Origin of the sequence: Sphingobacterium sp. E70 (genome assembly GCF_019285695.1) — a bacterium.
Taxonomy (GTDB): domain Bacteria; phylum Bacteroidota; class Bacteroidia; order Sphingobacteriales; family Sphingobacteriaceae; genus Sphingobacterium; species Sphingobacterium detergens.
This window is the reverse complement of the sequence record NZ_CP079104.1, coordinates 1,498,195-2,402,809: the sequence shown is the minus strand read 5'-3', so window position 1 is coordinate 2,402,809 and position 904,615 is coordinate 1,498,195. Positions and strand designations below refer to the sequence as shown.

The 904,615-nt window shown below is 40.0% G+C and carries 1073 protein-coding genes, 19 tRNA genes, 6 rRNA genes, 197 pseudogenes and 2 riboswitches (2 of these 1297 running past the window's edge); of the genes and pseudogenes, 691 read left to right on the top strand and 604 right to left on the bottom strand.

The genetic code is table 11. The features are described from left to right. The 14 genes and pseudogenes from KUH03_RS17105 to KUH03_RS17040 form a co-directional block, all read right to left on the bottom strand. Positions 1 to 230, bottom strand: partial view of a DUF4843 domain-containing protein gene (locus KUH03_RS17105; RefSeq protein WP_257095086.1) — the beginning only. 379 nt of this gene lie to the left of the window's left edge; the window shows 230 of its 609 coding nt (coding positions 1-230); the start codon lies at positions 228 to 230; the stop codon falls past the left edge of the window. Between the two features lie 95 nt (positions 231 to 325). Next, positions 326 to 883 carry a RagB/SusD family nutrient uptake outer membrane protein gene (locus tag KUH03_RS17100; protein ID WP_257095084.1) on the bottom strand — a complete coding sequence of 186 codons (558 nt, stop codon included), beginning with the start codon at positions 881 to 883 and terminating at the stop codon, positions 326 to 328. Then, a complete protein-coding gene (locus tag KUH03_RS17095) occupies positions 867 to 1,049 on the bottom strand; it encodes a hypothetical protein (RefSeq protein WP_257095082.1) in 183 nt (60 codons plus the stop codon). Before KUH03_RS17095 ends, KUH03_RS17100 begins: the two co-directional genes overlap by 17 nt. 65 nt (positions 1,050 to 1,114) lie before the next feature. Next, positions 1,115 to 1,687 carry a RagB/SusD family nutrient uptake outer membrane protein gene (locus tag KUH03_RS17090; protein ID WP_257095081.1) on the bottom strand — a complete coding sequence of 191 codons (573 nt, stop codon included), beginning with the start codon at positions 1,685 to 1,687 and terminating at the stop codon, positions 1,115 to 1,117. Positions 1,688 to 1,691: 4 nt separating this feature from the next. Next, complete coding sequence (locus tag KUH03_RS17085; protein WP_257095072.1) at positions 1,692 to 2,981, bottom strand: hypothetical protein; 1,290 nt, start codon at positions 2,979 to 2,981, stop codon at positions 1,692 to 1,694. A 29-nt stretch (positions 2,982 to 3,010) separates the two neighbouring features. Then, a complete protein-coding gene (locus tag KUH03_RS17080; RefSeq protein WP_257095070.1) occupies positions 3,011 to 3,352 on the bottom strand; it encodes a hypothetical protein in 342 nt (113 codons plus the stop codon). Between the two features lie 41 nt (positions 3,353 to 3,393). Then, positions 3,394 to 4,086 (bottom strand): hypothetical protein, encoded by a 693-nt coding sequence (locus KUH03_RS17075; RefSeq protein WP_257097056.1) that lies wholly within the window; start codon positions 4,084 to 4,086, stop codon positions 3,394 to 3,396. Further along, positions 4,066 to 4,311: pseudogene (locus KUH03_RS17070) on the bottom strand (hypothetical protein); the annotation flags it as partial. The pseudogene KUH03_RS17070 and the gene KUH03_RS17075, both read right to left, overlap by 21 nt. 11 nt (positions 4,312 to 4,322) lie before the next feature. After that, positions 4,323 to 4,631 (bottom strand): carboxypeptidase-like regulatory domain-containing protein, encoded by a 309-nt coding sequence (locus KUH03_RS17065; protein ID WP_257095068.1) that lies wholly within the window; start codon positions 4,629 to 4,631, stop codon positions 4,323 to 4,325. A gap of 101 nt (positions 4,632 to 4,732) precedes the next feature. Continuing rightward, positions 4,733 to 4,900, bottom strand: a complete 168-nt coding sequence (locus KUH03_RS17060; RefSeq protein WP_257095066.1) for a hypothetical protein — start codon at positions 4,898 to 4,900, stop codon at positions 4,733 to 4,735. 512 nt (positions 4,901 to 5,412) lie between these two features. After that, positions 5,413 to 5,562: a DUF4974 domain-containing protein gene (locus KUH03_RS17055; protein ID WP_257095064.1), complete on the bottom strand. Its 150-nt coding sequence runs from the start codon at positions 5,560 to 5,562 to the stop codon at positions 5,413 to 5,415. 113 nt (positions 5,563 to 5,675) lie between these two features. After that, positions 5,676 to 6,200 (bottom strand): FecR family protein, encoded by a 525-nt coding sequence (locus KUH03_RS17050; protein ID WP_257095063.1) that lies wholly within the window; start codon positions 6,198 to 6,200, stop codon positions 5,676 to 5,678. Between the two features lie 35 nt (positions 6,201 to 6,235). Further along, a complete protein-coding gene (locus KUH03_RS17045) occupies positions 6,236 to 6,442 on the bottom strand; it encodes a hypothetical protein (RefSeq protein ID WP_257095062.1) in 207 nt (68 codons plus the stop codon). Positions 6,443 to 6,563: 121 nt separating this feature from the next. Then, a complete protein-coding gene (locus tag KUH03_RS17040) occupies positions 6,564 to 7,043 on the bottom strand; it encodes a sigma-70 family RNA polymerase sigma factor (RefSeq protein ID WP_257095061.1) in 480 nt (159 codons plus the stop codon). A gap of 498 nt (positions 7,044 to 7,541) precedes the next feature. On the opposite strand from KUH03_RS17040, the gene KUH03_RS17035 reads away from it, so the two are divergent. The 63 genes and pseudogenes from KUH03_RS17035 to KUH03_RS16730 all read left to right on the top strand — a co-directional run bounded on the left by KUH03_RS17035 (position 7,542) and on the right by KUH03_RS16730 (position 57,019). Beyond that, the gene (locus tag KUH03_RS17035) at positions 7,542 to 8,225 is read left to right on the top strand and encodes a LacI family DNA-binding transcriptional regulator (protein ID WP_257095060.1); all 684 of its coding nucleotides are present in this window, start codon (positions 7,542 to 7,544) and stop codon (positions 8,223 to 8,225) included. 476 nt (positions 8,226 to 8,701) lie between these two features. Further along, positions 8,702 to 11,060: pseudogene (locus tag KUH03_RS17030) on the top strand (GH92 family glycosyl hydrolase). 2 nt (positions 11,061 to 11,062) lie between these two features. Next, the gene (locus tag KUH03_RS17025; RefSeq protein WP_257095059.1) at positions 11,063 to 11,452 is read left to right on the top strand and encodes a hypothetical protein; all 390 of its coding nucleotides are present in this window, start codon (positions 11,063 to 11,065) and stop codon (positions 11,450 to 11,452) included. Further along, entirely contained in the window at positions 11,362 to 11,781 is a 420-nt protein-coding gene (locus KUH03_RS17020; protein ID WP_257095057.1) for a basic secretory family protein, read from the top strand. Before KUH03_RS17025 ends, KUH03_RS17020 begins: the two co-directional genes overlap by 91 nt. Before the next feature lie 10 nt (positions 11,782 to 11,791). Further along, a pseudogene (locus tag KUH03_RS17015) lies at positions 11,792 to 14,089 on the top strand (GH92 family glycosyl hydrolase). A gap of 595 nt (positions 14,090 to 14,684) precedes the next feature. Then, the gene (locus KUH03_RS17010; protein WP_257095055.1) at positions 14,685 to 15,854 is read left to right on the top strand and encodes a TonB-dependent receptor plug domain-containing protein; all 1,170 of its coding nucleotides are present in this window, start codon (positions 14,685 to 14,687) and stop codon (positions 15,852 to 15,854) included. 26 nt (positions 15,855 to 15,880) lie between these two features. After that, on the top strand, positions 15,881 to 16,357 hold the full coding sequence (locus KUH03_RS17005) for a hypothetical protein (RefSeq protein ID WP_257095054.1): 477 nt from the start codon (positions 15,881 to 15,883) through the stop codon (positions 16,355 to 16,357). Then, positions 16,285 to 16,671: a hypothetical protein gene (locus KUH03_RS17000; protein ID WP_257095053.1), complete on the top strand. Its 387-nt coding sequence runs from the start codon at positions 16,285 to 16,287 to the stop codon at positions 16,669 to 16,671. Before KUH03_RS17005 ends, KUH03_RS17000 begins: the two co-directional genes overlap by 73 nt. Beyond that, positions 16,656 to 17,318 (top strand): hypothetical protein, encoded by a 663-nt coding sequence (locus KUH03_RS16995; protein WP_257095051.1) that lies wholly within the window; start codon positions 16,656 to 16,658, stop codon positions 17,316 to 17,318. The genes KUH03_RS17000 and KUH03_RS16995 overlap by 16 nt, the downstream gene beginning before the upstream one ends. Next, on the top strand, positions 17,315 to 17,578 hold the full coding sequence (locus tag KUH03_RS16990; RefSeq protein WP_257095050.1) for a hypothetical protein: 264 nt from the start codon (positions 17,315 to 17,317) through the stop codon (positions 17,576 to 17,578). Before KUH03_RS16995 ends, KUH03_RS16990 begins: the two co-directional genes overlap by 4 nt. Positions 17,579 to 17,680: 102 nt before the next feature. Then, the gene (locus KUH03_RS16985) at positions 17,681 to 17,911 is read left to right on the top strand and encodes a hypothetical protein (RefSeq protein WP_257095048.1); all 231 of its coding nucleotides are present in this window, start codon (positions 17,681 to 17,683) and stop codon (positions 17,909 to 17,911) included. Between the two features lie 20 nt (positions 17,912 to 17,931). Beyond that, positions 17,932 to 18,645: pseudogene (locus KUH03_RS16980) on the top strand (RagB/SusD family nutrient uptake outer membrane protein); the annotation flags it as partial. A gap of 76 nt (positions 18,646 to 18,721) precedes the next feature. Then, on the top strand, positions 18,722 to 18,988 hold the full coding sequence (locus tag KUH03_RS16975) for a RagB/SusD family nutrient uptake outer membrane protein (protein WP_257095044.1): 267 nt from the start codon (positions 18,722 to 18,724) through the stop codon (positions 18,986 to 18,988). Continuing rightward, positions 18,985 to 19,122, top strand: coding sequence for a hypothetical protein (locus KUH03_RS16970; RefSeq protein ID WP_257095042.1), 138 nt, complete (start codon positions 18,985 to 18,987; stop codon positions 19,120 to 19,122). The genes KUH03_RS16975 and KUH03_RS16970 overlap by 4 nt, the downstream gene beginning before the upstream one ends. Positions 19,123 to 19,135: 13 nt before the next feature. After that, positions 19,136 to 20,125: a fasciclin domain-containing protein gene (locus tag KUH03_RS16965; protein ID WP_257095040.1), complete on the top strand. Its 990-nt coding sequence runs from the start codon at positions 19,136 to 19,138 to the stop codon at positions 20,123 to 20,125. Positions 20,126 to 20,567: 442 nt separating this feature from the next. Then, on the top strand, positions 20,568 to 20,936 hold the full coding sequence (locus KUH03_RS16960; protein ID WP_257095038.1) for a DUF5007 domain-containing protein: 369 nt from the start codon (positions 20,568 to 20,570) through the stop codon (positions 20,934 to 20,936). Continuing rightward, complete coding sequence (locus KUH03_RS16955) at positions 20,933 to 21,373, top strand: DUF5007 domain-containing protein (protein ID WP_257095036.1); 441 nt, start codon at positions 20,933 to 20,935, stop codon at positions 21,371 to 21,373. The genes KUH03_RS16960 and KUH03_RS16955 overlap by 4 nt, the downstream gene beginning before the upstream one ends. A gap of 109 nt (positions 21,374 to 21,482) precedes the next feature. Next, positions 21,483 to 21,944 (top strand): carboxypeptidase-like regulatory domain-containing protein, encoded by a 462-nt coding sequence (locus KUH03_RS16950; RefSeq protein WP_257095034.1) that lies wholly within the window; start codon positions 21,483 to 21,485, stop codon positions 21,942 to 21,944. A gap of 38 nt (positions 21,945 to 21,982) precedes the next feature. After that, on the top strand, positions 21,983 to 22,345 hold the full coding sequence (locus tag KUH03_RS16945) for a TonB-dependent receptor plug domain-containing protein (RefSeq protein ID WP_373564742.1): 363 nt from the start codon (positions 21,983 to 21,985) through the stop codon (positions 22,343 to 22,345). 299 nt (positions 22,346 to 22,644) lie between these two features. Further along, complete coding sequence (locus KUH03_RS16940) at positions 22,645 to 23,331, top strand: hypothetical protein (protein WP_257095030.1); 687 nt, start codon at positions 22,645 to 22,647, stop codon at positions 23,329 to 23,331. A 5-nt stretch (positions 23,332 to 23,336) separates the two neighbouring features. Next, entirely contained in the window at positions 23,337 to 24,380 is a 1,044-nt protein-coding gene (locus tag KUH03_RS16935) for a TonB-dependent receptor (RefSeq protein ID WP_257095028.1), read from the top strand. Positions 24,381 to 24,749: 369 nt separating this feature from the next. Beyond that, positions 24,750 to 25,694 carry a RagB/SusD family nutrient uptake outer membrane protein gene (locus tag KUH03_RS16930; RefSeq protein WP_257095026.1) on the top strand — a complete coding sequence of 315 codons (945 nt, stop codon included), beginning with the start codon at positions 24,750 to 24,752 and terminating at the stop codon, positions 25,692 to 25,694. Between the two features lie 25 nt (positions 25,695 to 25,719). After that, positions 25,720 to 26,091: a RagB/SusD family nutrient uptake outer membrane protein gene (locus KUH03_RS16925; protein WP_257095016.1), complete on the top strand. Its 372-nt coding sequence runs from the start codon at positions 25,720 to 25,722 to the stop codon at positions 26,089 to 26,091. Positions 26,092 to 26,104: 13 nt separating this feature from the next. After that, positions 26,105 to 26,368 carry a hypothetical protein gene (locus KUH03_RS16920; RefSeq protein ID WP_257095014.1) on the top strand — a complete coding sequence of 88 codons (264 nt, stop codon included), beginning with the start codon at positions 26,105 to 26,107 and terminating at the stop codon, positions 26,366 to 26,368. Next, complete coding sequence (locus KUH03_RS16915) at positions 26,299 to 26,868, top strand: hypothetical protein (protein ID WP_257097054.1); 570 nt, start codon at positions 26,299 to 26,301, stop codon at positions 26,866 to 26,868. The genes KUH03_RS16920 and KUH03_RS16915 overlap by 70 nt, the downstream gene beginning before the upstream one ends. Before the next feature lie 30 nt (positions 26,869 to 26,898). Next, the gene (locus tag KUH03_RS16910) at positions 26,899 to 27,357 is read left to right on the top strand and encodes a DUF5008 domain-containing protein (protein WP_257095012.1); all 459 of its coding nucleotides are present in this window, start codon (positions 26,899 to 26,901) and stop codon (positions 27,355 to 27,357) included. After that, a complete protein-coding gene (locus KUH03_RS16905; protein ID WP_257095010.1) occupies positions 27,303 to 28,271 on the top strand; it encodes a delta-60 repeat domain-containing protein in 969 nt (322 codons plus the stop codon). The genes KUH03_RS16910 and KUH03_RS16905 overlap by 55 nt, the downstream gene beginning before the upstream one ends. Then, complete coding sequence (locus tag KUH03_RS16900) at positions 28,256 to 28,513, top strand: delta-60 repeat domain-containing protein (protein ID WP_257095008.1); 258 nt, start codon at positions 28,256 to 28,258, stop codon at positions 28,511 to 28,513. The genes KUH03_RS16905 and KUH03_RS16900 overlap by 16 nt, the downstream gene beginning before the upstream one ends. A gap of 16 nt (positions 28,514 to 28,529) precedes the next feature. Next, a complete protein-coding gene (locus tag KUH03_RS16895) occupies positions 28,530 to 29,072 on the top strand; it encodes a hypothetical protein (protein ID WP_257095006.1) in 543 nt (180 codons plus the stop codon). A 17-nt stretch (positions 29,073 to 29,089) separates the two neighbouring features. Continuing rightward, on the top strand, positions 29,090 to 29,458 hold the full coding sequence (locus KUH03_RS16890) for a hypothetical protein (protein ID WP_257095004.1): 369 nt from the start codon (positions 29,090 to 29,092) through the stop codon (positions 29,456 to 29,458). Then, complete coding sequence (locus KUH03_RS16885) at positions 29,455 to 30,267, top strand: DUF4983 domain-containing protein (protein WP_257095002.1); 813 nt, start codon at positions 29,455 to 29,457, stop codon at positions 30,265 to 30,267. The genes KUH03_RS16890 and KUH03_RS16885 overlap by 4 nt, the downstream gene beginning before the upstream one ends. Positions 30,268 to 30,309: 42 nt before the next feature. After that, positions 30,310 to 31,653: a DUF1735 domain-containing protein gene (locus tag KUH03_RS16880; RefSeq protein ID WP_257095000.1), complete on the top strand. Its 1,344-nt coding sequence runs from the start codon at positions 30,310 to 30,312 to the stop codon at positions 31,651 to 31,653. 54 nt (positions 31,654 to 31,707) lie between these two features. Then, a complete protein-coding gene (locus tag KUH03_RS16875) occupies positions 31,708 to 32,259 on the top strand; it encodes a PKD domain-containing protein (RefSeq protein ID WP_257094998.1) in 552 nt (183 codons plus the stop codon). Next, entirely contained in the window at positions 32,259 to 32,744 is a 486-nt protein-coding gene (locus KUH03_RS16870) for a discoidin domain-containing protein (protein WP_306429756.1), read from the top strand. The genes KUH03_RS16875 and KUH03_RS16870 overlap by 1 nt, the downstream gene beginning before the upstream one ends. 355 nt (positions 32,745 to 33,099) lie before the next feature. Next, entirely contained in the window at positions 33,100 to 33,930 is an 831-nt protein-coding gene (locus tag KUH03_RS48690) for a hypothetical protein (protein ID WP_373564741.1), read from the top strand. Positions 33,931 to 33,941: 11 nt separating this feature from the next. Next, a pseudogene (locus tag KUH03_RS48685) lies at positions 33,942 to 35,326 on the top strand (GH92 family glycosyl hydrolase). A 926-nt stretch (positions 35,327 to 36,252) separates the two neighbouring features. After that, positions 36,253 to 37,116 (top strand): efflux RND transporter periplasmic adaptor subunit, encoded by an 864-nt coding sequence (locus tag KUH03_RS16860; protein ID WP_257094996.1) that lies wholly within the window; start codon positions 36,253 to 36,255, stop codon positions 37,114 to 37,116. Between the two features lie 13 nt (positions 37,117 to 37,129). Further along, a complete protein-coding gene (locus tag KUH03_RS16855; protein WP_257094994.1) occupies positions 37,130 to 40,177 on the top strand; it encodes an efflux RND transporter permease subunit in 3,048 nt (1,015 codons plus the stop codon). Continuing rightward, positions 40,104 to 40,988, top strand: a complete 885-nt coding sequence (locus KUH03_RS16850; RefSeq protein ID WP_257094993.1) for a TolC family protein — start codon at positions 40,104 to 40,106, stop codon at positions 40,986 to 40,988. Before KUH03_RS16855 ends, KUH03_RS16850 begins: the two co-directional genes overlap by 74 nt. Beyond that, complete coding sequence (locus tag KUH03_RS16845) at positions 40,955 to 41,734, top strand: TolC family protein (RefSeq protein ID WP_257094990.1); 780 nt, start codon at positions 40,955 to 40,957, stop codon at positions 41,732 to 41,734. The genes KUH03_RS16850 and KUH03_RS16845 overlap by 34 nt, the downstream gene beginning before the upstream one ends. Before the next feature lie 107 nt (positions 41,735 to 41,841). After that, a complete protein-coding gene (locus tag KUH03_RS16840; RefSeq protein ID WP_257094989.1) occupies positions 41,842 to 42,582 on the top strand; it encodes a hypothetical protein in 741 nt (246 codons plus the stop codon). A 26-nt stretch (positions 42,583 to 42,608) separates the two neighbouring features. Further along, a complete protein-coding gene (locus KUH03_RS16835) occupies positions 42,609 to 43,469 on the top strand; it encodes a DUF6377 domain-containing protein (RefSeq protein ID WP_257094986.1) in 861 nt (286 codons plus the stop codon). Between the two features lie 255 nt (positions 43,470 to 43,724). After that, positions 43,725 to 43,997, top strand: a pseudogene (locus tag KUH03_RS16830) (carboxypeptidase-like regulatory domain-containing protein); the annotation flags it as partial. A gap of 221 nt (positions 43,998 to 44,218) precedes the next feature. Then, positions 44,219 to 44,677 (top strand): TonB-dependent receptor plug domain-containing protein, encoded by a 459-nt coding sequence (locus KUH03_RS16825; RefSeq protein WP_257094984.1) that lies wholly within the window; start codon positions 44,219 to 44,221, stop codon positions 44,675 to 44,677. A gap of 80 nt (positions 44,678 to 44,757) precedes the next feature. Then, entirely contained in the window at positions 44,758 to 45,423 is a 666-nt protein-coding gene (locus tag KUH03_RS16820) for a hypothetical protein (protein ID WP_257094982.1), read from the top strand. Further along, positions 45,393 to 45,632, top strand: coding sequence for a TonB-dependent receptor (locus tag KUH03_RS16815; protein WP_257094980.1), 240 nt, complete (start codon positions 45,393 to 45,395; stop codon positions 45,630 to 45,632). The genes KUH03_RS16820 and KUH03_RS16815 overlap by 31 nt, the downstream gene beginning before the upstream one ends. A gap of 145 nt (positions 45,633 to 45,777) precedes the next feature. Continuing rightward, complete coding sequence (locus KUH03_RS16810; protein WP_257094978.1) at positions 45,778 to 46,227, top strand: TonB-dependent receptor; 450 nt, start codon at positions 45,778 to 45,780, stop codon at positions 46,225 to 46,227. Beyond that, on the top strand, positions 46,215 to 46,655 hold the full coding sequence (locus KUH03_RS16805) for a hypothetical protein (RefSeq protein ID WP_257094976.1): 441 nt from the start codon (positions 46,215 to 46,217) through the stop codon (positions 46,653 to 46,655). The genes KUH03_RS16810 and KUH03_RS16805 overlap by 13 nt, the downstream gene beginning before the upstream one ends. A gap of 145 nt (positions 46,656 to 46,800) precedes the next feature. Next, the gene (locus KUH03_RS16800) at positions 46,801 to 47,340 is read left to right on the top strand and encodes a RagB/SusD family nutrient uptake outer membrane protein (RefSeq protein WP_257094975.1); all 540 of its coding nucleotides are present in this window, start codon (positions 46,801 to 46,803) and stop codon (positions 47,338 to 47,340) included. Then, positions 47,328 to 48,218 carry a RagB/SusD family nutrient uptake outer membrane protein gene (locus KUH03_RS16795; RefSeq protein ID WP_257094974.1) on the top strand — a complete coding sequence of 297 codons (891 nt, stop codon included), beginning with the start codon at positions 47,328 to 47,330 and terminating at the stop codon, positions 48,216 to 48,218. The genes KUH03_RS16800 and KUH03_RS16795 overlap by 13 nt, the downstream gene beginning before the upstream one ends. Positions 48,219 to 48,253: 35 nt before the next feature. Further along, entirely contained in the window at positions 48,254 to 49,198 is a 945-nt protein-coding gene (locus KUH03_RS16790) for a hypothetical protein (protein ID WP_257094973.1), read from the top strand. 106 nt (positions 49,199 to 49,304) lie between these two features. Further along, positions 49,305 to 49,724 carry a glycoside hydrolase family 30 beta sandwich domain-containing protein gene (locus KUH03_RS16785; protein ID WP_257094971.1) on the top strand — a complete coding sequence of 140 codons (420 nt, stop codon included), beginning with the start codon at positions 49,305 to 49,307 and terminating at the stop codon, positions 49,722 to 49,724. A gap of 115 nt (positions 49,725 to 49,839) precedes the next feature. Next, positions 49,840 to 51,069: a DUF5125 domain-containing protein gene (locus KUH03_RS16780; RefSeq protein ID WP_257094969.1), complete on the top strand. Its 1,230-nt coding sequence runs from the start codon at positions 49,840 to 49,842 to the stop codon at positions 51,067 to 51,069. Positions 51,070 to 51,178: 109 nt separating this feature from the next. After that, positions 51,179 to 51,553 carry a hypothetical protein gene (locus KUH03_RS16775; protein WP_257094967.1) on the top strand — a complete coding sequence of 125 codons (375 nt, stop codon included), beginning with the start codon at positions 51,179 to 51,181 and terminating at the stop codon, positions 51,551 to 51,553. A gap of 367 nt (positions 51,554 to 51,920) precedes the next feature. Beyond that, the gene (locus KUH03_RS16770) at positions 51,921 to 52,895 is read left to right on the top strand and encodes a FixH family protein (RefSeq protein ID WP_257094965.1); all 975 of its coding nucleotides are present in this window, start codon (positions 51,921 to 51,923) and stop codon (positions 52,893 to 52,895) included. A gap of 12 nt (positions 52,896 to 52,907) precedes the next feature. Beyond that, on the top strand, positions 52,908 to 54,200 hold the full coding sequence (locus KUH03_RS16765) for a hypothetical protein (protein WP_257094963.1): 1,293 nt from the start codon (positions 52,908 to 52,910) through the stop codon (positions 54,198 to 54,200). Then, positions 54,128 to 54,400: pseudogene (locus KUH03_RS16760) on the top strand (TonB-dependent receptor domain-containing protein); the annotation flags it as partial. The gene KUH03_RS16765 and the pseudogene KUH03_RS16760, both read left to right, overlap by 73 nt. Continuing rightward, the gene (locus tag KUH03_RS16755; protein ID WP_257094961.1) at positions 54,401 to 54,637 is read left to right on the top strand and encodes a hypothetical protein; all 237 of its coding nucleotides are present in this window, start codon (positions 54,401 to 54,403) and stop codon (positions 54,635 to 54,637) included. A 41-nt stretch (positions 54,638 to 54,678) separates the two neighbouring features. Next, a complete protein-coding gene (locus tag KUH03_RS16750; protein WP_257094959.1) occupies positions 54,679 to 54,927 on the top strand; it encodes a TonB-dependent receptor in 249 nt (82 codons plus the stop codon). Between the two features lie 31 nt (positions 54,928 to 54,958). After that, entirely contained in the window at positions 54,959 to 55,300 is a 342-nt protein-coding gene (locus tag KUH03_RS16745) for an MbnP family protein (protein ID WP_257094957.1), read from the top strand. 67 nt (positions 55,301 to 55,367) lie between these two features. Next, positions 55,368 to 55,769, top strand: coding sequence for an MbnP family protein (locus KUH03_RS16740; protein WP_257094955.1), 402 nt, complete (start codon positions 55,368 to 55,370; stop codon positions 55,767 to 55,769). Between the two features lie 228 nt (positions 55,770 to 55,997). Beyond that, positions 55,998 to 56,542: pseudogene (locus tag KUH03_RS16735) on the top strand (cytochrome-c peroxidase); the annotation flags it as partial. A 15-nt stretch (positions 56,543 to 56,557) separates the two neighbouring features. Further along, the gene (locus KUH03_RS16730; RefSeq protein ID WP_257094942.1) at positions 56,558 to 57,019 is read left to right on the top strand and encodes a cytochrome-c peroxidase; all 462 of its coding nucleotides are present in this window, start codon (positions 56,558 to 56,560) and stop codon (positions 57,017 to 57,019) included. A gap of 48 nt (positions 57,020 to 57,067) precedes the next feature. Here KUH03_RS16730 and KUH03_RS16725 read toward each other — a convergent pair whose 3' ends face one another. The 6 genes and pseudogenes from KUH03_RS16725 to KUH03_RS16695 form a co-directional block, all read right to left on the bottom strand. Continuing rightward, the gene (locus tag KUH03_RS16725) at positions 57,068 to 57,199 is read right to left on the bottom strand and encodes a hypothetical protein (protein WP_257098122.1); all 132 of its coding nucleotides are present in this window, start codon (positions 57,197 to 57,199) and stop codon (positions 57,068 to 57,070) included. Next, positions 57,154 to 57,381: a dihydropteroate synthase gene (locus KUH03_RS16720; protein ID WP_257094939.1), complete on the bottom strand. Its 228-nt coding sequence runs from the start codon at positions 57,379 to 57,381 to the stop codon at positions 57,154 to 57,156. Before KUH03_RS16720 ends, KUH03_RS16725 begins: the two co-directional genes overlap by 46 nt. After that, positions 57,366 to 57,826: pseudogene (folP, locus tag KUH03_RS48680) on the bottom strand (dihydropteroate synthase). The gene KUH03_RS16720 and the pseudogene folP overlap by 16 nt, the downstream one beginning before the upstream one ends. A gap of 77 nt (positions 57,827 to 57,903) precedes the next feature. Continuing rightward, positions 57,904 to 58,377, bottom strand: a complete 474-nt coding sequence (locus KUH03_RS16705) for a DUF4920 domain-containing protein (protein ID WP_257094935.1) — start codon at positions 58,375 to 58,377, stop codon at positions 57,904 to 57,906. A gap of 185 nt (positions 58,378 to 58,562) precedes the next feature. Continuing rightward, positions 58,563 to 59,140 (bottom strand): annotated as a pseudogene (locus KUH03_RS16700) (L-threonylcarbamoyladenylate synthase). A gap of 29 nt (positions 59,141 to 59,169) precedes the next feature. Beyond that, a pseudogene (locus KUH03_RS16695) lies at positions 59,170 to 59,987 on the bottom strand (2,3,4,5-tetrahydropyridine-2,6-dicarboxylate N-succinyltransferase). 175 nt (positions 59,988 to 60,162) lie between these two features. On the opposite strand from KUH03_RS16695, the pseudogene KUH03_RS16690 reads away from it, so the two are divergent. The 12 genes and pseudogenes from KUH03_RS16690 to KUH03_RS16625 all read left to right on the top strand — a co-directional run bounded on the left by KUH03_RS16690 (position 60,163) and on the right by KUH03_RS16625 (position 67,028). Beyond that, positions 60,163 to 60,572: pseudogene (locus tag KUH03_RS16690) on the top strand (RNA-binding S4 domain-containing protein). A gap of 101 nt (positions 60,573 to 60,673) precedes the next feature. Beyond that, positions 60,674 to 61,006: a carboxypeptidase-like regulatory domain-containing protein gene (locus KUH03_RS16685; protein WP_257094925.1), complete on the top strand. Its 333-nt coding sequence runs from the start codon at positions 60,674 to 60,676 to the stop codon at positions 61,004 to 61,006. A gap of 127 nt (positions 61,007 to 61,133) precedes the next feature. Beyond that, positions 61,134 to 61,247 carry a hypothetical protein gene (locus KUH03_RS16680; protein ID WP_257094923.1) on the top strand — a complete coding sequence of 38 codons (114 nt, stop codon included), beginning with the start codon at positions 61,134 to 61,136 and terminating at the stop codon, positions 61,245 to 61,247. Further along, positions 61,235 to 61,438 carry a TonB-dependent receptor plug domain-containing protein gene (locus KUH03_RS16675; RefSeq protein ID WP_306429755.1) on the top strand — a complete coding sequence of 68 codons (204 nt, stop codon included), beginning with the start codon at positions 61,235 to 61,237 and terminating at the stop codon, positions 61,436 to 61,438. Before KUH03_RS16680 ends, KUH03_RS16675 begins: the two co-directional genes overlap by 13 nt. 2 nt (positions 61,439 to 61,440) lie before the next feature. Next, on the top strand, positions 61,441 to 62,307 hold the full coding sequence (locus tag KUH03_RS16670) for a hypothetical protein (protein ID WP_257094922.1): 867 nt from the start codon (positions 61,441 to 61,443) through the stop codon (positions 62,305 to 62,307). Beyond that, complete coding sequence (locus KUH03_RS16665) at positions 62,304 to 62,972, top strand: TonB-dependent receptor (RefSeq protein ID WP_257094920.1); 669 nt, start codon at positions 62,304 to 62,306, stop codon at positions 62,970 to 62,972. Before KUH03_RS16670 ends, KUH03_RS16665 begins: the two co-directional genes overlap by 4 nt. 239 nt (positions 62,973 to 63,211) lie before the next feature. Further along, positions 63,212 to 63,646: a hypothetical protein gene (locus KUH03_RS16660; RefSeq protein ID WP_257094918.1), complete on the top strand. Its 435-nt coding sequence runs from the start codon at positions 63,212 to 63,214 to the stop codon at positions 63,644 to 63,646. 162 nt (positions 63,647 to 63,808) lie between these two features. Further along, a complete protein-coding gene (locus KUH03_RS16655) occupies positions 63,809 to 65,122 on the top strand; it encodes a RagB/SusD family nutrient uptake outer membrane protein (protein ID WP_257094916.1) in 1,314 nt (437 codons plus the stop codon). Positions 65,123 to 65,138: 16 nt separating this feature from the next. Beyond that, entirely contained in the window at positions 65,139 to 65,237 is a 99-nt protein-coding gene (locus tag KUH03_RS46085) for a RagB/SusD family nutrient uptake outer membrane protein (RefSeq protein ID WP_306429754.1), read from the top strand. Positions 65,238 to 65,393: 156 nt separating this feature from the next. Next, positions 65,394 to 66,294: pseudogene (locus tag KUH03_RS48675) on the top strand (isoaspartyl peptidase/L-asparaginase family protein). A gap of 28 nt (positions 66,295 to 66,322) precedes the next feature. Beyond that, a complete protein-coding gene (locus KUH03_RS16630) occupies positions 66,323 to 66,652 on the top strand; it encodes a hypothetical protein (RefSeq protein WP_257094912.1) in 330 nt (109 codons plus the stop codon). Between the two features lie 31 nt (positions 66,653 to 66,683). Beyond that, on the top strand, positions 66,684 to 67,028 hold the full coding sequence (locus KUH03_RS16625; RefSeq protein ID WP_257094911.1) for a cyanophycinase: 345 nt from the start codon (positions 66,684 to 66,686) through the stop codon (positions 67,026 to 67,028). Positions 67,029 to 67,161: 133 nt separating this feature from the next. Here KUH03_RS16625 and ytxJ read toward each other — a convergent pair whose 3' ends face one another. The 7 genes and pseudogenes from ytxJ to KUH03_RS46075 all read right to left on the bottom strand — a co-directional run bounded on the left by ytxJ (position 67,162) and on the right by KUH03_RS46075 (position 71,429). Then, on the bottom strand, positions 67,162 to 67,491 hold the full coding sequence (gene ytxJ / locus KUH03_RS16620) for a bacillithiol system redox-active protein YtxJ (protein WP_208642623.1): 330 nt from the start codon (positions 67,489 to 67,491) through the stop codon (positions 67,162 to 67,164). A 5-nt stretch (positions 67,492 to 67,496) separates the two neighbouring features. After that, complete coding sequence (locus KUH03_RS16615) at positions 67,497 to 67,847, bottom strand: hypothetical protein (RefSeq protein ID WP_257094909.1); 351 nt, start codon at positions 67,845 to 67,847, stop codon at positions 67,497 to 67,499. 8 nt (positions 67,848 to 67,855) lie between these two features. Further along, on the bottom strand, positions 67,856 to 68,236 hold the full coding sequence (locus KUH03_RS16610; RefSeq protein ID WP_257094907.1) for a hypothetical protein: 381 nt from the start codon (positions 68,234 to 68,236) through the stop codon (positions 67,856 to 67,858). Between the two features lie 146 nt (positions 68,237 to 68,382). Continuing rightward, positions 68,383 to 68,870, bottom strand: a pseudogene (gene ribH / locus KUH03_RS16605) (6,7-dimethyl-8-ribityllumazine synthase). A gap of 215 nt (positions 68,871 to 69,085) precedes the next feature. After that, positions 69,086 to 69,508: a tol-pal system YbgF family protein gene (locus KUH03_RS16600; RefSeq protein WP_257094905.1), complete on the bottom strand. Its 423-nt coding sequence runs from the start codon at positions 69,506 to 69,508 to the stop codon at positions 69,086 to 69,088. Between the two features lie 190 nt (positions 69,509 to 69,698). Next, positions 69,699 to 70,881: pseudogene (locus KUH03_RS46080) on the bottom strand (UDP-N-acetylglucosamine 4,6-dehydratase family protein). After that, positions 70,878 to 71,429, bottom strand: coding sequence for a nucleoside-diphosphate sugar epimerase/dehydratase (locus KUH03_RS46075; RefSeq protein WP_306429619.1), 552 nt, complete (start codon positions 71,427 to 71,429; stop codon positions 70,878 to 70,880). The pseudogene KUH03_RS46080 and the gene KUH03_RS46075 overlap by 4 nt, the downstream one beginning before the upstream one ends. A 416-nt stretch (positions 71,430 to 71,845) precedes the next feature. On the opposite strand from KUH03_RS46075, the gene KUH03_RS16590 reads away from it, so the two are divergent. The 3 genes from KUH03_RS16590 (at position 71,846) to KUH03_RS16580 (ending at position 73,936) form a co-directional block, all read left to right on the top strand. Beyond that, positions 71,846 to 73,057 (top strand): alanine dehydrogenase, encoded by a 1,212-nt coding sequence (locus KUH03_RS16590; protein ID WP_257094903.1) that lies wholly within the window; start codon positions 71,846 to 71,848, stop codon positions 73,055 to 73,057. A 220-nt stretch (positions 73,058 to 73,277) separates the two neighbouring features. After that, positions 73,278 to 73,802, top strand: a complete 525-nt coding sequence (locus KUH03_RS16585) for an alpha/beta hydrolase (RefSeq protein WP_257094902.1) — start codon at positions 73,278 to 73,280, stop codon at positions 73,800 to 73,802. Then, the gene (locus tag KUH03_RS16580; RefSeq protein ID WP_257094892.1) at positions 73,799 to 73,936 is read left to right on the top strand and encodes a hypothetical protein; all 138 of its coding nucleotides are present in this window, start codon (positions 73,799 to 73,801) and stop codon (positions 73,934 to 73,936) included. The genes KUH03_RS16585 and KUH03_RS16580 overlap by 4 nt, the downstream gene beginning before the upstream one ends. Before the next feature lie 252 nt (positions 73,937 to 74,188). Here the strand turns inward: KUH03_RS16580 and KUH03_RS16575 are convergent, their stop codons facing one another. The 3 genes and pseudogenes from KUH03_RS16575 to KUH03_RS16565 form a co-directional block, all read right to left on the bottom strand. Then, on the bottom strand, positions 74,189 to 74,980 hold the full coding sequence (locus tag KUH03_RS16575) for an ABC transporter ATP-binding protein (protein ID WP_257094890.1): 792 nt from the start codon (positions 74,978 to 74,980) through the stop codon (positions 74,189 to 74,191). 23 nt (positions 74,981 to 75,003) lie between these two features. Further along, the gene (tsaE, locus tag KUH03_RS16570; RefSeq protein ID WP_257094888.1) at positions 75,004 to 75,414 is read right to left on the bottom strand and encodes a tRNA (adenosine(37)-N6)-threonylcarbamoyltransferase complex ATPase subunit type 1 TsaE; all 411 of its coding nucleotides are present in this window, start codon (positions 75,412 to 75,414) and stop codon (positions 75,004 to 75,006) included. 12 nt (positions 75,415 to 75,426) lie between these two features. Then, positions 75,427 to 76,963: pseudogene (locus KUH03_RS16565) on the bottom strand (PglZ domain-containing protein). Positions 76,964 to 77,237: 274 nt separating this feature from the next. Here KUH03_RS16565 and KUH03_RS46070 point away from each other — a divergent pair. From KUH03_RS46070 to KUH03_RS16495, 17 genes and pseudogenes are all read left to right on the top strand, one after another. Then, complete coding sequence (locus KUH03_RS46070) at positions 77,238 to 77,414, top strand: hypothetical protein (protein WP_306429618.1); 177 nt, start codon at positions 77,238 to 77,240, stop codon at positions 77,412 to 77,414. A gap of 5 nt (positions 77,415 to 77,419) precedes the next feature. Next, positions 77,420 to 78,457 (top strand): HD domain-containing protein, encoded by a 1,038-nt coding sequence (locus KUH03_RS16560; RefSeq protein WP_306429617.1) that lies wholly within the window; start codon positions 77,420 to 77,422, stop codon positions 78,455 to 78,457. A gap of 60 nt (positions 78,458 to 78,517) precedes the next feature. Beyond that, positions 78,518 to 78,655: a hypothetical protein gene (locus KUH03_RS46065; protein WP_306429616.1), complete on the top strand. Its 138-nt coding sequence runs from the start codon at positions 78,518 to 78,520 to the stop codon at positions 78,653 to 78,655. 37 nt (positions 78,656 to 78,692) lie between these two features. After that, positions 78,693 to 78,920, top strand: a complete 228-nt coding sequence (locus KUH03_RS46060) for a hypothetical protein (protein ID WP_306429615.1) — start codon at positions 78,693 to 78,695, stop codon at positions 78,918 to 78,920. A 1-nt stretch (position 78,921) separates the two neighbouring features. Next, on the top strand, positions 78,922 to 79,446 hold the full coding sequence (locus tag KUH03_RS46055) for a UDP-3-O-(3-hydroxymyristoyl)glucosamine N-acyltransferase (protein WP_306429614.1): 525 nt from the start codon (positions 78,922 to 78,924) through the stop codon (positions 79,444 to 79,446). A 249-nt stretch (positions 79,447 to 79,695) separates the two neighbouring features. Beyond that, positions 79,696 to 81,094: pseudogene (locus tag KUH03_RS16550) on the top strand (bifunctional UDP-3-O-[3-hydroxymyristoyl] N-acetylglucosamine deacetylase/3-hydroxyacyl-ACP dehydratase). 10 nt (positions 81,095 to 81,104) lie between these two features. Next, the gene (gene lpxA / locus KUH03_RS16545; RefSeq protein ID WP_075990789.1) at positions 81,105 to 81,893 is read left to right on the top strand and encodes an acyl-ACP--UDP-N-acetylglucosamine O-acyltransferase; all 789 of its coding nucleotides are present in this window, start codon (positions 81,105 to 81,107) and stop codon (positions 81,891 to 81,893) included. Between the two features lie 154 nt (positions 81,894 to 82,047). Beyond that, entirely contained in the window at positions 82,048 to 82,503 is a 456-nt protein-coding gene (locus KUH03_RS16540; protein ID WP_306429613.1) for an ATP-binding cassette domain-containing protein, read from the top strand. A 118-nt stretch (positions 82,504 to 82,621) separates the two neighbouring features. Next, positions 82,622 to 83,182: an elongation factor P gene (gene efp, locus KUH03_RS16535; RefSeq protein WP_120261848.1), complete on the top strand. Its 561-nt coding sequence runs from the start codon at positions 82,622 to 82,624 to the stop codon at positions 83,180 to 83,182. Between the two features lie 384 nt (positions 83,183 to 83,566). After that, on the top strand, positions 83,567 to 83,878 hold the full coding sequence (locus tag KUH03_RS16530) for a 5-formyltetrahydrofolate cyclo-ligase (RefSeq protein WP_257094886.1): 312 nt from the start codon (positions 83,567 to 83,569) through the stop codon (positions 83,876 to 83,878). A 277-nt stretch (positions 83,879 to 84,155) separates the two neighbouring features. After that, a complete protein-coding gene (locus KUH03_RS16525) occupies positions 84,156 to 84,992 on the top strand; it encodes a tetratricopeptide repeat protein (RefSeq protein ID WP_257094884.1) in 837 nt (278 codons plus the stop codon). Then, positions 84,989 to 85,372 carry a hypothetical protein gene (locus KUH03_RS16520; protein WP_257094882.1) on the top strand — a complete coding sequence of 128 codons (384 nt, stop codon included), beginning with the start codon at positions 84,989 to 84,991 and terminating at the stop codon, positions 85,370 to 85,372. The genes KUH03_RS16525 and KUH03_RS16520 overlap by 4 nt, the downstream gene beginning before the upstream one ends. A 171-nt stretch (positions 85,373 to 85,543) precedes the next feature. After that, positions 85,544 to 85,765, top strand: coding sequence for a hypothetical protein (locus KUH03_RS16515; RefSeq protein ID WP_257094880.1), 222 nt, complete (start codon positions 85,544 to 85,546; stop codon positions 85,763 to 85,765). A 97-nt stretch (positions 85,766 to 85,862) separates the two neighbouring features. Further along, positions 85,863 to 86,021 (top strand): hypothetical protein, encoded by a 159-nt coding sequence (locus KUH03_RS16510; RefSeq protein ID WP_257094878.1) that lies wholly within the window; start codon positions 85,863 to 85,865, stop codon positions 86,019 to 86,021. Between the two features lie 113 nt (positions 86,022 to 86,134). Continuing rightward, positions 86,135 to 86,380: a hypothetical protein gene (locus tag KUH03_RS16505; RefSeq protein ID WP_257094876.1), complete on the top strand. Its 246-nt coding sequence runs from the start codon at positions 86,135 to 86,137 to the stop codon at positions 86,378 to 86,380. Continuing rightward, positions 86,347 to 86,709, top strand: coding sequence for a hypothetical protein (locus KUH03_RS16500; protein WP_257094868.1), 363 nt, complete (start codon positions 86,347 to 86,349; stop codon positions 86,707 to 86,709). Before KUH03_RS16505 ends, KUH03_RS16500 begins: the two co-directional genes overlap by 34 nt. A gap of 124 nt (positions 86,710 to 86,833) precedes the next feature. Further along, positions 86,834 to 87,133 carry a hypothetical protein gene (locus KUH03_RS16495; protein ID WP_257094867.1) on the top strand — a complete coding sequence of 100 codons (300 nt, stop codon included), beginning with the start codon at positions 86,834 to 86,836 and terminating at the stop codon, positions 87,131 to 87,133. 1,284 nt (positions 87,134 to 88,417) lie between these two features. Here KUH03_RS16495 and galE read toward each other — a convergent pair. Together galE and KUH03_RS16485 are read right to left on the bottom strand one after the other, a co-directional pair. Further along, positions 88,418 to 89,446: pseudogene (galE, locus tag KUH03_RS16490) on the bottom strand (UDP-glucose 4-epimerase GalE). Beyond that, positions 89,446 to 90,437: pseudogene (locus tag KUH03_RS16485) on the bottom strand (UDP-glucuronic acid decarboxylase family protein). Before KUH03_RS16485 ends, galE begins: the two co-directional pseudogenes overlap by 1 nt. 66 nt (positions 90,438 to 90,503) lie before the next feature. Between KUH03_RS16485 and KUH03_RS16475 the strand changes: the two are divergent. Next, a pseudogene (locus tag KUH03_RS16475) lies at positions 90,504 to 91,318 on the top strand (3-deoxy-D-manno-octulosonic acid transferase). A gap of 32 nt (positions 91,319 to 91,350) precedes the next feature. Continuing rightward, positions 91,351 to 91,713 (top strand): hypothetical protein, encoded by a 363-nt coding sequence (locus tag KUH03_RS16470; protein ID WP_257094863.1) that lies wholly within the window; start codon positions 91,351 to 91,353, stop codon positions 91,711 to 91,713. 178 nt (positions 91,714 to 91,891) lie between these two features. Here KUH03_RS16470 and KUH03_RS16465 read toward each other — a convergent pair. The 8 genes and pseudogenes from KUH03_RS16465 to KUH03_RS46035 all read right to left on the bottom strand — a co-directional run bounded on the left by KUH03_RS16465 (position 91,892) and on the right by KUH03_RS46035 (position 94,598). Further along, positions 91,892 to 92,439, bottom strand: a pseudogene (locus KUH03_RS16465) (hypothetical protein). Positions 92,440 to 92,794: 355 nt separating this feature from the next. Then, positions 92,795 to 93,010 (bottom strand): hypothetical protein, encoded by a 216-nt coding sequence (locus KUH03_RS16460; protein ID WP_257094861.1) that lies wholly within the window; start codon positions 93,008 to 93,010, stop codon positions 92,795 to 92,797. A 5-nt stretch (positions 93,011 to 93,015) separates the two neighbouring features. Beyond that, positions 93,016 to 93,180, bottom strand: coding sequence for a hypothetical protein (locus KUH03_RS16455; RefSeq protein WP_257094859.1), 165 nt, complete (start codon positions 93,178 to 93,180; stop codon positions 93,016 to 93,018). A gap of 2 nt (positions 93,181 to 93,182) precedes the next feature. Next, positions 93,183 to 93,335: a hypothetical protein gene (locus tag KUH03_RS16450; protein ID WP_257094856.1), complete on the bottom strand. Its 153-nt coding sequence runs from the start codon at positions 93,333 to 93,335 to the stop codon at positions 93,183 to 93,185. Between the two features lie 138 nt (positions 93,336 to 93,473). Continuing rightward, a complete protein-coding gene (locus KUH03_RS46050) occupies positions 93,474 to 93,662 on the bottom strand; it encodes a hypothetical protein (protein ID WP_306429612.1) in 189 nt (62 codons plus the stop codon). After that, positions 93,638 to 94,036, bottom strand: a complete 399-nt coding sequence (locus KUH03_RS46045; protein ID WP_306429611.1) for a hypothetical protein — start codon at positions 94,034 to 94,036, stop codon at positions 93,638 to 93,640. Before KUH03_RS46045 ends, KUH03_RS46050 begins: the two co-directional genes overlap by 25 nt. A 2-nt stretch (positions 94,037 to 94,038) precedes the next feature. Further along, entirely contained in the window at positions 94,039 to 94,221 is a 183-nt protein-coding gene (locus KUH03_RS46040) for a hypothetical protein (protein ID WP_306429610.1), read from the bottom strand. 5 nt (positions 94,222 to 94,226) lie between these two features. After that, a complete protein-coding gene (locus KUH03_RS46035; protein WP_306429752.1) occupies positions 94,227 to 94,598 on the bottom strand; it encodes a radical SAM protein in 372 nt (123 codons plus the stop codon). Positions 94,599 to 94,853: 255 nt separating this feature from the next. Here KUH03_RS46035 and KUH03_RS16440 point away from each other — a divergent pair, with 255 nt between their 5' ends. From KUH03_RS16440 to KUH03_RS16430, 3 genes are read left to right on the top strand one after another with little or no spacing between them, the layout of a single operon-like run. Further along, complete coding sequence (locus KUH03_RS16440; protein WP_257094854.1) at positions 94,854 to 95,105, top strand: hypothetical protein; 252 nt, start codon at positions 94,854 to 94,856, stop codon at positions 95,103 to 95,105. Then, positions 95,080 to 95,691 carry a glycoside hydrolase family protein gene (locus tag KUH03_RS16435; RefSeq protein WP_257094852.1) on the top strand — a complete coding sequence of 204 codons (612 nt, stop codon included), beginning with the start codon at positions 95,080 to 95,082 and terminating at the stop codon, positions 95,689 to 95,691. The genes KUH03_RS16440 and KUH03_RS16435 overlap by 26 nt, the downstream gene beginning before the upstream one ends. Continuing rightward, entirely contained in the window at positions 95,646 to 95,972 is a 327-nt protein-coding gene (locus KUH03_RS16430; RefSeq protein ID WP_257094850.1) for a hypothetical protein, read from the top strand. Before KUH03_RS16435 ends, KUH03_RS16430 begins: the two co-directional genes overlap by 46 nt. Positions 95,973 to 96,138: 166 nt before the next feature. Here the strand turns inward: KUH03_RS16430 and KUH03_RS16425 are convergent, their stop codons facing one another. The 3 genes from KUH03_RS16425 to KUH03_RS16415 form a co-directional block, all read right to left on the bottom strand. After that, the gene (locus tag KUH03_RS16425; protein ID WP_257094848.1) at positions 96,139 to 96,930 is read right to left on the bottom strand and encodes a M1 family aminopeptidase; all 792 of its coding nucleotides are present in this window, start codon (positions 96,928 to 96,930) and stop codon (positions 96,139 to 96,141) included. Beyond that, positions 96,890 to 97,567, bottom strand: a complete 678-nt coding sequence (locus KUH03_RS16420; protein WP_257094846.1) for a hypothetical protein — start codon at positions 97,565 to 97,567, stop codon at positions 96,890 to 96,892. Before KUH03_RS16420 ends, KUH03_RS16425 begins: the two co-directional genes overlap by 41 nt. Positions 97,568 to 97,709: 142 nt before the next feature. Then, positions 97,710 to 97,955, bottom strand: coding sequence for a hypothetical protein (locus KUH03_RS16415; protein ID WP_257094844.1), 246 nt, complete (start codon positions 97,953 to 97,955; stop codon positions 97,710 to 97,712). Positions 97,956 to 98,147: 192 nt separating this feature from the next. On the opposite strand from KUH03_RS16415, the gene KUH03_RS16410 reads away from it, so the two are divergent. Both KUH03_RS16410 and KUH03_RS16405 read left to right on the top strand, forming a co-directional pair. Further along, entirely contained in the window at positions 98,148 to 98,858 is a 711-nt protein-coding gene (locus KUH03_RS16410) for a hypothetical protein (RefSeq protein ID WP_257094841.1), read from the top strand. Further along, entirely contained in the window at positions 98,836 to 98,970 is a 135-nt protein-coding gene (locus KUH03_RS16405) for a hypothetical protein (RefSeq protein WP_257094840.1), read from the top strand. Before KUH03_RS16410 ends, KUH03_RS16405 begins: the two co-directional genes overlap by 23 nt. Before the next feature lie 76 nt (positions 98,971 to 99,046). On the opposite strand, the gene KUH03_RS16400 is transcribed toward KUH03_RS16405, so the two are convergent. From KUH03_RS16400 to KUH03_RS16355, 9 genes are all read right to left on the bottom strand, one after another. Then, a complete protein-coding gene (locus KUH03_RS16400; RefSeq protein ID WP_373564740.1) occupies positions 99,047 to 100,366 on the bottom strand; it encodes a rhodanese-like domain-containing protein in 1,320 nt (439 codons plus the stop codon). A gap of 89 nt (positions 100,367 to 100,455) precedes the next feature. Continuing rightward, positions 100,456 to 101,271: a sulfite exporter TauE/SafE family protein gene (locus tag KUH03_RS16395; protein ID WP_257094838.1), complete on the bottom strand. Its 816-nt coding sequence runs from the start codon at positions 101,269 to 101,271 to the stop codon at positions 100,456 to 100,458. 58 nt (positions 101,272 to 101,329) lie between these two features. Next, positions 101,330 to 101,743, bottom strand: a complete 414-nt coding sequence (locus tag KUH03_RS16390) for a YeeE/YedE family protein (RefSeq protein ID WP_257094836.1) — start codon at positions 101,741 to 101,743, stop codon at positions 101,330 to 101,332. Next, positions 101,744 to 102,103 carry a YeeE/YedE family protein gene (locus tag KUH03_RS16385; RefSeq protein ID WP_257094834.1) on the bottom strand — a complete coding sequence of 120 codons (360 nt, stop codon included), beginning with the start codon at positions 102,101 to 102,103 and terminating at the stop codon, positions 101,744 to 101,746. 284 nt (positions 102,104 to 102,387) lie between these two features. Beyond that, positions 102,388 to 102,567 carry a hypothetical protein gene (locus KUH03_RS16380; protein ID WP_257094833.1) on the bottom strand — a complete coding sequence of 60 codons (180 nt, stop codon included), beginning with the start codon at positions 102,565 to 102,567 and terminating at the stop codon, positions 102,388 to 102,390. Then, a complete protein-coding gene (locus KUH03_RS16375) occupies positions 102,564 to 102,992 on the bottom strand; it encodes a WG repeat-containing protein (protein WP_257094831.1) in 429 nt (142 codons plus the stop codon). The genes KUH03_RS16380 and KUH03_RS16375 overlap by 4 nt, the downstream gene beginning before the upstream one ends. Further along, on the bottom strand, positions 102,982 to 103,329 hold the full coding sequence (locus KUH03_RS48670) for a WG repeat-containing protein (protein WP_373564738.1): 348 nt from the start codon (positions 103,327 to 103,329) through the stop codon (positions 102,982 to 102,984). The genes KUH03_RS16375 and KUH03_RS48670 overlap by 11 nt, the downstream gene beginning before the upstream one ends. A 198-nt stretch (positions 103,330 to 103,527) precedes the next feature. Next, positions 103,528 to 103,812 (bottom strand): hypothetical protein, encoded by a 285-nt coding sequence (locus KUH03_RS16360; protein ID WP_257094829.1) that lies wholly within the window; start codon positions 103,810 to 103,812, stop codon positions 103,528 to 103,530. Beyond that, a complete protein-coding gene (locus KUH03_RS16355) occupies positions 103,809 to 104,210 on the bottom strand; it encodes a hypothetical protein (protein WP_257094827.1) in 402 nt (133 codons plus the stop codon). The genes KUH03_RS16360 and KUH03_RS16355 overlap by 4 nt, the downstream gene beginning before the upstream one ends. A 293-nt stretch (positions 104,211 to 104,503) precedes the next feature. Between KUH03_RS16355 and KUH03_RS16350 the strand changes: the two genes are divergently transcribed. From KUH03_RS16350 to groL, 32 genes and pseudogenes are all read left to right on the top strand, one after another. Continuing rightward, entirely contained in the window at positions 104,504 to 105,184 is a 681-nt protein-coding gene (locus KUH03_RS16350; protein WP_257094825.1) for a response regulator transcription factor, read from the top strand. Beyond that, positions 105,174 to 106,556 (top strand): cell wall metabolism sensor histidine kinase WalK, encoded by a 1,383-nt coding sequence (locus KUH03_RS16345; RefSeq protein ID WP_257094823.1) that lies wholly within the window; start codon positions 105,174 to 105,176, stop codon positions 106,554 to 106,556. Before KUH03_RS16350 ends, KUH03_RS16345 begins: the two co-directional genes overlap by 11 nt. Before the next feature lie 153 nt (positions 106,557 to 106,709). Further along, positions 106,710 to 107,333 (top strand): OprO/OprP family phosphate-selective porin, encoded by a 624-nt coding sequence (locus KUH03_RS16340; protein ID WP_257094821.1) that lies wholly within the window; start codon positions 106,710 to 106,712, stop codon positions 107,331 to 107,333. Next, a complete protein-coding gene (locus KUH03_RS16335) occupies positions 107,231 to 107,917 on the top strand; it encodes an OprO/OprP family phosphate-selective porin (RefSeq protein WP_257094819.1) in 687 nt (228 codons plus the stop codon). Before KUH03_RS16340 ends, KUH03_RS16335 begins: the two co-directional genes overlap by 103 nt. A gap of 36 nt (positions 107,918 to 107,953) precedes the next feature. Then, positions 107,954 to 108,256, top strand: a complete 303-nt coding sequence (ureA, locus tag KUH03_RS16330; protein ID WP_046674789.1) for an urease subunit gamma — start codon at positions 107,954 to 107,956, stop codon at positions 108,254 to 108,256. A gap of 14 nt (positions 108,257 to 108,270) precedes the next feature. Beyond that, positions 108,271 to 108,566: pseudogene (ureB, locus tag KUH03_RS16325) on the top strand (urease subunit beta); the annotation flags it as partial. Between the two features lie 81 nt (positions 108,567 to 108,647). After that, positions 108,648 to 109,709 carry an urease subunit alpha gene (locus KUH03_RS46030; protein WP_306429609.1) on the top strand — a complete coding sequence of 354 codons (1,062 nt, stop codon included), beginning with the start codon at positions 108,648 to 108,650 and terminating at the stop codon, positions 109,707 to 109,709. Beyond that, positions 109,706 to 110,284 carry an amidohydrolase family protein gene (locus KUH03_RS46025; protein ID WP_306429608.1) on the top strand — a complete coding sequence of 193 codons (579 nt, stop codon included), beginning with the start codon at positions 109,706 to 109,708 and terminating at the stop codon, positions 110,282 to 110,284. Before KUH03_RS46030 ends, KUH03_RS46025 begins: the two co-directional genes overlap by 4 nt. 41 nt (positions 110,285 to 110,325) lie before the next feature. Next, positions 110,326 to 110,496 (top strand): hypothetical protein, encoded by a 171-nt coding sequence (locus KUH03_RS46020; RefSeq protein ID WP_306429607.1) that lies wholly within the window; start codon positions 110,326 to 110,328, stop codon positions 110,494 to 110,496. A gap of 10 nt (positions 110,497 to 110,506) precedes the next feature. After that, positions 110,507 to 111,091 carry an urease accessory protein UreE gene (locus KUH03_RS16315; protein ID WP_257094815.1) on the top strand — a complete coding sequence of 195 codons (585 nt, stop codon included), beginning with the start codon at positions 110,507 to 110,509 and terminating at the stop codon, positions 111,089 to 111,091. Positions 111,092 to 111,144: 53 nt separating this feature from the next. Continuing rightward, a pseudogene (locus KUH03_RS16305) lies at positions 111,145 to 111,686 on the top strand (urease accessory protein UreF). A gap of 173 nt (positions 111,687 to 111,859) precedes the next feature. Continuing rightward, a complete protein-coding gene (locus tag KUH03_RS46015) occupies positions 111,860 to 111,997 on the top strand; it encodes a hypothetical protein (protein WP_306429606.1) in 138 nt (45 codons plus the stop codon). Continuing rightward, a complete protein-coding gene (gene ureG, locus KUH03_RS16300) occupies positions 111,985 to 112,419 on the top strand; it encodes an urease accessory protein UreG (RefSeq protein ID WP_306429751.1) in 435 nt (144 codons plus the stop codon). Before KUH03_RS46015 ends, ureG begins: the two co-directional genes overlap by 13 nt. A gap of 11 nt (positions 112,420 to 112,430) precedes the next feature. Then, positions 112,431 to 112,984: pseudogene (locus KUH03_RS16295) on the top strand (urease accessory protein UreD). Next, the gene (locus tag KUH03_RS16285; RefSeq protein WP_257094805.1) at positions 112,971 to 113,399 is read left to right on the top strand and encodes a hypothetical protein; all 429 of its coding nucleotides are present in this window, start codon (positions 112,971 to 112,973) and stop codon (positions 113,397 to 113,399) included. Before KUH03_RS16295 ends, KUH03_RS16285 begins: the two are co-directional and overlap by 14 nt. Next, entirely contained in the window at positions 113,392 to 113,877 is a 486-nt protein-coding gene (locus KUH03_RS16280; protein ID WP_257094803.1) for an urease accessory protein UreE, read from the top strand. The genes KUH03_RS16285 and KUH03_RS16280 overlap by 8 nt, the downstream gene beginning before the upstream one ends. Before the next feature lie 98 nt (positions 113,878 to 113,975). Next, entirely contained in the window at positions 113,976 to 114,959 is a 984-nt protein-coding gene (gene mutY / locus KUH03_RS16275) for an A/G-specific adenine glycosylase (RefSeq protein ID WP_257094800.1), read from the top strand. Positions 114,960 to 115,042: 83 nt separating this feature from the next. After that, positions 115,043 to 115,500, top strand: a pseudogene (locus KUH03_RS16270) (single-stranded DNA-binding protein). A 291-nt stretch (positions 115,501 to 115,791) separates the two neighbouring features. Beyond that, a pseudogene (gene pheS / locus KUH03_RS16265) lies at positions 115,792 to 116,830 on the top strand (phenylalanine--tRNA ligase subunit alpha). A gap of 114 nt (positions 116,831 to 116,944) precedes the next feature. Further along, positions 116,945 to 117,518 (top strand): annotated as a pseudogene (locus KUH03_RS16260) (TetR/AcrR family transcriptional regulator). A 396-nt stretch (positions 117,519 to 117,914) separates the two neighbouring features. Then, positions 117,915 to 119,324 (top strand): annotated as a pseudogene (rlmD, locus tag KUH03_RS16255) (23S rRNA (uracil(1939)-C(5))-methyltransferase RlmD). Positions 119,325 to 119,452: 128 nt separating this feature from the next. Further along, positions 119,453 to 119,725 carry a hypothetical protein gene (locus KUH03_RS16250; RefSeq protein WP_306429605.1) on the top strand — a complete coding sequence of 91 codons (273 nt, stop codon included), beginning with the start codon at positions 119,453 to 119,455 and terminating at the stop codon, positions 119,723 to 119,725. Positions 119,726 to 120,079: 354 nt separating this feature from the next. Continuing rightward, positions 120,080 to 120,373 (top strand): hypothetical protein, encoded by a 294-nt coding sequence (locus tag KUH03_RS16245; protein ID WP_257094799.1) that lies wholly within the window; start codon positions 120,080 to 120,082, stop codon positions 120,371 to 120,373. Between the two features lie 70 nt (positions 120,374 to 120,443). After that, positions 120,444 to 120,572 carry a hypothetical protein gene (locus tag KUH03_RS16240; RefSeq protein ID WP_257094797.1) on the top strand — a complete coding sequence of 43 codons (129 nt, stop codon included), beginning with the start codon at positions 120,444 to 120,446 and terminating at the stop codon, positions 120,570 to 120,572. A gap of 329 nt (positions 120,573 to 120,901) precedes the next feature. Then, the gene (locus KUH03_RS16235; protein WP_373564737.1) at positions 120,902 to 121,585 is read left to right on the top strand and encodes an OmpA family protein; all 684 of its coding nucleotides are present in this window, start codon (positions 120,902 to 120,904) and stop codon (positions 121,583 to 121,585) included. 244 nt (positions 121,586 to 121,829) lie between these two features. Continuing rightward, a pseudogene (miaB, locus tag KUH03_RS16230) lies at positions 121,830 to 123,262 on the top strand (tRNA (N6-isopentenyl adenosine(37)-C2)-methylthiotransferase MiaB). Between the two features lie 37 nt (positions 123,263 to 123,299). Further along, a pseudogene (locus KUH03_RS16225) lies at positions 123,300 to 124,576 on the top strand (sigma-54 interaction domain-containing protein). A gap of 64 nt (positions 124,577 to 124,640) precedes the next feature. After that, positions 124,641 to 125,102, top strand: a complete 462-nt coding sequence (locus KUH03_RS16220; protein ID WP_257094792.1) for an LptE family protein — start codon at positions 124,641 to 124,643, stop codon at positions 125,100 to 125,102. Positions 125,103 to 125,126: 24 nt separating this feature from the next. Continuing rightward, positions 125,127 to 126,200 carry a hypothetical protein gene (locus tag KUH03_RS16215; protein WP_257094789.1) on the top strand — a complete coding sequence of 358 codons (1,074 nt, stop codon included), beginning with the start codon at positions 125,127 to 125,129 and terminating at the stop codon, positions 126,198 to 126,200. Between the two features lie 12 nt (positions 126,201 to 126,212). Continuing rightward, positions 126,213 to 126,749 (top strand): preprotein translocase subunit SecG, encoded by a 537-nt coding sequence (gene secG, locus KUH03_RS16210; protein ID WP_257094787.1) that lies wholly within the window; start codon positions 126,213 to 126,215, stop codon positions 126,747 to 126,749. Between the two features lie 181 nt (positions 126,750 to 126,930). Beyond that, positions 126,931 to 127,206 (top strand): co-chaperone GroES, encoded by a 276-nt coding sequence (gene groES / locus KUH03_RS16205; RefSeq protein ID WP_088160030.1) that lies wholly within the window; start codon positions 126,931 to 126,933, stop codon positions 127,204 to 127,206. 116 nt (positions 127,207 to 127,322) lie between these two features. Continuing rightward, positions 127,323 to 128,958 (top strand): annotated as a pseudogene (gene groL / locus KUH03_RS16200) (chaperonin GroEL). Between the two features lie 87 nt (positions 128,959 to 129,045). On the opposite strand, the pseudogene ggt reads toward groL, so the two are convergent. From ggt to KUH03_RS16160, 9 genes and pseudogenes are all read right to left on the bottom strand, one after another. Then, positions 129,046 to 130,526: pseudogene (ggt, locus tag KUH03_RS16195) on the bottom strand (gamma-glutamyltransferase). 13 nt (positions 130,527 to 130,539) lie between these two features. Continuing rightward, positions 130,540 to 130,725: a hypothetical protein gene (locus KUH03_RS46010; RefSeq protein ID WP_306429604.1), complete on the bottom strand. Its 186-nt coding sequence runs from the start codon at positions 130,723 to 130,725 to the stop codon at positions 130,540 to 130,542. Positions 130,726 to 130,797: 72 nt separating this feature from the next. After that, the gene (locus tag KUH03_RS16190) at positions 130,798 to 131,118 is read right to left on the bottom strand and encodes a nucleotide pyrophosphohydrolase (protein WP_257094785.1); all 321 of its coding nucleotides are present in this window, start codon (positions 131,116 to 131,118) and stop codon (positions 130,798 to 130,800) included. An 18-nt stretch (positions 131,119 to 131,136) separates the two neighbouring features. Beyond that, positions 131,137 to 131,593 (bottom strand): annotated as a pseudogene (dtd, locus tag KUH03_RS16185) (D-aminoacyl-tRNA deacylase). Between the two features lie 136 nt (positions 131,594 to 131,729). Further along, complete coding sequence (locus tag KUH03_RS16180; RefSeq protein ID WP_257094783.1) at positions 131,730 to 132,401, bottom strand: TonB-dependent receptor domain-containing protein; 672 nt, start codon at positions 132,399 to 132,401, stop codon at positions 131,730 to 131,732. Continuing rightward, entirely contained in the window at positions 132,376 to 132,852 is a 477-nt protein-coding gene (locus KUH03_RS16175; RefSeq protein ID WP_257094774.1) for a TonB-dependent receptor domain-containing protein, read from the bottom strand. The genes KUH03_RS16180 and KUH03_RS16175 overlap by 26 nt, the downstream gene beginning before the upstream one ends. 95 nt (positions 132,853 to 132,947) lie before the next feature. Further along, positions 132,948 to 133,208: a hypothetical protein gene (locus tag KUH03_RS16170; RefSeq protein ID WP_257094773.1), complete on the bottom strand. Its 261-nt coding sequence runs from the start codon at positions 133,206 to 133,208 to the stop codon at positions 132,948 to 132,950. Continuing rightward, complete coding sequence (locus tag KUH03_RS16165) at positions 133,205 to 133,819, bottom strand: Plug domain-containing protein (protein ID WP_257097034.1); 615 nt, start codon at positions 133,817 to 133,819, stop codon at positions 133,205 to 133,207. The genes KUH03_RS16170 and KUH03_RS16165 overlap by 4 nt, the downstream gene beginning before the upstream one ends. Then, complete coding sequence (locus KUH03_RS16160; RefSeq protein ID WP_257094770.1) at positions 133,753 to 134,184, bottom strand: carboxypeptidase-like regulatory domain-containing protein; 432 nt, start codon at positions 134,182 to 134,184, stop codon at positions 133,753 to 133,755. Before KUH03_RS16160 ends, KUH03_RS16165 begins: the two co-directional genes overlap by 67 nt. A gap of 54 nt (positions 134,185 to 134,238) precedes the next feature. Next, positions 134,239 to 134,364: riboswitch (TPP riboswitch) on the bottom strand. Between the two features lie 352 nt (positions 134,365 to 134,716). On the opposite strand from KUH03_RS16160, the gene KUH03_RS16155 reads away from it, so the two are divergent. Genes KUH03_RS16155 through KUH03_RS16135 form a run of 5 tightly spaced genes read left to right on the top strand, consistent with a single transcriptional unit; the run spans position 134,717 to position 137,495 of the window. Next, on the top strand, positions 134,717 to 135,364 hold the full coding sequence (locus KUH03_RS16155) for an amidohydrolase family protein (RefSeq protein ID WP_257094768.1): 648 nt from the start codon (positions 134,717 to 134,719) through the stop codon (positions 135,362 to 135,364). Beyond that, positions 135,355 to 135,768, top strand: coding sequence for an amidohydrolase family protein (locus KUH03_RS16150; RefSeq protein WP_257094766.1), 414 nt, complete (start codon positions 135,355 to 135,357; stop codon positions 135,766 to 135,768). The genes KUH03_RS16155 and KUH03_RS16150 overlap by 10 nt, the downstream gene beginning before the upstream one ends. Before the next feature lie 37 nt (positions 135,769 to 135,805). Further along, entirely contained in the window at positions 135,806 to 136,090 is a 285-nt protein-coding gene (locus KUH03_RS16145; protein ID WP_257094764.1) for an acylphosphatase, read from the top strand. Then, on the top strand, positions 136,090 to 136,911 hold the full coding sequence (locus KUH03_RS16140) for a lipopolysaccharide biosynthesis protein (protein ID WP_257094762.1): 822 nt from the start codon (positions 136,090 to 136,092) through the stop codon (positions 136,909 to 136,911). The genes KUH03_RS16145 and KUH03_RS16140 overlap by 1 nt, the downstream gene beginning before the upstream one ends. A gap of 23 nt (positions 136,912 to 136,934) precedes the next feature. Continuing rightward, complete coding sequence (locus KUH03_RS16135) at positions 136,935 to 137,495, top strand: lipopolysaccharide biosynthesis protein (RefSeq protein WP_257094760.1); 561 nt, start codon at positions 136,935 to 136,937, stop codon at positions 137,493 to 137,495. 167 nt (positions 137,496 to 137,662) lie between these two features. Here KUH03_RS16135 and dusB read toward each other — a convergent pair. The 18 genes and pseudogenes from dusB to trmD form a co-directional block, all read right to left on the bottom strand. Next, a pseudogene (gene dusB / locus KUH03_RS16130) lies at positions 137,663 to 138,657 on the bottom strand (tRNA dihydrouridine synthase DusB). Between the two features lie 345 nt (positions 138,658 to 139,002). Next, positions 139,003 to 141,165: an outer membrane beta-barrel family protein gene (locus KUH03_RS16125; RefSeq protein ID WP_257094758.1), complete on the bottom strand. Its 2,163-nt coding sequence runs from the start codon at positions 141,163 to 141,165 to the stop codon at positions 139,003 to 139,005. A gap of 21 nt (positions 141,166 to 141,186) precedes the next feature. After that, complete coding sequence (locus KUH03_RS16120) at positions 141,187 to 141,579, bottom strand: PepSY-associated TM helix domain-containing protein (RefSeq protein WP_257094756.1); 393 nt, start codon at positions 141,577 to 141,579, stop codon at positions 141,187 to 141,189. A 76-nt stretch (positions 141,580 to 141,655) separates the two neighbouring features. Beyond that, positions 141,656 to 142,066, bottom strand: coding sequence for a PepSY domain-containing protein (locus tag KUH03_RS16115; RefSeq protein WP_257097031.1), 411 nt, complete (start codon positions 142,064 to 142,066; stop codon positions 141,656 to 141,658). Beyond that, complete coding sequence (locus KUH03_RS16110; RefSeq protein ID WP_257094754.1) at positions 142,045 to 142,308, bottom strand: PepSY domain-containing protein; 264 nt, start codon at positions 142,306 to 142,308, stop codon at positions 142,045 to 142,047. The genes KUH03_RS16115 and KUH03_RS16110 overlap by 22 nt, the downstream gene beginning before the upstream one ends. Positions 142,309 to 142,374: 66 nt before the next feature. Continuing rightward, complete coding sequence (locus KUH03_RS16105) at positions 142,375 to 143,631, bottom strand: DUF4374 domain-containing protein (RefSeq protein ID WP_257094752.1); 1,257 nt, start codon at positions 143,629 to 143,631, stop codon at positions 142,375 to 142,377. A gap of 6 nt (positions 143,632 to 143,637) precedes the next feature. Beyond that, positions 143,638 to 143,874 (bottom strand): hypothetical protein, encoded by a 237-nt coding sequence (locus tag KUH03_RS16100; protein ID WP_257094750.1) that lies wholly within the window; start codon positions 143,872 to 143,874, stop codon positions 143,638 to 143,640. Beyond that, entirely contained in the window at positions 143,856 to 144,566 is a 711-nt protein-coding gene (locus KUH03_RS16095) for a TonB-dependent receptor domain-containing protein (RefSeq protein WP_257094748.1), read from the bottom strand. The genes KUH03_RS16100 and KUH03_RS16095 overlap by 19 nt, the downstream gene beginning before the upstream one ends. Continuing rightward, entirely contained in the window at positions 144,479 to 144,865 is a 387-nt protein-coding gene (locus tag KUH03_RS16090; protein WP_257094746.1) for a hypothetical protein, read from the bottom strand. Before KUH03_RS16090 ends, KUH03_RS16095 begins: the two co-directional genes overlap by 88 nt. Before the next feature lie 112 nt (positions 144,866 to 144,977). After that, complete coding sequence (locus KUH03_RS16085) at positions 144,978 to 146,042, bottom strand: TonB-dependent receptor plug domain-containing protein (protein WP_257094744.1); 1,065 nt, start codon at positions 146,040 to 146,042, stop codon at positions 144,978 to 144,980. Between the two features lie 113 nt (positions 146,043 to 146,155). Further along, on the bottom strand, positions 146,156 to 146,623 hold the full coding sequence (locus tag KUH03_RS16080; RefSeq protein ID WP_257094742.1) for a hypothetical protein: 468 nt from the start codon (positions 146,621 to 146,623) through the stop codon (positions 146,156 to 146,158). Then, entirely contained in the window at positions 146,605 to 147,243 is a 639-nt protein-coding gene (locus tag KUH03_RS16075) for a hypothetical protein (protein WP_257094740.1), read from the bottom strand. The genes KUH03_RS16080 and KUH03_RS16075 overlap by 19 nt, the downstream gene beginning before the upstream one ends. An 834-nt stretch (positions 147,244 to 148,077) precedes the next feature. Next, positions 148,078 to 148,548: an RNA polymerase sigma-70 factor gene (locus KUH03_RS16070; protein ID WP_257097030.1), complete on the bottom strand. Its 471-nt coding sequence runs from the start codon at positions 148,546 to 148,548 to the stop codon at positions 148,078 to 148,080. A gap of 176 nt (positions 148,549 to 148,724) precedes the next feature. Next, entirely contained in the window at positions 148,725 to 149,438 is a 714-nt protein-coding gene (gene trpC / locus KUH03_RS16065) for an indole-3-glycerol phosphate synthase TrpC (RefSeq protein ID WP_306429603.1), read from the bottom strand. Between the two features lie 65 nt (positions 149,439 to 149,503). After that, positions 149,504 to 150,074 (bottom strand): annotated as a pseudogene (locus KUH03_RS16060) (aminodeoxychorismate/anthranilate synthase component II). Next, entirely contained in the window at positions 150,061 to 150,354 is a 294-nt protein-coding gene (locus KUH03_RS16055; protein WP_257094738.1) for a chorismate mutase, read from the bottom strand. The pseudogene KUH03_RS16060 and the gene KUH03_RS16055 overlap by 14 nt, the downstream one beginning before the upstream one ends. Continuing rightward, positions 150,351 to 151,754, bottom strand: a pseudogene (locus KUH03_RS16050) (anthranilate synthase component I family protein). Before KUH03_RS16050 ends, KUH03_RS16055 begins: the two are co-directional and overlap by 4 nt. A 253-nt stretch (positions 151,755 to 152,007) precedes the next feature. After that, positions 152,008 to 152,685 (bottom strand): tRNA (guanosine(37)-N1)-methyltransferase TrmD, encoded by a 678-nt coding sequence (gene trmD / locus KUH03_RS16045; RefSeq protein ID WP_257094736.1) that lies wholly within the window; start codon positions 152,683 to 152,685, stop codon positions 152,008 to 152,010. 84 nt (positions 152,686 to 152,769) lie between these two features. Between trmD and KUH03_RS16040 the strand changes: the two are divergent. Beyond that, positions 152,770 to 154,397, top strand: a pseudogene (locus tag KUH03_RS16040) (ABC-F family ATP-binding cassette domain-containing protein). Between the two features lie 117 nt (positions 154,398 to 154,514). Further along, a tRNA-Thr gene (locus tag KUH03_RS16035) sits at positions 154,515 to 154,590 on the top strand. Positions 154,591 to 154,674: 84 nt separating this feature from the next. Here KUH03_RS16035 and KUH03_RS16030 read toward each other — a convergent pair. Continuing rightward, positions 154,675 to 154,856 (bottom strand): annotated as a pseudogene (locus KUH03_RS16030) (hypothetical protein). A gap of 132 nt (positions 154,857 to 154,988) precedes the next feature. On the opposite strand from KUH03_RS16030, the pseudogene KUH03_RS16025 reads away from it, so the two are divergent. The 15 genes and pseudogenes from KUH03_RS16025 to KUH03_RS15940 all read left to right on the top strand — a co-directional run bounded on the left by KUH03_RS16025 (position 154,989) and on the right by KUH03_RS15940 (position 166,199). Then, positions 154,989 to 155,857, top strand: a pseudogene (locus tag KUH03_RS16025) (FGGY family carbohydrate kinase). A gap of 63 nt (positions 155,858 to 155,920) precedes the next feature. Then, positions 155,921 to 156,442: an FGGY-family carbohydrate kinase gene (locus KUH03_RS16015; RefSeq protein ID WP_257094731.1), complete on the top strand. Its 522-nt coding sequence runs from the start codon at positions 155,921 to 155,923 to the stop codon at positions 156,440 to 156,442. Between the two features lie 69 nt (positions 156,443 to 156,511). Continuing rightward, positions 156,512 to 157,832: pseudogene (locus KUH03_RS48665) on the top strand (gluconate:H+ symporter). Positions 157,833 to 158,063: 231 nt separating this feature from the next. After that, the gene (locus KUH03_RS15995; protein ID WP_257094724.1) at positions 158,064 to 159,053 is read left to right on the top strand and encodes a YgcG family protein; all 990 of its coding nucleotides are present in this window, start codon (positions 158,064 to 158,066) and stop codon (positions 159,051 to 159,053) included. A gap of 65 nt (positions 159,054 to 159,118) precedes the next feature. Then, positions 159,119 to 159,538, top strand: a complete 420-nt coding sequence (locus KUH03_RS15990; RefSeq protein ID WP_257094722.1) for a hypothetical protein — start codon at positions 159,119 to 159,121, stop codon at positions 159,536 to 159,538. A gap of 176 nt (positions 159,539 to 159,714) precedes the next feature. Then, on the top strand, positions 159,715 to 159,969 hold the full coding sequence (locus KUH03_RS15985; RefSeq protein ID WP_306429750.1) for a CDP-alcohol phosphatidyltransferase family protein: 255 nt from the start codon (positions 159,715 to 159,717) through the stop codon (positions 159,967 to 159,969). Next, positions 159,966 to 160,301 (top strand): hypothetical protein, encoded by a 336-nt coding sequence (locus KUH03_RS15980; RefSeq protein ID WP_257094720.1) that lies wholly within the window; start codon positions 159,966 to 159,968, stop codon positions 160,299 to 160,301. Before KUH03_RS15985 ends, KUH03_RS15980 begins: the two co-directional genes overlap by 4 nt. Before the next feature lie 51 nt (positions 160,302 to 160,352). Continuing rightward, positions 160,353 to 161,138 carry a phosphatidate cytidylyltransferase gene (locus tag KUH03_RS15975; protein ID WP_306429749.1) on the top strand — a complete coding sequence of 262 codons (786 nt, stop codon included), beginning with the start codon at positions 160,353 to 160,355 and terminating at the stop codon, positions 161,136 to 161,138. 35 nt (positions 161,139 to 161,173) lie between these two features. Next, positions 161,174 to 161,545, top strand: a complete 372-nt coding sequence (locus KUH03_RS15970; protein ID WP_257094718.1) for a patatin-like phospholipase family protein — start codon at positions 161,174 to 161,176, stop codon at positions 161,543 to 161,545. Then, complete coding sequence (locus tag KUH03_RS15965; protein ID WP_257094716.1) at positions 161,509 to 162,105, top strand: hypothetical protein; 597 nt, start codon at positions 161,509 to 161,511, stop codon at positions 162,103 to 162,105. Before KUH03_RS15970 ends, KUH03_RS15965 begins: the two co-directional genes overlap by 37 nt. Before the next feature lie 300 nt (positions 162,106 to 162,405). Next, the gene (locus KUH03_RS15960; protein ID WP_257094714.1) at positions 162,406 to 163,104 is read left to right on the top strand and encodes an SDR family oxidoreductase; all 699 of its coding nucleotides are present in this window, start codon (positions 162,406 to 162,408) and stop codon (positions 163,102 to 163,104) included. A gap of 586 nt (positions 163,105 to 163,690) precedes the next feature. Further along, on the top strand, positions 163,691 to 164,029 hold the full coding sequence (locus KUH03_RS15955) for a hypothetical protein (RefSeq protein ID WP_257094711.1): 339 nt from the start codon (positions 163,691 to 163,693) through the stop codon (positions 164,027 to 164,029). Positions 164,030 to 164,037: 8 nt separating this feature from the next. After that, positions 164,038 to 164,403, top strand: coding sequence for a hypothetical protein (locus KUH03_RS15950; protein ID WP_257094709.1), 366 nt, complete (start codon positions 164,038 to 164,040; stop codon positions 164,401 to 164,403). 186 nt (positions 164,404 to 164,589) lie between these two features. Next, positions 164,590 to 165,206 (top strand): annotated as a pseudogene (locus KUH03_RS15945) (alpha/beta fold hydrolase); the annotation flags it as partial. Further along, positions 165,195 to 166,199: a class I SAM-dependent methyltransferase family protein gene (locus tag KUH03_RS15940; RefSeq protein ID WP_257097024.1), complete on the top strand. Its 1,005-nt coding sequence runs from the start codon at positions 165,195 to 165,197 to the stop codon at positions 166,197 to 166,199. The pseudogene KUH03_RS15945 and the gene KUH03_RS15940, both read left to right, overlap by 12 nt. Before the next feature lie 111 nt (positions 166,200 to 166,310). Here KUH03_RS15940 and KUH03_RS15935 read toward each other — a convergent pair whose 3' ends face one another. The 13 genes and pseudogenes from KUH03_RS15935 to KUH03_RS15875 form a co-directional block, all read right to left on the bottom strand. Beyond that, positions 166,311 to 167,201: a hypothetical protein gene (locus KUH03_RS15935; RefSeq protein ID WP_257094707.1), complete on the bottom strand. Its 891-nt coding sequence runs from the start codon at positions 167,199 to 167,201 to the stop codon at positions 166,311 to 166,313. Continuing rightward, positions 167,156 to 168,208 (bottom strand): AAA family ATPase, encoded by a 1,053-nt coding sequence (locus KUH03_RS15930; protein WP_257094706.1) that lies wholly within the window; start codon positions 168,206 to 168,208, stop codon positions 167,156 to 167,158. Before KUH03_RS15930 ends, KUH03_RS15935 begins: the two co-directional genes overlap by 46 nt. Beyond that, positions 168,148 to 171,150, bottom strand: coding sequence for a DNA repair ATPase (locus KUH03_RS15925; protein WP_257094704.1), 3,003 nt, complete (start codon positions 171,148 to 171,150; stop codon positions 168,148 to 168,150). Before KUH03_RS15925 ends, KUH03_RS15930 begins: the two co-directional genes overlap by 61 nt. A 20-nt stretch (positions 171,151 to 171,170) precedes the next feature. Then, positions 171,171 to 171,437: a hypothetical protein gene (locus KUH03_RS15920; RefSeq protein WP_257094703.1), complete on the bottom strand. Its 267-nt coding sequence runs from the start codon at positions 171,435 to 171,437 to the stop codon at positions 171,171 to 171,173. Positions 171,438 to 171,552: 115 nt separating this feature from the next. Next, positions 171,553 to 171,924, bottom strand: coding sequence for a serine hydrolase (locus KUH03_RS15915; RefSeq protein WP_257094701.1), 372 nt, complete (start codon positions 171,922 to 171,924; stop codon positions 171,553 to 171,555). Continuing rightward, positions 171,858 to 172,364, bottom strand: coding sequence for a serine hydrolase (locus KUH03_RS15910; protein WP_257094700.1), 507 nt, complete (start codon positions 172,362 to 172,364; stop codon positions 171,858 to 171,860). Before KUH03_RS15910 ends, KUH03_RS15915 begins: the two co-directional genes overlap by 67 nt. Positions 172,365 to 172,393: 29 nt before the next feature. Then, positions 172,394 to 172,600, bottom strand: a complete 207-nt coding sequence (locus KUH03_RS15905) for a hypothetical protein (RefSeq protein ID WP_257094698.1) — start codon at positions 172,598 to 172,600, stop codon at positions 172,394 to 172,396. Positions 172,601 to 172,703: 103 nt separating this feature from the next. After that, the gene (locus tag KUH03_RS15900; protein WP_257094696.1) at positions 172,704 to 173,048 is read right to left on the bottom strand and encodes a hypothetical protein; all 345 of its coding nucleotides are present in this window, start codon (positions 173,046 to 173,048) and stop codon (positions 172,704 to 172,706) included. Between the two features lie 338 nt (positions 173,049 to 173,386). Beyond that, positions 173,387 to 174,790 carry a flotillin family protein gene (locus KUH03_RS15895; RefSeq protein ID WP_257094694.1) on the bottom strand — a complete coding sequence of 468 codons (1,404 nt, stop codon included), beginning with the start codon at positions 174,788 to 174,790 and terminating at the stop codon, positions 173,387 to 173,389. 249 nt (positions 174,791 to 175,039) lie between these two features. Then, complete coding sequence (locus KUH03_RS15890) at positions 175,040 to 175,519, bottom strand: hypothetical protein (RefSeq protein ID WP_373564736.1); 480 nt, start codon at positions 175,517 to 175,519, stop codon at positions 175,040 to 175,042. 91 nt (positions 175,520 to 175,610) lie between these two features. Then, entirely contained in the window at positions 175,611 to 175,805 is a 195-nt protein-coding gene (locus KUH03_RS15885) for a DUF4177 domain-containing protein (RefSeq protein ID WP_257094693.1), read from the bottom strand. After that, positions 175,792 to 176,435, bottom strand: a pseudogene (locus KUH03_RS15880) (PspA/IM30 family protein). Before KUH03_RS15880 ends, KUH03_RS15885 begins: the two are co-directional and overlap by 14 nt. Before the next feature lie 67 nt (positions 176,436 to 176,502). Then, positions 176,503 to 176,891: pseudogene (locus tag KUH03_RS15875) on the bottom strand (molecular chaperone Tir). Positions 176,892 to 176,981: 90 nt separating this feature from the next. Between KUH03_RS15875 and KUH03_RS15870 the strand changes: the two are divergent. The 4 genes from KUH03_RS15870 to KUH03_RS15855 all read left to right on the top strand — a co-directional run bounded on the left by KUH03_RS15870 (position 176,982) and on the right by KUH03_RS15855 (position 178,912). Further along, positions 176,982 to 177,239, top strand: coding sequence for a helix-turn-helix domain-containing protein (locus KUH03_RS15870; RefSeq protein WP_257094686.1), 258 nt, complete (start codon positions 176,982 to 176,984; stop codon positions 177,237 to 177,239). 29 nt (positions 177,240 to 177,268) lie between these two features. Further along, positions 177,269 to 177,640, top strand: coding sequence for a hypothetical protein (locus KUH03_RS15865; protein ID WP_257094684.1), 372 nt, complete (start codon positions 177,269 to 177,271; stop codon positions 177,638 to 177,640). 222 nt (positions 177,641 to 177,862) lie between these two features. Continuing rightward, positions 177,863 to 178,315, top strand: a complete 453-nt coding sequence (locus KUH03_RS15860; protein WP_257094682.1) for a hypothetical protein — start codon at positions 177,863 to 177,865, stop codon at positions 178,313 to 178,315. A 351-nt stretch (positions 178,316 to 178,666) separates the two neighbouring features. Continuing rightward, complete coding sequence (locus KUH03_RS15855) at positions 178,667 to 178,912, top strand: hypothetical protein (protein ID WP_257094672.1); 246 nt, start codon at positions 178,667 to 178,669, stop codon at positions 178,910 to 178,912. 61 nt (positions 178,913 to 178,973) lie between these two features. On the opposite strand, the gene KUH03_RS15850 is transcribed toward KUH03_RS15855, so the two are convergent. Further along, the gene (locus KUH03_RS15850; RefSeq protein WP_257094670.1) at positions 178,974 to 179,369 is read right to left on the bottom strand and encodes a single-stranded DNA-binding protein; all 396 of its coding nucleotides are present in this window, start codon (positions 179,367 to 179,369) and stop codon (positions 178,974 to 178,976) included. A gap of 186 nt (positions 179,370 to 179,555) precedes the next feature. On the opposite strand from KUH03_RS15850, the gene KUH03_RS15845 reads away from it, so the two are divergent. Then, complete coding sequence (locus KUH03_RS15845) at positions 179,556 to 179,915, top strand: hypothetical protein (RefSeq protein ID WP_120261772.1); 360 nt, start codon at positions 179,556 to 179,558, stop codon at positions 179,913 to 179,915. A 200-nt stretch (positions 179,916 to 180,115) separates the two neighbouring features. On the opposite strand, the gene KUH03_RS15840 is transcribed toward KUH03_RS15845, so the two are convergent. Continuing rightward, positions 180,116 to 180,640, bottom strand: coding sequence for a helix-turn-helix domain-containing protein (locus KUH03_RS15840; protein WP_257094668.1), 525 nt, complete (start codon positions 180,638 to 180,640; stop codon positions 180,116 to 180,118). Positions 180,641 to 181,005: 365 nt separating this feature from the next. On the opposite strand from KUH03_RS15840, the gene KUH03_RS15835 reads away from it, so the two are divergent. Further along, entirely contained in the window at positions 181,006 to 181,440 is a 435-nt protein-coding gene (locus KUH03_RS15835) for a tetratricopeptide repeat protein (protein WP_257094666.1), read from the top strand. 214 nt (positions 181,441 to 181,654) lie between these two features. Here the strand turns inward: KUH03_RS15835 and metE are convergent. From metE to KUH03_RS15805, 6 genes and pseudogenes are all read right to left on the bottom strand, one after another. Then, a pseudogene (gene metE / locus KUH03_RS15830) lies at positions 181,655 to 182,601 on the bottom strand (5-methyltetrahydropteroyltriglutamate--homocysteine S-methyltransferase). Continuing rightward, on the bottom strand, positions 182,577 to 183,827 hold the full coding sequence (locus KUH03_RS15825) for a hypothetical protein (protein WP_257094664.1): 1,251 nt from the start codon (positions 183,825 to 183,827) through the stop codon (positions 182,577 to 182,579). The pseudogene metE and the gene KUH03_RS15825 overlap by 25 nt, the downstream one beginning before the upstream one ends. A gap of 211 nt (positions 183,828 to 184,038) precedes the next feature. Continuing rightward, positions 184,039 to 184,142, bottom strand: a riboswitch (SAM riboswitch). Positions 184,143 to 184,292: 150 nt separating this feature from the next. Continuing rightward, a pseudogene (locus KUH03_RS15820) lies at positions 184,293 to 184,979 on the bottom strand (response regulator transcription factor). Between the two features lie 53 nt (positions 184,980 to 185,032). Continuing rightward, positions 185,033 to 185,818 carry a sensor histidine kinase KdpD gene (locus KUH03_RS15815; protein ID WP_257094662.1) on the bottom strand — a complete coding sequence of 262 codons (786 nt, stop codon included), beginning with the start codon at positions 185,816 to 185,818 and terminating at the stop codon, positions 185,033 to 185,035. A 142-nt stretch (positions 185,819 to 185,960) separates the two neighbouring features. Next, positions 185,961 to 186,098 (bottom strand): hypothetical protein, encoded by a 138-nt coding sequence (locus KUH03_RS15810; protein ID WP_257094661.1) that lies wholly within the window; start codon positions 186,096 to 186,098, stop codon positions 185,961 to 185,963. Positions 186,099 to 186,212: 114 nt separating this feature from the next. Then, positions 186,213 to 186,857: a hypothetical protein gene (locus tag KUH03_RS15805; protein ID WP_257094659.1), complete on the bottom strand. Its 645-nt coding sequence runs from the start codon at positions 186,855 to 186,857 to the stop codon at positions 186,213 to 186,215. Positions 186,858 to 187,074: 217 nt separating this feature from the next. On the opposite strand from KUH03_RS15805, the gene KUH03_RS15800 reads away from it, so the two are divergent. After that, on the top strand, positions 187,075 to 187,389 hold the full coding sequence (locus tag KUH03_RS15800) for a hypothetical protein (protein WP_257094657.1): 315 nt from the start codon (positions 187,075 to 187,077) through the stop codon (positions 187,387 to 187,389). 57 nt (positions 187,390 to 187,446) lie between these two features. On the opposite strand, the pseudogene pyk reads toward KUH03_RS15800, so the two are convergent. The 3 genes and pseudogenes from pyk to KUH03_RS15785 all read right to left on the bottom strand — a co-directional run bounded on the left by pyk (position 187,447) and on the right by KUH03_RS15785 (position 189,497). After that, positions 187,447 to 188,876 (bottom strand): annotated as a pseudogene (gene pyk / locus KUH03_RS15795) (pyruvate kinase). Between the two features lie 127 nt (positions 188,877 to 189,003). Beyond that, positions 189,004 to 189,201 carry an IPExxxVDY family protein gene (locus KUH03_RS15790; RefSeq protein WP_257097020.1) on the bottom strand — a complete coding sequence of 66 codons (198 nt, stop codon included), beginning with the start codon at positions 189,199 to 189,201 and terminating at the stop codon, positions 189,004 to 189,006. Beyond that, a complete protein-coding gene (locus KUH03_RS15785; protein WP_257094655.1) occupies positions 189,168 to 189,497 on the bottom strand; it encodes an IPExxxVDY family protein in 330 nt (109 codons plus the stop codon). The genes KUH03_RS15790 and KUH03_RS15785 overlap by 34 nt, the downstream gene beginning before the upstream one ends. Before the next feature lie 286 nt (positions 189,498 to 189,783). Between KUH03_RS15785 and KUH03_RS15780 the strand changes: the two genes are divergently transcribed. The 10 genes and pseudogenes from KUH03_RS15780 to KUH03_RS46005 all read left to right on the top strand — a co-directional run bounded on the left by KUH03_RS15780 (position 189,784) and on the right by KUH03_RS46005 (position 198,220). Then, on the top strand, positions 189,784 to 190,023 hold the full coding sequence (locus KUH03_RS15780; protein WP_257097018.1) for an acyl carrier protein: 240 nt from the start codon (positions 189,784 to 189,786) through the stop codon (positions 190,021 to 190,023). 23 nt (positions 190,024 to 190,046) lie between these two features. Further along, positions 190,047 to 191,305: pseudogene (fabF, locus tag KUH03_RS15775) on the top strand (beta-ketoacyl-ACP synthase II). Between the two features lie 77 nt (positions 191,306 to 191,382). Then, positions 191,383 to 192,122 (top strand): annotated as a pseudogene (gene rnc / locus KUH03_RS15770) (ribonuclease III). A gap of 55 nt (positions 192,123 to 192,177) precedes the next feature. After that, positions 192,178 to 193,559 (top strand): annotated as a pseudogene (gene hisS / locus KUH03_RS15765) (histidine--tRNA ligase). 243 nt (positions 193,560 to 193,802) lie between these two features. After that, positions 193,803 to 194,798, top strand: a complete 996-nt coding sequence (gene pdhA / locus KUH03_RS15760; protein ID WP_120261760.1) for a pyruvate dehydrogenase (acetyl-transferring) E1 component subunit alpha — start codon at positions 193,803 to 193,805, stop codon at positions 194,796 to 194,798. A 29-nt stretch (positions 194,799 to 194,827) separates the two neighbouring features. After that, positions 194,828 to 196,457 (top strand): annotated as a pseudogene (locus KUH03_RS15755) (2-oxo acid dehydrogenase subunit E2). A gap of 432 nt (positions 196,458 to 196,889) precedes the next feature. After that, entirely contained in the window at positions 196,890 to 197,273 is a 384-nt protein-coding gene (locus KUH03_RS15750; protein ID WP_257094652.1) for a serine hydrolase, read from the top strand. Continuing rightward, a complete protein-coding gene (locus KUH03_RS15745) occupies positions 197,257 to 197,604 on the top strand; it encodes a serine hydrolase (RefSeq protein ID WP_257094650.1) in 348 nt (115 codons plus the stop codon). The genes KUH03_RS15750 and KUH03_RS15745 overlap by 17 nt, the downstream gene beginning before the upstream one ends. Beyond that, entirely contained in the window at positions 197,601 to 197,909 is a 309-nt protein-coding gene (locus KUH03_RS15740; RefSeq protein WP_257094648.1) for a beta-lactamase family protein, read from the top strand. Before KUH03_RS15745 ends, KUH03_RS15740 begins: the two co-directional genes overlap by 4 nt. 134 nt (positions 197,910 to 198,043) lie before the next feature. Next, on the top strand, positions 198,044 to 198,220 hold the full coding sequence (locus tag KUH03_RS46005; protein WP_306429602.1) for a CoA-binding protein: 177 nt from the start codon (positions 198,044 to 198,046) through the stop codon (positions 198,218 to 198,220). A gap of 177 nt (positions 198,221 to 198,397) precedes the next feature. Here the strand turns inward: KUH03_RS46005 and KUH03_RS15730 are convergent, their stop codons facing one another. From KUH03_RS15730 to KUH03_RS15690, 9 genes and pseudogenes are all read right to left on the bottom strand, one after another. After that, the gene (locus tag KUH03_RS15730; RefSeq protein WP_257094646.1) at positions 198,398 to 199,636 is read right to left on the bottom strand and encodes an ROK family protein; all 1,239 of its coding nucleotides are present in this window, start codon (positions 199,634 to 199,636) and stop codon (positions 198,398 to 198,400) included. A gap of 162 nt (positions 199,637 to 199,798) precedes the next feature. Continuing rightward, a complete protein-coding gene (locus KUH03_RS15725) occupies positions 199,799 to 200,365 on the bottom strand; it encodes a DUF1080 domain-containing protein (protein WP_257094644.1) in 567 nt (188 codons plus the stop codon). 28 nt (positions 200,366 to 200,393) lie between these two features. After that, positions 200,394 to 200,669 (bottom strand): DUF1080 domain-containing protein, encoded by a 276-nt coding sequence (locus KUH03_RS15720; protein WP_257094642.1) that lies wholly within the window; start codon positions 200,667 to 200,669, stop codon positions 200,394 to 200,396. Continuing rightward, the gene (locus KUH03_RS15715) at positions 200,555 to 201,208 is read right to left on the bottom strand and encodes a DUF1080 domain-containing protein (RefSeq protein ID WP_257094640.1); all 654 of its coding nucleotides are present in this window, start codon (positions 201,206 to 201,208) and stop codon (positions 200,555 to 200,557) included. The genes KUH03_RS15720 and KUH03_RS15715 overlap by 115 nt, the downstream gene beginning before the upstream one ends. A gap of 157 nt (positions 201,209 to 201,365) precedes the next feature. Then, positions 201,366 to 201,860 (bottom strand): hypothetical protein, encoded by a 495-nt coding sequence (locus KUH03_RS15710; protein WP_257094638.1) that lies wholly within the window; start codon positions 201,858 to 201,860, stop codon positions 201,366 to 201,368. After that, positions 201,848 to 202,783: a HEAT repeat domain-containing protein gene (locus KUH03_RS15705; RefSeq protein ID WP_257094636.1), complete on the bottom strand. Its 936-nt coding sequence runs from the start codon at positions 202,781 to 202,783 to the stop codon at positions 201,848 to 201,850. Before KUH03_RS15705 ends, KUH03_RS15710 begins: the two co-directional genes overlap by 13 nt. Positions 202,784 to 202,875: 92 nt before the next feature. Continuing rightward, positions 202,876 to 203,190, bottom strand: coding sequence for a hypothetical protein (locus KUH03_RS15700; RefSeq protein ID WP_257094634.1), 315 nt, complete (start codon positions 203,188 to 203,190; stop codon positions 202,876 to 202,878). A 105-nt stretch (positions 203,191 to 203,295) separates the two neighbouring features. Beyond that, positions 203,296 to 204,410, bottom strand: a pseudogene (locus tag KUH03_RS15695) (Gfo/Idh/MocA family oxidoreductase). A gap of 26 nt (positions 204,411 to 204,436) precedes the next feature. Then, complete coding sequence (locus KUH03_RS15690) at positions 204,437 to 204,562, bottom strand: twin-arginine translocation signal domain-containing protein (protein ID WP_257094632.1); 126 nt, start codon at positions 204,560 to 204,562, stop codon at positions 204,437 to 204,439. A 540-nt stretch (positions 204,563 to 205,102) separates the two neighbouring features. On the opposite strand from KUH03_RS15690, the gene KUH03_RS15685 reads away from it, so the two are divergent. The 7 genes from KUH03_RS15685 (at position 205,103) to KUH03_RS15655 (ending at position 208,428) form a co-directional block, all read left to right on the top strand. Further along, positions 205,103 to 205,489, top strand: a complete 387-nt coding sequence (locus KUH03_RS15685) for a hypothetical protein (RefSeq protein ID WP_257094631.1) — start codon at positions 205,103 to 205,105, stop codon at positions 205,487 to 205,489. Between the two features lie 215 nt (positions 205,490 to 205,704). Beyond that, positions 205,705 to 206,028, top strand: a complete 324-nt coding sequence (locus KUH03_RS15680) for a hypothetical protein (RefSeq protein ID WP_257094630.1) — start codon at positions 205,705 to 205,707, stop codon at positions 206,026 to 206,028. Between the two features lie 163 nt (positions 206,029 to 206,191). Next, the gene (locus KUH03_RS15675; RefSeq protein WP_257094628.1) at positions 206,192 to 206,686 is read left to right on the top strand and encodes a hypothetical protein; all 495 of its coding nucleotides are present in this window, start codon (positions 206,192 to 206,194) and stop codon (positions 206,684 to 206,686) included. A 104-nt stretch (positions 206,687 to 206,790) separates the two neighbouring features. After that, a complete protein-coding gene (locus KUH03_RS15670) occupies positions 206,791 to 207,039 on the top strand; it encodes a hypothetical protein (protein WP_257094626.1) in 249 nt (82 codons plus the stop codon). A gap of 279 nt (positions 207,040 to 207,318) precedes the next feature. After that, a complete protein-coding gene (locus KUH03_RS15665) occupies positions 207,319 to 207,822 on the top strand; it encodes a hypothetical protein (RefSeq protein ID WP_257094624.1) in 504 nt (167 codons plus the stop codon). Positions 207,823 to 207,827: 5 nt separating this feature from the next. Further along, a complete protein-coding gene (locus tag KUH03_RS15660; protein ID WP_257094622.1) occupies positions 207,828 to 208,073 on the top strand; it encodes a glycoside hydrolase family 88 protein in 246 nt (81 codons plus the stop codon). Positions 208,074 to 208,254: 181 nt separating this feature from the next. Then, entirely contained in the window at positions 208,255 to 208,428 is a 174-nt protein-coding gene (locus tag KUH03_RS15655) for a hypothetical protein (protein WP_257094620.1), read from the top strand. 244 nt (positions 208,429 to 208,672) lie between these two features. Here KUH03_RS15655 and KUH03_RS15650 read toward each other — a convergent pair whose 3' ends face one another. The 7 genes from KUH03_RS15650 to KUH03_RS15620 are packed head-to-tail and all read right to left on the bottom strand — an operon-like array spanning position 208,673 to position 212,526. Continuing rightward, on the bottom strand, positions 208,673 to 208,981 hold the full coding sequence (locus KUH03_RS15650; protein ID WP_257094618.1) for an AraC family transcriptional regulator: 309 nt from the start codon (positions 208,979 to 208,981) through the stop codon (positions 208,673 to 208,675). Beyond that, positions 208,959 to 209,378 (bottom strand): two-component system response regulator, encoded by a 420-nt coding sequence (locus KUH03_RS15645; RefSeq protein ID WP_257094617.1) that lies wholly within the window; start codon positions 209,376 to 209,378, stop codon positions 208,959 to 208,961. The genes KUH03_RS15650 and KUH03_RS15645 overlap by 23 nt, the downstream gene beginning before the upstream one ends. Continuing rightward, complete coding sequence (locus KUH03_RS48660) at positions 209,276 to 209,725, bottom strand: sensor histidine kinase (RefSeq protein ID WP_373564817.1); 450 nt, start codon at positions 209,723 to 209,725, stop codon at positions 209,276 to 209,278. The genes KUH03_RS15645 and KUH03_RS48660 overlap by 103 nt, the downstream gene beginning before the upstream one ends. Next, positions 209,617 to 209,973, bottom strand: a complete 357-nt coding sequence (locus tag KUH03_RS15635) for a hypothetical protein (protein WP_257094613.1) — start codon at positions 209,971 to 209,973, stop codon at positions 209,617 to 209,619. The genes KUH03_RS48660 and KUH03_RS15635 overlap by 109 nt, the downstream gene beginning before the upstream one ends. Beyond that, entirely contained in the window at positions 209,970 to 211,955 is a 1,986-nt protein-coding gene (locus KUH03_RS15630; protein WP_257094611.1) for a triple tyrosine motif-containing protein, read from the bottom strand. The genes KUH03_RS15635 and KUH03_RS15630 overlap by 4 nt, the downstream gene beginning before the upstream one ends. Beyond that, positions 211,931 to 212,314 carry a hypothetical protein gene (locus KUH03_RS15625; protein ID WP_257094610.1) on the bottom strand — a complete coding sequence of 128 codons (384 nt, stop codon included), beginning with the start codon at positions 212,312 to 212,314 and terminating at the stop codon, positions 211,931 to 211,933. Before KUH03_RS15625 ends, KUH03_RS15630 begins: the two co-directional genes overlap by 25 nt. Next, positions 212,311 to 212,526, bottom strand: a complete 216-nt coding sequence (locus tag KUH03_RS15620; protein WP_257094608.1) for a two-component regulator propeller domain-containing protein — start codon at positions 212,524 to 212,526, stop codon at positions 212,311 to 212,313. Before KUH03_RS15620 ends, KUH03_RS15625 begins: the two co-directional genes overlap by 4 nt. A 140-nt stretch (positions 212,527 to 212,666) precedes the next feature. Here KUH03_RS15620 and KUH03_RS15615 point away from each other — a divergent pair, with 140 nt between their 5' ends. The 16 genes and pseudogenes from KUH03_RS15615 to KUH03_RS15540 all read left to right on the top strand — a co-directional run bounded on the left by KUH03_RS15615 (position 212,667) and on the right by KUH03_RS15540 (position 226,819). After that, positions 212,667 to 214,451 (top strand): SusC/RagA family TonB-linked outer membrane protein, encoded by a 1,785-nt coding sequence (locus KUH03_RS15615; RefSeq protein WP_257094606.1) that lies wholly within the window; start codon positions 212,667 to 212,669, stop codon positions 214,449 to 214,451. Positions 214,452 to 214,468: 17 nt separating this feature from the next. Further along, positions 214,469 to 215,704: pseudogene (locus KUH03_RS15610) on the top strand (TonB-dependent receptor domain-containing protein); the annotation flags it as partial. A gap of 325 nt (positions 215,705 to 216,029) precedes the next feature. Then, on the top strand, positions 216,030 to 217,325 hold the full coding sequence (locus tag KUH03_RS15605) for a RagB/SusD family nutrient uptake outer membrane protein (protein WP_257094604.1): 1,296 nt from the start codon (positions 216,030 to 216,032) through the stop codon (positions 217,323 to 217,325). Next, positions 217,325 to 217,714, top strand: a complete 390-nt coding sequence (locus KUH03_RS15600; RefSeq protein WP_257097016.1) for a RagB/SusD family nutrient uptake outer membrane protein — start codon at positions 217,325 to 217,327, stop codon at positions 217,712 to 217,714. The genes KUH03_RS15605 and KUH03_RS15600 overlap by 1 nt, the downstream gene beginning before the upstream one ends. Positions 217,715 to 217,883: 169 nt before the next feature. Continuing rightward, positions 217,884 to 218,273, top strand: a complete 390-nt coding sequence (locus KUH03_RS15595; protein WP_257094602.1) for a DUF2264 domain-containing protein — start codon at positions 217,884 to 217,886, stop codon at positions 218,271 to 218,273. Next, positions 218,252 to 219,151 carry a DUF2264 domain-containing protein gene (locus KUH03_RS15590; protein ID WP_257094601.1) on the top strand — a complete coding sequence of 300 codons (900 nt, stop codon included), beginning with the start codon at positions 218,252 to 218,254 and terminating at the stop codon, positions 219,149 to 219,151. Before KUH03_RS15595 ends, KUH03_RS15590 begins: the two co-directional genes overlap by 22 nt. A 113-nt stretch (positions 219,152 to 219,264) precedes the next feature. Beyond that, complete coding sequence (locus KUH03_RS15585; protein WP_257094598.1) at positions 219,265 to 219,834, top strand: hypothetical protein; 570 nt, start codon at positions 219,265 to 219,267, stop codon at positions 219,832 to 219,834. Further along, positions 219,831 to 220,406 carry a glycoside hydrolase family 88 protein gene (locus KUH03_RS15580; protein WP_257094596.1) on the top strand — a complete coding sequence of 192 codons (576 nt, stop codon included), beginning with the start codon at positions 219,831 to 219,833 and terminating at the stop codon, positions 220,404 to 220,406. Before KUH03_RS15585 ends, KUH03_RS15580 begins: the two co-directional genes overlap by 4 nt. Further along, positions 220,403 to 220,537 (top strand): hypothetical protein, encoded by a 135-nt coding sequence (locus KUH03_RS15575; protein ID WP_257094594.1) that lies wholly within the window; start codon positions 220,403 to 220,405, stop codon positions 220,535 to 220,537. The genes KUH03_RS15580 and KUH03_RS15575 overlap by 4 nt, the downstream gene beginning before the upstream one ends. 66 nt (positions 220,538 to 220,603) lie before the next feature. Then, positions 220,604 to 220,975: a DUF2264 domain-containing protein gene (locus KUH03_RS15570; protein WP_257094592.1), complete on the top strand. Its 372-nt coding sequence runs from the start codon at positions 220,604 to 220,606 to the stop codon at positions 220,973 to 220,975. Beyond that, a complete protein-coding gene (locus tag KUH03_RS15565) occupies positions 220,972 to 221,874 on the top strand; it encodes a DUF2264 domain-containing protein (protein WP_257094590.1) in 903 nt (300 codons plus the stop codon). Before KUH03_RS15570 ends, KUH03_RS15565 begins: the two co-directional genes overlap by 4 nt. Positions 221,875 to 222,683: 809 nt before the next feature. Continuing rightward, entirely contained in the window at positions 222,684 to 222,848 is a 165-nt protein-coding gene (locus tag KUH03_RS15560) for a hypothetical protein (protein WP_257094588.1), read from the top strand. A 71-nt stretch (positions 222,849 to 222,919) separates the two neighbouring features. After that, a complete protein-coding gene (locus KUH03_RS15555) occupies positions 222,920 to 224,587 on the top strand; it encodes a sensor histidine kinase (protein ID WP_257094586.1) in 1,668 nt (555 codons plus the stop codon). Between the two features lie 12 nt (positions 224,588 to 224,599). Further along, a complete protein-coding gene (locus KUH03_RS15550; protein ID WP_257094584.1) occupies positions 224,600 to 225,175 on the top strand; it encodes a response regulator transcription factor in 576 nt (191 codons plus the stop codon). Between the two features lie 129 nt (positions 225,176 to 225,304). Continuing rightward, on the top strand, positions 225,305 to 225,700 hold the full coding sequence (locus KUH03_RS15545) for a hypothetical protein (RefSeq protein WP_257094582.1): 396 nt from the start codon (positions 225,305 to 225,307) through the stop codon (positions 225,698 to 225,700). Between the two features lie 165 nt (positions 225,701 to 225,865). Next, positions 225,866 to 226,819 carry a YafY family protein gene (locus KUH03_RS15540; RefSeq protein WP_257094580.1) on the top strand — a complete coding sequence of 318 codons (954 nt, stop codon included), beginning with the start codon at positions 225,866 to 225,868 and terminating at the stop codon, positions 226,817 to 226,819. 206 nt (positions 226,820 to 227,025) lie between these two features. Here the strand turns inward: KUH03_RS15540 and KUH03_RS15535 are convergent, their stop codons facing one another. After that, positions 227,026 to 227,496: a DinB family protein gene (locus tag KUH03_RS15535; RefSeq protein ID WP_257094578.1), complete on the bottom strand. Its 471-nt coding sequence runs from the start codon at positions 227,494 to 227,496 to the stop codon at positions 227,026 to 227,028. Positions 227,497 to 227,835: 339 nt separating this feature from the next. On the opposite strand from KUH03_RS15535, the gene rplC reads away from it, so the two are divergent. From rplC to KUH03_RS15365, 34 genes and pseudogenes are all read left to right on the top strand, one after another. Then, on the top strand, positions 227,836 to 228,453 hold the full coding sequence (rplC, locus tag KUH03_RS15530) for a 50S ribosomal protein L3 (protein WP_104385215.1): 618 nt from the start codon (positions 227,836 to 227,838) through the stop codon (positions 228,451 to 228,453). Positions 228,454 to 228,458: 5 nt separating this feature from the next. Then, a pseudogene (rplD, locus tag KUH03_RS15525) lies at positions 228,459 to 229,087 on the top strand (50S ribosomal protein L4). Between the two features lie 24 nt (positions 229,088 to 229,111). Then, entirely contained in the window at positions 229,112 to 229,378 is a 267-nt protein-coding gene (gene rplW, locus KUH03_RS15520; RefSeq protein ID WP_257094576.1) for a 50S ribosomal protein L23, read from the top strand. 6 nt (positions 229,379 to 229,384) lie between these two features. Beyond that, positions 229,385 to 230,210 (top strand): annotated as a pseudogene (gene rplB, locus KUH03_RS15515) (50S ribosomal protein L2). Next, positions 230,210 to 230,475 (top strand): annotated as a pseudogene (gene rpsS / locus KUH03_RS15510) (30S ribosomal protein S19). The pseudogenes rplB and rpsS overlap by 1 nt, the downstream one beginning before the upstream one ends. A gap of 128 nt (positions 230,476 to 230,603) precedes the next feature. Continuing rightward, positions 230,604 to 230,915: a 50S ribosomal protein L22 gene (gene rplV / locus KUH03_RS15505; protein ID WP_249776120.1), complete on the top strand. Its 312-nt coding sequence runs from the start codon at positions 230,604 to 230,606 to the stop codon at positions 230,913 to 230,915. Positions 230,916 to 230,926: 11 nt separating this feature from the next. Further along, on the top strand, positions 230,927 to 231,769 hold the full coding sequence (gene rpsC / locus KUH03_RS15500; protein ID WP_257094574.1) for a 30S ribosomal protein S3: 843 nt from the start codon (positions 230,927 to 230,929) through the stop codon (positions 231,767 to 231,769). Positions 231,770 to 231,782: 13 nt separating this feature from the next. Beyond that, positions 231,783 to 232,177: pseudogene (gene rplP / locus KUH03_RS15495) on the top strand (50S ribosomal protein L16). A 118-nt stretch (positions 232,178 to 232,295) separates the two neighbouring features. Then, positions 232,296 to 232,514 carry a 50S ribosomal protein L29 gene (gene rpmC, locus KUH03_RS15490; protein WP_108636200.1) on the top strand — a complete coding sequence of 73 codons (219 nt, stop codon included), beginning with the start codon at positions 232,296 to 232,298 and terminating at the stop codon, positions 232,512 to 232,514. 13 nt (positions 232,515 to 232,527) lie between these two features. Further along, positions 232,528 to 232,782 carry a 30S ribosomal protein S17 gene (gene rpsQ / locus KUH03_RS15485; RefSeq protein WP_046674872.1) on the top strand — a complete coding sequence of 85 codons (255 nt, stop codon included), beginning with the start codon at positions 232,528 to 232,530 and terminating at the stop codon, positions 232,780 to 232,782. A gap of 1 nt (position 232,783) precedes the next feature. Next, positions 232,784 to 233,150, top strand: a pseudogene (gene rplN / locus KUH03_RS15480) (50S ribosomal protein L14). 2 nt (positions 233,151 to 233,152) lie between these two features. Next, positions 233,153 to 233,547 (top strand): annotated as a pseudogene (rplX, locus tag KUH03_RS15475) (50S ribosomal protein L24). Further along, positions 233,498 to 234,066, top strand: a pseudogene (rplE, locus tag KUH03_RS15470) (50S ribosomal protein L5). Before rplX ends, rplE begins: the two co-directional pseudogenes overlap by 50 nt. After that, positions 234,059 to 234,328, top strand: a complete 270-nt coding sequence (gene rpsN / locus KUH03_RS15465; RefSeq protein ID WP_028071569.1) for a 30S ribosomal protein S14 — start codon at positions 234,059 to 234,061, stop codon at positions 234,326 to 234,328. The pseudogene rplE and the gene rpsN overlap by 8 nt, the downstream one beginning before the upstream one ends. A 135-nt stretch (positions 234,329 to 234,463) precedes the next feature. After that, positions 234,464 to 234,864: pseudogene (gene rpsH / locus KUH03_RS15460) on the top strand (30S ribosomal protein S8). A gap of 21 nt (positions 234,865 to 234,885) precedes the next feature. After that, on the top strand, positions 234,886 to 235,440 hold the full coding sequence (rplF, locus tag KUH03_RS15455) for a 50S ribosomal protein L6 (RefSeq protein ID WP_257094573.1): 555 nt from the start codon (positions 234,886 to 234,888) through the stop codon (positions 235,438 to 235,440). Between the two features lie 5 nt (positions 235,441 to 235,445). Continuing rightward, positions 235,446 to 235,798, top strand: a pseudogene (gene rplR / locus KUH03_RS15450) (50S ribosomal protein L18). A 12-nt stretch (positions 235,799 to 235,810) separates the two neighbouring features. Next, complete coding sequence (gene rpsE / locus KUH03_RS15445) at positions 235,811 to 236,329, top strand: 30S ribosomal protein S5 (RefSeq protein ID WP_104385209.1); 519 nt, start codon at positions 235,811 to 235,813, stop codon at positions 236,327 to 236,329. Positions 236,330 to 236,334: 5 nt separating this feature from the next. Beyond that, the gene (gene rpmD / locus KUH03_RS15440; RefSeq protein WP_046674880.1) at positions 236,335 to 236,514 is read left to right on the top strand and encodes a 50S ribosomal protein L30; all 180 of its coding nucleotides are present in this window, start codon (positions 236,335 to 236,337) and stop codon (positions 236,512 to 236,514) included. Positions 236,515 to 236,632: 118 nt separating this feature from the next. Further along, positions 236,633 to 237,078 (top strand): annotated as a pseudogene (rplO, locus tag KUH03_RS15435) (50S ribosomal protein L15). A 3-nt stretch (positions 237,079 to 237,081) separates the two neighbouring features. Then, positions 237,082 to 238,414, top strand: a pseudogene (gene secY / locus KUH03_RS15430) (preprotein translocase subunit SecY). A 9-nt stretch (positions 238,415 to 238,423) separates the two neighbouring features. Next, the gene (map, locus tag KUH03_RS15425) at positions 238,424 to 239,206 is read left to right on the top strand and encodes a type I methionyl aminopeptidase (RefSeq protein WP_104385207.1); all 783 of its coding nucleotides are present in this window, start codon (positions 238,424 to 238,426) and stop codon (positions 239,204 to 239,206) included. A gap of 74 nt (positions 239,207 to 239,280) precedes the next feature. Then, a complete protein-coding gene (infA, locus tag KUH03_RS15420) occupies positions 239,281 to 239,499 on the top strand; it encodes a translation initiation factor IF-1 (RefSeq protein WP_002997456.1) in 219 nt (72 codons plus the stop codon). A 45-nt stretch (positions 239,500 to 239,544) separates the two neighbouring features. After that, complete coding sequence (gene ykgO, locus KUH03_RS15415) at positions 239,545 to 239,661, top strand: type B 50S ribosomal protein L36 (RefSeq protein ID WP_013665024.1); 117 nt, start codon at positions 239,545 to 239,547, stop codon at positions 239,659 to 239,661. A 30-nt stretch (positions 239,662 to 239,691) separates the two neighbouring features. After that, a pseudogene (rpsM, locus tag KUH03_RS15410) lies at positions 239,692 to 240,067 on the top strand (30S ribosomal protein S13). Positions 240,068 to 240,109: 42 nt separating this feature from the next. Then, positions 240,110 to 240,466 (top strand): 30S ribosomal protein S11, encoded by a 357-nt coding sequence (gene rpsK, locus KUH03_RS15405; RefSeq protein ID WP_257097003.1) that lies wholly within the window; start codon positions 240,110 to 240,112, stop codon positions 240,464 to 240,466. A gap of 60 nt (positions 240,467 to 240,526) precedes the next feature. After that, positions 240,527 to 241,135: a 30S ribosomal protein S4 gene (gene rpsD, locus KUH03_RS15400; RefSeq protein ID WP_223584518.1), complete on the top strand. Its 609-nt coding sequence runs from the start codon at positions 240,527 to 240,529 to the stop codon at positions 241,133 to 241,135. 96 nt (positions 241,136 to 241,231) lie between these two features. Next, positions 241,232 to 242,224 (top strand): DNA-directed RNA polymerase subunit alpha, encoded by a 993-nt coding sequence (locus KUH03_RS15395; protein ID WP_077438111.1) that lies wholly within the window; start codon positions 241,232 to 241,234, stop codon positions 242,222 to 242,224. A gap of 131 nt (positions 242,225 to 242,355) precedes the next feature. Then, positions 242,356 to 242,860 (top strand): annotated as a pseudogene (gene rplQ / locus KUH03_RS15390) (50S ribosomal protein L17). 155 nt (positions 242,861 to 243,015) lie between these two features. Then, a pseudogene (locus tag KUH03_RS15385) lies at positions 243,016 to 244,086 on the top strand (aspartate aminotransferase family protein). Positions 244,087 to 244,285: 199 nt separating this feature from the next. Continuing rightward, positions 244,286 to 245,260: an acetylornithine carbamoyltransferase gene (locus tag KUH03_RS15380; protein ID WP_257094571.1), complete on the top strand. Its 975-nt coding sequence runs from the start codon at positions 244,286 to 244,288 to the stop codon at positions 245,258 to 245,260. 52 nt (positions 245,261 to 245,312) lie between these two features. Then, positions 245,313 to 246,108, top strand: a pseudogene (gene argB / locus KUH03_RS15375) (acetylglutamate kinase). 26 nt (positions 246,109 to 246,134) lie between these two features. Beyond that, complete coding sequence (proC, locus tag KUH03_RS15370) at positions 246,135 to 246,941, top strand: pyrroline-5-carboxylate reductase (protein ID WP_257094569.1); 807 nt, start codon at positions 246,135 to 246,137, stop codon at positions 246,939 to 246,941. After that, positions 246,931 to 248,031 (top strand): M20 family metallo-hydrolase, encoded by a 1,101-nt coding sequence (locus tag KUH03_RS15365; protein WP_257094567.1) that lies wholly within the window; start codon positions 246,931 to 246,933, stop codon positions 248,029 to 248,031. Before proC ends, KUH03_RS15365 begins: the two co-directional genes overlap by 11 nt. Here KUH03_RS15365 and KUH03_RS15360 read toward each other — a convergent pair. Beyond that, positions 248,028 to 248,501 carry an Lrp/AsnC ligand binding domain-containing protein gene (locus KUH03_RS15360; protein ID WP_046674894.1) on the bottom strand — a complete coding sequence of 158 codons (474 nt, stop codon included), beginning with the start codon at positions 248,499 to 248,501 and terminating at the stop codon, positions 248,028 to 248,030. The two genes, KUH03_RS15365 and KUH03_RS15360, sit on opposite strands and share 4 nt — an antisense overlap. A 351-nt stretch (positions 248,502 to 248,852) precedes the next feature. On the opposite strand from KUH03_RS15360, the pseudogene KUH03_RS15355 reads away from it, so the two are divergent. Further along, a pseudogene (locus KUH03_RS15355) lies at positions 248,853 to 249,898 on the top strand (hypothetical protein). Here the strand turns inward: KUH03_RS15355 and ruvC are convergent. Beyond that, positions 249,899 to 250,464: pseudogene (ruvC, locus tag KUH03_RS15345) on the bottom strand (crossover junction endodeoxyribonuclease RuvC). A gap of 135 nt (positions 250,465 to 250,599) precedes the next feature. On the opposite strand from ruvC, the gene KUH03_RS15340 reads away from it, so the two are divergent. The 4 genes and pseudogenes from KUH03_RS15340 to KUH03_RS15320 all read left to right on the top strand — a co-directional run bounded on the left by KUH03_RS15340 (position 250,600) and on the right by KUH03_RS15320 (position 252,646). Then, positions 250,600 to 250,908, top strand: coding sequence for a hypothetical protein (locus KUH03_RS15340; protein WP_257094559.1), 309 nt, complete (start codon positions 250,600 to 250,602; stop codon positions 250,906 to 250,908). Beyond that, positions 250,896 to 251,201 carry a hypothetical protein gene (locus KUH03_RS15335; RefSeq protein ID WP_257094558.1) on the top strand — a complete coding sequence of 102 codons (306 nt, stop codon included), beginning with the start codon at positions 250,896 to 250,898 and terminating at the stop codon, positions 251,199 to 251,201. The genes KUH03_RS15340 and KUH03_RS15335 overlap by 13 nt, the downstream gene beginning before the upstream one ends. Positions 251,202 to 251,209: 8 nt before the next feature. Beyond that, positions 251,210 to 251,521, top strand: coding sequence for a hypothetical protein (locus KUH03_RS15330; protein WP_257094556.1), 312 nt, complete (start codon positions 251,210 to 251,212; stop codon positions 251,519 to 251,521). 62 nt (positions 251,522 to 251,583) lie between these two features. Then, positions 251,584 to 252,646 (top strand): annotated as a pseudogene (locus KUH03_RS15320) (glycosyltransferase). 7 nt (positions 252,647 to 252,653) lie between these two features. Here the strand turns inward: KUH03_RS15320 and KUH03_RS15315 are convergent. Continuing rightward, positions 252,654 to 253,388: a lysophospholipid acyltransferase family protein gene (locus KUH03_RS15315; protein WP_257094550.1), complete on the bottom strand. Its 735-nt coding sequence runs from the start codon at positions 253,386 to 253,388 to the stop codon at positions 252,654 to 252,656. A gap of 120 nt (positions 253,389 to 253,508) precedes the next feature. Between KUH03_RS15315 and KUH03_RS15310 the strand changes: the two genes are divergently transcribed. The 5 genes from KUH03_RS15310 to KUH03_RS15290 all read left to right on the top strand — a co-directional run bounded on the left by KUH03_RS15310 (position 253,509) and on the right by KUH03_RS15290 (position 255,740). Continuing rightward, positions 253,509 to 253,784 (top strand): DUF2089 family protein, encoded by a 276-nt coding sequence (locus tag KUH03_RS15310; protein ID WP_346089256.1) that lies wholly within the window; start codon positions 253,509 to 253,511, stop codon positions 253,782 to 253,784. After that, on the top strand, positions 253,774 to 254,358 hold the full coding sequence (locus tag KUH03_RS15305) for a YIP1 family protein (protein ID WP_120261716.1): 585 nt from the start codon (positions 253,774 to 253,776) through the stop codon (positions 254,356 to 254,358). The genes KUH03_RS15310 and KUH03_RS15305 overlap by 11 nt, the downstream gene beginning before the upstream one ends. A gap of 65 nt (positions 254,359 to 254,423) precedes the next feature. After that, positions 254,424 to 254,663 (top strand): hypothetical protein, encoded by a 240-nt coding sequence (locus KUH03_RS15300; RefSeq protein WP_257094547.1) that lies wholly within the window; start codon positions 254,424 to 254,426, stop codon positions 254,661 to 254,663. Further along, on the top strand, positions 254,663 to 254,824 hold the full coding sequence (locus KUH03_RS15295; RefSeq protein WP_257094545.1) for a hypothetical protein: 162 nt from the start codon (positions 254,663 to 254,665) through the stop codon (positions 254,822 to 254,824). Before KUH03_RS15300 ends, KUH03_RS15295 begins: the two co-directional genes overlap by 1 nt. Before the next feature lie 49 nt (positions 254,825 to 254,873). Further along, complete coding sequence (locus KUH03_RS15290; protein WP_257094543.1) at positions 254,874 to 255,740, top strand: alpha/beta hydrolase; 867 nt, start codon at positions 254,874 to 254,876, stop codon at positions 255,738 to 255,740. A gap of 294 nt (positions 255,741 to 256,034) precedes the next feature. On the opposite strand, the pseudogene KUH03_RS15285 reads toward KUH03_RS15290, so the two are convergent. The 3 genes and pseudogenes from KUH03_RS15285 to KUH03_RS15275 form a co-directional block, all read right to left on the bottom strand. After that, a pseudogene (locus tag KUH03_RS15285) lies at positions 256,035 to 256,740 on the bottom strand (SDR family NAD(P)-dependent oxidoreductase). Between the two features lie 2 nt (positions 256,741 to 256,742). Further along, positions 256,743 to 257,684 (bottom strand): lysylphosphatidylglycerol synthase transmembrane domain-containing protein, encoded by a 942-nt coding sequence (locus tag KUH03_RS15280; protein WP_257094541.1) that lies wholly within the window; start codon positions 257,682 to 257,684, stop codon positions 256,743 to 256,745. Between the two features lie 60 nt (positions 257,685 to 257,744). Then, positions 257,745 to 258,077: a hypothetical protein gene (locus tag KUH03_RS15275; RefSeq protein WP_120261712.1), complete on the bottom strand. Its 333-nt coding sequence runs from the start codon at positions 258,075 to 258,077 to the stop codon at positions 257,745 to 257,747. Positions 258,078 to 258,131: 54 nt separating this feature from the next. Here KUH03_RS15275 and KUH03_RS15270 point away from each other — a divergent pair, with 54 nt between their 5' ends. The 4 genes from KUH03_RS15270 (at position 258,132) to KUH03_RS15255 (ending at position 261,095) form a co-directional block, all read left to right on the top strand. After that, on the top strand, positions 258,132 to 258,695 hold the full coding sequence (locus tag KUH03_RS15270; RefSeq protein ID WP_257094539.1) for a lipocalin family protein: 564 nt from the start codon (positions 258,132 to 258,134) through the stop codon (positions 258,693 to 258,695). Between the two features lie 177 nt (positions 258,696 to 258,872). Then, entirely contained in the window at positions 258,873 to 260,045 is a 1,173-nt protein-coding gene (gene gmd, locus KUH03_RS15265) for a GDP-mannose 4,6-dehydratase (protein ID WP_257094537.1), read from the top strand. Between the two features lie 103 nt (positions 260,046 to 260,148). Continuing rightward, on the top strand, positions 260,149 to 260,544 hold the full coding sequence (locus tag KUH03_RS15260; protein ID WP_257094536.1) for a hypothetical protein: 396 nt from the start codon (positions 260,149 to 260,151) through the stop codon (positions 260,542 to 260,544). A gap of 95 nt (positions 260,545 to 260,639) precedes the next feature. Continuing rightward, entirely contained in the window at positions 260,640 to 261,095 is a 456-nt protein-coding gene (locus KUH03_RS15255; protein WP_257094535.1) for a hypothetical protein, read from the top strand. Between the two features lie 395 nt (positions 261,096 to 261,490). On the opposite strand, the gene KUH03_RS15250 is transcribed toward KUH03_RS15255, so the two are convergent. From KUH03_RS15250 to KUH03_RS15210, 9 genes and pseudogenes are all read right to left on the bottom strand, one after another. Beyond that, positions 261,491 to 261,754 carry an ATP-binding protein gene (locus KUH03_RS15250; protein WP_257094534.1) on the bottom strand — a complete coding sequence of 88 codons (264 nt, stop codon included), beginning with the start codon at positions 261,752 to 261,754 and terminating at the stop codon, positions 261,491 to 261,493. Positions 261,755 to 261,839: 85 nt separating this feature from the next. Beyond that, positions 261,840 to 262,298 carry a histidine kinase dimerization/phospho-acceptor domain-containing protein gene (locus KUH03_RS15245; protein WP_257094533.1) on the bottom strand — a complete coding sequence of 153 codons (459 nt, stop codon included), beginning with the start codon at positions 262,296 to 262,298 and terminating at the stop codon, positions 261,840 to 261,842. A gap of 184 nt (positions 262,299 to 262,482) precedes the next feature. Then, positions 262,483 to 263,049: a hypothetical protein gene (locus tag KUH03_RS15240; RefSeq protein WP_257094532.1), complete on the bottom strand. Its 567-nt coding sequence runs from the start codon at positions 263,047 to 263,049 to the stop codon at positions 262,483 to 262,485. Continuing rightward, on the bottom strand, positions 263,046 to 263,951 hold the full coding sequence (locus KUH03_RS15235) for a hypothetical protein (RefSeq protein ID WP_257094531.1): 906 nt from the start codon (positions 263,949 to 263,951) through the stop codon (positions 263,046 to 263,048). Before KUH03_RS15235 ends, KUH03_RS15240 begins: the two co-directional genes overlap by 4 nt. A gap of 89 nt (positions 263,952 to 264,040) precedes the next feature. After that, positions 264,041 to 265,240 (bottom strand): hypothetical protein, encoded by a 1,200-nt coding sequence (locus tag KUH03_RS15230; protein ID WP_257094529.1) that lies wholly within the window; start codon positions 265,238 to 265,240, stop codon positions 264,041 to 264,043. Between the two features lie 77 nt (positions 265,241 to 265,317). Beyond that, a pseudogene (locus KUH03_RS15225) lies at positions 265,318 to 266,090 on the bottom strand (succinate dehydrogenase/fumarate reductase iron-sulfur subunit). A 14-nt stretch (positions 266,091 to 266,104) separates the two neighbouring features. Next, a pseudogene (locus KUH03_RS15220) lies at positions 266,105 to 268,037 on the bottom strand (fumarate reductase/succinate dehydrogenase flavoprotein subunit). A 57-nt stretch (positions 268,038 to 268,094) separates the two neighbouring features. After that, positions 268,095 to 268,865: a succinate dehydrogenase cytochrome b subunit gene (locus KUH03_RS15215; RefSeq protein WP_257094527.1), complete on the bottom strand. Its 771-nt coding sequence runs from the start codon at positions 268,863 to 268,865 to the stop codon at positions 268,095 to 268,097. 196 nt (positions 268,866 to 269,061) lie between these two features. Beyond that, positions 269,062 to 269,631: a porin family protein gene (locus tag KUH03_RS15210; protein WP_257094525.1), complete on the bottom strand. Its 570-nt coding sequence runs from the start codon at positions 269,629 to 269,631 to the stop codon at positions 269,062 to 269,064. Positions 269,632 to 269,720: 89 nt separating this feature from the next. Here KUH03_RS15210 and KUH03_RS15205 point away from each other — a divergent pair, with 89 nt between their 5' ends. The 6 genes and pseudogenes from KUH03_RS15205 (at position 269,721) to pruA (ending at position 274,039) form a co-directional block, all read left to right on the top strand. Next, positions 269,721 to 269,930 carry a hypothetical protein gene (locus KUH03_RS15205; protein ID WP_257094523.1) on the top strand — a complete coding sequence of 70 codons (210 nt, stop codon included), beginning with the start codon at positions 269,721 to 269,723 and terminating at the stop codon, positions 269,928 to 269,930. Beyond that, positions 269,927 to 270,269, top strand: a pseudogene (locus tag KUH03_RS15200) (tRNA-binding protein). The gene KUH03_RS15205 and the pseudogene KUH03_RS15200 overlap by 4 nt, the downstream one beginning before the upstream one ends. Before the next feature lie 9 nt (positions 270,270 to 270,278). After that, positions 270,279 to 270,746: a nucleoside deaminase gene (locus tag KUH03_RS15195; RefSeq protein WP_108636169.1), complete on the top strand. Its 468-nt coding sequence runs from the start codon at positions 270,279 to 270,281 to the stop codon at positions 270,744 to 270,746. 101 nt (positions 270,747 to 270,847) lie between these two features. Continuing rightward, positions 270,848 to 271,456 carry a superoxide dismutase gene (locus KUH03_RS15190; RefSeq protein WP_257094520.1) on the top strand — a complete coding sequence of 203 codons (609 nt, stop codon included), beginning with the start codon at positions 270,848 to 270,850 and terminating at the stop codon, positions 271,454 to 271,456. Between the two features lie 196 nt (positions 271,457 to 271,652). Beyond that, positions 271,653 to 272,311 (top strand): annotated as a pseudogene (msrA, locus tag KUH03_RS48655) (peptide-methionine (S)-S-oxide reductase MsrA). Between the two features lie 90 nt (positions 272,312 to 272,401). After that, the gene (pruA, locus tag KUH03_RS15175; protein WP_120261700.1) at positions 272,402 to 274,039 is read left to right on the top strand and encodes an L-glutamate gamma-semialdehyde dehydrogenase; all 1,638 of its coding nucleotides are present in this window, start codon (positions 272,402 to 272,404) and stop codon (positions 274,037 to 274,039) included. 115 nt (positions 274,040 to 274,154) lie between these two features. Here pruA and KUH03_RS15170 read toward each other — a convergent pair whose 3' ends face one another. The 9 genes and pseudogenes from KUH03_RS15170 to KUH03_RS45985 all read right to left on the bottom strand — a co-directional run bounded on the left by KUH03_RS15170 (position 274,155) and on the right by KUH03_RS45985 (position 280,180). Next, complete coding sequence (locus KUH03_RS15170; RefSeq protein WP_120261699.1) at positions 274,155 to 275,336, bottom strand: metallophosphoesterase; 1,182 nt, start codon at positions 275,334 to 275,336, stop codon at positions 274,155 to 274,157. Positions 275,337 to 275,342: 6 nt separating this feature from the next. Then, positions 275,343 to 276,053 carry an endonuclease/exonuclease/phosphatase family protein gene (locus tag KUH03_RS15165; protein ID WP_257094517.1) on the bottom strand — a complete coding sequence of 237 codons (711 nt, stop codon included), beginning with the start codon at positions 276,051 to 276,053 and terminating at the stop codon, positions 275,343 to 275,345. A gap of 234 nt (positions 276,054 to 276,287) precedes the next feature. Then, a pseudogene (gene recA / locus KUH03_RS15160) lies at positions 276,288 to 277,312 on the bottom strand (recombinase RecA). A 66-nt stretch (positions 277,313 to 277,378) separates the two neighbouring features. After that, positions 277,379 to 278,056 carry an endonuclease III gene (nth, locus tag KUH03_RS15155; protein WP_257096991.1) on the bottom strand — a complete coding sequence of 226 codons (678 nt, stop codon included), beginning with the start codon at positions 278,054 to 278,056 and terminating at the stop codon, positions 277,379 to 277,381. Between the two features lie 207 nt (positions 278,057 to 278,263). After that, positions 278,264 to 278,461: a hypothetical protein gene (locus tag KUH03_RS15150; protein ID WP_257094515.1), complete on the bottom strand. Its 198-nt coding sequence runs from the start codon at positions 278,459 to 278,461 to the stop codon at positions 278,264 to 278,266. A gap of 21 nt (positions 278,462 to 278,482) precedes the next feature. After that, entirely contained in the window at positions 278,483 to 278,941 is a 459-nt protein-coding gene (locus KUH03_RS46000) for a S8 family serine peptidase (protein WP_373564816.1), read from the bottom strand. An 11-nt stretch (positions 278,942 to 278,952) separates the two neighbouring features. Then, entirely contained in the window at positions 278,953 to 279,651 is a 699-nt protein-coding gene (locus KUH03_RS45995) for a S8 family serine peptidase (RefSeq protein WP_306429600.1), read from the bottom strand. Then, a complete protein-coding gene (locus KUH03_RS45990; RefSeq protein WP_306429599.1) occupies positions 279,591 to 279,956 on the bottom strand; it encodes a hypothetical protein in 366 nt (121 codons plus the stop codon). The genes KUH03_RS45995 and KUH03_RS45990 overlap by 61 nt, the downstream gene beginning before the upstream one ends. A gap of 8 nt (positions 279,957 to 279,964) precedes the next feature. After that, positions 279,965 to 280,180 (bottom strand): hypothetical protein, encoded by a 216-nt coding sequence (locus KUH03_RS45985; RefSeq protein ID WP_306429598.1) that lies wholly within the window; start codon positions 280,178 to 280,180, stop codon positions 279,965 to 279,967. A gap of 457 nt (positions 280,181 to 280,637) precedes the next feature. Here KUH03_RS45985 and KUH03_RS15140 point away from each other — a divergent pair. The 3 genes and pseudogenes from KUH03_RS15140 to KUH03_RS15130 all read left to right on the top strand — a co-directional run bounded on the left by KUH03_RS15140 (position 280,638) and on the right by KUH03_RS15130 (position 282,533). Then, a pseudogene (locus KUH03_RS15140) lies at positions 280,638 to 281,692 on the top strand (hypothetical protein). Beyond that, positions 281,686 to 281,895 (top strand): hypothetical protein, encoded by a 210-nt coding sequence (locus KUH03_RS15135; RefSeq protein ID WP_257094513.1) that lies wholly within the window; start codon positions 281,686 to 281,688, stop codon positions 281,893 to 281,895. The pseudogene KUH03_RS15140 and the gene KUH03_RS15135 overlap by 7 nt, the downstream one beginning before the upstream one ends. Beyond that, positions 281,892 to 282,533, top strand: a complete 642-nt coding sequence (locus KUH03_RS15130; RefSeq protein WP_257094511.1) for a prolyl oligopeptidase family serine peptidase — start codon at positions 281,892 to 281,894, stop codon at positions 282,531 to 282,533. Before KUH03_RS15135 ends, KUH03_RS15130 begins: the two co-directional genes overlap by 4 nt. Positions 282,534 to 282,579: 46 nt before the next feature. Here the strand turns inward: KUH03_RS15130 and KUH03_RS15125 are convergent, their stop codons facing one another. Continuing rightward, complete coding sequence (locus KUH03_RS15125; RefSeq protein WP_257094509.1) at positions 282,580 to 282,750, bottom strand: hypothetical protein; 171 nt, start codon at positions 282,748 to 282,750, stop codon at positions 282,580 to 282,582. Between the two features lie 739 nt (positions 282,751 to 283,489). On the opposite strand from KUH03_RS15125, the gene KUH03_RS15120 reads away from it, so the two are divergent. The 7 genes and pseudogenes from KUH03_RS15120 to KUH03_RS48650 all read left to right on the top strand — a co-directional run bounded on the left by KUH03_RS15120 (position 283,490) and on the right by KUH03_RS48650 (position 289,597). Continuing rightward, positions 283,490 to 284,131: a GNAT family N-acetyltransferase gene (locus KUH03_RS15120; protein WP_257094507.1), complete on the top strand. Its 642-nt coding sequence runs from the start codon at positions 283,490 to 283,492 to the stop codon at positions 284,129 to 284,131. Positions 284,132 to 284,263: 132 nt separating this feature from the next. Next, a pseudogene (gene argG, locus KUH03_RS15115) lies at positions 284,264 to 285,456 on the top strand (argininosuccinate synthase). Between the two features lie 80 nt (positions 285,457 to 285,536). Next, positions 285,537 to 286,549, top strand: a pseudogene (argC, locus tag KUH03_RS15110) (N-acetyl-gamma-glutamyl-phosphate reductase). Between the two features lie 469 nt (positions 286,550 to 287,018). Continuing rightward, on the top strand, positions 287,019 to 287,351 hold the full coding sequence (locus KUH03_RS15105) for a DUF1648 domain-containing protein (RefSeq protein WP_257096989.1): 333 nt from the start codon (positions 287,019 to 287,021) through the stop codon (positions 287,349 to 287,351). 212 nt (positions 287,352 to 287,563) lie between these two features. Further along, positions 287,564 to 288,139, top strand: a complete 576-nt coding sequence (locus tag KUH03_RS15100; RefSeq protein WP_257096987.1) for an AAA family ATPase — start codon at positions 287,564 to 287,566, stop codon at positions 288,137 to 288,139. Between the two features lie 265 nt (positions 288,140 to 288,404). Continuing rightward, positions 288,405 to 288,740 carry a DUF5077 domain-containing protein gene (locus KUH03_RS15095; protein ID WP_257094505.1) on the top strand — a complete coding sequence of 112 codons (336 nt, stop codon included), beginning with the start codon at positions 288,405 to 288,407 and terminating at the stop codon, positions 288,738 to 288,740. Positions 288,741 to 288,759: 19 nt separating this feature from the next. Next, a pseudogene (locus KUH03_RS48650) lies at positions 288,760 to 289,597 on the top strand (DUF3472 domain-containing protein). A gap of 188 nt (positions 289,598 to 289,785) precedes the next feature. On the opposite strand, the gene KUH03_RS15080 reads toward KUH03_RS48650, so the two are convergent. Continuing rightward, positions 289,786 to 290,484 (bottom strand): hypothetical protein, encoded by a 699-nt coding sequence (locus tag KUH03_RS15080; RefSeq protein ID WP_257094500.1) that lies wholly within the window; start codon positions 290,482 to 290,484, stop codon positions 289,786 to 289,788. Between the two features lie 517 nt (positions 290,485 to 291,001). Here KUH03_RS15080 and KUH03_RS15075 point away from each other — a divergent pair. The 5 genes from KUH03_RS15075 (at position 291,002) to KUH03_RS15055 (ending at position 293,351) form a co-directional block, all read left to right on the top strand. Beyond that, positions 291,002 to 291,433, top strand: a complete 432-nt coding sequence (locus tag KUH03_RS15075; protein WP_257094498.1) for an RNA polymerase sigma factor — start codon at positions 291,002 to 291,004, stop codon at positions 291,431 to 291,433. A 148-nt stretch (positions 291,434 to 291,581) separates the two neighbouring features. Further along, complete coding sequence (locus tag KUH03_RS15070; RefSeq protein WP_257094496.1) at positions 291,582 to 292,244, top strand: hypothetical protein; 663 nt, start codon at positions 291,582 to 291,584, stop codon at positions 292,242 to 292,244. A gap of 92 nt (positions 292,245 to 292,336) precedes the next feature. Continuing rightward, on the top strand, positions 292,337 to 292,771 hold the full coding sequence (locus KUH03_RS15065; RefSeq protein WP_257096984.1) for a DUF4252 domain-containing protein: 435 nt from the start codon (positions 292,337 to 292,339) through the stop codon (positions 292,769 to 292,771). An 84-nt stretch (positions 292,772 to 292,855) separates the two neighbouring features. Next, a complete protein-coding gene (locus KUH03_RS15060; RefSeq protein WP_257094494.1) occupies positions 292,856 to 293,149 on the top strand; it encodes a DUF4252 domain-containing protein in 294 nt (97 codons plus the stop codon). Further along, entirely contained in the window at positions 293,127 to 293,351 is a 225-nt protein-coding gene (locus tag KUH03_RS15055; protein WP_257094492.1) for a hypothetical protein, read from the top strand. Before KUH03_RS15060 ends, KUH03_RS15055 begins: the two co-directional genes overlap by 23 nt. 86 nt (positions 293,352 to 293,437) lie before the next feature. Here KUH03_RS15055 and hemL read toward each other — a convergent pair. The 8 genes and pseudogenes from hemL to KUH03_RS15020 all read right to left on the bottom strand — a co-directional run bounded on the left by hemL (position 293,438) and on the right by KUH03_RS15020 (position 300,592). Further along, positions 293,438 to 294,755, bottom strand: a pseudogene (gene hemL, locus KUH03_RS15050) (glutamate-1-semialdehyde 2,1-aminomutase). Between the two features lie 84 nt (positions 294,756 to 294,839). Beyond that, positions 294,840 to 295,229 (bottom strand): hypothetical protein, encoded by a 390-nt coding sequence (locus tag KUH03_RS15045; protein ID WP_257094489.1) that lies wholly within the window; start codon positions 295,227 to 295,229, stop codon positions 294,840 to 294,842. Positions 295,230 to 295,391: 162 nt separating this feature from the next. Then, a pseudogene (hemB, locus tag KUH03_RS15040) lies at positions 295,392 to 296,359 on the bottom strand (porphobilinogen synthase). A gap of 99 nt (positions 296,360 to 296,458) precedes the next feature. Beyond that, positions 296,459 to 298,048, bottom strand: a complete 1,590-nt coding sequence (gene hemC / locus KUH03_RS15035; RefSeq protein WP_257094487.1) for a hydroxymethylbilane synthase — start codon at positions 298,046 to 298,048, stop codon at positions 296,459 to 296,461. 243 nt (positions 298,049 to 298,291) lie between these two features. Beyond that, positions 298,292 to 298,957, bottom strand: a complete 666-nt coding sequence (locus tag KUH03_RS45980; protein WP_306429746.1) for a hypothetical protein — start codon at positions 298,955 to 298,957, stop codon at positions 298,292 to 298,294. Continuing rightward, positions 298,933 to 299,532, bottom strand: coding sequence for a hypothetical protein (locus KUH03_RS45975; protein ID WP_306429597.1), 600 nt, complete (start codon positions 299,530 to 299,532; stop codon positions 298,933 to 298,935). The genes KUH03_RS45980 and KUH03_RS45975 overlap by 25 nt, the downstream gene beginning before the upstream one ends. 219 nt (positions 299,533 to 299,751) lie before the next feature. After that, positions 299,752 to 300,135, bottom strand: a complete 384-nt coding sequence (locus KUH03_RS15025) for a hypothetical protein (protein ID WP_257094485.1) — start codon at positions 300,133 to 300,135, stop codon at positions 299,752 to 299,754. A gap of 61 nt (positions 300,136 to 300,196) precedes the next feature. Continuing rightward, entirely contained in the window at positions 300,197 to 300,592 is a 396-nt protein-coding gene (locus tag KUH03_RS15020; protein WP_257094483.1) for a hypothetical protein, read from the bottom strand. A gap of 216 nt (positions 300,593 to 300,808) precedes the next feature. Between KUH03_RS15020 and KUH03_RS15015 the strand changes: the two genes are divergently transcribed. Continuing rightward, positions 300,809 to 301,141: a hypothetical protein gene (locus KUH03_RS15015; RefSeq protein WP_257094481.1), complete on the top strand. Its 333-nt coding sequence runs from the start codon at positions 300,809 to 300,811 to the stop codon at positions 301,139 to 301,141. A gap of 100 nt (positions 301,142 to 301,241) precedes the next feature. Here the strand turns inward: KUH03_RS15015 and KUH03_RS15010 are convergent, their stop codons facing one another. Genes KUH03_RS15010 through rbfA form a run of 6 tightly spaced genes read right to left on the bottom strand, consistent with a single transcriptional unit; the run spans position 301,242 to position 304,026 of the window. Beyond that, complete coding sequence (locus tag KUH03_RS15010; protein ID WP_120261673.1) at positions 301,242 to 301,892, bottom strand: hypothetical protein; 651 nt, start codon at positions 301,890 to 301,892, stop codon at positions 301,242 to 301,244. A 2-nt stretch (positions 301,893 to 301,894) separates the two neighbouring features. Then, the gene (locus KUH03_RS15005) at positions 301,895 to 302,764 is read right to left on the bottom strand and encodes an aminotransferase class V-fold PLP-dependent enzyme (RefSeq protein WP_257096982.1); all 870 of its coding nucleotides are present in this window, start codon (positions 302,762 to 302,764) and stop codon (positions 301,895 to 301,897) included. Then, positions 302,719 to 302,982: a hypothetical protein gene (locus tag KUH03_RS15000; RefSeq protein ID WP_257098121.1), complete on the bottom strand. Its 264-nt coding sequence runs from the start codon at positions 302,980 to 302,982 to the stop codon at positions 302,719 to 302,721. Before KUH03_RS15000 ends, KUH03_RS15005 begins: the two co-directional genes overlap by 46 nt. After that, positions 302,966 to 303,466 carry a leucyl/phenylalanyl-tRNA--protein transferase gene (gene aat, locus KUH03_RS14995; protein ID WP_306429745.1) on the bottom strand — a complete coding sequence of 167 codons (501 nt, stop codon included), beginning with the start codon at positions 303,464 to 303,466 and terminating at the stop codon, positions 302,966 to 302,968. Before aat ends, KUH03_RS15000 begins: the two co-directional genes overlap by 17 nt. Further along, complete coding sequence (locus KUH03_RS45970) at positions 303,415 to 303,621, bottom strand: hypothetical protein (protein ID WP_306429596.1); 207 nt, start codon at positions 303,619 to 303,621, stop codon at positions 303,415 to 303,417. The genes aat and KUH03_RS45970 overlap by 52 nt, the downstream gene beginning before the upstream one ends. A gap of 30 nt (positions 303,622 to 303,651) precedes the next feature. Then, entirely contained in the window at positions 303,652 to 304,026 is a 375-nt protein-coding gene (gene rbfA / locus KUH03_RS14990) for a 30S ribosome-binding factor RbfA (RefSeq protein ID WP_120261670.1), read from the bottom strand. Positions 304,027 to 304,827: 801 nt separating this feature from the next. On the opposite strand from rbfA, the pseudogene argH reads away from it, so the two are divergent. Beyond that, positions 304,828 to 306,157 (top strand): annotated as a pseudogene (argH, locus tag KUH03_RS14985) (argininosuccinate lyase). A 169-nt stretch (positions 306,158 to 306,326) separates the two neighbouring features. On the opposite strand, the gene KUH03_RS14980 reads toward argH, so the two are convergent. From KUH03_RS14980 to KUH03_RS14975, 3 genes and pseudogenes are all read right to left on the bottom strand, one after another. Beyond that, entirely contained in the window at positions 306,327 to 306,590 is a 264-nt protein-coding gene (locus KUH03_RS14980; RefSeq protein WP_306429744.1) for a hypothetical protein, read from the bottom strand. Then, positions 306,494 to 306,742, bottom strand: coding sequence for a hypothetical protein (locus KUH03_RS45965; protein WP_306429941.1), 249 nt, complete (start codon positions 306,740 to 306,742; stop codon positions 306,494 to 306,496). Before KUH03_RS45965 ends, KUH03_RS14980 begins: the two co-directional genes overlap by 97 nt. Further along, a pseudogene (locus KUH03_RS14975) lies at positions 306,721 to 307,232 on the bottom strand (hypothetical protein). Before KUH03_RS14975 ends, KUH03_RS45965 begins: the two are co-directional and overlap by 22 nt. Before the next feature lie 230 nt (positions 307,233 to 307,462). On the opposite strand from KUH03_RS14975, the pseudogene KUH03_RS14970 reads away from it, so the two are divergent. From KUH03_RS14970 to KUH03_RS14955, 4 genes and pseudogenes are all read left to right on the top strand, one after another. Then, positions 307,463 to 308,819 (top strand): annotated as a pseudogene (locus tag KUH03_RS14970) (deoxyguanosinetriphosphate triphosphohydrolase). Positions 308,820 to 308,989: 170 nt separating this feature from the next. Beyond that, the gene (locus KUH03_RS14965) at positions 308,990 to 309,445 is read left to right on the top strand and encodes a toprim domain-containing protein (RefSeq protein WP_257094479.1); all 456 of its coding nucleotides are present in this window, start codon (positions 308,990 to 308,992) and stop codon (positions 309,443 to 309,445) included. A gap of 29 nt (positions 309,446 to 309,474) precedes the next feature. Further along, positions 309,475 to 310,086: pseudogene (locus KUH03_RS14960) on the top strand (DNA topoisomerase). Positions 310,087 to 310,100: 14 nt separating this feature from the next. Beyond that, positions 310,101 to 311,096, top strand: coding sequence for a DNA topoisomerase (locus KUH03_RS14955; RefSeq protein ID WP_257094477.1), 996 nt, complete (start codon positions 310,101 to 310,103; stop codon positions 311,094 to 311,096). Between the two features lie 38 nt (positions 311,097 to 311,134). Here KUH03_RS14955 and KUH03_RS14950 read toward each other — a convergent pair whose 3' ends face one another. From KUH03_RS14950 to KUH03_RS14925, 6 genes are all read right to left on the bottom strand, one after another. After that, the gene (locus tag KUH03_RS14950; RefSeq protein ID WP_257094475.1) at positions 311,135 to 311,956 is read right to left on the bottom strand and encodes a TIGR01777 family oxidoreductase; all 822 of its coding nucleotides are present in this window, start codon (positions 311,954 to 311,956) and stop codon (positions 311,135 to 311,137) included. 94 nt (positions 311,957 to 312,050) lie between these two features. After that, positions 312,051 to 312,254, bottom strand: a complete 204-nt coding sequence (locus KUH03_RS14945; RefSeq protein WP_257094473.1) for a hypothetical protein — start codon at positions 312,252 to 312,254, stop codon at positions 312,051 to 312,053. Continuing rightward, positions 312,251 to 312,430: a hypothetical protein gene (locus KUH03_RS14940; protein WP_257094472.1), complete on the bottom strand. Its 180-nt coding sequence runs from the start codon at positions 312,428 to 312,430 to the stop codon at positions 312,251 to 312,253. Before KUH03_RS14940 ends, KUH03_RS14945 begins: the two co-directional genes overlap by 4 nt. Positions 312,431 to 312,434: 4 nt before the next feature. Beyond that, positions 312,435 to 312,797 (bottom strand): hypothetical protein, encoded by a 363-nt coding sequence (locus KUH03_RS14935; protein WP_257094470.1) that lies wholly within the window; start codon positions 312,795 to 312,797, stop codon positions 312,435 to 312,437. A gap of 4 nt (positions 312,798 to 312,801) precedes the next feature. Continuing rightward, positions 312,802 to 313,029, bottom strand: a complete 228-nt coding sequence (locus KUH03_RS14930; RefSeq protein WP_257094468.1) for a hypothetical protein — start codon at positions 313,027 to 313,029, stop codon at positions 312,802 to 312,804. 8 nt (positions 313,030 to 313,037) lie between these two features. Next, on the bottom strand, positions 313,038 to 313,247 hold the full coding sequence (locus KUH03_RS14925; RefSeq protein ID WP_257094466.1) for a helix-turn-helix domain-containing protein: 210 nt from the start codon (positions 313,245 to 313,247) through the stop codon (positions 313,038 to 313,040). Positions 313,248 to 313,615: 368 nt separating this feature from the next. Here KUH03_RS14925 and KUH03_RS14920 point away from each other — a divergent pair, with 368 nt between their 5' ends. The 4 genes from KUH03_RS14920 (at position 313,616) to KUH03_RS14905 (ending at position 315,806) form a co-directional block, all read left to right on the top strand. Further along, entirely contained in the window at positions 313,616 to 314,443 is an 828-nt protein-coding gene (locus tag KUH03_RS14920; RefSeq protein WP_306429595.1) for a hypothetical protein, read from the top strand. Positions 314,444 to 314,568: 125 nt separating this feature from the next. After that, positions 314,569 to 314,967, top strand: coding sequence for an energy transducer TonB (locus KUH03_RS14915; protein WP_257094465.1), 399 nt, complete (start codon positions 314,569 to 314,571; stop codon positions 314,965 to 314,967). Between the two features lie 237 nt (positions 314,968 to 315,204). Then, a complete protein-coding gene (locus KUH03_RS14910; RefSeq protein ID WP_257094463.1) occupies positions 315,205 to 315,633 on the top strand; it encodes a suppressor of fused domain protein in 429 nt (142 codons plus the stop codon). Next, entirely contained in the window at positions 315,627 to 315,806 is a 180-nt protein-coding gene (locus tag KUH03_RS14905; protein ID WP_257096981.1) for a suppressor of fused domain protein, read from the top strand. Before KUH03_RS14910 ends, KUH03_RS14905 begins: the two co-directional genes overlap by 7 nt. A 237-nt stretch (positions 315,807 to 316,043) precedes the next feature. Here KUH03_RS14905 and KUH03_RS14900 read toward each other — a convergent pair whose 3' ends face one another. The 4 genes and pseudogenes from KUH03_RS14900 to KUH03_RS14885 form a co-directional block, all read right to left on the bottom strand. Continuing rightward, positions 316,044 to 316,196, bottom strand: a complete 153-nt coding sequence (locus KUH03_RS14900) for a hypothetical protein (protein WP_257094460.1) — start codon at positions 316,194 to 316,196, stop codon at positions 316,044 to 316,046. 2 nt (positions 316,197 to 316,198) lie between these two features. Further along, positions 316,199 to 316,825: an aminotransferase class III-fold pyridoxal phosphate-dependent enzyme gene (locus KUH03_RS14895; protein WP_257094458.1), complete on the bottom strand. Its 627-nt coding sequence runs from the start codon at positions 316,823 to 316,825 to the stop codon at positions 316,199 to 316,201. Next, on the bottom strand, positions 316,810 to 317,157 hold the full coding sequence (locus KUH03_RS14890) for an aminotransferase class III-fold pyridoxal phosphate-dependent enzyme (RefSeq protein WP_257094456.1): 348 nt from the start codon (positions 317,155 to 317,157) through the stop codon (positions 316,810 to 316,812). The genes KUH03_RS14895 and KUH03_RS14890 overlap by 16 nt, the downstream gene beginning before the upstream one ends. 19 nt (positions 317,158 to 317,176) lie before the next feature. Continuing rightward, positions 317,177 to 318,842, bottom strand: a pseudogene (locus KUH03_RS14885) (aldehyde dehydrogenase family protein). Between KUH03_RS14885 and KUH03_RS14880 the strand changes: the two are divergent. After that, a complete protein-coding gene (locus tag KUH03_RS14880; RefSeq protein WP_257094454.1) occupies positions 318,834 to 320,006 on the top strand; it encodes an acyl-CoA dehydrogenase family protein in 1,173 nt (390 codons plus the stop codon). The pseudogene KUH03_RS14885 and the gene KUH03_RS14880 sit on opposite strands and share 9 nt — an antisense overlap. Before the next feature lie 801 nt (positions 320,007 to 320,807). Here KUH03_RS14880 and KUH03_RS14875 read toward each other — a convergent pair. Further along, entirely contained in the window at positions 320,808 to 321,029 is a 222-nt protein-coding gene (locus tag KUH03_RS14875) for a hypothetical protein (RefSeq protein WP_257094453.1), read from the bottom strand. 165 nt (positions 321,030 to 321,194) lie between these two features. On the opposite strand from KUH03_RS14875, the gene KUH03_RS14870 reads away from it, so the two are divergent. From KUH03_RS14870 to KUH03_RS14820, 10 genes and pseudogenes are all read left to right on the top strand, one after another. Beyond that, positions 321,195 to 321,371 carry a hypothetical protein gene (locus KUH03_RS14870; RefSeq protein WP_257094451.1) on the top strand — a complete coding sequence of 59 codons (177 nt, stop codon included), beginning with the start codon at positions 321,195 to 321,197 and terminating at the stop codon, positions 321,369 to 321,371. 152 nt (positions 321,372 to 321,523) lie between these two features. Further along, positions 321,524 to 323,048, top strand: a 16S ribosomal RNA gene (locus KUH03_RS14865). 207 nt (positions 323,049 to 323,255) lie between these two features. Beyond that, a tRNA-Ile gene (locus KUH03_RS14860) sits at positions 323,256 to 323,329 on the top strand. A gap of 88 nt (positions 323,330 to 323,417) precedes the next feature. Next, positions 323,418 to 323,491 (top strand) — tRNA-Ala (locus tag KUH03_RS14855). Between the two features lie 267 nt (positions 323,492 to 323,758). Then, positions 323,759 to 326,630 (top strand): 23S ribosomal RNA (locus KUH03_RS14850). A gap of 157 nt (positions 326,631 to 326,787) precedes the next feature. Then, a 5S ribosomal RNA gene (rrf, locus tag KUH03_RS14845) occupies positions 326,788 to 326,899 on the top strand. The 16S, 23S and 5S rRNA genes sit together here with 2 tRNA genes alongside, the layout of an rRNA operon. A gap of 930 nt (positions 326,900 to 327,829) precedes the next feature. Further along, positions 327,830 to 328,501 (top strand): Gfo/Idh/MocA family protein, encoded by a 672-nt coding sequence (locus KUH03_RS14840; RefSeq protein WP_257094449.1) that lies wholly within the window; start codon positions 327,830 to 327,832, stop codon positions 328,499 to 328,501. Then, positions 328,423 to 329,286 carry a hypothetical protein gene (locus tag KUH03_RS14835; protein WP_373564734.1) on the top strand — a complete coding sequence of 288 codons (864 nt, stop codon included), beginning with the start codon at positions 328,423 to 328,425 and terminating at the stop codon, positions 329,284 to 329,286. Before KUH03_RS14840 ends, KUH03_RS14835 begins: the two co-directional genes overlap by 79 nt. A gap of 123 nt (positions 329,287 to 329,409) precedes the next feature. Continuing rightward, positions 329,410 to 329,879: pseudogene (locus KUH03_RS14830) on the top strand (SUMF1/EgtB/PvdO family nonheme iron enzyme). Positions 329,880 to 329,892: 13 nt separating this feature from the next. Next, on the top strand, positions 329,893 to 330,261 hold the full coding sequence (locus KUH03_RS14820) for a formylglycine-generating enzyme family protein (protein WP_257094433.1): 369 nt from the start codon (positions 329,893 to 329,895) through the stop codon (positions 330,259 to 330,261). Between the two features lie 49 nt (positions 330,262 to 330,310). Here KUH03_RS14820 and carB read toward each other — a convergent pair. The 5 genes and pseudogenes from carB to KUH03_RS14785 all read right to left on the bottom strand — a co-directional run bounded on the left by carB (position 330,311) and on the right by KUH03_RS14785 (position 335,538). Further along, positions 330,311 to 333,128, bottom strand: a pseudogene (gene carB, locus KUH03_RS14805) (carbamoyl-phosphate synthase large subunit). A gap of 234 nt (positions 333,129 to 333,362) precedes the next feature. Continuing rightward, a complete protein-coding gene (locus KUH03_RS14800) occupies positions 333,363 to 333,602 on the bottom strand; it encodes a hypothetical protein (protein WP_257094420.1) in 240 nt (79 codons plus the stop codon). A gap of 198 nt (positions 333,603 to 333,800) precedes the next feature. After that, positions 333,801 to 334,676, bottom strand: coding sequence for a beta-N-acetylhexosaminidase (locus tag KUH03_RS14795; protein ID WP_257096979.1), 876 nt, complete (start codon positions 334,674 to 334,676; stop codon positions 333,801 to 333,803). A gap of 50 nt (positions 334,677 to 334,726) precedes the next feature. After that, positions 334,727 to 335,254, bottom strand: coding sequence for a family 20 glycosylhydrolase (locus tag KUH03_RS14790; RefSeq protein ID WP_257094418.1), 528 nt, complete (start codon positions 335,252 to 335,254; stop codon positions 334,727 to 334,729). Between the two features lie 113 nt (positions 335,255 to 335,367). Further along, the gene (locus tag KUH03_RS14785; protein ID WP_257094415.1) at positions 335,368 to 335,538 is read right to left on the bottom strand and encodes a hypothetical protein; all 171 of its coding nucleotides are present in this window, start codon (positions 335,536 to 335,538) and stop codon (positions 335,368 to 335,370) included. Positions 335,539 to 335,789: 251 nt separating this feature from the next. On the opposite strand from KUH03_RS14785, the pseudogene lipA reads away from it, so the two are divergent. Then, positions 335,790 to 336,669: pseudogene (gene lipA / locus KUH03_RS14780) on the top strand (lipoyl synthase). A gap of 184 nt (positions 336,670 to 336,853) precedes the next feature. Here the strand turns inward: lipA and KUH03_RS14775 are convergent. From KUH03_RS14775 to upp, 7 genes and pseudogenes are all read right to left on the bottom strand, one after another. Next, positions 336,854 to 337,702, bottom strand: coding sequence for an amidohydrolase (locus tag KUH03_RS14775; protein WP_257094413.1), 849 nt, complete (start codon positions 337,700 to 337,702; stop codon positions 336,854 to 336,856). Then, positions 337,699 to 338,487, bottom strand: a complete 789-nt coding sequence (locus KUH03_RS14770; protein ID WP_257094411.1) for an amidohydrolase — start codon at positions 338,485 to 338,487, stop codon at positions 337,699 to 337,701. Before KUH03_RS14770 ends, KUH03_RS14775 begins: the two co-directional genes overlap by 4 nt. A gap of 188 nt (positions 338,488 to 338,675) precedes the next feature. Next, a pseudogene (locus KUH03_RS14765) lies at positions 338,676 to 339,085 on the bottom strand (BrxA/BrxB family bacilliredoxin). Between the two features lie 243 nt (positions 339,086 to 339,328). Further along, the gene (locus tag KUH03_RS14760) at positions 339,329 to 339,763 is read right to left on the bottom strand and encodes an ATP-binding protein (RefSeq protein WP_306429594.1); all 435 of its coding nucleotides are present in this window, start codon (positions 339,761 to 339,763) and stop codon (positions 339,329 to 339,331) included. Positions 339,764 to 339,786: 23 nt separating this feature from the next. Further along, positions 339,787 to 340,389: a nicotinamide riboside transporter PnuC gene (gene pnuC / locus KUH03_RS14755; protein WP_257094410.1), complete on the bottom strand. Its 603-nt coding sequence runs from the start codon at positions 340,387 to 340,389 to the stop codon at positions 339,787 to 339,789. A 52-nt stretch (positions 340,390 to 340,441) separates the two neighbouring features. Continuing rightward, positions 340,442 to 340,913 (bottom strand): annotated as a pseudogene (locus KUH03_RS14750) (ribonuclease H-like YkuK family protein). Positions 340,914 to 341,016: 103 nt separating this feature from the next. Next, a complete protein-coding gene (upp, locus tag KUH03_RS14745) occupies positions 341,017 to 341,664 on the bottom strand; it encodes a uracil phosphoribosyltransferase (RefSeq protein WP_257094409.1) in 648 nt (215 codons plus the stop codon). Between the two features lie 283 nt (positions 341,665 to 341,947). On the opposite strand from upp, the gene KUH03_RS14740 reads away from it, so the two are divergent. The 7 genes and pseudogenes from KUH03_RS14740 to KUH03_RS14715 all read left to right on the top strand — a co-directional run bounded on the left by KUH03_RS14740 (position 341,948) and on the right by KUH03_RS14715 (position 346,941). Then, positions 341,948 to 342,439 carry a DEAD/DEAH box helicase family protein gene (locus tag KUH03_RS14740; protein ID WP_257094407.1) on the top strand — a complete coding sequence of 164 codons (492 nt, stop codon included), beginning with the start codon at positions 341,948 to 341,950 and terminating at the stop codon, positions 342,437 to 342,439. Then, a pseudogene (locus KUH03_RS14735) lies at positions 342,436 to 343,656 on the top strand (helicase-related protein); the annotation flags it as partial. The gene KUH03_RS14740 and the pseudogene KUH03_RS14735, both read left to right, overlap by 4 nt. 218 nt (positions 343,657 to 343,874) lie before the next feature. Continuing rightward, a complete protein-coding gene (locus KUH03_RS48645; protein WP_373564815.1) occupies positions 343,875 to 343,976 on the top strand; it encodes a UvrB/UvrC motif-containing protein in 102 nt (33 codons plus the stop codon). Positions 343,977 to 344,251: 275 nt separating this feature from the next. After that, positions 344,252 to 344,863: a hypothetical protein gene (locus KUH03_RS14730; RefSeq protein ID WP_257094403.1), complete on the top strand. Its 612-nt coding sequence runs from the start codon at positions 344,252 to 344,254 to the stop codon at positions 344,861 to 344,863. Continuing rightward, complete coding sequence (locus tag KUH03_RS14725; protein WP_257094401.1) at positions 344,860 to 345,246, top strand: PUA domain-containing protein; 387 nt, start codon at positions 344,860 to 344,862, stop codon at positions 345,244 to 345,246. Before KUH03_RS14730 ends, KUH03_RS14725 begins: the two co-directional genes overlap by 4 nt. A 120-nt stretch (positions 345,247 to 345,366) precedes the next feature. Then, entirely contained in the window at positions 345,367 to 346,527 is a 1,161-nt protein-coding gene (locus KUH03_RS14720) for a glutamate-5-semialdehyde dehydrogenase (protein WP_257094399.1), read from the top strand. Between the two features lie 9 nt (positions 346,528 to 346,536). After that, the gene (locus KUH03_RS14715; protein ID WP_257094397.1) at positions 346,537 to 346,941 is read left to right on the top strand and encodes a hypothetical protein; all 405 of its coding nucleotides are present in this window, start codon (positions 346,537 to 346,539) and stop codon (positions 346,939 to 346,941) included. 63 nt (positions 346,942 to 347,004) lie between these two features. Here the strand turns inward: KUH03_RS14715 and KUH03_RS14710 are convergent. Beyond that, positions 347,005 to 348,140: pseudogene (locus KUH03_RS14710) on the bottom strand (acyl-CoA dehydrogenase). A gap of 282 nt (positions 348,141 to 348,422) precedes the next feature. Here KUH03_RS14710 and KUH03_RS14705 point away from each other — a divergent pair. Further along, positions 348,423 to 349,056: pseudogene (locus tag KUH03_RS14705) on the top strand (peroxiredoxin). Positions 349,057 to 349,415: 359 nt separating this feature from the next. On the opposite strand, the gene KUH03_RS14700 reads toward KUH03_RS14705, so the two are convergent. From KUH03_RS14700 to KUH03_RS14690, 3 genes and pseudogenes are all read right to left on the bottom strand, one after another. Further along, a complete protein-coding gene (locus KUH03_RS14700) occupies positions 349,416 to 350,006 on the bottom strand; it encodes a S1C family serine protease (protein WP_257094395.1) in 591 nt (196 codons plus the stop codon). Continuing rightward, positions 350,000 to 350,542 (bottom strand): hypothetical protein, encoded by a 543-nt coding sequence (locus KUH03_RS14695; RefSeq protein ID WP_257094393.1) that lies wholly within the window; start codon positions 350,540 to 350,542, stop codon positions 350,000 to 350,002. The genes KUH03_RS14700 and KUH03_RS14695 overlap by 7 nt, the downstream gene beginning before the upstream one ends. Then, positions 350,539 to 351,116 (bottom strand): annotated as a pseudogene (locus tag KUH03_RS14690) (RNA polymerase sigma factor). Before KUH03_RS14690 ends, KUH03_RS14695 begins: the two are co-directional and overlap by 4 nt. A gap of 276 nt (positions 351,117 to 351,392) precedes the next feature. Between KUH03_RS14690 and KUH03_RS14685 the strand changes: the two are divergent. The 10 genes and pseudogenes from KUH03_RS14685 to KUH03_RS14650 all read left to right on the top strand — a co-directional run bounded on the left by KUH03_RS14685 (position 351,393) and on the right by KUH03_RS14650 (position 357,405). After that, the gene (locus KUH03_RS14685) at positions 351,393 to 351,899 is read left to right on the top strand and encodes a hypothetical protein (RefSeq protein ID WP_257094391.1); all 507 of its coding nucleotides are present in this window, start codon (positions 351,393 to 351,395) and stop codon (positions 351,897 to 351,899) included. After that, positions 351,899 to 352,048, top strand: a complete 150-nt coding sequence (locus KUH03_RS14680) for a hypothetical protein (protein WP_257094389.1) — start codon at positions 351,899 to 351,901, stop codon at positions 352,046 to 352,048. The genes KUH03_RS14685 and KUH03_RS14680 overlap by 1 nt, the downstream gene beginning before the upstream one ends. An 85-nt stretch (positions 352,049 to 352,133) precedes the next feature. After that, positions 352,134 to 352,229: pseudogene (locus KUH03_RS14675) on the top strand (hypothetical protein); the annotation flags it as partial. Next, the gene (locus tag KUH03_RS14670) at positions 352,227 to 353,195 is read left to right on the top strand and encodes a glycoside hydrolase family 2 protein (protein ID WP_257096970.1); all 969 of its coding nucleotides are present in this window, start codon (positions 352,227 to 352,229) and stop codon (positions 353,193 to 353,195) included. The pseudogene KUH03_RS14675 and the gene KUH03_RS14670, both read left to right, overlap by 3 nt. Further along, on the top strand, positions 353,192 to 354,739 hold the full coding sequence (locus KUH03_RS14665) for a glycoside hydrolase family 2 TIM barrel-domain containing protein (protein WP_257094387.1): 1,548 nt from the start codon (positions 353,192 to 353,194) through the stop codon (positions 354,737 to 354,739). Before KUH03_RS14670 ends, KUH03_RS14665 begins: the two co-directional genes overlap by 4 nt. Next, positions 354,721 to 355,407: a discoidin domain-containing protein gene (locus KUH03_RS14660; protein ID WP_257094384.1), complete on the top strand. Its 687-nt coding sequence runs from the start codon at positions 354,721 to 354,723 to the stop codon at positions 355,405 to 355,407. The genes KUH03_RS14665 and KUH03_RS14660 overlap by 19 nt, the downstream gene beginning before the upstream one ends. Positions 355,408 to 355,943: 536 nt before the next feature. Continuing rightward, positions 355,944 to 356,837, top strand: a complete 894-nt coding sequence (locus KUH03_RS14655) for an MFS transporter (protein ID WP_306429591.1) — start codon at positions 355,944 to 355,946, stop codon at positions 356,835 to 356,837. Further along, complete coding sequence (locus KUH03_RS45955; protein ID WP_306429590.1) at positions 356,834 to 356,971, top strand: hypothetical protein; 138 nt, start codon at positions 356,834 to 356,836, stop codon at positions 356,969 to 356,971. The genes KUH03_RS14655 and KUH03_RS45955 overlap by 4 nt, the downstream gene beginning before the upstream one ends. Before the next feature lie 17 nt (positions 356,972 to 356,988). After that, positions 356,989 to 357,132: a hypothetical protein gene (locus tag KUH03_RS45950; RefSeq protein ID WP_306429589.1), complete on the top strand. Its 144-nt coding sequence runs from the start codon at positions 356,989 to 356,991 to the stop codon at positions 357,130 to 357,132. 9 nt (positions 357,133 to 357,141) lie between these two features. Next, the gene (locus tag KUH03_RS14650; RefSeq protein WP_257094382.1) at positions 357,142 to 357,405 is read left to right on the top strand and encodes a (4Fe-4S)-binding protein; all 264 of its coding nucleotides are present in this window, start codon (positions 357,142 to 357,144) and stop codon (positions 357,403 to 357,405) included. 57 nt (positions 357,406 to 357,462) lie between these two features. Here KUH03_RS14650 and KUH03_RS14645 read toward each other — a convergent pair. The 10 genes and pseudogenes from KUH03_RS14645 to KUH03_RS14600 all read right to left on the bottom strand — a co-directional run bounded on the left by KUH03_RS14645 (position 357,463) and on the right by KUH03_RS14600 (position 363,064). After that, positions 357,463 to 357,538, bottom strand: a tRNA-Asp gene (locus tag KUH03_RS14645). 27 nt (positions 357,539 to 357,565) lie between these two features. Continuing rightward, positions 357,566 to 357,639: transfer RNA gene (locus KUH03_RS14640), tRNA-Asp, on the bottom strand. A gap of 34 nt (positions 357,640 to 357,673) precedes the next feature. Next, positions 357,674 to 357,747, bottom strand: a tRNA-Asp gene (locus tag KUH03_RS14635). Between the two features lie 60 nt (positions 357,748 to 357,807). Further along, positions 357,808 to 357,881 (bottom strand) — tRNA-Asp (locus tag KUH03_RS14630). A 71-nt stretch (positions 357,882 to 357,952) separates the two neighbouring features. Then, a pseudogene (gene prfA / locus KUH03_RS14625) lies at positions 357,953 to 359,025 on the bottom strand (peptide chain release factor 1). A gap of 98 nt (positions 359,026 to 359,123) precedes the next feature. Next, positions 359,124 to 359,453 (bottom strand): multidrug efflux SMR transporter, encoded by a 330-nt coding sequence (locus KUH03_RS14620; protein ID WP_108636081.1) that lies wholly within the window; start codon positions 359,451 to 359,453, stop codon positions 359,124 to 359,126. Between the two features lie 120 nt (positions 359,454 to 359,573). After that, positions 359,574 to 359,855 carry a hypothetical protein gene (locus KUH03_RS14615; RefSeq protein WP_257094380.1) on the bottom strand — a complete coding sequence of 94 codons (282 nt, stop codon included), beginning with the start codon at positions 359,853 to 359,855 and terminating at the stop codon, positions 359,574 to 359,576. A 176-nt stretch (positions 359,856 to 360,031) separates the two neighbouring features. After that, the gene (locus tag KUH03_RS14610; RefSeq protein ID WP_373564731.1) at positions 360,032 to 360,784 is read right to left on the bottom strand and encodes a UDP-2,3-diacylglucosamine diphosphatase; all 753 of its coding nucleotides are present in this window, start codon (positions 360,782 to 360,784) and stop codon (positions 360,032 to 360,034) included. A 113-nt stretch (positions 360,785 to 360,897) separates the two neighbouring features. After that, positions 360,898 to 361,305, bottom strand: coding sequence for a HEAT repeat domain-containing protein (locus KUH03_RS14605; RefSeq protein ID WP_257094378.1), 408 nt, complete (start codon positions 361,303 to 361,305; stop codon positions 360,898 to 360,900). A 142-nt stretch (positions 361,306 to 361,447) separates the two neighbouring features. After that, a complete protein-coding gene (locus tag KUH03_RS14600; RefSeq protein ID WP_257094376.1) occupies positions 361,448 to 363,064 on the bottom strand; it encodes a M1 family metallopeptidase in 1,617 nt (538 codons plus the stop codon). Between the two features lie 218 nt (positions 363,065 to 363,282). On the opposite strand from KUH03_RS14600, the pseudogene KUH03_RS14595 reads away from it, so the two are divergent. Then, positions 363,283 to 365,404 (top strand): annotated as a pseudogene (locus KUH03_RS14595) (prolyl oligopeptidase family protein). 139 nt (positions 365,405 to 365,543) lie between these two features. Here KUH03_RS14595 and KUH03_RS14590 read toward each other — a convergent pair. The 32 genes and pseudogenes from KUH03_RS14590 to KUH03_RS14465 all read right to left on the bottom strand — a co-directional run bounded on the left by KUH03_RS14590 (position 365,544) and on the right by KUH03_RS14465 (position 385,306). Beyond that, positions 365,544 to 365,795: a hypothetical protein gene (locus KUH03_RS14590; protein WP_257094374.1), complete on the bottom strand. Its 252-nt coding sequence runs from the start codon at positions 365,793 to 365,795 to the stop codon at positions 365,544 to 365,546. Positions 365,796 to 365,845: 50 nt separating this feature from the next. Beyond that, the gene (locus tag KUH03_RS14585) at positions 365,846 to 366,754 is read right to left on the bottom strand and encodes a thioredoxin family protein (protein ID WP_257094372.1); all 909 of its coding nucleotides are present in this window, start codon (positions 366,752 to 366,754) and stop codon (positions 365,846 to 365,848) included. A gap of 316 nt (positions 366,755 to 367,070) precedes the next feature. Then, the gene (locus KUH03_RS14580) at positions 367,071 to 367,706 is read right to left on the bottom strand and encodes a hypothetical protein (protein ID WP_257094370.1); all 636 of its coding nucleotides are present in this window, start codon (positions 367,704 to 367,706) and stop codon (positions 367,071 to 367,073) included. A 102-nt stretch (positions 367,707 to 367,808) separates the two neighbouring features. Beyond that, the gene (locus KUH03_RS14575; RefSeq protein WP_257094367.1) at positions 367,809 to 368,153 is read right to left on the bottom strand and encodes a thioredoxin domain-containing protein; all 345 of its coding nucleotides are present in this window, start codon (positions 368,151 to 368,153) and stop codon (positions 367,809 to 367,811) included. Positions 368,154 to 368,370: 217 nt separating this feature from the next. Further along, a complete protein-coding gene (locus KUH03_RS48640; RefSeq protein ID WP_373564729.1) occupies positions 368,371 to 368,529 on the bottom strand; it encodes a hypothetical protein in 159 nt (52 codons plus the stop codon). Continuing rightward, positions 368,508 to 368,642 (bottom strand): hypothetical protein, encoded by a 135-nt coding sequence (locus KUH03_RS45945; protein WP_306429588.1) that lies wholly within the window; start codon positions 368,640 to 368,642, stop codon positions 368,508 to 368,510. Before KUH03_RS45945 ends, KUH03_RS48640 begins: the two co-directional genes overlap by 22 nt. Further along, entirely contained in the window at positions 368,639 to 368,890 is a 252-nt protein-coding gene (locus tag KUH03_RS45940) for a hypothetical protein (RefSeq protein WP_306429743.1), read from the bottom strand. The genes KUH03_RS45945 and KUH03_RS45940 overlap by 4 nt, the downstream gene beginning before the upstream one ends. 5 nt (positions 368,891 to 368,895) lie before the next feature. Continuing rightward, positions 368,896 to 369,444: a hypothetical protein gene (locus KUH03_RS45935; protein ID WP_306429587.1), complete on the bottom strand. Its 549-nt coding sequence runs from the start codon at positions 369,442 to 369,444 to the stop codon at positions 368,896 to 368,898. A 271-nt stretch (positions 369,445 to 369,715) separates the two neighbouring features. Then, positions 369,716 to 370,400, bottom strand: a pseudogene (locus KUH03_RS14565) (TerC/Alx family metal homeostasis membrane protein). 364 nt (positions 370,401 to 370,764) lie between these two features. Beyond that, a pseudogene (locus KUH03_RS14560) lies at positions 370,765 to 371,735 on the bottom strand (polyprenyl synthetase family protein). Between the two features lie 49 nt (positions 371,736 to 371,784). Beyond that, positions 371,785 to 372,348: a DUF3109 family protein gene (locus KUH03_RS14555; RefSeq protein ID WP_120261404.1), complete on the bottom strand. Its 564-nt coding sequence runs from the start codon at positions 372,346 to 372,348 to the stop codon at positions 371,785 to 371,787. A 5-nt stretch (positions 372,349 to 372,353) separates the two neighbouring features. After that, positions 372,354 to 372,464 carry a hypothetical protein gene (locus KUH03_RS45930; protein ID WP_306429742.1) on the bottom strand — a complete coding sequence of 37 codons (111 nt, stop codon included), beginning with the start codon at positions 372,462 to 372,464 and terminating at the stop codon, positions 372,354 to 372,356. Positions 372,465 to 372,481: 17 nt separating this feature from the next. Continuing rightward, complete coding sequence (locus KUH03_RS14550; RefSeq protein ID WP_306429586.1) at positions 372,482 to 373,138, bottom strand: DUF3108 domain-containing protein; 657 nt, start codon at positions 373,136 to 373,138, stop codon at positions 372,482 to 372,484. Positions 373,139 to 373,234: 96 nt separating this feature from the next. Then, a pseudogene (locus KUH03_RS14545) lies at positions 373,235 to 373,779 on the bottom strand (DUF2480 family protein). A 213-nt stretch (positions 373,780 to 373,992) separates the two neighbouring features. Then, positions 373,993 to 374,235 (bottom strand): hypothetical protein, encoded by a 243-nt coding sequence (locus KUH03_RS14540; protein WP_257094366.1) that lies wholly within the window; start codon positions 374,233 to 374,235, stop codon positions 373,993 to 373,995. Continuing rightward, positions 374,214 to 374,792: a peptidylprolyl isomerase gene (locus KUH03_RS14535; protein WP_257094364.1), complete on the bottom strand. Its 579-nt coding sequence runs from the start codon at positions 374,790 to 374,792 to the stop codon at positions 374,214 to 374,216. The genes KUH03_RS14540 and KUH03_RS14535 overlap by 22 nt, the downstream gene beginning before the upstream one ends. A 191-nt stretch (positions 374,793 to 374,983) precedes the next feature. Next, positions 374,984 to 375,760, bottom strand: a pseudogene (locus KUH03_RS14530) (SurA N-terminal domain-containing protein); the annotation flags it as partial. A gap of 46 nt (positions 375,761 to 375,806) precedes the next feature. Then, the gene (locus KUH03_RS14525; RefSeq protein ID WP_257094362.1) at positions 375,807 to 375,944 is read right to left on the bottom strand and encodes a hypothetical protein; all 138 of its coding nucleotides are present in this window, start codon (positions 375,942 to 375,944) and stop codon (positions 375,807 to 375,809) included. 305 nt (positions 375,945 to 376,249) lie between these two features. Further along, positions 376,250 to 376,792 (bottom strand): LPS export ABC transporter periplasmic protein LptC, encoded by a 543-nt coding sequence (lptC, locus tag KUH03_RS14520; RefSeq protein WP_257094360.1) that lies wholly within the window; start codon positions 376,790 to 376,792, stop codon positions 376,250 to 376,252. An 85-nt stretch (positions 376,793 to 376,877) separates the two neighbouring features. Next, positions 376,878 to 377,663 (bottom strand): hypothetical protein, encoded by a 786-nt coding sequence (locus tag KUH03_RS14515; RefSeq protein WP_257094358.1) that lies wholly within the window; start codon positions 377,661 to 377,663, stop codon positions 376,878 to 376,880. Further along, on the bottom strand, positions 377,660 to 378,157 hold the full coding sequence (locus KUH03_RS14510) for a hypothetical protein (protein WP_257094356.1): 498 nt from the start codon (positions 378,155 to 378,157) through the stop codon (positions 377,660 to 377,662). Before KUH03_RS14510 ends, KUH03_RS14515 begins: the two co-directional genes overlap by 4 nt. 275 nt (positions 378,158 to 378,432) lie before the next feature. Beyond that, a complete protein-coding gene (locus KUH03_RS14505) occupies positions 378,433 to 379,086 on the bottom strand; it encodes a hypothetical protein (RefSeq protein ID WP_257094354.1) in 654 nt (217 codons plus the stop codon). A gap of 294 nt (positions 379,087 to 379,380) precedes the next feature. Continuing rightward, the gene (locus KUH03_RS14500) at positions 379,381 to 379,590 is read right to left on the bottom strand and encodes a CcmD family protein (protein WP_077437990.1); all 210 of its coding nucleotides are present in this window, start codon (positions 379,588 to 379,590) and stop codon (positions 379,381 to 379,383) included. Positions 379,591 to 379,857: 267 nt separating this feature from the next. Further along, positions 379,858 to 380,037 carry a hypothetical protein gene (locus tag KUH03_RS45925; protein ID WP_306429585.1) on the bottom strand — a complete coding sequence of 60 codons (180 nt, stop codon included), beginning with the start codon at positions 380,035 to 380,037 and terminating at the stop codon, positions 379,858 to 379,860. Next, positions 380,034 to 380,567, bottom strand: coding sequence for a cytochrome c biogenesis protein CcsA (gene ccsA, locus KUH03_RS14495; protein ID WP_306429584.1), 534 nt, complete (start codon positions 380,565 to 380,567; stop codon positions 380,034 to 380,036). Before ccsA ends, KUH03_RS45925 begins: the two co-directional genes overlap by 4 nt. Continuing rightward, positions 380,555 to 381,213: pseudogene (locus KUH03_RS14490) on the bottom strand (heme exporter protein CcmB). The gene ccsA and the pseudogene KUH03_RS14490 overlap by 13 nt, the downstream one beginning before the upstream one ends. Before the next feature lie 75 nt (positions 381,214 to 381,288). Next, positions 381,289 to 381,477 (bottom strand): hypothetical protein, encoded by a 189-nt coding sequence (locus KUH03_RS14485; protein WP_257094353.1) that lies wholly within the window; start codon positions 381,475 to 381,477, stop codon positions 381,289 to 381,291. A 308-nt stretch (positions 381,478 to 381,785) separates the two neighbouring features. Next, positions 381,786 to 382,748, bottom strand: coding sequence for an ABC transporter ATP-binding protein (locus tag KUH03_RS45920; protein WP_306429583.1), 963 nt, complete (start codon positions 382,746 to 382,748; stop codon positions 381,786 to 381,788). A gap of 23 nt (positions 382,749 to 382,771) precedes the next feature. Continuing rightward, entirely contained in the window at positions 382,772 to 383,620 is an 849-nt protein-coding gene (locus KUH03_RS45915; RefSeq protein WP_306429582.1) for an ABC transporter transmembrane domain-containing protein, read from the bottom strand. Positions 383,621 to 383,791: 171 nt separating this feature from the next. Beyond that, positions 383,792 to 384,016 carry a hypothetical protein gene (locus KUH03_RS14475; protein WP_257094352.1) on the bottom strand — a complete coding sequence of 75 codons (225 nt, stop codon included), beginning with the start codon at positions 384,014 to 384,016 and terminating at the stop codon, positions 383,792 to 383,794. A gap of 29 nt (positions 384,017 to 384,045) precedes the next feature. Next, positions 384,046 to 384,342 (bottom strand): hypothetical protein, encoded by a 297-nt coding sequence (locus KUH03_RS14470; RefSeq protein ID WP_257094350.1) that lies wholly within the window; start codon positions 384,340 to 384,342, stop codon positions 384,046 to 384,048. Positions 384,343 to 384,518: 176 nt separating this feature from the next. Continuing rightward, positions 384,519 to 385,306 (bottom strand): annotated as a pseudogene (locus KUH03_RS14465) (S-adenosyl-l-methionine hydroxide adenosyltransferase family protein). Between the two features lie 421 nt (positions 385,307 to 385,727). Between KUH03_RS14465 and KUH03_RS14460 the strand changes: the two are divergent. The 12 genes and pseudogenes from KUH03_RS14460 to KUH03_RS14405 all read left to right on the top strand — a co-directional run bounded on the left by KUH03_RS14460 (position 385,728) and on the right by KUH03_RS14405 (position 395,672). Beyond that, the gene (locus tag KUH03_RS14460; protein WP_257094348.1) at positions 385,728 to 386,693 is read left to right on the top strand and encodes a PhoH family protein; all 966 of its coding nucleotides are present in this window, start codon (positions 385,728 to 385,730) and stop codon (positions 386,691 to 386,693) included. Positions 386,694 to 386,728: 35 nt separating this feature from the next. Continuing rightward, positions 386,729 to 387,678: pseudogene (locus KUH03_RS14455) on the top strand (phosphoribosylaminoimidazolesuccinocarboxamide synthase). A 134-nt stretch (positions 387,679 to 387,812) separates the two neighbouring features. Continuing rightward, positions 387,813 to 389,003, top strand: coding sequence for a ribonuclease Z (locus KUH03_RS14450; RefSeq protein WP_306429581.1), 1,191 nt, complete (start codon positions 387,813 to 387,815; stop codon positions 389,001 to 389,003). Positions 389,004 to 389,113: 110 nt separating this feature from the next. Beyond that, entirely contained in the window at positions 389,114 to 390,172 is a 1,059-nt protein-coding gene (gene hisC / locus KUH03_RS14445) for a histidinol-phosphate transaminase (RefSeq protein WP_120261420.1), read from the top strand. Between the two features lie 4 nt (positions 390,173 to 390,176). Then, positions 390,177 to 391,315: pseudogene (gene hisB / locus KUH03_RS14440) on the top strand (bifunctional histidinol-phosphatase/imidazoleglycerol-phosphate dehydratase HisB). A gap of 123 nt (positions 391,316 to 391,438) precedes the next feature. After that, positions 391,439 to 392,037: pseudogene (gene hisH / locus KUH03_RS14435) on the top strand (imidazole glycerol phosphate synthase subunit HisH). A 12-nt stretch (positions 392,038 to 392,049) separates the two neighbouring features. Beyond that, a pseudogene (locus KUH03_RS14430) lies at positions 392,050 to 392,802 on the top strand (HisA/HisF-related TIM barrel protein). A gap of 1 nt (position 392,803) precedes the next feature. Then, positions 392,804 to 393,555 (top strand): annotated as a pseudogene (gene hisF / locus KUH03_RS14425) (imidazole glycerol phosphate synthase subunit HisF). A 112-nt stretch (positions 393,556 to 393,667) separates the two neighbouring features. Then, positions 393,668 to 394,252 carry a bifunctional phosphoribosyl-AMP cyclohydrolase/phosphoribosyl-ATP diphosphatase HisIE gene (gene hisIE, locus KUH03_RS14420; RefSeq protein ID WP_120261425.1) on the top strand — a complete coding sequence of 195 codons (585 nt, stop codon included), beginning with the start codon at positions 393,668 to 393,670 and terminating at the stop codon, positions 394,250 to 394,252. A 489-nt stretch (positions 394,253 to 394,741) separates the two neighbouring features. Further along, on the top strand, positions 394,742 to 394,933 hold the full coding sequence (locus KUH03_RS14415; RefSeq protein WP_257094346.1) for a WD40 repeat domain-containing protein: 192 nt from the start codon (positions 394,742 to 394,744) through the stop codon (positions 394,931 to 394,933). Further along, on the top strand, positions 394,930 to 395,079 hold the full coding sequence (locus KUH03_RS14410) for a hypothetical protein (protein WP_257094344.1): 150 nt from the start codon (positions 394,930 to 394,932) through the stop codon (positions 395,077 to 395,079). Before KUH03_RS14415 ends, KUH03_RS14410 begins: the two co-directional genes overlap by 4 nt. A 56-nt stretch (positions 395,080 to 395,135) precedes the next feature. Beyond that, positions 395,136 to 395,672: a WD40 repeat domain-containing protein gene (locus tag KUH03_RS14405; RefSeq protein ID WP_257094342.1), complete on the top strand. Its 537-nt coding sequence runs from the start codon at positions 395,136 to 395,138 to the stop codon at positions 395,670 to 395,672. 163 nt (positions 395,673 to 395,835) lie between these two features. Here the strand turns inward: KUH03_RS14405 and KUH03_RS14400 are convergent. The 8 genes and pseudogenes from KUH03_RS14400 to KUH03_RS14360 all read right to left on the bottom strand — a co-directional run bounded on the left by KUH03_RS14400 (position 395,836) and on the right by KUH03_RS14360 (position 403,404). Further along, positions 395,836 to 396,311, bottom strand: a pseudogene (locus KUH03_RS14400) (GAF domain-containing protein). A 169-nt stretch (positions 396,312 to 396,480) separates the two neighbouring features. Continuing rightward, positions 396,481 to 397,788 carry a beta-N-acetylhexosaminidase gene (locus tag KUH03_RS14395; protein ID WP_257094340.1) on the bottom strand — a complete coding sequence of 436 codons (1,308 nt, stop codon included), beginning with the start codon at positions 397,786 to 397,788 and terminating at the stop codon, positions 396,481 to 396,483. A 41-nt stretch (positions 397,789 to 397,829) separates the two neighbouring features. Beyond that, positions 397,830 to 398,336 (bottom strand): glycoside hydrolase family 20 zincin-like fold domain-containing protein, encoded by a 507-nt coding sequence (locus tag KUH03_RS14390; RefSeq protein ID WP_257094338.1) that lies wholly within the window; start codon positions 398,334 to 398,336, stop codon positions 397,830 to 397,832. A 659-nt stretch (positions 398,337 to 398,995) separates the two neighbouring features. Next, positions 398,996 to 399,576, bottom strand: a pseudogene (ruvA, locus tag KUH03_RS14385) (Holliday junction branch migration protein RuvA). Positions 399,577 to 399,609: 33 nt separating this feature from the next. Beyond that, positions 399,610 to 401,890, bottom strand: a pseudogene (locus KUH03_RS14375) (NADP-dependent malic enzyme). A gap of 93 nt (positions 401,891 to 401,983) precedes the next feature. Beyond that, entirely contained in the window at positions 401,984 to 402,379 is a 396-nt protein-coding gene (locus KUH03_RS14370) for a D-alanyl-D-alanine carboxypeptidase (protein WP_257096963.1), read from the bottom strand. A gap of 241 nt (positions 402,380 to 402,620) precedes the next feature. Continuing rightward, a complete protein-coding gene (locus KUH03_RS14365; RefSeq protein WP_257094333.1) occupies positions 402,621 to 402,869 on the bottom strand; it encodes a hypothetical protein in 249 nt (82 codons plus the stop codon). Beyond that, positions 402,862 to 403,404, bottom strand: coding sequence for a D-alanyl-D-alanine carboxypeptidase (locus KUH03_RS14360; protein ID WP_257094331.1), 543 nt, complete (start codon positions 403,402 to 403,404; stop codon positions 402,862 to 402,864). The genes KUH03_RS14365 and KUH03_RS14360 overlap by 8 nt, the downstream gene beginning before the upstream one ends. 175 nt (positions 403,405 to 403,579) lie before the next feature. Here KUH03_RS14360 and KUH03_RS14355 point away from each other — a divergent pair, with 175 nt between their 5' ends. Together KUH03_RS14355 and KUH03_RS14345 are read left to right on the top strand one after the other, a co-directional pair. Beyond that, entirely contained in the window at positions 403,580 to 404,902 is a 1,323-nt protein-coding gene (locus KUH03_RS14355; RefSeq protein ID WP_306429580.1) for an aminopeptidase P family N-terminal domain-containing protein, read from the top strand. A 41-nt stretch (positions 404,903 to 404,943) separates the two neighbouring features. Continuing rightward, a complete protein-coding gene (locus KUH03_RS14345) occupies positions 404,944 to 405,354 on the top strand; it encodes a M24 family metallopeptidase C-terminal domain-containing protein (protein ID WP_373564727.1) in 411 nt (136 codons plus the stop codon). Positions 405,355 to 405,528: 174 nt separating this feature from the next. Here KUH03_RS14345 and KUH03_RS14340 read toward each other — a convergent pair whose 3' ends face one another. From KUH03_RS14340 to KUH03_RS14310, 8 genes are all read right to left on the bottom strand, one after another. After that, positions 405,529 to 405,807, bottom strand: a complete 279-nt coding sequence (locus tag KUH03_RS14340; protein WP_257094329.1) for a response regulator — start codon at positions 405,805 to 405,807, stop codon at positions 405,529 to 405,531. After that, the gene (locus KUH03_RS14335; RefSeq protein ID WP_257094319.1) at positions 405,779 to 405,937 is read right to left on the bottom strand and encodes a hypothetical protein; all 159 of its coding nucleotides are present in this window, start codon (positions 405,935 to 405,937) and stop codon (positions 405,779 to 405,781) included. Before KUH03_RS14335 ends, KUH03_RS14340 begins: the two co-directional genes overlap by 29 nt. A gap of 61 nt (positions 405,938 to 405,998) precedes the next feature. Then, on the bottom strand, positions 405,999 to 406,574 hold the full coding sequence (locus KUH03_RS14330; RefSeq protein WP_257094317.1) for an ATP-binding protein: 576 nt from the start codon (positions 406,572 to 406,574) through the stop codon (positions 405,999 to 406,001). Positions 406,575 to 406,623: 49 nt separating this feature from the next. Further along, entirely contained in the window at positions 406,624 to 407,808 is a 1,185-nt protein-coding gene (locus KUH03_RS14325) for a PAS domain S-box protein (RefSeq protein WP_257094315.1), read from the bottom strand. 358 nt (positions 407,809 to 408,166) lie between these two features. Then, positions 408,167 to 409,030 carry an alpha-L-fucosidase C-terminal domain-containing protein gene (locus tag KUH03_RS14320; RefSeq protein ID WP_257094308.1) on the bottom strand — a complete coding sequence of 288 codons (864 nt, stop codon included), beginning with the start codon at positions 409,028 to 409,030 and terminating at the stop codon, positions 408,167 to 408,169. After that, positions 409,002 to 409,310, bottom strand: a complete 309-nt coding sequence (locus KUH03_RS48635; RefSeq protein WP_373564726.1) for an alpha-L-fucosidase — start codon at positions 409,308 to 409,310, stop codon at positions 409,002 to 409,004. The genes KUH03_RS14320 and KUH03_RS48635 overlap by 29 nt, the downstream gene beginning before the upstream one ends. Then, positions 409,256 to 409,642: an alpha-L-fucosidase gene (locus KUH03_RS48630; RefSeq protein ID WP_373564725.1), complete on the bottom strand. Its 387-nt coding sequence runs from the start codon at positions 409,640 to 409,642 to the stop codon at positions 409,256 to 409,258. Before KUH03_RS48630 ends, KUH03_RS48635 begins: the two co-directional genes overlap by 55 nt. Further along, a complete protein-coding gene (locus KUH03_RS14310; RefSeq protein WP_257094306.1) occupies positions 409,639 to 409,923 on the bottom strand; it encodes an alpha-L-fucosidase in 285 nt (94 codons plus the stop codon). Before KUH03_RS14310 ends, KUH03_RS48630 begins: the two co-directional genes overlap by 4 nt. A gap of 254 nt (positions 409,924 to 410,177) precedes the next feature. Between KUH03_RS14310 and KUH03_RS14305 the strand changes: the two genes are divergently transcribed. From KUH03_RS14305 to KUH03_RS14265, 9 genes are all read left to right on the top strand, one after another. Next, positions 410,178 to 410,339 (top strand): hypothetical protein, encoded by a 162-nt coding sequence (locus KUH03_RS14305; protein ID WP_257094304.1) that lies wholly within the window; start codon positions 410,178 to 410,180, stop codon positions 410,337 to 410,339. A 58-nt stretch (positions 410,340 to 410,397) separates the two neighbouring features. Then, positions 410,398 to 411,018: a TonB-dependent receptor plug domain-containing protein gene (locus KUH03_RS14300; RefSeq protein ID WP_257094302.1), complete on the top strand. Its 621-nt coding sequence runs from the start codon at positions 410,398 to 410,400 to the stop codon at positions 411,016 to 411,018. Further along, on the top strand, positions 410,994 to 412,979 hold the full coding sequence (locus KUH03_RS14295) for a SusC/RagA family TonB-linked outer membrane protein (protein WP_257094300.1): 1,986 nt from the start codon (positions 410,994 to 410,996) through the stop codon (positions 412,977 to 412,979). Before KUH03_RS14300 ends, KUH03_RS14295 begins: the two co-directional genes overlap by 25 nt. A 26-nt stretch (positions 412,980 to 413,005) precedes the next feature. After that, entirely contained in the window at positions 413,006 to 413,260 is a 255-nt protein-coding gene (locus KUH03_RS14290; protein ID WP_257094299.1) for a TonB-dependent receptor, read from the top strand. 137 nt (positions 413,261 to 413,397) lie between these two features. Then, a complete protein-coding gene (locus KUH03_RS14285) occupies positions 413,398 to 413,967 on the top strand; it encodes a RagB/SusD family nutrient uptake outer membrane protein (RefSeq protein ID WP_257094297.1) in 570 nt (189 codons plus the stop codon). A gap of 2 nt (positions 413,968 to 413,969) precedes the next feature. Then, positions 413,970 to 414,464: a hypothetical protein gene (locus tag KUH03_RS14280; RefSeq protein WP_257094295.1), complete on the top strand. Its 495-nt coding sequence runs from the start codon at positions 413,970 to 413,972 to the stop codon at positions 414,462 to 414,464. 17 nt (positions 414,465 to 414,481) lie between these two features. After that, positions 414,482 to 414,871 (top strand): RagB/SusD family nutrient uptake outer membrane protein, encoded by a 390-nt coding sequence (locus KUH03_RS14275; protein WP_257094294.1) that lies wholly within the window; start codon positions 414,482 to 414,484, stop codon positions 414,869 to 414,871. A gap of 16 nt (positions 414,872 to 414,887) precedes the next feature. After that, complete coding sequence (locus KUH03_RS14270) at positions 414,888 to 415,157, top strand: hypothetical protein (protein ID WP_257094292.1); 270 nt, start codon at positions 414,888 to 414,890, stop codon at positions 415,155 to 415,157. Further along, complete coding sequence (locus tag KUH03_RS14265; RefSeq protein WP_257094290.1) at positions 415,157 to 416,737, top strand: alkaline phosphatase; 1,581 nt, start codon at positions 415,157 to 415,159, stop codon at positions 416,735 to 416,737. Before KUH03_RS14270 ends, KUH03_RS14265 begins: the two co-directional genes overlap by 1 nt. Before the next feature lie 144 nt (positions 416,738 to 416,881). Here the strand turns inward: KUH03_RS14265 and KUH03_RS14260 are convergent, their stop codons facing one another. After that, entirely contained in the window at positions 416,882 to 417,151 is a 270-nt protein-coding gene (locus tag KUH03_RS14260) for a hypothetical protein (protein WP_257094288.1), read from the bottom strand. Between the two features lie 64 nt (positions 417,152 to 417,215). After that, positions 417,216 to 418,343, bottom strand: a complete 1,128-nt coding sequence (locus KUH03_RS14255) for a hypothetical protein (protein ID WP_257094286.1) — start codon at positions 418,341 to 418,343, stop codon at positions 417,216 to 417,218. Positions 418,344 to 418,654: 311 nt separating this feature from the next. Between KUH03_RS14255 and KUH03_RS14250 the strand changes: the two genes are divergently transcribed. After that, positions 418,655 to 418,798: a DeoR family transcriptional regulator gene (locus tag KUH03_RS14250; protein WP_257094285.1), complete on the top strand. Its 144-nt coding sequence runs from the start codon at positions 418,655 to 418,657 to the stop codon at positions 418,796 to 418,798. A gap of 37 nt (positions 418,799 to 418,835) precedes the next feature. Here the strand turns inward: KUH03_RS14250 and KUH03_RS14245 are convergent, their stop codons facing one another. From KUH03_RS14245 to KUH03_RS14225, 5 genes are all read right to left on the bottom strand, one after another. Further along, a complete protein-coding gene (locus KUH03_RS14245; RefSeq protein WP_373564723.1) occupies positions 418,836 to 419,267 on the bottom strand; it encodes a DKNYY domain-containing protein in 432 nt (143 codons plus the stop codon). Further along, entirely contained in the window at positions 419,207 to 419,929 is a 723-nt protein-coding gene (locus KUH03_RS48625; RefSeq protein WP_373564722.1) for a DKNYY domain-containing protein, read from the bottom strand. Before KUH03_RS48625 ends, KUH03_RS14245 begins: the two co-directional genes overlap by 61 nt. A gap of 45 nt (positions 419,930 to 419,974) precedes the next feature. Continuing rightward, positions 419,975 to 420,184, bottom strand: coding sequence for a hypothetical protein (locus KUH03_RS14235; protein ID WP_257094282.1), 210 nt, complete (start codon positions 420,182 to 420,184; stop codon positions 419,975 to 419,977). A 70-nt stretch (positions 420,185 to 420,254) separates the two neighbouring features. Then, the gene (locus KUH03_RS14230; protein WP_257094280.1) at positions 420,255 to 420,416 is read right to left on the bottom strand and encodes a hypothetical protein; all 162 of its coding nucleotides are present in this window, start codon (positions 420,414 to 420,416) and stop codon (positions 420,255 to 420,257) included. 32 nt (positions 420,417 to 420,448) lie between these two features. Beyond that, complete coding sequence (locus KUH03_RS14225; protein ID WP_257094279.1) at positions 420,449 to 420,823, bottom strand: S41 family peptidase; 375 nt, start codon at positions 420,821 to 420,823, stop codon at positions 420,449 to 420,451. Between the two features lie 1,040 nt (positions 420,824 to 421,863). Between KUH03_RS14225 and KUH03_RS14220 the strand changes: the two genes are divergently transcribed. The 20 genes from KUH03_RS14220 (at position 421,864) to KUH03_RS14125 (ending at position 432,731) form a co-directional block, all read left to right on the top strand. After that, positions 421,864 to 422,064 (top strand): hypothetical protein, encoded by a 201-nt coding sequence (locus KUH03_RS14220; protein ID WP_257094277.1) that lies wholly within the window; start codon positions 421,864 to 421,866, stop codon positions 422,062 to 422,064. 129 nt (positions 422,065 to 422,193) lie between these two features. Next, the gene (locus KUH03_RS14215) at positions 422,194 to 423,051 is read left to right on the top strand and encodes a hypothetical protein (protein ID WP_257094275.1); all 858 of its coding nucleotides are present in this window, start codon (positions 422,194 to 422,196) and stop codon (positions 423,049 to 423,051) included. 179 nt (positions 423,052 to 423,230) lie between these two features. Next, positions 423,231 to 423,596, top strand: coding sequence for a hypothetical protein (locus KUH03_RS14210; protein WP_257094273.1), 366 nt, complete (start codon positions 423,231 to 423,233; stop codon positions 423,594 to 423,596). Between the two features lie 184 nt (positions 423,597 to 423,780). Further along, positions 423,781 to 424,029, top strand: coding sequence for a hypothetical protein (locus tag KUH03_RS14205; RefSeq protein WP_257094270.1), 249 nt, complete (start codon positions 423,781 to 423,783; stop codon positions 424,027 to 424,029). After that, positions 424,017 to 424,190 carry a hypothetical protein gene (locus KUH03_RS14200; RefSeq protein ID WP_257094268.1) on the top strand — a complete coding sequence of 58 codons (174 nt, stop codon included), beginning with the start codon at positions 424,017 to 424,019 and terminating at the stop codon, positions 424,188 to 424,190. Before KUH03_RS14205 ends, KUH03_RS14200 begins: the two co-directional genes overlap by 13 nt. A 227-nt stretch (positions 424,191 to 424,417) precedes the next feature. After that, the gene (locus KUH03_RS14195) at positions 424,418 to 424,630 is read left to right on the top strand and encodes a hypothetical protein (RefSeq protein WP_257094266.1); all 213 of its coding nucleotides are present in this window, start codon (positions 424,418 to 424,420) and stop codon (positions 424,628 to 424,630) included. A 41-nt stretch (positions 424,631 to 424,671) separates the two neighbouring features. Continuing rightward, a complete protein-coding gene (locus KUH03_RS14190) occupies positions 424,672 to 425,439 on the top strand; it encodes a hypothetical protein (protein WP_257094264.1) in 768 nt (255 codons plus the stop codon). 1 nt (position 425,440) lies between these two features. Next, positions 425,441 to 426,145, top strand: a complete 705-nt coding sequence (locus tag KUH03_RS14185; protein WP_257094262.1) for a hypothetical protein — start codon at positions 425,441 to 425,443, stop codon at positions 426,143 to 426,145. 34 nt (positions 426,146 to 426,179) lie between these two features. Beyond that, the gene (locus KUH03_RS14180) at positions 426,180 to 426,497 is read left to right on the top strand and encodes a hypothetical protein (RefSeq protein WP_257094260.1); all 318 of its coding nucleotides are present in this window, start codon (positions 426,180 to 426,182) and stop codon (positions 426,495 to 426,497) included. A 138-nt stretch (positions 426,498 to 426,635) separates the two neighbouring features. Then, complete coding sequence (locus tag KUH03_RS14175; protein WP_257094258.1) at positions 426,636 to 427,802, top strand: TonB-dependent receptor plug domain-containing protein; 1,167 nt, start codon at positions 426,636 to 426,638, stop codon at positions 427,800 to 427,802. Then, positions 427,774 to 428,097 carry a hypothetical protein gene (locus tag KUH03_RS14170; RefSeq protein WP_257094257.1) on the top strand — a complete coding sequence of 108 codons (324 nt, stop codon included), beginning with the start codon at positions 427,774 to 427,776 and terminating at the stop codon, positions 428,095 to 428,097. Before KUH03_RS14175 ends, KUH03_RS14170 begins: the two co-directional genes overlap by 29 nt. A gap of 68 nt (positions 428,098 to 428,165) precedes the next feature. Continuing rightward, a complete protein-coding gene (locus KUH03_RS14165) occupies positions 428,166 to 428,471 on the top strand; it encodes a hypothetical protein (protein WP_257094254.1) in 306 nt (101 codons plus the stop codon). Further along, positions 428,468 to 428,788: a TonB-dependent receptor gene (locus KUH03_RS14160; protein ID WP_257094252.1), complete on the top strand. Its 321-nt coding sequence runs from the start codon at positions 428,468 to 428,470 to the stop codon at positions 428,786 to 428,788. Before KUH03_RS14165 ends, KUH03_RS14160 begins: the two co-directional genes overlap by 4 nt. Then, positions 428,775 to 429,146: a TonB-dependent receptor gene (locus tag KUH03_RS14155; protein ID WP_257094250.1), complete on the top strand. Its 372-nt coding sequence runs from the start codon at positions 428,775 to 428,777 to the stop codon at positions 429,144 to 429,146. The genes KUH03_RS14160 and KUH03_RS14155 overlap by 14 nt, the downstream gene beginning before the upstream one ends. After that, complete coding sequence (locus KUH03_RS14150; protein WP_257094248.1) at positions 429,122 to 429,658, top strand: hypothetical protein; 537 nt, start codon at positions 429,122 to 429,124, stop codon at positions 429,656 to 429,658. Before KUH03_RS14155 ends, KUH03_RS14150 begins: the two co-directional genes overlap by 25 nt. 46 nt (positions 429,659 to 429,704) lie before the next feature. Then, on the top strand, positions 429,705 to 429,884 hold the full coding sequence (locus tag KUH03_RS14145) for a hypothetical protein (protein ID WP_257094245.1): 180 nt from the start codon (positions 429,705 to 429,707) through the stop codon (positions 429,882 to 429,884). A gap of 75 nt (positions 429,885 to 429,959) precedes the next feature. After that, entirely contained in the window at positions 429,960 to 430,928 is a 969-nt protein-coding gene (locus tag KUH03_RS14140) for a RagB/SusD family nutrient uptake outer membrane protein (protein WP_257094243.1), read from the top strand. After that, on the top strand, positions 430,919 to 431,479 hold the full coding sequence (locus tag KUH03_RS14135) for a RagB/SusD family nutrient uptake outer membrane protein (protein WP_257094241.1): 561 nt from the start codon (positions 430,919 to 430,921) through the stop codon (positions 431,477 to 431,479). The genes KUH03_RS14140 and KUH03_RS14135 overlap by 10 nt, the downstream gene beginning before the upstream one ends. 37 nt (positions 431,480 to 431,516) lie before the next feature. Further along, positions 431,517 to 432,251 (top strand): hypothetical protein, encoded by a 735-nt coding sequence (locus KUH03_RS14130; RefSeq protein WP_257094239.1) that lies wholly within the window; start codon positions 431,517 to 431,519, stop codon positions 432,249 to 432,251. 90 nt (positions 432,252 to 432,341) lie between these two features. Next, positions 432,342 to 432,731 (top strand): YdcF family protein, encoded by a 390-nt coding sequence (locus KUH03_RS14125; RefSeq protein ID WP_306429741.1) that lies wholly within the window; start codon positions 432,342 to 432,344, stop codon positions 432,729 to 432,731. Positions 432,732 to 433,036: 305 nt separating this feature from the next. On the opposite strand, the gene KUH03_RS14120 is transcribed toward KUH03_RS14125, so the two are convergent. From KUH03_RS14120 to KUH03_RS14110, 3 genes are all read right to left on the bottom strand, one after another. Next, positions 433,037 to 433,693 carry a Gfo/Idh/MocA family protein gene (locus tag KUH03_RS14120; protein ID WP_257094238.1) on the bottom strand — a complete coding sequence of 219 codons (657 nt, stop codon included), beginning with the start codon at positions 433,691 to 433,693 and terminating at the stop codon, positions 433,037 to 433,039. Continuing rightward, positions 433,690 to 433,914: a hypothetical protein gene (locus tag KUH03_RS14115; RefSeq protein WP_257094236.1), complete on the bottom strand. Its 225-nt coding sequence runs from the start codon at positions 433,912 to 433,914 to the stop codon at positions 433,690 to 433,692. Before KUH03_RS14115 ends, KUH03_RS14120 begins: the two co-directional genes overlap by 4 nt. A gap of 77 nt (positions 433,915 to 433,991) precedes the next feature. Continuing rightward, entirely contained in the window at positions 433,992 to 434,453 is a 462-nt protein-coding gene (locus KUH03_RS14110) for a ribonuclease inhibitor (RefSeq protein ID WP_257094234.1), read from the bottom strand. A 267-nt stretch (positions 434,454 to 434,720) separates the two neighbouring features. Between KUH03_RS14110 and KUH03_RS14105 the strand changes: the two genes are divergently transcribed. The 3 genes from KUH03_RS14105 (at position 434,721) to KUH03_RS14095 (ending at position 438,249) form a co-directional block, all read left to right on the top strand. After that, positions 434,721 to 435,242: a sulfatase-like hydrolase/transferase gene (locus KUH03_RS14105; protein WP_257094232.1), complete on the top strand. Its 522-nt coding sequence runs from the start codon at positions 434,721 to 434,723 to the stop codon at positions 435,240 to 435,242. Between the two features lie 124 nt (positions 435,243 to 435,366). Next, positions 435,367 to 436,041, top strand: a complete 675-nt coding sequence (locus KUH03_RS14100) for a sulfatase (RefSeq protein WP_257094230.1) — start codon at positions 435,367 to 435,369, stop codon at positions 436,039 to 436,041. A gap of 108 nt (positions 436,042 to 436,149) precedes the next feature. Next, complete coding sequence (locus KUH03_RS14095) at positions 436,150 to 438,249, top strand: polysaccharide lyase 8 family protein (protein ID WP_257094228.1); 2,100 nt, start codon at positions 436,150 to 436,152, stop codon at positions 438,247 to 438,249. Between the two features lie 151 nt (positions 438,250 to 438,400). Here the strand turns inward: KUH03_RS14095 and KUH03_RS14090 are convergent, their stop codons facing one another. The 16 genes and pseudogenes from KUH03_RS14090 to KUH03_RS14015 form a co-directional block, all read right to left on the bottom strand. Next, complete coding sequence (locus tag KUH03_RS14090; protein WP_257094226.1) at positions 438,401 to 439,441, bottom strand: glycoside hydrolase family 88 protein; 1,041 nt, start codon at positions 439,439 to 439,441, stop codon at positions 438,401 to 438,403. Continuing rightward, complete coding sequence (locus tag KUH03_RS14085; protein ID WP_257094224.1) at positions 439,360 to 439,734, bottom strand: hypothetical protein; 375 nt, start codon at positions 439,732 to 439,734, stop codon at positions 439,360 to 439,362. The genes KUH03_RS14090 and KUH03_RS14085 overlap by 82 nt, the downstream gene beginning before the upstream one ends. A gap of 155 nt (positions 439,735 to 439,889) precedes the next feature. Continuing rightward, on the bottom strand, positions 439,890 to 441,089 hold the full coding sequence (locus KUH03_RS14080) for a DUF2264 domain-containing protein (RefSeq protein WP_257094222.1): 1,200 nt from the start codon (positions 441,087 to 441,089) through the stop codon (positions 439,890 to 439,892). A 49-nt stretch (positions 441,090 to 441,138) separates the two neighbouring features. Next, positions 441,139 to 441,333: a hypothetical protein gene (locus KUH03_RS14075; RefSeq protein ID WP_257094220.1), complete on the bottom strand. Its 195-nt coding sequence runs from the start codon at positions 441,331 to 441,333 to the stop codon at positions 441,139 to 441,141. Between the two features lie 29 nt (positions 441,334 to 441,362). After that, positions 441,363 to 442,055, bottom strand: coding sequence for a heparinase II/III-family protein (locus KUH03_RS14070; protein ID WP_257094219.1), 693 nt, complete (start codon positions 442,053 to 442,055; stop codon positions 441,363 to 441,365). Beyond that, positions 441,965 to 442,519, bottom strand: a complete 555-nt coding sequence (locus KUH03_RS14065; RefSeq protein WP_257094217.1) for a hypothetical protein — start codon at positions 442,517 to 442,519, stop codon at positions 441,965 to 441,967. The genes KUH03_RS14070 and KUH03_RS14065 overlap by 91 nt, the downstream gene beginning before the upstream one ends. After that, entirely contained in the window at positions 442,468 to 443,058 is a 591-nt protein-coding gene (locus KUH03_RS14060) for a hypothetical protein (protein ID WP_257094215.1), read from the bottom strand. Before KUH03_RS14060 ends, KUH03_RS14065 begins: the two co-directional genes overlap by 52 nt. Before the next feature lie 2 nt (positions 443,059 to 443,060). Beyond that, positions 443,061 to 444,763: pseudogene (locus KUH03_RS14055) on the bottom strand (RagB/SusD family nutrient uptake outer membrane protein). Between the two features lie 13 nt (positions 444,764 to 444,776). Then, positions 444,777 to 445,391, bottom strand: coding sequence for a hypothetical protein (locus KUH03_RS14050; RefSeq protein ID WP_257094213.1), 615 nt, complete (start codon positions 445,389 to 445,391; stop codon positions 444,777 to 444,779). Beyond that, the gene (locus KUH03_RS48620) at positions 445,357 to 446,088 is read right to left on the bottom strand and encodes a TonB-dependent receptor domain-containing protein (RefSeq protein WP_373564721.1); all 732 of its coding nucleotides are present in this window, start codon (positions 446,086 to 446,088) and stop codon (positions 445,357 to 445,359) included. Before KUH03_RS48620 ends, KUH03_RS14050 begins: the two co-directional genes overlap by 35 nt. 478 nt (positions 446,089 to 446,566) lie before the next feature. After that, positions 446,567 to 447,124, bottom strand: coding sequence for a hypothetical protein (locus tag KUH03_RS14040; RefSeq protein WP_257094211.1), 558 nt, complete (start codon positions 447,122 to 447,124; stop codon positions 446,567 to 446,569). After that, positions 447,115 to 447,993, bottom strand: coding sequence for a carboxypeptidase-like regulatory domain-containing protein (locus tag KUH03_RS14035; protein ID WP_257094210.1), 879 nt, complete (start codon positions 447,991 to 447,993; stop codon positions 447,115 to 447,117). The genes KUH03_RS14040 and KUH03_RS14035 overlap by 10 nt, the downstream gene beginning before the upstream one ends. A gap of 417 nt (positions 447,994 to 448,410) precedes the next feature. Next, positions 448,411 to 448,869 carry a hypothetical protein gene (locus KUH03_RS14030; RefSeq protein WP_373564720.1) on the bottom strand — a complete coding sequence of 153 codons (459 nt, stop codon included), beginning with the start codon at positions 448,867 to 448,869 and terminating at the stop codon, positions 448,411 to 448,413. Between the two features lie 74 nt (positions 448,870 to 448,943). After that, positions 448,944 to 449,777 carry a TonB-dependent receptor domain-containing protein gene (locus KUH03_RS48615; protein ID WP_373564719.1) on the bottom strand — a complete coding sequence of 278 codons (834 nt, stop codon included), beginning with the start codon at positions 449,775 to 449,777 and terminating at the stop codon, positions 448,944 to 448,946. A gap of 70 nt (positions 449,778 to 449,847) precedes the next feature. Beyond that, positions 449,848 to 450,108, bottom strand: coding sequence for a hypothetical protein (locus KUH03_RS14020; protein ID WP_257094208.1), 261 nt, complete (start codon positions 450,106 to 450,108; stop codon positions 449,848 to 449,850). 2 nt (positions 450,109 to 450,110) lie between these two features. Then, entirely contained in the window at positions 450,111 to 450,653 is a 543-nt protein-coding gene (locus KUH03_RS14015) for a carboxypeptidase-like regulatory domain-containing protein (protein ID WP_257094205.1), read from the bottom strand. A 394-nt stretch (positions 450,654 to 451,047) separates the two neighbouring features. Between KUH03_RS14015 and KUH03_RS14010 the strand changes: the two genes are divergently transcribed. From KUH03_RS14010 to KUH03_RS48605, 6 genes and pseudogenes are all read left to right on the top strand, one after another. Continuing rightward, entirely contained in the window at positions 451,048 to 451,548 is a 501-nt protein-coding gene (locus tag KUH03_RS14010) for a hypothetical protein (RefSeq protein ID WP_257094204.1), read from the top strand. A gap of 381 nt (positions 451,549 to 451,929) precedes the next feature. Continuing rightward, positions 451,930 to 452,975: pseudogene (locus KUH03_RS14005) on the top strand (glycoside hydrolase family 3 protein). Further along, positions 452,960 to 453,463, top strand: a complete 504-nt coding sequence (locus KUH03_RS13995) for a hypothetical protein (RefSeq protein ID WP_257094198.1) — start codon at positions 452,960 to 452,962, stop codon at positions 453,461 to 453,463. The pseudogene KUH03_RS14005 and the gene KUH03_RS13995 overlap by 16 nt, the downstream one beginning before the upstream one ends. Beyond that, positions 453,427 to 453,654 (top strand): hypothetical protein, encoded by a 228-nt coding sequence (locus KUH03_RS13990; protein WP_257094172.1) that lies wholly within the window; start codon positions 453,427 to 453,429, stop codon positions 453,652 to 453,654. Before KUH03_RS13995 ends, KUH03_RS13990 begins: the two co-directional genes overlap by 37 nt. Before the next feature lie 5 nt (positions 453,655 to 453,659). After that, positions 453,660 to 453,859 (top strand): annotated as a pseudogene (locus KUH03_RS48610) (glycoside hydrolase family 3 C-terminal domain-containing protein); the annotation flags it as partial. A gap of 15 nt (positions 453,860 to 453,874) precedes the next feature. After that, positions 453,875 to 454,225, top strand: coding sequence for a fibronectin type III-like domain-contianing protein (locus tag KUH03_RS48605; protein ID WP_373564814.1), 351 nt, complete (start codon positions 453,875 to 453,877; stop codon positions 454,223 to 454,225). Between the two features lie 519 nt (positions 454,226 to 454,744). Here KUH03_RS48605 and KUH03_RS13980 read toward each other — a convergent pair. From KUH03_RS13980 to KUH03_RS13945, 8 genes and pseudogenes are all read right to left on the bottom strand, one after another. After that, positions 454,745 to 455,806, bottom strand: coding sequence for an exo-alpha-sialidase (locus KUH03_RS13980; RefSeq protein ID WP_257094169.1), 1,062 nt, complete (start codon positions 455,804 to 455,806; stop codon positions 454,745 to 454,747). A 236-nt stretch (positions 455,807 to 456,042) separates the two neighbouring features. Next, positions 456,043 to 457,287 carry an alpha-L-fucosidase gene (locus KUH03_RS13975; protein WP_257094167.1) on the bottom strand — a complete coding sequence of 415 codons (1,245 nt, stop codon included), beginning with the start codon at positions 457,285 to 457,287 and terminating at the stop codon, positions 456,043 to 456,045. Positions 457,288 to 457,494: 207 nt separating this feature from the next. Beyond that, positions 457,495 to 458,793 carry a SusD/RagB family nutrient-binding outer membrane lipoprotein gene (locus KUH03_RS13970; protein ID WP_257094165.1) on the bottom strand — a complete coding sequence of 433 codons (1,299 nt, stop codon included), beginning with the start codon at positions 458,791 to 458,793 and terminating at the stop codon, positions 457,495 to 457,497. Continuing rightward, positions 458,718 to 459,032 carry a hypothetical protein gene (locus KUH03_RS13965; protein ID WP_257094163.1) on the bottom strand — a complete coding sequence of 105 codons (315 nt, stop codon included), beginning with the start codon at positions 459,030 to 459,032 and terminating at the stop codon, positions 458,718 to 458,720. Before KUH03_RS13965 ends, KUH03_RS13970 begins: the two co-directional genes overlap by 76 nt. Positions 459,033 to 459,091: 59 nt before the next feature. Next, positions 459,092 to 459,265, bottom strand: coding sequence for a hypothetical protein (locus tag KUH03_RS13960; RefSeq protein ID WP_257094161.1), 174 nt, complete (start codon positions 459,263 to 459,265; stop codon positions 459,092 to 459,094). Positions 459,266 to 459,411: 146 nt separating this feature from the next. Further along, the gene (locus KUH03_RS13955) at positions 459,412 to 460,983 is read right to left on the bottom strand and encodes a TonB-dependent receptor (RefSeq protein WP_257094159.1); all 1,572 of its coding nucleotides are present in this window, start codon (positions 460,981 to 460,983) and stop codon (positions 459,412 to 459,414) included. 204 nt (positions 460,984 to 461,187) lie between these two features. Beyond that, positions 461,188 to 462,312: a carboxypeptidase-like regulatory domain-containing protein gene (locus KUH03_RS13950; protein ID WP_257094157.1), complete on the bottom strand. Its 1,125-nt coding sequence runs from the start codon at positions 462,310 to 462,312 to the stop codon at positions 461,188 to 461,190. Positions 462,313 to 462,552: 240 nt separating this feature from the next. Next, positions 462,553 to 463,313 (bottom strand): annotated as a pseudogene (locus tag KUH03_RS13945) (ROK family protein). A 556-nt stretch (positions 463,314 to 463,869) separates the two neighbouring features. On the opposite strand from KUH03_RS13945, the gene KUH03_RS13940 reads away from it, so the two are divergent. After that, on the top strand, positions 463,870 to 464,280 hold the full coding sequence (locus tag KUH03_RS13940; protein WP_257094155.1) for a hypothetical protein: 411 nt from the start codon (positions 463,870 to 463,872) through the stop codon (positions 464,278 to 464,280). Between the two features lie 186 nt (positions 464,281 to 464,466). Here the strand turns inward: KUH03_RS13940 and KUH03_RS13935 are convergent, their stop codons facing one another. The 19 genes and pseudogenes from KUH03_RS13935 to KUH03_RS13845 all read right to left on the bottom strand — a co-directional run bounded on the left by KUH03_RS13935 (position 464,467) and on the right by KUH03_RS13845 (position 476,766). Continuing rightward, on the bottom strand, positions 464,467 to 465,261 hold the full coding sequence (locus tag KUH03_RS13935) for a SusD/RagB family nutrient-binding outer membrane lipoprotein (RefSeq protein ID WP_257094153.1): 795 nt from the start codon (positions 465,259 to 465,261) through the stop codon (positions 464,467 to 464,469). Positions 465,262 to 465,269: 8 nt separating this feature from the next. Next, positions 465,270 to 465,878: a SusD/RagB family nutrient-binding outer membrane lipoprotein gene (locus KUH03_RS13930; RefSeq protein ID WP_257094152.1), complete on the bottom strand. Its 609-nt coding sequence runs from the start codon at positions 465,876 to 465,878 to the stop codon at positions 465,270 to 465,272. Continuing rightward, positions 465,875 to 466,141, bottom strand: a complete 267-nt coding sequence (locus KUH03_RS13925; protein WP_257094151.1) for a hypothetical protein — start codon at positions 466,139 to 466,141, stop codon at positions 465,875 to 465,877. Before KUH03_RS13925 ends, KUH03_RS13930 begins: the two co-directional genes overlap by 4 nt. Beyond that, positions 466,138 to 466,362 (bottom strand): hypothetical protein, encoded by a 225-nt coding sequence (locus KUH03_RS13920; protein ID WP_257094150.1) that lies wholly within the window; start codon positions 466,360 to 466,362, stop codon positions 466,138 to 466,140. Before KUH03_RS13920 ends, KUH03_RS13925 begins: the two co-directional genes overlap by 4 nt. A 19-nt stretch (positions 466,363 to 466,381) precedes the next feature. Next, on the bottom strand, positions 466,382 to 467,206 hold the full coding sequence (locus KUH03_RS13915) for a hypothetical protein (RefSeq protein ID WP_257094149.1): 825 nt from the start codon (positions 467,204 to 467,206) through the stop codon (positions 466,382 to 466,384). Beyond that, positions 467,203 to 467,445, bottom strand: a complete 243-nt coding sequence (locus tag KUH03_RS13910; RefSeq protein WP_257094148.1) for a TonB-dependent receptor — start codon at positions 467,443 to 467,445, stop codon at positions 467,203 to 467,205. The genes KUH03_RS13915 and KUH03_RS13910 overlap by 4 nt, the downstream gene beginning before the upstream one ends. Further along, entirely contained in the window at positions 467,412 to 468,221 is an 810-nt protein-coding gene (locus KUH03_RS13905) for a hypothetical protein (RefSeq protein ID WP_257094147.1), read from the bottom strand. The genes KUH03_RS13910 and KUH03_RS13905 overlap by 34 nt, the downstream gene beginning before the upstream one ends. Then, on the bottom strand, positions 468,218 to 468,397 hold the full coding sequence (locus KUH03_RS13900; RefSeq protein WP_257094146.1) for a hypothetical protein: 180 nt from the start codon (positions 468,395 to 468,397) through the stop codon (positions 468,218 to 468,220). The genes KUH03_RS13905 and KUH03_RS13900 overlap by 4 nt, the downstream gene beginning before the upstream one ends. A 47-nt stretch (positions 468,398 to 468,444) precedes the next feature. Beyond that, on the bottom strand, positions 468,445 to 469,191 hold the full coding sequence (locus tag KUH03_RS13895) for a TonB-dependent receptor plug domain-containing protein (RefSeq protein ID WP_257094145.1): 747 nt from the start codon (positions 469,189 to 469,191) through the stop codon (positions 468,445 to 468,447). A 21-nt stretch (positions 469,192 to 469,212) separates the two neighbouring features. Continuing rightward, a pseudogene (locus KUH03_RS13890) lies at positions 469,213 to 469,392 on the bottom strand (carboxypeptidase-like regulatory domain-containing protein); the annotation flags it as partial. A gap of 104 nt (positions 469,393 to 469,496) precedes the next feature. Next, complete coding sequence (locus tag KUH03_RS13885; RefSeq protein ID WP_257094144.1) at positions 469,497 to 470,552, bottom strand: ROK family protein; 1,056 nt, start codon at positions 470,550 to 470,552, stop codon at positions 469,497 to 469,499. Positions 470,553 to 470,860: 308 nt separating this feature from the next. Further along, positions 470,861 to 471,430: a SusD/RagB family nutrient-binding outer membrane lipoprotein gene (locus KUH03_RS13880; protein ID WP_257094143.1), complete on the bottom strand. Its 570-nt coding sequence runs from the start codon at positions 471,428 to 471,430 to the stop codon at positions 470,861 to 470,863. Beyond that, positions 471,379 to 472,458, bottom strand: coding sequence for a SusD/RagB family nutrient-binding outer membrane lipoprotein (locus KUH03_RS13875; RefSeq protein ID WP_257094142.1), 1,080 nt, complete (start codon positions 472,456 to 472,458; stop codon positions 471,379 to 471,381). The genes KUH03_RS13880 and KUH03_RS13875 overlap by 52 nt, the downstream gene beginning before the upstream one ends. A gap of 12 nt (positions 472,459 to 472,470) precedes the next feature. After that, positions 472,471 to 473,514 carry a hypothetical protein gene (locus KUH03_RS13870; protein WP_257094141.1) on the bottom strand — a complete coding sequence of 348 codons (1,044 nt, stop codon included), beginning with the start codon at positions 473,512 to 473,514 and terminating at the stop codon, positions 472,471 to 472,473. After that, positions 473,511 to 475,010 carry a TonB-dependent receptor gene (locus KUH03_RS13865; protein WP_257094140.1) on the bottom strand — a complete coding sequence of 500 codons (1,500 nt, stop codon included), beginning with the start codon at positions 475,008 to 475,010 and terminating at the stop codon, positions 473,511 to 473,513. The genes KUH03_RS13870 and KUH03_RS13865 overlap by 4 nt, the downstream gene beginning before the upstream one ends. Positions 475,011 to 475,075: 65 nt before the next feature. Further along, positions 475,076 to 475,348 (bottom strand): TonB-dependent receptor plug domain-containing protein, encoded by a 273-nt coding sequence (locus KUH03_RS13860; RefSeq protein WP_257094139.1) that lies wholly within the window; start codon positions 475,346 to 475,348, stop codon positions 475,076 to 475,078. Then, positions 475,321 to 475,839: a carboxypeptidase-like regulatory domain-containing protein gene (locus KUH03_RS13855; RefSeq protein ID WP_257094138.1), complete on the bottom strand. Its 519-nt coding sequence runs from the start codon at positions 475,837 to 475,839 to the stop codon at positions 475,321 to 475,323. The genes KUH03_RS13860 and KUH03_RS13855 overlap by 28 nt, the downstream gene beginning before the upstream one ends. Positions 475,840 to 475,865: 26 nt before the next feature. Further along, entirely contained in the window at positions 475,866 to 476,510 is a 645-nt protein-coding gene (locus KUH03_RS13850; RefSeq protein ID WP_257096954.1) for an ROK family protein, read from the bottom strand. A 25-nt stretch (positions 476,511 to 476,535) separates the two neighbouring features. Beyond that, positions 476,536 to 476,766, bottom strand: coding sequence for a hypothetical protein (locus tag KUH03_RS13845; RefSeq protein WP_257094137.1), 231 nt, complete (start codon positions 476,764 to 476,766; stop codon positions 476,536 to 476,538). A 474-nt stretch (positions 476,767 to 477,240) separates the two neighbouring features. Between KUH03_RS13845 and KUH03_RS13840 the strand changes: the two genes are divergently transcribed. The 16 genes and pseudogenes from KUH03_RS13840 (at position 477,241) to pnp (ending at position 489,079) form a co-directional block, all read left to right on the top strand. Next, positions 477,241 to 477,501, top strand: coding sequence for a hypothetical protein (locus tag KUH03_RS13840; RefSeq protein WP_257094135.1), 261 nt, complete (start codon positions 477,241 to 477,243; stop codon positions 477,499 to 477,501). 43 nt (positions 477,502 to 477,544) lie between these two features. Then, entirely contained in the window at positions 477,545 to 477,862 is a 318-nt protein-coding gene (locus KUH03_RS13835) for a hypothetical protein (RefSeq protein WP_257094133.1), read from the top strand. Positions 477,863 to 478,087: 225 nt separating this feature from the next. Further along, positions 478,088 to 478,390 (top strand): hypothetical protein, encoded by a 303-nt coding sequence (locus KUH03_RS13830; protein WP_257094131.1) that lies wholly within the window; start codon positions 478,088 to 478,090, stop codon positions 478,388 to 478,390. A 159-nt stretch (positions 478,391 to 478,549) separates the two neighbouring features. Further along, positions 478,550 to 478,827, top strand: a pseudogene (gene rpsO, locus KUH03_RS13825) (30S ribosomal protein S15). 382 nt (positions 478,828 to 479,209) lie between these two features. Further along, positions 479,210 to 480,472, top strand: a complete 1,263-nt coding sequence (locus KUH03_RS13820; RefSeq protein ID WP_257094129.1) for a TonB-dependent receptor plug domain-containing protein — start codon at positions 479,210 to 479,212, stop codon at positions 480,470 to 480,472. Beyond that, positions 480,448 to 481,800, top strand: a complete 1,353-nt coding sequence (locus KUH03_RS13815) for a TonB-dependent receptor domain-containing protein (protein WP_257094127.1) — start codon at positions 480,448 to 480,450, stop codon at positions 481,798 to 481,800. Before KUH03_RS13820 ends, KUH03_RS13815 begins: the two co-directional genes overlap by 25 nt. An 11-nt stretch (positions 481,801 to 481,811) precedes the next feature. Next, positions 481,812 to 482,123, top strand: coding sequence for a hypothetical protein (locus KUH03_RS13810; RefSeq protein ID WP_257094118.1), 312 nt, complete (start codon positions 481,812 to 481,814; stop codon positions 482,121 to 482,123). Continuing rightward, positions 482,102 to 482,551, top strand: coding sequence for a hypothetical protein (locus KUH03_RS13805; RefSeq protein WP_257094116.1), 450 nt, complete (start codon positions 482,102 to 482,104; stop codon positions 482,549 to 482,551). The genes KUH03_RS13810 and KUH03_RS13805 overlap by 22 nt, the downstream gene beginning before the upstream one ends. Before the next feature lie 25 nt (positions 482,552 to 482,576). Continuing rightward, a complete protein-coding gene (locus KUH03_RS13800) occupies positions 482,577 to 482,894 on the top strand; it encodes a hypothetical protein (RefSeq protein ID WP_257094113.1) in 318 nt (105 codons plus the stop codon). Beyond that, the gene (locus tag KUH03_RS13795; protein WP_257094111.1) at positions 482,855 to 484,273 is read left to right on the top strand and encodes a SusD/RagB family nutrient-binding outer membrane lipoprotein; all 1,419 of its coding nucleotides are present in this window, start codon (positions 482,855 to 482,857) and stop codon (positions 484,271 to 484,273) included. The genes KUH03_RS13800 and KUH03_RS13795 overlap by 40 nt, the downstream gene beginning before the upstream one ends. Then, complete coding sequence (locus tag KUH03_RS13790; protein WP_257094109.1) at positions 484,270 to 484,608, top strand: thioredoxin family protein; 339 nt, start codon at positions 484,270 to 484,272, stop codon at positions 484,606 to 484,608. Before KUH03_RS13795 ends, KUH03_RS13790 begins: the two co-directional genes overlap by 4 nt. A gap of 26 nt (positions 484,609 to 484,634) precedes the next feature. After that, positions 484,635 to 484,865 carry a hypothetical protein gene (locus KUH03_RS13785; protein WP_257094107.1) on the top strand — a complete coding sequence of 77 codons (231 nt, stop codon included), beginning with the start codon at positions 484,635 to 484,637 and terminating at the stop codon, positions 484,863 to 484,865. A 220-nt stretch (positions 484,866 to 485,085) separates the two neighbouring features. Next, positions 485,086 to 485,211 carry a hypothetical protein gene (locus KUH03_RS13780; protein ID WP_257094105.1) on the top strand — a complete coding sequence of 42 codons (126 nt, stop codon included), beginning with the start codon at positions 485,086 to 485,088 and terminating at the stop codon, positions 485,209 to 485,211. A 161-nt stretch (positions 485,212 to 485,372) separates the two neighbouring features. Next, entirely contained in the window at positions 485,373 to 486,182 is an 810-nt protein-coding gene (locus KUH03_RS13775) for a hypothetical protein (RefSeq protein WP_257094103.1), read from the top strand. A gap of 145 nt (positions 486,183 to 486,327) precedes the next feature. Then, positions 486,328 to 486,675, top strand: a complete 348-nt coding sequence (locus tag KUH03_RS13770; protein ID WP_257094101.1) for a hypothetical protein — start codon at positions 486,328 to 486,330, stop codon at positions 486,673 to 486,675. A gap of 222 nt (positions 486,676 to 486,897) precedes the next feature. Beyond that, positions 486,898 to 489,079 (top strand): annotated as a pseudogene (pnp, locus tag KUH03_RS13765) (polyribonucleotide nucleotidyltransferase). Positions 489,080 to 489,656: 577 nt separating this feature from the next. Here the strand turns inward: pnp and KUH03_RS13760 are convergent. Both KUH03_RS13760 and KUH03_RS13755 read right to left on the bottom strand, forming a co-directional pair. Then, positions 489,657 to 489,983, bottom strand: coding sequence for a DUF493 domain-containing protein (locus KUH03_RS13760; RefSeq protein ID WP_120261478.1), 327 nt, complete (start codon positions 489,981 to 489,983; stop codon positions 489,657 to 489,659). Positions 489,984 to 490,060: 77 nt separating this feature from the next. Beyond that, positions 490,061 to 492,342, bottom strand: a pseudogene (locus KUH03_RS13755) (GH92 family glycosyl hydrolase). A 143-nt stretch (positions 492,343 to 492,485) separates the two neighbouring features. Between KUH03_RS13755 and KUH03_RS13750 the strand changes: the two are divergent. From KUH03_RS13750 to KUH03_RS13740, 3 genes are read left to right on the top strand one after another with little or no spacing between them, the layout of a single operon-like run. Continuing rightward, on the top strand, positions 492,486 to 492,689 hold the full coding sequence (locus tag KUH03_RS13750; RefSeq protein ID WP_257094099.1) for a LacI family DNA-binding transcriptional regulator: 204 nt from the start codon (positions 492,486 to 492,488) through the stop codon (positions 492,687 to 492,689). A gap of 2 nt (positions 492,690 to 492,691) precedes the next feature. Beyond that, on the top strand, positions 492,692 to 493,075 hold the full coding sequence (locus tag KUH03_RS13745; protein WP_257094096.1) for a substrate-binding domain-containing protein: 384 nt from the start codon (positions 492,692 to 492,694) through the stop codon (positions 493,073 to 493,075). Continuing rightward, positions 493,045 to 493,494, top strand: coding sequence for a substrate-binding domain-containing protein (locus KUH03_RS13740; protein ID WP_257094094.1), 450 nt, complete (start codon positions 493,045 to 493,047; stop codon positions 493,492 to 493,494). The genes KUH03_RS13745 and KUH03_RS13740 overlap by 31 nt, the downstream gene beginning before the upstream one ends. On the opposite strand, the gene KUH03_RS13735 is transcribed toward KUH03_RS13740, so the two are convergent. Next, positions 493,484 to 493,822, bottom strand: coding sequence for a methionine-R-sulfoxide reductase (locus KUH03_RS13735; protein ID WP_257094093.1), 339 nt, complete (start codon positions 493,820 to 493,822; stop codon positions 493,484 to 493,486). The genes KUH03_RS13740 and KUH03_RS13735 overlap by 11 nt on opposite strands. Positions 493,823 to 494,297: 475 nt before the next feature. Here KUH03_RS13735 and KUH03_RS13730 point away from each other — a divergent pair. From KUH03_RS13730 to KUH03_RS13635, 21 genes and pseudogenes are all read left to right on the top strand, one after another. Continuing rightward, positions 494,298 to 495,559, top strand: a pseudogene (locus KUH03_RS13730) (cytochrome c3 family protein). A 66-nt stretch (positions 495,560 to 495,625) separates the two neighbouring features. After that, positions 495,626 to 496,594 carry a TAT-variant-translocated molybdopterin oxidoreductase gene (locus tag KUH03_RS13725; protein WP_257094090.1) on the top strand — a complete coding sequence of 323 codons (969 nt, stop codon included), beginning with the start codon at positions 495,626 to 495,628 and terminating at the stop codon, positions 496,592 to 496,594. A 17-nt stretch (positions 496,595 to 496,611) separates the two neighbouring features. Then, complete coding sequence (locus KUH03_RS13720; RefSeq protein WP_257094088.1) at positions 496,612 to 498,609, top strand: 4Fe-4S dicluster domain-containing protein; 1,998 nt, start codon at positions 496,612 to 496,614, stop codon at positions 498,607 to 498,609. Between the two features lie 29 nt (positions 498,610 to 498,638). Then, a pseudogene (nrfD, locus tag KUH03_RS13715) lies at positions 498,639 to 500,119 on the top strand (NrfD/PsrC family molybdoenzyme membrane anchor subunit). Positions 500,120 to 500,125: 6 nt separating this feature from the next. Further along, positions 500,126 to 500,662, top strand: coding sequence for a DUF3341 domain-containing protein (locus KUH03_RS13710; protein WP_223583837.1), 537 nt, complete (start codon positions 500,126 to 500,128; stop codon positions 500,660 to 500,662). Further along, positions 500,619 to 501,158 carry a cytochrome c gene (locus KUH03_RS13705; protein WP_306429578.1) on the top strand — a complete coding sequence of 180 codons (540 nt, stop codon included), beginning with the start codon at positions 500,619 to 500,621 and terminating at the stop codon, positions 501,156 to 501,158. Before KUH03_RS13710 ends, KUH03_RS13705 begins: the two co-directional genes overlap by 44 nt. 144 nt (positions 501,159 to 501,302) lie before the next feature. Next, a pseudogene (locus KUH03_RS13700) lies at positions 501,303 to 502,539 on the top strand (quinol:cytochrome C oxidoreductase). Positions 502,540 to 502,582: 43 nt separating this feature from the next. After that, positions 502,583 to 503,101 carry a hypothetical protein gene (locus KUH03_RS13695; protein WP_257094079.1) on the top strand — a complete coding sequence of 173 codons (519 nt, stop codon included), beginning with the start codon at positions 502,583 to 502,585 and terminating at the stop codon, positions 503,099 to 503,101. Positions 503,102 to 503,127: 26 nt separating this feature from the next. Continuing rightward, a complete protein-coding gene (locus KUH03_RS13690) occupies positions 503,128 to 503,673 on the top strand; it encodes a cytochrome c oxidase subunit II (protein ID WP_257094077.1) in 546 nt (181 codons plus the stop codon). An 11-nt stretch (positions 503,674 to 503,684) separates the two neighbouring features. Then, positions 503,685 to 503,912, top strand: coding sequence for a hypothetical protein (locus KUH03_RS13685; protein ID WP_257094075.1), 228 nt, complete (start codon positions 503,685 to 503,687; stop codon positions 503,910 to 503,912). A gap of 138 nt (positions 503,913 to 504,050) precedes the next feature. After that, positions 504,051 to 505,815 (top strand): annotated as a pseudogene (locus tag KUH03_RS13680) (cbb3-type cytochrome c oxidase subunit I). Between the two features lie 187 nt (positions 505,816 to 506,002). Next, positions 506,003 to 506,155: a hypothetical protein gene (locus KUH03_RS45910; protein ID WP_306429740.1), complete on the top strand. Its 153-nt coding sequence runs from the start codon at positions 506,003 to 506,005 to the stop codon at positions 506,153 to 506,155. Further along, complete coding sequence (locus KUH03_RS13675; protein ID WP_306429577.1) at positions 506,115 to 506,939, top strand: heme A synthase; 825 nt, start codon at positions 506,115 to 506,117, stop codon at positions 506,937 to 506,939. Before KUH03_RS45910 ends, KUH03_RS13675 begins: the two co-directional genes overlap by 41 nt. A gap of 73 nt (positions 506,940 to 507,012) precedes the next feature. Beyond that, the gene (cyoE, locus tag KUH03_RS13670) at positions 507,013 to 507,918 is read left to right on the top strand and encodes a heme o synthase (protein ID WP_120261489.1); all 906 of its coding nucleotides are present in this window, start codon (positions 507,013 to 507,015) and stop codon (positions 507,916 to 507,918) included. Beyond that, positions 507,918 to 508,490, top strand: coding sequence for a heme-copper oxidase subunit III (locus KUH03_RS13665; protein WP_257094071.1), 573 nt, complete (start codon positions 507,918 to 507,920; stop codon positions 508,488 to 508,490). Before cyoE ends, KUH03_RS13665 begins: the two co-directional genes overlap by 1 nt. 17 nt (positions 508,491 to 508,507) lie before the next feature. Then, the gene (locus tag KUH03_RS13660) at positions 508,508 to 509,242 is read left to right on the top strand and encodes a cytochrome c oxidase subunit 3 (RefSeq protein ID WP_257094070.1); all 735 of its coding nucleotides are present in this window, start codon (positions 508,508 to 508,510) and stop codon (positions 509,240 to 509,242) included. 27 nt (positions 509,243 to 509,269) lie between these two features. Further along, positions 509,270 to 509,647 (top strand): cytochrome C oxidase subunit IV family protein, encoded by a 378-nt coding sequence (locus KUH03_RS13655; protein WP_120261492.1) that lies wholly within the window; start codon positions 509,270 to 509,272, stop codon positions 509,645 to 509,647. 182 nt (positions 509,648 to 509,829) lie between these two features. Further along, entirely contained in the window at positions 509,830 to 510,036 is a 207-nt protein-coding gene (locus tag KUH03_RS13650; RefSeq protein ID WP_257094068.1) for an SCO family protein, read from the top strand. 17 nt (positions 510,037 to 510,053) lie between these two features. Further along, on the top strand, positions 510,054 to 510,386 hold the full coding sequence (locus KUH03_RS13645; protein ID WP_257094066.1) for an SCO family protein: 333 nt from the start codon (positions 510,054 to 510,056) through the stop codon (positions 510,384 to 510,386). Between the two features lie 57 nt (positions 510,387 to 510,443). Further along, on the top strand, positions 510,444 to 510,941 hold the full coding sequence (locus KUH03_RS13640; protein ID WP_257094065.1) for a DUF420 domain-containing protein: 498 nt from the start codon (positions 510,444 to 510,446) through the stop codon (positions 510,939 to 510,941). A gap of 25 nt (positions 510,942 to 510,966) precedes the next feature. Continuing rightward, positions 510,967 to 511,422: an ABC transporter ATPase gene (locus KUH03_RS13635; protein WP_257094063.1), complete on the top strand. Its 456-nt coding sequence runs from the start codon at positions 510,967 to 510,969 to the stop codon at positions 511,420 to 511,422. A 167-nt stretch (positions 511,423 to 511,589) separates the two neighbouring features. On the opposite strand, the pseudogene mtgA reads toward KUH03_RS13635, so the two are convergent. From mtgA to KUH03_RS13620, 3 genes and pseudogenes are all read right to left on the bottom strand, one after another. Further along, positions 511,590 to 512,092 (bottom strand): annotated as a pseudogene (gene mtgA / locus KUH03_RS13630) (monofunctional biosynthetic peptidoglycan transglycosylase). 311 nt (positions 512,093 to 512,403) lie between these two features. Then, entirely contained in the window at positions 512,404 to 512,970 is a 567-nt protein-coding gene (locus KUH03_RS13625; protein ID WP_257094061.1) for a TlpA disulfide reductase family protein, read from the bottom strand. After that, positions 512,931 to 513,929, bottom strand: coding sequence for a hypothetical protein (locus KUH03_RS13620; protein ID WP_257094059.1), 999 nt, complete (start codon positions 513,927 to 513,929; stop codon positions 512,931 to 512,933). The genes KUH03_RS13625 and KUH03_RS13620 overlap by 40 nt, the downstream gene beginning before the upstream one ends. A 144-nt stretch (positions 513,930 to 514,073) precedes the next feature. On the opposite strand from KUH03_RS13620, the pseudogene mutS reads away from it, so the two are divergent. Further along, positions 514,074 to 516,674: pseudogene (gene mutS, locus KUH03_RS13615) on the top strand (DNA mismatch repair protein MutS). Positions 516,675 to 516,893: 219 nt separating this feature from the next. On the opposite strand, the gene KUH03_RS13610 reads toward mutS, so the two are convergent. Together KUH03_RS13610 and KUH03_RS13605 are read right to left on the bottom strand one after the other, a co-directional pair. Further along, the gene (locus KUH03_RS13610; protein ID WP_257094057.1) at positions 516,894 to 517,073 is read right to left on the bottom strand and encodes a hypothetical protein; all 180 of its coding nucleotides are present in this window, start codon (positions 517,071 to 517,073) and stop codon (positions 516,894 to 516,896) included. A 116-nt stretch (positions 517,074 to 517,189) separates the two neighbouring features. Beyond that, positions 517,190 to 517,768 (bottom strand): hypothetical protein, encoded by a 579-nt coding sequence (locus tag KUH03_RS13605; RefSeq protein ID WP_257094055.1) that lies wholly within the window; start codon positions 517,766 to 517,768, stop codon positions 517,190 to 517,192. Positions 517,769 to 518,141: 373 nt separating this feature from the next. Between KUH03_RS13605 and KUH03_RS13600 the strand changes: the two genes are divergently transcribed. After that, positions 518,142 to 518,585, top strand: coding sequence for a tRNA1(Val) (adenine(37)-N6)-methyltransferase (locus KUH03_RS13600; RefSeq protein ID WP_257094053.1), 444 nt, complete (start codon positions 518,142 to 518,144; stop codon positions 518,583 to 518,585). A 221-nt stretch (positions 518,586 to 518,806) separates the two neighbouring features. Continuing rightward, on the top strand, positions 518,807 to 519,343 hold the full coding sequence (locus tag KUH03_RS13595; RefSeq protein WP_257096951.1) for a metallophosphoesterase: 537 nt from the start codon (positions 518,807 to 518,809) through the stop codon (positions 519,341 to 519,343). Between the two features lie 98 nt (positions 519,344 to 519,441). On the opposite strand, the pseudogene KUH03_RS48600 reads toward KUH03_RS13595, so the two are convergent. Continuing rightward, positions 519,442 to 519,798, bottom strand: a pseudogene (locus KUH03_RS48600) (DUF488 domain-containing protein). 160 nt (positions 519,799 to 519,958) lie between these two features. Then, positions 519,959 to 520,294: a MerR family transcriptional regulator gene (locus KUH03_RS13590; RefSeq protein ID WP_077437903.1), complete on the bottom strand. Its 336-nt coding sequence runs from the start codon at positions 520,292 to 520,294 to the stop codon at positions 519,959 to 519,961. Between the two features lie 459 nt (positions 520,295 to 520,753). Between KUH03_RS13590 and KUH03_RS13585 the strand changes: the two genes are divergently transcribed. After that, positions 520,754 to 520,924, top strand: a complete 171-nt coding sequence (locus KUH03_RS13585; RefSeq protein ID WP_257094051.1) for a hypothetical protein — start codon at positions 520,754 to 520,756, stop codon at positions 520,922 to 520,924. Positions 520,925 to 521,015: 91 nt separating this feature from the next. Here KUH03_RS13585 and accD read toward each other — a convergent pair. The 5 genes and pseudogenes from accD to dprA form a co-directional block, all read right to left on the bottom strand. Next, positions 521,016 to 521,855 (bottom strand): annotated as a pseudogene (gene accD / locus KUH03_RS13580) (acetyl-CoA carboxylase, carboxyltransferase subunit beta). Positions 521,856 to 522,322: 467 nt separating this feature from the next. After that, positions 522,323 to 522,550 (bottom strand): DUF6814 family protein, encoded by a 228-nt coding sequence (locus KUH03_RS13575; protein ID WP_104384975.1) that lies wholly within the window; start codon positions 522,548 to 522,550, stop codon positions 522,323 to 522,325. Continuing rightward, positions 522,547 to 524,040 (bottom strand): annotated as a pseudogene (locus KUH03_RS13570) (MFS transporter). The gene KUH03_RS13575 and the pseudogene KUH03_RS13570 overlap by 4 nt, the downstream one beginning before the upstream one ends. An 85-nt stretch (positions 524,041 to 524,125) precedes the next feature. Next, a complete protein-coding gene (locus KUH03_RS45900) occupies positions 524,126 to 524,275 on the bottom strand; it encodes a hypothetical protein (protein ID WP_306429739.1) in 150 nt (49 codons plus the stop codon). Positions 524,276 to 524,340: 65 nt separating this feature from the next. Then, positions 524,341 to 525,123 carry a DNA-processing protein DprA gene (dprA, locus tag KUH03_RS13565; RefSeq protein WP_306429575.1) on the bottom strand — a complete coding sequence of 261 codons (783 nt, stop codon included), beginning with the start codon at positions 525,121 to 525,123 and terminating at the stop codon, positions 524,341 to 524,343. Positions 525,124 to 525,623: 500 nt separating this feature from the next. Here dprA and KUH03_RS13560 point away from each other — a divergent pair, with 500 nt between their 5' ends. Both KUH03_RS13560 and KUH03_RS13555 read left to right on the top strand, forming a co-directional pair. Then, positions 525,624 to 525,983: a hypothetical protein gene (locus KUH03_RS13560; protein WP_257094049.1), complete on the top strand. Its 360-nt coding sequence runs from the start codon at positions 525,624 to 525,626 to the stop codon at positions 525,981 to 525,983. A 183-nt stretch (positions 525,984 to 526,166) separates the two neighbouring features. Then, positions 526,167 to 526,517, top strand: a complete 351-nt coding sequence (locus KUH03_RS13555) for a hypothetical protein (RefSeq protein WP_257094047.1) — start codon at positions 526,167 to 526,169, stop codon at positions 526,515 to 526,517. Here the strand turns inward: KUH03_RS13555 and rsmG are convergent. From rsmG to KUH03_RS13540, 3 genes and pseudogenes are all read right to left on the bottom strand, one after another. Beyond that, positions 526,518 to 527,151 (bottom strand): annotated as a pseudogene (gene rsmG, locus KUH03_RS13550) (16S rRNA (guanine(527)-N(7))-methyltransferase RsmG). It abuts the gene before it with no gap. Between the two features lie 604 nt (positions 527,152 to 527,755). After that, the gene (locus tag KUH03_RS13545; protein ID WP_257094045.1) at positions 527,756 to 528,022 is read right to left on the bottom strand and encodes a glycosyltransferase; all 267 of its coding nucleotides are present in this window, start codon (positions 528,020 to 528,022) and stop codon (positions 527,756 to 527,758) included. Continuing rightward, on the bottom strand, positions 528,003 to 528,329 hold the full coding sequence (locus KUH03_RS13540) for a glycosyltransferase family 2 protein (RefSeq protein WP_257094043.1): 327 nt from the start codon (positions 528,327 to 528,329) through the stop codon (positions 528,003 to 528,005). The genes KUH03_RS13545 and KUH03_RS13540 overlap by 20 nt, the downstream gene beginning before the upstream one ends. Before the next feature lie 221 nt (positions 528,330 to 528,550). Between KUH03_RS13540 and tgt the strand changes: the two are divergent. The 5 genes and pseudogenes from tgt (at position 528,551) to KUH03_RS45885 (ending at position 531,876) form a co-directional block, all read left to right on the top strand. Next, positions 528,551 to 529,680: pseudogene (tgt, locus tag KUH03_RS13535) on the top strand (tRNA guanosine(34) transglycosylase Tgt). Between the two features lie 101 nt (positions 529,681 to 529,781). Next, a pseudogene (locus KUH03_RS13530) lies at positions 529,782 to 530,859 on the top strand (LptF/LptG family permease). A 164-nt stretch (positions 530,860 to 531,023) separates the two neighbouring features. After that, positions 531,024 to 531,530, top strand: a complete 507-nt coding sequence (locus KUH03_RS45895; protein ID WP_306429574.1) for a DMT family transporter — start codon at positions 531,024 to 531,026, stop codon at positions 531,528 to 531,530. Continuing rightward, on the top strand, positions 531,527 to 531,661 hold the full coding sequence (locus KUH03_RS45890) for a hypothetical protein (protein WP_306429573.1): 135 nt from the start codon (positions 531,527 to 531,529) through the stop codon (positions 531,659 to 531,661). Before KUH03_RS45895 ends, KUH03_RS45890 begins: the two co-directional genes overlap by 4 nt. Beyond that, entirely contained in the window at positions 531,658 to 531,876 is a 219-nt protein-coding gene (locus KUH03_RS45885; protein ID WP_306429572.1) for a hypothetical protein, read from the top strand. Before KUH03_RS45890 ends, KUH03_RS45885 begins: the two co-directional genes overlap by 4 nt. A gap of 140 nt (positions 531,877 to 532,016) precedes the next feature. Here KUH03_RS45885 and KUH03_RS13520 read toward each other — a convergent pair whose 3' ends face one another. The 4 genes from KUH03_RS13520 to KUH03_RS13505 all read right to left on the bottom strand — a co-directional run bounded on the left by KUH03_RS13520 (position 532,017) and on the right by KUH03_RS13505 (position 535,059). Then, positions 532,017 to 532,205, bottom strand: coding sequence for a DUF2135 domain-containing protein (locus KUH03_RS13520; protein WP_257094040.1), 189 nt, complete (start codon positions 532,203 to 532,205; stop codon positions 532,017 to 532,019). After that, positions 532,189 to 533,097, bottom strand: a complete 909-nt coding sequence (locus tag KUH03_RS13515) for a YfaP family protein (RefSeq protein WP_257094038.1) — start codon at positions 533,095 to 533,097, stop codon at positions 532,189 to 532,191. The genes KUH03_RS13520 and KUH03_RS13515 overlap by 17 nt, the downstream gene beginning before the upstream one ends. Further along, on the bottom strand, positions 533,040 to 534,140 hold the full coding sequence (locus tag KUH03_RS13510) for a hypothetical protein (RefSeq protein ID WP_257094036.1): 1,101 nt from the start codon (positions 534,138 to 534,140) through the stop codon (positions 533,040 to 533,042). The genes KUH03_RS13515 and KUH03_RS13510 overlap by 58 nt, the downstream gene beginning before the upstream one ends. A 214-nt stretch (positions 534,141 to 534,354) precedes the next feature. Further along, complete coding sequence (locus tag KUH03_RS13505; protein WP_257094035.1) at positions 534,355 to 535,059, bottom strand: VIT domain-containing protein; 705 nt, start codon at positions 535,057 to 535,059, stop codon at positions 534,355 to 534,357. A 245-nt stretch (positions 535,060 to 535,304) separates the two neighbouring features. On the opposite strand from KUH03_RS13505, the gene KUH03_RS13500 reads away from it, so the two are divergent. Continuing rightward, entirely contained in the window at positions 535,305 to 535,799 is a 495-nt protein-coding gene (locus KUH03_RS13500; RefSeq protein WP_257094033.1) for a hypothetical protein, read from the top strand. Next, on the top strand, positions 535,736 to 536,596 hold the full coding sequence (locus KUH03_RS13495) for an esterase-like activity of phytase family protein (protein WP_257094031.1): 861 nt from the start codon (positions 535,736 to 535,738) through the stop codon (positions 536,594 to 536,596). Before KUH03_RS13500 ends, KUH03_RS13495 begins: the two co-directional genes overlap by 64 nt. Positions 536,597 to 536,739: 143 nt before the next feature. On the opposite strand, the gene KUH03_RS45880 is transcribed toward KUH03_RS13495, so the two are convergent. From KUH03_RS45880 to gltB, 4 genes and pseudogenes are all read right to left on the bottom strand, one after another. Next, positions 536,740 to 537,423 carry an FAD-dependent oxidoreductase gene (locus KUH03_RS45880; RefSeq protein ID WP_306429571.1) on the bottom strand — a complete coding sequence of 228 codons (684 nt, stop codon included), beginning with the start codon at positions 537,421 to 537,423 and terminating at the stop codon, positions 536,740 to 536,742. Next, entirely contained in the window at positions 537,420 to 537,764 is a 345-nt protein-coding gene (locus KUH03_RS45875; protein WP_306429738.1) for an FAD-dependent oxidoreductase, read from the bottom strand. Before KUH03_RS45875 ends, KUH03_RS45880 begins: the two co-directional genes overlap by 4 nt. Before the next feature lie 14 nt (positions 537,765 to 537,778). Next, positions 537,779 to 538,198 (bottom strand): hypothetical protein, encoded by a 420-nt coding sequence (locus KUH03_RS45870; RefSeq protein ID WP_306429570.1) that lies wholly within the window; start codon positions 538,196 to 538,198, stop codon positions 537,779 to 537,781. A gap of 17 nt (positions 538,199 to 538,215) precedes the next feature. Further along, a pseudogene (gltB, locus tag KUH03_RS13485) lies at positions 538,216 to 542,724 on the bottom strand (glutamate synthase large subunit). Between the two features lie 305 nt (positions 542,725 to 543,029). Here gltB and KUH03_RS45865 point away from each other — a divergent pair. The 6 genes and pseudogenes from KUH03_RS45865 (at position 543,030) to KUH03_RS13465 (ending at position 546,784) form a co-directional block, all read left to right on the top strand. Beyond that, positions 543,030 to 543,500 carry a mandelate racemase/muconate lactonizing enzyme family protein gene (locus KUH03_RS45865; protein ID WP_306429569.1) on the top strand — a complete coding sequence of 157 codons (471 nt, stop codon included), beginning with the start codon at positions 543,030 to 543,032 and terminating at the stop codon, positions 543,498 to 543,500. Then, on the top strand, positions 543,494 to 543,859 hold the full coding sequence (locus tag KUH03_RS45860; RefSeq protein WP_306429568.1) for a mandelate racemase/muconate lactonizing enzyme family protein: 366 nt from the start codon (positions 543,494 to 543,496) through the stop codon (positions 543,857 to 543,859). Before KUH03_RS45865 ends, KUH03_RS45860 begins: the two co-directional genes overlap by 7 nt. Before the next feature lie 126 nt (positions 543,860 to 543,985). Beyond that, complete coding sequence (locus KUH03_RS45855; RefSeq protein ID WP_306429567.1) at positions 543,986 to 544,123, top strand: hypothetical protein; 138 nt, start codon at positions 543,986 to 543,988, stop codon at positions 544,121 to 544,123. A 257-nt stretch (positions 544,124 to 544,380) separates the two neighbouring features. Further along, positions 544,381 to 545,361, top strand: a complete 981-nt coding sequence (locus KUH03_RS13475; protein WP_120261519.1) for a deoxyhypusine synthase family protein — start codon at positions 544,381 to 544,383, stop codon at positions 545,359 to 545,361. A 128-nt stretch (positions 545,362 to 545,489) separates the two neighbouring features. Continuing rightward, entirely contained in the window at positions 545,490 to 546,125 is a 636-nt protein-coding gene (locus KUH03_RS13470; protein ID WP_257094029.1) for a hypothetical protein, read from the top strand. Positions 546,126 to 546,209: 84 nt separating this feature from the next. After that, positions 546,210 to 546,784 (top strand): annotated as a pseudogene (locus KUH03_RS13465) (non-canonical purine NTP diphosphatase). Positions 546,785 to 547,004: 220 nt separating this feature from the next. Here the strand turns inward: KUH03_RS13465 and KUH03_RS13460 are convergent. The 4 genes from KUH03_RS13460 to KUH03_RS13445 form a co-directional block, all read right to left on the bottom strand. After that, positions 547,005 to 547,895 (bottom strand): hypothetical protein, encoded by an 891-nt coding sequence (locus KUH03_RS13460; RefSeq protein WP_257094027.1) that lies wholly within the window; start codon positions 547,893 to 547,895, stop codon positions 547,005 to 547,007. A 165-nt stretch (positions 547,896 to 548,060) separates the two neighbouring features. Then, positions 548,061 to 548,270, bottom strand: coding sequence for a hypothetical protein (locus tag KUH03_RS13455; RefSeq protein WP_257094025.1), 210 nt, complete (start codon positions 548,268 to 548,270; stop codon positions 548,061 to 548,063). Positions 548,271 to 548,364: 94 nt separating this feature from the next. After that, a complete protein-coding gene (locus KUH03_RS13450; RefSeq protein WP_257094022.1) occupies positions 548,365 to 548,622 on the bottom strand; it encodes a hypothetical protein in 258 nt (85 codons plus the stop codon). Next, the gene (locus tag KUH03_RS13445; protein WP_257094020.1) at positions 548,619 to 549,332 is read right to left on the bottom strand and encodes an OstA-like protein; all 714 of its coding nucleotides are present in this window, start codon (positions 549,330 to 549,332) and stop codon (positions 548,619 to 548,621) included. The genes KUH03_RS13450 and KUH03_RS13445 overlap by 4 nt, the downstream gene beginning before the upstream one ends. A gap of 150 nt (positions 549,333 to 549,482) precedes the next feature. On the opposite strand from KUH03_RS13445, the gene tilS (KUH03_RS13440) reads away from it, so the two are divergent. The 10 genes and pseudogenes from tilS (KUH03_RS13440) (at position 549,483) to KUH03_RS13405 (ending at position 554,465) form a co-directional block, all read left to right on the top strand. Next, positions 549,483 to 549,935 (top strand): tRNA lysidine(34) synthetase TilS, encoded by a 453-nt coding sequence (tilS, locus tag KUH03_RS13440; RefSeq protein WP_257094018.1) that lies wholly within the window; start codon positions 549,483 to 549,485, stop codon positions 549,933 to 549,935. After that, positions 549,923 to 550,006, top strand: a pseudogene (locus KUH03_RS45850) (hypothetical protein); the annotation flags it as partial. The gene tilS (KUH03_RS13440) and the pseudogene KUH03_RS45850, both read left to right, overlap by 13 nt. A 150-nt stretch (positions 550,007 to 550,156) precedes the next feature. Then, positions 550,157 to 550,807: a tRNA lysidine(34) synthetase TilS gene (gene tilS / locus KUH03_RS13435; protein WP_257094016.1), complete on the top strand. Its 651-nt coding sequence runs from the start codon at positions 550,157 to 550,159 to the stop codon at positions 550,805 to 550,807. Positions 550,808 to 550,842: 35 nt separating this feature from the next. After that, positions 550,843 to 551,238 (top strand): hypothetical protein, encoded by a 396-nt coding sequence (locus KUH03_RS13430; RefSeq protein WP_306429566.1) that lies wholly within the window; start codon positions 550,843 to 550,845, stop codon positions 551,236 to 551,238. 186 nt (positions 551,239 to 551,424) lie between these two features. Beyond that, positions 551,425 to 551,742, top strand: coding sequence for a DUF4834 family protein (locus KUH03_RS13425; RefSeq protein ID WP_257094015.1), 318 nt, complete (start codon positions 551,425 to 551,427; stop codon positions 551,740 to 551,742). Positions 551,743 to 552,118: 376 nt separating this feature from the next. Continuing rightward, complete coding sequence (locus tag KUH03_RS45845) at positions 552,119 to 552,634, top strand: hypothetical protein (protein WP_306429565.1); 516 nt, start codon at positions 552,119 to 552,121, stop codon at positions 552,632 to 552,634. Further along, positions 552,631 to 552,876 carry a hypothetical protein gene (locus tag KUH03_RS45840; protein WP_306429564.1) on the top strand — a complete coding sequence of 82 codons (246 nt, stop codon included), beginning with the start codon at positions 552,631 to 552,633 and terminating at the stop codon, positions 552,874 to 552,876. Before KUH03_RS45845 ends, KUH03_RS45840 begins: the two co-directional genes overlap by 4 nt. A gap of 49 nt (positions 552,877 to 552,925) precedes the next feature. Next, a complete protein-coding gene (locus tag KUH03_RS13415) occupies positions 552,926 to 553,198 on the top strand; it encodes a DUF721 domain-containing protein (RefSeq protein WP_257094013.1) in 273 nt (90 codons plus the stop codon). A gap of 15 nt (positions 553,199 to 553,213) precedes the next feature. Next, positions 553,214 to 553,777 (top strand): Crp/Fnr family transcriptional regulator, encoded by a 564-nt coding sequence (locus KUH03_RS13410; protein ID WP_257094011.1) that lies wholly within the window; start codon positions 553,214 to 553,216, stop codon positions 553,775 to 553,777. Between the two features lie 253 nt (positions 553,778 to 554,030). Next, positions 554,031 to 554,465 (top strand): SRPBCC domain-containing protein, encoded by a 435-nt coding sequence (locus KUH03_RS13405; protein WP_257094009.1) that lies wholly within the window; start codon positions 554,031 to 554,033, stop codon positions 554,463 to 554,465. A gap of 401 nt (positions 554,466 to 554,866) precedes the next feature. Here the strand turns inward: KUH03_RS13405 and KUH03_RS13400 are convergent, their stop codons facing one another. The 3 genes and pseudogenes from KUH03_RS13400 to sucC all read right to left on the bottom strand — a co-directional run bounded on the left by KUH03_RS13400 (position 554,867) and on the right by sucC (position 558,537). After that, positions 554,867 to 555,487: an L-threonylcarbamoyladenylate synthase gene (locus KUH03_RS13400; protein WP_120261529.1), complete on the bottom strand. Its 621-nt coding sequence runs from the start codon at positions 555,485 to 555,487 to the stop codon at positions 554,867 to 554,869. A 166-nt stretch (positions 555,488 to 555,653) separates the two neighbouring features. After that, positions 555,654 to 557,097 (bottom strand): annotated as a pseudogene (asnS, locus tag KUH03_RS13395) (asparagine--tRNA ligase). A 246-nt stretch (positions 557,098 to 557,343) separates the two neighbouring features. Then, entirely contained in the window at positions 557,344 to 558,537 is a 1,194-nt protein-coding gene (gene sucC, locus KUH03_RS13390; RefSeq protein WP_120261531.1) for an ADP-forming succinate--CoA ligase subunit beta, read from the bottom strand. Between the two features lie 172 nt (positions 558,538 to 558,709). Between sucC and KUH03_RS13385 the strand changes: the two are divergent. From KUH03_RS13385 to KUH03_RS13360, 6 genes and pseudogenes are all read left to right on the top strand, one after another. Continuing rightward, positions 558,710 to 559,358, top strand: a pseudogene (locus KUH03_RS13385) (ABC transporter ATP-binding protein). 159 nt (positions 559,359 to 559,517) lie between these two features. Beyond that, positions 559,518 to 559,955, top strand: coding sequence for a hypothetical protein (locus KUH03_RS13380; protein WP_257094008.1), 438 nt, complete (start codon positions 559,518 to 559,520; stop codon positions 559,953 to 559,955). Positions 559,956 to 560,180: 225 nt separating this feature from the next. Beyond that, positions 560,181 to 560,408, top strand: coding sequence for a hypothetical protein (locus tag KUH03_RS13375; protein ID WP_257094006.1), 228 nt, complete (start codon positions 560,181 to 560,183; stop codon positions 560,406 to 560,408). After that, entirely contained in the window at positions 560,372 to 560,557 is a 186-nt protein-coding gene (locus tag KUH03_RS13370) for a hypothetical protein (protein ID WP_257094004.1), read from the top strand. The genes KUH03_RS13375 and KUH03_RS13370 overlap by 37 nt, the downstream gene beginning before the upstream one ends. 84 nt (positions 560,558 to 560,641) lie before the next feature. After that, positions 560,642 to 560,836, top strand: coding sequence for a LacI family DNA-binding transcriptional regulator (locus tag KUH03_RS13365; protein WP_257094002.1), 195 nt, complete (start codon positions 560,642 to 560,644; stop codon positions 560,834 to 560,836). Positions 560,837 to 560,894: 58 nt separating this feature from the next. Then, entirely contained in the window at positions 560,895 to 561,692 is a 798-nt protein-coding gene (locus KUH03_RS13360) for a substrate-binding domain-containing protein (protein ID WP_257094000.1), read from the top strand. Positions 561,693 to 561,766: 74 nt separating this feature from the next. Here the strand turns inward: KUH03_RS13360 and KUH03_RS13355 are convergent, their stop codons facing one another. The 3 genes and pseudogenes from KUH03_RS13355 to KUH03_RS13345 form a co-directional block, all read right to left on the bottom strand. Next, positions 561,767 to 562,129 carry a hypothetical protein gene (locus KUH03_RS13355; protein WP_257096949.1) on the bottom strand — a complete coding sequence of 121 codons (363 nt, stop codon included), beginning with the start codon at positions 562,127 to 562,129 and terminating at the stop codon, positions 561,767 to 561,769. A gap of 117 nt (positions 562,130 to 562,246) precedes the next feature. Continuing rightward, positions 562,247 to 562,662, bottom strand: a pseudogene (locus KUH03_RS13350) (FAD-dependent oxidoreductase); the annotation flags it as partial. Between the two features lie 124 nt (positions 562,663 to 562,786). Continuing rightward, positions 562,787 to 563,152 (bottom strand): FAD-dependent oxidoreductase, encoded by a 366-nt coding sequence (locus KUH03_RS13345; RefSeq protein WP_257093998.1) that lies wholly within the window; start codon positions 563,150 to 563,152, stop codon positions 562,787 to 562,789. 243 nt (positions 563,153 to 563,395) lie between these two features. On the opposite strand from KUH03_RS13345, the gene KUH03_RS13340 reads away from it, so the two are divergent. Next, complete coding sequence (locus KUH03_RS13340) at positions 563,396 to 563,695, top strand: DUF3817 domain-containing protein (RefSeq protein WP_257093996.1); 300 nt, start codon at positions 563,396 to 563,398, stop codon at positions 563,693 to 563,695. A gap of 153 nt (positions 563,696 to 563,848) precedes the next feature. Here KUH03_RS13340 and KUH03_RS45835 read toward each other — a convergent pair whose 3' ends face one another. The 14 genes and pseudogenes from KUH03_RS45835 to KUH03_RS13280 form a co-directional block, all read right to left on the bottom strand. Continuing rightward, complete coding sequence (locus KUH03_RS45835; RefSeq protein ID WP_306429563.1) at positions 563,849 to 564,010, bottom strand: hypothetical protein; 162 nt, start codon at positions 564,008 to 564,010, stop codon at positions 563,849 to 563,851. A 44-nt stretch (positions 564,011 to 564,054) separates the two neighbouring features. Further along, positions 564,055 to 564,231 (bottom strand): hotdog domain-containing protein, encoded by a 177-nt coding sequence (locus tag KUH03_RS45830; protein WP_306429562.1) that lies wholly within the window; start codon positions 564,229 to 564,231, stop codon positions 564,055 to 564,057. A gap of 86 nt (positions 564,232 to 564,317) precedes the next feature. After that, positions 564,318 to 565,722, bottom strand: a pseudogene (lpdA, locus tag KUH03_RS13330) (dihydrolipoyl dehydrogenase). 365 nt (positions 565,723 to 566,087) lie between these two features. Continuing rightward, positions 566,088 to 566,621 carry a plastocyanin/azurin family copper-binding protein gene (locus tag KUH03_RS13325; RefSeq protein WP_257093995.1) on the bottom strand — a complete coding sequence of 178 codons (534 nt, stop codon included), beginning with the start codon at positions 566,619 to 566,621 and terminating at the stop codon, positions 566,088 to 566,090. Between the two features lie 55 nt (positions 566,622 to 566,676). Then, entirely contained in the window at positions 566,677 to 566,904 is a 228-nt protein-coding gene (locus KUH03_RS13320; protein WP_257093993.1) for a response regulator, read from the bottom strand. Between the two features lie 11 nt (positions 566,905 to 566,915). Next, positions 566,916 to 567,083 (bottom strand): hypothetical protein, encoded by a 168-nt coding sequence (locus KUH03_RS13315; RefSeq protein WP_257093991.1) that lies wholly within the window; start codon positions 567,081 to 567,083, stop codon positions 566,916 to 566,918. A gap of 14 nt (positions 567,084 to 567,097) precedes the next feature. Next, a complete protein-coding gene (locus KUH03_RS13310; protein ID WP_257096946.1) occupies positions 567,098 to 567,427 on the bottom strand; it encodes an ATP-binding protein in 330 nt (109 codons plus the stop codon). A gap of 38 nt (positions 567,428 to 567,465) precedes the next feature. Beyond that, positions 567,466 to 568,275, bottom strand: coding sequence for a two-component system response regulator (locus tag KUH03_RS13305; protein ID WP_257093989.1), 810 nt, complete (start codon positions 568,273 to 568,275; stop codon positions 567,466 to 567,468). A gap of 22 nt (positions 568,276 to 568,297) precedes the next feature. Further along, a pseudogene (locus tag KUH03_RS13300) lies at positions 568,298 to 568,857 on the bottom strand (chemotaxis protein CheB). Between the two features lie 6 nt (positions 568,858 to 568,863). Beyond that, a pseudogene (locus KUH03_RS13295) lies at positions 568,864 to 569,672 on the bottom strand (protein-glutamate O-methyltransferase CheR). A 17-nt stretch (positions 569,673 to 569,689) separates the two neighbouring features. After that, positions 569,690 to 570,238, bottom strand: coding sequence for a response regulator (locus KUH03_RS13290; protein WP_257093984.1), 549 nt, complete (start codon positions 570,236 to 570,238; stop codon positions 569,690 to 569,692). Next, complete coding sequence (locus KUH03_RS13285; protein ID WP_257093982.1) at positions 570,235 to 571,284, bottom strand: ATP-binding protein; 1,050 nt, start codon at positions 571,282 to 571,284, stop codon at positions 570,235 to 570,237. The genes KUH03_RS13290 and KUH03_RS13285 overlap by 4 nt, the downstream gene beginning before the upstream one ends. Before the next feature lie 8 nt (positions 571,285 to 571,292). Continuing rightward, positions 571,293 to 571,532, bottom strand: a complete 240-nt coding sequence (locus KUH03_RS48595; RefSeq protein WP_373564813.1) for a hypothetical protein — start codon at positions 571,530 to 571,532, stop codon at positions 571,293 to 571,295. Positions 571,533 to 571,561: 29 nt separating this feature from the next. Beyond that, positions 571,562 to 572,842 carry a histidine kinase dimerization/phospho-acceptor domain-containing protein gene (locus tag KUH03_RS13280; protein WP_257093980.1) on the bottom strand — a complete coding sequence of 427 codons (1,281 nt, stop codon included), beginning with the start codon at positions 572,840 to 572,842 and terminating at the stop codon, positions 571,562 to 571,564. An 875-nt stretch (positions 572,843 to 573,717) separates the two neighbouring features. On the opposite strand from KUH03_RS13280, the gene KUH03_RS45825 reads away from it, so the two are divergent. The 3 genes from KUH03_RS45825 to KUH03_RS13270 are packed head-to-tail and all read left to right on the top strand — an operon-like array spanning position 573,718 to position 574,814. Next, a complete protein-coding gene (locus KUH03_RS45825; protein WP_306429561.1) occupies positions 573,718 to 573,984 on the top strand; it encodes a hypothetical protein in 267 nt (88 codons plus the stop codon). Further along, positions 573,981 to 574,172: an HAD hydrolase family protein gene (locus tag KUH03_RS45820; protein WP_306429560.1), complete on the top strand. Its 192-nt coding sequence runs from the start codon at positions 573,981 to 573,983 to the stop codon at positions 574,170 to 574,172. Before KUH03_RS45825 ends, KUH03_RS45820 begins: the two co-directional genes overlap by 4 nt. Positions 574,173 to 574,232: 60 nt before the next feature. After that, positions 574,233 to 574,814, top strand: a complete 582-nt coding sequence (locus KUH03_RS13270) for a nucleoside triphosphate pyrophosphatase (RefSeq protein ID WP_257093978.1) — start codon at positions 574,233 to 574,235, stop codon at positions 574,812 to 574,814. 37 nt (positions 574,815 to 574,851) lie between these two features. On the opposite strand, the gene KUH03_RS13265 is transcribed toward KUH03_RS13270, so the two are convergent. The 37 genes and pseudogenes from KUH03_RS13265 to KUH03_RS13090 form a co-directional block, all read right to left on the bottom strand. Beyond that, positions 574,852 to 575,304: a TonB-dependent receptor gene (locus tag KUH03_RS13265; protein ID WP_257093976.1), complete on the bottom strand. Its 453-nt coding sequence runs from the start codon at positions 575,302 to 575,304 to the stop codon at positions 574,852 to 574,854. 44 nt (positions 575,305 to 575,348) lie between these two features. After that, positions 575,349 to 576,029, bottom strand: coding sequence for a TonB-dependent receptor plug domain-containing protein (locus KUH03_RS13260; RefSeq protein WP_373564812.1), 681 nt, complete (start codon positions 576,027 to 576,029; stop codon positions 575,349 to 575,351). Continuing rightward, the gene (locus KUH03_RS13255) at positions 575,978 to 576,358 is read right to left on the bottom strand and encodes a hypothetical protein (protein ID WP_257093974.1); all 381 of its coding nucleotides are present in this window, start codon (positions 576,356 to 576,358) and stop codon (positions 575,978 to 575,980) included. Before KUH03_RS13255 ends, KUH03_RS13260 begins: the two co-directional genes overlap by 52 nt. Continuing rightward, a pseudogene (locus tag KUH03_RS13250) lies at positions 576,340 to 576,648 on the bottom strand (hypothetical protein); the annotation flags it as partial. The gene KUH03_RS13255 and the pseudogene KUH03_RS13250, both read right to left, overlap by 19 nt. 23 nt (positions 576,649 to 576,671) lie before the next feature. Next, entirely contained in the window at positions 576,672 to 577,118 is a 447-nt protein-coding gene (locus KUH03_RS13245; protein WP_257093970.1) for a carboxypeptidase-like regulatory domain-containing protein, read from the bottom strand. Positions 577,119 to 578,346: 1,228 nt separating this feature from the next. Then, positions 578,347 to 578,724 (bottom strand): phospholipase domain-containing protein, encoded by a 378-nt coding sequence (locus tag KUH03_RS13240; protein ID WP_257093968.1) that lies wholly within the window; start codon positions 578,722 to 578,724, stop codon positions 578,347 to 578,349. Positions 578,725 to 579,210: 486 nt separating this feature from the next. Beyond that, the gene (locus tag KUH03_RS13235) at positions 579,211 to 579,861 is read right to left on the bottom strand and encodes an alkaline phosphatase family protein (RefSeq protein WP_257093966.1); all 651 of its coding nucleotides are present in this window, start codon (positions 579,859 to 579,861) and stop codon (positions 579,211 to 579,213) included. A 32-nt stretch (positions 579,862 to 579,893) separates the two neighbouring features. After that, positions 579,894 to 580,316, bottom strand: coding sequence for an alkaline phosphatase family protein (locus tag KUH03_RS13230; protein ID WP_257093965.1), 423 nt, complete (start codon positions 580,314 to 580,316; stop codon positions 579,894 to 579,896). A 2-nt stretch (positions 580,317 to 580,318) separates the two neighbouring features. Further along, complete coding sequence (locus KUH03_RS13225) at positions 580,319 to 580,624, bottom strand: alkaline phosphatase family protein (RefSeq protein ID WP_257093963.1); 306 nt, start codon at positions 580,622 to 580,624, stop codon at positions 580,319 to 580,321. A 143-nt stretch (positions 580,625 to 580,767) separates the two neighbouring features. Beyond that, positions 580,768 to 582,207 carry a SusD/RagB family nutrient-binding outer membrane lipoprotein gene (locus tag KUH03_RS13220; RefSeq protein ID WP_257093961.1) on the bottom strand — a complete coding sequence of 480 codons (1,440 nt, stop codon included), beginning with the start codon at positions 582,205 to 582,207 and terminating at the stop codon, positions 580,768 to 580,770. 204 nt (positions 582,208 to 582,411) lie between these two features. Beyond that, positions 582,412 to 582,678: a hypothetical protein gene (locus KUH03_RS13215; RefSeq protein ID WP_257093959.1), complete on the bottom strand. Its 267-nt coding sequence runs from the start codon at positions 582,676 to 582,678 to the stop codon at positions 582,412 to 582,414. An 8-nt stretch (positions 582,679 to 582,686) separates the two neighbouring features. Further along, entirely contained in the window at positions 582,687 to 582,956 is a 270-nt protein-coding gene (locus KUH03_RS13210; protein WP_257093957.1) for a hypothetical protein, read from the bottom strand. Between the two features lie 113 nt (positions 582,957 to 583,069). Then, positions 583,070 to 584,074 carry a hypothetical protein gene (locus tag KUH03_RS13205; RefSeq protein ID WP_373564709.1) on the bottom strand — a complete coding sequence of 335 codons (1,005 nt, stop codon included), beginning with the start codon at positions 584,072 to 584,074 and terminating at the stop codon, positions 583,070 to 583,072. Positions 584,075 to 584,184: 110 nt separating this feature from the next. After that, positions 584,185 to 585,447: a SusC/RagA family TonB-linked outer membrane protein gene (locus KUH03_RS13200; RefSeq protein ID WP_257096943.1), complete on the bottom strand. Its 1,263-nt coding sequence runs from the start codon at positions 585,445 to 585,447 to the stop codon at positions 584,185 to 584,187. A 308-nt stretch (positions 585,448 to 585,755) separates the two neighbouring features. Next, complete coding sequence (locus tag KUH03_RS13195) at positions 585,756 to 586,073, bottom strand: FecR domain-containing protein (RefSeq protein ID WP_257093955.1); 318 nt, start codon at positions 586,071 to 586,073, stop codon at positions 585,756 to 585,758. 90 nt (positions 586,074 to 586,163) lie between these two features. Continuing rightward, positions 586,164 to 586,632: pseudogene (locus KUH03_RS13190) on the bottom strand (FecR family protein); the annotation flags it as partial. Between the two features lie 8 nt (positions 586,633 to 586,640). Further along, a complete protein-coding gene (locus tag KUH03_RS13185; RefSeq protein WP_257093951.1) occupies positions 586,641 to 586,940 on the bottom strand; it encodes a hypothetical protein in 300 nt (99 codons plus the stop codon). A gap of 87 nt (positions 586,941 to 587,027) precedes the next feature. Continuing rightward, positions 587,028 to 587,192 (bottom strand): RNA polymerase sigma factor, encoded by a 165-nt coding sequence (locus KUH03_RS48590; protein ID WP_373564708.1) that lies wholly within the window; start codon positions 587,190 to 587,192, stop codon positions 587,028 to 587,030. Then, positions 587,180 to 587,620 (bottom strand): RNA polymerase sigma factor, encoded by a 441-nt coding sequence (locus KUH03_RS13180; protein ID WP_257093949.1) that lies wholly within the window; start codon positions 587,618 to 587,620, stop codon positions 587,180 to 587,182. Before KUH03_RS13180 ends, KUH03_RS48590 begins: the two co-directional genes overlap by 13 nt. 289 nt (positions 587,621 to 587,909) lie before the next feature. Next, positions 587,910 to 588,670 (bottom strand): annotated as a pseudogene (gene trpA / locus KUH03_RS13175) (tryptophan synthase subunit alpha). 3 nt (positions 588,671 to 588,673) lie between these two features. Next, positions 588,674 to 589,856 (bottom strand): annotated as a pseudogene (gene trpB / locus KUH03_RS13170) (tryptophan synthase subunit beta). Continuing rightward, entirely contained in the window at positions 589,853 to 590,479 is a 627-nt protein-coding gene (locus KUH03_RS13165) for a phosphoribosylanthranilate isomerase (RefSeq protein ID WP_257093947.1), read from the bottom strand. The pseudogene trpB and the gene KUH03_RS13165 overlap by 4 nt, the downstream one beginning before the upstream one ends. 1 nt (position 590,480) lies before the next feature. Next, positions 590,481 to 591,469, bottom strand: a pseudogene (trpD, locus tag KUH03_RS13160) (anthranilate phosphoribosyltransferase). Positions 591,470 to 591,856: 387 nt separating this feature from the next. Beyond that, on the bottom strand, positions 591,857 to 592,345 hold the full coding sequence (locus KUH03_RS13155) for a hypothetical protein (RefSeq protein WP_257093945.1): 489 nt from the start codon (positions 592,343 to 592,345) through the stop codon (positions 591,857 to 591,859). A gap of 57 nt (positions 592,346 to 592,402) precedes the next feature. Next, positions 592,403 to 592,624 (bottom strand): DUF2795 domain-containing protein, encoded by a 222-nt coding sequence (locus KUH03_RS13150; RefSeq protein ID WP_028072584.1) that lies wholly within the window; start codon positions 592,622 to 592,624, stop codon positions 592,403 to 592,405. 122 nt (positions 592,625 to 592,746) lie between these two features. After that, the gene (locus KUH03_RS13145) at positions 592,747 to 593,505 is read right to left on the bottom strand and encodes an ABC transporter ATP-binding protein (protein ID WP_120261557.1); all 759 of its coding nucleotides are present in this window, start codon (positions 593,503 to 593,505) and stop codon (positions 592,747 to 592,749) included. Continuing rightward, positions 593,487 to 594,125, bottom strand: coding sequence for a 1-acyl-sn-glycerol-3-phosphate acyltransferase (locus tag KUH03_RS13140; RefSeq protein WP_257093944.1), 639 nt, complete (start codon positions 594,123 to 594,125; stop codon positions 593,487 to 593,489). The genes KUH03_RS13145 and KUH03_RS13140 overlap by 19 nt, the downstream gene beginning before the upstream one ends. A gap of 212 nt (positions 594,126 to 594,337) precedes the next feature. Next, positions 594,338 to 594,643 carry a substrate-binding domain-containing protein gene (locus KUH03_RS13135; protein WP_257093942.1) on the bottom strand — a complete coding sequence of 102 codons (306 nt, stop codon included), beginning with the start codon at positions 594,641 to 594,643 and terminating at the stop codon, positions 594,338 to 594,340. Then, on the bottom strand, positions 594,628 to 595,041 hold the full coding sequence (locus KUH03_RS13130; RefSeq protein ID WP_257093940.1) for a substrate-binding domain-containing protein: 414 nt from the start codon (positions 595,039 to 595,041) through the stop codon (positions 594,628 to 594,630). The genes KUH03_RS13135 and KUH03_RS13130 overlap by 16 nt, the downstream gene beginning before the upstream one ends. A gap of 362 nt (positions 595,042 to 595,403) precedes the next feature. Next, positions 595,404 to 595,598, bottom strand: coding sequence for a hypothetical protein (locus KUH03_RS13120; RefSeq protein ID WP_257093939.1), 195 nt, complete (start codon positions 595,596 to 595,598; stop codon positions 595,404 to 595,406). Positions 595,599 to 595,756: 158 nt separating this feature from the next. Beyond that, positions 595,757 to 595,978 carry a c-type cytochrome gene (locus KUH03_RS13115; RefSeq protein WP_257093937.1) on the bottom strand — a complete coding sequence of 74 codons (222 nt, stop codon included), beginning with the start codon at positions 595,976 to 595,978 and terminating at the stop codon, positions 595,757 to 595,759. Next, positions 595,945 to 596,145, bottom strand: a complete 201-nt coding sequence (locus KUH03_RS13110; RefSeq protein ID WP_257093935.1) for a c-type cytochrome — start codon at positions 596,143 to 596,145, stop codon at positions 595,945 to 595,947. The genes KUH03_RS13115 and KUH03_RS13110 overlap by 34 nt, the downstream gene beginning before the upstream one ends. A 20-nt stretch (positions 596,146 to 596,165) precedes the next feature. Next, complete coding sequence (locus tag KUH03_RS48585) at positions 596,166 to 596,399, bottom strand: c-type cytochrome (protein ID WP_373564811.1); 234 nt, start codon at positions 596,397 to 596,399, stop codon at positions 596,166 to 596,168. Further along, a complete protein-coding gene (locus KUH03_RS13105) occupies positions 596,306 to 596,581 on the bottom strand; it encodes a hypothetical protein (protein ID WP_257093933.1) in 276 nt (91 codons plus the stop codon). Before KUH03_RS13105 ends, KUH03_RS48585 begins: the two co-directional genes overlap by 94 nt. Before the next feature lie 201 nt (positions 596,582 to 596,782). Continuing rightward, positions 596,783 to 597,382, bottom strand: a pseudogene (locus KUH03_RS13100) (LysR substrate-binding domain-containing protein). A 139-nt stretch (positions 597,383 to 597,521) separates the two neighbouring features. After that, positions 597,522 to 597,683, bottom strand: coding sequence for a LysR family transcriptional regulator (locus KUH03_RS13095; protein ID WP_257093931.1), 162 nt, complete (start codon positions 597,681 to 597,683; stop codon positions 597,522 to 597,524). Between the two features lie 60 nt (positions 597,684 to 597,743). Continuing rightward, a pseudogene (locus KUH03_RS13090) lies at positions 597,744 to 599,112 on the bottom strand (dipeptidase). 107 nt (positions 599,113 to 599,219) lie between these two features. On the opposite strand from KUH03_RS13090, the gene KUH03_RS13085 reads away from it, so the two are divergent. From KUH03_RS13085 to KUH03_RS13035, 11 genes are all read left to right on the top strand, one after another. Further along, complete coding sequence (locus tag KUH03_RS13085; protein ID WP_257093929.1) at positions 599,220 to 599,534, top strand: hypothetical protein; 315 nt, start codon at positions 599,220 to 599,222, stop codon at positions 599,532 to 599,534. 7 nt (positions 599,535 to 599,541) lie between these two features. Continuing rightward, positions 599,542 to 600,093 (top strand): RNA polymerase sigma factor, encoded by a 552-nt coding sequence (locus KUH03_RS13080; RefSeq protein ID WP_257093927.1) that lies wholly within the window; start codon positions 599,542 to 599,544, stop codon positions 600,091 to 600,093. Further along, the gene (locus tag KUH03_RS13075; protein WP_257093925.1) at positions 600,086 to 600,436 is read left to right on the top strand and encodes a hypothetical protein; all 351 of its coding nucleotides are present in this window, start codon (positions 600,086 to 600,088) and stop codon (positions 600,434 to 600,436) included. The genes KUH03_RS13080 and KUH03_RS13075 overlap by 8 nt, the downstream gene beginning before the upstream one ends. A gap of 177 nt (positions 600,437 to 600,613) precedes the next feature. Further along, on the top strand, positions 600,614 to 600,844 hold the full coding sequence (locus KUH03_RS13070; RefSeq protein WP_257093923.1) for a hypothetical protein: 231 nt from the start codon (positions 600,614 to 600,616) through the stop codon (positions 600,842 to 600,844). Beyond that, a complete protein-coding gene (locus tag KUH03_RS13065) occupies positions 600,841 to 602,853 on the top strand; it encodes an outer membrane beta-barrel family protein (RefSeq protein ID WP_257093922.1) in 2,013 nt (670 codons plus the stop codon). The genes KUH03_RS13070 and KUH03_RS13065 overlap by 4 nt, the downstream gene beginning before the upstream one ends. After that, positions 602,826 to 603,353, top strand: coding sequence for an outer membrane beta-barrel family protein (locus KUH03_RS13060; protein WP_257093921.1), 528 nt, complete (start codon positions 602,826 to 602,828; stop codon positions 603,351 to 603,353). Before KUH03_RS13065 ends, KUH03_RS13060 begins: the two co-directional genes overlap by 28 nt. Positions 603,354 to 603,373: 20 nt before the next feature. Further along, positions 603,374 to 604,057 (top strand): GLPGLI family protein, encoded by a 684-nt coding sequence (locus KUH03_RS13055; protein ID WP_257093918.1) that lies wholly within the window; start codon positions 603,374 to 603,376, stop codon positions 604,055 to 604,057. Between the two features lie 515 nt (positions 604,058 to 604,572). After that, complete coding sequence (locus KUH03_RS13050; RefSeq protein WP_257093916.1) at positions 604,573 to 605,004, top strand: carboxypeptidase-like regulatory domain-containing protein; 432 nt, start codon at positions 604,573 to 604,575, stop codon at positions 605,002 to 605,004. Next, a complete protein-coding gene (locus tag KUH03_RS13045; protein ID WP_257093914.1) occupies positions 605,001 to 606,251 on the top strand; it encodes an outer membrane beta-barrel family protein in 1,251 nt (416 codons plus the stop codon). The genes KUH03_RS13050 and KUH03_RS13045 overlap by 4 nt, the downstream gene beginning before the upstream one ends. Before the next feature lie 31 nt (positions 606,252 to 606,282). After that, positions 606,283 to 607,158 carry an outer membrane beta-barrel family protein gene (locus tag KUH03_RS13040; protein ID WP_257093912.1) on the top strand — a complete coding sequence of 292 codons (876 nt, stop codon included), beginning with the start codon at positions 606,283 to 606,285 and terminating at the stop codon, positions 607,156 to 607,158. Position 607,159: 1 nt separating this feature from the next. Continuing rightward, entirely contained in the window at positions 607,160 to 607,951 is a 792-nt protein-coding gene (locus tag KUH03_RS13035; protein ID WP_257093910.1) for a GLPGLI family protein, read from the top strand. 73 nt (positions 607,952 to 608,024) lie between these two features. Here the strand turns inward: KUH03_RS13035 and KUH03_RS13030 are convergent, their stop codons facing one another. The 3 genes and pseudogenes from KUH03_RS13030 to KUH03_RS13020 form a co-directional block, all read right to left on the bottom strand. After that, positions 608,025 to 608,204, bottom strand: a complete 180-nt coding sequence (locus KUH03_RS13030) for a histone H1 (protein WP_257093909.1) — start codon at positions 608,202 to 608,204, stop codon at positions 608,025 to 608,027. A gap of 116 nt (positions 608,205 to 608,320) precedes the next feature. Next, positions 608,321 to 608,917, bottom strand: a pseudogene (locus KUH03_RS13025) (S46 family peptidase). 182 nt (positions 608,918 to 609,099) lie between these two features. Beyond that, complete coding sequence (locus tag KUH03_RS13020; RefSeq protein ID WP_257093908.1) at positions 609,100 to 610,455, bottom strand: S46 family peptidase; 1,356 nt, start codon at positions 610,453 to 610,455, stop codon at positions 609,100 to 609,102. A 175-nt stretch (positions 610,456 to 610,630) separates the two neighbouring features. Between KUH03_RS13020 and KUH03_RS13015 the strand changes: the two are divergent. From KUH03_RS13015 to KUH03_RS13005, 4 genes and pseudogenes are all read left to right on the top strand, one after another. Continuing rightward, a pseudogene (locus tag KUH03_RS13015) lies at positions 610,631 to 611,875 on the top strand (DEAD/DEAH box helicase); the annotation flags it as partial. Next, a complete protein-coding gene (locus KUH03_RS48580; RefSeq protein WP_373564944.1) occupies positions 611,872 to 611,997 on the top strand; it encodes a hypothetical protein in 126 nt (41 codons plus the stop codon). The pseudogene KUH03_RS13015 and the gene KUH03_RS48580, both read left to right, overlap by 4 nt. Positions 611,998 to 612,346: 349 nt before the next feature. Then, positions 612,347 to 612,696 (top strand): annotated as a pseudogene (gene gldC / locus KUH03_RS13010) (gliding motility protein GldC). Between the two features lie 27 nt (positions 612,697 to 612,723). Next, positions 612,724 to 613,134: an EVE domain-containing protein gene (locus tag KUH03_RS13005; protein WP_257093906.1), complete on the top strand. Its 411-nt coding sequence runs from the start codon at positions 612,724 to 612,726 to the stop codon at positions 613,132 to 613,134. A gap of 119 nt (positions 613,135 to 613,253) precedes the next feature. Here the strand turns inward: KUH03_RS13005 and KUH03_RS13000 are convergent, their stop codons facing one another. The 8 genes and pseudogenes from KUH03_RS13000 to KUH03_RS12965 all read right to left on the bottom strand — a co-directional run bounded on the left by KUH03_RS13000 (position 613,254) and on the right by KUH03_RS12965 (position 621,095). Further along, positions 613,254 to 613,781, bottom strand: a complete 528-nt coding sequence (locus KUH03_RS13000) for an acyl-CoA thioesterase (RefSeq protein WP_257093904.1) — start codon at positions 613,779 to 613,781, stop codon at positions 613,254 to 613,256. 14 nt (positions 613,782 to 613,795) lie between these two features. Further along, positions 613,796 to 614,260: a sugar nucleotide-binding protein gene (locus tag KUH03_RS12995; protein ID WP_257096939.1), complete on the bottom strand. Its 465-nt coding sequence runs from the start codon at positions 614,258 to 614,260 to the stop codon at positions 613,796 to 613,798. A gap of 86 nt (positions 614,261 to 614,346) precedes the next feature. Beyond that, positions 614,347 to 614,706, bottom strand: a complete 360-nt coding sequence (locus KUH03_RS12990; RefSeq protein ID WP_257093903.1) for an NAD-dependent epimerase/dehydratase family protein — start codon at positions 614,704 to 614,706, stop codon at positions 614,347 to 614,349. 128 nt (positions 614,707 to 614,834) lie between these two features. Beyond that, a pseudogene (locus tag KUH03_RS12985) lies at positions 614,835 to 615,448 on the bottom strand (M20/M25/M40 family metallo-hydrolase). A gap of 458 nt (positions 615,449 to 615,906) precedes the next feature. Continuing rightward, complete coding sequence (locus KUH03_RS12980) at positions 615,907 to 616,557, bottom strand: lipoprotein signal peptidase (RefSeq protein WP_257093902.1); 651 nt, start codon at positions 616,555 to 616,557, stop codon at positions 615,907 to 615,909. A gap of 54 nt (positions 616,558 to 616,611) precedes the next feature. Further along, positions 616,612 to 616,997 (bottom strand): annotated as a pseudogene (locus KUH03_RS12975) (TraR/DksA family transcriptional regulator). Positions 616,998 to 617,000: 3 nt separating this feature from the next. Continuing rightward, positions 617,001 to 620,411: pseudogene (gene ileS, locus KUH03_RS12970) on the bottom strand (isoleucine--tRNA ligase). Between the two features lie 334 nt (positions 620,412 to 620,745). Next, positions 620,746 to 621,095: pseudogene (locus KUH03_RS12965) on the bottom strand (HesB/IscA family protein). Positions 621,096 to 621,380: 285 nt separating this feature from the next. On the opposite strand from KUH03_RS12965, the gene glyA reads away from it, so the two are divergent. The 9 genes and pseudogenes from glyA (at position 621,381) to purE (ending at position 629,156) form a co-directional block, all read left to right on the top strand. Continuing rightward, positions 621,381 to 622,652 (top strand): serine hydroxymethyltransferase, encoded by a 1,272-nt coding sequence (glyA, locus tag KUH03_RS12960; RefSeq protein WP_257093901.1) that lies wholly within the window; start codon positions 621,381 to 621,383, stop codon positions 622,650 to 622,652. 604 nt (positions 622,653 to 623,256) lie between these two features. Beyond that, positions 623,257 to 623,847 (top strand): RNA polymerase sigma factor, encoded by a 591-nt coding sequence (locus KUH03_RS12955; RefSeq protein WP_257093900.1) that lies wholly within the window; start codon positions 623,257 to 623,259, stop codon positions 623,845 to 623,847. 232 nt (positions 623,848 to 624,079) lie between these two features. After that, a complete protein-coding gene (locus KUH03_RS12950) occupies positions 624,080 to 624,775 on the top strand; it encodes a zinc metallopeptidase (protein ID WP_120261577.1) in 696 nt (231 codons plus the stop codon). A gap of 135 nt (positions 624,776 to 624,910) precedes the next feature. After that, on the top strand, positions 624,911 to 626,263 hold the full coding sequence (gene ffh / locus KUH03_RS12945) for a signal recognition particle protein (protein WP_257093899.1): 1,353 nt from the start codon (positions 624,911 to 624,913) through the stop codon (positions 626,261 to 626,263). Between the two features lie 113 nt (positions 626,264 to 626,376). Further along, positions 626,377 to 626,772 carry an NADH-quinone oxidoreductase subunit A gene (locus KUH03_RS12940; RefSeq protein WP_257093898.1) on the top strand — a complete coding sequence of 132 codons (396 nt, stop codon included), beginning with the start codon at positions 626,377 to 626,379 and terminating at the stop codon, positions 626,770 to 626,772. Then, complete coding sequence (locus tag KUH03_RS12935) at positions 626,769 to 626,963, top strand: hypothetical protein (protein WP_257093896.1); 195 nt, start codon at positions 626,769 to 626,771, stop codon at positions 626,961 to 626,963. Before KUH03_RS12940 ends, KUH03_RS12935 begins: the two co-directional genes overlap by 4 nt. A 2-nt stretch (positions 626,964 to 626,965) precedes the next feature. Next, positions 626,966 to 627,420: pseudogene (locus KUH03_RS12930) on the top strand (NADH-quinone oxidoreductase subunit B). 79 nt (positions 627,421 to 627,499) lie between these two features. Next, positions 627,500 to 628,640: pseudogene (locus KUH03_RS12925) on the top strand (5-(carboxyamino)imidazole ribonucleotide synthase). 7 nt (positions 628,641 to 628,647) lie between these two features. After that, positions 628,648 to 629,156: pseudogene (purE, locus tag KUH03_RS12920) on the top strand (5-(carboxyamino)imidazole ribonucleotide mutase). On the opposite strand, the gene KUH03_RS12915 reads toward purE, so the two are convergent. The 6 genes and pseudogenes from KUH03_RS12915 to bshA form a co-directional block, all read right to left on the bottom strand. Then, positions 629,103 to 629,654: a sugar phosphate isomerase/epimerase gene (locus KUH03_RS12915; RefSeq protein WP_257093894.1), complete on the bottom strand. Its 552-nt coding sequence runs from the start codon at positions 629,652 to 629,654 to the stop codon at positions 629,103 to 629,105. The pseudogene purE and the gene KUH03_RS12915 sit on opposite strands and share 54 nt — an antisense overlap. Then, positions 629,645 to 629,845 (bottom strand): hypothetical protein, encoded by a 201-nt coding sequence (locus tag KUH03_RS12910; protein WP_257093892.1) that lies wholly within the window; start codon positions 629,843 to 629,845, stop codon positions 629,645 to 629,647. Before KUH03_RS12910 ends, KUH03_RS12915 begins: the two co-directional genes overlap by 10 nt. Positions 629,846 to 629,868: 23 nt before the next feature. Then, positions 629,869 to 630,177 (bottom strand): hypothetical protein, encoded by a 309-nt coding sequence (locus tag KUH03_RS12905; RefSeq protein ID WP_257093891.1) that lies wholly within the window; start codon positions 630,175 to 630,177, stop codon positions 629,869 to 629,871. Between the two features lie 258 nt (positions 630,178 to 630,435). Further along, positions 630,436 to 630,997 (bottom strand): annotated as a pseudogene (gene frr, locus KUH03_RS12900) (ribosome recycling factor). A 28-nt stretch (positions 630,998 to 631,025) separates the two neighbouring features. Further along, entirely contained in the window at positions 631,026 to 631,730 is a 705-nt protein-coding gene (gene pyrH, locus KUH03_RS12895) for a UMP kinase (protein ID WP_075991132.1), read from the bottom strand. A 72-nt stretch (positions 631,731 to 631,802) separates the two neighbouring features. Continuing rightward, positions 631,803 to 632,945, bottom strand: a complete 1,143-nt coding sequence (gene bshA, locus KUH03_RS12890; protein ID WP_257093889.1) for an N-acetyl-alpha-D-glucosaminyl L-malate synthase BshA — start codon at positions 632,943 to 632,945, stop codon at positions 631,803 to 631,805. Positions 632,946 to 633,334: 389 nt separating this feature from the next. Between bshA and KUH03_RS12885 the strand changes: the two genes are divergently transcribed. From KUH03_RS12885 to KUH03_RS12850, 8 genes and pseudogenes are all read left to right on the top strand, one after another. After that, positions 633,335 to 633,529, top strand: coding sequence for a hypothetical protein (locus KUH03_RS12885; protein WP_257093887.1), 195 nt, complete (start codon positions 633,335 to 633,337; stop codon positions 633,527 to 633,529). Next, positions 633,523 to 633,870 (top strand): DUF1003 domain-containing protein, encoded by a 348-nt coding sequence (locus KUH03_RS12880; RefSeq protein WP_257093885.1) that lies wholly within the window; start codon positions 633,523 to 633,525, stop codon positions 633,868 to 633,870. The genes KUH03_RS12885 and KUH03_RS12880 overlap by 7 nt, the downstream gene beginning before the upstream one ends. A 106-nt stretch (positions 633,871 to 633,976) precedes the next feature. Next, a complete protein-coding gene (locus KUH03_RS12875) occupies positions 633,977 to 634,270 on the top strand; it encodes a hypothetical protein (protein WP_257093882.1) in 294 nt (97 codons plus the stop codon). Positions 634,271 to 634,419: 149 nt separating this feature from the next. Next, a pseudogene (locus KUH03_RS12870) lies at positions 634,420 to 634,787 on the top strand (BlaI/MecI/CopY family transcriptional regulator). A gap of 29 nt (positions 634,788 to 634,816) precedes the next feature. Next, positions 634,817 to 636,151, top strand: a complete 1,335-nt coding sequence (locus KUH03_RS12865; protein ID WP_257093881.1) for a M56 family metallopeptidase — start codon at positions 634,817 to 634,819, stop codon at positions 636,149 to 636,151. Between the two features lie 103 nt (positions 636,152 to 636,254). Next, positions 636,255 to 636,641 carry an energy transducer TonB gene (locus tag KUH03_RS12860; RefSeq protein ID WP_257093878.1) on the top strand — a complete coding sequence of 129 codons (387 nt, stop codon included), beginning with the start codon at positions 636,255 to 636,257 and terminating at the stop codon, positions 636,639 to 636,641. Between the two features lie 224 nt (positions 636,642 to 636,865). Then, entirely contained in the window at positions 636,866 to 637,165 is a 300-nt protein-coding gene (locus tag KUH03_RS12855) for a hypothetical protein (protein ID WP_257093876.1), read from the top strand. A gap of 20 nt (positions 637,166 to 637,185) precedes the next feature. Beyond that, positions 637,186 to 637,617, top strand: coding sequence for a hypothetical protein (locus KUH03_RS12850; protein ID WP_257093874.1), 432 nt, complete (start codon positions 637,186 to 637,188; stop codon positions 637,615 to 637,617). Between the two features lie 176 nt (positions 637,618 to 637,793). Here the strand turns inward: KUH03_RS12850 and KUH03_RS12845 are convergent, their stop codons facing one another. The 21 genes and pseudogenes from KUH03_RS12845 to KUH03_RS12760 all read right to left on the bottom strand — a co-directional run bounded on the left by KUH03_RS12845 (position 637,794) and on the right by KUH03_RS12760 (position 647,794). Continuing rightward, the gene (locus tag KUH03_RS12845) at positions 637,794 to 638,084 is read right to left on the bottom strand and encodes a chaperone modulator CbpM (RefSeq protein WP_257093872.1); all 291 of its coding nucleotides are present in this window, start codon (positions 638,082 to 638,084) and stop codon (positions 637,794 to 637,796) included. A 4-nt stretch (positions 638,085 to 638,088) separates the two neighbouring features. Beyond that, positions 638,089 to 638,639: pseudogene (locus KUH03_RS48575) on the bottom strand (J domain-containing protein). 172 nt (positions 638,640 to 638,811) lie between these two features. Further along, a pseudogene (locus tag KUH03_RS48570) lies at positions 638,812 to 638,901 on the bottom strand (DnaJ domain-containing protein); the annotation flags it as partial. A gap of 259 nt (positions 638,902 to 639,160) precedes the next feature. Further along, positions 639,161 to 639,796, bottom strand: a complete 636-nt coding sequence (locus tag KUH03_RS12835; RefSeq protein WP_257096936.1) for a M28 family peptidase — start codon at positions 639,794 to 639,796, stop codon at positions 639,161 to 639,163. 10 nt (positions 639,797 to 639,806) lie between these two features. Beyond that, complete coding sequence (locus KUH03_RS12830) at positions 639,807 to 640,259, bottom strand: hypothetical protein (RefSeq protein WP_257093870.1); 453 nt, start codon at positions 640,257 to 640,259, stop codon at positions 639,807 to 639,809. Between the two features lie 227 nt (positions 640,260 to 640,486). After that, positions 640,487 to 640,678 carry a hypothetical protein gene (locus KUH03_RS12825; RefSeq protein ID WP_257093868.1) on the bottom strand — a complete coding sequence of 64 codons (192 nt, stop codon included), beginning with the start codon at positions 640,676 to 640,678 and terminating at the stop codon, positions 640,487 to 640,489. A 310-nt stretch (positions 640,679 to 640,988) separates the two neighbouring features. Continuing rightward, a pseudogene (gene rpiB / locus KUH03_RS12820) lies at positions 640,989 to 641,434 on the bottom strand (ribose 5-phosphate isomerase B). Between the two features lie 13 nt (positions 641,435 to 641,447). Further along, the gene (locus KUH03_RS45815; protein WP_306429559.1) at positions 641,448 to 641,888 is read right to left on the bottom strand and encodes a twin-arginine translocase subunit TatC; all 441 of its coding nucleotides are present in this window, start codon (positions 641,886 to 641,888) and stop codon (positions 641,448 to 641,450) included. Positions 641,889 to 641,905: 17 nt separating this feature from the next. After that, the gene (locus tag KUH03_RS45810) at positions 641,906 to 642,082 is read right to left on the bottom strand and encodes a hypothetical protein (protein ID WP_306429558.1); all 177 of its coding nucleotides are present in this window, start codon (positions 642,080 to 642,082) and stop codon (positions 641,906 to 641,908) included. After that, entirely contained in the window at positions 642,079 to 642,306 is a 228-nt protein-coding gene (locus KUH03_RS45805) for a twin-arginine translocase subunit TatC (protein ID WP_306429557.1), read from the bottom strand. The genes KUH03_RS45810 and KUH03_RS45805 overlap by 4 nt, the downstream gene beginning before the upstream one ends. A 76-nt stretch (positions 642,307 to 642,382) precedes the next feature. After that, positions 642,383 to 643,724, bottom strand: a pseudogene (accC, locus tag KUH03_RS12810) (acetyl-CoA carboxylase biotin carboxylase subunit). An 82-nt stretch (positions 643,725 to 643,806) separates the two neighbouring features. Continuing rightward, positions 643,807 to 644,286, bottom strand: coding sequence for an acetyl-CoA carboxylase biotin carboxyl carrier protein (gene accB, locus KUH03_RS12805; RefSeq protein ID WP_257093866.1), 480 nt, complete (start codon positions 644,284 to 644,286; stop codon positions 643,807 to 643,809). Between the two features lie 74 nt (positions 644,287 to 644,360). After that, positions 644,361 to 645,005, bottom strand: coding sequence for a 3-oxoacyl-[acyl-carrier-protein] synthase III C-terminal domain-containing protein (locus KUH03_RS12800; protein ID WP_257093864.1), 645 nt, complete (start codon positions 645,003 to 645,005; stop codon positions 644,361 to 644,363). Beyond that, complete coding sequence (locus KUH03_RS12795) at positions 644,903 to 645,349, bottom strand: hypothetical protein (RefSeq protein WP_257093862.1); 447 nt, start codon at positions 645,347 to 645,349, stop codon at positions 644,903 to 644,905. The genes KUH03_RS12800 and KUH03_RS12795 overlap by 103 nt, the downstream gene beginning before the upstream one ends. A 6-nt stretch (positions 645,350 to 645,355) precedes the next feature. Further along, on the bottom strand, positions 645,356 to 645,490 hold the full coding sequence (locus tag KUH03_RS48565) for a hypothetical protein (protein WP_373564810.1): 135 nt from the start codon (positions 645,488 to 645,490) through the stop codon (positions 645,356 to 645,358). Next, positions 645,484 to 646,154: pseudogene (locus KUH03_RS12785) on the bottom strand (phosphate acyltransferase). The gene KUH03_RS48565 and the pseudogene KUH03_RS12785 overlap by 7 nt, the downstream one beginning before the upstream one ends. After that, a complete protein-coding gene (locus tag KUH03_RS12780; protein WP_257093860.1) occupies positions 646,154 to 646,291 on the bottom strand; it encodes a hypothetical protein in 138 nt (45 codons plus the stop codon). The pseudogene KUH03_RS12785 and the gene KUH03_RS12780 overlap by 1 nt, the downstream one beginning before the upstream one ends. A gap of 106 nt (positions 646,292 to 646,397) precedes the next feature. Then, positions 646,398 to 646,589: a 50S ribosomal protein L32 gene (gene rpmF, locus KUH03_RS12775; protein WP_077437804.1), complete on the bottom strand. Its 192-nt coding sequence runs from the start codon at positions 646,587 to 646,589 to the stop codon at positions 646,398 to 646,400. 14 nt (positions 646,590 to 646,603) lie between these two features. Next, entirely contained in the window at positions 646,604 to 646,753 is a 150-nt protein-coding gene (locus KUH03_RS12770) for a hypothetical protein (protein ID WP_257093858.1), read from the bottom strand. After that, a complete protein-coding gene (locus KUH03_RS12765) occupies positions 646,750 to 647,142 on the bottom strand; it encodes a DUF177 domain-containing protein (protein WP_257093856.1) in 393 nt (130 codons plus the stop codon). Before KUH03_RS12765 ends, KUH03_RS12770 begins: the two co-directional genes overlap by 4 nt. A gap of 101 nt (positions 647,143 to 647,243) precedes the next feature. Next, positions 647,244 to 647,794: pseudogene (locus KUH03_RS12760) on the bottom strand (epoxyqueuosine reductase QueH). 276 nt (positions 647,795 to 648,070) lie between these two features. Here KUH03_RS12760 and KUH03_RS12755 point away from each other — a divergent pair. The 3 genes from KUH03_RS12755 to KUH03_RS12745 are packed head-to-tail and all read left to right on the top strand — an operon-like array spanning position 648,071 to position 649,280. Further along, positions 648,071 to 648,523: a hypothetical protein gene (locus KUH03_RS12755; protein ID WP_257093852.1), complete on the top strand. Its 453-nt coding sequence runs from the start codon at positions 648,071 to 648,073 to the stop codon at positions 648,521 to 648,523. Next, complete coding sequence (locus KUH03_RS12750) at positions 648,520 to 648,999, top strand: hypothetical protein (protein WP_257093850.1); 480 nt, start codon at positions 648,520 to 648,522, stop codon at positions 648,997 to 648,999. The genes KUH03_RS12755 and KUH03_RS12750 overlap by 4 nt, the downstream gene beginning before the upstream one ends. Continuing rightward, positions 648,996 to 649,280, top strand: coding sequence for a hypothetical protein (locus KUH03_RS12745; protein ID WP_257093848.1), 285 nt, complete (start codon positions 648,996 to 648,998; stop codon positions 649,278 to 649,280). The genes KUH03_RS12750 and KUH03_RS12745 overlap by 4 nt, the downstream gene beginning before the upstream one ends. On the opposite strand, the gene KUH03_RS12740 is transcribed toward KUH03_RS12745, so the two are convergent. The 9 genes from KUH03_RS12740 to KUH03_RS12700 all read right to left on the bottom strand — a co-directional run bounded on the left by KUH03_RS12740 (position 649,233) and on the right by KUH03_RS12700 (position 655,055). Continuing rightward, positions 649,233 to 650,084, bottom strand: coding sequence for a transglutaminase-like domain-containing protein (locus tag KUH03_RS12740; RefSeq protein WP_306429556.1), 852 nt, complete (start codon positions 650,082 to 650,084; stop codon positions 649,233 to 649,235). The genes KUH03_RS12745 and KUH03_RS12740 overlap by 48 nt on opposite strands. Positions 650,085 to 650,180: 96 nt before the next feature. Then, positions 650,181 to 650,840: an ABC transporter ATP-binding protein gene (locus KUH03_RS12735; RefSeq protein WP_120261602.1), complete on the bottom strand. Its 660-nt coding sequence runs from the start codon at positions 650,838 to 650,840 to the stop codon at positions 650,181 to 650,183. A 92-nt stretch (positions 650,841 to 650,932) separates the two neighbouring features. Next, positions 650,933 to 652,048, bottom strand: a complete 1,116-nt coding sequence (locus KUH03_RS12730; protein WP_257093847.1) for an ABC transporter permease — start codon at positions 652,046 to 652,048, stop codon at positions 650,933 to 650,935. 14 nt (positions 652,049 to 652,062) lie between these two features. After that, entirely contained in the window at positions 652,063 to 652,377 is a 315-nt protein-coding gene (locus tag KUH03_RS12725) for an FtsX-like permease family protein (RefSeq protein ID WP_257093845.1), read from the bottom strand. Positions 652,378 to 652,462: 85 nt separating this feature from the next. Continuing rightward, positions 652,463 to 652,759: a hypothetical protein gene (locus tag KUH03_RS12720; protein WP_257093838.1), complete on the bottom strand. Its 297-nt coding sequence runs from the start codon at positions 652,757 to 652,759 to the stop codon at positions 652,463 to 652,465. Next, entirely contained in the window at positions 652,756 to 653,007 is a 252-nt protein-coding gene (locus tag KUH03_RS12715; protein WP_257093836.1) for a hypothetical protein, read from the bottom strand. The genes KUH03_RS12720 and KUH03_RS12715 overlap by 4 nt, the downstream gene beginning before the upstream one ends. Further along, positions 652,983 to 653,249 (bottom strand): hypothetical protein, encoded by a 267-nt coding sequence (locus KUH03_RS12710; RefSeq protein WP_257093834.1) that lies wholly within the window; start codon positions 653,247 to 653,249, stop codon positions 652,983 to 652,985. Before KUH03_RS12710 ends, KUH03_RS12715 begins: the two co-directional genes overlap by 25 nt. A 405-nt stretch (positions 653,250 to 653,654) precedes the next feature. Continuing rightward, entirely contained in the window at positions 653,655 to 653,834 is a 180-nt protein-coding gene (locus tag KUH03_RS12705) for a hypothetical protein (RefSeq protein WP_257096931.1), read from the bottom strand. A gap of 435 nt (positions 653,835 to 654,269) precedes the next feature. Continuing rightward, positions 654,270 to 655,055 (bottom strand): FtsX-like permease family protein, encoded by a 786-nt coding sequence (locus KUH03_RS12700; protein WP_306429737.1) that lies wholly within the window; start codon positions 655,053 to 655,055, stop codon positions 654,270 to 654,272. Here KUH03_RS12700 and KUH03_RS12695 point away from each other — a divergent pair. Beyond that, positions 654,973 to 655,161, top strand: coding sequence for a hypothetical protein (locus tag KUH03_RS12695; RefSeq protein WP_257093830.1), 189 nt, complete (start codon positions 654,973 to 654,975; stop codon positions 655,159 to 655,161). The two genes, KUH03_RS12700 and KUH03_RS12695, sit on opposite strands and share 83 nt — an antisense overlap. A gap of 335 nt (positions 655,162 to 655,496) precedes the next feature. Here KUH03_RS12695 and KUH03_RS12690 read toward each other — a convergent pair whose 3' ends face one another. The 8 genes from KUH03_RS12690 to KUH03_RS12655 all read right to left on the bottom strand — a co-directional run bounded on the left by KUH03_RS12690 (position 655,497) and on the right by KUH03_RS12655 (position 659,123). Then, entirely contained in the window at positions 655,497 to 655,691 is a 195-nt protein-coding gene (locus KUH03_RS12690; protein WP_257093827.1) for a hypothetical protein, read from the bottom strand. Further along, entirely contained in the window at positions 655,688 to 656,023 is a 336-nt protein-coding gene (locus KUH03_RS12685; protein ID WP_257093826.1) for an ABC transporter permease, read from the bottom strand. Before KUH03_RS12685 ends, KUH03_RS12690 begins: the two co-directional genes overlap by 4 nt. A gap of 92 nt (positions 656,024 to 656,115) precedes the next feature. Continuing rightward, positions 656,116 to 656,388, bottom strand: coding sequence for an ABC transporter permease (locus KUH03_RS12680; protein WP_257093824.1), 273 nt, complete (start codon positions 656,386 to 656,388; stop codon positions 656,116 to 656,118). Further along, a complete protein-coding gene (locus KUH03_RS12675) occupies positions 656,349 to 657,041 on the bottom strand; it encodes an ABC transporter permease (RefSeq protein WP_257093822.1) in 693 nt (230 codons plus the stop codon). Before KUH03_RS12675 ends, KUH03_RS12680 begins: the two co-directional genes overlap by 40 nt. Then, the gene (locus tag KUH03_RS12670) at positions 657,038 to 657,253 is read right to left on the bottom strand and encodes a hypothetical protein (RefSeq protein WP_257093820.1); all 216 of its coding nucleotides are present in this window, start codon (positions 657,251 to 657,253) and stop codon (positions 657,038 to 657,040) included. The genes KUH03_RS12675 and KUH03_RS12670 overlap by 4 nt, the downstream gene beginning before the upstream one ends. A gap of 14 nt (positions 657,254 to 657,267) precedes the next feature. Then, positions 657,268 to 657,633: an ABC transporter permease gene (locus tag KUH03_RS12665; RefSeq protein WP_257093819.1), complete on the bottom strand. Its 366-nt coding sequence runs from the start codon at positions 657,631 to 657,633 to the stop codon at positions 657,268 to 657,270. A 176-nt stretch (positions 657,634 to 657,809) separates the two neighbouring features. Beyond that, positions 657,810 to 658,373 carry an ABC transporter permease gene (locus KUH03_RS12660; RefSeq protein ID WP_257096929.1) on the bottom strand — a complete coding sequence of 188 codons (564 nt, stop codon included), beginning with the start codon at positions 658,371 to 658,373 and terminating at the stop codon, positions 657,810 to 657,812. A gap of 525 nt (positions 658,374 to 658,898) precedes the next feature. Next, on the bottom strand, positions 658,899 to 659,123 hold the full coding sequence (locus tag KUH03_RS12655; protein ID WP_257093817.1) for a helix-turn-helix transcriptional regulator: 225 nt from the start codon (positions 659,121 to 659,123) through the stop codon (positions 658,899 to 658,901). Positions 659,124 to 659,557: 434 nt separating this feature from the next. Here KUH03_RS12655 and KUH03_RS12650 point away from each other — a divergent pair, with 434 nt between their 5' ends. After that, on the top strand, positions 659,558 to 659,794 hold the full coding sequence (locus tag KUH03_RS12650) for a hypothetical protein (protein WP_257093815.1): 237 nt from the start codon (positions 659,558 to 659,560) through the stop codon (positions 659,792 to 659,794). A 286-nt stretch (positions 659,795 to 660,080) separates the two neighbouring features. On the opposite strand, the gene KUH03_RS12645 is transcribed toward KUH03_RS12650, so the two are convergent. From KUH03_RS12645 to KUH03_RS12615, 7 genes are read right to left on the bottom strand one after another with little or no spacing between them, the layout of a single operon-like run. Continuing rightward, a complete protein-coding gene (locus KUH03_RS12645) occupies positions 660,081 to 660,428 on the bottom strand; it encodes an ABC transporter permease (protein WP_257093813.1) in 348 nt (115 codons plus the stop codon). After that, positions 660,422 to 661,426, bottom strand: coding sequence for an ABC transporter permease (locus KUH03_RS12640; RefSeq protein WP_257093812.1), 1,005 nt, complete (start codon positions 661,424 to 661,426; stop codon positions 660,422 to 660,424). Before KUH03_RS12640 ends, KUH03_RS12645 begins: the two co-directional genes overlap by 7 nt. Continuing rightward, the gene (locus tag KUH03_RS12635; RefSeq protein ID WP_257093810.1) at positions 661,393 to 661,644 is read right to left on the bottom strand and encodes an ABC transporter permease; all 252 of its coding nucleotides are present in this window, start codon (positions 661,642 to 661,644) and stop codon (positions 661,393 to 661,395) included. The genes KUH03_RS12640 and KUH03_RS12635 overlap by 34 nt, the downstream gene beginning before the upstream one ends. Then, the gene (locus KUH03_RS12630; protein ID WP_373564809.1) at positions 661,614 to 662,231 is read right to left on the bottom strand and encodes an ABC transporter permease; all 618 of its coding nucleotides are present in this window, start codon (positions 662,229 to 662,231) and stop codon (positions 661,614 to 661,616) included. Before KUH03_RS12630 ends, KUH03_RS12635 begins: the two co-directional genes overlap by 31 nt. A gap of 54 nt (positions 662,232 to 662,285) precedes the next feature. Next, the gene (locus KUH03_RS12625) at positions 662,286 to 662,471 is read right to left on the bottom strand and encodes a hypothetical protein (RefSeq protein WP_257093806.1); all 186 of its coding nucleotides are present in this window, start codon (positions 662,469 to 662,471) and stop codon (positions 662,286 to 662,288) included. A gap of 27 nt (positions 662,472 to 662,498) precedes the next feature. Further along, positions 662,499 to 663,605 carry an ABC transporter permease gene (locus KUH03_RS12620; RefSeq protein ID WP_257093804.1) on the bottom strand — a complete coding sequence of 369 codons (1,107 nt, stop codon included), beginning with the start codon at positions 663,603 to 663,605 and terminating at the stop codon, positions 662,499 to 662,501. Between the two features lie 48 nt (positions 663,606 to 663,653). Next, a complete protein-coding gene (locus KUH03_RS12615) occupies positions 663,654 to 664,985 on the bottom strand; it encodes an ABC transporter permease (protein ID WP_257093802.1) in 1,332 nt (443 codons plus the stop codon). Between the two features lie 601 nt (positions 664,986 to 665,586). Here KUH03_RS12615 and KUH03_RS12610 point away from each other — a divergent pair. Then, entirely contained in the window at positions 665,587 to 665,820 is a 234-nt protein-coding gene (locus KUH03_RS12610) for a fibronectin type III domain-containing protein (RefSeq protein ID WP_257093800.1), read from the top strand. 35 nt (positions 665,821 to 665,855) lie between these two features. Here KUH03_RS12610 and KUH03_RS12605 read toward each other — a convergent pair whose 3' ends face one another. The 61 genes and pseudogenes from KUH03_RS12605 to KUH03_RS12315 form a co-directional block, all read right to left on the bottom strand. Then, the gene (locus KUH03_RS12605; protein ID WP_257093797.1) at positions 665,856 to 666,830 is read right to left on the bottom strand and encodes an ABC transporter permease; all 975 of its coding nucleotides are present in this window, start codon (positions 666,828 to 666,830) and stop codon (positions 665,856 to 665,858) included. Further along, positions 666,827 to 667,717 carry an ABC transporter permease gene (locus KUH03_RS12600; RefSeq protein ID WP_257093794.1) on the bottom strand — a complete coding sequence of 297 codons (891 nt, stop codon included), beginning with the start codon at positions 667,715 to 667,717 and terminating at the stop codon, positions 666,827 to 666,829. The genes KUH03_RS12605 and KUH03_RS12600 overlap by 4 nt, the downstream gene beginning before the upstream one ends. 76 nt (positions 667,718 to 667,793) lie before the next feature. After that, complete coding sequence (locus tag KUH03_RS12595; RefSeq protein ID WP_257093793.1) at positions 667,794 to 668,237, bottom strand: ABC transporter permease; 444 nt, start codon at positions 668,235 to 668,237, stop codon at positions 667,794 to 667,796. Positions 668,238 to 668,287: 50 nt separating this feature from the next. Beyond that, entirely contained in the window at positions 668,288 to 668,569 is a 282-nt protein-coding gene (locus KUH03_RS12590; RefSeq protein WP_257096928.1) for an ABC transporter permease, read from the bottom strand. 32 nt (positions 668,570 to 668,601) lie between these two features. Next, positions 668,602 to 668,766, bottom strand: coding sequence for a hypothetical protein (locus tag KUH03_RS12585; protein WP_257093791.1), 165 nt, complete (start codon positions 668,764 to 668,766; stop codon positions 668,602 to 668,604). Beyond that, a complete protein-coding gene (locus KUH03_RS12580; protein ID WP_257093790.1) occupies positions 668,763 to 669,500 on the bottom strand; it encodes an ABC transporter permease in 738 nt (245 codons plus the stop codon). The genes KUH03_RS12585 and KUH03_RS12580 overlap by 4 nt, the downstream gene beginning before the upstream one ends. Before the next feature lie 25 nt (positions 669,501 to 669,525). Beyond that, positions 669,526 to 670,092, bottom strand: a complete 567-nt coding sequence (locus KUH03_RS12575) for an ABC transporter permease (protein ID WP_257093788.1) — start codon at positions 670,090 to 670,092, stop codon at positions 669,526 to 669,528. A gap of 63 nt (positions 670,093 to 670,155) precedes the next feature. Continuing rightward, on the bottom strand, positions 670,156 to 670,338 hold the full coding sequence (locus KUH03_RS48560; protein WP_373564706.1) for an ABC transporter permease: 183 nt from the start codon (positions 670,336 to 670,338) through the stop codon (positions 670,156 to 670,158). Further along, on the bottom strand, positions 670,263 to 670,475 hold the full coding sequence (locus KUH03_RS12570) for a hypothetical protein (RefSeq protein WP_257093786.1): 213 nt from the start codon (positions 670,473 to 670,475) through the stop codon (positions 670,263 to 670,265). Before KUH03_RS12570 ends, KUH03_RS48560 begins: the two co-directional genes overlap by 76 nt. Next, entirely contained in the window at positions 670,472 to 670,684 is a 213-nt protein-coding gene (locus KUH03_RS12565; protein WP_257093784.1) for an ABC transporter permease, read from the bottom strand. Before KUH03_RS12565 ends, KUH03_RS12570 begins: the two co-directional genes overlap by 4 nt. Before the next feature lie 29 nt (positions 670,685 to 670,713). After that, positions 670,714 to 671,082 (bottom strand): ABC transporter permease, encoded by a 369-nt coding sequence (locus KUH03_RS12560; protein WP_306429555.1) that lies wholly within the window; start codon positions 671,080 to 671,082, stop codon positions 670,714 to 670,716. After that, entirely contained in the window at positions 671,064 to 671,498 is a 435-nt protein-coding gene (locus KUH03_RS12555; protein WP_257093780.1) for an ABC transporter permease, read from the bottom strand. The genes KUH03_RS12560 and KUH03_RS12555 overlap by 19 nt, the downstream gene beginning before the upstream one ends. Then, positions 671,495 to 671,944, bottom strand: coding sequence for a hypothetical protein (locus KUH03_RS12550; protein ID WP_257093777.1), 450 nt, complete (start codon positions 671,942 to 671,944; stop codon positions 671,495 to 671,497). The genes KUH03_RS12555 and KUH03_RS12550 overlap by 4 nt, the downstream gene beginning before the upstream one ends. A gap of 11 nt (positions 671,945 to 671,955) precedes the next feature. Beyond that, positions 671,956 to 672,486, bottom strand: coding sequence for an ABC transporter permease (locus tag KUH03_RS12545; protein WP_257093775.1), 531 nt, complete (start codon positions 672,484 to 672,486; stop codon positions 671,956 to 671,958). A gap of 101 nt (positions 672,487 to 672,587) precedes the next feature. After that, the gene (locus KUH03_RS12540) at positions 672,588 to 673,094 is read right to left on the bottom strand and encodes an ABC transporter permease (protein ID WP_257093773.1); all 507 of its coding nucleotides are present in this window, start codon (positions 673,092 to 673,094) and stop codon (positions 672,588 to 672,590) included. Positions 673,095 to 673,129: 35 nt separating this feature from the next. Beyond that, the gene (locus tag KUH03_RS12535) at positions 673,130 to 673,954 is read right to left on the bottom strand and encodes an ABC transporter permease (RefSeq protein ID WP_257093771.1); all 825 of its coding nucleotides are present in this window, start codon (positions 673,952 to 673,954) and stop codon (positions 673,130 to 673,132) included. Next, complete coding sequence (locus tag KUH03_RS12530) at positions 673,900 to 674,262, bottom strand: hypothetical protein (RefSeq protein WP_257093770.1); 363 nt, start codon at positions 674,260 to 674,262, stop codon at positions 673,900 to 673,902. The genes KUH03_RS12535 and KUH03_RS12530 overlap by 55 nt, the downstream gene beginning before the upstream one ends. Beyond that, complete coding sequence (locus KUH03_RS12525; RefSeq protein WP_257093768.1) at positions 674,259 to 674,726, bottom strand: ABC transporter permease; 468 nt, start codon at positions 674,724 to 674,726, stop codon at positions 674,259 to 674,261. Before KUH03_RS12525 ends, KUH03_RS12530 begins: the two co-directional genes overlap by 4 nt. 78 nt (positions 674,727 to 674,804) lie before the next feature. Further along, complete coding sequence (locus tag KUH03_RS12520) at positions 674,805 to 675,191, bottom strand: ABC transporter permease (RefSeq protein WP_257096926.1); 387 nt, start codon at positions 675,189 to 675,191, stop codon at positions 674,805 to 674,807. Further along, on the bottom strand, positions 675,095 to 675,493 hold the full coding sequence (locus tag KUH03_RS12515) for an ABC transporter permease (protein WP_257093766.1): 399 nt from the start codon (positions 675,491 to 675,493) through the stop codon (positions 675,095 to 675,097). The genes KUH03_RS12520 and KUH03_RS12515 overlap by 97 nt, the downstream gene beginning before the upstream one ends. Positions 675,494 to 675,515: 22 nt before the next feature. Continuing rightward, complete coding sequence (locus KUH03_RS12510) at positions 675,516 to 676,229, bottom strand: ABC transporter permease (RefSeq protein ID WP_257093764.1); 714 nt, start codon at positions 676,227 to 676,229, stop codon at positions 675,516 to 675,518. A 68-nt stretch (positions 676,230 to 676,297) separates the two neighbouring features. Further along, positions 676,298 to 676,576, bottom strand: a complete 279-nt coding sequence (locus KUH03_RS12505; RefSeq protein WP_257093762.1) for a hypothetical protein — start codon at positions 676,574 to 676,576, stop codon at positions 676,298 to 676,300. 812 nt (positions 676,577 to 677,388) lie between these two features. Further along, positions 677,389 to 677,721, bottom strand: a complete 333-nt coding sequence (locus tag KUH03_RS12500) for an ABC transporter permease (RefSeq protein WP_257093760.1) — start codon at positions 677,719 to 677,721, stop codon at positions 677,389 to 677,391. 462 nt (positions 677,722 to 678,183) lie between these two features. After that, the gene (locus KUH03_RS12495) at positions 678,184 to 678,603 is read right to left on the bottom strand and encodes an ABC transporter permease (RefSeq protein WP_257093758.1); all 420 of its coding nucleotides are present in this window, start codon (positions 678,601 to 678,603) and stop codon (positions 678,184 to 678,186) included. Positions 678,604 to 678,776: 173 nt separating this feature from the next. Continuing rightward, positions 678,777 to 679,841 (bottom strand): FtsX-like permease family protein, encoded by a 1,065-nt coding sequence (locus tag KUH03_RS12490; RefSeq protein ID WP_257093756.1) that lies wholly within the window; start codon positions 679,839 to 679,841, stop codon positions 678,777 to 678,779. Continuing rightward, positions 679,766 to 680,473 carry an ABC transporter permease gene (locus KUH03_RS12485; RefSeq protein WP_257093754.1) on the bottom strand — a complete coding sequence of 236 codons (708 nt, stop codon included), beginning with the start codon at positions 680,471 to 680,473 and terminating at the stop codon, positions 679,766 to 679,768. The genes KUH03_RS12490 and KUH03_RS12485 overlap by 76 nt, the downstream gene beginning before the upstream one ends. Positions 680,474 to 680,558: 85 nt before the next feature. Further along, positions 680,559 to 681,284 carry an ABC transporter permease gene (locus KUH03_RS12480; RefSeq protein ID WP_257093752.1) on the bottom strand — a complete coding sequence of 242 codons (726 nt, stop codon included), beginning with the start codon at positions 681,282 to 681,284 and terminating at the stop codon, positions 680,559 to 680,561. After that, a complete protein-coding gene (locus tag KUH03_RS12475) occupies positions 681,227 to 681,772 on the bottom strand; it encodes an ABC transporter permease (RefSeq protein ID WP_257093750.1) in 546 nt (181 codons plus the stop codon). The genes KUH03_RS12480 and KUH03_RS12475 overlap by 58 nt, the downstream gene beginning before the upstream one ends. Before the next feature lie 139 nt (positions 681,773 to 681,911). Then, the gene (locus KUH03_RS12470) at positions 681,912 to 682,226 is read right to left on the bottom strand and encodes an ABC transporter permease (protein ID WP_257093749.1); all 315 of its coding nucleotides are present in this window, start codon (positions 682,224 to 682,226) and stop codon (positions 681,912 to 681,914) included. Next, positions 682,223 to 682,936, bottom strand: coding sequence for an ABC transporter permease (locus KUH03_RS12465; protein WP_257093747.1), 714 nt, complete (start codon positions 682,934 to 682,936; stop codon positions 682,223 to 682,225). Before KUH03_RS12465 ends, KUH03_RS12470 begins: the two co-directional genes overlap by 4 nt. 58 nt (positions 682,937 to 682,994) lie before the next feature. Beyond that, positions 682,995 to 683,609, bottom strand: a complete 615-nt coding sequence (locus tag KUH03_RS12460) for an ABC transporter permease (RefSeq protein WP_257093745.1) — start codon at positions 683,607 to 683,609, stop codon at positions 682,995 to 682,997. 77 nt (positions 683,610 to 683,686) lie between these two features. Continuing rightward, on the bottom strand, positions 683,687 to 684,274 hold the full coding sequence (locus KUH03_RS12455; RefSeq protein WP_257093743.1) for a hypothetical protein: 588 nt from the start codon (positions 684,272 to 684,274) through the stop codon (positions 683,687 to 683,689). An 8-nt stretch (positions 684,275 to 684,282) separates the two neighbouring features. Continuing rightward, positions 684,283 to 685,341, bottom strand: coding sequence for an ABC transporter permease (locus tag KUH03_RS12450; RefSeq protein WP_257093741.1), 1,059 nt, complete (start codon positions 685,339 to 685,341; stop codon positions 684,283 to 684,285). A gap of 96 nt (positions 685,342 to 685,437) precedes the next feature. Continuing rightward, complete coding sequence (locus KUH03_RS12445; RefSeq protein ID WP_257093739.1) at positions 685,438 to 685,851, bottom strand: ABC transporter permease; 414 nt, start codon at positions 685,849 to 685,851, stop codon at positions 685,438 to 685,440. A gap of 8 nt (positions 685,852 to 685,859) precedes the next feature. Then, positions 685,860 to 686,168 (bottom strand): hypothetical protein, encoded by a 309-nt coding sequence (locus KUH03_RS12440; protein WP_257093737.1) that lies wholly within the window; start codon positions 686,166 to 686,168, stop codon positions 685,860 to 685,862. A gap of 101 nt (positions 686,169 to 686,269) precedes the next feature. Further along, positions 686,270 to 687,052: an ABC transporter permease gene (locus KUH03_RS12435; protein WP_306429736.1), complete on the bottom strand. Its 783-nt coding sequence runs from the start codon at positions 687,050 to 687,052 to the stop codon at positions 686,270 to 686,272. Between the two features lie 129 nt (positions 687,053 to 687,181). Then, positions 687,182 to 687,837 (bottom strand): annotated as a pseudogene (locus KUH03_RS12430) (ABC transporter permease); the annotation flags it as partial. Positions 687,838 to 687,893: 56 nt separating this feature from the next. After that, the gene (locus KUH03_RS12425; protein ID WP_257093735.1) at positions 687,894 to 688,577 is read right to left on the bottom strand and encodes an ABC transporter permease; all 684 of its coding nucleotides are present in this window, start codon (positions 688,575 to 688,577) and stop codon (positions 687,894 to 687,896) included. Further along, entirely contained in the window at positions 688,496 to 688,744 is a 249-nt protein-coding gene (locus KUH03_RS12420; RefSeq protein ID WP_257093733.1) for a hypothetical protein, read from the bottom strand. The genes KUH03_RS12425 and KUH03_RS12420 overlap by 82 nt, the downstream gene beginning before the upstream one ends. Next, on the bottom strand, positions 688,723 to 689,736 hold the full coding sequence (locus tag KUH03_RS12415) for an ABC transporter permease (protein WP_257093731.1): 1,014 nt from the start codon (positions 689,734 to 689,736) through the stop codon (positions 688,723 to 688,725). The genes KUH03_RS12420 and KUH03_RS12415 overlap by 22 nt, the downstream gene beginning before the upstream one ends. 43 nt (positions 689,737 to 689,779) lie before the next feature. Further along, positions 689,780 to 689,860, bottom strand: a pseudogene (locus KUH03_RS48555) (hypothetical protein); the annotation flags it as partial. Beyond that, positions 689,857 to 690,306: an ABC transporter permease gene (locus tag KUH03_RS12410; protein WP_257093729.1), complete on the bottom strand. Its 450-nt coding sequence runs from the start codon at positions 690,304 to 690,306 to the stop codon at positions 689,857 to 689,859. The gene KUH03_RS12410 and the pseudogene KUH03_RS48555, both read right to left, overlap by 4 nt. Before the next feature lie 100 nt (positions 690,307 to 690,406). After that, positions 690,407 to 690,799: an ABC transporter permease gene (locus KUH03_RS12405; protein WP_306429735.1), complete on the bottom strand. Its 393-nt coding sequence runs from the start codon at positions 690,797 to 690,799 to the stop codon at positions 690,407 to 690,409. A gap of 31 nt (positions 690,800 to 690,830) precedes the next feature. Continuing rightward, positions 690,831 to 691,982, bottom strand: a complete 1,152-nt coding sequence (locus tag KUH03_RS12400) for an FtsX-like permease family protein (protein ID WP_257093725.1) — start codon at positions 691,980 to 691,982, stop codon at positions 690,831 to 690,833. An 89-nt stretch (positions 691,983 to 692,071) separates the two neighbouring features. Continuing rightward, positions 692,072 to 692,242, bottom strand: coding sequence for a hypothetical protein (locus tag KUH03_RS12395; RefSeq protein WP_257093723.1), 171 nt, complete (start codon positions 692,240 to 692,242; stop codon positions 692,072 to 692,074). 176 nt (positions 692,243 to 692,418) lie between these two features. Then, complete coding sequence (locus KUH03_RS12390) at positions 692,419 to 692,697, bottom strand: hypothetical protein (RefSeq protein WP_257093721.1); 279 nt, start codon at positions 692,695 to 692,697, stop codon at positions 692,419 to 692,421. A 275-nt stretch (positions 692,698 to 692,972) separates the two neighbouring features. Beyond that, positions 692,973 to 694,100 (bottom strand): ABC transporter permease, encoded by a 1,128-nt coding sequence (locus KUH03_RS12385; RefSeq protein ID WP_257093720.1) that lies wholly within the window; start codon positions 694,098 to 694,100, stop codon positions 692,973 to 692,975. A gap of 127 nt (positions 694,101 to 694,227) precedes the next feature. After that, the gene (locus KUH03_RS12380) at positions 694,228 to 695,295 is read right to left on the bottom strand and encodes an ABC transporter permease (protein WP_257093718.1); all 1,068 of its coding nucleotides are present in this window, start codon (positions 695,293 to 695,295) and stop codon (positions 694,228 to 694,230) included. 43 nt (positions 695,296 to 695,338) lie between these two features. Continuing rightward, a complete protein-coding gene (locus KUH03_RS12375) occupies positions 695,339 to 696,688 on the bottom strand; it encodes an ABC transporter permease (protein ID WP_257093716.1) in 1,350 nt (449 codons plus the stop codon). Continuing rightward, positions 696,637 to 697,479 (bottom strand): ABC transporter permease, encoded by an 843-nt coding sequence (locus tag KUH03_RS12370; protein ID WP_257093714.1) that lies wholly within the window; start codon positions 697,477 to 697,479, stop codon positions 696,637 to 696,639. The genes KUH03_RS12375 and KUH03_RS12370 overlap by 52 nt, the downstream gene beginning before the upstream one ends. A 5-nt stretch (positions 697,480 to 697,484) precedes the next feature. Further along, positions 697,485 to 697,754, bottom strand: coding sequence for a hypothetical protein (locus KUH03_RS12365; RefSeq protein ID WP_257093712.1), 270 nt, complete (start codon positions 697,752 to 697,754; stop codon positions 697,485 to 697,487). Positions 697,755 to 697,858: 104 nt separating this feature from the next. Next, positions 697,859 to 698,541 (bottom strand): annotated as a pseudogene (locus tag KUH03_RS12360) (ABC transporter ATP-binding protein). 101 nt (positions 698,542 to 698,642) lie between these two features. Next, positions 698,643 to 699,557, bottom strand: coding sequence for an ABC transporter permease (locus KUH03_RS12355; protein ID WP_257093710.1), 915 nt, complete (start codon positions 699,555 to 699,557; stop codon positions 698,643 to 698,645). Between the two features lie 29 nt (positions 699,558 to 699,586). Then, a complete protein-coding gene (locus KUH03_RS12350; protein ID WP_257093708.1) occupies positions 699,587 to 700,066 on the bottom strand; it encodes an FtsX-like permease family protein in 480 nt (159 codons plus the stop codon). Further along, positions 700,030 to 700,428 carry a hypothetical protein gene (locus KUH03_RS12345; protein WP_257093706.1) on the bottom strand — a complete coding sequence of 133 codons (399 nt, stop codon included), beginning with the start codon at positions 700,426 to 700,428 and terminating at the stop codon, positions 700,030 to 700,032. Before KUH03_RS12345 ends, KUH03_RS12350 begins: the two co-directional genes overlap by 37 nt. After that, on the bottom strand, positions 700,383 to 700,805 hold the full coding sequence (locus KUH03_RS12340) for an ABC transporter permease (protein WP_373564808.1): 423 nt from the start codon (positions 700,803 to 700,805) through the stop codon (positions 700,383 to 700,385). Before KUH03_RS12340 ends, KUH03_RS12345 begins: the two co-directional genes overlap by 46 nt. After that, positions 700,732 to 701,037, bottom strand: coding sequence for an ABC transporter permease (locus KUH03_RS12335; protein WP_257093702.1), 306 nt, complete (start codon positions 701,035 to 701,037; stop codon positions 700,732 to 700,734). Before KUH03_RS12335 ends, KUH03_RS12340 begins: the two co-directional genes overlap by 74 nt. Before the next feature lie 2 nt (positions 701,038 to 701,039). Further along, complete coding sequence (locus tag KUH03_RS12330) at positions 701,040 to 701,345, bottom strand: efflux RND transporter periplasmic adaptor subunit (RefSeq protein WP_257093701.1); 306 nt, start codon at positions 701,343 to 701,345, stop codon at positions 701,040 to 701,042. A gap of 23 nt (positions 701,346 to 701,368) precedes the next feature. Continuing rightward, positions 701,369 to 701,620 (bottom strand): HlyD family secretion protein, encoded by a 252-nt coding sequence (locus KUH03_RS12325; protein WP_257093699.1) that lies wholly within the window; start codon positions 701,618 to 701,620, stop codon positions 701,369 to 701,371. Between the two features lie 95 nt (positions 701,621 to 701,715). Continuing rightward, positions 701,716 to 701,931: a hypothetical protein gene (locus tag KUH03_RS12320; RefSeq protein ID WP_257093697.1), complete on the bottom strand. Its 216-nt coding sequence runs from the start codon at positions 701,929 to 701,931 to the stop codon at positions 701,716 to 701,718. Positions 701,932 to 702,048: 117 nt separating this feature from the next. Further along, a complete protein-coding gene (locus KUH03_RS12315) occupies positions 702,049 to 702,288 on the bottom strand; it encodes a hypothetical protein (protein WP_257093695.1) in 240 nt (79 codons plus the stop codon). 470 nt (positions 702,289 to 702,758) lie between these two features. Between KUH03_RS12315 and KUH03_RS12310 the strand changes: the two genes are divergently transcribed. The 10 genes from KUH03_RS12310 (at position 702,759) to KUH03_RS12265 (ending at position 707,480) form a co-directional block, all read left to right on the top strand. After that, a complete protein-coding gene (locus tag KUH03_RS12310) occupies positions 702,759 to 703,991 on the top strand; it encodes a TolC family protein (protein ID WP_257093693.1) in 1,233 nt (410 codons plus the stop codon). Positions 703,992 to 704,022: 31 nt separating this feature from the next. Continuing rightward, complete coding sequence (locus KUH03_RS12305; protein WP_257093692.1) at positions 704,023 to 704,463, top strand: response regulator; 441 nt, start codon at positions 704,023 to 704,025, stop codon at positions 704,461 to 704,463. Next, positions 704,436 to 705,053, top strand: coding sequence for a sigma-54 factor interaction domain-containing protein (locus KUH03_RS12300; protein WP_257093690.1), 618 nt, complete (start codon positions 704,436 to 704,438; stop codon positions 705,051 to 705,053). Before KUH03_RS12305 ends, KUH03_RS12300 begins: the two co-directional genes overlap by 28 nt. 204 nt (positions 705,054 to 705,257) lie before the next feature. Then, positions 705,258 to 705,380, top strand: a complete 123-nt coding sequence (locus KUH03_RS12295; protein WP_257093688.1) for a helix-turn-helix domain-containing protein — start codon at positions 705,258 to 705,260, stop codon at positions 705,378 to 705,380. 3 nt (positions 705,381 to 705,383) lie between these two features. Further along, positions 705,384 to 705,614, top strand: a complete 231-nt coding sequence (locus KUH03_RS12290) for a hypothetical protein (protein ID WP_257093686.1) — start codon at positions 705,384 to 705,386, stop codon at positions 705,612 to 705,614. After that, the gene (locus KUH03_RS12285; protein WP_257093684.1) at positions 705,611 to 705,847 is read left to right on the top strand and encodes a hypothetical protein; all 237 of its coding nucleotides are present in this window, start codon (positions 705,611 to 705,613) and stop codon (positions 705,845 to 705,847) included. Before KUH03_RS12290 ends, KUH03_RS12285 begins: the two co-directional genes overlap by 4 nt. A 32-nt stretch (positions 705,848 to 705,879) precedes the next feature. Next, on the top strand, positions 705,880 to 706,239 hold the full coding sequence (locus tag KUH03_RS12280; protein ID WP_257093682.1) for a hypothetical protein: 360 nt from the start codon (positions 705,880 to 705,882) through the stop codon (positions 706,237 to 706,239). Positions 706,240 to 706,471: 232 nt separating this feature from the next. Further along, a complete protein-coding gene (locus tag KUH03_RS12275) occupies positions 706,472 to 706,762 on the top strand; it encodes an ATP-binding protein (RefSeq protein WP_373564705.1) in 291 nt (96 codons plus the stop codon). Positions 706,763 to 706,902: 140 nt separating this feature from the next. Continuing rightward, positions 706,903 to 707,166, top strand: a complete 264-nt coding sequence (locus KUH03_RS12270; protein WP_257093680.1) for a hypothetical protein — start codon at positions 706,903 to 706,905, stop codon at positions 707,164 to 707,166. Beyond that, entirely contained in the window at positions 707,148 to 707,480 is a 333-nt protein-coding gene (locus KUH03_RS12265) for a hypothetical protein (RefSeq protein ID WP_257093678.1), read from the top strand. Before KUH03_RS12270 ends, KUH03_RS12265 begins: the two co-directional genes overlap by 19 nt. Positions 707,481 to 707,798: 318 nt before the next feature. Here KUH03_RS12265 and KUH03_RS12260 read toward each other — a convergent pair whose 3' ends face one another. Then, the gene (locus KUH03_RS12260) at positions 707,799 to 708,320 is read right to left on the bottom strand and encodes an outer membrane protein assembly factor (RefSeq protein WP_257096922.1); all 522 of its coding nucleotides are present in this window, start codon (positions 708,318 to 708,320) and stop codon (positions 707,799 to 707,801) included. Between the two features lie 70 nt (positions 708,321 to 708,390). Beyond that, positions 708,391 to 708,882, bottom strand: coding sequence for a hypothetical protein (locus KUH03_RS12255; protein ID WP_257093676.1), 492 nt, complete (start codon positions 708,880 to 708,882; stop codon positions 708,391 to 708,393). A 298-nt stretch (positions 708,883 to 709,180) separates the two neighbouring features. Here KUH03_RS12255 and KUH03_RS12250 point away from each other — a divergent pair. From KUH03_RS12250 to nusG, 8 genes are all read left to right on the top strand, one after another. Beyond that, a tRNA-Thr gene (locus KUH03_RS12250) sits at positions 709,181 to 709,253 on the top strand. A gap of 26 nt (positions 709,254 to 709,279) precedes the next feature. Beyond that, a tRNA-Tyr gene (locus KUH03_RS12245) sits at positions 709,280 to 709,359 on the top strand. A gap of 51 nt (positions 709,360 to 709,410) precedes the next feature. Next, a tRNA-OTHER gene (locus KUH03_RS12240) sits at positions 709,411 to 709,482 on the top strand. 95 nt (positions 709,483 to 709,577) lie between these two features. After that, positions 709,578 to 709,649: transfer RNA gene (locus tag KUH03_RS12235), tRNA-Thr, on the top strand. 53 nt (positions 709,650 to 709,702) lie between these two features. After that, entirely contained in the window at positions 709,703 to 710,905 is a 1,203-nt protein-coding gene (tuf, locus tag KUH03_RS12230; protein WP_257096920.1) for an elongation factor Tu, read from the top strand. Positions 710,906 to 711,064: 159 nt separating this feature from the next. After that, positions 711,065 to 711,135: transfer RNA gene (locus KUH03_RS12225), tRNA-Trp, on the top strand. A gap of 23 nt (positions 711,136 to 711,158) precedes the next feature. Next, positions 711,159 to 711,353, top strand: coding sequence for a preprotein translocase subunit SecE (secE, locus tag KUH03_RS12220; RefSeq protein ID WP_028072657.1), 195 nt, complete (start codon positions 711,159 to 711,161; stop codon positions 711,351 to 711,353). Between the two features lie 19 nt (positions 711,354 to 711,372). Further along, on the top strand, positions 711,373 to 711,918 hold the full coding sequence (gene nusG / locus KUH03_RS12215; protein WP_046672242.1) for a transcription termination/antitermination protein NusG: 546 nt from the start codon (positions 711,373 to 711,375) through the stop codon (positions 711,916 to 711,918). Positions 711,919 to 711,976: 58 nt separating this feature from the next. Here the strand turns inward: nusG and KUH03_RS12210 are convergent, their stop codons facing one another. Continuing rightward, positions 711,977 to 712,324 (bottom strand): helix-turn-helix domain-containing protein, encoded by a 348-nt coding sequence (locus KUH03_RS12210; protein WP_257093674.1) that lies wholly within the window; start codon positions 712,322 to 712,324, stop codon positions 711,977 to 711,979. A gap of 151 nt (positions 712,325 to 712,475) precedes the next feature. Between KUH03_RS12210 and KUH03_RS12205 the strand changes: the two genes are divergently transcribed. After that, on the top strand, positions 712,476 to 712,604 hold the full coding sequence (locus KUH03_RS12205) for a hypothetical protein (protein WP_257093672.1): 129 nt from the start codon (positions 712,476 to 712,478) through the stop codon (positions 712,602 to 712,604). A gap of 173 nt (positions 712,605 to 712,777) precedes the next feature. Here KUH03_RS12205 and KUH03_RS12200 read toward each other — a convergent pair whose 3' ends face one another. Next, positions 712,778 to 713,188 carry a rhomboid family intramembrane serine protease gene (locus KUH03_RS12200; RefSeq protein ID WP_257093669.1) on the bottom strand — a complete coding sequence of 137 codons (411 nt, stop codon included), beginning with the start codon at positions 713,186 to 713,188 and terminating at the stop codon, positions 712,778 to 712,780. A gap of 167 nt (positions 713,189 to 713,355) precedes the next feature. Here KUH03_RS12200 and KUH03_RS12195 point away from each other — a divergent pair, with 167 nt between their 5' ends. The 23 genes and pseudogenes from KUH03_RS12195 (at position 713,356) to KUH03_RS12085 (ending at position 737,704) form a co-directional block, all read left to right on the top strand. After that, positions 713,356 to 713,883 (top strand): biotin/lipoyl-binding protein, encoded by a 528-nt coding sequence (locus KUH03_RS12195; protein ID WP_257093667.1) that lies wholly within the window; start codon positions 713,356 to 713,358, stop codon positions 713,881 to 713,883. 36 nt (positions 713,884 to 713,919) lie between these two features. Beyond that, positions 713,920 to 714,285 carry an HlyD family secretion protein gene (locus tag KUH03_RS12190; protein ID WP_257093665.1) on the top strand — a complete coding sequence of 122 codons (366 nt, stop codon included), beginning with the start codon at positions 713,920 to 713,922 and terminating at the stop codon, positions 714,283 to 714,285. Positions 714,286 to 714,525: 240 nt separating this feature from the next. Beyond that, positions 714,526 to 716,061, top strand: a complete 1,536-nt coding sequence (locus KUH03_RS12185; RefSeq protein WP_257093663.1) for a peptidase domain-containing ABC transporter — start codon at positions 714,526 to 714,528, stop codon at positions 716,059 to 716,061. Then, on the top strand, positions 716,042 to 716,434 hold the full coding sequence (locus KUH03_RS12180; RefSeq protein ID WP_257093661.1) for an ATP-binding cassette domain-containing protein: 393 nt from the start codon (positions 716,042 to 716,044) through the stop codon (positions 716,432 to 716,434). Before KUH03_RS12185 ends, KUH03_RS12180 begins: the two co-directional genes overlap by 20 nt. After that, complete coding sequence (locus KUH03_RS12175; protein ID WP_257093659.1) at positions 716,365 to 716,679, top strand: ATP-binding cassette domain-containing protein; 315 nt, start codon at positions 716,365 to 716,367, stop codon at positions 716,677 to 716,679. The genes KUH03_RS12180 and KUH03_RS12175 overlap by 70 nt, the downstream gene beginning before the upstream one ends. 101 nt (positions 716,680 to 716,780) lie before the next feature. Further along, positions 716,781 to 717,694: pseudogene (locus tag KUH03_RS48550) on the top strand (TolC family protein). A gap of 2 nt (positions 717,695 to 717,696) precedes the next feature. Beyond that, on the top strand, positions 717,697 to 718,065 hold the full coding sequence (locus KUH03_RS12160) for a TolC family protein (protein WP_257093653.1): 369 nt from the start codon (positions 717,697 to 717,699) through the stop codon (positions 718,063 to 718,065). Positions 718,066 to 718,070: 5 nt separating this feature from the next. Continuing rightward, entirely contained in the window at positions 718,071 to 718,388 is a 318-nt protein-coding gene (locus tag KUH03_RS12155; RefSeq protein ID WP_257093651.1) for an HTH domain-containing protein, read from the top strand. A gap of 843 nt (positions 718,389 to 719,231) precedes the next feature. Beyond that, on the top strand, positions 719,232 to 719,675 hold the full coding sequence (gene rplK / locus KUH03_RS12150) for a 50S ribosomal protein L11 (RefSeq protein ID WP_028072660.1): 444 nt from the start codon (positions 719,232 to 719,234) through the stop codon (positions 719,673 to 719,675). A 22-nt stretch (positions 719,676 to 719,697) separates the two neighbouring features. After that, positions 719,698 to 720,396 (top strand): 50S ribosomal protein L1, encoded by a 699-nt coding sequence (rplA, locus tag KUH03_RS12145; protein WP_046672240.1) that lies wholly within the window; start codon positions 719,698 to 719,700, stop codon positions 720,394 to 720,396. A gap of 2 nt (positions 720,397 to 720,398) precedes the next feature. Continuing rightward, positions 720,399 to 720,916 (top strand): annotated as a pseudogene (rplJ, locus tag KUH03_RS12140) (50S ribosomal protein L10). Between the two features lie 78 nt (positions 720,917 to 720,994). Further along, complete coding sequence (gene rplL, locus KUH03_RS12135; RefSeq protein WP_002992785.1) at positions 720,995 to 721,372, top strand: 50S ribosomal protein L7/L12; 378 nt, start codon at positions 720,995 to 720,997, stop codon at positions 721,370 to 721,372. 166 nt (positions 721,373 to 721,538) lie between these two features. Further along, a pseudogene (gene rpoB / locus KUH03_RS12130) lies at positions 721,539 to 725,345 on the top strand (DNA-directed RNA polymerase subunit beta). A 62-nt stretch (positions 725,346 to 725,407) separates the two neighbouring features. Continuing rightward, positions 725,408 to 729,692: pseudogene (rpoC, locus tag KUH03_RS12125) on the top strand (DNA-directed RNA polymerase subunit beta'). A gap of 745 nt (positions 729,693 to 730,437) precedes the next feature. Further along, positions 730,438 to 731,961: ribosomal RNA gene (locus tag KUH03_RS12120) — 16S ribosomal RNA — on the top strand. A 208-nt stretch (positions 731,962 to 732,169) separates the two neighbouring features. Beyond that, positions 732,170 to 732,243 (top strand) — tRNA-Ile (locus KUH03_RS12115). Between the two features lie 11 nt (positions 732,244 to 732,254). Beyond that, positions 732,255 to 732,328: transfer RNA gene (locus tag KUH03_RS12110), tRNA-Ala, on the top strand. Between the two features lie 264 nt (positions 732,329 to 732,592). Continuing rightward, positions 732,593 to 735,465 (top strand): 23S ribosomal RNA (locus KUH03_RS12105). 157 nt (positions 735,466 to 735,622) lie between these two features. Continuing rightward, positions 735,623 to 735,734 (top strand): 5S ribosomal RNA (gene rrf, locus KUH03_RS12100). Further along, positions 735,726 to 736,028 carry a hypothetical protein gene (locus tag KUH03_RS12095; RefSeq protein ID WP_257093648.1) on the top strand — a complete coding sequence of 101 codons (303 nt, stop codon included), beginning with the start codon at positions 735,726 to 735,728 and terminating at the stop codon, positions 736,026 to 736,028. Before rrf (KUH03_RS12100) ends, KUH03_RS12095 begins: the two co-directional genes overlap by 9 nt. A 274-nt stretch (positions 736,029 to 736,302) precedes the next feature. Further along, entirely contained in the window at positions 736,303 to 736,560 is a 258-nt protein-coding gene (locus KUH03_RS48545) for a DUF4886 domain-containing protein (protein WP_373564704.1), read from the top strand. Beyond that, positions 736,532 to 737,188, top strand: coding sequence for a DUF4886 domain-containing protein (locus KUH03_RS12090; protein ID WP_373564703.1), 657 nt, complete (start codon positions 736,532 to 736,534; stop codon positions 737,186 to 737,188). The genes KUH03_RS48545 and KUH03_RS12090 overlap by 29 nt, the downstream gene beginning before the upstream one ends. A gap of 33 nt (positions 737,189 to 737,221) precedes the next feature. Continuing rightward, positions 737,222 to 737,704, top strand: a complete 483-nt coding sequence (locus tag KUH03_RS12085; protein ID WP_257093646.1) for a DinB family protein — start codon at positions 737,222 to 737,224, stop codon at positions 737,702 to 737,704. Between the two features lie 89 nt (positions 737,705 to 737,793). On the opposite strand, the gene sucD is transcribed toward KUH03_RS12085, so the two are convergent. Both sucD and KUH03_RS12075 read right to left on the bottom strand, forming a co-directional pair. Further along, complete coding sequence (sucD, locus tag KUH03_RS12080) at positions 737,794 to 738,666, bottom strand: succinate--CoA ligase subunit alpha (protein WP_077438675.1); 873 nt, start codon at positions 738,664 to 738,666, stop codon at positions 737,794 to 737,796. Between the two features lie 90 nt (positions 738,667 to 738,756). Continuing rightward, positions 738,757 to 739,288: pseudogene (locus tag KUH03_RS12075) on the bottom strand (RNA methyltransferase). Positions 739,289 to 739,400: 112 nt separating this feature from the next. Here KUH03_RS12075 and rpsT point away from each other — a divergent pair. After that, positions 739,401 to 739,652: a 30S ribosomal protein S20 gene (gene rpsT / locus KUH03_RS12070; protein ID WP_257093644.1), complete on the top strand. Its 252-nt coding sequence runs from the start codon at positions 739,401 to 739,403 to the stop codon at positions 739,650 to 739,652. A gap of 281 nt (positions 739,653 to 739,933) precedes the next feature. Here rpsT and KUH03_RS12065 read toward each other — a convergent pair whose 3' ends face one another. Genes KUH03_RS12065 through KUH03_RS48540 form a run of 3 tightly spaced genes read right to left on the bottom strand, consistent with a single transcriptional unit; the run spans position 739,934 to position 741,309 of the window. Next, positions 739,934 to 740,641 carry a DUF1080 domain-containing protein gene (locus KUH03_RS12065; RefSeq protein WP_257093642.1) on the bottom strand — a complete coding sequence of 236 codons (708 nt, stop codon included), beginning with the start codon at positions 740,639 to 740,641 and terminating at the stop codon, positions 739,934 to 739,936. A 39-nt stretch (positions 740,642 to 740,680) separates the two neighbouring features. Beyond that, entirely contained in the window at positions 740,681 to 741,181 is a 501-nt protein-coding gene (locus tag KUH03_RS12060) for a helix-turn-helix domain-containing protein (protein WP_257093640.1), read from the bottom strand. Next, positions 741,163 to 741,309, bottom strand: coding sequence for a hypothetical protein (locus tag KUH03_RS48540; RefSeq protein ID WP_373564807.1), 147 nt, complete (start codon positions 741,307 to 741,309; stop codon positions 741,163 to 741,165). Before KUH03_RS48540 ends, KUH03_RS12060 begins: the two co-directional genes overlap by 19 nt. A gap of 635 nt (positions 741,310 to 741,944) precedes the next feature. Between KUH03_RS48540 and KUH03_RS12055 the strand changes: the two genes are divergently transcribed. Beyond that, positions 741,945 to 743,408 (top strand): acetyl-CoA hydrolase/transferase C-terminal domain-containing protein, encoded by a 1,464-nt coding sequence (locus KUH03_RS12055; RefSeq protein WP_257093638.1) that lies wholly within the window; start codon positions 741,945 to 741,947, stop codon positions 743,406 to 743,408. Positions 743,409 to 743,760: 352 nt separating this feature from the next. Here KUH03_RS12055 and KUH03_RS12050 read toward each other — a convergent pair whose 3' ends face one another. Then, on the bottom strand, positions 743,761 to 744,480 hold the full coding sequence (locus tag KUH03_RS12050) for a DNA alkylation repair protein (RefSeq protein ID WP_257093636.1): 720 nt from the start codon (positions 744,478 to 744,480) through the stop codon (positions 743,761 to 743,763). After that, positions 744,461 to 744,994, bottom strand: coding sequence for a DinB family protein (locus KUH03_RS12045; RefSeq protein WP_257093634.1), 534 nt, complete (start codon positions 744,992 to 744,994; stop codon positions 744,461 to 744,463). The genes KUH03_RS12050 and KUH03_RS12045 overlap by 20 nt, the downstream gene beginning before the upstream one ends. A gap of 212 nt (positions 744,995 to 745,206) precedes the next feature. Here KUH03_RS12045 and KUH03_RS12040 point away from each other — a divergent pair, with 212 nt between their 5' ends. The 3 genes from KUH03_RS12040 to KUH03_RS12030 are packed head-to-tail and all read left to right on the top strand — an operon-like array spanning position 745,207 to position 746,266. Continuing rightward, positions 745,207 to 745,470, top strand: coding sequence for an alpha-L-fucosidase (locus KUH03_RS12040; RefSeq protein WP_257093632.1), 264 nt, complete (start codon positions 745,207 to 745,209; stop codon positions 745,468 to 745,470). Further along, positions 745,467 to 745,709, top strand: coding sequence for an alpha-L-fucosidase (locus KUH03_RS12035; RefSeq protein WP_257093630.1), 243 nt, complete (start codon positions 745,467 to 745,469; stop codon positions 745,707 to 745,709). Before KUH03_RS12040 ends, KUH03_RS12035 begins: the two co-directional genes overlap by 4 nt. Next, positions 745,679 to 746,266 carry an alpha-L-fucosidase gene (locus KUH03_RS12030; RefSeq protein WP_306429734.1) on the top strand — a complete coding sequence of 196 codons (588 nt, stop codon included), beginning with the start codon at positions 745,679 to 745,681 and terminating at the stop codon, positions 746,264 to 746,266. The genes KUH03_RS12035 and KUH03_RS12030 overlap by 31 nt, the downstream gene beginning before the upstream one ends. Before the next feature lie 360 nt (positions 746,267 to 746,626). Here KUH03_RS12030 and KUH03_RS12025 read toward each other — a convergent pair whose 3' ends face one another. From KUH03_RS12025 to KUH03_RS12015, 3 genes are read right to left on the bottom strand one after another with little or no spacing between them, the layout of a single operon-like run. Beyond that, positions 746,627 to 746,809, bottom strand: a complete 183-nt coding sequence (locus KUH03_RS12025) for a hypothetical protein (protein WP_257093628.1) — start codon at positions 746,807 to 746,809, stop codon at positions 746,627 to 746,629. Further along, entirely contained in the window at positions 746,806 to 747,318 is a 513-nt protein-coding gene (locus KUH03_RS12020) for a hypothetical protein (protein ID WP_257093626.1), read from the bottom strand. The genes KUH03_RS12025 and KUH03_RS12020 overlap by 4 nt, the downstream gene beginning before the upstream one ends. Further along, positions 747,309 to 747,887, bottom strand: a complete 579-nt coding sequence (locus KUH03_RS12015) for an alpha-L-fucosidase (protein ID WP_257093624.1) — start codon at positions 747,885 to 747,887, stop codon at positions 747,309 to 747,311. The genes KUH03_RS12020 and KUH03_RS12015 overlap by 10 nt, the downstream gene beginning before the upstream one ends. Positions 747,888 to 748,321: 434 nt before the next feature. Between KUH03_RS12015 and KUH03_RS12010 the strand changes: the two genes are divergently transcribed. From KUH03_RS12010 to KUH03_RS11925, 18 genes are all read left to right on the top strand, one after another. Then, positions 748,322 to 748,573, top strand: a complete 252-nt coding sequence (locus KUH03_RS12010; protein ID WP_257093622.1) for a hypothetical protein — start codon at positions 748,322 to 748,324, stop codon at positions 748,571 to 748,573. A 325-nt stretch (positions 748,574 to 748,898) separates the two neighbouring features. Then, complete coding sequence (locus KUH03_RS12005; protein WP_257093620.1) at positions 748,899 to 750,047, top strand: RNA polymerase sigma factor; 1,149 nt, start codon at positions 748,899 to 748,901, stop codon at positions 750,045 to 750,047. Positions 750,048 to 750,073: 26 nt separating this feature from the next. Beyond that, positions 750,074 to 750,322, top strand: coding sequence for a FecR family protein (locus tag KUH03_RS12000; RefSeq protein ID WP_257093618.1), 249 nt, complete (start codon positions 750,074 to 750,076; stop codon positions 750,320 to 750,322). Positions 750,323 to 750,339: 17 nt separating this feature from the next. Beyond that, a complete protein-coding gene (locus KUH03_RS11995; RefSeq protein WP_257093616.1) occupies positions 750,340 to 750,690 on the top strand; it encodes a FecR family protein in 351 nt (116 codons plus the stop codon). Positions 750,691 to 750,971: 281 nt separating this feature from the next. Further along, complete coding sequence (locus KUH03_RS11990; protein WP_257093614.1) at positions 750,972 to 751,142, top strand: hypothetical protein; 171 nt, start codon at positions 750,972 to 750,974, stop codon at positions 751,140 to 751,142. Further along, the gene (locus KUH03_RS11985) at positions 751,142 to 751,303 is read left to right on the top strand and encodes a hypothetical protein (protein WP_257093612.1); all 162 of its coding nucleotides are present in this window, start codon (positions 751,142 to 751,144) and stop codon (positions 751,301 to 751,303) included. Before KUH03_RS11990 ends, KUH03_RS11985 begins: the two co-directional genes overlap by 1 nt. Next, positions 751,300 to 751,470, top strand: a complete 171-nt coding sequence (locus KUH03_RS11980; RefSeq protein WP_257093610.1) for a hypothetical protein — start codon at positions 751,300 to 751,302, stop codon at positions 751,468 to 751,470. The genes KUH03_RS11985 and KUH03_RS11980 overlap by 4 nt, the downstream gene beginning before the upstream one ends. Continuing rightward, positions 751,410 to 752,084 carry a TonB-dependent receptor plug domain-containing protein gene (locus KUH03_RS11975; protein WP_257093608.1) on the top strand — a complete coding sequence of 225 codons (675 nt, stop codon included), beginning with the start codon at positions 751,410 to 751,412 and terminating at the stop codon, positions 752,082 to 752,084. The genes KUH03_RS11980 and KUH03_RS11975 overlap by 61 nt, the downstream gene beginning before the upstream one ends. Beyond that, entirely contained in the window at positions 752,024 to 752,626 is a 603-nt protein-coding gene (locus KUH03_RS11970) for a hypothetical protein (RefSeq protein ID WP_257093607.1), read from the top strand. Before KUH03_RS11975 ends, KUH03_RS11970 begins: the two co-directional genes overlap by 61 nt. Next, the gene (locus tag KUH03_RS11965) at positions 752,599 to 753,033 is read left to right on the top strand and encodes a hypothetical protein (RefSeq protein ID WP_257093605.1); all 435 of its coding nucleotides are present in this window, start codon (positions 752,599 to 752,601) and stop codon (positions 753,031 to 753,033) included. The genes KUH03_RS11970 and KUH03_RS11965 overlap by 28 nt, the downstream gene beginning before the upstream one ends. Beyond that, positions 753,030 to 753,587 (top strand): TonB-dependent receptor domain-containing protein, encoded by a 558-nt coding sequence (locus KUH03_RS11960; RefSeq protein WP_257093603.1) that lies wholly within the window; start codon positions 753,030 to 753,032, stop codon positions 753,585 to 753,587. Before KUH03_RS11965 ends, KUH03_RS11960 begins: the two co-directional genes overlap by 4 nt. Before the next feature lie 2 nt (positions 753,588 to 753,589). Continuing rightward, positions 753,590 to 754,342, top strand: a complete 753-nt coding sequence (locus KUH03_RS11955; RefSeq protein WP_257093601.1) for a hypothetical protein — start codon at positions 753,590 to 753,592, stop codon at positions 754,340 to 754,342. Positions 754,343 to 754,354: 12 nt separating this feature from the next. Then, complete coding sequence (locus KUH03_RS11950; RefSeq protein ID WP_257093599.1) at positions 754,355 to 754,738, top strand: hypothetical protein; 384 nt, start codon at positions 754,355 to 754,357, stop codon at positions 754,736 to 754,738. Between the two features lie 49 nt (positions 754,739 to 754,787). Further along, complete coding sequence (locus KUH03_RS11945) at positions 754,788 to 755,435, top strand: RagB/SusD family nutrient uptake outer membrane protein (protein WP_257093596.1); 648 nt, start codon at positions 754,788 to 754,790, stop codon at positions 755,433 to 755,435. Beyond that, on the top strand, positions 755,342 to 755,785 hold the full coding sequence (locus tag KUH03_RS11940; RefSeq protein WP_257093594.1) for a RagB/SusD family nutrient uptake outer membrane protein: 444 nt from the start codon (positions 755,342 to 755,344) through the stop codon (positions 755,783 to 755,785). Before KUH03_RS11945 ends, KUH03_RS11940 begins: the two co-directional genes overlap by 94 nt. Positions 755,786 to 756,113: 328 nt before the next feature. Next, positions 756,114 to 757,256, top strand: a complete 1,143-nt coding sequence (locus KUH03_RS11935; protein WP_257093592.1) for a hypothetical protein — start codon at positions 756,114 to 756,116, stop codon at positions 757,254 to 757,256. A 101-nt stretch (positions 757,257 to 757,357) separates the two neighbouring features. Then, a complete protein-coding gene (locus KUH03_RS11930) occupies positions 757,358 to 758,113 on the top strand; it encodes a hypothetical protein (protein WP_257093590.1) in 756 nt (251 codons plus the stop codon). Between the two features lies 1 nt (position 758,114). Continuing rightward, positions 758,115 to 758,486: a hypothetical protein gene (locus KUH03_RS11925; protein ID WP_257093588.1), complete on the top strand. Its 372-nt coding sequence runs from the start codon at positions 758,115 to 758,117 to the stop codon at positions 758,484 to 758,486. Between the two features lie 234 nt (positions 758,487 to 758,720). Here KUH03_RS11925 and KUH03_RS11920 read toward each other — a convergent pair whose 3' ends face one another. After that, a complete protein-coding gene (locus KUH03_RS11920) occupies positions 758,721 to 759,353 on the bottom strand; it encodes an MgtC/SapB family protein (RefSeq protein WP_120259343.1) in 633 nt (210 codons plus the stop codon). A gap of 317 nt (positions 759,354 to 759,670) precedes the next feature. Here KUH03_RS11920 and KUH03_RS11915 point away from each other — a divergent pair, with 317 nt between their 5' ends. Genes KUH03_RS11915 through KUH03_RS11905 form a run of 3 tightly spaced genes read left to right on the top strand, consistent with a single transcriptional unit; the run spans position 759,671 to position 761,678 of the window. Further along, positions 759,671 to 760,021, top strand: coding sequence for a hypothetical protein (locus tag KUH03_RS11915; RefSeq protein WP_257093585.1), 351 nt, complete (start codon positions 759,671 to 759,673; stop codon positions 760,019 to 760,021). After that, a complete protein-coding gene (locus KUH03_RS11910) occupies positions 759,940 to 760,893 on the top strand; it encodes a right-handed parallel beta-helix repeat-containing protein (protein ID WP_257093583.1) in 954 nt (317 codons plus the stop codon). Before KUH03_RS11915 ends, KUH03_RS11910 begins: the two co-directional genes overlap by 82 nt. Further along, a complete protein-coding gene (locus KUH03_RS11905) occupies positions 760,857 to 761,678 on the top strand; it encodes a DNRLRE domain-containing protein (protein ID WP_257093581.1) in 822 nt (273 codons plus the stop codon). The genes KUH03_RS11910 and KUH03_RS11905 overlap by 37 nt, the downstream gene beginning before the upstream one ends. A gap of 151 nt (positions 761,679 to 761,829) precedes the next feature. Here the strand turns inward: KUH03_RS11905 and KUH03_RS11900 are convergent, their stop codons facing one another. Further along, a complete protein-coding gene (locus tag KUH03_RS11900) occupies positions 761,830 to 762,654 on the bottom strand; it encodes a peptide-N-glycosidase F-related protein (protein WP_257093579.1) in 825 nt (274 codons plus the stop codon). Between the two features lie 135 nt (positions 762,655 to 762,789). Next, positions 762,790 to 762,969, bottom strand: a complete 180-nt coding sequence (locus KUH03_RS11895; protein WP_257093578.1) for a hypothetical protein — start codon at positions 762,967 to 762,969, stop codon at positions 762,790 to 762,792. Between the two features lie 828 nt (positions 762,970 to 763,797). Here KUH03_RS11895 and KUH03_RS11890 point away from each other — a divergent pair. Genes KUH03_RS11890 through KUH03_RS11875 form a run of 4 tightly spaced genes read left to right on the top strand, consistent with a single transcriptional unit; the run spans position 763,798 to position 765,222 of the window. Then, entirely contained in the window at positions 763,798 to 764,106 is a 309-nt protein-coding gene (locus tag KUH03_RS11890) for a hypothetical protein (RefSeq protein ID WP_257093575.1), read from the top strand. After that, positions 764,061 to 764,600 (top strand): hypothetical protein, encoded by a 540-nt coding sequence (locus KUH03_RS11885; RefSeq protein ID WP_257093573.1) that lies wholly within the window; start codon positions 764,061 to 764,063, stop codon positions 764,598 to 764,600. The genes KUH03_RS11890 and KUH03_RS11885 overlap by 46 nt, the downstream gene beginning before the upstream one ends. 8 nt (positions 764,601 to 764,608) lie before the next feature. Then, complete coding sequence (locus KUH03_RS11880) at positions 764,609 to 764,749, top strand: hypothetical protein (RefSeq protein WP_257093572.1); 141 nt, start codon at positions 764,609 to 764,611, stop codon at positions 764,747 to 764,749. A 35-nt stretch (positions 764,750 to 764,784) separates the two neighbouring features. Further along, the gene (locus KUH03_RS11875) at positions 764,785 to 765,222 is read left to right on the top strand and encodes a TlpA disulfide reductase family protein (RefSeq protein WP_257093570.1); all 438 of its coding nucleotides are present in this window, start codon (positions 764,785 to 764,787) and stop codon (positions 765,220 to 765,222) included. A gap of 132 nt (positions 765,223 to 765,354) precedes the next feature. On the opposite strand, the gene KUH03_RS11870 is transcribed toward KUH03_RS11875, so the two are convergent. From KUH03_RS11870 to KUH03_RS11860, 3 genes are read right to left on the bottom strand one after another with little or no spacing between them, the layout of a single operon-like run. Beyond that, positions 765,355 to 766,554, bottom strand: a complete 1,200-nt coding sequence (locus KUH03_RS11870) for a hypothetical protein (protein WP_257093568.1) — start codon at positions 766,552 to 766,554, stop codon at positions 765,355 to 765,357. Positions 766,555 to 766,600: 46 nt separating this feature from the next. Next, positions 766,601 to 768,607, bottom strand: a complete 2,007-nt coding sequence (locus KUH03_RS11865) for a TonB-dependent siderophore receptor (RefSeq protein ID WP_257093567.1) — start codon at positions 768,605 to 768,607, stop codon at positions 766,601 to 766,603. Then, positions 768,594 to 768,905, bottom strand: a complete 312-nt coding sequence (locus KUH03_RS11860) for a carboxypeptidase-like regulatory domain-containing protein (RefSeq protein ID WP_257093565.1) — start codon at positions 768,903 to 768,905, stop codon at positions 768,594 to 768,596. The genes KUH03_RS11865 and KUH03_RS11860 overlap by 14 nt, the downstream gene beginning before the upstream one ends. Before the next feature lie 563 nt (positions 768,906 to 769,468). Here KUH03_RS11860 and KUH03_RS11855 point away from each other — a divergent pair. The 6 genes and pseudogenes from KUH03_RS11855 to KUH03_RS11830 all read left to right on the top strand — a co-directional run bounded on the left by KUH03_RS11855 (position 769,469) and on the right by KUH03_RS11830 (position 774,226). Beyond that, the gene (locus tag KUH03_RS11855; RefSeq protein ID WP_257093563.1) at positions 769,469 to 770,065 is read left to right on the top strand and encodes a hypothetical protein; all 597 of its coding nucleotides are present in this window, start codon (positions 769,469 to 769,471) and stop codon (positions 770,063 to 770,065) included. A 187-nt stretch (positions 770,066 to 770,252) separates the two neighbouring features. Then, positions 770,253 to 770,897, top strand: a pseudogene (locus KUH03_RS11850) (erythromycin esterase family protein); the annotation flags it as partial. Between the two features lie 617 nt (positions 770,898 to 771,514). Next, entirely contained in the window at positions 771,515 to 772,408 is an 894-nt protein-coding gene (locus KUH03_RS11845) for a hypothetical protein (protein WP_257093561.1), read from the top strand. 494 nt (positions 772,409 to 772,902) lie between these two features. Further along, positions 772,903 to 773,067 (top strand): hypothetical protein, encoded by a 165-nt coding sequence (locus KUH03_RS11840; protein WP_257093559.1) that lies wholly within the window; start codon positions 772,903 to 772,905, stop codon positions 773,065 to 773,067. An 8-nt stretch (positions 773,068 to 773,075) separates the two neighbouring features. Then, the gene (locus tag KUH03_RS11835) at positions 773,076 to 773,168 is read left to right on the top strand and encodes a hypothetical protein (protein ID WP_257093557.1); all 93 of its coding nucleotides are present in this window, start codon (positions 773,076 to 773,078) and stop codon (positions 773,166 to 773,168) included. A 35-nt stretch (positions 773,169 to 773,203) separates the two neighbouring features. Then, complete coding sequence (locus KUH03_RS11830; protein WP_257093555.1) at positions 773,204 to 774,226, top strand: bestrophin family protein; 1,023 nt, start codon at positions 773,204 to 773,206, stop codon at positions 774,224 to 774,226. A 65-nt stretch (positions 774,227 to 774,291) separates the two neighbouring features. Here KUH03_RS11830 and KUH03_RS11825 read toward each other — a convergent pair whose 3' ends face one another. Next, positions 774,292 to 774,486 carry an Lrp/AsnC ligand binding domain-containing protein gene (locus KUH03_RS11825; protein ID WP_257093553.1) on the bottom strand — a complete coding sequence of 65 codons (195 nt, stop codon included), beginning with the start codon at positions 774,484 to 774,486 and terminating at the stop codon, positions 774,292 to 774,294. 4 nt (positions 774,487 to 774,490) lie between these two features. Then, positions 774,491 to 774,724, bottom strand: coding sequence for an Lrp/AsnC family transcriptional regulator (locus KUH03_RS11820; protein ID WP_257093552.1), 234 nt, complete (start codon positions 774,722 to 774,724; stop codon positions 774,491 to 774,493). 316 nt (positions 774,725 to 775,040) lie between these two features. On the opposite strand from KUH03_RS11820, the pseudogene KUH03_RS11810 reads away from it, so the two are divergent. Both KUH03_RS11810 and KUH03_RS11805 read left to right on the top strand, forming a co-directional pair. Further along, a pseudogene (locus KUH03_RS11810) lies at positions 775,041 to 776,092 on the top strand (aminotransferase class I/II-fold pyridoxal phosphate-dependent enzyme). A gap of 354 nt (positions 776,093 to 776,446) precedes the next feature. Further along, entirely contained in the window at positions 776,447 to 776,866 is a 420-nt protein-coding gene (locus KUH03_RS11805) for a DoxX protein (protein ID WP_257093548.1), read from the top strand. Between the two features lie 83 nt (positions 776,867 to 776,949). Here KUH03_RS11805 and KUH03_RS11800 read toward each other — a convergent pair whose 3' ends face one another. The 9 genes from KUH03_RS11800 to KUH03_RS11760 all read right to left on the bottom strand — a co-directional run bounded on the left by KUH03_RS11800 (position 776,950) and on the right by KUH03_RS11760 (position 781,849). Next, on the bottom strand, positions 776,950 to 777,174 hold the full coding sequence (locus KUH03_RS11800) for a hypothetical protein (RefSeq protein ID WP_257093546.1): 225 nt from the start codon (positions 777,172 to 777,174) through the stop codon (positions 776,950 to 776,952). A 13-nt stretch (positions 777,175 to 777,187) separates the two neighbouring features. Beyond that, on the bottom strand, positions 777,188 to 777,712 hold the full coding sequence (locus KUH03_RS11795) for a hypothetical protein (RefSeq protein ID WP_257093545.1): 525 nt from the start codon (positions 777,710 to 777,712) through the stop codon (positions 777,188 to 777,190). 127 nt (positions 777,713 to 777,839) lie between these two features. Then, on the bottom strand, positions 777,840 to 778,181 hold the full coding sequence (locus tag KUH03_RS11790; RefSeq protein ID WP_257093543.1) for a hypothetical protein: 342 nt from the start codon (positions 778,179 to 778,181) through the stop codon (positions 777,840 to 777,842). 305 nt (positions 778,182 to 778,486) lie between these two features. Further along, complete coding sequence (locus tag KUH03_RS11785; protein ID WP_257093541.1) at positions 778,487 to 779,383, bottom strand: cytochrome-c peroxidase; 897 nt, start codon at positions 779,381 to 779,383, stop codon at positions 778,487 to 778,489. Continuing rightward, entirely contained in the window at positions 779,380 to 779,667 is a 288-nt protein-coding gene (locus tag KUH03_RS11780) for a hypothetical protein (RefSeq protein WP_257093539.1), read from the bottom strand. Before KUH03_RS11780 ends, KUH03_RS11785 begins: the two co-directional genes overlap by 4 nt. Continuing rightward, positions 779,664 to 780,263 carry a hypothetical protein gene (locus tag KUH03_RS11775; protein WP_257093537.1) on the bottom strand — a complete coding sequence of 200 codons (600 nt, stop codon included), beginning with the start codon at positions 780,261 to 780,263 and terminating at the stop codon, positions 779,664 to 779,666. The genes KUH03_RS11780 and KUH03_RS11775 overlap by 4 nt, the downstream gene beginning before the upstream one ends. Positions 780,264 to 780,367: 104 nt before the next feature. Further along, complete coding sequence (locus KUH03_RS11770; RefSeq protein WP_257093536.1) at positions 780,368 to 780,592, bottom strand: hypothetical protein; 225 nt, start codon at positions 780,590 to 780,592, stop codon at positions 780,368 to 780,370. Between the two features lie 28 nt (positions 780,593 to 780,620). After that, positions 780,621 to 781,082, bottom strand: a complete 462-nt coding sequence (locus tag KUH03_RS11765) for a hypothetical protein (protein WP_257093534.1) — start codon at positions 781,080 to 781,082, stop codon at positions 780,621 to 780,623. Positions 781,083 to 781,114: 32 nt separating this feature from the next. After that, complete coding sequence (locus KUH03_RS11760; protein ID WP_257093532.1) at positions 781,115 to 781,849, bottom strand: hypothetical protein; 735 nt, start codon at positions 781,847 to 781,849, stop codon at positions 781,115 to 781,117. A gap of 292 nt (positions 781,850 to 782,141) precedes the next feature. On the opposite strand from KUH03_RS11760, the gene KUH03_RS11755 reads away from it, so the two are divergent. The 22 genes and pseudogenes from KUH03_RS11755 (at position 782,142) to KUH03_RS11650 (ending at position 792,985) form a co-directional block, all read left to right on the top strand. Beyond that, entirely contained in the window at positions 782,142 to 782,720 is a 579-nt protein-coding gene (locus KUH03_RS11755; RefSeq protein ID WP_257093530.1) for an RNA polymerase sigma factor, read from the top strand. Between the two features lie 66 nt (positions 782,721 to 782,786). Beyond that, the gene (locus KUH03_RS11750; protein WP_257093527.1) at positions 782,787 to 783,410 is read left to right on the top strand and encodes a FecR family protein; all 624 of its coding nucleotides are present in this window, start codon (positions 782,787 to 782,789) and stop codon (positions 783,408 to 783,410) included. Next, positions 783,392 to 783,604, top strand: a complete 213-nt coding sequence (locus tag KUH03_RS11745) for a hypothetical protein (RefSeq protein ID WP_257093525.1) — start codon at positions 783,392 to 783,394, stop codon at positions 783,602 to 783,604. The genes KUH03_RS11750 and KUH03_RS11745 overlap by 19 nt, the downstream gene beginning before the upstream one ends. After that, entirely contained in the window at positions 783,604 to 783,819 is a 216-nt protein-coding gene (locus tag KUH03_RS11740; protein WP_257093523.1) for a DUF4974 domain-containing protein, read from the top strand. The genes KUH03_RS11745 and KUH03_RS11740 overlap by 1 nt, the downstream gene beginning before the upstream one ends. Positions 783,820 to 783,932: 113 nt before the next feature. After that, positions 783,933 to 784,226, top strand: a complete 294-nt coding sequence (locus KUH03_RS11735; protein ID WP_257093521.1) for a hypothetical protein — start codon at positions 783,933 to 783,935, stop codon at positions 784,224 to 784,226. A 61-nt stretch (positions 784,227 to 784,287) separates the two neighbouring features. Continuing rightward, positions 784,288 to 784,584 (top strand): annotated as a pseudogene (locus tag KUH03_RS11730) (carboxypeptidase-like regulatory domain-containing protein); the annotation flags it as partial. Further along, entirely contained in the window at positions 784,566 to 785,333 is a 768-nt protein-coding gene (locus KUH03_RS11725; protein ID WP_306429733.1) for a TonB-dependent receptor plug domain-containing protein, read from the top strand. The pseudogene KUH03_RS11730 and the gene KUH03_RS11725, both read left to right, overlap by 19 nt. Then, positions 785,311 to 786,033, top strand: a complete 723-nt coding sequence (locus KUH03_RS11720) for a hypothetical protein (protein ID WP_257093519.1) — start codon at positions 785,311 to 785,313, stop codon at positions 786,031 to 786,033. Before KUH03_RS11725 ends, KUH03_RS11720 begins: the two co-directional genes overlap by 23 nt. After that, positions 786,015 to 786,242: a hypothetical protein gene (locus tag KUH03_RS11715; protein WP_257093517.1), complete on the top strand. Its 228-nt coding sequence runs from the start codon at positions 786,015 to 786,017 to the stop codon at positions 786,240 to 786,242. Before KUH03_RS11720 ends, KUH03_RS11715 begins: the two co-directional genes overlap by 19 nt. Then, positions 786,224 to 786,520: pseudogene (locus KUH03_RS11710) on the top strand (hypothetical protein); the annotation flags it as partial. The gene KUH03_RS11715 and the pseudogene KUH03_RS11710, both read left to right, overlap by 19 nt. After that, positions 786,499 to 787,395, top strand: a complete 897-nt coding sequence (locus tag KUH03_RS11705; protein WP_257093515.1) for a hypothetical protein — start codon at positions 786,499 to 786,501, stop codon at positions 787,393 to 787,395. The pseudogene KUH03_RS11710 and the gene KUH03_RS11705, both read left to right, overlap by 22 nt. Before the next feature lie 12 nt (positions 787,396 to 787,407). Next, positions 787,408 to 787,779 (top strand): hypothetical protein, encoded by a 372-nt coding sequence (locus KUH03_RS11700; protein ID WP_257093513.1) that lies wholly within the window; start codon positions 787,408 to 787,410, stop codon positions 787,777 to 787,779. Further along, on the top strand, positions 787,737 to 787,979 hold the full coding sequence (locus tag KUH03_RS11695; RefSeq protein WP_257093511.1) for a hypothetical protein: 243 nt from the start codon (positions 787,737 to 787,739) through the stop codon (positions 787,977 to 787,979). Before KUH03_RS11700 ends, KUH03_RS11695 begins: the two co-directional genes overlap by 43 nt. A 135-nt stretch (positions 787,980 to 788,114) precedes the next feature. Continuing rightward, the gene (locus KUH03_RS11690) at positions 788,115 to 788,888 is read left to right on the top strand and encodes a RagB/SusD family nutrient uptake outer membrane protein (protein ID WP_257093509.1); all 774 of its coding nucleotides are present in this window, start codon (positions 788,115 to 788,117) and stop codon (positions 788,886 to 788,888) included. Positions 788,889 to 789,150: 262 nt separating this feature from the next. Continuing rightward, positions 789,151 to 789,903: a hypothetical protein gene (locus tag KUH03_RS11685; protein WP_257093507.1), complete on the top strand. Its 753-nt coding sequence runs from the start codon at positions 789,151 to 789,153 to the stop codon at positions 789,901 to 789,903. Between the two features lie 56 nt (positions 789,904 to 789,959). Then, a complete protein-coding gene (locus tag KUH03_RS11680; RefSeq protein ID WP_257093505.1) occupies positions 789,960 to 790,199 on the top strand; it encodes a M43 family zinc metalloprotease in 240 nt (79 codons plus the stop codon). A 22-nt stretch (positions 790,200 to 790,221) separates the two neighbouring features. Continuing rightward, complete coding sequence (locus KUH03_RS11675; RefSeq protein WP_257093503.1) at positions 790,222 to 790,440, top strand: hypothetical protein; 219 nt, start codon at positions 790,222 to 790,224, stop codon at positions 790,438 to 790,440. 22 nt (positions 790,441 to 790,462) lie between these two features. Beyond that, complete coding sequence (locus tag KUH03_RS11670; protein WP_257093501.1) at positions 790,463 to 790,915, top strand: hypothetical protein; 453 nt, start codon at positions 790,463 to 790,465, stop codon at positions 790,913 to 790,915. Positions 790,916 to 790,991: 76 nt separating this feature from the next. Continuing rightward, a complete protein-coding gene (locus KUH03_RS11665) occupies positions 790,992 to 791,261 on the top strand; it encodes a TlpA disulfide reductase family protein (RefSeq protein WP_306429732.1) in 270 nt (89 codons plus the stop codon). Between the two features lie 97 nt (positions 791,262 to 791,358). After that, positions 791,359 to 792,333, top strand: a complete 975-nt coding sequence (locus KUH03_RS11660; protein ID WP_257093497.1) for a TlpA disulfide reductase family protein — start codon at positions 791,359 to 791,361, stop codon at positions 792,331 to 792,333. A 19-nt stretch (positions 792,334 to 792,352) separates the two neighbouring features. Continuing rightward, a complete protein-coding gene (locus tag KUH03_RS11655; RefSeq protein ID WP_257093495.1) occupies positions 792,353 to 792,526 on the top strand; it encodes a peroxiredoxin in 174 nt (57 codons plus the stop codon). Between the two features lie 3 nt (positions 792,527 to 792,529). Continuing rightward, the gene (locus KUH03_RS11650) at positions 792,530 to 792,985 is read left to right on the top strand and encodes a hypothetical protein (RefSeq protein WP_257093493.1); all 456 of its coding nucleotides are present in this window, start codon (positions 792,530 to 792,532) and stop codon (positions 792,983 to 792,985) included. Between the two features lie 185 nt (positions 792,986 to 793,170). Here the strand turns inward: KUH03_RS11650 and KUH03_RS11645 are convergent, their stop codons facing one another. The 5 genes from KUH03_RS11645 to KUH03_RS11625 form a co-directional block, all read right to left on the bottom strand. Continuing rightward, entirely contained in the window at positions 793,171 to 793,665 is a 495-nt protein-coding gene (locus tag KUH03_RS11645; protein WP_257093491.1) for a hypothetical protein, read from the bottom strand. A 121-nt stretch (positions 793,666 to 793,786) separates the two neighbouring features. After that, the gene (locus KUH03_RS11640; RefSeq protein ID WP_257093489.1) at positions 793,787 to 793,990 is read right to left on the bottom strand and encodes a hypothetical protein; all 204 of its coding nucleotides are present in this window, start codon (positions 793,988 to 793,990) and stop codon (positions 793,787 to 793,789) included. Positions 793,991 to 794,042: 52 nt separating this feature from the next. Beyond that, positions 794,043 to 794,540, bottom strand: coding sequence for a M56 family metallopeptidase (locus KUH03_RS11635; RefSeq protein ID WP_257093487.1), 498 nt, complete (start codon positions 794,538 to 794,540; stop codon positions 794,043 to 794,045). A 281-nt stretch (positions 794,541 to 794,821) separates the two neighbouring features. After that, positions 794,822 to 795,130, bottom strand: coding sequence for a BlaI/MecI/CopY family transcriptional regulator (locus KUH03_RS11630; RefSeq protein ID WP_257093484.1), 309 nt, complete (start codon positions 795,128 to 795,130; stop codon positions 794,822 to 794,824). 298 nt (positions 795,131 to 795,428) lie between these two features. After that, the gene (locus KUH03_RS11625) at positions 795,429 to 795,773 is read right to left on the bottom strand and encodes a group III truncated hemoglobin (protein WP_257093482.1); all 345 of its coding nucleotides are present in this window, start codon (positions 795,771 to 795,773) and stop codon (positions 795,429 to 795,431) included. A 156-nt stretch (positions 795,774 to 795,929) separates the two neighbouring features. Between KUH03_RS11625 and KUH03_RS11620 the strand changes: the two genes are divergently transcribed. Further along, positions 795,930 to 796,520, top strand: a complete 591-nt coding sequence (locus tag KUH03_RS11620) for a hypothetical protein (protein WP_257093480.1) — start codon at positions 795,930 to 795,932, stop codon at positions 796,518 to 796,520. A gap of 261 nt (positions 796,521 to 796,781) precedes the next feature. Here the strand turns inward: KUH03_RS11620 and KUH03_RS11615 are convergent, their stop codons facing one another. Together KUH03_RS11615 and KUH03_RS11610 are read right to left on the bottom strand one after the other, a co-directional pair. Then, complete coding sequence (locus tag KUH03_RS11615; RefSeq protein ID WP_257093478.1) at positions 796,782 to 797,147, bottom strand: DUF2730 domain-containing protein; 366 nt, start codon at positions 797,145 to 797,147, stop codon at positions 796,782 to 796,784. Further along, complete coding sequence (locus KUH03_RS11610; RefSeq protein ID WP_257096914.1) at positions 797,089 to 797,217, bottom strand: biopolymer transporter ExbD; 129 nt, start codon at positions 797,215 to 797,217, stop codon at positions 797,089 to 797,091. Before KUH03_RS11610 ends, KUH03_RS11615 begins: the two co-directional genes overlap by 59 nt. A gap of 350 nt (positions 797,218 to 797,567) precedes the next feature. Here KUH03_RS11610 and KUH03_RS11605 point away from each other — a divergent pair, with 350 nt between their 5' ends. Beyond that, entirely contained in the window at positions 797,568 to 798,203 is a 636-nt protein-coding gene (locus KUH03_RS11605) for a methylated-DNA--[protein]-cysteine S-methyltransferase (RefSeq protein WP_257093476.1), read from the top strand. A gap of 14 nt (positions 798,204 to 798,217) precedes the next feature. Here KUH03_RS11605 and KUH03_RS11600 read toward each other — a convergent pair whose 3' ends face one another. Together KUH03_RS11600 and KUH03_RS11595 are read right to left on the bottom strand one after the other, a co-directional pair. Next, positions 798,218 to 798,355: a response regulator transcription factor gene (locus tag KUH03_RS11600; protein WP_257093473.1), complete on the bottom strand. Its 138-nt coding sequence runs from the start codon at positions 798,353 to 798,355 to the stop codon at positions 798,218 to 798,220. Between the two features lie 20 nt (positions 798,356 to 798,375). Further along, positions 798,376 to 798,996 (bottom strand): PAS domain-containing protein, encoded by a 621-nt coding sequence (locus tag KUH03_RS11595; RefSeq protein ID WP_257093471.1) that lies wholly within the window; start codon positions 798,994 to 798,996, stop codon positions 798,376 to 798,378. A gap of 812 nt (positions 798,997 to 799,808) precedes the next feature. Here KUH03_RS11595 and KUH03_RS11590 point away from each other — a divergent pair. The 10 genes and pseudogenes from KUH03_RS11590 (at position 799,809) to KUH03_RS11550 (ending at position 806,361) form a co-directional block, all read left to right on the top strand. Next, positions 799,809 to 800,483 (top strand): 6-bladed beta-propeller, encoded by a 675-nt coding sequence (locus KUH03_RS11590; RefSeq protein ID WP_257093469.1) that lies wholly within the window; start codon positions 799,809 to 799,811, stop codon positions 800,481 to 800,483. 53 nt (positions 800,484 to 800,536) lie between these two features. After that, positions 800,537 to 800,668: a hypothetical protein gene (locus KUH03_RS48535; RefSeq protein ID WP_373564701.1), complete on the top strand. Its 132-nt coding sequence runs from the start codon at positions 800,537 to 800,539 to the stop codon at positions 800,666 to 800,668. Between the two features lie 406 nt (positions 800,669 to 801,074). After that, complete coding sequence (locus tag KUH03_RS11585) at positions 801,075 to 801,581, top strand: hypothetical protein (RefSeq protein WP_257093467.1); 507 nt, start codon at positions 801,075 to 801,077, stop codon at positions 801,579 to 801,581. 288 nt (positions 801,582 to 801,869) lie between these two features. Continuing rightward, positions 801,870 to 802,385, top strand: coding sequence for a hypothetical protein (locus KUH03_RS11580; RefSeq protein WP_257093465.1), 516 nt, complete (start codon positions 801,870 to 801,872; stop codon positions 802,383 to 802,385). A gap of 157 nt (positions 802,386 to 802,542) precedes the next feature. Next, positions 802,543 to 802,698 (top strand): hypothetical protein, encoded by a 156-nt coding sequence (locus tag KUH03_RS11575; protein WP_257093463.1) that lies wholly within the window; start codon positions 802,543 to 802,545, stop codon positions 802,696 to 802,698. 113 nt (positions 802,699 to 802,811) lie between these two features. Continuing rightward, positions 802,812 to 803,486 carry a hypothetical protein gene (locus KUH03_RS11570; RefSeq protein ID WP_257093461.1) on the top strand — a complete coding sequence of 225 codons (675 nt, stop codon included), beginning with the start codon at positions 802,812 to 802,814 and terminating at the stop codon, positions 803,484 to 803,486. 1,028 nt (positions 803,487 to 804,514) lie between these two features. Further along, complete coding sequence (locus KUH03_RS11565; protein WP_257093459.1) at positions 804,515 to 804,763, top strand: hypothetical protein; 249 nt, start codon at positions 804,515 to 804,517, stop codon at positions 804,761 to 804,763. Next, positions 804,760 to 805,188, top strand: coding sequence for a hypothetical protein (locus KUH03_RS11560; RefSeq protein WP_257093457.1), 429 nt, complete (start codon positions 804,760 to 804,762; stop codon positions 805,186 to 805,188). Before KUH03_RS11565 ends, KUH03_RS11560 begins: the two co-directional genes overlap by 4 nt. 250 nt (positions 805,189 to 805,438) lie before the next feature. Next, positions 805,439 to 805,858: pseudogene (locus KUH03_RS11555) on the top strand (GLPGLI family protein); the annotation flags it as partial. 11 nt (positions 805,859 to 805,869) lie between these two features. Beyond that, a complete protein-coding gene (locus tag KUH03_RS11550; RefSeq protein ID WP_257093455.1) occupies positions 805,870 to 806,361 on the top strand; it encodes a trypsin inhibitor-like cysteine-rich domain-containing protein in 492 nt (163 codons plus the stop codon). A 258-nt stretch (positions 806,362 to 806,619) separates the two neighbouring features. On the opposite strand, the gene KUH03_RS11545 is transcribed toward KUH03_RS11550, so the two are convergent. Then, positions 806,620 to 806,820, bottom strand: a complete 201-nt coding sequence (locus tag KUH03_RS11545) for a hypothetical protein (RefSeq protein ID WP_257093453.1) — start codon at positions 806,818 to 806,820, stop codon at positions 806,620 to 806,622. 689 nt (positions 806,821 to 807,509) lie between these two features. Then, positions 807,510 to 807,593, bottom strand: a tRNA-Ser gene (locus KUH03_RS11540). A gap of 700 nt (positions 807,594 to 808,293) precedes the next feature. On the opposite strand from KUH03_RS11540, the gene KUH03_RS11535 reads away from it, so the two are divergent. From KUH03_RS11535 to KUH03_RS11525, 3 genes are all read left to right on the top strand, one after another. Further along, on the top strand, positions 808,294 to 808,848 hold the full coding sequence (locus KUH03_RS11535; RefSeq protein ID WP_257093452.1) for a LytTR family DNA-binding domain-containing protein: 555 nt from the start codon (positions 808,294 to 808,296) through the stop codon (positions 808,846 to 808,848). A gap of 233 nt (positions 808,849 to 809,081) precedes the next feature. Continuing rightward, on the top strand, positions 809,082 to 809,285 hold the full coding sequence (locus KUH03_RS11530; RefSeq protein WP_257093450.1) for a hypothetical protein: 204 nt from the start codon (positions 809,082 to 809,084) through the stop codon (positions 809,283 to 809,285). Next, a complete protein-coding gene (locus tag KUH03_RS11525) occupies positions 809,282 to 809,569 on the top strand; it encodes a hypothetical protein (RefSeq protein ID WP_257093448.1) in 288 nt (95 codons plus the stop codon). Before KUH03_RS11530 ends, KUH03_RS11525 begins: the two co-directional genes overlap by 4 nt. Positions 809,570 to 809,645: 76 nt before the next feature. Here KUH03_RS11525 and KUH03_RS11520 read toward each other — a convergent pair whose 3' ends face one another. From KUH03_RS11520 to KUH03_RS45795, 4 genes and pseudogenes are all read right to left on the bottom strand, one after another. Further along, the gene (locus KUH03_RS11520) at positions 809,646 to 809,822 is read right to left on the bottom strand and encodes a hypothetical protein (protein ID WP_257093446.1); all 177 of its coding nucleotides are present in this window, start codon (positions 809,820 to 809,822) and stop codon (positions 809,646 to 809,648) included. A gap of 606 nt (positions 809,823 to 810,428) precedes the next feature. Further along, positions 810,429 to 810,511, bottom strand: a tRNA-Ser gene (locus KUH03_RS11515). A gap of 84 nt (positions 810,512 to 810,595) precedes the next feature. Continuing rightward, positions 810,596 to 810,987, bottom strand: a pseudogene (locus KUH03_RS45800) (bestrophin family ion channel). Then, positions 810,984 to 811,358 carry a bestrophin family ion channel gene (locus KUH03_RS45795; protein WP_306429554.1) on the bottom strand — a complete coding sequence of 125 codons (375 nt, stop codon included), beginning with the start codon at positions 811,356 to 811,358 and terminating at the stop codon, positions 810,984 to 810,986. Before KUH03_RS45795 ends, KUH03_RS45800 begins: the two are co-directional and overlap by 4 nt. Positions 811,359 to 811,528: 170 nt before the next feature. On the opposite strand from KUH03_RS45795, the gene KUH03_RS11505 reads away from it, so the two are divergent. The 4 genes from KUH03_RS11505 (at position 811,529) to trxA (ending at position 813,434) form a co-directional block, all read left to right on the top strand. Then, on the top strand, positions 811,529 to 811,915 hold the full coding sequence (locus KUH03_RS11505; RefSeq protein WP_257093445.1) for a hypothetical protein: 387 nt from the start codon (positions 811,529 to 811,531) through the stop codon (positions 811,913 to 811,915). Then, positions 811,882 to 812,400: a glycoside hydrolase family 25 protein gene (locus KUH03_RS11500; protein WP_306429731.1), complete on the top strand. Its 519-nt coding sequence runs from the start codon at positions 811,882 to 811,884 to the stop codon at positions 812,398 to 812,400. The genes KUH03_RS11505 and KUH03_RS11500 overlap by 34 nt, the downstream gene beginning before the upstream one ends. 138 nt (positions 812,401 to 812,538) lie before the next feature. Then, positions 812,539 to 813,135: a rhodanese-like domain-containing protein gene (locus KUH03_RS11495; RefSeq protein ID WP_257093443.1), complete on the top strand. Its 597-nt coding sequence runs from the start codon at positions 812,539 to 812,541 to the stop codon at positions 813,133 to 813,135. 2 nt (positions 813,136 to 813,137) lie between these two features. Further along, positions 813,138 to 813,434: a thioredoxin gene (gene trxA / locus KUH03_RS11490; protein ID WP_104385868.1), complete on the top strand. Its 297-nt coding sequence runs from the start codon at positions 813,138 to 813,140 to the stop codon at positions 813,432 to 813,434. 97 nt (positions 813,435 to 813,531) lie between these two features. On the opposite strand, the gene KUH03_RS11485 is transcribed toward trxA, so the two are convergent. The 4 genes from KUH03_RS11485 to mqnC form a co-directional block, all read right to left on the bottom strand. Next, entirely contained in the window at positions 813,532 to 813,687 is a 156-nt protein-coding gene (locus tag KUH03_RS11485; RefSeq protein ID WP_257093441.1) for a hypothetical protein, read from the bottom strand. Positions 813,688 to 813,840: 153 nt separating this feature from the next. Continuing rightward, positions 813,841 to 814,227: an SMC-Scp complex subunit ScpB gene (scpB, locus tag KUH03_RS11480; RefSeq protein ID WP_257093439.1), complete on the bottom strand. Its 387-nt coding sequence runs from the start codon at positions 814,225 to 814,227 to the stop codon at positions 813,841 to 813,843. After that, entirely contained in the window at positions 814,188 to 814,400 is a 213-nt protein-coding gene (locus KUH03_RS11475; RefSeq protein ID WP_257093436.1) for a hypothetical protein, read from the bottom strand. Before KUH03_RS11475 ends, scpB begins: the two co-directional genes overlap by 40 nt. Positions 814,401 to 814,409: 9 nt before the next feature. Further along, positions 814,410 to 815,534 (bottom strand): cyclic dehypoxanthinyl futalosine synthase, encoded by a 1,125-nt coding sequence (mqnC, locus tag KUH03_RS11470; protein ID WP_120259395.1) that lies wholly within the window; start codon positions 815,532 to 815,534, stop codon positions 814,410 to 814,412. Between the two features lie 415 nt (positions 815,535 to 815,949). Between mqnC and KUH03_RS11465 the strand changes: the two genes are divergently transcribed. The 16 genes and pseudogenes from KUH03_RS11465 (at position 815,950) to KUH03_RS11390 (ending at position 828,869) form a co-directional block, all read left to right on the top strand. Further along, a complete protein-coding gene (locus tag KUH03_RS11465) occupies positions 815,950 to 819,219 on the top strand; it encodes a TonB-dependent receptor (RefSeq protein ID WP_257093434.1) in 3,270 nt (1,089 codons plus the stop codon). A gap of 21 nt (positions 819,220 to 819,240) precedes the next feature. Then, positions 819,241 to 819,510: a hypothetical protein gene (locus KUH03_RS11460; RefSeq protein WP_257093432.1), complete on the top strand. Its 270-nt coding sequence runs from the start codon at positions 819,241 to 819,243 to the stop codon at positions 819,508 to 819,510. A gap of 23 nt (positions 819,511 to 819,533) precedes the next feature. Further along, complete coding sequence (locus KUH03_RS11455; RefSeq protein ID WP_373564699.1) at positions 819,534 to 820,523, top strand: RagB/SusD family nutrient uptake outer membrane protein; 990 nt, start codon at positions 819,534 to 819,536, stop codon at positions 820,521 to 820,523. A 96-nt stretch (positions 820,524 to 820,619) separates the two neighbouring features. Continuing rightward, positions 820,620 to 820,820, top strand: coding sequence for a RagB/SusD family nutrient uptake outer membrane protein (locus KUH03_RS11450; protein ID WP_257093428.1), 201 nt, complete (start codon positions 820,620 to 820,622; stop codon positions 820,818 to 820,820). 10 nt (positions 820,821 to 820,830) lie between these two features. Continuing rightward, positions 820,831 to 820,974 carry a RagB/SusD family nutrient uptake outer membrane protein gene (locus KUH03_RS48530; RefSeq protein WP_373564806.1) on the top strand — a complete coding sequence of 48 codons (144 nt, stop codon included), beginning with the start codon at positions 820,831 to 820,833 and terminating at the stop codon, positions 820,972 to 820,974. Between the two features lie 124 nt (positions 820,975 to 821,098). Then, entirely contained in the window at positions 821,099 to 821,401 is a 303-nt protein-coding gene (locus KUH03_RS11445; RefSeq protein ID WP_257093426.1) for a D-alanyl-D-alanine carboxypeptidase, read from the top strand. Positions 821,402 to 821,426: 25 nt separating this feature from the next. Then, positions 821,427 to 821,810, top strand: a complete 384-nt coding sequence (locus KUH03_RS11440; RefSeq protein ID WP_257093424.1) for a hypothetical protein — start codon at positions 821,427 to 821,429, stop codon at positions 821,808 to 821,810. Beyond that, positions 821,807 to 822,415 carry a D-alanyl-D-alanine carboxypeptidase gene (locus KUH03_RS11435; RefSeq protein WP_257093422.1) on the top strand — a complete coding sequence of 203 codons (609 nt, stop codon included), beginning with the start codon at positions 821,807 to 821,809 and terminating at the stop codon, positions 822,413 to 822,415. Before KUH03_RS11440 ends, KUH03_RS11435 begins: the two co-directional genes overlap by 4 nt. A gap of 10 nt (positions 822,416 to 822,425) precedes the next feature. Further along, positions 822,426 to 823,722, top strand: a pseudogene (locus tag KUH03_RS11430) (MFS transporter). 20 nt (positions 823,723 to 823,742) lie between these two features. Continuing rightward, positions 823,743 to 824,469, top strand: a pseudogene (locus KUH03_RS11420) ((Fe-S)-binding protein). A 24-nt stretch (positions 824,470 to 824,493) separates the two neighbouring features. Continuing rightward, positions 824,494 to 825,384, top strand: coding sequence for a TIM barrel protein (locus tag KUH03_RS11415; protein ID WP_257093417.1), 891 nt, complete (start codon positions 824,494 to 824,496; stop codon positions 825,382 to 825,384). Positions 825,385 to 825,672: 288 nt separating this feature from the next. Then, complete coding sequence (locus KUH03_RS11410; RefSeq protein ID WP_257093415.1) at positions 825,673 to 826,326, top strand: peptide MFS transporter; 654 nt, start codon at positions 825,673 to 825,675, stop codon at positions 826,324 to 826,326. Then, positions 826,323 to 827,183, top strand: a complete 861-nt coding sequence (locus tag KUH03_RS11405) for an MFS transporter (protein ID WP_257093406.1) — start codon at positions 826,323 to 826,325, stop codon at positions 827,181 to 827,183. The genes KUH03_RS11410 and KUH03_RS11405 overlap by 4 nt, the downstream gene beginning before the upstream one ends. A gap of 90 nt (positions 827,184 to 827,273) precedes the next feature. Beyond that, positions 827,274 to 828,194, top strand: a complete 921-nt coding sequence (locus KUH03_RS11400; RefSeq protein ID WP_257093403.1) for a peptide MFS transporter — start codon at positions 827,274 to 827,276, stop codon at positions 828,192 to 828,194. Between the two features lie 32 nt (positions 828,195 to 828,226). After that, entirely contained in the window at positions 828,227 to 828,409 is a 183-nt protein-coding gene (locus KUH03_RS11395; protein WP_257093401.1) for a hypothetical protein, read from the top strand. Between the two features lie 16 nt (positions 828,410 to 828,425). Further along, on the top strand, positions 828,426 to 828,869 hold the full coding sequence (locus tag KUH03_RS11390) for an MFS transporter (protein ID WP_306429729.1): 444 nt from the start codon (positions 828,426 to 828,428) through the stop codon (positions 828,867 to 828,869). A gap of 86 nt (positions 828,870 to 828,955) precedes the next feature. On the opposite strand, the gene KUH03_RS11385 is transcribed toward KUH03_RS11390, so the two are convergent. From KUH03_RS11385 to KUH03_RS11375, 3 genes and pseudogenes are all read right to left on the bottom strand, one after another. Then, on the bottom strand, positions 828,956 to 829,405 hold the full coding sequence (locus KUH03_RS11385; protein ID WP_257093399.1) for a transporter associated domain-containing protein: 450 nt from the start codon (positions 829,403 to 829,405) through the stop codon (positions 828,956 to 828,958). A gap of 264 nt (positions 829,406 to 829,669) precedes the next feature. After that, positions 829,670 to 830,245 (bottom strand): CNNM domain-containing protein, encoded by a 576-nt coding sequence (locus KUH03_RS11380; RefSeq protein WP_257093389.1) that lies wholly within the window; start codon positions 830,243 to 830,245, stop codon positions 829,670 to 829,672. Between the two features lie 145 nt (positions 830,246 to 830,390). Further along, positions 830,391 to 831,736, bottom strand: a pseudogene (locus KUH03_RS11375) (Gfo/Idh/MocA family protein). 231 nt (positions 831,737 to 831,967) lie between these two features. Between KUH03_RS11375 and KUH03_RS11370 the strand changes: the two are divergent. From KUH03_RS11370 to KUH03_RS11360, 3 genes and pseudogenes are all read left to right on the top strand, one after another. Beyond that, entirely contained in the window at positions 831,968 to 832,246 is a 279-nt protein-coding gene (locus KUH03_RS11370) for a hypothetical protein (protein ID WP_257093377.1), read from the top strand. 62 nt (positions 832,247 to 832,308) lie between these two features. Further along, a complete protein-coding gene (locus KUH03_RS11365) occupies positions 832,309 to 833,073 on the top strand; it encodes a phosphotransferase enzyme family protein (RefSeq protein WP_257093375.1) in 765 nt (254 codons plus the stop codon). A 73-nt stretch (positions 833,074 to 833,146) separates the two neighbouring features. Then, positions 833,147 to 833,793, top strand: a pseudogene (locus tag KUH03_RS11360) (carbohydrate-binding family 9-like protein). 26 nt (positions 833,794 to 833,819) lie between these two features. Here the strand turns inward: KUH03_RS11360 and KUH03_RS11355 are convergent. After that, complete coding sequence (locus tag KUH03_RS11355; protein ID WP_257093371.1) at positions 833,820 to 834,071, bottom strand: DUF2853 family protein; 252 nt, start codon at positions 834,069 to 834,071, stop codon at positions 833,820 to 833,822. Between the two features lie 312 nt (positions 834,072 to 834,383). Between KUH03_RS11355 and KUH03_RS11350 the strand changes: the two genes are divergently transcribed. The 14 genes and pseudogenes from KUH03_RS11350 (at position 834,384) to KUH03_RS48525 (ending at position 842,757) form a co-directional block, all read left to right on the top strand. Then, positions 834,384 to 834,632, top strand: a complete 249-nt coding sequence (locus KUH03_RS11350) for a type B 50S ribosomal protein L31 (RefSeq protein WP_077437478.1) — start codon at positions 834,384 to 834,386, stop codon at positions 834,630 to 834,632. A 166-nt stretch (positions 834,633 to 834,798) separates the two neighbouring features. Next, positions 834,799 to 835,251 carry a putative sugar nucleotidyl transferase gene (locus KUH03_RS11345; RefSeq protein ID WP_257096907.1) on the top strand — a complete coding sequence of 151 codons (453 nt, stop codon included), beginning with the start codon at positions 834,799 to 834,801 and terminating at the stop codon, positions 835,249 to 835,251. A 33-nt stretch (positions 835,252 to 835,284) separates the two neighbouring features. Continuing rightward, complete coding sequence (locus KUH03_RS11340; RefSeq protein WP_257093369.1) at positions 835,285 to 835,872, top strand: hypothetical protein; 588 nt, start codon at positions 835,285 to 835,287, stop codon at positions 835,870 to 835,872. Between the two features lie 12 nt (positions 835,873 to 835,884). After that, positions 835,885 to 836,652 carry a triose-phosphate isomerase gene (tpiA, locus tag KUH03_RS11335; protein ID WP_257093367.1) on the top strand — a complete coding sequence of 256 codons (768 nt, stop codon included), beginning with the start codon at positions 835,885 to 835,887 and terminating at the stop codon, positions 836,650 to 836,652. Positions 836,653 to 836,705: 53 nt separating this feature from the next. Next, positions 836,706 to 837,173: a 50S ribosomal protein L11 methyltransferase gene (prmA, locus tag KUH03_RS11330; protein ID WP_257093365.1), complete on the top strand. Its 468-nt coding sequence runs from the start codon at positions 836,706 to 836,708 to the stop codon at positions 837,171 to 837,173. Continuing rightward, positions 837,164 to 837,463 carry a 50S ribosomal protein L11 methyltransferase gene (locus tag KUH03_RS11325; RefSeq protein WP_257093364.1) on the top strand — a complete coding sequence of 100 codons (300 nt, stop codon included), beginning with the start codon at positions 837,164 to 837,166 and terminating at the stop codon, positions 837,461 to 837,463. Before prmA ends, KUH03_RS11325 begins: the two co-directional genes overlap by 10 nt. Positions 837,464 to 837,505: 42 nt before the next feature. Next, complete coding sequence (locus tag KUH03_RS11320; protein WP_257093362.1) at positions 837,506 to 837,901, top strand: Mur ligase domain-containing protein; 396 nt, start codon at positions 837,506 to 837,508, stop codon at positions 837,899 to 837,901. After that, a complete protein-coding gene (locus KUH03_RS11315; protein WP_257098119.1) occupies positions 837,861 to 838,157 on the top strand; it encodes a hypothetical protein in 297 nt (98 codons plus the stop codon). Before KUH03_RS11320 ends, KUH03_RS11315 begins: the two co-directional genes overlap by 41 nt. A 276-nt stretch (positions 838,158 to 838,433) precedes the next feature. Further along, positions 838,434 to 838,871, top strand: a complete 438-nt coding sequence (locus KUH03_RS11310; protein WP_257093360.1) for a hypothetical protein — start codon at positions 838,434 to 838,436, stop codon at positions 838,869 to 838,871. A 138-nt stretch (positions 838,872 to 839,009) separates the two neighbouring features. Next, positions 839,010 to 839,264, top strand: coding sequence for a helix-turn-helix domain-containing protein (locus KUH03_RS11305; protein WP_373564698.1), 255 nt, complete (start codon positions 839,010 to 839,012; stop codon positions 839,262 to 839,264). Positions 839,265 to 839,401: 137 nt separating this feature from the next. Then, positions 839,402 to 841,177: a peptide MFS transporter gene (locus tag KUH03_RS11300; protein WP_257093358.1), complete on the top strand. Its 1,776-nt coding sequence runs from the start codon at positions 839,402 to 839,404 to the stop codon at positions 841,175 to 841,177. A gap of 144 nt (positions 841,178 to 841,321) precedes the next feature. Beyond that, a complete protein-coding gene (locus KUH03_RS11295) occupies positions 841,322 to 841,636 on the top strand; it encodes a hypothetical protein (RefSeq protein WP_257093357.1) in 315 nt (104 codons plus the stop codon). Further along, positions 841,519 to 841,839, top strand: coding sequence for a hypothetical protein (locus KUH03_RS11290; protein WP_306429728.1), 321 nt, complete (start codon positions 841,519 to 841,521; stop codon positions 841,837 to 841,839). The genes KUH03_RS11295 and KUH03_RS11290 overlap by 118 nt, the downstream gene beginning before the upstream one ends. Beyond that, positions 841,754 to 842,757: pseudogene (locus KUH03_RS48525) on the top strand (peptide MFS transporter). The gene KUH03_RS11290 and the pseudogene KUH03_RS48525 overlap by 86 nt, the downstream one beginning before the upstream one ends. Positions 842,758 to 843,406: 649 nt before the next feature. On the opposite strand, the pseudogene KUH03_RS11275 reads toward KUH03_RS48525, so the two are convergent. Further along, positions 843,407 to 844,400: pseudogene (locus KUH03_RS11275) on the bottom strand (acyl-ACP desaturase). Between the two features lie 223 nt (positions 844,401 to 844,623). On the opposite strand from KUH03_RS11275, the pseudogene KUH03_RS11270 reads away from it, so the two are divergent. Continuing rightward, positions 844,624 to 845,846 (top strand): annotated as a pseudogene (locus tag KUH03_RS11270) (SufS family cysteine desulfurase). 11 nt (positions 845,847 to 845,857) lie between these two features. Beyond that, complete coding sequence (locus KUH03_RS11265) at positions 845,858 to 846,277, top strand: SufE family protein (protein ID WP_120259416.1); 420 nt, start codon at positions 845,858 to 845,860, stop codon at positions 846,275 to 846,277. 174 nt (positions 846,278 to 846,451) lie between these two features. Here KUH03_RS11265 and KUH03_RS11260 read toward each other — a convergent pair whose 3' ends face one another. From KUH03_RS11260 to KUH03_RS11230, 7 genes are all read right to left on the bottom strand, one after another. Then, positions 846,452 to 847,264: a VOC family protein gene (locus KUH03_RS11260; RefSeq protein ID WP_257093353.1), complete on the bottom strand. Its 813-nt coding sequence runs from the start codon at positions 847,262 to 847,264 to the stop codon at positions 846,452 to 846,454. Positions 847,265 to 847,292: 28 nt separating this feature from the next. Then, positions 847,293 to 848,222 (bottom strand): DUF1801 domain-containing protein, encoded by a 930-nt coding sequence (locus KUH03_RS11255; RefSeq protein ID WP_257093351.1) that lies wholly within the window; start codon positions 848,220 to 848,222, stop codon positions 847,293 to 847,295. 10 nt (positions 848,223 to 848,232) lie between these two features. Next, positions 848,233 to 848,376 (bottom strand): DUF1801 domain-containing protein, encoded by a 144-nt coding sequence (locus KUH03_RS11250; RefSeq protein ID WP_257093349.1) that lies wholly within the window; start codon positions 848,374 to 848,376, stop codon positions 848,233 to 848,235. Further along, positions 848,376 to 848,660 (bottom strand): DUF1801 domain-containing protein, encoded by a 285-nt coding sequence (locus KUH03_RS11245; protein ID WP_257093347.1) that lies wholly within the window; start codon positions 848,658 to 848,660, stop codon positions 848,376 to 848,378. Before KUH03_RS11245 ends, KUH03_RS11250 begins: the two co-directional genes overlap by 1 nt. An 11-nt stretch (positions 848,661 to 848,671) precedes the next feature. Next, positions 848,672 to 848,806, bottom strand: coding sequence for a hypothetical protein (locus tag KUH03_RS11240; RefSeq protein WP_257093346.1), 135 nt, complete (start codon positions 848,804 to 848,806; stop codon positions 848,672 to 848,674). A gap of 91 nt (positions 848,807 to 848,897) precedes the next feature. Next, the gene (locus KUH03_RS11235) at positions 848,898 to 849,116 is read right to left on the bottom strand and encodes a hypothetical protein (RefSeq protein ID WP_257093344.1); all 219 of its coding nucleotides are present in this window, start codon (positions 849,114 to 849,116) and stop codon (positions 848,898 to 848,900) included. A 49-nt stretch (positions 849,117 to 849,165) separates the two neighbouring features. After that, positions 849,166 to 849,921, bottom strand: coding sequence for a CDGSH iron-sulfur domain-containing protein (locus tag KUH03_RS11230; RefSeq protein WP_257093342.1), 756 nt, complete (start codon positions 849,919 to 849,921; stop codon positions 849,166 to 849,168). Between the two features lie 318 nt (positions 849,922 to 850,239). Between KUH03_RS11230 and KUH03_RS11225 the strand changes: the two genes are divergently transcribed. Beyond that, complete coding sequence (locus KUH03_RS11225; protein ID WP_257093340.1) at positions 850,240 to 852,039, top strand: alpha-L-fucosidase; 1,800 nt, start codon at positions 850,240 to 850,242, stop codon at positions 852,037 to 852,039. A 69-nt stretch (positions 852,040 to 852,108) separates the two neighbouring features. Here KUH03_RS11225 and KUH03_RS11220 read toward each other — a convergent pair. Continuing rightward, positions 852,109 to 852,181: transfer RNA gene (locus tag KUH03_RS11220), tRNA-Lys, on the bottom strand. A gap of 277 nt (positions 852,182 to 852,458) precedes the next feature. After that, positions 852,459 to 853,411 (bottom strand): annotated as a pseudogene (locus KUH03_RS11215) (acetyl-CoA carboxylase carboxyltransferase subunit alpha). Between the two features lie 159 nt (positions 853,412 to 853,570). On the opposite strand from KUH03_RS11215, the gene KUH03_RS11210 reads away from it, so the two are divergent. The 7 genes from KUH03_RS11210 to KUH03_RS11180 all read left to right on the top strand — a co-directional run bounded on the left by KUH03_RS11210 (position 853,571) and on the right by KUH03_RS11180 (position 857,864). Beyond that, positions 853,571 to 853,813: a hypothetical protein gene (locus tag KUH03_RS11210; RefSeq protein WP_257093338.1), complete on the top strand. Its 243-nt coding sequence runs from the start codon at positions 853,571 to 853,573 to the stop codon at positions 853,811 to 853,813. A 43-nt stretch (positions 853,814 to 853,856) separates the two neighbouring features. Further along, a complete protein-coding gene (locus tag KUH03_RS11205; RefSeq protein WP_257093335.1) occupies positions 853,857 to 854,468 on the top strand; it encodes a hypothetical protein in 612 nt (203 codons plus the stop codon). Continuing rightward, entirely contained in the window at positions 854,462 to 855,514 is a 1,053-nt protein-coding gene (locus tag KUH03_RS11200; protein ID WP_257093333.1) for a glucoamylase family protein, read from the top strand. Before KUH03_RS11205 ends, KUH03_RS11200 begins: the two co-directional genes overlap by 7 nt. Positions 855,515 to 855,516: 2 nt before the next feature. Beyond that, positions 855,517 to 855,750: a glucoamylase family protein gene (locus KUH03_RS11195; protein ID WP_257093331.1), complete on the top strand. Its 234-nt coding sequence runs from the start codon at positions 855,517 to 855,519 to the stop codon at positions 855,748 to 855,750. Positions 855,751 to 855,846: 96 nt separating this feature from the next. Beyond that, positions 855,847 to 856,368: an OmpA family protein gene (locus tag KUH03_RS11190; protein WP_120259505.1), complete on the top strand. Its 522-nt coding sequence runs from the start codon at positions 855,847 to 855,849 to the stop codon at positions 856,366 to 856,368. 304 nt (positions 856,369 to 856,672) lie between these two features. Continuing rightward, positions 856,673 to 857,122, top strand: coding sequence for a chromate transporter (locus KUH03_RS11185; RefSeq protein WP_257093329.1), 450 nt, complete (start codon positions 856,673 to 856,675; stop codon positions 857,120 to 857,122). Between the two features lie 166 nt (positions 857,123 to 857,288). Further along, on the top strand, positions 857,289 to 857,864 hold the full coding sequence (locus KUH03_RS11180) for a chromate transporter (protein WP_257093327.1): 576 nt from the start codon (positions 857,289 to 857,291) through the stop codon (positions 857,862 to 857,864). 34 nt (positions 857,865 to 857,898) lie between these two features. Here KUH03_RS11180 and KUH03_RS11175 read toward each other — a convergent pair. From KUH03_RS11175 to KUH03_RS11165, 3 genes are all read right to left on the bottom strand, one after another. Then, a tRNA-Leu gene (locus KUH03_RS11175) sits at positions 857,899 to 857,983 on the bottom strand. A 5-nt stretch (positions 857,984 to 857,988) separates the two neighbouring features. Beyond that, positions 857,989 to 858,061: transfer RNA gene (locus KUH03_RS11170), tRNA-Gly, on the bottom strand. 144 nt (positions 858,062 to 858,205) lie between these two features. Next, positions 858,206 to 858,661, bottom strand: a complete 456-nt coding sequence (locus tag KUH03_RS11165) for a regulatory protein RecX (protein ID WP_257093324.1) — start codon at positions 858,659 to 858,661, stop codon at positions 858,206 to 858,208. Positions 858,662 to 858,735: 74 nt separating this feature from the next. On the opposite strand from KUH03_RS11165, the gene KUH03_RS11160 reads away from it, so the two are divergent. The 5 genes from KUH03_RS11160 to KUH03_RS45790 all read left to right on the top strand — a co-directional run bounded on the left by KUH03_RS11160 (position 858,736) and on the right by KUH03_RS45790 (position 861,596). After that, the gene (locus KUH03_RS11160; protein WP_257093322.1) at positions 858,736 to 859,521 is read left to right on the top strand and encodes a Mur ligase family protein; all 786 of its coding nucleotides are present in this window, start codon (positions 858,736 to 858,738) and stop codon (positions 859,519 to 859,521) included. Between the two features lie 333 nt (positions 859,522 to 859,854). Next, positions 859,855 to 860,055 (top strand): hypothetical protein, encoded by a 201-nt coding sequence (locus KUH03_RS11155; RefSeq protein WP_257093320.1) that lies wholly within the window; start codon positions 859,855 to 859,857, stop codon positions 860,053 to 860,055. Positions 860,056 to 860,074: 19 nt separating this feature from the next. Continuing rightward, complete coding sequence (locus tag KUH03_RS11150) at positions 860,075 to 860,809, top strand: alanine racemase (RefSeq protein ID WP_257093318.1); 735 nt, start codon at positions 860,075 to 860,077, stop codon at positions 860,807 to 860,809. Next, positions 860,806 to 861,171: an alanine racemase C-terminal domain-containing protein gene (locus tag KUH03_RS11145; RefSeq protein ID WP_257093317.1), complete on the top strand. Its 366-nt coding sequence runs from the start codon at positions 860,806 to 860,808 to the stop codon at positions 861,169 to 861,171. Before KUH03_RS11150 ends, KUH03_RS11145 begins: the two co-directional genes overlap by 4 nt. Before the next feature lie 269 nt (positions 861,172 to 861,440). After that, positions 861,441 to 861,596: a DUF502 domain-containing protein gene (locus tag KUH03_RS45790; RefSeq protein ID WP_306429553.1), complete on the top strand. Its 156-nt coding sequence runs from the start codon at positions 861,441 to 861,443 to the stop codon at positions 861,594 to 861,596. 418 nt (positions 861,597 to 862,014) lie between these two features. Here KUH03_RS45790 and KUH03_RS11135 read toward each other — a convergent pair whose 3' ends face one another. The 8 genes and pseudogenes from KUH03_RS11135 to KUH03_RS11115 all read right to left on the bottom strand — a co-directional run bounded on the left by KUH03_RS11135 (position 862,015) and on the right by KUH03_RS11115 (position 865,137). After that, entirely contained in the window at positions 862,015 to 862,479 is a 465-nt protein-coding gene (locus KUH03_RS11135) for a glycerophosphodiester phosphodiesterase family protein (protein WP_257093315.1), read from the bottom strand. After that, the gene (locus KUH03_RS11130) at positions 862,473 to 862,775 is read right to left on the bottom strand and encodes a glycerophosphodiester phosphodiesterase family protein (RefSeq protein ID WP_257093313.1); all 303 of its coding nucleotides are present in this window, start codon (positions 862,773 to 862,775) and stop codon (positions 862,473 to 862,475) included. Before KUH03_RS11130 ends, KUH03_RS11135 begins: the two co-directional genes overlap by 7 nt. A 111-nt stretch (positions 862,776 to 862,886) precedes the next feature. Further along, the gene (locus tag KUH03_RS48520) at positions 862,887 to 863,111 is read right to left on the bottom strand and encodes a shikimate kinase (protein WP_373564697.1); all 225 of its coding nucleotides are present in this window, start codon (positions 863,109 to 863,111) and stop codon (positions 862,887 to 862,889) included. Further along, a complete protein-coding gene (locus KUH03_RS48515) occupies positions 863,096 to 863,401 on the bottom strand; it encodes a shikimate kinase (protein ID WP_373564696.1) in 306 nt (101 codons plus the stop codon). The genes KUH03_RS48520 and KUH03_RS48515 overlap by 16 nt, the downstream gene beginning before the upstream one ends. A gap of 103 nt (positions 863,402 to 863,504) precedes the next feature. Continuing rightward, a complete protein-coding gene (locus KUH03_RS45785; RefSeq protein ID WP_306429552.1) occupies positions 863,505 to 863,798 on the bottom strand; it encodes a hypothetical protein in 294 nt (97 codons plus the stop codon). Continuing rightward, complete coding sequence (locus tag KUH03_RS45780; protein WP_306429551.1) at positions 863,795 to 864,103, bottom strand: hypothetical protein; 309 nt, start codon at positions 864,101 to 864,103, stop codon at positions 863,795 to 863,797. Before KUH03_RS45780 ends, KUH03_RS45785 begins: the two co-directional genes overlap by 4 nt. Continuing rightward, a complete protein-coding gene (locus KUH03_RS45775; protein WP_306429550.1) occupies positions 864,100 to 864,588 on the bottom strand; it encodes a MauE/DoxX family redox-associated membrane protein in 489 nt (162 codons plus the stop codon). The genes KUH03_RS45780 and KUH03_RS45775 overlap by 4 nt, the downstream gene beginning before the upstream one ends. Before the next feature lie 7 nt (positions 864,589 to 864,595). Further along, positions 864,596 to 865,137, bottom strand: a pseudogene (locus KUH03_RS11115) (DUF1599 domain-containing protein). Positions 865,138 to 865,367: 230 nt separating this feature from the next. Between KUH03_RS11115 and KUH03_RS11110 the strand changes: the two are divergent. The 5 genes and pseudogenes from KUH03_RS11110 (at position 865,368) to cysM (ending at position 868,410) form a co-directional block, all read left to right on the top strand. Next, positions 865,368 to 866,163 (top strand): annotated as a pseudogene (locus KUH03_RS11110) (HipA family kinase). Beyond that, entirely contained in the window at positions 866,141 to 866,524 is a 384-nt protein-coding gene (locus KUH03_RS11105) for a DUF3037 domain-containing protein (protein ID WP_120259515.1), read from the top strand. Before KUH03_RS11110 ends, KUH03_RS11105 begins: the two are co-directional and overlap by 23 nt. Before the next feature lie 202 nt (positions 866,525 to 866,726). Continuing rightward, complete coding sequence (locus KUH03_RS11100; RefSeq protein WP_373564695.1) at positions 866,727 to 867,278, top strand: hypothetical protein; 552 nt, start codon at positions 866,727 to 866,729, stop codon at positions 867,276 to 867,278. Positions 867,279 to 867,306: 28 nt separating this feature from the next. Further along, entirely contained in the window at positions 867,307 to 867,534 is a 228-nt protein-coding gene (locus KUH03_RS48510) for a hypothetical protein (RefSeq protein WP_373564694.1), read from the top strand. 7 nt (positions 867,535 to 867,541) lie between these two features. Beyond that, positions 867,542 to 868,410, top strand: a pseudogene (gene cysM / locus KUH03_RS11095) (cysteine synthase CysM). 258 nt (positions 868,411 to 868,668) lie between these two features. Here cysM and KUH03_RS11090 read toward each other — a convergent pair. Further along, positions 868,669 to 868,836: a hypothetical protein gene (locus KUH03_RS11090; RefSeq protein ID WP_257093311.1), complete on the bottom strand. Its 168-nt coding sequence runs from the start codon at positions 868,834 to 868,836 to the stop codon at positions 868,669 to 868,671. Between the two features lie 550 nt (positions 868,837 to 869,386). Here KUH03_RS11090 and KUH03_RS11085 point away from each other — a divergent pair. After that, positions 869,387 to 870,349 (top strand): YeiH family protein, encoded by a 963-nt coding sequence (locus KUH03_RS11085; RefSeq protein WP_306429549.1) that lies wholly within the window; start codon positions 869,387 to 869,389, stop codon positions 870,347 to 870,349. Between the two features lie 48 nt (positions 870,350 to 870,397). Here the strand turns inward: KUH03_RS11085 and KUH03_RS11080 are convergent, their stop codons facing one another. From KUH03_RS11080 to KUH03_RS11070, 3 genes are all read right to left on the bottom strand, one after another. Next, positions 870,398 to 870,859 carry a GNAT family N-acetyltransferase gene (locus KUH03_RS11080; RefSeq protein ID WP_257093309.1) on the bottom strand — a complete coding sequence of 154 codons (462 nt, stop codon included), beginning with the start codon at positions 870,857 to 870,859 and terminating at the stop codon, positions 870,398 to 870,400. A gap of 48 nt (positions 870,860 to 870,907) precedes the next feature. Then, positions 870,908 to 871,366, bottom strand: a complete 459-nt coding sequence (locus KUH03_RS11075) for a MaoC family dehydratase (protein WP_120259521.1) — start codon at positions 871,364 to 871,366, stop codon at positions 870,908 to 870,910. Positions 871,367 to 871,551: 185 nt separating this feature from the next. Continuing rightward, positions 871,552 to 871,977, bottom strand: coding sequence for an SRPBCC family protein (locus KUH03_RS11070; protein ID WP_120259522.1), 426 nt, complete (start codon positions 871,975 to 871,977; stop codon positions 871,552 to 871,554). A 247-nt stretch (positions 871,978 to 872,224) separates the two neighbouring features. On the opposite strand from KUH03_RS11070, the gene KUH03_RS11065 reads away from it, so the two are divergent. The 19 genes and pseudogenes from KUH03_RS11065 (at position 872,225) to KUH03_RS10975 (ending at position 883,829) form a co-directional block, all read left to right on the top strand. After that, on the top strand, positions 872,225 to 872,506 hold the full coding sequence (locus KUH03_RS11065; RefSeq protein ID WP_257093308.1) for a hypothetical protein: 282 nt from the start codon (positions 872,225 to 872,227) through the stop codon (positions 872,504 to 872,506). Next, on the top strand, positions 872,476 to 872,775 hold the full coding sequence (locus KUH03_RS11060) for an alpha/beta hydrolase (protein WP_257093306.1): 300 nt from the start codon (positions 872,476 to 872,478) through the stop codon (positions 872,773 to 872,775). The genes KUH03_RS11065 and KUH03_RS11060 overlap by 31 nt, the downstream gene beginning before the upstream one ends. After that, positions 872,772 to 873,029: a hypothetical protein gene (locus KUH03_RS11055; protein ID WP_257093304.1), complete on the top strand. Its 258-nt coding sequence runs from the start codon at positions 872,772 to 872,774 to the stop codon at positions 873,027 to 873,029. The genes KUH03_RS11060 and KUH03_RS11055 overlap by 4 nt, the downstream gene beginning before the upstream one ends. Before the next feature lie 257 nt (positions 873,030 to 873,286). Further along, positions 873,287 to 873,745: a hypothetical protein gene (locus KUH03_RS11050; protein WP_257093302.1), complete on the top strand. Its 459-nt coding sequence runs from the start codon at positions 873,287 to 873,289 to the stop codon at positions 873,743 to 873,745. Positions 873,746 to 874,143: 398 nt separating this feature from the next. Then, entirely contained in the window at positions 874,144 to 874,956 is an 813-nt protein-coding gene (locus KUH03_RS11045; RefSeq protein ID WP_257093300.1) for a DUF3347 domain-containing protein, read from the top strand. Between the two features lie 91 nt (positions 874,957 to 875,047). Beyond that, positions 875,048 to 875,401, top strand: coding sequence for a TRASH domain-containing protein (locus KUH03_RS11040; protein WP_257093298.1), 354 nt, complete (start codon positions 875,048 to 875,050; stop codon positions 875,399 to 875,401). Positions 875,402 to 875,488: 87 nt separating this feature from the next. Further along, positions 875,489 to 875,985 (top strand): annotated as a pseudogene (locus KUH03_RS11035) (DUF3347 domain-containing protein). After that, a complete protein-coding gene (locus tag KUH03_RS11030; RefSeq protein WP_257093294.1) occupies positions 875,970 to 876,143 on the top strand; it encodes a hypothetical protein in 174 nt (57 codons plus the stop codon). Before KUH03_RS11035 ends, KUH03_RS11030 begins: the two are co-directional and overlap by 16 nt. Positions 876,144 to 876,279: 136 nt before the next feature. Continuing rightward, a complete protein-coding gene (locus KUH03_RS11025; protein ID WP_257093292.1) occupies positions 876,280 to 876,507 on the top strand; it encodes a hypothetical protein in 228 nt (75 codons plus the stop codon). 111 nt (positions 876,508 to 876,618) lie between these two features. Next, entirely contained in the window at positions 876,619 to 877,308 is a 690-nt protein-coding gene (locus KUH03_RS11020) for a multicopper oxidase domain-containing protein (protein WP_257093290.1), read from the top strand. Further along, positions 877,269 to 878,549: a multicopper oxidase family protein gene (locus KUH03_RS11015; protein WP_257093288.1), complete on the top strand. Its 1,281-nt coding sequence runs from the start codon at positions 877,269 to 877,271 to the stop codon at positions 878,547 to 878,549. The genes KUH03_RS11020 and KUH03_RS11015 overlap by 40 nt, the downstream gene beginning before the upstream one ends. Before the next feature lie 88 nt (positions 878,550 to 878,637). After that, positions 878,638 to 878,892, top strand: coding sequence for a hypothetical protein (locus tag KUH03_RS11010; protein ID WP_257093286.1), 255 nt, complete (start codon positions 878,638 to 878,640; stop codon positions 878,890 to 878,892). Between the two features lie 335 nt (positions 878,893 to 879,227). Continuing rightward, positions 879,228 to 880,037: a clostripain-related cysteine peptidase gene (locus tag KUH03_RS11005; protein ID WP_257093285.1), complete on the top strand. Its 810-nt coding sequence runs from the start codon at positions 879,228 to 879,230 to the stop codon at positions 880,035 to 880,037. Further along, positions 880,034 to 880,357 (top strand): hypothetical protein, encoded by a 324-nt coding sequence (locus tag KUH03_RS11000; RefSeq protein WP_257093284.1) that lies wholly within the window; start codon positions 880,034 to 880,036, stop codon positions 880,355 to 880,357. Before KUH03_RS11005 ends, KUH03_RS11000 begins: the two co-directional genes overlap by 4 nt. A gap of 441 nt (positions 880,358 to 880,798) precedes the next feature. Further along, entirely contained in the window at positions 880,799 to 881,572 is a 774-nt protein-coding gene (locus tag KUH03_RS10995) for a fimbrillin family protein (RefSeq protein ID WP_257093282.1), read from the top strand. A 92-nt stretch (positions 881,573 to 881,664) separates the two neighbouring features. Continuing rightward, positions 881,665 to 882,362: pseudogene (locus KUH03_RS10990) on the top strand (DNA/RNA non-specific endonuclease). A gap of 20 nt (positions 882,363 to 882,382) precedes the next feature. Then, positions 882,383 to 883,195, top strand: a complete 813-nt coding sequence (locus KUH03_RS10985; protein WP_257093278.1) for a fimbrillin family protein — start codon at positions 882,383 to 882,385, stop codon at positions 883,193 to 883,195. 35 nt (positions 883,196 to 883,230) lie between these two features. Continuing rightward, a complete protein-coding gene (locus KUH03_RS10980) occupies positions 883,231 to 883,527 on the top strand; it encodes a hypothetical protein (protein WP_257093276.1) in 297 nt (98 codons plus the stop codon). After that, positions 883,524 to 883,829, top strand: coding sequence for a hypothetical protein (locus tag KUH03_RS10975; protein ID WP_257093274.1), 306 nt, complete (start codon positions 883,524 to 883,526; stop codon positions 883,827 to 883,829). The genes KUH03_RS10980 and KUH03_RS10975 overlap by 4 nt, the downstream gene beginning before the upstream one ends. A gap of 136 nt (positions 883,830 to 883,965) precedes the next feature. Here KUH03_RS10975 and KUH03_RS10970 read toward each other — a convergent pair whose 3' ends face one another. The 4 genes from KUH03_RS10970 to KUH03_RS10955 form a co-directional block, all read right to left on the bottom strand. Further along, a complete protein-coding gene (locus KUH03_RS10970) occupies positions 883,966 to 884,964 on the bottom strand; it encodes a beta-ketoacyl-ACP synthase III (RefSeq protein ID WP_120259534.1) in 999 nt (332 codons plus the stop codon). A 305-nt stretch (positions 884,965 to 885,269) separates the two neighbouring features. Further along, positions 885,270 to 885,893, bottom strand: coding sequence for a PLP-dependent aminotransferase family protein (locus KUH03_RS10965; RefSeq protein WP_257096901.1), 624 nt, complete (start codon positions 885,891 to 885,893; stop codon positions 885,270 to 885,272). Positions 885,894 to 886,097: 204 nt separating this feature from the next. Then, on the bottom strand, positions 886,098 to 886,277 hold the full coding sequence (locus KUH03_RS10960; protein ID WP_257093272.1) for a hypothetical protein: 180 nt from the start codon (positions 886,275 to 886,277) through the stop codon (positions 886,098 to 886,100). After that, the gene (locus KUH03_RS10955) at positions 886,274 to 886,705 is read right to left on the bottom strand and encodes a winged helix-turn-helix domain-containing protein (protein ID WP_257093271.1); all 432 of its coding nucleotides are present in this window, start codon (positions 886,703 to 886,705) and stop codon (positions 886,274 to 886,276) included. The genes KUH03_RS10960 and KUH03_RS10955 overlap by 4 nt, the downstream gene beginning before the upstream one ends. A gap of 221 nt (positions 886,706 to 886,926) precedes the next feature. Here KUH03_RS10955 and KUH03_RS10950 point away from each other — a divergent pair, with 221 nt between their 5' ends. The 3 genes and pseudogenes from KUH03_RS10950 to KUH03_RS10935 all read left to right on the top strand — a co-directional run bounded on the left by KUH03_RS10950 (position 886,927) and on the right by KUH03_RS10935 (position 888,733). Next, complete coding sequence (locus KUH03_RS10950; RefSeq protein ID WP_257096899.1) at positions 886,927 to 887,238, top strand: aminotransferase class III-fold pyridoxal phosphate-dependent enzyme; 312 nt, start codon at positions 886,927 to 886,929, stop codon at positions 887,236 to 887,238. Between the two features lie 82 nt (positions 887,239 to 887,320). Next, a pseudogene (locus tag KUH03_RS48505) lies at positions 887,321 to 888,054 on the top strand (aspartate aminotransferase family protein); the annotation flags it as partial. A 361-nt stretch (positions 888,055 to 888,415) separates the two neighbouring features. Further along, entirely contained in the window at positions 888,416 to 888,733 is a 318-nt protein-coding gene (locus KUH03_RS10935; protein WP_306429727.1) for an NUDIX domain-containing protein, read from the top strand. A gap of 20 nt (positions 888,734 to 888,753) precedes the next feature. On the opposite strand, the gene KUH03_RS10930 is transcribed toward KUH03_RS10935, so the two are convergent. The 9 genes from KUH03_RS10930 to KUH03_RS10890 all read right to left on the bottom strand — a co-directional run bounded on the left by KUH03_RS10930 (position 888,754) and on the right by KUH03_RS10890 (position 893,976). Next, on the bottom strand, positions 888,754 to 889,287 hold the full coding sequence (locus KUH03_RS10930) for a hypothetical protein (protein WP_257093267.1): 534 nt from the start codon (positions 889,285 to 889,287) through the stop codon (positions 888,754 to 888,756). Positions 889,288 to 889,471: 184 nt separating this feature from the next. Then, a complete protein-coding gene (locus tag KUH03_RS10925) occupies positions 889,472 to 890,002 on the bottom strand; it encodes a hypothetical protein (RefSeq protein ID WP_257093265.1) in 531 nt (176 codons plus the stop codon). Positions 890,003 to 890,190: 188 nt separating this feature from the next. Further along, positions 890,191 to 890,631, bottom strand: coding sequence for a hypothetical protein (locus tag KUH03_RS10920; RefSeq protein ID WP_257093263.1), 441 nt, complete (start codon positions 890,629 to 890,631; stop codon positions 890,191 to 890,193). Positions 890,632 to 890,810: 179 nt separating this feature from the next. Beyond that, a complete protein-coding gene (locus KUH03_RS10915; protein WP_257093261.1) occupies positions 890,811 to 891,116 on the bottom strand; it encodes a hypothetical protein in 306 nt (101 codons plus the stop codon). Further along, on the bottom strand, positions 891,080 to 891,490 hold the full coding sequence (locus KUH03_RS10910) for an AsmA-like C-terminal region-containing protein (RefSeq protein WP_257096895.1): 411 nt from the start codon (positions 891,488 to 891,490) through the stop codon (positions 891,080 to 891,082). The genes KUH03_RS10915 and KUH03_RS10910 overlap by 37 nt, the downstream gene beginning before the upstream one ends. Then, positions 891,460 to 892,008 (bottom strand): hypothetical protein, encoded by a 549-nt coding sequence (locus tag KUH03_RS10905; RefSeq protein WP_257093259.1) that lies wholly within the window; start codon positions 892,006 to 892,008, stop codon positions 891,460 to 891,462. Before KUH03_RS10905 ends, KUH03_RS10910 begins: the two co-directional genes overlap by 31 nt. A gap of 89 nt (positions 892,009 to 892,097) precedes the next feature. Beyond that, positions 892,098 to 892,514, bottom strand: a complete 417-nt coding sequence (locus KUH03_RS10900; RefSeq protein ID WP_257093257.1) for a hypothetical protein — start codon at positions 892,512 to 892,514, stop codon at positions 892,098 to 892,100. A 104-nt stretch (positions 892,515 to 892,618) separates the two neighbouring features. After that, positions 892,619 to 893,509 carry a hypothetical protein gene (locus KUH03_RS10895; protein WP_257093255.1) on the bottom strand — a complete coding sequence of 297 codons (891 nt, stop codon included), beginning with the start codon at positions 893,507 to 893,509 and terminating at the stop codon, positions 892,619 to 892,621. A 77-nt stretch (positions 893,510 to 893,586) separates the two neighbouring features. Continuing rightward, positions 893,587 to 893,976: a hypothetical protein gene (locus KUH03_RS10890; RefSeq protein WP_257093254.1), complete on the bottom strand. Its 390-nt coding sequence runs from the start codon at positions 893,974 to 893,976 to the stop codon at positions 893,587 to 893,589. Positions 893,977 to 894,464: 488 nt separating this feature from the next. Here KUH03_RS10890 and KUH03_RS10885 point away from each other — a divergent pair, with 488 nt between their 5' ends. From KUH03_RS10885 to KUH03_RS10805, 17 genes and pseudogenes are all read left to right on the top strand, one after another. After that, complete coding sequence (locus KUH03_RS10885; RefSeq protein WP_257093252.1) at positions 894,465 to 894,707, top strand: hypothetical protein; 243 nt, start codon at positions 894,465 to 894,467, stop codon at positions 894,705 to 894,707. Further along, the gene (locus KUH03_RS10880; protein WP_257096893.1) at positions 894,707 to 895,501 is read left to right on the top strand and encodes a sensor histidine kinase; all 795 of its coding nucleotides are present in this window, start codon (positions 894,707 to 894,709) and stop codon (positions 895,499 to 895,501) included. The genes KUH03_RS10885 and KUH03_RS10880 overlap by 1 nt, the downstream gene beginning before the upstream one ends. A 502-nt stretch (positions 895,502 to 896,003) precedes the next feature. Then, entirely contained in the window at positions 896,004 to 896,714 is a 711-nt protein-coding gene (locus KUH03_RS10875) for a DUF5117 domain-containing protein (RefSeq protein ID WP_257093250.1), read from the top strand. Positions 896,715 to 896,722: 8 nt separating this feature from the next. Further along, positions 896,723 to 897,520: a zinc-dependent metalloprotease gene (locus KUH03_RS10870; protein WP_257093248.1), complete on the top strand. Its 798-nt coding sequence runs from the start codon at positions 896,723 to 896,725 to the stop codon at positions 897,518 to 897,520. Continuing rightward, positions 897,517 to 898,093: pseudogene (locus KUH03_RS48500) on the top strand (zinc-dependent metalloprotease). The gene KUH03_RS10870 and the pseudogene KUH03_RS48500 overlap by 4 nt, the downstream one beginning before the upstream one ends. Further along, entirely contained in the window at positions 898,054 to 898,410 is a 357-nt protein-coding gene (locus tag KUH03_RS10855) for a hypothetical protein (protein ID WP_257093244.1), read from the top strand. The pseudogene KUH03_RS48500 and the gene KUH03_RS10855 overlap by 40 nt, the downstream one beginning before the upstream one ends. A 66-nt stretch (positions 898,411 to 898,476) precedes the next feature. Beyond that, complete coding sequence (locus KUH03_RS10850; protein ID WP_257093242.1) at positions 898,477 to 898,863, top strand: carboxypeptidase-like regulatory domain-containing protein; 387 nt, start codon at positions 898,477 to 898,479, stop codon at positions 898,861 to 898,863. After that, positions 898,854 to 899,270: a TonB-dependent receptor plug domain-containing protein gene (locus KUH03_RS10845; RefSeq protein WP_306429726.1), complete on the top strand. Its 417-nt coding sequence runs from the start codon at positions 898,854 to 898,856 to the stop codon at positions 899,268 to 899,270. The genes KUH03_RS10850 and KUH03_RS10845 overlap by 10 nt, the downstream gene beginning before the upstream one ends. Next, complete coding sequence (locus KUH03_RS10840) at positions 899,267 to 899,473, top strand: hypothetical protein (protein WP_257093241.1); 207 nt, start codon at positions 899,267 to 899,269, stop codon at positions 899,471 to 899,473. The genes KUH03_RS10845 and KUH03_RS10840 overlap by 4 nt, the downstream gene beginning before the upstream one ends. Positions 899,474 to 899,583: 110 nt before the next feature. Beyond that, positions 899,584 to 899,913: a hypothetical protein gene (locus KUH03_RS10835; RefSeq protein ID WP_257093240.1), complete on the top strand. Its 330-nt coding sequence runs from the start codon at positions 899,584 to 899,586 to the stop codon at positions 899,911 to 899,913. A 59-nt stretch (positions 899,914 to 899,972) separates the two neighbouring features. Then, on the top strand, positions 899,973 to 900,914 hold the full coding sequence (locus KUH03_RS10830; RefSeq protein ID WP_257093239.1) for a TonB-dependent receptor domain-containing protein: 942 nt from the start codon (positions 899,973 to 899,975) through the stop codon (positions 900,912 to 900,914). Further along, complete coding sequence (locus KUH03_RS10825; protein ID WP_257093238.1) at positions 900,911 to 901,789, top strand: hypothetical protein; 879 nt, start codon at positions 900,911 to 900,913, stop codon at positions 901,787 to 901,789. Before KUH03_RS10830 ends, KUH03_RS10825 begins: the two co-directional genes overlap by 4 nt. A gap of 28 nt (positions 901,790 to 901,817) precedes the next feature. Next, positions 901,818 to 902,672 (top strand): RagB/SusD family nutrient uptake outer membrane protein, encoded by an 855-nt coding sequence (locus tag KUH03_RS10820; protein WP_257093237.1) that lies wholly within the window; start codon positions 901,818 to 901,820, stop codon positions 902,670 to 902,672. A 118-nt stretch (positions 902,673 to 902,790) separates the two neighbouring features. Then, entirely contained in the window at positions 902,791 to 903,111 is a 321-nt protein-coding gene (locus tag KUH03_RS10815; protein WP_373564692.1) for a RagB/SusD family nutrient uptake outer membrane protein, read from the top strand. A 76-nt stretch (positions 903,112 to 903,187) separates the two neighbouring features. Then, positions 903,188 to 903,799: a LytTR family DNA-binding domain-containing protein gene (locus tag KUH03_RS10810; protein WP_257093236.1), complete on the top strand. Its 612-nt coding sequence runs from the start codon at positions 903,188 to 903,190 to the stop codon at positions 903,797 to 903,799. A 440-nt stretch (positions 903,800 to 904,239) separates the two neighbouring features. Next, positions 904,240 to 904,332: pseudogene (locus KUH03_RS48495) on the top strand (hypothetical protein); the annotation flags it as partial. Positions 904,333 to 904,360: 28 nt separating this feature from the next. Next, positions 904,361 to 904,615, top strand: partial view of a TonB-dependent receptor plug domain-containing protein gene (locus KUH03_RS10805; protein ID WP_257093235.1) — the 5' portion only. The gene runs 240 nt beyond the window's last position; 255 of the gene's 495 nt are visible here — the first part of the coding sequence; it begins with the start codon at positions 904,361 to 904,363; the stop codon falls past the right edge of the window.

Genomic DNA, 904,615 nt, shown 5'->3' with positions numbered 1-904,615 from the left:
GTGGTCTTAGGTCCAGTAGATGCTACCACAATGTCGAAATACCCTTCTTTTATCGTCGGATCAAAATAGCCCATAGATAAATAACCCGAAGAATTGGGAAGATGTGTACCTGATATTGTCTTGTTATTAAAATATATGTTATTGCTGCCGGAATATAAGTCCAATGTTTGCTTTTTGCAGGAGATTAAGGATAATATAGCGCAGAGAATGGTAAAATTAAATGTTTTCATAATCATTATTTTTTATCTTGGTTCCGTTTCAGAAAGTGGAATAGGAAACGTAAAATTATCAGCTACCATGGTCTTATTCGTCGTAGTTGCGCCATTTATAGTCGGAACATTATTTCTCTTATAGTAGTACCATAACTGTCCTTCCCCATAGAATTCTTTACGATACTCTTTTTTTTTATGTTCTCTAATAAACCAGCTTCGTTCGGTAAGGCATTACAATTCCGGTTAATACGTAATTCATTCAAGTAGGCTAATGCTTTAATAGGATCTTGTTCGCTCTCCGCGGCGATTAAAAATATTTCGCTTAATCTAATGCCTGGAACTGTGTATCTGTAATTTCGGTTAACGTTGTTTTCGATATCGCGATATTTATAGAAAACGGGATATGTTTTGCCGCCATCTGTTCTCCAGTTTGTGCTATATCGGTAATCATTTTCCCAGTTTTCATATACTGTATTCAGAAATTTATTAGTCGTTCCTGAACATAAAATATAACGGTCTTCAAGCGCTGGGTTGAAAAGCTCATCGAAGGTTCGATAGAGTTTCGGGTTTTCAAAAGCAAACAATAATTCTTTCGAAAAAATCCGGTTGATAATTGATGTATTGCTTAAATCTGAGGACTGAATCCAAGGGAATTTATTTTTTTGAAGCAATGATAATTTCAGCGGCTTTTAATGCTTCTGTTTTGTCTCCTGCATACAATTGTATTCTAGCTTGTAAACCTTTTATCGCAAAATAATTAAAATGATAGTTCCTAAATTGGAGAAAAGGCTTACTCCCTAATTCAACCGCACCAGTAGTTTGATCTACTTTGTCCATCGATAGAACAGGATCGAACTTTTGTAAAAGATTCTCGGCGATTTGTAGGTCCCCTAAAATATTTTTTAAGACATAAGAACTTTTTGAGTATGGGGCAGCTTCATATGAGGTATTCTTATAATAAGGAATTCTTTCTGATTCAGGATCCAAAGTATAGGCTGGTGCAAACATTCGAGTAGATCAAAATATATAAATGCTCTAGCTGCGAGCGCTTCTCCGCGCATCATTGCTAGGGTCTGTTCATCTAATACACTGCCATACGTATCAAGATTTTCTAAGAAGCGATTGATATTGGTGATATTGACATACAAATTTGTCCAAATGTTATCAATTTTCTCTTTGACACCTTTATCTCCATAGTTAAAGATGACGAGTTGCTTGCGTAGATCACTTTGGGAGGTAGAAATGTAATAGGTTTGTGCGAGAATATCTAGTGTCTCTAAATTAATTTCTCTACCATATAAGTTATTGCTGCTTAGATTCAAATAAATACCGTTCAATGCATCATAGAATCCAGCGGGCGTCTTGAACACCTCCTCTTCGATAAATTTGTCTTCAGGTTTAACATCTAACCATTTGTTACAGCTTGCTAGACTTATCGCTATGAATAGCAAAGGGATTATAATTTTGTTTTTCATTATCTTATTTGAAAGTAGCGTTTAAACTTAGAGATACTGAACGGGTAAAAGGATAATCAATACCACGCTCCCTTCTTATAGTTGAGGTATAGAAAATGTCATTCAAGAAGGCGTTGATACGTAGTGATGATAATTTGGCTTGATCTAACCATCTGTTGTTTCTAAATTCATAACCCAGATTAATCGATTCTCCACTAAATGAATTTTCACGTTGAATAAATCGGGAAGACATAGGCGTTGTATTAGTAATGCTGATAGCTTTAAATTGTGTAACATCACCAGGTTGTTGCCAGCGTTCGTATAAAGCTCGTTTGTCTTGATTGTTTTCAACATTGTCTTTTGATATATTTTCAACCTTATTAAATAATGCTGTGTTGAAATTATCTTTTCTCAAAATATACCTAATCATAACATTGGCAGTGAATCCTTTATAGGCAAATGTGCTTCTCAATATTCCTTCTGCTAATGGCTGGGAATTACCTACAGACGTTATATCATCCGAATTGTAATTAAATGTTTGTTGGCCTGATTTTGTTAAGAATACTTCTCGTCCTGTCGTCGGATCGATACCTAGCGACCTAACTGCCCATAAACTATTGGGACTATAACCATCTCGATAGCGAACAAGCGCATTACTTTCTCGCATCTCATTGTTTAATGAGTTGAGCTTATTGTCGAAATTTGCATATTTAGCCTTCATCATTGATCCCGTAATGCCAAAGGTCAAAACTATTCTGTCCTGAGGCCGGTAGATAGGAGAGAAGCTTATCGTCGATTCTAAACCCTTATAATCTAGTGTTCCAGCATTAAAGGGATAGGCTGAAAGACCTGTAGATGATGGTAAAGTAACTGCTACCAATGGATCGGTATATTTATCATATGCGTTTAATTGGACATTCAATTTATTGTTAAATAATGTCGCGTCCATGCCAACGCTAATTTGCCTTGTGCGTTGCCATTCTAAATCTGGCGCTCCAAGTGCGGATAGTGATATTCCTTGTCCAAACCTATTTATATCTGTGTTATAATTAAATACGGATTGGCTTACATTTCCAAAATTTTGATTCCCTGTTATACCAATATTTCCTCTTAATCTTAAGACATTGACCCAGGGAATATTTTTAAAAAAGTTTTCTTTATTGGCATTCCAACTTATTCCAGCTGAATAATAAGGAGAGAATAGATTATTGGATCCAAAACTTGTAGAGCCATCAAGATTATAGTTTAAATCCAGGTTGTATTTTTGTGCATAAGAATAATTTACGGATCCTACGATAGAGGTTCTTCTCGTCACCCTATTTGACGCAGAAGGCTTGGAATCTGTCAGGAATCCAAAAGCAAAATTTGATTTCCATTGCTTGCAGCAGGAAATCCAACTGCAGTATAGCCATTTATTGAGTTTCGGGATTCACTTATTTCTCCGCGTAAATTTGCCGTGAGCGAATGATTTGTTCTAAAAGTCCGGAAGTAAGTCAGCATAGCATTTGTAGTAAAACTAAATGCAGAAGCCTCACTATGTATCAGATTTCCTTTCTTAGCGTTTTCTAATCCATCAAACTTTGTGTTTAAAGGAGAAGTAAAGTCATTTGAATTTGTTAACCCTTTGCTTATCTGGCCGCTTGCTGTTAAGCGTAAAGATTGGTTGATGTCGTATGTCATCATCAAATTATTGTTGATGATATAGTTCTTTCCCTCATTGAAACTATTTAGATTAGCATTATAGAGGGGATTCGATATAGATAGGGTGCTACCACCCACTGTAGAGGGGCTCTATAGGCAAGATACTTTTCGCTGGAAGACAATTTTTCGAAATATGGGTTTGTATTTACCCAAGTAGAAAAAGACCCATAAGGAGATTCATTACTTTTATATCCAGTAACAAATGCTCTATTCGCAATATTTATTTTCCCTGTTCTGTAATTTAAATTGATATTTGCTCCCCAGTCTTCGCGTCCAGAGCCTTTCATTGCTCCTTTTGTTTTCTTATAGTTAGTGCCAATGTCAAAAATTACTGCGCCTTCACCCCCACGAGCACTCAGGGAATGTCGCTGGGAGAAACCTGTTTGAATAGGCTCTTTTAGCCAATATGTATCTACTCCGCGTAAAACATTCCCAAGACGTTCGTTATAAAGTGCATCCAATTCCAGCTGTTGATTATGGAGGGTAGCAGTGTATCGACCAGAAAGTCTTTCAAATTCTAGCTTTTCACGCGCGTTCATCATATTGTAACTCGATAAATCTGGTAGTTGAGTTTGTAGATCAGTTGTATAGGATAATAAGACTTTTCCTGCTTTCGGTTTGATCGTTTCGACTACTATAACACCATTTGAAGCACGAGATCCATAAATGGCTGTTGATGCTGCATCTTTTAAAATAGTTACCCCTTGAATAATGTTCATGTCAAGATCCATAATGGTTCTGAGATTAGTCTCAAAACCATCTAAAATGAAAAGAGGTTGATTTGGGTCTGTTGAGAACTGATCCCGTAGATTTGAACTAGCAATGCTAGTCTGTCCTCGAAGCTCGATGGTAGGTAACATGTTTGGATTAGATCCAATTGCATTATTCTCAATTTGAATAAATGAGGGATCTAAAGCCCGTAAACTTGCTATTACGTTTTGATTATTAACTGTTTTTAGTTCTTCACCAGTGAATGATGCAGTAGCTCCAGTAAAGCTTTCTTTTTGCGGATCATCATTCCTGTCACCACAACTTCGTCAACTTTAGTTTCGGTCTTTTTAACCTGACAATAAAAGGATGCCCCAAATCTAGCTTGGAACTCGAAACTATCATAGCCAACGGAAGAAACAACAATAGTTTCTCCAGCAGCACTTAGCGGCAAATTAAACGAGCCATCAGCTGCTGAGACGACAGCCTTTTTAGCATTGGATTTGAGTCTTAAGGTTGCTCCTGATACCGGCTTTCCGCTATCGTCTATGACCATACCTTTAATAATCTGTTGAATGATGTTAACCGTTTGATTTATTTGTCTAAAAGCTACTGAGGGCTTCGTTTGGAAATTATTAAATTGATTCTTTTTGATAACTACCGTTTTATCAAAAAGTCATAAGACAGATTTGCTTTGTTGAGAATAACATTTAACGCTTGTTTAAAAGGGGCATCTTTAATTTCAGCAGTTAAATCAATGATCTGGTTGATCTCATTTTTCTTGTAAAAGAATGAATAACCGCTCTGTTTCTCGAGGTTTCTCAAGATCGATTCCAGACTCGATTTTTGCTTTTTAAGCTAATCTGTTGGGCATAGGTGTTTGCATCTACTTGAGACAGACCTAGGCCTAGTAGTAGGGTGATTAAGTTGATCCTCATGAGAGATCTGGATAATGGGCGCGCAAAAAGAGGCTTTTGTTTTCATAAATCCGCCATATGTTGGACGCTAGGTTAGCATCCAAATTGGTCGAATGAAAATCTTTCTCCTTCTTAGTGAACGGAGTTAAGGTAAATTTCATTAAATTCGTTTGGTTTTAACGTGTTAATAATTTAGAAGTTAGACGATACTTTAATACCAATTAAGCTGGACGGGTTCTGCGCCAACAGGATCCGTCTTTTATTGATATTAATAAGCTCTTATTAGGGAGGGAATTTTTCGCTTTTCATTTCGTTAATGGTTTGGTTATGTAATGATTAAGTTAATTCTATTGTTTTTCCCCACAATAGCTTTGGTTTGGATATTTGCATAATTTAAAAGAGCGATGAGCTTTTCTAAGCTTAAATTCCGGGAATTTTTCCTATATATTGACTGGCATTGCTCTTATTATTATAAGTAACATCTATATCATACCATCTTGCGATGTCCTTAAATACCGCTGCGGTATTGGTGCCATCAAAGTAGAATTGTCCGCTTTTCCAGCTAAGCACCTGATCTATATTGATCGTCTTTGACCGGAGTTTTCCATCCTCGGAAAAAGCTTGTTCGTTGGGTCTTAACCTAACAGCGCTATTCTGCTTGGAAACAATAACGGCGCCCTCCTCTAGGCTGGTACGTACGCCTTCCTCTTCCGAATAGGCATTAATATTGAATTTTGTACCCAGTACTTTTGTCTGCTGATTTTTGTCTTAACAATGAAACTTTTGTGATCTTTTGTTTTTGTCACCTGGAAATAGGCCTCACCTTCCAGCTCAACGATACGATCTCCGGATTCAAATGAAGAAGGATAGATTAATTTCGAATCAGCATTAAGGCTAACTAAGGTGCCATCCGCTAAGACTAACTCATACGTAGCGCCTTTGGGCGTTTTTAATATATTTTGCTGGCTAACAATTTTTCCGGTTTTGGCATTTCGATAACTGACCTTTCCCCGCGCATCTTTTGTTAAAATTGTCTCCCCGATTTGAACAGTTTGATTTAACGCTAATGCGTCGAGGTTAATCTGCTTCCCATCTGCCAGCGTGATAATGGCTTTTTCACCTCCCGGAGGAATGGATGCCAATAATTTATTGGAAGCGATGTGTTCTGCTGTGGGCCAGTATTTATAAGCGAAAAAACTGATCAGCAATACAGCCGCAGCTGTACTGACAACCTGTATGTACTTTATCGTAGTGGATTTTTTTCTATTCCGCCGATTTCAGTCAACAAACGATCCTTTACATTCTTTTGAATGGTTGAAAATTGCTTCTCTGGGATTTGATCAGCGGATTGCAGATCAAACCAGTCAAAAAGCTGTTTGCGCTCATCAATATTTTCGGATCGGCTCAGAAAACGGGTAAGTAATTTATATAATTCTTTCACTTGCTTCATAAATAGCAGCGTTATACTGGTTGGTTATAATACAAGTGACGTAAAAGGAGAAGAGCTTCTACTCAAAACGTAAAAAAATATTATTTTGTGAGAATTTCAGTGTAAATAACTGATTAATAGGTTAGAAAAATAACACAAAGTGGAACAGGTGACCTGTCGCCGTGCGTAAATGTCGAATGGCTTTGTTGATATGCTTTTCAACTGTGGACGCACTAATACCCAGTTTTTGTGCAATCTCTTTATTACTCATGTAATATTCCCGGCTCAATTTGAATACTTCCTGACATTTTTGAGGTAGATTTTCTACTTCCTTGGCAACAATGTCAATGACGTACCGGTAATATAGCCGATCTTCAATCGGAATAGATTGATCTTCAAACTCAAGATGTTCAACGCCTTGGGTAACCTGCATTCTCATTTCTTTGCGGTAATGGGCAAGTACCAAATAGCGGCAAGAACTAAATAGATAAGCTGGAAGAGACTCTATTTCTGTAATGAAAGCTCTATTTTTCCAAACTGAAATAAAGAGGTCATGCAGTATATCTTCGGCAGCTTCACGGCTACTGATCTTTTTGAAATAAAAGAAGTTAGATCGGGGCAAATAAATCATACAGCACCGAAAAAGCACGCTGATCCCCTTGTTGTATAAGAGGTAGGAGTTCTTGGTATTGGTATGATCTTGTGTTTTTCATAAGGAGCTAGCAGCCAGTAAATTTAAAAAAAAAATATTTTTCATTATAAGATTGATAAAGTAACCTCGATTTTTACATTTACTTTTAATAATTTATTAAAATACGATAAAATTAAAAATGAACGGTAAATTGCTTATGTGATGGATGTCTTGTTGATAAAATCGCTGTTACGAAAAATTTTCTTAGGATAAGTTGTTTGCTATAGGTGCAATGTTGTAGGAACAACTAAATGTCAGGTGCATAAATGAGGTGGAGGTATTGATATAAGCAAGTGAATAACCGCCAGAATATCTAAAAAGACATTCAGCTAATTTTGCGCAAACGATTGTGTTAGTGTTCCCTTGCCTCAATAAGAGCATATTCTTCATTTTATTTTCTAATTTCACTTAATTTTATGAAATGCTCTTATGGCCAAATCTATTAAAGAAATTGCGCAGGAACTTAATGTTTCCAAATCTACCGTTTCATTGGTGATCAATCATAAAGCCGAACAGGCTCGTATCAGCAAGGAGCTTGAGAGGCGTGTGCTTGATTATGTCGAGAAAGTCGGGTACAAACCCAATTCGCTGGCAAAAAGTTTGGCAACAGGACGTTCGAATACCATTGGCTTGATTGTTGAAAATATAGGCGATTCCTTTTTCGGGCCTTTTGCGCTACATGTCGAAGAGCTTTTGCGTAAGAAAAACTACCATGTACTCTACAGCAGTACTTTAGGAGATCCCCAAAATGCGCAGGACATTATTGATTTTATGCTCGAAAAGAAAGTTGAAGGTATACTGTTGGCACCTACTGTAAATTTGGAGGAGCATCAACGAAAAATCCTGGAAAATAAAGTTCCTTTGGTCGTTTTTGATCGAAATTCACCAGAAGTAGCGACACATTATGTTCATATTGACAACGGTGATAGCAGCTGGAAGGCCTGTTTGCATTTACAGTCAATCGGATGTAAGAACTTTGGGTTGATTACCATTGATTCGGATCAGCCTCAGATGCTGGCACGTAAAAATGCCTACTTGCAATTTTGTGAAGAAACGGGTATGCAAGTGCGGATATTGCAATTACCATACAATCGTTTGCGACAAAAGGTATAGCTGCTTTGCGGAGCTGGGTATCTAAGAATGTGGACTTAGATGGTTTATTTTTTACGACCAATTATCTCTGCATCCTCGGTTTGAAATCGCTTCGTTCTGAAGGAGGGGAACATTTTAATTTTCCGTTGTTTTCTTTTGATGATCATGAATTGTTCGATATATTAAATCCTAAGATCTCATGCATCCAACAACCATTGGAGCCATTGGCAAAAACCTGTCAATGTGAAGGTGTTGTTGAAAGAAATAGATAGCGGGATTACCAGTCCCAAGGAATATGTGATTTCGACAAATTTGATCAAAAGATAGTATCCATATCTGAAGCGGGGATAAGTCCGAAACTTGGTCTAAAAAATAAAGCCTTATTGTAAAAATCATAAGACCTAATATGCGAAAGCTCCGAGTTTTTTTGATTTAATATTCTTTTTTATATCTTTACTAATACGTTTTAGTAGAAATATTTATATATATCCTAAATAATGAAGAAATCATTAAGTGTTTTTCTAGGGTCATTACTGTCCTTGGGTTTGTTTTACGCAAAACCGGTTTTGGCTCAGAAGTTTAGAGGACAGCAAATGGAGGCTGTCGATCTGGTGAATCCTTTAATGGGTACAGAATCCAAATTTGAGCTATCCAACGGGAATACTTATCCTTCCATAGCAAGACCATGGGGATGAATATGTGGACCCCACAGACCGGGAAAAATGGCGATGGATGGCAGTATCAATATACAGCTGATAAAATCCGTGGTTTGAAGCAGACACATCAGCCTTCTCCTTGGATGAATGATTATGGTGTTTTCTCTATTATGCCTGTTACTGGAAAGCCTGTTTTTGATCAGGATGAACGTGCAAGCTGGTTTTCGCATAAAGCGGAAATTGTAAAACCATATTATTACTCAGTGTACTTGGCTGATCACGATGTGACAGCAGAGATGACACCGACTGAACGTGCTGCGATGTTTCGTATCTCTTTCAATAAGACGGATGATGCTTATATCGTTTTGGACGCTTATGAAAAAGGTTCGGAAGTGCAGATCATCCCCGAAAAAAATATGATCATTGGCTATTCATCGAAATATGCACGCGGCCCATTGCCTGAAAATTTTAAGAACTATTTTGTCCTTGTTTTCGATCAACCTTTTGCTAGTGTTGCTACTTGGGCGGGAAAAGAAAAGAAAGACGGCCAGCTGCAAATCAAAGGTGACCATACGGGCGCCATCGTTGGTTTCAAAGTGAAGGATAAATCAAAACCTGTTCAGGTAAAGGTTGCGTCCTCTTTTATCAGTGCTGACCAAGCTATGTTAAACTTAAATGAGCTTGGTAATAAGTCATTTGACCAAATTAAAGAAGATGGACGCCAGATATGGAATACGACCTTAGGTAAAATTAAGGTAGAAGGTGATGATATCGATCAATTGCGCACATTTTATTCGACAATGTATCGCACATTGTTTTTTCCGAATAAACTATATGAAATCGATGCGCAAGGAAAGGCTGTCCATTACAGCCCATATAATGGTAAAACGCTACCAGGATATTTGTTTGGTGGTACAGGCTTTTGGGACACCTTTAGAGCCTTGTATCCTTTCCTAAACTTTATGTATCCTTCTATCAATAAAGAAATGCAGGAGGGATTGCTTAATGCTTATCTGGAGGGTGGGTTTCTGCCTGAATGGAGCAGCCCTGGATATGCTGATATCATGGTTGGTAACAACTCTGCTTCGGTAGTATCGGATGCCTATATGAAGGGCTTGCGTGGTTATGATATCAACAAATTATATGAAGCTTTGCAACATGGTGCAAACAATGAGGGGCCAATGACCGCTGTTGGACGTAAAGGTGTTGAATATTACAATAGCTTAGGCTACGTGCCTTATGATGTTAAAATCAATGAAAATGCTGCCCGGACATTGGAATATGCTTATGATGACTTTACAATATACCAATTGGCAAAAGCATTGAACCGTCCTAAGGCTGAAATTGATCTCTATGCTAAACGTGCTCAGAATTATAAGAACTTATTTGATCCTTCCACCAATTTAATGCGTGGTAAAAATAAAGATGGTAAATTCCAAGCTCCTTTCAATCCATTGAAATGGGGGATGCATTCACTGAAGGTAATAGTTGGCATTACTCCTGGAGTGTCTTCCATGATGTGCAGGGACTGATTGATTTAATGGGTGGAGAGAAAACTTTTGTCAATATGTTGGACTCTGTATTTGTTCAGGCTCCAAATTATGATGATAGCTATTATGGTGGTATTATCCATGAAATTCGGGAGATGCAGGTTGCCAATATGGGGCAATATGCGCATGGTAACCAGCCGATTCAGCATATGCCATACCTGTATAATTATGCAGGCCAACCATGGAAAACGCAATATTGGGTGCGTCAGGTTATGGACAGAATGTATAAGCCAACTCCTGACGGTTATTGTGGCGATGAAGATAATGGTCAAACATCGGCTTGGTACGTATTTTCTGCGCTAGGTTTTTATCCGGTTTGTCCAGCGACAGACGAATATGTGCTCGGGGCTCCATTATTTAAAAAAGCTACATTAACGTTCGAAAATGGTAAGACATTGACAATAGATGCACCTAAGAATTCGGATAAAAATGTTTATGTCAATGCACTGCAGTTGAATGGAACAGATTATGGTAAAAACTGGTTAAGTCATAAGGCACTTCATGAAGGTGGGAATCTTAATTTTGATATGACAGCTAAACCGAATTATAATAGAGGAACTACCTTGAGCGCAGCTCCATATTCGATGACAAGTGAATTGAACACGGGTGTGAATTCAAAAAAGCAAAAAGAAAAAATAACAATAACCTAATTATGAACTTTAATTATTTGAAAAGAACGCTTGCTGTTGTCGCTTTAATGTATTCTTGCTCGCTTTCCGCACAGGATAATTGGCAGCATACACAAAATGATCGAAAGGTGGCTGTAGATGTCGACAGTATCACCAAAGGTGGATATACTTTAATCTGGATCAATAAAGACAAGGATTTTAGTCCTGCACTAAAGAAGAGATTGGTGGCGGCTTATTTTACTAATTATCCCAAACTGGCAAAAAAATATAATAGCAAGACTATCAAAAAGTGTCTTTTGTTATTGATCCAGATTATAAGGGCGTGGCCGCAACAGCTGGAGGTATTGTACGATATAGCCCGGAGTGGTTTGCCAAAAATCCGGGTGATATTGATGTTGTTACCCATGAAGTGATGCACATTGTTCAGGCTTATCCTGATGGGGCCGGACCTTGGTGGGTAACTGAAGGGATCGCAGATTTTGTTCGTTTTGATGACGGAATAGATAATGCTGGAGCAAATTGGAAGTTACCTGAGTATACAGAGAAACAAAAGTATACAGATTCTTATCGTACTACGGCACGATTCCTCTACTGGATTAATAAAAATGTGAAAAAGGATTTTGTTAAAAAATTGGATGGAGCAATGCGGAGTAAAACGTATACAGATGATTTCTGGAAAGCGCAGACCGGGAAGACGATTGACGAGCTGTGGAGTGCTTATAGTCAAAATCCAAAGATCTAATCCTTAAGCGATGAACATAAGAAGTTTAGTTTGTTTCGGTTTGTTATGTGCCCCTTATTTATTAAGAGCACAAGAAACCAAATTGATTCAGTATGTCAAACCACTGATCGGAACCGCTCGGATGGGGCATACTTTCCCCGGGGCGACCGTTCCTTTCGGAGCGGTACAACTAAGTCCGGATACGGATACCTTATCCTATGCTGTAAATGGACAGTACAATGGTGATGTGTATAAATACTGTGCTGGTTACCAGTATGGTGATCCAACGATTGTGGGCTTTAGCCATACACACTTTAGTGGTACTGGCCACTCTGATCTTGGGGATATATTGGTCATGCCAACCCAGGGAAGGTGCAGCTCAATCCAGGAACTGCAGATAAACCTCAGGAGGGGTATAGATCTCCTTATTCGCATGCAAATGAACGTGCCGAGCCCAACTACTATAGTGTTTTGCTTGATAAACATCAGATTAAAGCTGAATTAACAACTACCACACGCGTAGGAATTCATCGTTATACCTTCCCGAAATCAGATGCTTCACATCTTGTGGTGGATCTAACTGCTGGAATTTATAATTATGACGGTAAAAATGTCTGGACGGTTGTCAAGGTATTGAATGACTCGACTTTGGTAGGGTATCGCCAAACGAATGGATGGTCCCGGACACGTACCGTTTATTTTGCGATAAAGACATCCAAACCATTCAAAAACTATGGCGCCAAATATGAAGATGGGAAATCAGTGTATAACGGTTTTTGGCGTAAGTTTGATCAACAGCATAATTTTCCCGATCTAGCCGCTCACAACATCAAGCTGCATTTGGACTTCGACACGAAAGCCGACGAATCTATTCTGATGAAAGTTGCGCTGAGCCCAGTAAGTATGAAGAATGCACTCAACAATATGGAAGTTGAGGCTCCGAACTGGAATTTTGATGGATATGTGCATGCAGGACAAACGGCCTGGGAAAAGGAGCTTCACAAGGTTGAAGTGGATATGTTGAACAAGGAGGATCTAATCAATTTCTATACTGCCATGTATCATGCGAGTCTGATGCCAACCATCTATATGGATCAAAATGGTGAATATAAGGGATTGGATCAGGAGATTCATCAAGCTAAGGGTTTTACGAATTATACGTCGTTTTCCCTTTGGGATACGTTTAGGGCATTCCATCCACTTCTGAATCTGATTAACCCTTCGCGCAATGCAGATATCGTCGCGTCAATGATGGCGCATTACGATCAGAGCGTATTGAAAATGTTGCCGATCTGGTCACATTATGCCAACGACAATTGGTGTATGAGTGGTTATCACTCGGTATCTGTCATTGTTGATGCCATATTGAAAGGTGTGTATAAAGGTGATCCCGAAGCGGCATTACGAGCTTGTGTGCAAACGGCAAATACCCGTAATTATGAGGGAATAGGAGCCTATATGGATAAAGGATATGTTCCGGATGATGTGTCTGGTACTTCGGTTTCGAATACACTGGAGTATGCTTACGATGACTGGTGTATCGCGCAATTGGCAAAGAAGCTTGGGAAAGAAGATATCTACCGTACTTTTTCGAAACGTGCTGAGAGTTGGAAATCGCTTTATGACCCTGCAATAGGTTTTATGCGACCAAAGAATTCTCAAGGGAAGTTTAAAGAGAAATTTGATGTATTAGATACCCATGGCCAAGGCTTCATTGAAGGGAATTCCTGGAATTATAGCTTGTACGTCCCACATCAACCTCAGGAGATGATGGAGCTTATGGGGGCAAAAGAAACTGGAGACTTATCTGGATTCTTTATTTACAATGGAACTTCCCGATAAATATTTTGAGCATACCGAGGATATCACCCGAGATGGAATTATTGGGAATTATGTACATGGAAACGAGCCTTCGCATCATGTTGCCTATTTGTATAACATGACCCAGAGCCCTTGGAAGGCGCAGGCACGTTTACGTCAGATTATTCGAAATCAATATCATAATGGACATGCTGGGTTGGGTGGAAATGATGACTGTGGACAGATGTCCGCCTGGTATCTATTTACAGCGCTTGGATTTTATCCTGTAGCACCAGGCGAGGATGCCTATTGGATTGGAAGCCCATTGGTGAAATCTGCGAAGATCAATCTAGAAAACGGGAAAAGTATTGGCATTACTGTGCGTAACCAATCTGAGAAGAATGTATATGTTAAATCGGTGACTTTGAATGGTAAACTCTTGGATAATTTGAAATTATCGTATAGTAGCCTAACGAATGGTGGTGAATTGGTATTTGAAATGACAAATAAGCCCAAGAGAGGAAAGTGATAATTCAGCTAAACTAGAACTAATTACTATAATAGTGGAGAGACCGATCGTTTGCAGATCGGTCTTTTCTATTTTTTAAGCCCTTTACCCGAAAGGGAACAGAATAGATTTTTGAAAGAAGTTTTCGATAAACTGTTACAATTTGAAAAAAATAGCCAGCGAGTTTTTTTAGCAAATCTCGATTTGAGCGGTCAGAAATCGAGTTTTTGACGCAAAATAGCTTAATGTTGCTCACTAAACCAGTTTAGCAAAACAAAAAAACAGAGAAAAATTTTTTTTTCTCCGTTTTCTATATATCTTCAGTATAACCAAGAGCGATAAGTGCTGACCAATTAAGTAAGTAAACCAGTTTTGACAGAAAGGTATTTCCTATTATGCTAAAACGTTTTTTATATAAACTTTAAACCTTAAATTATGATGGTAGTTCTATTTGATACTGCATAACGGGTTTTTGAGAAAGAAGTTGACTAATTTTCTTATCTCGAAAAAACACACCCAATTGGCCTCTGGTTCAGGGTATTATAACCAATTAAACTAGAAAAGTAAAATAACCTAATTATATATCATTCTTATGTACATGATTAAAAAGAGGTGTTTGAGTGGACTCGTTGTCTTGGGATGGTCCTGTGCTTGCTGTTCTCTTGTTTCTGGTCAGGATAATAAGCAATTAGCTCCTTCGGATAGTCTTAAGCTTCAGATTGGAACTGTAAAATTAGACTCCATATTTCAGACCAAAGTTAGTCAAGTCAATCCTGTTGAGATCAAGAAGCAAGGCTTGTTACCTTATACATCCCTTCAGCAGTATTTAAAAGGGAACAATACGGGACTTTATGTAACAGAGCCATCTGGTGAACCTGGAACTAAACAACCCATGTATTTTCGTGGTATTTCGAGACCATTGCTTTCTGACATCGATGTTTTTCAAAATCAACCATTAGTTGTGATAGATGGCATCCCGTTAGTAGGAGAACATCCATTCGCCTATGCCGTACAGACCTATGATCTCGAGCGAATTGGACCGGCAACAAATCTCTTGGCCAATATCAATATTGATATGGTCAAATCTATTGAGGTCCTTAAAGATGTTGCGGCAATAGCCATGTATGGACCTAATGCCGCAAATGGAGCAATTGTCGTCCAGACCAAAGAATATCAGTCCGATAAAACCAATCGTATAGCCGTCAATATGTATACGGGGTTGGCACAACGTCCACAGGTGACGACTATCAACGGTGAATACGAGAATAAATTCAGAAGACAGTTTTATGATTTGTATACATCGAATGGTAAATACGATGATGGAGATTCTTATCCTGTGTATCTAAGTGATTCACTCAATATGAATTACTTTGGTAAGTCGGATTGGAGTGACTCCTATTATAACAATGGTTTGGTATATAACCTAAATGCGAACCTTTCTGGCGGTGGCCCTCGCGCGAATTTTCAATTTGCTGCTGGATCGACTCAGGATAAAGGTATTTCAGAGAAAGTGAAGCTAAATAAGTACTACGCTTTGTTTGGGTTGAATATGCGTCCATTGACTTGGCTGACATTCTCCATGCAGGCAAATCTAACCAGACTCGATCGTAATAGAAATTTAAATCTGAGAGATCGTTTTGCGCAGTTAGCCTATTTCCCCGATCTATCGGCACCATTGTCGCCTAACAAGGAGGTCTATAATGAGTACTTGGGCTTTTACAAAAAGGCTTTGACAATAACAAGTCTAATATTGTACAGGGCTACGGTAAGCTACAAATCGATTTAGGTAATTTCCATTTTCTTTCGACTGGTATGGTCGATTATAATGAAGGCTACCGGGATCAATTTTATCATAGCAAGCTCATGGAATCCAATAATTTTGCTTCCAATTATTATGGCTATAACCAGCGTGCTGTATTTGACAACAAAGCGTATTATGACTGGAAAATTGATGCTAAAAATAACCTGAATCTATTGATCGGAAATAGCTTGCAATGGGATACGTACCGCTATAACTACGCTTACGCTTACAAAGGAGTAAATGATTTTATCAAAGTCAATCTTTTGGAGGATGATATTAATCTTCCGAATTATTTGGAAGCTACGGCTTATCCTAAAGCACTTATTTTTAAATTTTTAGATCGTATTCGCCATAATTTAGTCTCTTTTTATGGAAAAGCGACCTATAATTATGACAAAAGGTTGATGTCTCCTTATTGCTGCGGTCCGATGGATCCTCTAATGCTCAGCCCGATGCAAGATGGCTGTTTACACCATCGCTTTCTGTAAATTGGAATATCAAAAACAGTTATTTCAATACAAATAGAAACCTGAAAGACCTGACAGCTCGACTGAGTCTGGGACGTATTGGAATAAACAATGTATTTGATGATTTTGCACAGGGACCTAATTATGTCGCTCAAATGGGTTTTACAGGCAATCAGTTGGTTGCCGGCTATAATGCGATCGCTGGACTGGTGCGGCCTTACGAATCGGGATGGGTAGGTTATAATATTCCCTGGGCCTACACTGATCAGGGCAATTTAGGTCTTGACTACGCAATTGAAAAAAGAACTTTTATGTCTCCTTGGATCTGTACCTGAAACAGACTAAAAACCAGCTGATCAATATCCCTTCCTTTAGTGAGTATGGATACAAATCAAGTTATTCCGCAGGAATGGATGTTCAAAATGCCGGGGCGGAATTAACAATCGGTCTCGATCCGATCCAATCCAAAACATTTAAATGGTCTACGGCACTTAATGTGTCTCACAATCGAAACAAACTTAAAGCATTGCCAAATGGACTTGATCGCTTGGTTATTGGGAATAATTTATTGGAAGTTGGCAAGTCACTGGATCAATATTGGCTTCTTTCCAATGAAGGGATTTACAAGACAGATGCGGAAGTACCATCGGGAATGACCTATAATGCTATTCAGTTGCGAGCAGGTGATCCCATTTGGAAGGATCAAAATGGCGACAATACCATAAATGATGATGACAGAACTTTGCAAGGGCATCGTTTACCGGCCATTTTTGGAAATTGGTACAACAACTTTGTGTTTGGGAAGTGGGATCTAGGTATCAATATGTACTACAATATCGGCCGTGAGCTCATTAATCAAGAGATGGCAAATCGTTTTGATTTTATTAATAATGAAGGGGCCCGGAAGTTGGATGCGGTCAAGGAGATTACCTATTGGGAGAAAAGAGGCGACTATAGTAAGTATCCGTTGTATAACCCTTGAGTTCGGTCATTGCGTATCAGGCAGATCAGGACCTGTTCTTGGAGAACGCTTCTTTTTTGAAGATTCGCGCAATCACATTGGGATATAATCTGACGACTTTGCTCGGTGGAAGTGCACAGCGTATTAAAAATGCCTATGCCTATGTTTCTGCGAATAATGTCGCGACCATAACATCTTATAGCGGTGTGGATCCCGAGATTGTCGATTATACGGGTTACGATATTGGGTCCAAATTGCGTATCCCCGAATTTACACCTTAGGTATTAAAGTTGATTTTTAAACAAACAGACATGAAAAGATACTACTTCATTATTCGTGTTTTACCAATTTTCTTGCTCGCTCTTGGCGGCGGGTGCAAGAAAATGCTTGATATAGATTCTTCGCGGACGGTCAAAGAAGAAAATATGTGGAATGCTTTGGAAGATACGCGTGCTGGGCTGATGGGTATATACGGTTTAACCAAGGCCGCATTGGACGATAATAACGGATATTGGCTTTACGGAGATGTACGATCCGGTGATTTTGAAAGTCCAAACCGGCAAGACCTGAAAGCCATTATAAAAATGATCTCAAAGCGAATTATGAATCGCTAAATGCATTATCCAACTGGCGGCGCTGGTTTGCGGTGGTCAATGCCGCAAACATATTTATGGAACGTGCACCAGAAGTACGCCAGAAGGATATGCGGTATACCGAAAATAACCTTGTAGTGGATGTTGCCCAAGCGCGATTTTTACGTGCTTATGCCTATTTCAACATGGTACGTATTTGGGGAGATGTCCCCTTGATCTTAAATTCTCATGATGGCAATTTTGAAAATAAGCCTCGCGAAGATCGTTTAAAGCTCTATGCCTGGATTGAAAAAGAAATGTATGAGGCGGCACAACTGCTGCCTTATTCCTATAGCACTGGCGATGAGCAGCAGATTGGGGATTATTATAATGAAAGCTCCTCACGCTGGAATGGTGCGTTGGTACGGAAGCTTTCCGCCTATGCGATCTTAGCTCATTTGGCCGCCTGGCAAGCGAATTATGCTGATGTCGCATCTTACTCCAAATTTGTGATGGATAATTATTCGAAAGGAGGAGCTTATTATTTATCTTCTTCTTTCCTGACGGATGGCAATGGTTTTTTCTTTGAAAAACGATCCGAACAGATGTTTTCCTTTCCCTATATCTGGGCGCATGTCGAAGCTTCATTTACAGGTCATATTGAGGAACTTACACTGGCGGCGCCTGTGGTGAATAAATCTGTGCCCGATATTTACATGCCTAAAGAAATGATTCTAAAGACATTCAATGAGAAAAAGATCAGCGTTTCAGCATAGATACCCTGGGCAATCCGAACACGGAAGTCTACTTCCGGAATTTCAATGGTAAATATCCGATTTTCAGTAAGATCAAATGTATCATGGGGGCACTTCTGATCCCACTTTTCGGATTTTTACCAGTGCGACAATTTTAACCCGCTTGGAGGATGTCGCTCTTTTGCGGGCGGAGTCCTTGGCTGTACTTGGTGAAAAATCCGCCGCTATCGAGCTATTAGATGAAATTCGGGAAAGGAGGGGCCTTAAAGCATACAGCGAAACTGCTAATGGTGATTTGGTTGACGCGATCTTCCTGGAACGCAAACGGGAACTGATGGGGAAGGGCATCGCTGGTATGATATGATCCGCCGCGAAAAGATAAAACATGACAATCCGAAATTGGCACAACTGATAGCCGATGATGGTATTTACTGGCCTATCGCAAAGGAAATCCTCTCACAGAATAAGTTAATAGAACAAAATGCTTATTGGAAGTAAAGAAGTAACAGCTATGAAAAAGAACTTATTTATACGGTGCATATTCGCATTGGCAGTTACATCTCTGTTGTACGCCTGTGCCAAAGATAAAGGTTACTATTCGCCAATGGCCAAGGAACCTGTTTATAAGGGTAATTTATATAGTTATCTAAAAAGTAAGCCTGGGGTATATGATTCCTTGGTTAAAGTTATCGACCGGATCGGACTGCAAAAGAAACTGCAAGATAGTACGGTCACTTTGTTTGCACTGACAAATGCTAACTTTCAATTGGCGGTTCAGAACCTGAATAATACATTGAATGTATCGGACAAACCGGCCCAATATTTAAATTCTGTGAAATATGAAATACTGGATTCGCTGATGTGTCAGTACATTATCCAGGGAAGGATTTCCAGTGATTCACTCACAAATCAAGATGGGAAGGACGTATTGGGGATACGCTACGGTTATCCGATGCATATCGGTCTCAATAGACAGGCGTCATCGGGATATATGAATGGAGGTCCAACAATAGTTGATTTCTCCGACACAAGAAGATCCGTATTTAATCGCAATTGGGTGACGACGGAAACAAGTTCGCTAAATATCCAGACAGATAACGCTGTGGTCCATGTGCTTAATCCTGACCATGTTTTCGGCTTTAATAAATTTGTCAGTCAGATTATCTATATCCCACCACCTGAGAATTTATTTAAAACAATTGGCGGAGTAGGATCCGCATCAAAAGAAACGTCCGGAGGTCCGAATGCTGTGGAAGCATCCAAGTATGTATTTGATGGCAATCCAGAGACCAAATTCTTCTTGTCAAGTCCCGGACAATTTTATATCCAATGGGATTTTCTGGTTGCTGTCGCTGCGAACAGCTATACGCTTCGGTCAGCGAATGACATTCAACAGCGGGATCCAACAGATTGGACCTTACAGGGATGGAACGAAGAGACTTCCAAATGGGATCTTCTGGACACCAAAAAGATGAAGCTTTTGATGAGCGTTTCCAGTTAAGGGTATTCTTTTTACCAATACAAGAGCATATAAAACCTATCGTTTGAATATCGCACGCATGTATGGGGGCAGTGATTTCCAACTTGCAGACTGGACAATGAACCGAAATCAATAACCAATTTAAGAATGTCTAAGCAATGAGAATTTTTAAAAATACAGAATACTGGATAAGGGACTATGTTTTTATTGTAGTCTACTTGTTTTAATGTGTGCAGGCTTAAATGGGTGTAAAAAATGTATAATTTGCCCGAAGAGAAGGAGTTTTTAAGCGTGAATCTGACTTATGACGGGAAATCCTTCTATCCCATTTTAGGACGGACCACACTATGGGGATAGTGAATACAGACCATTCAACAACGCCATTAAAGTTTGAAATTGTCAATCCCCGCTACGGCGATGGAAGGCCGTATACAGATCTTTTTCAGGTAAAACCAGTCTATGAGTGGATTTCACGGTACGATGGAACAGAGAAAATCTGGCAGAAATCGAAGCCAAAAGGAAACAGGTCAACAGACCGCTTTTTGAGGTCGATTCGACAGGGACATTTATTTTATGGAACTCCTCAACGAATGCGCTTATTACACCTCGAGCCAAAGATAGTATTGACCTGGTTCAAAATGTTCGCTATTTCGATCTGAAAGTTTCCAATTCAGGCGGAACTACCATTGTCAAAGATTTTATGATCCTACCATGGCGAGTACAGGACTATGAACCCTATTCGGATAAAAATCCGTATAACGGTGAAATCGCACCAGACCCCAGGATCCTAAAAACCCCAAGAAGCAAAGCTATATCTGGCCTTCCTATATGAATGACATCTTTGGAGAATCCAGTAACCAATTGTTGCGAACCAATGATGAGTTTAAAGATTTGGTGGTTTATATACGCCCTTTTAGTGGTGGAAATGGTCATAATTTAAGATTTGTTTTTTTGAACAAAGATAAAAATCCGATCAACCCTGATAATTTCAACGAAACAAATTGGAACGAGCTGGTACATGGTTTTAACATGAAAAAAACGGAAAGTTATGTTCAATATGATGTCGCTTATCCCATTCCCCTTACAAATTACCCTACTAAATATACAAATGGAGGAAGTGCAAAGGTAGATTTTAGTTATTCTAGAAGAGGTTTCGGAGGGATCTTGATTACAGCGGGTTTCGGATTGAACTTCAAATTATTTACGAAAGGAGACTGGGAAATTGTTTTTCATTTCCAAAGAGAGAATCCACGATTTGATAACGAATAATAGAAATAGTTATGCGATTAAAGATATTTTATAATAGTTGTGTTCTCTTGATATTGTGCATGTTCATGTCGTTGGAGGTATTTGCACAAGCGATCATTATGTCAGGAAAGTGACTGATGAAAAAGGGCGGGCATTGAGTGGAGTAACAATTCGTTATGGCAAAACATCCCGCGAAGTGACATCCACAAATTCATCGGGAGCATTTAGTGTGACTGCGGTCGCGGGATCATCCATTTCGTTTAGATTGATCGGTTACGATGGTGTAAGCACTACTATACGAGCAGACCGAAATGTCAACATACGAATGAAAGAATTGGATAATCAGTTGGATGAAGTGGTTGTTCGTGGTTATGTTAAACGACCGCGGGAAACAACAACGGGAGCGTCAACCAAAATCAGCGGCAAAGAGATTCAAGATATTCCAGCGGCGAATGTGGAGAATTTACTCCAGGGTAAAGTTGCGGGCTTGAATGTACAGGTGAATACTGGAGCCCCAGGATTTAGAGGGTCTACACAGATTCGGGGCTTTCAACAATTAGTGTCACAGGTTCGGGAGACCAGTCATTCTTGACACCGACTTCGCCTTTGTATGTTATTGATGGGGTACCAATGGATGCGGATCGTGCAAATGAGCTTGGCCTCAGTCAACAAGGACCCGGTATTAGCCCACTATCACTCATACCGCCCGAGGACATAGAGAATATAGAGGTATTGAAAGATGCACAAGCAACTTCTCTATATGGTTCCTTGGCAGCTTATGGTGTTATCATTATTAACACAAAGCGCGGAAATTCAGAAGTGCCCCGTGTACGTTATACGGGAAACTTCTTCCTGAAGACACCACCAAAATTAAGAGAAACTTTGGGTGGTAATCTCGAGCGTCGGCTTAAGTTATTACAAATTTATGGTAATGCACTATCGCAAGATGACTGGGATCGTATTTCCCAAACCCCATACTTTCGGATAGCTTAAATGCTTATTTTAACAATTCGACCAATTGGCAGGATTTATTCTATGCGACAACCTATAATCAGACCCATAACGTTGCGATAGACGGCGGGAATCAAAAGCTAAATTATAAAGCCAACTTGAATTATTATAATGAAAACGGAATCATAAAAATACTGGTTTTGACCGTTACATGGCCAACATGCGATTTGAGTATTATCCAAATGAAAAATTTAGATTCACGGCTCAGGTCAATGCTTCACTAGGGTCAAAGAGTAAAGGTAATGGATTAGGATTTTGCAGTCCGGAGTGGCAAAAATGGAATGGCTTCAACCCTGTTGCCCGGCCCCTCGTTTTATTTAGCCTCATCGGGTTATAATTCAGCACTAAAAACAAGGAATGATAATTCTTCTAAGTCGATAAAACCTTTTATCGAAGCCTCGTATGAGTTTATTCCAGGTTTGCGGGCAACCACAACGGTAAGTTATGAGTCTACTTCCGACAACGAAAGTACGTTTACTCCGGCGGAAGCAAACGGTCAGTTTGCCCAGGTATATGCCTATTATGGACGATATAATTCGTTATATAACCGTAACTCTATTAACTATAGCCGGACGTTTAAAGAAAAACATACAGTGTTTTTCAACCTGTTCAATGAAATCCGTACGTTGGAAAAGCAAGCAAATGCTGCATTGCAAGCTCGTACACCTAACGACCAATTTGAAGGACCACTAGGGTTTGATGGGTACTTTTCGAAAGGCGGAGGATTGCTGCGCCGAGGCTTTGGAAAAGAACGTGGATTGTCTTTTGCAATTGCCGGCACCTATGATTATATGAAAAAATATGTCGTGGATCTTTCTTATCGTATGGACGGTTCATCACAAAATGGGTTTGGAAATCTATACACCAAAAATCCCGCGGTTGGTTTTCGTTGGAATGCCTATCATGAAGACTTTTTAAAAGAAGTAGACTGGATCAACTTATTGTCGATCCGCACAAGCTGGGGGTAAACGTTATGCCTAATAGTACCTTGGAACGGGTTTATGGAAAATATGATATTACAGGCGGGTATAATGATAAAATCGGTATCGGAATCAATTACGAACAGATTCCTAATCCAGATTTAAAACCGACAACCACCAGTCAATATAACCTGGGTTTGGACATGGCGTTCTTCAATAACCGGTTTGAGCTGACCTATGATACTTATTACAAGAAAGTAGATAATATCTTGTTTGAGGAGAAGTTATCTACCTCATTGGGCTTTGACAAGGTAAATAGCAATTCAGCGGCTATTGCTAACTATGGTCATGAGCTCGCTGTGATGTATCGACCATTTACCGAAGGTCGCTTTACCATGTCCGTCGGTGTAAATGGCGCCTTTAACCGGGATGTATTGCTCAAATTGCCAGAACATTATGGTGGTCAATTTGTTCGCTGGGATTATACCAATGACCTGAGACAGCATATCGTTTTTAGAGTAGGAACATCGACCATGTCAAATTACATGTTATTAAACCGAGGTGTTTATAGAACCGATGCGGATGTACCTGTGGATCCTGTGTCAGGTCGTCGGTATCGCATGGCAAATGGGACAGAATTTCAAGCAGGAGACCCGATTTTTGCCGATTTGGATGGTAACTATATTTTAGATGAAAACGATTATGCAAGAACAGGTAATTCTCAGCCGCTCATTACTGGAGGTCTACAATTGAATTTAAATTATAATCATGAAACTTTAGGAACGTTTGGTCTAAATGTGTATGGTTCATACACTGCTAAACGTACGATCTTAAATAATGCGCTTGCGGAGCGGCTGCGTCTAATGAATGATCCTTATGGAAGCCAGGCTGTCGTTCCGTTGGACGACATTAATATGTGGATGAAGCCGGGGATATCGCGGAATATCCATATGCCTACGATTTTAGACGTTATTCGAGCATTGATCCATTTCGTATGGATCAAAGTTTATGGGCGGAAGATGGATCCTATTTCAAATTCAACAGTGTTACACTGTCCTATATGTTTACGAAAAGCGCAGTTAGACGCTATGGCCTAGAGCGTTTAAGGGTATATGTAACGGCTGAAAACGTCGCTACCTTGTCAAAATATAGTGGGCCGAACCCGGAAAACGTGAGTAGCATGGGAAGGACGCTTCAGGTGGATATCCTGTCCCAAGGCAATATAGTGTAGGTGTTAATATAGATTTCTAATCGCTAGGTGTTATGAAAATTAGAAGAAATTTTACAAGAATTGCATTTGTTTTAAGCCTATGCGTCATATTGACCGTTGGCTGTAAGAAATTTTTGACAGTCGAACCCATTGATCGACTTACAGGAAATAACTTTTATCAGTCCAAAGAAGATGTAGAGGCAAATATTGCGCGTATATATAGTCAGTTTTTGAGAAGATAAATGAGTCTTGGGTCATGGGGGCGATAGGAGAGGCCAGATCTGGCGAGATTTTCTCTTCGCCCACTTCATCAAATGATCGTATGATCCTGAGGGATCTAGGAACGAACAATATGAATGCCGTTTATGTCAATACCTTGCCCGGTGGGCGCTCTAGCGGTTATGCCATGTACAAGGTGTCGAGCTGGGATATCTATTACAAGGTTATTCAAAGCTGCAACATTTTGATTGCCAAACTGGAGGAAGGAATTCCGGGATTGTCGGCGGCGGACAAAGACCGTTACAAAGCGGAGGCGACTTTTATGCGTTGTCTCAGCTATTTTTGGATGGTTCGTCTATATGGTGATGTGGTTTACTATACGGAGGCCTATTTTGCTAAACAGCTGGCACGTGAGGACATGGTTTCTGTGATCAGTAAATGTATTTTGGATTTAGAATCTGTCAAAGATATTATGCCCTGGTCATTTGGTGACGCATCGCAGCGCGGCGCAAGAGCGAGCCGAGGTAGTATCATTGCATTGTTGATGCATATGAAAATGTGGAATGCCAATTTTGATTCACCTAATGCAACAAAATATTATGAAAGTGTGGCGGCATTGGGTAAAGAGCTGAGAGCAAGTGGCGTTCATTACCTTTATGCTTTAACACCGGAAAATTGGGCAAAAGTCTCCAAAGGACGAACAGAAGAATCACTTTTTGAGTTTTATCGGACCATTAACTACGGCGATCAAAATAATGCTTATGCGCCGCTTTGGGATCATTTCCTGCGATGGCCCTATAAATTCCCCGATACAACCAGCAATTTAGTATCGCGTATTATTCATCTGTTTTTATGTACCGTATCTACCCGCTTAATGGGCCCGCGGATAAGCGGAAGGAGCTCTGGTATGAGGATATGTATGCCGATAATGGCCAGTTTGTACTTAAAAATTCGCGGCCAACGTCTTTGCTTCGGGCAATGAGGATTCTAATCCCGACAATACCTTCATGATATTTCGTTATGCGGATGCCCTTCTCCTGGAGGCCGAGGCCTTAGCCAATCTTGGTGCGTCAAGGGAAGCCGAGGCTATCGCTGTACTCAACATCGTTCGGGACCGTGCCGAAGCGACCCGTTATTCAGGTGGTGGAACCGATCTTAAGAATTTTATTTTCGAAGAGCGCTGCCGTGAATTGATCGGTGAAGGTATGCGGTATTTTGACCTGATCAGAACAAGACGGATATTAAATCCACAGTGGACAATGACACCGATGACGATTGATCAATATAATCGTCGTGCATGGACCTGGCCGCTGGATCCTTCGGCTAAGAATTTCAATTCTAAGATTGTGTTAAATAGTTATTGGACTGGCGGAAACTAAATCTATATGTATTATGAGAAGATTTAAAATTAGAGGCTATATTTTTATGATCAGCATGTTGCTATTGAGCATGGGATCCTGTAAAAAAGATGAGTATTACAAAGATGGTGGTTTAGCTCAGGCAAAGTTCGATGGCTCAATCATGGAATATTTAGACTCAAAACCAAGGGAATTTGATTCCATCGCACAGATTATTCGGCTAGCGGACTGGAAAATGATTTTCAGACCAAAGAGTTTACCTTTTTCGCCCCTAGAGATGAGAGTGTCCAAAAATTAATCGGTCTGGCGAAAGGCAACGCCCAGCGAGGCGCATCCGGTGTGAATATGCTGTTGTATCTTCTTGGGCGAGATACGGTAAAAACATTGGCAGACGTTGACAGTACCATCTGGCGAAAATATCTATTGCGTTACATGTTCAATGGCAAACGGAAGTTGATGGATTACCCACAGATTGATTTTGACTTGCTGAATGTATTTAAAGGACAAAATTATACCTCATTGGGAAATACCGTGTCCAATATTGGAGTGGTATATAACGATGCGATCAATGATTCGGATAAAAATAACATCACCAGGCTAAAGTATATGGGCTATCGCCAGCTCCATATTTCTTATATCCCCGATATCAGCAGACCAACGGAATGGTGGGCTTGCCCCATCGCTTCTTCGGATATACAACCTGACAATGGTGTTGTGCATGTGATTGATTATACAAAAGCTGATTTCGGTTATAGATCGGGAGAGATTATTGCTGATATTTTGGAAAGTAAACGTTAAAAACCAGTTGTGAAATAAATTATGAAAGTTATGTACAGAACGACGTGGAAATATATTGCTTTATTATTCTTTATTCCATTATTATTTGGATGTAACAAAGACAATAAGACTTTTTCGGCTCCCTATGAAGAGGGCTTACCGCCACTGGATATCGAAATAAACCCAACGGATAAGATGCAACCTGAATCCGGGAAAACTGGTGCTGAGACCGTAATGCGGATAAAAGGATTGGATAAATATAAAGATAAGGCCGTTATCAGATTTAATGGGGAAAAGGCAGAAGTTGTTGAGTTGACTGCGGATCATGTAAAGCTAAAAGTTCCACCATTCGCAAGCACCGGTGTGCTTTCGGTTACCATAGATGATATCGTTTTTTTGGTCCGCAGTTTACCGTGCTGGGGAATGTTGCTTTGGATGCTACATTTCAAGTCGGGGTGGGTACAAACAATACGGTTTCGGATGTGCTCTTTCTGGAGGATGGCAAAATGATCTTTGCGGGATCATTTACCAATTATAATAACAAAGGATCCATACGGCCGATTAATCGCTTGGTGAGAACGTTTGCAGATGGTACGTACGACGCGAGCTTCCGTATAGGTACCGGTGCGAATAATTCGTTGAACAGCATCCTGAAATTAGGTAACTATTACTATTTGGCTGGTTCATTCTCCGGTTATGGTCAACGAAATACCGACATCAGCAATCTGACGCGTATTAATTTGACCGGAGCCATTGATACAATGGGGATAAAGCCATTCCGGAGGCCCGGTCAGCCAGATACCTTAAAATATTATCCGACATTTAATGGCGGTTTTGATGGTAATGTGGGTAATATTTATGAATCTGAAGGAAAGGTCCTAGCGACTGGAAATTTCCGATATTATATCCGCCGGACTTATGGAAAGCCCAACAAATTGGAAACAAGGGATACGGTTATCCTGGATAGTACGGAGATTAGACATATTGCCCGAATGAATCTTGATGGTAGTCTGGACAAAACGTTTCGATTCGGATCAGATGGTAAAGCATTTCCCGGTGGTAATGGGGCGGTAAATACGGTTTATCATCCGATAGGAGCGCAGAAAGGGAAAATTGTGGTTTATGGAACTTTCAACCGTTTCGATGGTGAAGCAAAAGGTTATATTACAAGGTTGAATGCAAATGGAACGCTGGATCCAACATTTAATACCGGAGGAACAGGTGCAGATTACAATGTAAATTCAGTTACTTACAATAGTGTAACGAATAAGTATATCGTCGTTGGGGCGTTTAGTAAGTATAATGGAGCGACTAGCGTCAAGATCATGATGTTGAACGCGAATGGTACATTGGACACTTCTTTTCAGCCCAAAATATTTGATGGGGTAACCCTTTCTACGCGGTACAGTTGGACGACGGTCTAATTGTTGTTGCTGGTGATTTTGTGCGATATAACAATATTGCCCGCAATGGTTTTATGATTTTAAATCCAACCGGAGAGCTCAATGCGGCTTATAATACCTCGGGATATTTTTCTGGGTACGTGAATAAAGCGGTAGAGACAAGAACAGAAGATGGCAAACGTGCTTTGCTGATCATGGGATCCTTCAGCCGATTTAATAATGAGCAAGTCCATAATCTGATTCGAATTAAATTGGAACAATAACCTAAATATTACACTGATGAGAAGTCAAGATAATTTTCGATATATATATGTGTGGCTACTGTGCTTTATTGTTTTTGTCGCAGTAAGCTCTTGTAAGGATGAGTTTGGACGATTGTTGCCTGATAATACAGGCGCGCAGGATACTGTGGATTTGGTATATGGTAAGCCTAAAGTATTGTTGCTAATTGCGGATGGTGCCCGGGGAGAATCCGTACGCACCGCCAATATTTCGACCATAAACGGATTGTTGGACCATTCCATTTACTCCTGGGTTTCATTAAGCGAGGAACACACGGATATTAATTCAACAGGGGCAGATTTGGCAAATATTATTACCGGTGTAAGTGAAAATAAACACCTGGTCGTTGGGAATAATTTTAGCAATAATAATTTGCAGACTTTTCCAACTGTTTATACCCGAATAGCGGCTAATATAAAAACACCTGAATTTAAAGTTTATAGCAGTTCACAATTGTTTGTGGATCATTTAGCCCCGTTACCGCGGCAAAATTTGAAAATTCAGATGAAGCAGTTGTTAACGGTGTTAAAGAGGGGCTGAAACAACCTGAACTCACCATGTTAACCGCTCATTTTACAGCAATAGACAAAGCTGGAAAGGCAAGTGCCTATGACAATAGCAGTGCGACCTACAAAGCTGCGATAGATAACTTTGATAAACAGGTGGGCGAAATTCTCAAAGCCTTGGAGCAACGCGCTACCTTTAAAAAGGAGAACTGGCTAGTTATTATTACATCAAGTAAAGGCGGACCTTTTGAAATTCCGCCTGCACAAAATGACAATACTATTTTTAGCAACCCTAATGTCAATACCTTTACAATTTTCTACTCCCGAAATACAATTCGCGTTACATTAATAAACCTTATTTGGGAAGCCGTTTTTCTGGTGATTTTCTACGGTTTAAGGGTGGGATATTTGCTGAGATGACCGAAGGGGATAATTCACTTTTTGATCTGGGTGATAAAGATGAGGAATTTACCATCGAATTGAAAGTCAAGAAAAATAAGGGACCAAATAATACCTATAGATTTCCTAATTATCCATCTTTTATTGGTAAACGTGAAAAATGGGAATCTGGTGCACCTACAAATGGCTGGATCATGGCTTTCAAAGATGATTATTGGATGTTCAATGGGCGGGGTCCGAACGGAAGCGGTGAGGTAAATGGTCCGAAATTGAATAATGCGACATGGAACAACGTGACCGTGGTAGGAACGGTTACAAGTGATGGTAAAAGGCTGATCAAAACCTACACCAACGGTCTTCCGGGAAATGAAATAGATGTCAGTGGCTGGGGAGCCATCAATAGCCCGGCGAAGTTTCGATTAGGCCTAATGAATGGAAATAGTAATTGGAATGAAGGAGATTACTACATTGCCGATGTACGCTTTTGGAAAATCGCGTTACCTGAATCGGTGATTTCCCAATATAACTGTCAGGTAGGTATAAGTGATGATCATCCTTACTATCAAAACCTTGCGGCAAATTGGCCGGTTTTCGGTACTGTAACCAACGGTTTGCTTTACGATGAAGGGCCCTTTGGAAATACCTTAAAAGTTGGGAATTCAACTTATGAAATTTCAAAACTCAATGATTTCTTATGTGCGCCTTCAGTAGAAACCATTAGTACCTTGGTGCCCAAAAATACCGATATAACAGCGCAGATCTTCAGCTGGCTGCAGATTGCAAGGCAAGAAAGCTGGCAATTGGATGGGCGAGTTTGGGTGGATAAATAATCTTAAAAGAGATATTATGAAAAGACTTTTTATTTTCTAACAATGATTTTGACCTATAGCCAATTTATGGCCTGTTCAAAAGATAAACTAGAGGACTTTGATTTGCTGGGGAACAATCCCGTACAGGTTATTGCCGAAGGTGGTGGGAAGGATTTGGTGAAGACAAACGACTATGTCCAGATCCCTCTCAAAGTTAAGTTAAGCAATCCGGCATCCAAAACCTTTGATGTAGAGCTGCAGTTGAATACGGATACCGTAACCAAATTGATCGAATCGGGAGCCTTAAAAGATGTTGTCACACTGCCCAATCAGGCATTTTCTTTTCCAAATGTGGTGAAGTTCCAATATGGATCCGATACGACATCATTTGTGTTAACCATTTCCCGAACGGAGATCGAAAGGATATATGGGAAAAAATTTGCGCTTTCTTATAAACTAATAAACCCTGGAAAGGGTAACCAATTGGGGAATCCCAATAGTATTATTGTGACGTTTGATTCCAAGAGCTTATTGACTCCGACTGATATTCATTACCTGTCGATCATCAATTCTCCAGCGAGTATAATTCTCGCAAGCAAACATACCAATTACAATACAACACCATCGGGAATTGAAATCCCTTTGGGTGTTTCTTTAGCATCCTTTCCAAGTAAATGGTTTTATGTAGAAATACGAGGTACAACAGATTCGATACCAAATTGGATTTCAAAGAATGTGTTGCCTGTGAATACCGTGGGAATGAAGGAAAATGAATATACGCTGCCGTCGCGTATACAAGTCCAGGGAAATAAATCATCTGCTGACTTCAGTATTTCCGTCCCCTGGGATATTATCGCAAAAAATAAAGATAAATTTCTTGCGCTGACCGTTTATCTAAAGGATCCAACATTGCACGTAATCAATCCACAAAAAAACTATACCACTATTTTGATTGACTGCGCAAATGTGGTCGAGTTTGATGTAACCAAAGAAGCTGTTTTAACCGTAAATAGAGATAACAATGGTGGACCAAATGCGGGCGAAGGAAGCCTGAAATTTGTAGATGACCTGACAAGTACTAAGTTTTTGCAAAGTGCATTCACAGGCGATCTCCAATGTACATTAACGTTTACAAGAACATTAAAAATTGGAGCCTATACGCTTACATCCGGAAATGACGCCATTGAACGTGATCCAAAAAGTTGGTTCCTCGAGGGGTCGTTGGATGGGACGAATTGGGTTGTTATCGATACAAGAACCAATGAAAGCTTCCCAAATCGGATCCAAACGAGACGGTTTAATGTTCAGAAACCAGGCAGTTATAAATTTTATCGTCTCAATATTACAGAAAATGTTGGAAGTAGTTTATTCCAATGTTCGGAATGGAGAATGATAGAATTCTTATAGTGGATATTACAGTAAGGAATGTTTTATATAATGATGAAATTTATGGCTATAAAATTGGAAAAACACGTGTATAGTCTATTGTTGCTATTCGTGTTGCTGGGCTGTAGTAAAAGTAAGGAAGTTGTGGTTGAAGAGCCGGAACTTCCTAATCCAGTATCCGCTTTTTCAATAAAGCAGGTGGCAAATGATGATCCTTTTACATTTGAATTCACGAATCAGTCCAAAGATTATACGGAAACGCGTTGGAGTTTTGGGGATGACAGTACCTCTTCGACAGCATCTCCAAAGCATACATTTTTAAATACCGGGAGTTTTGTTGTGAAATTGATGGTGCTTAATGAAAATGGAAATTGGGCACAGCGCGAAGAAGTTATTGACATTGACGCGGAAAAGTTGATTCGCTTCAATGCCGCAAAAAACGGAACCGGTAAACTGATGCTAAGCTACGATAGTGATATTGCAGTGAAAGGCGTCACCTGGTCCGTTATGACGGATAAAGATAAGTACCAGCAGGTTTCTGATCAGGCAAAAACCGATGTATCTGTCGCTGTAGGAACTTTTGCGACTTATAGACTGAATGTCACTACCCCAAGGGATCCAAAGTAATTATTTCTAAACTCCTCACGGATTTAGGCATTGTAAAGGATTGGACAAATATTGATAATACATTCCGAATTTCGCAGGATAATTCGAGCGGACCCGATGCTGGTGAAGGATCAAAAAAATTAATTGATAATGATCTGACCTCTAAATTATTTATTGGTGGGTATCAACCAGGCATGTATTGGCAGTTCGCCTTTTACCAACCGCAGGTAATTAATGCCTATACCATCACAACGGGAAATGATTCTCCCGAAAGGGATCCCAAAGACTGGGAAATACAGGGATCTAATGATGGCGAGTCGTGGGTGACTTTGAATACTGTCACAGGTTATAACTTTGGTACAGCACCCACAGACCGGAGAAGATCGCAGCCGTTTACGTTCTCGAATACAAAATCGTATAGTTATTACCGCTATGTTGTGAAAGCTGTATCGTCAGGATCAAACTTTCAAATGACTGAGTTTCGTTTACTGGAGTTACCACAATAACGCAATAAAAAACAATTTTAGCGGCAATTGAAAGTACGCACGCTAGAAAAAGTGGGGTGATTTTTAGAAAACAGTATTGAGGTTTACAGGTTATAAAAGACCTGAACTTCAATACTGTTTGTTATTAAAAAAATACTGAAAATAAGAGACGGAACCCCAAATAATCGTATTTGTATTGTAACCATCTTGTGAAAATAGGCTTGTTATCCCCTATATTTAAATTTCTTATTTATATTTACTAATACGTTTTAGCTTTTTGATGTATTTTAGGACGGCTTCAACCAAAACAAGAATTATGTTTAACATTAAAAAAATAACAGGCGGTGTCCTTTTTCTTTTTGCGTCTCATATAAGTTTGGCGCAACAATCTTCTCCGGTAGACTATGTAAACCCTTTGATCGGTACAGAATCTAAATATGAGTTGTCTAATGGAAATACTTATCCGGCGATAGCACGTCCCTGGGGAATGAACTTTTGGACACCGCAGACAGGTAATATGGGTGACGGTTGGGTGTATACCTATACTGCTGATAAAATTAAGGGATTTAAGCAGACCCATCAACCAAGCCCCTGGAATAATGATTATGGGCAATTTTCATTGATGCCCATGACGGGTAAGCCTCAGTTTGATCAAGAAAAACGGGCAAGCTGGTTTTCCCATAAAGCCGAGGTTGTGAAACCTTATTATTATAGTGTTTACCTGGCAGATCATGATGTCACTACTGAGCTTACACCTTCCCAACGGGCTGCGGTATTTCAATTTATTTTTCCCAAGACAGAACAGGCTTATGTAATTATTGATGCCTTTGATAAGGGATCTTATATCAAGGTTGTTCCTCAAGAAAATAAAATTATCGGTTATTCGACCAAAAATAGTGGTGGTGTTCCAGATAATTTTAAGAATTATTTTGTCATAACTTTCGATCGCCCTTTTTCGTATAAAGCCGGCGTAAGGAATGGCAATATCAAGGATAATGAATTGGAAATTCAGGATGATCATGCTGGAGCGATCATTGGCTTCCCTTCTTTAAAAAGAGGAGAGAAGGTAATGGCAAAGGTTGCTTCTTCCTTTATTAGTTTTGAACAAGCGGAGCTTAATCTCAATGAAGTGAAGTCTAAAACATTTGAGCAGGTAGCAGATGAGGGTAAAAACAATGGAATGAGGTATTGGGGCGTGTTCAGGTAGAGGATAAAAACGTGGACCGTTTGCGTACATTTTATTCCTGTCTCTACCGTTCAACATTATTTCCACGGGATTTCTCCGAAATTGATGGCTCAGGAAGACGAATTCATTATAGCCCTTATAATGGCCAGGTTCTACCTGGTGAAATGTTCACAGATACAGGTTTTTGGATACATTCAGAAGTTTATTTCCGCTTTTGAACCTGCTCTATCCGTCTATGAATGATCGCATGCAGGAGGGCTTAGTGAACGCCTACAAGGAAAGTGGATACTTGCCAGAATGGTCTTCACCAGGACATCGTGCGTCTATGATCGGTAATAATTCTGCATCAGTAGTAGCGGACGCTTTGGTCACCAATCGAACAGGTTATGATAAAGAAATCCTTTGGGAGGCCCTGAAACATGGTGCACATAATGCGTATCCTAAACATTCTTCTACTGGGCGTTTTGGCCATGAGTACTATAATAAACTAGGTTATATTCCAGCAGATGTGAAGGTTGACCAGAACGTGGCCCGCTCCTTGGAATATGCCTATAACGATTGGTGTATTTATGAATATGGAAAGACCTTAGGTAAACCAAAATCTGAAACAGCTATTTACGCACAACGGGCGATGAATTACAAAAATCTTTTTGACCCAACGACAAAGTTGATGCGTGGTAAAAAAGCGGATGGTTCTTTTGTCGCAAATTTTGACCCAAGTGCTTGGTCCCGTGAATATACTGAGGGTAATGCGTGGCATTGGAGTTTTTGTGTATTTCATGATCCACAGGGACTAATAGATTTGATGGGCGGAAATAAATCTTTCGTTTCCATGTTGGATACTGTCTTTGTTATCCCAAGTTATGAAGGAATGAAAAGTCGTAGCATGATCCACGAGATGCGTGAAATGCAGGTGATGAATATGGGGCAATATGCACATGGTAATCAGCCGATCCAACATATGCCTTACCTCTATAACTATGCCGCAGAACCATGGAAAGCACAATATTGGGTCCGTAAGATCATGGATAAACTGTATCTTCCGACGCCAGATGGTTACTGTGGTGATGAAGATAATGGACAGACTTCGGCTTGGTACGTGTTTTCATCATTGGGATTTTATCCTGTTTCACCCGGATCCGGAGAATATGTGATTGGTTCACCTCAGTTTGATAAGGTTACCTTAAAACTCGAAAATGGGAAAGAGGTCCGTATTCATGCGAAACAAGAGCGGGGCGATCAGGTTTATGTGAACCAGCTCTCCTGGAATGGAAAAGCTTATGAGAAAAACTATATTCGCTATTCGGATCTCCTCAAAGGAGCAAATCTGGAATTTAAAATGAGTACAGAACCGAATAAAAATAGAGGAACCAAGAAGGACGATGCTCCATATTCTTTCAGTAACGAAAAGTTTTAGTACGAAAGGTAAGGAAACAAATAATATAGTATAAAAAAATTACAGGTACAATTCACTTAAAAAGTGAAACATAAAAAACCATGATGACTAATCTATTTGCTGTCATGGTTTTTTTACACGAATAAAATAATCTTGGCTATTTAAAGTCATACCTTTGTGGTTCGAAAATTCGATATGTTAGGTAAATTATTCCATCTTTTAACACTCTTTGCGTATCTCAATCTCTTGACGTATGAGTCATTCTCATCGACGACGGGACAAGTTTTGCATGCGGGAGAGACGATAGTGGAGTATTTTTTGGATGATGTATTGGATTTAGAACCTATTCATTCTTCACAAGAAGAGAAAGTTCTATTGCAGGATGACTACCGCATATTTTCTGTCAATAGTCAGGTACTGTCCATTTTCATATTTGTTTTTGGGATCGTATTTACTGCATTGTGCTTTTCCAAGGATAAAATACATCCATTTTATCGGTCAAAAACTCTTTGTCGACCAGGATATTATCAATTTTTATATAGATTCCGGCCTTTCTAAGGATTCTCCTATACTTTTCTATTGGAGTCTATAAAATAATAGTGTTTTTTATTTTTTCTGGTATCCAGGAGCAGTAGCTCTGGTGCATTCCTACACAATATTATTGTAGCTCCCATCTAGTTTTACATTTTATTTTTTATCGTTTTTATGAAGAAATTATTTGCACTGTGCCTATTATTGGGTGCGGTAGGGATGCTAGCTTCTTGCAGCTCCTCCAATGCTAATGCCGAGCAAAAGGAAGAAATTAAGAATATACCAATTACACCGCTTGTTGTAATGGATACGACTGTCTATCAGGAATATATTGCAGATATTCAGGCCTTGAAAAATGTTGAGATTCGATCCAAATTAAATGGGTTTCTAGATAAAATCTATGTGGACGAGGGTGCTTGGGTAAAAAAGGCCAGATTTTATTCAGATACAATAACGAAGAGTATCGCTCGGAGGTTGCCAAAGCAAAAGCACAATATGATAATTCCATTGCTGAAGCTCAAAAAATCAAGCTTGAGATGGAAAGAACCCAAAAGTTGGTGGATAAAAATATTGTGAGTCCTTCAGAATATAATCTATTGAAAATTCAGTTGAAGGCCGCTAATTCTAAAATTGAAGAAGCCCGTGCTTTAGTTAATCAAGCCCAAACGAGATTGGATTATACAGTTATCCAGGCACCATTTGATGGTCGAATAGATCGGATCCTATTGAAGGAAGGTTCGCTACTGACAGAGGGAAGCCTCATCACGACGATTTCTGATCTAAGCCAGGTCAATGTTTATTTTGATATTTCAGAACGGGAATACCTGACGATGATGCAAGATAAAATGAATGGAAAGGAAACTCGTAAAACGGTAAAATTAATTTTGGCGAATGGGGCCTTATACCCGCATGAAGGGGTTGCGCATATTGTCGAAAGTGAATTTGAGGCAAACACGGGGTCTATTGCACTTCGGGTGCAATTTCCAAATAAAGAACATATCCTGAAGCACGGTGCTACTGGTAAGATTGCTGTGCCGATGGAAACTGGAGAACATGCATTTGTACATCAAAAATCAGTATTCGAGATACAGGACAAGACTTATGTTTATACTATGCAGGCCGATAGTACGGTCAAGATGACACCTTTTGTTGCTGGTCCTCGTGTAGGCCATTATTACATCGTTGAGGGCGGCCTTGATCCAAATGTTAAAGTGGTTTATGAAGGCGTGCAAAATTTGCGTAATGGAATGAAAATTAATCCAAAATTGAGGAAGCTGTAGCGGAGGATAAATTATGTTTGAAACATTTATAAAAAGGCCCATATTATCGCTTGTAATATCGGTTTTTATTACACTCTTGGGCTTACTGGCATTATTTACGTTGCCGATTACGCAATTCCCAGACATTGTACCGCCGTCGGTGGTTGTAAACGCCAATTATACAGGAGCGAATGCCGAAGTAAGTACCAATGCCGTCGCTATTCCATTGGAAAAGGCGATCAATGGTGTTGCAGGGATGACCTATATGAACTCCGTATCTACTAATAACGGAAGTACGGTGATACAGATTTTCTTTGAAGTAGGAACGGACCCGGATATTGCTGCGGTCAATGTTCAGAACAGGGTGACGACTGTACTGGATGAATTGCCTGAGGAGGTTATTAAAGCTGGGGTAACGACAGAGAAGGAAGTCAACTCCATGTTGATGTACCTGAATGTCTTTACTGAGGATGAAACTGCAGATGAACGTTTCATCTATAATTTCGCCGATATCAATATCCTTAAAGAGCTGAAACGTATTGAAGGGGTAGGACTCGCTCAGATTATGGGTATGCGTGATTATGCGATGCGTGTATGGGTAAAACCCGATCGTATGGCGGCATATAATATCTCTGCCGAAGATGTGGTAGCGGCTTTGCGCAAACAGAATATTGAAGCTGCGCCTGGGCAAACTGGGATTAGCTCAGACAAAATGCGCAATATGCAACAGTACGTCTTGCGTTATCCAGGAAAATTCACAGAGATTGATGAATATGCCAATGTGCCTATCCGTGCAAATTCCAATGGTTCGATTATTCGTATCAAGGATGTAGCAGACGTTGAATTTGGCTCGCTGGATTATGAAATGGTCTCCAAAACAGACGGGCGCCCATCTGCATCTATCATGTTAAAACAGCTACCAGGATCAAACGCACAGGAAGTTATTCAACGGGTCAAAGATCGTATGGCTGAACTGAAGCAGAATTCGTTTCCAGCGGGTATGACCTATACCATGGGTTATGATGTATCACGTTTCTTGGATGCGTCTATTTCATCAGTTATAAAGACCCTATTGGAGGCATTCCTATTGGTTTTTATCGTGGTGTTTATCTTTTTACAGGATTTTAGAGCGACTGTTATCCCAATTCTGGCGGTACCGGTCTGTCTGATTGGAGCCTTGTTTTTCATGCAGATGTTAGGCTTTTCAATCAACTTGTTAACACTATTTGCTTTGGTATTGGCAATTGGAATTGTGGTCGACAACGGGATTGTGGTCGTAGAAGCAGTTTACGCCAAGATGGAGGAAGAACATCTACAGCCCATGGAAGCAACCTTAGAAGCCATGAAAGAAGTTGGAGGGGCGGTAGTAGCAATCACATTGGTGATGTCGGCAGTTTTCGTTCCTGTAGCCTTTCTTTCTGGCCCAGTAGGTATATTTTATAGGCAATTTTCGCTGACTTTGGCCGCGGCTATCGTGATTTCAGGTATAAATGCCCTAACGTTGACACCGGCATTGTGTGCACTTTTCTTAAAATCACCACATGATCGCAAACCATCCAATAATTGGCTGGATCGTTTTTTCAAACAATTCAATGCTATTTATGACCGAACCGCTTTCGGTTATAAAGGAATATTGATGAAAACAAGTGCTAGACGCGGACTCACGCTACTCTTGTTGGGTGGATTCTTTGTTGCTACTTGGGGAAGCAGTGCGATATTGCCATCGGGCTTTATTCCAACAGAAGATCAAGGTATGATCTATGTCTCGGTAACTACACCTCCAGGGGCAACAGTAGATCGTACCGAGCGTGTATTGGATAAGATTGATTCTGTTGCACGTAAGTTGGATATTGTCGAAACCGTTTCAACCTTATCGGGATATAGTATCGTTACGGAGGTCTCCGGTGCATCTTATGGGATGGGGATGATTAACCTTAAACCTTGGAAAGAAAGAGATCAGACGGTCGATGATGTAATCAAGGAATTGCGGGAGAAAACAAAGGATTTTGTAGATGGGCAGATTGATTTCTTCCCTCCACCGACAGTTCCGGGATTTGGTAACTCTTCAGGCTTTGAATTACGGTTGTTGGACCGTAGCGGTAATGAAGATCTCAATAAGACGGCGGAGGTATTGCAGAAATTTATGGAGGATATGGAGAAAAGTGAAGTCATTCAGGATATCAGTTCCAGTTTTGATGTCAACTTTCCGCAGTACATGCTGAAAGTTGACTATGATATGGCTGCAAAGAAAGGTATATCTGTAGAAAATGCAATGAATACCCTACAAACCTTGATGGGGAGTCTCTATGCTACAAACTTCATCCGTTACGGGCAAATGTATAAGGTAATGGTGCAGGCAGGACCTGAGTATCGCCAGCGGCCTGAGGATGTGCTCCGTCTATATGTAAAGAATGAAACGGGAGAGATGGTTCCTTATAATGCTTTTATTTCCATGGAACGTATTTATGGTCCCGAGCAGATTACCCGTTATAATATGTTTAGTTCAGCGATGGTGACAGGTCAGTCTTCTCCTGGATTTAGTTCAGGACAGGCGATCGAGGAAGTTGAAAAGATTGCATCTTCTTTGCCGCAAGGTTACAGTATCGAATGGTCGGGGATGACGCGTGAACAGAAGATTTCAGGAAATCAGGCCCTGTATATTTTTGCGCTCTGTTTACTCTTTGTTTACCTGTTGTTGTGTGCTCAGTACGAAAGCTTTTTATTACCATTACCAGTTCTCCTCTGTTTACCTGCCGGAATTTTTGGAGCCTTTATTTTCCTGAAAATATTTGGCTTGGAAAACAATATTTATGCTCAGGTCGCACTGGTCATGTTGATCGGTCTTTTAGGTAAAAATGCGATCCTAATTGTGGAATATGCTAATTTGAAATATAAGCAGGGAATGGATATTGTGACTGCTTCAATTGAGGGGGCTGTCGCGCGTTTACGTCCTATTTTGATGACTTCTTTCGCATTTATTGCTGGATTGATTCCATTAATGATGGCAAGTGGGGCTGGTGCTTTGGGAACCGGAGTATCGGTACAGCTGCAGTCGGAGGGATGCTTATCGGGACAATATTAGGTGTTATCGTTATCCCGGGGCTGGTGATCTTATTCTCAAAAAGGAGAATAAAAAACAGGTTATAAAACAGACATCGTTAGTAATTGCTGCACTTATTCTTTTTGGTAGTTGTTCGGTCCCCAAGAAGGCGGCACAGCCTGAGAAAATTGCCATACCGACCGCCTTTGCAGAAAGGACTGCCATTGATAGCGTAAATGTAGGGAATCGGTCCTGGCGCGATATTTTTAAGGATCCACTTTTAGTAGCATTGATTGATTCAGCATTACAGCATAATATTGATATTCGTCAATCGATCTTACGGTTAGAGTCGGCACAAGCTTATTTTAAACAGCGGAAGGCTGCATTAGGCCCTACTGTAGAAGCAGCTGTTGAGGGCGGAATACGTAAATATGGACACTACACGGAATCGGGTATCGGTAACTATGATTCAAACTTTTCGGATAATTTGAAAAATGATGAAAAGTTGCCTGAACCATTTATCCCAGATTATTTTATTGGACTTCGCTCTTCCTGGGAAATTGATCTATGGGGTAAATTAAAAAGTCAAAAACAAGCTGCTTATTTTGGTTTGTTAGCCGAACAGGAAGGAAAACGCCTGTTGGAAACAGAATTGGTGTCCAATATTGCAACGGCCTATTATGAGTTAATGGCTCTCGATCAAAAGATAAAGGTGTATAATCGCAATATTGAACTGCATACGAATGCACTTGAAGTCGTTGAGGTAAAAAAGATGCCGGTTATGCCACGGAACTGTCTGTGCAACAGTTTAAAGCACTATTGGCAAATTCTAAATCTGCTCAGGAGAAATTAAGTCAGGAGATTGCACTGTGGGAACATCATATCAACGGACTGTTGGGACGATATTATCAGCCTATTAAGCGCAGTGAATATATTGAAAATACAAATCTATATCATGCAATGACTTTTGGTACACCAGATGATCTGGTCAATCAGCGTCCGGATATCAAAACAGCATACCTGAAGATGATGGCATCATCAAACAATCAAGAAGCATCACGGCTGGCTTTTTTGCCTTCAGTAGCCATTAGTCCTTTTGTAGGTTTACAGAGCTTCAGTTTCAATAAGTTGTTTAATTTGGATAAATCCATTGCTTATAATTTATTTGGAGGGATTACACTACCTATATTGAATCAAAGACAATTGAAGACACAGTATGAAATTGCAAAAGCCGATTACGGAATTGCTTTTTTAGACTATGAAAAATCGGTTGTGAATGCTTATAACGAAGTTTCTAATGTCATTATGACCCAAGAGGCAATCAGTAGACGTAGAACATTTGTGGACGAACATGTAAAAGCCTTGGACCTCTCCATTGAAGCAGCACAGGAGCTGTTTATCGCTGGACGTGTGACATCGCTGGATGTGGTTACGGCACAAAAAGAATCCTTGGAAGCCCAGATTGGAAAAGTTGAACTGGAAAAAGAAAATACCTTGAACCAGATTTTACTTTATAAAGCTCTTGGTGGGGGTGGAAGTAAATCCACTTTTGAGATAAAAGAAAACTATTTTTCATGCGATAAAGAATTAATTTGTTAATTCTTAGACCCAAAAAGGGTCAAGGAAAGAGGCCGTCGTGAGATGTCCTCTTTTTTATTGTTATTTTTATGTAGTTTAGCTTTGACGATGTTGAACCTGACTTTATTATGTTGCAACGCATTTTTGTTTTCATTTTTCTATTTCATTTAAGTTTTTTATTAACTGCACAGGACTATTCGGATAGTACCAAGATTTTTCAACGGTTAGAATATCTAATGGAAAATCAGAAGATGTATGTTAAAAATCGGGAAGACAAATTGGATAAACTAAAACAAGAGGCGAAAGCACTTGAAGCTGACCAAATCCGTTTTTTTGAGAAGAATTATGAAATTTTTGAGAACTATAAAAAGTTCGATTCTGATGCTGCACTTACCTATATCACGCTTTGCCAAAAGTTAGCTCCAGCCAACAATGATTCACTTCATACAGTTATTCAATTGGATTTAGCCTGGGTTTATTCGACGATTGGACGTTATATTGAAGCATCAAAATTGCTGAACCAAATTAGTCCCGCGGGCCTTGCTACCAAACTTTTAGCCAAATATTACGATACTTATAGTTCATTTTATAGTCATTATGGACAAAGTAACAACCGTCAGGAATATTATCAAGCAAGTGAACGCTATCGAGATTCATTATTACAGGTTTTACCGAAATCTTCATTGGAATATCGGACGACCATTGCGATAAAGACCTTATTTAATGGCAGTCGGGAAGATGCGAAAAAGCAGTTTTTCAAGCTTTGGACAGAAAATCAGAAAGACTTGGAGCAGCGCGCCTTATTGTCCTATTTTATTAGCTTGATCTATAAATACGAAAAAATACGGCCAGTCAACTTTATTATCTAGCTGTTTCAGCGAGTGCAGATATTGAGATGGCAAATCGAGACAATGCGTCATTTCATGATTTAGCGCTAGCTTATTACGATAAACAGGATTTTGATCGTGCCTTTCGCTATATTGAAAAAACGATTGATGATGCGATGTTGTGTAAAGTACGTTATCGGATTATTGAGGGCACTTCTTCCTACCCGATCATTAATGCGGCCTACCAACAGAAAATCAATAGTCAGAATAAGCAATTGATCGCCTTGGTTGTTGTGGTTAGTATTTTGTTGCTCGGTGTAATTATCGGCTTGATTGTAATCTATCGTCAAGTCCAGCATTTGCGAAGGATCAGATCCGAATTGTCAGGGACCAATCAGCAGTTGCGGTCATTGAATACTGAAATCAATCAAACGAATTTAAAACTCTCAGAATCCAATCACATTAAAGAGGAGTATATTGCGCAATTTTTTGATATGTGTTCAAGTTATATTGACAAAATGGAAGATATACGAAAAGCATTGCTGAAAAAGGCTTCCAATTACCAGTGGGAAGCAATCCGGGAGCAATTGAAATCGACACAGATGGAAGAAAGGGAGATACAACAACTCTATATCAATTTTGATCGGATCTTTTTGAACCTTTATCCAACGTTTGTTGATGAATTTAATGCCCTCCTTCAGGAGGACGAGAAGATATATCCGAAGAAAAACGAATTGCTCAATACTGAACTGCGTATTTTTGCTCTAATTCGTCTAGGAATAGATGACTCGGTTAAGATCGCTAGTTTTCTTAGATATTCCCTTCGTACAGTTTATAACTATAGGACCAAGGTACGTAACAAAGCAGCTGGCCATCGCGATGCCTTTGAGGCTTCTGTTTGTCAAATTGCAACTATTGATCGACCTTAATATCCGCTGATAAACACCGAATAACTAGTAATTCAAGCCTGCATTCGATCTCTTTTTAGTACTTTTTATCTTGTGTTTGTTTTTGTATAGCTCTGTATTATAGTGTGTTGTGTTTTTTTAGAGGTACTTTTTAAGTACCGTCGCTTTTTTCCTGTTTCGGTCCTGCTAGTTTTGTTTTGAGCGATGGAGCAGGGGAAACTCCTCGCTAGTTTGGAATAACCAAAGACAAAACAATAACCAATTTTTTTATTTCATATGATTTACTTTACTCGAAAAGTAACCTTTTCAATAGGGCTGATTTTCTTGTGTACCTGGTTGAATTCGGTGTTTGCGCAAGACCGAATTCAGGTCAGTGGACGGGTGCTGGATGCCCAGGATCAGAAACCACTCACTGGCGTAACAATTACACAGAAAGGTACCAGTAATGCGGTCTCCAGTAACGGAGATGGGCGTTTTCAAATTTCAGCTGTTCAAGGTAGTATTCTTCAATTTAGTTTTGTTGGCTACGACAATAAAGAATTGCCGGCTAATAGTACAATGACTGTTCAGCTGAACGCATCGACCAATGTACTTGAAGACGTTATTGTGATCGGTTATGGTGCCGTAAAACGGAAAGATGTAACCACCGCAATTTCTTCGGTATCGACTAAGGATTTGGAAAAGAGACCGGTAGTAAGTCTGGGACAGGCCATACAAGGGAAGGCAGCAGGAGTATCTGTGATCCAACCCAATGGAGCCCCGGTGGTGAGATGTCAATTAAAGTCCGGGGTACAACCTCATTTAATGGTTCAAATGACCCACTTTATGTTGTCGATGGATTACCTGTTGAGGACATCAAATTTTTATCACCAAGTGATATTACGGACATTCAGATTTTAAAGGATGCTTCTTCTGCAGCTATTTATGGGTCGCGCGGAGCAAATGGTGTTATTCTTGTTACTACAAAATCCGGAAAAGCTGGGGAAGCTAAAATTACCTTAGGCGCACAAGGTACAGCAAATGTGGTTAATAATACGGTAAAAGTCTTAAATACCGCTGAATACAAGGAGTTGATGGATGAGACAGGCTATGTTAAGCTGCCTGAAGGGCTTACTGACCAAACAGACTGGTTTAAGGAAACCTATAAAACCGGAGTTCAACAGAATTACCAGTTATCAATCTCCGATGGTAACGAGAAATTACGCTATTATTTGGGTGGGGCTATCTGACAGAGAAAGGCACACTGCAGGGTTCATTCTTTAGACGTTATAACTTCAAAGCGAATATAGATAATCAAGTAAAAAGATGGATGAAGGTTAATGCCAATTTATCTTATGCGGATTACAATACCAACGGGATTATCTCGGGCAATGGATCTAATCGTGGCGGAGTGGTTACTTCGATCATTAATACGCCAACTTATGCGCCAATATGGGATCGTCTGTTTCCTGATCGGTACAATACCAATTTCAATGGGCTAAATATAAACAGCCCTTTAGAAAATCTCGAACGAACCAAGAATAACAATAATCGGGAGAATAGATTATTGGCAACAGGAAGTGTATTGATATCTTTTATGCCCAATTTAACCTGGAAGTCCTCTTTTTCAATGGACAGACGATCGGGTGTACTGACTACGTTTTTAGATCCCTGGATTACGCAACAGGGTAGAAATCAATTTGGAGAGGCATCTGACGCTCGCAACACAAACACGGTATTGACTTGGGATAATGTGCTGACTTACAGCAGAAGTTTTGGAAAACATAGCTTGGAGGCAATGGCAGGGTCATCCTGGACAGATTCCAAATACTCCAATAGTTATATTTATGGTTCCAATTATGCTAATGGTATCATACAGACGCTCAATGCGGCAAACAAGATTTCATGGAATGGAACTGGGTCGGGGCATCCAATTGGGCCATCCTATCCTATTTTGCCCGTGCGATGTACAATTACGATGGAAAATATCTTGTAACAGCAAATATGCGTGCGGATGGATCATCAAAATTAAGCCCTTCTGGTCGATGGGGATATTTCCCTTCGGTATCGGCAGCCTGGCGTTTATCTGCCGAGGATTTTATGAAGGACGTGGATTGGATCAATGACTTTAAAATACGCGGGGATGGGGCCAGACCGGGAATCAATCCGGATTGGGGGACTATTCTTATCTTTCATTCAATGTGATTCAGCGTTTACCTTGGTTTGAAGACAAATATCAATATTCTCCGCCAAATATTGGGAATTCGACCACCTTGCGAGCGACAGATTTAAAATGGGAAACAACGACCCAAGCGAACGTGGGGATTGATTTTCTACATTAAATAATCGATTGAACCTGACTTTAGATTACTACCATAAAAAAACAACAGATATGTTGATGGAAGTGAGCTTGCCTACAGGGTCTTCTTCGGCTAGCACAATTAAACGGAATGAGGGCGAGATGACCAATAAAGGATTTGAGATTGGGATCAACTCCAAGAATCTCACAGGCGATTTTACATGGAATACGGATTTCAATATCTCGTTTAATAAGAACCGTCTGGATAAGCTTGTTTTTACAAAAATCTACAATGATGCGGTTACAAATAATCTAGTCAATGCAACAGTCGTTAGAAATGAACCTGGAAGGCCTTTAGGTGGATTTTATGGTTATATCTCCGATGGTGTAAATCCGGAGACGGGTGAATTGATCTATAGAGATCTGAATGGTGACGGTAAAACTTCTCCTCTGATCTCACTTATATCGGAGACCCCAATCCAAAATTTGTGTACGGATTGACAAATAGTTTTTCTTGGAAAAATTTTGACTTAAGTATATTTCTGCAGGGCACTTACGGTAATGATATTTTCAATGCGAGCAGAATGGAAACGGAGGGGATGTATGATGGTCGTAACCAAACGACAGTTGTACTCGATCGCTGGCGTGTTCCCGGACAGATTACACATGTGCCCAAAGCAGGTTTTGATATCAAAAATTCATCTTATTTTGTGGAAGATGGAAGCTATTTGCGTGTGAAAAATATTTCATTGGGTTATTCTATCGCACCTGAACGTTTGAAAAAGATTGGAATTCAGAAGATTCAGCCTTATTTTTCAGCAAGCAACCTATTTACGCTAACTAAATATTCAGGCATGGATCCGGAGGTAAACCAGTGGGGAACTCGGGAAGAGTACAAGGTCTCGATTGGGGACATATCCACAAAATAGATCTTTTGTACTTGGTGTAAATGTTGAATTTTAATTGAATTGTGATGAAAAAACAAATATTAAATACGTTTTACCTTTGTTCATAACAGGCTTGTTGCTGGCATCTTGCTCGCTAAATCGTGATCCTCTGGACAGCTATACAGATGTGAGTCAAGGTAAAACTGAAAATGGAACACAAATCGTCTTTAAGAACAGAAGCGAGGTTGATAATTTTCTTTCCGGGATATACCAACAGATGCGAGATCGGCAAGAGCATTGGTACCTTGATTTATTGCTGATTGGCGATTCGCATGCTGACAATGCGTACGCAGGAACAACAGGTGCGGAAGTTGTACCATTTGAGAATAATTCCATTGAGGGATCCAATTCGGTTGTTGATCGAGATTGGGCACGTTATCTGGAAGATATTGCGCGGGCCAACCGTTTAATAATCAATGTCGATAGTGTTGCGGATAAATCGATTAGTGACGCTGACATCAAAGTCTACAAGGCGCAGGGTAAAATCTTTCGGGCGCTGGCGATGTTTGATATGGTGCGCATATTCGGATCCATTCCAGTAATTACAACACAAGGAAAAGATATTACCGCGGAAAATATCGAAGCGGTATACCCAGAGTATTTCCCAAGCAAGCAACTGAAGAGGAAGCGCATAAACAGATTGAGAAGGATCTTTTGGAAGCCCTAGTTGATGCCCCGGTCAATAACAATGCAAATAAAACTTTGTTTACAAAGTCTGTAGCCCGAGCTATGTTGGTAAAGCTATATGCTGAGAAACCGCTTAGAGATTATAATAAAGTGATTCAGTATGCAGATGCATTGGCTGGAGATGGATTTGATTTGAACCCTAATTATGGAGATTTATATGAAGTGAACGCGGCCAAGACCGATTTAGCACAACGAAATACAAAAGAATCAATTTTAGAGGCGCAGTTTATGCCTGGGTCTGGAAACTGGGCGACTTGGATGTTTGGTCGCGACCTATCCAATTACGACAATGCATTTACCTGGGCCAAATGGGTCACACCATCGCGTGATTTGATACAGGCATATACGAATGAGGCAGACCAAATTCGGATGGAGCAAGCGATTGTTTACTATACAACAACCTGGAGCAACTACTACCCTTCGAGCCACTATCCTTTTATGTTTAAATTGCGTTCGGGCATGAGCAGTATCGTCAAGCTACGGTATGCCGATATTTTATTGCTAAAGGCTGAAGCCATGATTCAATTGGGGTCAAATCTTTCCGGTGCAGCTGACATTATTGATAAGATCCGTACACGTGTAAAATTGCCCAAATTACCTGCGGGAATTCGGTCGAATAAAGATGCTTTATTGGAAGCATATCTGAAAGAACGTCGTCTGGAATTAGCCTTCGAGGGGCAGCGTTGGTTTGATCTAGTTCGTTTGGATAAGGTGGAAACTGTCATGAATGCGGTGTATGCGAAGGACTCAGGAAGAAAGGCACAGGTATATCCGTTTACAAAGAATTCCTACCGTCTGCCGATTCCACAGCCTAAAATTGACCAGAATCCTAACTTAGTTCAGAATCCAGGATACTAATTATTTTAATTTTTATGAAACGTAATAATAACACTATGATATATACATTCTTGTTGTCCTGTTTGATCACGGCAACATCTTGTAACCGTGATAGCTTCACACCCTCACAAGGTGATGATATCAAAAAATCTGGCGATGTCACTATTGTGATGACGAATACAAACCGGGCCTATGATCTGACAAAAAAATATGTCGATTTTAGTACAAAGTTTAATATGTCGCCCAACACAATTACCTTAAATCCTGCTCAGAAGTTTCAGACAATGGACGGATTTGGTGCGGCTATTACTGGTTCTACCTGTTATAATCTAATGAAAATGAGTAAGGAGGATCGGACGAAATTTCTTACAGAAACTTTCTCCGATAAGGACGGTATGGGTATGAGCTATATTCGTATTGCTATCGGATGTTCAGATTTTTCATTGAGCGAGTATACGTGTTGGGACAAAGAAGGAAAGGAAAATTTTGGATTGCAGTCCGAAGAAACACAATATGTCATTCCCGTGTTGAAAGAAATACTGGCCATCAATCCAAACGTCAAAATCATGGGTTCACCATGGACTCCGCCAAAATGGATGAAGGTCAATAATCTGACAGATTTAAAACCTTTCGATTCTTGGACTAGCGGTCAGTTAAATCCAAAATACTATCAGGATTATGGTTGGTATTTTGTACAATGGCTTCAAGCAATGAAGAAGGAGGGCATTAATATTTATTCAATTACTGTTCAAAATGAACCATTGAATCGAAAAATTCAGCTTCAATGTACATGTCATGGCAAGAGCAACAAGCATTTATTAAACAATCTCTTGGTCCACAGCTCAAGGCTGCAAGTATTGCGACAAAGATCTACGCATTTGACCATAACTATAATTACGATAATATGGCCGATCAGGAAGATTACCCTATTAAAATCTATAATGACGCCGGAGCGGCTTCCTTTATTGCTGGAGCGGCTTATCACAACTATGGGGAGATAAAGCCGAGCTAATTGATATTCATAATCAACGTCCGGATAAGGAGCTGGTCTTTACAGAGACATCGATCGGCGAATGGAATGACGGGCGTAACCTTAATAAGCGTTTGATGGAAGATATGCGCGAAGTAGCGTTGGGAACGGTCAATAACTGGAGCAAGGGAGTTATTGTTTGGAATTTGATGTTGGATACTGATAAGGGGCCGAATCGTGAAGGTGGTTGTCAAACCTGTTATGGTGCTGTCGATATTAGCAAATCAAATTATAAGAGCATCACGCGCAATTCGCATTATTATATTGTAGGACATCTGTCATCTGTAGTTAAATCCGGAGCGACACGAATTGGCGCTACAGGATATACAGCAGAAGGGCTGGTTTATAGTGCCTTTCAAAATACAGATGGTACCTACGCTATGGTGTTGTTAAATGAATCGAATGATAACCGGAAAATTACGCTGGCAGATGGTAAAAATCATTTTAGCTACGAGGTGCCCGCAAATTCAGTCGTCTCTTATCGTTGGAAAAACTAAATAACGGGATTATGAAAAGATATCTCATCAATATACTATTGGGGACAATAGTTATGGTAAGTTCTTGTAAAAGGATGAAAAATATGTCTATCAAATTGGTGATCCCAAAATTGAATTGAAATCAGCTATTTCTGCTGCTCATTTTGGGGATAGTATCATATTTAATATTCGTGTATCGGATAGTGAAGTCGCGTTATCAACACTGAAAGCTCAATTATATTTTACGGATGACAAGGTTGCCGAGGTGACAATTCGCACAAAGGAGAATGGCGACTATAGCGGAAAAATTTACGTCCCTTTTTTGAAAGACATTCCAGACGGGAAAGCTACGATTAAGTTTGTTTTGCAGAATATTAGTCAGAAAAAAACCGAACAATCCTTTGATATAGACTTAAGCCGTCCGGATTTTCCTTATCTCACTTTGGTTACCGAATCAAAGTCCTATCGGATGGAGAAAACAGGTCGAAATCAATATGCGGCCAAAGAGAATTTCCCCTTTTCTGTAAAAGGATATATTCAAGCGCCAAAGGTTGGTGAGCAGGGAAATAGCATGAATTTTGGATGGGTCAATAATGCCGTTACGCTCGGATCCACATTGGATATTCCTTTCTCAAATTCGACCTCTGGTGTGTATAGTATCGCATTGAATACGTTGACTTATCAAGCATCACCATTTATTGTCGCTTATGCAATCGATGGGACAGTATTTAGTCGTGTTGATGATACACATTTCAAGGCGGAACTGAATATGATCAAGGGTAATGCGGTCACGGTAGATGGTATCGAGGATCTAAAAGATTGGTGGATTGACCCCGATTTCTTCAGCCAATCAGCTGACGGGGCCATTACTTTTAATGGTGTTAACGGAAAATACCGGATTACAGCTGACTTCGCATTGAAGTACTTTGTCGTTGAAGCAATGGCCGGAAATGATCTTGCCAAATTGCAGGAAGATGGAACTGGAGCCGTGTGGATTATTGGAGAAGGTGTTGGAAAACCCAAAGTATCCAGTAATCAGGTGGGCTGGAATACTGATAAAGCACTTTGTTTAGCACCATTGGGTAATAAAAAGTACCAAATTACATTAAAGGCCGCCGAGTCTATCAACACCGATAATATCAATTTTAAGTTTTTCCATCAGAAAGGCTGGGGTGGAGAATTTGGCGGTGCGGATGTGACAACGTCGAACGATCTGATTTTTATTGGTGATGGTAAAAATGGGCGTGATTCCGGAAACCTGGGTGTCAAAACAGGTAAAACCTTGGAAGCTGGAAAAACCTATTTATTCACGCTGGATTTAACTGCCGGTAATAAAAAAGCAGTGCTTACAGTTGTACCAAAATAATCTGTTTTTGATTTTTCAGTCCCCAGGTAAAACCTTACCTGGGGACTTTATTGTTCCTATTGAATTTGTTTAATCAAGGATTCATTTATATATTTGCCGAACTCACAAGATGAAAGCTAGACAGTTCATATGGATTTTATTGCCTTTGATGCTCCTCCAGAGCTTCTCAACAGTATGGCTGTGGTCCATTTTTGAGCTCAATCGAGATTACATTGCACGCTACGAATGTATCAACCGTTTCAATGAGAACGCCCTTTCATGTAGAGGACAATGTATCCTAATGAAAAAAATGCGTGAACACGAAGAAAAGGAGCAAAAGAACCTTGAATCACGTATTATCGATGTCGTTTTTATCAATAACTCCCAGAATTTTGACTTTAAGGTCTCTTCTTTATTTCAAGAAGATGTAGCGGAACGCTCGTTCCTGAATACAACGAAAATTATTCTTACAGACCTATTTTTACCATTTTCCATCCTCCATTAGTTTAAATCCATTTTAAGGAATCATCATGAGTTTTTTGTTGTTCACGTAGAGCGACAAATAGTTTCTCGTGGTCACCTCATCCTGTTTAAGGAATAGTTTATTCCGATAAAACTATCATGATTTATTCAATCTTATAAGGAAATGAATAACTGAGCAAAGCGAGCCTATGAATGCCGCTGAAAACATATGCTCGATGAATAAATCTGATCGCTTCGTCACAACTGAATAAAAAATTAAACGGATGAAAACTTTATTTGAACAGGTTATCGGCGTTTTAGATGTCGGGTTCCAGTTAATTTAGAAGATTCTACGAATAGGATATGTATTGTTATTCCCTTTTTGTAGGGCATACCTTTCTATTGTCATTTTGTTGTCTTCTAACTATGCTTTGCCCTATACTAAGATTAGCCTCCTGTTAACTAAGCTAAGATGGTATTTTTATGAAGGTAAGTATATTGATAAAAACAATAGTTTTTATGTTGCTATAACATGCGTATTTCTCGAGTCATGTACAAAGGGAAAAACAAATTATGAAGCCGAAAGAGGAGAAGTGGTGGAAGAAGGTGTTGAATTTAAAGAGGTTACAAACTTTGTAAGCACTCGTTACACGATTAGCATCGAGGCGTTGAATGGCGTATTGTATCGCGGTTATAATGATATCCGCGTGAGAATCAAGAACACGCAAACGAATACTCCTGTGGAAGTGTCCAGCGTTACATTTTTGCCAATTCAGACTGCTGTTTCAGGAGAGAAAAGATCATGTCCAAATCAGTATAATTTCAGTTATAAATCGGACGATAAGTATTTCTCGGGGTATACCGTTTTTACCAGCGAAAGTGGTGCGGAGGGCAGTTGGGAAATCAATGTCAATTTTACAGTTGGCAGTCAAAATTTCTCTGTGATAAAAGAAGTATTGGTCCGACAACAAACCAATAAAAATCTGAATATGACTATGTTCACAGGGAAAGATGATGAGCAATATGTCATAGCATTGGTCTCTCCAAAGAAACCTAGTGTTGCTGAAAATAAATTGATCGCTGGTATCTATAAATTGAATAAGCCACTTGATTCTTCATCGAAGGGCATCGCTGATCAATTGCAGTTTTCCTATTCGCAAGTCGATCGTTATATACTGAAGTTAGACCCACGTATGCCTGAACCATCTATGGGCAATCACTCGTCTCCTAATAATAAAGATTTGATACAGGAAGCGGATGGTTTATATCACGGTATTGTGAATTATACAATGACCGGCAACTGGACGTTAAATTTCATTTTGTTGAATCCAGATGGAAAAGTAATCCGTGGTACCGAGGTGCCAAAGGATTTTACACCGGGGTAGAGGGCCGTAAAAGTGAGTTGTACCTTGATATCCTATTCTAAGAGTTATGAAGAAACTAAGTATTATTCTTTTTATTCTTTCTCTTGGATTGAAAGTACATGGGCAAAGCATCTCCGTAAAAAGAGATACAACGAGACGTTTGGGGAAGTCAATGTTGAAGCGGCGATCAAGCGAAAGATTGAAAGTGACATGAAAATGGCCGTCTCGGTCGATGAATTTTTGGCTTCATCAGACAATATCAGCTTTATCAAACGTGGGGCCTACGCATGGGAACCCTTACTGAATAACATGAGTACTGAGCGTTCCACAATCACAATTGATGGTATGCATATTTTTGGTGCCTGCACAGATAAGATGGACCCTATAACTTCCTACGTGGAAACGAACAACCTTTCTTCCATTGATATTAAATCTGGGCAAGAAGGGAATATGCATGGCGCGACAGTGGCTGGAAGTATTGATCTCAAAAGGAGAAGTACGCCTTTTGGTCTGCAACAAAAAGTAGGCGGTGCGTATCAGACAGGTTTTGAGTTTAACAATAAAAAAGCGTTTAACCTTGGAAATCTATTCTATTCAACCGACAACTTCGTTGCTGATGGTAGTATTGCCTTTCGTAAAGCCGGTAATTATTATGACGGAAACAACAAGGAAGTACTACACTCGCAATATAATAAACTGAATGCATCATTGGGTCTAGCCTATAAGACAAGTCCACTTTCTGCCATCAGGGTTGATGCGATATTTGATCGGGCAAAAGATGTTGGCTTTCCGGCTTTACCAATGGATCTATGGTTATCACGGGCGATTATTACATCAGCATCCTATAAACAATTGTTTGAGGAAGGGTTGGTAAAAGTGTGGGATACCAAAGTTTATTTCAATGCCGTGGAGCACTATATGGATGATACGACACGGCCGGAGAATTTGGTACATATGGATATGCCCGGATGGAGTACAACCTATGGATTGGTGTCAAAAATAAATTTAAAGAAAGACCGATATTCTTCAGAAGTACAGCTAAATGCTTATGATAATCTTTCAATAGCGGAAATGCGGATGTACCCACAGGATCGATCCAAACAGACCATGTTTGCCTATAGTTGGCCTTGGGTAACAACCCGTTTTGCGAGTATTGCAATGAATAATTCCTGGGAGATTTCAGATCGGAGTAAAGTGAACTTGGGTGGATCGTTGGGCTGGAACTATAATTATTCTAAATATGTGGAGTTTAACTGGATTTTTCATCCGGGAGCACCGCAAAAAAGAATAGATGGCTTCCAGGACTACATGCCAGTTACGAGTTAAACTTAAATCAGTTTGATATTTCTGTCGGAACAGGGTTTGGACATCGTGCACCTTCCGTTTCCGAAGCCTATGGCTATTATATCTACAATAGCTTTGATCGCTACGATTACATCGGAAACCCTGATCTCAAAAATGAGATTTCTTATGAGGTTAACGCCAGTGTTGGCTTCAAAACGGAAAAGCTAAGTATATCCGCAAAAGTGAACTACTTCTACATCGACAATTATATCATCGGACGGATTTTGAGTTTAGGGAGTCCAATGAATTATCAATCCGTTGGTGTGAAGGGTTATACATCTTTAAAGTATGGGACGCTGTTTAATACAGCGATGAGCATAGATTATAAAGTCCTGGATAACCTGCATTGGAAAGCGGTGATAACCTACGCCAGAGGTAAGGACGACGAAGAGGGAATCTACCTTTTATACGCCCGTTGAGCTATCAGACATCCCTGCATTATAACTATAAACGAATAGGCTTGCGGACGTCATTAAATGGAGATTTTACACAGACAAATTATAGCCCAGCCTATGGTGAAGATCAAACCGCTTCCTACAAAATATGGAATTTATCTGCCGATTATAGTTTCAGCCTCGGCAAGTTTAAACCTGTCTTTCAGGTTGGCGCCGAGAACCTGTTGAATGAATATTATAGTACCTATGCGGATTGGGGAAATATTCCACGAATGGGACGGAATATTTTTACCTCCCTAAAAGTCAATTTCTAAAAAAATCAATCACATTTAAATAATACATACAATGAAAAAATTAACGAACTATCTAATTTTATCTGCTGCTTCATTAATAATGATTTCCTGTAGCAAAAACGATAACAACCCCGTGGCAAATAATATCAGCTTACATTTTAACAATACATTTAAAAATAACACCATTGTCCTTGGAGGAGCTGCATCTACTGATGCTACCGTTAATACATCAGAAAAGGATCAGGTACACCACCTCTCAGAACTTAAGTACGTTGTCAGTAATATTCGACTTGTTAAAACAGATGGAACCGAAATTCCTTACAATGTAAATGACCTGGATAAGGGGCTACTGTGGTTAACCAAAGCAAGCAAGCGAGTTTGGATTATGTATTGACTAATATACCTGTAGGGGAGTATCGTCAGCTCAAATTTGGATTAGGGTAAAGCAAGAAATCAATACATTGGATCAGGTCAGATTTCCGGTATTTTATGCTGCAGCGGGAGCTAATGATACCGACATGATGTGGCAATGGGCAACAGGGTATCGATTTACGAAGATCGAAGGGTTTTATGGTGGTGAAAATAATGCATTTCAGGTCCACACCGGAAGTACGCTGAATGGAGAAGGAGGTAAACCTGAAACATATACGCAGGGCGTGGATGCTTATCGCGATATCACGTTGGATCTAACGACGACTGCTGTTGTGGGAAACAATGCACCTAAAATCACGATCAAAGCTGATTTTGATAAACTCTTAAGTGGAAAAACAAAAGTAATCATAACCTCGAAAAATGCAACAACACCGAGCCTACATAGCAGCATGGCAGCCATGGAAGTGTTTGTAAACAATATTGGGGGATGATAAAGAGGATAAAAGCGGCATGTTTTCTGTGGAGCGTGTCGAAAATAATTAAAGGAAACATAAATTGATAGCAGGGCCATCAGGAACTTAGGCATATACAGATTGGAGTGTCTGTGCTGTTCCAATGATGGCCCTGTCTTAACATAATGTCTAACAGACCCTTTGTTGGTTAATAGGGAACTATGGCGGTATAACACCCCGATTCTTATTTGCAAATCATTTATTCTAATGAAAACAGTAATCTGCGTTTTAAGTGTTTTGTTGATTATGCTATCCTGCAGTAAAAGGGATGTAAACGAATCAATCAAGGAGGATAACCCTGAAATTTTTCTGGAGATACCAGCTGAATTTCCAGCGCTAAATGGCTCCGTAGCACAAAATAGACCTACAAAATATGGTGTTGAATTGGGCGAGAAATTATTCCATGAAAAGAGGTTCAGCGGAAATAATACGATTTCCTGTGCGAGTTGTCACAATCCCAGTCTAGCTTTTTCAGATGGAAAGCAACAGGCTGTCGGAATTTATGAACGGGTGGGACTTCGTAATACCCCGGCAATTCAGAATATGGCATTTATGAAGTTTTATAATTGGGATGGAAATATCCTGCAATTGGAAAAACAACCTCTCGTTCCGATTATAACACATGAAGAAATGAACTCTTCTATTCTTGAGGTGATCGGTAAAATTGCTGTTGATACCGATTATAAAAATTATTTCAAAAAGCATTTGGCGATGCAAGCATAACGGCTGATCGAATTTATCGCAGTATTGCACAATACGAGTATACATTGATCTCTGCCAATAGCAAATATGATCGTGTAAAAAGAAATGAAGGGGAGCGATTTACAGTGGAAGAGGAGAGAGGGTATACTACTTTCAAAAGTAAATGTGCAAGTTGTCATAGTACAGCCCTATTTACTGATCAAAGCTTTAGGAATGTCGGGTTTCCATTGAATCCAAATCCAGAGGAAGTCGGCCGTGGCCGGGTCACTGGGCGTATTGAGGATCAGATGGCATTTCGTGTTCCGTCGTTAAGAAATGCTATGTATACCGCTCCTTATGGGAGTTTTGGTCAATTTCCAACTTTAAGAGCTGTCTTGGATTATTTCGATAAAGGGGTGTTAGCAGCGGAAAATCTCGATCCTATTCTTAAAGAAAATGGTAATCGAATTCCATTATCAGAACAGGAAAAGCAGGATATTATCGCTTTTATAGAAACATTAAGTGATCCAACATTTATTGGGAAGTAAATACAACATACTCCGAGCGATGTTTATACAGATAGTGTGTGCACTGCTCTAATAGAAGAGATCAACAAGCTGTTTCGCTTCTGCGACATCATGGACACGGAGTATCTGTACACCTCTTTCCAAAAGTAGGGTATTTAATGCCGTTGTACCATTGAGTGCTTCTTGGGCCGTAGTACCCAATTTTTGTAGATCATGGATTTACGTGATATGCCACCTAAAATTGGTAGACCAAGATAGTGTAATTCATCGACCCGATAAAGCAGCTCGTAATTTTGATCGATTGTTTTGGCAAAGCCAAACCCGGGATCGAGGATTATATCCTTTACACCCAGATCTCTTAAACGAGCTATACCTTGTCCCAAAAGGTAGCAACATCAGTAACGATGTCGGTATATTCGGTTTGTCCTTGCATGGTTTCTGGAGTTCCACGCATATGCATGAGGATATAAGGCACCTGATATTTGGCTACTGTTGCAAACATCTCCTCATCAAGCGTGCCTCCTGATACGTCATTGACAATATGTACACCCGCGTCAATGGCTTCTGCAGCGACATCCGCCCGGAAGGTGTCTATGGATAAGATCGCTTCTGGAAAGGCGTTTCTGATTGCCAGGATAGGGGAAGCGCTCTGTCCATTTCTTCCTGAGAAGAGATTAATGGCGCGCCGGGACGTGAAGAATAGGCCCCAATATCGAGGATTTGAGCGCCTGCCGTTAAGAGACTACTTGCTTTTTCCAGCGCTTTCTCTACCGTTGTATTATCTCCACCATCAAAAAAGGAATCTGGTGTAACATTGAGAATACCCATAATAACAGGTTTTCAAATGTCATTAGCTTTCCACCTACATGGATGGATGGGGCAGTTGCTGTTTGAAATTTTTCATCTTACGACAAGAACCCCATCAGCAACAATATTAATATCGTTTTTGGCTGAGTAATCTGATTTATTTCGGCTTGAGATTTACCGAGATCTTTTGCGGCATGTTGCAATGAAGCGACTGAAGTTTCTTTCCGCTTGGCTACACCTTCGACAACAACTGTCTTACCGATGATATCTGCGGGCATAAAGAATCCATAATCTTTAAAGCGTACCATGATAGGTTCCTCTCCGTCCCGTTGTAAGGTCATGAAACAGCCTTTCTTTTTGCAGACTTCAACGACTTTGCCTTCAATTTTACCGTTGAAAGTATTCTTGCTACTTAGTTCTTTTTCCAGTTTAGCAACAGAAATCGCTTTATTAGCCTGAATTTCCTTTCCATATTTTACACCCGGTTTCGCTGAAGGAATCTCCTTTTTCTGAGCGTATAATTGCGTACTTACAGCAATTGCCAATGCAAAAAATAAAATGATCTTTTTCATCTGTATAAATTATTTGTTCATCAATCACGCTGCCTTCGACGGTTTCAATTGTGATGAAGCTATCCGCTTAGTCTCCGAGCGCACGGGCTCGGTTTTCATCGTGACTATATGAAAGCTGCATGCAAGATAACTAACACCATTTATTCAATCTACTATGAGTTTGAATACATCATGATGGATTGATATTACTTTCGAATGAATTCAAATTTACCACTTGGGTCCAGCTTCATAATGGTAGACGATTTACCATCAGTCTTCACATGCCTGTCGTATTCGACAATATAGTCTACACCTGCTTTGATCTCTTCAGCTATTTCGTCAAAATCCTTCGCTGTTGGTTCACCACTGATATTTGCTGAAGTAGAGATAATAGGTTTACGGAAACGTTGTAGAAGCTGTTCACAAAAAGGATGTTTGACAATTCGAATGCCAATCGAACCGTCCTCTGCAATGGCATTAGGAGCAAGATTTTTGGCATTCGAATAGACAATTGTCAATGGCTTGTCCGTATATTCAATAAGTTGATAAGCAACATCTGGGATTTCGTTGACATAACTTGCCAATTGGTTGTCGTTATGTAAAAGGACGATCAGACTTTTGGACTTATCTCTTCCTTTCAATTGAAAGATTTTCTCTACGGCATCAGGATTAGTGGCATCACAGCCTATCCCCAGATTGTATCTGTTGGGTATAGAATTAATCCACCTGCTTTTAGCGTTTCCAACGCTTTGTTTAAATCCTCACGATCCACAAATGCACTCATTTTTTATTTTTTTAGTTCTGACCTTGAATTTAGACAGCTACATTGTGCTCACGCAGAGCATCATTTAATGAAGTTTTCTTATCAGTAGATTCTTTACGTTGACCAATGATCAATGCACAAGGAACTTGATACTCGCCAGCGGCGAATTTTTTAGTATAAGATCCAGGGATGACAACCGAACGGGCAGGAACATAACCTTTATATTCTACAGGTTCAGGTCCAGTAACATCAATAATTTTAGTCGATGCAGTCAATACGACATTAGCACCTAATACAGCTTCTTTTTCTACGCGAATTCCTTCAACAACGATCGCTCTTGATCCAATAAATACATTGTCTTCAATGATAACCGGAGCAGCTTGAACTGGCTCAAGTACGCCACCGATACCAACACCACCACTTAAGTGAACGTGTTTACCGATTTGAGCACAGGAACCGACTGTTGCCCATGTATCTACCATGGTACCTTCGTCTACATAAGCACCGATATTAACATAAGAAGGCATCATGATTACCCCTTCGCTAAATAAGCACCTAAACGAGCAGAAGCGCCAGGAACCACACGAACACCCGTGTGTTTGTAATCTGTTTTTAGCTTCATTTTGTCATGGAATACAAAAGGACCTGCTGTCATTTCGCGCATATCGTTGATCGGGAAATACAAGATCACAGCTTTCTTGATCCAGTCATTTACATGCCATCTCGTGCCGATCAATTCCGCTACACGAATTTCACCGCTGTCTAGCTTCATGATCACGGTACGAATCGCTTCTGTATATTCTTTATACTCCAATAATTGTCTATCTTCCCAAGCTTCCTCAATCAATTTTTTAAGTGGCTCTACCATATTATTTGTTTGCTGATTTGAATTTGTTTATTTTGATGTACAAACTTAGATAAAGTTGCATTTAAAAGCAACTTTATCGTTCTCTCCCTGCCATTAAGAAAATAGGCATAGGGGAAATATGTTAATTTTCGGTGGGAATACCACGATAATTTGCTAATATAACTATTTTTGCACTATGGCTGCAGCATCAGAAAAATTGAGAATTGATAAATATTTATGGTCGATAAGATTGTTTAAAACAAGAACTTTGGCAACCGAAGCCTGTAAGGCGGGACGGGTCAAGCTGAATGGTCAAAATATTAAACCTTCTTACGAAGTTAAGATCGGCGATGTCTATCATATCCAAAAAGGAATAGAAAAGAAAGTTGTTAAAGTGATCGGTCTTCTCGAGCGGCGGGTGGATGCAAAACTGCTGTTCAGTTTTATGAAGATCAAACCCCTGTAGAAGAGACTGTAGGCTACAAATCGGTATTTCAGGCACCTGTGCTTAAGCGGGACCGCGGAACGGGAAGACCAACGAAGAAAGATCGTCGTGAAATAGACGATTTGCAAGCTTCAGACTGGTGGGATAAAGAAGATGAATAACGCAAAAAACATTTCATTTCTTCGATAATTATTTGCATTTTAGGTTAGCTAAAGTTATCCATGTTGATACACTTTAACACTGACCAAAAATGTAGATAATTATGAGAGGTAGCATGCACGCACAAGCGCTGATGACACTAGCGCTCACCCTAAACCTAGCACCAACTATTGCCAAGACCGGAAGCAAATCCATCTCATTTGCCAATCATGGAAATTCATTTGTAGTATTTCAACAAACTATTCGAGGAAAAGTCATTGATGAGAAGGGCCAGGGTATAGGAGGCGTTACCGTCAGAAATTCAACGGCAGGAACAACGGCACAGTCTGCCCCAGATGGCAGTTTCAGTATAGCTGCAAAACCGGGGATGAATTGGAGTTCTCCTCCGTGGGCTATGATCGACAGCACAATACTGTCAGTAGTTCTGGGCCGCTAACGATTGTATTGGCAAATAAGAGCACGGTGTTGGAGGATGTGACGGTGACAGGATATACGAATTATTCCAAAAACAGTCCGCCAATGTTTCGACCACAGTAAAAGCAAAAGATCTGGAACAGGTACCTATGGCTTCTGTTGACCAAATGCTACAGGGACGTGTTCCGGGGATGAGTGTAATGGCTAGTTCAGGACAACCGGGTGCCACTGCTTCTGTTGTTATCCGGGGATCGGTTCTATAAATGGTATTTCGGATCCTCTGTATGTAATCGATGGAATTCCTATTGCCACATCGGAACTGAAGAATTTCAGCGCGAATGATTTTGAATCTGTCAATGTATTGCGCGATGCAACAGGAAAATCTTTATACGGATCCAGAGGTTCAAACGGTGTTATTGTTATCACGACAAAAAAGGTAAATCTGGCCAGCTAGCTGTGAATTTTAACTCTCAATATGGTCTTTCCAAACTGACACGGCCAAAATTCCAGATGATGAATACACAGCAACGTTTGCAATTTGAAGAAGAATTGGGGCCCTTTGTCGATCCAGATAACAATGAAGGCATAGGTCCCGGATGGACGTATTCACCTAAAAATCCTGACGTAGCGGGCGGAACTTCAGCTTATAAAGCGCGAGCAGCTCAAATTTTGGATAGTTTGAGAGGGATTAATGTTGACTGGCGTGATTACTTCTTTCGTAACGGAAAGTTTATGGATCAGCAGGTGAATATAAGTGGAGGCGGGGAGCATGTGCGGTTCTATAGCAGTGCGGGATACTATAAACAAGAAGGTGTTGCCATTCGATCTGGTCTTGATCGGTATACTTTGAAAAATAATGTAGATTTTGATAAAGGGAAGCTTTCAGGAGGTGTAAATGTGACCCTTGGGTATACAAATTCGAAATTTACCGAAGGTGTAGGAGCTTCACGTGTCGGATCGTCTATGGCATCGGTTTATTATGCACTACCTTATGAATATCCGTATGCACCGGACGGAACGCTCATTCACTTTGGCAATGAAGACGATTACTTTATTTTGGATCAGCGTGAAGGGAGTGCCGGATTGGAACGTCTGCTCAACTCAAGTAGCTCTTCTGAGTTGTTTAATACCAATGTTGGCCTCAATCTAAATTATCAATTGCTACCGACCTTAAAAGTCCACACGCGATTGGGGATAGACTATAATACGACTACCGGCCAAGATTATATCAATCCCGATTCTTATTATGGATCACGGGATCGAGATCCGACACTTGGGGAAAGGGATTATTCGCAGAAGACAATCTCCGGTCTACCAATGTGATCAGTACCACAGGATTAACCTATCAAAATACTTTTGACGAAAAGCATAATTTGGAGCTCTCGGCTTATTTTGAATATTTATATCGACGTAACCGCGCCTTTGGGTACAAAGGTTACGGTATTGATAGCCGTCTACCGGAAAATCCGAATGGTGTAACTGTAAGTCCGACCTATTTACCAGCCATTTTGGGTGGACGGACCAAATATGCATTGGCTTCGTATATGGCCCTGGGAAGGTATACTTATGACAATCGTTACTCGTTGACGGCAAGTTATCGTTATGATGGCTCTTCCCGTGTAGCGGAGGCGAATCGTTGGCATGGTTTCTATTCCTTCGGTGCCAATTGGAATGTCAAGGAAGAGGAATTCTTGAAGTCCAATGAATTCATACAAGGCCTATCCCTACGGGCTAGTTACGGTACCACGGCCAGTACAATCAATGGTGATTTCAATTACTTAGCAACTTTTAGAAAGGATATTACCTATGGTGGTGAAACAGCCATTCGTCCTTATGATCCCGGAAATCCGAATTATGACTGGGAATATGTGGATGAGTTCAATGCAGGATTTGATCTGGAGCTTTTTCCATCAAAGCGGCTTCGTGTTGCCATGGATTATTATAATAAAATAACCAAGAATATGTTTTTGATCAGCCGATTTCCCTGACATCGGGATTCTTGGATCGTAAACTACCATTGAGCACGGGCAAGATGCGTAATAGGGGAGTGGAGATGAGCTTGTCCGGTGATGTCATAAAGAGGAAAGATTGGGGCTGACTTTAGGGTCAATGCTTCCTATAATAAAAATACTATATTATATCTTTCTGATGCATTGACAGAGGTTTTAGATGGAGATACACGGATTATGCGAGTTGGATTGCCTTATGGAACCTATTATGCGCCAGAGTGGGCGGGGTTAATCCCCAGACTGGCGATGCGCAGTATTATAACCGCGATGGTAGTATAACAACCGAATATGATGAAACTTCACAGGCCGTTACAAAATCTGGCAGTATGTTTCCAAAATGGGTTGGCGGATTTAATACCACTGTCCGCTGGAAAAACCTCTCGTTGGATGCTTTGTTTGCATTTGTTAGTGACGTGCGCCGTTGGAATAACGAGGATTTTTATAATGAGAATTCGAGCTATATGACGAGTAACCAAAGTATACGCATGCTTACTGACCGTTGGAAGCAACCGGGAGATAATGCCATTTTACAACGGATTGATATACCGCGCGAATATACATCCAAAGATATCCAGGATGCTTCTTTCCTCAGGTTGCGGAATGTCAACTTAGTTTATCAGTTTCCAAAACCTTGTTTGGGGATCAAAAGGTAATTAAAGGGGCCCGAATTTTCTTTCAGGGGCAAAATTTATTAACCTGGACGTCCTGGAGGGGCTTGATCCCGAAAATAGTGAAGGGATAAGTCGTTTTAACTATCCAGCTCCGAGAACATATACAGCAGGATTCAGTGTTAATTTTTAAAAAGGACTACGGCAATGAAATCATTTAAAAATATATTAGTAATCGGCCTCTTTACTGTGGGTTTGTCGACTTTCTATTCCTGTAATAAATTAGATCTAAAACCTTCAGATACGATTGATCCCGAAAAGGCTTACCGTAATCTGGATGATATCGATATGGCCATCAAGGGTGCTTACGCTGGTATGACCTATACACTCATTGGAAATAGTGTGGTTGTCTCGGATGAAGCAATTTATCCACTGGAAAACACCGTCGGAAATGTTAGTGCTTATCGTTGGCAATATACCGCCTCAAGTTCATCGGTGACGAGCGCTTTTGGTGAATACTATGTGGTCATCGATCGTGCGAATCGCGCTTTGGCAGGACTGGAAAAATTGGAGAAAGTGGATGCTGATAAGCAAAAGCATTACCAAGGCGAATTGCTTGCCATCCGTGCTTTTGCTCATATTGAGCTTTTGAGAGCTTATGCAGCGGGCTATGAGCCTACAGCATTGGGAATTCCCTATATGTTAAAGTCTGAAATTGGACATCCACCACGCAAAACAGTTGCCGAAGTAATCAGCTTGGCCCAAAAGGACATTAATGAGGCTTTGGGCTTAATTGGAGATGAAGAGGCTATTTACCGTTTTTCTAAGACTGGCTTGTATGCATTGCAGGCAAGAACCGCTTTATATGCAAAAGATTGGACCTTGGCAATTGCTGCTTCATCAAAAGTCATTGCTGCAAAGCCACTGGCTGACCGGACTTCTTTTCCGAAAATATGGTCAGACGAGAGTTCCAATGAAGTGGTGTTTTCATTGCGTAGGACAGCCGCAGATCTACCTAAAGAAGATGATTCTCCAGCTGAAGGACCTATCGGGGCGATGTTTTTTAGGCAGGATGGCGAGATAGCACTTTACACACCTTCAAATAAATTGATTGCTCTATTTGACAAGAATAAAGATATCCGTTTTGGAAGCTATATTCTCGATGATCCCAATCGGGGAGAAGGGAAACAACAGTACCTGATTGGAAAATATTTGGGCCGTAAAGAAGCTGATGCAACAGCTGGTCTCGTGGACGTAAAATTATTTAGAACAGGCGAGATGTACCTGATCCGCGCGGAGGCCAATGCGGAGACAAATAAGCTCAATGAAGCAAATAATGATTTGAACGTGTTGCGGAAAGCGCGAATCCAAGATTATCAAAATCAGGTCTTATCCTCCAAAGACGAATTAATTGATGCTATTTTAGCGGAGCGTTATAAGGAATTGGCATTTGAGGGTCATCGTTTTTTTGATTTAAAAGAAGGAAAATGCCTGTACGTAGAGGAGCCCAAGATGCTATAAATACTGCGGGAGCACTATTGTTGAGTCAACAAAAGCGCAATACAATTTTCCTATTCCCGCAGATGAAATATTTGTCAACAAAAATATGGTGCAAAATCCAGGTTATACAAAATAATAAAATGAAGATACATGCAATGATAGCCATGATTATTGGAAGTGCTGCGGTTGCAGCTTCTTGTAATCACAATGACGGAAAGGAAAAACAAGAAATGACGAAAGAACAATTTGTTCTGGCAATTCATGGCGGAGCTGGGACAATTTTGAAAAAAATATGACTGACTCCATGGAGCAGGCGTATAAAACAGTTTTGGAGCAAGCTTTGAATGAAGGTTACAATCAATTGAAGAAGGGGAATTCCAGTTTAGATGCTGTTGAACAAGCGATTCATGTAATGGAAGATTCTCCTTTGTTTAATGCAGGCAAGGGAGCTGTCTTTACGAATGAGGGAAAAAACGAGTTGGATGCTTCTATCATGGATGGAAAGACATTAGCTGCTGGTGCAGTTGCTGGAGTCACCACCATTAGAAACCCAATTTCCGCAGCGCGTGCGGTCATGGAGAAGTCGGAACATGTGATGATGGTGGGCAAAGGAGCAGAAGAGTTTGCCAAAGAAGCTGGTTTGCAAATCGTTGATCCATCTTATTTTTGGACGAAAATGCGTTGGGATGCCCTGCAAAAATTAAAAAAGAGGATAGTACCAAAACACAGCTGGATCATGATCAGAAACAGAGTTCCCGTTTGGGGATTCTTAATAAGGATTCTAAATTTGGGACAGTGGGTTGTGTCGCATTGGATAATCAGGGGAATTTAGCTGCGGGTACTTCGACTGGTGGGATGACGAACAAAAATTTGGTCGTGTTGGTGATTCACCAATTATTGGTGCAGGGACTTATGCTAATAATGCAACTTGCGCAGTTTCCTGTACCGGTTGGGGTGAGTTTTATATTCGTAATGTAGCCGCATATTCTGTTTCGGCCCTAATGGAATATAAAAATGATAATGTATGGCAAGCCGGTCAAGCTGTCATTGATCGGATTGGCAAAATGGGCGGAGATGGTGGAATGATTGTTATGGATAAAGAAGGTCATGTCGCCATGCCGTTCAATACCGAAGGCATGTATAGGGGCACGGTAACAAAGGAAGGTAAGATAAAAGTAGAAATTTATAAGTAATCAAACGTATAATCTAAGGGAAGCTGTTATGAAAAAGTTGTTGTGTATTATCGCGGTAATCGTTTTGTGTTCTTTCACCAGCCAGAAATCACGCATTTCACCTAAAGGAACATTGTTTGTCATTGGTGGCGGACATAAAGATGAACATCTGATGGAAGCTTTGGTCGAAGCAGCGCAGCTTTCACCAAAGGATTATATAATGATCTTACCGATGGCTTCCACCGTCCCTGATGAGTCTGTAGAGGGTATGGTAAATCAACTCAGGGAAGTGACAAAAATAAGATCACCAGTATTAATTTTTCGAAATCGGATGCTGATGATCAGAAGCTTGTTGATTCGGTACGCCATGCAAAACTGATTTATATTACAGGGGAGATCAAAATCGTTTTATGTCGATCGTAGCACATACAGCATTGTTCGATGCGATTCATGCAGCTTATCAGCAAGGTGCATGTATTGCGGGTACAAGCGCTGGTGCGGCTATTATGAGCGAGACAATGATAACAGGTAATCAATTAAAAGATTCGGTCTATCGAGCTACCTTCAATAGACTGGAACATCAAAATTTAGAGACAGCCAAAGGTCTGGGGCTTATAAAATCTGCGATTATAGATCAGCATTTTGTAAAGAGAAGTCGATATAATCGACTTTTTACTGCCTTAGCGGAGTTCCCTGACAAGACCTGTATCGGGATTGATGAGGAACTGCTATCATCGTTCGACAGAATACCGTAAAAGTGGTTGGGGAATCCCAAGTCATCGTTGCCAGAAATCCACGTGGATTAAAGAAAAATCCAATGGAATGATCACTTGGGATAATCTTACCCTGAGTGCCTATGATGAAGGTAAGACATTTAAAATCAAGTAATTACAGGTATTTTTCAATTTCGTCAAATTGAATATCCCCATGTGAAGCATCGTAAAGGCTGTTTTTGCCTTCGACAATCAGTATCTGTGGCGATTGATGTTCAATATTCCATCGTTGTGCAATTTCATTGGAAAGTGCCCGATAACGCAACAGGTCTAACAGATAAATAGAATAGTCCTGATCAACAGTAGTTGACATCCGTTCCAAACTGCGTTTTGCCATGTTACTGATACCACAGGTTGTGCTGTGTTTGAATATGGCGGACACCTTATCGGATTGATAAAGTTCCTGTAATTGTTCTTCTGTATTTAATTCTATCCAATTAATCATAATAGCTATAATTCTTTAAATTTCTTTTGCTCGACTTGTACAAATGAAGAGATCGAAGAGAATACACAGGTTCTCTTGTCGTTGCTTGCAGCGCTAAATAAACTAGGTAGGCGTATTCCATCACCTATTTCTTTGTATTTGCTTACCTCATAACTGATTTTTTCTGTTTTATCAGTGTATTCATAACGCGTAATCTCACCCGTATTTTGATCGATATAGATTAAACCGTCTAGCTTAGAGCCGAGAACCGGACCTGAAGAGGTAATACTTGCAACTGTTAATTTTTGCCCACCAATAAATCGTTCCTCCTGATTTTTAAACTGCACACTTCTTTGTTCTATCAGCGTGGGTAACAAGAGCAGATTTAGATCCGCAAAAAGTTGATTTTTATGGATTTCTTTATTTCTTGGCCGTCCGTAGATACATTGCCCGCAATAAAAAGCTTATCTGTGCTGCTTCCTTTAAAATTGAATAAATAGGTTACCTGATCAGATCCGCTAAATCCATCGAATCTACATTCTCCTGTTGTACGGTTAAAGAGGAACTTACGTTCTTCATTGGACAACTCTTCCGATACGGTATTACCCTTTGCAGAAAAAGCGAGATACTGTAGGGAATCCCATTTACCTTGGCCACCAATACTGCGCCAGATTTGCTTATTCAGGCTATCGTCTTGAGCAGATAAATGCCCGACAGAAAGAAATGATAGCATAAATACGAAGAGTATGTTCGATAATGTTTTCATAATCATATCTAAAAAAAAAAATCGATTAATAAGATATTATCATACTTTATTAATCGATTTATTTAAAATTAAAGTACTTGTGCGTTTCTATGTTTTGGCCCAGAATACTTTTTCATGATTAAATAATAGACAAAATTGATACCAAACTAGAATCTTTTAGCAATGGCAGCCATTTGTATTGCTGTAATAGCAGCTTCTTCACCCTTATTGCCATGTTTACCACCAGCGCGGTCCAAAGCTTGTTGAAGGTTGTCTGTCGTCAGTACTCCAAAAATAACCGGTTTGTTATACTTCAGTCCTACGTTTGAAACACCATTGGCTACCGCATGACAAATAAAATCGAAATGGCGGGTTTCTCCTGGATTACACAGCCTAGACAGATAACAGCATCAAAGCTTTGATTTCTCAATGCCAGATCTGCTCCGGAGGTCAGCTCGAAGCTTCCTGGAACCTCGATAACTTCGATATTGCCTTCTTTTGCACCATGTTTTTCCAAACCTGAGATAGCACCGTTCAATAGTGCACCAGTAATTTCTGCATTCCACTGTGCAACTACAATTGCAAATTTGAATGGACTCGCATCCGCAACTTGGATATGCGAAAAGTCTGATAGATTTTTAATGCTACTTGCCATAATAGATGCAAAGATAGTGATTTTAGATGGTCACAAAAAGAGGCTATCAAATAGCCTCTTTTTTTGTGTATTTATGATTTCTTATAAATGTGCTTGTACTCTACCCAATAGACCATCGATAGTAGAAGCTTCTTGGCTTTCTGGAAAATCTGTTTTGATTTTTTTGTAAGCTGTTTCAGCACTTTTGTAGTCATTTTGTGCCTCATAAACAAGACCTAACTTTTTAGGAATAATGGAGTTGTGTATGAGTTGCTCGATTTTTCAGAAGCTTGTTTGTAATAATCAGCCGCTTTTTTATAGTCTTTTAACTCTGAATAAGCATCCCCTGTCAAACCAATAACTAGAGGGTCTAAGATTTGACTTCCTGTAGGGGAATATTTTTCCAATGCTTTTACAGCATCATCAAATTTACCTTGACGTAAGTAGAGACCTCCTAAATATGCATTTGCAATATTTGCAGATTTTGTGTTTGAATATTCGTCTGCAATTTGCTTGAAACCAAGGAATGCGCCATCTCCTGAAATCGCTTTATTCTGTAAAGAATCAATTGTAACAAGCTGCTCGGCTTTATACATGCGATTCGATGCTTCCTCTGCTCTTGGTTGCAAATAAAGTTTTTCGTATCCAAAGTACAGCAAAATCAATACAACGATACCACCTAAAATAAACGCAACGCTTTTTTGGTTATCCTGAAAAAAGATCCTTTTGAAGGTTTCAAACCTTGATTTGTATTATTTGTATTTTTAGACATTACTAATCAGTAAAATATGGTTGCAAAAATACACTTTTCGAGCAAATTTGCAAGTGTTTTACAAATTTTAAAGTGAATTAACTTTTGTTTTCGGACTCATTTGATAATTCGATTTCTTTATCCAGTTGTTCATAGATCGAATTTTTACTTTTAAATTCTGGAACAATGAGCTTCATTTGATAGACGACCTCATTTTTATTTTGAGTCGCTAATCGCAGTTTTAATTCCGCTAGTTTCAGACTTACAATGTTATAATTATTTTCGCGGACCTTGGCGATCATAATTTTCTCATGATGCGTCGGAAGGGTATTTTCCAGATCGTTTAAGAGTTCTTCATATAATTTTTCACCCGGTCTTAGACCGGTGAATTTTATTTCGATATCTTCATTTGGTTTGAATCCGGAAAGACGTATCATCTTCTTGGCCAGCTCAACGATCTTCACGGATTTCCCCATGTCAAAGACGAATATTTCTCCGCCTTGACCCATAGCACCAGCTTCTAGAACAAGCCGGCAGGCTTCGGGGATAGTCATAAAATAACGTGTAATCTCGGGATGAGTTACTGTAACAGGGCCTCCTTTTTGGATCTGATCTCTAAATCTAGGAATAACAGAGCCATTTGAGCCAAGAACATTGCCAAATCGCGTAGTAATAAATTTGGTATTGACCTCTCTATTCGATAAACTTTCCAGATGATTGTTTAGGGCTTGTACATATATTTCGGCAATACGTTTTGTTGCCCCCATAATATTTGTTGGATTAACAGCCTTGTCTGTAGAAACGAAAACGAATTTTTCGACCAGAAATTCCACCGCCAGATCAGCTAGGTTTTTGGTACCCATAACATTGGTTTGTACTGCTTCAAGCGGATGGTTTTCCATCATAGGAACGTGTTTATAAGCTGCAGCATGATATACATAATGTGGTTTGAATGTTTCAAAGAGTAAACGCATTCTTTTTACTTCTGATATCTGCTATATAAGTATGGTATACCTGATTTGGAAATTCGTCCTGTAAATCCAGTTGTAAATTGTGCAATGGGGATTCCGCCTGATCACAGAGAATAATCATTTGGGGTTCATATTTACCCAATTGTGAGGCGATTTCACTCCCTATTGATCCAGCGGCACCAGTAACAAGGATTCTTTTACCTTTGGTTTGGTTTAGGATATGATCATCATTGATTTTGATTGGATCCCGCTCTAATAGATCTTCAATTTTTATTTTTTGAATCTGATTGGGGTTAAGATCCCCATTCATAATTTTTTGACAGGTGGAAGTGTTAAGATACTTACATTTCGCTCTAAAGCTATATCCGTAATTTCGTTTTTGCGCTCTGAAGGAATATTGTGTGAGGCAATAATGACCTCTTCAACATTCAAGGTATTGATCAGATGATTGAACTTCTTAGATGAATAGATTTTCGTTCCATCAATTACTTTGTTGATCTTTTGATCATTATCATCCAAAAAGCCAATAATCGCATTTTTCGATCGTACATCATGATCTAATGTTCTTTTTACGGCGATACCGAGATCACCGGCGCCATAAATCAAGGTTTTCTTTCTGGTGCCATTGACTTTCTTTGTATAGAGAAAGAAAATTTTAATAATAGTTCGATATACCGTTAAAATTAAAAATGAGAAGAGCGCAAAGAAGATGATCAACGCTGTGGGAATATTCCGTTCAATTTCATTTGCTTGAATAATCAGTTTGATGATTAGAAGCATGAACACGCTAAATACTATGGTGGATAATATCCGGATGGAGTCAATCGCGCTTGTGTAACGAATGATCCCAGTATACATCTTGAATAAGTAAAATGATAGGGAGCAGACACTTATAAATAGAATATATCTTATGCTAAAATCTATGTCAAGGAGAAAATCGAAGTTAAAATCGTAATAAATGACGTTTGCAAGGAGATAGGCGATGGAAACACTGAAAATATCCAATAAAAAAATGATCCATCTGGGTACTATACTGATTTTACTTAGCATGGTAATAAATCTGATTAATTTAGACAAATGTAGATAATTTTGTTTCATTCCCATGGCCTTTGTATGGATTAATCTTTTACCCTATTTAATAACTACAGAACGTTGATAGGAACGCTATCTTGTCTGTAGCTCACCAACTAAGGAGCTGAGCAGCTTGTCAATTTTATCTTCGTTTGATTACATTGATTATTTATTGTAATTTTAACTAAAGTCAATTTAATAAAATGAATGAGTTAGGGAAGCTTGCGAGTCAGGCCATGATTTCTCCGAAAGAAATGCTTTTTGAGAAGAAAAAGAATGGGAAAAGTCTTTTTATTGGGATCCCAAAGGAGACCTCACTTCAGGAAAAGCGTATATGTCTGACACCTTTGGCGGTAGCATTACTTGTCGAAAACGGACATGAGGTATTGATTGAGACTGGAGCCGGAACCGGAGCGAATTTTTTGGATCACCATTATAGTGAACAAGGAGCTCGGATCGTGTCATCCAGAGAAGAAATATATCAAGCAGATTTGATCATTAAAGTTGGTAGTCCTACCGTCTCTGAGGTTAAATTGATGAAAGAAAGACAAGTACTCCTGTCTTCCCAACAGCCTTCCTTAATGAATATTGAGGTGCTAAAGGCGTTGATGCATAAGAAGATTACCGCAATTTCCTATGAATATCTGCGGGATGAAGGAGGGTGTTTAGCTGTGGTGCGGGCAATGAGCGAAATTGTCGGGGCGACAGCGACTTTGATCGCTGGGGAGTATTTAAGTAATGCTTTCGGTGGAAAGGGACTCATGCTAGGAGGTGTTACAGGAGTAGCTTCTACAGAGGTTGTCATTATAGGTGCAGGAACAGTTGGGGAGCAAGCTGCACGAACCGCCTTGGCGCTTGGCGCACAAGTAAAGGTTTTTGACAATTCAATTTATAAACTCCGCCGTTTGCAAAACAATCTTGGTAGTCTAGTATTTACTTCGGTTATTCAACCAATTATTCTTAATAAAGCAGTAATAAGTTCAGATGTCGTTATTGGCGCACTGCGGGCGCGCAATGGCCGTTCTGCTTGTGTGATTTCCGAAGAAACGGTTTCAAAGATGAAACCTAACTCGGTTGTGATAGATGTCAGTATCGATCAAGGTGGAAATTTTGAGACATCGGAAGTAACCTCACATGATAAACCTGTTTTTCGGAAATTTGATGTCATTCACTATTGTGTTCCTAATATCGCTTCTCGGGTCGCTCGTACAGCAACCTATGCAATGAGTAATATTTTCACGTCCATCCTGTTGGACTTCGCCGAGTTGGGCGGATTGAAAAATGCAATTTGGAAAAGCCCAGGGATAAGAAGTTCAATCTATCTGTACCAAGGCAACCTAACCAATGCCGATATGGCTTCCCGATTTAATATGACGGCAAAAGATTTGGATTTATTGGTAGTTTCTTCACTTTAGGGGACACCACATATTATATAATATAGATAATAGAGATGAAAAAAATTCTTATGATCTTATGTTCTTTGGTTTCGCTTGCAAAGGCTCAGGAAGTTATAAATCTTTACCCAGATACTATTCCGAATGCAACGGATAAAGATCAGGTTCTTTTGGAAAAAACATACCCAAATTATTTGTTTATACTCCAGCTGAAGGTGCGGCCAAAAATATAGCCGTACTTGTGATCCCTGGAGGTGGATACGCGCATATCGCAATGGATCATGAAGGGCATGCAGTCGCTCAGGAACTCGTAAGAAATGGATATTCGGCTTATGTATTACAATACAGATTACCCTCACCCAATATCATGCGGGATAAGAGTATTGGGCCGCTTCAGGATGCTCAACAGGCAGTACAATTGATTCGCACTTCCAATCCACAATTCAAAAAAGTTGGCGTTATAGGTTTTTCGGCGGGAGGGCATTTGGCATCAACCTTAGTGACCAAATTTAAGAAAGAATATATCCCCAACCCTTCACATGTGTCACTGCGGCCGGACTTTGCAGGACTAATATATCCAGTTATTTCTATGCAGAATGATGTGACGCATAAAGGTTCGAAAATCAATCTGATTGGAGAAAATCCATCCGAAGAACTTGTTCAATTATTCTCTTCAGATTTACAGGTTTCTCCTGAGGTCTGTCCTGTTTTTTTGTGCATGCCAAAGATGACAAATCTGTTCCGATTGAAAACAGCTACCGAATGATGGCAGCATTGGATAAGGTGCATGTCCGCAATACGCTCTATGTGTTTGAACAAGGCGGCCACGGCTTTGGATTGATCAACAAAACTTCTGAAAAAAATGGTTTGATGCATTTCTATCCTGGATTTCCACGTTGAATTAATCGAAAGGAATCCAGTGGGAAATTGTTAGATCAACCGCTTGGTTTTTCTGAGGGATTAGCTGTGAAATGGTTGTGCAATGTAGGTCAACCACATTGTTTGAAACAACGATTTCATAATAAAAGCCTCTAAATTTAGTGTCTTTTACAAAGAAAGGTGATTCTTCGGCGAGCATAATAGAAATCCATTCTTGATGAATTGCAATGGGCTTTTCACTTGCTATACCTAAATTTTGTGCTTGTTGGGGATTTAGGATATTACTTTTGCCAACAATTGTGCTGTATAAGGGTGTGATGGCTGGCTATATAATAGGTGTGGATTATTTTGATCTAATATTTTTCCTGATTTCATGACAATAAGGTTGTCTGCCAGCGCAAGCACCTCCGTGGGGTCATGCGAAACCAAAATTATCGTAAGACCCGTTTCCTTCACAATATCCTTGATGTCCTGTTGCAAGGTGTCGCGAAAAGATGCGTCCACTTGGTTAAATGGTTCATCCATCAATAATACCTCAGGTTCATTGATCAATGCGCGGCAGATCGCAACACGCTGTTTTTCTCCGCCACTGATATCGGCAACTCGTTTTTTTGCCAAATGATCTATGCGTAAGCGTTGTAAAATCTCTGCGGTTTTATCCTGCTTGCGTTTGATATCCGTATTGGGTAGCTGTGAAGCAACGTTATCCCATACATTCGCATAGGTATTTAAATCGTCGAATCCTTGCGAAACGAGTTTCATGGCATCATGTCCGGGTATTAGCTTGTCTTTGCGTGTGGGAACTTGCCAGCCTTTATACCGCACGACTCCGTCCGTAGGTTCTAACAAGCCATAGATTAATTTAAGAAGCGTACTTTTTCCACTTCCGGACTCACCGATGATAGCCGTTATTTTTCCGCCTTCAATATCAAAAGAAGCATTTTCAACAGCAAACTGTACATTGTTTTCATGGAAGGAGAAACTTAAATGTTCAGCGTGAATAGCTGCTAACCCCGGTACCTGGATATCTGAAGGAATATATTGACAAGACGATGAATGAGCCATAATGGAATATGATAAAAGATAGATTAACGGATAGATATTTTTCGGGTAGCAGCGTCTATGATGCTGATATGTATTTCTTTCGCTTCTTCGGGCAACAAATTTGGTATTTTTTCAGGCCACTCCATAAAGCAATATGCTCCCGAATCGAAATATTCTTCATAACCAAAGTCAAATGCCTCCTGTTCATCTTTAATCCGATAAAAATCAAAATGATAGATTGGCCCGCTATCGGAATCATATTCATTAACAATCGAGAAGGTAGGACTCGACGTGCTATCTTTTACACCTAATTGTTCACACAAATATTTTATAAAGGTGGTTTTTCCTGCTCCCATTGGGCCATATAACAGAAAAATTCGATCCTTTGGAAACCTGTTCAAAAGAGTTTGGGCTGCAACAGAAAGATCTGCCGTTGTATTTACGATAATTTCCATGTTGCAAAATTACTATTTCGGCAAGTATGTCGCAAAGGGGATGATCATTTCTTCCAATGATATTCCTCCATGTTGGAATGTTCCGTTAAAGTAATTAACAAATTGATTGTAATTGTTTGGATAAACAAAGTAGGAATCCTCTTTGGCGAATACATAAGTTGAGCTAACATGAAGCTTGGGCAACTGTGCATCATGGGGATTTTTATCGTAAATACATCTTTTTCAATGTAGTTTAGATTTTTCCCTTGTTTATAGCGGAGGTTTGTATTTGTATTTCTATCTCCAACGATTTTGCTCGGTTTTTTTACCCGAATCGTCCCATGGTCCGTTGTGATAATAACACGTACTTTTTTCTGTGAAAGCCATTTAAGGGTCTCTAAAAGAGGTGAGTGTTCAAACCAGGATAAGGTAAGCGAACGGTATGCCGCTTCATCATTCGCCAGTTCACGGATCATGGAGCTGTCCGTCCGTGCATGGGATAACATATCAACGAAGTTGTAGACCAGGACATTGAGCTGATTATGCATCAAGTTCCCTAAATTATCTAAAACGTCCTTACCTTGTTCAAGTGTTAAAACTTTGGTGTAAGAATGTTTTATCGGTTTACGATATAACCTTTTGACCTGATCCTCCAGAAATTTGTCTTCATATAAGTTCTTACCACCCTCATCCTCGTCATTTTGCCATAACTTTGGAAACCGTTTTTCCATTTCTAATGGTGTTAAGCCGCTGAAAATTGCATTTCTTGCATATTGGGTTGCAGTTGGAAGGATGCTGAAATAGTTGATCTCCTCTTCCAGTCTAAAATAATCTGTAATCACCTCGTTGATGATTTTCCATTGATCAAAACGCAAATTATCTATCAGGACGAAAAAGGTAGAGATTTCATCTTCAAGTACTGGAAATACTTTCTTTTTAAACAACTGATGGGATAAAATAGGTGAATTTTCCGGGCGATTGATCCAATTGATATAGTTGTTTTCTACAAACTTTGAAAATCGCATGTTTGCTTCCGACTTTTGCATGGTCAGGATTTCATGCATGTTGTTGTCATCAAGCTTTTCAAGTGATAATTCCCAGTAAACAAGTTTTTTATATACTTCTGACCACTGATTGAAATCCAGATCGTCATTTAAGATCATACCTAAATTGCGGAAATCTTGCTGATAGGCCATAGAAGTTTTCTCATTGACAATACGTTTATTTTCAGTGAGTTTTTTTATCGTCATCAAAATCTGCTTGGGATTTACAGGTTTGATTAAATAATCATCTATTTTAGATCCGATGGCATCTTCCATGACATGTTCCTCTTCATTTTTGGTGACGAGCACGATAGGAACTGTAGGATTAATGGACTTGATGATCGCAAGTGTTTCGAGCCCAGTTAGCCCCGGCATGTTTTCATCCAGAAATATTAAGTGAAAAAACCATTTTTAAAGGCTTCAACCGCATCATTTCCATTGTTGACTGTGTCAACTTTATACCCTTTACTTTCTAAAAACAAAATATGAGGTTTTAGAAAGTCAATTTCGTCATCAGCCCAGAGAATATGTGTTTTTGCATCTTGTTATATATGTCTACTATAAGAGAGGTTGATATGTTACTCAAATTGTAACAAAAGAAAATACCTCGTTCATTGAATGGATTTCAATATCGTGCTAACATAAGCAAATATCGTGCTTTAGATTTATTTTTAACATTTCTTAACGATGAACTAACTATCTTTGTTTTAAGTTTATATTAGTGATAACCATAAGTTTGTGTTTTACACAAGCGGGTTTTCTATTTAATATGTTGAAAAGTAGCATTAATTTATCGCCGCATTGAACAAAAATAAAATCATCAATGATCCTGTATACGGGTTTGTTGCCATTCCTACGGGGTTGGTCTTTGACCTTGTACAACATCCCTATTTTCAGCGACTTCGTTATGTTAAACAGGTGAGTATGACTCATCTGGTCTATCCAGGGCGTTACATACACGATTTCAGCACGCGATAGGAGCGATGCATCTGATGTCGATGGCATTGGAGACGCTTCGAAGTAAAGGGGTAGAGATCTCTGAAAAGGAAGAAGAAGCTGTCTTAGCCGCGATTTTGCTACACGATATCGGTCACGGTCCCTTTTCCCATTCATTGGAACATAGTTTGATTGCAGGCGTTTCACATGAATTGCTTTCCTCTTTGTTGATGGATCGGATAAACCAGGATTTGGGTGGGAGATTAAGTATCGCGATTGATATCTTTAATAATAAATACACTCGAAAATTTCTCCATCAGCTTGTCTCCAGCCAATTGGATGTAGACCGGATGGATTATCTGAATAGAGACAGCTTTTTTACTGGCGTTTCTGAAGGTGTAATTTCATTTGACCGCATTATTAAGATGTTGAATGTAGTGAATGACGAGATTGTAGTTGAATACAAAGGACTTTATTCTGTGGAAAAATTTATTATTGCACGGAGACTGATGTATTGGCAAGTGTATTTACATAAAACAGTTATAGGGGCAGAGCAATTATTGATTAAAATTTTACAAAGAGCAAAATATTTGACAGCATCTGGAGTAACACTCTTTTCTACCCCAGCATTCCATTGGTTTTTGAGTCAGGAGATTGACCTAACAAATTTTATGGCAGACCCGTTGCATTTGGACTGGTTTACTCGTTTAGATGATACAGATATTATGTCAGCGATAAAAACATGGGAGCTGCATGAGGACAAGATTTTGAGTAAAATGTGTCAGCGAATAATGAAAAGAGACCTGTATCGTTCAGTGATGAGCAATAAACCCTTTTCTCCAGATTATATCGAGCTGGTAAAAACCAAAGTGCAGGAGTGCTTGGGTGTAAAGGAAGAGGATCTTCATTATTATGTGTTTACACAGGAAATTCATAATCGCGCATATAACCCTTCCAATGATCAAATCAAGATATTATTGAAATCGGGAGAGCTTATTGATATTACTGAAGCATCGGATCTTGGAAATTTAGAAGCATTGTCAAAAATGTGTCCAAATACGCATTATGTTATCCGAAAGAGGTAGGATATATTGCAATTCCTTCCATCGGATAGTTATTTTTAATAAAAAACATAGATTTGTACCATGCAATTTACTGCTCAACAAATAGGGACATTATTAGAAGGAAGGATTGAAGGGAATCCTGAAGTTACTGTAGGTAACCTTGCCAAAATTGAGGAAGGTAAAAAGGCGATCTTTCTTTTTGTCAAATCCAAAATATGAGCATTTTATTTATACTACTGATGCATCAATTGTCATTGTGAATGAAGATTTGCAATTGATGCAAGAGACCAAACCCACACTGACGATTATTCGTGTTAAGAATGCCTATGCTGCTTTCTCTACCATATTGAATATGTATAATGAGTTTCGTCTTGACAAAAGTGGACGTGAAGAACCTTGTTTTATACACCCTGAGGCAACAATAGGAGCAGGGGGTATATTGGAGCGTTTGCGTATATTGGTAAGGGGTTACGATTGGCGATAATGTGAAGATTTATCCACAGGTTTTTATAGGGGATAAAGTTACGATTGATGATAATACGACCCTTTATCCAGGAGTAAAGATCTACCATGATTGCAAGGTAGGTAAGAACGTTGTTGTTCATTCCGGTGTCGTTATTGGCTCTGATGGTTTTGGTTTTGCCCCTCAGGAAGACGGTTCTTATAAGAAGGTCCCACAAATAGGTTATGTTCAAATAGAGGACAATGTTGAGATTGGCGCGAATACTGTGATCGATAGAGCTACCATGGGTGCGACTATTGTGCGTGACGGTGTCAAATTGGATAATCTGATTCAAATTGCACATAACGTTGATATTGGTAAAAATACAGTAATTGCTGCGCAGACAGGTATTTCTGGAAGCTCAAAAATTGGAGAGCGAGTGGTGTTAGGAGGACAAGTTGGTGTCGTAGGACATATTGTCGTGGCCAAAGGCTCCCAAATACAAGCTCAATCGGGCGTTAATCGGTCAATTAAAGACGAAGGAAAAAATGGGGCGGCACACCTGTGATGCCATATCAGCCTCAGTTACGCTCAAATGTGATATTTGCGCGCCTTCCAGAGTTAGAGAAACGCATCCAAGAGCTAGAAAAATTAATAGAATCAAAGTTAAAATAATCTTTTTCATTGAAATAAACTGTTATTTAATTGTAATGAAGCGATCATGAGCAGTCTAGCTTGCTGCTATTTCGATATAAATATTATAATCTCATGATGGTTTTGTCAAAAGAAGTTTTGATTTAAAAATATGTTATTAGAAATGAATGTGAAACAGAGAACCATCAAAAACGAGGTTGAAATTTCGGGGTAGGTCTTCATACAGGAAAAATTGTATCGATGACGATCAAACCAGCTCCGGAAAATCACTGGTTTAAGTTCAGACGTGTAGATTTAGAAGGTCAACCTGAGGTTTTGGTTGATGCAGATAATGTTACAGACACTTCCAGAGGAACCACTATTTCTCAAAATGGAGCAAGTGTCAGTACAATCGAACATTTAATGGCATCATTAATTGGTCTGCAAATCGACAATGTCCTGATTGATATTGATGGTCCTGAAATTCCAATATTGGATGGGAGTTCAGCAATTTTTGTGAAATTGTTAGAAGAAGCGGGGTTTGAAGAACAAGATGCGGACAGAGATTATTATGAGATCTCCAGTAATATTCATTATGCAGAGCCAGAACGTAAAGTTGAGATCCTAGGAATGCCTATGGATGATTATCGTTTGACCTGTATGATTGATTTCAATTCACCTGTTTTGGGTAGTCAACATGCTGCGATTACTTCTATAGAAGATTTTAAAGCAGAAATAGCTTCTTCACGTACGTTTTGTTTTCTACACGAATTGGAGATGTTAGTCGACCACGGACTCATTAAAGGAGGGGATCTAAGCAATGCAATTGTTATTGTTGATAAAGAAACTTCTCCTGAGGAATTACAGAAACTTGCTCACCTTTTTCATAACGATACAGTCGCCGTTGCAAAAGAAGGTATTCTGAATAATATTCAGTTGCGTCATCAGAATGAGCCTGCCCGACATAAACTGTTGGATATGGTTGGTGATTTGGCACTTGTAGGTCGACCTCTGAAAGGCCATATTATGGCTGCTCGTCCGGGACATGCTGCAAATGTCGCCTTTGCAAAGAAAATCAAAGAGCAGATCAAGAAAGATAAAACACGTAAAAAAATAAAAGTTTACGATCCAAATATGCCAGCGTTGTATGATACTGTGGAGATTATGAAAATCCTTCCGCATCGTCAGCCAATGCTTATGGTCGATAAGATTTTAGAATTAACCGAGACACATGTTGTAGGCTTAAAGAATGTAACCATGAATGAAGACTTATTTATGGGACATTTTCCCGAGCTCCATTATTCCCCGGTGTATTGCAAGTTGAAGCAATGGCTCAGACTGGAGGTATCTTGGTACTTAAGACTGTTCCAGATCCTGAAAACTGGCTAACATTATTTCTCAAAATTGAGAATGCACGTTTTAAAGCACAAGTAACCCCTGGGGACTGTGTTATTTTTAGATGTGATCTCATGGAACCAATCCGGAGAGGTATTGCGAAAATGAAAGGTGTGGCCATGGTGGGAGAAAAAATAGTCTGCGAGGCAGAACTTATGGCACAGATCGTAAGAGTAAATAACAACTAAAGAAGTATAGATGATACAGCCATTAGCTTATATTCATCCAGAAGCAAAGATTGCTAAAAATGTGGTCATTGAACCATTTGTAACCATTTACAAAGACGTTGTCATTGGAGAAGGTACTTGGATTGGATCAAATGTGACCATTATGGATGGAGCTCGAATTGGAAAGAACTGTAAGATATATCCCGGTGCCGTGATTTCTGGTGAACCTCAAGACTTAAAATTTGATGGCGAGATTACAACAGCAGAAATTGGAGATAATACGACGATTCGTGAATGTGTAACAATCAATAGAGGAACGAAGGACCGTTATAAAACTGTCATCGGTAAAAACTGTTTGATTCAAGCCTACAGCCACGTCGCACATGATTGTGAAGTGGGTGATAATTGTGTTTTTTCGAATAATAGTACCCTTGCAGGACATATCACAGTGGGGGATTATGTTGTTTTAGCAGGAATGGTTGCAGTACATCAATTTGTGAAAATTGGTTCGCATGCATTCGTCACAGGAGGTTCTTTGGTGCGTAAAGATATTCCACCGTTTGTGAAAGCAGCCCGTGAGCCGATTTCATATGCCGGAATTAACTCTGTAGGATTGCGGAGAAGAGGGTTTTCGGAAGAGCAGATAGCTGAAATTCAAAATCTTTACCGTATTCTATTTGTTCAGAACCGAAATCTAGCCAAAGCAATAGAAATTATTGAAGCTGAATATCAGGCAACAGAGATCCGTGATGAAATTTTGGATTTCATTCGGAATTCCGGAAGAGGGATCATGAAGGGATTCAACAATAGAGCGATGTAATAGTATTACCGATTTTTATAGCTTTGGAAATAACATTAAAGGATATTGGTCGAAGATATAACAGTGAATGGATTTTCAGACATATTAACTATCGTTTTGAATCCGAAAGAGCTATGCTGTCCTCGGACAGAATGGTTCTGGAAAATCCACCTTGTTGAAGGTTCTTTCTGGCAGCCTGTCATCTTCTGAAGGTGAATTGGTTTATACGAATGGAGAGAGCATCATTGGTATCGATCAGGTTTACCAACATCTGTCTATTGCTGCACCATATATAGAATTGATCGAAGAGTTTACCTTGCGTGAGCTGTTCGATTTTCATTTTCAATTTAAAAATTATCTTCAGGGATTCGATAAAGAGCGTGTATTAAATTTGTTGGGGCTGGAAAGTGCTCTCGACAAAGAAATAAAGCATTTTTCATCAGGTATGCGCCAACGGGTTAAACTGGTATTGGCATGCTGCTCTAATTCAAATTTAGTATTGTTGGACGAGCCAACAAGTAATCTAGATAGTGCCGGAGAGGAATGGTATTTGAATTTAATAGCGCGTACCAAGCTCGATTTTAGATTGTTTATTATCTGTTCAAATCAAAAAAGAATACGAATTTTGTGACGAAACAATTTCTATTGTCGACTTCAAAAAGTAACGAATGAAATTTTAATAAAACAATTAGTTTTTGTATTTTTGACGACTCAATAATGAGATAACCGTTTAAAGTTCAATTCAAAGAATGGCTAAGGCATCAGAGGTAAAATCAGGAAATATTTTAAGATTTAATGGAGAGTTAGTCTCTGTAGAAGAATATATACACCGTACACCAGGTAATTTGCGCGCTTTTTATCAAGCAAGAATGCGTAACGTGAAGACTGGGAAATTAGTTGAATATCGTTTTAGAGTTGATGAGAGTGTGGAGATTGCACGTGTTGAAACGAGTGATTACCAATACCTATACGAGGATGGCGAATTTTTCGTTGTGATGGACAATAATACATACGAACAATTCAATATTCCTAAGTTTTTATTTGGTGATTCAGCGCGTTTCCTGAAAGAAGGAATGACTGTCATTATTGCTTTTGAAAGTGATGAGCCTATTATGGCAGAAGCACCTAAAAGTGTTGAATTGGAAATTACATATACGGAGCCAGCAGTGAAGGGAGATACGTCTACAAACGCTTTGAAAAAAGCTACTGTAGAAACAGGAGTAGAGATTATGGTGCCTTTATTCATTAATCAGGGAGAGAAAGTCAGAGTCGATACGCAAACAGGTAACTATATCGAACGCGTAAAGTAATATAAGAATTTAGGTTTAGGTTGATTATTCGGTCTTGATAGCGCTCGCTACAAGGCCGTTTTTTTTTGCTCCTGCCTATTTACAGTTTCATTATCGGGAATTAGATCATCCATTTAATGGATGCCTTTCATCAGAATGATGGAATAAAAATATATCTTTAAGCATGAAATCTAAAAAGGAATTAAGACAGGAATTTAAGATGAAAAGATGCCAACTTTCCAAGGTGGATGAGGACAGTCTTAATCACGAATTACTGTCGCAATTTCAGAAAATAGCGTTAACAAAGGTTAGCTATTTGCATGTTTTTCTACCTATTCAAAAATATCATGAACCCGACACTTATCCGATCATAAATTATGTGAGGGAATTTTTCCGAAGATCATCTTGGTCGTATCCCGCTCAAACTTTTCGGACTATTCTATGCAGCATTATATTTTTGATCATCAGACGGTTTTTGAGACAAATGAATGGGGAATTCCGGAGCCTGTTTCAGGAGTAGAAGTGTCCCCGTCAGTTATTGATTTTATTCTGGTTCCTTTATTGGTGTTTGATGTTGATGGTCATCGAGTAGGTTATGGAAAAGGATTTTATGATCGTTTTTTTGCACTTTGTCCGTTAGAAACCCAACGTGTAGGATTATCTTTTTTGATCCAATCAAACGAATCGCGGATCGAAATGAACACGATGTTGTATTGACTAAAGCGATTACACCAAATCGCATTTATGATTTTAGCTCTCATGGGCATGATACCTCATTCTAGTGATATTTAAGATGTCTGGGAATATCCGCCTAATGATTTATTTTATCGGATCAGTGTATTTCTGTCTTTATCTGTATGGTGATTTTAGTGTATACTGATTTAATTAAAATTATTTTTTATTTTTAGTGAGAAATTCGACTTCTACCGGTATGCTGAGATTTTTTATTATACTACTTTTTATAACAATAATTCCCGGTCGCGCCGTTTTTGGAATGGATATCATGGATTCCAATTCCTCGGCGGAGGAGAAGAATTTTTATGAAACAATTATCCGGGAATCACAGAAGTATCAGACTTCTAGTTCGGCTTTGAGCACATACCTAACCCCATATTTCAATCAGGCTATTCGGAAAAATGACAATGCATTGCTCGCAATTTATTACTGTTTGTTAGCGGATCAGTCTTTCGACAATGAAGGTGAAAGAAATAGCTTTAGTGACAAATACTACCTAAAGGCCCTTGATCTGGAAAAGGATTATAATTATCAGAATGTCAAAGCTTGGGTAAAGGTGATGTATGGTTTTTATCTGTATAGATGTCTAAAAGCTTCGGAGGCACTTCCTCTACTATTAGAGGGTGAAAAGGGCTTAGAGGAAATACCAAAGGATCTGGTGTTAGATCTTACGCATACTTACAAAAGGCTTGGTTATTTCTTCGGCACTTTGGGCGACTATAGAACGGGAATTAAGTATTTGGAACTCGGTCAGCAGCAAGAAGGCATCTCTCCAAAACTTAAAGCCGAGATTTTGGACAACCTTGGCTTATTGACTTTAAAAAGTGGTGGGGATACGGCACAGGCGATGAAAAATTTTGAGATTGCCCAAAATCTGGCGCTTTCTGAGAAGGATTCTCTTCGCTATGCCAAGACCTTGGGCAACCAGGCACGGATCTATGAGGGAATGAAAGATTATCAGAAGGCATTGTCACTTTTAGATAAAGATCTGGAAATCTCGAAATCGCTGGGTAATAATAAAAATACCATTTTTGCTTTAATGATGCGGATTCGTTTGTGTATTTCTATGGGAGCAAATCGGAAGTCCGTCAAATGATCAAGGAGACCGAATATCTATTGGAAGGAGCTGATGACAAAAAAACAATACTGGAGCTGGAAGGGCATAAGTTGAATCTTGCTATTCAAAATGGCGATTTGAAACAAGAATTAAACGCACGTCGGCGTATTGAACAACTTCAGGATTCATTGCGATTTCTGGACGGAGACCCCGTTTTGTCGCAATTGAAATTTATGGCTGACAAACAAAAATATGCTGATAAACTATCATTGGCTCAGGCACTCATCAAAAAGAAGCGCGCTGAGACGAGATTGTGGGTGATATTGAGCTTGTTTGTAGTGGTATTATCCTTTTTATTTATAATGCATTTCGATACCGTTCACGCAAGCGTATGCGGGAATATGAATACCAATTGTTGAATCTAAAGTATACTAAAGCCGAATTGGACAAGGAATTGATGAGTTCCAAAATCAGCTCGAGGAGTATATGGTCTATCTCAAGCGTAACAATGAACAGATCGATCTTCTTTCTTCGATGCTTGATGCAATGGGGAGACAAGTGTCAAAGACCGAGATGAACTTAAAACACTTTTGCAGTCCCATCTTATAACGGATGAGAAATGGCAGGAATTTAAGCTTTTGCTTGCTAAGGAGTTTCCGAACTTGTTGCAAGATATTCAAGCTAAATTTCCGGATATTACTGAATCTAACCTGAGGGTGATTGTGCTTATGAAAATGGGTTTAAATAATAGAGAGGTTGCTAATGTTTTGGGCGTTACTCCTGATGCAATCAAAAATCAATGCAACGTTTGAAAAAGAAACTTGGTGACCAAGCCGGTATATTGATGGAATATATTTCGGATAAGGAGCTTGTTTAGTGAAAACATCGCTAACAGTTTTTACCAATGAAATGTGTTACAAGTACGATTATGCTATTGGTAATATGAAGGACTATTCAAATGAGGGTAATGCAGGAAATCCTATAGAAATTAGAGCTATTTCCAACGAAAATATTATTCGTAAAATATACAGCTTACCATTAAGAGACGCATACGGAAAGAAAAAGTAGATCCAAATCTATTAAAGAATCCGCCAAACTTAATCTACAAATTTTACAACAAAGTGAAATGATCAGATTTATAATGGCCTTGGGTTTCTTCTTAAATCTTGTTTCATGTAAAAATGGACAGACAAAAGGAAATGCCAACCTCGAATCACAAAAAAAAGGAGAATATTAGTGTAAAAGCAGTTAAGAGTATTGAGAAGAAGTATGGTAAAAAAATCAGTATTCAGGAATATGTGTTGAGTCAAGATAATGATATGTTTTTTGAACGAATAGCTACAATTGTAGTTTTTGAAAAACTACAAATGGAAAGTTATTTAAAGGGCCAGTCATGTGGTTTAGAAATTTTTTTAATGAGAAGGTAGATACAGGAGACAAATTTAATAGGTTTTTCTATGATATCCTCACTAAACCTCAAGAGGAAGATTCCATTAAGAAAATAGTAGGGCAAGAAGGTATTTATCAGCAGGATGCAACGATTCTTTTAGATAGTGCTAAATCTGTTGATTTTTTAGCTGACAAGTTTTTGGATCGAATAGGTAATCAAAAGAAAATGATAGTCAAACCTAACTATTCTGCATTGGTAAATGCAAAGTATTCCATAGCTTATCTGTTTTATTTAAAGGGGTATCTTATGATTGAAGACGACTATGAACCCGAGACATTTTTTATTCCATTTGAACAAGTTTATTAACTACCTAACAGAGTTTACGAATATAAAAATGAAAAAGATTTCAACCATTGAATGTAATAACTTTACATATCATTTAACTGAAGAAGTATCCATGTACTTATATTCATGGCTGAATAACTATCTTATGAAAAATAAGGTTAAAGGAAGTGGTAAAGGTCTTTTTATCGCTGATGATAACTTGAATAAGCTGATTGAAGAGGTTCGGTCTTCACTTCAAATTCTTCTTAAATCTGGGTATGAAGAACCTGCATTGGGTGAAATACAAAAATATTCAACAAGATATGAAAAAATTTTATTAGACAATATCGTCTACAAAGTAAATTATAGGATGTCCTCATTTGGTCATTCAGCCTATTTGATAAATTGTATTTTAAACGATTTGATAGTTTCTGCTAGTGATAAGTTATCTGTTAAGTTGTATTAAAACTATAATATATAATCAGTAAAATACTGTCTGCAAAGCTAATTTCGAAAGTTGTCTCTAAAAGACAGTCTCCTCATTTGTAGAAAATAAAGACAGAAAACTAAATCGATAGAAAGGAAGATTGTCTTGAACAAGTTTAATAGTGATCTTCGGTCATCCCTACCCTTTACTAGGGACCAAATTAAGACCAAGTTATTACCAACTTTGGACTGTAAGCAGATTGAGTGTACAGTGAGTCCACGTTGAGTCCACCTTTTTAAGTACTTACACTGTGTCTGTATGTTTTTTACAAGTCGGGAGGGCTGCGAGCTTGGGGCGAACTTGTCCCTAAGTTATTTACAAGAAATGGCAAGGAAAATTGCCAGACTTGCAATTGTTATTTAGCATGAATTTGGAATTACCCAAAAATCAGCTAGATGCTTGATAAAGGGGAGATTAGTGTCTTTAGGTACGGAAATCAATAGAAATGGCCCCGACGAAAACCAATGGAGCCAGATCGAAAACACATGGTCGCTGTCCATGTTTGCTTGCGCTTAGGAAGAATTCGTGAGCACTGCCGAAGAGCTTCTGTTCTCCTTTCATGAAGTTTCATGCTGTGCTGATGATATTTCTTGCTCTGCCCAAGTGAATGCATAGCGCTCGCTGTAGCTATTTTGAACACTCAATAGGTCTCCTGGAGCTTTGACCGAATTTCTTGCTCTTCGTCTTTGATCTTTTGGGGACTGAATACATCCTATTGGTTGATTGGTTAAGTCACTTGCTCATGTGAAGCGTATGTGTTGACTGCGGAAGTGTGTCAATGCCAGGCTCATGATATTCTTTCGATGACCGCAGTGTTCTCGAGGGCTGCCCAAGCAACTTCGTACAGTGCCGAAGTGTATTATTCCTTAGACGAGAGTAATCAGTCGGCGGGCAATGAATTCACCTCGCTATAGGATAGGACCTTTTGCTCATCCATCCAAACACTTCCGCGCTCGAAGCGATTTAATTGTCTCAGCACATATTCTTTTGCGCATCTGAATGGTTTTCTTGGCACTCGCATGTGTTCTCGGTTTAGACGGATTGGTTCTCGATCTGTGCGGAAGAGAACACCTAACGCGGTTCTTTGTGTAGGTTTGCTAACAAAGATAAGCCGATTTTGCCCAGATTTGCTTCGTCACAAACAAGAGGTAGTTTTTGTAAGAAGAGAAAGGATGCAAACAATCCAATTTACTACTATCAAAAATATGACCGTCTCAGTTCCCTGGACGGTCATATTAAGTGTAGAGCTCAATGGGCTTCTATTTAATCCAAAGGATTTTCTTTCAGGTTTTTTCCCATGCCCATGCAGAGGCCATCATCTCATCGATTCCCAATGCGGCTTTCCAATGCAATTGATCTGCTGATTTGGTCACATCACCGTATACCTTGATGATATCACCATCCCGACGCGGGCCAATTTCATAATTCAATTTTTGACCAGAAGCTTTCTCAAATGCTTTGATGGCTTCAAGTACTGAATAGCCGTTACCGGTTCCTACATTGAATACATCATATTTACCGTTAGGGTTTCCTTTTTCCAATAATTTGATCGCAGCGACGTGGGCTTTTGCTAAATCGACCACATGAATGTAATCACGGACACAAGAACCATCCGGCGTATCATAATCGTCTCCGAATACGGTTAGTTTTTCTCTTTTACCGATCGCAGTCTGCGTAATGAATGGTAGTAAATTTTGAGGTACACCATTTGGCAATTCGCCTATCAATGCAGACTCATGCGCACCTACTGGATTGAAGTAACGCAGGGCGATAATGTTATAGTTATCGTATGCAGTCGCTGTTTCTTCAAGAATCTCCTCGGCGATCTGTTTTGTATTTCCGTAAGGTGAAGTTGCTTTTTTACAGGAGCACTTTCAGTGACAGGAAGAGTGTCCGGTTCACCGTAAACTGTACAGCTTGAAGAGAATACAAAATTAATCGGTTTATTCCGATAAGATTCCAAGATGTTGATCAGGAGAAGAAATTATTGTGGTAGTATTTTAAAGGGTTTTGAACGGATTCACCTACAGCTTTAGATGCCGCAAAATGAATAATCCCTGAAATATCACTGTTATTTTTCACAAATTCAATTACCTTATTGGCATCACAAAGATCGAATTGATGAAATTCGGGTTTAATCCCGATGATTTTTTCTATTTGATCCAATATCTTGATATTTGAATTGGAAAGATCATCAACGATTACAGGAATATATCCTGCCTGATGTAGTTCGACAACTGTGTGAGAACCAATATAGCCTGTTCCGCCTGTGACTAATATTTTTTTGCTCATTATTTTTGATTATAGTATGTAAAGTCTTTATGTGATAAAGTTTCCAAAGGAACTTTTCTGTAAAAATCTATTGTTTTTTCTAAGCCTAATTTTCGATCTATTTTGGGATGCCAATTCAACTGTGTCTTCGCCAGACCAATATCCGGCTTACGTTGTTTAGGGTCGTCTATGGGCAATGGCTTATGGCTGATCTTACTTGAACTTCCGGTTAGTTCTATGATCTCCCGTGCCAACTGCAATAGTGATATTTCATCGGGGTTGCCTATGTTTATGGGCTGTATGCAATCTGAATGCAACAACCTATAAATGCCTTCGATTTGATCATCGATATAACAGAACGACCGTGTCTGTGAACCATCACCAAAAAGGGTAATGTCTTCGCCTCTAATCGCTTGTGCTATAAACGTTGGGATGGCACGTCCGTCATTGAGACGCATTCTGGAACCAAAGGTGTTAAATATTCTTACAATACGCGTGTCAAGCCCATGTGCATTATGGTAGGCCATCGTAATTGCTTCCTGAAATCTTTTGGCTTCATCATACACCCCTCTGGGGCCGACAGGGTTAACATTACCCCAATAATCTTCTGACTGTGGGGAGACCAAAGGGTCGCCATAGACTTCTGAGGTCGATGCTACTAATATCCGGGCTTGTTTTGCCCTAGCCAAGCCAAGGAGATTATGCGTACCTAAGGAGCCGACTTTGAGTGTCTGAATAGGGATTTTGAGGTAATCAACTGGACTGGCTGGAGAAGCGAAATGGAGGATATAATCCAAATCCCTGGAATATGCACAAACTTCGAAACATCGTGATGATAAAAGTCGAAATTTTCCAGCTTAAATAAATGTGCGATATTCTGTAGGTCTCCAGTGATCAGGTTATCCATCCCGATAACATCGTAGTCTTCGGCAATAAAGCGATCGCAAAGGTGGGAACCAAGGAAGCCTGCTGCTCCAGTGATCAAAATCCGTTTGCGATGTTTATTTTCCACTCAATGGTTCCTTATTAATGAAATGGGTTTGATATCTTTGACTAAGATAAACATTATTTTTACAACATGCGTTTGCTTTATTCAATTGGAATCTTTCTTTATGGACTCTTATTGCGTATTTTGGCCCCTTTTTATGCCAAAGCACGCCTTATGGTAACAGGGCGAAAAGACTGGTATTTGCGGATGAAACAATCGGTTGACTCTAGCCAAAAACATATCTGGTTTCACTTCGCTTCATTGGGCGAATTTGAGCAGGGAAGACCTGTTTTGGAGGCCGTAAAAATAATTATTTAGACCATAAAATAATTGTAACATTTTATTCTCCTTCGGGCTATGAGATCAGAAAGAATACCAATCTGGCGGATCATGTTTTCTATTTACCTTATGACACGGCTCAGAATGCACGGCTGTTTTTAGACCTGATCAACCCCTCATTTGCAGTCTTTACAAAATATGAATATTGGTATTATTATTTTGAAGGCTTACACAGCAGGTCTATTCCATTATTTCTTGTTTCGGCAATTTTTAGACCGGAACAGATTTTCTTTCAGGCTTATGGTGCTTTTTTTCTGAAAATTCTGGGCTTTGTGACTTATTTCTTTGTTCAGAATGAGGAAAGCGTGCGTTTGTTGAAAGAATATGGAATTAGAAATGCGGGATTAGCAGGCGATACACGTTTTGATCGTGTGATTGACCTGCCTAAGGTTCGAAAAGAAATACCGCTGATAGCGGATTTTGTGGAAACAGCTCCTGTTTTGGTGGCTGGAAGTACCTGGCCTGAGGATGAGAAATTATTGAAAGAACTGCTCCAACGGTTTCAAGAATATAAGCTGATTTTAGCGCCACACGAGATCAATGAGGACATATTGTCAGCATATTAAATCTGTGGCCTGCGGCGCTTCGTTTTTCAAAAATGACGGAATATGACAGGGCAACTTTAACGGAAGCAAAGGTATTAATCATAGACAATATTGGACTTTTGTCTTCTTTGTATGGTTATGGTCAGGTCGCCTATATCGGCGGCGGATTTGGTGTAGGGATACATAATACACTGGAAGCGGCAACCTATGGAATGCCTGTCTTGTTTGGCCCCAATTTTAAGAAATTTCAGGAAGCGAAAGATCTGATCGAACAGGGGGAGGCTTTTCATTTGCGGATAGTAAGGGGCTTATGGATGCTTTTGAACTATTACAGGATCAATCAAAACGTGCAGAGGCAGCGAAATCCGCCCGCCAATATGTACAGCAAAAAGCGGGAGCAACACCCATTATCATGAAATATTTGAAGAATGCCAATTTATAAAAATATAAATAAAGCTACTCCAAAGGTAAAAGCAAACTAGTCTGGAATTGAATAGCTGAAAAAAAAGACGTTAAGCGTAGACGAACGAAAGTAAAGAAAAATAGGGTATCCGATCATTTTGGATACCCTATTTTTATATTGAAAATTGGATTTTAATAGTACGTATATCTCCTGACACCTGCGATATGCCGCGATAAACGCATAACTTGATGGGAATAGCCATACTCATTATCATACCACACATAGAGTACAATATTTTTACCATCAGCTGAAACGATGGTTGCTGGTCCATCAACGACAGCAGCAGCTGTTGTGCCTATAATATCGGTAGATACAAGCTCATCATTGCTTGAAAATTTAATCTGTTCGACAAGATTGCCTTCCAATGCACTCGTTTTTAAGAGTGTGTTTATTTGTTCCAAAGATATGGCGGAGGTCAATTCTAAATTTAATATTGCTAATGACCCATTAGGGACAGGTACGCGGATTGCGTTGGAAGTGAGTTTGCCTGTTAATGTCGGGAGTACTTTTGAAACAGCGCTTCCTGCCCCAGTCTCCGTAATGACCATGTTCAAGGCCGCAGCACGACCTCTTCTGGATTTTTGTGCATATTATCCACCAGATTTTGATCATTTGTATAGGAATGGATCGTTTCTATATGGCCCTTCAGGATACCTATTTTCTCTTCGAGGACGGCCAAAACTGGCGCAATAGCATTTGTGGTACAGGAAGCGGCTGAAAAGATAGCGTGTTTCTCCAGATCTATTGTACTTTCGTTTACACCGTAAACAATGTTGGGTACACCTTTGCCAGGTGCTGTTAACAATACTTGCGAAGCGCCTTTAGAGGCTAAATGGCGTGCAAGTTCTTTTTCATCACGAAAGGCACCTGTATTATCAATAACCAATGCGTTATTGATGCCGTATGCTGTGTAATCAATATCTTCAGGTTGCTTAGCAGAGATGATGTTGACCGTGATACCATTAATAATTAGCGCATTTTTTCAGGATCTGTATAAACTTCACCCTCAAATTCCCCATGTATAGAATCGCTTTTCAGGAGAGCAGCCCTTTTAACAATGATTTGGCATCATTGGGGTCTCTGGTGACTATTGCCCGTAGACGAAGTTGCTTGCCAGACCCCGATTTATTAATGAGTTCGCGTGCCAGCAGGCGACCAATACGACCGAAACCATAGAGCACAACATCTCGGGGTGTTAATTCCTGCCATTTGGCGATTCCCTCTAATTCACTGAAAATAAAAGAAGACAAATCCTCTACATTGATCTGGTCGGTGGTGGCTTTTGTTGCAAGTTTACCGATATCAATTCGGGCGGAGCCAGGTTTGATTTTTCCAATACACGGGCAACATTCAATAGATCAAATATGGTCAGTATATTACCGGTAAGGATAGTACTTTCCCGGAGGTGGTTGAGGATCACACTTACTTTTCATCAACAAGCTGCTCTCTGAACAGAACGAGCTCAACGGCCTGGTTATACCAAAGATTACTAATGATTTGAATCAGTTCAACAGATGCATTCTGCTGCTCTCTGTAACTTTTGATTTCTACATCAAAAGAAGGACTATGTAACATAATATTTTTATAATAGATTATGTTGCAAACATAGTATAAACAGCGCTAAAAAAGTGATTTGATTTTAATTTTCGTAATTATTGAAATAAAAATACGCTTGCTATTGTTGTTTTGATAATTTTTTAGGCTGTTTTGTTGTTAATTTTCAATAATAAATAATTCAGACATGATATGGTCTGCCATTAATTTACCAGAATCTGTTAATCTTAATTTATTGTCGTCTAAAATTAATTGTTGCTGCTCGAGAAATGGTGCGGCATCTTCCATTATTTTGCTTCTAACGGAGGAATCAAAATTCTTTTCTACCTGCTGCAGATCAAGCCCCACATGGTGCGCAGTGAGGTCATAATACACTCGTTAATCTGATCGCGAACAGATAGATGCTCGATCTCCATGGGAAGCTGGTTGGTCTGTATGGAACCGATATACTTGGCATTATTGGCGATATTCCAAGATCTGGAATGACCATTGAATGAATGGGCTGAAGGGCCGATACCTAGATAATGTTTGCCTTTCCAATAGTTTGTATTATGACGTGCATATAAACCATTTTTAGCAAAATTGGAAATTTCATATTGTTCATAACCCGCACCTTTCAATGTTTCGATCAGCAGGTTCATCTGATCGGCCGCCTGATCTGAATCAATGGCCGGACTCATGCCCTTCTTGATGAAATGATCTAGTGCTGTTTTAGCTTCCACAGTCATTGAATAGGAAGAAATATGGGGATCGCAAAATCGATCAGTTGTTGCATATTGTAGCGCCATTTTTCATCGGTCAACAAGGGGTAGCCATAAATAAGATCACAGGTGATATTCTCAAATCCTGCATCCTGTACACGCATGATTGCTGCGGATGCCTCCTGTCTGGTATGTGCCCGATTCATCCATTTCAGATCTTCCTCAAAAAAGACTGTACCCCTATACTGAACCTATTCACGGGAGTTGATCTTAATGCATTTACTTTTGCAGCATTGAGGTCATCTGGATTAGCTTCCAACGTAATTTCAGCATGATCACTTATGTCAAATTGTTTGGCAACAGCATCAATGATCCTTGAGATTTCGTCCGCCTCTAAGAGGGAGGGTGTCCCACCACCAAAATAGATGGATTCAACTTTTCTGTTTTCCAAATAAGGAGACCTAAGTTCGATTTCTCGCAAAAGGGCGTTAACCATTTCGGTCTTGTATTGCAGTGAAGTACTGAAATGGAAATCACAATAATGGCAAGCCTGTTTGCAGAATGGGATATGGATGTAAATCATGGGCACAAATATACCAAGACTGGTCCAACTTCGGCGTTTATTCATATTTTTTCTTCCATTTGGTGAGCCGTTTCCCCTATCCTCTTGGATATTCTTTATTGGCGAGCAAAACCCAGTGTTATGTAGGGTCGATGTTGAATGGGGTTATTTTTAGAAATCGTCTTTTAAAAATAGGAGATAAAGAGTTTGAAAACAAAGGAGTTATTTTCTATCTTGATGGTCAGATTCATTTTACATAATCAAAAAACCAATCTTATGAAAATATCTTCCCGTCGTGACTTTCTGAAAAATGTCATTGGAGCATCGAGTATGCTACTGCTTTCACAGCAAGGATTTGCGGTGGATAATCGGTATGAAGAAGCATTTATCGATAAGTTGCTCCCAGCTCCCAAAGGAGGTGGATTCGCTATGGCAGATTATTGGATATGGGATCCTTCAGTGATTAAGGGGAAGATGGTAGATATCATATGTTTGCATCACGTTGGAGCAAAAATATGGCTTTGGTAATTGGGTGACCAATTCCGAAGTCGTGCGTGCGATTGCTGATACACCCGAGGGGCCTTACGAATTTGTTGAGGTGGTATTGCCTGCCCGTGGGAAAAAGTATTTTGATGGTTGTACAACCCACAATCCCCGGATCGTTAAAAACGGTGACTATTATGTACTTTATTATTTTGGAAACAATTATGAGGAGCCCAATCCTGGTTATTCCGATAATGTTTGGGAATCGGGTTTGGGACAGAAGGCCTGGATGCATAAACGTATTGGAATGGCCTATTCAAAGTCGATATCAGGTCCTTGGAAGCGCGTCGATCAGCCCATTTTGAATCCGAGGCAAGGCGAGTGGGACGCTTCTATAACATCCAATCCTTCTCCGGTTGTTTTGCCCGATGGAAAGGTGTATCTGATCTATAAATCATCACCTGTGAATTATAATCCCCTTTGCTATTGGGTGCGGCGCAAGCTGATTCGTTCTTGGGGCCATATCTTCGTTTGTCTGATAAACCTATTTTTTCTTTCCATACCGATCAAAATCATGAAAATGATGTGGAAGATCCTTTCGTATGGCATAATGGTCAGCATTTTGAATTGATTATGAAAGACCGCTATGGTAAAATCTGTGGGGAAGAGGGCGGCGGCATCCATGCATATTCGAAAGATGGAATCGATTGGCATCTGTCAAAAGCCGTCAAAGCTTATTCCAAGACGATCCGTTGGAATGATGGTACTGTCAGCCATCAAGCCAATTTTGAACGGCCATTTTTACTATTTGAAAATGGAAGACCGACACATCTTTTTGCGGCTACAGGAGATGGGACTGAATCTTATCAGTTTGAACGGACCTGGAATATGGTCATTCCGTTGAAGGTATAATAAAAGAGCTGTATCATGTTTTTAGTAAGATACAGCTCTTTATGATTTTTATGATCTCATCAAAGGAACAGCAATCTGTTTATAGATGCTTAATTTTTTTAGCATTTGAATTAGCGTGTGAGGCTATTGTTCGCTGATTCTACATCCGCAAGTCGAAGCGATGGATCTATTGTGATTGTTTTGGAGCCTTATTGACTGAAATTTTATATTCAGGGTTTGTCCAGAACCAATCCTTCAATATCGTGCGTTTTATACCTTTATAGATTTCAAAATTTTCCTCTGGTTTTTCACCGCGCATTTCACGTAAAGGGATGTAAAATAGCTCTTTGCTTCCATCTTGATATTCTACAAGTATATCGAGTGGCATCGCAAAGTTTGATTTATTGAGCAGTTGAATTTCTGAATCAGTTACATTGCCAATTGCATAATCAATTTGGCGTGTTGTATTGATGAACAAATTGAAATACCACTTCAGGTTTATTCCGGATACATCCTCAGCAACACGTTTGAAATCATTCGGTGTCGGATGTTTGAATTTCCAGATGTCGTAGAATTTCAAAAAGGTTTTCTCTAGATTTTCCTGACCGATAATATAGCCTAATTGCTCCGCTAGCACAGCACCCTTATTGTAAGCTTCATTACTATACCCATAATTTGTATTGTAATAATCCGCAAGCAGGCTCATCGGCTCTTCCTTGCCTGAGAGCGCTAATTTATAATAAGCCCGATAGGCATCGATAAGCGGATTCGATGCAATGGCGCCCCGTTTTTCGAAGAGATGCTGCATGGCTAATTCTTCCACATAGGAAGTAAATCCTTCATCAAACCACTCATCTACTGTTTCATTGATTCCAAATAAATGTTGATACCAGGAGTGAGCAGATTCGTGAAAAATTACACCAACAAGGCTTTTCAGATTACGGCCTCCAGTAATCAAGGTTGCTGTGCCATATTCCATACCACCGTACCGCCTTGGATGATGGTGTAAGTTGGCCATGGGTACGTACCAAACTTAGCACTGCAAAAATCAAAAATTCGGTAGATAGACCCAAGGCTGTCTTCCAATTTGAAATAACCTCTTTGTCCGTAGGAAGGTAAACCGTATACACTTTGATTCCATTTTTGCTAGCTGCTGAGTCTACAACAAATTTGGGATCTGCAGCCCAAACGAAATCGTGAATATTTTGGGCTTTGTAATGCCATGCAGCCTTACCATTGCTGGCTTTTACCTTGGCTTTTGCCTGATAGCCTTTTACCTCATCTGGATTTTGAAGGACACCTGATGCACCGACAACATAATTCTTATTGAGGTGTATAGTGACGTCAAAGTTGCCGAAAGGAGCTATAAACTCACGGCCGATATATTCATCGAGATGCCAACCGAATTCATCAAATTGTGCCATCTTCGGATACCATTGTGCCATAGAAAGCGCCACGCCTTCTGCCGAATTGCGACCTGACCTCCGGATCTGTTCAGGTACCTGTGCGGTCCATTCTATATTAAAATTAGCTGTTTCCCCGTCCTGGATCGCAGTGGGCAGGGTGACTTCTAGTATGGTTCCATCAATCTTATAGCTTGTATTGGCCCCATTCATGCTGAGGCTTTTTATTTTTGGTAACCGATCTGGTTTGGTTGTAACGTTTCGATACGGCTTTGCAATATTGGTTTTTCTTTGGTGCCAATATTTGATACCATCCGTTTATCTGGATCACTGATATTTTTCAACCGGTAATCCATCATTGATCCTGGTTGGAATGCGTTAAAATATAAATGAAAATAGACTTTTTTAAGGATTGGCCTGAATTGTTGCTATATTTCAAAGCCATTTTTCCATCATATTGATAAGCCTTTTCATCCACGTTGACATCCATTGTATAGTCAACCTTCTGCTGCCAGAATCCTTTTCTCTGGGCCTTTACTTCCTGTCCTCCAATATTTATGACACATATAAGTGCTAGAAAGGACAATATTTTGATTTTCATGTTCCAAACTTACAAAATTGTCTCAAGAAATGCCGATTAATCAGCCCAATCCAGATAAATGTCATCAAATCTTGACGAAAAGTGATTTGATTATTAATAATTGGCTTGGTTTTGGTTAGAAAATTTATCTGATGAGTTACCAAATATTACAAATAAATTTATGGAAAATCTGTATTATAAGCCTTCGGGAAGGTGCCTGCTTTCGCATTAATCGGCTCGCTTGTGTTGGGTATTGTAGGATCAATTATCTTGGCAATTGTTTATATCGCCTTACAGTGGTTTATTCCGATTGTCTATTTCAATGTCTTTATCACACTTGGATTTGGAGCAGGACTGTTTTATCTGCTTAATTTTTGTTTCAAACAATGGAAGCTCAGGAACAAAGGTGTTGCGATTATCATCACACTGATCGTTGCTATAGTTGGTTTTTATGCACAGTGGGCGCTGTTTGTTTCGGTGATGTATAATGCTGAAGGTACCATGGGTGGAGACACCTGGGTGAAATCTTCTTTTAGCCTGGAAGGCTTTAAAGCATTTTTTATGCACCCCTCTTTTATCTGGGAGGCATTACAGGGCTTAAATGAGGTTGGTACATTTAGCTTGAAGAAATCAACTGTGTCAGGAGGGATGCTTTGGGCCGTATGGGGAATTGAAATGGCAATCATTCTGATTACACCTATTATTATGGCTTTTCGGGGTATTACCATTTATCCTTTTTCAGAGAAAGACGAGATCTGGATGAACAAACGGATTTTACCGGGGCGATTAAAGTTTGTTGAAGACAAAGATGCTACGGCGAACACATTGGCCAATCATGATTTTGCCTATGTCTACGATCATCTTTCCGATGAAGAAGAGCATTTTTTTTGCAACGGCAGAAGTGTACGAATCGGATACCGATGACCATCAATACCTGACCATCTATAATCATCAATTCGTGGAGAAGAAAGGGAAGATGGAGGAAAAGAAAGATGAGGTTATTGAATTCCTGCGAATTAACAGGAATAGCTTATAGAAGCAGCTGAATGACTGTGATTATGTGAAAATAAAATAGCTCCGGATTTATTTCTGGAGCTATTTTATTCAACAGGCTATTTAACTAATAGACCACCTTTTGCATTCCAGTCATTGATGGACGCACTATATATTTTAATGTCTTTAATTCCATTTTTAGCTAAGATCGAAGCTGCAATTGTCGCCCGGTCTCCAGATTGACAATGCAGGTATAATTCTTTTGTGCGATCAATTTTGTCTAGATTGTCTTCAATTGTTCCAACAAAGAGATGTGTGGCATGTGGTAGATGTCCTGCCGTAAATTCGGCTGTATTCCTGACATCCAGAATCTGAACGTTGGGATTGTCAAGGACATCATTCATTTCCTGAAATCCGATAAGCTGTTGTTGTTCCAAAGGAATTCCCAATTGTGGAATGGCTTCGATTGTAATATAGCCGACAACATTGTCAAGACCTATGCGCATTAATTTACGTGCAATTTCGTCCTGTTCTTTTTCATCTATGATAAGAATAAATGGTTTTGTGTAATCCAATATCCAGCCGGCCCAGGTGTTGAATGTCCGATTATGTTGTATGTTGATGCTGTTGGGAAGATAACCTTTCGCAAAATCAAATTTATGTCGAGTATCGATGACCGTGGTACCTGACTGATACAGTCTGGTGAACTCTTCCATCGAAAGCTTGGGATACTGAGGTACGCTTGTCTGTAGCGGACGCATGATTTTGTTGAGCTTCTTCATCATGGCAAAATAGCGCGGCGGCTCAGGCTGTCCTTCTAAAAGTTCCGCAACAAAATCACTTTCATTATTTTGATATTGAAACGCCCAGTTGCGTATCCGTTCATAACCAACCGTTGAACTAGGTACAGCACCCAATGCTTTGCCACATGCTGATCCAGCACCATGGGCAGGCCACACCTGGATATAATCTGGTAAAGTCAAAAAATGCTGTAAAGACTTAAACATCTGCTGTGCACCAACTTCCTTGGTACCAATGAGGCCTGCGGCATTCTCCAAAAGATCTGGACGGCCAATGTCTCCGACAAATACAAAATCACCTGTAAATATCATCACCGGATCCATTGTTGCTGGCGTATCAATTAAAACAAAACTAAGACTCTCAGGCGTATGTCCAGGGGTATGGAGTACCTTAAAAATTAGGTTTCCAAGATGGATCTGATCACCGTCTTTTAATCCAATATGGGGAAACTCATATTGCCAATCTTCGCCTCCTTCGTCGGAAAGGTAACATTGGGCGCCTGTTAGTTCAGCTAATTCCAATGTTCCGGAGAGATAATCAGCATGGATATGTGTTTCGGCAATATGTGTAATTTTTAAATTGTTTTTTGCTGCAATCTCTAAATAAGTGTCGACATCTCTTTTGGGGTCAATTACCATGGCAACACCTTTGGCCTGACAGCCAATTAAATAACTTGAATGTGCTAAAGATGACTCAAAATGTGTTGAAAAAACATAATATATGATTTTTAGTGATTTACGAATTGAATGATTTCGAAAGTGAAAATTAGGATACCGATACTGATCAGGAAATAACCAAAGATCCCCTGTAGTCGTACCACCTCCAATTTGTCTTTCCATTTGGAACCAATCTGAAGGCCTATTAAAGTGATTAGCGTAAAAGTAAGCAATATCGGCCAATTCATGTGGTTCAATAACTGGTAGTTTGCAACCAGACCAAAGGAGGCGTTTAACCCAATGATAAATAGCGATGTTGCGATAGCCTGTTTTAATGGAATTCCCAAAAGGAGCACCAACGACGGTACAATAATAAAGCCGCCACCGGCACCGACAAGTCCTGTCATGACACCCACAAGTAGACCCGCGCTAACTATTTTGAGGACTTGACCAATATGCATCGTGACAGCTGATATTTCGACCTGTTTCCTTCTGCGCATCATTGCCAGCGCGGAAATCAGGATAACAATCGAAAACAACAACATAATAACGTGATTTCTGGAGACTGCTATTTCCGCAAGATGAAATTGCGCTGGTATGGCAGCCAACAGGTGTCGCTTGGTCAAGTAGACCGACAGTAAAGACGGAACCAAAAAGAACGCCGTGGTTTTTAGATCTATTTGCCCTGTGGTCAGGGGTTTAATTGAGCCGATTATGGCCAGTATTCCAATGGAAAACAGGGAATAATCAAGGGCATATTGGGGCTCAATATGAAATAGATACACGAAGATCGGTAGTGTTAAAATACTGCCGCCACTCCCCATTAAACCCATTGATAGCCCAACCAATATCGCCAATAAAAAGCCAATTATAAAAAGTAGTTCCATTTTTTGCTAAATCAAATGCTATTGTTATACCCCAGACTCATGATCGTCTATTCTAGGCTTAATGAGGCAGCTTGTGTCTAATTAATCCATAGATCCATGTCCCCAGGATAGCGAAGATCAGTACAATGCCCAATGTCCAATAGCCTGAGCCGATTAATGCAAACATGGGTCCCGGACAGGCTCCTGACAATGCCCAGCCCAGCCCGAAAATGGTACCACCGACGAGATAGCGTGTGATGCTTTTGTCTTTCGCCTGAAATGCGATCTGCATCCCATTGCTGTCTTTAATCTGTTTCCGTTTGATAATTTGTACAATGATAATCGCTGTTGCAAGCGCCGTACCGATCATGCCATACATGTGGAATGAGCGGAACTGAAACATCTCATAAATGCGATACCATGAAGCTGCTTCTGATTTGTATAAAATGATCCCAAATAAGATTCCGATCAATATAAATTTTATTGCTTTCATTTATGCGAAGATTAAAGGAAATAAGAAATGAACCATGATGATGCCACCTATAAAAAAACCAATGACAGCGATTAAAGAGGGAAGCTGAAAATTGCTGAGTCCTGAGATGGCGTGTCCTGACGAGCAGCCTCCGGCATATCTTGTCCCGAAACCGATCAATAGTCCGCCAATGCTCAGTATTAAAAACTGAAACCAAGAGCCATTAAAAACAAAGATCGATTCGGGAAGATAGCCCTGTAGATGATCTATTATACCTAGTTCCTTTAAATCAGCGACACTTTTTGCATTGATTTGCGCAGCAGATCCGTCGCTTAAAAAGTAATGAGCAATGAATCCTCCAATGGCGGTTCCGAGTACCACAAGAAGGTTCCAGGATTGCGTCTTCCAGTCGAAACGAAAAAAAAGAGGATGATTTACCGGCACCTAATACCGTACACATCGTCCGCAGATTATTCGACATCCCGAAATCTTTTCCTTGTTTTAGCAATAAGTACATGACTAATGCAATTAAAGGCCCCGAAATATACCAAGGCCATGGTTGTTTGATGTATTCCAATAACATAGCTTGTTCTTAATTTATATGACAAAGGTACATACCGCTATTACAAAAAACGGTAACAAATGTTACCGTGGAATGTATGCTATTACATATCGTAATATTCAATATTAGCCTCTTTGATTGCTTGGGTCAATAGGGGCAGATCATCTTCTTTCTGAAATAACTTATTACGCCAAGTACGAAAAGCGGAACCTTTGTTTTGGTTTATAATAATCAAATTGCCACCGGAGCGTCTGAGATTTCGAATATGTGAAATGTTGCTCAATGGGAATTCAACTGTTTTTTTGAATTGCTGACAGTGAGTGTATCTGCATCCAACCGCCATGTGGAGTCCAGTGTAGAACACTTGATCGCCAAATACAGTGCCAAGGGAACCATCAAAAGAGCGATGATGATCTTATAAATTTCTTGAATCGGAACTTTCGACATGCCTATCCCTATCAATAGAATCGAGGTCAATAGAATAAACATGTATTTCCCGCGATGCAATGTTGAAAGATAGAATGTTTGTGGATTACTCTTCATACTTTTTATAAACTTTCCTTTTGCATTAATATAGTAAAAATTCTCAAGGTCTTCGCTGACCAAGGCTAATCCATTTTCAAAGGGTTGTGCATTCTGGAATTTAAAAGGAATGACCACTTTGCCACTGTAGTCAAGATATCCATACTTGTTGTCTTTAAAAACCAATAATAATTTCTCGCCAGCAAAAGATAAATACTCCTGACTTGTAGGTAATAATTTTTTTGCCGGATTTGTCAACTAACTGATAGGTTAGATTTTCAAAAATCAGTGCTAGATTGTCGCGATACTCTGAGATAGTTTCGTATTTCGCAGGAATCAATACGTTCCCTTTTAGATCGAGCACACCGGTAAGGTCTCCTTCGTTGTATAAGGCATGGCTTAAACTTGGGACAGAGATGAAATCATATTTGGCAGCAAGCAATAGTTTACCGTTATAATCCAACAGACCATATTTCTGATCTTTTATAAATACCAATGGTGCACCTTCCGTATCTAAACTCAATGATTCGTATTGACAGGGGATAACTTCTTTTCCTGTAGGTCGATCAGGCCAAACATTTGAGCTGCGTCGGTGACGATGGCATAATCACCTACGTACGCGTAGATAGAAGCATATTTTGCCGGCGTGAGTTTATTGCCTAGGCTGTCCTGTACGCCAAAAATTCAGTATTGGGATCTTGATACCAAGATAAATGGTCATTTAGCGCGGAGTCGGTCGCAGTTTCTTCTGCTTCCCCTTCTTCATAACCTTCCGGAATTTCGAATAATGCCGTATCGTAAGGGACTTCTTCAACTTTCGTCGCTTGATTCCTAAACCCTCGGCACCGATAGATAGCGCTGCTCCGGGTACCTTTTCTAGGTAATCGTAGGTTCCCCAGTATAATTTTGGTAAATTTTCCGCATACCAGACTGTGATTTCGGTTTGTTTATCTTTACTGCCTGCTAAATTAAATGTTGCTTTTTTACAGGACAATCCTGCAATCACTTTCTTTTCATTCGAATTAAGCTCATTTCAAAATCACTCGAGTAAACGTAATCTCCACCCGCTGATGTTTCAATAAGCTTACCGGAGGCAAGATCCGTTGAAGTATATGTTTTGCTATTTTCGTCGACCAGATAAGAAGTCTCGTCTTTGATGTTGCTGATCTGTATGGATTTTCCAAACAGCAAACTCTCTACACGCATTTGATCCTTGCAAATATAGGCGTGCATCAATGCTTCTCCGTTTCCGGCCAAAATTTTGATAAATTCAGAAGCTGATGTATCTGTACCTGTTTCGGGATCGGCAAATTGATAGGTTATTTTAAAGACCTTTTGTTGAGCCAGACTGGTTTTAGCAAAAACTAATGTGAAAAAGGCTATGCAAAGGAAAAGATGTTTCATTGGAAATACGAATTAGAATACGAAAGTATTGAAATTTGGTTGGTTTGTGAAATAATCTTTTGTCGATTGGGAAAAATCATGCAGAAATTTTGATATTATTGTATTCAAATGCCATTTTGTAAAATAGGTGATGCTAGTAGGCTGGAACACAATAAGTGCGTTTCTATCATCCTGAAAATATCATATAAAAGTCAAGAATTTATGAATTTCATGGCATTCAGCAACTTAGGTGAGACGTGCTGTGATATTTTCGTATTTTACAAACCTTAAATTTACTTTTTAAAACAATATCTGTGGAACTACTGCTTATAGAAGACGAACCGTCGGTCATATCCTTGATAGAAAGAGGGCTAAAGGAAGAAGGCTATAACATTAGCATTGCAATGGATGGCTATACAGGTCTAAAAATGGCCGGATTAAATCATTATGACCTCATTTTGTTGGATGTCATGCTGCCTGGCATGAATGGTCTTGATGTATGCAAAAACATCCGGATGTCCAATAATGAAGTTCCGATTATTATCCTCACTGCATTGAACCAAACCGAAGATATTGTGGAAGCTTTTGAACGTGATGCAGATGATTACCTGACCAAACCGTTTCGTTTAGAGGAACTAAAGGCGCGTATAAATCGCTATAGCCGCAAGTCCAAAACGGTGACCGAACAAAAGAATGTCTTGACATTTGATGATCTGCAATTGGATCGGGATAGTAAATCTGTTCAACGCGGGGAGTCTCCGATCATACTTACAGCCACCGAATTCCGCTTATTGGAATTCTTAATGCTCAATCGGAATAAAGTATTGACACGAATAGACATCCTAGAGGAAGTTTGGGGTATGGATGTTGATCTAAGTACCAATGTCGTGGATGTCTATGTCAATTATTTGCGGAAAAAAATTGACAAACAATTTTCCTGTAAACTGATCCATACAGTTATTGGTATGGGCTATGTTATCCGTCATGAAAATTAGGACCAAGATCGTACTCTTATTTTCTATTATCAGCACGCTTCTGCTTGTTGTCTTTGCCTTGTATGTCTCTTATTTTACCTATGATAGTCTGCAGACCAAGTTTTTTCACCGTTTGGAGGAAAACGCGGTTATCGTGGGTGACCATATTGTCAACCAGAAGGAGGAAAACAAGGAGCTCTATATTCAAGTAAAACGTAAATACCTCAAACAGCTATCTGAAGGAACAGATCATTTGCTCCGTGTGGTAAAAGGTAGTGACAGTATCCGTTTTAAACCCAATTTGCCCATGCCCATGGGCTTCTATAAGGAGGTTATTAAGAATGGCAAAGGCAGATATATGCATAACGAAACCGCATTCGTAGCGGTATTTTTTAAAGACCGACTCCATCACGATAATCTAATTGTTGTGTCAGAAGGGGTTGATGATTATGGCCATGATGAACAACGACAATTAGATCGTACCTTGATTACAGGTGGATTTTTAGCAATTCTATTGATTATCCTCATGTCATTTTATTTTGCAGATCGACTACTAAAGCCTATAAAAGATATCAACAGTGATTTGGGGAAAGTGGATATTGCTAATCTGGACTATAGACTATCCAGTAAATTCAGCAATGCTAAAGATGAGTTAGGTGTATTAATTGCTAACCTCAACTCGATGCTCAGTCGTTTGGATATTTCTGTACAGTCGCAACAGAGTTTTATCGGAAATGCATCCCATTCATTAAAGACACCGCTAACAATTATTGGTGGTGAGGCCGAACTTGCACGAAATCTAATCCCCAAAGAACACGAAGCCTACTATTCATTGGAGACGATTGCGAAATATGCGGATAAGATGGAACTCATTATTAATAATCTCCTTCAATTATCCCGTATGGGCTTTAAAGGGGAGGTAGATAATAAGGTGCTCATTCGCATTGACGAATTGCTCTATGAAATTTATAAGGCTGAACGAAGCATTCATAAGGATTTTAGGTTGTCTTTTGACCTTACTCAAATCCCTGAGGATAGCGATGAGTTAACCGTATTTGCTAATCCCGATCTGTTCTATATCGCATTTAGCAATATTATCTCCAATGCGTATAAATATGGTAATGGGGAGCAGGTTCAGGTCGCTATTAGCTGTGATGACCTAAATATTACAATTAAAGTATTTGATAAAGGGATCGGAATCCCGCAGAAAGATCAGCCCCATATTTTTACTTCGTTTTATCGCGCTTCCAATGTCGGGGATATCTATGGAAATGGCCTGGGGCTTGTTTTGGCCAAGAATATCTTTGATCTTCATGGTGCTGAACTCAACCTTTATTCTGCAGAAGGGCAAGGTACCCAGGTTGTTGTCACGCTGCCTAAAATTGCTTTCTAATCTCATTTTAATCTCATCCTTATTCCATTTTTAATTTGCCGTGATATACTTGTACCAGAGATAGGTATATCATATGAAACCATCACGATTTATTCAAACCTATAAAGGAATAAATCTGATAGCTTCATCACCAACAAAAAGCAAGTTATACGGATGAAAAAAACACTTTCACTTATTACAACGTTGGGTTTGGGCATTGCGACATTACATGCGCAGGAACAGGCTCCAACAGATTCCATTCCAGCAGAAAGAAATAGCTTATTATCCAGAAGTAGTTTATTGTCAAAGGAACCAGCTAGGGCAAAATCATTTCAATTGGATGTTTTGCTGCGTGCGGGTCTGCAAGCTGATAACAGCGATGGCTCCGGTCAGGCAAAAGCAAATTTGGACGATGCCCGCATCTTGATGAGCGGTGATTACAATGATCAGCTTTCGTATAAAGTACGTTTTCGTCTGAATAGATCATTTGCACCAACCAGTCAGGACAATGGATCAAAGGCATTGGATATGGCCTATATCAAATATAAGTTTGGAAAGGATCTGAAATGGTCCGTCACAGCGGGTAAGCAGAGTGCTATCGTGGGTAGCTACGAGTTTGAAAATAATCCTATTTACGAGTATAAATTCACGGATTATGTTGACCGTATCCTGAATTTATTTGTGGTCGGGGAACATTGTCCTATGAAGTTAACCCTAATCATTCCTTACATGCACAAGTTTATAATACAACAAACGATAGTTTTATGGATGTGCATACCAAAAATGGTTTTGCAGTAGGTGATCTGGAGCGATCTGATGTGCCAATGGGTGCTTACTTTACTTGGGTAGGAGCCTTTATGGATAAAAAAATCAATACGAAATGGTCCTATAATATCTCTCAGTTTGCGAAGGGGCATACCAATCATTCCATCTCTTTGGCAAACAAGTTTAAAACGCCGAAGCAAATGGTCTATTTAGACCTACAATATTCTTATCTAGGTGTTGACCATGCTTTGATTGCATCATCGGCAATCAATGACTTTTATGGACGTACGGGGACAGGACGCGTTTTGGCAAAGGATGTCAATTACGCTTCAGCAATTGTACGGTATGATCAGTTTTTAAGTGAAAAATGGGAGGTAGCTCTGAAAGGTGGCTATGAGACTGCCGGATCGAGAGATGACGATCAAGTTGGCAAAAATTTCCGTCAAAACTGGACCTACTTTGCTACCCTGCAACATAAGCCTTTTCATAATCAGGATTTGCGATTCTATCTTGGTTATGTAGGTAACACAGTAAACTACAAGGGACATATGGATATGGGTAAAAGTCAATATAACCGTGTAGCCTTTGGAGCATATTTTACAATTCCGGTCTTGTAATAATTCCTTTAACAAAATAACAAATAATTATTTTTTATGCGTTTAACACCAAGAGAAACAGAAAAGCTGCTATTGCATTTAGCAGGAGAATTGGCAGCAAAGCGACTAAAGCGCGGGGTGAAACTAAATTACCCTGAATGTATTGCCTATATCAGTGCTCAGATTATGGAGGAAGCAAGAGATGGTCGGTCTGTTGCGGACTTAATGTCTTATGGTACGACCTTATTGAAAAGAAGCCAGGTGATGGAAGGTGTCCCTGAGATGATCCATGATGTGCAGATTGAGGTTACTTTTCCGGACGGTACCAAGTTGGTAACAGTTCATGATCCTATACGTTAATAAATCTTAATCATATGATTCCAGGAGAATACATTTTAAAAAAGAAGAAATCAAAGCTAACGTGGGGCGTAGAACCACTAGCCTTGTTGTAAAAAATGAAGGCGATAGACCGATTCAGGTAGGTTCGCACTATCATTTTTTTGAAGCGAACAAATTGCTTTCGTTTGACCGCGAAAAGGCATTTGGTATGCGCTTGAATATTCCTGCAAGTACAGCTGTGCGGTTTGAACCAGGTGAACAGAAGTCTGTTGTACTGGTTGAATTTGGAGGAAGCAAAGAAATTCACGGTTTCAATGGATTGACTAATGGGAAGTATACTGACCAAAATGTCAAGTCAAAAGCTGTTGAGAAAATGAAAAAATTAAAATTCAGACAATCTAAATAATATAGAATGGGAGGATGGAATAGACGCGAATGGATTAAGGTTGTAGGACTCACGACATTGGGATCTACCGTTGGTCTACATGCGCTTGGTTTAGATAAACTAGGTTTAGACAAATCATCTGTTAAATATATTGATGGGGAACTTTACATCCCTAGAGAAAAATATGCTGCTCTTTTTGGCCCTACCACGGGTGATAAGGTGCGTTTAGCTGATACGGAGCTGTTTATAGAAATTGAAAAAGATTTCAACGTATATGGCGAAGAAAATAAATTCGGTGGTGGTAAGACGATCCGTGATGGGATGGGGCAATCTGCCCGTGCCCTGCGCGATGAGGGTGTTTTAGACTTCTGTATTACCAATGTGATCATTATTGACCACTGGGGTATTGTGAAGGCTGATGTCGGTATCAAGGATGGTAAAATTGTTGGAATAGGAAAAGCGGGTAACCCTGACGTACAGGATGGTGTAACCGAAGGAATGATTATCGGAGCTTCTACCGAAGTACACGGTGGTGCGGGTTATATCCTTACGGCTGGCGGTATTGATACACACATTCACTTTATATCACCACAACAGATCGAAACTGCATTATACTCAGGTGTAACTACATTTATCGGCGGTGGTGCCGGTCCAGCAGATGGTACACTGGCAACAACTGTTACTTCGGGTAAATGGTATATCGAGCGTATGTTTGAAGCGTTTGAAAACTTACCGATCAACGTTGGTTTCTTTGGTAAAGGTAACGTCTCGACAACCAAGCCGATCGAAGAGCAAATTGAAGCCGGTGCATTAGGAGTGAAAATCCATGAGGACTGGGGTGCTACGCCTGCGACTATCGATGCCGCGTTAAAAGTTGCTGATAAGTACGACGTACAGGTGGCGATACACACGGATACATTGAATGAAGCTGGGTTCTTAGAAGATACCGTTGCCGCAATCGACGGTCGTGTTATCCACACGTTCCATACAGAAGGAGCTGGTGGTGGACACGCACCTGATATCATCAAAATTGCGATGTATCCAAATATTCTCCTGCATCTACCAACCCGACAAAACCGTTTACAGTGAATACCGCAGAGGAGCATCTTGATATGTTAATGGTCTGCCATCACTTGGATAAAAATGTGAAAGAAGATGTTGCCTTTGCAGATTCACGTATCCGTCCACAGACGATCGCCGCAGAAGATATTCTTCAAGATATGGGTGTATTCTCTATTATGAGTTCGGATAGTCAGGCGATGGGACGTGTGGGTGAAGTTATCTCGCGTACATTCCAGACGGCACATAAAATGAAGATACAACGTGGTCCTCTGGCTGAAGATAAAGGGAAAGATAATGACAACTTCCGTGTAAAACGTTATGTGTCCAAATTTACAATCAACCCTGCAAAAGCGCATGGTGTTGATAAATATATTGGATCGATTGAGACGGGTAAATATGCCGATTTGATCTTGTGGAAACCAGAGTTGTTTGGTGTGAAGCCAGAGTTGATTATCAAAGGTGGTATGATCCTAGGTGCGAAAATGGGGATGCGAATGCTTCTATCCCTACACCACAGCCTATCATCTACAGACCGATGTTCGGAAACTATGGTAAAGCAGTGTCAAAATTGTGTTTCAACTTCGTTTCAAAAATATCCATAGAGAATGGAAATATCCAAAAATTGAATTTATCACGTAAATGTTTGCCAGTAGAAGGCTGTCGTACAGTGATGAAAAAGGATATGGTACATAATCATGCCACACCAAATATCGTGGTCAATCCAGAAACGTATGAAGTAACAGTGGATGGTGTTTTAGCTACTTGTGAGCCATTAAAAGAGCTTCCAATGGCGCAACGTTACTTCCTGTTTTAATTCAGCATATATGATTTTAGCAAGAGACATTAAAGGCAATATTTGGACGGATAGCAAGGAGCAGGATGCTGCGGAACTTGATTTTTTAGAGCTTGAATGGTTTGATACCGAGCGACGTGTCATTCGGGGATTTACTGTTCAGGGTCGAGAGATCGGATTTAAGAATCTGGGTGAAGACTCCTTGTTCGATGGTGATATTCTGTTTGAAACAAAGGAACTCCGTATCGTTATCCGAATATTGCCCTGTCCTTGTTTGGTCGTACGACCAAAAAATGTATTGGATATGGCAAGAATATGTTTAGAAATAGGCAATAAGCATATCCCTGTTTTTATCAACAAAGATCATGAAATCATAGCGGCTTACGAAAATCCGCTGTGGGAACAATTACAACGGGCGGGATTTACACCAACGAAAGAGTCGCGGGTAATCGAACGCACGCATACATTGCGCATACATCAGTATGCCGTAGTGCAAAATAAAATCACACTAGCAAAGGGGTATAATATGAATCCATTGTTGACATTGATGCAGATCAATGATTCCGTTTTTCCGATTGGAGGATTCACACATTCCTATGGATTGAAACCTATATAACCAAAGGTCTTGTACACGATTCGAAAACTGCCAAAGAGTACGCACAGACTTTATTGGAACATAGCTTCTATTACAACGATGCGGCCTTTTTTCATAAGACTTGGCAATTATGCGAAACAAAGGCAACAAAGAAGAAGGTAGCAGAATTAGATGCCTTGATCACGGCCTTTAAAGCGCCTTATGAAATTCGGGATGCAAGTAAAAATTGGGAATACGCTTCTTGAAGCTGACTGAAAAATTGCAGCCGGTTAAACGTTGTTCTGCTTATTTAAAAGCAATAAATACACAAGAATTGCATGGGCATTACGCGATGGCATTTGCCATGTTTGCACATGCGCAAGGGATTAGTTATTCAGATGCCTTGAGTGCTTTTTATTACAATTCACTCAATGGTATTATGACCAACTGCGCGAAACTGGTCCCTATTAGTCAAATGGATGCACAACAGATTCTGTTTAAGTTGCAACCATTAATCAATAAGTTGGTTATCGCGCAACCAGCGTTGGAAGAGGATTTAATCGGTAATTGTTGTATTGCACAAGATATCCGTTGTATGCAACATGAAAAGTTATATACACGTATCTATATATCGTAAAAGCAAGATTACTGCTATACTTAAAATTTATTTTATCTGATTGAGCAAGGTAAATTTTAAGCATCATAAACTTCATCTAAGCGATGAAATAAATAGTTCAGGATGAAAAAGACGTCAAAAAGAAATTATGTAAAATTGGTGTTGCCGGACCTGTTGGATCGGGCAAGACTGCTTTGATCGAACGATTGACACGTTCGATGTCCGCAGATTATAGCATCTGTGTTGTTACAAATGATATTTACACACGTGAAGATGCGATGTATCTGCAGCAAAAAATTCGGCACTACCAGCAGAACGTATCATTGGTGTAGAGACTGGTGGATGCCCACATACCGCGATCCGCGAGGATGCATCGATGAATATTGAAGCCGTAGAAGAATTGGCCAACCGTTTTGAGGATGTGGAGCTTATTTTTGTTGAAAGTGGCGGGGATAACCTGACAGCAACATTCAGCCCAGATTTAGCGGATTTAACCATCTTTGTTCTTGATGTTGCCGAAGGAGAAAAAATGCCGCGTAAAGGTGGCCCCGGTATCACACGTTCAGATTTGTTATTGATCAATAAAATTGATTTGGCGCCCTATGTACATGCAGATTTGGAGGTCATGCGCCGGGATACATTGCGCATGCGTGGAGAACGTCCTTTTATTTTTACGAATCTGATGACATTAGAAGGGTTGGAAGATGTAAAGAAATGGATCAAAGAATACGCTTTATTAGAACAAGTAGGCTAAAACAATAGGATATGGATAGTAAGATAGTATTAAATGTAGCCAAAGAGGACGGTAGAAGCAGGCTGAAAGAAAGCTACCATAATGCGCCTTATAAATTGACCCACTATGGAGCAGCGAATCTAACTGACCATCTGGAAATGATTATCATGAGTGCATCACCCGGTATTATGGATACAGATCATCTTCATATTGATGTCCATGTAAAGGAAGAGGCCCAATTAAAGCTGTTTACGCAGTCTTTCAATAAATTGCACCCGATGAAAACTGGTGCTAGCCAGCATACAGATGTACAGGTTGCGTCGGGGGAATATTGCATTATATTCCGCATCCAGTCACGCCTTTTAAAGACTCCATATTCAAGGCGACCAATCATATTCATTTGGCCGAAGATGCGGTTTTGATGTGGGGTGATATTATCAGTGTCGGGCGGATCTATATGAAAGAAGCATTTGAATTTGATCGTTTGCATACACAGACTAAGGTTTTCAGATCAGGAAAGCTGGCTTTTATTGATAATCAGCTGTTACAGCAAAAAGCAGCCCATCCAGAAGATGCTCTTCTTTGAAGGTTACACCCATCAAGCGACCTTTATATTCTCCGCTCTTTTTGCACAGGAATTAAAGAACGAGCTTGACGAAATATTGACTGTAGAATATAATGACATCTCTTATGGATTTACACAGGCATCATCGGATGTCGTTATTCTACGAGCGCTGGGTTCTGACGGTGAATTGCTCTATGATTTTCTGCAAATGTTAGGGCAATTGTGTTGGGACTTTACCATGCATAAACTGTCAGAGTCTAAAGAAGCTGAAGTCATCGAAAAAGAGGTAATAGAGCCTGTGCCAATTGCGGTAGATTCGATTGTGGTAGAGGTGGCTGAGGCAGAGGCAGTTGTCGCTAAAAAGAAAAGTACGGCCAGCCCGCGGAAAAAGAGGGTAAACAAGAGTAAAACGGAGGAAGGACTGAAATATGCGTAAATCGAAAGAGCCTACCGAAATCCTCATTGAGTCCATTCCCAATTTTGAGCATGTTAAATTCAATCGTGAATCGGATATCTTGGATCTTTCCTACTTTGAAGTGAATAAACGTGTTATCCATCGCAAAACACGTAAGGGCAATACGGTAAAGATACAACGGGATGACAGCACGGCCTTACAGTCGGGGCAATGTATCTATCATAGCGAAGATCTGTTTATACAGGTCAATATCTTGCCTTGTCTTTGTGTATTGCTTGACAGTCAAGATCTTTCTGTGGTCGGAGAATTCTGTTTTGATGTAGGCAATCGTCATTTGCCCGTGTATCTGAAAGCTGATGGGCGCTTTGCTGTCTCCTATGACGGACGCCTGTATCAGGCATTAAAAGAAAAATATAATGGTTCCATTTCCTTGAAAATGCCATTTTGGAACCGGACGAACAGATTACGTCGCTTCGCAATGCGAAAAATAAGAGGTTAGTATTCGAACGTTTGTTTTAGGTTTTGATTTGATAGTGGGAACCGATCTTTGTTTGTACGCTGCTTGAAAATGCTGAAAAATTGTGCATTTTTGTTGTTATGACATTTGGTGCGGAATTGCAGGGATGGTATCAACAGCATAAGCGTGATTTACCATGGCGGGAAACAAGAGATGCCTATAAAATTTGGCTCTCTGAGATTATCCTGCAACAGACTCGAGTAGAACAAGGGCTGCCTTACTATTTACGATTTGTGGAACGGTTTGAGACAGTCGTTGACTTTGCTAACGCAGAGGAAGATGATATTTTACACCTTTGGCAGGGACTGGGTTATTATTCAAGGGGACGAAATATGCATAAGGCTGCACGAATCGTCCGTGATGAATATAATGGCATTTTTCCCGTAGACTATAAGACCTTGCTAAAGCTTCCCGGTATTGGTGAATATACCGCTGCCGCAATATCATCCTTTTCCAATAATGAGGCTCAGGCAGTACTGGATGGGAATGTGTTCCGTGTGCTCTCGAGATATTATGGCATAGACACAGCGATCAATTCTACTGAGGGAAAGAAAATTTTTACGGCTATCGCTCAGGAAAATTTGGATCAGGAGCATCCGGCATTATACAATCAGGCCATTATGGATTTTGGTGCTATTCATTGTAAGCCGAAGCAACCTTTGTGTATTACTTGTATGTTTAATACATCCTGTTACGCCGTGCTACAGGGAGAGGTTGATCGATTGCCGGTTAAACTTAAAGGCAAAGCAAGCAGAGAACGGTACTTTAATTATTTTATCCTTAAAGACGAAGCGCAAATTTTGATGTCAAAACGCGGAGAAGGCGATGTCTGGCAGAATTTATACGAGTTTCCTCTGATCGAGTCTGATCGAACATTAAGTATACCCGAGCTCCTTGGAGATGAGCAATTTGTCCATTATTTCGGGGATAAGGCGGAGATCAAACTTCTGCAAAAACAAACTAAACATATTCTGAGCCATCAGAATATTTATGCGACATTCTTTGAAGTGCGGTTAAAGGGCGGTCTAAATCAAAAAAATCCAATTGGGATTATGTATTTTTAAAAGATTTAGATAAATTAGCTAAACACAAGTTGATCTTTACCTTTTGGAAAGATCCAATTTTTAACCATTTATGCTTTTAAATTATGTCAGGAGTTAACAAAGTTATTTTAGTGGGACATCTTGGAAAAGATCCCGAAATTCGATATTTAGAAGGCAATGTCTCCGTTGCCAGTTTCCCATTGGCAACTTCAGAAACGTATAACAAGGACGGAAAACGAGTAGAACAAACCGAGTGGCACAATATTGTCATGTGGCGCGGTTTGGCAGATGTGGCGGTAAAATACCTTACTAAGGGCAAATTGGTCTATATCGAAGGTCGGTTACGTACGCGTACCTACGAAGATAAAGAGGGATCAGACGCTATGCTACTGAAGTAGTTGCTGAGACTTTTACCCTTTTGGGACGGAAATCAGATTTTGAACCTGCTGGAGCTGCTAACACGGGGAATGTTGCAAGTACCCCGGCGCAGAAAGCTGAGGATAAAGAAATCGAAGTTGATTTTACCGAAAACGATCAGGAGGATAATCCACTTCCATTTTAATCGAACTTAAAGGTAGCTTTGAATATTAGAAGATTATCATTTTATATATAGTTATGGGCAAAAGAGCAGATGAAAAATCTGCTCTTTTTGATTTCTTGGATATTTCTAAATCCTTTTAATCACCATAAAAAAGAATCTAACCATTTGTGCAGGTTCAACGAGTTGATTACAAAGACCTTTGTCCCATCGAATCATAAACACTAATTTTCGGTACAGATACGCTTTTGACACGAGTTGAGAGATCGCTAAAATTTCTTTTTGGCGGAAATTTTGGCTATGTTTGTCGTAATTATGTTGCAAGATAAAATTACGCAGTATACTGAAGAAATTAAGGCGTTTGTGCCATCTTCTTCAGCCGATGTAGAAAATTTCAGATTGAAGTTTTTGGTTTCCAAAGGGATTGTGAAAAATCTTTTGATGAATTCAAAACAGTAACTCCTGAAGAAAAACGTACTTTGGGAAAGTACTGAATGAATTTAAGCAGTTGGCAGAAAATACATTCAAGGAAGCACAAGAGAAATTTGGTTCCGGTGAGAAGCAGAAATCCCAACAAATGGAAGGTGATTTGACGTTGCCTGGTAATGGATTTCAATTGGGGTCTAGACATCCGATCTCATTGGTACGCAAGGAAATCGTTGAGATCTTTAAAAAGCTCGGCTTTATCGTTTCTGAGGGGCCAGAGATTGAAGATGATTGGCACAATTTCTCTGCGTTGAATTTTCCTCCTGAGCATCCAGCGCGTGATATGCAAGATACATTCTTTATCAAAAAGCAAGAAGGTAACGATATTACACTAAGAACGCATACATCTTCTGTTCAGGTTCGTCTGATGGAAGCTGGTAAACCACCTTTCCGTGCGATTATGCCCGGACGAGTGTATCGGAACGAAGCCATTTCTGCCCGCGCGCATTGTTTCTTTCATCAGGTAGAAGGATTATATGTGGATGAAAATGTTTCGTTTGCTGATTTGAAGCAGACCTTATATCATTTTGTTCAAGAAATGTATGGCGAGGGAACTAAAGTGCGTTTCCGTCCTTCTTATTTCCCTTTTACAGAACCTTCTGCGGAGATGGATATTTCTTGTACGATCTGTAAAGGTGCAGGATGTAATCTTTGTAAATATTCGGGTTGGGTAGAGATTTTAGGTTGTGGGATGGTAGATCCTAATGTACTTGAAAATTGCGGAATCGACAGTAAAAAGTATTCAGGTTTTGCCTTCGGTATGGGTATCGAACGGATCACAAACCTTAAATATGTGATCAAAGATTTGCGACTTTTCTCTGAAAATGATTCGCGCTTCTTAGCTCAGTTTGAGACTGAATTAATATAAATCAATGCTAATAAAGACTATTGAAACCATCACACTATTACCACTCTCCAAACACATCTTGTTCTGTTCAGGAATTGGAAATAGTGTGATGTGTGGTAGTCTTATCTGAAGAATATGGAACCAGATCATATCATTGAATCCATAAAAAGAACAGCACGGGAACTTTTTCGTCAAAATGGTTATCATAAAACCAGTGTAAACACCCTAGCAAAAAAGCTAAGATCGCTAAAGCGACTGTTTATAAATATTTTGATAGTAAGGAGATGATTTTGCATGCTATCTTGATGGATTATCTGCGGGCAAGTTTGTTGGAGATCTTAAAGACAACAAAATATGAGGATGATATGGCCTCTTTTTTGGCTTCTACCATTCTTCGTGTCAGCCGACTGACCTATACCGCATGTAATGAGTTGATTGGCTGGGAATTTATTCGTGAATCTGCCAATGCACAGGAATATCTAAAAACACTATCTGAAGATTTGGAATTTCTGCTTTTGAGCACATTTATTCAGAATGAAAAGATTAATGAGGCGATCAGTGAGGAAAACTGACATTTCTGATCAAATCAAGTAAGAGCATTGTGTTCTCCTTTGCTTTTACGGCCGTTTCGGATGCTGATGTGCGTAAAAATTTCATTTCTTTTCAAAAGGAGATTCTTCCTTATCTCGTGCAGGCAACTATACTTTAGGCGAGGCTAGGTCTTATTTGTCTATTGCCCCTCGGTTATCCACTTTTAAATGCTCTTCAATTTTTTTCTGAATTATCTATTTTTTATTGATTCATATTTTTCATTAGGAATCAAGGAGCTTGCCGGGCTCAGTTTATTGGCAGAAAGAACTTTTAGTCGATTTTCATAGCTGTGGTGCTGATAAGAACATAACGATTTTAATGCGATTATTTACAGTTTTCTTCGCCTTTTGGAGTTTAGGCGGATAAACTGATGGCCTTTGATCTCGCTTTAATCATTTTGAATATTGGGTAAATCGGATTGTTGGAAATGGATTATTGTGATGTGCAAAAGGTCTTTTTTAAGACCATGTGGGTCAGTGGAAAATCATTATAAAAAATTGTATTTTTGCAAACTATGAGTAGAAGAATTCCGCAAGAAAAAAAAGTTCTTGAAAGATATTGCAATCATTGATATTGCCGAAGAAGGTAGAGGTGTAGGTAAAACTGATGATTTGGTTTTGTTTGTCGAAAAAGCTGTCCCCGGTGATGTTGTGGATGTGGAGTTAATGCGCAAGAAGAAGAATTTTGCTGAAGCTCGGGTGACGAGTTTAAAAGAAGCTTCTACTTATCGCGTTGATCCTTTTTGCGAGCATTTCGGTGTTTGTGGTGGTTGTAAATGGCAACACATGAGCTATGAAGCCCAATTGAAATTCAAGCAACAATCTGTTGATAATGCTTTATCCCGTATTGGGAAAGTTGATACTTCTTCCATGGAAGATATTTTGGGATCGGCACAAACGGAGTATTATAGAAACAAATTAGAATATACATTTTCCAATAAGAAATGGTTGACCTCTGTTGATGAAGATTCCTCGCAATTGGAAATGAATGCTTTGGGCTTCCATGTACCTGGACGTTTTGATAAAATCTTAGATATCGATCACTGTTTTCTTCAGGAAGATCCTTCCAATGAGGTACGAAATACCATACGTGACTTTGCATTAAGCAAGGGGATGACCTTCTATGACCTTCGTGAACATACAGGGTATTGCGAAATCTGATTATCCGTATTTCTTCTACTGGGGAGATGATGGTCATTGTGGTTTTTGCCTACCCAGAAGAAGGACAAGTGGAATTGTTGATGGACTTCATCAATGAAAAATATCCGAAGATCGCTTCACTCCTTTATATTGTGAATCAAAAGCGCAACGATACCATTTTTGATCAAGATATTCACGTGTATGCAGGGCGGGATTTTATTTATGAGGAGATGGAAGGTCTTCGCTATAAGGTCGGACCTAAATCATTTTATCAGACCAATTCTGCGCAAGCATATGAACTCTATAAGATCACACGTGATTTTGCGGATCTAAAAGGGGATGAGTTGGTTTATGACTTATATACAGGAGCTGGTACAATTGCGAATTTTGTTGCTAAGAAAGCAAAGAAGTGATTGAGTTGAGTACGTACCTACGGCAATTGAAGATGCAAAGGTCAATTCTGCGATCAATAATATCAACAATACGAAGTTTTACGCTGGGGATATGAAAGATGTGTTGATACCATCTTTTATTGCTGAGCATGGTAAACCGGATGTCGTGATTACGGATCCGCCAAGAGCAGGTATGCATGCGGATGTTGTGGCCCGGTTATTGGAAATGGAGTCTCCAAAATTGTTTACGTGAGTTGTAATGCAGCAACACAGGCGAGAGATCTAGTTTTATTGGCAGAAAAATACGATGTAAAACGTATTAAGCCTGTGGATATGTTCCCGCATACACAGCACGTAGAAAATGTCGTTCTATTGGAACTAAAAAAATCATAATATTATGGAAGTAGAGGATTTATTTTCGGGCGGAGCCAGAAATGAGGAAGCGCAATCAACTGGGCAGAGCCCGTTGAAAAGTTTGCAGGTAGATCTTGATTTTTATAGTGAGTCGATCCGAAGTTTCGATGGAGATTATAGAGGAAGGCTATTCTTCCTATCCGATTTTTGTAGCACATCAACATGAGGTTTCCGTAGGGGAAGTGATTTTAGATCGTGTGGATCTGGAAACTAATTGGACAATCAATGCCTCTACTTTGGAGGAATTTGTCGAATTGGATATTATTCAGGAGGATCGTAAAGCTGCTTTTATTCAGAATTATAAATCTGCGAAGGATTATATGTGTTTGTTTGTCGTTGTTGCTGAGGGTGCCAATTTTGTTTTCTATCCCTATAAATAGAGAAGGAATATTTAAACTTTTTTAACAATACAATTGTCAAACTATTACTATTTTTAGCGAAATAGGTTGAAAGCATGATGGATTCAAAAAGATATAATGAGCAGACTGGAGAATCAGGTCGTTTGGATTTAGAGTCGTTGATATTACATTATAGCTTTCAAAAGACGCTAATGGCGAGATAAATGCCTGAGAAAACTAGCGTAATAAAACAATATATTCCAATGAGAAGAATACACATAGGAGGGCTATTAGGCATCTTGATATTGCTTTTGACGGCATTCGGTGCAAAGGCCCAACATATACAGAAAGTGTCAGGTATGGTGATGCAAGGGAACTGCCAATAGAATTGGCGATGTGGTGGTCCTGAATTTGCGCACGAGTAGATCAGCATTGACAAACTCTTTTGGGGTGTTCACCATAGATGCCTCTGTGGGAGATTCTCTTTCTTTCACTAAAGTTGGATTTTCACCTGTAAAGACTGTTTTGACAAACCTGAATGAATTCTATATTGAGATGCAGGAGGGAATTAAGCTTGAAACAGTCATTGTAGAACGAAAGTCTAAGGAAGCCGAGTTGAATGATGCCATGGGGAATTATTCAAAAAAGGGGTCTATAATGGCGGGAAAAATAAATTTGGAACCTATTTAGGTAGTCCTGCTACTGCACTTTATAATCTTTTTGGACGTGAGGCGAAAATGCGAAACGCTTTGGACGCTTTATGGACCGGGAAAAGGAGGAATTGCAGGTAGACCGTATCTTTTCAAGGGCAGCTGTCCAGAAATTAACGAAATTGGATAGTGCTGATCTAGATGCGTTCATGATACGTTATCGTCCTCATTTGATCTAGCTGAACATTGGGGCCAATATGATTTGATGAATTATGTACAGCAATCTTTAGCGGATTTTGAAGCAAAAGGACGTCCAAAAGGGTCATTGTTGCCTGATATTGAAGTTAAGACCCAAGAGAAATAAAACATTTTTCATTTTATGCTGTTAGTTCTTGTGAACATTGACCGTCAAGATTATTTGTAGCTTATCGTCTTCATTTATCAACGTTGTGATGCTTTTTTGGAGTATGGTAACAAAAAGTTAAAAAGGATGCTTTTGGCACTTTGTTTGATTTTAACATGAACAGTAATTTAATTTGAATATTAAAAGTCTTAGATAGATATGAAAATGAATAGAAAATTAGCTGTATTTGGTTTGACTGTTGCAACCTCGGCTATGTTATTTGGAAGTTGTTCTACAATCCAAAATACAAATAATACGACTAAAGGTGGTGTGATCGGTGGTGTTGCGGGTGGTGCTTTAGGTGCATTAATTGGTGGTAAGGCTGGTAATACGGCTATTGGTACATTAGCAGGTGCGGCAATCGGTGGTGCAGCGGGTGTATTGATCGGTAAGAAAATGGATAAACAAGCTGCTGAGATTTCTAAAACCGTAGAAGGTGCTGAGGTGACTCAATCTGCAGAAGGTATTGTTGTGAAATTTGATTCAGGTATCTTGTTTGATTTCAATAAATCTGATTTAAAAACATCTGCAAAGGATAATATTGCAAATTTAGTTGCAACATTAAATAAGGAGCAAGGGACAGAAATTTTAGTTATTGGACACACAGATAACGTGGGAACGCTAGCTGCAAATGACAAAGTTTCTTTGGACCGTGCAAATTCGGTACGTGCATTTGCAGTATCTAAAGGTTTATCTTCTTCACGTATTAAAACTGAAGGAAGAAACTTCTCTGAGCCAATTGCAAGTAATGACACAGAATCTGGACGTGCCCAAAACCGTCGCGTAGAGATCGTTATCGTTGCTGGTGACCAAATGAAGAAAGAAGCAAAACAACAAGCTGGTCAATAACAAGCTAATCACTCCTTTGTGGGTAGATATATTTGACTCTTCTAAATGTCGAGTTTGTTGAATTTCGAAAATAACAGAAGGCGTGGATTCTATCCGCGCCTTTTTTGTGAAATATCCCAGCAGACCCCGCTGAGATAAATTATTTACTTCAGAAATTTGACAAAGTATAAACCATATTTCTGGCTGACAAACTGTCATTATATGGATTTTAATTTCTAACTTTGTAGTCTTTGAAAATTGAGCTATGCTAGATTTAACACATACAACTAAGGAACACGACGAATCTCGTCAGGGTGAGGCATTGTTATTGGAACAAGATCCAAAGATCAGTAATGGACGGAAACTGTATATAGAAAGTTACGGTTGTCAAATGAACTTCTCGGATAGTGAGATCGTTGCTTCTATTTTGTTGGATAAGGGTTTTGAGACGACAAAAATTATCAGGAAGCTGATGTTGTCTTTATTAACACCTGTTCAATCCGTGAGAATGCAGAGCAGCGTGTTCGTAATCGACTGAAAGAATTTGAGGCGGCAAAGACCAGAAATCCTGGAATGATCGTCGGTGTACTTGGCTGTATGGCTGAGCGCTTAAAATCGAAGTTTCTGGAGGAAGAAAAATTAGTTGATGTTGTGGTAGGTCCTGATGCGTATCGCGATCTTCCTAACTTAATTGATAAGGTAGATGACGGTGCAAAAGCAGTGAATGTATTGCTTTCACGTGAGGAGACTTATGCTGATATTAATCCCGTTCGGTTAAATTCAAATGGTGTAACGGCCTTTATTTCAATCATGCGTGGTTGTGATAACATGTGTTCGTTTTGTGTGGTTCCTTTCACCAGGGGACGTGAGCGTAGCCGCGACCCACAATCTATTGTGAAAGAAGCGCAAGACCTATTCAACGCTGGATATAAAGAGGTAACCTTATTGGGGCAAAATGTGGATTCTTATAAACATACGGCGCCAGTTGCAGAAGGAGAAACTCCTGGTGAGACGGTAACGTTTGCTAAATTATTGACGATGGTTGCGGAGGTGAGCCCACTTTTACGGGTTCGTTTTCGACTTCACATCCAAAAGATATCACGGATGAAGTTTTGTATGCCATCGCATCACATGAAAATGTTTGTAACTATATCCATTTGCCAGTACAATCCGGGAATTCGAGGGTATTAGAGCTTATGAATCGTACTTACGACCGTGAGTGGTATATGGAACGTGTAGATGCTATCCGTAAAATTATTCCAGATTGTGCGATTTCTACTGACGTTATTACAGGATTCTGTACAGAAACGGAAGCAGAACATCAGGAAACCTTGTCGATGATGGATTATGTGAAATATGACTTTGCATACATGTTTGCTTATTCTGAAAGACCAGGTACATTAGCTGCGAAGCGCTATGAAGATGATATTCCTGAAGATGTCAAAAACGCCGTTTGACTGAGGTTATCAACAAACAACGTGACCATAGCTTATATCGTTACCAACATTTTATTGGAAAAGTTTGTAAAGTTCTGATAGAAGGTTTTCGAAAAGATCTGAGTTTGATTTCTGTGGTCGTAATGATCAGAATGCCTTGGTTGTGTTTCCTATAGACCCGCGTTACAAACAAGGGGATTATGTTAATGTGCTTGTGGAATCATGTACGTCAGCGACCTTGCTCGGTAAAATTGTTGATTAAGAAAACTTAATATAAATTTATTTCCAACTGGAAATTTATGGATAATCAAGATATAAAAATAGGTTTGGAATCATCGGTAATTCACCGTTGTTAAATCGGGCGATTGATATTGCCCGGCAGGTGGCTCCAACTGATATTTCTGTATTAATACAAGGTGAAAGCGGTAGTGGTAAAGAAGTTTTTTCGCATATTATCCATCAATTGAGTTCCCGTAAGCATGGACCATTTATAGCGGTCAACTGTGGGGCAATACCGGAGGGAACAATAGACTCTGAATTATTCGGACATGAGAAAGGTTCCTTTACCGGAGCACATGAAGCGCGTAAGGGCTATTTTGAAGTAGTTGATGGCGGGACAATTTTCTTGGACGAGGTCGGAGAGTTACCTTTGGGTACACAAGCTCGATTACTTCGTGTTTTGGAATCTGGGGAGTATATTCGTGTGGGATCATCAAAGGTTCAAAAAACCAATGTGCGTGTGGTTGCTGCGACAAACGTCAATATGTTTGAAGCTGTTCAAAAGGTAAATTTAGGGAGGATTTATATTATCGTCTAAATACCGTTCCTCTGCGTGTGCCTTCACTCAGAGAACGTCCCGAAGACATCAATTTATTGTTCCGCAAGTTTATTGTTGATTTTTCGGAAAAATATCGCTCCCCTGGTGTGCAGCTGACTGAAGATGCACAAAATATGCTACGTAATTATAACTGGCCAGGTAATGTGCGTCAATTGAAAAATGTTGCCGAACAAATTGCCGTTTTAGAGAAGGAACGTATTGTTGACGCGCATACACTACAAAACTATTTGCCAAATGAATCACGTACGAGTCTACCAGCTATAGTTACATCCAATAATAACGCAAAGAAGATTTCTCCGAAAGAGACCTCCTGTATAAGGTACTTTTCGATATGAAGAAAGATATGGTCGATCTGAAAAAGCTCGTAGTCGAGTTGATCCAGAAAGGTGTGGATTCTTCTACATTCGATCAAAATTCTCCTTATATCAATCAGCTCTATCAGGAAATTGAACCACAGATAAAATCCGATACCGAAGGATACGGTATCGCGCCAACCTTGACGATACATTCGCCGAATAATAATAATACCGCAAATGTATTGAAGAACCCTGTTGCGCAGGACGATTATCTGCAAGATGCACAAGAGGTGGAAGAGTCTTTGTCTTTGGTAGATAAGGAGTCGGATCTGATCAAAAAGCCTTGAAAAAACATCGCGGGAAACGGAAAGCTGCAGCACAAGAATTGGGAATTTCCGAAAGAACTTTGTATCGGAAAATTAAAGACTTAAATTTAGACTAAGGTTTTGCACATGTTGTCAAGAAGAATTTTATATACCTTTCTCACAACCGCTTTTCTATTCATCATGAATAGTTGTGGTGTGAAATATGGATTTACAGGAGGATCCATTCCAGAAGGAATGAAGACCGTCAATATTCAATATTTCGAAAATATCGCACCTTTGGTTTATCCGACTTTAAGCCAGAATTTTACAGAGGCATTAAAGGAACGTATTCGAAACCAATCCCGATTAAGCCAGGTCAACCAAGATGGTGATGCTACTTTTGAAGGGTTCATTACAGACTATACAATCAGTCCAGCCGCCGTTGAAGCAGGAACAGACCGCGCTGCGATGAATAGAATGACGATTACAATTAAAGTCTCCTATCATAATAAGCTCAATCCTAAAGACGACTTTGAGCAACCTTTTACACGTTTCAAAGAGTTCGCGGGAAATCTTCAGAGTGCACAGGAGGAGACCTTGGGTAAGGAAATTATCCAAATGTTGACAGAGGATATTTATAATAAGGCATTTGCTAACTGGTAATCCTGTTCCAAGATGAATATTACTATGCCACTATCGAATAACGACCTTTTCTTTCGAGCAATCAATCATCCGGAGTCTATTGATGAAGATGTAATTTTGGCTTTGATTGAAAAATATCCCTATGCGCAAAGTTTGCGATTTATATATGAACGTAAAGTTTTTAGTGAAAGCAAGCCTGTTCAGAATTTATCGTCTGCATTGCTGTATGCTTCGTCTCCAAACTGGTTGTACGAATTTATGCATAGCAGGTCAATGGTGGCAGTAAAAGAAATCCAATTGGAAGATATCATTCTTGATGAGAAAATTGAGGATGGGTTGTCGGAAGGTATAGTCGTTGAGGAAGTAGTGGCGGTAGATACTGAGGTTGAACAGGAGGAAACTGAGGTTGAAGAGGTGGAGAAGACAGATGAATTGGACCGTTTGATTCAAGCAGGTGTAGCGCAGGATTATTTTCGCTCGCGTGAAGCAAAACAACAGGCCACCATTATCGAGTCAACTGAAACTGTTGAGCCAGCTCACTCTGAACTTGCTGTTCGGCCATTGGAGGATACGCAGGAGCGTGTCACAGTTTATGATGATGATACAATGCCTTATAGCTTTTTATGGTGGTTGCATAAGACGAGGCTTGAGTATGCTGAAACATACCAACCTTATGTAAATTCACCATTGCGCCCAATGACACCCTCAAATGATGATATTGCAAAGATCCATGAAAAATTGGATAGCCAGCTATTGGATCAACAGATTCGAGAAAATATTTTCCACCTGCAATCACCAGAGGCAAAACTCAGCGACGAGGTGAAAACAACAATCTCTTTCCAGATTCCGCGCAAAACGGATGAGGTGATTGAGAAATTTATCCGTGAAGAGCCTATAATCCAACCGTTGCAGGCTGAAAAATTGGATTTAGAGAATAAAGCGAGAAAAAGCTCAGAAGATCAACATTCACTAGTGACCGAGACCCTTGCAAAAATATATACCGAACAGGGTTTATATCCTAAAGCAATAGAGGTTTACGAAAAATTAGTTTTGAAATATCCAGAAAAAAATGCTTACTTTGCGGCACGCATAACAGAATTAGAAAAGAAATTAAATTAATTACATAAAGAGATGCAAGGATTATTAATTGGTCTTATCATATTAGCTAGTATTATTTTAGCATTTTTGGTTTTAATCCAAAATCCAAAAGGTGGTGGTTTATCATCTGGTTTTTCCGGTGGAACAAACCTAATGGGCGTAAAACGTACAGGAGACTTTTTGGAAAAAGGTACATGGATCATGGTGATTGCTATTATGATTTTTAGTTTGGGTGTTAACATTATGGGATCATCACCAAGTACATCTAAAGGTGGTTTGGGTGGTCAAATTGAAGCCCCAGTACAACAACAAGGACCTTTGAACTTGGGTACGCCAGCACAGAAACCTGCAGGTGCTCCAGCAGGACAAGAGCAAGCTGCTCCAGCGCAATCAGATCAAAAACTCCGGCGACAACGCCAGCAGCTAAGCCAACTGAAGAAGCTAAGAAATAGTTGCGAACAAAGAAATTCAAAAGGCCTCGTCTACAATTTAGACGAGGCCTTTTTGTTATACGCCGTTTGTCAGTCTACCTATCGAAGTATGGTCGGGAAGGTAAACAGAGTTTTGTAAGGATGTCAGACAAACAGTGACAGTGTGACAGCAAAATGTGCTTTTATTTGTGAACATGTTAAGTTTTCGGTGAAAAATTGTCTTATACATCATCTTATTTACAATTGGCATAAAAGATGATGTGTTTATAACGATTATAACATAAAAATAAATTCAATAACAGATAAAAAGTAAATTAATTATGGCATTAAGTATCCAACCTATCGGAGATAGAGTAGTAGTAGAAGCTGCTCCAGCAGAAGAAAAAACAGCTTCAGGGTTATATATTCCCGATACAGCAAAAGAAAAACCATCTCAAGGTACAGTAGTTGCTGTAGGTACTGGTAAAGTTGACGAGCCGTTAACTGTAAAAGTAGGTGACAAAGTATTATATGGTAAATATGCAGGTACTGAAATTACTTACGAAGGAAAAGAGTACTTAATTATGCGTGAGTCTGATATTTACGCTGTTATCTAAGCGATTAAAAAGTCTAAATTACAAAGTTAAAATTTAAAAGATTGAGGCAGTCCGTAGTTGCAGACTTTTAACATTAGAGTCTCACTACCAATATCTCAATACTCAATACTAAAAAAATGGCAAAACAAGTAAAATATAACGTTGAGGCTCGTGAGGCCCTTAAAAAGGTGTAGACACTTTAGCTAATGCTGTTAAAGTAACATTGGGTCCTAAAGGACGTAACGTAATTATTGAGAAGAAATTCGGTGCACCAGTAATTACTAAAGATGGTGTTTCAGTTGCGAAAGAAATCGAATTGAAAGATGCTTTGGAAAATATGGGTGCGCAAATGGTAAAAGAAGTTGCTTCTAAAACTGCTGATCAAGCGGGTGATGGTACAACTACGGCTACTGTATTGGCACAAGCAATCGTTGCTCCAGGTATCAAATCTGTAGCTGCAGGTGCTAATCCAATGGATTTAAAACGTGGTATTGACAAAGCTGTGGCAGCTGTTGTTGCTAACTTGAAATCTCAATCTCAAGTAGTTGGTCAAGACAACAACAAAATTAAACAAGTAGCAGCGATCTCCGCGAATAACGACGAGATCATCGGTTCTTTGATTGCGCAGGCAATGGAAAAAGTTGGTAACGATGGTGTTATCACTGTTGAAGAAGCAAAAGGTACTGAAACAGAAGTGAAAACTGTAGAAGGTATGCAATTTGACCGTGGATATCTATCGCCATACTTTGTTACAAACTCTGACAAAATGGAAGCGGAATTAGATAACCCTTACATTTTGATCTACGATAAGAAAATCAGCAACATGAAAGAGTTGTTGCCTATCTTGGAAAAACAAGTTCAAACTGGTAAACCATTGTTGATCATTGCTGAAGATTTAGATGGTGAAGCTCTTGCAACATTAGTTGTTAATAAAATCCGCGGTTCACTGAAAGTGGCAGCTGTAAAAGCTCCAGGTTTTGGTGACCGTCGTAAAGCGATGTTAGAAGATATCGCTATCTTAACTGGTGGTACTGTAATCTCCGAAGAAAGAGGTTTCAAATTGGAGAATGCGGAGTTGTCTTATTTAGGTCAAGCTGAAAAAGTTCAAGTTGACAAAGATAATACAACAATTATCAACGGTGGTGGTAACGTAGATGACATCAAAGCTCGCGTTGCTCAAATCCGTTCACAAATCGAAACAACTACTTCTGACTACGATCGCGAGAAATTACAAGAGCGTTTGGCAAAATTGTCAGGTGGTGTTGCTGTATTGTACGTCGGTGCTACTACTGAGGTAGAAATGAAAGAGAAAAAGACCGCGTTGATGATGCTTTACATGCGACTCGTGCTGCAGTTGAAGAAGGTATCGTTGCTGGTGGTGGTGTTGCATTTATCCGCGCTACTGAAGCTTTGGTAAGCCTTAAAGGTGAAAACGAAGATGAGCAAATCGGTATTGATATTATCAAACGTGCTATCGAAGAGCCTTTGCGTCAAATCTGTAATAACGCAGGTATCGAAGGTGCAGTGATCGTTCAAAAAGTAAAAGAAGGTACTGCTGACTTTGGTTACAACGCACGTACAGACCGTTACGAAAACTTAATCGCAGCAGGTGTAATTGACCCGACTAAAGTATCTCGTATTGCTTTGGAAAATGCTGCTTCAGTTGCTTCAATGTTGTTGACAACAGAGTGTGTATTGGCTGACGAGGCTGAAGAAAATCCTGTAGGTGCTGGTGCTCCTCCAATGGGTGGCGGTATGGGTGGAATGATGTAAGATCATCCAAACTATCAGATATAAAAAAGGCTCATCTGGGATTCCAGCTGAGCCTTTTTATTTGATGTTTAATATCCTTTTGCCGTATCATCTCCACGAGGATCGGCACCGGTCTGCAATTTGCCGTTTGGAAGGATAAGAATATTTTCTACACGTCCTATTGTTCCTCTTGGATTTATCACATAGCCATCTTTTGTCAATTTGTCCTGTTTTTGTGTCAATCGCACCTTGCTCAACATCAATGCGGTCAGGTAACCACTGGTGATGGAATCGGGGCGAACTGACAGCAGATTGTGCATTTTGTCCAAAGTCAATCACATTTAATATGGTTTGGAAAACGGAAGTGATAATAGTTGATCCCCGGGTGTCCCCACCACCATAAATAGTTTACCATCCTTTTCTAGAATAGTAGGTGTCATTGAACTCAACATTCTTTTCCCAGGCTGAATTTCATTTGCCTTTTCTCCTGTCAGACCATACATATTAGGTACACCGGTCTTTATTGAGAAATCGTCCATTTCATTGTTTAATAAAAATCCTGCGCCATCTACGATAACACCAGATCCATAAGAATCATTGAGCGTGGTGGTGATAGAAACTGCATTTCCCTGCTCATCAACAATATTGAAATGAGTTGTTTGTTCACTTTCGTATCCTGGAATAACATCTGAATTGACGTTTTTACTCAATGTTGCCTGATGGAAATTAAACGGATTCAGTTTAGTGGCATTTGTTGTGGAATCTATCAGTTGTTGTACAGGGACGTTGATAAAATCAGGATCTCCTAAATACTTTGCTCTATTTGCATACACATAGCGTTCTGCTTCAACGATGACACGTATGGTGGAGTCCCTCTGGAATCCCCAGCGCTGAAGTGGGAATTGTTCAACCGACTTTAATAAGGCCAGTAGGGAGGTTCCGCCGCTCGATGGTGGAGGCATAGAAACAACCTTGTGTCCTCTATAGCTCGATGCAATCGGGGCACGCCAGACTGCCTTATAGCTCGTTAGATCCTCATGGGTAATGATCCCTTTACCTTTATTCATTTCTGCAATGAGCAGATCGGCGGTTTTTCCTTTATAGAAGCCGTCACGTCCTTCATTAGCGATTCTTTCGATAGTATTAGCTAGATCTTCTTGTACAAATAGGTCACCAGTTTTCCAGGTTGTATTTTTGATAATTGCGGCACCAGTGGGATTCAGCTTCACAAATCGCTCTTTATGGCTTTCAAACTCGCGGGCCTGCCTTTCACTGATCTTGAAACCTTTTCGCGCAAGTTCGATTGCGGGTAAGAGCAATTCTTTCCAGGCTAGTTTCCCATATTTCTGATGGGCGTCCCAAATACCGGCGACAGAACCGGGCACACCCGATGCGAGCGCACTGTATAGGCTCAAATCAGGGATAACATTCTTTTGTGCATCCAGGTACATATCCCGATGAGCCTGTTTAGGAGCGGTTTCCCGAAAGTCTAGTGCGTCGTACTGCCCCTTATTGTTGCGATATAGCATAAAACCACCGCCACCAATATTTCCTGCATTTGGATATACTACAGCGAGGGCAAACTGCACCGCAACGGCAGCATCAATGGCATTTCCCCTTTTTTAGCACCATGACACCAACTTCCGAAGCTATTGGGTGTGCTGTTACCACTGCCGCTTTGTTGAATGTCTCGGGGTTAGTTTTATATGCGTCAAGCTGCATGCGGGTATTGGAACATGAAGCGAATAGCAAACTTCCTATTAGCGAATAAATAAATAGTTTATTCATAATATCTGCTCTAAAATTGTGCGTAAGATTAATATTGAACCTTGTATACCTCTGAAACACAAAGGTGTTATTTTAATTTTCATTGTTTTTATGACGGTCTGCATCCCGGATAGATTTCTTTTGCAGGTTCTTTTCCAATGCTTCGGTCAGGTCGATCCCCGTTTGATTTGCAAGACACATTAAGACAAACAATACATCGGCCATTTCATCAGCCAGATTAACCTCTTTATCTGATTTTTTGAAAGACTGTTCACCGTATTGTCTGGCCATGATCCGAGCCACTTCGCCAACTTCTTCCATAAGCATGGCAGTATTTGTCAGCTCATTGAAATAGCGTATCCCCGTTGTATTGATCCATTTATCAATTACTTCTTGTGCTTCTTTGATTGTCATTTTTTCGGATTAAGTAGTTTAAAAATTGTCCTTATCTTTTGTATCCATAATGATGGTAACGGGACCATCATTCAATAGATTGATTTTCATGTCAGCTCCAAATACGCCGAGCTGAACAGGCTGATCGATCAGTTGAGAAAGCAATTTGGCCATTTCTTCATACAGCGGTTTAGCGGTGTCAGGTTTGGCCGCGCGAATAAATGATGGCCTATTTCCTTTTTTGTCTGGGCGAATAAGGTGAACTGAGAAATCAGTAAGATATTACCACCGATATCCAGTATAGATTTATTCATTAGTCCCTGCTCATCTTCAAAAATCCGTAGGTTAACGAATTTTGTCCCAACCATTTTAAGTCTTCAATTGTATCGGCTTCTTCTATTCCCAATAGGATCACTAAACCTTTTTGAATCTGGCCGGTGATCTGTTCGTCTACTGTACAGGAAGCATGTTTTACCCGTTGTATTACTGCACGCATAATGAAAAGTATAAAACCAAAGTTAAAAATTCCCATCGTCAAACACGATCCAATCTAGCATTTATTGGTGCCAAAATGAAAAGCCACCTTATCTTAAATAGATAAGGTGGCTTTTATATATACAGGATCTTAATTGTTAGAATTTGATATTCAGGCCTAACATAAAATTTGTAGGTGCCTGTGGGAAGTAGAAATTGTAATATTTTCGGGTATCGCCGTCCATCCCACCAAAGGTGTAGCCATTGGTTTCATACTTTTCGTTCAGGATGTTGTTGATCTGTAAAGTTGCATTGATGTTTTTGATGCCTAACGCGGTGAAGCTATAATTCGCCAACAAATTGTTGACAAAATAAGAAGAAATACTTCTTTCTTTTGCGGATGAATTATCAAGATATTGTCGTCCAACATATTTGGATAGCAAAGAAAATGTGAGCACCTCAATAGGACTGTAGGCAAAGTTACTGGAGAGTATAGTTCCTGGGGAAAGCGCGATGTCCGTCTTCGAATAGAAAATTTTGGTATCGGGGCTGACACCATTGATATCTTTCACAATTTCTTCGAAATTCTTAATTCTGTTTTGACTGAAGCTGGCCGTCGCCTTCCAGTTCAATTGCTTACTGATGTTCCAGGTTCCGTCAAATTCCAACCCGATTCTATAGCTGTTTTTCACATTTTGGCGGATAGGAGAACCAGTATCACTGATCTCACCTGTTGGGATCAATTGGTCTTTATAAAACATGCCATATCCATTCAATCCAAATTCAAATTTAGTGTTGTTGAATCTATACCCGATTTCGATATCCTGCATTTTTTCTGGCGTTGGATCTGGAAGTTTGCTGTTTTTTCTCTATGAAATCTTTGCGGACAGGTTCTTTTTGCGCAAAGGCATAAGAAGCATAGATATTTGCATGGTCATTTAACAGGTAGGTTGCTCCTGCTTTGGGATTTAGAAAATTGAATTTTGGGTGGTAATTGTAATTTTTGACCTTATCATCATCGCCATACATGCGGTAGTCTACATTTCGGTATTGCACGTCAGCCATTAGGATCCATTTATCCAATTTGTAATCCACTTTTAAGAAATTGCTGAAGTCATTTTTCTGCGATTTACCAAAATAATATTTGTCGTCTATAAATCCTGTCGAAGCATATTGAGCCCAGATTACCTCTCCATAGTGCTTTCCTCGATATTGGTTGTATGCACCGCCCCATATAATTTCAAGCTGATCGTTGGGTTTGTAATTAAAGGCATAGGTCATGCCGTAGAAATAATTATCTAACCATCTTCTACGGACTAGATCTGTTTTTTTGATGGTATCTTGACCAATAATGACGTCTGGCAGTCCATATTTACTTAATTTATCCCCGGTCTCATCTCCTCATAGTAGCCATAACCTCTTGTATAATGTAAGGCGGTATTCAATGTGAGTTTATCACTGAGGATATTGGTGTAATGAAGTTGGTGATGCTTTTGGGTATAGTTATCCGTTTGGTTTTTGTACGTATAAAGGTTATAGTTTCGCCCAGCATTCATAAAACGGTCTTTTTCTGTCCCCGATATATATAAACCATTATCTGCATAATCATCCATACGGGATCTGTCTCCAGTAATCAAGGGCTCTGGTACACCGTTCCAGGCCTGGTAGGTTTTCTCTTTTCCCAAAATACGATCCCTTTTAAAATATGTTTCTTTCCATAGTAGCCTCCATCGATATAAAAGGATTGTAAATCTGAAGAAGCTCTTTCAATATAACCGTCACTGCTAATCCTAGATAACCGCGCATTGAAAGCAAATTTGTCGTTGATCAAACCGGTTCCGAGCTTTACGGTATTTTTCCAGGTATTATAAGAACCGAAAGAATTATTGAGCTCAACATAGGGTTTTTCGGCTAAGGTATTGGATTGAATATTTAAGGAAGCACCGAAGGAACCAGCACCATTTGTCGAGGTTCCAATCCCTCGTTGCACTTGAATGCTTTCGGTAGATGATGCGAAATCAGGAAGATTGACAAAGAATGAGCCCATGCTTTCAGCATCATTTAGTGGGATTCCATTAAGCGTTACGTTGATGCGCTGGTTGTCAGATCCACGAATGGTCATGTTTGTATATCCTATGCCGGCCCCTGCATCGGAGTTGACCTGGACAGAAGGTGTTTGATTCAATAGATAGGGATATCTTGCCCTAGATTGTTTCTGGAAATCTCTTCTTTTGAGATATTCTTGAATGTTGTTGGGGCATTCTTTTTGGCTCTGGTAGATACAACGAGTACTTCTTCTGTACGAATTGTTTTCGGATCAAGTTGGACCGTCAATTGCATGTCGCGCTCAATGTTCAGGTTTTGGGTCCAAGTATGATATCCTATAAAAGAAACTTGAACGGAATGCTTCCCTTTCTGGATATTATACAATTTGATCAGACCATCTTTGTCCGATTTGGTTGTAAAAGAAGCCTGTCCATCCAGGGATACTGATGCATTTTGTAGCGGCCTTTGTGTGTTCTTGTCTACGGTCTTAATCGTCAAATTGTGCTGAGCAACAGCAATTTGGATAGAAACAGTAGCTAAAGCGCTACAAATCAAAAATTTGATCATGTTGATGTATTTTGTTTAAGTTAAACAAATCATAGAAAGGGGTCACTATGATCGTTCTATTTAACTAACCTCTCCCTCCGCCAGCATTACCTGGATCAGGTGCACAGAACTTAATCTGTTGGGTATAATCTCAGCCCTTATTTGTGTTTTTGACAAAACAAGGCACCCCTATTCGATGGTGCGAATATATACATTAAAATCGGAATGGTATAACATGATGTGTTTTTGACAAAAAGCCAAGCTAGTTAAAAATTTGTTAAAATTTCCTTATGGTTTAAAGTTTTACGTTTAGGCTTGTTTTTGGTATTTATTGTTCTTTTTAGGTACCTTGGCATAGAGTTTTCTACTGTTAGTATGTATTCATATCGGTCAAAAATTTTTAATTACTAATTTGAGAGTGAGGAGATAAAATGTTAAAATATTTAAGCGCAAATTATATTCTACCGATCACTTCGATGCCAATAAAAGATGGTATTGTAGCGGTAGATGAAGAGGGGTAATTCAGGGTATTTACGAACCCGCATCGTTTACTTTGAATGATAAGGTCAAGATCGAAAGGTATGATGGCGTTATTATTCCAGGTTTTATCAACGCCCATTGCCATCTTGAATTGTCACATATGAAAGGTGTAGTACCCAAAGGTACCGGTCTGCCGAATTTCTTGAGTCAGGTGATGACTTCACGTAGTGCTTCAATGAAGAAAATGGATGATGCAATGGCAAAGGCGGATAAAGAGATGTATGAAAATGGTATTGTAGCTGTGGGCGATCATGCGAATACAGATAACTCTTCTACACTGAAAGAGGAATCGCAAATACTTTATCATACGTTTGTGGAAGTCATTGGTGTTGAACCTGAGGAAGCTGATTTTAAATTAAAAGAAGCAAAATCGTTGACGCAAGAATTCAGAAATGGCCATGTGTCGATTACACCACATGCACCTTATTCCTGTTCAAAAGCTCTTTTCAAAAATTCAAAAAAGCTGTCCCTGAGACGAACATCATTAGTATTCATAATCAGGAGAGTGATGAAGAGAATAAATTGTTTAGATACAAGACAGGTGAGTTCCTGGACTTCTATAAGAGTATCGGGAAAAATGCAGATTCTATTAAAGCGCAGGCCCGGAATTCGATCCAGTCTTATTTACCTTATTTGCCTTATCCGAATAAGTTGTTGTTAGTTCATAATACGTATACTTCATTAAAAGATTTGGATTTTGTGGAGCGTATGGATCGGGATGTTGTGTGGTGTTTGTGTCCGAAAGCAAATTTATATATCGAGGGTGCTTTACCTAAGATTCATAATTTTATAAATGCTGGACAACCCTTAGTTATCGGAACGGATAGTTTGGCATCGAACGATACGCTTTCAGTATTGGAAGAGTTGAAAGCATTGCATGAACATTTCGAAGATTTGGATTTCTTGCAAACCATTCAATGGGCTACAATCAACGGGGCTGTTGCGTTGAATATCCAAGATAAATATGGATCTCTGGAAGTAGGTAAAAAGCCGGGAGTTGTTTTGCTCCAAGGTATGGAACACATGCGTTTGACAGATAAAGTTAAAATCAAACGTTTAGCATAGTATTTAATTCCACAAAAACTTCTGTACTTTTGCTCTTATGAAACATTTGAATATTTCAATAAGGGGTAAAGTACAGGAGTCTTTTCGATTGACGGCCAAAGCTGTTGCAGATCAGGTTGGTGTAAAAGGCTTTGTTGTCAATCAAAAAGATGGATCTGTCTATATTGAAGCTGAAGGTGACGATTTTGCACTCGATTCAATGATGGACTTCTGCCAGGAAGGTCCAGAGGATGCAACTGTTGAAGCTGTTGAAGTTGAGGAAGGCGAGCTGAAGGGCTTTTCTAATTTTGAAGTGATTAAAAGAGTCCAATCCCAAGCCTAGTGTCAACAATAAAGAAATTTCTCAGCGATACCGTTATCTATGGTGTGACTACTATCGTTTCAAGAATGATAGGATTCCTGATGACACCGCTCTATCTCCGTAAATTCAAAGATGCAGCGATTTATGGAATTTATTCTAATTTTTATGCGTGGATGTCCATGCTGAATGCTATTCTAGCATTTGGAATGGAGACAACTTATTTCCGGTATTTACAGAAAGTTGAACCACAGAATAAGAATAAAGTTTACAATAATAGCTTCTTTATTACTTTAATTACCGCCGGATTATTACTGTTGTCTGTATTTGTTTTCACAAGACCCATTGCTTCGTGGTTCGCGGATGGTGGAGATGTGTCTCTTTATGAGCAATATATTAAATACTTCGCATTTATTCTCGTTGCGGATGCGCTTGCTGTCATACCATTTACAAAATTGCGTGCCGAGGGGAGACCTTATAAGTATAGTGCGCTGAAATTTGTCAATATTGGTATTACCGTGATTTCAAATTTGTTCTTTATTTTGTTCTTGCCGGATTGGGTACATAAATATACTTTTTGGGCTGATTTTGCTGGAACATGGTTCAAAGAAGGTTGGATAGGTTATGTCTTTATTTCCAATCTTTTCGCAAGTATTGTTACATTAATTCTATTACTGCCGGAATTGTTAACTTTCCGATTCAGCCTAGATAAAAGATTAATGAATGAAATGTTGAAGTATAGCTTCCCAATTCTAGTCGCTAATATTTCATTTATTATTAATGAGAATCTAGACAAAATGTTCTTTCTGAAATTGGTACCAGGGAGGCGGGGAAAGATGATTTAGGTATATATGGTGCAGTTGCTAAATTGGCCGTATTTTTAAGCTTATTTGTTACAGCTTTTAGACTAGGGGCAGAACCTTTCTTCTTTTCATATTCAAAAAACCAGAACGCATCGAAAACCTATGCACTAATCATGGAGTATTTTGTTATCCTTATGGTTATCGCAATGGTTGGATTGACAGTCAATCTGGATTGGCTGAAATATTTTATCAAGGGTAATGAAAAAGAGGTCGCAACATACTGGACTGGGCTTAAAATTGTCCCAATTCTTTTATTCAATTATGTGCTACTAGGAATATATATGAATTTATCGATTTGGTATAAGTTGACGGATCAAACACGTTACGCTATTTATATTTCGGGCATAGGAGCGCTAATTACAATTATGCTAAATGTGTGGCTTATCCCAACTTATTCCTATGTTGGTGCTGTTTTATCAACAACAGTAGTATATCTAGTCATGATCGCTTTTTCACTTTACTGGGGTCAGAAGTATTATCCCATACCTTATAAGATGCTCAAGATCTCTGTATATCTCGGAGTGGGGCTGTTGATTTCCTGGTTGAGTTTTCAAGTTTTTTCATAGTAATATTTGGATCGGAAACGCGATGTTATTGCTACTGCTTGGTATTACTTTTTTCTTAGAAAAGAATGGGCTGATGAAATTAATTCGAAGAAAATAGCTGGTTTGTTAAGGACATAAAAAAGGCGACAACTTAATTCGGTTGTCGCCTTTTTCAATATTGGAAAATCTTAAAATACTTCAGTTTCAAAGTTATGTTCAATATCATGGAGTACATCTAAAATTTCATCTTGCGTTTGTAAGCTGACAAGTTTCATTCTGGATTCTTTAAAATTCGGAATTCCTTTGAAATAATTTGCGTAATGTCTCCGCATTTCAAAGATCCCTAATTTATCACCTTTCCATTCGATGGATTTGTTTAAGTGTGTTTTACATACCTCGACACGTTCGGCAATTGTAGGTCCCTCCAGGCGTTCACCTGTATGGAAGAAATGTTTGATTTCTCTAAAAATCCATGGGTAACCAATTGCAGCACGACCGATCATAATACCATCAACCTCATATTCTTGTCTCCAGGCAGCGGCTTTCTCCACCGAATCCACATCACCGTTGCCAAAAATTGGAATTTGAATGCGTGGATTGCGTTTGATATCACGGATCATAGACCAGTCAGCCTGACCTTTGTACAATTGTGCACGGGTACGACCATGTATTGCTAATGCTTTGATGCCGACATCTTGCAATCGCTCTGCTACTTCGTATACATTTTTGGTATTGTCATCCCAGCCAAGACGGGTTTTTACTGTCACGGGCAGATGGGTTGCTTCAACAACAGCTTTAGTCATCGCAACCATTTTATCAATGTCTTGCAATAAGGAAGAGCCAGCTCCCTTACAGACCACTTTCTTAACAGGGCAACCGTAATTGATGTCGATTAGATTTGGATTTGCTTTTGTGCAGATTTCCGCTGATTGACGCATACTTTCAATATCTCCACCGAATATCTGGATACCGATGGGCCGTTCATATTCAAAAATATCTAGTTTTTGAACAGATTTAGCCGCATCACGAATCAGTCCTTCTGAGGAAATGAATTCAGTATACATTAAATCAACACCATTTTGTTTGCAAACATACCGAAATGGGGATCGCTGACATCCTCCATCGGAGCAAGTAACAATGGGAATTCTCCCAATTCAATATTTTCACCAATCTTGACCGACATCTTCAATTTTTTTTTTTACAAAGGTACAAAATTTGGTATTAGTATAAAGTTAGCTAACTGTCATGAGTTTAGAGCCTACTTTTTATGTCTTCAGAACCCGTAGCGCGTTGTGCTGTTGCGTTCTGAGAACCACCGAAACGGTAGCTGAAAGATAAGATGGCGGTCCTACTGTCGGGGTTAGATCTACCGATGAGCCTGATGGTCGGGGAGATGGTTTCATATCGTCGATTGTTGGTTCTGAAAATGTCGTTTACGACTAATTTCAGCGTGGCTTTTTATTGAGGAAGTTTTTTTGGATGCCAGAATAGACCTGTCCGTAGCTTTTGATATGACTGATCCCTACCGTCAAGCCAGACACATAGTTGCCCCCAATTCAATAGACCAATCCTTAGGCAATTTGAAGGAATTTTGGCTGTTTAGACTTAATGTATTGCCCTCGCGGACAATTAGCCCATCTTCTTGTGGCAATTCATATTCATTCCGATAATAATTTGCAAAATGTGTTGCCGACCACCAGCTGGTAAATTGGGTCGGGGCAATAAAGGAGATCCCATAATTTTTAAAAGAACCTATATTCTCGGGCCTTTCAAAAGTAATATAGGGATTAAGTGGATCTCTGCCCAATATTTCGTTGACAACATTTGACCGCTGGGCATAATTCAGCGTTAAGACGTATTTGCTTGCGTAAGTATAACCTAGTTCAAAGGAATGTTCGTATGCTGGGTTTAAGTTTGAATTTCCCTCAGCATAGGAAAAAGGATCTGTGTATACCCTGAATGGATTTAAATCCCAAAACGAAGGCCGTTGTACACGATAGCTGTAGCTGGTCTGTACTTTATGATTGTCATTGGCTGTATAAGTGAAAAACGCTGCTGGGAATAGTTTGAAATAGGATCTTTCAAATTGTTCGTTCAATGTAATTTGATGACTACGTGTACGGGTGTGTTCACCACGAACGCCTATTTGCGTTGAAAACTTATGCCAGCTTTTTGATAGATTTAGATAACCCGCATGAATAGTCTCTTTGTAGATAAAGTGATTACTTGTACCCAGATCCGGAACATATTGATCATTTTGTAATGTATCATAATGTAGATCGTTTTCAGTGCGTACGTAACTGCTCTTCCAGCCAGCTTCCAGTTTATATTCTTTTGGAAGAGGAAGTGTATAATCTAGCTTGGCGACATATACCTTATTGTCTGAGGGGATATCACCTATTCTGGAGGAGCTTGCAGGCGGTGTTGAAGTTCCGACATTGTTATATGCCGTATTCAGCTGCTGATCCATTTTTGAATAGTGGTCAACAAGGTCAAGATCTATTTTTAATTCATGACCTTTATCATTGAGCTTTAAATTATAATTGACATTGTACAGCATATCTCGCCAACGCTCCTTGCCCTCCGTGATGGTCGTGGATGACCATACTAAATTATCGGTATTAAAGTTCCTGAAACTATTCGTGGTGGGCTCGTACTTTGGATATTTCCCGAATCCTCCATTAATTAAGAAACCTATCGTCTGTTTGGGATTTATGCTGTAGTCCATGCCGACTCTAAAATTATTAGATCGGAGTTTGGGCTGTATGCTGTTCTCCTGTTGTGAATACGATTCAGGGACTGATCCCTGATCAGTGTAAAAATAGCGTGTAAGTGAGTTATAATATTTCAGATTTTGGAAATACTGATTATAAATCCCGAATACGTTGATTTTTTCTGTACGATAATTAAGGTTTAGACTCCCGCCAAGATGTGCTCCTCTACCGGCACCGGCATTAGCCGATACGGAACCATTAAACCCTTGTTTGAGCCCTTTCTTTAATACAATGTTTATGATACCTGCGGATCCAGCAGCATCCTGTTTTGCATTTGGATTGGACATGACCTCGATTTTATTGATGTCCGTTGAGGACGTGCTCCGTAGGAGATTGGCCAATTGATCGGCGGACAGGTATGTAATTTTCCCATTGATCATGACCGTCGCTCCAGATTTACCTTTAATGCTTAGCGAACCACTTTCATCGACAGCGACACCTGGAATCTTGCTGAGTAATTCCAGTCCGTTGTTGCCGTCTGCGAGCATGGAGTTTTCAATATTGAAGACCAGCTTGTCCTGTTGCTGTTCGATAAATTGCTTTTTTCTTTTGACGACGACCTCAGCGAGATAGGTATTGTTTTGCAATAATAGGATCTTGCCAAGGTCATACTCGTCAAAATGTTCGTCCAACCTGAAATGGGGACTGAAAGTATCCTGATGGGTAAGGCTTTTGACTTTAATAAAATAGCTACCCGCTTTGGTATTGGTAAACCTGAAATTTCCGGTACTATCTGAGCGTGCCGTACTAGCCAGTGTACCATCATTGACGTGATAAAGCGAAATACTTACATAAGGAATGGCCTGTTTATCTTCGCCCACAGTCTGTCCCTTGATATGATTTGTTTTTTGAGCTTGGCTTGTAAATAGGGTACAGATCCAAAGGAGACTTAAGAGATAACGGAGGATATAAGGCATGATTATATAATTAAGTTGTTGCTAATTGTGGACGTCTTGTTTTTTTGGTTGACTTTTTTTTTTCTTTCCCCACCAGATGTAGAACCCTGTTATAGGCAAAGTCGCACAGATAAGCGATGCGATGAAGTAAATTATTTTGGTGGTCATTCCACCGATAAAACCGGTATGCAGGGCGTAATTGGAACGCATGAGCCATTCCGTGGTATTGGCTTCATCAATTGGTCCCTGTTTGCGGCCTGTTAATTCCAGTGTATTGCGGTCAAAATTAAGGTCTCTCCAGCTTCCGTTGGCCATGTCCGTGCAGGCATACACCGCTTTATCGTCTTTTTCGGGGTAGTGGACAATAACAGCTTCTTTGTTGAACTTTGCATATTCATGACGCACTTTATACCAGATTTGATCAGCAACTACCAACGCATCATTTAGCGGCTGATCCGGAAGCTCAGGTTTATTATTCTTTTCCGTTTTTGGTTTGTTGGGATAGCCCCAGTCATCCAGACCACGGAACTTCGAATCCAGGAAAACTCATGATGAGCCCTGTAAAGCACATAACGAATGCGATTGTTAGCGCATAGAAACCCAGTACGTTGTGGAGGTCATAATTGACACGTTTAAATTTTGCTTTCCATTTGATGGTAAAACTCTGTTCTCTCGATCTACGGTTCCATTTCTTTGGCCACCATAATACCATGCCTGTAATCAGTAGTATGAAAAAGATAAAGGTGCTCCAGCCAACGACCTGCCTGCCTATTTTTGTGGGCATCCAAAGATGACGATGCCCCTCATCCATGAAATGGAAAAAATCCTCATGGTTGACAATCGCGAGGACTTCGGCTGTATATGGGTTTACATAGACAAGACTGTCGGAGTGATCTAGACTTACTTTAACTGATTTGTCCAGACCATAATACCAGGAACTCGCAATTTCATAATCAGGAAGCGTCGCTTTAACAGATTTATAGATCGCGGATGGGGAAGCTGTTCTTCTGATTTTTGAGCTGTGACCTGAATATAGTTTGTGGTTAATTCTTTGATATCATGTTCAAAGACAAGTACGCAGCCTGTAATTCCTAAGATGATAACAGGAATACCCGCAGCGATTCCTAACCAAAGGTGTAGCCAGGCATTAATTTTACTGAGCATAATGGGAAACGATTTTTATAATCCGATCTGCACTTGTTGGTCGGCAGATCGGATCATTGTAGGTGATTAGTAATTGATTTTGCTCATTGATGATACATGGGAGATCCCTGTAAATTTCAACCCTCTTTTTGCGGTAGCGTTGTTGATATCAATGATGTAGGTGTAATATTGCTTGTCGTCTTTATTTTGACAGGTGTAGTAAGCTTTTGAGCTACCTTTGTCAACAAATACAACATCTTTATATCCCTGTTGTTCATGTGCAGGAATCTCTTTGATTTCTGTCATTTTTTTGGTTTGGATATCTACGATATATAGTTTGACAAGTCCACCACCTACACCTTCAGCTTGTTCGCCTTTATTATAGACCGTCATTAAAAATTTCTCGTCTTTAAGATAACTGCCTCTTGCGATCTTACCGTTTCCAAGGGATTCGATATCGAAATAATAGTCTTTATCAAATTCATCTGTTCCTTTCTTGATTCGTAGGAATCCAGATTTATTTTTGGATGCCAGTGACGCTTCATTTGCGGAGAACCAAACATACGCATCGCCTTTGTCATCCACGGCTAGACCTTGCTGAGCCCACCAATTCCCGATATGGGAACCTCTTCCGTCACGGATTGTTTTTTCAAATTTAAGTTCCGGATAAGAGAAGATACCGATATAGGTCGTATCTGTTGTCGTAAAATCTCCGCCCCAGTTACTTGAACCATCTCCGGATTGGAAAGGAATATAGACCTTATTACCTACTTGGAATACGCCTGTCCAGATTGCCATGCGTTTACCGCCCAATACTTTGGAAAGATCGACCGTGTTTTTGTTGGCGATGGAGAAATTTTGAGCATCATAGTTTCTTAGCGTCGCGACCGGGTTTACAATGCTTCTATTGGTCGTTCCCAAAATAATATTTTTATCACCGAAATTACCATAGATACCTGCGGTTTCGGCGTTTACCTGATCATCTTTAAGTCTTTGCAGATCGCCTTTGGCATCAATAGCATAAGGAGTTATCGGGCCTTGGCCACCGTATGTCAGGCCAAAAACATGGTTGTTTTGATTGATAAAAGAAGCCTCAGTTGCCGGCATACCGTTACCCACTATGCTTAAATTACCTTGTGTAACATCATCCGTAGTAACAATATAAGTGCCTGATGAACCTGATTCCGAACTCCCTTGCCCAGTTACGATAAAGACGAATTTTTCCTTCTTTTTCGAGTTTCCTGAATCTTCTCCTCCTTCAACGGGCTTGTCCTTTGAACAAGCAGTAATTGTTAACACGCCACAGGCTACTGTAAGCAATCTTAAGTAATTTGACTTTTTCATTTTGAGTTATTTAATAAATTGTGTGTTATTTTTACGGATAAAGTATCTGAATTTGACATTGAAAGACCGACTAGGTTTCTGCATCTCAAAATTGTCGTATCGTGTTGCGTCAGTTAGGTTATTACATTCCAGCGCGACATTGTATTTTCCCGAAGCCATTGCATAGACAATGTTGACATCGTGAGATAGCTGTTCGGGAATAATGAAACGCTGTGCTGGCGTGCCTAAACTTGGAAAGTCCAAAAGAAAGCATGAATATATTGGAGGTTGTAACCGATTGTCAATGTATTATGTTTACCTCCGAAGTGGTGCAAATAATAGGCAGCATCTGCATTACCATATAAATATGGGATATTAGGCATGCGATCCTTGTAAACACTGCTTTCTACAAGTTGACCGGGCTCATATTTCGTGTTATTGATTATATTTTGGTAGGTGAGATTACCACCGATTGAAAACTGATTTTTATAGAAATATTTTAGATTAAGATCTACTCCATTATTGAGGACGCTCCTTAAATTGAGGTATTTACTCTCTCTTTTGTTGTTTGAGCTTAATGGGCTGATGTAGAGCCTTATAAAATCAGTTGCATTTCTATAGGTATAGTTAGCATCTATGATGATATGGTTATTCTCATTCCATTTTTTAGTGTAGGAGAGACCGACATTGATGTTATGGCTATTCTCTGGTTTAAGTGTTGGATTTGCGCTCAGGTCTTGTGCATCGCCAAATAGTTCGTTGTTTTCAGGTAATCTGGAAGCTTTCTCATAGGAAGCTTTCAATTGTAGGGTTGGATTGACAAAGTAGGAAGCCGCAAATCCATAGCCTAATTTATTGACCGTCGTTTCTACATTTTTGTAGATTTCATTTTTCTTGACTTCTTCAAAGTACTTACCTTTTTGATTGTAATTTTTACAAATACATTTAAATCCCATTGATCGGCTATGTTGGTGCGATAACCTAATGCAGTAATATTTTTGTTGTTTTTTCGTGGCAACTTGTTGATTTCGAGATCTGGGTAATATTTATCTTTTCCTTTGCGGTCAAACGTTGTCAATAGGTGATTGACCATAAAATGGTGTTTTTCATTGATCGCATAGGCGAGATTGGCAATGAAGTTACCATTGTTATTGTTGAAACGATAATCGCGTAGTTCGTTTTCACCTCCGGGAGCATTAGGGTTATTTTTATCTTTGGGTTCACTCTCTCCGGACCAGGTAAATCTTCTGTTCACTGTATCCAGACTGCGTTCTTTACCGAGGTTGTATCGGCCAAATATGTTGACATCTAGTCCCTTTACAAATAGATCTTTTTGATGTATTTTACACTGGGTTGGATGATATTTCCTAGGGCTTCCCGGCCTCCATAAACATCGTCCATGTGGTTTCCGGTCTGGATTTCTTTTTGTTTTCACCCAGTGTTATTCCAAAAAGTAGCTGATCTGCATATTTCTTGTTGGAGACTCCGATATTATAAACCATTGTTTCATTTCGGTAGGCGTCGTGGAAACGCCTTCTTCTTCCTTTGGTATATTTTCCGGTTTCAAAATCAGCCGTCCGCACATTCACCCAGTAATTGTTGTCCGAATAGTTTTGGAAGGCCGATAAGGTCATCGTTAATCCGTTATTCGAGATGTATCCCGCGTTTACCGCAGTTTTATGCGTATTGAAGGAACCATAAGAATAAGAAGCATCAAGGTACTTCCCAGGGTCATTTTTGGTGACAATATTCACAGCACCACCTAAAGCATCGCCACCCAGCCATACCGGAACAACACCTTTATACACTTCCACACGCTCGGCAAAATTGATCGGGATATTATTCAATTGAAAGGATGAACCAAAATTGTCCATCGGAATGCCATCCAGAAATAATTTCACCTGATTGCCGGAGAATCCATTAATACTAAAAGACATATTTGATCCGACACCGCCAGACTCTCTCAAGCGTACGCCCGAGACTCTATTAAGTGCCTGGCCGATATCTAAAGTCGTATTGTACAGTTTTTTTGCATCTATTGCAGAGACATTGTAGGGTTGTCGTGTTATCTCACTTGCAGTGGATCGACCTATAACTTCAACTTCTGCCATGATTTTTTGATCTGGGGTCATTTGAATTCCGGATAGATCAATAACATTTTTACTACAGGTTACTGACCGATGTATAGTCTGATATCCGACCGCGGAAATCGTAACCTGATGATTACCGAAAGAGATTCCGCTTATTTTAAAAAAACCATTTTTGTCCGCTTTGGCTCCTTTATTTGTACCTGATAGGACAATTGTTGCCCCATGAATAGGCTCGTTTGATGTATTGGTAACACTACCTTTGACTTCGGCTAGTTGTTGGGAATTTGAAGGAAATGATATGATTAGGAAAAAGAATAACCATACTACTTTAAATTTTGACATTACTTTATTTAGATTAATTACACATAGAGAAGTTGCGTAACTCTAAATCTACCGAAGGTCAAATAAGTAAATAAAAATTATTATTTTTAATAAGCTGAATATCAGTTAGAAATTTAATGTAGTCGATCTATTCTAACAATAAAATCGGTCGCTTGATCTAGGATAAGACCAACCTGAATATTTTTTGATTTGATATCATAGACCCAAACTTGATGCTGATCCTTTGCATCGTCTATTGTGATATAGGCTTTCCCATTTTCGACGAGAACGGATTCTTTGCGTGTCCCCTTGTCGAAAGGGAGGTTTAATTTTGTCGTAGTTTGGCTGATAAGATCGACCACATAGTACTCAAATTGATAGGTGGAATGATGATCGCTAAAGTCGGTGTAGCGATCTCTACGTTCACTACGGACGATAGCCTGATTGTTGCCCAAATACCACATGCCATAAGCATGATTGTGTGTTTTGGCTGTTAGATTGAGAAAATAGGCAGGGTTGATATGGGTGGAATTGCTGTCAATTCTAAAAATTGCGGTAGGTTTTGATGGGCTGTTACCTAGTGCTATACCAGGGCAGGACATAAAATAGAAATTGCCATTTTCGTCATGGAGGCTATAAGATTGAACAGTATTGACTCCTCCGGGGTAAGAAGAACGAGTATCTTTTGTATATTTTCTAATTGTAAAGTCGTCTTATCCAGTGTCGCAATATACATTGTATCTATTGTGGTAAAGTCAGTCTCATTAATCACTTTATTAAAAGTATAACCGATCAATAACCGTTGTTGATGTATGGTGCCAAACCCGACGGAAAGAATCTTAAAGTCTGCTGAGGCTGAAGGTAGTTTTACTTCTTGCTGTTGGTTGATTTTGAAATCGTTGACCGTAATTTTAGAGACCCATAGCCGACGGTTTGTTTTGTTGTCCGAAGTAAATAGGAGTAATGTGTCTCGATCAAGCCAGTTTATATTTTCAATATGCTGATCTTGCATAGCCAACTGTGCAATTTCCTTTAATCCGTTTGATTGAAGTGTATATTTTCTGAATTTTCCCGCTCTTAAAAAATAAAAATGCTTGTCCTTAACGATGATGCTTCGATCGAATTGCTGTGTCGGAATGTCTATGCCATTTTTTGAGATGGTCAGATTTCCACTATCAACAGTATTTGAGGTGATGATGGTGTTTCCGAGATCTTTATTCATCGTATAGAGACTGTACTTCCTGTCGATATTTCTGCCCCCATCTTCCGTTCTACAGCTTATTACTAAATGGAGTAATAACAAGGATAAGAATAGCGTGAAGCGGTTGGATAGCATGAGTGTATGGACTAATTGAAGTTCTTCTTATTTAGATGATATTAAATTGTATTTTCAGTTCGTGTTGGATGGTAGGGGCTAAAAAGTCAGTTCTGATTTGGAGATTATTACCTGTTTGCCATTTTTTTGTGGTTTTAATACAAAATATGTTTCCCCATGTTTGAGTTCCTTCTTTTTATCTGTGCCGGAAAAGCTAAATGCAAAGTTTTTTTGGGAATGAACATCATATTGCCCGAAGTTTTGAATTCCCCGGTATCCGTATTGATCTCAGCCCGTGCATTTTTACCGAGGATGATATTGTAACTATTCTGGTTAATATATTTCAGTCCAGCACTTGTTCCGTTATCAAAGATGGCGGCAGTGTTTTCGGCATCCTTACTGAATTGATAAAAACCAAAACAGAGTAAAAATATAATACTGGCTGCTATTCCAATATATTTAAAGTTATATTTTTTGGGAGGAACTATTGTTGGGACTTCGGACTTATCAATATGGCTGCTCAGCTCGGCCCAGATATCCGTTTCTAATTTTGCTTTTTAGTGATGGAAATAGACAAGGGCTCCGACTCGAGGGTATCATCCAATAACCATTCCTCCACAAGAAGTTGTTCTGCGGGAGAGCATTGGCCTAAATGATATTTCTCTACGAGTTTATGGTCTATTTTCATATGATATACTTACTTTCTGACAAAAGTACAGGATTTCTTTTGTATAGCTAAATTTAGGATATATATTCCGTTAGTTCTGTTTTTAATGTTTTTAATGCCCGTGAAATATGATATTCTACCGCCCGTTCGGAAATATAGAGCTTATGCGCAATTTCCTTGTTGGTGAGCCCCTGTTCTCTACTCATGCGGAAGACATTTTTACATTGTTTGGGCAAACTATCGATCAGATGTGATATCTTCTTGGCTAGTTCATCAGCAATCAGTGAATTATCTACGTAATGCTCTTCTCTTGTATTTGAAATATTGTCCAGGTGTTGTTGTCGTGATACTTTATTACGGATGTATTCAAATGTTTTGAGCTTTACTGATCTGATCAGATACCGCTCGACCTCTATGAGACGAAGCTCTTCACGTCGTTCCCAAAGTGATTTGAAAACATCCTGTACGATTTCCTTGGAATGTTCTTCATCTTTGATACTGCTCAGGCAAAAGGCAAACATACCTTCCCAGTGTTGAAGATATATTTGCTCAAAACCTGCTTTATCTATAATAAAAACTCTTTTTCCAAAATACCAGTTCTCTGCTTGTTCTGACGCAAAGATAGGCTTATTTAGATTCGTTTTAAATAGTTTCTAAATTTCTTTTACGAAATCCTTGATCGCTTTACCCGGATCTGCAGTTTTCATAAAATTTTCACCGATTAGAAAGCTTTGGAAACCAGCTTTTTCAATGCTTTAATAGTTGTGGGATCAGAGATGCCACTTTCAGAAACTTTAATATATTCGGATGGAATTTTATCCAAAAGTTCGTATGAATGGTTTAGATCTACGGAAAAATCTTTTAAGTTTCTATTGTTGACACCAATGGCATCGATATCGTCGAAAAGATTATCCAAAAGTTCCTGTTCATTGTGTACTTCAAGCAATACATTGAGTCCGATCTGATGTGCATAGGCGGCAAACTCCTGAACTTCTTCCTTTTTGAGGCAGGCTGCTATTAAAAGGATGACATCGGCACCATAAGCCTTGGCCTCAGTAATCTGATATTTGTCGACAATGAATTCTTTCCGCAAAATAGGGATGTTAATTGCTTCCCTTGCTTTCGAAAGATCTTCAAGATTGCCCTTGAAAAACTCCCCATCGGTCAGCACAGATACCGCCGAGGCACCAGCTTCTTCATAAGCCTTGACAACATCTTCGACTTTTGCCGTACTGTTGATATCTCCTTTTGAAGGTGATGCTCGTTTATATTCAGCTATAATTCCTGTTTTTTGAGGATCTAATATAGATTCCCGTAAAGAAAGACAGGCTACATTGAAATAGGGATAGTTCAACAGCTCTTCGAATGGAACCAAGGCCTTCGCCTTTTCTACTTCTATTCTTTTTCGTTCAATGATTTTATCGAGTATCGTCATTTTTAGTATTTAGTATAGATATTTTAGTACTTTAAGCCTTTGGCATATAGTTGAGTATTGAGATACTAAAATAACCAGTTTTCAATTAATTTTTTCCATTTGTTGTCAGTACGGATTCCGGATGGAACTGCATGCCTCGTACATCATACTCCGTATGTGTCAGTGCCATGATGATGCCATTCTCATCTACGGCTGTCACTTTAAGTGTGCTTGGCAATGTTTCTTTGTTTACAGCCCATGAATGGTAGCGTCCTATTTTGGAATCTTTCGGGAAGTCCTGAAATAGCTTTTCGGATTCATCAGTAACGATAATGCTGGTTGCAACTCCATGCAGCGGTTTTCCATATTGAATAGTGTGCCGCCAAATACTTCGGCGATTGCCTGTTGCCCCAGGCAGATGCCCAATATACTTTTGTGCGGAGCATAGGTGCGGATCACGTCAAGCAATAGACCCGCTTCTTCCGGAATACCGGGACCTGGAGAAAGAAGTATTTTATCGAATGCTTCCAGCTCTTCCAGTTTGAATTTATCATTTCTCAATACCACATAGTCCTGTCCCAACTCCTGTAGCAAATGAACCAAATTATAGGTGAATGAATCGTAATTGTCAATGACGACGATTTTATTGTTGCTCATAGCCTCTTGTTGTATAGTCCTGATTAAAGTAATTATCTATTTCCTGAAATATCGCTTGAACAAATTCCATTGGCAGGTCGAATTTCTTTGCCAGTGTCGCCTGGTTACTGCTGATATTTTTAATAATATGCTGCCCGGCATCGGTATGATCATCCAATACTTTTGCCTTATTGAGATAGGTCTTCCGCAAAGCCAGCAATTCAACGATGCGGTTGTCGATGGTGTCTATCGAAACATTGATATGTTGTGTATTGACACAGTATTCTAATGGTCTGATCATAACGTTTCTGCTAATTGTAATGCTTTTCGCAAAGCAGCTATTTTATTGTTGACTTCCTGAAGTTCCATTTCAGGGTCAGAGTCCAATACAATTCCACCACCAGCTTGATAGTGCAATGTGTTTTGTTTACTGAGGAATGAACGAATCATGATGGCATGATTGAAATCGCCATTGAAACCCATAAAGCCAATCGCTCCGGAGTAGAACGAACGTTGCAATCCCTCGTAGCGGTCAATGAGTGTCAATGCCATGTGTTTTGGAGCCCCAGAGAGCGTCCCGGCAGGGTAGGTGTCGCCTACAATGTCGAATGGATTGATATTATCTTTTAATACCCCTGTTACTTTTGATACCAAATGGATGATATGGGAGTAATATTGTGGTTCCATATAGGATTCTACTTTAACATGTGTACAGTGTCTGCTCAGATCATTACGGGCAAGGTCTACCAACATCACATGCTCGGAGGTTTCTTTCGGATCCTGTTTTAGTCTAGAAGCAATTTTTTTGGTCTTCCTCCATGTTTCCGGTTCTTTTGAATGTTCCGGCAATCGGGAAGATCGTAGCCTGTTTGCCATGGATGCGCAATTGTGCCTCAGGCGATGAACCGAAGAGTTTAAAGTCACCATAATCAAAATAGAATAGGTAAGGCGAGGGGTTAATGGAACGTAATGCACGGTAGACATTAAATTCATCACCTGAGAATGGTGTCCGGAAGCCTCGGGATGGAACAATTTGAAAGACATCCCCACGTTGGATATGTTCTTTCATCTTTTTCACCAATTGGCGATGTTCTTCATCGGTACGGTTGGAACTTTCCTCTCCGGCCAATTTGAATGTATACTCTGGGAAGTTTTTGTTTTGAATTAGGAATTGCATGCGTTCCAATTCTGATTCTTCATCTTCCAAAAGATGTTCGAAGATATAAAGCTGATTGCGGAAATGGTCGATGGCAATCACATACTTATAGACATGGTACTGCATAAACGGTATTTTCCGTGCCGGATCGACAGGTGTCGTCAGTTTGATATCCTCAAAATGTTCGATGCAATCAAATGTAAAGTAGCCAAATAGACCATTGGAGATTAGGTTCAGTTCGGCTATCGTAGAATCTTCAAAAGAATTCCTGAAATCGGATACCTCCTGACGTAATTCTATTTCTTGTGCATTTTTTACAATTCGTTCTTTTCCAGGATAGGTTAATGTTAACTCTCGCTCATCGAGTTGAATCCCTGCAATGGGCTGGCAACAGATATAGCTGATATTGTTGTCACGACTATGGTAGTCGGAGCTTTCAATAAGAGTGAATTTGGAAAGATATCCCTTAATCGAAGATAAATACTCACCGGTGTTGTTGTGTCGGCAAGCAACTTTCTGCTCTGTGTTTTGAATTTATACTTCATTTTATTCTTTTTCTTCGTTATGATAAATTTTATACAAAAAAACCCGATACTGGTTAGCATCGGGTTTGGAATTTCCACAAATGGTTTTGGTTGATTATGAAATATTATGACAATACCAATTGATTCCCGATGCTTATTGCTTCAGGCCACCACCAATTTGTATTTGTATATCTTCGTGTCATTATTACACAAATTTATAAAAAAATAAATAACCAAACTTTTTGTGATAAAAAAACAAAAATCCCCTTATTTCTTAATCATTTAATAAATCAGGGCGTCGTTCTTGTGTTCTTTTTAGCTGTTGTTCGTCCTTCCATGCAGCAATTTTCGCTTCATGTCCACTGAGTAAAATATCGGGCACTTTGTGCCCTTTCCACTCTGCAGGGCGTGTATAGATCGGTGCATCCAACAATCCGTCCTGAAAAGAATCTGAAAGCGCAGAGGTTTCGTCCGATAAAACTCCGGGGATCAAGCGGATGATCGCGTCTGTAACAATTGCCGCTGGAAGTTCACCTCCGGACAGCACATAATCACCTATAGAGATTTCCTTTGTCACATATATATCTCTGATGCGTTGGTCTATACCTTTGTAGTGACCACAGAGAATCATCATGTTACCTTTTGTCGAGAGTCCGTTTGCAATATCCTGATTGAAGGTTTCTCCATCGGGAGTCATATAGATGATTTCATCGTATTTCCGTTCGGCCTGCAATTGTTCAATACACTTAGCGAAGGGTTCGATCTGTAGCACCATGCCGGAGCCGCCGCCATAGGGGTAATCGTCCACACTTTTGTGCTTATTTGTTGAGTAATCTCTTAAATTGTGTACATATATCTCCGCGAGGCCTTTATTCTTTGCACGTTGCAAAATAGAGTGTGCAAATGGACTTCCCAAAAGGTCTGGTAGGACCGTAATAATATCAAAACGCATGGCGCAAAGATACACAAAAATGATCCATTGTATATTTATAAGATTGATTCGCTTATCTTTGTGGCAAATTTAAGTGTACATACAGTGATTGACGTAAATAATATTTCTGTTTCCTTTGGGGAACGACTCTTTTTCGGATGTATCTTTCTCGATCAATGAGAATGATAAGATTGCATTGATGGGTAAGAATGGTGCTGGTAAATCTACCTTGTTGAAAATTATAGCTGGAGTGGGTAAACCTACCACAGGTAATGTGGCGGGGCCAAAAGATGCCGTCATTGCTTATCTACCGCAACATTTACTGACGCAGGATCATGTGACGGTCTTTGAAGAGACCTCGAAGGCTTTTGAAGAGGTCTATGGTATGCGGGATGAATTGGAGCAGCTGAACGAGCAATTGAATATCCGTACAGATTACGAATCGGATGATTATATGCAATTGATCGAGCGGGTGTCGGAACTGAGCGAGAAGTTTTATTCGATCGAAGAGGTCAATTACGATGCAGAAGTAGAAAAGGTATTGAAGGGGCTTGGTTTCGAGCGTTCTGACTTTACCAGACAGACGTCGGAGTTTTCTGGGGATGGCGTATGCGTATCGAGCTTGCCAAAATACTCTTGAAGAAGCCAGATCTGATTTTGTTGGATGAGCCAACCAACCACATGGATATCGAGAGTATCCAATGGCTGGAGGATTTCCTTGTCAATTCTGCCAAGGCAGTTATTGTTATTTCACACGATAGAGCCTTTGTCGATAATATCACGAACCGTACCATCGAGGTGACGATGGGCCGTATTTATGATTATAGAGCCAAGTATAGCCATTATTTGGAGTTGCGTCAGGAAAGACGTCAGCATCAATTGAAAGCTTATGAGGAGCAACAACGTTTTATTGCTGACAATCAGGAATTCATTGATCGTTTCAGAGGTACTTACTCGAAGACGCTACAGGTGCAGTCGCGAGTGAAGATGTTGGAAAAGCTGGAGGTTATCGAAATTGACGAAGTAGATACTTCGGCGCTGCGCCTGAAATTTCCACCTTCACCTCGGTCGGGTCAATACCCTGTCATTGTGGAGGATCTTACCAAGGCTTATGATGAGCATGTGGTATTCCATAAAGCCAATATGGTGATTGAACGTGGCGAAAAAGTTGCCTTTGTCGGTAAAAATGGAGAGGGTAAATCGACCATGATCAAAGCGATTATGGGTGAAATAGATTTTGAAGGTACATTGAAGGTAGGGCATAATGCCAAGATCGGTTACTTTGCCCAAAATCAGGCGGCATTGCTTGATGGTGAATTGACTGTTTTTGATACAATCGATCAAATTGCAATAGGTGATGTGCGTGTTAAAATGAAAGATCTCTTGGGTGCTTTTATGTTTAGTGGTGATGACACGACGAAAAAGGTGAAGGTATTATCTGGTGGAGAGCGAACTCGTCTGGCCATGATAAAACTTCTTTGGAGCCAGTGAATGTGTTGATTCTCGATGAGCCTACCAACCATTTGGACATGAAGACCAAAGATATTATCAAAGATGCCTTAAAGGATTTTGATGGTACATTGATCCTTGTTTCTCACGACCGTGACTTTTTGGATGGCTTAGCAGAAAAAGTATTTGAATTTGGAAATAAGCGTGTCCGTGAGCATTTTGAGGATATCAAAGGATTCCTGGAATATAAGAAAATGAGCAGTTTGAAGGATATTGAGCGATAGCATCTAGATCAATGGAATGTAAATGTATGCTGTAAGTCTATCTCATATAATCATACGCTACAAGTTTTTGTTCAAATCCTGATATTTGCAGCACAGAAATTAGAAACTGTAAACGAAGCCTGCTTAGCTCAACTGGTAGAGCAACTGACTTGTAATCAGTAGTAGGTCATTGGTTCATCCCGACAGGAGGGCTCAGTTATAAAAAGCGGCTTTATACAAAAAGCCGCTTTTTTGCGTTTTAAACGAAGATTAAATCGCATCTTCAAGCTTTTGTCCCTTAATCCCAAAGCGTGTGAAAGATACCTTCCTGATCAATACGTTCATAGGTATGTGCGCCAAAGTAGTCTCGTTGTGCTTGTAAATATTTGCAGGTAATTTTTCCGATTGGTAGGCATCAAAATAAGAGAGTGCGTTTACATATCCTGGTACGGGTATCCCGTTTGCGATAGCATATTTCAATACCTCGCGAAACCGTTGTCGGCGATGTATGAGGCGCTTTTCTCACTTCAATTACTTCGCTGGTATTGAGTCTTTTGTTGTAAACCAACAGATAATCCGTATATTGAACTCTCCTAAACATCAATTTTATTTATGATCATTGGATTAGACATTGGGACATCATCTGCGAAAGCTGTTGCATTTGACTACGAAGGTAACATCTTGTCGCAGCATAGTATACCTTATCCCATATTAAATCCGTTGGAAGGCTGGTATGAGCAAGATCCGGAGGTTGTTTATGGCGCATGTATTGAGTCTATTGCACATGTAATGATTGGCTTAAAGCAATCTAGTGCCGAGATACCGAAACCCGTATGTATTTCAGTAAGCAGTGCTATGCACGGACTGATCGCTGTTGACTCGGCGGGCAAGCCACTTAGCAATTGCATGATATGGGCAGATCGTAGAAGCGAGGATATTGCGGTTGCCTTGCAGGCAACTGAGGCGGGCAGGCTGTTGTACCAGCAGACGGGCACACCAATACATCCCATGTCTTTGCTTTGCAAATTAATGTGGATAAAGTCTAACGATCAAAAATTATTTGCTCAGTCGCACAAGTTTATCGGTATCAAAGAATTTCTTTTTACAGGCTCTTTGGAGTTTATGTGGTCGATCATTCCATTGCATCTGCAACAGGGCTTTTCGACATACATCAGCTAACATGGTCTGAGCAGGCGTTAAGATTGACGGGCATATCGGAAGAGCAACTAGCATCACCAGTTCCGGTGGATTATGTTTTAAATATGCCTAACCGAGAAATTGTGGCCTTGATGCACATCCCTGAAGATACCCCTTTTGTTATAGGTGGTAGCGATGGTTGTTTGGCTAATCTCGGGGTAGGGGCTATAAGTCCTGGGGTGGCTTCGGTAACTGTTGGTACCAGTGGAGCTATTCGCGTAGCAAGTTCGCAGGCAAATCAAGAAAAAACAAAGGCTATTTACATACCTGCTGAGACCAAATGAATATATAATTGGTGGAGCGGTTAACAATGGCGGTGTATTACGCAACTGGTTTCGGGATAATTTTTGCAAGAATTTAATCAAGAGGAAGCGGATGGAGATCCTTCCGCGTTGTTAAATGCTTTGGTCGACTCCGTCGTTCCCGGGGCGGAGGGCTTGATATTCTTGCCCTATCTAACTGGTGAACGGGCACCACATTGGAATTCCAATGCAAAAGGCGTTTATTTTGGAATACAGTTGCATCATGGCAGGGCGCACTTTGCACGGGCCATGATGGAAGGGATGTTGTTTGCAATTTACAGTGTAGGAATCGCATTAGAGGAGAACACCGGCCCCATTCATACGATATTTGCAAGTGGTGGCTTAGCGCGTTCATCGTTGTGGGTGCAAATGCTTGCAGACATTTTCAATAAACCTGTATTCACCAAAAATACGGTAGAAAGCTCTGCATGGGGAGCAGCATTGATAGGTTTGGAAGCACTGGGTATACAGAGGGGTAATCCTACCATAAAAACAAGCAAGCGGAGGGAACACAAGATACCGAGCGCTATTACAAACCGAGTGCGGAGAATCACGCCGTATATATGAAGAACTTCCGGAAATTTGAACACCTGTACCACATATTGGAAGGTGAGTTTTAACTAGTTATAAATTATTATGCCTCTAATCATCGTTATTTTGGGAGTAGCTTTACTACTTCTTTTGGTCACTGTCGTCAGGCTAAACACAATCTTTTCATTACTGATAACTTCTGTTGCGGTCGGTTTTGCTATGAATATGAACGCCATGGATATCCTTAAATCTGTTGAAACCGGAGTGAGCAGTACCATGGGCCAGTTGGCACTTTTGTTGGCTTTCGGGTCTTTACTGGGGAAGTTGATGGCAGAGGGGGTGCTGCAGAAAAGATTACAACGGTACTCACGGCTGTATTTGGCAGAAAGAACTTACCTTGGGCAATGGTTCTGACGGGCTTTTTAGTAGGAATTCCCTTATTTTACAATGTCGGTTTTATCGTCTTGGTACCGTTTGTCTTCATGATATGTGCTTCCAATAAAATGCCCTTGCTTTCCGTAGCTATTCCATTGTTGGCAGCGCTGTCCGTGACGCACGGTTATTTGCCACCACATCCGGGAGCTACGGCCATAGCGCTTGCCTACAAAGCGGACATAGGTTTGACAATGGTCTATGGCGTTGTTGTGGCGATTCCTGCTATAATTATCGGTGGACCACTCTTTGGCAGGATGCTTAAGCGTATTCCGACCAACCCACCGGCCGAGTTTTTTCCTGAACACAATCAAGCAGATAGGGAAGAGCTTCCCGGATTTGCAATTAGTATATTCACTGGGCTGTTTCCAATAGTTTTAATTGCTGTTGGTTCATTTTCACATCTACTATTCCCAGAAGGCTCCGCTTGGCTGACGGCACTACGTTTCTTGGGTGATCCGGTGGTGGCTTTAATGATTGCATCGCTAATGGCAATGTACACGATGGGTATCCGCCAAGGTAAAAGTTTGCGGGAGCAGTCAGCAAGTGTGGAAGAAGCAATCCGCGGGATAATGATGATCCTTTTATCATTGCAGCATCAGGCGCCTTCAAGCAAATTTTGGTAGATAGTGGTGTAGCGAACTACATCGCTGACTTAACCGCAGACCTTAGTTTGTCGCCTCTTGTGCTTGCATGGTTAATAGCCGGTATCATTCGCCTGGTTATCGGTTCGGCTAGTGTTGCTGGGCTCACGGCAGCGGGCATTATGCTTCCCATTGTGCAGGCGGGAGATGTTACTCCCGAATTAATGGTGCTAGCGACGGGAGCGGGTAGTCTCATGTTCTCACACGTCAACGATCCGGGGTTTTGGATGTTTAAATCTTATTTTGGAGTGAGCATGAAGGATACGTTTCGCTCATGGACGGTGATGGAAACGCTCGTTTCTGTTATTGGATTGATCGGTGTCTTAATTTTACACTGGCTTGGTCATTGATAGCGATAAACAGGCCCGCGTACTGTGGCTGTAGCTCAACAAAACGATTATATAAAGTAATTGCTAGGATACATTAATAGGACGGAAAGTCTCAAACGAATATTGAATTATACAGGCCCATAATCGGTTGATTATGGGCTTTTTTTGATGGAAACCTTTGTTTGATTTTTTTTTTTTTCTTAATATCGTGACAATGAACCAAATTTTGTTGTTTGAGTTATTCTAAAAAATATGCATAGATCACATCAACTCTATATCTTCCTTTTATTTTGGCTAAGCTGCTGTTTAAGTGCTGTTCCGGTATTGGCACAGTATACTGTCGATAATGTACCTAGTCCGAAATTACAGGGACAAGATTACTTCGTGTCCAATCCCGATGGGATCTTGTCATCGGGTACCGTCGCTGAATTGGATGGTTTATCCACACAGATCGAAGCAGCTACCAAAAGTGAGTATGCCATTGTATTGGTCAATGACTATGTCGGTGACAGCGATTTTGAATTTGCACTTAAACTATTTAATACCTGGGGTATCGGCAAGAAGGGGAGTAACAATGGTCTATTATTGTTTATTGCCAAAGATCGGCGGGAATATCGTTTTATTACGGGGTATGGGATGGAAAGTACCTTGCCTGATGCCTATTTAAAGCGGATCGGTGAGAAGTATCTGGTGCCTAATTTTCGAAATGGAAATTATGACCAAGGAGTTCTTGAGGCTTCACAGTTTATCAAAACCATTCTAACTTCTCCTGATAGCAAGGCTGAATTGGAGCGCTTGATGCCTGAGGCAACTCCGATCTGGAGCTTCAGCAGTCCTATCCTGCGAAATTCACTTTTGGTGCTGGCTTTATTTGCGATCTGTTATATCTGGCTGGGTGAGGTGACCCGCGCGATAAAGGGACAGTTGACTAAGAAAAGTAAGTATTTTCCACCACTGGTCAGCGGCTGCGGTTGTATGGGGATGTTGATGTTTGCCAGTGTATTTATATGTGCTTTTGCATTGAACAACTTTGAAGTCGTTTATCAATGGAAGAACCTTCCTTACTTTATTTTTATATTTGGCAGTATTACATTGGCGATGAAATATAATGCGAGCCGTACGCAGATTGTCAATTCTTATCGCGATGAGGAGAATATCCAGCAAGCCTTGCGTAAATTTCGCATTTGGGGACTTGTTCCTTTGTTGCTAAGTCCTTTGGCGCTGTTTGATCTTTTGGAATAAATAAGCGGATTCGAAGGAATGAACTACGATTGACCCCTCCAGATGGTTCAGGGCGTTGGTTACGGATGAATAAGGATGATGTATCTATCCGAGAAAGTGCTTACTTGGATCAGGGACAACTCATGGAGGAGAAAATTGGTAGCCGATCTTATGAGATTTGGGTAGATCAGACAAGCAATGAAACCAAGTTGGTTCCCTGGGATGAAAACGCAGGGTACATTGATTGTCCTCAATGTCATTACCGTACGTTTGAAACGGGACTTACACATACGATCCGATCGGCAACATACAGTTCGCAGGGCTTGGAGGAACGTTTTGATAAATGTAAGAACTGTGGGCATCGCGTATCTCATGGCGAGCATACTATACCTGTTAAAGTACGGTCTTCATCGAGAAGCTCTGGTGGCGGTGGATCAAGTAGTAGCGGCGGCGGAAGTTTTGGCGGCGGTTCTTCAGGTGGTGGAGGCGCAGGTGGGCGATGGTAGTTCGTGATTTAGGGGCAAAAAAAGGTTTTCAATCGGGGAGAATGAAAACCTTAAATAACCAATTATAAACCTAAATTATGATGGCACAAATATAGTGTATTTCTTACACTATCAAAAATTTTTTTAAAAAAATAAAAAAGTAAGCTATATAGCGCATATATGATTTCTGTTTATAAATTAAAACCAAAGTTTCAGCAGTTATTGATGCCGATTCTGACTTTGTTGCATCGGAAAAGGTAACAGCCAATCAGATTACTATTGGCTCGATCGTTTTGTCTTTGGTTATTGCAGTGTCGTTTTGGTACGCTGACCGGATGCCAATTTTGTTCTTGGCATTACCGATCGGTTTATTATTGCGGATGGCCTTCAATGCATTGGATGGCATGATGGCCCGTCTTTTCAATCAGACAAGTAAAAAGGGGAAGTCTTGAATGAGGTAGGCGATATTGTCTCCGATGTCCTGATCTTTTTCCCCTTGCTGAAATTTCATCCCGAGAGTTTATATCTGGTGATATGCTTTATTATTTTGAGTGTCATCAATGAATTCTGTGGTCTGATTGGAAAAGTTGTGGCCAATGATCGTCGGTATGATGGGCCCATGGGTAAAAGTGACCGTGCATTGTTGCTCGGCGTATATGGTATTTTGAGCTTGTTACAGATCTCGATAACGACTATTTCAGTCTATATTTTTGCTGTGTTATGTTTGTTATTGGTCTTGAGTTCGATAACGCGATTGAGAAAGGCATTGGTGGTACATGAGTGAAGTATCCAATCCGAAGGACAAATTTGCTGACGTACCTGTACGGGTCAGAAGCTGGGGTACATTGTACTGGTACTGGCGGTTGCTTTCGTTCCGCAAACAATAGCATTGCTGTTTGTTTCCTGGCTGACGTTTCAGGGGATGCGCGAATTTATGAAGATGTTTGTGCCCAATTTTAGTTTTGCGTTGCCTTTTGCTATTGTAGCTGGTCTATTGCAGCTGATCCTTTTAATCTACTGTTCATATAGCGCCTATCTATGTTGGGCGACACTATTGTGCATAGGGGTTGGGCTGTTTTTCCGGTTGGGACAGAAAACAGCGATGGACGCTGCTATCGGAATGACCTTTGGAGCGGCTGCCTGTCTGCTTGCATTCAGCCAACTGGCCTTTATCCGGGCAGTACAAATCAATCAGGATGAGCTGATGGGATTACGGCTTGTGGCCTATATCATCGTTTTAACGGAACTGAATGATGTATTCCAATATCTAATGGGTAAATTCTTTGGTAAACGAAAGATCGTTCCGCGTATCAGCCCAAACAAAACTGTTGCCGGATGTATCGGTGGTATCGGGCTGACGGTAATTTTGAGTAATATCTTGGGCTATCTGTTATTGCCATTTGGGGATTTTATCTGCTTTTCGTTGCTTGGTCTGCTCTTTGGTACTTTAGGATTTTGTGGTGATGTGCTTTTCTCCTTTTTGAAACGTAAGACGGGAGTCAAGGATACGGGTACATTAATCCCCGGACATGGTGGATTACTGGATCGGATAGATAGCTTGGTGTTTAATGCACCTGTTTTCTATGGTTTGATTTGTTTGATAGAAATGACGAATTTGTAAGTAAAAGCAGAATCTCATAGCTAATATATCGCGAAATGAATTATCAACGGGCAGTTTTATTTTCAGGAGGTGGTACTCGTTTTGGCATGTACTTGGGAATGTATGCCGCGTTGGAGGAACTGGGGTTGAAACCGGATCTACTGATTGCCGCCTGCGGTGGATCATTGGCTGCTGCGATTATTCAGGCTTTTGCAACGGATGCAGAGCGGAAATCTTATCTCCAATCCGAAGAGTTTTATCGCTTCTTCTGTGGACATCGGCTTACGGAACAACGTCATCTGGGTAAACTGGGGTGGTATGTGCTAAAAAAGGAGGGGATAAACGATCTGCTCCTTATCTGGAAGATGTCTTTGATCGTTATCTGGTCAATATGGAACATGATCTTTCGCCTTTATTACCGACTTTGAACCGCCCATTTTCGGAAGAAATACCGTCGATTATTATTGGTTCGAAAATGCTTTTTGACCGTTCGGAAGTTGGGGAGAGACGTGGCGAACGTAAGCTTTATCAGAAAATCCTGATGGGGAATACAAATGCACTATCGAACGTAAATCTGGATAGCATTCAAATTCAAGGTGAAAATTATGGACAAAGTGCTGTTGCCCCAACGATAGCGATAAATTCAGCGGTGACATTGTTGGAGGCTGTTCGTATTTCCATGTCCGATATGTTTTATATTGAGCCGATACAGCGGAATGGGGAATATTATGCCGGTGGAGCCATTGATCTGGTCCCTGTAGAGTTGGCGCAGTCTTTGGCCGCAGAAGTTATCTGTGAGCGGAAGCAGTCGTATAAATTGCAGGAAGAGGGATCGGTAAGAGCGGTATTGGGTTTTAGCGGAAACCAACGCTTGCAGGATATTGATCAGCAATTTCGAGGGATCGGATGGATCGATACGGCTGATGCTGCGGAACAGTTAGCAGGAAACTATTGTAAAAAGGCATCGATTGGCGTAGATTTGAAATAACATTGTCCCTACCGGCAAGTTTGGATGAATTTGCAACCGCTATGGAAGCACAGTGGAATTATGGATATGGGAAGACGCTGGAACTGCGTATGGCGTAGTACACGATGTATCGGAGTAATGGTCGTTGGAAGTGTATATGGTTTAATACGGGATCTATTGGAGAATTTAGACTGCATACACCGAAGGTTTATTTGTTTGACAAGATAGCCCGATCAAGCGGGTAATATAATTGCTATTTTTTTATAAAATGAAGGTATTTATCGCAGGCGGAACAAGCGGAATAGGTTTGGCACTAGCACAATGCTACCTCCAACAGGGGCTGAAGTTGCTGTATGTGGTCGAGACATTTCAAAGTTGACCAATCAGCCAGCATACGATGCGCTCATCAAGTTTGAGGTAGATGTATGTAATCGGGATGCTTTGGCTGATGTCGTTGATTCTTTCTGTAATCATGTGGCATTGGATCTTTTTATCAATTGTACAGGCAGTTATGCCGATGATGTGGCACAGCGCATCAGTTATGAAGAGGCAAGTGCGATGCTCCGAGTCAATATGCTGGGTACTCTGAACTGTTTTGAAGTCGCCAGCGAAGTCATGCGTGGACAATCAAAGGGGCAGATCGCAACAATAGCATCCGTCTCGGGAACTTTAGACTTTCCGAATTCTAGTTTGTACAGCAAAACAAAGCGAGCCGCAATCCAAGTGGCTGACGCTTATCGGAGGGCATTGCTTCCGTATGGGATTACAGTGACAGTCATAGCACCGGGGTATGTGGATACAACTAAGCTCCGTCAACTTAATCAGCAAGATCTCTCCAAAAGCCCTTTTGATCAGCTTAGACGATGCCGCACAACGCATCTTAAAAGCGATACAGCAAAAGAAAGAAATCGTGATTTTTCCGAAGCGTATGAAATGGCTGATGGGATTTTTAGGCCTGCTCCTCATGTATTATTAAGTAAAATCATGTTTAGGAAAGCCAAATGGATGAAAAACGATTAAAGAAAGTAGGCGGGCAGCTCCTTGTTGTCATCTATTGCCTGTTACTTTTTCAACTTACCTATCCTTATACAGCAGCCTACGCCTCCAGTTTAGCTGCGGTACCTTCTTTTTGTATTTGCTTTTGAACAGTACATCCCATTCATTCCATGGATGATTCTGCCCTATATGAGCAGTGGGCTGTTTTTTTGCCTTGTGCCATTTTATTGCGGACAAAAGAGCGAGCTCCAGTGCTATGCAAAGCGATTTACGTTTGTCACCCTGATTGCGGCATTGTGCTTTCTCCTTTTTCCGTTGCGGTTTTCTTTTGACAGACCGTCGGTTGAAAATCCTCTGTTTACCATTTTCTTTTCCTTCTTAAAGGAATATGATTCGCCTTTTAATCAGGCACCCTCCCTGCATGTCGTTTATGCCTGTCTTTTTGGTCGGTGCAGCGTTGGAAGTTCAACGGATGGAAGAAAATAATCTTGGGCATCTGGCTTCTGTTGATGGGCCTAGGGACATTGACGGTATATCAACACCATGTGATTGATCTATTGACAGCTTGCATATTGGTTCAGGTCAGTTTTATACTCTTTCCAAATAAGGAGTGGGGCAAAATCAACAGCCAGCGAATACTTATTACCTCATCGGGTGGATATTCATGCTACTGGCACTGCTCTGCGAGGGATACGTATTGCCGCTGATTGTTTTTGCTTGGATTGCCTTAGTCTGCTTTGCGGTTGGTTACAATTACCTGCGCAGTAATACGGGGTTTTTAAAGGATCATCGGGGTCGAATACCACTGATAAAGAAAGTATTTTACGCCCCTTACCAATTTGCGTACCGGTTGATGTGGCGTTTTTTTAGAAAGAAAAATAATCCGCCACTGATGGAATTACTACCCCGCTGTTATGTGGGGCCAAGGTTGACGCTTCGGAACTTATAGCCTTGGGCTTGGATCGCAATCTGGTTGTTTTTGACCTCGCAGCTGAGCTGGAGGAAGTAAAACTCTTGGGTGCCATAGAAAAGTATCATTCTTTCCCTTTGCTGGATATTGCGGAGATCAATGTGCATGATGCCTATGTGATCATAGACGCAATGGTATCCGCTTATCGTACATTGGATGAACATGAAAATATGATCATTCATTGTACAATGGGTTATAGTAGGAGCATGATTTTTGCTGTTCTGATGATTCAGAAATTATTATCTTTAGATTTAAATAAAGCTATTGATCGAGTGAAGTCGGTCAATAGGCATATGGTGTTACAGGATCATGCGATCCAGTTGATGAAAATTATCGTCGCGGACAGATCCTAATCAAAAAGGGTGGCTTGGTCTTTGTTTTTAACCGCCATATCTGAATAGATACTAAAATTACATACGCCATTGTATTGATGGAATAAATTATAAAAAGATGAAATCAGGTTATTTTAAGAGTTTCGATCAAGGGAACTGCTATATCGTGTTTGGAATTATCAAAAGGGACAAAAGGCTTTAGTTGTATTGCACCGTGGGCATGAACATTCAGAACGCCTGCAGGAGATGGCTACCGATCCACAGTTTGCCGATTATTCCATCTTTGCATTTGATCTGCGTGGACATGGTCATACCAAAGTGCCGGTATCACCAGTTTTCATGGATAATGTGCGCGATCTAGACAGTTTTGTGGCCTATATCCATGCCGAATATGCGGTTGATACGAAGGATGTCTTTGTCATCGCCAATAGTATTGCTGGGATCATTGTGAGTGCTTGGGTACATGATTTTGCTCCTCCGATCGCAGGTATGGCTTTATTGGCTCCTGCCTTTGAAATTAAACTGTATGTACCACTGGCCAACCAGATGATTGCGCTTGGAACCAAGCTGAAAAAGATCTTGTTATCCAAAGCTATGTCAAGGCGAAGGTACTGACCCATGATATTGAGCAACAACAGGCTTATGATGCCGATCCCCTAATCTCAAAATCCATTAACGGCGCTTTATTGGTCGACCTATTGAAAGCTGGTGTGCGTATCGTAGACGATGCAGCCGCAATCGATATTCCCGTCATTGTGCTATCTGCTGAAAAGGACTATGTGGTTAAAAACTCGGTGCAAAAGCAATTCTTCGTGACCATCGCTTCCAAGCTAAAGACATTTATTACGCTACGCAATTTTTATCATGGTATCCTGTTTGAATCCAACAGACAGAAAGTCTATACCTATTTAAAAGATTTTATTACGAAAGCCTATGCAAGGCAAAAGCCTGAACAGGGGCTGGAGCCTGACGAGTTTTCGGTGAAAGAATATGAGAAATTGTATCATAAGGTGATGCCTGCGGCTGAGAAGCTTAACTATGCTTTTCAGAAATGGACTTTAGGCAAGATCGGATCATTGAGTCATGGTATGAACTTAGGGCTTCAGTTTGGTTTTGATTCGGGAATTTCATTGGATTACGTCTATCGCAATGAACCGAAAGGCAGGTTGGGGCTGGGTAAAGTCATCGATAAAGGGTACTTGGAAGCGATCGGCTGGAAAGGAATCCGTATACGCAAACAGCATCTATTACGTCTATTAGAAGAGAATATTGAGCAGGTCGAGTCTACAGGCCGGTCTGTGAAAATTCTGGATATCGCTGGCGGTACCGGAAATTATTTGTTTGACATCAAAGAAAAATATCCGGAAGTGGAGATCGTGATCAACGAGTTTATGTTGTCAAATATTGCAGTGGGAGAGAAAATCATCAAGAAGAAAGGGCTCCAAGGAATACGTTTCAGCAATTACGACTGTTTTGATCCGGAGACTTACAGCAAACTGGATTTTGAACCTAATATTGTGGTGATCTCTGGTATTTTCGAATTGTTTGGCAACAATGAAATGGCGAGCAGGGCGGTACATGGTGCGACTTCCATTTGTGAGGAAAATAGCCATCTGGTCTATACCGGACAGCCATGGCATCCACAATTGAAAATGATCGCTTATGTGCTGAACAGTCATCAGAAGAAAGACTGGGTCATGCGTCGACGTTCGCAGAAAGAACTGGATCGGATTATGGCTTACAATGGAGTGATCAAAGAGCGGATGCTTATTGACGATTACGGAATATTTACCGTTTCTTCGGGAGCTGTAAAGTAGGGTAATTCCGCTTCGAAAGGACTGTAGATACCATCGTTGCTAAATCATTTGATAAATTATTTTTCTCCATTGGTCTATCCGAACCAATGGAGAAAAATTAAGTTTATGGTTTTAATTCTTATACTCCCGGATCGCTTGAATAATACCCTCCAGATTTTCATTGAAGTCGAGTAGCTGACCGAATACTTTATCGTCTTTGGCCAGTCCACCATGTTTATTGTTCTTGCGGAAGATTTCCTTGATGGTTTCCCAACGTTCCTGTTCAACAGGGTTTAGCAGCTCGGCTAACTCTTTTAGTTTTAAAAGGTTGCTTTCAGTATCTGCTGTCAGTGTCTGCGATTCGCTCTCATAGTGCGCGAGAAGAACCTGATCAATTTCCTGTTCATTCATCATCGGTACCACCTGCGCCACCAGTTTGCTCATATTCCGATAGGATCCCTGCATTTTGAATGGCGGTTCGGTGCGGTAATTATCCTGCATCGCAGCACTCTGAATATAATTCTGATTCACTTTGATCACGACATTCCTGATTTTCAGTACATGTCGCAGCACCGCGATAAAATCATCAATATCCTGTTTCAGGTAGTTGCCCTCTAAATCGGGCAATTGATCCATAACAGACTGCGCATAATTGACTAGGGCATAAAAGTCATTAAATGATTTGCTTGCAATCTTTTCGAGGTAGCTGTTTTCAATCGCCGCATTTTCAATCAAACTGAGGTTGAATAATGCTTCGGTGTCACCGATCACATCACCGAGATTGTACACGTCGGCACGGTTGGCAAGCATGTCGGGAATCTGAAACTTAGAACCGCTCTCTGTATATGGGTTTCCGGCCATCACGATGCAGAAGCGCTTGCCACGGAGGTCATAGGTCTTGCTCTCGCCCTCAAAAATACCATCAATCTTACGTTGACCATCGGCAAGGGAAATGAACTTCTGTAAAAACTCTGGATTTAAGTGCTGGATATCGTCCAGATACAGCATGACATTGTCAGCCATCTCAAATGCAAGATTGATCTTTTCAGTTCTTCCCGTTCTCCGGATGTTTTCGCTTCAATCGGATCAATGGATGTAATCGAATGACCAATGGTCGGGCCATTGATTTTGACGAAATGTAAGCCCATCGTTTTGGCAAGATATTCCATTAAGGTGGTCTTACCATAGCCCGGAGGCGAGATCAATAGCAGCATTCCCATACGGGCTGTACGCTTGTTGTCGCCTGCGGCTCCCAGCTGTTTGGCGAGGTTATTTCCGATCAATGGGAAGTAAACTTCGTTGATCAGCTTATTACGGACAAAGGAGGTCAGTACTTTGGGCTCAAACTCACCGATCTTTAGTTCTTTGGCATATGACTTCGCAAGCTGCTCTTTCAATGTGGAGAAAGCCACAAAACGAGGTACATTATACTCACTGAATTGCGCCAGACGTGCTAAAAACGCATGATATTGGATATGCTCCTCTCCATTGTTCAGGATCGCATGATTGCCTTTTAATCCGCTGATGTGCGCCTGGTCTTTTGCGATTATCAGGTGATACGCATGGGTCGGATAAAGCAACATGATCGCTGCTTCCTCAATATACTTGCGTAGTGTAAGATATTCCGGATGCTCATCCACAAAGGAGTTGAGCCAATTTAAAGTCAGGTAAAAGCGATCTACCAAGCTAAACTGTTCGTTCTGAATATCCGCTTCAAATAGCTTGTAACTTTTCTTGGATTCCAGCAATCGAATAAAAGCCTTTTTCAGTTCATCGGATTGTTCACTGACGACAAAGGTATTGTAGCTTGTAAACGTCTGAAAAAGGTAAGTCGCCAGGTCACGGCCATGAATGGTGGAGCGATCCAAATGTGTCTCCCATGCATTGAATAACTTGGTCAGTTCATCAATGACAGACTGGTAACGATTTGAATTTGGAAACGTTTTTAATATCGTGTACGTCGAGTGTATCAGTGCCAGCTGCTTTTTCCGTTGATCATCCAAAAGGGATTGCCAAAATAGTTGAGCCATCGTACGCAATAGGGGATCATAGCGAAGCAGATCCATTTAGTATCCAACTGTTTGACCGTATCATAGATCAACAGTGCATCCACATTGTGAACTCCTTTGACATAGCCTTCCGAATAACTTTGCTCCACAGTCTGTGTGATAAATAATGCGGCATCAAAATCTTGTTCTCCTTTTGAAGCAACGAAAGCTTTGTATGCAAGGTATTCTGCACGATAGACTTCCTTATTTTCAGAGACAAGTTCCTGATCCCAGATGTCCTGAAAACTGTTGATTTCCTCGGCCTGCACCTTTTGATAGAAACTTGTCCCAGTCAGGTGGAAATACAGTTCATCATTTCTGCGCAGCAAGGTAAGGCTGAGGGATTGACTATTGACTGCAAACTTATGCTTGCCCAATGCAATGATATTTTCGCCATCAACAAAGAGATCATTTTTATCGCGTAAAACCCGTAAGGCATCTTCCTGTGATTTCTTTAATAGATTTTCAAGGTTTTCTGCTTTTGAGACATCCTGCAGTGTTTTTAGCTCCTGTACCAACTGTCTGATCTTGTCGATCATAAGATCCGAAGCAAAGAAGCTGAGGATCTCTTCCCGTGTTGCAAATGTCTTGGATTTGTTCTCAATATTCTTTAATACACGAAGACCGATCTGTTCGAGCGAGGATGTACGCTTGTTGATCTGTTCAACGATTTGTTCTCTGCGGGAATTAAAGGCCTTGATAACCTCATCACGTTTGTCCGCGATCTTCAGGGCAAAATCTTCAAATTCAGAAAATTTACTTTCAAGTTCCTCCAGCTGAACGATGACTTTTGTGTAATATTCGTCTACCTTTTCGGTTGTCGTTGACAGTTCGAGGTAGTTGGTCACGGATTGCTCCAACAGAGTCAGCTGTGCTGAGAACTCCGCTATCGCTTCCGTGCTCTTCAATGAATTGAGTTTTCGCGTAAGCTGTGAGCGCACTTCATTTAAGGAGGAGAAAATAACCGAAATCTTCTCAATGATTTTGGTTGTCTGTGTGGAGTCGTCAATTTTTAGACTATTGAGGATATCAATCAATAGTTCCAGTTCGCTTGAAATGGCTGAATTGGCTTCCTCAATTGCTTTGGCATCGTAGACCTTCACCATGGCCTCCACATTTTTCTTCTGCTGTTCCACCTTTTGTTCGTAAGGAAGCAGGGCCTCGTCACGTAGGAGAAAAGCAATGGTTTTTTCGGCCAGTTCGGAGGTGATGCTCTGCAATTTTTCCAACAGACTATCTATCCTGACCGTATCAATATATTTTACATTTTTAAGGTCGATGATTTCACCCTGAAGGCGACGGGAGTCGGCCAATTGATGGACGAGCTGATCGAGTTTGTCCACAACGGTACTATTGATGGAGAAGGTGAGTTCTTCCATCTTCTTTTCTGCTATATTTAATTCTGCGGCATGTTTGCGTTGCGCCTGTACTTTGACGAACTCATCAATAGCGGTATTGGCGACTTCCTTGATCTGTGTTAATGGCTGGCCAAGATTTGATAAAGCATCATCTTTTATCCAAAAATAGGAATCCAATAAAACCGTGGATTTTTTGAGGATATCTTCGTATAAACCTTCGTAGCTGTCCTCTTTGTTGATCAGTTGTATGACCTCCTGTGCCTCGGCCATCGCCTGCACGATCTGTTTATTGCCTACTTTATAAAGGGGATCATCTTTCTTCTGCTCATTTTCTTTGAGCATGGCCATATAAGGTGTTTCCCAGATCTGCACCTGATGATGTCTGGTGGCTTCCGCCTCGGTGCGGAAATAAATTAAGCTACCATCTTTGAACAGGGTAAATCCGTTGCAGATAATCGGGGTCTCGACATGCTGCTGGATGATGTTATAGGACAGTAGGATATAGGTATTGGTTTCCTCCTGACAGAATATATACAGAAAATCTTCACCATTGGGGGAGGCTATCCTACGCAGGAACGATACATGTTCAAACTGGGCGTCAAAAACCTTGTGTGTACCATTTTGTAAATAGTATCCATTGGAAAAAATAATCCCTTGATTGTCCGGTAATAATATTGCTGATTCATTCAGTGATTTGAGGTTGACGACTTCCTTTGTCCGTTGGTTATAGACAAAGGCCCTGAAATCTTCCTGATAAGGCTTGATGCGTACCGCAATAAGGTTGCCGAGATCTGCGTAGTAATAATCGGCATCGTCCAATTGTTGGTCTGCATTGACCACTTTTTCGGAATAGATCCCTTTGCCACTGTCTGTATTGTTTTCGATCTTGAAGGTGATGTCGCCATTGATCGCCTCAATAAAAATCTTATCCATAATGGATATATGGGGATATTTTCCCAGTCTACGATCATCGAGCGTTGTTTTTGTCCAGTCAAATTCAAATTGGTTGGGCAATTTGGCTTCATGAATGCTGCGGTCATCCTGATACTGGAGCTTACCATCTTTGATTAACCATTTGAATGCTTTGAGGTCAGCAGGATTTTTGCTGGTCTGAAAGATCATGTACAAATAGTTCTCCGTCCTACGAAATTTGGAGAATATGGAGTCCCTATAGTATTTATATAGATTTTGATAATCTGAGATGAAATTTTGATCGTTGATCAGGTCGAGGGACTGCGGAATAAATTGATTATTCTCAAATGCATAAACACTGAAAACATCTTCCAGCTTGATCTCGGTACGCAGTCCAAAATGCACGTTATACCCAAAAATACATTGATTATCCAAGGCCAGAATGCCGCGGGCAACACAGTTGTTTTCTGTGGTGATCCGTTGATTGGCTTTGAGGACAAAACTCGTCGAATTGAAGACTTCTTTACGGGCTTCATTCAACTGTTGGAGCTTGGTCGCTAGTTCTTCTTTTTGTGTAAGAAGACGCTTTCGGATAATCTCATATGCACCTTGATCAAGGCTATCGTTCTGATTTATTACGTTTTCTTCTGGCATAAGTTCCGCTAGTTCTTGACTTATTTAACTTTATTGAATTTTAATTCCTGACCATTTTGATACAGCGTCAGCGCTGTGATCTGATCATTTTCTTTGCTGAATTTCAGCTCGGCTTGCACAGCCGTATAAAATAACTCTAACTCGTTTTTCGGATAGACTTCGATCGCTGACTGTCCCGATAACTGGGCAAATAGACTACCATTATCATCAGCTGTAATTTTGAACTTCAATTCAGGTTGTTTTGTGTATTCATATGTTCCTAAAAGCTGTTTGATCTGAAACTCCACAAGTATGATCGCTCCCGTTAATTTTTCACGTTCAATAACTGGAGCTTTTCTTTTTGAAGAATTGCATTCACAGCGGATGTCAACGGATATACATCAACCGTATTCCATTTGTTCATTAAAGCGATGAAATATTTTTGTTCTTTAAAATCTCGAATGTTGATCGTTTTATAGCCAGGATATCCCCGCTGTGAAAATGCATCTTGCTTTCACTGTTGGTACTGTCGGTAAAGAGCCAGCCAAAACCATAGTACAAACCTGCCATTTTAATGGATTTGCCATTATTGAGCGTATCGACAGAGATGGCCTTCATGAAATTTTGACGCGTTAATAGTGTATTGTTTTGGATAGCCTGATTCCATTTGAAGAGATCTTGAGCCGTACTACTTATTCCATAGGGGCCACTTCCGCCATCAAAATAGGTTAGATAGCTAAATGCGGGAAAGTCATCAACACTTTTGAAGCTCTTGGTCTTGGCATCATAGGCCATTCCTTTTGCGTAGTTTTTAAGGTCAGCATTGGATGAACGCGCCGAAAATACAGACGTGTTTTCATTCCGGCGGGTTTGAATATATACTGCTGCATATAGGAAGCAAAAGATTGCCCGGATACTTTTTCTACAATCAGAGCCAGGAGCAGGTAGTTTGTATTCGAATAAGTGTATTGATCACCTGGCTTAAAGGAGGTGCTGTCAATCTTTGTCTCAATTATTTTGAGGAAGTCCTGATTTGTATTTATTTTTTTCTTGTCAATCCATTGCTGATCCCAAGCCAAAAATTCCGGTATTCCCGAGGTATGACGCAATAGATTTTTGATACGGATATTTTTGAATTTTATATGTGGGAAATATTTGGTAATATCATCCTCATAGGAGAGTTTGCCCTGTTCTTCCAATTGCATAACGGCCATCGCTGTAAACTGTTTACTCACCGAGGCCAATTCAAAACGACTATTGCTATTTATTTTTTCGTTTTTGCAGGGTTTTCGAAACCTATATATTTCTCAAAAACAACTTTTCCACCATCGGCGACCAAGAATGCTCCGCTGAATTCACCGTCCTGATTTAGGGATTGGAATAATGAATCCAATCGTTGCTGCACCGTCTGGGCAGTTACCAATAAGGTATTTAAGCACAGAAAAATAGAAAATAGGACAAAACGTATCATGTGATTGCTTTGGTTTTTAGAATATTATCTTGAGCCTGTTAAGATTTGAGGCTTTACAAGGCTCAAGATGATGAATATGGTTACAACTTTTTATTGGAAATGCCTAAGTTTTTGCCAACCCAAATAGGGAATTGATAAAACCTGCATCTTCACCGTTCTCGGCATCTGTGGCCGCTTGCTGTAATTTGATCAAAGCTGCAGAAACTGTTAAGTTCTTGATATCATTCGATGAGATACCATATTTATCTGCTAATCCACGTACTTTTTCAGCAAGGTCACCTTTCCCGTCTGGGCCCAATAGCGAATTTTTGATATCAGTCGCATGTTTCGAATTGTCGATCAGATGGTCAAAACCTTTGGCATTGGATACCTGACGTACAATGTTTTCGAAGAACATGGTTTCACCACCAACGATGTCAATCTTCGCTGTTTTAAGCGCTTCGGACAATACACCAGCCTGTGCTTGTGCAATATCTTTTGGATATTGATCTGTGCAAGTTCAATGTCACGTTCTTTTTGTAACTGTAATTTGAACTCTTCGTGGTCTTTACCCACACCATCCAGTTTTTTCATGGCCTCGGCTTTCTCTTCGATACCTTTCGCTTCGGCAAGTGCTTTTCACGAACAACTTCCGCCTGTGCTAAACCTTCTTTGCGCATGGCTTCGGCTTTTTCTCGATCACAGTTGCCTGTACTGTACCTTGCTTCTCTTCAGCTTCGGCTTTTGCAACCATTACTTCGGCTTCCGACAAACCTATTGCGGCTTCTTCTTTCGCTTGTGCTTCCGCTATGATCTTGCGGCTTTCTGCCTCTTTGAGTGATGCTTCTTTTTCGCTTCGGCATCTATTAATAATTCCTGTGCACGTTTTTCAGCAATCTTACGTGCTGCTTCAGCGTCAATCACCTTTTTCTCAGCTTCTTGTTCTGCCGCAATTTTCGCTGCTTCAGCAGCTTTTACTGTAGAAATTAATTTCTCTTCGGCTTCTTGTGATGCAGCAATAACGCCGGCCTGTTTCTTCCGTTCTACTTCGCGGAATACTTCAATATCTTTGACTCCTTGTTGTTCTTCGATAACACCTTTTTCCAATTGGACGCGTTCTTTGATCACACCCTGGATACTTTTCTTTTCGGTCTCAATCGAACGTTCTTTGTCAATCTGAGCCAAAGTGACTATACGCTCACGCTCTGTCTGTTCCAACGCACGGTCTTTTTCCACACGTTCTGCTTCGACAGCATCTGTACGTTGCTTGTTCTTCTCGGCGATGATTATCTGACGCAGCTTATTTTCTTCCTGTACAGCCAGTTGCTCTTCGGTCGAAATGCGGACACTCTCATATTTCAAGCGCTCTTCTTCACGTACCTTTGCTATTTCGGCTTCTTCACGTGCCTTGATATTATCAATTTCACGTTTTTGTTTTTCTTCTTTTTCGGCAAGTTGACGATCAAGTTCTAAAATCGCCTCACGTGCTTCGACGTTTTGCTTTTTGATCAATTTTTCCTCATCACGACGGATGAAGTTGGCATTGATATTTTGCTTTGCAGTCAGCTCGGTGATTTTCTTGATGCCTTCACTATCCAGGATATTGCTGGGATTTAAGTGTTCGATATCTGTTTGTTCGAGATAATCGATCGCACAATCATCAAGGATATAACCGTTCAGGTCTGTGCCAATGATGTCGAGGATCTCATCGCGAAACTCACGACGGGCTTCATACAATTCGATGAAGTCAAATTTCTTACCTACAGTCTTGAGTGCTTCAGAAAATTTGGATTCAAAGATGCTTTTTAAAGTCTCAGGCTCACTGGCACGGTCACATCCCAAATTCTGGGCGACGTTGATTACATCGTCCACATTTTTGTTAACACGGACAAAGAAGGCCACCTTAATATCAGCACGGATATTGTCTTTACAGATCAGTCCTTCGCCTTGCATACGGGCAATCTCAATTTTTTTGATGGAGATGTCCATGATCTCCATCTTGTGGAAAACCGGGACAACATACATACCCTTGTTGAAGGCAACTTTTGTCCCGCCGACACCTGTCCGGACAATCGCTTTTCCCTGTGGAATTTTTTTATAGAATGCACTCAGTACAACAAAGAATGCAAAGATTAAAAAGACAGCTAAACCGACAATTAGCAGTATAATTCCGTTTAAGCCACTTAAAAATAAAAGAGGTTGATATAGCATATGATTAGTATTTATTTAGATTTTAGTATTTAGATTTTTCTTGTGCAAACTTATGATTGACAAGGCGGTCCTATTTTGCGCATCAATTTTAAATATTATCTATGGTGATTTCCTTGGTGACATAATAATATTTTTTGTCCTTGATTCGTCCACGATAATGACATCATCTCCATAGCCGATCTTTTCACCGTTATAGTCTCACGACATTGAGACGGATAGGGTCTTGTTGGATGATAAATTCAGCGGAACCTACTTTTTGCCTTCAATACTTGCGCGCATTTTTCCCATGCGACCCAGGAAGTCGTGGCTATCTTCGCCATTATAGCCAATATTTTTAAACATTCTTGCGAGGGGTTTGGTCAGAAAATGCATTAAGAAAAACGTAACGATAAAAACAGGAATTAAGATCAATACCGATTTTATTCCCCAGGATGCTACGTCAATATACAATGAGGATACAATAGTGATCACCCAGCCAATGAATTTAAACATGGTCACAATAAGCATAATCGGTACTTTTCCGACATTGATATAATCCATTGCCTTGGCAAAGAAGCCCGGTTCGGTATGTGTATCGGAATCCGTATGATGGTGTGGGTGATCTGATCCATCAGCGTTCATATCATGCGAGCCATCTACGTCACTGACATCAGGAGTAGGGTGTAGATCTATATCGGCATCCGCATCAAATAGATGTACACCATCGCCCATGAGAAACATAAAAACCAATACACTACAGAAAGTCCTGCCAGGACAGTCATGATGCCATTTGATAATGGGTTGAATAAGATATTGATTAATTCTGTCATCGTATTTTCTTTTAAATTTTTTCTCGTTTGAACGTGTAATGAAACGACCAAGAGTGACCATTGACCTCAAGATCTTGCATGGTGACCAATTCCCAGCCCTGATTACCTAGATCATTCAGGATCTCGTCGATTTTGTCCGGATCCAGTTTGGTTCCCCAGAAACCTTTGGGTTCGATTTTGACTGTTTTATACTCAAATCTCCGCATCGCCATTTAATTTTCGTTTTAACTCTTCCAATTCATTGTTGACGGAGTCCGAACCACCGATGTTCTCATTGATTTCATCTATCCTACTTTTGTTGCCCGTTGCGATTTCGCCATAGGCTTTGGCCAAAGCCTCATCCTCTTCGACCTTTTCCTTCATACGTTCCAGCATGGAAATGGTGCTGTTGGAATCAATGTTGGCTAGTTGTCGGTTGACCATTTTAGCCGCATTGGATACTTTAACCCGTGCTTTTAAAGTTGATAGTTCACTTTCCCATTTAGATATATTGAATTTAAGTATATCTACATTCTTGTGTAACTCTTCCGCTGAGCTTTGGTGGATTGTCGCCTGTTTTTCCAATTCGGTGGCTTCGATCAATAACTGTTTTTTTAGTAATAATGCTTCTTTGGCTAAGCTTTCTGCTTTTTCAGTAGAAAGGTCGCCTTTTTGAGCCTTTTGCAATAATAAAATGGCTTTGTTTTCAAATTCATTGGCCTCTTCTTTTTCTTCTCACAATTATTTTGCGTACGTATGGCTAGCGCTTTTACTTTTGCGTAAGCTTCCAACGATTGCTCTAGGTCTTCTTTCATCTCACGGATACCTTGTTCCGTCATTTTGATGGGGTCCTCCATTTTGTCCACTACAGCGTGGATTTCTGCTTGACCGATTCTGAAAATTCTCTTAAAAATATTCATTATTCTATAATTTTGAAAAACTTATTAATTGATTATAATATTCACTGATCAAAAGACTGAGCGAATTAATAGCCGCATCAAATTCATTTTGATCGAGATTATGTATTTGCATGGTATATCGGAATATGACCTTTTGCCATCCTCTGTCAAAGCAAACCCGCCATGGATGATATCTCTATTTTTGATGAGCAACGATTTGAACATGTCCATGTTTTCGTTGTTTATGGTAAATAGGTACTGCTCGAAAATTATGATAGGCTGTGCAATACCTACAATGAGATTGCGAATACCATCATCTTCGTTTTCGATAACAAAAACACCCTCTTTCTCATCTTTATGAGTGATGTTATAACCGATATTGGCGATATAATTTTCAATTTTTGAGAAGTACATAATCAAGTTTTTTATATATTGCACATATTCTTTGCATAAAGATAGTGAATTGCAAAAATATTTTGCAAGAAAAAATTAATTTTTTTTAAAATGAGTAACGTCGGGAATAATATTAAGAAGCTGAGAAAGGTGAAAGGATTGAGTCAACAGGCTTTTGGAGATGTTTTTAATCTTACTAGAGGTAATATTTCATCTTACGAAGAGATGCGTGCTGAACCAAAAATCGAGATTGTCTTGAAAATTGCAAATTATTTTGGCATTCCTGTGCAGCATCTAATTGAAAAAATCTATCCGTTAATGAGATCCTCAATTTTAACGACTATTTTCAGCCCGATATTCCTACATTAGGTGGCAAGCGACTGTCGCAGGTTCCGTTGTTGGAGCGAGAAGCATTGTTAGATGCTTGTACTTACGTATCAAAACTCAATGAACTTCCGGTCATTGAGTTCCCGCTGCAAAGCCGTAATCGTTTTATAGCAATGGAGTATATGGATGCTATACCGGTACCAGGTGATTTTGGCATAACAGCACAATCGATTCTATTTTTTGAAGAAATTGATATTGATAGCCTGCATACTCTAAATAATGCCTTTGGACTGTGTTTTTCGGCGGAGGAGTTCTTTATTGGGAAATATACCATGGTAGAAAGAGAAATAAGTTTGGTGTTAAACGCTTGGAAAAAAAGTCGACTTTGTGTTGGCCGAGAAGGGAACTTTTGGAAATTGTATGGTAAATTTGAAAGAATATAGATTAGCATTGGTAGTCGACCAAACACCAGGTCATTTGTACTGATGAAATCAACACTTATACCGCCAAAGGCAGCATGAACCGAGCGAGTCGAATGATTGAGCTCACGAATACCTTAAAATACCAATTTAATGGGTAAACGAGTTCATGAATGCCATTGAAAATAAATACTTACGAATAACACGTTAATCTGAAAATAATTGATGAACAAATAATTTATACAGATGAAAAAACAGATCTTATTTGTCCTTTTGATATCATTCCTTGCTTTTATCGGCTGTCAAAGCAATACATCCACTAAAGCAAAAAGTGACCAAATCCCTGAAAGCCCAGCTGTGGAGAAAATTGAAACCTCAGCCAAAATAGGCGAGATGGCAGGTTGTTCAACAGAAGAGGCGATGAAATTAATCCTGGCGCTGAAAGAGGTTGAGGAAAGTAAAAGAAACTTGGATAGCTTGACTGATCACAAAGCCAATATCTCGTTCATGATCGATAGTTTGAAACAGGGTGGAAGAGAGTTGTATTCTCTTACCGCTGGATATAATAGTGAAGAAAGATTTGAACCTTACTATCATTTCTATTTGAATAAGAGTGATTGTAAGAATATCCAGATTTTGGACATTGTTTCTGGAGAGTATCTTCCTTTGGAAGCCTGGAGGAAGCAGAATCGCAATTAAAGCCATGGTTTTGTTACAATCAGGTACTATTTCAATCATCGGAGATTTAAACTTAAACGCATGGGAAAGAGAAAACTGAGGTTTTTTAATATTTATTTGTTTTGTGAAAAAATATATTTGGATTATAAAATAAAATAATCCAAATTTAAGTTGGTAAATAATTTTAATTTATTATAAACTTATTCGTTTCATGAAAAAAATGATATTATCTGCAACAATTGCTGCAATTTTCTTTGCTTCTTGTAATAATGCAGATAGCAAAAAGTAGAAACAAAGGATACAGTCACTACAACTGATACTGAAGGTGGTGTTGCGCAGACAACAACAACAGAAACAACTACCACTACTGCAGTGCCTAAGTTTAGTTCTCCAGAAGCACAACAGATGGCGGACGATTACACAAAATATGTGAATGAATATGTTGCTGCTGCTAAAAGTGGAGATGCGACTAAAATCCAAGAGTTAGCTGGAAAGCAACAGGAGTGGGCTACAAAAACAGCTACTGCCCTTACTAAATTAACTCCGGAAGATGCAAAGCTATGGACAGAGTATGCTCAAAAGCTAGCAGCAGAGTTAACTGCGAGTGCGACAAAATAGTTTTTTTGATATAAAGCGGAAAGTAGGACAACGTTAGATGTCCTACTTTTTTATCCCTAAATTAAAATGGGAGCTCATCCTCATCCTCCTCTTGTAGTACTGGAATATCCTCGTTTGAGCAAGTTTGATCTGATAGAATCAAAAAGCTGTCAACTTTGATTTCGGTAATATACGTTTTTATTCCTTCAGCATTTTCATAGTTACGATAGGTAAGTTTCCCTTCAACCATTAGTTTGGTCCCGCGACGACATTTCTTTTCAATGGTATTATTCTGCTTACCCCAAATGACAAGGGTATGCCATTGTACTTCTTCAACCCATTCACCCGCTTTGTTTTTGAAAAGATCATTTGTGGCAAGTCGTAAAACTGAGTAATTTGTCCCTGTTGAAGTGGTTTTGATGATAGGATCATTTCCTAAATGACCGATTAATTGTACTTTGTTACGTAATGTGCTCATTTTGTCTGATTTTTAAATGTTTCTAATAATTCTTATTTTAGTTATAGGCCATAACCTTTAATGGATGTGGAATGACCTTGAGCAAAGATGAAAAGGAGAGGAAATAATAATCGTCTGTTTACCATTTGTATTCGACTATAGTCGGTTGTAACCGTTTGTTGTCGTTTAAATTTCATATTAAACACTATGGAAAAAATCTGTTTGGAATGTGGGCAAAATATAAAGGGAAGATCGGATAAGCGCTTTTGTGATGACTCTTGCCGAAATGCATATAACAATAAACTGAATAGCGATCAAACTAATCTAGTACGCAATCTGAATAATATCCTGCGCAAGAACCGCCGTATTCTAATGGATGTACTAAACGGAGAGGGGAAAGGGATGATAAAGGTGCAAGGTGAAAAATTAAAGAGACTGGGTTTTGATTTCAAATTCCACACACATACATTTGCTAATAATAAAGGGCAAACCTATAAATTTATCTATGAGATGGGCTACCTCATGCTAGAAAATGACTGGGTATTGATTGTCCAAAAGAAGCCATGATAATACGCTATTTACGATTTCTTTTTCCTATTATCTCTTTTGGGAGAAGAGTTCTTCTGATTTTATAAAATCTATTCATACAGCTGTATTTCAGTATACATGAATCGTGAATTTCGGTTCGCGCCAGCTGAATACCAGTTAATCTTAACTTACATCGGCTCCTTTAATTCTAAAATAGTTTACTGCTGTGAAGATGATAATCACGAAGTAATAACATAGGGGATTAGCAGAAAAAGCCAGCCTGTAAAGATGTAATTTAACGATGAAGGCAATCCAATTTTTAAAAAATCTGCTGCAAAAATATAACCTATAAAGGCGCCGAGAAATAAAAGACCGGTGGCATGTATGATGATTATCTTTTTTAGATGCTTGCTATATTGGGTATCTTTATTTTGCTTGGTGTAGCCCATAATCGCTGGGACCAACAGACCTAATAGCGGGTTGACTAGAAAAGTTAAGGAAGCTAGATAAAGTGCCTTTATACTTCCGCTTTGATTTTTGTCGATACTGATTTGATTTACATTTGGCATAATTAATTGTTCTAAAGGAATTTCTAAAATCTGACTGATTTGTCTTAAACTGAAACCACTGATCTCTTCTGTCCCCTTTTCGATTCGTTGTACTGTTCTTAGAGATAGGCCGGCTTGATTGGCGAGATCCTGTTGTGTCAGTCCTCTGAGCTTTCTAGATTGTTTGATGAGTTGATTTACTGTTTGACTTTCCATGAAACGAAAATGACTAAAAGGTTTATGATTTTAAAAAAACGATATGACAATAATATGCCAATGATATAGCGTATTTGTAAGTTGTTAATAATCAAATATTTTGTAATTTGATAAATATTTTGAATCTTTGCAGCACAATAAGGTATTAATATAAAATAAAAAAACGGAAGAATATGTTTGCTATACTAAAAACCCCAGCTTCGTCCTTAAAGAAGAGTCTTGGGCATATTCTCCGGAATACCGCACTCTCTTAATCTTCTTTTCCGGACCACTTTTGGCATTTGTATATGACATCGGATTGTGATGTCTGTATTGCCACGCGATCATTTGAGATGATCTAACCGATAAAAGGAAATGGCATCTGTGTGGCTAGAGGTAGCCGCAAGAAGCTCAATACTCATGTAATGTTTAAAAAAACGATGAATTCAGTGAATAAATATGTTCTCCAGGCCTTGGATAATTATCCATATTATCTGGAGGATACGCTAGAATCCTTATCCTATGCCTTGTCATACGATGAATCCAATACCATGGCATTGTGCCTAATGGGGCGGGTTTATGCGGAGCAGCTGTTTGATTATGAACAGGCAAAGAAATATTTTCAGGAAGCTTTAAGCCACAATGTGCATGCTTTGGAGGTGTATCCTTATTTTATACAGACCCTGATAGACATGGGGGATTACGAAGCGGCAAAGAAAACCATCAAATATGCGTTGACATTGCCGGGGATGTCCCTGGCTGTAATCTGGATCAAGAAGGTGTTGCTACTTGAGAAATTAAAGAAATACAAAAGGCTTTAAAAATCCTCAAAATGGCTAAATTGGATAATCTGAACAGCGATCTGTCCACGATCATAAAGTCTATTGAAGATCGGATTAAAGGAAAATTGGAAATGAATAAGACGGGCAAAAAGCGGAGTAAATAACAGACGAAGACGCTTGATGTCGGATAAAGTATTCAAAAAAAGCCCAAGATGAAATTTCATCTTGGGCTTTTATCAATATAGTTTAAGAATTATTCTGCTCTTAAGATTTTCGCAGCTTCAACCATTGATTCTAAAGCGGCTTTAGTTTCAGGCCAAGCACGAGTTTTCAATCCACAGTCAGGGTTAACCCAAAGTTGTTCCGAAGGAACTACTGCTTTTGCTTTGCGCAATAGGTCTACCATCTCATCTTTGCTTGGTACGCGTGGTGAGTGGATATCGTATACACCAGGACCGATATCGTTCGGGTATTTGAAATCACCTGCAAAAGCATTCAATAATTTCATTTGTGAACGTGAAGTCTCAATTGTAATTACGTCTGCATCCATTGCTGCGATATCTTCGATCACGTTGTTAAACTCAGAGTAACACATGTGTGTGTGGATCTGTGTATCATCTTCAACATTGGATGAAGATACACGGAATGCACGTACAGCCCAGTTTAAGTAATCTTTTGATCTGCTTTGCGCAATGGTAATCCCTCACGGATCGCTGGCTCATCGATCTGAATGATTTTGATACCTGCTTTTTCCAAAGCTTGTACTTCGTCTAAGATCGCCAATGCGATTTGGTAAGTTGTGGTTGAACGTGGTTGATCGTTACGTACGAAAGACCATTGTAAGATTGTTACAGGACCAGTCAACATTCCTTTAACCGGACGGTTTGTCAATGATTGAGCGTATGAAGACCAACGTACAGTCATATCTTCTGGACGGTATACATCTCCATAAATAATTGGAGGTTTCACACAACGTGAACCATAGGATTGTACCCAACCGTTTTGTGTAAATGCATATCCAGCTAGTTGCTCACCGAAGTATTCAACCATGTCATTACGTTCGAACTCACCGTGAACCAATACATCGATATCCAGTTGCTCTTGAAGACGGATTGTATTTTCAGTTTCTTCAGCAATTGCTTTATCGTACTCTTCCTGTGTGATCGATCCCTTTTTCAGATCAGCTCTCCATTTACGCACATCTTTTGTTTGTGGAAAGAACCGATTGTTGTCGTAGGGAATGCTGGCAAGTTGAATTTCGCTTGTTGTGCCGCTTTACGGTCAGCAAAAACTGACGTACGTTTTGCATCATCATCAGTAATGTTGCTTGTACGTGTTTTAACTTCTGGTTTGTGGATCAACGGAGAAGTACGACGGCTTTCTGCTGCAGCTTTGTTTGCTTCGAAACGTTTTGTTGTTTCTGCATCAACTTCGCCTTCTGCTAAGACTGCTAGATCTTTTACCTCTGCTAATTTTTGTTTTGCGAATGCTAACCAGTTTTTAACTGCAGCAGGCAATGATTGCTCATTATGCTCATTATCTAAGTCAAAAGGAACATGCAGTAAAGAGGAAGAAGGAGCAATCCAAACGCGGTCTTTGCCTAATGCATCAACTGCTTGTTTGATTTTAACCAATGATTTTTCGTAATCGTTTTTCCAGATGTTACGGCCTTCAACAATACCTAAAGATAATGTCAATGAAGCTGGAACTTTAGCCAAAACGGTATCCAATTGGTTTTCTCCACGTACTAAATCCAAGTGTAATGCATGGATCGGTAAGTTAACCGCGATATCTTCGTTGTCTTTTAAAGCTTCGAAGTAAGTTGTCGCGATCAATTTGATGTTTTTGGCAGCAGCAGCCAATTTCTCGAACGTAGGTTGGTATAATGCTTTTACTTTTGCATCTAAATCCAAAGCCAAGAAAGGCTCGTCGATCTGAACATATTGTGCACCAGCTTCTGCCAATTTAGACAAGATTTGCTCATATACAGGAACTAATTTGTCCAATAGGTCGATACGGTCGAAACCAGCTTCTTTTTCTTTACCGATCAAAAGGTAAGTGATTGGGCCTAATAAAACAGGTTTTGTCTCAATACCCAATGATTTTGCCTCGTTGTATTCATTTAAGAATTTCTCAGAAGTCAATTTGAACTCTTGATCTTTTGTGAATTCAGGAACCATATAGTGGTAGTTGGTATCTAACCACTTGGTCATTTCCATTGCAGTAACATCGATTCCTTCTTGTTGGAAACCGCGTGCCATTGCAAAATATAAGTCTAAGCTGTAGTTGTTGTCTACTTTATTCAATAAAGAATGGTAACGAGCAGGAATTGCACCAACGGTAAGGGTTAAATCCAATACTTGATCGTAAAAAGAGAAGTCGTTGGAAGGGATCAAATCTATTCCAGCATCTTTTGTGTTTTCCAATTGCCTTCACGAATTTTTTTGCTGTGTCCAATAATTCCTCAACAGAAGATTTTTTAGCCCAATAGGCCTCATTGGCTTTTTCAATTCGCGGAACGCGCCCACACGAGGGTAACCTAAATTGTTAGTCAATAACATAATAATGTTTTTAATATTTCTTTTCAACTATATTTCTTGCTAGAGAGAGAAGGACACACTAGAATTCGGTGACTTCGGCTTATCATTCCCATATCAAGTAGGGTAGAATTTAGCACCTTGTCAAGGGACAGGTTGCTAAGGCTTCATCGGGTCTATTCCCTCTGCCTTTCTCTATAAGCGATGCTAAGTTAGAACATTTCTTTTGATATGCAAATTTTTTATAAAAGTGCACCTATTTTTTTATTCTACTAAGGATAGAAATGTTTTATTTCTTTCTTTTCATTGGAAAGGAGGGTGAAATCACGCATTGGTATCTCACCCTCTATGCCTTTAACTCACCAGGAGTTTGTAACCTTTACCGTGGACATTGACGATTTCAACCTTGCTGTCTTCTCTTAGGTATTTACGAAGTTTACTCAGGAATACGTCCATACTTCTACCTGTGAAGTAATTGTCGTCATGCCATATTTTTAATAAAGCTTCTTCCCGGGTCAATACATCATTCTTTTTTAAACAAAGTAGGCGAAGCAATTCAGCCTCTTTTGTCGATAGTTTTTGCATTTGACCCTTGTAGGAAATCTGCTGACTCGTATAATCGAAGAAGTAATCTCCAATTTCAAACTTATCTGCAACTACTTCATCCTCTTTATCTCTGACACTCCGTTTCAATAAAGCATTTATCCGAAGAAGTAATTCCTCAACACGGAAAGGTTTTGTGATGTAATCATCGCCACCCAATTCAAACGCTTCTGTCTTGTCCTCCATCATGCCTTTTGCAGTGGCGAAGATAATCGGTACGGTGCTATTTGTTTTTCTGATCTCACGGCCCACGGTAAAACCGTCTTTTTTGGCATCATGACATCGAAAATGCATAAATCATAATCATTTTTTTGAACTGAGAAACGGCTTCATCCCCGTCAATACAGAGCGTAACGTCAAATTTTCCCTTTAATTCGAGATAGTCCTTTAAAAGATCCCCAAATTGGGATCATCCTCTGCTAATAATATCTTTTGCATAATGAATCTATTAATTTTCACTAATGTTCCCTGAATATACAAAAAAGAACGTGTTATTTTTTTACGGGCAAAATTACTTCAAAGGTTGTGCCCTTATCTTTCTCACTTTTTACGGTGATTCTTCCATTGAGTCTTCTCAAAATATCCTGAACATAACTTAAGCCCAGACCAAAACCTTTAACGTTGTGTACATTTCCGGTGGGGATACGATAAAATTGATCGAATATCTTTTGGAGGTGATCTCTGCTCATACCAATTCCGTTGTCGGCGATGGTGATAACAATGTTATCGCCAATATTTTTGGAACTGATATTGACATGTAGATCTCCTTTACTATACTTAATCGCATTGTCCATTAGGTTGTAAAATACATTGGAGAAATGCAGTTCATCCCCAACAACAATATCTTTTGTTGCCGCGAGATCGACACTGAATTTTCCGCCGATATTCTGCATCCGAAGCTGCATACTGTCTGTGACAGCGGCTACGAGGTCATTGATATGCACATCTTCGCGATCGAGTTTCAGTGTTTCTTTCTCCAGTTTTGCTAAGTCTAATACGCGTTCGATATGATTCCCGAGGCGAACATTCTCATCGTAGATGATATTGGCCAATTTCTGCACGCGTTTGTGGTCCGCATTGATATCAGGATCCTTAAGTGATTCACTGGCGATCATGATCGTGGCCACAGGAGTTTTAAACTCATGGGTCATATTATTGATGAAGTCAGTTTTCATCTCAGATACCTTCTTTTGTCTAAAGATAATGATGAGTGTATAGGCAAAACATCCGACCAATAGAAACAAAAGTGTGAGCATAGGAAGTAGCAAGTAGCTCATATTGTCTGCTATGATCGCTTTTTTGTTCGGGAAGTATATGGTCAGCTTCCTGGGGCAGCACCAACATCACCTTTAAATAACGCTGTAGAATACTTTGTGGTATTTATGGGATTATTTAGTTCGGCCTCATTGAGAATATTATTTAGCAAAATATTGCTGGTGCTCCATATCTGATATTAAAAGGTGCTTTGATGTCACGATGGATCAATTCTTCTTTTAGGAGTTCCTGAACAATAATAATATTCAACCGATCCTTAAGCGGTCTTTTCGCCAGCTCCATTCCGATAGCGACATCTTCGATGTAGTCCGCCTTTTACCACCAAGCATGGCGACAGAGTCGTAAACATTGAAGCCATAGCCTGCATTTTTTTCGACAGTTTATTTAATTTGGTTTCTAGCTCAAAAATTCGTTTAGATAGTTTTGGATTAGATCTTGGGGGAGAGCTACGATACTCTTTCCAAGTAATCGCTTGAAATCATCAATATGGACAATTAAAAACCGTGTACTGTCATCTTTGGCTTCAATTCGTGGAATTGTTTTTGTTGCTGAAACGATAACGTCTTCTTGATAATATAGCCCATTTGTGGGAGTCTTGACAATGTTGATTTCAACCAAATCCTGATATTGTGTTCTTTTAACATAAGTTTCGTAAAACCAGTTTTCAATGTTAATAATATTTGGATAGGTTGCTTTTAATCTATCTTCTTCTAATTTATATTTTTGATAGATCTGCTCCAGTTTGCCTCTTAGATTCTCAATTTGAGTTTGAAGCTGGAGCTGCTCGGTCAATTGTTGTTGCTTTGCCTGCTCCTGTTTGGATTTTTCGATATTACGCTCCTGTTGTACTTTCGCGAAATCGACAACTTCACGTCGCTCGAGTTTTCCGGCAACAGCAGTAAGTGCAGCATTGACCGACTCGTCAAAGAGCTGTGACTTTTGACGGTAGGAATCTCTCAGGAAATAGAATTGCATAGCCAATACGCCGATTAGTGCCAAAGACATTAGTCCAATGATTAATACAATACTATTTTTCTTCATGAAATTATGTTTTGCAAATATATATTTTCAATAGCATCAGGAGCTCATTACATCCTGTGATTCTAAGCCATTCCCACATCCCATCTGCTGCTTTACTTGAATTGTTACAAATATAAAGATGCTAACTTGTTTTGGAGTTGTTTTAACAATGTTTAACAGCAATTGCTTTAAATCTTGGTTATGTTGTTGTAAATTAGAAGTTAAAATAGATTATGTTATGAAAACTTATGTATTATCATTGGCATTATCTTTTACAGTCGGGATTGCTTTCGGTCAGATCAAACTAAAAGAGCATCGTCCGTTACTGCAGGATAAACAATCCAAGATGCCAGTCCTTGGATTAGATACCACATCGGCTAAGTATAATATGCCTGTTCAGAAATTCAAAAAGTTGGATGGTCTGGCACCTATGCCGGGAACAGAAAAATCGCCCAAGAAAAGGAAATCACAACAGGATACATTGCGGTTTAGGCTGTTGGAAGATAGTTTGAAAGTAAAAGATTTCAAATTAAAGATTGACTCCTATACCTAAGAAATAAAAAGAAAGGCATTCTCACGATGAGAATGCCTTTCTTTATGATCCTATTTCTTACAACTGAGAAACACGGATTGTATTTGTTTTACCTTTTTCAATTAACGGAGTTGATGCTGTATTGATGATAATTGATCCCGGTTTAACATAGTTGTTTTTACAATAAATCTATTGACATCATGGATCGAGCCATCTGTGCTCTCAAATTTGTCGTAGATAAATGTTTTTACACCCCAAAGCAAACTCAATTGTTTCAATAGTTTCTGTGTGCCTGTGAATACCAAGATATCTACATTCGGTCTATAACTTGTAATTTCAAATGCTGTTGCTCCAGAGGAAGTCAACACAGCGATTGCTGAAGCATTTGTTTTTGAGCAAGATAAACTGAAGAAGCGCAAATCGCGTCTGGAATAAGTGTTCCATCGTGGATTTCACTAACTTTCTCATTATAATAAGGATAAGAAGTTTGTTCCACGTGGATAATAATCTTACTCATCGTTTCGATTACAATCTCAGGAATTCACCCACAGAAGTCTCACCACTTAACATCACTGCATCTGCACCATCCAATACTGAATTGGCTACATCGTTTACTTCAGCACGAGTAGGACGAGGTGTTGTAATCATGCTCTCTAGCATTTGCGTAGCAATAATTACAGGTTTTGAAAGGTCTCTACATTTTTGGACAATGATCTTCTGAAGTCCTGGTACCTCTTCCATTGGAAGTTCAACACCCAAGTCACCACGAGCAACCATGACAGCGTCGGTAGCTTCGATGATTGCATCAATGTTTTCGATTGCTTCAGGTTTTCTACTTTCGCGATCACACGTGCATGGCTTCCTTTTGCAGCAATGATTTCTTTACATTGTGCAATATCTTCTGCCGAACGAACGAATGACATCGCGATCCAGTCAGCTCCGTGATCCAATGCAAAGTTTAAGTTATCTAAATCTTCTTCAGTCAATGAAGGGATAGATACTTTGGTGTTTGGTAAGTTTACGCCTTTACGTGAAGTAAGGACGCCACCATGTACCACTTCACAAGTAACAGTGTCTTTATGGTTGGTCTCTAAAACACGAAGTTGAAGTTTTCCGTCATCAAGTAATATGATTTCGTTGGCTTCAACATCGTTTGGAAAGTTTTCGTATGTAATGTAGATTCTGTTTTCATCTCCAATGAGTTCATGAGTGGTAATTTCAACTTTTGAACCATTTACGAGAACAGCACCACCTTCTTTCATTTTTCCGATCCGAATCTTGGGACCTTGTAAGTCAGCTAAGATGGCAACATTGAATCCGGTTTCATTATTTATTGCATTTATAGTTTCGATTACCTTAAGGTGATCTGCCTGGCTGCCATGAGAGAAATTCAACCGACACACATCAACCCCTTTGGCAATCATGTTGGTCAAAACTTGTTTGTCTGCCGAAGCAGGGCCTAATGTTGCGACAATTTTAGTCCTTTTTGAACTTTTTCCATCTGTTATTTTGTATTTTTAATGTTCTTCATTTATGACAACAAACGGCAAGCCGTATTGTTGTCTTTTGTCAAAACTAAATCGAATTAATTTAGATTTACAGTTAGGTGTATTTGCTACACTAACCTACAGTCTGCTAAAATATGAGATTTTCTTTAGATTTCAATATTTTTGGTGATATTTCTTTTGCAATGACCACTTCCGGTAATTTGCTGATCCTTTTGATTATATGTTCAACATCGTCTTCGCAGATGTAATTTTTGATGATGACAAAGAAATCAAAATGGGGGTTTTCGGGAATTAAAAAGGTTCCCTCAATACTTTTATTGTTAATAAGAAAATATTCTGTGTCGGAATCCGGACTGAGATAATGAAAAGCAGTGAAGTGATAGCTGATTTTTTCTTTACGTCAAAGATGATATGATATTCAAGCTCTTCTTCTGATTTATTTTTCGGGCGACCGTCATGGTCGTATTTGCTCTCCTTGCCTCTGGAAAAATCTAGGTTTGTCATTTTGTTGATAAAATGGCAGAGGCGGTAATCTTTAAGCGGACAGGTGATGGCGAGTAGGGTGAAATCTAACTCTTCATCCATATCCATATCTAACCTTGCTACTAACTTATTGACCACTTTTTCCTAAAATATATGTCCTTATGCTAACGAAGGTACTAATAATTTTAAGGTGGGAATATACTTTTTGTGTAAAATTTGAGTTAATTAGCTGAGTGTTTGGAATACAAAATAATTTTTGTTATACTTGAACTAAGTTAATATAGAGTGGGTTAGCTAGTATAAGACGCGAATAAGTTCGGTCGCCTAACATGGTGACTTTCATCTAAATATCAATTTAGGTTTGAATTTTGATGAAATTTATTTTTCTTTGCACAGATTTATTAAACAATTAAACTATAAAATCATGTCAGATATCGCTTCAAGAGTAAAAGCAATTATCGTTGAAAAATTAGGTGTAGACGAAAACGAAGTAACACCAGAAGCTTCATTCACTAATGATTTAGGTGCTGATTCACTTGACACTGTTGAGTTGATCATGGAGTTTGAAAAAGAATTCAACGTTGCTATTCCTGATGATCAAGCAGAGACTATTGGTACTGTTGGTCAAGCAATCGCTTATTTAGAAAAAACGTTAACTAACTAATTTAATTAGGCTAATCGTAATAAATGGAGCTTAAAAGAGTAGTAGTAACAGGATTAGGCGCCCTTACACCAATTGGTAATACCGTCTCAGAATACTGGGAGGCGTTAATAAATGGTGTAAGCGGAGCTGCTCCTATTACGCATTTTGATGCGTCAAAATTCAAAACTCAGTTTGCGTGTGAGGTAAAGGGGTTTGATCCACATGATTTCATGGATCGTAAGGAAGCTCGTAAAGTCGATCCTTTTGTACAGTATGCAATTGCGTCTACTGATGAGGCAATTAAAGATGCTGGCTTAGATTTTGAAAAATTAGATACAAATCGTATCGGAGTAATATGGGGCTCAGGAATTGGAGGTCTGACAACTTTTACAGAAGAAGTTGCCAACTTTGCAAAGGGAGATGGAACGCCACGTTTCAATCCTTTCTTTATTCCAAAGATGCTCGTTGATATAGCTCCAGGACATATTTCAATGCGTCATGGCCTTCGCGGTCCTAACTTTTCAGCAGTATCGGCTTGTGCCTCTGCTACCAATGCAATGATTGATGCTTTCAACTATATTCGTATGGGCAAAGCAGATGTGATTGTTACCGGTGGATCAGAAGCTACAGTCAATGAAGCTGGAATTGGTGGATTTAACGCTATGCATGCTTTGTCAACAAGAAATGATGATCCCAAAACAGCTTCCCGTCCTTTTGATAAAGACAGAGATGGTTTTGTTTCGGGTGAAGGTTCAGGTGCCTTGATCTTAGAAAGCTTAGAGCATGCCTTAGCACGTGGTGCAAAAATCTATGCAGAGATTGCAGGTGGTGGAATGAGTGCAGATGCACACCATATCACAGCTTCGCATCCAGAAGGATTGGGCGCTAAACTGGCAATGACAATGGCTGTCAATGATGCGGAGATGGATTTTTCAGATATTGATTACATCAATGTTCATGGAACATCTACACCGGTCGGCGATATCAGTGAAACAAAGGCTATTGTTGACCTGTTTGGTGAACACGCATATAAATTGAATATCAGTTCAACTAAATCAATGACTGGACACCTTTTGGGTGCTGCAGGGCTATAGAAACTATCGCTTCGATCTTGGCTGTGCAAAATGATATTGTCCCACCGACAATCAATCACTTCACAGATGATCCAGAAATTGATAATAAATTGAATTTTACTTTCAACAAGGCGCAAAAACGTACAGTGAATGCGGCGTTGAGTAATACATTTGGATTCGGTGGACACAATGCTACCGTGATTGTAAAAAATATAAAGCTTAATGTTTGATCCTTCAAACATGGTTTGGTAATATGAGCTAGCGACAGGTTCTTTAATTAGAACTTGTCGCCTTATTTTTAGATGAGATGCCTTTTTCAAGGATATACAAGTTATATATTTCGCCGGATCGGGAATATGTTAAGAAACTAAAAAACCTACTAGGTTTTGTTCCCGGAATGTGCATTTGTACAAGATGGCATTTAGACATAAGTCTGTTGCAGTAACAATCAAAGAAGGAGCTAAGAACAGTAATGAACGCCTGGAGTTCTTGGGTGATGCTGTTTTAGGTTCTGTCGTTGCCGAATTGTTGTTCAAGAAATATCCGTATAAAGACGAAGGTTTCCTAACTGAGATGCGTTCCAAAATCGTGAGTCGTGCAAACCTGAACCAACTTTCCAGAAAATTAGGATTCAACGAAATGATACAGTTCGATGCCCGAATGATCAGTTTTCCGAACAAACAAGGATCGTTGTTAGGAGATGCATTTGAAGCGCTAATTGGTGCCGTGTATCTGGACAAAGGCTATGTGTTCACAAAAAGCTTTCTCCTAAACCGTATTATTAAACCACATGTTGATATCCAACTGCTGGAGCAGACTGAGACTAATTTCAAAAGTCGATTGATCGAATGGTGTCAGCATACCGGAAAAGAAATCCTATTTCAACAAACGGATAATCCAGAGGGTGAATCTTCGAAGATGTTTAGTGTCGAAGCTGTTGTAGATGGTGTTGTGTGTGGTCTGGGACGCGATTTTAATAAAAAATCGGCCGAAAAATTAGCAGCGGAAAAAGCCTGCGAATTTCTCAAGATTCTGGAAGTAGAATAAAGGATTTTTATTCTTTAATTTATTTAGTCCCCGCTAAATATTAACTTTGCCGGATATGGCAACAGTAAAACCTTCTTTGGCGAAAGGAACCCGTGATTTTTCGCCTTCCGAAATGATCAAACGTAATTATATTTTTGACACATTGAAAGCTGTGTTTAAAAATATGGTTACAATGAAATACAGACGCCTTCATTTGAGAATTTAACAACCTTAACAGGTAAGTACGGTGATGAAGGTGATAAATTGATCTTTAAGATCCTTAATTCCGGAGACTATTTGACAAAAGCTCCAGATAGTCTACTACAAGATAAAAATTCGAATAAGCTAATTCCTCATATTTCTGAAAAAGCACTAAGATATGATTTGACAGTGCCTTTTGCACGTTACGTTGTGATGCATCAAAATGATATCTCCTTACCATTTAAGCGTTTTCAGGTACAACCAGTCTGGCGTGCGGATCGTCCGCAAAGAGGGCGTTACCGTGAATTTTACCAATGTGATGTTGATGTGGTGGGATCAGAAAGCTTGCTGAATGAAGCTGAATTTATTCTGATTTATCAAGAGGCCTTCGAACGTTTTGGATTGAAAGATTTTAATATTAAAATCAACAACCGGAAGATCCTTTCTGGTATCGCCGAAATTATCGGAAAGCCAGAACTTATTGTCGATATGACTGTCGCCATTGATAAGTTGGATAAAATCGGGTTGGATGGAGTCAATAAAGAATTGTTGGAAAGAGGTTTTACCGAAGCCGATCTAAATCTTTTGAAACCGATTATCTTATTGGAAGGTTCAAATGGGGAGAAACTGGCATCGCTAAAATCTATCTTGGCAGATTCTTCCATTGGTTTAACCGGTATTGCAGAGATTGAAGAGGTCTTTGATTATATTACCAAGTTGAGCGGGGATACGGAGTTATTGAACCGTATTATTGATCTGGATATTACATTGGCGCGAGGTCTCAATTATTATACAGGCTGTATTTTCGAGGTAAAGACAAATGAAGTAGCTATGGGAAGTATTGGAGGCGGTGGCCGCTATGATGACCTTACAGGAATGTTCGGATTGAAGGATCTGACAGGAGTGGGTGTCTCATTCGGTGCTGACCGTATATACGATGTATTGGAAGAATTGAACCTATTCCCAGCAAATAAAGCGGATTCTACTAAGCTATTGATTATCAATTTTGATAAACAACTTGAAACCTATACGCTAGGTTTGCTCAATAAACTTCGCAAAGAAAATATTGCTGTTGAATTGTATGCCGCTCCGGTGAAGCTGAAAAAGCAGATGGGTTATGCCGATGGAAAAGGAATCCCTTACGTGTTGTTGGTTGGAGATGAAGAGGTTTCATCCGGTCAATTATCGCTCAAGGACATGGAAAGTGGAGAGCAGGTGAAGGTTACCGAAAGTGAGCTTATCCAAAAACTGCGCTAGCAAACAATTTGTATAAAATAGATAAAGCCAAATGATTATTAAGTCGTTTGGCTTTTTTATTTTCATAAGTTTTTGATTTATTTGATTGTGCCGTTCATTTATTTGCTGAAAAATGCTATATACTTTAAATCAAATGTCTTAGAAGTGTCTTAAAGTATAAATAAAATTGACTTTTGACCAAGAAAATTCATCCAAAATTATTAGATTTGTAGTCTAGAATTGTAAGAAAATCAAAACTTTGAAATGAGTTCAACACCTATAACAAAAGAGACATATTTGGAGTGGTATAAGTCTATGTTACTTATGCGTAAGTTTGAAGAAAAAGCAGGTCAACTTTACGGACAGCAAAAAATTCGTGGTTTCTGTCACTTGTACATAGGACAAGAGGCAGTAGTCGCTGGAACGATGTCGGTTATTAAACCTGAGGATTCTTTAATCACTGCTTATCGTGATCACGCCCACGCTTTGGCTAAAGGCGTTTCTGCAAATGCTTGTATGGCTGAATTATATGGAAAGATCACTGGTTGTTCAAAAGGTAAAGGAGGCTCAATGCACTTCTTTTCTAAAGAACATAAATTCATGGGTGGCCATGGTATCGTCGGTGGTCAGATTCCTTTAGGTGCTGGTATCGCATTTGCTGAGAAATATCTTGGTACAGATAATGTAAACATCTGTTATATGGGCGATGGAGCTGTACGTCAAGGTGCATTTAACGAAACACTAAACATGGCGATGTTGTGGAAACTCCCAGTTATATTCGTGTGTGAAAACAACGGTTATGCGATGGGTACTTCTGTACAACGTACAACTAACATGCAAGACATTTACAAAATGGGATTAGGTTTTGATATGCCTTCTGCTCCTGTAGATGGAATGGATGTCGTTGCTGTACACAACGCAATGGATGAAGCTGTTCAACGTGCTCGTGCTGGCGAAGGTCCTACATTCTTAGAAATCCGTACTTACCGTTATAAAGGACACTCCATGTCTGACCCTGCGAAATATCGTACGAAAGAGGAACTAGAAGCGTATAAAGACCGCGATCCATTATTGGCTACTAAACATGCTATTTTGGAAAACAAATATGCGGATGATGCTTGGTTTGCTGAGGTTGAGGCTGATGTGAAAAAAGTAGTTGATGAGTCAGTAAAATTTGCGGAAGAATCTCCTTACCCAACTGCAGATGAATTGTACAAAGATGTTTATGTACAACAAGACTATCCATTTATTTTAGATTAATACTCTTTAACTTGATAATATAATACAGAATGGCTGAAGTAGTAAGAATGCCCAAAATGAGCGACACAATGACCGAAGGGTCATCGCAAAATGGCACAAAAATGTTGGTGATAAAGTAAATTCTGGTGATTTAGTAGCTGAAATTGAAACAGATAAAGCTACAATGGACTTTGAGTCTTACCAAGAAGGTACTCTTTTATATATTGGCCCTAAAGAAGGTGAAGCAGTAGCGATCGATGCTGTTATTGCTGTTTTGGGTGAACCTGGTGAAGATTTTCAAGCTTTGCTGAGCGGTGATGCTCCTGCAGCTGAGAAAGCACCAGAAAAAACCGAAGAAAAAAATACAGCGGAAGTTTCTGCTCCAGAATCTTCGGCGAGCACAGTTACAGCTGAGGAATTGGGATGTACTGTGATCACAATGCCATTGTTAAGTGATACCATGAAAGAAGGTGTTATTGCACAATGGAATTTTAAAGTTGGTGACACGATCAAATCTGATGACGCTATCGCTGATGTTGAAACAGATAAAGCGACAATGGAAGTTACAGCTTATGCTGATGGTACATTGTTGTATGTTGGTCTTGAGGCCGGAGAAGCAGCAAAAGTAAATGATATTATTGCTATTGTTGGTCCTGCGGGAACTGATATTACACCTTTATTGAATCAAAAATCTGCTCCTACAAAAGCAGAAACTGCGGAAGCACCTAAGGCTGATTCAGCTCCTACTGCAACTTCTGCTCCAGTAGCATCTGCTACAAATGATGATGCTCGTGTAAAGGCTTCTCCATTAGCACGTAAGATTGCAAAAGATAAAGGCATCAACTTGAACGATATCAAAGGATCAGCAGATGGTGGTCGTATCGTGAAAAAGATGTTGAATCTTTTGTTCCTGCTGCGGCGAAACCTGCTGCAACAGCAGCTGAAGCGGCTCCTGCTACAGAGACAAAAGCAATTACTTTACCTACGTATGTTGGTGAAGAACGTTATACAGAGAAACCTGTCAACCAAATGCGTAAGACAATCGCGCGTCGTTTGGCAGAATCATTGTTTACAGCACCGCATTTCTACTTGACAGTTTCTATCGATATGGATAATGCAATGGTTGCTCGTGCGCAAATCAATGAGATCGCTCCAGTAAAAGTATCATTCAATGATATCGTGGTGAAAGCCGTTGCTGTCGCATTGAAAAAACACCCAGCAGTGAATTCGTCTTGGCTAGGAGATAAAATCCGTTTCAACGAACATACCAACATTGGTGTGGCTATGGCTGTTGAAGATGGCTTGTTAGTTCCTGTAGTACGTTTTGCTGATGGTAAATCATTATCTCACATCTCTGCTGAAGTGAAAGATTTTGCTCAAAAAGCGAAAGCGAAAAAACTACAACCAGCGGATTGGGAAGGATCTACTTTTACAGTTTCCAACCTGGGAATGTTTGGAATAGATGAGTTTACATCTATCATTAACTCTCCTGATGGCGCTATTCTTTCAGTGGGAGCTATCCAAGCTGTTCCGGTTGTGAAAAATGGTGCTGTAGTTCCTGGTAACGTAATGAAAGTAACTTTGGGCTGTGACCACCGTGTGGTAGATGGCGCGACAGGTGCTGCATTCTTACAGACTTTAAAAGCATTGGTAGAAAATCCAGTTAGATTACTAGCATAGATTCCGCAAGCCAATAAAATATTAGCCACTTTAGTAATAAAGTGGCTTTTTTTGTTCTAAAAATTCGTTTTTTTATACTAAAATCTTCATTTTAGCATTATTATCTTTATACACGATTCTTTATTGAAAATCAAAAAGAATACACATTAATCAGAGTAAGAATAGCATGATTGTGATACAGGTATCGTGTAAAAAATGAGGTACAGAATTGGCTTAGTAAACTAGGTAAACATAACACAATATAGAAAATCCAGGAGAAGCAATACGTGAAATTATTTTTTTAAAGGGAATGGCAGCTCTTTTGTTCGTATCTACAATCGCTTGTAGTTCAAAAGAAAAAAACAAAAAGAGGCGGCGATAGCACAAGCAAAAATAGATAGTACAAGACTCATTTACAATCCCCAGGATGCTGATCCAAAGATTGACGCCTTTATGAAAAACTTGCATTCAAAGGCTGCATTCAATGGAAATGTGCTGGTGGCGAAAGATGGAAAAATTCTATATCAAAATACTTTTGGCTGGGCCAATTACCTGAAACGCGATAGCTTGGCAATTGATGATAAGTTTGAGTTGGCTTCCGTCACCAAACCAATAACGGCTGTGGGTGTATTGAAGTTGGTCGAAGCTGGAAAATTACGTCTGGATCAGACGATCAATGATTTTTATCCTGATTTTCCGTACCCCGGTATTACTATTAAAATGCTATTGACCCACCGCTCGGTTTACCTAACTATGTCTATTTTTCGGAAGACCACTGGCCCGATCGAAAAAAGGAATGACGAATCAGGATGTTATGAAAATGCTGACAGAATTTAAACCGAATAGATATGGTGCTCCAGGTGGTCGTTTTTTCTATAATAATTCCAACTTTATGGTTTTAGGAGCTATTATCGAAAAAGTGTCGAAGCAGGATTATGCGACCTATATGAAAGATAGTGTCTTCAATGTTGCAGGTATGACGAATACTGCCGCGTTGTCAAAGGCTGTCTACGATAAGATTCCAACCAACGTTATAGGTCATGATAAAGTATGGCGAAGATCTGTTGTACAGAATTTTCAAGATGGCCCATTGGGAGACAAAGGGGTATACAGTACGGTGCGTGACCTATATCGCTTTGATCTGGCGCTGCGGATGGACGATTATTGAAGCAATCAACCTTGGATTCGGCTTATCGCGGTTACCCTGATGCCAAAAAAGGCATTTTTAGCTACGGCTACGGATGGCGGACATTTGAACATGGTAACGACCATATTGTCTACCATACAGGATGGTGGCACGGTTTTCGTCACATTTATGTACGGGATCTGAAAAGGAATATTGTGATTGTTTTACTTTCCAATATGACAAATGGTAGCTTGGTGAAATTGGATGAACTTTATAAAATTTTGGGGATGCCAGTTTTACGTAAGAATGCCTACAGTACCCATGGCGATTTTATTATTGATGAATAGATCCATGCCCTTGATCGCTGTAAAAAATAGAAGCAGCGTGTTTAAAGGGAAACTACAGGATTAAAACTCCAATACCGATGAAGGCTGTGTAAATGCCTTTGCGCCGTATAGTTGATGAACAAATAAGTATAAGGATGAAAAAGACATTAATCTTAGGTGCGAGTACGAACCCTTCGCGTTATTCAAATAAGGCAGCGAATATGCTCCGTAAGCACGGACATGATATTGTTAACATCGGTTTGAGCGGGGAGAAGTGGCTGGTGCGCCTATCGAGAAGAAAGGTGAGGTGCATAGCGATATTGACACAGTGACCATGTATCTTGGGGAGCAAAATCAAAAGGAGTATTATAACTATATTTTGGCAACGAAACCAAAGCGTATAATCTTTAATCCGGGGCCGAGAATACTGAGTTAGAGCAGATAGCTATGGAGAATGGTATTAAAACTGAAAGAGCCTGTACTCTGGTATTGTTGAGTACAGGTCAGTTTTAGATTTTGGATTTCTGGAGCAATTCAACAGACAAATACTTTGTGATAAAATAGTTTGTCAAACCGATTGTATTACTGTCCAGATTCAAACTGGATACTTTTATATCGCAATGTTCTTTTAATATCGCCATTGTATACGAATTGATTGCCTGTTGTATCGGGATCGTAATTAATTCATTGGCTTTGGCAATTTTGCCTCCAAGTACAATAAGTTCTGGATTGAGCAGCTGGATCAGGGAAGCGAAAGCTTTACCTAGATTGGTTCCCAACTTAGAAATTTGGTTTATAGCAAATTGATCACCTTTATTAGCCGCCTCGATCACATGAGTTGGTGTTAGGTGATCCAGTTCCTCCTTATGTAATTCATTGAGCTTAGTAAGTTCACCTTTTTGGATCTCCTGTTTTGCATTGTTGACTAGAGCAATTCCCGAAGCAACTGTTTCCAGGCAACCTCTTTTCCCACAATAACACAATTCGCCATTATCAATAAAGGGCATATGGCCTACTTCGCCGGAATAACCATCCCGTCCGAGATAAACTTCACCATTGGAAACTATCCCAAGACCTATTCCCCAATCCATTAAAATAATAAGGCTATTTCTCGTGTTTTTGGCCAGACCAAATTTCAGCTCTGCATATGCTGCGCCCTTTACGTCATTGAGTATATAAACAGGTTTGCTATATTTGTTCTCGAAGTACGCCGTAATAGATTGTGATGCGTCATGCAAAAAAGTCTCATTAGTTCCTTCCTCAGCATTGATTAGACCCGGCATGCTAATGATCAGTCCGGTTAAATTTTCCTTATCTACTGATTTTTCTAACAAATATTGATCGATAATCTGTGTAATATCATGAAGATTATCAGCATTGCGTGATAATTCATTGTCCAGTTCTACAGTTTCAGCAACTATATTTTGGTTGTTGTCCATGATGCTCAGTGTAATGGAGAAGCGCTGCAGCTCGATACATAACACCTGAAACAATCCATCACACAGCCGATATAGGTTTGGTTTGCGACCACCGATAGATTCTCCCTTGTCAAATTGACGGACAATGTTATCCTCCAATAATTCAGCAATCAGGCTGTTGACCGTAGGAAGACTTAGGGAGAGATTTTTTACAATGTCGTTTACTGATACAGATCCTAATTCGGCTATTAATTTGATAATTGAAAGTTTATTGAATAGATTTTTCTTTTCAGGTTTACTATCCAATTTTTTGTTAATCAGTAAGTTCACGGCTTTTGTCATAAAACATCATATTTTGAATTAGAATCCTAGAACCTTAATTTAATAAAAGTTTTGGAATCATTCGGTTATTTTTCTCACTTGTCAAACAAGCCGGTTGTTTAGAAAAAAGGGGATAAGATCCCTATCCCCTTTATTTTACACTTCGTAAAACTATTTGAGTTTTTTTACTCGAATGTCTTTGAAGAATACTTCAGTTCCATGTCCCAAGAAACCTAGGTGGCCACTCGTACGTTTTAAACCTGGATGCTCTTTACCATCCAACGTACCATTTTTACTGGCTTCAGCAATATCAGCGTCAACAATGACAGTGCCATTCAAGGTTACCTTAACACGGTTGCCTTTTACATAGATTTCTTCGGAGTTCCACTCACCCAATGGTTTTAAGTAACCTCTTTTAGCTGTTACCACACCGTAGATAGAGCCATGATATTGATAAGGTTTTAAATCTTTATAGACATCGGCATCATTATCAAGAACTTGGATTTCCATGGCTTCATAAGCCGCATCACCTTCTAATGGGGCACGTATCCCGACACCATTGTTAGCTCCTGGCGTCAATTTGAAGTCAAAGCGATAGATAAAATCTGAGTACTCTTCTTTTGTATACAAGTTTCCGCCAAATTTAGCATTAGGGTATACCCAGATATAACCTTCATCATTAATGATATAAGCTTTGTTTTCAGTCCACTTGTCCAGATTTGTTCCGTCAAATAGCACCTCAAAACCATCTTTTTCTCTTGCTCGCTTATTTTGAAGATCTGCTTTCTAGGAATTCCTTGATAAAAAGATCTCGGTAGTAAACAACTGACCCATGAGCTTGGAGTTCGATCTGTTCTGTAGGGAAAATGGATTGATTTCTGTCCCAATAATTTTCAAGTGGAATATTATCGGTTACCAATTGACCGTTTAACCAAACGGTGACTTTATCGTCGACCATTTTGATTTTGAAGGTATTCCATTCACCAGTAGCGTTGTCAGCAACCTTGAGTGGTTTGCTTTCATTTTTTTGGTTGTTGTACAATCCCCTGAGCCTACTTGAGCGCCCACTCTTGTATTGGCGATATCCCAAATTTGTACTTGTGGAGTGCCTCTCAAGTAGATACCAGCATCACCCTCTATACCACCATAGTTCTCCAATTTCCAGTCTACAAGCATCTCGAAATCTCCATATTGTTTTATGGTAGCCAGGTTATCTCCTTTGCCACTAAAAACAATCTCTCCATTCGAGGCTGACCAACCCTTGCGCATGATCTCGTCTGCTTTCGCTTGCTCGGATGCCAGCGTTTTGGCGTTCATTTTACCTCGTTTGATTGGATCGGCGACTAATCCTTTCCAACCGCTAAGGTCCTTACCATTGAAAAGTGATACATAACCTTCTTTTACCGGCATTTCAGAAAGGTAGCGAACAACCGCCTCTTTCAGGTAACCACTTTCGCTACCGGACAGTTTACCGATTACCTGTTCTAGAACTTCTCTGACTTTGCTACCATAGTATTTATTGTCCATGGCAATATTCATGGCTGTATTCGCAGCTGCTTCTCCTAGTTCGGGGTCAGCCATTTTATCCGCAGCAAAAATAAAAGCTTGATAAGTACCTGTTGGTTGAAGAGCTGAAAGTGCAGCCTTCTTCTGTTCTACAGTCTTTGCAACACTAAATGCGTCACGTAATAAAAGTGTTTTTGATCAGCCGTATTAGCCGAAGATGAAATAGACTTGACTAATCCTCTGTAAACCGTATTGAATAGGTTGTCATCTTTTCTGTTCTTGATAAGGATACTAGTTTAGGAAGTGCATTAGCGGATGACCAACTTGACAACGATGTAATGGCTGCAGTCCTTAATTCCAGATTATTATTATTTACGTAATTGCCGACTGCTTGCAACGATTGGTCATCACCAAGTCCAGCAAAAATAGGGAAGTATTTTGCAGCGCTAGGAGCGGCTGATTTTGAAATATTTGCAGCTAATTTTCCTGTTAATCCTTTTGCATTAGGGCTTGATTGAACAACATTGACAACTGCTTTCTGCAATAACGTTGCCGATTTCGGATCAGTGGTATTGTTCAACCTATTGAAAAGTTCTTCAAGATCAGATTCCTGAGCGACATTAGGTAAAGCTTTATTTATAGCTTCCTCTACTGTTGGATTTGTTGTTTTAATCGCTAGAACAGCTTTTGAAGACGCATTATTGGAGCGTTTGCTCAATATATCCAATAACTGAACTTTTTGCTGTCATCAACAGAAGCGAGTGCAGTATTGACATCATTGATCACATTAGCATCCTTTGAAGATAGGATAAGCGCCTTAACAGAATTGTTAAATTCTTGATCCGCATCAAAGGCCTGTATTAGGGTATTGGTCTCTTTTCCTTGTGAAAGTTTGTTGATCGCGCTTAATCCTGCCAATTTTGTCACTGGCGAAGTCGTTTTGCCGACCAAGGCCTGGATTGCGTTTAAACTGCTCGCAGATCCGTTGTGTGCGAGATAGTTTAGGACACTTTCCTGTACCTCTGGTGTCCCCTTACTCGCTAGAGCCAGCAGGCTTTTCGCATCACTACCTTTACCATATTTACCGAGCAATTGCAACGCAAGGTTACGATATGCACCATTATCACTCTTTACAGCAGACAGTAGATTTTTTTGTTGCTTACCTGGATTGATGGCAGCCAATAATTTCAATGAAGCAAATTGTCCGTTGATGGATTTCGCTTTCTGTGATTCCTGGAAGAATTTGTTCAGGAATTTGATGGCATCTTGATCATGCTTATTGTCGATCAACGATTGTGCATAGTCAATACCTAGTCCGACAGCATCAAATTTATCGTAACTATATGCCGCATCGTTCAATTTATTTTGGAATAACGAAGCGGAAGCTGTACCACCAATTTTACTTAATGCGATCAAAGCGGTGCGTTGGAAAGCATCAGAGTTATATTTTTTGGTGAAATCCAAAATAGCGTTTTCCGCATTTGCAACCTTTAAATCGCCTAGTGCTGTAACAATAGCGATTGCAGTTTTTTCAGTCGTTGAAGCTGCTAATGCTTTTTCCAAGGCCGTAGCTGACTCGCTGGTACGAATAGAGACCAAAGTTCTCGCAGCAGCATCAGCTAGATTATCGTTCGTTAAACAATTTGCCACAGCTGGGATTGCGGAGTTATCTGCGCACTGGCGCAGTAAACGTAAAGCGAAAACTTGATTTGTAGGTTCGCTCAGTTGTGCAATGGATTTTGCTAAACCTTCAACAAATACTTTTCTTTGTTGCTCTTTTCCAGGCTGATTGACATAAAAGAATAGCTGTTGGCAGCAAATTCAATTGGAGCATTATTACTTCCGGGAGCTTTTAGGCCTTTAGAAAGCAACGATGTCATCGGAAGTAAATCCTTCCAGCTCGTGCATGGCGAGCAGGAACTTTTTTTTTCCTCTGCGGGTTGCTGAGCCAGCACATCAGCTATTTTGGTAGCTGTGGTTCTATTTTGCGGTTGCTGGGCATATGAGGCGCTCGAGATGAGAAGCAATACAGCCAGCGAATTAAATATCTTTTTCATTGAGATTATTTATCTTTTATCGGCATGAAACTACCATGATTACTGCTATCCATCCAGTGTTCTGAAGTCTTTTTGCGTTCATGGTATTTCATCGGATTATAATTGTTAGATAGACCAAGGACCCCTCATTGGTTGGTGAATTAAACGATTTGCAGCGTCATCATCAATAAATTGCTCATTTTGAGAATCGTATTTTAATGAGCGGTTGAGGCGCAGTGCTGCTAATCCCATATTAACCAATGTACAGGAGCGGTGCCCATTTATTTCATTGAGAGCGAATTTTTCGCGTGTCCGGACGGATTCAAAAAGTCGGTGATTTGTGGTGCAGGCTCAGGGTATTGCGCCAGTTTTCTTTCCAGATCAGGAATATCGGACGCAAATCCTTTATATAATTTACCTTTAGGCCCTTCAATATAAGCCGCTTTTTCATCTTTGGCCTCACCATCTAAAATGATCTGACAGCCATCAGCATAAGTGAACGTAATGCGTCTCCAGGTACCAACGGCATCTGGGTGTTGTTGTGGTGCATCCACATCTACACTCACAGGGCTTTCATTGTCCTTGCCTAAGAAATATTGTACAGGATCCATATAATGTTGGCCCATATCACCTAATCCACCACCATCATAATCCCAATATCCTCTAAAAGTGGTGTGTACGCGATGTTTATTGTAAGGTTTATACGGTGCTGGACCCAGCCAAAATTCGTAATCTAATTCCGCGGGAACTTGTTCTTCCGGTAAGTTTTCTTTTCCTACCCAGTAGAATTTCCAGTCAAATCCTGTATGCTTACTTATCGTTACTTTTAATGGCCAACCCAACATGCCTGTATCTACTAGTTTTTTGATTTTACTAACAGGTACATTCATTCCATAAAAATCATCTTTGAAGCGAAACCAGGTGTTCAGACGGAACATATTTCCGTGTTGTGCAATGGCTTCTTTCACTTTCTTACCTTCACCAATCGTACGCGTCATTGGTTTTTCACACCAGATATCTTTTCCTGCTTTAGCAGCCTCTATGGACATAAGACCATGCCAGTGCGGCGGAGTTGCAATGTGGACAATATCTACTTCTGGAGATTTGATTAATTCTCTAAAATCGTGGTATTCTTTTATGCCGCCACCCAAGTCACTTTGTGCGGCTGCAAGATGGCTTTTGTCAACGTCACAGATGGCAACTGTTTTTGTTCCGGCATAGCCGAAGTGTCCACGGCCCATATTTCCGACGCCGATTACTCCTTTGGTTAGATGATCACTCGAGCAAGATAGCCTTGGCCTCCAAGTACAAAGCGTGGTACAATAGAAAATGCTGCAGCACCTACCACTGATTTTTTAATGAAATCACGCCTTGATGAATTCTGTTCTTTCATGTTGGTTGGATTAGTTGTTTTATAATTGATCCATTTTAGGCTGTTAAAATTAACTGCAATTGGATATTGAACCTAAAAATAGATAAAAACTGATAAATATAAACTGATAACTAAAATTTTATGTATTGTTTCTTCTTGTTTTATGAAAAAATAATAAAAGGATAGCTCTAAATTCATTTCTTTCGTATATAAGGTTCGATTCTATTGTCCCACGCTAGTATTTAGATACAGAATTGTTACATGAACTGTACTGCTTGAATCTCTTATTAAAGCGCATAAATTTTCTAGAATACAATCTAATCCACCTTGTGATAACAGAGTCGCAGTATGTGGCATTTTGAAAGGACAGATCGATTTATTGGTCCTATTTAATACCTGAATAGTATGCCTTAATTTGTATTCATCCAGTGGGTACTCACAAAAACCAGGTATTAGGATACCGGAAAATCGTGAAGCCACTCAATCGTTTTCGTAAAACAAGCTTGATTATGCTTGGAGAATCAAGCATCTTTATGGAGCCTTCAAAAGAAGGAAACCGATATGATGAAACCAAAAACACTATTCATAATTATTTTTGCGACAATCCTACCCGCAATGGGATTTGGGCAATTTAAAGTTACGCCACTCGGAAATACGATATATGAGGGTGTGTTTACAGGGAATGGTCTATTGGGAACGATGACTTACCTATCGGGTAAAAAATCTGTGCGTATTGACATCGGCCGAACGGATGTATATGATCACCGTGCAAACTCGGAGGACAAGTTGTTCGATAAAGCCCGCCTGCAATTGGGGCACTTTGATCTGGACCTGGGGAGTGCAATCGTCCAAAGCAGGGGATATCCATCTAAAGGAGGCTTATGCCATGGCAACTGTTTCGACAGATCAGGGACAGATCAAAGTGAAAACGACAACACTTTCCAATGATAATATTATCTTATTGGAGGTGTCAAAAAAGAGTTTAAGGGAAAGTATACGCTCAATTGGGTGGCCGATTCGGCAATCAGTCCACGCATGAAATTTTCCTATACCCAAAAACCGAAGGCATACCTTGCCAATCCTGCTGGAAAGAATGGACAAGAAGGTCATATAAAATACTATGAACAAGCACTAACAGCGGGTGGGGATATACCACAGCTTATTTGCTTCGATCATCCAAAGAGCTTGACAGGTATGTTATCACAGTTGGCTACAGCCAAGAAGGAAAGGATTTTACAAAAGAAACGCTGGACTATCTCAAAAAAATCGACAATAGGAAAATAGCGCAGGGGCTGGCACAACATCGTCAATGGTGGAAGAACTATTTTATGGCATCTACACTAGAACTGCCTGATCCAATTTATCAAGGTTTCTATGATATGCAATTGTACAAGCTGGCAAGCGCAACCAGATCGGACAAGCCAGCTATGGATCTGCAAGGGCCGTGGACGAGTCCCACTCCTGGCCAGCTTATTGGCTCAACCTAAATATGCAGCTCGCCTATTCACCGACTTTTAAAGCAAATCACCTGGATATCGCTAATTCCTTGATTCAAATGATTGACCAAAATAAGGATAATCTGCGTCTTAATGTTCCGGAACCCTATCGCTACAATAGTATAGCGGTGGGTCGTTCTTCTGCACCGGATTTATGGAGCCCAGTATTATTGCAAAAGGTGTCTCCCTTGAAAAAGCCTCTGATGGTGATAAAGAACTTGGTAACCTTGTGTGGCTACTGCACAGCTACTATCAGTATTATCGGGCAACACTGTCGCGAGATGTATATGATCGTTTATTCCCACTTTTGAAGGAAGCAGTCAACTACCATTTGCATTTGCTGGAGAAAGATCAAAATGGGAAATATGCGATCGCTGTTAAAACCTATTCACCTGAATATTCAAAAGGATTTGCTTATAATACAAACTACGACCTATCAATCCTAACGTGGGGCTTAAAGGCTTTACTGGAACTAGATGACGAACGTGGAGGCAACGATCCACTTCATGCCGTATGGAAGGATGTGCTGGAACATTTGGTTGAATACCCACAAAATAGTGATGGTTTTATGATTGCCAAAGATGTGCCCTATGAGGAGTCACATCGACACTATTCGCATCTGATGATGATTTATCCTTTTATGATGTAAACTGGGATCAAAAGGAAAACAGGGAGCTGATTGAAAAATCTATTGCATATTGGCAGAGTAAAAAGCAATGGCTTCAGGGCTATTCCTTTTCAGGGGCGGCTTCGATGTATGCCATGATGGGACGCGGCGATGCGGCTTTAGCCTCGTTGGATGTTTTATTGAACAAATATGTAAAAGCGAATACTCTCTATGCGGAAAGTGGCCCTGTGATCGAGACGCCGTTGGCCGCCATGGCAAGTATACAGGAGCTCTGTCTGCAATATTGGAATGGGATATTGCGCGTATTCCCAGCTGTTCCGAGCAAATGGAAGGATGTCTCCTTTAACCAGTTTTTAGCGGATGGGGGAATTTGATTTCTGCACAACGTAAAAATGGGAATACAGTAGCCGTTGAAGTTAAAAGCCAATACGGTGGAACATTAAAGCTAAAGCTCGATATGCTTAACCCAATCGTTAAAATACAGGAAAGGGTAAGTATACGAAGCAGGAGGATGGTTTAATCAGATTAGAACTCAATAAGGGAGCTATAGTCGCTATCCGTGAAAGTAAATAACAGCAATATAGATTAAAATAATTAAAGTAAACAACGTATAGAAAGGGAATATAACTAATGAGATTTAGAAAGCAAATTTTATGATTTTATGGGCTGCTCTGGGAACAGGTACTTTGGTCCATGGGCAAACTGTGAAATTGAAACTGTCAAAAGAGTTTGTACAACAGCAACTGGATGCAGCTGCCAAGCAGATTAAAGTCTTGGATAAGGAAACACCGGCAGATAAGTTTCCGAAAACATTTGAAAATGGCAAGGAAGTTTTCTCGTCATCAAGTTGGTGGTGTTCGGGATTCTATCCTGGGACTTTATTCTATTTATATGAAGGAACCAAAGATCCAGATCTACTAAAGAAAGCGGAGGACAAATTAACTTACTTAGAAAAGGAGAAGAATAATAAGGGTACACACGATTTGGGTTTTATGTTGTTCTGTAGTTTTGGAAATGCCCTTCGATTGACTGGAAACACACAACAATATGAACCAGTTTTGACAACAGGAGCAAATTCATTGGCATCGCGTTATAGTCCGAAGACAAAACTATCCGTTCCTGGGATCACGGGTCCTGGGATTATCCCGTCATTATAGACAATATGATGAACCTGGAGTTTTTAACACAGGTCTCTAAAATAACCGGAGATAAAAAGTATTATGATATTGCAGTCACCCATGCTGAAACAACATTAAAAAACCATTTTCGGAAAGATTATAGTTCTTACCATGTGATCGACTATGATAAGAATACAGGTAAAGTTCGCGCTAAGAAGACACATCAAGGTGCATCTGATGAGTCAGCCTGGTCACGGGACAGGGTTGGGCCTTATATGGCTATACCATGATGTACCGTGAAACAAAGAAAAAGGAGTTTTTAAAGCAGGCACAGCAGATAGCGAAATACATTCTTGATAATCCAGATTTGCCTTCAGATCTAATTCCATACTGGGATTTTGATAAAGATAAGATCGCTGCAACTGATAAGATGTACCCCAATAAAGATTTAAGGACGTCTCCGCTGCGGCTTTGTATGCCTCGGCCTTACTGGAACTTTCGCAATACAGCAAAGGCGACGAATCTGCACTTTACTTTGATAAAGCGGAGACAATGATCAAAAATCTATCCCAAGCACCTTATTTGGCTGCTTATGGTCAAAACGGTGGCTATATTCTTCAGCATAGTGTAGGGCGCTTCCTTTAAATTCGGAGATTGATGTACCATTGACCTATGCGGACTACTATTATGTAGAAGCATTGATCCGTTATAAAAGACTCTTGGATGGCCAACCACTGATTAAAGAAATCGCGAAGTAAACACTGTAAAGATCCCAAGATAAAGATGACAAAGGCGCCCATTTAAGCGCCTTTGTTAGTTTTAAATTTATTACTGTCCTACTACAGTCTCTTTTCAAATATTTAATCCCTTTTCTAATCCATTTTGTGTTTTAATCATCTTCGGAGGAATCCGCTACTTGCTCTGATGGATTATATCCAAATTGTTTCTTAAATTCCCTACTGAAATATTTTCTTTCGGAAAACCCAACGGCATAGGCGACTTCGCTAATATTCATGGAAGATCGCAGCAACTCTTTAGCTCTGTTAAGTCGGTACATCTTTACATAATTATTGATTGAAAGGTTGGATATCGCCCGGAGTTTTCGATAAATAATAGGTGTGCTCATGCCCATCTTTCGGGAGATAAAATTAACATCAAAGTTATCCGACTGCATATTATCTTCGATTAGTTGATCCAATGTGGCAATAAATTGAGCATCCAGTTCGTTGTCGAAATCTGTCTTTTGACTTGAAATTCCTTGCTCTTTTATGACTGATGGCTATGAGATTCTGTACAGATAGAAACAACAGCCTATTATCAAAAGGTTTTGTTAGATAAATGTTTGCTCCGTATTGTAAAGCCTGTGTCTGTGAGTTACTGTCTGTCACTGCGGTCAGCAGGATAACTGGAATATGGCTTGTAGCAATATTTGTTTTTACAGCCTGGCATAACTGGGCTCCATTCATATAAGGCATCATCAGGTCAGATAAGATCAAATCTGGGATATACTCTTGCGCTTTCGATAAGGCGTCTTCTCCATTGACAGCTGTAATGACAGTATAGCTGTCCTGAAACAAATGGACAATGGTATCCATAGTTCTCTATTGTCTTCGACAATGAGGATGGTCTGTTGCAAAGATCTGTCCATTACGGACGGAGTTGCTAAATTTGATTCATCTATTACGGTCATCAGGGAATCTGAGGGAGAGGATATGTGTACTTTCGATAGTTTAGGCAAACGTAGATTGAACACCGTCCATTCTCCTTTTTCATCTTTCATGGTAAAACAACGGATCTCTCCCTGATGCTGTAGGACAATCTGTTTGGTTAAGGCTAGTCCAATACCGGTACCGATACTGTCATTTGCTTGTTCCTCCCGATAATACTCTTCAAAGATCTTGAATTGATTGTCCGTTGAAATGCCAATCCCGTTATCAACAATGTTGATGATGATGCTGTCTTCGTTATCAAGGAGCTCAAGATAAACGGTGCCATTCTCGGGGTATACTTAATGGCATTTGACAATAGATTGAACATGACCTTGTCGAATTGAACAGCGTCGATGGATTGTAACCCTACGGCATCCAATTGTCGGATATAATAGTTGATATGTTTATTCTGCGCAAGATCATTGAGGAGGTAGAATGTGTCTTCAATATATTCCCTGAAGGGGATATCGCTTTGTTTCAAGATGAAGTGCTTGTCATCAAATTTTTGAAATCAAGTAGCTCGTTAACAACCCCCAATAATTTGGCCGCGTTCTTTTTAATCCGTTTTATCTTAGATTGCGTAGTCGATAAGTTGGCCGTTTCGCTGATGATTTCATCCAGAGGAGCAGTGATCAGGGTCAGTGGGGTACGGATCTCATGCGAAATTTGTGTAAAGAATTTGATTTTCTTTTCCTGTTCCCTTTCAGAATTAATCAGCATCTGGCGTTCTACAACAAACTTGATAACAAAGTGTACGCCGAGGGTAAATAGTCCGGCATATAAGAGGTAAGCCCACCAAGTTCTCCAGAGCGGCGGCTTTATATCAATGTGTATTTGTAGCGAAGTACTGCTCCAGATGCCGTCATTATTGCTGGCATATACACTGAGTATATGTCGTCCTTCAGGAATATTGGTATATCTGACACTTGGTGTACTGGTTTCTATCCAATCCTTATCAAAACCTTCGAGTTTATAACGATATCTATTTTTATGTGGTTTAATAAAATTGGAACTCGAAAAATTGACTGTGATAAAATTCTCGTCATAACGTAATTGCAATCTGTAGTTGTTGGGGTGATCACCTTGTTGGATGCGGCTATAGTTCAATGGCGTCTCTTCAAGAAATATATTTCTAAAAAGCACGTTCGGTTTTTTCTGATTAAAGGTGATTTTTCGGGTGTCTATCGAAACTAAGCCATTCAATGTCGTCACGAATAAAACACCGGCGTCGCTGCTATAGACCTTAGCTCCCTGCATATTTTTAACAGGAAAACCATCGTACTGATTAAGGACAGTAGTATACTTTGTGGTTGGATCGAGGAAAATCAGTCCATTTTTGCTACTGATCCAGAAATGTTTGTCAATCATGACAGGCCAGCCTAAGGTGTTATTGTGAAAACGGGCCAATGGCTTGATATCGCCCAAATGATATAATTCAGTTGCAGTTGTAAACCAGATATCGCCATCCGGATGGACATAAAACCCTTGAATGGATAATTTTGGATCCGTAAATAGGCGAATAACTTTTGTCCTAGGATCTTGCTTGTAAAGCCGTCCCGCTAATAAAAAATAAACACAATTTTTGTTATCCGCTTGGATATCCGTTAATGTGGTAGGAAGTATTTTGACCGGATATGGAGGTTTCCCTGGAGGTACAATATATAAACCAGCATTTGTACCCAGGTACAGATAGTTATCAACTCCGGCATAGATGCTATAGATATTATTTTTTAAATGGAGCGGATTTTTGTCTAATAGGACATGTTGTGCAGTTTTAGTTTTTAAATCAATGATCGAGTAACCGCCACCATGTTGTGCTGCATAGAGGGTGCTGTCACGTATTGATAGATCCTTGATTAGATTTGATCGCGATAGCTGGGGAAAAGGCTTCATTATTCCCGTCTTTTTATCTAGAAGATTTATTCCTTCCTCTTCGGTTCCGATCCAATAAGCATCTGGGGATTCTGCAAAACTGCCAATAATATCACTATTTAGCCTGTTTTGAGGAGACTCACGACTCGAATAAACATGTAGGGGAATCATGTTTGGATAAATGGCATTGATACCTCCAAAATAAGTGCCTAACCAAATAATTTGTTGATCGTCGACAAATATATCGTAAATGGAATTTTGGCTTAGCGAATGCGGAACCAAAGTATTGTGTTTGTAATTAATAAAAGGTGTACTGCCTGTAAAGACAGAAAGCCCTTTTAGTGTGCCCAGCATTAATGTATTATTTGGGCCTTTATTGATTTTTCGGATGTTATTACTTAGGAGGTTGCTGTTCCCTTCATGAATGTGCTGCCAATGTTGATCCGATAATCGATATTGAAATAATCCCTGTAGTTTTGTTCCTATCCATAATATGCCATTTTGGTAATACAAAGAGCTAACAATACCCTGATTTTTTAGTGGTAATGAGATACGATCGATGTGTGTTAGGGTATTATTTTTAATGTGCAAAATTCAATACCACTATCGCTGGCAACTGCATATGTTTTCGAATTAACCGGAACAATAGCTTGGACATGATTGCGGGTCAGAACCGGTTTTATGGTATAGGAGTTTCCAAAAGGAATAGCAAGATAGAGTCCACGAGCGGAACAGAGGATGGTCTGATTGCCGTGAATATAAATATCATGAATAGCTAAGGGAAGATCAAAGGGCTTGTCTTGTTGATAGACGGGTTTTCTTTTGTCAATATTAAAGATGAAGAGTTTCGTTGCAGTTGCAATAAAAAGATCATTTCTCGAATTGATATTAATCTTATTGATGTAATCTACATTTTTGAAAATGGAGTCAGTGACTAAAACATTCGTCACATTTCTGGAGTCGTAAATAAATAGGTTGTTTCCCCACCAAACCATAATTTACCCTGTTGATCCTGCGCGATTGTCAGTACTGCTTGTTTGTCTAGGATATTATCCTGCGTCAGTGTTTCGAAACTAAAGTGCTGGGCACAACAAATGATACTTGAACAGAGGTGTAGTAAAGTGACGACAATGCTTCGAATCTGTTGTGCTGGAAATTTCATAGATAAATAGAGGTTACAGCATCAAATTTAAGATTTTACCCCTTAATATTTATAAAAATCACCCTATTAAATCGTCGTTCTTGCTCAATTTTGACATAGTTAAGTAACCATTTTTAATTATAAAACCAATTTCCTAAAGTATGGCTAAGTTTTACGCAATTGGATTGTCCGCTATGACACTATTTTCTGTAGGTGCAGTTCATGCCCAGCAAAAAATAAATGTAACGGGACAAATCAAAGACAGTCAGGGAACACCTTTGTCAGGTGTAACCATTCGGGAGAAGGGCGGAACGCTCTCCACTTCCACAAATGGATCGGGAACCTATTCCTTATCTGTGAATCCTAACGCAACACTATCAATTTCCTATGTAGGATACCAAAATCAAGAGATTGTACTAAATGGCCGCAATGCCATTAATGTAACGTTGGAAAGTGCCAGCTCGGCGATTGATGAGGTTGTTGTTGTGGGTTATGGGCAACAGAAGAAATCTAAACTATTGGGCTCTGTCGCAACTATCGATGGAAAAAAACTGGAGAGCAGGGCTGTGACGAATGTATCCTCGGCTTTGTCGGGGCTGGCTGCCGGTGTTCAGGTGAAAGTCGGCAATGGTAAGCCCGGTAGTGATGGAGCAACCATTCGCGTACGTGGTACAGGTACCATGAACAATAATGATGCTTTGGTGATTATTGATGGTATTCAAGGGGTAATGGATGCTGTAAATCCAGAAGATATTGAAACAATATCAGTATTAAAAGACGCGTCTTCGGCAGCGATCTATGGTGCACGGGCTGCGAATGGAGTTATTGTCATTACAACAAAGAAAGGAAAAAGCGGACAAGCACCTCAAATAAAATACTCAGGTTTGTTTTCGAGAACGACACCAAGCGCGAAGCCTGAATTTCTAAGCGATTATTTGAGGCATATGAGCTTGTTTCAAGAAGCAGCAGAAAATATAGGCGAGAAAGGTCCATATACGCAAAGCGCTATTGATACCTGGACAGCTGCAAATGCTGATCCAAATGGTGTGACCGCTCAGGGCATACCAAATTATGTCGCCTATCCCAATACCAACTGGGGAGATTGGATTTATGAGAATGCTTGGTTAAAGAGTCATAACGTCAGTGTTTTGGGAGGGAGTGAAAATATCCGCTATAATCTATCCGGAAGAATACAAGACAACCCGGGCATTATGCACAACACAGGGATGAAGCGCTATGAAGGACGGGTGAATCTGGAGACAGATGTTACCAATTTCCTGACAGTCGGTACACAGACATTTATTCTGAAAGAAGACCGTTCTATGGCTTCCGATGCCAATCTGTATAATTTCTTGCGACAAACGACACCGGGTATTTACCCAATGTATGACGGTAAGTTTGGAAGCGCTGTACTCAGCTCCGGTGAATCATCGCAGCTGAACAATTTAATGACCTATCTTTACGATAATAAGGGAAGTAATGAGCGTACACGACTCAACGCTACCTTATTTGCAAATGTTAAACTTTGGAAGGGTTTGACATTTGAAACGAAATTTAACTACCAGAGCCGATTTGATGAAGTGAAAACCTGGTCTGATCCGTCACCACGCTATGACTTTTCAACCATGACGATTACATCGACACCTGTTAACCTTGCGAACTCGACGACCGGACAGTCTTATGGTAAAATTTACAGAAAATCTTTCGATAACGTATTGCGTTATAACACAACGATTGGTAAACATACGATTGGCGCATTAGTTGGTCATAATGAATTTTATTACAACGATTCCGGATTTAGTGCTTCTAGAAAAGGATTGATCGATGCGACTATTACCAATATCGGTACAGGAACGGAGATGAACAGTATCTCTGGAAGCGAATCTGATAACTCCATGCGTTCCTTTTTGGTCGTGCCAGTTATGACTATGATGCAAAATATTTAGCAGAATTCAGTTTACGTCGGGATGGGGCTTCAAAATTTGGGCGTGGACGAAAATACGGTACATTTCCTTCTGCTTCTGTTGGTTATATCTTATCTAAGGAGTCGTTTATGGAAGCTGTCAATCCTTATGTACAGGATATTAAACTTCGGGCTTCATGGGGTAAATTAGGGAATGACGGCGGAGATGATTTGAATGTCTATGGCTGGCACGGAGTATATAGTTCGGTGGGTTATTCATTTAATGGAGCTCAAGCCAATGGACTAGCATTGTCACGTTTTGGCAATAACTTGTTGCAATGGGAAGATTCCGAGAATAAAGAGCTTGGATTGGAATTTGCAACATTAAACCGTCGTGCATCTGTGGAACTAAGTTTATACGATCGTAAAACGTCAAATATTATTCGTACAGCACAAATGCCAATTACGGCGGGTACTGCTAGTGGTCCTTATTACAATCAAGCCGCTATGCGTAATAACGGAATTGAGCTCAATCTGAACTGGCGGGATAAGATTGGGGATTTCAGTTATAACATTGGTGGTAATTTCTCATATAATAAAAATAAAGTCACGGAATACCAAGGTAAGCTGGTTCAAGGTATGGTTGATGACGGAACGGGAAAAATGGTATGGAATACTAACTTAGGTGATGTATCCACAGGTGGTGTAAACCGGAGACTTGAGGGATACCAGCTGGATGAATTCTATCTACGTCAGGTATATCAAGGTGATGGTAGTTATTTTAATGCCGATGGTTCAGTTAATATCAATGGAGGACCTACCAAAGGGATGATCCGTACGGATCAGGATTACGAATGGGCAAAAGCAATGAAGGCTGCGGGCTATTCTTTTATAACCTCATCCCAAGCCATTGCGGATAGCTATGGTGCGAATGCACGGATGTATTATGGAGACTTGGTTTATGCCGACCGGAACGGAGATGGCATTTATGGAAATAATGCCGATCAGTACTTTACCGGTACGTCGACAAATCCTAAATATATCTATGGATTCAATCTTGGATTCTCTTATAAAGGTCTGGATATGTCTATGATTTGGGCAGGAGAGGCCGGAGGACAGTATTACTGGACAGATATTGGTTATAATAATAATGTATTGATTCTTGGTAACCAGGTGACCACTCGTATTGCAGATGACCATTATTTCTATAACCCGGCGGCGCCAAATGATCCACGTACCAATCAAAATGGATATTTCCCTAGATTGAAATATGGCACTTCTGAAAAATATCAATAATCAAGCAAGCGATTATTGGTTATATAAGGCAAATTTTTTAAAGCTTAGAAATTTGCAAATAGGTTATACGTTTGATAAGAAACTAACTGAAAAAGTTAAAGTACGCAGCTTAAGGGTATTTTTACAGGTGAAAATCTACTGATGCTTACGGACTTTCCAGGATTAGATCCAGAAGTTGGTGCAGGAGCAGAATATCCAACAATGAAACAATTTGCTTTTGGTTTGAATATTGGATTCTAAAATAGAAAGATCATGAAAAATAATATAAAAAATATAATTTGTGGAGTAAAAAATACTGCTTGGAGTAACTATCGGGTCGGCAACATTGTTTTCTGCTTGTCAGAAAGATTTATTGGATACCGTACCCAAAACACAGGTATTAACCAATAATATGTGGCTAACAGAAAATCTTACTGACCAAGGTGTAAATGGTGTTTACCAAGGCTTGCGTTTAGGTCAGATGCTGTATGTATATGACACCTATGTTACCCTTCAGGGAAGGGACAATTCAACCTTGATGAATGCAACGGCTACTGCGTCATCGGGTATTTTCTCTTCTACATGGCAAAATTTGTATGAAGGTGTTCACCGGAGTAATAATGCGATCTATGGTATCACCAATGTGTCACCTGTAGGGCCCGAAAAGAAAGCAAGATTACTTGCAGAGATGAAATTTTTGCGCGCATTCCATTACTATCGCTTAAATCAACTGTATAAGGGAGTTCCGATTTATACTGAACCAATCGAGTGGGATAAGGTGGATAAACCAAGGAGTACAGAAAAAGAAGTCTGGGATTTGATTATCAAAGATCTGACGGATTGTATCAATGAACCTCTATTGCCAAATCGTTATGATAAAGGAAAGGCCGAGTTTGGGCGAGTTACTAAATCTGCAGCACATGCGCTTCGTGGTAAGGTGTATATGTATACGCAAGAATGGGCAAAAGCCATTGCCGACTTTGAGCAAGTCAAAAATATGGGACATACCTTATTTGGTAATTATGCAAACCTTTTTAAAGGTGATAATGAGCAAAGCCCTGAAATTATATTTAGTATCCAAAATATCGCTTTGGCAGGATATGGTTCAGATTACCAATTCAGGTTTGGATCACGATCAGCTTTTGGATCCAATTGGAATACCTATTTGGTCCATCCTGATGCGATAGATCGCTATCAGCGTAAAGATGGATCTAAGTTTAATTGGGATGATTACCTGCCAGGTTATAATCAGATGGCACCGGGTCAAAGGGAGGTATTTTTCTTACGGAATAATTTGACCGCTACTGAAATATCGAACATTGAGAAACGGACTACAAATAAGCTTGATATGTCTTTGTATTTGCCAACAGGTAATGAAGAACGACTTAAGAAAGCCTATGAAGATAGAGATCCAAGGTTAGTAAGCAACGTGATTTTGCCTTATTCTACTTTTGTGGGAGCAAATGGCGCGACAGACCAAACCTTCACCTCAAGGTGGCCATATCGGCAAGAATTTGGTGGTGTGTTTGACTTGAGAACGGATATTGTCCCTAATTTTTACTATTACCCACGTAAGTTTGTTTATGAGGAGCTAACCCAGGTATTCCCAATAGAGAGGCAGGCGCTTATGATTATATTGTGATGCGATATGCAGATATCCTTTTATTATGGGCAGAAGCACTGAATGAATCGAAAAAGCCTAGTGAAGCTGTGTTAAAAGTAAACGAAGTAAGAAAGCGTGCCGGAGTTGGAGAATTACCATTAGGGATAGGTGAGCAGGATCTCAGAAAAGAAATTCGTGAAGAACGCCGCCGTGAATTGATGTGCGAAGGTGTTATCTATTTTGATGAGTTGCGTTGGAAAACATTGAAAGAAACATCATTTTACACCGGAAATGGAATTAAACAGGCATGGGGAGGAGTTGTTTCTCCATATGACTGGCGAGGTGATCAACTTTATACATGGCCAATTCCACAAGTGGAACGGGAACGAAACACATCATTGACACAAAACAGTGGCTGGGATGATTAAGAAATCAGGAAAGATATTTCTCCTTTTGTAAAGAACTTGTTATCAATCGCTCACGCAATCGTTTGCTAGAGCGATTGATTCTTTTTCGTTTGTTTTTTTATTTTAAAATAAAGATTTTTAATGTTTTGTGTGTGCTTGTTGAGCATACATTATTTATAAACCGTTATCAATGAAGAGAAGATCTGTATTAAAATTTTTGGGCGGTGCTGGGATTGGTGCATTGACGGCCTCGTTACCAATAGGGGCGGAGGCAAGTGTTTTATCTGATGAAAGTATAAGCTATGCTGGGAATGACCGTGCTTATTGGGTTTCAATACTAAGCAAGATCGCCACACCTATATTGGATAATATCAGTAAACAACAATGGCGCAAAAAGATGCCGATGGAGGTAAGTCCTACTTTTGACAGTAGAGATCCAGGAGTTGGTTATCTCGAGGCTTTCGGTCGATTGCTGGCAGGCATGGCACCTTGGCTGGCTTTACCTGATGACGGAACGGAAGAAGGGAAATTACGTAAAAATTACGTGATCAAGCCTTATTGGGTATTCAATATGGTGTAGATCCTAAATCTCCAGATTATTTTACATGGCGCGGCCCCTCATCGCAGACACTGGTAGATGCTGCACATCTAGCCCTTGCGTTCCTGAGAGCACCCAAAGCACTTTGGGAACCATTGGATCAGGTAACAAAGAAAAGGGTTGTCGAAGAATTCAAACTATTGCGTAAGATCAAACCAAATGAAAGCAATTGGTTACTTTTTGCTGCAATGACCGAAACTTTCCTATATAGTGCTGGCGAGGAATGCGCGCGTGAGAAAATAGACTATGCGGTCAATAAATTTGATCAGGAATGGTATGTCGGCGATGGTTGGTATAGTGATGGGGCACATTTTAGCTTTGACCATTACAATGGCTATGTGATCCATTGTATGCAAGTGGAATCGCTTCGTCATAATATCTCCGCTGGTGGAAAATACAAAGAAATGTATGAACGTGCCTATAAACGCATGCAGCGTTATGCACATCATTTAGAACGGATGATATCGCCTGAAGGATACTATGTGGTTGTAGGACGTTCGTCTACCTACAAGAATGCAGCGTTTCAACCTTTGGCAACCGTAGCCTTAGAAAATAAATTACCGGACGATATTTCAAAAGGTCAAGTGAGGGCAGCCCTGACTGCAGTACTCAGACACATCTATATTGACAAAACCTTCGCTCCGTCGGGATGGCTGCGTATGGGGGTGGTTGGAGACCAGCAGTCAAATTTGGCCGACTATTATACCAACGCCGGATCAATGTATGTGGCATCGTTGTCTTTCCTACCCTTAGGATTACCTGCTACGGATGAGTTCTGGACATGTGCCCCACAGAAATGGACATCACAGAAGTGCTGGAATGCGGAACAGTTTCCAAAAGATTATTACGTCAGTTACTAATTCCTTGTTCTTTTATTCATAATCTAAATACTAAAAAAATAGAGATACTAGGTAGGTCTTAGACTTGTATAAGTAAAATCTTGATACTCATATCTCAATACTCAATACTAATAATGAAGATACAACACTATATTTCAGGAGCATTAATGATCGGGCTTGGTCTACAAGCAATATCATGTTCTAGTCAGAAGAATTTAACAACAGCCAAATTAGGACTGAATAAAGAATTTGTCAAAACCAATCTTGAAGATGCACATAAACAGATCAACTATCTAGCTTCGTCCATCCAGGAGTCGGATATTCCTACCACCTTTAAAGATGGGAAATATGTCAATTGGGGATCTAGCTGGTGGTGCTCCGGATTTTATCCAGGTACAGTACTCTATCTTTATGAATATACAAAAGACGAGAAGTTGTTGAATGAGGCAAAACGAAAATTAAAACATTTAGAAAAGGAGAAAAACAATAAAGGAACACATGATCTTGGGTTTATGCTTTATTGTAGTTTTGGTAATGCATTACGGTTAACAGGTGATTCTACAGCATATAAAGGCGTGTTAAGTACGGGTGCTGCTTCATTGGCAACACGCTTTCATGAAGCTCCAAAACTATCCGCTCATGGGATGGTGGTAAGAACTGGGACGGGCAACCGTGGACATATCCTGTTATTATCGATAATATGATGAATCTGGAATTTTTGACCGAAGTATCTAAAATGACAGGAGACAAAAGATTTCGGGATATTGCCATACGGCACGCAAATACGACAATGGTTAACCATTATCGAAAAGACTACAGTTCTTATCATGTGGTAGATTATAATCCCGATAATGGAAGTATAATATCGAGAAAGACTGCACAAGGAGCATTCGATGAGTCTGCATGGGCAAGGGGACAAGCTTGGGGATTATATGGATATACCATGATGTACCGCGAAACAGGTGAAAAGAAATACCTGGAACAAGCAAGGAATATCGCTAAGTTTTACCTTAATCATCCCAATCTTCCAAAGGATCTGATTCCGTATTGGGATATGGATCAAAATAAACTGACCAAGGAAAGTAAGTATTATAATCAAAAGGATCTGCGCGATGTTTCTACTGCTGCGGTTACGGCTTCTGCATTGTTGGAATTGGCACAATATACAAAGGGCAGTGAAAGTCAGTTGTACATTTCCAAAGCTGAGCAGATGTTAAAGTCACTTTCTTCGAAACCATACAAAGCAGATTACAAAGAAGCTGGGGGTATATATTGAAACATAGTGTTGGTTCTATTCCGCATAAGACGGAGGTAGATGTGCCATTGACTTATGCCGATTATTATTACGTAGAGGCATTGATCAGATATGACCGAATGCTCAATGGCGAAAAAGTGATCAAACAATAAGGGAATTATCTATGGATAACGGATGAGGGAAACTAGTTCCATTTTAAAATAAATAATTCCAGTACTATGAACTATAAAAAGTTAGTCATTATCATATTATTAGTGCCACAGGTATTATTTGCTCAAAAGAAAGAGGAAAATAATGGTCTACAACAGCGGGCATATCTGGTGAAAACGCTTACCAAAATTGCTGATCCTGTATTAATGGCATTGAGTAAAGGTGAATTAGTTAAAACGATGCCGATCGAATCGCGTAACAATCTGGACCGGACAGGTTGTACTTACTTGGAAGCATTCGGTCGGTTAATGGCTGGAATGGCGCCTTGGCTTGAACTTGGGCCGGATAATACAGCCGAAGGTAAGTTGAGAAAGAAATATATCGATTTATCCATTGCCTGTATAAAAATGCGACGGATCCCGATAATCCGGATTATATGAACTTTAGAAAGCATCCCAAAACACAAAGTCAAGCGTTGGTGGATGCTGCATTTTTAGCGCAGGCGCTTTTAAGGTCTCCAAATCAACTCTGGGGTAAATTAGATGATCAGACCAAGAAAAATGTGATCAATGCATTTAACCTAACCCGCGAAATGAATGCCTATGGTAATAACTGGGTGTTATTTAGTTCCGAAATCGAAGCCTTTTTCTTAAAATATGATAAAGTTGTTGATAAAAGTCGTTTGGACAGCGCTATTGACTTAATGGTTTCCTGGTATAAAGGCGATGGAATATACGGTGACGGCCCTAACTTTCATTACGATTACTACAATAGCTTTGTAATACATCCGATGCTTTTAGAAACTAGCCTAGAACTGAAGAATGCTAATTTAGATACAGCAAACCTCTATCCTATATTCTTAGATCGCGCCAGAAGATACGCGACCATACAAGAACGTTTAATCTCTCCTGAAGGGACTTATCCACCAGTAGGACGTTCATTGAGTTACCGTTTCGGTGCTTTTCAGCTGCTTTCCAAAATTGCGTATATGCACGAATTAGAAAAAGGAATCGAACCGGCTCAAGTGCGATGTGCGCTTTATACGGTAATAAAAAGACAGATTGAAATGCCGGGAACTTTTAATAGCTCCGGTTGGTTAAATATTGGTTTTGCTGGCCATCAACCAGAAGTGGGCGAAACCTATGTTTCTACCGGAAGTGAATATTTATGCTCAGAAGCCTTTATTATTCTGGGCTTACCGCCAAACGATCCGCTGTGGGCTGCCCCTGATGCAAGTTGGACAGCTAAAAAGGCGTGGAATGGTGAAACAATGATTATAGATCACACATTGACGCCGGATATTATTGGAGCAGATGTTTACAAAGAACGGAAGAAATAACAAACACAATAAAAATGAAAACAAACGATGTGTTAGTTCTGATCGTAATGCTATTGGATGCTGTGCATGGAAATCCCTAAAATAAGGAGTTAAAGCCTTGGTTGGATATTCTTAAAATAATCGATTTTAAAACGCCTGTCTCATTTTGTTGAGGCAGGCGTTTTTTTATAGAATTGAGGATCGCTTCAGTCTAAATGAATAACTGTCTTTTAAGGGCTGTTTCAATCTCGGTACTGGTTTGACTGTTCTTCGACTATTGTTTGCTTCATTATTTACTCGTGCCATAAATTCATTTATAATTGGTTTGGTTCGTTTAACAGACAAGTGGGGAAAAGCTTACTTTAACTAGTATACTTCTTGTAAATTAACTGATATCAAACAGGGGTATAACGGGGATATTATACGCTTTCATCCGAATGAGGTCCGGGTGAAGTCCGGATGAGGTCCGTCTAAAGTCCCTATTAAATGAAAGTAAGGCCCCTAATTGAAGACCTGTCTTATACTTTAGTTTTGGTATATCTTAAGGGAGCTAAGGGGACTTTGTCGACTCGGATTATCTTGGTCTTATGTGTTGTTTTGCATCTTAATAATTGATATAATGGATTTGGGATTCAACAATATTATTAAATCTTATGTAACAAGGGTATAGTTTGGGATAGTTGTATAAAATGTCGTCGGAAAACAGCAATATCTTATCTTTTTTTTTTGCATTTTGTGTCATGGAATTTGACCAATCTGTCAATAAACTAAATAGATGAAAAAACTTGTTTTTCTTACGATGCTACTGTGCGGTACGCTTTTATATATTTTTGCATTACAGCAGGGGGGCATCAATCAGTTCCATTGATAGTCTACGGAATGTATTCAATACCGTTAAGAACGATAGCGTGAAGGCCAGAGCAGCGCTATTATTGGCAAATAATCTCATGTTTGAGCGGAAAGATACTGTCGCGGCGACAGGTTATCTGGGGTAGCGAAGAAACTGTGTACAACGAAGCCTTACCTGAAAGCACTATACACCTATTATAGTGCCTCCCATATCTTTATGACTGCGGGTGAAACTGATGAATGCTTACAGCTGTATAAACAGGCTGCGGTGATGCTCGAAAAATTTAAGACTAAGGAAGCTTATGAATTTTGGGTGAAGGCTTGGTGGAATTACGCCATGATCATCGATCATAAAGATGATCGGAAAGGTATGGTACGGATCCAGGTTGATAAAATAATTCCCGCAGCAATCAAACAGAAGGACTATAATCAAGCTGCTAAATCCTACCAATCGATTGGCTTTGCTTTTAAGGAAATTGGCGATACAGAAAAAGGTATCTATTATTTTAAAAAAGGGCTTGAACTCTATGAAAAATATCCCCTGTCAAAAGACAGACATGCAATATCATTACTAAACTTGGCGCGTGAATATGTTGAATCTCGCGAACTTAATCTCGCAAAATCTTATCTGTTAAAATCGGAGCAAATTTTAGATACGCTAAAGGAGTCAGTAGCTCACCTAAACTATGGTGAAACAGCCAGCATGTATTATTGTGCGAAAAATGATTTCACGAAGGCCCTCGAGGTTGCCGAGAAAGCACTGAAAATTGCAGAACGACTAAATATGCCTTATGAGATCGGCATGATGCATTATCAGAAGTTTAATATCTATTTTAGTTTGGAAAGATATGAACTGGCATTGAAGGAGCTTAAGATTGTCATGCGGGATATGCCTTATGATATGACAAGTAACATGCAGCAATTTGCCAAGGATTTGTCTGATACCTATGCCAAATTAAAGGATTACCCCAATGCCTATAAATGGCTGGGAAAACATGTTGCCATTAAAGATAGTTTGGCCCAGGCGGCTTATAAAAGTGAAATAGCTGGTCTTGAAACCAAATTTAGAACGGCCGAGAAGAACGAAAAGATCATGAGATTGGAGTTTGAACAGAAGCAGACGGTACTTCAACAGAAAAATCAGCGTTTGTATAATTATATATTGGGTATATTTTCTTTGATATTGCTGTTTTTGCTCGGTTTATCTGTTTATTTATATCGTCAGAATAAGAGGAAAACGCAGCGCGATATGGAACTGTTGGCGCAGCAGCAAGAACTTCGGGTGACCAAAGCACTATTGGAAGGGGAGGAGCTGGAACGTCATCGGGTTGCCCGTGATTTGCATGATGGCCTTGGTGGCCATTTGACGGCGATGAGACTTCAGATCTCTTCCGAAGGGAATCTGCCTGTATTGGATGGGATAAAATCTCAGCTGGACCAGATGATCTCGGATGTCAGGCTGATCGCCCACAATATGATGCCCGAAAACTTATCACGCTCGGGGCTATTGGTGGCCCTTGAAGATCTCTGTACTTCGATGCAGCATGGTGCTGTTGCCATTGAGTTGCAGTGCAATGGCCTGTTCAACAATATTGCGGAGAATATGCAGGTCAATATCTATCGTATTATTCAGGAGTTGATCAACAATGCCATTCGACATGGGAATGCCGATCAAATCATTGTGCAATGCCTGCAAAACGAGCAAGGCTTTTTGATCGGGGTGGACGACAATGGAAAAGGATTTGATGTGGAGGCGGTTGGGGAAGCTAAAGGGGGAATGGGACTTAAAAATGTACAAATGAGAGTTGAATATTTAAATGGAAAAATGAATATCTTGTCGCAGCCTGGGGCGGGAACAAGTGTCAATATCGAAATATATGTCTGAGCAGCAAAAACATTGGCGATCTTGGACGATCATCCAATTGCCATCGAAGGGATCAAATCATTTTTAAAAGAGAATCTATCCTACGACCGCGTACTGGGGTTTTCGCTGGGACAGGCGCTGACTGATTTTTTGAAACAGGATCAGATAGATCTGCTCTTGTTGGATATCGCTTTGCCCGATGCGAATGGTATCGATCTCTGCGGCGAACTCAAGAAGAACCATCCTGAGCTGATCATCGTTGGCTTTAGTAATCATATGGCGCGCAATAGCATACTACAGATGCTTGCCAATGGTGCTGCTGGATATATCTTGAAAAGTGCTGATGCGGAAGAAATTATTACTTGTATTCAGAAAGTTTCTCAAGGTAGCATGGCCTTATGCGGGGCAACACAACGGATTATAGCGGCCTCCCCAACCCGACAACTACCCTCACTGACAATGCGCGAGAAGCAGGTATTGCAGTTGCTGGCGGAAGGAAAGACAAGTGCACAAATTGCCGAAAAACTATTCTTAAGCCCATTGACGGTGGATACGTATCGGAAAAATCTGATTCAGAAATTTGCCGTAAAAATACCGCAGAACTGTTGACAATATTATTTAAGGAAAATTTGCTCTAATTCATTAGGAACAGGGATACCCTAAAATTAGGAGGATAAATTACCCTATTTCGTGGTATTGTCCTGTGTACAGTGTATTTCTACTTTTGCTTATATAGATATGCAAAAGATGAAAACAATAAACAAAAACCTAAAGATCCTTTGCCTGGTGGCAATGGTTGCAATGATCTTTGTCGGATGTAGCAAAGATAAGAATGAGCCAATAGTCTCAGGAAAAATAGATGCCATTGTAGGCACGTTTAAAGGAAAGATGGTCATCGGTGGTGACGCTGAATATTTTAATGCGATTATCACAGTTACCAAAGTCGATGATGGTAAGGTGAAAGCAACAGTGAAAGCAGGAGAGGCTTACAGTAGAGCTACAGCAAAAACATTCCCTGTACAAAATGTTTCCAATATCCATGTTTCCGGTCAGGGACCTATGGGGGAATTACTTATACAATTGATGATAAGAATATCCAGATCACTACGGAGGCTGAGGCCAGCGGTGATGTAGTATACCTCTTCCAAGGGACAAAACAATAGCCATCGCTGCTCTAGAGGCTTTTGGTAATAAAAATCACGATCCATGTATTTGGATCGTGATTTTTTGTTTTGTCATGCTGTTTTTAATCAATATCATTTAGTTTAAAAATATGGAATAACTCGTACCTTTATCCCTATGACCGACATTCAGAAACGATTCGACCGTATCCTTGCTATCTATATGCACCTGCAGGCAAAACCTGTGGTGACAGCTGCTGCGCTGGCAGAAAAATATGAAGTAAGCCTACGGACAATCTATCGTGATATCCGATCCCTGATGCAGGCTGGAATACCGATTTATGGCGAAGCAGGAAATGGTTACTCTTTGGTTGAGGGGTATAAGATGCCGCCATTGCAATTTAGCCGCGAAGAGGCCTTGAGTTTTGTCGCCGCAGAGAAATTGGTCGAAAAGTATACAGACAAGAATCTCGCCCACCATTTTACGACAGCAATGCTCAAGATGAAAGCTATTTTGAGAGGTAATGAAAAGGAACATGTTGCTCTGGTCGGAGAGAACTTTTTGGTACGGGGAGAACGTCATCAATTCAATGAAAAATTAACGCATGGAACCAATACGCTTATTGAAAGTATAGCAGCGAAAAAATGCGTGGAAATCTATTATTCCAAACCCTCCGACAAAACTCCAGAAAAACGTGAAATCGAAGCAGTCGGTATTTTTGTGGAAAGTAAGTTTTGGTACGTCCTTGCTTTTTGTAAACTCCGAAAGGATTATAGGCAATTTCGCCTGGACCGAATCAACAATATCCGGATACTTGCTGACGATTTTGGGAAAGATCATCCTGAACTTTCATTTTTCCTGAATAAGAAACATGAAATGCCGACAACCAGAGTGGTGGTCCAGGTGGACAAGGAGATGGCGCGATATATGGAATGGGATCGCCATTACTTTGGATTTCAAAAAGAAGTGGTTACTGATAGTTATGTTGAAATGCACTTTGAAAGCATTCATGTTGAAGGTGGGTTTGCCCGTTGGTATCTCATGTTTGCTGATAAAGGAAAGATTATAGAGCCGGAATCGCTAAAAGGAACCGTAAAACAATTGCTGGCGGCAGCAATCGAACAGGTTTAATCTGAGGTTAGGGGGCTTGGGGTTCCCCATCACGAGATTACTAAAGAAGGATACTTGTCCGGTATCTGAGTTGAACCCGAACAAGTATCTTTTATATTATATAGATTTTAAGATGTCAATAATAATGTGACGGGTAGCCATTATTATGTCTTCGACTAGTAATACTAGTATCTCAAATCTAATATCTCTCATCTCAAATTCAACAATTAATCACGCTCCCAGAAAAATGGAGGTTGGATACCCAACAGGCGTAAATAAACAAATCCTTGACCACGGTGGTGGATCTCATTATCGATGAAATAGAATATACTGTGGATGATCGGCGAATTGTATTGGCCGAATAGGTTAAATTCTTCGGAGAAACGTTCTGTTGGAATCTCGTCGAATAATGCACTGATCTGCGGAGTGGCTTCGTCCCAAGCTTGTAGCAGTTGAGCCTTGGTTGTATAGTTAAACTTCTCATTAAGTTCACCGCTTTTATTATTGACAATTTCCTGTAGTCCTGGGACAGCAATACCCAAGAGCTCCTGGATCATTTCGGCAAATGTCCGCATGCCCTCTACTTTATAGTTGAAAAGTGCTTCTTCGGGAAATTTTTCGATTGCTTTTCTTGTTAAATTTCTGTGGCCCAACCAATGTGCAAGTAATTCGTTCTTGGAAATGATTTCTGTTTTCATGATTATCGTATTAAAGTATTTAAATTTTAGTCTATACTAAGTGTCTTACGTTGTTAAGACAGTTCAAAATTAGCTAAACCAATGACAGCTGTATGGCAGTAGAAAAATAGAAATATTGTTTTTTTATATTTTTGTGCAGGTTGTAATGATGGGGAACATGAGCTGTGTAATTGGACGAATAAAAACGGATAACGGAGTAAAATAGAAAATAAAAAAATAATTCACTAATTATTTGACAGTTATAAAAATGTTTGTAACTTTGCAGTCCCTTAATGGGAATAGTGTGTCTTGAGCGAAGCCCTACTGCTTCGAAGGACTTTTAATTAATTAATTTACAACATGTCAGGTATTATTGGAAAAAAAGTAGGAATGACGAGCCTGTTTAACGCTGATGGGAAAAATATTCCTTGTACAGTGATTCAGGCCGGGCCGTGCGTGGTTACGCAGATACGTACGGAAGAAAAGGATGGCTACTCGGCAATTCAACTTGGTTTCGACGAAGCTAAGGAGAAAAACACGACAGCTCCTTTGAAAGGGCACTTTGCGAAAGCAAACACAACGCCTAAGCGTAAGTTGGTAGAGTTTAAAACTTTCCCAGATGCAAAACAACTTGGTGACGTAGTTGACGTTACACTTTTCGAGGAAGGCGAATTCGTAGATGTAGTCGGTACTTCAAAAGGTAAAGGTTTCCAAGGTGTAATGAAACGTCATGGATTTGGTGGTGTAGGTGGTGCGACTCACGGTCAGCACAACAGATTGCGTGCTCCAGGTTCATTAGGTGCTTCATCATGGCCTTCACGCGTATTTAAAGGTATGCGCATGGCTGGTCGTACAGGTGGTGACAGAGTTAAAGTTCAAAACTTACAGGTGTTGAAAGTTTACGCTGAGCAAAACCTTATCGTTGTTAGTGGTTCCATTCCAGGAGCTAAAGGTTCTTATGTAATCGTAGACAAATAGTAGAGATGGAAGTTAAAGTTTTAAATTTATCAGGTAAAGAAACAGGTGCCAAGGTGCAACTTCCTGAGTCGGTATTTGGGTTAGAGCCTAACGATCATGCGATCTATTTGGATGTGAAACAATACTTAGCGAACCAACGCCAAGGAACTCACAAATCTAAACAACGTAATGAAATCGCGGGTTCAACTCGTAAATTACACAAACAAAAAGGTACTGGTGGTGCTCGTGCGGGTTCTATCAAATCTCCATTGTTTAATGGTGGTGGTCGTGTATTCGGTCCTCAACCTCGTGATTACTCGTTCAAATTGAACAAAAAATTGAAACAAGTAGCACGTAAATCAGCGTTGTCTTACAAAGCTCAAGATAACAATGTCGTAGTTTTGGATGCAGTTCAATTTGATTCTTGCAAAACAAAAAACTATGTAGCATTAGTAAACGCGTTGAACATTGCTGACGAAAAAACTTTATTGGTTTTGCCAGCATATGATAAAAATGTTTATTTATCAAGCAGAAACTTGAAAAAGCAAAAGTTATTGTTGCTTCTGATTTAAATACATATGATGTATTAAATGCAACAAAATTATTGTTGACTACAGATTCTGTTAAAACTTTGGAGGAAGCATTAGCTAAGTAATATGGAAATTATCAAAAACCTATCTTGACTGAGAAAGCTTCATTGTTAACGGAAAAATTAAACCGTTACGCTTTCAAAGTAGATCACAGAGCAAACAAAATCCAGATTAAATCAGCTGTTGAAGCTATGTTCGGTGTTACAGTTCTTGCTGTAAATACTGCAGTTGTAGCAGGTAAAGCAAAAAGCCGTTACACAAAAGCAGGTTTCGTATCTGGTAGAGCTCCTAAGTATAAAAAAGCTATCATTACTATTAAAGATGGCGAAACTATTGACTTTTACAGTACTATATAATTTAAGATGGCAGTTAAAAGATTCAAACCGGTAACCCCTGGTACTCGTTTCAGAATAGGCGCAGATTATTCTGATGTTACTACAAACGTTCCTGAAAAATCGTTGGTAGTAAAAATCAACAAGAAATCAGGTGGTCGTAATAACTCCGGTAAAATGACTATGCGTTATCTCGGTGGGGACATAAAAAGTATACCGATTAATTGATTTCAAACGCGATAAAAAAGATATCCCTGCAAAAGTAGCTACTATTGAGTACGATCCAAACCGTACTGCTCGTATTGCATTGTTGCACTACGTAGATGGTGAAAAACGCTACATCATTGCTCCAGCTGGTTTAAAAGTTGGTCAAACTGTAGTAGCAGGTGATAAAGTTGCCCCAGAAGTTGGTAATACATTACCATTAGCAAACATTCCATTGGGTTCTATCATCCACAACATTGAATTAAATCCTGGTCAAGGTGGTTCAATTGCTCGTTCGGCTGGTACTTATGCTCAATTGTCTGCTCGTGATGGTAAATATGCCATCATCAAATTGCCTTCAGGCGAAACACGCATGATCTTATTGACTTGTGTTGCTACAATTGGTTCAGTATCGAACCATGAAAGATCTAACCAAGTGTTAGGTAAAGCAGGTCGCAAACGTTGGTTAGGTCGTCGTCCAAGAGTTCGTGGTGTTGCAATGAACCCAGTAGATCACCCTATGGGTGGTGGTGAAGGCCGTACTTCAGGAGGTCACCCACGCTCACGTACAGGTGTATTAGCTAAAGGCTTCAAAACACGTTACAAGAAGAAAACATCGAATCGTTACATCATTGAGAGAAGGAAAAAATAATGGCTCGTTCAATTAAAAAGGTCCTTATATCGATCACAACTTAGAAAGAAAAGTTCTTTCTATGAATGAAACTAACAAAAAGTCAGTTATCAAAACATGGTCTCGTAGATCAATGATTTCACCTGATTTTGTTGGCCATACCTTCGCAGTGCACAACGGGAATAAATTTATCCCTGTTTATGTAACAGAAAATATGGTAGGTCACAAGCTTGGTGAATTCGCGCCTACGCGTACATTCAGAGGCCACGCAGAAAAGAAAAAATAATAGGTAATGGAAGCAACAAAAAACTTAAAAAGTCTGTCTTAATCAGACAGCGCAAAGAGCAAGAGAAAGCTCAACAAGGTGGAGCTTCGGATGCCAAATTATTGAACTGCCCTACTTCGCCTCGTAAGATGCGTTTAGTGGTAGACTTAATTCGTGGTCAGCGTGTTGAAAATGCATTATACATTTTGAAACACTCTAGTAAAGAAGCTGCTGCTCGTGTAGAAAAATTATTATTATCTGCAATCAAAAACTGGGAAGCCAAAAACGAAGGTAAATCAGTGGAAGAAAGCGAACTTATTGTAAAAGAAGTATCAGTAGGTGGAGGTCGTCAATTGAAAAGATTGCGTCCAGCTCCTCAAGGTCGCGGATACAGAGTTCGTAAACGTTCAAATCACGTTACGTTGGTAGTTGATAGCAAATTAAACGTTGAACAAAACTAATTTATTGAGAAATGGGACAAAAAGCAAATCCAATAGGTAGCAGATTAGGAATCATCAAAGGTTGGGATTCTAACTGGTTCGGAGGTAAAAACTATTCCGATAAATTAGTTGAAGACGAAAAAATCAGAAAATATCTTTCTGTTCGTATTGCAAAAGGTGGTGTTGCTAAAGTTGTTATCGAAAGAACTTTAAAACGTATCACTGTTACAATTCACACTGCTCGTCCAGGTATCGTTATCGGAAAAGGTGGTCAAGAAGTTGACAAGATCAAAGAAGAGTTGAAAAAACTGACTAAAAAGGATGTTCAAATCAACATTTTCGAGATCAAACGCCCTGAGTTAGATGCTAAGTTAGTAGCTGAAGGTGTCGCTAAGCAATTAGAGGCGCGTATTTCATTCCGTCGTGCAATGAAAACTTCAATCGCTTCTACAATGCGTATGGGTGCAGAAGGTATCAAAATCATGTGTTCTGGTCGTTTAGGTGGTGCTGAGATGGCACGTACTGAACAATACAAAGAAGGAAGAACTCCTTTACACACATTGCGTGCTGATATCGACTACGCTTTAGCTGAAGCATTGACTACATACGGTAAAATCGGTATCAAAGTTTGGATCTGTAAAGGTGAGGTTTACGGTAAACGTGACTTATCTCCAAACATTGGTCAAGCATCAGGTGTAAAATCACGTGGTAACCACGAAGGTGGTGGCGAACGTCGTGACAACCGTAACAACAAAGGTGGTCGCGGTGGAAACAACCGTGGTGGAAACAACCGTGGTGGAAATAACCGTGGTCCGAAAAAGATTAATAGAGTTTATTTAGATTACAACAAAAACCTGCTGAAGAAGCAGATTTAAAAAGTATACGAACATGTTACAGCCAAAAAGAACGAAGTTCAGAAAGATGCAGAAAGGCCGCATGAAAGGTAACGCTTCTCGTGGAGCGGAGTTAGCTTTCGGTTCTTTCGGTATCAAAACAATGGAGCAAGCATGGATCACTAGTCGTCAAATCGAGGCAGCTCGTATTGCGGTTACACGTTATATGAAACGTGAAGGTCAAGTTTGGATTCGTATTTTCCTGACAAACCTGTTACGAAAAAACCTGCAGAGGTACGTATGGGTAAAGGTAAGGGTGCTCCAGAATACTGGGTAGCAGTAGTACGCCCAGGCCGTATGTTATTTGAAGCAGAAGGTGTGCCTTTGAAATTGCCAAAGAAGCTTTACGCCTTGCAGCTCAAAAACTTCCGGTTCAAACTAAGTTTGTGATTCGTAGAGACTACGTTGAAGCATAAAAATCTTGGTAATGTCATCATTTAAGCGTTAGGGCCGTTACCCCTAACGCTATATATAAACGGATGATAACCCAAATAACAACTGAAAAAACATGAAAAATTCAGAAATTTTAGAATTATCTAATGAGGACCTAGCAGCTCGTCTAGTCGAGGAGAAAACGGCCCTTACAAAATTGAAATTTGCACATGCTGTTTCAGCTATTGAGAACCCTAACGTGATCAAAGCAGCACGCAGAGCTATCGCTCGTATTAGTACAGAGATCAGTGCACGCAAAGCTGCAGCTAAAAACGAAACAGCCTCTGAGGCGTAAAAATTAAGTCGAAATGGAAAGAAATTTAAGAAAAACAAGAATCGGCTTAGTAGTTAGCAACAAAATGGACAAATCTATTGTAGTAAGTGTTGAGCGTAAAGTAAAACACCCTATCTATGGTAAGTTCGTTAAAAAAACTACTAAATTTAAAGCTCATGACGAAACTAATACCTGCGGTATCGGCGATACGGTATTAATCATGGAAACTCGTCCGCTGAGTAAAACAAAAAACTGGAGATTAGTTGAAATTATAGAAAGAGCTAAATAACATGGTACAACAAGAATCAAGACTTAATGTAGCTGACAATAGCGGTGCTAAAGAAGTTTTAGTAATCCGTGTATTGGGCGGTACGCGTAAGCGTTATGCATCAATCGGAGATAAGATTGTTGTATCGGTGAAAAGCGCTATGCCTTCAGGAAACGTGAAAAAGGTTCCGTTTCTAAAGCAGTAGTAGTTAGAACGAAAAAGAAATCCGTCGTAAAGATGGTTCTTATATCCGTTTTGATGACAACGCCGCTGTATTATTAAATAATAATGATGAGCCACGTGGCTCACGTATCTTTGGCCCTGTTGCCAGAGAGTTGCGTGAGAAACAGTTCATGAAAATTGTATCACTAGCACCGGAGGTTTTATAATTATGGCAATCAAGAAAACAAAAACGACTACGCACAAAATCAAAATTAAAAAAGGTGATTTAGTGAAAGTTATCGCTGGTAACTCTAAAGGTGTTCAAGGAAAAGTATTAACTGTTTTAGTGGATAAAAATAGAGCTATCGTTGAAGGCGCTAACATCGTAAAAAACACACTAAACCAAGTGCAGCTAATCCTAATGGTGGTATCATTGAGAAAGAAGCTGGTATTCACATCTCTAATTTAGCTGTTATCGATCCTAAAACGGGTGAAACTACTCGTGTAGGTCGTAAGTTAAATGCAGATGGTAAATTAGTTCGTTACGCTAAAAAATCAGGGAGGAAATTAAATAATGACTTACGTACCAAGATTAAAAGTGAAATATGCGGAGGAAATCCGTAAAGCACTTCAAGAAAAATTTCAGTATAAAAGTATTATGCAGGTTCCTAAACTTGAGAAAATCGTTGTTTCACAAGGCGTAGGAGCTGCAACAGCTGACAAGAAATTGATCGATAACGCTATCGCAGAATTGACTTTGATTACAGGTCAACAAGCTGTTGCTACAAAATCGAAAAAGATATTTCAAACTTTAAATTGCGTAAAGGCATGCCTGTAGGGGCACGCGTTACTTTACGTGATAACAACATGTTTGAATTCTTGGATCGTTTGGTAGCAGTATCGCTTCCACGTATTCGTGACTTCCGCGGTATCAACGATAAAGGTTTTGACGGACGTGGTAACTATAACTTAGGTATCACTGAACAAATCATTTTCCCTGAGATCAACATTGATAAAATCAACAAGATCCAAGGTATGGATATCACTTTCGTGACTTCTGCTCAAAATGATGTTGAGGCTTTAGAATTGTTGAAGCAGTTCGGTTTACCATTTAAAAATCAAAATACTAATAACAATGGCTAAGGAAGGATTAAAAGCACGCGAAGTAAAACGCGCTAAATTGGTAGCTAAATATGCGGCAAAACGTGCAGAATTAAAAGCTGCTGGCGATTACGTTGCATTAGATAAATTACCTAAAAATGCTTCTCCGGTACGTTTACACAACCGTTGTAAATTGACTGGCCGTCCTAAAGGATATATGCGTCAATTCGGTATCTCTCGTGTAACTTTCCGTGAGATGGCTTTAGATGGCAAGATCCCAGGGGTGAAAAAAGCTTCTTGGTAATTAAAAAAAAATACTTAATTTTGCCCGGGCAATTCTACTAGGGATTGCCGGGGTTTTTGCATTTTAAAATTGTTTAACAGATAGAAGGTCCCATACCAATGGTTGGGAGGAAACCGCTGTCACAAATTTTCATATATAATGACTACAGATCCAATTGCGGATTACCTTACACGAGTAAGGAATGCCATCAAGGCCAACCACAGGGTTGTTGAAATTCCTGCATCGAACCTTAAAAAGAAATCACTAAAGTTCTTTTTGACAAAGGTTACATTGCTAATTACAAATTCGATGAGAATGGCGTACAGGGTACGATCAAAATCGCATTGAAATATAACCCAATTAGCAAAATTCCGGCTATTCGTACGTTGACACGTGTGAGTAAACCTGGTTTAAGAAAGTATGCAAGCGTTGATACTATGCCTCGTGTTTTGAATGGTTTAGGTATTGCTATCTTGTCAACATCTAAAGGTGTAATGACAGATAAAGAAGCTAGACTTCAAAATGTTGGTGGTGAAGTTTTATGTTACGTTTATTAATCTAGGTAAAAGCACAAAGAAATGTCAAGAATTGGAAAAGCGCCTATCGCTATCCCTGCTGGGGTAACTGTTACTATTTCGGACAAAAACTTAGTTTCAGTAAAAGGTCCTAAAGGCGAATTAACACAACAAGTTGACCGTGACATCAATATTGCTCAAGAAGAAGGCAATATCGTCGTGACACGTCCAACTGATCAAAAGAAACACAAAGCATTACACGGTCTATACCGTTCCCTGTTGAACAACATGGTTCAAGGTGTGACTGAAGGTTACAAAACTACTCAAGAGTTAGTCGGTGTAGGTTACCGTGCTACAAGTACTGGTAATGTATTAGAGTTAACTTTAGGTTTCTCTCACCAGATTGTTTTTGTATTGCCAAATGAAGTTAAAGTATCAACTACTGCTGAAAAAGGTAAAAACCCTACAATCACTTTAGAATGTGCTGACAAACAATTGATCGGTCAGATCGCGGCTAAAATCCGTGGCTTCCGTAAACCAGAACCTTACAAAGGAAAAGGTATCAAGTTTGAAGGCGAAGTGTTGAGAAGAAAAGCAGGTAAATCAGCTAAAAAATAATAATCATGGCAGGACAAAAAGCATCTCGTAGAGAGAGAATCAAAAAGGAATCAGAAAAAACCTTGCTGGAACGTCTGAACGTCCACGTTTATCGGTTTTTAGAAGTAACAAAGGTATCTATGCGCAAATCATTGATGACAATGCAGGTAAAACATTAGTTGCTGCATCTAGCTTGTCAAAAGATTTTGTTGCATCTGGTAACAAAGTTGATCAATCTAAAGCTGTAGGTAAATTGGTTGCTGAAAAAGCAGTAGCAGCAGGTATTAATAAAGTAGTTTTTGACCGTAATGGGTACTTATACCATGGCCGTATCAAATCTTTGGCTGAAGGTGCTCGCGAAGGCGGTTTAGACTTTTAATCTTAGAAAGAAATGGCATTAAGCAATATAAAAAGAGTAAAATCAAGCGAAATTGAATTGAAAGATCGCTTAGTAAGTATCCAACGTGTAGCTAAAGTTACTAAAGGTGGTCGTACTTTCAGCTTCTCTGCAATTGTTGTAGTAGGTGATGAAAACGGTATCGTTGGTTACGGTTTAGGTAAAGCGAAAGAGGTAACTGAAGCTATCACTAAAGGTATCGACGACGCAAAGAAAAATTTAGTGAAAGTTCCTGTAATCAAAGGTACTGTTCCTCACGCACAATATGGTAAATATTCTGGTGGTTCAGTTTTGATTAAACCAGCTGTAGGTGGTACAGGAGTTTTGGCAGGTGGTGCAATGCGTGCAGTATTGGAGTCTGCTGGTATCAAAGACGTATTGGCTAAATCATTAGGTTCTTCTAACCCACACAACGTGGTAAAAGCAACTGTAACTGCTTTAGCAAACATGCGTGATGCATATACAGTGGCACAACACCGCGGTGTCGATTTGAATAAAGTATTTAACGGTTAATTATCATGGCAAAAATCAAAATCACCCAGATAAAGAGCGTTATCGACAGAAGCGAGCGCCAAAAGAAAACTATTGAGGCATTAGGTTTGAAAAGAATCAACCACTCAGTAGAAGTTGAAGCTACTCCATCAATCATTGGAATGGTACGTAAAGTAAACCATTTAGTAGCTATCGAAACTATTTAATATTAGCATATGGAAAGGGTCTTTGGGCTCTTTCCATTACTTGTTATTAATAATCATTATTTTTAATCGCTAGTACCTGTTTAGTGAGAGCGAAGGGCTAGCACAATTTAGTTTAAAAATGAACTTAAGTAATTTAAAACCTGCAAAAGGTGCAGTAAAAGGTAGCAAACGTATCGGTCGTGGTACTGGTTCTGGTCGTGGTGGTACTTCTACACGTGGTCACAAAGGTGCTGGTTCTCGTTCAGGTCACTCTACGAAAATCGGTTTCGAAGGTGGTCAGATGCCTTTGCAACGTCGTGTACCTAAATTTGGTTTCAAAACATCAACCGTGTTGAGTACAATGGTGTCAACCTAGATACTTTGCAAGCGTTGATCGAGAAATTCAATTTGACGGCTGTAGATTTCGATGCATTGAAAGCTCATGGATTAGTGTCTAAAAATGACAAAGTAAAAATCTTGGGTCGCGGTGAATTGAAAGCTAAAGTTGAAGTAACAGCGCACGCGTTTACTGCTTCTGCTCAAAAAGCTATCGAAGCTGCAGGCGGTTCTATCGTTAAAATTTAATAAATGAAGAAACTAATCACAACCTTAACCAATATTTGGAAAATCGATGATTTACGTACGCGTATTCTAAATACCTTACTTTTTCTTTGATTTACCGTATTGGATGTCACGTGGTATTACCAGGTGTAAATCCTCAAGCTTTGGCTTCCGGTCAAAAAGAGGGTTTATTGGGCCTATTGGATATGTTTGCGGGGCTCGTTCTCTCGTTCAGCTATCTTTGCGTTAGGGGTAATGCCATATATCTCGGCATCCATTGTTGTTCAATTGTTGGGCATCGCGGTTCCTTACTTCCAAAAGATGCAGAAAGAAGGGGAAAGTGGTCGTCAAAAAATGAATCAGATTACTCGCTATTTAACATTAGGGATTACTTTGCTTCAAGCTTTTGCTTATGTACGTACTCAGATCGAGCCAAGTGCTAAGACAATCGCTGACCCATTGTTCACGATTCTGACTGCCATAGTTTTGACAGGCGGTACTTTATTTGTGATGTGGTTAGGGAAAAAATTACTGATAAAGGTATCGGTAATGGTATTTCTTTGATCATCATGACTGGTATTATCGCTCAATTGCCAAGTGGTATCACTGCGGAATGGGTTTCTAGAATGGCGAAAGGTGGTGGTGGTCCAATTCCATTGTTGCTTGAATTTGTGGCTTTGTTTTCGTTGTGATCTTTACGATCTTGATCGTACAAGGGGTTCGTAAGATCCCTGTACAATACGCGAAGAAAATCGTTGGAAACAAGCAAGTCGGTGGAGTACGTCAGTATATACCGTTAAAGGTAAATGCTGCAGGTGTAATGCCAATCATTTTTGCACAGGCAATTATGTTTGTGCCGATGAGTTTAGGACAGTTCTTCCCAAATCTTCAGTCGGAATTTTTGACTTCGTTGAGTAACTATACTTCTGTAGCGTACAACGTGACTTTTGCGGTGTTAATTATCGCATTTACGTTCTTCTATACAGCGATCATGGTTAATCCACAACAGATGTCAGATGACATGAAGAAAAACGGAGGTTTTGTCCCAGGTATTAAACCGGGATTGGAAACTAGTAATTTTATAGACCGCGTAATATCAAATATTACATTTCCAGGTGCAATTTTCCTAGCGATCATTGCTATTCTACCTGCTATTGCAAGTTTGTTTGGTATTAATAATCAATTTGCGCACTTCTACGGAGGTACGTCCTTATTGATTTTAGTAGGTGTGGTGTTGGATACTTTGCAACAGATCGAATCTCATTTATTGATGCGTCATTACGATGGATTGATGAAAACAGGTCGTATTAAAGGTCGTTCGGCCGCGTCTGTAGAGGGAATGGATCATTCGGCAATTTAATTTCTTTAGATGTCTAAAGTATTTTATAAGTCAGCAGATGATATAGAGCAATTGCGGAAGTCAGCAGATGTGCTTTCGCAATTGCTTGGTGAAATCGCAAAAGTGATTAAACCTGGGGTAAAAACTATATCTCTTGATAAATTAGCTTATGAGTATATTCATGATAACGGTGGAACGCCAGCGTTCTTAAATTATCATGGATTTCCATACTCTTTGTGCATCTCTGTCAACGATCAGATTGTACACGGTTTTCCTAGCGATTACGAAATTAAAGATGGTGATCTTGTTTCTGTCGATGGGGGTGTCAATTTGAACGGTTTTATCAGTGATTCAGCCTACACTTTTGGTGTTGGTGAAATTTCTGAGGAAGCGCAATTGTTGTTGGATGTCACAAAGGAATCATTGTACAAAGGTGTTGAACAGGCTGTGGCCGGTAAACGTGTTGGGGATATTTCCTCTGCGGTTCAAGAGTACGTGAGCAAATTCGGTTTCGGAATTGTGCGCGAACTGGTCGGACATGGCGTTGGATATCATTTACATGAGAAACCTGAGGTTCCGAATTACGGAAAACGTGGCGCAGGTCCAAAATTGGAAGAAGGTTTGGTTATTTGTATCGAACCGATGATCAATGCAGGACGCGCAGGTGTTCGTTTTTGGGATGATGGTTGGACTGTAAGTACAGTAGATGGGAAGTTATCGGCGCACTTCGAACAGATGGTTGCAATCCGAAAAGGAGAACCAGATGTGTTGCTGACATTCGAACATGTAGAGAAAGTTTTGAACAAAAAGTAGTTGGTTTTCAATTATTTTTATTTATCTTTGCACTCCTGTTCGCAGGCTTTTAAATTAAATTTAATCGAGAATATATGGCTAAACAAGCCTCAATAGAACAAGACGGTATAATTAGAGAGGCACTTTCTAATGCTATGTTTAGGGTAGAGTTGGAAAATGGACATGAAATCATTGCCCATATTTCTGGTAAAATGCGTATGCACTATATCAAAATTTTACCTGGGGATAAAGTTAAATTGGAAATGTCTCCGTATGATTTGACTAAGGGAAGGATCACTTACCGCTATAAATAGTCGTAAGCCTTTTAATTAGCGCAAGCTTTTGAAAAAATAAATATCATGAAAGTAAGAGCATCAATAAAAAAACGTAGCGCGGACTGTAAGATCATCCGTCGTAAAGGTAAAGTTTTTGTAATCAACAAAAAGAACCCTAAGTTTAAACAACGTCAGGGTTAATTCATTAAAAAAATAATAGCTTAATATTATATGGCAAGGATAGCAGGTATTGATTTACCTAAAAACAAAAGGTGTGATCGGCCTTACCTATATTTTTGGTATCGGTCGTACAAGAGCTGAATATATCTTGGAAAAAGCTGGTATCAGCGAAGATGTGAAGGTACAAGAGTGGAATGATGAGCAATTGGCAGCAATTCGTAGCATCATCAACGACGAATTGAAAGTAGAAGGTGCATTGCGTTCTGAAGTTCAATTAAACATCAAACGTTTAATGGATATCGGTTGTTACCGTGGATTGCGTCACCGTAAACACTTACCAGTTCGTGGTCAACGTACTAAAAATAACTCACGTACTCGTAAAGGTAAACGTAAGACAGTTGCAAACAAGAAAAAAGCTACTAAATAATAAATAAGAAATGGCTAAAACTAAAAAGCTGCAAAAAAGCGTATCGTTGTTATTGAACCTGTAGGTCAGGCTCACATTAACGCAACGTTTAACAATATCATTGTAACTTTGACTAACAATCAAGGACAAACTATTTCTTGGTCTAGTGCTGGTAAAATGGGTTTCCGTGGTTCTAAAAAGAACACTCCATACGCTGCTGGTCAGGCTGCACAAGATTGTGGAAAAGTTGCTCATGATTTGGGTTTACGCAAAGTTGAAGTGTTTGTTAAAGGACCTGGTGCTGGTCGCGAATCGGCAATCAGAACATTACAAACTGTAGGAATCGATGTGACTACTATCAAGGATATCACTCCACTTCCTCACAACGGTTGTCGTCCTCCAAAACGCAGAAGAGTTTAATTAATTTAAAGATAAGATTCATCGGCTATAGGCTGATAGATACTTTAATTGTAAAAGAAAATGGCTAGATATACAGGACCTAAGTCCAAAATTGCCCGTAAATTTAGAGAGCCGATCTTCGGCCCAGATAAAGCGTTAGAAAAGAAAAATTACCCTCCTGGACAACACGGGGCTTCTAAACGCAGAGGTAAACAATCTGAATACGCTATTCAGTTGTTAGAAAAACAAAAAGCAAAATACACTTACGGTGTATTGGAGCGTCAGTTCGCAAACTTATTTGTTAAAGCTGCCTCTAAACAAGGTATTACAGGTGAGATCTTCTTGAAATTACTTGAAGCTCGCTTGGACAACGTAGTTTACCGTTTAGGTATTGCTACTTCTCGTGCCGCTGCTCGTCAGTTGGTATCTCACAAACACATTACTGTTAACGGAAGCGTTGTTAACATTCCATCATATAGCTTGCGTCCAGGTGACGTTGTAGCAGTTCGTGAACGTTCTCAAACTCTTGAAGCCATCACAAATTCAGTTGCAGGTCGTACTGTAAATAAATTTTCTTGGTTAGAGTGGAATGCGAAAGAATTGACAGGTACTTTCTTAAGCTATCCAGAAAGATCTGATATTCCTGAAAACATCAAAGAGAACTTAATCGTTGAGTTATACTCTAAATAATAAATAAAATAGAAGTATGCATAGTCCATTTTTGGGGTATGCATCTTTCTATTGTATTACAATTATTATTACAAATAAAACATTAAAAGAAAATAAATGGCAATTTTAGCATTTCAAAGACCGGATAAAGTTATCATGCAAAAATCTACGGATTTTGATGGTACGTTTGAATTTCGTCCATTGGAGCCTGGTTTTGGTGTAACCATTGGTAATGCTTTGCGCCGTATTCTATTGTCCTCGTTAGAAGGATATGCAATTACGTCGATAAGGTTTTCTGGCGTTTCGCACGAATTTTCAACGATCAAAGGTGTTGTTGAAGACGTAACTGAAATTATCTTGAACTTGAAACAAATCCGTTTCAAAAAAACAGGTGAGATTGGCGACAACGAAAAGGTATTTGTAGTAATCAATGGTCAAGAACAATTCTTAGCTGGTGATATCACAAAATTCTCTAATAACTTTACTGTCTTAAATCCAGACTTAGTAATCTGTAACATGGATAACGCAGTGACAATTGAATTGGAATTGAGTATTGCTAAAGGTCGTGGATATGTAAATGCAGATGAGAATAAAGTGACTGACGCTCCAGTAGGTGTTATCGCTATCGATTCGATCTTTACTCCGATCAAGAATGTTAAATATACCATTGAGAATTACCGTGTAGAGCAAAAAACTGACTACGAGAAGTTGTTGTTAGATATTTCTACAGATGGCTCAATTCACCCCGAAGAAGCTTTAAAAGAGGCTGCTAAGATCTTAATTCAACACTTTATTTTATTCTCTGATGAGAATATGCTTCTGGAGTCTCAAACGAAAGAAGAAACTAAAGTAGTCGATGAAGAAATCTTGCATATGCGTAAGATTTTGAAAACTGAATTAGTAGACCTTGACCTTTCAGTGCGTGCATTGAATTGTTTGAAAGCTGCTGATATTCGCACATTAGCTGAGTTGGTAACTTACGACGTAGCTGATATGTTGAAATTCAGGAACTTCGGTAAAAAATCGTTAAGTGAAATCCAAGAATTGGTTAAATCTAAAGGTTTATCATTCGGAATGAACTTAGCAAAATATAAATTAGACGAAGAATAATAATTTATTAAGCGACCACTATATGTAATTCCTCTTGAAGTCGATTGCTGAAGAAGATGGGCGTATTGCCTCTGAAAGGTTTAGCAATTTAGGTAAAACAAGAACGGTACATATAGTATAATAAAATCAAAATGAGACACGGAAAAAAAGTAAATCACTTAGGCCGTACGGATAGCCATAGAAAAGCAATGTTGGCTAACATGGCAACATCATTAATCCTACACAAACGTATCACTACAACTTTGGCTAAAGCTAAAGCGTTGCGTACTTACGTTGAGCCTTTGATTACTAAATCTAAAAACGACACAACACACTCTCGTCGTACAGTATTCGCTTATTTGAAAGATAAAGACGCAGTTTCTATCTTGTTCCGCGAAATTTCTGAAAAAGTAGCTAACCGTCCAGGTGGCTACACTCGTATCATCAAAATGGAAAACCGTTTAGGTGATAACGCAGAAATGGCTTTCATCGAGCTAGTTGATTACAACGAAATCTACGGTAAAAAAGCTGCTGCAGCTGAGAAAAAGCTACTCGTCGTCGTGGCGGTGCTAAAAAGCTGCTGCTCCTGCTGAAACTGAAGCTCCTGCGGAAGTAAAAGCTGAAGTAGAAGGTGAAGAAAAAGTTGACGGAGAATAATATTGTTCCCGTTATCATAGAAAAAGTCCTCTTTTAAGGGGACTTTTTTATTTTATGACCATTCCTACCGTTATAACTGATATATTTGTAATGCTAAAATCTGATAGCTTTTTCTAATACAAGCTATTTCGTTTATCAATCTATAATTCATTAAGATGAAACCATTTGATGTTTATCCCATTAATCCCATTAACATAGTTAAAGCTAATGGATCTACGGTGTGGGATGCCGAAGGAAATGCTTATTTGGACTTGTATGGTGGCCATGCCGTGATATCGATCGGACACACGCATCCCCACTATGTGCAACGTATTACGGAGCAGTTGAATCGTATCGGATTCTATTCTAATTCTGTTGAAATTCCAATTCAGCGTGAACTTGCACGATTGCTTGGCGAAGTATCTGGTAAGGTTGATTATGACTTATTCCTTTGTAATTCTGGCGCTGAAGCGAATGAAAATGCATTGAAGCTTGCTTCCTTTTATAATAAAAGAAAAAAAGGTGATTGCATTCTCGAAATCTTTCCACGGTAGAACGTCGTTGGCTGTAGCTGCTACGGACAACCCGAGTATTGTTGCGCCTATTAACGAAACAGAGAACGTTGTTTTTCTTCCTTTCAATGATGAGGATGCACTAAAGGAAGCATTTTCAGCTTATGGTGAGGAAATATCTTCTGTTGTTATCGAAAGTATTCAAGGTGTTGGTGGAATTAGGAAGCATCCGTTGCCTTTCTTCAATTGATCCGCTCACTTTGTGACCAATATAATGCCGTATTTATTGCTGATGAGGTACAATGTGGCTATGGTCGGACAGGCTCTTTCTATGCACAGGATTATTCTGGAGTAGATGCGGATATATACACGATGGCAAAAGGAATGGGGAATGGTTTTCCTATTGGTGCAATCAGTATCTCTCCTAAGTTTAAAGCTTCCCATGGTAGTTTGGGGACAACCTTTGGCGGCAATCATCTGGCCTGTGCCGCGGCTTTGGCTGTTTTGGAGGTCATCCAACAGGATCGTTTGATGGAGAATGCGAATGCTGTAGGACAGTATCTCATTGACGAACTAAAGAAAATTGAAGAGATTGTAGAAGTGAGGGGAAGAGGATTAATGATCGGCATTGAACTTCCAGCATCTTTGGCACATGTAAAGAAAGATCTTTTATTAAAGAATCGTATTTTTACGGGGAGGCTAAACCGAATGTTATTCGCTTGCTTCCAGCATTGAATATTACAAAAGAGCATGCTGATCAGTTTTTATTGGCATTAAAAGAACATATAAAGGCGGTTGTAGTCGCTTAAAGATAATAGATGAAATAATCCAGACTGGCCTCCTGATATCAGGGACGATCAATCTGGAGTGTTCCATCCGCATAAATAAACAAGTGGGTAGCACAGTGTGTTGTGCCATAGAAAATACCCCATAAATGATTTATATAGATGAAAAAGTTTTCTCTGTAAAAGACGTATCCAGTGTAGCAGATGTTGTCCAGGAGGCGTTAGCGCTAAAAGCGGCACCTTATGATAATCAAGATCTTGGTAAACATAAGACCTTGGGTCTTGTGTTTTTAAACCCCAGCTTGCGTACTCGTCTGAGTACCCAAAAAGCGGCGATGAACTTGGGGATGAATGTGATGGTCATGAATATGGACAAGGATGGTTGGGCATTGGAGACACAGGATGGTGTCGTGATGAACGGCAGTACTGTTGAGCATATCCGCGAGGCGGCAGCGGTCATGGGCGAATATTGCGATATACTTGGATTGCGATCTTTTCCGAAGCTAAAGGACCGAGAGGAGGACTACAGCGAGGATCTATTCAATAAATTTATTAAATATTGTGGTGTCCCTGTTGTTTCTTTGGAAAGTGCCACACGTCATCCATTACAGAGTTTGACGGATATCATTACCATTACCGAGCATAAGAAGACGGCGAAACCAAAGGTTGTATTGGCTTGGGCTCCGCATGTGAAAGCTTTGCCACAAGCTGTGCCGAATTCCTTTGCAGAGTGGATGTGTAAGGCACAGGAAGAAGGGCTTGTAGAGTTTACGATTGCACAACCTATGGGTTATGAACTGAGCAAGGATTTTACAAAGGGAGCTACGATTTCAACGAATTTAAATGAAAGCCTGAAAGACGCTGATTTTGTTTATGTGAAAAACTGGTCATCCTATCAGGAATATGGCGAGGTATATACGGTAGACGAGGATTGGATGATGGATAATGAAAAACTGTCTTTGACAAATGATGCGAAGGTCATGCATTGTTTGCCTGTCAGACGGGATCTGGAGTTGTCATCTGAGATTTTGGATGGACCGAACTCGTTGGTTATTAAAGAGGCAAGTAATCGTGTCTGGGCAGCTCAGGTTGTTTTAAAACGAATGCTGGAAGATCTAGTCTAAGACCGATCTTTTGATTATTGAGAAACTATTTTTATTTGGGAAAAGTTGCGTAATGGCTAATAGTGTATTAAATATTATAAAAATTGGCGGAAATATTATCGATGATGAGCGTCTGTTAGATTCTTTTTTAGAGAAATTTTCTGCATTGTCTGGGAAGAAGATCCTAGTGCATGGCGGTGGTAAAATTGCAACACGTTTGGCAAGCGAGCTTGGTGTACAAGCTCAAATGGTTGAAGCCGTAGAGTGACGGACGAGGATATGCTACGTATAGTCACGATGGTATATGCTGGATTAACAAATAAAACCATCGTTGCCAAATTACAAAAATTAAAATGTGACGCTGTAGGTTTAACTGGTGCTGATGGCGATGTGATAAAGGCTATAAAACGTCCTGTCAAGGATATTGACTATGGTTTTGTAGGGGATTTATTGCATGATTCTGTGAATACACTAGCGATAAAAAAATTCCTGGAAGCAGGTTTTATTCCTGTATTCTCTGCCATCACTCATAATGGTTTAGGACAGCTGCTTAACACCAATGCTGATACTATTGCCTCTTCGTTAGCGGTCTCCTGGCGTCTTTATATGAAACGTCATTGGTCTATTGTTTCGAGAAAAATGGTGTGTTACGCGATGTGACAGATGAAAACTCGGTTATACCAACGATTAAATCCGAAGAATTTGAATATCTCAAAGAATCGGGAATTGTCAATGATGGTATGATTCCGAAACTACAAAATGCATTTAATGCAATAAATAAAGGTGTTCAGGAGGTATATATTGGTCATGCCAATAATTTGCACTTGTTCCAACAAGGACAATTTGGTACCTGCTTGACATTAAAGTAATCATGTAATCTAATCTAAACCCAACTATGAAAAAGGTCACTATTATCGGAAGTGGCAATATCGGTCTATCCTTGGCAAAAGGGCTTGTAAAAAGCGAATTTGCCGGCGCTGCTGATATTACATTGACCCGCAGAAATCTGAATGCTTTGGCTGAAGAGGCAAGCCAAGGATTCTCGGTAAGTAATGATAATAAAGCCGCTGTTAAAGGCGCTGATATTGTTGTCTTCGCCATACTACCACAGCAGTTAAAAAAGGTATTGGTTGAAGTTGCTCCCGAAATAGATAAGAAAAACCAGATTTTTGTATCCATTGTATCTGGTGTTTCATGTGCTGACCTGAAAGCGGTGTTGGGTGAGGATGCAACTGTAATACGCGCTATGCCGAATACGGCAATCGCGATTGCTCAGTCGATGACTTGTATTGCGAGTGATAATGCTTCGGATGTTAGTCTTGCTGAGGTGGAGAAGATGTTTGAGACCGTTGGATCAGTTGTCGTTATCAATGAAGATCTAATGACTTCGGCAACTGCCTTGTGTGCCTGTGGAATCGCCTTTTTCCTGCGTGCTATCCGAGCTGCATCACAAGGTGGGGTTGAGATAGGTTTCCATGCACATGATGCCTTGAAAATGGCCGTTCAAACAGCTAAAGGTGCTGCGGATCTATTGTTGCATACGAATGCTCATCCAGAAGGTGAGATTGATAAAGTTACTTCGCCGAAAGGATGTACTATTGCGGGATTGAATGAGATGGAACATAATGGTTTTAGTTCTGCATTTATCAAGGGAATAAAATTGTCTGCGGATAAAGCAGGAGGATTATATCATGAAGGATAAAGATAGCTTATTTCAGGATAGTCTAGCTTTATTGAAACAGTTGATCGCTGTATCTTCCCTAAGTCGAGAGGAAATGTTGACAGCGGATCTGATTGAAGCCTTTTTCAATGAACGGTATATTAAGACCTTCAGGAAGGGAAACAACGTTTGGGTATATAATGCGCATTACGAGTCAAATAAGCCAACGGTCCTGCTTAATTCGCACCATGACACAGTAAAGGCTAACCCTGGTTATACCCGTGATCCATTGGTTCCTACGGTAGAGGAGGGAAAGCTTTATGGCTTGGGTAGTAATGATGCAGGCGGGTGTTTGGTGTCACTGATTGCCACCTTCTTGTATTTTTACGAAGAGAAGGATTTAAAATATAATTTTTGTCTGGTAGCGAGTGCTGAAGAGGAAATCTCAGGTCGAAATGGTATTGAGTCTGTGCTGGAAGATATTGGAACGATTGATTTTGCAATCGTTGGTGAGCCAACACTGATGGATCTTGCCGTAGCCGAAAAAGGGCTGATGGTATTGGACTGTAATGCAATAGGAATAGCGGGGCATGCCGCCCGTAACGAAGGTGATAATGCGATTTATAAAGCAATTAAAGATATTCAATGGTTTAAGGACTATGCTTTTGAAAAAACATCAGCAACCTTGGGCCCGATCAAAATGTCAGTGACGATGATTCAAGCTGGATCGCAGCACAATGTAGTGCCGGCCAACTGTAGTTTTGTCGTCGATGTAAGAACAACTGATGCTTATACCAATGAAGAAACCTTAGCGATAATCAAGTCCCATGTCTCTTCGGAAGTTTCGGCTCGTTCTACGCGTTTGAAATCTTCTTCTATTCCGGAAGAACATCCTATTGTTCGAGCAGGAATAACGCTTGGCCGTAAGCTATATGGCTCGCCGACGATGAGTGATCAAGCGCTTATTCCGGTACCTTCTTTAAAGCTGGGGCCAGGTGATAGTGCGAGATCGCATATGGCGGATGAATTTATCTATATTGATGAAATTAGGGAAGGAATTGATTTGTATATAGCGATGCTACAAAGATCGTATAAAAAAGCTTCCAACTGTTGGAAGCTTTTTTTATACTAGACTAAGCTGATCTGACGCTTAATACTTTCTTCAAGGGAGATGATCGTTTCCGTACGTTGGATCCCAGGTACTGATTGGATATCTTCGTTCAATACTTTTCTGAGGTGGACAGTGTCCCTACAGATAATTTTTGCAAAAATACTGTATTGGCCGGTACAATAATGTAGCTCAACCACTTCTTTGATTTCCTTCAATTTATCTACCGCATCTGCATATTGTGAACCTTTTTCTAGATAGATACCGAGAAAGGCAGTGATGTCAAATCCAACTTTTTGAGGATTGATAATTAGATTTGAACCTCTGATGATACCTAATTCTTCCATCTTCTTCATTCTAACGTGGATGGTACCACCTGATACGATTAGCTTTTTCGCTATCTCAGTATAAGGAATAGAAGCATCGTTCATTAGAATAGACAGGATTTGGATATCCAAATTGTCTAGATCATAGTTTGCATATTGATTTTCCATTAACAATGGGTTTTGTGTTTCATTCATTGGTCATACATCAAAATCTGACCAATAGCTAAAATAATTAAATTTATTTCAAAATTACTAAGAATTTTCGGTTTATAGATGTAAATTTAATAAAAAATACTTATTGATATTGATAATGTTATATGTTTTTGATTGAAAGTGCTTATAATTGTTTTGGAGGTGATTTTATTGTAAGGTTATCGGATTGTTTCGTTATCTTGTTATTAAAGTCAGGAAGACGATAAAGATGTAGGATAAAGATCAAAAACAAAAGACAAGTAAGCTGCAGGTGTGTTAAACCAAAGTCTCCGTACGCATATCTAATATCTCAAGACTAAAATAAAGATGGAAGAAGTTCAAGATGTGAAGATTTCGAGGAAGAAGCCGATCTTTGAGGTAGGGGAAGGGCTTCATAAATATCTTAAGCTATATCAAAGGGATGAAAAGCTGCCCATTGGTTATAAGGATCTATTGAATTTTACAGAGACCGTACCGGTCATGGATAAATTTGGTAATGATACGTTCTGGGAAACACCACTTTATCCTCAATATCTGATTGATCAATTATATGATGGGCTAAAGGTCATCTATGCAAAGCTTAAAGCTTCTGGCAACACACGCATTGTACAGCACAAATATATCGACCGTGTGGAGTACTGTGGTTTTGGTAATACAAGACCATTTCGGATTCGTATTGTAAACCGATTGAATGACGTTTATGATTATTTTTATATCAAACAGGCGGATGCATCACGGATTTATGGTTTAGAACTGGAGGAAATATTATCTCCAAATCAGGTCAACTATATGGTGGATCAGGATACACTGGTTGAAGAACATATCGTTGGTATCCCGGGTGATATATTTTCGCAGACCAGGATGTTTACACCGGATTACAATTTGACACGTATTTCGAAGGAATTTGTCAAGTTTAATGAACGTTGTATTATCACGCTGCTGGGGATATGCGTGCCTATAATTTTGTCATGCAGATTACACCTGATTTTGATGACTTTCAGTTTCGGATCAGAGCAATTGATTTTGATCAGCAATTTTATGAGGGAAATCCCAAGGTCTATATGCCGCAATTTTTTAAAGAGAACTATCCATATGTCAAGCTTGCGATGGAACATCTAACTGAAAAAACGGTGTTGCAATACCAACAGGAGGAGCGGTCCTCGATTGTACATCGGGTACGAAGTGAACGCCACAGAATCGCTGATCTTCGGGACGCTTCGCAGACACAAATTCTTTCGACGCCCGAAAACATTAAACAACTGCGCGAAGGCTACGCAGAGTTTTACCAAAATAATTCTTATTTGAAGTGCAAGACCATGACTGATATTGTCGAATTAAATGTGAAGAATGTAATTCGACAGGTACAGATGTAGCTATTTGATTCGGTCTTTGTTGTCTTTGATAAAAGAAGACCAACCCGAATAAGATTTGCCACTGCCTGAGGTACTATTTTTTTGAAATGAATGACAAACAGCAATTGCCAGCCCATCTGTTGCATCTAGAAATTGAGGTGTCTCTTCGAATTTTAAGAGATTTTTGAGCATGGCAGAAACCTGTTCTTTCGTGGCATTACCATTTCCCGTAACGGATTGTTTTATTTTTCTGGGTGAATATTCAAAGATCGGAATATCCTGTGCCAGCGCTGCTGCCATAGCAACACCCTGTGCCCGTCCTAGTTTGAGCATCACTTGAATGTTTTTGCCATAGAAGGGTGACTCCAGTGCAACACAGTCTGGATTATATTCTTGCATTAATGCAGAGGTTTTTTTGAAGATGCGTTGCAATTTTAGCGCATGGTCGTCGAGATGCCCCATTTTGATGACGCCCATTGAAATAAGGGAGATGGTATTGCCAACTTCTTTAATAATTCCGTATCCGAGTACGACTGTCCCGGGTCGATCCCTAAAATAATTCTTTCTTTCGCCTTTTCCTTCTGCATGTACAATATTACAAATTTTGCTTTTTATAAGTGGATTGCTGTACACAAAACTTAATCATTTGGCTAAAATTTAGTAACATTGCTCTCTAATTATCAAAAGTTGACTGGGAGACAAAAAAATATATCAGTCTTTTATTGAAGATACTTGTGTTTGCACTTGCAACATGGTACATTATTACCAAGGTATCTGATAAGAGCAATATCGATAAGTTTAAGACGCTAATCACAGGACTAGAGCAGCATTCTGTTGTCTGGACATTGATCCTGATTGTTGTTTTAATGCTTGTAAACTGGCTTCTGGAGGTTGTTAAATGGCGCTATCTTGCATCCAAGCTGGAGCATATATCCTTTTGGAAGGCATTTCAATCCGTTTTTGTGGACTTACGTGGGCGATTTTTACCCCGAATAGGATTGGTGAATATGGCGGAAGGGTGTTGTTCCTGAAGCCGCAGAATAGGGCTAAAGGTGCTGTTGCGATGGGCGTAGGATTATTTGCTCAACTGGTATTGACAAGTGTTGCAGGTTCGCTGAGCATAGCTTGGTTTATCTGTAAGTTTTTGTCCACACCTTTATCCGTTCAATTTGGTGTCTGGTTGCTGGCCATTATTTACGCTGCTGGATTTGTCATTTTGTATTTTAATGTGAGATGGGTGGATATGCTTGTGGGGCGAATTAAGTTTTTGGCGAAAATAAAACCTTTTTTGAGGTACTGGAGCATTATTCCGCACGTGAACTGAGCATTGTTTTGGTAAACTCACTAGCAAGGTTTATTATTTTTACTTCGCAGTATATTATTTTGATGAAGCTAACCTTACCAGAGCTGCCACTTGTCTCCATGGTTTTGATGATCTTTATCCTCTTTTTTGTTCAGGCAGCTTTGCCGACATTGGATATTTTCGATTTTAGTGTACGTAGTTTTGTGGCAAGTAATCTTTATAGCTATATTACAACACAAGAAATTGCGGTGATGGCTATTGTATCGTGTATCTGGTTTGTCAATTTGATTCTCCCCGCGATATTTGGTTCTATTTTTTTTTTAAGATTAATTTTTCGGTGATACAAATTCTTAGCTATTTATTGATCAGTTTTGCCTGCGTGTACGCCATTCTAGTATTATGGATGCGTAAAGGTTGGGCCACGATTCAAGCGCCTACAGGTCTCTTACCTTCTACCAAGACTGTATCAGTTATTATCGCTGCACGGAATGAAGAATTGAATATCCGGCGAACGATAGAATCAATATTGAATCAAAATTTTCCGGGTGAACTTCTTGAACTTATTATTATTGATGATCATTCGGATGACAATACCTCCGCTATTGTAAAGGAATATGCGGAACGGGGTGTGAAATTGATTCAGTTAAATGAGAATGGCCGAATGAATTCCTATAAGAAGCTTGCGATTTCAAGAGCAATTGACTGCTGTAGGGGAGATTGTCATTACTACAGATGCAGACTGTAGGATGGGAGCAAATTGGCTTGCGACTGTGATCGGAACCTTTGAAAAGGAGGATGCTTATTTATTGTCTTCTCCAGTTGTATATTCGGAGGAAAAGAGCTTTTTTGAGCGATTGCAGACCTTGGAATTCTTGTATCTCATAGGTCTTGGTGCTGCAGGTATAGGTAATAGAAAGCCTACGACCTGTAATGGTGCTAATTTGGCCTATCGAAAAGATATATTCAAGCAAATGGGTGGGTTTAAAGGAATTGACGAGCTGGCATCTGGGGATGATGAGTTATTTTTGCATAAAGTGGCGGAGAAGCACCCTGAACGAATTTCTTTCTGTAAATCGGAGGAGGCGACCGTGTATACAGATGCCAAGCCCGATCTTAGGTCATTTATCAGCCAAAGAAGACGTTGGGCATCTAAGAGTACCAAGTATAAAAATAAGGGAGTTATTGCTTTAGGGATCGCTATTTGGCTGTTTAATGTGTTATTATTGGTCGGAGCCATTCTTGCAGTTGCAGGTATTAAAACACTTGCTTGGGTTATCCTCTTCGCATTACTACTTAAAATGATAGTCGAACTGTTGTTTATCCAGCCTTTAACCAATTTTGCAAAACGGACTAATCTGCTCTGGTATCTTCCTATATTGAGTCTGGCCCATATTCTGTATTTAGCTTATATTGGAATATTGGGGAATATTGGAAAGTATGATTGGAAGGGTAGACAAGTCAAATAATTCTACTTTATTTTTCAACTTTCTGCTTAATAGTCTCTTCGGCTAGTTTTACGATTTCTTCAATGTCTTTATCCTTTGTATCTAGTGGATCAAGTACTTCCCATGTCATATGCAGAAAAGGAGTCAACGGATACATACCATATTGTACCATCTCATATGATCCTTTGATTGCAATAGGGACGACCAATGCATTTGGGTTTTTCTTTAATAATGTTGCAATACCACCGACGTGAAAGGCTTTCATCTTACCTGTTTTTGATCGTGTCCCTTCTGGAAAGATAAAGGCCGACCAATTCTTTGTTTTCATATTGTTGGCAAGTTTCAGAATCTCAGCTATCGATTGTTTGGGGTCATTACGATCGATATTGGCTGCGCCACCATGTTTTAGATTGAACGAAATACTCGGTATACCACTGGCCAGTTCAATTTTTGAGATAAATTTTCCATGAAATCTCCGCAGAAAATAGATGAGCGGTGGAATATCAAAGGTGCTTTGATGATTGGCAACAAATATAATGGGTTGTCCTAATGGGATGGATTTGTTGTCGATAAAAGTGACCCTATTGAATAATGTATAGTAAGATGCAACGAGGCATGCATTTAAGATGTCAACACTTTTTTTGTGTGCATTATAGCCACCGAATTTCAAGCACAGCCATTGGATGGGGTGGAATATAATCAAGGATAAGCCAAAACAGAACCAAAATATAATAGATAGAATATAGCCTAAAAACTTTTTCATATGCTTTTTTATTGTTTACAAATATATCATTAAGCAATGATTTTGAAAAATATTGATAATATTGTGTTTGATTTTAATATTATTAATATTAACTTTAATAATATCAATGGTTATTGTTAAATGAAAAAGATACCTGTAAATTGTCCATGTTGTGATGCAAAATTGAAAGTCTCCAAGCTGGTCTGCGATTCCTGCGACACCGAAGTTGTCGGTAAGTTTACTTTACCCTTACTGATGCAGTTGACAGTCGAAGAGCAGGATTTTGTTCTCAATTTCTTAAAGTATTCAGGTAGTTTAAAAGAAATGGCCAACCAGATGGGTAAATCTTACCCAACGGTTCGTAATATTTTGGATGATCTGATTCATAAATTAAATTCGCTCGCCAATGAAAATTAAGCAGTTATTTTTAAATCCGTTTGCGGATTTTTCAGAGCGGACATTGTTTCTCGTGGGGATCATCGGTTTTTTATTATCCAGTTACCTTATTTATTTATCAGGTCAGCAGTTCAATGGCTTTATGCACTTCTATAAGCCTGAGGTGACCGTCTCTTTTATTGCGGTGTTAAAAGTTCATGCCTATATGGTTTTGGCTCCTTTAATTCTGCTATATATCGTGGGTGTTATAGCCAATAATAAGACAAGAATTATTGACGTGTTGAATGTTATCTTGATTGCGCCATTTCCACTTTATCTAATGTTGCTCTTGAGTAAGTTAATCAATCAGGACAAATTTACCAGTGAGATAGATCAAGCGTTAAAAAATGGTGACCATACCTTGTCGAGCATTGATAAGGGGCAGATGGCACTATTTGGTTTATTTGGGATCTTTGTGTTATTTCTCTTGTTTTATCAGTTCTATTTATTGGTAAAGGGAATGAACATTGCTGTTAACAATAAAAAGGTTTGGATAAGCATTTTGTTTGTGGCATTATATTTTATGCTTGATTTGGGTATACAGTTTTATTTTTAACGGACAGAAAACTATGAAGAAAATTCTCTACTTATTTTTGATCTTTTTACATTTTTCATGCGCTGATGCGCAAACCTTTGACGGCTCGTGGAAGGGGAGGTGAATGTGTCCGGACAGAAATTGCTTTTGGTGTTCAACTAAAGAAGGATAGTAATGCGAATTGGGTAGGAACCTTTGAAAGTCCAATGCAGACCTCATTGAAGTTTCCAATTAATACAATAAAAACACATGAGGATTCGATCTCAATGGATGTCAAAGCAATTGGTTATCGTATACGGGCTATCTGGATCGGGATAAAGATGTGATGAAGGGTGTTATGAAACAGGGGAATTTTGAGTCTGCGATGATATTGGTGCGTAGTGAGATTGAGCAAAGTGGGCTTTCACGCAAGCAAGATGTCTTTCCCCGTACGATTATATTGAACAGGACGTTTCATTTCAAAATGCAAAAGGCAATGCTTCTCTAGCCGGTACCCTGACTTATCCAAAGGGTGGGGATCTTTTCCAGCTGTCATTTTGGTCAATGGGAGTGGGCAGCAAAATAGAGATTCGGAAGTGTTCGGCCATAGGCCATTTAAGGTATTAGCGGATCACCTCAGCAAAAATGGCTTTGCTGTTTTACGTTATGATGATCGCGGTATTGGCGGTTCGAAGGGTGAGGTTAACTTGGCAACAACGATTGATTTTGCATCAGATGCAAATGCGGCAGTGGATTTTCTAAGTAGGCAGCAGATGGTCAAAACCGGTAAAATTGGTATCATTGGTCATAGTGAAGGGGCTTTGATAGCGGAAATAGTTGCCGCTGAAAACGATAAGGTCAATTATATTGCTTTGTTGTCTGGACCTGTCCTCAAAGGTGATTCCTTATTGATCTTGCAGAGCTATGCGTTGGGAAAAGTGGCTGGACTATCTGAGCCTGCATTGGAGGCAAATAAGCTCAATAACAGAAAGCTATATGACATTCTGCTAAGGGACGAGCCGCCGAAGGTTTTAGCAGAATCATTGGAAAAAGAACTTATCCGTCAAAACAATGGAATTGCATTAACATCTGATATGAAAGTTAAGCTGAGCCCGATGTTGATCCCATGGTTCAAAACATTCCTGCGTATTGATCCTGCCTATTATCTGAAACAAGTGAAAGTACCTGTTTTCGCTTCTTTTGGAGGTAAAGATATTCAGGTTCCTGCAAATGAAAATATCTATGCACTTCAACGCTTGCACTTGAATACGACAGATGTCACAATTAAAGACTATCCAAATTTGAACCATCTGTTTCAAAATGCGCAAACAGGAAAAATTGAGGAATATTTTGAAAATCCGGAGAGTTTCAATGAGCAATTGATGGATGATTTGACCAAGTGGCTTAAATTGAAAACAAAGTAATCGAATCTTGATGCCCGTCGTTATGACATGTGCTTTTGCACAACTTGGAATAGCTGGGACTGTCTCAAAATTAAAAACCTTGATTGCAAATCAGCGTTAAATCTTGGAGATAGCTTTAAAAATAAGACCTAAAAAAATGACCAAAATTCATTAGGAACTTGGTCATTTTTTATTTGATTTAATGAAGTGTCGAAATTTTATTTGGAGCCATTTGCAAAATCGACTTTTGATACAGCCCTTACATACATGAATATGTTGATGCTAATCGTTAGGCTGCTATCTGGTCGCTATTTGTTATGGTGTCGTATTGGCAACAGGTAGGATTTTGCCATTAAAGTATTTGTGTCCATTCTGCGCAAACTCTGCAATATACCTACCCATTTCAAAAGCTAGTGTACCTGCTTCCATACCCGGAAAAGCGGCTTCAAACATTTCAGTTTGCGATGACCCCAGGGCCAAGCAGTTGACTTTGATTCCTTTTTCTTTAAATTCTTCAGCTAGACATTCCGTTAAAATTGCCAATGCACCTTTACTGGTAGAGTAGGCAGATAGACCAGGAACTTCATCGAGCCTTGAAATCCACCCATACTACTGATATTGACAATATGTGAACCTTCATGCATGAATGGAACGATATGCTGGATCATATTAACATGTCCCATCACATTTGTTTGGAGCATTTCTGCAAAATCCTGTCCAGTGGTTTCCATAAAAGGTTTATTCACTAATGCTCCAGCATTGTTGATCAGGATATCAACAGTCTCGAATTTCGATTGAATAAAAGGGACCAATGTTGCGTAGTCGTCATAGACGATATCAAATTGAGCGGGGAAGAGTGTTCCTCCATCATGATTGAGCTGACTTGCGATTTCATGGAGTTTTCTCAATTTGTCTGCTGATCGGGCCAATGCGATAACTTTGTTGTCCTTTTTGAGGTCAAATCAAGTACTGCTTCAAACCCAACACCGCTACTTGCTCCTGTGATAATAATATTCGCCATGTTTATTCTTCTAATTTTTGACTTTGCTCAACTTCCTCGACAGAAGGGAGTTTATCCTCTCCAATTGCTTTGGGATTGAATATAAAATAAATTCCTGAAAGAGCGACCATCGCTGAGATAATATAAAATAACAATGTGATCAATACAGCATTGTGTGAATCTACGTGAAATATACCTGCTCCCCACATGATAACAAGTTCACGCATACCCAATCCGCCTACTGAAAAAGGAATAATAGATACTAATGAAGATGCTAGAAATAGGAATAAGTAAGGTGAAAACTTTCCATTAAATCCTAGGGCGTAAAGAATCAAAATTGCAGCGATTACTTGCATAGACTGTACACCAATTGCTTTTAAATGTGCCTTTAAGAAGGTAGCCTTGTACTCTTTGAAAAATTTTGTGACAATAAAATAATAGAGGATACTACCCAATATAAATAATATGATCGTCAAGTAATTTGGTATGCCCAGTTGTGGCATATAGGTAATTAAAGCCGCAATAATTAAACATAGGGCCCATAAGCCACTTAGTCTATCTAGGAATAATGCTGTAAATAATTTTCTGCCCTTAATACTGAACCTTTTCCGGAGAAAGAAGATCTTGTAGCCATCTCCACCCACTCCACCGGGTAGAATCAGGTTATAGAATAGTCCCAATTGATAGAGCTTTAAATTATATTTTTCAGACACATCTAAGCCGATAGCCCTTAAAAAGGTCAATAAGCGTGAAGAGGATATAAAAATCGATATACTATAAGCTAATAAGGCTAGAAATAAATAGATGGGGTTTGAATTAATTACAGCTTCTTTGAGATCTTTGAGTGAAACTTTGCTGAAAACCCAATACAAGGCTCCTACAGTAACGACAATCTTTAGTATGTTTTTTAGGATCTTTAAACCTTTTTTTTGTCCATAGAAGTTTATTTTTCCAATCTTGATCAATTATAATAGCGATTTTGGAAAATTCAAAGTTAGGAACTTTGTCGAATTGTGCAATTGAACTTAGGCAATAGTTGGGTAAATTCTTGAATACAATAATATCAGATATAAAATACCGAATATAGTCGCAAGAGAAAATAGCCAATTTAGGTCAATTCTATTATATTTGTGCTTAAGCACAGCAATCATTAATCCGACGATAAAGCAAAATAATAAAATAGGAGCAATGAAAGCAACCTTATTTGTGAAAGCGAGGCTTATTTGGCTTAATTTTGCTTTGGCTTCCTGTCCTAAAAACAGTGGATAGGCGGCGAATGCCAAGAGGATAATAAATAACCGCAAAAGAGTTTTTGCTATTATTTTGCTTATGGTATGATTTTTGGCTGTTACGTTCATGATCTGTGGATTAATTTACCCCAAAAATACAATTTGAAATTAAAATTTATACATATGAATCGATTCGTTTTATCATTAGCAACTGTTTTTGCTACGGTGACCTTGTTCTCTTGTGGTGCACAAAAGCAAGGTACATCATCTGGAAATCCTGGTAATGGTTCTTCCAATACAAGTGCAGCTTCGGGACCTAGCGCCTCAGAATGGAGATCTGCGGTGAAAGGAACTTGGACACTGAATTCAATCGATAGAGAAAATTTGCCTTCGACTTTCACTATTAAAAGTGTCTTTGAAGAAGCTCCGGCGGAGTGTTTTGTCGGTAGTAACTGGAATTTTATTGGTAATGGAAAGGGATCAATCACGTTTAATGCTCAAGGTACTTTATGTGCTCCAGGTGCATCCCGCGAGATTTTTTGGACAATCTATAACCCAGGAAAAGGTTTAGGCGAACCACAATTCCAGTTTAAGAAGATCTATGCAGGAGACAAAGCCAAAAACGTAACGACAGGTTACCGTTTGGATTTGTCTTATTCTGATGGTAATAAATTAGTCATGAAAATGCCGTTGACAGTTGCCAATGGTGAAGCATATTTAGTGTTTAATTTTTCCCGCGTAAACTAAGGTCAAACGAGAAAAAAGAATAACGAAAAGCTATAGGAATTCCTATGGCTTTTTTTTGTTGAAAATTTAATACTTTTACAGTCCGAAACGATTTTGATTTATTCAATTCGCTTCATCACCTTTAAAAACAGATTGATCGGATAAAAATAGCATGATCCCCAAGGGTTAGCTTAGGACATGCTTAATATAACTAGAAATATGGCTGAACAAAACACGAAAACTGCACTTATAACAGGTATCACAGGTCAAGATGGTGCCTATTTAGCAGAATTCCTATTGAAAAAAGGTTATAGGGTTCATGGTCTAAAACGCCGTAGTTCTCTGTTCAATACCGATCGTATTGATCACCTTTATCAAGATCCTCATCTTGACAATAGAAATTTCACCTTGCATTTCGGTGATTTGACAGATTCAACCAATTTGATCCGTGTCATTCAAGAGACTCAGCCGGATGAAATTTATAATCTTGCAGCTCAATCCCATGTTAAAGTTAGCTTTGATACACCAGAGTATACAGCCAATGCTGACGGTATCGGCACGCTTCGTATATTGGAAGCCGTCAGATTACTCGGGATGATTGAAAAGACGCGCATTTATCAGGCATCGACCTCAGAATTATATGGTCTTGTGCAAGCGGTGCCACAGAGTGAGACGACTCCTTTTTATCCAAGAAGTCCGTATGCTGTTGCCAAAATGTATGGTTACTGGATTACAGTTAACTATCGGGAAGCTTACAAGATGTATGCTTGTAATGGAATTTTGTTCAACCACGAAAGCCCTGTCCGGGGTGAAACATTTGTGACCCGTAAAATAACCCGGGCTGTGGCGAAAATTGCGTTAGGTTTGCAAGACAAACTGTACCTTGGCAATCTTTCCGCTCAACGCGATTGGGGACACGCAAAAGATTATGTTGAAGCGATGTGGCTGATCCTCCAACAGGAAAAACCTGAGGATTTTGTAATCGCAACTGGGGTCACGACAACTGTTAGAGACTTTGTTCGTTTGGCCTTTGCCGAATTGGGGATAGAAATAGAATTTAGTGGAAAAGGCGAACAGGAAAAAGGTGTTATAATAGATGTCGACGAGGAGCGTTTGGCCGAATTAAATATTGATAAATCGCTTATTAAGTTTGGACAAACTGTCGTTAAGGTAGATCCAGCTTATTACCGTCCAACGGAGGTTGACTTACTTATTGGAGATCCAACAAAAGCAAATACCAAACTGGGTTGGATTCCTAAATATGATCTCCAAATGTTGGTAACAGATATGGTACAATCAGATCTTCACTTGATGAGAAAGGAAGAATATCTGAAACAAGGCGGTTTTGAGACCTTGAACTATTTTGAATAATCATAAATAATAGAGGAAAAATAAAACTGGAATAATTTTTGTTTAAACATTTAAATGGTATGAATCAATAAATTCATATGATGAAAATGACAGTGCATGTATTATGATGAATTCAGAGGTTGTTTCGAGTAAGAAGGAAGACGAAAAGAAGAAAGATTCTTCTAAAGTTTATTTCTTCATCATTGCGATAGCGGCATTACTAGCAACGAATATATATTTTTATGTTAAGTTTAAGACGAACGGTGAGAAAGTCTATGCCTTAACAGTGGAGAAAGAAAACCTTCAGGTACAAATCGATCGGATAGAAGCCGAATTGGATAAGATTGATGTCGAAAATGTTCAATTGACTCCTGAAATGACTGTACAAAAAGATGACTCTAGAACTGAGATTGCAGAACTTCGCAAAAAGCTTGAAAATAAGAGTATTACTCCTAAGGATATTGACGACGCTCAACGTAAAATTAACTTGTTAAAAAACAAGTTGATAACTATCGCATAGATGTTCAACGATTGATTCAAGAAAATCAAATTTTATCAAAGCAGAATTCTAATTTAAATGAATCGGTAGTTGAGAAAAATAAGCAAATTACTTCTTTGACAACCACTAATTCTGAATTGAAAGAGAAGGTGACAACGGCAGCTGCTTTGAAGGTTTCAAGTATCAGTATCAACGGGCTTGAGGTCAAAAGAAACGGGAAGGAATCTGTCGAAGAACGCGCCAAGCGGGTGGATAAATTGAAAATCAATTTTACTATCGCTGATAACTCGCTTGCTAAAAGCGGAGAACGTGACATTTTTATAAGAATAATCGATCCTCAGGGAAATCTTGTCGTCCAAGGCGATAATATCTTCTTTGTACACGGTGAAAAATTACAGTATACCTTTAAACATAATATTTTGTTTACGAATAAGGGTGAGGATTATATCGTGTATTGGGCTGCCGAAGATGGTTTTACCAAGGAGCATATACGATATTGCTTTATGAGGACAATGCGATCATGGGTAGATCAACCGTTGTATTGCGTTAGCAAGATATTACGTAAAGAATAGAGAAGGGGCAGTTCAGAGTTGAGCTGCCCCTTTTGCTTTAGTTATTACATGTAATACCCTCCGAGAGGGTCTTTAAATATTCGTCCTGAATAGGTTCACTTTTACTTTTTACAGTACGTTTAGTGTCTGTCCTGTCTTTATTCTTCCTTTACTGTAGGAAGGCCAATCGGAACTGCTGATGTCTTTCGTCTGTTCGATGATACCCTTTCTGAATTTAGTATTTAAATGCGCATCAGAACCAATTCGGTATAGGCCGTAAAGTTACTTAACAAAGGATTTAATGGAACTGTTGATGCTTTTATCTGTCCAATAAGGGCGATATTCTTAATAAATAGATAGAGCCCTTTGTGAGCCAAGTTTCATCTATGCGGTGAAACTCCTAACAGCCGCCATCATTAAGATTCAATTTGTTGTAACGGAAGTAAAATATGGAATGTCGTGCCTTCCCCTTCCATCGTCTCAAAATATATCTGTCCATTACTTGCTTCGATTGTTTTCTTCACGAGCACCAAACCTAGGCCATTTCCGGAACTTTTCGTTGTGAAGTTGATCTGGAATATTTTATCTTTCATTGCTGCAGGGATACCATAGCCATTATCCTTGACATCTATTTTGACGAACTTGTCAGAGTATCGTTCGATAGAGATCTCTATCTTCATGTTTTTTCGTCCATACCCCCTTCAATGGCGTTTTTTATCAAATTATTGAAGGTCCGTAATAACTCGTTTCCATCTGCTTTAACAATCAATGTTTTTGATCAGCATTGTTTATTAATCGGATACTGACATTTGGCGTATTATTGTATACCGATATCGACTTCGTTATTTTCTCCACAATATTGATATTTTCCATCACAGTCGTTGGAAATTTTGCAAAGTGGGAAAACTCTGAGGCAATTTGTGTTAAGGCATCTATTTGTTCAATAAATGAAGTTGAAAATTTATTGAAACGATCAGGAAATTTAGGATCATCATCTTTATATGATCTTCTAAGCTGCTGTATACCTAATTTCATCGGTGTTAACGGATTTTTGATCTCATGGGCAATCTGTTGTGCCATTTCCCGCCAGGTCGATTCACGCTCAGTATCCTTTATTTTATTGGCATAGTCTTCCAGCTTTATGATCATGAGGTTGTACTCTTTGATCAAGGTCCCTATTTCGTCATTTCGCTGCCAGAATAAAGGTTCATTGGGTTGTCCCAATCGTAATTGAGATATTTTTTACTGATTATACTAAGCGGATTGGTCACACTATTGGCTACAAAAGTCGCATAAAAGCCGAAACCAATGATAATTAGAGAATAAATATTGACAATGGTGTTTAATAGTAAGTTTTTATTAATATTCTCTTCCTTTTGGAGGGAAAAATTCGGAATGCCGATATAGGCTAACGTGCTATAATCCTGTCCCTTATTGTTGCATAACTCGTCTCAAACTGGAATGTTCCGATACGCTCATCCTCTATTGTTTCTGATTTTTTAAGCAGGGAGAGATTTTTGAGTGCTGCGGGATTAATAAAAGTGGAGAACAGCTCCAGATCATAAATTCTACGCTGGGAGCTATATAATAATTTGCCAGATTTTGAATACAAATTGAAGTCCTTCGATATCGTCTCGGATAAAGTCTTTAAAATATTGGTAAGCTGGTCTTCATTAGGGATTTCCTCGGTAGAGGTTAACATATTTTCCAGCCGTTTGCCCAGTTCGATGATGAAACGCTCTTTACTATTCCTGTTGTTATTGTAGAGCTGTTTATTGATGCTGATATATGAAATGACGGCTGATATCAGAATGGCTAATATAACCGAAGAAATAATCGAGGTCTGGATACGTGTGGAATACTGTATTTTGTTTATGATCTTATAGAACTGATATTTTAGGTTACGGAACGTGAGTTTTGTATTCTTGAGAAAGATATAAAACGACGCTGCATAATGGAAAATCATGAAAATCATGAAAAATACCAAAAATAGGAAAGAAGTTGTGGCGACATAGTCCCAGAAAGAAGGCTTCTGCTTGCTAATGATATAGGTCGAAAAGGTATTGGCAACATAAGCCATATGCAGGTATGAGTCCCGGTCCAATACTTCAATGTATTGCCCGGGTGCCCCTTTAATCCCCGAAGGTTATTTTCATAGGTATATTTTCCAAATTGTGTAACCAGTGAACCGCCTTTATATAGGGCAATCGAATACTCTCCTTTATTGTAATATTGCGAATTATTGATTCGCATATCTGTTAATATCTCAGGATAGGGTACTGTGTAGCTGAAATCCTTATTGGATAGATTGATGATCACATTAACGATCCTGTTTTGATCGATCGTCACCGGAATGATCGAAAAGTATTCATGAGTTCCGAGTTCAGCACTGGCACGGTAGAAATTTTGAGTAACCTTTATTGACTTGTTGATTACTTTCTCCCGATATTCATTAATTCTGTTTTGACTGTTCGGGTTTAATGGAATATTATTTTGATCATAGTAATACGCCTTAAATTCATATTTCGAAAGGTATCCGCTAAAGTATTTTTTCTTAATGAAGTCATTGATTCCCTCTGTATTGGTATTGGGGAGACTGATGTTAAAGAGATGTTTTAATTCCTTGTCATTAGAGATGCCACTCTCGATATCCGAAAACAATGAAACAGCGTTTAAGTCATCTTCTGACTGCAGATTGTTCAACAAGATCTTCATATCGATAAGATCCCGCTCTTGGTAGAAGCGTGCATGCGTAATTGTACTTATGATCGCCCAGAGGATCAAAACGGCGATATAGTTGGTCAATATATGCCTGTCGAAATATTTCTCACCAAAGGATTTGATCAGAATAATTAGTGCCAAAAGCAGATTGACCAAACTGTTCTTCTCAATGTAGATCGAAATAATGAGAATGACAAAGATGACACTGGCTAATTGAATATTTAATAGTTGAGTGGGCTTTAGTTCTAATTTTTAAGAATGAACAACACCAGATCTATGTAGATATTTAATGCTAGAATCCCCATGCCTACAATGCCAAGGTCTACCCAGCTCAGGAAATGCAGATCAACAAGTTTGGTGAAGTCAAAATAGATATTATTTGAATGGGTGATTAATGTCCCGGCGATATCATATAAAAATGCAAAGGATAAATAAATACTCAATACAAACGCAATCGCGATAGGGAGTTTGAAGAACCGAATGTTTTTTATTTTATCGAAATTGAGTTCTTTTCGGATAGAATAGATAAATAGTATGAGCCAGAGAATCAATATTGTGGTTGATAAAACGGACCAGATATTAGGGAAGAAGCTATTGTAGGCATAGTTGCGTGAATCAAATATGGCGAATGTAGCATTTTCGGAGAGTAGATTCCATTTTAGATCCGCAAATTTAACAAGGATAAATACAGCCGCGAGTAGTGCTATTGCCCACCAGGCTCTTTTGGTCTTGGCCATGTGTAGACAGAGACTATTGAAGAATATCAACAGTGCAATCCAAGCCAGCAACCAGCAAAAGAACTGCAGGATGGTATAGATATTTTCGTGGTCTCCTTCTTTGAGCTTCACCGAAAAGAGGTAGGATCCCTCGTTACTATAGATGTTTTTGATTGCTACTGTATCTGTATAGGACGCAATATCAATGTTCCGCGTATCGAAGAAATTTCGTCGTAAAGAAGAGTTTAAATATGGATTATTGTTATTGGTATAAGGCTTAACAAGTATATACGCAAGTATGCTTATATTTCCGATTGTTTTCTTACGAACGACATAGGAACGATTATCGTCCTGTACAAAATTTGACTTTTCCAAAAAGCCCTGATCTGTGATGGGGACAAATAAATGTGTACTCCACATTTTTGGTTCATGATCCTTAAATAAGAATAAATAGACCTTTTCATCATTTTTATACCTTTCAAAAGCTTGATAGACAGCAATAGGATATTGATCATAATTCTTAAATGTTTTGAGAAGCAAGGAATCCTTAAAAAGACGATCTACTTTTTTCTCCTGTTTGGCGACATAATCATTGAGAGATTTGGTATCAATGTCGAGTATTTCCTTATTTGTAACAGATTCTTTGATGGTGATAGCTGTTCCTATAAAGCATAGTGTTAAGATCAGTAGAAGTAAACGAATTTTTATACCAGAATTCACGTGCGTCAATTTACATTATTGTAAATATAAAAAAAGTCCTTGCTTTCTCAGGACAAGGACTTTTATATTATTTTATTCTAAAATGCTTAAGCGTGCGGTTCTTCCTGTTTGAAAATTTTCGCAGTCAAGTACTCGCGGTTTAAACGCGCGATATTAGTTAATTTAATACCTACTGGACATTCAGCTTCACAAGCACCAGTATTGGTACAGTTACCGAATCCTTCAGCATCCATTTGATCTACCATTGCTTGTGCACGTTCGTAACGCTCAGTTTGACCTTGCGGTAATAATGCAAATTGAGATACTTTAGCGGATACGAATAACATTGCAGAAGCATTTTTACAAGCTGCAACACAAGCACCACAACCGATACAAGTAGCAGATTCGAAAGCTTCGTCAGCGATACGTTTCGGAATAGGAATGACATTGGCATCAGGGACACCACCTGTATTGATATTCACATATCCACCAGCTTGTTGAATGCGGTCAAAAGCAGTACGATCAACAGCAAGGTCTTTCAATACTGGGAATGCAGCAGCTCTCCAAGGCTCGATTACGATCGTTTGTCCATCGTGGAAGCTACGCATGTGCAATTGACATGTTGTTGTACCTTCTTTAGGACCATGAGGGCGACCGTTGATTACTAATGAACACATCCCGCAGATACCTTCACGACAGTCGTGATCGAAATATACAGGGTCTTCACCTTTACGTGTCAATTCCTCATTCACAATATCAAGCATCTCTAGGAAAGACATATCATCAGCGATGTCGTTTGCCTGATAAGTTACAAATTGACCTTTATCTTTATCATTTTTTGACGCCAAACTTTCAGCGTTAAATTCATATGTTGTGCCATGATAATTTTCCTTCTTATTTATAACTTCTTTGTGTTAACTGAACGTTTTCGAATACCAAGTCTTCCTTGTGTAATTCCTCAGGTACATTGTCTCCTTTGTATTCCCAAGCAGATACATACGCGAATTCCTCGTCATTACGTTTTGCTTCACCTTCTTCAGTTTGGCTTTCCAGACGGAAGTGACCACCACAAGACTCAGCGCGTTGTAATGCGTCAACAACCATTAATTCACCCAATTCCAAGAAGTCAGCTACACGGCCAGCTTTCTCTAAAGAAAGATTTAGTTCTTCATTCTCTCCAAGAACTCTAACATTAGTCCAGAATTCTTTTTCAACTCTTGGATCAAACCTTGTGCTTTCTGTAATCCTTCAGCAGTACGTGCCATTCCACAGTATTCCCACATGATGAGACCTAATTTTTGTGGATATCATCGACAGTTTGCGTACCGTTTAGAGATAACAATTTGTTGATTTTATCTTCAACCTCTTTACGCGTAGATTCGAAAGCAGGATGGTTGTGATCTACTGGTGCGAAAGAACCTAGTTTAGCTAAGTAATCACCTACAGTGTAAGGGATCACGAAATAACCATCAGCAAGACCTTGCATCAATGCCGAAGCACCTAAGCGGTTTGCACCGTGGTCAGAGAAGTTACACTCACCTAAAGCATACAAACCTGGGATTGTCGTCATCAAGTTGTAGTCAACCCATACACCACCCATTGTATAGTGAACAGCAGGGTAGATACGCATTGGTTGTTTGTAAGGGTTCTCGTCAGTGATTTGGTAGTACATGTCAAATAAGTTACCGTATTTAGCACGGACTGCATCTTCGCCTAGACGACCGATAGCTTCTTTAAAATCCAAGAATACGGCGAAGCCAGTTTTACCAACACCGCGACCATCATCAACAGCTTCTTTTGCATTACGTGATGCTACGTCACGAGGCACTAAGTTACCAAATGAAGGGTATTTACGTTCCAAGAAATAATCTCTGTCATCTTCTTTGATGTCGTTGGCTTTGATTTCACCTTTACGTAATCTTTCAGCCATTTCTTGAGTCTTAGGAACCCATACACGACCATCGTTACGTAATGACTCTGACATCAACGTCAATTTAGACTGGTGATCTCCAGTTACAGGAATACAAGTTGGGTGGATTTGAGTGTAACAAGGGTTAGCGAAGTAAGCACCACGTTTGTGCGCTCTCCAAGCTGCTGTAACGTTACATCCCATTGCATTTGTAGACAAGAAGAATACGTTACCATAACCACCAGTACACATCAATACAGCATGTGCTGCATGTGTTTCAACTTTACCTGATACGAGGTCACGAGTTACGATACCTTTGGCATGACCATCGATCATGACCAAATCCAACATCTCATGACGAGTATATGATTTTACTTTTCCTTTTTTGATTTGACGGTTCAATGCTGAATATGCACCTAACAACAATTGTTGTCCAGTTTGACCACGCGCATAGAACGTACGGCTTACCTGAGCACCACCGAAAGAACGGTTGTCCAATAAACCACCATATTCACGTGCAAAAGGAACACCTTGCGCAACACATTGGTCGATGATGTTTACAGATACTTCGGCCAAACGGTAAACGTTTGCTTCACGTGAACGGTAGTCACCACCTTTGATTGTATCGTAGAATAAACGGAACACAGAGTCACCGTCATTTTGGTAGCTCTTTGCCGCATTAATACCACCTTGCGCCGCAATTGAGTGCGCACGACGAGGTGAATCTTGGTAACAGAAGGTAATTACATTATATCCTAACTCAGCTAAAGATGCTGCTGCAGATGCACCAGCAAGTCCTGTACCAACAACGATAACGGTAAATTTACGTTTGTTAGCAGGGTTAACCAACTTAAGATTAAATTTATGATTTGACCACTTTTGGGCTAATGGGCCCGCTGGTACTTTTGAATCTAACATATCTCTTAATTTTATATTGATCGATAAGGCCTAAGCCCCATCTTAAAAGATTCTGAATTATTTAAAGAAGAAAAACAATGGCATTATTGCAAAGCCAATTGGAATTAATACCCCAAATACCCAAACTCCGATTGCTCTAATAATTCCAATATATCTTCTGTGGTTGAAACCTAAAGTTTGGAATGCAGATTGGAAACCATGAATTAAGTGGAATGCCAAAGCTGCCATCGCAACAAGATATAAAGCGACTAAAGCTACATTTTTGAAGGCAAAGTCAACTTGTTTGTACAAATCTCTTGCTTTTAAGATTTGAACGTTGTTTTCTACCGTTTCTTGGTAGTCGTGGAATTCAGAAGCTTGAAGTTCTCTAGCTGTTGTTTGTCCAGTTGCCAAATCAGTACGGTATTCGATGTACGGTACTTCATCATTGTGAAACTTCCACCAAAAATTAGACATGTGCGTAGCTAAGAATACTAAAATGACAGTACCTAAGATACCCATGTTACGTGAATTCCATTTACTGTTTGCTTGACCATCATATTTGGCATAACCAATAGGACGGGCGGCTTTGTTTTTCATCGACAATGTAATGGCGTAGATGACGTGAACGATGACCGAAGCGTACAATAAGTAAGAAACAACTTTGATTGGTGTAAAGTGAGTCATGAAATAAGCGTATTTGTTGAACGCTAGACCCGCATCATCTTTAAATAATTGCAAGTTACCAACCAAGTGAACAACTAGGAATAAACATAGGAAGATTCCTGTTAAGCTCATGATTAGCTTCTTCCCAATCGAAGAACTGAAAACTGGCTTTGATTTACTCATTATCCTTGTAATTTAATTTTAATTAGGCAAATCTACTATTTGCTATTAAATATGATACCATTTTGACAAGAAAAAGGAATAATTTAGAACGGTTCTAAAGTTTCTTAAAATAAAAAGTCCGTTTTGGATAAAAACGGACTTTTTAAAATATATATACTCGGGTTAATGTACTATAGAATACTGAATAATCTATAGCCTAAACCAATACTCCACATGTTGATTTTTGATTTGCCTGACTCTCATTGTTGACCTTGTTCAAGCCCATCTCGTAACGTACATCTACGCGTAAGCTTGAAATATCAGCACCGACACCAAATGCCCAAGCTGTGCCACTTTTCTTATAGTTATTTGGATTCAATTGGTCAATGACTTTGTCCTGTTTATCGTCTACTTTAAACGAGAAGATTGGACCAGTTTGAATTCTTGCTCCAATTGGACCTAAACCAAAACGTTTGCCCAATAATACAGGAACATCGACTGTAGTAAACTTAACATCAGTCGTTTCTCCATTTTCTGCTTTTACAGTCGTGTTTTTACCTGTTAAATAGACCTCCGGCTGAATATGGAATCCCAATACACCAACACGTCCATAAAGACCTGCTTGGTAACCTGCTTTTGTGTCCGAATTGAAATATTTGCCATCGCTTTTAAGCTTAGAAAAATTCAAGCCTCCTTTTAAACCGACCTCAAATCCAGGCAAAAGCTGCGCTTGAGCCGTTGCTACGCTACCACAAATCAAGAGTAATGCTGGTAAAATCTTTTTCATAATCTTTTATTTATGTATAAATTGTATCTTTAAAACAAACTTTCACAAGTTTGGTAAAGATATACAAATTTTATACCTAAATCATAGTTATGCTGAAAATTAACGAAGAACAATGGCAGGTTGCGAAAGAAAAACTCCGTCGCAAGTATAACCATCTAAGCGATGAGGATCTAGCTTTTCAAGCAGGCGAGGAAGACAAATTGATCCATAAGCTCTCTTCGCGTTTAAAACGCAAACCCTCTTATATTATATTTACAATTGGTAAAGAAATTCAGAACATCGATAGCAATAGATTATGAATGACACCATTAGTTGGGCGGATTTCGAAAAATTAGATTTACGTGTAGGAACTATTTTGGAGGTACAGGATTTTCCGAAAGCTAAAAAGCCAGCTTACCAATTGAAACTTGATTTTGGAAGTGAAATTGGAATATTGCAAAGTAGTGCCCAGATTACAGTACATTATAGTAAGGAAGAACTGATCGGGAAACAGGTTGTTGCAGTCGTGAATTTCCCAAAGAAGCAGATCGCTAATTTTTTTTTCTGAGTGTCTGGTGACTGGATTCGCTGATGCGAATGGTGATATTATTTTGACTTCTGTTGACAGAAAATTACCAAATGGATCGAAACTTAGTTAAGTTTGTGGCATGACATTTATAGATTTTGAAGGAACACAATTAATCGATAGCGATGAATCATTTATGCGCATGGCATTAAATGAAGCAAAGAAAGCTTTCGAAGAAGGAGAGGTTCCAATTGGTGCTGTTATCGTGCATAAAGGACGTATTATCGGTAAAGGGCATAATCTCACACAACGCTTGAATGATGTAACAGCTCATGCCGAAATGCAGGCCTTTACAGCAGCAGCAAATTATCTTGGCGGGAAATATCTGGACGATTGCACATTATATGTGACTATTGAACCTTGCATCATGTGTGCTGGGGCAGCATATTGGACACATATCAGTAAAATTGTCTACGGTGCGAAGGATGAAAAGCGCGGTTATTCCCATTTTCATGATAAGATTTTACATCCGAAGACCGTCGTTACGCAAGGTGTTTTGCAAGAAGAATGTGCCGATTTGGTAAAATCATTTTTTCGTCAAAAACGCTAACGAAATATTGAATTTATTGTAACACATAAAAACATAACAGGCTATATTGTGTTATATTTGTATATAAAAACGAAGTAATAAACATTTAAATTAAAATAGATATGGCATTTGAATTAGAAGCGTTACCATACGCAGCCGACGCATTAGAACCACATATTGACAAGACTACAATGGAAATCCACCATGACAGACACCATCAGGCATACGTGGACAACTTAAATAAAGCAATCGCAGGAACAGATGCAGAGAACTTATCTTTATTAGATATCATCAAGAATGTGAGCAAATATTCAGCAGCTGTTCGCAACAATGGTGGTGGTCATTTCAACCACTCTTTGTTTTGGAAAGTTTTAGGTCCAAATGCTGGTGGAGCTCCAACAGGTGAATTGGCAGATGCAATCAATGCAACTTTCGGTTCTTTTGATGAGTTAAAAAAACAACTTCAAGCTGCTGGTGCTACGCGTTTTGGATCAGGCTGGGCATGGTTGATCGTAGGAGCTGATGGTAAATTAGCGGTAACTTCTACGCCTAATCAAGACAATCCATTGATGGATGTTGCGGAAGTAAAAGGAACACCAGTTTTGGGTATTGACGTTTGGGAACATGCGTACTACTTGAAATTCCAAAATAAACGTCCAGCTTATTTGGAGGAAATCTTTAATGTTATCAATTGGGATGCAGTAGCACAAAATTACGCTGCCGCAAAATAATTGACCATTTTGATAGGTACAAATGGAAGCGACAATATGAATTTATTGTCGCTTCTTTGTTTTATGGGATACAGGGTCAAAACAGTAGGTGTTTTTGCAATTTGTTGCCGAATATATTAATCCGGATATATGAAGTATAGACTCTTAGACGAATCACTGACGATCAGGATCCCCTATCAATCCACAAAGTAATGATATGTCCATGAAAGATATTATTATAATTTTTGCAGTTATTTTTTTGTTGAGTTCTTGTCGAGCTCAAGAGCCGAAGGCCGCGAAATCGGACTTTTCTAAACTACCAGCAAAAAGTGTAGGGAGCTTGGATACGGCCACATTTGCTGCAGGTTGTTTTTGGTGTACTGAAGCACAGTTTAAGGAGTTGAAAGGGGTACAGAAAGTTGTTTCTGGCTATACAGGTGGATGGGTAGCCAATCCCAGCTATGCTCAGGTCTGTACAGGTAATACGGGGCATGCTGAGGCAACCAATATTATTTATGATCCGAAAGTGATCAGTTACGATAAATTATTGGAAGCCTTTTTTGTCGCGCATGACCCTACACAACTCAACCGTCAGGGGATGATGTAGGGACACAATACCGCTCAGCCATATTTGTCCATAGCAAGGAGCAGTTGGATAAAGTACAGTTTTATATCGCGGCTCTAAATAAGGAGAAAGTATACAACGAACCGATCGTAACAGAGGTGGTACCAGCAGCTGTCTTTTATCCCGCAGAGGACTATCATCAAGACTATTATAGGTTAAATGGGAAGGAACCATATTGTCAATTGGTTATTAAACCGAAATTGGAAAAATTTAAACGTATCTTTTCCAAGGTGCTCAAAGAGGGAGAGTAACTTTGGGTATTCATAAAATTTAAGGTAATTTTACTCATGTTGGCACCATTTAGTGTGGTGCTAATAAGTTGAAAAATAAATAATTGTAATATGTCTAAAGGATTTTTTACAGTTCCTGTTCCTGCAAATGAACCGGTGTATACTTACGCTGTCGGAACGAAAGAACGTAAGTTGTTGAAAGCAGCAATTGATGAAGCACGTTCGAAACAAATCGATATCCCAATGTATATTGGTGGTAAAGAAATAACTACTTCTAAAAAAGTAAACCTAGCTCCTCCACATGACCACCAACATATTTTAGGTCAATACAATCAAGGTGAGAAATCTCATGTAACAGATGCAATCAATGCTGCTTTGGCAGCTAAAAAGGATTGGGAAAATCTAGCATGGGAAGATCGTGCGGCGATATTCTTGAAAGCAGCTGAATTGATTTCAGGAAAATACCGTTATGAGTTAAATGCTGCGACAATGTTGGGTCAATCGAAGAACCCGTATCAAGCGGAAATTGACTCAGCTTGTGAGATTATAGATTTCTTGCGTTTCAACGTGCAATACATGAGCGAAATCTATAAGCAACAACCTCCTGTATCTGGAAAAGGTGTATGGAACCGTGTAGAACAACGTCCTCTAGAAGGCTTTGTGTTTGCATTGACGCCATTCAATTTTACAGCTATTGCAGGTAACTTACCTTCATGTGTTGCTATGATGGGAAATGTCGTTGTATGGAAACCATCTAATACGCAGATCTACTCAGCAAACGTACTGATGAAAATCTTCCGTGAAGCTGGACTTCCGGATGGTGTTATCAATTTAGTGTATGTTTCGGGACCAGATGCTGGTGATGTGATTTTCCAACACCCTGATTTCGCTGGTATCCACTTTACTGGTTCAACAGGTGTATTCCAAGATATCTGGAAAACTATCGGTGACAATATTCATCGTTATAAAACTTATCCACGTATCGTCGGTGAGACAGGCGGTAAAGATTTTATTGTTGTACACCCTTCAGCTGATCTAAAAGCGGCAAATACAGCTTTGGTTCGTGGAGCATTTGAATACCAAGGTCAAAAATGTTCAGCAGCCTCACGTGCATATATTCCTAAATCATTGTGGCCAGCATTGAAGGAGTCTATGACAACAGATGTGAAGTCATTTACAATTGGTGGAACTGAAGATTTTACAAATTTTTTCAATGCAGTTATCGACGAGAAATCATTTGATAAATTAGCGAAATACATCGACCGTGCGAAAGAATCCAACGAGGCTGACATCGTAGTTGGTGGTACTTATGATAAGTCTAAAGGCTATTTCATTCACCCAACGATCATTGAAGCTTCAAAACCGGATTACGAAACAATGGTTGAAGAATTGTTTGGTCCAGTATTGACCGTATACGTTTATGAAGACGCTAAGTTCGAAGAAACATTAGATATCGTTGATACAACTTCGATCTATGCATTGACTGGTTCAATTATCGCACAAGACCGCTATGCCATTAATTTAGCTACAGATAAATTAAGACATGCTGCGGGTAACTTCTATGTGAATGATAAATGTACTGGTGCTGTGGTAGGTCAACAACCATTTGGTGGTGCGAGAGGCTCAGGTACAAACGACAAAGCTGGATCTATGATCAACTTGTTGCGTTGGGTATCTCCACGTACAATCAAAGAAACGTTCAATCCGGATACGGATTACAGATACCCTTTCTTAGAAAAAGGCGAATAAAATAAATCGAATTATCTCCTGCACGGACGGTAGCCATAGCTTGGTTGCAAGCGCTATCGACGATAACGGATACATTCAACATAATAAAGGCACTCCGCTATGTGGAGTGCCTTTATTATTTTTTAAATTGTCCGAGTTCGGTTCCATCGTCTCGGGTCATTCGAATAGCCAGTGATTTGGCAGATCCCGAAATATCGATAATGGTCCTTTTTCCAGCTTTTGGACCACCGCCTATAAATACAGGATAATTGTGGTCTTTATCTGCCGGATAGTATCCATATTGATGTGTATGGCCCGAGACCATTGCATCTATTTTATATTTCTGAAACAAAGGGTGGAAGCATTCCCGGTTATGCAATGTGCCATGCCATTCATCTGAATGGAATATTGGGATATGGCTGATAACCACCGTATGTTGGGCAGACTTTCTTTCTTTAGATTGTAATACCGTTTCCAGCCACTTCGCCTGTTCTTTTCTGTAATTGTCGTAATCTACGGTGCCAGCATACACTTCATGGCTGTCTGGTTTATCCTCACCACTGTCCAGCATAATCCAAAAAATAGGTCCCCTTTTGAAAGCTTGATAGTATTTATTGTTGGGATAACCGAAATACCGTTTGAAATTGCGGGCAAAGGAACCTCTCGTTTCATGGTTCCCACGGTTCATAATGAAAGGTTTGCTTGTCGCAATGAATTCGATAGGCTTCAGTAGTTTTTCTGTAATGTCCTCCTGATTGCTCACATAATGAAAAGAGTCTCCATTCAAGACAAAGAAATCATAGATTGAGGTGTCTTGATTGGGTACAAGATCACGATAACTACTTTTTTCTTCATGGACATCATTATAGACCAGGCAACGAATTTGTTCTTGATTATTTTTTGCCAGCTTGGCCTCAAAGATTGGGGTTTCGATTTCTTGCGCATAGACAATCTTATAAGGATCGAATTTTTGAATTTCTTTTGCTTTGATGCGATAGCGGAATGATCGGGGAGCCTCTTCGACAGTAAAATGAAAGAAATCTGTATTTGCATTAATCATACCATCTTCGGATTGATGGATGGTTTGCTGTACATTACCTGCATTGTCAAGGATTTCCAACCAAGCTAGAGCAGGTTTGCTCAAGATCGTAAAGATGCTGATGCCTTTCTCTGTCTGATTCTGTAAATATGCAGGTACTATAAAACTAAAATCTCCTTCTAGATTTTCTGTCTCTTTTTCTTTAGCGACGCTGATATTGGGTAATGTAATTCCGGCCAGTGCTAGCGCTTCTAAAAATCTTCTTCTATTAAAATTCATAATGGGTTATTTAATTTCGATTTCAACATATAATGGTCGATGGTCGCTCGCATACTTTTCTTCAAGGACATGATGGTTGAAGAATTTTGGATGTGATGACGTATTGACCATAATATAGTCTATTTCGGTATTAGGCTTATCTTGTGGAAAGGTTAGGCCATTTTGGCTAGTCGTTTTTGTAAATAACATACCAAGCTCTTTGATTGCAGGATCAGTGGGTTCGGAGTTTAAATCGCCGACGAGAATCGTTGGTAGCTTTTCATTTTTGAAACGGGATGTAATGAACTTTGCCTGTGCGATTTTGTTTTTGTCTTTTAGGTCCAGGTGGGTGTTCGCAAATAAGATCTTCTTATTGTTGACCCGCACTTCAACAATGGATAAGCTTCGACGTTCACTTTCGACGGGAGAAGGTAGAAAATGTTTTTCTACACGTTCTATCGGATGTTTCGATAATATTGCTGTGCCATATTCACCTTTTTCAAGGTCTATTCCTTTTGAAAAAATGTAGTGCATTCCTGTTAGCTCAGCTAATCTTTTGGCTTGATCCTCGTTGTAGGAGCGCCCTAGGTTGACATCAATTTCTTGCAATCCGACTAGGTCTGCATTACTGTTTTTAATAATTTGGGCGATGGTATCGAGATTGACAACAGATTCCTTTTCTGAGGGTGGATTCCCATGATGAATATTGAAGGAAAGTACGCGGATTTTTTTGTGCACTGAGATGGAATACTGATCCAAAAAGGATCAAAAGAAATGCAATTAGCTTACGGTTCATTTTTCAAAGTTAAGTTTAGAATGAAGTCAGCGATTTATGTTCGCTCCGCTAAAAATACTAAAATCTTAGGGTACAAACTCAAAACTTTGGACATGTAACAAAATAATCATTTAAACAAAATAAAAATAGCCATCCCAAAAGGATGGCTACCTACATTATACTAATTTTTACAGCAACTAGTCTTCATTTTCCTCTACATGAAGCATCGGATCTTCTCCTGTTACTTCAGTACGGATTTTTGCCTCAAGTTCATCCATTAGATCTGGATTGTCAAACAATAGGGCTTTTACAGCATCTCTACCTTGTCCTAATTTGGTTTCACCATAGCTAAACCAAGAACCCGCTTTTTTGATGATGCCATATTCAACACCTAAGTCAATGATTTCACCGACTTTTGAGATACCTTCACCAAAGATGATATCAAACTCCGCGATACGGAATGGAGGTGCTACTTTATTTTTTACAATTTTCACTTTTACACGGTTACCAGATACCTCGTCAGAATCTTTAATCTGTGATGTACGACGGATATCCAAACGTACAGAAGCATAGAACTTCAATGCGTTACCACCAGTTGTTGTTTCTGGGTTACCGAACATCACACCAATTTTTTCACGTAATTGGTTGATGAAAATACAACAACAGTTTGTTTTGGAAATTGTTCCGGTCAATTTACGTAATGCTTGAGACATTAAACGGGCTTGAAGACCCATTTTTGAATCACCCATTTCACCTTCAATCTCACCTTTAGGTACTAATGCAGCTACAGAGTCAATGACGATAACATCAATGGCACCTGAGCGAATTAAATTGTCTGCAATTTCTAAACCTTGTTCACCATTATCTGGCTGAGAAATTAATAGGTTCTCAACATCAACACCAAGCTTTTGTGCATAATATTTGTCAAAAGCGTGTTCCGCATCAATAATTGCTGCAATACCACCTTTTTCTGTGCTTCAGCGACAATGTGTGTTGCTAATGTCGTTTTACCCGAAGATTCAGGTCCATATATTTCAATGATACGTCCTTTTGGAACACCGCCAATTCCCAAAGCAATATCCAATCCTAAGGATCCTGTAGAAATCGCCTCGATAGGCTCAACAGCTGTATCTCCTAATTTCATAATCGAACCTTTTCCAAAGCTCTTTTCCAATTTATCTAACGTCAGCTGTAACGCTTTTAACTTATCTGTGTTGCTCATATTTTTAGTATATATTTATCAAAATTAAAAATAAAAATAATAAACCAAATATTTTCACTAAAAAAATTAGTTTTTTATTTCTGTCGCGCTTGGAGCACTCTTTATGTGATGGGTTTTCTCAAAGTATTTACACATGTAGGTAATCGGGCATTTTTCGCAGAGTGGTTTTCGGGCTAGACAAATATATCGTCCATGTAAGATCAACCAATGGTGCGCAACAGCAATGGTTTCTTTCGGGAGATTTTTGACTAATTGTTTCTCTACAGCCAATGGCGTTGTTGCACGGTAGGTTAAGCCAAGTCGGTTAGCCACACGGAATACATGGGTATCGACGGCCATCGCAGGGTTATGATATACCACAGACGAAATGACATTGGCCGTTTTTCTACCTACGCCAGGGAGCTTGACCAAATCTTCAATCTGCTCAGGCACGATATTGTTAAATTTTTCAATAAGCATTCGTGCCATTCCTACCAGATGCTTGGCTTTGTTATTGGGATAGCTTACCGAGCGGATATAACTAAATACTTCATCGACGCTAGAAGCTGCTAAAGTATGTGCATCCGGGTAACGTTCAAATAGCTTTGGCGTAACCTGATTAATTCTCTTGTCTGTGCATTGGGCAGATAGGATAACAGCCACAAGTAATTCATAAGGATTACTATAGTCGAGCTCTGTCTGCGCATCGGGATTATTTTTGGAGAAATATTCCACAAAAGCCTTGTATCGTTCTTGTTTTAACATCATTCCAAAACTAGCCAAAATTTCCATTAAAAAAGAAAACTTGCAGCTTACTCAGTGCTTATCAAATTTATTTTTTACAGTATAAATAGATTGTGATAGTCGTTTGCATAACGAGAGGCCCATCGCTTGTTTTAGGAGTGCTGAGACATTATTTGTCGACTTGGCGCAGGGCGTTTGTATTCCAATAAATAAGGCCTAATCTCAAGATTAGGCCTTTCTTTTTTCCATTTGTTTGGAATATGTCATGATATTCGCAATACATTTCTTGCTTGGATTAAGCAACATTTTGGGTAATTGAAGCTTCAATTCATTTTCTATATCCTCATCAGTCATTACCTTTTCGTTTTGGGTTAGTAAATTTTGAACTTCGTTTTCTGATTGGGTAAAGTTTTCTACCATAAGCATCTTAAGTTTTGTCCCTGTAAGTTAATTAATTAAACGGACAAAAGATGATTTTGGTATACAAAAAATGAGAATATTATTTATTTTTTTCTTTTTACTACTAAATTCTTCGGCCTTTATGATGGCGTTATATGCATTGACAATCCCTCCAGTTACAGAAATATCCGCAAATCTGACTGTTTTTGTAGCCTCTTCACTAATTTTTACCTGGACCGTTTGTTCCGGTTTTACAACAGATTCTAGAATGATCTGCTTGGTTTCTGCTGCAGAAAGGTTGGGGTAATATGATCGTATCATAGCTGCTAGTCCCGCAACGACAGGGGCAGCCATACTCGTACCTTGTTCTTCTTTATATTTTGAATCTGGAATAGTGGAATTAATCCGAACCCCGGGAGCAAAAACATCAACTGTTTTTTTGCCATAATTGGAAAAATCTGCCAGAAGTTCGTTGTCCGGGTGTAAACCACTTGCGCCAACAGTGATCCAGTTATTTGCTATTCCTGTGGTGTCCCCTTCGCATTCGTATAGTATTTCATTGGAAAATTGGGTTCCACATCATTATCCTCACTATCATTTCCAGCAGCATGTACCAGTAAGACATCTTTGGATTCAGCGTACTTAACAGCATCATCCACGGTTTGCTTGTTGTGTGAATAGCTTTTTCCGAAGCTCATGTTGAGCACTTTCGCTCCATTATCTACTGCATAACGGATCGCATTTGCGACATCTTTGTCCCGTTCATCGCCATCCGGTACTAAGCGTACTGTCAGTATCTTGACATTGTCTGCAACACCGTTTATACCAATATTATTGTTGCGTTTAGCAGCGATGATACCCGCAACATGGCTTCCATGGAGCGCGTCAGGTCCCTTTACATCCGCATTTCCGTAATGACGTTCAGAAGCATCCTCGTAATTGTCGCCAATAATGGGACGGGAGTCATACTCTTTATTTAAATGGTAGTCAACTTGATTGTTGAAATACTTCGCCCCCTCGGTGATATCATCAAAAAATTTGACAAAGCCATTCGTTTGAATTTCGTCTTTTGCATAACCAAGAGCAATACGTTGATTGTTCGATTTTGGGTTGAAATTCTCTAGATCGGCCAATGTGATTTCCTCTGGTTTTTTACCTATTTCACGAACGACGGCGTCCAAGTTGCGTTTAAGGGCATCATAGGAAAATTGGCCCATTTTGGCTTCTTCGAGCTTATTCTTGTATTTTGCCACCATTTCTTGATACACCAAAAAGCCTTTCTGTCTGCTTCATTCAACTCAGTGGTTGGGGTGACATGGGCGAATTTTTTATCTAAAATCCGCAATTGCCTTGTTAATTCCAGATTGTCAAATTGAACATCTTTTCCATCGGCGTTTCCAATAAAGTTCCAGCCATATTTGTCATTGATATAGCCATTACCATCAGCATCTTTCCCATTGGAAACACTGTCTTTTGTATTGATCCAAACGACATCCTTCAGATCTTCGTGGAAAACATCCACACCACCGTCTAATACACCGACAATAACGGGTGTTGATTTTTTCCCTTTAATAAAGTTTTATACGCTTTCTCCGTACTGATACCCATTACACCATCCGTGTTGTAATCTAAGTTATACCAATTCAGAGGAACAGCCTCAGCCTGAGCAAACGAGGTCATCGGCAAAGCACCCAAGGCAATCAGATATAGTGATTTCTTTAAATTCATAAAATTTTCTCCTAGCACAGTAGCAAATATAGTATTATTGGCCCTGTTGAATTGTTAATTTTATTAAAAGTGACTTTTTATGTAGATAATGAAGGAGACAGAATAGATCGGCTTATAATATATTTCAAAATGAAGGGGATATTACAGTCAATCTATTCCTGTTTATATATTTTTGCTATTTCTCTAGAAATGCATTAAATTCAATGTTCTGGGGGATGGAATAGCAAAGTACAGGTCGTATTTGTTTTTATTCAAAAAAGAGATTTAGCGCATTCATATTAATATATGCAACATAACAAAATATACAGTGGCCCGAAGTTTCGGCCCCGATAGCAGCAGCACATCCACGCAAAAGACAAATTCATGGAGATACTGTCATTGACGATTATTACTGGATGATTGACTATTTCAAAAAGGACAACGATCAGCAGAAGTTATCGACTATCTGACTGCGGAGAATACCTATACTGCCGCGATGTTAAAGGAGACAGAATCTTTTCAGGAAGATTTATTCCGGGAGATGAAATCCCGTATCAAGGAAACAGATGAGTCGGTACCCTATTTTAAAAATGGTTACTATTATTACAGTAGAACAGAGGAAGGTAATCAATATTTCAAATTTTGCCGGAAGAAAGGGACCTTGGATGCTGACGAAGAGCTATTATTGGATATTGATCATCTCGCAGAAGGTTATGCCTATTATGCAGCAAAAGGCTTTTCGATCAGTCCTGACAATCGCTTGTTGGCTTTTAGTGTGGATACGGTTTCCCGAAGGGAATACACGGTATATATCAAGAATCTAGAGACAGGTGAGATCTACCCCGATCGGATCGTTAATACCGAAGGTGCTGCAATTTGGGGAATGATAACCAGACCCTGTTTTATACAGCCAAGAACCCAGTAACATTACTGAGTGAAAAAATTATGCGGCATACACTGGGAACCGATGTTTCCACAGATGTGTCTGTGTATGAGGAAAAAGATAACACAAATTATATCGCAGTTGGTAAATCAAAAAATGGTAAATACATTATTATCAGTTCGGAAGGTACCCTGTCCTCCGAAATATGGTTGTTGGATGCCGATCTTCCCAATAATGATTTTAAGGTGTTTCAACCACGCCGAAACGATGTGCTTTATACCGTAGTTCCTTTGCAGGATCGTTTTTTAATATTGACGAATGATGACGCGATTAATTTCCGAATTATGCAATGTCCATTGGACAAAACAGATCGGGAACATTGGACCACATTTATAGACCATCGGCCAGATGTCCTCGTAAGCGATATTGAGGAATTCAGGTCATTTTTGGCAATAGCTGAACGAAAAGATGGATTGACACAGTTGGCAATTTATGACCTGAACAGCCAAGAGCAGCATTATCTGGATTTTGGAGAGGTGGCCTATACAGTATATCCAGGGATAAATGTTGAATATAATTCCGAAAAATTGCGTTACGGATATACTTCATTGGTAACACCTAGTTCCGTATATGAGTATAATATGGGGATCGCAGCAAAACATTGCTGAAACAACAGGAAGTTTTGGGCGGCTATGACCAGAATGCCTATAAGACTGAACGTATCTACGCCGTGGCGAGGGATGGAGTAAGGGTGCCTATTTCTCTTGTTTATAAGGAGGGAACTCAATTAGATGGCACGGCTCCTTTATTGCAATATGCCTATGGTTCTTATGGAGCCTCTATGGATCCCAGTTTTCCAGCAATCGCTTGAGTTTATTGGATCGCGGTTTTATATATGCATTGGCACATATCCGTGGTGGCGAAGAAATGGGGCGTCAGTGGTATGAGGATGGGAAGATGATGCATAAAATGAATACTTTTTATGATTTTGTGGATTGTGGGAAGTATCTTATTGAACAGCGTTATACATCGCCAGACCACCTTTATGCGCAAGGAGGCAGTGCTGGAGGACTTCTGATGGGCGTAGTTGCAAATATTGCAGCGGCGCAATATCAGGGGATTATAGCACAGGTGCCATTTGTGGATGTTGTGAATACGATGTTGGATGAGACAATACCATTAACAACAAATGAGTATGATGAATGGGGTAACCCAAATGAATCCGATGCTTATTTTTATATGAAAAATTATTCACCTTATGAGAATGTCGAACCGCAAGAATATCCAAATCTACTGGTTACAACGGGATTGCACGATAGTCAGGTTCAATATTTTGAGCCCGCCAAATGGGTTGCGAAATTACGGACGGTCAAAACTGGGGATTCCGTTTTACTCTTGAAGACGGATATGGATTATGGACATGGAGGTGCCTCGGGCAGATTTGACTATCTGAAAGAAATTGCGATGGAATATGCCTTTCTGTTTAAACTGGAAGGGATCAACCACTAAAATAGAATATGATGACAACAATAAAAAAGCGGCTTTTGCCGCTTTTTTATTGTTGAGCATGATTAATGCTGTCCTGTTGTTTTTGTAAACGTTCTTCACGTTCGATTTCTCGAGAATCGATTTGATGTTGTTGATAGTTGTCCATCGCAACTTTGCTTGCTTTCTGCGATACGTAGATCGCCAATATGGCAACTATGGTAATGATTGCAAGCCCCAAGCATATTTACGTTTGTCCTGTTTGACAAGCCAATACATAAAGATGATATAGGGCACAGCAAAAATAATATAGAAAATTAAACTCGGTGACATGCTATTTTCCTCTAAATGATGTATACAAAAGTATCGTTTTTGTCTAAAAATAACGAACCCATAGAAAAAACACAGCTTTTCAATTGACAAAGCCTTAAACCTTTATCAGTTTTATTGTCAAATTAATATCGGTTGTACTGTGTGGGCATGCCCCAGTTATAGTTGATTAATTGCTTGAAAATGAAGGTTGCAGGGCGGTTTTGATGCTTGATTGTAATTTTTAATTTTTGCAAAAATCCATGATAATATTGTGGAAAAGAAAAAATATTTTTATACATTTGCATCGTCAGAAACAATTGACAGAGAAATAAAAATGAAACAGAGCAAAAAGAACGACTATTCTTATACTCAAACTTTTGAGAAGTTTATGAGAAAGGTCTTCTGTGCTTTCATTTTCGTAGAAATGCCTGTTTTACGCTTCCGACGACCCATACTACCTCGGGCTTGATTTGAGGTAGTGAATCTTTCCAAGCAAAACCATGATTGTCCGATGGTTTTTTGAATCCATTATTTTATTTATTCAGTAACAAAACGCAGCAATAGTTGTTGTTTTATTATTAGGGTCGTAAGTCAATGACTATATCAGATTTTTAATTATTCCAGCTAAACCTGAGCATGCGCACTATGCGGAGGTTATTTGCAACGAAATGTTCGAGTCTGCAAAGGCTCGTGGTACTGGTATTGCACGTCGTAAACCAGAGTATGTTGCCAAGAAAATGAATGAAGGTAAAGCAGTGATTGCTTTGCATAAAGACGGTCGATGGGCAGGGTTTTGCTATATTGAAACTTGGGGCCACGGTGATTACGTCGCAAATTCAGGACTTATTGTCAATCCCGAATTTCGAAAAGTTGGTTTGGCAAAGGCCATTAAGAAAAGGGTGTTTGATTTGTCTCGTGAGCAATATCCCAAAGCGAAGATATTTGGTCTGACTACGGGTTTTGCTGTCATGAAAATTAATTCAGAGCTGGGATACGAGCCGGTACCTTATTCAGAATTGACGACCGATGACGAATTTTGGAAAGGATGCCAGAGCTGTGTTAATTACGAGATTTTAATGAGCAAAGATCGTAAGAACTGCATGTGTACCGCTATGCTTTGGGATCCAGAAGAAAAAGAACGTGAACTGAGAGAAAAGATTCAGCGCAAGCATGAGGCAAAGGAGCGTTTGGAAAGAATCACACAAAAACAATCGTTATTAAAACGTATACAGGCAAAGTTTTGGAAGTCGGCAAATAAGTTTATTGCGGTCAATTTTCCAAAGCATAATAAAGTTGCCAAAGGATTTTAATAAGAATCATACATAGCATGTCAACTGGCGTAGCAGCCATTGAAAATAAATAATGAACAGGGGATGAAACGGTCAATTTAAGGTTTGAATAGAACCGGATTGGTTCATAATCGTTTCACCACATTAAAAACAATTTATCTCAATGAAAAAGTAGTTTTAGCATTCAGCGGAGGATTAGATACTTCGTTTTGTTGTATTTATCTGACGCAAGATTTAGGTTTAGAGGTTCATTCCGTCGTCGTAAATACAGGTGGTTTTTCGGATGAAGAATTGAAGAATATTGAAGCACGTGCTTATGCATTAGGCGTGAAATCACATACAGCGATTGACGAAACAGCAGACTATTACCGCGAAACTATTAAATACTTGATCTTTGGTAACGTGTTGAAAAATGCAACATACCCATTGTCAGTATCCGCTGAACGTGTATGTCAGGCTACTGCCATTGCAAACTATGCGAAGAAAATCGGAGCTGAATGTGTGGCACATGGTTCTACTGGTGCTGGAAATGACCAGGTACGTTTTGACATGATTTTCCAAACCTTGATACCAGGCGTTGAAATTATTACACCTATCCGTGATCTACAGTTATCTCGTGAAGCGGAAATAGAATACTTGAATAAACATGGTGTTGAATATTCGGCAGAAAAAGCAAAGTATTCGATCAATAAAGGTCTTTGGGGTACTTCTGTAGGTGGAGCAGAAACATTGACATCCAATCAATATCTACCGGAATCAGCATGGCCAACGCCAGTGACTTCTTCAGAACCCCAACAGATCACGATAGATTTTGAAAAGGGGAGCCAGTTGCCTTAAACGGAGAGAAAATGGCATCTGTGAAAGTCATTCAGGAATTGCAAGCAATTGCGCAACCTTATGGCATCGGTCGTGATATTCACGTAGGTGATACAATTATTGGTATCAAAGGTCGTGTAGGTTTTGAAGCTGCAGCTTCAGTGATTTTAATTAAGGCACACCACACCTTGGAAAAACATACGCTGACTAAATGGCAATTATCTTGGAAAGATCAAATCGCTGCTTTCTATGGAAATTATATGCACGAAGGACAGATGCACGATCCTGTGATGCGGGATATTGAAGCATTCTTACAGTCTTCACAAGACACTGTAACGGGCCGTGTGATCGTGGAATTACATCCTTATCGTTTTGTGGTGATTGGTATTGAGTCGGAGCACGATTTAATGTCCAATAAATTCGGTAGCTACGGTGAGATGAATAAAGGCTATACGGGTGATGATGTGAAAGGTTTCTCGAAAATTTTCGGAAACCAGACTATTATCTGGCATAAAGTAAATCAAAAATAAAGGAATAAAGATACTTCTGTAAGCCACAGGCTTACAGAAGTAGAGTCTTAATACTAGCTACTCAATACGAAATAGAAAATATGATAAAAGTAGGAATCGTTGGTTCAGCAGGATATACGGGCGGAGAATTATTGCGGGTATTGATTTATCATCCTGAAGTAGATATTGTGTTTGCTAATAGTGCATCTAACGCAGGAAACAAATTATATGAAGTTCACAATGATCTGTTCGGTGATACAGAACTGACCTTCTCTTCTGACTTTCATAGCGACATTGACGTCTTGTTTCTATGTGTAGGACATGGTGATGCACGTAAGTTTTTAGACGCGAATCCGGTAGCATCAGCTGTAAAGATTATTGACCTTTCGCAGGATTATCGTCTTCGGGCAAATACATTATACCAAGGACAGCAGTTTATATATGGACTTCCAGAACTAAACAAGGAAGCGATCAGATCTGCACAGTATATTGCCAATCCGGGTTGTTTTGCCACTAATATTCAATTGGCATTATTGCCATTGGCGAATAAAGGGTTATTGCCTAATCAGATTCATGTCAATGCAACGACCGGATCTACTGGTGCCGGACAGAAGCCTGGTGCGACCACGCACTTCTCTTGGCGTAACAACAATCTTTCTGCATACAAGTCTTTCGAACATCAACACCTACAGGAAATTTCGGAGTCTTTGGATCAATTACAAAGTGGATTTTTGCCAGCATCTGGTGATTCGTTGTTAGCGCGGGCTGCTGAAAAGATAAATTTCGTTCCACAGCGTGGTGATTTTGCAAGGGAATTTTCTCAGCGATTTATGTAGACTCCGATTTAACGGAGGAACAAGCTTACGAGTTATACGAAGCGTATTATGCAACACATCCATTTACGCACGTTAGCCGCAGCAATATCGACCTCAAACAAGTTGTAAATACCAATAAAAGTATTATCCATTTGGAGAAACATGGGAATAAGTTGCTAATCTTAAATGCTACAGATAATTTGTTGAAAGGGGCATCTGGACAAGCTGTGCAAAACATGAACTTAATGTTCGGATTGAATGAGCGTACAGGGTTAAATTTAAAGAGTGTTGGTTTTTAGTTATTTATGACTTATTCAACAGCTGTATTAACAGAATGTGAATAAGCGGGATGGGTAAAAACTCTATAAAATACAGTTATCAACATAGTTGTTAACACTGTGTGGAAAAGTGAAGGGATAACCGCTTCACTTTTTTATTCCCGTTGCGGTTTGTATAAAGAATAATGTGGATACGCTCAATGACTGTTCAGGTATTAGGCCAATTTTAATGGAATATTGAGGTAGTTAGCCGTCGGTTTATGCATTGTATTGTTACCGTATGTTTCTTAACTTAGTGAGTATAAAATCGAGTTTTATTCGATCTTGTTTAGCCAAATCAATGTAGCGATAACCAATTTCAAAATGGAAAAAGACCACGTATAAAACTCATACCGACGCTCGGCGATATCATATTGGAATTAATTGGTTACCTGTCCTTATTCACGTTATGGTATCTGGTTGCTATAAATTATTATAAACTCCCGAAACTATTCCCGTGCATTATAATACTGCAGGAAATGCGGATAATTTTGGTGGGAAAGAAACTATTTTTGCTTTACCAATTATTGCCACAATACTATTTATAGGGATGACTATCCTAAATCGATTTCCACATATTTTTAACTATCCGGTTCGGATAACTGAAGAAAATGCCTTCCGGCAATATGCGAACGCAAGGTCTATGATACGGTATTTGAAATTTATTGTTGTAGTTATTTTTGGTGTAATCACTTTCAAGGCTATTCCAAATTCAGCAGGAACTTCAGAGGGGTTGGGCGAATGGTTTCTGCCGTTGACACTGGGATTTATTTTTTTCCTCTGATCTATTACGTTGTACAGGCATTTCGGAAAGCTTAGTATTTCATTACGATCACTTGCTATGCACTATATTCATTCCATAAGAAATACAAAACCAATCGAGGATCGAATAGCTTATCCATTTAATATTGCTTCAATATTGAATTTGAATGAATTGCGTTTTAGATCCCCGTAACCTTTATCATTGGCGAGAATGGTTCGGGTAAGTCCACCTTGGTGGAAGCTATTGCCATTAATGCTGGTTTCAATCCCGAAGGAGGAACTAAAAACTTTAATTTCCATACGAAAGACTCCCATTCCGAACTTTTTAATGACCTGCAGGTCATAAGAACAGCTTTTCGTGAAAATGATGGGTTTTTCTTACGAGCCGAGAGCTTTTATAATGTAGCGACAGAGGTTGATGATATATTTGAAGATGATCTGGGAGCTCTTGAGACAAATTATGGAGGCTCATTGCATGAATGCTCTCATGGGGAGAGTTTTCTTAATTTAATGCACAAACGCTTTTCAGGACGTGGACTGTATCTACTTGACGAGCCTGAATCAGCACTTTCCATCAATAGCCAATTTCGGCTACTAACGAGAATGAATCAATTGGTCAACAATAAGTCTCAATTTATTATTGCTACCCATTCGCCAATTTTGCTGGCTTATCCAGATGCAGAGATTTATACCGTGTCTGAATTCGGCTTGCAACAGGTGGAATATGAAGAAACAGAACAGTTTAAACTCTATAAGTATTTTCTGAATAATTATCAGAAGATGGTTGCCGAACTCGGCTTACATGAATAGGCATTGATTTATTACTGTTTTTTTACACAATCGATTGATGTACATTTGGTTTCTTTTCATCACAATCTAAGTTTTATCTTCATAAAAGTAATACAGTTTTCAGGAACCAATATAAATTCACGCTTATATCAATGTAATTGATATAGGACGGTTTATGTTCGAAAATAAGTTGGATTGATATCCTTCAACTGCTATAAAACCTTGGCGGCTTAGGCGACATAAGTAGCCAAGCCAAACGACAAAAGATGAAAAAAAAATTAAACAGATGAAAAGAAAATTCTTTATCAAGCACCTCTTCATAGGTGCCTTATCTTGCCTTTCATTAGGTGTTAATGCGCAGACCTCTACGAAAGTTTATTCCGTTCCGCTCGCGGGCAATGCTTTTATTACTACCGGACAAGATGGTGGTGCGGAAATTTCAGGGCGCAATGGATTGGTGAAGTGGTCGAGTGATCAAAGCATTGCATCGGTATATTTCAGAACAGAGAAAACCGGAAACCTTGAATTGAAGCTCAAAGCAAAAGCTGATGCTGGGAATTCCTCTAAAATAGAGATTTCTGCCCTAGGAAAAAAAGAGCTCCTTAGATATCAAAGGGACTGAGCTATCCGAAACAGCGGCCTTGTCTATTGATGTCAAAACACCTGGCTACGTGCAGGTGAATTTAAAAGGATTAAGTAAGTCGGGTGATACCTTTGCTGATGTAACGGAATTAATCGTTAGTGGAGAGGCTGCATCTGAAGGTCTTACCTACTCAAATGATCCTGATTATTACTATTGGTCACGTCGTGGTCCTTCCTGTCACTTAAATTATACGATACCGAGTGAAGGGAATGTCAGCTATTATTACAATGAGGTAACTGTACCAAAAGGAGAAGATAAAATCGGTTCATATTTTATGGCCAATGGTTTTGGAGAGGGCTACTTCGGGATACAGGTGAACTCGGAGACCGAACGACGTATTCTTTTTTCGGTTTGGAGCCCCTTCCATACGGATGATCCGAAAAGTATCCCAGAAGATCAAAAATCCATTTATTGAAGAAAGGAAAAGACGTGCATACAGGAGAATTTGGCAACGAGGGATCCGGTGGGCAGAGTTACCGTAAATATTTCTGGAAAGCGGTGAAACCTATAAATTCTTGTTGAAGGGTGTCCCAGATGGAAAAGGAAATACAGACTATACTGCCTGGTTTTTTGTACCTGAGGAAAATGCATGGAATGTAATCGCCAGTTTCAAACGTCCGCAAACAAATACATATTTAAAAAGATTTCATAGTTTCCTAGAGAATTTTAGTCCGAATCAGGGATATCTAGGAAGACAGGTGGAATTTAAAAATCAATGGGTTTATGACGGTCAATGGCGCCCTGTTCAATCCGCTTCATTTAGTGTTGATAATACCTACCGTGCTCATCAACGTATTGATGCTATGGGGGAACAACAAAAAATGGCTACTTTTTAAGGAATGGAGGCTTCTTTAATGAGATTGTTAAACCGGGCAGCAAGTTTGACCTTGTCAATAAAAATACTGCACCGAAAATTGATTTTGAGAAATTACCGTAGCTAAGATGGTAATACAATGATCCACTAATGTACTGTTACAAAAGTAAGCGCCTGATATTTTAATATCAGGCGCTTACTTTTAAATGACTATTTTTCGGAGAGTTTAATATCTCGTTCTACCGATACATTATCGCCGGTAACGGCATTTCCCTCTTTATCTACCAAGGTTAATTTTACTTTGTTATTCCCCATAGGTAAGCCCTTAATCTCATAGGGACCCCATTTGTCCAAAGTAAAAGTTTGACCGTTAATATCCGCGTTAATCTTGTTACCGTCCGGAGCAATACTTGTGTTGACCAGATAGAAATCTAAAAGGACATTTTTGGTTTCATCACCTTTGTATTCTCCTTTTGGACGAGAATAGAATAAGGATGCTTCTTTAGGTGTCGGCTCCTGTGTCAATTTACCCGTTGCATCTATCTTGAATTTAATCAATTTTGAGGCCTCAGCTGTTTTAATGGATTCGTGATAAGACCGCGACAAAAACGATAGGAGATAATGCTCTGAATTTAAAGCTAAAGTGACACTGTGTTCCGGTTTATATAATGCAGTATATGGTTTATTGTCCAAAATAAAATGGATGTGCTGTCCATCATGTGAGTTTGCCATGTGAGCTGCATGCTCGTCCGTTGTCATTTCAGTAAGCTTAAAGTTGCTAACATTATATTTCACGGTAACTTTTGCGGAGTCTGTACCTACTTTTTCAGCGCTTATGGAAGAGATTCCTAGACTCGCTCCTGGAAATTGTTTTGAATCTGCAATTGGACTAACGGAAATAGAATCCATTTTCTGTGCAATACTTGTATCGGACCACCCATTGAATCTGTATGGTCGGAGCCCTTTTTGGTTGAATTATTACATCCAATAGCTCCGATTAATAAAGTTAATGCGGCGGTAATGCCGGTAATTCTGTAGTATTTCATGATCTTTTGTTTAAATTTTTAACACTCAGCATCTTAAATAACAATAGTACGGGATCTTTTGTTTGTAGTAATGGTAAAACAAGGTTTTGATTGTAGGCATATGTTATATTCAGTTGCAATAAAACTTGTTTAATAGTTCTTGAAAGCACCTAACAGTCCAGAACAATTAGAACCTATTATTTGAACAAATAAATATTTTAAAAAATTATTCATATTAGATGTAATAAATAGAAAGCTTGAGATGTCTTGCTTATATAGAATGCAAAAATGGTAAAGGAAATGATATAGCTTGTATTTATAACGAATAAAGAAAAATTAGGTAAGCTGAAGGTTTGTACGATCAAAATCTCAAATCTAACATCTCAATACTAAATACTAAAATGAACCAAGAGCAATTTAAGAATACCGTTTTCGTCCATAAGGATAAGCTATTTCGCTTTGCGAAACGGATCTTGGTTGATGAGGATGAGGCGTTTGATGCGGTTCAAAATGTGATGATGCGTCTATGGCAGGGGAAAGATAAATTGTATCAATATAAGAATTTGGAGGCATTTTGCATGCAGAGTGTTAAAAATGAAGCACTAAATCGGATAAAAAGAGATAAAGTCCGTACAGATTTTGCCGAACACCATCAGATTATTTCAACAACAGAAAATGCTGTTGGAAATACGAAAGAAATAATTTTAGAGATGATCAACTCGCTGCCTGAGAAGCAGCGTCTTGTAATGCACCTACGCGATGTGGAGGATTATGATATAGAGGAGATCGGTGAAGTGCTGGAAATGGGGAGTCTGCTGTTAGAGTTAATCTAATGCGGGCCAGACAGAAAGTAAAGGAACAGTTGACAAAATTATTTGATTATGAAAGCTCCCGGATTTATTCAAATAAAAATAGATCCAATAGCTATCATTAATAGTGATACTCAAATTTGTAATGATGAAAAACAGAAGATTAGAGGAATTGAAAGATAAATACTTTGATGGCAAGTCGTCATCGGAGGAAGAAAGGGAACTGAAAAAATCGGATGAACTGTTCTTTCAGCTATTGGATCAGGAAAAGGATGTGAAAATGGATTGGTCGTTTGAGGATTTTGAAAATCAAGTCAAAGCAGATCAGAAAATCATCCGATGGCGAGACAATATCTGGATAAAATATGCAGCTGCGGCAATTCTCCTGGCGGTTATGGGATTAACCTTTTATCTGAATCAAGAGCCAGCAACACAGCCGTCGGTACTTGCTAATAAAGAACTGAAAGAGCCTCAAAGACCGTCGACGAAGGTGGTGACGGAGAACAGTGAAGCAACAGTTCATTCGGATGTGGAGACGGTGGCAAGCAGAGACAGGAAACGAAGTGCAATGCTCACGGCAAATACTTCGACGCGTTCCAATCAGCGTGTACGATCAAATAGAATAATGGCGAAAAAGAAGAAGGTTATTCAATCTTTACAACAAATGGAGGAAGGCTATCAAGCGGATTATGTTGTATTGAACGGTAAACCTGTTGCCAACGAAGAGGAGGCTGTAGAACTGACGCTCCGTTCATTGGGATTATTGGCAAATAATCTGGAAAATGGAGTAGATAAAGCAATGAATATAAAACAAATGTCAATATCGATTAACTAAAATAGTATGAAAGGATTATTAATAGCTTGCCTATTACTTGTAGCAAGTATGGCAAACGCACAGATTTCCAAGTTAGATAAACTTTTCGAGCAATATCAAGGGAAAAAGGAGTAACGACGCTTAAAATTGGCGCCCCTATGTTCAAATTGTTGGGGAATTTAAAAATTGATGATGAGGATATGGAAACGATTACGCCACTACTCAAGAATGTTAAATCTTTACGTATGTTGATTGTAGAAGATGGTGAAGATAAGGACTTGACAGGTATCATTCGTGGTGCGGTTTCAAATTTAAAATATGAGGAACTTATGTCGCTCAACAGTGAAGGTCAAGATATTCGATTCATGGTGGAGAATATGTCTGCGAATGCAGATATCCTAAACAATTTGTTGCTTACAATAAATGGAGATGGACAAAATTTATTTATGATTCTTGATGGGGCAATACCTTTGAAAGACGTGACTAACTTGGTTAATGAGGGAAACAACAAAGTGAATAAGGACAAACAGAATAACAATAAAAAGTAGATATTATGAAAAGATTACTAACATTGTTATGCCTAATTGAGTGCTATTTTCATTGCAATCCTGCATCATCAAAAAGGCTCCAACATGGATTTCGTCAGGGGATCCAATGTTTCGAATAATGCAGAGATCGTTGCCATTAATTTGCCGATGTGGTTGACAAAACCATTTATCAAAAAGGCATTGCAGGATGAGAACGACGAGGATGCACAGGTCATGGCGGGCATCGTCAAAAAGTTGAAAAAATTCAGGATGATGACATTATCAAACAATGATCGTGAAAAGAATATGTTGATATTGGAAGATTACCATAAGTTTTTAAAGAAGAACAAATTTGAGGAACTACTGGTGATCAACAGTGAAGGGGAGGATCTCGATTAATGCGCGCATTGATAAAGATAATGTGATCAGCCGGGTTTCGCTATTGGTCCATGATGAAGGAGATGAAAGTGTATTTATGGATATAAAAGGTAAGTTTTCACTGGATGAGCTTGTTCAGGGATTGAATAAGATAAAATCGAAGGATAAAAAACTCGCCACTAAATTGGCTGATACCCATACTGTAGTTCAACAGGAGCTTTAGCTCAGACAGCGATTCTTGATTAAACAGCATATAAATGCCCCAAGAACTAAAATAGTTTTTGGGGCATCGTTTATTATACTTTCCTTTTATGAATGAAAGACGATGTCCAAGGCATCGAAAATATGCTTCTTGGCGGTATTTAAATCCGCGTCGGTATGTAGCAGCGGAAACAAAACCAACTTCATAGCCCGAAGGACCGAAATAAACCCCTCTATTCAGGAGTTCACGGTGCATGATTTTGTATGATTCCATGGAAGCGTGATCAATTTCACTTGCTTTCTTGATATCTTCTTGCTCTGTAAATGCAAACCAGAAAATAGAGGCAACATGGAATAACTGTACTTGATAGCCTTTTTCAGCGATATAATCACGAAGATCCTGAACGAATGCCGCGGTTTTCGCATTTAAGTTTGTGTAGAAATCATCTTGCGCCAAAATAGTCAAGGCTGCAATACCTGCCGCCATGGCTACAGGGTTCCCTGACAAGGTACCAGCTTGATAAACGGCACCGTCAGGTGATATACATGCCATAAGCTCTTTGGATGCTCCATAGGCTCCCACTGGCATACCACCGCCTATAATCTTGCCATAGGTGATAATATCTGGCTGGATTTCGTAGTATGCAGAAGCCCCTTCAAAACCGATCCGGAATCCGGTGATTACCTCATCCATGATTAGCATACTCCCATTTTCTTTTGTGATATCACGTAGGAAATGCATGTATTCCTTGGATTGCATTAATAGACCATTGTTGGCTGGAATACCTTCAATGATTACTGCAGCAATTTGATCTTTAAATTCTGTAAAAGCAGCTCTCAGCGCGTCTTTGTCATTTAACTCGATGACGATTGTTTCCTCTGCAAAAGCTTTGGGAACGCCTGCCGAAGAAGTTTCTCCGAAAGTAACCAATCCAGAACCAGCCTTCACTAAAAGCGAATCCGAATGACCATGGTAACATCCGTCAAATTTGATAATCTTATCGCGTTTGGTATATCCTCTTGCCAAGCGGATTGCAGACATCACAGCCTCGGTTCCTGAACTGACGAAGCGGATTTTTTCGATATACTTATTTTTTTCAATAATCAATTCGGCAAGTTGATTTTCCAGAGCAGTAGGTGCGCCAAAACTCAACCCTTTACCTAATTGTGCGGCAACGGCCTCGCGAACTTGATCGTTATTGTGTCCCAAAATCAAAGGACCCCACGAACAGCAGAAATCGATGAACTCATTGCCGTCGGCATCCCAAAGACGTGCTTTGTCACCTCGTTCTATAAATAATGGGGTACCAAATACAGATTTAAAAGCCCGAACCGGAGAATTCACACCGCCGGGGAAATATTGTTTTGCTTTTTCAAATAATTCAGCAGATTTTGCTCTTGAAATATCAGGTGCTTGCATAGTCATTATATTTGAATGCGAAGTTATCTTTTTTGCCAAGATAAGTCTCATGGAAACGTAAGGAATCAAGAATTCAGTGATATTCCTTATTTAAAGGTTGGGGTATCCTCTTTTTTTTCGCAATAGTATTTCTTGTTTATTGATAAATAAAGTGATCTCGTTTGTTGAGTTTATTTGAATCTCAAATGGAGTTTTGTTGTCGTTGTATTTTCCAAATAGATTGGGACTAAATAGGTAACCACTAAATTTCTGTTGGTTTAATAGCATGAGGCTATCGATTTTCTGGTGTACTGAGGTATTAAGACTTCCTGCTTTTGAGTTTGTAAACGTAAAGAAAGCATCACCATTTTTATTAAATGCTACCGATTTTAATTTTGCGTCCTCGGCGATCCATACACCTTCCAGAAGTGAGTAAATAGGATGCTCATGGGCAGCAGAACCCGACAGTAAAAAACTGCTAATAAGAATACTTTTTAACATAATATGGATGTTTATAATAATTCGTTTGACTATGTTGGGGTCAAATAGTTTAAAAGTAGTGGCCCCAAAAAGGTTCGAAAATTTAATTTCGAACCTTTTTAATATTTACTTTTGTCTTTGAGCAATTCGCTGTTTTTAGCGCGAAAACCTGATCTTATTTGCCTAAATAAAACCTTTTTCCAGAACTTCTTTGGCGTGGTAGGATAAAATTGCTGTTGCGCCCGCACGTCTGAAACTTAATAACGTTTCCAAGATCACACGTTCATCCAGCCAACCATTTTGAATGGCAGCTTTTAACATAGCATATTCACCACTGACATTATACACCGCGATTGGGAGATCAAAATTATCAGCGAGAAGTTTCACAATATCTAAATATGGAAGCCCCGGTTTAACCATTAGAAAATCTGCACCTTCTTGCGCGTCTAACTGGGCCTCGATAAGTGCTTCCTTTGCATTTGCAGGGTTCATCTGATACGTTTTCTTATCCCCGTGTTTAGGAGCAGAACCCAAAGCATCTCTGAAAGGACCATAATATGCTGATGCATACTTCGCCGTATAGGACATTAAAGACACGTTTGTGAAACCATTATGATCCAATAGTTCACGAATATACCCGATGCGTCCGTCCATCATATCTGATGGTGCGATAATATCTGCACCGGACTGCGCGTGTGCGAGTGCCATCTTGCCCAATACTTCCAATGTTTCGTCGTTTAGGATCTCGCCATTTTCGACAATTCCATCATGACCATCGCTGCTGTAAGGATCCATCGCTACATCGGTAACAATACAGGCTTCAGGAAATTTTTCTTTACCGCTGCAATGGCGCGTAAATACAAACTTCCATCGCGGTAACTCTCCGTCGCATATTTGTCCTTCAATGATTCTTCGATATTGGGAAATAGGTCAAATGAACGTAAGCCTAATTTGAGGCAGCTTTCCACTTCTTTCAATAAATTATCTATTGAATAGCGGTAGATACCCGGCATAGATTTAACCTCGGTTTTTTGATTTTGGCCATCTACAATAAAAAGTGGAAAAATCAAATTCGACGCGTCTAAACGTGTCTCTTGAATCATGTCGCGAATCACGGCAGATTTACGATTTCTTCTCGGACGTTGTAACATTATATTTAATTTATTTATTATCTAGTGATCCAGTGTTGTTCAATTGCAAAGGCAGTAAATGCGTTTGCCAACTACTCAATACTAATTGCGCAATACTATTTAATATTCTAAGCCAAAAACAGCCTCTGAGAGACCGATCTCGTCTGGTGAATAGGGAAGTGTATAAGGAACATTCATCTCATCAAACTTGGCTCCGGTCGAACGACCGATGCAGATGACTTTTTGTCCCGGTTCTAAAAGATTGTCCGCAAAATAAGCTTCTACATTACTAGGGCTTGTAAATACCAGTACTTCTGCATTGGATGGATCGACGTCCTCTTCCAATACAGTCTCATAGACTGGGATATTAATGATTTTAGTTTCTGGACTTAATGCTTTCTGAATAGTCTCAAGCGATTCCTTTGCACGCGGGATAAGTACCGTTCCTCCATTTGCCAATTCGGCAAATTTCTTGGCGATTTCATCCATATTAATACCTTCGCTGTCACCGGAAAAATCCGCTACGCGATCGTACTTACGTAATATTTCTTCCGAACCACGGCCGATAACGCCAATTTTGGTCTTTTTACTTAACCGCGGCTCCAGATTGAAGAAATGCTCAATCCCGTTCTTACTTGAAAATATGATCCAATCGACATGTTTTAAGATAAAAGGATCCAACTTATTGATGATCGGAAATATTTTGATCAATGAACGGCCTTCGATCGTGATATTATGTTTGGCCATTGCACGAGCGAAGTAGGAATTTTCGTCTACCTCCCTGGAAATAAAGACAGATTGCGGCAACTTACGATCTTTTGCATACTTGCTGAAAATACGTTCAGCCAATCGGGTTGGATCAGTATCTCTCAAGTATACACGGTCGGGAAAGTCTTCACTTGTATCGGCAATGGAAGCCCAAGCTTCATATTCATCACCACTTTTACGGCAATAACATCCGAGTGGCGCATGACATCCAGCGTCAAATTTGTTCAATACCAATCGTTCTACTGCAATGGTTTTAGCGACCTCATTGTTATTTAATGGTTGCAATGCAGTAAAGAGTTCTTTATCGACTTCACGGATCTGAATAGCTAAGACACCTTGTGCTGGAGCAGGGATAATTTCTACCGGTGGAATTTCTTCGACATGAAAGTCTGTGATATCCATTTCGATACGGCTGATACCAGCTTTTGCCAGCACAATCGCATCGTATTGCTCGTCGTCCCGCAGCTTCTGCATTCTCGTTTGGAGGTTACCTCTTAGATCGTCGAATTCTAGGTCTGGGCGCAAAGCCGATATTTGTGCTTTTCTACGGTTGGAAGATGTTCCGACAGTTGCATTATGTTTTAGGGATAGACGCTTCTTGATATCTACACAATCCTTGTGGATAATCAATAATTCGGAAGGATCCTCCCGTTCGGAAACAGCCGCAATAATCAATCCCGGCGGATTGATTGTAGGTAAATCTTTGTGTGAGTGTACAGCTAAATCAATGGTCCCATTCAAAAGTTCCTCCTCAAGCTCTTTGGTGAAAAATCCTTTACCTTCCAATTTATCCAGACGGAGGTGCTGAATAATATCACCTTGAGTTTTGATGACTTTTAACTCTGCTTCGATACCGATTTCCTGTAGTCGGTCTTTCACAAAATTTGCCTGCCACATTGCAAGAACACTTCCCCGGGTGCCAATAATTAGTTTTCTATTCACGTTATTTTACTTTACCTATTAAAATGTGTTTAATACCATTTATCGAAGCAAAAATAAATAAATAGGTGGAATATGTTGACACGTTACTGTCATTATCTAAAAGGAAATGATTGATAAACCGAAAATTAGAATAGCGGTAGGGCTACGACAAAGAAAGCCACATACGAATACCATTGTTGGTCGTATGTTAAGAAAGTAGCAGCTATATTTTGTCAGGAAATGATTGCAATGATATGATTGCAATTAGTTTTTCTCGGTCTCAGGTGTTTTAACCAAAATCTCTTTCGCCATTACCATTGGAACTTTGATGTATTTCTTTTCCATATAGTTGATGACTTTTTCCAATACTTCTCTTGCTTCAGGTGTCAATGCCTGTACTTCTTGTGCAAAGACCTCGTTTAAAGCAAATGATTTGATTTCTTTAATCTTTTCAGGAACTTCACGCATGGCGACCTCTACGCGACGCTGTTTGATCAGTGGTAAGAATTCCTGGATATTGTCTTGAATGATTTTTTCTGCACTGTCCAATTCGTTATAACGTTCTTGGATATTTTTCTCCGCAATAGCTTGCAGGCTGCTGACTTCGATGTAATGAATTGGGTTATTTTTGATTACTTCGGCATCAATATCATTTGGAACAGCTAAATCAATGATAATTTTCTTGTCGGTTTCACCATTTAATAGTGATTGGTACAACGTGTTATCAATAATTGATGTTGGTGCACCGGTACATGTAATCAGAATATCAAAACCTTCTTTGTATTCGCCAATGCTAGCAAGCGGATAAGCCTCAGCGTTTAACTCCTCAGCTAATGCTTTTGCATTTTCAAGCGTGCGGTTAAAAACGACAAATTTGGCTTTTTGATTTTTTTGGAAATATTTCGCTAAGTTTTGGTTTGTTTCCCTGATCCGATAATGACGATCCTCGGGTTTTCAACCAACTTTAATTCACGTAGTTTACGGTAGGCAAGGGAGACAACAGAAATTGGGTTTCTGGAAATTTTAGTATAGGTATAAACTTCTTTTGCTGTCTTTACCAATCTGTCCATCATTAGACGAAGGAAATCACCCGTAAAACCGGCCTCTCTACAGCGGTCATAAGCTCTACGTACCTGCGCTAAGATTTCTTTTTCTCCAACAACCAAGCTTTCAAGTGAACAGGACATTCGAAGTAAATGATGTAAGGCATCCATTCCTTCATATTTGTTGACCTGACCCAAATAACATTGAAGTCGCTCTTGCGGAACACAGAAGTTCAATTTTCCCATAAACTCCGCAATAAATTCGTTGGTCAATTCGTGAGCTCCATAAAATACAAACTCTACCCGGTTACAAGTACCAATGTAAAAGATCTCCGGAATATCTAGGCTGTGTTTTAAGCTAATGAGGCGACTTTCTAAATCCTCATTGCAGATCACTAGATTACCTAGATCTTTTAATTCGACATGTTTATGAGTAAACGCTAATACTTTAAGATTTTTCAAAGCTCTAATCCCTCGCTTATATTTAACGGTACAAATGTAGCTTAAATGCTTTGTGCTTGTGTCAAAAATCTGTCAAAGGGATTAATTTAGAAAGATTTTAAATAGATGTTTTTTATTGTTAATATATTGTATTTTAGTGTGTTATATTTTATTTTTCGATTAGATGATTTTCATCACGTTGATGCGTGATGAAAATTTCGGTCTATCGAAGGTATTAAACTATTCACTATTGCCTGTATTTGTTTGTGCTGAGTCTATCGTTATGTCTTCCAATTCCTCCATATAAGGGGCCTCTTCAGCAGTGGTTGCTTCTTTAATTTCACTGTCACTATACTGATAATAGGTATCGAAAGTTTTTGTTCCTTTATTGTAAATTAAGGCATATTTAGAACTTTTGTTTTTAACAATAATTCCATCGGCTGGAGCGGGCACTAATTTCATCTCATTCATAAAAATCTGCTGCCCTTTTTTAAAACTATTGATCAAGGGAAGTTCACTGGAATATTCTTTCCAGAATAAGATATCTCCTTTTGCTGATATAATCCAGATCGCACTGCTTTGATAGTCATTTTTTCCACAAGAAATGCCATTTCTTTGTTCCAATTATCTGCGTCATGACGATCAGTAAAATTACCGTAACAGAATACCGACTTTGCACGATCCTTTATGCGGGTAAATTTATAGATGGGTTTATCACCGGAAGGTTCCAGGTAGCTATTCCCCATAAAGATTTTTGTAATACCCTGCGGTAACGTAATGGAATATTATCATATTCAGGGATTGTAAAGATGGCATTGTTCCAATGGGCGTAGTCATCAATGGAGCTCCAGCCATCAGCCTCTTCGAGATCTTTTGGATCTGCATTCTCAAATCCGTCCACGGCTGTTGCTGCACTATCTACAGGTATGGCATCAAGGTCTTGCCGCAGGACAAAAGTATAATATCCTCCACCGGCAAGTACGGCCAATAGCAAGACTATTCCAATAATGATATATCTATTTTTCTTTGATTTTGGCGGTGTTACCTGCTCCGCTGCAGTTTCTTCAAACGCTCTTTTCATGTTCAATATCCGGCTTAAATTTAAAATAAACTTTCAGGTACGAATTCCTTTCAATTGTTCGCTTTACTGTTATCTTTTGAAGTATGGCTCCTTGTTCGGAATTCTGTACGAGAATTTCGTTTTAAAAATAGATTAATTTTTCAGAAAATTGGGGACAAGTTATATAAGTGGCAATATTCAACTTATATTCGTATCAATTTTAAAGTAATTTGAACCATGGTCATCATTAGGAAGTATTTTGCCATTGTTGGACTTATCATTTGTTTTTTGTCCAGTATGACTCCATTTTTAAAAGTTCCTATTAAAGGTAACTGGAACCTTTATCAGGTGGACGCCTATTTATTTTTTATCACTATGCTGATTTTGGGAATAACAGCATTGTTATTTTTTGTTCGTGCAGTACGCGCCTATCAATGGATGACCAGGTTGGCAGCAGTTTGGTATCTAGTGAGTGTTTCTGCGGTATGGTTTAAAATCAACAACTATTTTGATTGGGGTTTGCGGACAAACTGCTTTCCAAATCACTCCATATGCGTTGGGGCTGGATAGTATACCTAATCGGGATCCTGTTGTTGTTGTTGAGCACAAAGAAGATTGGGGCAACAAATGAGTAAGGCATCAAAAAAATAAGCTAGATAATTTATCTAGCTTATTTTTTGTTTGGACGATGCGGTATAAAATGCGTCTTTAATTTATCTAGTCCTAAATCCTCTTCGATTTTGTCCAATTCATAAGACCAGATTTTTGCATCCAAAATTTCATGAAGCACCTTTGGATTGGTCAGGTCCACTGGACGGACACGCTGTTCCTTATTGATCGGATTAGTCAGTTCCTGCAAACTGCTGCTATGTCTAATGATTTGAAAACGGAATGTCGGCCATTTTCCCACATTGGCAAAGTTTCCTGTATAGAACTGAATGGAATCATGTGGTGGTATTTTATTGCTAAAAAGTCCTTTCACTTTATTTGCTGTAGCTTCGGAAACCGATACAAGGAGTTCATAACTTGTCTCATTGATGATATGTAACTTGGCTAATCCATCTTTGTGATCGCCGGAAATGGCCAGTAAAATCCCTTTTTCTATAAACCGGTTTGGGGTCAATGGCGTGGCATGCTGATCAAGCTCGTCATCCGCTCGCCGCATATTTCCAAAAACGAGGGTTATCTTGTCCATAGGAACAGGAATTTCGAACCCAGTTTCATCTGTTACTCCTACAATATTGTTGGCTTGCATGGAGGTGATGTGGCCTTCAATGGGTTCATCCACAAACCTGACTAAATCGCCTATTCTAAATTTCATGTTTAATTTGTTTTTGTATCTATAATATGTAATAGTTTTTCAAGATCTGCATGGTCATTGTAGAGGTGGAATCCAACACGGATACCAGTGCCGCGAGGAAAACATTTTATACCCTCATCCATCAGGAGTTGAAAATTGTTTGGGTTAATCTGTATATTGAAGATATTGCTTTGTGGACGTCTATTGATAATGCTATCCAGGAGTAGCCCTCTATTGGCCAGTTCAACTCGCGCTTGCGCCACTAGATCTTGTGTGTATGAAACTGTTTCAGCATAACCCCATTGTTCAAACTGCATCAGAGACTGTTGTAGGGTTCCATGAGCTAAAGTGTCCAAATGCCCCGGTTCAAAACAAAGTTGAACGACAGATTTATTCATCCATTGATTGTTGAGATAACTGTAGTTTTTCTGTACGTCAGCATAGAGGATTTCTTTAAGCCGATCGTTTAACAGAATAAAACCATTTCCGAATCCAGCCATAAGCCATTTATATCCGCTACTTAACACGGCGTCGAAGCCTGACGTATTAAAATCAAATAAATCGGTTCCTAAAAATTGTGTGCCATCGCCAATAATTAGCAATTCAGGATGCTGATGTTTTAATTCCTGTATAAAAGAGAGGTCTATTTTTAAGCCAGAGATATACTGAACAATGGACAGAATAAGCACATCTGGCTTAAAAGTAGCTATGGCATCCAATATATTAGCCTCAAGCTGCTCGTCCATAGTGACGAAGCTATGTTCAAACCCCGTGATTATTGTCGGGAAATTTACCGACGGATAATCATTGTTTAAAAGTAGGACCTTATAATGTTTAGGTAGACCCGCTAACAATGCGTTGAATGCAAAAGAAAAGCAGCTTGACAGAAACACGTTGTTTCCCGGACAATTGAAGAATTGTCCAAGTGTATTTCGGCAGGAATCCAATGCAGCCCCTGTTGTTCACGAAGTGTTGTGTTTGAATCATGGAATTCTTGATCCCGTTGCGCACGCCATTGCTTTGTTTCACGTGAAAGTAGACCTGAGCCAGGTGTAGTCAAGTAAGTTATCGCTGTGTCGATATCGAAATGTTTGCTATAGGGACTGTTCATATCTTAGGTCTTTTGTTAGTATTGCTAAATAATCTGATAAGGGAAGGTATTCACCACCCATGCTCTCCAAATGGGCTGTATGGAATTGGCAGTCAATCAATTGTAGGTCTATTTCCTGTGCGAGATAGATCAATGCCGCTTTGGATGCATTTGGTACTTTGGAAAACATGCTTTCACCACAAAATACACCATTGATCAGAACGCCATAAAGCCCGCCTACAAGTACGCCTTCTTGCGACACTTCAACAGAATGGGCGTAGCCCATGGTATATAGCGCTGTATAGGCCCTGATCATGTCTTCTGTGATCCATGTTCCATCTTGATCCTTTCTATTGATCGAAGAACAGGACTTGATGACTTCTTCGAAGTTTTGGTCTATGGAGATCGAAAATGTATTCTTCCGTATACAGGAAGCCATACTTTTACTGATCTTTATCTTGGATGGATAAATGACGAAGCGTGGATCAGGTGCATACCATAATATTGGGCTATCATCACTAAACCAAGGAAAATACCATTGCTATAAGCTAATAATAGCCGTTCAGCCGAAAGGTCACCTCCGATGGCCAATAGACCATCTTTTTCGGCGTAGCTCGGATGTGGAAAATCAAGCTTTTTGCTATCCAGTTCAAATATCATTGATTCTTAGATCAGCCAGTTTAAGGTACATTATTCTTCTGGTTGGCGTGGCTCTTTACTTATTTCTTCAAATAATTTGTCCATGTGCTCCACATACTCATTGGTGTCATCAAGGAAAAAGTCCAATTGAGGGACAATTTTTACCTGGTTTTTAATTTTTGATCCCAACTTATAGCGTATCTCAGATGTTTTGGTACGGATAGCTTTAATATCTTCCTGTGCAGTCTTTGTGTTTAGAAAGCTTAAATAAACACGTGCGATAGCTAGATCAGGAGTAACTCGAACACGTGTAACCGTAATGAATGCCCCTGGAGCCCATGCCTTGCCATCGCGTTGAAATAATGCTGCTAAATCCTGTTGAATGACCCCAGCAAAACGTTGCTGTCTCTTGCTTTCTGTTCCCATCGTATACGTTTTATGTTGAATATTCTCAATATGATACACAAAGATAAGTATTTTAGGCAAGAATATATGCTACATGTTGACTAACTCCAGTGGTATGAATAAGAAAAAAAGGCACATCTTGGTTTGACGTGCCTTTAAATTTCGATTCACAATTGGTTAGGTAATTTCTTGCAAGTTTTAAGACGTTGGGGTCTATCATATTTGGTTCTAAAATTCGGTGTATTTAAAGTGGTAAGTATTTACTAACCTTACCGGCTTTTATTTTTTCATCTCCCTTACACTACAAACATAGGAATACTTAAAAACTGACAAAATAAGTTTTAAAAATAAAGTGAGTGGTTACTTATAAAATGTGTTTATCGCCATTTAACAAACTTTTAACATTTGTTTTTTTTTTTGTAACAGGGTTTTTCCTACGTCAAAAATTCTACTTTTTACCCTTTCCATGAATAATGTTGAACCTAAAACAGCTTGGCATTGATATAACCATTTGCAATTGGTATTTTTGTCAAGTTAATAATATATATACATATCCGTAATCAAATCGATCGTTTAGAACAGCAGATAGTATAATGATCCTTATGATTGTTTCATACGCAAAAAACAAATCGGATATAGCATATGATCGGGTGATGGATAGAAGAAAATATCGCTGTAAGGCATATAAATGTCTTTAACGCGGGGATGTAATGACATACAAATAAATATTCTGAGGAAATTATTATGGGCTATGATCAGCAGCTAAACCGAAATGAATAATTGGCTCATCATAATTTCGTTATCATAAAACAAAATATATTAATGAAAATCTGGCAAAAAAATATAGATGTTGATTCATTTGTGGAATCATTTACTGTAGGTAATGACCGTGTAATGGACCTACAACTTGCAGCAGCGGATGTATTGGGCTCTTTGGCACATACACGTATGTTAAATAGTATCAACCTCATGACAGATGAAGATCTGGTTGTGGTACAGCAGGAATTGAAAAATATCTATAAAGAAATTTTAGCTGGAGATTTTCAGATTGAAGATTCTGTAGAAGATGTACATTCACAGGTTGAAATGTTACTTACACAGCGTATTGGTGAAGCGGAAAGAAAATTCATTCGGGTCGATCCCGCAATGATCAAGTACTCGTAGATCTGAAATTATACTTCCGTTCCGAAATCCAAAATATTATTCAGAATACAGAGTCTTTTTTCAATGAATTGATTCAGCTTAGTGAGCGTTATAAGCATATTTTGATTCCGGGGTATACACATCTTCAAATTGCGATGCCTTCATCCTTTGGTTTGTGGTTTGGCGCCTATGCAGAAAGTTTAGTGGATGACCTCGAAATGATGAAAGCGGCCTGGAAGGTCTGTAATAAGAACCCACTGGGATCTGCCGCTGGCTATGGTTCATCTTTTCCACTAAATAGAACGATGACAACTCAGTTATTGGGCTTTGAAGATTTGAATTATAATGTGGTTTATGCACAGATGGGGAGAGGAAAGACCGAGCGTATTCTGGCACAGGGGATGAGTTCTATTGCAGCAACCCTAGCTAAATTTGCGATGGATGTCTGCTTATATATCAATCAAAATTTTGGTTTTATATCCTTTCCGGCACATTTGACAACGGGGTCCAGTATAATGCCACATAAAAAGAACCCTGATGTATTTGAGCTGATTAGGTCCCGTTGTAATAAAATTCAGGCCTTACCGAATGAAATCGCTTTGATGACAACGAACCTTCCTTCAGGTTATCACAGGGATCTCCAGCTGTTGAAAGAAAATCTATTCCCAGCATTTAAGTCACTTAATGAATGTCTTGAAATAGCTACGTTTATGTTGGCAAATATTTCTGTAAAAGACAATATTCTTGATGATCCCAAATACGATTATCTATTCTCGGTAGAGGTTGTAAACAATGAGGTGCTCAAAGGTGTGCCTTTCCGCGAAGCGTATCGGACTATTGGTATTGATATTGATGAGGACGTTTCAAACCATCGAAAGAAGTAAATCATACACATGAAGGTAGTATCGGGAATCTATGTAATGATCAGATTCAGCGCATGTTTCAGCAGGTGAAAGCGACTTTCGAATTCGAAAAAGTAGAAAAGGCCCTAGAAGAATTGGTGAAATAGGGGCGTTGTGTCCTTGAGTATACGAATGAAATTGATACATGTTTGCTGAGTGGAATACGCTCCTAAATACAAGGAGAAAGGGTCAAATTCTTTAAGAATTTGACCCTTTCTTGTTATTTCTTTATTGAAAACTTGAAGTGCGTTTCTGAATCAAATTGCGCTCCGGCTTTTAACAAGGTTGAAGGAAATTCCCTTGATTGGGGCTGTCGGGGAAATGTTGTGTTTCCAGACAAAATCCCGCATAGGGTAAATATTTATTTCCTCTTTTACCGATGTCGTTTCCTGTCATCCAATTCCCTGTATAAAGTTGCACGCCTGGCTCGGTAGTGAATACATCTAGCTGTATTCCTGTGTTTTTTGAATAGACCGTTGCACAGGGCTGCGAGATTGGTTTATTATTGACATAACAATGATCGTAGCCTTTGGCCGAGATGAGCTGCTCATCATTTTCTGTGATATCCTGCGCAATCTTTTTGGGGTTCTAAAGTCAAAAGGAGTGCCTTCAACGGGTACGATCGCGTTGGGTATTTGATTTTCATCAACAAATAGCACCTCATCTGAATTTATTTGAAGCACCTGTTGCAATACATCTCCACTTCCTTCCCATCAAGATTGAAATAAGTGTGATTTGTTAAATTAACATGTGTGTCAGCATCTGATTGCGCGTGGTATTTGATGACGATTTCGTTGTTTCTGGTTAGTGTATAAGAAACCATTACTTTTATATTCCCAGGAAGCCTTCTTCACCATCTTTGGAAACATAGTAAAATTCTACATGGGATTGGTAGGTGACTCTGCGATCCCAAACTTTATCGTGGAAGCCTGAGATACCGCCATGCAAACAATTGATCCCATTATTTTGAGGAAGTGTATACTGATTCCCATTAATTTCAAATTTGCCATTTGCAATACGGTTTGCAAAACGGCCAGCAGTACAGCCATGGTATTTTTCGTCTGATTCCAGGTAGCCCTGTATTGAATCAAAGCCTAGGGCTACATCAACCAGATTACCTTTGTTGTCGGGTACTAAGATACTGACAATGCGCGCGCCATAATCCGTTAAGAGCACCTGCATACCACCCTCATTTTTAACAAAAGTAAATGGGTGTTTTTTCCTCTATAATGCCTTCAAAATATTTTGGAATAAGTGATTGATATTTAGTCATGATTGTTCCTATTGGTATTGAAAGTTAAAGATACAGAATATAACCTGTATAAAAATGACCTCGGTAACAGCTGCCTGTAAAATTTGTCATTTTGAGATTTGGTTCAAACCAATTATTGGAGAAATGGTATATTTGCGCTATGTCTGAAAAAATGAACTGGAAAGATTTGCTTTCTGCAAAACGCTGGGGGTATGAAGATAGAACAGCTGATAGCTACCTTGTGGCTCGATCGGAATTTCAACGGGATTATGATCGGTTGATTTTTTCTTCCCCATTTCGAAGATTACAGAATAAAACTCAGGTTTTTCCGCTTCCAGGGGCCGTGTTTGTACACAATAGGCTGACACATAGCTTGGAAGTAGCGAGTGTAGGTCGTTCACTCGGCCGTATGTTCTATGCACAGGTAAAGGAAGAAAACCCAAATATAGATACCGAATATCCGTTCCTACAAGAGGTTGGAAATATTATCTCAGCGGCTTGTCTCTCTCATGATTTGGGAACCCTGCATTTGGACACTCAGGGGAGTCTGCGATATCTACCTACTTCACCGATGGAGACGGACGGAAATATCAGGAACAGGTAACAGCCGAAGAATGGGCAGATCTGACTCATTTCGAAGGTAATGCCAATGCCCTGCGGATTTTGACTCACGCTTTTCAGGGAAAAGATCCAAAAGGATTTGCTTTGACCTATACCTCATTGGCATCTATTGTGAAATATCCTTGTTTAGCTATTGATGGGCATGTCAAAAAAGCCATCATCGCAAAAAATATGGTTTTTTTACAGAGGAGCAAAAAGCTTTTGAGAAAATTGCGGACGAGTTAGGGCTACTAAGAGATCCTTCCAATCCCAAGGGTTATTTGAGACATCCCTTGGTGTATCTTGTCGAAGCGGCCGACGATATCTGTTATAATATCATTGATCTGGAAGATGCGCATCATTTAAAAATATTATCCTACCAAGAAGTAGAAGAACTTTTGTTGCCATTATGTGGTTCCGAAAATCTCCGTGACCGATTGGACGGTTTGCTTGATACACCGAGTCGTGTGGCGCTTTTACGGGCTAAGGCAATTAACACCCTGATCAAAGGTTGTGTCGATGTATTTGTTCGTGAGCAAGAACAGTTTTTATCGGGAACTTTTTCATCCGCATTGATGGATGCACTGGATGACAGTATTGTAAAGCAAATGAACAAGATCTCGAAAATTTCTATAGCGAAGATCTATAATGCGCCAACGGTAGTCCAGATTGAGATTGCAGGCTACCGTGTTATGGATGCCCTGTTGAAAGAGTTTGTACCAGCATACCTCAAAAAGAATAAAAATAATTACGACAAGAAATTAGTTGCTTTGATTCCGGAGCAGTTTTATACAGACAAACAGGACTCCTATTCCAAAATCCGTTGTGTGCTGGATTTTGTTTCTGGAATGACCGATGTATATGCCATCGAACTCTATCGTAAGATTAAAGGAATAACAATTCCGAGTATCGAATAGGTTTGCGAACAATTTAGTTTGTTAACTAGTGATCCTGGTTATCGATTTGTTAAGATCATGCTTACTTTTGTAAGTTGTCTTGTCAAAAGTAAAAATGAAAATGCTTGATAAGCCATAGGCTTGTATAGGTAGCGTCTCAAATCTCAATATTCAAATTTCAATACGCTAAAATGAAGGTTGTAATAGCTGAAAAGCCCTCCGTGGCTCGTGATCTGGCCCGTGTGATGGGAGCGAAGGAAGTCAAAGATGGCTATATCGCCGGAAATGGCTATGCTTTTACCTATGCTTTTGGTCATTTGGTTCAATTGTGTACACCTCAGGCTTACGGTTATAATAGCTGGACGATTTCCAATCTTCCCATCATACCTGCAAATTTTAAACTGGAATCGAAGAAAGTCAAACGGGATGGAAAGCAGATGGATGATACCGGGGCGGTCAAACAGCTCAATACGATAAAGTCACTATTAGAACAGGCAGAAGAAATTATTGTAGCGACGGATGCCGGAAGGAAGGGGAGCTTATCTTTCGTAATATCTACTACTTCTTGGGTTCAAAGGTGCCATTTAAACGGCTTTGGATTTCAAGTCAGACGGATAAGGCCATTAAAGAAGGTTTCGCAAATTTAAAAGAGGGTACTGAATACGATAGTTTATACATGTCTGCCCGATCGCGATCAGAATCGGATTGGTTGATCGGGATCAATGCCACACAGGCAATCACTTTGGCTGCAGGCAACAAAGGTCTTCTGTCTTTGGGAAGGGTACAGACGCCTACTTTGGCGATGATCTGCTCGCGATACCTCGAAAATAAAGATTTTAAGCCGCAGGCATTTTATAAAATCCAGGCAGGCTTTGAGAAAGATAATATAAGCTTTAAAGCTACTTCAAATAAAATAGATAAAAAGATGTTGCCGAACAGACAATCGCCCGATTGACTGTTGGGACAAATGCGCGTGTTGCGAAAGTAGAAGCCAAAGAGACAAAGGAACAACCCCTTTATTGTTTGACTTAACCTCCCTGCAACAGGATGCGAACAAAAATATGGCTACTCAGCCGACCAAACCCTGAGTATTGCGCAGACGCTTTATGAGAAAAAGGTTATTACCTATCCCCGTACAGGATCCCGTTACATCGGCGAGGATGTTTTCGAACAGATAGAAGCACTTTTTCAGCATCTCTCGGATCATGCAGAGGAATCTATTGCATCTATTGCCAAGAATTTAATCGGGGCAAAGTTAAATAAGCGTTCTGTCGATGATAAAAGGTAACCGATCACCATGCGTTGTTGGTTACTGATGAGAAGCCAGGCCACATGTTGAAAGAACAGCAAAATATTTACAACATGATTGCTAAGCGTATGGTCGAGAGTTTCTCGGAAGTCTGTATCAAGGATATCACCACAGTTATGATAGATGCGCAAGGTGTCGAGCTGATCGCAAAAGGGACGGTCATCAAACAATACGGCTGGCGTCTTTCTGCCGAGCAGATCGAAGCCCCAGATGAAGATAAGAACAACGATGACCAAGACAATGAGAATGCGCAGTTACCTAAATTACTGGCTGAGGAATTACTGCAAATATTGACGTTGGAACTTGCGGAGCGTTTTACCAAAGCACGTCCGATCCATACCGAAGCCTCCCTCCTAAAAGCGATGGAAACATCCGGTAAAGAAATTGAAGACGATGAAATGCGTCAGGCGATGAAAGACTGCGGTTTGGGAACACCAGCTACCCGTGCGGCCACGATAGAGACACTATTTCAGCGCGACTATATCAAACGGGATAAGAAAAAACTGATTCCGACTGAAAAAGGACTGGCTGTGTATAACCTAGTCAAAGATCGTTCGATTGCGAAGGTAACATTGACTGGAAAATGGGAGCAAAAGCTGGAGGAAATGCGGGCCAATAAGGTTTCTTATGATGTTTTTATGAAACATATAAAGGACTACACGGCGAAAATTACCAAAGAATTATTGACACTGCGAATTTCATTGGCGCAAGAGGAAGTCAAACCACAACAAAAGGGGAAAATCAAATGCCCTAAATGTGAGAAAGGCTTAATTCTTCTCTATGATCGGGTGGCACAATGTGATCACTATGCCCGCGGTTGTGATTTTAAGATCTGGCGAACATTGAACGGTATTTTTCTGGAAGAAAAAGAGATGAAGAATCTTTTGGAAAAAGGGAAGACCTCAGAGTTTAAAGGTGTTAAAAACAGTGAGGGCGTTATTGTAAATGCTCCACTGGTATTCGAAAACTTTAAAGTTAACGTGGGATAGGTCGGCCTATCCCACGTTGTTGCTAACATCGTAGCTGTTTATTTCAGGATTAGAATATCGTCTAAAGCCTTTCCAATCGTTGGAAATTGAAATGTAAAACCAAGTTCCGTTAATCTTTCTGGTATTACCCAACGACTTTTCAATAAAAGTTCAGTTTCCGTCCCGATCAACAAAGCACCTATTTCCAACAACCATTTCGGTGAAGGGAGACCAATTTTTCGATGCATGACGCTTCGAAAAGTCCCCATAAAGGTTTTATTCGTAATCGGATTGGGGGCAGCACAATTTATGATGCCATCTATTTCATGATGTTTTTGTATAAATAAGATAATCTGGAATAGATCTTCAATATGTATCCAGCTAAAATATTGATCACCGTTACCTTGTATTCCACCTAAACCGAAGCGAACAAGATTTTTAAAAGGTTGTATAACACCACCATCAGCGCCTAGGACAATAGCCATCCGAAGAGCCACCTGTCTGGTATGGGGTAAGTGGAAATCGAAAAATGTCTTCTCCCATTTCTTTGCGACCTCGACAGAAAATCCCGTTCCGATCTCACCGCTACTTTCAGTCATTGGTCGATCGACTGCATGACGGTAGATGGTTGCGGTGCTTGCATTTAACCAAAGAATAGGAGGATGGCTGCAATTTTCAATTGCCTTACCTAAAATACTTGTCGTCTCTGTTCTTGAAGAAAATATTTGTGCTTTGTTGCTGGCATTGTAGCGACAATTGACGGACTTGCCCGCGAGGTTGATCAACATTTCAGCATGTTCAAGTGCGGCTGAAATACCATCCGTATCGGTCCAGGGTATATTTCCTTGCTGTCTGCCAACGAGGATCACCTGATATCCCATTTTTGGAATCTTTTGGAAAGATATTGTCCGACAAAACCTGTTCCACCTGCAATAACTATTTTAGGCATGATAATACCATTTTTAGAGATCTGTTTTACTCGTTAATTGTTGCTGGCATATTTCTTCTTTGTTTTGCGATTCTTTTGCCCCGGAAGAATAGGAACATATTCAGAAAAAGCATGACACCTAAATAAATGCTGAATCCACCGATTTTATAACTGAGCCGCTCAATGAGTTCCTGTACACTCGGTTCATATAAGCTGATCTCAAGGATATACAAAGCAAATCCCAGGTTCATGAGGTAGAAACCAATCCGGAAAAGATTGTTTGTCGCATTGGCGACTTCCGGTCGCCCGCAAAAATATCATTCATGTACACGATACTATTTTTGAAAAGCACATACGCAACATAATAGGTCAGTGCAATTGCAATGGGTAGATAAATAAAATACCCGATAACTGTTAAATTTCCCATGATATTATGATTTAATAGTGAATGAATTTGTCTTTTTAGCGAAGAAATAGATGCCAAGCATATTAAAGTAGTGCATGCAGACAAGTACAAATAATAATGTTCCTGTTTTTAATGCAATACTGCTGATCAGATCCTCAAATGTTTGGATTTGTTTCCAGTAACTGAATTGAATGACGGCATAGCCAATATTGAGCAAATAATATCCCATAAGCAATAGATTGTTTGTCGTGTCAGTTAGAGCAACGTTGTTCTTAAACAACGAAAGAATAAAAATCCGACCATTTTTGTGAAACAAGCGACCTACCCAAAGGATAATGTAGCAGGTTAGCAAGCCATATATCGCGTAAGCAAGGATATTAAAGTTCATAAGATTACATCATTAGTTTGATCAATTTTAGTAACAGATCCCCGCCGCTGGTATTGAATAGTTTGTTTGCGATGGTTTCGAGTTGATCCGTTAATACCTGGATATCTTTTACCGTCTTATGAAACTCCTTGCCTTCTGGCGTTTTATCTTTCTCGGTATTTTTGCTGATTTCTCTGAGAATATCCATGACAGGATCAAGTTCTTTTTGCTTGCGCATAACAGCAATTTTCATCGCCCATTTTAATACGTCTTTCTCCGCAACGAAATATTCCTTTCGGTCTCCTGCAATATGTTTTTGTAAACAATACCATAATCGACCAATTGACGGATACTCATGTTGGCATTACCTCTGGAGATAACCAGCTTCTCCATGATTTCGTCTGTAGACATAGGATTGCTCGCAGAAAGGAGTAATGCATGTACCTGAGCAACGGATTTGTTGATCCCCATTCGGAACCCAACGCTCCCCAAGTATCTATAAATTGCTGTTTTGCTTCTTGTAATTCCATCTTCATTTTTATTTCTTACTCAAATTTATATATAGTTTTTGAATTTTCAAAAATTTCTGAAAATAAAATAAATTCAATAAACAAGTCACCATATCGTAATAAGGTTTTCCTTTTCTTGTGTCCTTTTTGATTTGTATTAACTTTGCTGGCATTATGGCAACAACTTTGTATAATCCATTCAAACAATTTCAGTTTGATCCAGCTATTTGTTTTTTAACAGGCAATAAACTTCAGTCTGAGGAGGAGAGCATCCAGGTCTTTCCTGTTTGGATGATGAAATCTTTTCAATTGGAAGATAAGCCTTTCAAAATGTTGGATGAGAATCTAGTGACTTATAAGTCACTCAAGCTTCCATGTTCGATTGATACAGCTGAAGCAATAGAGCAGATGGAGCGCGCCGTTGAGCAATCATTTGAGCAGGGCTACGAAGCGGTCAGCCAATTAGATCCTTTGCTACTTTTTCAATGGATGACAAAAATTATCTATGGCGTTGTCTATAACGAAATTCTTGCTGGAATCCGCCAACAGAAAGCCTCAGGTGAGGATATGAACTTTTCGCAGGCGCTGGCACAGCGTTTTACTAACTTGCACGCCATGTTGCAGTCGTTGGTCGTTCCGATGGAATTTGAAAATACTTTTCCATTTTCCCTTGTTGTAGTACCAGTAGAAAATGCGCCTGATACTTTTATGTATCGCGATGAAATAAATACCTTGATTTTTTCTATTCGAATGAAAGATTTTGCGGTTATTGCCTGCCTTCAGGATAATGCAACAAACAATATCTATCATGAAGACATATTGAAGACAATTGCAGGGAAAAAGCTTCACCCCATACAGTTTGAAGAGTTGTGTGCGCGCTATTTCTACTCTGCTTACCTTTTTAACCGCCTGCCGGATTACACCTATTTAAATACTCCTCAGAAAGTATATGTTGAACCTATGCCGTTAGCGGATATGTCTATGAAGCCTATATTCGATCATTGGCAGAATAAGACCTACGGTCAGGTACTGGAAAATTTCTGGAAACCTTGGGGTTTGACCTTGTTCGAAATTATTAAAAATCCAGAACAACCAATTAGCTTTTTACTGGATGATCAAGGAGCTTTTATCACGGATGTTGATATGCCTATAAATTGAATCTGAAGAAAATAAAGTAATAAGTTGCTCCAAATACGCGTTAAAATGGTATGATTATGGATAGGATCAGGTATGTATTCACCAAAATTTAAAATTACTGTTTCAACAGTTCTGCTTTTTATCGTTTGTTTGACTTCACGGGCGCAGACTGCTGCTGTTCATGTAACATACCTGCTGATAGTCTAGCCCAAAAGGTAGATGATTTTCCTTATTTTAAGGGCGGGGTGGTGGCCTGGTCCAGATTTTTACAGAATAATCTCGATTTGACACGAACTGTCGGAGCTATGGATAGTGTTGCGTATGCAAAATATGGCTCCAAACAGACTGCGATTCTTAATTTTATCGTTTGTGAGGATGGGGCTATTTGTAATATTGAAATTGAGAATCGGGAGAAGGTAAGCCCCGAATTTGCGAAAGCCGTATTGGCGGCAATGCGGAAATCACCACAGTGGATGCCAGCTTTAGTCAAGGGAAAGCCTGTCAAAACAAAATTTCGGCAGCCAGTAGTTGCTGTTATTGAATAATTGAAATGCAAATGTAATTTAGAAATTAACCATTTATTCACTTCATATGTCATTTTGGGATAAAGTCAAAAAAATCATGAGCGGGGAGAGGACGAATCTTCCACTGAAAAGAAAGATGTTGAAATTACCGCCGGCGGTTCGACCATATATCGTTATGAAAATCAGCCTGAGGAAAAAGATCCGAAAGATCTATTCCCTGAAGTACAATGTGTGTATCTTGAAGAGATAGAAGAGCATTTGACAAAATATATCGCTGAACCAGATCTGGTATTTCACGAAATTATATCCGAATTGGTGCATATTGATGTACACTGGATCAAGCCTAGTGCGGACTATCCATACAATATCCTGGTAACTTCTGGTATGAGCGACCTTCCCATGAACGTTCCAGAGGAAATAGACGATAAGGAAGCCTATGAGCGTGCCGAGTTAATGGTTGTTCTACCTGCTGATTGGAAAATAGGAGATGAAGAGTTTAAGGATGATAACAACTACTGGCCAGTTTACTTTTTGAAAAGGTTAGCGCGTTTTCCACATGAGTATAAAACATGGTTAGGCTATGGTCATACTATTCCTAATGGGATGGAGGCCGAAGAAATAGCAAATACCGGTTTTGGCTGTATGCTCTTATTGCCTCCAATGTTGAGCTTTGATGAGGAATTTTAGAACTTCAAACAAAAGATGGTAATATCATTAATTTCTATGCAATGATTCCAGTTTATAAGGAAGAGATGGATTTCAAACTAGAAGAAGGAACAGATGCCCTATTGGATCTTTTTGATGAATATGGAATATCAGAACTTGTGGACATAGATCGTCCAAATGTTTGTAGAAAATAATGACCTTGGTCTATATTGTTCAAAAATGCAGTACTATTTGTGGATTAGTCACCGATAGTACTGCATTTTTTATAGACTGTTTTCGATGATCATGATCGTTTTGTCAATATCTTCCTTGCTGATATTAAGATGCGGTCTGAATCGTATACTTTTTCACCACAGCCCAGCATGATCAATTTATTGGCATAAGCCCTTTTGATAAATTCGTTACGGGAATTGCAGAATCAAAATCCAGCGCTACAAATAATCCTTCCCCCTTAAGTTACTGAGTTGCGGCCTATCTTTCATAGCTTCCTGTAGTTTACTCTTAAGATAAGCTCCTTTTTCAGCAGCATTCGCCAAGAGATTTTCCTGTTCGATCACTTCAAGAATTAGTTTGAAGCGGAGCATGTCTATAAAATCTCCCCAAAGGTGGAGTTGATCCGACTGGATTCTTTGAACACATGATGTTCCACTTGATCAAATTTTTCCTTGCTCGCTAATATGCCACAAACCTGGGCTTTCTTACCAAAAGCAAGTACATCCGGTATAATATCATAATGTTGATAAGCCCACATTTTTCCGGTAATACCCAGCCCTGTTTGTACTTCATCGAAAATCAGGAGAATTTCATTCTTGTCGCAGATCTGACGCAGTTGCTGGAAAAATTCTTTCCGAAAATGATTGTCTCCACCCTCGCCCTGTATTGGTTCAATGATAATGCAGGCAATATCGTTGGGATTGTCGTGGATGGCCTGGTTGATCTCTGCGATTGCCTTCTCCTCTACGCTTATTGTTTGGCTGATATTTTCTGGCGTTAATGGATACGTTAATTTGGGATTTACAATACGTGGCCAATTGAACTTTGGAAAATACATGTACTTTCGGGGATCCTGCGTATTTGTTAAGGAGAGCGTATAGCCCGATCTACCATGAAAAGCCTGTTTAAAATGGATGACCTGACCCGCTTCTTTTTGTATGCCCTGAGCGAAATTAAGTCTAGTTTTCCAATCAAAGGCTGCTTTCAGTGCGTTTTCCACGGCCAGTGCTCCACCGGAAATAAAAAATGCATAGGGAGTTCTTTTGGTATTGCCACACGGTCGAAGGTATCCACAAAATCTGCGAATTCTTTGGGGTAGATATCCGATATAGCAGGCTTGTTGACTGCCATTTTGCCCAGAAACTCACGATGCTTAACCAGATGGGGATGGTTATAGCCAACAGTCATAGAGGCAAACATGCTAAACATATCCAGGTATTCGTCCCCATTTTCATCGACAACATAAGAGCCATGTGATTTTTCCATATCCATGACCAGTGGAAACCCGTCTGCCAATATATGTTTACTTAGTCTTTCATGTACGTTGCTCATAATTTAGAATCTGAGTGGTTTATAAATCAAATTTTATACCTTGTGCCAATGGTAAGTCTGTTGTGTAATTAATGGTATTTGTCTGGCGACGCATATATGCTTTCCATGCATCCGAACCAGATTCTCTACCACCTCCGGTATCTTTTTCTCCGCCAAAGGCCCCTCCGATTTCTGCACCTGAGGTACCGATATTGACGTTTGCTATGCCACAATCCGATCCGGCGGCGCTGAGAAATAGTTCGGCTTCTCTCAGATTGTTTGTCATCACAGCTGAGGACAGGCCTTGGCTGACACCATTTTGCAAGGCGATAGCATTGTCGATGTCGCCTTGATACTTTATTAAATATAGAATGGGAGCGAAAGTTTCGTGTTGTACGATCTCATAATGATTTTCGACTTCGGCGATAACGGGCTGTACATAGCAACCACTTTCGTAACCTTTGCCTTCTAGTACTTTTCCTTTAATAAGAAGTTTCCCCCTTGTGTTTTAATTTTGTCTAGTGCGTTTAAGTATGATTTTACGGCGGCTTTATCAATCAATGGTCCTACATGATTTTTTGTATCCAAAGGGTCGCCAATTTTTAATTGACCATAGGCTTTTGTCAGTTGTTTCTTGACTTTGTCGTAGATACTCTCATGGATAATCAGTCGTCGTGTGCTGGTGCAGCGTTGTCCTGCTGTCCCTACGGCTCCAAATACGGCACCGATGATTGTCATATTGAGGTCCGCATCTGGGGTAACAATAATCGCATTGTTGCCACCAAGTTCCAGTAGCGTTTTACCCAGCCGTTGTGCGACGGTAACAGCAACTTCTTTTCCCATCCGTGTTGATCCTGTTGCCGACACCAAGGAGATGCGGTTGTCTGCAGCAAGCCATTCACCGACTTCTTTGTCGCCCATGACCAAGTTGGAGATGCCTTCAGGTAATCCATTGTTATGGAGGATTTCTGCTAATAGTTTTTGGCAGGCAATGGCACATAGTGGCGTTTTCTCACTGGGTTTCCATACGACTGTGTTTCCGCAAACCAAAGCGATGGCTGTATTCCATGCCCACACGGCTACAGGGAAATTGAAGGCGGTAATAATACCAACCACACCCAAAGGATGATATTGGTCATACATGCGATGGCCGGGACGTTCAGAATGAATGGTATTGCCATAGAGTTGTCGGGATAGCCCCAGCGCGAAGTCACAGATGTCAATCATTTCTTGTACTTCCCCATACCTTCTTGATAGGATTTCCCCATCTCATAGGATACTAATTTTCCGAGTGTCGGTTTCAATTCTCGTAATTTATCGCCTAGTTGACGGATAATGTCTCCTCTCTTGGGAGCGGGGATAAGTCGCCACGCTTTGAACGCGTTTTGGGCTTCACCGATGACTGCCTCATAATCCTTCTGGCTGCTACCTGATACTTTTGCAATGAGTTTTCCATCTACAGGAGATAGAGATTCGAATACCTCACCACCAGAAAACCACTTTTGGCCTGTTGACGAGCCTAAATTCTGGGATGTTATGCCGAGTATTTTAAGTTCTTTTTTATCATAATGGTTTATTTTATTCGTGGAATATGTTAAATATAGGGAATAAAATTCTGTTAAACAAGTTATGTATGAATATTGTTCAGTTTGAAAATATTTTATTATCTTAGAGAAGCTAATGTAGACTATACGATTATGAAACAAATAAATGTTGATTATTTTCAAGTGGATGACCTTTTATCGGAGGAGCACAAGCTTGTCCGTCGCGCTGTCCGGGATTTTGTTCGGTCAGAGATAAAACCAGTCATAGAAGATGCAGCACAGGCACATCAGGCCATAGAAGGGTTGATGCCCAAACTTGGTGCAATAGGTGCTTTAGGTCCTTATATTCCAGTAGAATATGGTGGCGCTGGATTAGATCAGATTTCTTATGGTTTGATTATGCAGGAACTGGAGGCCGGTGATTCTGCGGTTCGTTCTGCGGCTTCGGTGCAATCTTCTTTGGTGATGTATCCGATATATACCTATGGTAGCGAGGAGCAACGCCGTAAATATTTGCCAGGACTTGCTTCCGGGGAACTTGTGGGCTCTTTTGGTTTAACCGAACCGAACCACGGTTCTGATCCCGGAGGGATGGAAACACGATTGACAGCGAGTAATGGTGGTTTTTTATTGAACGGTGCTAAGATGTGGATTACAAACTCACCAGTATGTGATCTTGCTGTAGTGTGGGCACGCGATGAGGCTGGAAAAGTGCGAGGGGTAATTGTTGAACGTGGGATGGATGGTTTTGAAACACCGGAAACATTACATAAGTGGTCTTTACGAGCTTCTAAAACTGGCGAGCTGGTTTTCCATGATGTCTTTATTCCCGCTGAAAATGTATTGCCTGAGGTAAATTCGATGCGTGGGCCGCTGTCTTGTTTGAATTCTGCACGATATGGAATATCTTGGGGTGTGATAGGAGCGGCGATCGACTGTTATGAAACGGCTGTTCAATATGCTCTGGAGCGTCAACAATTTGACCGGCCAATTGGTGGGTTTCAGTTGCAACAGAAAAAATTGGCTGAATTCCTGACAGAAATTACGAAGGCACAGTTATTGGCTTGGCGTTTGGGGCTTTTAAAGAATGAAGGGAAAGCAACTCCACAGCAAATTTCGATGGCCAAACGGAATAATGTGCATATGGCTTTGCAGATTGCGCGTGAATCCCGGCAGATTTTGGGAGGAATGGGCATTGTCGGAGATTTTCCAATTATGCGACATATGATGAATCTTGAGTCGGTTATTACATATGAAGGAACTCACGATATCCATTTATTGATTACTGGTCAGGATATTACAGGGCTCAATGCATTTTCTTCTTAATTCTGTTTATATCTTAAATTCTATTTGGGATACTATTCAAAGCTATTGGTCGTAGTGGCATATATTCCTTTTTATGCCAAGTAAACAGCTCAATTTATATTTTTTGATCCGTAGTTTTTTGGATGCTTTTGCTTCAAAAAACTACGTTTCCAGCGAGTTGGTCCACATGTTTAGCATTTTTTGTGTTTTTTGGCGCTGCGGTTCGGTTTTTGGCGACCCCTGAATTAGACCTAAATCGCGCTTTGAAGGTGTCTGAGTGCAGACTTGGGCGATGTAATTCCGGATTGCAAACCTCTGTTTCCATGCTAAGACGTGGACTTAAGGCGGACTCACCGCGAATACAGCATAGACAGGTATCGAAGCAGTCCGACTGAGATACAGCCGAGTCCCGGGGTCTATTCTCTGTGCCGGCGGTCGGCTCCGAAACAGAATGCTTTTGCCTTCAGGGATATCACTTCCGGTATTTTTTAAGGATAGTTCCAATATTAACGTAGTAGTAGTCTACGATTAGGCTAGCATTTAGTTAGGTTTAGTTTAGATAAAACCTAAACAAAACCTAAGTAATACCTAAACTAAACCTAAACAAACCCTAACTAAACTCTGGATTTGTCCTTTCCTTGATGCTCCCCTGTTTTCGGGCTGTTTTTCTATGGTGGTGGGGTTTGTTTGCTGCGGTTTTTAGGCCTGTCTATTCGCCGCCTGTCCGTTATCCCGACTTGGAGACCGTCCCCTCGGATTTTTTTCTGTTCCGGGCGACTGTTTTTTAGGGGGCGCTGCTGTGTGCATATCCGCTTTCTGTCCCTACTGCGGTGTGGTAGTAGGGGCCCCTGCGGATGCTGTTTTTGCGCCCCTTTTCACAATCTTGCCACTCCCTTTCCGCCGCGTTTCCACGCATACTTGGACTTTCCACTGCATTCTCCGCCTTTCAGCGCTATCCGCGCGCGCTTTCCCGTTCCCTTTCCACCACAGACCCACGCATAACCAGCCTTTTTGTCCCCGGAGCCCTCCGTGATGCTGTTTCACAAAAAGAATCCGCCAAGTTCACAGCGAGTTAGCGGCAAAATGAAATAAATAAGAACAAAAGGCTTGGAAGTGATTATAAAAACTCCCTATCTTTGCACCACTCCGCAAGGGAGGGACGGTTACTTCGAAAGAAGAGATCATGAAAAAAGAAGGGTTTAACGAGAGTTGAGCGCTGAAATCGGAAAAAGAAAAGAAAAAAAAAAAAAAAAACTTCAAAAGTTTTTGGAAGTTCAAAAGATTTCTACCTTTGCAGTCCCAACGGAAACGGAGGGAAACAAAAAAGATAAAGAGGGGCGCAATGCTCATCGGAATATAGCGGATACGGAAGTTGAAGCGAGATAAGTTCTTTAAGAAAACACAATCATGTAAGCGTGACGAGTAGACAAAACGAAAGTCATGAACAAATTCAAGCAATTCGTTCAATTCGATCCAAGATCAGAGATATAAAAAAGAATTCTGATTATGTAAATAGTTGGAATCAAAAACTTCATTTTACAATGGAGAGTTTGATCCTGGCTCAGGATGAACGCTAGCGGCAGGCCTAATACATGCAAGTCGGACGGGATCCATCGGAGAGCTTGCTCGAAGATGGTGAGAGTGGCGCACGGGTGCGTAACGCGTGAGCAACCTACCTCTATCAGGGGATAGCCTCTCGAAAGAGAGATTAACACCGCATAATATATCTGATTGGCATCAGTTGGATATTAAATATTTATAGGATAGAGATGGGCTCGCGTGACATTAGCTAGTTGGTAGGGTAACGGCTTACCAAGGCGACGATGTCTAGGGGCTCTGAGAGGAGAATCCCCACACTGGTACTGAGACACGGACCAGACTCCTACGGGAGGCAGCAGTAAGGAATATTGGTCAATGGGCGGAAGCCTGAACCAGCCATGCCGCGTGCAGGATGACTGCCCTATGGGTTGTAAACTGCTTTTGTCCAGGAATAAACCTCTTTACGTGTAGAGAGCTGAATGTACTGGAAGAATAAGGATCGGCTAACTCCGTGCCAGCAGCCGCGGTAATACGGAGGATCCGAGCGTTATCCGGATTTATTGGGTTTAAAGGGTGCGTAGGCGGCCTATTAAGTCAGGGGTGAAATACGGTGGCTCAACCATCGCAGTGCCTTTGATACTGATGGGCTTGAATCCATTTGAAGTGGGCGGAATAAGACAAGTAGCGGTGAAATGCATAGATATGTCTTAGAACTCCGATTGCGAAGGCAGCTCACTAAGCTGGTATTGACGCTGATGCACGAAAGCGTGGGGATCGAACAGGATTAGATACCCTGGTAGTCCACGCCCTAAACGATGATAACTCGATGTTGGCGATAGACAGCCAGCGTCCAAGCGAAAGCGTTAAGTTATCCACCTGGGGAGTACGCCCGCAAGGGTGAAACTCAAAGGAATTGACGGGGCCCGCACAAGCGGAGGAGCATGTGGTTTAATTCGATGATACGCGAGGAACCTTACCCGGGCTTGAAAGTTAGTGAAGGATGCAGAGACGCATCCGTCCTTCGGGACACGAAACTAGGTGCTGCATGGCTGTCGTCAGCTCGTGCCGTGAGGTGTTGGGTTAAGTCCCGCAACGAGCGCAACCCCTATGTTTAGTTGCCAGCATTTAAGGTGGGGACTCTAAACAGACTGCCTGTGCAAACAGAGAGGAAGGTGGGGACGACGTCAAGTCATCATGGCCCTTACGTCCGGGGCTACACACGTGCTACAATGGATGGTACAGCGGGCAGCTACATAGCAATATGATGCTAATCTCTAAAAGCCATTCACAGTTCGGATTGGGGTCTGCAACTCGACCCCATGAAGTTGGATTCGCTAGTAATCGCGTATCAGCAATGACGCGGTGAATACGTTCCCGGGCCTTGTACACACCGCCCGTCAAGCCATGAAAGTTGGGGGTACCTAAAGCATGTGACCGCAAGGAGCGTGTTAGGGTAAAACCGATAATTGGGGCTAAGTCGTAACAAGGTAGCCGTACCGGAAGGTGCGCTGGAATACCTCCTTTCTAGAGTATCGAAGATCGGTGCTCGTCACGTACATATGATTGATTATAGTATTGAGATATGAGAATTGAGTATTGAGATGATTTTATGGCGACATAAAGGATCCCGATACCCGTTACAGACTACTCACTACTAAAAAGGAAACATCAGAAGAAAGTGCCCGCCCCTATAAGGAGCAGGACCGAGAGAGATAGATGAACAGAATAGCTAGTCCCGTAGCTCAGTTGGTTAGAGCACTACACTGATAATGTAGGGGTCAGCAGTTCAAATCTGCTCGGGACTACTTAAAGAGATCTGAGAATAGAGATGTGAGCATTGAGACAAATTAAATTGTTTCCTGTCTCCGGTCTAAAATCTGATATCTGAAAAAAGGGGAATTAGCTCAGCTGGCTAGAGCACCTGCCTTGCACGCAGGGGGTCAACGGTTCGAATCCGTTATTCTCCACGTTTTTTGGAGGAAAGATAGAGCAAGATAACAGACCATACAAGGTCTGATATCTCAGATCTAAAATCTCCTATCTAAAAAAAAAAAAGAGTTCTTTGACATATTGAAAGAGAAAAAAATTACAAGAGAAGACAACAGTATAGAGACAATGCTGATATGTGTCTGATGTAGGGAGGAGACCCTCGGTCCAGGCCGAACGAATCTTTGCGTAGCATATCGGTATATATATCAAAAGCAGCCGCATAGTAGCAAAAGGCTATGCCGGTGAAGAAAGTAAATAAGGGCACACGGGGATGCCTAGGCTCTCAGAGGCGAAGAAGGACGTGATAAGCTGCGATAAGCTTTGGGGATTGGCAAATGCGACTTGATCCAGAGATTTCCGAATGGGGCAACCTGACTATTTGAAGAATAGTCGTATGATACGCGAACGCGCTGAACTGAAACATCTAAGTAGGCGTAGGAGAAGAAAATAACAATGATTTCCCAAGTAGTGGCGAGCGAACGGGAAAGAGCCCAAACCGATCATGTTACGGCATGGTCGGGTTGTAGGACCACGACATTGTACAGCGCTATGAACTGGAAGCAGGTGGGAAACTGCGCGATAAGGGTGAGAGCCCCGTACAGGTAAAGAATGTTGACATAGTGGTATCCTGAGTACCGCGGGACCGGAGAAATCCTGTGGGAATCCACCAGCACCATCTGGTAAGGCTAAATACTCCTGAGAGACCGATAGTGAACCAGTACCGTGAGGGAAAGGTGAAAAGAACCCCGAACAGGGGAGTGAAAAGAACCTGAAACCGTGTGCTTACAAGCGGTTGGAGCAGGCAGGTCCTGTGACAGCGTGCCTTTTGCATAATGAGCCTACGAGTTACTCTTGTCTGGCAAGGTTAAGTCCTTCAGGGACGCAGCCGAAGCGAAAGCGAGTCTTAATAGGGCGCATAGTCAGATGAGGTAGACGCGAAACCTTGTGATCTACCCTTGGGCAGGTTGAAGTTGCAGTAACATGTAATGGAGGACCGAACCGATAAACGTTGAAAAGTTTCGGATGACCTGAGGGTAGGGGTGAAAGGCCAATCAAACTGGGAAATAGCTCGTACTCCCCGAAATGTTTTTAGGAACAGCGTCGGCATCGAGTTTAATAGAGGTAGAGCTACCGATTGGGTGCGGGGAGTCAAATCCTACCAAATCCAGACGAACTCCGAATGCTATTAAATATGGCCGGCAGTGAGGCTTTGGGTGCTAAGGTCCAAGGCCGAGAGGGAAAGAACCCAGACCATCAGCTAAGGTCCCCAAATTCGTTCTAAGTTGAACTAACGAGGTCCGGTTGCCCAGACAGCTAGGATGTTGGCTTGGAAGCAGCCATTCATTTAAAGAGTGCGTAACAGCTCACTAGTCGAGCGGCCGGGCGTGGATAATAAACGGGCATCAAGAACGGTACCGAAGCTATGGATTTGCACTTATGTGCATCTGGTAGGGGAGCATTCCATATGGGGCGAAGATATCTGGTAATGGGTGTTGGACCGTATGGAAAAGCAAATGGCATAAGTAACGATAAGGCGGGTGGGAAACCCGCCCACCGAAAGACCAAGGTTTCCTGATCAACGTTAATCGGATCAGGGTCAGTCGGGACCTAAGGCGCACCCGAAGGGGCAAGCCGATGGACAACTGGTTAATATTCCAGTACTCTTCATAACTGCGATGTGGTGACGGAGTAGTGACACTGCCGCGAACTGACGGAATAGTTCGTTGAAAGGCGTAGGTATAGGGACGGTAGGCAAATCCGCCGACCCTGCTGAAACCCAATAGTACAGCAAAGCTTCGGTGGCGCTGATAGAGCAGGTAAACAGACTTCCAAGAAAACCCGCTAAGCTTCAGGTTATGAAGACCCGTACCGCAAACCGACACAGGTGGTCGAGGAGAGAATCCTAAGGTGCTCGAGTGAGTCATGGCTAAGGAACTCGGCAAAATGGCCCTGTAACTTCGGGAGAAGGGGCGCTGTCTCAGCGATGAGCAGCCGCAGTGAAAAGGCCCAGGCGACTGTTTAACAAAAACATATGGCTTTGCAAAATCGCAAGATGAGGTATAAGGCCTGACACCTGCCCGGTGCTGGAAGGTTAAGAGGGGATGTCATCGTAAGAGAAGCATTGAATCGAAGCCCCAGTAAACGGCGGCCGTAACTATAACGGTCCTAAGGTAGCGAAATTCCTTGTCGGGTAAGTTCCGACCTGCACGAATGGTGTAACGATCTGGGCGCTGTCTCAGCCATGAGCTCGGTGAAATTGTGGTATCGGTGAAGACGCCGATTACCCGCAACGGGACGGAAAGACCCCATGCACCTTCACTATAGCTTAACATTGAGATTGGGTACAGGATGTGTAGGATAGGCGGGAGATGTTGAAGCGTGTTCGCCAGGATACGTGGAATCAACCTTGAAATACCGCCCTTTCTGTATTCGGTTTCTAACTCCCTAATGGGGAGGACATTGTTTGGTGGGTAGTTTGACTGGGGTGGTCGCCTCCAAAAAGGTAACGGAGGCTTTCAAAGGTAAGCTCAGTACGCTTGGTAACCGTACGCGGAGTGCAATGGCATAAGCTTGCTTGACTGTGAGACCGACAAGTCGAACAGGGTCGAAAGACGGACATAGTGATCCGGTGGTTCTGTATGGAAGGGCCATCGCTCAAAGGATAAAAGGTACGCTGGGGATAACAGGCTGATCTCCCCAAGAGCTCATATCGACGGGGAGGTTTGGCACCTCGATGTCGGCTCGTCACATCCTGGGGCTGGAGAAGGTCCCAAGGGTTGGGCTGTTCGCCCATTAAAGTGGCACGCGAGCTGGGTTCAGAACGTCGCGAGACAGTTCGGTCCCTATCTGTTGTGGGCGTTGGAAGTTTGAGTGGATCTGACCTTAGTACGAGAGGACCGGGTTGGACAGACCTCTGGTGAACCTGTTATGCCGCCAGGTGTACGGCAGGGTAGCTACGTCTGGAATAGATAAGCGCTGAAAGCATCTAAGTGCGAAACTAGCCACGAGATGAGACTTCCCTTATAGGGTCGTAGAAGATGACTACGTTGATAGGCCATAGGTGTAAAGGTTGAGAGACCAAAGCCAAGTGGTACTAATAGCCCGAAGCTTTCTCATGCAGAGACACACTGTTGTCTTCCTCTTTAATTTTTGAAACAAAGGAAACGAAACTCTTTCAATATATATGTCAGTTAGACGTGTGCATGGAGCAGAGCTATGTGGGACCTGAAAGGATCTCGGTACTCATATCTCCTATCTCACCTCTAAAAAAACTTTAGGTGCCTATATCGGCGGTGTCTACCTCTTCCCATTCCGAACAGAGCAGTCAAGCCCGCCAGAGCCGATGGTATTGCCGTAACAGGTGGGAGAGTAGGTCGGTGCCTTTTTTTTACGGAAGCCCTTGCTGGAAACAGTCAAGGGCTTCTTTCGTTTAGTGACTTCCCAAAAGATTCAAAAGAACAATGGCTGCGCGCTTAAATTGTATACGCTACTTTCAATGTACATGCATTGGGCTTGCTGCATCGGAAGTCACGGTAATAATACCAAGCGCTACAGACTCAGTGTAGACTCTTGCCCGCTTTAGGTGCGATAGCAGCTAACAACATAAGGCATTGATAAGCTAAATTGAGCCGGACAGCCTACCTACTGCCTAAGCACGTATCCTAATCCACGTTTTTGTTGGCCGCCTTACTGCAATGATCTTTACCGATAGGATCTGCGATTACCTGATTTTTTCCTGAATAGAAGCCGCCAGTGCTCAATCTATCCACTCACTTATGAAAGCGGCTTGATGATTGGATTGGGTAACCAAATTACTGGATGGTTAGATATTCTGCAAGTGATTCCCGATTCGACTCGTGGTAGCGCCGGTAAAAGAATACTTGGCAACGGAGATCTCGAGTATAAAGGAATAATAAACTTATCATCTTGAGTATATGCTCTTTAAGTTTTTGCTATGAAATTGAAATCATGAATTTATCTAACGGTCACACTTTCGGTAAAAAAATAATGATTATATAAATTAAGCAATCGTTTGTGTAGATTAAACAAACGATTGCTTTAAAGTTTGATTTTTTATTTCGAGAAAAGTGTTATATTATTGTTATAGAGATTAAGTTCTTTAGTTAGAACCAAGTATAAATCCAAATCCAAATGGATTTTTCTTATTGACTGTTTAGTTTGTTTTAAAATAGGTGATTTTTTAGAGGGACCATTTTGGTCCCTTTAAATTTACATGAACTTTAAATTATGGATTCTAGAAGAGATTTTTTAAAAAAGCCGGAATTTTATCATCACTGGCTGTTTCACTTCCTACGTTGGTTAATGCAAATGCGACTGCAGAAGCATTTAATATGTGCGGTTATGCTGCACCCAAAATTGATAAAGTGAGAGTTGCTGTAATTGGATTGGGTATGCGTGGTCCTGGTGCAGTCGAACGACTATCTTTTATCGAAGGTTGTGAAGTCGTTGCACTTTGTGATAAACATCCAGAAAGAGTTGAGAAAGCGCAGAAGATTCTTACCTCAAAAGGTTTGAAGGCTGCAAAGTCTTATTCTGGAGAAGACGGCTGGAAGTCATTATTGAAGGAAGAAAAACTGGATCTGGTCTATATCTGTACACCTTGGGACTACCATGCACTCATGAGTGTTGCAGCTATGAAAGCGGGTAACCATGTGGCTTGTGAAGTGCCAATTGCATTAACAATAAAAGATTGTTGGGAGGTAGTCAAAACATCTGAAGCAACAAAAAAACATTGTATGATGTTGGAGAATTGTTGCTATGACTTTTTCGAGATGTTGACATTGAATATGGCCCGCCAAGGTTTATTTGGTGAATTGATCCATGGTGAAGGTGCTTATATCCATGACTTATTGGATTTGAATTTCTCAAAGAATGGTTATGATAATATGTGGCGTCTAAGGAAAATATTAAATACAATGGAAACCTCTATCCAACTCACGGACTTGGACCTGTCGCACAGTGTCTAAATATAAATAGAGGAGACAAGATGGATCATCTTGTCGCGATGTCGTCCAATGATTTTATGATGGGCGAGAAAGCTAAGGAACTCGCTGGAAAGGATTCGTTCTTTCAGGAATTCGTCGGAAAGAAATACCGTGGCAACATGAATACGACGCTAATTCGCACTGCGAAGGGTAAAACAATTATGCTACAACATGATGTGACCTCGCCGAGACCATATTCAAGACTTCATACGTTAAGCGGTACGAAAGGTTTTGCCCAAAAATACCCAACTGAGAATATTGCTTTTGGTCATGAATTCATTAAAGAGGAAAAACTCAAAGAATTATATGATAAATATACGCCAGAATTAGTGAAATACATCGGTGATAAAGCCAAAGAAGTTGGTGGTCACGGCGGGATGGACTTTATGATGGACTGGCGCCTAATCGACTGTCTACGTAACGGCTTGCCGTTGGATCAAGATGTCTATGACGCTGCTTCATGGAGTTGTATTGTACCATTAAGTTTTGAGTCCGTTGAAAAGAACTGTAAAACAGTAGCAGTACCGGATTTTACAAAAGGTGCATGGAAAAATAATAACCCGGTGGATATCACCTTAAAAGGTGGTGGTAATACACCTATTCGCTCAAAAATGCAAAAAAGAAAATGTACAATTGGATGTATAAAATCTACATCTAGGTCAATAATTAAAAGGGGAGCATTTTATTGTTCCCCTTTTATGTTTATCTTTAGGTATGTTAATCAATCTGACGCTAGTTACCTGTCTATCTATATTTTCCGCAAATGATACCCTTTCATGTTGTGTTGGTGAAAATATACCTACACGGGCCGGGATGATCAAATCTCAGTTATCCAAACAAAGTAGTAATGCTACTGGAAAGATGGTTTTAATTGAGGGGGTAAATTTCTGATGGGAAGTTCGAATTTCGAAGATAGTAAACCTGTGCATACTGTAGAGCTCCATTCATTTTATATGGATGAACATGAAGTTACAAATGCACAATTTGCTCAATTTGTAAAGGAAACGGGCTATGTGACCGTAGCTGAGCGAAAACTTGACCCAAAAGATTTTCCCGGTGTGGATCCAAATATGTTGGTTCCTGGATCTGCTGTATTTTCAAAACCCAAAGAACTCAACTCTTTAAATAATTATCTGATGTGGTGGGAGTATGTTCCGGGGCAAATTGGCAACATCCTGAAGGGCCTAATAGTTCCATAAAAGATAAAATGAATTACCCAGTTGTCCAGGTTGCTTATGAGGATGCGGCTGCCTATGCAAAGTGGGCTGGAAAAAGATTGCCTACTGAAGCTGAATGGGAGTACGCCGCCCGTTCACGTAAGGATACCAATGATGACCTGTATTATTGGGGAAAGAGCTGAAACCCAATGGTAAATGGACGGCCAATATTTATCAGGGGAAATTCCCGTTGAAGATTCAAAAGAGGATGGTTATGAAGGTGCGGCGCCAGTGAAATCTTTTCAGGCGAACGCTTTAGGACTCTACGATATGGAAGGGAATGTCTGGGAATGGTGTTCGGACTACTATAGACCAGATTATTACAAGAATAGCGTGGCGTCAAATCCCACGGGACCGGAGAGTTCGTATGATCCACAGGAACCTAATCTCGAGAAACGTGTCCAACGAGGCGGATCGTTTCTCTGTAATGATCAGTATTGTGAACGTTATAAAGCAGGAAGCAGGGGAAAAGGTGAGGTAAATAGCCCCACAAATAATGTCGGTTTTCGATGCGTAAAGATATAAAATAGAAAAGGCTTGCATTTGCAAGCCTTTTCTATTTTATAGAGACACCTTATTGTGCATTCAAAAACATTGATTTTTGATTGTACAATTCTCTGAAATATGGATCTTGAAGATCTTTGATAAAGCGGATTGCTTCACCAGTTGATTTCATTTCAGGACCTAATTGTTTGTCTACCTCAGGGAATTTATTGAAGGAGAATACCGGCTCTTTAATCGCGTATCCTTTCAATTTACGTTCGATCGTGAAGTCACTCAATTTATTAACACCAACATCACTTTTGTCGCGATGTTGATGTAAGGAACATCGTAAGCCTTCGCGATGAAAGGAACTGTACGTGATGCACGTGGGTTAGCCTCGATGACATAAACATTCTCACCTTTGACAGCAAACTGAATGTTTAATAGTCCACGTACATTTAGTGCTTTCGCTAACTTGATCGAGTATTCTTCCATTTTATCCTGAACAGCTTGGGATAGTCCGAATGGAGGCAATACTGCCGAAGAGTCCCCAGAGTGAATACCCGCAGGCTCGATGTGTTCCATCATACCGATGATATGTACATCCTCGCCATCACAGATAGAATCTGACTCCGCTTCTTCAGCACGATCCAAGAAGTGGTCAATCAGGATATGATTACCGGGAAGGTTTTTCAATAAGTTAACAACCGCTTTTTCCAAGTCTTCGTCATTGATGACAATACTCATGCCTTGTCCACCCAATACATACGAAGGGCGAACTAAAACTGGATAGCCAACTTCGTTAGCAACTGTAATGCTTCTTCTGCCGAAGTAGCCACACCATATTTTGGATATGGAATATTTAATTCTTTCAAAAGATCAGAGAAACGACCACGATCTTCTGCCAAGTCCATATTTTCGAAAGAAGTACCAATGATTTTTACACCAAGCTGCTCCAAGCGTTCAGCCATTTTAAGTGCTGTTTGTCCACCCAATTGAACAATTACACCTTCAGGTTTTTCTAATTCAATGATCTCACGAACATGTTCCCAGAATACAGGCTCAAAGTATAACTTGTCAGCCATGTTAAAGTCTGTTGATACTGTCTCAGGGTTACAGTTAACCATGATTGCCTCGTAACCACATTCTTTGGCTGCCAATAACCCGTGTACACAAGAGTAATCGAACTCGATACCTTGACCGATACGGTTAGGACCTGAACCTAATACAATGATTTTCTTTCTGTCTGAAGAGATGGATTCGTTTTCTTCTTCAAATGTTGAATAGTAATATGGAGTTTGTGCTGGGAATTCCGCGGCACAAGTATCAACCATTTTGTAAACACGGTTGATGCCAAGTTCCTTACGACGGTCATATACCTGATCTTCTGTTACATTACCTAGCAACCAAGCAATCTGTACATCTGAATAACCTTTTTGTTTTAAGGTCATGAAGAAATCGCGTGGGATATTATTCAGTTGGTAACGACGTAACTCTTGCTCAAGATGTACTAACTCCTGGATCTGTACCAAGAACCATTTGTCAATACGTGTTGCTTTACGAATTGATTCCAATGGAACACCTAATTCGAATGCATCTTTGATATGGAACAAACGGTCACCGCTTGGATGTTCTAAGCTATCCATGATCTCGTCCAGATTTCTCCATTGACGACCATCTGCACCTAGACCAGCGCGGCCAGTTTCAAGTGACTGACATGCTTTCTGTAAAGCTTCGATAAATGTACGGCCGATTGCCATTACCTCACCTACAGCTTTCATCTGAAGACCTAATTCTTTGTTTGCACCTTTGAACTTGTCAAAGTTGAAACGTGGGATCTTAACGATGACGTAATCTAATGTGGGTTCGAAATATGCTGAAGTAGTCTTAGTAATCTGATTTTGCAACTCATCCAAGTTGTATCCGATCGCTAATTTAGCTGCAATTTTTGCAATTGGGTAACCAGTTGCTTTCGATGCTAAAGCTGATGAACGAGATACACGTGGGTTGATCTCGATTGCAATGATTTCTTCGTTTTCTGGATTTACCGAGAATTGAACGTTACATCCACCTGCAAATGTACCGATCGAGCGCATCATCAGGATAGCCTGATTACGCATATCTTGGTAACATTTGTCCGATAATGTCATACCTGGAGCTACTGTGATCGAGTCTCCAGTGTGGATACCCATTGGATCAAAGTTTTCAATTGTACAGATGATAATGACATTGTCGTTGGTATCGCGAAGCAATTCTAACTCGAATTCTTTCCAACCCAATACAGCTTGTTCGACTAAAACCTCGTGCGTTGGTGATGCGTGTAAACCTCTATTTAAGGCTGCATCAAAATCTTCTTTTCTGTGTACAAATCCACCTCCTGTACCTGCTAAGGTGTAGGAAGGACGTATAACAAGAGGATAACCAATTTCTTGTGCAGCTTCTTTACCCTCTAGGAAAGAGTTTGCAATCTTTGATGTTGCAACGCCCACACCAATATCAACCATTAATTGACGGAATTCTTCACGGTTTTCAGTTTTTTCAATGGCAGCAACATCAACACCGATAACTTTTACATTGTATTTTTCCCAAAGACCTAGGTTGGAAGCTTCGATACATAAGTTCAAAGCTGTCTGACCACCCATGGTAGGAAGTACAGCGTCAATATTGTGCTTTTGCAATATTTCTTCAATACTTTCGCAAGTTAATGGAAGTAAGTAGACATTGTCTGCAACAACTTTGTCCGTCATGATTGTTGCAGGATTTGAGTTGATGATGGATACTTCAATACCTTCTTCTTTCAATGAAAGGGATGCTTGAGATCCAGAATAATCAAATTCACAAGCTTGACCGATAACGATGGGACCTGATCCGATGATTAAAACCGACTTAATGGAAGTGTTTCTTGGCATTATATCTAGTTCAAAAATTAAATTTCCTATTGTAAATCTGAGCAAAGACAATCAAAAATAGCTCATGGGAAGGGTCATTCCGACTGCTTTGTCGGAGTGCAAAGTTACATTTTAAATTTTGAAAATGAAGTATTTATTTTAATAATATTTCAAAATAAAATGGCCTTTGTTGGAAAAGTAGTTTTGAAAGCAGTAATAATAGTTGGAAAACGTAAGGAGTAGGTTCTCCAACTATTATCGTGAATTGTCTATTATTCGGTTAATAAACAATAATTTCGTCTGTAAATAAATATCCTTTTTCGGATTGCTGGCCTTGATTTTTATGTAGCGTGCCTGCTGCGCTTTATCTAGTTTCAGCTCGAAACGTTTAAATGTTAATTTGGATTCTTTATCGGATATATCATTTATCACTGTACCTACTTTTCTAAAGCTACGTCCATTGTCCGAAAGAAGCACTTCCATTTCACCGGGCATGTAGACCCTGGACCTATCATTTGCATAAAATTCATGGCAACCTGATGAATTTCTTCTCTTCGCTCTAAATCGACTACGACATCAATCGGGCTTGTAAAACCTTGCCATTGACCATCGTGGTAAGAGAGTCCCCCATTAGACCATTGGTTAAAGTCGAATCTTTTTGGGCTGGATATCCAGACCATTGTGTGTTGTAAGTTACTTTTTTCCAATGGCGCGATGAATATCAATATCAAATGACAATGTAGGACCTATTTTAATGGAGTCCTGAAAATATGCCGCATTGATATGTCCTGTTGAACTAAGTTCAAATGGACCGGTATATGGTGTAGACTGAATCGTAGGTTCACTTCCATCAATGGTATATCGGATCTGATCCGTGTTCAATTGCTCTGTTGTAAGTGTAATTTTGTTGTTGTTTTTAATCGCATTATACGATGCTGTATAGGCAACATTGAACGAGGGACGATAGTAGTTCAGATTCAGCTCCTGTAGTAACTTATAATGTGATTGTAATCTTCGTTGAAAGTCCGTCCAGCTTTTTGCATCTTTTGTGGTCCAATTGACTTCAGATAACGCTAATGCACGCGGAAACACCATATATTCAACATGCTCCGTCGTCGGCACATATTCTGTCCATATATTCGCCTGTGCACCCAGGATATGTTTGGCTTTATCACCTTGTATCGCAGCTGGGATAGGGTCGTAGGAGTAGACTTTATCAAGTGTTAGATAGCCTCCAATGGCTTCGGGTTGTGTTCTTGGGTCTGTCTGATAGGAATCGAAATAAAGATGTGAGCCCGGAGTCATAATGACATCGTGGCCCGCATTTGCAGCTTTTATTCCGCCCTCTTCTCCACGCCAACTCATGACTGTTGCTCCTTCGGTGAGCCCACCTTGTAAGATCTCATCCCAACCAATAAGCTTTCTACCCTTTGATTGCAGGTACAGATCCATTTGTTTGATGGCATAACTCTGTAATTCGTCAACGGACTTTAAACCTTCCTTCTGCATAAGAGCTTGATCTTTTGGACAGGTTTCCCAATGTTTCTTTTCCGCTTCATCACCTCCAATATGGATATATTGAGACGGGAATATGGTCAGTACTTCATCCAGTACATTTTTTAGAATTCAAAAGTCTTTTCATTGCCAATGCAAAACTCGCTTTGGCTGTAGGGTTTCCCTGAACAGGAAAGTTCGGGATATACAGCTAATACCTCTTCTGAGTGTCCGGGCATTTCTATTTCCGGAATGACATTGATGCCTTTTCGGGCAGCATAGTCGACCAGTTCGCGCGCTTCTTCCTGTGTATAAAAGCCACCACTGGCATTTGGATTTCCTTTTTCCACATATTGACGTCCATTGTTCCACCAATCTTTCCAATGGGTATGTGTACGCCAAGCTGCTTTTTGTGTTAATTCCGGATATTTTTTAATCTCCAGTCGCCATCCCGCTCCATCTGTCAAATGCCAGTGAAAGTTATTGAACTTATAAATGGCCATGACATCGATATATTTCTTTACGAAAGAAAGAGGCATAAAGTGACGGGAAACGTCTAAATGTAATCCCCGGTATGAAAAACGAGGTTCATCAACGATAGTCGCAAATGCTATTTTGCTGGGATCAGCTTGTAGATAGCCTAATTGAACCAAGGTATAAATCCCATTGATGACCTGTGGAGTATCCCAGGCTTTGAGCAGGAGACCTTTTTCATCAATTTGAATCGAATAGGCATTTTTGCTGAGGTTGTCTGCATCAACCGCCTTTACAATACGAAAGCCTTCTTTTGGTGCTTTTTGTTTTTCTTCAGCACTTCAAGGGTTAAACTCTTGATCGCAGGATGTTCAGTAAGCAATTGCACCGCTTGTTGGAAATCATCAGAAACAATAACTGTGAGTTGTGTTGGGATGGTATATATTCCAGTCGCTACGGTCACCTTGGAAGGCTTGGGAATAATGTCAAAATTACTTTGGGCCTGCGCACTAAAAATGTAAGCTCCCCAAGCAATAACAGGGATAAAGATTTGCTCAATCGCATAGTAAAGTATTTAGATCAATAGATAATCAACACAAATATCCTAATTTTTGTTTCATTATTCTATTATTGCCGTCATTCGATAAGTATTTATGATATAAAACCAACAAATTGCCCAATAGAAATTACATTTTTAATCCTTAACTTTGTTGTATGATTGAACTTCCAGTTATTCCGGCAACTCCTGCACAACGCAAGCCAGATTGGTTGCGTGTCAAATTGCCTGTTGGTAAAGAGTATAGACATGTCAGAAGTCTTGTAGATGAGCACAAATTACATACAATTTGTGAGAGTGGAAATTGCCCAAATATGGGTGAGTGTTGGGGGCAGGAACAGCAACCTTCATGATATTAGGAAATATCTGTACACGTTCATGTTCGTTTTGCGCTGTAGCAACAGGTCGTCCTTTGCCAGTAGACTTGGATGAACCAAATAGGGTAGCCAATTCTGTGAAGTTGATGCAGGTAAAACATTGTGTTATCACTTCTGTAGACCGTGATGATCTAAAAGATGGCGGTTCTACAATTTGGGCGGAGACGATCAATGCAATCCGTAAAGAAAGTCCAGAAACAACTTTGGAAACATTATTACCAGATTTTAAAGGTCAATGGGACAATTTGGATCGTGTCATTGCTGTTCGCCCAGAGGTCGTTTCACATAATCTGGAAACTGTGCGTCGTTTGACCAGAGAAGTACGTGTTCAGGCAAAATATGACCGTTCTTTGGAATGTTTGCGTCGGATTTCGGAAGCAGGTCTTCGTACGAAGTCAGGTATCATGTTGGGTCTTGGTGAAACGGAAGAAGATGTGATTGAGGCAATGCAGGACTTATATAATGTCGGTGTTCATATTTTGACTCTTGGACAATACTTACAGCCAACCAAAGCACATCATCCCGTTATCGAATTTATCACACCAGCTCAATTTGAAAAATATAAAAAATTGGTTTGGAAATGGGATTCAAATATGTTGAATCTGGACCTTTGGTTCGTTCATCTTACCATGCTGAAAAGCATTTGTTCGATATGCAATAATAGTGGACAAAACGATTAGATTTCTTGGAAAAACAAAAGTTGTTTCCATGTTAACATAAAGAGCCTGAGTGAAACAATCACTCAGGCTCTTTTAGTTACAATTTGTATCTAAGTTTTTGTTGTTTCTTTTGAGATAAGTGAGGCAGTGAAAATCAGCGTGGTGCTCAGCAGAAATAACTAGTGCTTACCTTGTAAAAACAGTTTCTCCAGCAATTACCGTTCGTGTTGTTTTTACGTTCCGCAATTGTTCGTTTGGTATTTTGAGGATGTCTTGTTCGAGGATAACAAAATCGGCGTCTTTGCCTGCTTCTATGCTTCCCCGTTTTTTCTCCTGAAAGCAGGAGTATGCTGCCCAGATTGTCATTCCGCGCAATGCATCTTCCCGACTGATAGCATCCTGAATTTGGAAGCCCTGATCTGGGTAACCTTTTTTATCAACACGGGCCACAGCTGCATGAAAACCATACATCGGATTGAAATGTTCAACCGGGAAGTCACTTCCCAGAGCGAGTTTGCCATATTCTTTCAGGAGATGCTTGTACGCATAGGCGCCTTTCATTCGCTCTTCTCCTAGTCGGTCTTTTGCCCAATACATATCAGATGTGGCGTGGGTAGGTTGCACAGAAGGGATAATCTGGAATTTTCGGAATTTATCGAAGTCGACAGGCGATATAATCTGTGCGTGTTCGATACGCCATCTGCGATCTGTATGTGGCTGGAGGTATTTGCCATAGATATCCAAGATAATTCGGTTAGCTGAATCACCGATCGCATGGGTGTTGGCCTGAAAATTACTGGCGGCAATCGCTTTGATCATGTTTTCATATTCCTCTGGGCTATGCAAAAGAAAGCCATGTGTAGCTGCATCATGATAGTGAGCGAGCAGACAGGCTCCCCTTGAGCCTAATGCGCCATCTGCGAGTAATTTGAATGATTTGATTTCTAAACGATCCGTTTCGTAAAATCCCTGTGCTATAAATGAGGAGATATTTTGCGGATTGCCAAGGATCATCGCATAATCTCTAAATTTCAATTCCCCATCCTGATAGTATTTTTTAATAAGTTGAGTCTTTCTTTTGATAAACCTGCATCCACAATAGAAGTAAGGCCCACAGAAAGCAATGAGTCCTGGGTTCGCTTTAGCATTCTCAGGTACTCTTTTTCACTAGGTACCGGGATTGTTTTGTTGACCAGATCCATTGCATTGTCGATCAAAAGACCATTCGGTGTATTGTTGCTTCCACCGACAACGCCACCATGAATAATTGGAATATTTGTCAATTTGGCCCATTCCAGGGCTTTGGAGTTTACCACTGCGGCGTGATAATCTACCCTTATCAGGTACACTGGTATATCTGGGAAAGCTTTATCCAGTAGTTCCTTTGTAGGGAAGGATTTGTCTTTCCAGCGATTTTGGTCCCAGCCACCGCCGATGAGCCAGGTTTTATTGGGGTTCTTTTGCTGATAACTTTTGACCCGTTGAATCACTTCTTCGAAAGAATCTGCGCCATTCAGGTCGACCTGATCCATCAGTTCGGCTTCATCAAATAGATGAGCGTGCGCATCGTAGAATCCAGGATAGATCGCTTTCCCGTCGGCGTCTATTTTCTCTTTGGCTTTATACTTTCGTTGGATCTCGTCGTCTGAGCCTATTGCAATAAATTTACCATCCCTGACAGCAAATGCCTGTGCTGTGCTGAAGGTGGAATCAACGGTATAAACATGTGCATTGTACACAATCAGGTCTACCTTTTCTTGAGGGGAACAGGCAAGGAAGATCATGGAAAAGAGGAAAAGAATAACTGGAAAGTTTCTCATATCCTAAAAATAGAAAAAGTGTTTATAAAGCGAGGGTTATTTCTTTGAAATATGATTTGATGGAAGTATCGTATGAATTGGCTGAAGTATGGTTTGGTATATTATAGATTAGCGTCGAGAGCGGATAACAAAAACGGCTATCCAAATAACTCAGATAGCCGTTTTAATTCAAAAATCAAAATATGTGATTAGCAGTACTCGTCAAATGCAGCAACTAAATTGTCAGCAATCATTTGTGCCGGGCGACCTTCAATCATATGTCTTTCAATCATGTGTACCAATTTACCATCTTTGAACAACGCCATTGCTGGAGAAGATGGAGGATAAGGCAACATGTAGTTACGTGCTGTGTTAACAGCATCAGTTTCCATACCTGCGAAAACAGTAACTAGTTTTGCAGGATGTTTTTCGTTTTTACAGCCGCTTTTGCTGCAGGACGTGCATTTGCTGCAGCACAACCACAAACGGAGTTAACAACGACAAATACAGTTCCTTCTGAAGCGATTGCAGTATCAACTGCTTCTGGAGTTTTTAATTCTTCGAATCCCGCATCAACTAACTCTTGACGCATTGGAGCTACTAAATATTCTGGATACATTATTTCTTAAGTAAAAATGTTAATATTCTAATTTAATTCGGTAGAGCGTGACTTTCTGTTTCACATTAAATGATCTTTTGCCAAAACGCTATACTTTACTTTTACAAATATAGATGTAAAAGGCTTTCTCGTCAAGGTGCTTGTCTCAAATCAATGTCAGAAAATCGTTAACAGCTGTTAAGCCATTTTCCAATCGCTGCTGTCCCTCTCCTGAGATAATGTGATATTGACCACTGATAGCTTTTAATTCTTTTTCCATACTTCCATAAAGTGTTCCCGTTGCTCCGGAAAATCTCTCAATGGATCGTCTTGCCAAGGTAGATCAATATCCATCAGCAGGTATAGGTCATAGGGGTGTTGCTGAATCTTATCGGTAACGTCTTTTGGAGTATGATTGAATAGATGGTCAGACCAGATTTTCACGGTCATAAAAGTGGTGTCACAGATCAGGATGTTTTCCTTTGCTAAAGGAAGGAGTGCTTCTTCCAAAGCGACCTGCCCATAAAACATGTTGACCTCATCCTGTAACGTATATTTATTATTGAGACTCTGACAGTAATAGCGCGAATACTCCGGTACGCAGACCGTTTGAAATTTTTCAGCGAGATACCGTGCCATGGTTGACTTCCCTGTAGACTCGGGGCCTACGACGGCAATTTTTATTAACTCTTTTCCCACATCTATCTTTTTGATAGGCAATATTACACAAAATTTCTATATGTTTTTTGCCAGTCACGGTAACCATTCCATGCAATAATGGCGAATACAAGATACAGTACAGCTGTTAGCATAAGCTCTTTGTGTATATACAATGGAATATAGCAGATATCGACGAAAACCCAGAGAAGCCAGTTCTGAAGTACTTTCCTCGTCATTAGAAATTGAGCCACAAAGCTAACTGAAGTACAGAATGCGTCGATATAGGGAACATCAGAATTTGTCTTACTGTCCAAAAGGTAGCCTATTGCTGCTGTCAAACAAATAATGGCAAGTATGCTCAGAAAGAATTGGTTTCTATTGGCCTTAACAATCGGTTTCTTTTTTTCTTCCTTTCGCTTATGCCAATAATACCAGCCATACACGGCTGTGGATAGAAAGTAAAATTGTAACACGGTATCGCCGTAGAGTTTTGCATCATAGAAAAGAATGGCATAGGAAATCACACTGATAATGCTAATCGGCCAGTTCCATATATTTTGCTTTGCGGCCAAATAGACACAAAGGAAACCAGTTAGTGTACCTAACCATTCGAGCCAAGTGGTTTGGGCAAATTGACTGGCAATCTGCTGAAAAAAATCCTGCATCTGGTGTATTAAAAATTACACCTTAAAGATACAAAGTCTGCCTTAGAATCAACTACTGCACCTGTTTATTGGCGCAATTGGTGCTCGCAAAAGACTCAGGTTTGGCCTTAAATACGAACCCCATACCCATAATATATCCCATGGCTTCTTTGAGGGCTACATTTGACTGAAAATTTGGATTGGTGTTGATGTCGGCGTGGACTTCTAGGTCCACTTTGTGTTTTTCGAGGAGGGGCAGAGTTGGTAGGCGATGTCGATGGATTTTGGACTTCGAGTAGCATCCGTTCTTTAATACTCATTCGGTGATGCCTTTTGTCCCGTTGGATAAACATAAATCCACCTTTATGTTCCCTGAGAAAGACGATGACGGTGGCGAAGTCGATGATTCCTCTCTTTACTTGGGAATCGGTGCCGATATAAACCTTGAGCTTGTTTCCTAGGGCGTCTTCTCGTTTAATGACTTCCTCAACAGCATCGAAAATCGTGGAGCGAATGGATTCGCCATTGTATTTTTGCCATCTCATAGTGGTATAAATTAGATATATATAAATTAAACTTCATCATTGACATAAATTTACTGAATTTCAATGATCTAAGTGTTAATTTAATTTTAAATAATTCTCCACATTAATGAAGTTTTTCACCATAGGCCAGATCTCCGGCGTCGCCTAGACCGGGAACGATATAGGCTTTTGTTGTCAATTCGTGGTCAACATCACCCACCCAGATACGCGCAGTCGGAACGAAAGCCTTGACATGGTTTAATCCTTCTTCCGATGCAATTGCTGCAACAATATGTAATTCCTTAATCTCATATTCGGCCAAAAGATCTTTACAACATAAGACCAGACTCTTTCCGGTAGCCAGCATCGGGTCGACGATGATAACTGTTCTATTATCTAAATTCGGTGTATTGACGTATTCTTTGTGAACTTCAAATTCGCCACTTTTTTTGGTGTGCCGATAAGCCGCGATAAAAGTATTGTCGGCTTGGTCAAAGATATTTAATAAACCTTGATGAAAGGGAAGTCCTGCCCTTAGGATAGTGGCTAATACCGGCTGTTCCATCAATAGCTGTGTCTTGGCAACACCCAAAGGTGTTTCAACCTCCACGGGTTTAAAGGTCATGGTTTTGCTGATCTCATAAGCAAATACTTCGCCGAGCCGTTCCAGATTCCGACGGAAACGCATGCGATCCCGCTGAATAGTGACATCTCTCAATTCTGCAATAAAATGATTTGCAATGCTATTTTGGGTAGATAGAATAGTGACCATGACCTGCGTGCTAGTTCTGTTAAAGCTAAAGATAGTAAATAATCAACTGAAAGTAATAACATCTGCGGCATAATTATAGTTTGATATAAAATGGTAAAAAATTAGTAAATTTGTGTGAAGACCATTTAAAATATGGCCCTAGACCGCATGTTACAAAATCGTAACATTTATAGATTATCATTGTGTGCATGTAACGGATTTTTCTAAGCTGAGATATAGCGATGCTTCGGTGCTGACGCTTAATGAAAGGTCGAAATAGTTTTCTTTAAGAAATAGGAATTGTATGAAATTTGAATTGACATCAGAGTATAGACCGACGGGTGATCAACCAGAGGCAATCAAAGAATTGGTAGCAGGTGTGGACCAAGGTGAACAATATCAGACGCTCTTGGGTGTTACCGGATCCGGTAAAACATTTACTGTTGCCAATGTAATTCAAGAAACACAGAAGCCAACCCTCATATTAAGTCACAATAAGACATTGGCGGCTCAGCTGTATGGTGAATTCAAACAGTTCTTTCCGAATAATTCGGTTAATTATTTTGTTTCTTACTATGATTATTATCAGCCGGAGGCATTTATAGCTTCCACGAATACGTACATTGAAAAAGATCTGGCGATCAATGAGGAAATAGAGAAGCTACGATTGGCAACGACTTCATCACTGATGTCCGGACGACGGGACATTGTTGTGGTTTCTTCCGTCTCCTGTATTTATGGTATGGGAAATCCCGAAGATTTCTCACGGTCAATTTTCGTTTTGGCGTTGGAATGACAATAACACGGAATGCCTTTTTGCATAAACTGGTCGAAATCCTCTATTCTAGAACAACAACTGAATTTAAACGTGGTACTTTTCGTGCAAGGAGATACCGTCGATGTATACCCTGCTTACTTGGATTTTGCGATCCGTATTTCCTTTTTGGTGACGAGATTGACGAATTGAGTGAGATCGATCCGGTATCTGGTAAGACCTTGAATAAAATGGAGGATTTAGCCCTTTTCCCAGCGAACCTTTTCGTTACTCCGAAAGAGAAATTTAAAGAATCTATCTGGGCTATTCAGGATGAATTGATGCAGCGTAAAACACAGTTGGAGGAGGAAGGGCTTATGTTAGAAGCCAAACGTTTGGAAGAACGTGTGAATTACGATCTGGAAATGATGCGTGAACTTGGCTATTGTTCTGGAATAGAAAACTATTCTCGATTCTTCGATGGAAGACAGCCGGGGATGCGTCCTTTCTGTTTGCTGGATTATTTCCCGGAGGACTATCTGCTTGTCATTGATGAGAGCCATGTTACCTTGCCGCAGTTACGGGCCATGTATGGTGGTGACCGCTCACGTAAGGTCTCTTTGGTGGAACATGGTTTTCGATTACCGGCAGCCTTGGACAACAGACCGCTCAATTTTCCGGAGTTTGAATCGTTGACCAATCAGACGATTTATGTTTCGGCGACTCCCGGAGATTATGAATTGCAACAGACGGAAGGTGTCGTTGTTGAACAGGTCATCCGGCCGACAGGCTTATTGGATCCCATTATTGAGGTTCGTCCGGCGATAAATCAGGTGGATGATTTTCTGGAGGAAGTAGACAAAACGATCAAGGAGGGGGGGCGTGTGTTGGCAACGACCCTGACCAAACGGATGGCGGAGGAGTTATCCAAATATATGACCAAGTTGAATCTGAAAGTTCGTTATATACACTCTGAAATCAAGACTTTGGAACGCGTAGAGATTTTACGTGGATTGCGCTTGGGTGAGTTTGATATTTTAGTTGGCGTGAATTTACTTCGGGAGGGATTGGATTTACCCGAAGTTACACTGGTGGCTATTCTCGATGCCGATAAAGAGGGCTTTTTACGTTCGGAGCGCTCACTGATCCAAACGATCGGACGTGCTGCCCGGAATGATAAAGGACGGGTGATCATGTATGCGGATAAAATGACAGATAGTATGCGCGTAACAATTGATGAGACCAATCGACGTAGGGAAAAGCAAATGAACTATAATATAGAACATGGTATCACCCCACGAACGGTTGGAAAGACCAGGGAAGAAATTCTGGAGCAGACCTCTGTCGCCGATTTCTCAGGCGTTGAGCAAAAGTTTTATGTTGAGCCAGATCCTACACAGGCTATTGCCGCGGATCCTGTCATGCAGTACCTCAGCGAAAAAGATCTGAAAAAGCGATTGATGCTGTTCGCAAGAAAATGGATAAAGCTGCGAAAGAAATGGACTTCTTGGAAGCCGCCAAATACCGTGATGAAATGTTCTCTTTGGAAAAGCTCTACGAGGAGCGTTTTTCATCGTAAATGAGATATACTTGCTTTTTAATAAGGCTGTATTTTCCTTTCATGTTGTGTGCATCCCACCTATGATTTCTTACTGAATATTCAATGCTCAGGAGGGGACTTTTCCTTTTTGGATAACCTTTCTTTACGGTCTAGTTTTCGGGTGAAGGTGATTTACCCGCTTAAAAATAGGCGGCATTTTATTGCGCAATATTGTTCAATTATTAACATATTTTGCAAAAATCAAATTCTTCTCAGTAAATTAGGGCTTTAATCTAAACTAAAGCATACTTACAATGAAAAAGCCTATTCTCGTTGTCAAATTTGGATCGGCTTCTATTACCACGAAAGAGGGAGAAGTTGATGAACGTATTGTTTTGGAGGTTGCCCGGCAGATTGCTTCTTTGCAGAAGAAGTACAATATTGTCCTGGTATCTTCAGGTGCTGTTGCTGCCGGCAAGCGTTTTCTCCCCAGTTATACAGGTACACTGTCAGAGCGGAAGGCCGCTGCCGCCATCGGAAATCCGATATTGATTAATACGTATTCCACCTACTTCAGGCCTTTTAAGATTTCGTTGGCGCAAAGCCTATGTGAAAGACATCATTTTTCCAATCGGGACCAGTTCCTCCAGTTAAAGAATACCTATGAGGAACTGTGGCGCAACAATGTTATCCCGATAGCAAACGAAAATGATGTGGTGAGCAATAAAGAGTTGAAGTTCTCGGATAACGATGAACTGGCTACGTTAATTGCTGTTGGATTTGGTGCTGAAAAATTACTGTTTAGTACTTCTGTTCCAGGCGTATTGGACGCGAATAATAAAATCATAGAAAAGATAGAAACCATTGACCGGGATGTTCTGGGATTGGCTAGGAAAGATAAATCTGCGGTAGGATTAGGGGGATGACCTCAAAATTGAATTTTGCGCGTCTAGCTAATCAGATGGGAATTGAAGTGGTTATTTTTAGTATGCAGACTGAAGATGCGATCACGAAAGCGATCAAACATGAAACAGGTACCTTGTGCTTGCCGGAGCGTAAAAAGATCTCCTCACGAAAAAAATGGTTGGCGAGTGGAAGTCTAATTAAGGGTGAGCTGATGGTGGACCGAGGTGCTGAAGAGGCTTTGTTGAAGCATAAAAGCTTACTCGCTGTTGGTGTAACGCGTATTGTTGAGCATTTTGAGAAAGGAGAGGTGCTGAACATTGTGAACCTCGATGGTTTGACAGTGGCTGTGGCCCGGGCGAAAATGGATTCATCGCTGTTATCTCAGTCCAGTAAAAAAATTTAGAAATTGCGCATGCAAATGATATCGTATTGTTATGAGTGAATCAATAATTGAACAATTGAAGGGGGCAGCTAAGGCGAAACAATTCTTGCAACAATTTGCTCCAGATGCTAAAAGGTCACTTTGGAGGCTATCGCTGCGGCACTTGTTGAAGAAGAGGCCCTAATCCTGCATGCGAATAAAATTGACCTGGATCGTATGGATGATGGAGATCCAAAGAAAGACCGTCTTCTGCTGAATAGTGATCGCTTACACGCACTATCAGCTAGCGTAAAACAGATTGCTGATCTAGCAGATCCGACCGATCAGCTGTTGCTCAAGAAAATTTTGCCCAATGGATTAGAAATAGAGAAAATAACAGTCCCGCTTGGTGTTGTTGGTGTGATCTATGAGTCCCGCCCGAATGTTACAATAGATGTAGCGGCGCTTTGTATCCAGTCAGGCAATGTTTGTTTGTTGAGAGGTGGTTCTGATGCGCAATATACAAACGAGGCCTTGCTGCGCGTTATCCATCGTGTATTAGAAGCAAATGGTGTTCCCACAGACATTGTGCAATTGCTGCCTGTAGCGCGTAAACATGTCTCGGAATTGCTGGAAGCTACTAAATATGTCGATATTATTATTCCACGCGGCTCACAATCCTTGATAGATTTTGTTCGGGAAAATGCGAAAGTTCCTGTTATAGAAACTGGCGCTGGTGTATGTCATACTTATGTGGATAAAACAGCTGATCTTGAGATGGCCGCAAAAATAGTAGCCAATGCAAAGATCTCCAGGCCATCGGTCTGTAATTCTTTAGATACGGTTTTAGTGGATAAGGAAGTAGCACCAGAATTTTTGGCTAAACTAGCACCTTACCTTGAAAATGCTGCCGTGGAGGTATTTGCAGACCCCATTGCCTATAAATTATTGGCGCATCAAAAATTTTCAAATTTAGTGGCGGCCGAAGAAGCAGATTTTGGAAGAGAATTTCTAGATTTGAAGTGTTCGATAAAAACAGTCAATGGATTGGATGAAGCTTTGGAACATATCGAAAAATATTCATCAAAACATTCGGAGTGTATTGTGTCTTCGCATGAATTGACTATCGAACGATTTTTGAATGCAGTGGACGCAGCGGCAGTATATGCGAATGCTTCAACTCGTTTTACGGATGGTGGTGAGTTTGGATTGGGAGCAGAAATAGGAATTTCAACACAAAAACTGCACGCACGTGGTCCTTTTGCATTGGAGAAGTTGGTAACAGAAAAATGGATTGTCCGCGGGAATGGGCAGATCCGATAAGAAAAGACTATGGGATTAAGTTTTAAGAAAGATGTATTGATGAACTGGATTGAGGAAATTGGTAAATTTCTGCGTATCTGGACCGAAGGACATGATGCTTTTACGGAGCCGACTGATCCGACAGTTTTTGAAGGTGCTTATGAAAAGTTCTTTGAGAAGAGCAGGGGATATTTTTTGGGACTTTCCGAAAGCGAACTGACGACCTATTCAAAAGCGGAACTTCAGGCACAGCAGTTACATCCACTGGCATTAACCTTACTATTTGATGGCTTGAATGCAAACGGCGAAGAACAGCAGAATTTATTGCGAAAAGCAAAACTCATCTTAAATTTGGCTATGGCTGAAACGGCGAGTTTCTCTTTTCAAGATTATCAATACCTTTCGATGATCGATGGTAAATTGAATAATCAATAAAAATCCTGTCCGTTTCTTTGAAAAGGGACAGGATTTTTATTTTAAGTTATACGATGAACATGCTTAACGTAAGATTTCCCGTGCGATAACCAGTCGTTGTATCTCAGAAGTACCCTCATAGATCTGTGTGATCTTGGCGTCACGCATTAATCTTTCTACATGATACTCTTTCACATAACCATAACCGCCATGGACTTGAACAGCTTCGACAGTATGTTTCATCGCTACTTCAGAAGCGTGTAGCTTGGCCATCGCAGCTTCTTTTCCATAAGGTAGACCTTGATCTTTGGTCCATGCCGCTTTATAGGTCAACAGCCTCGCCGTTTCGATATCTACTTCCATATCGGCCAGTTTAAATTGGATCGCCTGATGTTCTGAAATTGGTTTGCCAAATGTTTTACGTTCTTTTGAATAGGCAAGTGCAAGATTATATGCTCCTGCAGCAATACCCAATGCTTGTGCTGCGATACCTATACGTCCTCCATCGAGTGTTTTCATGGCAAATTTGAACCCAAAACCATCCTCACCGATACGATTTTCCTTGGGTACTTTGACATCCGAAAATAGCAATGAATGCGTATCTGAACTTCGGATTCCCAATTTATTTTCTTTTGGTCCAATTGTGAACCCAGGTAATCCCTTTTCAACAATCAATACATTGATTCCTTTATGGCCTTTTTCTGGATGAGTCTGTGCGATGACGAGGTAAATATCGGCGTGACCACCATTGGTAATCCAGTTCTTCGTACCATTCAGTAGATAGTGGTCACCTTTGTCTTCGGCGGTTGTATGTTGTGAGGAGGCGTCTGATCCAGCTTCAGGCTCTGAGAGTGCAAATGCGCCCAGTTTTTCCCTTTAGCCAATGGAACAAGGTATTTTTGTTTTTGCTCTTCTGTTCCAAAAGCATTCAGTCCATAGAGTACCAAAGAATTGTGAGCGGAAACAATAACGGCTGCGGATGCATCGATTTTGGCGATTTCTTCCAATACAAGTACATAGGCCAAGGTGTCCATACCAGCACCACCATAGGCTTCAGGTGTCATGATTCCCATAAAGCCCAGTTCGGCCATCTGTTTGACAAAATCTGTCGGAAATTTGGCTTCTTCATCCCGTTGTATTACACCCGCTTTCAGTTCTTGGGCAAACTCCCGTGCTGCATCACGGATCATTTTATGTTCTTCGCTTAATTCAAAGTTCATGATATCTCAATTTTATGGTCTATAACTTATCACAACTGTAACTCTTTATTAATCGTCGCAAAGCAAAAATGTTTTAGCATTGCGGCGTTGGCGCTGATTTCAGTCCTTTTTGGGAAACAGCTAGCTTATAACCAAATATACAAAATATATATTATGCTTGCATAGTATTTAATGGACGTTTTTTCATCTCAATTTAAAAAAGTAGGGAATTATTTGTTCGCTAAATTTAATCTACTATATTTGTAGAGTATGTAGTTTTGAACATATTTAAAAAATAAGATTATGAGTTTAAGATTAGGAGACGAAGCGCCAAATTTTAAAGCGCAAACGACTATTGGTGAAATCGATTTTCACGATTATATTAAAGATAGCTGGGTGGTGTTTTTTCACATCCTTCTGATTATACCCTGTATGTACAACTGAGTTGGGGCGTACAGCGAAATTGAAGTCTGAATTTGACAAAAGAGGCGTTAAGGCGATTGCGTTAAGCGTAGATAATGTAAACGATCATTTGAACTGGATCAAGGATATCAATGAAACGCAACAAACGGAGGTGAATTTTCCGGTTATTGCAGATGAAGATCGGCACATTTCTGAGCTGTATGATATGATTCATCCGAATGCTTCTTTGACAGCTACTGTACGTTCGGTTTTCATTATTGGCCCAGATAAAAAAATAAAATTGACCTTGACATACCCTGCATCTACTGGACGTAATTTTGATGAAATCTTACGGGTAATAGATTCATTACAGTTGACAGCAGATTATCAGGTGGCTACACCGGCGGATTGGAAGCATGGTGAAGACGTTATTGTCGTACCTGCCATTAAGACGGAAGATATTCCAGCAAAATTCCCAAAAGGATTTAAGGAAATCAAGCCTTATTTAAGAACAACCCCGCAGCCTAATCTATAAGCAATTAGGTTAAATTTAGAGGTATACAAAACGTCAGATCTTTTTGGATCTGACGTTTTTCATTTTAGAGCCTATTCTATACGCAAGTTTGTTCAACTTATTCGGACCTGTCAATCTACTGAAAGCATATCTTTTATGCAGGATATATTCCTTACGATCTGGAATTCTGATCGCTCACGGTCCAACATTAAAATTGCTTCATGAATAGCTATTGAAACTGTATTGTTTATTTGGGTTTGTATCTGTGAGCGACACAGCAGAAAGAAAAGGCAGCATACTAAAAGGGAAAGTGACCGAAGGTCAAAAAAAAAGGCGGTACTTATGTACCGCCTTTTTATAAATATGATAGGATTACAGTCTTAATAGACCTTAACCATATAAATATAGTCTTGTAATTTTTTGATCTGTTCGGTTCTTGGTAGACCTGCCAATGCATTCTTCCTATTGATTTTTACGCCTGCCGTTAATGAGTCGCTAGGGATATCAGCAAGGGCATTCATGATTGACTTGGTTTTGATGGCAAAAGCAGCACCATCTATTCCTCTTTGTTTACCTGAAATAATCCCGATCACATTCCCTTTACTGTCTAGGACCGGACCACCGCTGTTTCCTGGATTGACAGGAACGGATATTTGATAAGCAATGGTGTCACCCGCATAACCTGTTGAAGAGCTTAAGTATCCTTGTCCATATACTGCTTCATCACGAGGGAAGCCGATGGTATAGATATCCTCACCTAAATCTGAAGTAGACGTTTTGAAGGTATAAGGTAAGCTTTTAGCCTTTTTGAAGTTTTTGTCGGCGATATATAAGATTGCTAAATCTTTGCTGGCATCGGTGTGAACAACTTGTGCTTTGTAAGATTCACCTTTACCATTTTGCAGATAAATGGAGTCTGCACCACTGATCACGTGATAGTTGGTTACCACATAACCATCTGTTGTCAACATAAAACCTGTCGCTCCAAATTGGCTTTCGCTACTTTTAACCGACTTTTTATCATTGATATCTTTGATCGCAGCGTTATGTGCATTGACGTTCTTTTGACATTATTCATGTCACGGCGTAATGCGCTGTAATCTGAAGAGGCTTTTTCCAAGTTGCTATAATAGCCACTTAGCCATAAGGTGCCAAATACCGCAAATACTGCCACAACTGCAGCTACTAAAGAGCTTGCTTTAATCCGCTCCCAAAGAGAAATAACAGTAGACTGTTTCATCGGAACCACTTTCGTGGTTGTACCTTGGGATTTATGATATTCCTTGGCTGAGTTGGCCAATACATTTTTGAAATCAAGCCTCTGGCTAGTTTCCTTCATATTGGTAACAAAGTCGCGGTGTTGTTGTAATTGGGCAGCATACGAAGGGTTTTCAGCACAAAAAGATTCGAATGCCACTTTTTCCGCTGCAGGTAATTCCCCGCGGAGATATTGGTCAGCCAATTCGAAAAATTCTTTTTGATTCATTGTTCCCATGGTGTTACTCAAATTTTAATCTGTTGAAAAAAATATTTTTTCAGCCGTTGAAGGCATTTATATTTTTGAGTCTTGGCATTATCTGTATTGGTATAACCAAATTTTTCACAGATGTCCTGCATCGAGTGGTTTAAGATATAGAAATCATGTAAGATCGTCTTACAGGGTTCACCCATTTTCTCTAGCGCAAGTTCCATTTGATCGAACTTTTTTCAAGTTCCTGGTGCTGTTGTAAATCTTCTTCCTCAAATAAGGAGTCTTCATAACCACTAATGTCACTATTGCCAAAACCCGCACGATTGAGTTGCTTAAGCCAAAGCCTTCGGCAAATCGAGTAAAGATATGTTTTGAGTTTGCTGCTGAGCTCAAAGTCACCTTTGGCAACTTTATCGTAGAGCACAATTACAGCCTCCTGAAAGATATCTTTTGCTTCATCCTCACTTCCATTGTTTTGCAGTATCATATGGCTTATGGATGGATAATATCGTTTATAGATACTATCAATCGCCAAGCTATTGCCTTCTTTGAGGCCTTCAATGATCTGCTCATCATTTTCTAGCAGGACTGATTTACTGAATTTACTCACCTATTAATACCTTAATGCCTAAATTGTAACCCTTTGAAAAATGAAAATCTTCAAAATATTTTCAAACGTAAACTTTTATTTGTTTAATGCGAAATCTAAGCACAAAAATACTGCTTAATACCTGAAACCGAAAGCATTTGTTTTGCTTCGATTTTCAGATGATCCTTGAATCATCCGTTGTTTATTTATGTATCGAAAAAGTTTCGCAATCGAGTGCTTTAATAATCTGCTTGTTATTCCTATAAAATGAAGTTACATTTGGTTTCCTGAACTAAAATGCTTAAATACATTATGTTAAGAAAATCAGTTGTTTTTTCCACGTTACTGACCTCATTGCTGGCTCTTCATTCGACCTTGACAGTGGGACAGTCTTTTACACCACATATCGAAGGTTTCCAGTATGAAGATATCTTATCTCCAAAAGGTAATGAATGGGAATCACCACAGTTATTATCACTCAACAAAGAACTGCCACATGCTTCGTTCTTTTCCTTTTCAAACGTAGAAAATGCGCGAAACGTACTTCCTGAGCATAGTAACTTTTGGCGCTCACTCAATGGTTCCTGGAAGTTTCATTGGGTAAAGACGCCTGAAGAACGTCCAAAAGAATTTTACGATCCCAAATATGATGTCAATGCTTGGGAATCCGTACCTGTTCCAATGAGCTGGAATATCTACGGTATTCAGAAGGATGGCAGCTTAAAATACGGTGTACCGATCTATACCAACCAACGGGTGATTTTTCAACATCAGGTTAAGGTTGATGATTGGCGTGGAGGGTAATGCGTACACCGCCACAAGATTGGACGACTTATATATACCGCAATGAAGTGGGGTCATACCGCCGTAATTTTACGGTCCCGAAGGATTGGGATGGTCGTGAGGTATTTCTCAATTTTGATGGAGTAGACTCTTTTTCTATCTCTGGATAAATGGTAAGTATGTAGGGTTTTCGAAAAATTCAAGAAATCTTGCTTCCTTTAATATCTCTGCTTTCTTAAAAAAGGTGGAGAGAACGTATTGGCTGTAGAAGTTTATCGGAGTTCGGATGCTTCATTTTTGGAAGACCAAGATATGTTCCGACTACCTGGAATATTTCGCGATGTCTCGTTGACTTCAACACCCAAAATCCAAGTCCGTGATCTGGCAGCAATTCCAACATTGGATGATCGCTATGAAAATGGTACCTTAAAAATTACGGGTACCGTACGTAATTTGAGCGATAAGAAAGCTGAGGGTTATAAGCTTGTCTACTCCTTATATAAGAATAAACTGTATAGTGATGAGAATACACTTGTAGACCAGGCTGAAGCATCCGCTGTTGTTCCACAATTGGATGCGAAGGCTTCGAACAGTATTGAAGCGACATTAGCGGTAAAAAATCCAGATAAATGGTCCGCTGAACTTCCCTATCGATATACATTGGTAGCCGAATTGAAGAACAAGAAAAATAAAACGATCGAGACTGTTTCTACCTATGTCGGATTTCGGAAGGTTGAAATTAAAGATACCAAAGCGTCTGACGACGAATTTGGCCTTGCTGGACGTTATTACTACATCAACGGCAAAACGGTTAAACTGAAAGGTGTCAACCGCCATGAGACAAATCCTGAACATGGAAAAGTCGTTACCCGGGAGCAAATGGAAGCTGAAGTGAAGTTGATGAAAAGCGCCAATATCAATCATGTGCGTAATTCACACTATCCAGAGCCTCCATATTGGTATTACCTCTGTGACAAATATGGTATCTATGTTGAGGATGAGGCCAATATCGAAAGCCATCAATATTATTATGGAAAAGAGTCCATTTCTCATGTGCCAGAATGGAAAAATGCGCATGTGGCACGTAATATCGAAATGGTGCATGCGACCATTAATCATCCTTCTATTGTGATTTGGTCGCTCGGAAATGAGGCTGGTCCTGGAGATAATTTTGTAGCCGCCTATGATGCGATCAAGAAAATCGATACCTCAAGACCTGTCCAATACGAACGTAACAACACAATAGTAGATATGGGTTCAAATCAGTACCCTTCTATTGACTGGGTCAGAGGGGCTGTCAAGGAACGTACAAATTGAAGTACCCATTCCATATCTCCGAATACTCACACTCCATGGGAAATGCTGTCGGTAACCTGATCGATTACTGGGAAGCTATTGAGTCGACAAACTTTTTCATGGGTGGGGCAATCTGGGACTGGATTGATCAGGCTATGTATTATTACGATAAAAAGACCGGCGAGCGGTTTTTAGCGTATGGTGGTGATTTTGGGGACAAGCCTAATGACGGTACCTTCGTCAACAATGGCTTGATCTTCGCTGATATGAAGCCCAAACCACAATACTTTGAAGTCAAAAAGGTTTATCAAAATGTAGGGGTTAAAGCTATCGATATTCAACAGGGAAAAATTGAGCTGTTCAATAAAAACTATTTCAAAGATCTTAGTGATTATCAAGTCGAATGGTCTTTGTTCAAAGATGGTGTTGCTGCTGCTGGAAGCGCCGGCACAATAGCTGCTGCTGATTTGCCAAAGGCTCGTCAGAAGAAACAGATTGTCCTACCGATAAAATACGGTAAATTGGATGCCGGATCTGAATATTTTGTGAAAGTTCAATTTTTGCTCAATGAGGACAAGCCATGGGCAAATAAAGGCTTTGTTCAAATGGAGGAACAGCTGTTTGTTAAAGCCGCTGAAAATAAACCGTTGATTTCGTCTGTTGCTAATGGGAAAAATCCTGTGCTTTCCAAAGAAGGTGAGTTGCAGGTGGTAAAAGGGGATCAGTTTGTTGCAAAATTTGACAATAAGACTGGGTCAATCTATAGCTTAGCGTATGCTAACAAGCAAATTATACGGGAGGGCGAAGGACCTAAACTAGATGCTTTACGTGCACCTGTCGATAATGATAACTGGGCTTATCAGCAATGGTTTGAAAAGGGCCTACATAATTTAAAGCACAAAGTGTTGTCTTCAAACAGCTATACGAAGAAAGATGGTACAGTCGTTTTGGCATTTACAATCGAGTCACAAGCTCCCTATGGTGCTTCTTTATTGGGTGGAACATCTGGGACGTATACACTCAAAGAGCATACAGATAAGCCATTTGGTAATGATGATTTCAAATTTACAAGCAATCAGATCTGGACGATATATAAAGATGGTTCGATTGAATTATCATCTAGTATCACTTCCAACAATGCAAGTGTTGTATTGGCAAGATTGGGATACTCCTTGCAATTGCCAGGTGAGTTTGGTAACTACAGCTATTATGGACGTGGTCCGATCAATAACTATGCGGATCGTAAGACGGCACAATTTATAGAATTACATAAAAGCACCGTAAAAGATCAATTTGTACCTTGGCCCAACCCGCAAAATATGAGTAACAATGAGGATGTGCGTTGGACATCTTTGACCAATAAGGATGGACAAGGAGTGATCTTCATTGCAAAGGAACATCTCGCTACGTCCGCATTGGAATATAGTGAACTAGAATTGACATTTGCGCCGCACCCTTATCAATTACCAAAGAGCTCCGGTGTGCATTTGCATTTGGACGCTGCGGTTACAGGTCTCGGGGTAATAGCTGCGGACAAGGGCCGCCATTGGAAAAAGACCGTGTGAAAGCAGTACCAACTTCAATCGGTTTTATTATCCGTCCGATCCAGCAAAATGATTATCTAGCCAAAGCTCATGTTGCTACAGCTGGAGATGCCCCTATTTCTTTCGCCAGAAGTTCAACAGGCGAGGTATCTGTTCTTTCGGGAAATAAAGCGGAGACTGTACTGTATACGTTGAATAATGGAAAAGCAAACACCTATAAGAGCTCTTTTGATCTGCGTCAGGGCGGAACAATAACAGCCTGGTATCAAGGAAATGAAAAACTAAAAGTGACACAACAATACAGTAAGATCGAAACGGTTCCGATGGAAGTGGTCTTTGCCTCCAGTCAGGAGACGGGTGAAGGTGATGCCAAGAACCTATTGGATGGAGATCCTACGTCGATCTGGCATACAATGTACTCGGTCACCGTAGCTCAATATCCGCATTGGGTTGATTTCGATGCGGCGAGTGTGAAGACTATCAAAGGTTTTACATTTTTGCCTAGGCCAGATGGCGCCAATGGCGATATCAAGGATTATAAGATTCAGGTAAGTAAAGATGGTAAAAACTGGGAAGATGTGATGTCGGGTACATTTGAGCGAAATAAAAACTCAAAACCGTTCGTTTTGAGAAACCTGTCAAGGACGTTATATTCGCTTTACCGCATTAAATTCACAACGTGGCGATGATTTCGCTTCAGGAGCAGAGTTTGCTGTTATCGCTGAATAAAGCATAAACGAGATGCGATTAAAGCCAGCACTTGGGAAACCGGGGTGCTGGCTTTTTTGTTTTATATGTCAGGTTTCAGTAAATGCTGGCGTTTCTATGGATTCAATAGGTGTTAAGTAAACCCGTTCTGCACCATCATTGCAGATCTATGTACACTATCCTCTAAACTCAGCCGTTTTTACGGATTCAATACGTTTAAATAAATGAAAGGAACCTGTTCATTGCATGGTCATACTGACAGTTAAGTCTCTGTTATCAGCGAGCAGACAGAACACTATAGGGGTAGAAAATGTCGGTAGTAGCGTTGTTCACCCCTGTAGGTTCGTTAAAAACTGGACCTAAAGGGGTTAAAAAGCTTGTTGAATAATTTTTATAAACTTATTACTGAGAATGTTCCAGCGCTTGTGTATTTTTAACACAGTTTAAACCAAGATCATCATTATCATATGGAAATAGACCAACAGACGAATCCCCGTTTACGGCGTATCAAAAACTCGTGGTGTTTTTGCTGGCGATTACGCAATTTACCGTCGTGCTCGATTTTATGGTGATGTCACCTATGGGCGATATCTTGATGAAGGCCATCGATCTAAAACCATCTCAATTTGGCATTGCGGTTTCAGCCTATGCTTTTAGTGCCGGCGCATCGGGGCTATTGACTGCTGGTTTTGCCGATCGCTTTGACCGGAAGAAGCTCTTGCTGTTTTTTTATTCAGGTTTTATCATTGGAACCTTTTTCTGCAGTTTCGCCAATGATTATTGGACCTTGGTTGCCGCCCGTATAGTGACGGGTTTGTTTGGTGGTGTCATTGGATCGATTTCCATGGCTATTATTACGGATATATTCACGCTTCAACAAAGAGGGCGTGTCATGGGCTTTGTACAGATGGGCTTTGGTGCGAGTCAGGTGCTGGGGATCCCAATAGGTCTATATATAGCCAATAATTGGGGCTGGCATAGTGCTTTCTTATGGATCGCTGTCATGGCTTTGATCATTGTCATTATTATTGCAGTTAAACTGATTCCTATAACTGCACATATCGGCCTGCAGAAGCATCAATCTGCACTTAAGCACCTTTGGTCCACATTCTCGCAAAAGGAATATCGCATTGGTTTTCTCGCGACAGCGTTGCTCTCTATTGGTGGTTATATGATGATGCCTTTCGGAAGTGCCTTTGCCGTCAATAATTTACATGTTAGTCATGAGCAATTGCCCCTATTATTTATGATATCCGGTGTTGCCTCACTGATTATTATGCCTATCGTTGGAAAATTGAGTGACCGTTATGATAAGTTTAAAATCTTTGCGCTAGCTTCAATATGGCTGATGGTGGTGGTCTTGATTTATACCAATCTGGGGTTACACCATTTTATCTTGTTGTCATTTTGAATATCCTGATGATGGCCGGCATCTTGAGCCGCATGACTCCTTCTTCGGCTTTAATCAGTGCGGTTCCTGAGATGAAGGATAGGGGTGCATTTATGAGCATAAGTTCGTCCTTGCAACAGTTGGCTGGGGAGTAGCTGCATCACTCGCCGGTGTGATCATTGTTCAACAGACAAAAGAAAGTCCATTGGAGCATTATCCAACCTTGGGTATTATTGTTGTTTTACTCTCCGTGCTGAGTATTTTTATGATCTATCGTGTCAGCAGGATGATCAAACGAAGACGTCCGATTTCCTAAAACAAAATCGTGCTTATTGATATTAGTATTTCAGGAGAGATTTTTATTATGGAAGAAAAGATTGTTAGATATGATCATCCCAATGGGGAGATCACTGTACTTTGGATTCCCGAGCGATGTGAACATGCCGCCGTCTGTGTTAAAAGTTTGCCACAGGTATATCATCCAAAAGATCGGCCTTGGATTACGGCTCAAAATGCCAACACAGCGGAACTGATTGATCAGATTAAGCGTTGTCCTTCGGGAGCGTTGCAGTACGAACTAAAAAAATAGACGAGGAAATTCGTGTAACAAAAAAAGCATCATTTTATTCAAATGATGCTTTTTTGTTGGCGGTCTGGACGGACTCGAACCCGCGACCCCATGCGTGACAGGCATGTATTCTAACCAGCTGAACTACCAGACCAACAATGTGTGTTTTTTAAAATTTTAGCGGTCTGGACGGGACTCGAACCCGCGACCCCATGCGTGACAGGCATGTATTCTAACCAGCTGAACTACCAGACCTAAAATCTTAAAGATTGTTTTTAATAATTTTTAGCGGTCTGGACGGGACTCGAACCCGCGACCCCATGCGTGACAGGCATGTATTCTAACCAGCTGAACTACCAGACCTAAAAATCTTAAAAACTTATTCTGTTAAAGAACTTACCGAGATTACTCTCTTTTTTGAAGCGGTCTGGACGGGACTCGAACCCGCGACCCCATGCGTGACAGGCATGTATTCTAACCAGCTGAACTACCAGACCTCAACCCTTCTCCTCAGAAGGTGTGCAAATATAGCGTTTGTTTACGTATCTGCAAAGATTTTTGAAAAAAACTAGTCTACCTGACCGTCTTTCATCCTCTCTGCATTTTCCGCAAACTGCAATGCATCGATAATTCCTTGAATATCACCATCCATAATCGCCGGTAGGTTATACATCGTCATACCAATACGATGTTCAGTTACGCGACCTTGTGGGTAGTTATAAGTACGGATTTTTGCTGAACGGTCACCTGTTGAGACCAAAGTTTTTCTTTTTGCAGCAATATCCCCATTCTTTTGTTCAGTTCAAGCTCATAAAGTTTGTTACGAAGCATCTCCATCGCTAACTCACGGTTGGCCAATTGGGAACGTTCTACCTGACAAACGACAACAATACCTGTTGGTTTATGTGTCAATTGTACTTTTGTTTCTACTTTATTGACGTTCTGACCTCCGGCACCACCTGAACGGGATGTCTGTAATTCGATATCACCTGGATTGATCTCTACGTCGACATCTTCTGCTTCTGGCAATACGGCAACTGAAGCTGCTGATGTATGTACACGTCCTTGTGTCTCTGTATCAGGAACACGTTGCACACGGTGTACACCAGACTCATATTTCAATTGACCATAAGCATCTTCACCGATTACTTTAAGGATAACCTCTTTATAACCGCCCGAAGTTCCTTCAGTAACGTCCATCACCTCATTGCGCCAGCCTTTTGTTTCGAAATAACGCGTGTACATACGGTAAAGGTCACCGGCAAATAAAGCCGCCTCATCACCACCCGTTCCACCACGAATTTCGATAATGGCATTTTTGGCATCCTCAGGATCTTTAGGGATGAGCATCAAACGGATTTCTTCTTCTTTTTCCTCTTTTTCAACCAATAAAATATCTAGCTCTTCTTTGGCCATCTCACGAAGTTCCTGATCCTTCTCGTTCATGATGATGTCCTTATTGGTATCAATATTACTGACCATATTTCTATAAATATGGTATTGATCCACGATTTTGCCCAAATCTTTGTACTCTTTATTCAATTTGGCAAAACGTTTCATATCTTGCATGGTGTCAGGGTTGCTTAATTCAGCTTCCACTTCTTCCCATCTTTCTTTGATCGCTTGTAATTTATCTAACATATATCAAAAATGCTTCTTCTAGGAATTTATGACCTAGATTACTATTGAGAGTACAAAAGTAAGGAAATTTTGTTGCTTTTGAACTACCTAGCCAGCTATTAATGAGAGGAAACTGCTTTTAGTCCAACGATAGAAGCAATCAGCGTGAAAATAAAGAATATGCGCCAGAAATCTGCGGGTTCTTTAAAGAAGATAATACCCATTAAAACTGTTCCGACTGCACCAATACCCGTCCATACAGCGTAGGCCGTTCCAAGGGGAAGTGTTTGTGTTGCTTTGATCAGTAAGCCCATACTCGCAAATAGGAAGACAACGAAGGCCCCATACCAAAGCCATTGCTCGCTGCCCTCTGCATCCTTGGCTTTTCCCAAACAGGTTGTAAAACCAATTTCACATATTCCTCCAAGAATTAAAAATACCCAGTTCATATATCTGTTTTTTTGTTCCAGGGACAAAGGTCTACGTTTTTCCGCAGAATAATTTTAACAAATGTTAAAAATTTTAAAGGATATTCGCGCGAATACGGCTGAGGGTTACTTGGCTAACACCTAAGTATGAGGCGATGTAACCAAGCTTGATCCGCTGTATATATTGGGGATATTTTTCGAGCAACTCGGCATACCGTTCCTGGGCCGTATTAAAAGTTTGGACATCGTACGCTGCTCCGCTTTGATAAATTCTAGCTCAGCCATTTTCCTTCCCCAATTAGCAATGGCAATGTCACTCTCATAGAGCGCAAATAATTGTTTTTGGTCAATTTGGTAGACAATACTATCTTCTAGAAGATCAATGTTTTCGTATCCTGGTGTGTCATGTACATAGCTGTTCATCGAGATCAAGGTACCCCCGGAGATACAAAATCCAAGGTAATCTGTCTGTCTGCAGTTTCATAATAGACCCGCGCTAATCCAGATGCCAAAAATAAATGTCCTTCTGGATTTTATCTTGCCTGATCAATACACTATTCCGCTTACATACAAGTTTTTGACTGATCTGCTCGAGCCGATCAATGCTGTCTGGGTTTAGAAAATGGTAGCCCTGAAAGCAGTCTGCTAAAGAAATTACGATTTTTCTCCCATTTTTCCAAACTTAAATTTTCCCCGTCCCATACCGCATAGGTATAATAATTGATCCATTCGCCTAAGTTGACAACACGGCTTTCAGGATTTAGTTTGACATCATAGGGTAGGTGTCTGTGGCCAAATAGGTAAAAATCATGATGTTGCTTGCTTTCGAGTTCTTTCGCATAACCGATTAGCCATTCCTTGTCTTCGCCCAGGAATTTTTCATCTTCATTATTGGAAAGTCTGCTGTGTTTGGACCATCGGGTGGCGATTCCTATGCCCAAATTGGGGTGTAATCTTGCAAATAACCATTGGCAGAAACGGCTCCGAAATACTTTTTTGAGCAATTTGTACTTATAATCACCGGAACCCAAACCATCCCCATGGTGGATATAAAAAAGTTTATTGTCTAATACAAGTTCCAGTTCATTGTCAACGATCTGAACATTTAATTCCTTTTTGAGATAATCAAACATCCACATATCGTGGTTGCCTTTAAATAACGTGATCGGGATACCGAGGTCGGCAATTTCCGCTAATTTGCCCAAAAAGCGTATATAACCTTTGGGAACCACAGTCGCATATTCAAACCAAAAATCGAATATATCACCAACAAGATAGAGCTCTGCGGCATCGACCTTGATCGCATCGAGCCACTGAATAATGGATCGCTCTCTTTCGCGCGAATGCTCCAACGGATAGGATCCTAGATGGAAGTCTGAGGCAAAATAGATTTTTTTCTTGTTGACATGTGCCCAAATCTAAAGAAAATGGAAGCGAATACAAAATTCGCTTCCAGAATATCTTTTTACAATTTGGACAAATCTGTTAGGAGGGTTTTCAAATATTCCGAAGCCTCGGGATCGATTTGCTTCAAAGTCTGTTGGAGCTGATCAGGATAGGCGTCTTTAATGGCCATGATTGAACTTGCGATAACCATATAAGACTGATCCTTAACTCCGTTAAGTAGCAGGTTTTTATACTTTTTATCTTTGATCTGTCCCAGCTTTCGGATCGCTGAAGCACGTATGACGGAAGCGGATGATTTTTCTGCCAATGAAGCAATGATGTTCGTAGTCGATTTCCGGCTAGCTGGATCCGTTAGATCGAGCCCCTGAATGGCCATCGCCACAAGGTCGGCATCCGGATCGGCTAATGCCGCTGTTAGTATCTCTCGTCCCGCTGTTGTTTTCGAGTTTTTCATGGCAAATAGCATTGCGGCGACACGGTTGGCAAAAGAAGGTGCATGCTCATACTGATAACGATAATCTGCTTCGGTTTTGTCAATATGGATCTCACCGACAAGTGTTTTTTCTGGATCGATATCGATAAATTCAACTGTATTTTTTAGGGAATTGTCAGCTGAGTATTCCGTTTGTTGAGCTGTACCGTTTTCTCATTTTGCCTTCTTTGGTATAGATGTCAATGGCAAGCGGTATTTGAAACGTTTGAACAGCGGAATCTTGCACCTGAGCGATGTTGAGGCTCAGTATATTGTTTTCATTTTTGGTTGTCACTTTGAGGATAGGATGACCTCCTTTGTAGTACCACTGGTTGAAATAAGGTGCCCAGTCTTTACCTGTCACTTCCTCCATGGTGAGACGCAGCTGTTGTGGCTCGCCTGTTTTGAAAGAATTCTCGGTCAGGTATTTTTTGAGTGATTGATAAAAGGCAGCATCACCCATCTGTTCTTTTAAGGCGTATAAGATCAATGAGCCCTTGGCGTAGCTGATGTTGTCAAACATATCTTCTTTATCGTGATAATAGTAGCGCGCGAGCGCTGGACTATTGCCATTTTTGGTTGATTTGAGATAGGATTGTAGTTTTTCAAATCTTGATTTATCACCTTTTTCCTTACCGCCATCATGCTCATGCCAGATGATTTCACCAAAAGTTGCGAAAGATTCGTTCATCGTTAAGTTAGACCAGGATTCAGCGGTAACCAGATCGCCAAACCATTGATGGAACAACTCATGGGCAATGGTGCCCTCTTCATTTTCATCCAAAAGTTCCCTTTTGGTCTTTTGCACATGCTCACCATGTAAGGTCGCTGTGGTGTTTTCCATGGCACCAGAGACATAATCGCGGCAGACGATTTGCGCATATTTGTTCCAAGGATAAGGGACTCCCAAGGTTTTGCCATAAAAATCCATCATGGCTGGTGTTTTACCAAAGATATCTTTCGCATAAGGGGCATACTTCGGCTCCAAATAATAATCAACAGGAATATTATTGTATTTATCTTGATAAATCTTAAAATCTCCTACGGCCATCATAAATAGATAGGGCGCATGAGGAAGATCCATTTTCCAGGTATCAGTACGTGTGCCGTCATTGTTCTTCTGCTGGTTGACCAGAGCTCCATTGGAAAGACTGACATAATTACCCAGTACGGTCATTGAAATTTCGGCTGTCGTCTTTTGGTTGGGGCGGTCAATGGTTGGGAACCAGGCAGAGGAGGCCTCTGTTTCGCCCTGGGTCCAGATCTGTCTTGGTTTATTCGGTGTGCTTTCAGCTGGATTAATAAAGTACAGCCCTTTCGCATCATTGATTGCTGCACTGCCCTGTGCTTTTAGTAGATTGGGTTTGGCTGTATAATCCAGGTAGATGGTATATTTCTCATTGGATAGGTAATTGCGATCCAATTTAATCAGAAGAGAATTATCGTCATAGGTGAATTTTAAGGGGACCAGTTGCTGCCCATTGACCAGTGCAATCTGTTTGATATCCATGCCTTTGGCATCCAGACGGAGTGAATCTGTTGGGTAAAAATGCGGCTGTAGGGTGACCCATTCTTTTCCATTCAAAAATTGATTTTTATAGTCAAAATGGACATCGAGTTTGGTATGAACGAGGTTGTTGACCCGAGTGGGAGTGGAACGATATTGCTGATCTATCGGAAGTTGCTGCGCTTGACTCATACCGATAGCAGAAAGGGATATGGCCAAGTATAGGAAAGCGATTCTTTTGCGCATTGTTGAATTATTTAGAAGATTTAAATAAAGCTAAATAAATTTCGGCTGATGTAAAAATAAGGATTTCGGAAAATCCAGTGATATGATATACGGTCAGTTCTTTGAAAAGAGTGAATTATTGTTTCTGAACGGACGAGAATGACATTTACTTGAGATTAGCACTATGAATTCTGAAATTATATTTGTTATTTTTGGATGAAACAAGTATAAAGTTTTTTATGATAAACAAAAAAATTGGCCTTATCCTGATGATGATAGGTATGGCAGGTACAGCAAGCACTGTTTGTGGACAGCAGTTGAAATATCCAACGACGAGCAAAGGCACTGTCGTAGACGAATTCTGGGGCGAGAAAGTATCCGATCCCTACCGTTGGTTGGAAGACGACCGTTCAGCAGAAACAAAAAGTTGGGTTCAGGCCGAAAATAAAGTCACTTTTGATTATCTAAATACTATTCCTTTCCGTTCGAAATTGAAAGAGCAATTAACGGAAATCTGGAATTATGAAAAATAGGAACACCTTTCAAAGAAGGGGCGTATACCTATTTCTTTAAAAACAATGGGCTTCAACAACATTCCGTGCTTTACCGCAAACTGGGTGAGAATGGAACGGAGGAAATTTTCCTTGATCCAAATACTTTTTCGAAAGATGGATCGACTTCCTTGGCCGACGTTTCTTTTTCAAAGGACGGAAGTCTAGTGGCGTATTCGATCTCTGAGGGCGGCTCGGACTGGAGAAAAGTGATCGTATTGAATGCAAAGGACAAAGCACCGGTAGGCGAGACCCTTGTTGATGTCAAATTCTCAGGCATCGCCTGGAAGGGTAATGATGGGTTTTACTATTCAAGCTATGATAAACCCAAGGGGTCTGAACTATCTGAGAAAACAGATCAGCATAAATTGTATTACCATAAACTTAAAACAGCACAATCTACGGACCAGCTGATTTTTGGCGGTTCGGCAACCCCGAGACGTTATGTCGGTGCTTCATTAACAGATGACCAGCGCTATCTGATTATCTCTGCGGCAAATACAACGACGGAAATGAACTTTATTACCAGGATCTGAGCAAGCCGAATAGCAAGATCATCTGCCTACAGGATCATTTTGATGCAAATACGGGCGTAGTTGATAATATCGGAGATACTTTCTTATTGGAGACCAACTATAAAGCTGCCAACAATAGATTAGTTAAAGTAGATCTAAAAAAATCCAGCAAAGGAAAACTGGAAGGATGTCATTCCTGAAACTGAAAATGTACTTTCGATCAGTACCGGTGGTGGCTATCTATTTGCAAACTATTTGAAAGATGCTGTTTCTGTTGTTATCCAATACGATTATACAGGTAAAAAAATCAGACAGATTGAATTACCTGGTGTAGGGACCGCTAGTGGTTTTTCGGGTAAGAAAAAGGAAAAGGAAATCTACTTTGGTTTCTCAAATTACATTACGCCTTCATCCAGTTATAAATTTGATGTCAATTCAGGAAAATCGTCACTTTATATCAAACCGAAGGTCAAATTTGACAGCGACAAATATGAATCGAAGCAAGTTTTTATACTTCGAAGGACGGAACAAAGGTTCCAATGATTATTACCTATAAAAAAGGCATCGCCCTGAATGGTAAAAATCCAACGATTGTATACGGTTATGGCGGATTTAATATCAGTCTGACTCCGGCTTTCAGTACTTCCGTTGCGGTTTGGCTGGCAAATGGTGGTGTGTATGCTGTTCCCAACTTACGTGGTGGTGGTGAATATGGTCAAAAATGGCATGATGGTGGTAGACAGTTCAATAAACTGAATGTGTTTAACGATTTTATCGCTGCGGCTCATTATTTACAGGAAAATGGTTATACTTCACCTGAATACACCGCATTGTCGGGAGGTTCCAATGGTGGCTTACTTGTCGGAGCAACAATGACCATTGACCCTAAAGTAGCTAAGGTGGCATTACCAGAGGTCGGCGTGTTGGATATGTTGCGTTACCATACTTTTACGGCAGGTGCGGGCTGGTCATACGATTACGGTACGGTTGCTGACAGCAAAGAGATGTTTGATTATCTGAAAGCTTATTCGCCTGTGCATAATGTGAAAACAGGAGTCAGTTATCCGGCGACAATGGTACTAACCGGAGATCATGATGACCGTGTTGTTCCTGCACACTCGTATAAGTTTGCATCGGAATTGCAGGCTAAGCAGGCTGGAGATAACCCTGTATTGATTCGTATTGAAACCAAAGCTGGACATGGTGCTGGTCGATCTACAGAGGTGTTGATCAATAGTACAGTTGATAAATACGCTTTTGCGCTCTGGAATATGGGCATCAAAGAATTGAAATAAGGATATCGGAGGGACCATCTACAATCCGATTATGGCTGTAGATAGTTTTATCCAAAGACAATAAAAAGTCCATATCGACAAAGTCGATATGGACTTTTTATTTTTGAATATTACTTACTCCCAAGTTTTTTCGCCTTTTTCATTTTTTGAAGCGTCGCAACATAATCCTCTTTTTATCATTTGCAGTCAACAATGAGATCGCTTTCTCTTGTGTTTTGATTGCTTGATCTTTGTCACCTAGACGATAAAGCAGGTTGGCAAAGGTATCCAAGAACATTGGTGTATCTTTTTCTTTCTCCAGCGATAATTTGCTCCATTCCGAAGCTGCTTTTAAACAAGCAGGATCATCACAGTTTTCAAAGATAGACCACGCCATATTGTTTAGTTCCATTGCAGTGATGGTCGAACCGTATTTGGCAATATACTTGTTAAAACTGTCTCTCAGTCCAGGATAGTTTTTGTATAAGAGAAATAACGCGGTTGCATTTCCAAGCTCGCTTTTTCGGTATTGACCGTCGGATATTTCTGTGCCAGTTCTTTTTCGATAGCAGCAAAATCTACGGCTTCTTTAGCCTGGATTTTGGTGTTGACAGCTTCACCGATCAATAGTTTCGCTAAGAAATCATTTGCTTTAACCTTCTCACTGATGGCATCAAACTTGGCTGGGTTGTCTTTTATTAAGTTAAATGCTTTCGAATCCTTGATGCTCGCCGAAGAAAGCAATAATTCCACATTGTCTTTTGTAAAGATCTGGTCTGTTGATAACGAAGATAATACAACGCCCTCAGCCTTTGCCTGTGTTTCTTTATCATAAGCATCTTTTGCAGCCGCAGCCATAGCTTTTGCAATTGTTGTATTTTGTGGATCAGCATTGAATTTTGCCAATAGGGTTTCATATTGGCTGTTCGGATCCAGTGCTTTTTGGGCTTTGGCAATAAAGCCATCCGCATCTCCACCGCCTACAATGCGGTGTACAAGATTGCCTTTTGAATCAAAGATCAAGAAAGTAGGATAGGCTACTACCTTATAGTCTTTGGCAAAACGATCTGCTTCGGTGTACCAAGATTTTACTTCTTCATTGTCCTCTTTGGTCTTATCCATTTGGATTTTGGCATTGACAAATTTTGCATTGAAGAAATCACCGACCTTCGCCTGTGGGAAGATTGTGCTTGTCATGTACTTGCAGGGGCCGCACCAAGTGGTGAAACAATCAACAAAAATAAATTTGTTTTCCTTGGCTGCCTTTTCTTTGATTTGATTCCAATTGAGACCATGCTCAAATTTTACACCCTCGCTCTGAGCGAATAGTAATGTTGGAACCAAGAATAGCATTAAAATTAATTTTCTCATAATCCGTTGATATTTAGGTGTTAATTTACTGAAATAAAACCTTATCAAAAAAATATTACGAGAAAAATTAATCAGGAGTTTACTATCTTGAAAAAATCAATGGTGATTCCATTGAATGAAAGCCCGACCCACAAAATAGATGGCTTCATGGACTTTTATCGCCCAACTGCTGAACGACGATTTCCTGCATAAAGATATGCTTCAAAAGTTCAGATACGGGATCGCTGATTTAGTTAATTTTCCCAGGTTTTTATCCCTTTGGTCATTTTGTCCAATGTTTCCTGATAGATTGGTCGATCGTCGTCACTGGCCATCTCTATGGCTTTATTTTGCCACTTGATCGCCTTATCTTTTTCACCTTTTTATAAAGTAAGTTGGCGTATGTATCTAAGAATGCAGAGCTGGGATCTTCTATGATAGATTTTTTGCTCCAGCTGATGGCTGCGTCGATACATTCGGGGTCACTGCTGTTATTAAAAATCGTCCAGGCAAAGGTGTTCAATTGATGTGCTGTGAAATCCTCTGATGATAGGTAATCATTGATGGTGTTTTTCATAGCCACATAATTCTTGACCTGAAGATAGTAGTGTGCTTTGATCTTTTTAAACATAGGAACGAAATCTATGTCCGGATATTTTGCTGACAGCTCACTCTGGTAACTATCCCAGTTGGGTTCATGCTTGGCATCTATTTTAATCAGGAAAAGCTCATTGACAACCACATTCGCGAGCGTACGATTGGCGATCCCCGGTGATTCCAGCAAAATATCTATTTTTTCCTTATTGTTGCGGATCAGGTTAAAGGCTTTCGAATTTGTAAATTTAGCTGCTGCTAAAAGAATATGTACGTTTTCCTTTTTAAAAAGTTCATCGGTCCCCAAGGAATTGGCTAAGGTATTTTCAGCTTTACGTGCAGTGCTTTCGTCATAAGCGATATTTGCCGCTTTTAACATCTGTTTGGCAGTGTAGATGTCCTGAGGTCTTTTTCAAACTTTTTTAGCAGGGTATAATACTGTGTCTCGGGATAGAGCCCATCCGACACATGGTTGACAAATTCAGGTGCATCGCTTGCGCCAACAATCCGGTGTACAGCTTCTCCGTTCGGATTGAAAATCAAAAAGTTGGAAAAGATTGGATATTGTACTCATTAGAAATAGCACGGGCATCAGCATACCAACTTTTGACAGCAGCATTGTCCGCTTCGGTGGAGTCCATTTGGACTCTGATGCTAATGAAATTTTGATTGATGGGCTGGCCAACCTGTTCCAGGGGAACACTTCATTACTCATATACTGGCAGGGGCCACACCATGTCGCAAAAAGTTCAACGAAGATAAACTTGTTTTCTGCCTTCGCTCTTTCTTTGACCTGTTTCCAACTTAATCCTTCTACAAATTTCACCCCTTTGGTCTGGCAATGTGCTAAATTCCCAAATAAAATTGCAAGGCATAATGCGATTATACTTCTCATATCTCACTGAACAACTAGATTTATAATTAGGTTTAAGTTATCAAATTAATCTGAAAACAAAAACACCTCTGAAATATTAATTTCAGAGGTGTTTTAAACGATGGGTAAATCGCTTATTTGATATTTATCTTCGATTTCAAATCTTTTGTCAGACCATCTTTATGTAACAGCAAAGAAGTTGTTTTATAACGCACAAATTCTTTTGTAGCGTATAAATATCCTTTGTAGTCGTTGGATGTTCCCAAGAGTTTTTGACAATATAATACTCTTTACCATTTTGATCTTTTACAAGACCGACGATGTGCATACCATGATCGTCTGTTGTTTGCCAATTGTCGAAAGCTTTTGTCTCTCTTCAGGTGTGATCTTCATTTCTGGTTTAGGACCAACGAACATGCTTGATTTTTCTTGATCGCTCATTTGTTCGAATGGTTTTCTGGAACATAAGCAACACCGTTTTTCCAGGAGAATCCTTTTTCTGAAACGTCAGTTGCCCAAGCGACAGTATAACCTTTTTGCAGCGCGTTGTCAATGATATCTGTTAAATCATTCATCTGAACATTGTAGAAACGATCAAATGACCAGTTATCTGGGATTAAGAGAACGAATTGGCTATAATAAGGGTGGTCAGTAACTGAAGCAATCCCAACATAATCATCCGGATTGATACCAACTACCTGATCAGCAAAAGTACGTGGTGTATAGGATTTGCCATTGTAATCAAATTTTTCAGGAACTTCCCTAAGTAAGAGTCCATTGCTGCGGTGTAGGCTTTTTCCCAGTTTGGAGTCAATGCTTTTCCTTTAACAATTGAGCCTAACATCGCGTCAAGCATTGATGTCATTTCACCAAAGTTGTTCAGCGTGGTACCATAGTGAAGGCCTGTATAGGCTGACTGTGGCATTGTGCCATATTTGCGGAATGAATTCAATACATCATGAAATTGACCACCTTCACCCAATGATAATCCACCGTGAAGACGTACATAAGTACGTGCTTTATCTAAGTACGTATTACGTGCTGTATATATCTGAGAAATCTCAACAGGTTTTTTACCCATACGGATCATTTCGGATTCTAGAAAAGAGTTTCCTGAATAAGACCAACATGTACCCGAAGAACCTTGATTCTTGATCGAAGTATTACCTAAATTGATAACTTCTGTAAATGTAAATCCAGATTTGCTATTGTCATTTTGATTTGCTTTTAGGGCATTGATCAAATTGTCCTGTGCTTGTACTTGGAATGAAGCTGCAAAAGAGAGGCAGCTAGTACAATCGATTTATTCCAATTCATTTGTTAGTATTTTGTTAATTTAAAGTGGTGCTAAATTAAATAAATAAAATTTAGTAAGGCAAATTCCTCTGTAAAATAATTGTTCTTAAAAATGAGGTATAATTTAGGCCCTTTTGTCACATAAAGGAGGAGTAAAAACTAGGCTAAAATATTGAAAAGCAAAGGGTCGTAATTTTTACGACCCTTTGCTTTTATTTTTATTCGGCAATCTCTTTATGCTTTGGAAAGAGTAGCGAAGCGATAATACTTAAGGCAAGTATACCGATGATCACAATCAGCGAATGCGTCGTTGTAAAGCCAACCTCTGCCAACCAGTGATGCAATAACATCTTCAGACCAATGAAGACCAATAGAAAAGCTAACCCGACTTTTAAATATTGGAACTTATGGATAATATTGACCAATAGGAAGAACATGGAGCGCAATCCAAGGATGGCGAAAATATTAGAGAAGAATACCACATAAGGATCTTTGGTCACTGAGAAAATTGCGGGAATAGAATCCACTGCGAAAATTAGATCGGTAAATTCAATCACTAACAAAACCAAAAATAGGGGTGTCATGTATTTTACACCATTCTCGATATGGAAAAAGTGACCGCCATCTAATTTTGGCGTTACCTTGAAATATTTGGACGCAAATTTGACAACCGGATGGTTTTGAGGATCGACCTCTTCCTCCTGGTTCCGATTGATAAACATCTTGATACCTGTGAACACCAAGAAAGCACCAAAAACATATAGGATCCAGCCAAATTTAGCGATTAAGGTTGCACCAAGGAAGATAAACAGAAACCGCATAACGATAGCCCCAGAATCCCCATACCAAAACTTTATGGTAGTATTTTTCGGGAATCCCAAATGATGTGAAGAGCAGTACCATCACGAAAATATTATCGACAGAGAGTGCGTACTCAACAACATATCCCGTTAAATATTCCAAGCCTAGGTTTTTATTGTAGATTTCTAAACTTGCCGCTAGATCACCGGGAATAATTTTAATATCGTGGTGATGCTTGGTGATGACTTCTTGCAGATGGTTTAGATCATGAATATTATGCAATTCAAATCCATACTGACGGAGCAACCAATAGAAGCCTAATGAGAATAATACCCATACAGCGCTCATAATTGCGGCAGTCTTTAAGCTAACTGGTTTATCGCCCTTGGAAAATAGTCCAAGGTCAATGGCTAGCATCAGTGCAATGAAGATCAGGAAACCTCCAAAAACATTAATTCGTGACTCATTATTTTTTTCTTTCTGTTGTATATTTTACCAATTGAAGTAATCCTTCTTTGTATTCGCTATTTGGAAACTCTTCCAGGATGCGAAATGCATCTTGTTGATATTCCAGCATTTTGTTTGTTGCATAGGCTAGTCCACCGCTGTTGCGTACAAAATCGATCACTTCAGCAACCTTTTTCGGGTCTTCATTATGGTTTCGAACCAGATTGATGATTCGCCGCTTTTCGCTGGAGCTTGTCTGATTTAACGCATGGATCAACGGCAATGTCATTTTCTTCTCTTTGATATCATTCCCCAGGGGCTTACCCACGTCATCCAAACCAAAATCAAATAAATCATCCTTTATCTGAAAAGCAATACCAATTTTCTCTCCAAATTGGTGCAGTTTCTCTACCGTCTCTTGATCCGCATTGGATGACGCCGATCCACAGGCGCAACAGGAAGCAATTAACGATGCTGTTTTTTTCGGATGACCTCAAAGTATATGGATTCTTCAATATCCAGTTTACGCGCTTTTTCGATCTGGAGTAATTCCCCTTCACTCATCTGGTCAACCGCTTCCGAAACAATTTTTAACAGATGGTAGTCCTGATGTTTGACAGAGAGTAGCAAACCCCTTGACAGTAAAAAGTCACCAACCAGTACTGCAATCTTATTTTTCCAGAGTGCATTGATTGAAAAGAAGCCTCTACGTTCGTAAGAGTTATCCACGACATCATCGTGAACAAGCGAAGCTGTATGCAGTAATTCAACCAAAGCAGCGCCGCGATAGGTAGATTCATTAATCCCATTGCAGATGCCCGCTGAAAAAAATACAAACATTGGCCGCATTTGTTTGCCTTTACGTTTGATCAGATATTGCGTGATACGATCCAACAAGGGAACGGAGCTTTTCATCGATGCTTTGAATTTCTTTTCAAAAGCTTCAAGTTCGTGGATAATAGGGCGTTGGATCTCTGTTAATTTTGACATGAATTGGAATGAAACACCAAAAAGTTAAAGCTTAAAGATAGTAATTTTGTTACAACTCATCGACTGCTTGCTCAAGATTTTTGTACCATTCTTCTCCATAAGTACGGATCAGGGGATCCTTTAGAAATTTATACACAGGCACCTGTAGTTCTTTACCAAAACTGCAAGCGTCTTTGCAGATATGCCAACGGTCATAATGAAGGACATCAAATTCCGGATAATGCGTTGTACGGATAGGATATAGGTGACAGGAAACAGGTTTCCGCCAGTGGATTTCACCCAGTTCATATGCCTTTTCGATTGCACATTTTGTAATGCCGTTTTCCCAAGTCACATAGGCGCATTCTTTGTGTCCGTCAACGCAGGTCGTGGTTAAATCTCCATCTACGTCAATGACGTATTTCCCTTGTTCTTCGATGGCCTCAATGCCTTTCTCCGTCATATAGGGCTTTACCTTAGGGTATATTTCCTCCAGAATTGCCTTTTCACTTTCTAACAAAGGTGCTCCCGAGTCTCCCTCGATACAGCATATTCCCTTACATTTTGATAGGTTGCACACGAAATCATTGTTAATCAGATCTTCATGCACCAACACATTTCCTACTTCAATCATTCTAATTATTTTGAGTAGCTTGCTTTTTGCCCCAATTTATATTTTAGTCCACTCGCTTCCAGAAGTTCTAAGGTAACAGAGCCAATTAAAATATCGACATTGGCCTTCACTGGAATACGGTTACCATCATTGGTTACCCAGAGATAAAGCTTGCTATTTTTTTAAAGATACGTCCCGGTTTAATTTCGGGACTGAATTTAAGGCATTCCAATGTGCCCAATTCTGTTTTTATTTTTTCTATTCCAATGTACTGTATGCCCAAGGTGGCTATTTCATCATTCAGAAAGTAAGTCAGTTTAAAGGATTCACCCGGCTTGACCGAAGTTAAGTCCAGATTGCGGGCAAAATAATAGGACGATAGCAAATCAAAGGTCTGATCTACCTTGGATGTAAATGTTCCTTTATTACCGACCACAGTATGTGTATCCTGATTGAAACGTACTTTGTCATTCCGTCTGTAACCTCCCTCACGAATGTTTTCTGTATAATAGTAAGGCAAAAACGTCTTGCTATTTATATACGAGTTGTATTCGTTTCTTACGGTATAGATGGCAAAAGCTCCTGCTGTTTTACCCGCGGCATACAGATGAAAGGAGGGATTCCCAAATCCGTCTTTCGTATCACCAACAGTCAACGTTCCCGTTGCAGCTGAAATAATTCCATAGCGGAGTTTATACTTTAATTTCTCTCCACCTTTAAATGCAGATTCTTTTAAATGGGGTAAATCCTGAGCGAAAACTGTACTTACAAAAACTGATAAGTAAAGGAGCAATGTCGATATAAGTTTCATGTACGTAAGTTTACGAAAATTGTTTGAAAAAGAGATGTTAATTTCATCAGAATAAATTGTCTCTTTAAGGTGATGAAACCCACATGAGCCCGCTGCTCATACTTGTTTGTCAGCTGCTTTTGGCGCTTGAGGACTTCTTTTAAAAACTGGAACCGTTGAACAGGGTTCGCCATACATAATACTTTTCGCTACTTTGCTGAGTTTCACCGTGAATTGGACAAATGTCGATTCAGGGATATAAGTATCTCCACAGCCCTTAACAACTACCCTTTGATCCCGAAACTGTTCCATGTCAATTTGATCAATAGCGGCGGCATACTGTATACGTAGCAGTTCATCTAAATCGCCAAAGACAATGGTCGAAGCATATGGCTCTAACTTATTTGCCAGTAGCATATAAGCCCATGTTGGGACAATAGCATCTGCGCTACAGGTTATGGCGATATGCTTATTTGTATATTGTGACCAATCGTGTGTTTTGATGAACTCGCGGAAATCTTTTTCCCTAACATCAGACCATGGAACAAATTATCCTTGATATCATATAGGACGTTGTCGGTCTTTGGATGATAATCTGCCAGATCAACTGTCACTAATCCACTTTGTGCAACTTTATTGACAATATTTGTTTGAATTTCCATAACTATTCTATCAAAAAAAAGCCGGACGATAATTCGTCCGGCTACAAATTTACTTAAAAATCTTCTAAAAGAATTTCACTCTATTGTCAATGATTTCAGCTTTGTCTTGTAATGCACGGAAAATAGATCCCCAAGCACGTTGCGCTTTCGCTGCAAGCATTTGTTTCTTTTGTCCGTTGATATCAGAGATTGCTGATGGGTTTGTAAACCCATTTACCTGTACGACATATACACCTGTGTTTCCTTCAATTGCTTTAGAGGTTTGTTTGGTTGAAGTCCAAAGACTGTACCTACTACAGCGTTTTCTAAGGCTACACCCGGAATAACAGGATTGGCAAATACCACATTCTCTACGTGAATAGCCGATTTACCTACTTTTTGAGCTACTTGGTCAATTGAAGAAGCTCCAGCTAAAGCTTTGCCAAATTTTTCTTTTAGGACTTTAGCTTTAACCATGTTTTTAACTGCAGGCTCGATGTCTTTTTCACAGCGTCCAACGAAAGTACCCCTTTTGGTTGTACATTCACTAAACTCGCCAGGATATAAGAAGTTTCAGTTTCAAATACCTTATCTGAGATATCACCTTTTTTAGCTTCGAAAGCCCATTTTATCAAATCGCGAGGTGCTTCAGTACCATCAAGTACATTGTCCATTGCAGTAACACGTGATGCAGTTTTGGCTTCTAAACCAAGTTTTTTAGCCTCTTGTGCGAAGTTTTGAGCAGTTGCAGCAGATAAGAAAGCTGTTGCCTTGCTGTGTGCATTATTTAAAGTCTCTTTACCACTATTGATTACTTTATCGATGATAGCGACCTTAGCGTATTTTGCTGTACCGATTTGTTTCTCAATTTTAATAATGTGCACACCAAACTGAGATTTTACAACTTTAATGTCTCCGGCTTTACCTTCAAATACTGCTTTTTCAAATTCTGGTACCATGCGACCTCTTGTAAAAGTACCAAGCTCACCACCATTTGCTTTACTTCCAGGGTCACTACTGAACTGAATAGCCAAAGCTGCAAAGTTATCTCCTTTTGGATCAGCCCTTTGATTGAATCAGCTTTTGCCAAAGCTTTGTCAACACCACCTTCAGCAGTAGCATCCAATAGGATATGCGAAGCCTTTACAGAATCGGGACCTACGACAGTTGAAACCACTTTTGCAATTTCGTAAGCACCATTGCTTAGGAATGGACCTACTGTAGTGCCTGCAGCGACATTGAAAACTACTGAATCCAAAGAAGGACTCAATTGGCCTTTTTTCACATAGGTGAAAGGATACTTGTTGTCCGAATTGATAGATGCAAATAACGAATCATCCTTTGCAACAATAAGGTCTTGTTTTAACTTGTCAATCGCTTCTTTTACAGCCAATGAATCCTTTGCAAGAGGTTTTGCATCTACCGTAACGTATTGAATCGCACGTGTTTCCTCTTGTGTTTTGAACATGCTTTTATGTTCATTATAGTATTCTTGGAAATCGGCGTCAGTCACTTTAGCCTCAGCATCTTTTACAGAAGCGTAGTCTAAAAGAATGTATTTGAAGTTCGCCAATTTATTACGTTCTTGGTATTCTTCGTTTGCTTCCAATGAAGTTACGTATACACTGTTCGAAAGCAACTCGCCATACTTGCTGCTTAGACGTTCATCTTTCACACCCTCAAGTAAAGCTTCCCACTGATCAGCCATGGCTTGGTTGCCAGCTGTGTTGATTTGGCTTATAAATGTTGACAACTGACCACGGTTAAATTGTCCAGTTTGTGGGTCGGTAAATGCCTGAACGATCTGAGCTGAAGGATTTGGCCCTTGTACTAGATCATTTAATTCCTTACTACCTACTGTCAAACCGATTTTTTCAATCTCTTTTCTCAAGATTTCTCTGGATAAGAATTGATTCCAAACCTGTTGTACGGCGTATGTTCTCATTTGAGGAGTAACAGCGCCACCCATTTGTTGCTTGAACATTTCTTCTGCTTGTTCCACCTGTTGGTTGAACGCAGGATATTCAATTTCAGTTCCGTTGACTTCCCTACACGATTTTGATGTCTAGCCCAAAAGGAGCCCCTCCTCGAACGACATCGCCTAGTAAAAATGCTAAAATTGCGATAGCCATGGCTGCGGTCAAGATGACACCAGCTTTGTTACGCAAAAAGCCCATTAATCCCATAGTCTGCTTATTGTGTTTATATTGTGTAAATACTTGTATTTCGTTAATTTATGCATAGCATAGCAAAATGCGGTGCAAGATACAATTTTTATAAAAAAAAACGGAATATTTTCCTGAATGTAATAAAACAAATTTGAAAAGTATTTGTATTGCGCTATTTTTTATTGAAGAGGGTCTTGATCAGGTGACTGTAATATCCTTTAAGAAATCTGTGACAGAGTTGCTTACGGGATCTACTTGCAGGTACATATCTTTAGGCTAGTAAATAACATGATAGTAGGGAGGCCAATGAAAGTATGATCTCTCTATCTACCTATGGATGGAAACAGACTGTTATCCTTGATTATAACAACACCAGTTGCATTCTGTATATTGGCATGTTGCAGGTCTTTGTCGGATGTAAAAGATGATCCCTGTAGGTTTCCCCTTTGATCTTTAAAGAATGCCTGGACAGGAACATTATTGTAAAAAGTTTTATTGGGATCTTTAGCTCCTTCATCATAAACGATTTCTTCCGTTTTCATAATGGACCCATCGGCCATGGTGACAATGACGTTTTTGGTAAAGACTGTTATTTTCTCTTTTTCTTTCCTGATTGCATAGTCAGAGGTAATACGTTGTGTTTCCTTTAGCTTTTCATCATAGAAGATGATTTTTATGCTTTTTGGAAACTCATAGACTTCTGTACTATCGTGTTTGATCCGCATTTCGGGTGCGGTTAGGTTCGCTTTAACCCGGGTTGAATCACTATAGATAACATCGACATGGCGTGAAATGTCCACAGCCTCTTCTTTCTTTAAGTTGGCGATCCGGTCGACTTCCTTTAGATCTGGCTCGCAGGAAGTCAATAAGAGCGCCCCTAGCAAAAATTGAATTACCAGGGGCGATATATTTTGTGATATGAATAGTTCAGATACTTTGCGTACCATTATCTTAGTCAAATTGATTTCTTCTAAACCAACGGTCATTTAGCGTAAAGCCAATATTGAAGTTGATATAACGTTCACGTAACAGGCCATTGGCTACTTTACCCATTTGGCCAAATTCTGCTGAAAAATTGATCTTCGAGAAAGCACTTGAATATTGTGTTCTGGCTAATGGTAAGCCCACACCCACTGTTACGGCCATATCATTGATATCTTGACCGGCTAGGAAATACTGGGTTTTGTTGTATCTGAATCCAAGGCGATAATCTACGTGGTTCAGATAGTTGAGCGAAGATCTATCAGGTGTCAACTGACCACCAACTGATACACCATAATTTTTGCGCAACTCGCCTTCACCATTTCTGACCTGAAATCTTGACCAGTCTGCATATTTGAAGTCTGCCCCAACCAACCATTTGCCATTTCGTGCAAGGGTAACACCTATATTATGTTTTAATGGAAGTGTCAAATGCCTGCTGATGCGCTCAGACATATAGGTTGTATCGATTGGAATATTTTGATTGTCTGGATCTGATGATGGTTGAGTCCTTGTGTCGAATATCGTTGTTCGCTCTTTTATATCGTTGTTTAGCGATCCCGAATAACCAAAGGTCAAGGCATATTCTTTGCCGATAGGCTGTTCGTATTGTAAGCCGTAATCAAAAATAATACCTTGGATTTCACGTTTATTTTGACGTTGCGGATTTAAAGCTCCAGAGGATGAAGGAAATTCAACACGGCTATAGTCATTTAATGTACCAAATAGGTAAGACATATTCGCACCGATACTCAATCCTTTATAAACACGTACCCCCAACCTGCATAAGCTTTTGTGAGGCCTCCTTCACCTGTAAAAACCTTGTTAAATGTTTGCGAATTAATGCTTTCCTGTGAATTGGTACGATAGCCCACATCCGAAAACGGCAGTAGCCCCAAACTGATGCCACCAAACTTTTGCATTGGAAAAGTCATGGTAATATGGCTAAATGCAAAATCAGCAGTATTTGCAGATCTGGTTGTTGATTTTAATTGCGTGTAGTTGCCATACAGCCCTGCGTCAAATACACTAAGTCGCGCAGCGGAGTAAGATGCTGGATTGCTCGGGTTGGTATTGTAATAGATGCCATCTAATGTACGGATTGCCGTACTGATACCACCCATCGCTCTATACTGAGGTAATAAATCTTCACGTATCTGACCTATCCCCAATTGAGAATAAGGTGAAGCGGATGTCGTTTTTTGGGCAAATGCGGTAGTAGAACTAGCTAAAATTCCACCTGCTAACAACAGTTGGAGTGATTTATTTCTTAGAGAGCTTATAAAGCGTTTCTGCATGGTCAATCTATAAAATTGAGAAACTAATGTTTATTTAGTTTTTGTGAAATCTTTGAGTTTTTTGACTCGTGTAATTAAATGTTCTTTGCTTTTATTCGCATACAAAACTATTCAATTTTTGTGAGCTTGTTAAGCCGATTTTGTTAAAAAGGTTAAACACTTGTTGTACAAATGTTTAGAAAAATTGAAAGTAGATTATGGTTAATGCGATGATTGCATACACGACCTCAAAAACCATTTCTTTTTGGCGTAGGTGAAGTAGTAGGCCATATAAATCGCAACCGGGGAGCACAGAGTAAAAAGTGGGCCTCAGTTAATTTCTTATTCCAATAAAAGGAGGCTACAGCCAAGCATAACATGAAAAATAACAACTGAAAGGATTTTCGGATATGCACAATGCTCTTGAAAAAATTATCTTTGAGGATCAACAAGAAGAGGATCAGTGTAAAGAGTACAGGAACCAATACCAGGTAATCAAATAATTGAATACGGATAGCCGTTGGGAATTTGTAGGTGAATGGCAACCATATGGTGTAAAACAAATCCATTTTTCCTACCCATAAATAGATTACCCCTAATATAAAATAGATTGTAGCCAGTCCCAATAGTGGTGTGATCCATTCACGCCAATTGAATGGTCTAAAAATAAGTAGGGCGATCCACAGCAGGAAGAACATGCTCAAGAAAGGAAAGTAGATCAGACTTCCTATGCCGACAATCATCCCCAGATCGAACATTTCCGCCTTTACGTCTGTCTGACGATAGAGAGAAAGCAATTTGCTCAACATCCAGATCGAAATAAAGTTACAGATAAGGGTGGGAGACAGAACTAGAAAGGGTAAAAATAAACTGGCCAGTGTCATATACATCAATGCGACCAAAAACTAGGTTTTCCAAGCAGATTGAAATGGCTCGTGATCCGATTCAGTATCGTTGCCTGAAAAATGGTCAGGATCAGTGTGATAAAGACGTTGGTTGCTGGGGAGAGGTTGATTAAATTGTTTTCTCCGAGTAGATTTCCTAGTGCAGGTTCAAAATTACAGAATCAAGTTTATCCGGTACGTGTAAGAATATGCCAAGGCATAATACAAAACCCACAAGGGATAAAAATAGGATATTTATTGGTGTGTAATTTCTGAACTGACTGATAATCATGGCGCGCGATAAATATTTGACTATTTATTCTTTTTCTCCAACTTCGTTATACGACGGTCAAGCAAGAAAAGAAAGAAGGCAAGACCTAGAAAAATGACCAACATCACGAGAACAACCACATAGATTTTGCCCTCACTACGTAAGCCCGTTGCCATATCAACGTCATCCTGTGCAAATGTGCTTAAAGTTGATAGGATTAATAATGCAATTGACAATGTTATTTTTTTCATGCTATTTATTTGTCTTTTAATGGCTGATTAGGACCTGCGTAAATAAAAAGCATTGTTTGCCAATATTATCTACGCTTTGGTTTTATCAGACTTCTATTTTTTATCGATGTTGTCGCCGCATGAAATCCAGTATTAATTTATGCTGGAGAACTTTTTGGCGATTGCTATTTTAACCCCTTTTTTATTGAGCCTAAGCTCGTTGTTGACTGTGAATATCCTCAAAGACATGAAAAATACCCTGCCTCTTATTCTTATTGATGATTACGATTAGCTTTCCTGTTCTTTTCTTTCCAATAAACGTACTCTATAGCGGAGTGAACAGATCCAGAAAGCGATCATTGGCCATCCGATCATTGCGGCATAAAATGTTGGACGAAGCTCGTTGCTCATTTGTAGCTGGCCAAAAGTAGCATTACCACCACTTCCGGGGTGAAGCGAATCTGTCATTTTTGGCAGAATATAGAGTAATACAATAATGATCGGAAAAGCAAAGATATTGTAGACGGCAGATATTTTCGCCCTTTTTGCTCTTCTTCGAGCGCATTGCGGAGTACGAGGTAGGCCAGATACATTAAAGTCGCTATTGCTGAACCATTTAATTTGGGGTCATTTGGCCAAGGTTCACCCCAGGTAATATTTGCCCACAACATTCCTGTTGCCAAACCAAAAAAACAAAAAGTAATACCTGTATTAACAGCTTCAATAGCCATTAGGTCATATTCTTGTTTTCCTGTATTGAGGTATTTGATGCTATAAATGACTGAAATCAGGTACATCACGATCATCGCAGACCACATCGGCACATGGAAATAAACGTTTCGGATACTTTCGTGAAGGATAAATAGGCGGGGAACAGGGCCCAGAAGGCCATTGATAATGACTGCACAGATAATCAGGACAGCTAATATTTTCCACCATTTTTTCTCATGGTAAATTGAATTTAATTTGTTTTCAATTCTAAAATTTAATCTCGCCAAAGGTACGGAAATAACAATAAAGAAATAGTGATCGTGATTACATTAATTGCGAGTAATACAATTATTTCTTTTGTACTTGCCGCCCTTTCCAGGCCTTCTATGGCATTGCGGGAGAGCTTGATCAATACGATCAGTAAGGGGATGATAGCCGGAAAACTCAAAATAGCCATGAGCGTACTGTTGTTTCCAGCTTTGGAACTTATGCCAGAAATCATGGTAAATACACTGGCAAAACTGATACTACCGAGAATGACTGAAATGAAATATAGCGTGGGATCCCCAGTGGATTTTTGAATATGATTGAATAAACGAAATACGCGATTGTCGCCAAGATGGTCATCAATAACATATTGTAAATAACTTTGGCGAGAATAATCGCCCTTGGGTCAACTAGTGAATAGTAATAGAGCTGTCGGTTGGGATTTTCTTGAACAAAACTCTTGTTGATTGCATTGATTGAAGCGAATAACATAATAATCCAAAACAATGCATTCCAAACTGTTGTATCTACTGATTTGAATGCTTGATAACAAACAAATACAGTAGATACGACATATAGTAGGATTCCGTTGATGGCGTATTTTGATCGCCATTCCAGAATAATGTCTTTAAGAATCAAAGTTTTTACCTGTTGCAGTAAAGTCATATTCCGCAAAGATACAAATGTATTTTAACCACAGGAGGTGGTTAAACCATCAATTCTTAAAAAATGTTTTTTTACTTATGCATTAGAAATTTTTGATTTAGCAGCATCGGTTGTGTTGTCGATTTTACTTGCTAAATTCTGAGCTGCATTGTTTGCGTGGTCCAAAGCCTCTCTACCGGCTTCTTTTGCTTTGTTTTTCAATGCATCGGCATCATCTGAAGCTTTACTGAAAGCAGCTTGAGCTTTTGATTTTAAGTTGTCCAACTCAGCAGAAGCTCTATTTGCTAACTTTTGTGCTTTTCTAGCTTCTTTTTTGAAAGATCCTTCAATGATTTAGTTAAGCTTTTGATGCCATCATTTGCACGATCTAATTGTTTTTTCCGTCATCGGTTCCTAAAAGATACCATGCAGCAGCTCCTGCAGCCAATCCTACCAAAGCAAATGCCACTAATCCATTTTTATTTTTCATAATTCTTCTATTTTATTGTGTATTCAAATGATAATCAAGTATGATACCAAATGAACAATCTCTGGGACAATTTGTTTAAAAAGAATCAATAATTAACAAAATTTTACATATCTACCTTTTGCTGTTTGGATTGCAAGGTGTACAGGTGTCTATAGAGGCCAGTTTCTTTCTGTAGTAATTCGAAATGAGTTCCACTCTCCGAAACAACCCCATTTTCGACCACAATGATTTTGTCCGCATCGACGATTGTAGAAAGCCGGTGTGCAATAATAACGGACGTACGGCCACGCATTAATTCCTCTAAGGCATCTTGAACCTGACGTTCAGATTCTGAATCTAAAGAGGATGTTGCTTCATCTAAGATCAGAATAGCAGGGTCTTTGAGTAGCGCACGGGCGATAGCAATGCGTTGACGTTGTCCGCCAGAAAGTTTTACCCCGCGTTCGCCGACGATGGTATCATAACCTTCAGGAAAACCTAATATAAATTGATGTGCATTGGCACGTTGGGCGGCCTCAGTTATTTCAGTTTCGGTGGCATCTAATTTACCATAAGCGATATTCTCGCGTATAGTTCCGCCAAATAATAAAACGTCCTGTGGTACAATGGCCACTTGGTTCCGTATATCACAGAGGTCAAAGTCTGAGGCGGGCTTGCCATCATAAAGTACCTCACCTTTATTGTTTGTATAAAATTGTAGTATTAAAGATGCGATGGTTGATTTACCGGTCCCACTAGGGCCGACTATGGCAATTTTATCGCCTGCATTAGCCGTAAAGTTAATGTCTTTGAGGATTTCAATATCCGGTCTGCTAGGGTAGGCAAATGCTACGTGATTGAAGCTGAGGTCTCCACTGATCTTTTTACGAATATCTTTGCAGCTCGGTTCAACCTTGATATCTTCCTGCGGCTCATCCAGAATTTCCAGGATCCTTTCACTCGCTCCCAGCGAGCGTTGGATGTTCGAGTATAATTCTGGCAAACTACCCATTGACCCAGCGACAAACATAGAATACAAGATATAAGTCGTTAAATCTCCAACAGATATCTCGTGGATAGATACCAATGCCGCGCCATACCAGATGACGGCTATAACAGCTCCGAAAATACAGAATATGATAAAGGAGGCAAAGGCCCGCGGAAGGTTGCTCCCTTGACGGCTAATTTGACAACTGAGTCCATCTGATTACTGTAGCGGTTGAATTCAAAGTATTCATTCACGAAAGCTTTTACATTGCTGATTCCTAATAATGTTTCTTGAACAATACTATTTGATTCTGCCATCTTATCCTGAGCCTGTCTGGATAATTCACGAATGAATTTCCCAAAGACAATGGCTGCAACCACAATAACGGGTAATATGCATAGATTCATCAAAGCCAATTTGGGTGATACCCAGACCAACAGAAATACACCAAAACAAAGACTGATCAATTGTCTTAAAATTTCAGCCAATGTGGTCGTCAGGGTGTCTTGGATCTGAGATAGATCTGCGGATAACCTGCTGTTTAATTCTCCAACGCGGCGGTTGGCGAAAAATTCGATTGGCAAAGAGATGAGTTTATGATAGGTGTCTTTACGTATTTTTGCCAAAGCACGTTCTCCGATCTCCACAAAGATACGGATACGAAAAAATGAAACAATGGAGGTGAACGATAGGATAACAAAAGCGACCCCGCCGATGTAATAAACTTCCGGAGTTAACCAAGTGTAGGTTTGTTTACCTTGAGCAGCATCAATCATAGCGCCCAATAGTGCAGGGAAAGTCAGCATAGAAAGACTGGATAATGCCAGAAATAACATGCCCATTCCAAACTTAACCCGATAAGGCCTTAAATAGGTCATTATTTTCGAAGCCCGTAATAGGAGCTCCTTATTTAACTTTGGTTTTGGTAGATCTTCTTCTTGTTTATTACCACTATTGAAACCTCTTGCCATAATCCGCTACTTCAATGTTTTGTTGCGAGGACAAATGTAAAGAGATTAAAAATATTTTGCTATCATACTTTGGTCAATTTTTTAGCTTTTTACCTATTTTAATCAATTAAAGTTATATTTTGACCTGTTTTCTTGGTACATGTCACCGATTGATCGGAGAGATCCAACGAACTAATCTGAATTTTTGCCGATGCCTGTCGATTTTTGTGTATGACTACGGTACAATAACACTGCGAGGATAATAATGACAAGCAAAGCGATGTAAAACCATAAATTACCAGCTAGACCCTTTCCTTCGGTTTTGTCCAACTCGGTCCGGAGTCGCTCATTCTCGTTTTGAAGCTTATTGATCGTGCCCATATAAGCGGAGATCTGTTTGTCATATTCAGTCGCCATCTGTCGAAATTTGTCCTTTTCGAAATCTTTTATTTTGAGCAGCTGCTGTGTCTCCAAAAAATGTTATTGTCCGTGATCACGACATCCTTCAGGATATCGATACTTTTTTGCATATCGCCTTTGGATTTGAATAGGCCAAAAAGGCCTGTTTTCTGGGTAAGGCTCGTGTCATAGGCGCCAAACTTCTGTTGCCGTGCATCGAGTAGGCTGTTGACACGTTTGCGTTGTACCTCAAAAGCACTGGAATCTGCATTTTCCTGTGCATTTAGAAGCCCAAGACTAAACAATAACAGAAAAGATAGTAGTGTGTATTTTAAAGATTTCATACTTGAATTTGAACAATCAATCTGAAATTAACGTTACTGAAATCGCATCTATTTGTCAAAAGGCAAAGTGGGGCTGACAGATGCGCAAAATTCAGTGTTAAACTGCCAAAACCCCGTTGGGTAGTTTAGGGACAGATTGAAGTGAATAAACTATTTCTAGGAATGAATTTATGAAATTAATCTTTAAATTCGATACGAATGACATTAGAATCGTCATCGTGAAGCCCCAAGAGTTGGCTCGCATTGCCTTTGTTGATGGCAATTTCTAAGTAATTACTGATACCAAAAAGACACAATTTTTCACCCTCACCGACTTCGTTGTAATGCCAAGAAAGATTGGTGATTGTTTCATTGCGTTTGAAATACAAGATAAAATTCCGTCCCTTTTGGACTTTATTGAACAGATCTTTGGAAATATTGGTAATGGCATTGCCAAAAGCGTCCACATAAATAACATTGCCACGGATCATGTCTTTGTCAAAGATCGGTTGTAAAGTGACTTTTTCGATCAGTTGGTGCATGGGAGTGCCGACATCTTTCAGTTTGCCTCCTTTTGCAATATGACAGGCAGATTTCGAAAGAATATCTGCAAGGGGAAAATGGAGGTATCTCAGGTCCTGCATCAAATTGAGCTCGTACAATTCCTGCGGTTCATTTCCATTCAACAGTAAGCTGAAAATTCCATTGTCTGCACCAACAAAATAATGATCCCTGTATTTCATGCCGATATATTTGGATTCTTCATGAAAGAGGGTATTGATGCCGATGATATGTACGGTTCCTTTTGGGAAATAATGATACGCATTGCCAAGTACAAAGGCTGCGCGCGGAATATTAAATGCTGGGATCTCGTGGGTGATATCGACAATATTAACATCAGACAACTGCGTTAAAAGGCTCCCTTTAGCGCAGCTTGATAAAAATCTTTATGTCCTAGATCTGTCGTTAACGTAATTACTGCCATTATAATCTATAAGTAGACCGAATTGCTGTCAAATTCCCTTTTGAATGAATAGAAATAGATCTCCTGTCTTTTGCATATTCTGTTCCTGAAAATCTATTCAAATAGAGGACAAAATTACTATTTATCAGCTGATTTGTAAAGTTAATTGAAGAACTTATTTTGAATATAACTTTTTTCAATTGATATACACAAACATAGCTTTTATTTCTACTGTAAAGAATTGGTCTGTGTACCTTGAAGATCCACTTTTAAAAGCGAAACTTATGTATGAAACGTTAAAAAAATAATTTGGTTTTCTTTTTGCAAAAATCTCAGCTAGATGGCCTTTTTCTCATTAGAATACGTTAATTTTGAATGGTATTACGTACAGGAGCTATTGCGTAATGGCTACAATCTAATTATTTCTAAAATAGGATAAAATTTGAACGAATTACTAATTGCATTAGATGGTCTGAATTTACCCATATTATGGGGAGCAGACAATGAGCACTTTGATTATTTGAAGAAACAATTCCCAAAATTGCGGATTGTAGCTCGTGGAAGTGAAATGAAAGTGCTGGGAGATGCGAAGGAATTGGAACTATTTGAGCAATCGTTTAAGGAAGTTATGGCTCATCTAGAGAAATTCAACAACATTACCCTATTGGATTTTGAAAATCTCCTAGGGGCGAGCGCAGGCTCAGCCGCACAGCAGGAAAAGGAAATTGCGGCCAAGAATGCGGCATTTGGTTCCGAACCCATTGTTTATGGACCTAATGGTGTGATTGTTCGGGCCCGTACGGCCAACCAACGACGGATGGTTGATAGTATTTCCAAAAATGATATCTTATTTGCCATTGGCCCAGCAGGAACAGGAAAAACATATACAGCTGTAGCACTGGCAGTCAGAGCGCTTCGCAATAAGGAAATCAAACGGATCATCTTGACTAGGCCGGCTGTAGAAGCTGGAGAAAACTTGGGTTTTTTACCTGGGGATCTGAAAGAAAAGGTTGATCCTTATTTGAGACCACTATATGATGCGCTTGACGATATGATCCCAGCAGAAAAACTAAAAGGATATTTAGAAAACCGTACCATCGAGGTTGCGCCATTGGCATTTATGCGGGGGCGTACGCTTGATAACTGCTTCGTTATTTTGGATGAAGCCCAAAATGCAACGGATATGCAGTTGAAGATGTTTTTGACTCGTATGGGACCTACCGCAAAATTTATTGTTACAGGTGATATGACGCAGGTCGATCTTCCCAAAAAGAATCAATCCGGACTTTCGACATCAATCCGTTTGCTGGAAAATATTGAAGGTATCGATATTATTCACCTGAGTGGCGGCGATGTGGTTCGTCATAAATTGGTGCGACGTATTTTGGAAGCATACGGCGATATTTAATCAATAACTACTGACATAAGAATTTTACTTTGAACATGAACGCTATAAAAGAAACAAATTTCAATTTCGAAAACCAGACAGCTTTTTACAGAGGAAAGGTACGTGATGTGTATACGATTGCCGATACTTACTTGGCGATGGTAGCTTCTGACCGTATTTCGGCATTTGACGTGGTACTTCCTCGGCCTATCCCTTACAAAGGGCAGGTGTTAAATCAGATTGCAGCTAAATTTTTAAAGGCTACAGCTGATATTATCCCCAATTGGGTTGTATCTGTACCAGATCCTAGTGTAACTATCGGTCAGATGTGTGAGCCGTTTAAAGTAGAAATGGTAATCCGTGGCTATTTATCTGGGCATGCTTGGCGCGAATATGCCGCTGGTAAACGTGAAGTCTGTGGCGAGTCTCTTCCTGAGGGACTGAAAGAGAATGATAAATTGCCAGAGCCAATTATCACTCCAACGACCAAAGCAGCCGTAGGTCACGATGAAGACATTTCTCGAACAGATATTTTGAAAAAGGTATTGTAAGCGAAGAGGATTATGTGCAATTGGAGAAATATACCAAAGCATTGTTTCAACGCGGAACTGAAATCGCAGCACAAAGAGGATTGATCCTAGTGGATACCAAATATGAATTTGGTAAAAAAGATGGCAAAATCGTCTTGATTGATGAGATCCATACACCGGATTCTTCCCGTTACTTCTATGCAGATGGATATCAGGAACGTCAGGAAAAAGGTGAGGCACAAAAACAACTATCAAAAGAGTTTGTTCGGAAGTGGTTGATCGATAATGGTTTTCAAGGTAAGGATGGGCAAGTGGTTCCGGAGATGACAGATGAAATTATTGCTTCAATTTCCGAACGCTATATTGAACTATACGAACATATTGTTGGAGAAAAATTTGTCTATCCTGATCAGGAAAATGTACTGGAACGTGTAGAAAGAAATGTGGCAAAAGCCCTAAAAGAGCTAAATTATTAGTACATTGTATCCTCAAACTAATGAAATAGACTTATGAAGTACACTATTGATAAGCACGATCGTTATATTGTGATAGAGCCTCATGTCGAAGTGATAGATGCTGATAATGCAGCTAAACTGAAGGGGAGTTTTTGTTGCGCAATACGATTGGTCAACGCAATATTGTTTTGGATATGATTCATGTCCAAAAGACGGATGAAGTGGGTATTCGTTTGGGGATACTGGCACACCGTTTATGTCAATCTGTTGGTGGCGTATTTATTTTGGTCAATCTTTGTCCTAAATTAATGGATATGGTTCGCGTGTCGCACTTGGATAAATCGATAAAGATTGCGCCATCACTTAAGGTTGCTGAAGATTTAATCTTTGCGCACGAATTGGAATCTGAATACCGGGGACAATTGAAGATTAATATGAAGTTTGAAGTTCTGATATTAGGAAATAGTTCCGCGACACCGATGTTTGATCGCCATCCGACTAGCCAAGTGTTGAACTTTAATGAGCAATTGTTTTTAATAGACTGTGGTGAGGGTACGCAGATGCAGCTCAGCCGATATGGAATTAAAAGCAATCGCTTAGGACATATTTTTATTAGCCACTTACATGGAGATCACTACTTAGGTTTGGTGGGGTTGCTCTCTTCGATGCACCTGGTCGGACGTAAAAGTGATCTTCATCTATATGGCCCGGCTGCCTTAAAAGAGATTTTGGATATACAATTTCTACATTCTGAGACAGTCTTACGTTATAATCTTATTTTTCATCCGATTTCACCCGACGAGCCCGGTGTTATTTTTGAAAATCGAACGATGAAAGTAAGCACATTCCCTTTAACACATCGTATTGCCTGTACAGGTTTTCGCTTCGATGAAGGACCGCGAGCCCGCACCTTACTCGGTGATGTGGTTCAGGCACTCAATATTCCCACAGTCTATTATCCTGCCATAAAGAAAGGAATGGATTATGTAGACGAAAATGGGAATGTTTATCCGGCCGACCAATTGAGCTTACCTGCGCCTAAATCCAGAAGTTACGTATATTGTTCGGATACGGTACGTACAGCTGACTATCTGCCTTATGTTCAGCATGCTGATCTTATGTATCATGAATCTACGTTCTTGCATGATATGGTAGACAGAGCGAAGGAAACTTTCCATACAACAGCATTGGAGGCTGGGGAGATCGCAAAAGAAACTCATGCAAAGAAATTATTGCTGGGACATTACTCCGCCCGTTATCGGGATTTGAACCCTTTATTGGAAGAGGCACGAACGGCATTCCCAGATACCGAACTTTCTATCGAAGGAAAATGGTTTTCAGTTTAGTTTTTTGTGCGTTTTATACCACATTTCTACGATCAAATGCTTTTTAAATTGCTTATTATATTGCTTTTGATAAACAATTTATCTAAGTTTACGGCTCTAATTTTTTTATAATGGATAATCCATTCAACTTAAACAACCTACTACGGGAAAATATCAAGAAGCTCGTACCTTATTCGTCCGCTAGAGATGAATTTAAAGGGGAGGCATCCATATTGATTGATGCCAATGAAAATCCTTTTGGATCCCCACTAAACCATGATTACAACCGATACCCAGACCCACTCCAACATCAAGTCAAAGCAAAACTTTCAAACATAAAAGGTGTACCCGCAGAAAATATTTTTTTGGGTAATGGAAGCGATGAGGCTATAGATATTTTATATCGTGCATTTTGTACACCCGGTGTGGACAATGTGATTTTAGTTCCACCTACCTATGGTATGTATGAGGTGTCTGCAAATATCAACGATGTCGCCTTCAAGAAAGTAAACCTAACAGCAGACTATCAATTGGATTTGGATGGTATCGCTAATGCGATAGATGCGCATACCAAATTGATTTTTATCTGTTCACCAAATAATCCAACGGGAAATTCTATCCGTCGTCAGGATATAGAAACGGTATTGAATAATTTTCAGGGACTTGTTGTTGTCGATGAAGCTTATATCAATTTTTCCGCTGTGAAGTCATTTACACAGGAACTGGCTGAATATCCTAACCTGGTGGTATTGCAGACCTTATCTAAAGCATGGGGACTTGCGGCGCTGCGGTTGGGCATGGCATTTGCAAGTAAAGAAATTATAGCAGTTTATAATAAAATTAAACCTCCTTATAACATTAATCAAGCAACACAGGATATCGTGTTGGAGGCCTTGAATAATGTAGATCAAGTCAATGACTGGATCAAAGAGACTGTTTCGGAGCGTGAAAAACTGGTACGCGAGCTCCTCGAACTGGATTATGTACAGTATATCACTCCTTCTGATGCCAATTTTATCTTGGTCAAGATGGAACAGCCGAGAGAAGTTTACGATTATCTGGTTCAATATGGGATCATCGTCAGAGATCGTTCTAAAGTAGAACTTTGTGAAGGCTGCTTGCGAATTACTGTTGGGACACCTGCTGAGAACCGGACATTATTAGAAAAACTTAATCAAATCAATAAATAATACTATGCCTGATAACTTAAAACGTGTACTGTTTATAGACCGTGACGGAACATTAATTTTGGAACCAGAAGATGAGCAAATTGATTCTTTTGCAAAATTAAAATTCTTCCCGGTGCTTTACAGTACCTGCCACGTATCGCGAAGGAACTGGATTTTGAATTGATCTTGGTTTCCAACCAAGATGGTCTAGGGACATCTTCCCATCCGGAAGAAAACTTCTGGCCTGTCCATCATTTTGTGATTGATACGTTTGCAGCAGAGGGTGTAGTATTTGCCAAAGAACATATTGACAAGACTTTCCCACACGAAAATGCGGATACACGTAAACCCGGTATAGGCATGCTCGGTGAATATTTTGACGCTTCAAAATATGATTTAAGTCAGTCGTTTGTTATTGGTGACCGCGTAAATGATGTTAAGCTTGCTCAAAATCTTGGGGCGAAAGCTATCTGGTTGCGGGCGAATGATCAATTGGGCGCATTGGAGAATGTGGACATTGACCCTACAGTCGTAGCTTTAGAAACAATGGACTGGAAAACAGTTTATGAATTTCTGAAATTGGGAACACGTACTGCCGAACATCATCGTAAAACGAATGAAACGGATATTTTTATTCAATTGAACTTGGATGGCTCTGGTAAATCGGAAATCGAAACAGGATTGCCCTTCTTTGACCATATGTTGGATCAAATAGCCCGACATGGTGCATTGGACTTAACGATCAAAGCTAAAGGCGATCTTCATATCGATGAGCACCATACCATCGAAGATACAGGGATTGCTTTGGGCGAAGTGTTTTTGAAGGTATTGGGAGACAAGCGTGGTATTGAACGCTACTCGTACACCTTACCAATGGATGATTGCCTGGCACAGGTTGCGCTGGATTTTGGTGGACGCAATTGGATTGTTTGGGATGCTGAATTTAAACGTGAGAAAATAGGTGATATGCCGACGGAGATGTTCTTCCATTTCTTTAAATCATTTTCTGATGCCTCCAAATCAAATCTAAATATCAAAGCCGAGGGGGATAACGAGCACCATAAGATCGAGGCAATTTTTAAGGCTTTTGCTAAATCTATTAAGAAAGCAGTACGACGAGATGCAGATCATATGCAACTGCCAAGTACAAAAGGTGTTTTGTAGTTTTGTTTAATTAATAAAGAGAATCCATGGGATAAATGAGTAAAGATTAACGATGACCGAATGATGCGTAAGCTTGTGAGGCCAAAGTCTCAATACTCAAATCTCAATACTCAAATCTCAAAAATGATAGGAATTATTAACTATGGCGCTGGGAATATCTTTTCCCTGACTGCTGCACTCGATCGGGTGGGGTGACCTATGGTATGATCAATACTGCGGATGAGATCGATCTTTACGATCGTATTATTATTCCAGGAGTAGGACATGCGGGAGCAGCTATGCATAAATTGCGTGAGTCGGGATTAGTACCCTATATTAAAGAACTGCGTAAACCTGTTTTGGGTATCTGTGTTGGCATGCAGCTTTTGACTGAATATTCAGAAGAAGGGGATGCCGATATGTTGGAGCTATTTCCTTTGAAAACGTTACATTTTGATGCCGGAGTAGCGGGCAAAGTGCCTCATATGGGCTGGAATAGCGTTTCGGTACAAGCAAATAATCCTTTATTTGCGAATATTGAAGATCAGACTTATTTTTATTTTGTGCATTCGTATTATATTGAATATGATACGACGTTTACAGCCGCAAAATGTGACTATGGATCACCATTTTCAGCTGCCATTTCCAGAGATAATTTCTTTGGTGTACAATTTCACCCGGAGAAGTCCGGAAAAGCAGGTGAGCAGTTGCTGCTCAATTTTTCAACTATTCAAATAGACTAAAAATATTCGATTATGTATATCATTCCAGCAATAGACGTTTTGGACAAAAAAAGTTGTCCGTTTAAGAGAGGGTAACTACAACGACGTTACAACTTATGATATTAGTTTGGAAGCGCAGATAGAAAACTATCGTGCGAATGGTACTGAATTGGTTCATATCATAGACCTTAATGGCGCCAAAGGTGATTTTAGTAACCAAGCATATTTGTTCGATATTATTCAGAAGACAGATATGAAAATCCAATATGGTGGCGGGGTAAGGAGCATTGAAAAAGTAAAAGAATTGGTAGATGCTGGTGTATACCGTGTTATTGTGGGTACGCAAGCGATTACAAATCCTTCTTTTTGGAAGAACTAGCGACTTTAAATGAAGGTAAAGTGAAATATGCGGATCATATTGTGATCGCAATTGACGTATTGGATGAAGTGATCAAATACTCAGGTTGGTTAGAGAGTTCGCCGATTAAATTGATTGAGTATATTGATAAATGCTTGGTTCTGGGTTTCTTTAGGTTTCTATGTACCGATATTAGCAAAGATGGTAAATTGGGTGGTGCAGGTGTAGAATTATATCAAAAACTGTTGAGCCATTCACCGATCATTAAGCTGATTGCTTCCGGTGGTATCAGTTCGATGGATGATATTCAAAAACTTCAGGAACTGGGCGGAGTAGAATCAGTAGTCGTAGGAAAGGCAATCTATGAGAATAGAATCACCATCGATGAAGTCAAGGATTGGAACCTTAAATCATTAATCAGATTTTAACATGCTGGCAAAACGGATAATTCCTTGCTTGGATGTTAAAGATGGACGTACAGTAAAAGGAGTCAATTTTGTAGACTTGCGCGATGCTGGGGATCCTGTTGAGCTAGCCTACGAATACTCCCAACAAGGAGCGGATGAACTTGTTTTTTAGATATCGCGGCTACGCATGAAGGGCGCAAGACGACAATCGATCTTGTAAAGGCAGTAGCTCGTCAGGTGAATATCCCTTTTACAATCGGTGGCGGTATCAATGAAATTAAAGATGCCGACATCCTGTTAAATGCTGGGGCGGATAAGATATCCATCAACTCTGCGGCTGTGCGCAACCCTGAACTGATCAATCAAATGGCTGCGGCTTTTGGTGCCCAGTTTGTTGTGGTTGCGGTAGATACTAGATCAATTGAAGGGCAAGATTTTGTTCATCTGAGTGGTGGACGTATCAAGACGGAGATCAATACCCTGGATTGGATACTGGAAGCGCAGGAACGGGGTGCCGGAGAAATTCTCCTGACATCAATGGATCACGACGGTACGAAGAATGGGTTTGATAACGGATTTTTAAAAGCTGTAAACGATCGCATTCATATCCCTTTAATTGCATCCGGTGGTGCTGGAAATCAACAACACTTTGTCGATGTCTTTCAACAGGCCAATGTGGATGCTGCCTTAGCAGCTTCTGTATTCCATTATGGGGAAATATTGATTCCAGATCTTAAACAAACCTTACGCCATAATGATATTGTTGTGCGGTAGTCGTGGATCAAGGAATAAAGAATAAAAAGAGGAGAAAATAGATAGTATGTAAGCCTTCGGCTTGCACTACCAGAGTCTCAATACTAGATACTAAATACTAGATACTAATACAATGTTAGATTTCGCAAAAAGTGACGGACTTGTTCCAGTGATCGTGCAGGATGCCCAAACACTAGAAGTGTTGATGCTGGGTTATATGAACGAAGAGGCTTGGCAAAAAACACAGACGGAAAAGCGCGTGACTTTTTTCTCACGTAGCAAAAATCGTCTCTGGACCAAAGGAGAGGAGAGTGGTAACTTTTTAAATGTAAAGAGTATTCATATCGACTGCGATAAAGATACTGTATTGATCAAGGCTGATCCGATGGGACCTACTTGTCATACAGGAAGTCGGAGCTGTTTCAATACGGAATTCAATCAAAATTTCATATTGGAGCTGGAACGTATTGTAAATCATCGTTACGAAAATCCTTCCGACGAATCCTATGTCAATCGTCTGCGTTCCAGAGGAATTAATAAGATCGCTCAAAAAGTAGGTGAAGAAGCAGTAGAAACCGTGATCGCAGCATTAACGGAAACGGAGACCGACTTTATCAATGAGACTTCCGATCTATTGTTCCATTTGATCGTATTGTTGCGTGAAAAAGGCTTTTCGTTGGAAACAATTGCTAAAAATCTTGAAAGCAGACACCAATAGCGCTGTTTTTCAAAGAAAGCTTCTGCTATCGACCCTGAATATGCTTGAATAAATTTGATTGGATCTAGGGATCGGAACGAGGCTTTAACCTAATATGACAAAATAGTCTTGGAAGTGCAGTATATTTGTAGATATACTGCACTTCTTTTTTGAATTGCCTGTTTTTTATTGATCCGTATTTTTTCATAAGGTATCAATGAGCTCGCTACATTCGGTTTATTGAGGAGAAAGAACCTTCAGACTATTTTCATAGCTGTTGGTGCTTGTTTGAAAGCATGAAGGTTTTATTATTTTCTGCGCTTTTATTGTGAGTGAGTGAGTGAGTGAGTGAGTGAGTGAGTGAGTGAGTGAGTGAGTGAGTGAGTGAGTGAGTGAGTGAGTGAGTGAGTGAGTGAGTGAGTGAGTGAGTGAGTGAAACGAAGCAAAGAACAGTTCAATGAGAAGTGGACGGTCAATTGGAAGAAGATTGATCAAGAATGACCTCTCCAAATGTCATCTGGAGAACTTGAAGATATTACTATGGATATTAAATTAAGAGCGACATTACCCGGACATCAAAATCCTATTTTTTGTGTAGAAAAAGGATACGATCCGCATACATTCTTTACAGGTGGCAATGACAAGGGCGTGGTTGAATGGGATATCGAAAAAATAGCTTTAAACGTATCCTTTGTGCAGTGACTTCCTCTGTGTATGCTTTAAAACTAATCCCAGGCACAGCGATCTTAGCGATTGCACTACGTGAGGGGAAACTACTTTTTGTGGATGTGCAAGAACAAAAACTTGTCGCGAGTTTACAATTGGGTAAAAAGCCATCTTTGCTCTAGCGTTTGTCAAACAAAAAAATGAGCTGCTGGCTGTAGGGGAGGAAGGACGACTCTATGTGATCGATCTCGCAACATATAAAAGTATTTATGAGTTACAGCTATCCCAAACGACTGTTCGGAGTATTGCCGTTGATGAAAACTCAAACAGAATTGCATTGGGTGATAAAGATGGCTGGGTATATTTACTGGATAGTGAAGACTTTCATGTCATTGAGCGTATGCAGCTCCATACCATGCCCACAACTTCGTTAGCTTTTCTTCAAAATAGACTGTTAAGCGGTGGACGTGATGCTCAACTCATTATTTCCGAAGTTGGTCAGTTGAGTAATAACTTTTCATTTGTCCCACACTTGTTTACTGTATATGGAATCTATCCACATCCAGTTGAACCATTTTTCGCCACGGTAAGCCGGGATAAGTCAGTGAAGTTTTGGTCTAACGCGGATTTTGCTTTGTTGAAGAATATGAGCCGTGACAAAATGCAAGATGGTCATCACCTATCTGTCAATGCAGGAGTCTGGTCTGACGATGGTCGGTATTTCTTTAGCGTTAGTGATGATAAATTAGTCAAGATATGGGAATTTCAACAGTAAAATATTCGAAGAATAATCTACGGAAGCTCCCATAAAACATGAGGATATAGTGTCCAATTCTGAGACGTTAGGATTTTATCACATTGTTTTTTTAACAGGGACTAACGCTGACCTTTGATTTGTATGTTTGAACGATAGACATATTGCTATCGTTATCTAGACACTAATTGTCCAATAACTTCAAGATTTGGGTAAGGTATTTTTCGTCAATTTCATCGAAGCTGTCCAGTTCACTGCTGTCCACATCGAGAACACCTATAATTTCCCCTGATTATATACGGGCAATACGATTTCAGAGCGTGACAGAGAACTACAGGCGATATGTCCGGGAAACAGCTCTACATCGGGTACAATGAGTGTTTTCTCCTGTGCCCAGGCTCCACCGCATACACCACGCCCTTTTTTTATGCGTGTACAGGCAACAGGACCTTGGAAGGGGCCGAGAACAAGCTCTTCAGTACTGTCTACAAGATAAAAACCCACCCAAAAGAAATTAAACTGCTCCTTTAACGCTGCTGCGATATTGGCAAGGTTTGCAACCTGATTATTTTCTCCCTGTAACAATCCACCTATCTGCGGAAGTAAATTCTGATATTGTTCCTCTTTGCTGCCTTTGGCAATTTGTAAATCCTCAGCCATAAAAATTCTTTTAAATTCTTGTAGAAATAGACGCTTTCACAACACCCACAGCAAAGAAAATCAACTGAAGGTGCTTTCTGCCCCCGAAAGAACAGGTGGTTCAGAAAAAAGCGCTAATATCTGCTCAAAGTTAACAGAATATTAGCGCTTTCGCATGGGGTATATTATTTTATTTCTTTGTATTGATAATGTTTACCCGGATGTAATTGCTTCTTTTTCCAGAAGGAGTAATAACGACCGCTTTGAATACACGTTCTTTACTATTTGGAACAGTCACTTTAACCGGACCTGTATACTCTAGATCTAATTCCGAAGGATCGTAGTTATCTAGTGTATAATAGATTTTGGCACCTTCCACTGATGGTTTCAAACCACGGATGGTATATTCTGAAGCGTATACCGTTGTATCGGAGATACCATAAGCCTCAGGTACGCGGTAGAATGTATTGGTCTGATCTAGCTTTGCCAGTTGACGTGCCGCACGTTGCTCGGAGAAATTCTTCCAGTTTTTCTTTTCCGGTTGTGTCCAGGCAATCTCAGATAAAGCCAACACACGCGGTAAGATGGTAAACTCTACTTTGTTGGAAGAACCGATATATTCCGTCCAGATATTTGCTTGAACACCCAAGACATGTTTCTTGTTGTTTTCAGAGATTTTGCTAGGCATAGGATCAGAAGAGTATACCTTAGCCAATGTCGAAAGACCTCCGATACTCAATGGCTCCCTATTTTGATCAGCTCCTTGTTTGTGATCAAAGTATAGACCATAGCTATTTGCCGTGATGATGACGTCATGGCCTTGGTTTGCAGCATCGATAGCTCCTTGGTCACCTCTCCAGCTCATAACAGTCGCATTTGGTGCTAAACCGCCCTCTAAGATCTCATCCCATCCGATGATACGTTTACCTTTACTATTGATGTATTTTTCCATACGTTGAATAAAATAGCTCTGTAATTCATGCTCATCTTTAAGATTGTTATCCTTGATTCTTTTTTGACAATGCGGACATGTCTTCCATCTTGTTTTAGGACATTCATCGCCACCGATATGAATATATTCGCTAGGGAATAATGGGATTACTTCGTCGATTACATCTTCCAATAGCTTAAATGTTTCTTCCTTTCCGGCACAGAATACATCATCAAATACTCCCCAGGTCTGTGCTGCGGTATACGGTCCCGGTTTATCCCCACAACCTAGCTCTGGGTAAGCTGAAAGTGCTGCCAAAGCATGGCCGGGCATCTCGATTTCAGGGATGACGGTAACATACTTAGATTTAGCGTAAGCCACGACTTCTTTGATCTGGTCCTGGGTGTAGAAACCGCCATAAGGCGTGTTATCATAGTCACCATCAGTTTTATAGTTACCTAAAAGCGTTTGATTGCGATAGCCACCGATCTGTGTTAGCTTCGGGTGTGATTTAATTTCAATGCGCCATCCTTGATCATCCGTCAGGTGCCAGTGAAAAGTATTCAATTTGTAAGAAGCTAGAATGTCAATGTACTTCTTAACAAATTCTACAGGAAAAAAGTGACGGAAACATCCAGATGCAGTCCACGGTAAGCAAAACGTGGCTCATCCTGAATGGATGCCTGTGGAATTTCGATGCTTGCTCTTTTGTCGACAGGTAGTAACTGGATCAGCGATTGCATGCCATAAAACAGACCTGATGCTTTTCCACTGACCGTAATTTGATCCGCAGCAATGTTAAGTTCGTATGCTTCTGTGTTTGCGGATTTTGCATTTTTGGACGAAAAATAGATGCTATTCTTAGCCGGTGACTTAACTAAAGATAGATTGAGGTTGTAGTTGCTTTTTAGAAAATCCTGGAATAAAGTGGCAACTTTTTTATCCTCATCGCTGTCAAATGCAATTTTAGTGTTTGTATTGACTTTAAATGACCCGTTTTTGATCTGAACATGTTGCGGTAGAGGAACAATGTTCAACGTGATGTCTTTCTTTTCTTGCGCAAATACTGCTGCTCCTAAACTTAAAGCGAGCGCAAGTGAAAATAATTTTTTCATGTGTGCGATTATAACTGAAATACGAAGTGCTAAAAATAAGGTAATAAATACGTTTTAGCAACGCCAGATTGTAACAAATAGGCTGTAGCAAGGTAGAGGAAGGTTCTTGTGTATTTTTGTAACTAACTGATTATATGTTTGTTTTTGATAGGGCAATCGTTTGTGTTATCTCTCGAAGATGTACTGTAATTATTAAGCTCATAACCGTACTTGTAATCCGATAAACTCTATTTCAATTGCTATTATCCCACGGTTCTACATAGATATAAGCGGATCACTTAATTATCGAAGCAGATAAGTTCGTGTTAAGGAGGGGGCAAGTTTAATTCTTCTTCGTTTTTTCTATGCTTTTAACACTAATTTTAGACGGGGATAAAACGGACTTCATGCGTGTTTATCCGAATGAGGTCCGTATAAGATCCCTATGAAGTCCCTGTTAGTCTACTTTTAGTTCATACATTGTTACCTAGGAGTTCGTTGTACGAAACACAGTATCGTTATGCGGCATTCGAATGAAGACGGCTGTTGAGAAAATAAAAAAGGAACCCGAAAGTTCCTTTTATAGTATGAGCTATATATTTTGTTCTGTGTGTCTAGCGATGTATCAGATCAACAGAGTGTTCGTCAGCGGATCAACAAACAAACCATGATATCCCATTTTATAGCCTCTTTAGTGCTAATTTGATCATATCCTCTACAGAAAGGTTGCTTTCTGTTTTTAAAATGGTGTTCAATACCTTTTCAGCTGCCACTTTGTTGAAACCTAGCATAACCAATGCAGACAAAGCTTCGTCTGGGACGGATTGCGATTGAATTGTTGTCGAGAGCGTTTCCACACCTTGTTTTTTCAATTTATCCTGAAGTTCCAGGATCAGACGCTGTGCTGTTTTAGGGCCGATTCCTTTAATTTTCTGAATTAAGGCAACCTGACCATTGACAATGGCGGACTGTATTTCATCAGGTGTATTGGATGAAAGTATCATTCGACCCGTATTGGGGCCGATGCCTGAAACCGAAATCAGATTCTCGAACAGCTTCTTTTCGCCTTCTGTGGCAAAGCCATACAGTGTGTGGGAATCCTCCTGACTTGCAGCGAAATAAATAATTTGCAGTTTTCCTGATCCTTGATTTGGGAAAAGGTATAAAGAGAGATGTGAACATAGTAGCCAATCCCACTCACGTCGATAATAACATGAGTGGGGGCTTTATATGCTAATTTTCCATTGAAATATTCGTACATAGTAATACGAATATAGGAAGATTTTAAGCGATTCTATAAATTTTTAAGATGAGCTTGAACATCAACTACGGCAATGGTCACCATGTTGACGATTTCACGTACAGAGCTATCCAATTGTAGTACATGGATCGGTTTGTTCATACCCAAAAGAATAGGACCTACAGCTTCCGCTTCACCGACTTCCTGCAATAATTTATAGGCGATATTACCTGACTCTAGGTTAGGGAAAACAAGCGTATTTGCCGATTGTCCGTTTAAACAACTGAATGGGAAATTGTCAGTCAACATATCGCTGTTTAAGGCGAAGTTAGCTTGTAGATCACCATCAGCAATGATGTCAGGATGTTGGTCGTGAATAATCTGTGCTGCTGCTCTTACCTTGGTCGGTGTTTTTCCTTCACTGGAGCCAAAATTAGAGTAAGACAATAATGCAATCCGCGGTTGGATATTCATGCGTTTAACAGCTTTGTCCAAAAGCAAGGTGATATCAGCCAATTCTTGCGCAGTAGGATCTTCATTCACGGTCGTATCGCCCATGAAAATAGGCCCTTTTTGGTTAGCATCATATACATACCTGCTACACGGCTGCCCGGCTTAGCACCGATAACGTGCAATGCTGGACGGATGGTGTTTGCATAATTTTTGGTCATACCAGAAATCAATGTATCTGCTTCGCCAAATTCAACCAAAGAAGCACCGAAATAGTTGCGGTCAAACATCAGCTTGCGCGCGTCGTAACGAGAGATTCCTCTACGTTGTCTTTTGGTATAAAGGTGCTCGATGAATTTTTTTGAACGCTCTGTTTCACCATCAACCTCAGCAACTGGGTCGATAATTTCTACACCATCTAATTCAAAAGCATACTCTTGGATCAGACGTTGGATTTTCTCTTTCTTACCTAAAAGAATTGGAAGCGCAATGCCTTCTTCTTTTACGATTTGAGCAGCACGTAATGTTTTGTAATTATCTGCTTCAGCAAAGACAACACGTTTTGGATCTCTTTTAGCTGCCATCGTTAAATTGCGCATGATCGCATCATCTTTACCCAGACGTTTACGCAATGCATCGCGGTATTTATCCCAATCTTCGATTGCTGTTTTCGCTACACCAGATTCGATCGCTGCTTTTGCCACAGCCATAGAAACCTCTGTGATCAAACGTGGATCGGTAGGTTTAGGAATAATATATTCTTCAGAGAATTTTAAATTGTTGGTATTGTAAGCTTGATTGACTTCTTCCGGAACTGGTTGTTTCGCGAGATCAGCAATCGCACGTACAGCCGCAATTTTCATCTCCTCATTAATTGCTGTTGCGCGCACATCCAAAGCACCACGGAAAATGTAAGGGAAACCCAATACGTTGTTTACCTGATTTGGATAATCCGAACGGCCAGTACCCATGATAATATCACTACGGGTAGCCATCGCTAAATCGTAAGCAATCTCCGGATTTGGATTGGCCATCGCCAAAACAATTGGATTAGGAGCCATTGATAACAGCATCTCAGGAGACATGACATCCGCAGCCGATAATCCGATAAATACATCAGAGTCTTTTACGGCATCCGCTAGGTATGGATATCGCGATCAGTAGCGTATTGTGCTTTCATGCTATCCAGATTTTCTCTATCTGTACGGATAACACCTTTACTGTCTAGCATCACAATGTTTTCTTTGCTTGCGCCCACAGAAATATACATTGCTGTACAGGACATCGCAGCAGCACCAGCACCATTAACGACGATTTTTACTTTGGAGATATCTTTTCCAATAATTTCACAGGCATTGATCAAGGCTGCACCCGAAATGATCGCTGTACCGTGTTGATCATCGTGCATAACGGGAATCGTCATTTCCTCTTTCAGGCGACGCTCAATTTCAAAACATTCAGGAGCCTTGATATCTTCCAGGTTGATACCTCCGAAAGTAGGTTCCAATGCTTTTACAATTTTCACGAACTCGTCAACATTTTTGGTGTCCACTTCAATGTCAAATACATCGATGTCGGCGAAAATTTTGAACAATAAACCTTTTCCTTCCATGACAGGTTTACCTGCTTGGGCGCCGATATCACCTAGGCCCAATACAGCTGTACCGTTACTGATAACAGCAACAAGGTTCCCTTTTGCGGTATATTTATAAGCATCTTCTTTATTCTCGGCAATAGCCAAACATGGCTCCGCTACGCCAGGAGAATATGCTAATGATAAGTCTCTTTGCGAATTTGTTGGTTTTGTCGGAACAACAGCTATTTTTCCAGGTCTACCCATTGAGTGGTAATTTAACGCTGCCTGTTTACGATTAGTGTTACTCATTACGATTTTATTAATTTAAGGCTACAAATCTATCATTCTTTTTGATATTTGGAAATATTTGCCAATATCTTATTATAAATAGACAATAATATGTTACTTCAAAACGTCCAGCAATTTAAACATTTGCTTGCGCATATTGGACCCTGATCCCGAATAATTATTGACCAATAGCGTATAGGTAAATGATTGCCCATTTTTATTGGTATGAACGCCCGTATACCCCAGTACGCCACCGATTGTTCCACTCTTCATCTTCATGTCGTTGTAGGTCGGCAGACTTTCGTAGAATACAGGATACCAATTTTGCTTTTGTGCATATTGCATGATTTTGTTCATGGCAAGTGTGGTGACCCTATTTTGCGGCGCAAGCCCTGAACCGTCCATACTGTTGAGTTCGCTTGGCCTGATCCCTAATTTGGCGTTCCAATACTTCTGTATGTAATTGGCTCCATCATCCGTTCCTGTTTTTCCCGCAGTGGTATAGGCAATAGTTTTTAATAGGGCTTCCCCATAGAGGTTGATGCTTTTTGGTTAAACCAATAGACAATTTTATCCATGGTAGGGGATAGGTGCACATCCAGTGTTTGCTTTTGGGATACGTCTATTGAATCCATCTTCGCCCCTGTTGCGGGAGATTGGATTGCAAGGATGCCCTGTTTCTTGAGACCTTCATTCAGCTGAAAAGCCAGATCGTATGCAGGGTCGGGGGAAGCGAGCTCGATGGTTTTCTTTAAATCCTGGCCATAAGTACCGCGGACAAATATCTTGGTAGAATAGGGGCAGCATAGGCATAAACATTGTCCCCGCTGCCTGCTCGACCTGTTGTGGTTTCATTGATAATGTTCAGGTAAGGAGCTCGTGTCGTGTCTTGGATAATTTCAGCTTTTGCACCAACTTTGGCTGCTGGACTAAAATCAATTCCAAAAGCATTTTCATGCCAGTTGAGTGATGAAATGCCGGCACCGTAATAATTACCCATATCTGTCCAGATCCATCCCCGGGGAGTTGATTGCCATTATAGAGGCGGTCATCGGCAATAACTGCTCCATTGATACTTCGTATCCCAGCTTTTGAATAGCTGCGATCCATTTGTTCAACACGACATCCGCTTTAGTCTCCGGGTAACGGTCGCTGCCCAAGGTAGGGTCTCCAGTCCCCGTTACAATGATGTTGCCATTCAGCACACCGGTTTCATCTATGGTACCGGTATAGTATAGGGTGGTTTTAAATTGATAATTCTTGCCCAGAAAATCCAATGCCGTAGCCGCAGTAATCACTTTCATGGTGGAAGCTGTGGCCAGCCCAATATTTTCATTGACAGCATAGATCGTCTGTCCTGTCTTTCCGTCAAATACCGTTAAAGAACTGATGCCGTTTTTTACATTTTCCTGATTTTGAAACTGATTAAATGCGTCTTGGATTTTAACTCGGATATCCTGTGCAAATAAAGAACTTGTCATGCCGGTCAGTGCATAGGTCGATAGTGCAATGGAATATAATGCAATTTTCTTCATTAACATGTAATTTCGTCGGACCTTATACGGTCCCGTTATTTGATATTCTACATTTGGTGCGATGGGCGTACAATTTTAATGTATGCATATACGCGTTGACTTGTTTGTTTTATTTGGCTTAAAGTTAGGCATTCGACCCTAAAAATCCTAACTTGCATAAAATTGTATATACGACATGAAGCATATCGAAAAATTAGCTGCTATTCGTGAGGCTATGAAGATTCAAGGAATCGATGGATATATTATCCCATCATCAGATCCTCATATCAGTGAATATTTACCAGAACGTTACAAATGTATTGCTTGGGCATCAGGGTTTACAGGATCTGCGGGTACTTTGGCAATCACACAAGATTTTGCGGGTCTTTGGACAGATTCCCGTTATTTTGTCCAGGCAGTGGAGCAATTGGAAGGAACCGGTTTTGAATTGGTTAAACTGAAAGTCCAGGCAGCGGCGGAGTATGCGGATTGGTTAGGAGAAAAATTGAATGCAGGAGCGAAAGTTGCTTTTGACGGAAATCTGGCGTCACTCTTGGTGGCTCAATCTGTCAAAGGAGTCTTGGAACCCTTGGATATTCAGGTGGATGGTCATGTTGATTTACTAGCTGATTTATGGGCGGGTAGACCAGAGTTGCCAAAAGCGCAGGCCTACTTGTTGCCTGAAAGTACAACAGGACAATCTACCGTGGCGAAGATTGAAGCTGTACGGGCTGAAATGAAGAAAAATCGGACCGATGCACATTTAATATCTTCGTTGGATGATCTTGCTTGGTTACTTAATATCCGTGGTCAGGATGTACCTTGCAACCCAGTTGTTTTGGGATTCGTATTGATCACTCCTGATACCGCGACACTTTACATCGAACCGTCGAAATTGAGCGCCGAAACCGTTGCTGAGTTAGGAAGCTATGGTGTTGAAATCGCTGCGTACGACAATATCTATCAGACGATCCAGACATTGCAGGCAAAGGCTATCTTAATTGACCCAAAACGCACCTGCTTTGCGATGTTTGATAGCGTTCCAGAAAGCGTTAAAATAGTCGAAAAAATAAATCCTTCTACGACTTTAAAAGCAATTAAGAATAAAGTAGAAGTTGAAAATAACAGGCATACTTTTGTAAAAGACGGTGTTGCGCTTACTAGGTTTTTTAAATGGTTGGAAGAAAACGTTGCCAGCGAAGAGCTGTCTGAACTTTCTATTGCAGATAAATTGCGTGGATTTCGTGAGAGCCAAGAGGGATTTGTTGATGTTTCTTTCACAACAATCGCAGGCTACCTGGACCATGGTGCATTGCCACATTATTCGGCGAATGAGAAATCCAATTATACCTTACGTCCAAAGGGCTTGTTGTTAGTGGACTCTGGTGGCCAATATAAAACAGGTACAACGGATATTACACGAGTTGTTTCGCTCGGCGGACTTACCCAGGAGGAAAAAGAGGACTATACCTTGGTGCTGAAGGGCACAATAGAGGGCTCGCAGGCAATTTTCCTGTAGGCACCCGTGGGTATCAAATCGATGCGATTACCCGCCGCCCATTGTGGGAGACTTTGCGTAATTATGGTCACGGTACAGGCCATGGCGTTGGATTTTTCTTAAATGTACATGAAGGACCACAGACATTTAATGCTGCTGCGATAGATGTTGCTGTTGAACCGGGCATGATTACCTCCATTGAACCTGGTCTATACCGTGTTGGTAAGCATGGTATCCGTATCGAGAATTTGGTGTTGACTCGTAAAGCGGGTTCCTCGGAATTCGGCGACTTCTTGGATTTTGAGACATTGACAATATGTTATATTGCGACAGACTTGATTGAGAAATCCCTATTGGAAAAAAGACATCTTTCATGGTTGAATAATTATAATCAATGGGTATTTGATCAGTTATCAACGCATCTTTCAAGTGAAGAAAAGAATTGGCTTGCAGACAAATGCAAGGCGATATAACAATTTAAAATCTAATAATTTAAATAAAAATAGGAACCTGTATCTTGCTGGTTCCTATTTTTTATTCAACTAAGATGAGTTGCTCATATTAAGGGTTTAATAGCATATTTGGGTAAGTAATAATGTTCCTAACAGACCTCTGAAGGCAAAGCATCTGTTGAGTATGAGAATCTTTTAATTGCCCTGTCTCAGAATTTCATATAACAACTCCTTACCAAAAGGCTTCAAGATAAAATCACTTATAAAAGGATAGTTTGCCAGTTGTTCCTGATCACTTTTACTTGTAGAAGAGCTGATGATAAAAATCTTGGTTTGATTAATGAAATCGGGCTTATCTTCTAAAACGTCCATCAATTCCCAACCCGTCATAAAAGGCATATTGATATCAACAAATAATATGGGTTGCCCCAAAGATGCACTGATATCATGTGTGTCTAAAAAAATCCAATGCATCCAATGCATTCTTAAAAGGGTGAAATTCAATGGGGTAGTCTGAAAATCCCTGAAGCATATAGCCGAAAATAGTGCGTAATATCGCATTGTCGTCTATGAGGATGATTTTTCTTTTATTTTCCTGATTCATTACGTTCTTTCTAAAAATTTGACTGAAAAGACACTGCCTTCGTTCGGTTCACTTTGTACATCTATTTTGCCCCCAGTGACTCCACCTGATAGCGTGTGAGAAATAATCCAATACCCTTACTCTCAAAACCACGATGGAAAACTTTCTTGAACATGAAAAGCTGCGATTTATATTTAGGTAGATTGATGCCTAGTCCATTGTCCTTTACAGTTAGCAATGTGCCGTCCTCTACCATGGAAGTGCTGATTTCAATATGTGGTGCTTTGCCTGGCGCTGTAAACCGAAGGGAGTTGCTGATGAGATTACTCAGAATGCTCTCCAGATAGATTTTGGGGTAATGAATATGTTTTACATTGAATTCTACTGAAATCATCGCATTTTTCAATTGTATTTCCTGAATATACTGTTGTTTTACTTTCAGATATACATCGAGGAAATTGCAGTTCTCGAATACGAGCGATTTATTTGAACGTAATTCAAGGATATCGCCTAAGTCGTGTAAGGTTTCGGTGAGTTGCTCACTACTAATTTTTAAAAGATCTAAAAAATCAGCCTTCACCTTTTCATCTTTCGAAATTTTGAGTTCATCGATGAGCATTGGCATATTGCTCAAGGGGCCCTTTAGGTTATGTGCCAAGATATTGGCAAACTCTTCCAGCTGCCTGACTTTGGTCTCGAGATCAATTTTAACTAGATCGGATTCTATTTTCTGTTGCTTTAATATCTCGATATTTTTTTGATTCGGAAATATCCTGGATCTGGCTGATCAGAAACAATGGCGTATTGGTGCTGTCGAAGACAGCCGCCATGGTGACAGAGCACCATACAAAATGGCCTAGTTTATGTCGAAAACGTTTTTGTACGGTAAAGCTATCAATTTCACCCTGAATAAGCTTTTTACGAAGCTCAGTATCGCGTTCTATGTCATCTGGGTGTGTTTTTTGGGTGAATTTCATTTTCGACATTTCCTCCTGTGTATAGCCCACGATTTTTGTCAATGTATTGTTTGACTCAATACAAGAGCCATCGAGGTTTGTCAATGCAATACCCAAACCTGAGAAATGGAATGCCTGATTGAATTTATGCTCGTTAAATCTTATTTTTTCTGTTGATTCTACCTGTTTGGTTATATCTGAAATAACCAAGGCAACTCGGTTTTGTGTTCGGTGAATGGGTTTTATCTGCAAACTATACCACCTGTCTTTATGTTTTTCCGAAGGAGACTGAAACTCCATTTTAAACTCACGGTCAAGCTTTAATGAATTTTGGATCAGCTGAATTGTCGGTATGGCTAGATCTGCCGGGAAAAGTTCGATCAGGCTTTTATTCAGAAATTCCTCCGGTGGATAGAATAGCAAACTCGGATCGTTTGTCCAATAATTTTTAAATACCCCCATGTCGGAGACTTCAAAAACGAGATCATTGAGTGAGGCAACCAGTAATTGAAGTTCATGTTGTTTATCTTTTAATGCCTGATTCTGATTGACAAGTTTGGAGACATCGATGAAAGATAGTAGTAGATGGGGCTTATTTTCTTCGGTGAATGGCGTGATTTGAAATACAAACCACCTAAAGGAGCCTTCAATTGCGATTCCCAAGATTGTTTCCTGATGGATTTGATTGGTGTTAAAAGCAATTTGGAAGGGCGGGCGTTCGGGGCTGAGAGCGGATGCGTCGTCAGATGAATAGAATGTGATTAATTCATGTAATTTCTTGCCTTTAGCTCCATTCTCGTCCAAGGCCAAAAGCTCGCATGCGCGTGCGTTGAGATGTAAAATGGTTCCATCTTCCGAAGTTGTAATCAATCCTTCTAACCCCGAACGTTGCGTTTGAGCGGAAGGTGTAGATAAAGAGTCCCGTTGCAGATGCATTATCCAACAATGTTTAGGATTAATTTACTCATTTATAAGATATGAGACTTGTCTGGTCTCGATTTACAAAATTGGTAACTTTTACCACAAAATAATAAAAAAATATTAAAATAGGTAATTTTTACATAACGGGTTGCTGAGTAGGTTATTATGTGTAACACCGAAAAGAGCAAATGGTTTTGGAAGGTTTTAAATAAATCCTTTGTAAAATTAATCCATTCAAAAACGATTTGGAAATATGGATTTAAACTGTTGGGGAAGGTTTCTTTGAAAAAATATAACACAGTTTTCAATTATAAAAAGGGCTTATGAAGACAAAACATCATAAGCCCTTTTTTTAGTTATTGATCTAAACAGTTCAATTTTTTGTTTTTTCCAGCCATAACCAATTAAACCAGAGTGGAAGCTGTTGTTGACTTTTGTAGGTCAAGATATATTTACCCGGTTTATCAAATTTTAATGTTCCGATACGCTTTTCTACAAATTCTTCGGTGTAGTTATTTTCATTTGGTTCGACAACCATTTTATTTGTAGGTTCAAAAGTTCCGCTCAGTTGTTGGCTAGCAACGCTAATTTCGAAGGGAATATTTTCTTTATTGGGATTGTGCGCAGAGAAATCTATCGTATATGATCCGGCCTCTGTAACCGTTACTTCCCAGTCGATCTTCGTATTTCCTGTGAGGAAAGCATGGGTCGGATTTTTGCCGTCATAACGTATGATTTTCAGGTCATTGTTGAGGCTATTGGTTGATTTTAGGAAAAAACCACCAAAAGTGGATTCAGGGACGGTATTTTTGTCCAGTTCCAGGGGACCATCGAAAGTTAATTTTACTTCCGAAACATAATGATCCGGTTGATCCACAGGTAGGTCAATGTGGATTGAGCTCAGTTTCTGCTCATAGTTCAAAGTCGTCGAACTGTTACCTTTCATCATTGCAATATTGGACGGTTTGGATTTGATACCTGTAATACGAAGTTTGTGATCCAATGGCCAGTTAAATACATGCGCATAGACCACCGTTTTATTTTGTTCGGTTTTTGTGGTCAGGTAGCCCCAGTCAAAATGATTGTTTTTTAAAGAAAGACCAGTGGCACCATAGATGCTTTTGCCATAGGTATTTAACCAGGAGCCTACATCATGTAAACGGCTTACACTTTCGTAAGGAACGGTTCCATCGGCTCGGGGCCAATATTTAGGTGAATCCACCATTGAGGCTGACATTTGAAATCAATGATTGGAAGATTTGGTTTGTTGATTTCCACTCGTTTTCCTGACCATTATATCCCCAAGAGTGGGCAATGGTACCCGGTGTCTCCCAAGGGTGGGCAATATAGTTGCTGCCAAATTGATTGTCACCAAGGGTTTCGAAATCTACATTTTCTGCATCTGTCGGAAGACCTAGACGTGAATTGATCAGACAGTTCGGTTGCAGCTCGCGGATTAATTTTACGACCTGAAGTAACTGCTCTTTTTGATGATTGATTTTTGATAAGGGATCCACATATCGAACCATATCAGCGAAATATCGCCGTAGTTACTCATAAGTTCACGGAGCTGTGGTATTACCTTCTCTTGCCAATACTGATTGTATTGGGCATCGGTTACGTGTCCGGATAATTCTTGCTGATGATTCCAGCCATAGGGATGTTCCCAATCGATCCAGTGTGAGTAGTAGAAGCCAAGTTTCATACCATGCTTTTTACAGGCAGCTGCGATTTCTTTGATCACATCGCGGTTGGAGCCACTCAGTTTAGGTAAACTGTACGTTCCCACTTTGGTATCCCAAAGCGCCACACCATCATGATGTTTGGTCGTGATGATCATATATTTCATTCCGGCCTCCTTTGCGAGGAGTACCCATTTTCCGGATCTATCTTGTTCCAGTCAAAGCGTTTGGCCAAGCTGCCATATTCTTCTTTTGATACACGGTTGCGGTAGCGTAACCATTCCGCATAATTATTCATATACCGTAAAGGTTCACCTTTCCACATACCTTCAGCAGCGCTATATAAGCCCCAGTGGATAAACATGCCAAAACGAGCATCTTTAAACCAGTCCGCCTTTCCATTGTCCTGAGCAAAAGTCGTATGGAAGCGCTGATCAGTAACAAACATAAGATCGCGATTCTTTTGAGTTGTGGTATCATAAAGGTTGTTGTTGTTTGGATTACAAGATAAGTAAAAAAAAGACTTGCTAAATCGAATTTTTATTATGTGTATACATTTGAAGACATAAAAAAATTATATTTTTATGAAAACCAAAAAAATATACCGATTAAATAAACTGGAGGCGGGTTCACATTTTGTTAACATGATATTAAAATTTTAATAACCCGTAATTTCTACTTTCGCCACACATTATCAATCATATGAATAAATTTCTAATTCTACCACTGGCGCTTGGGATTGCCTATCAGGGACAAGCATTCCCCGTAAAAAGCCTTTTTCTTCCATCATCGGAAGCAGTGTCTTTCAGGACCAAATTAAAGGGACAGTTGTCGCGAACAATGGCGTGCCTGTTGCAGGAGTAACAGTTAAAAACGTTCAAACAGGAAAAACAACAGTAACGGATGTTAGGGACAATTTCAATTGTCCGCCAAACAAGGCGAAACCCTTCGCTTTAGTTCCGTCGGATACAAGTCACTGGATCAACAGGTGACAGGTAATAGCCTGTCAGTTACCCTGACAGAAGATTCCAGTCAACTGGAGGAAGTAGTGGTGGTTGGTTATGGTACGCAACGAAAGAGTACTGTCTCTGGTGCTGTTGCTACAACAGATTTGAAAGGTACAAATAGCCGTTCAATGGCGGGGATAGGGAAAGTATTGCAGGGAAGGACTCCTGGGGTTACAGTAACAGCTGAAGGCGGAGATCCAACATCTAAACCAAGTATCAATATCCGTGGAATGGGCGGTTTGAATGGTCAGCAACCTGTTTATGTCATTGATGGGGTAATTTTTAATGGGGTACCAGATCTGAATCCAAATGATATTCAGGATATCAGTGTTTTGAAAGATGCATCCGCGGCTGTCTATGGAGCCCGTGCTTCTGGTGGTATTATCTTAGTGACAACAAAGAGTGGAAAAGCAGGGGAATTAAAAATTGATTTTGAGGCGAAATATGGATTGCAAAAAGCACATAACCTCCTGCAATCGTTGAATGCGGCAGACCGCGCCATGATTTCAATTTGGCGGCAGATAATGCGGGTGTAGCACGCGACCCCGCTTTTGATGCAGCAAAATATCCCGATGGGCAGATTACACGTACCGATTGGGTAGACGAGATTTTCCGTACAGCGCGCACACAGGATTATAATCTATCTGCAAGTGCAGGCAATGAAAAGTCTTCTTTTTACACAGGTTTCAACTACCGTAATGCTGAAGGTATATTGATTAATACGTATGGAAAACGCTACAATTTCCGTATAAATTCGCAAACGCAGTTGACACCATGGTTAAAATTGGGCGAAAATATTTCCTATTCCTTTACAAACGGACAGGGGGCAAATACAAGCTCGGGTTATACAGGGGCTGTTTTGTCCGCAATTCATTACCCACGGAATGTATCTGTTTATGATGACGCAGGCAAATTTTCAGGACTTCCAGAAAAGTATGGTCCGGGATCTTATGGAGATGTGATTAATCCGGTGGCCTATTTAAGTCGATTGGACGTGGATAATCCTGTACATAACTTGTTGATCAATCCATATGTAGAACTCAAATTGCTTCCGGGGTTGAAATTTAGATCAAATTTTGCCTACACCAAGCAATTCACCGATTTCAAAGAATTTACAGCACGTATTCCAGAAATTGGAAAACCTAATATGTCCAATTCCCTTACCATAAGAACCGAGCGGTCAACAGATATCTTGGCGGAGCAAACATTGACTTATGAGAAGGATTTTGGCAAACATCATCTTGAGGGCTTGGCCGGATTTATGTATCAACAGACCAAAATGAATTATCAATATGTCATTGGTGAAAACTTTGATGATGAAGCTAAAAACTACCGGTACTTGGTCAATGCAGGTCGTATCCAGCCTGTTGATGATGGTTTGGGAAAAACGGCCTTGTTGTCTTACTTATTGCGTGCAAATTACAATTATGACAACCGTTATATGTTGACGTTGATTGGCCGTCGGGATGGTACTTCCTTGGTCGCTAAAGAGAATCAGTTCCAAAACTATGGGTCGGTTTCTGGAGCCTGGGCGATCCATCGGGAAGCATTTCTCTCGGATTCCGAAGTAATTAATACCCTAAAATTGAGGGCAAGCTATGGTATTTTGGGTGATTTGGCCACATTACCTTCTACAGCAGTTAGTCCTTTACTAAAACGTGTGGACGCTTGGTTTGGAAAAACACCAGCTCTATTACCTGGATATATTCAAGAGGCAATGGGTAATCCGAATTTAACCTGGGCGGAATCCAAACAAACCAATATTGGTTTGGATCTGGGTATTTTGAACAATCGCCTAACCTTAAATGCGGATTATTTTGTTAAGAATACAAGCAATATGATTATGCAAATCACACTTCCAGGTACGACAGGTGTGAAAAATAAATATGTAAATGGTGGTCTTGTAAGAGATAAGGGATTAGAGATCGCCTTGAACTACAGTAGTAAAGCCGATGCGGCATTCCAATATGATGTCAGAGCATCCATCAACAAGATCACGAACAATGTGGAATCTTTGATTGATCAGTATCCAAGTATTCCTTCTCAAGTCGATTATCGCGGAATACTAAAACCTTTACGAACAGAACCTGGACAAGCACTCTATTCATATTATGGTTTGGAGACCGCAGGTCTTTTTAGATCTAATCAAGAAGCTGAGCAATATAAAAACAGTGCCGGAACGAAAATACAACCAAATGCGCAGGCAGGGGATATGAAGTTTGTGGATCAGAATGGCGATGGTATTATAGACGCAAAGGACCGTGTATTTTTAGGAAGTGCTTACCCTGACTTTAACTATGGTGTGACTTTCAATGGTAGCTATAAGAACTTTGACGTCAATATCTTTTTTCAGGGTGTGCAAGGTAATAAGCTGTTCAATGCATTGAAATATACAGGTTTAAATGCAGCATCAGGACAGCCTTATAATATGTTTGAGGAAATAAAAATGCATATTCAGAGTCCAATCCGAATTCGGATATACCACGTGTTTCTGTAAAAGATCTAAATGGTAATTTCTCTAACGTGTCAGACTTCTACATTGAAAATGGTTCGTATCTACGTTTAAAAAATCTGATCGTTGGTTATACGCTACCGCGGGAATTAACACAAAGGTATAAAATACAGAAGCTGCGATTCTTTGCTTCGGCAACCAACCTGTTTACTGTGACGAAATATACGGGAATGGATCCTGAGGTAGGAATGAACAATTATGGTGTGGATGCGGGTCGTTATCCACAATCACGTACATTCTTGTTTGGAGCGGCTGTTACTTTTTAATCTCAAACTTGGATAAAATAGGGAACTGTTTGGGTTTTTATAATCGAATGGTTCAACTTGATTATCCTGTAAAAAAATACTCCAATGAAAAAAATAACTCGAAATATATGTTTTGCCATGCTTTTAGGAGGCATGGGGTGTCTTTTCAATCTTGTACGAATAAATTAGATATCCTGCCGGAAGGAGCACCATCTAAGGCTAGCTATTGGAAAACCAAAGAAGATGCCGTAAAAGGGGCTAATGGACTCTACAATCTTTATGATGATGAAGATTTCTATGGTCGTGGATTTGCCTGGTTTCTAAACGCAAGTGATGATATGGTCACTGGAAGAAATAATGCGCAAGCTGAAAATATTCGCACCTTTAATCGCAATTATATCGGTGGTGGCTATACCGAATCACAATGGCAAATGCGCTATGCGATTATCAAACAGGCCAATGAAATCCTACGTTATGTCCCTTCCATCGCTATGGATGAGAAGCTAAAGAACCGCATTTTGGGCGAAGCAAATTTTAATGCAGGTTATATGTATTTCCAATTGGCGGCGAATTATGCGGACGAACGCGCTGGGGTCCCTATTGTTACCGTTGAAAATATGGACAACGAAAAGGCAACACCAAGAGCGGCTAATGTCGAAGAAAATTATCTTCATATTGAAAAGTTGCTCAAGTCAGCCGCTGATCAATTGCCCTTTTTGATGAGCTAGATGTGGCCGATTATGGTCGTGCACATAAAGTAGCCGCATGGGCAGTTCTTTCCAAAATGTACCTGTATAAGAAAGATTATAAAAACGCTACCCTCTATGCCGATATGGTGATCAATCAGGGCAAACGTGGCTTAGAAAAATCTTTTACGGATGTCTTTAAAGCTGCGAATAACTGGGGGCCAGAGTACATCTGGTCTGTTACAAGTACTCCTGCTGGTACCGATGGCTGGGGATCTATTTTGCCGGGTGTGATGTTGACCAATGGAGCATGGGGATTATACAATGGCTGGGGCTACTATATGCCAACCAAAGAACTTTATGATTCTTATGAAGCAGGTGATGTCCGTAGGGAAGCAACGATCTTGAAGCCGGGGATAAGTTTATGTTCTTTGGTAGCGAGCGGATATTTGCACCGGCAGGTTCGGCGACTTGTGATATGCAGTTCAACAAATATATGGAGCCTTTCTCGCATCCGTCTCCGATCGGTACTCATGTGAGTCCAAATGGAAATCACATGGCTACGGATCTAAATGTACCTTTGATCCGTTTTGCAGAGATCCTGTTAATTAAAGCCGAATCTCAGATTATGCTGAATGGTGCTGGTGCAGGAGATAAAGAATTGAATATGATCCGTAAACGCGCCAACCTTATCGAAAAAACAGGTATGACATTGGCTGATCTGAAACGCGAACGTCGTAATGAGTTGGCGGGCGAATTTTCAGACCGTCATCGTGACTTAGTACGGTGGGGTGATGCCGAGGCAACGTATGCCAAGCCGCTTCATACCTATGCGATGAAGAATGGTTCAGGCATGCCAATAGAGTTCGCCGGTCGTAAGTTCGACCCAAAATTCACCATGTTTGGGCAGTACCTCAACAGGAAGTGGATAATAGTGCAGGTTTGATTAAACAGAATCAAGGATGGTAAAAGTTCCAAAAGTCTCCCGAAATAAATTGGGCGGCTTATTGATAATCGCTGGCTTGTGCGGAGGACCTATCTGGTCTTCCGCACAAACACTCAATGAGAAATTTGAGCAGCTGATGTTCAACCGTGAAAAAGGACAGGTAGGGGCGATCAACTATGCTGGACATAGTCATAATGATTACTGGCAGAGTCAGCCTTTCTACACAGCCTATTACGCGGGTATGCAATCCATTGAAGCAGATATTTTCCTGCGCAATGGTAATTGATGGTTGCGCACGACGCAAAGGAAATCAAAACGGAGAATACGCTCAATGCGCTTTATCTGGATCCTGTCGCTAAGCTATACAGCAAAAATGGCGGAACAGCCTTTGCTGACAAAGCAAAAAAACTACAGTTGCTTATCGACGTCAAAGAAAACTATAAACAGGTATTGCCCGTTCTTGTCAAGGCGCTTGAGCAATATGGTGATCTGTTCAATCCGCTTAAAAATACCAATGCTGTTAAAGTAATCGTGACAGGCGGGAGACCTAAACCAGATGGATTTAAGGATTATCCCAAATGGTTGTTTTTTGATGGCGAAGTCAATTGGAGCTATGATGCAGCGAGCCTAGTACAGACCGGATTGATCAGTGCGGATCTAAAGGATTATACGGATTGGAACGGTAAGGGATTACCCGAAAATATTCCAGCCATCAAAAAGGCGGTTGCCAAAGCTGATTCACTGGGACTCCGTTTTCGTTTTTACGGAACACACGACAGTCCCAATGCCTGGCAACAGCTTATCAATCTCGGCGTGTACTGGATCAATACCGATCATCCCAAGACCTTAGAGTTATTTCTTGATCAGCGTGAACGGTCATCTTTCCAGTCGGCAAAACCACAGGCGATCTATACACCGAGTTTTCAATATGACGGTCAGGACCGTAAGGTGAAGCGGATTCTGCTTTTGATCGGAGATGGAATGGGGCTGGCCGCTGTAAAAGCAGCGACATTGGCCAATGGTGGGGCGCTCAATATGACACAGATCAAAACAGTTGGACTGTCACAGACTGAGGCTTTGAACTCGGATAATACGGACTCCGCTGCCGGAGGTTCCGCCATTGCGGTAGGGCAGAAAGTAAATAATCGTGCTATTGCGGTCGATACCACTGGAAAACCCTTACCTAGTGTTGCAGCGGTACTTGCTGATCAGGGCTGGAAAACCGGCGTGATCAGTATCGGTGATGTGACCGACGCTACTCCCGCAGTCTTCTATGCCCATCAACGGGAACGGAATGAGAGTGAATCCATTCTGGGGCAATTCCAGCATTCCACCATGGATTTTATCCTGGGCGGAAAGCCTGGATGGCTGGAGAAGAAAAATGACTGGAAAGGATATACCGGTGTTTCGATTGTTAAAGATCAGATCAATCAATCCGGTGGTAAGCAGATTGTGTTCCTGTCGGACGAACTTGTAAAGCCCGTAAAAGATGGTCGGCCGGCAATTTTAAAACAGTCTATGCTGGATGGTATAAAGTTTCTGTCCCGCGACAACAAACCATTCTTTCTGATGGCAGAGTCTGCGCAGATTGACTATGCCGGTCATGCGAATGACCTCAAATATTCGGTCATGGAAACATTGGATTTTGACAAAACGATCGAAGAAGCCTTAAAGTTGGCTGATCAGGATCCAGAGATGCTTGTTGTTGTAACTGCAGATCATGAAACTGGCGGACTTACATTGCTCGATTCTGACCGTAAATCAGGACGTGTGATGGTTAATTTTAGCAGCAACGATCATACGAATGCTTTCGTTCCCGTATTTGCTTACGGAGCCCGCTCGTTTTTATTCCGGGGTATACGATAATACAGCTATTTTCCATAAACTACTGGAAGCTGCGAGGTAGAAATTTTAATTTCCTTTACACTTTTCGCCCCGTTCGTGCATCATATCACAACGGGGCATTTTTATCCCTTAAGTAATAGCCCGGTTCTGCTCCTCCACCTGAGATTACTCCTTGTACTCTTTTCCGGTATAGATGTCTATGTAATAGTAATTATCTTTATTTTCCGCGCCTTTTACCCGTACCAGCCCACTTGGGTTGATCGTGTCATAGCTTTTGGTCCCGATCTGCTTTTTTGTTTTATTATTGAACAAGGTAAAAGGGCCGTCTTTTTGCGTCTGCAAGGCAAAGATCTGTTGTTTACCATCCAAGATATCAATATACTGAAAATTTGGCGGTAGATCCCATGTTTTAGTCTCGGCATTCCAGAGGCCCATGGTGGGATCCTGCTCTCCTTTTTGACGTTAATGAGGTATAATGCTTCGGTTTGATAGACGTATTTTATTTTCCCGTTTTCCAATCTTTTTCAAGGGTGTTCTTTGTAAACAACATATGCTTATCCGGCCAGACCAGATAACCTACCTGATCCAAAATAAAGAAATCCTTAACGTTGATATCATCCAATAAGTTGCCATCATTGTCAAGATAGAGCCAGTCATAAGCCCATACCTCGTGGTCATAATTAAATCTTCCCAAAATAAAGTAAGGTGAATTATTGACAGAATATACGAGAGAAACATCTTTCAGGAAAGCCAACTGGGCTGCAGTAGCCTGTTTGATCTGTTTTGGCAACGCTTTCTCATATTGCGGGAAAACATAGATGGCACCTGTGTTGTAGTCTTTTAACAATTTGGGCACTGTTGGTTTGTAGCGATCCTGATTGATGGAATCCAGCTGTAAGAGCTGGCCATTCCAAAGCAAGTCTATTTTATCTACACCAACCAGATTGGAAAAAATAGGCCGCTTATGTTGAATATCGTAGATCTCAAAACGATTTTCAGCAGGAGGAATATATCGGCCATTTTCCAAAATCATATCAATTTTTGGACTAAGCTTTTTTAGATGCTGGTTTTTTAGTTCATAAAGGGCTCCATTTAGGACGAAATGTTTATCATCCAGATCGTATGCCGCCGAACTGTATTCGTTTTCGTCGTAGGGAACATCTTTGTCCAACAGGATCTGGTCGGTTTCAAGCACACGGATTTCTACCTTAACATAGGTCGCTGTTTTCTTTACGCCACCACCCATGATATTCCAGTTCCAATTCCAGAAGGGCAGTTTTTTCTCATGCTCCAGACGTTTCATGAGCAGCGTGACCTGACCTAGTGGTTGTAACCCAAGGTCTGTATCAGAATAATTTTCGATAAACTCGCCCTTTGAATTAATTAAAGCCTGCTGGTTCTTCTCGTTTGAGACGATAGCGTAGCCAGTGTGGGTAAAAGGTTCGGCTCCATAGAATTTTTGTGTCAGCTGCTTCCGGAGCGAACTGTCCACATAGACGAATTGTTTGTCCGGGGTCTGCATCGGAATCCAATGGATAGATTTTAACGATGAATTTATGGTGGACTCTTGTGCACAGGCTGTCATACAAAGAATGGTTATTAAACCTACTAATATTGATTTGATCATCTTTTTTCTTTTTAATTGAAAGCGTTTGCTGCTAAAAGAGCAACGAAAAGTTTCGTATATACTCATTATGCCAATGCAACGCTTTATGACAGGATTCATGTTAAATACAGGGATCCTGAGGCTAAAGTAGTCGAAAATTGCCTTTTGAAAAATAGCCGAATTCAGTGATTATGAAGCGACTTGATTGGTTGCTGGACAGCCATATTAAGCCCGTTTGCCCCTGCATTATTTTTTTGATGAGCCGATTAAATTGGTTAATCGGCTCAAAATTTGCTCATATTTGAGCCGATTAGAGTTTAGGAACGACTCAAATGCACGACCGCAAAAAGTATATGTCCATTGCGAAGACCTCAAAAGCTACTGCAACAAGGGATCTGCAATACCTGCAAGAGCAAGGTATAGTTGAACAAATTGGGCTTGGAAGATCCGTACGTTATGAACTTGTACTTCGTTAAACGACCGGTTTTAAAATAATAGATTCAAGCGATACCCTTATTTCTTCTCTACCGGAATAAGTTCTGCCCCTCCCTCTTTGGGTCGGTACCAGTACTTGTTGCCCAGATCATCTTCAAAATCGTGGTTTACTTTTGCTTTATCTACAGGTCTGAAGCTTCTGACATCGGGCCCTTCAAAGATTTTATTGCCGACGAAAATATGTCTGGCGTCTTTGGCGACAGCGCGTTCAAGGACTTCAAAAGTTTTTGGGTCCGCTTCCGCAAATAGCTGTTGGTTATAATAAATATGATTCTTGTCACCGGACCAAAAAGAGTTTCCACCAATGCCTTCCAATAGTTTAAAACTGGCGGCATCGACATCCATGAATTCAAATTTCTTTCCTTCAATGAGAACCAGTTGATCAATGATTACCGTTTTTCTATCAAGTAATTTGATGTTATTGGTCGAAGGTAAATCCGTTTCGAGCACACCCATACCCTTATAGGGTTGGTAATAAAGTAATTTTTTTCCATCCAAAATGATGTATTCGTCGTTGAGCACATCAATCTTATCCGTTGTGTAATTGAGCGGATTGATACTTTTCTGTGTGACCACATAGAGTCTATTTTTGTCTTTACAAAATTTTCGTTCAAAATTTTAAATGAAGCATAGTCAACCGCTAATTGTTGGAAATTGTAGAAATAATGTGATTTATCTTTCGCTAGGGATGCGATCGTATCGTACAAGGTAATATACGTTTCGGGATCAGCATCCGTAATAGCAATGAGTTGTTGCTCGCTACATTTTCGTGTAGTTGAAGTCGTCGAACCATCGAAAACGAATACATGAGATTGATCAACGGGAATATTTCCTTTCAATCGAAAAGTTTTTGTGTCTACGAATTGTTGTGGACAGCCCATTACATAGATATTGTCTTTATCACGTGCATAGATTCCTCTGATCACAGAAAAGCTATTTACATCTGCATCCGTCTTTCTTGAACCACGTTCAAAACCATTGCCTCCGGGGATAAAATAGATCGCTCCACTTTTTTTATAGTAGTCTTCAGACAAAGGACTGACCTGCTCTTTGCAGGAAAAGAACAAACCTATACATGTGCTGATAATTCCCATTTTAAAAATATGCTTCATAATTACCTTTGAATGATCTACTAGGTTCTGATTATTTAGGTGTGACTATTCTTGAATATAATGAACAGCATAGTCTATCCAGTCGGGGATGGACTCGTCCAAATAGATGTCGGGCTGTACACCGATATTGTCGATAGGATATTGTGGTAAGCGAGCTGATCTGTATGTTGGCAACAGCAATTGATAATTATCGCAGCCGAATTTAAATTCCCGTATGGAACCATAATCCAGGGCACCCATACTGGGCGTACCCATGATCTTTACTTTTTGCTTTGACGACAGCTGAATAAGAAATTTTCACCTGAACTGGCTACATTCCTGTTAGCTAGAATAATAACTTGGGTCGGGCTTTTCTTATGGAGTACGATCGTATCGATAAGTACTTTTTGTCACCATAGAGCACAAATTTTCCGATATTATCTTTGTATTCTTTTAGATCGTCCTCTATCTTTTTCGCTTCTGAAATAGAGTCCGTCCCCGGTTTCATATTTTTAAGAGCATAGTCCCGTAGGCCATTAATCAGGGTATGGGTGGCAAAAATTCAACACTCATAATCCGTATCGGATTGGTCAGGACATAAGGTAAAATGGGCTGGTATACATCATCCGTTCCTCCGCCGTTATTCCTGATGTCAATAATCAAGCCCTTACTATTTTCAATCTGTTCCTTATGTTTGACTATTAAATCCTTTACTGGAGTGATATTTTCATAGGCAAAACTGCCGATCTTAATATAGAAAACCTCGGGATTAATTGCCTTGGCGATCACTTCTTCTTCAGGTTCAGCCGGACTCGCCATAGTTTCGGAGACTTTCTTCCGTGCTACAGTCAATGATCTTAAAACAATGTGCTCATCCTGAAAAAGTTGAGATACTCCTGCAAAAGAGTTACGCATGCTTCATTTTTTGCGTTGAGACTTTTTTATTCAGAATACTCTTTTTGGCTTGGTATAAATCGTTGTGCTGTTTTACTTTTTCTGGAAAGCCTGGATATTCTGTTTCGATTTTACTGATCAATTGTTTGAGTGCCTGTGAACAGTTGCAGCTCGTCTGACCGTATATCGGATAGATCAAAAACGAAATACAACAGAATAAAAGTATTTTTTTAAAGGTCATTTGTCGGTTTATTAAACTTTAGTACTTCTTAATAATAGTAATATTTTACTGTATTTTAAAAATACAACACATCGGCGATGTAAGCGATAGAAGTTTACGATTCGCTTAGCGTTATTTATAATTCGTTTACATCCGATTGTTGGGCGGAAGGACTGATCCTATTTATCAGATTTGTTCTGCGCAATTGGGACTTAAATTTAGTAATAATTTAGAAAACAGTTGCCTGTCCAAGGGGAAGGAATATGAGAGTTGTTAAGGTCGGATTAGGCACCCTTACAGTAGTGTTTAAGTATTGATAAAGTATAGATTAAGTATTGCTATAGTATTTGTACAATATAGATTTTGGATAGCTAGCCAGTGTTATTTCGGTGCTGTAGTTGGCCTGCTGGTCTACTATGATTACCTGTGATAAAGGGTGGTTATCTTTTGTATAACTGAAAGACTATTATTCTTAATAATATTTGTTTTTTATATTATTAATTATTACGTTTGTATGTATAAACTATACTTTTGTATCGTAATGGTGTTTTTGTTTATATAGCACAGATGCCTTACCTGTAGCTTAGTCGGCAAGCAGGTAAGTATTTTTTCGCGGTCAAGTTGAAACTTCGATACAATTGTTTTCATTGCCGGCCTTTTCTTAATAAACCAAGGTGCAAACGTGTATGCATGCTGCCTGTTGATTTTATCTTTAATCATCTTGGTTGTCTTTCTATGTTTTTTACAAAATAACTGTTTATTATTTGCAATAATAGTCTTTAACTGTTTGTTGTACTGATGACTATCCATTGTGGATTTTATAACCCTTAAATCATTTATTATGGAAATTAATAGTCAGTTGATTATTGAACGTTTATCCCTGCGTATGGATCTCGATCGTATTTCTTTCTTCAAATATCAGTTTTTAAATCAGGAACACCATCACTTACTTTTAGCGCTTAAGCCTGTGAGTGGGCTTTCCACCAAGACGCTGAAGCCTATTGTGGAGTTATGTCTGATGGATCAGGAGAATATTACCTGAGATTGTTTTAATTGGGGATTTGAAGAATAAAATAAAGATCGGTAGCATATATTATGCCTATGCTTCGTTGCCTAAGCATATCATTTTTCTTGCTGATGGAAAAAATAATAAGCTGCAGGACATAAAGAATTGCGAAGTGCATTGGAACTCGCTGAGGAATATTATAAGAAAATACTGCCTTTATCAGCCGATTTTCTAAAGGGAGCGGAAGCTTTTGCTGCTGCAGGAAACTACCTTAAGGCGTCATTTATGCTGCATCAGGGGCTGGAAAATCACTTAAAGTTGTTGCAGATTATGGTCGAAGGGAGAGCGAATAATGTACACCGGTTAAATAATAGAATTAGAAATCTAAGCGAGCATTTTGCGACACTGGATGCGCATTTTATAGGCGATAATGAACTGGCAAGAGAGCGCTTTAAATTGTTAGATGGAGCCTTTGATGCAGTAAAGCAAAATAAGGAATTGGAAATTTCGGCTTTTGATGCCTCCTGCCTATATGATCATAGTAGGTTAATGTTGGATGCGATCGATCAATTATTTCACTATTTTATAGGGGCTCTTCGTGCTGAATATGAGCAGATCACGGCCACACAGATCGATATTCCGCAAGCAGAGAAGGAGCCAGCAGTTACCACCGGCCCGGAAACAATCAAAAAGATGGCAACTCCGCCCGCTGACAAGAAGACTGTAACCACAGCACAGCTGGCTGTTTCAAATAATCCTATTTTCCAATCTTTCCCTTGGCCGGAGCGGTATCAATCCGATATACAACAGCTGCTTAATAAAATTTATAGGGACAATCAGCCTGAGCAAATTATGTTGCTTAACTATTATGTGAGCAATGCCAATGGAAACGGATTGTTCGACTATCCGCCAAAAGATATTGGTAGCGCAACACTCTATTTGGTTGTCATTAAAAACGGATTGGATCGACTCATTTTCGTAAAGTTTCTTTTGGTCGGGTTACAGCCGTTATTTCATTTTTAAACACCAGTTTTATTGAAACAAAACTGAACAAGGGGAGCCGCTTCTCGAATACAATCTGGAATGACTCTATCGTCCTCTTCCGTGATCCAAATTATAAACCTTGCTACTTTGTCAAGCCGATAGCTTGGTCTGATACTTTATTGAAAGCTGCAAATTGTTGTGAACGTAATTCAAAACTTATGCAGGATCTGGTACAACTTTTTATTGAAGAACATATTTCGAGCAGGTTATTGGCTGTCTCCTTGCTTAACCAACTGCTATCGATTGGACTGTATAGCTATCTCTATCTGCGCATCGGTCATGCTCCAAACAATGCCAATTTGGAAGAGCTGATCGATTGGACTTGTATCTGTGACAGTAGGTTGAAAGAATTCTTTGTGCCTAAAAATAATATCGATGGTGTACTAAATGCCGAATTAATTCGGCAGACGAAATCAAGGATCTACGAGCTACCTCCCGAACTGGCCCAATTGGACATGAGCATTTTTAGTGCGAAAGCAAGTGATATTGCAATATTTTCCTGGATCTCTGCGAACAGAGTCTGAAATATATGGAAGCGAAATCGGGGCTGATAGTAAATCGAAATTAAAGGAAGATGGATAATGTAACTACCAACCCTGTAATTGGAAAATTTCGAGCTGAATTTTCTATGGATTATGCAGGCACAATTTATCTTTTGATACTGAATCGGATAAGTAGTGGCTATACCCGAGAAGAGCTGGCCTTTTAATGGGGAAAGATGAAAACTATATCAAGGATATGGAGGAATTAAAAATTCCCATTAGAAATCTGGAGGTCATGGCTCATCTCCATTGGGTATTTGATCAAGGAAAATTGGAGATCGATGTATTTGATAGTCGATCCGCTTATCTGTTTGAAATGTCCATCTGGGAGGAAGAAGGTGTCCGCTATTATCAAATGGAATATTTTATCAATGGGGTGGAGACCATCGTTTTTTTCGACTTATGGAAGCAATAAATAAAGATAAATTTCGTGATGCTGAAACAATTGAAATAGATCGCCTTGCTACGGAGTTGCTGCTGATGAGTTTACTGGAAGAGGGGCACTTTAAGAAATATTGTACGGCTCTTCAGCTCTGGCGTTGCGCTAAAAAAATATCGGGGACGGAATTCGGGTAAACATTTTAATGCAAGCACTTAAGACCATGGTAGGAAAGAAAGGGGTAGCACCTCTTCGTAAATCTAAGGCCAGAAGTTTTGGTTACCGCTATATTCAACACAAATAGAAAAATGGAAGATATGCAATCTGTACCTCTAGTGGTACCTCGGAATTTTAAGCTGATCTGCGAACTCTTTGGTATAGCGGTTCCTGCATTTATACAGCTTTTTTGGATCATTACTCTTTTATGGATCAAAATTTTACAGATAAATCAAGCTACAATCTTGTCACCAAGGGTATTCGCTTTATTGATGATAAGTTAAAGCTGGGAACAGATCCTCTTCCTACCAAATTGGACAAAGGGGAAAAGGAGCGTGGTACAAAATTGATACAACGCCAGGTGAAATTGGGCCTAAATAGAAATTACAGTACCACGGAACGTCGGAATAGGGGCGTGTAATCACAGGGCAAATTTATGATATCTTATCAAAAGGAAGGAAAATGAAAGATATCATTTATCTGGATGAAAATACCTGTTTCAAACTGAGCAAGGACTTCTTATTGACCTGCATTCTAAACAATACGCATCCGTCTCATTATATCAATGGGATGATGAAGCTGGTTTCCATACCGGGTTATCTTGCTGTACTTCATTTGGATGAAGGCGAATATAATCCCATTCTTGGATTTGTTATTCGGGTTCATGATGGGTATGGTCATATTGTCGATTTGGAATACCGTAATTCAGCCAGATTCAAAAATTTTATTATGGAGATTCAGGAGTTGAACAAACGGTATTTTTTTATCGTGGGCTTGAGCAGCGGGTTGCGATCTATCAGCGATGGCTGGATGATTTTTTGGAAAATAGAGTGGAGGATAACACATTATAACAAACCAATGAAAACATTAGAAAACATTAATTTAACCACCGAATTTACACAGTTCTGTGACATCTTCAATTTTACACCCGAAGAGGTGGTTCAGGAATTTATCAATAAAATTGATATTGCCCAGTATATGTGTGAATTCCTCGATCCTCACCGATGGGCTAACTTATTTGCTATGGAATATATGATCCAATATACACGGTCTAAGGGTATAATGTTTGAATATGAGGACTTTGCGAAAAGATGGGTGAAAATGATGGAAACTGGTGATGATGATCCTATCGGGAAAACTAAGGAGCTTCTTGATAACTGGCATAAAAAAGTATTGGAGAAGCGAATTCATGAGATTATGAAAAATGATGACAAAGAAGAAAATACGTAGTATGAATACCGAATCTACAATAAAAACTTCCCACGGTGGAATGATGTATTCGCATGATTTCCGACTTTGGTATACCTATCTCAAGCGGCGGATAAAGAAAGAATGGCGGCCCGAAGAGCTTTCGTTCTTACTGGGCAAGCCCAATCATGCTTATCTCGATTTTGAGCGGATGTTTCAAGTCGAAAAGTTTTTAACGCAAGAATCCATTTTATTGGATCGGATATATGCGAGTTCGTGGATCGAAGCAATGGAATTCCATCGAGAAGAATATGAGATTTCTGAGGAGCGTTTGGTGCGTCTTAAAATCGAAGAGGATGAGGTGAAATGGAACTATACTATTGAACTACCCTGGCAGTTTGAGAAGGGAGAGGAACATCCTCCTGCACCAGAATTGCAATTTGAGGAATGGAAAGCCGAGAAAGATCTGCAACTTGAATCGGATGCCATGCTCCATGTTCGGCAAAAACTGGACGTATTATTGGACGGTAATTACTTTGAAAATGGTGCTACAGCACTGCAAATGTTTCGTAAGGTCGAACATACCGGTCTTGTTCATTTACAGATTTTTCCCCGTCACCTTAAAAATGTCTTGTACGGGCTTATCCAACAAAACAAACTCGTTGTCAGAAATATAGAAAATAGCTTTTCTTTTTTCTTAACGGATTTTCAACTGGCTGACCGGAAACACTATTTATTAAATGGCTAGCATTGAGTAAAAAACAATCATTATATTTATCCCAATGAATAAAATGATTCCCGGACATAAGACAGCCATCGTACCAGCCCTTCTAAAAGGAATAGCTGGTGCGATAGCTGTTTTTGCTGTTTTGACAGCGCTCTCTTATCAGAATCAACTGCCTGTAGACGGCAAACTGGTAATCGGATTTCCCTGGAAGTTCTATTCCGAAGGCACGGGCTATAATCCTGAACGTGATGAATACGCCAGTTTCGAAAATTTTGAACCACTTAAACTGATGGGCAATATCCTTGTCGCACTAGCTATATACCTTGTTTTACACCTGTCTCTTCGCCCTCTTTTTGGAAAAAATAAGCGCTAATTTCTGTCGTTATTGTTAGCCTTTTGTTAAGACTATTTTATATGCTAACGCGGTTTAGTTAAAAACTATTAACCTTTTATTGATACTACCTTCATATTGCATTTGTAACCTTGTACCCATAAATCAAATGCACTACTTATGAAAATTAAAGCCAACAATGTCTTTTGGTTGTTATGTGCCATTGCAGCGAGCTCATCGGCTGTCAAAGCTAAACCTCTATCGCTAACCAAACCGCATTTCTTACAGGTACAGCATTCCCTTAGCGGCCGCGTGGTCGATGCGCAGGGCAATGCAGTTTCAGGAGCAACAATTCAAAATTTAAAAAGTAAAAAGTCTGTTCAATCCGATGAAAAAGGAAATTTCCATATCGATGCGGAGGTCGGTGATAGACTCAGTATCTCCTATGTTGGATTTAACAATCTTGTCCAGCCTATAGCGCAATCCAATGGACAGATCTTTGTCTTACAGCCCAATGAAAATACGCTTGAAGAAGTGACGGTTTCCATCGGTTATCAGAAAATACGAAAATCCGATGTTACCGGTGCGATCGCCAGCGTAAAAGCCGAAGAACTAAATCTCAGTGCGCCAAAACTATCACAAGCTTTAGTTGGTAAAGTGGCCGGGGTACAGGTGATGCAAACAAGCGGTGCCCCTTATGATGGAACCAAGATCCGCGTACGTGGTATGGGATCTATCAACGCCGGTTCGGATCCACTCTATGTTATCGATGGCTATCCCGCCGGAAATAATTTAAATATTAATCCCAATGATATCGAATCCATTGATATTCTCAAGGATGCGGCATCCGCTGCCATCTATGGATCGCGTGCAGCTGGTGGCGTTGTGCTGATCACCACCAAACGTGGTAAAGAAGGTAAAAACAATGTCGATTATGAAGTGTTGGGTGGCTTTGGTCAGCTTTCCAAGAAAATAGATGTTTTAAATGCCGAACAGTTTATTGACCTTTTGATTGATGGTCGTAATAATTCGTATAAAGACCTTCTGGCAAAAACCAACATTGCATGGTCGGATGCAAGACGTCTCGATGATAACAAAACACGCGTATTGAATTCTCCCGGCAACGCAGGGTCGATAACTATCCCTGAAGAATATTACGATTTTGCAACGGGTACCGCTAAAAATCAAAATACGATACCGATTGGCAGGATGCCCTTTACCGTAATGCGCCTTTCCAACGCCATAACCTCTCTACTTATGGTGGCAATGAAAAAATCGCTACTTTCTAAGTGGTTCGTATCAAAACCAACAAGGTATCATGTTGGGTACGGATCAAAAAGTATTTAACTTTCGAGCTAATATTGATAGTAAAGTCAGTAAAAGACTCACCGTTGGTGCCAATGTTTCCTTTACATACAATGACAACAACGAAGTGACTACTGGTCGATATGACCGAAGTCCTTCCATGGCAGCGTTAATCTATCTGCCTACATTGCCCGTATATAACGAGGATGGTTCTTATGCACAATACCTGATGGCCGATCTTTCAGCAAATAATTATGGTATTCAGAACCCCGAAAACCCGTTGGCTTATGTGACTCAGATCAAAAACAATCGGCGAGGAAAAAAAAGGGCTGTATAATGCTTTCGCAGATTTTACGATTATCGATGGGCTGAATCTGAAAGTGAATGGTGGATTTTCCACATACGATGAAAAAATACGATTATTTCCGCCCAACAAGTATTTCTAACGGAAATGATCGACCTTATTCTCCACAAGCAATCACAGCTGCCTATGCGGATGCCAAAACCAAAAATGAGGTGGATAAGCTTCTGGAAACGACATTAAATTATAACAAGACTTTTGGTGAGAAACACCAGATTTCTGCTTTGTTAGGTTACTCCGCACAACGGACGGATTTCGATTATCAGGGTGTGAGAGCTAATGGATTTAATAGCAATGCTATTGGTGAAATCACTGATAAAGGTGCTGACCCTCCAATTTTCAGCTCTTGAAAGACGATACCTTCAAACGTATCACAACACTTCAATCGTATTTTAGTCGTGTAAATTATAGTTTCGATTCGAAATATTTCCTTTCAGCTTCCATACGTACAGACGGTTCTTCGCGCTTCGGCCCAAATAATAAATGGGGAACTTTCCCTTCGGTTTCTGGAGGCTGGACAATTTCCAAAGAGGACTTTTATACGGATTGGCTAGGGCAGCAGTCTACACTGAAACTGAGGGCAAGTTGGGGCGTAGCGGTAACAATAATATCAGAGAGTATCGCTCAGTATCTGTATTTAATTCCCCGCTGGTGTGATCTTAGGTGATAAAGTCAGTACAGGATATACTGCTGGTGATCTGTACGATCCTAATTTGAGCTGGGAAACGACTTCTCAATATAATGCCGGGTTGGATCTTGGACTCTTGAAGGGGCGTTTGAATGTAATGGCGAATTTTTATCTGAGCCGCTCATTTAATTTATTGTTTGACCAACCGATTTCTGCGGTATCCGGATCAACGACAATATTGACCAATTTACCAAATTCTAAAGTACAAAACAAAGGCTTTGACTTACAGGTAGATGCGACATTGATCCGTAAAAGTGACTTTGAATTGAGTATCAGTGGAAATATTAATGTCAACCGCAATAAAGTATTGATTTGGGTGGATCGTCAACGATCTTAACCAACGGTGCCGAACGTTCTTATCTGACCCATATCACACAGGAAGGAAGCCCAATCGGTATGTTCTATGGCTTTAAAGTTCTTGGCGTGGCAACAGAGGAAAATTACAAGACAGTAGCGCCATCGGCAGCTTCATCTACGCCTTTGCAACCAGGTGATCTTTATTTTGAGGACGTCGATGGAAACGGTATTGTCAATGATGCCGACAAGCGGGTGATCGGTAATCCGCATCCGAATTTTACCTATGGTTTTGCGCTGAGTACACGCTACAAAGAATTTGATTTACGTGCATCATTCAATGGATCACAAGGCAATAAAGTATTGGATGGTTATGATTACTATCTCTATAACATGGAGGGATCAGGCAATCAGTATGCCGATGTCGCACAACGCTACCGATCAGCACAAAACCCAGGTAATGGTAAGGTGTACCGTGCTTCCAGGGTGGCACGCAAAGTAACAGTACGCGTCTGTCAGATTTCTACCTGCAGGATGGTTCGTTTTTACGTATGACCAATATTGCCCTGGGCTATAATATGCCAAAAACATCGCTGAAAAATTGAGTTTATCCGGAATACGGGTGTATGCAACAGTGGACAACCCTTTTACGATCTCCAAATACAAAGGTTATAACCCCGAACCAGATTATAACCAACGGGGAAATCTGACTCCGGGCGTCGATTATGGACTGTACCCATTGGTCAGATCCTATAATCTTGGTGTAAAAGTAACTTTCTAATATACATATTCATAGCGCCCTTATGATTTTTCAATCACGAAATCTCGAATGGAAGCACTATTAAAAAATACTTCAATGAAAAAAAGATATTTATTACCGCTTGTGTTGTTTGCACTTTCTTCGTGCAGTAAAGACTTTTTAAACCAAAAAGATCCGAACGCGATTCAGATTCAAGACTATTTTAAGTCGGAGAATGACGTGCTTTTAGCTGTCAACGGCTTATATCAAACTTTGCGCTCGGGGAGTACAATCGGCGAGGGCAGTACACTATACAACGAAGAACGGTCCGATAATACCGGACGTAATGATAATCAGTCCAACGCAGGAGAGCCCTTTCAGTTCAATGACTTTTCATTGCTGCCGAGCAATACCTATTTAAAAACACATTGGGCGGCAATGTTTGCGGGCATTAGTCGTTGCAATGTAATCCTTACACATATTGATGAAGTCTCTTTCTCTAGCGAAGGGCTGAAACAAAGGTATATGGCCGAAACAAAATTTGTACGTGCATTACTGCTTTTCCATATGGTACGTAAATTCGGCGATATTCCCATGTCAACCGTTCAGGTAACCAGCAAAGAACAGGCAAATGAACTTGCGTTTCGTCAAAAAGAATCGGTCATTTATCAACAGATCATTCGGGATCTTACCGACGCCCTCTCAAGTGATTTGCCGAACACACAGATGGAATATGCCGTGGGTCGGACATCGAAAGCTGCGGTGAATGCTATTTTAGGACAGGTGTATTTGACTTTGGGTGCTACTCAGGCTTCAGGAAGTGCTGAAAACTTCGCAAAAGCTGAGCAGTACCTTAGCGCATCTTATGGCATGCGGACTTTCGGTCAATTGAAAGAAATACCATATGCCCAAGTGTTTGATGTCGGGATGAAAATGCAATGTAAAGAATTGGTTTTTCAAATTCAGTACCTACAGGGGATCAGAACTACAGTTCGAGTATTGCACGGAATTATCAGGCAAAAGGTGAATTTATTAATTCGCAAAACAAAGCAACCGGGGTTGGCGAGGTTGTTAAATTGGACCTGATCAAAGACTATGAAGAAGGTGATTTAAGAAAGGATTTCTCAGTCAAATTTGCAAAAGACCCACAGGTAAATGATTGGTTTGTGACTAAATTTAGAGATAATAGCGTGAAAGCAAGCAGTGCTGGCTGGGGCGGAAATGACTGGATCTTGATCCGCTATGCCGATGTGATGCTATTGTTGGCCGAAACAAAATATCATCTGGGTAAAGAAGCTGAAGCTATTGCGCTATTGGATCAGGTGCGCGAACGGGCAGGCTTGCCTTCTTATGCAGCCTCAATGTTAAACAATGACTATCGTACAAAATACCCAACATTAAAGTTAGCGATCTTGCACGAGCGTCGAGTGGAACTGGCTTTCGAAAATCAACGTTGGTTTGACTTAATCCGGAACTATAATCCACAGGAATTGGTGACGTACTTTAAAACTAAAAACCAGGCAGATTATGGGAATGCTAAAATCTCCAATATAACTACAAAGGATCGGTACTATCCAATTCCTTTTGATGAATATAAATTGGATCCACAGCGTATGTATCAAAATCCTGGCTATTAATAGAATCGGATATGAGCGGTATCATTAAAAGATCATTTTGTTGACTTTGGGAATATGCGTAATGCACATTTCCAAACGCCAACCCCAATCCAATCTTCCCGGTCCGCAGGATTGGGTCATCCGCAAGAATTATTACGCGACTTATCTGTTGCTAAAGGATCCTGCCTTAACACAGCAGCTTTGTGCATCCCAAGCTGTTTCAACAATGTTGAAACAGCGATTTGACCGGTTCAAGGGTAGTGATCATTGCGCGGATCTCGGCTGTTTTCTGGAAGCTTTTAAATGGAAATATTCTGAGATCGAACTCATGGCTGAACAAATTTCAAGTCAGATCAAGGGCAACAGGAAATTGGCAGAACTGGTTGAATCAACGTTGATGCCATCAAAGACCTATGGTATACCAAGGGATGAGACCGCAAAAGTGTATCTTAAGAAAGCGCTGTTACAGGACTTTGGCGCCATGAACTATGTTGTTGATGTCTATGGTGGCGGCAAGAGGCCCAACTATCCCAGGATTGATTCAATTTCTTTTGATGTAAATCGTAAGGCTTATTTTCAGCTTTTAGATGATGTACGTCAGGATGTGCTAAAAGATATTCCGACTGGTAAGGAGGCGCTTTTTATGACAATGATGACAGCGGTAAGGCTGCTTGAGATCAATGAGCGTTGGGACGCTGCACAATTGGAGCCACTGATAGCACTGGAAAATAAAAAGGCGTTTGAACAAGTGAAAAAACAAATTTTTCAGTCTACCCTTACAGCCTGTTGTTGACCCTGGGGCGGGCCCTGAAATCTATGGACAGCCGATCAGTCCTGGCGGTATGTTGCGAGCACGCATGGCTGCCCGTAGTTATTTTGAAAAATTGGCCCCTTTATTGTACTTTCCGGTGGAAAGGTACACCCTTATAAAACGGCGTATATCGAGGCAATCGAGATGAAAAAGTACTTGATCAATGTCATGGGAGTCCCTGAACAGGCGATCTTGATCGATCCGCATGCCCGCCATACAACAACAAATCTGCGCAATACTGCCCGTATACTATTGAACTATGGATTTCCTAAAGATAAATTTGCCATTGTCAACAGCAGTAAGGCACATATCGATGCGGTAGAAAAAATGGCCGACCGCTGTATTCGCGAATTGGGTTATGTACCCTATAGCCTTGGAAAACGAATTTCCGATGTTATCATCGAATTTCAGGCGAAAGATGAAGCATTCACAATCGATCCGGACGAACCGCTGGATCCCTAACGGTTCGCCTCAGAACTCCGATTGAACAATATGAAACAAATCCGACATGTCCTTGTCAACAATGTTGGTATTATATGGAAGAAGGTATGTGGAAATGGTTATCCACATACCTTTTTCTGTGAAATATCAATTTAATACAATCGTCTTTCCCTCCTTTGCTGAACGTTTCGCAGCCTCCAATATTTCGACCACAGTCACATTGTTGCTGATGGAGCCCAGATCATTCTCTGGGAACTGTTTTTGCCTTAGTATATCCTCCAGATAAAGGATATGATTTTCAAAATAGGTTTGATCGGTTGGAATAACTATTGGCTTATCGTTATGCTGGACGTATTTAACAATGTTTTATCGTTTTGTGCATAAAGTTGAGCCTTGGTCCCAAATACCTGTAGGTCTTTCACGCTGTAAGGCCAAGCCCAAGATGCCTGGATAATACCTGTGCTACCATCCCGGTAGTTTAAGATAATCGTCGCGTCATCCTCTACCTTTGGATAGGTTTCTGGCTTCAGTCGATGTGTAATTGCGCTGACAGAAATAGGCCGTTCACCATTCTTGATCCAGGTCATAAGATTGGCCCCATAACAGCCGAAATCCATTAATGCACCACCGCCATTTTTCTGTGGATCTGTTAGCCAATCGAGAAAATAGCTGCTACAGCCGATCTCTTTGGGCCCTTCATGCCCATCCTTTACAATCATCCGTGTCACTCGACCCACGGCATTTTGATCAATCAATTGCTTGAGCTGTTGGTTGCTCTTATACCAGGTCGTTTCGTAGTTGACCAAAAAAGCCGTTTTGTTTTCCCTGGATAAAGTTGCTATGCGTTTGGCATCAGCCAAGGTGGTTGCCATCGGTTTCTCTACCATGACAGGTATTTTGAGCGGTAGACAGATTTCCGCTACATTGATATGCTCATTGGTGGGGTTGTAAGCAAGAACGACATCGGGCTTTACTCTTTTCAATAATGAAGGGAGATCTGGATAAAAACGGATTTCGGAAGGTTATATTGGGTCTGAATCTTGTCTGCGAGGATATTATTGGCCTCTGCTATCCCAATGATCTCAACCTTCTTCTCTTTATATAAATTCAATAGGAGGTATACATGGTCGTGATTGAGTCCCGCAACAGCGACTTTAAGAGGACTGTCCGCATAAGCAACATGCTGAAATAGCATCGTCAACAAAAAAATATCTTTACTATATGTTTCATGGTATTCTGTTTAGGTTCAATAAAGATACCATTTTGAATTCTTTAAATCCTTTAGTAAATCCAGTCAATCTTTGGATGCGATTGTATTATTTCCGCTACGATATCGAAATAAGTCTGTCCTTTTCCAGCTTGTAAATCGGCTAGCTTTTGTTGGAAATAGGTATGATTGAATGGTGAATTGGCTGCAAGTTTTTCCTGATAGTAGGCGAGGGTGGTTGTTACTCCTAATGCCGCTCTACTATGGGCGATGTCTTTCCAGATGATCGTCTTTTTTTTTGCATCCTGTACTTTTCCAAAGCCACCATAAAGCAGATCATCAAAACCATCCAGACTCCCAATTTGCCAACTCTCATCAGCCATATAAACTCGATTGATTTCAGCATAAAAGCTCGGGATATCCGCAATACGTGCGCCTTCAATAACAACAAAGCCAAGATCAGGGTGAAGGGCTAGGAGGATTTTGAACTCTTCCCAGAGTTCGGCTAATGCTCTGGGGATGTCGCCTTTGACCATTTTTCTGCAAAGCTAAAAGGTCGGGTCGAACAGTATTTTGCCCACTTTGGAGGAGCCGCACCAGGGGGCATCTAATGCCTTATCATGATCATTCCTGACCAAAATTTTAGCAATAGCTGCTAGTTGATTTCTCTCGTTTATTTCCATCTGCTTCGGATTGGATTTCCCCGCTAAAGGACTAAAAAAATTGACTTAACGAAATCGTTTTCGGTTTTTTTACAAAAATCCAATACATTTAGGTTTACATTTAGGGATAAATCTAATGCGATGATCTACCGGATAACGTTCTATCGTATACTCACTTTGCTGAGTGTACTTTCTCTAGTTGAAATTTCTGTTTTTGCACAGCAGCGGCCCAATGTCATTGTGATTTTGAGCGATGATGGCGGTTACGATGATTTTGGTTGCTATGGTGGTAAGGAGGTGCATACACCGCATATCGACGAGCTGGCTAAACAGGGCATTCGTTTTCAGTGTGCTTATGCATCTGCATCGGTTTGTGCACCCTCACGTGCCGGCCTACTGACGGGTCGGTACCAACAACGCTTTGGCTTCGAACACAATATTTCCAAACGGCCGACCAATGGAACAGCATTGGAAGATATTGGGATGGATACCTCGGTGGCAACCATAGCTGATTTTATGAAATACAACGGCTATAAAACCGTTGGCATCGGCAAGTGGCATCAGGGGACGGTCCCCAATTTCATCCGCTTAAGCGTGGCTTTGATCATTTCTTTGGTTTTATCGGCGGAGATCGCTCTTATTTTCCGATCCCCGGAAAGGTAAAACCAACACAAATGTTGGTCGATGATGGGCGCATTTTTCCCGAAGATTCTATTCGCTATCTGACAGAGACATTGACCGATAAGGCAATCTCCTATGTTCATCGTTATCGCCAACAGCCTTTTTTATGTATCTGGCTTTTAATGCTATACATACTCCTGTGGAGGCTCCGCTGACGCAGAATAGTAAATATAATCATATTGCAGATCCTTTGCGCCGTGCTTATCTGGCCATGCTGGAAAATATGGACAGTAACATTGGCCGTTTGATAGAACAACTGAAAAGCGATGGACTTTATGAAAATACGCTGATTATCTTTATGAATGATAATGGTGCGGCGACAAATAATGGTGCCGATAATGGCCAGCTGCGCGGTCTGAAAGGGTCGAAATGGGAAGGCGGTATACGGGTACCAATGATTATGCAATGGCCAGCAAAGCTACCGAAAGGAAAAGTAGTCAATGCGATGGTATCGGGTATGGATATCTTGCCAACAAGTATGGATGCCATACAAGGGAAAAACATCCCCGGACAAGCGATCGATGGGCTAAGTCTGTTATCATCCTATAAGGCGGCGAAGAATGGGCATGAATATTTATTTTGGCGACGGGGAGTCGCGAAAGCGGTCCGTCATGCCGAATGGAAACTGATTGTTGTCAAGGATGATCCGATATTGTTATTTAACTTGAAAAACGATCTGAAAGAACAACATAATCTAGCTGAAAAATATCCCGATAACGTGAAGGAAATGTTGGGTCAATTGGCTGAGTGGGAAAAAAGATGGCAGCTCCCAAATGGTTAAGTGGAGTCTTGGATAATGATCAGAACCAAATGATGAAACATCGAATGGATGTCATTGGACGGGCAGCAGAAAAGAAATACCCTTAATCGGATTATAATTGGAAAACGAATGAAAGCTATACTTATATTTTTATTATCATTTGGACTGGTCATGACAAGGGCACAGGACAAGCATACATTTGATCGCATCAAAAAACATGTGTACGAAGACGAACTGCAAAGTTCGTCCACGCACGGTGATAAAACCACAATCTGGAGCAATCAGCTGACTGAAGCCGGTACTTGGTCTGATATAGATTACACGAGTAAATCAATTTCACTTTGGCCTCCAGGAGAACACTTGGATCGCTTGAAAGCTTTGATCATAGCTTATGTATCTCCCAAGAGTAAATCTTATCAGCAAAAGTCGCTGTATGACAAGATTGTACGGGTAGCTCAGTACTGGGCAAATAACCGATTTGAATCCACGAATTGGTGGCACAATGAAATTGCCTCTCCCAAAGCAATAGGTGTCTGTCTGATCCTGATGAAATTTGGTCAGGAGAAAATCCCGGCTGCAGTGGAAACAGCACTGGTCAAATTGATGGAAAAAGGGGACCCCTATAAGAAAACGGGCGCGAACAAAAGTGATATTGCCATGCATTATTTCTATCGTGCACTGATCCTGGAAGATGCCGCTCTATTGGCAGCTGCTATGGAACAACTACTTTTTCCTATCCAGTTGGTGGATGGCAAAGAGGGTTTACAATATGATTTCTCCTACTTACAGCACGGCCCACAATTGTATATTGCGGGCTATGGCGAAGAGTTTTTAAAGGGAATTTCTAAGGTAATGGCCTATGTCCGCGAGACGCCTTATGCAGTTAATAAAGAGAAATTGCATCTCTTTGAAAAATTTCTTTTGGAAACTTATCTGCCGATTATACGTTCACGTTATATTGATTTTAATGTGCATGGACGTGGGATATCGCGACCAGATATATTGCGCAAGGATCAGGAAGTTGCCATACTGCAGCAAATGCAGTTGATCGATCCGGCTAAAAGTGAGGTCTGGAAGAGAGGATTGGCAAAATTAGATAGTGTACAGGATTTTAATGCGGAAGATCAATCCCTGCATCGACATTATTGGAAAGGAGACTATACAACACACCTCAGAAAACAGTTTCATTTTAACCTGCGTCTGGCAAGCAAGCGAACCAACAAATCGGAATCAGGAAATGGTGAAAATATGCTTGGTAAAAATATGACAGATGGTGTAACCAATATTCAGGTATTTGGTCCGGAATACTATAATATCATGCCGGTATGGGAGTGGGACAAAATTCCGGGGACAACTACCCGAGATTATCAGGGTGATCAGGAACTCAAAGAACAGTGGGGTGTACTGGCTGCCAACAGTTTCTCTGGTGGGGTCAGCAATGGTACAATCGGTGCATCGGCCATGTCTGTTCAATACGATGGCCTGACTGCACAAAAAGCATGGTTCTTTTTTGATAAGGAGATTGTTTGCCTAGGTAGTGGAATTAGCAGTAGTGCTACTGAACCGGTCGTCACAACATTGAATCAGACTTGGTTGAATGGCCCTGTCGTATGGAATGGAAAAGAGAAGATTTCAACCGATTCACTGGTTCGAAATGTAAAACAAGGTGAATATGTGATGCACAATCAGGTTGGCTATTATTTTCCGGAAGCCATAAAAGTCGTTCTGACGGCAAAAGAACAATCGGGCTCCTGGTACCGCATCAATCGTTCCCGATCAAAAGATGCTGTCCATGGTAAGGTATTTAAGTTATGGATTGAACATGCGGCGAAACCTGTCAATGGGAGTTATGGGTATATCGTGGTGCCTGGTGTGGATCAGATCGATAAGCAGGCTATGCAGCAGTTAAAAATCTGGCACAATACGTCTGCTGTTCAAGCCGTAGAACATCAGGGGCTGGTCGCTATTCAGGCAGTGTTTCATCAGTCAGGTACCTATCAAATTGGGGCTTGGTCTATTCAGGTGGATAAGCCGGTCATTCTGCAGATCACAAAGGGAGATAAAGCCTTCAAACTGGATGTGGCAGATCCAATGCAACAGGAAAAAGCCGTACGTATTCATCTCATCAATAAACGTGCACAAGTAAATAAAACTGTCGAGATAAAGCTTCCACAGGCTGAGTACGCGGGTAGTACCGTATCAGAAACAATCCCGACCGATAATAAATAAGGTTTTAATTCTTTCGAATTGCCGTGAATATTAAAAAGTAAGGTCCAGGATCTGTAAAGAACTTGGACCTTCTTCATTCGTTCGGCTGAGGTTTCTAAAGATTAGTTGGCGTTGTTTACCAAAGTTTAGCTTTTGATACAGCCTGTTTTTATTATTTTTTGAGTTGTTCCAAGCGTGTTAAACCTTCGAGATAATAATAATCTGCATAGGTCAAAGGGACATCAATTTCAGAATGATGTGGCAGACTGCCAACACTATGTTTGAGCAAGAAACCACCGTTGCTTGCATATTTGGCAAAATAACCTGTTCCTGACAGTGTCTGTAGACTCTCCTTCGCAAAAGCTAAATAGGATTTACTTTCTGCTCCTGAAGTTAAGGTCGATAGTTCAACGAGTGCCGAAGCGACAATAGCTGCTGCGGAGGCATCACGAGGAACGTAATTGAGCTTTAACGTTGAAAAATCAGCATCTGATTTATATCCCTGTTGTCCAGCATTGAAATCCCAGTAAGGGATTTTATCTTTTGGAAGATTTTTGTGGGTCATGTAAAATTTAGCTGCTGCCTGTGCTGTTTTGAGAAACTCTGGTTTTTTTGTCTCCCGATACATCATGGTAAATCCGTAGATAGCCCAAGCCTGTCCACGTGCCCAGGTTGAATTATCGGCATAGCCCTGATTTGTCTGTTGATGGATTGCTTTACCGCTGGCATCATAGTCTACAACATGGTAGGTACTATAGTCTGTGCGGAAATGGTTTTTCATGGTTTGCGTTGCATGACTGATAGCGACATCCTTATATTTAGGATCACCTGTCAGATCGGAAACGTAACACAGCATTTCAAGGTTCATCATATTGTCAATGATGACAGGGTATTTCCAAAGTGTTTTGCCATCCCATGACTTTTTCTCATTCCATGACTTGATGACACCAACCTGTGGGTTAAAGCGCTTTAATGCGGTATTGGCCGAATGGACCAGGATGGCTTTATAATCGGCAATTTTTTTCTGATCCTTGAGGTATTTTATTGCTGTTCCATAGGAACAATACATGACAAAACCAATATCGTGATGTTGATCCAGGTCCTTCGCTTTTTCGAGCGCTTCGGTCCATTTTATCGCTTCTTTCTCTGTTTCTTTATTGTGTGTGTGGTTGTAGATATACCATAGTGAGCCAGGAAAAAACCTCCTGTCCAATCCCATTCGTCGGTTCCGCGCAATTGTCCTGAAGGAGTCAATGTACGTGGGAACTTATGGTCTTTGTCAGCTTCCTTGGCCAAAAATTGATATTGTTTCTCCGCAGCGTTGAAGCTAGCATCGATAAAGTTTGCCTTTTGGTCAATAAAGCTGAGCGCAAAAAGTCCCGAAGCGATAAGAAGGATTGTTTTTAAACTGGTTTTTCTTTTTTCATCTGCATAAATTATTTGTTCATCTATTATTTTAGGATTAGGGTATTTATGAACTCTCGTCCTTTGGTTCACTCGTTTCACGCTGCCTTCGGCGGTATATGTGTTAGCCTCGTCGGTATAAATAAACTCGTTTACTCATTAAATTGGTATTTTAAGGTATTCGTGAGCTCAATCGTTCGTTTCACACGGCTCATACGACCACCTAAGAATTCCTAACAGCGTATATTCTTAGTAAGTTACATAATAATCTTTTGGAAGGGTAAACCTGCAAAAGCTTTTTGTGAGCTCCATTGCGCAGCAGCGTCAGACCAAAATGCATGCGTTGGTGGAAGGCCTAAGGGTAGAAATGAGAGGGAAGCAGTATAGAGCGAACCCGAGTTTGTATAACTGTCTGCTATATTTCCCTGATCGGCATTGAGAAATCCCAAGGCCATCCAGCCATCCTCATGAAAAATGCGATCGGCGTAGATGTGCTTGAGGACTGCTGTCAATGCTGCGCGCACTTGCCCATTGGAGAGGTCCGTGGGGAGCTTTCCATCGAGTGCGACTGCAGCGAGCGGTTGAAAGGCCGCATTTCTATACGTTGCACTCCGCCCAACGACAGGATAGGTACCCTCCGGTGAAATCATGCGCTCCAGATGATGTGCATAACGTTGCATTCGTTTGTAGGCGCGGTCATACATGGTTTGGTACTTCGCATCAGCGCTAAGATTATTTTTTAAGGTCTCCACTTGCATGCAATGGATGACATAACCATTGTAATGATCAAAACTAAATCGCGCACCGTCACTATACCATCCGTCGCCGACATACCATTCCTGATCAAATTTGTTTACCGCATAGTCTATTTTCTCACGGACACAGTCTTCACCGATACTGTAGAGAAAAGTTTCAGTCATTGCGGCAAACAATAGCCAGTTGCTTTCGTTGGGTTTGATCCAGCGTAAGTGTTTAAATTCGGTAATAACCTGTTGCTTTGTCACCTGCGGTAGTGGATCCCATAATGCTTTTGGGGCACGCATAAATGCCTGGGCTAAATGTGCCGCATCAACCAGAGGTTGCTTGGACTTGCTACGCCAGGAGAAATAATCTGCCGAAGCAGGGTTTACACCATGCTGTATGCCCAGTAAGGCTTGTTGTTTAAATTTAGCACGCAATTTTCCTTCTGCGGTTTTATTGTCTGGCAGAGCCAACCATGGTGCCATACCGGCCAATAATCGGCCAAAGGCTTCCAGATAACCCACACTGGGATCTATATAGTCATAAGTTTCACTTTTAACAATTGGCATCTCTGCGCGAAAACGCTCTTTGCTGATACGATCGAGAATAGGACTGGCCATTTTTGTTAAAATAGACACCCAATACGCACGGTCGTCAGTAGAAGGTTGCGCCGATGAACCCCTGGATTGACTGCGACCAAGCAAGGGACTGTTCATTAGCGCTCCTGCGGTAGTTAATGTTACGGCTTGAATCCATTTCTTCTTTTCATTTGGCTTTTTTAATGATAAAACTATATTTTCCTGTCGATTTGATGCTTTTGGCTTTGAGGCTGATGCGGTAAAGCCGCTCGCCCCATACCTGGCTCAGACGAGGGTCATCCTGTGTGATGGGCTCGTAGGAAGCAACGAACTGTGCAGGATTAAAATGCAATGCGGCCAGACCGTCGCCCATGGCAATCACTCCCTTGGTAATCTGAGGTTCTTTTGAAACTAAAAATGCACTATATTAGACTGGGTCGGATTTTTGATCTTGAACTCGTCTGCTATGGTCAGACCATCGGCTGTGAGGCTGTAGCTTCTATTCCAAAGTTCAATATTGGCTGTCTTTGGATAGGCATTCCCGATATCGAGCTGGAATTTATTCTGTTCAGGTAGGAATACCACATTTTCGGCTTTGTATTCTTTGCCAAATGCCTGATCATTACCATTGATCTGGGGCAGGTTGTGGTAGGCACCCTGCATGGTCCAGATACTATAGCGATCGTCGCTAAATGTTTTCTTTGTGTAGGTTCCCACACCGGCATCAATAAAGAGAGGCTGCTGATCCTGGTATAGAATAAAACTGCCGACATCGTTATGGTTGTGGCTCTCATTATTAAAACCACCTTTGGCAGCGAAGAAAAAACCTCCCTTTTTCAGATAGAGAAACTGCGTTTCCGGATACCACTTAAATGCATTTTGAGGAAGTGCTGCCTGTGTGTGCTGAAGCTGTGGAAAACAGCGTAAGTCTTCAAATGCACGGAAGATATCCCGTGAGGGTTTGAAGTCCGCACCTTTACCGCCAAGATCTGTCATATATCGCGCAAATTGCATCATTTCGGTACTGTGTACATCTTGCCCATAACGATAGATGAGAAGCGGGTCTCCACCACCTTTGGCTGAGGCATCCGCAAAATTGACCACCCATCTGTCACCACCAATATAAGATTGTGCGATATATTCACCCATATCGCGGATAAGAGGTTTGTCAAAGATACTGACCTTGTTCTGTGTTGCAAGGGCAAGTATCTTAAGGTAATCGTACAATTTACCAGCGGCGTGCCCCAATAGGACGGACCTTCTTCACAGGCACCATCTTTTTTAATGTAATCGATAAAGCGATCGACCGAAGTCATTGTTTTATAGATGCCAGCCAGTTGAACATCCGGATTGTCTTCTACCAGTAGCAGGCAGGTGAGCACATTAAAATTGCACCAGGGATTCCAGTTGTTGACCAATTGGTTTCCTTTGAGCTCAAAGCCCTGCCACCACATATCATTACGGTCAAGATAAGGCAGTATAATGCGTTGTTGGATGTGTTGTTTTAAGCGTAGACTTATTTCCGGATTGATGGTATTGAAGGTGTCCCGAAAAAATAGTGTATCCACGAAAGTAAGGATCCTACATCACCGGCCATGAGGTCAATGACATGTGTCCGTTCTTGCGGGAGGGATCTTTTGCTGGATTGGAAAGCAGGTAGGTGGGCCGATAATGACCAGGTAGACATCTCGGTCATGTGCCAGGTGCCGTTTAGAATCTGATCGATATAACGTCCTTTTCCTTCTGCTAATTCAGCTAAGAGCAGGTTTGTGAGCGCTGTACAGTTTTCGTTCATCGGCTTTTCCATCATGCCGCGATTGCCTGAGCGTTCATATTCCAGATAATCTGTTGCCTTTACCACCTGCCATTGATAGTCGAGTGCTTTGTCGCCTTTCGCGATAACCTCCTCTCGGAATGGGGCTATCAGCTGATCCCATGCCTTACGATCGGAATAACTTGGATAGGGAACCCAGGACTTGTCCCGGCTCAGGTTGAGCTTGAGATCTTCCTGTTTAAAAGTCCCTGTGAGTAGCTTTAATTCTTTTCCCAGTAGCCCCTGAAAAGAGAGACTACTGAGAAAGAAGAATAGGATTAGATATATTCTCATGTTTACCAATCTTGATTTTGTGGCAGAAGAGCCGCATTCATCTCTATTTCTTGTCCCGGTACTGGCCAAAGCTTATGTCGGGGTTGATACCCTCTGGTCACGAGATTATCACCTGTAATACCTTTTTCAATAAAGCCCTTCGACACTTCTTCCAATAAATTCCAACGCTTGAGATCAAAATAACGCCAACCCTCACCCGCGAGTTCTACGGCGCGTTCCTGTTGGATGCGTTTACTCATTTCCGCTTTACTGTTCACAACCAGGAATGAACTGCCGCTGTTTAAACCCGGCATTTTTGAACGTGCACGTACCTTATTCAGTTCCGTGATTGCCTTGTCCAGCTGATTGGTTTCATTATAGGCTTCGGAGAGCATCAATAACACATCCCCAAACGAAGGATCGGGAAGTTGATCGGTGTATGGGTACGATCCGTAATCGCTCCTTTCAGGTTACCTTCAGGTACAAATTTGCGCCATAGGTAGGTATACCAGCCCCGATTATTACGGATCTGCCCAAAATTTTCATTTACCCCTGTGGCAAGAATAAATTGCATGTCACGCTCTTTGTTGGCGTTCCAGCCCAAATAGTGTGAATAAGGTACAATAAGTGTCTGATTCAACCGTGGATCCCGGTTGGCATAGATCTGACGTAGCTTGGCGGTGTCAGGTACTTTAGTCAGCACACCGCCGGATTGAGTGGATTCCATCGCTTGCTTTTTAACGGCATTGTCTGTGTTATAATTTGGGAAATGGTCATTCCAGTTGAAAGGACTACCATCCCGGTTTTCATAACGGTCTGCAAGCCGCGTGCTTGGCATACAGTTGTTCCAGTCACTGCCAAAAGTTGCTCTTGTCCCCATATACCAGGCCATAGGCATCCCATAAGGAAATCCTGTTCCGCCCATGTTCTGTATGGCAAAGATCATCTCAGGAGCTTGGTCTCCTTCCATGGTAAACAATGCCGCATAATTAGCACTGAGGCTATAACCGTAGTTGTTGGTTTTGTTATAGACAATTTCTTCAAAATCCCGGATTGCCGAAGTCCAATCTTTATTGTACAGGGCTACTTTACCTCTTAATGCATAGGCTGCGCCCTTTGTAATTCGGCCATAGTGTTTTGCTTCATAGGTTACAGGTAATTTATCGACAGCGTAGTTGAGGTCCGCAAGAATGAATTTCTTGACATCTTCAACGGAAGATCGGCTATTTTTGAGTGAACTAAAATCTCTGTTCAGATCAACCGTCTCGTCATATATCGGTAAAGCTCCATAGAGGTTTGTCAATTGAAAATACATCAGCGCACGGAGAAATTTTGCTTCGGCAATAAACCCTTCCTGCTTAGCTTTATCTATGGTCATCGGCTGAATATGGGCGATGGCATGGTTACAGCGTTGGATCAGGTCATATCCGGCCTGCCACCTATCTACGACAATGGATGAGCGGTCTGTAAATGTACCGCTGATGACTTCGCCCAGCCCTGGAGGATCATAGCCCAGTCCAATATCACTGAGCCCATCATAAGAAAATTGTAAACCGAAGGTCGGTTCCTTCTTGAGATCATTATAACAACCTAATATGCCTGCGAGTGCCTGGTCTTCATTTTGCCAGAATGTATCGGCGCTGACCTGACTGTAGGGTGTTGTATCGAGCTTATAACAAGATGATAATGCAATGCATCCAGCTATGAGTAGGGAAATCTTTTTCATGATATTTGACAACTTAAAATGTTAAACTAAGACCGAAGACAGCCTGTTTCATTGTTGGGTAATTGGTGCCACTCACCTCAGGGTCGAATCCTTTGTAACTGGTAATCGTCCAGAAATTTTCCAGTGATCCAAAAACACGTAGATTCTGTACCTGTATCCGTTTGGTAATTTCATTCGGGATCGTGTAACCGAGCTGAATATTTTTTACACGGATAAAAGCTTTGTTTTGTAACCAAAAATCACTGTTTCTGGTGTTTCTTGTATCTGTATATGGCAAGAGTCGGGGATATTTAGCATCAGTAGCTCCTTCTGTCCATCTGCCATCCGCGATTTCCTGGTTGATCTGGTAGCCCCAACGTACAGTTGGCGTGTAATAATTATCTATCCAAATAGCCTTATTGCCTGCATTACCCTGTAGGAAAACCGAAAAGTCAAAACCTTTATAATCAAATCCCATATTAAAACCATAAGTGATCCTCGGTGCTGTACCATGTCCGACAGGTACCCGATCATTGTCGTTAATGATACCATCGCCATTGGCGTCCTTATAGAGTAAATCACCTTTTTTGGTGTCCCATAGGACGCAAATGGATTTACTTTTGATTCGTATTTGGATCAATAGGCGCATTGTCAATCATTTGTTGCACGAGTTGCATATCTGCGTCTGTCTGCAAGATGCGATCGGTCAACAGAATATACTGCGTGTTGATGGCATAGCCCTCCTGTAGAAGATTTGCTCCTGAAATAGATCGGTCGTTGCCTTTAAATTTGACCACCTTATTGTCAATGAAGGTGAAGTTACCACCGATATTGAATTTGAAGTCATCGCCAATCTTATCACGGTAGTTGAGGTTAAGCTCAATACCATTATTGCGAACTTTTGCTGCATTCGTACGTGGTATGGTGGCATTTCCGACAACTAAAGGCGCTGGAAGGTCAATCAGGATATTGTTTGTTACTTTATTGAAAACATCAATTGAACCATTCAATTTGTAGTTGAAAAGGTCAAAATCCAGACCTGCATTCAGGATATAGGTATTTTCCCAAGTCAAAAACGGGTTACTCAACACCGTCTGTGCAAATCCGACATAGAGTTGATTGTTCAGGACGTAGTTGGCCGGATTGTACAGTGTCTGATATTCGTAGTTGTTGATTTTATTTGCTCCTGTGAGCTGTTCATCCCTGCGGAAGGATACATCCGAAGTACCATTGTTACCCAATGCGCCATAGGAGGCGCGGAACTTAAGACTCGGCATCCATTTGACATCGTAGAACTCTTCCGAAGAGATCTTCCAACCGAAGGATGCCGAAGGGAAGGTCCCCATCTGCTTTTTCCGGTCATAAAGCGGGATGAACCGTCGGTACGGAGATTGGCTTCCAAAAGGTATTTGTCATCCCAAGAAAGGTTGAGCCGCCCAAAGAAGGAGCGCATGGCCCAATCCGTGGTGTTCCCTAAGGCCGAAGCATCCATTGTCGCCGCATTTAATACCGTCAGAGAAGGATCAACGAGATCCATTTTGGATGCCGCAAACCAGCCATCTTTAAAATATTCCTGGCTGGCCCCCACCATCACTTCATAATTTAATTTCTCAAATAACTTATTCTTGTATTTGGCAACGCCATCCATATAATAACGGTATGATTTAACGGATTCGTTGGTAACAGAGGAACGTCCAGTGCCTGCAATGGCGACTGTATTAGTCAAGAAGTCCCAACGATCGTTGAACACAGGTTGTGAATAGATAAAATCGTCATCATAAGTGTAGGTGTATGATCCTTCGATAGAAAGGCCTTCAATAGGCTTTAACTTTCCATAAAAGCGGGATACAAAGCGATTTTTATTAATATTACCCTTTGAGCATACAGGCGGTGGAGCACATTGTTGGATTGAGGGTTCTCTTCCGGATTGCTGGGCGAACCAAATCGGCCATCTGGAGCCCTTAGCACCATACCCGGTGTACTAGCGCCCGCAAATGTAAATACATCATCAATGATATTGGTGCCGATATCGGTCTTTGACACGACTCCATTGATATTCGCTCCCAGCGTAAGCCAAGGCTTTACATCAGCTTCTAGGTTAATGCGACCCGTATGACGTTTGTAGGTAGCCTGTTCAATAACGCCGGGATTGTTCAGTAGACCATAGGAACCAAAGAATTTGATTTTTTCACTTCCACCTGTAAAAGACAGATTGTGGTTTTGACTGATCTTATTCTGAAAGAGTTCAGACACCCAGTCTGAATTTGGATATTTCAAAGGATCTTGTCCTGAATTTTGTCGCCAAAGATCTATTTTCTCCTGTGAAAATGTAGGTTTTGCATTCGGATCGCCATTTTTGTAGCCTTCATTAATCAGCTCCATATAATTGGCATAGTTGGAAACCATTTGGATGGTATTGGATGGTTTCTGGCTGGAGAAATAATTATTATAGGTAACCTTAAACTGTTCGATCTTTCCCTTTTTGTCGTGATGAGAATGACACCATTGGCTGCGCGTGAACCATAGATAGAAGCCGAAGCAGCGTCTTTCAATACCGACATACTTTCGACGTCCTGCGGGTTGATCAGGTTCATATCACCGATCACGCCGTCGATCACAACAAGTGGATTCGCATTGTTTAATGTACCCTGACCACGCACCCGAAGAGTACCGCCATCGCTACCCGGACGGCCTGAACCTTGATTGACATACAGACCGGGAGCCTGACCTGCTAAACCCGCAGATAGGGAGGTAACGGGTCTGCTTTCCAGGACTTCAGACATTTGAACAGAGGAGACCGAACCTGTCACATTCTCCTTCTTCTGCGTACCGAAACCAACGACAACAACCTCTTCAAGCCCTTTTGATTCTTTATCCAGGGTGATTGTTAAGGGTGAACCGGCATGAGCAACAGTTTCGATGGTTTTGTAACCAATACTTCTTACCACTAAAGTGACATCTTTCTGTTGGCTATTGAGTTCAAATGAACCGGTTGCATTAGTCGATGTGGCTTGATTGGTTCCTTTGATTTGGATCGTCACGTTTGCTATGGCCTTACCTTCACTATCTACGACTTTGCCTTGGATGGAACTCTGTTGTATGGCTAGCGAAAGCTTGCTGTGTGTAAATTTAGGGGCCAACGGGGCGGCGTGGGAAGTTGCCAGATTGGATACGACCAACAGGCAGGATAATGGGATTGCCGCATGCACCCAGCGATTTTTCGCAACGGATGCGTTTTGGATCTTGATCATAGGCTTTGTTAGATTTAATTGGATGAAAAAATGAATTTTCTGTACTGTGAATTTACAGCATTCAGTATGAACGATTCTGTCATTTCCTCGCAATCGTTTTCGTAACAATAGCCTTCAATAACGAAGTATTCTCTAGGAATTACAATGCGAAAAGGCTTATGATTTTAAAGGAAATATTTTTCGTTCAGAGAATGGACTATAGGGTAAATATAAAGAGCCCAGTTGGGAATGGGCTCTCGTATCAATTCTTTGTAAGTGCTGTTATATACAGCGTTTAGAATTCGATCCTATAGTTAATGGTGGGTATGATACCGGTCCATTTTTGTGGCTCGATGATACGTTTGCTGAAATTGTAATGCATCCCGACAGTGTTCTCTCTATTGAGGATATTTTGAATATCCAGAATAAGGAGATGACTCACCTTTTACGATTTATTCGATAGGTCGATGAAAAATCAAGTCGAATATAAGGATCGGCAGTTAAGGTATTAATCCGGCTTTGATCAATGATTTCCTCATCTAAACGCAAGGATTCATCTTCCAATACCGGAGAGTATTTTCTTCCACCGGCATAGATCAGTTTGGCATTCATACCAAATAGGTTATTTTTATTCTTTCCTACTGTCCATTCTTTTCCCAATAATAGATTACCGACATAGCGTGTATTGAATGTTGTATTGTATTCTTTCCCATTGAGCGCTTTGAATTTGGAATCAAATACCGAAGTGGTGGCCATAAAATAATAGCCTTTGCTAAGTGATTTTTCAACCGTTAACTCAACGCCATAATTTCTGCCTGTACCTTTATTGACGAGTTGACGATAGGTCGATGTACCAATTGCCGAAATATCTGACACATTCAGCAGGGAGAAATTCATTGCTGGATCTGAAGAAACCGGGACATTATATAAATGTTGATAATAGACTTCGGTCTTAACCCGGAGTGTACGACTCAGATTCTTTTCATATCCAATGACAGCCTGAGCAGACTTGGTAGGAGATAGCGCGGTATTATCTGTTGTATTTTGTCCGGTTCCGCTCTTGGCAAAATAATAGCTGAGGGTTCTAAACGATTGTAAAGTCCGGTACCAAAGGATACCGTCTGGTCTGGAGCGACCTTCCAGTTTAATCCCAATCGGGGCTCTGCAGTCCAGCTTTTACTTAAGGCAAAATAGTTGGCATGTACACCCGTGTTTAAGGTCAGACGGTCGGATAACTCAGTTTTGAGTTGTGCAAAGGCGTCATACGTACTGGTACTTCCATTTTCGTTGATCCTTTCTTTTAATGCCGCGATTTCGGTATCGTAGGTTAGCGCATAGAGATCATAGCGAAGCAGGCTGGCATTGATACCTGCACGGATCGTATTTTTGCTGCTGGCTCTATAATTGAGGCTTCCAGCATAACGGATTGCGGTATTTGTAAATTTATCTTTGTGATATAGGCTAGTGACATAATCCTGTGTCAGGGTATCTGTTTTATTGGAATTGCGGCTGACTGATGCCGAAATAATATTGGTGAAATACAATCGATCATTAGCGATATATTGATGTTTTAGCCCGGCACTACCAGCGTTAAATCCCAAGTTCATGTCCTGCGCATCTGTTCGTTCCTCCCATTCTTGGAAATTGCGTTTGGCAGTTTCCTTTATTTTTCCGAGGCCGCCAATCCCAAACAGCGAAAATGTTCCAGCTTTCTTGGTTGGAAATACAAAATTAAAGGAGAGATCCTGATATTTTGGGATACCGGTATCCGAGACTTTTACACCTACTTTTTCCAATAGACTCAATGAGGAGTACCGGTAGCTGATTAAATACGATGCATCGCTCCCTTTTTGAAAGGACCTTCTAACGTTGCACCTACCCCCAACACGCCGACATTGAATGTGTATTCGCGTTTATCGGTATTTCCTTTTCTAAATCTAAGGTCAAACACCCCGATATCGCGTTGTTGTATTCAGCGGCCAGTCCGCCTGTATAGAAATCAGATTTTCCCAAAACCATCGTATTGAGCATACTGATACCACCACCAGCGGCTCCTTCGGCTCCAAAGTGGTTGGGATTTACAATTTCGATCCCTTCCAATCGCCACTGTAGGCTTTTAGGCGAATTTCCACGCACAATTATCTCATTGTCATCACCTCCAGCAACGACTCCGGGAAAACTCTGTGCCATTCTTGCGGGGTCAAAAAAGCGCCAGCATATCGATTGGTCTCCTCAGGTGAAAATGAGCGTCCACTGGTCATGGCCATTTGATTTAAAGGTTGTTTTCCCGTATTGGCGTAGACGACAGCTTCGTTCAACGTGTTTGCCTGTGGTTCCATTTCAATGTTGAGTACATTCTCGCGCCCTGAGGTAATAAGCAACTCTGATAATTCTTCCTGCCTGTAGCCTGCCATGCGTATTTGTAGGACCTGGCGTCCTACAGGAACTTGCAGCAGCCTAAATTCGCCTTGCTGATCTGTACTCACAGATTTTGTATTACCATTGGAGGACAGTACAATAGTGGCACCAATAATCGGAAGTCTTGTGTTTTTGTCCAGGATAGTACCTTTAACAGTCTCGGTCACGACCCGTCGGTTTGTCTTCGTCGAATCTTGTGCCTGGGCAAGTGATTGCGTGGCCTGAGTCGCCAGCGCAATTATTAAGATTGATGTTAGTTTCATATTGATTAAGCTTTATCTCTATGACAGCTAACTTTCACTTTACCCTTAGTGATCAGTACAATTTTTTTTAACTGGTTTCTTTTCCTCGTCAAAAACTTCAAATTGCTGGAATGTTATTAACAAAAATGATTCTTATATTCAGTTAATTAACATTGTTATTAACATTTTTATTCTGTTTTTGATGAGATGATTTTTTGGAAAAAGACGAGGGTTAATTGGTGATTTCTTAGCCATATATTACTCCGTTTAGATTTGTGCGTTGCCTGCGGACAGTCCACAGGACGAGCTTATTCAAAAATAACTATTTTTTATCTATTTGGTTAAAAAGTATCTGTGCGCTGTAGCGGCCAGCTATATTGAAACGTTATGAAATTATAACTAAATGAGAACCAGTATGAATAAATTATTTAACGGAATTCTAGTCTTGATTTTGTTTTGCAGTTGCAGTAAGGATACCATTAGTCCAGAAAAAATAGCGCCAGAGGATGTGAAAAAACAATTGGAAGCCTACGATTGGGTTCCCGCATTTTCTACGAGTGATACGAAAGATGAGCTGTATCATTATAAACCGGAAGATTGCGAAAAGGATAATAATTATTCTTTTTCTTTTGGCAATGATTTTCAAAAATTAAAGCTGCAGCCAGGAAAAGAGCTTTGTGGAGCCAATAAGGAAACCTTTGAACAGTCTATTTTAGATGGAAAGTCTGAACGGTCTTTTACCTATGACAAAGAGAAAAAGAGCATTAAGTTTGCTGATAGCGATCAGTACGAAAGCTATGGTGTCCTTGTGGACGGAGATTATTTGGTCTTAACCTATCGAAATAACAATCCCATGGCTAATATTATTCCCATGGAATATTATTTTAAAGGAAAAAGTAAAGAAAAAAATAAGTAGCATTCCTATAACACCTGAATGGAAAGACGGCTTGCCGTCTTTTTTATTTAGGGATGTAAACGATCTCTTTTTACATGCTATGAATTGTACATGTTAAGAACGGTTAATAATCTTTTTAATGCATTGCTGAATTTACTATATCAGAAGCGGTTTCGTAATTTATACATGTTTGCTACTGATCTCTTAACCATATTCACCATAATTTTGAATATTCATATTGAAAATCATTATTAATTACTGCATAAATGTTGGCAGTTGATTGGTTCTATTGACGCTATTACTTAAATTTCTATAACAGAAAAATTATCTTGATTATTATCTTTAAATCCTTATTTTAGTCTTTTGGAAACCGGTTGCATAACTCCGTTAACTTTAAACTAAATGAAACTCCGAATATTACTTTTGACAGCGATGTCAACATTGCTTTATCCACAACTCCAAGCGCAACAATTGCCTTATAAGGATAGCCGTCTCACTACCGAACAACGTGTCAATGATCTTTTGGGGCGAATGACCGTAGCGGAGAAGGTGGGGCAGCTGAGCAAATTGCTTGGATGGGAAATGTATGAGAAGAAGGGGAAGCATGTAGGGGTGAGCGACAAATTAAAGAAAGCGGTCAAAGAGCAGCACATCGGGTTGTTGTGGGCAACACTGCGTGCTGATCCCTGGACGCAAAAAACACTCTTGAATGGTCTTAATCCGATTGAAGCTGCACGTGCGACCAACGCCATTCAGCGGTATATGCTGGATAGTACCCGTTTGGGAATCCCATTACTGCTGTCGGAAGAGGCTCCACATGGACATATGGCTATCGGTGCTACGGTATTTCCGACGGCAATAGGACAGGCGAGTACCTGGAACCCAAATCTGATTCAACGTATGGCATCAACAATAGCGCTGGAAACCTACGCTGTCGGGGGTAAAAATGGTTATGGGCCAGTCCTGGATCTTGCGCGCGATCCACGCTGGTCGCGGACAGAAGAAACTTATGGCGAAGATCCTTATTTAACGGGCAAGATGGGAACTGCAATGATCCGTGGTTTTCAGGGTGAGAAACTTGGACAACAGGATAAAATCATTGGTACATTAAAACACTTTGTCGCGTATGCTGCACCAGATGGTGGACACAACGGTGAATCGGTATCATTTGGTGAACGGAGTCTAAGACACTATTTTTACCACCTTTCGAAAAGGCAGTTAAATCTGGCGCAGGTTCGGTCATGACAGCTTATAATAGTATTGATGGAATACCATGCTCCGCAAATCCCTGGTTGTTAAAAGATGTTCTCCGTAAAGATTGGGGCTTTACTGGATTTGTGGTATCCGATTTATTGAGCATCTCCGGCCTTAATGGGGACATGCGACAGCCGCTACAGCGGAGGAAGCTGCTTCGCAAAGTATACATGCGGGATTGGATGTTGACCTGAGCGGATCGGGATATGGTCCGCATCTTTTAAAAGCTGTGCAACAAGGTCTAGTGGAGCCTGCTGTATTAGATACTGCAGTAGCCCGTGTATTACGGATGAAGTTTAATCTGGGGCTATTTGATCGCCCCTATGTAGACGAGAAGCAGGTGATCCAGAAAGTTGCCACCGCGCAGAATAAATCTGTTGCCAGAGCGGTTGCTAGAGAATCTATTATCTTGCTAAAAATGAAAAAATATCTTACCATTAAGCAAATCGTTGAAACGCATTGCGGTTATCGGACCGAATGCCGACAATGCTTACAATCAACTGGGGACTATACGGCTCCACAGGCTGATGGTAAGATACAGACGGTATTGACAGGCATTCGCGCAGCGGTAGGTAAAGGTACGCAAGTTGATTATGTAAAGGTTGCGCTATCCGTGACACGACAAATTCTGATATTGCGGCTGCGGTGGCAGCAGCACAGCAAGCCGATGCTGTGGTTTTGATTCTCGGCGGTTCCAGTGCACGGGATTTCAAAACTTCCTACCAGGCAACTGGAGCGGCGAATGTAGATCCCAATACGGTTAGTGATATGGAAAGTGGTGAAGGGTTTGACCGTGTTTCGTTGGATATGATGGGCGATCAACTAAAACTTATGAAAGCGATCAGGCAACAGGCAAGCCTGTGGTGTTGGTGACCATTATGGGAAGACCGCTTAATCTAAATTGGGCCGCCGAGCATATTCCTGCAATTGTGAATGCCTGGTATCCCGGGCAGGAGGGGGATTAGCCATTGCTGATGTCTTGTTTGGTGATTATAATCCGGCCGGCCGGTTACCGATTTCTGTACCACGATCTGTGGGTCAACTTCCGGTACATTATAATCATACAAAACCTAAACATCATGATTATGTGGAGATGTCCGCCAAACCTTTGTATGCTTTTGGCTATGGGTTAAGTTACAGTAAGTTTGAATACAGCAACCTACAGGTGGGACTGACCGAAGGCGCAGATGATTTTGTCTGTACAGTATCCTTTGATGTCGAAAATAGGGGTAGTGTGACTGGCGACGAGGTAGCACAATTATATGTTGTCGATGAAGTCAGTTCGGTAGTAACACCCATTATGCAGTTAAAACAATTTGAACGTAGAGCTATTCCAGCAGGAAAGAAAGAGCGGTATACTTTCCAGTTGAGCAAAGAAGACCTCAAACTGTGGAATGCAACTAATGCCTGGAAAACAGAAAAAGGAAATTCAAATTGCTCGTAGGTACATCATCCGATGATATTCGACTGAAAGGGGAGATGGAACTAAAGAAGGATTATTAATTAATCCTTCTTTAGCTTATAGGTATAGGTAGTGTACTTGTTAGATTTTGTCAAAGTAAGCTCTTTACTCTTCAAGATATAGCTGTATTCATGAGCCAATATCAATCCCCAATCGAACTCTGCTGTCCAAGCATTTTGATCCTTGAAAATAATCTTGTTGTCAAAAATTTCAAAGGTTCCTGAGCCACCAGCTGGATGTCTGTTATTATTTGCGGAGGAAAAGAAACTATCCGCTTTAAATTTTACGATGACTTCTCCTGTGACTGCTTCTTCACTACTTTTGTTATAGGCAGTAAATATTCCTGAATAACTTCCCTCAAGCTGTGTTATTTTTTCGGATTTTCCTTTGAGCAGCTGATAAAAACGAGCGAAGCCACAAGAAAAAAGATTTTTTTAATGGGGTCATAATTAGTTTTTATAGCATAACGTAATGATGCCTAATTCGCTACAGACTGATGACTTATTTTAATCGGATATACTTGATACTCTTTCTATTCCACGTGTAAGTGATATGTATTAGACCACTTTTATCCTGTACAATGGTCGGATAAGAATATTCATCTCCTTTGACACCATCTTCCAAAGTTAGTGTATCATGCCAGTGAAGACCATCATGGGACGTTGCGACATGGAGTTTTGTGCGTCCTTCCCACCAGTCATTCCCAGCGATTGCTGGATTGTATACGATCATAAATAGTCCATTTTTCAATCGAATGGCATCAGTAGCCGAGTTGGGGTTAAGCAGGTTGGTCGCCTTCCAAGGTCCCCAACTGTTGCCATGGTCAGAGGAAAAAGCACTCATTACCTTATTTTCTTTACTGCGACAGAGTACCTGGAGGCGGCCATCTTTATGTTGAACAATACTCGGCTGAATGACTTGAATACTTGTGTCAGGCCGAATTGTATGAACAGACCAGGTTTTGCCGTGGTCGTGACTGATTTCCATATGTGCTTTCCAGATTTCGTCTTTTGATTCAGTACTGGAAGGGGATAGTATATCCCCATTAGATAATGTAAATGGTTTGTTTTTGATTGGACCCAAAATACCATCGGGTAATGCCTGTGCTGCAGACCAGCGATGACCTTTGTCTATGGAATATTTGACGTAGCCTCTCCATTCGCGTGGATTAGGACCGATTTTATAAAACAAATAGAGGGTATCGTTCTTTGGCTGTTGATAGAGTACAGGGTTCCAGGTTGGATAACGCTTGTCTGCAAGAATCCCATCTGCGATTTGGACTGCTGGTTGCCATTTGCCATTTGTATAATGAGAACTCCATATGACCACATCGGGATTGGATTCATGTGTACCACCAAACCAGCAGGCCAGGAGGCTGTCTTTGCCGATGGATTGTATGGTCGAGGCATGGCATTGTTTGAAACTGACCTGTCCCTCTTGGAAGATCTGCTGGGACGAGATTATCTGGGGCTTATAGCTTTTACATGAATAAAATGTTAGGAGTAATATTGCTAAAAATAAGGTTATTTGTTTCATTCGGTTAGTATGTGCTGCTAGGTTCACAAGTGCTGTTTTTTTATAGCTAGTGTTTTTAGTTATTCGGATATCAATTGAGGATTGAGATCGTGACGATTTGTATTTGTTTGTTTTCAATAGGCAAATGAAAGCCTTTGCAAATACCTGAAGTCGATCATCATTATCGGATAATAAAAAAGCAGCTGAATTACATCAGCTGCTTTTTTATTATTTGCTTTGCAATTGAATCGCGGTAGCATAGTTAAATCTTGTGCTTGGGCTTCTCAGGGTGATCTGGTTATCACGTTGCGACCAATCCAATCGGCCTTTATGGCCCAAAATTGTGATTTTTTTACCTTAAAATTTTCGGGTACCTGAAAGACATATTCATTAGGCTGTTGATAAGCGTCTCCCGCTGAAAGGTGAAATACATTGACGATCTTGCTGTCCTTACTTCTGGTGTAATAGTAGTCACCTTGATGATAAGGGGCAACGGTACGTGTTGCATATACTGCGCTTTGATTGATTTTCATCCAAGCTGATAGTTCATTTAGACGATCATATGCTGCTTGGTCATAGTCACCTTTGGGGCCTGGGGCGATGTTAAGTAAATAGTTGCCACCACGGGAAATAATCTTGACAAGCGTTTCGACGATTTTCTTTGTTGGTTTGTAATTGTCATTGGGAACATAGCTAAAGGAGTCTCCCATAGTAATACAGCTTTCCCAAGGAATATCCAATGGATGTTCAGGGATAGCCTGTTCGGGTGTCACATAATTTTCCCAGTTTCCGGGAACAGTACGGTCTACCACGATAAGACCTGGTTGATTTTTTCGGGCCATACCACCGATACGGTCCATGTCAATATTTTGATCCACCTTGATCGTCTGCTGCCAGTCTACTGACTTGTCTACAGTTTCTAAGGGACGTACTTGTCCACCATCCAACCATAGAATATCCACTTGACCATATTCCGACGTTAGTTCATTGATCTGGTTGTAGGTGAAATCTTTAAATTTCTGCCAACGTTCAGGATATTTTTTCGGGTCATAATTTACATTTCTGTCCTTTGGTGGGAAATAGGGCCACCAATAGTATTCGGAGTGCCAATCTGGTTTGGAGAAGTAGGCTCCGATTTTGAACCCGTCGTTGCGAAATGTATTAAAGATTTCTTTGGTCACATTTGCCTTGGGATTGGAGGAGAAAGGTGTTTTGGTAGAAGTAATTTTATAATCTGATTCTTTGGTGTCGAACATTGCAAATCCATCATGATGTTTGGTTGTAAAGACCACATATTTCATTCCGGCTGCTTTTGCTGCGTCGGCCCATTTTTGAGGATTGAAATCTGTCGGGTTGAATGTTGTCTGCAGATTTTCGTAATTCTTGAGGTATTCAAAGTAGGTTTTGCCATGCTCTGGTTTGCGTTGTGTCCAGCCCTCATCTTCGGGACAGATACTCCAGCTTTCAACAATTCCCCATTGACTGTAGGTTCCCAGTGCATGAAAAGACCGAATTTCATGTCCTGCCATTGTTCGAGGTTTTCGATCACTAAGGGGTCTGTGGGTTTTTGGTAGCCACCCGATACATTGTGTGCTTGTCCAAAGGCAAATGTAGCCGTTGCTGCCAGTAGTGCGGTTGATATAATGGTTGTCAGTTTTTGCATGTATAAATATAATGAAAATGAACATAAGAAAGCCACCCGAGAGTGGCTTTCTATTTGGTAGATGTAGTGTCGATTAATTGACGTCCCAGAAAATTTTGGTTGTTCTTGTGTCTTTTGCCCTCACAGCCTCATAATTTTTACTGTTGTTTGAGACTTCAGAAGAAGGATAATTCAACCTCATAGGTGGATTTGCAAAGTTCACAAGTCCGGCTACCGGAAAGGTTAAAACTGGATAGCCTGTCCGTCTTAATTCAGACCAAGCTTGCTGTGCCTGTAGAAAACCATAGTGTAGCCATTTTTGTGTATAGACTAACTCAAGGTCTTTATTTTTATCACCTGTGAATGTTACCGTGGATTTGTCAATGAAATCATTGATTATAGTTTCAGCAGGTTTAGTTTCGGTTTTTAAACCAGACTTATTTATATTGTTCAAATAGTAGTAGAAAGATATGGACTGTTTTAAGGCAGTGTTATAAGCCTCTTTTGCTGTTGCGCTCGATCCCCATCTTAATTGAGCTTCAGCTTTAATAAAGTTGGTTTCACTGGCAGAAAATACAATGCCAGGAAGTTCTTTATTGTCAGCAAATGTTGTGGAGTCCAAAACAGAATAACTTTGATAGTTCTTTTCCATTTCAGTAGACGTGAAGGTAATCGGCATCGCTTTATACTCCTTGTTCGGTATAAATTTGTTATTTACGGTTACCCCAAATTTGTCATAGAATACTGGAATACGAGGGTCTTTTGATGGTAACATCACCTTGTTTAACATATGATCAGTAGCATAGTGATTAGGCCCCTCTATCAGCCCTTGTCTTAATGTACCCGTATAGTTTGTCAACGGCGCTAAAAGGATATCTTCTGTTTTTGGATCGTAACTGCCGACATTATTTCCATCTGCTAACGGGAATTGGCTTGGATTATTTAGGATCTCTAAAATCTCTGTGCGAGCTTTGGCTTCATCAACATTGGAGATTCGCATTAATAAACGAAGTCTCAAGGAGTTTGTGTATTTCCTCCATTTGCTAACATTACCGCTGTTTAGTATGTCATATTTTGCAAATTCTGGATTAGATTCTACGGTGCCGAAATAATTGTTTATCTCTTTTAAATCTGATATAAATTGATAATACAACTCTTTTTGCTCATCAAATTTTGGAAGTTTGATCACATTTGTTGCAGGCAGGCTACCAGCTTCGCTGAACGGAATATCGCCATAGTTGTCTACTAGCTTCGAAGCTTCGTCTACGACAACTACTTTTGCTGCTTGTAAGATAATTTTGGCATTGGCTTGTTCTTCTATAGGAAGTGCGGCATAGGCTTTTTCATCGCTCTGTAAATACCCAATACACCCGGCGAATAGAAATCTACCCAATAATCATATGAATAACCATCATTTGGCTGATACATTGAGTTAGAAGGGATAAATGATGCGGTTTGTGTATAGATTGCCTGATTTGATAAAATGAAGGTTCTATAATGCCAATAGGAAGGTCTCACTCGGTCATTATTTAACAATTCAGCAAAGAACGCTGAAATACTGGCTTTTTCAGTAGCATCTGGATTTTGAAATTTTTCATCCAATTGTTTTTTACAACCCACCAAAGAGGTCAATGCAGTTGCCAGTGTAAATATGGTAAAAAATATTTTTTCATGATTTCAGTAAAAAGTGATTAAAAATTAGCGTGTAATGAAAAGCCAAAGCTTCTTGTAGCGGCAGAAGAACCTACGTCGACACCTTGAGCCCACCATGCATTTCCTACTGGAGCTTCCGGATCGAGATTTTTCAATGTTCTATAGAAATAGAATAGATTTCTTCCAATTAATGAAAATCTAAGATTGTTCATTTTGATACGCTTTGTAAAACTGTCCGGTATCTGGTATCCAATGGTGAGTTCTCTTAATTTGATAAAGTTATTGTCATAGACCGCACCTTTTTCAGACCAAGAATCATCGCCCCAGTTAAACGTGTTGAAATAGTATTCTGCCCCGCTTAAATGTACATCGTTGGTTTTCCTGTGTTCGCATTAACACCTGGGAGTGTAATGCCACTTTCTCTGTATGGAAGCGTATTCTCATAAAGCCCCGAAGCCATTCCATATTTAAGGTTTTCAGAGACCATTTTACCACCAAAACGGTAATCAGCCGTGAAATCTAAGCTAAAGTTTTTATAATTGAAGGTATTCGTCCATCCACCAATCGCTTTAGGCATAATATTGCCGACCATTTTGTATTTGGATTTATCCATTACATAGAATCCTTCATCCGAAATAAGATTATTGCCATTGGCGTCTTTAGCGATATCGTATACATAGATATTTCCCAAAGTTTCTCCTGCTTTTGCCGTAATTTTTAATGAATTGGCATCAGCCGAATAAAAAACCAATTCGTCAACACCAGACAATAGTTCTTTGACTTTAGAGCGATTGAAAGAATAATTTAGTCTAGAAGTCCAAGTGAAATTTTCATTTTGGATAGGTGTTCCGTTAATAGATAGTTCTAAACCGTGGTTGGCTATTTTTCCAATATTGAGGAGTTGAGATGTCGCTCCTGTTGATGCAGGTGTTGTCAACCCAAGAATTTGATCTTCGATGTAGTTGTTGTAATAACTAGCATCTAGTCCTAATCTATTTTTTAGAAATTTCAATTCCAAACCGAATTCCATTTCGTATTTCCTCTCTGGTCTGAGATCTAGATTACCGTATCGATTTTTGTAGGTTAATGCTGGTATAGCGCCATTCACAGTTAATAAAGGAGCTTGAGTGTAGGCGATATTTGCCTCATAAATAGCCGCATCATTACCTACGATACCATATGAAGCACGTAACTTACCATAGGTAAACTTGTCGGATTTGATATTAAATGCATCACTAAAAATAAAACTACCGCTAAGGGAACCATATTGATAGTTGTTGTTTTGTGTAGGAAGAGTTGATGAATATTCTGAACGGTATGTTCCGTCTAGATAAGCAAAGCCTTTGTAACCAATGTTTAATGAACCAAAGTAAGCGTATTTAAGCATTTCTTTTCGAGCATTCGTCGTGGTTGCCTGCGCTAAGCTATTACTTAAACTAAACCAATTCTCAGTTACAAGTCCGGAAGCGGTGCTTGATGATTGATCATCATAATTTTCTGATCGAGATTGAAAACCAACACTAGCAGAATAGTCGAAATTCTCATTGATCTTATTGCTATATGTCATCATTAAATCGCCATATAAAATTGAGTAGGCTCCTTTGGTGGTTGAATAACCTCCCGTGCTGCTTGATGGCGAATTGTACTTTGTTGCATTCTCAGTATACTGCTTATTTGTACTGGTTGCTGACGTAAAGTCATTTCCTATTCTACCTCTGAATTTGAGGTGATCAACCACATCCCAGTTTAATGTAGCACTGGTTAAGATACGGTTTTCAACTTCATCATAACTGTTCTTATATTGATTCCAGAAATAATCCAATAGATTTGATGCACGCATCGTGTAGATAAAATCTTCTGGTCGTCCTGTTCCTAATTTAGAATACTTATAACCATCTGATGTTTGATACGCTTTTTTCATAGCGGCCATATCTTCAGTTCGACTGAAGAAGCCGTCAAAACTACCAAGTACCTGACCCAATAAATATGTTCTATTATGTGTATTGGTGTTGATATAATTCGCTACGATATCAGTGGATAAACGGTTACTTAGCTTTAGGAACTATTTAAATTAAACGTGTTTTTGTTTGTTTGCTTCCAGGACTGGTACTTTTGTAATCCATACGGGTCGCACTCAAACGATAATTGAGTTTTTCAGTCTGATTTGATATTCCAACGTTTGCGGTGGAGTTGTATCCTTTGTCGAAGACATCATAGTAATTGTTTTTGCGTGCGACATAAGGTCTAACCTGACCATCCCACCACAGGACGTCTTCTCCCGTAAATTTTGGACCAAAACTTGCGTAGGATCTAAAGTAAGGTCTCCGGCCGCTCGGGGATTTAGGATCAAGAATCCAACCTTCTGCAGTAGCGCCATTGGTAACATTGATACCTGCATCATAGCCTGGGCCATATTCATTTTGAAATTTTGGTAAAAACGCTGCGCGCTCAATGATCCAGTATAATTAAAATCGACTCCTAGACCACGTCCTTTTGTTCCCTTTTTTGTTGTAATCACAATCACCCCACTTGCAGCATCCGAACCATATAATGCACTGGCAGCTGCACCTTTTAAAATGGAGATGTTATCAATATCTGCAGGATTGATATCCAGCATCCCGTTTCCTCGGATTCGTTGATCGCGATCGAAGTTGTTGTTGTTGGCCCCGGCGGCACCATTTTGTTGATCGTTTCGGATAATAATTCCGTCCACAACGTAAAGCGGTTGGCGTTGGTAGTTTAATGAATTAATACCACGAATCTGCACATTTACAGCACTGGCTGAACCACCGGGTGCGGTGGTAATTTTTACGCCAGGTGCTTTACCATATAACGCCGAACCGAAGTTGGTATTTCCGGCTTTTGTAATTTCATCAGCCTTAATATTGCTTACCGCATATCCCAGGGCCTTAGATTCGCGTTTTATGCCCATCGCTGTTACAACGACTTCATCGAGTGCCGCTGCATCGGAGGTCAATGTAATATTGATCGCTTTATTTGATCCAACGACAATTTCTTGTGTTTTGTATCCAACAATTGAAATTCTTAATGTTTCACCTTGGGCAGCTTGAATAGTAAAAGATCCATTGGCGATTGTCTGTGTACCCTTTGTCGTTCCCTTTACTGTTACGGTCACCCCAGAGATAGGCCCATTAGCGTCTGAAACAATTCCAGTAATGCTTTGCTGCGCGTAAAGGGATGTGGCACTAAATAGTGTACATAAGGCCAATCCGGCAGTTCTTTTGTAAAATAGACTCATGTTTTAGGTATTTGTGTAAATTATTAGTTTATTATGCGTGCTATATATTTTTCGATTACCAATGCTGTTGTACCCAGTTGTTGAGCGCATTTGTGCAAGTTGGAGATACTGAGCATTGTTTCTTTTGCAATTTTTGGAATGCTGTATTCATTGATAGCAACTTGGATATGCGGTGTTAATATTTGACCTATCTCAGCCCCCTTCCGCTTATGATTATTTTGTGAGGATTGAGGATATGAATTAGTGTGGATATTCCTTTCCTAGTAAATAACCGATTTTTCCCGTGTTATTAATGGCAACTTGATCTCCGATTTTGACGGCCTCTATGAGTGCTTCAATTTTATTGTTATGTTCCCCTTCAAGTTTTTCATAAATTGAATATTCACCCTTTTTGATGTCATTTTGAATATTGCGAATAGCGGCACTAATGGACGCTTCGACTTCGAGACATCCTCTTTTTCCACAAGAACACAATGTCAATGTATCAGAAAGCGGGATATGACTGAATTCGCCAGCAAATCCTGAAGTTCCCTTAAATATATCATCGTTGATAAGGATACCTAGACCAACACCCCAATTAAGATTAATAACCAGCGAATGTTGAGAAGCTTGTGCTGCGCCGAATTTTTCTCAGCCCGTGCAACACAACGGGAATCATTGTCTATAGTAGCAGGAATATTGAATTTAAACTCAATTTGCTCACGGATGTTGTATAAGGGAGAATATTCGTTATATGATTCATTTAGTCCAGTTTCAGAATTGACAAATCCGGGCATACTAATTCCGATGCCTATAATCAATTGCGTATTTATTTGATGTGTTGAAAGAAAATGAGCCAGGCCGTCTATAATTAAGTTCGAAGCTTTTGGATCCTTTAGATCAATTGGAATGTTATTTTCAGCGCAAAGTACCTCCGCTCTTAAATTCGTTGATGCTATTGAAGTGTAAAACTGGTCAATCGATATACTGATGACAATATGAGGTAAGTCTTCATTTAACATATATTGAATAGCCTTTCTCCCCGGTAGATGCGGCATATCCTTTTTCGACGATGATGTCTTTTGTCAACAAACCATTCAGCTGTTTTGTAACGGAAGGTATGCTCCTGGATAGGGTGTTTGCAATTTCCGCAATCGGTTGCATCGGCCGGTAATACAAATTTTTAATATATCGACAACCATATTAGTTCAACTTCAGTGAATAGTGATTTTGGTTTGTAAGTTTAAACAGATATTATTTTACCTAATATCTAAGTTAGTATGCACAACATTAGTCTTTCCCAAGTCCGAATAACTGAATGAGCTGCGATCCAGACTAGGTTGATGTGATAAAGATATGTAGTATTTCTATTAAGTTCAAAATTCTTTTTAAATTTTTTAAAAGAAATGTTAAAATTATACACATAATACATAAGATGGCTATGTCTTATTGTAAAATTGAGAATATAATATGTAACAAATTGTTTATATTTATATAGGGTTTGATCAGATTTCAAGCCGATTACCTTCAATTATAAATAAACAATTATGAAAAAAATCAAGTTTTCAAAAGCTTGCTATGCTTAGAGCTATCCTAAGCTTTGGCTTCACAAAGGCAGATTTAAATTCTAATGCCGAACGGTATTTAACGGCTCCTTCTTCAAAATCGAAAATGGTTATTAAGGCAACTCTGCCAACGGTACTGAATGGGATATGGAGCGAATCGGCCACAATAGGTTCAGGTCCGATGCCGGCTATGAATTTCGTTGCTTTATACCCCAATAGATGTACAGATGCCATAGATACGGAATGGCAGGTTTCACCTTCGGCAACAATTACATACGATTCGGGATTGGATTGTCTCTTGGAAAACCATACTGGTGTACGGATACAATTTTCTAATAGCGGTACATATACAGTTTCGGCGCGGGTAAAAAATAAAGATGGGGTTTGGACGAATTGGGCTTATACGACAATTACCAAGATGTAGACTCAAATGATTTTTTCAGGACGATCTAATTGGTAACATATCGGATATCCGCATCATTATGATTAGATTGATGACTCAGATAAATTCAAAATGGTCGTATTGAAAAATTCGGGCAGAAAGGCTATATAAAAAAGGAGGTGTAACATAAGATACACCTCCTTTAAATTTGACTTGTCGTCTAAAAAATTATTTCTGTTTTGCCCACCAAAGTGGTGTCAAGACTTTATCAGCACCACCCAATAGCGATACCGCATTTTGGTATTCAGCAGGATCAGTATCCCTAAATGAAGAAGGGAATGCTAATCGTTGCGGAAAGAATTTGATATTGCTTGTCATAAAGTTTGCTGATGTAAGATCAGGTAAGTTCGGTAAAGCATTTTCAATCGCAGGATTTTCATAGAAAGGTAAACCCAATCTTCTTTGATCATTCCAGGACTCTAAAGGTAACCAAGGTAAATTAGCGATGAATTTTTGAGTAATAATTTTCGTCAATAAGTCATTGCGTACTGTACCATTTTTGTAAAGTGAGTTGACTGGGTATTTAATGCTTACTGTACCGGCAGCATTGGTGTAACCATCGATATAATCCATGGTATGTGCATCACCTGGTTCCGCAATATGTGTGAAACTAACTGATGTACCTACTCTGTTATAGTCTGTAGAGCTTAGGTATTCCGAAGCAAACTGACCTACGCCCCAGTAATCGAAATTGGCTCTGACACCACTCTCATAGGCTGCCTGCGCGGATGTCCCTGTGATCCATCCTTTTAGAGATGCTTCAGCTAAAAGGAAATAGGTTTCCCAGTTGGCAAAGAAGATGCGACTATTTGCACTTCTTCTGAACTGAACCGCGATTGCTGGAACTTTACCAACTAATGTGCTTCTTAAACGGTTGTTTGTTCCCTTTGCAGCCCAGTCACCTAATGAAAATGCATTCCAGGTATATTTTGTATTTATCGCAATTTTGGCATTACCATTCACTAAGGTATCTACCGTTTTTTAGAGTCATCTCCATTATCAAAGAAATTTTGATTGTTAAAATCTCCAGGGATAAAGAATGCTTTTAACGCACGCGGATCTATTTTATTTGGAAGACCATCCAGCCAGTAACCAGCAGAAGGATCATTAGTCATGCTGGTGAAATGGTTACTGTAACGCTTGCCAATGTAGTTCTCGGCTTTGATTGAAGATTTCAAATCTTGAGCAACTTGCTTTTCTGTTTGAATACCACCTAATCCAAGATATAGATTATTTAATGTCGCCGAAAGGGCCTGGTAGTTCCAGCTACGACTCATGACACCCGTCAATGGATCCCAACCGTCTTTCTCGGCAACAGTGAAATTGTCCGCTGTATTGCTAATGTACTTATTGGTAGCGACAGCGGCTTCAAACTCTGATTTTGCTTTGTTTGCATCAACTTCAGATAGGCGCATCGCCAAACGCATCCGCATTGAGTTGGCATATTTGATCCACTTCTCGTCATTAAAGCCGTACGCTCGGTCAAACTTGACAACATCGTCAGGAACCTTTATGCCGGGTTTTATCTTGGAAGTTGCATCTTTAAGTTCCTCGAAAAGATAGTAGTAAACATCTTTCACCGAACTGTATTTAGGATTAACGCCTTCTGCAAATGCAATAGGGTAGGACCAAAATTATCCGTTACCTCACTGATCAGGTATGCTCTCCAGATACGGGAAATCTGTAATAAATTATTGGTATAATCTTTTGCGGATCCAGCGTTGATTTCATTGGTAGCAACTTCAATTCCTTTGGTTGCATTTTTGATCCATTCAGCTGAATATCTATAATACTCTTTAGACCAATCATCATTTACTGTTCCAGTAGCTAAACCGTTGGTCATATGCTGTCTTCCAGTAGTCTTCCAGTCGAGGACAAAGATACGTTCAGCGATATTGGGATCTTGTTGTGCGCCCGTAAGTGAATTGTTAAAAAGAATTCTATTTTGACCTGATCGTCATTGGCCTTATAAGGGTTGACGTTCATCTCTTCAAATTTAGAGCATGAGCTGATTACTCCTCCCAGAAGTACTGCAAAACCTATTTTTGATATGATATTTTTCATGATTTATCGTTTTTGTTGATTAGAAGCCTAAAGTGACATTAAGGAAGAATGATCTGGATGTTGGTGTAGAGAAGTTCTCAAAGCCTGTCGCATTCGAATTGATTGCAAATACAGATTCTGGATCTACACCATTTGCATAACTTTTGATCATCCAAAGATTATTTCCTGTCAAGCTAACTTTAGCGCGTTGTACAATGCTGTTGCCCAGTATGCTTTTTGGGAAATTATAGCTTAATGTCACATTTCTCAAACGGATATTGGTTGCGTCATACACATTTTGTTCTGTAATACCGTAGTTTCCTGATGTGGTAGTCACTTGTGTCCAATATAATTGTTGCGTGGTCTGCACGGAATTTTTTGTGTAAGATCCATTAGAGGCAATCACACCATCCACGACAAATGGATTGCGCTCACCATTTGGAGCTGTAACTGCAGCACTACCATTTGCCTGTAGATTTAGATTTGTCCCAGAGAAAAATTCACCGCCAAATCTTCCGTCTACCTGGAAGCTTAATCCAAAGTTTTTGTAAGCAAAATTATTGTTCCAGCCTACCAATGCTTTAGGTGCTTGGTTTCCAAGTTTGTGAAGACCGCTTGCAGCCTGTGGCAGTCCACTGCCATTTAAGATCAATTGACCATTAAATTCACTGTTCGGATCCTCAACCCGTAAGAATTTTGTGCCATAAATATCACCATATAATCCACCTTCAAGTGCACGGATAGAAACGTTGTCATAAGATCCTAATGGATACATATCTACACCGTCAGCAAGACTGATGATCTTATTTCTGTTTCTTGAAAAGTTCAGGCTGGAATTCCATGTTAACTGATCTTTATTGGTCAATATTCTTCCGTCAATACGATTTCAAAACCCGAGTTTTGAATATTTCCAGCATTGATTTTTTCGTATTCATAACCACTGTAAGGGTTCATTGGAAGATCAATCAACTGGTTGGTTGCATTGGTTTTATACCAGGCAAAATCTAATCCTAATCGGCTGTTGAATAACCGGGTGTCGAAACCAAATTCGATGGTTTTGATTAGCTCGCTCAGGATGCTAGGGCTATATTTGGTATTCCCCATACCAGCGGTGGTATTACCATTTGGATCTTTTCAATGTTGTAAACATTATACAATTGGAAAGATGGAAGATCGTTACCAACTTCAGCATAAGATCCTCTCAATTTCGCAAAAGATAACCAGCTAGGTAATGAGCCCCCAGTTTTGTTAATCATATCCGAAATTACCCATGATCCACTTACGGAAGGGTAGAAGAAAGATCTGTTGTCCAATCCTAGCGCTGATGACCAGTCATTTCTTCCAGTCACATTAAAGAATAGGTAGTTGTCGTAATTGATTTCCGCGGTAGCGTATAGTGAGTTGATCTGCTTTTGCAATAAACTCTGTTCGATCGTAGGAAAAGATTTACTGTTGTTGATGTAGAACAAGTTTGGAACCTGAAGTTCTCCTGTACTTGCATCTATCCCAGTAGATCTCGTTTTCATAATTTGTCCGAATACAGAAGCAGATCCACCCCATTTTCCAATCAAATTATCTTTACGTGCATTTAAAGCTACAGTGAAGTTGTTTTCAAAGAATGTATTTTTACCAACTCCATAACTACCACCTGTAATCAATGGGCTACCGCCGTAAGTTTTGTTTTCATAATTGGTTGTATACTGATCACGCCCAAATCTTGCTTCCGCATCCAACCAATCATTGAATTTGTACTTGATGTTTCCATTCATGATAAAACGGTCACGGATATCGTTATTTAAACGGTATTTTTCCAACCAGTACGGGTTCATTGTTTTATTTTCACTTGTTCCATACCAAGCCATATCACCCACTGCATTCAATGGGTTTTAAAATCCAGAATATTCATGGAACGAGGCATGGTAAACAATGTGCTATACACATTTGAATTATTCTGTCCAGAGATAGGTCTGTTTTTGGCATTCATATTCATGTACTGCACCTTGACATCTGTCGTCCAGCGTTTATCAGGGCCAAATGATGAAGTGACCTTAGTCATCAAATTGATTCTCTCTAATGAAGAACCCGGGATCTTACTTTGATCATTTAGATAGGTCGCAGAAGAATAGATGTTGGTCTCGCCCAGCTGTTGTTGAAAAGCAAGGTTTTGTGTATGATTAACCCCGTATTGAAGTATGCACCAATATTGTCATATACCTTGCTTACTTTATCGCCCCAGCTCGTTGTACTTATTGGATTATAAACACCATCTTTTCCTTGGCCATAGCTATTTTGAAGCTTTGGTGTCATGAATATAGTTTCAAGACCAATGGTGGAAGAATATGTAATACCAGCACCTTTTTGCGCTTTACCTGATTTGGTTGTGATGACGATGGCACCATTACCAGCTCTTGATCCATATAACGCTGATGCTGCACCGCCTTTAAGGACGGACATACTCTCGATATCGTCGGGGTTGATATCGCCCAATCCGCCACCCATATCGGTCGCTGGATTCCACATGTCATTGTTTTTATCACCATTTCCTTTCATACCGCCAAGGAAATTATTCATCGGCACACCGTCAACAATGATTAATGGCTGATTATCTCCTGTAAGTGAGTTGTTACCACGAAGCGTAATTTTAGTTGAAGATGCTGGACCTGCAGAACCTTTGATCACCTGAAGTCCGGAAACTTTACCAACTAAAGCATTCGCAACGTTGGTTTCTTTGGCATCTGTAAGTTGTTCGGATTTAACCTCTTGAAAAGAATAACCTAATGTTTTCTTTTCTCTTTTTATACCCATTGCCGTCACAACGACTTCTCCTAATGTCGAAGCATCTGCGGTCAATGTAACATTAATCGTTTTAGTCGAGCCAACAACGATTTCCTGAGTTTTGTATCCAACGATTGATAGACGGATTGTTTCTCCTGGAGCAGCATCGATAGCAAATGATCCGCTGGCGTTCGTTTGTGTTGCCTTTGTAGTTCCTTTGACTGCTACAGTAACCCCTGAAACAGGTCCCTTGTCATCAGATACTTTACCCGTAATAGTTTGTTGTGCATAGAGGGCGGAAGCACTAAATATAGTGCATAATGCTAGGCCCGTTGCTTTTTGTAAAATAGACTCATTTTTTAGGTAATTAAGTAAAGAGTTTAATTCGTTAAAATGCGATTGATATAATGTTCGACAACTAATGCAGCTGTCCCTTTTTGTTGTGCAGTTTTGTGTAGTCCGGAAATTTCTATTTCGGTCATTTTTGCTATTCTCGGAATACTAAATTCATTGATGGCATTCTGGATTTGCGGTCCTAATATATTTCCGATCTCGGCCCCTCGACCACTGATAATAACTTTATTCGGATTGAGGATGTGAAGCAGCGTAGAGATGCCTTTCCCGATCATAAAACCGATCTTTCCGATATTGTAAATAACCAATTGATCGCCTATTTTTGCAGCCTCAATGAGTGCGTTATTTTTGTTGCTCATGGTTTTGATGAGCGTACTGTAGATAGAGTATTCTCCTTGTTGGATGGCTATCTCCGTTTGCTCTATGGCAGATTTTAAAGATGCCTCTACTTCGAGGCAGCCCCTTTTTCCACAAGAACATAGGCTGTTGGTGTTCGAAAGCGGGATATGACTAAACTCACCAGCGAAACCCGTAGCACCAGTAAAAATTTCACCATTAATGATAATCCCTAAACCTACTCCCCAATTCAGATTAATGACTAAGGTATGAGTACTGTCGACTCCACCACCAAATTCCTTTTCGGCCCAAGCGACGCAACGAGAATCATTGTCGATTATTGTTGGAATATTTAATTCATTTTCAATTAAATCCTTGAGATGATGGATCGGTTCATGATCAGCAAATGAATCATTGACACCGAGGGTCGTATTGACAAAACCAGGCATGCTAATTCCTATTCCTATAATGTTGGTCTTGTTTACATTGTGACTATTGATAAGCATCTTGAGCGCTTCAATAATCTTAGGGCCAGCAGCGGACTCGTTGAGGTCTATTAGAATGTCTACTTGCTCATATAGGATCTCCTGTCTCAGATTGCTGATATGGATGGATGTATAGAATTGATCAATGGATATGCTTACAATGAGTTGATCGACCTCATCATTTAATGCATATAATGCAGCTCTTCTGCCGCCAGTGGATGCGGCTAAACCCTTGTCTGTAATAATGTGCTGATCTAACAATTCATTAATTGCCTTTGTAACTATAGGGTGCTTTTTGCCAGACTTTTGCAAAGTTCTGCAATAGATAACTCCTTCAGATAATACAGATGTACAAGGATTTTCTCCTTCAATTCCATTACGTTATGTGGGGATGCGTTAGTGTTTTCCCATTTAGTGAGCGCTAAAGATATGTTATTTTTGTGTTAAGTGAAAATAACTTTTTGAATATTTTTAAAAAGTATTTTATTTTATGTGCCTAATTTTATTTTGTATAAAGAAAAAACGCCCCAAATTTTGGGACGTTTTAGAATGAATAGGTATCTATGGTTTTATTTTACATCCCACCAAACCCTTGTTTTTTGCCAGTCATTAATATCCATTTTTTTAGTGACAGCGTTTACATTGTCCAAGTTGTACTGGTATTCCTTTTCTGCATAATTTAATCTTTTTATTATGCCGAAGTCATTCTCATACAGATTGTCACTTAGAGTTGCTTTTGGCGTGGCATCCGTTTGTCTTAGAAGCGACCAGGCCTCATATGGTTGTCTAAAGTTGTCCAACCAACGTTGCGCATAAATTAATTTTAACGCATTCGTAGTGCTAGCCGAAGTTGAAAATGCAACTTTCGGATTGGCTAAGATGGTATTTAGTTGTGCCGCGGAGGGTAAAGAAGTGGGTTTATTCTCTTTCCAGACCACGCTTTTCATTGCCATCGTCGTCCAAAAATTTATTGATGACTTGACGCCATTTTCATATTCTGTTTTAGCTGCAGCTAAGTTTGCAGAAGATCCAATCCCTCTTGCCGCTGCTTCTGCTTTTAGAAAGTAGACTTCTGCTGCAGTAATAATCAATTCCGGGATATTTTTATCACGGCCAAAATAATAATTAACGTTTGACAATAAATTGCCGGCGCCCTTATCTGACCAGTCATCATCTCTTCTTCGGTTATAAGGTTCGCCACCATCGGACATGGCGACGTTTTGCGGTTTGGGCGTCCATTCATTTTTGGCATTTGTTTCAAAAAGATTTTGGCTCTTGGATCGAAGATTCCAGAACCATCTTTGTTGTTATTGTTGCTCAGCATTTCCCATGCGGTACTCCCCATGCGTAAATATATTCCGGCGTGGAATGACCATTCACGCCATTCGCCAGTAAAATTTTGGACAGCGGGTGTCAATCCTATATTTTCAATATTTTCTAGAAGTGGTAAGGCCAAAGCCTCTTGCACATGGGTGGCTGCAACTGTTCCATTTGCGTCACTCATACGTAGTGCATAGCGTAAACGTAAAGAATTGCCAAATTTTTTCCATAAGGCAATATCACTATTCAGGAGCGATTCGGATGCACCGATGGAGATTTGATCGGAGGAGCTTGTTAGGCTTGCCACCGCAGTTTTTAAGTCATTCAATAAGCTTTCATAAATACTCTTTTGGCTATCAAATGCTGCCCTGTAGTTATTTGGCCCTTGATCAGCTTTCCCCGCCTCTGTATAAGGGATGTCACCAAAGATGTCGGTCATCTTGAATGTCTTGTAGGCTTTTAGGATCGTCAGCATGGCCTGCAAATTTTGATACTTAGCCTTATCCGGAGATTCATTGATCAATTTTTCAGTCAATCGAATGGAAATAAGCGCCCGGTAGTAATTTTCCCATAGCTCGTTAGCTGCATTCTGTCTCGAATAAGCCGAATTCCCTACAGTAGTCGCCAATTGAGTGATTGGATAAATCCAAGTGTTGGAAGTCGCTTGTTCTTGAGCTCCAAGTTCCAAGCTGGCCACAACCCCATTAAAGAGACTTTTTATGTCTGCTGTTTGCGCGTCTTTCCAGGGCGCATTCATTTCATCAAAATCTTTGGTACATGATGTTACTATAGCTGTCCCCAAAAATAGTGAACTATATAAGAGTGTTTTTAGATATTTTCTTTTCATGATTTCCAATTTTTAAAATGATGCACTAATACTAAATCCGAAGGAACGGACACCCGGAAGAGCGCCAAATTCGATGCCTTGTGCATTACCAATACCATTGATCGCTTCAGGATTTAAATTCTCTGGTAAACTCGTGTAAATGTAAAATAGATCACGACCAATGAGCGATGCGGACATCCCTTGGAAGAATTTAGTTTTTTGAACCACAGATTTTGGAATTTGATAGGTTAATCTGACTTCGCGTAGTTTAGCCCAAGAATTTTCTAAAACAGCCAAACTTCTAGGCATTTTGATATCTGACCAAGCAGCATAAGATCCAGCATATTTCCACATATAGTGAACGACATCTTTATTTTCCGTTCCATCAGCAAATACACCGTCCAAAATTACACCATGATTTGCTTTTGATCCATCTGGATAGGTGTATGGCAAGCCTCCGCCATCGCGTTCCAATAGGGTCTGTGGTGAAAGACCATTACCCATGGCTGTCGAATAGCTCCCGCTCCAAATATCACCACCCCATTTGAAATCAGCCAATGCATAGAGTGAAAAATCTTTATAGCGTAGATTGGTTCCCAGACCACCCGTTAATTTTGGATTAGCATTACCAATTGGTACCTGATCGCCAGTTACTTTATACCTCGTCCCAGTAGGATTTCCTTTTCCATCCAATACACGTTCTACAAGCCGTCTATCGCTGTTTTCATAGTATTCGAAGTCTGATCCATAGATTGTTCCAAAATTGTCACCTACTTTCACTTTCATCGTGACTCCATAACTCCCGAACATCTCATCTAAGTAATACTCGTTAATGCCTGGAGCCAATTTAACAAGCTTGTTCCTGTTATGCGCGCCATTTAATGTCAGATCCCACGAAAAATCCTGCGTTTTAATCGGTGTTCCCCGTAAAGTAAATTCAATACCCTGGTTTTGGAGTTCTCCTGAATTTGTTCGTACACCAGTAACACCTGAGGAAGGAGCAACGTTTAGGTCAATAATTTGATCAGTGGAATTAACTTTGTAGTAAGTAAAGGTCAATCCCAGGCGGTTTTTCAAAAGCTCAGATCTGTTCCAAGTTCATAGGAAGTTGAACGTTGTGGTTTCAGTAAATCTACAGGCAATAAATTATTTGAAATTTTGCGGATCGGTTGGCCATTAAATGTTCCGGTACCATAGATATATGAGGTCTGGTAAGGTTTTGTTCCAATCGCGCTTTTCGCAAATGCGGCTCTTAATTTTCCATAGTCGAACCAACTGGGTTTGTTTGCCCATTTTTCGGTAAAGACGTAGCTTAAGGAAGCTGCTGGATAATTATAGCTCCTTGTTTTGCTGGGCAAAGTTGAAGCCCAGTCATTTCTGAATGTTCCCTCAAAGAACAGGAAGTTATCATACGAGATATTGGCGATTCCAAACAAAGAATTTATTTGCTGTTCCATCCGTTCTTCGGTAGGTATAAAACCTGAAACCGAACCGTTTTTATTGATATTTGCTAAATAAAATAAGAATGGATCATTGAACGGACCGTCATTAAATCCTTGTATACCGCGATAATTGGATTTCCAGGAACTTGCTCCGAACGAAAAACTCCCACTAAATTTGGATCCATTTAAGTTCTCCTTATGCACAGTCGCTAAAAAATCAAGATTTCGGTCTGTTGTTTTATAAAGTTCGTGTCCATATTTCCCTTGTAAGCCTTCTTTGTCCGTTGGGTAGGATTTCTTGTCGAATTCGTCAGAAGAGAAATTTCCTGAGGCTCTCCCCATTAAAGTTAACCAGTCTGTTAATTCAGCATTTAACTTTACGGTTCCTAATAGCTGATCACGGTTCAGTTCAGTATTGTTCATGAAAATGTTCCAATATTGATTTCTTCCATATCCACCATAAGGATACCCCATATTGTAGACAGAGCCATCTAATAAATTTTTACTGCCATCGGGATTTCTGTAAATGTCTTTTTCAAGATTTTTATAATCCCGGGACATACCGTAGGTTGAAAATTTACCCCAGGAGTTATCACTATTACCGACATCTGGAGAATTAAGACGATAAAAGTTAATATAACTAGCCGAGACGTCTGCTGTTACTTTCTTCGATATTTTGACGTTAGTTCCTAGATTGAAGGTGTTATTGTTAAAGTTGCTATTGGGAATGATAGAGGTGTTGTTTTGGCGTGTGTAAGATAAACGTACACTTCCTAGTTCATTTGCACCACTAAATGCGACATTATGGGTTTGTGTATTCCCTGTACGGTAAAATGATTGAATATTGTCCGGTTGTGGTGAGTAGTTTCTCTTGGTGCCATCCCACCATAGGATTTCTTGACCCTTCATTTCGGCTCCCCATGAAGCACCTGTTCCGTACCAGCTAAAGTAGTCCCAGGTATTTTTCCCTCCCGGGACAGTACCGTGACTAAGCCATTTCTGGTCAGTAATATTTGTTCCGGACCAAGGGTCTGCACCTGGGTATCTTAATTGACCATTAGCGTCTACAGGTAAGGTTGGAATGGCCGAATATAGCGCGATCGCTCCGCCGTATCCGTATTTGTTTTGCATTTCTTGATAACGATAGGGGTCATTGGAACGAAATGAATAGTTATAGTCAATTCCAAGTCCTTCTTTCAGTTTTCCTTTTTTGTTGTTATTAAAACAACACCATTACCACCTCGCGCACCATACAGTGCGGCCGCAGTTGGTCCTTTCAATACACTTACATCTTCAATATCATCCGCGTTGATAAAATTTAATATCGAACCCCAGTCCTGATAGGATCCACTTGCTTTGGTAATGTCATTTCCTTTACTTGTAATTTGATTGTTATCTATGGGCATACCATCAATGACATAGAGCGGTTGATTTGCTCCGGTTAATGAGGCTGCACCACGTATAACCACGCGTTGCGATCCCCTTCAACACCATTCGACATGCTGATGTTCATTCCCGAAACTTTTCCCATTAGTCCAGTGGCAACAGTTGGTGCATTTGTTTGGGTAAGTTCACGACCACCAACTTTTTGTACTGAATAGCCCAGTGATTTGGCTTCACGTTTGATTCCTAATGCTGTAACGACAACTTCATCCAGGCTTGAATCATCGTTAGAGAGGGTTACATCGATAGTCTTTGTTGCATTGACTTGAATTTCCTGAGGTTTATATCCGACTATGGATATACGTAACGTTTCTCCTTGACTTGCTTGGATCGTAAAACTTCCGTTTTCATTGGTTTGGGTAGCTCGATTTGTTCCTTTTACAGAGACTGATACCCCAGCAATTGGTCCGTTTGCGTCCCTTACTGTACCCGTAATGGACTGCTGTGCATATAGCGATGTGACACTAAATATGGTGCACAACGCTAAACCTGCAGCTCGTTTTTGAAATAGACTCATAATGTAGGTGTTTGTATGAAAATAGTTTAGTTAATAATATTATCAATCAAGTGATCAGCAACCAATGCTGTAGTTCCCATTTGCTGCGCATCTTTGTGTAGTGACGAAATTTCTATTTTCGTCATTTTTGCTATCTTAGGAATACTGAATTCATTAATAGCAACTTGAATTTGGGGTGCTATGATGTCACCTACTTCTGCTCCACGGCCACTAATGATTATTTTGTTTGGATTGAGAATATGGAGTAATGTGGAAATACCTTTCCCTAGCATATAGCCAATCTTCCCGAGGTTATTAATTGCAATTTGGTCACCCAATTTTGCTGCTTCGATCAATGCATCTGCTTTGTTGGAATTTACTTTAACAAAGGTTGAATAAATTGAATATTCGCCATTCTCAATATCGGATTCCGTGTTTTGTATTGCAGCGTTCAAAGATGCTTCAACCTCTAGGCAGCCTCTTTTCCCACAAGAACAGAGCGTATTTTTGTCAGATAGCGGGATATGGCTAAATTCGCCTGCAAAACCTGTTGCACCTTTAAAGATCTCACCATTTATAATGATTCCTAAACCAACACCCCAGTTTAAATTGATAACGAGTGTATGCGCTATGTCCACACCGTGGCCGAATTCTTTTTCTGCCCAAGCGATACAGCGGGAGTCATTGTCGATGACAGTCGTTATATTTAGTTTTTCTTCAATTTGTTTGTAGAGGTGGTGAAGGGAGGAATTTTGATAAGAGTCGTTGATTTTTTTCTTCGGGATTAACGAATCCTGGCATACTGATGCCTACGCCGATGATTTTCTTTTCTTCTATCTTACTTTCCTTGACAATATCTTCTAGCTTTTGGAGGATAATTTCGCCAGCATTCTGTTCTTTGAGATTAATAGGTACATCTTTTTGTTGGGCAATGATGTTATGGGCCAAATTGGAAATCGCGAAGGAACTATAATGTTGATCTATGGCGATACTGATGATAAGGTAGGGAAGTGTATTATTTAGACCATATTTGGAAGCGCGGCGTCCCCGGTTGATTCGCCTAATCCGTTATCAAGAATAAGTCCTTGTTTAACCAACTCGTTAATGTTTTTGTAACGATTGGAGTGCTTTTTGAAAGATTTTTTGAGATATCCGCAATTGATTGCGTCTCATTATAATATAATAATCTTAATATGTCGGCTTTCATCGGTATAATTGGCTTGTGAAAGAATCGGTTATAATTGTAATATAAAGATAAAGTATTTTGTGTATAAGTTCAAAATACTTTTTAAATAATTTTAAAAAGAAACCGTCTAAACCACTATTTTACTGCTAAATACCTCCTGTTTGTGCAGTGGTTGGTTAAATTAGGCATAAAAATGAGTTCAAAATATCTATATTTACTAGCTAATCACTTAATTTATGATGAAACAACGTTATTATTCCTTGGATGTGTTTCGTGGGGCTACTGTAGCACTGATGATTATGGTAAACAATCCAGGGACATGGGCACATATGTTTGCACCGCTTAAACATGCAGCCTGGCATGGATGCTCACCCACGGACCTGGTTTTCCCGTTTTTTCTATTCGCTGTAGGGAATGCGATGTCCTTTGTGATTCCTCGCTTGCAGGAAGCTGGTCCAGCAGTTTTCTGGAAAAAGTGCTTAAGCGTACAGTGTTAATTTTTGCAATTGGTCTTTTTATTAACTGGTGGCCTTTTATTAAATGGGAGGGGCAGAACTGGTTTTTAAACAATGGGTAGATCCAAATGACCCAAGTCGAGGTATTCGTATTCTTGGGGTATTGCAACGTATTGCCATCGCTTATTGTTTTGCTTCTATATTAGCGTACTATTTTAAAGAAAAGGCAATTATCTGGATTTCTGCTGGTATACTATTGCTGTATTGGGCTGTTTGTGCATTGGCGGGTGGAGCGGACCCATATAGTTTAGAAGGGTGGTTTGGTACAAAGTACGATATCGATATTTTAGAGTGCCGCATATTTATAAAGGTGAAGGTGTTCCATTCGATCCGGAGGGATTGATGAGTACTTTGCCGGCAGTAGTTCAGGTTGTGTTTGGTTATCTGGTGGGGTGTTTATAAAAAAACAAGGGCAGGTGGACTGGCTCTGGTCTAAGGTACCTGCTTCAAACGAACCTCATTTTAAGCTGTTGTCGGGGATGTTTGTGACTGGTTTTATCCTTGTTGTTTTGGCATGGATCTGGGCGCTTGGCTTTCCGATCAATAAAAAATTTGGACCAGTTCCTACGTGCTCTATACCACAGGACTTGCTACAATGACCATTGGCGGTATGATCTGGTTTATAGAGGTACAGGGTGTTAAAAATAAATTAACCCAATTTTTTGATGTGTTCGGAAAAAACCCTTTATTTATATTTGTACTGAGCGGAATTTTACCTCGTTTTCTGGGGCTATTCCGGATCCCGGATGGATTGGCTGACGATGGAACAAAAAAATATATTGACGCTTTTGGCTGGTTTTATAAATATGTCTGTGCCCAAGTTCCAGGTATCCCTGAAGTTGGTTCTTTTGCCTATTCACTGTGTTTTTGACGTTGATGTGGGTAATCTGTTACTGGTTGGACAAGAAAAAATATATGTAAAAGTATAGTGAAAGCGAAGAGGTTATGAAGGTGTATTTGCTGATCAAAAAAAAATACTACCTTTGCAGGCAATTAATAAATTTTTTAACGCTTTAATATTATTCAAGAGATGTATTTAAGTAAAGAGTACAAAGCTGGAATCTTTGCAGAATTTGCTGGATCAGCTACTAACACTGGATCTACAGAAGGTCAAGTTGCTTTATTCACTAAGAGAATTGCTCACTTAACAGAGCATTTGAAAAGAACAGAAAAGATTTCGGTACACAACGTGCCCTACAAATGTTGGTAGGTAAACGTCGTTCATTATTGGCTTATCTTTACAAAACCGATATTAACCGTTACCGTGCGATCATCAAAGCTCTAGGTCTACGTGATATCATCAAATAAGCTTTTGTACAAAGGTTTTTTAGGAAAGCCATCCAAATTTTGGATGGCTTTTTTTTGTTGTAAACCAATATCTTGATAACCTAAAATCAGATTACAATCCCAATCTATACATGGCCTTTCCAATAAGGTTATTTAAATGAAAAACACACTCTTTTTACTTTGAGCCTTTATTGTGTCACTATGCAAACATAGATGGTCTTTTTATAGCATTTCAATAAGCCTATTGATTGTATAAAGCGTTTTCGTTTGTTTTTATTCTTTGCTATGTAATTACATAAACATTAACGATCTTTTTAAAAAAATAAAAAGATTGTTGTTTCGTAAAATTTTTTGCATTATTTTTACTCGCAATTACTAACCCAAATAATTGACCTATAGTCATATGAAGCAACTTTATTCGTCATGTTGCATAGTAGCTGCGTTGTCGCTTACATCGATATCCAGTCTATATGCGCAGCAGTCGATCACCGGTAGGGTGACGAATGCAACAGGGAACATCAGCGGAGTCACAGTATCTGTTAAGGGCTCTTCCCGAGCTACCCAAACCCTAGAAGACGGCAGCTACTCCATTCAGGCACAGAAAGGAGAAACACTACGATTCTCTACCGTCGGTTACATTGCACAAGAAATTATTGTCGGTGATGCGAAAATGGTCAACGTGAGCCTTAAACCTGAAGACGGTTCCCTTGAGGAAGTCGTGGTAACTGGTTTCGCCACACGTAAGAGAAGTCAGATTGGCTCAGCTGTTACAATGGTATCTGGTGAGGACCTTCGGCGTACTGGTGCCGTTAATCCAATTGCCGCACTACAAGGACTGGTTCCCGGATTACAGGTTCAGCCCGGTGTAGGAGGACCTCAATCCACACCTGTTTTCCGAATTCGGGAAAGCGCCTCCTTAGATCCTTATAATAATCAGCCACTTGTTGTTATAGACAATATTATTATGGATCAAGATATGGTGCTGCCAAACCGCGGCGGTAGCCAAGATTTTGGAAATATTTTAAAGGATTTAAATCCAGATGATATTGAAAATATATCTGTCCTCAGAGGAGGGGCAGTGACGGCATTGTATGGTAGTCGTGCGCAAAATGGTGTGATCCTAATTACAACCAAAAGTGGTTTTGGGCAACGGGGATTGGGAGTTACCGTTACGCAAAATACGCAATGGGATCAAGCCTATAAAACCATGGATTTTCAGAATGATTTTGGACCGGGGACTACAGGCGGTGATCGGGATTTTGTGAAAACGCCCGATGGGGCTTTACAGGTTCCTGCAACTGTATATAATTTCGGACCTAAATTTACAGGGCAAACCGTAAAAGATTACGATGGCCGAGATATAACCTATTCGGCAATTCCAAATAATATGCTCGATGCATACCGCACAGGCATCAGTACCAATACTACTGTGGGTATATCGGGAGGTAGTGCGCAAGGTTCTTTTCGCTTGGCTTATTCCAATAATAGCTCCCAAGGTGTTACTCCCAATAATAATTTCAACAGGAATAGTGTGAATTTCAGGGGAACACAACGCTTATTGGGGAAAATTATCGTGGATGCAAATGTAACCTATGTTAAGAGTAAGGCCCGAAATGCGGCTGATGTGGGGCTGGCAATTCCATGCTTTCTGGCAATACTGACGTAGGAAGTGTACTTGTTAACTTCGTGGCTGGGCTACCTCGATATTATGACACTAAGTATTGGATGGAAAACTATATTTCACCACAAGGAGGTTGGAATCGCGAGGATGGAACTAACTTTTCAAGTGTGCTGTACAATCTATATCAAAACAATCGTGTCGTTAATGATGATAATTTCAGGGGAGCGATAGATGTACAAGTTCCAATCAATGATAATTTCAAGTTTCAGGGTTTTGCGAATATAAATTATTTAGGAAGTAACTACGAAAATAAAAGTAGAGGAAGAGATTCGGCATTCTATAACCCACAATATTCAACCAGTATAAGTAGCCGTTTTACGAAACAATTCCGCGGGACCTTACACTATACGAAAAAGATCAATGATTTTAACGTTATGTTTATGGGAGGAGGTGAGTATTATAGCTTTAGCGGAAAAGGGCAAAATGCACGTATAGACGGAGCGATCTATCCCGATATTTATCGCTTAAGTAATTCGCGAAATAGGGCCATTGCAGGTGAAGATAAACCTAATTCCAGAAATTTGGGATCGCTATTTTATCAAGGATCTGTGGATTATAAGGATGAGCTGACACTGAACGTTTATGGTCGTAATGACTGGAATTCTTCTTTGGTTTATAATGATGGCCATGGTAGCTATTCTTACTTTTATCCAGGTGTAGATGCGATTTGGAAATTCAATGAAACATTTAATGAGAAGCTTGGGTCGCTATTTAATTATGGTGCGTTAAGGCTCTCTTATGTACAAACAGGAAATGGCACGGGAGCCTATACAACGAATACTGGTGCTTATGGTACGGATGGGCCTTATCTTGACTATTTGGGCCGATCGATTTTGAATTACAGATATCAAAGTAATACTCTTCCGAATCAGGCATTAAAACCTGAACGTTCGACAAAAATTGAAGCAGGTTTAGAGTTCAGAATGTTGAAGAATAGACTAGGAGCTGATTTTTCGTTTTATTCCCAAGATTCCAGAGACCAGATTATTGAGTTTGGAACGCCTATGACATCGGGGGTTACGAAAGCACTTTTAAATGGAGGTGAGGTGCGTAATCGTGGTATTGAACTGGTCGTGTATGGGGTGCCAATTAAAACCGATAATTTCTCTTGGGATACCCGTTTCAATTATACACGTAACCGCAATACAATTTTGTCATTGCCATTTGGCTTAGAATATACTCAAGTAGGTGGGGGTGATGGTTATCAGGCTATTGCTAAAGTCGGCGGCGATTATGGTACGGTTATCGCACCTTATGGTTATGCAAAATATCAAGCTGTAGATGGGGTAATAAGCCTATTGATAGTGAATTAAATGGGAAAAGAGTGCTTTATACACCAAATGGAGCATCGACCATTTACGAACGTGCGGCAAATTACAAAGAAGGATTGGACAAGGCACCGGTGTTGGGATCTATTCTACCTAAATTTTTAGGAAACTGGCGTAATACATTTAATTATAAGTCATTACAGTTGGTTGTTGGTCTAGATGCGAAATATGGTGGAATGGTTTATTCATCAACCAAGGATTTTGGTTCTTGGACAGGGATTTTGGCTAGCACATTGCCAGGACGCTCGGAAGAATTTGTGGAGTTGCTTACACAACGGCTGCGGGGGTGCAAAGAAATGACGGAGTGATAATGGATGGTGTTTATAAACAAGGGTCAACAACAACAGTTGGTGGTAAAACAATAGATTTGGGAGGAATGACGCATCAGCAAGCCGTAGATGCCGGTTATATGCGTCCAGCAAGTGCACTAGCTTATTATGCAAACTCGCATTCTTGGTTTAGTGGTATTCGTGAAAGAGCGATGTATGAATCTTCATGGATTTCTGTACAACAGGTGAGCTTAAATTACGATTTACCAGGTCATATAGCAAAACGATTAAAAATGAATGGCTTGCGTGTTGGGGTATACGGTAATGATCTGTTCTTCCTCTATAATAGTGCTCCAGATGGCTTTAATCCATATAGTGTTAGTGATAGTGGTTCTGGTGCCATGAATGAGGGGTCAGCGATGCCGTATGTCCGCCGCTTCGGATTCAGCATTAATGGTAGCTTCTAAAGTTTAGATAATTAATTTTATGGAAATGAAAAAGAAAATCAATATATGGGCCGCGATCTTGGTATTAGCGATGATGGCCGCGTGTAGCAAAGATAAATTCAAGGATTTAAACACGGATCCGGATGCTGTTCTCAATCCACCACCCGAATATGAACTTCCTACGGGCTTGTTATCGATTCATCGAGGTGAACGGTATTATGACCTATATTTAGGGATATATTATTGGTCCCAGACCTTTTCAATCGGTTCTGGTAATACCGAAGGATCTTACCAGGCTACTGGTAATATTGGGGCGCGCTGGGGATGTTTTATAATGGTGTTGGTAACAGACTTGTTGATGTGAAGGAGCTGATTAAAAAGCTTCCTACTGATAAACAAGCAACTTATGTTCATCTCGATGCAATCGCAGATATTCCATTAGCTTATTTTGCCTGGTATACTTCTGACGTATATGGGAGTATCGCCTACAGCGAAGCGTTCCGAGGACGTTACACCACGCCTCCCATGTTGACTCCAAAGTATGATACACAGGAGCAGTTATATGAATTATTGGATCAGCAATTGAAATCGGCAGTAGCAAAACTAAAAGCGCCCACTTCAGTGACTCAGGTGAAGCTTGATGGCTTTGATATTTATTACAATGGTGATATTAGAAAGTGGATAAAAGCCGCTAATAGTCTTCGCCTCAGAATGGCGATGCGTTTGATGAAACGAAATCCTGAAAAATTGCGAACTGTGGCTGCAGAAGTGCTCAATGATGAAGTAGGGGTGATAGGGAGTGATGCTGAGTCCTGGAAATTTATTGCCGGAACTGGATTTACAAATACTGAAGATAATCCTGCTAATCAGCGGTCTGTATCAGGATCGAAAAGTATGGTAGACTTTATGTGGAATACCAGTGATCCTCGGATACGTGTTTATTTTCAACCTTCGCACTTTACGAAAGAGCGTTTTGATGCGGCACAGGCGCAAGGTAAAATACCTGCGGACTTTAAATGGCAGCAATATTACGGACAGTATATTAGCCCCGATGCAGCACAAGAAACAGATAAAGCAGCATATTTTACAGCAATAGCTTATAAATTCAACGGTCGCGATACCACAGGTCGTTTACCTTCCTCCATACGACCAAGTTTCTTTAATTCTACGCCGAATAATGGATTGATGACGTTTCCAATTATCAATTGTTCTGATGTCTTATTTATGCGGGCTGAATTGGCACAACGTAATATCTTTGGAAGCCCTGCTGATGCACAGGCCTTGTATTATCGCGGAATTGATTCGGCTTTGGTTGAAACGGATCGTGCTGCTTCGCGGGCAAAGGTAGCTGATTATCGCGCCCTAAACCCAGAAGAAGCAACTGCTTATAAAGCCAAGCCAGGTGTAGTATATAATGCTTCAAATGCACTAGAGCAAATTTGTGTCCAACAATACATCAATTATTATAAGAATAACAATGAGGCTTGGGCATTGGTAAAGCGTACAGGCTTTCCTGCAGTAAATGGTAATATCATGAAATCTGAAATCTTTATGAGTTCGGGAGGAGTTTTGCAGATGCCAAGAAGATTTTCCATTACCCGACCTACAGTGACGGATATGAATGCGAAGAACATCAATGATGCTATTGACGCAATGGAAAAAGTACCTGGTTTTGGTTCACCCAATGATATCAGGGGCGTGTGTGGTGGGATATGCCGTAATTTAGTGGTATATTTATTATGATTAAGCAAAAAACATATTCTACGATCGACTTTGTGAAACATATTTTATTTTTAGTATCATTAGTATGTAGTTTCCAGGTACAAGCCCAATATGGGGTAAAGGCAACACAATCGTTGGCGACTGTAACTGGGCAGAAATATGATCTTTCAAGATTGGAGGATATGCCACATGTTTTTGTTTTTTATGCAACAACATGTCCGCTTAGTCAAAAATATACCCTGACAATTGCAAACCTCAATATCAAATACGCCAACAAAGTTAAGTTTGTTGGCGTATTTCCTGGAGTTGAAGAAACCTCGGGACAATTTGAGCATTTTAAAAAAAATACCAGATAACCTATCCGCTTATTGAAGATAATAAAATGGTGCTGGTTGGTTCACTTCAGGCTACTGTGACACCTGAAGCTTTCCTACTTGATCGCTCTGGTAAGATTGTTTATCACGGGGCCATAGACGATTGGGTTGTGAAACTAGGAAAAACAAAACAAGTAGCAACAGTCAATTATTTAGAAAATGCAATTGAGGATTTACTCAATAATACCAAGATACTGTCAAGTTATATAAAACCTATTGGATGCTATATCGAGCGATGAAATACTTATTTTTTTTTCTTTTATGGGCTATCATCGGAGGAGTTGTTGGCTCTATGCAGCTCCTTAATGCCCAGACCTATCAGGATGTCAGAGAAATACTGATTAGTAAATGTGCTGTCTGTCATAAAAGTAAGGAGAGCGAAGCTCCTTTTCCCTTGGCGAACTATCAGGATTTTAAAAAGCGGATCCGGATGGTTAAAGAGGTTATTAAACCAATTATATGCCACCATGGATGCCAGATGTTCATTATCAGGATTTCGCGAATAATCGTCAATTAACAAAGGAGGAAAAAAATAAGATTATCGAGTGGATTGATGCTGGCGCTGTGGAAGGGAAAAAAATGTAAAATCAAAGAGGAGATCATTAGAAAAGGTTGGTTTAGCTGGTCGTGCGCCGGATTTAATATTAAAAATAGACAAGCCATTTGTTGTTAAAGGGAATAACAAAGAGCGTTTTGTATTGTTTAAAGTTCCGTTTGATTTACTCGAGGAGAAGACAATTGAAGCCGTGGAATTCTACAGCGATAACAAAAAAGTGGTACATCATGTGAATTATATGTTTAGTGCCATTCCTGATAACTCCATTGATCTTGCTGCTGGCGATCCTTACATAGATAATACCCAAGAAACCGATATGAAAAAGTTGATGCAGTATGAATCTTACCAAACAAATCCTGTCTTTTATACAGGATGGGTTCCAGGAGCCTCTGTTGAATATTATCCAAAGGACTTTGGATGGGTATTGCCTAAAAGAGGCTGCGTAATTTTTACTGTGCATTATTCCGCTGTAGCAGCTGATGAAGAGTCGACTATTGGTGTTAACTTGTATTTTAAGAATAAGCCTATCCAGCGACCGGTCCGTATTATTAGTTTGGGATCAGGTGGCATTGGTGAAAGAGATATCTATCCCCGATTTGTTATTCCACCAAATCAAGTTTCTACTTTTTCACTGAAAGTTCGGACTCCTGAGGATCAATCATTACTATATGTTTGGCCGCATATGCATTATCTCGGAAAAGATTTTCGTGCTTTTGCAGTGACCGCCAACAACGATACGATCCCGTTAATTCATATTCCCAATTGGAATTTTGAATGGCAAGAAATGTATCGTATGAGAAAATTGGTCAAGATACCGGCTGGTTCGACGATCCACGTTATAGGGACTTATGACAATACAAGTGATAATCCACAAAATCCGAATTCACCACCTAAGACTGTTTTTTCTACAGGAAATATGGTGTCTACGGATGAAATGCTAACCTTTCTTTTAATTTATGCTCCCTATGAGTTAGGTGATGAGAATATATTATTGGAATGAGTTTTTAACCGTTACCGTGCGATCATCAAAGGTCTAGGTCTACGTGATATCATCAAATAAGCTTTTGTACAAAGGTTTTTAGGAAAGCCATCCAAATTTTGGATGGCTTTCTTCGTTTTAATTAAACCATTGTTTGTTTTTAACTATGGGAACAGTCCAGAAAGCTTGTGCAAGCTCTTTTGAATCGCGGAAGTTTTTACTGTGGAACAAGATCATTTGGCAACTCATATTGATTGATCCAGCAACAACCGTTCGACGGGGATTCGGGCGCTGTTCGGCGATTCTTCGTGAGTGCATTGAGATTGCTTCGGGACTGAGTCGGGACAACTTTGGGACTCGTTCGGCTGTTCTTCGGCTGTTGTTTGCCTTGTTGTTGGTAAACAACCGACGCGTTACCGAGCAACTGTCAAACAAGGGGCGAAGCATTCCCGAGGCAGTGTCACAGTTGTCCCGAAGCGGTTGCCTAGCGGATTCGAACACTGTTGGCACTTGAAGGGACTTAAGCGGACTTGAGGGGACTTGAAGGGACTTCGATATGCTTATTGTTCTGGGTGCAAGGATAATCGCTTGTCGTATCTTGGTCGTTTTGATGATTTAGCATTATGTTAATTGCATTAATCTTAATATTTTAATTTACCTTTGTGCTGAAATCTAACGTATTTAAAATATCGGCACGCTGCCAACAAGATGAAAAGCGTGTCAAAAACAAGATTAAATGAATTACAACGAAATTAAAACAACCATCGATATGGGTAATGGCACCCAAATCGAATTGTCTACAGGAAAATTAGCGAAACAAGCTGATGGTGCTGTAGTATTAAAACAAGGTGATACGATGTTGCTTGCAACTGTCGTTTCTGCCAAAGAAGCTAAATCTGGTGTCGATTTTCTACCCTTTCAGTAGATTATCAAGAGAAATATGCGGCCACAGGTCGTATCCCAGGTGGTTTCTTACGTCGTGAGGCTAGATTGTCAGACTATGAAGTATTGATTTCTCGTTTGGTAGATCGCGCATTACGTCCATTATTCCCTGAAAACTATCACGCAGATACACAAGTTGCCATCAGCTTAATCTCTGCTGATAAAGATATCATGCCTGACGCTTTAGCGGGTTTGGCAGCATCTGCTGCAATTGCAGTTTCTGATATTCCTTTTAACGGTCCTATCTCAGAAGTTCGTGTAGCGAAAATTGACGGTCAATTGGTCATCAATCCAAAATTATCTGAACTTGAAAATGCAACTTTAGAATTTATTGTTGCTGGTTCTGCTCAGGATATCGGTATGGTGGAAGGTGAAGCGAAAGAAATTTCAGAAGCTGAAATGGTTGAAGCAATTGCTTTTGCTCACGAGGCTATCAAAAACAAGTTGCTGCACAGGTAGAATTGGCTAATTTGGTTGGTAAAACTGTGAAACGTGAGTATAATCACGAGCCTGAAAATCTTGAATTGAGAGATTCTATTTTTGCTGCTACTTATGATAAAGTATACGCAATTGCAAAATCAGCTTCTGCGAAACATGACCGTTCTGAAAACTTTGCAAAAATTGCGGAGGAATACAGAGCAACAATGCCTGAAGAATTGGATGATGACACAGCTTTCTTATTCAAAAATATTTCCACGATGTTCAGTATGATGCTGTCCGTAATCTAGTTTTAGATGAAGGCATGCGTTTAGATGGACGTGATGTACGTACTGTACGCCCGATCTGGTCTGAAGTGGATTACTTGCCAGCAGCACACGGTTCTGCTGTATTCACACGTGGTGAAACACAATCTTTGACTTCAGTTACTTTAGGCGCTAAAGACGATGAGCAAATGATTGATGGTGCTTTTATCAACGGTTATAACAAATTTATACTTCACTACAACTTCCCTGCATTTTCTACAGGTGAAGTAAGACCAAATAGAGGTCCTGGTCGTCGTGAAGTTGGTCACGGTAACTTGGCGATGCGTTCATTGAAACAAGTATTACCTGCAGATAATGAAAACCCATATACAATCCGTGTGGTTTCTGATATTTTGGAATCCAATGGTTCGTCTTCCATGGCGACGGTATGTGCCGGCACATTGGCTCTTTTGGATGCTGGTGTGAAGTTGAAAGCTCCTGTATCTGGTATCGCAATGGGATTGATCTCTGATGAGAAAACTGGTAAATATGCAATTTTATCGGATATCTTAGGCGATGAAGATCACTTAGGTGATATGGACTTTAAGGTAACTGGTACGGAGAAAGGTATCGTTGCTTGTCAGATGGACTTAAAAATCAATGGTTTGAAATGGGAAGTGTTGACAGGCTTTGGATCAAGCGAAAGAAGCTCGTTTACACATCTTAGGTGAAATGAAGAAAACCATTTCTGCTCCACGTGAAGACTACAAACCACATGCACCTCGTATCGTTCAATTGTTGATCGATAAAGAATTTATCGGTGCTGTGATCGGTCCAGGTGGTAAGATCATCCAAGAAATGCAACGTGAGACTGGTGCAACAATCTCTATCGAGGAGGTTGATAACAAAGGTGTCGTTCAGGTGTTTGCAGACAATAAAGCTGCAATTGATGATGCTGTAGGTCGTATCAAAGCGATTGCTTCTAAACCTGAGATCGGTGAAACTTACGAAGGTAAAGTAAAATCAATTATGCCATTTGGTGCATTTGTTGAGATTATGCCGGGTAAAGATGGTTTATTGCACATCTCTGAAATTGACTGGAAACGTCTTGAAACAATGGACGGAATCTTCAAAGAAGGTGATAAAGTAACGGTTAAACTGTTGGATATCGACAAGCAAGGTAAGATGAAACTTTCACGTAAAGCTTTATTGCCTCGTCCTCCAAGAGAAGATAAGCCAAAACAAGATAACGCCAATGGCGAAGCTCCCGTAGCTGGTGCCGGTCAGGAATAAGCTTATTCTTGAACTTATATATAAAAGCCCGCTATTAGCGGGCTTTTTTGTGGGCTTTATTTGATTAACTCGTTGATATTCTTTAAATTATGGTTCGAATATATTGTTTTCTCTTCTTATTGTTATTATATGGTCCTGTTGGGGCACAAGTATTAAAAATACGGATACAGTCCGTATGTATAATGCGGTGGAAATTTTCTTGAACCGAAGGGGGATGCATAATTTTAAGACCCATTGGCTAAACTATCTAAAGGAAGTTATGAGGGAAGGTCGGTTGGATAAAGCGATATATGCTGATCATATATTTGAGATAATCGTCACAAAAGACGGGATACTATTGGATAGGAAAAGTGATTCTAAAGATCCTGTTCTAATTGATTTTCTAAGAAAGCAAAAAGATGGAGCCCAGGGATTCAATCCGGGCGCCCGATATGTTATCTTTTGAAACTCAAAGTTCCGAAAGAATTGTTTGATAAGGTAAAAATGGGGAATTGATTGTTCGAGGGGATTTGGTCACGCAGGAACTTCTTGGATCATAAACAAAAGAGGCTGTCATTTCGACAGCCTCTTTTAGTTTTTATAACATAATAACACCTTTTATCTTGGCAACTTCTTTGTAGAAGTAAATGACCTGATCTGCATCTTTTACATTCAGGTTGACCGTGATTGAGGTATATTTTCCTGTTTTGGAATCCTTGAAGTCAAACCGTGCATCAGTATCATCAAATACACGTTGGATCTGGTTGAAATGATCCTGATCCTTTGGTAAGATAAACTTATAGGTATAGTCTTTTGGAAAGGTCTCCAAATCTTCTAATCTTTCTTTGAAGCTTTCATAGAAGTCTTTTGGATTCTCGCCACCATCAGGGATGTCTTGTATATTGATGTTTTTGTAATCTGCCATTTTTTGTTCTCCTTAAATTTATATAATAAGGTATTAACAAATATTAATCCATGAATGTTTTGCTGACAATTTTTCAGTTAATTATTGTCAACGCTTGTAGGTCTGTCCGCTTTGTTTTTTCCAAAGTTTTTATTCGGCGTAGCGCTCATCTCAATTTCCATCTGGCCACCCCGTAGCAATTGTGCATGTGTGATGAAAGTCTTGGTATAAGGTTTTCCGTCCAATTTGATCGATTTGATGTATTGGTTTGCTTTACCTTGGTTTTTGACCGTGATCGCTAAAGTTTTGCCATTTGGCAAATTGATGTTGGCATGTTCCATCATCGGCGAACCAAATACATACACACCACTCATAGCATTCAATGGATAGAATCCCATCGCCGAGAATACGTACCATGCGCTCATCTGACCGACGTCATCGTTACCACAAAGTCCTGCCGGTGTATTTGTATAGAAATCGGTCATCGCTTTACGCGCCAATGCAGCACCTTTCCATGGCTGTCCTGCATAGGCATATAGATAAGGAATGTGGTGGTTAGGCTCGTTACCTTGTGCATATTGGCCGATTAGTCCTGAGATATCGGGGGAAGCTTCTCCACCGAGATCTGAAGACATGGTTGTGAAGTAATCTAGTTTCTTTAAAAATTGCTGTTCGCCGCCAAAAAGATTGATCAAACCTGTCACGTCTTGTGGTACCAACCACGTATATTGCCATGCATTCCCTTCACAGTAATCATTTTCACGGTGCTTGGCCATTAATGGATCAAAAGGTCTGCGGAAGTCACCATTGGCTTTCCTACCAACGAAGTGACCAACTTCTTTGTCAAAATATTGCTCATATAATTTATAGCGTTTTTTGAAATAAGCAGCATCTTCTGTCTTTCCTAATTTCTCGGCAATTTTATAAGCGCCAAAGTCGGCGATAGCATATTCCAATGCCCAAGCAACGGATTCATTCGGCATACTGTCGATGGGAATATACGTCAGGTCGCGCGCAAATTTCAACCCATGGTCATTGCCCATAGCGGTTGTTTTGACAGCTTCCCATACCAAAGGATAATCCTTCTCATCGATGATTCCTTTTAAGAAGGCATCTGCGATGACCGGAATGGCCGGCAGGCCAACCATGGTGTTGGTTTCGTTACCCTGCAAATGCCACATCGGTAACTTCCTTGTTGTTGATATATAGCAAGCATGGTTTTGATAAAATCCTGATTGATTTTACGGTCTTCAAGGATGGTCATCAGTGGATGAAGCCCACGATAGGTATCCCATAGGGAGAATACGGTATGATTGACAAAATCTTGCTTTTCGTAAACCTGTTTATCCGTACCCAAATAATCACCGTTTGCATCGTTGAAAATTGTAGGGGCGAAGTAGGTGTGGTATAAAGCTGTATAGAAGATTGTTTTTGTATCCTTATCTGCTTCAAACTGGATTTTGTTCAAGGTTTTATTCCAACGTTGATCTGCTTCTTGCTTTACTTTCTCAAAATTCCAGCCTGGAATCTCCGCATTGATATTATTTAAGGCATTGGTAGAGCTGACTGGTGAAATACCGACTTTAAGTTCAATGTTCTTGTTTTTAGCCGCATCGAAGAAAAGTGCTGCTTTGATCGCTTGTCCTTTGAAGGTTGTCTGACCGAATTTTTCATCTTTGCCATCAAAGAATCTAACCTTTTGGATAGGTTGCGAAGTTTTTATAGCAAAGTATAGCTTTTGGTCACTGGCCCAGCCTGTGGAGAAACGATAGCCAACGAATGTAGAATCATTGATCTGTTTGATATAGGTATCAGTTGGTTTATCCCAATTGATGTGATAACCCAGATCAACTAAAATATGGGCATTGTCTGTTTTTTCGTATCGGTATTGGTGGTAACCAACTCTTTCTGTTGCTGTGAGATTGGCCTGAACTTTATAGTCATCCAGATAGGCACTGTAAAATCCGGGTTTAGCGACTTCATTTTCCTTTTTGAATGATGAGCCATAGCCTGTATTCATTTTGTTGAATTCTGCAGGTGTTAATTGTAGCTTGCCATTCGCCGGAACGATCATAAGATCATTGAGGTCACCAATGCCTGTTCCGCTCAGGTGGGTGTGGGTAAAACCCAATATTTCCTGGCTTTTGTAATTGTAGCCGCTGCACCAATCCCAGCCATTGAATTTGTCCCAGATCTGTGGGATCTGCGTTGGGCCAAGTTGTACCGCACCTAGAGGTACATTGGCTCCGACAAACACGTGTCCGTGATCTGCTGATCCAATAAATGGATTGACATATTGTGTTAAATTTTGCTGAGCTTGAACGCAAAATGGTAAAATTAGCGTGCCCAACACTGTTGTGATGAGTTTATTTCCTGTCATAGGTTTTGTGTTCGGGTATTTGAAACTGCTTAAAATTAGTAAATAAAACCTTTTAGCGCAATTTTATTATTATTTTAGTAAATTGTCGTTAAATTTTTTACTTTAGTAATCTTCGAAATAAAAACTTAACAAACCTACTCTACATGAAGAAACGTATTCTGATCAGTGATATCGCAAAGGCGTTGGGAATTTCTGTAACTACAGTATCCTTTATTTTGAATGACAAGGCAAAAGAGAAGCGTATCAGCGAGGCGTTGACCAAGCGCGTATTGGATTATGTCAAGAAAGTAGGGTATAAGCCAAATGAATTGGCGAAAAGCTTGCGAACCGGAAAACCAAGATTTTAGGTTTGATTATCGAAGACATCTCGAATCCATTTTTTGGTAATATCGCGCGTCTGATCGAAAGTAAAGTCTACGAGCAGGGATATCGCATTATTTACTGTAGTACCAACAATGATGTCGAGAAGGCGAAGGAGCTGATCCAGATGTTTTACGATCGTCAGGTCGACGGTTTTATCATTACGCCTTCGGACGGTTTAGAGGATACTGTCAAGCAGTTGCAGCAAAGTAATATTCCTGTTGTACTTTTCGACCGTTACTTTCCGGGCCTGGAGACAGACTATGTCGGCGCAGATAATTTTCAGGGGCTTTCGATGCGACCAGCCATTTGTGTCAACAAGCCTATAAGCGTATCGGCTTTGTGTCTTTATACTCGGATCAGACCCAGATGAAGGAGCGTTCGGAGGGATATCTGAAAGCGATGGATAATAATAAGCAACAAAGTTTTATCCAGAAGGTGCAAATGGATGCTTCGGATGACGAAGCAATGGAGTCACTAAAAGATTTTATTTGTGAAAATCGTTTGGATGCTGTTTTATTTTCAACCAATTATCTGGCGATTTCCGGGTTAAAGGCTTCGAAGAAATATAATTTTGCCATGCCTGCAATGATCGCCTTCGATGATCATACCGTATTTAAATTACTAGAACCATCCATCACTGTTGTTTCACAGCCGATCAAGGAGATCGCAGAAAATCTGATCAATATACTTTTGCTCCGTCTACAGGGCAAAATAAAAGCAACACGTAAGATGGTGTTGCCTTGTGAATTGAAAATTCGTGAGTCGACAAAAGCAAAGGTTACTTTGTAGTATCAGTATCCGCTACGAATTTCATTGAAATAGAATTGACGCAATGGCGCGTGTTTTTTGCCGTGAAACCTTCGCCAAGGAAAACATGCCCCAAATGCGCACCACAATTGGTACAGAGGATTTCTGTACGGCGTCCATCTGCATCCGTGATCCGCGTGATTGCTTCAGGGATCTCATCATCAAAACTAGGCCAGCCACAACCAGATTCAAATTTTGACTCCGAACGGTACAGTGGACTATCGCAACGTCGGCAAATGTAAGTTCCTTTCACTTTGTTGTCCAAAAGTGCACCCGTAAAAGGACGCTCCGTCCCTTTATGCACAATCACATATTCCTCTTCTTTGCTTAACGGGTTGTGTTTTTATTCGTTTCCATTTTCGTAGTCTGTTTAATGTTCTGCTGACCCTGACAGGAATAGCCCATTAGGAACAAGCAGATACAGTAGCTATATAATAGCGTTTTCATACCTATAAAGTTACGAAATTAATATCGGAAAATGTTTTTTTAGCCCGGAATGATCTTGATATTCAGGTATTTTAAATTGTCATAGTAATGTCTTATATTTGATAGGCGTACCGTGATGAAAAGTTAAGGCAATTGATGTACTTCGTTCGTATAATAGGGATTTAACGTGGTTTAAATGCAATTGTTTAGAATGATTATAAATTGATATTAAAGGTCACAAAATTGTCAGCGATTTGTTAATAAATCATACTTTTGTGGCATTGTTAGGGGGTAGTGGCTCCTTTAACCATGGGAGTTAATTTTTTACATTCACAAATAAATAGTATAAAGTGCTAAATATGAGAACTATCTCATCCGTTTTGGGAAGCCTTGCGAGGGTGGTGTCAACGAGTTTGATGCTATTATTTGCCGTTACGACGTTGCATGCGCAAGATGTCAAGGAAGGTGAAAAAATCTTCAAATCTAAGTGTACATCCTGTCACGCCATTGACAGAAAAGTAGTTGGTCCTGCTTTGAAAGGAGTTCCAGATACTAAATCTGAAGAATGGTTGATTAAATGGATCCGTAACTCTCAAGCTCTAATTGCTTCTGGTGATGCTGAAGCGGTTAAAATCTTCGAAGAGTACAACAAATCTGTGATGACTTCTTTTACGGATTTATCTGATGATCAGATTAAATCTGTCATTGCGTTTATCAAAGATGCCTCTGTAGAGAAGCCGAAAGGTGATACTCCTGGTGGCGCTGCTGCAAAAGATGACAATGCGTCTATGTTCATGATCTTGGGCTTGATCGCGGTTGTTGTTTTAGCAGTTGTTGTGATCGTGGTGTTGAACCGTGTGATCCGTACCTTAGAAAATGTTATTGCTAAGAATCAGGAAGCTATTGCGGCGCAACAAGAACCTGAAGACAGTCAACGTTTTGTGAAGTTTGCGAAAGCATTCGTTAAAAACAAAAAATTGGTTGGATTCACTGTGTTGATGCTTGTTGCTTTATTGGCAGTAGGTGGTTGGAAGACGATGTGGAACGTCGGTGTTCACGAAGGTTACAAACCTGTTCAACCAATTAAGTTCTCACACCAAATCCACGCTGGTGTAAATAAAATTGAGTGTCAATACTGTCACGGTGGTGCATTTAAATCTAAAAATGCTTCTATTCCATCGGCTAACGTATGTATGAACTGTCACAATACAGTCACTGCATCAGAGCACTATGATGGTGAGATCTCTCCAGAAATTGCTAAAATCTATCGTGCATTGGATTGGAATCCTGAGACACGTACTTACGGTAACAATCCTAAGCCAATTCAATGGGTTCGTATCCACAACTTGCCTGATTTCGCTTACTTCAATCACTCACAACACGTTGTGGTAGCAGGAGTCGAGTGTCAGACTTGTCACGGTCCGATCCAAAACATGGAAGAAGTATACCAATACTCTCCATTGACGATGAAATGGTGTGTTGATTGTCACAAAAGACAGATATCAAATCAGATAATAAATATTATGAAGATTTGATCAAGGCACACGAAAGAATTAAGAAAGGTGAGAAAATGACTGCAGCCATGATCGGTGGTCTTGAGTGTGGTAAATGTCACTATTAATAATTATTTGAAATACGCAATCTTATATACAGCTTAAATGGATAGCAATAAAAATATTGGAAAGGTTTGGAAGAGTTAAATCAAACTCCTGCTTTCGTTGAGGGAAGCAAGGGTGAGTTTGCCGAATCTATTCCTGTAGAAGATGTATTAAACGAAGCTGGCTTGAGTACAAAAACTCCTCGCCGTGACTTCTTGAAAGCATTAGGTTTTGGTTTGGGTGCTGTTTCTTTAGCGGCTTGTAACCGTACTCCTGTGCATAAGGCAGTTCCTTATTTGATTAAACCTGAAGAGGTAACTCCAGGTATCCCTAACTATTATACGTCGACATTCAATGGTCAAAGTATCTTAGTTAAAACTCGTGAAGGTCGTCCTATCAATGTTGAACCTAACCCTAATGCAATTGGTTTGAACCAAGGTTTGGATTCAACGACTGCTGCTTCGGTATTGGATTTATATGATGAATCTAAATTGAAGCAAGCGCAATTGAAAGGTCAAGATGTGGAGTGGTCTAAATTGGATGGGGAAGTTGTTAAAGCATTGACTGCTGCTGCATCTTCTGGTAAACAAATTACGATCGTTTCGAATACAGTAAACAGTCCTTCAACTTTGGCAGCTATCGCTGCTTTCGCAACGAAATTCCCTACAGCGAATCATGTACAATACGATGCTGTTTCTTACAGCGGTATTATCGAAGCAAATAAAGCTTCTTTTGGTAAAGCTGTAGTTCCTTCATACAATTTTGATAAAGCAAATGTAATCGTTTCAGTTGCTGCCGATTTCTTAGGAACTTGGTTGGCAGGTGAAGAGCATACACAACAATACGCTAAAAACCGTGACTACAAATCATTGAAAAATGGAAAAATGTCACGTCACGTGCAATTTGAGTCTGGTCTTTCAATGACTGGTACAAATGCTGATGCGCGTATTGCTATCAAACCTTCAGAAGAAGGTGCTACCTTGATCGCTTTATATAATGCAATCACTGGTCAAACATTGGCTGGTGCGACTGCAAACAAAAAAGCGCAAAAGGTGTAGCCCTAGCGGCGAAAGAATTGGTAAACAGCAAAGGTGCTGCCGTAGTTGTTGCTGGTTCAAACGATGTGAACGTTCAGATATTGGTCAATGCAATCAACGTTGCATTGGGCGCTTACGGTACAATCATTGATTTAGATAACTATTCTAAACAATACCAAGGTTCGGATTCTTCTTTCCAAGCTTTCTTAGCTGCTGCTAAAGGTGGTCAAGTGGGTGTGGCGTTCTTCTTGAACAGCAACCCTGTATATGACTACTTCAAAGCGGATGATGTAAAAGCGGCTTTGAAACAGATTCCTTTCACATTATCATTCGCACAACGTGCTGATGAGACTGCGTCAGAATTGACTGCGATCGCTCCTGCAAGTACTTTCTTGGAGTCTTGGGGTGATGCTAACCCGAAAGAAGGTTTGTACTCTATCGTTCAACCGACAATCAATCCTGTTTTCCAAACGCGTCAAGCTGAACAAAGCTTGTTGACTTGGGCAGGAAACACAACAGATATGTACAACTTTGTTAAGAACTTGTGGTCTACACAAATCTTAGCTGGTTCTACGAAAAACTGGGATGCTGTATTGCAAACTGGTTTTGAATATAAAGGCGCTAAAGCTGCAACTGCTCCTGCATTTACAGGAAATGCTGCTGCTGCCGCTGCTGCAATCGAAACTTCTAGCAAAGCAATCACTGGTGAGTTTGAATTGAAACTTTACGAACCTTCTGCTCTTCGCGATGGTCGTTACGCAAACAACGCTTACTTACAGGAATTGCCTGATCCAGTATCTAAAGTAACTTGGGACAACTATGCTGCCCTAAATCCAAAAGATGCTGAAAAACTAGGTTTGGGTGAAGATGGTAAAGTGACTGTAAAAGCAAATGGTGTTGAATTGGAATTGCCAGTTGTACAACAACCAGGTCAAGCACAAGGAACTGTTTCAGTTGCTGTAGGTTACGGTCGTACGAAAGTTGGTAAAGCAGGTAATGAAGTTGGTAAAAACGCATTCCCATTTGCTTCTATCATCAACGGTACTGTTCAAGGTGTTGCAAAAGCAACTGTAGCGAAAGCTTCTGGAACTTACCAATTGGCACAAACACAAACACATCACACCATCGAAGGTCGTAACGTGATTCGTGAGACTACGTTTGCGAAGTATTTGAAAGATCCTAACTCTGAGGCAGGACGCTTTACAGATAATCACAAAACGTACGATTTGTGGAACAAATATGAGCAACCGGGTCACAAATGGGTGATGGCGATCGACTTGAACGCATGTACAGGTTGTGGTGCTTGTATCGTTGCTTGTAACGTAGAGAATAACATCCCTGTTGTAGGTCGTGATGAGGTTCGTCGTCGTCGTGAGATGCACTGGTTACGTATCGACCGTTACTATACAATCGAAGGCAAAGATCAAGATCTGACAAAAGAGAAAGAGATTGCGAAAGCTTCAGCTGAATTGGATTTCGAAGATATCACTGTTGTTCACCAACCCATGTTGTGTCAGCACTGTGGTCACGCACCTTGTGAAACTGTATGTCCGGTATTGGCTACAGTACACTCTTCAGAAGGTCTGAACCATATGGCTTACAACCGTTGTTTCGGTACACGTTACTGTGCGAACAACTGTCCGTTCAAAGTACGTCGTTTCAACTGGTTTGCATACTGGAATGATTCACGTTTTGATAACTACTTGAACAATGAGTTCACACAATTGGTATTGAATCCAGATGTAGTAACTCGTTCACGTGGGGTAATGGAAAAATGTTCGATGTGTATCCAACGTATCCAAGGAGGTAAATTGAAAGCTAAGATTGAAAATCGCAAAGTTAAAGATGGCGATATCCAAATGGCTTGTCAACAAGCATGTTCGGCAAATGCAATTATTTTTGGTGATGCGAATGATCCAGAATCAGAAGTTTCCAAAGCATTACGCAATGAGCGTGTTTATTACGTACTTGAGGAAATCAATGTTCAACCGGGTATCGGTTATATGACAAAAGTTAGAAACACTTTTGAGGCGTAATCTTGTACAATATTTGAAATAAAAATACTATGTCATCGCATAACGAATCAATATTAAGAGAACCATTAATGACCGGTAAAGACATCACGTATGCAAAAATTACGGATGATATCTTACTACCGGTTGAAAATAAACCAAATAAAGCATGGTGGATTGGTTTTACCGTTGCTGTATTGGGTGCTTTATTATGGGTAGTTAGCGTTAGTTATACCTTTTGGACAGGTATCGGCGCTTGGGGTCTGAATAAAACAGTAGGCTGGGCTTGGGATATCACCGACTTCGTATGGTGGGTTGGTATCGGTCACGCTGGTACGTTGATTTCAGCTGTATTATTAATTTTCCGCCAGAACTGGCGTAACTCAATCAACCGTTCCGCAGAGGCGATGACGATCTTTGCGGTAATCTGTGCGGCTACATACGTTGTAGCTCACATGGGTCGTCCTTGGTTGGCATATTGATTTTCCCTCTTCCAAATCAATTTGGATCACTTTGGGTAAACTTCAACTCTCCATTGGTATGGGATGCATTCGCGATCTCAACATACTTTACAGTATCCTTGGTATTCTGGTACTGTGGTTTGTTGCCGGATATCGCGACTATCCGTGACCGTGCTACTGGATTAAAACAAAAGATCTATTCTGTATTATCATTCGGTTGGAATGGTTCTGTGAAGACTTGGCAACGTTTTGAAATCGTGTCTTTGATCTTGGCAGGTATTTCAACTCCACTAGTACTTTCTGTACACACGATCGTATCCATGGACTTTGCAACTTCGGTTATCCCTGGATGGCACACGACGATCTTCCCTCCATATTTCGTGGCAGGTGCGATCTTCTCAGGCTTCGCGATGGTGCAGACCTTGTTGATCTTACGTAAAGTAATGAACTTTGAGAACTACATCACCATGTTCCACATTGAGTCAATGAATATCATTATCATGACGACTGGTTCTATCGTGGGTGTGGCTTACTTAACAGAGTTGTTTATTGCAATGTACTCTCGTTCAGAATACGAAATGTATGCTTTCGAGAACCGTATGTTGGGTCCATACGCTTGGGCGTACTGGTCAATGATGACTTGTAACGTAATTTCTCCACAGTTATTCTGGTTCAAAAAAATCCGTACAAGTATTCCGATCTCATGGATTCTATCTATTGTGGTAAATATCGGTATGTGGTTTGAGCGTTTCGTAATTATCGTGACTTCATTGCACCGTGATTACTTGCCTTCATCGTGGGCAATGTTCTACCCAACTTGGACAGACGTAGGTATCTTTGTAGGTTCAATTGGATTATTCTTTACGTTATTCTTGTTGTTCTTACGTTTCTTGCCAGGTATCGCGATTGCCGAAGTTAAATTGTTGTTGAAATCATCGTCATTACAACACAAAACTAAATTGGCTCAAGAAGGTGCATTCCCTGCAGAGCAAGTTGAGTACTTCCAAGAATCATTGGAAAAATATGATTCAGTGACAGAAGAAGAGATTAAAGAATTATCAGTTAGAAAATAATCAGCAATGAGCAATACAAAATATATATTAGGTAGTTTTGCGGATCCGGATGACATGATGCATGGGATCGACAAATTGCAAGCAAACAATATAAGTATTTATGACTGCTTTACTCCGATGCCTATCCACGGTATCGAAGCGAAGTTAGGTGTAAGACCTTCTCGCTTGCCTATCGCAGCATTTTGCTTTGGAGCATTAGGAACGACATTAGGTTTTAGTTTATTGTATTATACAATGGTATACGATTGGCCGATGAATATCGGTGGTAAGCCATCATTTGCAATGCCAAACTTTGTTCCAGTAACATTTGAGGTTACGATCTTATTGTGTGCTTTGGGAATGGTTGCTACATTTTTCTTCCGTAACCACTTGTTCCCGGGACGTACGCCTCGCGTGATGGACCTAAGAGCAACAGATGACCGTTTCATCCTCGCAGTAGATGCCAAAGAAAATGCAGACCACGCTTTGATCGATAGCTTATTGAAAGAAGCCGGTGCTGTTGAAGTTAAGTACAATGATAGAAAATATGTTAGCTATGAATAAGAAGAATTTACTTGGAACTGTATGCGCAGCTGTAGCATTGACAGCACTTGTTTCTTCTTGTGGTGACAAAACGACTCGTAGTACAGGTTTGGAATTTTCCCGTAACATGTACGATCCGCTTGCTTTCAATCCGGATCAACCCAATGCGAATTTTGCTGATGGAAAAACAGCACAGGCACCTCCTAAAGGTACAGATCCAATTGGTTTCACTCGTTTTGAGTATGCCAATACATTAGAGGATTATGTACGTGCGGGTGCTGAGGTGAAGAATCCTTTGCTTGTTAATGCTGAAAACCTTGAAAAAGGTAAGGCTTTATTCACTACATACTGTTCAGTATGTCACGGGGTAGAAGGTAAAGGAGATGGACCTCTTACGAAAGATCGTAGTGTAACTGATTCTAGAGGTACTCGTCAATTAGAGAATTTCCGCCGCCACCGTCTTATCACAGAACGGATAAAGCGAACTCTTCAAGAGGTGGTTTCATGGCTGACTTGACGGATGGTAAGATTTACCATACGATTTATTATGGACATAACTCCATGGGATCGCATGCATCTCAATTGTCTCCAGAAGAGAGATGGAAAGTTGTTATGTATGTTCACGAATTACAAAAGAAATAATCTAACATCAGATATATAAATGGGAACTCACAGTCATCATCACGATTATAATTTCAACGAGCGATACGAGTTTGCTGGCAAAGCTAAAATGTTCAGTATTATCGCTGTTGTACTAGGCGTAGCTGCTGTAGCTATGGGGTTGCTTTCGGGCGATCACGTTACTGTAGAGCGTACATACGCCAACTTGTTATTGATGGGTTATTACTTTACATGTGTGTGCGCAGCTGGAGCATTCTTCGTTGCTTTGCAATATGTAACACAATCTGCATGGTCTGCAGGTCTGGTACGTATACCTCAAGCTATGGCAAGCACCCTGCCTATCGCAGCACTCTTGTTAGTGGTTATTGTTGGATTGGGTTTATCTACACATAATCTTTACCACCATTGGCATGGTGAAGGTTTGTTGGATCACAATAGCCCAAACTATGACCCTATTATTGAAGGAAAGTCTGCATACTTGAACGTACCTTTCTTTTTATCTCGTCAAGTTATCTTTTTAGGAATATATAGCATTTTTGCTATTATTCTTGCGAAACTTTCATACAAAGAGGATTTAGAAGGCGGTTTGGCTTCTTATAAAAAGTCATTTAAATTGTCTGCTATCTTCTTGGTTATCTTCGGTTTCACAACTCCAATATGGGCGTTTGATACGATCATGTCCTTAGAGGCGCACTGGTTTTCTACCATGTTCGGATGGTACAACTTTGCAGCGATGTGGGTAAGTGGTATCTGTTGTATCACGATCATCGTTGTTGTATTGAAGAAAGCTGGTTATATGAACTGGGTAAACGAAAATCATTTCACACGATTTGGGTAAATTGATGTTCGGTTTCTCCATCTTCTGGACTTATGTTTGGTTTGCACAATTCATGTTGATTTGGTATTCAAACATTCCTGAGGAAACAGTTTATTTCTACAAACGTTGGGAACCTGAATACAAACCTTGGTTTTGGTTGAGTATTATCATTAACTTTGTGTCTCCACTGCTTATATTAGTAGATCGCGATGCTAAACGTAAACAAAATGTGATGTTGTTCGTAGCGATTCTATTGTTGGCTGGTCACTGGCTTGATTATTACATCATGGTTATGCCGGGTACTGTCGCTGAACATAGAGGATTTGGTATCATTGAAATCGGAACTGCACTTGGTTTCTTAGGTTTGTTCATCTTTTTAGTGATGAGTAAATTGAGCAAACAAGCATTGGTGCCTAAAAATCATCCTTTCTTGGATGAGAGTTTGCATCACCAGATATAGTTTCACTTTTAAAGGAAGGTTACGTAAAAACGTTATAAAAGAAATGAGCTTTAAATTAAATAATAGATTCAAATCCATCTCGGGTTTTGTGCTTGCACTAGGGCTGCTTTTTGCAAATCCTATTCTTGCAAGTCAACAAGATACAGTAGCATCTGATTCTGCTAAAGTGGCAACTACAGCGGTAGCTGCCCCTGCAGCAACGGATTCGGTTGCAAAAGATACAACAGCGGCAGCAGGTACTGCTGCTGTTGCATCTGCTAGCTCTACTACAGAAGCTAGCGCAGCTGCTCCTGCTGTTGAAGAAGTGAAGCAAATAGACCCTCAGGTTTATAAAAACTTCACATACTATGTGTTATTGTTCTTGGTTATTTGTACAATCGTTGCTGTTATTGGCAAGGTACTTTCGATCTACGAATTGACACGTAAAATGAACGGTAGATACAATCCATTTGCGAATAACACATTCCAATCGGTATTGTTCTTTATCTTCTTGGTTGTATTTCTTTACGGTGTTTACTGGTCATACGTACACTGGGGGCTGCATATTGGCGGTCTGCGGTAACTGAACATGGTGAACGTATTGATACCATGTTTATCATTACAACAGCAATTACAACATTTGTATTGGTTATTACACATATTTTGTTGATGACTTTTACATTTTTGTACCGTATGCGTGCAAAACGTCAAGCGTATTATTATCCACATAACAATGCTATCGAGAAACTATGGACAATCGTTCCTGCAGTAGTTTTGACGGTATTGGTATTGTTTGGTTTCTTTACATGGAGATCAATTACAAATATTCCTGAGGATCTTCAAAAATCTGCATTGCAGGTTGAAGTATTGGGAGAGCAGTTTCAATGGCAAGTACGTTACCCTGGTACGGATGGTATTATCGGTAAACGTAATTACAAAATGACGACACCTACAAACTCTTACGGTATTGATTTCAACGATAAAAATTCGTGGGATGATATTCAAGCGTCAGATATTGTATTGCCTGTAAATAAGTCAGTTCGTTTCCATATCATTTCAAAAGATATTATTCACTCTTTCTTTATTCCTGATTTCCGTGTTCAAATCAATGCGGTACCGGGAATGACCAACTATTTCAATTCACACCTACTGTAACAACAGAAGAAATGCGTGATCGTTTGGGAGACTACAACTATGATTTTGTGATGTTATGTAACAAGATCTGTGGTATGGGTCACTACAATATGCAAAAGAAAGTGGTTGTTGTAACTGAGGCACAATATAAAGAGTGGTTAGCTAAACAAAACAAATATTTTACTGAAGACCTACAAAAAGAATTCAGTGGTAAAACGGCTAACGTAAAAAGGATAGCGTACAAGTTACAGCATCTTTGAACTAATTAAGAATTTTTGAATATAAAATCGAATATGTCAAGTACAGTAATATCGCATAGCGCTGAACATCACGATTCGCACGGACATCATCACGAGGAATCATTCATCAGAAAGTATATCTTTTCTGGTGACCACAAGATGATTGCCAAGCAATTCTTGATCACTGGTATCATCATGGCAGTTTTTGCGATGCTTTTATCAGTATTATTCCGTATCCAATTAGCATGGCCGGATAAAGAATTCCCTATATTAGAAGTATTCTTGGGCAAATGGGCTGAGGGTGGCCGTATTAAGCCGGATTTTTTCCTTTCGTTGGTGACCATCCACGGTACTGTCATGGTATTCTTCGTGTTGACTGCGGGTCTATCGGGTACATTCAGTAACTTATTAATTCCATATCAAATCGGTGCGCGCGATATGGCGTCACCTTTATGAATATGTTATCCTACTGGTTGTTCTTCATTGCATCAGTTATCATGGTTGCTTCTTTCTTTGTAGAGAGCGGACCTGCTTCTGCTGGTTGGACAATCTATCCACCATTATCGGCTGTACCGACTGCAATCTCCGGATCTGCAACGGGTATGACTTTATGGTTGGTCAGTATGGTTCTTTTCGTTGCTTCTCAGTTGATCGGTGGTATCAACTACGTAAGTACGATTTTGAATATGCGTACAAAAGGTATGGACCTATGGAAAATGCCTTTGACAATTTGGGCGTTTTTCTTAACTGCGATCGTGGGTATGTTGTCGTTCCCAGTATTGGTATCTGCAGTGGTTCTTTTGATTTTTGACCGTGCCGCGGGCACGTCATTCTATTTGTCTGACTTGGTTGTACAAGGACAGATTCTACCTAACGAAGGTGGTTCTCCAATTTTGTTCCAGCACTTATTCTGGTTCCTGGGTCACCCTGAGGTATATATCGTAGTTATGCCTGCATTAGGTTTGACTTCTGAGGTTATTGCTACAAACTCACGTAAGCCAATTTTCGGTTACCACGCCATGGTTTACTCTTTGATTGGTATTACAGTGTTGTCATTTATCGTATGGGGTCACCATATGTTTGTGACGGGATGAATCCGTTCTTAGGTGGTGTGTTTATGATCACAACCTTGATTATTGCTGTTCCATCTGCTGTTAAGGCATTTAATTACCTAGCAACGTTATGGAAAGGTAATATCCGTTTTACGCCTGCAATGATGTTTGCTATCGGTTTGGTATCTTTCTTTATCTCCGGTGGTTTGACAGGATTGTTCTTGGGTAACGCGGCATTGGACATCAACTTGCACGATACGTATTTCGTTGTAGCCCACTTCCACTTGGTAATGGGATCGGCGTCCATCTTTGGTATGCTTTGTGGTGTTTACCACTGGTATCCTAAAATGTTTGGTCGTATGATGAACACGAAATTAGGTTATTTACACTTTTGGTTGACTTTTGTCGGTGCTTACATGGTATTCTTCCCAATGCACTTTATGGGTATTGATGGTGTGCCACGTCGTTATTATGCATTTACTGAGTTTGCTTTCATGGCAAAATGGGTTTCTGTGAATCAATTGGTTACTTGGGCTGCTATCGTAGCTGCTTTGGGACAGGTTGCATTTTTATGGAACTTCTTTTACTCGATCTTCTTCGGTAAGAAAGCACCACAAAACCCTTGGCAATCGAATACCTTGGAATGGACTACTCCGGTAGAACATATTCATGGTAACTGGCCAGGAGAAATTCCAACAGTGCACCGTTGGCCTTACGATTACAGTAAGCCAGGTCATGCTGAGGATTTCATTCCTCAAGATGTTCCTTTCTCTGAAACGATGAGCTCGAATTTGCCTCATGATTTTGAAGGAGATGAGGAAGCTGAGCGTATCCAAGCAGAATGGAATGCTCAAAATGGTAGAAAAGACTAATAAGATTTAGTAGAATAGAGTAGGGCTTGTACCTACTCTATTTTATACAAGTTTGTATTTTAAGAGGTAGGGGTAGTATTATGTTTCCAGCTGCTGAAAAGCGATTTATAAAGACCAATTTTATTACGATTATCGTACTGTTTATGGTCATTATTGCTGGGGTGTTGTGCGGAGTACAGGTTCAGGCATGGGATGTCCAGATTGGCCTAAATGTTTTAACCGTATTATTCCACCCACAGATATTTCCCAATTACCACAAGGATACGAACAACATTATATTGAAGGGAGAGCAAAGAAGAATGAACGTTTCGCCAAGATTGTCGAATTTTTTTGGCGATAAGGAAATGGCTTACAAGCTTCGTACCGACAAAAGTATTTTGCAGCATGAGGAATTTAATGTTGCGAAGACCTGGACGGAGTATATCAATCGCTTGGTAGGCGTTATTTCTGGATTCTGTTTATTGTTTACTGCAATTTATTCCTTCACGTATATAAAATCAAAAAGTTCGATCGTTGTTTGGTCAGTGGTTAATCTTTTTGTTGTGGTCATTCAGGCCTGGTTGGGTTCGATCGTGGTATCAACCAATTTGATGCCCTGGATAATTACCGTACATATGCTCTTGGCGCTTGTAATTGTTTGTATCAGTATATATACATACTTTAAAGCGGTTACACTACGTGACAAGACCATATTGGTTAATCGTTCTTTAAGCGTATTAAAAGGTCTTGCGTTGATCTCCATTTTGTTGATGTTAACGCAGGTGATCGTCGGAACGGGGGTTCGGGAGGAAGTTGATCTATTGACTGGCTCCAATATTGCCCGCGCCGATTTTATAACAGCTATTGGCCAACAATTTGAAATACATCGATGGTTGGCATATTGTTCTTTGATTTTAGTTATTGTATTATTCTTTTTGGTCCGCACAAGTTTCAATACGGGATCTAAGCAGTTTAAATTTGCTTTAATCGCATTGATCCTCGTGGGTATCCAAATGCTATCAGGAATTATCTTAGCTCGATTTGCAATACCTGCATTTGCGCAGACAACACATCTGGTTGTTGGGACACTTTTATTTGGTGCCCAATTTTATCTGTTGTTGCTGTTAAATAAGCAAAGGCATTAATTTTGAAATTCGAGATGTTTATGTTAAAAACTATGTGTTTGAATACACTGGTAGTAGGAGGTCTCTTTTAATTATGAAAGAATTTATTTCAGATTTTAAAAAGCTAGTTAAGTTAAGACTTACGTTGACGGTGGTATTCTCTGCCTCAATTGCTTTTCTGATAGGATCAAAACAACAGGGTGAAATTTTCTGGGTCAATTGGTTGTTGTTGACTGTGGGTGGTTTTCTGGTAACAGGCTCTGCCAATGGTTTTAATGAAATCATCGAAAAAGATCTAGATAAGTTGATGAAACGTACAGAGGATAGACCGCTACCTTCTGGTCGGATGACAACAGGTCAAGCTTTGGTAATGAGTGTCTTTATGGGCATCTTGGGTACCTTGGTATTGGTCCGCTTAAATTTTGTCGCTGGCCTACTGTCGGTTTTTTGTATTCTACTTTATGCATTCATCTATACACCTTTAAAAAGAAAATCACCGATAGCCGTGTTTGTAGGTGCATTCCCGGGCGCATTTCCACCATTAATTGGTTATTATGCTGCCTTTTCACAGGATGATCTGGCCTATTACAGTGGACACAACGAAGCCGCAATTATTATTATTCCCTTTGTTTTGTTCGCGATTCAGTTTTTATGGCAATTTCCGCATTTCTGGGCAATCGCTTGGGTTGTGGATGATGACTATAAATTGGCTGGTTTTAGGTTGTTACCAACTACAAAACGTGATAAGATATCGGCCTTTATGGTATTCATTACCGGATTGTTAATGATTCCTGCTGGATTTATACCTTATTATTTTGGCTTTGGTGGAATTTGGTTTACGATAGTGTCGGTCATTGGTGGATTGATGTTTGGTTATTATGGCTATTTGCTGTTTAAGAATTGTGATATTCCTTCAGCAAAGAAAGTTATGTTTACATCGTTCATTTATTTGCCTGTTACACAACTCGTATTATTGCTTAACTTTATTCCTTTGAAATAATGTTAGATATACAAGCACAGACTGACGAGAAGTTAGTACAGAGAAAAGCTCAGAAATTCAACCTTTGGTTGGGTATGTTGGGCATGTTCATGATGTTTGCTGCGTTATCCAGTGGTTTCATTGTATACACAGCGAGTGGCGTGGACAAAGGGATCAAGACTTTATTACCAAATGCACTATTGTATAGTACGATTGTGATTGCAGTAAGTAGTCTTACGATGTTTTTAGCACATAAGGCAGCTAAAAATGGTGATTCTTCCAAACAAAAGGCATTTTTGATAGTCACTTTTGTTTTGGGCATCGTGTTTTTTGCGTTACAGGTACATGCTTGGAACGTATTAATCGAAAGAGGTGTTTATTTTGTGAATAACAATGCATCTCAATCGTTTATTTACGTTTTTATTTGGATGCACTTGGCACATATTATTGCGGGTTTGATCGTTTTGATTGGCGCGATTATAGGGGTTAACAAACTTCCTAAGGACGGCAATCTTTTCCGCATGGATCTTGCCAGTATTTTTGGCATTTTCTCGATCTTTTATGGATTTATATATATGTTTTCTTACTTTTGAATCAATAATAGTAAACAATGAGTACAACAGTATCGCAATTGGATAAGGTAAAAACTGGTCCATGGAATGGTGGAAAATCACCTTGGAACTTAGAGTATGGAAAAATCATGATGTGGTTTTTTCTTGGTAGGGATGCCTTCACATTTTCTGCATTTTTGGTTTATTACGGCGCGCAACGCTTTTCTCACCCAACATGGCCTGATCCTGATAAGATTTTCCAATCTATCCCGGGTATTGCTGACCATGGTCAACCTTTGGTATTCGTTGGTTTGATGACGTTTATTTTGATTATGTCGTCGGTAACAATGGTTTTGGCTGTTGAAGCTGGTCACCGTAATCAAAAGAATGAAGTCGTTAAATGGATGCTTTGGACGATTTTGGGTGGTATCTGTTTCGTAGGCTGTCAGGCTATCGAGTGGACTCACTTACACCACATGGGATTCTGGTTTGGTAAAAACCCGGCGACTGGTTTAGAAGGTGATGCAATTAAGACGGCCTTATTACCTTACTTTACACACGATATTTCCTATACTTCGGCGTTGCAATTTGCAAACTTGTTCTTTACGATTACAGGTTTCCACGGTTTCCACGTTACAGTTGGTATTATTTTAAACATCATCATTCTTTTCATGACGTTAAATAATACATTCGAAAATCGTGGTTCTTACTTAATGATTGAAAAAGTAGGTTTATATTGGCACTTTGTGGATTTGGTGTGGGTATTCGTATTTACATTCTTCTACTTAATCTAATCACTGAATTAATAATTTTAGATCGCTATGTCACAATATCAAGATAATATCGCTCACGGAGAGCATGCTCACGAAGGTGGGATGGATAAGAAGGCCATCTGGAGAGTATTTGGCGTACTTTTGGCGCTTACTTGTCTAGAGTTCTTAATTGCATTAGGTTTTGTTCACCACTGGCAAATTTTAGCCAAAGGTGCGTTGGTAAATACCATTTATATCGTTTTAACTTTGGTTAAAGCATATTATATCGTTGCATTCTTTATGCACTTGAAATTCGAAAAATCGAGTTTCATCGTTACCGTAGCAATAGTCTTTATTTTTATTATTTATTTTATCGTCCTGATGTTAGTTGAGGGAGGTTTCTTGGCTGGTGCTTTTCAAGAGCATCAATTGTTTCCAAATAAATAGATAAAGTGAATAATGGATAATAATACTGGACAAAAGAAAGGTATTAAAACTATATTGATCCTGGCAGTAATTCTTTTATTGCCAGGATTTTTATATTTTATACTAAATAAAAGTGGTTCCAATAATTACGTTTCCCTACCTATTTTTGGGAAGAAGGAAGTTCCTGGAACAACGCACCGTAAATGGGGACGGATATCCCTGATACGATTTATCATACTGTGCCTTCGGTCAATTTTGTTAATTACGATCGTAAGCCTGTACATTTATTGGATAATGATACGACACTTTCAGTGGTTCACCTGATGTATTCGCGGGACGCATCGCTGTCGAGAACGATGATTAAAAGATTGGATCAGATTGCCAATCGTTTTATTCATAACAAAAGGTAAAGCTGTATTCCATTACAGTGGATACCGCATACGATACACCAGAAGTACTTGCGAAATATGCTAAAGTTTACAAACCCTGGACTAAATCTTGGTTTTTTGTGACAGATCCTGCTGTTGATATCTTTAAATTTGCCAAAGAGAGTTTATTGCAGGATGCAATCGTAAGTAACGACAAAGCAAAACCTTTTATCATCGGATCCAACTATCTTTTGCTTGACACAAAGGGACGGATCAGAGGTATCTATGATATCAATGTCAAGACGGATATTGATCGATTGGAAGATGAAATTAAATTATTGTTGGTGGAGGAGATCCGAAATCATCCCGCTACGATAGAACAAAAGAGATAGTTAGAAACATGGAAGAGAGTCTTATCAAAGAAAAAAAAATACAGTAAGTGGATTTGGGTGCTTTCTGTTGTGATACCAGTTGTCGTGGCTGTATTATTTACTGTCAATCTACAAAAATTAGGTTATGATGTGAAGCCATTGACGTTTTTGCCACCCATTTATGCGACCATCAATGGTGTTACTGCAATTTTGTTGTTTTGGGCAGTAGCTGCAATAAAGAAAGGTAACAAAGCGCTGCATGAACGTTTGATCAAATGTTGTATCGCCTGTTCCTTGGCTTTTTTGGCGATGTACGTGGCTTATCACATGACGTCTATTGAAACAAAATATGGGGGTGAGGGAATTTTGAGACCAATCTATTTCTTTATATTGATCACACATATTCTCTTGTCTATTATAATCATACCGTTTGTTCTTTTTACTTTTGTAAGAGGTATTTCGGGATCTTATGCGCGACACAAAAAGTTGGCACGGATTACTTATCCCATGTGGCTTTATGTCGCCGTGACAGGTGTCATTGTTTATTTGATGATTTCACCTTATTATATCGGTTAATTTAACAAAGGAAAGGAGTGTACTCATGAAACGTATTTGGATTTATCAGGCTGACCGTATACTTTCGGTTGAAGAAGGAAAGCAAATTTCGGTGGAGCTAGCCACTTTTGCTGAGCAGTGGAAAGTTCATGGAAAGCCTTTGTCTGCTTCTGCTGAGCTCCGTGATCATCTTTTTATTATCCTAAAGGTTGACGAGGATATTGCCGCTGCTTCGGGTTGCTCTGTAGACAGCTCTGTTCGTTTTCTGAAAGGTATAGAAGAAAAGTTCAGGGTACAACTCTTCGATCGCATGCAATTTGCCTATAAATCGGCGAGCGGCGTGGCGGTAGTCAACCGTTCGGGTTTTGAAAGGTTATTGGCGACAGGTGAGATAAATGATAATACGCTTGTGTTTGATAATACAATTACTTATGAGCACCAATTGGATAATGCCTGGGTGATTCCTTTTAAGGAGAGCTGGCACAAAAGATTATTTGCATAGCAGAAAATAACAACATAAAAAAACGCCATTTCATCAATGGCGTTTTTTTATGTTGTTAGGAGATAGCAATAAACTGTTTGATAAAGGAAGTGATCTACATTCTATCTTCTGCTGCGCCAAATCACTGAAATCTCCATATTTAACGCTAGGATCCAATACGGGTTTTACTATTCCGGAATGGTATAATGATGCATATATTTTGCGATTGCATTTGCTCTTCTGTTTACATAGGCAGAAGGATTACGGGCATCCCATTCGCGGGGATTTGGCAAGATCGCAATAATCAGTGCGGCCTGTTTTTTGGAAAGATTGCTTCCTGTTTTGCTAAAGTAATATGCTGCAGCTGCATCTGCTCCATAAACTCCTGTCCCATTTCAATGACATTGAGATAGACTTCAAGAATACGTTTTTTACTCCAAAATGTTTCAATTAAAACGGTAAAGTAAGTCTCGAAACCTTTTCTTAACCAGGAGCGTCCTGGCCATAGAAAGACGTTCTTAGCGACCTGTTGGCTGATTGTACTTCCGCCGCGCAGTTTTTTACCCTGTGCATTTTTCTTAATGGCATTTTGAATGCCTTTGAGGTCAAAACCCCAATGCGTCATAAAATGGGCATCTTCACCCGCAATGGCCGCTAGTTTTAAATTGTCCGAAAGTTCGTCGTAACTCAACCAGTTTTTTCCAGTTTAAACCCTTTTCCCTGTTCCTTAAGTTCAAAACCACGTTGAATCATTAACCAGGTAATAGGCGGATTAATGAAGCGTAAGCTAATCACCCAAAAAGACTAATACCGATAAAATAAAGAACAACTCTACTTATGATGCGGAGAATAGGTGATTTGATAGACTTCAACGGGTTGAAGGAAACTTTCTTAAAGGTATTTTTTTTTTTACTGGCTGTATTTTGCTTACCAGATCTTTTGATGGCCATATCACTACAATATTTGTGCAAACATAACATCAAAAGTTTATACTTCCATGCGTTAATTCATCATTTCTTTTAATTTTTCTAAAGTCACAGCACTCATCCAGGATATAGCTTTTGTATCTATTTCGCCATTTGGTTTTATAACAACATATGTTGGAAATCCGGAACGATTAAATAAAGTGAATAGTTCACTAATCACAGTATTTCCGACAAACAGATGTGTACCCGGCTGTTCTAGTTCTGCTACTTTGTTGACCCATTTCTGTTGATCAGAGGAAGCGTCGGTACATAGATAAATAAATTCTACAGGAAGTTTTGCCTCTTTTGCTTGGTGATGTAGCTTTTTGCCATAGGGCATCTGATCAAGACAGGGCCCACACCATGTCGCCCATATATCTAATAAAACTAGTTTGTTTGGATATTTTGCTTTGATGGTTTGAAGAAGCTCGGCACCTGTTTTCGTATTGTTCAATAGTAATGATGCATCGAAAGGGAGCTCTTTAATTAATGAGCCAAAAGAGGTCTGCTTTAATTCGGTAGGACTGGAGTCTAATATATCTTTCAGTTTTGCCTGTTTAGCAGTTAAATTTCCGATTTCAATACGGAGGTTTTCCTGGCCCATGTACTCTTTAATTTTGGTAGGATGATACTATAGATAGCATTTTGCGTTTGAATATCTCCATCTTGGAATCTTAGGTTGAGGATATCTGCATAGTTTTCTGGAAAAGTTTTGACAATATATTCGGATACTTTAGCAAAATCGCCACGACTTTTGTTGTCAGAATAGAGTAAAGCTCTGGTATAGGTATTTAATATGTGAAGATAGTTGCCGGTTTCATTCGACACAGAATAGATCGGTACTAGTATTTCCTCAATAGTATCTTTTCTGATTCTATTGCTTAAATAATAACTCAACAGCTTGTACGTATACTCTGCATTGGTCGCTGCATCAATTAACGGCTTACAGGTTGTATTATACGCTTTATAAAAGGCGGTATTTGTATTTCTTTGAATTGTAAATAATGAGTCTAATTTTTGCTGAAAGCGCGGGTCCTTTGCTTCAAGCTTTTGTAGGGGTTTATAAAAATCGGGATTATTTTTCTTATCGAATAAAATATACTCATTCATCTGTCGATTGACTTCTGCATCTTTTCCAGCGAAGGAAATACCATCACCGATCATGTAAACATTTTTCTTCTTCAGCTTCTCTAAATCAAAGATGAGTTCTAAATCCTCGTGAAGATAAAGACAAGTATAAACGTAGTCACCCAAGCTAAACCAAACCTGCTGATAGGGAAGGTTATGCGTTTGTCTAAATTCGAATGTGCCATCAGCGTTGACTGGTATCGTTGCTTTGCTTTGATGAGGTCCTATTAAATTGACGATACTGTACTGGATTTGGATTTTGGATAGATCTTCCTGACTTGCATTTAAGATTTTACCGGTCACTTTCGCCGGTTGCTTCTTATTCAATTGGTCATAGGATTTATCCGTTAGAGAAAGTGGCTCGAGATTCTTTTGTGCATAAAGCATACATGGCAGCCATAGTGGAAGCAATAAAGCAATAATATAGACTTTCATAACAAGTGGTTTATATGTAAGTCAAATATATTAATTTAAAAAAATCGAGTCCTCTTAATTAATGTTAAAATTTGTTCGATATAGTAATTTGTCAAAGCGACGATATTATCCTATTTTTACGCTTCACAAATTTGATTTTAGAAGTTGGCAAAAGAAAAGAAAGTAACTCCGTTAATGCAGCAGTATAATGCGATCAAGATCAAGTATCCTGGAGCGTTATTGTTGTTCCGTGTTGGCGATTTTTACGAGACATTTGGTGAGGATGCGATCAAGGCGGCTCAGATTTTGGGTATCGTTTTGACCAAGCGAGGGAATGGTTCGGAATCAGAAACAGCTTTAGCGGGGTTTCCGCATCATTCTCTGGAGACTTATCTCCCTAAATTGGTGCGTGCAGGTCAACGGGTAGCAATCTGTGATCAGCTGGAGGATCCCAAAACGACCAAGACAATCGTTAAACGTGGTGTCACCGAATTGGTTACTCCGGGTGTCTCTTACAATGATAATATTGTTCAACAGAAATCGAATAACTATCTCGCTTCTATTTTTACGGATAAGGATAAGATCGGAATTGCTTTTTGGATATTTCGACGGGTGAATTTCTGGTTGCTCAGGGAAGTACATCTTATATTGATAAATTACTTCAAGGCTTCAAACCTACTGAAATTATTTTGCCGAAGAAACAGAGCAAGGATTTTATCGAGCAATTCGGGGCACATTATTACACTTATTTTTTGGATGAGTGGCCTTATACCGGAGATTATGCTGCCGAAGCGTTGCTAAAGCACTTTGAAGTCGCTTCGCTGAAAGGCTTTGGTGTGGACCGGATGCCGGCTGGCATCGTTGCTGCTGGGGTTGCGCTACATTACCTCAATGAGACGGAGCATCGCAATCTACAACATATCTCTACGCTTTCACGGATCGAAGAGGACCGGTTTATGTGGCTCGATCGATTTACGATCCGTAACCTGGAACTGATCGGTTCCATGAATGAAAATGCTGTTACGCTATCAGATGTCCTCGATCATACAGCCAGTCCAATGGGCGCACGGCTACTCAAGCGCTGGATTGTCATGCCATTGAAAGATAAAAAGGGTATTCAGGAACGTTTGGATGTCGTGGATTTCTTTTTAACAACCCTGAACTGCGTGACGACCTGATCGGCCAGATCAAGCAAGTTGGTGACCTGGAACGGTTGATATCAAAAATTGGACTCCAAAAGGCCAATCCTAGAGAGATCGTCCAATTGAAACGCGCCTTGTATGCCATTGAAAAACTGAAGGAATTGACTGACCGTAAAGACGCCCAGTCTTTGGCCCTAATTTCTGATCAATTGGACGCCTGCGTGGCGATTCGTGAACGAATAGAACAACAAATACAGGCTGAACCTCCAGTTGCAATCAATAAAGGTAATGTAATCGCTGCGGAGTTGATGCTGAATTGGATCGCCTCCGTAAGATTTCTTTTGGTGGTAAGGACTATTTGCTGGAAATTCAAAAAGGGAAGCTGAACTGACGGGTATCCCATCTTTAAAAATCGCATTCAACAATGTCTTTGGTTATTATCTTGAAGTAACCAATACGCATAAAGACAAAGTTCCAACAACGTGGATACGTAAGCAGACTTTGGTGAATGCCGAACGATATATCACAGAGGAACTCAAAGAATATGAGGAGCAGATTCTTGGAGCGGAGGAAAAGATTCAGGCATTGGAAAATAGATTGTATGCCGAGCTATTGGTTGCGATTGCAGAATATATCAAACCTATTCAGCTAAATGCTCAACTTATCGCTAAGTTGGATGTTTTACTCAACTTTGCTATCGTCGCCGAGAAAAAACTACTACGTTAAACCGGTAATTAGCGATAGTAAGATTTTGGATATCAAGGGCGGACGTCATCCTGTAATCGAAAAAATCTACCCATAGGGAGGACTATATTACCAACGATACTTATCTTGATCCGAAAGCGCAGCAGATTATTATTATTACTGGTCCCAATATGGCCGGTAAATCGGCTTTGCTCCGCCAGACTGGTTTGATCGTATTGATGGCGCAGATCGGTTGTTTTGTGCCAGCCAAGGAAGCTAAAATAGGCTTAGTGGATAAGATATTCACCCGTGTAGGGGCCTCAGATAACCTTTCTTCCGGTGAATCTACATTTATGGTGGAGATGAATGAAACGGCCAGTATCATGAACAATCTTTCTGATCGGAGTTTGATCCTTTTGGACGAAATTGGACGTGGAACAAGTACTTATGATGGAATTTCAATCGCTTGGGCAATAGCAGAATATTTGCATAATCATCCTGCTGCTAAAGCGAAAACTCTCTTTGCGACACACTACCATGAATTGAATGAGCTGTCAACTTCGCTTGACCGTATCAAAAATTATAATGTAACCGTAAAGGAGGTCAATAATAAAGTGATCTTTTTGCGTAAACTGGTACCAGGGGATCTGAACATAGTTTTGGTATCCATGTTGCCAAGCTGGCGGGGATGCCGCCAAAGTTGTTGAACCGTGCCAATCAGATTTTAAAACGATTGGAACAGGAGCGTACTGGTGGGGAGCAGATCAAAGATAGTATGCGTAAGATTCAGAAACAGGCTTACCAATTGCAGATGTTCTCTATTGATGATCCTGTTTTAAATAAAATCCGCGATATGTTGAATAACCTGGATGTTAACTCACTGACTCCTGTGGAAGCATTGATGAAACTGGATGAAATCCAGCGTTTGTTAAAAAATTAAGGAGTGATATAGCCGCTTGAGTAAATACCATTCATTTAGCAAGAACCATTGTTGTCGCTAAATGAATGGTATTTTTTTCGAATTGTCTTTTTTTTATTGATTCGTATTTTTCATTAAGGTATCAATGAACTCGCTATGTCCGGTTTATTGACCAGAAAGAACTCTCAGTAAATTTTCATTGTTGTGGGTCTCGTGACAGTACGATCATTTTATTTTAGACTAAAATCTGAAAAAGACTTCTACACTTCCATAATTTGATTGTATCGGTGTCAGGACCTTGCTGCTCGCGTCATAAGGTGCATAGTGATAACCAAGTTCAATACCGATATATTTCTTATTCTTCATCTGAAAAAGAGAAGCAAAACCTAATCCCAAGTGTACATTGTTAATGGTTACCATGCGATCGTTGTAGCCTCCTTCATAATAGTAACCGTCTGGGTCATAATATCCGTCTGAATAAATACTTTCGGTAATACCAGTATCTGTAATATCTATTCCTATTATCCCCTTGGGAATCAGAATACATTTTCATTATCAAAAATTTTGTATCCAACAGCACCACCTATAAATCCCGTTGCGGAAGAATTGACTGTAACATTGGATCCTTCATAATTATAGTCGATATTTCTATCATTTGCATTGATCCGTACTTTGAAACCGCCCTCGAAGATAAATTTACGTTCCAATGAACTCATGAACATAAACCCGAAGGTGACATTACTGCCAAAGATCTTATTTGAACCACCTAAGGGGCTCATTACACCGACCAAAGGGACATAACCTAATTTGGATTTATTTCTGTTCCCATAGGTTTTAGGAGGGCTAACAGGTCTTTCCACATTTTGGGAATAATTTTGATCTGCTTGCCCATTTTCCGGAGTGTCCGTGTCAGCAAATAGGTGAAGAATATCTATTTCATCATTATTGAGGGTATAATTGTCTGATGATAAAAGTGCCTTGGCTCTGATCTTGATTAAATTATCCAAGGGATGTCGCAAGGGATAGAAATTGTATTTTTCTTTATTTTGTTCATACTGAGCCATAAAGTCATCCTGGTCGGCTGCATCTAAGCGTTGAACAAATCTCTTATCCAATTGATTGTTGATATAACGTTCAATTTCAGCGGAACTATTCTTTTTCGATAATAAGCAGAAGAATCCGCAAACGTTGGCCAAATTCTGTTACACCACAACTGGCTTGTAGTGTATTTAATAATGGTTCGATTTTGTCGAATTCGTTACTGTTCAGCGAATTTGTTAGGAAGGGGAGGATTTCTGCGGTGTGTTTTTCACATGTTTCTTGTGCCCGTACCTTTTGTCGCAGGGAAACAGATTAATAGGAATACTGCAAAAATGAACTGACGGATCATCATGGCTTATGGATTTATCAGAGACTAAATTAACAAATTAATTGTATGATGCCGCCGTTATTTTGCAGCAAACATTCCAAAAGTTTTATCTTTGGCTCATGGCGTCAATATTTCGATTTAAACAATTTGAAGTTGATCAATCCAATTGTGCGATGAAGATCAATACGGATGGGGTATTGCTGGCATCATTGGTTGATACAAAGGGTGCAAAGCGTGTGTTGGATGTAGGTACCGGTACTGGCGTGATTGCTCTCATGTTGGCTCAGCGCTTGATAGATAGCCACATAGAGGCTGTAGAAATAGATGCATTGGCCGCGGAGATGGCGAGCAGAAACTTCAGTAATTCGATTTTTCAGAGCCGTCTTGTATTGCATGCCAAGTCATTTCAACAATTGCAAACAGGCGAACACTATGATCTAATTGTATCGAATCCTCCTTTTATACAGATTCGTTGCATAATCCAGATGCGCGGAAGAAATTGGCCCGACACAGTGATCTGGATTTTTTCCGTGAATTGCTGCACTTCGCGTCGTTGCATTTAACTTCCGGGGTAAACTTGTTTTGATTCTCCCTACACAACTTGCAGAAACCCTAACCGCATTGGCGATTGATCATGGATTGCATTGTACTGCTGAAATTCAGATAAGATCATTTGATGGGGCTCCTGTTATTCGGAAGATTGTGACCTTTGGGCGTCTGCAAACCACAGCGATTGATCAAGCTGAATTTGTGATTTATCAATCTAAGGGTGTTTACTCGAATCATACAAAAATGCCTTGGCGCCTTATTTTTTAGCTTTCTAAACTATGACAAAATTGGACTTCTTTCGGATACACATTCTTATTTAGATGAATCTGTATTCAAATACTTTGCTGATTGTGATGAAATTTGGCATGCAGGGGATTTTGGCGAGGCTAATGTAGCAGATCAATTGGAAGCTTTTAAGCCTTTGCGTGGGGTATATGGAAACATAGATGGAAGAGATCTGCGGTTACGTTTTCCCGAAGATTTGCGGTTTACATGTGAGGAGGTAGAGGGTTTTATGACCCATATAGGTGGTTACCCTGGCAAGTATGCAGCACGGATAAAGGCGGAGTTAATAGCAAATCCACCTAAGTTGTTTATCACAGGACACTCCCATATTCTTAAAGTTGTGTTTGACCCGAAAATCAGTTGTCTTCATCTCAATCCGGGAGCTGCAGGAAAACATGGTTGGCATAAAGTAAGAACACTCATGCGCTTTGAGATCAATAAAGATAAGATCGATAACCTAGAAGTTATTGAACTCAAGGAGAGATAGCCAATAAAAGAGCTATTTATAGACTGCTATAGATCAGATTTTATTTGCCAGAAAAATTGCTGCCGTTAGCCCAATGCAGCAATCCGTAAGCATATCGATTACATCGTCAATTGAAGGTCCTGTAGATATTGCTGCAAAACTGTGGCATGTGTGTGTATTTTGTTGTTAGCTGCATACAGCAATGTGGTGACGGTTTGTTGCCTATGGGCTTCCAGCCATTTTTTTCCAAAGCCCTGCTGGTCCAGTTCTTCTCTATATTTTTTGCAAAATCATGCCATAGATCTGGGTTTTGGTGAAACCAAATACGGAGCTCTGAGGAGGGGATAGGTCTTTATTCCATTCAGACAAACTGGCTTTTCTTTGGTCATTCCACGTGGCCAAAGCCTGTCAATAAGCATACGATAACCATCATCGGGTGACGGTAGATCGTAAATTCTTTTTATAACGATCTTCATAGGCTTGCTTTTTATAGATTATATTACACAATGGATTACAATACTATAAATATATGATTTTAAGTGAAAAGCAGAAGTCGTTTTATTTCGTGTTCTTTCTTGATAGTAATCAATCTTTGGGATACAGTAGTCAGTCGTAGGGCAGCGTATCTTTGATTGCTTATAAGGAATCACGTACTTCCAGAAGAAAGCTTTTTAAACGCTCTAAAGAGTCCACTACGCGTTGATTTTCTTTTGCCTCGGATTTATTGTCACGGAGATAGTCTCTTGCACCTTGTAGGGTATATCCTTTTTCTTTTACTAAATTGAAGATGATTTTGAGGTTTGCGATATCCTCCTGCGTAAAGAGACGATTGCCCTTTTTATTTTTCTTGGGTTGAAGAATATCAAATTCACGCTCATAAAAACGTATCTGGGATGCATTTACATCAAACATCTCTGTCACTTCTCCCATTGTATAATACAATTTATTTATTTCACGCTCTTTGTACGGCATATCTTCGCAATTAATCTATAGCAAACTTAATAAAAATTCCAGTTCAAAAAGAAATTTTGCGACCTCTTATTTTAGCTCAGGAGGAAATAGAGCTATGAAAATGAGTCGGTAATAGCGAATTGTTGTCTGATTCCAAACAGATTTTTAAAAGTGATGAACATCTCCTGTATGCCTTATTGCAGGGGCTGTAGACCTTGAGTCTATGCTGTTGCTATTTGTACAGGATGGTTTGCATTGTAAATGAAGGCTAAATTAGTTAAGTTTGGATAGGTTTGAAGCCTATTTTGATTGATCGTATGATTATAGTTAGCAAGTTTTGGACAAATTTATTCTCTTTTGGTAAAGCTAATGCGATTACTATCTTTCCTATTATATTTCTAAAATACGGCTTTTTAAAGATAATAGGGCTTTAATCCGCCATGAGCGCATCCATCTGCGCCAGGCATTGGAATTGGGGTTGTGTTTTTCTACCTTTGGTATTTGTGTGAATTTGCGATCCGTTTTGTTCGCTTGCGCGATTTTGATGAGGCCTATCTCCATATTTCTTTTGAGCGAGAAGCTTATCGTCACGAAGATGATCCTGATTACTTGTCAAAGAGGAAGATCTGGGCATTTTGGCATCACTTATAAATATTTTGGATCTGGAAATAATTAGAGCATAAAAAAGCTCTTAAAATATATTTTAAGAGCTTTTTTATATTTAGCTTTCCTTTTGTCCGTTTTATCCGACCAATTTGAGATAAGTAGCTACTTTGTCTTTTAATTGTCTACGGTCAACAATAAAGTCCAAAATCCATGTTCAAGGACAAACTCGGATGTTTGGAACCCTTTTGGAAGATCTTTTTGATTGTTTCTTTAATAACACGAGGGCCAGCAAATCCGATCAATGCGCCCGGTTCAGCAATGTTTACATCGCCTAGCATCGCATAGGATGCAGTGACACCACCTGTTGTTGGATCCGTCAATAGACAAACATAAGGAAGTCCTGCTTGCGCCAATAAAGCTAATTTAGCTGAAGTTTTTGCCATTTGCATCAAAGAGAATGCAGCTTCCATCATACGCGCACCACCTGATTTTGAGATCAACATAAAGGGAATTTTATGTTCAATACAGTAATCAATCGAACGTGCAATTTTTTCTCCTACAACAGATCCCATTGATCCACCAATGAAGCTAAAGTCCATACAAGCGATCACGATGTCTTTGCCATTCATTTTTCCGTGACCTGAGCGTATCGCATCTTTCAGACCTGTTTTTGCTTGACTTTCTTTTAAGCGTTCAGGATATGGTTTTGAATCGAAGAATTCCAGTGGATCACCAGAATTTAGATTAGGAATAGTTCAGTAAATTCGTTATTGTCAAATAAAATTGAAAAATATTCTTTGGAGCCAATTCTTAAATGATGGTCACAATATTGACAAACATAGTCGTTTTCTACTTGTTCAAGATGCAACAACGGCTTTTTACAAGTGGGACACTTGTTCCACATGCCATCTGGTGCTTCTTTTTTATTAGCGGTAGCTGTGCTAATACCAGCTTTTTCTCTTTTAAACCAACTCATACGATAGTTCTTATTCGATTACAAACTTAGATAAAAATGCTTTTATATACAATTATAATTGTGTTGAATGTAAATGGCAGTAAATCAATAGATTTGTCAAAAAAGCTTACTTGTTAATATTCCGATGTATAATAATAGACCAGTTTAGAACGCAAATTGTTTTGTTAAAAAGGGCTGAAGTCAGGTTAAGAAGGAGGATTGAACCAAAAATTTGGGCACAAAAAAGGGTAAGCTACTCCTATCGCACCGCTCAACCAAATACCCTTGCTTTGTTCCCAACCTGGGGAGTCAATGGGAGCTGGTCGTAGAAGACTTACCCGCCACAAAAGTAGAAAAAAATAGTTTTAGGAAAGAAAAAATGCCTTTTTATTCTAGGGTGCTGATTCTCATTAGAATAAATTGTTCGGAGGGCCATCTTGCCGGCATAAATAATCCATTAAGATGGCCATAAAGTATTTTTTAACGCGCTACATCTTCTTTCTGTCATACTCGCCCAACAAAGAATAGTATCCAAACAGACCCAAACCGAGGGAAATGATCGGCGTTAAAATACAGAGTATAATAATACCAAAGACCAGATCCTCTTGGTGCCCTGTTGAAATCTTGGGTAATGCCAGTTCAAAAATGGAAAAGTATGCGGTGTATATGGCCAAAAGGATCCATACAATACCAAGAAGCTTTTTTAGATTATTCATGGTTTGGAGGTGTTGATTTGTTGTTGATATAGACTGCCAATGATAAAGCAGACAGCGGCTATAATGATGGGATATCCTAATCCCGCTAAATAGAATTGTGGGGTATTGGAAGCTTCAGCATTAGTGGTGAGGTAAGTGGAAACTGCGGGTAGGAGCCCTCCGAATATACCATTACCGACGTGGTAGGGCAAGGACATAGACGTATATCTGATTTTTACGGGAAATAGTTCGACCAAAAATGCCGCTATAGGTCCATATACCATCGTAATATAGATCACCTGAATAAATATAAGGGCAATGAGTAGGATATAATTTTTACCGGCCAAATGGGTGGTTGTTTTAATCGTTTCTTTTCCTTTAAGCTCTCCTGTCTGATGCTGTATTTTTGAACGGGTCATTTCTGTTCCATCGTCATATTGACTTTTGGTGACGGTAACAATGGCTGAATTTTGTTCGGTGCCCGATGCTGTTGTTTCGTTTAATTTTGTTTTCTGTTGAACATTCGATAGCTGGTACATGGATTCGTAGATTGGACGGTAGGTCAGCACGGCAAGGAGCATGCCGCCCAACATGATCCATTTACGGCCGACTTTGTCACTAAGCCATCCAAAGACGACAAAGAAAGGTGTGCCTAGCAGCAGTGCAATACCTAAAATGGTATCAGCCTGGTCGGACTGGAGATGCATGACTGTTTTCATGAAACTCATGGAATAGAATTGACCGGTGTACCAAACGACACCTTGTCCCATCGCTGCACCAAATAGGGCTAATAACACAAACTTGAGGTTATAGCGATTTCCGAAGCTCTCTTTTAATGGATTTGTACTTGTCTTCCCTTCAGCTTTGGCTTTGCTAAATTCGGGTGATTCCTTCATCTTCTTACGGATGAGATATGATACGTAGACCATAACTAGAGAGAGCAGAAAAGGGACGCGCCATCCCCAACTGTCAAACTGTGTTTCACTCAGAAAGTTTTTGGTCAAAAGAATCACTACAAGGGATATAAATAGACCAAATGTCGCTGTTGTCTGTATCCAGGATGTCCAATAACCGCGTTGTCCCACTGGTGCATGTTCTGCGACATAAGTGGCTGCGCCACCATATTCACCCCCAAAGCGAGTCCTTGTAAAAGACGCAGGATCAGTACAATTAATGGCGCCCAAAAACCAATGCTTGCATAGCTTGGGATACAGCCGATCAAAAATGTTGCACCACCCATGAGCATCAGTGTCACCATAAAGGTGTATTTGCGTCCTATAATATCACCTAATCGACCAAAAATAACGCGCCAAAAGGGCGTACGACAAATCCAGCGGCAAAAGTGGCCAATGTAGATAGAAAAGCTGCTGTCGGGTTGTCTGAAGGAAAAACTTCGTTGAGATTACGATGGAGAGACTTCCGAAAATAAAAAAATCATACCATTCAATGAGTGTCCCCATGGAAGAGGCACCGATGACTTTCCAGATGCTCTTTGTACTGTTGTCGTTCATTAATAATTGGTTTAGTGTTATGTTTGTTTACTCTAGAAATATTATATGTATTATTTAAAATCTTGTTGTGTAAGCTCCAGATAATTTATTTGGTTGCCACGAGTGGTTGTCCATGCGATTTATAGACTTTTCCCGGTAGTGAATGGATCAGTGACTGCATTTCCAATTCCAATAAGACCAAAGCCAATTTACTCTGTGGCCATTGAAGCTGATCGATCATCTGATTAAGTTCCAGTTGTCCTGTTGCATGAATGAGGTTAAAAAGACGCTCTTGATCCTTATCCAGCTTAAAAGGAAGTGCTAATTGTTGGTTGGCTTCATTTTTTTACTGATTTCCCAATTCATCAGATATTCGAGATCCTGAACATGCCTGATCATATGTGCCCGATTTGTTTTGATCAGATAGTTGGTTCCTTCACTGCTCTTTTCGTAAATGGATCCCGGAAAGGCACATACATCTCTATTATAGCTGTTTGCTATCTCGGCGGTAATCAAAGCTCCGCCTTTGATTGCTGCTTCTACCACAATCGTAACATCAGCCATTCCAGCGATAATGCGATTACGCATCGGGAAATTAACCCGCTCAGGTATGGTTTCGGATGTAAATTCGGTCAATAGGCCACCGTGTTCGAGCATCTTTGATGCTAGCTCACGGTGCGAGGCAGGGTATATCCGATCTAATCCATGTCCGAGCACAGCAACCGTTGGTAGATTCTTCTTTAGGGCGTTGCGATGTGCCAATGCATCAATGCCATATGCGAGACCACTGACAATCAGTAGATCCTGATTTTCATTTAAGCCCTGCATAAAGTCTTCGCATAGCTGCTGCCCATAATGTGTTGCATGCCGCGTCCCAACGATACTGATCACTTTTGTTGAGTTGAGTGCGGCATGTCCCTTGTAATATAACATGAGGGGAGCATCATCACATTGTTTGAGTCGATCGGGGTAGTCCTTATCTTCGATCCATAAGGCTTTGATACGATGTTTATCAATAAAAGCCAGTTCTTTTTCACAGGCTTCGAGGTATGTTTTGTTGCGTATTGCGTCTGCAATTGATTCCCGTACTCCGGGGATTTGCATCAGATCTTTTTTGAATAAGAAAAGAAATCAGCTAAGCTATCACTATGGGCTATGATACTACGGGCTGTTCTAGGGCCAATGCCCTTGATCTTAGTCAAAGCTATGGGATAGATTAGTTTCATAATTGGGTACTTTAAATATAGTGAAAAATTGTAAATCTTGTATGACTTTTCATTAGAATAAGCAATTCGTTTTGAAGGTTGTTTTTAACAATATCTTTAATTAGATGAAAGCATTACAGAAATAGGCTGGATCATGACATCCCTTGGGTTTTGTTGTACCGACGAGATGGTAGGTCGTGCATAGTTTCTGTACCGCACCTTTCATATCATCGCCGCTGGCTGATGATTTTTTGAGCAGGATTGCTCATTTGTCTTATTGCAGTTGGGATAATAATAATATGTGAACTTTCTTTTATGGGGAAGAAATTGAGGTCCTGTTTGGAAAAAATGTACTGTATTTGGTAGCTTTGCTTGATTAACAATATTTTTAGCATGGAAATGAAAGAACCTTTTGATATCGAGTTAGGTGATGTGATTTATTCTATTTTTCCGGAAGAGGAAGATACCTATGTTGTCTTTAAAGATGGAACGGAATATGTGAAAATTATTAAGGATACAGATACCACTTGGTTGAAACTGAATCCTGAAACTGAGTTGCCAATGTTCGGCATGGACGAAGAGGTTAACCTGATCGGTGAGGAGATCAAAAAGAACTGGGGCAATAAGTCGTATAAGTTAAAGATCGTTAAAGTCATTTCGGCCTTATTTCCTGTTGATTATCTTCGGGTAATCAATTATAGATATGGCACGTATTTGTTTCCTGTTTTTAATCGCTTTTTGTGTTTATTTGGCTTCTGATCGGCCGGTTTTTGCTCAACCTATTGAATTCGTTTTGCAGGATACCGTAAAAAGAAAAATGGAAAGGATACACTCCGATTAGATACAATCCAGGTTAAGCGTAAAAATAGCCTGGCAGAGGACAAGCTTAACGAAAAAAAAGAAAGCTATAAATCCATTTACGCCTTAGGGGATAGCAAGGAGATGGTTAACTTGCCCAAGAAAGGTGGGGTAGGGCTTAGTATTAATAAGCTTTATAATAAGTTAAGTCGAAAAGGGCGGAATGCGAGAAAGCTTCAGCGACAGTTTGAAAAGGAATACCAACAGGATCTGATTCGGGAAGAATGGTATCCGCTGACGAAGGAATACAGTAAGTTGTCAGGAGATTCGTTGCGCAAATTTAGAATATATTATGAACCCGCTATAAAGTGGTTCCGTGAGCATGATCGGTATGAGAAGATCGCTTATATACATAAGTGCTTAACATATTATCTAGATTCTGTAGACATTATCCATAGGCGACTTCAGTTTCCTATGGATAATGCAAAACTTTAACTACATCGGTACGTATACCAAATATTTTGTATCGAAGAAGTCTTCCTTAAAGTAACTCGAGAGTGGGTGCAATTCAGCTTTTAATTTGGATTCTTTGATTTCTTCACTTAGATCGCCACCTTTGAGGTAGAGGATCCCGTTTGGAATTCCGTTTTTGTCTTTTTTGCAAATTTGTTTCGGATCCAAGGTGTAAAATCTCCGAGTCTGGTTACAGCCCGTGAAATAACGAAGTCGTATTTGTCGTCTAATTGTTCGGCACGAATATGATCGGCTTCTACATTTTTAAGTCCTAATGCTGCTGCAACCTCACGAACTACTTTGATTTTTTTCCGATCGAATCCACCAAATGAAACTTAACTTCTGGAAACAGGATCGCCATGGGAATACCTGGAAAACCACCGCCAGTTCCGACGTCTAAAACCTGCGTTCCTGGAGCTAACTCCTGCACAAATTTGGCAATACCCAATGAATGTAATACATGATGAAGGTATAGACTATCGATGTCCTTACGTGAAATTACATTGATCTGGCTATTCCATAAAGTGTAGAGGTCTGCAAGTTTGGCAAACTGTTCTTTCTGTATATCCGTTAATTTCGGAAAGTAGGCGTAGATGATATCGACTGTAGGATTCAAAATGTGATGTTTTAAAGGTGAATTATTTCCAGCTTATTTTTTTCTTTTTCGGCTGAACAAACCATTGATGCAAATATAGAAATAGTAGATGAAGTCTACCAAAGGAAGCCACCAAATCAGCTCTTTCACTTCAAGTTTCTTGTAAATAGATGTAAAACGGCCCATTGGGCGAATAGTCTCAGCAAGTAAGCTGTAAGGGAAGGTACCAAAAAGCAGGAAATGCAATAGTAGTAGCAATCAGGGTCAGGTAAAATAATACCGCAGAAACCAGTTGCGTTCCCAACATGCGTTGATGGCGTTTTTTATAGATGGTGGATGCCCCAGAATGTCTCGCTTTTTGTTTATAATAACTTTTCCAGGTTGTTTTGGGAGCTGAGTAAACAATAGCCGCTGGTGCAAGGGCGATATTGACATTTATTGCTGTTGCATTTTGATTGACAAAAGATCGTCATCACCAGATTTAATATGCATGTGTGCTGCAAATCCTTTATTTCGAAAGAAGAGATCTTTTTGTAGGCCATGTTTCGACCAACGCCCATATAGGCATCTCCTTTGAGTGCATAGGAGAGGTAGCTCATCGCGGTATGGCTTGTCTCAAACCGGATTAAGAGGTTGAGTAAACCTCTTTTCTTAAAATAGGGGAATAGCCCAATACGATTTCGGTCTCTGGTCTAAAGGCAGAAGCAATCTCTTTCAACCATTGATCAGATTGAGGTGCGCAATCCGCATCGGTAAAGACCAAAGTCTCATATTTCGAAGCTTTGATCCCCATGCTCACAGCGAATTTTTTACCATGTTTCAACCGGATATGCTCTTTGATATCGACAATCTTTAAATGGGCATATTGCTCATCAAATTCTGAAGTACCCAAGGGTTTCGTCCGTGGAAAAATCATTTACGACAATAACCTCGAAATTGGTATAATCTTGATTGAGGATACTGGGCAGAAATTCCCTAAGATTGTCCTGTTCATTATGCGCGCAGATAATGACAGATAATGGAGGAAGATCGGTTTCCGTTTGATTCGGTTCAATTTGATACCTGCTCAATTTGCTGTAAACAAATAAGATGTAATATAATTGTGCCAATAGGAAAAGACCTAATATCCCAAATATGATATATGGAAGATTGGCCAAAAATACATGTAGGTCAAGCATAGCCCACAAAGATAAGCGCATTCACAATCTTTTTATAAAGGAAAATGATAATTTATTCCTGAAACATCCTGTTTGCAAATCTTTTATAGTATTTTTGCAACATATTTTAGGAAAAGACGGGCGTAAACATATCCGTAAGCGGAACCTTATTTCCGTTACGAAAAACAGTCTTACTGGCGTTATGAAAGACATGCGCAAAAATCTGTCTACTGGAATATAATTAGTCACAGAGGAAAATATTAATGAAATTTACGCTACAAGCACAAGATACACTATCAAAAGCACGTGCGGGTGTTGTCGAAACTGCACATGGTCCCATTCAAACTCCAATCTTTATGCCTGTTGGCACCGCTGGTACGGTGAAAGCCATTCATCAGCATGAGTTGAAAAATGATATTGAAGCACAGATTATTTTAGGTAATACCTATCATCTTTATCTGCGCCCGGGATTGGATGTACTGAATAAGGCCGGAGGGTTACATAAGTTTAATGGTTGGGATCGTCCGATCTTGACAGATTCTGGCGGTTATCAAGTATACTCATTGACAGAGGTGCGTAAGATTAAGGAAGAGGGAGTTACTTTCCGTTCGCACATTGATGGTTCAAAACATCTTTTACTCCAGAAAATGTGATGGATACGCAGCGTATTATTGGTGCGGATATCATTATGGCATTTGATGAATGTACACCTTATCCATGTGATTATGGTTATGCACGTCGTTCTTTGGATATGACCCATCGCTGGTTGAAACGCTGTGTAGATCGTTTTGATAGCACTGATCCCCTTTATGGATATGATCAGACATTATTTCCTATTGTGCAGGGATCAGTTTATAAAGATTTAAGGATAAAATCCGCAGAGACAATAGCATCCTTTAATCGCGATGGAAATGCAATTGGTGGATTATCCGTGGGTGAACCGGCAGAGGAAATGTACGCGATGACCGAAGTGGTTTGTGATATTTTACCGCAAGAAAAACCACGTTATTTAATGGGGGTAGGTACTCCTGTAAATATCCTGGAAAATATCGCTTTAGGGGTTGATATGTTTGACTGTGTAATGCCAACGCGTAATGCGCGTAATGGTATGTTGTTTACACAAAATGGTATCATCAACATTAAAAATGAAAAATGGAAGGATGATTTTTCTCCTATAGAAGCAGAAAGTGATTTACATAGCGATCAATTCTATTCAAAGGCTTATTTAAGACATCTGATAAAATCACAGGAAATTTTGGGAGCGCAAATTGCTTCATTACACAATTTACATTTTTATCTTTGGTTGGTCAATCAAGCCCGTGAGAAAATCATAGCTGGTACATTCTATGACTGGAAAAATAAAATGGTGAAAATTTTGGATCAACGTTTGTAATAGAGTCACATAAAAAAATAAAATTATAGATAAAGTATGTGAGTCTGGGCTTGCAGAAGTAGAGTCTCAAATCTCATATCTTAATACTCAAATCTAAAAATATGCTTTCGTTAATCGATCGTTACATCATCAAAAAGTACCTGACAACATTTGTGTTCACGATGGCCATATTCACCGTGGTTATGGTTGTTTTCGATGTGTCCGAAAGATTGGATGACTTTCTGAAATACAAGGCACCTTTAGATAAGATTATCTTTGAGTATTATGCTGGATTTATTCCATTCTACCTTAATTTTCTCTGTCCACTGATCAATTTTATTGCGGTTATCTTTTTACCTCAAAAATGGCGGATCAGACGGAGATTGTTCCGATATTAAGTGCGGGATACAGTTTCAACCGTTTGCTACGGCCTTATATGATAGCTGCAACATTGATCTTTATCGTTTCTTTGGTGTTCAATATCTTCATTATTCCGCATACCAATAAAATGAAGGTGGATTTTGAGAACATCTATGTGAAGCCATTGAAAGATAATTCTCGTGTCTCAACGCATATGCAACTGGATAAAAACAGCTATGTGTATATTGATAATTTTGATAATACAACCAAGACTGGTTATGGTTTTGTATTGGAGATTTTCAAAGGGGATACATTGAAGGAAAAGATGATGGCTGACCGTATCACATGGGATTCCGTAGCGACAAAATGGAAAATTGAGGGATACACCAATCGTGTTATTAACGGACTACATGAGCGAATGGACAAAGGAACGGTCAAAGATACGACTTTGGACATGAAACCATCGGATTTTGAATTACGGGATAATATGTTTACTGCAATGGATACCCGTGAACTCAATATTCGTATTCATAAAGAGGAAACAAGGGGGACTGGGGTGATGAATGATCTGCTGCTGGAGAAATATAAACGTTATGTTTATCCATTCTCCGCTTTTGTTTTAACCTTAATGGGTGTGGCTCTTTCTTCCAAAAAGGTTAGAGGGGGATTGGTTTAAGTTTGGGTATCGGAATCGGCTTAAGTTTTACATATATTGTTTTTATTCAATTTGCGACCATGTTTTCGCTGAAAGGAGGATTACCGCCATTGGTTGCGGTATTGATCCCTAATGTGACTTTCTTGTTAGTGGCAATTTATCTGACGATAAAAGCTCCAAAATAATTCCTATTCATATCATTATTAGCTTAAGCAGTTTATAACAAAGGGAAAAATAAGTGCTGCTCCTAAACGTTTCATTGCCATTACAAAATAATTTATATTCTATTGAATATGTCTAAAATTCAACTAAATCGGAATATTCTAATTCTGCATTTAACAATCCTTATTTGGGGTTTACAGGGATCTTGGGTAGTCTCATTTCTGTTTCTGCTATTCATCTGGTATGGTATCGCGTGGCGATTGCATCTATTTCCTTGTTGGTCTATTTTCTGTTGACTAAACAATCGATATTGGTTTCTAGAAAACAGTTTCTTCAGTTTTTTATGGTGGGGGCGGTTGTCGGTTTACACTGGGTTTTGTTTTTCTATTCCATTAAGGTATCTACCGTCTCGGTAACGCTGGTCACATTATCTTCGGTGACATTGTTTACAGCCATATTGGAACCTATTGTCAATAAAAAACGTATTGCATTACTGGATATTGTCGTCGGTCTGGTGATTATTGTAGGGATTTATACCATATTTTCGTTTGAGACACATTATCTGGTTGGTTTATTGGCTGGCCTCGGTTGCGCTTTCTGTGCAAGTATATTTTCTATTGCCAATGCAAGAATGGTCAAGAAATCCAGTCCAACGCTGATCACATTTTATGAAATGCTAGGAGCATGTTTTTGATCAGTATACTTATGTTGTTTACAGGAGATTTTAACGCTGAGATGAAGTTGGGACAGCAGGATCTGATTTATTTATTATTATTAGGCGTAGTTTGTACAGCGGTTGCCTATGTGATGGGGTCGCAGTCATGAAGGAATTATCCGCTTTTACTGTTGCATTAACCACTAATCTGGAGCCTGTATATGGTATACTTTTAGCCATGTTGATCTTTGGCCAGAAGGAAACGATGAGTGGTGGATTTTATCTAGGAGCTTGTATCGTTCTTGGTGCTGTGTTTACCTATCCTTATGTGAAGACGAAACTGGAGAAAAGACAAAAAGAGCTTATCATCCGCAAATTGCACTAAAGATTACTGAGGTGTCCAGCAAAGCTGGACACCTTTTTTCTTTCACTCTGCTCGTACTCTCTTGCAGTTCTATTTCAACTATTCAATTCGGAGAGGGTTTGCTCTTTTGAATCTCTCAGTAATCCTTTCTTTCGGGTGAACTAAAACACAAATTCGCCCACTAATATATTTCTTTCTTTGTCACGGTCAAGGTAGATTGTGGTGAGTTTACGTTCCTGTCTTCCTGAACTATAATAGGTGAAGATTTCAGCTAAGACAGCCGCAGGGCCAGCCAGAGTCAAGGAGCTATCGTTATAGAAATCAGCTTCTATTTTATATTTCCCTTTCAATGCTTTTTTTTAATAAGAATTGTTCTGGACCGTAACCTCCCGTAAAGTCATTGCTTAATCGACCTCCAATTGCTGTTGCGGGGTTGCTGTAAAAGCATTTTTCTCCATTTGGATCTGTGACCCAGAGATCAATATCGGTATTTTGGGAATTCCAATTGAGGACTACCCGTATGTCAACAGGTAGGTCAGCGACAAGTTTCTTTTCCACAGCAGCTTTAGCTGTTGCACTTTTCTGGAGTTTGATAAGGTTGTTGATCTCCATCACAAGGATTTCCTCGATGCCATCGTCCCGATTGGCGGCCTCGGGTGAATAACTTTGTGTCAAAATGCCATAAAGTTGTTCTAGGGCTTCTTTGTACTGACCTTTATCCTGTAAAGCCAGGGCATAATCACGATGACTTTGCGGATCCATTGGACGCCATTTTAGTACTTTAGCGGTTATATATAACGCATTGTCAACATCTCCCCATTCCCGGAGCTTGTAGGAAATGGTCTTGTAAAGATCTGCATTTTCAATTTGCAGGTCTGCCAACGCACTTAGGATAAGTAAGGCCTTTTGCCTATCTCCCTTTTGAAAAAAGTTGGCAACATCGAAATAGAAGGTAGGTGTTCCCATATACTGATCCCGTAGCTGAAGATAGCTTTTGTAAGGATCTTTGGATTGATTGAGCTCCTTTAGGTAAGCATTGTCTTCCTTAATTTCGGGAATACTTATTTTGCCGGTTGTGCTGCCGAGGGTACTGGTGGGCTGTACTCCAGCAACGCGTCCTTCTAGTGCTTGAACAGCATTTACAGTAACGGATTCTTTAAGTGCGTCGTTGGATGAGATATCCTCTAGTACCACTTCGCTGGATGTTGCGTTGGCAACTCTTGAATTGGCTGCCGCATACACGCGCTCGTCACTAGCCCTTTCTGCTGATCTGTATTCCACGGCCGGCGGTGTGGACACTGGACTTGCAGAGGGACGGGATGGCATTGGGGAACAGCGATATTTACAGTGGGAGCGTCTTGGGCAATAGCTGTATCAGTAGACCGACCTGACCGATCCCGTTGTGGATATTTCGTTTTTTGCTGAAAGTCGGTATTCCACCAAGATTGAAGTTGCTCAGTGATATTCTGGGCCTGTGTCAATAAATCCGCTACGCGTTCTTCCTTTTCTATGCGCTCTTCTTTTATGAGTCGATTGAATTCGGGAAGCAACTCAGCTGGTGGCGTGATTGCATAACGTATATAATCTTCCACATTTTCCAAAACAATTAAACTGGTGTTCCGTGTCACAATGCCAAATTGTTTTCCGATTGCTTCGATTTCATCCCGATGGTCGTCGTATTGGATGTCCAGTGCATTTATTTTCTTTTGTGCCCAGATCTGTTGCAGATCGATCTCTCCATTGTCGGGTTTTAATGGAACTTTGATCTCTTTAATTATCCGTGCTCCATCACCGACTAAAAGTGTGATTTCTTTTGCCCCACTGTCTTTGCCAAGCCCCGAGACAGAAAAATAGGATTGAACAGGTGAGCCTTTCTCCGGATAGATTTCCGTAAAAGCATATTGTTCTTTTACTCCCAAAAAGAGCAGGTCGATTGAATTTAACGCGTTATAGGCTTGAGTGATCGTTGTATTTGTCAAATTGACCATTTTCCCATAATGAGTCTGGGCAATTTGTTTGAGATTAGCATAGTCTGAGCTGGTTGAAGAGGTGATACAATAAGTAGGCTGATCAAGCACAATTTTGCCCTGGCCAAATGTAGAAAGTCCGTCACTGAAAAAGAGATAATTTGCACCATGCAGTACTCCGCTCTTTACTTGGCTATAATCGGTTCCACCATCATAAACTGTTTGTTTCAGCTGATTTCTCAACTCTTCCCAGTTTCCCTGACTGATCTGAAATGTCCTTGCTTTGCTGAAACGAATATCTAAATAACCTAGATCCACTGATATATTCTGATTTTCATTGAAAAACTGATCCAAGAGACTGAACTCTTTTTCTAGATCTCTATTTTTTGAACTTAATGAACGATCCCAAATAATGGCTATGCTGTTGCCCCATTTTTTTGCGTTTGTTTAGGTATTTCCAATTTTGCATTGGCTAGAAAGTAAAAACTGCCATCTTGGTTGAATTGTTTTAATCCTGAGACGGCGTTTTCGTTTAAAGGGAGTTTAATCGCGAGATTTTTTGAGGATTTAAACTGTTGCTTGTGTAATGTAGCAGTGTAGTTATGGTTTTGTTCAGAAAATGCCAAGGAACCATCAGGCTGCTCAGTAAAGCTTGGTTTTTATTGCCTTGGTATACGTTGATGCTCAGCTCGACGTTTTCAATAATGGAATTATAGTTCAAAGGCAGATAATAATATAATGCCTGATCGGATTCTGGTGTTAGGTTTTCCGAATAACTAATCTGGATCGTACGTCGTCCTTTTGAGGGTAGGGGATAGATTCGGCTTCGGAAGTTGTTTCCTTCTACTTTTTCAAGCAATCCGGGGTCTACTCGTCGTGTTTCTATACTTTCAAAAACTTCGGTGCCTTTATTTTTGTCCACTGGTGCCGCCTGGCGTAGTTTTCCATTGATATCCAGGGCATAACCGCTAACGGAAACACCTTCAGGCATCGGGAAAGTAAGTTCCCCTTCGAGATCCCGATTTGTCGTGTTTTCGAAAGTCATAGTCATTGATGTTTTGGCAATATTTCCAAAAATACTGACAGCCACTTTTAGGTCGACGAGTTTTACTGCATCTACACGTTGCTCATTTTTTATTTTTAAGCTGGGTACCTCACGACTGGGTTTTATTTGAGACTTTGTATCCACATTGGAAAATACCAAAAGGGTGAGGAGGGCTAATATTGTCTTTTTCATTTGAATCATTGTTTATCTGCTTGTTTCCATCAGAATTAGGGGCTGGTGTTTGACAATGGTCAATACTGTTCGTCCCCTAATTCCTCTGCCTATTTTTCCTTTGATGCAGTGAAAACGCAAATTCCATAACGGCAACCTATTTTTATTTACCATTATGATTTGGTCAGTGGATGTAAGTTATTTAAACATTTGTTAATGATTGCCTAATATGTGAGGTTTATGTTTGCGGGATAATAGAACAAATTATGAGAAAATTATACAGTGCATTGGGGATTGCTCTTTTGTGTGCTTCCTGTAGTAAGGACGATGTGTCAAAGATTATTGATCCAATTGTCAATTTAATTTATCCGGATAAGGCCGTAGCCACAGATCCAAAAGTATTGGGTACGGTTGGTGAAGTAAAGGTATATAATGGTGGATATGGATCTTCTATGGTTCAGGATCCGAATGATAAAACAGTCTTTTATCTATTAACGGATCGGGGACCGAATATCGATGGTACAGAAAAAAATAGTAAAGTTTTTGCTAACCCGATGTTTACCCCTCAGATCGGTAAATTTCGATTAAAGGATAATGTGCTGGTTTTTGAATCAGCAATTGAATTAAAGAATAAAAACGGCGTAAAATTGAACGGCTTACCGAACCCTGAAGGTAAAGGTGGTTCGGGAGAAACGGCATGGGGACAGACGGTCAGAAATTGGCTCCAAGTGAAGACGGTATTGATTCGGAAGGATTGGTGAGAGCTGCCGATGGCTCCTGGTGGGTAAGTGATGAGTATGGCCCACATATTGTTCACTTTGATGCTTCTGGAAAGGAGATTGAGCGGATTAATCCTTGGACAACGGGAAAGAAATTACCATTGGTATTTGCCAAGCGACGCCCAAATCGTGGAATGGAAGGTCTAACGATTACGCCAGATGGTAAGACCTTGGTCGGTATTATGCAATTTCCTCTTTATAATCCTTCCAAAGATGCGGTGAAAAACTCTTTGGTTATCCGTATTGTAACGATGGATATCGCTACAGGAAACACCAAGCAGTATGTGTATATGATGGAAGGTGCCGATTTGCAGGCGGTAAGTGAAATTGCTGCGGTGTCTAATTCAACTTTTATTGTGTTGGAACGTGATGATAAATATGCAACAGAGGCAACACGTGGTGAAGTGTTCAAAAAAATCTACCATATAGACCTTGCGGGAGCAACAGATATTTCTGACCCTAGTAATGGCGATAAGGGGAGACTGTTTGATGGTAAGAGCGTTGAAGAATTAAAAGATGTCACTACTTTGGCTAAATATAATATTAAACCTGTGACCAAAACTTTGGTAGCCAATTTAATGACGGATATCAAAGAATTATATCCACACGACAAAGCAGAGGGTTTGGCGGTTATCAATTCATCACTTATCGCAGTTTGTAACGATGATGATTTTGGGGTTACGGGAGAGGGAATTTATAAATCTAAAATATTACCAGCGATAAGTACCGTTGATAAGAATAGCATCTATTTTATTAAATTAAAGACTCCATTGAAGTAATTATTTATTTTAGTTGTATCGAGAAAACGCCTGTTGATAAATCAGCAGGCGTTTTTGTATTTGATTGAAAAATCTAAAGCATCGACTCTCGCCAATGGGTTTACAATCCCATTGTGCAGAAGGATATATTAGATTAGCAATAGCTAAGCATTTTGGGCCGCTAGGAAATCTTTGCTTTCAAGTTCGGAATAACCCATAAGGTATTCATCTACTTTCCGTGCGCACTCCCGGCCTTCAGAAATCGCCCAGACCACCAATGATTGCCCTTTACGACAGTCACCTGCGGTGAAGATATTTTCCACAGAGGTTTGGTAATCTTTATCATTGGCTAGAATATTTCCTTTTTCGTCAACGCGCACACCAAGCTGCTCCAACAGTCTTTGCTCGGTATGTTTGTACCCGATTGCCAATAAAACAAGATCGGCCGGAATTTCCCTAACTTCAGATTCGCCCAATCTTGTACGACGCCCAAATTCATCCACCTCGTATTGAACTTCTTTAATTTTTACGGCTTTGATATGTCCATTTTCGTCGTGAATGAATTCTTGTGTTTCAGTTGCCCAAAGTCGTTCACAGCCTTCCTCCTGTGAAGAGGAAGTGCCAAATGTCACTTTGTCCATTGGCCATGGATTATTTTTTAAACGTTCTTTCGCAGGTGTTGGTTTACGGGCAATTTGGGTAATACTCTTGGCCCGATGACGGTTGGAGGTACCAATGCAGTCTGAACCTGTATCACCGTCACCAATAACGACCACATGTTTATCTGTGGCTAAAATGCGTTCTTGATCAATGTCGATGCCACTTACTTCTTTATTCTGCTGTTTCAAAAGTCCATAGCGAAGTGAATTCCTTTAGCTTCATGGCCCGGTAGTTGCATATGCCAAGGGACAGTAGATCCAGTAGCCAATACTACGGCATCATAAGCTTTCAATTCGTAGAAGCTTATGTCTTTTCCGACCTCTGTATTTACTTTAAATTCAATTCCTGACTCTTTCATTAAATTAATCCGGCGGTCGATAACAGACTTCTCCAGTTTGAAATCCGGAATACCATAGCGGAGCAAACCACCGACCTGATCGTCACGTTCAAAAACAATGACATCGTGACCAGCTTTATTCAGCTGTGCCGCAGCAGCTAGTCCAGCGGGACCGGAACCGACTACAGCAATACGCTTGCCTGTTTTTAAATAGCTCTTATGGGCTTTAACATAGCCTTTTTGAATGCAATCTCAATGATATGCTTTTCAATTTCTTCGATTGTGATCGGAGTGCTATGAATGCCTAGTACGCACGCAGATTCGCAGGGTGCTGGACATATTCTACCTGTAAATTCTGGAAAATTATTGGTTGAGGTCAGGATCTGGTATGCCTCTTCCCATTTTCCGTCATATACCGCATCATTGAATTCAGGAATAACATTGCCCAGTGGACAGCCTGAATGGCAAAACGGAATACCGCAATCCATACAACGTGCAGCCTGCTTATTTAGCTCATTCTCAGAATATCCTTTGTTAAATTCTTTGAAGTGCTGTACACGGCCTTCAACAGCTTCTTTTGTTGGAAGCACGCGCTCAAATTCTTTAAAACCTGTAATTTTTCCCATGATCTGTGCTTCCTATTTTATGCTTCAACTAATTTTTGACGAATGACATTTTTGTATTCCCTAGGGAACACTTTTATAAATTTACTTTTCTCCCGGGCCCAGTTCTGTAAGATGAAATCTGCTCTACGGCTATTGGTCAACAATACATGGCGTTTCAATAACGCTATGATCGCAGTTTCATCTTCACTTTCCAATGGATCCAAATCAACCATCTCCAGGTTGCAGTTTTCGCGGAAATCATCGTTGATATCGTAAATCCAAGCGATACCACCGCTCATTCCAGCCGCAAAATTGCGTCCTGTTGGACCAAGGATCAGTGCACGACCACCAGTCATATATTCACAACCGTGATCACCTACCCCCTCGACGACAGCGGTAGCTCCGAGTTACGAACAGCAAAACGTTCACCCGCTTGTCCATTGACGAATAGGTGTCCTGAGGTAGCTCCGAATAATGCCACATTTCCGATGATGATGTTATCTTCAGGTACAAGAGCACTTTCTGTTACCGGATAAATAGCCAATTGCGCACCTGATAAGCCTTTACCAACATAGTCATTTGCTTCTCCCTGCAATTCAAAGGAGAGTCCTTTTGTTGAAAATGCACCAAAGCTCTGACCTGCGGATCCCTCAAATTTGAAATTGATGGTGTTATCAGGTAATCCTTCAGATCCGTATAATTTGGAAATCTCATTGGATAGCATTGTTCCGATAGTGCGGTCGGTATTTTTTACTTTGAAAGTTCCAAAGACCGGTGTTTTACTTTCTAACGCTAGCTTGGATTGTTTCAATAATCCCCAATCTAAAATCATGGCCATGCCGTGATCTTGTTCTTCGGTATTGTATAATGATTGTCCTGGTTCATTGCGTTCAACATGAAGGATATCGGTAAAGTCGATTTTCTTTGCTTTCCAATGGTCGATATTTTCACGTTTTTTCAGGAACTGCGCACGACCTACCATCTCGTTGATGGTACGGAAACCAAGGTATGCCATGGTCTCACGTACTTCTTCAGCAAGGAAGGTAAATAAGTTGACGATATCTTCGGGTTTCCCAGAGAAAAGTTTACGTAATTCAGGATCTTGTGTAGCGACACCGACGGGACATGTATTTAAGTGACATTTGCGCATCATAATACAGCCGCCAGCGACCAGTGCAGCTGTGGATACACCCCATTCTTCGGCACCTAATAGGGTTGCAATAACAATATCTCGACCAGTTTTTACCTGTCCATCGGCCTGTAAAACGACACGGCTACGCAATTTGTTTTTCACAAGAGTTTGATGTGCTTCGGCAAGACCAAGTTCCCATGGTAATCCGGCATGTTTGATCGAACTGATCGGAGATGCACCTGTCCCGCCGTCAAAACCTGCGATGAGGATAACGTCAGCATGCGCTTTAGCAACACCAGCGGCAATCGTTCCTACACCGGCTTTAGATACCAATTTTACGTTGATCCGCGCTTGGCGGTTGGCATTCTTCAAATCGAAGATCAATTGTGCCAAATCTTCGATGGAGTAGATGTCATGATGTGGTGGTGGAGAAATCAGACCAACGCCAGGTGTGGAGTGTCTGGTTTTCGCAATCCAGGCATCTACCTTAGGTCCTGGTAGTTGACCACCTTCTCCCGGTTTAGCACCCTGTGCCATTTTGATCTGTAGTTCGTCGGCTTGTGTCAAGTAATTGGATGTTACCCCAAAACGGGCAGAAGCGACTTGCTTAATTGCCGAACGCATGGAGTCACCATTCGGAAGTGGTTGATAACGCAATTCATCTTCTCCACCTTCACCGGTGTTTGATTTTGCACCGATGCGGTTCATCGCAATGGCAAGGGTACTATGCGCTTCATGGGAGATAGATCCAAAGGACATCGCACCGGTCGCAAAACGTTTTAAGATTTCACTTGCTGGCTCAACTTGCTCCAATGGAATGGAATTGCGGTGTTTAGCAAAATCCAATAGCCCACGAAGGGTAAACATATGTTCTTTCTGTTCGTTGATCTTGGTTGCATACTTTTTATAGCTAGCATAGTCTCCGGTCCGGCATGCTTGCTGCAATAAGTGAATAGTATCAGGATTCCATAAGTGACCTTCGCCACGACGTTTCCATTGATAGATACCACCTTCTGGCAGAAGATTTTGTGGCGTACGGCTTTTTTCAAATCCACGCCAGTGTTTAGATAAGGCTTCCTTGGCAAGATCATCCAGTGTCATACCACCGATACGAGATACAGCGCCGCAGAAGAATTTATCAACAACAGATTTGTCGATACCAAGTACTTCAAAGATCTGTGCTCCATGATAAGATTGTAATGTTGAAATCCCCATTTTGGAGAAAATTTTCAGCAAGCCATTGTTAACTGCTTTTACGTAGTTTTTGGATAGCTCAGGCCAAGTAAGTTCGGTATCTAAGGTATTTTGTTCCTTCATGGTACGAATACTTGCTAGTGCCATATATGGGTTGATTGCAGTAGCACCGAATGCCAATAGGCAGGCAAAGTGGTGTACTTCCCAAGCATCGCCAGCTTCGACGACTAGACCGACAGCACCACGGTTACCGGTTTTGATCAGGTGGTGGTGAACTGCTGATACAGCAAGCAAAGAAGGGATTGCAGCGTGTTTGGAATCTATGGCACGATCCGAAAGTATCAATACCTGAAAACCATCACGTACAGCATCATCGGCATATCTGCATAGACGCTCTAGACCTGCTTCCAGCGAACCCGGCTTTCCGTCTGAACGGAAATAGGACTGAATGGTTTTTGCCTGAAATAATCCGGTATCAATAGAACGCAATTTTTCAAGTTCTTTGGATGTGAGGATAGGATGAGGCAAGGTCACGCAGTGACAGAATTTTTTGTCTTCGATGAGGATATTTCCAGCGTTACCAATAAAAGTTGCCAAGCTCATCACCAAACGTTCTCGGATCGGATCGATTGGAGGGTTAGTTACCTGCGCAAAAAATTGCTTAAAGTAACTGGAGATATGTTGTGGTTGATCAGAAAGAATAGCCAGAGGAACATCCGAACCCATTGACCCTGTTGGTTCGTATCCTGTTAATGCCATTGGCGTCAGGATTGTTTCGAGGTCTTCTCTTGAAACCAAATGTCTTTTGATATTTGAAAACGGATTCTTTGGAAAGATAGGTATAGGTGACACGAGGTTCTTCCAGTTCTTCTAACTTGATTTTATAGTTATCCAACCAATCACTATAAGGTTGTTGGTTGATCAATTGATCTTTACTTCATCGTCTGTCAAGATGCGACCTTGCTCCATGTCGACGAGAAATATCTTGCCAGCCTGTTGACGGCCTTTTTAATAATGGTTGATTCTTCGATTGGAAGTGCGCCGGCTTCGGAAGCAACGACAACACGGTCATCCGAGGTTACTGCATAACGTAATGGGCGTAAACCGTTGCGGTCTAGTGTTGCCCCGATATGTTTACCATCTGTAAAACATAGTGCTGCAGGTCCATCCCAGGGTTCCATTAAGGTTGCATGGTACTCGTAGAATGCACGTTTTAACGGATCCATTTGGGTATTGCCATCCCATGCTTCGGGTACTAACATCAACATGACGTGTGTCAGGCTACGGCCACTGTGTAAAAGAAGTTCGGCAACATTGTCGAGACAGGCTGAATCCGACTGACCTCGATCAACGATAGGAAGCAGAATTTCCATTTCGTCTTCAGTGAAATAAGGTGACGAAAGGGCACGCATTCCAGCGTAAAACCAATTGAGGTTACCTGTTAGGGTATTGATTTCACCATTATGAGCCAACATACGGAATGGTTGTGCTAGTGACCAGGACGGAAAAGTATTGGTCGAGAAGCGTGAGTGTACCAATCCAAATGCGGATACCACACGCGGATCGCGTAAATCAAGATAATAGGTGCCGACTTGGTATGTTGTTAATTGACCTTTGTAAATAATAGTTTTGCAAGAAAGCGATGCAAAGTAAAGTGGGAGAGGGTATTCTTGTTGTTGTTTAACTTTTTGAATGATCAGGCGACGTAGCACAAAAAGTTTGCGTTCAAATTCTTCAGTGTTTGAAACTCCGTCCGGTCTACTAACAAAAAACTGGACGATTTCAGGTTCTGCACTGAGCGCTGTTGGTCCAATACCTTCACGATTGACTGGTACTGGACGATAGCCAAGGAATTTCATACCCCTTTCGACTGCCGCTTCCTCAATCAAGTCCCGACATATTTTGTTCATGCCTTCTTCTTTCGGAAGAAATACCATTCCTGTTCCATAATACCCTGGTTCCTCTAACTGTATTCCTAAGCTGATACATTCTTCCCATAAAAATTCGTGTGGCAGTTGAATCATGATACCAGCTCCGTCTCCACTTTCGGGATCACAACCACAAGCACCACGATGCTCCATGTTCTCCAACATGGTCAATGCGTCTTTACTTGTGCGTGTGATTTATTCCCTTTGATATGGGCGACAAAGCCTACTCCACAGGCGTCATGCTCAAAATTAGGGTCGTAAAGGCCCTCCGTTTTCGGTCTTTGTTGAATCATCTTTCCTTTTCAAATATTATACATTGCTAATATAGGAATAAAAATGAATAAAATTATAAATATTCTAATAAAAATGCATTTGTTTTGATTTTATCGTTTCTTTTTATCTATTTTATTACTGATATCATATTTATTGTTTTAGGATGTAAACCTCATCTTTCATTTCTTAATAATGCATCACTTGGCGATAAATTTTAGGTAGGTATTGAAAAAGCATCGTATGATTGCAATAATATGTATAAATTAGGCAAAGTATTGCAGGCTGTTTGCGCTGCGTCAACATGCCTTAATTTATAGACACTAAGATGAAAATAACTGAAATTGAGATCTACAGACTAAGTATTCCGATGGAACCATTTGTTATCGCAACTGGAACCATGGATTATGCGCAAAATACCTTTATACGCATACATACCGATACGACTATTTACGGCGTCGGGGAATGCTCTGCCTTTCCGATGATTGTGGGAGAAACACAGGATACCTGTCTGGTTTTGGCACGTGATTTTGCCAAGATCTGGAAAGGAAAGGACCCGCTGGCCATCGATGATCGATTGGCTGAGCTAGATTTGTATATCGCAGGAAATCGAACCATCAAATCTGCTTTTGATATTGCATTGCATGATTTAGCAGCCAAACATGCTGGTATTCCACTTTATCAGTTTTTGCGTGGAGCTAAACGGGAGATAACAACGGATATGACATTGGGTATAGCCTCTCCGGAGGAGATGGCAATAAAAGCTAAGCGTCTACAGGAAGGGGAGCTGTCATGTTGAAAGTAAAATTGGGTAAGGATCCGAAAACAGATGTGGCTCGTATCCGTGAAATACGTAAAGCGATAGGATTTGAGATGCCTATTCGGATAGATGCAAACCAAGGTTGGTCTTATGAAGACGCGGTAGAAGCCTTACAGGGGCTAGAACCGTTTAAAATTCAATTTTGTGAGCAGCCAATGCGGACCTGGAATGATGAATTGTTGCCGCAATTGCGTACAGAGACGATCGTCCCAATTATGGCTGATGAGTCGGTTTATTCGCATCATGATGCGGAACGACTTTGTAAAGCAGATGCTTGTGATTATATCAATATCAAGTTTTCTAAATCAGGGGATTCAAGAAGCCTTGAGAATCAATAAAGTCGCAGCAGAGTACGGTATTAACTGTATGATTGGTGGGATGCTGGAGTCTCGCTTAGCATTGGCCGCAAAGTCCATTTCGCCTATGCGGCTCCCAATGTCAAGTTTTTTGATTTAGATACCTGTATGGTTGGTCATCTGGAAGACCCTGTCGTTGGAGGGATACAATATGATGGATACAAAATCCATATTTCGGATGAACCGGGTATCGGTGGGGATATAGACCAGGCATTTTTGGACCGTTGTGAGAGATGGATGATTTAACTTTTATGCAGAAGGTATGAATAGTATGAACTGGGGATAGGTGGCCAGGAGATTGCCGTCCTTATTGTTATTGTCATTTTTTTAGTGGCTGCATATTTCTTCTTTTCAAGACTACTGAAGAAGTAGAAATTGTCTGTTTTTTTACATTTGTTAAAAAATAAGCAGTTAATAGCTGTTTTGGTGGGAGAGGGAACCTGAAATAGATAATATTCAGTACCTTTGCCGTACTTATTATTTTATAAAAGTTAGAAAATATTATGAGTACTCAAAAAGGACCTATTTCTCAATTTATTGAGCATAATTACCGTCACTTTAACGCAGCGGCATTAGTAGATGCTGCAAAAGGTTACGAGGAACATCTTTTGGATGGTGGAAAAATGTTGATCTCTCTTGGAGGTGCAATGTCTACTGCTGAATTGGGTGTTTCTTTGGCAGAAATGATCCGTCAAGATAAAGTACACTTTATTTCTTGTACTGGGGCTAATTTGGAAGAGGATGTGATGAACTTAGTTGCTCACTCACATTACAAAAGAATCCCAAATTATAGAGATTTGACAGCGGAACAAGAAAGAGAATTATTGGATAATCACTATAATCGTGTAACAGATACTTGTATTCCAGAAGAAGAGGCTTTCCGTCGCTTGCAGAAGCATCTTGAAGATGTATGGCATGCCGCAGAAGCGAAAGGTGAGCGTTACTTGCCACATGAATTCTTATATCAAGTAGTTAATTCTGGTGTATTGGAACAATATTATGAAATTGATCCAAAAGACTCATGGATTGTTGCTGCTGCTGAGAAAAACTTGCCGATTGTATGTCCGGGATGGGAAGACTCAACTACAGGTAATATATTCGCATCAAATGTGATCAAAGGTAAATTGAAAGCGAGCACCGTTAAATCAGGTATTGAGTACATGATTTATTTGACAGAATGGTACCGTAACAATTCCGCTGGAAAAGGCGTAGGTTTCTTCCAGATTGCAGGTGGTATTTCCGGTGATTTCCCAATCTGTGTAGTGCCAATGATGTATCAAGATTTGGAGTGGGAAGAAGTACCTTTCTGGGCTTATTTCTGTCAAATTTCTGATTCAACTACTTCTTATGGTTCTTACTCTGGAGCAGTTCCAAATGAAAAAATCACTTGGGGTAAATTGGATATCGATACGCCTAAATTTGTTGTAGAATCTGATGCTACAATCGTAGCACCTTTGATTTTCTCTTATATCTTAGGACATTAATCTTTTCGATATACGAAAGGGAGTGAGGAACGAAGAATTTGTCTCTGGCAATTTCTTTATTCTTTACTCCCTTTTTCTTTTACTCTTTTCTTCTTTATCTTTACATGCTACTATTTCCTTTTCGAACAATGAGCAATTTAACAACAGATAATCCTGTCGCCCTACAAGCCTTGATGGATGAGACGATTTTTGCCAATGGCTTTGATCTTCAATCAGAGCAGGAAGCTGTGTCTAAAGCAAAGGATACAGAATATGTCGCTGTTGGAATTCCTGCTACTGATCACCTTGTTAAGCTGTCTGTCACAGACGAAACCATGGGATCAGGTTATCTCGGTAATGAAGAAGGTAATAATGCGCTTGAGGTATTAGGTGGTGAATTTATTTATCAGGGTAGCAAAGATCAGGGAATACTTTTTATCCTGCGCTATGCACAATATCCTTATTTCTCTCCAGCAGCACTCGAAGCATTTGAAAAAACGATTGGCGCTCTAAAATTAACTAAGGAAACTGTAGCGGTGGTTAACTTGGCCAATACGCATAATCCGAACGATTTTAAACAGATTATGCAATTCTTTCAACCGACGAAGATTATTCTATTAGGTGTGGAGCCTGCATCGTTGAAACTTCCTCCGATCGAACATAATTCCTATATGAAGGGGCGCATAGCAACGGTTTTCAATACCTTCAGCTTTGAAGAAATGTTTGCCGATGTCAATAAAAAGAAACTGTTCTGGAACGAGTTTAAAACATTTATTGTTTCTTAACTTTTAAAAACGATTTGTCCCCTCATAATGATTACTATCTTTTAAATAAGAATTTCTACTTTTGGCAATATAAATTTGAAGAAGATGCTAGAACTTGTGTTTGCAACAAATAATGCCCATAAATTGGAAGAGGTCCAAGCAATAGTGGGAGACACTTTTGTTATTAAAAGTTTGAACGATATCGATTGTCAGGATGATATCCCAGAAACTGGAGTTACATTTGAGGAAAATGCACAGCAAAAAACGGATTATTTGGTAAACAAATATGGACTTTATTGTTTTGGTGATGACTCAGGTCTCGAAATAGATGCATTAAATGGCGAACCTGGAGTTTATTCGGCACGTTACTCGGGCTCAAGGGATATGGAAAAGAATATTGATCTCGTCTTGGAAAGACTTGGGGACAACCCCAACCGAACTGCTCGATTTAAAACTGTCATTTCCCTCTATCTGAACGAACAGCAACATTTTTTCGAGGGAAGTATCGAAGGACAGATCACTAAAGAGCGTAGAGGAGTGGATGGATTTGGTTATGATCCGATTTTTATTCCAAATGGGTACGATACAACTTTTGCTGAAATGAGCGCAGATGAAAAAATGCGATCAGCCATCGTGCGATTGCTGTAGGCAAGCTTGCCACTTATTTAAAAACTAAATAATACTGAGATAAGGTTTGGTCGATTAACTTTATTGTTGACGATAAAAGCAAGCGGGGCAAAATTGATATTTTGCCCCGCTTGCTTTTATCTTGTATACGGACTATTTTACTTCTTTCTTTTTGGACATTTGAGTACTATCTTGTACTGGTCGTGCTGATGGTTTTAGATTCGTTGAATCCTGTTTAACAGTTTTTTTATCGACCGCGGAGCAATGTCCTTTTTACTGGAGATTTAGCTGTTGTTGCTTCAGGTTTGGCTGTTTTAGTATTTCCATTTGTCTTGTCTGTAATAACATCTGCCCCAGATTTAGTATCGCTGGCCTTTTTTGAAGGTTTCCCTTATCCTCTTTAGGCTTGGATTTCATTTTTCCATTGTCCTCGGTTTCCTTTTCTGTTGGAGCGGTAAAAGAGGACTTAGAAAGATCACGTTTCCTATTTAATAGATCATCTTTGGATTTAGGACGGTCCTCAGGACGCCATGTAAAGTTTGGTAAAAATTCCTTGTCCGCCGTAACTTCAGCAATCGGATAGACTTTTCCATCGACTTTTCGGATAGAAACGTATTCTTGAAGTTTATTGTTCTCCATCAGAATTTTGAAACGGCTGCTTCGGTCATGAACGAGTTCTGTCGTTACATTGGTTTTCTCATCAATGTTATAGAAGATATTTTCAGCATTCCCATCAACAAAGAGGCGCTCCATACGGTTATTGGTAAAGAAACTGGTGATCTTCCGTCCTTTAATCTGATTGAACTTTAATGAGTCGCTAGTGGCATTGACCATAAATGCATTTCCAACCAATAGGGAGTTATCCAGCTTCTGATTTTTCACCTGTAGGAATATCGTATCGCCCGATATCTGCGAATTCTCAGCCCACATCATCGGTTTTCCCATTAACCTAAACATCGAATCTTGCATGCCATAATACATCGAGTCGGCAACGGCTTGTAAGTCGGATTTAAATAGTCGCGCATTATAGTAGGCTTTTAGAATCCTTGTTTTAATCGTATCCTGGGATAGGGAATCTCTTTTTCCTTCTTGTGCATTTTTTAGTGCTGCGCCCATAATCTTATCTGATTCCCCGCCTTTAGGAATGATTGCTTTTTTACGCAAGACACTATCGGCTTTCAGGTTTTCTCAATTTCGATGCGATTTTGATCCCCACTATTACCGGTTGTTTTTTTGGAATATTCTGCCTATTGGTTGTAACCGTATCTGGTAATTTCTTGCCCACCTTGTCAAGGACTGGTTTCTTGATTTCGTTTTTGTGCAAACTATCTATGCCTTTCTTAAGACTGTCTGCTGCTTGTTGTAGTGTATTGGTTGAGTCAAGATCCGCAGAAATGGAATCTTTATCGCCATAATCGACCTCGTTGTCTTCTTCGATGGCTCCCCTTCACGGTTTAATTTAAAATCTCGGGCAATATAATCTCGACGGAAGATCATTTGAGAGAATAGGGTGTCAGCGGTCATAAAGACAGAGTCCATTTCGGCGTTTTCCTTTAAATTTTCATCCTTGCCGATGACATTTTTGTTTTCCGTTAAGCTCTTTTTGGAATCCTTATTGGCAACAATTTCAGCTTTATTGTTTTTTCCTTGCCCTTCTGCTCTTCTTTCTCCGCTTTTTTAATTCCTTAGCTTCTTTTTCAGCTCTTTTTCGGACTTTTGCTGCACAGGAGAGAAGGATGAGACCGAATCTTTTTGGTGGAATCTTTTTCACCACCGAAACAACCAGAGGTTTATCGGTCATGGTGATGGATTCGTTTTTCCCATTATAGAGTCCATATCCGCCATAAGCATAGAATTTATCCAGGGTGTCTACAAAGACAACGTTTTTCACGGCTTTGCCGATGCCGACTTGTCTGTCATAGAAAAGGCTGTCCCCTTAAGGAATTTAGTGCCTTCTGTATATAGGTTGTTTTTTGAAAAATAAGCCTGACCAGTAGCCATATGATAACGGCCTTTTTCAGTATATAGATTTTCGCCCTTGTTTCCTTTCATATTCGTAGGGCCATAGAAATCCGTTATGCGGGTGTTGCCATTGTATTTCATTGAGTCTGTATAGACTTTAACATTGGTTGATCGGACAACAACTTTTTGATTAAAATAGGATTCGCCAGTATTTTCGAAATAAGTTGCGCGTTGACTGGTGATGGTGTCACTTCCGGAGAGAATCCGTCCACCACTATAATAGTTTCCAATTTTACTACGCATGTTATACACCAGATGGTCGGTGGTCAATATTGATCCGCTGGTACTAACCATACGGACAGCTCCGGTCAATGTGGCTAACTGCATGGCCGCTTCATAATGCAGTTTATTGGAAAATATCTGTGTGCCATCAGGTTGGGTGATGATTACATTTCCATAGGCTTCAAAGAATTGACGACCCAGTTTATCATTATGTAAATACCCACTGTCAGACGATAGCGTCGAACCAACATGCTCATAAACCGGACGGTAGAAAACAACGTTACCGTTTTTTCCAGTAATAATATGCGACGAAGAAAGTAATTTTAATTCGTCCTGTTTCTGCGCTTGGACCGTCAAGGCAGTTAAAATTAATACAATAAGGGTAAAAATGTATTGTCTCACAAGGGCAAAAATATGGATTTTAATTGCTACTTTATTGGATTTCACAAATTTTAAGATGTGAATTTATCATTCGGACAAAATATACCGTAACTTTGTTATATGAATGTGCTGGAAAGATTAAAGGGATATATTGAAAAGGAGCATTTAATGATGCCTCATGACAAAATATTGCTTACAGTAAGTGGTGGTAAAGATTCGATGTTGATGGCACATTTATTCGCAAAAGCGGGCTTTAGAATCGCTATTGCACACTGTAACTTTCAGTTGCGTGGAGAGGATTCTGAACTGGATGAAGCCTTAGTTAGAAAGTTTGCTTCTGATAATGGAATTCCAATATTTGTCAATCAATTTGATACCAAGACCTACGCCAAGGAAAATCAAATTTCTATCCAGATGGCTGCACGTGAACTACGTTATACCTGGTTTGAGCAGCTTCGGGAAGAACTTCAGTTTGACCGGATTGCTGTGGCCCAACACCTCAATGATCACATTGAAACCGTCCTGTTAAATCTTTCACGTGGAACTGGGCTACAAGGTCTTCAGGAATTTTACCCTTAAGAGATCGTATCATTCGACCGCTTTTATTTCTCAAAGCAAGTGAAATTGAATATTACGTTCAGGAATATGCCATTGCTTATCGGGATGATCAATCTAACTTTTCGACCAAGTATGCCCGTAATAAGATACGAATAGATATTATTCCTCATTTCAAAAAACTACAACCTGATTTTGAACAGATTTTCGAACAGAATATTACACACTTTAAGGAATCATATGTTTTGTTACAACAATTTGTCGAACCCATACGTAACAAACTTTTTCAGACGACCGGCGATGGTTGGGTGGTGCGTAAGGAAGACCTGGAAGAATATTTGAATAATTTACCTTTATTATACGAACTGTTTTCTGATTTTAATTTTTCAAAAGCAGTGTTAAGTGATTTGCAACAGGCTTGGGCCAAGGAATCAGGTCGTATTTTTCAATCGGATTGTTACAATATGCTTTTGGATAGAAATGAACTTTTTATCAGAGAAAAGGAATTTATATCTTTGGACGAAGCAATAATTACCTCAGAAACATCAACCGTGGAGTGGAAGCAGTATTGTTTCCATGCGGGAGTATCTACTGAGCTTACTATCACCAACAATAAAGAGATCGCAAAACTCGATTACGATCTGCTTGTCTTTCCCTTGACGATTCGTTCGTGGAAGATCGGGGATAGTTTTTATCCTTTAGGCATGGAAGGTCGGAAAAAACTGAGCGATTTTTTCATCAATAAAAAAATCAGCTTATTCGAAAAGGAAAATATTCCCATTGTAGTGAATGGTAATGGCGATATCCTTTGGCTAGCCAATTATCGTATGGATAATCGTTATAAGATTACTAGCAATACAAAAAAAGTCCTTACTTTAGTCTGTAAATGTGATTAAGGCTTAAGTCTACTAGCTCAATACTAATAAAAGAAATGAAAGAAGGTGTACTCTATTCGGAAAATCAATATTTAGGACGTGACCGTGTTTGGATAAGCGTGCGTTTGGTACTTGTGCTATTCTGCTTTACGGCATTTTATCTAAACTTGGATCATTTGATCTCCAGTCAATTGTTTTTCATTGTCGGAGTTGGGATTATTATTACATCTATTGTGATGATGTATATGGTCTTGTTTCGAATTGAGGTATTTCAGGACCATATCTTGATCAGTGGCCTTTGGTCAACGCGCGTTGTGAAAATTGATCTGGCCTCGATCTCGAAGGTTGAAAAGGCTCCTTATAGTACATTCTTTTTAATAATCCTGTTTATAATCTACATACCAAAGGGAAGATTAAGTTTTTTGCGGGTGGAAAAAATGCTGTATATCTAACAGATAAAGATGGATTAACTTATGTGTTGGGAACACAACGGCATGAAGAGCTATACCGCACGATCATGGAGACAAAAGGGAAATTGGGAAAGTCTTAAAATTTGTTAATATTTCTTATCTGACAATTTAAAGACAACAGTTTATCGAGTTATTGGTTAAATTTGAGAAAATAGCAACGAATTAACTATGGCATTTTTAAAATTTATACTTATTACAGTCGCTGTTTACTTTGTAGTAAGATTCTTATTCAAATTATTTTTACCGTTTGCGATGCGCAAAGCAGCTGAAAAGTTGATGAAAAAAGCGCAGGAACAGGGGGAGCATATAGCGGACAGGGGCAAGGTGGCTTTCTATTACGAATTCACTGGTCAAGGACAACAAGAAAATAAAAGATCCCAACCAGAGGGTAAAATTCAGGTTGACTATATCCCACCGAAGGAAACTCCAGAGCGTAAGGGGACAGAAACAGCTGGTGAGTTTGTCGATTTTGAGGAAATAAAATAATTTTTAGCGGTCCAAATAGCGTATCTTTGTAGCTATGTGGCTCAAGCAACTTTCTGTTCTAAATTTCAAGAATTACTCGGAATCTTCATTGAATTTCTCCCTGAAGTAAATGCTTTTACAGGAATAATGGTGTTGGTAAAACCAATCTATTGGATGCGATCCACTACTTGTCACTTTGTAAAAGCTATTTTAATCCTATTGATTCGCAACATATCAAATCCGGTAATGATTGGTTTATGGTGCAGGGAGAATTTGATAAGGAATCGAATAGTGACGTTATTTCCTGTAGCCTAAAAAAGAATCAAAAAAGCAGTTTAAAAAAATAAAAAAAAGATTATCCTCGATTGGCTGATCATATTGGGCTTTTCCTTTGGTCATGATATCTCCCAATGATAGCGTAATCGTCACAGACGGTAGCGAGGAACGCCGAAAGTTTGTGGATAACGTGATTTCACAAACTGACAATAAATACCTAGATACCTTAATCATCTACAACAAGTTTCTGATCCAACGAAATAGCGTGCTGAAGCAAGCTCGCCAAACCAATGTCTTGGATCTAGGTTTAATCGAAATTCTTAACTTTCAACTGGAGGAAGTAGGTAAAATTATCTTTGAAAAGAGAAGATCATTTATGGCGGAGTTCCAACCTGAATTTGATCGACATTATCAATTTCTGACCGAAGATGCTGAATCTGTCCAATTGCAGTATGAATCTCCGCTAATGTTAGATTCATTCTTGAATATCCTAGAGAAAAACCTGGAGCGTGATCGTATTCTGGAACGCACCAGTCAGGGAATTCATAAGGATGATCTGATATTTACCATTCATGGTGGAATGCCGTTAAAAAGTTTGGTTCGCAGGGCCAACAAAAATCATTTCTCATTGCGTTGAAACTTGCTCAATATTCTTATCTACAACAGAAAAAGGGATTCAAACCTTTGTTGCTCTTGGATGATATTTTTGATAAGCTCGACGATCGCCGTACCCATAAATTAATGCAGATGGTCTCTGAGGATGATTTTGGGCAAATTTTTCTAACGGATACAGATTCGAAAAGAATTCAACGAATCTTTGACGAAATCAACCGCCCTGTTCGTATATTTGGTATCGAAGGAGGACAAGTGAATGTATAAGAAGCAACCAACGAAAAAGAGCCTAGAATTTATTCGGTCAAGCGATGATATGACCATTAAGCAGGGGGTAGAACGTCTCCTTGAAGCTTACAAGCTACGTCGAAAATTTGATGAGACCTCAATCGCTTCAGTATGGCCTCAATTGATTGGTAAAGCAATTGCCAATCGTACGCAACAGCTTTATGTACGAGACAAAAAGTTGTTTGTGCGTGTGGAGTCTGCCGTTATTAAAAACGAATTGGCTTTAATGCGTCGGCAAATCCTTGGAAGGGTAAACGAGTATGTAGGACACGTCATCATCGAAGAAGTCGTGATCTTGTAGTTTGCTTTCGTAGGTATGTTTAATCAATTGTTTGAAAACCTATTTCCTCTTCCAGAAGCCACTCAGGAGAAATTGTTCGCAAGTTTCGAACAAATTGAACTCAAAAGAGGAGATTATCTGATCAAAGAAGGGGACTATTCTTCCAATTTATTTGTTATCGAATCCGGACTGATTCGCCAATTCGCATGGAGTAAAAAAGGAGAATTTACACAGTGGATCGGTACAGCTAATCATTTCGTTACAGATCTCTCTTCTTTTATTTTTGATACCCCTTCCAAATGGAATTTTCAATGCATCAGTGACTGTCATTTGTACCGTTTACCAAAATCAGATTACCAGAAGATGGAATCTGAGGTTATTGAATGGAATAAATTTGAAAAGGCATTTTTAGCAAAATGTTTCGGAGCGATGGAGCAACGAATTTCGGATTTTATTTGTTTGACAGCAGAAGAACGTTATCAACAATATTTTGAACAACATAAATCCCTATTCCATCAAGTACCACTTCAATATATAGCCTCAGTCTTGGGTATGAGCCCCGAAACACTCAGTCGTATCCGCGCAAAAATGAGTTCTTGATAAAAGTCAAGAGCTGTCTCCATTTCTTATCCTAGTTTTGTTTTATCTCCAATAGTAAATGAGGAGCCGATGGGCTTTGAATTGGCCTAAGGCTTCTGTGTAATAAGGTATTCAATTTGAAACACTTTGTACACACTTGTTTTCTGGAGTATCGTCAATTCAATGAATCCATCATGATGTATAGCAACCGATAAGGGGTATTGGGGTAAGCATGTGGGCTTCAATATGCAGGGATATAAATATTATTGAAAAAATGAAAAAGATTGAGACAAGTATCATAATTAAAGCGACAATTGAGCAAGTATGGCAAGTGTTGACAGATTTCAAGACTTATCCAGTGTGGAGCCCAACGATTAAAAGCTTTGGACAGGAGCCTGTATTGGGACAGCGCTGTTCAGTCATGCTAGAACAACCCGATGGTTTTAAAATAAAGATGAACCCACGCTTTTTACGTATTGATTCAAACCGCGAGCTACGTTGGAAAGGTAAACTATTTATCCCTGGAATTTTTGATGGCGAACATTATTTTATATTGGAGCCAATGGAGGAGGGACAGGTTCGACTCATTCAGGGTGAGCTGTTTTCTGGTATATTAATCCCCTTCTGCGGAAAGTTATTGTTGACAACGAGGCAGGGATTTGAACTTTTTAACACAGCGTTGAAGCAACGTGTGGAGTTGGGTTGTTAACTTTCAACATTGTTATGTGAATTTGGATCTGTTATACACATCATATTTCGATGCCGAAGAGTTTTTAAGCTTGTTATAAACATTTTTATGTTGATAACCCTTTAGTTTTGCACATTTATCGTTATTTTCTAGACTTGCTTATTTACCTTATTCACATTTGCTTGTTAATAAGTGCTGGGTTATACACATTTTAGATCAATGGTTATATGTGTATGTTCCACTTATTAACATTTCAACTGTTAATAAGTGGTTATTTTTGTGGAAAAGTGAGTATTTAAGTGTCGGAAAGTAGATCTTATGCACAAAATACCAACAATCTAATCTGAGGTGATCCTTGTTGGTGTGTTAAGATATTTGTTGAAATGTTAAATAGTCTTGCACTATTTGGAGAATACTAAATTCTATAAGTATTGTTCCAGATCACCTTTTCCTTCACGAACAACATCAAAGGTTCCCTCTGTCAGGTCTACTACTGTTGAAGCGACATTGTCCCCAAAGCCTCCGTCAATAACGGCATCCACGAGATCTTGATATTTCTCATAGATCAATTCGGGATCCGTAGAGTATTCGATAATTTCGTCTTCATCGTGGATGGAAGTCGTCACAATCGGATTGCCTAATTGTTTCACAATTTCCCGAACGATGTTATTGTCTGGTACACGAATACCTACGGTTTTCTTCTTCGAACTTAATAGTTTGGGAACTTTAGTGGTCGCGTTAAAGATAAATGTAAAAGGGCCGGGTAATGCCTTCTTAAGGACACGAAAGACAGCGGTGTCGAAAGATTTGGTGTATTGTGAAATATCGGTCAGGTCGTAACAGATAAAAGATAGGTTGGCCTTATCAGGCTTTAAGCCTCTAATCTCACAGACACGTTCAATTGCCTTTTGTTGTGTAATATCACAGCCTATACCGTAAACGGTATCTGTAGGGTAAATGATTACACCACCACGCCTAAGGATATCAACGGCTTGCGCGATGGCTTTTGGATTGGGATTGTCGTTATATATTTTGATAAGCATATCTAGTCTGGTAAAATTTATAATGGCGTAGGGTGATTTTAGTTTTTAATCTGGTCACTTTCGAGCAGGAAGCGGATGATGTCAAAGCTTCAAAACTATTCTTCCACTACGTATATATTTAAAGAACAACAGCCAAAATATTTTGTTTTGGCTGTTGTTCTTTATATTAAAATTCTGCGTTTTTCGGTGTGCGGGGAATGGTATTACGTCGCGGATATTTGTCATTCCGGTTGTGAATAATACCAGGCGCTCAAAGCCTACACCAAATCCTGAATGTGGCACTGAACCAAAGCGGCGTGTATCCAAGAACCATTCCATTTCTGCTGCTGGTATACCTACTTCGGCCATACGTGCTAATAGACGGTCAAGATTTTCCTCACGTTGCGAACCACCGACCATTTCACCGATACCTGGGAAAAGAATATCCATGGCACGAACAGTATTACGACCCTGAGCATCAGGCTCATTCTGTTTCATGTAGAAAGATTTGATTTCTCTTGGATAATCAGTTAGGATAACAGGTTTTTTGAAGTGTTTTTCCACTAAATAGCGTTCATGTTCAGATTGCAGGTCAGCTCCCAGTCATCAATTAGATACTTGAATTGTTTCTTCTGGTTTGGCTTACTACGTTTTAGTATTTCAACAGCGTCAGTATAAGTTACACGTTCGAAATTGTTCTCTAAGACAAAGTTTAGTTTTTCAACCAAATTTAATTCAGAACGTTCTGCTGCTGGTTTTGATTTCTCTTCTTCTAACAAACGGCTTTTCAAAAACTCAATTTCCTCAGGACAAGTTTCCAAAGCGTATTTAATCACGTATTTCAGCAAAGCTTCTGCTAAATCCATATTGTCTTCCAATTCATAGAAAGCCATTTCAGGTTCTATCATCCAGAATTCAGCCAAGTGACGTGTTGTATTTGAGTTTTCAGCTCTAAAGGTTGGTCCAAAAGTATAGATGTTCCCAAAAGCCATTGCTCCGAGTTCACCTTCCAATTGACCAGATACGGTAAGATTTGTAGATTTCCCGAAGAAATCTTCCTTGAAATCAATTTCGCCATTTTCTTTACGTGGCGGGTTGTTCAAATTTAAGGTAGTCACCTGAAACATTTCACCAGCACCTTCTGCATCAGAACCTGTGATAATCGGTGTGTGCATGTACACAAAATCATTTTCTTGGAAAAATTTATGTACAGCGAAAGCTAAGGCGTTACGTACTTTGAATACTGCATTGAATGTGCCTGTACGAAAACGTAAGTGAGCAATTTCACGTAGAAATTCTAAGCTGTGTTTTTTCGGTTGTAAAGGGTATTTTTCAGGATCTGAATCACCTATAATGCTTACTTCAGTAGCTTTAACTTCTACTTTTTGTCCTTTACCTAGCGATTCTATCAATTGACCTTTTACACGAACTGCAGCTCCGGTAGTGATACGCTTTAGGATATCTTCAGGTGTATTTTCAAAATCGACTACTGCTTGAATATTATTGATTGACGAACCGTCATTAATTGCTATAAATTGATTGTTACGGAAAGTTCTTACCCAACCTTTAACAACGACCTCTTTGCCGAATTCTGTGGCATTCAATAGTTCCTTTATTCTTGTGTGTTCCATCTTAATTTTTGGAGAATGACTTGTAAAAGATGCTTTGTTAAAAAAGCAATACAAAAATAAGCTATTCTATTGGTTTATTGGGTATAAATGTTGATTTAATTCGCTGAATGAAGGCTCAATAAGCTTCTAAACTTAATTTTTCCCGGCCACTATTTGCGTCAAACTGAGTAAAAATAGCTGCCTTGGGGGCAAAAAAGCGGAACAACTGAGTTGTTCCGCTTTTAAGCTTTATGATGATTGAAGGAATTAACCTTTCAACACTTTAGTTACTAATTCAGCAGCTTCTTTCAATAAGATTGCAGAATAAACTTGTAAGCCTGATTCATCGATTAATTTTTTCGCTTCTTCAGCATTAGTACCTTGAAGACGTACGATGATAGGAACAGGAATATTACCAATTTCACTGTAAGCATCAATAACACCTTGCGCTACACGGTCACAACGAACGATACCACCGAAGATATTGATCAAAATTGCTTTTACATTAGGGTCTTTCAAAATGATATTGAAACCAGCTTTTACAGTTTCAGCATTTGCAGTACCACCAACATCTAAGAAGTTTGCAGGTTCACCACCAGCTAATTTGATGATATCCATTGTTGCCATTGCAAGACCTGCACCGTTTACCATACAACCAACGTTACCGTCAAGTTTAACATAGTTAAGGTTTGATTCACCAGCTTCAACTTCCGTTGGATCTTCTTCTGTTACATCGCGCATAGCTGCGTAATCAGGGTGACGGTACAATGCGTTCTCGTCAAGATTTACTTTGGCATCAACTGCTAAGATTTTGTCATCAGAAGTTTTTAATACCGGATTGATCTCGAACATAGAAGAGTCAGTAGAATCGTATGCTTTGTAAAGTGCAGCAACGAATTTTACCATTTCCTTGTGTGCAGCACCAGAAAGACCTAGATTAAAAGCAATTTTACGTGCTTGGAATCCTTGTAAGCCTACTTTTGGATCGATTTCTTCTTTGAAAATCAAGTGCGGTGTTTTTTCTGCAACTTCTTCAATGTCCATACCACCTTCTGTAGAGTACATAACAATGTTACGTCCTGTAGCACGGTCTAATAATACAGACATGTAGAATTCTTTTGTTTCGCTTTCACCTGGATAGTAAACGTCTTGAGCAACCAAAACTTTGTTTACTTTTTTACCTTCAGGTCCAGTTTGAGGCGTTACTAATTGCATACCAATGATGTCAGTTGCTTTTTGTTTGACTTCATCTAAGTTCTTAGCTAACTTGACACCACCACCTTTACCACGGCCACCAGCGTGAATTTGAGCTTTGACAACAACCCAGTCGGAATTGTAGTCTTCTTTCATCTTTTTAGCCGCTTCCACAGCTTGCTCTGGAGTATCTGCTACGATACCTTCCTGTACGCGCACACCAAAGCTCTTTAGTATTTGTTTTCCTTGATATTCGTGAATGTTCATTTGCAAAAATATTTGGCGTAAAAATATGTTTTTTTGAGGGATAAGACAAGCGATAAATTGCTCTTTTATCTATTTTTTGACATTTGTGAAAAATAAAATGGCTGAAATAGAGAAATAACTGCTTATTTATTCAAAGGTGTGATATCGTAAATTTATTTATCTTTGCCCTATGATGTTACAAGCCAAAGGAATTCACAAAGCTTATGGGGCATTGCCCATCTTAAAAGGCGTCGACATAACCGTGGAAAAGGGTGAAATCGTGAGTATTGTCGGAGCGTCAGGGGCAGGTAAAAGTACACTTTTGCATATTATCGGAACGTTGGACAAACCTGACCAAGGTTCGATATTTATTGATGGCGTCGATATCCATAAACTGAGTGCCAAAAAGCTGAGTGCATTTCGCAATGAGCATATTGGTTTCGTTTTTCAGTTTCATCATTTATTGCCTGAATTTACCGCATTGGAAAATGTGTGTATTCCTGCATTTATCCGCGGCCAGGGGCGAGCTGAAGCCGAAACGAAAGCGAAAGAACTATTGAGCTACTCGGTGTTTCTCATCGTATTGATCATAAGCCTGCTGAAATGTCTGGAGGTGAACAACAACGTGTGTCTGTCGCTAGGGCGTTGATGAATGATCCTTCAATCATTTTAGCTGACGAGCCTTCAGGGAACCTGGATTCCGAAAATGCAGCGGCCTTACATCAGCTGTTTTTGATCTTAGAAACAAATTCCAACAAACATTTATCATCGTTACCCATAATGAAGAATTGGCCCGTATATCGGATCGAACAATTCATATGCGTGACGGATTGGTGGTGTAACCTATTTCATAGGAAAGCCATTGTGCTTATAGATCGAGGTGTAGGACGAAAAGAGCCAGCCTGATTTATTGGAAGAATCTTTGAGGGCTTAGTTGCCGATGAATAACATTTTATTTTGATGAAGAAAATATTGATAACTTTCGAACCAGACCGCTGGCAATGCGTATCGCTAGAAAACTTTCAGGTAGTTTTGAGGTTTTGTATGCGAGTTCGGAAGAGATTCCGGAATTACTTTTAAAGTCTGGGAATTATGTAGCCATTCCAAAGGGCTTGCTACCAACTTTTGCGCATGAGGTGCTAAAATTGAGTTTAGATCAAAAGGTTGATTATGTGTTACCTTTAGGCGGTTTCGAACTGGAACCATTGGCCGAAGCCAAAGTTTTATTTGATGAATATCAGATTTCAGTTCTCGTGCCAGATAAGGACATCCTTGAAACATTTTCTATCATTGAAAACCCTCCGGCTGATCTTCCTTATGTTTTGCTTTCAAAAGGCAATAATTTGTTGGGTGAGGAGATCTATGAAAGTACATTGGATGGACTTATGGTCACTTCGGATTCGGCTGAAGAGTTCGCATTAGTCTGTGTGTCGAAGTAAAATAATCCTATTCTCAATTTGGTATCTGTTGGGCATAATCTGTTCAACTTTTTTAATTTTAAGGTCTATTAGTGATGATGTTTCCAGAAGAAAAAAAAGTGTACGTCTTTGAATTGGATGATGTTCTTTTTCCGAAAAAGACTACTTACTCCAAGTTTATTATCTCTTTGCTAACTTTATAGAATTCACGGAGACCTTCCCCCACAGGGTGATTTGGTCAACTTTATGAAAAACCATTTGGAAAATCAGGGCGAGGAATTCCTATTTGAACATGCGCAAGCGACTTTTGGATTTGATATGAAGTACAAGGAGCATTTTGAACGACTACATGTAAATGCTGTATTACCACTTAAGTTGCATCTTTTTGACCATATTACTGCACTATTTTCGCAATTGAATGCGGAAGGTAAGGAAATATGCGTTTTGACGAAAGGAATCCACTGGAGCAATTGAATAAGGTGAAATTTGTAGACTGGGGTGAGTTTAGCAATCGAGTGAAAATTTATTTTCAAGATGAACTTGATTTCCGGCAAATAGACCCTACTCAATTTTTAGTACAGGAATTTGCAGTGGATATCACTGCGATTCAATTTGTGGACTAAGTTTTCATTGATTATCTTTGTATTATCTACCAACAATGTTTTGACTTTAAAATATACTGAATAAACATTGTTGAAAAAAAAATTATGATTAGGGATATAAAAGCCCTATTTTTATATAAAGCCCTTGGATTTATGAATAAAGTGAACAAGCCTGCCACGATTAAGGAAATTGCCAAGAAGCTGAAAATCAGTCCTTCAACGGTGTCAAGAGCATTGAATGACCATCCAAGTATTGGATTGGTAACGACAATGCGTGTAAAAAAATGGCCGAAGAATTGAACTACGAACCCAATCAAACAGCCATTTTTTTAAACAGCGTAAAACGTTTACCATAGCTGTGATTTTACCCAGTCTTTCAGAGCCATTTTTTTCTTTTGCAATCAGCGAAATAGAAAATGTTGCTTCGGCACAACGGTACACTGTTTTAATGGGGCAGTCGTTGGATGATCCTGATCGGGAAGAACAGATTTTAAAAACATTTAAAAATCATAGGGTAGATGGTATTTTGATGTCTATTGGTAAGAAAACGATTAATTTGGAGTTTATCGAGAAATTAGAGTCATCTGGAATCCCGGTTGTCTTTTTTGATTGTGTTCCTAGTTTACCGAATATCAATAAAGTTCAAAGCGATCTATCCACAGGAATGAATGAGGCTGTTGATGCTTTTGTTGCCCGTGGGCATAAAGTCATTGCTTTGGTCAATGGGCCAAAGACTTTGCCTGCGAGTGAGGATAGAAAAGTAGCCTATTTATCTGCAATGAAGCGAAATGGGATGGATATCTTGGAAAAAAATATTATTGAAACAGACCTGAGCACCGAAGGAAATGAGAAAGCAATGGACAGTATATTTGCGATGTCCGAAAGACCTTCAGCGATTATTTCTTTCAATGACTTTGTTACACTGGATTTGATGAAGGCAGCGCGCAACAAAGGGTTGGTTTTAAATCAAGATATCTTCTTTATTAGCTATGCTAATTATCCTCTTTGGCAATACATGGAAAACCCACCAATGGGTCGTATCGAGCAGTTTCCAGGTATGCAAGCCCGTAAGGCAGCCGAAATTCTATTTGAACGAATCGAGAATTCAGATGTAGCAGACCAACAAATTGTATTTAAGTCGAGGTTGGTAATGTAATTTTCAACCAAAAAGTAACATAAAAAAGAGGGGAAGATCGAATGTTCTTCCCCTCTTTTTATGTTTATATGTGACTATAAATGGATCACTTCACCGTACGCATCGGCGCATGCTTCCATGATAGCTTCACTCATTGTTGGGTGCGGATGGATTGTTTTGATCATTTCATGTCCTGTTGTTTCCAATTTACGGGCTACAACAACCTCAGCGATCATTTCAGTAACATTAGCTCCGATAAGATGTGCACCTAGGAATTCACCATATTTTGCATCAAAGATAACTTTTACGAAACCGTCTTTTGCTCCAGCTGCCGAAGCTTTCCCTGAAGCAGAGAATGGGAATTTACCTACTTTAACTTCATATCCAGCTTCTTTAGCTGCTTTTTCAGTATAACCAACAGACGCTATCTCTGGAGAACAATAAGTACATCCAGGGATGTTGTTGTAATCAATAGGTTCTACATGAAGACCTTTGATTTTTTCAACACAAGTAATACCTTCTGCCGAAGCAACGTGCGCTAAAGCTTGACCCTTAACGATATCACCGATAGCGTATACACCTTCAATATTTGTTTTGTAGAAATCGTCTACGACAACACGGCCACGATCAGTTTTTACACCAACCTCTTCCAAGCCTATGTTTTCGATATTAGGAGCAATACCTACTGCAGATAATACAACTTCTGCTTCGATTACTTCAACACCTTTTTCAGTTTTAATAGAAACCTTGCTCAATTCTCCAGATGTGTCAACAGATTGAACTTCTGATTTAGTAAGGATATTAATACCTTGTTTCTTTAAGCTTTTTCTAGTTGTTTTGAGATTTCTTCATCTTCAACTGGAACGATTCTATCCATAAACTCAACGATAGTCACTTTTGTTCCAATTGCATTATAGAAATAAGCAAATTCAACACCGATGGCACCAGAACCAACAACAACTAAAGATTTTGGTTGTTTAGGTAATGTCATTGCTTGGCGGTAACCAACAATCTTTTGCCATCTTGTGGTAAGTTAGGCAACTCACGTGAACGTGCACCTGTCGCCAAGATGGTATGTTTTGCTGCATATTCTTTGGTAGAACCGTCTGCGCCTTTTACATCGATCTTACCACCTTTTTAATTTTTGCAGTTCCATTGATGACATCAATTTTATTCTTTTTCATCAAGAACTGAATACCTTTACTCATTCCTTCAGCTACGCCGCGGCTTCTTTTGACGATAGCTTCGAAATCAGCCTCACCACCTTGAACATTGATGCCGTAATCTGCGGCATGGTTTAAATATTCAAATACTTGAGCACTTTTCAATAATGCTTTTGTAGGGATACAGCCCCAGTTTAGACAAATTCCGCCTAATGATTCGCGTTCAATAATCGCTGTTTTGAACCCTAACTGAGCGGCTCTAATGGCAGCAACATACCCGCCTGGACCACTACCGATTACAATGATGTCGTAATTCATATAAATAAATATTCTGTAGTTGAGTGTTATAGCTTCAAATACCAAGGTACCGAACCTTATATTCATTCAAAAGTACGTATTTTTTCTGATGAATATGAACTATTTATTGTAAAATTGGCGGTTTTTGATAAAACAATGTCAATGTATTCGGGATAATGTCACGACTCGGTAAAAGGGTAAAAATAATGGGGCAACCGTATTTAGAGTCTTATTTTTGAAGTTCACAATACTCAGTTTATCATTATGTTAAGAATATTTAGACAGATTGCGTTGTGGGAGGCTATTTCCACGATTTGCTTGTTTTTTATTGCAATGCCCTTGAAATATTTCGCTGGAATACCAGAGGCTGTGAAGATTGCGGGATCCATTCATGGCTTTTTTGTCGTTATATTCGTTGTGATGCTCATCATGTCTACTGTCGAATATAAATGGCCTATTTTAAAAGCTATAAAGTACTTTTTGGCTTCTTTGGTTCCAATCCTGGGATTTTGGGTGGAGCTGGATCTAAAGAAGGAAATCGAGGGCAAAAGACAAAAATCGTAATAGTGAGATATTTGCATAGAGATTCCAAAAGTGTGAGCCCATGGCTTAGAAAGTTAAGCTTTCCGCATGGTGCTTGATAATTTGTGATCGCAAATTTCCAAACAGAGCTTTATAAAAAACACCTATTTAATATCAAAGGAACAGGGGAGATGTTTAGTCATCTCGCCCTGTTTTCTCGATGCCCATATAAGCATACGTTATACTATCTTTTCCATGTGGGGTGGGATTTCCGTCCTCGTCCAAATTGACAAACACTAATTTGTCGATGGATAGGATTGTTTTCTTTGAAATTTTATTTCTGACCTCACAACGCATCGTCAATGACGTTGTTCCGAAATTGATCGCTTCAATACCTAATTCTAAAATATCCCCTGTTTGGCTGAATTTACAAAGTTTATTTCGGATATAAACTTTGTAACCACTTTAGGATTTCCCAATTGTACAATAGCGTAAATAACCGCTTCTTCATCTATCCAACGCAAAAGTGTTCCGCCGAACAATGTTCCATTGGGGTTAAGGTCTTCGGTTTGACCCATTTTCTTGTATAAAAATTCATCTGATATAGGTATTTATGACAAAGGGGAAAGTTTCCTTTTCCCCTTAGGTTTATTCTGTTTAACGCTTACGCGTGTATTGCTCTATTTGCAGTTGCGGCTAATGCCGCTTCTTTAATAGCTTCAGTATAGGTTGGGTGAGCATGACAGATACGTGCGATATCTTCTGCAGAAGCACGATATTCCATCGCTACTGTAGCCTCGCCGATCATGTCAGCTGCACGCGGACCAATCATATGTACGCCTAATACCTCGTCGGTTGTTGCGTCAGCTAGTACTTTTACAAAACCATCTGTATCACCAGATGCTTTTGCACGGCCAGAAGCTTTGAAAGAGAAAGATCCTGCTTTATATTTCACACCAGCCTCTTTAAGTTGCTCTTCAGTTTTTCCAACTGAAGCTACTTCAGGCCATGTGTACACAACGCCTGGAATCAAGTTGTAGTCGATGTGAGGTTTTTGTCCAGCAATATATTCCGCGACATATACCCCTTCATCTTCCGCTTTGTGCGCCAACATCGCTCCAGTAATGACATCTCCAATTGCGAATACACCTTGAACAGAAGTTTCTAAGTGTGCGTTTACAGGGATTTTCTTACCTCTTTCTTCTAATGTAATGCCAATGTTCTCCAAGCCTAAACCTTCAGAATAAGCTGTACGTCCAACAGCAACGATACAGTAATCACCATCCAATGTGATTTCTTGTCCCTTTGGATCCTCAGCAGTTACTTTTACCGTTTTACCTTTTGCGGTAGCACCTGTTACTTTATGTCCTAGGTAGAACTCCATGCCCAATGATTTTTTCAAAACACGTTGCAATTCTTTTCCTAAGCCACCATCCATTGTACCAATGATAGATTTCGCAAATTCAACTACAGAGACTTTTGAACCTAAACGAGCATATACCGAACCTAATTCCAGACCAATTACACCACCGCCGATGACGATAAGGTGTTTTGGGATCTCTTTTAAATTAAGGGCTTCAGTAGAAGTAATAATTCTTTTTTGTCAACTGGCAAGAATGGTAACGAAGTCGGTTTTGATCCTGTTGCAATGATGACATTTTTGGCAGTGATCTGTTCTGTAGAACCATCTGCTTTTGTTATTTTAATGGTGTTTTTATCCACAAATGAACCTACACCTTGAAACTGTCAATTTTGTTTTTCTTAAATAAGAAAGTGATACCGGCAGTATTTTGCGCAATGACATCGTCTTTACGAGCAATCATCTTTGCCATATCTACCTTAAGATCTTTTAAACTGATGCCGAATGCGTCAAAATTATGGGCAGCATTGTGGTAATGCTCCGATGAATCTAAAAGCGCTTTCGAAGGAATACATCCAACGTTAAGACAAGTACCGCCAAATGTGCTATATTTTTCAATAACAGCTGTTTTTAATCCTAATTGGGCACAACGGATAGCTCCTACATATCCGCCTGGACCACTTCCGATTACAATTACGTCGTATTGCATTGATTACGTTTTAATTTTTAGTAGTACAAATTTAATGATTATTAATGGGATAGGAAATCAAAACTTGCGATTTGTAACCGAATAGACTTACTTTACATTTTTTTGATAAAAGAAATGCGGCCTACCCCTTTAAGATAATCTAAGGTCGATAATTTGTCTGGAAGAAAAATATATAGAGAGGTCAAGCTTCTAGAAGAAAAGTATATCGATGTAGACCTATTGAAAGAGGATTATGAAGAGCAACGGAATATAGGCAATAATGGATATTGAAAGTGTACTTGAGCGAATTCCTTTCTATCCCAGCGCAAAAAATTGGTTAACAAAAAGGATATTCAATTCTGGATATCCTTTTTGCTTTTATGTTGTTATTCTGCAACGATTTTGCCTTGCATTACACCATAGTGTCCAGGGAAACTACAGATGAAAGGATATACTCCTTTTTCAAGTGTAAATGTAATTTTATCAGTTTCACCAGGGCCCAATAATTTCGTATGGGATACGATAGAGGATAAAGCTGATTTTGGAACATACTCATCAGCCACCGCTGCTGCTGCCTCAGCGCCGAAAGTTGGAAGATCTACACCCGGTTTAAGGATGACAACATTATGTCCCATAGATTCTTTTGGCATGGTACCCGCATTTTTGAAAGATAATTCTACTGGCTCACCAGCTTTAACACGGAATAAGTCCTTGTCAAATTTCATCTGATCGTTACCTTCTAAAGATAAGCTGTTAGAAATAGCCACGTTTTCAATTCCAGGTACTGTTTCTGTCGCTTGGTTTTCTGTTGAAGTTGTCGATTCTGTACTAGCTGATTTGCCAGACTTCTCACTGTTTCCGCCACAAGATGCAATTGACAATGCAACTGCAACTGCTGGTATCATAAAAAGTTTTTTCATTATTACGTTTTGTTAATTCCTTAAAATTAATGATTTCATTGGTAAATAGAAACAATCATTTCAATTTTGACAATAAAGCATCAATTGTTTTATATAATTTGATAGGATCAAATGGTTTCCCAACAACTTCATTTGCCCCTGCATCCATGGCTTCTTGTTGTTCAGCCTTTAAAACTGAAGCAGAGATAGAGATGATGGGCATATTCGCAATTATTGGGTTGGTATGGCGACGTATTTCTTTAATAGCTTCAAAGCCGCTCATTAGGGGCATATGCGCGTCCATAAATACCAGATCTATTTTTTTCTGTTTATTTCCTCCAACGCAAGCTGTCCATTTGTTGCCAGTGTAATTTCGCAGTTCCAACTTTTTAGGATATTTGCTAACATAAAGCTGTTTAATTCGTTGTCTTCGGCGATAAGGATCATCGGTGAATTAAACTTCGGTAACTCTGTATAAAGCACTTGTGTTTCTTTTTCTAGGGTTTATCTTCTATTTTGTCGAAGGCACATTCAAAAGAAAATATGCTTCCTTTACCATATTCGCTCGATGCGAAGACTTTTCCATTGAGAAGGGCAGCGATGCGTTTGACAATTGCTAAGCCCAAGCCAGTGCCGCCAAATTTTTTGGTAATACTGTCTTCCCCTTGCTCAAAAGCAATGAATATTTTTTCCAAAGCTTCTTCGACTATGCCGATACCTGTGTCTATGACTTGAAACTGTAAACCAATTTGCTGATCACTTTCCGTTAGAAGTTGAATTTTTAAAATGACCGAACCTGCGGCGGTAAATTTGAAGCTATTGGAGATAAAGTTGGTTAGAATCTGTTTTAAACGAAGAGGATCAGTTAAAAATAACTGTTTATCCGATCGTCCACATCTATATAAAAATTTAATCCCTTATAATTTGCCTTATCTATAAATAAGTTATTCAAATCATCCGTAATATCATGTACTGAAGTGGATTCCATGTTAAGTTTCATCATGCCAGAATCAACCTTGGACAGGTCTAATATGTCATTGATAATTGTTAGTAGGTTCTGAGATGCTGAATCGAGTTTATTGATCCAGTTTTCTTGTTCGATACTAAGCTGTGAGTTTTTTAACATTTGGGTAATCCCCATAATACCATTGATAGGGGTACGGATTTCATGGCTCATATTAGCTAAGAAAGTTTCTTTTGATTTTCTTGCTAATTCAGCTTCCTCTTTTGCTTTAAGAATCGCTTGCTTCGATTCTTCCAAAGCGATATTTTTCTCTTTAATTTCCTGTTGTATTAACAGCTGCTGAACAAAAGATTTGACTTTTGCTATTGTGGCTTCCGGATTAAGAGGTTTGTACAGGTAGTCTACAGCTCCACTGTTAAGTCCTTGAATAAGGTACTTATCCTCTTTCGAAATTGCGGTTACCATGATCGGAATAATGTGATTCGTTTTAGGGTTTTTCTTCAAAAAAGTAACAAATTCGAATCCATTGATTTCGGGCATCTGCACATCAACTAAGGCAAGATCTATTTCTTCTTTCCAACAGATTTTCAGGGCTTCGTTGGGATCCGTACTGCTAATTATATTTACATATTCGATATCCTCCAGCAAGGCTGTGAGACTGATAATATTTTCAACTTTATCATCGACGATCAATATATTAATCTTCTTCATTATATCAAATCTAAATACAACTTTAGGTTAATTGCATAATGTAATCTTTTATTTCGGCTATGGTTAAGATCTTATCTTGCGCATTTAATTCTATGGCCGCCTGGGGCATAATTGGAACCTCCGCATCCAGTGGGTCTTGCACAAAGGTACTGCCACCATATTTTTAATCATCAATAACCCCTGCGCGCCGTCCTGATTAGCTCCGGAAAATAAAATAGCAGTACAGTTTTCTTTATAGACTTCGGCTGCAGATTCGAAGGTCACATCAATTGATGGCCTTGAATATTGGACTGGTTCAGAGATGTCCAATGAAAAGCTATAATCAGGCTCGATGAGCAAATGATAACCAGCTGGAGCAAAATAGATTGTTCCATCCGCGATGGTTTCTTTATCATCTGCTGTTTTTATCCGCTGCAATAGTGCTTTTGATAATGTATCTTCGATACTCGATGCATATTTAGGGTTTCTGTGCACAATAACGATGACCGGTATTCGAATAGGGCGTTCCAATGCTTTTAGGATATTTAGAATAACACTAAAGCCGCCTGCAGATCCCGCTAATAAAAGAATTTTCCGTTCCATCTTGATCTAAGCTATTTTTTGATAAATATTGTGCTTTTTGTTTATAACCTTAAATTTTGCTGCATTTTTGTAGTTGATCAGAGACTCTTTTGAACCCAAACATAAAAAACCTAGGTGACAGAGCGAATTATAAAATAAATCCAATACCTTTTCCTGGAGGTTTGTGTCGAAATAAATCAATACATTTCGGCATGTGACCAACTGAAATTCATTAAATACCCGATCGGAAACCAAACTGTGCTGGGAAAAAGGACATTCTTCTTAAGGCTATTATTTATCGTGGCAGCATTGTACATCGCCGTATAATATTCGGATAAAGAACTTTTGGGATCTGTTTTAATAAAATTCTCAGAGTAGTCTTTCACTTTTGCTAAAGAATAAATGCCTCTTTTGGCTTTTTCCAATACTTTTGTGTTAATATCCGTTCCATAAATAAACGAACGCTGATAGAGCCCTGCCTCTTTTAGTAGAATTGCCAACGAATACACTTCTTCCCCTGTGGAACAACCTGCACTCCACAGTTTAATATGAGGATAGGTTTCCAGATAAGGAAATACATCATTTTTTAACGCTTTGTAAAATTCCGGATCTCTAAACATTTCAGTCACGTTGACTGTAATTTCCTGTAAAAGATAAGTACTGAAGCCTGGTTGGTTAATTAATTTAGATTTTAATTCGACCAGATCTAGCTTGTTGAGTTCCATAATTCTGGTGACACGCCGCTTTAAGGATGACCTTGTGTATCCAGACACATCATAGCCGTGGAGGTTTTTGACAACCTCAATAATTTCCTCCAACTCTTCAAAAGTAATCATTGCTGCTATTTTATTGCTTAACTCAACCATACACGCATTAAGGATATCAATTTATCTACATCAACTGGTTTGCTAATATAATCGTTTGCTCCTACAGCGATTGTCTTTTCCCGGTCACCTTTCATCGCCTTCGCTGTAACAGCGATAATGGGAAGGTTCGAAAACTTCTTGTTCTCCCTTATTTTTTCGATAGCTTCATAGCCGTCCATAACTGGCATCATAATGTCCATCAAAACAATATCGATATGCTCATTGCGTGCTAAGATATCCAATGCTTCCTGACCATTATTGGCGATCTCTATTTTCATGTCATAGCTTTCGAACGCGGTACTTAAAGCGAATATATTCCGCATATCATCGTCAGCCAGCAATACGGTCTTGGAAGTCAAATTGTTCTCCACAAGTACCGAAGAACTGTTGCTAAGCGAATGATATTCCGTTTTGCTGCTTCGGATTTTATTTAAAAATAAATTGACTTCGTCAATTAATCTATTGTTGGATTTGGCTGATTTTAACACCATGGCCTGACTATGGTGCAAAATTTCTGATGTTTGTTCAGGACTCAACTCCATTGCGGTGTTAATAATAATCGGCAGATCCTTAAATTCACTGTTCGATTTGATCTCATTGAGCAGTTCGATGCCAGATTTATCAGGAGATTTAGATCCATAATGATACAGTCGAATATTTTTTCCTGAACCAATAGATCGAGCGCCTGACGCGCATCGAATGCCTGAAATATTTGAATATTTTGTTCTTCAAGGGATTGCTTGATAAAGTCACTTTGAATCTCTTGGTCCTCTACCAATAGAATTTTCTTAATAGGACGACTTGTTGAAGCTTTGATCTTCAGGAAAGTTTCGGCGAGAGATTCTTCAGAGACAGGTTTGGACATAAACCCAATAGCACCAGCGGATATTGGTTCATCATGGAGAAATGTTCCTGCGGACATCATATGTACTGGGATATCCTTCGTCGAATTCGCTTTTTTGAGATTACGTAACACTTCCCAACCATCCATTTTCGGTAACATAATGTCTAATATGATTGCTGCAGGAATTAAGTTTCGCGCTTTGTTGAGCCCATCCTGTCCATCGTAGCTGATATAGACATCGTAACCATTTTGAACTGCATAATCTTTTAGGATATCTGCAAAGATGAAATCGTCTTCGATGATTAACAGTTTATTATTTTTACTACTATTGTCAATTGGGTGCTCTTCTCCGATCGTTATATCTTCTAATGGAGGATATGCAATTGGTGTATTTGTTTCAATGACGGGTAATTCTGATATTTTCTCGCCTTGAGCTTCCGCTTCTAAGGGTAAACTAAAAATAAACACGCTACCCTCGCCAACTTTGCTGTTTAATGTGATTCTTCCCTTTAATAGACTCGCTATCTCACGACATATAGACAGACCAAGTCCTGTACCGCCATATTTGCGGCTTGTGGAACCATCTTCCTGCTTGAAGGCGTCGAAGATGAGTTCTTGTTTTTCGGGAGCGATCCCTATCCCATTATCTTGGACTGTAAAATATATGGCTCCATCCTCAACATTTATCTTGAGCGTTACAATACCATTTTCACCAGTAAATTTAAATGCATTCGACAATAAATTCTTTAGAACCTGTTGTATGCGATGTTCGTCACCAATAAATTCCTGCGGTGTATCTCCATCGATTTCGATATTAAATTTGATGATCTTTGATTCAGCGGTATCATGAAAAAGTCTTTAATGTAATTGACTAGATAATTCGTGTTAATATGCTCTTTTTGAACTTCGACTTTCCCAGATTCTATTTTTGCTAAATCCAACAACTCGTTAATCAAATGAAGTAGGTCCGAACCTGCACTATGGATGACGGAAGCATATTTTATCTGATCGTCATTCAGATTTTCCTTTTGTTGTCCTGTAATAATTTGGCAAGTATAAGAATACTGTTAAGTGGAGTCCTTAGTTCGTGACTCATATTTGCCATGAACTCAGATTTATACTTGCTTGATAATTCAACTTCTTCTATTTTCTGGGCTATTGCCTGTCTTGCTTTCTCTAGATCTTCATTTTGAGCGAAGAGTAATTTTGCCTTCTCATCCAATTCATTGTTAGTCTGGATGAGCTCTTCCTGTTGTACCCGTAGCTCTTCTTCTGAGGCTTCCAGCAAATGGGTTTTGTGGATTAATTCTTCGTTGGTCGTCCTTAATTCTTCTTGTTGTGCCTCCAGTTCCTCGGTTTGCTGCTGAAGTTCTTCATAAAGATCGGCGAGTTTGCCGTGCGTCTGCGCAACTTTAAGAATGATAGCGATGTTACCCTTTACTTTATCCAAGAAATTGAATCTTAACTGCTCTTCTTTTTCATTTACCAGCGGGCAGCAGATTTCCATCAACCCTACGCAATGATTTTCATAGGCAAAAGGAATAATGTAAATTTCAGTCTCGATCCTATTGGATAAAGAAGTTTCTAAAACGAGATGAGCGTGATCAATATCCTTGATTTTCACAACGACATGTTTGTTGGCCACTTCGCCTAAAATACCATCATTTTCCCTAAAGCTCTTTTTTAACTGCTGTGTGGAAGCAATTCCAATTTTATGACATAATTGATACTCCTGATAAGTATCATCAAAAACATAAACTGTGCCTCCCAATGCTTTCGTCATAGCAGTAATGGCATTTAGGCTGATCTCTGCTATTTTTTTATCGCTATAATCACCACGTAGCTGTTCATCAATATGGTTGATCGCATTTAAAATCCAGTTATCATTATTGGTCTGATCTTGCAAGAGTTGAAGTCGATTGTTTGATTCTTGTTGACTTCTAACCGTTGACCTTAACACTTTTGAAATCGAGAAAATTTTAGCCAGAATATAGAAAAATCCACTTAAACCGATCGCAATGAAGAGGTAAGTAATGTTTTGTGCGAGCTGTAGATCGTTTCTAGACTTTTCCAGTCGATTTGCCCTTTGATCGAGCAGATCTCGGGATAATATATCGATCTGATTTAAAATGGCTGTTTTCTGCTCATGAATGTATGGTGCTGAAGTGTCATTGTTAGTTTGTGCATAGGCGATATCTTTATCAAAATCATAGAAAAGTACAATTTCATTGCGCAAAGTTTCGATCACATGTGGTGAAACTGCATAGAGTTCGTCCTCTTTACTAATAGTTCTCAATAACTCATCTGTTTGTTTTCGTTCGAGTTGATAAGGGATGAACAGGGCAGGATCTCTTTTGCGAAATAATGGTGTTTAATGTCATTGACATCATCTATGTTTGATCTAATTTCATTAATTATATTAAATCTATTTTCGGCTATTCGAACGATATTACGCTCGTTATCCAGAATATGATGCAAGGAGATGAAAAAGTATAGGGCGGAAATAAAAATAAGCGAAAAAGAAATTATCACTCCTATGGTAATTTGCTTTCTATAATTTTTTTGATCCATGTGAGAATGAGTTTAATGAATTTTTGGTCGCCCAATTATCGTTCATTTTTCTGTAGGTAGTTTTCCTGATATTACCTGGGGAAAAAAATATATATGTAAAATAACAAAAAAACTTGCTATTCCTAAAATAGTCGCAAATACGAATAGATACAATATTGTAAATAAGGGAAGAAAAGTCCTAATAAAACAAAACCCTGATGATGGGCACCAGGGTTTGTTACTAACCAATTATAAACCTAAATTATGAAAAGACTTTTTAAGGGCGACCAAACTAAATTAGTTGCCGTGTTTTTTGCTCTGAAAAACTAAGTTGATTGTTTTTTTAATCTTATGCAGCTTTTGACAGAATTACCTGTTTCAATAGCGCTGTTAGTGTTTTCATAGCGAGATAACCTTTAATTATCTTTTACAAAGATACGGTAAATATCAGGTTCCGACCAAATGTTTTTTATAATAAGTTGCTAATACAACTATGTTGTGACAAATAAATGATATTTTGGCATATTTGAATAATTTACTGGCAGAAATTCAGTAAATAAGACGATGTCGAGTAATCGTATATTTAACTGAAATGCCTTATTTTTACAAAAATATATTTTGATGGTACTGACTAAATTTAAAACAATAAAAGGATTTGTATTGGATGTGGATGGGGTATTGACAGATGGAACTGTGCAAGTCAATGAAAGGGGAGAACAGCTGCGAACTTTTAATATCAAAGATGGATATGCGATGCAATTGGCTATAAAAAAGGCTATCCAATCTTTGTTATTACTGGTGGAGCTTCAAAAGGGGTGGAACTGCGTCTACAAGGGTTGGGGCTTAAAGAAATTCACTCCCGTGTCTCAGATAAACTTTCACTATTGAAAATATTGGCTAAAGCTTATAATCTTGGACTTGATCAATTGATGTATATCGGGGATGATATTCCTGATTTTAGTTGCATGCGATCTGTCGGTTTGGCTGTATCGCCGGCAGATGCTGTGGAGGAAATCAAGAAGATCTCGCATTACATTTCTGGTTTTAATGGTGGAAAGGGGTCGTACGGGAACTGATCGAAAAAGTACTTAAAGTACAGGGAATTGGTACGAGGATGAAACGATAAAAAGCATTTAATGATGTTAGAAAATTTAAAGAATAAAACAGTTATCTTGGGTTCTCAATCGCCTAGACGGAAACAGTTATTATCAGGATTAGGAATCGAGTTTGAGGTAGAAGTTCGGGAGACTGATGAATATGTTGATCCGAATCTTTCTGCCATTGAGGCAGTCCGTCAGATCGCATTGCAAAAAGTGAAAGCTTTTGCGGATAAATCGGACTGTTTGGTTATCTGTGCCGATACCGTTGTTGTTTCGACAACTGGAGAGATTTTGGGAAAACCAAAGACTGCGGCTGAAGCCATGCAGACTTTGGAAAATTTATCCGGAAAGAAGCATTTGGTCATCACTGCTGTCGCTACACAGTGGAAAGGTGTAGTACATTCCTTTGTGGAAACAACAACAGTCTATTTCCATGTCTTGGATCGGGATGAGATAGATTATTATGTTACTAATTTTTCACCACTTGATAAAGCTGGCTCCTATGGTATTCAGGAATGGATCGGTTTAATTGGCATTGAGAAGATCGAAGGTGAGTATAATAATGTGGTGGGGCTACCAACAGCACGGTTATACCAGGAACTGAAAAAGTTAATATAAAAAAGCGGCCTAGCCGCTTTTTTATATTAAATCAGTATTATTTTATGAAATAACGTACCCCTGTATAAAACATCCGTCCTGTTAAAGGGCCCCATAACATGGAGGTATCAAAGTAATTTCCGAAGGGTTGATCCGCTGCAAGGATCGGTGTTTTCTGGAAATAGTTTGTAAGATTTTCTCCTCCTAAATAAACGGTGAAATTTTTGTCCTTTCCAAATGTTTTACTGATCTGTGCGTTCATCGTAGCATACGTTTTTGATTCGGTTGGCATCTGGTATTCAACCGGGTTGTCCATGGTTGAAGGTATACGTTTTGGTCCAACAACGTTTAACGTATAATCTAGGCTCCATCCGGAATGATGATTATAGGCTAAATTGACAAAACCACGGTGTTTAGCTAACAAGGGTTTGGTTTTTCTTCCACTCTGAAAGTCGGTTTGTACATCCAATAGACGGTAAGCTAATCTTGTTTCAAAATGTGGGGCAGGCATAAATCTAAATTCTGTCTGTAAACTGTTTGAAAATGATTTTCCTGTTAAGTTGTAAAACTGATTTCTCTTGGATTCTCGTAGTCGACCACGACCTGGTTGGAAAAGCTATTATGGAAAAATTCAACCGAGGCAGAAGCTTCTCTTCCAAATATGCGCATGTTTTGATCCACCGCAATTCCAGTATTCCAGGAAACTTCTGGTTGTAAGCCATAGGCTTTATTATAAATGTCCTGGGACTGAATGATCAGTCTTCTACTACTGGCCAAAACGGCTGTATTTTCCGCAAAGATATTTGCTGTACGCTGACCTCTTCCTGAGCTTGCACGGAATGTTGTTCCAGCAATAGGAGCATAGCGTAAATTTAACCGTGGTGTTGTAAACCATCCATACAAAGAGTTGTAATCTTGACGTAGACCCACTACGGCATCAAATTTTTCGGATGGACTGAAGGTATATTCTGCAAATGCACCTGAAACGACTTCTTTACGTTTGAAATTTTGATCTGTTAAATACCATTCATCGTAGTTATCGTAATTGATAGAGGCACCAACACGATATTTATGGGCTACAGTACCTATGATATCCTGGAACAATAGGTTTGCGTAACCATTCTGTTGTTCAGAATTATAGTTTTTTAGTCCAAAATAACTTTTTTGATTGTAGTTGGAGCCGGCTAATTGCAAGCCAATACTGCGGTGTTTGTTTTCCGGAAATACATAGCCGATTTTAGCAAAACCTTCAACACGTTCGATGTCAAAACCAAGACCATAACGATTCGTAGTGCCTTATCTGTTTTTTTGTTAAAATCTATTTGCCCACCAGTACGGTCATCATTTAAATACTTCACGCCAAATTGTACCATTAGACCTTTACCATTCTCATACAACCAACGGTTTACTCCAGAGAAAAGATTACCAACTGGGACGTCCCTAAATCCATTGTGGCTAAAATTCATGGATTTATTGTACATAAAGTTGTCGTGCAATAATACTGATGTCGACCAATGTTGACCTAATTTTTGTGAAAGATTCAAATTCACATCGGTTCGTCCCATGTTATTGGCGTAAGCATTAAAAACAGCCTTTCGGAGTTTTGAGGTTTTTTCAGTTCAACGTTGATCTGACCGGCCATACTTTCATATCCATTAGCTACAGAACCAACTCCTTTGGCAATTTGAATAGATTCGATCCAAGTACCAGCAATGGAATTTAGTCCTAGCGGTGACGCCAAACCACGCGGTCCCGGTAAGTTTTCTACAGTCAATTGGGTATAGATACCACTTAAGCCAAGCATCTGAATCTGTTTACTACCCGTTACAGCATCAGCACTGATCACATCCACTGAAGCGTTGGTCTCAAAGCTTTCACTTAAATCACAGCAGGCCGCTTTAAATAATTCTTTCCTGTCAGTACCTCCAGTCTTGCAGGTGTCATACGATCAATATAAGTGGATTTACGTGTTCCTTTAACTTCGACCTCCATCAGTACATTACCTTTGGCTGTAATCATGACGACCTCGTGTAAGTCTTTAATTGTAATCGTATCGGATTTCATCCCAACGTAACTAACAACAAGCTTGTTAAAACCTTCTTTGTGTTCTAACTTAAATACACCATTCTCATTACTGCGGGTGTTTCTACTTGGCAAATTCGCCCAATGTAAATTAGCTCCAACAATAGGTTTTAGATCACCTTTTTCATTCTCTTCGACAACAACACCTGTCACGGTATGTGGATGATCATGATGTCCAGCTTCGGTAGGTACTGCCTTTTTTCGGGAACTTGTCCGTTTTCTAATCTGGGATACATACAACATTCATGAAGCTGTGCATAGGATTCGTCACTTGCAATCAGATTGTCTACATCGTGTCCGACTTGGGCAATATTCTTTTTATTGTTTCCAGTTCAACTTTTTGTGCATTGTATTTAAGATGTAACAAATTATCACTCGCGTTCCACACAGCACTTTCGACACCTTGTAATTTTGCAGCAGTCTCGATCCTTTTTTACACATTGCACAGTTACCCGCTACAGTAAGCGTTCTTGTGCTGTCGCTTTGTGCTTGTACAATTGCGAAGGAAAATAACAATAAAAAGGTTGTTGTATATAGTTGTTTTAAAATTTGATTCATAGTTTTTTGATAATGTACGGCCTAAAAAAACGTGCATAGCATGTAAGGTCGAAGGTAATATCTTCGACGTTTATTTTGATTAAAAATCAAAAAATTAGGAAATCAAATTCTGAAACTCTGATTTAGAATAAATACAGAAGGACTGTATCTCTTTAGGAAGGTGTTCTGATTTGTACTTAATTTGGATGAACTATCCTCATCTGACGAAAATTGATAGTAATTGTGTATCCAGTGAAGGGTAATAATTGCCGGAGAAAACTATTGAAATTGAGTGTCTGAGATAATCTGTTGAAATCATCTACTTTTTGGGCAGCGATAGTTACGTCCTTGCAACTACCTTCCTGATGGCAGTGGTTTTGATGTTTTTTTGCGACTTGGCACACATCGGACAATGAGCCGTTTGGTTTTGGCTTAATGACACACTTTGTGCTTCTCCTTGACAGAAATGGAAATGTAGGGTTGCACCACTTGCTGCGAGCAAATAAAAAAATAAGCCGATAAACAATGCAATTTTCCTCATCCCGACAAAAGTAGAGAAAATTTGTATTTTTTTTTGTAATATTTTGGATAAATGTTATAACTTGTACATAAGAAATGAAAAACCAAAAATTACCGTTATGATGTGTCTATTATTTATTAACTCCATCAGTTTATATTTATTAGCTGTTTTTTTGATCGTTGGTGCAGTTTTACTGTATAAAGGATTCTACCATGTTATTCGTCGCATACAGGAATAATATCGAAAGGTATGGTTTGTCGTATGATGATTTCTGAAAATAAGAGATTTCAGACGTATTGACTATTTGTTGCAAGAATCACAGATAGACGGGGCTATCTCCTTTCGAAAATAACCCCGTTTCAATTTTTTGTTATCGGCTTAATAGTGGATCACTTTTTCCGCTTTTCCCAGCTTCTATACGGCCTGCATACTGCTCTTGGAATGTATTGCAATCTTTGCAGCTGATACGGAAATCATACCAAAAACTTTGTTTGGAAAGATCAAACTGAATTGTTGTTGACTCACCACTTTTGAGGTGGACTTCTTTTTGCCCTGTCCATAGCTTATGTCTTCAAGTAGGAGACGATGGCCTTTACTATCCTGATTTATACAAGTGAACAACAGACCTCCCGTAAATGATTTTTCATCTCTGCTTTTTTCATAAGTGCAACGGATTTTGATATTTGGATGGTTAGTGTCGCCTTTAAACATACGATAAAATCCATTTGGTCCATGTACATCAAGTTGAAATAGCTCGTTGTCAAAGGCATTGATAGCCCAATTGTCTGACAAACTGCCTCCGGGGATACGGCGTAGTTACGGGAAGTTCCAATCTCACCCTTATAAGGAGTACTATGATATACTGTAAACGGGGAACCCGCAGCGCGGTCTCCAAATACCTTGTTTGAAGCTTCAAATGTCAGTTGATACCTTCCATCAGATAGATATTCTCCATGTGCATAAAGTTCATAGGGGAGAGTGCAGGAGTCACGAAGCCCTTCTTCCTGTTTTGGAAAATAAGGTGAACGGGCGGGATCCTGATCCATCTGCTTGATCTCATCTGCAGTTAATGCTTTGAATCCCATTGGAAGACCTTTAAATTTTGCCTGGTGGATCTCTTTGATAAATGGCTGACGTTCTAATACCAATGGCTTTTTGATTACCTCTCCATGATAAGGCCTAAAAGCAGAAGTGAGGTCTCCGCAGACCGTACGTCGCCAGTTACTCACATTGGTTTCCTTTGCTTCTTTTTTTTTACTTTGTGGCTAATGAATTTTTCTAAAACTGCAAGCTTGAGGTATGGTCAAATACCTGTGAGTTTACCCAACCACCCCGTGTCCAGGGGGAAGCAATGATCAAAGGGACACGATAGCCCAAGCCGATGTTACTTTCTCTTCCGCTTTCGGGGTAGTATTGTTCGTCGCGACGTACAAATTCCAATTTTGGGTCAATATCTGGGGACACTTTGCCACTATCTGCTTCATAAGGATTAGGAGCTGTAAAAGGAGCGAAGTGATCAAAATAACCGTCATTCTCATCATAAGTAAGGATAAAGATTGTCTTTTTCCAGACTTCCGGATTTTGTGTTAGGATATCCATGATCTCACTCACATACCAGGCACCAAACCAAGGAGAGTCTGGATGATCTGAGAAAAGTTGGGGTGGAGCAAGCCAGGAAACTGTTGGTAGTTTACCTGCTTCGACATCTTTTCTAAATTGGTATAACACATCACCTTTTGGGATTTGCAGTTCCCGTTGATGCTCGCCTTCCTGATAATGCATTGTTTCGAGCTCCATGTAATCGGGCTGTGCACTGTTATTCACAAACGCACGACGATGAATATCTTTCGTTCGTTCGTCAAGTTTTTCAAAGTTTTCCGCTGTGTATTGTTGTAGCTCTTCCAGCACATGTTGATGTTCCTTACTCAACTTTTCAAGCGTATCTTTCGTCGTTGTTGTGGCTATTTTCTGTTCCAGTTCTTCTTTTTCCGAGCGAGCAGCTCTCTATAGCGCGGACTATATTTGACTTGATACTGTGGGAAATATTCCATTGGGTTACATCCAAAATTTGCTAACCAGCCATTGGCTTCTCCACTGTATCCGGCACTACTTGAAGAAATCTCATTTTGATATATTTTCCAGTCTACACCAAGTGCTGAAAGACGTTCTGGAAAGGTCTTCCAGTTTGCTTTACCACTAAACTCTGAATCCCCATTCCATACCAATGCCTTTCCATTTAAGTTTTCCCGAATATTAGCTGTCCAAAAATAGAGTCTATTGGGATTTGTACCTGTAATACTTGAACAGAAATGCTGATCACAGATCGTAAAAGAATCTGCCAACGAATAGTAGAATGGGATATCTTCGCGTGTATAATGTCCCATCGTCAGGGAAGGTCTGCAAATTCTTTAAATCCAGAATGTTTGACATCTAACCATTTGTCCATCTTTCCTTTATTTCGGGCATCGGTTTGATCGGTCCAATTATGAGGCAAACATCCCATCCATGTAATTTTTGAATCTTTAATATCCAATCGGAAAGGAGCGTATGTTTCACCTGTTTTTTGCGTCTGTAACCACACTTTGTTTCTGTTTGGCTGGCGGATCGCCCTTGGATCATTGAAACCTCGCACTCCCCGTAGTGTACCAAAAGCATGATCAAAAGATCTATTTTCCTGCATCAGTAGAACCACATGTTCAGCATCATAAAAGGTGCTCCCAAAGCGGGGTTGATGGCCATTGCTTTTGCAATAGCAGAAGGAATAACCTGTGAAAGTGAGGCTCCTCCGGCAAGCATTGCTGCTTTTTTAGAAAATCTCTTCTTGTGTCCATGTTTTTATTTTATTAACCACATTGTGGCATTTACGTTATCTCCTTCGGTAAACTGTCGCTTTACAGCTGCATCCAGGTTGGATTCATTATATTGCGACTCAGAAAGCGGATATTGCCAACGTTTTGGTACTTTACCTCCATTTAATGTTCCGGGGCCAACTCTCAACATAGGGACACCAGTGCGTCGCTGTTCAAAGAAAGGTTCCCAGCTAGAATTCATATAGAAAGCAATATATTTTTGTGTCAAGATCTTTGTTAGCGGATCGCCTGTTTCTAATTTGACAAGATCCTTATTCAGGTAATCAGAAACGATCGTTCCGGTTATTTTATAGAAAGCCATTGATGCAGTTATTCCTTTTTGATAATGATCATTCATATCTCCGGAGATCCAGCCCCGTTGAATTGCTTCTGCTATTAGAAATTCCTGTTCGGCATAACTTAAAAAGATCATAGGTTCATTCACTGGACTACGAAGATCGACAAATCTTCTCGCAATTAGCGAAGATTGAGCGGCACTAGCTTGTTGATCGGCAGGAGAGAGTCCTGCATCTACGCCTTTATAGTTTGAGAAAACTCCCGCAGTTTTACCAGCGATAGCGTCCCCAAATGAGAATAAACGAGGGTCCTCCCTTTTCTGAAGCATTTCTACAAAAGATTGTTCGAGTGATACTAAGGTTGAAACGCTTAGATGTCCTGCGGTAGGGTAGTAGTTTGAGGGATCAGAGGTATTGAATACGAGTTGTGCATTGTCACTAATATTCCCCATGAGTGGATATTTGACTGGATTACTGATTATAGATTGAAATTGTTGCTTAATGGCTATTTTGGTTTGGCCTTCTTTCTTTGAAAGATGAATGAGCAGACGTAATCGATAAGCGTTTATTAGTTTTTTCCATTTATTGGCATCGCCGCCGTATATAATATCTCCGTCTATTTTTCCATTTCCTGTATCCATGAGAGAGTTTGCTTGCTCCAGTTCTTGCAGTAGTCCATCATAGATATCTTCTTGTTTGTCATAGATTGGCGTGCGACCGTCTTGTTCGGCGCGAAGGGCATCTGTATAGGGAATATCACCGAACGTTTCTGTCATTTGCGCAAAGTAGATTACACGAAACAAATGAGCAAGTCCTTGGAAATTTTTGTTGTCCGTAACAAGAGGTTCTAATTTGAGCACTTGACGTAAACCTCCATAATTATCATAATTGCCGCGATTCCAATTGTAGTTGATGGATTCGTTAGGTCGTTCATAATAAGTGAGGTGTCTTGAGGCATAAGCGGCACTGATGGGATTGTTGTTAAAGATATTCTGACAGATATAGGTCATTAATAATGCCGGCGTAGCTTTGGTCGGTTTATTGGGATTGTCTTGATAATAATCAAATTTTTTGCAGCTAGTCACCATGGTGAATAAGCAAACGAGCCAAGGAATATATGTTTTTTTCATAATAAGTTCTCCAATTAAAATTTAAGATTGACATTGAAACCGATGTTACGAACGGTCGGTTCAGCGAGCTGTAAGTCACTATATCCGTCAGGATCCATATAAGGACCTTCGACCAGAGTAATAAATTGCGTCCTACCAATGAAAAACTCGCTGTCTTAAATGGTGTTTTGGTTAAAAGGTTGCTGGGGATTTGATAGCTTAGTGTCAACTCTCGTAGTTTAACAAAAGTTCGATCGTAGAGAGTTGACTCATCAATTCCGTTTGTGTAAGTTGCAAAACCCAATCCACATAGTTTACCTTGGTGGTATTAGGAACGAAAGTGCGGGAATCACCGGTTATATTGCCTTGGGCATCATAGGTAACATCTCCTCCGGTTTGTGTTACGCCACCGGCAAGATAGGTCTTTTCTCCACGGTAAGCATCGTCACGGTAACTATTTGCGGTATTGGGATGCATACCACCTTCATACATTTTTGCTTCTATAGCATTATTTGTTTTCCTCCAATACGACCGTCGAAAGCAAAGGAAATTCCGAAATTTTTATATTGAAAGTTATTCAGAAATCCAAATTCCCAGTTCGGTAGCATATAGCCAAGATTGACCTGCTGATTAATGTATTGCGGAATTCCATTTTCATGGACAATCTGTCCATCTGGAGACTTTTGCCATGCCCAGCCGCGATAGATATCCATTCGTTGCCCCACTTTTACACCACCGCGAATTTCTTCACCACCTTGATATTCAAGCACTGTATTACGTAATCGGGAGTAATTTAATGTTGTACTCCATTTAAAATTCTCCGTCTGTACAGGTGTTCCTGATACGACAACTTCGATACCTCTCCGTCGGTAACGGTCACCATTTACTTGAAGTTTTGCAAACCCTGAAGCTTCCGATAGGGGACTTCTACAACATTGTTAGTCCGGTCGTAGTTGAAATAGGTGAAATCAACGCCGATCCGATTGCGAAATAGCCGTAACTCAGCACCGTATTCCTGAGAGATTGTTTTGTTGGGTTTTAATCCTGGAGGACGTAAAGCATCAGGAAGATACAAAGAAGGGTTTCCGTTCCATCTGCTACCGATTTCGTAGGTTAATAGCGCACTATAGGCATTGATATCGGTCGTGGCATCTGTTACAGCACCGCGTAGTTTAAAGTAAGAGATTACTGTAGGTAAATGGAACATTTCGGATACGATCAGGCTCAAGGAAGCTGAAGGATAGAAATATGAATTGTAAGGGGATTGTAGAGCAGAGGTCCAATCGTTTCTTCCTGTTAAACTTAAAGTTGCCATATTACGATAGTCCAGATCAACATAGCCATACATTCCATATACTTGTTTTTCTACGCGTTCATTGGTAGAGCGGACAGGGTCTCTGGAATTATCCAGGTTGTACCATGCTGGAACAGAGAGCCCACCTGTTGTCCTAGACTCCAGTTTATTGTACTGGTCTAATCTGGTACTCGCCCCGACACTGGCACTAATCGTAAAATCTTGGGATAGTTTTTTATCATAGGTCAATAGTGCATCACTGACAAAACGCATGCGATTATCACGATTGACGCTATAATTACCATATGGTGCTGCGGAAGTACCATAATTGATATAACTATATGGAACGCGGCTTTCACTGTTAGCAAAGTTTGTGGTAATGCCACCGCGAACGAGTAATTTTAGGTCGTTGTTAAACTTATATTTGATATTTCCTTGTGATACAATGACATCATTGGTATAGGCTCTTTCCTTCTCGTATGCTAAGAACCAAGGGTTATTATACCAGCTATAATTATAGGTTAATTGTTCCGAGCCTTCCCGCCCTGGTTTCCAATAATTCCGCATATCCCGAATGTCGACATCAGGTCCCATCCATAATATGATGTTGTAAAGATAATTATCAGGAGAATAATCACTATTTGGATAATTAGGCGAGTATTGTCTATTATAGGATAGTGTTGCCTCGGCATCGAGTTTACTGTTTAGTTTGAGCTTCCTGCTAGGCTTAATGTGGTAGAATTTAACGTGGTGTTGGGCACTTGGCCTTTCTGATACAAGTGAGATAATGAGATGCGATAATCTGACTTGTCCGTTGATCCGGCCACACTCAAATTATGGGTCGTAATTAAGCCATTAGTGAGAAAATTATTTAAATTTTCTTTCCCTCTACTGATCCATGGAAGGGGTTTCAATTTATTTGTCGCTGGATCCAATGGACTATTGTATTGTGGTATTTCGACAAAACCGCTACTGGTGCTCGGATCAGGTTGATTCAATTTTGGTCCCCAGACGTAACCATAGGCATCATTGATACCACCGCCTTTTCCGTCGACAAAAGCGTATTTTCCATTAAATCCCATACCATAGTCCTGCTGTGTTTTGGGAATACGTAAGAATCCGGCTTGAAATTCCGTACTAGAGTTATAGGTGAGTTCAATTCCTGCAGTTCCGCCTTTGCCCTTTTTGGTGGTGATCATAATAGCACCGTTTTGTGCTACTGAACCATATAAAGCTGATGAAGCAGTTCCTTTCAATACAGTAATATTTTCTATATCATCTGCATTTATGCTCCACATATTAAAGCCATCTGGGGCAGGAACCCCATCAATGACGATTGTAGCATTGCCCCCTCTCAGTGTAATTTCGGGATTTTCAAATAGGGTAGATTTAGTTTTGATTTGGAGACCAGCAACTTTACCAACCAAGCTGGACGCAACATTAGGCTCACGGGCTACGGACAGACTTTCTCCCTTAACTTCCTGTGCAGCATAAGCCACCTTCCGCTTCTCTTTATTAATACCTAAGGCAGTGACGACCACTTCTGCCATCGCATTGCTGATTGGGTTCATCACTACCTGAAGATCTTTGTCTTTCACTGTAATTTCCTTTCTCTCGTATCCCAAAAAACTAAAGACTAGTGTTGAGTTAACGGATACCTTTAATGCAAATTTTCCTTCTGAATCCGTGCGGGTTCCAATTTTATTGTCAGTTTTTGTATAGATGTTAACGCCAGCAAGTGGTCCCTTTTCATCCCTTACAGTCCCTGAAATCTCGATTTGTTGTAACCTAAGAGCTGCCGTAATTGTGATTGTTCGCGACATCTTTTGGTAGCTCAGCCCTCTCGGAGCGAGGATTTTTTCCAATGTTTCATCTAAAGACGCCTGTTCTACTGTAAGATTAACTGGTTCTGCTTTATTTACCAGGTCGCTTGAATAAAAAAACTTATAATCAGTCTGTTGTGTTATTTTTTTAGCACATTATCCAAGCGCATGTGCTTGACTGATAGGTTGATTTGTTGTCCGTTTGTTTTGGCATTGAGCCCAATTGAGAACAAGATGAAGATGATTGTCAATTTCATTCTTCTAATGATTAAATAATGTTCCGTAAAAAAACGACATAGTTGTATCGTTTCTTTACGATCACAGAAATATTCCATAATTTTGAATTAAGGTTGTTTAACGATTTTTTTGAACAGCTTTTTTGAATAGACTGCGGAGATGTTACCACCATCTCCGCTTTTTTTTGTGTTAACTTCGTATCATAGGCAGCGTTTTTATTTGTTTTTTTGTTTAACAGTAAGATGATTGCCATTAAGGATAAAATCCAGGTTACCTACATTTGCAAGCATTTTCAGCACGCCATTTAATTTACTGTTACGATCCATACTACCACTATATAGACCCTTGGGTAAATTTCCAACTATGCTGACTTTCAAATCATACCAATTACTAATATCTTGTAATATCTTACCTAATGTTTCATCTTTAAAATAGAAATATCCTTCTTTCCATGCAGTAGCACCCTCAATATCTATAGCTTGTGTTTTTAACTTGTTTTTTTCATCTATAAAAGCTCTTTCCCCAGGTGTCATGACGATGTGCTGATCATGATAGGTCAATTGGACCGATCCTTCGACCAATGTAGTTGATATATGTTTGGGATGATAGGCTCTTACATTGAAAGCCGTACCTAATACAGAAATATTGACATCTCCAGTTTGGACTTTAAAAGGACGTTTTTATCTTTTGTATTTTAAAGAATGCTTCTCCTTCGACTTTGACAAAGCGCTCATCTGTAGGAAATCGATTTGGAAAATAGAGCTTGGAATTAGCATTTATCCAAACAGTTGATCCATCTGGTAACTGTATTTCAAAAGTTCCAGCTTTTGGAACTTCGAGCACGTTCCATTGAATAGTTTCTTCAGCAGAACTTCCGCCATAAACTAATCGACCTTTTTCGTAGTTCAGATTTGCTATGCTGTTCTTCTCATTAATTGTGTGTTGCTTGTTAAACTCAAGCTTTTCGCCATTGTAAAGTGTCAGACGTGCTTGGTTTTTCCCCGGAAGTATTTCTGCTGGATGTTTTTCGACAAACTCTTGCGGTAGATTTTCAGATCTATTCGGTTTGTAGTGCCAAAGTATGGTTAACATGCCTAGGATTAGTACTGCTGCTGCCGAAGCAAATGTCCATAGTTTTTGTACTTTTCTTTGTTTTTTTCTCTCTCCTGAAGCGTTGCTAGTGTTTGTGCCATTTTTTTGTCAACAGCACCAATGATCGATTCAACGACTTGAGGAGGAGGTTCGCATTGCTGCGTAGAAATCTGTTCTTCTATTAGCTCACGAAGATTCTCTATGGATGCAGTAGAACCAAAATGTTGCATCAGTTGTTCAATGTCTTCAGCTGAGCAACGGTTGACAATAAAATCCTGAAACAGCTTATTCAAATTTTTCTTTTCCAAGGCACTTCTTTTATATCTATTACGCCTTGCTAATGAAAAGTCACTACACGAAATTGAAATTATTTTTTATTTTTTTTTTTGAAAGAGCTATTTAGTCCACAGAAGAAGAAGGAAATAAGGGAGATTTACTGGGTTCTGTAGAAACAGTAATATTTTTTTATTGGCACGATTTAAATGGTTACTAATCGTATTGGGAGATATTTGTAAAAGATCTGAAACTTCCTCATAGCTGCGGCCCTCTATTTTGCACAATTGAAATACCGTTCTACATTTAGGGGAAGTTCTGTCAATGCTTTATCTATCAATTCTCTTCGGTATTTATTTTCCAAAAGCTCATCTATATGTTGGTAGACAGTTTCTTGGATATTGACAAGATATTGCTGATAATTTCGATCTTTACTGATTTTTCGATAAAAGTCAGCTACCATATTGGCTGCTATGCGATAAAGGTAACCTTCAAAGGAACGTTCAGGGTCAATCTTTGTCCTATTTTCCCAAACTTTAACGAAAACATCGTGAAGAATATCTTCTGCAATATCGGACGCTTTTACGAGTTTAAGCAGGTTGCTTGCCAGTTGATGCTTGTACGTATTGTACAACCATTCAAAAGCTATCATTTCACCTGCATTTAAGCGAATGATCCAGGCAGTATAGTTCAGATCTTCAGCCTTGCTCTTCATTTTGCGAAACTATTGGTTATACATGAATTGGTTGTTAACTGAATGTAATCAGATTGTGTATATTATTCTAAGACTAAACAAGCGGTCTTAAAAGATATATCATCAGCTAAAGCGTATTTACGCTACAATATTAGTAAATTATGAATGAAGTTTGCAAATATCTTTTAAAGGAGTGGAACTTTAGGTATTCTACAATAGGGCAATAATGCTTCTTTTTGAAATGGTGAACAAGGTACTAACGTGAATCCGTTGTTTTCTGTTGGATTCACATTAGCACTTTGTTGTTGTACTATCCTTTTATTGATTTTATAAAATCAGGGATCTGATTCATATAATCTTGCTCCGTCAATCTTTTTACAAACGCGCTACCGATAATCGCACCAGCGGTATATTGACTTGCTTTTTGAAATGTTTCTCTGTTTGAAATTCCGAACCCAACGATTAAAGGGTTTTTCAGTTGAAGATCATGTATCCGCTTGAAATAAGCATTGGTATCCTCGCCTACATCCAGTGTTTTTCCAGTTGTGGCATTGGAGGACAATAAATAGATAAAACTATTGGATAGACTATCTATTTTTCGGATTCTTTCAGTTGAAGTCTGTGGCGTTACGATAAAGATATTCGCAATGCCGTTTTTCTCAAAAGTTTCCCTATAGAGATCCTCGTATTCATACATCGGTAGATCGGGAATAATGACACCATTCACACCGACATTTTTGCATTCTTCACAAAATTTCTCCACACCGAACTGGATTACAGGATTGACGTAACCCATTAGGAAGACTGGGATCTGCACATGTTGGCGTAGTTCACGTAACTGTTCAAATAATTTTTTGACAGTCATTCCGTTGGCCAGAGCAACTTCTGAACTGTGTTGGATAACAGGTCCATCTGCAACAGGATCGGAGTAGGAAAACCTATTTCTAAAAAGTCTGCACCCGCTTCTTCCAATTTCTTGGCTATGCGAATGGTACTGTCCAGTTCGGGATATCCTGCTGTAAAATATATCGATAGAAGGGGATTGCCTTCTTTTTTTTCAATCGTATTCATGCGTTAAAAATCAAAGTATTTCATATAGTTATCGAGATCCTTATCGCCGCGTCCTGATAAACAAACGACAACGGTTTCATCACCCTTGAAAGGGATTTTCCTAAATAAGCGAGTGCATGTGAGCTTTCGATTGCGGGGATAATACCCTCCAGTCGAGTGAGTTCCAGTCCCGCGCGCATCGCCTCATCATCTGTGATACTAACATATTTTCCTCTTCCGGATTTAAACAGCCAAGCATGCTGCGGTCCGATGCCAGGGTAATCAAGTCCGGCAGAGATAGAATAAGGTTCTATTACCTGACCATCTTCGGTTTGCATTAATATGGATCGACTACCATGCAGTACACCTTCTTTTCCTAAAGCTGTTGTAGCTGCTGATTCACCTGAATCAACACCATGTCCCGCTGCTTCTACAGCATACAACTGTACAGATTCATCATCCAGAAAATGATAGAACATCCCTGCAACATTGGATCCACCACCCACACAAGCTAATACGATATCTGGATTCTCTTTACCTGTTTTTGTTAATAACTGCTTTTTGGTCTCTTCGGAGATAATGGATTGGAAGCGGGCAACCATGTCAGGGTATGGATGTGGGCCTACAACAGAGCCAATAATGTAATGTGTATCGACCGGATTATTGATCCAATCACGCAAAGCTTCATTGGTCGCATCTTTGAGCGTTTTTGAACCAGATGTTGCAGGAATAACTTCCGCACCCATCATTTTCATTCGCGCAACATTGGGTGCCTGTCTTTGGATATCAATTTCACCCATATAGACGGCACATTGTATCCCTTTTAATGCACACACGGTAGCCGTAGCTACACCATGTTGTCCAGCACCTGTTTCTGCGATGATCCTTTTTTTTCCTAAACGTTCAGCTAATAGAATCTGTCCGATGGTGTTATTGATTTTATGTGCGCCAGTATGGTTAAGATCCTCGCGTTTGAGGTAGATCGTTGTACCATATTTCTCAGACAGTCGTTTCGCATGATACAAAGGGAGGGACGCCCTACGTAGTCACTGAGTAGTTGATTGAATTCCTCCTGAAAACTTTTCTCTTCGATTATCTTGAGGTATTCTTCACGTAGCTCTTTTACATTGGGATAGAGCATTTCGGGGATATAGGCGCCACCAAATGGACCGTAGTACCCTTTTTCATTGACTTGGTATATACTCATTGTTTAATACTATTTATGCTATGGGCCAAAAGATCAATATCTTTTAACCCCGGTTCTACTTCAAATTTTGAATTGAGATCTAAGGCATATAACCTGGGATCATTCGCTTGCAAAGCGTCTTTGACATTATCCGCATCTAATCCGCCGCTAAGGAAATAAGGGTACTCTAGTTTGTACTGATGCAATAAAGACCAGTCAAATCGCATACCTGTACCTCCGTAAGAGTTACTTTTGGTGTCAAATAAAAAATAGTCAATTGCTCCGGCATAGGCATTCAATACTGTCCAGTCAAAATGTTGGTCTATACCGAAAGCTTTGATCACGGTTACAGCAGTATGTTGTTTAAGTTCCTCACAAAATTGAGGGCTTTCATCGCCATGTAATTGAACTGCATTTAAATTGAATTCGTCTATTTTATGATAAATTTCCGTTAGGCTTGCGTTCACAAAGACACCAACTTTTATAATATCCTTGAGCCCCTTTATATATTCCCGGTTGGCATCGCCAACAAATCGTTTGGATTTTTCATAAAATATAAAACCGATGTAATCAATAGCAAGACCAGAAACCGCAATGATATTGTCGGGGTATTTCATGCCACAAACTTTTATCTTGACTGCCATTTTATTGGTTTGTTATTTTTTTGAAACTTTTGAGCGCTTTTCCTCCCATAAGTGATTCCTCGGCTTCATAGAAACAGTCACCAAAGGATTTTTCAGGATGAAATGTTTTTATGGCAAATGCTGCATTTGTCAAAACTACATTATTCTGTACATCTGTACCCTCATTATTTAAGATGGATAAAAAGTCTTTGCTGCTTCAGCGATGCTGTCTCCGCCAGCGAGTTCCTCGGGAAGAATAGGGCTAAAACCTAATTCCTCCATACTATAATAATTTTCACCCTGATTGTTGATGACCTTGAAATCTCCGGTCATCGATATTTCATCATAGCCATCCAATGCATGGATAATGGAGTACTGTTTGTCTGTATTTTGGTATAGATAACCATATAGGCGTGCAAGCTCTAAGCTGAATACCCCTACAGATTGAAATTTCGGGTTGGCCGGATTTGTTAATGGCCCCAACATGTTAAAGAATGTTTTTACACCTAGGGCACGACGTATCGGCGCAACTGTTTTCATAGCTGGGTGAAACAATGGTGCGTGTAGGAAGCATATATTGGCTTCGTCAAGCTGACGCTGTAATTCAGCTTTGTCATTCGTAAATTGATAACCCAAATACTCCATTACATTCGAAGATCCGCAGCTCGATGATACACCTATATTGCCATGTTTGGCAACTTGATAGCCCGCACCGGCTGTAACGAAAGAAGCAATTGTAGAAATATTGAACGTATTTTTGCCATCACCACCCGTACCACATAGGTCGATCAGATCGTAGCCATCAAAATCCAATTGGAGACATAGGTCGTACATGGCATCTCTAAACCCACCAAGTTCTTCCACCCGAATACTACGCATGCCATAAGCTGTCATAAAAGCAGCGATTTGATAACTGTCATATTTACCTTTGGCAATGTTAGTCAAGATCTCATAAGCTTCTTGTCGCGAAAAAGACTTGTATTCAAATAAATGGGCTAAAATTTCTTTCATAATATTTTTAAATAAAAAGGGCTTACCTTATTCAGGCAAGCCCATCATATCTTGATGTATATATCAAATAATGCAATAGGAGTTTGCCACAACGTTATTCGTTGTGCCACCACCAAGCTTTATTTAATACAGTTATTATCATTTCTGTTTTTGTTATTACAAATATGGTTGATAGAATTTTAAAATGCAAGTGTTTTTATTGAAAAATTTTTAAGAAAGCTTGTTACGCTTAAAATTGCTTTCAAACAGCATGTCATAGAAAACGGGAACAAGGTGAAAGCATCTTACCTATTATTCCGAGAATACGAAAATTGTCCCACTAGATTTGCTCGCATGCCATAGAAGGAATTTCTACTAGTACCGACAAACAATACAGCCAGTAAAAGACTAATAGAATACGAAATGTGCTTTATTGTTCCCTTTAGAAACCAAGGTAAAGGAGGCTATTTTTTTGTCCCGAATAACAGTAGCAAAAACAAAACGATTGAGATGCCTAACGAAATAAACCTGTTTCGGATCTATTCCTTCAAGGTCAATATCGAAAGTTTCTTTCCGACCGGCCTGTATAAAGTTGATATATTCCAATTTGTTGATATCCTTGCTCTGTACATTGATTCGCATCTCATCTATGCTGGCTAGAAGATATTCCTGTTGGTCTTCATCTAGATTTTTCGCTGTTAATATATCCTGGCTTAAAATGATGTCCGTAGCGAGATTGGTATCATTGAGACGATGTACAAATTGCTTTAATACAGTAACATTTTCGGAAGTAACCGGCTTTTCCTGTGCGAATACCGAAATATAGAGTATACAGCTTACAAACGTTAACAACAATACCTTTACTTTTATCTTCATAAGCTTAAGACTGAACTTCATAGCAATGGATTAATTTACTGAAATAAAAACGCCTTTAACTAAAGGCGTTTTTATTTTCTAGTATTCATCTTCATTGAAGAAGAAATCATCTTTTGTTGGATAATCGGGCCAAATTTCTTCAATATTTTCATATGGCTCACCGTCATCCTCAAGAGATTGTAAGTTTTCAATCACCTCAACTGGTGCACCCGAACGAATAGCGTAATCGATTAATTCATCTTTTGTTGCTGGCCATGGTGCATCTTCTAGATGCGAAGCTAATTCTAATGTCCAATACATATAAAAACAATTTAAGTTCTCTATTTTCGCAAAACTATCATTTAATTTAACTTAAACAAGTAAATCAACTGTTATTTTTGTGTCAATAATATAAGTGTTTGATTTATAATGAAATAATATTTTTAAATATTCTCAAAGTCGCTCCCCTTTTCATTCAGCGCACTTAGTCGTGGTGATACAGATTTGATATCAGCATTGGGATAATCGTTTTCAATTAGTCCATCGCGCATGCGTACAATACGATGGGCATGTAGTGCAATATCCTCTTCATGTGTGACCAAGATAATGGTGTTTCCCCTGGAGTGGATCTCTTCGAGCAGACCCATGATTTCAATGGATGTCTTTGTGTCAAGATTCCCCGTAGGCTCATCTGCTAATATAATGGAAGGATCATTGATCAGCGCTCTCGCAACAGCCACCCGCTGACGTTGTCCACCGGATAGCTCATTGGGTCTGTGATCCATACGATGTCCAAGTCCAACGCTTTCCAATGCACCAGTAGCTTTCTCTTCACGTGTGGCCTTATTGTATCCAGCATAGATCAAAGGAAGTGCAACATTCTCCAGTGCGGTGCTTTTAGGAAGTAGATTGAACGTTTGAAAAACAAACCCTATCTCCTTATTTCTTACTTCAGCGAGTTCATCTTCGGACATGTCACTTACATTAATGCCATTGAGGATGTATTCACCTCTACTAGGGGTGTCCAAGCAACCCAGGATATTCATCAATGTGGATTTCCCTGATCCTGAAGGCCCCATAAGTGCTACAAATTCTCCTTTATGGATATTGAGGGTAACCGAACTGAGCGCATGAATTGTTTCTGAGCCTATTTGATATTCCCGCGCAATATCTTTGATTTCGATTAATATCTTTCCTGACATATTTTTTGGACGTTCTCTGGTTGATGAAAATACGATTTATTCTTCATAATCCAATAGGAATGCATTTTGTCATATACAATTTTCTCCAAGTCGGACGCATTGTTGTCGTCAAAATCTTTTGTCTCGATAGGTGAAAAAACATGTACCTTAACAATTCCCGGATGAGATCCTCTTTTTGCACCGTCATCAAAGAAAATGTCCCATGCATTTTCAATAATAATAGGCACTACAGGCACATCATTTTGAACGGCAATACGAAAAGCACCAGACTTAAATGCATGTATTTGAGGCGGAAATCCGTCATCGATCTTTCCTTCCGGAAAAATAACGACACTTCGACCATTTTGGACAAGCTCGTTAGCCCGTTGAAATGCTTTAAATGAAGATACTTTGCTCCTTCGCGTGACAGGAATATCTATGGTTTTGAAAAATATACGGGTAACGGGGTTTTTAAGAAGAGAAGCCTTGCCAATAAATGAAAACGGGACCGGGCATAGATAGGTGAGTGCTGTGATATCAAGTACTGAAGTATGATTGGGGCATAATATCATCGGCCTGTTCCAGTCTATTTTTGATTCGTAAGTTACTTTAAAAATACACCCGCCAATGCGGATCCCCAATTGATACCCAACGCCTCATACGTGCTATCCGGGCATAATTCTTTTCAGGATTTTGGGCCAAAAAATAGATATAGGGAATAATACGATGAAAACAAGTAAGACGCTAATAAAATACCAGTAACGATGGAGTTTTTTGAGCAATAGAACCATACAATTTAACTAATTTTGACCTAAAGTAAAAAAAAATGGATAATTAATTATCCATTTTCTTTTTAGTCTATTGTAAAGCCATATTTTTGTAAATCTGTTTGGCCGTGGGGAGTCCATAAATTTGAGGAAATCATCTGCTGCCTGTGCATGGGGTGCATTTTTAGTTTTGCCGCCACATAGGTTGCCGTGGTATTTTGACTGTCCGGAATTTTGATACCTTCCACCGGATGACCAATAAGTTTTTGATAAACAACCTCAGATGTCCAGACCGGAGCGACATCTGCTTGACTATAAAGGATACGCATCGGGCTTTCGCGATGATGTATTTTTGTTAAATACGTGCTTCCATCCTTTACTTTATCTTCCATAATCTTCTTGACAAGTTGTTCACCCCTGCTTTTTTATATGATGCTTTGATTTGTTCTCCTATGCCTTCCCATTGTGGATTGGGCATGCTAATACGCACATTGGAGTTCCCCAGATCGTTTAATGTTTTGATATTTGCAGGGTTTCCCTTTGGGATCATCAAACATATATTGTTGTAACAATAGGTCTGGGTATGACTGAAATAATCGGCCATGTCATTAATCGCACGTTTGCTTGCCGTGTAAATATCAGGTTTGTGCGTAATGCGTAGGTTACCGACGGTGATGGAGCCCCCTTTTATCTGCTTTGCCAGAATTCCGGGAGGCAATGTTTCTACAAAAATACGTTCGTACTGAGGATATTCCTTTTTGAAAGATGTTAATAGATCGTCAACGACCATAAACTGATTGCCGGCAAAGAAAACTGTTAGCTGTGGATTCTCAATATCGCCATATAGATCGGGGATATTATCGATCCCGGGAACCGTAAAATTAAGTGCTGATTCTGGGGATTATTCCATGGAGGATCAAAGCGATGTTCTTGCGCATTAGTTTTTGTCGATACGAACAAGGCCATAGCGAGGGTGAAGGGGACTAGCTTTTTCATCATATTATGGTTTAACAATGACCCAACCTTCATTTGCCCTCAAGATCAATTCACCATTTCCACTAGGGACATAGCCAATGAAATCAAATAATTCTTCCTTGGCGATATGCTTTTCTTCCAACGTATTTAAACACTGGGCGACAATAACTCCTTTTTCTATGAGATCCTGCAGCGGTTTTTCATACTGACTGTTCTTTTTAAATAAGCTTCTGTTCCGCCTGAAAAAGCAACCAGTTCAATTTGAAGATGCCCCTTTAATCGAGGATCTTTCAAAACGTTGTTGATATTTCGGATGGCCTTCTCAATTGTTTTTGGATCATTACTATCCAATTGATAGATTGCTTTATACATTTTTTCTTAGCAACAGCACCCGTATATTGATGGTTGTTGAGTAATAATTTATTGCTTTGTGCTTTAGCTTGAATCGTTGTCATCGCTAAGAGGATGCAAGCGATTGTCAGTTGTTTTTTCATCATATTAAAAATTATAAGGTCCGTGTTTATGTTGTTCTAAACTAATATTATCTGCGTATGGGGATAGGGACTATCCTTTGGTTTTTTTGCCAAATTTGGATAATCAAGCTCCTTGTTTGCTTTTTTAGGTCGGTCAAAAGAATTGATATAGGCAGCGACATCATAAGCTTCATCGTCGCTGAGCTGAGGTGCGTCGTAACTTGCTCCTAAGGGCATATTTGCTTTTATAAAGCGTGTTGCGGTAAGCAATCGGGCCATACCAGCTCCATCGTTATAGCTGTCTTTCCCCAAAGTGGCGGGTATAGATATCCCTTGCCGGTAGGCTGTGCCATGCCTTGTCCTTCTTTTCCATGACAGCTCGTGCATTTGCCTTCAAATACCAACTGACCATGTTTTAAATCTGCGGCGCGGTTTGGGATCTCCATTTTGACAAAACCCTGTCCGGCTAATCTTCCTTTATTGACTGTATTGATACTGATGTTTTTATATAGGTAACAATAGCGCGCATTTCTTTGCTGTTTTCTGGAATAGCACGACCGTTCATACTTCTTTCAAAACAGCCATTAATGCGTTCCTCCAGAGATTCTACTTTGTTTTCCCGTCCAATGTAAACTGGGAAAACATTTGTGAGTCCAACATAGGAGCTGCGAATGCCTTTGTCCCGCCGTTTAGGTGGCAACTGCTGCAAGCCAATTTATTTCCGATTTTTATGTCACCATCGTAAAAGTAGTCGTACGTGTTTTTGATTAGCTTTTCGCCATAACTAGCCATTTCTCCTTCCGGATTGTCTTTGAAAGAAACAGCTTTGAATTGTGCTACATGTGTGATCAATGAATCATTAGCGAGAGCAAGTGAATCCATTGACCTGTCATTGTTTGCATGTTTAAGTGGAAACACACACAGCGTTGTACAGGTAATAAACAGTGCGACAATAATCCAACTGAGCGCTTTTAGGTAATTTGTTAGTTTTTTTGTGTTCCATGCCTCTAATTCGTTTGTACAAATCTACCAGCCTATCGACATGGATTAAAACGATGTTTCTTTATGAGACATAACCAAATGTTATATCTTGAAATTTTGTCTCAGACAGAACTGCAGGAATTGGTTTGGAGTACCGGCAAGGCCACCATATAGATGTGTGAAATAGAAATAACGTTCGATAGCCAAATGAGGAATATCGACGATGGTCAATTGGTTATTCAGGACCTCCCGCTGAACAGTATGAATAGAAAGAAAGGCAAAACTATGGCGGCGGGCCAGATACCCTTTGATACTTTCTGTTGATGGAAGTATCATTTCGATCTGGATTTCGGCAAGACTGATCCGTTGTTCTTTTAATGCATTCTCAATAATCGTGCGGGTACCTGAACCCTGTTCGCGAAGGACCAGAGGTAATCGTGTTATATCTGAGAGAATGGGATTTTTAATTGTTTTAATAATGGGTTTTCGCTATTGGTAACCAATACGAGCTCATCTTTCATGAAAGGGATATACTTTAAAGCCCTATTGTCTGTTGATCCTCTCCGTGATACCAAGATCCAATGTTTTGTCAATAAGCTGTTCTTCAATGCTTCGACTATTGGATTGAAAAGATTGGATACGGTTGTTTGGATATTGGGAGAGAAAATCCGCCAGTAATGTGGGAAGTACATATTGGGAGATCGTTGTACTGGCTCCTAATACAAGATTCCCTTTACGTCCAGTTTGTAGTTCTTGTATCTCCTGTCCTGCCTGATTGTAGAGATTAATAATCTGTTGGGCGTATTTATAGAGAATCTGCCCCGATTCAGTAAGGTCGAGATTATTCCCTTCCTCTCAAAAAGAGGAACACCGAGTTTTTTTCTAGCTCCTGGATGTTTTTGCTTACCGCAGGTTGTGAGATGAAGAGTGCCGAAGCTGTCTTGGTGAAATTAAGATGCTGAGCTGCAGTATAAAAAACGATGAGACGAAAATCAAAATCCATAAAACGATAAAGGGTTATTTCTAAAATTTAAAAATAACCCTTTATCTAATGAAAACTAAATTATTTACTTAGTTCTGCGTAATATTTATGAAATAAAGGAATTGTTGAGATACCCATTAGGTAATTCTCAATTCCATATTTCTCGTTTGGAGAATGTAAGTTGTCACTGTCAAGTCCAAATCCCAGAAGTACCGTTTTGAGTCCCAGGACGTCTTCAAATAAAGCAACAATTGGAATAGATCCACCACCACGGGTAGGAATTGGTTTTACGCCAAATGTTTCATGCAAAGCTTTTTCAGCAGCTTTATAGGCAACACTATCTGTAGGAGTGACCACTGGTTCACCACCGTGATGCGGTTTTACCTCAACTTTAACATAATCTGGTGCAATACCTTCAAAATGTTTTTGAATAGTTCGGTAATCCGTTCAGAATTTTGGTTTGGAACAAGACGCATCGAGATTTTAGCATTTGCTTTGGAAGGTAAAACAGTTTTGGCACCTTCACCGATATATCCACCCCAGATACCATTGACCTCCAAAGTAGGTCGGATTCCTGTACGTTCTAAAGTTGTGTATCCCTTTTCTCCCAAATATTCTGAATACCCAAATCTGATTTGTATTCTTCGATATCAAATGGAGCTTCGTTCAATGCTTTGCGTTCTTCGGCCGTTAATTCAACAACATCGTCATAAAATCCAGGGATTGCAATATGGTTGTTTTCATCGTGCAAAGAAGCTATAAGTTTTGCAAGAATAGTAGCTGGGTTCGCAACAGCACCACCATATACGCCAGAGTGTAAATCACGATTAGGTCCAGTGACTTCAACTTCGACATAAGAAAGTCCACGGAGACCTGTCTCCAAAGACGGTTGCGCCATGCTGATCATAGATGTATCCGAAATCACGATCACATCTGCCTTAAGTCTTTCGGTGTTTTCTTTGACAAAAGTTCCTAAGTTAACAGAACCAACTTCTTCTTCACCTTCGATCATAAATTTGATGTTACATGCCAAAGCATTGTTTTGCATCATATATTCGAAAGCTTTTACGTGCATGTAAAATTGTCCTTTGTCATCTGCCGAACCGCGGGCATATATTTTACCATCGCGGATAGTCGGTTCAAAAGGAGGGGTGTCCCACAACTCATATGGATCAGCTGGCTGTACATCATAGTGGCCGTAGGTCAGTACAGTTGGCAATGAAGGGTCAATAATTTTTTCGCCATAAACGATTGGATTACCAGCAGTGGCACAAACTTCGACGTTGTCGGCCCCTGCATCACGCAATTTCTGAGCAACAAATTCAGCAGTCTTCTGTACGTCACCCTTAAATTTGGGATCAGCACTGACCGAAGGTAAACGCAATAAATCAAACAACTCATCTAAAAAACGTTGCTTGTTTGCTTCTACATATTCTTTAATGTTTTGCATATTGTTTGTATTTGAAACAAATTTACACAAATCGGCACATTTAACTCAATTTGTTGTAACCTTTTCAGAGTCGGTAGTGACTAATGTAAAAATTAAATCAAATCATTATGGAAAAACAGACAATGGCAGCGGTTATGGCTGTGGGATTATTTACCTGTATCACACTTTGTGTTTATTTTGTCATGCGTTATCGCAGTACTGCAATCAATCTCCCTGGGGAGGAAAGAAGAAGGCAGCCCGCTGATTGGCAAAAACCGGGGATTCTGGTGTTAGGCATAGGTATTGGCTTGTTGATTGTGGGCATAATACAAAACTATGTGAGTGCTGGCTTGCCTGACTCACTCGCTGTTGCCATTCTGATTATATCCGCTGGTATAGCTATGATTGTCGCAAATAGACTGGATAAAAAACACGATATTTAGCCATTCAATGGACGAAATCTATATTCGAAAAGTATTGTCCGGGGATGTAGAGTCATACCGGTATTTTATAAAAACGTATCAGGATATGGCTTTTTCTGTTGCGCTTTCCATTGTCAAGCAAGAACATTTGGCTGAAGATGTTGTTCAAGATGCTTTTATTAAATGCTATCAGTCCTTAACCTCTTTTAAAGGCAAATCAAAATTTAGCACCTGGTTTTATCGTATCGTTGTCCATATTGCTTTTAATAGTATCCGGTATAAGAAGTTAACACTGATCGATTTTGACCTAACAGATCATGACCAAGCATATGATGTGTCTATTCTAGACGAAATTATTGACAATGAGCGAAAAGAAATGATTAATGATGCCCTTGCTATTTTATCTCCCAAGGAATCTGTCGCCCTACGCCTATTTTATCTGGAGGAACAATCCATGGAGGAAATTCAGGAAATCATGGGCTGGACACTCGCTAATACGAAAGTCATTCTACATCGGGCACGCAAAAATATGCAACTGGTATTGAGTCAACTGATAAAAAAATCCGAATATCATGGATAACGAACACAAGAAAATGAAACAGATCATGCAAATGAGCAAAGTAAGGATGCCATTTGATGACTTTGAGCAACGTATTATGGGGCAGATTACAGATTTGGAAAATGCAAAATCCAAAGCTCATTCGGATAAAAAATATGCCATTATATTTTTTCTATTGGGGTCAATTTGTGGTATTCTACTCAATAACTATTGGATGAATAAACTTGAGAGGATAGAAATAATGGTCGCATACCGCAATTATATAGCGATAATCTCCCAGATTATTTTTGTGGTATTGATTTGCTCGTTCTGTCATCAATTATGGAAATTGATCAAGATACAACGCGATAAAAGCTATCAATAATTCCGAACCTCTTGTGGAATTTATCCGATTGATACCTCTTAATTATAACCACTATATTTTGTCTCAATTAGCTGTGGAACGCTTCAGAATGCTTTTTGAGAAATAAAATTAAATTTACTGTAACAAAACATTGGTTTTATTTACTAATGTAATATTGATATACTATCCAACGATTTTATGAAAAGAGTTTTGCAAATTCTCTTGTTTTTCGTTTTCGGTGTTCATGGAATAGTGCTAGCACAGTCCAAAATTGCCGGAAAAATAAGTGATGTAAAAGATCAGGTCAAACTATCTGATGCAACAGTTATGTTGTTAACCGCTAAAGATTCCATATTGACAGGTTTTACCCGATCGGATGAAAATGGACTTTTTCTCTATCCAAGCCAGATACGGGATCCTATCTGTTGATCGTCAGTTATCCCAAATACGGTGATTATTATACATCGATTTCTAAAGACAAAGATTATTCTAAGTTAACTGTGGGATTGACCAAAACGGCCACTTTATTGGAGGAAGTTATTGTTACGGGTCGAATTCCCATTACAATAAAAGGAGACACCACTGAGTATGATGCCGGTAGCTTTAAGGTGGAAAAAAATGCGAAGGTGGAAGACCTGTTAAAAGTCTTGCCGGGGATCACAGTCGACGCGTCCGGAAAAATTACTGCACAGGGTAAAACTGTCAAAAAGGTACTCGTGGATGGCGAGGAGTTTTTCGGTGATGATCCGACATTGGTGACCCGTAATATCCGATCAGATATGGTTGATAAGGTACAGGTGTATGAAAAGAAATCCGAGCAGGCGGAACGAACAGGAGTAGATGATGGACAGCGGGAACAGACGATCAATGTCAAACTAAAAGAGGGTGCCAAAAATGGCATGTTCGGAAAAGCCTTACTCGGAGGCGGTACCAGTGATTATTACATGGGGCAGTTGATGTTAAACAAATTCAAAGGATCTCAAAAGATTTCCGTTTATGGTCTTTTTGGAAATAACGGGACAACAAGTATGAACTGGCAAGACGCACAGAAATATGGTGGTGACTCGGGTGTTTCATACGGGGATGACGGATCCATGTCCTGGACTAATTTTACGGATCCTTTTTCAGGGCAAGGTGTTATCGGTATACCCCGAGCGATTAATTCCGGGGTTAATTTTTCGGATAAATTCAATAAGGATAAACATAATATTAATATCAACTATAAATACGGAAGATTAAGCAGTGATGGAGACGATGAGACCATCAGTACAGGCTTGATCAATAATAAATCGAATAAATCTGTAGATACAGAGAATGATCAGCATCGCGCCAATTTAAAATATGATCTAAATTTTGACTCATTAAATACCTTGACCATCCGGGGTGGAGCTTCCCGCAAAAATCTCTGGTCGGACAACAGACGTGAAGCCTATCAGTTTACGCAGAATATGGATACGACTGTAGCTGAAAAAACTCATGAGACCATTAAGAACACGATCAACGAGTTGAATTTTAGTACTTATTTTACCCATAAATTTAAGAAAAAGGGGCGCTCATTTACATTAGATGGTCAAGTCAGACGAACTGAAATGATAGGAGATGGTTATCTATTCTCAGAGGTTAAAAATAGTTTGGCTAAGAAGGATACCGCAGGTTATACGCCAATAGACTCTACAGATCAACGTAAGGAACGCAATAATAAAAATGAGGTGCTAGGCGCTTCGGTATCGTATACAGAGCCGTTGTCAAAAGTTTGGAATCTCGTTGTCGGAACTGGAATAGAAAGTAGTAATAATTCCTCCCGTGTTGAATCATTCAATAAAGGTGTTGACGGGAAATATAATAACCTGGACAGTCGTTTCAGTAACAATTACGATTTCGATAGACGGAGCAGCAGATATAAATTAGCCATAGTGCATACGACGGATAAGTTTAGGTTTACCGTTGCAAATAATTTTAATAATGACAGACTGAAACAATATAATTACTATAGCCAAGAGGGGCTTTCCAGAAGTTATTTTACGTATAATCCCAATGTGAGTGCCGGATATTCTTTCACAAAAACCAAAGGGTTATGGTTGAATTACACAGGAAAGAATCAATTGCCTTCCATGACTCAGATTCAACCTATTTTGGATAATTCGGATCAGATTAACCGTTATTTGGGAAATGAGAATTTAAAACCTTCTTTTATAAACTCCTTAAATATAAACTATAACTCATTTCGGATTCTGACCGGAAGTTATGTCTATGTGGGCGGAAATATCTCTTTGGATAAAAATCCCATCACACAAAATATTGATACTGTACAGGGATTCAATATCTATACATGGAATAATGTAAGTGGTAAAACAAATACATCTGTTAACATCTGGTCTGGGTACCATTTCAAATTGAGCAAAAACTGGGTTTGTCCAATTCGCCACAGTTCTCTCTGAATATGAGTGACAATTATAATCTATTCAATCAGCAATTGAACAAAGTCAATACAACGAATTTCAATTTTACATATAACTTTAAAAGAGATACAAAGACAGGATTGAATTTCGATTTAAACTTCAGTCCGCAATATCGGTTAATGAAATCCAGCTTGGAGCGCAACACAAATAGTAATGGTTTTGTATTTGGATCGAACGGTAGTGTAGAATATTTTATTGGCAAAACCTTTAAAGTATATACAAACTATAGCTATACCTACGAAGCAGGAACGAAGGCTTTTGATCAAAAATTTGAACAATTTTTGTTGCACCCCGGAGTAAGTAAAAAATTCCTGAAGAATGAATCGCTCATGTTGGATTTTATGATCAATGATGTGCTTGACCAAAATAAGGGTTTCAGTCGTTCAGCATCGACATCAATTTTTACACAGCGTCGTTATGATACGATCCGTAGATATTATATGCTCAAGCTATCCTGGGACTTCACCAAAATGTTTTAATAAAATTTAAGATAAATACCATGCTAAAATATATCGTTTTTCTCTTTTTATGCTTCACTATGCTAAGCCTCAAGGCACAGTACACCCTATTCGGGAGGTCTGGGAGCATTGCCTACGATAAGACCATGTACATAAAGAATATTGTGGGTAAGAAATTCTTAGCAAAAGCTGATGATAAATCAAAAATGTTTTTTGAACAGGTGCTGCCCAAACTGCCAGAAAATGCAGTATTGAAAAAGACCTTAAAATTCAATGCCAATGAAACCTTGTTTGAACCGGTCAAAGATGATCATCTGGATCAGGTGGTCAAGCAATATATCATGATGCTCGCTTTGGATTTTGAAGGAATTACCTTGTCCAATATGACGACTCGATCTTTCCAAAGGTATAATGATATCGTTGGCGAAAAGATTATTGTGGAAGACACGATGAAACGTATCAAATGGAAAGTTACCGACGAGTATCGCGAAATTGCTGGATACAGCTGCCGGAGAGCTAATGGTCTTACCGCTGATTCGATTTATGTGATCGGGTATTATTGTAACGAAATTCCGATTAGTGGTGGACCTGAGTCTATTAACGGGCTTCCGGGGATGATCCTTGGATTGGTGGTACCAAGTCAGCACGTTTCTTATTTTGCCACTAAAGTCGAATTGAGCAATGATGTAGTCATGGATAAGAAGAGATTCGAAAAAGCAAAATGAAACGGATGAGCAGAAAGACAATGACCGATCAGATTTCGGCTGTATTGTCGCAGCACATGAATAAAGAAACAGTTCAATTTATCATGGAGCTAGGCAATTTGTAGGAAGGTCAGCTTATTCAATGATCAATGCGATTGGAGGTAGGAGCTGTTTCGATCAACAAAGGGTTATCTATGGATAGCCCTTTGTTGATCGTGGCAAAATAAATCAATGTTTATATTGATGATCTTACATGAAACGTTGTTGATTTCGTTTGACTTAGATTGAATCTTCTAGTGATTTTTTCATTACATAGTTATTTTTTTTTATGACGAAGTAAAAAATCCAGTAAAATAGTAGTTTTGCCTGCTATTATAATTTGTCATTAAATACCATTTAATAAATTTTATGAAAAGAGTGTGGTTATCACTTTTACTTTTTCTACTTTGCTTATGCGGAACAGTTCATGCGCAATCCAAAATCGAGGGAAAATTAAAGACGCAAAAGATAAGCTTAAACTTCATAATGCGACAATTATGTTGTTAACTGCCAAAGATTCGATTCTGACGGACTTCACCCGATCCGATGAAGAAGGGAGGTTCTCTCTATTACAGCCAGATACTGGCCAATATGTGCTTATCGTAACCTATCCAAAATATGGCGAATATTATGCCGACATCTTACCAAAGAGAGATTATTCAAACTTGTCGATTGGGCTTACAAATAGTGCTACTTTATTGCAGGAGGTAATCGTAACGGGCCGGATTCCAATAACAATAAAGGGAGACACAACAGAATACGATGCCCGGAGTTTCAAGGTAGAAAAGAATGCAAAGGTTGAGGATCTTTTGAAAGTTTTGCCCGGAATTACTGTAGATGCTTCTGGAAAGATTACCGCACAAGGGAAAACCGTTGAAAAGATGCTTGTTGATGGGGAGGAATTTTTGGTGACGATCCAAAATTGGTGAGCCGAAATATCCGTTCGGATATGGTGGATAAGATTCAGGTCTATGAGAAAAAATCTGATAAAGCAGAGAAAACTGGTATTGATGATGGTGTACGTACACAGACCATCAATGTTAAGCTAAAAGAGGAAGCCAAGCGCGGTGTTTTTGGAAAAGTCGATGCTGGAGGAGGAAACAATAAATTTTATCTTGGTCAAGGTTTTTTGAATTATTTCAACCAATCTTTTCGGGTTTCAACTTATTTGATCGCAAGTAATACAGGCAAAACAGGATTGAATGGTCAGGAAGCTTCAAGTATAGGCGGTGATGGGGACGGTTCCGGAAACTTTGAGGGCGAAGGAATTCCAAAGTCTCTCAATACAGGGTTCTTATACTCGGATAAAACCGCAAATAAGAAACATTCCTGGCGGATTGACTATAAATATAGCCAGTCAAATGTAGATCTGGATAGAAGTATATTTACCAGAAATGCGGCGAGAGATACCATTCTGATTAGCAATAACATTACCGCTGCTTCCAGTGATAATAAAAGACATAATGTGGGACTGAAATATGAATTTAAAATAGATTCTTTATCCGATTTGACAGTATGGGCAGGCGCTAATAGGAAACGCGATATCAGTTCTTCAAGGACTATTTCAAACACGGTCAACCAATTTGATCAGCTGGTTAATGGAAATATCCGAGATCTTAACAATGATACCAAGTCAGAGGAGTATAATGCTTCAGCACTTTATGTGAAACGATTTAAGAAAATGGGTCGTTCATTAACAATCAATTATTTCACCTCAGGAAGTAAGCAGGATGGTGAGCAAAAGCTATATTCAAGTTTAGTTTATTATAGAAATGGAGATTCTGTGGGAAATACAACCTTGGATCAGAAAAAGGTCATTGATAACAATACATTTACAACTGGTGGTGAGCTGTCTTATTCTGAACCTTTATCAAAAAAGGTCATACTAGCTTTTGAATACGGTATTAATTTTAACCGTAATAGTAATTCGGTAGAATCCCTGAACAAAAATCTGAACACAGGAAAGTATCACGATAAGGATGATGTGTATAGCAATGACTTTTTGTACAAAACAACGAAGAACACCTATAATCTTTCGATCAACTATAAGCCGATGGAAAAATTTGTTGTTAACATTGCCAACAGGTTTGAAAATAGTGATTTGTCACAATTGAACAGGGCGGACGACGCACACTTGTCCAGATCTTTTTTGTCTATAATCCCGTTTTGGATTTAAATTATGAGATTAAAAAAATAGATCGATTTCCGTGATCTATAGAGGAACAAATGGATTACCTTCACTCAATCAGATTCAGCCACTACGCTCAAATCTTGATCCATTGAACGAATATTTAGGAAATGAAAATTTAAAGCCATCTTATACGAATGAATTGAATTTAAATTTTAGATCTTTCTCCATTCTTACAGGTGAGTTTTACGGTATTTACATCAATGCTTCCCGAACGAAGAATGCTTTGGTGCAAAATACCACAATCGACTCTGTCGGTAAAACGACCTTTATTTGGGATAACTTGAACAATAATGCCAATAATCAAATTAGCATAAGACCAATGTATTATGGGATTTTATGGAAAAAGTACCAATTGAGACACGGTGGAGGGCCAGCTATTTCTATCGGTAATAATTATAATTACGTGAATAATGTTTTAGCCAATGCAAAGTTTCAGACCTATTCTTTGAGTTATGGACTTCAAAAGTCTTCAACAAAAGGTTTGGATTTTGGAATTGAGGTTTCACCGGGATATGTCATCCAGGATAATTCGATTGGCATGATGGAAGATAGTAAAGGGTTTACATTCTCATCTAATGGAGAATTTAAATACTTCCTGCCAGCCAAATTTGTATTACGGACAGAATTTAACTACATATATCAGGCACCAACGGCGGTTTATAGTAAGAAATTCGAGCGTTTTGTGCTGAGTCCCGGACTATCAAAAAAGTTTATGAAAGACGAGAAGCTCGAACTGACATTTATGATCAATGACGTATTGAACCAAAATATTGGCTTTGAACGAAATCAAAATGGAACACTTCTGACTGAGCGCCGATTTAATACCATCGGTAGATATTATATGGTGAAACTGAGCTGGGAAATCAATAAGATGTTAGTCAAATCAAAATAAAATGAGAACGATCAGAAATATAATAACCCTATTTTTAATACTATGTTTGGGAAAGGTAGCGGAGGGGCAATATGCTTATTTTCCAGATCAGGGAACAATTACTTTTGAGAAAACCGTATTTCTTAAAAATTTGATCAAGCGTTATGGAGCTTATGCTAAGGACGAAGAGAGCCGAAATGCATTTAAGGGAATGGCGGAACATGCGCCAGAAAATCAAGTCCTCAAAAAGACGTTGAAGTTTTCTACAAATGAGGTGCTTTATGAACATGTTCCTGAGGATTACCCTGAGGCCGCTGAGCAGCTGATGCGGATGGGGATTTTCGAATCGGGAATCAGCAGTTATCAACATTTGAAAACAAAGGAATTCAAATCTACATTTGAATTGGGAGGAGAACGGATTGTAATAGCCGATTCTACGCTGAAGATTAAATGGAAAATTACAAACGAGTACAGAGAGATCGCAGGATATCAATGCCGCAGAGCTAATGGGCTTGTACTTGACTCAATCTATGCTGTCGCATTTTATACAGATCAGATTCCCGTATCTGGCGGGCCGTCTGCATTCAATGGTCTACCTGGGATGATTTTGGGTTTGGCTGTCCCGGAGCTCCATTATAATATGTTTGCCACTAAAGTAGAGCTGAGTCCTGTAACTATTTCTTCTAACGAGCTTCTTAAGAAAAAAGACAAACCTTTGAATAGAAAGCAAGTTTACGACAAACTAAATGCAGTTGTGGGTGGTTATCTTGGTGTGAAGGTGTATAACCTTGTGATGGGCTGTTACTACTTGTAACAAGCTTTAGGTCGCATTAGTGCGTAAAAAGGCCCTTCATTTGAAAGGCCTTTTTATGTAAACTCAAGAAAGATTATTTTCCGTTGTTTTTCTTAGCAGTAACTTCGTTACGAATTTCTTGTGCTAAGGTTTTGATGTCTTGTAATCCTTTACGTACACGTGTACCAGCAGCAGAATTACCATTGTTGAAGAACTTGTCTGCATCAGCTTCGATAGAAGCTACTAACTCTTTTAATTTTACGTAGTTTTCCATTTTTTTATAATTATAATTTTAGTTTTTATGGTTTTTTCCTAAACACTCCCTAAATATACAAAAACGAATCAAATTGAAAATAAATTTCGTTTTTTTATCGAAAAAGCTTAAAAAAACTATTCAACAATCTTAAGTTCCTCAATAATATTCGTTGCCCCAGCAAATTTATCGATGATAAATAATACATAACGGATGTCAACTGAAATTGTACGTTGTAGCTTATGGTCGAAGATCACATCACCAGCCATCGCCTCAATATTACCATCAAAAGCTAGGCCAATTAATTCGCCATTGCCATTTATTACCGGAGAACCGGAGTTTCCACCAGTTATATCGTTGTTACTTAGGAAGTTTACTGGTAAATATCCTTTTTGTCAGCGTAACGGCCATAGTCCTTATTTTGTACAAATCCATCAAACGTTGTGGCAAATCGAACTCTTCGTCACCTTTTTGTATTTCGCAACAGTACCTTTTAAGGTTGTATAGAAGTTCTTGTCAGCATCGTTACGAGGGTCTTTTGGTAAGCCTTTGATAGTGCCATAAGAAAGACGCAATGTACTGTTTGCATCCGGATAGAATTTACCTTTTGGATTGGAGGCCAATACACCTGCAACATATTTGCGGTAAGCTGCGTCAAACTTGTCATGCTCAGCTTTCGCGCTAGGATCTTCCTCACGGTATTTGTTGATCAATGCCGAAGATAACTTATACAATGGATCATTTGCTAAAATTTCAGCATTTGGTTTTCCAAGTAATTGTTTAAACGCTCAGCAGAAGCAAAAATGCTGTTTTTTACCGATTCTTTGATATAGGCTGTGAAATCGTTGTTATTTTTAGCAGCTAATTCAGCAACATATGGAGCGATATTCCCAGCTTTTTTGCATATAGATTCAATTCATCGATTAATACCTGCTCTTCTAAAGGCATATACATTTTTTTCGTAGCCTGCATCGATTGCTGATTTTAAACGTGGAAGAATATCTTTTCTGCGCGCTTCATCACCCGCAGCATAAACTTCTAAACCAGAACCGATCGAATAAGGTAGCGTAGCGATTGCACTGGAACGGATCATACCCATCAGGTAATTATCGTGTTTCGCTTTCTCATTTGTTGCACTATAAAATGCATTGATTGTTTTGATTACATCACCGTATTCCGCTTTATTGGCGGCTTGATTTGCCCATTTGTCAAATTTAACCTCATCTTTAGCTTTAGATGCCGCTGTTTTATGTAAGGTCAATGCATCAATCATACCCTGACGATTTTTCCAGTAATTGGCTACCTGAGAGTATTTCGAAGCATAGTTTAGTTTGACAGCTTGATCCTGATCCATGAATTTCTTCATAGCATCCATACCTGTTTTAGATGCTTCAACCCAAGCTGGGTACGCAAATTTCACGTTTTGATTGATGCCACCTGAAGGCATCCAACGGTTGGTACGCCCCGGGTAACCAAGGATCATAGCAAAATCGCCTTCTTGAACACCTTTTAAGCTAACAGGTAAGAAATGTTTTGGTTTCAATGGAACATTGTCCTGTGCATATTCTGCTGGGTTTCCGTTTTTGTCTGCATACACGCGAAAAATTGAAAAGTCACCTGTATGACGGGGCCATTCCCAGTTGTCGGTGTCGCCACCGAATTTACCAATACTATTTGGAGGAGTTCCCACTAGACGCACGTCATTATAATCTTGGTATACAAAATAATAATATTCATTCCCTTGGTAGAAAGATTTTACCTCAACAACATATTTGCCATTTTCGCTGTTTTCCTTTTGGATTTTTGCGATCTCAGCTGCTATGATTTTGTTACGCTCATCTTCAGTCATTTTATTGTTGACCAAACCTAAGATACGTTTCGAAACATCATCCATGCGTACAAAAAAGCGTACAGATAATGATTTAGGCTTCAATTCCTCGCTTTTTGTTTTTGCCCAGAAACCATTTGTTAAATGGTCATTTTCGGGTGTAGACAATTCGGCAATAGCGCCATAGCCACAGTGGTGATTGGTGAATACCAAGCCTTGGTCAGACACAATCTCTGCTGTACAGCCACCGTTGAATTGCACGATAGCATCTTTTAAGCTCGAGTTGTTAATGCTGTAGATTTCTTCGGCACTTAAACGAAGGCCTTTCTTTTGCATATCGGCCTCATTTAGACGCTTCAGATACATTAAAAACCACATTCCCTCATCGGCAAATGCAGCAAAGCTTGTTGTTATCAACAACAAACACATCCATAATTTTTTCATATCAACCTGATAAAAAGTTTGTTTATACCCTACAAAAATGCTTTAATTCTATTAAAAACCAAAATAATAGACTTTATATTGTGCTTTTTCCAATTTTTATGTCAATTAAAAGTAAATGTGTACCGTATTGGTTATCAAAGAAAGTCAAATGGACTCTTTTCCTTATCTTTGTCGGATGCAGCAATCATTTGAAAATTTTAAATTCAATAAACAGATCTTAAATGCGGTCACAGAAGCGGGGTATGAACAACCGACTGAGATCCAAGAAAAGGCAATTACACCGATATTGGCGGGGCAGGATGTGATGGGAATAGCTCAGACCGGAACCGGAAAGACAGCTGCATTTGTATTGCCCATGTTGATGAAATTGAAGTATGCACAAGGAACTGATGCACGCGCCCTGATCTTAACACCAACCCGCGAGCTGGCGATGCAGATCGAGGAGAACATCAAATTATTTTCTACTTACCTTGATTTACGTTCTGTTGTATTATATGGCGGATTAGGACCAAAAACTCAAATAGAAACACTTGAAAAAGGAGTTGATATTATCGTTGCTACACCGGGGCGATTCCTTGATTTATATTTAGAAGGACATATCGTCGTTAAATCACTCAAATTTTTAGTTTTGGACGAAGCGGACAAGATGATGGATATGGGATTTATCAGCAAAATCCACCGCGTATTGGAAATCGTTCCTCGCAAACGCCAAAATCTATTGTTTTCAGCAACAATGAGTGAGCTTGTTCGTAAGATCGCTGGAGATTTTCTTGCTTTTCCTACCGTTATCGAGGTGTCTGAACAAGCGACTCCCGCAAAAACGGTTAGCCAGGCTTTGTATTTTGTCCCTAATCAAAAACAAAACTGAATTTACTGCAGCATCTATTGAAAGATGATGAAGCTTTTAGTAGACTGATTGTTTTTGTAAAACAAAGCAGGTTGCAGATAACGTTTTTCATTTTCTGGAGCGTAAATATGGCAAAGATGAAGTTCGTGTCATTCATGCGAATAAGGGACAGAATACCCGTATAAACTCGATCAACGCATTTAAGGAGGGAAATATCCGTATCCTAGTTGCAACGGACGTCGCAGCACGGGGACTTGATGTGTCCAATGTGAGCCACGTAATCAACTTCGAAGTTCCTATTGTTATCGAAGACTATGTGCATCGTATCGGACGTACCGGTAGAGCCTTCAATGAAGGGGATGCAATCACTTTTTGTAATGAGGCCGAGAAATATTATGTCCGAAAAATTGAGAAATTGATTAAGCAGAGTATTCCGGTACATCCAATTCCGGAAGAGGTATTTATTGAGAAAACACCTTTTCAGGAGAAACAGGATATCGCACGTGATATTGATAATCAAAAGAAAAAGACAATCCAGATTATCAGGAGCCTTCCATGAAAAGAAATATGTGATCAAACAAAAGGAAGTACGTGAAGCACAACGTGCCTCGGGCTTTAAGCCGAAAGCCAAGAGCAAAGGGAAGTCTGGTGGTGGTAAGGCAACAGGATCAAATCGTAATTTCAAGAAGCGATAGGTGAAGAATGCGGTTTACTCCATTAAATATCGCTAGTGCATGCTTGGTAGCTTGGTTTGTTATGGAAAATCCCAATGACGAAAAGGCACTATTTACATGGGGGCATTATAGCTTTGATGGTACTACTGACAATCGTTGATATTTTGTTTAGAGTACTCATTAAAGAGAATAAAAAATGTGGATGCTACAGTTGGCGTTTTTGCTGGTCGTCTGTGTTGCTAGCCTGATCGTTAAAGTGACATTTGCGTAGTGGAAAATAAAAAAATAAGAAGAGATACGATGTATGCCATGGGCTTACAAAACTGAAATCTCAATACTAAATACTCATATCTCAATACTCAATACTAAAATGAAAAAAGCGGAAATAAAATTACAAGTAGAGCTGGACGAAAACAATGTTCCTGAAAACATCATGTGGTCGTCCACAGATGGGAATAATGCAGAAGAATTACCTGCTAAAGCAATGTTTTTAGCCCTATGGGATTCTCATTATAAAAATTCAATGCGCATTGACCTTTGGACCAAAGACATGCCTTATGATGAAATGAAGCGTTTTTTTATGAAACCTTACAAACCTTGGGCGATTCCTTTATCCGTTCCTCAGGTGGAGATCCCATGGCTGAGAAGGTGATCGGTGACTTGCGTGACTACTGTGCGCATTTTGCGGATAAAATGGAAGTATTAATGCCGCAACAATAGTTTTTAACGCTTAACAAATATTTGACTATGCAATATTTCTTAGTAAAATCTGAACCATTTAAATATAGTTGGGAACAATTCAATAAAGATGGACGGACGTTTTGGGATGGTGTACGCAATTACCAGGCTAGGAATAATATGAAAGCGATGAAAGAAGGGGACTTGGTTCTGTTCTATCATAGCAACGAAGGAAAGGATGTGGTTGGTGTCGCAAAAGTGGTGAAAGAATTTTATCAGGACCCAACGACAGATGATGAACGTTGGGTTGTCGTGGATCTGGCTCCTGTTGAAACATTGAAGAAATCTGTCACCCTGGAGACGATCAAAGCAGATGAACAGTTACAGGATATCGCTTTGGTAAGACAGGGCCGCCTATCGGTGATGCCACTTAAACCGGAGGAATTTGATCGAATCTTAGCCTTAGGTAACGAGGACTAGTTGATTTAGAAGAATGCTAGACTAACATACTGCTCCTGTTTGGACAGGATTATAAATAAAAAGAGAGAACTTGTATATATGTTCTCTCTTTTTTATTACTGCAATTATAGCATAAGGTATCAATTCTTTTGGCTAAATAAACTGACCAATGCTTTTAGTTTTTTTGCATTTTCGGGTTTTAATTTTCCTGCCAGAATAAGGCGAAGTTCTCGTCGTTGTAGCGCATCCTCGTAAGCTTTGTGTTCTGGCTCTGTCTCCGGGATCAACACAGGGACGGCTTTGGGGTTGTTGTCGGCGTCTACAGCAACAAAGGTATAATAAGCCTCATTGGTTTTTACACGTGTGCCCTCGGGCAGATTTGATGCGAAAATTTCCATGCGTACCTCTAGGGAGCTGTTAAATGCACGTGTCACTTGCGCTTGTATGGTGACCACTTCACCCAATTTGATCGATCGTTTAAAAGATACATTATCCACAGATACTGTAACGACCACATTGCTACAATGTTTTTGTGCGGCAATAGCTGAACAGATATCCATCCAGTATAATAAACGGCCGCCCATTAGATTTCCAAATGTGTTGGTATCGTTAGGTAGGACCAATTCGTTCATCTCCGTGTATGACTCTCTAGCAAATTTCTCTATCATATCATTTTTTGTCATTATCGTCCAAATTCTTTGAATTGGCTATCAATTATTTCCAAAGATTTCAAAAATGTTGTTGGTACATAGCCCAGTTCTTTTTCGGATTTACTGAGATCAAAACCTGTCTGGCGCGGCCTGTTATCCGCTTGTCCAATACTCGCCGCGCTGATTTCTGAAATCAATGTTTTGTCCAGTTTCCAATAATCTGCGATTTTATAAACCGCCTCATTGATGGACATCAACTCCGCTCCAGAGATATGAAATATTCCCTGAGCTTGTCGTTCAATAGCCAATTGACAAGCATGCGCTAAATCATCTACAAAGGTAGGCATTCTCCATTGGTCATTAACCACTTTTATAGCTTCTTTTTGGGAGAGCTTTGCCTTCGCCCAAAGGACTAGATTGGAACGATTCGGATCTCCGTTGATACCGTAGACCAAAATTGTACGTAAGATCGCATAAGGACAGGAAGACTGTGCCAGTACTTGTTCAGAGGCATATTTGCTTTTCCCATACTCACTTTGTGGGTGGGGGCATCCAGTTCATTATAGGCAGTGCCTTTTTGCCATCAAATACAAAATCGGTAGAGATGGATCAACTGTGTCTTATTTTTTTCGCAGTAACTTGCTAGTGTTTGTACCAGATCTACATTGATCAGCTGGCAGGCAGCTTTATCGGCCTCACATGCTTCCACACTGGTCATAGCAGCGGTGTGTATAATCGCATCAAAAATATGGTTGGATAAAAAATCCGCTAATAGGATCTGATCCAACAAGTCAACTTGATAGAAAATATATCCTGCTTGATTCGGGTTTCTATTCGGGCCTTTTGAAATGGCTGTAACCTCATAAAGATTATTTCCAGCAAATAGGTCAACGACCTTCTGACCCAAAAAGCCATTGGATCCTGTGACAAGAATTTTTTTCATCCGTATACTTATTTTTTTATCTGTGTTTTAATCTCGCGGGTATCTAAAGTACCTTAATAAATCCGCTCTCGTTTGCCCTCGAGCCTAGGCTATATTTTAAAGGTCATCAACGGATTATTTTATCCGTTTTAGTTGGTCCAGATAAAGTCCATTTTACTTGATTGTTTCATGATATTCTCGATTACCGATTTCTCTAGATCCAGAATAGATTTTAATGAATTGTAATCGATTTTGTCTGCATCATCCGTTGGCATATGATAGTCGGGATGTCCGCCAGTATGGAAGAATAATACGGGAATATTCTTTTGTAGAATGAAGTCTGATCCGACCCGCCGTTACCGTCTTTGCTTAAGTTGAACTTGATAGGCGCTTGGATATCTTTGAAAATAGTCGGCCATTGACTGCTTGTTCCGTATCCGATGACGGCAAGACCGTTGTCGGGATTGTAGCGGCCGATCATATCCATATTAAGCATTGCCGTGATTTTTTCCAACGGTAGGGTAGGGTGTTCGGTAAAATATTTGGAACCCACCAGACCCAGCTCCTCGGCACCAAAAGCGATAAATAATAAATTATAAGGCTCTTTTTCCTTATTGCTGCTAAAATAACGGGCGAGTTCCAATAAACCAGCAGTACCCGAAGCATTGTCATCAGCACCATTGTGGATTTTACCAACACCTAGCGAGTCTTTTGAGCTACCTTGGCGACCTGTTCCCAAGTGATCGTAATGCGCACCTATCACAACTGTCAGCGGGGCTCCATTATCGATAAAACCTATAATATTGTCAGCATTACGAATACTGTCAGCTACCTTTACCTTCCACACCTTTGCTTTAAAAGATTGGCGATAGCCTTTTTCACCCTTGGGTTGTAATTTATATTTTTAAACTCCTTTTCGATATAGTCCGCTACTTTGAACACTTCTTTACTACCTGTCCCGCGACCTTGCATTTTGTCATCCGCCAGGTAGTAGATATGTTTTTTAGATTCGGGATTTCAATTTGTTGTGCTTGTGCCACTTTTGTCACAAAAAGTGCGCAGACGATAAGGAATAAGTTAATGTTTTTCATTTTTTGGTATTTAGTATGGAGACCGTCATAACCTATATGACCAGATTGCTTGATAATCAGAATACGATCCCCGTTTTTAACGTTTTAAAGAAAAGCCTTGCGATTAACAAGGCTTTTGTAAGATATTTCGTTAATCTTCAACGATTTCGCTATGGATACTCGATTTCTCTTCTTTTTCTGTTTTGAAATAACGTTTTTGGAATAATAGTATCAGTACGACCCCCACTGAAATAGCTGAGTCTGCAATGTTGAATACCGGCCGGAAGAATAGAAACTCTTCACCACTCCAAAAAGGTACCCAAGTAGGGAAAGTACCTTCAATTAAAGGAAAATAAAGCATGTCAACTACTTTTCCATGCAGGAAGGATGAATATCCTCCACCCGCCGGAAATAAAGATGCCTTGTCGTAAAAAGTACTGTCACTGAAGATCACACCATAGAATGCTGAATCAATGATATTTCCCAAAGCACCAGCAAGAATCAGGGCGACATTTAATATAAAGCCACGGTTGTATTTATTCTTGATCATGTAATGTAGACCATACCCAATACCAGCTACGGCCAGTATCCGAAACACGGTCAGGAACAATTTCCCGTAATCACCACCAAATTCCATTCCGTAGGCCATCCCATTGTTTTCAATAAAATGGATTTGGAAGAATTTACCTAATATGTGATGACTTTGTCCAATTGTCATAGAGAGCTTAACCCATATTTTTGACAATTGGTCTATTAAAAGAATCGCGACAATCAGTGCGACTGGTTTCGTATACCCCTTCATTGTGCTATAAAAATGGTCTTTGCCTACGCAAAGACCATATATTTTTACCTAAAATTAATATTGTTTGTTTTTCGCCTCGATGCTCAAGGTTGTATGCGGAACAGCTTTCAAACGTTCTTTTGGATCAGTTTTCCTGTTTCTCTACAGATACCATACGTTTTGTTCTCGATGCGCACCAACGCTGCTTCCAGATTGTCGATAAACTTCTTTTGACGTGCAGCCAATTGGTTGGTTTGTTCCTTTTCCAAAGTTGCAGAGCCGTCTTCTAAGGTCTTGTATGTGCCCGCAGTATCGTCTGTACCATTCGCATTGCTGTTATTGAGCGTTGCTGTCAACGAGGAAAGCTCTTCTTTTGCTATTCTAAGCTTGTCCAAGATAATATCTTTGAATTCTTGTAATTCTGAATCGCTATAGCGTGTTTTCTCGTTGTTGTTTGCCATAATTTAATTTTTTTGGATTAATGCCTTAAGTTCTTTGCCATCGATCTCGATGGTCTCTCCTTCAGTTAGTGAATCTTCAAATACCAATGAATCGGCTAGAATTTCGGTGCAAATATAAGATAAATTTTCTTTCGCTGCATTGACTACTTCTGAGGCTGCTGTTAACTTTACGTTAATTCTATCAGTCACCTCAAGTCCTTTTTCCTTCCGTAAATTTTGTAGACGGTTGATCAACTCTCTTGATAAACCTTCTTTCTTCAATTCTTCGGTGATATGAACATCCAATGCTACGGTCAATTTACCCAGATTAGCAACTTGCCATCCCTCCACATCCTCTGCTATAATTTCTACATCGCTTAATAGAATAGTATATGGCGTACCTGTTAGGGCCAATTCACCGGCTGATTCCAATGTGCTGATTTGATCTATAGTCAACGATTGGATAGCTGAAGAAACTAACTTCATATCCTTACCAACTTTCGCGCCAAGAGCTTTGAAGTTTGGTTTTATTTTTTTCTTGATTATACCAGTTGTATCCGTAATGAACTCAATATCTTTGATATTGGTTTCCGAAAGTATCAAATCTTTTACTTTTTCCACCTTCTCCTGGAAAGCACTATCCAGTACTGGGACGAGGATTTTGTTTAATGGCTGACGCACATTGATCGACGTTTTCTTACGTAGTGAAAGTGTCAAAGACGAAATATCCTGCGCCAGGGCCATACGTTCTTCCAGATCTTTATCCACTAGTTTTTCATCGTATACCGGGAAGTTGGCTAAGTGAACTGACTCAACTTGTTCCTTATTGGTTGCAGTATTCAAATCCAGGAATAGTCTATCCGAGAAGAATGGCGATATTGGTGACATTAATTTCGCAATGGTATCCAGACAAGTGTATAATGTCTGATATGCAGAAATTTTATCTTCGGTATATTCTCCTTTCCAGAAACGACGACGGCACAAACGAACGTACCAGTTACTCAAGTGTTCATCCACAAAGTTTTGGATTGCACGTGCGGCTTTCGTCGGTTCGTAATCCGCTAGATATTCATCTACTTCTTTCGTTAGTGAATTTAGTAACGAGACAATCCAGCGGTCGATTTCAGGACGGTTTTCTAATGTAATATCTGGTTCTGCATAGGAGAACTTATCAATGTTGGCATAAAGCGCAAAAAATGCATAGGTATTGTATAGCGTACCGAAGAACTTACGGCGTACCTCATCCAATCCCTCCATGTTGAATTTTAAATTGTCCCAAGGAGCAGCATTGCTGATCATATACCAACGGGTAGCATCAGCACTATATTGATCGATCGTTGAGAAAGGATCAACACCATTGCCTAAGCGTTTGGACATCTTATTTCCGTTTTTATCCAATACCAATCCATTGGAAACAACGTTTTTGAAAGAGACCGATTTATACATCATTGTAGAGATCGCATGTAGCGTAAAGAACCATCCACGAGTCTGATCCACACCTTCGGCGATGAAGTCTGCAGGGTATGCATGATTGAATCCATCTTTAAATGGAAACTCTTCACCTTTTGCCAGCTTCTCATGATCCAATCCCCATTGTGCATAAGGCATTGCTCCCGAATCGAACCATACGTCAATTAAGTCAGGCTCACGGAATAATTTTTGACCAGCATCAGAAACAAGAACGATGTCGTCAACATATGGACGGTGTAAATCTAGCTTTTCTGTGTCAAATTTATCTAGATAGGCTTGGTTTTTCGCTTTCTCATCTGCCGATAGCACATCCGAAGTCAGGGAGGCCTCTAACAAAGACTTTAATTCAGGTAACGAACCGATACAGACCTCTTCATTCTCATCTTCTGAACGCCAGATTGGAAGTGGTGTACCCCAGTAACGAGAGCGGGAAAGGTTCCAATCGACCAGGTTTTCCAACCAGTTTCCAAAGCGTCCTGTTCCAGTTGCTTCGGGTTTCCAGTTGATCGTTTTATTTAAAGCGACCAGATCCTCTTTTACCGCAGTAGTACGGATAAACCAGCTATCCAATGGATAGTATAAAACCGGCTTGTCTGTACGCCAACAGTGTGGGTAGGTGTGCTCGTATTTTTAACATCAAATGCTTTGTTATCCTCTTTTAGTTTGATCGAGATCAAGACGTCAGTAGGTTTGAAATCTTCTTTCGCACGCTCTTCTGCACTGTAGTATTCCTCTTTTACAAATCGTCCTGCAAAATCGGTGATTTCATTCACGAAACGACCTGTACGGTCTACCGTAGGAACATCTTTCCCATTTTCGTCTTTGACCAAAATACCCGGTACACCGTGTTCTTTTGCTACACGAAAGTCATCTGCACCATAGGTCGGCGCAGCATGCACGATACCTGTACCATCTTCAGTGGTCACAAAGTCACCAGGGATGACGCGGAATGCATTTTCTTGTAAATCTTCATTGGTGATATAAGGCAACAATTGTTCATAGCGCAAGCCAACAAGCTCTTCCCCTACAAATTCTGTTGCAAGTTCCCAAGGGATAACTTTATCACCCAATTTGTAGTCTTGGAAAGAGGCATCTTGCCCCTCTGCTTTAAAATGCTTGCTGACCAGATCTTTTGCCAATACAACAGATATTGGTGCACCTGTATATTTATTGAAAGTTCTGATTTTGACATAGTTTATTTTCTTGCCAACAACCAAAGCTGTATTGGACGGTAAGGTCCAAGGCGTAGTCGTCCAAGCGATAAATGCAATATCTTCGGCTTCATCATCCACTAACTTTTCAATCGCTGGATGGAGCTGGCTTTTGATCAATCTGAATTCAGCAACAATTGTTGTATCCTTCACATCTTTATACGTACCCGGTTGATTAAGCTCATGGGAACTCAATCCTGTACCTGCAGCAGGTGAATAAGGTTGAATGGTGTAACCTTTATACAATAAGCCTTTTTATAGAGCTCTTTTAACAAATACCATAAGGTTTCGATGTATTCGTTTTTATACGTGATGTAAGGATGTTCAAGATCGACCCAATAACCCATTTTGTTGGTTAGGTCATTCCATACATCGGTATATTTCATCACTTCCTTGCGGCAAGCGTCATTATATTCTTCTACGGTAATCTTTTTGCCGATATCCTCCTTAGTAATACCAAGAGCTTTCTCGACGGCAAGTTCAATTGGAAGGCCGTGGGTATCCCAGCCTCCTTTTCGTTTTACCTGGTAGCCTTTCAATGTCTTGTAGCGACAGAAAATATCCTTAATCGTACGAGCCATCACGTGATGGATTCCAGGCATTCCATTTGCAGAAGGTGGCCCTTCAAAAAATGTATATGACTTGCTCTCAGGGCGATTATTGATACTTTTTCGAATATTTTTTCCTGTTCCCAACGGGTCAAAATCTCTTTACCAATCTCAGGTAAATTTAACTGCTTATATTCTTTGTACATCAGACTGTTGTATGCTTCTTTTCTAAAGGTCGCTAATTTAGTGAATTATGATGGAAAAAGAAAGAGGGCTTTGTTGCTGTAGTATCATTATATGATGAGCAAAATATTTTTGAAAATCCCCGATACGGTCAATGATCAACGATTACACAATCATGGTGGCTGATGAAGTCGAACTGAAAGCTAGGAGATAGGGCGATCGTAGCAGGAATACGTGGAATAAGGGGCGGTTGAATTTTCCGAAACAGTCGATCAGGTTTGCTGTTACGGAGGCTAATATGAAAAAGGGATTGCTATCCGCAATCCCTTTTTCATTGGAATATGTGCAAATTTCAACTTATGCTGAAAAACTACTTCCACAACCACAAGTGCTACTTGCATTTGGGTTATTGAAAGTAAAACCTCTTGCGTCAAGTCCTGATTTGAAGTCAATTTCCATGCCTGCAAGGTATAAGCCATGTGCTTTGTTCATAAAAATACGGATTCCTTCAATTTCGTACTCGTTGTCTCCATCTTTTTCTGGTCAAAACCAAGGATATAACTCATACCCGAACAACCGCCTCCTTCTACACCGACACGTAAACCAAAATCATCAGAAATTTCTTGCTGATCTTTTAATTTATTGAGTTCCTTGATTGCCCCTTGCGTTAAGGTAACAGGAGCAATTGCTGTATGTTCTGTGCTCATTTTGATAATGTTTTAGCCAATTCTTTAACAAAAATACATATTTTTAATCGCAAATCGCCCGCCTTGGATTTTTGACATTTACAAAACATTCAATTTTTATTGGATTGTGTGAATCCAGATAGGAGTTAAACGGATACCTTGGTTAATTAGCTAATTCGCATAAATAAGCTCATTTTTCTAGGAACATTTAATAAAATATGGCTTTTTGTCGATATTCTTTATGGAATATGCTATCTTTGAGGCATTAAAATAAAAACAAAATTTACTTTACAACATTTAAAAACAATGGAAAGAGATCAAGCCATTTTTAATTTAATAGCTGATGAGCTGAAACGCCAAGAAGAAGGTATTGAATTAATTGCTTCGGAAAACTTTGTTTCAAAACAAGTGATGGAAGCTGCTGGTTCAGTGTTGACAAATAAATATGCAGAAGGCCTCCCAGGAAAACGTTACTATGGAGGTTGTGAAGTTGTGGATGAAATTGAAACCATCGCAATTGATCGTGCAAAGCAATTATTTGGCGCAGAATGGGTAAATGTTCAACCTCACTCTGGAGCACAGGCAAATGCGGCTGTTTTTTTGGCGACAATCAAACCTGGAGACAAAATTTTAGGTCTTGATTTATCTCATGGTGGACACTTGACTCACGGATCACCAGCAAACCTTTCTGGTAAGATCTATCAACCATTATTTTACGGTGTAAAAGAAGAAACAGGTCTAATTGATTACGAACAGTTGGAAGAAACCGCGCTTCGTGAAAAACCAAAAATGATCATCTGTGGTGCTTCAGCTTACTCCCGTGACTGGGACTATGCACGCATCCGTAAAGTTGCTGATGAAATCGGTGCGATTGTTTTGGCTGATATCTCCCATCCAGCAGGTTTGATCGCGCGTGGTCTATTGAATGATCCACTTCCTCATTGTCATATTGTTACAACTACGACACACAAGACACTACGTGGTCCTCGTGGTGGTATGATTATGGTTGGTAAGGATTTTGAAAACCCTTGGGGTATCAAAACACCCAAAGGTGAAATCCGTACGATAACGCAATTGTTGGATTTAGCTGTTTTCCCTGGTACGCAAGGTGGTCCTTTGGAGCATACAATTGCTGCAAAAGCAATTGCTTACGGTGAGGCCTTGTCAGACGAGTATATGGAATACATTGTTCAGGTGAAGAAAAATGCTGCTGCATTGGCAAAGTTCTTCGTTGATCGAGATTATAAGATTATCTCTGGTGGTACAGATAACCATTTGATGTTGGTTGATCTACGTAACAAAGATATTTCTGGTAAAGAAGCTGAAGCCGTATTGGGTAAAGCAGGTATCACAACCAATAAAAATATGGTTCCTTTTGATACACGTTCTCCTTTTGTAACTTCAGGTGTGCGTTTCGGTACAGCCGCAATCACTACTCGTGGTATCAAAGAAAATGATATTATTCAAATCGGAGAGTTAATTGATGAGGCATTGAAAAATGCATCCAATGATGCTGAATTGGATAAGATCCATGGTAAAGTGAAAGCCATGATGGCAGAATTCCCATTGTATAAATAAGACGCTGTCTTTATCATATAGAAAAGCGGAATCATCTCAGGGTGATTCCGCTTTTTTCGTTTTTGATCTTATACGATACCCACCGCGTACTTGCTCTGCCACATGCGAGTCATTCATGCATTTGTTTTTTAAGTTTTATGCGCCGTATCTGCTATGAAGTACGACCGTACTATCTTACGGGCAACTGTGCATCAACCTTCTAATTAACAGGAATTTTATCCTAATATAATAGGGGATTGATAGGTACTTTATTCGCTTTCATCCGAATAAGGTCCGAATAAGGTCCGGACAAGGTCCGAATGAGGTCCCTATAAAGTCCCTGTTAGTTGAGAGTTTGTCTCAAGGTTAGTCACTGGATAAATTGAATCAGACATAAGCCTTTTTATTAAATGCCTTTTTGCGAAGGAAAGGGAGTTTTAACATTTTAAATGTTAAAAAACCTTAAATTGAAATGTAATAATTTGATTACTCAATAATTTTACGGTACTTTGAAATACTATTAATTGATTGTTTTACAATAAGAAAGGAACACTATACGCTAAACATTTACATTTTACAACAGAACTGATAATTTATTTGCGAACTGCTAAAAAGTAAGTGACGTATGAGACTTTTGAAAAGTAAGAGTGATCAAGAATTGATCCAAATGTATGTCGGGGGCCAAGAGTCCGGCCTAGAGGCATTGTTGAATCGATATAAATCGAAAATTTACACCTCTATATATATGAAAGTAAAAGACGAATATCTTGCTGAAGATATTTTCCAGGAGACTTTCATTAAAATCATCAACACATTAAAATCGGGCAAGTACAATGAAGAGGGGAAATTTTTGCCTTGGGCTATCCGTATTGCCCACAATATGATCGTTGACTTTTTTAGAAAAGCCAAGCGGGCCCCAAATATCGTTAATGCGGATGGTTTCGACATTTTTGAAGTATTGGAATTCAGCGATGAAAGTGCTGAATCAAAAATGCTGAGACAACAGGTCGATGTCGACTTAAAGAAAATGATCCAGAAACTACCAGATGATCAGAAAGAGGTTTTAATTATGCGACACTTCTGTGATATGAGTTTTAAAGATATTGCTGAGATAACGGAGGTGAGTATCAATACCGCCTTAGGAAGAATGCGCTATGCATTGAGTAATTTACGTAAAATGATAGAGGGTTCTGATTTAGTCTTTCAGATGGGATAATGAAATAAGCACTATAATTTAGAAAATAACAAACAAAGGGAGTGAGTTTTTCACTCCCTTTTTTATGCTACAATGTCATGTCTGCATCAGAAGAAATTGTTCTTTTGTCAGTTATACGCTTTTTATTATCTTAGAAGTTCATGCCTTTATCAATTTATAGGAATTGGAATGAGGTTTGATGATCATATTGAAACTATTAAAAAGAGAATAACGATAAAAATATAAAAAAGCTATGTACTTGATTTTATTTATTGGAATAATGGTGGTAAGCCTAATTGTCCAGACAAGATTTAAAAACAAATTTAAGAAGTATTCAGAGATGCCATTGGGGAATGGAATGTCTGGAGCTGAGATTGCGCAGAAAATGCTCAATGATAACGGTATATATGATGTGAAGGTATTGTCAATTCCTGATCGCCTGGGCGATCATTATAATCCATCGGATAAAACGGTCAACTTGAGTCCTGAGGTATATAGTGGTCGCAGTGTAGCGGCAGCAGCGGTAGCGGCTCATGAATGTGGTCACGCTGTCCAGCACGCGAAAGCATATAAATGGTTGGGTTTCCGTTCAGCGATGGTACCAATGGTCAATGCGGCTTCCAAACTGACTTCATGGGTATTAATGCTCGGCGTGATGTTATTTGCATTTTCCAAAGGCGGTAATCCATGGTTGTTAGCGGTAGGTGTGGGAGCATTGGCGATTACAACAATATTTTCGTTTATCACACTTCCTGTAGAATTTGATGCGTCAAACCGCGCTTTGGAATGGTTGAACCATGCTGGTGTTACGTATAATGGTGAGGAACATGATGGTGCTAAAGATGCATTAAAATGGGCTGCTATGACTTATGTCGTTGCTGCTTTGAGTGCCTTGGTAACACTTTTATATTATGCTTCCATCTTATTTGGTGGGCGTAGGAGTGACTAATGAGTGGTTAGGTAACTCGAGTATACAAAGAAATGCGATTATTTTTAATAGTCGCATTTTTTATGGGGTGTTAATGAGGTTACTACAGACAATTTTTTTAACTTTGCTGTTTATATAGAATAAGATTCAGATTTTATGTTTTCAAATCTTCAAGATAAGCTAGATAGGGCCTTTAAAGTATTAAAAGGACAAGGCAGTATTACCGAAATCAACGTTGCTGAAACGATGAAAGAAATTCGCAAAGCATTGTTGGATGCCGATGTGAATTACAAAACTGCTAAAACTTTTACAGATGATGTTAGACAAAAAGCTTTAGGGCAGAATGTATTGACAAGTATTTCTCCGGGTCAATTGTTGACTAAAATCATGAATGATGAGTTGACAGAATTGATGGGTGGGTCTGTCACAGAGTTAGAGATTGGTAAAAATCCTACTGTTATTTTGATTGCAGGTCTGAATGGTGCCGGTAAAACAACTTTTTCTGGTAAGCTGGCATTATTCCTGAAAGATAAAAAGAATAAAAAACCATTGTTGGTCGCAGGTGACGTTTATCGTCCAGCAGCGATTGATCAATTGGAAGTCTTGGCTGAACAAGTTGGTGTTCCTGTTTATGTTGATAGAGCATCAACAGACCCGATTGCTATTGCCAAAGCAGGTGTTGAAGAGGCAAAACGTAATGGTCATAATGTTGTTATCATCGATACTGCTGGTCGTTTGGCCATAGATGAGCCTTTGATGGTGGAGATCACTGCTGTTAAGGAAGCGACAAAACCGGATGAGATCTTATTTGTTGTTGACTCGATGACTGGTCAGGATGCTGTCAACACAGCGAAGACATTCAACGATCGTCTTGATTTTACAGGTGTTGTATTGACCAAATTAGATGGTGATACGCGCGGTGGTGCTGCATTATCCATAAAATCTGTTGTCAATAAACCAATTAAGTTTATTGGTACCGGAGAGAAAATGGATGCACTGGATGTTTTCTACCCAGATCGTATGGCCTCCCGTATTTTGGGTATGGGTGACGTTGTATCGTTGGTAGAGCGTGCACAACAACAGTTTGACGAAAAGCAAGCTGCGGAGCTTCAAAAGAAAATCCGTAAGAATAAATTTGATTTCAATGATTTCAAATCTCAGATCCAACAGATCAAAAAAATGGGTAACATGAAAGATTTGATGGGTATGATTCCTGGCGTAGGAAAAGCAATGAAGGATATTGAAGTCGATGACAATGCATTCAAACCTATCGAAGCCATCATTGATTCGATGACACCTTTTGAACGTGAAAATCCAGATGTAATAGACCAAAAACGTCGTTTGCGTATTGCCAAAGGTTCGGGAACAGACGTTAATGAAGTAAACAAATTGTTGAAGCAATTTGGTGACATGCGTAAAGTGATGAAACAAATGTCTAATCCTGCAATGGCTGCGAAGTTGATGCGTAATATGCCTAAAATGCCTGGAAAATGTAATTTTAATGTATAGTTATATACGATGGGGCATTGTACGCATACAATGCCCTATTTTTTTAATAAATAATTTGTAATTTCAAGTTCCTCGCTAGAGTAAACGAAATAATTGTTAAATTTGTAAACATTATGGATGACCCCGCGCAATTATCGGAATACGGCAAAATCCTTATCATTCTGCTGATAGGGGCATTGTTAGTCTGTGCGACCATTTTTCTAGCACGTTTAATCTCTCCCAAAAAGAATAATCCCATTAAATCTGGTACTTACGAATGTGGCGAAGATCCTATCGGTTCCTCTTGGATACAATTCAATCCTCGATTTTACGTCATTGCTTTAGTGTTCCTGCTTTTTGATGTTGAGCTCATCTTTATTTTTCCTTGGGCTACCGTATTTGGACAATCGGAATACATTGCCGCGGACGGCAGATGGGGATGGTTTACGATGATTGAAATGGCGATGTTTATCGGTATTTTAATCTTGGGATTGGTTTTTGTCTGGAAAAAGGAGATCTGGAATGGGTGAAACCCAATGTATCTCTACCTAAGGTTCCTGTAAATATTCCTCAAAGTGCTTATTCAACATTGAACAACAGCAGCTATCAAGTGCGGGAATACAGAGAGCCGGCGGTTGCGGTCGTAGAGGATACTGTTGCGCAAGAAGTGACAGCTGCGCCGAAGATCGCTTTTAAACCTCGATTTAAAAAACCTGAGTAAGCATGAGTTTAGATAGTCAATTGCAAAATAATGGTGTCGTTGTTGCCAAATTGGATGATCTGCTAAACTGGGCAAGACTTTCTTCGATGTGGCCGATGAGTTTTGGGATTGCCTGTTGTGCGATCGAAATGATGGGAGCCATGGCTTCAACTTATGACCTGGATCGGATGGGTGTTTTCCTAGACCCTCACCGAGACAGTCAGATGTTATTATTATTGCTGGTACAGTCACATTTAAAATGGCTGACCGTATAAAAAAACTATACGAGCAGATGCCCGATCCGAAATATGTGATCTCAATGGGATCCTGTTCCAATTGTGGTGGCCCTTATTGGCAGCATGGTTATCATGTTGTGAAGGGAGTGGATCGGATTATCCCAGTGGATGTGTATGTTCAGGGATGCCCACCTCGTCCAGAAGCACTGATAGGTGCTTTTATTGAACTGCAAAAAAGATAGATAAAGAAAGCTTATTAGGTGAACAGCTGTTCAGGGAAAAGGCTTAAAAGATAAATTTTATAAGATTTTAGAATCAATTATGGCAAAAGATTTTTATGGCGAACTGCAATTAGGCATTCTTGGTGGTGGTCAACTCGGAAGAATGTTAATCCAGGAAGCCATTAATTACAATGTAAACGTTCATGTACTGGATCCCGATAAGAATGCTCCTTGTCGTAAACTGTGCAATAAATTTGAATGTGGTTCATTGAGCGATTTCGAGACAGTATATAATTTTGGTAAAGACCTGGATTTGATTACTATCGAGATCGAAAAAGTGAATGTGGATGCCTTGGAGAAATTGGAAGAGGAGGGGTGATCGTTTACCCGCAGTCGCGTATTATTCGCCTGATCCAGGATAAGGGATTACAGAAACAGTTTTTAAACAAAATGATATCCCGACTTCTGGGTTTCAATTGATATCGACTAAAGATAACTTAACAAATGCTTCGTTGAGTTTACCCTACATTCAAAAACTACGTAGAGATGGGTATGATGGAAAAGGCGTAAAGAAGATCGTTACTGAAGCGGATATCCAGGATGCCTTTGAAGAGCCAAGTTTGATTGAAGAGTGGGTAGATTTTGAAAAAGAAATTGCTGTTATTGTTGCACGTAACGATAGAGGTGATGTCTCCACTTTTCCAATGGTAGAAATGGAATTCAATCCACAAGCCAATTTAGTGGAATTTCTTATCGCGCCATCATTATATGGTGTAGAGATTCAGCAACGTGCGGAAGCAATTGCGAAGAAAATTGCGGATGATTTACAAATCGTCGGTTTGCTTGCAGTGGAAATGTTCCTCACGAAAAACGGTGATATTCTGGTGAATGAAATTGCACCACGTCCGCATAATAGTGGTCATCAAACGATCGAAGGGAATTATGTTTCTCAATTTGCACAACATTTGAGAGCAATATTCAATTTACCATTGGGTGATACAAGATGCCGGACAAACGCTGTCATGATCAATCTACTGGGCGAGGATGGTTATGAGGGCTTAGCAAAATATGATGGAGTAGAAGAGGTGTTGGCGATGGAAGGAGTCTATTTACATCTGTATGGCAAGAAGTATACAAAACCATTCCGCAAGATGGGGCATATCTGTATCATCAATGATGACCGGGATAAAGCCATCTCCAACGCAAGAAAAGTACAAGAAATATTAAAAGTTAAAGCTTAATAATACTATGTCAGTCAATAATAAGGCCCAGGTAGGCATTATCATGGGAAGTAAATCCGATCTTCCTGTTATGCAGGATGCCATCGATGTCCTGAAAGTCCTTGGAGTAGAATTTGAGGTCACAATTGTTTCGGCACACCGTACACCGCAACGTATGTTTGATTATGCAAAAAATGCCGCATTCCGTGGTTTGAAAGTAATTATCGCGGAGCCGGTGGTGCTGCGCATCTACCGGGAATGGTGGCTTCAATCACACATTTGCCTGTAATCGGAGTACCTGTAAAATCATCTAACTCTATTGATGGGTGGGATTCGGTACTATCCATCTTACAGATGCCTAATGGTATTCCTGTAGCAACAGTTGCGCTAAACGCTGCAAAAAATGCGGGTATATTGGCTGCTCAGATCCTTGGTACACATGATGAGACAATAAGCAAAAATATTATTGATTTTAAAGAAGAATTAGCCCGTAAAGTGATTGAAACTGCGGTCGAAGTAGAGGATACACAATTCTAATAAAATCTTATCAAATAAAAAGGAAGCATTGCTTCCCTTTTTATTTGATAAGATTTGCCTGAACGTAATCGTAGCTTTTTTAAGACTTTCCATCTTGTTTGGCATATAGATATCATCTTGCTCTACGAAAGCGTATTTTAAGCCAGCTTTGGTCTTTTCTTTGACAATTTCCGGAAAAGAGATGCTTCCAGTACCAACTTCGGTATATCTGATATCCTTAAAGATTTGTTCCACAGGTAACTTACCATCCTTAGGCCATTCGATCGGATTAGATTTTGTACGGTCCATATCCTTCACATGCCATAGTTTAAATCTATTGGGGAATTTTTCAAATATGGAGATGGGGTTTTTCCCGGCTTTCTCGGCCCAGAAAAGATCAAGCTCAAAATCGACAAGATCAGGTTCCGTAAAAGCCAGCATGACATCTTCCCCTGTGGTATTGTTCCCTAAATCCCTAAATTCCCAAAAATGGTTGTGGTAAGCAACCTTTAGCCCCATCTTTTGGCTTGTTCACCAGCCTTATTGAGCTGTTCGGCAGCATAGAGATAGTCATCTTTTTTAAGCGCATTAATGTCGAACATCGGTGTCACTGGCGCAATCACATATTCCTGTCCGAGCTCTTTTGCCGCATCAAAGTAAACGGATAAATCTTCTTTATCAGTATGTGATTTACTGAGGTATTTAGACATATCATAATGGCCTGAGTGCGTTTTTAGGCCATTGTCATCCAGAATCTTTTAAGCTCTTTATAGGGTAATTTCCAAAATTGTTTGGCAGTAGAATCTATGCCATAAAGCTCAACATGTTTGTAGCCAATTTTTGCGACCTGCTCCAAAGATCCTTTCGGATCTTTATCCATCAAATCACGTATGGAGTACAGCTGTACGCCTATATTCTGCAAAGGATTGTCACTGACAGCACCCGTTTTGTTTTGACAAGATATCAAGTTGGGCATCAGATAAGCTGCCGAAAGACCTATTCCAGCTTGCTTTAAAAATTGACGGCGAGAATTGTTCATCATATAACTGATTATGTGTTAGTGTACAATGTACAATTATTTTGTTCAAAAATCAATAGCACATACCGGAATATTTTTGCGAAGAGATAACATTCAACTATCAGGGAAATAAGAAAGACATGCGTAAAAAGTGAAAGCAAACCCGCTGAAAATTGCACATTTGCTAAGTGGAGAAGGGAGGATACAAAAGCAGCAATAAAAAAACGAGGATGTCCAATCTTTTGAACATCCTCGTTTTGTGTGTTATTTAAGAATAAGAACTTAAACAGTCATGATATCTTTTTCTTTCAGTTCAGCCAAAGTATCAACTTTTACAATGTATGCATCAGTCAATTTTTGTACTTCCCCTTCGGCGGTTTTGATTTCGTCTTCTGAGGCACCATCATTTTTAATTTTTGATGGACTCATTGGTGTCTTTGCGGATGTTACGGATACCAATACGGCCTCTTTCAGTCTCCTCTTTTACTTTTTTCACCAAGTCACGTCTTCTTTCTTCTGTCAAAGGCGGGATATTCAAGCGGATCACAATACCATCATTCTGTGGGTTGACACCAAGATTAGCATCCGTAATTGCTTTTTCAATTGCGTTGATGAGCGATTTTTCCCAAGGTTGGATGACAATAGTCCGAGCATCAGTTGTATTGATGTTAGCTACTTGTGAAAGTGGAGTAGCGCTACCATAATAATCGACTGAAATACCATCTAACATAGATGGAGAAGCTTTACCGGCACGAATTTTTGTTAATTCTGACTCCGTGTGAGCAACTGCTTTGGACATCTTGTCTTTACAATCGTCCAATTCAATTGAAATTAGTTCGTTCATATAAGATTACGTTTTTTACAGATATTAATTATTTTACCACAGTTCCAACATGTTCACCATTGGCAAGTTTCAATAAATTGCCAGGCTTGTTCATGTCAAATACGATGATTGGTAATTTGTTTTCTTGACAAAGGGTAAAGGCAGTCATATCCATTACATTTAATCCTTTCTCGTATACCTCCGTGAATGAGATTTCTTCGAATTTTGTTGCACTAGGATCTTTCTCCGGATCAGCAGTATAGATACCATCTACACGTGTTCCTTTTAGTACAGCATCGGCATTGATTTCAATCGCGCGCAAAGAAGCTGCTGTATCCGTCGTGAAATAGGGGTTTCCTGTACCAGCTCCGAAAATAACAATACGACCTTTTTCCAAGTGGCGTACAGCTCTTCTGCGAATAAATGGTTCACAGATCTGCTCCATCTTGATAGCTGTTAGCAAACGTGTCTTTTTCCCTACTTTTTCAAGAGCATCTTGAAGTGCCATACTGTTGATTACAGTGGCAAGCATTCCCATATAGTCTGCTTGAACACGGTCCATCCCTGATTTTTCAGCACTTAAACCGCGGTAAATGTTACCACCACCGATAACAATTGCAATTTCTAAACCTTGATCGTGAATTTCTTTGATATCATTAGCGTATTGTGATACACGGTTAATATCGATACCATAGCTTTGGTCACCCATTAAGGATTCACCGCTAAGTTTTAATAAGATACGTTTGTATTTCATAATTGTTTTTTTGGAAATTTTCCAAAGGTCAAAGATAAAATTTTTTTCAACCCTTAAGGCCAAAAATGATATTTATTGCGCTTTTGTTGTTTGATCAATCACTTCGCGGTAATATTGTTCGTACAAAGGCATGATATTGGACAATTGGAATTTTTTTGCATGATTTAATGCTGCTTCTTTAAATTTCTCCAACCTGTCAGCATCTTCTAAAATATAGATCGCATTCTTGGCCATATCGTCCACATCGCCTACATTGCTCAGGAATCCCGTTACACCGTTTTCATTCAGTTCAGGCAATCCACCTGTATTGGATGAAACAACCGGAACGCGGCAAGCCATTGCCTCTAAGGCCGCCAAACCAAAGCTCTCGGAGCTCGAAGGCATCAAGAAAAGGTCGGAAACGGACAAGATCTCTTCGACAGCATCCTGTTTACCCAAAAAACGAACATCCATACATACATCCAATTCTCTGGATAGTTCCTCCGCATTGCGACGTTCAGGACCATCACCAACCATTAATAGTTTGGAGGGGATGACGTCATGTACTTTCTTAAATATACGGATGACATCTTCCGTATTTTTTACTTTTCTGAAATTGGAGGTATGGACCAAGATCCGCTCATTGCCCGGAGCAATCGCTTTTTTGAAATGGGAGCGGTCCCTATTGCTGAATCTATCAAGATCGATAAAGTTGGTAATGACTTTAATATCTCTGCTGATATCAAAATACCGGAGTGTCTCATCTTTTAGATTTTGTGAAACGGCGGTAACACCGTCTGACTGATTGATCGAGAAGGTGACGACAGGACTAAAGCTTTTATCTTTTCCAACAAGTGTAATATCTGTACCATGAAGTGTGGTTACTACAGGGATATTAATACCATAGGTCGTCAGCAAGATTTGTTTTGCCATGAATGCCGCCGAAGCATGGGGAATGGCATAATGTACATGGATCAGATCCAGCTTTTCAAAACGTACGACATCAACCAATTTGCTGGCCAACGCAGATTCGTAAGGTAAAAAGTCAAAAAGCGGATATTGGGATACTGCAACTTCGTGGTAATAGAGGTTTTCCGAAAAGAAATCTAGGCGTGCAGGTTGTCGGTAGGTAATAAAATGGATCTCATGTCCATTGGCTGCCAAAGCCTTTCCTAATTCCGTTGCCACAACACCACTGCCACCAAACGTGGGATAACAAACAATGCCTATTTTCATCTTTATGAATTGATTTTTAAAGCAGATGACGTATTCAGATTTAATCAGCCTTTATCGGATGGAATAAATCATGATGGTTTCATCTCTAATTTTTGTGTTGCAAATTTCGACTATTTATGCCTAAAATAACAAAAACCAATTGCCATAGTTTTGTGAATTTTTGATTACTTAAAAAGCATTATCTTTAAGTAGACATTTAAGCGGTATATGGACAATTTTACCAGTGACATCTCGGGGCAACAATTCCCTTTGGAACAACGTATTTTGGGGCTTCTATTCGACAGCCCATTTTTAAATTAATCCGGAAGGAATATCCGAATTTTGGGAAAGATAAATATATTGCCGCGACAGAACTGACTCGGTTTAAGGAAGCTTATATTACCGAATTTTTGAAAGACGAGTCGGGACAGCTCAGTCAACTGGATCAACAGGTTATACAGAGCTTTAAGGACAACAAGGTCATTAGTGCAAGCATGGATAATGATGGAGCAACAACAGCCTCAGTAGGTGAACGTGTCGCAGACAAAGTCGCTGAATTTGGGGAAGCTGGACGTTCATTATTTCTTTCGTTGTATTTTTGCTGATCTGGATCGCGGTCAACATGTATTGGTTAAATAATAAAGGTTTTGACCCTTATCCATTTATTTTGCTTAATCTGATCTTGTCCTGTGTGGCTGCGCTGCAGGCCCCGGTGATTATGATGAGCCAAAATAGGCAAGAAGCCAAGGATCGCGAGCGGGCGCGGAATGATTATTTGGTTAATCTGAAGGCCGAGCTTGAAATCCGGGAACTACATGAGAAAATCGACCACCTCATTATTAGAAAAGAACAGGAACTCGTTGATGTGCAGCGTGACCAGGTAGAAAAATTGGGTTTCCTGTTGCAGAAAATGGAAAAAATAGAAGAAGCGTTTAAAAACAAATGAATATAACAGGATTAATAGGAGAGCTGACTTTTAAATTTTCAAGGTCGGGAGGAGCAGGGGACAACATGTCAACAAGGTATCCTCCAAAGTTACCCTGCAATGGAGTGTGGAGCAGTCCGCAATTTTCTCAGCTGAAGAAAAGGCTCTGGTGACTGAGAAGCTTTCGAATCGTATCAATAAAGAGGGAATATTACAATTGGAATCAGATACGGACCGCTCACAGGTGCGAAACAAAGAAATAGCCATTGATCGTTTCCTTAATCTACTGAAGGAAGCCCTCGTACCTACTAAACCGAGAAAGAAAACCAAAATTCCTTATTCCAGCGTGCTGAAAAGATTAGATCGGAAGAAACAACAATCCCAATTGAAAGCTTCACGTAGACGAAGTTTTGAGGATTAATTTGTTATAAAAAAGTATTCGGTTAAATTTTATTGTTTTAATAATCAGTGCCTTGTGTATATAACTAAAGAAATAGTTGTAAAACTATTTCTTTAGTTATATACTTGTATTGTAATCGATTACAACAGTACTGTTAATAATAAGGAGTTATGGAAGATTTTAAAGAATTGACTAAAGCAGAAGAACAGATCATGCAGGAGCTTTGGGAAATGGGACGTGGTTTTGTCAAAGATATCATTGACCGACTGCCTGAACCGAAGCCTGCTTATAATACAGTTTCAACGATAGTGCGTATTCTCGAAACCAAGGGTTTTGTGTCGCATGAGTCTTTTGGTAAAAGCCATCAGTATTTACCGAAGATCTCAAAAGAGGAATATAAAAAGGAATCACTGGTAAGTTGTTGAATAATTATTTTGATAATTCTCCCAAAAGTATGCTTTCTTATTTTCTGGAAGAGAATAAATTGGATGTTAAAGAATTAAACGATATTCTTTCGATCATCCAACGGAATAAATAACAACAACTACCTCTTATAAACTTTTGATTATGATTTACTTATTGATTGTCAATGTTTCATTGATTATCAGCTTTGCGCTCTATAGGCTGATTTTTCGAAAACTTACCTTCTTTCAATGGAATCGCGTCTATTTGATCGGGATGATATTTTTCTCGCTCTTGGCACCAATAGGGATTTTTATTGAATTACCGAAAACCGAGTTAATAGCGTATTCCATACCTATGGTGGATTTGAGTGGCTATATGGAGATCGCCATCAATAGCCCCAAAGAGCAACCAATTTACTTGATAGACATCCTGACTTATGTGTATTGGGCGGGTGTTGCAGTTGCTTGCATGTCGTTGCTATTTAGGTTGATAAAGCTGGTTCGTGCATTACGGGATGAACATGATTATTTAAGTTTCTCATTTTTCAATAAAATCATCATTGGGGAGTCCATTAAAGACAGTGGTAGTATCGAATCACATGAGCGTGTTCATGTCGATCAGGGGCATTCCTACGATTTGCTTTTGATGGAGCTGTTGAAAATTTTCAACTGGTTTAATCCGATTTTATATTTCTTTCAAAAGGAGTTAAAGTTCCAGCATGAATGTATTGCCGACGAAATCTGTTCCACGGATAAGGTGGCCTACGCCGAAATGCTGGTCGCTCATGCCCTGCAGGTGGATCATCTGCCACTGACGCATGAGTTTTCTAATCATTCGTTTTTAAAGAAAAGAATTATGATGTTATTTAAGAATAAGTCAGCGCGCAAAAAGCGTTTGTTATATGCCGCAGTATTACCGATGCTACTGGTTGTAGCAGGGTCTACACTGGTATTCAATACCACGCGTGCAAAGGATATCGTCTCAGATGTAGAAAGTTCGATCAATCAGGTGGAAGTCGCGGGATCAAAAGAAGCCGTTAAAAGTTTTGAAAAGTTAATGGAGGGAAGTGAAGCCGTTGAACCAAAATTGAAGGCTACTGCTGAGCCTATTCAACCTGGTATTGAAGGCGGCTTCGCACTAAATGGTGAGGGAGAAGGATTGATTCAGCAAGATACGACAAATCTTAGGAAAGGCGCTATTTTTACTGAGGTTGAAGTTATTCCCGAACCAGTTGGCGGAATGCGTAAATTTATGACCTGGGTTTCCGACAATTATGATTACCCAAAAGCCGCAATGGAAAATGCAGTGAATGGTGTGATGGAGATTTCATTCGTCGTGGAGCGGGATGGAAGCTTAACGGATTTCAAAATCACAAAGGATCTGGGCTATGGTACCGGGGAGGCTGCATTGAAGCTATTGAGAAGTGCTGAGAAATGGAGTCCTGGAATGCAAATGGTAGAAACGTTCGTGTTGCTTATACTTTACCTATCCGTTTAAACTTGAGTCAGGGAGAAGATAAGCCAAACAAATCTGGCAAGGTATGGGCTGAACCAAAACTTGGTTATGAAGGATTGAGAACTTGGTTTGCCAAAATTTTAAAATGCCAAGAGCAATATCCAATAAAGATATTGATCCGATCATTGAAAGTGTTTTCACCATTAATCTTGATGGTACTATAAAGTCTTTAATTGTTAATACGGATCTTGGCAAAGAGTTTAGAGATCAAGCAACAAAATTATTGTCGCAATCTAAATGGAATCCGGTTTTGGAAAAAGGTGTTCCCGTCGAGTCAAAGGCAGCTTTTTATTTCAAATTTAAACCTGGTGGTGAATATGTGAAAAATTATAGCCGGGTGGATGTCACTTCAGAACCTATAGGAGGGATGACTGCATTGCGTGATTATGTCATGAAGAATTTTAATCCAAATTCGACAGGTGAAGACGGGAACGTCGTTGTGCAGTTTGTCGTCGAAAAAATGGACAACTGAATAATTTTAAAGTAATCAGTACTCCTAGTACGAAGGCAGGTGATGAGCTTGTTCGATTGTTGCGATTTGGAACAAAGTGGAAACCTGGTATTCTTGACGGTAGTCCAATTAAAAATCAATATGAACTGACGTTAAGGCTAATGAAGATGAATGCAGATCTTTATAATGTTTATCGTTGGGAAGGGGTAAAGGTGCAAAAGATTAAATCGTAGGAGATCGATCGGATGTTTAGAAAGAAGAGTACCTTATTCTTGTTTATCGCCATTTCGCTAATCTTTACACTTGTATCCTGCAAATCCTATCAGGTAGCGCCTAATGGTTATACAGTGGAGGGCGATGAATATTTCATCAATGTGGATAAAAATCTTGCAGTATTTTTAGGAGATGATATTTTAAAAGAGGAAAACTGGGGTGCAAATACCGGACCCATCAATGTGAGTACAGTCAAGGCAGAATACACAAAAGTGCTTAAGCATCTAAATTACCAGGATACAGCTTACAAGGTATTGTTTACGGAAGCCTGAAAGGGAATTACAATTATGATATGCTTGCTGTGATAAACAATTATCCGAATATTAAAGGCCAGAAAAGTCATTTGCTCGACTTGACTACATTCCAGCGTGAGGAAAACAAGGAAGGGCGCTATTTTTATAGCGTAGGTGAATTTAAGGGGAAGAAGCTACTGCACTTTGTTATTCCGTTCAATGACCGGCTTTGGCAAGAGAAGATGGTTAGTATGATCTTTCTGCTTCCGCCTGATTTCAATGATATTGTCTGGGCGAAGAATATTGTGCAATCCAATGTAGCGATGTACCGGGATCGCTATGTTTTTACGCCGAGCAGGACGGAGATACAATGCGCCGATGATGGAAGCCGTTCGCACCTGGACTATAAGATTCCTGACGAGAAGATTAACAAAACTGGCTATATGCTGATGAAAGCATACGGGAAGGTCCAAGGAAGCACACATTGGTAGTCTATCGACTAATGAAACCAAAAGATTTTTTTGGATCCTTTGTCGTTTGCAAAGGAGACTATGAAATTCACTATACAACACTGCAAGATAAAATCGTCTGGCAGACCAAAATCAATACAGAGAAGGATGTTGTATTCTAGTTATGCTATTTTATGGATTGGTATAAAATCCTTGGATTAATAGTCCAAGGATTTTAATTTATTTTTGAGCTGTAGAATTTCATGTTGAAGTTGCTCAACCTTATCCAAGAGGTGATTGGCCACTTGAATTCCCTGTGGGTTTACTTCCAAGTCGTAATAAAGGTTTGAGAAACGTTCCAGTTTCTTGAGTTCATCTTCATCAATAAATTGTTCTTCCTGTTGTATGATAATGTGAATAAGGCCATATTCCTCCATCGTCTGTAGAAAAGTTGTTTCAACTTTTCTGGATTGGCAGAAGTCAATAACTTTTATGAGTGTCGTTTCCATGAGATTATTGTTTTAAATCCTTCAATTGCTGAAACAATGCTTTTTCCTCGTCGGAAAGATTGCTGGGCATTTTGATATTAAGGCTGACATAAAGGTCTCCGAATTCACCTTCTTTCCGGTAGAGCGGGAAACCCTTACCCTTGAGCCGCATTTTTGCACCGTTTTGACTTTCAGGTTTTATCTTTAATTTGATCTTACCTCCAAAGGTATCGAGTGTCGCCTCGCCCCTAAAATAGCGGTATAGAGATCGACATCCAAGGAGGTATACAGGTCATTTCCCTGTCGTTTGAAGGTTGCATCGGGAGTGATATTGATTGTAATATACAAATCGCCCTTAGGGCCTCCGTTGATCCCTTCACTACCGTAACCTTTTAATTTGATTTTCTGTCCATCCTCTACACCCGCATGGATTGTAATACGAATGCTTTTACCATTGATATTAAAGGTTTGTTGATGGGTTGTATAAGCCTGTTGGAGGCTTAAACTCAATTCGGCATTAAAGTCCTGCCCGCGAAAAGTACTTTGCCTGCCACCGCCACGTCGACTTCCAAACATCTGTTCGAAAAAATCTGAGAATTGGCCGTCATCAAAATTTCCGGTATATTCTTGCGAACCGCCACTACCAGCAAATGGATTTCCTCCAGAACCGAACGGATTGCCACCACCAGATTGGGATTGTCTGTATTGTTGCTGCGCTTTTTCATATTCCTCCCCATGCTGCCAATGTTCACCATATTGGTCGTATTTTTTTGCGTTTCTCGGGATCGGACAATACCTCATTTGCTTCATTAATCTCCTGGAACCGCTGTTTAGCCTCATTATCATTCGGGTTTACATCAGGATGGTATTTACGCGCTAATTTGCGATATGCTTTTTGATATCATCAGCCGAGGCTGTTTTATCAATGCCAAGCACTTTATAGTAATCTACAAAAGCCATATATCTTTGCTGTGTTATAATAAATATAACAAATTTATAGGGGCTTTGTTCTTTATTTTGATCAAAAACAAAAAGTTCCAGGTATCCAATACCCAGGACTTTTTGCCTTTATTGAAAAGCAATGCACTTATTCTTTATTAGTGTCTATTGCCAAGCGGTTTTCTATTGGCGATCTGCCATGCCGTGAAAAAGACCAACTTCTCCCGTTTGACCATTAATGGGAAATCAATTCTGTCATAGGTGTCCGCCGGTGTATGATAGTCTGGATGGAGACCCGAAAAATAGAAGATGGATGGTATGCCTTTCTTTGCAAAGTTATAATGGTCTGAGCGGTAATACAGACGCATTGGATCCTTTGGATTATCATACATATAATCTATTTCCAGTTTGGTGTTTTTTTCATTTTCATCTTTATTGATCTGATAAAGTTCAGAACTCAGTTTGTCTGAACCGATCGCATGGATATAGTCATGATTCCCTTTGAGGTGCTTATCATCTACACGGCCAATCATATCGATGTTGATACAGGCAACAGTATTTGCAAGTGGGAAAACAGGGTTTTCAGTATAGAATTTAGAACCTAGTAGGCCTTTTTCTTCAGCGGCGTAGGCTATAAAAAGGATACTGCGTCTTGGGCCATTACCAGCTGCTTTTGCGCGGGAAAAACTGCGGGCAAGTTCCAGTACGGCCGTTGTTCCGGAGGCGTTGTCATCAGCACCAAAGAAGATGTTTCCTTTGGAATCTTTGCCATCGTGATCGTAATGTCCACCAATGACAACTATTTCATCTTTTTGTCGGTTCCTCCAGGTATCCCAGGATATTCGGGTCAGCTAAAGGTTTTGCATTTGTACCGAAGTTGGCCTTGAGATTGGTGTTAATCACAAAAGAATTTGCTTGTCCAGAGCGATTGATTTTGCCGACAACAGCGGCGAGATTTGTACGTGCAAGATTAAAGATATAATTCGCAGCATGATCCGTTATGTTGACGACTGGGATCATGGGTGACTTTTCGGGTGCGGGCTGATCTATAGCCAGGTTATAACGTCCTTCGGTCGCGCGGTCTCCTGCTTCTTCAAGCAATTGGGATAGCTGGCTGTTGACAGCCAACACCAGCTTTGGCTTCTTCTTGAGAATTTCCTTGATTTTCTTATTCCTGCTTGTGGACCAGTCAGATGGAGCCTTTTTCCCGGTGATCCATGAATTTCCCTTATCATCCGTAGGTTCACTTTCGTTCAATAACAGGACAACTTTATTGGTCAGGTCTAAGCCCGTGATATCGGAATACTTTGGATCATCAATTCCATAGCCAATGAATATTATTTCATTGCTTTCAAAGAGTTTCTCCTCATTGTTACCAATGACAAAGATATCCTTCCCATTTTGAAAAGGCCGGTCATTGATCGTAAATTGCTTGACCTTAAAACTATTATGAATAAGCTGTAGGGGCTGGAAATATGATCCATTTACGGGCGCTGAAAGTCCGTATTTTTGAACTCATTTGCGATATAGTCCGCAGCCAATTGACCACCTTTCTGTCCTGTTCCTCTTCCTTCAAAGTCCACCGAAGCAAGGGTTCGTAGATGTTTTTGTGTCGATTCTACAGTGATTTCATTCGCATATTTGGTACTGACATCCTGTGCCTGAGCACAACTCACCACAGAAAACGCGACCCAAATCAGGTTATGTATTTTATTCATTTAGTATTGAGAATTTAGTATTACGTATTGAGATCCGGGTGCTGAAAGCTTAGGTTCTACGTTGTACGCAATACACTTTTTATTGTTAAAAATAGTATATATAGGATGATCGCTTGTTAACTATTAACAACAGTGTGTTATTATGTCCATAACAATATGAAGTGATAGCATGCCAATTTTGATCACCTTAAATCATACACAATATAACTAAAAAGCGGATGAAAAGTATATACTACCCTTCATCCGCTTCTTAAAATATGTTAATTTACTAACAGCTGCAAGCTATTTTATTGACACGGTTGGCATGACGTCCACCTTCAAATTCGGTTGTCATAAAAGTTGATACGATCTTTTAGCGAGATCAAGATCGATAAAACGGGCTGGGACACACACCACATTGGCATCATTATGTTGACGTGCCAATGCCGAAATTTCCTCCAACCAACAGATTGCGGCACGGATATTTTGATGTTTATTGGCTGTGATCGCAACACCATTGGCACTGCCACAGATCAAAACACCAGCATCAGCCTCTTTGTTCTCTACCGCCGATGCGACCGGATGTGCAAAATCTGGGTAATCGACTGAATCTGGGGAGTTTGTTCCAAAGTCGGTTACTTCATAACCCAATTCATTTAAAAAGCTAACCAATGCTGTTTTGTATTCAAAACCTGCATGGTCACTTCCAATCGCAATTTTCTTTACACTGCTCATTTCTATTGTTATTTTATTTTTCTTGTGCTAATTTTTTTCTTTTGACATCCGCGGAGACCATGATACTTACTTCATACAATAAGAACATTGGTGCAGCAACAGTCAACATGGTGATGATATCAGCAGAAGGCGTAATTACTGCTGCTATGACTAAAATGATTACTGTTGCATAACGACGGCTGGCACGCATAAATTCAGGCGTCATAATACCTATTTTAGACAGAATAAATACCATGATCGGCAGTAGGAATACGATTCCACAGCCTAATGTCAATGTGGCAATGGTAGACAGGTAGTTGTCTATTGTAATCTGGTTGACGATTTCATCACTTAAGGATACATTCGCTAGGAAATTGATGGATAAGGGTACAACAATATAATATCCGAAAAGTGCACCTAAAATAAACAATACAGAAGAGTAAAATACAAATCCACGTGCGGAACGTCTTTCCACATCTGTCAAGGCTGGTTTTACAAACAACCAAATTTCGAAAAGAAGATAGGGAAACCCATCATCAAAGCCATCAACAAGCAGGAGTTGATCTGGAGCATAAATTGTCCGGCCAATTCCGTATTGATAATATTAAAAGGTATTTTCTTGACACAGAAGTCGGCTAAATTAAATACATCCGCCGCTTTACACATCATGCGGTAGGTCCAAAAATCCAGATTTTTGGTCCCATGATAATATCTTTAAAGACGAAATCGTAGAATGTGAAAGCGATACCTGCAAAGATACAGATTGCAATAGCTGAACGGACCAAATGCCATCTTAAGACCTCAAGATGGTCAAAGAAGGACATCTCTGCTTCTATATTCTTCCCCTTATTTTTGATAGCTTGTATTAGATCTTTCGAATTTGGTGTACTCATAAAAATTGTTTGGAAACAAAAATACCATTCTTATTGTAAAGAATGGTATTTTTTATGTATGTAAAGATAATTTTATTTAATCTTCTACAGGATATTCAGTTAGGTCAAATGTTTCCATGAACTTTGTTGTGAAATTGCCTGCTCTAAAGTTAGGGTCACGCATTAATCTCAAGTGCAAAGGAATGGTTGTTTTGATGCCTTCAATCACAAATTCGCTCAATGCACGCTCCATGGTACAGATCGCCTCTTCACGCGTTTGTGCAACAGTGATCAACTTCGCGATCATGGAATCATAATTAGGAGGAATCGTATAGCCTGAATATACGTGTGTATCTACACGTACACCATGTCCACCTGGTGAGTGGAAGTTGGTGATTTTTCCCGGTGAAGGGCGGAAATTGTTGAACGGATCTTCCGCATTGATACGACATTCGATCGCGTGCATTTCCGGTTCATAATTTTTTCCGGAGATTGGAATACCTGCTGCAACCTTGATCTGCTCTTTGATCAGATCGAAGTTGATCACTTCTTCAGTTACAGGATGCTCCACCTGAATACGCGTATTCATTTCCATAAAGTAGAAGTTGCGGTGTTTGTCAACTAAAAATTCGATTGTACCGGCACCTTCATAGTTTACAGCTTTTGCACCTTTCACAGCAGCTTCACCCATTTCAGCTCTTAATTCAGGCGTCATAAATGGAGAAGGAGATTCTTCGATCAATTTTTGGTGACGACGTTGGATCGAGCAGTCACGTTCTGACAAGTGACAAACTGTACCAAACTGATCACCTACAATCTGGAATTCAATGTGACGGGGTTCCTCAACGTATTTTTCAAGGTAGATACCATCATTACCAAATGCAGCAGCAGATTCGACACGGGCAGAATCCCAAGCTGGTTCAAACTCTTCGTCTTTCCAGATGATGCGCATACCACGACCACCACCACCGGCGGTAGCTTTGATAATAACAGGGTAACCTATTTCATTGGCTAGCGTGATCCCTTCTTTACGTTTGAGATCAAACCATCTGATCCGGGTACAGTAGGTACACCGGCTTTTTCATGGTATCCTTCGCACGGGACTTATCGCCCATTTTTTCGATCTGTTCAGCAGTAGCACCAATAAATTTGATACCATACTCTGCACAAATTGCCGAAAAACGTGCGTTCTCAGATAAGAAACCATATCCTGGGTGAATAGCATCTGCATTTGTCAATTCAGCCGCAGAAATAATATTCGGAATGTTTAAGTAAGAATCTTTACTCGGTGGAGGGCCAATACAAACCGCTTCATCAGCAAAACGTACGTGTAAGCTGTCTCTATCTGCGGTCGAATATACTGCAACACTTTTGATACCCATCTCACGGCAGGTACGGATAATGCGCAGGGCAATTTCTCCTCTATTTGCAATTAATATTTTTTAAACATTGTCTTGAATTATGAAGTTTACAAAAATGTAGCCCTTTGGAGGCTACATAGTATTCATTTACGTTTGTAAATTACTTAGGCTCAACTAAGAATAATGGTTGGTCATACTCAACAGGTTGAGCATCCTCTACCAAAATCTTAACGATTTTACCAGAAACTTCAGATTCGATTTCGTTGAACAATTTCATCGCTTCAACAATACACAATACATTACCTGTATTGATATCATCACCAATATTAACGAAAGATGGTTTGCCAGGTCCAGCTGAACGATAGAATGTACCGATCATTGGTGATTTAACAGTAATCAAGTTTGCGTCAGCACTAGCAGCCGGTGCTGCAGGGGTAGCTACCGGAGCTGGAGCTGCTGCTTGAGCAACAGGAGCAGCAGCAATTGGTGCTACAGCTGGAACAGAAGCTGTTACGTACGTAGGCTCTTGATTTGTCTTTATTGTAATTTTAAAATCTTGCTCTTCAATCGAGACTTCATTCACACCTGATTTTGAAACGAATTTAATCAAGTCTTGAATTTGTTTGATATCCATACCCATAGTATTCTAGGTTTTGTTTGTTTCTTAAAAATTCTAACTGTCAAAAGTAATAAATTATACCATAAAATGGACAATTAATACGCCCATTTTAAATAGATGGATCCCCAGGTGAAACCACCACCGAAAGCAGCAAGGATCAGGTTATCTCCTTTTTTCAATTGAGATTCCCATTCCCATAAGCATAAAGGAATTGTTCCACTGGTTGTATTTCCATATTTTTGGATGTTTACCATCACTTTTTCTTCCGGAAGACCTACACGTTCTGCTGTTGCATCGATGATACGTTTGTTGGCCTGATGCGGTACCAACCAAGCGATGTCCTCTGACTTCAAATTGTTTTTCACCATGACATCATGAGCAACATCAGCCATATTGGTCACTGCAAATTTGAATACTGTACGGCCTTCTTGGTACGCATAATGTAATCCTGCATCGACCGTAGCATGGGAGGCAGGGTTTAATGAACCACCACCTTTAATATTTAGGAATTGGCCACCAGAACCATCTGTCTTCAAAATCGCATCTTGTATACCCAATCCTTCTTCATTTGGCTCTAATAACACACAGCCACAACCATCTCCAAAAAGGATACAGGTATTACGGTCTTGATAATTGATTACCGATGACATTTTATCAGCACCGATGACAAGCACTTTTTGTGCGTGCCTGCTTTGATAAACTGTGTTCCGGTATTCAGTCCAAACAAGAAGCCCGAACAAGCAGCCTGTAGATCAAAGCCCCATGCATTTGTCGCACCGATTTTATCGGCTAAAATATTTGCCGTAGCGGGAAACAGCATATCAGGTGTACTTGTACAAAAGATAATTAAATCGATATCCGTCGCTTCTATTCCTCTCTTTTTCAACAAACCCTGAACGGCAGGTACAGCAAGATCTGATGTAGCAAGCCCTTCGCCCTTTAAGATGCGTCTTTCTTTGATTCCTGTTCGTGATACAATCCACTCGTCGTTGGTATCGACCATTGTTTCCAACTCTTTGTTGGTGAGGATGTAATCCGGAACGTAACCATTTACAGCCGTAATCGCGGCATGAATCTTTGACATAAATACTTAATTGAAAATAGATCTGATACTGTCAATGAATTTAGACTCGATCATATCTCTTGAAAATAAAACCATATTTTTAATGGCCTCAGGTGTTGAAATACCATGACCAATAATAACAGGAGCGTTAACTCCTAAGATTGGACTACCGCCGTACTGCTCGTAGTTGAATCGGTCGAAGAAATCATCTTTAAAACCTTTTTCAGGGTCACTACATAAAATGATTCTGCAAGTTTCAAGACCACATTGCCCGTAAATCCATCGCAGACGTATACGTCGGCATGATCACTGAACAGGTCGCGGCCTTCTGCATTTCCGATAAAGTTAATCTTGTCGTTGGCTTTAAGTAGGGGTAGGTAGAGGTTGTCAGGATGTTTCCTTTTTCTTCTTCTTCTCCGATGTTCAACAATCCTACTTTAGGGTTGGATACATTGAATACATGCTCGGCAAAGAGGCTGCCCAACATTGCAAATTGATTCAGCATCTCTGGTTTACAGTCTGCGTTTGCACCGACATCCAGTAAGATTCCGAATCCTGATTTCAATTTTGGAACAATTGATGCTATGGCTGGGCGTAATACGCCTGGGATAGCTTTCACGCTGAACATCGATCCCACGAGCATGGCTCCGGTGTTACCGGCGGATGCGAATGAGTCGATTTCTTTGTTTTTTAAATATTCAAATCCCTTCGCAATACTTGAGTTGGGTTTTTGAGTTATTGCTTTGGTTGGATGTTCACCCATCGCAATGACTTCTGGAGCTTCCACATATTCAAAGTCAGATGAATTTCCTCCGGCTTGATCGATTAATTGTTTAGTCTCTTCAGTTTTACCAAAAGGACTATCTTTTGGTCTCCAGTAAGCTGTTTTTGTGCTTCAATCGCACCTGTTATCGTTGCTTTAGGAGCATAATCTCCTCCTAAAATATCTAAACCAATCTTCATCCGTTATTATTTAGTAAATCAATAATACGCAAAAAACATCCCAAAATAAAGCAAATTTCTAAAATATTGCTTGTTTGGGATGTTTTGGTGTTATGAAAGGTTTACCTTAGACAACAGCTGTATTTTCAATGATCAATTTACCGTTGTAGTACAAGTTTCCGTCTACTTTGTAAGCACGGTGAGGTAAATGAACTGCGCCAGTTTCTTTACATACTGTCAAGCTAGGAGCTTCAGCTTTATAATGTGTTCTTCTTTTGTCTCTTCTTGATTTAGAAGTTTTACGTTTTGGATGTGCCATCTCGTATTTTTGTTTTAGTAGTTATTTTTAATATTTCTCAATGCTTCCCAACGTGGGTCGATAATTTCTTCTTCTTTTTGCTCTTCTGAATCCGGCTCGCTTGTAAATAAAGCCAACATTTCAGGATCGCATTGTATGCCTTGTCCCTGCTCTTCACATTTCACGATATAGGAACCGCCAAATTGATGTATTCGTACAACAGTTCAGCTATATCCAACTCATGGTCGCTTTTTGATAAGATCAACACCTCTTCGGTATTGTCTGTCCAATCTTCATCCGTGAATTTGACCAATATCCGTTCTTGAATTGAAATCGGCGACATAAACTCTTTCAAGCAGGTATCACAAGTCAATTGAATCTCGCCTTGGATATCAAAATGCAAAATCAACAGGTTCTCCTGTTTTTGCAACTCAACTTCTGCTTTCAGATTGCCATCTTTTACAATCGAATGTTCGTAGCAGTCAAAGAACTTTTTATTAATGTCAAATTCAAAATTGTGCTTTCCAGCGTTGAGTCCCGAAAAGGGAATTCTGTATTGTTTTAGATGTTTCACAATCTTGCATTTGAGCCTGCAAAGGTATGTATAAAATCATTAGGATCGAAATATTTTTTAAATATTCCAGTCGAACGCTTTATCTATACACAGAGCACGACTTATTCATAATAATTTTTACCTAACTCTATCTTTTCGCGTCCATTTGCCATGCGCCATTTATTGGTATCACGTAGCGAATATGCACAGCCGCAATATTCCTGCATGTAGAATTTCTCTTTTTGGAGACTTCTAACATCCTTGCCGAACCACCTTTCTTGCGCCAGTTGAACGTCCAGTACTCCATCCCTTCATGGCGGGAAGCGGCACGTAAGCCACAGTCGTTGATCTGCTCCATGTTTTTCCAACGGGAAATACCCAATGAACTAGAGATCACATCAAAGCCATTAGCCGCCGCGTATTCTGCAGTTTTTTCAAAACGCATATCAAAACACATGGTACAACGGATTCCTCGCTCAGGTTCCTGTTCCATACCCTTAGCCAGATCAAACCAATGGTCTACATCATAGTCCGCATCAATAAAAGGGATATTATGCTTCTCTGCAAAACGAATATTCTCATCTTTGCGCAGATCATACTCCTTGCGTGGGTGGATATTGGGATTGTAGAAATAAATCGTAAAATCGATATCCGAAGCAATCAATGCTTCCATGACTTCTCCGGCACAAGGTGCACAACAGGAATGTAGAAGCAATTTCTTGCCCTCTCCTGGTAATGCCAACTTCTCCCGTACAAATTCCTTCTTTTCCATAATCGTATGTGATATCAAAAACAAAGGCAATTTTAATCAAAAAGTAGCGAAATGGCAAATATTTCCGTTTTAGACATCATGGTATCCGTCTAAAAGAATGAGATAAATTCATTGATATTCTGCATATATTAGTAGATTTGTATGTTTGACGCAATAAGCTATTTATAATAAAAAAATATGAAATTTTCATTTCAAACCTGTGTTATTGTATTATTTGCCAGTTTAATAGGTGTTGCTTCCTGTAAAAAACTGGATGATGAACCAGAAAATGGTCTGCCGACACTTATTTCAAGATTGTATATTTCTTTCTCTGACTATCGAACAAATAATTCGATCAAGAATCTTATGATTGTTGATCCTGCAGACACCAATACACTGAATAATACCGTTCAATATCTTTCCCCAGCGAAAGGTGGTGGACCGGTGCTCTTTGATCCCAATGCGACATCTATTTTCCAGGCAAGCTCGGGAGCCGTTGCTCAAGATACCTTTATCCAGCGGATTCCTTTGGACGACATTTATGGGAATCCCGGTGATGCTAGTCAACTTGGGTTTACAGGTTTTAGAAATGTGGTAGGATTAGGTTATTACTCCTATGCGCAACAAAATGGTACTGGGGATCGGCAGTGACCAACTTTCTACTTGCGGCGACAGGTGGCAATATGTTATATGCGATAAGCCGCCCCGAAGGAAAAGGTGGATCAACAGGTGGTTCCAAGATCATCGATAAACAGATTAGCCTCGGGACGATTATTCCAACCTCGTTGACCTTATTAGAAGGGAATACAGCTGATAAAAACGAAAAACTGCTACTCGTAGGGTTTGAAAATGATGGTACAAATAAAGGGAATGGTTTCGCTGTTTATACAATTCTTAAACAAGAACTGATTGATAGGCCTCGAGATACGATTGTTGCGGCGTCTAGATTTGTACCGACACTGAAGGTCTATGTGCAGGGAAAAACAGACTTGGGAGCTGTTTCTTATGCGCCCAATAGAAAATTATTGGCCGTTGCTACAGGAGAGGGAAAAGAGGTGTTGTTCTTTAGAAATCCGAAGGAATTGTTTACTGGAACTGGAGAAAAACTGTCCCTCCCGATTATGTGATCGGTGGTTCCGCTACAGGGTTGGAAGAGCCTACGGGAGTTGCCATCGATGACCGTATTGAAAATGGAAAATTTCTTTATATTTCAGATGCGAAGAATAGGAAAATCAGCCGGTTTAAATTGACGGATGAAGGGAATGTAGCACCGGAACTAACACAAGAATATGGGACTCTGATTCCAAATTATATCTTTTGGATGCCCGAGAAAGGACAAATTTTTAATTTATACACACTGTCAAGCAAGCAATTCGAACAGTTCTCTGATTTCCTGTTGCTTGCCTGAACTTTCATGAGCTTCATACGCTGACAGGAGATTCCGCAAAGCGCGCTTTAGGATAGTCACATTGTCGCAGGGAAATGTAAATTCCCGATCTGGACCTAGGTTTAACTGTTTCAGGAACGAATTAACATCACTTTTTTGCATGATCTGCCCCCGGTTAAATGCATTGATGTAAAACAAAACATGTTCATTTCCTTCTTCATCCGAATCCATATAGGCCAGGATAAAATGCTTGGGTAAATTGATCCCATAGATCGGGATATCCAGCTTTTGTGCAATAATGCTATAGATACAGGATAAGGTCAACGGATTCCCCTGCTTCGTGTCCAAAACCTGACCGATATAGGAGTTTTGCGGATGGTGATAATCCTTTGTATTGCCAGATAAACCAAAGGAACCAAATAGCACATGGTTCAGCAGGTTCACCTTCTCCAATGGACTCATATCGTATTGTAGTCCGCGCCACACCTCTGTTTTCAGATCTTCGATTTTCAACACGATTTTATGGTCCTCGTAAGAAGGATATTGATAGTTATTGAGAATGATAAGTCCTTCCAGCAGATTGAAGGAATTGCTCAGATTCCAGATCTGTAACTCATTTTTGGTCTGGTCGAATTGAATTTCATGAATAATGTTTTCCAGCCGCCCCTGGACTCTTGGATCAAAGCTCGACTCCCAGAATTTTTCTAAATAAGGAACAATTTCAGGACCTTGGCTTTTTAACTGATGTTCCACTTCCTGAATAATCTGTTGGTCGGTATCGTCCAACAGGAATATTAACGATTTCAGCTCTCTCTCATTCATCATAACGAAGTTAAAAAAATGAATTGAGAAATGATACAAAAAAATCCCTACAGTATTCATGTACCAGGTAGGGATTATTCAGGTTAAATTGGTATACAATTATTTGAGCTGGCCATCCAGCATATTGACAATTCTTTTGCCGTACTCCGCATTTTTTTCGGAGTGGGTAACTTGTATGATCGTGACACCGTCATCATTCAATTGTTTGAACAGTTCCATGATCTCTTCGCCTTGTTTGGAATTGAGGTTACCCGTAGGTTCATCTGCCAACAAGAGTTTCGGAGATCCCGCCAATGCACGTGCGATACCAACGATCTGTTGTTGCCCTCCGGACAGCTGAGCCGGAAATAGATCTTTCTTTCCTACAATACCAAAACGGTCAAGCATATCAGCCACAATGGCTTTGCGCTCTTTGCTGGAAATGTCTTTATAGATCAGTGGTGTTTCTATATTTTCATATACTGTCAATTCATCCAGTAAATGGTAAGCCTGAAATACATATCCAATATGAGATTGGTAGAGCTGCGACCGTTTTTTTGCTTTCATCTCCAATACGTTTTCATCCATAAAGATATATTCACCTTCATCCGGTTCGTCCAGCATTCCAATAATATTCAGCAGGGTGGATTTGCCTGAACCCGAAGGGCCCATTATGGATATGAAATCACCTTCTGCTATATCTAAACTGACATCTTTGAGCACAAATGAGCGTGTACCACCTACGTTATACCACTTGAATAAATGTTTTAATTGTATCATTTTCTAGTATTGAGATTTTAGTATTGAGATTTTGGTTGTACAAGCCTCGGCTTACCCGGTATCTCTTTTTTATTTTGTCTTTTAATTTTTACTTATTCATCCCGCAGGCTATCTACCGGATTTGTTCTTGCAACTTTCAACGATTGGAAGCTAATGGAAATCAATATTAAGATAAATATGCAAAATATCGGGATCAAAAACGACCACCATTGTATATTGACATGATATGCAAAATTGGAAATCCATTTGTCCATGAGTAAATATGCTAAAGGAATGGCTATGACGATACCGATCAGAAATAGCCTGAAAAACGGTTTATTTAATTGGACAAAGAGGAGTTGTGCCGAGGCACCGAGTACTTTCCGGATACTCATTTCTTTTTTGCGTAATGCGGCCTGATAAGCCGCCATGCTGAATAGTCCCAATGCAGCAATAATAACCGAAAGGCTGGCGAAACTATTGAAAGCAACCTGTAGTTCCTGTTGTTTCTTGTGCTGCAAAGCATATTGCTGATCCATAAAGGAGTAGTCTAAAGGCAGATCTTTTGCAGATGTATTTTTTGCCCATTCTTTCTTTACTGCCTCAATCGCCGGATCGACCATTCCCGGTTTTGTTTTCACCATAAGCGTCGTTTGGAAACGCATGCTTCCACACTCATTTTTAAATGAATAGAGGGTAGGTTGAACGGCATTTTCAAAGCCATAGGCCTTACTATCTTTGACAAGGCCGACGATTTCGAAATTTGCGTCACAGCCACTGATTTTAACGCCAATGGGATTCGAAAGTCCCAAACTTTTAGCAGCTGATTCATTGATGACTGCATAGTTGGAAAGGGAGTCATGGAGCAACTGATCGATTGACAGATTGATATTCCCCTGTAGATTAGGGATATTTAATGTTTTAAAATAGCCCGGATCGATACCGACATGAGCAAAGGAAATATTCTTTTGTGCATAGGAGAATTCCATTTTGGGAGGTTGTTCCCCTTCTCCCGGGATATTTGTGGAGGAAGCCACCGCCTCAATGCTCGGATCATTTTCTAATCGCCGTTTCAATTGATGGAAAGAACCATCAATTTTGGAGTCGTAATACATGCCCACTCCTTTGAAGTTGACCACTTGCGCTGGCTCAAACCCTTTATCTGTATGCTGCATGTATTGAAGCTGGGCCCTAATGACCAGCATACCTGAAATAAACAGAATCGCCATGCTGATCTGAAAGGTTAGTAAAGCATTTCGGAATGTTCCTTTTTAAGTATTGCCGATAATCCGCCTTTGAGCAGATTGACGGATTTGAAACCTGAAAGAACGATGGCCGGGTATATTGCCGAAAGGATTGTTGTTAATAGTACAGCGACACAGAGTTGGATAATGGTTTCAGAACTTAAAATATAACTTCTCAGATCATCATTGAACCATCTTTGTAATATGTTCCCCGTAAGTGCCAAGGTAATGAAACTCAATACTGCAGCACTGCTGGTCAGTATAAACACTTCCAATAACAATTGCCTTACGATAGCCCAGCGCGAACTTCCCAATATCTTTTGAGGGCAAGCTCTTTAAGACGTTGATCGGCTTGCGCCATAATCATGTTGGCGAAATTGGCGGAGGCGAGCAGGAGGATCAATAGGAAAGAATACCGATAATCCACGTCATGATGTAGGCCGTGTTGCTTCCGGTTTTTGGTCGCAGGTGCAGGTTGGCCAATGGATCTAAGTAAATCTTGCCTTTGGCATAAGCGGAAGAGCGTATTTTATCTTTTGGGGCGATTTCCTTGTGATAAATTGTGTTGATCTGATCGGTCAACTTAGCGATATCTGTACCCGGTCTGACCTGAATAAAAGTCTGGTATAAAAAAGGATTATTTTCAGCAAAGAGATCCTGTGGTTCACGGATAAAAAGAAGGTCGTAATCAATCATCGAAAGATCGTGCTTTTGATGGTACCGTAAATCATCTCACGCATTCCCAGATCAAGGCTCATAGACGGAATGGAATGCGGGCTGTCAAATGTTAAATCCTCCTTTTTGAAAAGCTGTTCGGCAATAGGACTTTTGACCATGGTCGCGTCCTTTTGATCTTTGTTTTTGTAGAGCGGTCCGTTGGCATTTTCTACCTGAAAGATCCGCGCAGCCGAAGAATCAATTAATGCAGCATTTTTGATAAGCACCGTCTTCTCCCGAATAGTGGGTAGCTACCATAGTTGTAAACCATTTTTCTACCGGCATATACAATATCCGGTAAATTCTGTTTTAGCAACGGAGCAAGGGAAGGCGAGGTTTCGTCCGTAAAAGCACCTTCTGCTTCCAGACCAAGCTGATAGATTTCCTTATAGTTTGGATTCCATTTATCAAAGCTTGTTTCCCGATTGATGTATTGATAGGAAAGGATAAAACCGGTAAAACCCAGCATCAATCCGATAATGTTCAAGAACGTGAACCCCTTATTTTTAAGAGCTTACGCCAAGCCAGTTTGAAATCATTTTGTGTCATGTTGTAAGGTTTTATGTTTCGGTCTCTTCTGTATCAAATCCGCCGCTATGAAAAAAATACAATCCTCTTGCCATTGTTTTAAAGTTTTTATTATGAGTTTGTTAGGTGGTGTCGTGTACTTTTTGATGTTCGATTTCGGACAGTTTTCGTTCGCAATCGAACATTCATCGCCCCCTTAGCCATTGGTTCATTGCCCACCACGCAACAGGCAAGGCAATGACCAAGGCAACAAACACCAATTTTTAAGATCTTCTGATTTTATTCATCCCTTAGGCTATCGACCGGATTGGTCCGATAGCCTTCCATGTTTGATAACTAATGGTACCTAAGGCGATGAGGATAGCCCCATGCCCGCCAGAATAAAGTACATCCAGTTGATATCTATTTTATAGTTGAAGTCTCTGAGCCATTGGTTCATTGCCCACCACGCAACAGGTGAGGCAATGACCATGGCAACAAACACCAATTTTATAAAGTCTCCAGACAGCAGTTTCAGCAATCTCATCGTACTGGCGCCAAGCACTTTCCGTACACCGATTTCTTTTGTCCGCTGTTGTGTCACATAGGTGGCAAGTCCAAAAGACCAAGGGCAGCCACAAAAATGGCGACGATTGCAAAACAGCTGAATATATTTTTCGTCCGTTCAACATCTTGATAAAGGGAAGCAAAGCCCTCATCCAAAAAGCTGTAATTGATTTTTGATTAGGTGCAAATTTGTCCCATACGGTATTTATGTCAGCCAAAGTTTTAGCCATATCAGTTGACTTGGTCTTGATCGAAAGGAGCGATGGGCTGCTGGCCAAGGTCATACAGACAGGGACATATCCCTCACCTTTTAATGATTCAAAAATAAAGTCATCGACAACGCCAATAATTGTCCATGTTCTTCCGTTTGTAATCTGTGCACCGATTGGATTACCTTTAATACCCAGCGTTGTGATCATTTTTTATTGACGATGGTACCACTACTATCGGAAGCAATCTGTGGATTAAAATTTCGACCTGCGATTAATCGAAGTCCAAAAGTGGAAACGTAATTTTCATCAATATTCCAGAATTGTCCAGCTTCTGGCAGTTCAAGGCCTTCTTTTCCCTTAGCCCAAAATGGGTTGCCATTACGTTTTACACCATCCAATGGCACTGGGAGATAATCACTTATGGATACATTGCTCACAGCCGGAATGGCTTTCAGTTCATTTCTCAGGTTTTGTACTTCTGAGGTAATGCTATTTATGCCACGGAGTACAATGACTTGATCCTTATTGAAGCCAATATCTTTGTTGAGCATATAGCTGATCTGTTGATTGGCGATCAAGGCAGAGATCATCAGGATGATGGAGGTTGCAAATTGGAAAACAACAAGCCCATTACGCAATAGTGCTGTTTTTGGGTTGGAACTTGATTTACTTTTTAGGGCATTGATCGGTTGAAATCCAGAGAGGTATAGCGCAGGATATATACCAGCTATGCCGCCTATGGTCAACATGGTTAAGATCAAAGAAGGTATAAAGTACCATGTTGCCCAAGGGATAACTAAGGTCTTATTGGCCAAACTATTAAAAAGAGGTAGTAATGTCCAAGCTAGTAAAAGACCAATAATTAAAGAAATTAAGCTGTAACATACCGCCTCAGTCATAAATTGGGTGATTAAAGTACTTCGACTGGATCCAATGGTTTTGCGTATACCGATCTCTTTAGCTCGTGTTGCGGCATTGGCGGTAGACAGATTAACAAAATTGATGCATGCGATCAGTAGGATGAAAAATGCAATCCCGGCAAACCCAGACCATTTTGATATCACCCTGATATTGCGTCGCCATGGCGTATTCTAAAATATTTTTGGAATATAAATGCATGTCCAATGCATTTTGAAGTAACACCTTGATTGCATGGTTTCCGGGGATATTTTCATTCCGTTTTTTTGTTGATCGGAATGTAATGATCCTCGACATAGTTCTTTGAAATATCATGTTGTGCCGTTCCGAGATCCGTATTTTCTTTAAGCTTAACGTAAGTGATGTAATTCGTTGCTCCCCAGTTGTTTTGTTCACCTTGGTAAAAGGTTCACCGGCAAGCGAGATAAAATAATCATAACCATAGAGGCTTGAATTGCTTGGTACATCATCAATAACGGCTGTGATATTGTACAGAACGTTCTTGTTATTGTTCAGATAGATTGTTTGCCCAACAGCATTTCCCTTGAAAAACTTCTGCGCTTTACTTTTGTAATGACCAGGCTATTGGGTTTGTCTAAAGCATGATTTAACTGTCCTGCCATAATCGGGAGTGGAAACATTTCCAGGATAGACTGATCAACATAAACGAAACCTGCGTCTAAGTGATTCTCGGCGTTGCCATTCACTGTGAAGAGGTTACTCCCTGCGCCAAATAAAGTGTTGGGGAGCACCCGCCCGACTGATTCAATACTAGGTATTTCGGCCTGGAGGGTCTTAGCAGCGGGGCCGGAAATGAAAGATACTGCACTGATTTGTCCCCGTCCGGAGCTTGAATAACTAGACGAAATACACGGTCCATATCCGGATACATCCTATCATAGCTTTTTTCATGTCTGATGTACAGTAAGATGAGTATACAGATTGCAACGCTAAATGCAAAACCACCAATCTTGATGATTGAGTAGAGTTTGTTGTTGGTCATGTTCCGCCAAGCAATCTTTAGGTAATTTCTGATCATAATAATAAAATTAACATGTTGACTTTATTCATCCCTCAGACTATCGACCGGATTGGTCCGGATAGCCTTCCATGTTTGATAACTAATGGTACCTAAGGCGATGAGGATAGCCCCATACCCGCCAGAATAAAGTACATCCAGTTGATATCTATTTTATAGTTGAAGTCTCTGAGCCATTGGTTCATTGCCCACCACGCAACAGGTGAGGCAATGACCATGGCAACAAACACCAATTTTATAAAGTCTCCGGACAACAGTTTCAGCAATCTGAGGGAACTTGCGCCAAGCACTTTCCGTACACCGATTTCTTTTGTCCGCTGTTGTGTCACATAGGTGGCAAGTCCAAAAAGACCAAGGGCAGCCACAAAAATGGCGACGATTGCAAAACAGCTGAATATATTTTTCGTCCGTTCAACATCTTGATAAAGGGAAGCAAAGCCCTCATCCAAAAAGCTGTAATTGATTTTTGATTGGGTGAAAATTTATTCCATACCGTGTTAATCCCGTTTAGGGTCTCCTGTAAGTTTTCGGGCTTAACTTTAATAGAGAGGAGTGATGGATAACCCCGCAATACCATACATAAGCCAGCGTACCCTTTCCCTTTTAACGATTCAAAAATAAAATTGTCCACAACACCGACTACTGTCCAAGTATTGCCATTGGTTATTTTTGCCCCGATGGGATTTTTTAATCCCAGGTCGTCCGCTAATTTCTGGTTGATGATCGCAGCGGTACTGTCGGTAGCCATTTTGGGATCGAAATTTCTACCCTTCGTCAATTGCAATCCGAAGGTCGCAAGATAATCCTGGTCAATCTCCCAAAACTGCCCTTGTGTCGCCATATCGACCTCTCGTCTACCTTCATTCCAAAAAGGATTGCCATTTCTTTTGGCGCCATCAATGGGGACAGGGAGGAAATCACCTAGGGAAACGGAGCTGACATTTGGAATGGACTTTAATTCATTCTTAAGACTAAGGATCTGATTTCCCAATGTACCAACGCCACGCAGGACGATCACCTGTTCTTTTTGAAACCCAGGTCTTTTTCCAGGATATAGCGTATCTGTTGATTGGTCACCAGGGCGCTTACAATGAGGATGATGGAAGTTGCAAACTGAAAAATGACAAGACCATTTCGGAATAATGATGATTTGGCTCCCGCGATCTTATTTTTCAATGCAGCAATCGGTTTAAATCGGGATAGATACAAGGCTGGGTAGATTCCGGCCAAGCTGCCGATGAAAATTATCGCCAGCAATAAAGATGGGAAAAAGTATGGGGATGTCCAGGAATGGTCAATGACTTATTGGCGAGATTGTTGAATATGGGTAATAAAACCCAACTCAGCAATAGACCAACGAACAAGGATAATACACTATAGCAAATCGCTTCGAGCAAGAATTGTCCGATCAACAATGTCCTCGTCGAACCAATTGTTTTCCGGATACCGATTTCTTTGGCTCGTGTAGCGGCATTGGCCGTGGACAGGTTGATAAAGTTGATACAGGCAATTAGCAGTATAAATAGCGCTACAGTGGCAAATGTCCAGACCATACGGATATCGCCTCGATTCAGTGTACTGACTTTATCATCATCAATATCCGTAGACATTAAATGGATGTCAAGTGCATTTTGTAAGTTGATTTTTACCTGCTCGAATACAGGATTGAGCTTACGACCTGATTTTTTTGTATTCAGGCAAATAGTGCTCTTTATAGTTTTTTAAGATCTCTTTTTCTGTTTGTTCAATGTTGACCTGTGGTTTTAATTTAACGTAGACCGTGTAATTATTGCTGAGCCATTGGTTTTGTTCGCCGGGGTAAAAGGTTCCCCAGCAAGAGACATAAAAAGCTATAACCGGCCAGCGTAGAATTTTGTGGGATGTCTTCGATGACACCAGTAATGGTATATAGTTTGGATTTGTTATTATTTAGATAGATAGTCTGTCCGATAGGATCAGTTTTGAAATATTTTTCGGCTTTACTTTTCGTAATGACCAATGTGTTGGGTTGATCCAATGCGTGGGCAAGCCTGCCTGAAACCATAGGTGTCGGAAACATGTCCAGAATAGATTGATCAACATACACAAAGCCATCGTCGTAGAAACTTTGCGGATTATCGTTCAGGGAGAGCTGGTTACTTCCAGCGCCAAATAAAGGATTGGGAAGTATCCGGCCCGTTTGTTCTATGGATGGAATTTCAGCTTTAAGTGTTGGGGCAACGGGTGCCGAAAGTGACACCCAACGTTCTATTTTACCTTCGATCGGAAGCTGAACGACCAGACGATAAATTCGATCCATCGTTGGATAAAATTTGTTGTAACTCGTCTCTTGCTTGATGTAAAGTACGATGAGAATACAGATTGCGATACCAAAAGCAAATCCTCCGATCTTTATAAAAGAATAGAGTTTATTTTTTTGCCATATTTCGCCAAGCGATTTTAAGACTATTTGCTATCATAACAATACTTTTTTAAGGTCTTATTGATCCGTAATCGACCGGTCAATCTAGACATTATACTGAAGTCAATTGTATTGCCACTTTATTAAGTTGTTGATTTTTAGGTTTTTGTATTGTTTATTGGATTTTATGTCTGTACGATATCGAACAGTTTTACGTCCAATACCGCACAGATTATTCCCGCGATGTGATATCCCTTCTTTTTTATATCCATCGGCATCAGATGATTTGTGCCAAGCAATAATCATGTTTTCCCATGTGTGACCTTTGGCTTTATCTTTTCGAATGATTTGGTGTTTCCGATTTTTAAGGATGAAATTTATAAGAGGTACTGGTGAATTGGCAGGAAATAGGAGGAAGCAATAACATCTCGTAGTTTTATGCGCATAACTGCATAAAATTACGAGATGTGGAACTTAATTCTCAATTTCTTTCAGTTGGAGATGTTCGCAAAGTTCGAGCATCATTTTGGCCGGGTCCGTATCGATGGCTAGGGCAATTAAGTACATTTCATCTAAACGTAATTTAGCCGTCTCAGTCATGGTTAATTCATTGATCCTCGCTTTACTTAATCCTGTTTTGCGAGCAATCTGGGATTTATTTACAGATTTCTTCGCTAAAAATTCGCCTAGTTTTGTCATCGTATTATTTTATTAATCTGTCCTTTTGTATAGATAAATATAGATAATGTTATTTTTATTTATACAAATGTTTTTGTTTTTGAGATGTTTTCTATTTCTTTGTATTGAAAATCTATACTATTTAAATGTGCCGAAGATGAAAATAGCAAAATTCAAAAAACAAAAGTGTATAGGAGAAAATGTGAAGAGTTAGATATATTAATCTATTATCGCATGCTGCTACAGCGTATTTCGCGGCACCTGTCACCCGAGGAAGTTTCCTTTTTAATGGGTAAACCATTGGATTTTATGAGTAAAATTGAGAGGTTTAAACTCAAACGAATTTTTGTTCATGATTTGGTTACCATGTATCATGTACTAGAAATAAATAGTATGAGTGCCATGATGCCTCTGGGGTAGAACTATCTTCACAAAAAAACTTATATGAATTGCATGTGACTACATTGGCTGACAGGGTTATTTACGACATGTATAAAGTTGATGTTGAGCAGGATCAGAAAGTAATCGAATTTAAGTTAATCGACGCTCTTCATGATATTGACCACTATAAAAATTCTACAGCAGAAGAAGTGAAAAAGATAAATGCTTTTTTGGATGAGCAAATTGATGCAGGATATTTTAATGAGGAAAAAGACCTGATGAAATACATAACTTCTGCTGTGTTAAGCTAGAGAAATATATAGATCCTAAAAACCTGATGAAGGTGCTAGATGATTTACTTAATTGGTCTGATGAACGCAAAATTGTTCGGAAGAAATCTAAATATGGTTTTGCGTATGTTTTAGCTGACTGCGAAAGACCCGACTAAAAAGAATAAGCAATTTTGGTTATCACTGTGAATAACCAAAATTGCTGCAAAGATCCTAAGCCGTAGGTACATCAATTATAAACTTCCATTCCCAATCGGTTAATAATAAATGCACTTTTGAACGTCAACAACCTACGGCTTATTTTTTCTTATTCATCCCGTAAACTATTGACGGGATTGATACGGGCTGTCTGGAAGATTCGGACAGCGATAATCGCTAAGGTCATCAAACCGATAAACATTCCGGTGAAAACAAATAGCGCGATCGGAACATCAATATGATAGTAGAAGTTTTCCAGCCATTTGTGTGTAAACCACCATGCGATTGGGAAAGCTATTAGAATAGCGATCAGCAGAAGTATGATAAAGGATCTGGAAATCATATAGGTGATCGTATTTACCGAAGCACCAAGCACTTTGCGGATACCAATTTCTTTTACTCTTCGTTCTAATGTATAGATGGCAATAGCCACAATCCCTAAGATTGCAATCAGCATGCTGGAACCCGTAAAAAGTGCCAATTGCTGGTACTGTTTTTTTCTTTGTTATATTGATGCTGTACCTGATCTTCCTGCCAGTTGATCTGTGCGATCCGGTTAGGGAAAAACTTGTTCCAGGTACTGTTTACCAAGGCTAAAGCTTCCTTTTTCTTCCCTTCTTCTACACGGATAAGCATACAGCCGCCTTCCCATTCTTTTTGTGCCTTAATCGCAAAAGGACCGATCGGAAACTTTAAACTCGCTCCGTTAAACTCTTTAAATACACCCACTGGTGTATTGTTTAGAGGCTCATTGCTCTTATTGAGTTTTAAAGACAGCCGCTGGGCGGTTCCTTCGGAGACGAGCATATTTGTAAATACACGCTGTCCGGCATGTACCGAATCCGTAAAGGGTCTGTCCAGCGCATAGTCCGCGCTTAAAGGCCGACCATCAAGGAGCTTTATACCCATGGTTTTGATGTAATCATAATCCGCATAAACAAATACAACCGGGAGTTCTTCGTTCGGATTACTGGGGTCTTTTACTGTTTTAAAATCCACACTACCACTAAAGGGAGTCCAGCCTGTGAGGCTGACCGAGGAGATGTACGAATTTTTTAATAACTCCTGTTTGAAGGCCTGATCCTTTCCTTCCCAAGAGGTATAATTGATGGCCATGAGATTTTTGGGCTCGTAACCAAGATCTTTGTTGTATAGATAATGCAATTGCGCCCGCATGGACATCATACAGATCGCTACGATAATGGCAATGGCAAACTGGACAACCACCAGTACTTTGGTAAATGCCATATTTAGCGGAAGTCTAAAGAAAGAAAGCTGCTTCCGAAGTTCCAGTGATGGCTGTGTTTTTGATAGTGACAGGGCCGTAGGTAAACTACAAAGCCAGCCCAGAACGATCCAAATGGATAGTAGTCCAACAAACATAAATAAGGAATGCTGGTAGCTCATGGTCAATGGATGTTCTAAATAGTGTTCAAATGCTGGACTGATAAGCACATACACAAAAATGCAATCAGAAAAGAGCCGACAAAGAGTATGGTACTTTCTAGGCCCATTTGTAGGATCAGATTTTTTCGGCTTGCCCCCAACACTTTGCGGATACCGATCTGCTGTGTGCGTTTGAGCGCATGGGCGAAGCTCAGGTTAATATAATTGATACTGACCAATACAAGGATCAAGATCGCTATTCCTGCCAGCAGATAAATATCTTGCATGGGATTCTCCCATCCTGTGATACTTTGTAAGTGTATATCTTTGATGGGTTCGATAAAAGATTGTGTCCTTTCAGCCAATCATCCAGTTTCTGCGTATTATACCACCTGTTTATTTTGGTTGAAAGGCTGTTAACATCGGTTGTACTTTTGAGCAGTAGAATTTGTGTCTGTAGCGAACCGCTTTTTTCAGGATTGAATTCATGCACCTTAGGCATCAACACGAGGGCTTCTGCCTGAAAGGAAGAATTATGGGGCATATCCTCAATAATGGCATTGACATAATAAGCTTCGGGTTCACCTTCTTGAGGTTTATTGTAGAAGGTGCTACCGAGCGCGTCTTTGCCGCCGAAGTATTTTTGTACCGCAGAGGCTGTTAATGTGATGTTTTTTGCTCCGGCAATAACTTGTTTTGGGTTGCCTGCGATGATTTTTGTGTCAAAAAGATTGAAAAAACCGCTGTCGATTTCCAAGGTACTGATTTCGGTAAACTGGTTTGAGCGCTTGTTTATTGTTAATTTTGGTGAAAATGAATTGATTGAAGTATAACCAAGTACTTCTGGAAAATTAGCTTTTAGTGCCGCAGATATACCTTGGGGGCGCCAGTAATACTGTTCGTGAAATTTTTTGTTTTTCTTTAGGCACTATTCGCATTCGGTAGAGTTCATTGAATTGCTCCACTGTCTGTCGTAGGATAGCTCATCAACGACAAGCGAACTGATTAACATAAATACCAGCAACGCAATGGTTAAACCAATGAGGTTTGATAGCGAATAGATACGATTGTGCATCAATGTCCGCCAGGCGGTTTTAAGATGGTTCTTTATCATACTGTTTATATGGATTGGTTACTTACATTATTCATCCCTTAATTTTTCAACTGGATTAAACCGGGTCGCCCGAAATACGATAACGCCTACCAATAGGCCAAGTACGCTCAGCAGTATGCCCAGCGGCAACAGGTAGGTAAATGCATTGATTTCTATCCGGATGATATAGTTCTGTAGCCAATGTTGCATCAGCATATAGCTAGATGGGACTGTAACCAAAACCGCTAACAGAAATATGCCATAGTATTCCTTCGAAAATAACAGGATCAAATGTGCTAATGAGGCACCCAGTACTTTGCGGATACCTACTTCCTTGTTACGGAGATGGATCGATAGGGAGATTAGGCCGGTCAACCCCAATACAACGATTAAAAGTGAAACAGCACTCGCAATCTGAGCTGCCCGGTGCAGTTGCAGTTCCGTTTCATATAAACCTTTGATGCGGTCATCCATAAATTGATACTTAAATGGTGCATCAGGCATTAATTCTTTCCATTTCTTTTCCAGCCCTTGTACCGCGCTGGACAGTTGGCCCGGTTTTAAACGGATACTCAGGTATCGGTATTGGAAATTTTCATGGATATCTGTCCAGACAATAGCTGGAGATGCCCGGTGAAGAGAATTTGCGACAAAGTTATCGGTGACGCCCACAATGGTCATCTTAACATTTGGGTCGTTCAGGGCGATCTGTTGACCGATTGCACGCTCGGCATCACGGATGCCAAAATCTTCCATGGCTTTCTTGTTGATCACAACGGATCTATTCGTGGTATTTGTCACCGCATTTTTGGGTAAGAAGGTACCCGCCAATAGGGGTATTTCATAGGCTTCCAGAAAATAACTGTCACTGTTAATCCGTTGCACCTGTACCTCTGTATCGTTGTTATTGCCAAAAGCCGGTTGCATATTGAAACCTAATAGTCCCGGTGTCTCATAGGAAAGGCTCACGGACTTAACCGCTGATTCCTGCAGCAGCTCATGCCGAATGGCCTCCATTTTCCGGATACCAGTTTCGACCAGTCCCTTGGTGCCTGTACCGTCAATAGATAATCTTTGTTGTATCCTAAATTGCTGCTTATAAATAGATTGACCTGTTTGGAGATAATTAGGTACAGACCAACAGGAGCAGTGCAACAGCGAACTGAAAGAACAATAGCACTTTTCGAACCAATTGCTTGTCACCTAATGCGGAGAACTGATTTTTGACCGAGGGAAGTATCTTGATATTGACAGTTTAATTGCTGGGTATAATCCCGCCAGCATACCGATCACTAACGTCAATAGCCCCAATAAACCGAAAAAATAGCCCGGTAAATTGATTAAAGAGGGGAGCTCGCGCATCAGTACATGTGCAAATAAAGGGCGTACTATGCTATAGATGGGCAGACTGATCAATGCTGCAATAGCTACGATAAGGATATATTCTGTCAACAACTGTTTTACCAATTGTGGTCTGGAAGAGCCCATAATTTTACGCACACCGATTTCCTTCAACCGCGTAATATGCTGTGCAATACTAAAATTGATAAAGTTGATGATCGCCATGACCAGAATAAAAACAGCAATCCAGATTAGGGTCTGAATCATCTTGCGGACAGCGCCCTGATTATCGTCTAGATAATAGCTTTTCAAGGGTTTTAAATTGGGGCTGTACTGACTGGCGAATTCCTTATCGGTATTTTTGTGAACCAGCGTTTGAATCGCCGCATCCAGTTGTTGCGTCGTCACTCCAGTTTTCAATTCGAGATAACCGGCGATGTAAGGATTATTCCAGTTATCCAGGGATCTGCCGAAATATTCTTCGTTGGCAATGGGCAGAAAAATATCCGAGTGCATATCCTTTGTCAGATCCATGACCGCATTTTGTATTGCAGTTTTTATGACAGCAGTAATTTCAAAATCATGCTTTTCGCCTCTGAAATTTTTAATCTGAAGGGTTTTTCCCAGCACATTTACTTTTCCAAAATATTTTACAGCAGCCTGGTCAGTGATCACCACAGAAAAGGGATTATTCAGTGCGGTCTTGGGATTTCCTGCTAAAATTTCAAAACCAAACATGGTTAAAAGGCTGGGATCACCGAGGGCCATTCCTTCTTCGTGGATCGTAGCTCCATTGGCGATAATACCTGTCAGTCCATCGATACGATAATAGTTGGCCACCAAATTTGGATATTCTTCATACAGGGCTTTGGGGAGCGCTCCGATTGTGGTCAAATTGATCCCAAATCCTTCCTTCTTATACTTGCTCTGCAATAGAAATTGCTGATCTATATTTTTGATCTTGCTATTTACCTGTTGAACATCCCAGACATAAGCCCCGACCAGTAGTAAAAAGGTAATGCCAAGGGTCAATCCAACTAGGTTGATCAGGTTTTGAACTTTTTCTTTCGAATATTCCGCCAGGCAATCTTGAAGTTTGTAAAAGTCATTGTCACTCGTATAAAGTTTATTTCCATCACCGCAAATAGATTGGCTGCAGGCTTTGGTTTTTGCTAATTTTGTGTACGATAACACAAATCCTTAGCCAAGCCTGTACATTATTGATTGTTAGTTTGTTAAAATGGATTTTGTCGAGTGAACTGTCCGAAATCGGACAGTCATTGTACACCTGCGAACACCTCAGTCTGGTTGATTCATCGAACGGAAATTAAATAAGCAGACAGGTAAGCAGGAATAATCAAATGGAATACTGTAAGAATATAGCAGCAATTGGCTGCATCAAGTGAACAGTTCCGTTTTATAGAATATACATTCTGGTTTTCAAGAGGAGAATCGTCTTATACCAAATAACTATTTTCTGTTTTTTACTTGAGAGGGGAGTTCCCCATTAAGAAAAGGAACCGGTAAATGAGGTGTTCAGTTCTTTCAATGTGATTTGTACGATGCTTAATTTGGAAGCGCTGACATCATATTGGTTTTATACGTGCTATACTGATCCGTAATCAAAAAGAACTGAACTGGCGTATGTACTGAAAGAACTGGCTAAATATGTAGATACGATCGCCAATGCGGATCCGACGATTATTTTAGCAGCAGGTTACGCTGTCAGAAAACCCAAGACTTCCTATGGTGGGGTGGTTCCCAAAGCGGGCAACTAATTGCTCGTCCCGAGGAGGTGGGCAGTGGGCGCGTGAAGCTAAAAACACAACGATGGCGGGGAGCACGCATGTATCAGTATCAATTCCGCGTCAAAGGTCAAAATGTAGACTGGAACACACGGCTCTGTTCGAAAAGTAGCTGTATTATCGATGGGTTGGAGTCCTTTCGGGAATATGAATTTAGGGTCTCCTATATCGGAATAGACCCGACTCCAAATTATAGCGATATCATCAGCAGTTATGTACTTTAATCAGGATTTATTCGAATATGGGACAGCTTCCTTTCCTATTCGTCCCTTAAACTATCAATAGGATTGGCTGTAGCGGCTTTTATAGATTGTAGGGATACCACGGCAATCGTTAAAATAAGCCCAACACAAAAAGCCAATACAAAGATCCACCAGCCCATACTGATCCGAAATGGGAAATTGTCCAGCCAGCGATTCATAAGATAATAAGCCAGTGGTGCCGCAACTACAAAGGCGATGGTTATCCATTTGAAGAAATCTTGTGACAATAATACAATAATACCCGTTACCGAAGAACCTAACACCTTCCGGATTCCGATTTCTTTTGTTCGTTTCAGGATATTGATGGAGAGCAATCCTAGAAAACCGAGCATACTGATGCTTATCGCGACGATAGCAGCGATCCAGATCAGTTTTTCCAGTAATGCTTCTTTCTTGTAGAGCTGAGCAATCTGCTGATCATAGAATTTATATTGGAACACTTCATCGGGATACCAGTTTTTCCATTGTTGTTCCAGATCTTTCACGAGCAGCTGATGATCGGTACCTTTTAGTTTAATCGCTACATTTTTTAACCGTGTTTCATTATACCCAATTACAGTAGGGGAGATGGGTTCGTTCAGCGAATTGGTGCTAAAGTCTGCAACAACGCCTACTATTGTTCCCGCTTGTTCTTCGTTCAGCCCGCCGGCGTTTAAAGACTTGCCGATAATGTCATTGGGATCTTTAAAGCCCAATGCAGTAGCCATATTCTTGTTGATCAGAAATTCTGGCTTCTGCGGATTGTCATTGAAATTTCTTCCTGCCAATAATTTGATGTTGAATGTGTTGATATAAGCAGAATCCCCGATAGCGTATCGGGCAGGCCATTTCTCCCATTCCGTTCTGTTGTCAAACTGGATGGTTCCGCCCCAGACCTTTTCAGATGAAGGTGGATTGTCGCTAAAAGTATAGGATTGAATATCGGTTCTATTGCTGATGAAATGAGCGATTTTCGCTTTTGATTGGATCATTTTTTTGTGAACGGAAGCAGGATAACCTGCTCCCTGTTGAATCCAATATCTGTGTTTTTGAGGTGATTTACCTGTAAGACAATAACGAAAGTGGCAATCAGCAGCGTCATGGCGATCACATTCTGAAACACAATTAGCGTTTTGCGGCTAAAACTCCAGGGACCTATGGTAAGCTTTTTCAGTGCCTGCTGGATGTTCATCTGGTTGACGAAAATCAGCGGATAGACGGAGGTCAACAGGCTGGTTAAAATCCAGATAATACCAATGATCGCTATAAATGACAGCGGTTGTACAATCTGTATGGGTTCATTTGGAAAAAGAGCCTGATTTGCCCAATTGGAAAAGATCAGCAATAAAACTAAGGCAAAGATAACAGCTGCAGCGGTCAGGATCAGGGTTTCGATCAGAAACTGAATATACAGCTGTCTTTTGGAACTACCCAATACCTTTCTCACGCCCATTTCTACGCTACGGTTCATTTGTCTGGCAAAGGTGATGTTGCTATAATTGACCAAAGCCATGATACTGATTCCGATTGCAATTGCGACCAGGATATTCAGCAGTGTACGTTGTGTTCCCTTGCCGTAATCTGTGTCAAAATGGTAACTTGTCAATGGCAGGAGTTTATAATTGAATGTTTGTAGTACATCTTTGTGCCAGTACTTGGCAACAAGCGTACGAATGGCCTGCTCGACGGTATTTTTATCGGCTGCGTTTTTTAAGGTGACAAGAATATTATTATTTGAGTTGGAATAGCCCCAATTGGTAAAGAATCCATCTTCTTGAGGGATCTGCCATAAGGTAGCCACAGAACTTTGTGAAAAATAGACTTCTGAGCGGAAGTCAGAATTTTTGCTGCTGTCATCGATAATACCCACAACTTTCACGGGGAATTTGCTGTCGACCAGGATCGTTTTGCCCAGGGGTTATCGTTATTAAAATAAGTTTTGGCAATTGTTTTGGTCAAAGCGACGGTGTTAGGCTGATCCAGATCTTTTGGGGATCCCTCCAGCCAGGGAAATTTAAGGTGTTGAAATATTCTGATGAAACAAAAGCTGCTTTACCTTCTGTTTTATACAATTGGTCCCCTATCCGCAGCGTCAAGTCTTTATTATCCATATACAATGCTGTTCGTTCCACTTGTGGAATTTCACGTGAAATAGCGTTGTACATGGCATAGGCTCCGCCTTTGCTATGCTCGACCTGCTCTAGTTTGAGATCCTGTACGACTAGAAAGGTGCGATCTTTATCGGTATGAAACTGATCAAAACTATATTGGAAGCTGTTATAGCTATAGATAAATAAGCTACATGCAATTGCCAAACCTAAACCAGCAATTGTTAAAAAGGTATAGTAGTTATGTTTCCATAGTTGCCGTAGCGCTGATCTGAAATATGTTTTAATCATAATTTTATTGTGTTGCGTTTACAATATCACCGTTTTGGTCGTCTTGGCGGTTATTCCTCCCGCAGGCTATCAACCGGATTTGCTACAGCTGCTTTGATGGCCTGAGAACTGACTGTCAGCAGTGCGATCAGTACAGCAAGTAGCCCTGCAACGGCAAACATCCACCATTGTATTTCAATGCGGTAAGCAAAATTCTCCAGCCATTTGTACATCGCCCACCAGGCTATCGGTGAAGAAATCACAATAGCGATCAGGACAAGTTTTATAAATTCTGCCGAAAGCATTTTTGTAATACCTGGAACAGATGCGCCGATGACCTTACGGATACCGATCTCTTTCTGGCGCTGGTTTGCCGTAAAAATAGCTAATCCAAATAAACCCAGACAAGCGACAAAATCGTCAGTCCGGCGAATATGCTCAACAATTTTCCGGTTTTGACTTCGGTCTGATAGGTTTGGGCATAGCGCTCATCGAGGAAAGAATAATTGAATGGAATATCGGAAGGGAAGGCATCGTATTCCGCTTTCAACTTTGAATTAGCGCCTCGGTATCTTTTGTCTCTGTTTTGACAATCAGACTCCCAGCTTGATCGCCCAATACCATGACTAAGGGCGAGATGGGTTCGTGTAACGATTTAAAATGGAAATCTTTGACAACACCCACGACACGATAGGTTTTATTATCCTTATTGGTCAATGTATGGCCAAGGTTTTTTCCTTTCCAGCCCAGATCTTTTGCTGCGGTTTCATTCACGATAATGGATAAGGTATCGTTACCAAAAGCCTTTGAAAAATTTCGGCCCTCATGAAGCTGCATACCCATTGCAGCAATATATTCCTCGTCTACATCATAACGTAGTGTTTTGACCCATTTTTCGGTGTTTCTGTCGGGATAGACAAAGAAGTTATTGTTGTTGGTTTCTCCAGCGGGTAGGTAAGATGAGCGGGAAATATGCTTGATACGGCTATCTTCGGATAACAGTTTGACGTACGTTTTTTCGTTTTTGCCCAGGGGCCAGCTCTGGATCACAATGACATTCTCTTTCTCATAACCTAATTTGATGTTCCGCATATAATCGAGCTGTCGGACGACAACTACGGTACAGAAAATGAGCCCCATGGAAATAATAAACTGAAAGACCACAAGGCTGCTCCTGAGATTGAACCGTTTTGTAGATCGCAACAAACGTCCTTTTAATACAACCAAAGGGTTGAATGCCGCTAGATATAAAGCTGCATACGTACTCGAAAATAGACCGACCAATAAGCCGAATGCGAGCAGGAGGGGATTATTTTGGCGAAATTGAGTTGATGGATTGCAATAGATTTACCCGATAATTGATTAAATAGGGAAGAGCCAGTAAAACAATTCCGACGGCCAGAAACAAGGCCAAATAGGTCAGCAAAATGCCTTCAGATAGGAACTGACGGATCAGACTTTGCTTGTCAGCACCGAGGACTTTCCGTACACCTACTTCCCGACTTCTCCGGAAACCACTTGCCGTTGATAGGTTCATAAAATTGATCGTCGCGATCAATAGCATAAACAGCGCTATAGCACTAAAAATATAGATATACCGGATATCACCTGATGGACTTAGATCGTAGCCAAAATTGGAATGCAGGTGGATATCAGTCAAGGGCTGTAAATAGAGACCTATTGTATTGCCTGATTTTTTGTAATCCTCATAGCTCATTCCGAATCCAGCCATAAACTGAGCGCCAACATGTTTGTCAAATAAGGTCGCTAAGTTTTTCTCTAGATTTTTTAATGAGGTATTTTCTGCGAGCAGCGCATAAGTATAATACTCGGATGTCATCCAGGAATCTGAACGGGAGTCTTCCAGTGCCGCCATTGAGGTGAAAATATCAAAATGGAAGGGAGTTCCTGGGAATATCCTTCATTACCCCAGTAATTTTTAGGATATTTTGATCACCTTTATGGCGAGATCCCGACCTACGACGTCTGTTGTTCCAAAATATTTGCGTGCCATGGATTCAGATATTACCGCGGTATAGGGCATCTTCACGGCGGTATTCGCATCACCTTTGATAAGAGGCAAGGTAAATATTTTAAAGAAGGAGGCATCCACATAGGCCATCTGTTCATCACGAAAACCTTATCGCCAACCGTAAATAAGGGTGCTCCACCTTGTCGCAAACGTGCTGTTTCCTGTACTTCGGCTAATTCAGCCTTCATTGTGGCTGCCACAGGTGGCATGACATGTGCCTCATTCATCGTTCCCCTTGTACCGTACCCCGAAAGACGACACGTACAATACGATCTGCATTTGTATTGAACCGATCAAAACTGAACTCATCCGCGACATATAGGCTTATCAGTAAGCAGATCGCAATCCCCAAGGCTAACCCGGTGATATTGATGATCGAGGTGGAAGAATTTCTTCTTAGATTCCGCCACGCTATTTTTAGATTGTTCTTTATCATAATGGGATCGTATTGGTTTGTATTATTGGTTATTCATTCCTCAGACTATTTACCGGATTGCTAAGTGCGGCCTTAATGGCTTGATAACTTATGGTTGCCATACTGATTAATATCGCCAATAGCCCCGCAATCACAAAATAATACCATTGGATCTGGATGCGGTAGCTATAATCCTGCAACCATTTGTCCATTATCCACCAAGCGATTGGTGAGGCGATCAGAATAGCAATAATCACTAATTTAATAAAGTCTACCGACAGCAATGAAGTTACCTGTGTCAAACTTGCCCCAAGGACCTTGCGAACTGCGATTTCTTTCATACGTGTCTCAGCCATATATGCGATCAGAGCGAGTAGACCAAGACAGGAAATAAAGATGGTCAAGCCTGAAAATAGCATTGAAATCGTCCCGATAGATTGTGTTTCTTTAAATTTAGCTTCAAAATTTTCGTCGATGAATTTATACTCAAATGGATATTCCGGATTGAATTTTTAAAGATGGCTTCGATGGTTTTCAAGTTCGCCGCAGTGCTGTTGTTTGGATTTAAGCGATAGTGGACATTGGTAAACCAGGATTTAGGCCCAAAGATGACCATTGGATAACCTGCCGAAAAAGGAGATTCCGTGATAAAATCTTTAATTACTCCAACGACGATCCAGTCCTGACCGTCACCGTTTATCGTTTGCCCAAGGGGATGCTGCAAGCGCATCTGTTTGACGGCTGTTTCAGACAGTAACATGGCATTACTATCTGTTGGGTATTTGTATATATCTATATCTCGTCCAGCAACAAGTTTAAAACCCAGCGTTTTCACGGCATCGGCATCGGTACTGAAACGGTCAAAGGAGATTCTTTATCGCTCTCCGTACTGCCCTGCCAAGAGAAGCCCCAGCCATTGCTGTAGCGATCCGTGACTGGGGACATATTTTTTGTCACCGAGAGCACGGCATTGCTGGCCAACAATTCATTTCGAAGAGTCTGGTAGATCTTTCCACCGTTAAGTTTGCCCGTAAATCGGGTTGCAGCAAGCCCATTGTCGTTATAACCGCGGTCCCGATCCTTGGTATGCTGGATCTGTTGCGAAACGATGACGGTCGCTATGACCAAGATAATTGCGAGGCTGAATTGGACGACAACCAGGATAGAGCGTACACTGATCCCTTTGTTGTATGTGTTCAATTTCCCTTTTAATGTTTTCAGAGGTTTAAAGGAGGAGAGAAAAAATGCGGGGTAGCTTCCTGCCAATACTCCAGTCAACAACGTGAAGCCAATTAAGAATAACCAGGTATCACTGGACAGGATGGAGATGGTAAGGTTTTTTCAACCAGATCATTGAAGGCTGGGAGAACTAATACGATGGCTACGAGCGCGAGTATCATTGCTCCAATACTGATCAGGATACTCTCGACAATAAATTGTAGAATAAGACTTTTTCTTTGTGCACCGACTACTTTACGCACGCCTACCTCTTTGGCTCTTCTCTCGGAGCGGGCCGTGCTGAGATTCATGAAGTTGATACAGGCAACAAGCAAAATAAAGACACCGATCCAGGTAAATAAATGAACTAACTGGATCCGCCCTGCAGTATAAGCACCATTTTCGCTTTTGTTGTAGAGATAAGTGTTTTTGTATGGAAATGCAAAGATTTCGTTTGTTGACTTGATTTCGTTATCCCCTACATTGATATGGTTCTGGCTAAAAAGTCTAATTTTAGCATTGAAGTTTTCCAATGTTGTCCCTTCCCGTAATAGCACATAAGTATAGGTTGAATTGTTAGACCAATTTTCATCTACGAAGCCCATTTTCTTGGCCAAATCCCATGATAGCAGATAATCAAACTGTATACTGCTGTAGCTGGAAGGATCTTTTACGATCGCCTGGACGGTGACTAAATACTTCGATTCTATTTTGATGGTTTTCCTATTGGATCCGTATCACCGAAAAGAGCCTTCGCATATTTTTCTGTAATGACAATTGAGTTTGCATCTTTAAGCGGATTGGTTTTATCTCCTTTAAGCAATGGATAGCTGAACATATTGAAGAAACCAGCATCGGCAAAAGTAGCGCTGGAAACAAGATTTTTATCCCCATAGCTTGTTAGAAATTTATCATCCTGCTCGATACGTGTAAAGCTTTCGATTTCGGGGAAATCACTTTTCAGTGTTGGCCCCATGATCTTAGGTGTATTTGTCCAGGCGTGTGATTCGCCTTGATAGGTATCGCGGTTACTGATAATATAAAGCCGATCACTTTTTTCATGAAACCTGTCCATGCCCAACATATTCTGCAACCATAGGGCAATAAGTAAGGCACCAGCCATACCGATGGCTAAACCAAAGATATTAATTGCCGAAAAAGCTTTGTTCTTCAGTAAATTTCGCCAAGCTACTTTGATGTATGTTTTAAGCATATTGTTTCTATTGAAATATGAGATAATGGATAATTTTATTCATCCCTTAATGTTTTTACCGGATTGTGATTTGCTGCTCTAATGGCTTGTGAACTTACTGTCACGAAGGCGACCAAAACGGTTGCAGCACCTGCCAGCGCAAAAATCCACCATTGTATCTCAATGCGATAGGAGAAATCTTGCAACCATTTGTTCATTGCCCACCAGGCAATCGGTGAGGCCAGCACAATGGAAATAATCACCAATTTGATAAAATCTTTGGAGAGCATAGTTGTAATGCCACTAACCGAGGCACCGAGTACCTTACGTATGCCAATTTCTTTGGTTCTTAGTTCTGCAATATAAGACGCTAATCCAAATAAGCCTAAGCAAGATATAAAAATCGCCAACCCCGAAAAGATGAATGCCAGTCGAGCTGTCTGTTGCTGATCTTTAAATTTACCCGCAAATTTTTGATCGACAAACTGGTATTCGAAAGGATATGCAGGGTTGAATTTTTTAATGATCTGTTCGATTTGTTTGAGCTGCTGATCCTGTACTGACGAGCCTGGATTCGTTCGGATAATTAAATTGTACAGGGATTTCTTGGTTGCATAGATGAGCATGGGTGTTACTGGATTGTAGGGCGAACCACTGATATAATCGTTTATAACTCCTACGATGGTATAGGTGGTACTTCCCCATTTTAAATAAGTTCCTACGGGATTTTTCAAATTCATTTCTTTGATGGCTGCCTCATTCAGGAGTACTGCCGAACTGTCTGCTGCTAGCCTAGCATAGTCGATATCCCGACCGGCAATAAGTTTTAATCCGAGTGTTTTGATAAGGTCACTTTCTGTTCTCCCCAGATTGAAACCCATTTTTTTCCTTGTTCCGGCGTTGAACCTTCCCAGGAAAAACCACCCCATGCGCTGCCAGCATTACTGGTTATTGATGACCCCGAACGTGTGACAGCAGTTGCAATTCCATTGTTGAGCAGCTCTGATTTAATTGCTTCGTAGTTTTTCCCCATATCGCCTTCCATGCCGATCTCTATCAATTGGGAAGTAGTATAGCCAACATCACGTTGTCCCGCATATTCAATTTGCCTCCGGACGACAATCGTGGCAATAATAAGTATGATAGCAACACCGAATTGAAAAATGACCAATAATTCACGGAAATTCAAAGCGATCTTTTTGATGAGCGAAATATCTTTAATGATTTTATTGGTTTAAAACCTGATAGCACAAACGCGGGATATAGTCCCGCCAGTATGCCAGTTAGAAAAATAAAACCGATCAACGCGAGCCAGATTGTTGGATCTGACAAAGCAAGTACCAACGGTTTATCAAATATTGTATTGAATAGGGGAAGGGTAAGTATTGCCAATGTGATCGCAAGTGTTCCTGAGATGATCGCCAATAATAAGGATTCTGTCAGAAATTGTGCGATGAGGTTGAAACGCTGTGCGCCCACAACTTTTCGTATAGCGACCTCTTTAGCTCTTTTTTGACTGCGCGCCGTACTGAGATTGATAAAATTGATACAGGCTATCAATAAAATTAATAATCCAATTCCAGTAACAAGTTTAACCTGGTCAATTTTTCCGCCAACAGGGATACCCTGTTCAAATTTCGAATACAGATGCATTTTGGATATTGGATACAGAAAAGGGATCCTCCCAATTCACTATTGGTCTTTTTCTTGATGATATCGATAAGCTTATTGTTAAAAGCATCTACATTGGTTCCTTTTTTTTAGTTGAATATAGGTCGTGAAGGCGATCGTATTCCAGTTTGGCGAATAACCTTCTGCATTTACCAAGGGTATGAGATAGGTAAAATCAAAATTTGTATTGCCTGGAAGGTCCTGCATGATAGCGGAGACTTTATAAGGCTCTTTATTGTCCAATATAATTGTTTGATCTAATGGATCCTTCTCCCCGAAGATACTTTTTGCCAGGCTTTCCGTCAGGATAATATTTCTTGTCTCTCCAAGAGCCTTATTGTTATTGCCTTTTAAAAGTTTAAAATCAAACATCTGAATAAATGCCGGATCGACTTCGTTGCCTTTGGATTTGATTTTTTTGTCTCCAAAAGAGAGTAGCTTGCTAATGCTCCAATAGATGCGTGCTGCACGCTCAACTTCGGATAATCGGCAATCAATGCTGGGGAGGCTTGTCCTGAAGTGTATTCTTGCAAACTGATTTTGCCTTCATCGTTACGGTTTTTGTTCAAAACCTTGTAGATGTTTTCTTTATCGCTATAAAAATTGTCAAACTGTAATTGGTTTTGCACCCATATGCCAATAATCAATACAGCAGTCATGCCGATGCAAAGTCCAATAATATTAATAATAGAATAGCTCTTAATTTTCCAAAGATTCCGCCAAGCGATTTTAATATGGTTTTTAAACATGTTATTTCTATTTTTTATAAAATTATTCATCCCTTAAACTGTCAATGGGATTTGTGACTGCTGCTTTTACTGTCTGAAAACTGATTGTAATAAAGGAAACCAGCAGTGCGCTTGATCCTGCGATAATAAATATCCACCAGTCCAGTGTAATGTGATAAGCAAAATTGTCCATCCAGCGATGCATGGCGTACCATCCCAATGGTATGGCGATCAAAAGTGCTGAACAAACTAGTATTATAAAGTCAAGGCTGAGTATCTTGACGATTTTGAATACGGAAGCACCCAATACCTTGCGGATTCCGATTTCTTTTACGCGTTGTTGCACAGCATAAGCAGATAGTGCGAATAATCCCATACAAGCAATGGCAATTGTAATAATCGAAAAGAGCTGCATGACTTTTGTCGTCTGTTGATCTTTTAAATAGAGTTTGCTATAGTCATCATTTAGAAAATGATACTCAAATTGATTTTTCGCATCAATATCTTTCACGACCGATTTCACCTGTGCTATTGCGTCCTGAATTGGTGTATTTGGGTTGAGTCGAATGAAAATATTACCAAAATAATAGTATTCGGGAAAAAGTACAATAGGCTTAATCTCATTGTGGAGTGAGGCAAAGTTAAAACTGGCAACAACTTGTTTAATACTGCCTTTACGGCCGTTTAAATTAATTTTCTTTCCGACTGCCTGTTGTGGTGTAAAACCCATTGCTGATGCCGCGAGTGTATTGATCACAAAACTATATTCCGGAGATGCGGTATCCCTTGCACGTAAAATATCTGTATCAGAAAGTGGATCGCCTGCTAGCGTTTTAATACGGAAGACTGATACAAAATCTTTTCAATAGGAATTGCTGTCACATTCATTTCAAAATCGGTTGGTTGGCCCTCAACTTCATTAATGCTATATCCGCCCTGAATATTGACCGGATTGTCATAGGAAGCAGTTACACCCTGAACACTATTGAGTTGCATCAATTTATCTTTTAATAATTGCCGCTCTTTGTCCTGCCATCCCTGCCCATCAATGACCAGCATATCCGTGCGGTCTAGTCCTGTATTTTTGGATTGTATAAATTGCATTTGACGTCCCGCAAATAGGGTACAGATGATAAAAAGATGGATATGCTGAATTGGAAGGTGACCAATACTTTGCTAAAAGAAATCCCGCTTTGTTTCTCCGCCAATTTCCGTTTGAAAATAGACATTGGTTTTGAGCTGGCAATGGAATAGGCCGGCCATCCACCAGAGATTAAAGTCAATATGATAAAAATAAAAACAGGATCGCATAGAACCTAGGATCTGTCCATACCGTTAATTGCATTTCGCTTCCCATGTACGAACTGAATACGGGCAATAATAGAAATGTAGCCAGCAAACCTAAAGAAAGGGAGAGCAATACCATCAAACTGCATTCTAAGAAGAACTGCAAGAAAATCGTTTTCGGGCAGCGCCTAAAACTTTCTTAACTCCAATTTCCTTTTTGCGTTCGATGGCATGTGCCAATATTAAATTTGTAAAGTTAATGCTCGTCAAGATAATAAGCGCAGCTCCTAGAGCCATCAAAATATAGATATATACCAGGTTGCCAGAACCCGCAGCCTTAGAATGCAGATGAATATCTATTAGTTTTTCGATTGAAAAGCTAAATTGATAACCTTGTTTGGTTGCCTCGGCAAATTTTGCTTTGGTGATCTGATCTAATTTCTGTTGAATGGCGCCAAAACTGTCTTTGTTTTTTAGTAGCGCGATGGTGATGTCATTTGCCGAAGACCATTCTGGTTGCTTGTAGCGTGCTAAATCTTTGTTGGAAAGAATGGCCGTGAAATTTATCTGTGTATTTGTCGGTAAATCTTGTATGACACCGGAGACTTTCCAGTTGACTTTATCGATAGTTAAGGTTTTCCCAGTGCAGATTGTTTTGGGAAATATTTTTCGGCTAGTTTTTTTGTCAGTACGATTTGATTCGGTTCGGTTAACGCATGTTTCGCGTCGCCCTCGATAAATGTATAGCTTAAAGTGTTAAAAAAATTAGGATCGGCGTACATCAGTTTTTTTTTTTCCTTCGTCGTTTCGTCTTTCGATTCTACATTTCCGGCCTTGGAATATTCGAATAATCGCGTCGCTTGTTCGATTTCGGGAAGCTCTGCTTGCAAGGTGGGAGCCAGTGCTGTGGGCGTTACACTGGAGTTTACCTCTTCGGTACTATTGGGTGCCTTATAGGTCAAACTGAAATAAGCTAAACGGTCGGCATTTGGAAAAAACGTTCATAACTTGATTCGTGAAAAATATAGGCTGCTAGTAACAGAAAGCAGGTAATGCCCAAACTTAGGCCAAACATATTTAATAAGGAAAAACCCTTATTTTTTTGATATTCCGCCAGGCAATTTTAAGGTAATTCTTAATCATCGTATTGAGTTTTTGACTTTTCCATAATTTTCTGTCCCGCAAAGTCGTTTATCTGGATAGATAGGCTTTTGCTGGTCATGCCACAATAGAAATAGCTAATTCAATTCGTTTGCCATAAGTGTAACTTGTTGATTATTAATTGTTGTTTTGTTTTGACGGCCTGTTGTATGTTCGGAAACGGACAGTCTGCTGTCCGTCGCCGAACATGTGGATCTACTCGTTTCGTAATGTGTTCACGGGGTTAGCCAATGCTGCTTTAATAGCTTGATAACTGACTGTTATTAGGTGATGCCCAGTGCAGTTAATCCCGTAAGGGCAAATACAGTCCAGCTAATTGAAATGCGATAAACATAATCATTGAGCCATGTTTCCATTAACAGATAGGCCAGCGGAGCTGCAACGAGGAAACCGATCAATGTCAACCAGAGGTATTCGGTGCATAATAATTTCCATAAACTAACTTCTGATGCGCCAAGAACCTTACGGATACCAATTTCTTTTTCACGTTGCTCGGTTAGAAATGCGACCAATGCATATAGCCCAAGACAGGAAATCAGTATGGCAAGCCCCGTAAAAATACTGGTCAGGCTTTTGATCATTTCCATTTGTTCAAATTGCTTGGCATATTCTTTATCTGTAAACGCGTAATCAAAAATAAGATCTGGATCAAAACGATTGAATTGTTGAGCGATTGCTTTCATCGTCTGACTGATGTCTTGCTGCTCATTCAGTCTGAGTGTTATTTTATTTTTTTGGTAGGAAGTCAAGAAAATACGCTGTAGGAGTAATCGACTTAAAGGGGACTCGGATAAGGTGTTCTGTATAATACCGATAATCGTATAGTTGATACCTCTTTTGGATAGCTGCTTGCTCGTCAGGTCTGTAACCCCATAAATTTGGCTGCTGCTTCATTGATGATTACTCCTGTGGAATCTGTCTTGAAATCTTTGGAGAAATTTCTTCCCTTCAAAAAGTTCCATTGTACGGTTTTGGCAAAGTTTTCGTCTATCGTGAAAATCCCCATAATGGATCCTTCCTTTGTTTCATTCCCTTGCCAGTTAAAACCGCCACCAGTTAAAGTGAGTTTGTTTACAAAATTCGAAGTAAGTGAGGCCTCCTGGATCAAACGTTGACCGATCAGTTCTTTTCTAAGAATCTCAAAGTTTTTGGAAATTAATTGACTAGTACTGGTGATGTTGACTAAGTTTGAGCTTTTGTAACCAATCGGACGATCCTTTGTATAGTGCAATTGTTTGATGACCAAATAGGTTGCAATCATCAGAAAGATGGAAATCGCAAATTGTACGATAACCATTCCCTTTCTAGCATTAAATCCCCGTTTGCCGATGTTCATCTTTCCTTTGAGCGCAAGGATCGGATTGAAAGAGGATAAGAATAGTGCGGGATATAGTCCAGCAAGAACACCAATAGAGAGAATCCCCAAAAAGGAGTATAAGTAGAATTGAAGACGCGTAAATGGAACATGTAATGCGGTATTGGTGATGGTATTTATCCACGGAAGAAGCAAAGTGCTTACTATAAGGGCTATCAGAAAAGCACAGGATACGGAGAGGATGGACTCAACTAAAAATCCGGCAATCAGTTGCCGACGGTTTACACCAACAGATTTTAGAATACCAATTTCCTTTCCTCTTTTTAAGCTTCGGGCTGTACTGAGGTTAATAAAGTTAATACTGGCCAACAAAAGAATAAATATGCTTATCCAAGCAAACATCCACACATATTGAATTTGTCCACCTGCATTTTTACCATTTTTGAATGAATCATAAAGATTCCATTTGGACATGGGATGCAACAAGATCTCAGGGTTGATATCTGTAAGATTTGTTCTAAAGATATTGGTCAGTTTTTGCTCGAGTCCCGGATATTTTGTGGGCTCTCGATTTTGCCATACGTGCGAAAAAAGCAGTTTGACCAACTTTCGTCTATACCTTCATTTTTGCGGAGGTAATCGACAAAAGGCAAAATATACGCCAATCCTTGAAAAGTACTATTCTCGGGAATATCTTCAAAAACACCGAGTATATTATATTGCTCTTTTCCGTTGAGCTGAATAGTCTTCCCGATTACATCAGTTGACCCCAATAGACGATTGGCTAATGATTCCGAGATTATCATGGTGGATGCTGCGGTAGGGGTAGAAATATCTCCATGTACAGATTTTAATGAAAACAATTCGGAAAATTTGCCCATTGCATAGAAACCATCGACGTTGAACTTCTTGTCCCCAACCTTAAGGTTGTTACTTTCGTTAGTGACCAATGTAATATCCTGCACCTCATTGGTAAAATCAGATGCAATAACCTTTGCTAAAGGGACAGGAGTAGAGGGACCCGTAGATTTTTCATTATTGAAGGTACCTGTTAACATGACTTGATAGATACTATCATAGTTTTCATGATTGCGGTTGAAGGAAAATTGTTTCAAGATCCACAAGGTGCTCACCAAAGCAACCGTAAATCCCAAAGACAACCCGAGAATATTGATTGCCGTATTTAAGGGGTTGCGTTTAAGATTGCGTAAAGCGGTTTTCAAAAATAATTTAGTCATGGCGGTGTTTGATGCTTATGTTTGTTGTTTTTGGTGTACTGATTAATTATCCAATATATAAAGAGTTGATTTTTATGAACATAAGCTATTCGTCTTTTAAACTCTTGACGGGGTTGGCAATAGCTGCTTTGATCGATTGGAAACTAACGGTAAACAGGGCAATCATAATCGTTAGGATGCCCGCACCTAAAAATATTGTTATCGGCACTGTTGTTCTGAAGGCAAATCCATCTAACCAGTTCGAAGTGAAATATAGCGCAACAGGAATTGCAATGATATTCGCGATAATGATCAAAAGCAAAAATTCTTTATTCAGCATTTGCATAATATTGAATACCGTTGCACCGAGGACTTTTCTGATGCCAATTTCCTTGGTTTTCAGTTGTGCGGTATAGGTGCATAGTCCAAGAAGTCCCAGACATGAAATCAGTATCGCTATGATGGCAAAGAAATTAAACAATGTTCCTTGTTTTTGCTCGCTCATATATTGCTGTTGGTAGCTTTCGTCGAGGAAACTATAACTGATCGGCATATCGTCATAATAGCTTTTCCAGATCTGTCGCAGCGCATGCAACGCCGATTCGGTTCCGGCAGGGTTTGTTTTTATATAAAGCTGCTGGCAATCTTTCGGACTAAATTGAAAGACCATGGGTTCGATCTTTTGACGTACACTTGCGTAATTAAAATCTTTGACCACACCAATAATGGTTCCCGGAACAGTTCGGATCCGTAGACGGGCACCAATTGGATCCTTTAATCCCATCTCACGAACGGCAGTTTCATTGATGAGAAAGTGCGTAGAATCTGCCATCGAGCCGGTGAAGTTTTTCCCTGAATTAGCTTTATTTTGAAAAAATCAAGCGCGAATTGATCCGAATACGTCATGCTGACCCACAGGTTTGAATTACTGGGTTTTCCATCCCAATCGTTGTCGCCGGTGGATACTCCGCCATATACCATATCCCGTCCAAGTCGAATGACATCACTTACCCCTTTATTTTTTAGGAGATCACTTTTGATGGCATCAAAATGTTGCGCCATTTTTGGTGCCATCGCAACCGAGATAATATTGCTCTTTTCGTATCCTAGATTCTTGTTGCGTATATATTCCAATTGTCGGCCGATGACGATCGTCATTGCGATGAGAACAATGGATACTGTAAACTGTAAGACCACTAATATCTTTCTAAAATTTGATTTCTTCATTCCGAATCTACCTTTTAGTACTTTGATTGGGTCAAAGTTTGAAAGTAACAGTGCCGGATAAATGCTGGTCAATAGCAATGTGCCGATCAGCATGATTAAAATGTAGCTCCATAGTTCAGTACTGAACAGCTGCAGGAAATCTGTTTGCCAGAGAAACTGTTAAATAAGGGAAGAAAGATAAAAACAATGCATATTGCTAAAGTCGCGGCGATCGTGAAGAGCAACGTGGTCTCTAGCATAAATTGAAAAAGAGTTCTTTTCTTCCGGCTCCGATAATTTTACGGATGCCAACCTCTTTGGATCTGGATAAAGATCGCGCGGTAGAGAGGTTGATGTAATTGATACTGGCTATGACAAGGATGACCAGAGCGATTCCGATAAAAATATGTACCGTGCCAATACCGCCATCGCTACCATCCATCTGATAAAGATGCATTTTCGCTAATTCTTGTGTAATGTAAGGAACAGGAGCATCTTCGGGTTTACTGCGTTCATGTATCTGTTGTAATTTCTGAGCCACGACAGCGGGGCTTGCACCGGGTCTCAATTGCAGGTAGGTTCCAAAGGCGAAACTGGACCAATCTTCATCCATCGATGACAGATAGGTTTTATTGTCGTAGGTGGTTTTATTTTTGATGTAGGCTTGCTCGTTAAACCGTGAAAGGGGAGGAGTACCTGAAATTGAAAGGAAGAATTTTCGGGATAGTCGGGGATAACTCCGCTAACTATGCATAGGTCTTCTATTCCCAATACCACCGTCTTGCCGATTGGATTTTCATCAGCAAAATACCGACGGGCGGTACTCTCGGTAAGGACAACTGAATTGTTATCGGGAAAAGGTTGCTTCTGGTTACCCTGAATAAGAGGAAAGTCAAAAACACTAAAATAACTCGGATCTACAAAAGCGAAATTCTTTTCTGTAAATCGTTTGTCTTTATACTTGATGGTGGCATCACCGATCCTAAAGATACGTACGGCGTCCTGAACCTCAGGGATTTCTCTCTTGGCAAAACTTCCAACTGGGGCAATGATAGATCCAAATATGCGTTTTGAGATCCCTGTTCCACCCTCAATCCCAATTTTGTAGATAGAGCCTTGATTCTTATGAAAACGATCAAAGGACAATTCATCCTTTATCCAAAGTAGTAGGAAGGTTCCCACAACTAATCCTGCAGTCAGCCCGAGGATATTGATAGCGCTATAGAATTTGTTGGAAAAAATACTGCGCCATGCGGTTTTGATGAAATTCTTTATCATTGTAATCTGTATTAGATTCAAAATTAACTGTATACCATTCTCGCCGTCATTGCCTGATCTATTCGTCCCTTAGACTATCTACCGGGTTTGCTTTTGCGGCCATAATACTTTTGGTTGATAGTACAAAGCTTGCAAATCCAATCAGGCTTAGGGCAGATAGCCCAAAAATCCATGGATTTAGATCAGTACGATATGCAAAATCATCTAGCCAATGATGCATAAAGTAATAAGCGATCGGGAATGCAATCAAACAGGCTATAGCTACCAGCGTCAATAAATTCTTAAGCAATAAAAAGGTGATCTGTAGTACTGAGGCACCTAAAACTTTACGTATGCCGATCTCTTTTGTCCTTTGATTAGCGGTAAATATGGTTAACCCAAATAATCCTAACCCCGCAATAAATATGGAGAGCCCGACAGCCCAGGACAATAATTTGGAAAGTTGTTTTTCCTGTTCATAGAATTGTTGGACAATCTCATCCACAAAGCGGAGGTCGATCTCATCGTCAGGGAAGGAAGCTTTGTAAGTGGAGGTAATTTTATCAATCGCTGTTTTCCAGTTTTCGGGATGCTTTTGGTCTAAAGCGATATGAAGCACATAACCGGTCTTGCTTCCGATGTAGAGTACAGGTTTGACAGTCTGACGGGCCGAAGCGATATCAAAATTCTCCATAACACCGACAATAGTGGATTCTCCGTTTTCAAAAGTTTTCCCAATTGCATCCTGTGGGTTTTGGATACCTAATAATTCTAAACCTTTTTATTGATCAGCATTTCACTTGTTGAGTCCAGTAAACGAATATTTCTTCCTGCTAAAAGTGGAATTTTATAAACATCCAGATAGCTCTCATCGCCTGACCGGTTATCAAAAGTTAAGGATTTTTTGTCCGATGATTGATCATACACCATTGAAGTGGTCATAAAACCACTCATTGCCGGTGCAATATTTCCAAAACTTATGGCTTTTACTTCGGGAAGTTTCAGCAGTTCGTTTTTGAGCATTAGCCCTTTGTCCGAATTTTGAAATGCTCCGGGAATATCGATGTTGATGACTGCTTCGCGTTGAAATCCCATATCCTTGTGGGATAGATAATTGATCTGTCGAATCACAATCAGCACACAGATCAGAAAAGCTTGGGCCATCACAAATTGAAAAATGGTCAAGGCTTTGCGTATCCATGCACTTCTGGAAAGATTGGTGTTTTTTCCCAGCTGATTTTTAAGGGCTAATACAGGAGCATATCCCGTCAGTACCCATGCAGGGTAAAAACCAGCCAGCAATGTAACCAACATAAGCTGAGCAAATAGGAACAATACAATCAATTTCTTATCTAACAAATCCAGACTTAAATTTTGGGGATAAATCCTTCAAAAACACGTAAAAACAAAGGGAGTAATAGAACGGCAAGTAGTGTCGCTGTTAGGGTAATCAAAAATGTCTCTACTAAAAATTGCTTAATTAAAGTGGATTTTGAACTTCCCAATGTTTTGCGAATACCAACCTCTTTTGCGCGTTCAATGGATTGTGCAGTAGATAAGTTGATAAAGTTGACAGCGCCCAATGCTAAAAGAAATATGGCGAGCAAAATCAGGTTGCGGAGCGTTTCGGGCTTGGTCGCTCCATAATTGAAAGTTGTGTCAAAATGAACCTCTGATAGGGGCTGTAAGATAAGTTTATCTTTAAATGTCTTACCATTCTTGTTCCTATATTTGTTGAGTAGATTTGCAATGTTACTTTCTATAGCACTTGGAGCCGTACCTGCTTTGGTTTTGATCAATACCTGATGGGAATCGGAGATGCTGTTCCATGCCTCCCAATTAAACATCTCTTTCAGGCTGTTGTTCTGTGGAATTGTTTTTTCGGAGATAAAACTGTCAAAATTAAAATCTGAATTTTGTTGTGCATTTTCGACTACGCCGACAACCTGGAGTGGGATACTGTCTGCATAGACAATGGTTTTGCCAATGACATTGGCTGGAGACTCATTGCCATAGAATTTTTCCAGTGTTTTTTCTGTTAGTACGATGTGACCAGCTGTATTTAGGCTAAGTGGATTTCCGGATAGCCATTTGCGTGGTAAAATATTGAAATATTGGCTGTTGGTCAGTAAAATACGTTGCTCTTTTGGAAAAACTTGAACTTTGTTGCTAGCAGTCGTGATTTTCAATTTTTGAACATGACTTCGATAGATGGGAGCTATGGCGTCGAGGTTTGGTAGCTCTTCTTCCATAGTTCGTACTAAAGGCATGTATACACCTGCATTTTTAAACTCACCGTTGCTGACAATACGGTAAACCTGTTCGCGGTTGGGAACATTTTTATCGAAACTATAGTCGTATTGAATCATTAAAAGATAACTAATGTCGCTGTGATGCCAATGGCCAAGCTCATGACATTGATACATGTAATCAACTTATGTTTTTTCAAAAACGATAGGCTGTTTTTAGTGAGTTTCCAATCATTGTCGTTTAGTTTTAAATTGATTCAACCAGATGAAGATCTATTCGTCTCTTAGGCTATTTACCGGATTCAATAGCGCGGCTTTGAATGTCTGGAATCCTATGGTGATAAACGCCACCAGCGTGACCGATACGATCGCAATCAGGTAAGCCCACCATGGCATCTCAATATGATACACAAAATCATTTAACCAATGGCTGAAGAGATAATAAGCGATCGGTCCGGCAATAAGAAAAGCGAGAAGAATCAGTTTGATATAATTTGATGATAATAAATGAATAATGCCCGGAACACTAGCTCCCAAGACTTTGCGGATACCGATTTCTTTGCTTCTGGCTTCGGTGGTATAGGCTGCTAATCCCAACAGACCGAGACAGGCAATAAAAAGAGTAAGAAATGAAAACATACTCATGACATTGGATGACCGAATTTCATTTTCATATTGGTCTTGCACATGTTGATCTAAAAAGAAATATCGAATGCAGCTTCCGGAGCAACAGCTGTATATATCCTCTTTATTTGTTCGATATATGCTTGAACATCTGTCGTTTTATAGCGGATCAATAAGTTGCGTGGTGATTCCGAGGGATCATTCATGCTGTAATAGCTGTAACCTCCGATTTCGGATTTAAGGTTTGCATAATTAAAATCCTGGACGACACCCGTGATGATCGAGTTGGTCGGGCTCATCTCGGTGACGATATGTTTTCCAATCGCTTCCTGTGGGGATTTATACCCTAAGTATTTCATTACTTTCTCGTTGATCAACATATAACAGGTGGAATCTGGACGTCCCCAAATGTCGGGTAAATCTTTTCCGGCAAGCAGTTTTAATCCAAGTGTATTTACGGTCTTTCCATAAGTGACACAACTTAGTGTCGGTAATCCCTGTTTATCTGTGCTGAGTTTATAGATTGTTTTTCCGCTTTCATTGCTTCCAGGAACGGACTGTACGAATGTGGTAGACAGCGTATGTGATAAGCTTTGGACCTGTTGATTGAGCGTGTTGAGTTTTCCTGACTCCGGAAAGAACGGATAGGGATAGAGATCACATGTTCCGGTTGATAGCCGAGGTCTTTATTTCGGATATAATTCATCTGGGTGAGCATCACAGAGATGCCGATGATCAATATAATCGAAATGGTAAATTGGCATATCACCAATATTTGTCTGATCAGAACGGTTTTCCCTTGTTTGTTATAACCTTTATTCATCAATGCGATCGATTTGATCTTTGATAAGAATAAGGCTGGGTAGCTGCCAGCAACAAACGTAATTATAAACCAGGATAGCGCTAATATCCCTAGCATATCCCAGGTCAGAAGTTGTTGCACGGTAATATTTGTATTGCCGATGGTATTAAATAGCGGGATCAAAATAATGGCCAAAACCACACCGATTGTCATCGCAAATAGGCTAATCGTTGCGGTTTCGACAAAAAAGCGGACAATGAGTTGGCCTCGAGTAGCTCCAAGTACCTTATTTACACCCACCTCTTTAGCATTCTTTTGTGACTTTGCCGTGGCCAGGTTCATGTAATTGATACAGGCAATGGCGATGACGAGAAAAGCAAGAACGGATAGTGTTCGGATGGTGTCAATGTTTCCTGTGCGTTTGGTAACTCCCTCTCCAAGACTTGATGAGTAGAGATGCACCTTTAACAGTGGTTGTAAGAAAAATTCGGTGAAATACCGGTTGTCTTTTTCTACGTATTTGTCAATCAATTTTGTTGCTTCTTGCGCAACAGCAGCTGGATCGGATCCTTTTTTTAGTAATATATACGTCTCATAGCTGGCATTACTCCAATAGACATTTTGTCCCATCCAAGAATCCATAATATTCATGACCATATTACAGTCCAGTGTACTATTTGCGGGAAGATCCTTGAATACACCGGTGACCTGTACGGTATCTCTTTGGTTAATGGAAATGAGTTTTCCCAGTGCTTCACGCTTACCAAACAACTTTTCTTTTGTTGATTGAGAAAGGACAATACTTTTTTATTTAGAAACGCAGTATGAATATTCCCTTCTATAAATTGGAAATCAAAAATGGAGAATAATGTAGAATCGGCAAGGTATAATTGTTTCTCATTAAAATTTTCCTCTCCAGCGCGAATGGAAGCCGTTGCTCCAAAGCCATCTTTTACCAGTCGCACCATATTGTCAACCTGCGCAATATCTGATTTCATTGCAGGCCCCACCGCATTGGGCAGGTTGATCATTTTCTCCCGGTTGTATTCTGCCGACAGCTGCATGTGCAAACGATAGATATTATCGGCTTTTGAATACATCGTATCAAAACTCAGTTCCTGACGAATAAAAGCAAACAATAGCAGCGAGACACAGATGCCAATCGCTAATCCGCTAATATTAAGGATGCTGAAAAATCGGTTGGCCCGAATACTTCGCCAGGCTGTTTTTATGTAGTTTTTGATCATGATTGTACTGTTTGTGTTGTGCTGATATATTAAGTTTGTTCTTGATGGTATACTATTTATTCGTCTCTTAGGCTATCGACCGGATTGGCTTTAGCGGCTTTAAACGTTTGGAAACTAACGGTAACCAGGGCAATGAGAACAGCTGTAAATCCGGCAAAAGCAAACATCCACCATTTTGGCTCAATATGGTAGGCAAAATTATCCAGCCACTTGTTCATTGCTATCCATGATAACGGGGTAGCGATACAGAGCGCAATGACTAATAGTCTGATAAAATCGGAAGAAAGCAGGAGCACTAAATTGTATATGGAAGCACCAAGCACTTTGCGGACCCCGATTTCTTTGGTACGCTGTTGAGCAGTATAGGTTACCAATCCCAGTAGACCTAAGCAGGCAATAAAAAGGGCTAGGCTTGAAAAGGCTGTAAAGAGTCTTCTGAAGTTATAATCGGCTTCGTATTGACGGTTAAAATTATCGTCTAAGAAACTATATAGAAAGGGACGGTGAGGGGCGAGTTCGGCCCATAATTTACCAATTCGTGCCACTGTTTGTTGATTGACATTTTGTAGATTCACGGTCAGATAACGGCTGCTACTTGGCTCAAGTCGTAGCGCTAATGGCTCAATTTTGCGATGCAGGGACAGGTAATTGAAATCTTTTACAACGCCGATGACCGTACCTTCTTTGCCCCACTGTCTAAATTGTTTTCCGATGATATCCTGTGGGTTTGAATACCCCATAATTTGGCTGCTGATTCATTAATCACGAGTGAATGGGCGCTATCTGCTGGGAAATCGCGTGAGTAGGCTCTTCCTGCTGCCATCTTGATGCCCATATTGGGGATAAAGTCTATATCTACTTCATATAGTGAAGGAGCGAAATTGGTCATTTTGCCATCGGTAGACATAATCTCTGTTCCGGCATTTGGAAAAAATGCCCCGGAATGGTGCGTGAGGCTGTCACCGACTGTACATCTTTATCTTTTGCGAGTGTATTTTTGATTGCCTCTAAGTTGTTGTTGACTTTTTCATCGAAATTATAGTCGATGATTAAACGTTGTGCTTTTTGAAATCCAAGGTCTTGCTGTTGCAGTTGATTCAATTGGGAAAATACAATCACCGTACCTGCAATCAATGCAATAGAAAGACAAAATTGAAAGACGACGAGACCCCGACGTAATAATGTCCCACCTTTACTGTTGCTAAACGTCCCCTTCAGAACTTTAATCGGTTTAAAATTTGCGAGGATCAATGCGGGGTAGCTTGCGGCTAATATCCCGGTTATTAGTGTTACTAAAAAGAAAATTGTCCATGTGGTGCCGTTAAGGAGGGTTGAATAACCAAACTGTTTACCGGAAAAAGCTTCCATAAAAGGGAGAAAGGCAATGACCAAAGCGATAGCTAATATACCGCCGATAAATACGAGTACCAGCGATTCAGACATAAACTGTAGAATCAGATTGCTTTTATTGGCCCCAATGGCTTTTCGGACACCGACTTCCTTGGCACGCTCCATGGATCTGGACGTAGCAAGATTCATAAAATTGACACAGGCAATCAGCAGGATAAATCCGCCAATAATCGCGAAAATGTACAAATTTTGAAAGCTACCCGTTGTTCCCGGTTGGCGATCCGCAGCGGAGTGCATATATGCCTGAAGCATGGGCTCGATATGGAAACTGTATTTTGAATTGGCGTTTTCATTTACTGGGATATGTCGTTTGAGAAAGTCAGTTACCTTCTGATTAAACTTTGTAGGATCAAAGTCTTTTGATGTCAAAAAGTAGGTATAAAAATCTACATAGTCCCAACCTTCTTTTTCGAAGACACCTGGTCTTGCTTTCCGGAAGGTGCTCATAGATAATAGCGCATCGAAGGTAAAATGAGTTGGCCGGTACATCTGCCATCACGGCTGTTACGGTATACAGGCCTGCATCTGCACGGCCGGCGGCTAATCCTCCTTCAATGGTTTTGCCGATAGGGTTCTGATCACCGAAATACTTTTTAGCTGTGCTTTCTGTCAATACAACAGAATATGCATTTTTAAAGCTGTATGCGGATTACCGGCAAGGATTTTCCAACTGAATACATCGAATGCTGTAGAATCCATGAAAAATACATTTTCTTCTTGGAATCTATTTTCTCCTTGTTTAAGTAGGATGGACGTTTGCCCGGAGAACTGAACGATCTTCTCGATTTCTGGGAAATCGGCTTTCAGGGCTTCTCCGATCGGGGCATTTCCCCAGATCTGATGTTGTTCTGTACTACCAACTTCTTTATAATCATGTACAACGCGGAAAATACGGTCTTTGTGGACATGATATTTATCGTAAGAAAGTTCATTCTGTACATAAATAACAATTAATAAGCAGCAAGCCAAACCAATGGCGAGGCCTACAATATTTATGGTGGCATAACCTCTATTCTTTAGAATATTGCGCCAGGCTATTTTAATATAATTTTGTATCATGGTTACTGTTTTTTTATGAAAGTTTATCTGGGCCATCCTTTACATCTTTTTCTGGGACATGATAACCGCTTGACATATCATTATTTTATTTATTCATCTTTTAAACTATGTATCGGTTGGCCAATGCTGCTTTGACTGCTTGCAGGCTAATCGTAAATAAGGCAATGCCTAGTGATAATATACTACCTAGAATAAAGGTAAATACATTGAGATTAATCTTATACGCAAACGTCTGCAACCAGTTTGTTGAAAGATAGTAGGCTATCGGTGAAGCAATGAGAATAGCAATAAATACGAGTATAACGAATTCTCGGCTCAGTAACTTGACAATACCAAATACGGAGGCTCCCAGGACCTTGCGGATGCCAATTTCTTTGATTCTTATTTGGGCTGAATAGGTACTTAATGCAAAAAGACCCAAAGCAGAAATAAAGATGGCAACTCCAGCAAAAAGGTTAAAAAGAAATGCCGTCCGATTTTCAGATTTATAGATTTTGTCAAATTGATCATCTATGAAACTATAACTAAATGGTGTTGCGGAAGGATGTGCCTTGTATATTTTTTTCGATCGTCTTGATGGCTTCAGGAATATGATCCGCGTTTGATTTGATATACAATGTCCCTTTAAATTGACGTGTCCACAATACAATTGGTCCTACTTTTTCTTTCACGGATTTAAAGTTGAAATCCTTTAAGATACCGATTACTTTGCCAGGAACTTCATGCAAGCTCATTTGGGCTCCAATATAAGGCGGTTTAAGTCCCATTTGTTTTGCTAAGGTTTCATTGATAATATAACTGGAAGAATCCGATGGAAGTCCTGTGAAATTGGTGCCAGCGACAAATTTCATTCCCATGAGTGGAATAAAGTTTTGGTCTATGGTCGCTCGTCCTACAATAGCTTGATTCTCCGTCGTTTTATTGGGCCAGCTAATGTCGCCAGTAGCATTGCCATAATCCATTATGGAATAAAATCCAGACAGTGAGACTGCGGCTATGGATGTAGACTGTTTGAGTTCGGATATAATGGCGTCTGCGTGTTTGATGTGTTCATCTGAGAGCGGAACTGTAAATACTTGATCTTTAGCATAACCTAAATCCATCTTACGCATATAGGAGAGTTGATTTCTGATAACGATCGTACAGATGATCAATATAATGGAAATGCTGAACTGTATAATGACCAATGATCTCCTAAGCCTCTTCGTCCCATCTTGCTGTGTTGATTGTCCTTTTAGCGATTGTATCGGTTGAAATGAAGCGAGATAGATCGCAGGATATATGCTCGAAAGGGAGAGGGTGCCTAATAAGGTGCAAGTAAGATAGATCCAGATTTCGGGATTACTCAGGGTAAAGGCCAAGGACTTTCCGGCCAGCTCATTGTAACTTGGGATTAACAGTAAGACCAATGAAATAGCAAGGATAAGTGCTACACTAAAGATGATAACAGATTCTACTACAAATTGGAAAAAAAGCTGCTTTTTACTTGCTCCAATTACTTTTCTAATGCCGATTGTTTTAATTCTTTCCAACGAACGCGCCGTACTCAGATTAATATAGTTTACCGCTCCGATAACGAGCAGGAGAATTGCGATCACCGAAAAAATCTGTACGGTACGGCGTGCGGTTTGGTTTCCTTCTGGACTAATGAGATGGATATCTTTTAAAGCGGCCAATCGGTACTGTATAGTAACATCTGCTTTTTGTGCTTTTTTATAGTAATTGGTTATTTTTGCAGCAACCTGTGTTGGATCTGCATTTTTGTTTACTTGAATGTAGTTGCTGTAATAAAAATTTCCCAGATCTTCATCAATTGTTTTCCATTCACCATTCCCTCCGTTTTCAGTAAATCGTTTGGCATAAAAGGAGAGTGGAATAATTGCATCAAATTGAATGCTTGAGTTCTGGGAATATCTTGTAGTATCGCGCGAACCACAAAGGTGGTATTATTTTCCGGATACTTTTGCCGATCGGACTTTCTTCACCAAAGAGTTTTTTAGCAAGATTTTGGGTAATTAGAATTGCCGTGAGATCCTGTTGAAAATTTTCGATGGATCCGGCACGTAGGGGGAAATTAAAAAGAGAAAAAGTTTTGATCTACATAGACTAGATCTATATCCGAATAAGTTTGCTTTTTTTGTCATCCACTAATGTGGCATTCTCTTCTAGATTTACCCGACTCGCATTTTTTACTTCGGGCAACTGTTGTGCAAACTTGAATAAGGGAGCTGGGGAGGTCGTCCAAACTTGTTCTTTATCATTGTTTTGTAGTATAGAATTAACGGAATAGATCTGTTCATAATCCTTATGAAAGGTATCAAAGCTCTTTTCATCCTGCACCCACAAAATAATAAGCGTAGAGATCGTTAAACAAATTGCCAAGCCTACCATATTGATGATGCTGTAGAATTTCTTTTGCTCAATTCCCGAACGGCCGTTATAATATAATTTTTAATCATGCGGATTAGTTTTGAAATTTTAGACCTTATATTTTGGTTATATCTGTTTGCTCTTTTTATTAAATAGAGATTGTAATGGGCTCATTATTGAGACCCATCACTTTCTCTGATCACTATTGAGCTTCTTTTATTCATCTCTTAAACTGTTGACTGGATTTGCACGCGCGGCCCGCAATGATTGAAAACTTAATGTCAAAAATGCTATCCCTATCGTGAGTACCGCGGGTATAAAAATAACCACCATTGTATCTCAATTTTAAATGTAATATCCTGCAACCATTCGTGTATGGCCCACCAGGCAATTGGTGTTGATACCAAAATTGAAACAATGATCAGTTTGATGTAATCTTTAGAAAGTAGACCAATGATACCCGTAACGGTACTTCCCAATACTTTGCGGATTCCAATTTCTTTTGTGCGTTGTACAGTTGTTATCGTAACTAAACCAACGAGACCAAGGCAGCTCAGCAATAAGGTGATTGCTGTTGCCAGATTGATAATTTTGGACAGTCGCATATCTGTTTCGTAAAGAGATTTGATCTCCTGGTCATAAAAGCGATAGCTGAATTTGGCATGTGGATAAATGCTTTTCCATTCTTTTTCGAGGATCGCCAAGGCAGTCGACCATTTTTTAGGATCATTGTCCAGACGGATATTTATGTGTCCAAGTGGGCCTCTATTGGTTGAAACTTCCATCACAATAGGATTTAACTGCTGGTGAAGATCTTTGCTGTGGAAATTAGCTATAACACCTACAATTTTTACATTTTTGTCTCTGGAGATAACAGATTGTCCGATTGCTTCGTCAACATTTTTATATCCCAGTTCGGTCATTGCTTTTTGGTTGATTATAATCCCCGAACTCGTATCAGACGTCATTAATTTGCGGCCAGCAAGAAGTTTTATATCGTAGAGGTCAATGTAATCCTGATCAACATACTTGTATTGCATGATTCTATTTTTGATTTCCTCTTCGCCATATTTACGGATTCTATTTCCCCAATAACTATTATCCATAGGAAAATGGCCCAAGGAGACACGGGCGATTTCGGGATATTTGGATAAGGCCTGCTTAAATACAAATGGATCTGTTGTCGCTTTATCAGCAGCCCGATTGGGAATTGATACGGTGACAATAGCATCTTTAGTAAATCCCAGATCGCTCTTGAGCATATGCTTGATCTGAATGGTGATCACGAAAGTGCCAATAAGGAAAACTTGAGCGATAATAAACTGAAAAATAATCAGTCCTTTGCGGAGGTATACGCCTTTGTTTGAGTTATTGGATAAACTCTTTATTTTCATGACTTCGATCAATTTTACTTTGTTGATCAATATCGATGGATATATTCCAGCGAAGCATGGATTAAGACAAGTAACCCAATGATGAATAACAACAGATTGAACTGATCGTCGTACATGTTGATGTCCGAATGGATAAAATCGCTGAACAGTATTTCCATCATTTTTGTAAAAGGCCAAGAAAGCAAGAGGGCGAATAGTGCGACCAAAAAGTCTCTGTTAAAAAGCTTCGGGTCAAATAGACTTCCCGTTCCCCCAATGTTTTCCGTATACCAATGGATCGTGCGCGCATAGGTACCATCGCGGTACTTAGATTGATATAATTGATAGCAGCTAATACAAGTAGAAATGCGGCTATTCCGATAAGTCCATAGAGTACCTGGATGTTGCTGTGATTTTGTATAATTGGGTTAAAATGCAGCTCAGATAATGGTGAAAAACGTGTAGTTTGCTTATAGTTCTCTTTTTTATATTCTTCGCCATTCATCTGCACTAATTTTTGATCGATGGTATTGGCGAGATTTTTAAGATGATCGGCAGATTTGACTTTGACGAATAACTGATAATAGTTCATCAGCATCAACCAATTGTTTAAATTCGGATCCTGATCAGGTATTTTGATAAATTCCTTACCAATAAAAGTACTTGGATAACTTAAGTCTTCTACAATGCCAGATACAGTAAACTGTGTCGTATCATAAGAAATGGTCTTGCCTATAATATCCTGACTTTGCAGTTTTGGGAAATAGGCTTTCGCACGCGATTCGGTAAGAACAACTTCATTTTGGAGCTTGAAAAGCTGATGCGGACTTCCGGCAAGCCATTTGTAGGGGACCATTTTAAAATAGTCGGCTGTCGTTGCAAAAATCTTTTCCTGTCGGGCAAACTCCGTGGGTGTTTCACTTTTGGAAGCTGGTGTTACAATTTCAAAATAACGATTATAATAAGGTACAACCAATTCGACATCTTGCGAGTTCTCTTTCAGGTAATAAGGAAGGGGAAATGGTACTGCGTCAAAATCTCCGCTTTCTTTTTCGCTTTGTGTATGCGAGAATACTTTGTATATCTGCTCTTTGTCTGGATGTTGTTGGTCAAAACTAAATTCATAATTGACAATACGAAAGATAAAGCAACAGGCGCTTATACCTATTGCAAGTCCCAATACATTTAGCAAAGTAAAAAGACGATGTCGCCAGAGTTGTCTAAAAATCAATTTCATATTACTCATTACAATTCGGTTTTATTGGGTTTATTTTTTATAAAATGCTTCTTTATTCATCTCTTAAACTATCTACTGGATTTGCACGGGCAGCACTGACGGATTGATAGCTCATGGCTAAAAACGCTACGCCAATAGTCACTATTGCTGGAATAATAAACATCCACCAGCTGAGCTCTATTTTAAAAGCAAAGTCGGTTAGCCATTTATCAATCGCAAGCCAGGCAATCGGTGTAGCAATTAGGATCGAGATAACAATTAGTTTGATATAATCTTTTGATAGCAGTAGTACAATTCCACTGACCGTGCTTCCCAAAATTTTTCGGATACCGATCTCTTTTGTCCGCTGATGTGTAGTTAAGGTCACTAAACCGATCAATCCCAAGCAGCTTAATAAAATGGTAATTGACGTTGATAAATTGATTATTTTATAAAAACGATAGTCTTTTTCATAGAGTTCCTTGATCCGCTCGTCATAAAATTGGTAGGTAAATGGTGCATTTGGATATACGTTTTCCCATTCGGTCTTTATGGATGCAATCGCCTGGTGCCATTTTTTAGGATCTCCATTTAATTTGATATTAATATTCTGCAGCGTGCCCTTGTTGGTTGATATTTGCATAGCAAGAGGCTCTAATGGGGCGTGGAGATTAAAGTTGTGGAAATCGGCCAGTACGCCGACAATTGTCGTTGGACGATCGTTTACAGAAACGGTTTTTCCAACGGCCTCCGCAGGGGATTTAAATCCAAATTTACTAATGGCTTTTTGATTAACCAGTATTCCTGAAGTTGTATCCGAAAGTTTGAGAGCCCGGCCGGCCAGTAGTTTCATTCTAAATACATCGAGGTAATTTTCTTCGATATATTTAAAAGGCATATTGACCATGATCTGACCGGTATCGCTCTGCATAACGATATTATTTCCCCATTGGTCGTTATTCATTGGGAGGTGGCCTAGCGAAACCTGATCAATTTCAGGATATTTTTGGAGAAGCTCTTTCAACAGAAATGGACTTTTGCCGGAATCTTCCGCTTTTTTATAGGGCAGTTTGAGTGTAATAACAGCATCATCCTGAAAGCCAACATCGCTATTTAAGGCATGTTGTAGCTGCAAACCCATGATCACTGTCAATACGACAAAAGCCTGAGCGATTACAAATTGAAAGACAATGAGGATCTTTCTGAGCGAAATACCACCAAACGAAATTTTGTCTGCTGCATGGATTTTGATGGCTTCTACGACATGTACCTTATTGATGAGGTAAGCTGGATACAGACTGGAAATTAACGTTAATAGGATAATAAGTCCCAATAGAAAGATAAAGACTGGTAGACTATCCGAATAGGCGTTTATATTTTCTGGAAGATATGAACTAAAGGTAAGTTCAAATATCTTGACCAATGGCCAGGAGAATAACAGCCCAAATAGACAGGTAAAAAGGTTTCTTTGATAAAGGATCGCGTCAGGTGTCTGGGTTGTTCTCCTAATGTTTTCCGAATACCAATTTCTCGGGCCCGGGCAGGAACACGGGCTGTAGTCAGGTTGATATAATTGATACTTGCCAGTATAAGGAGAAATACGGCTATACCTATAAGTCCGAACAACACCTGCTTGTCACTTCCGTTCAAGATGAATTTATTGAAATGCAAGTCCGTAAGTGGTGCTAACTCATAACCAGCCGTTATATTGTGCTGTTTAAATTTCTCACCGACCATCTCCTGAAACTTCTTGGTTGCTAGTGCAATTACTTGTGAAGGCTGTCCATTTTCAGTTAATTTAACATACACATGGAAATTTGAACTTGAATTCTCCCAGTTTTCTGCTTCCTGCGGATTGGGCTTTACACGGATAAATTCTTTGTCGACAAAACTACTCGGATAGTCTAAGTCGGCAACAACCCCGGTTACCGTAAGAAGCTGATCATCGTATTGTATTGTTTTGCCAAGAAGGGATTTTAAATCTGCATCGGGAAAATATTGTTTTGCGCGGGAGCCCGTCAGGATAACTTCATTGTTGTTTTTAAGTGCGGTATTTGGATTACCAACGATCCATTTATAGGGAACAAGTTTGAAATAGTCTGTAGTGGCTGCGACAATTTTGTCCTGGGCATTGAATTCCAACGTTTCATTGTTGGAACGCTTTACCTTAATGCTTTCAAATGATCGGTTAGCGATAGGTGCAACCAATTCCAATCCGGTCAGATCTTTTTTAAATTAGTGCCGAGATAAGTACCAAGAGGGTAGGGAGTCCCATCAAAGCGATGGATATTTTCACCTTCCTTAAATGCCGAGTAAAGTTTATAAATCCGTTCCTTGTCGGGATGATTCTGGTTAAAACTGAATTCGTAATTGACAATTCTAAATACAATCCAGCTTGCGCTGATCCCGATCGCTAGACCGATGATATTAAGGAAGGTAAACAGACGGTTACGTCCCCATTGTCTCAAAATTAATTTTAAACCTTTCATCGTTTTATACTTTAAACTCGTTTCGTAGTTCTTGGTCCTGTTTAGGTAAGCGCTTTAGATTTTTAAGAACATTTCTTGTCCTTAAAATGGGTCGCTTAGCTTCGCTAGGATCCTAATGACGTCGTTTCCATAATGACCTGACCATCCAGCATACGGATGACACGATCCGAAAATTTGGCGTCATGTTCACTGTGGGTTACCATGACGATGGTTGTGCCAGCTTCGTTCAGTTCAGTTAAGAGCTGCATCACTTCGTTACCATTGTTGGAGTCCAGATTACCCGTAGGCTCATCGGCAAGAATTAATTTGGGATTATTGACGACAGCACGGGCAACGGCCACACGCTGTTGCTGTCCCCGGAAAGCTGTTGCGGAAAGTGGTTGCGACGGTGCATGATTTGTACCTTCTCTAGCACTTCTTCGACACGTTTCTTACGTTCGGCTGCAGGGACATTGGTATAGACAAGAGGAAGTTCCACGTTTTCAAATACCGTCAGCTCATCAATCAGATTAAAACTCTGGAATACGAAACCGATATTGTGCTTACGCAGATCCGAACGGCCACGTTCCTTAAATTTGGCCACTTCGATCTCGTTGAATAAATAGCTCCCTTCATCCAGATCATCCAATAGTCCGATTATATTCAGTAAAGTTGATTTGCCACAACCAGAAGGGCCCATCACGGCAACAAATTCACCTTCTTTTACGTGAATATTCAAATTGTTCAATGCGACAGTCTCAACTTCTTCCGTACGGTAATACTTTTGAAGATTGGTTATTTTAATCATATTTTTTGCGCTCATGGTTTTATGTTTTGGGCCCTCGGCAATCGCTTTAGGCGGTTATTATTCTGTTTAATTCTATTCTTTTAAATTGTTTATTTTTCTGTTTATTCGTCTCTGAGTGTCTTGGTCGGATTGGCTATCGCTGCTTTAAAAGCTTGTGAGCTAATCGTTAATAAGGCTATAATTATTGCAGATAGGCCACTCAGTACAAAGACTGTCCAAGAAATAGTAATATGATGTGCATAGTCTGCGAGCCATTTGTGCATGAAAATCCACGCAATCGGGAATGCAATGATACAGGAGATACCAATAAGGATAATAAATTCGCGATTGAGCATCTGAATAAGACCGGAAACGGAAGCACCGAGGACTTTGCGTATACTGATCTCTTTGGCACGTTGTTCTGTCGCAAAGGCAGCTAAACCAAATAGGCCTAAGCATGAAATAATAATCGATATGATGGCAAATACGCTGGATAGCTGTTGTATAAAAAGTTCAGCCTGAAATTTGCTATTGAAGGTTTCATCCAAAAATTTGTAATCGAAAGGAAATCCGGGATTATTTTTTACAATAATCTTTTCAATTTGCTGAATAGCTTGTGGCAGGTCAATACCTGCTTTTGTTCGGATATTCAATAGACCGCTCTCTCTGATTAAGGGAATAAATAACATGGGATCTGGATCGGCATATACGTTGTTATAAACAAAGTTTTTGACGACTCCGGCAATCGTGTAATTTTCTTCGCCGTAATTAAGGATACTACCCACTACATGACCATCTTTGCGGATTAATTTAGCAAGGGTTTCATTAATAAGAACCGACGTGCTATCTCCTAGTAAGTTGGCGTGGAAGTTTCTTCCATCAAACATTTTAAGATCTAATGCTGGTACTAAGCCCTCATCTGCACGCAACATTCCGATCAGAATACTCTTGTTGGGATCTTTTCCTTCCCAATTAAAACCAGAAGTGTTATTATAAATGTTGAGAATACTCACATCACTGACACCAACTTGCTCCACTAGCCCGGTTGCGATGAGCTGGTTTTTGATCAGGGAAGATGTTTGGCCATGTCCCCTTGTAATGCTGTGGTTAATACCTGGCTCTTGTCAAAACCCAGGTCTTTATTTTTGTTATGTTGTATTTGCTGATAAATGATAATCGTACAAATGATCAGTACAACCGATGCGGTATACTGTAGCACAACCAATCCCTTGCGGATAAGACTTCCGGTGCCAGCTTTCTGCTTCGCTCCTTTGATAGTCGATAGTGGCTTGAAAGCAGACAGAAAGAATGCGGGATAACTTCCTGCAAATAGCCCGCATATTAAAGTAATTGTGATGACAAAGGCAAGATGCATCGGTTTGAATAAATCGACCTGAAGGTCTTGGCCAATCATGGTATTAAATGGCCGAATACAAATATAGACCAATAAAATAGCAACTAATGAGGAAATAGTGGCTAGGACCAATGATTCTGCGAGAAATTGTCCAATCAACGATTGACGACTTGCACCAACAACTTTGCGCATACCGACTTCTTTTGCCCTTTTTCGGATCTGGCGGTAGCAAGATTCATAAAATTGATACAGGCAATTAGCAAAACGATCCAAGCAATAATGCTGAACAGACGAATATTTTTTAAACTTCCTTCTATTTCATTTCCACTGTTATCAAAACGGTTATGTGTAACCCATCTTTCCATTGGATAGAGGAAATTTTGTGAAAAAGTAACCTCACCATTGGTTCTGTTTTTGACATAGTTCATGAGCTGTTTGTTGATTTGATCAACGTTTGTATTGTCTTCAACCTGGATCAAAGTCTGGATACCATTATTGTCCCATCTGGTCAGCCAGTCTTGGCTAGACTCAAATTTTTGAAGGGAATTAACCATTGAAAATTATAACTGCTGTTTTTAGGGAGGTCTTTTGTAATGGCTGAAACGATGTAAAGGTCTTTGTTATTGGTCTTCACTGTTTTGCCTAGAGCTGGTTGACTACCAAATAATTTTTTCGCTCCAGATTCTGATAAAATGATGTTATCTACTTTGTCAAATGCGGTCTTACGATCCCCCTCCGTAAATTCCAGCGAAAGTACGTCGGCAACGGTCGCGTCCGCATATAGTCCATTCTGAAATAAATTGTTGTCACCAACAGAGAATAACATTGGGCTAATCCATGTCATGCGTACGGCATGTTTAATGCCCGGAATCTCTTTCGCTATATTTTGCGCTAGGGGCCGGGGTTGATTCGAACACAAAGGTTGCACCATCATAGGTCTGTTTTGACTTGACGATATAGATATCCTTTTTGTTGGGGAAGTTATCATTATAGCTTAACTGATTTTCTACCCATAAAAAGATCAAGGATGCCGCTGCAATGCCGATCGCTAACCCAAAAATATTGAGAAAGCTGTACCCTTTGGTTTTCCAAAGGTTACGAAAGGCTGTTTTTATAAAGTTCTTTATCATCGTGGTATTGCGTAATTGGTGTTGCTTATTCAAATTTACCTCTTGATACTTAATTCCTGTACTTTATCATAGGTCTCGTAGCTTGATACGACTACCTTGTCTCCAGGTTGCAATCCTTTGATCACTTCATAATATTCCGGATTCTGTCTGCCCAATTGGATGTCGACACGATAGGCTGTATTTCCATTCTTATCGAGTTTGAAGATCCAGTTGCCGCCAGTCTGTTGATAGAAACCGCCTTTAGCTAATAACAATGCTTTCGTTTCATCACTTAAAGCGAGACGTATCTGTAAAGTCTGTCCACGACGGATTCCTTTGGGCACTTCATTGATAAATTCCATATCGACCTGGAACCGGCCATTGGTTACCTGTGTGTATACCTTTTAATGCGAAGCTTGTAGGTTTTGTCACCAATGGAAAATTCGCCCTGAAGATCTGGGAAAATACGGTTGATATAATGCTCGTCAATATCAGCACGCACTTTAAATCCGGTCAGTACGTCAATCTGCCCCAAACGTTCACCCGCATTTTTGTTTTGTCCGATTTCGGCATCAAAAGCGGTTAACTGACCATCGACAGGTGCCCGTACGATGAGGTCACCAATTTTTCGTTTCATTAATTCCAACGCACTTTGTGTACGTTGGTAAGTCTGTTTATCTTGATTGGTTTTTTGAGCGTTGGAGATCTCGTCTTGTTTTAGAATCTGTTTCGTTAGATTGACCCGTTCCTTTTGATAATTATATTCGTTTTTGATTTTTCAAATTCCTGTGTGCCAATGGCTTTTTCCGCGAGTAATTTTCTGTTTAAGTTATAGATACGCTCGGCTTCTCTAAAAGCCTGTTCGACATCTGCCATCTGGTTGCGGTTGGTAATAGTTGCTTGTTGGGCATTGGTCTGCGCGATCTGCGACTGTGTCAAAAGGTTCAATACTTGTGTTTCCTGTTGAACTAACGTGAGTTCCTGATCTGTATTGATAGACGCATAATCGGATCACCTTTTTTAAGACAGTACCATCTTCAACAAATTTTTCCTCTACACGGCCACCTACAGAAGCATCGAGATAGATGCTGCTGATTGGAAGCACTGTACCATTGATTGGAATGAATTCCTGAAAGTTACCATTTTTATTTCGACAATAGAGATACGGTCCGCTTCTACATTTAGCTTGCTTTTGCCCGAGGTAAAGTAAAAACTAGCGCCGATTAATCCAACGATGCCAGCAATCCCTACAATGGTCATGATACGTTTGCTATTCCACTTCTTCTTTTCTAAAGGTCTGTCCATAATTTAATATCAATTTGCTATGTAACTATGAAAGCTGTGCCAATAATTTAACCTGTTGATTTTTAGTTGTTTATTTTGTTTGTGTTGCTGTTCGGTGTTCGATAGCGGACACTTCATGTACGATGGCGTACAACCCTGGTCTTATCTGCATTTTTTACCGTTTATTTTTATTGTATTTTAATAAGATAGTATGGGTGTTCAATATCGGACAGTTGATTGTACGAACTTGGACATTGATCGTTGGGGGTGTGCATCTTGTTGATAATCAGAAATTTTATTGTTTGGCATGGGGATGGTCTGCTTGGAAAACAAAAAGTGGATATGAAGAGAATCTATATATATTGTACATTGTGTTTTTTGCTAACTTATATAAAAGTTGAAGCACAGCAACATGAGCAGGAACAGGGGAGAAGGATGTTTTAAAAATAGAAGCTGCAGCTAATGGAAATAAGCAGGATGCAAAACGCAGCTTGGCCGAATGTATCCAATTGGCGATAAAAGCCAATCCTACCTTATTACAAAATGAATTAGCTGTTAAGCGTGCTGAGGTGAATCTTTCACAAGCCAAATCGAATCGATTGCCTGATTTAAATGGACGTTTAGGTCATAGCCTTACCTCGGGGCGTTCAGTTGATAACTCCACAAATCAGTATATTACGAGAAATAATTCCTCTGGAAATTTTTCGTTGGACGCTAGTGTACCCGTTTTTAATGGATTTCGCATATTGAATGATATTCGGATGCGTGCAGATGCGAAGACTGCTGGAAAACTTGAGTTTGATTCGCAGGTCAACACGTTGAAACTGGATGTTATTACGGCTTATATTCAGGTGTTAACAGCACAAGATGTGTTGAAGCAATCGGAGATGCAAACAGAGGTCACGCGTGAGCAGGTACGTCGTGCTGAAGCGATGCAAAAAGAAGGAGCAATTAATCCCGGTGATTATTTTGATCTAAAAGGGCAACTTGCTAACGATATTAATACGATCGAAAGCAATAAACAGATCCTTTATACGAATCGTGTAAAGCTAGCCAGTTTTTTAAATGTTGAAGAGGCGCAATTGGGCGATTTGCAGGCATTGGAATTAAAAGCTGATGCACAAAAATTGGACGCTATAGCACTTTATAAATTAGCGACGGAGAGCCTTCCAGATATTCCTGCACTGGAATGGAAAATTAAGGCAGCCGAAAAGAATATTAAAATAGCACAATCCTCCTATTGGCCTTCTTTATCTTTAAATGGTGGATTGAACTCGAATTATTCCAAAAATGGAATGGATGGGGATTATTGGTATCAGATGCGAAATAATGTTGGGAAGTATGTATCACTAAATCTTTCAATCCCTGTTTTTAATAGATTTAAGGTTAAGAATGATGTTAAGCTGGCTAAATTGGATTTAGAATCAAGTAAATTTCAACGTGAGATTGCACTGAATAATTTGAGGGCCGAGACTGCAAATGCGGTTTTTAACCTGAAAAATGCAAGCAATACAATCAATCAATTACATGAGCAAAATACAAATTACGCTGAATCATTTCGCATCGCTAAGGTAGTCTTTGAGCTGGGGAACAGTAATTCGGTCATATTTTTAACTGCAAAGACCAAATATGATAATAGTCAGATTCAATTGGTTGTCAAGCAATATGAGTGGTTGCTACAAAAATATATCAATGATTATTACGCAGGCTCGTTAAATTTATAGTTATCTTAGTGTCTGAATGAAGCCAGGGAATATGAAAAAAGCATCTATTTTAGTTGTCGACGATGACCAAGATTTACTTACAGCAGCAAGGATTTTGCTAAAACCTAAAGTCAGCCACGTTCAAGTCGAATCTAATCCAGAGAACCTGATTGGGCATTTGGAGAAAATGCCTTATGACCTTGTGCTTCTGGATATGAATTTCAAAAGCACAATTAATACCGGAAATGAGGGCTTATATTGGTTGTCGCGTATCAAAGAGAAATTTCCGCAGGTTCATGTGATTATGATCACTGCCTATGGTGCGGTAGATCTGGCTGTAAAATCGCTGAAACAGGGTGCCGCTGATTTTGTGGTTAAGCCTTGGGAAAACGAGCAGCTGCTGGCTACAATTGAAAGCACGCTTGCGGAATCAAAAATAAAGAGAAGAAAAATAAGAGTTCGCTATTGCGCTCCAGCAATAGCCCGGATCTGATCGGTAACTCGGTGGTCATGGACGAACTGCAATATAAGCTTGAGAAAATAGCACCAACGGATGCCAATATCTTGATCTTGGGTGAAAATGGTACTGGTAAGGATTTAATTGCGCAGGCTATTCAACGGCGCTCATTACGTTCGGATCAGGTCTATGTGAAAGTTGACGTAGGAGCATTGACGGAGACTTTGTTTGAAAGTGAACTTTTCGGCTATAAAAAAGGGGCATTCACAGATGCACGGGAAGACCGTCAGGGACGTTTTGAAGCGGCAAATGGTGGAACGTTGTTTCTGGACGAAATCGGAAATATCTCGTTACAGCAACAGGCCAAGCTATTGACTGTACTGCAAAATCGACAGGTTACACCACTGGGTTCTTACCAGCCGATCCCTGTGGATATACGCCTAATCTCCGCGACAAATGTATCCCTTAAACACTTGGCTGATGAAAGCCGTTTTCGAAAGGATTTGATTTATCGGATCAATACCGTGGAAATTCAAGTTCCTCCTTTGCGGGATAGGGAGAAGATATTAGACTATTGGCGGCACATTTTCTTGATATCTATGCGAAGAAGTACAATAAACGGATAGAAGGATTTGAACCGGATGCCATAAAAAGCTCTTTGCTTACCACTTTCCCGGAAATGTGCGTGAGTTACAATACAGTATCGAACGGGCTGTTATCATGGCCGATCAAGTAAGTATTGCTGGAAATGATCTGTTTTCTCTCCTATTGAGCAGCAAGCAGAACAGGTCGTTGTTGAATCAGTTCCTAGCAGTCAAAATCTGGAAGAGTTGGAGCGAAAAGCCATTAAGTCGGCCATCGAACGTTATAATGGAAATATCAGTAAGGCAGCAAAGGAATTGGGGCTTACCCGTGCGGCACTCTATAGGCGTTTGGAGAAATACGATATCTAGTCTATGAGACATGGAAAGATTTTAAATGTAATTAAGATTATTTTGCTGTTGGTAGCTGCGGTTGTGGGTGCCTACCTCTTGCTGAAGCGTGAGTATGTACAAGCGTCTTTAATCTTTTGTATTATGCTCTATCTTGGCTTTAATCTATATGGCCAATATAATTTTTTGGAAAGACAGCTTGTAGAATTTGCCGAGGCAGTTAAATATCGCGACTTCACACGACGTTTTTGGTGAAAAACCCGAAATCGGTTGAAGGGCAGCTTTTTCGTGCTTTTAATCAGATTAACGAAACCTATAAGGAAATCAGCATTAAACAGGAGATACAGCATCAATACCTCGATCGTGTCATCAATATGCTTAACTCGGCTATTATCTTCTATGAAATGGATACGGGAAAAGTAATGTGGGTGAACGATGCCTTCAAACAGCTTTTCATCTGCCACATCTGGGGAATATCACCGGACTGAAAAAGAAAAATCCTGACCTTTATGAAAAAACTATGTTACTCGATAATGGGCGGCAACAAATGGAGTCTATTCAGTCAAGTAAAGGAAAGATAAAATTGTTAATTCAGAGTTCTAGTTTTGAAACACAAGATGCCATATTTCGCATTGTCGTTTATCAAAATATCAACGAAGCTATTGACGAGACTGAGACAAAGGCCTGGCATAAATTATTGCGTGTACTGACACATGAGATCATGAATTCTATTGCGCCGATCAGTTCATTAGCTGAAACACTCAACGGCCGTTTGGATCATTTCAGGGGACATGAGGACATTGATGATTTAAAAACTGGTATATCTACCATCAAACGTCGAAGCGAGGGGCTTTTACATTTTGCAAAAGCTACCGCATGATCAACAAAGTGGATCAACCACAGGTGGCTCCGATTCAGGTTTCCCAATTATTTGAACATATCTATCAGTTGCTCGAGCCAACGTTAATTCAGAAAAATATTGACGTTGATATCATTTTAAAGAATACCCGGTTGATACTATATGCTGATGTCAACTTGATTGAGCAAGTTATTATCAATCTGATGCTAAATGCCATTGATGCAGTAAAGACCAGGGGGAAGCTTATATCAGTTTGTCTGCACTGGAAATTGACGGAAGTGTGCAGATTCGTATCGAAGATAATGGTGCGGGGATTCCCGCTGATCTCCAGGAACAGATATTTACACCTTTTTTTACAACAAAGAAAACGGGAACAGGGGTTGGTCTGACCCTGAGCAAGCAAATTATGTTGCTGCATAAGGGTACGATCTTTCTCAATAGTGTTGAGGGGAAGGTAGTGCTTTTATACTTCAATTTTAAATATCATCCCAGATACACGTCTTATTATACAGAAGCTCTCCTTATATCCCGAATAGGGTTTTAAATGACTTGTTTATGTCTAGGTGCTTGAATGTTCCATGTGAAATAATTAGTAAAAGCGGTATTGTGGTATGTAAAACTAATGTCGGTTCTTGCTGGATTCGGACGTGAAATGCTTTTTATTAGTGCTACAGATGATTAAATATGCCGCTACAGAGCGAGAATTTAATTGTATATCAGGGTAAATTTTTCGATGTTTGCAGCAAAATGAATTACCACCTGAAGTATTGGCGCCATTATTTCATCTCCCATAGCCGACATGGGACACATTCTCCCTTTGTTTATAAATTAGTCGATGAAGTAATTTATCAGAAAGATGATCGTGATACGGTCTCAAACTTACCGCACGACATCAGGGCAGGAGGAAAGGCAGAGGAAAAAAATATCTGTTGGTCGATCGTTTATTAAGGGCTTTTGCTTATGATCAGTTTATGCTTTTGACCGAAAAACCTCTAGCGAATTACGAGACGCTATTCAAAGATAGGGTCGGGAGTTATTCTTTTCGGAAGATCTATTATATAGATCAGATGAATCTTGACCTGGATTTTCTGAATGTTATCAATGAAAGGGATATGCTGATTGTGAACGAACCGCATTCGTCAGCAGAACGTGAAGACTATTGGAACAGGCTAAAGGATGATGGTCGCGTAGTTGTCAGCATAGATTTGTATCGAATTGGCTTGGTCTTTTTAGAGCCGGGCAACGTAAAGAAAATTTTCTGATCAGGTTTTAGCATGTTCGATGTCCTTCCTAAAATCTTTAATGAATGTTTACTCAGGATATTGAAAGCTATTAACTTCGTGTTATGACTGGAGCGTAAGCAGGCTGTCTGGATAATGACTCCACTTGAAAAGGTGGACTTGACGTGGACTCGGGCGGTCAGTAAGAATCTTCATGCGTTCATAGCCGTAGCTGTCGGTGAACGCATGAAGATATTCTTTAAAAAGCTTCACTTAGGGATAGATAGAAGCCTGATTGACGTTTCTCACCAGCTCTCTGTTCGCCATAAGAATAATCAAATCGAATACTACTATTGTGTTCTAAACTGAAGAAGTAGCGCAATCCGCCACCATAACTGGGTACATACCTGCTGCTATTTTCTTTTGAAAAGGTTGATCCAATTCCCGAAAAACCGACAATGCCAAAACGAGGATGAAAGCGATAGCGTAATTCAGCTTGCGAAGCGAGGTAGTTTTGTCACGATAACGCCCGAGGTAATACCCGCGCATCATCATATCACCACCTAATTCACGGTAATTATAGAAAGGAATTGTTTTTCCAAATGTCGAACGAAAGATCCCTTGAAGGGCCAGTGTGACTTTTTTATGTAATGGAATAAATCCGCGGAGGTCTAGATCCAGATTAGCTCCATTAAAGTCTGTGCTGGTCCATAACTTAGGTGCGTAAGCCAGCCGCAATTTGGCATAATAACCACGGGTACTATAGGAAACATTGTCCCGGTTGTCAAATAACTGAGATACACCGAGCAGCAATTGTTGTCCGCCCTCTTTTCCAATAAGATCGGATCGGTTAAATATATGGTCGCTACTATCACTACGGATCGAAAAATTATCGTACTGTATATTGATTCCGGAATACAGATTGTTACCGACTTTTTTTCCGCCTCCAATTTTACGCGAAATAGCTTTTGATCGACGCGTTCTTCATCTGCCTTCCAGGTATCCATACCAATGCCGTAATAATTAAATGGCCAGTTGCGGTAACGGATTTCACTGACAAAATGGTAGTCGTTATTTTTGTCCAAAGATCAGTTTGAAATTTAAAATTTGACTGACGTTTGGATGTAAAGGTTCCCATCAATGTCATCGTGGAAGTACGAATATGGGGATCTGACTTGTCCAGGTAAAAATTATATGAGCTGGCTAATCCATATTCTACTCCAGTTTCTTGTGCGTAACCGACGGCAGGTAAAACCATAAAACTGCCTGAACGGGTAGAGTCCTTTTCGGCAGAGAGGAATTTTTTACTCAATTTTTGAATAATATTTTGAGCTTTCAAATCGCTTGTTCCGGCTATAAACAGGGTGCAGAGCGCTGCATACCGAGTAAGTTTTGAAAGTGATTGCGGTAAAATTTGCATGCCCAAAGATAGTACATTAGGCAAATAACCAAAATAGGCAAATAAACAATTAAAAATTATTGTGCTGCATATCAGTATAATTGACAAAAAGTGTTATTTTTTTGGTAAATATTTTTGTAAAGTGAGTTTTGTGTCTATCTTTGCATCAGCAAACAAGGGAACAACGGTTCTTAACAACGAAGTTTGCTTAGTTCTTTAAATGAAAAAAAAGTAAAAAATAAACTTGCAATAATCAAAAGTAAATTCGATATTTGCACTCGCTGAAAAGATAAAACATCTGGTAGGCGTTGATAGAACGTAAGTTATTTAAAAAATATTAGAAGCCTCTTTAGCTCAGCTGGTAGAGCAACTGACTTGTAATCAGTAGGTCATTGGTTCGATTCCGATAAGAGGCTCTAAATGTAACGAAAGTTACAGGTCTGGAGGGGTTCCAGAGCGGTCAAATGGGACGGACTGTAAATCCGTTGCTTCGGCTTCGAAGGTTCGAATCCTTCTCCTCCACACTTTTTTTTTTAATTGGAGTTTAGATTTACTCTAGTTTCTAATTATTAAGCGGAAGTAGCTCAGTTGGTAGAGCGATAGCCTTCAAGCTATAGGTCGCGAGTTCGAACCTCGTCTTCCGCTCAAATTTTTCAAGTATTAAATTTAGTCTCTATCTTCTTTGATAATAATGTATCTAAAGGTGGGGGCATTAATACGTAAATAAGGTTTTTTAGTAAGCCGAAGTAGCTCAGGGGTAGAGCACTTCCTTGGTAAGGAAGAGGTCGTGGGTTCAAATCCCATCTTTGGCTCGTACTTGTGTAAAAGTTAAGCAAGAGTATATAACAAATAGAAATAATTTATAATTACTAATTCGCATAAACATGGCAAAGAGAAATTTGACCGTAGTAAACCACACTTAAACATTGGTACTATCGGTCACGTTGACCACGGTAAAACTACAACTACAGCTGCTATCACTAAAGTGTTGGCTGATAAAGGTTTGTCAGAAGCTCGTTCATTTGATTCAATTGACTCTGCTCCTGAAGAAAAAGAGCGTGGTATCACAATCAATACTGCACACGTAGAATATTCTACAGCTAACCGTCACTATGCACACGTTGACTGTCCAGGTCACGCTGACTACGTTAAGAACATGGTAACTGGTGCTGCTCAAATGGACGGTGCTATCATCGTAGTTGCTGCGACTGATGGTCCTATGCCTCAAACTCGTGAGCACATCTTGTTGGCTCGCCAGGTAGGTGTTCCTGCGTTAGTAGTATTCATGAACAAAACTGACTTAGTTGATGACTCTGAGTTGTTAGACTTAGTAGAGATGGAAGTTCGTGAGTTATTGTCATTCTACGAATTCCCAGGTGATGACATCCCTGTAATCAAAGGATCTGCTTTAGGTGCATTGAATGGTGAGCCTGAGTGGGTTGAGAAAATCATGGAATTAATGGATGCTGTAGATAACTACATTCCAATTCCTCCACGTTTAACTGACTTACCTTTCTTGATGCCAGTAGAAGACGTATTCTCGATCACAGGTCGTGGTACAGTTGCTACAGGTCGTATCGAAAGAGGTGTGATCAACTCTGGTGATCCAGTTGAGATCTTAGGTATGGGTGCTGAGAACTTGAAATCTACAGTAACAGGTGTTGAGATGTTCCGTAAAATCTTAGATTACGGTGAGGCTGGTGATAACGTAGGTTTATTGTTACGTGGTATTGAGAAAACTGATATCAAACGTGGTATGGTTATCTGTAAACCAGGTTCAGTAACTCCTCACGATCATTTCAAAGCTGAGGTTTACGTATTGTCAAAAGCAGAAGGTGGTCGTCACACTCCATTCTTCAACAAATACCGTCCTCAATTCTATTTCCGTACAACTGACGTAACTGGAGAGATCTCTTTACCAGAAGGTACTGAAATGGTTATGCCAGGTGATAACGTTACAATCAGCGTGAAATTAATTTCTGCTATTGCAATGGAAAAAGGTCTACGTTTCGCTATCCGTGAGGGTGGTCGTACAGTAGGTGCTGGTCAGGTAACTGAAATCATCTAGTCTGTAAAGATCTAGAAAAATATAAAATAAGCTAATCGACTGAAGTTGATTAGCTTATTTTTCGATAAGCGATTTATCGGATTAAAATAAAAAAAAGTTCAAAAAGATTTGCAGAAGGTGGTTTAAAACACTATATTTGCATCACAAAATAAGAAATACACGGGCATAGTTTAAAGGTAGAACGAAGGTCTCCAAAACCTTTGGTCTGGGTTCGAGTCCTGGTGCCCGTGCTTATAAAAACAGATAAACTAAAATGGCAAAAGTACTTGATTTTTTTAAAGACTCTTATGTAGAGATCACTGAGAAAGTGACTTGGCCTACATGGTCTCAGTTGCAAAGTTCAGCTGTTATTGTGCTTGTTGCATCTCTTCTTATTGCATTGGTAGTCTTTGTAATGGATAAGGCTTCAAGTGTAGGGTTAGAGTTCTTGTACGGTATTGCTTCTTAATTTTCAATAGTATTTATTTATGGCAGATCAAGGTTTAAAATGGTACGTAGTTCGTGCTGTAAGTGGGAAAGAGAAGAAAGTAAAGCAATATATTGATGCCGAGGTTAGTCGTTTAGGTATTGAACACTTGATTCCTCAAGTGTTGATTCCAATGGAAAAATATTACTTAATGCGCGATGGTAAGAAGGTCGCTAAAGAGCGTAACTACTACCCTGGATACGTTTTATTAGAAGCCGCATTGGATGGAGAGTTGGAGCACATCATTAAGAATATCAATAGCGTAATTGGTTTTTTGGGAGATAAAGCTGGAAACGCTGTCCCTTTACGCCAAGCAGAAGTTAACCGTATCTTAGGTAAGGTTGATGAAATGGCTGAGCAAGGTGAAACTATTAATGTCCCTTACTACGTTGGTGAGACTGTAAAAGTAAACGATGGTCCTTTTAACGGTTTTACAGGTGAAATTGAAGAGGTACATGAAGACAAGAAGAAATTGATCGTCATGGTGAAGGTCTTCGGTCGTAAGACGCCACTTGAATTGAACTACATGCAAGTAGAAAAAGAGTAAGATTAGTAATTAACGATAGAGAAAAGCTTTCCACGAAAATTGGAAGGCTTTTTTGTTTTTAGCCAAAAAAGCTAGGGGCAGCGATGCTTCTTAAGAAACAACCTAATTTGGCTTTAAACAGTCTTACGGTCTTTTTAAGCCAGCGGTTGATATAATGATATAATAAGCTTAATAGGTTTTCGCCGGTAACGTCACTGGCTAATGATGGTGGTAATAATTCGTAAACACTAATTCCAAAATAATCTGCTATTTTGTATACCTGATCTACTTTTATCTTGGTCTCATTCCGTTCAATTTTTGAATATGCTGCCTGTGACATATCCAATACATAGGCAACTGCCTCTTGCGATATCCTTAGGCTCTCCCTCTTTTGTCTGATATAAGTTCCGATTTGCGCCACTGCCATTTCTTTTAAAAATATAGCGATTCTAATTTAATAAATAAAAGTTGAATTTGTAGTATTTTTTTATTTCAAAACTTATAGTTGTAAAATATAACTTGTAGTTGTGGTATATAACAGCTATTTCTAGCAAATTTGAAATGTAAAAATTTGAATTATGATGGAAGATAAAATCACCACAATCGACATTCAAGAAATGACTTTATCCGAAATGATGGATACTGAAGCTGGAGGCGAGCGAAAAGATGAAAAAGTGGAAACTTTTGGGAGGCAATGCTCCTCTTGATTTCCTTCTAATTAAATGCTTCCCGAAACTCAACGGTATATGGGCTGATCAGAAGTGCTAAAATCGATCCCAAAATAAAAGCAATCAGATGCAACGATCTATTAATCTTGGTGTTTTTTATAAAGGAAGACAAGATTAACAGCAGTAAAATATAGATCCAATACTGGGCGGAGTTATGTATCCAGGGAAAAAAGAGATGATTGATTTTTTTGTAATGGAAAAAACAGCGCCGAAAAACCATATAAGCCTAGGGATAGTCCCGATGCTCCAATAGATGTGAAGATAAAATTCTTACCATGTAAGTAGGTTTGACATAAATTAGGTAGCATAATTAATGTAAGCATCAAAATAGGGGTTACTAAGTAAGAGACGGTCTGTCCAAATTCCTGTTTGAGTATACTAGTCATATCATAGACCAAACTGAATATCACAATACAATTAAACAATAAATGTAGCCAACCGCGATGGATCAAAGCTGAGGTAAGTAAAGTATGTATACGTTTACCATTTGCAATCTCATAAGGGTGTAGGATCAGCGCATGAAAGAAAGGCTTATAGTAAAAACCAATGATGCTGCAGATCATAACTACAGGGACGAGTGTATACGAATAAGGTGACTCTGAGAAGGTTGGAAATATATCAAAAAAATTCATTTGGTTCGCTTTCCTAGTGCTGCTAAAATAGATAATAAATTTCAAAATATAACTCTGGGTTGTAGTGTGTATGTAATCCAATGTTCAAATTTGTAGAAATGAAAAGAGCGAATTATATCTACATATTGTTGATTTTAGCGGTTGTCGGCAGTATTGCGATGCTACCGGTTATAAAAGTTCCGATTTCTATTTCCGCCCGTGGCGCCATTCGACCAATTATTGATAACACAAAGATTCAGTCACTGGTAAGCGGACTTGTCGTGGATAATCGTATCACGCATAGCAATCAGCAAGTCAAACAAGGGGATACGTTAATGATCGTAGTTTCCAAAGACCTGGAGAACAAACTTGTATTGAACCGGGACCTGCAAACTGACTATACGCAGCAAATCTCTGATCTGAAGTTGATTCTTCATGGAAATGCAGCAAGTCTTCCTGCTGGGCAATATAAACTCGAGTATCTTTCCATGGAACAGCGGATGTCAGAAGTGAAGTCTCAGCTTACCCTTGCACGCCGGGAATATGAGCGAAACAATCAATTATATACACAAGGTGTCGTAGCGCTGGCCGAGCTGGAAAAAGCAAATATACTTTTGAGCAGCTGGAAAATCAGGTTTTATCCATAAAGAAACAGCAGATGGCGCAATGGAGCGCGAAGCTGGTTGAGCTGCAAAAAATCACAATCGCTGTCTTCGGAGAAGAGATCAATTCTGATAGATGGTGAAAACTATGTGGTCCGGGCACCACTCGGTGGTACTGTCGTTAATTTTAAGGGATACCAGAAGGGAAGTCCAATTGTACAGGGGCAGGATCTCCTGGAGATCTCTCCTGAAGATAATCTCATCGCCGAATGTATAATTCCAGCGAAATCAATTGGATATATCAGGAATGACCAGGCTGTGAAGTTTCAGATGGATACCTACAATTATAATCAATGGGGCTTACTTAATGGAAAAGTAACGGATATAGATTATAATCTTATTGAAAACCAACAGAAGGGGCCTTTTTTAAGGTACGTTGTCGTATAGATCAAAATTACCTGAGCCTACCAAATGGAAATAAAGTTTTCGTTGGAAAGGGCAATACGTTTAATGCACGTTTTTACCTTCTGGACCGAACATTATGGCAGTTATTATTTGATAGTGCAGATGAACTATTCAATCCCAATTTGGGGACTAGTACATCTTCGATTCAATAAAGCTTACTTGCTCACCGATTATTAACTATCTCTCGACAGAGAACCAAACATTTCTAAATAAGCTAATTCGATGAAAAAATCACCAGTTTGTATTCAACAACATGATATCCGTGACTGTGGTGCTGCCTGTCTCGCTTCTATCGGTAGCTATTATGGGATCGATATGCCCATCGCTAAGATCAGGCAGTATTGCCATACTGATATTCGAGGTACAAACGTATTTGGAATGGTGCAGGGGCTTCAACAAATGGGGTTTAATGCGAAGGGAGTCAAAGGGGCAATAGATGCGATCCCGCAAATTCCTTTGCCTGCCATTGCGCATGTCATTCTGAAGGGGCAGCTGAATCATTATGTCGTTATTTACAAGGTAGACAAAAAGACGGTGCTGGTCATGGATCCGGGACCGGGAAAGCTAGAAAAGTATACAATTGATGAGTTTCAGGAGATATGGACGGGTGTTCTTATCTTGATGGAGCCCAATGAGTATTTCGAACAGAAGAACGAAAAAACGAGTGTCTACAAACGTTTTTGGAATCTGATCAGACCCCATCGTTCAGTGGCTGTTCAGGCACTGGTTGGGGCAGCAGTATATACTCTCCTGGGATTATCAACTTCATTTTATATACAGAAGATAACGGATTATGTCCTGATCGACGGAAATGTCAGGTTACTCAACCTGCTTTCCATCATCATGCTGGTTATCTTGGTTTTCCAGCTGTTAATAGGAACGCTCAAGAGTGTGATGGTTTTACAGACAGGGCAGCGCATTGATAAATATCTTATTTTAGGGTATTATAAGCACCTTCTGACGCTACCACAGCGTTTTTTTGATACGATGAAAGTCGGAGAGATCATTTCTAGGGTCAATGATGCAGTAAAGATCCGCGCTTTTATCAACGACGTGGCGATCCAGGTCGTGGTTAACGTATTTATCGTCGTTTTTTCCTTCGCTTTGATGTTTACTTACTTCTGGAAGCTTGCGCTCCTGATGTTGTTGGTCATCCCGTTCTATGCTGGAGTCTATTGGCTATCCAATAGACTTAATAGAAAGGTCGAACGGAGAATGATGGAAGAGAGTGCCGAATTGGAATCCCATTTGGTTGCGTCCTTGAATGCTGTAAAGACAATAAAACAATTCGGTATCGAAACTTATTTTAATAGTGAAACCGATAAGCGGTTTTCCCGGTTACTGCGGACTATCTACGCTTCGGTAATGAATGGTCTGTTCTCAGGTACGGCGGGTGAATTTCTTTCCCGATTATTTACGATTATTCTGTTATGGGCCGGTTCATATTATGTGATCGAGCGTACCATAACTCCAGGTGAATTATTGTCGTTTTATGCATTGATCGGATACTTTACAGGACCAGTTACACAGCTGATCGGGATGAATAAAACCATGCAAAATGCGCTTATTGCTGCTGACCGGTTATTTGAGATTATGGATCTGGAATGTGACGAAAACGAGAATAAGTTACATCTAACATCGAATCTTATTGGGGATATTGTATTTGATAATGTCCGTTTTCCTATGGTTCGAGGGTGGAGGTATTCCGGAATTTTAGCTGTAAGATTAAGCGGGGAAAATGACAGCCGTTATCGGTGAAAGTGGAAGTGGCAAGACAACCTTGGGCGCATTGATCCAGCAGTTATACCCTGTGCAGGAAGGCAAAATCAGTATTGGCGAATACGACCTGAATTACATTTCCAAATCTTCATTGCGTGAGCGCATATCTATTGTTCCACAACAGATAGATTTATTTTCAGGCAATGTGATCGATAATATAGCGGTCGGCGAAGATGTTCCCAATTTTCAACATCTTTTGGAAATCGTCAATGAACTGGAGATGATGCCATTCATAGAAAAACTGCCTTCGGGCTTTGATACATATCTGGGGAAAATGGTTCTATGCTGTCTGGAGGGCAACGTCAACGCATTGCTATTGCAAGGGCCTTGTACCGGAATCCAGATATATTGATCTTGGATGAGGCAACCTCAGCGCTCGATTCGTCTACAGAACAAGTTATTCAACGCGCTTTTCATCGTTTCCGGGATTCAGGAAAAACCATGATCGTCATCGCTCATCGTCTCAGCACAATTGCTGCTGCTGATACCATTCTTGTCCTAAAAGACGGCGTACTTATCGAACAGGGGAACATGACCAGTTGCTGGCCCAGGAGTCAGCATATAGAGAGATGTGGAAGAAGCAGTCCATATTGTTAAACTAAAGTAGTATACTGGGGTAGCTATAAAGAAAAAGTGATAATAAATAAACGAATGATCCTCATGAAAAAACAATAGGCCTATCTGTTTTGTTTGTTTTAATGTGTGTACATGTGATTGCTCAGAAAGCTTGGACACTACAAGAGTGCATCGATTATGCGGTAGTACATAATTTGCCAATAAAGCAACAAGATTTGAAAGCCGCAATAAAAGAACTGGATCAGGAAATGGCCATCCGAGAACGCTTACCTAGTATCAACGGGTACGTTAATGGTTATACGACGTTTGGCCATTCACAAGATGTCTTTGGTACAATCAGAAGGAACGACAATATGAATAGCAATATGGGTATAAATAGTGAAATTACTTTATATCAGTATAACTATTTTCGTAATCAGGCAAAAAGGCAGCATCAGAAGCCGAACAGGAGCGGATCGAAAAGGAAATATTGAAGAGAGATCTGAAGGTTCGGGTAATGGAATCCTATTTGGAGTCTTTATTGACGAAGGCACTTGTCACAACCCAGGATTCTGCCATTCGCTTTTCAATGCAGTTACTTCAAAAAGCTGAGAAAAGCACCGCTATCGGAACAACAGCCCAATCTGTCGTTGCGGAAGCGAAGTCCAATTTATCAAGGGAGAGACAACAGTATCAACAATATCATAAGGAATTACAGAAGTCGGTACTCAAGCTAGCTCAGTTATTGAATTTTGCCGATTATAAAAAGCTTATCCTAGCTGATCCGATGTTAGAAAATGATCTATCAAGCTATAAAGTTTATCCTGATTTAATGTCAATAAGAGAAGAGGCGTATCTACACAATCCTACGCTCAATAAATATAGAGGACAGATAGAACAATTAGCGATAGAATCTAAGTTGATCAAATCCGCTCTGTATCCTACAGTCAAAGGGTCGGCGAGTCTCGGAAGTACTTATTTTAATGCATTCAAGGCTCCGGGTGAAAGATCTTTTTTATTCAGAGTAAAGACAATTTTGCACAGCAACTGGCGGTGACGGTGTCCGTCCCTATCTTTAATAAAGGGAAAACAAAACGGCAATTACAGCAGGTTGCGCTTAATAGGCAGGCGATCGAGCTCTCGTCAGAAAATGAGAAACTCCTCCATCAACAGATTTTGGACAAACTATTGCTCGAATTGGAGGAAAATAAACAACTGTATACGATTGCTCTGGAAGCAAGTGCGGCTACCGGTCAGTCTCTTATCTATACATTGAGGAGTTTTGAGGCCGGCAAGGTATCTATTTATGATATCAATACGAGCAAAAATAATTTAATGAAAGCTGATACGGAGACAATACGGGCGAAGTACAATGTATTGTTCAATCAGATCATGCTACACTATCAGATTTATGGAGATATAAACTAACGACTATGCAGCTATTTAAATATATTGACAGAATAAATCTGCTGGACAAATTGATCCGGCAGCGTAAAACCGGTACGCAGAGTGAATTAGCTTCACGGCTGGGGATTTCAGTATCACGTCTGGCACGTGTTATTGAACACCTGAAAGATCTTGGTGCTCCAGTTGCCTTTGACCGATCGAATAGTACGTATTACTATGAGAATGAATATTCCATCCAAATAAAAGTGGATATTCAACAGCTCAATCTTAACCAGATGAAGCATATCTCAGCAGGTGATTATTTTGTCCAAACTAATTTTTTAAATGCTTTTTTTGTGCATTGAACAAATGTAATTTAGTATTGTTGATCAACGCAGCAGGAATCCGAAAAAGCTTGAAATAGAGTAGGAAATTAATTTTTATAAACTTAACTAAGATGAATAAGTCAGATTTAACGAAATTGGGTCTTCAAGAAATGAACCAACAAGAAATGGTAAATGTAGAAGGGGTTGCATTACTTTGACAGGAATTATCAAAGGTGTAACTAATGTCCTTGTCAACACGATTAACTTTATTAAAGGTTTGTTATAAAAATATTTAAGGTAAATGGAGAACTGATTCAGGAGGTTGGTTCTCTATTTACCTTATCAGTTATCCTAGAGGTTATTCTTTTGGATTTGTCGTTTGCGACAGGAGGGGATTCCTGTTTTTGTTTTGATGATACTGTATCGTATAGCTTCCGCTTTCAATATTTTCAAATTGCTTCGCGAGATTTAGCAATCATTCCGGCTCCGGTATTTTGTGTTTGCCTTGATTCCATTTAATTTTACTGTTTTGTTTCTTGTTCTTCCTTTGTTCCAAAGCTGTCGGTTTTCGGTCCTACTATGCCAAGTGTGTTTTATGGTGTGTAGTTTGAGGTAATATCATATTGTAATTTTTGCTTTTGATAAGACACGGACGAATAGGTTGGTCATATAAAATAAAGAGCCTTAGAGAGGTTTTGCAATTTGGCGGGCTTTGAGAAAAAACATAAATTCCTGAAAAATTAAAAGTTAGATACTTGCAGGATTCAAATCTTCTTATTAACTTTGCACCTCGGTTGGGGTGTTACGTCCTGATCGATGAATGTTACGTTATTTGCTTCCAACTTACTAACAGACATTTAACAAAATTAAATTCAAAACAAAATGGCAAAAGAAGTCAGTGCGTTAGTAAAATTACAAGTTAAGGGCGGAGCTGCGAATCCTTCACCTCCAGTAGGACCTGCATTAGGTGCTAAAGGTGTGAATATTATGGATTTCTGTAAGCAGTTTAACGCTCGTACGCAAGACAAACCAGGTCAAGTGTTACCTGTTGTCATTACAGTTTACGCGGATAAGTCATTTGATTTTATCATCAAGACTCCACCGGTAGCAGTTCAGTTGAAAGATGCTGCTAAATTAAAAAGTGGATCTGGCGAGCCTAACCGTAAGAAGGTTGCGGCTATCACTTGGGAACAAGTTGAGACAATCGCTAAAGATAAAATGCCTGATTTAAATGCATTTACTGTAGAGGCTGCTATGAGAATGGTAGCTGGTACAGCACGTAGTATGGGTATTACTGTATCCGGTAATGCTCCTTGGAACAATTAATTAAGAAATCAATTTAAGAAAAGTGGCTAGATTAACAAAAAATCAAAAAGCGGCACTATCCAAAATTGAAGCTGGTAAAGCATACTCTTTGAAAGAAGCTTCGGCTTTAGTTAAAGAAATCTCATTGACCAAATTTGATGCTTCTGTGGATATCGACGTTCGTTTGGGCGTAGATCCTCGTAAAGCAAATCAAATGGTGCGTGGTATTGCAACATTACCTCACGGTACTGGTAAAACTGTTCGCGTTTTAGTTTTGTGTACTCCTGATAAGGAAGAAGAAGCTAAAGCAGCAGGTGCAGACTACGTAGGTTTAGATGATTACATCAGCAAAATTGAAGGTGGTTGGACTGACGTTGATATCATTATTACTATGCCTAGTGTTATGGCTAAAGTTGGTAAATTGGGTCGTATTTTAGGTCCAAGAAACTTGATGCCTAACCCTAAAACTGGTACAGTTACAACTGAAGTTGGTAAAGCTGTAACAGATGTAAAAGGTGGTAAGATCGATTTCAAAGTTGACAAAACCGGTATCATCCATACTTCTATTGGTAAAGCGTCGTTCGATGCAGATAAAATATATGATAACGCATTAGAGGTATTACAAACTCTAGCACGTTTGAAACCATCTGCAGCTAAAGGAACTTACTTTAAAAGTATTCACATTTCCTCAACTATGAGTCCTGGTATTCATATTGAGACTAAATCAGTAGCAGGTATTTAATCATGAGAAAAGAAGAAAAACAAGAAATTGTTCAAGCTTTGGCCGAACAGATTAAATCTTACGGTAACTTCTATATTACCGATACTGCTGAGTTGTCAGTTGAAAAGTGAATAACATTCGTCGTAAATGTTTTGAGCAAGGTATCGAAATTAAAGCTGTTAAAAACACTTTAATTAAGAAAGCTTTGATCGAAGCTGGTGTTGAAGAAGAAGATATTTTTGGAACGCTTAAAGGTGCGTCTACAATGATGTTTTCAGAAGTCGCTAATGCACCTGCTAAATTGATCAAAGAATTGCGCAAATCAGGTGAGAAACCGTTGTTAAAAGCGGCTTTCATTGAGGCAACAGCATTCGTAGGAGATAATCAATTAACTGCATTAGTTAATCTTAAATCTAAAAACGAACTTATTGCTGACGTTATCGCGGCATTGCAGTCACCTGCGAAAAATGTTATTTCGGCTCTTCAATCAGGAGGAAATACTGTTGCAGGTTTAGTAAAAGCTTTAGAAGAAAGAGGTTAACGAATCCTCTAGAACAGAATCATTCGTTATAATTTAATTAACAATTTTTACAAAGTACATTCAAAAATTCAAAATAAAATGGCAGATTTAAAACAACTTGCTGAACAGTTAGTTAACTTAACAGTAAAAGAAGTTAAAGAATTAGCTGATATCTTAAAAGACGAGTATGGCATCGAGCCTGCTGCTGCTGCTGTTGCTGTAGCTGCTGCTCCAGCTGAAGGTGGTGCTGCTGCTGCAGAAGAGAAAACTTCATTTGACGTTATCTTGAAAGAAGCTGGTGGTCAAAAATTAGCTGTAGTTAAATTGGTTAAAGATTTAGCTGGATTAGGCTTGAAAGAAGCTAAAGATTTAGTTGACGGAGCACCTAAAGAATTGAAAGCTGGTGTATCTAAAGACGAAGCAGAAGCTTTGAAAAAACAATTAGAAGAAGCTGGTGCTGTTGTTGAGATTAAATAATCTCAACTAATTAGCCCGAAAGGTTTAGACTCTGACGATTTTTCGTCAGAGTCTATTCCTATTTATATCAATACGCCACTATGCTGTGTATATGCTGGGCACAGTGGACATGTGGTTTACAGCATGCATGTAAGCGCAGTTTTTTAAAACTAAAATTCATATTCCCTTGGCAAACAATAATATTCAACAAGAAAGAATAAACTTTGCAACAAGTAAGAAAGTATTGGAATATCCAGATTTCTTAGATGTGCAATTGGAATCTTTCAAGGAGTTTTTTCAACTAGAAACTACTTCTGACAACCGCCATCAGGAAGGGCTGTTCAAGGTATTCTCGGAAAACTTCCTATTTCTGATTCAAGAAACATTTTTGTGCTAGAGTTTTTGGATTATTTCATTGATCCACCACGTTATGATATCCAAGAGTGTATCGAACGCGGCTTGACTTATAGCGTTCCTCTAAAGGCTAAGTTAAAGTTATCTTGTAATGATGAAGAACACGAAGATTTCGAAACTATTGTTCAGGATGTATATTTAGGGACTATCCCTTATATGACTCCTAAAGGTACTTTCGTGGTAAATGGTGCAGAGCGTGTCATCGTATCGCAATTACACCGTTCACCGGGCGTTTTCTTTGGTCAAAGTAGACACACAAATGGTACTAAACTTTATTCTGCAAGGGTAATTCCTTTCAAAGGGTCTTGGATCGAATTCGCTACAGACGTAAACAACGTCATGTATGCTTATATCGACCGTAAAAGAAATTCCCAGTAACTACCTTATTGCGTGCGATCGGTTACGATTCAGATAAAGATATCTTAGAATTGTTTGACCTAGCTGATGAAGTAAAAGTTAGTAAATCTGGTCTTAAGAAATATGTTGGCCGTCGTCTTGCGGCTAGGGTATTAAAAAAATGGGTAGAAGATTTCGTGGATGAGGATACTGGTGAAGTAGTATCTATCGACCGTAACGAAATTATCCTTGAACGTGAAACTGTTCTAGAAGAAGATCACATTGATTTGATTATCGAAGCTGGCGTTAAGTCTATTATCTTAGCGAAAGACGATGAATCAAATAATGCCGATTATTCTATTATATATAATACTTTACAAAAAGATACTTCCAATTCAGAAAAAGAAGCGGTAGAACATATCTATCGTCAATTGCGTAACGCTGAACCACCAGATGAGGAAACTGCTCGTGGTATCATCGATCGTTTGTTCTTCTCTGATAAACGTTATGACTTGGGTGATGTAGGTCGTTACCGTATCAACCGTAAGTTGAAATTGGGTACACCAGATGAAACCAAGGTCTTGACGCGTGAGGATATCATTGCTATTGTGAAGTATTTGATCAACTTGATCAACTCCAAAGCTGAGGTGGATGATATTGACCACTTGTCTAATCGTCGTGTACGTACAGTTGGTGAGCAATTATATGCTCAATTTGGTGTAGGTCTATCTCGTATGGCGCGTACAATCCGTGAGCGTATGAACATCAGAGATAACGAGGTGTTTACACCAACGGATTTGATTAACGCACGTACATTGTCGTCAGTAATCAATTCGTTCTTCGGTACCAACCAATTGTCTCAGTTCATGGACCAAACGAACCCTCTTGCTGAAATTACGCACAAACGTCGTTTGTCAGCTTTAGGTCCAGGTGGTCTTTCTCGTGAGCGCGCAGGTTTTGAGGTTCGTGACGTTCACTATACACACTACGGTCGTCTTTGTACAATCGAAACACCAGAGGGACCAAACATCGGTTTGATTTCTTCTTTGGCTGTACATGCAAAAATCAACCATTTAGGTTTTATTGAAACTCCTTACCGTAAGGTAAAAGATGGTGTTGTTGTTGTTGACCAACCGGTGGTATACTTGTCAGCTGAGGATGAAGATGGTAAAACAATTGCCCAAGCAAATGCCTTGTATGATGACAAAGGTAATTTTGAAGATGCAAAGGTAAAAGCCAGATACGAAGGTGACTTCCCAATTATCGAGCCTGAAATGCTTGATTATATGGACGTTGCTCCAAATCAAATTACATCTATTGCGGCTTCATTAATTCCTTTCTTGGAGCACGATGATGCCAACCGTGCATTGATGGGATCCAACATGCAACGTCAGGCTGTGCCTGTATTGCGTCCGCAAGCTCCTATCGTAGGTACTGGTCTTGAAGGTCGTGTAGCGAAAGATTCACGTACATTGATCAATGCTGAAGGTCATGGTGTGGTTGAATATGTTGATGCTGATGAAATTAAAATCCGTTATGACAGAAACGATGATGATCGCCTTGTATCATTTGATGATGATGTCAGAACATATAAATTGATCAAATTCAAGAAAACTAACCAGAATACTTGTATGAACTTGAAGCCTATCATTAAGAAAGGTCAACGAGTTGAACCAGGACAGGTATTGTGTGAAGGTTATGCTACTGAAAATGGTGAATTGGCATTGGGTCGTAACTTAAAAGTAGCGTTCATGCCTTGGCAAGGATATAACTTTGAGGATGCGATCGTAATTTCTGAGCGTGTAGCGAAAGAAGACTGGTTTACTTCTCTTCACATTGAAGAATTCGAACTTGAAGTTCGTGATACAAAACGTGGTGAAGAAGAGTTAACAGCTGATATTCCTAACGTATCTGAAGAAGCGACAAAAGACTTAGATGAAAACGGTATTATCCGTATCGGTGCTGAAGTTGGTGGTGGTGATATCTTAATTGGTAAAATCACGCCTAAAGGTGAGTCTGATCCTTCTCCAGAGGAGAAATTATTACGTGCAATCTTTGGTGACAAAGCTGGTGACGTGAAAGATGCTTCATTGAAAACTCCACCTTCATTAAAAGGTGTTGTTATCGATACGAAGTTGTTCTCTCGTGCGAAGAAAATGTCTAAAGAAGTTGAACGTAAAACTTTAGAGAAATTAGAGGTTGCTCACGATAGAGCTGTTAAATCATTGAAAGACCGTTTGGTAGAGAAATTATTCATTGTAGTGAATGGTAAAACTAGCCAAGGTGTATACAATGTATATAAAGAGTTGTTAGTGGCTAAAGGTGCTAAGTTTACACAGAAAATCTTAGCGGAATTAGATTACAACAACATCAACCCAATGGGATGGACAACTGACGAAGATAAAAACGAGTTGATCAAAATGGCCCTTCATAATTACAATATTAAAATTAATGAAGAATTAGGTTCATTCAAACGTGATAAATTCGCAGTATCTGTTGGGGATGAACTTCCATCAGGAATTGTGCAGATGGCGAAAGTTTACGTTGCTAAGAAACGTAAATTGAAAGTAGGGGATAAGATGGCAGGTCGTCACGGTAACAAAGGTATCGTTGCACGTATCGTACGTGATGAAGATATGCCATTCTTGGAAGACGGTACTCCGGTTGATATCGTGTTGAACCCATTGGGGTACCTTCACGGATGAACTTGGGTCAGATCTACGAAACCGTATTAGGTTGGGCTGGTCAAAAATTAGGTGTTAAATTTGCTACACCGATCTTTGATGGCGCTGAGATGGATCAAGTACAGGACTGGGTTGCGAAAGCCGGTTTACCAAAATCAGGTCGTACATATTTGTACAATGGATTGACAGGTGACCGTTTCGATCAACCAACAACAGTAGGTGTAATCTACATGTTGAAATTAGGTCACATGGTTGATGATAAAATGCACGCACGTTCAATTGGTCCTTACTCATTGATCACACAACAACCTCTGGGTGGTAAAGCACAATTCGGTGGTCAGCGTTTTGGTGAGATGGAGGTTTGGGCATTGGAGGCATTCGGTGCATCTAACATCCTTCAAGAGATCTTAACCGTGAAATCGGATGACGTAGTTGGTCGTGCCAAAACTTACGAAGCAATCGTTAAGGGCAACAACCTTCCGACACCATCGGTGCCAGAATCGTTCAACGTATTGGTACACGAGTTGCGCGGATTGGGTCTAGATATCACATTGGATTAATTAAGCAATTAGGGCTTTGAAGAACGAAGGTTCTTCAAAGCTTCTCTATAAAGCTTTAACTTTTGAATAAGTATGTCTTACAAAAAGATAATAAAATTAAAAGCAACTTCACTTCGATTACGATCAGCTTGGCTTCTCCAGAGACTATTTTGGAGCGTTCAAGTGGTGAAGTTACAAAACCAGAAACGATTAACTATCGTACCTACAAACCAGAACGTGATGGTTTATTCTGTGAGCGTATTTTTGGTCCTGTAAAGGATTACGAATGTCACTGTGGTAAATACAAACGTATCCGTTATAAAGGTATCGTGTGTGACCGTTGTGGTGTTGAGGTAACAGAGAAAAAAGTACGTCGTGAGCGTATGGGACACATCAACTTGGTGGTTCCTGTAGCACACATCTGGTACTTCCGTTCTCTTCCTAATAAAATCGGTTATTTATTAGGTCTTCCTACCAAGAAATTGGATATGATCATTTACTATGAACGTTATGTCGTTATCCAAGCTGGTATTAAGGAAGAAGATGGTATCAACTTTATGGACTTCTTGACTGAAGAAGAATATTTAGATATTTTAGATACCTTACCAAAAGAAAATCAATATTTAGACGATACTGATCCTCAAAAATTTGTCGCTAAGATGGGTGCTGAGGCATTGGAAGATTTGTTGAAACGTATTGATTTGGATCAATTGTCTTACGATTTACGTCACCAAGCTGCTAACGAGACTTCTCAACAACGTAAAAATGAAGCGTTAAAACGTCTTCATGTTGTTGAAGCTTTCCGTAGCTCACGTGAAAACATCGAGAATCGTCCTGAATGGATGATCGTGAAGATTGTTCCTATCATTCCACCAGAATTGCGTCCTTTAGTGCCTTTGGATGGTGGTCGTTTTGCGACTTCGGATTTGAACGACTTATACCGTCGTGTTATTATCCGTAACAACCGTCTAAAACGTTTGATCGAGATCAAAGCGCCAGAAGTAATCTTACGTAACGAAAAACGTATGCTTCAAGAGGCGGTGGACTCTTTGTTTGACAACTCACGTAAGGTGAATGCTGTTAAGACAGAAGGTAACCGTGCATTGAAGTCATTATCTGATATTTTGAAAGGTAAACAAGGTCGTTTCCGTCAAAACTTATTAGGTAAACGTGTGGATTATTCAGCTCGTTCGGTAATTGTTGTAGGCCCTCACTTGAAATTACACGAGTGTGGTCTTCCTAAAGATATGGCAGCTGAGCTTTACAAACCATTCATCATTCGTAAAATGATCGAGCGTGGTATTGTAAAAACAGTAAAATCCGCTAAGAAAATCGTAGATCGTAAAGATCCAGTGGTATGGGATATCCTTGAAAATGTATTGAAAGGTCACCCTGTATTACTTAACCGTGCGCCTACGCTTCACCGTTTGGGTATTCAAGCTTTCCAACCTACTTTGGTAGAGGGTAAAGCGATTCAATTACACCCATTAGTGTGTACAGCATTCAACGCCGATTTTGACGGTGACCAGATGGCAGTTCACTTACCTTTAGGTAATGCTGCAGTTTTGGAGGCCCAAATCTTGATGTTGGCAGCGCACAATATCTTAAACCCTGCGAATGGTTCACCGATCACAGTACCATCTCAAGACATGGTATTGGGTCTTTACTATATTACTAAAGGCCGTAGAACTGCTGGCGATCACATCGTAAGAGGTCAAGATATGACTTTCTATTCGGCTGAAGAGGTTATCATCGCTTTAAACGAGAAGCAAATTGACCTTCACGCTTGGATTAAAGTCAAAACAAAAGTGAGACAAAGAGATGGTAGCATCGTTGATACCTTATTAGAAACAACTGTAGGTCGTGTGATCTTCAATCAGGTTGTTCCTGACGAAATGGGATTTGTCAATGAATTGCTTACTAAGAAATCTTTGCGTAATATCATCGGTGAGATTGTGAAGACTACGGGTATGGCTCGTGCAGCGCAATTCTTGGATGATATGAAAGAATTGGGATATCAAACAGCCTTCAAAGGTGGTCTTTCTTTCAACTTGGAAGATTTGAACATTCCTGCTGCGAAAGCTGAATTGATCCAACAAGCAACAAACGAAGTTGAAGAGGTAATGAACAACTATAACATGGGTTTCATTACGAACAACGAACGTTACAACCAAATCATCGATATCTGGACACGTATCAACAACAGATTGACTGCCCACGTAATGGATATTCTTTCCAACGATAATCAAGGTTTCAACTCAGTTTATATGATGTTGGATTCTGGAGCCCGTGGTTCGAAAGAGCAGATTCGTCAGTTGTGTGGTATGCGTGGTTTGATGGCGAAACCTCAAAAATCCGGTACTTCAGGTGGTGAGATTATTGAGAACCCGATCTTGTCGAACTTTAAAGAAGGTTTGTCCGTATTAGAGTACTTTATCTCTACCCACGGTGCGCGTAAAGGTCTTGCCGATACAGCCTTGAAAACCGCGGATGCGGGTTACTTGACACGTCGTTTACATGACGTTGCTCAGGATATGATCGTTGTTGAACAAGATTGTGGTGGTTTACGTGGTATCTACACAACAGCATTGAAAGATAATGATGATGTTGTTGAACCATTATTCGACCGTATCTTAGGTCGTACTCCATTACATGATGTATTCCATCCGGAGACAGAGGAGTTGATCGTTTCTGCAAATGAAGATATCACTGAGGAAATCGCTGAGGTTATCGAAAAAGCAGGTATTGAAGGTATCGAAATTCGTACGGTATTAACTTGTGAATCGAAACGTGGTGTGTGTGCTTGTTGTTACGGTCGTAACTTGGCATCTGGTAAACGTGTTCAATTGGGTGAAGCTGTCGGTGTTATCGCAGCACAATCAATTGGTGAGCCAGGTACACAGTTGACACTTCGTACGTTCCACGTGGGGTACGGCATCAAATATCGCGGCTGACTCAAGTATCATTTCTAAATACGATGGTAAAATCGAATTTGAAAATGTGCGTACCGTTTCGCAAACAAATGACAATGGCACACATCAGGTTGTCTTAGGACGTTCTGGTGAGGTTAAGATCATTGATGCACATAATAAGATTGTATTCCAACAAAATATCCCTTATGGTTCGCAGTTGTTCGTTGAGGATGGCGGTACAGTAGCTAAAGGTGATAAATTGGTAGAGTGGGATCCATATAACGCAGTAATTATCTCTGAATTTGCTGGTAAAGTTGAGTTTGATGCGATCATCGAGGGTGTTACCTTCCGTGAGGAATCAGATGAGCAAACTGGTCACAAAGAGAAAGTAATTATTGAAACACGTGATAAAACGAAAACCCATCCATCAAGATTCTTGATAAATCTGGAGAGGTTATTCGTACATACAATATCCCAGTAGGTGCCCACGTTGCAGTTGCTAACGGCGTCACTGTTAAAGAAGGTGGTATCTTAGTTAAGATTCCTCGTTCTACTGGTAAAACACGAGATATCACGGGTGGTCTTCCACGTGTAACCGAGTTGTTCGAAGCACGTAACCCTTCTAACCCAGCTGTTGTAACAGAAATCGACGGTGTGGTAACATTGGGGGTGTGAAACGTGGTAACCGTGAGATGTCGATTGAATCACGTGATGGTCAAATCAAGAAATACTTGGTGCCACTTTCTAAACATATCCTTGTTCAGGATAATGACTTCGTCAAAGCAGGTATGCCATTATCGGATGGTTCGATCTCGCCAGCGGATATCTTATCTATTAAAGGGCCATCAGCGGTACAACATTACATCGTGAATGGTATCCAAGAGGTATACCGTCTTCAAGGTGTGAAGATCAACGATAAGCACTTCGAAACGATCGTTCACCAGATGATGCAAAAAGTTAACATCGAAGATCCAGGAGATACACGTTTCTTAGAGAAAGAAGCTGTAAACAAATGGGATTTCATGGAAGAGAATGATTCCTTGTTCGACAAGAAAGTCGTTGTTGATGCTGGAGATTCCAATAGCTTACGTCCAGGACAGATTGTTTCTTTACGTAAGTTGAGAGAGAGGAAAACTCAAGTTTGAAACGTCGTGACTTAAAACTTGTAGAAGTGCGTGAAGCAATTCCAGCGACTTCAAGTCCATTGTTGCAAGGTATCACTAGAGCATCATTAGGTACCAAATCGTTTATCTCTGCTGCCTCTTTCCAAGAGACCACAAAAGTATTGAATGAAGCTGCTATCGCAGGTAAACGTGACAACTTGTTAGGTTTGAAAGAAAACGTAATCGTTGGTCACTTGATTCCTTCAGGTACAGGTATCCGTCAATACAGCAACTTAATTGTCGGTTCTCGCGAAGAGTACGATCAATTGTTGGCTTCGAAAGAAGAAGATTAATCTATCATAGATTATTTTATATAGAAAGGTCCAGGCATATGTCTGGACCTTTTTTGTTTCTATAACGACTTTATGTGGTATAGAAGAAAGCAGTAAATAGTATTTAATTTGTTCTTTAGCTGTGAAATTGTTTGTTATGGGACGACTTCGAAATGAAATTTATAATGAGCAGCTTGGCCGTTTAAACGGTTAATTTAACCTGATTGGACGGTTTACGGTATGTCTGTGTCAAATGAATCGTTCAATGTTACAGTTAGTTAACTTTAATATTAAAAATAATAAACAAAAGGCTTGGAAGTTTGTTAGTAAACTCCCTATCTTTGCACCACTCCGCAAGGGAGGGACGGTTACTTCGAAAGAAGAGACCATGAAAAAAGAAGGGTTTAGGTGAGCGCGACAGGATTTAAAATCCCGTTCAGATTATTTTAAACGCTGAAATCGGAAAAAGAAAAGAAAAAAACTTCAAAAGTTTTTGGAAGTTCAAAAAAGATTTCTACCTTTGCAGTCCCAACGGAAACGGAGGAAACAAAAAAAAGATAAAGAGGGGCGCAATGCTCATCGGAATATAGCGGATACGGAAGTTGAAGCGAGATAAGTTCTTTAAGAAAACACAATCATGTAAGCGTGACGAGTAGACAAAACGAAAGTCATGAACAAATTCAAGCAATTCGTTCAATTCGATCCAAGATCAGAGATATAAAAAAATTCTGATTATGTAAATAGTTGGAATCAAAAACTTCATTTTACAATGGAGAGTTTGATCCTGGCTCAGGATGAACGCTAGCGGCAGGCCTAATACATGCAAGTCGGACGGGATCCATCGGAGAGCTTGCTCGAAGATGGTGAGAGTGGCGCACGGGTGCGTAACGCGTGAGCAACCTACCTCTATCAGGGGATAGCCTCTCGAAAGAGAGATTAACACCGCATAATATATCTGATTGGCATCAGTTGGATATTAAATATTTATAGGATAGAGATGGGCTCGCGTGACATTAGCTAGTTGGTAGGGTAACGGCTTACCAAGGCGACGATGTCTAGGGGCTCTGAGAGGAGAATCCCCACACTGGTACTGAGACACGGACCAGACTCCTACGGGAGGCAGCAGTAAGGAATATTGGTCAATGGGCGGAAGCCTGAACCAGCCATGCCGCGTGCAGGATGACTGCCCTATGGGTTGTAAACTGCTTTTGTCCAGGAATAAACCTCTTTACGTGTAGAGAGCTGAATGTACTGGAAGAATAAGGATCGGCTAACTCCGTGCCAGCAGCCGCGGTAATACGGAGGATCCGAGCGTTATCCGGATTTATTGGGTTTAAAGGGTGCGTAGGCGGCCTATTAAGTCAGGGTGAAATACGGTGGCTCAACCATCGCAGTGCCTTTGATACTGATGGGCTTGAATCCATTTGAAGTGGGCGGAATAAGACAAGTAGCGGTGAAATGCATAGATATGTCTTAGAACTCCGATTGCGAAGGCAGCTCACTAAGCTGGTATTGACGCTGATGCACGAAAGCGTGGGGATCGAACAGGATTAGATACCCTGGTAGTCCACGCCCTAAACGATGATAACTCGATGTTGGCGATAGACAGCCAGCGTCCAAGCGAAAGCGTTAAGTTATCCACCTGGGGAGTACGCCCGCAAGGGTGAAACTCAAAGGAATTGACGGGGCCCGCACAAGCGGAGGAGCATGTGGTTTAATTCGATGATACGCGAGGAACCTTACCCGGGCTTGAAAGTTAGTGAAGGATGCAGAGACGCATCCGTCCTTCGGGACACGAAACTAGGTGCTGCATGGCTGTCGTCAGCTCGTGCCGTGAGGTGTTGGGTTAAGTCCCGCAACGAGCGCAACCCCTATGTTTAGTTGCCAGCATTTAAGGTGGGGACTCTAAACAGACTGCCTGTGCAAACAGAGAGGAAGGTGGGGACGACGTCAAGTCATCATGGCCCTTACGTCCGGGGCTACACACGTGCTACAATGGATGGTACAGCGGGCAGCTACATAGCAATATGATGCTAATCTCTAAAAGCCATTCACAGTTCGGATTGGGGTCTGCAACTCGACCCCATGAAGTTGGATTCGCTAGTAATCGCGTATCAGCAATGACGCGGTGAATACGTTCCCGGGCCTTGTACACACCGCCCGTCAAGCCATGAAAGTTGGGGTACCTAAAGCATGTGACCGCAAGGAGCGTGTTAGGGTAAAACCGATAATTGGGGCTAAGTCGTAACAAGGTAGCCGTACCGGAAGGTGCGGCTGGAATACCTCCTTTCTAGAGTATCGAAGATCGGTGCTCGTCACGTACATATGATTGATTATAGTATTGAGATATGAGAATTGAGTATTGAGATGATTTTATGGCGACATAAAGGATCCCGATACCCGTTACAGACTACTCACTACTAAAAAAGGAAACATCAGAAGAAAGTGCCCGCCCCTATAAGGAGCAGGACCGAGAGAGATAGATGAACAGAATAGCTAGTCCCGTAGCTCAGTTGGTTAGAGCACTACACTGATAATGTAGGGGTCAGCAGTTCAAATCTGCTCGGGACTACGAAAAAAAAAGGGGAATTAGCTCAGCTGGCTAGAGCACCTGCCTTGCACGCAGGGGGTCAACGGTTCGAATCCGTTATTCTCCACGTTTTTTGGAGGGAAAGATAGAGCAAGATAACAGACCATACAAGGTCTGATATCTCAGATCTAAAATCTCCTATCTAAAAAAAAGAGTTCTTTGACATATTGAAAGAGAAAAAAATTACAAGAGAAGACAACAGTATAGAGACAATGCTGATATGTGTCCGATGTAAGGAGGAGACCCTCGGTCCAGGCCGAACGAATCTTTGCGTAGCATATCGGTATATATATCAAAAGCAGCCGCATAGTAGCAAAAGGCTATGCCGGTGAAGAAAGTAAATAAGGGCACACGGGGATGCCTAGGCTCTCAGAGGCGAAGAAGGACGTGATAAGCTGCGATAAGCTTTGGGGATTGGCAAATGCGACTTGATCCAGAGATTTCCGAATGGGGCAACCTGACTATTTGAAGAATAGTCGTATGATACGCGAACGCGCTGAACTGAAACATCTAAGTAGGCGTAGGAGAAGAAAATAACAATGATTTCCCAAGTAGTGGCGAGCGAACGGGAAAGAGCCCAAACCGATCATGTTACGGCATGGTCGGGGTTGTAGGACCACGACATTGTACAGCGCTATGAACTGGAAGCAGGTGGGAAACTGCGCAATAAGGGTGAGAGCCCCGTACAGGTAAAGAATGTTGACATAGTGGTATCCTGAGTACCGCGGGACCGGAGAAATCCTGTGGGAATCCACCAGCACCATCTGGTAAGGCTAAATACTCCTGAGAGACCGATAGTGAACCAGTACCGTGAGGGAAAGGTGAAAAGAACCCCGAACAGGGGAGTGAAAAGAACCTGAAACCGTGTGCTTACAAGCGGTTGGAGCAGGCAGGTCCTGTGACAGCGTGCCTTTTGCATAATGAGCCTACGAGTTACTCTTGTCTGGCAAGGTTAAGTCCTTCAGGGACGCAGCCGAAGCGAAAGCGAGTCTTAATAGGGCGCATAGTCAGATGAGGTAGACGCGAAACCTTGTGATCTACCCTTGGGCAGGTTGAAGTTGCAGTAACATGTAATGGAGGACCGAACCGATAAACGTTGAAAAGTTTCCGGATGACCTGAGGGTAGGGGTGAAAGGCCAATCAAACTGGGAAATAGCTCGTACTCCCGAAATGTTTTTAGGAACAGCGTCGGCATCGAGTTTAATAGAGGTAGAGCTACCGATTGGGTGCGGGGAGTCAAATCCTACCAAATCCAGACGAACTCCGAATGCTATTAAATATGGCCGGCAGTGAGGCTTTGGGTGCTAAGGTCCAAGGCCGAGAGGAAAGAACCCAGACCATCAGCTAAGGTCCCCAAATTCGTTCTAAGTTGAACTAACGAGGTCCGGTTGCCCAGACAGCTAGGATGTTGGCTTGGAAGCAGCCATTCATTTAAAGAGTGCGTAACAGCTCACTAGTCGAGCGGCCGGGCGTGGATAATAAACGGGCATCAAGAACGGTACCGAAGCTATGGATTTGCACTTATGTGCATCTGGTAGGGAGCATTCCATATGGGGCGAAGATATCTGGTAATGGGTGTTGGACCGTATGGAAAAGCAAATGTAGGCATAAGTAACGATAAGGCGGGTGGGAAACCCGCCCACCGAAAGACCAAGGTTTCCTGATCAACGTTAATCGGATCAGGGTCAGTCGGGACCTAAGGCGCACCCGAAGGGGCAAGCCGATGGACAACTGGTTAATATTCCAGTACTCTTCATAACTGCGATGTGGTGACGGAGTAGTGACACTGCCGCGAACTGACGGAATAGTTCGTTGAAAGGCGTAGGTATAGGGACGGTAGGCAAATCCGCCGACCCTGCTGAAACCCAATAGTACAGCAAAGCTTCGGTGGCGCTGATAGAGCAGGTAAACAGACTTCCAAGAAAACCCGCTAAGCTTCAGGTTATGAAGACCCGTACCGCAAACCGACACAGGTGGTCGAGGAGAGAATCCTAAGGTGCTCGAGTGAGTCATGGCTAAGGAACTCGGCAAAATGGCCCTGTAACTTCGGGAGAAGGGGCGCTGTCTCAGCGATGAGCAGCCGCAGTGAAAAGGCCCAGGCGACTGTTTAACAAAAACATATGGCTTTGCAAAATCGCAAGATGAGGTATAAGGCCTGACACCTGCCCGGTGCTGGAAGGTTAAGAGGGGATGTCATCGTAAGAGAAGCATTGAATCGAAGCCCCAGTAAACGGCGGCCGTAACTATAACGGTCCTAAGGTAGCGAAATTCCTTGTCGGGTAAGTTCCGACCTGCACGAATGGTGTAACGATCTGGGCGCTGTCTCAGCCATGAGCTCGGTGAAATTGTGGTATCGGTGAAGACGCCGATTACCCGCAACGGGACGGAAAGACCCCATGCACCTTCACTATAGCTTAACATTGAGATTGGGTACAGGATGTGTAGGATAGGCGGGAGATGTTGAAGCGTGTTCGCCAGGATACGTGGAATCAACCTTGAAATACCGCCCTTTCTGTATTCGGTTTCTAACTCCCTAATGGGGAGGACATTGTTTGGTGGGTAGTTTGACTGGGGTGGTCGCCTCCAAAAAGGTAACGGAGGCTTTCAAAGGTAAGCTCAGTACGCTTGGTAACCGTACGCGGAGTGCAATGGCATAAGCTTGCTTGACTGTGAGACCGACAAGTCGAACAGGGTCGAAAGACGGACATAGTGATCCGGTGGTTCTGTATGGAAGGGCCATCGCTCAAAGGATAAAAGGTACGCTGGGGATAACAGGCTGATCTCCCCAAGAGCTCATATCGACGGGGAGGTTTGGCACCTCGATGTCGGCTCGTCACATCCTGGGGCTGGAGAAGGTCCCAAGGGTTGGGCTGTTCGCCCATTAAAGTGGCACGCGAGCTGGGTTCAGAACGTCGCGAGACAGTTCGGTCCCTATCTGTTGTGGGCGTTGGAAGTTTGAGTGGATCTGACCTTAGTACGAGAGGACCGGGTTGGACAGACCTCTGGTGAACCTGTTATGCCGCCAGGTGTACGGCAGGGTAGCTACGTCTGGAATAGATAAGCGCTGAAAGCATCTAAGTGCGAAACTAGCCACGAGATGAGACTTCCTTATAGGGTCGTAGAAGATGACTACGTTGATAGGCCATAGGTGTAAAGGTTGAGAGACCAAAGCCAAGTGGTACTAATAGCCCGAAGCTTTCTCATGCAGAGACACACTGTTGTCTTCCTCTTTAATTTTTGAAACAAAGGAAACGAAACTCTTTCAATATATATGTCAGTTAGACGTGTGCATGGAGCAGAGCTATGTGGGACCTGAAAGGATCTCGGTACTCATATCTCCTATCTCACATCTAAAAAAACTTTAGGTGCCTATATCGGCGGTGTCTACCTCTTCCCATTCCGAACAGAGCAGTCAAGCCCGCCAGAGCCGATGGTATTGCCGTAACAGGTGGGAGAGTAGGTCGGTGCCTTTTTTTTACACGGAAGCCCTTGCTGGAAACAGTCAAGGGCTTCTTTCGTTTACATACTTTTCAGAAGGTTCCAAAGGACAATGGGGCCGGGATAAAGCCCACTGGGTGACGCTCGGAAAAGAGGCACATATGTTCCGCAACCCTATTATCTGGTACAAAGCTGTATGGCTCTGGCCCCAAAAGCGAGACTGGGATCCACTCCCAAAGGCCACACAAAAGACTCCGCTCAGGAATAGTACTGTCAGGTGCAAGCCTGTATGGCACCGCTCTAAGGTGCTGCACTATGACTCCGTTTAGGTACTATCTAAAAAGATTATAGAAGAACGATGCCCCTGCTCCCCAATGTCACAGAAGGATAGGGCTCCGTAACCGTACTATCCGGTAGAAATCTGCATGGCCATGATCGAAGGTGCTGCGTAATACTTTCGTTTATATACTTTCCAGCAATCAATGGTTTGCAGCGGAAGTTCCGGTAAAAGTTTCATGCGCTACAGACTTTACTGTTTTTCCCTTTATACGATTAGCAATTCTACGAGATATTAGCTAATTTAGTCATTACAGGAATGTATATATGATGAAAGTTAAACAGATATCCTTACTCAGTATTTTACTTGTATTTTTCCTTATCGGCAATAGTCTAAAAGCGGAGGGACAGTCATTGGATGACGGTGTTTTGCGTATATTGGCTATTGGGAATAGCTTTTCGGAGGATGCGATTGAGCAGAATCTTTATGAATTAGCCAAAGCGGGTAAGAAAAAGATCGTCATCGGTAATCTTTATATTGGTGGCGCCCCATTGCTTGCATGTAAGCAATGCGAAAGGAGATAAACCGGCTTATCGCTACCGGAAGATCAATCTGGACGGTCGGATGTCAGAACGAGCAAACCAGCGGCTTTCTGAGGCCTTGGTGGATGAAGCTTGGGATTACATCAGTTTCCAGCAGGCGAGTCCTTTGTCGGGAGATTACGATTCCTATGCCAAGGACCTACCACTTTTGTATGATTATGTCACAAAGCATATAAGCTATCCTGAGACAAAATATATCTTGCATCAAACATGGGCTTATCAAAATGGTTCGCCCCATGAAGGTTTTGTCCGCTATAACCGTAATCAGAATACGATGTACACGGCTATTGTAAACACTTCTCAAGAAGTCTTTAATTGGGGTAATTTTGATATATTGGTGCCCTCGGGTACAGCTATACAAAATGCACGATCAAGCTATATTGGCGATCAATTCACACGGGATGGTTATCATCTTAACCTGGATTATGGACGTTTTGTCGCGGCCTGTGCCTGGTATGAGGCACTATTTAAAGAAAGCGTTGTTAGTAATACATTTTTGCCACTTAAAGTGACCTATATAGAAGGACAGATCGCACGGGAGGCCGCACATCAAGCGGTTGAGTTTCCTTATGGAGTTACTATATTGCAGGATTTTCAATTAATGAAATAATATATTTATTTATATGAGTATCAAAAAAGCTATTTGATTGAATTAGATCACGAAACAAAAAATACCAAGCGTATTTTGGATCGGATACCAGATGAAAAACTGGATTGGCGCCCGCATGAAAAATCGATGAGTCTAGGAGAGCTCGCAGCCCATGTTGTGGAGTTGCATAGTTGGGTGTCTAAAGCGATACCAAAGGATGCATTTGATTTTAAGGTAGATTATCATCCACTGAAGGTATCTTCGGTAGAAGAACTGAAATTGATTCTTTCCGATGGGTTGGAAACCAACAAGACTACCATAGAAAATATAGCGGAAGAAGACTGGTTTAAGGACTGGGTGTTAAAATCTGGAGATTATGAAATAGCACGGCTACCACGCGCTGGCGCGATACGTTTTATTGTTAATAACCATATTGTCCACCACCGTGGACAACTGACTGTATATTTACGGTTACTGGGCATTCCGGTACCCGGTTTATATGGGCCTTCGGCAGATGAACCGATGACCAGCATGTAATATCATTTTTGATATAATATAGAAAAGCAGATATAAAAATAAAGGGGATCAATTTGATCCCCTTTATTTTTATATGGTTGATTGCCTAGTTATTTAGCCAATTCTTCTGCGATTGCTTTTCCGATTTCAGCTGGAGATTCAACTACACGGATACCACATTCACGCATGATTTTCATTTTTGCAGCAGCAGTATCATCAGCACCACCAACGATTGCACCAGCGTGGCCCATACGACGTCCTGGAGGCGCTGTTTGACCAGCGATAAAGCCTACAACAGGTTTAGTACCGTGTTCTTTGATCCAACGTGCAGCTTCAGCTTCCATTCCACCACCGATCTCACCGATCATGATGATAGCTTCAGTTTCTGGGTCGTTCATTAATAATTCAACAGCTTCTTTAGTTGTTGTACCGATGATAGGGTCACCACCGATTCCGATAGCTGTTGTGATTCCTAATCCAGCTTTTACAGTTTGATCTACTGCTTCATAAGTTAAAGTTCCTGATTTAGAAACGACACCTACGTTACCTTTTTTGAAGATAAATCCTGGCATAATACCGATTTTAGCTTCACCTGCAGTGATGATACCAGGGCAGTTAGGACCGATCAAACGAGATTTTTTGTCGCTTAGGTAAGATTTTACCTGGATCATGTCTTTTGTAGGGATACCCTCAGTAATACATACAATCACTTCGATACCAGCAGCGGCAGCTTCCATGATTGCATCTGCAGCAAATGCTGGAGGTACGAAGATAATAGAAACATTAGCTCCTGTAGCGTCTACTGCATCTTGAACAGTGTTGAATACAGGACGGTCTAAGTGTTGTTGACCACCTTTACCAGGAGTCACACCACCAACTACATTTGTTCCGTACTCAATCATTTGAGTCGCATGGTAAGTACCTTCGTTTCCAGTGAAACCTTGAACGATTACTTTTGAATCTTTATTAACTAATACACTCATTTCTTCTTTAAATTTTGCACACAAATCTACTATTTTGCTTTCTAAAATGGAAGCAATGTGGATAGGAATATGACCTTTATTGATAAATTTTTAGTTCAGATTGCGTTTTTGGATAAAATCCCAAAGGATAATGCCAATTGCGACAGACACGTTAAGTGAGTGCTTGGTGCCATATTGGGGAATTTCGATACAAGTATCGATTTTTTCCATGACTTCTTCATCAACTCCATTGACCTCATTTCCGAAAATTAATGCATACTTTTTATCCGACTTTGGCTCAAATTGATGTAACATGACACTATCATCTGCTTGTTCAACGGCAATGATGGTATAACCTTCTGCTTTTAGCTGATCTACGACGTCAGTAGTATCTTTATGGTATTCCCAAGAGACGGATTGTGTAGCACCCAAAGCTGTTTTTTCGATTTCCCGATGTGGAGGGGTACCGGTAATGCCACATAAATATATTTTTCAATAGCAAATCCGTCTGCGGTACGGAAGGCCGAGCCGACATTGTGCATACTGCGAACATTGTCCAAAACGATTGCGATAGGCGTTTTTTCTTGTTTTTTAACGATTCAACATCTGTACGTTGAAGTTCATCCATCGATAATTTTTGCATGTCGCAAATATACTAAACCTAAAAAACAAAATAGATTTTGAATATTGAAAATAAGGTGTTATTTTTGCAGTCCGAATTACAAGAAAAAATTGAATAAAAATTAGCTAAAAAAATGGCAAATCATAAATCAGCGATCAAAAGAATTAGAGCAAACGCTACTAAACGTTTAAGAAACCGTTACCAAGCAAAAACAACGCGTAACGCAATCAAAAATTACGTCATACAACTTCTGCAGAAGAAGCAAAACATTGTTACCACGCGTAATTTCTATGTTGATCGTTTGGCAAAGAAAAATGTGATCCACAAGAAAAAAGCTTCTAACAACAAATCTAAGTTAACTAAATTCGTTAACGGTTTAGCGTAAGCTTTCTGTATAGATATTGAGGGGTACAGCTCGCTGTATCCCTTTTCTTTATGTTATATACTTTGGATTTCTCTTTCCAAGCGAATAGTAAAAAAAAGCATCAATAGTGATGCTTTTTTATTTTATCAGTGATAGAAGATTATTGCTCTAAATTAGGCAATAACTCTGCAATGACTTTTTCAACTTATTGGGATCTTTCATATAAGGTTCCAGATCATATAGCTCCACTTTTTTGAAGTCGATCGGATGACTTTCACTCTGCAGCGAAATGCTCCCTTTCTTCAATAGTTGGCCATCTTTTTTACAGCAGGATCAAAGGCTGTAACATTGCCGCCACCGATTTGAGGTTTGGTGTATTGCATTACCACTTTGTCCTCAAGGATATGTTGTACAAGTGAATCTCCCAATACCAGAAAATCTGCAGTTACCCATTGGTCTCCAGCATAGGTTTTGGATGTAGAGCTGATACAATGTGGAGTAAATAGTTTGTTATCGATGACAACATTTGTTCCTGGTGTACAGAGATTGCTCGTTGTACGTTCGTCCTTACCATTGCCACCTAGGAGTTGTCCTTCGATGGATATTGGGAAATCTTGATCTACACCCATTGTTTTTGGATCCTGTCCATGCAACATGGCACCGCTATTGCGCCAAGCCCAACCTTCACCACCTGGTGCCTGTTCGCCTACAAAACGATAGGTGACACGTAATAAATAAGCTGAAAATTCTTTATTAAAGAACAAATGGCCGTATTGAAAATTGAAGTTATCGTAACCATCGTATCTGACTTTCAATAAACCATCTTCGACACGGAATGTGTTTTTATAGTTATCTCCAACCTTGTGGTTTCGGATTTTTGGGGTCCAGTTTTTTAAATCTTTCCCATTGAACAATTGAATGGGTTTGGGTTTTTTGTCTTGAGAATTGCCAAATACGGAAGTGCTGAGTAATAAAATTCCAGCACCATAGATAATATGTTTGAATTTCATCCTGAATTAGGTTTATTGACCTAAATTAGGGAAACATTTTTAAATAAGCAATTCTTTTTGTTTGACATACTCACTGGGACGAATACCTACGACTTTATTGAATGTATTACTAAATGTGGGTAAGCTGTTATATCCAACTTTCAAAGCTACTTCATTGACACTTAGTTTTTCATCCAATAACAACTTGAGCGCAGTCAACATTCTCAGGATGGTATAGTATTGGATAAATGACATATTCAATTCCTTCTGAAAGAGTCTCGCCAATGTACGTTCGCTGATATTAAAGAGGCTTGCAAGTTTTTTGAAGCTTACATTTTCTTCGATATTCTCTTCCAGATAAGTAACGATATCTTTTAATTTGGGATGGCTTGGATAAGGCAGTGCCAAGGGAAGTTCGTGTAGCGATAATTCAGGGAGAATAAGTTTAAATGCCGTAGCTAAGCTATATTTAGGTTCTTCAACAGGGAATATATTGCCATTCCAACGATTGGTAAACATGATCAATTCAATCAGTAGATCGTTTACTGGGTAGATGCCCATTTTGCTGTAGAATGCGGTATCGTTATTCGTTTTGGAAAATAGAGATTACGCATCACTACCTCAGGAGTACTTGGATGAATACTATGCTTTACACCAGCAGGAATCCATAGATAATGTCGGGCCGGCAGAAAATATGATTTTTCATCTGTTTTTATAAAGACGACTCCCCCTCTGTATATAAAAATTGATCCTTTTCATGACAATGCTCAGTGATATGATTTTCAGCTATGATGGCGTGATGGCAATAGATGCTATCTTGAAATGAATCAACCTCCGTCATATAGTAGCGGTTGACATATTTTGAATCGCTCGTTGTATCTTTTATGTTCATTTTTTCCTATAAAACTACGCTGCAAAGGTAAGACTTTTTACTAGACCTGACCTTCTTACTGTTAAAGTGAGTGTATGCTTACAATAAAATTGCAATTAAATAGCTGGAGAGTTAGTATTTACTTACTTGGTTTTAAATTGATTTTTTTAATTCGTTGAAAGCTAGGTTGATATGAATTCTATTTCTGTTTTTATAAAAATAACTGGAAATATATTTTTATTTATTTCACTGAACAGTAGTGTGTTATGGTTGTTTCGTCTCCATTGAATAATTTTGTGTCGAATGGTAATAAATTCACTGTCTAAAAAAACGTTAAAATTGTTTGTTTAAGAAATGTTCACTGACGTTTAATATCTTTTAAAATAGCGGATATAAATAGGTTTCAATTTCTTAAGTTTACATGAATAGCATACAAAATAAAATTATAAGGATATGGCTTACGAAAGGATAAAAATTCAGAGCTTACACGATAAGGTTATTACAGCTGTCGAAGCTGCGAAATTATTTCAGGACGGTATGGTCGTCGGGTCGAGTGGTTTTACAAAGGCGGGCGATAGTAAAGTCGTATTACCAGCATTGGCAGATCGGGCCAAAGAAGATCCTTTGAAAATAACGTTGATTACAGGGGCTTCTTTAGGTCATGGTACAGACGGAAAACTGGCAGAAGCCGGAGCGCTATCCAAACGCATGCCTTTTCAAGTGGATCGTACCCTTCGCAATAAGATCAATGCTGGAGATGTTCTTTTTATAGATCAGCATTTAAGTGAGACTGCAGAGCTGTTACACAATAAAAATCTGCCACAGGTCGATATTGCCGTTTTGGAGGTTGCCGCGATCGAATCCGATGGTAGTATCGTTCCAACGACTTCGGTTGGTAACTCCGCTACTTTTGCCGCATTGGCTAAACAGGTTATTTTGGAAGTCAATACCGCTATACCGACCACGATTAAAGGGATACATGATATTTATCAGGCAGAAGATTATCCACGTCGTAATGTAATTCCTATTGTAGCGCCCGAAAATAAAATCGGTCGAAAAACAATTCCATTGGATCCCAGCAAGATCGTGGGTATCGTATTTACCAATGAGCTTGACAGTCCAGCAGATATTGCTGAGCCAGACGCTAAAACAACAGCAATAGCGAAACATATATTGGCGTTTTTTGAAAATGAAGTTGAATTGGGACATCTATCCGAAAGTTTGATGCCATTGCAGGCTGGGATCGGAAAAGTAGCCAATGCAGTACTTACAGGCTTTATACATAGTAAATTCCATAATTTAACAATGTTTTCTGAGGTATTGCAAGATAGTACATTTGATTTAATCGATGCTGGTAAGCTGGATTTTGCGTCAGCTTCTTCCATTACCGTATCAGAGGAATGTTACTCACGGGTATTTGATCATTTGGACAAATACCGTGACAAGATTGTACTCCGTCCTCAGAATATTTCCAATACACCGGGCTTAATCAAGCGCTTGGGCATTATTGCGATCAATACAGCAATTGAATTTGATATTTATGGGAATGTAAATTCGACGCATACTTCGGGTACCAATATTATGAATGGTATTGGTGGATCAGGAGATTTCGCGCGAAATGCTTACTTAAGCATCTTCGTCACGCAAGCGGCTTCTAAGGGCGATGTCATTTCCCATATCGTTCCAATGGTGTCCCATGTGGATCATACAGAGCATGATGTTGATATTTTAGTGACAGATTATGGTTTGGCCGATTTACGTGGTTTGGCGCCGAGGAACGCGCAAAAGTTATTATTGAAAATTGTGTACACCCTGACTTCAAAGCGCAATTATTGGATTATTACAATCGTGCCTGTGAAAGGGGAGGGCATACACCACATTTATTGGAGGAAGCATTCAGTTGGCATATCAACTTAAGAGAAAAAGGAACCATGAAAAAGACTAACCGCACATATCGTAGCATGTTATAAAGAATAGGGCTAGCTGAATCCTCAGTAGCCCTATTCTTTATAATTTGGTACCCATCCTCCCACAGGATCATTTCAAATATTCTATTCCCTGGGATTCTGCTTTAGTTTTCCGACAATACGACTAATAAAACAATTATTCTACTCGCTATCTCATTTTAAATCTTCAATTTTCAATAGCGGTGTAGTTGTGAGGAAGACCAGACCCATTCCACCTTTTGCGAGCTTTTTCAAATATAACCGTAGCAGCTCTTTACGGTATTTGCATTTTTTTGTCTATTTATGGACTTTTTCGGCGCTATCTATAATGACTTTGCTACTTTGTTCCGATTGAGACCGATGGTAATTTTCGTCCGGAACCATTGCTTGGTCTCTGGTAACTCAATCTGTTTTCGGTAGCGTTCTATGATTGTCGGATGGAATTTCGCGATGGTTTTGGCACCCCAACCTATTCCCTTTTTAATATGGAAATCCGTTGCATCAGATAGCGAAAGTAAAAGCCTGAACATTGTTTCTGCAAATTTTGGTGAGAGGTCTTTCTTTACCGCATAATGTGTCGCAACACCTATCGTACGCACAATCCATTTGTCGGAATATTGGGCCAAGTGTTTCAATAGAGGGATTGTTTTTTCTGGATAGGTAAGGAGGGCATGACCAAGTACACGCTCACCTACGATATCGCAGACATACCATTGGTCTCCGCCTACAATATAAGCGCATGCTCTTTGGATCGACTCTTCAAGATATAAAGGTAGGCGCAGTTGTAGCATCATACCTGCCAATACATAACTTCCCATTTCTTTGGTTGCGACCAGTATATCCATAACGTATAGTTGTTCATCCTCGGGTATCCATAATGCCATTTCCTTTGCTGCGAATTCCAAAAGAGGAAAGCTAACCTTCTTTTTCAATAAACCTTCATATATGACTACAAGGAGCGCATCCTGCCCTTGCTGTTCCCAACTTTGCTTGGCCTGCTCTAGGATTTCTCTTACACGAACCTTACTGGTCATTTTTTCCATTTGCACGATCTGCTTTATTATTTTTGATCTTTATAGATATTCCAAAATTATAATCCGTCATCGGAGCATCTGTTATACCGATATTCCGGCCCATGGTGACGATCTGCCCTCGGTGGTAGGTCCCATGGATAATCAAATGCTGAATATATTCATATTTTGAAAAATCACACTGGAACCAAGGCGATTCGACCTTTACATTTTTTTCTAGATCCTGTTCCGATAGACCTTCTACATAGTCCTGGAGTTTCTGCGAACTGTCTTTGATGGCCCTGAAGATATCCTCTTTATTACTGAATGTTTTTTCGAAATCAAAGTCATTACGTTCTGAGATATGACTCCACCAATACTCCTGCGTCTGCCATATATGGTTCAATGTTTTTAAGATCGTCGGAAAGCTCGATGGGACTTCTTGATTGAGTTGCTCATCTGACTTGGTACCTAACCAATCTAGATACTTGTTGACTACCCAGTTGTTGTACTGTACGCTTTTGGTGATTAACGTTTTTAAGCTCATAATTATTGGTTTATAGTTTTGTAAATCTTTTAAAACTTTTTACGTAAATATAAATCTTTCCAAACAGATTTGCGATATTTAGATAAAGTATGGAATACTTCATGCTGATTATTATTCGTGAATTGATCAGGTGTTTTCTTTGGTTAAAAAGGGAAACCCGTTAGCCTTATTTGCTTTGACAATTCGTGTAACCAATTATAAATTACGAAATAATGAAAAAATTAACAGGTCTTGCACTCGCTCTTATTGCCTTGCTGTTTAATAGTAAGGTACAAGCTCAAGTCAATTATTTAAACCAATCCAAAGCAGACTTTGACAAACATATGCAATGGTTTAGAGACGCCAAATATGGAATGTTTATCCATTTTGGACTCTATAGCCAATTGGGTGGAGACTATAAGGAAAGCCAATTGAAGGCTATGCCGAATGGATTCAGGCAGGGGCAGATATTCCCAAGGAAGAATATGCCCAGTTGATCCATAGCTGGAACCCGTCGCATTTTAATGCGGATCAAATCGTCCAGTTAGCCAAAGATGCAGGTATGAAATATCTGGTAGTTACGACCAAACACCATGAAGGGTTTTGCCTATGGGATTCAAAATATACAGATTATGATATTGCTTCAACACCAATGAAGGGGCGGGATCTCATACAGGAATTGGCTACTGCCTGTAAGAAAAAGGAATCCGATTTGGTACTTACTATAGTATTATAGACTGGCACCACGATTCACAGTATCGTAATAGCGATGGAAAAAACGGTTGGGACAAATGGGGACAGGTCGCGATGAAACCAGATCAGAGGGCTGTTTATATACAGTATATGAAAAATCAGTTGAAAGAATTGATTGTCAAGTACGATACCGATATGCTCTGGTTTGATGGTGATTGGGTTAATTGGTGGGATATGGCCGCTGGACAGGAACTCTACCAATATTTACGTGAGTTAAAGCCATCTCTTATTATCAATAATCGTGTAGCCAAACGTGAGCAATTCAAACGTGATTTTGGTACACCAGAGCAAGAGCACCTCAGTGCGAAAGTAGATTATGATTGGGAGGCTTGTTATACCTTGAATAACTCATGGGGATTCAAACGATCGGACAGTGCTTGGAAGAGCCCGGAGGAGGTAAACAAAAAGTTGGTAGAAATTAATACACAGGGTGGAAATTTATTGTTGAATATAGGTCCAGACGGAAATGGTGAGGTTCCTGCGATAAGTAAAGAAATATTGCTGAAAGCGGCGGCGGAGCGAAAAGGTCAGGCAAAATAAACGATTAACAAATTGTATTAGAAAGAACCAGACTCATCGTGAATCTGGTTCTTTTTATTGGGCCCTTCAATATTAATTATCGAAAATAGCGTCATTTTCCTTATTTGAATACATCACAATGAGTTAGTTGACTGCTCCATTATTTGTCAATAACATTAATCTCATAAATGGACGGTAAGCCGCTTGCTTTTGTGATATTCAATCGTAGCTTTTCTGTTTGATATGCTCTCGGTAACCGGATGACCTTACAATCGCCCATAGATTCAGCACCCAAATAAATTGTCTCCCAGTTGCCCTTATTAAAAACTTGTATTTTATACTCCTGAATTCTATTGAGTCTGATATTGGAAAACCCATCCCCTAGATTTTTGGTGTCCTGATATTCAAAGATGCTGATTTTGTTAAATTTTTCTTAGAATCCAATTGAATGTCAACTGTTGCTATTGTATCGCTGGCCATCCAGCGGCTTTCTAGGCTTCCATCAGTAATATTTGACGCGGCGTAGTTCACTTTTGTATCCTGTGCGGTTGAGCTTGCGGTCACGGGTGCTTTTGCCGAAACAAACTGACCGTTTTTAGGCAAGGGCTGGCCTTTTTTAGCCCCAGTCGTTTTCCTAATTCAATAACGGCATTCGCTTCATATTCGCGGATACGACCTGTTTGATCAGGAGGGACATTGACGACTAGGCAGTTGTCATTATCTGTACTCCAGTAGAACAGTTCTTCCAGTTCGTCGACCGACCTGATCGGCAATTCTGTCGATTTTTGAAACCAGTTCCAGCGACTGCTCAAACAGATCGTATGCTCATAAGGGAGATAATAGGACTGGCCCTTATGCAGATATTGTTTTTTGTCATAACGGGTGATCAACTTAGGATCCCAAAGACGGAAATCGGAGGGAAAATATTGAAAATAATATTTATTATCCTCGGTCATAGTTGATGGTAAGGCGGCATTTCGTTCACCTTCTTTATAAACGATCGTATGGTTAACGCTGATGGCGCAGTTCGGACTATAGAATTTGACCAGCTTGTACACTTGGTCTAGCCCCAATTATCAGGTTGACGATCCCAACCACCATCCAACCATAGTTCACTAATGTTGCCATATTTGGTAAAGAGTTCTGTCAGCTGGTTTTTCATATAATCAATATACTTTTGGGGATCCTTGTCTTTGTAAGATGGTTCTTTGCGATCCCACAGGGAATAATAGATTGCGAAATCCAGACCATATTTTTTACAGGCATCGGATACAGCCTTGACCACATCTGTTTTCACCGGTGAGGCGGCGACATCATAATCAGTGTATTTACTATCCCATAAACAGAAACCGTCATGATGTTTTGTAATCAATAGGACATAACGGAATCCCGCATCCCGAGCTGTACGCACCCATTGATCCGGATCGAGCTGCGTTGGGTTATATTTTTCTACGGGAATGCTGCCATCTGACCATTCCATATCAGTAAAGGTGTTGACGCCAAAATGCATAAACATGCCATAGCCACGTTTGATCATTTCTTTCTGGGCTTGATTCGGCTTGTTCCCGGGTTGTTGTACCTGTGCCTGACCTAGGGTGGCTAGACCAAGACATAGCGCGATGAAAAATAGTGTTTTGTTCATAATTTATTTGGTATACATTTAATTTCTTCAAACTTAGGTCTATTCTTTTTCAGATCACCGTATTCGACTGGATACCGGATTTCTATATAGAAAGACGATTGGAAGTCTAGATTGTCCCTGAAAAAGTGAAAATAACTTAAAAATGAATAACAATATCTTTTTATCACTTTTTATGGGACATTTTGAACATTCAACCGTCAATAAGAGAGTAAGATACTAAAAATATGGAATCATTGTCAAAGCTTCGGATGTATGCAAATTCCAGAAATGGAGTTAGGGAGAAATTTGTTCCTGATCTATTGTTTTCTCTTAATTATTTTAAAATTAAGACCTGAAGAAAGTCGTTTGTAAAAAGCAAACGACTTTTTTTTTTATCTTTATTTTCAGCATGATTTTATTTGCCTCTCTTAAAATAATAAGCAATTTATCTACAGATGGAAATAGAAGAGATTTTTCAAGACAAATCGATAAAATTAAAAAGTAAGGTGGCAATTCTTGGAGCAGGTTTGCTCAATGGTGGTCTATCCCTCCAATTGCTATTGGAATACGCAGATCAACAAAATGCTGTTGACAAAGCGACTTGCCTAGAAGCTATTGAATATGCGACGAAAAAGAACCCAGCAATCGGTAACAGCGCACTATTGAAATACTTGACAAATGTGTTAGGGGTAATGAACCGAGAATAAAATGGGAAAGTGCGAAAATCATCGGTAATATCATTTGGCTTTTCCCAGATCAATTGGATAATACTGTCGCTAGTTTATTGAAAAATACACGTAATAGTGGAACGGTTGTTCGTTGGCCTATGCCCTAGCCGAAATAATCAAGTTAAAAACCGTTCAAAATGATTTTTAATCCCCGAAGTGGAACTCCTTTGTGAGTTGGAGGAAGATAATGGTGTAAAGAAAAAATACTTGGATGTTTTAAAAAGATAAAAAGTAGCATTTTTAACAGGAAAATACCTTATTTCAATCGTCTTACTATGATAAATTGCTTTATTGATTAGCTCAAATGGATTACAATTATTTTGAAGACTTTAAGGCTGGAAACCAGCGGATGCTAGAATTTTGCATTCAGCAAAATAGGTCATCCCTATTGTTTTTCGCCTACAAATTTATTCGAGATGAAACCGTATGTGAAGAAATTGTTGCTGATAGTTTCTTTAAACTTTGGCAGCATCGTGCACGGATGACTGATCTGGGCCATATTCAATATTTCCTGTTTAAAACCACGAAGAATGCCTGTCTGAATCATATTGAAAAGGAAAAATCATCGCCCTTTGTCTACCATGGGCTTGAGGGGATAGACCAACAGGACGATCGAAATATACAATTCGATATTATTTATGCTGAGTTTATTCAATTATTATATGCCGAGTTGGATAAACTGCCAACACAGCAAGCACAAATCTTTAGATTGAGTTATTTGGAAGGTTACAGTACGGAGGAAATCTGTACATTATTAAACACCACCGCTAATAATGTGTTTTACGCTAAATCTAAGGTGCTAAGTCATCTTAGACAGCGATTTGGACGGAATGATATGTTATTGGCATTGTTCCTAGCCCCTATCTTTTTCAGCATCTTTAAAAAAGTAAAATATTCACTAAGGTTTTGCTCAGTTTCCGGTTTATCTATAAAAACCATGATTATGACTGTGCCTAGAGATATTGCATACCTTATTTTTCATCACTTTCAGGGCGACCTTACGGATTTGGAGCAGCATGAGCTGCAGACTTGGCTCAATTCGGATCCACAACACCGTGTGTTCTTTGAGCAACTCGCAGAAAATAGCGGATGGGAGCAAGATCTAGCGATTTGGCATCGTCTGAACAATACTTCGAAAAAAAGTCAAGATGATCAGATGCTTCTGACAAAAGTGATGGAGAAAGTCCAAGCAATGGAAGAGCCTGTGCAAACTAGGAAAGTCTCCGCTTTGTGGTGGTATGCGGCTGCAGCGATTTTGCTTTGCTGTTTCTCCATTTACTTCATCGTACAAAAGGGACAATCGGATAAACAGGACCAAACATTGACCTATAAAAATACGGAAGATATAAAACCGGGAAAAAGCGGCGCACGCTTGACCTTACCAGATGGTACTGTTATCGCACTAAAGTCAGACGATCAAGGCATCCAAATGGGGAGGAAATTCAGTATGTAAATGGTGATAGACTTGCCACGACAGATTTGACTAATACAAAGATTGCAGATAATACTTTGCTAACATTGGAGGTTCCTGTAAAGAATTTTTATAAAATAATCCTTTCCGATGGTACTCAAGTCTGGGTTAACTCAGGATCTAAGTTGCATTACCCGCTACGATTTGATAAAAATAACCGCGTGGTTGAACTTGAAGGGGAAGCTTATTTTGAAGTCGCCAAACTCACATCAAATAATGCTGTTCGTGGAGCTAAACCTAGCCGTATCCCTTTTTAGTAAAAACCAAGGGGCAGTTGTTGGAGGTTTTAGGGACGAAGTTTAATGTAACGGCTTATCCTAATATTAAGACCACGAAGACAACTTTATTGGAAGGTAAAGTAGTCGTATCCGCAGCAGGATATCCTTCGAAATCAGTCTTATTGACACCAGGGAAACAAAGTTCATTTGATGGCAATGCCTTTCAAATCAAAGAAGTTGATGTGGATCAGGCCATCGCTTGGAAAGATGGGTTATTCTATTTTGATGGCGAAGATGCAAAGGAAGCTTTTGAGCAATTGGGTAAATGGTATGATATCGATATACAATACATAGCGAAAGAACCGCGTGTTGCTTTTTCGGAACAATTGAGCGGAATAAGAGTTTAAAAACAGTAGTTGAAATATTGCAAAAAAGCGGGGTCAAATTACGCTTGGAGGGGAAAGCCGACCGTACACGCTTGATGATTGAAGGGGAATAACAATAAAATAAGGGGAAATTCTATAGAAAGGAGGTCATTTCGGAAATACAATAACCAATCGAATAGGCCAAGAAAACAACTGAGCGATGCTGGACACATCACTCAGCTAAATTGTTTGACGGGCTAGCACCTGTGTATAACACAGGACTTATTAACGTGAATTAAATAACCAATCAAACACACAAAGATATGTTTTTTAAACCATATACTGGACGGGCTATGTATCGTCCAGCGATCCGATTATTACTCTATATGAAATTAACGGTTATGCTATGTATTGCTGCTGTCCTACAGACCTTCGCAAGTGTCAAAGCACAGAAGATTACCGTAAACGCGCAGCATGAAACTTTAAAAAAGTGATGAAATCCATTCAGAAGCAACAGGGGTATCGCTTCTTCTTTCGCGGGGCACAGATTGCCAATATTCCGATTACTGCGCGTATTGAGGAGGCTAGTTTACAACAAGCTATGGATATGATTGTCGGGGAAAGAATTTGCAGTGGACGCTCGTCGATAAGATGATTGTGATCCGCGAAGCAGAAAAGACGGTTCCAGTCTATACCTATGTACAGCATGAAATCACAGGAGTCGTACAGGACAACAACGGTAAGCCGATTGCGGGGTTACTGTGCAGATTAAAGGAACAAGCAATCGTACCCAGACGGATGCTAGTGGCCGATTTAAACTGAGTGGAGCGGCGCAGGCTATCTTGCAAATCTCTTCTGTGGGTTACATGACGCAGGAGCTGTCGACAAACGGTAAGAATACAATACAAGTTGTACTGCAAAATTCCAATATGGACATCGGTGAAGTTGTCGTCATAGGTTACGGGTCTGTCAAAAAGTCTGATTTGACAGGATCCGTATCGAGCATAGGATCCAGTCAAATTACACAGGTCAATACCGTTTCCAATGTGGCGCAGGCACTACAGGGGCAAGCAGCTGGTGTTCGGGTCAATCAGGCCTCAGGACAACCCGGTGAAGCAATGAAAATTCAGATCCGAGGTATCAATTCACTTTCCGCCAGCAATGATCCCTTATACGTAGTCGATGGTATGCCCTTGGATGGTCTATCAGCACAGTTGAACCCAGAGGATATCGAAAATATTTCTGTACTGAAAGATGCCTCTTCAACCGCGATCTATGGTTCCCGAGGAGCCAATGGGGTTATTATGATTACCACAAAAAGGGGAAAAGTGGCAAGACACAAATTGGATATAGCAACTATTTCGGTGTACAAAATTTGCGGAAACGTATTGATGTGCTCAATGCACAGGATTTTGCCAATCTGCAAAACGAAGTAACCCAAAATAATAATATCACCAAAAATGAAAACAAACCTTTGCCATGGACTGACGAACAGATCCGCAACCTAGGTAAAGGGACCGATTGGCAAGATTTGGTGTATCGTTCGGCAATGGTGCAAAATCATGACCTTAACCTTAGTGGAGGTAATGATGCGACAAAGTATTACACCTCTTTTGGTTATCTTAATCAAGATGGAACTATCCGCAATTCTGGATTTCAACGTTTATCTTTTCGAGGTAATATTGAACATCGGTTTTGGGATCGGGTGACCTTTGCGACATCGATGTCTCTACAAAATTCGAAGTACAACCGTGCACAATATGAAAGTGCCGATGGTGGAGGAGGGATTCCTTGGTCCAGTATGGTGCTACCTCCGACAATGCAGGTTTATGACCAAAATGGAAATTATACCAAGTTTACGGGGTATCCTGGGGTGAGACAAACCCTGTGGGATTATCCGAGAATTGGAATAATACTTCCAACAATCTTCGCATTATTGGAAATGCGAGTTTGGCTGTGGATATTATGGCTGGTTTAAAATTGAAGAGCAGTATTGGAATAGATCAGGGAACAACCAAAAATGATCTTTACTATCCGGGCACGATTAGTTTGGGACAACGGACAGATGCAAATGGAAAACCAATTTTTGGCGTCGCATCCAAAAGTTATAATAGTTCTGTCACAATTATTAATGAAAATGTCCTGGAGTACGAAAAAGATTTCGGGCAGCATCACATCAATGCTGTCGCTGGATTTACCTATCAGAAGAGCAAAGGCGATAATCTCAATAGTGGTAGCGGTATTGGTTTTGTCAGTGATTTGTATGAAAATAATGCTATTGGTTCGGCTATTACGAAAGGCTTGCCTTCTACATCTTATGGAGACAATAAACTAATATCCTATCTTGGACGAATCAATTATGGTTTCGCAGATCGTTATTTTTGACATTGACAGGCCGATACGATGGCTCCTCACGTTTTGGCCTTAATCAAAAGTTCGCCTTTTTCCCTTCTGCAGCCTTGGCTTGGAATGTTCATAAGGAAGAATTCTTAAAAGACCAGGAGCTGATTTCTCAATTTAAAATCCGCGGATCTTATGGGAAATCCGGGAATCAGGGTATAGGTAATTACCAGACACTGGCCAATGTGAGTGCAAGGGATGTCGTATTTGATAGTAAGATCGGAACAGGCTTTTTCCTGTCTTCAATGGCTAACCCAAACCTCAAATGGGAATCAACCAAGCAGACAGACTTGGGCTTGGAGTTGGGATTCTTGGACAACAGGATTCAGGTTGTAGCAGATTATTATAACAAACGCACAGAAGACCTATTGCTCAATGTGACCTTGCCTGGATCAAGTGGCTTCAGCTCCGTATTGCAAAATATAGGTGTTGTTCAAAATCGCGGATTTGAATTTCAGGTTTCTGCCCGACCAAATATAGGGAGGGATTTACTTGGAATACTTCACTCAATCTATCCGCCAATCGGACAAAAGTATTAGACATGGGACGTGATGCATATGGAAACTCGATTACGTATAAGGAAATCGGAGCTGGTGGCAACTGGTTTCCAACCATTGTAGGCCAATCCATGATGCAATTGTATGGTTTTACTGTGGAAGGTACCTACAAGACCGATCAGGAGGCGAAAGATAATGGAGAGCCAGATAAGCGCGCAGGAGATTATCGTTTTAAAAATTGGGACGGTCAGGGCCTTGTTTCGGCAAGTGAGGATCGAACGGTAATTAGTCATTTGGAACCCAAATTTACTTTTGGTTTTAACAATCGCTTTACCTACAAAAATATTGATTTTTCCTTTTTGATCGTCGGAAGTTATGGTAATGATATTGTCAATGAATTCCGTAAGTACAATATTTCCCTCAATGGCAATTGGAATCCTACGTATGAGGCCTACAATAACCGTTGGACGGGTGCAGGAGAGGCGCAGTTTGATCGCCCAAGTGAAAAAAGTGGCAGTGCAATCCGAGACTATGCCAACTCGCTGTGGGTGGAAAATGGATCTTATTTGCGCTTGCGTGATGTGACCATAGGCTATACCTTTCCCAAGAGCCTGTTGCAATCCTGGCGTTTGTCCAACCTCCGGGTGTATCTCAGTGCACAGAATTATTTGACTATTACCAAGTATAGTGGTTATGATCCGGAAGTATCTTGGGCTTCCGCGTCTGTCAATGGTTGGGACCGCGGTAACTATCCCGCTTTTAAGTCCATTACCGCAGGTTTAAGAGTTAATTTTTAAATACGAACAATTATGAAATCAAGATATATCCTTTGTGCCCTTTTGACCGCCTGTCTGTTACAGAGCTGTGAAAAATCCTTGCAAGAGACGCCAAAGACGGTGATTTCACCGGATGAATTTTTTAAGAATCCGAGCAGCTATGAATCAGCAGTAACAGGTATCTACGCTGATTTTCCACTGTATGTAGTGTATACGCATGAGATGATTACCGATCTCTATGCAACGCCTTCTGCATCAGCCGAACAAGCCCTGCCAATTTATAATAATCAACCTACACCTGACTATTACAACGCAGGTGGTGCATGGAATACACCCTATGCAGTGATTAAGAACGCTAATTTTATTTTGCAATATCTTCCCAATGCGCCATTGGATGATAGTAAAAGGCACAATTAATTGCCGAGGCCAGCTTCTTGCGGGGTATGCTTTCTTTAATCTTGTACAATTGTTTGGTGATGTGCCGTTACCATTGAAGATTCCTCAAGATTACAACAGTCTAAGATTGCCCAGAACTGGACAGGCTCAGGTTTACGAACAGGTGTTAAAAGATCTACTATACGCTGAGCAGAATCTTCCTGACAAAGCCGCACAGCAGGGACGGGTGGATAAAAACGTGGCTACTGCACTTCTGGCACGTGTATACCTGACTATGGCCGGCAATCCGCTCAAGCAGACTCAATATTATAAAGATGCGCTGCAAAAGTCTACAGCGGTGATCAACTCCGGAAAATACAAACTTATGGATGATTATGCGCAGGTATTTCACAATACGAAGTATACCAGCGAATCCATTTGGGAGAAGTTATATGAACCAGGTCGTGGTTCCAATTTCTTGAACGGCTCATCCAATACTTCTCCTGGTTATAATCCGACCCTGGTTCCATCAAACAATTTTATGGCGAGTTTTTCAAAAGGTGATCGCCGTTTTTCCTGGGGATCATCAGCAACTACATCAAGCCTGATAAAAAGGTTCTGGATCGCCCATTTTTTCAGAAATTTGTGGATACCGTCTCTATCAATCGAGGAGATTTACCCTCACAGGCAAGTATTCCATATACTGTTCCCATTATCCGATTGGCAGAGATGTATCTGATTGCCGCTGAAGCCGAAAATGCAATCAATGGTCCTGCAAATGCCTATAGCTATATTAATGCTATTCGTAAAAGAGCACGTATGGATAAAAATGATCCTACACAGGTACCTGATTTGAGTGGATTATCCAAGGAACAATTCCAACAGGCAGTTTGGAGAGAGTTTGATTGGGAATTGCATGAGGAGGGACAGTCTTGGACGATTATGAAGCGGACCAATACATTTGACCGTATTCAGAAACAACGTGGTGCCTCGCTGAACGTTCCAGTCGGACCATACAACCAGACTTGGCTTATTCCGACGACCGAAGTGACCAACAATAATATACCACAGAATCCCTTATATAAATAACAATATTTGACTAGGGGCAGAAAAAGTGCCAATTAATTGGACAACTAGAAAGAGTATGAAACAACAAGCTGTCTCAAAAGAAAAGCGAGCCCCTGAAAAATGAATAGTTAAAAAGAGATCAAGGGAGATTAGAGCAAATTAAATAAAAAGGCCGCAGTTTTATGGGCGGCCCCTGAAAATAAAACAACTAAAATAAACGGATTTGTAGGGACAAATTCGTTTATTAGTCGTCGTGTAGAATAAGAGGTTAATATAGTAAGAGGTTGAAATTGAATTACAATAAGAAGCTAAAATTGACCAAACGATAACCAAATGAAATATTGAAATTATGAAGATAAAACCAAGTCTAGTGCCCAAATTATTGTTTATTGGTCTGAGCTGTGCACCTGTGTTTACAATACAAGCGCAACAGTCTGGTGCGATTAAGCGAGTTTACGTCAGTACAAAGGGCAATGACCAAAATCCGGGAACGGTAGCGCGGCCGTTTGCTACCGCCGAGGCAGCCTTGCGTGCCGTTGAAAAATCCAAACAGGGAAAGGCGACAACTGGAATTGAAATTATTTTTACTGGTGGCACTTACTATCTAGACAAACCAATTCAAATATCTGCAGCGCGGTCCGGTACAAAAAAACTGCCATTTCGGATCAAAGCCGCAGACGGAAAGCAAGTTATCCTCAGTGGAGCTAAACTGCTTGATCTGAAATGGGAACAGGGAGATAAGGGGATCTGGAAAGCCAAAGTTCCAGCAGGAACGAGTTTCCAAAGTCTTTATGCGAACGATGCACATCTCGTCAGGGCGCGGTATCCAAATTATGACGCATCCGTATTACCCTTTCAGGGCTACGCTGCTGACGCACTGAGTCCTGAACGTATTGCCACCTGGAAAAATCCGACAGGAGGTATTGTACATGCTTTACATTCAGGTCGCTGGGGTGGATTCCATTACCGTATTACCGGAAAAGATGGAGCATCAAAGGTAACATTGGAAGGCGGAGAGCAAAATAACCGGCCAAGCCCAATGCATGAAACCTACCGCTATGTCGAGAATATAGTTGAAGAACTTGACAGTGCACAAGAATGGTATTTGGATGAGGGGACAGCGACGCTGTATTACATGCCATCTAAAGGTAAAGACCCCAATCAATTGAAATTTGTAGCACCACAGCTGGAAAATTTGATTACAATTGCTGGATCTGCCAACAATCCAGTGCACGATATCGAAGTCAGCGGTATCCGCTTTATGCATACTGCACCTACGTTTATGAAAACAGCCGAACCTTTGTTGCGTAGCGACTGGACCATCTATCGTCAAGGAGCAGTGAAGATCGAAGGTGCTGAAAACTGTATCCTTCGTGCCAATGATTTTATCGAATTGGGGGAAATGCGATCTTCGTTAACAATTACAACCGTGGAGTTAAAGTTAGTGGTAATCGTATCGAACAGATCGGTGCCGGTGCCATCAACTTTGTAGGTGATCCCGAGGCTGTACGTTCACCTGCGTTTCGCTATGAAAAATTTGTTCCACTCGATCAGATGGACACCCTTAAAGGTCCTAAAAGTAATAATTACCCCATGGATTGTGAAGCCAGTGACAATTTGATCCACAGCATCGGTCTGATCGAAAAACAAGTGGCAGGTGTACAAGTGTCTATGGCAGAGTCTTTGCGTATTTTGCACAATACAATTTACAATGTACCCCGCGCAGGGATCAATGTAGGTGACGGTACCTGGGGCGGTCATGAGATCGCTTATAATGATGTTTTTAGCACCGTGCTGGAAACCAGCGACCATGGCGCGTTTAATTCCTGGGGACGTGATCGTTTTTGGCATCCCGATAGAAACAAGATGGATCAGCTGACAGCAGCTCACCCAGACTTGATCTTACTGGATGCGGTCAAAACAACAAAAATTCACGACAACCGTTTTCGCTGTGATCACGGATGGGACATTGATCTGGATGATGGATCCTCCAACTATGAAATATACAATAACTTGTGTTTAAGTGGCGGGTTGAAATTGAGGGAGGGCTTTTACCGCAAAGTATATAACAATGTGATGCTCAACAATGGTTTTCATCCCCATGTCTGGTTCCAAAATAGTCATGATGTCTTTCGCTATAATATTGTGATGCATGCTCATCAAGATATTCAGGTGAAGTATTGGGGGATGAGGTGGATTACAATATTTACGCACGACAAGAAGATCTTCAAAAGATCAGGCCAAAGGCATAGAAAAACATGGGCGTGTTGTCGCAATGAATTTTGTCGCGCCTGCTCTAGGCGATTTTCGGTTGAAGAACTGGAAAGACCAAGGTTTCAAAAATTTTGATATGTTGCATTTTGGTGTGACCAGCAAAAGATTGAAAAGCCTCGCTGCCAGCCCTGAGATACCGGAGCTGATTCAAAAAGACACAAAAGAGCAGGGCGTGAAGTGGGCTTGGAAAGGCGGACAATTTAAGACTGTTGAAACATTGGGCGAACAATCAGCGGCAGGTCTGCCATCGATCGCTGGTGTATTGGTCCTTCAATTGGATGAAAAGAGTACACTCTATAAAAGCGGTTTGCGGACAGGCGATGTGGTGCTAAACTATCAAGGTGAGAAGACAGATAAATTAACAGATCTTCAGCAAGCGATTAAAAACATGTCCACGCCGATCAACCAAAAGTTAATGTCTTTAGAAATCAGCAACAGCAGGAATTGAATTTGCAACTTTAGTAAGTCATCTACTGTATGATTAATAGCCTGGTACAATAATAAAATGAGGTTGTCTAAAGTGTGAAGTGACAACCTCATTTTTATTTCATATTCGTCTTCCGAAAATAGTATTGTTGAAGAAAATTATTGCTTGGCTAAGAAATTATAGATAGGAAAGAATAACCTTAGTACCTCAATTCTAAAATCAATAGCCTCGCCAAAGTCAGCAGTGGTAAAAGACTTAGAATTTAAACTCGTCAATTGTCGGATCATTGAACAGCAGCTTTGCACAATTTTCATGATTCTGGGTCGTGCCCTGTACGTACCATATGACGGTATATTTCCCACCACGTCGGATCTGTTTACCCCGTTTTGCTTTTAGGGAATGTTGCCTAAAGATCCCTTCATATTTGGTCAGAACAGCCTCATCATATGGAAGTGTAATTTCATAGGTATAGCGCATACTGATCCGGTCGATAATGTTCTGAATGTATTTAAAGACAATAAGCATTAGGAACACGGCAATGGAGCCAATTGTTGCTTCTTTGTAGTAACCCGCACCAATGGTCATGCCCAGTGATGCACAGATCCAGATCGTGACCGCTGTGGTAAGACCCGATACACGGTTTTCCTCTTTAAAGATGACACCTGCGCCTACAAAACCTATTCCCGTAATGATATTGGCAGCGATACGGTCGGGACTTCCCGGTCCACCCAGACTCAAGGAGAGCATCGTAAACATACAGGATCCCAAGGTAACCAATATCATGGTCCGCAACCCCGCTGATTTCAGCTGGTACTCCCGTTCAAGCCCAATAATGCCACCCACAATAATGGAAAATAGGATGGGATGGATGTCGTCAATAAAATTCATATGCTCGCTTTTACCTACCGTAAAAGTAGCGTGTTTCGGCTTTATTTACAAAGCGCTTTTGTCTGTCCGCTAAAATTATTTTCACTTATCGACCGAAAATAAAGTATTGGCGGCAATAGGGGCCTCAATCATGGGATGAATGACAGTAAAGCTGCGGGTTCAGTAAAGAAAATATATAATTTTTGAAAATAGTTCAGGACAATTTTTGATTTTATATGTTATGTACTAAGTGTTAATGAATAACCTTTACGATAAAAGTTTAAACCAAAATTATGAAACAAATTATTATCCTGATTTCAATTGCCCTGCTGGGCTTGTTGAGCTGCAAGGAATCCGACAAACTCGTTGCAAATGATGTACTTAAAGCAAAGGCGCTCGCCAATGGCACGGCATCGGGCACAACCTACTATGTCGACCCATCCGGCAGCGATGACAGTGTCGGCACAAGTGCCGGATCCGCATGGAAGACCCTCGCGAAAATTAATGCTTCGGTGTTCAGTCCGGGGACAGGATCCTTTTCAAGAGTGGCGGCGTATGGAATGACACCCTGCATATCAAAAATTCTGGAGCCAGCGGTGCTGCGATTGTGCTTGACAAATATGATGGTGAGGTGCGACCGGTCATCCACGGTGGTGGGAAAAGAAATGGTTCCAATACCCTATTTTTAAATAAGGTATCTTATATTGAAGTGAATAACCTGGAACTGACCAATACCGTGCCCAGTGGAAACAGTTATGCAGCCACAGGAATCCGGGTCAATGGTGGTACCGATATTGCTATCAAGAATTGTTATATCCACGATGTCAATGCCGCATTTGATGGCAAACCAAATTTTGTGAAAGCGACTGGCGGTATTATTATTGATGGCACGGTGAGTAATGTTTTAGTACAAAGCTGCCATATAGCCAACTCTTCTGTCACGGGCATACGCACCACCGGCACAGCGACAAATGTACTTTTTGACGATAATCTGCTGGAATATATCTACGGCGATGGCATTATTATGGCCGGGGCGACAGGTGGCTGTAAGATTACCCATAATACAGTCTATAAAGCCTGTATGAATACAACCAATTATAACTATGCGGGTATCTGGACAGTAAAGAGCAAAAACACAGTCGTTGCGTATAATGAGGTATATGGACTGACCGGTGGTGGGGCCAATGACGGTATGGCCTTTGATGCCGATGGCTACGATGCCAATTCCCCGACCAATGGAGACATTTTTGAATATAATTATTCACATGACAACAACGGCGGCTTTATGCTGTTTATGTACAATTCGCAGAATATTACTGTACGCTATAATGTCAGTGTCAATGATATCGGGACTACTGGTAAGAAAAAACTATTTCTTTTCAACGGTAGCACAAACCGCAATCACCAGATTTATAACAATGTATTCTACATTAAGAATCCAGGAGGTACCATCTTCCATAGTGCGCCATACGGAACCTATTCCAATAATATTTTTATGTGGCACCTTCGGCCACGGGTTTGGTTTTGGCCCGCAATGATGCTGGCACCTCTATTCCCTTAACAACCCAGACAAGGTTTAGTAACAATAACCTTTACCCCGGCAATGTCTTTACGGCATTCAACTGGGGAACTGCACCATTGAGCAATAATTTTTATACAGATCCTGCTTTCTTAAATCCGGCTGCCGGAACGGGTTTTGATGTTGCGAAGGGCTATGATGTTGATCCCAATTCCCCAGTGCGCAATGCGGGGATATTGATTGAGGGCAATGGCGGAAAAGATTTTGTCGGCAATGTTTTACCAGCGGGCAATCCAGATGTCGGTGCTTTTCAACACACAGTAATTTCACAGGCCGGCAGTAGTCTTGCCGATGCCTATGTGCGCAATGGTACCTATGCTGGTACCAATTATGGTACATTGCCGGATCTGATCGTAAAATCTGATGCGGTATCTTATGCGCGCAAATCGTATGTCAAATTTGATATCGCCGCAGTTACGCGGCCAAAAGTAAGTTCGGCGGTTTTAAAAATGTATGTCAGTGGCGTCAATACAGCACCGCAGCGTACAATTAATATCTATACGACAAGCACCAGCTCCTGGCTGGAAAATACCATTAACTGGAATAATGCACCGATGGACACCGTATCGGCTGGGAAGATCGTTATTTCGGGTGTGGGTCTTCAAAGCATTGATGTTACCAATGCCATCAATAGACAGCTGACAGGTACAGATCGTAAAGTATCGTTTCTATTTCTGAACACCGGAGCTGCTTCGTCAACCAATGATATGGCATTTAGTAGCAAGGAAGCTGTGGCAAACAGACCGGTACTGGAACTTCAATATTGATCTATTTTGAAGAAATTTAATTTTCTTCGGGACAATTCGACCATAAAGTTGAATCTCGAATAAACAGGTCAATCAGTATTGAAAGCAATAGTAAAATGGAGTGTAATTTTCTTTACACTCCATTTTTAGTATCTACAGTTTTATCGAACGATTAAGGTCTATTGCTCACGACAGGTGACCCACTTATCGGAGAATTACTTTCGATGACCATATAGGTAGAGAGGGCATAATAAGCACCACCAGTGTCAACACCGTTATCCCGCCATTTTTCGGTTAGATTATTTGGATTCCACTGATCTTCCTGGAGTACATAATTGAAGTTGAAAGAGCCACCAGCTTTTGGTGATGCCAATACATTTGTGCGCACAGGTACTTCTAGACCAGGACACCAGCCCGCTCTGTCAGGTGTCCAGTTCCCAGCTTGGTTTTTGACAACTTTGGGATTCACAGCACATCCAAGCCCATTCATATCATGTACAAAAGTTGGGCTGTCATCGATACTGATTCCATGTTTGCGGAACGCCCATTCAGCGAATCTTCGGCCACCTGGAGCGGCAGGATAGGCTTGGCCCCATCCCGAAATAATGCTTCTGAATGAAGTACGCTCAACATTTGAAGGCATGCCACTGATGTTAAAGCCCGTTTGTTTTCCGTTGTAGTTATTTGCTGTCACTGTACCTTTGCCAAAGTTAATTCCAGTCCAGGACCAGTCGTTGTATTGCATGATCGGAACGACAGCACTATATTTATAGGTTGGCGTTCCCCGCTGAAACTCGAAATCTATAGAGACTTCCCATGTACCGCTCCATACTTCCGCTCGTGTTTCTAAGGTAACATCTCCGATAAGTAGTGACCGAAAATCTGTTACATCGATGACCCAGCCACCAGGGATACTTGTATTATCTTTCCCGTAAGGCGTAATCCATCGTCCCAATTCATAGCCGTAGGTCTTGTTGTCGTCACCATTGCTTTTCATCAATCGGACATTCGCATAGACATCCCAGGGAGGGCAGCCCCCGACGGACAGGTCAAGTAAACATGCATGAGAATTTTTTGACATCGGTACTCGAGCTTGGAAATTTAAATTTCTTTGCCACTACAGTAGCATTTGCTACAGGCTCTTTGAGAATGTTTTAACGGTTGTATCAGTCGCATTTACGATCGCTTTTTTTGCCAATTTTTCTCCTGCGAGATCCGTAGGTGCAAGTTCTCCAGTCGGTTTCTGACAGCCGGAAATACTCCAAAAAATTGCCATAACCATTGGAATGATAATAAAGAATTTTGTTTTCATGCTAATTAAGTTTATAAGTTCTATATATAGACAATCGAAATTGAAAATTGTCTTAAAAAAGACGAAATAAAATTTCTGTTCTTCAGATAGATCCGAAAACTTTAATTGTTTCGCTTTTGATGCTATCGAGCTGCTGCTACAGTCTTTAAAAGATCGATCTGATTAGGTGAGGGCAGATGCCTAGTTTCATGTTGGTCAGTGTATCAGTCAGTCTTCAAAAGACCAGATGATTTGTCTAGGTTAAATTACTATTGTTCTTGACCTTAGTTGTAAAAAGGAAAATCAGGCTACCGAATAGCGGTACAAGGACGATCATTAAAAAGATGGAAGCAGAAAAGGCCGGTACCGTTCGCGGTGTTTGAAAAGCATATATAGCGAATAGATTTTTAGCATAAATTCCAGAACAGCGAGCAACTGCCACAGCACAATATCGGCTACAAATAAAAACGTAAATGCCCTCATAAATAAAAAAATTAAGTCTATATGCTATATGACGGCTGAGCGAGCTAATTGTCCCAAAGAAAATGAAAAAGTAGTTCTTAGGAGAGAGGAATCGGGTTATCCGTCACATTTTAAGGGTTGTATCCTTGAAACTTTCGGTTTGTTTGATGTAAAATGCTTAACTTAAAGGGATTAAAAGCCATTAGTTATGAAATATCCACTCATAGTCTTTTTTATTTTTTTGAATTTTTCGTTTGCAGTGGCGCAAACATCTTCGAAAAACACTGCAACCATTGATCCCGATCGTTGGATGAAGCAGGAACTCGCTAAGGCGAAGATCAAAACAGTACTAAAAACTATGATAAAATTTTTTTTAGACCAGATACTGTGCGTATCGTTGGTTATATTGAAGGCTATAGTTCCAAGCTTGGCTTTACAAGTGGTATTATCTACAGTGGTAACCAATTGACGAGAGAGGAGTATCCAGTGACCGCCCGTATTTATCCCGATGGCCGTTTTGAATCCAGTTACCTAGCCACGAATCCGGAAATGTCCTATCTGTCCTTTAATGATGAGATCTATAAATACTATATTGAACCCGGTCAAACCTTAGTCCTAATTTTTAAGGCTTCTACAGATAAAAACTGGAATTGTTACAGTATGGTGGGCCACTTGCATTGGACAACCAACAGCTAAAAGATTTTAAATGGGACAACCGTCAAAGTGAATTTTATCAGCATCTTGATAAGATCTTGACAGAAAAACCAATACAAAAAACCAAAGAAAGGCTTGTCTCCATCTGGGACTCTGTTCAACAGGATGTAAACAGACGCCTGACAACATCAAAATATAGAGCTAAAATAAAGCATTTGATCCAAAGCGATGTGGCAATCAATTATGCCGTACAGCTTTTTGATGCCGAGATGTATAGTAGGTACTTTGCACAGCAGGACACGGCCAATCCCAACCTCAAGGGAAAACTTCCGGCGGATTATTTCGATTTTATAAAACGCTTGGATCTAAATGATCCTTCACTTTTTGTTACTAGGCAATTTTCGACATTTATCAATCGTTTTGAGTACTCTCCGCTGTTTCGTCTAGATGGATTTAATAAAGTAATAATGAATCAGCGAAAAGGGGATATGTATCAGGCATTGATTCATCTAATCGACAGGCCAATGCAGCGATAGCCGGAACATTGGTTACTGAAGTCGCAAAACTACGGACCTTGAAAAACAGATTGTCAGTTGCTGGGGATACCGCTCAGATGACGACGATTTCTAACAGTCTATTGGCGGTTCTGACCAATAGTGAACTAAAAGGGAAGTGCTGGCTTTAAAGACCAGAATAAAGAAAACCAGGGATGGTTATGCGTTGCCGCAGACTGCATCTGCTACCGTATTTAAAAAGCTGACGGATAAGTACCGTGGTAAAGTTGTTCTTGTAGACTTTTGGGCGGAATCCTGTGGCCCCTGTCGTGCGAGTATTGAAGCGATGAAAGAAAAGCGGTTAAAACTCAAAGATAATCCCAATCTTGTATTTGTTTTTGTGACCGATAGTAGTGGTACTCCGGATATGAATTTCTACAAGGATTATGTCGTCAAAAATCATATGTTCGAAAGCTATATTGTTTCGCCTGACGAATACTTGGCACTGCGGGAGCTATTTAAATTCAATGGAATACCGCGGTATATCCTGATGGATCCTGATGGCAAGATCCGGAATGACGATTTCCCAATGCATAACTGGCATTCTGAGCTGACTAATAACTATCCCCAACTATTTACGAATACGTTTATGCCGGGAAGTTAGTGGTCGGTTATTTTCTGTTAAGGAAGCAGTGAAAACGAGAAGAAGAAAATACGGCTAAAGGCCTAAATTTAAATTACATAAAAGTCCGCTCCCTACAAGGAGCGGATTTTTACATCGACTTTGTGATTTATCTTATTTTAATTTATTGATGTGATAAACCTGGGTTACACCCGGATCAATCTCAGCACCTTTTTTTACACTGTTATTCTTGATATTATACTCGTAAATAAACCATTTTGATGCCGGAGTTTTTACGGCAGTATACAGGTTACCATTTTCGATTAGGTTGATTGTTGTCGTCGGATCTCCGCCTGTCATTTCAGCTAGGTTGGCAACGATTCTTTTATTAGCAACATCGATCACATAAGGTCTGATGTATGCTTTTCCATCACCCAACCAAGCAAGGTCACCACCTTTTACTGCGTAGTCTTTTAGGTCAAATAGATAGTTTTTATCAAACTGATTCTGACCATTATTGACACGCATCAATGCGTAGGTACCATCCGTTTTACCACGGGTCAATATATAAAGATTATTGTTATCATCCAGGAACGAATAGTTCTCTCTTTGCCAGTGACCCGCTACATAACTCGCTCTTTCGTCGCTCATCACATGACCATTTTGCATGCTTGGGTAATCACAGATATAGACGTAAGCTTTCTTGTCTACTGGTTTGTAATCGTAGTTATAGTAGAAGAAACCAAAATACGCTTTTCCACCGCCAATGCGCATACTGGTGACGTTGAGTATCGTCGGATCAACACTGCCATCGGGTTTGTAAACGGTATAGTCTAACGTTGGAATCTGCGCTTTTAAGGTTTTTGAGATCGTCATATCCTTAGTGTTCATAAAGTAGATGTCCTTTTCAAATACTTTTTTCTCCAGGTTCGCGTCACTCGCTCCTGTTCCCGTAAAAACAATTTCGTCTGTGCTGCTAAACTGGGCTGCAACTTTCCCCAGATAGAAATCGGTTGGGAAAGCATAATTATCGACTTCTTTGAATTGTCCGTTGTCTGTCAGTTGGTGTTTACTAAAACGGGTTCCGTCATTGGATAAGTAATAGTAGCCATTGAAAATATAGGCATAACCTGCATATCGGGCTTGCGGCAGGTTGCCCGTGATGTCAACCCCTTTGTTATTCGCAGGCGACAATAAGGTATCCTTCATGATTTTATCGGTCGTCAACAGGTACGATCCATTGGCGGTAGCCACCCAGACAGAATACGTAGATGGTATGGTTTCTGTAACTTCAGGGATGCTCGGGCTATCTTTGCAGGAAGATAATAACAGTCCTGCTAATGCACAATAGCCAAATAGTCTATTTGTTTTCATGATTATTGATGGTGTTTGATGAATTATAGTAATGATATTCTAAATTTTACGTAAAATGCTCTTCCGGGCTTTTGGAGACGAAAGTTGTCATAGAGGCGCGTTCATCGAAGATGTTGCGGGCCTCACCGGAGATATTGTATCTGTTGCGGTTCCAGGAATAGCTCACCAGCAAGGAGTGAACAAGCTGTGTGGGGATGTAATTTTTTGAAGCCAGCGAACCAAGATGGCTATCGCTCAGATAAAACCATTTGGTATACTGCGTTGTCCAGTTAAATTGTGTGCGGCTGCCTTTGCTGAACCAGTCATTTTGAGCAAAACCAAGATCTAGATTGCCGTATGTCCACGGTCGGTTGGGTATTTGATAACCATAGGACAAGCTAACCTCCTGACTGGTTTCGTTGGTATATTTTTGGTTGTCGATGGCTTTATCATAACTTCCATTTAGCGCGGCGGTGATGATATCTTTATAGCCATAGCGAAATTCGAAACTTCCACCATATATTTTTACGCCCGGAATATTATAGTACTGAAATTTGTCGCGTTCATCGTTTGTGACGATACGTACATTTTGATAATCTTTTGCCAGACGGTAGAATCCCGAAACGTCAAGATTTATAAAATGGTTTTCATTAAAAAATGTATTATAATAGAAACCCGTGTTGAGGTTGTCGCTACGCTCAGGTTTGAGATCCCAATTGGCAAGATAGTTTTGATCATCACCATAAATGGCAATCATTTCGGGCATATTATAAGCCCGCTCGGCAGAGAATTTAACTCCGCCATCTTTGAAAATCCGGTAACGGGAAGCAAAGCTATAGCCTTTGTAGCCTAGATATTTTGATTGTGTGATAATAGCACCACTCAAGATTTCATTATTATCTCCGAATTTGCGCTGATCAACCTGCTGATCGGTATCTATGCCGTAGTATTTGATCGCAATATTGGTGACCAAACGCTTGTCAAACCATTGACTCTGCCAGGCCAGCCCTGCAATATGCTTAACCATGTTTTTGGGCAAACCTGAGGTATTATTGTTTGCTATTTTATCAAAGGTTTTGCGGTAATTGCTGCTGATATTATAGTTGAGGTTCAAACTATGGTTGCGGCTTTCGTCGAAGTCATAGTTCAGATTTATCCTTCCGAGTACACTATTGGTGTTTTGTTTGTTGTAGACCTTCTTTTGCCTGTTCTGACCATTGGGGTTGCTGATCGGACTACCGGTCCATTCATAGTTATATTGTGCTGTATCCCTGTTGCGGGTGATATCAAAGCCATAGTTTGCGTAGATGTCCGCATATAGCCGGTCAATAATGAAATTTTGCTTTTTATAGCTCAGGGTAGGCATGATATAGGCCGATTCTCGCCAGCTGCCACCATAAGGCTTGTTGATCGTGGCGCCGAGCTGATTTTGTTTATTATTTCCGGAATAGGTCAGACCAACGAAAAACTGATCGGCCCAGCTTTTATCGCGGAGGCCAATCTCAACTTGGGCCATAGACGAATAATAGCGGTCATTGAAGCGCCTCACCACATCAATGGGGACGAATTTATTGTTTACTACTTTTTCAAAGACAATACCGTATTTTTCCTCGGTATACATTTTGTAGTCATTGTCCGAATAGTTGTAAAAAGCATTTGTCCGGACAGATAGTTTATTTTTAGGATTGGTATACATCCCGACCAAAGATGTCTGGTGGGTATTGAAGGAACCATAGCTATAGCTAAGATCCAAGAAATGTCTATTCCGTTGTTTGGTAATGATGTTGACAGCTCCGCCGAGGGCATCCGATCCTAAAAATGCAGGAACAACCCCTTTATAGATTTCTATTCGGTCGACCAAATTAACCGGGATATTATTTAAAGACATGGCAGATCCGAAATCATCCATCGGGACACCGTCGATATAGATCTTGGCGGCAAGACCATTGATACGGAAGACAAAATTGGAACCCAGTCCACCGTCTTCCCGAAAGGTCACACCGGGAGCTGTACGGAGAATCTGGCTCACATTGGCGGTCTGGTTGGCATATCGGTTCATGTCAACAACACTCACATTGAATCCTGATCTTTTTATTTCGTTGACTTTTTTTTTGGTTTCCCGTTTGCCCTTTTACATTGACAATTTCCAGCATGTGGTCATCCTTTTTGAGCTGAAAGTCTTTGTACGTTTCATTACTTTTCAGTGAGACGTTTTGCGTGATATAACCGACAGAGGTTACCTCAATTTTAAGGTTCTGTTTGGAATCTATTTTTAATTTATAAAACCCATCGATATCAGTTGATGTGCTGAGGTTGGTGCCGACAACGGTAACGGTGGCGCTTTCGATTGCTTTTCCGAAGGCATCTTTCACATACCCTGAAAAGGACGTTTGAGCTTGTGCTATGGAGGTAAGGAAGAATACCGAGATGAAAAAAATGTAGGTTGACTTGAACATGCTATTAACGTTATGTATGTTTTTTATAGTGACATATGATTAGATCGTTTAATTATACTCTTGCCAATCAGCTTTATATGGAGTATAAGTTTTTCAAAGCAGGACAAATATAAGTTTATTTAGATTAAATACAAATAATAGTTTTTACATTTTTAACAATATCATGTTAAGGGGACTAATTGTAAGCTGAGTTATTGCCAGGCAGTGAAAGGAAAAACAGAGGGATTTAGGAAGGAATGACTGATGTTGGAAAGGCAAAGGATTTTTTTGCTTCAATTTTTTTTTTCTCGTATAGTTTTTTTCATTCTATGGATAGTTTTTTTGTATATTTAATTTAAAGAAAATAATTATATTGAAATAATGCTTTTTACAATTTATCAATTATAACCAGCCCTATGAACGGAATTTCAAAAATTCTAATTGTCTTTACATCATTATGCTTGTCTAGCATTGTTGGCTTTGCACAGAAAAGCCAGAACTTGAGCTTTGAACTCAAAAACTATAGCACGTCATTGCCCAAATATTGGTTTGTCGGCGGGAAAGGTTTCAGCTATTTGTTGGACAGCATAGAAAAGCACGCTGGAAAATATAGTCTAAAAATGGAAAAGACCGGTGACCTGAATGGAGATTTTGGGGTTTATACGGGCACACTTCCCATCGAAACTTATGCAGGTAAAAGCGTGGAATATCGAGGTTGGGTAAAAACGAAAGGTGTCAAGAACGGCTATGCCGGACTATGGCTTAGGGTTGATGGCGATAATGGTGCTACATTGGGATTCGATAATATGGAAGACCGGGGACTGAAAGGGGATAACAATTGGACACAGGTTTCCATCAAGATGGATGTTAACAAGGACGCAAAAAACATAAATTTCGGTGGATTATTTCCAGGAGAAGGAACTGTATGGTTCGACGACCTCGAATTGTATATTGACGGTGAGAAATTTGTTGACATTGTAGAGGCTGCTCCCAAAACTTCGCTCTCGCCAAGTGAGCTAGCTGCGCTTAAAAATATAGCTATCCATTACGAACATACGAGCCCGATAGTGGCGATACAAAAGATCTTAAACCGCTAGGTAAATTAATTGGTAGCAGTAAAGTAGTTGCTTTGGGTGAAGTGACCCATGGTTCGAGCGAGATCTTCAAGATGAAGAACCGTATCATCCAATATTTAGCAGTAAATAAGGGGTTCGATATGTTTTCCATGGAGGCGAATATGCCCGAATCATACAAGCTGAATGATTATACAGTCAGGGAGAGGGCGACCCGAAAAAGCTGATTGCAGGTATGTATTTTTGGACTTGGCAGACCGACGAAGTATTGAACATGGTCGAATGGATGCGCAGGTTTAACCAGCCAAAACAACGCATAACATTCACAGGTTTCGATATGCAATTTTACGCAGGAGCTGTAAATGAAATTCTAAATGCATTCAAAGAAAATAAGGAAATAAAAGATAAAATAGACAGTCTGAAAAACCAGCTGGACGTTGTAAGAAGTAATGCACAAAAAAACAGCGGTATGATCGTCGTCGATGCTAGCGCGAAGAAGGAAATCAATGGCATGATCTCATTCTTAAAGAACAGCGTCGAAATATCTTCATTTAAAACTGCCGAAAAAGCATGGTTACAGCAGAATATCGTTATTATTGAGCAATATCTGGCTATGAATAACTATTCGTGGCGCGACGAGTGTATGGCAGACAACTTTATGTGGATAAAAGAGCAAAATCCGCAATCAAAATTTGTCATTTGGGCGCATAACGCACACATCATGGAAACAAACCAAATGCAAGGAGATCACCTTGCACAGAAACTCAAGGATGATTATGTAACTTTTGGATTTTCTTTTTATGATGGAAGTTATACTGCCGTTGGCAAAAAGGCCTTACGAGTTATGACGCTGTAAAAGCTTACCCCGGAACCTTGGAATATTTGCTTGAGCAAGTACAGGAACCGATGTTTATTCTTGATCTAAAAAAGCCAAATCTGATAAGCATAAAGATATCGAATGGTTATTGGGCAAATTAGAATATAGAAGAACTGGCGCAGGAGGAGGTAATCCAATAGAGTTCTCAGAAGGCAAGATTTCTGAAGATTTTGACTATCTGATTTTCATAAAAACATCATCACCTTCCACCCTTTTGCCTGCGAATAGATGAAGTGTTTTAAGAACGGAGAAAATGAAAATACCTCGGGATAGTCCCAGGTAATCGACTTATAAAGAAAAGAATGTATGAAATATCTTGTATTCCGAAATATTGTTTTTGTCTTTTCACTTACAGTATTATGTCTGTCCTGCAAAAAGATAAAGTAACCCAGCCCGAACCGGTGCCTGAGGAAACTAAAAAAATGGTGTTAGTAAAGCTTGGCGGGTAGACTCCTACAACAGGCTTTAGAAAAAAAGGGAGTTGTCGTTCTGTCCCTAAAGATAGATGCAGATAGTACGCAGGTATCATTTGATATCTCCAGAATTTTGAAGGGGCTGAGGAATATGGTGTATATCAGCCAGGTATTACCAATGATATGGGCACCTATCCAGATCATTATATTGGCAAATACCTTGACGGAAGATCCTTTTTGGAAGATGGAAAATTTATTACACCAGGTTGGACCAATGGAAAGTCAATAACACAAGATGTACAGATTGTGGGTGGAAATGGAACCGTGCTACAACGAGGAACCTTGCCCGAATTAAGAAATTCAAATGTGAAAGTCTGGCAATCGCAAGTGACGAATGCGCTGGGAGAGGCAAGGATCAATGAAAATAGGGGCACTACTGTTGTCAAGATCGGCAAGTTTGCGAAATATAAAGACATCAAGGATCAATTCCTCTTCAATCATTCCGATATCGGAGCGGCTTTTGAACCCGGCTATCCCAAATTTGACTATAAGACAGATGATGAACCAATTGAAAGCCGAAATGGTGTCTTCGTCTTCTTTAGACAAGATTATTATACGATGTCTATTGATTCAAGCAAGATAAATTGGAATGTATACAAAGATGTTTTCCACGATTCAATTTATGTAAAAACAGATCCAGTCATGATGAATTCGATTACTTATGGAAGATATGGAATATTGGCTATTGATAGTTGGGCCACAACAGAACTGATGGAACTTTTACAAAAAGCGATGTCCGATTTTACACAGTTGACAGATGCCGAAAAGAAAGTTCTGAGTCGAGTAGATGCGGCACGTTGTTTCTTCTTCGGATTACCCGAAGACTGGCGTTATAAGGCCTTTGTCCACAAATCTCCATTGGAAAAGATTCAATTATTTGCTGAAATCGTTAAGGATAATCGCTATAGATTTCGGCCCTGGGGTGATGCACCAACCTTTTATCGTTTATCTGCAGTTCGGGGTAATAGCCCATATAATAGTAGAATAAAGAATGAAATATTGACCTTCGATTTGTAAGTCAAAGAAATCGAAGAGCTAAATTAACTTGATTCCGTTTTTACAATAGCATAGCTTCCGGTAGAGAGCGGATTTTTTATGTATTAGCTCTTTTTCTTGTATAGGCGCCGGCGAAAATAGCTGAATTGCCGACAACATAAGGTCCGTGTGATCTCCTGTTGTCAATTTTTGCTTTTTCTTAGGCCTTTTGCTGGGTATAGTCGTCCTATAGATAGAATAGAGGTTATAAATACATCTTTAAAAATTGCTGATATGTTTAATAAAATTGTTAACTTCTGTTATCCACTATTCCATTTCAATTTTTTTATTGCGGGATATGATAATATAATAAATAGAGTGCGGTATTTTCCAGTGTCTTTTCTATCTTTGATAGGAAGCCGCCTTGGAGACGAAAATGCCATTCGAATTCATTGGATAAGTATATATTTTTTTCGTAATAGGACAAACCAAACAGACGATTTGAATGTCATAGAAATAAAAAGAAGAATAGCCAGATGAAACTTAGAGGAGATTTACAACTACGCAAATTGGGCGATGAGCATATTCTAGTCTATCCAGGGCAAGCTCAACAGGATGCATCGAAGGTATATACGTTTAATGAGACAGCTGTACAGATCTGGTTGGAACTGCAGGAAAGGAATTTAATGTCGAAAGTGTAACAGCCGTTTTGTTGGATAATTATGAGGTGGAGGAGAACGAGGCTGAAAAAGATGCTGCAAAATTGGTCAAGCAATTTGAAAAACAAGGATTTTTGATTTAACTGATATTGGAAGGGCTTAATGACATATACCTTTTATGATTACAACAAAGTATTTTAATTACAAACAGATTTTCAACCTTGCTGGTGTCCACTTGATCTGGCTGACAGCTTGGTGTTCCCTCGTTGCTGTGGTCTATTATTTCTTTCAGTGGGAATGGATGATCATTCCTTGGGTTCCTTTAGCACTGATTGGTACAGCAGAAGCTTTTTATGTGGGCTTTAAAAATAACCAAGCTTATGATAGGTTATGGGAGGCACGTAAGATTTGGGGTGGGATCGTCAACTCCAGCCGTTCCTTTGTATCCATGCTTTATGCCTTTAATACCGAACAAGGGGATCAGCAAAATCTGGAAGAAATCAGAAAGAAAATAACCTACCGTCATATTGCCTGGTTGTATCAATTCCGGGAGCAGCTGCTTGTTCCGACGGAATGGGAACACATCAGCCTGAAAAGGCATATTGGCGCACTGAATGTCAAGCGACATAGATTGATCAAAGCAGGTTTTCCGGATTATAGCCGAACACCTATTTTTTTGCATAAATATCTTTCAACGGAGGAGTTTGCGTTGCAATCAAGTTATCGGAACTTTGCAACTTATCTAAATGCCCAACAGGCAAAAGATATCAATGCTTTAAAAAATGATGGGATTATCTCAGATTTTAATCAAACACAATTGCAGGCTTGTCTCAATCAATTTTATGATTTCCAGGGACAGGCCGAACGGATCAAAAAGTTTCCTTCGCCAAGGCAGTTTGCAAGTACAGCATTTGTTTTTAATGTTATTTTGATCATGTTATTGCCCTTAGGGTTGGTCAATGAATTTGCCAAATTGGGGCATTGGGGAATCTGGACAAGTATTCCCTTTTGTGTTGTGATCGGATGGATCTATATCGTGATGGAACTGGTTGGGGATTATACCGAAAACCCTTTCGGCGGACTGATGTTTGATATCCCGATGCTGTCGATCTGTCGGACGATCGAGATCGACTTATTACAGTTGATGGGTGAAGATAATCTTCCAGAGCCAATTGCCTCAAAAAACGGCGTATTGGTTTAATAATCCTCGGTTTTAACAACACATCGTCTTTTCAATGGCAATACCTTCTCGTTTAAACAGCTTGTTTAAACGAGAATGGTCAATGTGTTTTTTACCTCAGCGATCATAAAAGAACTATGTGTACTGGCAATATGCTGTAACGAGGTCAGCTTGCTCAGCATAAAATGTCGGTAGTCTTCCATATCGCGTACACAGATTTTTAAGATATAGTCATAATCTCCACTGACATGAAAGCATTCGGTGACTTCCTGTAAATCCATGACCTCACGTTCGAACTGCTGAATATATTCTTTTTTTGTGCTGTGTGAGCTTGACATGGCAGAGTACCATAAAATCTTTCGAGATCTTCTGCTTATTGAGCAGTGCGACGTATCTGGAGATCACCCCGCTGTTTTCAAGTTTGCGTACACGCTCATAGACCGCCGTAACAGAGAGACCAAGTCTGTGCGAGAGCTCTTTACTGGTCTGCTTGGCATCTTCCTGTAGAAATTGCAGCAATTTTTGTCGATTTCGTCCAGTTGCATAGATTATTTTTTGGTGAAAAGATGTTGAATTTAATCATGTTAGATTTATTGTCTAAAATTGTTTTAAACATTAGATTTATAATCTAATATACTGATAAAGTGTTGTAATAAAACTTAAAATACCTCAATTTTATAGATAAAAATAGAATTGTCTATAAACCAAATTATATTCAGATGGAAGATTTTAATGCAGCAAATGAAATACAGGATTTGCAATATTTTGGCGAATTCGGGGTGTAAATCCGTCGATATCGGATAGTTCAACCTATACCTTTCTGTCGGCCAAAACCATGTTTGATACCTTCGAGGGCAATGCGGATGGCTGTTATCTCTATTCACGACATTCATCACCGATGAATCTGTATCTAGCGCAAGCACTGGCCAAACTGGAAAATACGGCTGCCGCGAATGTAACGGCTTCGGGAATGGGGGCGATAACGACCGTACTTTTACAGCTATGCAAAAGTGGCGACCATATCATTTCCAGCCGTACGATCTATGGGGGACTTATGCTTTTCTGAAAAATTTTCTGCCGCCTTTTCAGATTGAAACAAGTTTTGTTGATATCAGTAATTTCGAAGCGATTGAGCGTGCGATAGGCCCGACTACAAAAATAATCTATTGTGAAAGTGTCAGCAATCCGCTGTTGGAGGTCGCGGATTTAAGAAAACTGTCAGCGCTCTGCAAGAAACATCATTTAAAACTGGTGGTGGATAATACCTTCTCGCCTTTATCCGTTTCGCCGGGACTCCTGGGAGCTGATGTTGTGATCCATAGCCTTACCAAATTTATCAATGGCAGCAGCGATACGGTCGGCGGTGTCTACTGTGGGACACAGGAATTTATCAATGACACCAAAAATGTAAACTCTGGCGCCTGTATGTTGCTGGGGCCAACAATGGACAGTCTGCGTTCGGCCAGTATTCTGAAAAATCTAAGAACACTCCATATCCGCATGAAGCAACATAGTTATAATGCCTTGTATCTGGCTGAACGTTTTGAACGGGATGGACTAAAAGTTTGCTATCCCGGATTATCTTCCCATAGGCACCATGAACTGCTAAAAAGCATGATGCACGCCGAGTATGGCTTTGGCGGTATATTGACTTTGGATGCTGGAACGACGGCAAAGGCCAATGAATTGATGGAAATGATGCAGGTGGAGAATCTTGGCTATCTCGCGGTAAGTCTCGGGTTTTATAAAACCTTATTTTCCTGTTCAGGCAGTTCGACCTCGTCTGAAATTCCGGAGGAAGAACGGGTAAGCATGGGGATATCGGATGGATTGATCCGTTTTCTATTGGGCTGGATCATGATATTGAACGAACCTATCAGCGCATGAAGGTATGTATGATGAAAACCGGAGTTTTAATTTAGAGAAAATATACAATTTTCTTGTTTTTCTATTGGGACTATTTGGCAATTCGGTTGTCACTTAGAGAGTGTGTCACATTTTAATGGAGGGATACACCATATAAATTCTTATTCGTATTAATTGATGTTTAAGGCCGCTCAGTACCCGATGTACTGGCGGCCTTATTATTGTTAGTCAATTGATTTCTTAAACTGGTTTAAGTTGACACGATTATTGTTGTTTTATATTTGATCAAAAAATAAAGCATATGTATAGTCAACTTTTTGTTCGCCTGGCTGTGGCAACAGCCTTTTTATCTGCAGTGGCGGATCGTCTGGGTTTTTGGGAGCACCGGGCACTGCGAATGCTTCCTGGGGAAACTGGGCCAATTTTGTGGCTTATTCCAATCATCTCAATTTTTTTGCACCTGCTGCCATGGGGAATGTGCTGGCCATAGGGGCTACGATACTGGAAGTCATTTTAGCGCTATTGCTGCTAATCGGTTATCGGACACGTTTGGTGGCGCTACTATCGGGTAGCTTGCTGACTATTTTTGCATTGATGATGACTTTGTCTTTTGGTATCAAAGTGACATTTAACTATTCCGTTTGGGTGGGGGCGAGCGCCTGTTTTCTTTTGGGTAGTTTTCGGACCTTTCCCATAAGTGTGGATACTTATTTGGAACGACTCAAAAGAAATAGCGGTAATTTATTTTTTTATTTTTGTAGGGACAATTGGGGTTTTCAACCGTCTTATAGATAGATACTTTTCATAAGTATATGTTTTTCATAAGTTCGTGTTAAAGCCGCAACAAATTCCCCATTTGTGCGGCTTTCTATTTATGCTTACATTTCTTTTAAATTGACTTCTTTCTTCTCGCCATCCTTATCTATGCTAATGCGCTTCTCTATATTTGCTTTGTCAATATAGGAGGATCGCCCGGTACCGTAATTTGTTGTCGATCCGGTATAACCCCAATAGTTGTAATAATTGGTGTAACCCGATACATAGGAGTAATTATAGGAGTTGGAAAAATCAAAGCTGGTCATAATGATATAATTGCCCGGCATGAGCTCCGCAAATTCAAAGTGTCCTCATCATCATAAACCTTGGTGTGTTTGACGGAGTGGCCAAAATCGGGATCCAGTGGAACCTCCGCAACTTTCTTTTGCTTTCGGATTTTTTGTTTACCTCAAGCCATTCTTCGTAGTATGCTGAATTTGGAAAAAGCATAATTTCCGTTCCCTTTGGCGCATATTGTTTTTTCGCCGTATTGACAAGACCAGCCAGCCGCTTGCCGGAGCTGGACCGTGCATAAGCGGTGCCGACGATCACACTGTTACCATTGGATATCTGTTGAACAGCTTGCTCTTTGTTAAATCGGTTTTTGATGGGTTGGTAATCGAGCTCCTCGTTGACGGTAATTTCCCTTACCATTGCCCATAGACATCTCCCGTTGCCATAAACGGCGGTCTTTCTTGTCCACGACATAATTATAGATTGCCCCGTGTTCTCTTCCAATAGCGTGATTAACCAGCTGTCATGTTTGCCTGTTTTCGGCGAGCCATAACTATAGCTTTTGACTTCTTTAATGCTGTAGTATTCCACCTGAACATTGGACTCGTCATTGTAGTAAAACTGCGGAATCCGTGCCTTATAACCGACATCTAGGGAAGTGTACCCATCAGATGGTCTGTCCAGTTGAAGTCGATAAATGGTTCGTTGGATTTTAAATTCAGTTTTTTATCTTTTTAGTCTCTTTGGAATAATAATTACCAGTGATCGTTTCGCCAAAATTGAGATTTAATTTTGTTTTCTTGGTGTCAGCCGCATAGCTGATGGATTTTAGTGTGCTTCCATCCACGACGCTGGTGCGGGCCGTGACCCAAGCATTGTCTTTGGGCGTATAAGAACTTGTCAGGCTCAGTTGATTGTTGGCCGCAACAATATCGTACGTTATTGTACCCTGCTTGTCCCAATTGGTATCTTTGACATAATATACCGTGTAAAGCGATTTCTGAGGCTTTATATACTTGGTGTTGATATCCCGGCTGCCGGGGCAACGATCTTCTGACACAAGGCAACAACCGGAAGCAGGCCCGCTGCTAAAACAAGTGCATATGATTTCATATAAAATATTACGTTAGTTAATGAAAAACAAGTTGGTTTTCCTCGTTTGATTTCTTTATCTAAGGTAGGAAAAAACTTTTTAAAATTTTTCGGCGCAATTGTGGGTTTCAATCGTCATATATAATCCTGATAATCTATACATACTTGAGCCGCATGGAACTCTCCGTTCATGCGGCTTCTTATTGTATCTGAATTCTGATAGGCTCCCGATAGTGTCTTTGCTACCCAGGAGATGATATATTACTTTTTGGATCAATCATCTAAAGCTTTGAGAAAGGCAATAATTTTGGCCGTTTCTTTTGCTGTTAGACCTAATGTATCTGTCGGTAAGGTCTGATTGTCCAGCTTAAAACCAAACTGTTGACCACCGCCTTTGTTGTAAAAATCCATGACCTGTTCTAAGGTGACATAACCACCATTGTGCATATAAGGCGCCGTCTTGCTGCTATTGCGTACTGTCGGTGTTTTAAAGGAATATTGCAATTGGGGTACCGTCTCATGATAGCGTCCTCTGCCGCGGTCGGGATCCAGTTGCTTATTACGATAGTCTACAGCCACGCCCAATACTTCAGATTCGGTCTTGGCATATTCAGGTGGTACCGTCCCGTTAAACAGGGGAACAAAATGACAAGTAGCGCATTTGGCTTTGCCTACAAAGAGGTTAAACCCGGCTTTTTCATCTGCTGTCAGTAGCTGCGACTGACCACGCATATAACGGTCAAAGCGGGAGTTAAATGTGCTTAATGAACGGACAAAACTGGCTAATACATTCTGTACCTGCCAATTTTCAACAGTATCGGTTTTATAAATTTTGTTAAACGCTTTTGTGTAGGTCTTATGCTGATTCAGACGTTTGGCAATTTCCGTCATGGATCCGTGCATCTCATCCCTATTGGTGATGACATCCACGCTTTGCCCTTCCAAATCTTCGCGACGCATATCCCAGAATTGCCCATGTTGATAATTACTATACGAAAGGGAAGGAGTATTGCGGTCCATCTTCGCACCCGATAGGGTACTAGGCACTTTGACCCCATCTGCAAAGGCTTTGTCTGCGTGATGACAGGAAATACAAGAACGGGTTTGATCCCCGGATAAGATATTGTCCCGGAATAATTTGGCGCCCAAAGCAACTTTTTCAGGACTCATTTTTTGTCGCTCTGAGGAACAAAGAAATCGGGATTAAAGGCATCCTTGCTAAAAAGATTGGATGCATCGGGCGAGATAGGATGATTGACCTGCAAGGATGGGATACCTTCGGATTTTCGAAATTGATGCAGTGCATCAGAAATTTTATTCAAATGTTGATCCATCAAACCGAGGTAATCAAATTGGTTCCGATCTGCACTCTTGCCCAATATCGTATTGGTTGTTTTAATTAAGCCTAAGATGTTTTCGATCTCGCCAGGATGATTGACCTGTCCTTTGATCATACGCAATACATCAGCGACACCATCGAGGGCATGAGTCGATTCGACGAGACCTTTCCCCGAGATGGGGTATCAAAACCTGTAACGCCTAATGTCGTGATCCGGAATACCTCATTGCGTAATGATTCCATGAGCTGTGGCAATGATAAGGTATTGACCTCAAAATAAGTATTGATCGCTAGGGATTTGTTTTTTAGCTTCTTTAAAAATCGAATAATCTGTTGTTTTTCTTCCTTTTGATAACTTGGATAGAAATATTCCTCCAAAGTTTGCAAACCTTCAGCTTCGATGACGGCATTTTCTTCCAGTTCGATTTCGTCCAGGTTGGGACCATTCAAAAAACGGGCGGTCTCGGGCATAAAATAGCCAACTGCCCATTCCATAGTTTTATAGGTGAGCCGCAACTGATCAAATCCTTGTTGCAACTGTTGGTCGCTACTATTGTTTTCGACGTTGGCGATCTGTTGGTCAATCTGTTTATCAAAAGCGGTATTGATCTTTAACACCTGTTGTCTGATTGCTGGCAAATCTTGGGGATCTGTCTCCTGATTTCCCTTACACATGATAGCCAATAATACAATTGCTATCAGACCGCTCACAAGCCAATATTTCATTTATTTTTATGTTTGAATAAAATAACAATAAGGGTATCCTCTCGCTATGAAAGAATACCCTTTTGAGTTTTAGTATTGATTTTTTTAAATTATCGTTGTACGTTACGGATAAGAACGACCTGACCACCTTCCTTGTTGGTAACCGCACCAGATCCATCCGCGTTGGCAAATTTATCATTCTGCCAAGTGTGAGAGTGGATATTGACAGCAAAGGTATTTGGAATGCCAACCAATTTGGAAACATCTGTCATCGCTCCAAATTCCCAAGAGCCAAATTTCTGCAGGTTGCCGCTTTGGTTATAAGCTTTTGCCAATCTTGGTTGTTGCGCTCATGTTTCATGTTTAACCAAGGTTTGTAGGTCTTGGTCGCCATATTGTATTGCCAGATATAAGAATCGTGTTTGGCATCAGTATAATAGAGTCACCGTCTTCCTGGATATAGACGAAGTTTTCAGTCACACATAGGTTGTCCGGATTGATCAGGTTATTTCCCGGATCGGAATCTCCCTCCGCTATAACTTCTAATTTACCCTTCAACATATCTTTAGCGTCCATATTCAGTTTATAGACGCGGCCCCACATTGTTAACCCTTCTGTTGGGGTCTTGCCATCACTTGATTGCCCAGTTGCGGTAAAATAGACTTCACGTCCATTACCAGCACCTTTACGGTAATCCACATCTTCTACCCGAGAGAAACGGATGGCTTTGTTGTCTATGTTTGCCTGGTTGATTTCTTTACCAGTTTTATTTTTGGCATTTGGAATTTCGACAAACTCGACATCATAAGAACTACCCTTTTTCATATTCGTTTCGGTATAGTCATTATTGCTACGCTTTAGGGCGTATAGCTTGCCATTATCCAAGTCACCTCACCTTGTTGATCAGCGACGTATAGGATCAATTGACCAGCAGATTGATGGCTTGAACCGTAAGATTGATCTTCTCCGATCAGGATATAAGTCTTGCCATTGGATACATCTTTAGGTAGAGGAACCGCATTTTCCATGGAAGCTTTACCTAAAGCCGGCTTAACACGGTTTTTGTCTGAGCGTTGCGCTACAGATCCCAGTGGATCCAGCTTGTGAACCATACTCTCTTCGCCAGATTCTCCAGCTGTTAGGAAAGCGGAAAACCCATGCTCCTCAGGTGTGGCAAGTGTAGCCGAACACAGTCTGGTGCTACCACCGGTACCATCCATGATATATTCGCCTTTAATAGGTTTGAAGTTTTTATCAAGATAAACACGGGATACCGATTGCGTGATTTCGTGGTTACTGATCATCAGGAAACCATCTGATTTGTCATCCTTCATAAATCCAGCACCATCAGGTTGACCAGCGAATACGAATTCAGGACTGCCGGATAATTTATCTGAACTTGAGATCAGGGTGGTGATCTTTAAATTTTCAAAACCGGGCATACCAAAGACAAAAGCAGGTTCTTTTGAATAGTTTTCTAAATTTTCCACCGGCGGATTCTCTCCACCATCTCCGATTTTGTCGTTGTCTTTACAGCCAGCTATTGCCACTGACAATAGTAAACTCAGGATTGTAATTTGGTTTCTTCTCATACCGCAAAGGTATTCTAGCGATATTAGCTGTATATTAACTCTATTTTAAATAAACAATTTATCTTTTGTCTATACTTTTTAGTTTAATTTATCTGTTTGGATAGGTTGTTCTAGTGTACTTTAATCTATTTAATTTAATCAGTTATTTTATTCGCATACAGGAACTTGAGTTCGCTATTTTTTTAAAGGTAGCTGTCTTAAAAGAGGTTTTAGAAATTGCTTTCTAAGTTTTTTTTTCTATACTTGGAAATTATAAATTCTAAACAAGTACCTTTTAACGAAAAACCTAGCTGTGAACAGAGACGATGTTGAACTGATTGAGGCGATTAATAATGCCGATCCCATTGCTTTTAAAAGGCTGTTTGACACGTATTGGAAAAAAATCTATCGGACAGCCCTGCAAAAACTACCTACAGAAGAAGATGCATCTGACATTACACAAGATGTCTTTTACATTATTTGGAAAAATCGCGCTGGCTGGCAAGTGAAAAGCAATATCGCTGCTTACTTGATGTCCATGCTGCGTCATAAAATATACGATTTCTATGCCCAACGGGATCGACTCCCCATCTTTGTCCCCATTAATGAACAGGAGGAATACTGGGACTATAGTTTTCAAGAGGGGGAAAAGCAGGATTTTGCCGCCGAAAATCAGCAGGTAAGAAAGGAAATTGATGCTATGCCCGAAAAAATGCGTGAAATATTTCTGCTCAGCCGATTTGAAAACCTATCTGCCCAACAGATTGCAGACAAATTGGGAATTAGTGTACAGACTGTGAGAAACCAAATTTCTACTGCTTTAAAGCGTATTAAGAACCGTTTTGGTGATAAGGCTACCTGGCTCTTATTCCTGTTTTTTATCAAATTTTAATTTTTTTTTTTTTATATAGTATGTTTTTGAAAAAGGACAGACTATATAAGTGGAAATAAAAATTTGATGATGCATTTTCTATCCAATAAACCAAATAAGAATAAACAGAACGATATCTGGAAGGGGATTGTCCGTAAAGCGGAGCTAGATAACGACTATAGTCTGTCAGCGGTTAATACGGTTGTAAAGACTGTTCCGATCTATCGGAATCCCTGGGCGGTCAGTGCCGCAGCTATTGTCTTGTTGCTGTTGGGCTCGCTATGGAAATTGTGGCTGCATTCATCCACCTCTTTTATGGACGAGAAGGAGCTCAAAGCAACCTATGTGGATGCTAGTTCATCGTCAAAACTCATTCTATCTACAGGTGATACCGTTTTATTGGATGGTGCGCGCCCATTGGATAGCAATTTGTCTCAATTGGCGCACAACGCCAGTTCACTGGATTTTAGAAAACTAGATCATACGAAACTGCAGGGGCAGCTTCAAACCCTTCAAACTGGACGCGGAAAGCAATTACATGTGACATTGTCTGATGGTTCAGAGGTGTGGCTGAATGCATCTTCGCAACTGAAATTTCCAGCACATTTTGAAGGGGCTGAGCGCCCAGTTTCGGTAACTGGTGAGGCTTACTTTGAGGTGGCGCACAACAAAAATCTCCGTTTATCGTCACGATGGGACAACAGCAGGTGAAGGTATTGGGAACGCATTTTAATACCCGAGGGTATCACAATGAGCGAAGCAAGACCGTCACTTTATTGGAGGGCGCTGTGGCGGTGCGCGATAGCAGACGAAAAGATGCGCCAACGGTACTGAAACCAGCCGAACAGTATGTGTCAGATGGGCAAGTGGGGCTGTTCATACATTGGCTAATCCGGAATCGGTAGTGGCTTGGCGTAATGGCGAATTCTACTTTGAAGATGCTGACGCACTCACAATCGTCAGGGAGCTTGAGCGCTGGTATCCAGTGTCTATAGGCTTAAAACAGCAGGATACTACGAAGAAAATCTCAGGAAGGATCAAGCGAACGGACTCCATGAAAGAAGTCGTGGAAATGCTGCGGTTTTTTGATATTGAGATTACGGTCACGAAAAACGAATAAGCAACAAAAGCAAACTAATCAATTTTCTAATATTTAACCTAAAACATTATGAAACACCATTTCATGAAGTATAGGCGTGTGAAATCCATTTTGCTCGGGGAGGCGTATGGCTTTTGATACTTTCACCGCTTGGAGGGCTAAAGGCACAGATCAATATCGCCGCCAAACAAAAATCGCTGATAAGCGTCTTCCGTCAGGTCGAGAAACAGAGCAAGTATGTATTTCTCTACGACAAGGCCGTGGAAAACAGTCCTGCGATTTCCTTTGACTGTGCCAACTGTTCGATAGAACGGGTTATTCAGCTACTTGAACAGCAGACGAAATTGGAATTTAAGATTTCGGGACAGCAGGTTTTGGTGAAGAAAAGAACGACGAAAGGAACCGGGAAACAAAAGCAGCAGCGTTAACCTTGCAGGCAGCACAAAAAGATACCATTCAAGGGAAGGTGGTTGACGAACGGGCAATCCTGTTGTGGGAGCGACCCTGCTGATCAAAGGTACCAGGATCGGTACTGCCACTGATCGTACGGGGACTTTTAAGTTGCTCCGCCCTGCTGATGGGCAGCAGGTGCTCTGTAATTGCCTGGGCTATCACCCCGAAGAAATCCATGTCGCTGGACAGACAACATTGATGCTGACTTTGCGTGTCAAAGCACAACAGCTCGATGATGTGGTCATCTCCACAGGCTTTCAAAAACGTGAACGCAATAAACTGATCGGAAATATTTCCTCCATCAAGGGGAAGATCTGCAGGCATCGGGGATAACGACCGTAGACAAGGCCCTGCGTGGAAAACTGACCGGTGTCTATGTTCGTTCCAATTCGGGCAGGCCGGGCGAAGCTGGATCAATTATCATTCGCGGGAGTAATACCATGACCGGGAGCAGTGAGCCGCTGATCATCCTGGATGGTATGCCGCTACAGAACGGTGGGGTTGCTGGAACAGATAAAACAAGTTCTAATATCAATAGCTTGCTGACCAACGGGATCGGAAATATTCCGCCGGAAGACATCGCCAGCATCGATATTCTACGAGATGCGACCGCAGCTTCTATCTACGGTGCCCGCGCGGCCAACGGTGTGATTGTGATCACGACCAAACGTGGGGAAGCTGGCAAGGATTATATCAATTATAGCACCAAGCAGTCCTTGAATATGCAGCCGGGCAATGCATTCAATTTTATGAATTCGGCAGAAAAGCTGGCCTTCGAAACCCAATTGTACAAAGATTTTCATCCGGTCTATGGTGGACGTGCCAACCAATTGCTGCTGCAAGTGGATAATGGCGCTATTTCAGCAGCGGAAGCACAACAGCAAATCAACCAACTGTCAATGATCAATACAGACTGGATCAATGTACTATACAATCCGGCCTATCAGCAATCTCATAATATTGCCATGAGTGGTGGAAGTACGAAACTCCAGTACAATGTCTCGTTGAACTATCAGGATGCCAATGGTACACTGATGGAAAATAACAACAAACAAGGGGATGAATGTCAAACTGACGCGTAATATCAACGATAAACTATTGGTCGATTTTAATCTGTATTCTACGATCAAGAAAAATAAGGAGGGGCAATCGGCCATGGATCCCTTCCGTTATGCGCTATTTGCCAATCCGTATGAACGACCTTATCAGGAAGATGGCTCGTATGCCTGGGATAAGACCTATCGGGATTTAAGTGGTAAAGTTGGTGAAACGGCCTATTTAAATTATGAGACTTTCAATATCATCAAAGAACTGCGGGAAAATACGTTGACCACGGATTATGCCAATGTACGGAGTCAGTTTGGACTGGAATGGAAGTTTTTAAATGGATTCCAATACCGTGGATCCGCTGTTGTGAATTATACCAATGTATCTACTGCGGATGAATCCCGTGCGGGTACCTACCGTTCCTTTGCTCAAAACTGGTTAAATGTGGCCCGGACGAGTGGATCTGGAGTATTACCGAAATTTAACTATGGCTTTTTGGAGGAAAATTCAGGCAGAACCCTCGATTACACGGTCCGGAATACCATCGAGTATAACAAGACTTTCGCAGACAAGCATTATGTACAGGCTTTTTTGCCAATGAGGTCTCCGAGCGGACAAACAATCGTTTCTTTCACTACAATCCCATTTATTTGCAGGACTACCGTATGGCGGGTTATCCTTCCTGGGATGATGTGCCACCAGCGAACTATAAGAAATTGGATCTGTCACGCTTAGGCGGTACGTATTATGAAAAAGATCGCTCGGTATCCTTTATCAGTTCCGCAACCTATAGTTATGCAAATCGTTATGTCTTTAATGCGAATTTCCGTTCGGACGGTGTGGATATCATTGGTTCAAAAATCAGTTTACACCACTCTGGTCGGTTGGAGCCAAATGGAACGGACATGAAGAGAAGTTTGTCAAGGAACAACTGCCCTGGTTGAACCGATTTGTACTCTCGGCAGGTTTTGGTTATACAGGCAGTATCAACCGTTCGGTCTATCCCTTCCATACCTATACCCTCAGCGCATTGGTCTATGATGATGTCGTAAAAGCACAAGCGTTTAAATACGGTAATCCTGTATTGAAATGGGAAAAGAAGCGAGATATAAATTATGGTGTCCAGATATCTGTCTTGAATAGCCGTCTGAATATCGAAGCCAACTATTACGATAATCGGGTGACCGATCTCTTGACAATGTGGTATTGCCAGTATCGGTAGGGCGTACGAGTTCTGTCGTGAATGCGGGAATACTTTCCAATAAAGGCTGGGAACTTTCGGCACGTGTGGAATTGCTCAAAAAGACAGACTGGCTCTGGGAGGTTGGCGGAAATCTGACGACAGTCAAAAATAACCTCGATAAGGTGTATTATAAGAAAGAACCGACAGTGTCTAATCTAACACCACAAAATGTAGAGAATTATGCGATGCGTTCTTGGTTTGGCTATAAATATGACCACATCGATCCGAATAATGGACACATGATGGTGAAGGCCCAACGTCTGGATGCGGCCGGAAATATCAACGGCGAGGAAATTATTGATCTTTCAAAAATATCGTCGGCAGATCTACAGAGTAAGTACCGGACATACTATCTGGGACAGCAGGACCCTAAACTATATGGCGGCTTCAATACACGCTTGCGGTATAAAAGCATGACGTTCTCAACAAACTTTGTGTTTGCGGACGGTAATATGATCAAGGGATTTCAGGATCGTCGGGAGGGACCGAGTGGGATGACAGATGATGTGACAGCTGGACGTACAAACCGTCTCAAGGAACAGCAATATCGCTGGCGTCAGTATGGTGATGTGACGGATATCCCTTATTATTCACCGACAGCTTCAAATTATGTTAATTACCTCATCGATAGGGATGTTGAATCAGGGATGTATATCAAATGTACCGAAATCGGTGTCAACTGGCGCGCAAATCCAGCAGTGCTCAAAAAACTGATCAAACAGCTGCAGATCGGCGTATTTGCCAATAACCTATTTACGATTTCACCTTATTCAGGTTCGGATCCGGAGACACAGATGGCTTTTGGTTATCCAACCACACCGAGTTATTCATTTTCGTTAAATATTGGATTTTAATAGCTATTAAAGATGAAAAAGATAGTAATCTATATCGCATTGTGCTGTACATTAATCAATAAAGGTTGTAAGGACTTCTTGGATCTGCCACCGAAAAACCAACGGGCGGTAACAACCCTGGACGACGTAAAATCTGTATTGGCTGGTTATCTGGATATGTTTGCACGGTCAAACACCAGTCCAATTGTTGGGCAGGCTCCAATTATGAACGAAGCACAAAATATGATGTTTGAGGCCTATGCGGACAATTTCGATTTTGCTGGTAATATGGGGCAGTATATCAATCCAAAAACATCCACGGTATCGAAAAATTGTATGCTAATAAGTTACTTTTTAACGATATGGAGACCTCGGATAATATCTGGAACAACTATTATGCTGTGATCGGGTTTCTAAATGCATTGATCGATCAGTCGGACGAATTAACGCAGGGTGATCCGAGTGAACTGAAACGCGTAAAAGGGAGATGCTGGTACATCGGGCCTACTATATCTTCAAACTGCAGCAATATTTCGCACCTATGGATAAGGAAGACCGGGAATTCCCTTGTATCTGCATACAGGAAAAGAGGTGGTAGGTATTGAAATGAAGAGGTGGAAATCGGCTGATGTATACAAAGTCGTTATTGACGATCTGAAACAGGCTTTGGCCTTCTACCAATCGGAAGGAGGGAACCCTGGTTACAGTCGCTTTTCAATGGTCGTTTTATCCAGAATCTGTTGGCTCAGGTCTATTGGTTTAAGGCCGAGTCCTCGGCCAGACAAGCGGAAGATTATACAGAAGCGCGCAACTATGCACTGGCGGCTATTGATGGTGTGGATGCATATATTCCAAATACACTGACGGCTTTTCAAAATGTGCAGCGCAATCTCAATACCGAATATCCGGCAGTTTATATGCAATCGTTAAACTTTGGTAATGTCGGCGCCATCTACGGATCGCCTTACGATTATCTGGGTTTTGCTCCGGCAAATCTAAAAGTGGATCCCGGATTTTTGGAATCTTTTGACAACGATGACATACGGAAGGCGGCGTATTTCAATGGAGCTGTATTGTCAAGTACCTGGCCAGACGGGATGCCCAATGGACCAAAATATGTGCGTATTCACTTGTTTACGCCAGAGGAAGCGTATCTGATATTGGCGGAGAGCTACTGCCGTTTAAATCAGAACGAGCAAGCGCTGGCAACCTTAAATAAGTTTAAAGGATTTAGAGGGGCAACAGCAAAAAACAATCTGAATAATGAACAGCTGCTGCGCGAGATTATCAGCGAGCGACGCAAGGAATTCTTTTGTGATACGGATAAGCGTTGGTTAGATCTCAAACGTTACCGACTGGGCACGATGCAGCGTAAGCTCAAGTTTTTCGATAAGGAATTTGACATTAAGGTCGAGGCCGGAGGCTATCACTATGCATTGCCAATTCCATTGACTGAATTGCAGGAAAATCCGCATATCGTACCAAATGAAGGCTGGAATCCAATTATTTTTTAAGTGTTATAGATGAATGAACGAAAAAAATAGATAAAGATGAAAAATATACTCTTTGTACTCATTGTCTTGCTAGGGCTGCAGGCCTGCAAAAAGACACGTTTAATTACCAAACATATACAGCAGAAGTCGGAGATATCGATTCCATCTACTTTTCGACAGGAAGCACATCGCTGATCGCCGATGGCAAAGCGACATTGCAATTTGTGCTGGAGGCCTATCGTAAAGTGCAGATCAAGGATGCGGGGGACAGCCAAGAGATACGATGATGTATGTGGACTACGCTAAGCTCCCGAAAGCTGAAGTCAAGATTTTTGCGGATGGACAGCTGGTCGATGGAATGGAATATCAGGTAAAATATCTTTCGAAGAACACACGAGAATTTTATGCGCAGATCGGTGGCCTGAAATCTAAGGTTAAATCAGTACAGATTAAAGCGCCAAAGCCTTTGGGAGCAAAACGCTACATTGATGTGGTATTCCATGTGTTTGAGCTGAGTACGACGGACCCCGGCTATGATGCCCTGACCTATCAGGATATTCAGCAAAAACAATTGGAGTCGGCTATAGCCTATGCAAATGCGGTATTTAACAATGTGTATGGTAAAGATCCAAATGGCGGGCAGGCAAATTTTGAATTCCGTCTGGCGAAGAAAAATCCGGCAGGAATGGCTTTAGCACTACCTGGTTACAATAAGATCCTATATGATGCAAGCTGGAAAGCTTCACCCACAGCGCAGTTTTTACCCACAAATTTTACTGCGAAAATCAATGCGACTGCTGCCTACCAATGGAACAAGGATAAATTTTTGAATATCTATATCTATCCAACAGTAGCAAATACCAGTATTGGAAATAACCGTGCGGCTTATCAACTCGTACCTGCGGGGCAGCAGGCAATCGAGGGATTGCCAATATCGTTAACTCGGAAGCCGAAATCCCGACAACTGATTTTTATACAATCTACGGTCTGGGGATTCAGCGGTCAATTTTCTTTCCGGAGTCGAGTCTCAAAATAGAAATCGCTCCTCATCTGGGTATATATTATGGTCTGTATGCAACGAATTCAATAACCTTGCCTGTCAATGACTTTGTGGCGGATACGAAGAAATATTTTACGGGGAATACGCAGACGGCAAACCAATCTTCAGGTCTCCTGAAGACAGGCTTAGATGGTGAAAAGTTTCTGGCAAACAACGCTATGGATGATGTCCGCTTTGCTTCGCTACGGAATAGCTTCACCCAGGGACAGATAGAGCGGATGCGTTTGGTCATGGAACACTGTCCCGTACGGAAAGCATGGCAATCAGAGTAGCTTAATAATAAATTTTAGATAGATGAAGAAAATAATTTTTAGTGTTTTAGGGCTCTTGATCGCGCAGCTGGCCATCGGTCAGATTAAGGTCAAGGTCATTGGGAAGGTAACTGGTGATACGGAAGGGCACAACAAAGTATACCTGTACAATCGTATGGTGAAAGATTCGGCGGAAATAAAAATGGCCACTTCGAAATCAATTTTGAAGATAAAAAGTTGGATCACGGGCGATTTCCATTGAATATGATCATGCCAAACGTCGTATGTATGCACCGCTAGTCTTGTTTTACGATCAATCGGGTACCATAAACGTGGAATTTGATGTGCTGAAAGGTTTATCATCCGGTAAAGTGAGCGGTCTTGCCTCAGCGACTTCTTTTTACCAATACAATGAAGCGAAAATCAAGGTATTTCGGGAATCCATGCGTCTGACACAGGAAAAATATGGTGCAGATGCCATGAAGACCGGAAATGCACAATTTGAAGCAGCAAAAGCGTATAAAGAACAGCTTTTTGTGCACTTGAATGATTCTTTGCTGAATGTATTTGTGAAACCAAATGCATTGGTTTCACCTGTGTTTATACAGTCGCAGGAAACGACTTTACCGCTCGAACGATTAGAATATTATTACAATAAATTATCGGATAAGGTCAAAAAAGCGAAGAATCGCAGACTTTATATGCCAAGATCCAGGGACAGAAAAATGCGTATATAGGCGCTACGGTCAAGAACTTTGAACTGCCTGATGCCCTTGGAAAATTACGCAGCTTTAATGAGTTTAAGGAAAATACATTCTGTTGGATTTTTGGGCTTCCTGGTGTTCCCCTTGTCGGGCTTCGTTCCCAAGGATCCGTGAGGTCTATGGCAAGATCAAGGATAAGGATTTTATTGTGATCAATATTTCGATCGATCAAAATAAGGACGCATGGTTAAAAGCTGTAAAGGAGGAGTCTAATCCCTGGCCACAGTTATACGACGACCGCAAGGTTTCTTACTCCCTATTTAATGTCAATGCAGTGCCGACTTCTTATCTGATCGACCCTCAGGCAAAATCATTATGAAGGAAATCGGATTCGAGCCCAAAGGTGGTGGCGCTATGGAGAAAAAAATTAGAAGAATTATTCAAGGTTAAATTTTAAACATATAATTAGATACAACATGAAAAAAGTGGTATTAGGTATAGTCGCTGGACTATTGATGACTACAGCATTAATTGCGCAAACGCGAGATTACATTACCGTACGGGGAACAGTGAAATTTCCACCAGATAAAGAGAGTCAAGAAAAATATCCCTTTGTATTGAAAGACAAAGCGATGAAGGATGCAGAGGTTTTTCAGAAAATTCAATTAAAGGCAGATAATACCTATGAAATAAAAGTACCGGCAAAAACACCTCGTTTTTACAGCCTGGATGTTTTTGGTTGGGATAGAATCACCTTTTGGGCCGGTAATGATGATTTAAAAATTGATTTTAGAGGCTTGGATACCGCTAAAATCAAAATCAAAAATCCGCCTTATGTTTTTATTGAATCTGAAGGTAAAGACAATCAGTTGATCAATATGCTGAACTGGGAAAATTATCAAAACTATCAGAATACCATTGCTATTGGTAAAAGACAGTACATGGCTATGCAGAGCAAGGATACGGCAATGACTAAATCGTTGACGGATATGATGATGGAACAATATGATAATATGGCTACCCGCGCTAAATGGTACGTTAAGAACTATAAAAATGAACCGCAGGTGGTCTATGCTTTGGGCTATGTCAGTCCCAGACGTGATCAGGAATTTATCCTGAGCTATGTCAATCCCCTGATCGAAAAATACCCTTGGTTACAGGAAGCAAAGGAAGTGAAGGAAAATATCAACAAGGCTCTTGCTGCTGTGAAGAAAACAGAGGATGGTGCTAAATTTATCAATATCACACAGGCAGATGCCGCAGGAAAGAATGTCAACTTATACGACTACCTGAAAGGTAAGAAATATGTATTGGTCGATTTCTGGGCTTCTTGGTGTGGTCCTTGCCGGGCTGAGAACCCACATGTATTGAAAGCATACAATGCTTTTTTAAGGCAAAAGGTTTTGATGTCTTTGCCGTATCATTGGACGATAAGAAAGATAACTGGTTGAAAGCGGTAAAGATGATAAAATGCCTTGGGCACAGGTATCGGATCTGAAAGGTTGGAAAAATGAAGCCGCTCAGTATTATAATATCACAGCAATTCCTTCTAACTTCTTGTTAGACAGTGATGGTAAAGTGGTCGCTCGAAATCTTCGTGGTGCCGATCTTGAAAAAGAATTGGCCAAACTTTTAAACAAATAACTGATGAAACGTATTCTTTTCATGCTTGTTTTGCTGGTATCGGTTGCGATGCAAGGTAAGGCGCAAATGGCCACAGCAGCTGTTGTAAGCTGGGATATAGACCGACGGATCGAGGTTCCCGTAGCACGGGACTCGGTCTGGTCGTTGCTGAAGAATAACGGCTTGGTTGCCGTTCTTTCCAATGGCTATGTGAAATCCATGGTTAACAAGGGTACTGAATTGCCTATTGCACGGGAGGTGACATTTAAGGACGGTTCCAAGCGCGATGAATTGCTGAACCAATTGGAGGAGCAGCATCGTTTTTGGTGTATACGATTAAAAAGATGCGCTGCCAACGGGCTTGAAAGCGGTTCAGGTAGCGATATTTACCAAAGAAAAGGGGATGATAGCACTGAAATTAACTGGATGGTAAAACTGGATGGTGATAGCGGAGCAAAAAGAAGTACATCGAAACCTTAAATGCAGAGATTGAACAGTATGCAACTGGGTTTAGGAACTACCTAACATCCAAGCCGAAAGTGATTCAGGCGGTACGTATGCAATAACAGCCTCATGGATTTCACGATTTTTCCATAGGCTTGGTTGAAAAACCGGAGGAACGATTGTTCTTCCGGTTTTTTGCTTTTTGAATCAGACGTTTCATGTCACTTGACATAAATCCTGTTTAATTTGATGTAAACTCTTTTTTGCGGGTTGACCTTTAAGAACGATTTTGCGGCTCGCTTTCCGTTGTTTTCCTTTGCTTCGGAGCTGATGGTACTAGTAGAACGCACGTTTACATTCGTTATGGTATGTGGTTCCGCCGACCTAATTTCCGTTGCCTTTGCCGATCCAGATGTGGCAGTTCCAGTTTTTACTATCGATACCGTTTTGGGATCATTGACTTGAACATTGTTTGCGTTTACCGATGTGACAGTGCTCACATTCGCTGTTCCACGCATAGTTATCCGTTTAGGTTCCTGATGCTTTTCACTTGAACTTCCGCCGGAGGTGCCATTATCGGTAGCTTTTCCATTCGCATTACCGTTTACATTGATCCGTTTAGGTTCCTGAAATTTTACGTTTTCAACATACACCTCTTCTATTTTGGGTGCTGTTTCCACCTTCACTTCTTCAAGCATTGGTGGCTTATTTTTCATTGTTTTCTTTCTGTTTCCACCTGTTTTTTAGGCTCTGGAAAGCGTATTGTTTCTTCTTTTGGAGCAGCATTTTCTTGGGTTCCATTGCGGAGCTCCTTCTCTTCTGGGCGGACTAGGCCGTTCAGATACCGCTTTTGGGGCACCCGGTTTTTTGGAAGTGGGGAGTCTTGGCCGGTTTCGCAGGCTCAGTTTTTTCTGTTTTGGCCGGCGTTGTTTTCTGTGCTTCGACCTGGGTCGAAAACAACAGGCTAATTGCTGTTGTCAGCAATAAGGTAAGCGCAGGCATCAGCAGGAGCTTACCACTGTTCGTTCTTTTCTGTAACATAATTAATCGTTTTTTTGTTGTTAAAAATTAAAATTACTGGCCGGTAATGCGTTTATATCGGGGAGGACATGCTCCACTGGATAATCAGATGTTGGTAACTGGCGCGTTCATAAACCTGTACTACGGCATCGTCTGCCAGGTATTCGTGGTTTTGTCGAACAGCTCTGTCGATCAGGTAAACCAAAGGGTTGAACCATAATACAATGCGCATGAACTGCATGAGCATCACATCTATGGAATGTCGCTGGTCTGCATGTGCCTGTTCATGGGCGATAATCGAAGCCTCAATCTCTCCTTGTAAATAGGCGCCACGGGGTACATAGATCCGTCTGAAAAATGAGAAGGGAGTTTTAAGGCCATGAATACTATAAATTGAAGGATTGTCTGTCGCTGATGCCCGACTGATGTAGGATGAAAACTTTTTATAGCTTACTATATACCTAACCAAAAGTGCAATAGCAATCAGTAGATAGACAAGGAAAATAACCGTGTTGGTTGATATCAACGGTTCTTGTTGGACGGCTGCAGGGGCTGTGATGGCAAGCTCCATATGCTCTGGAACGACTTCCGCTTGAACCCTATTAAAATGAAAAAATCAGGGATAAATGACGGCAGAGCAGTTTGCACCAATGGTGTAAAAAGAGCGATAGGTATAATGGCAAGCAGATAAAACCGGTTAAATACCAAGAGCTTTTGCTGTTGCAAAAGAGAAATGTATACCAGATACAGTAAGCCTGAACAGGCGATCAATTTTCCCAGATAGATAATCATGTCGCTTTGTTTTTAATTTCTGAATCAATTATTTTTTCAGTTCTTCCAATTGCTCCTTGTTCAACTGCGATTGTTTTGTGAAAAAGAAGCAAATTTTAAAGCTGAATTATCAAAATATGTTTCAACAATATCATTGACGTGTGCGAGATAATAACTGTCCTTGTCGAACAGGGAATAGTACTCTCTTGAATTGCCATATAATACATACGATATGGCTCCCTTTTCGGTCATTCGTTTTAATAATGTCGCAATCGTCGTCGGAGCAGGTTTGGGTTCAGGATAGGCTTCCATAAGATCTTTCATAAAGGCCTTTTTCATGTCCCAGATGTATCCCATCAATTGTTCTTCAGTCGCTGATAATTTATTCATACTACAAATATAGAATCTATTCTACATTATGTAGAATATGAAATGTTAAAATTTGTTATTTTTGTGTATTTAATTGATTTTTAGTGCTTTATTTTTGTTTTCGTGCTTGTGGTAAGCAATTTTTGTTACAAAATAAAAGAGCATGGCGACTGCTAAAAAAATGAGCCTATCGGATACTGGGAGGTAACTTTATCTGGAATGCTAGTAGAAAATGAAGTGGGACTGCATATCGAACCTGGAATATAAAATGTGCTATATCAGCGGTTTCTTTTTCGGGTTGGCATTAAAATATTCTTTTTTAAACTGGAACATCTGTGCCATTTTTGTGCGCGCCATTTGGCTTCGTCAGCCTTTTCACCTGTATATAGCCGATCGACGGTCGCTTCAAACAGAAGTAGCCATTGATCGAAATGTTTTGCCTCAATGGGGAGGGGATATGGGGTGGAAATGGACTGCCAAAGTAGGTATGTTCATCCAGCAGGATCGTCTGCCAAAAGCGATACATTTTTTCCAGGTGTATGCCCCAATTGTCCTGAATACGTTCCTGAAAAATAGGGCCTAGGAGATTGTCCTGACGAACGGTGCTGTAAAACTGATCGACTAATATTTTTATGTCCGCGATGGTTTGAATGTCCTGTTTCATGGGTTTAATGCCTGCTTTTGTGAAACGGATACCTCATCTGTAGCTGTTGCACGGTGTATGAATAAGATAAATTTAGCGAGAATATAGGAGAATTGAATCAGGTTGATGTAAAGATGCATGTTAAAAATATTGGATTTTTCTTTTATTGTCAGTAATTTGAATAGATATTTAGGGAAAACACATGGGAAAATACACTTTTTTGTCCTGCTGCTGCTGGGATGTTACACCGCGCAGGCACAAATCACCGATATTACAGTCAACAAAGAAAATTTTGAATCTTCGGGTTTTCCATTTAAAGGCAAACGTGTGCTGCAGGTGGAGCATATTCAGACCGAAAAGGAAGATAATTATATCATTTTTTCAAAAGAGGAACGCGGAGCAGATCCGGATAAACTATATGCACAGCAATTTCAGCGAAAAGATGGTATGTGGGTGCCTATTGTGGAGGAAACTATCGTTGAAGATGGTATTATTACTTCGGTATGGGAATCCAGAAAAGCCTTCTTTGATGCTGACAAAGATGGGAAACTGGATGCGGTGTTTATCTATTCCAGGCATCCAAAGGATCACGTCGAAAAGCAGCTGAGCTGTATTGCTTTGGTTTTATATAAGGGACAATTTTATCGTCTGCGTGCGGAGGCGGAGGATGGATATACGAAGACTTCCTATTCAGACAATTATGCTTCTTTGCCTACCGAGGTAAAAGAGAACGTGGAACGCTATTGGGAAAATCTGGACAAAAGATAATAGATTGTAATACTGAACACAAAGACAAAAGGGCCATTCAATTTTGGAATGGCCCTTTGACTTTGATTATGCTCGATCGCTAAAGTCCTTTTTGAATATTGAATACTTAGGCTTTTTTTCTGAATTGCCTGTTTTTTATTGATTCGTATTTTTCATTAAGGCATCAATGAACTCGTTACGCTCGGTTTATTGAATAGAAAGAACTTTAGTCGATTTTCATTGCTATTGGTGCTTTCCCTTTCGTATTTTACTGAATGGAAGCTAACAACTGTTTTCCTCTTCTTCTTGCGTTTTGCCAATGACATAGCGTGTGATGTTTTGGTGTTTGATCTCATCAATTGTATGGATCACATCTTTCGTCCTTGCTTCTTTGCTCGGCTTGATCAGTACGATCATATCCTTGCTGTTGGGCATGTTACTGATCTTTGCTTTCAACTGTGCGAGCACCTGCGGTAATGTTTTCTCTATATCGCTTGGTTTTTCAGAAAAGGCAATGGGCTTCTTGAAGTCGCCATGATACCACATAAATTTTCCATCCCCAAGAATCAATGTCGCTGTCCGGTTTTCGTCAATGAGCACTGGTGGTGTCGCCTCGCCTTTTGTTTTGTCTGGCATGGCAATATCCATTGCTTGCAGGTTTGTTTAGGGTTGTGGTCAGCATGAAGAAGGTGATCAAAAGAAAAGCAAGGTCTACCATCGCTGTCAGATCTACCTTTGGGGCCATTTTCCGGCTTCTAATTTTTTTCTTTCCGCTTTCTTGTGTTTTTGGTTTAATTCTGCCATGATGCTTTGTCTTTAGGTTATAACTCTTGTTCATACACATTGATATGATGCCCCGACGAGAACTATTCCATATTTTTTTGACAATGGGAACCGTTTTTTCTTTGAATTTTTTCAGTCGGTTCAATTACAATAGGTTAAAGAATTGTCTAGTAGAAGATGATAGACCAAGATTTGCTTATGCTAATAATCGTGTTGTGGTGATACTAGCTTTTAAGATTGAGAATTTGTCTTCTTTGGTTGTGGCTATCGCAAAAAGGTGAAGCAGTGATCAGATGGTCGTGGCGGTTTTATAATATAGGTCGTCAGTTAAGGGAAATTGTAGAGGAACATATTTTCGTTGCGGGAAATGAAAAAAAAAAGATTAGTAACTTGCCAATAAAAAATATGGAGCAGGATAACGGACTTGTCTATACAGATATCGCATCGCCAGTAGGGAACATAAGGCTTGTGGCGACCAGACGTGGTCTTACTGCTGTATTGTGGGAAGGTGAGGACTATACCCGTACAAAGTTATCTAAACCGGATAGAGAGGACCATGCACCATTACTTTTACTCGCTCAACAACAGCTTTTGGAGTATTTTGACCGCAAGCGCACTGTTTTTGACCTACCGTTGGATATGCAGGGAACTCCCTTTCAGCTTAAGGTGTGGGAAGCTTTGCTCACTATTCCTTATGGTCGAACAAAAACCTATGGAGATCTGGCACGCCAACTAGGTGATATCAAAGCTGTACGTGCAGTCGGTGGTGCGTTGAACAAGAATCCGATATCCATTATTGTACCCTGTCATCGGGTCATCGGTGGATCTGGGAAACTCGTTGGTTTTGCAGGTGGTCTGAAAAATAAGTCTATTCTTATTGATCTGGAAAAGAAAGATCGGACTCCGACATTGTTTGATTGAAAGTAGGCCCTAACCTATAACCAGCCTTCCTTTATCGCCTTGGCTATTAGATCCACGGGTGTTTTTACGCCAGCTTTAGCAAGAATATTTTTCCTGTGCGTGTTTATCGTGTGGAGACTGACACACAGCTCATCAGCAATTTTTTTGCTCATCTTGCCCTCAACGATACATTTTAAAATTTCTCGCTCTCGCTTTGTAAACATATCATAGGATTTTGTGAACGCTTGATCGAGTTGAATATTAAAAAAGAAGGTTCGTCATCAAGTCCAATAAGTGAGAAACAGGGTTTTCCTTCTTGTTTTATATGCGATATGTCGGTATGCAGAGAGAGCGTACGGTAGAAGTTGTTTTCATCATAATCTATCTGAATAGCTTGATGCAGGATCCTGATGTAATGCCCATCTTTTCTTTTGAACCTGAAATCATATTGGACCTTATAGCTTTTTACTTTTTCATAAGGTAAACTCTTAAAAAACTCCACGACTTTATATTCAAAGTTGAGGAAATAGGCTTTGTCGTCAGGATGGATGCGTTCCATGAGAAATGGAAGAGAAAGCTCTTCTGGTTTATAGCCGATCAAATTTTCGCATTCTTCGCTAATGATCTCGACTTCCCCGGTATACATATTGAACACTAGATAATAGAAATTGCCTGCTTGAAATATATTTAACAAGCGTTTATGAAATTCGATCTGTTGTTGTAATTCCGAGGTGTCCGCTGTTTTCTCAATGTCTACAACTGTCCTCCAGAACTTCTTTGCTGTAAGATAATATTTGGATTTAGGTGACTCCATAAATTTAATCGGTTAATAGCATAAATCTACAAAATGTACAGGAATATCTGAATGAAAGGACTTCGATTTTTTTATCAAAAAGCCACTTTTTATTAGTCTAAGGGACGATAGGGGAAGATGAAGAAGTTCGAACCCCGGCCGATCCTTCTGGTTCGAATCCGAATACCACGAAAAAAGCCTTTCATTTCTGAAAGGCTTGTTCTGCGGAGAGTGAGGATAATAAGATGATCCCAAAGGGGTGGCTTCACCATAAAATAAAGCCATTCACTCCGTTCATTTTTTCGTCGTTTAATACTTTTGATCAAACATTGTTTGCAAAAGTCTATAAACGACAAAACCCGACTATCGTCGGGCTTTATTTTTGGTGGCGGAGAGTGAGGATTCGAATTACTTGGTGTAAGTTGTTGAAAATGAAATATTTAAAATTTCAAATCAGAACATTGCTACGAATTTGCCACAACTCCACTAATATTTTAATCTGCAAAATCTTAATAAAGATTTAAAGAACGTTTTAATTTATACAAAGATAAACATTTGTTATTCAAGTTATAATCTTTTGGAAAGATTTTGTTTCTAAAGTAGCGTAATTGGATTCGCGCAGATTAATCAGTAACTCCACTTCTGAACCATTACTAAATTCAAGTTTTAAGTAGATAATTTCAATTGTATTTTTTAATGATTTTCATAATTAGCTAATAATATTATTCTTTTACCTTAGAGGTACGTTAAGAATAATAAGTTTGTGAAAGAATAAAAATTATTACTGAAGCGGAGCAGTTACTAACCAAAATATTAAGCTTGAATAATCTAATATGAATAACAAATTACTCGTAATTATTGGTGTAGTTTTCATCTCCTTGGCAGTCTCTTTCTGTAGAAGTAATGACAACCAGGCAAAAAGTCCAGAAATACATTCTCTCGACAATGTGGAGATCATTGTAGATGTCCAAAAGAAAGATTCTATTAATTTGTCAAGTATAGTATCTGATGTTAGTTTTTTGCGATTAGATTCTGCCAATGAAACCGCTTTTGAAAAAATAGACCAGCTAGATTACGACGACTCTCATTATTTTGTTCTTGATAAGGACTATGCCAAGAAAGTATTGGTTTTTGATTCCAAAGGAAAATTAATAGCAGAAAGTAAAGCTGGGCGAGAGCAAACTCCTATAGCCTTCAGTCTTGACAAAATTAACAAGCAGATCGTAATTGCATATAAAAACCAAAGAGTTTGCAAATATGATTATCATCTAAATTTACTTAAACAGGACAGCCTTTATCTGTTTTTTAATTCATTTGCGTATTCTCCGGCTGATTCGACAATACTCTTTAATTTGTCTAAAATGATCAACTTTAATTCAGACGATCTGAAGTTTGGGAACAAAAACGAGATAACCTTTGAACTTTTGGCTTATAATAAAAACAAAAACGTTAGGAACCTCTACTTGCCTTTTGATTTGGACAGGTTTCCACAGGGGCAATTTATGTAACAATCTCTCGATCATTTTACAATTACAACGATACGATTTTATATATAAAACCATTGGACAATACAATTTTTGGATGGAATATTAATAGCCAAAAATTAAATGCAAGATACTCCGTCTATTTCGAGAATAGTAAAATCTTAAAGAATATTGACCAACTATCCGGCCAGTCTTTTTTGATTTTCTAAAGTCTGATACTTCCGTTAATTATTCATTCCTTATTAAAGATGTCATTGAGAGCGATAGATTTCTTTACTTCAATTTTTTTTAGAGGAAATGAACTGCTGACTCATATTTATCTTAAATCTAACAGGGGAAACTGAGTGGTAGGTTAGTGAATGACCTATATCAAATTCCTATTTATATCAGTGATAAGATTGAGAATAATTTTATATCAATTATATATCCGAGAGATGTTGGGGAATATTACAGGAAAAATCTGAATACTGCAACAAAGGAACTAAGGAATCTGGTATCATCAGTTAGTAATAATAAACCTATAGTATGTCTCCAAAATTCAAAAATCTAATACCTTATACAGTAAGTACTGCCTGTATAATAACAGTATTGATTTCATTTTATTACGTAAACAAAATGAAATCAACACTATCAAACTATCAAAGTGATATTGGTCTCAGATATATGAATTTGGATGAAACCGTTCAGAATTATAAGCTTTCAATATCACTAATAGGATATACTCTCAGGCACGATCTGAAAGATATCAATAATCAAAATATCGAAGTTCAATCAGATAATAAAAATAAGACCATCTATTTTTATTTTACTGAAACAGGCTGCAATTCTTGTATTGTTCAGGAATTGGAAAATTTAACGCAAGTCAGTAAAAACTCTTACAATATTATTGTTTTGGCAAGATACTCAGATCCTATAAGGTTAGCGTATTTATTAAAAGATTATAATATACCTAATCTCAAATATCACTGCTTGCCAATAGACTGCGAGATTTTTGAAAGCAAAAATCAGGAATATTTGCCTTTGACCCTTGTTTTTAATTTGGACGATGCACGAAAAGTAAGTAATCCTCTTGTGGCATCGAGTGAGTCTCCGGAAATTTCAAAATTTATTACAAAAGATTAATTATATGAAAAATTTATTGTTTCTCGGAATGTCTTTCTTTGAGGTTCTCGTAAGCGTATTAATTCTAATGGTTATTTACTTCTTAATTTTAAAGTTCTTTAGAAAAAGAACATAGATCTCCGATTAGCGATCTTCGATGCAGGACTAACATTCATTAAGCTTTTACATGCGTGATAAACTTATTAATAAACCTATAGTATGTCTCCAAAATTCAAAAATCTAATACCTTATACAGTAAGTACTGCCTGTATAATAACAGTATTGATTTCATTTTATTACGTAAACAAAATGAAATCAACACTATCAAACTATCAAAGTGATATTGGTCTCAGATATATGAATTTGGATGAAACCGTTCAGAATTATAAGCTTTCAATATCACTAATAGGATATACTCTCAGGCACGATCTGAAAGATATCAATAATCAAAATATCGAAGTTCAATCAGATAATAAAAATAAGACCATCTATTTTTATTTTACTGAAACAGGCTGCAATTCTTGTATTGTTCAGGAATTGGAAAATTTAACGCAAGTCAGTAAAAACTCTTACAATATTATTGTTTTGGCAAGATACTCAGATCCTATAAGGTTAGCGTATTTATTAAAAGATTATAATATACCTAATCTCAAATATCACTGCTTGCCAATAGACTGCGAGATTTTTGAAAGCAAAAATCAGGAATATTTGCCTTTGACCCTTGTTTTTAATTTGGACGATGCACGAAAAGTAAGTAATCCTCTTGTGGCATCGAGTGAGTCTCCGGAAATTTCAAAAATTTATTACAAAAGATTAATTATATGAAAAATTTATTGTTTCTCGGAATGTCTTTCTTTGAGGTTCTCGTAAGCGTATTAATTCTAATGGTTATTTACTTCTTAATTTTAAAGTTCTTTAGAAAAGAACATAGATCTCCGATTAGCGATCTTCGATGCAGGACTAACATTCATTAAGCTTTTACATGCGTGATAAACTTATTATTTTACTCGTTGCTTTACTCGTAATGAGCGGAGACCTGTATGCTCAAAAATTAATAAAAGGCGAGGTCGTTGTTAAAAATACAATACAGCCACTTGAAAATGCTTTGGTTATGGTATTGAACAAAAAGATTCGTTAATTATTCAATATTGTCGTACAGACCAAAATGGCAGTTTTCTGATCAATGTTCAGGATAGTGGTGAATATATTCTTTCCGTATCATATCCTCGATTTCAAGGAGTCCATAAGACTTTGAAAGTTAGTGATAGGATTTCAGACAAAATCAACATCACACTGGATCGTTTAGAGAACATTATTGATGAAGTGGTCATCAATAAAGACATTCTCCGGATAAAGCTCAACGGTGACACAACAGAATATACAGTAGCCGCCATGAGTTTGGGTAAAAATGATAAAGTAGGTTCTTTACTTCAGAAATTACATGGTATAACGGTAAGTGATGATGGTACTGTGATGGTAAAAAATAAGGTCGTTTCAAAGATTTACATTGATGGACAGGAATATTTTTCTTACGATCCACGAATAATAGTCCGAAATGTAAGAGCGGATGCTGTCAAAAAGGTCCAGGTTTATGATGAGGAAACGGAGCTTACAAAATCCACGAGAATTAATGACGGAAAGAAAATTCAGGTGGCCAATATTATCTTAAAGGAAGAGGCTAAAAAAAGTGTCTTTGGAAATGTGGCTGCTAATTACGGCAGCAAAGGACGTTATGGTTTAGCCTTATTTGGTGGACTTTTTAATAATTCAAGAAAAATTGGCATAAACACGAGTATTTCATCATTAGCAAGTAATGAAATATTTGTCGTGCCAAAAATAATCGGTAATCCTGAAACAAGAAATTATGCTTTAACGTATAATGACGAACTAAAAAGAACCTTCATTTCAATAATGAAATCAGTGTAAATGAAAATAGAAATGAAACGACAACAGATAATCTTGAGAAGCAGTTTTTAGAAAATGATTTTCGTTCGAATTTCTCTTCTTCCAAAAATCAATCCGGTAACAGAATGCTCCGCCTGAATTCCAGGTTAACGGGTAATCTCGAAATGACCTTGAACTTGATTTTAAGCTAAAATCAACCGCCGGCCATCATTTATATCATTCCTCAAGATATGCCGTAAGTACTAAAGAAGACAGTTCCATTATCAATTCTCAAAACGACACATCTAATGTAAACAGTAGATCTTATAGTTTCAACCCCTTTTTCCAGATAAAATTTAATATTAGCAAAGAAAAAAGAAGGTATTTACTCATGGTGCTGAATTCAGGTAACGTTTATACAAATGCAATAGATACGAAAAGGAATTTAACTTATTTTTCAAAAAACACAGACACTGTTGTACTGGACAATCAAAGTGTCAATAAAAACACTGCTCACAATCTCTTTTCTTTTTTGACCTATGGAACTGGAATCGACAAATACAGCAATCTTTCTCTGAGCTATTCAGTAAACATTGACTCTAAAAATGAATCCTTTTTATTTAGGGATACGGACCCGGGGACAAATATACCGAACGATCCTTCCTACAATTACAGATCGACATCGAAATCTGAAGGATTGAGTATGTCTTACTCCTAAATAAAGGGAAAGTTCAAACTTCCTTATCCGGCTATGTTTTAGCCAGCAAATTAAAACTACATGCTTTATCAGGCGATAATTATAATTTGAAAAAGGATTTTTTAAGTGGAAATTTTAGCTTATTGACAAGATATCAATTATCAGAAAGGAGCCAGATTTCGTCCCAGTATAAATACAACCTTATCATTCCGACCATTTTCCAAATGACCGCGTTTCGTCAATTATAAATCCCGTTACCATTTATATTGGCAATATTAATCTGGAATCATCCAAAAATCATTTTTTTAATGGAAACTACGGTTATTTTAATTCTTTTAGGAATATAACAATTGGTTCCCAGGTCGAATTTTCAATGACTACTAATCCGGTTATCAGTAAGCTTGATATTGATGAACAAGGAAAGACTTATTACAGCAATGTAAATGATCACGATATGGCATTAAAGCAATTTAATGCTAATCTTAATTTTTCAAAAGGCTTGTTAAAAAATTCAGTGATCATAGGTCCCGCAATAAACTATTCATTCAGCAGCTTTTCCGAAATATTGAACAATACTTTGGCAAAAAATAAAATTTCTAATTTTTCAATTGGGGAACGTTGACAAAACAGAACAGAAAGACATTTGATTTTACGCTCCGTTTTAACTTTGGTATTGATGCTGTTATTAATGATAATGTTAAAAGTAAATTCCAAAACCGATTGATGTATGTAACCTCTTCATTTACTATCGATACAAAATTATATTTAGGCAAAGGTTTTCAGATTTCTCAAAGAAGTTCATTGGAACAGTTTGGAAAGGATGTCTATTCAGATAAACTATTAAAACAGAAATATACAAATGTGCAAATAACAAAAGAATTAAATAAGCAGAATATGACAATATCGATAAAGGCCTATGATATCTTTAGCTCCTATAATAATGTAATTCAGAAATTTTCACCTAATAGATTCCTGCAATACAATGAGGGTTTTATTTCGCAGTATTTTCTATTGGGATTAAAGTGGGATTTTAATAAGAAAATATGATGAAGTTATTTCTTATTATAAATTTAATTTTTTTTGGCGCTAAAGGTTGGAGCACAGCCTTTTCAATTTTATGATCAGGGAAAGTAACCTATGAGAGGATTGAAGGAAAATCGAGTACGAAAACATTATATAAGAGCGATTTTACATTAACGTTCAATAAATCAGAATCTTCTTTTGATGCGGTCAAAAATAATGACGATCATCCTTTTCGTGTTCAAAATGCGAAGCTTTTTCGGAAAACGAGGATAAAACTGGTATACAATTAAAATTCTCCGGACAGAATTTTATCATCTTGGATACAGTGAAAAAAATTAAATGGTATTATACTAACGAATTCAGATTAATTGAAGGATACCAATGCCGTAGAATAGATGGCCTGACGGCTGACTCATTATATGTCATCGCATTTTATACAGACGAGATTCCGGTTTCGACAGGACCGTGTTTAATCAGCGGTACACCGGGGCTCGCATTAGGTTTCGTAATTCCGGATTATGGAATACAATATTGGGCAAAGGATATTACATTTAGAAGTATAAAAATTCCAAGCCCTTCAAGTGGTAAGGCTAAAAAAATTACAATTGACGATTTTGGCAAAATAATACAGAATAGCAGTTATAACCTTGGTAATCTATCAATTATAAATATTATTCATTCAATTATTTATTAAAATTAAATGTTATGAAAATTTTATTGTTAAATCTATTTTTGTTAATTACTGCTGTGGCAGCACTTACATTAACATTGTCAGCATCTAACCAATGTGGGACCAATGAAGAATACTCATCTTGTGGACCACAGATGGAACCTACTGTTGATAATCCGGAACCCAGTTCAAGCCCAGGAGCTTGTAAGGCCGGCTGCTTCTGCAAACCAGGCTACTTGAGGGACTATAGTGGCAATTGTGTTGATTCTGAGACTGCCGGCGAAACCTCGAGTACCCCGCCGGTAAAACCATGTACTGCCGGCGGTTGTGGAAGTACGAGCTGTTCAATTGGTACTGATTATCCTGGTGGAATTGGAAACAGTAGAAGTGTAACCGCTGCTTCCGGATATTTTGCATGCTGCTGGAAGACAAGCTGGGAGATCCGGGTGCTCGCTCGTATCCAAATACTCTTTGTCCGGGCTATTAAAATCGGCTTCCGGTTTAATATCACATATAAAAGTATATAAAAGTGTTATTAATCTTTTAACTGACCGATTTGCTCAGGCATATTCATAAATTATTAATAATATTTATAGTGAGGATTCAATAGTAACAACGCAAATAAAAAAGCGATGGTCTTAAGAAGAAGACCATCGCTTTTCGTTTTTATAGTGAATTTCAATGCTCTACTCGTTTGCCATTATTCAAAATCAGGATAAACGAAAATAAATTTGCCTGTATTTATTTGTTCCACAACGGCAAAAGGCGGCATTACTATACCGATTTTAGAATTTCGATTTTCCCCTTTCAATTCTCCTATCAATGTGAATTTCTAGATTTAAAATTGATAATAATGATAATATACCTTCCATAAACTCTTTATGAAGGTGTAAAGAAAAGCGGCGGTTTACCCGCTTTAGTCGTTTTTCATCTACAAAACCAACAATTAATGTAAGTCCCATATCCTTTTCTCCTTCAAATAACAACTTTCTACTTTTTTGCGGCATGCTTCAAAAAATGATTGAAAATAACGTCTTATATTAAATTCCCATTTTGCTTCATAACATGGCTTAATTAAATCTTCACCAATAAAATATTGAACAGGAATTAGGTACTTCATTTTATCATCCAAAGATAGCCTCTTGCTAAATTTTTCTGCATTAGGTCCAGTAAAGTACAAACTGATTTAGCATGTAAAGGCTAGCGCACGGAGCCGAAGTAACAATCTAAATTTCAAAAGCTTTCATTCATTGCTGTGAGGCCTAAGAGCCTTTAAAAATTTAATAATTTAAAAAACTAAAAAATGAATTATTTAAAAACGCCGTTGCAGTGATCTTTTGAGCTCTTTAAAAGAAGGTGAGCCCATAGCTTTGTTCTACTAACATAATTCAACATTTTAGGGTTATAAATGTCAAACTAAAAGCTCTTCAAGTCAAGATGTTTCAATTTGCAACGTGTTCGTTATTAATAAATTACACGTATTTTTGTGGCAATTTAAACCTTATTTTGTGGCAATTTTCATTCATTTTAAAAATTGCCACAAAATTGCCACAAACTTTAGGAGTATTTTTGAAAATTACAGCAATCGCCATAAACAAAAAAACCTGCAAATCATTGATTTTGCAGGATTTATCTATTTTTGTTGCTTTTTGAAAACTTTCGTTTTCGCATCTTGCGGAGAGTGAGGGATTCGAACCCCGAACCTGTGACAGTTAACGGTTTTCAAGACCGCCGCATTCGACCACTCTGCCAACTCTCCGCGACAAAAGTAGAAATTCTGAACAGATTTACAAAACTTATTTTACATTTTTCTTTGTTTAATGTGCCGTTTAGACGATTTATGCCGAAAATATTGCTGGATATCAGGTTTTTATTAAATGTTTTTTTAAAAGAAGACCAACGTTCTGGACTAAAAAATCAGTCCTTTATACAACCAAAGGGGATCGATGGTGAAAGAGATATCCATGGAATTTCTTTGTGCATGGATTTTTTTGTGCCAATATTGAAGTTGGTAGCCTATTTCATTGTATGAAAACAACGATTAAGCATTATTTTGAACAATTGACCCATTAACTTCGTGAACGCTTTTTGTTATATTTGGGTATGGTGAACATGCGCAGTTCGCATTAGGGTTTTTGCCTACAAATACTATTGTCAAGAAACAATTAATTCCTATACACAATGGTCTATTCTAACTTAAATTGGAGATCCTTATCAAAATATACATGGAATACAAGGAGGTTGTTACTAGTCATTTCGGGTGTTTTTTCTCTACTGCCTCCTTAGCCATATTTCAGGATTTTCTGGAAGCAAAGCGAAATGGTTATGCGTTTTATTTTAGCGAATCTTTGTTGTTTAAAACTATTTGGTTCCTGTATATACCTATACTCATGATTTTGTATCGAAAGCTACAAAATAAAGTGCTAGATAGTCGCTCTAATATAATCAAATGGATAAGCGTGCCAGTGGTAATCCATCTCAGCATCTTACCTTTTATTGCAGCGCTGTTCTCGACGGTATTTTTTAACGGCGTGTATGATCTATTTAAATTCTTTTCCTATACACTGACGCATCATCTGGGTGAATTGATCGCAGTATACACCGGCTTTGTCATCGGATATAAGTATCTTATGGAGCCGACGACATCTAAGCAAATGGAAGAAAGTAAACCTGCTTTGGATACAATTGTGATTAACAATGGTAAAGATAATGTGATCATCCAGATAGCGGACATTGTGCAGATTACTGCCGCTACGCCCTATATTTCCATCCACCTTGAAAACAAGAGGTATTTACATGCAGAGACATTAAAAGCTATTTGCGAGCGACTCGACAGCAATACCTTCATTCGGGTACATAAATCGACCATTGTCAATATCTCGAAAGTACGTTCATTTAAATCCCGATTAAATGGTGACTATGATCTGTTGTTGACCGATAGTAGTTCCCTACGACTAAGCAGGACTTATGCTGCCGATTTCAAAACGCGATTTGCCACAGGGACATCGGGTTAAACGATAAACTCATCGGGTCAGGTAATTTGATTTTTGAAGGCTATTTGCCATCCATATCTTCGGGGAAACTTTTAATTTAATAGACGACGAGTTATGGATTTAAAAACAGCATCATCCCCTTGTTCCTTTTGTTGCTCAGCTCAATACTAGGATCTTGCCAAAGTCAGGACTCCAAACATGTAGGTGGCTCCTGTGAAGGATGCGAAGCAATTTTCGAGTACAAGAATAAAATATTGACTCCTGTAGACACGCTTCCGGGATTTCAACATCATGAACCGAAATTAAAGGTTACTGGTACTGTTCTGAAAAGAGATGGTAAAACACCAGCTCAAAATGTGATGGTATACATCTATCATACGAATAGACAGGAGTCTACGAAACTAATGGTGGTGAAACCGGTTGGGCGAAACGACATGGCATATACCGAGGCTGGGTGAAAACGGGGAAAGATGGCAAGTATACTTTCTACACCTTTAGGCCCGGTGCTTATCCGGATGGTGGAGAGCCTGAGCATATTCATATTACGATTAAGGAGCCCAACAAAAATGAATATTATCTGGATGAGTATTTTTTTGATGATGATGTACTGTTGAGCTCAGAACGTCGCAATGCTGCTGAAAACCGTGGCGGCTCGGGGATAGTTCACCCAATAATAGAATCTGGGATACTAACAGTCAGGCGTAATATTATCTTGGGTAAAAATATTCCGTATTATGATTGATGAGTTTGGTTGGGGATTAATTATATGAGCAAAAATAGCCCTATAGATTAATTTTAATAAAATATTTTTGGCATGCTTAGAATAAGGAAAGTTTAATAGGTTGTGCCTCCGCACAACCTATTTTATCCATTTCCCACCCACCACCGCCTCCACCGTTACTACCACTACCTTCTGATCCAGCAGCAATACCATTTTCCAATTCGATTTCCATCGCATTTATTGACGGAGTAACGTATTGTTTTTTCTCGTTCATAATAGTTCTTGTTTAATACTACAATATTTCTGATTTTTAAATTTAAGGCATTGTTTCTCCAGAAAATGATGATAATTATATCATTGAAGATGAAAATCATTCATTTGTGGAATTAAAAATATGCTATGTAAAATTGGGATTGGAATAAGAGCACATTGTGCAATAAAATTACACATTGCCTCAACGAGGAAATAGGGACTAAAATTAAAGGAGCCAGGCGTTCGAATACGGGGCAATCCTTCTGGTTCGAATCCAAATACAACGAAAAAGCCTTTCATTTCTGAAAGGCTTGTTCTGCGGAGAGTGAGGGATAATAAAATGATCCCAAAGGGGAGGCTTCACCATAAAATAAAGCCATTCACTCTGTTCATTTTTTTGTCGTTTATACACTTTTTATCAAACATTGTTTGCAAAAGTCTATAAACGACAAAACCCGACTATCGTCGGGCTTTATTTTTGGTTGCGGAGAGTGAGGGATTTATCGCGTCCCACATCCCCATGCTATAACCCGCGATGATAAAGTTCGAACCCCGGCCAACCCTTCTGGTTCGAATCAACTTATCTGTAAAATAAAGATCCCTCATCTTGCGATGAAGGATCTTTCTGCGGAGAGTGAGGATTCGAACCCCGAACCTGTGACAGTTAACGGTTTTCAAGACCGCCGCATTCGACCACTCTGCCAACTCTCCGCGACAAAAGTAGAAATTCTGAATAGATTTGCAAAACTTATTTTTGCAGCAATGTCTTATGGTTTGAAAATGAGCTAGATTATTTTAAAAAATGCTATGCTGGAATAATCTCGTGGCAGTGTTTTTGATGTTGGCAGCTATTTTATCAATCGGTAGATCGTCCTGGTCTATACCAAAAGGCTCCTCGATGGATTCGCCGATCAATTCAAGTGAAGCTAATACGTAGAGGATAAAAGGCACGGCAACAACAACAAAATATCCGATCGAAAAACATAACCTACAGGAAGTGTCATTGTATAGAAGATAATAAACTTCTTGATAAATGCGCTATAAGCTAATGGAATTGGCGTATTTTTTATCCGTTCACAGGCACCGCATACATTGGTCATGGACACAATCTCCTCATTGAGTATAATTAACTGGTCCCCACTGATAATTCCTTCTTTGTAAAGATCGTTTATCTTCTGGAAAATCATATTGGAAACCTGATTTGGACCATGCTTCTTGCTGTCCAATGCCCTAAGTTCGGGATGCTCATTTTCATCGAGCATAAACTTGGTGTAGTCGGATCGCAAAAAATCGTATAGGGTCTCTGCAAACAGTGGAATAGTTTTCGGAAGAAACTGCGATTGACCTTATCATCCGCATCGAGCATAGCGTTGAGCTTATAGGCAAATGCCCGGCTTATATTGGTCAATGTACCCCATTGCTTGCGTGCCTCCCACCAACGGTCATAGGCCGAGTTGGTTCTAAATACCAACAATAAGGAGATCACAAAACCCAACAGGTTATGGACGATGGTAATGTTTTTAACCCAGCTTCTTTCATTTAATTTGAGATATTCCAATTCGAGGTAGGCTATCCCCAGGAATAGATAGCTATTAAGATAAGAAAAGGTAATAGCTTTATAAAGGTGTCTGATTTATGCAGTTTGAAAGTTGCTGACAGCCAATCTTTAGGGTTGTATACGATCATATACAAAAATATAAATTGTTACGAAAACTTTGCGAGTTAATTGTGATTGCCGTAACTTCATCATCGTATGGCGCAACAGCAATCAAAAAGAACAAAAATAGCAAGAAAAAACAACAACCTCGCGAGACCAAATGGATATGGATGATTGTGGGAATGTTAATGTTTTTCTTATTTCTTGTTGCATGGCACTATAAAGCCGGAATAATGTATTACTTCCGTGTGGCAACATCCAAAAATAAATCCTTAACAAAGGAGGCTAAGTATGATATCCGTAATATTGAAATCATGAGTAAGCATGATGACAAAGTGTTTGGTATTGATGTTTCGACCTATCAGGAAGATATCGACTGGCAGAAAGTGAATACGATCAACGATCAATTTCCCATTGACTTTGTATTTATCCGGGCGACGATGGGGAGAAGGGTATAGATGATAAATTTAGCCGCAATTGGTCCAAAATACGTAACCGGGCTATTTTACGGGGTGCATACCATTATTTTCGGCCAAATGAAAACTCGGTCAAACAGGCCAAAAATTTTATCCGTAAGGTTCAGCTCCATCCAGGCGATCTTCCCCCTGTACTCGATATCGAGGAGCATCCAAAACAGCAATCCATGGATAGCCTGAAAGTGGGATTGAAACGTTGGCTCGACGAGGTGGAAGCACATTATAAAGTCAAACCTATCCTATACTCCGGGGATAAGTTCTATAGTGATTTTTTAGAAAAGGAATTCGCAAACTATACCCTCTGGATCGCCAACTATAATTTTTGGATCGAAAATCCAAAAGAGCATTGGGCATTTTGGCAATTTTCAGAAAAAGGCTCGGTGGCCGGTATCCGTGGAAATGTCGATTTAAATATCTACAACGGTAAAATAACGGAATTGGAAAAATTACTTATTCCCTTTAAATAGCAAATAAGATGAACAGAATTTTAGTGGCCGCATTGATAGGGGTGTTTTTATATGTCCTGGTGCTCTGTCAGCTAATGCAAAATCAAATCTACAGCAAAAGAATCACATTATACCACAGCTGATTTACCATTACTTGCCTTGAAGCAATTTAAAAAACTGCGTAAACAGCATGATGTGACGGTTTTGGATACACGGTCAGGTGATGATTTCTTAAAGGCTTTCATTCCAGGATCGATCAATGTGGGTTTTAAGGGGCCATTTGATACTTTCTTGAAACAGGTTGTCCCTGATAAAAACCAAAAGCTCTTAATTGTTGCTGAGGAGCAAGATCGTACTGCGGTGGCGGAGCGTCTAGCGCAATTGGGCTATACAGGTGCTATCGGTATATTGGATGGAGGTATAGACCACTGGAAAGAACGGGAACCTGTAGATGCTGTCACAAACCTAAGCGCAGGAAGATTTGGAGAAAGATCAGATCCAGGTCATATTGTGGATGTACGGACAGTGAAAGAATTTGATAAAGGACATATTGACAATGCAATGAACATTCCCTTGACGGATTTCATTAATTTTGGTAAAACGCTAGAAAAAGATAATAAGCCGCTTTATGTGCATTGTCAATCAGGGTATCGCAGTGCGGTTGCCGTTTCTATTTTGCGTGCAAAAGGATTTAAAAATGTGTGCAATATTCAGGGTGGATATAAGGCATTGAAAGATGAAATAAAGGAGAATTAATAATGGCAACTTTTGACCAGATTATTCAATCAAATTCGCTGGTGTTAGTGGATTTTTTTGCGACGTGGTGCGGTCCATGCCAGACGATGGCGCCGGTGTTACAGGATGTAAAGGAATTTTATCAGGAGGATCTATCGATTATAAAAATAGATGTGGATAAGAATCCAAAAATTGCTTCCATTTATAAAGTAAGTGGAGTACCTACTTTTATATTATTTAAAAATGGTCAACAGCTGTGGCGCCAGAGTGGGATGATCCCAAAGATGGAATTGCATAAGCTGATCGACCAGGCGAAATAAATCGATGGGTAAAAAAATAAGGCGTTCAATCAAATTGAACGCCTTATTTTTTAATGATTCTCTGGTTTTGATAGGTAGTGTTATATAGCACTAAATATTAAAACTCATCATCATCGTCGAATTCATCCAATCCTTCAATTTCAGGAATTTCGAAATCATCGTTTTCGAAATCATCATCGTCGTCATCAGGTCCATTGAAAGACGCGAATTTTACTTCTTCAAGATCTTCGTTAGCTAATATTGCCGTGTTCATAAAATAATACTTTATTGTTGCTTATTCAATGTTGTAAAATTAGAGAAGAAAACTATTTTTTAAAACTTTTTTAAAAAAAAATATAGCCCTTTATTTTTCTGCTAATCAATATGTTGAATTGTTTTTTAAAAATAAAAATTTATTTTATTTTATTTACTCATTTGTTTCGCCAATTGCATTGTCTTCTGTAACGATATCTTTTAGCTGCGGAAGATCACGAACACCATTGATTCCGAAATGATCCATAAACTGTTGGCTGGTCGCGTACAACAATGGTTTGCCTATTGTATCGGCTTTTCCAGCTATTTTGATCAGTTTCTTTTCCAGTAGTCTTTGGATAGAATAATCACAACTGACACCTCTGATCTGCTCAACTTTCAGTTTGGTAATCGGCTGTCTGTATGCGATAATGGCAAGTGTTTCCAGAGCCGATTGACTGAGCTTGCGCTTGTTGTTGTGATTTTGTAATTGCTGTATCGCTTCGTGATAGATCGCTTTGGTCAGAAACTGATATGAATTATTGATATACCGCAGCTCCAATACCTGGTCTTCATCCTGATATTTGTCTTCAATCTTTTGATCAATTCACGCAACTCTTCTTTCGATACTTCAATAGCCAAGGCTTCTTGTAGAATCTGTTTGATATCGGCAAGATCTATTCCTTCTGCAGAAGCAAAAATAATTGCTTCGATATTTCTAATGACGTCTTTCAATGTAGGGTATTAATAGTTAATGACTTGTTCGACCATGTGCGCAGGCAGTTCTCTGAAATCATATTTTTGCGTTCTCAATTGCGGTTCAAAACCCGCTTCCAGAATCGCTTCCTGTATTGACTTAGAGGTGAACCGATGGGGAGCACCCGCTGCCGAAACGACATTTTCTTCGATCATAATGGATCCAAAATCGTTAGCGCCAGCATGCAAGCACAATTGGGCGGTACGTTTTCCAACCGTAAGCCAGGATGCCTGGATATTTTTGATATTCGGTAACATGATTCGGCTCAAAGCGATCATACGGATATACTCTTCACTGGTAACATCATTGGTAATGCCACGGAGTCTCTTTAATAAGGTGCCATCATCTTGGAAAGGCCAAGGTATAAAGGCGATAAAACCATAAGAATCGGCCGGTTTTTCATCTTGCACTTCTCTGATCCATACCAGATGTTCGAAACGCTCTTCAATAGTTTCAATATGTCCAAACATCATGGTAGCGGAACTAGGTAAATTGATCTTGTGCGCTGCACGCATCACATCGAGCCATTCCTTACCTCCACATTTTCCTTTGGATATCAAACGTCTCACACGGTCATTGAGAATTTCGGCCCCAGCACCAGGCAATGAATCCAGACCCGCTTCTTTCAGCTGGGTCAATACCTCGATATGGCTCATATTTTCCAGTTTAGAAATATGGGCGATTTCCGGTGGGCCGAGTGAATGGAGTTTCAGTGTAGGGTAAAGTTCCTTTAACTGTCTATATAGATTTTTGTAGAATTCAATACCTAAATCCGGATGGTGCCCTCCCTGTAGCAAAAGTTGGTCGCCTCCAAATTTAAATGTCTCTTCGATCTTTTGTTTGTAACTCTCGATATCGGTGATGTAACTGTCTTCATGCCCGGGGCGACGAAAGAAATTGCAGAACTTGCAGTTTGCAATACAGACATTGGTCGTATTGACATTCCTATCGATCTGCCAGGTTACCTTGCCATGTGGCACTTGTATCTTGCGCAATTCATTGGCTACGAAAGTCAAATCAGCTGTAGGTGCATTCTGATATAAAAAAACACCCTCTTCCTTGGAAAGGAACTCAAATCGGAGCGCCCGTTCTAATAAACTACTTACATTCATCAAAACAAATATAAGTACCTTTTGGCGGATTTAAATGTATTTGGCGAATATTTGACATTCCGACTTGATATTGAGCGGAAAGGAGATGACCTAAATTTCCTTAAGTTTCTTTTGTAACAAAAATATAGCTATTTAGCTTAGTGTAAGAATTACAATAACTTGATTTATAGTATTTTGTGATTTAAAGTAAGAATTTTCTTTTTTTATATTTTTATTCTTTACATTTATTTAACAGATTTTAACATTTCTGGAAATAACCAAACTAAAATTGAAAATGATAACCAAAGTGATTCATAATCAGTGATAATGTATATTGTCTCTGTTGGAGTCGAACGACCAAAACTTAAATAAACCAATACCAAGCTAAACAAACAGATAAATAAACATAAATTTTTTAAACCACCTATTTAAAATTATGATGAAAAAAACGGACAAAAATTGCTGTTTTGATCTCATATTGGGCCAAAAGTTCAATAAGAGGTTCTTGCTGATGAGTTCTCTACTCATCGCAGGCGGAATGACTGCTCAGGTATCTGCCAAAGGAGCTGTTGCTCATGGTCGAGTTGAAGTCGTTTCGTTGGTGAAAACTAAAGGGTTGCAGGAGATACCCATTAAGGGTGTTGTAAAAGATGCCACCACAAGCCAGGTAATTACCGGTGTATCGGTTAAAATCAAAGGAACCAGTAAGGGAACATCGACAGACGCGGATGGTGCATTTACGATCCAGGGAAAAGTCGGTGATGTATTGGTCGTGAGTTACATCGGTTACTCAAGCGCTGAAGTCACAGTCACGGGAAAGGCTGATCTGACAATTTCATTGAACCCTTCACAAGATGCGTTAGAAGAAGTCGTAGTGACAGGTTATTCAACGCAACGTAAGAAGGATCTGACGGGATCTGTCGCTGTCGTCAATACAGACCAATTGAAAAGCACGCCAGCGGCAAGTGCTGTAGAGTCCTTGCAAGGCCGTGCAACAGGGGTTCAGGTTGTGACAGATGGTGCTCCGGGGTCTACACCACAGATTAAAATCCGTGGTTATAGTACAATTAATAATAACGAACCACTTTATGTGATCGACGGAGTGCCATTTGAAGGTAAATTGAGCTGGTTGAATCAGAATGATATTGAAACAATGCAAGTGCTGAAAGATGCATCGGCAGCATCAATCTATGGTTCACGGGCAAATAATGGTGTTGTTATTATCACAACCAAGTCCGGTAAGTCCGGGAAACCACAAATTAATTTTGATGCTTACTATGGCGTACAAGTACCTAATAGTGGCCGTTTCCCAAAAATGTTAAGTCCGCAGCAGATTTATGATCTAAATGGTAACAAAGACCCGCTACCTGACTATTTGTTGGCTGGCGCGGTATCGGGCAACAAAGTGACACCTGCAGATGCGGATATGTCCAAATATAATTATGCGGATAATAAGGAGGAATTTTATCAAATTACCAAAGCGAATAAAGCAGGGACCGACTGGTTTAAAGAATTGAGTCAGAAAGCACCCACACAGTCTTACCAATTAAATGCTGTGGGTGGTGGTGAAAATGCATCTTATGCTGTGTCGGGAGGATATTTGGGCCAAAAAGGAACGGTAATCCATACGGGATTCGAACGCTTTAATGTACGTTCAAATACGAATTTTTCCGCTTTTAATAAAAAACTGCGTTTTGGCGAAAATATGCAGTATAGCATGACCAAAGGGCATGGTATCGGTGTAAATACAAATACCGCCGGCGATTATATCGGAGAAGGTAGTGCGATTGGATTCGCATATCGTATCAAGAATATTATTCCAGTATATGATGAAGGTGGTAATTTCGCGGGCTCTAGAGGCGGCTGGGGAAATGGTGAGAATCCCGTAGCGATTGCTTACCGCGCTAAAGATAATATGAACAAAAGCAATTTCTTTTTCGGTAATGCTTTTGGAGAATATGATATAGTAAAAGGATTAACATTTAGAACAAGCTTTGGTATCAAATATGAGAATTATTACAATTTAAGTTATACCTATCCCAACCTTGAGTTTACAGAGGGAAGCGCAAACAGTGCATCGTCAGAAACCTCAGGTTATAATACAGAATGGACCTGGACAAATACAATGAACTATAAGGCTAATTTTAATGATACCCATAGTTTGAATGTATTATTAGGAACGGAAGCCATTGACAATACCTATCGTCAGGTCCAAGGTAATGGAAATGGTTACTTCATTACAAATTCTACGGATTTCTTTTATGTAAGTCAGGCTTCAAAAAATTCGGCAGCAAGTGAAGGTGCTCTGGGATCGTTGTTCTCCATTTTTGGAAAAGTAGATTATTCCTATAAAGATCGTTATATCTTAAGTGGAACAGTTCGAAGAGATGGATCATCAAATTTTGGTTCCAAAAACAAGTATGGTACTTTTCCTGGGGTGAGTGGTGCATGGCGGGTATCGCAAGAGGAGTTTATGAAGAGTGTAAGCTGGTTAAATGACCTGAAATTGAGAGCGGGTTACGGTATTACAGGTAACCAACGTATTCCATCTTATCAATACCTAAAACGTTATGCTACTTCTATTAATTCGGCTTCTTATCCGATAAATAATGAGTTAGTAAACGGTCTGTGGATCAGTGATTATCAAAATGAGAATGTAAAATGGGAACAGGTTGCTTCATTAAACCTGGGATTGGACTTCTCTATTTTGGGCGGTAAAATTGATGGTGCTTTTGACTGGTATAATAAGAAAACTTCAGATATGTTATTTGCATTGCCACTGCCAGCAACAGCTGTTGGCCGGGCGGCTTCTCCTTATGTAAATATTGGGGATATGCAAAATAAAGGGGTGGAGTTCTCGTTGAATTATCACCATAAAGAGAGTGATCCGAACAAACTCAACTTTGATATTGGTGCAAATATTTCAAGGAATAAAAATACCATTGTTGGTTTAGCTCCAGGTATTAACGATGTCGTGTATGGCGCATTTAGAAGTATGGAAACTTCTATCCTGAGAACTGGACAACCCTTTGGTGCCTTCTATGGATTCAAAGTTGCTGGGATTTATCAGAACGAAGCTGAGTTGAAGCAATATCCTTCTTACGAAAAAGCCCGCGTTGGAGGTTTTAGATTTGAAGATGTAAATGGCGATGGGATTATAGATGCAAAAGATAATACTGTTATCGGAAGTCCACATCCAGATTTTACCTATTCGCTGAATATCAATGCCAATTACAGAAACTTTGACCTTATGATGTACTTCTATGGTTCGAAGGGAAACAAAAACTATGAAGCAACACGCTACTTTACGGATTTCGGTGTATTTGATGGCCAAAAGAGCGTACGTGTTCTCGATGCTTGGAGTACCGATAATAGAGGTAGTCTAATTCCTTCACAAACGAAAGAAGAAGTTTCTGCCAATGAATATGCGTCTTCAAGCTATTTCGTACAGGATGCGAGCTTCTTCAAGATGAAGAATTTACAAATTGGTTATAATTTTTCTACAGATAAACTCTTTGGTGCGAATACAGGGGTGAAAAAATTAAGAGCCTATATCGGAGTAACAAATCTATTTACGATTACAAAATACGAGGGGCTTGATCCGGAAGTATCGGCAACATCATCGGACTATCCAGCATTGGGTGTTGATTTTGGGGTGTACCCACAATCTAGGCAATATATGTTGGGCGTAAGTTTAGGTTTTTAACGGAATTATAAAGCAATTAAAATGAAAAAGAGAACTATTCTATTATACAGTCTGTTAGGACTGACAACTTTAGGCATGTTTGGCTGCGGTAAAGGGTTTTTGGAAAAGAATCCCCAAGGGGAATTAATCGAAGAACAGATTGAGGGTAAGAAAGGCGTAGAAGCGACCTTGATTGGTGCCTATGCAATTATGAACGGTAATATAAGTGGTACCTGGGGAACTATGGTTCGGCGCCAAGTCAATGGATTTTCGGAGAGATTACATCGGACAATGCGCACAAAGGATCGGTAATCACTGACCAACCGAATATGAATATGATCGAATCTTTTACCACGATTTCCTCTAATGACAACTTGAGTACGATGTGGCAGGTGTATTATGAAGGTATACTTCGTACAAATACTACGCTCCGTTTATTGAAGCAAGATCAAGCTGGTGGTAAAACGATTAAAGCCGAACGCGCGAAAGAAATCGAAGGTGAGGCGAAGTTGCTGCGTGCGCACTACTACTTTTTTCTGTGGCGTATATTTAAAAATGTTCCTTACGTAGATGAAAATACGAGTATCGATGATGCAAAGGTTGTTAAGAACGACAAGGATGTACAACCGATGATCGAAAGCGATCTAAAGGTCGCAATCGCCAATCTCCCAGATCAAAAGATTAATGGGGAAGGAGGACGAATGGATCAACGCACCGCAAAAGCATATTTGGGAAAATTATACCTTTATCAGAAAAAATATACTGAAGCTTTGGTGTTATTTAAGGACGTCATCGGTAGCAGAGATATCACAACGATGCCTTTCCAAGATAATTATGATGTGAATAAGGAAAATGGCCCCGAGGCACTTCTGGTGGCCAAACATGCCATAAATCCTGATGGTGGTGGTGATAATGCCAACGTAGGAGATATGCTGAGCGGATTGAATGGCACAAATCCTGTTGGTTGCTGTGGTTTCTACCAACCTTCCATCGATCTTGTTAATGCATACAAAGTAGATGCAAATGGACTTCCGATGTTAGATGATTCCTATCGTACCAACCCTTATACATCTGATATCTTGTTGACGGACAAGACTGCAATTGCGAACTATAAATTGGATGTGAATTTGAGATTTGATCCACGTCTTGATTACACCGTAGGGCGTCGAGGTGTTAATTTCTTGGATTATGGAGAGTTTCCTGGCGATGCCTGGTTACGTCCTGAAGAAGGTAGCCGCCCTCATGGAGGTCCATTTACAGGTATTAAAACCATGATTCCAAAAGCCAGCATGCTGCACACACACAAGCGGGTGCAGCATATGTGACCGATTTGGATGTAAATATTATTCGATTGGCGGATGTAATTTTGATGGCAGCAGAGTGTGAGGTCGAACTTGGCAATCTCCCAAATGCTTTAAAATATGTTAATTCTATTCGGTTACGTGCAGCAAAAAGTGCCCACAAAGACTACCGGAGGCGGAGTTGCCGCAGCGAAATATGAGGTTAAACCTTATCTAGCATTCACAAGCCCTGATCAGGCGCGTAAAGCTGTACGTTTTGAACGAAGATTGGAGCTTGCAATGGAAGGTCACCGTTTCTTTGACTTAGTCCGTTGGGGATAGCAAAGAGGTTATCGCAAACTACGCGAAGTTTGAAGGCGGTATTCTACCTGTCTTTAAGAGCAAAGCATACGCTGATAAAAATGCTTATTTCCCAATTCCACAGGAGGAAATCAATAAAAGCAATGGTAGCCTAACACAAAATCAAGGTTACTAATACCGGATATAGAGACAGCAAAAGGAGGGTATTCAATCCTCCTTTTGCCGTTTTAAATGATTTGTATCTTAATTTTGGCAATAGGAGAAAAGGAGTTGTTGCTCTTTTTTGTATGTTTGAACCAATGAAAAATTTCTTGCGCACGATATTGCTGCTTTGGCTTATCCCATTTTCTACCCTTATTGTAAAGTCACAGGATTTTGAAGACGTCTATCGGATGCTTCAGGAATCCAAAATATTAAATGATCATTTCTATGGATTTTCACTGTACGACTTAAATGCCAATAAGTTTGTCCTGGACGTCAATGGCAATAAGCATTTTACACCAGCTTCAAATACCAAAATGTATACAACCTATGCCGCGTTGGAGCTGTTGGGTGACTCCATCCCTGGGTTGGAGTATGCGGAAAGGGCGACTCCCTGTTGATTTGGGGAACAGGAGATCCGACCTTTTGCATAATAGACTCGATACGCGGGTGGTCTATAATTTTCTGAAAAGAACGAACAAAACGATCTATGTTGTGTCCGGAACAATGAAAAATAAGTTCTATGCCCACGGTTGGGCAATGGAGGATTTCGAAGCATACTATCAGCCTGAGATAAGTACTTTTCCGATTTATGGCAATGTGGTCACTTTCCGTCAAAGAGGGTATAATCATTTAAATACTTCTCCTGGGATTTTTCAGAAAGACCTTGATTTTTTACCTGAACCTAAAACAGGTGATTTTGAACTTTCCCGCTCGTTTCGGAGCAATGTTTTTGGATGTCGAAACGCCCTGTGCCAAACGATTATGTTAATGAAGTACCATTTATCTATTCGGATAGTCTATTTGTGAAATTACTGTCAGATACACTAGGCAAGAAGGTAAATCTGCTGACCTATAAAAAGCCAAATGATACAAAAATATTGTATTCTGGAGAGACCAAAAATCTGATCCGGGAGATGATGTTGCCAAGTGATAATTTTATCGCTGAACAATTTTTGATGATGTGCTCTTGGAAGCAATATGGTCAATTTGATACCTATCTGGTTCGAGACTGGATGAAAAATAAAGTCTATAAGTTTTTTTCGAACGAGGTGGCGATTTTTGATGGATCGGGACTGTCTTCCTATAACAAGGTCACGCCACAGAATAATGTTGACCTGCTAGTACTTCTGAAAAATAAGATCCCAGATGAGCGGGTGCGTTTTCGACTGTTTCCTGCCGGTGGGGTGGATGGTACACTGAAAAGGACCTATAGTAAAGACCAGGGTGAACCTTTTGTTTTTGCAAAGACCGGAACAATTACGTCTGTCTATAACCAAAGTGGTTACCTGGTCACAAGGTCAGGAAGACGGCTTGCTTTCTCTTTTATGAATAATAATTATATTGATGATCGCGCAAGTGAAATTCGTAAAGAAATGGCTAAAATAATTACTTATATTCGTCAAACTTATTAAGCCAATTTAAATGGAAGCAATTGTAAAAAACAATAAAAAACTGATTCGTTCATGGGCGATGTTTGATTGGGCCAATTCCGCTTACAACCTCGTGATTACCTCAACCATTTTCCCCGTATACTATACCGCAATTACAACAACAAAGGAAAATGGTGATGTTGTTGAATTCTTTGGTTTGAAGATTGTCAATACTGCGCTTTCCAATTTTGCTCTGGCAGCGGCTTATTTGTTGATGTCATTTTCCTTGCCTTTTATATCGTCCTATGCGGATGCTAAAGGATTGAAAAAACCGATTATGAAATTCTTTACTTATGTGGGAGCAATTTCATGTATGTGTCTGTTTTTCTTCAAACTCGATACCCTGGAGATTGGTATTATCTGTTTCGCTTTGGCTGCAATGGGTTATATTGGTGGGGTGCTGTTTAATAATTCCTACTTACCGCTGTTAGCAACTGTAGATCAACAGGATCGGGTGAGCGCGCAGGGATTTGCTTTTGGCTACATCGGTTGTGTGACCTTACAGATACTTTGTTTTATCGTAGTATTGAAACCGGAGTGGTTTGGTATTACCGATCCGTCTTTGCCTGCCCGGATTTCTTTTCTGATGGTGGGACTGTGGTGGTTGGGCTTTTCCATGATTCCATTTAAATATTTGCCTAAAATTGAAGCCACGGGCAATAATATCGGTAAAAGCTTTGTACAGAATGTGCGGGATGAGTTTAGCCATGTGATCCATAAAATTAAAGGTATACCCGAAATAAAGCAGTTTCTACCCGCTTTTTTCTTCTACGCGATCGGGGTGCAGACATTGATGATCGTCGCATCCTCATTTGGAGAGAAAATTCTTCATCTGGGGCTGAGCGATTAATTGCAACAATTCTTTTAATTCAACTTGTAGCGATCTTAGGTGCATTTTTGATGTCATACCTATCCAAACTTTTTGGAAATATTAAGGTGCTGATTGTCGTTGTGATGATCTGGATTGCAATTTGTATCGCTGCATTCTACTTGGCTACAGCAATGCAGTTTTATATTATTGCCGCATTGGTCGGCTTGGTTATGGGCGGAATTCAATCTTTATCGCGGTCAACCTATTCCAAATTGATCCCAACGGATATCAAGGATACGACGGCTTTTTTCTCCTTTTATGATGTTACAGAAAAGGTGGCTATCGTCATTGGCTTGTTCTCCTTTGGCCTGATAGAACAAATCACACATAATATTCGCTATTCTGCACTGGTACTTTCTTTATTTTTGTAATTGGATTGTTACTTTTGGTGCGGATATTAATATCCAATAAATCTTAATTTTATTGATTGAATTAAATATGAAGGTAGAACTTTTTGTTCCTTGTTTTATAGATCAGCTTTATCCAGAAACCGCTTTTAACACGATCCGTTTATTGGAGAAAGTGGGTTGTGAGGTGAGTTATAATCCTGATCAGACTTGCTGTGGGCAACCGGCTTATAATGCTGGTTTTTGGACGATGCAAAGCAGGTAGGAAAGAAGTTTTTAGAAGATTTTTCGGGAGATCATGTCATTATTTCTCCTTCGGCCTCCTGCACCGGTATGGTCAGAAATGGTTATAGCGATCTGTTCGCAAATTCTGCAGATTCCCACCAGTGTCATAAAATACAACAACAGGTCATGGAGATTTCCGATTTCCTGGTCAATGTATTGAAAAAGGATTATTTTGGCGCTGAATTGGAAGGTGTTGGGGTGTATCATGACTCTTGTTCAGCCCTACGTGAGTGCAAGATTAAGGATGAGCCTAGAAAATTACTTAGCAAGGTGTTGGGATTGGAAATGGTTGAAGTAAAAGATAGTGAAACCTGTTGCGGTTTTGGTGGAAGTTTTGCTGTCAAGTTTGATGGGATATCGGCCGCCATGGCGGAACAAAAGTCAGAAATGCCATGGCATTGAATGCTGATTATATTATTTCGACAGATTCGTCTTGCCTGTTGCAACTGCAGGCGTATATTGATAAACATAAATTACCCATCCAGACCATGCATCTCGTGGATGTACTGACTACAGGTTGGGGAAATATATAAATAACACACTTTAAATCTAAACACATGAATTCTAGAAGAGATTTTCTTAAAAACCTTGCATTAGCCTCTGCTGGTGTAGCATTGGCGCCATCATTGGAGAGCTTTGCTGTAGCAAAGAAAGACTGGTTTGACATTTCCTTGGCTGAATGGTCATTGCATAAAACTTTATTTAAAGGTGATCTGAACAATTTGGATTTCCCGGTTATAGCTGCAAAAAAATATGGTATCTATGGTGTAGAGTATGTGAATCAATTCTTTAAAGACAAGGCTAATGATAACAATTACCTGACTGAACTGAACATGCGTGCAAAGGATAATGGTGTAAGGAATGTGTTGATCATGGTTGATGGGGAGGGAAATCTTGGTGACGAAGATGAAACTAAAAGAAAACAGGCTGTACAAAATCACTATAAATGGATTTCTGCGGCGAACTTTTTGGGTTGCCATGCCATCCGCGTAAACGCTGCTGGTAAAGGTACGCCTGATGAAGTAAGCAAGCGTGTGGTAGAGAGTTTAACTGCGCTGTCGGATATCGGAAAAAAAGCAGGTATTAGTATTATCGTTGAAAATCATGGTGGTATTTCCTCGCATGGTGACTGGTTGGCTAAAACCCTGAAAGCCGTAGGAAGCAAATATTGTGGAAGCTTACCTGATTTGGGCAATTTCTATGAATATGACCGTTATCAAGGTGTGACAGACTTAATGCCTTATGCGCATGGTGTAAGCGCGAAAACACATGATTTTGATGCGAATGGTAATGAAATTCAAATTGACTATGAGCGTATGTTGAAAATCGTGAAAAAGGCGAAATTCAAAGGATATGTTGGGATTGAGTACGAAGGAAGTAAATTGAGTGAAGAGGAAGGAATCTTCGCAACGAAAAAATTATTGGAGCGTTTGCGTCCATTGATTTAATATAAAAGTATATAAACAAAGTTCTTTTCATGCTATTGAAGAGAACTTTGTTTTTAACCGAGAATTTAATTGATAGGAGATATCCTATTGAAGTAAATCTAAATTTTGTCCATATTATTGTGTCGACTAATTTGATTGCAGCACCTACTTTGGTGGCCTATGAACATAGGACGATTTGGTCTGGATAGCAATGGATAAATTGAAATCACACTACCTGATATTGAAAAATAACGATTAGAAAAACATGAATTTTGAAAAGATGCTGTTCTGGAATCTCACTTAAATCAAGTGGGTGCTGAACGAGTATTGGTGAAAGGGCATCCCGCTGGATTATTTGTCTTGTTTTTTACGGAGATGTGGGAGCGTTTTAGTTATTATGGTATGCGTGCGCTATTGGTAAACTTTCTGGTTTCGACGATTGCGCAACATGGCTGGGGCTGGACAAATTCGGAGGCCATGAAGCTGTACGGTCTGTATACGGGGATGGTCTTTTTAACGCCTTTATTTGGTGGAATTATTGCGGATCGTCTGACAGGATATAAAAAGTCTATCATGGTGGGGGCGATCATCATGACTCTGGGCCATATTTCGATGGCCATGGAGGGATTCAATAAAAATTTCTTTCTGGCGGGATTGATCCTTATTGTCCTGGGAAATGGTCTTTTCAAGCCCAATATATCTTCTATGGTGGGTAAACTATATCCTGATAAGGGTGGTAAAAAGGATGCCGGATATACGATTTTCTATATGGGGATCAATGGTGGTGCCTTTTTGGGCATGATGCTGTGCGGTTATATTGGTGAGAAAATAGGCTGGCATTATGGTTTTGGACTTGCCGGTATATTTATGTTTCTGGGCATGTTGCAGTTTTACTTTGCGCAGCGCATTTTTGGAAAAATAGGAATACGCCAGAAAAAGAAAGCACAGTTTCGAAAAAATTGAATCGGGACGATGAACAGCCAAAGCATATTGTACGTGATCGGCTATTGGTCATCGCGATTTTTATGTTTTCAAGTATTGTGTTCCATTTGGCTTTTGAACAGGCCGGAGGTTCGATGACCATATTCGCCAAAAACTATACCCAACGTGTATTGAGCGGAGAAGTTGCCACCATTTTTAAATGGGCAGATTTCGCGTTAACGATCGTCCCTATTGTTGTGATTACTGGAGTACTATTGGTATTGGCGAAGAAAATAATTCGTAAATACCCCTTAATCATACTCTTTTCCAGTATCTCATTTGTGATTATCTGGTCGTTGTGTCTATGGAAGGTTTACCGTGAATATCATGGTATGAATTCGGAAGTGACCGTGTCTTGGTTTCCCATGCTCAATTCTTTCTTTATCATAACGCTAGCAACTTCATTCAGTAAGATCTGGGAGCGTGTATGGAACCCTTCTGGCCCGATTAAGTTTGCGATGGGGCTAACCTTGGTCGGTGTTGGGTTTGCGGCCTTAGCAATAGGGAGTGCAGAGATTCCAACAGGGGCAAAGACGGCTTCGGTCAGTATGATCTGGTTGGTGTTGGCTTACTTTTTTCATACAGTAGGTGAGCTTTGCATCGGTCCTGTGGGATTGTCGTATGTGAGTAAATTGTCTCCAAAGAAATTCCTGGGGCTGTTATTCGGTTTTTGGTTTTGTGCCAATGCCATCGCTAATTTTATCGGTGGATTTATTGGTTCTTACATTGATAAGATAACCGAATCACATTCCATGTCATTTTTCTTTGCCGTGTTTACGGTCATACCTATGATAGCGGCTGTATTTCTGTTGCTTGGTAATAAAAAAATAAAAAGATGATGCATGGGATTGATTAATTCATAGAAAAATAGTGTATCTTCATGCGATTTTTATCAAATTAAAAACAAAACCTGAGTTATAAAACAATTATTGAAATTATATGAATCAAGAAAAGATCAAGTTCTTGTAGCACATCTGGCCAAGCAGGGGATAGATGACAAGATGGTAAATGGGCATCCTGCCGGATTATTTGTGCTGTTCTTTACGGAAATGTGGGAGCGTTTTAGCTATTATGGAATGCGTGCGCTATTGACCTTATTTTTAATCAGTACGATCGCTGATGGAGGATGGGAATGGAGCAATGAGCGCGCAATGAAGTTATATGGTTTATATACAGGTTTTGTTTATTTGACCCCATTGATCGGTGGTATGATTGCAGATAAATTGACCGGTTTTAAAAAGGCCATCTTGATCGGTGCATTGATTATGACGTTGGGTCATCTATCCATGGCATTTGAGGCTGTCAATTCAGGCTTCTTTTTCTTAGGTCTACTCTTGATGATCTTGGGAAATGGGATGTTCAAACCAAATATTTCCTCAATGGTTGGAAATCTATATCCAGATAAAAGCGCAAAGAAAGATGCTGGTTACACGATTTTCTATATGGGTATCAATGCTGGCTCATTTTTGGGAATGCTTTTGTGTGGTTATATTGGTGAGAAGATCGGTTGGCACTATGGATTTGGTTTAGCAGGGGTTTTCATGTTTTTTGGAATGTTACAATTCTATTTTGGACAGAAAATATTCGGAATTATTGGCGATACTCCCAAAGCTCTACAGGCTCATCATGACGAAAAAGTTAAAAATAATGAGGAAGTTGATGAGATTATCCCTAGAAATGTTGTTAGAGACCGTCTTATTGTCGTTACAATATTTATGCTCGCTAGTATTGTATTCTTTTTGTCTTTTGAACAGGCTGGGGATCAATGTCTATTTTTGCCAAAGATTATACACAACGCGTGTTATCGGGAGATTCAGCTGTTGCTTTTAAATGGATCGATACAATATTAACGATCGCTCCCATTATTATTGTAACCATTGTCTTGATCGCACTGGCCAGAAAGATCTATAAACAATATCCATTGACGATTTTGTTTACAGCGATTTCCTTTGGTATTATCTGGGGCTTGGGCTTATGGAAAGTATTTCGTGAGATTGGTATAACAGGTTCGGAAGTTGGTGCCTCTTGGTTCCAGATATTAAATGCCTTTTTATTATTTCGTTAGCATCCTCTTTCAGTAAATTCTGGGAAAAATATGGAATCCTTCGGGACCCGTAAAATTCGCGATGGGTTTGATCTTGGTCGGTATTGGTTTTGCAGCCCTGGCTTATGGTGCAAATGATATTCCACAGGGAGCTAAAACAGCTTCAGTGAGTATGATATGGCTTGTTATCGCTTATTTCTTCCACTCAGCGGGAGAACTTTGTTTGTCACCCGTAGGACTTTCTTATGTAAGTAAACTCTCTCCAAAGAAGTTTTTAGGCTTACTTTTTGGCTGTTGGTTCTGTGCTTCAGCTATCGCTAATTTTATCGGTGGATTTTTAGGGTCGTATATTGATAAAATTACAGCAGAGCATTCGATGTCTTATTTCTTCATGATCTTTGCAATCGTTCCAGCTGTGACAGCATTATTATTAATCGTTTTCAATCCTATCTTGAAAAAGATGATGCACGGCATCAACTAAGATAATCGTCTTAAAATTAGAATAACAATAAAGGGCCGATCTATTATGATCGGCCCTTTATTGTTATTGAATTGATAAACTTCGTTTTATTCCTCGATTTTTAATAACAGCTTATCTATACGATTGCCATCCATGTCCAATACTTCAAATACCATATTTTTGAAGCGTACACGTTCGCCCTCCTCAGGGACGTGATCCAGTAATAAAAACACCAAGCCTCCGACTGTCGTGACATTGTTGATGTCGTCCTCATCTTCTTCGGAAAGACCTATTTCAAATTCATCCAGAAGATCCTCGATCTGATATTGGCCATCGACAACATAGTCGCCGCTTTCCAGTTGACGCATTTTGGGGCGTACACTGATGTCGCTTTCGGTAATGTTACCAACGAGGTCTCCTACAATATCGCGTAGTGTAATAATACCCTGTGGCGAACCATATTCGTCAATAACCACCGCTTGATGCACCTGCGATGTCCTCAGTGTATTCATAATACTATATGACGGACTGAATTCGTTGACGAACTTGATCGGCAACAGAAGTTCCCTGAGATTAAAGGGTTTGTCTTGAAAACATTGTCTAAGCAGCGATTTGACATGAACAACACCTTTGATATTGTCTAGTCCCCTTCGCAAACGGGATAAATGGAATGGTCATTGTCAAGGATAATCTGTCTGTTCTCTTCAAAACTGTCTTCAAGATCCAGAAACACAATGTTCTTGCGGTGGGTCATCAGATTGATGGCTTTTTGTCGCCTAAACTGAGGAGACGATCCACGATATCGTGTTCAATACCTTCAATCACACCACTATCGACCCCTCGTCGACCAATGCCTTGATCTCTTCTTCGGTAACACTGTTTCCCGTACTTTTGATATTGAGGATCTTGACAATAAACTCAGTAGAGGCGCTCAATAACCAAACAAATGGTCTGACAATCTTGCTGAGCAAGTTCATGGGGTAAGCAATGAACATGGCGTATTTTTCAGGGATAGCCATTCCGATACGCTTGGGTACCAGCTCGCCAAGAACCAATGAAAAATAAGTAATGATTAGCACTACCAAAACAACCGCTAACTCCTGACTATAGGGTGCGAGTATGCTCGATTTATTAAAAACTTCGATCAGGTAGGTGGAGATGCTACCACCCGAAAAGAAACCTGTTAAGATACCAATTAGCGTAATCCCAATCTGTACCGTGGATAGGAAGCTGTTAGGGGATTCTTTGAGATGCAGTGCAATCTTGGCTGCTGGATTATTCTTATCGCTCTCGGCCTGTAAGCGCGCCTTTCTGCTGGAAACAATTGAAATTTCGGAAGCAGATAGGATTCCATTTAAGATGATTAGTACTAAGATTATAATTGCTTCGGTGAGCATAATGTTATGGAAAAATTGTTTGTGAACGCTAATTTAAGAAAAAGGCAGCCTAAATGGTAGAACTATCGATATTATATTAAATACCATAACGAAAGAAGCTGTATCTTTTCGGGATACAGCTTCTTTCGTTATGGTATTTTTGATATTACATACCGCTATCGTCAAGCATAAAGGTATTTTTCTTTGTTTTCCATTTTCCTTTTGTGAAATCTGGGAACTCTAACGTTTTATTACCTTTTTGATCGATTCTGTAGAAAGTGGGAATACTGCACTCATTGTTACTGAATCATAAACGTCAATTGGCGTTTGAACTTTTTGTTTTACAGCTTGGATAAATGCATTGAATACAAACCAGTCCATACCACCGTGACCTGAACCAGTTGCTAATTCTTCATATTTCTTCCAGATAGGGTGATCATATTTTTTAACCCATTCGTCTGCCGGATCCCAAGTATGGGGTTTTGATTTACCTTCGATATGGATACCTTTAGCGACGTCCATCCAGATACCGTCTGTACCCTGTACACGGAAACCGATAGAATATGGTCTTGGTAAATGGGTATCATGTGTCAACAACATTGTTTCACCATTTGCACATTGTAACATTGTTTGTGTAATGTCACCGTTTTTATAGTTTAACTTACTATTTGGGTGTCCTGGGGATACTTTATTGACATAAGCCGCCAAACCACGTGCCTTACTTGAGTAAGATGTGATATGTGTAAATCTATTGCCTTTGTTGATGTCAACAAATTGCATGATTGGACCTAGCCCATGTGTTGGGTAAAGGTCACCATCTTGGTCGATGTTGAACTGTGTACGCCATTGTGCTTCAGAAAGTGCTTTAGGTCCGTATTCTACACCATGACCGTAATAACTCTTTCCATCATTGAATAGAACTTCACGTAAATCATGTTGATATCCACCTTCAAGATGTAACAATTCGCCAAATAAACCTTGTCTGTGCATATTTAATACAGCAAGTACATCACGACGGAAAGCAACATTTTCCAATGTCATATAAGGTTTGCCTGTTTCTTCAGAAGCTTTTACGACATCCCAGTGATCCTGTACTGTTAAACCTGCGATAACCTCACAACCTACATATAAACCAGCTTTCATGGCATCAATAGCTTGGTCTTTGTGAAATTGCCAAGGTGTTGCAATGATAACAGCATCTAATTTTTCGCTGCTCAACATTTTTTTGTAAGCATCAAGGCCTCCTGTATACTCTTTCGGAAGTTTGGTGCCTTTTTCATTGAACTGTTTACGGCATTGTGCAAGAGATTCTTCTTGTGTATCACATACTGCCACAATTTCTAAGTCGTCTCTATGTAAGGCAATCTGAACGTGATTACGTCCACGAAGGCCAACCCCGATAAAGCCGATTTTTATCTTCCCGTTTGTTTGAGCGAATAGGTCTGTGCTTGAAAGAACGCCGATTCCAGCGGTAGTGATGGCAGTTGATTTAATGAAATTTCTTCTATCCATTGTTTTGAGATATGAGGAGTTTGTATATTAGTTATTTATCTTACAATAAGAACCGTCTATGTGACTGGCTCTTATCAACAAATATATTATTTCATTTGCTATAAATGAAAGTGCAAACGATTGTTTAAATTTATTAAATTTCATGCAATCGTTTGATTGAAATAAAAATTATCATTTATTAATTCAATTTATGATATTGCAAGCACATTGATGATTTAAAAACATAGTTTAATGTCTGATTTTAACCAATTAGTAGTAGAGAACGCAGCAAAACAATTCACATTAGAAGGAGATATCATTTCAGTGCAGCCTTTTGGTTCTGGTCATATCAATGATACTTATCGTGTAATTACCTCCATAGATAGTGGAATATCGCATTTATTGCAACGCATTAACCATCACGTTTTTCCAAATGTGGACGGTTTGATGCATAATATTGAAATCGTAACAAAACATCTTAGTAAAAAAGTAAAAGTTGCCGAAGGAAGCAGGTTAGTGATCATGTTCTGACGATCATTCCTACACTGGAGGGCAAACTATATACAACGGATAGTATCGGGAATTACTGGCGTATGTTTATCCTGATCGAGGATACGAAGAGTTATGATATCGTGGAGACGGAAGTGCAGGCCGCAGAAGGTGGACGTGCTTTTGGACTGTTCCAGAAACAGCTTTCTGACCTAGATGCTTCCCGTATTGTAGAGGTACTTCCTAATTTTCATAATGTAGAATTCCGACTTGATAACCTGAGAAAGGCTATCGCAAAAGATGTCTGCCAACGTGTTCGTCTGGTGCAAGATAAACTGGATTTTATCTTTAATCGTGAAGACCGCATGAAGACGATTCTGGATTTGGGAAATAAAGGAGCATTGCCGCTACGTATCACACATAACGATACAAAGTTTAACAATGTATTGTTGGATGTTCATGATAAAATGCAGTGTGTAATCGATCTGGATACAGTTATGCCAGGGTATGTGGCTTATGATTTTGGGGATGCCATCCGTACCATTATTAATCCCGTAGCCGAAGATGAGAAGGATATATCGAAAATCGTGCTGAACCTTTCGTTATATAAGGCTTATGCAGAAGGATATTTGGAAGAAGCAAACGAATTTTTGACGACGCTGGAAAAAGAAACTTTGGTGGATGGTGCATTTTTGTTGCCTTATATGCAAGGTGTACGTTTCTTGACCGATTATATCGAGGGTGACCACTATTATAAAACCAAATATGACGAACATAATTTGGTACGCACCAATACACAGCTGAAATTGGTAGAGGAGATGGAAAAGAATGAGGAATTTATGAGAAAGGTAATTTTTGATTGTATTTAACGATTTTATACCTTTAATATTTTGAGAAGCTTCCATCTGATGATGAAGCTTCTTTTTCTTAACTTTATTGTATATGAAGAAACTAACCATTCTGCCTATTGCATCAGATTTGACCGGCAGTCACAATTTTAATCAGCTTTCGGATCTTGTCAAAGATTTGGAATGGAATACATTGGAATATAGTAATTGGAGCGAGTCGTATCCTTACAAGCCGCAGGTGCGATTTAAAATTGGTTACACGCAAAAAGCATTGCTGTTACAGTTTGACGTCGCAGAAGAGCAATTGCGTGGAAATTATGCGGAGGTGAATCAAAATGTATGGGAGGATAGCTGTGTAGAGCTTTTTGTTTCGTTTGATGATCGTCAGCATTATTATAATATTGAGTTTAATTTGATAGGGACAGGATTGATCGGCTACGGAACTCCTGATAAATCAACGAGAAACAGGCTCAGTGCGGCGGAGATTGAGACGGTGCAGGCATTCTCCATGATTGAACGGCATAGTGGTACGGATAGACGTTGGAGCATGATCCAGGTCATTCCACTGGCTGTCTTTAAATTTAATGATACAAGTGATCTGAAAGGGAAGAAAATACACGGGAACTTTTACAAGTGTGGTGACAACCTAAAAATCCGCATTTTCTGTCATGGAATAAAGTAGATAATCCAACTCCTAATTTCCATTTACCTCAATTCTTTGGGGAATTGATTTTTGGATAGAAGTTGGATTATTAAAATGTTGATGCTTATTGGTAAACAGATTCTTTTTTGAATTTTTTTGCCAATAAAGCATACACCAAAACACGGTATTTATTTTTATTGGATTTACCAATAGTGGTAATAACCTCTTCTAATGCCTTGTCTAAATCAGGGCCATCTTTAAGACCTAATTTTTTGATCAGGAAATTTTGCTTGACACGATTAAGCTCCTCGGGATCTGATGCTGCAATAGTTTCTGAATCTGCATTGTAAATGGAAGGACCCATTCCTTTTGTCACTTTTGCAATGAACGCATCATCTAGTGATAGACCAAGTTTTTGGATTCTGCAGTATATGCAGCAATTTTTTCATCTAATTTGCTCATAATTATGTAAATGATTTAATTGTAGTAAGTTAAGTTAGGAGAAAAAACTTGGAAAACAAAATAATTCTTGGGGATAAATAAAGATTGTTACATTTGTAACCGTTTAAGTGCCGGTAACTGAAAGTGTGGAAAAATTCAGCGAATTATTCTTTGCAATTGTTGCAAATTACATTTTTATAAATTATCTTTGCACCTCAATAATTGAATATACGTAATCATAATAATAATGAAAAAAGATTTGCATCCTTCAAATTACAGATTAGTTGTATTTAAAGATATGTCAAACGACTATGCTTTTATTACTAAATCTTGTGTTGACACGAAAGAGACTATTCAGTGGGAAGATGGTAATGAGTATCCAGTTGTAAAATTAGAGATTTCTCATACATCACACCCTTTCTATACAGGTAAAATGAAATTGGTTGATACTGCTGGACGTATCGACAAATTCCGTAGCCGTTACAACAAAAAATAATTGTAGCAGATCTGTATATTACAATATTAAGAACTCGATAAATGTTATTTGTCGGGTTTTTTTGTTATTTTTATTTTGTGAAAATCTTTTTTGTAGATTGTTTTGATGCTATCCGACCGTTGGATAAGCTCACTTTCCCGCTGACTTCTTTTGATAAAAAGAGTTTATATCCTTTACCTTTATTAAATCCTGTCTTGACTTACGTGTCGGTATACTGACGCTAAGAGAGAAATGGAATAGGTTGGCCCCAATGTTCAATTTAGAGCTTTTTGAAGGTGATATTCTGGAAGATGGTATTGTGTGCTTGTCCGAGAATATTATTCCATCTGAGGGCTTATTACAAGCTATTATAGCAATGGAAGCGGGAGATGCCTTACAACAAAATGGAACAGTCTTCGCCTGGCGATATCATCGAGAGGGTGTCTTTAAACTAAGGGATGCTAATGATACCATATCTTTGTTGAATGGGGCAGAGGATCTGTTTTTATTAACGGGCGCTGAAATTGTTAATGATTTCAATCTTTTAGCAAAAAGACCGCTACTGCGACTGTCTCTGCGACAAATCAGCTGCTGGGTACAGATTTTTACATTGCTGAACAGGTTACGATGGAGTGTGTGACACTCAACTCGACCACTGGACCCATTTATATTGATGAAGGTGTTACAATTATGGAAGGGCGCATCTCCGGGGACCTTTATACCTAGGAAGGGAGCTGTCGTAAAGATGGGCGCAACCATCTATGGGAATGTATCTGTTGGTAAGCAGAGCGTTGTAGGTGGTGAAGTGGGTAATTCAGTTATTGGTGACTTCTCTGCAAAAGGTCATCACGGCTATTTGGGCTGTTCGGTCATTGGTGACTGGTGTAATCTCGGCGCAGGAACATCCAATTCAAATCTAAAAAACAATCTAAAAACGGTTACGATTTATGATTATAAACTGGAAGACTTTAGAGATACAGGTTTATTGAAGTGTGGTGTCTTTATAGGTGACTATACACGAGTAGGGATCAACTCATCTTTCAATACCGGAACCGTAATTGGAATTGCAAGTATGCTAGCAGATACAAGTTTTTATGCTAAATTTGTACCGTCGTTTGCCTGGGTGTTCAATGGGGATACACAGATCTATAACTTTGATAAGTTTATGGCGTATCTGGAAGCACTATATATATCGAAAAATGAGGAATTACCGGAACGGCTCATAAGGGAATTGAATCAACTTAACAAAAAATATAATTAAATCGTAAAAATCATGCGTAAGAAAATCGTAGCTGGTAACTGGAAAATGAATTTAGACTATCAATCAGGATTAAGTTTATTCTCTGAAATTATCAATATGGCCAAAGATGAGGTAATCGGAAATCAGGAACTGGTTGTTTGTAGCCCTTTCATCCACTTGTCAAGTCTTGGGCAATTATCTAAGAATGTTGCAAATGTGAATATTGGTGCACAAAATATTCATCAGGCGGAGTCTGGAGCATACACAGGTGAGATTTCAGCAGGTCAGGTAAAATCGGTGGGTGCTTCACATGTGATCTTAGGTCACTCTGAAAGACGTGCTTATTTTGGTGAAACAGATGCGTTGTTGGCTGCTAAAGTGGATATCGCGCTGAAACATGGCCTGACGCCTATATTTTGTATCGGCGAAACAAAAGAAGAACGTGAATCGGGTGATTTCTTTGAAATAATTAAAACACAATTGACAGCTGGATTGTTCCATTTGTCCAGTGAAGATTTTGCTGCAGTCGTATTGGCTTATGAGCCAGTTTGGGCGATTGGGACAGGACTTACCGCTAGCCCAGAGCAAGCGCAGGAAGTTCATCAGTTTATTCGTCAGGTTGTCGCAGAAAAATACGGCCAAGAAGCAGCGGATAACACAAGTATCCTGTATGGTGGATCTTGTAATCCGGGCAATGCGAAGGATCTATTTGCACAGGCAGATATTGACGGTGGTTTGATTGGAGGAGCTTCTTTGAAATCGAGAGATTTTATAGATATTGCCAAAGTGTTTAACGGCTAATTTTTAGAAATGAAATACATAGAGGTTATCTTTCAAATGCTATCGGGTGAGGAATGGCAAAAGATCTATTGGTATCTGATTTGGCAGACATCGGCTTTGATACTTTTGAAGATACCGAATCAGGATTTGCAGCTTATATTCCAGCTGCAAATCTTGATTTGCAAGCATTAGAAACGTTAATGCTAAATCTTGATGAGGGATTTGAAGTAGACTATAAGGTTCAGGAAATTGAAAATCAGAATTGGAACAAACTCTGGGAGAGTAATTTTAACCCCATTGAAGTCGGTGGACAGTGTTATGTACGTGCTACGTTTCATGACGCAAAACCTGATTTCCCTTATGAAATAATCATTGATCCTAAAATGTCCTTCGGGACAGGACACCATCAGACCACATCGATGATGCTCCAATATATTTTGGAGAATGATTTTGAGGGTAAGCAGGTGCTGGATATGGGCTGTGGTACGGGTATTCTAGCGATCTTGGCGTCCAAAAAGGTGCTAATGCTGTCTTGGCAGTAGATTATGATGAAATCTGTGTGGACAGTGTGATCGAAAATAGACTGCTTAATACCGTAGACAATATCGAGGCTATTTGTGGTTCCTTCGAAGTTTTAGAAGGCCGAATTTTCGATACTATCTTAGCAAATATCAATCGAAATATTCTATTGGAACAATTACCACAATATGCTTTAAGTATCAATAAAAATGGAGAGTTGTACTTAAGCGGATTTTATGAACAGGAAGATTTGGCGATGTTACGTGATACTGCTAAGTCTTTAGGTTTTGAATTTATCTCCAAAAAGTTTTAAATAATTGGTGTGCAGCCAAGTTTGTGAAACGGTAATAGAGCGATGCGTATTCATTTTATAGCGATAGGTGGTAGTGTGATGCATAACCTTGCCATTTCTTTGGCAAAGCAAGGGCACCAAATTACTGGATCTGATGATCAGATTGTGGAACCTTCCCGTTCCCATCTCATCGAAGCTGGATTATTGCCAGATCAATTGGGATGGTTTGCCGACAAGGTGACGGAAGATATTGATGCCGTTATTTTGGGAGCACATGCGCAAGCAGATAATCCCGAATTGAAAAAGGCGCAAGAATTAGGCCTGAAGATCTATTCTTTTCCCGAGTTTATACAAGAACTCTCACAGGATAAAATCCGTGTGGTTATTGCAGGAGCTACGGAAAACAACGATTACGAGCATGATTATGCACGTTATGCGCTCCTTAGGAAAAGAATTTGATTATTTGGTTGGGGCGCAATTAAGGGGCTTTGATAAACTTGTGGATATTACCAAACATAATAAGATTATTATTATCGAGGGAGATGAATATGTTTCGTCCAAAATTGATTCCAAGTCGAAATTTTTATATTATAAGCCTAATATCGCACTAATCTCGGGTATCGTATGGAATGAATTTAATTCCAAAATATCTCAAGAGGAATATATTAAACAATTTGAAGATTTTATTGATTCCATACCCCTAAAGGAACACTGATCTATAATAAAGAAGATGCCGTTCTTCAAAAAGTTTTGCAAGATACCAAAGACTGTAAAATTAACCGGCATGGCTATAAGATCCCCGATTACACAATTAATAAGGGGTTACCTATCTAAATACCGCAGACGGAGAAGTTCCTTTACAAGTATTCGGGAAACATAATCTGTCTAATATCGCTGGTGCTTATACAGTCTGTGAATGGTTGGGCATTAAAAGAAAGAGTTCTTTGATGCAATAAAGAGTTTTAATACATCTATCCGTTATCTGGAGTTTGTGGCGAGCTCAGAAGGATCTGTAGTCTATCAAGATTATGCCTGCAATGCGGATAAAGTGCGGTCGAGTATTCACGCGGTAAAAGAACAATTTCCTAATCAGAAATTGGTCACAATTATCGAATTAAACTCGTATGATAGTTTAGATTCTTCCTTTTTGTTACAATATGCGAACTCAATGGGAGAGTCGGATCTCTCTGTGGTCTACGTGAATATCCACTCCTGTAAGGAACTTAATAAGGATATTGAAAGTGTTCCTGAGAATATCAAAAGGAGTTTTAATAATCCTGATTTAGAGGTTGTTGTGAGCTTAGATGGCCTGTATTCCTTTTTGGATGGAGTTAAATCTAAGGGTTACAATTTACTACTTATGAGTTTAAATAATTATAACGGGGTTAATCTCTCGGTGCTCGCTGATCGGTTTTTTAGAGATTTTTAGAAAAAAATATAATTTAATGTAAATTATATTTTTATTTGCTATTTTTGTTTAAAATATCTACCAGATGAATGCATTAGGAAAAAAATCAGATTACTTAGACACCAAAAGGGATGGAGTCAAGAGGATGTTGCAAAGCGATTGGATATCTCAATCCCAGCATTTTCAAAAATTGAAACAGGTATTACAGATGTAAATCTGTCTCGCCTTAATCAAATCTCAAAATTATTCAATTTGACAGTTGTTCAACTACTATCTACTTCTGATTCAGAAGAGGATAAAGAGTATGTCAATGAGGTCAATGCGTTAACGCAAAAGTTGCAACTACGTGATGGCGAAGTTATCGAACTTCAGAAAAAGGTCATTGATCTTTACGAACAATTGCACAAAAGATAGGGCATATTAAAAATGTTACGGAAAAGGCAATCCAAATGGGTTGCCTTTTTTTTTGTTTATGCAACTTTATTTTGGCCAAAAGTGATTTTGTTTTTGTTTCTTTGTAAGTATTTTATAAAAATAAAGGTTGATTACTTATGGGGAGACTAAACGGGGATATAACAACTAGCCCGTCGAACGATTTTTTTAAATCGAATGTACTAGGACAGCGCTCAGGGCTGTTCGTGCTTTTCTTTACAGAGATGTGGGAGCGGTTCTCATTCTATGGAATGCGTGTTCTATTGATGCAATTTTTAACTGCTGCGGTTATCCAAGGTAGCCCATTCTCTGGCTGGGCATGGACTGCACAACAAGCAGGTGCATTGTACGGAACATACGCGATGATGCTCTATCTGACACCAATACTCGGTGGGATCATTGCCGACAAATACATCGGATCCAGAAAAGCTGTTATTATCGGCTCAGCTATCATGACATTGGGGCATGCCGCAATGGCTTTTGATACCGCGATCATGTTTTTTCTGGGATTGATCTGTTTGGTTATAGGAACAGGTTTTTTCAAACCGAACATGCCTTCGATCCTTGGCGAAATGTATAAAGATCTTCCTGAAAAGAAGGATGGAGCGTATACGATATTCTATATGGGTGTCAATGCAGGCGCTTTCTTTGGGATGATGCTCTGTGGTTACATCGCTGAAACATATGGATGGCATTGGGGATTTGGATTGGCTGGTATTTTTATGCTCCTAGGTACCCTTCAGTTTGTGTTTGCAAAACCGCTCATGGGTAACCTCGGTATTTTGGACAAATCCGCGATTGGGGAGAAGAAAGAAGTTATTGTCAATGATACGGATACTAAAAATCCGTTTACAATAAAGGATTTCGTGCTTATCGGTATTGTAGCTATCATAGGATTTGTATATGCCTTCAATGATCCATTGTCGAAAAATGGTATTATTGATGTTTTTGCCGGGTTGGATACTTCTTTTTTAAGAGGTCAGTATATCATGGTCATTATTGCATTGATCTTGTTTATTTATTTGATCGTTTCCCGGATTTTACGTTATGACAAGACTGTACGGGATAGAATGTTTGCCGTGGTGCTTTTGGCGTTTTTCCTCATTTTCTTTTTCATGAGCTTTGAACAAGGGGCAACCTCATTGGTCATTGTCGCAAGGGATAATATCGACAGAGCACTTACAGGTGCCGCATTGACGACATTTAATGTAGTCAATGGTTTATTAACGATCGTACCATTAGCAATTATCAGCTGGGTTTTAATAAAACTTGCAAAGGTAACCTGGGATAAGATTGCCATCTCTAATATCGTATTATTTGTCTGCTTTGGACTGATCTGGGGTGCCGCAATCTGGATGCTTTATCAGGAGTTTAATAAAGAAGCTTCGGAAATCAAAGTATCCTGGTTTTCTATTCTCAACTCATTTTTTATCATTGCACTAGCTTCCACGGTATCTAAGATATGGGAATCGAAATACAATCCTTCAGCTGCCTTTAAATATGGATTTGGTCTGATACTGGTTGCCATTGGATTCCTGATTATCGGATTAGGCTCATGGGGCATAGCACCGGGAATGAAAATTTCTATGGTATTTCTCGTCTTGACTTACCTATTTCATACATTGGGAGAATTGTTTATTTCTCCGGTGGGCTTATCTTATGTTTCTAAATTGGTTCCAGCACGGATGTTGGCTTTTATGTTCGGCATCTGGTATCTAGCTATTGCTATTGCACAAAAGGTTGCAGCGGTATTGGGCGGACAGGTCGAGACAATTCAACAGGAATATTCGTTGAGTCACTTTTTCTTTTTATTTACGGCTATTCCAGCTTTGGCCGGATTGCTTGTCATGCTGTTCAATCCTTTGATCAAAAGATTGATGCACGGAGTTAAATAATAACTATATAAGCTTCTTTTACGAAAGAAGCTTTTTTGATTAATATAAATACAGTATGGAGGTTAGTACACGGGAATCGCTAGAGGAGATTCAAAATTTTAAGGAAAGTACCCAAGACAGATCTGGAGCCTGTTTTTCTCGGAAATGTGGGAAAGATTTTGTTTTTATGGCATGCGGGGCATGTTGGTGTTCTTTATGATCACACAACTGAATTTTGCGGAGAAAGAGGCTAATTTGCAGTATGGAGCTACCCAGGCATTTGTCTATGCTTTTACATTTATCGGAGGTCTTTTTGCTGATAAGATTTTAGGTTTTAGAAAATCATTGTTCTGGGGCGGCATATTAATGATTGTAGGGAGTCTCTTCCTAGCCGCGGATCCACATCAATATTTCTTTTTGGTCTCTCATTTATTATTATTGGTACCGGCTTTTTTAAACCGAATATCTCTACGATGGTAGGGGAGCTCTATCGTGATGGCGATAGCCGTCGTGATGGTGGTTTCTCGTTGTTCTATGCAGGGATCAATCTAGGTGCATTTTTAGGGGCTATGTTTGTGTCGCCATTGGTAAGGGTATATGTTGAGCTCGGTTATCTCCGAACCTCACCGTTGGAATGTTGCCTTTGGTTTAGCTGCAATAGGGATGTTGGCAAGTTTGATTAATTTTCACTTTACCAAAAGACACCTTGGACCTATTGGGCTTAAACCCGGACACCCAGATGCTATCGTAAAGACGAAAGCTTTGCCAAAATGGGTTGAATATGCAGTATATGCGCTGACCTTGATCTTTATACCTGTTATTCAGATTATGGTGTCGAAAACCCAATACACGGACTATTTTATGTATACCATTGGCCCATTGACACTTTTATATCTATTTTATGAAATGTCACAAGTAACCAAGGAGGAACGCAAGAAATTAATTGCTGCACTGGTATTTATTTTGTTTTCCATTATCTTTTGGGGATATATGAACAGAGTGGTGGTTCATTGAGCATCTTTGCTGCCAAGCACCTGAATGACTCTTTACTTGGGGCCGTGACGCTTGATCCAAATGGTGTCAATAATTCTGGTGGTGCTTTATTTATTATTGCTCTAGCGCCATTATTTGGTCTATTTTGGATATGGTTGGGAAAACGTAAACTTGAGCCGAATACGATTATCAAGTTTGGTCTGGGCTTTGTTTTCTTGGGTTTAGGTTACTATGTACTTTTTGCGACGCGTTTATTCGCTCATGAAGGCATGACCTCATTGGATATCTTTACACTTGCCTTATTGGTGATTACCGTCGGGGAGCTTTGTCTTTCGCCAATTGGACTCTCCATTATGACGAAACTGTCTCCAGCAAGGTTACAAGGTATAATGATGGGAATGTGGTTTTTGGCAAGTGCGTATGGACAATATGTGGCGGGCTTGATCGGTGCGAGTATGGCTGAAGCAAAAGAAGGAAGTTCGTTGGCGGATAACTTAGTGACGTACACCGAAAGTTATAAGCAATTGGGCTTGTATTCTTTAATCGCAGGTGTGGTGCTCATCGCATTGTCACCTGTGGTGCGGAAATTAATGGGAAATGTGAAATAAGCCCTAATCAAATATTTGCAAAAAGAGATCGTATTGAAAATCTTTTTGGGAATTGGTATTTAATTATAATTGACGGACTGGATCCTTATAAAAAGGGAGCAAATTTCATGGCGAATTTGCTCCCTTTTTATGGCAGGTGGTGTGAGCCTGTATAGTGATGCGTCGTACCAGCTTCGACACATCATCCTATCTGCGTCACACTGTAACCATGGTGAATGCGACATGAGTCCGTGGTGAGTCCGTGTTAGACACGGAAATACCGTGTGAGCACCTAGGTTACACCATGCTCTTAGCTGCTCTCAAGGGCGAAGAAGGGGTAAATATGTCCCGTAGTATAGTCGAAGGATAACCGAATAATCCATAATACTCGGACTTCGTTTTGAAAAATGATATATATGGTATGTATTTAATAACATATATCTATTTTTTAAATTAAAATGGATCGAATTAATATATGTTTATAAGTGTAATTGTAAGATTAAATATCCTTTTGTATTTAAAATATATACATTTTTGAATTACGTGTGTATGGAGATAATCGGCCTAAGGGGGAGGATTACTGTTTTGCAATATTTACAATCATAGAGCCGACAAGCAAAGTAAATAGGATAAACAAAAAAGCTTGACTATTTCTGGTCAAGCTTTTTGTTTATCCGTAAATCCATTTGAATTTATAATCTTTTTCAGGAATCTTCATGCGGTCAGCTAATCTAGTCAAGCGATCCGGTAATTTTAAGAGGTAGTCTCTTGCTTTCTCACCTTTTTCATTTAGACCTGTAACTTGATCAATTTTCCACTCATTATTAAGTTCTTTCAAGATATCGACATAATCCAATGCAGTATACACACCTAGTCGCTGTGCAGCATCGGAAAAGTGTGCGAAAGCTTCGCCCTGAGGTTCGCCTGCTTCTCTTAAAAACTGTGCGGGCATGACAATCTTTTGCGCATCATATCTTCAAATGCAATCATTACTTCGCTTGCATCTACTGTCATGGCCTTTGATATGAAAGACATATATGCTTTGGCATGGCGTGCTTCATCCGAAGCAATGACACCACACATCTTTGCCAGAAGCTTATCACCACCTTTTTTAGAAAGTCCCGACACCCGACGATGGGATACGTTGGTTGCAAGTTCCTGGAATGATGTATATATAAAGTTACGGTAAGGATCAGCACCAGTGCCGATATCGAAACCATCTTGAATCAAATATTGTGTAGACATCTCAAACTGACGCATATCTATTCTACCCGAGAGATAGAGGTATTTGTTCAATAGATCGCCGTGACGGTTTTCTTCAGCAGTCCATGCACGAACCCATTTCATCCATCCACCTTGTTCGTTTTTATCCACATCTTCAACCATTGTCAGCCAAGATTCGTAAGTTGGAAGGGCCTCTTCGGTAATCGTATCACCAACTAATACCGCAACTAAGTCATAGGATAGTTCTTTGGCGCTTTCCTGTAAATCTCTTATTTCCTCAAAAAAGTATCCCTTGAAGCGTCCGGAAGGAAATCAGCAGGTTGCCACATTTCTTCTACAGGCTTCAGGTATTCGCTCATTTCATTCAACATGAAAGGCTCCAAGTAGGCCATCACTTCTTTACGTGAGCCTTCTGGTAAATTTAGAGGTAATTCTTGCATATCAATACAAAGGTAAATAAATAGCATCAATAAATTATAAAAGCAAGATATAATTGTGAAAAATGGCAAATGACCTACAAAAAGTGGTTCTTTAATAGTATTGAGCCACTTTTTGTTTTGGTCGGTCAGGTAACTTGGAAGATTGATAATGACATAAAAAACAGATTGTCGGCCCTGTATTCGATAAAATACTATTAACTTTGTATAAATTATTTAGACGACTTTGGAAAAATATAATATAGATAAAATACGTGCAGATTTTCCTATTCTAAAAAGAGAGGTAAATGGCAAGCCTTTGGTTTATCTGGACAATGGTGCGACAACGCAAAAGCCTAATGCGGTAATCAATTCCATTGCACATTATTATACAGATATGAATAGTAATGTACATCGTGGAGTTCACTACCTCAGCCAGATATCGACAGATGCTTTTGAGGTGACTCGTAAAAAACTTCAATCTTTTATCAATGCGCCTGAAGACAAGCAAGTGATTATTACCAAGGGGACGACCGATAGTATCAATTTGGTTGCGACTTGCTATGGCAGAGCATTTATCCACGTGGGAGATGAAATTATTATTTCTGCAATGGAGCACCACTCCAATATTGTTCCCTGGCAGATGCTTTGTGATGAAAAAGGCTGTAAGATCCGTGTTATTCCGATGAATGATAAGGGGAGCTCGATATGGAAGCCTATCAAAACCTCATTAACGAAAGAACGAAGCTGGTTGCTGTAACTTATGTCTCCAATGCACTAGGTACGATCAATCCGGTAAAAGAGATCATCTCGATTGCGCATAAGCATGGTGCTGTCGTATTGATAGATGCGGCGCAGGCTGTCCAACATATACAGGTTGATGTGCAAGATCTTGATGTTGACTTTTTAGTTTTCTCAGGCCATAAAATGTATGGACCAACTGGTGTCGGGGTGTTGTATGGTAAGGAAGATCTGTTAAACGCAATGCCTCCTTATCAAGGCGGTGGCGATATGATCAAAGAAGTGACTTTTGAAAAGACAACCTATAATGAATTGCCTTTTAAATTTGAAGCGGGGACTCCGAATATTGAAGCGGGTATCTGTTTGAATGAGGCGATAGACTATATCAATTCGATTGGCTTAAAAAATATTGAGGCTTACGAACACGAGTTGCTGGAATATGCATTGGAAAAATTGTCGCAGATCCCAGGGATGAAATTTATAGGTACTGCAGATCAAAAATGTTCTGTTATTTCATTTATCATTGAAGGTACACATCCTTATGATGTAGGCGTAATTTTGGATAAATTGGGTATTGCTGTGCGAACAGGACACCACTGTGCTCAGCCTGTAATGGATCGCTTTGGTATCCCTGGAACGATCCGGGCTTCGTTGGCACTTTATAACACAAAAGAAGAAATAGATATCTTGGTGGCGGGTATTCAACGCGCGGTCAATATGTTAGTGTAATAAAAACGATTATGACAATTAATGAAATACAAAACGAATTAGTTGAAGATTTTGCTTTCTTTACAGATTGGATGGAAAAATATGAGTATATCATCCAATTGGGCAAGGAAGTTCCTTTAATTGATGAGCAATACAAGACAGAAGAATATATTATCAAGGGCTGTCAGTCTAAGGTATGGTTGTATCCGGAAGTGAAAGATGGAAAGGTGTTTTTTACAGCAGATAGCGACGCGATTATCACTAAAGGTTTGGTCAGTCTGATGGTCAAAGTGCTGTCGGGACATACTGCAAAAGAGATTGTCGATGCAGACCTGTATTTCGTTGATGAAATCGGTTTAAAAGAACACTTGTCGCCAACACGGGCCAATGGTTTATTGTCGATGATCAAACAGATGAAATTATATGCAGTGGCGTTGCAGGTAAACGCATAACCAGAACTGTTCAAAAATTAAAACTGAACTCTCCTGAAATTGAATTTCTAAAAGGAGATTGTAGACGAATGATATTAATGAAAAACGGGAGTATCCAACCTTTTGGATGCTCCCGTTTTTTATCTATCCCAATCTATACCGTGGAATGTTGTTGTCTTCAATAAAATTATCCGATCAAGTCTTTGATAATGATTTTTTCATTTTCATTAAGGCTTCTCCAGCTCCTGGATTTTGAAGATATGTGGCAATTTGCGTTGGCACAATTTGCCAACTCACGCCGAATTCATCTTTACACCATCCACACATGCTCTCTTGTCCCTGCTGTGTAATGCGATTCCAGTAATAGTCAATTTCAGCTTGATCCTGGCAGAGGATGGTGAGGGAAATACCTTCACTAAACGTAAAGTCTTGAGCCACTCCGCTATCCATGGCCATTAAGGTAAATCCATTGACAAGAAATTGAGTGTGCTGGATCTCCCCTTTATAATCGCCTTCCGGATAACGTAAAATACCGTTGCTGTGAAAATCTTTGAATAGTTCTTCATAGAACTGAACTGCGGTTTCGCATTTACCTTGCTGAGGCCCGCAATACATTAGCGTAGGGACAATTGCTTGTTGGTTTGTGTCACTTACGTTGCCTTGGTATAACTGCCAGTTTACACCGTATTTGTCCGCTACCCAGCCATAATAAGCACTCCAGGGATAGCTGTTTAGTGGCATCAGTACGTTTCCGTCTACTGATAATGTATTCCAGATGCGATCAATCTCTTCGGCTGATTCGCAGATCACCATAAATGATATGGATGGATTTGGCTTAAACATCGGCCCTCCATTGATACCGATAAATTTTACGCCATTAAGCAGTGCCTCGACAACGATCGGGGAGTTACTTTCGATATGACTGTTTGGAAAAGTCTGGCAGTATAAATCAAAAGCTTCCTTCGCATTCTGATCAAACCATAGGGACGGTATAATTGAATTTTCCATGAGCGTCGATTTTTAGTTTAAAATTCACTTATTTATATTTATCGTGTAATCCTTTATTTGCAGTAATCAGTGGTTTGATTTTATCCAGACGGGATAATTTGGTTTTTTCCTGTTTCGCTTCGTCGATATACTGAATATATTCTTTTTGTTTTCCTGGTGTCAGGGCCCTGAAGTGATCATGAAATACCTGATCTGAATGGAGTGCTTCCAAAAGAATTCCAGAAGGAGGTATTGCTTCGCTTTTGGTGGGTTTAATTTCTTTTCCCTCGTCAATTGTTCGAATAGATTCTTGGATATAAGCCTCGATTTTGCTGCTATCCATTTCGCTGACATGCTGAAAACGCCATTGTCGAAGTGCTTTGGTTTTACCTTCGGAGGCGCTGATCAAGACATTTTCCTTGTCTTCTAAAAATACACCATTATAGAACCATAGGGAAAAGAAGTTTTTGAAACCACCCCATCCGATGACATTTTTCCCTTTGTGTGTATAGATGTCACTGCCCCATTTGAACTCTTTTTTCAGTGTGGTTTTTAGCATAATCTGTTGCATCAATTCTTCGGCTTCTAGCCAATTTCCTCTGCTTTTATGCCAGTTAGGGCCTTGTTTATCCTTAAGTTTTTCGATATTAAAGGCGACAATATCACGAATGATTTTTTCTGGTAAGGGTTGGTCAATCGGAATCTGTATTGCTCCTTTTGATGTTTTAAAATCTTTAAGTTCTGCCGCGAAATGCGTGATGGCATCAGGGCCAGGGTATAGGCCGAGATGCTGTTTATTCATTGCAAAATGGATCAGATTGCCATTAAATCGAAATGTGGGCATCTGATAAGAAATGGTTTCTGTGGCTTCAGCTGGGACTACTTCAGCAATCAGCTGCCGTACTTGATTGAGATAGGTCTTCTTGTCCCCTTTGAATTGGTCAATATACTCGTCAATTGTTGAAACGCTACTTGTCATAATGTTGTGTCTAATCTTTGATCCTTGCGTATTTGGTAGTTATAAATTGGATGGTCTCTTGCATTAATGTGGCCAGATGTTCCGTATTGATGTCACTCAGTTTTTTAATGTAAATGCAGGCTTTACCTATTTTATATTTGCCCAGTTGTTCCACTAGTGGCCGATGTTCTTCAAGTCCGGTATATACATAAAGTGAAATGGCAGCTTTGCGGGGCTGAACCCGATTAAGGGCGCATACCCTTCATGCCCGCTAGCATATTTATAGTAATACTGTCCAAAGCCAATGATGGATTCGCCAAACATCTTCGGTGCTTCGTTTGAGACAGATTGCATCAATTGTACCAATTGGATGCTGTCGTCCCGCTTTTGTGTATCGGGTATATCCTGAATAAAATCATCGACACTCTTTTCGATATAAGAGGTTTTATTTACCGCCATTTTTATTTCTGTTAAAACATAAAATCAAAAGCACCCTTCCGAAGATTGATATTATATTCAAGGTAGGCCTTCATGCAGGCTAGAAAATTTGCCCACCCTTCGGTCTGACGCATCATAATCAAAATGCCTTCCTCATCGTTGTTCATTTCATGTTCTGTAATTTTGACAACAGTGGACCCCTCGCCGAAGGAAGATAAGCTGATTTCAACCAGTTGATTTGCTAATCCGCCACTCCAATCAAAGGAAATATAGTCGTCTGGACGGATTGTTTTTCCGGTTACAGGAAAACTGTCGGGAACTCAGGAAATTCCATTCGACAGTTTTTCCGGTCTCCAGACGGCCTGTAGAGGATTTAATAAAATAGTGATTCATTTTGTTGGGATCAACGATGGCTTCAAAAACTTCATTGATGGGTTTTTGGATCTGAATACTTGCTTTTGCGGTTAACTTTTCCATGTTCTGAATTTTAAACAAATATTGTATAAATACCGATAACTTGTATCTGCTATTTTTGTGTGTACTTACTGAGTCCATCCTGAAATTCCATTGAGGCATGTGTGCCATCGCAAAATGGTTTGTTCGATGATTGCCCACAACGACAAAGGGTCTGGCGGTTTCGGACTTCATAGTACCTGCCGTTGCTGCTTTTTACAGGAATTCCGCCCCACAGAGCGATAGGCCCACTGCACTGATTCAATACATCTTCAATGAGACCGATCTCGGCTACGGTATTTTCTTCGATGGGAGCATTTTCCTGGTTCCATACAAGCAGTCTGCCACTGGGACAGTAATGGGCCATATTTATGGCGCCTTCTAAGGAGTTTTCATCGCTATAGGATATCTCATTCCAAATTCTTTTCCCTTGGTCACAGAAGCGTGCATATGCGCATAGTTTTTCATCGTCGCTGAGGGAAAATACAGGCCCTTCAATAATTTCCGCTGTTTGGAGCGAATCATGTAGTGTCGCTGTATCGGTCAAGTCGACACCAAAAGACCTAGCCTGCTCATGAGAGTTGTCACAAAAGGGCTTATTTTTGGATAGTCCACAGCGGCATAAATAGGTGTCTTTTTCAAGTTTAAAAGATTCGCCGTTTTCATAGGATCTGGAGATACCCTGTCGATCTGGAATAATATATTGCAAATGAAAGGGTACCTGCCCGTGTAAAATATACGGACCGTCTTTGGTGACCTCGATAAAGATTTCACTGGTATTGGCCGTAGATCCTATTTGAACATGCCAATAATCTGAGGGATTGCTCATGACTCCTTAAGTTTATAGTATAAAATAAACACTACAGAAGCGGATAGGTTTTATTTTTTTCTGACTTTGGTTGTTACTCCTCTAAAATGAACAAAAATTACACCTTATCTTTAGCTTTTTGAGTTATTTTTGAAGGTAATATAAATTTATATGTTGAACTATTGTCTTTCTCAAAGCATTAGTTCAGCTATTGGAGACAATTATAATATCGAAACTTATGATAAAAATCAGGTATTGCCTTATTCTAATGCTTTCAACCGCTGTAACGATGGTGATGGGGCAGGTTCAGAATGTAAATAAGGGAATGAAGCCGCAGATATGTTTAATGACCCGAGCACGAGGGATAGAAACGCAATATCTGCTGCCGAAACAGGCTGGTGGAAAGAATCTGTAGTGGGACAGGAGCAGCGTATCAAAAAATGGAAAGAAGCCTCTTTTGGAATGTTTGTCCACTGGGGCATTTATTCGCAATATGGTAATATCTGGAAGGGGAAGAAAGGAGGTGGATATGCTGAGCATCTTATGCGTGTCATGCAAATTCCCCGTCAGGAATACCTGGATTCGGCCGCAAGATTTAATCCTGAAAAATTTAATGCGGAAGAATGGGTGATGTTAGCTAAAAATGCGGGTATGAAATACTTTATCATCACGGCTAAACATCATGATGGTTTTGCAATGTACCCGTCGCAGTATGCTAGCGCTTATTCTACCAAGAGCACTGCTTTCAAACGAGATCCAATGGCGGAACTTGCGAAGGCGTGCCATAAGCATGGCTTGTTGTTTGGATTTTACTATTCCCATGCGTTCGATTGGGAAGACCCCAATGCACCGGGGAATGACTGGGATTATAAAAACCCGGGCGGAGATAAGCTTTTGGGTGGAGCAAACTGGTTTGACAACCATCCGGAGTGGTTGCCCAAAGCAAAACGTTATGTAGATGAAAAAGCAATTCCACAAATACAGGAACTGATCCATAAATATCAGCCCGATTTACTGTGGTTTGATACGCCACATAAGCTGCCTTTGTCGGAAAATTTAAGGATTCTGAAAGCAATCCGGGATGCTGATCCTAGGATTGTTGTTAACGGGCGATTAGCGCGTACAGAGGGTAGGAATTATGGTGATTATTTAAATACCGCTGATCGGCCAGAAGAGTTCTATCCTGTTTCTAATGGGGCTTATTGGGAGGCTATCCCAACAACTAATGATTCGTATGGCTATTCGTCAACAGATATGAACCATAAACCAACCGCCCATTTTATCCAGTTGTTGGCGAAAGCTAAGGCTATGGGTGGGAATATTTTATTAAATATTGGTCCCAAAGGCGATGGCAGTTTCGATGAACCTGATGTGACTATTTTGGAAGGAATTGCTGCATGGATGGCGAAGAATAAGGAAAGTGTCATCGATGTGGAACCTTCTCCTTTACCACGTCAACAATGGGGAGTGATCACAAAAAGAAAGAGCACATTGTATCTGCATGTCTTTAATCGGCCAAAAGGAGAGGAATTGACTGTGGGAGGTCTTACAGCCGGTGTCAGATCCATCTCATTATTGTCTTCAAAGAAGAGCATCAAAGGGTATAATTCAGATGCTGTGGGGCTTCATATCCCTTTGGATCAAATAGCTGCTGACCCGGCAGATGAAGTTATTATTGTTCAGTTAAAACAGGATATAGCTGCACCTGAATCCAATGATCTAACTTATGTGGATGCACAGGTCACTGAAAATCGTTTACTGTCTTTCTATGCGAAACAGTATGGGGATCCGATGAAATTTGGAGATGGCAAAAGAGATCGTTATTATGTATCCGGATGGAAAAATAGGAATCAATATCTCGGATGGAACATCAATGTGTTAAAACCAGCACAATTTAATGTTTCGGTACGCTATGTCAAGGATGTTGGAAATACTGGCGGGGATATGGTCTTAAAAATAGGCGGGAAAGTATTTGATTTTTCAATTGATCCGTCATCTCCAACAAGTGGACGAGGAAATTCGCTTGGGCTTGGACAAATAGACTTGCCATTAGGAAAGCAATCCGTGGAACTTCGTGCAAAAAAATATTGTTGGGGAGAGGCAGTGAAATTTTTGGAGGTTGTGCTGACGCATGATTAAAAACAGTTCATCAGGGCGACGATCCTGCTTAAACAAAAAAAGCTAATCTTGCGATTAGCTTTTTTTTTGTGATCCCGCTGGGATTCGAACCCAGGACCCATACATTAAAAGTGTATTGCTCTACCAGCTGAGCTACGGAATCCTTTCTGTTTTTGAAAGTGATGCAAAGGTATAAAAATATATGATTGTGTCAAAGAGTTTTTGTCTTTTTTTATTGATATATTTTATAACCGTTTATAAATTACGTATTTATTTTTCTCGACGATGCGGATTCCTATTTGAGATCAATGGAATTTGATCGTAAATCGAGCGATTTTGGGTACACCTTTTTCGGCTTTTCTGAAACCAATAGCTTGTTAAAATGAAAAAGTCGGCAATTGGTGCCGACTTTTTATATTTTGAGGAATAGGGGAGTAACATTATTCTGTCACAACGCCCATATTGCTGAATTTGTCAATTCGTTCTTTGATCAATGTATCGCTGTCTTTTGCTGTTAATTCAGCTAGATCTTTCAATAATTGTTCTTTAAGATTAGCGGCTGCTTTTGCCGGATCTTGATGAGCACCGCCTAATGGCTCAGGAATGATACCGTCTATCAGACCATTGCTTAACATATCGCTGGAAGTTAGTTTCAGTGCTTCGGCTGCTTTCTCCTTGTGATCCCAGCTTCTCCATAAGATGGATGAGCAAGATTCTGGTGAAATAACGGAATACCACGTATGTTCCATCATATACACACGATTACCTACTCCAATACCCAAGGCTCCTCCGGATGCACCTTCACCGATAACGACGCAGATGATAGGCACTTTAAGTACCGCCATCTCCATGAGGTTGCGCGCAATGGCTTCACCTTGTCCACGCTCTTCCGCTTCCAAACCAGGATAAGCTCCCATCGTGTCGATCAAAGTGATCACAGGCTTATTGAATTTTTCAGCCATTTTCATCAAGCGCAATGCTTTACGGTAACCTTCGGGATTGGCCATGCCAAAATTATGATATTGACGTTCTTTGGTATTTTTACCTTTCTGATGACCAATAATCATAACAGGATTACCATCGATTGAGGCCATTCCACCTACAATTGCCTTGTCATCTTTTACCGTACGATCACCGTGCAATTCAATAAATTCATCGCAGATAGCTTCGATATAATCATAGGTCTGTGGACGATCCTGATGACGGGACATTTGAACATTCTGCCATCCAGTTAAATTGCTGTATATTTCTTTTTCCGTAGAAGCAAGTTTTCCTCAAGTTCACGAACGGTTGCGCTCATATCAACTTGGGTTTTTTCGGCAACTTGTGTTACCTTTTCAATCTGCAATTGCAAATCTGCAATTGGCTTTTCAAAATCAAACGTGGTTTTCATATATCTATTTTATGAAAATATTCAGGGGCTAATTTAGCGCATTTTTTCCGAAATTAAAATTTGAGCGTACAATATCATTGGAAATCCTTTGTTACATTTGCGTTATAATCTCGGTGGTGGCTTAATTTTTGATTGTAAGCCTGTGAAAAATGTTGACTTATGCTGAAAAAATACTTTTACTTTCTTTTTCTATTGATTTCGCCCATACTTGCCAGATCGGAGAGCTATCCGGAGGTTCTATTTGATAATAGTATAATCAATGGAAGCTATGCAAAAAGCATGGCGCATTACACTGGAGAGTCTTGGGTACAAAATGTGAATCATAGTCTTCCTGTTTCGGATAGCCTGTTTTTTACTCCAGGAACTCGCTTTCGCTACGTTACGTTTCATCCCCAATGGTAAATGGGAGGCCAGTATATTAAATGATAAGCAAAAATTTCAGTATATGATCGCTAAGGATGATCATTTAACCTTTAAATTGTTTATCCAAAGTAACACCGAAAAAGGACAGTTGCCTAAAGTTGCCCTGCAACAAAACGATGTACGCAGTAATGCCCTGGATATTACCCATTACATCGAAGACTTTGCCTATGATACTTGGCTCAATGTTTCTATTCCTGTATCGAAATTTGAAGGGATTTCCATCGGAAAAGCCGTTTCCTCGTTACTATTGGAACAAAATGGAACCAGTGCAACTACCCATCAACTTTTTATTGATCAAATAGAATTTCTTCCAAGAAATTATCCAAAAGTGAAACTGTCATCGGCGGCTATTTTATCTAAAATAGGTTCTGTAGACAAGCAAGTTGAACTTGTGTGGCAGCTGCCCTTAACTCCGAGTATCCGCTACGTGAAAATTTATAGATCAGAGGATAAGCTTAATTTTCAGCCAATTGCAATCTTGCCGATCTATATGCAGAAGTGTCTCGATCGGGTGAATGAGTATAATAAAAACTATTATTATAAAATAGCATGGGTTGACTACAACTATGTGGAGTCCCCATTTTCCGATGTAAAAGAAATACAAACCAAAAAGGGACCGATGCTGAGATGCTAAATTTTATTCGCAACGCGCATGTCAACTATTTTATTGATAATTATGATGTAAACAGTGGTATGTACCTCCCTGACCGTGGAAATCGGCAGGCAGTTGTTTCAACGAATGAAACAGGGTATGCCATTTTGGGCCTGCTTGTTGCTGCTGAAAATCAATTGATATCCAGACAGGCTCTATTATCGCGGATGACACGTATGGTGAAATTCCTAGGGGCAGCACAAAATCATCAGGGTGTTTTTACTGCCTTTTACGATGGGAGATCAGGCGTGCCCTTCTATCGGGATTCTATACCTACTTATGATATAAGAGGAACTTCCCATTTAATGGAATCATTGTTAATCGCTCGTGAATACTTCGCGAAGGAGAATCCGGAAGAGCAATCCTTACGTAAATCAATTACCACATTATGGGAAAGAATAAATTGGCGTTATTTTACAGATCCCAATAATACCGATGTTCTCTGGAACAAGTGGTCGCCTATAGATAGTACAGCGAGGTCACGTCCATTGGGTGGATTTAATGAGAGTCTAAGTACTTATCTGCTGGCGATGTCTTCTCCTACACATCCTTTAGCCGCTTCAGCTTACATGAATGGATTTGCAACCAAACATGGGGATGCAATGGATTTTACTGATGAGTTAAATACGTTGGCTCCAGAGATAAAAACAAAATTAAATGACTCACTTGCGCAGTCTATAAGCAGCAATCCACTGATCGGTAGTATTTGGAACGCACCTGCCTCAATCTATTCGGATGATAAGGTTATCTTCGCTAAAAGTATTGCAGGAGGGAATCTGACGGAGTCACTGATGTCGGTTTATCGACCATTTTTAATCATGGATCCGAAAGGAAAAGTGGATAATTTTGTGGATTATAAAAAGTATCTGTCAGATTATATACTAGCCTATAAGCGGAGAGATAATGAATTGAATATCGGGACGAGATTTACGGACATCTGGGGTGTTGAACACACGGATAATGCTTATCAGGGTATTTTGTCAATCCTGCAATTTCAATTGCCTCCTATCCATTTGAAAGGGAGATAGGTATGAAAGCCATGCGTAAATTTTACGAGGAATATGCCGATGTGCTGTTTACACAATATGGATTCAGAGCATGGATCGACCTGAAAAACAATGATGTTTCTGAAAGCTATCGGGCAAGGAATCAGGCTACAATAGCCATAATGATCGAAAATGCCAATTCAGGGATGATCTGGAAGTTGTATGAACGGATCCCAGAGATTAAAAAGACATTGGATACAGTTTATGTGAAGAAATAGATTTGTTACGATCTGGTAGACGGAAAAGGAGTGCCTTTTTGGAGTTTTTTCCTTATATTTACGCTGCTTAAATCGACAATAAATACGTTAAAAACGATGCTTAGAAAAATTAATTTGGGACTATTGGCCGTATGCGCAAGTTTATCATTATTTTCTTGTAAACAACAGGCTATTGTAGTTAATCCTGGGGCTGTTGTCACAAAAGATGGAACTGATGATGGTTTGAAAAATGTGAAAAAGGATTTTAATGATGCGAAAAGGACTGATGAGGGAATTAAATTCAGTATTTCATCCGATCTATTGTTCCCGACAAATTCTTCCTATCTGTCTGACAAAGCGAAGACTGAAGTAAGTAAGCTCGCCGTAATTTTGAACGAGAACAACAATAAAATTAAGGTTGATGGTTATACTGATGCGACTGGTACTGTCGAATATAATCAATGGCTTTCGGATAAACGTGCTGCATCAGTAAAGAAATTCCTGGTAGATTCAGGTGTACAGGAGTCGCGTATTACTGCTAAAGGTTTTGGTCAGTCAAATCCTGTGGGCGATAACAAAACACCGGACGGACGTCAGAAAAATAGAAGGGTGGAAGTGACTATTCTAGATAAAAAATAAAATTATCAGGACCTTTTCCTGAACTAAAAAGCGAGATATTTTATGAATATATCGCTTTTTTATGCCTTTATCAGAGGTGTTAAGCATTCTTTTAAAATGCTTCATGTAGTTAGCTCCTATCTCCATACGTATAATCGCGCTGATCATAATATAAATTTTAGACAATATTGGAAGAAAAGATATCCGTTGAAAGAAATGAATTGCGTCCTCCTAATTTTCGGGAGGCACTCCGGTTTTGGTTTATTCTGGGCTGGATAAGTTTTGGTGGAACAACAGGGCATATTACCCTAATGCATGATTTTTGGTGGACAAGAAAAAGTGGGTAAGCAATAAGAAGTTCTTTCAGGCGCTTAACGCCTGCATGCTGCTACCAGGACCTGAAGCTCATCAACTGACCATTTATCTTGGCTGGAAATTGCATGGTCTGAAAGGTGGGATATTAGCGGGCTTGTTCTTTATTTTACCTTCTCTGTTTATCATATTTGGACTTAGTCTGGTGTATGTCTACTTTGGCAATTCTACAATTCTTTCTGCGTTATTTTCGGGTTTAAAACCTGCGGTTCTAGCGATTATACTGTTTGCAACCTATAAAGTGGGGCAAAAATCATTATTGAGCACATGGCATTATGTCGTAGCTCTGGTGGCATTTTTACTTTCTTATTTTGTTAAAATACCTATGCCCTGGATTATTCTTGGGGTTATTGTTGGGGGCTTCATTCTTTATTTTTTAAAACAAAAAAAGCCACCGCTATAGCTGAAAAGGAAGAAGCGGAAGATGTCGAAGAATGTTATCCTATTAATTCGTTAGAGAAAGTACCGCCAATTTCTGTGCGTAAGATTGGTATTCAATTATCTGCATTTTTCCTGTTGTGGTTGGGGCCGTTTATTTTCTTGTATTTATTTATGCCAGATGCTGCATTTTGGAAAGAACTCTCTTTTTGTTTACGAAATCGGCTTACTTTACCATTGGAGGGTCATATACTGTTATTCCCTATATCGCAGGTCTGGTTACGGAAAAACTTTTTTGGTTGACAAAAACGCAAATGATAGATGGTTTTGCTTTGGCCGAGACGACGCCGGGTCCGTTGGTAATCGTGTTGGCTTACGTGGGGTTTATGGCTGGATTCAACCATTTCGACCATTCCTATGTCATGGCTGCGGTAGGTCTGGTGGCTACCGCTTATTTTACTTTTTTGCCAAATTTTGCATTAATCTTCGTTGGGGCTCCCTTGATTGAGCGGTCTCAAAAGAATGTGGCCATCCAGTATGTACTTTCTTTGGTCACGGCCTCTGTGGTGGGGGTGATTGTTAATTTAGCTTGTTATTTGGGACAGGGTATTTTGTTTCCGAAGGTATTCGCGGTAGCGGAGTTGGATTGGAAAGCATTGCTATGGGTTGCTGTTTCAGTTTTTCTATTATTTCGCTATCGGATCGGGATGTTGCATCTGATACTTTTGAGTTTGCTTTATGGCTTTTTGCTTTACCTGCTATTATAAACAAGAAAAGCCCATCGACTGATGAGCTTTCTTGTACCTAGGGCGGGAATCGAACCCGCACTCCCTTAACGGGAACAGGATTTTAAGTCCTGCGTGTCTACCAGTTCCACCACCTAGGCAGGTGAGCGAAAAACGAGATTCGAACTCGCGACCCCAACCTTGGCAAGGTTGTGCTCTACCAGCTGAGCTATTTTCGCATGGAATTTTTATTTCAATTTTAAAAAGAACCTCGTGTTCCTTTTTGGTGATGCAAATATAGAGCGAAAATTTAATATTGCAAAATATTTGTTTACTTTATTTTGTCGTTTTTTATAACTCCTTTGAATTCAGTATAGAAAAAATTAAATCGCTTTCAAATCCCTAGACAACGCAAATTGATAGACTTTGTTCCTAACGATGAAAGAATCTTTGCTGTTTATTTCCCGAATTTTTTTGTCAATAATATTTTCCAATATAGTCTCGTATTCGTCCAGGTCAATCTGCTTGAATGCAATTTTTATCAATTGCTCAGAAACCCGCTTTCCCTTTAGAGCCTGTTTGATTTTGATTTTGCCCCATCCTTTCATGCGAAGCTTCCCATTACAATAGGCTATCGCGAAGCGCTCTTCATTTAAAAAGTTTTCTGCGATTAAATTTGCTATAGTATTTTCGACATCCTCCTCATGCAGCCCCCAGCCGTAAAGTTTGTCCCGCACTTCTTGTTGGGATCTTTCCTGGTAAGCACAATAACTTTCAGCCTTTAATTGAGCCTGACGTGCTGTTAGTATCTTTTTGTTTCTTTTATCTTCTTCGAACATATTGTCAAAATTTCAAAAATAATATGAAATAACTAAAAAATGTTCAGTTTTGATCCAATCAAAATATCAGGAGAATGTATAAAATATCGGAAATCGTCCAGATTTTACACCCTAATCGCACATTTATCACGGATCCCAATTCTTTAGTTCAGCATTTATTTTATGATAGTCGGAAGATTGTTCAGGCTGATAACGGTGTGTTTTTCGCACTTCAGAAGAGTAGGGATGGTCATCATTATATCAAAGAAGCCTATGATAAGGGCGTGAGAAACTTTGTTCTGCAGATAGATGAGGAGCAGGAACTGTTATTTCCGGATGCAAATCTGATATGGGTTTCGGATAGCCTCGAAGCTATGCAAGTATTGGCGGCTTTTCATAGGCAGAAGTTTAGTTTTCCGGTTATCGGCATCACTGGCAGCAATGGGAAGACAATAGTCAAGGAATGGTTATATCAGCTCATGTCTCCTGAATATAAGATCTACCGTAGTCCTAAAAGCTATAATTCACAATTGGGTGTTGCACTTTCGCTATGGGGCTTATCGGACCAGTATAACCTGGCGATTATCGAAGCTGGAATTTCTGAGAAGGGAGAAATGGTGAAGTTGGAAAATATGATCAAACCAACAATCGGCCTACTAACAAATATAGGCGTGGCCCATAAAGCTGGTTTTGAGTCAAAGAACGAAAAGATCTACGAAAAGATCAACTTGTTCAAGGATGTTGAAACCATGATCTTTCCCAGCCGTTATGTGGAGGATATTCAACTGCCCTATCGACCTCGAAAGTTTTCCTGGGGTTTGATGAAGGGCTTTCATTGGAGGTTTATTCCCTCAAGCAGGTGGATGATAAGTTCACGGTAGCCACACTTTTCTATGGCGGACGGACATTTGCCATCGAGGTACCTTTTGTCGATAAGGAAATGTGGAAAACGCGATCAACTGCGTTGCCGTTATGCTGCGTTTTGGTTATGAAAAAGAGGTAATTGCATCGAGAATTAAGGAGCTACAACCAGTTGCGATGCGATTAGAGCTAAAAAAGGGAAAAAGAATAGCTCGATTATTGATGATTCCTATAGTAATGATCTGGATGCCCTGCAGATCGCGCTTGAGTTTTTAAATCAACAGGGACAGCATCCCCGAAAAATATTAATCCTTTCCGATATACCGGGCGTAAATATAACGGATGAGAAAAGTTTGTCAAAATTGAAACGCTTACTTTCAGAATACCGGCTAGATAAACTGATCTTGATTGGGGAGATCTTGACACAGGTCGCTGATCAATTTGCTGTTCCATCGGTGTCTTATCCTAGTACAACATCATTTTTGGAAGATATCAGGGCTATTCAATTGGAAGATTCTACTATTTTATTGAAAGGGGACGGAGTTTCACTTTGAACGAATCAGCCGGTTGTTGGTGGCTAAATCACATGATACTGTGCTTGAGATCAACCTGAATGCCATGGAGAATAACTTGAATGTCTATCGCCAGCTGTTGCCAAAACATGTAAAATTGATGTCGATGGTCAAAGCATTTTCTTATGGCAGTGGAAGCTTTGAGATTGCAAACCTTTTACAGTTCAATAGGGTGGATTACCTGACTGTTGCATTTGCCGACGAAGGGGTTGATCTGAGGGGAGCAGGCATCACATTGCCAATCGTTGTGATGAGCCCGGATGAAAATACGTTTGAATCCATCGTTCAGCATAATCTCGAACCTGAGATTTATAGCTTTCGAATTCTGTCTTCTTTCTTGAATTACTTAAAAGGGAAGGGGATCGCGTCCTTTCCGGTTCATATCAAAGTGGATACAGGAATGCATCGTCTTGGTTTCATGCCTGATGAGGTCGATAGACTCATTACGGAGCTAAAAGAAGGTTCGATACTTCAGGTAAAGTCGGCATTTTCCCATTTGGCCTCCGCTGGAAATAAGGAGGATAATGCTTTCACCCAACAACAGATTGATCTCTTGGATCAATTTACAAAGCGCCTTGAAGAAGGTCTCGGTTATTCATTCTTAAGACATATTGCAGCGACTTCGGGCATCGAACTATGGCCGCAGGCTTATTTTGATATGGTTCGGTTGGGAATTGACTGTATGGGATCGATATTGAACGACATGATCTTCCGCTTAGAGAAGTCAGTAGTTTGAAGACCAATGTGACGCAAATAAAACATTTGGCTGCTGGAGAGACAGTAGGTTATAATCGGCATGGGGTATTGCACCGGGATAGCAAAACTGCAACCATAAAAATTGGTTATGCAGATGGTTATGACAGACGTTTTGGTAATGGTGTGGGTAAGATGATGGTCAATGGCTGTCTTGTACCAACGATCGGAGATATTTGCATGGACATGTGTATGCTTGACGTTACGGATATCGAAGTAGCCGAGGAAGACGAGGTAATCGTTTACCCCGATATTAAGCTTGCTGCGAAATCTATCGGAACTATTCCTTACGAATTGTTGACGAGTATCTCGCAACGGGTAAAAAGAGTATATTTTTATGAATAATAAAGGATATTCTGCATTTTTGTATAAATATATTTTGATTTACTAACTCATGCTGGGCAAATTATTCAGGGATTTATTAATTATCTAATTCGAGGTATTCTCGTTGTTGTACCATTGGCTGGTGCTGTCTTTCTGATCGTATGGATTTTTGCATCGATAGACTCTGCGCTGAATCTGACTGAACATTTTTTCAGGATGAAAAAGGGCATCCGCTATATATTCCCGGAATCGGAATCTTAACAGTCATTCTTATCCTTGTTCTTGCGGGGGTGATATTTACGAATTTTGTGACTGATCCGATTAAAGTGTGGATCAATCATCAGATCAAAAGAATACCGCTTTTGAATACTTTGTACACCTCGATAAAGGATTTCACTGAAGCATTTGTGGGTGACGCGAAAAATTCAATGAACCCGTGCTGGTGACTGTAAACGAGTTCGGACTAAAAAGATCGGGTTCCTGACACAGCATGATCTGAAAAGTATTGGTTTAGAAAACGAGGTAATGGTTTATTTCCCTATTCCTATTCCTTTGCCGGTCAGGTTGTTATTATCAGTGCGGATAAAGTTAAAAAGCTGGAGATGTCACCTACGGATGCGATGAAACTTGTGGTTTCCGGTGGTGTCAGTGGGATAGCGCATTAGAACATTAACGGAGTAGGGCGTAACGAAAAAGAATCTATACAGCAGGTAAACAACGATAGGATTTGTGGAGGGCGATGCTTCTACAATTGAAAATAGAAGCAAAGCGGTCGGGGTCGTTTATTGTACAAATTTCGAAGATATCCCTCTTTTTTGACATAAAAATTTAAGGCCCGTCCAGCTTCCTTTGGCTGATCTGTACTCAAGATGTCTGCACCACGTTCAATAAAGCTAGCATACAACTGAAATCCTTTTTGGCGGCTTGTCTGTCGAGGTTACCTTGGGTGCCCAGAATGCACATAATTCCATGATCATGCAATACTTTGGTCAGCTCAGGATCAGCTTCCCGTGTGCCCACGAAGGCTAGCAGCTTATTGTCAGGGATATCCTTCTCATTAAGGCGGGCAAGATCATCAAGGTTCTTCACAGAAGCGGATATCATTAGGTCCCCAGCCAAGTTATGCACTTTGCCGGCTTGACCAGCACTATACGTGATGATAACAACACTGGATTCGGCACGTTGCTGACGGATGACATTGATCACCGATTCGTAGGGTACATCATTTTTAATGTCCAGTGTAAAGATGACCTTTCCTTTTCCCCAAGCGAGTGCTTCGTCAAGTGTAGGGATCTTGTAAGGAGTTATTTTCTTGTTGTTGTCTAGCAAACGTAGTTTTTGAGTTCGGCCAATGTACGTTCACTGACGGATCCTCGACCTGTCGTGGTGCGATTGAGCGTATTGTCATGCATAAGTACCAGCGCCGAATCTTTGCTCAAGCGAACATCACACTCCACAATAACAGGTTGTAGACCGGCATTGTAAGCGAAGGTCTCTAATGCATTTTCGGGATAACCAGAAGTAGGGCCGCCACGATGCAAGCTAACCAGCGGATAACGATTGTCATCGTAAGTCAGAAATTGATAGAGATCTTCTACGGTCGTCAGCTGAATACGCTTGCCCACAGGTAAGCCTTCGGTGTCGCCACTATGGCGAAAACAGCTGCTAAGAAGTAGTACACAGCTTAAGAATAAAAAAGAAGTGCGGGCGTATGCTCATTATTAGCTATTGTACGATTAAGTATTATGCTGATTGATCAGGGTAACTAAAGCCTCTACTGTTGTATTGAGCTGGTCTATTGTTAGATGGGCTTGGCTGTAGTAGGGCTCGCGTTCGGTTAATTTCTCTTCGATAAAGACCCGTAATTCTTCCGGTGATTTGCCGATTAGAATAGGTCTTTTGTGTAATTTCGATTGTGACAGACGATCAAATAAGGCTTTGGGGCTCATTTGCAGATACACCGCATAACCATTGGCTTTGATCCAATCCATGTTGTCAAAAAACATGGAGCGCCACCACCGGTAGATATGACGGCATAGTTGTCCGCAAATTTGCGGATCTGTTCACGCTCAAGTTCTCGAAAGGCTGCCTCACCATGTTCGCCGAAATATTCGGTAATGCTCATGCCAATCTGCTTTACGATCTCTTCGTCGGTGTCGATAAAAGGTAAATCTAATTTGTTGGCCAGCTTTTTCCCCAGCGTGGTCTTTCCACTGCCCATATAGCCAATCAAAAAAATAGGTTTAGGCATATTATTCTATTTGTCTTTACTTAAAAATTGTCTTCAATCGTCTTTGCATCCGGGAAATTATTGTAATGCCATTTGCCCATTACATTTCCACCTTTTAACAAGATCACCCCGGATTGGCTCTGACCATACTTTTCAATGGAATTAAATCAGCATAGTATATTTCAGCAATCAATTGCATCTTATCACTCAGGTATTGAGCATCTTTGGAGGCTGAGGCAGTCAGTAAGACAACCCGAAGACCATTGTAATCTTTGGTCATCTGTGTCACCGTCTGATTGATTTTCTGGAGCGCATCTATATTGGTAGACGAAAGATCCTTGGCGACGATGATAACATTATAATAGGGGTTGGCAATGATCTCCTGCGTATGATCAGCGCCATCTGCGTCCGTGATCAATAGGTCGGGGATAGGAATATCATATCCTTTTTGATAAGCCTGCTTTCTGGCTCGCCAATGATCTCCCAAGACTCGTCCTCCCAGAGCTTATCCGCCATATAGACTTTGTCATTGACTTTCTTGGTCTCGCCTGTCTTTTTGTTTTTCATGGTATAGAGCTGCTCAAAGACATCCCCTTCTTTTCCCTCTGGAAGAACCATTAGTGAAGGGAGATTATTGCCAATTTTATAGGGTAAGAAATCTATAAAAGGAAGATAGTTGACTGTATATATGCCGATACCCAAGGAAACAACGGCTGTAATCAATGTGACAACAAATTGATTGCCGGAGCCTTTGATAATAGATCGGATCTGTTTGCGGTAAAAAAGATGATCAGGATCAGGGCCAATAGTACCAGATCTTTGGAAAAGGATTGCCAAGGAGTCAATGGAATGGCATCGCCAAAACATCCACAGGAGGTGACAACTTCGAAAAATGCGGAATAAAAGGTCAAAAAGGTGAAAAATAGGATCAATAACAGTAATCCCCAAGCCACCAAATTGGCATAGACACCAAACAACAATAGCGCACCTAAAAGAATTTCAAAACCACAGATCACCACAGCAATGGCCGTCGCGTATTCATTGAAGGCTGTCAAGTGGAATACCTCGAAATATTCCTGCAGTTTATAACCGAAACCTGTCGGGTCATTGGCTTTGATAAATCCAGAGAAAATAAAGAGAAGTCCAGTGAAAATGCGGCAAAATCCTAAAAGGTAATTTGTCTTTGTTGTCTGTTGTGCTGCTGTCATTATCCGATTATTGTTGTGCTAGTCCTAATTTAATTAACGCAAAAACTGCGTAGTTGAGCATATCCTGGTAATTGGCGTGAATGCCTTCGGAAACAATAGTTTGGCCATCATTGTCCTCGATCTGTTTGACCCGATGAATTTTCATTAGGATCAGATCTGTCATAGAAGAAACACGCATATCGCGCCAAGCCTCACCATAATCATGGTTTTTGGCCAGCATGAGGTCTCTGGTTTCTGTTACTTTTTCGGTATATTTTTGATTGACAAAGCTAGAGTCGAGGTTTTCCTCGCCATCTTCACCCAGATCAATCTGGATCATAGCCATAATGCAATAATTGATAATACCGATGTATTCGTCTATGACACCCTCCCCAACCTTGGATACTTTTTTGACCTCGAGCGTACGTATACGTTGTGCTTTGATATAAATCTGGTCGGTAATAGAAGACAGGCGCATGATCCGCCAAGCCGTTCCATAATCTTTTGTTTTTTTATAAATAAATCTTGACAGTGCTTGATAACACTGTTATATTCCTGAATAGTATCCATATCGCTTTTGAAAAGAACTTGATTAAACAAGTCGAGATTATAGGACAAATATAATTAGAAAATAGTACTTCTGATGGTCAAATGAATGTACAATTTGTGCTATTTTGCTAAAATTTAAATAAATATTTGAGATATTTCGACCATTAAAGGTTTTAAAACTAACTTTATCTTAGTTTGATATTATGTGCAGAGTTGATTGCCAACTTTGAATAGCAAGAAAATAGAAATTCATGAATTTTCAACAACCTATTATTCGCGAAGTAGAGATTACCCGATATGTTCAGCCATTTCGGGAAGGAGGATCTTTGCCGGCGCTGGTCGATGCTGATGATGGCTTTAGTTATGTCATCAAATTTAGAGGAGCAGGACAGGGACGAAAGGCACTGATTGCCGAACTGATCGGCGGTGAGCTGGCCAGATTGTTAAAATTAAGAGTGCCTGAAATCGTCTTTGCTCATCTGGATGAATCTTTTGGGCGCTCGAACCGGATGAAGAAATACAGGATCTACTCAAATTCAGCGTGGGGAAAAACCTTGGGCTCCATTTTTTGAGTGGGGCAATTACTTTTGATGCCAATGTGGATGTGATTGGAGCGGAAGAGGCTTCCAAGATTGTGTGGCTGGATGCCTTGTTGATGAATGTTGACCGCACAGTCCGGAATACCAATATGTTGATCTGGCACAAAGAACTGTGGTTGATCGACCATGGCGCATCCTTGTATTTCCACCATAGCTGGGACAATTGGGAGGAACAATCGCACAAACCTTTCGTGCAGATTAAAGATCATGTGTTGTTAAAAACGCGACCATTGTTGAAAAAATAGATGCTGAATTCAGTCCTCTTTTTACGGAGGATGTTTTTCGTAAGATATTGGCCGTTGTACCGGACGAATGGTTGGAGGATTCCGAACGTGAATTGTCAGCAGCGGATGCGAGAGAGGTGTACGTTTCATTCTTGAAACAACGTGTGGCGAGTTCGTCAATTTTTGTAAAACAGATAGAAGATGCCAGAGAGAACCTTATATGAATATGCTGTGGTGCGACTGGTACCACGTGTAGAGCGTGAGGAATTTATCAATGTTGGTATTGCGCTCTACTGTCGTAAATATCGCTTTGCCAAGATGGTCTATGCCATCGACGAGCAAAAGGTGCGTGCGCTCTGTCCTAAAATTGAATTGGAACTCATCGAAAACCATCTGTCTTCCTTTCAACGGATTTGTAATGGCGATAAAGATGCCGGAAAACTAGCTGCGCTGGATATCACAGAGCGTTTCCGTTGGCTTACCGCCAAACGGAGCACGGTCATCCAATGTTCCGCTTCACATCCCGGACTCTGTGAAGATCCCGAAGCAACACTGCAAAACTTGTTTGAGCGCCTGGTACTTTGATAGACATCGTCAGGCCACTAAATGGAGCTTGTGCCAAAAAGAGGAAGAAATGCTGGCTGCAACGATGCCCTAGGTAATAAATTTGGAGCGGGTTTGGGACTCAAATAGAAAGAAAAAAATGATTTAATCGTAGCCTTATTGCTAATAAGGCTTAATCTATCAATATTGTATAGTATATTTGTTTTAATATTTACTTTTGAAGATGCATGATTTTTATCAACATATCTATGAGCAGCAATTAGCTGTTTTAGAAATGCCTTCCAATAAGAAGATCTGTGGCTGGGCAACCAAAATTTTGGATGTGCTTTTTCCGGAGCGAAATTCTGGCGAAATGAAATCGGTAGAAGATGTAAAACTTGCCTTTGAGCAATTTGAACTGGAGTTGGAACAGCTTCTGAGTAAGTCAAAAGCCTGTGGTCATTGCAATCATGCACAAGTGGCCCATCAGTTTTTTGAACGTATTCCGGCGTTGTACGAGCTGATGTGCTGGGATGCTGATGCATTGATGGATGGAGATCCAGCTGCGCAAAATAAGCGTGAGGTTGTACGCACCTATCCCGGTTTTTTTGCCATCTGTATTTTCAGAATGGCAAATGAGCTCCACCGTCTAGGTGTGCCCCTGATCCCAAGGATATTGACCGAACATGCACATTCAAGACAGGTATTGACATTCATCCGGGGCGACCATTGGTCATCACCTTCATATAGATCATGGTACAGGGCTAGTCATCGGAGAGACTTGTATAATAGGTAATTACGTTAAACTATACCAAGGTGTTACGTTGGGCGCCTTGAGTGTGGACAAGGTCTTTTCGAATGTCAAACGCCATCCGACGATCGAGGACCATGTTATCATCTATTCCGGGGCGACTATTTTGGGCGGTGAGACACGTATAGGTCATCATTCCGTTATCGGTGGGAATGTTTGGTTGACGAGCTCGGTCGAACCTTATACTACAGTATACCACCAGGCAACGGCGAAATTTATAGATTCAAAACCAATCATATAGATACATTATGGGAAATATTATAGATACCATCGGAAATACACCCTTGGTGGAGATCACCCAATTTCATGCGAATCCCAAGGTACGGATCTTTGCAAAGATGGAGGGAATAATCCCGCCGGCTCAGTCAAAGATCGCGCGGCATAAATATGATACGTTCAGCAATGGAGCGTGGTGAAATTTCGAAAGAAAGCAAACTGATTGAGGCAACAAGTGGTAATACAGGGATCGCCCTAGCCATGATTGCCGGAATATATGGTTTAAGTTTGGAACTGGTTATGCCCGCATCGTCTACCCGCGAACGGACGTTGACGATGGAGGCTTATGGCGCCAAGGTTACGCTCTTAGAATCTATGGAAATATGCCGTGACTATGCGGAAGAAAAAGCGTTGAAGGAAGGCTATTATATCCTAAACCAATTTGCCAATCCGGATAACTATAAAGCCCATATCAAAACAACCGGGCCAGAAATTTGGCGTGATACAGATGGGAAAATTACCCATTTTGTGAGTGCAATGGGGACGACGGGAACGATTATGGGGAATTCCATTTACCTTAAAGAGAAAAATCCGGAGATACAGATCGTCGGTTGTCAACCTACACCCGAGTCATCTATACCTGGAATCAGACGCTGGCCAGAAGCCTATCTACCAAAAATATTTGATCCAAGCCGTGTGGATCGAGTGATTGATATTTCACAGCAGGAAGCGACCGAACTGGCGCGTGAATTGGTGAAACGCGAAGGAGTATTTGCAGGTATGAGTACAGGGGGCATTTGCTGGCGCATTGAAAATTGCCAGCGAAATTGAGGAAGGGATCATTGTCTTTATCGCATGTGATAGGGGTGACCGTTATTTGAGCTCAGACCTATTTGGCTAGTCCTTTCCTGGTTAAACAGACCTGTTCTATAAAATATTTACCTGTCTTTATTATGGCAAAACCAAGCATAATAAAGACAGGTTTTTTTGTTTTTCTTAACGTGTCTAATCGTCTCAAGGGCTATTCTCCTTTTATTTGTCGTGTCGTTTTCCATTGGACAGGATATCTTCAATAAAGTGTATTGGCTGGGTCTGCATATACCCAGTATACCAGCTGCCTCTTTGTCAAACCTTTGCTACAGTAGTTAAACGTTTAGTGTTATTCTCCCTGTCCGAACGTTAGCAAATTGCTATCTGGATCTAATATGGAAAATTCGCGCTGGCCCCAAGGTTTTGTCTCCAGTTTGCCATTCGGATGGATGGCAATGTTGCGTGCTAAAAAAGATTGATAAAGCTCATCAATATCATCCGTACGGATATAGATCATGCCATAATTTTCTTCGGGTGGCAGTTCCTAAATTCAAAAAAATGAATCTCGATCTGATCTTTTTGATCATCAGATATCCTTCATAATCTTCGGTGCCACAAGGTATGAAGCCCAGCTGACCTAAGTAAAAATCGCTTGTGACAGCTTTGTCGCGCATCGGTAATTTGGGGTGTATCGCAGTTAGTCTCATCGTTTACTTGTATTATTTGAATCTTATTGAAATATAGTGATTTATCTTGGATCTTCCACCTATACTTATTATTTTCCAAGTGGAATGCCAATACCGAAATATGGACTGTTATAAGTGTGATCTCATTGAACCCATGGATTTATCTTTTTGATCGTATTTGATCCTCATATTCTTCCAATAAATATCGATGCCGCATTTGATCTGGATGGCTGTGCAATCCACATTTACAGGTTGAACTCTTTTGCGATGTTTTTATGAAATATAACGTATAGTTATGACTTATTAGTATTTATAGTTTTATTGATAAATAAAAGTTATTCAATTTTGTGCCAGATCAAAACACAAAATCATGTACAAAAAGTGACTCCCACCATGCGATACAAGCATATACTCAACAAAAAGATTACTATCCGGGAAATCATCTTTATCCTCTTGCTTATCTTATGTCTGACACCAGTCGTATCAGCTCCTCTGGCGCTACTGCTGGGGATTATTGTTGCCCAGTGGATCGGACATCCCTTTTTGGCTGTTAATCACAAAGCCACGCAAATCCTTTTACAACTTTCTGTTGTTGGTTTGGGTTTCGGTATGCAGATTGACTCCGCTATTCAGACAGGCAAAGATGGATTTTTACTGACTGTTATCTCTATTATCGGGACATTGTCCCTGGGCTATGTATTGGGTAAATTATTAAAACTGGAAAAGCTAACTGCCTATCTCATCACCGTAGGAACTGCTATCTGTGGCGGAAGTGCTATTGCTGCGGTTTCGCCCACTGTGAAAGCCAATGAAAAGCAGATCAGTGTCGCTTTGGGAACTATCTTTGTCTTGAATGCACTTGCTTTGTTTGTATTCCCGGTCATCGGTCGTGCCCTAGATCTCTCCCAGACACAATTTGGACTTTGGTGTGCGGTTGCAATACAGGATACGAGTTCGGTGGTCGGTGCGGCAAGTAAGTATGGAACAGAAGCTCTTCAGGTGGCAACGACGGTTAAATTGACGCGGGCACTATGGATTATTCCGATTTCTTTGCTGAGTGCGCTTGCTTTTAATACCAAAGGGACGCGGATTAAAATTCCTTATTTTATCGGATTATTTGTATTGGCTATTATCTTGAATAGTTATATTCCATTTTTTCAAGAGATAGGAACTTATGTGGTTCATATTTCCAAAGTCGGATTAACATTGACGCTCTTTTTAATCGGAGCCAGCCTGTCAAGAGATGTGTTACTGTCTGTAGGTTATAAAGCGATCCTACAGGGGCTTGTATTGTGGTTGTGCCTTGCCATCCCTGTGTTAATTTATATTTATTTCTGTCTATAGAAAAGGGCAGTATCAAATAGCAATCGGAACCTGCTGTTGCTAGGGGAGTTAGGGTTGATATTTCAATAAAATCATATCTCTTAACAATTGACCGTTTTCATAGATAGGTTGTTCGTAATTCTCTATAAAGAAATTCGCACGGACACTATATTGAACAAAGCCATTACGTTCATAAAATCGGATCTGATCGAAACCACAATCGGCAGTGCCAACAATCAGGTTGGGGTATTGTGTACAATAAGTCTCCTGGATGTATTGTACTATTTTGCTCCCAAGGCCTTTGTTCTGATGTGAAGCAGCGACAGCAATATTTTTGATCTCCAGCGTCTCACTATCGACGGGGTATAAGCAAAATACAGCAATTGGCTGTTGCAGTTCCTGAACAACAAAGACGGAGGAATCAAAAAGGTACTTATTGATTGCGGTGACAGTCTCGTCGGCCAGAAGCAACAAATCATAAGGATAGTCCTTATGATTTGTGATCTGTTTTATTTCGAATTCAGCTAACATGTAAATAGCCTGTCTGAAGTTTTTAAAATGAATCCTATTCGGATTGATTTAATTGAAGTGGTATAAAAAGATAACATCCCCAACATAAGCCGGTTTGGCACTATCCTTAATTTTTAAAGTTGCTTCAATGGTTACTTTGATCACTCCCCTGAGATTGACAACCGATTTAACGTGTGTATGTAATTGTACTTCGTTATCGACCAGGACCGGTTGTGCAAAACGTAGGTTTTCGATGCCATAATTGATCTCCATTTTGACATTCCTTACTTCTGCAATCTGTTTCCACAAATAAGGAATTAAGGATAGGGTCAGATAACCATGTGCAATGGTCGATTTAAATGGACTCTCTGTTTTTGCTTTTTCGCTATCGAGGTGGATCCATTGGTGGTCTAAGGTTGCATCGGCAAACAGGTTAATCTGTTTTTGATCGATTGTATGCCATTGAGATTCGCCTAATGACTTTCCTTCAAAGGCTTTGTACTCTTCATAATTGTTAATTATTGTCATATGTTATGTCTTTATCGCTTTTCGTTGGAATTTGCTCCGTAGGTTACATACAGGAATATCAAATTTTGGCTAAAGATAACCATTGTCGTTAGCAATCCAAGTATGTCTGTTATTATATGTCTACTAATTGAACTGATTGTCATCAGCTGAATATGCTGCAATTACCGCATTTAAAGCGTTTGTCGCTATGATGGGCTCCCATATGTTTTTTCTACATAGGCTTTGAAGTTGTCCAAAATGGCTTGCCATCCTTGCCGTTGCATCTCAACAGGGTTTTCGAATTCAGCATCAAAAATAACGGTAATCTCGGTCGTGGATTTTTTCGAGTTGAAATTTATGGTAACCTTACGGCCATCGGGCATCGTATAGGCTATTTTTTTGAACGGTTCGAGTGCCGTATAGGTTCCTATAAAGTCAAAACCCATGGAGCCATCTTTTGCCTCCATACGATTCTTGAATTTTCCTCCGATGCGTAAATCGTTGATTGCACCTGTACAGTGCCAATCATCGGAAGCTTGATTCCATTGCATAATATCTTCTGCTGAGGTATAGGCGTTCCAGATGATCTCCACACGCACATCAATATGCGCTTGTATTTTTATCTGCTCCATATTATGTTACTGATTTTTTCTAAAGTATTTACAGTTTCCCTATTAATAACAGTTTCTTTATTAATAACAGGAAAATTTACCTTTTGTTATGTCCCCTGTAAGATAATCATTAATATGCTTCTAAAAAGATCATTAAGGATATTAGCTTGATGTGTTGTTCTTGGGAATAGACAATTTTGCGTTAAAAGGAGGGGATCCGTTGGCTTTTTGTTAACTTTATGAATGTGAATCCTTAAACCCATTTATTATGTCTCCAAAATTCCTTATTGTATTCTTTTTATTGATTACTTCGAACAGGATCTTCGCACAGAAATATCGTACCCTAGCAGATATCAGTTATTGTAAAAATACCGATACCGACGCGTATAAAAAGGAACGATGTAAGCTGGATCTTTATATTCCTACTGACCGAAAAGATTTTTCCACGATCGTCTGGTTTCATGGTGGCGGACTGGAAGGGGGAAACAAATTTATTCCATTGGAGCTTAAAGAGAAGGGGTGGCTGTGGTCGCTGTCAATTACAGGTTGAGCCCTAAGGAGAAAGCGCCAGGTTATATTGAAGATGCTGCAACGGCTGTTGCCTGGGCGTTCGCCCATATTGCTTCCTATGGTGGTGATCCGGCAAAGATTTATGTGTCAGGACACTCTGCTGGAGGATACCTAGCGTTAATGGTGGGACTGGATAGCAGCTATCTACACAAATACGGAGTCGATGCGAATCGGATAAAAGGCCTCGCACCGATCAGTGGTCAGACCAATACACATTACACCATTAAAAGGAACGTGGACAATCTATGATCATCCCACAGATTGATCAGTATGCGCCTATAGCCTTTGCACGAAAGGATGCGCCACCTATTGTATTGATCACAGGTGATGCGCGATTGGAGCTGCCCGCACGATATGAAGAGAATGCGCATCTCGCAGCAATATTAAAGCAGGTCGGTCATGCAAAAACCTCTTTATATCAATTACAGGGCTTTGATCATGGAGCCGTCTATGCACCGGGTTGCTTGCTGCTACTGAATTGGATCAAGGAGCTGGAAAAATAAAACTAGGCCTTACAAAGTTAACACAATAGTGCTAAGCCATTGATTGATTGATTGATTGATTGATTGATTGATTGATTGATTGATTGATTGATTGATTGATTGATTGATTTTCCCGTCAGAAATTTTATAAAATAAAATAAAAATATTACAACAGCTGTTTCGGAAATAGTAACGATCTTTATCCCGTAATAGCTACATACAGGGTTATTTCCTGTAAATAAGGTATTATAGCATAAATAAAATAAATTTGAATTCCTATGTGGGCAAAAGTCAACATCTTGTTGGTCATCTGTATTTTGGGGCTATTTTTAGCACCAAGTCTGGGGTTTGCCTGCCATTCAGTCCCCGAAAAGCCGAAGCAGGAGAAGAAATCCTGTTGTGCAGAAAAAGGTCAGGATGTAAAGGATAGCGAGCAAGGTCAAGATCCAAAACATACGGACAAAGCGCAAGATGTAAAGGAGACTGACACGAAAGATTGCTGTAAAGATAAAAAACAGGATTCTGGAGCTTCAAATGATCACGGAGATGACTGTGGTAAACACTGTGCCGAAAAATCATGTCGTACTTCGATGCAATGTAATCCGATGATCTCTTTTTATGAAGTGGATCTTATTTTACCATCGGACACAGATCAGCTCAAATTGTCTACCCTGTACAAGCAACCGTTTTGCTCGGATGCTTATTTTTCGATCTGGCAGCCTCCCAAAATAGCCTAATTATCGATGGTAGCCCATGCTACGTCTTTTGGATCGCCATCGGCGTTCAAAACCCTCTTAATATATAAGATGAAAATACCCATTATATGATATGATCTAGTGATGGTCTACGGCTTTTAGCGATGGATAACTGGCTATTAAGGAAGTTTTCGTTATTATTTATTTAAAATTTATTCGTCATCAGGTACTCTTATTTGAAAAGCATAAATACGAATCAAATTTTAGGGGTATATCCTATACTATTAAAATATAAACTGAGTGTAATGCGTTCATTGATACCAATGAAAACAAACACCATCAATAAAAATTTACAGATGAAATATCCATGTTGGAAAAATACAAACACTTATGAAAATAGACGGGATATTCCATATGGTCATTAAAAAAAATATTTACAGATGAAATCCATTTCAATAATTGGCTTAGTAACCCTAGTATTACTGACCAATAACACGATACAGGCACAGATCAAAAATGCGAAAACAGCAACGGTAAAAGTCTTCGGAAATACCTCTGCTGCAAAAACTGCCATCGAGCAGGAAGGTAAGGCCGGAAAGACCGCCCAGGTAGACTGGAACCAGGAAACTAAAATTGCGACCATCACCTATGATGCTTCAAAAACAAATGAAGATGACGTTTTAAAACGTATTGCCTTGGCAGGATTTGACAGTGAGAAGTTTCTGGCACCGGACGACGCTTATGCCAAGTTGCCCAAAGCAGATCAATACACAAGAACATTAAAACCTGTATCAAAATCGCAGACTGCAACAACTACCGAACCTAGTGGACAACATCAGTCGGGGCAAACAGATCATTCAGCTCACCAAAATGCTACAGCAGCGGTTGCGGTAACCGGAAAAGTAACACAATTGACAAATGTGGTCGATCAATACTTTGCTTTAAAAGATGCGCTGGTCAAGACGGATGCCCAGACGGCGGCGACCAAGGCCGCGGCATTGCAGGAAGCGATCAAGGCCGTGGATATGAATAAGCTTGCATCCGCTGAACATACTGTCTGGATGAAGGTGATGAACAATTTGACTGCTGATGCTACAACCATCGCAAAGAGTAAGGATGTGACCAAACAACGTGTTGCATTTGCCTCGCTTTCGACGAAGCTCTATGAACTGGCCAAAGTGAGTTCTTTCGGGAGTCCTGTCTACTATCAACATTGTCCAATGTTTAACGAAGGAAAGGTGCAAATTGGTTGAGCAAGGAAAAGGCCGTTAAAAATCCATTCTACGGATCGCAAATGATTACTTGTGGAAGTACAGTTGAAACGCTTAACTAATAGCTGACCCCATGAAATATCTAGTTGCTATTATAGCAGTGTTTGTCCTCACATTGACGGCATGCACCAATCCACAAAGCAATTCAAAGGCAGCGCTTAAAAGTCCTGAAAAAGATACAACGATGCAGGTAACAGCTGCTGCAAAGCAGTATAAAAAAGGGGATCTCGTACCTACTGAAGATGTATGTATGGTCAACGATGCTTTTATGGCCAAGAAACAACTGCTGGTCAAACATGAAGGCAGGGCTTATTATGGCTGCTGTGAAATGTGTAAGAACGAATCCCTAAAGAAGCCGCTGTTCGTGTTGCTATTGATCCCTTGTCCAAGAAAGAGGTTGATAAAGCCAATGCAGCTATTGCCATAACGGGCGATCAGGGGAAGTTTCTTACTTTGAAAACGAAGAAAATTATCGGAAATACGTTGAAAATATAAACCAATAAATAGACTTAAAATGAAAAGAATAATACTGATTGTAGTTGCAGCAATGACACTTGCTGCCTGCAACAACTCAAAACCGAATCATACGCATGCCGCACATACGGCGAAGGAAGATGAGGAGACAAGCGCTGCTACGGATAAAACGAAAGCAGATACAGCTGGGGTAGCCGATACAACAGCAAAAGCGCTGGCTACTGAAACTGCTGCTAACACAAAGACGGATGCTGCAGTTGCAAAGGATAGATCTTTTGAGGAGGTGTACAGTGCTTACTTTGAATTAAAAGATGCGCTGGCAAGAGATAATGGGCAGAACGCACAGCAGGCTGCCAAAAAGATGCAGGTTGTGGTTGCAAAATTGATGCCGCCAAGCTGGAGACCGCTACCGCTGCTGCTTGGAAACAGTATCAACGGAAATTGGCCTTTGATACAGAACATATCGCCGGGATTGATGAAAATGGACATCAACGTGAGCACTTTGTGACGCTATCCAAAATATGTACGCATTGTTAAAAGTGGTGAAACCGGATGCTCCGGTCTACTACCAACATTGTCCAATGTATAATGAGGGTAAAGGCGCGTATTGGTTGAGCAAACAAAAGGCAATTGACAATCCTTATTTGGGCAAATCAATGCCTACCTGTGGATCTACTGTAGAAACAATTCAATAGCGTGATGGAGAAATTGTTTGAAGGGTTTCCCAGCTTGCACCCTTGGTGGTTCATTTCCCTATAGTGCTGCTGCTTTTAGCTTTGCTCAGTCAGGTGGTGGCTGTAAGCTATAGCCGGTATCGGGGAGTTAAATATAGTGACTTTTGTCCTATTGCTTTTGGGAACAATAGGGGCTTTTGCAGCAATCCAGACAGCATCCCATATTTCGGGAGATGCGGATGAAGAAGCCTTTGCCGTGTTTGATACCCACCAACGTTATGCCTGGATCAGCTTTTGGCTGGCTGGGATAACCACAGTGGTACGCTTCGTGGCATTGCGATGGAGTAAGGTCATCTGGACAAACTATTTGATCGTCATTTTGTGATAAGTTTGTCTGTGACACTATTTATCACGGGACACCATGGCGCACGGCTGGTCTATCAGTATGGTGTGGGACCTAAAAGTAATGGAGTTTTAATTAAGTAATCGCATGAAAATGAGTAATAAGAGAAATATATTAATAATTGTTTTACTATTGATGACACAGGCTGCTGTGTTTGCACAGAAGGTGGTGCGTCACGAACTGTATGTTCGGGACACCATTGTGAATTATGCAGGCAAAGCAAAACGGGCTATTTCCGTAAATGGGCAGATCCCTATGCCGACGTTGACATTTACTGAGGGAGATACTGCGGAAATTGTGGTTCACAACGAGTTGAAAGAAAGTACATCGCTGCACTGGCATGGTATCTTTTTGCCAAACAAAGAGGATGGTGTACCGCATCTAACGCAGGAGCCGATTAAGCCGAACTCAACTTATACCTATCGTTTCCCGATTATTCAACACGGGACGCACTGGTATCATTCGCATTCGGGCTTGCAGGAACAGATCGGCATGTATGGTAGCCTTATTTTGAACAAACGTGCGGATGACAAGACTTTTCGCAAAGGAATAGATGATTTACCGACTATTCCATTAATCATAAGTGAATGGACAAATTATAATCCAGATAATATCCAGCGGATGCTCCATACGGGAAATGACTGGGCAGCTATTAAAAAGGGGCTACCCAATCTTACGCGGAGGCGATCAAAGAGGGTAAGTTTGGAACGAAAATCACCAATGAATGGAAGCGTCAGCTCGCCATGGATGTCAGTGATGTGTACTACGACAAGATCCTGTTGAATGGTGCCCATTCTACGGATCTAAAGGAAGTAGATGGAAAGAAATTGAAAGCGGGAGACAAGGTACGTTTGCGGATTTCCAATGGTGGTGCCTCATCTTATTTTTGGTTGCGCTATGCGGGTGGGAAAATTACCGTAGTTGCAAACGACGGGAATGATGTGGTACCTGTGGAGGTGGACAGACTGATGATCGCTGTATCGGAGACCTACGATGTGGTCGTGACGATCCCGAATGAAGGGACGTCCTACGAGTTTATGGCGACAACCGAGGATCGGACCCAATCGGCAAGTTATTTTGTGGGTAATGGCATTAAGCAATTGATTTCACCACTCCCTCGTCTCAAATATTTTGAGGGAATGAAGATGATGAATGACATGATGAAGATGGATGGTAATCTAAACGATATGGGCATGAATATGAGCCTGAATCAGATGGATATGAATGTAGTCATGTATTCTGAAATTACCGGAGATGGAAAGAAAAAGGAAGATCACAGCAAGCATAGTGGTATGGATCATGGGAAGATGAAGACGGAAGAGGACCCAAACCGTTACAATGCGAATGCACTGGGTGATATTGTCACATTGAATTATGCAATGCTGGAATCTCCCCATGAGACCGAATTGCCGAAGAACGCTCCTGTGCGGGATCTTAAATTTACCCTTACAGGAAATATGAGCCGTTATGTGTGGAGCATGGATAATAAAATTCTTTCAGAAACGGATAAGATTCCGGTGAAGAAAGGGGAAGTACTGCGGATTACCATCTACAATAATTCCATGATGCGCCACCCGATCCATTTGCATGGCTTTGACTTTAGATTACTGAATGGCAAAGGTGCAAAAGCTCCATTGAAAAATGTGGTCGATATCATGCCAATGGAAACAGATACCATAGAATTTTTGGCAAATGAAGAAGGAGATTGGTTTTTTCACTGCCATATCTTATACCATATGATGGCCGGAATGAACCGGGTATTTGCTGTGGATGACTATAAAAATCCCTATTTACCGGATAAAGCCAAAGCATATAAGGAGCTGCAACATGAAAGTAATATGACGCATTTTATGGCGCAGAATGACTTTGCAACTAATGGAAATGATGGTCAGGCAATGTTCCAAAATGCGCGCTGGCAACTGGGATCGGAATGGCGACTGGGGTACAACGATATGCATGGTTACGAGGTGGAGACACACTTGGGACGTTTTTTTGAAAAATGCAGTGGTTTATGCCTTTTGTAGGTTTTGATTACCGTTACCGCCGAATGGGCGACGATGAACATGAAAAGAATATCTTCGGTCAGGCAAATAAAAAGATAGCCGCAAAGCGGTGAGCCTGGGTTTTATGTATACGCTGCCGATGCTGGTGAATTTTCAAGCTGAAGTATACCATGATGGTATTGTCCGATTGCAGATGATGCGCGAAGATATCCCGATTTCACGAAGAATACGTGGCGATTTTATGGTCAATTCGGATCTTGAATATATGGCCGGACTGAATTATATCATCACGAAGAATATGGCCTTCAGAACACATTACGATAGTGATATGGGCTTTGGTGTGGGCTTATCGTTGAATTATTAAAAGGCTTATTAAAGCAGAAAAAACAGGGTATCTCATCATGAGATACCCTGTTTTTTTATTAGATTCTCGATTACATGTCTATTTCAATAAACCCTTTGGAAATTTTAATACGCCTTCTATTATGTTTGTTTCTCTCAAAAGACTTCTCCAATATAATTCATCACTAATATATAAATTATAATGCTGCTGTTGTTTAGGATAAACTTTTACAAGAGATGCTTCTAAACCAATTTAATCAAAGAACCCTCGTGACAGATCCTATGTTATGAAATTGTTATCAAAGCACAATAGTAATTGCTTTTATGTAAGTTTGAAATGATCTTGATAGATTTTAGATGAATGTAACTTGTATGCAGCTTTTCCTTTTACATGGGCTTTTGGCTCTTGCTCTTTTCAGTAGCTGTAACGATAAAGAAGAGCTGGCTGTCAAAAGCGGCAATCGTGCTATTTTAGTTTATATGGGGGCCAATAACAATCTGGTCTCGGACGCCTACAATAGTATCAATGCAATGGAAGAGGGGCTAAGCGGTTTGGATGCTGATATCTATGTCTATGCGACATTGGCAGGAACGGCGCCTAAAATCTATAAAATTGTTGCGGATCAAGGGCCTGATATAAAGAGCCAGGTAATTAAATCTTATGAGCCTCATAATTCAGCAAACCCTGCTGTTATGAAGGAAATTCTGGGGACGATGCAAGGCTATGTTGCTGATAGGACTACAGGACTTATATTATGGTCCCATGCGACGAACTGGTTGCCTGATGCACCGGTTAAATTAATGTCTTTTAATAATGATAAAGGACGTAAGACTGACCTGAAAGATCTGGAGTCGATCTTACCTACTGGTCTTGATTTTTTAATGTTTGATGCCTGCTCAATGGGCAGTGTAGAAGTGCTCTATCAACTACGGGATAAAGCTCGATATACCATAGCTTCTCCGACCGAAGTGCTATCGACAAGTATGCCTTATCAACAGGTTTTAAAACACTTGATCAATCCAGACCTTGAAAGCGGGGTAAAGTCTGCTGCAGCATCGTATTTTACATTTTATGATCAGCTATCGGGCCAATATCGCTCGGCGACCATCGCTGTCATCAATAATAGCCATTGGACTGAGCTTGCAGGCGAAATGAAAAAATATTGATCCAACACCCACTTGGTACCATCTATCGAGAGGGGCTACAGCGATTGGATCTTGATGAAAAATCACTATCGGCAGGGTTTGACTTCCTTGATTTTACCCATCAAAATATAGCTTCTTCGGCAACAGCAGACATTGATCGTGTTGTTGCTAAACTGGTCATTTATAAAGCACATACACCTACATTTTTAGGGAAACCGATCTTAAAGTTTTCAGGCCTATCCTGTTACGTCCCAGACGATCGCAATAAATGGGTGCATCCTTACTATAAGTCCCTACAATGGGCGAAGGATAGCGGTTTTGATTCCTTTGTTAAGGAATAACGACAGGGATAAATAATATCGTCCAGACTCTTGTAATCTCAGGCTTATCCCAATAGCGTATTTTCTATTTTTACCCCCGGTATTGATTTTTATAAAATTTGTTCTTCGAGCTTTTATGTTGTAGTCTATTGTTAATATTAAGTTATCAATAGGTCGTATTTCTTTATATTATTAATATAAAATTGTTTTTGTATTAACTCTATTTATATTTCTAATGGTTTATTTTACAGCTGTCCATTATAATATATTGCTAGCAGGGTGTTGATTACTGTTTATGAATTTAAAGCAGTAACGATTGCTCCAAAATGTTCGCATTAACCCTCATAAATAAAAGTCAATTTTTAACATAATCAAGTAAATAATGAAAATTAGAAATTTACATGTTGCATCGATTGCTGCGCTCTTTCTATTAGCTACAGCCTGTAAAAGGATAACACCATTGTGCCGGAAATTGTTAAGGACAATCGTATTGCGGCCCAATTTTCCGCATCCATTGATGGCGATATCCAAACGAAGGCTGCGGAAAGTAAGTGGGATGCCAATGATGCGATCGGCGTTTTTATGAAGACGGGAGATGGACTGACAAATGTACTGTCCGCAAACAAAAATTACAATACAACAGGGGATGGTGCATTTAAAGCTGCAGCTACAGACCAGACACTTTTCTACCCCGAGAACGGGAGTACAGTAGATTTTGTTGCCTATTATCCATTCAAACAACAACTGGTCAATAATAGCTATCCTGTAGACATCGAAAACCAAAGTAATCAGGCTGCAATTGATCTGATGTATTCGACTAATGCGATTGGTCTGAGCAAAACAACCACAGCTGCTAATTTAATTTTCGCCCATCAGCTAGCTAAAGTTCAGATTACGATTAAGAACGGAGCGGGTGTGCCAGATCTGAATAACCTGACGACTAGTATCGTTGGTGTAAAATCGAAAGCCGATTTTGATCTATCTGCAGGTGTCATCAATGTTCAGAACCCAACAGCTACAATTTTGACTAAGACGAGTATTGCTGCTGGTACCGCTGTTTCAGAAGCAATATTGATCCCTACGACCGATGAGACCAATACCAAAGTTGTTTTTGCCATTGGTACAAAAACATTCACCTGGACTCTACCTGCGGGTACAAAATTCGAGAAGGGTAAAAAATATAGTTATGAAATAGAGCTTAAGGGGCGGGTAGTACAGCTACAGCGGTGGCGCTAAATGCAACGATTACCAATTGGAATACGGTTCCATCCGGAAGTTATAGCCTTGACCAGGAAACGGAGGTCAATCCGCCGGTAAAATATGGTTACATGGAAACTCCGCTTGTAAAAACCGACGATAATATCCTATATGTGGCACATCCCTACCCTGGCAAATCTGATGTACGTAACTATGCCATGTTATACGATAAGAGATATAAAATGGCATATTGGGTCGCCTATCCCATGCATACTTCATACATCGGTGGTTCGGGACGTTCTGATGCATGGGCTTTTGATCCGTCGATCGCTGCAAGCTTTCAGGTTGATTTGAGCAGCTCCTTTGGCAACGGCTACGACCGTGGTCATCAGATTCCCAGCGGAGACCGCACAGCGAGCAGAGACCTTAATGCGACCACCTTCTATTACTCCAATATGACGGCCCAGATTTCATCGATGAATCAGGGAATCTGGAACAACCTGGAACAGCAAGTACGGGTTTGGACCGCACAATGTGACACGCTTTATGTGGTGACCGGAGCAGCGATTACCTCTGCAAACGATCAAAATATCACTTATTTAAAAGGGTCAGCCATTCCTAAATATTATTACAAGGCTCTTGCGATGAAAAAGGCAATAATTATTACACGATCGGATTTCGCATCAATAACCAGATTATTCCATCGACCAGCAACTATAACAGCTATCGCGTCAATGTAAGTGATTTGGAAAAAGAGACCGGGTTTACATTCTTTCCCCAATTGGCCGGAAACCTAAAAGAAACAATTGACACTAACATCTGGAAATAAATAAGAAAAATAATAACGACATGAAAAATAAAAAAATTCTATCTGCAGCAGCTGTTATGCTGTTTGTTCTGTTCGGCTCGTGTAAAAAAGAAGGGTCGACGGGGACCGGAACTGAAATCGCTACAGGTATCAAATTTGCATCATCAATCAATGGTCAGATCAAAACCAAGGCCGTCAACGACGTTTGGGAAACAAATGATGCAATCGGTGTTTTTATGAAAACCGGTAATGGATTTAGCAATGTGCTCGCTGCCAACAAAAAATACAATACGGCAGGAGACGGACAATTTGCAGCTTCTTCGTCCGATCAGACGCTATATTACCCTGAAAATGGGAGCAATGTAGATTTTATTGCCTACTATCCTTTTAGACAGAATCTTGCAAATACGATTTATTCAGTTGATGTCAACAATCAAAGTAATCAGAGTGCAATAGATCTATTATATGCCAACAACGCTACAGGTCTAAATAAAACAAGTACAGCCGCTAACTTAAACTTTATCCACCAATTAGCTAAAATCGAGTTCACCATTAAAGCAGGTGCTGGTATTACTGATCTGACAGGTTTAAGCGCGACTATTGCTGGTTTAAATACAAAAGCTAATTTTGATCTTGCCACAGGCACGTTGGGAACACAGACCGAGGTAGGTGACATTGTTGCAAAAACCGGTACCGTCAATAATGCTTTAATTTCTGAAGCGATTGTTTTGCCGGTTGAAGATGCCTCAGGTAAAGTAGTGACCTTTAGGTTGGCTACAGGTATTTTCAAATTAACACTGCCAACCGCTACAAAATTTGAGCAGGGAAAAAATATACCTATGCGATCGAACTGAAAAATGATGGAACAGCAACACCTCAGGCTGTTGCGTTGACCGCGACGATTACTGACTGGAATAATGTCCCATCTGGTTCTTACACAGTTGGTCAGGACGATGAAGTCAATCCGCCAGCAGGTGAGGATAAAGTGCTTGTTACTGAAACTTTTGGTACGGGAACTATATCAAGTACAGCGCGGCCAAAAATAGCGACATACAGCAACTTTGATAACAAGACCCTAAGTTTTACAGATAGCTATGGTACAGCAGACTTACGTACAATTTCTACCTATGGCGAGGGACAAATGCACATGTCTGGTTACCGGCCAATAAAGATGCTTCACTCATGATTGCCGGAATTGCTGTTTCGGGCTATACGAAATTGAAGATTAAATTTGATGCTGCTGCAAATATCACTGGAACCAATACCGGCAATTTGAATATCATGAAAGTAAAGGTTAATGGTGTTGAATACGGAGTTACAGATCAGCCGATAGTAGGATCTACTGACGGAAATAAATTTTACACATTGGAGGTTGTGGGCAACATTCCTGCCATAGCTAGCAATACGGTTGAGTTTTATGGAGCAGCCAGCGCCAATAGTTTGGGTTTACGTTTGGATAACATTGTCATTACTGGTACAAATAAATAAGAAGAGCTGCTATTTAACGTGATAGATAGAATCTATCTCGCCGAAAAAAATATAAACAAAAAGCGCCAGAAATTGTTTGTTTCTGGCGCTTTCTTTATGTTGTTCCGGTTCTTTAAACAGAGCGGGTTTTGATGGTTTAAATCATCCATTTAAATAGACTTGCTCCCCAAGAGAATCCTGCCCCAAAAGCAGTAAGCATCACTAAGTCTCCAGTATTCAGTTTTTTAATATTCTGCCAGATACACAAAGGGATTGTCGCTGCTATGGTATTACCTAGATATTCGATATTACTAAGTGCTCTATCTTCAGGAATATTGAGACTACGACCAACCGCATCGATGATACGTTGGTTGGCTTGATGTGGAATTAACCAGTTGATATCTTCAATTTTTAAGTTGTTGCGCTGTAAAACAGTATTGCAGGCATCACTCATCGATTGAACAGCATGTTTGAAGACTGTTTTGCCATCTTGTTTGAGAAAACGGTTGTCATTTACGGGTAGGTTGCTGTCGATCGGGTAGAGGGAACCACCGGCTTCGATCTTCAAAAATTCACGTCCAGCACCATTGCTACGCAGGTAGGCATCCATAACACCACCCTCAATTGAAGGTTCAAGCCAAATTACGCCAGCGCCATCTCCGAATAGAATATTAGTAGAACGGTCTTTTAGATCGACATAAGTACTGATGTTATCTGCGCCGACAACAAGCACATTTTTGTAACGTTGTGTCTCCACGAGCGACGAAGCCATATCCAACGCATAAAGGAAACCTGAACAAGCGGCATTGACATCAAATGCCCATACATTGGTCAGCCCCAATTTTTCGAGAATAATATTGGCCGTTGCTGGCATAGGCATATCTGGTGTAGATGTTGCTACGATAAGCGCATCTACATCCCGCAAATCTTTATTATATTGTTTTGCTAGATCCTGAATGGCTTTGACGGCCATGTCCGATGTGGCAAGATTTTCATCCAATATCCTTCGCTCCTTAATTCCCGTACGTTTGATAATCCATTCATCGGAGGTCTCGCAAAACTGCTCTAAATCGGTATTGGATCTTCTGTTTGGTGGGATATATCCACCAACCCCAGTTATTGCTGCATACGGCCTGCTCGGTATTCTTTCAGTCATAAAATAATGTACTCTTTTCTCTCTTTTTCTACAGCCAAATCTTACAAATTAGTCAAGTTGAGATTTTGCGCCGTAAAACTACGGTTAATTTGTACAACTAAAGGCTGAAAAGATAGGTTTTTGACAAAATAATTACGTTTTTGAATAAAATTAACCGTTTTTAACTTTTATCCTATACTATTCTTTTAATCGGTCTTGATCAAGCGAAATTATATGCTGTTGGTGCTGTATTTGTCGAAATTTTAATCTTTTTAATCTTTTCAAAAGATCAAAACGGTCTAGCAATTTTTAGCGTATTAGCGCACTTATCCAGAAATCCGGGCAAGTTTGAGCAGCTCCGCCAAGCCCCTGATTCCCTCTTCGATCAGCTCTTCGGAAATGGATCCATAACCTAGACGCAAGCCACCGTAACTATCGTCTTTATGATAGTTGTCGGGATGGGGAATATGAATGGATTTTTCTTTCAGCTTTTTGAAGAGCAATGTCCAGTCTACCTGATGTTTGAACGCCAGCCAGACGGCTAGTCCACCTTGCGGACAATGGTAACTTACATGCTCTGATAAATGGAGATCCAGTTGCTTGACCATAAAGTCACGCTTGCCTCGGTAATAGTTGGTTGCTTTGCGGATATGTCTTCTTACGGTGCCGTCCTGAATAAGTTCCAAAACAGCCTGCTCCATGATATTATCGCCTTGTATATCGATGAGGTAACGTAGTTGAGCAATAGCTTGCAATAAATGTTCATTTTTGCTGACAAGATAGCCTATACGAAGTGCAGGGGCTACGACTTTGCTCAATGTTCCGATGTAGATCGAATGTTGCAATTCAGCAGCCGAGGCCAGCGGGTGGTATGGTGTGTGATCGAAATGAAATTCGTAATCATAATCGTCCTCGATAATCGTGAATCCATATGCATTGGATAATTGAATCAGCTCTGACCTACGGGCGGGGCTTAACGTAGCTGTTGTCGGATATTGTCGATGCGGTGTAAGGTATACAGCTTTGCTATTTTTTTATCCTTTAGATGGGGATCATTTCTTCGACAATGATCCCCTCTGTATCAACAGGGATCTGTATAAGTTTTGCTCCGGTATGCTCGAATATCTTCCAGGCAGCGTGATAGCCAGGAGACTCTACAAAAATATAGTCGTCCTTCTCCAGTAGACATTGTGCAATAAGATACATGGCCATTTGGCTCCTCTACTGATACATAGATTGTCCAGGGTAATATTCATATTGCGTTCCTGGTTGAGCATGTCGGCTATGGCTTGCCTAAAATCAATATGTCCCCTTGGGTCGGCGTAGCCCATCATCTTCCATCGGGCACTCCGCTTGAAAATTTGCCGATAAGCGCGTCCGAGCTGGTCGATCGGAGCAATCTTGCTGTCTGGATTACCATCATCGAAAATAATGCGCAACGGTGTCTGAAGAGTGGATAGAGGGGGCTTTTGGTGGAACTTTCAGCTTTGGAAAGCAAAGACGGGAGCTGTTGGGCCACAAAAATCCCACGCCGCTGTTGACTCACGACCCATCCTTCGCTTAGGAGCTGTTGGATAGCTTCAACAACCGTATTACGGTTTAGCTTCAACTGTGTAGCGAGGGCCCTGCTGCTCGGTAAGGCTGTGCCACAAGCCAGTCTGCCTGACTGTATATCAGCGGCAATACTATCTGCCAGTTGTAAATATATCGCCTTGGTGGAAGATCGGTCTATCTCCATCGTCAAATTCCAGGGTCTGAGCATGGGTCAATTTTATTCGGTAATTCACCCAAAGATACAATTGTTCTTTTGGATTGAAACCCTTTACGATGATTCGATCGCACTTGTTGTTCGGGTATTGGGTTTGAGATGAGCTGTTTACTTCTGGTGGTAGTAACTGGACTATTTGCTTTAAATTGATCCTGGACTACCTACAAGGAAAGATTTAATCTGATTTTTGGGTTTAACTAAATCTTGACCATTTGATGAAACCATTTCCTGTATTTGAAAAATTGGATATCCAAATTGAACGTGCGGCTGGCTGTTTCGTATATGACCATCAGCACGAGGCCTATTTGGATATGTATGGCGGGCATGCTGTTGTCGCTGTGGGGCATACACATCCGCATGTTGTCGATAGTACCTTGCAACAGTTGGGCAAGATTGGCTTCTATTCGAATACGATATACAATGACTTGCAGCATCAACTGGCACATCAATTGGGCCTGATGAGCGGATACACCGACTATGCGGTGTTTTTTCGAATTCAGGTGCTGAAGCAAATGAAAATGCCTTGAAACTAGCCTCGTTTTTTACAGGGAGAAAAAGGTCTTATCCTTATCTAATGCCTTTCATGGCAGAACCTCCGGTGCTGTATCAGCGACTGATAATACGAGCCTCCGTGCTGCTGTAAATGATAATGGTCATTACTTTTTCAGTCCATTCAATGAGTTGTCCAGTTTGAGAAAACAATTGGAAACCGAGGCATATTGCGCAGTGATTGTGGAACCGATTCAGGGGGTAGGCGGAATTCAGGTCACCACAGATGAATTTCTACAGGAAGTCAGAGCGATCTGTACAAAAACAGGCACCTTGCTTATTCTAGATGAAATCCAATCGGGGTATGGCCGTACCGGAAAGTTCTTCGCACACCAGTATGCCGGAATAAAGGGGATCTAGTTACTGTAGCGAAGGGAATAGCCAACGGTTTCCCTATGGCTGCGACTATTATTTCTCCTGCTGTCAATCCACTCATGGGGCAATTGGGGACGACCTTTGGCGGTAATCATCTGGCCTGCGCCACTGCAATAGCGGTATTGGAGGTTCTCCGGGATGAAAAGCTGATTGATAATGCGGCGCAAGTAGGTGGTTTTTTAATAAGTGAATTGAAGGATATCGCTGCTGTGGCTGAGGTGAGGGGTAAAGGCTTGATGATTGGTGTAGAGTTTGATGCCGATATACAACAACTGCGACAGGAGTTGCTATTTGACGAGAAGATCTTTACTGGATATGCCGGTGCTTATACATTAAGGCTACTGCCACCGTTAAGCTTTACAATGGAGCATGCACAGATTTTTTTAAGGAGCTTAAAGAAATTGCTTAAAAAAAAATAGCCATTATTTCCAAAACCGTTCTTATCACATGGGATAGCTAGTGAAGAACTGTATACTGCAGCCTTTTATGCAAATAAAGGAAATTGCCTATCAGTTGTAATTCGTGAAGAACTGCATGTCGCTTTCCAACGCGGTATTCTATTAATGAACCGTGTCTGAGGGGATATTCTTTTGAATGGGTGAGTTTAGCTTTTTCTTGTATTAATGACGTCAAAAAGTAATTTCACAACAGATACTTTAATTAGATAGATACACGGAAGCAGATGTCGACAATTACAAAGGGTTTACCAACAGCCGGATTAATTAGTATAGCGGATAACAAAATATTACTGGCCTATAGCAATAATAAAAAGCTTGGTACCTGCCGGGTGGTAAAATAGATGCAGGGGAGGATTCATTACAATCACTCCGACGCGAGATTTCAGAGGAATTGAACATAGACCTTGACCCACAAAAGATTTCGTACTATTGCCATATTACTGCTCCAGCCTATGGTATGATCCCTGAGGTGATCATGGAACAGGATTGTTTTCTGTATCCACTTACGGAAACGATACAACCAAGTAACGAAATAGGAGAAGTGAAGTACTTCTCCCATGAAGATTATTTACGCGAACCTATTCAGGTTATCGGTGTGTTGCATGTTTTTGATAGGTTGAAAGCAGATGGCCTGATTTAAGTTAAAGGCCATAGCTATGCTTAAATACCATAGCCCTCATTGGCACAATTGATTGTTTTGGTATTTTGTATTGGATCTATCTTTCCAGTCTTGGTGTTCAATCGCCAAGCTTTGAGGGTCTTGTTGAAATATTCTTTGTCTTCCTCGACAACGCTGATAGCAACGATTTCGCTGTCAAATTTGTTGCCTACCCTACAGTTGCAAAGGCTAAGTTGTTCGTTGGCTTTGAGCTTACGAATATTGATTGTATCCAAGATCTTATATTTTACCTGGCCCTTTCCATTCTCCTTGTCGTCAAGCAGTTCATTTAAAATACAGATCCCGTTTTTATCGCTGGTATAATATCCCGCTGCAAAGCGATAGTCACCACTTGCACTTTTGCTTGCGTCTATTACTGCACCTGATGCATGGGCATAGCTGGCCAATCCCGGAATTTCATTAATCTCCCGAAATATTTTTCCATATAATGGATTTTTCTGATTTTGAACGGTGTTAAAACTTGACCAACTGCAGATGGCCAACAATGCAAATAGTATACTTGTTAAATAACGCATAGCTTCGATTGATTTAAATACAGTATTAAAGATAATAAATATCGTTACATTCTTAAATTACGATATTTATATTTTGTTCATCAACCTGTTAAGAAGGACTATTCATATTTGGAAAAATCTACGGCAAATATACAGCGATTGACTTGACTGCCATTCTGTGCCCCGGCATTGGGTTCGAATTCGGTCAGACTCCAGAGATAACCATAAGTTGCTTCATAATATAGGGATTCGGCACCATAGGGCCATCTGTAACGGACGGTGTTATCTGCGCCATCGCTGTAGCGTGCCAATCTTGCATTGGATCCGTAGGAATTGCTCGGAGATCCTGTGCAGGATAGCCATGTCCGGTTTCCTTTTCGGAATACACCTTGGATTCCATGGGCATGGTTATCAGTAAATAGACTGTTTTTGGTGTAACTGTAACAATACCTGAGTTTTGGAGTTTACCATCTGCATCAATGGGAAAGCCAAAAACTTGGGGTACGATTGCGGCATCAGCACTGCCGGCATAGTATTGCCCTGTCCAAAATTGGGTTCCTTCATCATTGACTTGAATAGTTGAAAAGGGACTGGCATTATTGATCTTTTGATATCCTATTTGTGGTAATATATACCGATAGTTGAATGCATATAAATTGCCATTGGCATCTTTTCCGCATTTCTCGCTAGTATCATCACCCGTGCTTACTTCAATAATTTTATCAAGATCGAACACCCTGACGCCTAGATTTGTGCTACTCAGGTAGATTTTTCCTTTGAAGTAGGCGATTCCACCAGCATGTACTTTAAGTGGAGCATAAGTGCCATATTGTGTATGGCTTGTCGTTCCGCTAGGAATATCGGGTTGAACCAGAAGGATATGGCGGTAGGTCAGATAGGTACTCGAACTTGGGCTAATGTCGATCAGGGTAATGCGGAACCTTTGTGCTCAGCATTATTCCGAGCATACCAGCTGACCAAAAGATAACGGACTCCATCTTTTGTGAATCCGGCAATACCCTGTGGCCGCCAGATGGCCGTGGTTTCATCATCACTATTCCACCGGATACCCCGAACCCGATTTTCTTCGGGAATATTGAAGCCATATACCTCGGTGTAAGCACTCCCGCCAATGGCCTGACGGTTTTTGTTTACTTGGGAAGGATTTAGAAAACTGAATCCTGAATTGATATAGGTACTGGTATTGACATAATTGTTGACACTGACAGCTGCAGCAGTTGTGCTCGCTTTAAGTTTCGAAGCTGTTTCAGTTTCTATGGGCGCTGGAGCTATTTCATTTTTCTGACAGCTGACGCTCGCCACTGCAAGCATAAAAATCAATCCAAGTGTTTGTCTTTGAATCATCGTTGTAGGTTTATGTAATCGTATACAATCCGAATAGCAAATAGTTTGTATGCTAATTGCGAAACTAAATGATTCAACTATTATTTGGATAAACGTAATATTAAATCTGTATTACGTTTGTTGTCTTTTTATTTATAGTCTTTATTTTATGGGTTTTAGTATTCCAACCGAAGCCCAACTTATTTTGCAGCCTCTGTTTTTTCTTTTTGGGATTCTTTGTATACTTGGCTATCCTCATCGTCCATGTCCATGTCGAGGTCCTCCTCTTTGTATTTTCCCATTTTAAGTTGAAAATTATCGGCGGTACCAGTGATACGCATCGGGATTCCGAAGATTCCAAATGGTGGCAGTCCAAGTCTGAACCCGAGATTCATCCGTCCATCAAGCGTAACCTGGCCTTCAAATCGTGGTCTGAATCCCATCATCTTCATTTTGGTACGTTGGATGGTCATGACATTGTTCTTGATATGCGATTTGATGACCACTTTTTCACTTCACCGTCTTTCAATTTTTCTTTTGAGGTGGATTCGCTAATGCCATTCAATAATTTGAAACCTCTGAATTTAATCTGGTTCAAGGTCAGGCTACCCTCACCGACAATGGAAGGCATCACAGGCTGCATATTACCATTTAATAAACCGCCTAATTTATAATCCAGTGATACAAGGCCATGTGCGTTTTTGGCAGCAGTCACCATCTCTCTAAACATTGGTATTTCTTTATAGGCACGTTGAATATCAAAGCTGTCTGCTTTTACGGCGTAGTCGAATGCAGCTCTGCGGGGATTTATTGGTCTATAATTTCCATTCATAGCTGCTTTTAATCCCGCTAGTTCAAAAGTGGTATTGTTGAGCGCCAGTTTGCCTTCTTTGATCTGTAGATCTCCTTGAAATCTCTGATGTTCATGTTGTTGTAAGAAACATTGTTGACTAAACCTAGCACCTGAACATCAAGATTTTTGGGCAAAAGGACCACACCTGTCTCAGAAGAAGAGGATGCTGCTGAAGGATTATTCGCGAAAACCATGAAATCATCAACGGTGATTTTTTTACTGTTGAGTGTGAACTGTCCTTGTAAAGCGGCGTTGCTATTTGTCAGATAATTGATGATATTATTCATGTAACCTTTTACGGAGATCGAATTTCTGCCGTAGTTGACCAGAAATCTGTCAAAGTTCATTTTCTCCTGATGGAAGCTAAAGTCACCACTTTTGATTGCAATAGGTTGAGGGAGTAGATCTGTCTGTACTTGGATCTTGCCGATGTTGATGCGTCCACTATTATGGAGTCTGGCATAACGGCCGCCGGTGGCATCGCTCTGAAGACCTTTGAGACTGAAATCTGTATGGATAAAGCCATCAACATTGGTTCCGTCCAAAGCGAAAAACTTATAGATAGGACCGAGGTTGAGTTTTCCTTTAGATTGAATGCTATAGTTGATGTTATTGAAATTGCGCAGATCTGCATTTAGGAAAAATGGTTCCCCGCGAAGGTAAATGAAACGGGTAGTATCTTGACGCTCAAATCACGTAAAGATCCCTTCTCACTATTCACGAAGGCTTCAACATGTATATTTTCCATGGGAATAGGATACTCCTTGGATTTGATAAACCCATCTTTCATCACAATGGAAGTATTGGTTTCCGGAAAAATATTCCGTTTAAGATCAACATAACCTTTTGCATTGAGGTTTACATCGATCAGCCCTGCCAGTTCGATATCTTTGATTGGATAGAAGCTTTTGATATCGGCCAAATTGAATAAGGCTTTGAGATCAGACTGTACCGCAATTTTATTGAAATCTGTTATGGAAACATAACCTTTAATATAATTGCTGAGTGCTTGAATCGAGATGTCGTGAATAGAAATGGATGCGCTTTTCATTTTGCCATCCGGATCTTTTTGCTTCGAGACGATAAGCGATCTTGTCAAGTCCTTTTGGGAGATCAGCTAGTTTGAAATGGCCGTCTGTGAGGGTGTTTTTGATATCAAATGTCGGTATGGAAGCGATATACTCCTGCTCGCGTTTTTGAAGACCAACTTTGCGGGTTGCTTTGGCATAGGTCGTTGATTTTTGCATCAAGATTCCATCGTCCGCCAAAAGAGAAACCTGGGAATTGTAGTGAAGAATATAATATGCCCAGGTCGAGGTCGCTTTTCATATCCGCATGTACAGTCACTGGATGCAGTCCTGAGATTTGTCCTTTTGCGTTGAAGTAACCTGATGCGACTTTAAAGTCAAATTGTTTCAGGTCAATCTGGAGCGAGTCAGGATTTAATGCCGGAAGATCAATCTTTAATTTTGCGTTCCAGTCTGTCAATGGATTATTGGATTGTTTATAGGCCATATATCCGTTGTTGATGGTTAGTCCCAGGGATAAATCAGGCATCTCATTATTGTCAACAATATAGTCGCCAATTAAATTCACAAATACTTCGGAAGTGCCTTTGACGGATAGATCTTTTATCCATGATGCGTAACTATTGGGAACTAGAGACAGCAATTCACTCAGGGTGCTCTCCTGGGATTTTAACTTGAAATCCAGGTGGTAACCGTGCGATATAAAAGATAATAATCCTCGAAACCGAACTGGTAGCTGGTTTATTTTTATGTCGTTTCGTTCGAATATGAATGATAAATTATCGGTATTGATGCGTGTCAATAAGTTGGCATCAATTGATTTTTTGTCGACATAGAGTTCATTGTCAAAAGAAAAAAAAAAAGCAGCAATCTTGGCTCTGGTATTCAAATCAAAGATATTCGACATCAGATCACCTTTACCCTCGTAGTCCAGATCTTTTGCATCAATCCACAGTGGAATAGATTGGTCTTCGTAATGCAGATTGGTCTTTTCAAATTTAATCAGTTGAAAGGCCAATGCGCTACTCTCGGAATTATCCTTTGTCTTTGTGGAATCCGTTGGTGTAGACTTGTATATGTTGTAGTTGGCGTTACCTAAGGAATCAACCAGAATATTGATCTTCCCTGGTTAACGATAAACTTGTCAATAATGATTTTTGATTTGAGTAGGCTCATGAGGTCAATCCCAAAGCTTACCTGTTTGGCTGCAAGCAGGGTGTCTTTTTTGAATGGTTCCGAGCCCTTTAACAACACATCATCCATTGACGCAGTCAATAGCGGGAATTGATCAAAGAAGGTCAATCTGACCTTTGTATAGTTGAGCTCCCCATTGATATGCTCGTTTGCTAGCGACTTAACTTTGTCGTTTACTTCTTTTTCGAAGATGTAGGGAATGGATAATATACAAAGAATGAATAGTGTTATGAAGCTTACTAACCCGATAGAGATTCGTTTGGCAAGCTTTAGAAATGTTGCTTTTGACACAGTGTTGTTTTTTTGTGGCTACAAAAGTCCGAAAATTATTGCTAAAGTCCATTGATTGACTGATTTATTTTGATACTACTAAAGAAATATGTGGTTTTTTATTGACAAATGAGTGGGCAAAGTCCTTTCTTATCAGGTAGTTTTGTATTGCTCGAAAATTTTCCTGTATTTTTGCAGGGTGAATTTTCGATTTAAAAATGCGGAACAGAAAAATAGTACCATCCTGATTTTCTGTTTGCTTTTGTTGCTGTTGATAGGTGGGGACTGCTCGGTATTATCCACCATAAAATAGATCGACTGAATAAAAGAATATTGGTAGATTTTGCCGATGAAAATATGTTGCTGGTGAATAAGCAGCTGGAATTGTTACAACAGGAGCTATATACGTCTGAGAAAAGATTGGTTGATGCCCTACCATCGGGGATATCCGCCGTGATTCCCTACTTATCCTCGTTCCGGCCAGTCACTTGGATCGTGTCGACAATAAGATGTGGATACTGCTTAAAACCCGTACAATACAACATCGCTTATACCATGTCTATGTCGATATTGAAAAATTAAATGCTTATTTCGCCAATCTCTATTTTGGAAGAAGAGCTTATTTTGAAATATATAGCGATAAAGGGATCTGCATTGTTTCACCTGAAAGCCGAAAATGGGGGCGCCCAAAGGATAGTAATATTATTACACAGGGAAAGATCGTCAAGTCGGATTACCTAAGTTGGATGTGATGGTTACTTCCTACCCCTGTCCCATTATTTTTGTGGGTGGTGAAATTCGGGTAAGCGTCTTGTTGTTGACTATTGAGGAGGAAGTCCAGGAGGTGATGACTTATAGTATTTTACTTGGAGTTGGTTTGATGCTTGTAGCAATAGCACTTATCTATTTTAATGTGCTTGAGCGGCGCAAAATTCAGCAACTCAAATTAATGGCTTTGCAGCAGGAAAATGAATATACGCAGATGCGTCTGGTTCAATTGCGGCAACAGATCAATCCACATTTTTTGTTCAATACGTTTGGTTCACTTCAATATCTGATCGGTAAGGATAATGATCTGGCCAAGTCATTCGTTGGCAAGATGACCAAGGTCTATCGTAAAATGCTGCGTACGGACGAGTCGGACTGGTCTTCGCTACAAGAAGAACTGGAACTGGCAAAAGCTTATTTCTTTTTGCAGCAGGTGCGTTTTGGAACAGCGTTGAAGGATATGGAGATCTCCATTCCAATGGATGTGATGGGAGCGAAGCTACCACGGTTGGCCTTGCAGATGCTGGTGGAAAATGCGATCAAACATACACGGATTTCGACGGAAAATCCACTTGAGATCCATATTGTTTATCTATCAGACGCCAATATCATCAAAGTAAGCAACAATTGGCAGCCACGACAGGGGACAGAGGTGGAAGGTGAAGGATATGGGCTTAATTACTTGGTATCTATGTATGCCCACTATACGTTGGATGGTTTTGACTTTGGAACAGAAGAAGGTCGCTTTTTTGTCAACTTACCCTTGCTAGATCATTAAAATAGCGTAAAGATAAGTCTGTTGAGCACGTGTTCATAGTTTCGATGCGCGTGTTCATACGTTAGAAATACGGGCTCGTCCCTTTCGTGGTGATTCTGTACAATATTTTTAACAAATTTGGCTTCTGATCTAGGAATTTAATTGCAAGATTAACCTAATCTTATTCGGATGAAATGATCTTCAGCTCAATAGCGCTTGACAAGAGAGCTATCAGGAGTAGATGATCACTACAATGCCATTGAAAAACAAACCGGGTGCAACAAATGCATGTATGCTATTGAAAAACAGCACTCAGAAATAATTATTCTAAATGAACAACACTTATACCAAGCTAGCCCTTAGCCTCTTGTTTTCGGCAGGCCTCATGCAATCTTGTTCTGTATTGCAAACTGTAGGTTTACGAAAAAAAAGAGACTGTTACCTCTGCGAAAGATTCTACCGCCAAGAAAGATACGACGATTGCCTATGACAAACTGTTTAAAGACGCGCGCGTGATAGCGGTATGTTTGGTGTGATCCGAAAAGAAAATAATTATTACTTTGAAATTCCATTGAAAAAAATGGGACAGGATATTCTCCTGATCCAAAAATTGTCTTCCGTTCCATTGGCGTTGAATGAAGCTGGTGTAAATAAGGGAATGAATTATGAAAATAAGGTCATTCGATTTACCCTGCGCAAAGAGAAGAAAGAAGTATGGGTTTCGGAGATTAAACCTCAGGTAGAAGTGCCTAAAGCTGATGCGATTGCCGCATCGGTCTACGATAATTATCGCCCTTCTTACATCGAATCATTTAAAGTCGAAAGTTATTCAAAAGACTCCAGTGCCGTGGTGATCAAAGTCAATAAAGTGTTTGACGGATCGGAAAAGAGCTTTACGGATGTTTTCACTTCTTTGGGCTTAGGTACTTCTCCTAAAACCAGTATATCGACCATCGAAGAAATTAAATCGTATTCCAATAATATCGTTGTGAAATCGGTCCTGTCAACAAAAGTAACGGAAGGAAATGAATCGGTGCCGGTTTCATTAGAGGTTACAAGTAACCTTTATGAACTGCCTGAAACGCCGATGGTGGCGCGTTTTGCGGATCCCCGTATTGGCTTTTTTACATCGCCACGTTGGTACTTTAACGATAAGCAACAGGAACTGGATAAAAAAATCTGGTTAACCGCTGGAGGCTTGAACCGAAAGATGAGGACAAAGCTCGTTACCTGAAAGGTGAATTGGTAGAACCAAAGAAACCTATTGTTTTTTATCTGGATCCGGCCACACCAAAACAATGGCGACAAGCCATCATTGATGGGGTTCACGATTGGCAGGAAGCCTTTGAAGCAGCTGGTTTTAAGAATGCGATTTTGGCAAAACAGCAACCGGATAGTATCAAATTTGATCCAGATGATGCAAATGTATCGTCTATTGTATACGCAGCGTCAGCGCAGGCCAATGCGATGGGGCCATCTGTAGTGGATCCACGCTCCGGAGAAATTTTGGAGGCGGATGTTATCTGGTGGCATAACGTGATGACGATCCTAAATAGCTGGATGCGGATACAAACAGGTATCGTCGATACTTCGGTGCGATCGAATGTATTCTCGGATGAAAAAATGGCTCATGCCATTCGTTTTGTTTCTTCACATGAGATTGGACATACCTTAGGGTTAATGCACAATATGGGTTCGTCGGCAAGTTTTCCGGTAGATTCACTTCGTAGTAAAAGCTTTACCGCAAAAATGGGCGGTACGGCACCATCGATTATGGATTATGCGCGCTTCAACTACGTGGCGCAGCCTGAAGATGGTGTTGAACAGATTACACCCGTGATCGGAACTTATGACAAATATGCTATCGGATGGGCTTACCGTTGGTATGGCAAAACACAGCCTTGGGATGAAATACCGTTGTTGCGTAAAGAAATTGATGCCCATGTGCATGACCCGATATATCATTACGGTGAACAACAAGATTCCAAAATATTGTCGACCCACGGGCACAGTCCGAAGATCTTGGTGACGATGCAATGAAAGCCGGTGAATATGGGATGAAAAATTTACGTCGCATGATGCCAAATATCATCAACTGGACCACGAATACGGGGATGACTATTATCGTGCCGGTAAATTATATATGGGCGTCGTTGGTCAATGGTATGCTTACGCTGACCATGTGCTCAATAATATTGGTGGTATTTATCTTGAAAATGCTGTTTTGGGCGACCAAAAAATGCATATAGTCCAGTACCTAAAGAGAAGCAGGTAGCTGCACTGGAATATTTAAAGAAAAATGTGTTCTATATGCCGGAGTGGTTATTTGTTCCGGAGTTGATGGCGAAAACTTTCCCTTTAAGAGATTCACCTATGGGACCGTTTGAATATGCACCTTATAATCTGCAGCGCGAATTTCAGTATGCCATGCTTTACAAATTGGTCAACGATGAGCGTCTATTGCGTATGGTCGAAATGGAAAACCTCTTTGGCGACAAGAATGCATGGAGTGCTCCTGCATTTTTGGCCTCGGTACGTAAAGAGATTTTCGCAAAACGGTCAGTGGGCAGGCATTGGATCTTAAAACACGCATGTTGCAACAGAATTACGTAGATGTACTGATGGTCTCTACGAATAAGTCCATGGAGAAATTAAATGCCAAGAAATTAGCTGGTGTCGAACAATTGATTGAGGGAACTCAACCTAATCTGTGCTTGCATCCGCATCATGCAGCTTCTGCTCAAACAGGTTTACGTAATGTACATGTCACAGGAATGATCCGTACATCGGATATGCTGACCTATAAACGTGCTGAACTGTATGAGATTTACCAATTGTTGAAACAGAAACAACGGACAGGAGATGCCACAACAAAGGCACATTATATGGATCTGCAATTGCGTATTGCAAATACACTGGAATTGAACTAATATATTAACATCTATTATATCAACATCTACCAAAATGAATAAGTTTTTAATACCGCTGACCTTTATGTGTGTGCAAATGGCGCATGCACAGGAATCCAAGGAGCTGAAAGGAAAGGTACTGGATGCGGTCACATTAAAGCCAGTCGTGGGGCGACGGTTGTTGTCGAAAGTTCGGCAGTAGCGGAAGACATTGGCGTACCCAATCAGGTACAACAATCTGCATTGGGATCATTGACTGATGCTTCGGGCGAATTTCGCCTAAAAGTTCCTGGAAACTTAAAATACGTCACCATTAGTTATGTGGGATACCAACGTATTCAGGTTCCAGTATTTCAGGATCACAGAACGATTTTGCTACAACCGAGTGGTGAATCACTGGATGAAGTAATCGTAACAGGGTATACCGACATCAAAAACGTAAAAATACAACAGCATATAATAAAATCAATGTAGCTGATATCAAACAGACAGGCGTTGCATCTATTGATGAAATGCTTGCTGGTCAGGTAGCAGGTTTACAGTTGAGCAATTTTAATGGTGGTCCAAATAGTGCACCACAGATCCGTATCCGCGGTACAGTATCACTCAATGGTACACAGGACCCATTGTGGGTTATTGATGGATTACCTATAGAAGGAACAGAATTGCCGAATCGGATTGATAAGGATAACCTGAATAGTCTGAATAATCTTCCAATCGCAGGAATCAATCCGGATGATATTGCAGATATCACGGTATTAAAAGATGCGGCAGCAACTTCGATTTATGGTGCACGTGCTGCTAACGGCGTTATTGTGATCACAACAAAAGAGGTAAATCCGGCCCGGCGAAATTGCAGGTCTCAGCGAATACCTTTGTGACCGAACGTCCCGACTATGCGCAGCTCGATATGATGAACGCCAATGAAAAAGTGGATTTTGAGCTATTAATGGCTAATCGTACCGACTTAAATTACCGCTCAGATAAAGGAGCTATTATGCGCATATTGAGTAATGCGAATGCCTTGATGCTTACCGTTCCGGTGGACTGGCTGCATTATCTCCGGATGTACAGCAATCCATAAATCAGCTGCGTACGCAGCAAACGGACTGGGGAAAAGAACTCTATCGTCAAGCACTCAATCAACAGTACTCGGCTTCGATTTCTGGTGGAAATGATGGACATCGTTATTATTTGTCCAGTGGATTTTACGATGAAAAAGGAGCAACAAAAGCTGTTGATCTACGTCGTTACTCATTGACGCTAAATAATGATTTCAATATCAACGATCGGTTTAAAGCAGGGATTAATCTCTTGGGGTCGGTATCGAACAGACAGAATCCGATACAGGATAGGGATGCTTTCACCAACCCAAGTTACTATGTCCGTTCGGTAAATCCTTATCTATCTGTTTATGACCAGTCTGGCAAGTATAACTATGATCCGGATATTGAGGGCTTTGAAAAAGATACCTATATTCCATTCAATGCGATAGAGGAACGTGAAAATACGAAATACTCCTGACCAATAAGGCGTTTAAGGCTATCAGTTATCTGGAATATGCAATTGTACCACAATTATCATTGCGTACTGAATTCGGACTGCAGTTTGATGAAAATGCCACTGAAAAATTTGCAGATCAAGAAAGCTATAATACCCGCAAATTCCGTGCAGCAACACGGTATTATGATACTACGAGCAAAACATATAAATACTTCTTACCAACAGGAGGAACGATTGAAAATACGCATAACAGTATTTTCCAGTACAACTGGAAAACGTACCTCAAGTATACTAAAAGCTGGCAGGATAGACACGAGCTTGAAGTCATGGGAGGAACTGAGTTAAGACGTAGTACGAATAAGATTGTGACTACTAAAGGCTTTGGGTATAACCCAGCGACTTTGACCACACAGAATATTGATTTTCCAAATAGTAATTATCAAAATGATCCACGATTTCGTCAGTATAGCAAGGGATTTATCGAGAATTCGTATGCTTCATTCTACGGAAATGCAACCTATACATTGGATCGTAAGTATAACGTGTATGGTAGTATCCGGTATGACGGATCAAATATGTTTGGCGTAGATCCGCAATATCGCTTCTTGCCGATTTGGTCTTTATCTGGATCCTGGAATGTGCTGGAGGAAGAGTTTATCAAAGGTAAAACAGCTTTGTCTGATCTCCGTGTACGTGCTTCTTATGGTATTCAAGGAAATGTGGACCGGAATACTTATCCTTTCATTGTTGGAAAATATGGTAATACAAATCTTCTTCCGGGAAGTACAGAAGGGACTGTGGTTGTGGATATGCCCGCAAATGATAAATTACGCTGGGAACGCACGCAATCTTACAATGCGGGGATTGACTTGGGCTTATGGAAAAATAGACTGAATATTACCGTTGATTATTACAACCGAAAGAGCACGGATTTAATCAGCTACAGTGCATTGCCGTTGGAAAATGGTTTTCAGAATGTGCAGGTCAACTGGGCGTCTGCTCGAAATCAGGGGTCGAGTTGACAATATCGAGCCGCCAGATCCAAACAGAAAAATTCTCCTGGTCTACGGATTTTAATATTGCACACAATAACAATAAATTATTGAAAGTCGTGAATAACCCGAAAGCCTATGCGCCAGAGACGCAGGAAGGCCGTCCGATTAATGGTTTATATGTTCTGGAAACCGCTGGGCTGGATAAAGATGGTGTAATGCAATTTAGAAATCTAGATGGATCGGTTTCGAGTTTCGAGGATTTCTATGGTTTATATGATCCTTGGGCAGATTTTTTACCGGGGTATACTTCGCAAACAGACATGACTGCTGCAGAATATCGTTCAAAATTTAAATATAAAGGTAGTAAGGATCCGAAGTTTATTGGCGGTATGACTAATCGTTTCCGCTATGCGAATTTCGACTTGGCGATTTCAGCTGTGTTTAATTTAGAGCGTTGGGTAAGCCGTACACCAACATACAATCCTGCAAAAGTAGACCGTGGACAGAATTATACCAAAGATCTGTTGATGGCTTTGCAAGGAAATAAAGCGTTGCCGGCATTGGGAAGTATCAGTTCGGAATTAAATGAGCGTTGGATGGCCTATGGCTGGATGGAAAGCAATGACCCAATCAATTCATTTAATCAGTATGATATCTGGGCCAAGAAAATGAGTTATGTCCGTATTAATAGCATTCGTCTGGGATATACATTACCAGCGGCACTAAGTAAGAAGATCGGGGCAAGCAATCTACGCGTGAATGTAGAAGGACGGAACCTGTTTGTTTTCGGAGCGAATTACGATGGATATTTTGATCCAGAAACCTATGGTGACTATTATGCCCAACCGATTAGCAAATCTTTTGCTTTTGGTCTTTCGGCAAGTTTTAATTCTTTAAATTGATTATAAAAAGAAGATAGTTTATTTTGGAATGATCATGACAGCTGGTGCATTGGCTTCCTGTGATAAATACTTAGATATACAACCTGTAGGGACAGTTATTCCTGCTTCTGAAAGTGATTTCAGGGGTCTGATGACAAGTAGCTACCTTGGTTTTCCAGCACATAAGTCCTACCTGTCTCTGCGTACCGACGAATTGATTTTGGACGAAAGTTCAACAGATGCAGCAAGAACTAAGGATATCTACCTATGGAATGATCAAAATCCCGATCCGACAACGATTGCCTATCCCTATTTGGCATTTTACAATAGTATCTTCTATACCAATCAGATCATCAGTACGATCGATGAGAAACTGGGAAGCAGTGCAAATGTAGATCAGATCAAAGGTGAAGCTTACCTGATGCGTGCCTATGCGCATTTTGAGCTACTGAATTGCTATAGTGAGGTTTATTCGCCAGGCAATGTAGGCTTGCGTGGAGTTCCGTTGTCGACCAAAATCGACCTGGAACAACGTTTTGTTCCGGCAACCATAGGTGACTCGTATACGCAGGTGCTATCAGATATGGAGAAGGGGACGGCATTGCTTACGGTAGACGATCAGGCCAAAGGCGTAAATTACCGCTTTAGCAAGCGCGGGGCTTACGCAATGGCATCACGTGTTCGCTTGTATCGTGGAGAATGGCAGGCAGCAATAGATGCGGCAAAACAAGCTTTGAAAATAAATGATAAGTTGGTAGATCTCAATGTTGGAGGAAGTTTATTACCCAATGATTTTGAGTCTGCCGAAATCATTATGGCGTTGGAGAAAGTATCTGTTCCGGGGTACGTACCAGTTCTTTTATTTCATCAGCACTATTGGCGAGTTATCCAGAGGGTGATCTGAGAAAGGGACGTTACTTCCAAAAAGTGGTGGCGACTATGTATCTCTTAAAGGCGGAGAAAATCGCTTTAATGTCAGCTTTAGAAATGCGGATCTTTATCTGACAATTGCAGAATGCAATGTGCGTTTAGGAAATACGGCGGAAGCGCTAAAATATCTGTCCGCATTGAAGAAAAACAGATTTACGGTCGATGCTTACGCCAAAGAAACAAAAGTTGATGCAAATTTGTCCAAAGAACAATTGCTGGATGCAGTGTTGCTAGAACGTAAACGCGAATTGGCGCTCGAAGGTTTGCGTTGGTACGATTTAAAACGTACAACAAGACCTTCAATAACACATGCGAGTTTTGGTAGAACAGTGACCTTGCAGCAAAACGATCCGCGTTATGTGATCCGTTATCCACAGGAAGCGATCAATAATAATCCAGATCTATTAAAATAAGGTCAATTTTTTTAAATCCTTTATATATTAATCCATTTTCTTTCTTAGGAAATGGATTTTTTATTACATTCAACCCATGGGATGGAATATATTGATTGTCGAAGACGAAGACTGGGCTTTTGTAGGCTTAAAGGAGATGTTGACAGACCTTTATGGGGACAGCACATTGACATTTACCAATACAAAGGAGATCCAGGAAGCGGTGAAGACCATCAATAAGCATCATTTTGATCTGATCTTTATGGATATCCATCTGATGGATGGACTGAGTTTTGAAATATTTAAACAGGTGTCGATTGATGTGCCACTTATTTTTACAACTGCCTATGAACAATATGCATTGGAAGCTTTTCAAAATCAAGGTTATGCCTATCTATTAAAACCTTTCGATGTGGAGGAGCTCGCGCAGATTATGAAACGTCTTGAGCCACTGTTACCCAAAACAGAGCCGCGTCTAAAGCAACGCTTTCTGGTGAAATATGGTAACTTTTTAAAATCCTTGGCGATTGCCGATATTGCCTACTTTATGGCAGAAGATAAAGAACTGTATGCGGTGGAAAAAGAGTCAGGTGTAGCCTATATTATTGAAGATAGTCTGGTCCACTTGGTGACTCAGGTAGATCCATTCGTTTTTTTCAAATTAATAGAAAATTTCTTGTTCGTATTGATTCCATTCAGTCTATGTTAAAAATAAGTCGGAATAGAATTAAATTGGAACTAATTCCCAAACTCCAAAGGGAATTGAAGTTATTGTTAGCGAAGAGCGTTCTCCAAATTTTCAGCGCTGGCTGGATCAATAGCAATCTGTTAGTTTGCTTACTATCAGTTTGTTGTCCTGAGTTGTTTATCTAAATGTTTGATTTTCAATAATTTATTTTTTTACAAAAAATGTATAGTAAATTAGTATAGATTGTATTATATTTGCGATCTGATAAAATCTATCAATTTAGTAGATTTTTAAGCACACTATGTTTCGCCATGTTTTTTGGTAAAATAATTACATTGAATTTATTTATTTTCTATATATTTATTATACTTAACTAATTTATTAAATATCCTTAATATGCACTCAACATTCAAATACATTCCTATTGTAGCGGTAGCATTGTCTAGTGCCAGTATGAATAAATTGTATGCACAGCAACGTTCCATCCAGGGAAAGTTACTGATGCGACCACCGGCCAGGCGCTAGCTGGCGTAAGTGTACGTATATCAGATCAGAATAAGGTGACACTAACTGATGCTAAAGGTGAGTTTACGATTAGCACTTTGGGCAAGGATGCTCCTCTTTTGGATTTTTTCATTTATAGGCTACGAATCACAACAACTGAGAGCCACCGGAGGTACTATCTCTTTGGCTTTGAAACCATCAAGTACAGACCTGGAAGAAGTCGTTGTGGTGGCTTATGGTACATCTAAAAGATCTAATATTACTGGTTCAGTGAGTACCGTGAGCAGTAAAGCGATAGAGAACAGACAGGTTTCTAATATCACAAAAGCATTA

Excerpts from the sequence above, each read along its gene's own strand:
- KUH03_RS17095 (WP_257095082.1), bottom strand. The coding sequence starts at position 1,049 with ATGGACAAAGTAGATCAAACTACTGGTGCGGTTGAATTAGGGAGTAAG.
- KUH03_RS17090 (WP_257095081.1), bottom strand. The coding sequence starts at position 1,687 with ATGAAAAACAAAATTATAATCCCTTTGCTATTCATAGCGATAAGTCTA.
- KUH03_RS17075 (WP_257097056.1), bottom strand. The coding sequence starts at position 4,086 with ATGAACATTATTCAAGGGGTAACTATTTTAAAAGATGCAGCATCAACA.
- KUH03_RS17065 (WP_257095068.1), bottom strand. The coding sequence starts at position 4,631 with ATGGTCATAGACGATAGCGGAAAGCCGGTATCAGGAGCAACCTTAAGA.
- KUH03_RS17045 (WP_257095062.1), bottom strand. The coding sequence starts at position 6,442 with ATGAAGCAAGTGAAAGAATTATATAAATTACTTACCCGTTTTCTGAGC.
- KUH03_RS17035 (WP_257095060.1), top strand. The coding sequence starts at position 7,542 with ATGGCCAAATCTATTAAAGAAATTGCGCAGGAACTTAATGTTTCCAAA.
- KUH03_RS17025 (WP_257095059.1), top strand. The coding sequence starts at position 11,063 with ATGAACTTTAATTATTTGAAAAGAACGCTTGCTGTTGTCGCTTTAATG.
- KUH03_RS17005 (WP_257095054.1), top strand. The coding sequence starts at position 15,881 with ATGGTCGATTATAATGAAGGCTACCGGGATCAATTTTATCATAGCAAG.
- KUH03_RS16985 (WP_257095048.1), top strand. The coding sequence starts at position 17,681 with ATGCTTGATATAGATTCTTCGCGGACGGTCAAAGAAGAAAATATGTGG.
- KUH03_RS16975 (WP_257095044.1), top strand. The coding sequence starts at position 18,722 with ATGTATCATGGGGGCACTTCTGATCCCACTTTTCGGATTTTTACCAGT.
- KUH03_RS16970 (WP_257095042.1), top strand. The coding sequence starts at position 18,985 with ATGATCCGCCGCGAAAAGATAAAACATGACAATCCGAAATTGGCACAA.
- KUH03_RS16965 (WP_257095040.1), top strand. The coding sequence starts at position 19,136 with ATGAAAAAGAACTTATTTATACGGTGCATATTCGCATTGGCAGTTACA.
- KUH03_RS16955 (WP_257095036.1), top strand. The coding sequence starts at position 20,933 with ATGAATGACATCTTTGGAGAATCCAGTAACCAATTGTTGCGAACCAAT.
- KUH03_RS16945 (WP_373564742.1), top strand. The coding sequence starts at position 21,983 with ATGGATGCGGATCGTGCAAATGAGCTTGGCCTCAGTCAACAAGGACCC.
- KUH03_RS16940 (WP_257095030.1), top strand. The coding sequence starts at position 22,645 with ATGGCTTCAACCCTGTTGCCCGGCCCCTCGTTTTATTTAGCCTCATCG.
- KUH03_RS16935 (WP_257095028.1), top strand. The coding sequence starts at position 23,337 with ATGCCTAATAGTACCTTGGAACGGGTTTATGGAAAATATGATATTACA.
- KUH03_RS16930 (WP_257095026.1), top strand. The coding sequence starts at position 24,750 with ATGGGGGCGATAGGAGAGGCCAGATCTGGCGAGATTTTCTCTTCGCCC.
- KUH03_RS16925 (WP_257095016.1), top strand. The coding sequence starts at position 25,720 with ATGATATTTCGTTATGCGGATGCCCTTCTCCTGGAGGCCGAGGCCTTA.
- KUH03_RS16920 (WP_257095014.1), top strand. The coding sequence starts at position 26,105 with ATGAGAAGATTTAAAATTAGAGGCTATATTTTTATGATCAGCATGTTG.
- KUH03_RS16910 (WP_257095012.1), top strand. The coding sequence starts at position 26,899 with ATGTACAGAACGACGTGGAAATATATTGCTTTATTATTCTTTATTCCA.
- KUH03_RS16895 (WP_257095006.1), top strand. The coding sequence starts at position 28,530 with ATGAGAAGTCAAGATAATTTTCGATATATATATGTGTGGCTACTGTGC.
- KUH03_RS16890 (WP_257095004.1), top strand. The coding sequence starts at position 29,090 with ATGTTAACCGCTCATTTTACAGCAATAGACAAAGCTGGAAAGGCAAGT.
- KUH03_RS16885 (WP_257095002.1), top strand. The coding sequence starts at position 29,455 with ATGACCGAAGGGGATAATTCACTTTTTGATCTGGGTGATAAAGATGAG.
- KUH03_RS16880 (WP_257095000.1), top strand. The coding sequence starts at position 30,310 with ATGATTTTGACCTATAGCCAATTTATGGCCTGTTCAAAAGATAAACTA.
- KUH03_RS16855 (WP_257094994.1), top strand. The coding sequence starts at position 37,130 with ATGTTTGAAACATTTATAAAAAGGCCCATATTATCGCTTGTAATATCG.
- KUH03_RS16840 (WP_257094989.1), top strand. The coding sequence starts at position 41,842 with ATGTTGCAACGCATTTTTGTTTTCATTTTTCTATTTCATTTAAGTTTT.
- KUH03_RS16835 (WP_257094986.1), top strand. The coding sequence starts at position 42,609 with ATGGCAAATCGAGACAATGCGTCATTTCATGATTTAGCGCTAGCTTAT.
- KUH03_RS16825 (WP_257094984.1), top strand. The coding sequence starts at position 44,219 with ATGTCAATTAAAGTCCGGGGTACAACCTCATTTAATGGTTCAAATGAC.
- KUH03_RS16820 (WP_257094982.1), top strand. The coding sequence starts at position 44,758 with ATGAAGGTTAATGCCAATTTATCTTATGCGGATTACAATACCAACGGG.
- KUH03_RS16815 (WP_257094980.1), top strand. The coding sequence starts at position 45,393 with ATGTACAATTACGATGGAAAATATCTTGTAACAGCAAATATGCGTGCG.
- KUH03_RS16790 (WP_257094973.1), top strand. The coding sequence starts at position 48,254 with ATGATATATACATTCTTGTTGTCCTGTTTGATCACGGCAACATCTTGT.
- KUH03_RS16785 (WP_257094971.1), top strand. The coding sequence starts at position 49,305 with ATGGAAGATATGCGCGAAGTAGCGTTGGGAACGGTCAATAACTGGAGC.
- KUH03_RS16775 (WP_257094967.1), top strand. The coding sequence starts at position 51,179 with ATGAAAGCTAGACAGTTCATATGGATTTTATTGCCTTTGATGCTCCTC.
- KUH03_RS16745 (WP_257094957.1), top strand. The coding sequence starts at position 54,959 with ATGAAAAAATTAACGAACTATCTAATTTTATCTGCTGCTTCATTAATA.
- KUH03_RS16705 (WP_257094935.1), bottom strand. The coding sequence starts at position 58,377 with ATGAAAAAGATCATTTTATTTTTTGCATTGGCAATTGCTGTAAGTACG.
- KUH03_RS16685 (WP_257094925.1), top strand. The coding sequence starts at position 60,674 with ATGAGAGGTAGCATGCACGCACAAGCGCTGATGACACTAGCGCTCACC.
- KUH03_RS16680 (WP_257094923.1), top strand. The coding sequence starts at position 61,134 with ATGGCTTCTGTTGACCAAATGCTACAGGGACGTGTTCCGGGGATGAGT.
- KUH03_RS16655 (WP_257094916.1), top strand. The coding sequence starts at position 63,809 with ATGAAATCATTTAAAAATATATTAGTAATCGGCCTCTTTACTGTGGGT.
- KUH03_RS16630 (WP_257094912.1), top strand. The coding sequence starts at position 66,323 with ATGAAAAAGTTGTTGTGTATTATCGCGGTAATCGTTTTGTGTTCTTTC.
- KUH03_RS16625 (WP_257094911.1), top strand. The coding sequence starts at position 66,684 with ATGTCGATCGTAGCACATACAGCATTGTTCGATGCGATTCATGCAGCT.
- ytxJ (WP_208642623.1), bottom strand. The coding sequence starts at position 67,491 with ATGATTAATTGGATAGAATTAAATACAGAAGAACAATTACAGGAACTT.
- KUH03_RS16610 (WP_257094907.1), bottom strand. The coding sequence starts at position 68,236 with ATGAAAACATTATCGAACATACTCTTCGTATTTATGCTATCATTTCTT.
- KUH03_RS46075 (WP_306429619.1), bottom strand. The coding sequence starts at position 71,429 with ATGTATACTGGGATCATTCGTTACACAAGCGCGATTGACTCCATCCGG.
- KUH03_RS16590 (WP_257094903.1), top strand. The coding sequence starts at position 71,846 with ATGAATGAGTTAGGGAAGCTTGCGAGTCAGGCCATGATTTCTCCGAAA.
- KUH03_RS16580 (WP_257094892.1), top strand. The coding sequence starts at position 73,799 with ATGATGGCAGCATTGGATAAGGTGCATGTCCGCAATACGCTCTATGTG.
- KUH03_RS16575 (WP_257094890.1), bottom strand. The coding sequence starts at position 74,980 with ATGGCTCATTCATCGTCTTGTCAATATATTCCTTCAGATATCCAGGTA.
- tsaE (WP_257094888.1), bottom strand. The coding sequence starts at position 75,414 with ATGGAAATTATCGTAAATACAACGGCAGATCTTTCTGTTGCAGCCCAA.
- KUH03_RS16560 (WP_306429617.1), top strand. The coding sequence starts at position 77,420 with ATGCATCTGATGTCGATGGCATTGGAGACGCTTCGAAGTAAAGGGGTA.
- KUH03_RS46065 (WP_306429616.1), top strand. The coding sequence starts at position 78,518 with ATGCAATTTACTGCTCAACAAATAGGGACATTATTAGAAGGAAGGATT.
- lpxA (WP_075990789.1), top strand. The coding sequence starts at position 81,105 with ATGATACAGCCATTAGCTTATATTCATCCAGAAGCAAAGATTGCTAAA.
- efp (WP_120261848.1), top strand. The coding sequence starts at position 82,622 with ATGGCTAAGGCATCAGAGGTAAAATCAGGAAATATTTTAAGATTTAAT.
- KUH03_RS16525 (WP_257094884.1), top strand. The coding sequence starts at position 84,156 with ATGGATATCATGGATTCCAATTCCTCGGCGGAGGAGAAGAATTTTTAT.
- KUH03_RS16520 (WP_257094882.1), top strand. The coding sequence starts at position 84,989 with ATGATCAAGGAGACCGAATATCTATTGGAAGGAGCTGATGACAAAAAA.
- KUH03_RS16510 (WP_257094878.1), top strand. The coding sequence starts at position 85,863 with ATGTGTTACAAGTACGATTATGCTATTGGTAATATGAAGGACTATTCA.
- KUH03_RS16505 (WP_257094876.1), top strand. The coding sequence starts at position 86,135 with ATGGACAGACAAAAGGAAATGCCAACCTCGAATCACAAAAAAAAGGAG.
- KUH03_RS16500 (WP_257094868.1), top strand. The coding sequence starts at position 86,347 with ATGTGGTTTAGAAATTTTTTTAATGAGAAGGTAGATACAGGAGACAAA.
- KUH03_RS16495 (WP_257094867.1), top strand. The coding sequence starts at position 86,834 with ATGAAAAATAAGGTTAAAGGAAGTGGTAAAGGTCTTTTTATCGCTGAT.
- KUH03_RS16470 (WP_257094863.1), top strand. The coding sequence starts at position 91,351 with ATGACGGAATATGACAGGGCAACTTTAACGGAAGCAAAGGTATTAATC.
- KUH03_RS16450 (WP_257094856.1), bottom strand. The coding sequence starts at position 93,335 with ATGTTACATAGTCCTTCTTTTGATGTAGAAATCAAAAGTTACAGAGAG.
- KUH03_RS46040 (WP_306429610.1), bottom strand. The coding sequence starts at position 94,221 with ATGAATCGGGCACATACCAGACAGGAGGCATCCGCAGCAATCATGCGT.
- KUH03_RS46035 (WP_306429752.1), bottom strand. The coding sequence starts at position 94,598 with ATGATTTACATCCATATCCCATTCTGCAAACAGGCTTGCCATTATTGT.
- KUH03_RS16440 (WP_257094854.1), top strand. The coding sequence starts at position 94,854 with ATGAAAATATCTTCCCGTCGTGACTTTCTGAAAAATGTCATTGGAGCA.
- KUH03_RS16425 (WP_257094848.1), bottom strand. The coding sequence starts at position 96,930 with ATGGAATATGGCACAGCAACCTTGATTACTGGAGGCCGTAATCTGAAA.
- KUH03_RS16420 (WP_257094846.1), bottom strand. The coding sequence starts at position 97,567 with ATGAATGGGGCCAATACAAGCTATAAGATTGATGGAACCATACTAGAA.
- KUH03_RS16415 (WP_257094844.1), bottom strand. The coding sequence starts at position 97,955 with ATGAAAATCAAAATATTGTCCTTTCTAGCACTTATATGTGTCATAAAT.
- KUH03_RS16400 (WP_373564740.1), bottom strand. The coding sequence starts at position 100,366 with ATGGTAATTGACCCCAAAAGAGATGTCGACACTTATTTAGAGATTGCA.
- KUH03_RS16395 (WP_257094838.1), bottom strand. The coding sequence starts at position 101,271 with ATGGAACTACTTTTTATAATTGGCTTTTTATTGGCGATATTGGTTGGG.
- KUH03_RS16390 (WP_257094836.1), bottom strand. The coding sequence starts at position 101,743 with ATGAAAGCAATAAAATTTATATTGATCGGAATCTTATTTGGGATCATT.
- KUH03_RS16355 (WP_257094827.1), bottom strand. The coding sequence starts at position 104,210 with ATGAAACATCTTTTCCTTTGCATAGCCTTTTTCACATTAGTTTTTGCT.
- KUH03_RS16345 (WP_257094823.1), top strand. The coding sequence starts at position 105,174 with ATGAAAATTAGGACCAAGATCGTACTCTTATTTTCTATTATCAGCACG.
- KUH03_RS16340 (WP_257094821.1), top strand. The coding sequence starts at position 106,710 with ATGAAAAAAACACTTTCACTTATTACAACGTTGGGTTTGGGCATTGCG.
- ureA (WP_046674789.1), top strand. The coding sequence starts at position 107,954 with ATGCGTTTAACACCAAGAGAAACAGAAAAGCTGCTATTGCATTTAGCA.
- KUH03_RS46030 (WP_306429609.1), top strand. The coding sequence starts at position 108,648 with ATGGGAGGATGGAATAGACGCGAATGGATTAAGGTTGTAGGACTCACG.
- KUH03_RS16315 (WP_257094815.1), top strand. The coding sequence starts at position 110,507 with ATGATTTTAGCAAGAGACATTAAAGGCAATATTTGGACGGATAGCAAG.
- KUH03_RS16285 (WP_257094805.1), top strand. The coding sequence starts at position 112,971 with ATGCTCTTCTTTGAAGGTTACACCCATCAAGCGACCTTTATATTCTCC.
- KUH03_RS16280 (WP_257094803.1), top strand. The coding sequence starts at position 113,392 with ATGCGTAAATCGAAAGAGCCTACCGAAATCCTCATTGAGTCCATTCCC.
- mutY (WP_257094800.1), top strand. The coding sequence starts at position 113,976 with ATGACATTTGGTGCGGAATTGCAGGGATGGTATCAACAGCATAAGCGT.
- KUH03_RS16250 (WP_306429605.1), top strand. The coding sequence starts at position 119,453 with ATGGAGATTATAGAGGAAGGCTATTCTTCCTATCCGATTTTTGTAGCA.
- KUH03_RS16240 (WP_257094797.1), top strand. The coding sequence starts at position 120,444 with ATGGACCGGGAAAAGGAGGAATTGCAGGTAGACCGTATCTTTTCAAGG.
- KUH03_RS16235 (WP_373564737.1), top strand. The coding sequence starts at position 120,902 with ATGAATAGAAAATTAGCTGTATTTGGTTTGACTGTTGCAACCTCGGCT.
- KUH03_RS16220 (WP_257094792.1), top strand. The coding sequence starts at position 124,641 with ATGAATAGTTGTGGTGTGAAATATGGATTTACAGGAGGATCCATTCCA.
- KUH03_RS16215 (WP_257094789.1), top strand. The coding sequence starts at position 125,127 with ATGCCACTATCGAATAACGACCTTTTCTTTCGAGCAATCAATCATCCG.
- secG (WP_257094787.1), top strand. The coding sequence starts at position 126,213 with ATGCAAGGATTATTAATTGGTCTTATCATATTAGCTAGTATTATTTTA.
- groES (WP_088160030.1), top strand. The coding sequence starts at position 126,931 with ATGGCATTAAGTATCCAACCTATCGGAGATAGAGTAGTAGTAGAAGCT.
- KUH03_RS46010 (WP_306429604.1), bottom strand. The coding sequence starts at position 130,725 with ATGAATAAACTATTTATTTATTCGCTAATAGGAAGTTTGCTATTCGCT.
- KUH03_RS16190 (WP_257094785.1), bottom strand. The coding sequence starts at position 131,118 with ATGACAATCAAAGAAGCACAAGAAGTAATTGATAAATGGATCAATACA.
- KUH03_RS16180 (WP_257094783.1), bottom strand. The coding sequence starts at position 132,401 with ATGCAGGATATCGAAATCGGGTATAGATTCAACAACACTAAATTTGAA.
- KUH03_RS16175 (WP_257094774.1), bottom strand. The coding sequence starts at position 132,852 with ATGACCTATGCCTTTAATTACAAACCCAACGATCAGCTTGAAATTATA.
- KUH03_RS16160 (WP_257094770.1), bottom strand. The coding sequence starts at position 134,184 with ATGATCAAATTTTTGATTTGTAGCGCTTTAGCTACTGTTTCTATCCAA.
- KUH03_RS16145 (WP_257094764.1), top strand. The coding sequence starts at position 135,806 with ATGAAACATTTGAATATTTCAATAAGGGGTAAAGTACAGGAGTCTTTT.
- KUH03_RS16125 (WP_257094758.1), bottom strand. The coding sequence starts at position 141,165 with ATGCCTTATATCCTCCGTTATCTCTTAAGTCTCCTTTGGATCTGTACC.
- KUH03_RS16110 (WP_257094754.1), bottom strand. The coding sequence starts at position 142,308 with ATGCTCAGTAAAATTAATGCCTGGCTACACCTTTGGTTAGGAATCGCT.
- KUH03_RS16105 (WP_257094752.1), bottom strand. The coding sequence starts at position 143,631 with ATGAAAAAGTCAAATTACTTAAGATTGCTTACAGTAGCCTGTGGCGTG.
- KUH03_RS16095 (WP_257094748.1), bottom strand. The coding sequence starts at position 144,566 with ATGGGATTTAAATGTATTTGTAAAAATTACAATCAAAAAGGTAAGTAC.
- KUH03_RS16085 (WP_257094744.1), bottom strand. The coding sequence starts at position 146,042 with ATGTCAAAATTTAAAGTAGTATGGTTATTCTTTTTCCTAATCATATCA.
- KUH03_RS16080 (WP_257094742.1), bottom strand. The coding sequence starts at position 146,623 with ATGTCCTGCCCTGGTATAGCACTAGGTAACAGCCCATCAAAACCTACC.
- KUH03_RS16075 (WP_257094740.1), bottom strand. The coding sequence starts at position 147,243 with ATGAATAAAGATCTCGGAAACACCATCATCACCTCAAATACTGTTGAT.
- trpC (WP_306429603.1), bottom strand. The coding sequence starts at position 149,438 with ATGACGATACTCGATAAAATCATTGAACGAAAAAGAATAGAAGTAGAA.
- KUH03_RS16055 (WP_257094738.1), bottom strand. The coding sequence starts at position 150,354 with ATGATCAGACCATTAGAATACTGTGTCAATACACAACATATCAATGTT.
- trmD (WP_257094736.1), bottom strand. The coding sequence starts at position 152,685 with ATGCGTTTTGATATTATTACGGTCCTACCAGACCTTTTGGGAAGTCCA.
- KUH03_RS15995 (WP_257094724.1), top strand. The coding sequence starts at position 158,064 with ATGCATAGATCACATCAACTCTATATCTTCCTTTTATTTTGGCTAAGC.
- KUH03_RS15990 (WP_257094722.1), top strand. The coding sequence starts at position 159,119 with ATGAATAAGGATGATGTATCTATCCGAGAAAGTGCTTACTTGGATCAG.
- KUH03_RS15970 (WP_257094718.1), top strand. The coding sequence starts at position 161,174 with ATGAATTATCAACGGGCAGTTTTATTTTCAGGAGGTGGTACTCGTTTT.
- KUH03_RS15965 (WP_257094716.1), top strand. The coding sequence starts at position 161,509 with ATGGAACATGATCTTTCGCCTTTATTACCGACTTTGAACCGCCCATTT.
- KUH03_RS15960 (WP_257094714.1), top strand. The coding sequence starts at position 162,406 with ATGCTACCTCCAACAGGGGCTGAAGTTGCTGTATGTGGTCGAGACATT.
- KUH03_RS15935 (WP_257094707.1), bottom strand. The coding sequence starts at position 167,201 with ATGGCTGACAATGTCATGCTGTATCTGGACGATATCCAGCACTTAAAT.
- KUH03_RS15930 (WP_257094706.1), bottom strand. The coding sequence starts at position 168,208 with ATGGCTCAACTATTTTGGCAATCCCTTTTGGATGATCAACGGAAAAAG.
- KUH03_RS15925 (WP_257094704.1), bottom strand. The coding sequence starts at position 171,150 with ATGCCAGAAGAAAACGTAATAAATCAGAACGATAGCCTTGATCAAGGT.
- KUH03_RS15915 (WP_257094701.1), bottom strand. The coding sequence starts at position 171,924 with ATGGCCTATGATGCCAAGACCAAGAGCTTCAAAAGTGTTGATGACTTT.
- KUH03_RS15905 (WP_257094698.1), bottom strand. The coding sequence starts at position 172,600 with ATGATACGTTTTGTCCTATTTTCTATTTTTCTGTGCTTAAATACCTTA.
- KUH03_RS15895 (WP_257094694.1), bottom strand. The coding sequence starts at position 174,790 with ATGCTATATCAACCTCTTTTATTTTTAAGTGGCTTAAACGGAATTATA.
- KUH03_RS15885 (WP_257094693.1), bottom strand. The coding sequence starts at position 175,805 with ATGCGGAGATTTGAGTATAAAACAGTCAAAATCGAACCCAAAGGTTTC.
- KUH03_RS15870 (WP_257094686.1), top strand. The coding sequence starts at position 176,982 with ATGAGTAACGTCGGGAATAATATTAAGAAGCTGAGAAAGGTGAAAGGA.
- KUH03_RS15860 (WP_257094682.1), top strand. The coding sequence starts at position 177,863 with ATGAAAAAACAGATCTTATTTGTCCTTTTGATATCATTCCTTGCTTTT.
- KUH03_RS15850 (WP_257094670.1), bottom strand. The coding sequence starts at position 179,369 with ATGAGCACATTACGTAACAAAGTACAATTAATCGGTCATTTAGGAAAT.
- KUH03_RS15845 (WP_120261772.1), top strand. The coding sequence starts at position 179,556 with ATGGAAAAAATCTGTTTGGAATGTGGGCAAAATATAAAGGGAAGATCG.
- KUH03_RS15840 (WP_257094668.1), bottom strand. The coding sequence starts at position 180,640 with ATGGAAAGTCAAACAGTAAATCAACTCATCAAACAATCTAGAAAGCTC.
- KUH03_RS15815 (WP_257094662.1), bottom strand. The coding sequence starts at position 185,818 with ATGAGCTACTTGCTACTTCCTATGCTCACACTTTTGTTTCTATTGGTC.
- KUH03_RS15810 (WP_257094661.1), bottom strand. The coding sequence starts at position 186,098 with ATGGAGCTGGCGAAAAGACCGCTTAAGGATCGGTTGAATATTATTATT.
- KUH03_RS15805 (WP_257094659.1), bottom strand. The coding sequence starts at position 186,857 with ATGAAGAAAAATAGTATTGTATTAATCATTGGACTAATGTCTTTGGCA.
- KUH03_RS15800 (WP_257094657.1), top strand. The coding sequence starts at position 187,075 with ATGAAAACTTATGTATTATCATTGGCATTATCTTTTACAGTCGGGATT.
- KUH03_RS15780 (WP_257097018.1), top strand. The coding sequence starts at position 189,784 with ATGTCAGATATCGCTTCAAGAGTAAAAGCAATTATCGTTGAAAAATTA.
- pdhA (WP_120261760.1), top strand. The coding sequence starts at position 193,803 with ATGAGTTCAACACCTATAACAAAAGAGACATATTTGGAGTGGTATAAG.
- KUH03_RS15750 (WP_257094652.1), top strand. The coding sequence starts at position 196,890 with ATGAAAAACTTGCATTCAAAGGCTGCATTCAATGGAAATGTGCTGGTG.
- KUH03_RS15745 (WP_257094650.1), top strand. The coding sequence starts at position 197,257 with ATGCTGACAGAATTTAAACCGAATAGATATGGTGCTCCAGGTGGTCGT.
- KUH03_RS46005 (WP_306429602.1), top strand. The coding sequence starts at position 198,044 with ATGAAAAAGACATTAATCTTAGGTGCGAGTACGAACCCTTCGCGTTAT.
- KUH03_RS15715 (WP_257094640.1), bottom strand. The coding sequence starts at position 201,208 with ATGGCTGACCCCGAACTAGGAGAAGCAGCTGCGAATACAGCCATGAAT.
- KUH03_RS15700 (WP_257094634.1), bottom strand. The coding sequence starts at position 203,190 with ATGAAAAAGATATTTAATTCGCTGGCTGTATTGCTTCTCATCTCGAGC.
- KUH03_RS15690 (WP_257094632.1), bottom strand. The coding sequence starts at position 204,562 with ATGAAAGAACAGAATTCATCAAGGCGTGATTTCATTAAAAAATCAGTG.
- KUH03_RS15685 (WP_257094631.1), top strand. The coding sequence starts at position 205,103 with ATGATGAAACCAAAAACACTATTCATAATTATTTTTGCGACAATCCTA.
- KUH03_RS15675 (WP_257094628.1), top strand. The coding sequence starts at position 206,192 with ATGGAGCCCAGTATTATTGCAAAAGGTGTCTCCCTTGAAAAAGCCTCT.
- KUH03_RS15670 (WP_257094626.1), top strand. The coding sequence starts at position 206,791 with ATGTATGCCATGATGGGACGCGGCGATGCGGCTTTAGCCTCGTTGGAT.
- KUH03_RS15665 (WP_257094624.1), top strand. The coding sequence starts at position 207,319 with ATGATTTTATGGGCTGCTCTGGGAACAGGTACTTTGGTCCATGGGCAA.
- KUH03_RS15660 (WP_257094622.1), top strand. The coding sequence starts at position 207,828 with ATGATGAACCTGGAGTTTTTAACACAGGTCTCTAAAATAACCGGAGAT.
- KUH03_RS15645 (WP_257094617.1), bottom strand. The coding sequence starts at position 209,378 with ATGGATACCATTGTCCATTTGTTTCAGGACAGCTATACTGTCATTACA.
- KUH03_RS15620 (WP_257094608.1), bottom strand. The coding sequence starts at position 212,526 with ATGAAATTTCCAGCACAACAGATTCGAAGCATTGTCGTCACTTTACTA.
- KUH03_RS15615 (WP_257094606.1), top strand. The coding sequence starts at position 212,667 with ATGGCTAAGTTTTACGCAATTGGATTGTCCGCTATGACACTATTTTCT.
- KUH03_RS15600 (WP_257097016.1), top strand. The coding sequence starts at position 217,325 with ATGCGATATGCAGATATCCTTTTATTATGGGCAGAAGCACTGAATGAA.
- KUH03_RS15595 (WP_257094602.1), top strand. The coding sequence starts at position 217,884 with ATGAAGAGAAGATCTGTATTAAAATTTTTGGGCGGTGCTGGGATTGGT.
- KUH03_RS15585 (WP_257094598.1), top strand. The coding sequence starts at position 219,265 with ATGAAGATACAACACTATATTTCAGGAGCATTAATGATCGGGCTTGGT.
- KUH03_RS15580 (WP_257094596.1), top strand. The coding sequence starts at position 219,831 with ATGATGAATCTGGAATTTTTGACCGAAGTATCTAAAATGACAGGAGAC.
- KUH03_RS15570 (WP_257094592.1), top strand. The coding sequence starts at position 220,604 with ATGAACTATAAAAAGTTAGTCATTATCATATTATTAGTGCCACAGGTA.
- KUH03_RS15565 (WP_257094590.1), top strand. The coding sequence starts at position 220,972 with ATGAACTTTAGAAAGCATCCCAAAACACAAAGTCAAGCGTTGGTGGAT.
- KUH03_RS15555 (WP_257094586.1), top strand. The coding sequence starts at position 222,920 with ATGACTGCGGGTGAAACTGATGAATGCTTACAGCTGTATAAACAGGCT.
- KUH03_RS15545 (WP_257094582.1), top strand. The coding sequence starts at position 225,305 with ATGCAAAAGATGAAAACAATAAACAAAAACCTAAAGATCCTTTGCCTG.
- KUH03_RS15540 (WP_257094580.1), top strand. The coding sequence starts at position 225,866 with ATGACCGACATTCAGAAACGATTCGACCGTATCCTTGCTATCTATATG.
- KUH03_RS15535 (WP_257094578.1), bottom strand. The coding sequence starts at position 227,496 with ATGAAAACAGAAATCATTTCCAAGAACGAATTACTTGCACATTGGTTG.
- rplC (WP_104385215.1), top strand. The coding sequence starts at position 227,836 with ATGTCAGGTATTATTGGAAAAAAAGTAGGAATGACGAGCCTGTTTAAC.
- rplV (WP_249776120.1), top strand. The coding sequence starts at position 230,604 with ATGCGTTTAGTGGTAGACTTAATTCGTGGTCAGCGTGTTGAAAATGCA.
- rpsC (WP_257094574.1), top strand. The coding sequence starts at position 230,927 with ATGGGACAAAAAGCAAATCCAATAGGTAGCAGATTAGGAATCATCAAA.
- rpmC (WP_108636200.1), top strand. The coding sequence starts at position 232,296 with ATGAAAAATTCAGAAATTTTAGAATTATCTAATGAGGACCTAGCAGCT.
- rpsQ (WP_046674872.1), top strand. The coding sequence starts at position 232,528 with ATGGAAAGAAATTTAAGAAAAACAAGAATCGGCTTAGTAGTTAGCAAC.
- rpsN (WP_028071569.1), top strand. The coding sequence starts at position 234,059 with ATGGCTAAGGAAGGATTAAAAGCACGCGAAGTAAAACGCGCTAAATTG.
- rplF (WP_257094573.1), top strand. The coding sequence starts at position 234,886 with ATGTCAAGAATTGGAAAAGCGCCTATCGCTATCCCTGCTGGGGTAACT.
- rpsE (WP_104385209.1), top strand. The coding sequence starts at position 235,811 with ATGGCATTAAGCAATATAAAAAGAGTAAAATCAAGCGAAATTGAATTG.
- rpmD (WP_046674880.1), top strand. The coding sequence starts at position 236,335 with ATGGCAAAAATCAAAATCACCCAGATAAAGAGCGTTATCGACAGAAGC.
- map (WP_104385207.1), top strand. The coding sequence starts at position 238,424 with ATGTCTAAAGTATTTTATAAGTCAGCAGATGATATAGAGCAATTGCGG.
- infA (WP_002997456.1), top strand. The coding sequence starts at position 239,281 with ATGGCTAAACAAGCCTCAATAGAACAAGACGGTATAATTAGAGAGGCA.
- ykgO (WP_013665024.1), top strand. The coding sequence starts at position 239,545 with ATGAAAGTAAGAGCATCAATAAAAAAACGTAGCGCGGACTGTAAGATC.
- rpsD (WP_223584518.1), top strand. The coding sequence starts at position 240,527 with ATGGCTAGATATACAGGACCTAAGTCCAAAATTGCCCGTAAATTTAGA.
- KUH03_RS15395 (WP_077438111.1), top strand. The coding sequence starts at position 241,232 with ATGGCAATTTTAGCATTTCAAAGACCGGATAAAGTTATCATGCAAAAA.
- KUH03_RS15380 (WP_257094571.1), top strand. The coding sequence starts at position 244,286 with ATGATTTATATAGATGAAAAAGTTTTCTCTGTAAAAGACGTATCCAGT.
- proC (WP_257094569.1), top strand. The coding sequence starts at position 246,135 with ATGAAAAAGGTCACTATTATCGGAAGTGGCAATATCGGTCTATCCTTG.
- KUH03_RS15365 (WP_257094567.1), top strand. The coding sequence starts at position 246,931 with ATGAAGGATAAAGATAGCTTATTTCAGGATAGTCTAGCTTTATTGAAA.
- KUH03_RS15360 (WP_046674894.1), bottom strand. The coding sequence starts at position 248,501 with ATGGAAAATCAATATGCAAACTATGATCTAGACAATTTGGATATCCAA.
- KUH03_RS15315 (WP_257094550.1), bottom strand. The coding sequence starts at position 253,388 with ATGAAAAAGTTTTTAGGCTATATTCTATCTATTATATTTTGGTTCTGT.
- KUH03_RS15310 (WP_346089256.1), top strand. The coding sequence starts at position 253,509 with ATGAAAAAGATACCTGTAAATTGTCCATGTTGTGATGCAAAATTGAAA.
- KUH03_RS15305 (WP_120261716.1), top strand. The coding sequence starts at position 253,774 with ATGAAAATTAAGCAGTTATTTTTAAATCCGTTTGCGGATTTTTCAGAG.
- KUH03_RS15300 (WP_257094547.1), top strand. The coding sequence starts at position 254,424 with ATGCGCAAACCTTTGACGGCTCGTGGAAGGGGAGGTGAATGTGTCCGG.
- KUH03_RS15295 (WP_257094545.1), top strand. The coding sequence starts at position 254,663 with ATGAAGGGTGTTATGAAACAGGGGAATTTTGAGTCTGCGATGATATTG.
- KUH03_RS15275 (WP_120261712.1), bottom strand. The coding sequence starts at position 258,077 with ATGAACGTAACAGCCAAAAATCATACCATAAGCAAAATAATAGCAAAA.
- KUH03_RS15270 (WP_257094539.1), top strand. The coding sequence starts at position 258,132 with ATGAATCGATTCGTTTTATCATTAGCAACTGTTTTTGCTACGGTGACC.
- gmd (WP_257094537.1), top strand. The coding sequence starts at position 258,873 with ATGCTTAATATAACTAGAAATATGGCTGAACAAAACACGAAAACTGCA.
- KUH03_RS15260 (WP_257094536.1), top strand. The coding sequence starts at position 260,149 with ATGATGAATTCAGAGGTTGTTTCGAGTAAGAAGGAAGACGAAAAGAAG.
- KUH03_RS15250 (WP_257094534.1), bottom strand. The coding sequence starts at position 261,754 with ATGAAGATAGAGATCTCTATCGAACGATACTCTGACAAGTTCGTCAAA.
- KUH03_RS15240 (WP_257094532.1), bottom strand. The coding sequence starts at position 263,049 with ATGATTTTCATGATTTTCCATTATGCAGCGTCGTTTTATATCTTTCTC.
- KUH03_RS15215 (WP_257094527.1), bottom strand. The coding sequence starts at position 268,865 with ATGAGTAAATCAAAGCCAGTTTTCAGTTCTTCGATTGGGAAGAAGCTA.
- KUH03_RS15210 (WP_257094525.1), bottom strand. The coding sequence starts at position 269,631 with ATGAAAAAGATTTTACCAGCATTACTCTTGATTTGTGGTAGCGTAGCA.
- KUH03_RS15205 (WP_257094523.1), top strand. The coding sequence starts at position 269,721 with ATGCTGAAAATTAACGAAGAACAATGGCAGGTTGCGAAAGAAAAACTC.
- KUH03_RS15195 (WP_108636169.1), top strand. The coding sequence starts at position 270,279 with ATGACATTTATAGATTTTGAAGGAACACAATTAATCGATAGCGATGAA.
- KUH03_RS15190 (WP_257094520.1), top strand. The coding sequence starts at position 270,848 with ATGGCATTTGAATTAGAAGCGTTACCATACGCAGCCGACGCATTAGAA.
- pruA (WP_120261700.1), top strand. The coding sequence starts at position 272,402 with ATGTCTAAAGGATTTTTTACAGTTCCTGTTCCTGCAAATGAACCGGTG.
- KUH03_RS15170 (WP_120261699.1), bottom strand. The coding sequence starts at position 275,336 with ATGAATTTTAATAGAAGAAGATTTTTAGAAGCGCTAGCACTGGCCGGA.
- nth (WP_257096991.1), bottom strand. The coding sequence starts at position 278,056 with ATGTTAAAACAAGAACGATACAAGGCTTTTGTGGAATATTTCTCCAAA.
- KUH03_RS15150 (WP_257094515.1), bottom strand. The coding sequence starts at position 278,461 with ATGCTTATGGTAGAAAACTTTACCCAATCAGAAAACGAAGTTCAAAAT.
- KUH03_RS45995 (WP_306429600.1), bottom strand. The coding sequence starts at position 279,651 with ATGGGCCAATTTTCCTATGATGCCCTTAAACGCAACTTGGACGCCGTC.
- KUH03_RS15120 (WP_257094507.1), top strand. The coding sequence starts at position 283,490 with ATGTTCGAGTCTGCAAAGGCTCGTGGTACTGGTATTGCACGTCGTAAA.
- KUH03_RS15095 (WP_257094505.1), top strand. The coding sequence starts at position 288,405 with ATGAAAAGAAAATTCTTTATCAAGCACCTCTTCATAGGTGCCTTATCT.
- KUH03_RS15080 (WP_257094500.1), bottom strand. The coding sequence starts at position 290,484 with ATGGATTCTATTTCCGTTAGTCCAATTGCAGATTCAAAACAATTTCCA.
- KUH03_RS15075 (WP_257094498.1), top strand. The coding sequence starts at position 291,002 with ATGAACCAAGAGCAATTTAAGAATACCGTTTTCGTCCATAAGGATAAG.
- KUH03_RS15060 (WP_257094494.1), top strand. The coding sequence starts at position 292,856 with ATGGATTTCGTCAGGGGATCCAATGTTTCGAATAATGCAGAGATCGTT.
- KUH03_RS15045 (WP_257094489.1), bottom strand. The coding sequence starts at position 295,229 with ATGTTAAAAAGTATTCTTATTAGCAGTTTTTTACTGTCGGGTTCTGCT.
- KUH03_RS15020 (WP_257094483.1), bottom strand. The coding sequence starts at position 300,592 with ATGAAAAGAGCGTTTGAAGAAACTGCAGCGGAGCAGGTAACACCGCCA.
- KUH03_RS15015 (WP_257094481.1), top strand. The coding sequence starts at position 300,809 with ATGGTCATCATTAGGAAGTATTTTGCCATTGTTGGACTTATCATTTGT.
- KUH03_RS15010 (WP_120261673.1), bottom strand. The coding sequence starts at position 301,892 with ATGAAATTTAGAATAGGCGATTTAGTCAGGTTTGTGGATGAACCCATT.
- KUH03_RS15000 (WP_257098121.1), bottom strand. The coding sequence starts at position 302,982 with ATGAACAGTCCCTATAGCAAACATTTCGATATCGACACAGCGATAACT.
- KUH03_RS45970 (WP_306429596.1), bottom strand. The coding sequence starts at position 303,621 with ATGATATTTGAACTGGATAGCAAAAAGCTTGATTTTCCACATCCGAGC.
- rbfA (WP_120261670.1), bottom strand. The coding sequence starts at position 304,026 with ATGGGAACAGAAAGCAAGAGACAGCAACGTTTTGCTGGGGTCATTCAA.
- KUH03_RS14965 (WP_257094479.1), top strand. The coding sequence starts at position 308,990 with ATGAAGGTTGTAATAGCTGAAAAGCCCTCCGTGGCTCGTGATCTGGCC.
- KUH03_RS14950 (WP_257094475.1), bottom strand. The coding sequence starts at position 311,956 with ATGGGATATCAGGTGATCCTCGTTGGCAGACAGCAAGGAAATATACCC.
- KUH03_RS14945 (WP_257094473.1), bottom strand. The coding sequence starts at position 312,254 with ATGAACCTGGGATTTGCTTTGTATATCCTTGAGATCAGCTTATATGAA.
- KUH03_RS14940 (WP_257094472.1), bottom strand. The coding sequence starts at position 312,430 with ATGGGAAATTTAACAGTTATCGGGTATTTTATTTATCTACCCATTGCA.
- KUH03_RS14935 (WP_257094470.1), bottom strand. The coding sequence starts at position 312,797 with ATGAACTTTAATATCCTTGCTTACGCGATATATGGCTTGCTAACCTGC.
- KUH03_RS14930 (WP_257094468.1), bottom strand. The coding sequence starts at position 313,029 with ATGAAAATTGCTGTTATGCGCAAGCAAAAAGAACTTGATCCTGTCATG.
- KUH03_RS14925 (WP_257094466.1), bottom strand. The coding sequence starts at position 313,247 with ATGGGGATCAACAAATCCGTTGCTCAGGTACATGCATTACTCCTTTCT.
- KUH03_RS14920 (WP_306429595.1), top strand. The coding sequence starts at position 313,616 with ATGTTGGATGAGAATCTAGTGACTTATAAGTCACTCAAGCTTCCATGT.
- KUH03_RS14900 (WP_257094460.1), bottom strand. The coding sequence starts at position 316,196 with ATGCTCCGCTTCAAACTAATTCTTGAAGTGATCGAACAGGAAAATCTC.
- KUH03_RS14890 (WP_257094456.1), bottom strand. The coding sequence starts at position 317,157 with ATGAGCAACGTACATGAAAGACTAAGTAAACATATATTGGCAGACGGG.
- KUH03_RS14880 (WP_257094454.1), top strand. The coding sequence starts at position 318,834 with ATGAAACAAATAAATGTTGATTATTTTCAAGTGGATGACCTTTTATCG.
- KUH03_RS14820 (WP_257094433.1), top strand. The coding sequence starts at position 329,893 with ATGGACGGCCAATATTTATCAGGGGAAATTCCCGTTGAAGATTCAAAA.
- KUH03_RS14800 (WP_257094420.1), bottom strand. The coding sequence starts at position 333,602 with ATGCCCGGTGAAATGGAAGTGCTTCTTTCGGACAATGGACGTAGCTTT.
- KUH03_RS14770 (WP_257094411.1), bottom strand. The coding sequence starts at position 338,487 with ATGAGAAACTTTCCAGTTATTCTTTTCCTCTTTTCCATGATCTTCCTT.
- pnuC (WP_257094410.1), bottom strand. The coding sequence starts at position 340,389 with ATGCAGGATTTTTTTCAGCAGATTGCCAGTCAATTTGCCCAAACCACT.
- upp (WP_257094409.1), bottom strand. The coding sequence starts at position 341,664 with ATGGTCACTATTCTATCTACCCAAAATAGCATTGCAAATCATTTTATT.
- KUH03_RS14740 (WP_257094407.1), top strand. The coding sequence starts at position 341,948 with ATGAAATTTGAATTGACATCAGAGTATAGACCGACGGGTGATCAACCA.
- KUH03_RS48645 (WP_373564815.1), top strand. The coding sequence starts at position 343,875 with ATGGATAAAGCTGCGAAAGAAATGGACTTCTTGGAAGCCGCCAAATAC.
- KUH03_RS14730 (WP_257094403.1), top strand. The coding sequence starts at position 344,252 with ATGAAAAAGCCTATTCTCGTTGTCAAATTTGGATCGGCTTCTATTACC.
- KUH03_RS14725 (WP_257094401.1), top strand. The coding sequence starts at position 344,860 with ATGACCTCAAAATTGAATTTTGCGCGTCTAGCTAATCAGATGGGAATT.
- KUH03_RS14715 (WP_257094397.1), top strand. The coding sequence starts at position 346,537 with ATGGGATTAAGTTTTAAGAAAGATGTATTGATGAACTGGATTGAGGAA.
- KUH03_RS14700 (WP_257094395.1), bottom strand. The coding sequence starts at position 350,006 with ATGTTGACAACAGATGGTTATGTGGTAACCAACTATCACGTGATCAGT.
- KUH03_RS14685 (WP_257094391.1), top strand. The coding sequence starts at position 351,393 with ATGCTTAAATACATTATGTTAAGAAAATCAGTTGTTTTTTCCACGTTA.
- KUH03_RS14680 (WP_257094389.1), top strand. The coding sequence starts at position 351,899 with ATGCGTACACCGCCACAAGATTGGACGACTTATATATACCGCAATGAA.
- KUH03_RS14620 (WP_108636081.1), bottom strand. The coding sequence starts at position 359,453 with ATGAACTGGGTATTTTTAATTCTTGGAGGAATATGTGAAATTGGTTTT.
- KUH03_RS14615 (WP_257094380.1), bottom strand. The coding sequence starts at position 359,855 with ATGAACAGCTATGTACATGACACACCAGGATACGAAAACATTGATCTT.
- KUH03_RS14605 (WP_257094378.1), bottom strand. The coding sequence starts at position 361,305 with ATGCTATTTGCCATGAAAAACTCGAAAACAACAGCGGGACGAGAGATA.
- KUH03_RS14600 (WP_257094376.1), bottom strand. The coding sequence starts at position 363,064 with ATGCGCAAAAGAATCGCTTTCCTATACTTGGCCATATCCCTTTCTGCT.
- KUH03_RS14590 (WP_257094374.1), bottom strand. The coding sequence starts at position 365,795 with ATGGAACTAAACAATATGGCGTGGTCTATCTTTGAAAACTGTGATGAT.
- KUH03_RS14585 (WP_257094372.1), bottom strand. The coding sequence starts at position 366,754 with ATGAGAAAATTAATTTTAATGCTATTCTTGGTTCCAACATTACTATTC.
- KUH03_RS14580 (WP_257094370.1), bottom strand. The coding sequence starts at position 367,706 with ATGTTAAAAGCGGCAAATATCGCTTATGACGAAAGCACTGCACGTAAA.
- KUH03_RS48640 (WP_373564729.1), bottom strand. The coding sequence starts at position 368,529 with ATGCACATCGTCGGTCTTGTAAAAGATCAAAATGGTAAAGAGTATTAT.
- KUH03_RS45945 (WP_306429588.1), bottom strand. The coding sequence starts at position 368,642 with ATGAGCGATCAAGAAAAATCAAGCATGTTCGTTGGTCCTAAACCAGAA.
- KUH03_RS14555 (WP_120261404.1), bottom strand. The coding sequence starts at position 372,348 with ATGATTGAAGTAGGAAATGTGTTGGTGCATGAAGATCTGATTAACAAT.
- KUH03_RS14550 (WP_306429586.1), bottom strand. The coding sequence starts at position 373,138 with ATGAAACTTATATCGACATTGCTCCTTTACTTATCAGTTTTTGTAAGT.
- KUH03_RS14540 (WP_257094366.1), bottom strand. The coding sequence starts at position 374,235 with ATGGTTAAAGCTAAAGTCCTAAAAGAAAAATTTGGCAAAGCTTTAGCT.
- KUH03_RS14525 (WP_257094362.1), bottom strand. The coding sequence starts at position 375,944 with ATGGGATTAATGGGCTTTTTGCGTAACAAAGCTGGTGTCATCTTGACC.
- KUH03_RS14500 (WP_077437990.1), bottom strand. The coding sequence starts at position 379,590 with ATGAAAAAAATAACATTGTCAATTGCATTATTAATCCTATCAACTTTA.
- KUH03_RS45925 (WP_306429585.1), bottom strand. The coding sequence starts at position 380,037 with ATGACAGATTCGCTTCACCCCGGAAGTGGTGGTAATGCTACTTTTGGC.
- KUH03_RS45915 (WP_306429582.1), bottom strand. The coding sequence starts at position 383,620 with ATGGCAAGAGGTTTCAATAGTGGTAATAAACAAGAAGAAGATCTACCA.
- KUH03_RS14475 (WP_257094352.1), bottom strand. The coding sequence starts at position 384,016 with ATGGCGACTGAATATGACAAACAGATCTCCGCTTATATGGGCACGATC.
- KUH03_RS14470 (WP_257094350.1), bottom strand. The coding sequence starts at position 384,342 with ATGAAATCTTTAAAATACACACTACTATCTTTTCTGTTATTGTTTAGT.
- hisC (WP_120261420.1), top strand. The coding sequence starts at position 389,114 with ATGGATAATCCATTCAACTTAAACAACCTACTACGGGAAAATATCAAG.
- hisIE (WP_120261425.1), top strand. The coding sequence starts at position 393,668 with ATGTTAGATTTCGCAAAAAGTGACGGACTTGTTCCAGTGATCGTGCAG.
- KUH03_RS14415 (WP_257094346.1), top strand. The coding sequence starts at position 394,742 with ATGTCATCTGGAGAACTTGAAGATATTACTATGGATATTAAATTAAGA.
- KUH03_RS14390 (WP_257094338.1), bottom strand. The coding sequence starts at position 398,336 with ATGAAAAAATTATTTTCACTTGCGCTCGCTTTAAGTTTAGGAGCAGCA.
- KUH03_RS14365 (WP_257094333.1), bottom strand. The coding sequence starts at position 402,869 with ATGGGTAATTATTACGGTGCCGGCATTTCATCACTCAACTGGCATGAA.
- KUH03_RS14360 (WP_257094331.1), bottom strand. The coding sequence starts at position 403,404 with ATGAAGAAAATTGCATTATATTCCATTGCACTATCGACCTATGCACTG.
- KUH03_RS14355 (WP_306429580.1), top strand. The coding sequence starts at position 403,580 with ATGAAGCATATCGAAAAATTAGCTGCTATTCGTGAGGCTATGAAGATT.
- KUH03_RS14340 (WP_257094329.1), bottom strand. The coding sequence starts at position 405,807 with ATGCATTGGATTTTTTTAGACACACATGATATCAGTGCATCTTTGGGG.
- KUH03_RS14335 (WP_257094319.1), bottom strand. The coding sequence starts at position 405,937 with ATGAATCAGGAAAATAAAAGAAAAATCATCCTCATAGACGACAATGCG.
- KUH03_RS14325 (WP_257094315.1), bottom strand. The coding sequence starts at position 407,808 with ATGCATCTGCAACGGGACTCTTTATCTACACCTTCCGCTCAAACGCAA.
- KUH03_RS14320 (WP_257094308.1), bottom strand. The coding sequence starts at position 409,030 with ATGTCAGCCTCAATGGTGGATTCACCTAAATATTGGCCCCGAGCCGAT.
- KUH03_RS48630 (WP_373564725.1), bottom strand. The coding sequence starts at position 409,642 with ATGAAATATATGATCATCACGACCAAACATCATGATGGTGTGGCGCTT.
- KUH03_RS14310 (WP_257094306.1), bottom strand. The coding sequence starts at position 409,923 with ATGTTTGTTACTGATCAGCGCTTCCATACGACTTTTGCTCAGGACAAT.
- KUH03_RS14305 (WP_257094304.1), top strand. The coding sequence starts at position 410,178 with ATGAATAAATTTCTAATTCTACCACTGGCGCTTGGGATTGCCTATCAG.
- KUH03_RS14275 (WP_257094294.1), top strand. The coding sequence starts at position 414,482 with ATGGCTACGGATCTAAATGTACCTTTGATCCGTTTTGCAGAGATCCTG.
- KUH03_RS14270 (WP_257094292.1), top strand. The coding sequence starts at position 414,888 with ATGGTAAAAGTTCCAAAAGTCTCCCGAAATAAATTGGGCGGCTTATTG.
- KUH03_RS14265 (WP_257094290.1), top strand. The coding sequence starts at position 415,157 with ATGGTTGCGCACGACGCAAAGGAAATCAAAACGGAGAATACGCTCAAT.
- KUH03_RS14260 (WP_257094288.1), bottom strand. The coding sequence starts at position 417,151 with ATGGGCCTCTGGAATGCCGAGACTAAAACATGGGATCTACCGCCAAAT.
- KUH03_RS14255 (WP_257094286.1), bottom strand. The coding sequence starts at position 418,343 with ATGATCAAATCAATATTAGTAGGTTTAATAACCATTCTTTGTATGACA.
- KUH03_RS14250 (WP_257094285.1), top strand. The coding sequence starts at position 418,655 with ATGCACGACCGCAAAAAGTATATGTCCATTGCGAAGACCTCAAAAGCT.
- KUH03_RS48625 (WP_373564722.1), bottom strand. The coding sequence starts at position 419,929 with ATGAAGCATATTTTTAAAATGGGAATTATCAGCACATGTATAGGTTTG.
- KUH03_RS14235 (WP_257094282.1), bottom strand. The coding sequence starts at position 420,184 with ATGGGTACGCCCAGTATGGGTGCCCTGGATTATGGTTCCATACGGGAA.
- KUH03_RS14230 (WP_257094280.1), bottom strand. The coding sequence starts at position 420,416 with ATGAAACCGGGGACGGACTCTATTTCAGAAGCGAAAAAGATAGAGGAC.
- KUH03_RS14225 (WP_257094279.1), bottom strand. The coding sequence starts at position 420,823 with ATGCGTAACTCTTTTGCAGGAGTATCTCAACTTTTTCAGGATGAGCAC.
- KUH03_RS14220 (WP_257094277.1), top strand. The coding sequence starts at position 421,864 with ATGGAAATTAATAGTCAGTTGATTATTGAACGTTTATCCCTGCGTATG.
- KUH03_RS14210 (WP_257094273.1), top strand. The coding sequence starts at position 423,231 with ATGCAGGATCTGGTACAACTTTTTATTGAAGAACATATTTCGAGCAGG.
- KUH03_RS14205 (WP_257094270.1), top strand. The coding sequence starts at position 423,781 with ATGGGGAAAGATGAAAACTATATCAAGGATATGGAGGAATTAAAAATT.
- KUH03_RS14200 (WP_257094268.1), top strand. The coding sequence starts at position 424,017 with ATGGAAGCAATAAATAAAGATAAATTTCGTGATGCTGAAACAATTGAA.
- KUH03_RS14195 (WP_257094266.1), top strand. The coding sequence starts at position 424,418 with ATGGATCAAAATTTTACAGATAAATCAAGCTACAATCTTGTCACCAAG.
- KUH03_RS14190 (WP_257094264.1), top strand. The coding sequence starts at position 424,672 with ATGAAAGATATCATTTATCTGGATGAAAATACCTGTTTCAAACTGAGC.
- KUH03_RS14185 (WP_257094262.1), top strand. The coding sequence starts at position 425,441 with ATGAATACCGAATCTACAATAAAAACTTCCCACGGTGGAATGATGTAT.
- KUH03_RS14180 (WP_257094260.1), top strand. The coding sequence starts at position 426,180 with ATGAATAAAATGATTCCCGGACATAAGACAGCCATCGTACCAGCCCTT.
- KUH03_RS14175 (WP_257094258.1), top strand. The coding sequence starts at position 426,636 with ATGAAAATTAAAGCCAACAATGTCTTTTGGTTGTTATGTGCCATTGCA.
- KUH03_RS14170 (WP_257094257.1), top strand. The coding sequence starts at position 427,774 with ATGTTGGGTACGGATCAAAAAGTATTTAACTTTCGAGCTAATATTGAT.
- KUH03_RS14165 (WP_257094254.1), top strand. The coding sequence starts at position 428,166 with ATGAAAAAATACGATTATTTCCGCCCAACAAGTATTTCTAACGGAAAT.
- KUH03_RS14140 (WP_257094243.1), top strand. The coding sequence starts at position 429,960 with ATGAAAAAAAGATATTTATTACCGCTTGTGTTGTTTGCACTTTCTTCG.
- KUH03_RS14110 (WP_257094234.1), bottom strand. The coding sequence starts at position 434,453 with ATGGTCAAAGGCGACATCCCCAGAGCATTAGCCGAACTCTGGGAAGAG.
- KUH03_RS14105 (WP_257094232.1), top strand. The coding sequence starts at position 434,721 with ATGATCTACCGGATAACGTTCTATCGTATACTCACTTTGCTGAGTGTA.
- KUH03_RS14100 (WP_257094230.1), top strand. The coding sequence starts at position 435,367 with ATGTATCTGGCTTTTAATGCTATACATACTCCTGTGGAGGCTCCGCTG.
- KUH03_RS14095 (WP_257094228.1), top strand. The coding sequence starts at position 436,150 with ATGAAAGCTATACTTATATTTTTATTATCATTTGGACTGGTCATGACA.
- KUH03_RS14080 (WP_257094222.1), bottom strand. The coding sequence starts at position 441,089 with ATGAACAGTCCCTTGCTTGGTCGCAGTCAATCCAGGGGTTCATCGGCG.
- KUH03_RS14060 (WP_257094215.1), bottom strand. The coding sequence starts at position 443,058 with ATGAGAATATATCTAATCCTATTCTTCTTTCTCAGTAGTCTCTCTTTT.
- KUH03_RS14050 (WP_257094213.1), bottom strand. The coding sequence starts at position 445,391 with ATGCGCCTATTGATCCAAATACGAATCAAAAGTAAATCCATTTGCGTC.
- KUH03_RS48620 (WP_373564721.1), bottom strand. The coding sequence starts at position 446,088 with ATGGGGACCTTCCCTTCGGCATCCTTCGGTTGGAAGATCTCTTCGGAA.
- KUH03_RS14040 (WP_257094211.1), bottom strand. The coding sequence starts at position 447,124 with ATGGAGCTGATTAATGAAGGCTACAAAAATGGCGATCCGAATGCAAAA.
- KUH03_RS14035 (WP_257094210.1), bottom strand. The coding sequence starts at position 447,993 with ATGATCAAGATCCAAAACGCATCCGTTGCGAAAAATCGCTGGGTGCAT.
- KUH03_RS14030 (WP_373564720.1), bottom strand. The coding sequence starts at position 448,869 with ATGAATTTCTCCCTGCTGAATGTGTCAGATATTTCGGCAATTGGTACA.
- KUH03_RS14015 (WP_257094205.1), bottom strand. The coding sequence starts at position 450,653 with ATGAAACTAACATCAATCTTAATAATTGCGCTGGCGACTCAGGCCACG.
- KUH03_RS14010 (WP_257094204.1), top strand. The coding sequence starts at position 451,048 with ATGAATAAATTATTTAACGGAATTCTAGTCTTGATTTTGTTTTGCAGT.
- KUH03_RS48605 (WP_373564814.1), top strand. The coding sequence starts at position 453,875 with ATGTCCGCCAAACCTTTGTATGCTTTTGGCTATGGGTTAAGTTACAGT.
- KUH03_RS13975 (WP_257094167.1), bottom strand. The coding sequence starts at position 457,287 with ATGGCAGGACATGAAATTCGGTCTTTTCATGCACTGGGAACCTACAGT.
- KUH03_RS13960 (WP_257094161.1), bottom strand. The coding sequence starts at position 459,265 with ATGAACAATCTTAGATTTTCATTAATTGGAAGAAATCTATTCTATTTC.
- KUH03_RS13955 (WP_257094159.1), bottom strand. The coding sequence starts at position 460,983 with ATGGCCGCTATGAAAAAAGCGTATCAAACATCAGATGGTTATAAGTAT.
- KUH03_RS13950 (WP_257094157.1), bottom strand. The coding sequence starts at position 462,312 with ATGAGTCTATTTTACAAAAGAACTGCCGGATTGGCCTTATGTACACTA.
- KUH03_RS13940 (WP_257094155.1), top strand. The coding sequence starts at position 463,870 with ATGCTTAGAGCTATCCTAAGCTTTGGCTTCACAAAGGCAGATTTAAAT.
- KUH03_RS13925 (WP_257094151.1), bottom strand. The coding sequence starts at position 466,141 with ATGACCAACGGTTTAGCTACTGGAACAGTAAATGATGATTGGTCTAAA.
- KUH03_RS13920 (WP_257094150.1), bottom strand. The coding sequence starts at position 466,362 with ATGAAAAATATCATATCAAAAATAGGTTTTGCAGTACTTCTGGGAGGA.
- KUH03_RS13910 (WP_257094148.1), bottom strand. The coding sequence starts at position 467,445 with ATGGGGAATACCAAATATAGCCCTAGCATCCTGAGCGAGCTAATCAAA.
- KUH03_RS13900 (WP_257094146.1), bottom strand. The coding sequence starts at position 468,397 with ATGACTAAGGTCACTTCATCATTTGGCCCTGATAAACGCTGGACGACA.
- KUH03_RS13875 (WP_257094142.1), bottom strand. The coding sequence starts at position 472,458 with ATGAAAAGAAAATATCTAAAAACACTCTTATATAGTTCACTATTTTTG.
- KUH03_RS13865 (WP_257094140.1), bottom strand. The coding sequence starts at position 475,010 with ATGCAAAACAAATACGGATACGGCGGAGCGATCGCGCTATATTCGGCC.
- KUH03_RS13855 (WP_257094138.1), bottom strand. The coding sequence starts at position 475,839 with ATGAGTCTATTTCAAAAACGAGCTGCAGGTTTAGCGTTGTGCACCATA.
- KUH03_RS13840 (WP_257094135.1), top strand. The coding sequence starts at position 477,241 with ATGATGAAACAACGTTATTATTCCTTGGATGTGTTTCGTGGGGCTACT.
- KUH03_RS13835 (WP_257094133.1), top strand. The coding sequence starts at position 477,545 with ATGGGAGGGGCAGAACTGGTTTTTAAACAATGGGTAGATCCAAATGAC.
- KUH03_RS13820 (WP_257094129.1), top strand. The coding sequence starts at position 479,210 with ATGAAGCAACTTTATTCGTCATGTTGCATAGTAGCTGCGTTGTCGCTT.
- KUH03_RS13815 (WP_257094127.1), top strand. The coding sequence starts at position 480,448 with ATGCTTTCTGGCAATACTGACGTAGGAAGTGTACTTGTTAACTTCGTG.
- KUH03_RS13800 (WP_257094113.1), top strand. The coding sequence starts at position 482,577 with ATGAAAAAGAAAATCAATATATGGGCCGCGATCTTGGTATTAGCGATG.
- KUH03_RS13795 (WP_257094111.1), top strand. The coding sequence starts at position 482,855 with ATGTTTTATAATGGTGTTGGTAACAGACTTGTTGATGTGAAGGAGCTG.
- KUH03_RS13790 (WP_257094109.1), top strand. The coding sequence starts at position 484,270 with ATGATTAAGCAAAAAACATATTCTACGATCGACTTTGTGAAACATATT.
- KUH03_RS13785 (WP_257094107.1), top strand. The coding sequence starts at position 484,635 with ATGGTGCTGGTTGGTTCACTTCAGGCTACTGTGACACCTGAAGCTTTC.
- KUH03_RS13780 (WP_257094105.1), top strand. The coding sequence starts at position 485,086 with ATGCCACCATGGATGCCAGATGTTCATTATCAGGATTTCGCGAATAAT.
- KUH03_RS13770 (WP_257094101.1), top strand. The coding sequence starts at position 486,328 with ATGGGAACAGTCCAGAAAGCTTGTGCAAGCTCTTTTGAATCGCGGAAG.
- KUH03_RS13760 (WP_120261478.1), bottom strand. The coding sequence starts at position 489,983 with ATGGCAGATTACAAAAACATCAATATACAAGACATCCCTGATGGTGGC.
- KUH03_RS13750 (WP_257094099.1), top strand. The coding sequence starts at position 492,486 with ATGAAGAAACGTATTCTGATCAGTGATATCGCAAAGGCGTTGGGAATT.
- KUH03_RS13710 (WP_223583837.1), top strand. The coding sequence starts at position 500,126 with ATGAGCAATACAAAATATATATTAGGTAGTTTTGCGGATCCGGATGAC.
- KUH03_RS13695 (WP_257094079.1), top strand. The coding sequence starts at position 502,583 with ATGAGCTTTAAATTAAATAATAGATTCAAATCCATCTCGGGTTTTGTG.
- KUH03_RS13690 (WP_257094077.1), top strand. The coding sequence starts at position 503,128 with ATGTTTATCATTACAACAGCAATTACAACATTTGTATTGGTTATTACA.
- KUH03_RS13685 (WP_257094075.1), top strand. The coding sequence starts at position 503,685 with ATGCGTGATCGTTTGGGAGACTACAACTATGATTTTGTGATGTTATGT.
- KUH03_RS45910 (WP_306429740.1), top strand. The coding sequence starts at position 506,003 with ATGGGATGTCCAGATTGGCCTAAATGTTTTAACCGTATTATTCCACCC.
- KUH03_RS13675 (WP_306429577.1), top strand. The coding sequence starts at position 506,115 with ATGAACGTTTCGCCAAGATTGTCGAATTTTTTTGGCGATAAGGAAATG.
- cyoE (WP_120261489.1), top strand. The coding sequence starts at position 507,013 with ATGAAAGAATTTATTTCAGATTTTAAAAAGCTAGTTAAGTTAAGACTT.
- KUH03_RS13665 (WP_257094071.1), top strand. The coding sequence starts at position 507,918 with ATGTTAGATATACAAGCACAGACTGACGAGAAGTTAGTACAGAGAAAA.
- KUH03_RS13660 (WP_257094070.1), top strand. The coding sequence starts at position 508,508 with ATGAGTACAACAGTATCGCAATTGGATAAGGTAAAAACTGGTCCATGG.
- KUH03_RS13655 (WP_120261492.1), top strand. The coding sequence starts at position 509,270 with ATGTCACAATATCAAGATAATATCGCTCACGGAGAGCATGCTCACGAA.
- KUH03_RS13650 (WP_257094068.1), top strand. The coding sequence starts at position 509,830 with ATGGGGACGGATATCCCTGATACGATTTATCATACTGTGCCTTCGGTC.
- KUH03_RS13635 (WP_257094063.1), top strand. The coding sequence starts at position 510,967 with ATGAAACGTATTTGGATTTATCAGGCTGACCGTATACTTTCGGTTGAA.
- KUH03_RS13625 (WP_257094061.1), bottom strand. The coding sequence starts at position 512,970 with ATGGGCCAGGAAAACCTCCGTATTGAAATCGGAAATTTAACTGCTAAA.
- KUH03_RS13620 (WP_257094059.1), bottom strand. The coding sequence starts at position 513,929 with ATGAAAGTCTATATTATTGCTTTATTGCTTCCACTATGGCTGCCATGT.
- KUH03_RS13610 (WP_257094057.1), bottom strand. The coding sequence starts at position 517,073 with ATGGTAACCATTAACAATGTACACTTGGGATTAGGTTTTGCTTCTCTT.
- KUH03_RS13600 (WP_257094053.1), top strand. The coding sequence starts at position 518,142 with ATGGCGTCAATATTTCGATTTAAACAATTTGAAGTTGATCAATCCAAT.
- KUH03_RS13590 (WP_077437903.1), bottom strand. The coding sequence starts at position 520,294 with ATGCCGTACAAAGAGCGTGAAATAAATAAATTGTATTATACAATGGGA.
- KUH03_RS13575 (WP_104384975.1), bottom strand. The coding sequence starts at position 522,550 with ATGAATAATCTAAAAAAGCTTCTTGGTATTGTATGGATCCTTTTGGCC.
- dprA (WP_306429575.1), bottom strand. The coding sequence starts at position 525,123 with ATGCAAATCCCCGGAGTACGGGAATCAATTGCAGACGCAATACGCAAC.
- KUH03_RS13560 (WP_257094049.1), top strand. The coding sequence starts at position 525,624 with ATGAAAGAACCTTTTGATATCGAGTTAGGTGATGTGATTTATTCTATT.
- KUH03_RS13555 (WP_257094047.1), top strand. The coding sequence starts at position 526,167 with ATGGTTAACTTGCCCAAGAAAGGTGGGGTAGGGCTTAGTATTAATAAG.
- KUH03_RS13540 (WP_257094043.1), bottom strand. The coding sequence starts at position 528,329 with ATGCGCTTATCTTTGTGGGCTATGCTTGACCTACATGTATTTTTGGCC.
- KUH03_RS45885 (WP_306429572.1), top strand. The coding sequence starts at position 531,658 with ATGAAGGAATTATCCGCTTTTACTGTTGCATTAACCACTAATCTGGAG.
- KUH03_RS13505 (WP_257094035.1), bottom strand. The coding sequence starts at position 535,059 with ATGAAAAAGACAATATTAGCCCTCCTCACCCTTTTGGTATTTTCCAAT.
- KUH03_RS13500 (WP_257094033.1), top strand. The coding sequence starts at position 535,305 with ATGAGAAAATTATACAGTGCATTGGGGATTGCTCTTTTGTGTGCTTCC.
- KUH03_RS13495 (WP_257094031.1), top strand. The coding sequence starts at position 535,736 with ATGGGGACAGACGGTCAGAAATTGGCTCCAAGTGAAGACGGTATTGAT.
- KUH03_RS45870 (WP_306429570.1), bottom strand. The coding sequence starts at position 538,198 with ATGGGAAAAATTACAGGTTTTAAAGAATTTGAGCGCGTGCTTCCAACA.
- KUH03_RS45865 (WP_306429569.1), top strand. The coding sequence starts at position 543,030 with ATGAAAATAACTGAAATTGAGATCTACAGACTAAGTATTCCGATGGAA.
- KUH03_RS45860 (WP_306429568.1), top strand. The coding sequence starts at position 543,494 with ATGTTGAAAGTAAAATTGGGTAAGGATCCGAAAACAGATGTGGCTCGT.
- KUH03_RS45855 (WP_306429567.1), top strand. The coding sequence starts at position 543,986 with ATGGTTGGTCATCTGGAAGACCCTGTCGTTGGAGGGATACAATATGAT.
- KUH03_RS13475 (WP_120261519.1), top strand. The coding sequence starts at position 544,381 with ATGAGTACTCAAAAAGGACCTATTTCTCAATTTATTGAGCATAATTAC.
- KUH03_RS13470 (WP_257094029.1), top strand. The coding sequence starts at position 545,490 with ATGAGCAATTTAACAACAGATAATCCTGTCGCCCTACAAGCCTTGATG.
- KUH03_RS13455 (WP_257094025.1), bottom strand. The coding sequence starts at position 548,270 with ATGGACTCTGTCTTTATGACCGCTGACACCCTATTCTCTCAAATGATC.
- KUH03_RS13430 (WP_306429566.1), top strand. The coding sequence starts at position 550,843 with ATGAAAGAAGGTGTACTCTATTCGGAAAATCAATATTTAGGACGTGAC.
- KUH03_RS13425 (WP_257094015.1), top strand. The coding sequence starts at position 551,425 with ATGGCATTTTTAAAATTTATACTTATTACAGTCGCTGTTTACTTTGTA.
- KUH03_RS45845 (WP_306429565.1), top strand. The coding sequence starts at position 552,119 with ATGATATCTCCCAATGATAGCGTAATCGTCACAGACGGTAGCGAGGAA.
- KUH03_RS13415 (WP_257094013.1), top strand. The coding sequence starts at position 552,926 with ATGACCATTAAGCAGGGGGTAGAACGTCTCCTTGAAGCTTACAAGCTA.
- KUH03_RS13410 (WP_257094011.1), top strand. The coding sequence starts at position 553,214 with ATGTTTAATCAATTGTTTGAAAACCTATTTCCTCTTCCAGAAGCCACT.
- KUH03_RS13405 (WP_257094009.1), top strand. The coding sequence starts at position 554,031 with ATGAAAAAGATTGAGACAAGTATCATAATTAAAGCGACAATTGAGCAA.
- KUH03_RS13400 (WP_120261529.1), bottom strand. The coding sequence starts at position 555,487 with ATGCTTATCAAAATATATAACGACAATCCCAATCCAAAAGCCATCGCG.
- sucC (WP_120261531.1), bottom strand. The coding sequence starts at position 558,537 with ATGAACATTCACGAATATCAAGGAAAACAAATACTAAAGAGCTTTGGT.
- KUH03_RS13380 (WP_257094008.1), top strand. The coding sequence starts at position 559,518 with ATGCGTATCGCTAGAAAACTTTCAGGTAGTTTTGAGGTTTTGTATGCG.
- KUH03_RS13375 (WP_257094006.1), top strand. The coding sequence starts at position 560,181 with ATGAAAAACCATTTGGAAAATCAGGGCGAGGAATTCCTATTTGAACAT.
- KUH03_RS13370 (WP_257094004.1), top strand. The coding sequence starts at position 560,372 with ATGCGTTTTGACGAAAGGAATCCACTGGAGCAATTGAATAAGGTGAAA.
- KUH03_RS13365 (WP_257094002.1), top strand. The coding sequence starts at position 560,642 with ATGATTAGGGATATAAAAGCCCTATTTTTATATAAAGCCCTTGGATTT.
- KUH03_RS13345 (WP_257093998.1), bottom strand. The coding sequence starts at position 563,152 with ATGAATTACGACATCATTGTAATCGGTAGTGGTCCAGGCGGGTATGTT.
- KUH03_RS13340 (WP_257093996.1), top strand. The coding sequence starts at position 563,396 with ATGTTAAGAATATTTAGACAGATTGCGTTGTGGGAGGCTATTTCCACG.
- KUH03_RS45835 (WP_306429563.1), bottom strand. The coding sequence starts at position 564,010 with ATGCGTTGTGAGGTCAGAAATAAAATTTCAAAGAAAACAATCCTATCC.
- KUH03_RS45830 (WP_306429562.1), bottom strand. The coding sequence starts at position 564,231 with ATGGGTCAAACCGAAGACCTTAACCCCAATGGAACATTGTTCGGCGGA.
- KUH03_RS13325 (WP_257093995.1), bottom strand. The coding sequence starts at position 566,621 with ATGAAAAAACTTTTTATGATACCAGCAGTTGCAGTTGCATTGTCAATT.
- KUH03_RS13320 (WP_257093993.1), bottom strand. The coding sequence starts at position 566,904 with ATGGACGCGCATATGCCCCTAATGAGCGGCTTTGAAGCTATTAAAGAA.
- KUH03_RS13305 (WP_257093989.1), bottom strand. The coding sequence starts at position 568,275 with ATGAAGAAGATTAATATATTGATCGTCGATGATAAAGTTGAAAATATT.
- KUH03_RS45825 (WP_306429561.1), top strand. The coding sequence starts at position 573,718 with ATGGTACTGACTAAATTTAAAACAATAAAAGGATTTGTATTGGATGTG.
- KUH03_RS13270 (WP_257093978.1), top strand. The coding sequence starts at position 574,233 with ATGATGTTAGAAAATTTAAAGAATAAAACAGTTATCTTGGGTTCTCAA.
- KUH03_RS13265 (WP_257093976.1), bottom strand. The coding sequence starts at position 575,304 with ATGCCTGCCCCACATTTTGAAACAAGATTAGCTTACCGTCTATTGGAT.
- KUH03_RS13255 (WP_257093974.1), bottom strand. The coding sequence starts at position 576,358 with ATGGGACGAACCGATGTGAATTTGAATCTTTCACAAAAATTAGGTCAA.
- KUH03_RS13245 (WP_257093970.1), bottom strand. The coding sequence starts at position 577,118 with ATGTTGTATGTATCCCAGATTAGAAAACGGACAAGTTCCCGAAAAAAG.
- KUH03_RS13230 (WP_257093965.1), bottom strand. The coding sequence starts at position 580,316 with ATGGGACATTATACACGCGAAGATATCCCATTCTACTATTCGTTGGCA.
- KUH03_RS13220 (WP_257093961.1), bottom strand. The coding sequence starts at position 582,207 with ATGAAAAAAACATATATTCCTTGGCTCGTTTGCTTATTCACCATGGTG.
- KUH03_RS13215 (WP_257093959.1), bottom strand. The coding sequence starts at position 582,678 with ATGTATGAAGGTGGTATGCATCCCAATACCGCAAATAGTTACCGTGAC.
- KUH03_RS13205 (WP_373564709.1), bottom strand. The coding sequence starts at position 584,074 with ATGGGACCTGATGTCGACATTCGGGATATGCGGAATTATTGGAAACCA.
- KUH03_RS13195 (WP_257093955.1), bottom strand. The coding sequence starts at position 586,073 with ATGACACCTGGGGAAAGAGCTTTTATAGATGAAAAAAACAAGTTAAAA.
- KUH03_RS13180 (WP_257093949.1), bottom strand. The coding sequence starts at position 587,620 with ATGAAGAGCAAGGCTGAAGATCTGAACTATACTGCCTGGATCATTCGC.
- KUH03_RS13165 (WP_257093947.1), bottom strand. The coding sequence starts at position 590,479 with ATGGCAGTCAAGATAAAAGTTTGTGGCATGAAATACCCCGACAATATC.
- KUH03_RS13155 (WP_257093945.1), bottom strand. The coding sequence starts at position 592,345 with ATGAAGTTCAGTCTTAAGCTTATGAAGATAAAAGTAAAGGTATTGTTG.
- KUH03_RS13150 (WP_028072584.1), bottom strand. The coding sequence starts at position 592,624 with ATGTATTGGACATTAGAATTAGCTTCGCATCTAGAAGATGCACCATGG.
- KUH03_RS13145 (WP_120261557.1), bottom strand. The coding sequence starts at position 593,505 with ATGTCAGGAAAGATATTAATCGAAATCAAAGATATTGCGCGGGAATAT.
- KUH03_RS13135 (WP_257093942.1), bottom strand. The coding sequence starts at position 594,643 with ATGGAAGATAAAGTAAAGGATGGAAGCACGTATTTAACAAAAATACAT.
- KUH03_RS13130 (WP_257093940.1), bottom strand. The coding sequence starts at position 595,041 with ATGGTCGTTGACGATCTATTAACATCTTTCAAAAAGGAATATCCTCAG.
- KUH03_RS13120 (WP_257093939.1), bottom strand. The coding sequence starts at position 595,598 with ATGTATAAAGCAATCTATCAATTGGATAGTAATGATCCAAAAACAATT.
- KUH03_RS13115 (WP_257093937.1), bottom strand. The coding sequence starts at position 595,978 with ATGGCCCGATTGCTTACCGCAACACGCTTTATAAAAGCAAATATGCCC.
- KUH03_RS13110 (WP_257093935.1), bottom strand. The coding sequence starts at position 596,145 with ATGGAGATCCCAAACCGCGCCGCAGATTTAAAACATGGTCAGTTGGTA.
- KUH03_RS13105 (WP_257093933.1), bottom strand. The coding sequence starts at position 596,581 with ATGGATTCACTTGCTCTCGCTAATGATTCATTGATCACACATGTAGCA.
- KUH03_RS13095 (WP_257093931.1), bottom strand. The coding sequence starts at position 597,683 with ATGGATTTTGATTTTCGTCTCATCGTTTTTTATACTGCAGCTCAGCAT.
- KUH03_RS13085 (WP_257093929.1), top strand. The coding sequence starts at position 599,220 with ATGGAAAAACAGACAATGGCAGCGGTTATGGCTGTGGGATTATTTACC.
- KUH03_RS13080 (WP_257093927.1), top strand. The coding sequence starts at position 599,542 with ATGGACGAAATCTATATTCGAAAAGTATTGTCCGGGGATGTAGAGTCA.
- KUH03_RS13075 (WP_257093925.1), top strand. The coding sequence starts at position 600,086 with ATGGATAACGAACACAAGAAAATGAAACAGATCATGCAAATGAGCAAA.
- KUH03_RS13070 (WP_257093923.1), top strand. The coding sequence starts at position 600,614 with ATGAAAAGAGTTTTGCAAATTCTCTTGTTTTTCGTTTTCGGTGTTCAT.
- KUH03_RS13055 (WP_257093918.1), top strand. The coding sequence starts at position 603,374 with ATGCTAAAATATATCGTTTTTCTCTTTTTATGCTTCACTATGCTAAGC.
- KUH03_RS13050 (WP_257093916.1), top strand. The coding sequence starts at position 604,573 with ATGTTGTTAACTGCCAAAGATTCGATTCTGACGGACTTCACCCGATCC.
- KUH03_RS13035 (WP_257093910.1), top strand. The coding sequence starts at position 607,160 with ATGAGAACGATCAGAAATATAATAACCCTATTTTTAATACTATGTTTG.
- KUH03_RS13030 (WP_257093909.1), bottom strand. The coding sequence starts at position 608,204 with ATGGAAAACTACGTAAAATTAAAAGAGTTAGTAGCTTCTATCGAAGCT.
- KUH03_RS13020 (WP_257093908.1), bottom strand. The coding sequence starts at position 610,455 with ATGAAAAAATTATGGATGTGTTTGTTGTTGATAACAACAAGCTTTGCT.
- KUH03_RS13005 (WP_257093906.1), top strand. The coding sequence starts at position 612,724 with ATGCAATATTTCTTAGTAAAATCTGAACCATTTAAATATAGTTGGGAA.
- KUH03_RS13000 (WP_257093904.1), bottom strand. The coding sequence starts at position 613,781 with ATGATAGAGAAATTTGCTAGAGAGTCATACACGGAGATGAACGAATTG.
- KUH03_RS12990 (WP_257093903.1), bottom strand. The coding sequence starts at position 614,706 with ATGAAAAAAATTCTTGTCACAGGATCCAATGGCTTTTTGGGTCAGAAG.
- KUH03_RS12980 (WP_257093902.1), bottom strand. The coding sequence starts at position 616,557 with ATGAAGGGGTATACGAAACCAGTCGCACTGATTGTCGCGATTCTTTTA.
- glyA (WP_257093901.1), top strand. The coding sequence starts at position 621,381 with ATGGAAAGAGATCAAGCCATTTTTAATTTAATAGCTGATGAGCTGAAA.
- KUH03_RS12955 (WP_257093900.1), top strand. The coding sequence starts at position 623,257 with ATGAGACTTTTGAAAAGTAAGAGTGATCAAGAATTGATCCAAATGTAT.
- KUH03_RS12950 (WP_120261577.1), top strand. The coding sequence starts at position 624,080 with ATGTACTTGATTTTATTTATTGGAATAATGGTGGTAAGCCTAATTGTC.
- ffh (WP_257093899.1), top strand. The coding sequence starts at position 624,911 with ATGTTTTCAAATCTTCAAGATAAGCTAGATAGGGCCTTTAAAGTATTA.
- KUH03_RS12940 (WP_257093898.1), top strand. The coding sequence starts at position 626,377 with ATGGATGACCCCGCGCAATTATCGGAATACGGCAAAATCCTTATCATT.
- KUH03_RS12915 (WP_257093894.1), bottom strand. The coding sequence starts at position 629,654 with ATGGGGCTAAAGGTTGCTTACCACAACCATTTTTGGGAATTTAGGGAT.
- KUH03_RS12910 (WP_257093892.1), bottom strand. The coding sequence starts at position 629,845 with ATGTCTAAATACCTCAGTAAATCACATACTGATAAAGAAGATTTATCC.
- KUH03_RS12905 (WP_257093891.1), bottom strand. The coding sequence starts at position 630,177 with ATGATGAACAATTCTCGCCGTCAATTTTTAAAGCAAGCTGGAATAGGT.
- pyrH (WP_075991132.1), bottom strand. The coding sequence starts at position 631,730 with ATGAAATACAAACGTATCTTATTAAAACTTAGCGGTGAATCCTTAATG.
- bshA (WP_257093889.1), bottom strand. The coding sequence starts at position 632,945 with ATGAAAATAGGCATTGTTTGTTATCCCACGTTTGGTGGCAGTGGTGTT.
- KUH03_RS12865 (WP_257093881.1), top strand. The coding sequence starts at position 634,817 with ATGATTTACTTATTGATTGTCAATGTTTCATTGATTATCAGCTTTGCG.
- KUH03_RS12860 (WP_257093878.1), top strand. The coding sequence starts at position 636,255 with ATGCCAAGAGCAATATCCAATAAAGATATTGATCCGATCATTGAAAGT.
- KUH03_RS12855 (WP_257093876.1), top strand. The coding sequence starts at position 636,866 with ATGTTTAGAAAGAAGAGTACCTTATTCTTGTTTATCGCCATTTCGCTA.
- KUH03_RS12850 (WP_257093874.1), top strand. The coding sequence starts at position 637,186 with ATGCTTGCTGTGATAAACAATTATCCGAATATTAAAGGCCAGAAAAGT.
- KUH03_RS12845 (WP_257093872.1), bottom strand. The coding sequence starts at position 638,084 with ATGGAAACGACACTCATAAAAGTTATTGACTTCTGCCAATCCAGAAAA.
- KUH03_RS45810 (WP_306429558.1), bottom strand. The coding sequence starts at position 642,082 with ATGATGTGTAAAGCGGCGGATGTATTTAATTTAGCCGACTTCTGTGTC.
- KUH03_RS45805 (WP_306429557.1), bottom strand. The coding sequence starts at position 642,306 with ATGAGTACACCAAATTCGAAAGATCTAATACAAGCTATCAAAAATAAG.
- accB (WP_257093866.1), bottom strand. The coding sequence starts at position 644,286 with ATGGGTATGGATATCAAACAAATTCAAGACTTGATTAAATTCGTTTCA.
- KUH03_RS12795 (WP_257093862.1), bottom strand. The coding sequence starts at position 645,349 with ATGTCAAAGATTCATGCCGCGATTACGGCTGTAAATGGTTACGTTCCG.
- KUH03_RS12780 (WP_257093860.1), bottom strand. The coding sequence starts at position 646,291 with ATGAAGATTGGTTTAGATATTTTAGGAGGAGATTATGCTCCTAAAGCA.
- rpmF (WP_077437804.1), bottom strand. The coding sequence starts at position 646,589 with ATGGCACATCCAAAACGTAAAACTTCTAAATCAAGAAGAGACAAAAGA.
- KUH03_RS12755 (WP_257093852.1), top strand. The coding sequence starts at position 648,071 with ATGAAATTTTCATTTCAAACCTGTGTTATTGTATTATTTGCCAGTTTA.
- KUH03_RS12740 (WP_306429556.1), bottom strand. The coding sequence starts at position 650,084 with ATGATGAATGAGAGAGAGCTGAAATCGTTAATATTCCTGTTGGACGAT.
- KUH03_RS12735 (WP_120261602.1), bottom strand. The coding sequence starts at position 650,840 with ATGATACAATTAAAACATTTATTCAAGTGGTATAACGTAGGTGGTACA.
- KUH03_RS12730 (WP_257093847.1), bottom strand. The coding sequence starts at position 652,048 with ATGGCGATTCTGTTTATTTCAGGTATGCTGGTCATTAGGGCCCAGCTT.
- KUH03_RS12720 (WP_257093838.1), bottom strand. The coding sequence starts at position 652,759 with ATGATTGATTACGACCTTCTTTTTATCCGTGAACCACAGGATCTCTTT.
- KUH03_RS12710 (WP_257093834.1), bottom strand. The coding sequence starts at position 653,249 with ATGCTGGGTTTTACCGGTTTTATCCTTTCCTATCAATACATCAATCGG.
- KUH03_RS12705 (WP_257096931.1), bottom strand. The coding sequence starts at position 653,834 with ATGAGATTGCTGAAACTGCTGTCTGGAGACTTTATAAAATTGGTGTTT.
- KUH03_RS12685 (WP_257093826.1), bottom strand. The coding sequence starts at position 656,023 with ATGATCAGAAATTACCTAAAGATTGCTTGGCGGAACATGACCAACAAC.
- KUH03_RS12665 (WP_257093819.1), bottom strand. The coding sequence starts at position 657,633 with ATGTCTACGGATATTGATGATGATAAAGTCAGTACACTGAATCGAGGC.
- KUH03_RS12655 (WP_257093817.1), bottom strand. The coding sequence starts at position 659,123 with ATGACAAAACTAGGCGAATTTTTAGCGAAGAAATCTGTAAATAAATCC.
- KUH03_RS12645 (WP_257093813.1), bottom strand. The coding sequence starts at position 660,428 with ATGCTGATTGCAATCTTAGGGATTGTGGCTATTGCCATCTATACATTA.
- KUH03_RS12635 (WP_257093810.1), bottom strand. The coding sequence starts at position 661,644 with ATGCAAGATATTTATCTGCTGGCAGGAATAGCGATCTTGATCCTTGTA.
- KUH03_RS12625 (WP_257093806.1), bottom strand. The coding sequence starts at position 662,471 with ATGATAAAGAACCATCTTAAAACCGCCTGGCGGACATTGATGCACAAT.
- KUH03_RS12605 (WP_257093797.1), bottom strand. The coding sequence starts at position 666,830 with ATGATCCAATCAAAAGCGAAAATCGCTCATTTCATCAGCAATAGAACC.
- KUH03_RS12595 (WP_257093793.1), bottom strand. The coding sequence starts at position 668,237 with ATGATTAAAACATATTTCAGATCAGCGCTACGGCAACTATGGAAACAT.
- KUH03_RS12575 (WP_257093788.1), bottom strand. The coding sequence starts at position 670,092 with ATGGCGGCACTGGAAGACTCCCGTTCAGATTCCTGGATGACATCCGAG.
- KUH03_RS48560 (WP_373564706.1), bottom strand. The coding sequence starts at position 670,338 with ATGGCCTATGTGGATGCCTCCTTCTTTAAAATATTTACCTTGCCTCTT.
- KUH03_RS12570 (WP_257093786.1), bottom strand. The coding sequence starts at position 670,475 with ATGAATGAGGCACATGTCATGCCACCTGTGGCAGCCACAATGAAGGCT.
- KUH03_RS12565 (WP_257093784.1), bottom strand. The coding sequence starts at position 670,684 with ATGATAAAGAACAATCTAAAAATAGCGTGGCGGAATCTAAGAAGAAAT.
- KUH03_RS12560 (WP_306429555.1), bottom strand. The coding sequence starts at position 671,082 with ATGCTATTTTCAGGCTTGACCATCTTTATTTCCTGTCTTGGTCTACTC.
- KUH03_RS12545 (WP_257093775.1), bottom strand. The coding sequence starts at position 672,486 with ATGGGCTTCGTAGATGAAAATTGGTCTAACAATTCAACCTATACTTAT.
- KUH03_RS12540 (WP_257093773.1), bottom strand. The coding sequence starts at position 673,094 with ATGCTTAAAACATACATCAAAGTAGCTTGGCGAAATTTACTGAAGAAC.
- KUH03_RS12535 (WP_257093771.1), bottom strand. The coding sequence starts at position 673,954 with ATGGGTTTCAATCTGGGGAGAACAGAAAGTGACCTTATCAAAACACTC.
- KUH03_RS12525 (WP_257093768.1), bottom strand. The coding sequence starts at position 674,726 with ATGCATCTGTATTCGAAATTTGAACAGGGTATCCCTGTTGGCGGAAAA.
- KUH03_RS12515 (WP_257093766.1), bottom strand. The coding sequence starts at position 675,493 with ATGTTTAAAAACCATATTAAAATCGCTTGGCGGAATCTTTGGAAAATT.
- KUH03_RS12505 (WP_257093762.1), bottom strand. The coding sequence starts at position 676,576 with ATGCAATTTATACAATCCAAAAATACAGGACTAGACCGCACGGATATG.
- KUH03_RS12495 (WP_257093758.1), bottom strand. The coding sequence starts at position 678,603 with ATGAAAGCAATCGCTCAACAATTCAATCGTTTTGATCCAGATCTTATT.
- KUH03_RS12485 (WP_257093754.1), bottom strand. The coding sequence starts at position 680,473 with ATGACTAAATTATTTTTGAAAACCGCTTTACGCAATCTTAAACGCAAC.
- KUH03_RS12480 (WP_257093752.1), bottom strand. The coding sequence starts at position 681,284 with ATGGCAGATTCTACGCACTTTCTCATCAATGAAACTGCCGTTCGTGAG.
- KUH03_RS12475 (WP_257093750.1), bottom strand. The coding sequence starts at position 681,772 with ATGCTGATCGGCACATTGCTATTGACCAGCATTTATCCGGCACTGTTA.
- KUH03_RS12465 (WP_257093747.1), bottom strand. The coding sequence starts at position 682,936 with ATGATAAAGAATTTCATCAAAACCGCATGGCGCAGTATTTTTTCCAAC.
- KUH03_RS12460 (WP_257093745.1), bottom strand. The coding sequence starts at position 683,609 with ATGGAGAATTTTGATATCGCTTCGGCCCGTCAGACTGTCAAACCTGTA.
- KUH03_RS12450 (WP_257093741.1), bottom strand. The coding sequence starts at position 685,341 with ATGTATCAATGTCATGAGCTTGGCCATTGGCATCACAGCGACATTAGT.
- KUH03_RS12440 (WP_257093737.1), bottom strand. The coding sequence starts at position 686,168 with ATGTTGATCAACGAGAAAGTAATGAAATACTTAGGGTATAAATCCCCA.
- KUH03_RS12425 (WP_257093735.1), bottom strand. The coding sequence starts at position 688,577 with ATGGGGTATTCAAACCCACAGGATATCATCGGAAAACAATTTAGACAG.
- KUH03_RS12420 (WP_257093733.1), bottom strand. The coding sequence starts at position 688,744 with ATGTCTACCGATGGCAAAATGACCAATTTCGCTCCTTCACTATATGAA.
- KUH03_RS12415 (WP_257093731.1), bottom strand. The coding sequence starts at position 689,736 with ATGTACCGGCCAACTCATTTTACCTTCGATGCGCTATTATCTATGAGC.
- KUH03_RS12410 (WP_257093729.1), bottom strand. The coding sequence starts at position 690,306 with ATGATACAAAATTATATTAAAATAGCCTGGCGCAATATTCTAAAGAAT.
- KUH03_RS12390 (WP_257093721.1), bottom strand. The coding sequence starts at position 692,697 with ATGGTAGGCTTGGCAATTTGTTTAACGATCTCTACGCTTATTATTTTG.
- KUH03_RS12380 (WP_257093718.1), bottom strand. The coding sequence starts at position 695,295 with ATGAGTAATATGAAATTGATTTTTAGACAACTCTGGCGACATCGTCTT.
- KUH03_RS12365 (WP_257093712.1), bottom strand. The coding sequence starts at position 697,754 with ATGAAAGGTTTAAAATTAATTTTGAGACAATGGGGACGTAACCGTCTG.
- KUH03_RS12350 (WP_257093708.1), bottom strand. The coding sequence starts at position 700,066 with ATGCGCAAAGTTGTTGGTGCAAGTCGTCAATCGTTGATTGGACAATTT.
- KUH03_RS12345 (WP_257093706.1), bottom strand. The coding sequence starts at position 700,428 with ATGGTTAATTCCCTTCAAAAATTTGAGTCTAGCCAAGACTGGCTGACC.
- KUH03_RS12340 (WP_373564808.1), bottom strand. The coding sequence starts at position 700,805 with ATGGTGCAACCTTTGTGTTCGAATCAACCCCGGCCCCTAGCGCAAAAT.
- KUH03_RS12330 (WP_257093701.1), bottom strand. The coding sequence starts at position 701,345 with ATGGAATTTATCAATGAAGTGCCCAAAGGAATCCGTCGTGGACAGACT.
- KUH03_RS12325 (WP_257093699.1), bottom strand. The coding sequence starts at position 701,620 with ATGAAACGAAAAATTGGTGACCTCATCGTACGGGCACCTGTCGATGGT.
- KUH03_RS12315 (WP_257093695.1), bottom strand. The coding sequence starts at position 702,288 with ATGGACAGACCTTTAGAAAAGAAGAAGTGGAATAGCAAACGTATCATG.
- KUH03_RS12305 (WP_257093692.1), top strand. The coding sequence starts at position 704,023 with ATGAAAAAAGCATCTATTTTAGTTGTCGACGATGACCAAGATTTACTT.
- KUH03_RS12290 (WP_257093686.1), top strand. The coding sequence starts at position 705,384 with ATGAGACATGGAAAGATTTTAAATGTAATTAAGATTATTTTGCTGTTG.
- KUH03_RS12280 (WP_257093682.1), top strand. The coding sequence starts at position 705,880 with ATGTTACTCGATAATGGGCGGCAACAAATGGAGTCTATTCAGTCAAGT.
- KUH03_RS12270 (WP_257093680.1), top strand. The coding sequence starts at position 706,903 with ATGCCGCTACAGAGCGAGAATTTAATTGTATATCAGGGTAAATTTTTC.
- secE (WP_028072657.1), top strand. The coding sequence starts at position 711,159 with ATGGCAAAAGTACTTGATTTTTTTAAAGACTCTTATGTAGAGATCACT.
- nusG (WP_046672242.1), top strand. The coding sequence starts at position 711,373 with ATGGCAGATCAAGGTTTAAAATGGTACGTAGTTCGTGCTGTAAGTGGG.
- KUH03_RS12210 (WP_257093674.1), bottom strand. The coding sequence starts at position 712,324 with ATGGCAGTGGCGCAAATCGGAACTTATATCAGACAAAAGAGGGAGAGC.
- KUH03_RS12205 (WP_257093672.1), top strand. The coding sequence starts at position 712,476 with ATGATGGAAGATAAAATCACCACAATCGACATTCAAGAAATGACTTTA.
- KUH03_RS12200 (WP_257093669.1), bottom strand. The coding sequence starts at position 713,188 with ATGATCTGCAGCATCATTGGTTTTTACTATAAGCCTTTCTTTCATGCG.
- KUH03_RS12195 (WP_257093667.1), top strand. The coding sequence starts at position 713,356 with ATGAAAAGAGCGAATTATATCTACATATTGTTGATTTTAGCGGTTGTC.
- KUH03_RS12185 (WP_257093663.1), top strand. The coding sequence starts at position 714,526 with ATGAAAAAATCACCAGTTTGTATTCAACAACATGATATCCGTGACTGT.
- KUH03_RS12180 (WP_257093661.1), top strand. The coding sequence starts at position 716,042 with ATGACAGCCGTTATCGGTGAAAGTGGAAGTGGCAAGACAACCTTGGGC.
- KUH03_RS12175 (WP_257093659.1), top strand. The coding sequence starts at position 716,365 with ATGCTGTCTGGAGGGCAACGTCAACGCATTGCTATTGCAAGGGCCTTG.
- KUH03_RS12155 (WP_257093651.1), top strand. The coding sequence starts at position 718,071 with ATGCAGCTATTTAAATATATTGACAGAATAAATCTGCTGGACAAATTG.
- rplK (WP_028072660.1), top strand. The coding sequence starts at position 719,232 with ATGGCAAAAGAAGTCAGTGCGTTAGTAAAATTACAAGTTAAGGGCGGA.
- rplL (WP_002992785.1), top strand. The coding sequence starts at position 720,995 with ATGGCAGATTTAAAACAACTTGCTGAACAGTTAGTTAACTTAACAGTA.
- KUH03_RS48545 (WP_373564704.1), top strand. The coding sequence starts at position 736,303 with ATGATGAAAGTTAAACAGATATCCTTACTCAGTATTTTACTTGTATTT.
- sucD (WP_077438675.1), bottom strand. The coding sequence starts at position 738,666 with ATGAGTGTATTAGTTAATAAAGATTCAAAAGTAATCGTTCAAGGTTTC.
- rpsT (WP_257093644.1), top strand. The coding sequence starts at position 739,401 with ATGGCAAATCATAAATCAGCGATCAAAAGAATTAGAGCAAACGCTACT.
- KUH03_RS12065 (WP_257093642.1), bottom strand. The coding sequence starts at position 740,641 with ATGAAATTCAAACATATTATCTATGGTGCTGGAATTTTATTACTCAGC.
- KUH03_RS12060 (WP_257093640.1), bottom strand. The coding sequence starts at position 741,181 with ATGGGCATCTACCCAGTAAACGATCTACTGATTGAATTGATCATGTTT.
- KUH03_RS12055 (WP_257093638.1), top strand. The coding sequence starts at position 741,945 with ATGGCTTACGAAAGGATAAAAATTCAGAGCTTACACGATAAGGTTATT.
- KUH03_RS12050 (WP_257093636.1), bottom strand. The coding sequence starts at position 744,480 with ATGGAAAAAATGACCAGTAAGGTTCGTGTAAGAGAAATCCTAGAGCAG.
- KUH03_RS12045 (WP_257093634.1), bottom strand. The coding sequence starts at position 744,994 with ATGAGCTTAAAAACGTTAATCACCAAAAGCGTACAGTACAACAACTGG.
- KUH03_RS12040 (WP_257093632.1), top strand. The coding sequence starts at position 745,207 with ATGAAAAAATTAACAGGTCTTGCACTCGCTCTTATTGCCTTGCTGTTT.
- KUH03_RS12015 (WP_257093624.1), bottom strand. The coding sequence starts at position 747,887 with ATGAACAAAACACTATTTTTCATCGCGCTATGTCTTGGTCTAGCCACC.
- KUH03_RS12010 (WP_257093622.1), top strand. The coding sequence starts at position 748,322 with ATGGAAATAGAAGAGATTTTTCAAGACAAATCGATAAAATTAAAAAGT.
- KUH03_RS12005 (WP_257093620.1), top strand. The coding sequence starts at position 748,899 with ATGGATTACAATTATTTTGAAGACTTTAAGGCTGGAAACCAGCGGATG.
- KUH03_RS11990 (WP_257093614.1), top strand. The coding sequence starts at position 750,972 with ATGTTTTTTAAACCATATACTGGACGGGCTATGTATCGTCCAGCGATC.
- KUH03_RS11985 (WP_257093612.1), top strand. The coding sequence starts at position 751,142 with ATGAAATCCATTCAGAAGCAACAGGGGTATCGCTTCTTCTTTCGCGGG.
- KUH03_RS11980 (WP_257093610.1), top strand. The coding sequence starts at position 751,300 with ATGATTGTGATCCGCGAAGCAGAAAAGACGGTTCCAGTCTATACCTAT.
- KUH03_RS11955 (WP_257093601.1), top strand. The coding sequence starts at position 753,590 with ATGGGACGTGATGCATATGGAAACTCGATTACGTATAAGGAAATCGGA.
- KUH03_RS11950 (WP_257093599.1), top strand. The coding sequence starts at position 754,355 with ATGAAATCAAGATATATCCTTTGTGCCCTTTTGACCGCCTGTCTGTTA.
- KUH03_RS11935 (WP_257093592.1), top strand. The coding sequence starts at position 756,114 with ATGAAGATAAAACCAAGTCTAGTGCCCAAATTATTGTTTATTGGTCTG.
- KUH03_RS11930 (WP_257093590.1), top strand. The coding sequence starts at position 757,358 with ATGGATTGTGAAGCCAGTGACAATTTGATCCACAGCATCGGTCTGATC.
- KUH03_RS11925 (WP_257093588.1), top strand. The coding sequence starts at position 758,115 with ATGTTGCATTTTGGTGTGACCAGCAAAAGATTGAAAAGCCTCGCTGCC.
- KUH03_RS11920 (WP_120259343.1), bottom strand. The coding sequence starts at position 759,353 with ATGAATTTTATTGACGACATCCATCCCATCCTATTTTCCATTATTGTG.
- KUH03_RS11900 (WP_257093579.1), bottom strand. The coding sequence starts at position 762,654 with ATGAAAAGCAATGGTGACGACAACAAGACCTACGGCTATGAATTGGGA.
- KUH03_RS11895 (WP_257093578.1), bottom strand. The coding sequence starts at position 762,969 with ATGAAAACAAAATTCTTTATTATCATTCCAATGGTTATGGCAATTTTT.
- KUH03_RS11870 (WP_257093568.1), bottom strand. The coding sequence starts at position 766,554 with ATGAAAACAAATAGACTATTTGGCTATTGTGCATTAGCAGGACTGTTA.
- KUH03_RS11845 (WP_257093561.1), top strand. The coding sequence starts at position 771,515 with ATGGGCACCTATCCAGATCATTATATTGGCAAATACCTTGACGGAAGA.
- KUH03_RS11840 (WP_257093559.1), top strand. The coding sequence starts at position 772,903 with ATGAAACTTAGAGGAGATTTACAACTACGCAAATTGGGCGATGAGCAT.
- KUH03_RS11830 (WP_257093555.1), top strand. The coding sequence starts at position 773,204 with ATGATTACAACAAAGTATTTTAATTACAAACAGATTTTCAACCTTGCT.
- KUH03_RS11825 (WP_257093553.1), bottom strand. The coding sequence starts at position 774,486 with ATGGATTTACAGGAAGTCACCGAATGCTTTCATGTCAGTGGAGATTAT.
- KUH03_RS11800 (WP_257093546.1), bottom strand. The coding sequence starts at position 777,174 with ATGCCGGGCAATTATATCATTATGACCAGCTTTGATTTTTCCAACTCC.
- KUH03_RS11785 (WP_257093541.1), bottom strand. The coding sequence starts at position 779,383 with ATGAGTCCTGAAAAAGTTGCTTTGGGCGCCAAATTATTCCGGGACAAT.
- KUH03_RS11780 (WP_257093539.1), bottom strand. The coding sequence starts at position 779,667 with ATGATCAAAGGACAGGTCAATCATCCTGGCGAGATCGAAAACATCTTA.
- KUH03_RS11765 (WP_257093534.1), bottom strand. The coding sequence starts at position 781,082 with ATGAAAAAGGGTAGTTCTTATGATGTCGAGTTTGTCGAAATTCCAAAT.
- KUH03_RS11760 (WP_257093532.1), bottom strand. The coding sequence starts at position 781,849 with ATGAGAAGAAACCAAATTACAATCCTGAGTTTACTATTGTCAGTGGCA.
- KUH03_RS11750 (WP_257093527.1), top strand. The coding sequence starts at position 782,787 with ATGATGCATTTTCTATCCAATAAACCAAATAAGAATAAACAGAACGAT.
- KUH03_RS11745 (WP_257093525.1), top strand. The coding sequence starts at position 783,392 with ATGGGACAACAGCAGGTGAAGGTATTGGGAACGCATTTTAATACCCGA.
- KUH03_RS11720 (WP_257093519.1), top strand. The coding sequence starts at position 785,311 with ATGAATGTCAAACTGACGCGTAATATCAACGATAAACTATTGGTCGAT.
- KUH03_RS11700 (WP_257093513.1), top strand. The coding sequence starts at position 787,408 with ATGAAAAAGATAGTAATCTATATCGCATTGTGCTGTACATTAATCAAT.
- KUH03_RS11695 (WP_257093511.1), top strand. The coding sequence starts at position 787,737 with ATGGAGACCTCGGATAATATCTGGAACAACTATTATGCTGTGATCGGG.
- KUH03_RS11685 (WP_257093507.1), top strand. The coding sequence starts at position 789,151 with ATGATGTATGTGGACTACGCTAAGCTCCCGAAAGCTGAAGTCAAGATT.
- KUH03_RS11675 (WP_257093503.1), top strand. The coding sequence starts at position 790,222 with ATGAAGAAAATAATTTTTAGTGTTTTAGGGCTCTTGATCGCGCAGCTG.
- KUH03_RS11670 (WP_257093501.1), top strand. The coding sequence starts at position 790,463 with ATGTATGCACCGCTAGTCTTGTTTTACGATCAATCGGGTACCATAAAC.
- KUH03_RS11660 (WP_257093497.1), top strand. The coding sequence starts at position 791,359 with ATGAAAAAAGTGGTATTAGGTATAGTCGCTGGACTATTGATGACTACA.
- KUH03_RS11655 (WP_257093495.1), top strand. The coding sequence starts at position 792,353 with ATGCCTTGGGCACAGGTATCGGATCTGAAAGGTTGGAAAAATGAAGCC.
- KUH03_RS11650 (WP_257093493.1), top strand. The coding sequence starts at position 792,530 with ATGAAACGTATTCTTTTCATGCTTGTTTTGCTGGTATCGGTTGCGATG.
- KUH03_RS11645 (WP_257093491.1), bottom strand. The coding sequence starts at position 793,665 with ATGAAAAATAAGCCACCAATGCTTGAAGAAGTGAAGGTGGAAACAGCA.
- KUH03_RS11640 (WP_257093489.1), bottom strand. The coding sequence starts at position 793,990 with ATGTTACAGAAAAGAACGAACAGTGGTAAGCTCCTGCTGATGCCTGCG.
- KUH03_RS11635 (WP_257093487.1), bottom strand. The coding sequence starts at position 794,540 with ATGGAGCTTGCCATCACAGCCCCTGCAGCCGTCCAACAAGAACCGTTG.
- KUH03_RS11630 (WP_257093484.1), bottom strand. The coding sequence starts at position 795,130 with ATGAATAAATTATCAGCGACTGAAGAACAATTGATGGGATACATCTGG.
- KUH03_RS11625 (WP_257093482.1), bottom strand. The coding sequence starts at position 795,773 with ATGAAACAGGACATTCAAACCATCGCGGACATAAAAATATTAGTCGAT.
- KUH03_RS11615 (WP_257093478.1), bottom strand. The coding sequence starts at position 797,147 with ATGGATATTGCCATGCCAGACAAAACAAAAGGCGAGGCGACACCACCA.
- KUH03_RS11610 (WP_257096914.1), bottom strand. The coding sequence starts at position 797,217 with ATGGTAGACCTTGCTTTTCTTTTGATCACCTTCTTCATGCTGACCACA.
- KUH03_RS11600 (WP_257093473.1), bottom strand. The coding sequence starts at position 798,355 with ATGAGCAAAAAAATTGCTGATGAGCTGTGTGTCAGTCTCCACACGATA.
- KUH03_RS11595 (WP_257093471.1), bottom strand. The coding sequence starts at position 798,996 with ATGGAGTCACCTAAATCCAAATATTATCTTACAGCAAAGAAGTTCTGG.
- KUH03_RS11590 (WP_257093469.1), top strand. The coding sequence starts at position 799,809 with ATGAATAACAAATTACTCGTAATTATTGGTGTAGTTTTCATCTCCTTG.
- KUH03_RS11585 (WP_257093467.1), top strand. The coding sequence starts at position 801,075 with ATGAAATCAACACTATCAAACTATCAAAGTGATATTGGTCTCAGATAT.
- KUH03_RS11580 (WP_257093465.1), top strand. The coding sequence starts at position 801,870 with ATGAAATCAACACTATCAAACTATCAAAGTGATATTGGTCTCAGATAT.
- KUH03_RS11575 (WP_257093463.1), top strand. The coding sequence starts at position 802,543 with ATGCGTGATAAACTTATTATTTTACTCGTTGCTTTACTCGTAATGAGC.
- KUH03_RS11565 (WP_257093459.1), top strand. The coding sequence starts at position 804,515 with ATGACTACTAATCCGGTTATCAGTAAGCTTGATATTGATGAACAAGGA.
- KUH03_RS11550 (WP_257093455.1), top strand. The coding sequence starts at position 805,870 with ATGAAAATTTTATTGTTAAATCTATTTTTGTTAATTACTGCTGTGGCA.
- KUH03_RS11520 (WP_257093446.1), bottom strand. The coding sequence starts at position 809,822 with ATGAACGAGAAAAAACAATACGTTACTCCGTCAATAAATGCGATGGAA.
- trxA (WP_104385868.1), top strand. The coding sequence starts at position 813,138 with ATGGCAACTTTTGACCAGATTATTCAATCAAATTCGCTGGTGTTAGTG.
- KUH03_RS11485 (WP_257093441.1), bottom strand. The coding sequence starts at position 813,687 with ATGAACACGGCAATATTAGCTAACGAAGATCTTGAAGAAGTAAAATTC.
- mqnC (WP_120259395.1), bottom strand. The coding sequence starts at position 815,534 with ATGAATGTAAGTAGTTTATTAGAACGGGCGCTCCGATTTGAGTTCCTT.
- KUH03_RS11465 (WP_257093434.1), top strand. The coding sequence starts at position 815,950 with ATGATGAAAAAAACGGACAAAAATTGCTGTTTTGATCTCATATTGGGC.
- KUH03_RS11460 (WP_257093432.1), top strand. The coding sequence starts at position 819,241 with ATGAAAAAGAGAACTATTCTATTATACAGTCTGTTAGGACTGACAACT.
- KUH03_RS11455 (WP_373564699.1), top strand. The coding sequence starts at position 819,534 with ATGATCGAATCTTTTACCACGATTTCCTCTAATGACAACTTGAGTACG.
- KUH03_RS11450 (WP_257093428.1), top strand. The coding sequence starts at position 820,620 with ATGTTAATTCTATTCGGTTACGTGCAGCAAAAAGTGCCCACAAAGACT.
- KUH03_RS11445 (WP_257093426.1), top strand. The coding sequence starts at position 821,099 with ATGAAAAATTTCTTGCGCACGATATTGCTGCTTTGGCTTATCCCATTT.
- KUH03_RS11415 (WP_257093417.1), top strand. The coding sequence starts at position 824,494 with ATGAATTCTAGAAGAGATTTTCTTAAAAACCTTGCATTAGCCTCTGCT.
- KUH03_RS11380 (WP_257093389.1), bottom strand. The coding sequence starts at position 830,245 with ATGCTCACCGAAGCAATTATAATCTTAGTACTAATCATCTTAAATGGA.
- KUH03_RS11370 (WP_257093377.1), top strand. The coding sequence starts at position 831,968 with ATGTCTGATTTTAACCAATTAGTAGTAGAGAACGCAGCAAAACAATTC.
- KUH03_RS11365 (WP_257093375.1), top strand. The coding sequence starts at position 832,309 with ATGTTTATCCTGATCGAGGATACGAAGAGTTATGATATCGTGGAGACG.
- KUH03_RS11350 (WP_077437478.1), top strand. The coding sequence starts at position 834,384 with ATGAAAAAAGATTTGCATCCTTCAAATTACAGATTAGTTGTATTTAAA.
- KUH03_RS11340 (WP_257093369.1), top strand. The coding sequence starts at position 835,285 with ATGAAGGTGTTACAATTATGGAAGGGCGCATCTCCGGGGACCTTTATA.
- tpiA (WP_257093367.1), top strand. The coding sequence starts at position 835,885 with ATGCGTAAGAAAATCGTAGCTGGTAACTGGAAAATGAATTTAGACTAT.
- prmA (WP_257093365.1), top strand. The coding sequence starts at position 836,706 with ATGGCAAAAGATCTATTGGTATCTGATTTGGCAGACATCGGCTTTGAT.
- KUH03_RS11320 (WP_257093362.1), top strand. The coding sequence starts at position 837,506 with ATGCGTATTCATTTTATAGCGATAGGTGGTAGTGTGATGCATAACCTT.
- KUH03_RS11315 (WP_257098119.1), top strand. The coding sequence starts at position 837,861 with ATGATTATGCACGTTATGCGCTCCTTAGGAAAAGAATTTGATTATTTG.
- KUH03_RS11300 (WP_257093358.1), top strand. The coding sequence starts at position 839,402 with ATGGGGAGACTAAACGGGGATATAACAACTAGCCCGTCGAACGATTTT.
- KUH03_RS11295 (WP_257093357.1), top strand. The coding sequence starts at position 841,322 with ATGTGGGAAAGATTTTGTTTTTATGGCATGCGGGGCATGTTGGTGTTC.
- KUH03_RS11265 (WP_120259416.1), top strand. The coding sequence starts at position 845,858 with ATGACAATTAATGAAATACAAAACGAATTAGTTGAAGATTTTGCTTTC.
- KUH03_RS11260 (WP_257093353.1), bottom strand. The coding sequence starts at position 847,264 with ATGGAAAATTCAATTATACCGTCCCTATGGTTTGATCAGAATGCGAAG.
- KUH03_RS11255 (WP_257093351.1), bottom strand. The coding sequence starts at position 848,222 with ATGACAAGTAGCGTTTCAACAATTGACGAGTATATTGACCAATTCAAA.
- KUH03_RS11245 (WP_257093347.1), bottom strand. The coding sequence starts at position 848,660 with ATGGCGGTAAATAAAACCTCTTATATCGAAAAGAGTGTCGATGATTTT.
- KUH03_RS11240 (WP_257093346.1), bottom strand. The coding sequence starts at position 848,806 with ATGAACAACGATGAGGAAGGCATTTTGATTATGATGCGTCAGACCGAA.
- KUH03_RS11235 (WP_257093344.1), bottom strand. The coding sequence starts at position 849,116 with ATGGAAAAGTTAACCGCAAAAGCAAGTATTCAGATCCAAAAACCCATC.
- KUH03_RS11230 (WP_257093342.1), bottom strand. The coding sequence starts at position 849,921 with ATGAGCAATCCCTCAGATTATTGGCATGTTCAAATAGGATCTACGGCC.
- KUH03_RS11225 (WP_257093340.1), top strand. The coding sequence starts at position 850,240 with ATGTTTAATGACCCGAGCACGAGGGATAGAAACGCAATATCTGCTGCC.
- KUH03_RS11210 (WP_257093338.1), top strand. The coding sequence starts at position 853,571 with ATGCTGAAAAAATACTTTTACTTTCTTTTTCTATTGATTTCGCCCATA.
- KUH03_RS11205 (WP_257093335.1), top strand. The coding sequence starts at position 853,857 with ATGATCGCTAAGGATGATCATTTAACCTTTAAATTGTTTATCCAAAGT.
- KUH03_RS11200 (WP_257093333.1), top strand. The coding sequence starts at position 854,462 with ATGCTAAATTTTATTCGCAACGCGCATGTCAACTATTTTATTGATAAT.
- KUH03_RS11195 (WP_257093331.1), top strand. The coding sequence starts at position 855,517 with ATGAAAGCCATGCGTAAATTTTACGAGGAATATGCCGATGTGCTGTTT.
- KUH03_RS11190 (WP_120259505.1), top strand. The coding sequence starts at position 855,847 with ATGCTTAGAAAAATTAATTTGGGACTATTGGCCGTATGCGCAAGTTTA.
- KUH03_RS11165 (WP_257093324.1), bottom strand. The coding sequence starts at position 858,661 with ATGTTCGAAGAAGATAAAAGAAACAAAAAGATACTAACAGCACGTCAG.
- KUH03_RS11160 (WP_257093322.1), top strand. The coding sequence starts at position 858,736 with ATGTATAAAATATCGGAAATCGTCCAGATTTTACACCCTAATCGCACA.
- KUH03_RS48515 (WP_373564696.1), bottom strand. The coding sequence starts at position 863,401 with ATGCCTAAACCTATTTTTTTGATTGGCTATATGGGCAGTGGAAAGACC.
- KUH03_RS45775 (WP_306429550.1), bottom strand. The coding sequence starts at position 864,588 with ATGACAGCAGCACAACAGACAACAAAGACAAATTACCTTTTAGGATTT.
- KUH03_RS11105 (WP_120259515.1), top strand. The coding sequence starts at position 866,141 with ATGCCAGAGAGAACCTTATATGAATATGCTGTGGTGCGACTGGTACCA.
- KUH03_RS11100 (WP_373564695.1), top strand. The coding sequence starts at position 866,727 with ATGCATGATTTTTATCAACATATCTATGAGCAGCAATTAGCTGTTTTA.
- KUH03_RS11090 (WP_257093311.1), bottom strand. The coding sequence starts at position 868,836 with ATGATCTATATCCGTACGGATGATATTGATGAGCTTTATCAATCTTTT.
- KUH03_RS11080 (WP_257093309.1), bottom strand. The coding sequence starts at position 870,859 with ATGTTAGCTGAATTCGAAATAAAACAGATCACAAATCATAAGGACTAT.
- KUH03_RS11075 (WP_120259521.1), bottom strand. The coding sequence starts at position 871,366 with ATGACAATAATTAACAATTATGAAGAGTACAAAGCCTTTGAAGGAAAG.
- KUH03_RS11070 (WP_120259522.1), bottom strand. The coding sequence starts at position 871,977 with ATGGAGCAGATAAAAATACAAGCGCATATTGATGTGCGTGTGGAGATC.
- KUH03_RS11065 (WP_257093308.1), top strand. The coding sequence starts at position 872,225 with ATGTCTCCAAAATTCCTTATTGTATTCTTTTTATTGATTACTTCGAAC.
- KUH03_RS11055 (WP_257093304.1), top strand. The coding sequence starts at position 872,772 with ATGATCATCCCACAGATTGATCAGTATGCGCCTATAGCCTTTGCACGA.
- KUH03_RS11050 (WP_257093302.1), top strand. The coding sequence starts at position 873,287 with ATGTGGGCAAAAGTCAACATCTTGTTGGTCATCTGTATTTTGGGGCTA.
- KUH03_RS11045 (WP_257093300.1), top strand. The coding sequence starts at position 874,144 with ATGAAATCCATTTCAATAATTGGCTTAGTAACCCTAGTATTACTGACC.
- KUH03_RS11040 (WP_257093298.1), top strand. The coding sequence starts at position 875,048 with ATGAAATATCTAGTTGCTATTATAGCAGTGTTTGTCCTCACATTGACG.
- KUH03_RS11030 (WP_257093294.1), top strand. The coding sequence starts at position 875,970 with ATGTACGCATTGTTAAAAGTGGTGAAACCGGATGCTCCGGTCTACTAC.
- KUH03_RS11020 (WP_257093290.1), top strand. The coding sequence starts at position 876,619 with ATGAGTAATAAGAGAAATATATTAATAATTGTTTTACTATTGATGACA.
- KUH03_RS11015 (WP_257093288.1), top strand. The coding sequence starts at position 877,269 with ATGGATGTCAGTGATGTGTACTACGACAAGATCCTGTTGAATGGTGCC.
- KUH03_RS11005 (WP_257093285.1), top strand. The coding sequence starts at position 879,228 with ATGAATGTAACTTGTATGCAGCTTTTCCTTTTACATGGGCTTTTGGCT.
- KUH03_RS10985 (WP_257093278.1), top strand. The coding sequence starts at position 882,383 with ATGAAAAATAAAAAAATTCTATCTGCAGCAGCTGTTATGCTGTTTGTT.
- KUH03_RS10975 (WP_257093274.1), top strand. The coding sequence starts at position 883,524 with ATGATTGCCGGAATTGCTGTTTCGGGCTATACGAAATTGAAGATTAAA.
- KUH03_RS10970 (WP_120259534.1), bottom strand. The coding sequence starts at position 884,964 with ATGACTGAAAGAATACCGAGCAGGCCGTATGCAGCAATAACTGGGGTT.
- KUH03_RS10960 (WP_257093272.1), bottom strand. The coding sequence starts at position 886,277 with ATGATGGGCTACGCCGACCCAAGGGGACATATTGATTTTAGGCAAGCC.
- KUH03_RS10955 (WP_257093271.1), bottom strand. The coding sequence starts at position 886,705 with ATGCTCAGACCCTGGAATTTGACGATGGAGATAGACCGATCTTCCACC.
- KUH03_RS10950 (WP_257096899.1), top strand. The coding sequence starts at position 886,927 with ATGAAACCATTTCCTGTATTTGAAAAATTGGATATCCAAATTGAACGT.
- KUH03_RS10930 (WP_257093267.1), bottom strand. The coding sequence starts at position 889,287 with ATGCGTTATTTAACAAGTATACTATTTGCATTGTTGGCCATCTGCAGT.
- KUH03_RS10920 (WP_257093263.1), bottom strand. The coding sequence starts at position 890,631 with ATGATTCAAAGACAAACACTTGGATTGATTTTTATGCTTGCAGTGGCG.
- KUH03_RS10900 (WP_257093257.1), bottom strand. The coding sequence starts at position 892,514 with ATGAAAAGCGCATCCATTTCTATTCACGACATCTCGATTCAAGCACTC.
- KUH03_RS10885 (WP_257093252.1), top strand. The coding sequence starts at position 894,465 with ATGTGGATACTGCTTAAAACCCGTACAATACAACATCGCTTATACCAT.
- KUH03_RS10880 (WP_257096893.1), top strand. The coding sequence starts at position 894,707 with ATGGTTACTTCCTACCCCTGTCCCATTATTTTTGTGGGTGGTGAAATT.
- KUH03_RS10875 (WP_257093250.1), top strand. The coding sequence starts at position 896,004 with ATGTTTGGTGTGATCCGAAAAGAAAATAATTATTACTTTGAAATTCCA.
- KUH03_RS10820 (WP_257093237.1), top strand. The coding sequence starts at position 901,818 with ATGATCATGACAGCTGGTGCATTGGCTTCCTGTGATAAATACTTAGAT.
- KUH03_RS10810 (WP_257093236.1), top strand. The coding sequence starts at position 903,188 with ATGGGATGGAATATATTGATTGTCGAAGACGAAGACTGGGCTTTTGTA.